Below are 922,746 nucleotides of genomic sequence, written 5' to 3'. Positions count from 1 at the left end.
ACGGCATCCATAAAACTATCGTCTGGAATAAAATATGGTGTTTGAATATAGATATATTTTTTTGCCATACCAATTAATTTTAGATAACCATTTTTTATTTGTTCCCATTCAGAATCTGGGCCACTTGATACGATCTGTATACCGACTTCACCCTTACGAGCAATAGTAGGAAAGTAATGATCAGAGTACTGAATATCTTTTGTATTAGAAGCTTGGTTCCAATCCAATAGAAAGCGTGTTTGCATTGGATGAACTGAACTACCTTCAATTCGTAAATGTGTATCTCGCCAATAGCCAAACCTTTTTTTTAAGCCTAGATACTCATCACCTACATTAAATCCACCGATATAACCGATACGTCCATCAATAATGACAAGTTTACGGTGATTACGATAGTTCATACGAGGGTTAATAAGAGGAAGTATAGAAGGAAAGAAGACCTCTACTTCTCCACCGGCTTCTATTAGTTCTTTGAATTGTTTTTTATGTACACCCCTTGAACCCATTTCATCATATAAAAGCCGAACTTTGACACCTTGTTTCGCTTTTTTAATCAATGATTGTAAAATGCGTGTACCTAAATGATCCAGCTTAAAGATGTAATACTGAATATGAATATGGTGTTTTGCAGCATCAATATCTTTTATTAGTTTTTTGAATTTATCTCTACCATCATTATAAATCATGATTTCATTATCTTGTGTAAGTACTGCGTGATTTGTTGTTAAATTCATGTAGATCAAATCTTCATAGTGTGCTGCATCATCTAATCGATAGTCAAAAGTACCTTCACGGATGGCATCCATTTGATAATCAATTAGTTTATCAATCCCTATTTTCTTTCGGCCTTCCCATCGGAAGAGATGTTTTTTACGAAGCTGGCGTCCAAACAGTAAGTACAAAATAAATCCTATAACAGGTAAAAAGAATAGTACAAGAATCCAAGCCCATGTGGAGCTAGGGTCTTTTCTTTCTAAGAAAATAATAATGGGAGCAAGGAAAATATTTAAAATCAAACTTGCGGAAATACTTATAGATAATAAAGCGGCCGTATCCATTTATTCACCTTCTTCCATAATCTTCTCTTAAGTATAACGTATATAACAGTTATTAAGAAAGAATTACAAGCATCATTATATATTATTGGAAATTTAATTTTTTTATTGTAATTAAAAACCTACTTGACCGATAGGATTTATTAGTATAATCTAATGATTGTATTTTATATAGAAAATTCAATTTAGGAGGAATTATTTTGGATACATTTTTGATTGTTCTCAATGCAGTAGTTTTTGTAATGCTCATTGGTTTACTCATAATGATGCATAAAAAACATGTTTCATTCTCTAAACGAGTATTCACAGGTTTAGGGCTGGGTATTGTTTTTGGCTTAATATTACATTTCACATACGGACCTACTTCAGAAATTGTGATGAAATCTGTAGATTGGTTTAGCATCGCAGGCTCCGGATATGTAAAACTTCTACAGATGGTAGCAATGCCATTAGTCTTTATTTCAATTATCTCAGCTTTTACAAAAGTAGTGGTCGGAAAAAGCTTCGGTAAAATGGCAACACTAATTTTGTTCATGCTAGTAGGGACTACTGCAATTGCTGCATCAGTTGGAATTGCTTCAGCATTAGGATTCCATTTAGATGCAACTCAACTTGTGCAAGGTGATGCAGAACATGCACGTGCAGCTGAAATCGTCCAAAAAACAAAAGACATGGGCGATAAAACAATGCCTCAACAAATATTAGACTTATTGCCAGCAAATCCATTTTTAGATTTAACTGGTGCTCGATCATCATCAACAATTGCTGTTGTTATTTTCGCGGCATTTTTAGGTTTCGCATACTTAGGGGTAAGACGAAAAGATGAAAAAACTGCAGACTTGATTAAAACTGGTATTGATGCAATTTATGCACTTGTGATGCAAGTTGTTAAAATTGTCTTACGATTGACTCCATTCGGTATTTTAGCAATCATGACATCAACGATTGCTACATCAGATTTCGGTGCGATTTACAATTTAGGTAAATTTGTTATAGCTTCATATGTGGCACTAGCAGTAATGTTTGTAGTTCATATGATTATCATTGCTTTAACAGGTATGAGCCCAATCACTTATATTAAGAAAGTAGCTCCGACATTATTATTTGCATTTACTTCTCGTTCAAGTGCAGGTACATTACCACTTAATATTCAAACTCAAACAAAACGTTTGGGAGTTTCTGAAGGTATCGCAAACTTTGCAGGATCCTTTGGTGTTTCAATTGGTCAAAATGGTTGTGCAGGGGTGTATCCCGCAATGCTAGCTATTATGATTGCTCCAAGTGCTGGCATTAATCCATTAGATCCAGGATTTATCGCAACGCTAATCCTTGTGGTAGCAATCAGTTCATTTGGCGTTGCAGGTGTTGGTGGCGGTGCAACTTTCGCAGCCATTATTGTACTTTCCTCTATGAACCTACCAGTAGCTTTAGCGGGTGTATTAATCTCTGTTGAACCACTGATTGATATGGGGCGTACAGCACTAAATGTTAATGATGCTATGGTTGCAGGTGTTACAACTGCTCGTATTACAGGAGAATTAGACAAAGATGTTTATAACTCTAAAGAAGCACAAGATTTAGCTGAAATTTAGTCAGATATGAAAGCCCCCGTTCCTATTGGCGAAAAGGAGCGGGGGCTTTTTGCTGAAAATAAGACTATTATATTTGATCTGCTTTTTGGCAAAGAATGTCGTATGTTTGATTGATAAATTTTTTGTATGGGGTATCGATAAATGGTGCAATAAAATCAACACCTTTTTTCGCCTCTTCCAGTGCTTTGGATAATTGCCCTTTTTGTTCGTAACAAAGTGCTTTATAAGAATAGACTTCTGCAAGCATTGATAAATCATAAGGATGATGCAAATAGGACGGCATTTCTTTGAGTTTTTCTAATTCTTGTAGAGCCTCATCAATATGAGATAAATAGTATAAATTCTTTCCTTTTTCAACAAGGTAGAAAAAGGTGTTCGCAAAATCTTCAACTTTGATTTTGGAATAATGTTCAAGTAATTCAGATGCTTGTTCGTAATCGTGTCCAAAAGAATTATAGTAATGTATTTGTATAAGGAACATGTAAGCATAGGATAGTTCGTCCTCAGCAAACGTAGCATACTGTTCTAATTTATTGAAATAATGTGTTCGAGATTTATCATCGCCGTCCATGATTGCTTGATAACAGGCAACACGGTAAATGTCATCTATTTTATAAAATAATCGATTTTTCTTCGATAATTGCAATCCTTTTTGTAAATAATCCAATCCCTTTTCCCGTTCATTTATTCCTAAATAAGTTACAGCAATATAGTAGAGAAGATCCAGTACTGTAATCGTATCAATCATATAGTGATTGTTTTTGGCTTCAGCCTCAGTAGCTAATCCAACTTTTAATGCCTGCTCATAATTATGCTCGTAAAAATAGATGGAAAAATGAAGAATCTTCATTTTCATCCATTCATTCATCATGTTCATCTCTTTGAACATAGCTAAACCTCGCTCTAAGCTTTGTTCCCAATTGTCCATTTTCAAATCAGATTGAACATTTGCATAGTAAGATAATAGCTTTCCAGACTCATAACATACAGGAAGCTCCTCTATAAATGGTTTTATCAAATTGGCAATTTCAAGACGTGGACCATCTTCAAAATGTGTATTTGCATTATAAATCTCTTCAACTTTCTCTAATAGGTCGCGTAATTCCACTATACTTACTTCTTCTAATAAAGAACTGACATCAACCTGTAATTGCTCAGCTATATATTGTAAGGTTTCCATAGAAGGATTTGCTTTATCATTTTCAATTAGACTTAACATACCTTTTGTAATGTGTTCGCCAGCAAGAGCAGCCAAGGTTAATTTTCGTTGTTTGCGTAATGTTCGAATTCTGTTGCCAAGAGTATCCATGGATGCACCTCGTTTCTTTCTTTTGTTTAATTATATTAAACTTTTGCTTGCGAAGGAAGTGGTATGCGTGTTATTATTTGTTTAATTAAATTAAACTTTTTAATTCGATTAAACAAAAGGGGAGCAGGGAGAAATGGAAGAGGCATTAAGGTTGAAAAAAGCGACATATCACTTATGGACATTTACAATTAGCAAGATTATTTCACTATTAGGTACCAATGTGTTAACGTTTGGCATTAGTCTTTACATTTTGAAAATGACGGGTTCTGCTACAAGTTTTGCGATTAATTTGATTTGTTCGATTTTGCCACGAGTCATTTTATCATCAATAGCAGGCTCATTAGCTGATCGATATTCGAAAAAGGTGATTATCTTAACGTCACAAGCCGTTACGGTATTGTTAATGGGCGGGTTATTAATATACGGTTATACATCTGGAATCACCGTTACATCTATTTACGTGGTAACCGCACTTTATGCAATAACTTCTACGTTTAATAGTGTAACTTTTTCATCATCCATTGCTTGTTTAGTAAATGAGGAACGAATTCAAAAAGCAATGTCATTTAACCAAATGTCCATGTCAATCGCACAGATAGGGGGCCCGGCAATTGGTGGTATGATGTATGGTTTTGTATCTATTGAAGTATTTTTAATGGTGCATATGGTAGCTTATTTGCTTGCATTCTTATTAGAAGCAACAATGGACTTCAAGCTATATAGTAAAAAAGGGGATGAAATGGAAGCGGAAACTGGAATGTTCCAAAGTTTAAAAGAGGGCTTCCAATATGCAAAAGCAAAGAAATCAGTTTCCACAATATTGTTGGTTGCTTTATGGATTAATTTCTTTTTCTCAGCACTAAGTGTTGGAGGAACATTTATCCTAGTTGAAGTGTTGAAGATAAAATCCCAGCATATAGGTGTCATTGAATCAGCTGGAGCGGTAGGAATGTTGATTGCTTCAATTTTTCTTTCTACAAGAAAGCAGACAAAGTACCCTTTATTACAATCTAAACGATTTATATTACTGATGGCATTTACATTAGGTTTAATGGCAATTCCTTTATGGATAGCATTTACGTATAGTGTAAACGTAACTTTTTATATTATGATTTTCTTTAGTTTTTCGGTGTTTGGAGTCTTTGTGAATACTCCAATCGGTGTCATGATGCAAACTGAAGTGGAAGAGTCCTATCGAGGTCGAGTGTTTGGAATTTTGGAGGCTATGGCAATGGGGATGATGCCTTTAGGAACAATGATCTTTGGCATATTATTTGATTATGTCGAACCACAATGGATTTTATTGGGATCTTGTATCGCATTATTAGCAATTACATCATATATGATGCGTTCATCGGTTGTAAAACAGATTTATCCTGAATTGACAGACGCTAAAACTGACTTAAAAGAAAAAGTTCAGCACACATAAAGAATGCTGAACTGTCATTAGAACATTACGCTTCGTTTTGCTGGCGTAATGTTTTTTTACTTGATTTGAATAGTAAAAGAATGAGGATACTTAATAATGCTAATGTACCTGAAATTTCATATACGACATTTGCTTGTTTTGTTAAGATCCATGTAAAGAATAATGGTCCAATGATGCGTCCCATGTTATCCATAGAATAGGCAAGACCAGCTGCAGTTCCGTATTTTCCACCAGCTTCTTTAGAAGAAAGGGAAGTATTTAATGTACGTGCTAATGCATTTCCTGCGGTGAATACGCAAAGTGCAAGACCAGCAAATGCTAAACTTTTTGTAAATGGGAACATGAATAAGCCGAGTGCAGTAACGACTTGCGCACCAATAAGCCATTTAACCTCTGTACCATCCTTAATATGGCGTACAAGACCACCTTGAATCATGAAATCTACAAATCCACTAAATAGGAATAGAGAACCTAATTGTGTAGCTGTGATATTAATTTTATCCATTTGGAATAATTGCAGTGTGGATTCTACACCAGCAAGTAAAAACGTCACCAAAAAGGAGAATAAGAATAAATAACGTACACGATATTTAAATAGTGTAGAAGCACCTTTTGGGACAATAGATCGTTTTTCTGTATCTGCATGACGTTCTGGTTCCTTTAAAACGATAATTGCATAGATGAATAGTAGGAAGATTAAAATACTTGAAACTGTAAATGGTGTACTTAAACTTATTTTTCCTAGTAAACCTCCTAATGCAGGTCCAAAGATAAAACCAAGACCGATTGACATCCCCATAAAGCCCATATACTTATTGCGATTTTCCTCTGTAGACATATCAGCGATAAATCCAGTAACTGCAGTATATAAAGCACCTGAGAATAACCCACCGATAATTCGGGAAATATAAAGCATTGTTAATGATTTCATAAATAAAGAAATCATTAAGAAGCTAACACAGAATCCGAGTAGCCCTATTAAAATTAGTTTTTTTCGTCCTATTTTGTCGCTTAACATTCCCCAGAAAGGAGCAGTAAAGAAACTTGCAAGAGAGTAAATTGTTAACAAGCCACCAACATGCATTTTAGCAAAACCTTGTTGAACAACCACCTCTGGCAAAATGGGGATAATTAAGCCGAATCCTAAGTACACAAAAAATTGAACTGACATCAACAAGATGATGGATTTTTTCATAATAACCCTGCTTTCTGTATACGAATGTAATCAAATACAGTTTACCCTTGAACGAGTGAAGAAACACAAATTAAAAAGAAGGGGGCAAACTTAAAATATGTTTTATACAAATAGTATAGAACGAAAGATAGTTTAATACTAAAGTTTTATATTTGGCAAATAGAAAGTGTCAAAAATGAATCGTTGTAGCGAAAAATATTTATCTAAATAGCCTATTTCAAGTTATTCTTATTTCAATTGGGTCTCGGCAATGATAAAGTTTCGCTATTTAGTCGTTATTATTCACTCAATAATGAGGCTTTTATTCGTTGAATTTGTATAGTGCTATAATAAAGGTGATTAAGATAAAGGAGGAATTCGTAACGATGGAAATTACAGCAATCGCTACTATTAAAACAAACGAAGGTACACAATCCATTCTTGACTTAGATATTCCTTTACTAATTGATTTGGTGCCTGCACGTAAATTTAAAGTAACTCAAGTATTAGAATCACTTGGACATACTAATGTTGAAGTTGAATCTGTAAATATGGAAGAATATAAAGCTAAAAGTACAGTAAATGGTACTAAACAAGATACAACTGTTGAATTTAGTTATGCTTTACGCCACGGAGATCGATTGTTCGAATTAACTGAACTTCATGGTATTCTTAAATAAAAAATTATATAGAAAAATGGGGCATATCCAAAAAGATATGCCCCATTTTTTATCAGCATTAACGGGCAGTAAGACCCCACCTCAAGATTGAGAGACCAAGTGAAGAAGGTAGGTGGGGGATGAAGAAAACCCCCACTGATAGAAGTTTCACTTTATAATCGAACTCGTTGTAATCGTAGTGCATTTAATACAACTGATACAGAGCTAAATGCCATTGCTGCACCTGCTAGCCAAGGCGCCAGTAATCCAGATGCAGCGATTGGAATACCAATAGAGTTATAGGCAAGTGCCCAGAACAGATTTTGTTTAATATTACGAACAGTTAATCGACTCATTTTTACAGCATCAACTACTTTTAAGAGATCGCCTTTCATAACGGTAATATCTGCAGCTTCAATGGCAACATCTGTACCTGTTCCCATTGCAATACCGATTTCAGCTTTCGCAAGTGCTGGTGCATCATTAAGTCCGTCCCCAACCATGGCAACATGGCGATTTTCCTTTTGAAGTTTTTCTACTTCTGCAGCTTTTTCTGTTGGTAATACGCCAGCAATCACATTGCTAATCCCTACTTGTTTTGCAATAGAAGCGGCTGTTTTAACTTGATCACCTGTCAACATAATTGTTTCGATACCCATTTTTTGAAGTTTATGAATGGCATCTTTAGAAGTTTCTTTCACTTCATCTGCCACTGCAATTGTTGCAACATGTTGATGATCAATGGCTGCATACATAACTGTTTTACCTTCATCTTCAAAATTGCTATCGCAATTAATAGTAATATCGTGATTTGTAAATAATTTCCTTGTTCCGATAATAATTTGTTTGTTTTCAACGGTTGCTTCAATTCCTTTTCCTGGAATTGCTTTAAATGTTTGAACAGCAGGTAATACGCCATAATCTTTCCCATAGTTTGTAATGGCAGTTGCGACTGGATGCTCAGAATTCCTTTCTGCTGCAGCGATAAGGGGAATGATGTCTTTTTTCTCGTACTTATTAAGCACTAAAAAATTTGTAACAACAGGTGCACCCTTTGTAATCGTGCCAGTTTTGTCGAATACGATTGTATCAATCGTATTGGTATGTTCCAGTGCTTCGGCTGTTTTGAAGAGAACTCCATTTTCCGCTGCACGACCAGAACCTGCCATTATAGATGTTGGTGTAGCTAATCCAAGTGCACATGGACAAGCAATAACAAGAACAGCAATCATTCTTTCAAGCGAGTGTGTAAAGTTGCCATCTGTAAAAAAGAAATAGCTAACGATGAAAGTGATAACAGCTAAAGTGACAACAATAGGAACGAAGATGGCTGAGATCTGATCAGCTAGTCGTTGAATAGGGGCCTTAGAAGCCTGTGCTTCTTCAACAACACGGATAATATTTGAAAGAACGGTATCTTTCCCAACTTTTTTTGCTTGTACTCGTAATGTCCCGTTTTCATTTAACGTTGCTGCATAGATAGTGTCACCAGTAGATTTATCTACGGGTAAGCTTTCGCCTGTTAACATGGACTCATTAACAGCGGAATTTCCAGAAATAACTACTGCATCTACTGGAATAGACGCACCAGGTTTAATAATTAAAATATCTTCTAATTGTACTTCACGAATTGGTACTTCCAATGGTGTACCGTTTCGTTCGACAAATGCAGTTTTAGGTTGTATTTTGATTAGTTTTTTAATGGCATCGGATGAATGGCCCTTCGCACGTGCTTCAAATAACTTACCAAGTAAGATTAAGGTGATTAATATTGCGCTCGTTTCGAAATATAAATCGAGATGAAACATACCAATATGTTCACGGTTTTTGAGTACAATATAAACACTGTAAAAATAGGCAGCGGATGTTCCTAATGCAACAAGAACATCCATATTGGCACTTTTATTACGAAGTGCATAATAGGCGCCTTTATAAAATTGCCAACCAATACCAAACTGCACTATGGTAGCAAGAGCCCACTGAACATATGGATTCATCAAAAATTCTGGAACATAAACACCCTTTGTGAATGAAAAATGTGCAAACATAGTCCACAATAATGGTAAAGAAAATATTGCTGAGATGATGAATACACGTGTTTTTCGTTCGATTTCTACTTCGCGGTGATCCTTTTCATTATTTTCTTGATGAACAACAGCATCATAGCCAAGTTTTTGAATTTTTGCTATAAGTGCATCTTCGTTTAGTTCTGCGCTATCAAAGGAAATATGTCCAGTTTCAAGAGCTAAGTTAATAGTTGCTTGTTCCACGCCTTCTAGTTTATTGAGTCCACGTTCAATACGAGCGGAACATGCAGCACAAGTCATTCCTTGGATATCAAGTGTTATTTCTTTGTTTTTAGAGTTAATAGTTGTCATAGTAAACAACTCCTTCGTATACCTGTTAGGGGTATAAAACTATGAGAAAAATAACTGCAAAAATGCAGTTATTAAAAATTATTTTACTACGTAGCCTTCTTCTTCAATCGCTTCTTTAATGTTTTCAGTTGTTACTTTTAAATCGTCAAAAGCTACATCTACTAAACCTTGTTCTAAGTTTACATTGACGGTTTCAACACCGTTTAATTCACCAACACCATTTTCTACTGCTTTGACACAATGTCCACAAGACATGCCTTCTACTTTTAATTGAATTTTTTCAGTCATGATGAAACGCTCCTTATTTTCTCATTAGCTTTTGTATAGTTGTAATTAGCTCATCTAGTACAGCATCGTCGCCTTCAGTTAATCGATCTTTTACACAGCCTTTTAAATGACCATCAAGTAAAACTCTGGCAACGCTGTTTAAAGCAGATTGTGTAGCAGATAATTGAGTAATAATATCGTCGCAATATATATCCTTCTCGACCATGCCTTTAATGCCACGAATTTGGCCTTCAATACGATTTAAACGAGTAGTTAAATCCTTTTTTACATGTTCGGGATGGTGACTTTTACGACAAGAAGGATTGATACATTCTTCAGTCATAGACGCTCGCCTCCTATTGCTTATACGATAACATACTGTATAGGGGTATGTGAAGTGCTTAATATTATTTAATAAAAAATTAACATTTAATCCATGAATAATGTGGTATGAATAATATAGGCAAGAATTTGTAGTAAATGAAATTCCTTTTGTATAGTGTAGTGGTAAAATATTGCTAAAAGATAATGGTGCCAGTCAAAAGTATGATTGTAAGTTGACAATGAATGTAGTATGATATATATCCATATTATTTATGTAACAATATTGAAAAATTTAAAACGATAAAAAATGTTATGATAATAAGGGATACATAGTGAATTATTTGGTTATTATTAAAAGTAGTGGCAACTTATAGACAGTTGCTACGTCATATAAATATAAGAAGTAGAAGAGGTGGAAAGTATGTCAAGAGATGTAGATGTAACAAAAATTATTGCGAATTTATCAAAACTTGGCGTTAAGGCAACGACTACTAAGTCTCGCTTAGAATTACTAAAAGCATTAGCACCACCAAAATCAGCTCCACAAACTCAAACTCAAAATTAATTTAAAAACATCATTCAACTTCGACGAAAAAGTCGAAGTTTTTTTATTTAAATGCTGAAGTGGCTCCTCTAAATCTAAACACAAAAACAGCCCGAAGAGACTTTATGAATCTCTTTGGGCTGTTTTTTTAAAGCTCCACTAGCTGAGAGCGTGGAGTTGAATGTTTAGAAATCGTCGCTTTCATCATGATTACCAAACATATATGTTCGATAATGAAATTTCATACTAAAGACTAAACCTAATGCTAAAGCGTTCCCCATCATTGAACTACCCCCATAACTTATAAATGGAAGTGGAATACCGGTAATTGGCAATACTTGAGTAGTCATACCGATATTTTCAAATACGTGGAATGTAATCATTGCAATAATGCCTGCACAAACATAAGTACAGAATGGATCTTTCATTTGTAAAGTAAGCTTTGTTAAATGGAAAATTAAGAAGAAGTATAAACAAATTACGATACTTGCCCCGATAAATCCATATTCTTCCCCGATTACACTGAAAATAAAATCTGTATGATTTTCTGGTACATATACTTCACGATGCATAAATCCTTTACCGAAGATTTCACCTGATCCGATAGCATTCAAGGAAGATATTAAATGGTATCCATCTCCTGTAGAATAAGAGTAAGGATCTAACCAAGAGTAGATACGTGCGAATTGATATGGACTAAAACCAAGTTTTTCAGAAAGAAAGTCTTGCATATAAAGAGCCATCCATAATAGGCTCCCCCCGATTACACTAACAGTTGCAGCAACTGGTAAAATTATTCTCCAAGAAATACCAGCGACGATAATAATAGCTGCTGTGATAGCAAAGAATACCAATGCGGTACCCAAGTCAGGTTGTTTCATAATAAATGCTAATGGAACTAGCAGTACTAGGGAAATTTTACCTAATAGAATAAAATCGGTTTTTAATGATTTAATTGTATATTCTTCATGATGCTTACTTACAGTTTTTGCGAGCGCAAGTATAAAGAAAGTCTTCATGAACTCTGAAGGCTGGATATCAGCAAAACCTAAGTGGAACCAACTTTTGGCACCATTTCGTGGTTCAGCAATCTGACCAACACCACCAGGAGCAATCATTAAAATAATAAGGATGAAAATCCCTGCTCCATATAAATACCATGTCATTTTCTTATATTGATCAGGCTCAAAATACATCATGAAAGCCACAATACAAGCGCCTACAAAGTACCAAAAAAGTTGTTTTGGTACGAAATTAACGCCATATTGCCCTGAAGTTTGTGCCGAAGCAATAGCCAATAAACTTACAATACAAAATAGCATCATTATGAAAGCGAGCGTCCAGTCAAAACGGTCGGAAAAAGTTCTCTTTGAATTCATAATAGTCACCTAAATTAGTAGATTTAATACAAGATTTGTCCAGCTCAAGCGGTAGATCCTAGAGGGTTTACATAATGTAGTCCCGATAGCTTTGAGACACAACGTCCCGTTTAGGAAAAATTTTCTTGAAGAAATCCCTTTTTCGAAAACTTTTTTGCCTGTCAGGTCGTCTAGGTCTAAGTATGAACGAGCCGCTTTTACTTAAAAATATTATAGCCTATATCATTGTATCACGCTTGTGCATAAAGTTGTGACGAAATCCAATCACAAATGTTTCAAATTTTTCTATAACATCTTATAATAATATTGGAAATGAGGTGATCGACTTGGCAAAAAAAATGCGAGCTGCTGACGATTTTTTACATCACTTATATATACATATGAACGAATTAAACCAATTTGTGATTTTTAGTGGTTTAACTTTCCGTGAATTTGTCTCTGCAGTCGGTCCGCTTCAAAATATTTTGCTGCTAAAAAATGAATACGAAGATGGTTCATTTAATATGCATACACGGTTAGAGTTCGTAGAGGAGAAAGGTATACCAAAGTTTGTTAAAAAGGCGATGGATTCCAAAAAGGATTTATGTTGGATTGATTTTTCTGATGAACGTAAGTTAAACCTTCTAACACCACAAGAACAAGCAGAGCTACTCTATATTGGCCATAAAAAAGAACCAATCCGTTCTCCTTTTTATCATCAATTACAAAATAAGTATGTATATCTTTCAAGCGAAGAAGAAAAAATCTCTAAAATATACTTTCGTGATTTAGCAGATGCAGAGAAATTAGTAACGCAAGTATTTAATATCATTATTCAAGAAAAAGAGCGATTAACATCTTTTTGGAGGAGGAAAGCGAGTAACCTTAAACCTTTATTTACTGAAGAAATGATGGGAAATTTCCATGAGAATATAAAAGATGGTGTTTTGTTTTCTATGTATAAAATAGAAAAGCCAAAGCTTGCTTATGTCATTGAATTACGCAATATTTCTGATGAATATTTTCCTGATGAAATTTGGGATGATTTGAATGTGATTTTAAAGAAAAAGCCTGATCAGGTTTTAGAACTTCATAAGTAAAAGCTCTTATTCTTATATATTGTTTTTCCTATTAATGGATTATATCTATAACGTATTAAAGATTCCTACATATGATAAGTAGGAATCTTTTTATTTTTAATGCAATATTTTTTCAGAGTGCTATTATAGAAATGTTATTTTTTTAGGAAGTTATTTGATGATTGCATAAATGAGTGATCCGTACTTTTAAATCATTTCATGAAACCATATGGTTCATGCTAAACTATGAATAGAAAAAATCTGGAGGAATTAGAACCCATGAAGAAAAAACTAGGCTTATTATACGGTGGTAAATCAGCAGAGCACGATGTATCTTTATCAACTGCAAAGGCCGTTATACAAGCATTACATTTTGATAAATATGATGTATTTCCAATCTTTATCACACGCGATGGTGAATGGAGAAGAGGAACGCAATTAACAGCTCCTGTTGAAAATATTTCAGAATTACAATTTAATACAGATTCAACATCAACAAAAGTAAATGACATTTCTAGCTTTTTATTAGAAGAAAATGAAAAACCGTTCGATGTTATCTTTCCATTACTTCATGGTACAAACGGTGAAGATGGTACAGTACAAGGCTTACTTGAAGTGTTGAATTTACCTTATGTCGGTAATGGAGTTTTAGCATCATCTGCTGGTATGGATAAGGTTGTGATGAAGCAATTATTTGAAGTTGCAGGATTAAAACAAGTCCCTTATGTATACTTCATCCGAAAAGAATGGAAAAAAGACCAAGATGCTTTAATTGCTAAAATGGAAGAAAATTTAACTTGGCCAATGTTCGTAAAACCTGCAAACTTAGGTTCAAGTGTTGGAATTAGTAAAGCATCAAATCGTGAGGAACTTGTAAAAGCAGTCGAATTTGCTTTAAAATACGACCGCAAAATTGTCGTTGAAACTGGACTCGTTGCACGTGAAGTTGAAATGGGTGTTCTTGGTAATGATGAACCAAAAGTTTCTGTACCTGGGGAAATTAAACCAGTAACAGAATTCTACGATTATGATTCAAAATACAATGATGATAAAACGGGTTTATTAATCCCTGCACCTGTAACAGATGGCGTGATTAACACTATGTCTGACATGGCAATTCGTGCATTTAAAATTTTAGATTGTTCAGGACTTGTTCGTGCAGATTTCTTCGTTACAGCACAAGATGAAGTTTATATTAATGAAGTCAATACAATGCCTGGCTTTACACCAGTAAGTATGTATCCGATTTTATGGCAAAATACTGGCATAGCATATGGAGATTTAATCGAAGAACTTATTACTTTAGCAATCGAACGCCACGACGAAAAACAACAACTTCAATACCAATAAAAGAGATTGAGTGTGATCTATTGTGAAAAAAACATTGCAACAAATTGCAAAATGGCTAAATAGTGACCAAGATATCCATGAAGATATTGTGGTGACAGGTGTTTCTATTAATACGCGAACGCTGCGAAAAGGTGATTTATTCATCCCATTCCATGGAGAAAAGACAAATGGTCATCAGTATGTTGCACAAGCATTTAAAAATGGCGCAGTAGCTTCTTTATGGCAAAAGGATGAGCCAAATCCACCCAAAGATGTACCGTTAATTTTTGTGGACGATTCTGAAGTAGCATTGCAACAAATGGCAAATGCTTATCGCGCGGAACACCAAGCAACATTTATCGGAGTTACCGGTTCAAATGGGAAAACATCTACAAAGGACCTGGTAGCTGGAACACTTTCTCCGTATTTTAAAGTTCAAAAAACGGAAGGTAACCATAACAATCAACTAGGTTTGCCACTAACTATTCTTTCTTTAGATGAAGATACTGAATTTGCCATTTTAGAAATGGGTATGGACGGCTTCGGACAAATTGAATTCTTAACAAAAATGGCGAAACCAAAATATGCTGTTATTACAAATATCGGCGAAGCGCATATGCTAGCACTTGGTTCACGTGAAGGTATTGCCAAAGCAAAATTCGAAATTGTTCAAGGACTTCAACCAGATGGTAAGTTCTTCTATGATGGAGATGAACCGTTATTAAAACCATTAGTAGCAGGAGAAGTAGGGTTAGATGCAACTTCATTTGGATTAGGATCTACAGATGATTTAATGGCTACGGAAATTGAAGCTACTGAAAACGGTAGTACTTTTACTGTAAAAGGAATTGTGAACGGTGATTTCTTTATCCCTGTACTTGGACGTCATCAAGTAAAAAATACGTTAGTTGCAATTCTAATTGCTCATGAAGTCGGTTTATCTGATGAACAAATTCGTGAATCGTTAAAAATGGTTTCTTTAACAAATATGCGTATGCAATTAGTAAATGGCGACCAAGGCATATTATTTGTTAATGATGCTTATAATGCTGCACCAACTTCAGTACGAGCTGCTTTGCAATTTATGCAAACAACAAATATGCGACAAGATAAATGGGTAGTACTTGGAGATATGTTGGAACTCGGTGAATTGGAAAAACAATTCCATGAAGATTTAGCAGATACGATTGACCCAACGAATATAGACCAAATTTGTCTATATGGACCACGTATGAAATGGCTCTATGATCAATTACAAGTGAAAGTACCAGCGAAGAATTTATTATGGGTTGATGATAATTATGATGCGATTATCGAAAAAATCCAATTAAATGCAAATGAAAACTCTATTATTCTACTAAAGGGTTCTCGAGGCATGGAACTTGAGCGTGTTTTGCAAGCTTTCACTCATTAAATAGTAACTTTTTTGAGCGAAATCTGGATACAATTACGCCAAGGCGTAATTGAAAGCATAAAATAAGAGTACCTAGGGAAAAATGTTTTCTTATAGGTACTCTTTTTTTCATGAATCATATGATGGGGGGATGAATTTGAAAATCGGTGTATTGTGCCTGCATGGTTTTACAGGTGGAGCTTATGAGATCAAGTCTTTTTGTGATTATCTAGAGCAAAATACTGAATGGACAATTCATGTACCGACGCTATCAGGGCATGGTGAAAAGCTTAATCTAGACCTATTTACTGCAGAACATTGGTTGATGGATGCAGAAATTGCTTATAAATATTTATATAAAGAAGTGGATGAAATCTTCATCGTTGGTTTTTCCATGGGCGGTATTATTGCAATGTATCTAGCTTTGCGATATAAAGTGAAAGCATTAGTGTTATTAAGTCCCGCTGCAAGATATATTCGTACAAAACAGTTTGTAATCGATTTAAATGGATTGTTTATAGATGTCCTACAGGGGGAGTATAAAGAAAATGAATTTTTTAAACGATATGAAAGAAAACTAATAGATGTTCCAGTGGCCTCTGCAAAAGAGTTTACACGTCTGGTTCGTAAAGTATCTCCTTATTATGAAAAAATTACAGTACCTATATGCTTAGTGCAAGGTGAAAAAGACGAACTTGTACCGTATACAACAGCAGCATATTTGTATAATAAAGTAGCAAGCACAAAAAAAGAACTGATTACTTCACCAGAAGGAAAACATCTTATTTGTTATTGCGAAGATGCAGAGAAATGGTTTAAAAAAGCATTGGATTTTCTAAATAGTTGCAAATAATAGTCGGAACATTTCGAATGATGGTTATTCATTGCATGAATAGGTTACGCGTGTTAGAATATTGAAAGCAATGGATACATTTTGTGTGAAGACTCTCCAAAGTGATGGAGAGTACTTTTTTTTGAACATTACGGTTTATTCTATATTTCATGTGTGAATCACTTGAGAATTGAACCGCTCGGCAAAGACCGGGCTTTCCTTTTTATATAAAATTCCTTTGCATTTTTGCAAAGATATAATAAGTAACGGAAACGTTCCTAACATAAGGCTCGATTTGCCCTATTTTCATCTGAAAATGTAACCATTTGTCAAATGCATAAGCAAAGAAGGAGAATGAGAAGTTTGACAAATTTTTCAGAACTAAATATTAGTGCTTCTACACAAAAATCTCTTAAACGTATGGGATTTGAAGAAGCAACACCAATCCAAGAAGGTACTATTACATTCGCATTAGAAGGCCGCGATATCATTGGTCAAGCGCAAACTGGTACTGGTAAAACTGCCGCTTTTGGTATTCCACTGATTGAAAAAGTTGACCCTAAAAAACCGGAAGTACAAGCTCTTATTATTGCCCCTACTCGTGAATTAGCAATTCAAAGCTCGGAAGAACTTCATAAAATTGGTTACGATAAACGCGCACGTATTCTTTCAGTTTACGGTGGACAAGATATTAGCCGTCAAATTCGTGCACTTAAAAACAAACCACAAATTATCGTAGGTACTCCAGGTCGTATTCTAGATCATATTAAACGTCGTACATTAAAACTTGAAAACGTTGAAACTCTTGTACTTGATGAAGCAGATGAAATGTTAAATATGGGCTTCATTGATGATATCAATGCAATTTTAGAAAACGTTCCAACAGAACGCCAAACACTATTGTTCTCAGCAACTATGCCAGCACCAATCCGCAAAATTGCTGAAACTTTCATGAAAGACCCTGAAATCGTTAAAATCAAATCAAAAGAAATGACAGTTGAAAATATCGATCAATATTTTGTAAAAGCACAAGAACGAGAAAAATTCGATATCCTTTCACGTCTAATCAATGTTCATCAACCAGAATTAGCAATCGTATTTGGTCGTACAAAACGCCGTGTTGATGAATTAGCACATGCGCTTAATATTCGTGGTTACCTTGCAGAAGGTATTCATGGTGATTTAAGCCAAGCAAAACGTCTTTCAGTATTACGTCAATTTAAAGAAAATAAAATTGATATCCTAGTTGCAACCGACGTTGCTGCACGTGGTTTAGATATTTCAGGCGTTACACATGTTTACAACTTCGATATTCCACAAGATCCAGAAAGCTACGTTCACCGTATTGGACGTACTGGTCGTGCTGGGAAATCAGGCCTTGCTGTAACATTCGTAACACCTCGTGAAATGGGTTATTTACGTATCGTAGAAGAAACTACGAAAAAACGTATGACTCCATTAAAGCCACCTACTGCTGATGAAGCATTAGTTGGTCAACAAGCACTTGCAGTTGAACAAATGAAAGAACTTGTTGAAAAGAATCATTTAAGTGATTACCGTGGTATGGCTGAAGACTTATTAGCTAGCCATGATGCTGTTGATTTAGTAGCTGCAGCACTTAAATCATTAACTAAAGAACCAGATGATACACCAGTTAAAATCACTGAAGAACGTCCATTGCCAATGCGTCGTTCAGGCGGTCATGGCCATGGCGGTGGCAACAGCCGTGGTGGTAATCGCGGAGGTTATCGTGGTGGACGCGGTGGAAATAATCGCGGAGATCGCGGAGATCGCGGAGATCGTGGCGGACGCCGTGGTGGAGATCGTAGCAATACTCGTCGTGAAGGTGGAAGCCGTGATGGCGGACGTCGTGACGGAGGACGCCGTGATGGCGGTCGTCGTCAACCTCGTCGTAGTAGCGAAGACTAGTATTCAAACAATTAGAGCATCTTTAAATCGAGCAATCGGTTTGAAGATGCTCTTTTTTTATTATTATTTGCGCTGTTAAAATGGCTGTTGAAAATTTGCAAAGTATAGTTATTGTGACAGTACACCTTACACGTGAGCTAGAAAATTTTATTAGCGTAAAAGCTAGCATAGGTAGTCGGATAGAATTTTTTCGGAATTGAAACTATTAGATGCTCAAACCGTATATAAGATATCAATATAGCCATAAATTAATGTGCATTGAATGAACATGTTCATTAGACCTGGCTTATAGAACATATACATATATAAAGGAGTTTAAGTATGACATCACAACCGAAATATCATATTTCAAAAAAAGGTCTGACAGTGTGGCGTATTCATGCGGGAATAGAATCAGCCATTTTATTTATCATTGTGTTTGCCGCGTGTGCTTTTACCTTTTTCTTTGATGGCCCAAAATGGATTTATGCGATTTGTATAGTTATATGGATTGCTTTTATATTCTTGGGTGTATATTTATTTCCAAAAATCCGCTGGGATCATTGGCGTTATGAAGTGAGAGAGGAAGAAATTGAAATACAGCGAGGTCTATTTATTGTTGAACGTACTCTTGTTCCGATGGTGCGTGTGCAACATGTAGACACAGCTCAAGGGCCAATTTTAAAACGTTATAATTTATCCAGTATGTCAATTTCTACTGCAGCAACGACTCATACTATTCCAGCTTTATCTGTAGAAGAGGCAGATCAATTACGAGTACGTATTTCAGAATTGGCAAGGGTGGCGGAAGATGATGTCTAGAGAAGTAAATCATTTACACCCTGTTACAGTTGCACTTAGTTTTCTTTCTAGTTTGAAGAATTTTGTAATACCAATGGCTATTATTTTTTTAGGGAAAGGATTTCGTTATTCACTTAATCCCAATAGCGAGCATTTTATTAAAACACTCATTTCAGGAGGGGTTATACTTCTTGTCATATGTATCATTTTCATCCTTTCTTTTATTAAATGGAAACGGTATGTGTATTGGTTTGAGGATGAAGAACTTAGGATTGAATATGGTTTATTTGTAAAGAAAAAGAGGTACATCCCATTTGAACGTATTCAAAGTTTAAATTATAAAGAGGGGATTCTTCACCGCCCGTTGAAACTTGTTAAGGTGAGTGTTGAAACTGCAGCAGATAGTGGTGAGGCGGAGGCGGATTTGATTGCTATCACACGTGAACAGGCAACGATGATTGAAACAGAGATGAAAAAGGCTAAACTTCATCTGAACCAAGCGGAGAGACATGAGTCAGATGATGATACAAAAGCTATCTGCAATTTTGATCAAATGGAACAGAAGACGCCACGCTTGACTATTCATCGTATGTCAACGAAGGACTTATTAATTTTAGCGACGACTTCTAGTGGCGTAGGAGTTGTATTTTCGGGATTAGCAGCAATTGCATCGCAATTTAATGATTGGATTCCATATGAACAGATCTACGGAGAGTTTCAAGCTTTTATAAAGTTTGGTGTGTTATTAATTGGTATTATATCTTTAATAGTGTTGTTGATTTCATGGTTGTTATCTGTTGCGATTACCTTTTTAAATAACTATGGATTTATCGTGGAAAAAGAGGAAGATAAGCTTTTCATCTCGAAAGGGTTATTGGAGAAAAAAAGAGTCACGATTCCGATGAAGCGAATTCAGGGCATTCGTATTGTAGAAAATCCATTTAGGCAGCTTTTTGGCTATGCAACCATTGTGATAGAAAGTGCTGGGAGTTCAGGAGAAAAAGATGAGCAAAGAATTGTTATGCTGCCACTTGTGAAAAAACAGCAAGGGCTGATTTTATTAAATAAATTATTTCCAGAAGTGCAATGGGATTGCCCTCTACAGCGTGCACCCAAAAAAGCATTACTTCGTTATATGTTAAAGTATGTATTTTGGTTAACACCTGTTGCTGCTGTTGTTAGTTATTTTGCATTTCCATATGGATTATGGATTTTTCTACTCATTCCATTAGCTTTATTACTCGCTTCTTGGCAACATCGCAGTGCAGGCTATGCAATAAGAAGTCACCAGCTTATGATTGTCTATAGGGGAATTAGCCAAACTACTTTTGTGACTTTGAAAAGGAGAATACAGGCGATAAAGCTCTCACAAAGTTATTTTGCAAAACGGAAAGACTTGGCGACATTATCTGTTCATGTTATGTCGGGTTCATCGGGTAGCATAGCTGAGATGAAGCATTTTGATTTGGTGAAGATGGAGGAAGTCTTTGAGTGGTATGAACCGAATTCTATGAAATAAATTGAAGGCGAGAAATAAAATAAGCTGTTGAGATTTAGCATACTCAACAGCTTTTCATGTATTATCTTTTTTTTACCCATCTCAAAACGCGTTTTGGATGGAAATCGAATAGTCCGATAATAAACCCAGTAATAAGCCCTGCAATATGAGCAGTACCATTCACGTTGGGTTGTAAAAATGTCATAATAACGGAAATTACAATAATTGGCATAATAATTTGTTTGAGTTGTGGCATTGTTTTACGTGTATAGTAAACTAGTGCAACAAATGCTCCAAAAATACCAAAGATGGCTCCGCTTGCGCCGATACTTGCGTAGTTTGGTGGTTGTATTAAAAATGAAACAGCATCTCCCATAAAACCAGAGACTAAGTAAATTGTAAAAAATCGTAGTTTACCAGCAATACGTTCTAGTTCAGGACCGAATACGTATAACGAGAACATATTGAAAAGTAAGTGGAAGAACCCTCCATGGATGAACATAGATGTAAACAGTCTCCAGTACTCACCATCCGCAATTAAATAATTAACAGATGCGCCCATATTAAGAATATTGTCGCCTAGTGGTGGAATTAGACCAATTAGATAAACGACAACATTGATCGCAATTAAAGACGAAATAACAGGATATAGTTTTATGTATTGCGAAAGATTTTCTGTACGATTAAACATGTATTCACCTCGATTTTAATATAGTTATTATACATTGTTTTATTAGCAAAATGAAAGGAGAAGCAAACATGATAAGAGGAATTGGACTAGATATCGTAGAAATATCAAGAATAATGAAAGCAAATGACCTTAGCCCACGATTCAAAGAAAAAATTTTAACACCACGAGAACTAGAAATTTTCGATCAGTTAAAGACTAGACGACAACTAGAATTTTTGGCAGGAAGATTTTCTGCTAAAGAAGCATATTCTAAAGCGAATGGGACAGGAATTGGAAAGGAGTGTGCTTTACAAGATATAGAAATTTTACCTAATGAAAAGGGCCAACCGATTTTATATTTTAAAAAGGAACTTGTTCAAGGCTTTGTAAGTATCACACATTCAAAAGAATATGCGGCTGCTCAAGTTGTTCTGCTCGCATAAATTTTAAAGCTCGTTCATAGGATACTTTAATGGAAAATGGAGAAAGGATGGAGATTTGCGAAAATTTCTCACTTTAGGACTAGTATTTATAACGGCAGTATTATTGTTAGTAGCTTGTGGATCAAATTCAAAAGAGGATGTTGTGAAAAAGACAAGCAAGAAGTGGACAGCCGCTAAGGGTTATGAGGTTAAGGCTGTTATGGAGATCAAAACGAGTGGCGACTCAAAAAAATACGATGTAAATGTATGGCATACAAAACCTGAATTTTATCGTGTTGCAGTATCAGAAGAAGGTCAAGAAACATCTCAAATGATTATACGAAATGAAGAAGGCGTATTTGTTGTTACGCCATCTCTGAAAAAGACGTATAAATTCCAAAGTGATTGGCCAAAACAAAATAGCCAAGGATATTTAATTAATGCTTTGGCAGACGATTTAGCTGCGGATAAAACTGCAGAAATGAAAGAGACAAAAAATGCGTATATCTTCAAAGCAAAAACACGTAACAATCATTCTAAAATGCTCCCAACTCAACAGGTTTATATAGACAAAAAAACATTATTGCCTACGAAAGTGGTTGTATTAAATGAAGCGAATGAAGAACAAATTCGCATTACTTTCAAAAAGATAACGCTTGGTGTAGCTAAAAAGGCTTCTGATTATGCAATCGAGGATTTTACAAAGACAAGCGATACAAAAGCTGATAACAAAGATTCGAAATCAGACGTTACATCAGCAGAAGGAACAGATAAAGGAGATGGTAGTAAAGCAACTACAAGTGAACAAAAGACAACTGATGATAAATCTACAGATGATAAAGCAACAGATAAACAGTCTACAAACAAAGAAGGCAATGCAGCAAATAGTGAAGAAACAATTGCAACTTCAGCAGATACAAATGCAACAGCTACAGATGCTACTGAAAATGCAGGCGCAGACGTAGATTCTGAAGATTTTAAAACACATTACCCTGTATTAAAATGGGATAATGTTAAATTAACTGATGAAGAATCATTACAAATGGATACAGGTACTCGTAAAATCTTATCATTTGAAGGAGATAAGAGCTTTACAATCATCCAAGAAAAAGTTACGAAAGCTGATCAACTTTATATCCCAGTATTCTCACCTGGTGACCCTGCAGATTTAGGGTTTACAATTGGAGCAATTACAGATAATTCAATTACATGGGAAGCAGATGGGGTTTCATTCTTTATCGCTTCGAATGATTTAAGCAAGGATGAATTAATACAGGTAGCGTCTTCAATGGTAAATGGAGAAGTAAAATAACATAATGATTGACCAAAGCTTTTGAAGGGACGATAATAGAAAAAAACAAATAAGAAGGTTAGTAAACATGAACGAACTTCTTCAATTTCGTCCTACCAAAGCGATTATAGATTTATCGGCAATTCGATATAATATAGAAAACCTACGTAAGCATTTGCAATCAAGTGTTGAAATCATTGCAGTTGTAAAAGCAAATGCTTACGGTCATGGTGATGTGCAAGTTGCTAAAGCTGCATTAGAAGCAGGAGCAACAATGTTGGCAGTTGCAACACCAGAAGAAGCATTACATTTAAGAGCTTCAATTGATAAAACACCCATATTGATATTAGGAGCTGTTCCGGTAAGTTTTGCACCATTCGCAGCAAAAGATGATATTACACTTACAGTATTTTCACAAGAATGGATTAACGAAGTTATATCAAAAGAGTTTAGCAATCCTTTAAAAGTACACATAAAAGTTGATAGTGGAATGGGCCGTATTGGTGTACGAACAGAAAAAGAGTTAAAAGCTGTATATGATGCCATAACTATGGCAAATAATATAGAAGTAGATGGTATTTTCACTCATTTCGCAACTGCAGATGAAGAAGATACATCAAAGTATGATTATCAGTTAGAAGTATTCAATGATTTAGTAGCGAGTTTACCAGTAAGACCTCGCTTAGTACATGCAGCAAACACGGCGGCTTCATTGGTCAAAGAAGGCGTTCAGTTTGATGCCGTACGATTTGGAATATCTATGTACGGTCTTGCTCCTTCGACATTTGTCGAAAAACTTCTACCATATGCATTACACCCAGCGTTAGCGTTAGAAAGTGAACTAGTGCATGTGAAGAAAATTGCTAAAGGCGATACAGTCAGTTATGGCGGTACATATGTAGCGCAACAAGATGAGTGGATTGGCACGATGCCTATTGGGTATGCTGATGGGGTTATTCGTGGATTATCAGGGCAAGAAGTTTTAATAGATGGTACAAGAGCACCTATTATCGGAAGAATTTGTATGGATCAATGTATGATTAGATTACCTAGAGAAATGGAAGTTGGCGAAAAGGTCGTCTTAATCGGTAAACAACAACAAGATGAAATTCATATCCAAGAATGGGCAGATCGACTTCACACAATTGTTTATGAAATACCATGTATGCTTTCACAAAGAGTGCCAAGAATTTATAAATAAATTGTTACTTCTGTAGCATGATAGATAGGGTTTTAAATGTTATTAATACTCTATAAATGGTAGTTTGTCCTATAAGTCGACAAATTCAGAAAAAAATCAACGCTTATGTCAAATACTTACTGATACTGTCTTTTCAACGCCTAATTTTAATGTTAGGATAGTAGGTAAGTTAAGAGGTATAATAGGTGATTTGTTTGTGGAGGTGTTGGCTGTGAGTCAAAGAAGAATGGAAGAAGTCCTTATCCGATTACCAGAACGAATGGTTTCTGAAAACATTGAACAAGCTTATAGACAAATAACAAAAAATACGAATGAATGCGTTTATATTCCAACAAAACGATCTATTCATACAAATCAAAAAAATCACATGCGAGAAGCAATGGTTAAAGGATATGTAGAAATGTCACAGATTAACTTATCTATATGTAGTGAATGCTTACATGTTGAGTATGAAGCGGAACATATGGTAGAGCGACTCGTAAGCGGAGGATGAAAACTTGAACGTTAAACGTGGTGACGTTTTTTTTGCAGATTTATCGCCAGTAGTCGGGTCAGAGCAAGGTGGTACTAGACCCGTACTGGTTATTCAAAATGACATCGGAAATCGCTTCAGTCCTACAGTAATTATTGCAGCAATAACTGCTCAAATCCAAAAAGCAAAACTACCTACTCATGTAGAGATAGATGCGAAGAAATATGGATTTGAAAGAGATTCAGTTATTTTATTGGAACAATTACGAACAATCGATAAATCCAGATTGACTGACAAAATCACACAACTAGATGGGCCATTGATGGAAAAAGTAGAAGAAGCTTTAGAAATTAGCTTGGGTCTTTTAAAATTTTAAATAGCATACATATTGAAACGCCAGAATGAATTATTCTGGCGTTTTTGTTTATCCTAAATTCCAATTATAGGAATATTTATTCAACCTATTATAGAAAAATATTACGAAAATAACAGTGTAAAGTTAGATAATATATTATACAATTAGAAAAAGTCAGTAGTAAAATAGATAATATGGTATTATTTCTTTTTGATACTAATAATGAAATGTTATCTATTGAAAATAATACACGTATCCATAAAATATAAAAAGAGTATATAAGTTTAACCCAATTGTGTGTGTAAAATATTTTATTTTTATTGTGCTATGGAGTTCTATTTAGAATGAGTAGTGAGTAAGGCGATGGAAGTAATGTATATTAATGATGAAAAATATTGGAAAACTTAAGTGATTTGGGGGCGTATTTAGGATGGAAGGGTCTTCTGTAGATATTTTGACAGAATGGGATATTGTTGCCGCACGTCAGCTTGGTCGTAAGGAGGCTAAATCGATTGGTTTTGGTGCAGTAGATCAAGCACGAATTACGACAGCCATCAGTGAACTAGCCCGTAATATTTATTTATATGCTGAACAAGGAAAAATTGAAGTGGCAAGAATGATAGGGGGATTTTCTGAAGGGATTTGTATTGTTGCTTCGGATTCTGGCCCGGGAATAGCTGATATTCAGCAAGTAATGCAAGATGGGTTTTCAACTTCACAAGGTTTAGGTGCTGGTTTACCTGGTGTTAGACGATTGATGGATGAATTTGAAATAGAAACGGAATTAAAAAAAGGTACTACCATTACCATTAAGAAGTGGCTTCGCTTAGATAATGATTAATATCACAAAGAAATAATTAATGATTGTTGAAATGCACTTATAAGATATCGATACTTACTAATTAGAAAGGGAATTGTCCAAAGCTGTTTTTGGACAATTCCTTTTTGGCTTTCAGAAGATATGTAAATTCTTCCTATGATAAAATAGGATAGACAAAAGAAAGGTAGTGAACTTATGGATGACAAAAAAATGCATCAGTTAATCGCCTCAGAAATTGGTATTCGTACACATCAAGTAGAACAAGTAATTCAATTACTTGAAGCTTCTAATACAGTACCCTTTATAGCACGCTATCGAAAAGAAGCAACGGGTTCGTTAGATGAGGTACAAATAAAAGCAATCGAAGACCGTTATCACTATATTCAACAATTAGAACAACGCAAACAGGAAGTTCTTCGCTTAATTGATGAGCAAGGAAAACTAACAGAAGAATTAGCAAAAGAAATTAATGCTGCAACCATTTTAAAACGGATTGAAGATTTATATCGTCCATATAAACAAAAACGACGCACAAAAGCTACAATTGCAAAAGACAAAGGTTTAGAGCCATTAGCGGATCAATTAATGGCATTTGACAAAACAACCCTTCAAAAATTGGCAATGCCCTTTGTAGGTGAAAAAGTAGAGAATATGGAAGAAGCATTACAGGGAGCTTGTGATATTTTGGCAGAACGCTTTGCAGATGATGCCGCAATTCGTGAGAAAATCCGAAAGATATCATGGCAACAAGGTAAAATTCAAGCTGCTGTTAAAAATGCAGAGCTTGATGAGAAAGCTGTTTTCGAGATGTACTATGAATACGAAGAACCTGTTAATAAAATCGTGCCACACCGTATTTTAGCTATTAATCGTGGTGAAAAAGAAGAAGTTTTAAAAGTAAGTATTCAGGTACCGGTAGAACGTGTACATCAGGTTATGAGAAATGAATGGATACCTGTTTCTTCCTCACCTGCTGTTTCGCAGGTAGAGTTAGCAATTGAAGATGCTTATAAACGTTTAATTCAACCATCAATTGAACGAGAAATTCGCAATGAGTTAACAGAAAAAGCAGAAGCACAAGCAATTCATATTTTCTCAGAAAACTTACGTAATCTATTGTTGCAACCGCCAATGAATGGACAATATGTGCTAGGGGTAGACCCTGCGTATCGAACAGGCTGTAAACTAGCAGTTGTAGATGACACAGGTAAAATGCTTGAAATCTCCGTTATCTACCCGCATACAGCAAAAGGTGATATAGAAAAATCCAGAAAAACCTTTAATGATATTTTAAACCGCTACCCAATTTCGATTATTGCAATAGGAAACGGTACAGCTTCTCGTGAGACAGAACAATTTGTATCCGAATGCTTAAAGGAATCGGTTAGCAATGCTGCTTATGTTATTGTGAGTGAGGCAGGAGCTAGCGTATACTCGGCATCTGAAGTAGCGCGCGGGGAATTTCCTGACTTGCAGGTAGAACAACGAAGTGCTGTATCAATTGCGAGACGTTTACAAGATCCTTTAGCTGAACTTGTGAAAATTGATCCTAAGGCAGTAGGAGTAGGACAATATCAACACGATGTTTCACAAAAGAAATTAGAGGAGTCATTAACATTTATAGTAGAAACAGCAGTAAACCAAGTAGGAGTAGATGTTAATACTGCATCGCCATCTTTACTTCAATATGTCTCAGGTTTATCCAAGACGGTAGCTGAGAATATCGTGAAAGTTCGTAGTGAAAATGGGAAATTTACAGCTCGTACACAACTAAAGAAAATCCCACGACTTGGTGCTAAGACTTATGAACAAGCTATTGGATTTTTGCGAATTCCAAAAGCAAAAAATCCGTTAGATGCTACTGCAATCCATCCAGAAAGCTATGATTTAGCGAAACAAATTTTAGAATCAGCACATATCGATAAGAAACAAATTGGTTCGCAGGAAGCCGAACAAGCAATTGGAGAACTAAATATTTCTGCACTTAGTGAAGAGTGGGGAATAGGTGAAGTAACACTAAAAGATGTTGTTGATTCACTTATGAAACCTTCACGAGATCCTCGTGATGCTTTCCCACAACCATTACTAAAAAAAGATGTTCTTAAAATGGAAGACTTACAACCAGGAATGGAGCTACAAGGTACAGTACGAAATGTTGTTGATTTTGGAGCATTTGTCGATATTGGTGTAAAACAAGATGGTCTTGTACACATTTCAAAACTGAAAAAAGGATTTGTAAAGCATCCGTTAGATGTTGTAGCGCTTGGTGATATCGTAACGGTTTGGGTAGATAAAGTAGAAGCCGGAAAAGGTAGAATTTCTCTTACAATGCTTCCGCCTGAACAACAAATTAATGAATAATACTGGTCTTACTTAATGAGAGCGTGATATTAAGACTTTTGAAAAAGGGATTTTAGTTCGGATATTGTTGATTTTTTTTTGAATCTACTTGAGAAAAGGTGGCGACTCCTGCGGGAAAGCGAGTCAGACGAGACCCCGCAAGTAAGCGAAAGCGAACGAGGAGGCTTGTTGTTTTGCCCGCAGAAAGCGTCCTCCTATAGCGAAATTGATGAAATATCAACAGTATTGTAAAACGAAGCCTTTATATTAAAAAGAAATCTGATATGAAATTCAATACTTCACTGTCGTGAGGTATTGAATTTTTGTTAGGAGGTATACTATGACAGACCATGATTTACAGCAGATAGTAAGTGATATTTCAGAGCAAGTGTTTCGCAAACCATTTCAGCACCAGGCTTATTTCAACAAAAGACTTCGTACAACAGGTGGACGTTATCTTTTACAATCCCATAATATTGAGATTAACCCCAAAGCATTTGAACAGTATGGACTTGAAGAAATAGAAGGAATTATTCGTCATGAACTATGTCATTATCATCTTCATATAGAAGGAAAGGGATATCAGCATAGAGATGCCGATTTTAGAATGCTTTTGAAAAAAACGAATGCTCCTCGCTTTTGTTCTAATTTAGATCAAGGTAAGAGAAGAAGTATTAGTAAACGATATACGTATGTATGCGTTAAATGTGGAACGAAATATCATCGAAAGATTAGAATGAATACAGCTAGATACCGTTGTAGCAAGTGTCTTGGACAACTCAATTTAAAAAGTTAAAGTTTTTTTAGAAAAACGCTTGACGAATATAATATATCTCTCTATAATAGTAAAAGTCGACAAGGTGATAACACATTGAAGCGACAAACAAATGAAGGTTATTCCGAAGTAGCTCAGTTGGTAGCAGCATCTGACTGTTAATCAGAGGGTCGCAGGTTCGAGTCCTGCCTTCGGAGCCATGGCCCCTTGGTCAAGCGGTTAAGACACCGCCCTTTCACGGCGGTAACACGAGTTCGAATCTCGTAGGGGTCACCATTTAATGGTTCGGTAGTTCAGCTGGTTAGAATGCCTGCCTGTCACGCAGGAGGTCGCGGGTTCGAGTCCCGTCCGAACCGCCATTTTATTGGGGTATAGCCAAGCGGTAAGGCAACGGATTTTGATTCCGTCATGCCCTGGTTCGAATCCAGGTACCCCAGCCATTTTCTTATTGTTATTTCAGCTACGAGTCATTAGCTCAGTTGGTAGAGCATCTGACTTTTAATCAGAGGGTCGCTGGTTCGAATCCTGCATGACTCACCATTTTATCTCTTGACATGATAAAGAAAGTATATTATAATAATACTTACTTGTTGAGAAAAGATGCGGTCGTGGCGGAATGGCAGACGCGCTAGGTTGAGGGCCTAGTCGGGGTAACTCGGTGGAGGTTCAAGTCCTCTCGATCGCACCAAGAAAAATTTATAATATGCGCCCATAGCTCAACTGGATAGAGCGTCTGACTACGGATCAGAAGGTTGTGGATTCGACTTCTGCTGGGCGCACCATATTATTAACATTTTAATATTATGTATTTATGCGGGTGTAGTTTAGTGGTAAAACCACAGCCTTCCAAGCTGTTGTCGGGAGTTCGATTCTCCTCACCCGCTCCAATATGAACCTTGAAAACTGAACAAGCAAGACGTTAATCAATAAACTTTGTTTACTAACTTCTGTTAGTAACAAGGACAAACAATAGATATCATCTTATAGATGATACGCTAGCAAAGCTAATGAGCTTTCAAACTTTACTTTTATGGAGAGTTTGATCCTGGCTCAGGACGAACGCTGGCGGCGTGCCTAATACATGCAAGTCGAGCGAATGAAGAGGAGCTTGCTCCTCTGATTTAGCGGCGGACGGGTGAGTAACACGTGGGCAACCTGCCCTGTAGACTGGGATAACTTCGGGAAACCGGAGCTAATACCGGATAATCCATCTTCTCTCATGTGAAGATGTTGAAAGGCGCTTCGGCGTCACTACAGGATGGGCCCGCGGTGCATTAGCTAGTTGGTGGGGTAACGGCCTACCAAGGCAACGATGCATAGCCGACCTGAGAGGGTGATCGGCCACATTGGGACTGAGACACGGCCCAAACTCCTACGGGAGGCAGCAGTAGGGAATCTTCCACAATGGACGAAAGTCTGATGGAGCAACGCCGCGTGAGTGATGAAGGTTTTCGGATCGTAAAACTCTGTTGTAAGGGAAGAACAAGTACGTTAGGAAATGAACGTACCTTGACGGTACCTTATTAGAAAGCCACGGCTAACTACGTGCCAGCAGCCGCGGTAATACGTAGGTGGCAAGCGTTGTCCGGATTTATTGGGCGTAAAGCGCGCGCAGGTGGTTTCTTAAGTCTGATGTGAAAGCCCACGGCTCAACCGTGGAGGGTCATTGGAAACTGGGGAACTTGAGTGCAGAAGAGGATAGTGGAATTCCAAGTGTAGCGGTGAAATGCGTAGAGATTTGGAGGAACACCAGTGGCGAAGGCGACTGTCTGGTCTGTAACTGACACTGAGGCGCGAAAGCGTGGGGAGCAAACAGGATTAGATACCCTGGTAGTCCACGCCGTAAACGATGAGTGCTAAGTGTTAGGGGGTTTCCGCCCCTTAGTGCTGCAGCTAACGCATTAAGCACTCCGCCTGGGGAGTACGACCGCAAGGTTGAAACTCAAAGGAATTGACGGGGGCCCGCACAAGCGGTGGAGCATGTGGTTTAATTCGAAGCAACGCGAAGAACCTTACCAGGTCTTGACATCCCAGTGACCGCTCTAGAGATAGAGTTTTCCCTTCGGGGACATTGGTGACAGGTGGTGCATGGTTGTCGTCAGCTCGTGTCGTGAGATGTTGGGTTAAGTCCCGCAACGAGCGCAACCCTTAATCTTAGTTGCCATCATTTAGTTGGGCACTCTAAGGTGACTGCCGGTGACAAACCGGAGGAAGGTGGGGATGACGTCAAATCATCATGCCCCTTATGACCTGGGCTACACACGTGCTACAATGGACGGTACAAAGAGTCGCTAACTCGCGAGAGTACGCTAATCTCATAAAACCGTTCTCAGTTCGGATTGTAGGCTGCAACTCGCCTACATGAAGCCGGAATCGCTAGTAATCGCGGATCAGCATGCCGCGGTGAATACGTTCCCGGGCCTTGTACACACCGCCCGTCACACCACGAGAGTTTGTAACACCCGAAGTCGGTGAGGTAACCTTTTGGAGCCAGCCGCCGAAGGTGGGATAGATGATTGGGGTGAAGTCGTAACAAGGTAGCCGTATCGGAAGGTGCGGCTGGATCACCTCCTTTCTAAGGAATATTTCGGAAATAAGTTCTTGGAACTTATACGATTAACGCTTGCTGTTCAGTTTTGAAGGCTCATTGCTTTCAAAACTTGTTCTTTGAAAACTGGATAAAACGACATTGAAGAAATTCTTAAGTAACACATTTTTTATATTAAGTTTTAAATTTTTTAGGCTTAATAACTTATAGGTTAAGTTATTAAGGGCGCATGGCGGATGCCTTGGCACTAGAAGCCGATGAAGGACGGCACTAACACCGATATGCTTCGGGGAGCTGTAAGTAAGCTTTGATCCGGAGATTTCCGAATGGGGGAACCCACTGTTCGTAATGGGACAGTATCTTGACGTGAATACATAGCGTCATGATGGCAGACTCAGGGAACTGAAACATCTAAGTACCTGAAGGAAGAGAAAGAAATTTCGATTCCCTTAGTAGCGGCGAGCGAAACGGGAAGAGCCCAAACCAAGAGGCTTGCCTCTTGGGGTTGTAGGACACTCAATACGGAGTTACAAAGGAATGAGTTAGACGAAGCGGTTTGGAAAGACCCACCAAAGAAGGTAACAGTCCTGTAGTCAAAAGTTCATTCTCTCCTGAGTGGATCCTGAGTACGGCGGAACACGTGAAATTCCGTCGGAATCTGGGAGGACCATCTCCCAAGGCTAAATACTCTCTAGTGACCGATAGTGAACCAGTACCGTGAGGGAAAGGTGAAAAGCACCCCGGAAGGGGAGTGAAAGAGATCCTGAAACCATGTGCCTACAAGTAGTTAGAGCCCGTTAATGGGTGATAGCGTGCCTTTTGTAGAATGAACCGGCGAGTTACGATTACATGCAAGGTTAAGTTGAAAAGACGGAGCCGTAGCGAAAGCGAGTCTGAATAGGGCGAATGAGTATGTGGTTGTAGACCCGAAACCAGGTGATCTACCCATGTCCAGGGTGAAGGTAAGGTAACACTTACTGGAGGCCCGAACCCACGCACGTTGAAAAGTGCGGGGATGAGGTGTGGGTAGCGGAGAAATTCCAATCGAACCTGGAGATAGCTGGTTCTCTCCGAAATAGCTTTAGGGCTAGCCTCGTGATAGAGAATCCTGGAGGTAGAGCACTGTTTGGACTAGGGGTCCATCCCGGATTACCGAATTCAGACAAACTCCGAATGCCAGTGATTTATGCACGGGAGTCAGACTGCGAGTGATAAGATCCGTAGTCAAAAGGGAAACAGCCCAGACCACCAGCTAAGGTCCCAAAGTAATTGTTAAGTGGAAAAGGATGTGGCGTTGCTTAGACAACCAGGATGTTGGCTCAGAAGCAGCCATCATTTAAAGAGTGCGTAATAGCTCACTGGTCGAGTGACGCTGCGCCGAAAATGTATCGGGGCTAAACAATTCACCGAAGCTGTGGATAGACATCTACGATGTCTGTGGTAGGAGAGCGTTCTAAGTGCTGAGAAGTCAGACCGGAAGGACTGGTGGAGCGCTTAGAAGTGAGAATGCCGGTATGAGTAGCGAAAGATGGGTGAGAATCCCATCCACCGAATGACTAAGGTTTCCTGAGGAAGGCTCGTCCTCTCAGGGTTAGTCGGGACCTAAGCCGAGGCCGATAGGCGTAGGCGATGGATAACAGGTTGATATTCCTGTACCACCTCCCTACCATTTGAGTAATGGGGGGACACAGTAGGATAGGGTAAGCGCACTGTTGGTTATGTGCGTCTAAATAGTAAGGCGTGAGAGTAGGCAAATCCGCTCTCTATAACGTTGAGCTATGATGGCGAGCTCGTATGAGCGAAGTTCCTGATTTCACACTGTCAAGAAAAGCCTCTAGCGAGGTAGGAGGTGCCCGTACCGCAAACCGACACAGGTAGTCGAGGAGAGAATCCTAAGGTGAGCGAGAGAACTCTCGTTAAGGAACTCGGCAAAATGACCCCGTAACTTCGGGAGAAGGGGTGCTCTAGTAGGGTGCAAGCCCGAGAGAGCCGCAGTGAATAGGCCCAGGCGACTGTTTAGCAAAAACACAGGTCTCTGCAAAACCGTAAGGTGACGTATAGGGGCTGACGCCTGCCCGGTGCTGGAAGGTTAAGGGGATTGCTTAGCGTAAGCGAAGGTGAGAACCGAAGCCCCAGTAAACGGCGGCCGTAACTATAACGGTCCTAAGGTAGCGAAATTCCTTGTCGGGTAAGTTCCGACCCGCACGAAAGGCGTAACGATCTGGGCACTGTCTCAACGAGAGACTCGGTGAAATTATAGTACCTGTGAAGATGCAGGTTACCCGCGACAGGACGGAAAGACCCCGTGGAGCTTTACTGTAGCCTGATATTGAATTTTGGTACAGCTTGTACAGGATAGGTAGGAGCCAGAGAGACCGGAGCGCCAGCTTCGGTGGAGGCGTCCTTGGGATACTACCCCAGCTGTATTGAAATTCTAACCCGTACCCCTTAGCGGGGTAGGAGACAGTGTCAGGCGGACAGTTTGACTGGGGCGGTCGCCTCCTAAAGAGTAACGGAGGCGCCCAAAGGTTCCCTCAGAATGGTTGGAAATCATTCGTAGAGTGTAAAGGCACAAGGGAGCTTGACTGCGAGACCTACAAGTCGAGCAGGGTCGAAAGACGGGCTTAGTGATCCGGTGGTTCCGCATGGAAGGGCCATCGCTCAACGGATAAAAGCTACCCCGGGGATAACAGGCTTATCTCCCCCAAGAGTCCACATCGACGGGGAGGTTTGGCACCTCGATGTCGGCTCATCGCATCCTGGGGCTGTAGTCGGTCCCAAGGGTTGGGCTGTTCGCCCATTAAAGCGGTACGCGAGCTGGGTTCAGAACGTCGTGAGACAGTTCGGTCCCTATCCGTCGTGGGCGTAGGAAATTTGAGAGGAGCTGTCCTTAGTACGAGAGGACCGGGATGGACACACCGCTGGTGTACCAGTTGTTCTGCCAAGAGCATCGCTGGGTAGCTATGTGTGGACGGGATAAGTGCTGAAAGCATCTAAGCATGAAGCCCCCCTCAAGATGAGATTTCCCATTACGCAAGTAAGTAAGATCCCTTGAAGACGACAAGGTAGATAGGTTCGAGGTGGAAGTGTGGTGACACATGGAGCTGACGAATACTAATAGATCGAGGACTTAACCAAAAGTTCTTAAGAACTTCAATGAGTGTTTATCCAGTTTTGAGAGAACAAATCTTTCTATATAAAGATTTTCAAGATGCGAGCAGTACGAGGAAACGAATGATTGAGAACCGGAGTGTACTTATGTACATGAGGATTCGAAAGAGTGAAGTTGACGAAGTAATGCGAAGTATATTGTAAATCGAAGTCTAGTAATGATGGCAAAGAGGTCACACCTGTTCCCATGCCGAACACAGAAGTTAAGCTCTTTAGCGCCAATGGTAGTTGGGGGCTGTCCCCCTGCGAGAGTAGGACGTTGCTAGGCACACTAAGGTACTACTAATTTTATTGGTAGTATCTTTTTTATTACAACGAAACTGTTTCTTTTGTCTCCATCAGTTTTTAAACTTCTTTTCGAATCTCTTTTCGGAAAATATGTATTAGTAAATATTAGATCATGTACCTTAATGCTAGGTAGTTTTATTCGATCTTTTTACTTTCAACCAAAAGATAATAAACCATATTAGTTACCAGATACGAAATTGAAATTAATAACTTTTCGAAAAATATTTTTATATAATAAAAGTATTGTTAAAAATAGATATATTTGATAGAATAAATCTTGTAAATGAAATGGTTCGGTAGTTCAGCTGGTTAGAATGCCTGCCTGTCACGCAGGAGGTCGCGGGTTCGAGTCCCGTCCGAACCGCCATTTTTTATTTAATGTAAATTCAAACACAGCTAAAGAGGCTGTGTTATTTTTTTATGTCTAGATGTTTCAACTCGTTCACTTTGAACATTTGTAAAGCTTTAGGTAAACTATAGATAATGTGAATTTGAGAGGACGAAGACAATGACAATTGAAATAATGGTTGGTTCTTTAGAGGAAACAAACCAATTAGCGTTGAAATTGGCTAATTTACTTGAGGCACAAGATACAATTACTCTGGAAGGAGATCTTGGCGCAGGTAAGACAACGTTTACGCAAGGCTTAGCAAGGGGGCTTGGTATTACTCGTACAGTCAATAGCCCAACGTTCACGATTTTAAAGCAATATGAAGGGCGATTACCTTTTAATCACTTAGATGTCTATCGTTTAGCAGATAGCGATGAAGATCTTGGTTGGGATGAAATTTTCTATGGTGATGCAATTTCGGTTGTTGAATGGGCACACTTAATAGAACAAGATCTTCCTGCTGCACGTTTAGCAATTGAAATACAACGAGTTGATGAAAATACAAGAAGATTCTTATTGAAACCAATCGGACAGCGCTATGAACGATTGTGTGAGGAGTTAATGAAATGATCTGGTTAGGGATAGATACAGCAAATTCTCCTTTAGCTGTTGCCATAGTAAAAGATGGACAAATCATTACAGCTGAAGTAACGAATATCAAAGTAAATCATTCAGCTGGTGTGATGCCAGCGATTGAGCATATTTTCAAAAAAGTGAATATGTCTCCAAAAGATATTGATGCGATTGCAGTAAGCCAAGGACCTGGTTCATATACAGGTGTGCGTATAGGAGTGACGATTGCAAAAACATTATCTTGGACATTACAAGTACCGTTAGTTGGTATTTCGAGCTTACAAGTACTTGCTGCGAATGCAGAGATGTACGAAGGCGTTATTTGTTCATTAATCGATGCTAGACGTCAAAATGTTTATGCTGCGGCGTATGATGCAACCAATGGACTTGCTCCTGTAGTAGAAGATGGACACTACAGTATGGTAGGGTTGTTAGCACAATTAAAAGAACTAAGACAACCAGTATTGTTTGTGGGACATGATGTGGATAATTTCTGGGCACTAATCCAACAAGAATTAGGTGAACAAGCATTAAGAGCATCATATACACTAGATCTGCCAAATGCAGCACAGCTTATTCATCTAGCGGAACAACAAGAGTTACCAGCTATAGAGGCTACTCATACTTTCGTTCCAAAATATTGCCGCATAGCAGAAGCTGAAGCAAACTGGTTAAAAGATCAAAAGGAAAAACAATAGGTGAGCCGATGATTAAGTATCGACAAATGACTATTGCAGATGTTGAGGCAGTACATAGTATCGAGGAAGACGTATTTGCTACCCCTTGGACACTTGATGCCTTTTATCATGAAATGACAACCAATACCCAAGCCACCTATGTCGTTGCTGTGGACGAAACAGATGCAATAATCGGCTTTTGTGGAATGTGGATTGTGTTAGATGAAAGCCAAATTACGAATGTAGCCGTACTTCCTACAGGTAGAGGAAAAGGTACTGGTGAAGGACTGATGTGTGAAGCAATTCGCATTGCAAAGGAACGCAATGTTGTCGTGATGAGCTTAGAAGTACGTGTAACAAATACTGTCGCACAAAACTTGTATCGAAAACTTGGATTCCAAGAAGGCGGAATTCGTAAAGGCTACTATACTGATAATCAAGAGGACGCTCTTGTCATGTGGGTGAATTTATAATGGAAAAAGATCTATATATATTAGGCATTGAAAGTAGTTGTGATGAAACGGCTGCTTCTATTGTAAAAAATGGACACGAGATTGTTTCCAATGTGGTTGCATCTCAAATAGAAAGTCATAAACGATTTGGAGGAGTTGTACCTGAAATCGCTTCTCGTCATCATGTAGAGCAAGTAACAATCGTTATTGAAGAAGCTTTACAACAAGCCAATATGAAACCAGAAGATTTAGATGCAGTTTGTGTTACGGAAGGTCCTGGTCTTGTTGGAGCATTATTAATAGGAATTAATGCTGCAAAGGCATTTGCATTCGCTAATAATTTACCATTAGTCGGTGTACACCATATTGCAGGTCATATTTATGCAAATGCACTAATCCAACCAATGGAATTTCCATTGTTAGCACTAGTTGTATCAGGTGGACATACAGAGCTTGTTTTAATGAAGGCTGATGGATCGTTTGAATTAATTGGTGAAACACGTGATGATGCGGCTGGTGAAGCTTATGATAAAGTTGCACGGGTGTTGAATATATCTTACCCAGGTGGTCCACAAATTGATCGTTTAGCACATGAAAGTGATGATGCAGTTGATTTTCCACGTGTTTGGTTAGAGCATGATTCATATGATTTTAGCTTTAGTGGATTAAAATCAGCAGTCATTAATTACAAACATAATGCTGACCAACGAGGAGAAGCGATTAATCCAATGCATGTTGCAAAAGGATTCCAAGATAGTGTGGTAGAAGTTTTAACTACAAAAACTTTGCGTGCAGCACGTGAATTTAACGTCAAACAAGTAATCGCGGCAGGTGGAGTTTCAGCAAATAAAGGTTTACGTTCTTCATTAGAGGACACTTTCAAAAAAGAAGGCATACCTTTCTATGTGCCACCTTTAAAATTATGTACAGACAATGCAGCAATGATTGCAGCCGCGGGTACATCTATGCTCAAAGTTGGGAAACGCAGTGATTTAACATTAAACGGACGTCCAGGAATGGAACTTATTTCTTGGAACGACTGAATAATTCACAAAAAGACTTTCATTTATGGATGAAAGTCTTTTTTTATTAGCAAAATAATAAGAAAATTCGAAAATAATCCACAGTTTGTGGATAAGATGTGGATAAAATGTGTGTTTTCTATATATAGTGGTGACTTTTGCACATTTTCCTGTTCGTAACTTCTCCTCAATCTGTGGATAATGTGGAAAAGTGTATTTGTTCATTGAAATAAAAGGATATTAAGTGTGTATAAATCTGTGGAAAGAAATAGGATAAAAATTTATTATTGACCAATATATAGACAAGAACCCCCTTTAAACGACAAAGAGTTTGTCGAAAAATAATCTTTCGACATTTCCTTTCTTGCGAGTCGTAGGAGCCAAAAGCCTTTTATAATATTATTTTGCTTAATAAACAAGGCTTTCTAAAAAGTATTTTCTATACTTTTTAGAAAGCCCACAGGTTTCAAAAGTTATTCAAATTCTTCTAGCTGTTCGTTTAATTCGATCCATTCGAATTCAATTTCTTCACGTTGTTCTTTAATACGATCTAGTTCGGTTTGAAGTACTATCACTTTTTCATGGTCTTGGAAGATTGCAGGATCACAAAGCTTTTCTTCAATTTCTTTTATCTGGTTATCAAAAACGCTTAATGTATCCTCAATTTCTTCAATACGACGGCGTATTTTTCGTTCTTTTTTCTTCGCTTCTTTATCAATATGCGTATTCTTTTGTTTTTTTAGTATTGTTTCTTGGGCTTGAGGTAATGCTGCTAATTTTTCTGCTGCAATTTCTTCAATTTCTTTTTTCTTTTCAATATAGTAGTCGTAATCCCCAAGATATTCTGTAGTACCATCATTGGAAAGTTCGATCACCTTTGTGGCTATACGGTTGATGAAGTAACGGTCATGTGATACGAAAAGTAATGTACCTGGATAGTCTATAAGAGCATTTTCTAATACCTCTTTACTATCTAAGTCTAAATGGTTTGTTGGTTCATCGAGAATAAGCAAATTTGATTTTTGGAGCATTAATTTTGCTAATGATAAACGAGCTTTTTCACCACCAGATAAGTCGTGCACAATTTTATCCACATCTTCACCAGAGAAGAGAAAGCGGCCAAGTACAGTCCGAATATCTTTTTCGCTCATTAATGGCCATTCATCCCAAAGTTCTTTCAAGACGGTTTTATTGCTTGCTAACTTTGCTAGTTCTTGATCATAGTAGCCAATTTGTACATTCGTTCCATAATTGATTTCACCAGCAAGTGCTTGTTTATCCTTGACAATTGTTTTTAATAATGTAGATTTACCGACACCATTTGGTCCGACAAGCGCAATGCGGTCTTGACGATAAACACGCATTTGAATGTTCTTTGATATTTCATTTCCTTCATAGCCAATCGCTAATTCATTGATAGAGAGAACGTCATTTCCACTTTGGCGATCAATGCCGAAAGTGAAGGTAGCTGATTTCTCATCCCCATCTGGTGCATCCATCCACTCAGTTCTTTCAAGGATTTTACGACGGCTTTGTGCCATCTTCGTAGTAGATGCACGAGCAATATTCTTTTGGATAAAGGCTTCAAGCTTTGCCTTTTCTCCTTGTTGTTTTTCGAATATTTTACGGTCTCGTTCATAGTTCTTTGCTTTCTCATCTAAATAATTGCTATAGTTGCCTGTGAATTTTGAGACATGATGACGAGAAACTTCGTATACAATAGAAACAACTTGGTCCAAGAAATAGCGGTCATGTGATACGATTAGTATTGCACCATCATAATTCTTTAAGAAGTTTTCGAGCCAACTTAATGTTTCGATATCTAGGTGGTTAGTAGGTTCATCGAGAATGAGTAACTCAGGTTTGCTTAATAGCAACTTAGCAAGTGCAAGACGAGTTCTTTGACCACCGGATAGTGAAGAGATTTTCTGGTCATAACTTTCTGGATAGAATTGCATTCCGTGTAACACTGAGCGCGTATCAGCTTCAAATTGATAGCCTCCATGCTCTTTAAAATCATGTTGTAGCTGATCATATTCAGTCATAATTTTCGCATAAGCTTCTGTATTTTCATATATTGCAGGATCGGCCATTTTCTGTTCTAATTTTCGAAGCTGCTGTTCTTGTTTTTTCAACGGTTCGAAAATAGTCATCATTTCTTCCCAAATTGAAAGAGTAGATTCTAGTCCAGCATGTTGGTCTAGATAACCTAAGCGAATATCTTTTGGCATGATGATATCACCAGAATCATACGATAGCTTTCCTGCAATTATTTTTAATAATGTAGATTTACCGGCACCATTACGACCTACAAGTGCTACGCGATCTCGGTGCTGTACTTCAAGTTTAACGCCACTTAAAATTTCATCGGCAATATAAGATTTATATAATTGATTGACCTGTAAAACGATCATATTAGACACCTCAGTTCAATCCTAGTTTATAGGAAGATACTCATGTGTGCAACGGGATAGCTTTACATATAGTCAATCGTCATGTAAGATTGAAACGATTTCGGATTGATTGCAGGAGGAAACATTGTGAAAGCTACTAATAATAATATTCCACAAGCTACAACAAAAAGGCTTCCTCTCTACTATCGCTTCATCCTAAGTTTTGCAGAAGCTGGACAAGGAAGAATATCTTCGAAGGAACTAAGTGAAGCAATGAAGATTGACTCAGCGACCATTCGCCGCGATTTTTCACATTTTGGAGCCCTTGGTAAAAAGGGTTACGGTTATGATGTACAATATTTACTTGATTTTTTTAGACATATATTAGACCAAGATGAACGAATGAATGTAGCGATAATCGGAGTAGGGAACCTTGGCAGTGCTTTACTAAATTATAATTTTCAAAAAAGCCATAATATGAAAATTGTTGTGGCATTTGATACAAGCGGTACCCCAGAAGGTACATATATAAATGATATTCCAGTTTTCTCACCAGATCTATTAGAGGAGAAATTTGCAGAATATGGTGCAGAATTACCGATATTAACGGTACCTGCACGTTCAGCACAATTTATGACAGATCGTCTAGTTAAAATGGGGGTAAAAGGTATATTAAACTTTTCACCTGTACGATTAAATGTTCCAGATAACATTCGAGTGCATACAATTGACCTAACAATTGAATTACAAACACTAAGTTACTTTATTAGAAATGACAAGCCATGACAAAAATATTCACAAATAGGCTATTAATAGAAATAGCAAAAAGACTATTTATGAGTTAAAATAAGACATATTAAGAGGAGGTGTCTGTAATGGGAATTGGTCCTGGGAGTGCTTTAATTATCGGGATTGTGGCCCTACTAATTTTCGGACCGAAGAAATTACCTGAGCTAGGTAAAGCAATGGGTTCTACTCTCCGCGAATTTAAAAATGCTACAAAAGGTTTAGCAGATGACGATGATACAAAAAAAGTATCTGAATCTACAAAAACTGAAGATAAATAAGTTAGGATGTTAGTTGTATGAACAATAATGAACTAACGATAGTGGAACATATAGAAGAATTAAGAAAACGGCTATATATTGTTGCCGTTTTCTTTGTGATTGCTGTGATCGGAAGCTTCTTTTTAGCAGAACCGCTCATTCACTTTTTGCAATATAACGAGGATGCTAAGCAATTACAGCTTCACTCATTTAAGGTAACAGATCCTGTAAAAGTTTACTTTCAAGTAATCTTTATCTTATCTGTAGTGATGATATCACCGATAATTCTATATCAACTATGGGCTTTTATTAGCCCAGGTCTACAGGAAAAAGAAAGAAGAGTTACATTAAGCTATATTCCTTATATGATTCTTTTATTTATCGGTGGTGTAGTATTTTCTTATGAAATTCTTTTTCCATACATCATAAAATTTATGATGCAAATGTCGAATGAATTAAATGTTCAACAAACGATTGGGATTAGTGAGTATTTCCAATTTTTAACGCAAATTACATTACCTTTCGGGATTATATTCCAATTACCGATAGTGGTATTATTCTTAACACGTTTAGGAATTTTAACACCAATGATGATGACGAAAGTACGAAAATATGCGTTTTTCATCTTGTTGGTAATTGCTGCAATTATAACACCACCGGATATTATGTCTCATATGTTCGTAACTTTACCATTATGTATTTTATACGAGATAAGTATTCTTGTATCACGTATCGGCTACCGCAAATATTTGAAAGCTGAGCAACAACGACAAATAGAACTTGCAGCAAGTTCTATAGAAGAAAATCCTTCTACCAAATAAGGTAGAAGGATTTTTTAATTATATAGAGAATAATATATTAGCTTACTTTTTTGTATCAATATCCAGTTTCATGGGCTAGTACTTGAAGGTCGCAGGATGACTCCAACAATGTTCGCATTTGAATTAGCACGTTTCACTTCAATTATTGATATTGTTCTAAAAACTTTTTAATAGGTTCTTGGTATAACTGGATGACCGTTACGAAACCATTAAGCATCATATGAGCAATAATAGATGTAATTATTCGTTTCGTTTTGTGATAGAGGAATGCGAATATAAAGCCTGAGATTGCATATATTATGATGTGCGGCAAGTCAAGGTGAATAAGCGCAAATACAATCGAACTAACTGAAGCTGCAACAAAGAAATTAGTAGTTTGTACGAGTGAACCAAATATAACACGTCGGAATACAAACTCTTCTAGAATTGGCCCGATGAATACAATTGCTAGTATTGCAATTGGGGCAACATCAGCTATTGATACAAGATTAGCAGTGTTCTGAGAACCTTGATGAATCCCTAAGGTACTTTCAATCATTGAACCAATAGATTGACCCATAAACACCATAAAGAAACCAATGATTCCCCATAAAATAGATAAAGGTAGGGGAGCTTTGCTACCTCTATAAATCTTCCAAAAGTTTTGATCACGGGAAACTAATATAAGGAAGATAATAAGGGTAATAGCCATACTAATAAAAATGTACCAACCTTGAGTTGTTAAAATAAGCTCGTTTTTACTCATTTCCGGGTAACGGCCCTTAATAAAGTGGAATAAAGGACGTAAAAAAAGGAAAGAGGATAATTGCATCGCAATGTAAATCAATAAAATATATAATGCTGTTTTTTTAGATTTCAATTTCAGAATCCTCTCTAATTACTTAGTTTCCTTCATTGTAAAATATAAGCGAATAAAAACAAAATTTTTTATGCTTCTCGCTTGCAAAAAGAAATAGAATTCATTAATATAATAATTGTGTTAGCACTCGATACAGAGGAGTGCTAATAATGTAATATATATTTATTCAAATTCTAGGAGGTTGTTTCAATTGTTAAAACCATTAGGCGATCGTATCATTATCGAAGTTGTCGAAGTTGAAGAAAAATCTGCATTTGGCATCGTATTACCAGACTCTGCAAAAGAGAAACCTCAAGAAGGTAAAGTTGTTGCAGTTGGTACTGGATTCTTAACTGATGGTGGTAATGTAGTTCCACTTAATGTAAAAGAAGGGGACAACATCATCTTCTCTAAATATTCAGGAACAGAGGTAAAATACGAAGGTAAAGAATTCTTAATTCTACGTGAATCGGACGTTCTAGCAATCGTTGAATAATAATAACTTAAAAAGTTAATAAAAAAGATAGATAAAATATTGGGAGGTATTTCAAAATGGCAAAAGATATTCGTTTTAGTGAAGACGCTCGTAGCGCTATGTTAAAAGGTGTAGATAAATTAGCTAATGCAGTAAAAGTAACATTAGGACCTAAAGGACGTAACGTTGTTCTTGAAAAAAAATTCGGTTCACCACTAATTACTAATGATGGTGTTACAATTGCAAAAGAAATCGAGCTAGAAGATCCATACGAAAACATGGGTGCAAAACTTGTATCAGAAGTTGCATCTAAAACAAACGAAATCGCTGGTGACGGTACTACTACTGCAACTGTATTAGCTCAAGCAATGATTCGTGAAGGCTTGAAAAACGTTACAGCTGGTGCTAACCCAGTCGGCATTCGTAAAGGTATTGATAAAGCAGTTGCAACTGCAATCACTGAATTACAATCAATTTCTAAACCAGTAGAAAACAAAGAAGCAATCGCTCAAGTAGCAGCAATCTCTGCAGCTGATGATGAAGTGGGCGAACTAATTGCAGAAGCTATGGAACGCGTTGGTAACGATGGTGTTATTACAATCGAAGAATCTAAAGGTTTCACTACTGAATTAGATGTAGTTGAAGGTATGCAATTCGATCGTGGTTACCTATCACACTACATGGTATCTGATACAGATAAAATGGAAGCTGTTTTAGACAACCCATATATCTTAATCACAGATAAAAAAATCTCTAACATCCAAGAAATCTTACCAGTACTTGAACAAGTTGTTCAACAAGGTAAACCACTTTTAATCATTGCTGAAGACGTAGAAGGCGAAGCATTAGCTACTTTGGTAGTAAACAAACTTCGTGGTACTTTCAATGCCGTAGCTGTTAAAGCTCCTGGCTTTGGTGATCGTCGTAAAGCGATGTTAGAAGATATCGCAATCTTAACTGGTGGTCAAGTAATCACTGAAGATATCGGTTTAGACTTAAAACAAGCTACAATCGAAATGCTAGGTCATGCTGGTAAAGTAGTTGTTACAAAAGACCACACTACAGTAGTTGAAGGTTCTGGTAACGCAGATGTCATCGAAGCTCGTGTTGCACAAATCCGTGCTCAATATGAAGATTCAACATCTGAATTCGATAAAGAAAAATTACAAGAACGTCTTGCAAAACTTGCAGGTGGCGTAGCAGTTATCAAAGTTGGTGCTGCAACTGAAACAGAATTAAAAGAACGCAAACTACGTATTGAAGATGCTCTTAACTCAACTCGTGCAGCAGTAGAAGAAGGAATTGTTGCAGGTGGTGGTGTTGCATTAGTAAGTATCTACAACAAAGTTGCTGAAGTTGAAGCTGCTGAAGCTGGCGACGTAGCAACAGGCGTTAAAATCGTATTACGTGCTCTAGAAGAACCAGTACGTCAAATCGCAAACAATGCAGGTCTTGAAGGCTCAATTATTGTTGACCGTTTGAAACGCGAAGAAGTTGGCACAGGCTTCAATGCTGCTAACGGCGAATGGGTGAACATGATTGACGCTGGTATCGTTGACCCAACTAAAGTAACTCGTTCAGCTCTTCAAAACGCAGCATCTGTAGCAGCTCTATTCTTAACTACAGAAGCAGTTGTTGCTGATATACCAGAACCAACTCCAGCTCCAATGGGCGGTATGCCTGATATGGGCGGCATGGGCGGTATGATGTAATAAACCGCTTTAACCTTTGATATATAAGGGGTTGTATGTAAGGTGAAAGTGAAATGCTAACATTTTGCTAACATAAAGGATTATAATCGAGGCTTCTCATTAGTTGTGCAAACTTTTGGGAAGCTTCTTTTTTTATTTCTTTTGTCACGTGGAGATAGATATTCTTGGTGATTTGATCATCTGAATGGCCAAGTCTATCCATGATTTTGCTATAAGTTCACCAACACGAATTCCTGTATAGGATAAGGAACATCAAGTAGTCTAGCGCCAATCCTCCATTCTTAGCTGTTTTAAGAACAGTGCAAGTCCTTCCTTTTCCAAATACTTAGGGACTTTTTCTTCCTCCAGCTGTTTTTATCTTTATTAAGATAGGCAAATTCGCTGGAGTCCTTCTCGATAAGCTCTAATCCTAATGCTTTTCGAAAAATCATCCTCCCAGTTCGATGTATTCCTTCCCGTGTACTATCAGAATATCCTTGGTCTTTTAAAACGTTCATATCTTGATATTACCTTCTGGAAATGTCTTTAAGTTTTAGTTGTACAAAATAGGGCATACTGTATTTGTCGTACTCGTATGCCTTCTAGCATAATTTTTTTCTATTAACTATTGAATTGCTAGTAAAAAAACTGTTATAGTGAGATTGTTTGTCTGACGTCTGACTACTTATTTTCTAGTGAAGATATCTATGGCTGTTCTTCAAGTTTCGTTATTGGAACATAATGAACGAAAGATTGGCTTTGTAGTTTTGGTTATCAAACGCCCAAAAATTATCAAATATATTTATGGAGGAACTTATGAGATACTTAATAGCTTTTTGTGGATTGCTACTTGTTTTTGGCTTAGCTCTGTTAATGAGTAAAAACAAAAAAGAAATAAAATATAAGAATATAATTATGATGTTAATCATCCAATTTTTATTGGCAGCATTGCTGCTAAATACAAAGTTCGGTTATGATTTAATCAAAGGAATAACAAATATATTTGATCATTTATTGTCTAATGCAAATAAGGGCGTAACATTTGTTTTTGGTGGTTTAGCGAATAAAGGAGAGTATTCCTTCTTTCTAAATGTATTATTACCGATTGTTTTTATATCAGTATTAATAGGGATCTTACAGCATTTTAAAATTCTCCCTTTCCTCATGAAATGGATAGGTTTACTTTTAAGTAAAGTGAGTGGTATGGGGAAATTGGAATCATATAATGCTGTTGCTTCTGCAATGGTAGGTCAATCTGAAGTATTCATTACTGTAAAAAAACAATTAGATAAGATTACACCGCAGCGAATGTATACATTATGCGCATCAGCAATGTCGACTGTTTCTATGTCAGTTGTTGGAGCATATATGACTATGATTGAGCCAAAATATGTTGTAACGGCGATTGTATTGAACCTGTTTGGTGGATTTATTATTGTTTCAATCATTAATCCCTATACAGTAGAAGAAAGCGAAGATATCTTAACGATTGAAGATGAGCATAAGCAAACTTTCTTTCAAATGGTTGGAGAATACATCATGGATGGATTTAAAGTAGCCATCATTGTTGGAGCTATGCTTATTGGTTTCGTAGCATTAATGGATTTAATCAATTCACTATTTGAAATGGTTATCGGTATATCTTTCCAAGAAATATTGGGATATATCTTTGCACCAATAGCTTTCCTAATGGGTGTACCATGGGCAGAAGCTATTTCTGCCGGAGGAATTATGGCAACCAAATTAGTAACGAATGAATTTGTTGCAATGATGAGCCTTGGAGAAGTAGCTAAGTCTATGAGTGCACATACACTGGGCATTATTTCTGTATTTCTTGTATCCTTTGCAAACTTTTCATCTATCGGTATTATTTCAGGAGCAGTAAAAGCGTTGAATGCAAAGCAAGGGGATGTAGTTGCTCGTTTTGGCTTAAAGTTGTTGTATGGAGCCACACTTGTTAGTATCTTAACGGCTATAATTGTTGGTTTGGTTATTTAATTTAATAAAGAGTAGCAGTTGTTGATATATCGTTTGAACTGCACTCCTATAGTCAGACGCAACTATGGGGGTGCAGTTTTTTATTACTAAACTGTGTGTGTTTGGCACTTTATAGATGGCTAGAGGCGCAATTTAGTTGAACTCTCGATTATGCTAAGGTTATAAAATATCCTGGGAATTATCTTGCATTGCCTACTAGCAATACTATCAAAATGTGTTTTTTTACAATAATCATCTAAAGTATTAATAGCATTTGTAGTTTTTAACGAGGCTCCAACTGAACTAGAATTATTTTTCATGTCAGTGTGGAACTACACCATAAATAAACATTCTTTATCTTTAGAAAGCTTACCAAATATCATTACAGTTGTTTTATTTACGACATATACTAGTTCTGATGAAAAAAGGAACTTTTATGTTTGTTGGAAGGCGGTAGCGTTGTATTGTATATAAAAAACGTTTTGAATGAGGTGGATTGATGTGTTAAAACCAATTTCAGATGATGTTAGATTTGCCCAATTAGAATTTCGGAAACATACAAAAGCGAAGAAGCTTGTTTTAGGATGCTTTCTCGCCTGTATAGCTGCTGTACTTCAATCAGCAGGTGGCTTTTTACTAGGAATCGGATATTTTATCAGCCCATTTGCCACTTTACCCATTCTGATTGGTGCCATGTTTTCCCTTCAAATGGGAGTAATGTCTTATTTTATTACCATCCTGTTGCTATTCATTCTGTTTCCAAGTGAACTAGTGGTTTTTCCTTTTACAACAGGGTTGTTAGGGATTGGTATAGGTGCAGCTTTTTCCTTTTTCAAGAAGAGGTTAAGCATTATTTCTCTTGGTGCCATTCTTTTAACAATAGGAATTATGAGTCTACTATATGTTTTCGACTTTCCCGTTCTTGGTCCAGCCATATCCGATTCGTTTTCATTTCGTACAGCAGGAAGTATATTTTTATTTTCTTTCCTATATAGCTGGTTATGGGTAGAGATAGCTTTATTCTTTTTTAAAAAATTAAAGATCATCAATCCAAGAAAGAAATGATGAATCATGGAACAATTTCAAAAACAGTACCTTGGTTAAAATCAGTCACTTTCATAGAGCCATGAACTCCTAAATATAATCTGGTTTGATCCAGATTCGTTCCCAAGCTAACATAATAAGCTGATTGGGCCCCAAAATCATAGTCTGTTTCAATAATACTAAAATCATTTAGTTTATAATCTGTTCTTACATTGGTATAAGCTAAAACCCCTCTAACTGGAGGCCCCGATTCTTCTTTCCAGGCAAGATCGGTAAACACAACAGTTCCCGTTAAATTGGGGATTTCATGCCCCATATAAGCTTGCACTCCTGTTAGTGCAGTTCCTCCAAACTTATCGGGCCTTGGATCTTTATGAAAATAACTAGTTAAAGGCTGAAGACTCGTAAATGAAGTTTTTATTGCTTCATTGTAGTAAGCAATGGTTTTCTCATTCAAAGTTGGATTTTTAGTGCATCCCTGTATAATCGAAGTAGGAAAAGCACCTTCCCACCCACGCCAGCCAAAGTTAATAAACCCTTCTTGGTCAGGTTCAGATTTCATTAAGGAAGCTTGAATAAGCTGAGTAACTGGTATCGGTTTATACTGAACGAATGAAAAAATCGACTCTACCAAATCCTGTCCGACAATTCCCACATATTTGATATACTGATTATAAAACCTTTGAAATGAGATGCCTGGTATATTGCGTACCCCTTTGGCAATTACTGTAAGTGTTTCCTGTATAGGTACGGGAAGTTCATTAAAGCGTGTGACTACGGGAGGATTATAGATAAATGTATTTTTAACTACATCAATTTCAATAATTTTACCGGCAATTTCCATATCATCCTGGCTTAAGTTAAATGGATCATAGCCTGATCCACCATCTCCGGTTGTTAAAACAAGTTTTCCTGTTTCAGGTGAAAAGTTTAAGCTATTGACACCATTATGATTAAAAAATGGTCTTCTTATGTTAAGTAATGTCCGTCGTTTTTGAGATTGACCATTCGATTGTAAAATCCATTCTTCAACTGTATCAATATGATCATATTGAGTTTCTCTATTTATCCATTTTAAGTTTAAAGTTGTGGGATCACATGGGGTAGGTTTAAAAGGTTTAGGAAGAGCACCCGGACCTTGTGTTCCAGCTACTGAATAATGAAGATAAAACAGACCGTTATAATAAAATAGAGGATGAAACGCTAGTCCTAGTAATCCCCGTTCATCATATCCACTACCCGAAACACCTTGTTCAGAGGTACCTAGTTTTAAGATTTGCGGGCGAATATCTAAAAAAGTATTTATAACTCCATTTCCTATGTAAAAAATTTCTCCTACCTGAGTTGCAATAAATAATCTTTCAATTGAGTCACCCGGAAGTATTGCTGTTTTCAAAACAGTGGGTAAATTTATCTTACTTACAATGGGCTGTAAATTAACCTTAACTTTTCTCAACTAACTTTACACTCCTTCTAACTGTTTTCTTTTTCAAGAATATGATTAGAACTGTTCTATTAGTACCATTTACCATTAGGTCCAGGGAATCTGACAAGGCATTCTAATTTTGTAAATCAATAAGAAACTGAGTGATGCTAAATAAAAAATAGGTTGGATTCCATTAAATTGGAATGGAGCATGTATAATTAAACCCACCAACATTTTGTGTGTACCACCTATACTCCGCACATGTAGTTAGTGTAGAGAGTAGATGTTACAATTTCTGTTAATCAACAATTTCGTCAACTTAGGAGACGTTCAATCAATTCACTGAATTGGTGGGAGGTCTCTTTTTATATTTCATTTATGAAGGCTTTTCAATATGATATTGTTGAATTTTTTTATGCATCTATTTGAGAGAAAGCTAATTTTTCCATTCACCTTAGTTAGTATTGCACATGAAAGTAAAATTTATTTATGAGCGTATTCCTTCACTTAGTATTAAAATTCTTTAAATGCAAAAGATAAGAGGGAATCTTAGCAGCTAAATAAAGGAGGTGTACTTTCATGTCAGTACTAAATCGTATTGCTTTAACTCTGGTCATTATTGGTGCTATTAACTGGGGGCTGATTGGTTTTTTCCGATTTGACTTAATATCAACAATGTTTGGAGGAGAAACTGCATTTATATCTAGAGTTATTTTTGGTCTTGTAGGTATAAGTGGATTAGCTTGTATAGCCCTTTTGTTTGTCCCTCTAGAAGATGAAGATGAAGAGTATGAAACAGACCGTGAATTCAGAAGAAATTCTGATTTGTCTACTGAATTTGGTGAGGAAGCCGATTTTACAGATGTTAAAAAAGATAAAAAGAAGAAAGATTAAGCCGGTTTTCTTCCAACAGCCATGCGAATTTTAAAGCAAAAGAATCTTAGCAACAAACGAGAGGAGTGTTTTTATGGATAACGTACGAGAAGGATTAATCCCCGCAGTTCTCGGAACAGCTGTAACAACCACAGGAGTGGCATTACGGAATAATAAAAGCATTACCCCGTGGATTAGAGGTTCGATTATTGGCTTTGGATTAGCTCATATTGTATTAGGTGCAATTGATTTAGTCGAGCATCGTCGCTAATGGATTCAAAAGGGAAGGGAAATTACCCTTCCCTTTTCAATTATAATAATTAGGCTAGATATTTTTGCTTTTAACTTTTCACGAAACTAATTCATCCTCAAACGAATTCAGCATTTGATTAATTTTCTCTTTACCAGCTTTTACCCATCTACTTTTATCTTTAATTTCACCATCCCTATCTAAAGGATCTTGAAATTGACTAAGTCCACCTGTAGCAGTTAATAATGAGTTTTCATCATAGTCTAATCCAAGATTTACTACATGTTTGATTACATAAGGTTTTCCAAATTGAATATAAGCAGAGTAGTGATCTAACTCACCTTCTATAACCCTAAAAGGCATCCGAAGGTAAATGGTTTCACCATCTTCTCGATAAAGAATCGAATCAAACATCCCTTCATGGTATTCAAAATTAGAGCAGAAATTACAGCCGAAAGGTTCGAATATTTCTCGAATATAGCCAAATTCTGTTTTTTTACCTTCAATTCGTGATTCGAATTGTATCATGATTATTCACCCCTGTTAGAATTTACTATTACTATTCTTAACAAAAAAATGAATATCATTCAAAAACAAAAAATCTTTTGCACATTAAAAATCCCTCCTATTGTTAGCGTAGCTGACAATGGGAGGGGGAGTGTATAGTTTACTGTAGATTCTTATTTTGCACGAGTTTAAGTACGCAATTTGCTAATGCTTCTTTTTCATTTTCTGATGCAACACTCCACATATCAGAAAGTACGCGTTGTTGTTCATTTTTTGGATCAACATTTTGCGCCAAGTACTCTCCAATTTGCACTGCAGCTTGTTGGATTACTTGATTGGGCATACCAGCATGCTCAGCTTGCGCTACATTTTGCCCTAAAAAAGATGTCCATTGTTGCCAGTTTTCTAACATAGGCATCTTATCCCTCCTTTATACTTTAAGTATGTCCAAAGATGAGAATAATATGTAGGCCTATCGATAACGTTAGATTGAATTAACGATAAAACAGTAGCTGCCTTATTTGGGATAATCAACATTTCTGAATAAAAATCCCATCACCCTCAAGCCATTCAGCTAAAAAGACATCTGTATATTTCGAAATGTTATGCATTGCTAATTGTTTTTTTAACCAAGTTTCGTCAAATCCAATATTCTTTAATTCATTTTTTAATACTTTACCATCACTAATAAGCGTAACAGGAACGTAAACGGGTTTTTCAGGAAGGTTGAAGTCTTCTATTATTGTCTGCTGATACTTTGGTTTCTTTAAAATACTAAGTGAACCATTTGACTCCAAAAAACAGTAGGCCACTTCTCGAGCTGAAAAAGTCCCGTTTTGCCTAAGTAAGCTTTGTAATTGATTTATATTCATACGGCATTTTTTTAATTCTTCCCGATCAATTACTCCGTTTTTAATGAGAGCGCTTGGTTCCCCTTGGAAAATCCTCCGAAACGGTAAAAACTTTCTATCTAAATATTCGACTATAAAGAGTAGTAGTCCCCAAAAGCTAATCGTATAAATAATTTCTAATATACGAACATGTTCTTCATATACAGCAGTTCCTAAAAACTCTCCAATAACAATGGAACCTATAAACGTAAAAGGTGTAATTTGATTGATAATTTTCCGACCTACAAAAGAAATAATGATAAATAAAATGATAAATCCTGCTAACAGCTTAAAGGTTATATACAGCATGATTAAAGAAAATTCTCCTTAGTTATTTTTCAGAGTTGCAGCCGTTTTTAAATGTGTATATTTCACTTGAATTAACCCCATGTGTAATCTAGGTTTAATTAATTATGTCCACATTCAATTTATTTCATTCTTTATTTATAGTTTTGGGTCCCTATCTAGGTAAGCATTTTAATGAGGTATAGAAAAATTTAACTTCGAATATATCATGCATTTAAAATATATGTTAAAATGAGGACAAATTACAGAGAGTTGGTAAGAAATGGACATTAATACCGAATTCCTGTAAGAGGCTTATTTGGTCTAAAAGGGGAGTGTGGAGAAATGATGCGAGGACATATTCAAAATAAGAGAGTAGAAATATCTGATGAAGAAGCAAAGCACTTTTTGAAAATGGCTAAAGTAGCACATGTAGCAACTGTAGATGAAGAGGGATTTCCATATGTAATTCCACTTATCTATATTTTTGAAGAAGGCAAGGTATATCTTCATATTGGCAATATCCGTGAAAGCCACTTTTGGGAAAATATAAAAAAGAACCCGAATGTTTGCATTGAGGTAAGTGAGATGGGGGACTTACATCCTGGCAAAAAGTACGCATGCCAATCAGCTCTTGTCTATACAAGCGTTGTTCTATTTGGGAAGATCAACCGCATTGAAGCAGATGAAAAAAAAGCATGGTTTTTTGATTGTTTGTTAGAAAAGTATGGTAATCCTGATTGGACGTTTGAAAGAGAAGGATATCCCATTCTTCCAAAAATTGAACTTTTTGAAGTACAAATTGATAAAATAACAGGTAAATTAAATGAAGGATTAATGCATTAAAAAGTTTTGGCGTTAGTTACATGATGGAAACAATCAGTAACTAACGCCAATTTTAATTTAAAAGAATTTCTTCGTATTTCGATCCTCTTTTAAAATCTCAACAGCTTCTCTAAAACGGAGCGAATGTATAATTTCTCTTTCTCGAAGGAATTTTAAGCTATCGTTTATATCCGGATCATCTGACATATCTATAATCCATTGGTAAGTAGCACGTGCTTTTTCCTCAGCAGCAATATCCTCGTATAAGTCAGCAATTGGGTCTCCTTTAGCTTGAATATAAGTAGTTGTAAAAGGATTTCCTGCAGCATTACTGTAAAAAAGCGCATGATCATGATTTACAAAGTTTTCGCCAAGACCAGCTGCTTTTAATTGTTCTGGTGTAGCGTCTTTTGTAAGTTTATAAACCATTGTTGCAATCATTTCAAGATGGGCAAATTCTTCTGTCCCAATGTCATTTAAGAGGCCAATCACCTTATCCGGAATTGTATAGCGTTGATTTAAGTATCTGAGTGCAGCTGCTAATTCACCATCTGCACCACCATATTGTTCAATCAAAAATTTAGCTAATCGAGGATTACACTCCCTTACCTTTACGGGATATTGCAGCTTCTTTTCGTAATACCACATGCACTAATTCCTCCTATCAGTCATTCGCATCAAAAAGCTTAAACCTGCCAAGGCCAAGGTGTGTCCTTCCAATTCCAAGGATATCCAGAAAAGCTTTTACCATAATTCATAAGCGGACCGAATTCTTTTTCAAACTCAATCTTCATTTCCATACTTTTAAGTGAAGCCTCATTAAATTGTTGAATAGCTGCAAAATCATTTGGATGAGTATTTAAGTAAAGATTTAATTCAAGAATTACAAAATCATTTGCTTGAATTTCCTCAAGCATCGTATAAAACTCAGGAGGCATTTCTTTCGTCATTTTTAATTCTCCTTTGTTTGTGGATTAGGATAAGGGCTAAAAAGATCTGGCCAAAGCGTGCCACAGTGTAACGCTTGTTTTGCGGTTGGGTATTGTGGCAGTCCAGGTGGTTGGAATGGAATGTAGAGTTGTGGTGGAGTAGAGTAGCTCTTCACCCGTATCGGTTTACAAGGATCAAAAGGGCTGACATAAGGATTCCAATATTTGAATTGTGTAAACATATAAACCTCCTTTCAGTAGTTTTTGCATCATTCCATCTATATGAAATCAATAATTGCTTCATTCATTCTTTTTACATAATTCGACTTCTCATGGATAAACTAATTTTGAAAGAAAGGATGGATGATAAATGGAAGAAAACAAATATGCATCACTTAATGATGAAAAGCTAAAAGAGTTAAAAGACTTGGAAGAAGAATTTGGTTATACACTGGTTGCTTATGAGGCAGGTGCCTTTAAAGGTGATCAACCTAGGGTTAGTGAAACGAATTCGTAATAAAAATATCTTACCTTGCAGGAATGCAAGGTTTTTTAAATGTGGAGTAGGTTCGTCAGCTTTAATGTAAATGAGGTTTTGCTAATTTCAAAGGTATTATAATTCTAAAGGATGTGATTCATATGTTATCGGAATTTTATGCAGATCTACATATCCATATTGGCCGTACGTGGAAAGGAAAACCAGTGAAGATTACTGGGAGTAAATCACTTACACTCGAAAATATTCTGCATACTGCGACAATGAAAAAAGGTCTAGATATTGTTGGGGTTATTGATTGTCATTCTCCAGAAGTGTTAGAAGAAATGGCAGCGCTAATAAAAGAAAATAAATTGGTAGAACTACCTGGTGGTGGTTTACGCTATCAAGATACGACGCTTATTCCAGGAGTAGAAATTGAAGTAAACGATGAAAATTGCTTAGGTCCACTACATGTGCTTGCGTTTTTCAAATCGTGGCAGGTAATGCGAGAGTTTTCTACATGGATGCAACATTATATTACGAATATAAACTTGAGCACACAGCGTATTGCGTGTGATGCAGTTACTTTGCAAAATACGGTCCATGAACTAGGTGGTTTATTTATCCCGGCACATGTCTTTACGCCATTCAAAAGTGCGTATGGTAAAGGCGTAAAAAAGAGCCTTGCTGAGGTTTTTGATATGGATCAAATTGATGCAATTGAATTAGGACTGAGCTCGGATACAGATATGGTAAAGGGCATTAGTGAACTAGCAAATTATACGTTTGTCACAAATTCAGATGCACATTCTCTTGGCAAAATGGCACGTGAGTATCAAAAGATTCGTATGCAAGAACCAACTTTCGATGAATTTCAAAAAGCATTGAAAGAAGAAGATGGGCGAGAAATTATTGCAAATTATGGTCTTAATCCTCTCTTGGGGAAATACCATGAAACAGCATGTTCTGATTGTGGCTATCGAACCACAGAAGTCCCTTGTCCGAATTGTGGAGGGAAACATCTTGTAAAGGGAGTAGCAGTACGGATTAAAGAATTAACGGACACAGATGAAACTTTGCGTGAACGTCCACCTTATATTCACCAAATCCCATTAGATTTTATTCCTGGCATTGGTAAGAAAACAATGGAAAAATTGCTTATTAGTTTTGGAACGGAAATGGCTATTCTTCATGAGGTGAGTAAAGAAGATTTAGAAAAGGTCGTCCCATTAAAAATTGCAGAATTAATTGATAAGGGGAGAAATGGTAGACTCTCGTTATCGGTCGGTGGTGGAGGAACGTATGGAAAAATAAAATCAGAGTAGAGTAACCAAAGGAATGTTGCTAAAGACGACATTCCTTTCCTTTTTTTATAAAGTGCAAAATAAATACAACAAATACCTAAAAGAACCACAGTAGCAAGTATCATTGACATGTGCCACGGAAGTAAGAAAGTGCCAATGATTAGTGCTAAGCCCCAGGTATTACCGCTAATACGATAAACAATGCGAACTGTTGTTTAACATATAGAATCCCACCAAGCGCAGACCCAATACTAAAGGACATATTGACCAACCAATACTATGCATAAAAAGCCTTTCGATTTTCATATGTTGTTGGATCGAGTAAGATAGCTTACATTGCTGGCATTCCAAAGTCACTAGAAAAAATTTATGGGCAGTTATTCCCCACTTATCTTCTTCGCTTCTCTCTCAGTCTTGTGGTGGGGATATTACTGCATGTTAATGCGGGATAAAAGGGAGTACAGCATGAATTGAAACACGATTAAAGAAAGAGGAAATGAGCCGCATTTTCAAATTTTGTGGGAGTTGAGAAAATTTCATGTGATCTCCTTTATTGGTTTGAGCTAAAAGTAATAGTAGTATAGATGAATTGAAAATTCAGGTAATATTTTAAAGTTAAAATGATTCAGAATAAAAATGGAAAATATTAATAATATTTGGTAGCATTATAGATGAGTAGTAACTATTAATGATAGGTGAGGTGATTGATATGTCGAAGAAGGTTTATTTGAATCATGATGGTGGAATAGATGATTTAATTTCACTGTTTTTATTATTGCAAATGGAGGATGTAGAGTTAGTAGGAGTTGGTGTAATTCAAGCTAATCCGTATATAGAATCTGCCCTATTTGCAACTGAAAAGATTATCAATCGTTTCGGTCACGGAATCACGGTAGAAGTGGCAAAGTCCAATTCAAAAGGGAAAAATCCATTTCCAAAAGATTGGCATGTAGATGTATTTTATGTAGATGCATTGCCAATATTAAATGAATTTGATATTACGAAGCCAATGATCATTGAAAGACCGGCTCATCTTCATTTAGTAGATAACTTAAGAAATAGTCAGGAGAAAATAACGCTTATATTTACAGGGCCATTATCGGATTTAGCAAGAGCGTTGGATGAAGCACCTGATATCGAGGAGAAAATTGAAAAGCTGATATGGATGGGTGGGACATTTTCGGATAAAGGGAATGTAGAGGAATCGCAACATAATGGGACTGCAGAATGGAATGCTTTTTGGGATCCATCTGCTACTGCGAGGGTTTGGGAATCTTCTATAGAAATAGATTTGGTAGCACTAGAAAGTATCAATAAAGTACCATTAACAACAGAAATAAGAGCTTCCTGGGCGAGAAATCGTCAAGATTTTGGTATCGAATTTTTAGGGCAATGTTATGCTATAGTCCCAAAACTATTGCGGAATAATGAGAGCTCAACCTACTTTTTGGGAGAGGTATTAACAACACTTACTGTTTTTGATACGAAATTGGTTAAGAGAAAAGAAGTTCCAAGTATTGTTCATATTGACGGACCAAATCAAGGAAGGACCGAGACTATTTCTAACGGTCGAAAAGTTAATCTTATATATGATGTAGAGAGGGAAACTCTTTTTGACTATATAGTAGATCTTGCTAGACAAGAGTAAAAGATAGAAATTTTGCTAGTAAATAAGCGGAATATCAAACAGATTATCCAAATGGTACACTAAAATCTTGTTCAGCATATTAAGCCTAAATAAGTGGATATTCGTATAAAAAATAAAAGCTGAGGGGCTCGTTCAGCATCTGTGTTAGAATAATTTTTAAGTCGAGAACAATCATTTAATTGTTCTCGACTTTTTAAATTCGACATTCTAAAATAGTTTGGGACACAAAAACTAATAGAGAATAGATAAAATTGCACGTTTATTTTTTTGGTATATAAATCTTTTGGTACATTGAGATTACTTCGTAATTATTGCACAATACTTTATATAGGTCATTTGACGAACCTTGTCAAAAGTAACCTATATTTTTTTGCTTAATTGGGCATAAGGATATACAATGTAACTTATTTAGCTCAGAAAATATCGAGATTTCGTCTTTTAATCTGTTTTATCATTTAATAAAAGATTTTTAAAACTAAATCAGAGTTTTTAGCGTCTAGTTAATAAATCGATATTGTGAGGATTGATTTGTAGGTAGGGGGTACGTTCATGCCAGAACCGGTAAGGAAAAATCACAGATACATTAGTGGTTTAGACGGTCTGAGAGCGATATCGGTAATAGCAGTTATTTTATACCACCTCCATGTAAGTGGAATTGTAGGCGGTTATTTGGGCGTTACCATTTTCTTTGTGTTATCAGGCTACTTAATCACAGATTTACTAGTGAATGAATGGGAAAAATACGGAACAATCAATTTAAAAAATTTTTGGATACGTAGATTTAGAAGGTTAATCCCAGCTTTAATCATCATGCTGATTTTAGTAGGATTTTGGATTACGTTATTTCAAAGATCATTTTTAGTTGGATTACGTTCAGAGATACTAGCAGCGATATTTTATGTTAGTAACTGGTTTTATGTTTTGCAAGATCATTCGTACTTTACGAAATTTTCACCTCCATCGCCTCTTCTACATATGTGGTCACTAGCGGTAGAGGAACAGTTTTATATTATTTGGCCAATTGTCATAATCATTTCTTTGAGCTTTGTTCGATATAAAGAAAAAATGGCGTTGGGTACTCTGGTGGTAGCATTGGTATCAGCTATTGCAATGGCAATTATGTTTACACCAGGAGAAGATCCAAGTCGTGTTTACTACGGTACTGATACTAGAGCGTTTTCTCTATTAATAGGGGCTACCTTAGCATTTATTTGGCCAAGTAGAAAACTAAAGGCAAATGTAACAAATGGAGCGAAAAAATTATTAGATGGTGCGGGATTAGTTAGTTTCTTTGTTCTTCTCTTGATGTTTTTTTTCATGCATGAAGAAGGACCGTTTTTATACTACGGTGGTATGTTTTTAGCATCTATTGTAACAGCAGTATTAATCGCAACAATTGTACACCCAGCAAGTCATGTTGGTGATGTATTGAGTTTTAAACCATTAATTTGGGTTGGGGTTCGATCATATGGTATTTATATTTGGCATTTCCCATTAGTTGTTTTGATGGGGGTTGGAATAGATGGCGTAGATGTACCACTTTGGAAAGTGCTTTTAATTATTGCACTAACACTTTTATTTGCTGAACTTTCTTGGCGCTTTGTGGAAGATCCTGTTCGTAAAGGTGAATGGAAAATATGGATACATAAGTTTCAAACACATGAATGGTCTTTAAATTGGAAAGAATGGACATTACCATATCGAATTGGCTCAGCATTTGTAGGATGTATTATTATTGTTTTTGTGATGGGGATGATTTTTACTCCAGAACAGAAGCAAACAAATAACGAAGCATTAGAACAACATTTAAAAGAAGAACAGAAAAAGTTAGAGGAAGTAAAAACAGAAAAACCACAAAACAAAGAAAAAACAATTACCCAAAAAGATGTTACTAAAGAGAAAACAGAAGTAAACCATAAAAAATCAACAGTAGAAGTAGAAGCTAAACAAGAGACAAATAGTAAGAAAATCGCGGCAATGGAAGTACCATCATCCATTAGTGTAACAGCAATTGGTGATTCTGTTATGCTGAGTGCAGCATCTGCATTGAAAGAACAAATTCCACAAATAGTAGTGGATGCAAAAGTTGGACGCCAAGCATATGATTCAATAGAAGTTGTAAATCGCTTAAAACAAGAAGGTAGATTAGGGAAAGTTGTTGTCTTAGGCTTAGGTTCCAATGGAGATTTCAGTGAAGCTCAAATGAATAATTTGTTGGATGAAATTGGTAATAACCATCACGTTTATCTCGTAAATACACGCGTTCCACGTAACTGGCAAGATAATGTGAACCGCAAAATTAACATTGCTGTAAAAGAGCATAAAAACGTGAAACTAATTGATTGGTATAGTGCGACAGAGGGACAGTATGATTTGTTCTATGATGATCATATTCATCCAAATCAAGAAGGTGGAGCCTATTATACAGCATTAATTAGTAGTAAAATTGCAAAAGGTGAAAAATAATGAAAAAGCATGCAGGAAATGAATCAATAATTCCTGCATGCTTTTTGTTATTCTACGTGTTCGTATAAGTTTACACTTTCGATATAGTTGACAAATCTTCGCAAATCTCTTTCTTGTTCCCGATTAATCTCACCAGCTTCGTACATCTTATGAATTTCTGCCCGTTCTGTTTCTGTGATGACTGCACGTAATTCATCTTTTAATTCTTCTTGTCTACTAGAATCGGTTGTAACGGGCTTTCTTATTTGATCAAGTGCTCTTTCATATTCAAAGGAAATCATATAATAAATGTCAGGATTTTGAGCAATCTGCGCTTGCTCTTTTAAAAATGTTAGAGCCTGCTTGAATGCATTTTTTCGTACCTCTTGTTTCATCCGAACATAAGAGACAAATTGTTCTTTATCGAGTCGATATTTTTTTCGAGCAATTCGCCATTCACGTAGAAATCTATAGAATATATACGTAAATCCTTTTTGCATATTGTGCTGAATGACGCGTTTTCTTTCTGAGAAGGTACTTTGAAAGGCAACATACATATCTGGATCTAAATGATGGCCATCATATAATTCCTTTATATATTGTTCTTCAATTTCGAGTGCTTTTAAACGTACATTTGTAATCTCATTCTGATGTTCTGGTTCTCCAGCTTTTGCGGCATTTCCATCCAACTGAATTTGACGGAACATCTGCTGATATTCACCAATTAACTGATAAGCGACATTTCGATTATCATCATTCATTTCACGGTGAATTTGTTTAATAGAAGCAAGTAAAATTTGCTTTTTCGCTTCGTTGAAATTTAACTGTTCGTCGCTTTCTTCTCTTAATTCGTCTGAATCGATTAGTAAAGGAAGGAAAATGGTTGCAACAATTAATGTGAATAAGATCACAGCTGAAGCTAAAAATAGTATCAGTGAACGTTCTGGGAATACATCCCCGCTATCTGTAATAAGTGGTAATGACAATACACCGGCCATTGTTACGGCACCACGTACCCCTGTTAAACTGCTCAGTAAACTCGTCTTCAATGTAGGTTTTTCATCTCGGTTATTTTTAAATTCATACATAGCAGTAAGGTGTGACCAAACAAACCGTATGCCCAAAATGACAAAACCAATTGCAATAGCATACCCCATTAACTTCCAATTATTAATACTTGTGTTTTCAATCGATTCTTTCATTGTTGATGGAATATTCAAACCAAGTAATAAGAACACAACCCCGTTTAGGATAAATAAAACAATTGACCATGTATTTTCAGTAAGTAATTGCTCTTCCGCTAAAACAGTCTCTGTTTTGTCTTTTACTAATGCTTGTGCAATACCGGCAACCACGACAGCTATAACACCTGAAGCATGGAAAATATCTTCTGCTACTAAATAGACGATAAAAGGTGTTAATAATTGTAAAAGCGTATGGAACACAACATCACGAATTCCAGTTCTTCTTAAAGAAAAACGAATTTGAGTTAAAATCGTACCAACAACTAAACCTAAAATAGCACCAACAATAAAAGTATATGAGAAGTTTAATAATGCCTCTTTAATAGAGAAATATCCAGTGACTACAGTAGCAACTGCATATTTGAATGCAACAAGACCAGATGCATCATTGATTAGCGATTCCCCACGAACAACATTTAAAATTTTCTCAGGGATTTGAATACGTTTTGCTATTCCATTTACTGCTACAGGGTCAGTTGGAGAAAGAATGGCAGCTAGTGCAAATGCAGCAGCTAAGGGTATAGAAGGAATTAACCAATGGATAAAATAGCCACCAGCTAATGTGGTAATAAGTACTAAAACAATGGCGTTTCCTAAAATAGGCATTCGCATATTCCATAACTCATCGCGTGGGAAATTTCGCCCATCGTTATATAAGAGAGGTGCTACAAATAATAATAGGAACCATTCTGTTTCAAGTTCTAAAGAAACATCACTAAACACAAGTGCAATAATAATTCCTAAGGCAATTTGAATCAGAGCTGTCGGAATCGAAGGTATGTAGTGACTTATAATATTCGAAAAAAGTAAACAACCTATTAACAATAAAACAATCATCAATAAATCCATAACATCATCCTCACCATCAATTAGAGTAAAATAGAATGTTTTACCTTTATATAAGAAAAATAATAAGATATCAAAATAATTTCTACAAATAATAGCTCCTTTTTAAGGGGAATACAGTAAATTTGACGAAGTTGTTACTATATTAAATAAATTGCGTGGATTCTAATAACAGATGTGACCAAAATCATGACATCCATTTCTTTGAAAGTTTATACTAGAACATGACAAAAACCTATATAGTTCGTAATAAAGAAGGAGATGAGCAACTTGAAAACAGTTGTTGTGATTGGTGGAGGCATTACAGGTCTTTGCACCATGCACTATTTACAAAAACAAAAAAATGAAAAAAATTTAGATATACAACTTGTACTAGTTGAAAAAAATGAATTTCTCGGTGGTAAAATCCACTCAGCATACGATAGCGGATTTACTCTGGAAACAGGTGCTGATTCGATTGTGGCACGACATAAAAGTGTTATGCCACTCGTTCAAGAATTAGGCCTAGAAGATGACCTAGTTTACAATGGAACAGGTATTTCTTATATATATACAAATAATACGTTGCATGCGATTCCAGTAGATAGCGTATTTGGTATTCCAACAAGTATAGAATCACTAAATAGCAGTACACTTGTATCATCGCAAGGAAAACAAGAAGCATTAAAAGATTTAGACTTACCAAATGACCACTTTACTAAAGAAAGTTCGATAGGTGATTTTCTTGAATATTTCTTAGGCAAAGAGTTAGTTGAAAAACAAATTGCTCCTGTACTATCAGGTGTTTATTCAGGTGATCTATACAAATTAACGATGGCGTCTACATTACCATATTTACTTGATTATAAAGAACAATATGGCAGTATTATTAAAGGTTTCGGAGCCAATCGAAAGCAATTCCAAAAGTCAGCAGATAAAAAATTCATTTCTTTTAGAAATGGCTTATCACAACTAATTGACCGTTTAGAAGAAACATTGACAGATGTAGAGATTATTAAAGGTGTAGCAACAACAAATGTAGCAAAGCAAGGCGATCATTTCATTTGTTCATTTGATAACCATGAAGATATTACAGCTGATTTTGTTGTGCTATCAACTCCTCATGCTGTGACGAGTAACATTTTAGAAGACGAAGCAGTCGAAAAAGAACTAAATACAATTCATAACGCATCTATTATTACCATCTATGTAGGATTTAATATACCTGATGATAACTTACCAGCAGATGGCACTGGCTATATTGTTTCTGAAAATAGTGATGTGATATGTAATGCTTGCACATGGACCAGTCGGAAATGGAAACATACATCTAAATCGGGCAACTTACTGGTGCGCATGTTCTATAAGAATACAAATCCATTGTTTAATAAGTTACAGAAACTAAGCGAAGAAGAGTTAACAGCAATCGCATTAGATGATATAAAAAAATCATTGAATGTGGAAGGGGAACCAGCTACTGTTAATATAACCAAATGGAATGACTTGATGCCGGTCTATGGCATGGGACATGCTGATATAGTAAAATCTCTAAATCAACAACTAGAGGAAAAGTATCCAAATCTTATTTTAGCAGGTTGCTCATACTATGGCGTTGGTATTGGTAACTGTATTCAAAATGGTCAAGATACAGCAGAGAAAATTATAAAGCAATTATAATAGTGTTGAATTATTAATACTTGATCAATCTGAATCAATTCCATAATGCAGAATTCATATGATTTATCCAAACATCTAATGATAACCAATTTTGCTTATTGTGGAGCGAAAGACGGCGAGTCCTCGAAAATGCATTCGCATTTCCTTCGTGCGAGGGTAATTCAGTGAAGTGCATTCAGAGTCCTACGGGAAAAGCTTGAGCTGAAAGCCCCGCAGGAACGATTTTAATGAACAAAGCCTAGGAACGCCACGTCCTGTGGCAACGGCTTCGTGACCAACATCGTGTTGGCCCGAGGAGATTGCAGCCAAGCCCGTGGAAAGCGCCGTCTGTAGCGGAACAGGAAAATCTGAATTTGGAAAAGTAAATATGTTGAAATGTTCGTATTTAAAAGCAGGATATGGATTTATGAGATTGATTCATCTAAGCAATTTTTAGCAGATGTTCTTGAAGAGAAAAAAATAGAAATGGTTTTGTATTTGATATAAAGCGAATGACAGATAAAGCCTATAATATCAGTTTAATTCGCCTATTTGAAGAAATCTATGAAAGTAATACATTAAATAGTAATGAAAAATCTAAATAACCAAGAGGGGGAATCGGCTTCTCTTGGTTTTAAATTTGTCAAAACAGTTGTAGCTATGTAAGATGAGAAGACAAGAGAATATGAAAGAGGTTAATAAGATGATGAGAAAATTAAGTCTAGTACTAGGTATCTTATTTCTATTTACTGGACTCGTATTAATTTTTCAGAAACCGATAATGGGCTATCTTGTTGCCAATATGTCTGAGGAAACCATTCAAAAGCCTAATATTGAAAAAGCCAAAGCAGCCACTGATACAACTTTCGATTTTAAAGAAGTGAAGAATATTAGTTTACAAGATGTGATCAATGCACAAACCAAAAAGAAAGATGTCCATGCAATTGGTGCAATAAGTGTACCAGATGTTACTATGCAACTTCCGATTGTCTATGGTATTTCAAATGTAAACTTAACAATCGGTGCAGGAACGATGAAAGCAGACCAAACGATGGGGCAGGGTAACTACGCTTTAGCAGGACATAATATGAACAACGATAAAACATTGTTTAGCCCATTAACAAGAGCAAAAAAAGGTATGAAAATATATATAACGGATTTCAAAAATATATATGAATATAAAATTTTAGACATGTTTATCGTTAAGCCAACACAAGTTGAAGTAATTCAAGACCAAGCAGATGAAAAGCTAATCACACTTGTAACTTGCAACTATAATGGTGAGAAACGCATGATTGTTCGTGGGAAGTTCGTTAAAAAACTCGCCTATTCAGACAACAAAAACTATTTTAAGATAAGTAAATAATTTTAGGACTTATTTTAACAATAGCCTATGTTAAGTTAAATTACACTGTTGATAAACGTGAAAGTGGCCTCGCTTTCCGCAAGCGCCTAACAATAAAAAAACGAAATTCATATGAATTTCGTTTTTTTTATTATAAGAGTTTATTGAAAAAGTTTTCAAACTATTTTTTAAAATTGCCTTGACGCAAACTCCGTAAAGGAGTATGATTCTTTTAATTATTCTAACAATTTAATAGTGATTCTTATCAAGAGAAGTCGAGGGACTGGCCCGATGACGCTTCAGCAACCAGCCAAATGGTCAGGTGCTAATTCCAGAGGAGTAATCCTGTAGATAAGAAGGAGCATATATCATGAACCGAAAACCTTCTTATTTTTTTGTAAGAAGGTTTTTTTATTTGGCTATGTTATAGGCTATTTTTATTTTTTTAATGCATCTTACATGAACGAAAGGCGGCGATTCCAGCGGGAAAGCGTCCGCTGTGCTACTTAGAAACAGAAAGGATGGACTGTATGGGATTTTTAGAGAAACTTAAATCACAAGTGTTAACAGCTGATGGTGCAATGGGGACATTATTATATTCGTATGGGATTGATTATTGCTATGAGGAGTTAAATGTCAAAAAGCCTGAAGTTATCGAAAATATACATCAACAATACATTGATGCTGGGGCAGATATTATTCAAACAAATACTTATACGGCGAATGCCATCAAGCTTGAACGATATGGTTTAGAAAATTCGGTAAAGGTATTAAACGAAAGTGCCATTCAAATTGCTAAAAAAGTTGCTTCAAAAGAGGGACAGTTTGTACTAGGAACTATTGGAGGCATTCGCGGTGTACGTAAAAGTGATGCGACATTAGAAGAAATCATTCAGTCATTGGATCAGCAGGCAGGATATTTGCTAGCTGGTAATCCAGACGGTCTGCTTCTAGAGACCTATTATGACTTTGAAGAATTAACTGCAGCTGTGAAGCATTTACGTAAAATAACGGATATACCGATTATTTCTCAAGTATCAATGCATGAACCGGGTATTTTACAAAATGGCTTGCTATTAAATGATGCCCTTCATCAATTAGAAACGATTGGTGCAGATATCGTTGGTGTCAATTGCCGGCTAGGTCCTCACCACACAATCCAAGCTTTTGAAGATGTTGAACTCCCAACAAAGGCATTCCTTTCTGCATACCCAAACGCTAGTTTACTAGATGTTGAGGATGGAAAAATTTTTTATGAATCAGAAGCAGACTACTTTGGCCGTTCAGCTGTCCTATTGCGAGATCAAGGAGTTCGATTAATCGGTGGTTGTTGTGGCACGACACCAAAGCACATCGAAGCTGTGAAAAAACGCTTAGCGGATTTACCACCAATTCAGCATAAAGTGGTCAAACATAAAGAAGTTATCAAGATTAAAGAGGCAGCAAAGGACAGCTATGAACCCCTTCATGAAAAGGCAAAAAAAGAGCGCTCTATTATTGTAGAGCTAGATACTCCAAGACATCTAGAAATTGAGAAATTTATAGAAGGCTCAAAAGTTCTATATGAAGCCGGCGCTGATGCAGTTACAATGGCGGATAACTCACTTGCTTCACCGCGTATAAGTAATATGGCGATGGGATCCATTTTAAAGTTAGATCATCATGTTCGAACACTTGCTCACATTACTTGCCGTGATCGGAATTTAATTGGTTTACAATCGCATTTGATGGGCTTAAGCGCGCTGGGTATCCACGATATTTTAGCTGTCACGGGTGATCCAACAAAAGTAGGGGATTTTCCAGGTGCAACAAGTGTCTATGATGTTTCAAGCCTTGAACTTCTACAACTAATAAAAAAATTAAACGAAGGTATATCTTTCTCAGGAAAGCACCTACGAAAAAAGGCTAACTTCTCCGTAGCAGCCGCATTCAATCCGAATGTACGAGTAGTAGAACGTGCTGTAGGTCGTTTAGAGAAAAAAATAGAAGCTGGAGCAGACTACTTTATCACACAGCCAGTTTATAGTAAGGAAAAAATTATCGAAGTTTATGAAGCAACGAAACATTTAGAAACACCTATTTTCATCGGCATTATGCCACTAACTAGCTTGCGTAATTCTGAATTTTTGCATCATGAAGTACCGGGTATCAAGCTTTCAGAAGATGTATTAGAACGTATGCGAGCGACAGGCGAAGATAAAGAGTCCGCAAAAGCAGAAGGGCTAACTATTGCGAAAGAGTTAATCGCTACAGCTGCTGAATTGTTCAATGGTATTTACTTAATCACGCCATTTATGCGTTATGATATGTCGATTGAATTGATCGAGTATATTCGTGAATTAGACCACAAGAGAGAGGAAGAAACCAACTATGCCAAAGCATCTCATTGAAGAACGACTTGAAAATCATATATTAGTGCTAGATGGTGCCATGGGGACAATGTTACAAAATGCAAATTTGACTGCAGATGATTTTGGTGGAGAAGAGTATGAGGGATGTAATGAGTATTTGAATGTTACACGTCCGGATGTTGTTGAAGCTATTCACCGTGCGTACCTCGAAGCAGGTTCAGATGTCATTAGTACGAATTCATTTGGCGGTACACCTATTGTTTTAAATGAATATAATCTTGGGAGTAGCGCAGAGGAAATAAATAAAAAAGCTGTTGAAATTGCAAAAAAAGTTGCAAGTGAATATTCTACACCTGAGTGGCCGCGTTTTGTTGCAGGAGCAATCGGACCAACTACAAAAACTTTATCTGTTACTGGTGGAATTACCTTTGATGAATTAAAACGTGATTTCTACGTACAGGCGAAAGGATTAATTGAAGGCGGCGCGGATGTTTTATTACTGGAAACGAGCCAAGATATGTTAAATGTCAAAGCAGGCACGCTCGGTATTAAACAAGCTTTCGATGAGTTGCATAAAACAATACCAGTCATGATTTCTGGAACAATTGAACCGATGGGAACAACACTTGCTGGTCAAGGTATTGAAGCTTTCTATATTTCCATTGAGCATATTAAACCTCTATCGGTAGGTTTGAACTGTGCAACAGGTCCTGAATTTATGACAGACCACTTACGTTCATTATCAGAAATTGCTACAAGTTATATTAGTTGTTATCCAAATGCAGGATTACCGGATGAAGAAGGGCATTATCACGAATCACCCGAATCATTATCTAAAAAGCTTGCCGGTTTTGCGGATAAAGGATGGCTAAACTTTGTAGGAGGATGTTGTGGCACAACTCCTGATCATATTCGAGCAATACGTGAAGTGGTGAAGGATTGTAAACCACGTCAAAAGCCAGATCACGAGCATGGTCATGTGGTTTCTGGTATTGACCCATTAGTTTATGATGATTCCATGCGACCACTATTTGTCGGAGAACGGACGAATGTTATTGGTTCACGCAAATTTAAACGTCTAATAGTTGAAGGGAAATATGAAGAAGCTTCAGAAATAGCACGTGCACAAGTAAAGAATGGCGCGCATGTTATTGATATTTGTCTAGCCAACCCAGATCGTAATGAGTTAGAAGATATGAGAAACTTCATGCAAGAAGTAGTGAAGAAAGTAAAAGTTCCTCTTGTCATTGACTCAACAGATGAAAAAGTTATTGAAGAAGCGTTGAAATATTCACAAGGTAAAGCCATTATCAACTCGATTAACCTTGAAGATGGCGAAGAACGTTTTGAAGCTGTTCTACCAATCGTAAAGAAATACGGAGCATCTATTGTTGTTGGTACTATTGATGAAAAAGGGATGGCAGTAGATCGAAAACGAAAATTAGAAATTGCAGAGCGCTCTTATGATTTACTTGTTCATAAATGGGGGATTGCACCAGAAGATATCATATTCGATCCACTTGTATTCCCAGTAGGAACAGGTGACGAACAATATATTGGTTCAGCTGTAGAAACCATTGAAGGAATCCGCTTAATTAAAGAAAAATTGCCCAGATCTTTAACGATTCTTGGTGTAAGCAATGTTTCTTTTGGTTTACCACCAGTAGGACGTGAAGTATTAAATGCTGTCTATCTTTATAACTGTACTCTAGCAGGACTTGATTATGCGATTGTAAATACAGAAAAGATTGAAAGATATGCTTCTATTCCAGAAAATGAGATTAAACAAGCAAATGATCTATTGTTTAATACAACAGATCAGACATTAGCTGATTTTACAGATTTCTACCGTGATAAAAAGAAAGAAAAGACAGAAGCTGATATTCCAAAAACTGTCCCCGAACGATTGGCCTATTATGTTGTGGAAGGTACAAAAGAGGGACTAATTCCAGACTTACAAGTAGCATTAGAGCAGTACGATATACCACTAGATATTATTAATGGGCCTTTAATGGAAGGCATGGCTACGGTCGGTAAGCTTTTCAATGATAACCAACTAATAGTTGCGGAAGTTCTACAATCTGCAGGTGTGATGAAGGCCGCAGTGTCATTCCTTGAAGACTTTATGGAGAAAAATGAAGATGATACAGGGAAAGGTAAGGTGTTGCTAGCTACTGTAAAAGGTGATGTACATGATATTGGGAAAAACCTTGTTGATATTATTTTAAGTAATAATGGCTATAAAGTAATCGACTTAGGAATTAAAGTATCACCACAAGACCTTATTGATGCTATTCGTACTGAAAAGCCAGATATCATAGGTTTATCCGGTTTACTTGTAAAATCAGCACAACAAATGTTGATTACAGCACAAGATTTTAAAGAAGCACAGATTGATACACCAATATTAGTAGGGGGTGCAGCATTATCTCGCAAATTTACCGACACGAAAATTGCAGTAGAATATAATGGGCCAGTACTTTATGCAAAAGATGCAATGCAAGGCCTTGAACTGGCTAACCGATTACAAAGTGATGAAAAAGAAATTTTAATACATGAATTGCAAGCATCTCAAGAAAAACGTTTAGCTCAAGAAGCAAAACGCGCTGGAAGAACGGCGGTTGCGGTTGTACCAAAGCCAGTGAAAACTGTACGAGCAGATTTCCCTGTATTTGTTCCACAAGACTTAATAAGACATGTAATCAAAGACTATTCAGTTGCTCATTTACAACCTTATGTAAATATGCGAACGCTAATTGGACATCATCTAGGTCTAAAAGGTTATAATGAAGCAATGCTTGAAAAAGGTGATGAACGCGCTGTTCATTTATACGAATTAGTAACAGAATTTTTGCAATCAGACATATTGAGCCCTTCTGGAATGTATCAATTCTTCCCAGCACAATCAAATGGAGATGATGTCATTATATATGATCCTCGTGACGCAAAAACGGAGATTGAACGATTCACATTCCCTCGTCAAAGTAAGGAGCCGTTTTTATGCTTAGCAGATTTCTTAAAATCAGTGGATAGTGGAGAAATGGATTATGTGGGCTTCATGCAGGTGACTGCAGGACATGGTGTTCGTGAAGCAGCGACTCGTTTGAAAGAACAAGGGAAATTCTTAGAAAGCCACGCACTTCAAGCAACCGCATTAGAGCTTGCTGAAGGCTTTGCAGAACGTATACATCAAGAAATGCGTGATCATTGGGGTTTCCCCGACGCAACCGATTTCACAATGCGTGATCGATTCGCAGCAAAATATCAGGGCCAACGTTTTTCATTTGGCTACCCAGCTTGTCCAAACTTGGAAGATCAAGAGAAATTATTCAAGCTTATTAAGCCGGAAGATATTGGGGTACAACTGACAGATGGTTATATGATGTCTCCAGAAGCATCTGTTTCAGCTATCGTCTTTGCGCACCCAGATGCAAGATACTTTAATGTTGAATAAACATTCCTAAAGAGCGTATCCAAATTTCATTGGATACGCTCTTTTTCTATTATTGAATTGGTATCGCTTTCATTTCCACTTTTTACGCATGCTTGCCGAAGGAATATTAAGTTCATCTCGATATTTACTAATAGTTCTTCTAGCGATTTGAATCGCGTGTTCTGTATTAAAATACTCAGCAATTTTCTGATCTGAAAAAGGTTTAAGTTTATCTTCTTTTTGGATAAATTGCTTTAATAGTGTTTTTACTTTTTCTTGAGAAATATTGCCACCATCATTTGTTGCAACTTTAGAAGTGAATAATGATTTTAACTCAAACGTACCAATAGGTGTTTGAATAAATTTATTTGAGGTTGCTCGACTCACAGTAGATTCGTGCATTTCGATTTCATCTGCCACTTCTTTTAAAGTTAAGGGAATTAATTCAGATAGTCCTTTACTAAAGAAAGGTAATTGTCTTTTCATTAAAACATGCATTATTTTAATAATTGTATTACGGCGTTGTTCAATACTGTTCATAAGCCACTGGTAGTTTTTGTAGTGCGTATGAATATATTGTTGATCGTCGCGATTTGTTTTGGGAACCGTTAAATAATACTCATTCAATTTAATGCTTGGTAGATAGTAATCATTTAAATAGAAAATTAGTTCATTTTGATGTTCTTCCACAATAATATCAGGTCGTAAATATTCTGTACTTCCGATTTGCATAAGGGAGCATGGTCTTGGATTGAGCGTTAGGATGAGCTCACTTAGCTGTCCAACTTGTGAAACGGAACATTTTAGATTTTTAGCAATGAGCGACCATTTTTTTTCAGCAAGCAAAGGCAAATAATGTTGAATTATTTCTTCTAGCATTGGGTATTCAGGATAGCGATATTGACTTTGTAATAAAAGGCATTCTTCAAGATTTCTTGCTCCAATTCCGATAGGTCCTATTTGTTGAAGAAGTTCTATACCTTCCGTAATATATTCTGTTGAATAGTTTGAACCTGTTCCTTCTATTTCTAAATATCCATTGTCATTTAAATTGTGAATCATATATGTTAGTAATTTCTTTGTAGAGTCATCTTTGAAATTTAATTTGACCATTTGCATCAATTGATCTCTAAAATTTTCTTCAATAGGTTTTGATATATCTGTTGGTTGCAGAGCTGTACGTTTTAATTTCTTAAAAGACGGAAGCCTTTCAACTTGTGTTGTAATTGAAGAGTCTTGAAGTTCAATTAATGGATTTTCTAACTCTTGTTGCCGGATAAATTGTTCTAAATCATCAGTTGAATATTGGAGTAATTCAATGGACTGCCGAAGTTGAGCTGTCATTAAAAGTTTTAATTCTTGACGTTGTTGCATCATAAGTTCCATAACAAAATCCTCCTAACCAATCTCTTATCCTTAAAACATGATTATTAGTCTAAAATGTTAAAAAAATCTGGTATATGTATAAAATATTATACTTTAAGTATTCGTTTATTCAAATAGTAATTGTCATTTGATTCATTTAAAGTAGATTGAAAAGGTAGTTTTTTATACTGATATTCACTAATCACGTTAAAGAATTAAATGAAAAAACCAGTTCGGTGCTAAAAGCTTCCCACTGAAGTGTGGTATTTAACTATAGTAATTCTATGGGTATTAGTATTATAGATTATTTAAAATGAGGGATATATAGGATATGATTGATAATTTTGCAACCTATTATTAGTACCAGGTATATGATAGATGTCATATTATCATTGTGACATCTATGTCTATGGCAAATGCAAATAGAGACGTATGATGAACTCAGCAGTACAAAGGCTGGAGGGGATTTTTTTGACAGATCGTGAAAAGACAAAACAGCTAAAAAAAGCTGTTATACCGTATTCAACATCTGATACGAAAAAGAGTGTAATGCAAATAATGAATACTATTCCACCAATGATTGCATTGTGGATAGCTGCATATATGATTTTACCTTACACTGTATGGGGAGCTGTTGGACTAAGTGTGATTGCGGCAGGTTTTGTTGTTCGTACATTTATAATTTTCCATGACTGCACACATGGCTCTTTCTTTAAAAACAAAAAAGCCAATGATATCGTTGGTTTAATAACAGGGGTTCTTACATTATTTTCATATGAAAAATGGAAAAAGGAGCATATGATTCACCATGCTTCAAGTTCCAATTTAGATAAACGCGGTGTCGGCGACATTTGGGTCATGACAGTTGATGAATATGTAAAGGCATCAAAATGGCAACGATTTTGCTACAGAGCTTATCGAAATCCACTTGTAATGTTTGGTTTAGGGCCTTTATATTTGGTACTGGTTTCTAGTAGATTTAATCACAAAGATGCAAGAAAAAAAGAACGTTTCAATACGTATTTATCCAATGCGATCATTGTTGCTCTTTTCGCAGGTGTCATCTTATTGACAAGCGTACAATCAGTTTTAATTGTACAAGGGACAACAATGTTTGTTGCAGGGGCACTAGGCATTTGGTTATTTTTCATTCAGCATACATTTGAAGATTCTTACTTTGAGAATGAATCTGAATGGGATTATGTAAAAGCTGCTGTAGAGGGTAGTTCTTATTATAAATTACCGCTTATTTTACAATGGGTAACAGGGAACATTGGCTTCCATCATGTGCATCATTTAGCACCACGAGTACCTAATTATAAATTAGAAGAAGCACATAAAATGACACCACCATTGCAACAAGCAACAACCATTACACTTAAAACTAGCTTTGAATCATTACGTTATAAATTATATGATACTCCAAATAAAACATTCGTTACATTTAAGGATGTTAAAAGTCTTGTGGTAACACATGACGGTAAAATAAAACAATCTATAGAAACAATCAAAAAGACAGTCAATCAGCCTAAGTCTAGTAAAAATGTTATATAACAAATAATTTACCTTGGGAAAATACTATGTTAGATTGTGTCATAACTTATTGATAATGTTATATAAAATATAGAAAAACGTACATTACTAAGAAATTAGTGATGTGCGTTTTTTTGTTATATGAACGGATACTTCTCTTTTCAAGACAATCAATCATTATTACTCTTTTTTTATATAACATAAAATGCGTTAACCTATTTTTATTTTAGGTTGACATATAATTCGAAATGATACACAATAATCACAATTAAAAAAATGAAGAGAGGTGATATTTTGAAAAGTAAAACAATCGCCTTTGCTGCGCTTTTTGCTGCTTTGACATCAGTAGGTGCATTTATTAAAATTCCAATTCCTTATATTCCTTTTACACTACAAATTCTATTTGTCTACTTAGCTGGTGCACTATTAGGACCAAAAATTGGATTCATTAGTCAATTAAGCTATGTATTAATTGGATTATTGGGAGTGCCAGTTTTTACTGAAGGAGGCGGTCCTAGTTATATTTTTAAACCAACATTTGGTTATCTAATTGGTTTTGTATTAGGTGCATTTGCAAATGGGTGGCTTATTCAAAAGTTTAACCTGAATAAAATTTATTCTATTTTCTGCGCGAATTTAGTTACGCTACTTATTGTGTACTTTTTTGGGTGTATTTGGCTTTACGGAGCAATGAAGTGGGTTGTTGAAAAACCATTGTCTATTCATCAAACATTATTATTTGGTTTTTATTTACCCGTTCCTGGGGATATTATTTTAGCTGCTATAAGTGCCGTCATAATACATAAAGTTCGTCCAAGAATAAAAAAATTCATTTAAATGAATCAATTTCATAATGCAAAACTTATATGAAATATACGAAGATTTAGTGATACCCAATTTTGTTCATTGTGGAGCGAAAGACGGCGACTCCTACGGAATAAGCTTGAGCTGAAAGCCCCGCAGGAACGTTTTTAAGGAACAAAGCCTAAGAGCGCCACGTCCTGTGGCAACAGCTTCGTGACCAACATCGTGTTGGCACGAGGAGATTGAAGCCAAGCCCGTGGAAAGCACCGTCTGTAGCGGAACATTTAAATCAGAATATTGAAAAGTTAATGTGTTGAAATGTTCGTATTTATAAATTGAAAATGGATTTATGAAATGGATTCAAATGAAAAGAAGGAGCTGTATAGGATGGGAAAATCACTTTTTATCACTGGAACTGGAACAGATATAGGAAAAACTATTGCTACTGGTTTTTTATATTTCACATTAAATAAGCTAGGAATTAAAACGACAGTATTTAAACCTTTTCAAACTGGACTGATTGAGCAAACACAAACTTATCCTGATTTAGGGTGGTATGAATCGGTACTTGGTGTAAAAAATACTGGATGTTTTGTTTTCGAACCAGAGACTTCACCACATTTAGCCATTAAGATGCAACCAAAAGAAGTGAAAATTGAAGCTGCTCTACAAAGAAAGATGGAATTAGAACAAACAAATGATCTTGTTTTAATAGAGGGAGCTGGAGGGTTAGCTGTACCTTTAATAGAGCAAGAGGATAACTTTTATATGACAAAGGATTTTATTAAAGAACTGAATATACCTGCTATTCTGGTTAGTTTAAGCGGACTTGGTTCAATACACAATGTTATTACAACAAATTTATACGCTCAAACATATGAAATCCCTATCCATTCAGTGATTTTCAACAAGTTTGAGAAAGATAATGTAATTCAACAAGATAATATTCATACTATTGAAAAAATGCTAAAACTACCTACTTTTACTATTCCGGATTTCAAAAATGTAAAAGAAGAATTAGAAAAATACTCAGAAGAATGTATCCAATCAGAACAATTCGAAGAAAAAATGAAGGAGGTTTTTCTTTATGAAACAATATAAAAATCAAGACCTAGAAAATTGGGACAAAGAACATGTATGGCATCCTTTTACTCAGATGAAGCAATACCAGAAATCGAAACCACTTATTATTGAAAAAGGGGAAGGAAGCTATTTATATGATATTGAAGGAAAAAAATATTTAGATGGTTATGCCTCTCTTTGGGTTAACGTTCATGGGCATAATATCCCTGAGCTAAATGAAGCACTGACAAATCAAGTACATAAAGTTGCACATTCTACTTTATTGGGTTCTGCTAATGTTCCTTCAATCTTATTGGCTAAAAAGTTAGCAGAAATTACACCAGGAGACTTATGTAAAGTATTCTATTCAGATACAGGCTCTGCTTCTGTAGAAATTGCACTGAAAATGGCGTATCAATATTGGCAAAATATCGATTCAGAGAAATATAAAAGAAAAAGTACATTTATCTCATTAGATGATGCTTATCATGGTGATACAATTGGGTCTGTTAGTGTAGGTGGCATGGATTTATATCACCGGATTTTTAAACCATTACTATTTAAGCGTATTTCTTTACCATCACCTCATACGTATCGAATGTCGGAAGATGGAGACGAAGAAGCTGTAAAAAATTTCTGCCTACAGAAATTAGAAAGTTTACTTCAAGAAAAAGCTGATGAAGTAGCTGGCTTAATCATGGAACCTTTAGTGCAAGGAGCAGCAGGAATTATCACCCATCCTGAAGGCTTCTTAAAAGGGGTAGAAAAACTTTGCAGAAAATATAACATTCTTCTTATTTGTGATGAGGTGGCAGTTGGCTTTGGTAGAACAGGAACCATGTTTGCTTGCGAGCAAGAAGGGGTTGTCCCTGATATTATTTGTGTAGGAAAAGGGATTACAGGTGGCTACATGCCTCTAGCAGCAACTGTTACAAATCAAAAGGTTTTTGATGCTTTTTTAGGGGAAAAAGAAGAGCATAAAACGTTTTACCATGGTCACACATATACGGGTAACCAATTAAGTTGTGCTGTAGCATTAAGGAATATTCAATTGATGGAGGAAACTGCATTAATCGAAAAAGTTCAAGCAAATGCTTTAATTGTAAAGGAAAAGTTAGAAGAATTACATAATCTAGATATTGTCGGAGATATTCGTCAACGGGGATTAATGATTGGAATTGAGATCGTTAAAGACAAAGTGTCAAAAGGTATTTTCGAAGCACAAGAAAACAAACTTGATAGCATTGTCTTGACTGCACGCGAAAAAGGGCTCATCATCCGCCAGTTAGATCAAGTATTAACATTCATGCCTGTACTAGCGATGAGTCAGAGCGAACTAGAAGAAGCAATTAAAATAATATATCAATCTATTTCAGAAAATATTTGATTTTCTTGTTAATTGTGAAGCGAAAGACGGCGAGTCCTCGAAAATGCATTCGCATTTCCTTCGAGCGAGGCTAATTCAGTGAGGTTCATTCAAAGTCCTACGGGAAAAGCTTGAGCTGAAAGCCCCGCGGGAAGCGAAGCTAATTCCACATCATTTAGCAAGCAGATTAATACTATTAGTATTTGTATTTAACCACTTTTTCAGTTCCCTCAAAGTAGTGAGGAAAAGAAAATGTGTTGAAATGTTTATATTTATAATCCGAAAATGAATTTATGAAATTGATTCAATTAGGTATAGAATTTCTAAAAGTTATAACCCCTGTAAAGTAATAATTGCAGGGGTTAAATGTTTTTTGCAATAGTTGAACTGCCACTTCTTTCCTTCTTATTTGTTATAATAGTAGTTAAATGAGTGGATAGTCAAAGGAAGTGAAACAAGATGATTAAAATAGTTATTGCCGAAGACCAAGGAATGCTTCTCGGGGCTTTGAAATCATTGATTAATATGGAAGATGATATGGAAGTTGTAGGGGTAGGGCACAATGGCGTAGAAGCATTAAAGCTTGTTGATCAATATCAACCGGATATCGCCATTATGGATATTGAAATGCCTGAAAAAACAGGTTTAGACGCTGCAGAAGAGCTAAAGGAAAAAGGCTGTAAGGTGATTATTTTAACAACCTTTGCAAGACCGGGTTATTTTGAGAGAGCTAGAAAAGCAGGTGTCAGAGGATATTTGTTAAAAGATAGTCCTATTGAGGAATTAGTTAATGCCATTCGAATCATCATAGATGGTCGCAGAATTTATGCACCTGAGCTTATTGATATTGTTTATGAAGAAGAGAGTGAAAATCCTTTAACAGATCGAGAGAGTGAAGTATTGGATCTTGTGGCAAAAGGAAGAACGACGAAAGAAATCGCAAATGAATTGTTTTTGTCTCCTGGAACTGTTCGTAACTATATCTCTACTATTTTTGATAAATTAGGTGTAAGTAATCGTATTGAAGCGATAGCGAGATTTAAGGAAAAAGGTTGGAATAAATAATATAAAAAATCCGGATTAGCTTTCTGAAGTGGCTGATCCGGATTTTTTTTGCTGAAGCTGGATAAATTTATTTACGTTTCGTTAAGCGGCCAATTGCAAAACCTGCAGCTGCTACCCCGATGATTGTATTTGTTCTCTTATTGAATACTTGTTTTACGACAAGTTCTATATTTTGTGGACGTTCTGCTAAACGGCGCATAAAGTAACCATACCAATCTTGCCCAAATGGTACATATGTGCAGAAGTTATATCCTTCTTTGGCTAGTTCAAGCTGCATATCGCGACGGAAGCCGTAAAGCATTTGGAATTCGTATTTTTCTTTGGGAATATCATGAACTGCGATAAACTGCTTCATATGATTAATAATATTGTGATCATGTGTTGCAATTGAAGTAAATTTACCATTTAGTAAGTGATACTCTAATAATTCTATGTAATTACGATCGATATCTTCTTTTGTTTGGTAAGCAACTTCGCCAGGTTCTTTATAAGCACCTTTAACAATACGCAAACGGTAATTTTTGAATTTTTCGATGTCTTCTTTTGCACGGAAGAAGTATGCTTGAATAACTGTGCCGATATTATCATGATCTACAGATAATTCTTCAAGCAAATCAAATGATGGTTGTAAACGATCATAATTTTCCATATCAAAATTAACAAAAATATCATAGTCGTCTGCTAAAGCTACTATTTCTTTTAAATTTTCATAGCAAAAATCATAGTTAATATCTAAACCTAATTGAGAAGGTTTTAAAGAAATATGAGCGTCAACACCATTTTGATGGATTGCTTCTATGACTGCTAAAATTTGTTCCTTTGCAGCGGTTGCTTCTGATCTTTCATGAACAAATTCCCCTAAATTGTCCACTGTACATGAGATTCCATGTGAGTTTAGTTCTTTAATGCTTTTGATTACTTCCTCGATGTTTGTACCAGCTACTACGCTCGCAGCACCCATCTTTAACCCATACTTTTTAGCATTGTTATTTAAAAATTGGTTTTCTGATAATGCGATAAAGAAATCTTTAAGTGACATATGCCATTTCCCCTTGTTGTGAAGTTGTATTTTCTCGATTATATCATAGTTAAGGGAAAAGTCATTCTATTCATATATTTCTTAATAGATAAATATAAATGCTCTATTAAGAATTTTTTTTGTGAAAAAGCAAAAACATTGAATGTCCTAAGATTAGGGTATATGCTATTTATTGTTCAAACACAATTGAACTATAAAGGTAACATGCGTTTAAAGGCTCTTTTTTGTCGATTTTTGTTGCTTTTTATGAAAAACAAGTTGCATTAACTAAATAATATCTGTAATTTAGTAATGAGGTACAAAATTAATATTATGACGCAAAAAACGTTTTCCCTACATGGAATGGGGAAGACGTTTTTTTGCGTTTTCTAAAATTTATCTTTCAACATTTGCATGCGATTATTGAAAAGAGAAGGGTAAGATAAAAATCCTAATAAAATACTAGAGATAGCTGCTGTTGTTAACAATACAAATAATATTAAAAGTTGAAATTGAACTGCCTGTACGGGATCAGCACCTGCAATGATTTGGCCACTCATCATACCAGGCAATTGAACAAGACCAATCGTTTTTTGACTTTCGATTGTTGGAATCATACTTGCTTTTATCGCATTAATTAGTTGTCTGTGGATTGCTTGTTTTGGGGTACCACCAAGCGACAAAATCAGTTCTGTCTCATCTCTGTAAGCCTCTAACTCTGCTTGGAATCGATTTAAAAAGAGAATAGAGAGTACCATAGAGTTCCCGATTGCCATTCCGCTAATAGGAATAATATATTGTGCTGTAGCGGGAACAATATGAAATCCTAGCAAAATCGATTGAACGATGATTTCGACTGTAATCATTGTGATAGCAACTTTCCATGTGATTCCACTAATTTTTTTTCCTTTTTTTCGAGCGTTAGCTGTAGCCGCCACAATCATTAATGTAATCATCGTGAATATGTAAAGAATGTTATCCGATTCAAAAACAAATTTTAAAATATATCCAACCGTTAGTAATTGAATAATAGAACGAATCGTAGCAATTAGCGTATCTTTTTCTAAACCAAGATGTAAAGTTTTGGACAGTATTAGTGGTATTAAGACAAATAATAATGTTAAAGAAAGAGTGGCGTAACTCATTCCATTACCCCCTCTACAAAACGTTTCACAATTTCTTTTGTTGGATTAGTTAAAAGAGTACTTTCACCGGTTTCAATCACTTGACCGTTTATCATAACCCAGGTGTAGTGACCAATTTTAATTGCTTGCTCTAAATTATGGGTAATCCAAATAATTGTGACATTGTATTTCTGATTGATTTTAATAATCAGTTCTTCCACTTCTTTAATGGACGTTCGATCTAAAGCAGAAGTAATTTCATCTAACAATAGAATATCTGATTTATTGACCAGCGTTCTTGCAATGGAAACACGTTGGCGTTGGCCACCTGATAAGTCTGAAGCATCCTTATTAAGAAATGATGCATCTAATCCAACATCCTCTAAGAATGAAATGGCTTCCGAACAAGATAATGACAAGCCTTGTAATGTTTTAGGTAAAGATAAATTGGTATAAACGGTACCTTTAATCATTGGTGCAGATTGTAATGCCATTCCAACATGGCGACGTAATGAAACTGGGTTTAAAGAGGTAATGGGTTCATTATCAATATAAATTTCACCCGTAGTAGGAGAGATTAAACCGTTACATAGTTTAAGTAAAGTTGTTTTACCAGCTCCAGATGGACCTACAAGTGTTGTGATTTCCCCTGTAGGGAAAGAACCTGTAACTTGTTGCAAAATTTTCTGTCCATTCACTTCAAAATCGACGTTATGAAAGTGAATAGCAGGTTGATAAATTGTATTCATACATAACACTCCTGCGAACAATTTTCTTAATCTTAATGTAACATAATCTGAGGATTTTCTAGAAAAGGTGAATATATTAGTATAAGTAACGCCATAAATAGAACGTTGCATATGATTCAAATCCACGCCAGTCTTTTGCATAAACAAGTATTTCTTCTTTTGTGGGTTTGCGATCAGCTTTTGTTATATATTTAATAGCATTATGTAAGCCAACATCTGCTATTGGAAAAGCATCAGGGTATCGTAAACAGCGCATTAATACATAATTTGCAGTCCAGGGACCAATTCCTCGGATAGATGTTAACTGCTGTTCAGCTTTTTTTAAAGAAACCATTTGTTTTAAGGTGTTTTTTGACAATTTCCCCGTAGCAATAAGTTGTGCAGCTAGTAAGAGATATTCACATTTTTTAGTTGTTAATTTTAACGGCATTAAATCTTCTATAGATAGGTTGGCAATTGTTGAAGCGTCGGGAAATAGCCAATAATGTCGATTGTTCCACGTGACACAATTCCCATATTTTTCGACAAGATTCTTCTTTAAAGTATAGGCAAAAGACAAATTAATTTGTTGACCTAAAATTCCCCAACTAATCGCCTCGAACAAATCTGGAATACCAATAGTACGTAAGCCATAATAATCTTGAACTGCTGAACATAGTAAGCTATCTTTTTTAGCCATTTTATAAAACGGTAGAAGATCTGTATCAAGATCAAACCACTCACGAATATAGTGTATGATGGCTTCATAATCTTTTGAACTACAGGGAACTGTAGAATAGAGTATTTGAACAGAGAGCAGCTGTTCTTGACAGCTAATTTCTACAAGTGGAAAACTAGGTGGAATTGGAATAACTTTACGTACTACTTCTCCATAGACTTCAAACATGCATTCTTTATCATTTCTTTGTAAATATCTTAGATTTTCTTGAAAACTAAATTCTATTGGTAATGTAATTTTCAGTGGATTATACATAATCTCACTCCTTTCAATGTTGATTGTATAAGAGAAAAATTACGATATGTTGCGATTACATCAAAAAAGTATTATCAAGTAATTTGAGACAGGTATACTACAACTATACAGAATCAATTAAGGGGTGTGTAAAATGAAACGGCAATTTGGCAAAACACCAACTCAGGAGGAGTGGACAGCATTAACGACAAATAATAAAAGCTATGATGGGGAGTTTATTTATGCAGTCACTTCTACAGGCATTTGCTGTAGACCATCTTGTCAATCACGTAACCCCAAATTTGAAAACATACGTATTTTTCAAAATATAGAGGCAGCAATTCAAGCTGGATTCCGGCCTTGTAAACGATGTAAACCAAGTAGTTTACGGATACCTGCTGAAGAATGGGTATTGCAAATAAATTATTATATCGAACATCATTTTCACGAACATTTAACATTAGATATATTGGCAGATGCATGTCATGGAAGCCCTTATCATTTGCAAAAAATTTATAAAAAGGTAACAGGTTATGCCCCAATTGATTATATTCAACATATTAGAGTGGAAGAAGCAAAGGTGTTACTTAAAACAACTCAACAAAAAATAGAACAAATTGGACAGGCTGTAGGATTTTCAAATACACCGTACTTTATTACATTATTTAAAAAGATAACCGGTTTAACGCCAAGAAAATATCGGTTTATAAATGGAGGTATAGAAAAATGAAAAATATATATTGGACCTCATTCAATGAAAAAGAATGGGCAATAATCATCGCAGCTTCTGATGAAGGATTAAGCTATGTTGGTACTTCTATGAATGAGTTAGAAAGCTGGTACCAGAAGCATTATAAGGATGCGCTACTAGTAGAAAACCATTTGAAAATGGTAGAATACAAAAAACAATTTCAGGAATACTTTGCAGGGGAAAGATCGACCTTTGACGTACCTTTAGATTTACAAGGAACTGCATTTCAACAACAAGTATGGCAAGCATTATTACAAATTCCATACGGTGTGACAACTAGTTATTCAGAAATTGCGAATATGATCCATAATCCAAAGGCTGTAAGAGCAGTTGGAGGAGCGATTGGTGCAAATCCAATCTTGATTGTCGTCCCATGTCATCGTATTATAGGCAAAAATGGAAAGTTAACAGGATTCAGAAGTGGTATTCCTTTAAAAAAAGTGCTGTTGGGATTAGAAAATGTATCTTATAAAGATTAATTTATAAATCTACTTATTGTGAAATTATGTAGAGAGGATTCGGTGATTATACAGTTGTCATGACAACAATATTGTTATCAAGACATATTTAAAGTTAAATAGTGTATACTATGTGTTATTAATATTGTGGAAAAGGGGACTAAGTATGAAATCAAAATATCCAGACGATAGCCTAGCGCTACATACAGATTTATATCAAATAAATATGGCGGAAACTTATTGGGCAGATGGAATACATAATCGAAAAGCAGTATTTGAATTATATTTCCGAAGATTACCATTCGGTAACGGTTATGCTGTATTCGCTGGCTTAGAAAGAATGCTGGAATATTTACGTGATTTTCACTTCAGTGAATCTGACTTAGAATACCTCCAAGAGGAAGTAGGATACGACAAGGATTTTATTGAATACTTAAGAGAACTACGTTTTACTGGGAATGTCTACTCAATGACAGAGGGAGAGCTTGTTTTTGGCAATGAACCAATTGTGCGTATTGAGGCACCTTTAGTAGAAGCTCAACTAATCGAAACAGCGTTGCTTAATATTGTGAACTACCAAACTTTAATCGCAACAAAAGCGAGTCGAATTAAACAAATCGTAAAAGATGATGTGGTGATGGAGTTTGGTACACGTCGAGCACAAGAGATGGATGCAGCTATTTGGGGAACGAGAGCAGCAATTATTGGTGGCTTTGATTCAACTAGTAATGTTAGAGCTGGGAAACTATTCGATATTCCTGTTGCTGGTACACATGCTCATTCATTAGTACAAGCATACAAAAGTGATTACGAAGCTTTTCATGCCTATGCACGCCGTCACAAAGACTGTGTTTTCCTAGTTGATACCTACGATACTTTAAAGTCCGGTGTACCAACTGCGATTAAAGTAGCAAAAGAATTAGGGGATAAGATTAACTTCCTAGGTATTCGCTTAGATAGTGGAGACATTTCCTTTTTATCAAAAGCTGCTCGTAAAATGTTAGATGAAGCAGGTTTCACGGATGTGAAAATTGTTGCATCCAATGATTTAGATGAATATACAATTTTAAACTTACTTGCGCAAGGTGCAAAGGTTGATCAGTGGGGAATTGGTACAAAATTAATTACAGCATATGATCAACCAGCACTAGGAGCGGTATACAAGCTTGTATCACTTGAAAACGCCAATGGTAAAATGCAAGATCGTATTAAAATTTCTGCAAATGCTGAAAAGGTAACAACACCAGGATTAAAAAAATTGTATCGCATAATCGATCTTGAAAACGGTAAAGCAGAAGGTGATTATATTACAATGCATGATGAAGATCCTGAATCACAAGAACGTATTAAAATGTTCCATCCTGTCCATACATTTATTTCAAAATTCGTAACCAACTTTGCTGCGAAAAATCTTCACACAAAAGTCATTGAAGATGGCATTATAATTTATAAAAGTCCATCGGTACAAGAAATGAAAGGATACGCAAAAGACAATCTAAACTTACTATGGGATGAGTATAAACGTTCATTGAACCCAGAAGCCTATCCAGTTGACCTTAGCCAAAAATGTTGGGACAACAAAATGCGAAATATCGAAGATGTAAAGGATATGGTTCGCGACATTGTTGCTGGATCAGGGGGGGATTTTTAATGACTTTACAACAACGAATTATTGAAGAATTACATGTACTTCCACAAATTAATGCGAAAGAAGAAATTCGCAAATCAATTAACTTTTTAAAAGCCTATGCTAAAAAGAACACTTTCTTAAAGGGATTTGTACTTGGTTTATCAGGTGGTCAAGACTCTACTTTAACAGGCAAACTAACACAGCTTGCAGTAGATGAGTTAAATGAAGAAGCTGGAGAAGATAAATATTCCTATTGGGCAGTTCGTCTACCTTATGGTATACAAGCTGATGAACAAGATTGCCAAGATGCTATTGAATTTATCAAACCTACATTAGTATATACGGTAAATATAAAACCTGCTGTAGATGCAGGGGTTCAATCATTAAAAGAAGTAGGTGTAGAACTTTCTGATTTTCTAAAAGGAAACGAAAAAGCACGTGAACGTATGAAAGTTCAATTTGCGATTGCAGCTCACCACGGTGCCGTCGTACTTGGTACCGATCATGCGGCTGAAGCAATTACAGGTTTCTATACAAAATTTGGCGATGGTGCTGCAGACCTTACACCAATCTTCCGTTTAAACAAACGTCAAGGTAAGGCAATGCTTGATGAACTAAATTGTCCAAAGCATTTATATGAAAAAACTCCAACTGCAGACTTAGAAGAAGATCGTCCATCATTACCAGATGAAGTGGCACTTGGTGTTACGTATGACCAAATCGATGACTATTTAGAAGGCAAAGAAATTGAGGAAGAGGCTCGTAAAAAAATCGAAGGACATTATTTACGTTCTGAACATAAACGTCATCTACCAATTACAATTTTCGATGACTTTTGGAAATGAAATTTTTGAATAAAGAAATAAGTTTTTTCAAACCGGTGCTCAATTTAAGGCATCGGTTTTTCTTTTGTTTATTTAGTCGAAAATTAGTCACATAGATTTTCCACTTCTTTCACAATTACACGGTAAAGTAGTAATTGATTGAAAGGGGAGTAAACATATGAAAAAGAAATTATCTATAGTTATAATTCTAACTGCATCATTATTAGGAGCTTGTAATCAGAATGATGAAAAAACGACTCACCAGCATAATTCAACAGAACAAACAACTAAAGCAAGTAATACAGTAGATGAACGTTTAAAAGAACCAACAAAAGATGATAAATGTGCATTTTGTGATATGAAGGTATTTGATGCAAAACAAGAAATGGGTGCTTTTACTGCTCAAGCAATCAAGAAAGATGGCTCAACTATGTTCTTGGATGATATAGGCTGTATATTAAACCAAGAGCGAAAAGATAAAGAAACATATGAAAAATATGTTCGTGACTATAATTCGAAAGAGTGGTTGAAATTAGATGATGCCATTATTGTAAAAGCAGATATTAAAACACCGATGAACTATGGCTATGCATTTTTCAAAGATCAAAAAAGTGCAGATGCATTTATAGAAAAAAATAAAGGTGCTCAGATTGCTAAAGTATCTGATATCGATAAAATAGCTCTTGAACGATACAAGATGAAAATGAAGAAAATGCAAGATATGAAAAAAAGTGATTCCGATAAAAAGATGGATATGCATTCTGATGATAACAATACTGATAGTCATAAATAATAATAATCCTATGGAAGGGCTGGAGGGGACTCTGGCCTTTTTGTCATTGAATGGAGGTGGGCAAAATTGAAACGTCTTTTGATACTAATCGCTTTTTTTATCACTTCTTTTTGTTTGATGCCACAAGGTCATGCGAAAGCAGAAACTTTGCAGCAGCTAATTGACCAAACACCTGAGGGGGGCGTATTGCATCTACAAGGAAGAAAGTATAAAGAAAATGTTATTATTCATAAATCTATTACGATTAAGGGATCAAAGCAAACTGTAATAGAAAGTAATACCCAAGAAGCTGTAATCAAAATAGAAGGTGTAAATAACGTAAAAATAGAAAATCTCACTATTCAAAATGCTCATGTAGGAATTGTGGCGAAGAATGTACAAAATCTTCAATGTGAGGGAGTAACTCTAAAAAATAGTTGGAGTGGGATTCAGCTTTACAACTCAAAAGGTGTTATGCTGCAGAATCTTTCGATCAAAGGGATTCATGGACATTATTCCAAAAAAGGAAATGGAATTGCTTTTTTTAATAGTAGGAATGTGATAGTAAAGCATAACAAAATTGATCATGTTCAAGACGGTATTTATTTAGAAAATGTAAATGATATCAAACTAGTTTCTAATAACATTCAAAATGGTCGATATGGAATCCATTTTATGTTTGTGAAAAATGGTCAAGCAAATAACAATACATTTAAAAGAAATGTAACTGGGATTATGTTGATGATGTCAGAAAATGTAATACTGTCAACAAATAATATAATTGATCAAAGTGGATTGAATGCATCTGGAATGACTTTGTTTCAATCCAAAAATATTAAAAGTAAAGAGAACAAATTTCAATATAATCGTACCGCCATTTCTGCTCAAAGTTTAACAAATTCAACGATACAAAAGAATACCTTTTTAATGAACCAAACGGCAGTAGAATTAATTCGTTCCAATGAAAAGAACAATGTGAAGGAAAACGATTTTATTGGTAATATAGTGAATCTTCGCTCAGATGGGACAAACAGTCATATAGCTCGAAATTATTATGATGATTATTCAGGGATTGATGTAAATGGTGATGATATTGGTGATCGTTCTTATGTTGCACTACAAAGTTTTGGACAATGGATGGTAAGGCAACCAGCTTATCAATATTTTATCGAATCACCAAGTGTCGTTTTGTTAAATGAAATGGACCGACAAACAAATGCAATTGAGAAAAAACAACTAGTCGACAAAGCACCAATGATGCATAGTGCAATTAACATGGAACAAGAAAATACAGTAAATATAGGAAAAGTCTTTATAGGAATAGTTGTTATGCTATCAATACTATGGTTTTGGAGAAAGGAAATACGATCATGAAAAAAAGATTTTTAATAGGTATTTTCACTGCGGTATTACTACTACAAGCTTGTGGCAATAAAGAATACAAACCGAAAGAAATTGTAAGCGAAACGGATGTTTGTAAAGTTTGCAATATGAGTATTGTCTATAAAGATTTTGCTGGTGAAATTGCCTTAACAAACGGTGATTATGAAGTGTTTGATGATATTGGTTGTTTAATAGAATATATGAAAAATATGAATGAGAAAGATTTAGGAGAAGCCTTTATCAAAGATCAAAGTGGTAAGGAATGGCTAAATGTTAAAACAGCAACCTACGTTTATGACAAAGATATTTGGACACCCATGTCATATGGCGTAATTGCATTTAAAACAAAAGATAGCGCAAAGAACTATATAAAAAAATCAGGTAAGGGAGAACTATTAAGTTTTGCAGATTTAAAAACTTTTAAATGGGGTGTGCAACATTGAGAAATCACCTATTTATTCGTTTAGAATGGAGACAGATGTTAAGGAGTCGATGGATGCAGTCGGTAGCATTGCTATTTGTCTTCGTCTTTGCATCTATATCCCTTATTCAGCAAATTGCTTTACCCAATGATCTAGGATTTACAAGACAAACCGCAAGTTTTCTAAATCTACTACTATTCCTACTCCCTTTATTTATCTTAACAATAGGTAGTATGGGCGTCGCGAGTGATTTAGAGTCTGGTTGGTTTTCGTTATTAAAAACCTATCCATTGAGCGTTATTCAATATATTATCGGAAAATACATTGCGTTGCTGTTATCCTTTACGCTCATTTTATTGCTAGCTTTTGGTGTTGTATTAACTATGAACGGAATTTCCGGGCAAACTCATTTTCCTACTATTTTTTTAGGTTTATCCATTTTGACGATGCTTATTTTTTCATCTATTGCTATACTATGTGGAATCTTAGCTAAGAACCGTTTACATGCTTTAGCTGTATCATTAGTTGTTTGGGCTTTGGCATTATTGTTAATATCGTATGCGTTGATGGCTGTTGGTACTGTAGTAGCTGGTCATGTTTTGCAAAAATTAACCATAGTAATGATTCATATTAATCCAGCTGAATGGATTCGATTTGGTTATTTTCTTTTCTCTGATCAAGCATCCGTATTAGGACCATCATTTTATAGTTTTACTGAGTTTTACAGTTCTCCAGTAGGTTACTTACTTTATGCAATCATTACAATCTTATGGATAGTGTTCCCGATTTTATTAGCAAAATGGTTATTGGAGAAAAGGGGGCGTCAAGCATGATTGTAGAAGGGGAAAAACTAGTAAAAAAATATTCAAAAGAGCAAGGATTACTAGATGTTTCGTTTACCTTACAAGAGGGGAGAATAATAGCTTTAGCAGGTGGAAATGGTGCTGGGAAAAGTACGTTAATCCGCCTTCTAATTGGAGAAGAAAAGCTAAATAGTGGGGTATTAAATTGGGCTATTAAACCTTCCATTCGATATATGCCAGATGATGTGAACTTTCCGCCAACTTTGACAGCACTTGAGATTTTGCAGTTACTTGCTGGTTTAAAGAAGATTCCATCAGGCGAGATTGAAACAGTACTTAAACGAGTTGGATTATGGGAATATAGGAAGCAACGTGTTCGTCAATTTTCTAAAGGGATGAGACAACGATTAAACTTAGCACAAGCTCTTTTAGGAGACGAACAGTTACTTATTTTAGATGAACCAACAAATGGATTAGATATTCGTTGGATTGCTGAGCTGAAGAATATATTACAGGAACAAAAGGATGCAGGGAAAACTATTTTATTTTCTACTCATCTACTTTCCTTTGCGGAAGAACTTGCAGATGATGTTCTTTTATTACATGAAGGAAGGGTTTTAAAACATGGTAATATTAAATCTGTTTTACAAGAATCAAAAACAATACATTTAGAGGAACTTTTTATGCATGAAATCAGTTCAAAAAAGGAATAAGTGTAATATCGTTTAAAAAACACGGCTAATCATTAAGTCGTGTTTTTTGTAAGTGTCGAAAATAGTCATGTTATAATAATGTTAATTGAGGAAATAAAAGAGAAAACGCATAGACGAGAAATTTACAGGAGGACAACGAATGGAGACACAGGAAAAGCTACAATCCATTATCAAAAATATAGAAAAAGTAATGATTGGTAAAAAACATATTGCTGAATTAAGTGTTGTAGCATTATTGGCAGAAGGTCATGTTTTGCTTGAAGATGTACCTGGTGTAGGGAAAACAATGATGGTACGTGCACTTTCAAAGTCAGTAAGTGCTAATTTTAAACGCATTCAGTTCACACCAGACTTACTCCCTTCAGATGTAATAGGTGTATCCATTTATAATCCCAAAGATATGGAATTCCACTTCCGCCCGGGTCCAATTATGGGGAACATCGTATTGGCGGATGAAATTAACCGAACATCTCCCAAAACACAATCTGCCCTACTAGAAGGGATGGAAGAAGCAGCTGTAACCATCGATGGTGAAACATTGCAAATTCCAAAACCATTTTTTGTAATGGCCACTCAAAATCCAATTGAGCATGAAGGGACATATCCTCTGCCTGAAGCTCAGTTAGATCGTTTTTTATTGAAATTGAAGATGGGTTACCCAAGCCATGATGATGAAATTGAAGTTTTGCGTAGAGCAGAAGGTACACGTCCAATTGAATCACTAAAGGCAGTTGTTTCTTTAGAAGAATTAAAGGAATTACAACAAGAAGTGAAAACTGTTCATGTTGATGAGTTGGTTAAAGGTTATATTGTTGATCTTGCAAGGGCGACTAGAGAACATCAATATGTTTATCTTGGTGCAAGTCCTCGTGGCTCAATTGCTTTGATGAAGGCATCGCAAGCTTATGCATTATTGAAAGGTCGTCGATATGTGACACCAGATGATGTGCAATTTTTGGCGCCATTCGTCTTTTCTCATCGTCTAATATTGAAGCCAGAAGCACGATATGATGGGATTACACCTGAAGAAATTATTGGACGCGTTATGATTAATACAACTGTACCAATTAAAAGGGCTTCGAAATGATGAAGAGATATAAAATCCGATGGCTATCACAAGCTATTACACGTCTTGTAATGGTTGTATTACTGTTAGCTATTACGATTTGCTTTGCATTGATGCAGGGGGGATTTGTTAGTTGGTTTATCTTTTTCATGTTTTTCCCATTTGCACTGTATTCTATCATGCTGTTTTTTGTACCATTAAAACAATTTTCGGTTGAAAGAACGATGCTTACTGGGCATTTGGAACATGGAGATCCCCTTCGGATGAGGATGACATTAACTAGAAAATCACGTTTTCCATTACTTTATACGGTTATTCAAGAAAGCATGCCGAGTGAGATTTTCGATGAAGAAGCAGCTGATCAGACACGGCATTTCTTCATGATGGGTATGAAAAAACAATTATCTTGGAACTATGAAATTCCTAATATGCCACGTGGTCATCATCAACTAGAAGGCATTGAACTAACAATTACTGATTTCTTTGGATGGGTCAAAAAAACAGCTTTAATTCCTGCGAAACGATCAGTTGTTGTTTATCCAAAGGTAGAAAAACTTACCTATACGCCATTGCGTTTAACCAAAAGTAGCGGTGCAGGGACAGCACGCAATAACGCTGTCCGTGATACGACAATGGTGTCGGGTATTCGTGAATATCAACCAGGGGATCGTATGACATGGATTCATTGGAAAACATTTGCGAAAACGCAAAATTTACAAACGAAGGAATTTGAAGATCAACAATCTCAAGAAATTTGTCTTGTACTAGATGGTTCACCATCAGAGATATTCGAAGAAAAAGTTGAGTTATGTGCTTCGATTTTATCTGCTGTTGTAAGTCAACATTTAACGATGTCTTTTCTATCTGCAGGCGAAAAGCAGTTCTATTTTGATCTGATTCAAACAGAAGAACAATTGCAGCAGGTAATGTATCAATTGGCGGGTATACAGCCTCAGCCGATTGAAAAAGTTGAACATAAATTTGGACAAAACCGTGCCTTGATAAATGCGGCAATGATCTATTTTGTTACGAATTCATTGACATCTGAGTGGCTTAATATTTTGAAAAAGGTTTCTGGAAAGTCACAAGGTGCAATTTGTTTTATTGTTCGAACTCCTGCACAAAGTATCTCGGAGCAAGAGCAGAAATTAGAAACAATCGCAAAAGAAAATGGTATTCTTGTATTCCCTATAACGCGTAAACAATTTGCAAGCGCCTTTACGGAGGTGTTGAAATGACGAATTCACCTGTGATGAAATGGACAAGCTTAATCGGTCTTTATCTCATTATTTTTTTAATGTTAGTAGAATGGCTTGTACCAGTAGTACATCTTACAAATACAGGGCATCTCGGTTTATTTCTTATCTTCGTATTAATTTGTTTAGGTAGTAATATTCTCAATCTAAATGGTGTGCTGTCGTTTATTATTAAAATTCTTTATGTAATATGGTTTTTAATGTATGTGTATATGGGGACGAAAGTATTTTCTGTAGAGAGTTTTATGAAAATTGCAGATGAATTTGTTATTAGTATTCAAGCTCTCGTTGACGGAAATTGGGATGGAGTGACAGATTCATTTCGCAGTATATTATTTTTTGTATTGTTATGGATGACAATCTATCTGATTCATCACTGGCTAACAGTAAAGCATTCTGTACTCTATTTCTTTTTAACAACCATCATATTCTTAAGCTTGTTAGATACACTGACAAATTACGATGCAAAATATGCGATGATTCGTGTGATGGTACTAGGGATATTACTTATGGGTGTCTTATATATCAATCGCTTATTTACAAATAGCCAGGTTAAATGGAAACCAAAGCATTATGCTATGTTAATGATTCCGCTTATTGTCATGATTATTGGTAGTGCAGCATTTGCGTATATAATGCCTAAAAGGCCAGCAATGGTTAATGTCCCTGAGCCTATAGAAAGACTCGTAAATTGGCAAAATGGTCAAAATAGCGGTATTGGTAAAATTGGTTATGTTGAAGACGATCGTAAACTGGGTGGCCCATTCGAAGAAGATAATCGTCCTGTATTTGAAGCGACTGCAAAGAAAAATCAATATTGGCGTGTGGAAACAAAGAATATCTATACCGGAAAAGGATGGGAACGTAAGAAAGGCGACGTTTATGTTCATACCTTTGGCTATGGTGATGAAATTCCAATGTCGATGAAACCTGGTAAAAAGAAGAACATAGATGAAGCTACGATTACTTTAAAGAAAAATTATAAATTTATATTACAACCTTATGGGTTAAAAACCATTGATCAACCAAATGATGAGAAATCTTTTTATATTGAAATTGATGGTGAAAAAATCCGCCCAACCATAAATGAAAAAAGGGTTCTTTTGCCACATTATTCAATGACCTATTCAACACCTGAATATAGCTTGAAGGCATTAGAAAAAACAAGAGAGTCTGATTTAAAGAAACTTTCGAAGGACTATAATCAATATTTGCAGCTTCCTGCCTCTTTACCGAAGCGAGTAAAGAAACTAGCTGTTGAAATAACGAAAGATGAGACAAACTTATACGATAAAGCAAATGCAATTGTTTCATATTTTCAATATAACGGTTATAAGTATTCACGTAATGATGTAGCGATTCCTTCAGAAAAGCAAGATTATGTTGACCAATTCCTTTTTGAAACAAAATCAGGTTATTGTGATAACTTTTCAACTTCTATGGTTGTCATGCTCCGTACATTAGGAATTCCAGCGCGTTGGGTTAAAGGCTTCTCAGAAGGAGATGAGGTCATTTCCAATGATGATACACATCATTTTATTGTAACAAACAATAATGCTCATTCATGGGTAGAAGCATATTTACCAGGAGTTGGTTGGATGGCATTTGAACCTACAATCGGCTTCAATGGATTTGATAATGTATTGGATGATGTAAAAGACAATCAAACGGAAGGTACCATTAATCCAAAGCAAAAAGAAAATGATCAAGCAAAAGCAGAAAAGAAAAAGAAAAAGAAAGCAGAGCAAAAGAAAAAGTACAAACAAGAAAAAGCAAAAACAGAAGAAAAGAAAAAAAGCAATCTGAAACAAGCTACGAATAATCAAGTGAACAAAGCGATTATCATACCAGTCATCATTATCATAGCACTTACAATGCTAATATACTTTACTCGCCGAAAATGGATGCCGAAATGGTTATTGATGAAATATCGCTTAAGAGGACATAAAAATATTCCAATAGATAAAATGTATGAAGATTTATTGAAGCAGCTTTCTTTAATCGGATTGTCGAAAGCACAAGGACAAACCTTAGGAGATTTTGCGAAACAAGTAGATGCTCATTTTGGAACGGATCACATGAGCATTTTAACTCAAGCATATGAGCAAAAAATCTATAGTAAAGAGACTTCTATAATCGATAATGATAAAATTAAAGAATGTTGGAAATATTTAATCAATCATTTAACCGGTTGATTTTGCCTCATATAACCTGTAAAATTGAGAAAAATTATTAATAATTGAACTACCCTCGTATATGTTCGGAAATATGGTTCGAATGTTTCTACCAAGCTACCGTAAATAGTTTGACTATGAAGGCAAATATAGCTATGTTTTAGACATAGTTTATTTGCCTTTTGGAGAAACTGAACGCGTAGGAAGAGCAATACTTTCAACGCGTTCTTTTCATAATGCGACTATATAAGAGACGTAGTCATTTATAAAATATAGAAGAGGTGGAACTGTTGTCAGCTAGTACACAACTAATAAATCAAGAAAAAATCATCGTTCTTGATTTCGGTAGTCAATATAATCAATTAATTACACGTCGTATTCGTGAATTCGGTGTTTACAGTGAGTTACACCCACATACAATCACAGCACAAGAATTAAAAGATATGAATGCTACAGGTATCATCTTCTCAGGTGGTCCAAACTCTGTTTATGACGACAATGCATTCAAAATCGACGAAGAAATCTTTGAATTAGGCTTACCAATCTTAGGTATTTGCTACGGTATGCAATTAATGGCTCATACTCTAGGTGGTAAAGTAGAAGCTGCGTCTCACCGTGAATACGGTAAAGCAGAAGTTAAAGTGCTTGAAGCAAACAAATTATTTGCTGATACACCAGAAGAACAAGTTGTTTGGATGAGTCACGGTGACTTAGTAACAGCTACTCCAGAAGGCTTTACTACAATCGCTACAAGCGACTCTTGCCCAATCGCTGCAATGGCAAACACAGAACGTAAATTCTACGCTGTACAATTCCACCCAGAAGTACGTCACTCTGTATACGGTAACGACTTACTTCGTCACTTCGCATTAGACATCTGTGGCTGTAAAGGCGACTGGTCAATGGCGAACTTCATCGAAATTGAAACAGAAAAAATCCGTAACATCGTTGGTGACAAACAAGTTCTTTGCGCACTTTCAGGTGGCGTAGACTCATCAGTTGTAGCGGTTTTAATCCACAAAGCAATCGGTGACCAATTAACTTGTATGTTCGTAGACCACAACTTAAACCGTAAAGGTGAAGTTGAACAAGTAATGAAAACTTTCACTGAAGACTTCGATATGAAACTTATTAAAATCGATGCTCGTGAACGCTTCATGAACAAACTGAAAGGCGTATCTGACCCAGAACAAAAACGTAAAATCATCGGTAACGAATTCATTTACGTATTTGACGAAGAATCAGCTAAACTTACTGACATGGACTTCTTAGCTCAAGGTACTCTTTACACTGATATCATCGAATCTGGTACAGCAACTGCACAAACAATTAAATCTCACCACAACGTTGGCGGTCTTCCAGAAGACATGAAATTCGAACTTATCGAACCACTTAACACATTATTCAAAGACGAAGTACGTGCGCTTGGTTTAGAACTTGGTCTTCCTGAAGCAGTAGTATGGCGTCAACCATTCCCAGGTCCTGGTCTAGGTATCCGTGTACTTGGCGAAGTAACAGAAGATAAATTAGAAATCGTACGTAATGCAGACTTCATCCTACGTGAAGAAATCAAAAAAGCTGGTCTTGACCGCGACATCTGGCAATACTTCTGCGTACTACCAGACATCCGTTCAGTCGGTGTTATGGGTGATGGTCGTACTTATGACTACGCAATCGGTATCCGCGGCGTAACATCAATTGATGGTATGACTTCTGACTGGGCACGTATCCCATATGACGTACTAGAGAAAATCTCTGTACGTATCGTAAACGAAGTAGATCACGTTAACCGCGTACTGTATGACATTACTTCTAAGCCACCAGCTACTATTGAGTGGGAATAAACATCAGCTAAATTTCGAGGAGCGTTAGCCCCGCAGAAATTTCTTGCGACAGCAAGGCTGATGTTTGCGACGAGGAGCAACTGTACTGCAGGAGCACAAAGAAATAGCAACTAAAAAGAGCTTGGAGAGCCTTATCTAATAAGGTTTCTTCCAAGCTTTTTTGTATTTGTATCTGTATTTGCAAATGTTACGTAAAATTCGTTATGTAGAGAATCCAATAGTGTAAAGAAGCTCACTTATCTTTATGTGATAAGTGAGCTTCTTTCTAGTCTTTAATCGTAACACCAAGCATTATAGCAATTGCAGCGGATTGATCAAATCGAATTGATAAGCCATTTGCTAAGGCAGGTGATAATTTAATATCAATAAAATCACAAGTTGAAAAATCTAAACGATTTAAATTACTCTCTGTAAAATCTGCTAGTTGTAAATTGCACTTTAGAAGTTCTACTTTATCAAAATGAACATTCTGAAAGAAAGTTTCTTCTAATTGATTTCCCTCGAAGCAAACTTGATTCATCTTGCTTTCGGAGAAAATAGAATAATTCATCAAACTATCTTGCCAAAATACATTTTTGAATTTACTGCCGATAAATTGTGAGCCTATTAATTTACAAGCTTGAAACTGGCAGCGGTAAAATATAGATTTATTAAATTCAAAGTTAGATAAATCACATTTTTTGAAAATGATATCTAAGAATTCCGTTTGAGTATAATCGCTTGTTAAGAATCGGCAATTTTCAAACTGCACTTCTTGTAATTGTTTTCTTCCAAAACGACAATCAACTTCACAATCAATTAAGTGTGTATTTTCTTCAATTTCTTCGAGCATAATAGAATCATTTTGGATGGTTTGTGTGTAATTTTTTGAAGGTTCTATGATTTTGTCCATTAAATCGCCTACCTCGCTAGTTGTTATTTAGTAAATATATTGTCACATATTGTTTGGAAAAGTAAATAATTATTATTGGTAGCATAACACAGTTACGTTAATGTTAGTCTAATTCACGAACTATTAATAAATAAAATTAAAAAACGTTCGGAAAAGGTGTTGAAATAGTAATAAAAGCATGATATATTATCAAAGTAAATTAAATAACGTCGTCGTATAATGTCGGGAATATGGCCCGAAAGTTTCTACCGAGTTACCGTAAATGACTTGACTACGATTTATAAGAAGAAGGAAAATATCTTCTATTATATCTTTGCGAGATTTGAAGAACTTGTAAAGAATCGTAGGCAGTCAACTTGAAATTGAAGTTGATTGTCTTTTTTATTCTCTCAGACGTATAAGACGGCATACGGAGGATTAATCATGAAAAAGTATTTCCAATTTGAAGAACTTGGCACCAATTACCGCCGAGAGATAATTGGTGGAGTTACAACATTCTTAGCAATGGCATATATTTTAGCGTTAAATCCACTTATTTTAACGTTAGCAGATGTAAAAGATTTACCTGACGCAATGCGTATGGATTATGGTTCTGTTTTTGTGGCAACAGCTTTAGCAGCAGCAGTCGGTTCATTCATTATGGGCTTCATCGCAAAATATCCAATCGGTTTAGCTCCGGGGATGGGACTTAATGCATTCTTTGCTTATACTGTTATCTTAACTTACCATATCCCATGGCAAACAGGTTTAACAGGCGTATTCTTCTCAGGTGTTATCTTTATTATTCTTTCATTAACAGGTATTCGTGAAACAATTATCAATGCTATTCCGGTTCAGCTAAAATATGCTGTTTCTGCAGGTATTGGTTTATTTATAACTTTTGTTGGTTTAAAAAATGCAGGTATTGTGGTAGCAAATAAAAGCACATTTGTTACTTTAGGTGATTTCACAGATGGTAATGTATTGCTAGCAATCGCTGGTATTTTTATAACGGTTATTTTATTAGCACGTAAAGTAAAAGCAGGTATTTTCTACGGTATGGTAATCACTGCAATACTCGGTATGATCTTTGGTTTAGTAGACGTACCAAAAGCAGTTGTTTCATCGATTCCGAGTGTTGCACCAACATTTGGTGTTGCATTAGATCCTATTATTCATGATCCCGCATCATTATTTAACGTTAAATTTCTTGTAGTTGTTTTAACATTCTTATTCGTAGACTTCTTTGATACAGCAGGTACATTAATGGCCGTAGCAAACCAAGCTGGATTAGTAAAAGACAATAAATTACCACGAGCTGGTAAAGCTTTATTAGCAGATGCATTAGGTACAACAGTTGGTTCTATCTTTGGGACTTCAACTACTACTGCATATGTTGAATCTACTGCTGGTGTTGGTGCAGGTGCACGATCTGGTTTTACGGCAGTTGTAGTCGGTGTGCTTTTCTTACTAGCATTATTCTTCTCGCCATTACTAAGTGTCGTAACAACAGCAGTAACAACTCCTGCACTTGTAATTGTTGGGGTAATGATGGCGTCTTCATTACGATTAATTGAATGGGATAAATTCGAAATTGCAGTACCAGCGTTTATGACAATGTTCATGATGCCAATGGGTTATAGTATTGCTTCTGGTATAGCAGTTGGGTTCATTTTCTATCCAATTACAATGTTACTTGCAGGACGTAAAAAAGAAGTACATCCATTAATGTATGTTTTATTCTTCGTATTCCTTGCATACTTCATTTGGGTAAGATAATTCCAATAATAATTTAGCAGCTTTCCTTTTAAGGGAAGCTGCTTTTTTGTGTTTACTATAGAAGGAGAGTAAAAGTTTTAATAAAATCATTATTATTTTCAATTAAAACGTTGACAACTAGCTAATAGGGGAGTATAGTAAATGACGTTGACTCGTTACGAGGAAGCAAACAACAAATTATGACTTAAAACTTCTGATAAAAAAGTTATTGACTTTGTGAAACAGATGTGATAAGATATAAAAGTCGTTAAGATGACGACGAGATATGAACCTTGAAAACTGAACAAGCAAGACGTTAATCAATAAACTTTGTTCACTAACTTCTGTTAGTAACAAGGACAAACAATAGATATCATCTTATAGATGATACGCTAGCAAAGCTAATGAGCTTTCAAACTTTACTTTTATGGAGAGTTTGATCCTGGCTCAGGACGAACGCTGGCGGCGTGCCTAATACATGCAAGTCGAGCGAATGATGAGGAGCTTGCTCCTCTGATTTAGCGGCGGACGGGTGAGTAACACGTGGGCAACCTGCCTTGTAGACTGGGATAACTTCGGGAAACCGGAGCTAATACCGGATAATCCATCTTCTCTCATGTGAAGATGTTGAAAGGCGCTTCGGCGTCACTACAGGATGGGCCCGCGGTGCATTAGCTAGTTGGTGGGGTAACGGCCTACCAAGGCAACGATGCATAGCCGACCTGAGAGGGTGATCGGCCACATTGGGACTGAGACACGGCCCAAACTCCTACGGGAGGCAGCAGTAGGGAATCTTCCACAATGGACGAAAGTCTGATGGAGCAACGCCGCGTGAGTGATGAAGGTTTTCGGATCGTAAAACTCTGTTGTAAGGGAAGAACAAGTACGTTAGGAAATGAACGTACCTTGACGGTACCTTATTAGAAAGCCACGGCTAACTACGTGCCAGCAGCCGCGGTAATACGTAGGTGGCAAGCGTTGTCCGGATTTATTGGGCGTAAAGCGCGCGCAGGTGGTTTCTTAAGTCTGATGTGAAAGCCCACGGCTCAACCGTGGAGGGTCATTGGAAACTGGGGAACTTGAGTGCAGAAGAGGATAGTGGAATTCCAAGTGTAGCGGTGAAATGCGTAGAGATTTGGAGGAACACCAGTGGCGAAGGCGACTGTCTGGTCTGTAACTGACACTGAGGCGCGAAAGCGTGGGGAGCAAACAGGATTAGATACCCTGGTAGTCCACGCCGTAAACGATGAGTGCTAAGTGTTAGGGGGTTTCCGCCCCTTAGTGCTGCAGCTAACGCATTAAGCACTCCGCCTGGGGAGTACGACCGCAAGGTTGAAACTCAAAGGAATTGACGGGGGCCCGCACAAGCGGTGGAGCATGTGGTTTAATTCGAAGCAACGCGAAGAACCTTACCAGGTCTTGACATCCCAGTGACCGCTCTAGAGATAGAGTTTTCCCTTCGGGGACATTGGTGACAGGTGGTGCATGGTTGTCGTCAGCTCGTGTCGTGAGATGTTGGGTTAAGTCCCGCAACGAGCGCAACCCTTAATCTTAGTTGCCATCATTTAGTTGGGCACTCTAAGGTGACTGCCGGTGACAAACCGGAGGAAGGTGGGGATGACGTCAAATCATCATGCCCCTTATGACCTGGGCTACACACGTGCTACAATGGACGGTACAAAGAGTCGCTAACTCGCGAGAGTACGCTAATCTCATAAAACCGTTCTCAGTTCGGATTGTAGGCTGCAACTCGCCTACATGAAGCCGGAATCGCTAGTAATCGCGGATCAGCATGCCGCGGTGAATACGTTCCCGGGCCTTGTACACACCGCCCGTCACACCACGAGAGTTTGTAACACCCGAAGTCGGTGAGGTAACCTTTTGGAGCCAGCCGCCGAAGGTGGGATAGATGATTGGGGTGAAGTCGTAACAAGGTAGCCGTATCGGAAGGTGCGGCTGGATCACCTCCTTTCTAAGGAATATTTCGGAAATAAGTTCTTGGAACTTATACGATTAACGCTTGCTGTTCAGTTTTGAAGGCTCATCGCTTTCAAAACTTGTTCTTTGAAAACTGGATAAAACGACATTGAAGAAATTCTTAAGTAACACATTTTTTATATTAAGTTTTAAATTTTTTAGGCTTAATAACTTATAGGTTAAGTTATTAAGGGCGCATGGCGGATGCCTTGGCACTAGAAGCCGATGAAGGACGGCACTAACACCGATATGCTTCGGGGAGCTGTAAGTAAGCTTTGATCCGGAGATTTCCGAATGGGGGAACCCACTGTTCGTAATGGGACAGTATCTTGACGTGAATACATGGCGTCATGATGGCAGACTCAGGGAACTGAAACATCTAAGTACCTGAAGGAAGAGAAAGAAATTTCGATTCCCTTAGTAGCGGCGAGCGAAACGGGAAGAGCCCAAACCAAGAGGCTTGCCTCTTGGGGTTGTAGGACACTCAATACGGAGTTACAAAGGAATGAGTTAGACGAAGCGGTTTGGAAAGACCCACCAAAGAAGGTAACAGTCCTGTAGTCAAAAGTTCATTCTCTCCTGAGTGGATCCTGAGTACGGCGGAACACGTGAAATTCCGTCGGAATCTGGGAGGACCATCTCCCAAGGCTAAATACTCTCTAGTGACCGATAGTGAACCAGTACCGTGAGGGAAAGGTGAAAAGCACCCCGGGAGGGGAGTGAAAGAGATCCTGAAACCATGTGCCTACAAGTAGTTAGAGCCCGTTAATGGGTGATAGCGTGCCTTTTGTAGAATGAACCGGCGAGTTACGATTACATGCAAGGTTAAGTTGAAAAGACGGAGCCGTAGCGAAAGCGAGTCTGAATAGGGCGAATGAGTATGTGGTTGTAGACCCGAAACCAGGTGATCTACCCATGTCCAGGGTGAAGGTAAGGTAACACTTACTGGAGGCCCGAACCCACGCACGTTGAAAAGTGCGGGGATGAGGTGTGGGTAGCGGAGAAATTCCAATCGAACCTGGAGATAGCTGGTTCTCTCCGAAATAGCTTTAGGGCTAGCCTCGTGATAGAGAATCCTGGAGGTAGAGCACTGTTTGGACTAGGGGTCCATCCCGGATTACCGAATTCAGACAAACTCCGAATGCCAGTGATTTATGCACGGGAGTCAGACTGCGAGTGATAAGATCCGTAGTCAAAGGGAAACAGCCCAGACCACCAGCTAAGGTCCCAAAGTAATTGTTAAGTGGAAAAGGATGTGGCGTTGCTTAGACAACCAGGATGTTGGCTCAGAAGCAGCCATCATTTAAAGAGTGCGTAATAGCTCACTGGTCGAGTGACGCTGCGCCGAAAATGTATCGGGGCTAAACAATTCACCGAAGCTGTGGATAGACATCTACGATGTCTGTGGTAGGAGAGCGTTCTAAGTGCTGAGAAGTCAGACCGGAAGGACTGGTGGAGCGCTTAGAAGTGAGAATGCCGGTATGAGTAGCGAAAGATGGGTGAGAATCCCATCCACCGAATGACTAAGGTTTCCTGAGGAAGGCTCGTCCTCTCAGGGTTAGTCGGGACCTAAGCCGAGGCCGATAGGCGTAGGCGATGGATAACAGGTTGATATTCCTGTACCACCTTCCTACCATTTGAGTAATGGGGGGACACAGTAGGATAGGGTAAGCGCACTGTTGGTTATGTGCGTCTAAATAGTAAGGCGTGAGAGTAGGCAAATCCGCTCTCTATAACGTTGAGCTATGATGGCGAGCTCGTATGAGCGAAGTTCCTGATTTCACACTGTCAAGAAAAGCCTCTAGCGAGGTAGGAGGTGCCCGTACCGCAAACCGACACAGGTAGTCGAGGAGAGAATCCTAAGGTGAGCGAGAGAACTCTCGTTAAGGAACTCGGCAAAATGACCCCGTAACTTCGGGAGAAGGGGTGCTCTAGTAGGGTGCAAGCCCGAGAGAGCCGCAGTGAATAGGCCCAGGCGACTGTTTAGCAAAAACACAGGTCTCTGCAAAACCGTAAGGTGACGTATAGGGGCTGACGCCTGCCCGGTGCTGGAAGGTTAAGGGGATTGCTTAGCGTAAGCGAAGGTGAGAACCGAAGCCCCAGTAAACGGCGGCCGTAACTATAACGGTCCTAAGGTAGCGAAATTCCTTGTCGGGTAAGTTCCGACCCGCACGAAAGGCGTAACGATCTGGGCACTGTCTCAACGAGAGACTCGGTGAAATTATAGTACCTGTGAAGATGCAGGTTACCCGCGACAGGACGGAAAGACCCCGTGGAGCTTTACTGTAGCCTGATATTGAATTTTGGTACAGCTTGTACAGGATAGGTAGGAGCCAGAGAGACCGGAGCGCCAGCTTCGGTGGAGGCGTCCTTGGGATACTACCCCAGCTGTATTGAAATTCTAACCCGTACCCCTTAGCGGGGTAGGAGACAGTGTCAGGCGGACAGTTTGACTGGGGCGGTCGCCTCCTAAAGAGTAACGGAGGCGCCCAAAGGTTCCCTCAGAATGGTTGGAAATCATTCGTAGAGTGTAAAGGCACAAGGGAGCTTGACTGCGAGACCTACAAGTCGAGCAGGGTCGAAAGACGGGCTTAGTGATCCGGTGGTTCCGCATGGAAGGGCCATCGCTCAACGGATAAAAGCTACCCCGGGGATAACAGGCTTATCTCCCCCAAGAGTCCACATCGACGGGGAGGTTTGGCACCTCGATGTCGGCTCATCGCATCCTGGGGCTGTAGTCGGTCCCAAGGGTTGGGCTGTTCGCCCATTAAAGCGGTACGCGAGCTGGGTTCAGAACGTCGTGAGACAGTTCGGTCCCTATCCGTCGTGGGCGTAGGAAATTTGAGAGGAGCTGTCCTTAGTACGAGAGGACCGGGATGGACACACCGCTGGTGTACCAGTTGTTCTGCCAAGAGCATCGCTGGGTAGCTATGTGTGGACGGGATAAGTGCTGAAAGCATCTAAGCATGAAGCCCCCCTCAAGATGAGATTTCCCATTACGCAAGTAAGTAAGATCCCTTGAAGACGACAAGGTAGATAGGTTCGAGGTGGAAGTGTGGTGACACATGGAGCTGACGAATACTAATAGATCGAGGACTTAACCAAAAGTTGATTTAAGAACTTCAATGAATGTTTATCCAGTTTTGAGAGAACAATCTCAATAGTCTAGTAATGATGGCAAAGAGGTCACACCTGTTCCCATGCCGAACACAGAAGTTAAGCTCTTTAGCGCCAATGGTAGTTGGGGGCTGTCCCCCTGCGAGAGTAGGACGTTGCTAGGCAAATCAATAGAAATGAGAAGAAAACTATAAGTTTTCTTCTCATTTTTTTTATTGCAAAATGTTCTGTTGTAGTGATTAAACAAAGAAAATACATCGATAGATGTATTAGAATAACAACATTCTTATCCCTCATAAATGTTTATGAGGGAAATTCTTATTTCTTTCCTTAACAACTTGATATTAGCTCAAGTTGTTTTATTTTAAAAATGTATGACTAGTTTTTTGTGGTGGTCATCATGATCTATAAATTCCTTAATAATGTATATAAGGGAATAAGGCATTCCTGTATGTGGGCAATGAATCACTCCATGGTAATGGTTTATTTAATTTTTCTATTTGTATTTCTTTAAGTTCTTTTACAAGTAACTCTCTAATATCTTTTGTTTTCTTAAGAAGTTCTGATTTTGATATGCCTGCTTTACATAATCAAATGCTACTTTATTATGTGTATCAAAATCAGGGGAATTCCATCCTTTTTCGTTTCGTACTGGGGAGAACCTCAGTTAAAAGATGGTGATCCTAATTTATAATATGTGCAATTATTTCACTTACAGACCATTTGCCTTTGGATATAGACTTAGTCCATAAATTTTCATTCATATCATTTAATATATTTATCCAAGAAGAGTAATGCTTGAAGTTATTGAGAAAAGTATTCGCCTCGCTCAATTTAAGATTTAGAAAACGATTAATTGAATAAAATGAAGATAAAACGAAACCGCAACCGGATGCCATTATTAAAGAAAATGTCTTCTTTTTAAGAATTATGGCAGACCATGCTAAATTTATTGGTCTGCTAGATTTGTCTGAGAGGTAGCTAGTTGATATAGCACGAAATTTCGGCAATGATTTTGATTAGTTAATGTATCAAGTTCCTCATTAGCTTATACAAAGTAATCAATAAAAATAGAAGTGGAATTCTATAAATAAAAGGCTAGATTTAAATTTCCATTAATTTTTATAAGAAAAGAAGAGAAACCATTGACTGCTATGCATTTAAATGTTAATATGATTAAGTCGCTGAAATAAAACGACAAAAAATGATATCAATCTTCTAAAATAGATAAATTTTTTGTTGACATTCTAAAACGATATGATATAATGATTAAGTTGCTGTTAAATGTAACGAAGTTGTGTTGAATATTTTAATAAAAAATGTTGACAAAACAATGAGAGTTTGATAAGATATAAAAGTTCGTTAATGAGCGAACTGAACATGAACCTTGAAAACTGAACAAGCAAGACGTTAATCAATAAACTTTGTTCACTAACTTCTGTTAGTAACAAGGACAAACAATAGATATCATCTTATAGATGATACGCTAGCAAAGCTAATGAGCTTTCAAACTTTACTTTTATGGAGAGTTTGATCCTGGCTCAGGACGAACGCTGGCGGCGTGCCTAATACATGCAAGTCGAGCGAATGATGAGGAGCTTGCTCCTCTGATTTAGCGGCGGACGGGTGAGTAACACGTGGGCAACCTGCCCTGTAGACTGGGATAACTTCGGGAAACCGGAGCTAATACCGGATAATCCATCTTCTCTCATGTGAAGATGTTGAAAGGCGCTTCGGCGTCACTACAGGATGGGCCCGCGGTGCATTAGCTAGTTGGTGGGGTAACGGCCTACCAAGGCAACGATGCATAGCCGACCTGAGAGGGTGATCGGCCACATTGGGACTGAGACACGGCCCAAACTCCTACGGGAGGCAGCAGTAGGGAATCTTCCACAATGGACGAAAGTCTGATGGAGCAACGCCGCGTGAGTGATGAAGGTTTTCGGATCGTAAAACTCTGTTGTAAGGGAAGAACAAGTACGTTAGGAAATGAACGTACCTTGACGGTACCTTATTAGAAAGCCACGGCTAACTACGTGCCAGCAGCCGCGGTAATACGTAGGTGGCAAGCGTTGTCCGGATTTATTGGGCGTAAAGCGCGCGCAGGTGGTTTCTTAAGTCTGATGTGAAAGCCCACGGCTCAACCGTGGAGGGTCATTGGAAACTGGGGAACTTGAGTGCAGAAGAGGATAGTGGAATTCCAAGTGTAGCGGTGAAATGCGTAGAGATTTGGAGGAACACCAGTGGCGAAGGCGACTGTCTGGTCTGTAACTGACACTGAGGCGCGAAAGCGTGGGGAGCAAACAGGATTAGATACCCTGGTAGTCCACGCCGTAAACGATGAGTGCTAAGTGTTAGGGGGTTTCCGCCCCTTAGTGCTGCAGCTAACGCATTAAGCACTCCGCCTGGGGAGTACGACCGCAAGGTTGAAACTCAAAGGAATTGACGGGGGCCCGCACAAGCGGTGGAGCATGTGGTTTAATTCGAAGCAACGCGAAGAACCTTACCAGGTCTTGACATCCCAGTGACCGCTCTAGAGATAGAGTTTTCCCTTCGGGGACATTGGTGACAGGTGGTGCATGGTTGTCGTCAGCTCGTGTCGTGAGATGTTGGGTTAAGTCCCGCAACGAGCGCAACCCTTAATCTTAGTTGCCATCATTTAGTTGGGCACTCTAAGGTGACTGCCGGTGACAAACCGGAGGAAGGTGGGGATGACGTCAAATCATCATGCCCCTTATGACCTGGGCTACACACGTGCTACAATGGACGGTACAAAGAGTCGCTAACTCGCGAGAGTACGCTAATCTCATAAAACCGTTCTCAGTTCGGATTGTAGGCTGCAACTCGCCTACATGAAGCCGGAATCGCTAGTAATCGCGGATCAGCATGCCGCGGTGAATACGTTCCCGGGCCTTGTACACACCGCCCGTCACACCACGAGAGTTTGTAACACCCGAAGTCGGTGAGGTAACCTTTTGGAGCCAGCCGCCGAAGGTGGGATAGATGATTGGGGTGAAGTCGTAACAAGGTAGCCGTATCGGAAGGTGCGGCTGGATCACCTCCTTTCTAAGGAATATTTCGGAAATAAGTTCTTGGAACTTATACGATTAACGCTTGCTGTTCAGTTTTGAAGGCTCATCGCTTTCAAAACTTGTTCTTTGAAAACTGGATAAAACGACATTGAAGAAATTCTTAAGTAACACATTTTTTATATTAAGTTTTAAATTTTTTAGGCTTAATAACTTATAGGTTAAGTTATTAAGGGCGCATGGCGGATGCCTTGGCACTAGAAGCCGATGAAGGACGGCACTAACACCGATATGCTTCGGGGAGCTGTAAGTAAGCTTTGATCCGGAGATTTCCGAATGGGGGAACCCACTGTTCGTAATGGGACAGTATCTTGACGTGAATACATAGCGTCATGATGGCAGACTCAGGGAACTGAAACATCTAAGTACCTGAAGGAAGAGAAAGAAATTTCGATTCCCTTAGTAGCGGCGAGCGAAACGGGAAGAGCCCAAACCAAGAGGCTTGCCTCTTGGGGTTGTAGGACACTCAATACGGAGTTACAAAGGAATGAGTTAGACGAAGCGGTTTGGAAAGACCCACCAAAGAAGGTAACAGTCCTGTAGTCAAAAGTTCATTCTCTCCTGAGTGGATCCTGAGTACGGCGGAACACGTGAAATTCCGTCGGAATCTGGGAGGACCATCTCCCAAGGCTAAATACTCTCTAGTGACCGATAGTGAACCAGTACCGTGAGGGAAAGGTGAAAAGCACCCCGGGAGGGGAGTGAAAGAGATCCTGAAACCATGTGCCTACAAGTAGTTAGAGCCCGTTAATGGGTGATAGCGTGCCTTTTGTAGAATGAACCGGCGAGTTACGATTACATGCAAGGTTAAGTTGAAAAGACGGAGCCGTAGCGAAAGCGAGTCTGAATAGGGCGAATGAGTATGTGGTTGTAGACCCGAAACCAGGTGATCTACCCATGTCCAGGGTGAAGGTAAGGTAACACTTACTGGAGGCCCGAACCCACGCACGTTGAAAAGTGCGGGGATGAGGTGTGGGTAGCGGAGAAATTCCAATCGAACCTGGAGATAGCTGGTTCTCTCCGAAATAGCTTTAGGGCTAGCCTCGTGATAGAGAATCCTGGAGGTAGAGCACTGTTTGGACTAGGGGTCCATCCCGGATTACCGAATTCAGACAAACTCCGAATGCCAGTGATTTATACACGGGAGTCAGACTGCGAGTGATAAGATCCGTAGTCAAAGGGAAACAGCCCAGACCACCAGCTAAGGTCCCAAAGTAATTGTTAAGTGGAAAAGGATGTGGCGTTGCTTAGACAACCAGGATGTTGGCTCAGAAGCAGCCATCATTTAAAGAGTGCGTAATAGCTCACTGGTCGAGTGACGCTGCGCCGAAAATGTATCGGGGCTAAACAATTCACCGAAGCTGTGGATAGACATCTACGATGTCTGTGGTAGGAGAGCGTTCTAAGTGCTGAGAAGTCAGACCGGAAGGACTGGTGGAGCGCTTAGAAGTGAGAATGCCGGTATGAGTAGCGAAAGATGGGTGAGAATCCCATCCACCGAATGACTAAGGTTTCCTGAGGAAGGCTCGTCCTCTCAGGGTTAGTCGGGACCTAAGCCGAGGCCGATAGGCGTAGGCGATGGATAACAGGTTGATATTCCTGTACCACCTCCCTACCATTTGAGTAATGGGGGGACACAGTAGGATAGGGTAAGCGCACTGTTGGTTATGTGCGTCTAAATAGTAAGGCGTGAGAGTAGGCAAATCCGCTCTCTATAACGTTGAGCTATGATGGCGAGCTCGTATGAGCGAAGTTCCTGATTTCACACTGTCAAGAAAAGCCTCTAGCGAGGTAGGAGGTGCCCGTACCGCAAACCGACACAGGTAGTCGAGGAGAGAATCCTAAGGTGAGCGAGAGAACTCTCGTTAAGGAACTCGGCAAAATGACCCCGTAACTTCGGGAGAAGGGGTGCTCTAGTAGGGTGCAAGCCCGAGAGAGCCGCAGTGAATAGGCCCAGGCGACTGTTTAGCAAAAACACAGGTCTCTGCAAAACCGTAAGGTGACGTATAGGGGCTGACGCCTGCCCGGTGCTGGAAGGTTAAGGGGATTGCTTAGCGTAAGCGAAGGTGAGAACCGAAGCCCCAGTAAACGGCGGCCGTAACTATAACGGTCCTAAGGTAGCGAAATTCCTTGTCGGGTAAGTTCCGACCCGCACGAAAGGCGTAACGATCTGGGCACTGTCTCAACGAGAGACTCGGTGAAATTATAGTACCTGTGAAGATGCAGGTTACCCGCGACAGGACGGAAAGACCCCGTGGAGCTTTACTGTAGCCTGATATTGAATTTTGGTACAGCTTGTACAGGATAGGTAGGAGCCAGAGAGACCGGAGCGCCAGCTTCGGTGGAGGCGTCCTTGGGATACTACCCCAGCTGTATTGAAATTCTAACCCGTACCCCTTAGCGGGGTAGGAGACAGTGTCAGGCGGACAGTTTGACTGGGGCGGTCGCCTCCTAAAGAGTAACGGAGGCGCCCAAAGGTTCCCTCAGAATGGTTGGAAATCATTCGTAGAGTGTAAAGGCACAAGGGAGCTTGACTGCGAGACCTACAAGTCGAGCAGGGTCGAAAGACGGGCTTAGTGATCCGGTGGTTCCGCATGGAAGGGCCATCGCTCAACGGATAAAAGCTACCCCGGGGATAACAGGCTTATCTCCCCCAAGAGTCCACATCGACGGGGAGGTTTGGCACCTCGATGTCGGCTCATCGCATCCTGGGGCTGTAGTCGGTCCCAAGGGTTGGGCTGTTCGCCCATTAAAGCGGTACGCGAGCTGGGTTCAGAACGTCGTGAGACAGTTCGGTCCCTATCCGTCGTGGGCGTAGGAAATTTGAGAGGAGCTGTCCTTAGTACGAGAGGACCGGGATGGACACACCGCTGGTGTACCAGTTGTTCTGCCAAGAGCATCGCTGGGTAGCTATGTGTGGACGGGATAAGTGCTGAAAGCATCTAAGCATGAAGCCCCCCTCAAGATGAGATTTCCCATTACGCAAGTAAGTAAGATCCCTTGAAGACGACAAGGTAGATAGGTTCGAGGTGGAAGTGTGGTGACACATGGAGCTGACGAATACTAATAGATCGAGGACTTAACCAAAAGTTGATTTAAGAACTTCAATGAATGTTTATCCAGTTTTGAGAGAACAATCTCAATAGTCTAGTAATGATGGCAAAGAGGTCACACCTGTTCCCATGCCGAACACAGAAGTTAAGCTCTTTAGCGCCAATGGTAGTTGGGGGCTGTCCCCCTGCGAGAGTAGGACGTTGCTAGGCTTACTAAGGTACTGCTGATTTTATCGGTAGTACCTTTTTTATTTTTTGGTCCTGTTATACTTAATTGTTGATATTGAAAAAGTTTTTATTGAGCGAAAAGCGGCAACCTAAGCAGCAGAAGAAAGCAAAGAGAGACCATGCGGCTCGTTGTTTGCCCGCGGAAAGTATCTGCCTGTAGCCAAACCTATAAAAATCAACAATATTCTTTAACGGTGTCTATTTTTTGATAAATTTCCCTCATTTCCATAATAATAAAAAGCCACTCTATAAATTGCGTATCGTTTACATTTTTCAAATAACCTCAGAAATTGCCGAGTTATAAAATTACACTTTATAAAATATTATATAAGATGTTATAAAAAACACTTTAGTTAATTAAATAACTAAAATAAAATGAATATTCAAATAATATTGACAATTAGTTAATAGTACACTAGTATATATCTCTATAGCAGTAATGAGTTTTATAATTTTTTCGAGTAAAAATCGAACATAAAGCACTTGATTGGTGATCTAATTCAATTCCCAAAACTTGAATTGGAAAATGGTTTATTACTAAAAAGGGGTTGTGTAACTATTGAAGAGTTTACGAGAACGAGCTTTAGATTTGCACAAAAATTTGAACGGTAAGTTAGATGTACAGATTAAGTTGCCAGTAGAATCGATCGAGGATTTGAGTTTAGCCTATTCACCAGGAGTTGCAGAGCCTTGTATTGAAATTGAAAAAAATCCGAATGCTGTTTATGACTATACAATGAAGGGAAATTTAGTGGCGGTCGTAACGGATGGCACAGCTGTACTTGGATTAGGAGATATTGGGCCAGAAGCTGCATTACCAGTGATGGAGGGGAAAGCACTTTTATTAAAACGTTTTGCAAATGTAGATGCCTTTCCAATTTGTTTAGATACAAAAGATACAGAAGAAATTATACAAGCTGTGAAAGCCATTAGTCCAACCTTTGGCGCTATTAATCTAGAAGATATTTCAGCACCCCGTTGCTTTGTTATTGAAGAGCGTCTTCGGGAAGAATGCAATGTACCTGTTTTTCATGATGATCAACATGGGACAGCAATCGTTGTTGGTGCCGGAATATTAAATGCATTGAAAATTGTCAATAAAGATATTAAAAATGTACGAGTTGTTATTAATGGCGCTGGTGCAGCTGGAATATCGATTTTACGCTTATTACGTAACTTAGGCTTTGAGCATATGATTGTATGTGATACTAAAGGGATTATTCATAAAGATCGTAAAATAGGTATGAATTCAATGAAAGAGCGCATTGCAAAGTTTAGTAATTTAGATGGGGTACAAGGTTCACTTGAAGATGCTTTAACAGGTGCGGATATTTTTATAGGTGTGTCTGTAGCAAATGTTTTAACTAAGCAAATGATTCAGTCCATGAATAATAATCCGATTGTATTTGCATTAGCAAATCCAAACCCAGAGATTTCATATGACCATGCTAATGAGTGGGGAGTAAGAATAATTGCAACAGGAAGATCAGATTATCCAAACCAAATTAACAATATGCTGGCATTTCCTGGTATTTTTAGAGGGGCATTAGATGTACGTGCATCAGATATCAATGAAGAAATGAAACTAGCTGCAGTTAGTGCAATTGCTTCTCTTATCACTGAACAAGATTTGAAAGATGGACGAATTGTACCGGAGATTTTCGATGCAAGTGTAACAGATACTGTCGCAAGAGCGGTAAGACTTGCGGCAATATCTACTGGTGTTGCACGTATCCAACCACAAGAAAAGGGAATAGAAATTTAATGGATTATAGAATTTTACACAGGATATGGAATCCTGTGTATTTTTTTATTTCTCATTAACGGAATGTTAAGCTTCCACTTTAAGGCTCAGGTAGGAGAAAAGAGGATAGGTGGAAGATCAACTGAGATTAAAAGCTGATTTGTTCAACTAACAATCAGTGTTGGATTTGGATGAAGAAAATCCCCACTGAGTGAAGTTTCATTTTATAATGAAAGATGTCCTAGCAGTTATAATAAGAGAAGATCTATGTAAGGAAGTGACACTTTGGCTAAAAAACAAGTATGGTTTGAAGTAGAAGAAACCGAAACAATTGACGCATGTTTGGAAAGAATGAAGAAAGAAGGCTATATGCCGGTAGGGAGAAAAGAGGAACCCCTTTTTCAAATGGTGAATGGAGAGCCTGTTCCAATTCGTCAAATTATCAAATTTAAAGGCATGTTAATAGAAGAATAGAAAGAAATCTGATTAAAATACGAACAATGAACTTTTTAATTTATTTTATTGTTCGTATTTTATTGTTGACTTGTATACTTTCTATTGTTAAAATGTGAGAAGAAAAACATCGAATCCCCATATATGCTAGAGGATTGGCTCTAGTGTCTCTACCCAGCACCGTAAATGCTGGACTATGCGGGAAAGCAACTTTAGGAATAATGTACAGGGGATATTCTATCTTTTATAGTCCTGTCATTTCAAAATCCTCAGGTATCTGCTTTTCGCGCATGGTAATAATGTGTGAATTGGGGTATCTGAGGATATTTTATTTGTTTAACTTCTTTTAACAGGTGCCATAAACACTCGCTGTTAGAAGTTAGAGCCTTCGGCGGATGAAATAAATTTTGAGCGAGATTCAAAATTTGGACCAGTTACCCCGAGGCGTAATTGATAGGAGGCTTACATACATGAATCCGAAAATTGGCGTAATCATGGGAAGTTCAAGTGATTGGGAAACTATGAAATATGCTTGTGACATTTTAGATGAATTAGAAATTCCATATGAAAAAAAAGTAGTCTCTGCTCATCGTACACCTGACTTGATGTTTGAATATGCGCAGGAAGCTCGTAGCAGGGGATTGCAAGTCATAATAGCTGGCGCTGGCGGTGCAGCTCATTTACCAGGAATGGTAGCAGCCAAAACTACATTACCCGTTATTGGCGTACCAGTTCAATCTAAGGCGTTAAATGGAATCGATTCATTATTATCAATCGTGCAAATGCCAGGAGGTGTTCCTGTAGCAACCGTGGCGATTGGGAAAGCCGGAGCTACTAACGCAGGATTGTTAGCAGCTCAAATATTATCAACAACCAATACAGTTATTACTGAAAAAATAGAAGCAAGACGACAAGAGATGAAGATGAAAGCTTTAGAAAGCACAGGTGAATTACAGTGATGAAAACGATTTTTCCTGGTCAAACCATTGGTATTATTGGTGGGGGGCAGCTTGGACGTATGATGGCACTTGCTGCAAAAGAAGCTGGATTTAAAATTGCTGTATTAGAACCAACGATGGATTCGCCATGTGGTCAAGTTGCAGACATTCGAATTGTTGCACCTTACAATGATCAAACGGCACTTGAAGAATTAGCAGAAGTAAGTGACGTCATTACGTTTGAATTTGAAAATATCGATTATGAAGGATTAAAACAATTAACAGAAATTGCTTATGTACCACAAGGCGCTGAGTTAATCAAGATTACACAAGACCGCATTCAAGAAAAATCAGCCATTAGTGAATCAGGCTGTCCCGTTGCAAATTACGTTGCATGTCAAAATTTTAATGAACTAGTGAAAAACATTGAAAAAGTTGGTTATCCTTGTATCGTAAAAACAGCTCGTGGTGGTTATGATGGAAAAGGTCAGCAGACGATTCATTCATCTTCTGAATTAGAACTAGCAGGGCCATTATTTGAACATTCGGCTTGTGTAGCAGAAGCGTTTGTTCCATTCATAAAAGAAGTTTCCGTTATTGTTCAACGAAATAAGCAAGGCGAAACGTATTGTTTACCAATCGGAGAAAATATTCATGTCAACCATATTCTTCATGAAACAATTGTACCTGCAAGAATTGAAGAAAAGACAGCGGTATTAGCCATCGAGGCTGCGGAAAGAATTGCAGATTATCTTCAACTAATTGGTACATTAGCTGTTGAAATGTTCGTCCTTGAAGATGGAACGATTTTGATCAATGAATTAGCACCACGACCTCATAATTCTGGTCATTACTCAATCGAAGCTTGTAACATTTCGCAATTTCATCAACACATTCGAGCAATCTGCGGCTGGCCTTTACGTAAGCCCAAACTTTGGAGCCCATCTGTTATGGTGAATATTCTTGGGCAACATGTCATGCCTGTTACGAACTCTTTACTAAAATATCCAGATTGGTCTATTCATCTTTATGGAAAACAACAAGCAAAGAAGAATCGGAAGATGGGACATGTTACAATAATGACGGATGATCTTGATCATACTATTAGAGAAATTGAAGATTCTGCCATCTGGGCAGAATAGAAGGAGACAATAATGATAGCACGTTATACTCGTCCTGAGATGGGCGCAATTTGGACAGAACAAAACAGATACCAAGCATGGTTAGAAGTTGAGATTTTAGCCTGTGAAGCATGGTCAGAACTTGGCGAAATTCCAAAAGAAGATGTTGCGAAGATTCGCGAAAACGCAACTTTTGATATCGATCGTATTTTAGAAATTGAAAAAGAGACTCGCCACGATGTAGTAGCATTTACACGTGCAGTATCTGAATCACTTGGTGAAGAACGTAAATGGGTACATTATGGCTTAACTTCAACAGATGTTGTTGATACAGCACTTTCTTACCAATTAAAACAAGCAAATGAAATCCTAAGAAAAGATATTCGTAATTTTATCGATATTATTGCTGAAAAAGCAAAAGAACATAAATTTACAGTTATGATGGGACGTACTCATGGTGTTCACGCTGAACCAACTACATTCGGTCTAAAACTTGCCCTTTGGTATGAAGAAATGAAACGTAACCTAGAGCGTTTTGAAGCAGCAGCTAAAACAATTGAAACAGGAAAAATTTCTGGTGCTGTAGGTACTTACGCAAATATTGAGCCATTTGTTGAACAATACGTTTGTGAAAAACTAGGACTACAAGCTGCACCAATTTCTACACAAACATTGCAACGTGATCGCCATGCAGAATATATTGCAGCTCTTGCATTGGTTGCTACTTCTATTGAGAAATTTGCAACTGAAATCCGCGGACTTCAAAAATCAGAAACTCGTGAAGTAGAAGAATTTTTTGCAAAAGGTCAAAAAGGATCTTCTGCAATGCCTCACAAACGTAATCCAATCGGTTCTGAAAATATGGTTGGTATGGCTCGCGTCATCCGTGGTCATATGGTAACTGCATTCGAAAACGTTTCTTTATGGCATGAACGTGATATTTCACATTCATCTGCAGAGCGTATCATCCTACCTGATACAACAATCGGCTTAAATTATATGTTAACTCGTTTTAGCAATATCGTGAAAAACCTAACAGTCTTCCCAGAAAACATGAAACGTAACATGGGACGTACTTTTGGTTTGATTTACTCACAACGGGTGTTACTTGCTTTAATCGACAAGGGTCTTGTACGTGAGGAAGCATATGATACTGTTCAACCATTGACTGCAAAAGCATGGGATGAACAAATTCAATTCCGCGAACTTGTCGATGCTGATGAAAAAATTACTTCTTATCTTTCAAAAGAAGAACTAGATGATTGCTTCGATTACCATCACCACCTAAAACAAGTGGACATGATTTTCGAACGTCTAGGATTAAACTAAATAACTAAACCTAAACCGGGGGAATAAACAGTGGAAAAAGGTCAACTTTTGTATGAAGGAAAAGCAAAAAAATTGTATACAACAGAAGATGAACATATTTTGTTTGTTGAATACAAAGATAGTGCTACAGCATTCAACGGTGAAAAGAAAGCAGAAATTGCAGGTAAAGGTGTTTTAAATAACAGCATTACATCATTGATCTTTGACAAATTAAAAGCAGCTGGTATTGACTCACACTTCGTTGAGAAAATTTCAGACAACGAACAACTTGTCAAAAAAGTAGATATTATTCCTATTGAATTGGTAGTACGTAATATCGTAGCTGGTAGCCTTGCGAAACGATTAGGAATAGAAGAAGGAACACCTCTTAAACGTCCAATCGTAGAATTTTATTACAAAAATGATGACCTTGGAGACCCGTTTATCTCGGAAGAACATATTGACGTAATGGGCATCGCTTCTAAAGAAGAAGTGATGGCCCTTTACGACAATGGTTTGAAGATAAATGAAATTCTACGTCCATTTTTCTATGATATTGATGTAATATTAGTAGATTTTAAACTAGAATTTGGTCGTGATGAAAACGGTCAGGTGCTTTTAGCAGATGAAATTTCACCTGATACATGTCGTTTGTGGGATGCTAAAACAAAGCAACATCTTGATAAGGACGTATTCCGCCGTGATCTTGGTGACTTAACTGAAGTATATGAAATCATATTATCCCGTCTAGGAGGAGTTTCTAAATGAAAAAAGTGAAAATCTACGTAACACTTCGCGAAAGCGTGTTAGACCCACAAGGCTCAGCAGTAAAAGGATCCCTGCACACAATGGGATATAACGAAGTAGCAGATGTTCGCATTGGTAAATATTTAGAATTACTTATCGAGCCTTCTGAACGAGACATCGATGGCATTGTAAAAGAAATGAGTGAAAAACTACTAGCGAATACAGTAATTGAAGATTACCGTTACGAAGTCGAGGAGGCTAACTAAAGATGAAATTCGCAGTACTCGTATTCCCAGGATCGAACTGTGATTTAGATATGTATCACGCGATTCAAGACGAACTCGGTGAAGAAGCAGAATACGTTTGGCATGATGCAACAGATTTAAGCGGGTATGACGGTATTTTATTGCCAGGGGGGTTCTCTTATGGAGATTCTCTTCGCTGTGGTGCAATTGCTCGTTTCTCAAATGTAATGGCTGAAGTCGTAAAAGCTGCAGAAGCTGGTAAGCCAGTACTTGGTGTATGTAATGGATTTCAAATTTTAACAGAAGCAGGGTTACTTCCAGGAGCTTTGTTACGAAACAAAAATCTTAAATTCATGTGCCGTACAGTAGATTTAAAAGTAGTGAACAATAACACATTATTTACAAACCAATATGATCAAGATGAAGTTATTCAAATACCAATTGCACACGGTGAAGGTAACTACTATTGTGATGAAGAAACCTTACAGCAACTAAAAGACAACAATCAAATCGTCTTTACGTATGAAGGTGAAAATCCAAATGGTAGTATTGAAGACATCGCTGGAATTATCAACGAAAAAGGGAATGTTCTTGGTATGATGCCTCATCCAGAACGTGCAGTGAATGAATTAATCGGTGGCGCAGATGGCCTAGCCTTATTCAAATCAATTGTCAAACAGTGGAGGGAATCATATGTCAACCAAGCTTGAACCAACAACAGAGCAAATTAAAGAGCAAAAGCTATACGCACAAATGGGCTTGTCAGACGAAGAATTTGCCTTAGTAGAGAATATTCTAGGACGCACACCAAACTGGACAGAGACAGGACTTTTCTCTGTTATGTGGTCTGAACATTGCTCTTATAAAAACTCCAAGCCTGTCCTTCGTAAATTCCCAACAAAAGGGCCTCGTGTATTACAGGGACCTGGTGAAGGGGCAGGAATTGTTGATATTGGCGATGAGCAAGCGGTTGTTTTCAAGATGGAATCACACAACCATCCTTCAGCAATTGAACCTTATCAAGGTGCTGCTACAGGTGTAGGCGGTATTATTCGCGACGTATTTTCAATGGGAGCTCGTCCCATTGCTATGTTAAACTCTCTACGTTTTGGTGAACTAGATGCATCAAAACGTGTCAAATATTTATTTGAAGAAGTCGTAGCAGGGATTGCAGGCTACGGTAACTGTATCGGAATTCCGACAGTTGGTGGAGAAATCCAATTTGACCCTTGCTATGAGGGAAATCCACTTGTGAATGCAATGTGCGTTGGTTTAATTGACCATAAGGATATTCAAAAAGGGATTGCTTCTGGTGTAGGCAACACGGTTATGTATGTTGGCGCTAAAACAGGTAGAGATGGTATTCACGGTGCAACATTTGCATCAGAAGAATTAAGTGAATCTTCAGAAGAAAAACGTCCAGCTGTCCAAGTAGGCGATCCATTTATGGAAAAACTGCTATTGGAAGCTTGCTTAGAACTTGTAAAGTTTGACTCACTTGTAGGTATTCAAGATATGGGTGCTGCTGGCCTTACATCATCTTCGGCAGAAATGGCTTCTAAAGCAGGTTTTGGTATAGAGATGGATTTAGACTTAGTACCACAACGTGAAACAAACATGACACCTTATGAAATGATGCTTTCAGAATCACAAGAACGTATGCTAATTGTTGTGAAAAAAGGGTATGAACAAGAAATCATCGACCTATTTGTAAAATACGGTTTAGATGCTGTAGCAATCGGGCATGTGACAGAAGATAAAATGCTTCGTCTTATTCATAAAGGTGAAGTAGTAGCAAATGTACCAGCAGATGCTTTAGCTGAAGATGCACCTGTGTATCACAAACCATTTGCAGTACCAGCATACTTCACTGAATTCCAACAAATGAAAAATGAAGAACCAACTGTAGAAAACTACAAAGAAACATTACTTGCACTTTTGAAGCAATCAACCATTGCATCAAAAGAATGGGTTTATGACCAATATGATTACCAAGTGCGTACATCAACAGTCGTAGCTCCAGGATCTGATGCAGCTGTTGTTCGTGTTCGTGGTACAAACAAAGGGCTTGCGATGACAACCGACTGTAACTCTCGTTATATTTATCTAAATCCAGAAGTAGGAGGCAAAATTGCAGTAGCTGAAGCAGCTCGTAATATTGTCTGCTCGGGTGGTAAGCCACTTGCAATTACAGACTGCCTAAACTTTGGAAATCCAGAAAAACCAGAGATCTTCTGGCAAATTGAAAAATCAGCAGATGGTATTTCTGCAGCATGTGAAGCTTTACAATCACCTGTTATTGGTGGGAATGTATCACTTTACAATGAACGTAGTGGTGTTGCAATTTATCCAACTCCTACAATTGGTATGGTTGGTTTAGTTGAAGACTTAGCACATACAACAACACAAAGCCTAAAAGCAGAAGGCGATTTGATCTATCTTATCGGTGAAACAAAAACGGAATTTGGCGGATCAGAGCTTCAAAAATTACAAAATAATGGACAAATTTTTGGTTTAGCGCCTTCAATTGATCTAACAATTGAAGCTACTAGACAAGAAGCATTATTAAAAGCAATCCAACTCGGCCTAGTCGAGTCAGCACATGATATCTCTGAGGGTGGACTTGCTGTTGCCTTAACAGAAAAAGCTTTTGGTACAGAATTTGGTGCAGAAGTAACTTTAAAAGGTTCTGCAGTTACTGCGTTATTTAGTGAATCTCAATCTCGTTTCTTAGTTTCAGTGAAAAAAGAAAATGCGGATGCATTCGAAGCAATTGTTGAAGATGCAGCTAAAATTGGAAATGTGTTAACTAATCCACAATTAGTTATTCGTGACGAAAATAGCGAAATCTTAATTGAAGGTTCAGTTTCGGAATTCCAAGATGCTTGGAAAGGGGCTATACCATGCTTGGTGAAATCAGAGGTTTAAATGAAGAATGTGGAGTGTTCGGGATTTGGGGACATCCAAATCCTGCACAAATGAGTTATTATGGCTTACATGCTCTTCAACATCGTGGTCAAGAAGGTGCTGGCATTGTTGTAACAGATGGCGAAAACTTACAAGCTGTGAAAGGTGAAGGCTTAGTTAACGAGGTCTTTACTGGCGATAAGCTAGATAAGCTTCAAGGAAAAGCAGCAATCGCACATGTTCGCTATGCAACTGCCGGTGGTGGAGGTATTGAAAACGTACAACCATTACTTTTCCACTCATCGACAGGCAGTCTTTCAATTGCACATAACGGAAATTTGGTAAATGCGAATCATCTGAAAAAGCACTTGGAACGACAAGGAAGTATTTTCCAAACAACTTCTGATACAGAAGCATTGGCGCATTTATTGAAACGAAGTGGTTTTGGCTCTATGAATGATCGTGCAAAAAATGCTTTGACTTTATTAAAAGGTGCGTATGCTTTTTTAATCATGACGGAGGATGAAATGTTAGTTGCTTTAGATCCTCATGGTTTACGTCCTTTATCACTTGGAAAACTTGATGGTGCTTGGGTAGTTGCTTCCGAAACTTGTGCCTTCGATATCATTGGAGCAGAGTTTGTTCGTGCTGTAGAACCAGGTGAATTAATCACAATCAATGATGAAGGATTGAAATCAGAGAAGTTTGCATACCCTGCAGAACGTGCAATTTGTACAATGGAATACGTTTATTTCTCTCGTCCTGACTCAGATATTGATGGCATCAATATCCATATGGCTCGTAAACGTTTAGGGAAACAGCTTGCGAAAGAAGTGAATATTGAAGCGGATGTTGTAACAGGTGTTCCAGACTCTAGTATTTCGGCTGCGATTGGTTTCTCTGAAGAAAGTGGTATTCCTTATGAATTAGGTTTAATTAAAAACCGCTATGTTGGCCGTACTTTTATCCAGCCTTCTCAAGAAATGCGAGAACGAGGCGTTAAGATGAAGCTTTCTCCTGTGAGACAAGTTGTTCAGGGCAAGAGAGTGATAATGGTGGATGACTCAATCGTTCGAGGTACGACTTCTAAAAGAATAGTTAATATGCTGAAGGAAGCAGGTGCCAAAGAGGTACATGTTGTCATTAGTTCACCGCCAATGACAAATCCTTGCTTTTACGGTATTGATACATCAACTCACGAAGAATTGATTGCTTCTAGTCACAACGTACAAGAAATTTGTGAAGCAATTGGAGCAGATTCGTTAACTTACTTATCTGTGGAAGGAATGGTTCAAGCCATTGGAAGAACGGATGAGGGCCAAAATTGTGGACATTGTCTAGCGTGCTTCACTGGTAAGTATCCTACAGAAATATTCCCAGATACTATCTTGCCACACGAAAAAGAATTGGTACATTAATTTGAGGAGGAAGAATCATGTCAAAAGCATATGAACAAGCAGGCGTAAACATCGAAGCAGGCTATGAAGCTGTACAACGTATGAAATCTCATGTTGAGCGTACAGCAAGAAAAGGCATCCTAGGTACATTTGGTGGCTTTGGTGGCATGTTTGATTTGTCCGAACTAAACTTAAAAGAACCAGTTCTGATTTCTGGAACAGATGGTGTTGGTACAAAATTAAAATTGGCCTTTATGACAGATAAACACGATACGATCGGGATTGACTGTGTAGCTATGTGCGTTAATGACATTGTAGCACAAGGGGCTGAACCACTTTATTTCTTGGATTATGTGGCAGTTGGTAAAGCAGAACCAGCGAAAATCGAACAGATTGTAAAAGGTGTGGCAGATGGTTGTGTGCAATCTGGAGCTGCTTTAATTGGTGGAGAAACTGCAGAGATGCCGGGCCTTTATGAAGAGAATGAATATGATTTAGCAGGTTTTGCAGTAGGTGCTACTGAAAAGGCAAATATCGTAACAGGTGAACGTATTACTGAAGGTGATGTTTTAGTTGGTCTTGCTTCTAGCGGTGTTCATTCAAATGGGTACTCACTTGTTCGTAAAATTGTATTTGCAGATGCTGGTATAACACCAGATGCAATTGTAGCGGGATTCGAAGATCTTGGCCCAATTGGCGAAGCGCTTCTTACACCAACGAAGATTTATGCAAAGCCAGTACTTGAAATGCTAAAAGAGTCTGATATACATGGTATGGCACATGTAACAGGAGGTGGCTTCTATGAAAACCTTCCACGTATGATGCCAGAAGGACTTGCAACTGAAATTGACTTAGGTACATGGCCGGTATTGCCAATCTTTGAATTTTTAAAACTACAAGGTAATTTACAACAACGTGATTTATATAATGTATTCAACATGGGGATTGGGTTTGTATTAGCCGTTCCCGCTTCTGAAGCTGGACGTTTAATCACAATCGCTGAACAATATGGTGAAAAAGCTTATACAATTGGTCGTGTCGTTAAAGGTGAAGGTGTTATTTTCAAAGGTGAACATGATGGGAGCTTAGCGTAATGAAAAAGCACGTATCAATCGCAGTATTTGCTTCTGGGAGTGGAACAAACTTCCAAGCTATTCAAAATACTATCGAACGTGGTCAGCTAAATGCAAAAATTGAATTAGTGGTTACAGATCAACCAGGTGCATATGTGGCAAAACGAGCTGCTGAAAAAGGTATTCCTGTCTTAGCATTGAATCCGAAAGACTTTGATTCGAAAGAAGCTTATGAATATGAAGTGTTAAATGCTTTGAAAGAGAATCAGGTTGAATGGCTAGTGCTTGCAGGTTATATGCGATTAATTGGTGATACGTTACTCTCTGCCTATCCTTCAAAAATAGTTAATATCCATCCATCTTTACTACCAGCATTTCCTGGAAAAGATGCCATTGGTCAAGCAATGGCTCATGGTGTGAAAATTACTGGAGTCACAGTTCATTATGTAGATGAAGGTATGGATACTGGTACGATTATTATGCAAAGAGCCGTGAATGTGATTGACGGTGATCGTGAGAAGACAGAGAGAACAATTCATGAAGTAGAACATGAGATTTATCCAGCTGCATTGCAATCATTATTAGTTTAACAATGGTGACGAATGTCACCGGAACTTACATACCAACACAAACAACTGTTGGCTTTACAACTAAGGAGGAAATTATTGTGACGAAACGTGCATTAATCAGTGTCTCTGATAAATCAGGCATCTTAGAATTTGCGAAAGAATTAGAGGCATTGGACTACGAAATTTTATCAACTGGTGGTACGAAAAAACATTTACAAGAAAACGGAGTAACTGTTACATCTGTAGATGAAGTAACAAAATTCCCTGAAATCTTAGGTGGACGTGTTAAAACATTGAACCCAATGATTCACGGTGGCCTTCTTGCAAAATATGATGATCCTGAGCATCAAGCACAAATGCAAGAACATGGCATCGAACCAATCGAAATTGTATGTGTAAACCTTTATCCATTCGTTGAAACGATTTCAAAACCAAACGTTGAATTTTCTGATGCGATTGAAAATATCGATATCGGTGGTCCTACAATGCTACGCTCAGCTGCGAAAAACCAAAACTACGTAACAGTAATCGTAGATTCAAATGACTACGATGCTGTACTTGCAGAGTTAAAAGCAGAAGGTCATACAACGCTTGAAACACGTCGTCGTTTAGCAGCAAAAGTATTCCGTCATACAGCAGCGTATGATTCATATATTTCAAATTACTTAACAAACTACGTTGGTGAAGAGTTCCCAGATCAACTAACACTAACTTATGAATTAAAACAACCTCTTCGCTACGGTGAAAATCCTCACCAAAAAGCAGCATTCTATCAAAAACGTTTAGCATCTGATTTCTCTATCGCATATGCCGAACAATTACATGGTAAAGAACTTTCCTACAACAATATTCAAGATGCAAATGCAGCACTTCAAATCATTAAAGAGTTCAAACAACCAGCAGCAGTTGCAGTTAAACATATGAATCCATGTGGTGTTGGTATCGGTGAAACGATTGCGGAAGCATTTAACGAAGCGTACGAAGCAGATTCAACATCAATTTTTGGTGGTATCGTTGCACTGAACCGTGAAGTAGATGCAGAAACAGCTGAAAAACTTTCTGGGATTTTCCTGGAAATTATTATTGCTCCTGCATATACAGACGAAGCAATCGAAAAATTAACAGTGAAGAAAAACATTCGTCTACTTAAAATCTCTTTCGAACAACAAAAACGCGATCAATTCAATACAGTATCTGTTGAAGGTGGTTTACTAATTCAAGAACCAGACCGTAAAGGCTTTGACGAAGCAGATATCCAAGTAACGACAGACCGCGAACCAACTGAAAAAGAATGGGAAGCATTAAAACTTGGCTGGTCCGTAGTTAAGCATGTAAAATCAAATGCTATTGTTGTAACAGATGATAAAATGACACTTGGCGTAGGTGCTGGTCAAATGAATCGTGTAGGTTCTGCTAAAATTGCTTTAGAACAAGCAGGTGAAAAGGCAAAAGGAGCAGCATTAGCATCAGACGCATTCTTCCCAATGCCAGATACAGTAGAAGAAGCTGCAAAAGCAGGTATTACTGCTATCATCCATCCAGGAGGCTCAAAACGCGACCAAGATTCAATCGATGTTGCAAACAAATACGGTATCACAATGGTAACTACTGGAGTAAGACATTTTAAACACTAAACACTAGCGGCTTTGAGGGGATGTAGTCCCCTCAAAAGCCGTTGGTACGAAGTAACGAAGTAATGCAGACTTCAAGTAAAGCTACGCAGGGAGACTGTAGTTAGAACATTTTACTGAAAATGTTAACAAATATTTCATAAAAAGAACACGCCCGCAAGTTGAGCGTGTTTTCTTTACATAAGGAGGATTCCCGTTGAATATTTTAGTTATAGGCGGTGGAGGTCGTGAACATGCTATTGCCAAGCAATTTGCACAATCACCATCTGTTGAAAAGGTATTTGTCGCACCAGGAAATGATGGTATGGAGCAAGATGTAATATGTGTGAACATCGCAACAACAGATTTTGAAGCATTAATCAAATTTGCAAAAGAAAATGAAATTGATTTAACATTTGTTGGTCCTGAACAACCACTTGCAGAAGGAATTGTTGATGCATTCAATGGACAAGATTTACTTATCTTTGGACCAACTAAAGCAGCAGCTCAAATTGAAGGAAGTAAATCCTTTGCGAAAGAATTAATGCAGAAATATAATATTCCAACAGCTGCTTATGCTACTTTCACAGATGCTGATCAAGCAGTAGCATACATTCAAAAAATGGGTGCTCCGATTGTTGTAAAAGCAGATGGCCTTGCTGCTGGGAAAGGCGTTATTGTTGCAATGAGTGAACAAGAAGCAATCGATGCGGTTCATGATATGATTGGTAATCAACGATTCGGTGATTCTTCCTCCAAAGTTGTTATTGAAGAATTTTTAGACGGTGAGGAATTCTCCTATATGTCATTTGTTCATAATGGACAAATTTATCCAATGGTTATTGCACAAGATCATAAACGAGCTTATGACGGAGATAAAGGTCCGAATACAGGTGGAATGGGTGCGTATTCTCCAGTACCGCAAATTTCTGAAGAAATGGTGACACGTGCATATAATGAGATTGTTGGACCAACAGTACAAGCAATGTCTGCAGAAGGAAAGCCTTTTACGGGTATTTTATATGCAGGATTAATCTTGACGCATGATGGTCCAAAGGTAATTGAGTTTAACGCCCGTTTCGGTGATCCTGAAACTCAAGTAGTGCTACCAAGAATGACTTCAGATTTTGGGGAATTTATGATGGCACTAATGAATGGAGAGCCATTTAATCTTACATGGTCTGACGAATCGATGTTAGGTGTCGTCATTGCTTCTGATGATTATCCTGGCGATGTTACAAAAGGGAATCCATTACCTCCTTTAAAGCAGCTTTCACGACATTTCGAAGTATTTCATGCAGGAACCAAACGTATAGATGAACAATATGTAGGCAATGGTGGACGTGTTTTATTAGTAGCCGCAAAAGCACCATCATTAAAAGAAGCACAAGAAAAAGTATATCAAGGGTTGGCAAAAGAAGAATGGAACGGCTTTTTCTACCGGAGAGATATTGGTTGGAGAACGATGTAATACATGGCATGTGGAGTTGACTAATATAAAAGTGACGCACAGCAAAAAACTGCCCGAATGATGTTCGGGCAGTTTGCATCATGATTGTCCTGTCGTACCTTTAGGTTTCGATTGTTGCTTGTTCGTTTGCTGATTCGAATTCGATTGTTGCTTATTCGTTTGCTGATTTGAATTTGGCTGTTGGTTAGAGTTAGACTGATTATTTGAGCCGGCTGGCTGATTAGCATTAGCTTGCTGATTATTTTGGGTGTTTTGTTGCTGGTTATTTGATGTGTTTGACGTCGAAGTACCAGCAAAGTCTTTCATCAATTGAGCAACATCTATAGGATTCGTGTTAGAATCTGATCCTGTACCAGATGAAGAACCACCACCCATACTTCCCATAACAGCTGAAGCAACGGCACCTAATCCTGACCCAGTTGAAGAGGAGCCCGATGAAGAGCTCGATGAAGAGCTTCCACCCATATTTCCCATAACAGCTGAAGCAACGGCACCTAATCCTGACCCAGCTGAAGAAGAACCAGATGAAGAAGAACCAGATGAAGAGCCTCCGCTCATACCACCCATAGCACTCGAAGCAGCGGCACCTAATCCTGAACCACCTGAAGAGGCGTTAGAATTGCTTGATTGAAATTCGTTCATTATAGAAGTTAATGAATTGTTTAAAATCGCCTTTGTAGGACAATATTTTAGAATTCCTTCTGCCATTTTCATAGCTCCCAAAACAACCATTGCTCTACCACGCATACAATCAGGTTTACGAGAAAGTTTAGCTACACCAAATGCTGTCAAACTAGCACCCCATGCGAATCGACAAAAAGCATTCCGAGTACTTAAATTTTCATCTAATGCCATCATTTTAACCTCCAGTTGAAAAGTAATTATTCAAATCATAATGCTTTGCTTTCCTAAAGTGCTATGATACGATTACCTTATAATACAAAAAATTCAAATTGAATTTCATTTACAAAATAATCATGGCAAAAAAGCACACACTTTACAGAAAGGAGATGGATGCAATGCTAGAACCAGCATGGAAAATTGGGGAAATAAGACAGCAAGTAGCTGTAATAGATGGTAAGGTAGCACCCAGCATTGTAATAACCAACGCACGTTATTTACATAGCATGTATAAACGATGGATGCAGGGAAATATTTGGATTTTAGGGGATCGCATTATTTATGCAGGTCCTAAAATGCCAGTTAATATAAAGGGGACAGAAATCGTAGATGCGAAGGGACAAACAATTGTTCCAGGCTATATCGAACCACATGTACATCCATTTCAACTTTATAATCCCCAAACATTAGCAGATTATTCTACACAATTGGGAACTACTACATTCCTATCAGATAATATGACGTTCTTTTTAGAACTCAGTAACAAGAAAGCGTTTTCAATTTTAGATCAACTAAAGCAACTACCATTTTCATTTTATTGGTGGGTTCGTTTTGATTCGCAAACAGAATTATTTCATGAACATGATTTATTTACAACAACCACTATTCATGAATGGCTGGAACGCCGAGATGTGTTACTAGGAGGCGAATTAACTGGTTGGCCAAGATTAGTAGCTGGTGATGACCAAATGCTTTATTGGTTACAAGCTGCAAAAGCTTATTGCAAAAAAATTGAAACGCATTTACCAGGAGCATCTTCTCGGACTTTATCACGATTGAAACTATTTGGTGCAGATGGTGACCATGAGTCAATGACTGTTGAAGAAGTGGAGAACCGAATTCTACATGGTTATGCAGTAACATTGAGACATTCATCTATTCGCCCAGATTTGCCAAATTTATTAAAGGATATTTTAGACAAGAAATTAGATATCTTTGATCACCTAATGATGACAACAGATGGAGCGACACCATCATTTTATGAAGACGGTATTATGGATAAATGTATTCAAGTTGCGCTCGATGCAGGTGTAGATCCAATTGATGCATATCAAATGGCTTCTTATAATGTAGCGCGATATTATAATATGACCGATGTACATGGCTTTATAGCGACTGGTCGCTATGCAACATTGAATATTTTACAAGATGAATATCATCCTATACCTGTGAGCGTCTTGTCAAAAGGCGTATGGCTCAAACGTGATGGACAAAAGGTTCTCTCTTTAGAAGGTACTGATTTTTCAACATTAGGTTCTTTAGATTTAGATTTTGATTTATCAGAAGAAGATTGCCAGTTTTCAATGCCATTTGGTATTGAGATGGTCAATGATGTTATCACAAAACCATATAAAGTATCTGTCCATACAAATGATGGACATTTAAGTGAGGAACATGATGAATGCTATTTAATGCTTGTCGATCGTCAAGGTAAATGGCGTGTGAATACATTGATTAAAGGTTTTGCAAACAAACTTCAAGGATTCGCTTCTTCTTATTCTTGCACAGGAGATATTATTTTAATCGGTAAAGATGTTCAAGCAATGCTTCATGCATTCCATGTTATGAAAAAGATGGATGGTGGAATTGTCATTGTAGAAAATGGTGAAGTAGTAGAAAGCTTGCCATTACCACTTGGTGGTTGTTTGTCTGTAGAGCCAGTAGAAAAGCTAATTGAGCAAGAAAAAGCATTGAAAACAGCCTTAGCAGAACGAGGTTATCATCATGGAGATGCAATCTATACTCTATTATTCTTGCAATCGACACACTTACCTTATATTAGAATCACGCAGCGAGGTATTTTCGATGTAATGAAGAAAAAAGTATTATTTCCATCAGTTATGAGATAGTAGTGCTTTAAAGCGTTAAATTGAAATCGGTGACTACATGATGGTAAAATATAAATGATAATAGTTAGTTGTTATAGGGTAGCGGCGAACTCGTAGACGTGTTACAATCATGTATGTTTTGTCCATCATGGGATCACCCTAAACCTTCCAATCCTGGACGAGAAAATATCGTTAGGCACCCGAATAGGGAGGAGGAAAATTATTTATGCAAATCGAGAAAATTAAAGGCCATCAAACAGACCAATTGTTCAAAGCCGTTTTAGAGTTAAATAATATTGAAGAGTGCTATAAGTTTTTTGATGATTTATGCACAATTAGTGAAATCCAATCATTAGCACAACGTTTTGAAGTTGCTCATCTTTTACGCTTGAAAAAAACGTATGAAACCATAAAAAAAGAAACAGGAGCATCTACTGCGACAATATCCCGCGTGCGCAGATGTTTTGATTATGGTAATGATACGTATGACGAAATGTTAGGTCGTCTTTATCCTGACGAAAAACCCTTTCAAGCACCTAAATAAGGTGCATTACCGTTTAACATGGATTAAATAACTGAACAGATTCTGTTCAGTTTTTTCCTTTTTAAGCCGGTTGCTAACTAGATGATGAAAATTCTTCTACCCGCCTTTCGCAGATAGTAGCGAAAGGCTTGTTTTGTGTATACTGTTCATAGAAAGAAATTTAGATAGGTGGGTAATTCATGGAGATAAAAAACTGGCAGCATGTGTTCAAGGTGGATCCAGCAAAAAATATAACAGATGAAGCATTAGAAGCATTATGTGAATCAGGTACAGATGCCATAATTGTAGGAGGATCTGACGATGTAACAATTGATAGCGTGTTAGATTTACTTGCTCGCATTCGTCGTTTTACAGTTCCAGTAGCTTTAGAAATATCTAACTTAGAATCAGTAACACCAGGTTATGATTATTATTTAATTCCTACAGTTTTAAATAGCACGGACACAACTTGGGTAAAAGATTTACATCATGAAGCGATAAAAGCATACGGCGATGTAATGATGTGGGACGAGCTAATAGCTGAAGGATATTGTATCTTAAATAGTAATTGTAAAGCAGCGAAATTATCCAGTGCCAAAACAGACTTAGATCAAGATGATGTGGTTGCATATGCAAGAATGGCCGAAAACTACTTTAGACTTCCTGTTTTTTATATGGAGTATAGTGGCGCATATGGAGACCCACAATTAGTGGAAATAATTAGCCAAGAATTACAACAAACCCAATTAATTTATGGTGGTGGCATTACTTCTGCAGCTCAAGCGGAAGAAATGGCAGAATTCGCAGATACAATTGTTGTAGGAAATATCATTTATGACGATTTAAAAAGTGCATTACAAACAGTAAAAGCAGTGAAAGATAAAAAATAATATAGTATAATTAAGAACAAATGTTTGTGTAAAGGTGGTGCGTTATGGAACAGCTAACGAAGAACTTAATAAAAGGTATGAATAATGAACAAGAAGAAGCTGTCAAAACGACAGAGGGACCGCTACTTATAATGGCGGGTGCTGGCTCTGGTAAAACGCGCGTGCTAACTCATCGTATCGCATATTTAGTTATTGAAAAACAAGTATATCCCTCTAAAATCTTAGCGATTACATTTACTAATAAAGCAGCACGTGAAATGAGAGAAAGAATTGATGGACTACTTGGTAACGGCACTGGAGAACGCATGTGGGTTTCAACTTTCCACTCTATGTGCGTACGTATCTTAAGAAGAGATATCGATCGAATTGGCTTCAACAAAAACTTCTCAATTCTTGATACATCTGATCAACTCACAGTGATTAAAAATGCTTTAAAGGAACTAAATATAGACTCGAAACGATTTGACCCACGTTCAATGTTAAATGCTATTAGCTCAGCAAAAAATGAATGTATTGATGTTCAAGCATATCAAGCACAAGTAAACGAATCTAATCCTTACGAACGCACAGTAGCGCAAGTATATGAAAATTACCAAAAACGTTTGCGCAAAAATCAATCACTCGATTTCGATGATTTGATCATGCAAACGATTCGTTTATTTGAAGAAGTACCTGATGTATTGGAACATTATCAAAATCGTTTCCAATATATCCATGTGGATGAATATCAAGATACCAACCATTCACAATACCGTTTAGTGCAAATGCTAGCAAAGAAATTCCAAAATATTTGTGTAGTAGGAGATTCTGACCAATCCATTTATCGTTGGCGTGGTGCGGATATACAGAACATTTTATCTTTCGAAAAAGATTATCCGACTGCTAAAGCAATTATGCTTGAGCAAAATTATCGTTCTACTTCTCGCATCTTACAAGCGGCTAATGACGTCATAAAAAATAACGCCAGTCGTTATCCAAAAAAACTTCGTACAGATAACGAGGAAGGCGAGAAAATTTCGCTCTGTCGCTCATATGACGAAAAGCAAGAAGCTCAATTTGTCGTTAAAACTATTCAAGAGTTAATGGAAAAAGAAAATCGCTCATTAGATGATTTTGCTATTTTGTATCGTACAAATGCACAATCTCGTGTAATGGAAGAAATGCTAGTGAAATCGAATATGGAATATACCATTGTCGGTGGCACAAAGTTCTATGATCGTAAAGAAATCAAGGACTTACTCGCATATCTACGTTTAATTGCTAATAATGATGATGATTTATCTTTAGCACGTATTATTAACGAACCGAAACGTAGCATTGGTGCAACATCATTTGAACGCATGGCACAATATGCAATTGATCAAGATCGTTCTATTTTCGACGCATTAAAAGAAGTTGATTTTATGGGATTATCGGCAAAAGCTACAAATGCAGCAATTGCTTTCCACACAATGATTTCGAACTTTACTAAAATGCAAGAATTTATGTCTGTATCAGAATTAGTAGAAGAAGTTCTTGATAAATCAGGATATCGTGACATGCTGAGAAATGAAAAAACAATTGAAGCGGAAAGTCGTTTAGAAAATATCAATGAATTTCTATCTGTTACAAAGGCTTTTGAAGATCAAAGCGATGATAAATCATTAGTAGCATTCTTAACAGATTTAGCATTGATTGCAGATATTGATTCACTTGATAAGGAAGACGAGTCAAAAGGTTCAATCGTATTAATGACGATGCACTCTGCAAAAGGTCTAGAGTTCCCAGTAGTCTTCATCATCGGAATGGAAGAAAACATTTTCCCACACTCACGATCATTGCAAGATGAAGATGAAATGGAAGAAGAACGCCGTTTAGCCTATGTAGGAATAACTCGTGCAGAACAACGTCTATACTTAACTTGTGCACAATCTCGTACAATTTTTGGCCGTAGTAGCTATAATCGTCCATCACGTTTCTTACAAGAAATCGGAATGGAAATACTCGAAGAAGTTTCAACGAATGAACATTCTTCAAGTATGAACAATAGCTTTGGTTCGTCCAAACGTCGCCCATCAAGTTATACTGCACCACAAACACGTAAAACGATTATTACACCAACTTATAAACAAACTGGTGGAGACCAAATAGGCTGGAAAGCTGGCGATAAAGCCTCACACAAAAAATGGGGAATCGGTACTGTTGTTGGAGTACGTGGTGAAGGCGAAAATACCGAATTAGATATTGCATTCCCAAGCCCAACTGGTATTAAACGATTATTAGCGAAATTCGCACCAATCGAAAAAGTCTAAGCATATATGGAGGAAAAAGAATGGATAGAATTCAATTGGAAAAGCGTGTAGCAGAGTTAAATCAGCTTCTTCATGAATATGGACATGCCTATTATGTATTAGATAACCCGGTTGTACCGGATGCAATTTATGACCAACTTCTACATGAACTAATTGCATTAGAAAAAAAAAATCCTGATTTAATCTATCCAGATTCACCAACTCAACGCGTGGGTGGGGAAATATTATCTGGTTTCCAAAAAGTGACGCACCAATATCCAATGCTAAGTTTAGGTAATACATTTAACGAAAGCGATTTGAATGATTTTGACCGTCGCGTTCGATCTGTAATTGGAGATCATTTCTCTTATGTATGTGAATTGAAAATTGATGGTTTAGCTATTTCATTACGTTATGAAGATGGAGTTTTCATCCAAGGGGCAACCCGAGGTAATGGTACAATTGGTGAAGATATTACTGAAAATCTAAAAACAGTCCACTCTGTACCACTTCGTTTAAAAGAGCCAATCACAATTGAGGCACGTGGTGAATGTTATATGCCTAAACGTTCATTTACTAATCTAAACAAAGCTCGAGCCGAAAAAGGTGAAGAACTATTTGCTAATCCTCGTAATGCGGCAGCAGGCTCTTTACGTCAACTAGATCCTAAAATTGCGGCAAGTCGTAACTTAGCTACATTTATCTATGCAATTGGAGGTAGCGGTGAAGCCTATGGTTTAACAAGTCATAGTGAAGCGCTAAATTATATGGATCAGCTAGGCTTCCAAACAAATCATGAACGACGCAATTGCAAAGACATACAAGAAGTGATGGCTTATATTGAAGAGTGGACAGAAAAGCGATCAACATTACCATACGAAATTGATGGTATTGTTATAAAAGTAGATCACTATGCGCAACAAGCTGAATTAGGGAACACTGTGAAAGTTCCAAGGTGGTCAATCGCGTATAAATTCCCTGCAGAAGAAGTTGTAACTACTGTGCTAGATATCGATTTAACAGTTGGACGTACTGGTGTTGTTACTCCTACTGCTATTTTAGAGCCTGTACTAGTTGCAGGAACTACGGTACAACGTGCTACTTTGCATAATGAAGATATTATCCGTGAAAAGGATGTTCGTATCGGAGATAAAGTCATTATTCGTAAGGCTGGCGATATTATCCCAGAAGTTGTGTCTGTATTATTCGACCAACGAGGTGAAGATATCGAACCTTTTGCGATGCCATCTCATTGCCCTGTATGCGAAAGTGAATTAGTCCGCATTGAAGATGAAGTCGCTCTACGTTGCGTTAATCCACAATGTTTTGCGCAAATATCAGAAGGTATGGCGCATTTCGTATCACGTAATGCAATGAATATTGATGGCTGTGGTGAAAAAGTTGTAGAACAATTATTAAAATCTGAGCTTGTAAAAGACGTGTCTGATTTATATCATCTACAAGTAGAAGAGCTGGTTCAGCTTGATCGTATGGGGGAGAAATCTGCAACCAATTTAGTCGATGCCGTTGCAGAGTCTAAAAAGAACTCACTAGAGCGATTATTATTTGGACTAGGTATACGTCATGTGGGTGCAAAAGCGGCAAAATTAATAGCTGAAGAGTTTGAAACAATGGACCGATTAATGACTGTTACTGATGAAGAATTAGTCAATGTTTTTGAAATTGGAGAAAAAATGGCGGACTCTATTGTTTCATATTTTGAAAGTGAAGATGTACAAGCATTAATCATACGTTTACGTGAAGCTGGCGTTAACATGACATACTTAGGTAAAAAAGTAAACGCAGAAGAAATAGAAAGTGCATTTTCAGGGAAAATAATAGTGTTAACTGGTAAATTGGAACAATTGACACGCCAGGATGCAAAAGAGAAAATAGAAGAGCTAGGTGGAAAAGTAACAGGTAGCGTAAGTAAAAAAACGGACCTCGTTATTGCCGGAGCAGAGGCAGGCTCAAAACTCACAAAAGCTGAACAATTAGGCATTGAAGTGTGGAATGAAGACCGTCTCATTGAAGAATTAACTGAGTAAAGGAGCTTTCAAGACAATGAACCGACTTCGCTGGATACCAGCTATGGTTGTAACAGCTATGCTAGCAGGCTGTAGTTTACCTTCTTTAACAAAAGATTCAACCGTTGTGCAATCAAACAATTCAAAAGATAAAGAAGAAACAACAATCATTCCTAGTATGCAAATTGATAACCAATACTACCGTACACTTTTACCTTATAAAGAAAGTGCAAGTAGAGGTTTGATTGTTTCAAATATTAATACAAAATATGATATAAAAGAGGCAGAAAGTGGTCTATTACGCTTATCTCAGCAAGCATTTGATCCAGATAAATATTTCTTCCAAGAAGGACAATATTTAGATAAGAATACTGTGAATTCATGGCTTGCGCGTAGTTCCCAAGATCCTGCTGGTTTAAATCCAAAAACGACAAAAAATATGTCTCCAACAGAACGTGCAAAAACTGCACCAATTTACTTGGCACATATTGTAGAACAAAACTACTTACAAAAAACAGGTAAGAACAAAGTAAAACTAGCAGGCGTATCGATTGGACTTGCATTGAATTCTGTTTACTACTACCAAAAAGAACAATATGGTGCAACCTATGAGGAACCCATACCACAATCTATTCTAGATGCACAAGGTAAGAAAATTGCAGCTCAAGTAGTAAAACGTTTACGTCAAATAGATGGACTATCAGAAGTTCCGATTACTGTTGGTCTATTTAAACAACAAAGCCGATCTGCAATCGTACCAGGAACATACTTTGCTTACACAAATGTTGATCAAGGGAGCGCTCAAATTAAAGATTGGAAAAAAATCAATGAGCAATATGTTCTCTTCCCAACAAGTGATGCAAACAATAATTACCGAGATATTAACGAAAACTTTAACTATTTCAAACAAGACATTGATAAGTATTTCTCTAACTATACCAATATCGTTGGTACTGGATTCTATCAAAATAATAAGATTCAAAAGCTAGAAATCCAAATTCCTATAAAATTCTATGGATCATCAGAAATTATTGGTTTCACACAATATATGTCTGGGGAAGTAATGGATCAATTCCCTAAAGGTTTACAAGTAGAAGTGAATGTTACATCTATTAATGGACCAGAAGCATTAGTGGTCAAAGAAGCAAATTCAGACCAACCATATATCCATATTTACAATGACTAAATAATAAAGAGAGGTTGACCCTAAAGCAATACTTGTAGGGAACAACCTCTTTTTTTAAGAATGAATAAGTGTTAATAAATAGTAAAACTATTAGGTTCTATGCTATTTGTTGAGGCGTTCACATAATTTAGCGAGAAGCAGTAGAAAAGTGGAGATGACTGCTCCGACATTCCTGTATTTAACACTTTATAAAGAACTAACTTTTCTTTGTGCCAATTAAATGTATAATTTTAAATGGGTCAATTTTTCAAATAAATATGGAAATAATGAAATTTGAACAATGCACATGACCACTAAGGGAATCAAACCCTTTATTTTCAAGCATTCAAACGCACTTTAGTTGAAGGAAGTGTCTTGCACATTTCTTTAGAATAATGATATTATTATCGGTATGGTTATCGATTTCGGAGGTGTGAAAAATGGCAAAACTTTCAAAAGAAGAGGTTAAGCACGTAGCAAATCTTGCTCGTCTAGCAATCACAGAAGAAGAAGCAGAAAAATTTGCTGCTCAACTGGGTGCAATTACTGACTTTGCTGAGCAATTAAATGAATTAGATACAACAAATGTAGAACCTACAACTCACGTATTACCTTTAGTCAACGTATTACGAGAAGACGTAGCAGCTAAAGGCTTAGATCGCGAAGTTATGATGAAAAACGTCAAAGAACAACAAGATGGCTTAGTCAAAGTACCACCAATCATTACAGAATAAGACTCTAGTAAGGAGGGACAAGAATGTCACTATTCAAAAAATCAGCGGTAGAATTACAAGAGCTATTACATAGCAAAGAAATCACAATCGCTGACTTAGCACAAGAAGCATACAACCGCATCGATGCAGTTGATGGCGAAGTAGGTGCATTTTTAGCACTAGATAAAGAAAACGCATTAGCACAAGCAAAAGAAATGGATGCAGTGCCATTTGAAAATCGTGGACCACTTTACGGTTTACCAATCGGGGTAAAAGATAATATCGTTACAGAAGGATTAGAAACAACTTGTGCTTCTAAAATCCTAGAAGGCTTCAACCCAATTTACAATGCAACAGTTGTTAACAAATTAAAAGAAGCTGGTATGGTAACAATCGGTAAATTGAACATGGATGAGTTTGCAATGGGTTCTGCAAATGAAAACTCTGCGATCAAACCAGTTCACAACCCTTGGAACTTTGCTCATGTACCAGGTGGTTCTTCAGGTGGTTCAGCAGCCGCTGTAGCAGCAGGAGAAGTACCATTCTCACTTGGTTCTGATACAGGTGGTTCAATTCGTCAACCAGCAGCATACTGTGGTGTTGTAGGTATGAAGCCAACATATGGTCGCGTATCTCGTTTTGGATTAGTTGCATTTGCATCTTCTTTAGACCAAATTGGACCAATTACTCGTAATGTACGTGACAATGCTTTATTACTTGAAGCAATCGCAGGCGTTGACGAACATGATTCAACTTCAGCAAATGTAGAGGTACCTCACTATGTTGACCAATTAACTGGTGACATTAAAGGACTTAAAATTGCTGTACCAAAAGAATACTTAGCTGAAGGTGTTAGCGATGCTTCACGTCAATCAGTATTAAATGCAATCGAAAAATTAAAAGAACTAGGTGCTACAGTTGATGAAGTATCACTTCCGCACTCAAAATATGCACTAGCTGCTTACTATATCTTATCTTCTTCTGAAGCATCTTCTAACCTTTCTCGTTTCGATGGTATCCGTTATGGTTATCGTGCTGAAGCAGATAACTTAGATGAACTTTACACGAAAACTCGTGCTGAAGGCTTCGGAGATGAAGTAAAACGTCGTATCATGCTTGGTACTTACTCATTATCAGCAGGTACTTATGATGCTTATTACAAAAAAGCACAACAAGTTCGTACATTAATCAAACAAGACTTCGATAAAGTATTCGAAGAGTATGATGTAATCGTTGGACCAACATCTCCAACACCTGCATTCAAACTTGGTGAAAACCTCGATGATCCGATGACAGTGTACGCTAACGATATTTTAACTGTTCCTATTAACCTTGCTGGTGTACCTGCTATCTCAATCCCATGTGGTTTTGACAATGGTCTTCCATTAGGTTTACAAATTATTGGTAAATACTTCGAAGAAGGCACAGTTTACCGCGTGGCAGATGCATTCGAACGTGCTACAGACTTCAACGAAAAAACGCCTCAAACTTGGGAGGTAAAATAATATGAACTACGAAACAGTCATTGGTTTAGAAGTACACGTTGAGTTAAAAACTCAATCTAAAATCTTCTCACCATCACCAAATAAATTCGGTTCAGAACCAAACACTAATACTTCTGTAATCGACCTTGGTTACCCAGGTGTACTACCTGTCGTAAACAAAGAAGTTGTCAATTTTGCGATGCGTGCTGCTCTTGCACTAAATATGGATATCAACCAACATACAAAATTTGACCGTAAAAACTACTTCTATCCTGATAATCCGAAAGCTTACCAAATTTCACAATTCGATAAACCAATCGGTGAAAATGGTTGGATCGAAATTGAAGTAGGTGGCGAGAAAAAACGTATCGGAATCACTCGTATCCACATGGAAGAAGATGCTGGTAAATTAACTCACGGCAAAAATTCTTCATTAGTCGATTACAACCGTCAAGGTACTCCTTTAGTTGAAATCGTATCTGAACCAGATATGCGTACTCCTGAAGAAGCTTATGCTTACCTTGAAAAACTAAAAGCCATTATCCAATACACAGGTGTTTCAGACGTACGTATGGAAGAAGGCTCACTACGTTGTGATGCCAACATCTCAATTCGTCCTTATGGTCAAGATGAATTCGGTACAAAAGCTGAATTGAAAAACTTAAACTCATTCAGCTTTGTACGTAAAGGTCTTGAATATGAAGAACAACGTCAAGCTGCAGTATTAAATGCTGGCGGCGAAATCAAACAAGAAACTCGTCGTTTTGATGAAAAAACAGGTAAAACAATCTTAATGCGTGTTAAAGAAGGAACAGACGATTACCGTTACTTCCCAGAACCAGACTTAGTTGATATCGTAATCGACGATGCATGGTTAGAACGTGAAAAAGCGATGATTCCTGAGCTTCCAGATGCGCGTAAAGAACGTTATGTATCTGAATTTGGCCTACCAGCTTACGATGCACATGTATTAACACTTTCTAAAGAAACAGCTGATTTCTTTGAAGGAACTGTAGCTGCAGGTGCGGATGCAAAACTTTCATCTAACTGGTTAATGGGTGAAGTTTCGGCTTATTTAAATGCTGAACAAAAAGAACTTTCAGAAACAGCACTTACTCCAGAAGGACTTGCTGGCATGGTGAAATTAATCACTGCTGGCACAATCTCTTCTAAAATCGCTAAAAAAGTATTCAAAGAACTTGTTACAAATGGCGGCGACGCTGAGAAAATCGTTAAAGAAAAAGGCCTTGTTCAAATCTCTGATGAAGGCGCACTTCTTAAAATGGTTACAGAAGTTCTTGATAACAACGCTCAATCAATCGAAGACTTCAAAAACGGTAAAGACCGTGCAATTGGCTTCTTAGTAGGTCAAATTATGAAGGCTTCTCGTGGACAAGCTAACCCACAAATGATTAACAAACTTTTATTAGAAGAAATCCAAAAACGCTAATCAACAGCTATTTAGAGTTAGAGCCAACAATTTTTTGTTGGCTCTATTTTTTAACCTTTTTACTCGCTTTTTGTGGAAAATACTCGCGGATTCGGGAATTGTATTCAACGAATAATGCTATTTATGTCTTCTTATCAAATATAAAAAAGCGGGCCTGTTTTGAAAAGTCGTTTACCGATTTTTCAAACAGACCCTTATTTATTGCTTACTTTGACAAGTAAGTTTCGTTTTTTATCCAATATACTCGCGGATTTATCTAAAATTGGTCTTTTTGACATTAAGCTTGTTTTGCGAAATAAAGTTATCTAAAGAGTTTAGCTTTGTGAAAGGCATGATGAAACAATAACTTCAAACAATCAAATTTAGTATACCTAGCTATTCAGAAATACTTTTCTTATTTCGAAGTAATAATCCCACTCCAAAGACCCCTGCTATAAATGAAATTCCCGCAATGGTGTAATAGAAAATATGACCACCATAAGCATTATAAAGAAATCCACCAACAGATGAAGAAATAATGCCTGAGATTCCAAAGAACAATAATGCTAATACTGTTTGTCCCGTTGCACGCCATTCGCGAGGGACAATTTGATATAAATATTGAATTGCCGCTGTGTAATAGATTGGGAATGTTAACATTTGAAGCGATTGAATCGTAGCAAGTAAAATTGGACTATCCACTAATCCGGATAAGAAGAATCGCAATGCATAACAGAAAATCGCAAATGTTATAATAAGCAATTCTTTTCCCTTACGTAACCACCAATAGCTAAGTGCAAATACGACAATCTCACTAGCCGCAGAGATGAAAAATGAAATTCCAACAAGTGAAGTATCGCCACCTAATGTATCCATATGTATACCTAAAAAAGTATCATTCATACGTGCAGGAATTGAGCTAATAAAGATTAATATTAAAAATAATATCATTTCTTTATTCGTTAAAACTTTCTTCAAACCATCAATTGTGACAGGTGTAGATGAGGTAGGTGCATCAGGAAGCTTCCACATAATGATAAAACATATGACACCAAGGAGAACGAAAAGAATAGAAATGCTATTCATACCAAACCATTTCATAACATAGCCAACGATTAATGATAAAACAGCATAGCCAAGTGCACCATATGTACGTACAGATCCATAACTAGTACCTGCAGCTTCGGTCATTGTATAGTTCAAACTTTCTGTTAAAGGATCTAACGGCATTAAGAAAAAGTAAACGAGCATAGCAGCAGCGACTAGCCCCCAAAAGCTACTCATATTAAATAATAGAAAACCACAAATAGCAGTCATGAAGATTAATAAGAGCATAACCTTTCGCAATGTTTTCGTTTTATCACTAATCATTCCCCATAAAGGTTGCGCAATAATTGTGACAAAACCACCTGCTCCAATAATCAGACCAACTTCACTTGTAGACAATCCTTGTCCTTTTAAAAATAAAGGTAAGAATGGAATGAAAAGAGCTAATAAACCAAAAAACAAAAAGTTATGTCCTTTTAAAAGACTTTGAACATTCAACGGATTTCATTCCTTTCTTGATATCTTTGAATAATACTACAGAAATATTTGTTCACAAACAAATGATGGAATTTTCAAACTCTTAAGCTTGTAGCTTTGCGAAAAAAATGAGAACCTATTACACTGATAGAAGGAGGGATTTAATATGAAAACAGAGCAGCAATATTTTAAAGAAGGTCTTCCCATCAAAGATTACATGGAACAAATGACAGCATTAAAAGAAGAAAGCTTTAATGTTTATAGTAATTTCCAATTGCCACAGGATGAACATTTTCTATCTTTATTGAACGAAAAAAAGCCACATATATTAGCCATTACAGAAGATTGGTGTGGAGATGCGATGATGAACAACCCGATAATTCGTCGCATTGCTGAAGAGGCAGATTTGGAGGTAAGAGCAGTATTCCGCGATCAAAATTTAGAACTGATTGATCAATATTTAACGAATGGTGGCCGTTCTATTCCAGTCTATCTCTTTTTAAATGATGAAGGAAATGTTATTGGTAAATGGGGACCTCGTGCACCGCAGTTGCAAGAATATGTATTAAAAAAGAAAAGCGAACTGCCAGCACAGGATGATCCAACATTTGCAGATAAGCAAAAGGCATTATTTGCAGGTATTACAGAAGAAAATGCAACAAATGAACAATTCTGGGGATGGGTCTATGAAGATATTAGTAGAGCACTTATTTTAGCGCTTTCGTAACATGGAGATTTGCAGTACATGTCTACTTCGGTATAAAATATATGAAGGTCCATAATTAAAACGAATTCCACAGAACGGCTGCCTCTAAACTTATACGAAACGAGACAGCCTGTTTTCTGCATTTTATAGTAAGGGAACAATTTCTTAAAGAGTTCGTTAACATATATATTAGAAATATCGAGAGTAGGAAGGTATAACTATGAAGCGAGCACGTATCATTTATAATCCAACTTCAGGTCGCGAAGTTTTCAAAAAACACTTACCTGAAGTATTAGCAAAATTAGAAGTTGCAGGCTACGAAACATCTTGTCATGCGACAACATGTGAAGGCGATGCAACTACTGCTGCTAAAGATGCAGTCGAAAGAGAATTTGATATCATCATCGCTGTAGGTGGTGACGGTACTTTAAATGAAGTCGTCGCAGGTGTTAGTGAATTTGAAGATAGACCAAAAATCGGATTAATTCCGATGGGAACTACAAATGATTTTGCCCGTGCAGTACGTATTCCACGCGACATTGACAAAGCGGTTGATATTATTATTGCGGGCGATAGCATTCCTGTAGATGTTGGTCGTGTAAATGATCGCTATTTTATCAATATTGCTGGTGGGGGGCGCATTACCGAACTAACTTACGAAGTGCCAAGTAAACTAAAAACGGTATTAGGCCAACTTGCATATTATTTAAAGGGTATTGAAATGTTACCATCCATCAAAGCAACTAAGATGCGTATTGAATATGACGGAAAAGTTTTTGACGATGAAGCAATGATGGTGCTAATCGCTTTAACGAATTCAGTTGGTGGATTTGAAAAACTTGCTCCGGATGCGAGTCTTAATGATGGATTATTTTCTGTGTTTATCTTGAAAAAATGTAATGTAGCAGATTTTGTGAAAATCGTTACGCTTGCAAGTAGAGGAGAACATATGAAAGATTCTCATATCATTTATGCGAAGGCAAAGGAACTGAAGATCACATCGGATGAAAAAATACAACTAAACTTAGATGGTGAATACGGTGGTGATGCACCAGCAGATTTTATAAACCTAAAACGTCATATTGAATTGTTTGTGCCAATTAATGAAATTCGTGAAATCGATCGAATAGAGGATTAAATGTAAGATACAAAAGGCTAGAAAGTGTATGAAACACTTTCTAGCCTTTTTGCATTTTCATTTTTAACCTTATTCGTTGTAGCTAGAATCATATTGCCGAATGTGTATAAGAGGCGCCTGCAGTAGCAACTGCGATGGTTTTTTCAATTTAACTGATAGAGGTCCCTCTTTTAAAGCGTTGTTGCTAAAGTGAGCATAATTCTTAAAGGCTTCAGCATCTTTGCCAAGTTGTGCAAGATATTTTAAATTTGAACGCTTATATAAATCCTCATCTGAATTATCTTTGAGTGCATTGCACATATTAGTACTATGTGTTACTCCACTACCAGCTTCTACTACAGTGTTACATAAGCAGCTTCCATTAATTCTTGAAGTGAAGTGTCTAGGTAAGTATTTAGCGTTATTTGTATGTTTATCAATGCAGTAAGGGCATTTCGTAACATGTGCAACGACAACAACAATAATTTCTTTTTCCTTTTAGATAAAAACCCTTCTTTAAAAATTGAAGAACTAAATTCTAAAATAGCCTCGTCTTGTTCTAGAACAACATGGTCTTGTAGCTGCTGTGGGTTTTTATATTTTCCTTTTTGAATATGGTGAGGTAGACATTTATTAATTATAAATAACGTAATTTTTTGAGTAGATTTCACAGCGTTCATGATTTTTATATTTTCCCCATATCTTAATCGTGAATACGTCCTTAATTTGTCAAGAATAGAGGTAAGAAAGTATTTTTTCGTGCGTATATTACGAAGTGAAGGAGAGAATCATGTATAAACAACACGAGAAAAAGTTGATTTGGACTAGTTTTATTGTTGCGGGCATTATGCTGATATCGATCTTAGGGAGAATTTTTGGACATTAAGGAGGTTTAAGAATGATTAATGATCATGCGGTTTTTTTTAGCCGCCTTTTAACAGAGGCTACTTTAACATTTCATATTATTTACGCCACAATTGGTGTCGGTGTTCCGTTAATGATAATGATTGCTCAGTGGATCGGTATCAAAAAGAAGGATGAACACTATATTTTGCTAGCTAGACGTATTGCAAGAGGTTTTGTCATTACTGTAGCGGTCGGTGTCGTTACAGGTACAGCGATTGGATTACAATTATCTCTTTTATGGCCAAATTTTATGCAGTTGGCTGGTAATGTAATTGCTTTACCACTCTTTATGGAAACTTTCGCCTTCTTCTTTGAAGCCATTTTCTTAGGTATTTACTTATATACTTGGGATCGCTTCGAAAATCAAAAGAAACATTTCTTATTATTAATCCCCGTCGCTGTTGGTGCTTCTATGTCAGCTATCTTTATCACAATGGTCAATGCTTTCATGAATGCGCCACGAGGATTTGAAATAGTCGATGGGCAGTTAGTAAACATTCAACCGCTTGTAGCGATGTTCACCCCAGCTATGCCGACAAAAGTGGGTCACGTGTTACTTACAGCTTATATGACTACGGCATTTGTGTTAGCAGCTATTGCTGCATTCAGAATGTTAAAAGGCTCTAATCATGTGTATCACAAAAAATCATTGTACTTATTCATGAAACTCGGTTTAGTGTTTTCAATTGGAACTGCTGTGGTCGGGGATTTCTCTGCAAAATATTTAGTAGAGTATCAACCAGAAAAATTAGCGGCTGCCGAATGGCATTTTGAAACAGAAGAAGGTGCGTCGCTACTGGTGTTCGGTATTCGGGATGGGGAAGAAGTAAAATATGCTATCCGAATTCCATACGCTTTAAGTTTTTTAGCACATTACAACCCATTTTCAGAGGTGACAGGGTTAAATGAGTTCCCAAAAGATGAAACACCGCCACTTTATATACATTTCTTATTTGACTTAATGGTTACAATTGGCTTCTTCATGGTTGGCGTTTCAGCTGTATATGTGATTGGTAAGTTAAGAAGATGGCGTTTTATCCATTCAAGATGGTTCCGATGGATCGTGGTTGTTGGTGGCCCATTATCTGTTATTGCGATTGAAGCGGGCTGGTGGTTAGCAGAAGTTGGGCGACAACCGTGGATTTTAGTGCATTATATGAAAGTAGCAGAAGCGGCTACTTCTAGTCAGCACGTCGATTTAATGTTACTGCTATTCTGCCTGGTGTATCTGATCCTTGGAATCGGCAGTGTTGTGGTATTACGGCGTATGTTCAAAAAGAATCCGATTGAACGGGAAATTGCAGATCGTCATGCTGAAAAGGATGGTGGTATTTCATGAGTTTAGAAGTACTTGGTATCTCCGTATTGTGGTTATTTTTATTCGGTTATTTGATTATCGGTTCAATTGATTTTGGTGCAGGATTCTTTAATGCATATAGCTTGCTAATTGGTAAAAAACATATTTTAACAAATATTATCCAACGTTATTTATCACCAGTATGGGAAATTACCAATGTATTTTTAGTATTCTTCTTTGTTGGGGTTGTCGGGTTCTTCCCTAAAACAGCTTACTTCTATGGCACAACTTTACTGGTACCCGCAAGTATAGCACTTGTATTACTAGCTATTCGAGGAAGCTACTATGCATTTGAATCATATGGTTCAAGGGGGCATAAAGGTTATTCCTTCATGTATGGCATGGCAGGACTGTTAATACCGGCATCATTATCTGTAGTATTGACAATTTCTGAAGGTGGTTTTGTGACAATTACCGATAATCAGCCTGTACTCGATTATGGGGCATTATTTACGAGTTCATTGACATGGAGTATTGTTGTGCTAGCGTTAGCAGCCGTTCTTTATATCTCCGCTACATTTCTTACTTGGTATGCAAATGCAGCAGGGGATAGAGAAGCAACGGAGTTATTACGGAAATATGCACTTATTTGGGCTGTACCATTAGCTATTTCGGTAGTTGGGATTATGGTAGAGCTACGAAAGCATAATATAGAACATTTTAACAGAATGATTGATTTTTGGTACTTATTTGCCATTTCAGCCGTTATGTTTGTTATTACTGTTGGGTGTTTAAGTATAAAACGCAATTATGGCCTTGCAGTATGGCTTTTGATTGGGCAATTTGCATTTGCATTCTTTGGCTATGGCATATCACATTATCCATACTTGCTTTATCCATTCCTTACTTTATACGATTCATTTACAAATCAGGCGATGGCAATTTCTTTAGTAGTTGTATTTGTTCTAGGGCTCTTGTTACTAATTCCATCATTGTATTTAGTACTGAAATTGTTTTTATTCGATAAGGATTATGTACGAGGTAAAGGAGATCACCATGCTTAAAGGGGGAAAAGCCAAATGGAACACTTTCTTATTTTCTATGGACCATTTATTGTAGTAATTGTCGCAATTGTCATTGGCTTTTACGTTGCTTCAAAAGATGGAGCAGTAACCAAAGATGAAAAATAAAAAGGAGTCCAAGGGCAATCATATGCTCTTGGATTTTTTCTTTGCTTGTGTCATGTTACAATAGAAGAACTGAAACGGAGGATGCACGAATGACAGCACCAGTAAAGAAAAATGACCGATTATCGGTTTATATAGAAGATTTAACACATGACGGGGCAGGCGTCGCAAAAGTAGATGGCTATCCGCTCTTTATCCAAGGCGGACTTCCTGATGAAAAAGCAGAAGTTCATGTTTTAAAAACATTAAAAAACTATGGCTTTGCAAAAATCATCCATATTGAAGAATCTTCACCAGATCGAGTAGAAGCACCATGTCCCATATTTTCACAATGTGGTGGTTGCCAACTACAACACCTTTCTTATGAAGGACAAATGAAATGGAAAGAAAAGATGGTTCGTGATGTTATGAAGCGAATCGGCAAAATCGATGTACCGGTTCATCCAGTAAAAGGGATGGATAACCCATGGAATTATCGAAACAAAGCTCAAATCCCATTTGGTTTAAACGGTGATGTGCCAATTGCAGGATTTTATAAAACAAAATCACACGCTATTGTTGATACAGAACGTTGCCTCATTCAAACACCAGAAGCAGATGCAATTTTGGAAGGATTAAAACCACAACTTTGGAAACTGGGCATTAAACCATATAACGAAGAAACAAAACAAGGGATGCTACGTCACGTTGTCGTTCGTAAAGCACGGGCAACAGATGAAGTGATGATTGTACTCGTTACAAAAAAACGTAAATTCCCACAAGCAGAAGAAGCGATTGCACTCATCCGCAAGCTTGTCCCGAATGTAAAATCCATTATGCAAAACATTAATACCGAAACAACAAACGTGATCTTCGGCAATGAAACCATCAACCTATGGGGACAAGATACAATTGAAGATCATATTGGTGACGTACGTTTTGAAATTTCAGCTCGTTCATTCTATCAAGTAAACCCAATTCAAACTGAAGTTTTGTACAAACAAGCATTAGACTATGCACAACTTACAGGTAAAGAAACAGTCATCGATGCTTATTGCGGTATCGGTACTATCTCACTATTCATGGCGAAAAAAGCGAAATACGTAATGGGCGTCGAAATTGTCCCACAAGCAATAGAAGATGCGAAGCGCAACGCTAAACTAAACAGCCTAAACAACACATACTTCGAAGCAGGGCCAGCAGAAGAAGTTATCCCACGCTGGTACAAAGAAGGCAAAACAGCAGACGTCCTCATGGTAGACCCACCGAGAAAAGGCTGCGACGAAGCGTTGTTAAAGACGATTTTAGAACAACGTCCAAAACGAATTGTTTATGTATCATGTAATCCCGCTACACTAGCGAGGGATTTACGGATTCTTGAAGATGGCGGATATAAGACACAGGAAGTTCAGCCTGTGGATATGTTTCCGCATACGGCACATGTTGAGTGTGTCTCTCAACTTATTTTAAAAGAAGATAACTAATGCTTATTTAAGAAGGCAACATCCTACAAGGTTGTTGTTTTCTTTTGCATTTGAAGAGAATTTTCAAAGGCATAGTAATATGAAATTTCTCCGCTTTCGGATTCAATTTTTCATTGTTCGAGTTTCTTTTTTTAAAATTAATGTATATTTGGGATAAGATAGATTATGATTAGATTGATTAAAGCTTGTAACGAAAGGAAGACAAACCTGAATTGACAAATAAAAATAAAACGGTTGTCCGTTCAATGGACATATTAAATCTATTTATCGATTATACTGAACTGTCATTTCAAGAAATAATTGAGTTATCAGGAATTCCTAAAACCTCTGTTTTCCGCATGTTAAAATCTTTAGAGGAGATGGAATTTTTAGAAAAGGGAACTGATGCAAAATATCGGTTGGGTATTCTCTTCCTTAAATTTGGACATCTAGTTTCAATGCGCCTGGATGTGCGGAAAATTGCATATCCAATTATGAATGAGTTACATAATGATATAAAAGAAGCGATTAATTTAATTGTTCGAGATGGTCACGAAGCTATTTATATCGAGAAAGTGGATACGAAGCAAAAAGTTCGACTCTATACAGCAATCGGTAGAAAAAGTCCTCTTTATGCAGGGGCATGTTCTCGTGCTATCTTATCCTTTTTACCGGATACTGAAATAAAAAAATATCTCGAATCGATAGAACTTACATCGTTTGCCACGGGGACCATTACTGATAAGGATAAACTTTATGAAACTATTGTGCAGGCGAGAGAACTTGGTTATACAATCAGCCATTCAGAATTAGAAAACTATACATCTGCTATTGCTGCACCGATTTTCGATCATAAAGGAGAAGTCATTGCAGGTATGAGTATCGCAGGACTGGAGGCCAATTATCAAGGGGGAAATGTTGAAATCTTGGTTGAGAAACTAAAGAAGGCTACAGCAGAGATTTCTAAACAGATGGGCTATGAACAGCATTAAGAAAGAGGCGCCTCTTGTCAGAATGGTGCCTCTTTTTTACTCACATTTGTTGTAACCTTTTTAAACGGAGTCCAAATGCCAACTCATTTAGTTCTTTATCTTGATGAATTAATGCACATTGAGCTTCTTCAAGAGTGACCTCTTTAAAATATACACGATCATTTGCTTGCATTTGAGCTAATGAAGGTAAATCTGCGGAAATTACTTGGCCAATTTTAGGGTATCCACCAGTGGTTTGTCGATCCGCCATCAAAATAATTGGTTGTCCATTGGAGGGCATTTGAATCGTTCCAAATGTAACCCCTTCAGATAATAATTCAAATGGCTCTTTTAATTGGATTGCCTCTCCTTCCAATCGATAGCCCATTCGATCTGCGTGTGTTGTGATGGTGTAAGGAGTTGAAAAGAATTTTTTAAAATTTTCCTCATTAAAATGCTGATATTCAGAACCTCGTATTATACGGATTGTTTGAGTTTTCTTAAATGTAACAAAAGATGGGTAATAAACTGACCAGGGAAGGTTTGTTGTCTCCTCTTGTAATTGATTAAAAAGATCCTCTCCTAATTCTGTTCGTTTCTCACATTCAAAGACATCATTCTTTTGCAATTTTCTTCCTTGAAAGCCACCAATCCCAGCACGTAAGTAGGTGCTTTTACTGCTCATCACTTTTGGTACTTGAATTCCACCACCAAATGATACATATGCCCGGCAGCCACTAATCGCGGCATTAAATTTTAAAACGGATCCTTTTCGAATCAAAAGTGGTCGCCACATTGGTACTTGAATTCCATCTATTGAAGGTTGTAAATTACCACCTGTAATCGCAATCAGTTCATCACTTTCAAATAAAAGGGTAGTTCCATAAAGTGTCACCTCAAGCGCTCCTTCTCCTTCCGAATTTCCAACAAGTAAATTCGCAATTCGTAAGGAAATTGAATCCATCGCTCCCCCTACGATAACACCAAACTTCTGTAGTCCGTATCTTCCTAGGTCTTGAATGGTTGCCAACATACCTGGCTGTAATACCTTTATTCCCATGATTCCATCTCCTAATCCATCTTATAACGTTCCATTGAAATTGGTACAAATTGAATTCGATCGCCTGGTTGTAATAAGGTTGGAGGAGATTGATCAGGTAGAAACAATTGAGAAGGTGTTCGTCCGATAATTTGCCATCCACCTGGAGTTTCTAAAGGGTAAATCCCTGTTTGATTTCCCGCAATTCCAACAGATCCAGGAGCAATTGCTAAACGTGGAGTTTCTTTGCGCGGTGTTGCAATTTGTTTGTTCATTCCCCCCATAAAAGGAAAGCCTGGAGCAAAACCTATCATGTAAACAAGATATTCCGCAGAAGAGTGAATTTTAATGACTTCACTAGGTGTTAAACCATTATAAGATGCTACAAATTCTAAATCTGGTCCCATTTCACCACCATAAACTACAGGAATCTTTACAACACGTTCCTTTGGCATTTCAATTATGTGAGATTGGTTCATTAAAGAAAGAATTTTTGTTTTCACATTTTCGTAAGGTATTTCGACTCCTTTTTCTAAATTTGAAAAGTATACATCAATTGGATTGTAATAAACGGTCACACTATTATAGGCAGGTACTGCCTCAATGAATCCTTGAAATGGATGAATTTCTAGTAAATTCAATATATTTTGCACTTTTTTTTGTATTGCCTCATTAATCCCTTCACCCACTTGAATGACAAGTGCAGAATCGCCCAAAGGTCTTATCTGTACATTCTCTTTTAAATTCAGCATGAAAACCATCTCCTGAAGTTTCAAAATTCGGTATTTAAGTTTTAAATAACGGATTATTATCATTATAATTTAACAATAAGCAAAAACAAGTTTAATTTAAACGAAAATTATAAAAAATATATTTTTTCTAAAAAATTAAAATTCAATCTTTCCAGCAATATTAAATTATGCTAAAATATTTTTAAATTATTTTTAAATTTCAAAACTTTAATTCCGAATATCGGTACAAAAATATTTGTGAATGAATTTAGTTTAACTTTAGGGGAAAGAAGAAGGGGGAAGAAGATGTTTCGTGTTGATTTAAACTGTGATTTAGGGGAAAGTTTTGGTCGTTATCGACTTGGAGAGCAAGAGGAAATTTTAAAATATGTAACATCTGCTAATATTGCTTGTGGTTTCCATAGTGGGGATCCAACGGTTATGCGAGAAACAGTCAAGCTAGCCATTGCCAATGGTGTGAAAATTGGGGCACATCCAGGATTACCAGATTTAAATGGATTTGGGCGACGAGAGATGAACATTACACCTCAGGAAGCCTATGATATGGTCATTTATCAAGTTGGGGCATTGCAAGGGTTTCTAACAATCTTCAATGAGACTATGCAACATGTTAAGCCACATGGAGCACTTTATAATATGGCTGCTAAAAATCCAGCCATTGCCGAGGCAATCGCACAAGCTATTTATGATATCTCACCTTCACTTGTGTTATTTGGTCTCTCTGGAAGTGAATTAACAAAAGCCGGAGAAAAAATAGGTATTAAAACAGTTCATGAAGTGTTTGCAGATCGTACCTATCAGTTGGATGGTTCTTTAACATCTCGCAAACAACCGGATGCATTGATTACGGATAAGGAACAAGCTATTCATCAGGTTGTGAAAATGGTGAAAGAAGGAAAGGTGCTGTCACAGCAGCAAATAGAAGTGCTATTACAGGTAGATACAGTTTGTATTCATGGGGATGGAGAACATGCTGTAGAATTTGCAAAATATATTCATGCAAAGTTAACAGAAAATCAAATATCTGTACGTGCAATTATGGAGGGGTGATCCAATGGGAGCAAATAAAATCGATGTTAGTGTAGAAGGAATAGAGCAAAAGAAAAAAAGTAAGTTCGTTAAGAAAACAGCAAGTAAAAGTGTATTACTAGGAGCAGCCTTTTTAATGGCTACCTCATCTATCGGACCAGGTTTTTTAACACAAACAACGGTATTTACACAGCAGTTAGCTGCTAGCTTTGGGTTTGTAATTTTAATTTCATTGATTCTTGATGTTGTCGTACAGGTTAACGTTTGGCGAATCATTGCTGTTTCTGGCTTACGGGGGCAAGAGATTGCCAATAAGGTTTTGCCTGGATTAGGTGTTATCCTTGCAATCATGATTGTTATAGGTGGTTTAGCATTCAATATTGGAAACGTAGCTGGTGCTGGTCTTGGGTTAAATGCAATGCTTGGCTTAGATCCAATTACCGGGGCCGTTTTAAGTGCACTGTTTGCCATTTTTATTTTTGTCTATAAAGAAGCTGGGAAGGCAATGGACAAGGTTGCGCAAATTGCTGGTGGTGTCATGATTCTGCTCATGCTATTCGTTGCTTTTAAAACTTCACCACCGGTAGGCGAAGCGATTGTTAACAGCATTATTCCTGGGAAAATTAGCTGGTTTGCAATTGTGACTTTGGTTGGTGGATCAGTTGGAGGCTATATTACATTTGCTGGTGGCCACCGCCTTTTAGATGCGGGTATTAAAGGACAAGAATCCTTACCAGAAGTAACAAAAAGCTCTGTGACAGGGATTTTGATTACAGGCGTAATGCGTGTTGCGTTATTTTTAGCTGTTCTTGGTGTTGTTTCACAAGGTTTAGCAATTAATATGGATAATCCACCTGCATCTGTTTTCCAACTTGCAGCGGGCAATATTGGTTATCGCATGTTTGGTGTGATTATGTGGGCAGCAGCGATTACTTCTGTTGTAGGTGCGGCTTATACATCCGTTTCTTTTATTCGTTCATTCCACCCTTGGATTGAGAAACACCATAATTGGGTGATCATTGCATTTATAGTTATTTCAACAACGACTTTTGCTTTCATCGGACAGCCTGTTAATGTGTTAATTTTGGTAGGGGCATTAAATGCACTGATCTTACCAGTAGCACTTGGTACTCTATTAGTTGCTGCACACAAAAAAGAGGTTGTTGGTATGTATAAGCATCCACTTTGGTTAACTGTAACTGGAGCAATCGTAGTTGTTCTTATGGGATATCTTAGCATTATCACACTAATTGAACAGATTCCAAAATTATTTAGTTAATCTAGCAACAATCCACGAGTATCTTTCTCGTGGATTGTTAGTTTACAAGGAGTGAATTGACTATGACTATATATAGCACTCTAGAGCCAAACGAAATTCGAAAACTTATTCGAAATCAAGAAATTTCTGGGCCGACTTCTGGAATGTCAATCGGCTTTACGCAAGCAAATTTAGTGATTTTAAAGAAGGAGCATGCTTTTGATTTTCTACTTTTTTGTCAGAGAAACCCAAAGCCATGCCCGCTATTAGACGTGACAGAACCTGGATCATTTAAACCGTCTAAAATTGCAAAAAATGCAGATATTCGCAAGGACATTCCGAAATACCGTATATATCGTGATGGTATTTTTACAGGAGAAGTATTAGATATAACAGATTATTGGGAAGAGGATATGGTAGGATTTTTAATAGGTTGTAGCTTTACATTTGAAACACCGCTTCTTGAAGCAGGGATTCCAATCAGACATATTCAAGAAAACTGTAATGTACCAATGTATAAGACGAATATCCCATGCGAAAAGGCAGGCTTGTTTGAAGGACCAACTGTTGTCAGCATGCGTCCTATGAAACCAGAGGATGCGATTCGTGCAATCCAAATTACCTCACGCTTTCCAAATGTACATGGTGCACCTATTCATATCGGTAGTCCAGAACAAATAGGTATTAATGACATTTCAAAGCCAGATTTCGGTGATAAAGTGTCCATTAAGCCAGGGGAAATACCAGTATTTTGGGCTTGTGGTGTAACACCTCAAGCAGTTGCAATGGAAAGCAAACCTTCTATTATGATTACGCATGCACCAGGTCATATGCTAATTACAGATATAAAGGAAACGAGCTTAAGCATACTTTAAAATATGCTCGCAATTTATTAAATGAAGCTAAAATGCTTTAATCTGTTCGAATTCATCAAAAGTAAGCGACAAATAATGCCCAGCTAGTTATATTGTGGTCAAGCGTGTTGATTAGGATAAAATAGGAAGAATATTCTAGTGAAAATAAGAACGGATCCTTAATTGAGGAATCTGTTCTTTTTCTATTTCATGTGTTTGTATCCTCAGTGAGGCCGTACTTACTTTTGTGAAAGTAAGTTTCTCTACTTACTTAATATTTCATTGATATATTTTAAAGAGTTTTTCGAGAAATTTACTTTCTATAAAAAAATATACGAATATTTTTAAAAAAAGAAGAGTTCATAATCTTGTGTATTAAGTGACTTATCTAATAATATTTAACACTATGGTTATAGTGATATAATTGTGCAAGATGAAAATAGAAGGTCATGAAGGGTGCTTTTATTTTGTTTATCATACCTAATTTCGTAATAGAGTGGATAACTCTAAATTTACTTTTAGGTAGTTATTGAGTGTGAAAATTAAAATAGGAGGGGAATCTATGGATTGGTTTGATAGTATATTAAAGGAAGTAAATACGTTTTTATATTCGTATGTATTAATTATATTGTTAATAGGAGCGGGTCTTTTTTTTAGCATTAAAACAAAGTTTATTCAATTCCGATTACTCCCGGATATGTTTAAACTTCTTACGGAAAAAGCTCCAAAAGATAAATCGGGGAAAAAAGGGATATCCTCTTTCCAAGCCTTTACAGTCTCTGCTGCTTCTCGTATAGGGACTGGTAATATTGCAGGGGTTGCAACAGCAATCGCCATTGGAGGACCGGGTGCTGTATTTTGGATGTGGTTAGTTGCGTTAATTGGTGGCGCATCCGCACTAATTGAAAGTACACTAGCACAGGTTTATAAAGTTAAAGATCAAAGTACGGGCATGTATCGTGGTGGCCCTGCTTATTATATGGAAAAGGGTTTAAATAAAAGATGGATGGGTGTTCTTTTTGCAGTTGTTATTACGTTAACTTATGGCTTCGTTTTTAATGCTGTACAAGCAAACACAATTTCAATTGCTTTTAAGGAAAGCTTTGGTACAAATCGCGTTGTTGTTGGTGTGATATTATCCGCTTTAACTGCAATTATTGTCTTTGGTGGTTTAAAACGCATTGTAAGTGTCACTCAAATTATTGTTCCGGTTATGGCTATTGCTTATATTGCCATTGCACTGCTTGTTGTGATTTTAAATATTAAAGAACTCCCAAATGTGTTTATCCTTATTATTAAATCTGCCTTTGGATTGAAAGAGGCTTTTGCCGGAATGTTAGGGGCAGCAATCATGAATGGGATTAAACGTGGTTTATTCTCCAACGAAGCTGGTATGGGTTCTGCACCGAATGCAGCTGCAACAGCGGCAGTTACTCACCCAGTAAAGCAAGGCTTAATTCAAACATTAGGTGTATTTATCGATACATTACTAGTTTGTACTTCAACTGCAGCGATCGTATTATTAAGCGATGCATATCTTCAAACGGACGCAGCTTCAGTAAATTTAACCCAAGCATCATTAGTTGGAAATCTAGGTGATTGGGCCGGAATATTTTTAGCAGTAGCAGTATTTCTTTTTGCATTTAGTACGGTTATTGGTAACTACTATTATGGAGAAACAAATATTGGTTTTATTAAAAAATCAAAAACTGCCTTAATGGTATTCCGTATTTTTGTAGTAGCTTTTGTCATGTTTGGTTCAGTAGCAAAAGTCCAAGTTGTATGGGATTTAGCAGATCTATTTATGGCCATAATGGCGATGATTAACTTAGTCGCTATTCTGATGCTTTGGAAAGTAGCAAAACCAATTATTAACGATTATTTAACCCAGCGCAAACAAGGTAAAGACCCAGTGTTCTATAAGAAAGACGTACCAGATATTGGCGAAGTTAATTGTTGGGGCGATGAAGAAGAAAGCCGTTAAAGTATATAATAGAACGAATCCTCTACTCGGGATTCGTTTTTTTTATGCTATTAATTCAATCTTGTAGCCAATGGACAGTTTAGTTTAATAATAATGAGGAAAGTATTATTAAACAGGAGAAAAAAGTTTTTAGTAATTTATTGTGCCGGCTCGGAGCCGAAAAATGCTGTGAAATTTACGTATTCTAATATAGAAAGAAATAGGAGTGATAGATATGGCTATTTGTCCTGTATGTAATTCATTAAAAGTATTAGAAATAAATTGTCCTAACTGTGGTATTCTGTTGGAAAACGACGGAAAAGTAGCTGATTTTTTGGACCCTTATAGTCATTATGAGGATGAAGAGACTGTGAAAATGGGTGATGGATATCCAAATACGGCTAAAGATCAGATCTGTCCCCACTTAATGGTCTGTCATAATTGTGGATATGATAAGGTAGTATTTATACAAGAAGAATAGTTATGGTTTTAATAAACTGAGTATTTTGTGGGTAACTTTCATCACAAAATGAAATGAGGGCTAACATGGATCACAACGCACATTACTTTTGGGCAGTTCAATTACCGGCAAGTATTAAACAAGATATTCATGAAGAGATGAAGAATCTCAATCAAATATTTCAGTTTCAGCGTTGGGTACATATGAGCGATTATCATATCACCCTTGCATTTCTGGGATCGATGGATGAGCAAAGGCAACATGCTGTAATTGATTTAGTAAGTAACAACATAAAAGATGAAAAAGCCTTTAAGTTGCAGATTCAAGGAATCAATATTTTTGGAAATCAGAAATCACCACGAATATTTTGGGGTGCAGTCAATCACGAAAGTACATTATTTCAACTTCAAACAATTGTCCATGAAAAATGCCAGGAAGCGGGATTTACCTTGGAAACGCGTCCATATCATCCACATATAACATTGGCACGGAAGTGGAACGGCAATGATGAATTTAATATGGAGTTATTAGAAAAGTATAATCCTTTTCATGAAAAGCCTTTATCTTTTTTAGCCGATAAAATCGTGTTATATAAAACGAACCTTGAGAAGACACCAAAGTATGAACCGATTAAAACCTTTACTTTAGTAGTTGATTAAATCTATAGATTTACCCATACTAACAAAGCACAGTTCAAAATTATAACTGGTCCTCTTTTTGGGTGCAAAATTACAAATAGTAATACAAATAGGGTGTGAAATCGCATATGATTTCGTACCCTATATTTTTATAGGGATATCAAGTTTTTTGTTATTTTGATAACTAAATCTGCATATCAAATTGTAAACAATTAACGGGCTGAGAATAAATGTTCTTACTTTGTTATTTCATATGTTAAAAGAGATTATTAATTTTCAATGTGGAGTTTATTGGTCATTTATGATATTGTCGGAATAGAACTTTCTTAATTTACTGATAAATGAATCAATTTCATAATTCAAGGATTTGATAATAAACACGAACATTAAATGGACCATTGCCATAAGCCATATTTGTTAGAACTTTGTCCAATAAGCGGAAGATGGCGACTCCTGCGGGAAAGCGAGACAGGTGAGACCCCGCAGGTAGCGAAGCGAACGAGGAGGCTCACCGCTCGCCCGCGGAAAGCGCCATCTGGAGCGGTATATTTAGTGAATACTGGAAATGAAATATTATCCGAATTATTGGATTGTTTATTTAGAAAATATTCGAAAATTCTAACTAAAAAAGCACTTATAAAATTGACTCAAATCAATAGTTTTTATTATAGAGAAAAATATATTACTTTTTTAGAGTTTGAAAGGAGGTATAAGACAGTGGTTAAATTATGGAATAACTCTTCAAAATAACATTTTGAGGAGGAAAAATAAGATGGAAATAAATTTTAATAATAGTAAAAATATAAACATAGAACAATTGGAAAAATTATATAATGATGTACAATGGTATGCTTATACAAATGATTTAATAGTACTACAACAAGCTATATCACAGTCGTTAGACGTTATATCTGCTTGGGATGGAGAGGAATTAGTTGGTCTAATTCGTGTTGTAGGTGATGGATTAACAATCATTTATATTCAAGATATACTTGTATTAAATGCTTATCAGAATCAAGGAATTGCTACTCAACTAATGCAACAAATTCTGGGAAAGTATAGTAAAGTTCGTCAAAAAGTTCTATTAACTGAAGAAGCACCTGATGTAAGACATTTTTATGAAAAGAATGATTTCCAATCTTGCGATAAAGGTTCTACCGTAGCATTTGCTAATCTTAGTTAGAAGGTTTATCAATGCGTTTCTATGAAAATATGTGTTATATTAATAAGCACCAAAAAGACCGTTCTTAGACGGTCTTTTTTTGTGCTTCTATTAATAGATAATTTTTGATTTCTTCTAAGCTTGTATTGTTTTTTTTCTAAATAACCAAATACAAATTTCAATCAGTGCTACTACAAATAATGAAATACCGAATAATGGCATAATAATTCCAAGGACAACCATTATGATACCAAATCCTACAGAAATACCTTTTGACGTATTAGGAGGAGCTGAAAATTGGCCTTTCTTTTTACGTGAAAACCAAGTTTTGATTCCCAAGAAAATTACGAAGATAAAGGCAAGACATACGAGTAGGTTGATGATTTTATTTGGCCATCCAAATAAGTGACCTTCATGTAATGGAATACCCCATGTAAACCATTTTCCTAATATACCGTATTCATCGTAACCTACTTTAGAAATTAGATTACCACTATATTGATCAAAATAAGTTGTGATTTCGTCGTAGGGACTAACATCTAGCCCTGTTACACCTGTGTTACTGCTTTTAGCAACAGTATAAACACCATCTTCACTTGAAGGATAAATAATAGAATATGGCTTAGAAATTTTCGCATCTTCTACTTTTGTCATCAACTGCTGAACGCTTATCATATTGCTGTTAGTCATATCCATACCAGGCATACTCATACCACCATGATGTGCATGTCCACCTTCTTTAGAAGAAGGGGCTTCATTTTTACGAGTAGCCCATGGAACTTCACTCATATCAGAAGTTGGTGGGGTTTGTTGTAATTTAGGCATACCAATGGATGGGTGCTCTTGCGCAGCTGTATAAATAAAATTCCCCATAAATGCTGACCAAGGTAGACCTGTAAAAATTATAACAATCATTGGAATAGTAATAATTGTTCCAACAAGGGCATGCCATTTCTTATTTTTTTGATGTTGGGAAGTATTGTGTTTCTTCTTTAATGCTTTTCCTTTAAAAGTCATGTAAACCCCTGATAATAGTAGGAATATAGCCCAACAAGCAGCTAATTCTACTAGATAATTAACAACTGTTCCTCCAACAAATAAAGAACTATGAAGATTTCTCATGACGTTAGAAAATGTATATTTTGCATTTTGGCTTCCGACAATTTGATAATTGTCATCTAAAAATACATATTTTTCATCACCATTGTTGTTATCCATTGTTAAGCGGGTGTTATATGGATCGTTAAGTACAATAACTTTCGATACTGAAAAGCCTTTAAATTGCTCTTTGGCTTTTTCTATTCCTTCATCAATCGATAATTTTTCAGTATGTTCACTTTGACCAAAGAAATAATGATCATAAGCTTTATTTTCTACATTCGTGTAGAACAAATAGCCAATACCACTAAGTGTTAAAGTAAGTAATAATGGCGTGATAAATAATGCAGCATAAAAATGCCATCGCCAAAAGCGATTGTAGAGTTGCTTTTTCACTTTCTTCCTCCTAATTATTTAAAAATTTAAAAGAACATTATTATTCTATAAAATGAGTGTGAAGTTTGAATGAAGTTATAAAAAATCTGTAGAAATGATAAAATATCAATTTTTGATAGAGGAATCGATACAAAATATCGCTAAAACTAAGAGGGGGATAATAAAATGTGATTATTGTTGGAGGAAAGGCAAGGGGAATAGCTGCAATCAAAAAAAGCTTAAACTTTATATCGTAATAACAATATTTCTTTTTTATCAGGATAGATTTTACTTATGATATTTAAATAGAGGTGCCTGTCATTGAATTTTGTAATATCAATATGTATCAGGCACTTATTTTTCCAAGTGAAAGAAGAGTTTAGAATCTACTTGAACAGAAGGGAGGGATTTATTTAACTTCCCTTAAACCTTTTCCTTGAAGAATCATTTGAATCCCTTCTTCACAAACTCCGTAAGACCGCCAAGAACAAGTTCCGCAAACGGTTTGAATATCTGAAGGAATGACATGTTTTTGGATTTGAGATTCAATGTCCGCCCATGTTAATATTTGTCCGATTTTTAAACCGATTTTCTCTAAAATCACCGCATCCATTTGATAGATGTCGTTATCTTGACAATGGTATTCACCAGAGTTTGGATACTTTTCACACAATTGATCAGGTCCATTTACTAGCTGAACCAACGTCTTTGGATTGGCTCTCAAGGTTTGATGTAAATGAGTCATGTTTTCAACGTATTCTTTGGAATAACCCATTCCTCGATAGCCAAGTAGACAAAAAATATGATGACCCCGTAGCCGATACATAATTCTCCCCCTAGAGATAATATTTGTTTTAGTTAACTTTATGTTTTGATTGGTTAACTTATTGTTAATCATAACATATTGAAAAAGGAGTAATATGAAAGTGTAGAAAGAAAAATAATTCTAAGCTGGTACTCGTTGCATATCCTGAACCAAATAAAATAAAAGTTAGATGATACTCAAAGCTAGCACAACAAAAAAGCCCTTAATTAAAAGGCTTTTTTAGTTCATTTCCAATTGAAAAAAACGTTTCGTATTTTCAGCAGAATGTCTTGTTACTTCTTCAACGGAACAGTCCATATATTTCGCAATTTCACTTACTATATGTGGTAGGAAAGCGGGTTCGTTTCGTCCGTGTTTAGGTTTTGGTTTTAAAGTTCGAGGTGTTAGATAAGGGGCATCTGTTTCGATCATTAATTGATCAAGGGGAATATATTGTACAGCTTCTTGTAATTCCTTGCCTCGTCTCTCGTCACAAATCCATCCTGTAATACCAATGTGAAAACCCATGGATACTAATTCTTTTACTTCTGTTTTATTTCCTGTAAAACAATGAACAACGGATTTTTCTATCTGATCCGGATGATTTTTCATGATATCAACAAATCTTGCTTGGGCATCTCTTACGTGCAAGAAGAGGGGCATGTCCATTTCTTTTGCCAAATCCAATTGTGCTTCAAAACATTCTTCTTGTATTTTTTGAGGAGAGTACATCCGATTAAAATCTAATCCACATTCCCCGATGGCTACAACTTCTTTCTGTTTAGCTAATTGTCGTAATTCATGGATGGAACCTTGATGAAATTCGCTAGCATCATGTGGATGAATCCCTGCCGTTGAAAAAAGAATTTGGGGATATTGTTGGGCAATTTTGTGACTCTCCTTACTTCCTTCTACACTTGAACCTGTGAGAATCATTTGAGCAACACCGTTTTGAATGGCTCTTTCGATGACCTCCTCTCGATCTTTTGCAAATTGTTTTTCTGTCAAATTAAGACCAATATCTATTAATGAATGCATTCAATCTCCTCCTAAAAGCGCTCTAACATTGATGATACTTATGTATATTTTAGTGAATTAGATTGAGTGTGTATACTAATCTTGAAAACCAATTCAACAAATAGCCTTTTTGTTTTAAAAACAGGTAGATATATTTCACTGGAAGGTATGTGTTTATATGGCTTCGCTTTCTTTTTGTATTTGAAATCTTCCTATACTAATAATTATGATTATAGGAAGGGTTTTTATATTGAATTAATTAATATTATCATTTAGAGAATAAAAAAGTTCAAAAGGGGGATGCAAAATGGTAAGAGGCGAAAATGAGGATGAATTATGGGATATTTATGATAAGGATCGAAGGGTGACTGGAAGATTACATAGAAGAGGAGACAAATTGCTAGAGGGAGACTATCATCTGGTGGTACATGTATGCGTTTTCAATAGCAACAATCAGCTTTTGATTCAACAGAGACAGCCATGGAAAAAAGGCTGGCCTAATATGTGGGACTTAACAGTTGGAGGTTCTGCTTTAGCAGGGGATAATAGTGTAACTGCAGCGGAAAGAGAAACAAAAGAAGAACTTGGGTTAGAACTCGATTTATCAAAAGAAAGACCGCGATTCACCATCAATTTTCCCGAAGGATTTGATGATTATTATATGATTACCCAAGATGTGAATATTGAAGAACTGCATTTACAAGAAGATGAAGTACAGGCCGTTAAATGGGTAGATAAAGTCGAATTAATGCATATGGTTGAAAATGGGGAAATGATTCCTTACTATTTTTTAGATATCATTTTTGAACTGAAGGATATTTTGGGGAGCCGAATTTCAGAGGTCAGAAAATAAGGATAAAAATACTATGTTCTGTTGTTAACATTTTAGAATCTAGTACAATGCCAGCTGGATTTCCGTGACCAGGTTTTGTAGTAAAGGCGTTGTAATGGTAAACTTCTACTTGTGTCATTTTTATTTTCACAACCCTATATTGGGGCTTATTTCCACTACGGCGTGATAACACTTTATTATTGCAGCAATTATAGTTAGTTCAATGAAGATATTGACTATAATAATAAAGGACTTACAATTGAAGAAATTGGTGAATAAAAATAGGATTCAGGAGAAAAAGCTGGTAGTTTATATAGTTGTGAAGATAAGTATTGGTTCATAAAAGACAATAAAAACTAAAGCAACTATACAAAAGAGCAATATTATTAGGAGGCTATTTAATGGAAAACAACGATATATTGATTAGACTAAGATATGCGCTAGATATTAAAAATCAAGATATGGTAGAGATTTTTAAACTAGGTGGTGTAGAAGTAACAAAAGATGAGGTACTTAAGATCCTTACAAAATCAAGAGATGAGTACGATGATGAGGTGGATGTTGAGGAATCTGAAGACCGAATCAAATGCAATGATAAGATGTTAGAGTCCTTTTTAAATGGCTTCATAACATTTAAAAGAGGACCGCAACAACCAAAACCTGGACAACCTAAAAGTCAGGAACCGTCTAAACAAAGCAAAGATCATGTAAATAATATGCTTCTTAAGAAATTAAAAGTAGCACTTCAATTAAAAACGGAAGATATGCTAGATATTCTTGATGATGGTGGTATAGCAGTATCAAAAGGCGAATTAGGTGCTATCCTAAGAAAAGCGGACCATCGAAATTATAAAGAGTGTGGAGATAATTTTGCGCGTAAGTTTTTAAAAGGACTAACTGTGAGCTATAGAGATTAGGAAGTACCAAATCAATGTGTTTTAAAAAGCCTTTTTCTTCGGAAAGGGCTTTTTTGCATTTTATGGATTATACTTATTGCATTAAATACGACACATAAGAATAGGAAGGAACTAATGATGGAAATTGGTATAACAACATTTGTAGAAACAACACCAGATGTGCAAAATGGTAAAGTGATGAGTCACGCTGAGCGGATACGTGAGGTTGTTGAGGAAATTGTGTTAGCGGATCAGGTAGGATTGGATGTTTTTGGTGTGGGTGAGCATCATCGAGAAGACTTTGCGTGTTCTGCACCAGCCGTTCTGCTTGCAGCGGCTGCATCACAGACAAAGAATATACGACTTACTAGCGCAGTTTCAGTATTATCCTCTGATGATCCAGTACGTGTATACCAAGAGTTTTCAACGCTTGATGCGATTTCAAATGGACGTGCAGAAATCATGGCAGGACGAGGTTCGTTTATTGAGTCATTTCCTCTATTTGGATATGACTTACAAGATTATGATGAATTATTCGATGAGAAATTAGATTTATTACTGAAAATTAGAGAATCTGAAAAAGTGACATGGAGCGGTAGACATCGCCCATCCATTAACAATCGAGGCGTTTATCCTCGCGCTGTTCAAAATCCTTTACCAGTCTGGATTGCTAGTGGTGGAACACCAAAATCAGCCATTCGTGCAGGAATTCTTGGATTGCCACTCGTTTTAGCGATTATTGGTGGAAGTCCACTACAGTTTGAGCCAGTAGTGGAATTGTATAAGCGAGTAGCGAAACAAGCGGGGCATGACGTTTCGAAATTAAAAATCGCTTCTCATTCTCATGGTTTTGTTGCCGAAACTACAGCTATTGCAAAAGAAAAATTTTACCCACCAACAGCGCATGTGATGAATGTTTTAGCAAAAGAACGTGGTTGGGGACCGTATACGCGAAAAACCTTCGATGATGCAAGTAGTTTAAAGGGTGCTTTGTATGTAGGTGACGTAGCAACAGTAGCTGAAAAGATCATTTTTCTGCGCAAAAATGTTGGTATCACACGTTTCATGCTTCACGTACCAGTCGGTTCAATGCCGCATGAAGATGTGTTAAGAGCGATTGAGCTATTAGGATCAGAAGTCGCACCAATCGTAAAAGCTGAAATTGATCGATGGGAAGTGGAAACCGAAGAGATACTTTAATTTAGTAGATTTCAAGCAATAAAAAGAAAGGACTTCCAACTTATATTGGAGGTCCTTATCTTTTGATGGCGACTTTTTAATTGGAGGTCAGGCTAGTGAACATAGAATTTTTGTTAAGGATATTCGCATTGCTAAGTAAAGAGAAGATCTTAATTTCTTTATAAGATACCTAATCTTTTTGTAATTAAAGTTCTTTTTAAAACAAAAATCAGTCCTTTTCCTCAGCTTGTGCAATTGCCTTAGTTTGTTGAACTGTACCACGTGGATGGTTGGGTGGTGCATAAATGGAATACAATTTAATCGGTTTATTACCCGTATTGATTAAATCGTGCCATGTACCAGCAGGTACGAAGATAGCAAAACCGTCCTTAACTCTTCTTTGGTAATATAAATTATTTTTACTATTCCCCATTTTCATAATACCTTGCCCCTCTTCAATACGTAAGAATTGATCCAGATGAGGGTGAACCTCCAAACCTATGTCATCTCCAACATCGATACTCATCAAAGTAAGTTGTAAATGATTCCCTGTCCATAAAGCTGTACGATAGGAATTATTTTGCAAAGTAGCTTTCTCAATATTAACTACAAAAGGCTTTGGACCATAATCCTTCAATACAATTGAACCATCATCGTTTTTGAATTGCGGATAATTAAATCTTGATTCATAATTCATATCTTGTGTAGCAAACTGTCCTGAAAATTGCGGATTGTAGGGTGGAGTAAAGTACGGATATGGGGAGAAACCATAATCATTGTACATATTACTGCCGTGTTGCATTTGGGAAACGCAATATGGACATGAACACGAATTATACATATGTCTCATTCCTTTGCTTAGGCTTCTTCCAACATTGTATTCTCACATCTGAAAAATGTGATTCATTTCCTAATTCAACTTATGAAACAGGGTAGTTCAAAGAAAGCTTAATAAAGAATAGTAGGAAACGATTGCTTCTCATGTTTTTAACGTTATTAGCTGGTGTTTTCTTTAATCGTTAAGAATAATAAAAATCCAATACCTTTGTGTACAATTCTAATAATGTAAATAGAATGTAAATCTCTTTACAAAGAAAATAGCGAAAAGCGTTGGGGCTTACTAGCGTTTTTTGTAAAAGCAAAAAATATCATTTACATTTTATTAAATACATTTACTTTAAATTAATATTGCATACACAGTAGGATAACAATTGACCTTTATTATTAAGTTGTAAGTTGAAGTGAAGAGAAAAAAGATGGACTTGATAAAGGGAGGAAAAGAAAGTGAAATTTTCAGGTTTAAAAGTGTCAATGGTTGGCTTAATTTTAGCAGGTGTTTTAGCTGGATGTGGAAATGCTCAAACTAGTAGTGATAGTACTAGCGGTTCTGATACTTCAAAGAAGACAGAGGCGACATTGTCTGGATCAGTAACAGCTGCAGGATCAACTGCTCTTCAACCTCTAGCTGATGAAGCTGCAAATGAAATTCAAGGTACTAACCCAAATCTTACAGTTACTGTACAAGGTGGGGGAAGTGGAACTGGTGTTAACCAAGTAGCTTCTGGTGCTATTGATATTGGTAACTCTGATGTTCCTTCAGCAGATAAATTAGAAGATAAAACAAAAGCGGACAAGCTTGTTGATAATAAAGTAGCAGGAATTGCCTTTGCAATGGCTGTAAATAAAGATGTTAAAGTTGATTCTTTAACTGAAAAACAAATTCAAGACATTTTCTCAGGAAAAGTGAAAAACTGGAAAGAAGTTGGCGGAAACGATGAAAAAATTAATATCATTAATCGTCCAGCATCTTCTGGTACACGTGCAACATTCGAATCAACAATTATGAAAAACGCTAAAATTGATGATAGCCTTGGAACAGCACAAGATTCAAATGGCGCTGTTGAACAATCAGTTAACTCAACACCAGGTTCTATTAGCTATCTTGCTATGTCTTATTTAGTAGGCGATAAAAAGGATGCTCTAAAAGTATTAAATATTAATAATGTTGAACCAACTACTGAAAATGTCGTAGCTAAAAAATATCCATTCTGGTCATATGAATATATGATTACAAATGGTGAACCTAAAGATGCTGTTAAAGGGTTTATCGACTATGTATCAGGTGCTGATTTTGCTGACACAGTGAAGAAAATGGGTTATATCCCAATGTCAGACCTAAAATAATTAGTATCGATAAAATAATAATGAATGAAAAGATGAGGCTGGCTACTGGCCAGCCTTTTCCTTTTATTTTTCTGTAAGGTGGTAATAAGATGAAGGGGCAAAAATCTATAAATTATTTTGTAAGTGAGTACATCGGCAAAACCATTGTAACAATTTGTGGATTGCTAATTGTTGTAGCAACTATCTCAATTATTGCTTTCATTTGTGGTAAGGGTCTTCAGTCTTTCTTACATGGTAATGTTTCATTCTGGGAGATGCTTACATCCACGAATTGGAGCCCAAATGATCCAGAGAAAAAATCGTACGGTGCATTGATTTTTATCGTAGGTTCAACTCTGGTGTCATTTGGTGCAGCGATTATTAGTACACCAATTGCAATAGGGATTGCTATCTTCAATAATTATATTTCTCCAAAGTTTGGATCTACGTTTGTAAAACCTGTTCTTGAATTATTTTTAGGAATTCCCTCAGTTGTATATGGATTTTTGGGAGTTACAATCCTTGTCCCACTTTTACGGAATCAAATGGGCGGAGTAGGCTTTAGTTTACTAGCAGGGATTATCGTTCTAAGCGTTATGATTCTACCTACAATAGCTAGTATTGCTGATGACGCCGTTAAAGGAGTCCCATTTGACTTTTTGGAAGCATCTTATGGACTAGGCTCTACTCGTTGGCAAGCAATTAGACGTATTATCATCCCAGCAGCAAAAAATGGCATTTTAACTGCCGTGGTATTAGGATTAGCCAGAGCATTTGGTGAAGCATTGGCAGTCCAAATGGTTATTGGTAACACAGTCAAATTACCGGACAGCTTGTATAGTCCAACATCCACTTTAACAGGCATACTTACTATGGATATGTCTAATACCCTAAATGGTACCGCGTGGAATGATGCTCTTTGGAGCTTAGCGATGATCCTATTGATCATTTCATTCTTGTTTATTTTAATCATTAGAATGATTGGTAAGAGGGGTATACAAAATGAACAATAAAAACAATCAAGCACGAATAGTAAACAATATCTGGACAGCTATCTTCTATGCAATAGCTATTTTAGTAATAGCGCTATTAGTGTTTATGGCTGAAAAAATTGTCACAATGGGTTGGGGATTTTGGAAACCAGATTTCCTTTTTGGACGCCCAAGTAACATAATGGCTGGCGGGGGGATTGGACCACAGTTATTCAATTCCTTCTATTTACTAATCATTGCGTTAATCATATCTGTTCCATTAGGATTAGGAGCTGGGATATATCTAGCTGAATATGCGAAAAAAGGAAAATTTCTAAACTTTATTCGACTTTGTATTGAAACAATGGCATCACTACCATCAATTGTCGTGGGTCTTTTTGGTTTGCTAGTATTTGTAACATATGCAAATTGGGGATATACATTAATCGGTGGTGCGTTAGTTCTCACGATTTTAAATCTTCCAAACTTAACGAGAATATGTGAAATGGCTATTAGTTCAGTTCCAGCAAGCGTGAAGGAAGCAAGTCTTGGATTAGGCGCAACAAAGTGGCAAACCATCATAAGAGTATCAATTCCAACTGCAATTCAAGAAATTGTTACTGGTGTCATTTTAACTGCAGGTAGAGTATTTGGTGAAGCAGCAGCACTTATTTACACTGCTGGCTTAACAACACCAACACTAAATACTGCGGCTGATCTTAATAGTCCTGTTAATCCTTTTAATATATTTAGACCTGCTGAAACGCTGGCAGTGCACATTTGGAAATTAAATTCTGAAGGTATTGTTCCTGATGCTCATGAAATCGCAACAAAATCAGCAGCAATACTAATCATTATGGTTTTCGTATTTAATATAGCAGCACGTTTAATTGCCAAAGCTTTGGATAAACACTTTAAGGGTTCTGTAGGTGGAAAACAGAAAAAAGTAAAAAGTAAACTAATAAGTTGATTAACAAAAGATACAAATATAAAACACACTTATACTAGACTGCTATACTCCCGAATTCTTCGGTTGTAAAGTAGTCTAATTTTAAGTCTACATTTAATGTAGGTATTTGAAACATTTAAAATTACATATAAAAGTTTTCAAGATGAGTAATGAGTAAGAGGTTTTAATAAATTTTTAAAATTGAATCATTTCCTAAATGAATCAATTTCATAATTCAAAGATTTAATAAAAAACAAGAACATTGAATGGGCAATTGTTATATGCATATCTATTAAAACATTGTCTATGAAGCGGAAGATGGCGAGTCCTCGAAAATGCAATGCATTCGTATTTCCTTCTTGCGATGTTAATTCAGAGAGGTCTATTCATAGTCCTGCGGGAAAGTGAGGAGGGCATTGAAAAAGTAAAAATAGATGTAAATTTATGATAAAAATCTAGTATAGCTATCTTCGTTGAAGTGGAATTAGCGGAGACTCCTGTGGGAAAACGAGCTAGACGAGACCCCGGAGTGCAGCGAGGAGGCTCGTCAGTTCGCCCACGGAAAGCGGAGCTAATTCCACTTCATTCAATAGCAGATATATACTATAAATATTTGTATTACTACACTTTTTCAGCTTAAGAAGATATTCGTTTTTTTAACTAGAAAAGCATTTATGAAATTGACTCAAATACTTTTCCGTTTGATCTTTAGTAACTAGGGATATTTAATAATGAAATGATTTATTAAAAGAAATGAAATTGACTAATAAAAGAGGGAATTGAATCCATGTCGAGAAAACATAATGTAAGCTTTCGAACAATGTTGATGGCTCCAATTATTTTAATTATTATTTTATCCTCTGCCATTATTGCATATGTAAGTTATGATAAAAATAAGAAAGTAATTATTCATTCTGTTGAACAGCAAATGCTTTCTTCTGCCGAAGTTATTAATCAAAAAATCACAATGTTAAAATCTACGACTACCAAAGAACAGTTTGATCATAAATTATCTTATGCATTAACTCAAACTAGAAATAGCTTTAAATCATCAGAATTAACACCGATGCAATTTAAGATAGCAAAGGAAGGGAAGGTAGAGCCATTTAATGAATTCAAGAACAATATCCCGAAAATTTCAAATGAATTCATCAAAAAACTTTACCAACAAAAGAATGGAATTGTACATTATAACGGGGTAACTTATGCTCTGGCTTTTCAAATGGAACTAGATGAATCGGTATATGTAATTGCATTAAACGACGAAGAGTATTTAAAACCTGTATACAATTATCGGAATATACTGATTGGTATTACTTTTCTTACGGTCTTAATAGCAAGCATAATAGGATTTATTATGATTAGTAAAGTGACCAAACCAGTTCATTCTTTAAAAAAATTAATGGATAAAGTTTCTGAAGGTGATTTTCAAACAAGAATAAAAATTGGTCAATCTAGTAAGGAAATCTATTCATTATCTGTTGGTTTTAACCAGATGGTAGATCGTCTTCAATCTTTAATGACTCATTTAGAATTGAGTGCGAAGCAGGTAACTCAATCATCTGACAGACTAAAAATAACATCTTCAGAATCTAGACAGGCTATAGAACAAATATCAATGGCAATTGAAGAAGTAGCGGGTGGAACAGAAGTGCAAGTAGAATCTGCTACACTAGCTTCAAGACAGGTTTCTGATATCTCGATTGGAATGAATGATGCTGGCCAATGCATTCATAGTGTCGAAAATTCAGTGAATAAGGCTCTAGGAATAGCAGATTCAGGAAATAAACTAGTTAATAATACAGTTGAACAAATATCTTTAGTTGAAAGAACCGTTGAAAACACAGCAGCAATGCTTGAATCATTACAGTTAAAATCAAAGGATATCGATCAAATTCTAAATTTAATAAGTGAAATATCTACCTTAACTAATCTTCTATCATTAAATGCAACGATTGAAGCGGCACGTGCAGGTGAACATGGAAAGGGATTCGCTGTTGTTGCACAAGAGGTCAGAAAACTATCAGATCAGTCAGAGCAAGCAGTCATGCAAATAAAAGAAATAACCGATAAGATAAGAAAAGAAACAGATGAAGTTGCTCTATCGATGAATCAAGGATTAGAGGTATTAAAAGAAGGAATTATTATGGTAAATCAAACAGAAGAGTCATTCAAAGATATTGTAAATGCTGTTAGGAATTCCACGCATGAAACAAATGATGTTTCTTCTATTGTAGCTGACGTTAGTATAAAAACTAAAAATATGGTTAATCGTATGGAGGAAATATCCTCAATTTCAGGACAATTTGCCGGAACTATGCAACATATTTCAGCTGTTACAGAGGAGCAACAAGCATCTATGGATAATGTTTCAGATGAGGCTATTGCTTTAAATAATTTAGCGAAGGAATTGGAAAATATCCTAAGTAATTTTAAAGTATAATTTAATTGTGTCGACTAATCGTTCACGTAGTGGTAAAAACTCTTGATGATGTAAGATAATGATATAATGATGCCCAGTCTAAGGACTGGGTTATTTATATTTTGGCGTGATGAAAGAGGAAGAGAAAAATCCCCGTGCAGTAATGATAAATGCACGGGGATTTTCTATAGAAATGTATTTATCGAGTAGATGATTCAATAGAATTTTTATAAAACAACTTCTTTTTTTTCATTTACTACTTGCAATACTTCTTGTAATTCATTTATTTCTTTATCGTTTAAAGGAATAATCGGTAAGCGAACACCACCGACAGGAATACCTTTTAGATTTAATGCTGCTTTGACAGGTGATGGGTTTGGTGCAGCGAATAGTCCATTGAAAATTGGAAGTAATCGGCGATGATCTTGAGCAGCTTCTTGCGTGTTGCCATTTTTAAATTTCGCAATCATTGCTTGCATTTCGTTCCCAATAATGTGGGATGCAACGGAGATTACTCCAGTAGCACCAATTGATAATGCAGGTAATGTTAAATTATCTTCACCAGTGTATACTGAAAAATTCTCAGGTGTTTGGCTAATCGTTTTAGCCATAGCATCTAAATTACCGCTTGCGTCTTTAATAGCAGTGATGTTCGGAATTTGTGCAAGACGAACGATGGTTTCTACAGACATGTTGATTACGCTTCGACCTGGTATATTGTAAAGTACAATTGGAAGTGTTGTTGCTTCAGCAATTGTTTTGAAGTGTTGGTATAGTCCTTCTTGAGATGGTTTGTTATAGTAAGGAACGACAAGCATAATTGCATCTACTCCAGCGTTTTCTGCTAGTTTTGTCAATTCGATTGAAGCTTTTGTATTATTAGATCCAGTACCTGCAACAACAGGAACTCTTCCATCCACAACTTCTACTACAAATTTAAATAATTCTACTTTTTCTTCTGTTGCTAACGTAGGGGATTCCCCAGTTGTTCCAGCAACTACGATACCGTCTGTTCCGTTAGCGATTAAATAATTTATTAAGTTTTTTGTAGCTGGAAAATCAATTTCTCCATTCTGATCAAATGGTGTCACCATAGCAGTCAAAATTTGTCCAAGATTCATTACTTCTCCACATCCTTAATTATTTTATATAAATAAAATAGAGGGAGAAGGGCAATTAGTAAGATAACGCAAAAAAGCAACAACGAGGCTACGTTGTTGCAGTAGAAACAGTATCATTTCTGTGCGTATGATAGCCCTCCATATAGTTTCCTACATGACAGTTCTGTATTTATTCAACAACAGAACCAGCTTCGAGAAAATGAGATTCTCTCCACTTCGGCAAATCCCCCTTTTCACAATTATCAACGGACCTCATTATCCTCTAATTGTGTACTGATGGTTTTTGCTCCTCTATCCTTACTTCAAATAAAAATTGAAATAAGTGAATATTTAATTAATTTAATAATACCATTTTTTTTAGAGAATTGCAATGATTTAAGTGAAAGTTTCAGGGATATTGAATTATCTATTAAATGGATGATTATGGAGTGTAATAGAGTTAAATACAAGAAGGCGAGATTAATCGATGATTTAGCTGGAGCAATGGTTGAATCCAAGATGGAATTTTAATAAAAACGAAACAAACTGGTAGTAAAAGCCTTAAGTTTTTGCAACTGTTTTCTATATTATATATATTTATCGACAAAGCCTCAGGTATAAATTCTAATGTTTTATAAAAAGGTTCTTTGTGTTATGTATCACAAAACCATGTGACCTTGCGATTTATTTTTAGATTATGGTATTATTAATTGGTTCAACTATTTTTAGGAGTCGTTTCTACATATACTGTTCATTTTTATTAAATACAACTAGAAATCAGTTACAATTTCAAAATTGAACGTTTTAAGATTGCTATATTGATATTTTTTTAGAAGAAATATAATATGATGATTGTTGGGAATAGAAATGAAAATAAAAGAATAGAAATGAGTTAAAAGGGAGGTTTATGAATTTTGGAGAATAAAAATAATTATGTTCCATCAAAGTTTAACGCCTTATCTAAAACGGATGATGGCGGCGTCATTTTATACAATAGTTATACAGGTGCCATTGTTGATTTTTCAGAAGAAGAAAAAGCAGAAGTCATGGGTTCTTTAAAAAGAACGGGGGCAGCTGCTTTAGATAGTGATGTAAAAAAAGCTTTATTTGATAATGGGTTTATTGTTCCTGGAAATGTAGATGAGATGAAAAGAGCAGAATATCTGCACCAATCTATGCACCGTACAGATATGTTGCACCTTATTCTTATGACAACAGAGCAATGTAATTTCCGTTGTACGTATTGTTATGAAACATTTGCACGTGGCAAAATGACAGACGATACAAAAAGCGGTGTAAAAGCATTAGTAAAAGAACAAGCTAACACTCTAAATAATTTACATATTAGCTGGTTCGGCGGTGAGCCACTACTTGAATTAGGAATTATCGAAGAATTGTCTAATTCATTTATGGCAGAAGCAAAAGAAAATAAAATCGATTATTCAGCTGACATCGTAACAAATGGATTCTTCTTAACAAGAGAAGTTTTAGAAAAATTATTATCTTGGGAAGTACGTCAATATATGGTGACAATTGACGGTGTGCAAGCAGTACATGACAGTCGTAGACATATGGCAGGCGGTCAAGGAACATTTGAACGAATTATCGAAAATCTAAAAGCTGTGAAAGAAAGTACTGGTCAGTTCGATATGACCATTCGTGTCAACTTCGATGAAGACAATTTAGAAGAAACTGGCGAATTGATTGAGTTCTTAAAAGAACACTTTGCTGATGATAAACGCTTTGGTGTATTCTTCCGTCCTGTTGGTAGATGGGGTGGGGAACATAATGATGAAATCCCTACATGTACCCACATTACAGCCAATAAAAAGATCTGGGAATTTACAGAGACAGCTATGGATAAAGGAATTAGCATGAGTAATATGGTCACTGGTTCTATGATGCCAACTGCATCAGTTTGCTATGCGGCTAAGCCTAATGCTATGGTAATTGGCTCAGATGGTCAGTTATACAAATGTACAACTGTTTTAGATGAAGAAGTAAATAAAGTTGGCCATATCAATGCTGATGGTACAATGGATCTCGATTATGATAAAATCGCCTCTTGGGTAATGTCTGGAGAAGAAACAGACTCTGTTTGCCAATCATGCTTCTACCGTCCTGCATGTCAAGGGAATCATTGCCCATGGTATCGCGTGGTATCTGGAGAAAGACCTTGTCCATCTGAAAAGAAAAATATTAAAAAAGTTTTAAATCTTGTTTGGAGAAATAGCTTACAAAAAGAAGAAGTATAATAAGACTCTATGAAGTAGTAGAGAGCTTCTCTAAATAATAGTATTAGTGCTAGTATTATATATAGCTGTTGTTTATTTCAGCTTTAAATTAGTAAATTGGAAAGAAAGGGGGTGAGATGAATGCGCGTTCTTAGTCCTGCAGCATCTCCAGTTCAAAAAGTAAAATCTGGACGAATCATGAAATCTGTACCTGGTAACTTAAAATAGTTAATGGTGACAGCACGATAAAGTCCCTAGTCTTCATTTCTGAAGATTAGGGACTTTGTGTTTTTTATCCCGCATTAACGGGCAGTAATCTCCCCACCTCAAGATTGAGAGAGAAGCAAAGAAGATAGGTGGGGGGATAACAGCCCATAACAGCCCGATTGGTTCGGTCCAACAGGATGTTGGACACTCAGTTGTTGCCACAGGACGTGGCGAAATTAAACTGAGTTCTTTTTTCAGTAGGATGAAGAACCCCCACTGATGGAAGTTTCACTTTATAATGGAATTAATTTTCTTCATAAACAACAAGCTCTCGATTAGCTAATGCTGTTCCACCATGAAAACGGGAATGAAGGGATAATAAGTTTTCTAATATAGCTATTTTTTCTGCAGTAATCTTCTCCCCAGACATGATTAGAGGAATTCCTGGGGGATAGGGTATAACCATTTCACCAGAAATCTTACCAATTGCTTCGTTAAATGTAACTTGCATTATCTTTGTTTGTTTCATCTTGGAGTAAGACAAGGATAAGGCTGTAATTTTATCTGTTTCTAACCAATAATAATTAGATTCTTTATCTTGCTTTCCCTTTTGATTCTTTACAGCAGACTTAATCAGAGTAATTGTCTTATCAAATGGATAGAATTCTCCTTTTTTTAATAAAGGTAATACGAATAAAACATTTTGAGGATCTGCTAATTCGGAATAGATGCCTTTCTCCTCAAGCAGTGCCTGTAGCTCATAGCCGCTTAAACCACATTTAGAACGGATACTAATCTTTAAAGGATCTATCCATATATCTTCAGAGGGCTCCAATACTTCAATTTCTGAAATTGAGGATAACCCAACTTTAAATTGAGAAATTTCCTTTATAAGTGAATCTTTGTCGGCTTGTGAGTATGAAGATAAATAAGCTCGGGCCAAATCAAGTGAGCCCATTATTGGATAGGAAGGGCTGCTTGATTGAAGCATTTGTAAGTAAAATTCAACCCGATTCACATCAACTAATGAACTGTTTATATGCAGATAAGAGCCCATCGTCATTGCAGGCAACGTTTTATGAGCGGAATGAATGACTACATCTGCTCCCATATCAAGTGAACTCTTAGGAAAGGGTGAACTTAACTTAAAATGTGCTCCATGTGCCTCATCTACAAGAACGGGTATGTTCTTTCTATGAGCGAATGTTATTATATCCGTTAAATCATGAGCAAGCCCATAATAATCGGGATATGTCAAAATGATTGCCTTAGAATCGGGATATAATTCTAATGCCTCTAACACAATCTTAGAATCAACGCCTCCAGCAACGCCCCACTCTTTATGAAAGCCAGGAGCTAAAAAAACTGGTTTTACGTTAGCTAACATAAGTCCATGAAGAACAGACTTGTGACAATTTCGTTGAACAAGAACCGTATCTCCTTCCCCACATGCTGCTAAAATCATTGCCAGATTGCCTACTGTCGATCCATTTACAAGGAAGTAGCTGTTCATTACTCCATATAACTCTGCTAGAAGTGACTCTGCATCCCGTATAGGACCTTCTGGAGCATGCAAGTCGTCTAGTCCAGACAACTCCGTAGCATCAATTGAAAGTAAAGGTTCATATAAAAATTTCGCTTTTTCTAAAAATATTTGTCCATTTTTATGACCTGGAACATGATAGGAAACTTTGTTTTGTTTATAGAAATTCTCTAATGCTTCAAATAATGGGGTATGTAATTGGCTCATTTTTCTCTTCCTTCAACTACTTATTTATAATCACATTTTATCAAATTAATCTTCAGTATTTCCTGTTTTCCTTTCACCCAAGCTTGTTTTAGAAGTTCTCACCTTCAATAGATTACTCGAGAAGAATCAATGGAAGCTAGTCAGTTGACTCGCTTTTAGTTATTATTTAGTTAAATTGCCTTTTCATACAAACGTGATAAGTCCGAATGAAGTTGGAAATAATAATAACTAACGAGGAAAATTAATATTTAAATCTAATTATTAATAAAGGTGTGACGTGAATGAAGAAAGCTGTATTTTTAGATCGTGACGGAGTAATAAATGAAGTATTAACGGATCGAGTTAAATTTGTGAATAGACCAAATGATCTGTACTTCTTATCAGGTGTTCCTGAAGCCATTAAAAAGTTGAACGCTTTCTTTGACTACATATTTGTAGTGACAAATCAAGGTGGTGTTGGATTGGGATTTATGAACGAATCGCAACTCAATAAAATACATGATCACATGATTGCTGAATTAAAGAAAGAAGGCGCCATTATCCATGATGTGGCTTATTGCCCGCATAAGCCAAAAGCAGGTTGTGCATGTCGTAAGCCAAAACCAAAATTAATATTAGAACTAAGTAAAAAATATGATATCGATTTATCTAAATCTTATATGGTTGGAGATACCGATACAGATATTATTGCAGGGAAGAAGGCAGGTACAAAGGGAGTTTTTTTAGGGAAGAGTGACCCGCTTGCAGATGCTGTTTTCCCGGACTTATTAAGCGCTGTTGATTGGATTATAGAAGATGCGAAGGCTTAGAGCATACAGAGAGATTAAAGGTTAGATAATTTGGTGAGTGGTGCTAATTGAGTTGAGTGGGCTAATGGCATCCCATTTGAGTAGCATCAATCACCATTTAAGATATTAACCAAACTATAGAAATTAATAAATAAGGCAGGTGCTTGAATGACAATCTATATCGCATTATTAAGAGGAATTAATGTAGGTGGACATAATATTGTAAAGATGCAAGATTTGAGAAGCACGTTAGAAAATTTAGGTTTAGATCAAGTAAAAACATACATTCAAAGTGGGAACATTATCTTTCAGTCTGATGAAAATATGGATCGATTACAAAATCAAATTGAACAAGAAATTAATAATAGATTTGGCTTTTTTGTACCTGTGATTCTACGAACAGAGCTAGAATGGGAAGCATTGATTAATAATTGTCCTTATCCACAAAATTCCTTAGTAGAAGGAGAGAGTGTACACGTAGCATTGTTGGAAAAAGAACCTACAAAGGAAAGTGTCAATTATTTACTTGAGTTTAAAAGCGAAAATGAAGAATGTTTCATACAGGGTAAGGAAGTCTATCTATTTCTACGACAAAGTTTTAGAAATGCTAAGATACCAATTCATATTCAAAAATTAGGGGTTCCAATAACAATAAGAAATTGGAAAACAATCATGAAGCTCAGCGAAATGGTGTCAGCATTAAGTAATTAATATAATTGGAAGGTATCTAATTAAAAGTGAACGATTAGTAATGTGAGAGGCTAATATGAAACTCGCTTTTTATTTTTGAACATCAGGATGATTCAATCCAATTCTTTGACACAAACTTTTCAGACGAATACGATATAAGTAAACAATTTCCAAGTAACAAACAGGGAGGCAGAAAAATGACAAATTTGTTTGAGAACTATACATTACCAAACGGATTATCACTACGAAATCGACTTGTTATGGCGCCGATGACAACTTATTCAGGTAATGAAGATGGTACGGTATCAGATGCAGAAGTAGAATATTATGCACACCGTTCGAAAGGTGTCGGTGTGGTTGTGACTGCTTGTACACATGTGACAGAGAATGGGAAAGGCTTTCCAGGTCAGTTTGCAGGATATGAAGATCAATTTATTCCGAGCTTAAAAAGAGTGGCAGATGCTATTCATGAGGGTGGAGCTAAAGCGGTGCTACAAATATATCATGGTGGTAGACGTTCAATTCCAGAAGAAGTACCTAACGGTGAAATTGTAAGTGCTAGTGATGTAGCTTTTCCAGGAAATGTGACACCACGTCCTTTAACAATAGAAGAAATAAAAGAAATTATTAAAGCGTACGGTGAAACAAGTCGTCGGGCGATTGAAGCGGGTTTCGATGGCGTTGAAATTCATGGTGCGAATACTTATTTACTACAACAATTTTTCTCAGGCTATACAAATCGACGTACAGATGAATATGGTGGTTCAATTGAAAATCGTATGCGCTTCCCATTGGAACTTGTAGATGAAGTGAAAAATGTAGTAGCAAAACATGCCATAAAACCATTTATCGTAGGCTATCGTTTTTCCCCTGAAGAGGAAGAAGAAACAGGGATTACAATGGATCAAACTGTGCAACTTATTGATGCACTTGCCGATAAGGGGTTAACCTATTTACACGTATCCCAAGGAGACTTCTATACAAAGCCTCATCGTTTCAGCGGGGACAAAAATAAGACACGTGTTGAAATTTTATTGGATACAATCCAAGGACGTACGCCATTAATCGGTGTTGGTTCCATTTATTCATTAGAAGATGCTGAAAAGGCTAGCCAATCAGGAGTCGATTTACTTGCATTAGGCCGCGAACTTTTAATTGAACCAAATTGGGTACAAAAAGCTGAAGCAGGAGATCATAATATCCCTACAAAGATCGATAAGTCAAAACAAAAAGAACTTGTAATTCCAGATCCAATGTGGAAGATGTTACATAGACCTGGTTGGATTCCAGGTATGTAAGATAGGTTCATTTCAGCCCAAAGCAGCATTTTGCAGGTCTATTTCAAGAAGACAAGATCTCATTTGATTTAAGCACAGTATCAACTTTATGATTCCTGTCAATACTAGTCATAAAGGAGGTGCTGTATGATGGCAAAGGATGTTCTTTGTGAGGTAAGTAACTGTACATTTTGGCAAAAAGGGAATCAATGTACTGCGCACGAAATTTATGTAGTCAGCAATAGGGGGACGCAAGCCTCTACTACTGAAGAAACAGATTGTAAAACATTTGAACCAAGAAAATAATGTTTCCATACATCAGGATAACCTATTTCAGGTTATCCTTTTGTTATGTATAGTATTGATAATAATTATCATTTTCATACGGTTTTTTTACTTTAAATATTATTGGCTAATTAAAAATGTTTGAGATTATATAATTTTATCCAATATAAGTTTATTTAGGATTAGTATCCTTATTTACTAAAAATAGTATATTTAATACATGAAAGTTTGAAACGAAAAATGGATTTCATTCATCTAACAAATGTAAAGAAAAGGGAGGGTAGGAATTGTTTAATCAAAGTCTATTGAAAAAAGCACAGAATGGTAGTCAAAAAGCATTTCTTCAGCTGGTTTCAGCAGAAAAAGAAAAGCTATATAAGATTGCCTTTGTGTATATGAAAAATGAGAGCGATGCATTAGATGTAGTACAAGAAACGATTACAAGAGCCTATATCAAACTTGAATCTGTCCGAGAAGAGAAATACTTTGGTACATGGCTTACTAAAATTCTTATTAATACAGCAATTGAACTACTACGTAAAAACTCTAAAGTAATTTTGTTAGAGGATGAATTTGTGGGAAAAGAAATTGAAAGATTACACTTAGAGGATAAATTAGATTTAATTCAGGCAATTGAGCAGCTTGAGGAAAAATACAAAACAGTCATTTTGCTTAGGTTTTATCAGGATTTAGCTGTAAAGGATATCGCCGAATTTTTAAATTGTCCAGAAGGTACTGTGAAAACAAATCTACACCGGGGGATTCAGAGATTAAAGAGAATTTATGAAGGGAGCGAAATACATGGACAAGGATATTAAGCGTTCGTTGGATTCTATTGAAGTACCTATGGGAAAATTAGATGCAGCAATAGAAAGTGGTATAAAAGAGGGGAAATTATTCCGTGAATCTAAAAAACGTGTATGGCCTGTAATTTTATCTTGCGTTGCCATGATTGTATTAATCATTGGATCTGGTTTCATATCACCAACGATGGCCAATGTATTAGCAAAAGTACCTTTACTTGATTCAATTTTTAACTCTTCAGGTGAACCAGGATTACGAGTTGCTTTGGAAGATGATAATAGAGTTAATTTAAACAAAACAATCACAAGTAATGGGGTATCTATAACTATTAAAGATATAATATACGATGGTTCCCGAATTGCTTTTAGCTTTACTCAAGACCAAGAATCCGAAATTGCCCCGTTACAAATTGAAATAGATAATAAAGTGATTAATTTCTCAGAGAGCTACAAAGGGAAGGCAATAGATAATGGAGAATTTGAAGGGCTGATTCAGGCATTTCCAGAGGAGAAACTTCCAAATAAGTTTCATATGGTAGTAAAGATTCATCAAATAGGGAAGACAAAAGGTGACTGGCAGTTTGAAACAGACATGAAAAAATCGAATAATCATAATATGGAATTAGCCAATGGACAAAAGGCTACAATAGATGGAATCAAATATAAAGTGAAAAAGTTTGAAGTTGCAGATACAGGAGTACATTTACAGTTAGAATTCGATGCTGAAATGGAAGAATTACTAAATGAAAAAAGGTCGCTTATGCTACATGTTTTAGATCAGAATGGGCAACCGTTATCAATCAATCATATGAGTGGAACAGGTACTGAATCAGGAACGATGATGGAATATTATTTGGACCCATTAGGAGATAATATAAAAAATGTAACAATTAGCCCATATTCTATTCCTACAACAATTCAGATAAAAGGAGTTAAGGCAACTCTTCATAAAGAGCATCTACCACTTGTACTTTCCCAAGGTGAAATGGGCGAAATTGTGGTTACTAAACTTGAAAAGAAAAAAGAAAAGAATGTACTATATTTCCACTCTACAAGTTCTTTTCCTTTTAGTAATGATTTTACACCAAATCGTCTAGCTATAGAAGATGAATCCGGGAATAACTTAATAACTGAACAACCAAATGCTTTATCAAAAAATCATTATAAGCTTTCCTATATACCTCCTAGAAAAGGTAAAGTCATTATTAAATCAGGGAAGCTTCCTAAATTACAATTAAAGCAAAATGCCCAGGTTAAGATTAATGTAAGATAAATAGTTACTTCAGTACGGTTCAACACCAAAACGTGTTCTGGACTTAATCCATTAGTCTACAATTGAGTATACAAGTGTCTCTAACCTACTTGTGGGAAGAAAAAATGAAGGTGAACGCCCGAGACTACTGCCGAAAAACCGATTACCAAGACATTGGAAGTAGCGTAAGAGAAGGTACTAAAAGTAAAAAAAGATGAAAATTCATAATAATAATCTTGTATGGCTATCTTTGTTGATGTGGAATTAGAGAAGACTCCTGCGGGAAAGCGAGACAGGTGAGACCCCGCAGTGAAGCACGGTACGGGCTTCCGAGGAGGCTCAACGCTCGCCCGCGGAAAGCGAAGCTAATTCCACATCATGCAGAAAACAGATTAATACTATAAACATTTGTATTAAGACACTTTTACAGTATCCTCGGTCGGTGGAAGTCAGGGATTCATCGGAACTGATGAAAGTGGTATTCAAGAATATTAACAGAATTTGAAGTTGAATATCTGTATTATAACAAATCGTATTTTGATCAACTGTTTCTTTAACAACTTGACAGTATCTTTCATAAACAGTAAAATAATTATCAAGAAATATTTTACTAGAGAATATTTATCAAATATAGTGTGCTTTAGCAAAGAGTTATATGTAATATGGCTATTTGAAAAAGTATATCTATATACTAACATTACAGTAAATTTAAAATGCTTCCATGTTATTAGGAAGCCTGTTATATAATGAGGTAGGCTATTTAAAACCCGAATGGGCTAGTTAAAAGTAAACCGATAATTTCCGGATTTTAATGGTAAAAGACCATTGAATTTAGAGATTATCGGTTTTTTGTTTTAATAATTAATTTTGATTTTAATAGAAAACTATTTTAAAGCTAATTATGTAGAATTAAATGATAAAAATTTGATTTTACCTTTCATTCATTTCATTGAGAGGATGTTGAATATTGAATTTCTTAGATTATTTTTCATGGTCGACAGTTTTTTTTATAGTATTAGGGATTTCTGTATGTAGTGCTTTTTTGATGCTAATACCAAGAATTCCTGTAAATTATATCCGTGTTCATATAGGAATCATTGCGTTACCACCGATTGTTGCTTTATTAGCATTAGTTTCTAACAATGGGAGCGTGATTATAGGTCCTTGGCATTTTGATTCTTTATCATGGCTCTGGTCAACATTTGTTTTAACAATAGGTTTAATTGTACAACGTTATTCAGTTCATTATTTACTTGGTGATCGTTCCTATCGAAAATATTTTCCACTTTTAACAGTTACTACGGTTGCTGATTCACTTGCTTGGATTAGTGATGATTTACGCCTGCTTTTAATCGGTTGGGGATTTACACTTCTAGGATTAACACTGCTTATAGGTTTGAGAAAAGAATGGAAAGTGGCTCGCCGTGCTTCTAAGATTTCCGGTCGTTATTTTACAATCAGTTGGCTCATATTATTAATCGCAGTTGTATGGATTTTTCAAATTACAGGACAGTGGCAACTATCTCAAGTTATTAGCGTGGACAACCTTGCACAATTAAATGCATGGGAGAAAACGTGTATTAATCTATTGCTGCTTTTATCAGTTATTATTCCAGCTGCACAATGGCCATTCCAACGTTGGTTGTTAGACTCAGTAGTTGCACCTACGCCTATATCAGCAGTCATGCATGCAGGTATTGTGAATGCTGGTAGTATTATGCTGACGCGATTTGCTCCTTTTTATAATGGTGATGCAGTACAAGTTGTTCTACTTGTTTTATCTAGTGTATCAGTATTAGTTGGAACAGGAATAATGCTTGTACAAGTTGACTATAAGCGTCAACTTGTAGGCTCTACAATTGCACAAATGGGTTTCATGTTAATCGAATGTGCGTTAGGAGCATATTTAGCAGCTATTACACACGCAGTGTTACATGGTCTGTTTAAATCTACATTATTCTTACAAGCAGGCTCTGCTGCTCAGCAACATGAACCAGTTTCTCATAAATCTCAACGCTCCTCATTCGTATGGATGGTTATTGGTGGAGGTTTAGGATTACTGTTAGGAATTGCCTTTTGGCTGACTTCTCCGGATGAAGGGTACCAACTGGTAAGTGCTTTAATCTTGGGATGGTCTGTTGCACTTGCTTGGACACAGCTCGTTGCTTTCGGAGTGGGCCATATTGGACGCATTGCTGGAATTATATTTTTCGTAGGAGCAGCTATTGTGTTCCAAGTAGTGCACACTGTATTTCATAAGCTATTGAATGATGCAATGCCAAGTGGAATTCAACAATCTATTTCAATGGGCATTTTACTGTTAGTGATATTATTGGTTGCTAGTGTAATTGGAACATGGTTAATTCGTAAAAATTCACAAGCTTCATTGGCTATCTATCTATGGTTTATTCAATTAGGTGAGCCAAAAAGAAGTTTAGTAGAAAGCCATCCAAAGTATCTGACACAATTGTTATCTCGAGGGGGCAATGTACATTGAGTACAGCATTCACATTAAACTTTGAAAAAGAATCTGATAACCTTAGTTTTAATATTAATGATTTGGTGAAATCAGCAAGTGAGGTCATAGTACCTCTTGGACACATCAACTCATTTGCAGCTCGTAGTCCTTGGGCGGGATTGGAACATCAAACATTTGAACAAGTAGCACGTCGATTAAAAGATACTTGTGATGTAGATATATATCCGAATAATACAATATTAAAATCTGCAAATAAAAAAGGTGAGGTTAATAAAAAATTTTTAGAAGAAGGAATGACCAAATGGCTTGATATACAAGGTCTGGTTATACCAAGAAATATAGCTGAGCAGTTTTGTCGTAATGCACTTGAGCTAGATAAACAATCTTTTGATACTTCAGAAGGACTTGGATTAAAACAACTAGCTAAAAAACTAAGTCATTATATGCTAGAAATCCCTAAGAATTATACAGTTCTCACATACAGTCAACGTATTGAACAAATGGGAAAAGAGAATATTTCCGAGGAGTTAAATCTTCATATCATTAAATGGTGTAAATTGTACTTAGATGAGTCACAAGCAGTTTGGTCAATGCCTAATCGTGAAGAAGGACTCTATCTGGCATGGAAGGCAATGATTCAATATGATCCAGCACTGAACCATAACATACGTAAACAACTAAAATTATTACCAGAAGATGCGGAACATGCTTTATCAGAGGCATTGATAGAATTAGAAATACCTAAATCTAAATTACAAGATTATCTTGAAGCACATTTACTCGCATTACCAGGTTGGGCGGGAATGATACTTTGGCGCTCACAACAAGCAACACAAGAAGAAAAACTACTTTTAGAATATCTAGCAGTTCGAATTTCTTTGGAGTGTGCTCTAGTCAAATCATATCTTCCATTACCTGACCCAAAAGTAGAGGAGCAGGTGCTAATTGAACCGCTATTATTATGTTGGACTCAATGGGGGAATATGTTGCTTAGTGATTGGGCAAAGCTCTCTTCAACAGAAGCAAAAGCACGCTTGTTACTGGCTGATCGTTTTGATCAATTTGTTCGTAATCGTCTTTGGTTAGAAGCATGGGAAAAAACATATGAAGTTCAGTTACGAGAGATGATTACATCAAAACAGCTCATATCAGTTCAACAAACAAAGTCTGTAATGGCGCAATTTGCCTTTTGTATTGATGTACGTTCAGAACCTTTTCGTCGCCAATTAGAAAAAGTGGGTCCTTTCGAAACATTTGGAACGGCTGGCTTTTTTGGATTGCCGATAGAAACAACGGAGCTTGGAAGTGCGCACTGCCATGAATCCTTGCCTGTAATGTTCAAGCCTGAATACAAAGTAATTGAGGCAACATCTGATGCGGACTTGAAACTATATAAGCAACGTGAAAACACCGCTAATTCATTAAGTCACACATTTAAGACGATGAAACATAACATGCTTTCAAACCTGTTACTGCCGGAGATTAGCGGTCCTTGGCTTAGTTTGCAAACTTTAGCTCGTAGCTTTGTGCCACAAAAAGCAGGTTATACTATGCGCAAAATGCGAAAAAAATGGCTGCACAAACCGTCTACCAAACTTTCACTTGATCATTTACACACACTAGATTCAGAGTTACCAGTAGGTTTTTCTGAAAAAGAGCAAGTGTTTTATGCTCGACAAGCGTTGAAAATGATGGGGCTGACAGATCATTTTGCTCCATTGGTTGTTATTTGTGGTCACGGCAGTCACAGTACGAACAACCCGTATTCCTCAGCGCTAGATTGTGGTGCATGCGGAGGGGCCTCTAGTGGATTTAATGCACGAGTATTGGCAACTTTGTGCAACTTTCCAAAAGTAAGAGAAGAGTTAGAAAAAGAAGGAATTCTCATACCGAAAGAAACAATATTTGTGGCTGCTGAGCATATCACAACATTGGATGAGCTTCGGTTCCTATATGTTCCTGAACTTTCGGAAGAAGCACAGGAGTCATTTGATTGTATACAAACAAAATTGTCAAAAGTTCGTGATGAAGCAAATGCAGAACGAATTGTACAGTTACCAACTTTAGACTGCCATTATAAAAATCCAAAAGCGGAAGTTCAACGTTTTGCAGAGGATTGGAGTGAAGTACGTCCAGAATGGGGGTTGGCTCGTAATGCGACATTTATCATTGGTGAACGTAAGCTTACTAAAGAGTGTAATTTAGAAGGTCGAGCATTTCTCCATAACTACCAGTGGAAGAATGATGTTAATGGTGATATACTTGCCAAAATTATCGCTGGACCAGCTAAGGTTGCCCAATGGATTAACCTCCAATATTATGCATCTACCGTAGCACCACATTATTATGGTAGTGGAAATAAGACTACTCAAACAATAACAGCTGGGATTGGTGTCATGCAGGGAAACGCTAGTGATTTATTGTCCGGACTTCCGTGGCAGTCTGTTATGCAATCGGATCAAGAGGCTTACCATGAACCATTGCGCTTATTAGTAGTGATTCAAGCTCCAATAAAGCATATTGAACGGCTATTGGACCTTGATCCAGTATTTCTTCAAAAAGTACAACATGGTTGGATTCGATTAGCATCGATTGATCCTGAGGGACAGTGGAAAAGCTGGTCTTAACCATTCTAGTTTGGTGATAACATATTATTTAATAAGGAAAAAAGGAATTAATATTTGTTCACATAAGAAACAATTAATAGGGGATAGGAATTATGGATAAAACAAAAGGCAATATTGAATCAGAAATAAGTAAAGCTTTAACTCATTGGGAGAAGAGCTATCTTGGTCGCGGCTCGGTTTCAGTAAAATCTGACATCTTACGCGATATGATTATCGTAGTATTGCGCGGGATATTGACACCAGCTGAATATTCAGTCTGTAAAAATAAAGAGGGACTGTTGTCAGTAAAAGAGCATCGGAATAGTTTGGTGGAATCGGGTTTAGATGAACTAAAGAAAATTATTCTAGAATTAACAGGTGAAGAAGTAGTAAGTTTTCATACGGATCTAAGTACACAAACAGGAGAACGAGTTATACTTTTTAAACTTTCAAGTGATTTACAAAGCAAATTATGATAAAAAAACTGGATATACCCAAAACATTATTATTTCACTGTATGAATCAATTTCATAATGCAAAATTCATACAAAATATACGAACATTTAAGGATATGATATCCAATTTTGTTCACTGTGGAGCGAAAGACGGCGAGTCCTCGAAAATGCTTCGCATTTCCTTCGTGCGAAGCTAATTCAGTGAGGCTCATTCAAAGTCCTACGGGAAAAGCTTGAGCTGAAAGCCCCGCAGGAAGAAATTCTTTTGTTAAAAAGAATTTCTTGCGACGAAGCTAGCGAAGCGATGCAGGAGCACATCTTTTAAGGAACAAAACCTAAGAACGCCACGTCCTGTGGCAACGACTTCGTGACCAACATCGTGTTGGCCCGATGAGATTGAAGCCAAGCCCGTGGAAAGCGCCGTCTGTAGCGGAACATCCAAATTTGAATAGTGAAAAGTTAATATGTTGAAATGTTCGTATTTATAAACCGAAAACGGATTTATGAAATTGATTGTAAATTAAAGAAATTAATGGGGTAGATTTGATGCATATAGATGGAAAGAAAAAGATACTATTCGTGACGGGGAGAGGGCACGAACTAGAAAAAATACTAAGTCAGATGAATCGTATTAATCGGGAGAATATCGTAATTCTACAAAGTCATGGACAAGGAATTTTGCAACCCTTCGACGATTTTATGAGAGAAATTATTCTTGCCGTTTATCAGGAAAATATTGAGGAAATATTTGTGATTGATACAAAGATAGATAAAAAAAATTCAAGGGATCTATTTTGCAAAATATATGAAAATAAAGAATTACAAGAGAAAATACAAATAGTAGATTATCTATTGAAAAATTGCGCACCAGAATTTCCCGAGAGTACTATCAGTGAATGGTTAGAAGGTGGCAAGACTGTAACTACTAGTGTACAGAAGAATACTGAAATTATCCGAAACCATCCATTGATGCCTCCAGATGTAAAGATAACAAATTTATTTATTGATAAGGAGAATGGAAGACTAACAGATGTTGAAGTTCCTGAGAAGACATTACTTTAAATAAAAATCATTTAATATGCAAACATGCAAACTTTCTTTTATAAAAAATAGACAAACCCATTAAAGAGCTTGTCTAAAAAATAGTTATATTTTTAACTTCTGTTGGAAGCTGATAGTTTGGGTTCGATTGGGTCAAACCCCTGCCTTCTTCTACGTTTATATTTATAACTGTATTCAATTCCCATTTCCTCAACTACTAAGATATTTCCAAGTCGTCTAAAGTTAAAAGTAATTTGTGTAAATCGATAATACAATCTTCAACATGATAGCAGCAGTCAAAGTGGAGACTGTAAATAATAGAAGTGATCTTATTTCTGAAGTCTACTATTTCTAGGTTACTTGTAAGATTTTGCTCTAAATGATTCATTATTTATCTTCCTTTCATATTATCTTTTTACTAGTATGTCTAAAAAATCTAAGATTTATTCTAGTTAATTGAAATATGTAATGAACAAATTATTAGAATACGAAAAATACTAGACAAATAAAAAGCAGATGATAAAACAAAAAGAAAAAATAAATAACAAGCAATCATTAATTTCTTTAAAATCACAAGAACCAGTCCCTTCAAAAAGGTACTGGTTCATTTGAATTAATCCACATTATTTTTTGCATTTTTTGTTTGTCGTTCCCAAAGTAGGAGTGATGGGTAAGGGTCAAATGCCCATTCTGTTCGTCCATTGAATTTATAAATACCATAATGGAGGTGGGGTGGGAATTTGCCGGATGTTCCTTCTTTCCCATATCCAGAACTACCAACAAACCCAAGTACTTTACCAGGTTCCACAACGTCACCAACATTAATGTCCTTACTAAAAGAAGAAAGATGGGCGTAATAATGGTATGAATTATTCTGATCTCTTATGCCTATGCGCCAGCCACCGAACCGATTCCAACCTTTTATCTCGACTACCCCATAGGATGCTGAAAGGACAGGTGTACCGTAGCTAGCAAAAAGGTCTGTTCCTTCATGAATTCTTCTACCGCCCCAGCCTCTATTGTCCCCCCAAGTACTTCTATAGCTGTAATCGTAGCGTAAAGGTAATGGAAACACATGTGTATTAAGATCTGTTGTGTTGAAATGTTTATAAAGAGTAGAAATAGTCATGATTTGATTGACCACGGGCTCGCTATTGTAATACTCCCATAAGGCTAACTTAAAATCATTTTCAGTTGGACCAAATCGGCTAAGATACCTTGCCATTGTATACATTATATCCTCGTCATCCTCTGAATTGGCAATCCCATCTTTGTCTCCATCAAGACCCATACCGCCAAAATAGTCTATTGTTGAAGGTGTTGTATCCTGACTGTAAGGATTTAATGCCCCTGCCCAAAATTCATCAGAGAACTTGATGGCAATAACGCTATCACGCTTCGGGATGTCTTTACGAACTGATTGTATATTGCGTTCATATTGATCAATAGCTGCTAAAAAATACCAAGGAACAAGTAACTTTTCATACTGTACATAATAGGACATACGCTGCTTCAGAATCTCTTCTCTTGAGGGAGTTTCCTCCTTTGCAGATGCAGCGGCAGAAAATATCGTACTACAGAATAGGGTAATTGCAAATAAGGAAATAAAATAACGAACCAATAAAAAAATCCTCCTTTCCATCCTACATAGAATAACCGAATTTTAATATTCCATAAGTGCAGCTTACATAAAGTAAATTTATTTGTTAAAGCTAACGAAACAATGTCATAAATATTAATTGAAAAAACATATATCTAAAACATTTCAACTTAGATTGCACAGCAAAAAATAATTTTATGCACTTGAATAATTTGAAGGTCTTTTAATAAAAAGTTTTTTCCGCTTCAATAAGATGTCTAAATTGTAGCTATTGCATGATTTTATGTAAGAAGAATATTCGACAATGTAATTGTAGTGGTTATCAATAATTCTCTAACTTCATACTATGTTATAAAACAGGCCTGAATGGAGGGAAAACTATAGACATTTTAAATAAGTTTAAGAGTTACCGTGAAGAAGAAAACAGGCTAAAATGGGAAGGAACTTTTGCAGATTACTTAAGTATTGTGAAGGAAAGACCAGAAGTTGCTCAAACAGCCCATTCTCGGGTGTACAATATGATAAAAAGTTCTGGATTAGAAGAACGAGACAATAAAAATTTGTACCACTTTTTTGGGAGAGAAATTTTTGGCCTTGAAACAGCCATTGAAAGACTGGTGGAAGAATATTTCCACCCTGCAGCAAGAAGACTAGATGTTCGTAAGCGAATCTTATTATTGATGGGACCGGTGAGTGGTGGTAAATCGACCATTGTAACATTACTGAAGCGAGGGCTTGAGCAATATTCGAGAACCGAAGAAGGTGCAGTGTATGCCATAAAAGGTTGCCCAATGCATGAGGATCCACTCCATCTAATTCCACATCATCTCCGAAACGATTTCTTTGAAGAATATGGTATACGAGTAGAGGGGAATTTATCTCCTTTAAACACGATGCGACTTGAACAAGAATATGATGGACACATTGAAAATGTAATGATTGAGCGTATTTTCTTCTCAGAAGATAAACGTGTTGGAATTGGTACATTTACTCCATCTGATCCGAAATCACAAGATATTGCAGATTTAACGGGTAGTATCGATTTTTCTACTATTGCAGAATTTGGTTCTGAATCAGACCCACGTGCTTACCGTTTTGATGGAGAGCTAAACAAAGCAAATAGAGGTATGATGGAATTTCAGGAAATGCTTAAACTAGATGAGAAATTTCTATGGAACCTCTTGTCATTAACGCAAGAAGGAAACTTTAAGGCAGGCAGATTTGCGTTAATTAGTGCAGATGAGCTAATTGTTGCTCATACGAACGAAACGGAATATCGATCCTTTATCTCAAATAAAAAGAATGAAGCACTTCACTCAAGAATTATCGTCATGCCAATTCCTTATAATTTAAAAGTAAGTCAGGAAGAACGCATTTACGAGAAAATGATAAATGAAAGTGACATGTCACATATTCATATTGCACCACATGCATTAAAAGCTGCTGCAATCTTCTCCGTTTTAACAAGGCTTGAAATACCGAAAAAACAAGGTATTGATTTAGTAAAGAAAATGCGTCTTTATGACGGAGAAAGTGTAGAAGGATTTAATTCAGTTGATGTGGAAGACTTGAAAAAAGAATATCCAAACGAAGGCATGAATGGTATCGATCCTCGTTATATTATTAACCGAATTTCTTCAGCTATTATACGCAAGAAAGTACCGTCTATTAATGCATTAGACGTGTTACTTGCTCTTAAAGACGGACTCGATCAACATGCTTCAATCAGTCAGGAAGATAAAGAAAAATATATGAACTATATCGCAGTGGCAAGAAGAGAATACGATGAAATTGCGAAAAACGAAGTGCAAAAAGCATTTGTGTATTCGTATGAAGAATCTGCGAAAACGCTAATGAATAATTATCTCGATAATGTAGAAGCCTTTTGTAATAAAAACAAACTTCGAGATCCTCTTACTGGTGAAGAAATGAATCCAGATGAAAAACTTATGCGATCTATAGAAGAACAAATTGGTATTTCTGAAAATGCGAAAAAAGCATTCCGTGAAGAAATTTTAATCCGCATATCTGCTTATGCAAGAAAAGGAAAGCGCTTTGAATATAATTCTCACGAAAGATTACGAGAAGCCATTCAAAAGAAATTGTTTGCTGATTTAAAAGATATCGTGAAAATAACAACGTCTTCTAAAACGCCAGATGAATCTCAACTTAAGAAGATTAACGAAGTTGTTGCAACATTGATAGACGAACATGGTTATAACTCAACTTCTGCAAATGAATTGTTACAATACGTAGGTAGCTTATTGAATCGTTAAGAATCAGAAATAGGAGTGTCCAAATATTTTTAAGGACACTCCATTTTTATATCTTAAAAAGTTAAATTATCGTAAAAGTTAGCATAGTATAAAGAAAGAGATTTTTTTCCACGACAAAGCTTTATATAATGTGGGCTCTTAAGGAATTGATACTCGTGTTAAAAACTTTTTAATAATAGATGGGTGAGGGTGAAAATGACTGAAAATTCGAATAAACATTTTGTCATCTCTCAGGAAAATTGGTCTCTCCATCGTAAAGGACACCAAGATCAACAACGTCATATGGAAAAAGTAAAAGAAGCTATCCAAAATAATTTACCAGATCTAGTAAGTGAAGAGAGCATCATAATGTCAAACGGTCGAGATGTTATTAAAATTCCTATTCGTTCTCTAGATGAGTATAAAATTCGATACAACTATGGAAAATCAAAGCATGTTGGTCAAGGAAAAGGTGACAGTAAGGTAGGAGATGTAGTAGCCCGCGATTCAAGTGGGGAAAGCAAAGGTCCTGGGAAAGGGAAAGAGGCAGGGGACACGGCTGGTGAAGATTACTATGAGGCAGAAATAAGTATTGAAGAAATCCAGAATGTTTTATTTAAAGAGTTAGAGCTACCTAATTTGCAAGAGAAAGACATGGCAGATATTACGACAGAAAAGATTGAATTTAACGATATCCGAAAAAAAGGGCTTATGGGCAATATCGATAAAAAACGAACAATTTTAAATGCTATTAAACGTAATGCTATGAAAGGAAAGGCAGAGATTTCCCCTATTCACAATGATGATTTACGATTTAAAACATGGGATGAAGTTGTAAAACCTGAATCGAAAGCAGTTGTCCTTGCAATGATGGATACAAGTGGTTCGATGGGGAGTTTTGAAAAATATTGTGCTCGAAGCTTTTTCTTCTGGATGACAAGGTTTTTACGTTCTAAGTATGAAACTGTGGAAATTGAATTTATCGCTCATCATACGATTGCAAAAGTTGTGACAGAGGAAGAATTTTTCACAAAGGGAGAAAGTGGCGGTACGATTTGTTCTTCCGCCTATTTAAAATCATTGGAACTTATTAATCAGAAATATAATCCAGCGCGATATAATATCTATCCTGTTCATTTTTCTGATGGAGAAAATATGTCAACAGATAATGAATCTTGCGTTAGATTAATTCAGGAATTAATGAAAGTTTCAAGCATGTTCGGTTACGGTGAAGTTAATCAACATAATCGCTTTTCAACCTTAATGTATAACTATAAAAAAATAGAGAATCCAAAGTTTCGGCAATATGTATTAAAAACAAAAAATGATGTTTATGAAGCATTAAAATGCTTTTTCCAAAAAGAGCAGCCTGAAGATTGAACTAGATGGTAAAAGTTTCATTTCCTAATAATATGCGCGGAGGGATTCAATAGATGGAAAAGGAGCTTCATCAGGCTATTGATGAAATTACGGAAATTGCGATAGGGTTTGGTTTGGATTTTTATCCAATGCGATATGAGATCTGTCCAGCAGATATAATATATACATTTGGAGCATATGGCATGCCAACTCGTTTTTCCCATTGGAGCTTCGGAAAACAGTTCCATAAAATGAAGCTGCAATACGATTTAGGTTTAAGTCAAATTTATGAACTTGTGATTAATTCTAATCCTTGTTATGCGTTTTTACTTGATACAAATTCATTAACTCAAAATAAGCTGATTATTGCTCATGTTTTAGCACACTGTGACTTTTTCAAAAACAATGTTCGCTTCACAAATACTAGAAGAGACATGGTAGAGAGCATGACAGCAACTGCTGAGCGTATTTCCCATTATGAAATGCTCTATGGAAAAGAAGAGGTAGAACAGTTTCTAGATGCAGTCTTAGCTATTCAAGAACATATTGATCCCTCTATCTTGCGTCCAAAGATATTAAAGAGCGATTGTGATGACGAAGAAGATGAAGAACTGATTGCATCAAAAACACCATACGATGATCTTTGGAGTTTAGATCGACCGGAAAAAGAACAAAATACAATACGTTATAAACGGAAAAAGTTTCCTTTAAAAGCGGAAAAGGATTTGTTACTATTCATTGAGATGTATAGTCGTGAGCTGGAAGAGTGGCAACGAGATGTATTGACAATGATGCGAGAAGAAATGCTTTATTTTTGGCCACAACTAGAAACCAAAATTATGAATGAGGGCTGGGCTTCGTACTGGCATCAACGTATTATGAGAGAACTAAATTTAACAACGACTGAAACGATTGATTATGCGAAGTTAAATGCGGGCGTTGTTCAGCCGTCTAAAACTTCGATTAATCCATATTACTTAGGCATAAAAATTTATGAAGATATTGAAAAGCGATATGACAATCCGACAGAAGAAATGAAGAGATTAGGTGTTAAACCGAATTCTGGTCGTGAGAAAATGTTTGAGGTACGAGAAGTAGAATCGGATATGTCCTTTATCCGAAACTATTTGACCAAAGACTTGGTAAAACAAGAAGACCTTTATTTATTTGAGAAAAAGGGATCAGACTATCGTATTACAGACAAAGATTATGAAGCGATACGTGATCAACTTGTATCGATGAGAGTAAATGGTGGATTCCCTTACATTGTTGTGGAAAACGGTGACTATTTACGAAACGGCGAATTGTATTTAGTACACGGCTATGAAGGAATGGAACTTGATCCTCGCTATTTAGAACAGGTTCTACCTTATATCTATCAATTGTGGGGACGGCCTGTTCATGTTAGAACAGTTGTGGAAGATAAATTTGTTCTCTATTCGTATGACGGTAAAAAGAATTCTAAGAAATTTTTATAAAGGTAAATATGAAAAAGTTAGCTCATGAATGGTTGAATTCATGGGCTTTGTTGTGGAATGAAATAAATTTAATGATATATTCTCGTTTCGTGGGATAGGAAATCCGTGAGTGGTGCCAATCCCTAGACGAGTAGTACTGAATGGGGCTATATCTGAGGGATTATTCGTATAGGTAATATATAATGGGTAATAAGTTTTATATATTAAGAAAATATGTAATATGTTTTAATTAGTACCTAAGAAAATAGTTTAATTTATAGAATAAAAAAAATATTGTTTTGAAGTATTCGATAATAATAGATATTATAAGAGAGGAAGTTTTTTCCTTAAAAACTATATAAGGGGGCAATTATGTGAATTTTAACAAATTAAGTAAATTAACAAGCTGGTTACTTATTTTTGCTTTGGTATTTGGATTCATAATTCCACAAACATCTCATGCAGAAACAATTCCGGCGACTGGGGTTGGTGAGGCAACTACTATTACGGATGGAAAAGTAATTGATGGTGCTTTTGAACAGCCTGGTGTTAAATGGTATAAAATCACGCCAACTAAAGATGAAATCACTAAATATTCTCATCTAAAAATAGAAGTAAATAGTGATCAAGTAGTGAATGTATCTGTCTACTCTAGTAAAGAAAATGCTGAGAAAGATCAAACTTTTGAACAATATTCTGCAGGAACAATTCCTGGTACACCTGCAATCATTCAATTTCCATATGCTTGGGACAATACTTACTATATAAAGGTTGAGTATTATGGCCTAACAGAAAATATGGATGCAACAGGATTTCAAGATGGAAAAGGAAGCCAAACAGTAACTTCAGTTGCACCACCACTTGATAGTGCTGATTTTGGAAATGCTAGTTATACTTTAAAAACAAGTTCTGTAAAATTACCACCGAGTACAGAGGACTCAGCAGGAGCATCATGTCCAGTTGAATCTAGTGTAAACGGTAAGAGTAGTGCAAAGGAAATGTTAAAGGATATTCGTTTATTCCGTGATGGAATTCTTTCAAAAACGGAACAAGGTCGTCAATTATCATCCTTGTACTATAAAGCGGCACCATTCGTGCTTGTGAAGTTAGCATTCAACAAAAATATTAAAGAAGATCTTTATGATAATTTAGTTGTTCTTCAACCGATGATTAATGATCTAAACACAAATGGTGTCAGTAGCTCACATATAATTAGCAAAAGTGAAGCAAAAGCTATCAATGCATTATATAAAATTACGAACGAAGCAGTACCAACTAAATTAAAAACAGAAATGGAAAGTCTATCGAAAAAAGCAAATCTTACAAACCTTGCAGGTGAAAGTGTAGTAGACGTTGCTAATCGATTAGGCATTAAATTACCTCAAACTTCTAGTGGTAAATATATTGTGAAGTTAAAAGATGGTAAAACATTAAGTTCTGTTCAATCAAAAATCAAAGCAAGTAGCACGTTATCAACGTTATCAGCTGTAGATAAACAAGATGAACTTTTTGATAATATGTATGTTGTTAAGTTGAACAATCAAAACTCAGGAATGAGTGCTAAGGCACAAGCAGCTTCACTTCAAACTACTGTTTCACAAGTGAAGAAACTTCCAGAGGTTGAATTTGTTGAACCTGTTCAAACATATCACTCTCTTTCAAATGATATTCAATCATCCTATCAATGGTCTTTGAAAAACCCTGGTGAAGATGAAGGCTTAAAAGGTGCGGATATCCGTAACGATAAGCTACAAAGTCTAATAAGTAAACAAAATGTAAAAGACACATTGATCGCGGTTGTCGATACAGGTGTTGACTATACACTTGCTGATTTAAAAAATCGTGTACGTACTGATCTCGGTAAAAACTTTGTAGATAAAGATCAGCCACCATTAGATGATAATGGACATGGTACGCATGTTTCAGGAATTATTGCTGCACAATCTAACAATGGCTATTCCATGGAAGGAATTAACCAAAAGGCAAAGATTATGCCTGTTAAAGTTCTGAATGCAAGTGGTTCAGGTGATACAGAACAAATTGCTTATGGTATAAAATATGCTGTTGATCATGGAGCAAAAGTTATTAACTTAAGTCTAGGTGGAAAATATAGTCGAGTACTAGAATATGCGCTAAAATATGCTGCATCAAAAAATGTCGTTGTTGTAGCTGCTAGTGGAAATGATGGACAATATGGAATCTCTTATCCAGGATCTTCACAATATGCTATTTCTGTAGGCGCAACAAATACTTTAGATATTGTCTCCGATTATTCAAACTATGGAGAGAAATTAGATTTAGTTGCACCTGGAACTAAGATTCCTAGTATTGTACCTAACGGAAATGTAACTTATATGAGTGGAACATCAATGGCTACACCACATGTAGCTGCTGTAGCAGGGTTACTTTTATCAGAAAATCCAAAATTAAAAGTAGCAGATATTCGTAAAATTTTACACGAATCATCCGATAATGTTGCATTTGAAGAGAAGGATAATCAAGAAGAAAATAGTAGTATTATTGATATGATTGGCAGTGGAAGCAGTGGTATGGTTCCTGAAGATTTTGATCTTCCTATAGGTAGCGATCTTGTTTCAGGTTATGGAAGACTAAATGCATTTAGTGCTGTAAGTACTGCTGATTTAAAAGTGAAAGTAAATCCTATTATTGAGAAGAAAACTTCAGTAACAGGAAACGCTTTAAAAGGTGCTAAAGTTGAAGTTAAAAAGGGATCAAAAGTAATTGGAAAAGCAACAGCTTCTTCAAAAGGAACTTTCTCAGTGAAAATTCCAGCACAAAAAATAAATCAAAAACTTCGAGTTACTATTGCTGATTCTACTGGTCTTGCAAAATCAACACTTACTGTATACGTTGAAAAAGACAAGTCACCAGCAGCTCCTAAAGTAAATACAATTAGTAATAAAACGACTTATGTTACCGGAAAAGCAAAGGCAAAACAAAATGTAGTGATTAAGAACGCTTCTAAAAAAGTCATTGCTCAAGGAAAAGTGAATAGCAAAGGTCAATTCAAAATTAAAATCAAGAAACAAAAAGCTGGTACTAAGCTATATATTACAAGCGTAGATTCAGCAAAACGTTCAAGTAAAGCTGTTAAAGTTGTCGTGAAAGATAAAATTGCACCTGTAGCACCAGTAGTACATGCAGTGACAAGTAAAACAACAACTGTCAAAGGTAAAGCAGAAAAAGGTTCAACCGTGACAGTAAAAGTGAAAAGTAAAACACTTGGAAAAGCAAAAGTAGACAATAAAGGCAACTTCGCAGTCAAAATTAATAAACAAAAAGCAGGAACTTCATTGTATGTAACAGCTAAAGATAAAGCTGGAAATACAAGTAAAGCTAAGAAAGTAATTGTGAAGAGATAATATTGGTTCACAGTTACAGAAACAGTAATTAAAAACATCAGTTAAAAGTCTCTTATAATGTACATTTAATGATGTTAAAAATTAGATCCTCAAAAAAATGAAATGAGCCTCGAATAAGATCACTTTTTAAGTGACCGCTATTTCGAGGCTCATTTTTTTATGAAGTTTCATTTTATTCACTTAAAAAATTTTGATTTTTTAAGTAAACCATAGCTTCCATCAAAGCAATTAAGTTTTCTTCATTATGTACTTGGATGTTATACCAAGCAAGTTTTCTTGTTCGCTTGATTTCAGTTGCAGTAGCAACAAGTTTGGTATTTACATGTCCTGCAGCAAAATAATTAATGGAATTATTGACTCCGACGGCAACTTGCCCATAAGAATTACTAGCAGCAGCAAATGCAAAATCCGCAAGAGAGAAAATAACTCCACCGTGTACACTTCCATGGGAATTCAACATAGTTTCGGTAGCAAATAATTCTGCAGTAGCTGTTCCTTCATCCATAGAGGTCAGTTTAATTCCTAAGTAATTTGCAAATGGTTCATTTTTTAATACTTGAAAAGCAGATTGTGATTCCATCGTTTTGCTATTTTGTTTTGACACGATTAAGCCCCTTTGTAGAATTATTTTTTTATTTCCTGTAATACTTGGTTTTAAAATATTGTGAATATTCATAATTTATCACATGGAGTATTCGTATGTAAATTTATTTCCAAAAATATATTACAAAATAAATACGGAAGTGTGTATATAAATAATATTTTATTTATTACTGGATGTTATTAATTTGTTTTTTGAAAATAGTTAATTAAAAAAGAAAAAACAAGCATTAAATAGAATAAAATAAGTTTATTGACAATTCTGAACATATTAACTATCATAATATTAAATTACGAAATTAAAACGTTTCGTGATAAATCGTTATATTTAATCTGTTTTTGATTTCTAAAGCAAGGGGGGCTTTGGATGTATCATCCAGAAATTGAAACAAAATCACAAGGGGAAATTCAAGAGATACAATTGCAACGTCTTATAGAAACTGTTGAAAGGGTTTACAATAATGTTCCTTTTTATAAAGAGAAATTTGATGAGCTGAATGTAAAGCCTTCAGATATTAAAAGTTTAGAAGATTTAAGGAAACTACCATTTACGAAAAAGAAAGACTTACGTGACAACTATCCAACTGGATTATTTGCGGTCCCAATGTCGGATGTGGTACGTATTCATGGTTCTTCTGGAACTAGTGGTAAGCCAACAATTGTAGGCTATACGAAAAAAGATATTGAAATATGGTCAGAAATTGTAGCGCGAGCTATTACTGCTGCTGGGGGTTCTTCGGAGGATATTTTCCATAATGCATATGGATATGGTTTGTTTACAGGTGGAGTTGGTCTTCACTATGGAGCTGAAAAATTAGGTGCAGCAGTAATACCAGTTTCAGGAGGCAACACGGATCGCCAAGTAACATTAATTCAGGATTTTAAACCAAGAGGCATCGCTGGTACACCCTCATATATATTAAATGTTGCAGAACAAATGGAGAAGTTGAAAATTAAGCCAGAAACAAATGGTATTGAGTACGGAATTTTCGGAGCAGAGCCTTGGACAGAGGAAATGCGTAAAACAATTGAAGATAAACTAAAGATTAAAGCTGTAGATATATATGGGCTAAGTGAAGTTATGGGACCAGGTGTCGCTATTGAGTGCCATGAAGCACAACAAGGGCTACATATTGCAGAGGATCACTTCCTTGTAGAAATTATTGATCCGGAAACATTAGAACTTGTCCCGGATGGAGAAGATGGTGAATTAGTTATTACCACTTTAACGAAAGAAGCACTTCCGGTTATTCGTTATCGTACAGGTGATATTACTTCTCTCAACCGAGCAAAGTGTGTTTGCGGACGCACAATGGCAAGGATGGCTCGTGTAAAAGGGCGGACAGATGACATGATGATTATCCGAGGCGTGAATGTATTCCCGTCTGAAATAGAACGCGAGTTGTTGAAGATTGATAAATTAGCGCCGTTTTACCAAATACATCTTCTGAAAAAGGGAAATATGGATGCGGTGGAATTACAAGTTGAAGTCAATTCTAGTCTATATGAAGAAGTTGGTAGTAATCTACAACATCCAATAGTACTTCAATTGAAGAAACAAATTCTACATGCAATCAAAAATGCTTGTTTGATCTCAGTAGATGTTGCTATTAAAGCACCTATGGAACTACCACGATTTGAGAGTAAAGCAATACGATTGGTTGATCGTAGAAACGAGCAAAGAGAGGAAGTTGTTAAATAGTGAATGAAGCGGCTGTAAAGGATATAACCATTATAGGTGGCGGACCAGTAGGGATGTTTTCTGCTTTCTATGCGGGTTTACGCGGGATGAGTGCACAAATTATTGAAAGCTTACCTCAATTGGGTGGACAGTTGTCTGCCCTCTATCCTGAAAAGTATATCTATGATATTGCAGGATTTCCAAAAGTTAAAGCACAAGAGTTAATCGGAAACTTAAAACAACAAATGGACAATTTCCCAACAGATGTATTCCTAGGTGAAGTAGTAGAAGTAGTTGAGAAGAATGATGAGGGAATCTTTGGCATTCAAACTAATAAAAATAAGTATTATTCAAAAACAATTTTGATTACTGCTGGTAATGGTGCGTTTAATCCACGAGTACTCGGTTTAGAGAATGAAGAAAAGTATAAAGATAAAAATATCCATTATTTTATAAATGATTTAGAACGTTTCAAGGGCAAAAGTGTCACGATATTTGGTGGAGGAGACTCAGCAGTAGATTGGGCATTAATGTTAGAACCAATCGCAAAAAATATAACACTAGTACATCGTCGTGACAAATTCCGAGCACATGAGCATAGTGTTGAACAGCTTATGAATTCAACCATAAATATTGTAACACCTTATATACCAAAAGAATTGATTGGCAGTCAACATGTAGAACATGTATTGTTGCAACATGCCAAAGATGAAAGCGTAACAATAGTGCAAGAAGTTGATGATATCATAGTCAATTTTGGATTTCTTTCCACATTAGGTCCAATTAAGAATTGGAAATTAGCTATTGAAAAGAATTCAATTGTAGTTAATTCAAAAATGGAAACAAATATAGAAGGAATCTATGCTGCCGGGGATATTTGCACATATGACGGAAAAGTCAAATTAATAGCAAGTGGATTTGGAGAAGCACCAGTAGCAATTAGTAATGCAAAAGTGTATGTTGATCCAACTTCAAAAGTTCAACCACTTCATAGTACTAGTATAATGGCCGAATCAAGCCAAACGGTGTAATAGATTATATGAAGGGAGATAGTGTAAATGGCGAAGTTTACCCGAATTGATCAAACAACATGTATAGCATGTGGTGCATGTGGTGCATGTGCTCCAGATATTTTTGATTACAATGACGAAGGAATTTCCTTTGTACTTTTAGATGATAATGAAGGAATCGGTGAAGTACCAGAGGATTTATATGATGATTTAGAAGATGCAGTTGATGGGTGCCCAACTGACTCTATAATCGTATCATCTCAACCAATTGAGTTAGTTGAAAACTAGTAAGGGACTATTTTTTTTGAGATTCAATATAACAATAAAGTTACGTTTATCTAATTAGTTGTTATATAAGGAGGTTGCGGAATGTTAATAGAAGAGTTAAGTCAAGAACAGTTGCAAGCACAATTTGAAGCACGTATTAAGGCTGGGGAGAAAATTGAAGCCGATGATTGGATGCCAGAGGAATATCGCAATGCATTAATTAAGTTAATCTCTATGCATGGAATTAGTGAAATTATGGGCGCGTTACCGGAGAAAGAATGGGTTCCTAAAGCACCTTCACTTTTTCGCAAGCTAGGAATTATGGCTAAAGTGCAAGATGAAATGGGGCACGGACAATTATTGTTGAGAGTTGCGGAAGATTTATTAAAACCGTATGGCAAAAATCGAGATGATTTAATGCAAGATTTATTTGAGGGTCGACTAAAATTCCATAATGTCTTCCATATGGAGACAAAGACTTGGGGCGATGCTGGACTCATTGGTTGGTTGGTAGATGGAGCAGCAATTATCTCTCAAACGAATATGCTTGGTGCTTCCTACGGTCCATATGCAAGAGCATTACAAAGAATTTGTGCTGAAGAAGTTTTCCATGCGCAACATGGTGAAGCAATTATTATGGCACTTGCAGAAGGAACAGATGAGCAACGTGCAATGGTGCAAGATGCATTAAATCGTTGGTGGGAACCATTGTTATTCTTCTTTGGTCCAGCTTCTAGTAAAACAACAGGCACAAGTAAACAAGATATTACGATTAAATATAAAATTCGCATCAATACAAATGAAGAACTACGTCAAAGTTTTTTTGATAAGTATGTGCCACGCATTTTATCACTTGGCTTAGAGCTGCCAGATCCAACTATGTCCTACGACAAAGATCAAAAATTGTGGATATATGAACAACCGAATTGGGAGAACTTTAAAAAAGTGCAACGCAATGAGGGGCCGAAATCTCAAGAGCGTCTAGCGCTTCGAAGAACTTCTTACGAAAATAGTGCATGGGTTCGAGATGCATTACGTTCAAAAGTAGTCTAGGAGGGACAGTTATGCAAAAAGAGACATTTTACAAAGAATATGAAGTCTTCAGTAAGCGTACACCAACAGCTGCATTTCAACATCAATTTAGCTTACTTGCACCAAATAAGGAAATTGCGATTTTAATGGCGCAAGAGAATTTTATGAGACGTGAACCTGTTGTAGATATTTGGGTAGTCAATCGCGAAGATATTCGTAGTTTAAACCAAGAAGAGAAACAAATGCTACAACGATTAGATAACAAAGATTATCGAACAACAAAAGGGTATGGGTATTTGAAAAAGAAATGGCGCCACTATGAACAGCAAATGCTTGATGAAAAAGAAATCCTATCCTGGGCAGAAGGGAAGACTAAATGACGATGAATTTACAATCACCAGAAGTAGAACTCCTTTTCCAATTAGCAGATGATGATTATATTTTCTCTTATCGTGGGTCTGAGTGGCTTGGATTAGCACCACATATAGAAGAAGATGTGGCCTTTTCTTCTATAACTCAGGATACGATGGGGCATGCGACAATGTTTTATCGCTTGCTAGAATCATTGAACATAGGGAATGCAGATGCATTGGCGCATTTAAGACCTATTACAGAACGCAGAAATAGCATTTTAGTAGAACGCAAAAATGGGGAAGGTACCTATTTGGAAAACCCAACATATGATTGGGCATATGCAGTAGTGCGGAATTATCTTTACACTGTTGCAAAAAAAGTGAAAATCGATTCATTGAAATCGAGTTCTAATGAAAAAATAGCAGAAGTTGCTGTGAAGATAAGTATGGAGCTCTATTATCATTTATTACATTGGAAAACGTGGTTTGTTCAATTATTTACATCCACAGAAGATGCGCAGCGACGAATGCAAGACGCATTGGATCGAGTATTAGCAGATAGCAATGACATCTTCTCATTGGGAATGAGTGAAAAAGATATTGTAGAAAGTGGGCTAATCGAAGCAAGTGATGTATTACACGGTAAATGGTTAACGCTGTTAAAGCCAGTTTTTGAAACGATTAACATGCCATTGCCACAGTTGAAAGCACCATCATTAAACGGTAGAAATGGTGATCATTCAGAAGAATTGCAGCAAGCGATTACTACGATGTCTGAAGTGTATTCTTCAAACCTTGAAGCAACTTGGTAATACGGGAGAGTGATGGGGGATGTTTGTTAAGCATACATTAACAAGTCAAGTCTATGAGGTACTTGATAGCGTAAAGGATCCAGAGATTGATACGGTCAGTGTGATTGATCTGGGAATGGTGGAGCAAATTGTAGTGAAAGACCATCATGTTCATGTACAAATGCTTCCGACTTTTTCGGGTTGCCCTGCATTAAACATTATACAAGATCGAGTTATACAGGCGATTCAAAATATCGAAGAAGTCGAATCGGTTGAGGTAGAGTTTATTCATACTCCACCATGGACGTCTGAACGAATCACTGATAAGGGGAAAAAGGGATTAAAGGAATTTGGTATTGCAGCACCACCAGAATTTATCGAGGAAGATGGTTCGTGGCATGTAGATTGCCCGTATTGTGGCTCTATATATGTAACCTTAGATAATATTTTTGGTCCAACAGCTTGCAGAAGTATTTTATATTGCAAGAGCTGCAAAAATCCATTTGAAGCGATGAAACCAGTTTCAACATTAATGTAAAAGGAGACGATAAAATGGCTAAATTGATTGCGTTGTATAAAAAACCAGAGGATCAAATTGCTTTTGATAAACACTATAACGAGGTTCATGTTCCGATTACAGAGAAAATTCCAGGCTTGCGTGAAATGAAAGTAACAAAGTTCAGTGTAACACCTATGGGAAAAGAAGCACCTTACTATCTAATGTGTGAAATGATTTATGATAGCCAAGAAGATTTGAAGAATGGCCTTCGTTCAGCAGAAGGAAAGGCATCAGGAAAAGACTTGATGAGTTTTGCAGGGGATCTCGTAACGTTAATGATTGGTGATGATGACTAATGACAGAACTTCGGTTCATTACAACATCTATTCAAAAAGAAATTGGGATTGTTGAACTCAACCGCCCAAAACAATATAACTCATTAAATCGCCAAATGGTTCGTGAAATAGTGGAGGCACTTGAAGCGTTTGAGCGTGATGAGAATGTTAGGGTAATGATTATTAGTGGAAGAGGGAAGGCTTTCTCATCTGGTGCAGATATTAATGAAATGGCTTCGGATGACTCAATTCGATTAGAATTATTAAATCAATTTGCTGATTGGGACCGAGTTGCTTTATTAAAGAAACCAATTATTGGTGCGGTGCACGGTTATGTATTTGGTGGAGGCTTCGAATTAGCTTTAAGCTGTGATGTTCTTATTGCGGCAGAAGGTACAGAATTTTGCTTTCCAGAAGTTAATTTAGGAGTTATGCCAGGCGCAGGCGGAACCCAACGTTTAACGAAATTAGTAGGACGTACAAAAGCTCTAGAATGGATTTGGAGTGCAAAATGTATTCCAGTAAATGAGGCTCTACAATATGGTGTTGTAAACAGAGTAGTTCAACCAGAACTTTTGCTTGAAGAAGCGTTGAAATTTGCAGATACGATAAGCAAGAAGCCGCCTTTAGCGATCAGACTTATAAAAGAATCTGTTACGAAGGCAGTTGACTATTCATTATATGAAGGAATGCAATATGAACGAAAAAATTTCTACTTATTGTTCTCATCAGAGGATCAAAAAGAAGGAATGAAGGCGTTCGTAGAAAAACGCACTCCTCAATTTAAGGGGCGATAATATGTATGAGTCTATTAAATATGAAGTAAATGATACAGTTTGTGTGATTACATTAAATCGTCCAGAAGCATTAAATGCCTTTACCTCTACGATGAACAAAGAAATTACAAAAGCCATTAAAACTGCTGAAGGTTCAGATGAGGTGCGCTGCATTGTGATTAAAGGTGCAGGAAAGGGATTTTGTTCAGGACAGGATCTATCAGAAGTAGATAATTCAATGGATCACGGTGAAATCTTACGCTCTTTATATGGTCCGATGGTTAAGAAAATTCGCGAGTGTGAAAAGCCAATTGTTGCTGCGATACATGGTGCAGCAGCAGGAGCTGGCTTTAGTCTAGCACTAGCATGCGATTTTCGGATTATGGCAGAAAAATCATTCTTTATGAATGCGTTTATACAAGTAGGGCTAATTCCTGATTCGGGAAATTTATATTATTTACGTCGATTAGTTGGTGATGCTAAAGCGCTTGAAATTTCACTATTTGGCGAAAGAATTCTATCACATGATGCTTTAAAATTAGGGATTGCCACAAAAGTAGTTCCGAATGAAAGTTTCGAAGAGGAAGTATTAAATTACGCCACAAAGCTTGCCGTTCTACCAACAAAAGCAGTCGCCTTAACAAAACGGGCATTACGTGCTGCGGATGAGCTTAAATTATCTGATTTTTTGGAATATGAAGCGCAAGGACAAAGGATTGCGGGTCTCACAGCAGATCATCAAGAGGGAATTAAAGCTTTCATGGAAAAAAGAAAACCTGTCTTCATAGGTAACTAAAAGGGGGAAATCAAATGTCAACATCTCAAACATTAGTAGAACAAAACTCATTGAAACGCGAATTTTATCATCTAATTATTAACGGTGAAAAAGTAGAAAGCAACAATGGGCAAACAATTAGCACATACAATCCAGCAACAGGTGAATTAGTTGCACAAGTTGCAAAAGCGAGTAAAGAAGATGCAGAACGTGCCGTACAAGCTGCTCGTGAAGCATTTGATCACGGAAAATGGAGAAAGTATCCAGTAGGTCGTCGTGCACAGGTATTAAATAAAATCGCATCTATCATGCGTTCTCGTTTCAATGAAATTGTAGAACTAGAAATCTTAGATACTGGGAAATCATTAAGCACCGCGCAAGGGCAAGTAAATCAGGCGATTGAAGATTTTGAATTTTATGCAGGTGCTATCGTAGGTCATCGTGGTGTTGTCAACAACATGCCAGGGCAGTTCCACAACTACACTGAAAAAGAGCCTGTTGGCGTATGCGCTCAAATTATCCCTTGGAATTATCCAATCATGATGGCAGCATGGAAAATTGCACCAGCAATTGCAGTTGGTTGCTCAGTTATTGTGAAACCAGCTTCTTTAACGCCAATAACAGCAATCATCTTAGGTGAGATTTGCTTAGAAGCAGGTGTACCAGCAGGTGTAGTTAATATCATCCCTGGATCTGGCGCTGAAGTAGGAAACTATCTTGTTGAACATAAACAAGTTGATAAAGTGGCATTTACAGGCTCAACGCCAATTGGTAAAGACATTATGAACAAGGCTTCTAACACATTAAAACGTGTAACACTTGAATTAGGTGGGAAATCACCAAACATAGTATTTGAAGATGCAGATCTTGATGCTGCAGTGGATGGTTCCTTGTACGGTATTTTTTATAATTCCGGCCAATCATGTGAAGCTCGTTCTCGTTTATATGTGCATGAAAATATTTACGAACAATTTGTTGAAAAATTTGTATCGAAAGCAAAACAAATAAAATTAGGTAATCCTTTTGATAAAGAAACACATATGGGCGCGATTATTGACCAAACTCAATTAGATGTTATAGATGGTTATGTTCAATCAGCTATTCAAGACGGAGCAGAAGTTTTGTCAGGTGGTAAAGTAGCCCAAGTAGAAGGGTTTGAAAATGGATTCTGGTATGAACCAACAGTCATTGCAAATGTTAATCATTCGATGAAAGTGGTAAATGAAGAAATTTTCGGACCAGTCGTAGTCATTATGAAATTCAAAGATGAAAAAGAAGCTATTCAGTTAGCTAATGATACTGAGTTTGGCCTAGGTTCTGCTGTATGGTCAAAAGACGGAGCACGTGCAACTCGTGTTGCAAATGAAATTCAAGCTGGAATTGTTATGGTGAACTGTCCATTTTCTGCAATGCCAGGTACACCATTTGGAGGTTATAAACAATCTGGGTTCGGTCGTGAACTATGTATCGAAACACTAGATTTATATACAGAAACAAAAAGTATCATTTCCTACTATGGAAATCGTCCATTAAATCCCCTTGGATTATAGAGTGAAACTTCATCAATAGGTTTAACTACAAGTTAATGAGGGATAAAAAACAAATAGGGGTATTTCCCCCTATTTGTTTATTAAGGGGGAATAAAGATGAAGAATATAACTGTAATCGGTTCTGGAGTAATGGGAAGAGGCATTGCATATGTTAGTTCTTTAGGTGGGTTTGATACAACTTTAGTGGATGTAAATGAAGCTGCTTTAACGAGTGCCAAAAAAGAAATTTCAATAATTTTTGATAAATCAATAAAATACAACAAAATAACAGAACAACAAAAGGAACAAGGGTTAAAAAATTTATCCTACACAACAGATTTACCTGCAGGAATCGCAAATGCAGATCTAATCATTGAAGCTGTTCCTGAAAAGTCGGAGATTAAAAAGGGTGTATTTGAACAAATGGAGCAATTTGCACCAGCTACATGCTTATTTGCCTCAAATACGTCTACAATGAGCCCAACAGAAATCGCTTCATATGCAGGGAGACCTGAGAAAACAATCGCCATGCATTTTTTCAACCCTGTCCATAAAATGGAATTAGTTGAAATTGTACGTGGACTTGAAACTACCGATGAAACGGCTGAAATAATTGCCAAAGTAGCACAACAAATGGGAAAAGAAACAGTTGTAATTCATGAATTTCCTGGCTTTGTAACAAGCCGTATTAGTGCACTTGTTGGAAACGAAGCATTTTATATGCTACAGGAAGGGCTAGGTACACCAGAGGATATCGATAAAGCTATTAAATTAGGTTTAAATTATCCTATGGGACCATTCGAACTGGTGGATTTAGTTGGACTTGATACACGTTTAAATAATTTACGCTATTTGCATGAAAAACTCGGCGAAAAGTATCGCCCTGCACCATTACTTGAACAATATGTAAAGGCTGGCCGTCTTGGTCGTAAAACAGGATGTGGCGTATATGATTATTCTGAAGGGAAGGAATTGGTGAAAAAATGACAGAAGTAGTTATTGTAGATGCTGTAAGGACACCAATTGGTAGATATAAAGGGGCTTTAAAATCAGTTAGACCAGATGATCTAGGTGCTATCGTAATTAAAAGCTTAGTTGAGCGGAATCCCGAAGTACCTGTTGATCAAATTGAAGATGTTATTTTTGGTAATGCTAACCAGGCTGGAGAGGATAATCGAAATGTAGCTAGAATGGCTGTATTATTAGCAAGATTGCCGATTGAAATCGGTGGCACTACATTAAATCGTTTATGTGGTTCTGGAATGGATGCAGTACATTATGCAGCACGTGCTATTAAAAGTGGAGAAGGAGATATTTTCATTGCTGGTGGTACTGAAAGTATGACTCGTGCTCCATTAGTAATGGGGAAGCCTGAAATAGATTATCCAAGAGGAGATCAAAAGCTATTTGATACAACTATTGGCTGGCGTTTCACCAACCCAAAGCTACATAAAATGTTTGGCTCAGATTCTATGCCGCAAACGGCAGAAAATGTTGCACAACGATACAATATCGGTCGTGAAGAACAAGATGATTTTGCATATGAAAGCCAACAACGTGCTAAAAAAGCAATGGAAAGCGACCGTTTTAAAGAAGAGATTATTCCTGTTGAGATAACTGATCGTAAGGGGAACGTTACCATCTTTGATAAGGATGAACACCCTAGACCAGATACATCTAGAGAAAAGTTAAGTCAATTACGACCACTTTTCGAAAATGGAACAGTAACAGCTGGGAACGCTTCTGGTGTAAATGATGGTGCTTCGGCATTGTTGTTAATGAGTGCAGAAAAAGCGAAAGAGCTAGGCATTAGACCACTTGCACGATATGTAACGGGTGCAATTGCTGGGCTTGAACCAGAAGTTATGGGATTAGGGCCCATTAATGCAACAAAGAAAGCATTAAATCGTGCAGATTTGTCCATTGAGAATATGGATATAGTGGAGTTAAACGAAGCATTCGCATCGCAATCTATCGAATGTATCAAACAATTAGAATTGGATTCTGCCAAAGTAAATGTAAATGGCGGGGCTATTGCTTTTGGACATCCATTAGGGGCAAGCGGAGCTCGAATTCTAACAACACTTATTCATGAAATGAAAAAGAGAAATGCTCATTATGGATTAGCAACAATGTGTATTGGCGTAGGTCAAGGAATTGCAACCATTGTAGAAAATATAGAGTAATAATCATAATGAATAAGGAGGGAATCCTATGTCTGTTGTTCTTTATGAAGTAATTAATCATACTGCAATTGTAACGGTTAATCGTCCAGATGTACTAAATTGTTTTAATTATGAAGTACTTGTTCGTTTACAAGAAGTAGTAGATCAAATCGCAGCAAGCCCAGATGTACGTATTGTTATTTTTACAGGTGCAGGAGAAAAGGCCTTTAGTGCTGGAGCGGATTTAAAAGAACGTAAAACATTAGATGAGCAAGAAGTAAAACGAAATGTGAAAGCAATTCGCGATGTATTTTATAGCATAGGAAATTTACCACAACCTACTATTGCGGCAGTGAATGGACATGCATTAGGAGGAGGTTTTGAGTGGCTTCTAGCATGTGATTTTTCAATAGCTTCAGAGAATGCATTATTAGGATTAACAGAGACAAGTTGGGCTATTATTCCAGGAGCGGGTGGTACACAACGATTACCACGTTTAATTGGTGAGATGAAAGCAAAAGAAATGATTTTTACTGCTAAAAAAATATCAGCTATTGAAGCTGTGGAGTTAGGCATTATTTTAAAAGCTGTTCCAGTTGCAGATGTGTTACCAAAAAGTTTAGAACTAGCAGCTTCAATTTCAAAAAATGGTCCAATTGCAATCCGCCAAGCAAAATACGCTATCACAAAGGGGATTAATACAGACTTAGAATCAGCCTTGTCAATTGAAACTGAGGCTTATGAAGTAGTCATTCCAACGACAGATAGAATTGAAGCATTGAATGCATTTAGTGAAAAACGTGAACCTATATTTAAAGGACTGTAAGGAAATATTCTTATAAAGTTGTTTTTTATTAATGTTGATAACACTTTAAATGATATAAAGAATGCCTCTAAACAGACTAACATAGAGGCATTCTCCTTTTTATCCCGCATTAACGGGCAGTAATACTCCCACCTCAAAATTTTGCGAAAGCAAAGAAGTTAGGTGGAAGATAAACTGCCCGTAAAAGCCCGATAGGTTCGGGCCAACAGGATGTTGGTCACTCAGGTGTTGCCACAGGACGTGGCGTTTTTAACCTGAGTTCCTATATTTCAGTGGGGGATGAAGAAAACCCCCCACTGATTAAAGTTTCACTTTATGAATCTAGTTCCTTTTTAAATTCAATTCCCTTTTGAACATACGTATCAATAGAAAGTTGAATTAGTTCAAAATCCTTTTCATTCAGTTCGCGTACAACTTTACCTGGAGAACCAACAACCAAAGATCTAGGGGGAATTTTTGTACCTTGTGTAATAAGGGTATTGGCACCAATGATACATTCTTCTCCAATTTCAACATGATCTAATATTACAGAGCCCATGCCAACAATTGATCGCTTTCCAACTTTGCAGCCATGTAAGACAACTTGATGTCCTACTGTTACTTCATCTTCTACTACAACAGGTGCTCCTTCATACAGATGAATCGTTGCATTGTCCTGAATACTACATTTGTTACCGATTGTAATGCTGTCTTCATCTCCGCGTAATACAGCATTAAACCATATTGTGGATTGTTCACCTATTGACACGTCGCCAATTATATATGCGCCAGGCGCCAAAAATACGGAATCATGAATATCAGGTTTTTTACTCAAATAATTAATGATCATGCAACAATCCCCCATAATAATAAAATTTTTAATTTTTAGAATTTTATTATAACATGAAATAGAATAATAGAATAAAATTGAGGTGGATTTTTTGAGAGATTTATGCAAACTATTAAAAATAAAATATCCAATTATTCAAGGTGGAATGGGGAATATTAGTAGCCCAATCTTGGCAAGCGCAGTGAGTAATGCAGGTGGTTTAGGAACAATTGGGTGTGGTACGATGACACCATTTGAAGTGGAAAAATTAATTATTGATATGAAAAAACGAACAACAATGCCGTTTTCCATAAATATTCCTATTAACGTAAATGAGTATTCAGAAGAGTTATTAAAGCTCGTTATTAAACACGAAGTACCCATTGTTTCCTTATCTGCTGGTAACCCTGCTCCTTTCATATTGAAATTACATGAGGCAGGTATAAAAGTAATTGTTGTTGTTGCAGCTGTTAAGCATGCATTAAAGGCAGAAGCAGCGGGTGCAGATGTATTGGTAGCAGAAGGATTTGAGGCAGCAGGTATAAATTCGCATTTAGAACTAACAACATTGACATTGATTCCACAAATTACAAATGCTGTGAAAGTTCCTGTAGTAGCAGCAGGGGGAATTGCAAATGGAAACGGAGTGGCTGCAGCTTTAGCTTTAGGAGCTTCAGGAGTACAAATGGGTACACGTTTTATAGCAACACAAGAAATGACTGTCCACGATGCTTACAAAAAGCGAATCATAGATGCAACAGATCAAGAAACGATGATACTTGGAAGATCTGTAGGACAAGTGAGACGAGTTTTAAGAAATCCTTATGCAGAAAAAATAAGTCTAGCAGAAAAGAACGGTATATCTTTGGAAGAGTACAATAATCATACAAGCGAAGTATTTCATGTGAAGGGTGCTATTGAAGGAAACTCTGATCAAGGATTTATGAATAGTGGTCAAATAGCAGGATTAATCAATGATTTACCAACAGTGCAAGAACTATTGGAAAGTATAATGGAAGAATGTTTGAACTGTATCAAAAGACTATCTGAATACTCTGTAGAAAATGTATAGTGCATTATAGATAAAGAGGATAAAATATGGCATTATTTAAAAGACTAAACTACTATCGAGATTAGGCTTTTCAATAAGTCTAATCTTTTAGCGATACTGTTTCACTGTATGGGAAGTCATAAAGATTACATAATTTTTGATAATTTTGCAGTTAAGGTTGAAGGAGTGATCATTTATGACTGCTAATACACAATCAATGATATTTACTTTATATGGAGATTATATTTGCCATTATGGCTCAAAAATATGGATTGGTAGCCTGATACAATTACTAAAGGAATTTGGCCATAATGAACAAAGTGTGAGAGTAGCTGTTTCTCGAATGGTGAAGCAAGGCTGGTTGCAGTCGGAAAAAAAGGGAAACAAAAGCTATTACTACTTAACACACCAAGGAGAACAAAGAATTAACGAAGCAGGGAATCGGATTTTTAAACTAAAGCCATGTAAATGGGATGGAAAGTGGAGAATTTTCCTATATACGATTCCTGAAGAAGAAAGACATATTCGAGATGAGCTACGGAGAGAATTGCAGTGGAGTGGTTTTGGTTCTTTTACAAATGGTTGCTGGATTTCACCAAACAAGATGGAGGATGAAGTAAAAACCCTGATCCAAAAATATAATATTGAAAATCACGTAGAGTTATTTCTGTCAGACCATGTTGGACCAACAGATAATCAAGAATTGATTGCAAAAAGCTGGGATTTGGATGGCATAGAACAACGCTATGAGGAATTTATAGATTTATATAGTAAGCAATATATAATTCATCAGAGTGTCATTTCACAAGGGATGATGTCTGATGCAGAGTGCTTCGTTGAAAGAACGAAACTTGTTCATAAGTATCGAAAGTTTCTATTTATCGATCCAGGGCTTCCCAATGAATTATTGCCTCAAATGTGGAGTGGGAACCATGCCGCGCTGTTATTTAGCCAATACTATAAAATACTTGCGGGACCTGCTAGTAGATTTTTTGAAAGTATTTTTGAAAAAGACAATGATATGCATAAAAAAGACAAAGCTTATGATGCAGGATACCATCCATATGCTATAGCTAATGATGAAGAATAATAGATTTTTCACAATAGAGAAGTGATCGTTTTTCATAATACGATCACTCCTGTAGGGTATATGGATTTAGTCATGAATCATAATCGAAGAAGTAACATCTGCAATAACCTTATTATTTTGAGAAAGAGTAGCATCTGCATATGCTACTTTACGCCCGAATTTTTTTATATTTGCTGTCACAGTAATCTCCCCTACAAAAGCAGGCCGATGGAATGTTGAATTAATTGATATAGACGAGAACGATTGTGTATCTTTTAATAAGGATACGATGGCATATGCCATTGCAATATCTGCTGCAGAGGTTATAAAGCCACCCATAATAACTTGGTTTCCATTAAGTAATTGTTCATCAGCTTTCCATATACATAATGATTTACCGTCTTTTGCCTCTTTAAGTTCTAATCCTAGTGTTAAATCACAGTTAGGTTGTCTCTCTTGCCCCTCTATAATTTTTTGCAACTGCATAATTTAATCGCCTCCATTTTAACTAATTTATATATATTTTATCATGTTTTTCCAATTTATCGAGCGATCCTATGAATTTGCTTATAAAATCATTTCTATTGTAAAATTATTTACATTATTGAAAGTGAGGAGTTTAGTGGATGAATAACCTTACGAAAATGAAAATATTAAAACCAGCAAATGAAGTTTTTGAAGCATTTGTAGACCCATCAAAAATAGGGGGATTTTGGTTCTCATCGAGCTCTGAAAGATGGGAACAGGGCAAGATCATTACGGTAAGATATGATGAGTACAATGCTCAACTAGAATTGAAGATACTAGAAATTATAGAAAATGAAAAAATTGTTTTTCAATGGGGCGAAGATAGAGAAGGGCATATTGTAACCATTACTCTCGATAAAATAAATCAAATGAGTACAATTATTGAAATAATTGAAGAAGGCTTTGAAGAAAACGATGATGATTTTGTAAACCGAATACTAGAAAATAAAGAGGGCTGGGTATATATGTTGACCTGCTTAAAAGGATATCTAGAATTTGGGGTCTACCAATTAAGAAGTGCATTAGTGTTGGATTAGCCGATAACCATAAAAGGGCCAATTTCTAAAGAAATTAGGCTTTTTTGTTTTGTTTATTTATAGGTTTCGTACCTTTCTTACTATCCAATGAAAATCCTTGGAATTCGCTATGTAAAAGGTGAAATTATAAGTGATGCATTTCATCATATGAGAGAAGTGTTATTAATATGCTTCATTAAAAGAGGTGCTATCTTTACATACAAAGTAGTGATATATAGATTTTTTCTGAGGAGATAGGGCTAACGGATAAAGTGTTTTTGTCTCTTTTTTATAATTAGAATTTATTAAAAGGGAATTCTAAGTTTTGGTAGAATTTATGTATGGATAAATTGATTAGAAAAGGAAGTTTGCTGCTGTTGAAAGGAGTGTAAAATTTGCAACTGGATAAAAAGAATTGTCCGATATGTGGTGAGGAAAGCCATTGTATGGTTGGTACAGATGAACAATATCAATGTTGGTGCATGAAAGAAAATATTCCAAAAGAAGTTATTGAATTGGTTCCTAAAGAACTGAAGGGGAAATATTGTATTTGTCAAAATTGCATTGGAAATTATAGAGAGTAAATTAATTACTGTCCAAACAAAGCAATAAATGACCAGCATATTTCATCTAGAATCTTTAATATACGTATAGGGAGTGAAATCATAACATGTGGCTACAATCCATTCAGCAAGCAATTGATTATATCGAGGTGAATTTGACAAGAGATTTACAGTTTGAACAAGTGGCAAGTGTTGCACATTCTTCCTCTTTCCATTTTCAACGAGCATTTTCACTTTTAACGGGAATTACTTTAGGAGAGTATATAAGAGGGAGACGATTAACATTGGCAGCTCAAGAAATAGCAGAAACGGATTGCCGAATAATCGATATAGCATACAAGTATGGCTACGAGACACCAGAAGCATTTGCTAAAGCTTTTCGAAAGCAACATGGTATAAAGCCAACAGATGCAAGAAATCACTCCAATATGATTCATTCCTATAATAAACTTGTGATACAAATACAGTTGAAAGGGGCAGAACCGATGAATTATAAGATTATCGAAAAGGACAGTTTTCAGGTGGTAGGCGTAAAACGTACTTTTTCATGTGTAAATGGGGAGCAGTCTCCAAAGATAGCTCGATTTTGGCAAGATGTAAACCAAGATGGTACGAGCGGTCAATTAGCAGTGTTAATTGATGGAACAGTCCAAGGATTAATAGGTATTTGCGAAGTAACCTCAAAAGATATTATGGATTATTGGATTGCCGCTAGTCACGACAGTGAATATACTGGGGATTTCGAAACCTATACAGTACCTGCATCTAAATGGGCAATTTTCGAAGTACATGGTGCAATGCCAGATGCCATGCCGATCATGTGGCAAAAGATATTCCAAGAATGGCTTCCTTCTCATCCGTATGAATTAGCTGAAACACCTGAGTTAGAAGTTTATGGAGAAGGAAATCCATCAAGTGATGATTATTATTCGGAAATATGGATTCCTATTAAGTAAGAGATGTATAAAAAGGAGCACAAGAAACTCATCAATTTTTGATGAGTTTCTTTATTTTAGGCTTTGTATAACAATTGATGAATATCAGTTTCTATACAAGATTACGTTTGCACCAGTCAAATCGAAGAAGCTCTTCGTTCGCCTTTGATTACTTAAGGTCAGCCGATGTCGTTTACTCAGATAAGAATGCATTAAAAAAATTATTGCATTCATCATACGTAATAAAAGCATTTACTTTACATTATGTATTTTACAATCTAAATTAAATAAAGGATGCTAAAATTCAATCGACTGATTAGAAAGTAAGAATATGGATTCGGGTGGGATGTTAAGTGGAGCAGCATTTGGATTATTTAATAGAACATTACGGGTACTTTGGCATCATCATCGTACTTATTGGGGGAATTATTGGAGTTCCTATACCTGATGAAGTTCTTTTAACATATGTAGGATATAATGTGTTCCAAGGCAAACTATCGTACATAATTTCATTGACTAGTGCCTTTATAGGGGCAACGGGAGGAATTTCGATTAGTTATTTTATTGGCTATAAATTTGGATTGCCATTATTGAAAAAGTTTGGCCCTAAATTCCACATTACAGAAGCTAAAATTGATAAAACGGGTGCGTTGTTCAATAAAATCGGACCGGTTTTATTATTAATCGGCTATTTTATCCCTGGAGTGCGTCATCTTACTGCCTATATAGCTGCTATAGATAAATACCCATTTAAAAAATTCGTAGGTTATGCCTATACAGGTGCACTTTTATGGAGCATTACATTTATCACTTTAGGTAAAATTCTTGGTGAAGAATGGCATAAAATTGGATTTTATCTTTCAAAATATCATGTATACCCACTTTTAGTAATAGTTCTGATTATAACGATAATCGTTTATTTGTTTTTGAAAAAGAAATCCAACATAGAGTTAGAATAATGAATAACTGTGCTTGCGAGAGCTTAGCTTAAATGACTAAAAATAATAAAAGGTTGATTCAAATTTATTTTTGAATCAACCTTTTTCATTATTAAAGACGCTTATTTTTCATTAATTGTGGGATTCTTTCATCTTTGGTACTTTAGCATCCTGTTCAGGAATTACCAGATTTAGAATTAACGCAGCAAGAGCACCTACAGCTGTACCTGAAGACAAGATATAATTCACAAACGGTGGTACACTGTTAAGAATTTCTGCTGGAAGAACGATTGTACCGATTGTTAATAAGATCGGTAATCCAATGACCATCATATTACGATCATTGATGACAATATTTTGGATTACTTTTAATCCATTCATAACAATAGCGACACAAACGATACCAAAAATACCATTAATAACTGTGATAGGAACACATGTTATGATTGCTGATAATTTAGGTATTAAGCCTAAAATGATTAGGATAATACCCGCACTGATGATAGCTCTTTTACTTGCCACTTTTGTGATAGCTATAATACCTGCATTAGAAGAATAACCAGTCATAGGAGTACCACCAAATAGTGATCCTACGAAACAACCGATTCCTTCACCAACAGCTCCACGATTCAATCTCTTTTTATCTAACTTACTATCAGTAACAGTTGATACCACGAACCAAGTTCCTGTTGTTTCAACTAATATAACTAAATAAATGAAAGTCATCGTTAAAATAGCTTGTAAATCAAAAACAGGTTTTCCAAATGGGAAAAAGCTAGGTAGAGAAAACCAAGCGGCATCTTTTACAGAGGAGAAATCTACCTCGCCAAAAAATGATGCTGTAATTGTTCCAATAACAATAGCTAAGATTACAGAAGTCAGACGGAAAAATGTACCCAAGGCTTTTGCTTTTCGTCCTAATAGCATGAAAGTAACTAAAACTGCTGCAGAGACAAAGGCAATTAAAACATTATGACCTACATTTCCGGGTGCTGTATAAATACTTTTAAATGCACTTGGCATTAAAGATATTCCTACAATAACAATAACAGTTCCACCTACTAAAGGCGGGATGAACTTATTCACAGCTTTTGCAAACCATTTTAAAGGATAACCAAGAAGTGCGATGATTAATGCTCCTGGAAGAAGACTACCAAAAACTGCACCCAGTCCAAGTTTTCCACCAATAGCTGCTAATGCACCAATCGGAACATAGGAGGGGCCTTGTACAACTGGCAATTTAAGTCCACCAATTGTTTGAATAAGTGTTGCAACTCCTGCTGCTAAAAAACACATTTGAATAAAGAAAGTTGTATTAGATGTACTCAATGATAAAAGTCCTGCGATAATAATTGGAGCGATGTATAAATCCATTGCTAGTACATGCTGCAAACCTAATAGAAATGCCTTTCTCCAATTGATCTTCTCATCGATACCAATCATAATGTTCGGATTTTCATTATGCTGTTTCACGGGTATTTTCTCCTCCAGTTATAAAAAAAATAAATGCCGCCTATTAAATTTAATCTATAGAGCTTGAAATATTAGAGTTTTCTTCTTTTTGATTGTTCGGTTTAAAAACCATACTTGAATTATAATGAACTATAAATCCTATGTAAATACCTAAAATGCGTATAATTTAAAATTAAATATAAAAATTGTTCGTATTTTTATTGATTTTGTTTTTTAAACTTTATAAAATATAACTAAAGAATAAACAAGAGAGAAGTGAAGATATGATAGAAGATCAAGTGTTACGCAGTGATTGGATCGTTGCTTGTAAGGAAGAGGAAGTTGAAGAAAAACCATTACAAGTGATGATCTTAGGTGAAAGAGTTGTTCTATATAAAAACGAACAAGGTATCCATGCTTTTAAGGATTTATGTATTCATCGAGGTGCTGCTCTTTCATTAGGCTGTGTAAAAGATGGAAATCTCGTATGTCCTTATCATGGTTGGGAATACAACTCTGAAGGGAAATGTACGAAGATTCCGCAACTTCCTGACGGCAAATCTATTACCCCAAAAGCAAAAGTCTTTAAGTTTGGTTGTAAAGTTGCTTATGGCTTTGTATGGGTAAATTTAAATAATAATAATCCAGATTTCTTCGAATATCCTGAATATAATGATTCTAATTTCCGCAATGTCCTTTGGGGACCACAAGAGGTCAATGCAAATCCTCCTCGTATAGTAGAAAATTTCTTAGATGTTAGCCATCTAGCATTTGTTCATGAAGGATATCTTGGTATTCAAGAAAAGCCAGAAATTAATGATTATAAAGTCAATACTGACGGTGAAAGAATTTATACTGATGAAATTATTATTTACCAACCAGATCCAGATGGTACTGGTGTGGCAAAGGATGTTCTTTATACGTATGAAGTACTTCGTCCAATGACGGTTCGCTTCACAAAACGTGAACCTGAGAACGACATGAAGATGACAATCTTGCTAACAATTTTACCTATTGAAGAATGCAAATCAATTGCATATGGTATCCTTTCTTTCGATTATGAAACTGGTCAAACAGATGAAGAAATCGTTGAATTTCAAGATATGATTTTCGCACAGGACAAGCCTATTGTTGAAAATCAAAAACCTGAAGAATTACCACTGGATCTACAAGTTGAACTATCTTTAAGATTTGATCGATTAAGTATTGCTTACAGACAATACTTGAAAAAGCTTGGCGTTACTTTAGGGGTAGAATAAAAATACTTTATTTGATAATAAATAGTGAGTTATAAATATCAAATGCTCTTCATTATTCGTTATGCACAGAATAATGAAGAGCATTTTTTCCAGCAATGTGGACGTAAATTGCTGAGAGAGCGAATACAATTCAAAAAAAAGCGAATAAATGGATAGAAACAGCGAATAAACAGAGTAAAAGGGCGAATAAATAGAAACATAGAGCGAATAAACAGGGCAGTAACCCCCACCTCACTGTTTTAGGAAAATCGAAGAAGTATAGGTTGGGAATAACTGCCCGTAAAAGCCCGATAGGTTCAACTAACAATAAGTGGGAAAAACCACTGATTGAAGTTTTACTTTATTATATTTCAATGATAATTGGTAAGATCATTGGTTTTCTTCTCGTTTGAGTGAACAAATATTGACCAACTGCTTTTTTTACTTTTCTTTTGACTATATTCCATTGTTTTGCCTCCTCTTCTTGTATGTCATTAACGGTTGCTACGACTAAACGATTAACATTTCTTAAGAGATTTTCGAAGTCCTTTGCATAGACAAATCCACGTGAAATCGTATCTGGTTCAGAAATAATAGATCCATCTGTTTTACTTATAGTTAAAACAATAACGAGCATCCCATCTTCGGAAAGCTGTTTACGGTCACGTAATACGATTTCTCCAACTTCACCAATATCAACACTATCAACATACGTATCGCCAGCCGGAATTTTACGTGTTTGGCGAGCTTCCGCGTTTTCAATATCAACTACATCCCCATTTTTAATAATGAATGTATTTTCTCTTGCAACACCAACAGATGCAGCTAATTCACGATGAATATATAACATTCTAAATTCCCCATGTATAGGGATAAAGTATTTCGGTTTCATTAAAGTAAGCATGAGTTTTAAATCTTCTTGATAGCCATGTCCAGAAACATGCATACCGGTAATACTTGAAGAACCGTAAATTACTTTTGCACCTAGTTGGAATAGGTTGTCCACGATACGTGAAACGTCTTTTTCATTTCCAGGGATAGGAGAAGCGGATAAAATGACGGTGTCGTCAGGTAAAATTTGTACATCTCGGTTATCTGAATTGGACATACGAGAAAGAGCGGCAAGTGGTTCACCCTGGCTACCAGTGCAAAGGACTACAACTTCTTCAGGAGGAAGCTTCATTGCTTTACGGGCATCAATCAGCATACCAGGTGGAACATTTAAATAACCGCGTTCAATGGCTACGGATACTACATTAACCATACTTCGCCCAAGTAAAGCAAGTTTTCGACTTGTCATTTTTGTTGCATCAACTATTTGTTGAACACGATTGACGTTAGAAGCAAATGTAGAGATAATAATTTTTCTTTTAGCTCCTAAAAAAGCTTCATCAATATGTTTTCCAACTAACATCTCAGATGGTGTTGAACCAGGGCGTTCTGCATTTGTACTTTCAGAGATGAGAACTAATACGCCATTCTCACCGATTTCTGCCATTTTATGAATGTCAGAACATTGATCATTCACAGGAGTTAAATCGAATTTGAAGTCACCCGTATGAACGACAACTCCTTCAGGTGTATGAAAGACAATACCAAGGCAATCAGGAATACTATGACTTGTTTTGAAAAAGGTTACGGTAATATTACCAAAATCTAAATCTGAATTAGAGTCAATTTGTATCAACTCCGTTTCCCTAATGATTTTATGCTCTTTTAGTTTTATTTCAATTAATCCAAGAGTAAATCGAGTTGCATAAATAGGCACATTTAATTTTTTTAAGAAGTAGGGGATTCCACCAATATGATCCTCATGTCCATGTGTAACAATTAAAGCACGAACCTTATCCTTATTTTCTAGCAAATAAGTAATATCGGGAATGATTAAATCAATTCCTAATAAACTTTCATCAGGAAATTTCCCACCACAGTCAACAATGATAATATCGTCTGCATATTGAATTGCATACATATTTTTGCCAATTTCGTTTATACCACCTAAGGCGTATATGGATAACAAATTCTTATTTTTAGTCAAAAGTATTTCCTCCTACTCTTCAATTCCGATTTCCAGCAGAAAAATTGTATTTTTCCATAGTATAGCTAGTAGTTCTTCTTCCTATACTTGACGAGTTGTAAATGGACTTTTAAGGAGATTGTTTTGTTGCCTAGAAAAAACAATTAGTTATTTAAAAGCTTAAGCTGTAAGAAGGACTGTCGTAGTTAGAAAGTAAATATGGTGACGAAAGTTCTAATATATTGGCTGACCTATGAAAAGGATATTTGTATAAATTGATGGGAGGCATTTGTGTTTAATGGAAAGTTGCATGCTGAAGCCATTTGCAATTTTGTAAAGTGATTCTCCTGATTTAACTTTATGAATCAATGTAATTACCTCAAAATCTCCTTAGTATTTTATGCAGAAGGGGAGGGGAGAGTTAATGAACAATTCTTGTAGTAATAAATCTATTGAAATAAAAAAGATGACCTTATAAAGCCACTCTTTAGCGTCTTTTAAGGTCATCTATTTTTATTACTTAATTTTTAATGATAATTTGTACGGATCGATTGAACTGCGTCCTTTGGAATCACGAACCTTTACATAGTATGTTCCTTTTTTCATCTTCAAGGATACGATTTCTGTGTCGCTTTGTTCATAAATATCAGATTTTACTACTCTTTTACCGTTGCGATAGACTTCGATTACACCATCTATTTCTTTACCAGCATCAAGTGAAAGTGTTACTTGATTTGCTTTCTTAGAATCGTAAACGTACCAATCAGAATCGCCGTTTTCATATCCTGAGTTGAAGAAACCTGTTGCAGAATATAATTTACTGCTGTTTTTCTTAAACTTAAGTGGCTTAGATGGTTTGTTTTTCGTTACCTTCGATTTTGCGTCTTCATCTATTTTATTTACAGCATTAATTTTTAGCTGATATGGCCATAAGGTAATGCCAGCCGCTGAATCGACAAAACTATGTGCAATTACGAAATAAGATTTGCCTTTTTTCGCTTCAAAGGAGCCAGTGTTTGTTCCATCTTCTGTTATGTTCAAGATGTATGATGAGCGATCAATATCTTGTTCATCCAGCTTATGGTTTTTATTTACATCTTCTGAAATTTGTATCAATCCGAAAAATGGAGCTAATAATTCTTTCGGATACTTTGCTTTAAGTGAAGATGTTAGTTCCGTTCTAGAGAATTTGACACCATATATAGAATCTTTTGGCGCAGTAAAATAATAAGAGTCAATATCATTTGCTGTAGCAAAGTTTGCTGTTACACCTGTTGTAGGGAAAGTTTTTGCTTGTTCTGGTTTATCATTTTCTTCATACTTGTCACTTGGATTACTAACAAGTAATTTCGATGTAATTTGGTATCCATCATATGGGATTTGGAATACATTATAATTTGGACTTACTGAAAGATAATATTTTTTATTTACTTTTAAACTTGCAACAAAATTATCTTTTATCCAATCTTCTGAATTCCAGTCCTCATTTGTTGCAACAGTAGAAAGGTTTTGGTGTGTTTTTCCATCTTCACCTTTTTCAGTAACAACCTCGTATAAACTAACATTAGGAACATTCTTTGATGGAGTAGGTAAGTTAAATTGATAAATACCATCACTAGTTGGTGTTAGTTTAAACCAATCTTGGTCTGAAGTATTTTGAAGATATCCCATTGCAGATCCACCTAATTGATATGAACGAGCACCGGACTCCAATAATTCAATTTGCTTTGAAGAATCACTTGGTCCCATTTCAGAGAATGCGGACATGAAATTACCACCAAAGATGGTCATTCCTTCTTTACTATATAGTGTTGATTCGTCGAGGCCATCTTCATCTTCAGGAATTGCCTTTCCTTCCAAGTTTACGCTATAAGGAATTGCTGAAGCAGCAGGTCCTTTATTCCCAATGCCACCAAAATTACCGAATAGCAATTGAAGGATGTTAATATCTGAAAATAAAGAGGCGTTTGTTACTTTTAGGTAATACTCCTTATTAGGTTCTGTTTGGAACATCAGTGTTTCCCCAACGCTCGTGCCACCATTATTACTTGAAAATAGAGGATATACCTCTTCTCTAGGAATTCCCTCTGAAGGAATTTCTTTGCCACCTTCATCTGACATTGAAGGGAATAGCTGTTCTTTTTCATAAACAGAGAGACTTAAATCCACGCCTGGGATTCCAGTTACACTAAATTTCATTAATTGTGCTTCTTTTGAAGTGAAGTGGAAATAATCTTCATCATTCTTTTCACCTGTCATAAAGAGACCATCTTTTTTATATGGCCAGTTTTCAATTTTAATAGGTGATTCTAGTGTAGATTCATCTTCAGGAAGTTGATCTAATTTCTCAACTTTTAATGTAGCATGTGATTGTTTCGCATTTGAATCATCATAGCTTCCATTCACATCTTTAATACCAATAGCAACTGTTCCACTAAAAGGAGCTTGGATTAGTTTACCTTCTGTTTTGCCTTCTGCTACATCATTGACTTCGATTTTTTGTTGCTCATTGTCACCATAGAATTGAATCATCATTTTGTAATCATATTGAGATGCACCAGATAGAGAAGTTTGAATATATTGGCCCTTTTCTACAGAAAGTTTAACCCATTTTTGTTCAGATGGTTTAGTAAAGTTATGTTTGATTTCTGCAGGTGCTACAACTTTCTCTGCATTATTTAAGATTTCCTTTTCTCCCCATTTTGCTGTTACTAGGGAAGGGATTTTCTTGACGTCAAATTTTAATGCTGCAACAGGGTTAATCAGTCCGTTACCATATTTATTATCAAATCCTTTTGCACCTAGATCTGTTGCCGTTTTTTTAAGAATATATTCCACTTCAGCAGGCTTAAGATTTGGATGCTTAGATAATAGCAATGCTGCTGTTCCAGCAACAACTGGAGAAGCCATGGATGTCCCACTTAATTTTGTAAAGGTGGATCCTTTTTGAGGATCGTAGAAGGTAGAATATACATCTTCACCAGGTGCTACTACGTCAGTTGATGGGCCATATGATGAATAGTCACTTAGTTTTTTCTCTTTATTAATAGAGCCAACGCTAATGACACCTTCATATTTAGCTGGATAGACAGCCATATCAGATGCTTCATTTCCAGCAGCGGCAACGACTACAACACCTTTACTAATTGCTTTATCTATTGCCTCTTTTAGAACTTCTGAAGGCACGGAACCACCCAAACTCATATTAATAACATCTGCACCTTCATCCACTGCCTCAAGAATCGCATTTGCAATTGTATAATCAAAAGTCCAAAATCCACCATCAAATACGTCTAAAGAAAGAATTTTAGCAGCTGGATCTATACCGTAACCACCGATACCATTATCCTTTTTCCCAGCGATAATCCCTGCAACATGAGTTCCATGTATATCAGGTGTAGATGAATTCATTGGATTGATGATGTTTGTTCTTTTTATAATAGATCCTTTTAGTTCGGGATGATTATGATCAATGCCTGTATCAATGACAGCTACTTTTACTTGACTTTTCCCAGCAAGCTTTTGTGCATCTGCCGTTTTTAATAGGCTATGCATATATTGCTCGCTTACCTTAGGATCCACAGTACCTGAAAGTTGATATTTTGGACTTAGACCTACAGATATCACTTTCTTATTCTTTTGAAATTTTTGGATTGTCTGTTGTAGGTTCTTTTTATTTTTGACTTTAACAACTAAATACTTAAGACTTTCAATATGGCTTACTACAATATTTCCAGCAAGCTCATCATTAGATAGCTTACTTGAATATTTAATAATAATCGTATCATCACTATAATTTGCTGTTTTCTTACCTGTTTCTGTCTGATCAGTTTTACCGAGTTTTTGTAGCATTGTTGTTGCAGAGCCTGTTTTTGCGTTTGCAGTGAAGCTAGTGATAGGTGTAAGCGCTAAGGCACAACTTAACCCAGCTGCTGCAAATTTTTTTGTAAACGAATTCACAAGATTCCCCCTTAATGAAACTACTATACTTTGATAAATATAGCGTCCCTATAATGTTAATATATACCATTATAGTTTATAAATTCATATAAATATATAGATAATTAGAAATTTTTTAACAAATATATAAAAAATGTAAATAAAATGTAAAATTTATCATATAAAAGAGACAATTAGAAGGTGAATTAGGAATAAATGTTCATAATATAGTTCGTATGATGCCACCACTTTAAGTGCTATAATTGACTTATTAAAGGGAGGTATAAAGTTATGTCATTAACTTATAAAAACATTATTGTTGGTATTGATGGTTCAAAAGAAGCTGAAGCTGCATTTAAAAAAGCTGTGGAAATTGCAAAAAGAAACGATGCTACGTTACATTTGGTAAATATTATTGATTCTCGTATCTATTCTGCGCTTGAAGCTTATAATTTCTCAGAAGAAGAAAAGCGTGCAGAAGAGTTTGCTACAAGTTTGTTAGAAGACTACAAAAAAGCTGAAACTGCTGGTATTGAAAATGTCAATATAATCGTCCAATATGGTTCTCCTAAATCAGTCATTACACAAGATATTGCTAAAAAAGTGGAAGCTGACTTAATCATTTGTGGTGCAACGGGCCTTAATGCTGTTGAACGCTTTTTAGTAGGTAGTGTAACAACAGGTATCATTCGCTCAGCTGATTGTGATGTACTAGTCGTCCGCCCATAATAAAGATCAATTTGTATGAATTTGGAGCAGAGTATATTTGAGTAGAGACATTTTGCAACAAGGTTATAATATGCCTGTGTTAAAAATGTAGAACCATAAATTTTGCAGAAGAAAAATTGAAATGGATGCTAAACTAAAAAGAGTGAGTTACGTAGGCTCTAAACAAGTGAAACTAGATAATTATAAAAAGGCTGACCAAAGAATTTTATATCTTTGGTCAGCCTTATTTCTTGAAGTCTTGCTATAATTCGATCACTATTTTAAGCTACGGTTAAGGAAGGCTTTTGTTCGATCAAATTGTGGGTTGTCAAACAATTCTTGTGGAGTGCCAGATTCAAGGATTTCACCATTATCCATGAAGACAACACGGTTGGCAACTTCTCTTGCGAATCCCATTTCATGTGTTACGACGATCATCGTCATATGTTCTTCTGCTAGATCCTTCATAACTTGAAGTACTTCACCAGTCAACTCAGGGTCAAGTGCAGAAGTTGGTTCATCAAATAGCAAGATTTCTGGATCCATCATCAATGCTCGAGCAATGGCTACACGTTGTTTTTGTCCACCCGAAAGTTTTGCTGGGTATGCAGAAGCTTTATCAGCAAGTCCTACTTTCTTTAAAAGCTCCATGCTACGATTACTAATATTTTGGGAGGATTCTTTCTTTATTAAACGTGGTGCCATTTCGAGATTCTCTTTGACAGTAAGATGTGGGAAAAGATTAAAATGTTGAAATACCATACCCATTCTAGAAGTGACGCGTTTAATTTCTTGTGGTTTTGCATAAACGCCATCTTTTACAAGATAATCACCCGCTACTGCAATACTTCCACCATTTATTTCTTCGAGATGAACAAGACTTCTCAACATCGTACTTTTACCAGATCCAGAGGGTCCGATGACCGCTACTACATCATTTTTATTTACATCAAATGTAATTTGTTTTAATACATCAAGATTTCCAAATGATTTTTTTAATTTTGATACTTCAATAATAGCCAAAACGACCACTCCTCTCTATTCAAATGTAAACCGGCGTTCAATCCATTTAAAGATTAATGTAAGTATTAGGGTCATGATAAGGTACATAACACCTGCTACAAAGAATGGAACGATAGTAAAATCACGGTTTACTGCAGCTTCTGCAAAGTGTAATAATTCAGGAACAGCTACTGCATAGAGTAGTGCTGTATCTTTTACAAGTGTGACAGATTCGTTTGCCAATGATGGAATGGCGATACGGAACATTTGTGGCAGAATCACTCGTGTTGTTGTTTGGAATTTATTTAATCCAAGGACTTGTGCTGCTTCATATTGACCTTTATCAATTGCTAACAAACCACCACGGAAGATTTCTGCAAAATAAGCAGCATAGTTAAGAACAAATCCGATGCATGCTGCAGTAAAGCGATCTAATACTAAATATTGACCAATACCAGGAATCATTGGTAGACCGAAGCAAATAACTAATAATTGAAGTAATAGTGGCGTACCACGCATTACATAAATATATGCTTGAGCTAACCATGAGAGTAGTTTAAAGCTACTTTTCACCGCCAAAGTTAATAAGAAACCAAGTGGTATGGATAAGACAATGGCGATTAGAAATAATAGAATGGTCATTTGTGATCCTTGAAGCATTGGTTTAAGGATCGTAATGAGATAATCGAAGTTCATACAAGTGTTCCTCCTAAATGAAACTTGCGGATTGACGAATCCGATAATGAATTATCGGTAACAGGAAAATAGTATTTTTCATTCTTAAATGATAAAAACAAAACAGGTTTCCAAAAAGGAAACCCCGTTTTGCCTTTTACTATTTTACTTTAATACTTTATTTTCGCCAAACCATTTTTTTGAAATTTCAGTGGCTGTACCGTCTGTATTCATTTTATCAAGTGCTTTTTGTAATTTGTTTAATAACTCTTCATTACCTTTTTTAACACCTACACCGTATTCTTCAGGTGCAAGTGACTCATTAAGAACTTTGAAGGTGCCTTTTTGTTTTGACATATAATAATCAATTACAACTTTATCAATTACTACTGCATCTGTACGGCCACTTTTTAAGTCATTCAATGCCATTACATTATCAGAATACTCACTGACATTTTTTATTTTTGATTTAATAGAACTTGCATCTAATGCATCTGCTGCTGAAGATTGTGCTTGTAAGCCTACAACTTTGCCATTTAAATCATTTAATTTATTGAGTTTGGAATTGGCAAGTGTCACAACTACTTGAGCATTTTTTAAATATGGTTTTGTAAAGTTAACTTGTTTTTTACGTGTGTCCGTAATTGTATATCCATTCCAAATTAAATCGATTCGACCACTGTTTAGTTCGGATTCTTTCGTTTTCCAATCAATTGGTTGAATTTTTACTTTATAACCCATTTCTTTTGCTGCAGCTTTGGCATAGTCGATATCAAAACCTACAATGTTATTTTTTTCATCGCGGAAGCCCATTGGAGCAAACGTATCATCAACACCAATTATTAGTGTTTTGTCATCCTTTGAAGCAGAGTTAGATGAACATCCAGCCATAACGCTGAAGATTGCTACGATGAACATTGTCATTATTGCAAAACGTTTCATGTTGAAAACCACCTTTTATCTTTATTATATTTAATTTGTTTTATTACACTTTAGTTCACTAGTGCGTTAACACATTATCAAGTTAGTAAAGTATATCATCGTTTTATAGGAAAAGACAATAGCTTTTTGATATATTGATTCAAGTAATTAAGTGAAAGATTAAAAATGAACATTTAGTATATTATTAATCAATTTTATGGAATCTTATTCATAGAAAGGAAATAAAAAAAGGGGTGTTGATAATATGCACGACTTAGATTGTGATGTTGTGGTCCCATATACTGTCATACTCATTGAGAAAAGGCGCAGCCTCAATGAATGATCAACATAATCACGTTAAGTAAATGACTAACTTATAGTATACTGAAACTAGTATATTTGAATAAATATATTACTTTCTATTAGATAACTAGACAAATCAACAATCATATTTAGAATTTATGTTTCTTTTTCACTTTAATTTTCACGAAAACATTGATAATTCCTAATGTTTCGTGATTTGTTATAATATAAAAAATAAATAGAATATGTAGTTCAGAAGGAGAATCGATTATGGTGCAAATTTTTTCAGATAGAATGTTAAAAACAGATAGCTCTTTTATTTCTCAAGTTATGCGATTAACTGAGACAAAAGATATTATTTCTTTCGCAGGAGGATTACCAAATCCAATTTCTTTCCCAGTAGCGGAATTCCAAGAATCGATGAGTCGAGTTTTACATGAATCAGGTGAAAGAGTATTCCAATATTCAGGTACACAAGGCTATTTGCCATTACGTCAATGGATTGCAGACCGGTATAAAAAACGATTTGATATAGATGTTACAGCAAATGATATTTTGATCACAACAGGCTCTCAACAAGGATTAGATTTGATGGGGAAAGTATTGATCAATAAAGGGGATAACGTAGCTGTTGAAAGCCCATGTTATCTTGCTGCTATTCAAACTTTTTCACTTTTTGAACCGCACTTTTTGCCAGTTAGCCTTGAAGATGATGGCTTGAATTTAGAAGAACTAGAAGCAGCACTAAGTAACGAAAATGTGAAGCTATTATATACTGTTCCTAATTTCCAAAATCCTACTGGTTTAACGTATTCTAAAGAGAAACGTGAAGCTATTTATGAAATTCTCAAGAAAACCAACACGATTTTAATCGAAGACGACCCATATGGTGAACTTCGCTATGAGGGAGAATCATTACCATATATCGCAGGTGGAAAATCTGAGAACAGTGTATTATTTGGTTCATTCTCAAAAACATTATCACCAGGAATGCGTATAGGTTACCTATGTACAAAGAATAAAGAATTAATGGGTCACTTGATTGCGGCAAAACAATCTTCAGATTTGCATACAAATGTGATTTCTCAATATGCAATCTATGATTATTTAGTAAATAATGATTATGAAAAGCATATTAATCAAATTACGGAATTGTATAAAAAACAATGTGATGCGATGATTGCATCAATGGAAAAACATTTACCAGCACACGTTACATTTACAAAACCAGAGGGCGGAATGTTCTTATGGGCAGATTTAGGAGAAGGGGTTTCGTCAGTAGAAGTCTTTAATCGTGCAATTGAAAATAAAGTAGCATTTGTACCTGGGGATCCATTCTATACAGATGTGAAAGGTGCGAGCACATTGCGACTAAATTATACGAATTCAGACCCAGCAACGATAGATGAAGGCATTAAGAGACTGGCATCAGTATTATAAAATAAAAAAGGAGGATAGATATGAAATAATCTATCCTCCTTTTTGTATGTTAAAAAAACTTTTGAACGATTAATTTGGGTGTTATCTAAAATAAAAAAGGTTTTTGTTTATGGCTATCACATTACCTTGACAGTCATAGTAGCGATTTAAAAGGATCGGATTTTACGAATTCAGATTTAACGGATAGTGAGTTTAAATCCTGTAATTTAGCAGGAATAGACTTTGATGGTTAGTATTTTGAAGAAACAGTTTTTGAAGCATGTACATTAAAAAAAGCTTCTTTTAGAAATACAACTCTCAAAAATGTTCAGTTTCGTTTATTAAAAGTAAAGAAAGTTGATTTTAGTGGATCTACAATGGATAAATTAACATACAATTTTTTAAAAGCAGGAAAAGCGGATTTAAATAATGTTACAATCATTTGAATCAAGTGTTAATATGTTCGTATTAAAAAACCAAAAATGTATTTATTAAATTGCTTCATTTAACTAAATGTAAAAATGCAGGACTGTACAAAATATTGGTACATTGTCCTGCATTTTTTTATGTTAGAAAAGTTACGACTAGTACAAACTTTACTTGAATACATTTAAGTGATGAAAAGAATAAAGGAGATGTAAAATTTTTGCCTGAATATTTGAAGAGCGCAATTTTTGAACATCAATTTTGGCTCGAAATTCTAATGAATCACGGGCAATTTATCCGAGATTCGCTATATCCATCTGAGAAGGAGGATATTGAAGAGGCAAAGACATTTATTCATCGCTTTTCTGACCTTCATAAGCAAGTAAGTCCGTTAAATGTTTCAAATGCAATTCCATTTGCTATAACTGCAGATGAAGCAGCAGAACAATTAAAGCAATTTAAATTTTCAATTCTTAAACGCCAATTGTCTGGTGATATCAAGATTCATCTTTCTCCGACTTTTATAAATCACATGGTTAATGAATTAGAAGAATACCAAAAAGTATTAAGTTACTTAAAGAAAGGTGAAGTACCACCCATTTTTCATGAATTGCATCATCATTTACTGTGGTTAAGTGACGCTTATGGCCATGCTGGAATCATAAATGATGATATGGATAGCGTAGAAAAAAGATTAAAAGATAAGAGTTCCACTTTTACGCAACACTTTGAACAATTTTATTTAAAGGCAGTGGAATTAACGGGATATTTACGGGCTAATATTCAGTCATTCCCAGCATTAAATCGATTTAATAATGAAGTTGAAGTTGAGATGAATTTATTTAGAATATTTTTACATGAATTAGAGGAAATGGAGTTAAGAGCTGAAGTATTAGGAACTTTTACTGCCTCGATGGCTGATCACATGTCAAGGGAGGAACAATATTACCTAACAAAACTCGCTGAGTCGAGAAGTGCATGAATGGCTTCGCATATAGAGTAGCTTATTATAATGGTTTCTCAAAAAAAGTAGCGAGGGGGCATAGTTCACTAGTTTTTTTGTCGAAATCAAGATAAATAAAAAGATATTCCAAAAGAAAATGTCTTTTCTCCATATAGGGTTTCATTGAAATGGAGAATAGGCATTTTCCTGTTAGGGGATAAATAGAATGTATTTTTATTTGTAACATTGAAGAAAAGATTAAACTTATATAGATAATTAATTCTATTGCTTTTGATGCACAATGAAATTATCTGAATAATCTGTATTGGTTAAAATAATGAAAATTATTGAGGTGAATGAAATGGCAATCGAACTAGTAAGAGAACATTTCAAAAAATATGGCTTGGATTATAAAATTATGGAATATGAGGCATCAAGTGCAACAGTAGATCTTGCAGCACGGGCCTTAGGAGTAGAACCGGAACGTATGGCAAAAACACTTTCCTTTAGAAATGATGACGGCTGTATTTTAGTAGTAGCAGCAGGAGATGCGAAAATTGATAATGCAAAGTTTAAACATAAATTTCGGATGAAGGCTAAAATGCTTACACCAGATGAAGTACTTGCAAAGGTTGGGCATGCAGTAGGAGGTGTTTGCCCATTAATGGTATACCCGGCGTGTGGTAGTAGTAATAGTGCGATCGAGCTTACGTGCGATGAAATATTTACATATGCTAATGGACAAGAATGGGTTGATGTATGTAAAGGCTGGCAAAAGGATCTAGATCTTAAAAATGACGATCTATCTTATAAAATAAGTTCACATTAATAAAGGAATGTAGTATAGTACACTATTAAGGAGTGCCCTTAGAATTCAGGGTAGTCCTTTTTGGTTTGCATGAACTTATGAGAAATAGGAGAGGTTCACCAATTTTTCTTCAGTTGAATATCGTATATTAGATAATCATATACGAATGGAGGAAAGTTGTGGGGTATTTTGTGCCTGTAGAGTCAGGCGTCAAACTATTTGTAGAAGATATAAACCCAACAGGCAAAAAGACAATCGTATTCATACATGGATGGCCATTAAATCATAAACAATTTGAATATCAATTTAATGTCCTACCTTCAGAGGGGTATCGATGTATCGGTATTGACTGGAGGGGATTCGGTCGTTCTGATAAACCAATGGCAGGCTATGATTATAATAGGTTAGCAGATGATATTGCCACAGTCACCACTACGCTTCAGTTGAACAATTTCACGCTAGCTGGACATTCCACTGGAGGAGCAATAGCACTTCGTTATGTTGCACGGTATAGAGGTTACGGCGTTCGTAATTTAGTATTAATTGACGCGGCAGCACCAACCGGCTTTACACAAGAAACCGCAACAAAACTTCTAAATGAAACGTATAATGATCGTCCGAATATGTTAAGAGATGTGACGGATACCTTCTTTTTTCAATATATATCAAAGCCTTTTTCAGAATGGTTTTTCCAAATGGGATTACAAGCAGCAAGTTGGTCCACGGCTGCAATCATCAAAACACTTAGAGATGAAAAAATAGAAATAGAGCTTCAAATGATTAGTGTTCCTACCTTAATTATTCATGGCACCCATGATCAAGTTATTCCATTCTCACAAGCAAAAATCTTAAATGACAAAATAGAAGGTTCAAGACTTGTAGCATTTCAATATAGTGGGCACGGCCCTTTTTGGGAAGAACGAGAAAAATTTAATGAGGTGTTGATTAATTTCACCTCGCATTAGATGTATAATAGGAAGATGAAGAAAACTGCCAAAGAGGGATTTTTACTTTATAAGAATATATATCATATTAAAACTCTTCCTAAATGGTTGAGTTTTTAATTGTGAAAACAAATTGATGATCCTTGATTTGACTAATTAGTAAAATTTTACCACATATTAGATAGGGGAATTAAAAAAGATATTAAAAAAAGCATTTTTTCAATAAAAATCCTCCTAAATATTTTCCAAAAAAGTCTGACATATAAATATAAGCTGTAAGTTCTATTAAAAATAAATTAAAATTGAAGAATCAGACGAAATCGGTGGTATTGTCTATTTGTTAATTAAAAAAATCACATTAACTAATTAACATTAATAAAGTTTTACAAACTTTACTTAATCTTAGCTAAAAAGTAATATTTTTAACGAAAACTTAATATATAGATGATCAAACTGAAACTTTTAAATGTTTCATTCGTTTTATAGTAATGTGATAGAGAGGAAGTGGAGTCTTGCAAAAATTAAGAGAACACGAAGGACTTCGTTTAATTGGTTATACATTGTTTTATTTTGTCATTTTAGTGTTACTCGTTTTAATTTACGGATTCCATGATATGAATGCGGGACCGTTTATTTATACCGAATTTTAAAAGAAAGTGAGTGTTACTTATGAGTGTACTGCATATGATTCGTGAGATGTCTTTGTTATATCCACAACGTATAGCGTATCAAGTTGATGACGAAACATTAACTTATGAAGAGTTGTGGAGACAATCTGATCTTGTAGCAGAATTTTTAGTACAGGGAGGATTGAATGATGCAGCGCCAATTGCAGTTTACGGTCATATGTCGCCGAAGCAAATCATTGCCTTTTTAGGAGTAGTCAAGGCAGGACATCCGTACATTCCATTAGATACTTCAATTCCAAATGAACGTGTTCAGCATATTCTAGCTGTTTCGAACGCGGCTCTGTTGTTAACAACAGAAAAAATGGATTTAGACCTTTCAATACCTACTTATGAAGTTAATTCAGTTTTAGAATCAACTCATTCAAAAACAATTTCGCAAAGTAACTGGGTAGAAGGCGAAGATGTATTTTATATTATTTATACTTCTGGAAGTACAGGGAATCCAAAAGGCGTGCAAATTACAGCCAGCAATCTAGAAGCATTTGTACTATGGCTAGAAGAGGATGCCCATCTGCAAGATGGTGTATATCTTAACCAAGCGCCCTATTCGTTTGATTTATCAGTAATGGATTTATATCCAGCGTTGACAAAAGGTCGGGCATTATATGCACTGACAAAATCTCAGATTAATCAACCAGCCATGCTTTTTGAAGCATTGCAACAATCAAATGTTACTGTTTGGACTTCTACACCTTCATTTGTGAAAATTTGCATGATGAATCCACTGTGGAATGCAGAAATGATGCCTACAATTGAAAAGTTCCTGTTTTGTGGAGAAGTATTACCACATGAACTTGCAAAAAATTTACAGGTTAGATTCCCAAATGCAAAAATTATTAATTTGTATGGTCCAACTGAAACAACTGTTGCAGTAACTGCTGTTGAAGTAACGAATAGTCTTCTTGATGATTTTAATGTTTTGCCAATTGCAAAGGCTGACGCTGATCATTTGATTTTACTTAATGAAGCCGGCGATATTGTGAGCGAAGGACAAAAAGGACAATTAGTGATTACTGGTCCTACTGTAAGTAAAGGTTATCTTGGTGCACCGGAGCAAACCGAAAAAGTATTTAAACTTTGGCGCGATGAAGATGTGTATTATACAGGTGATGTTGGTTATTACCAAAATGGCTATATCTTCTATTCAGGTCGTTCTGATTTCCAAGTGAAGCTTCATGGCTATCGTCTAGAAATTGAGGAAATTGAGAAAAAGATTGAATCATTAAATGAAGTAAGTGGTTGTATCGTGCAGCCAGTAAAAGTACAAGAGGAAGTAGTGTCTTTAACTGCATTCGTCGTACTAACTCAAAAGACCGATGAAAAACCATTCCAAACTACAAAACGATTAAAAAACGCATTGTCTGAAGTTGTTCCAAGTTATATGGTGCCAAAGAAATTTATATATGTAGATCAACTTCCTTTGAATGCAAATGGTAAAGTGGACCGTAAAAGATTGGCGGTAGAAGTAACGTTATGATACCTTATGGTGATTTTACATTCTTCTTTATCATCGGTATTTTATTGATACCTACAATTATTTTAGGGCTTAAAGGAAAATCATCCAAAAAGTATAACATGTTTATTTCAGTTATCATCTTGGCGATTATTTTTAGTTCATCAGTCAAGAGTATACTTTCGTTGATACTATTTACGATTTTCCAAGTACTATTAATTAAAGGATATCAAGCGTATCGATCAAAGAACAATAATGGTACCGTTTTTGTAATTGCTGTTTTACTAGCAATTCTACCGCTTATATTGGTGAAGATACTGCCATTTTTAGGGCTTCACCATCTCTTTGGTTTTTTAGGTGTTTCTTATATTACGTTTAAAGCTGTACAAATGATTATGGAAACACGTGATGGCATGATCAAAAAGCCGATTTCTATCGTGGAGCTTATCTATTTCCTTTTATTTTTCCCATCGATTTCATCTGGTCCAATTGACCGTTGGAGACGATTTGAAAAAGATTTGAATCATGTCCCAGATCGTGACGAATATCGTGAGTTATTATTTAATGGTATTAATAAAATTTTCCAAGGATTTTTATACAAATTTATTATTGCATTTTTAATTTATAATAAAATCCTTTTGTATCTGCCAAATCATACGTATAATTACTTAACACCTTTCGAAGGTCGACTTGCTGATATGTATTTTTACAGTCTTTACCTATTCTTTGATTTTGCTGGCTACAGTGCATTTGCTATTGGTGTAAGTAAAATCATGGGGATTAAAACTCCAGAGAATTTCAATTTACCATTCTTAAGTAAGAATATTAAAGATTTCTGGAATCGTTGGCATATGAGTTTGTCATTCTGGTTCCGAGACTATGTGTATATGCGTTTTGTATTTTGGATGACGAAAAAGAAATGGATTAAAAACCGTTATACAGTTTCCTATATAGGATACTTTGTCCTATTCCTATTAATGGGCATATGGCATGGTCTAGAATGGCATTTTATCGTCTATGGCTTGTATCATGCATTACTTATTGTTTGCTTTGATAAGTTTGAAAGATGGAATAAAGTGCATAAATTCTGGCCAAAAAATAAATGGACAAATGCAATTTCGATTGTAATTACTTTCCATTTCGTTTGTTTCGGTTTTTATATTTTTTCAGGAAAATTATTTAGTTAAAAGGAGTTTATTATAATGGAAAAACAAGAAGTATTTAAAGTATTAGCTGCTGTATGTGAAGATGATGTTATTTTGGAAAATCCAGATATTGAACTATTTGAAGAGGGATTACTTGATTCATTTGGTACAATTACATTACTAGTTGAGATAGAAGAAAAATTAGGTATTAGTGTACCAATCACAGAATTCTCCCGCGAGGAGTGGAATACACCAAATCATATTGCGGAGAAATTAGTTGAATTAGCATGAAGAAGTATACTTTCCTTCCGCTAGCGATTGCGGTAGTGTTATTTTTCACCTTTTTATTTTTCCCTAATCGTTGGTTGAAGAGCTGGGTTACGGATCAAAGAGTAGAAGAAGCAAAGATTGAGTTAAATCCTCTTATGTTTCAGGGGGAATATTTGCAAAGTCAAATGCTAAAAGATAAAAACGCTTTGCCAATTTATGGTTCATCTGAGTTAGAGCATTTTGATCCTTTCCATCCATATAATTACACAAAAGCAGCAAAAACACCCTATTCTACTTTTATGGTAGGACGTGGTGGGAGTCAAAGTATTACACATTTCTTGAATTTCGCTGAGCAAGAGAAAAATTTAAAGGGGAAAAAGATTATATTTATCATTTCTCCACAATGGTTTACAGCTCAGGGAATGGATGATTTCCATTTTTCACCTAACTATTCAATGCTTCATGCTTATGACTTGGCTTTCAATCATGAGATGAATCCTAAGTTAAAGGAAATAGCTATGCGTCGTTTACTACAATTTGATACTGTTAAGCGAGATCATTTATTAGTTTCAATGTACAAATATGAATTAGCAAAAGATAAAAAGCCGATATTCGGACGCATAACAATGGCATTGGGTTATATGAATCGAGCACTTCTTGAGAAGAAGGACTTGTATTATTCATTGATTAATGAGCAGAATAAAAAGTTACATGCAAACCCTTCTCTTATTAGAAATCAGACATTTGAACAACAAATACAAAATGCGGATGCATTTGGTGAAAAGCGTATTACAAATAATAATTTAAATGTCAACGATAGATACTATAACCGTAATATCGCACCAAAATATAAGCAGTTAAAAAACTTTAGAAAAGATGTTGACTATTCTAAATCACCTGAGTATGAAGATTTTAACCTTGTCATCGATGTGTTAAAAGATGCTGGAGCGAAACCGCTATTCATTTCAATTCCAATGAATGGTAAATGGTATGATTATGCTGGTTATCCAAAAGAAAAACGCCAAGCATACTACCAAAAAATACGAACAATTATTAAAGACGCAAATTATCCATTAATCGATTACTCTTCACATGAGTATGATCCTCATTTCATTACCGATACTATTCATATTGGTTGGAAAGGATGGGTATATCTAGATCACGATATGGATCGTTATTGGAAAGCAAAATAAATACGAGAGGGCTGTCTCATATGAGGCAGCCTTTTTTTATTGTTCTGTAGTTTTTCATCGTAGATATTATGTTTTCAGTATAAGAATTTCTTATTTATGAATTTGTTGGAAATTTTTTTGTCCAAAATGTGAATGAATTGTTGACAAATTGTGTCCGGAGGTTGTATGATTATGACATAAAGTTGTCACATTTATATACGAAAATACGAGGGGGATGCAAAATGAATTATACTGATATTATTTTAATCGCGGTTGCTTGTATGAGTATTCCATTGATTTGTGCAATTTTCTTTGATGCATTCTACGCAGAGAAAAAGAGTAAATCCTTTTCATTAAAACGAGTTTCTTTCTGGTATGCATTATTTTTTGCTGTATCTTTCATACCGTCCGTATTATTTTTAGCGCAATAATTATAATGATATTAAATGGAGAGCCTTCTAAATAGAGGGTTCTTTTTTTATTTAATGCGGTTGTTATTTGAAGGGAGTAGTCATTGTGCCAGTGTTCTTCACACAAAAGAAGAAAATCTTTGTTTTGTTACGCTTAGCGTGCTGGTACTTAGGATAAAAACATTCTTTAACATAGCCTGTTCATAAAAATACGCAAAATGGTACATATAATGTATTTGTAAATAATTATAATAAGGGTTTTTACCTATAATACTATATTGATAGTGAAAAATATTTATGAAAAAATATATATAAAAATCAAAATAATTACATTATAATAGTCTTAAAATACCATTTTAAATTCGGGTGTAAGTGATTTTCAGTGTGCAAGAACTCAACAGTTTAATGAAATAATCTAATGCAATTAAAAGAAAAAGGAGAAACGCTATGTTTGCAAAACCTAAGAAACATTATCAATATTTTTCTGCAACTCCAGGCTCTGATATAAATGCTAACAAAAGATTTCAAATTAAATTGGATTTTTTGGGGTTATCTTCGATCAGAAGGGCTTCTGTCCAAGGTTTAAGAGAATTGTATGATGTACATCATAATGAAATTTTGGATGGTTTTTATGAGCATTTAATATCTTTTCCAGAGTTTAGAGAAATAATAGAAAACCATTCCTCTGTTGAACGTTTAAAAATATCATTTGATAAGCATTTCAGAAGCTTATTTGAAGATCAACTAGATTTACAATATATTTTCAATCGTAGAAAAATAGCTCACACTCATGCGAAACTGGGCGTCTTACCTGATTGGATGATTTCTGCCTATACCTTAATTAACCAAATAATTATCCCGTTAATATTGGAGAAATATAGTCGTGACCGTAAGAAAATGATGGACGTTCTTTTGGCATATGAAACCCTTGTGAGTATAGATCAACAACTTATTGTGGAGACATATATAGAAATTCAAGCAGGTTCAATTGTTAATGGGTTAGGGGAAATCATTGCATTTAATACCCAACTAGATCAGATAAAAAAACTTATTCAGTTTCAGGAAATGCAAAAGAAAGATGTTATTTCGGCCAATTCTTCAATGGAGCAATTAGATGCTAGTATTGAGGAAGTTTCTTCATCGATTGTTGATGTATCAAATGATACACAAAGCTCATTAGAAGAGTTAAGTAAAGGAATTCAGTTACTTCGAAACGTAAATGAATTATTAAGAACAACTGATCATGGACAAGAAAGTGTCAGAGAAAATGTTAGTGAATTAGAAAATAGGGTGAATAACGTTACAAAATTGGTGGAATTTATCCAAGGTATTGCTGAACAAACAAATCTGTTGGCATTAAATGCATCGATTGAAGCAGCTCGTGCAGGAGCAGCAGGTAAGGGATTTGCTGTAGTGGCAGAAGAAGTTAGAAAATTAGCTGACAATACCAAATCATCTGTACAATCGATACATGGAGATATACAAGAGCTTCTCGAAATTACAAAGAATATTAGTATACTAACAAAACAATCTGCCGAAGACTTACATAAGGGTGTAACTGAAACATCCAACATTACAACAGCATTATCTACATTAAATGATACTTTGCAACACCAAGGATCTAGTATTGAAGAGATTGCTACTGCGACCCAACAACAAGCAGCGGCAGCTAACGATATCACTGTGAGAAATCGTAATATTGCAGAGCATGCCATAAAAAGTAAAGGAATCTCAAATGATACGGGTGAAGCCATTTACACTTTAAGTAAGATGATTGATGACTATCGCACGAAAACAATTTCAAAAAACTTCATCATTAGTCAGGAAGATATTGTTGCCCTAACGATTACTGATCATCTTTTATGGCGTTGGCATATTTATAACCTATTATTAGGATTCGAACAAATGACAGTTGATGACGTAAAGTCACATAGAGAATCTCGTCTTGGAGAATGGTATTATGGGCAAGGTAAAGAATTGCTAGGTAATGAACCGATATTTAAAGAACTAGAGCAACCCCATGCACGTGTCCATGAAGTAGCGCGACAAGCAGTACAAGCCTACAATGATGGTAACTATGAATTAGCAGAGGAATATCTAGTAGAAGTAGAAAAAAGCTCAAAAATTGTGATTGATAAACTTACGAAATTACGAGAAATCATCATTGCAAGCAAAGAGCCATATATGTATTAAAGTGAATCAATTCCATAACATAATTCGATGTTTAATCTAAAAATGCGGATGTATTAAATTCATTAATCTAAAAATGAACACTCCATTTAAACCAATGGAGTGTTTTCTTTTGAGGAGGCATGGATTTTAGTTGTTAAGTGTACTCAAATGATTCAGGAATTTATCGACGGATATTTAGGAACTTGAAATTTCAAAAGAACCGTCTCAATTATAATAGAAGGTATTCAAAATTTATTCCAAAATTATTCCAAATGAAAATCAAAATGTGCTATAGTAAAATCGCTTTAAAATAAATGCTTTTATAGCACAGTATTTTTGCGAAAAGGTAAAATAGTCTTTGTACGAAGACCTACTGAATATGGTATCGTAGAAGTATAAAGGGAAATTATATAAAAGAAAAGATTGTTAATGAAATTTAATGTTTTTTTGCAACTTATTGTTATATAATTTGTCCTGTTATGAAGAAAGAAAGAAATGAGTGACGAAGTTGTCTTATATACTTCAATATACACTCGATATGATGATTGTGATGATTATTGCAACTCCATTTGTTGTGTATATACGCTATAAATCACAAAAAAAACGTGATATTGGTCTAGTAAATCGTTGGCATGAAGTTGGGATTATGACATTTTGGGTTTATTTAATTGGTTTATTTTATGAAACCATTGTTCCCAAAAATGGTGTTAGTCTTCAATATGCAGAAATGCGAATTCAGAATCAAGACGTACTTGGTATTAATTTTCATCTATTTCGTGTTTTTACAGATGTATATAATGCCATTCATTATTTAAACTTATGGCAACCGTTTTTCATTAACTTTCTTGGTAACATCGCAATCTTTATGCCGATTGGTTTTCTACTACCATTACTTTGGCGGAAGATGGAGAAGTTCTTCTTTGTTTTTTTTACTGGACTAGGATTGTCTTTGTTTATCGAGACAATGCAGCTTCCCCAATATAGAAGCACTGATGTAGATGATTTATGGTTAAATACACTTGGAGCCATATTAGGATTTTGCATCTATAAACAGTTTGCTAAGCGAATCCCTAAACTAAAAGAGAAATTCAAAGTTTTCGTTTAGAACGCGAATTTTTTGGGAAAATGTCATAAAACAGTAAGGTAAGAAGGGATACAACATGAATAACCAGAAGATAACAGCCGAAGAACGAAAAAAGAATCATGTAATGAATCATTTAATGGAACTTGGCGTGTTTAAAATTAACGATAAACAGCTTTATCAAGTACCATTGGAAGTATTGATGAAAGAATACAAAAAGCATACAAGCTAACAGGTTGCTACTATGTGGCAATCTTTTTCGGTATAAGTCAAGTGAAAAATAGAGTATAATCAAAAGATGTCGAATGCAGTATAGTGCATTCAAATACGTGCTAAATTAAATAGATTGAATGGAATAGATAGGAGAATAAAATTATATGTGTGGATTTACAGGATTTATCGGTGAGGTTTCAAACTCTGACGTTGTGTTAGAGAATATGATGAACCAAATTATTCACCGTGGACCAGACTCTTCAGGGCAGTTTACGGATGATCAAGCAGCACTTGGGTTCCGCCGCTTAAGTATTATTGACGTAGCCAATGGTAGCCAGCCTCTTTATAACGAAGATCAATCATTAGTATTAATCTTCAACGGTGAAATTTATAACTATAAAGAAATTAGAGATGACCTTATTGCAGCAGGCCATATTTTCGATACAGATACAGATAGTGAAGTATTAATTCATGGCTATGAGGAATACGGCACAAAATTAGTGCAAAAATTACGTGGTATGTTCGCATTCGTTATTTGGGACCGCAACAAAAAACGCTTATTTGCAGCGCGTGATATGTTCGGAATTAAACCATTCTACTATGCACATATGAATGGTACATTACTATTCGGTTCAGAAATTAAAAGTTTCTTACCACACCCACACTTCGAAAAAGTACTTAACGAAAAAGCACTAAAACCATACTTAACATTCCAATTCCCAGTATTAAAAGAAACTTTCTTTAAAGGTGTTTTCAAATTACCAGCAGCTCACTACTTAACATTTGAAGATGGTAAATTAGAAATCACACGCTATTGGGAACCAAAATTCAATCCAGAAGAACGTCCACTTAATGAGATTGTAGAAGAAATCGATTCAACTGTTCGTGAATCGATTGAAGCTCATAAATTTTCAGACCCAGATGTTCTAGTAGGTTCATTCCTATCTTCTGGTGTGGACTCAAGTTACGTTGCTTCTGTATTAAAGCCAGATAAAACTTTCTCTGTTGGTTTCGCAGCAGAAAAATTCTCTGAAGTGGATAACGCAAAAGCATTATCAAATGAACTAGGTATTGAAAATGTCAACGAAGTATTAGACCCTGAAGTTTGCTTCAATAAACTTGATGAAATTCAATATATGATGGATGAACCACACTCTAACCCATCAATTGTTCCTTTATATTTCTTAGCAGAGCTTGCTAGAAAACATGTTACAGTTGTTCTTTCTGGTGAAGGTGCTGACGAATTATTTGGTGGCTATGCAGAATACGATGAAACACCTACAATGCGTAAATATAAAAAAGTACCGCAATTTATACGTCGCCCTATTGCAGAAGTGGCCAAAGCTCTTCCTGAAATGCGAGGTAAGCACTTCTTAATGCGTGGAGGTCTGCCTGTTGAACAAACATTTATTGGACAAGCGCATATTTTCGAAGAAGAAGAATCAACTGCTATTCTTACAGATAAATATAACCATGCTCCATCTGTTGCAGATATCGTTATGCCAGTGTACAAAAAAGCAGCTGGTGAAGATGATTTAACGAAGAAACAATTGTTGGACTTACAACTATGGCTCGTGGACGATATCAATTTAAAAGCGGATAAAATGAGTATGGCTCATTCAATTGAGTTACGTGTACCATTCCTTGACCGTGAAGTGATGAAGGTTGCTTCAAAAGTTCCTTCTCACTATCGTGTGAATGAAAAAGATACAAAATATGCATTCCGTCAAGCTTCACAACGTGCACTACCAGATGAATGGGCGCACCGTAAGAAAATCGGTTTCCCAGTACCAATTCGTCTTTGGTTAAAAGAAGATAAATATTACAATCAAATTAAAGAAACATTTGAATCACCTGAAGCTGCACAATTCTTTGACCAACAAGCAATTGTGAATTTGTTAACAGATCACTACGAAGGTAAAGCGAAAAACCAACGTAAAGTTTGGACAATTTACATGTTCTTAGTATGGTACAAAAAATATTTTGGCTAATTAATCCTTTAGCTTAAAAGGGGATTGTCAGCGGTGTTTAAGAGAAGTAAAATGCCTCGGCATTTGCTCCTCTTTTGCTTTATAATGCTTTTTTCAACTATTACAAGTGGCTGTTCTAGTATTCTACCAGCAAAAGAAGAGGAAATGGACGAAGGCATCAAAGTACTTATTGTTGCGTTTGGAAGCAGAGAACCTATTCCGGACATGAAAGTTAGTGTACGTGATTTGGACACGGACAAACTCGTTACAACTGCAACAGGTGATTCTGAGGGAAAAGTCACGCTAAATGGTTTAAAGACAGGTCATCGTTATTTATTTGTCCCATCACCTGAAGATAATTCTGATGTTACAAAAAAGCCAACTAATGTAGCGAAGGTTGTTAATGTTAAAGAAGATACTTCGTATGTCGTCCTTGAAACATACTATCAAAAGGAAAATCAACGACTTGATGTACCTGTAATTTTACAAAATCCACAGCTTCCTCATGGATGTGAAATTACAGCGATGACGGCCGCATTCAACTACTATGGTCTAAATCTAAAAAAAACAAAGATGGCAAAAAAGTATTTACCAACGGAAGAAGTCATCGATAAAGATGGAAAGAGAATTGGTCCAGATCCAAATAAAGCTTATGCAGGAGATCCTGCAAATGAACTAACTGGTACATATGCCTTTGCCCCTGTTATTACAAAAGCAGCAAAAAAAGTAGCACATGACTATAAAACCAATTTAAAAGTGACCAATCTTACAGGTGCAAGTGAAAAGAATATAATAGATAAAGTGCAACAAGGTATTCCTGTTATGATGTGGGTAACGCTCGATTTATCAAAACCTAAGAAAAAAGAAGGTTGGTATATTGAGAACACCAATAAGAAACCTGAAATGTATCTCAATTTACATGTCGTTGTCCTAACAGGATATGAAGATAGCAAAGTCATTGTAATGGATCCATTACATGGCTATGTTTCACATGATGCGACAAAATTCTTCTCTAGTTACAAGGATTTAGGATCGCAAGCTATTGCAATCGAGAAATAACCTCATCAAAATAAGACATTATTCGTTTATAAAGATAAAATATGATAAACTAATGGCATTAAAATAAGTACAAAATAAGTGAGATGATAAGAGATGGCAGAACAACCATTTTTACCAATATTAATCGGATCAGATATGAATGCATATGGTATGGCACGTGCTTTTTATGAAGCATATGGAATCAAAGCAATAGTAGTCGGCCGAGCACATTTAACACCAACACAAAATAGTCATATTCTACATTTCAAACAAGTTTCAAACTTAAAAGAAAACTTTGTAGAAGAAATGAAAAAATTAGCAAAAGAGTACGAGCAAAAAGACTTACTACTAATGGGGTGTGGCGATGATTATGTCAAACTCATTATTAAAAACAAACCAGCTCTTGAACAATATTTCACTGTTCCTTACATCGATGAATCTTTAATGGATCGCATTTTACTGAAAGAAAACTTCTATAAAATGTGTGAAAAATATAACTTCAGTTATCCAAAAACGGATACTTGTACGTACGAAACATATGAGAACTTCCAAGTGAAAGTTGAATACCCAATCATAATTAAAGCATCCAATTCAGTGGCTTATTGGGCATGTGAATTTCCTGGTAAGAAAAAAGTATTCATTGCACATGATGAGGCTGAAAAGAATGCCATCTTAAAAGCAATTTATAGCTCGTCTTATAAAGATCACTTAATCATCCAAGAATTCATCCCTGGTGATGATTCATATATGCGCGTATTGAATGCATATGTTGCTACTGATGGTAAAGTGAAGCTAATGTGTTTAGGTAACCCAATTCTTGAAGAACATTCTCCAGAAGGTATTGGTAGTTATGCAGCAATCATAACTACATATGATAAAGACTTGATGGACCAAGTGCGTTACTTCTTAGAAGATATTGGTTTTACAGGTATTGCAAACTTTGATATGAAATACGATTATCGTGATGGTAAATATAAACTATTTGAGATTAACCTACGTAATGGGCGTAGTAGTTATTATGTAACTGCTGCAGGCTATAACCTAATGCAATATGTTGCAGATGACCGTATGTTGCATTTGCAACAAGAACTAACTTATGCGGATAATGAACACTTGTGGAGTATCATTCCAAATGGTGTATTGTTCAAATACGCACAAAACAATGAGCTTAAAGCAAAAGCTCGTAAATTAATCAAAGAAGGTAAAGCAACGAACTCATTGTTCTACAAAGAGGACATGAACTTCAAACGTTGGTGCAAACTAACATTGAATAGCTTGAATTATTACCGTAAATACAAAAAATATTTTAACAATAAAGGTCTGTCTTAGAATGGAAAAGAAAGTACTTGGTATTATTGGTGGTGTTGGACCGCTAGCAACAATGCTACTTGGCGAATCGATTGTCCGTAGAACGAAAGCATTTAGTGATCAGGAACATATGCATTTTATCATTGATAATGATACACGTATCCCCGATAGAACGGCATATATTTTAGATCATTCTAAACCAAATCCTCTCCCAGTAATGGTTGAGGATGCAAATAAGCTAGCCGATGCAGGAGCAGATATGATTGTAATCCCTTGCAACACTGCGCATAATTTTTACGATGATTTACAGTCAAATTCGAAAGTTCCCGTATTGCATATGATTCGAGAAACAGCGAAAAAAGCACGCCAATTAAATGCAAATCGTGTTGGTGTACTTGCTACGATCGGTACATTAACTTCCAATTTGTATCAAGAGGCTTTGATGGATGAAGGGATAGAACCTGTTATTCCAGATGAAGTGATGCAACAAGACATTATGACAGTGATATATGACTATGTAAAAGCAGGCAAAAAGATAACGTCAGCACAATGGCAACCAATCGAAGCAGCAATGAAAAATGCGGGATGTGACCACATTATTTTAGGCTGTACAGAGCTATCTGTTGTGAATAGAGAGTTATCGTTAGATGATTCGTATATTGATGCACTTATTGTATTAGCGGATTGTGCGATTACTAGTTGTGGTTACGAATTATTAGACTAATCATTGAAAGACCTGTCCTTTCTATAAGGGACAGGTTTTTACATAATGTAAATTATTTAATATAAAAGAGAGAAGGTGTGGGAAACAATGTCATTCTTAACTTTATTGAATGAAGATTTACAAAAAAAGTGGACTTTCCCATCCACAATGCCAATCCAAGATCAAATGATTCCGGCACTATTAGAAGGAAAAGACGTAGTAGCTGAATCCCCAACAGGTACAGGTAAAACATTAGCCTATCTATTACCGATTCTACAAAAAGTTGATGGTGCAAAAAAAGCAACGCAAGCACTAATCGTTGCTCCATCCCAAGAATTATGTATGCAAATTGTAGAAGTTATTCGTACATGGATTGCCGGTACAAATATTACGGTTGTTCCGTTAATTGGTGGGGCAAACCCACAACGCCAAATCGAAAAATTAAAGAAAAAACCAACCATTGCAGTTGGTACACCAGGACGTCTAAACGAGCTAGTTAAAGAGAAGAAATTGAAACTACATGAGTTGACTACAATCGTTTTAGATGAAGGAGATCAACTACTAAGCCGCGATTACCGTGTCATTGTAAAATCATTTATCGACGGTGCAGATCATGAACGTCAAGTCGCAGTCGTATCAGCAACGATTACCGATGAAATTGAATTAGTGGCAAAACGTATGCTCCATGATCCCATACGTTTTCAAGTAAAAGTAGATGAAACATTAACAGGAAGTAAGGTCGTACATTCTTTTGTGAAACTACAAGAACGTGATAAAACGGAATTTCTACGTAAATTATCACATGTGTCAGGAGTTCGAGGACTTGCATTTATGAACAATTTAGACCAAGTCTTAATGAAAAAGTCTAAGCTTGAATTCCGTAATGCACCAATTGTGGCACTACATTCTGAGATGAAAAAGGAAGAAAGAAAAGCTTCATTAGATAGTTTCCGTAAAGGGGAAGCTCGTATTCTAATTGCAACAGATGTAGCAGCAAGAGGCCTAGATATAGATGGACTAACGCATGTTATACACGTGGATGTTCCCTATACTAGAGAACAATATGTTCATCGTTCAGGACGTACAGGACGTGCAGGAGCAGACGGTGAGGTTATTACATTACTTGCATATCACGAAGAACAAGCTTACCATAAACGCGTTCGTGAATTATCAATTAAACCAGTTGAAAAAATATGGTCTAATGGTCAACTTGTAGAAGGACACGCAGAAATTAAACAAGTTCGAAAACAAACAAAGCCAAATGGTAATTCAGATGCGCATAAAACATCTAAAAAAAGAAATGAAAGTAGCTCATTTGGAGCTTCTTTCAAAGATTCTGGAAAGAAAAAGTACTTTGCAAAGAAATCTAAGAAAAAATAATAAGAAGCGAGGTAATTAATGATGACATTTAAAGAAAAGCTAGAACAATTTGCTGAGTTAGCAGTAAAAGTTGGAGCTAATATGCAAAAAGGTCAAACTTTATTGATCAATACAACGACAGATACTATTGAATTCACACGTCTAGTCGTAAAAAAAGCATATGAAGCAGGCGCTGCTCGTGTAACAGTAAATTTCTCTGATGATGTAATCAATCGTGCTTATTTTGATCATGCACCAGACGATGAATTTGCAAAATTCCCCCGCTGGATTAGCGAACAACGAGATGAACTTATCGAACGTAAAGGTGCATTACTATGGATTGATGCTGCAGATCCAGATAATTTAACAGGTGTTCCTGTAGAAAAATTATCCGCTCATCAAAAGGCATCTGGAAAAGCTTTAGAAAATTATCGCGATGCTGTTATGAACGATAAAATTGCATGGTCAATCATTGCGGTTCCTTCAAAAAAATGGGCTGCGAAAGTATTCCCTAATTTGAAAGAAGAAGAACAAGTATTAGCATTATGGGAAGCCATCTTCAAAACAGTACATATCGGTGAAGGGAATGTCATTGATAACTGGGAACAACATTTGAAAAACTTAGATGCACGTGCTGACCTACTAAACAAAAAACGCTATGCAAAATTACATTACACAGCACCAGGCACAGACCTAACAATCGAATTACCAGATAAGCACATCTGGTGTACAGGTGCTAGCTATACTCCAGATGGTAATTCATTTGTTGCGAATATGCCTACTGAAGAAGTTTATACAATGCCTTCAAAATATGGCGTAAATGGTTATGTTTCAAATACAAAACCATTGGTATTCCAAGGTAATATTATTGATCAATTCAAAATCACATTCGAGAATGGCAAAATTGTTCAAACGGAAGCAGGTGTAGGTGCAGAATTACTGCAAGAACTAACAAAAGCTGATGAAGGGTCTCAATATCTTGGTGAAGTAGCATTAGTACCGCACGAATCACCAATTTCAGCTTCTAATGTTTTATATTACAATACTTTGTTCGATGAAAATGCATCCAATCACTTAGCAATTGGAGAAGCGTACCCAACATGCTACGAAGGTGGCAGCACACTTACAAGAGAACAACTTGAAGAAAAAGGCATCAACACATCCATTACACACGAAGACTTCATGGTCGGTAGTGGCGAAATGGACATAGATGGTATCTTGCCAGATGGAACAGTAGAACCAATCTTCCGTAAAGGTAGTTGGGCATTTTAAATAACAATCTAAAACTCCGCTCACAATGAAATGAGTGGAGTTTTTATTTTTTAAAGTTAATTTGACTGAAAGCAGAGGAATCTTATCAACTGATTATGAGAATAACACTGATTGGTGCCAAAGAATGTCTGATTGGCGCTAAAGAAACTCTAAGTGGTACTAAAAACAAAAAAATCGCCGTAGGGATTAAACCCCAGGGCGATTTATCATCAAATTATTTCTTTATAGGAGTCTTCTTCTTTTTAGAATCAATTGCTTTTATGATGATTGGATAAACAATTGGAGCTAGCTTAATAGCTGCTTTTACAACTTTTCTTACTTGCATATAGTAGCACTCCATTCCAGAAATTTTTCTATTTCATACTATACCCATAAAATTGAACGCTTAAGCTCTAAGTACTTTAATTCCTTGAATAACATTCCAAATAAAAACTACAAGTGATATTACTACTTCTACAATCACAAAAACAAACCATAAAATTACTAAGAATGTACCGTTACCAGATGACTCATTCATAATGTTCATTTCATAGCTGAAAGGACTTGCTGCTATGGTAGCAATAAATAATATTACTCCAAAAATAGTAGGAATAATTAGCAGTAGATGAGAGATAAATGCACGTTTTGCATGCCTTTTTACATCTTGATCTGTAGATACAAAATAGACGATTAATGGTAATATAAATCCGGCAAAAAATATACTGAAATAACAAAGGGATGACAGTACGCGATTATTATCCAATATTGACACCTCCATTTACTATACATACGTATAATAATGGGCAAAAGATTCGAGTTATACTTAATTTATTTTATCGTTTTAAATCAATATTTAAACATTAATCATAGTAAAATTTTTAAAATCAATCCCTTAAAGTATTTCTTCTCATCTTTAATGTGCCGAATATTAAAACGTAATACCTTTTTACATATAAACTAATTATCTAATTTTTGGATAATTAACATTGAAATACGATATTTAGTTAAGTAAAATAAATGTGTTCAATAAAATTTAATGATGTATCGACCACAAGGGGAGCCGTAATGGACGGCTGAGAGTGAACCCGAAGTTCTAACCCTTTGAACCTGTGAGTTAATACTTGCGTAGGAATGTGGATAGAAACCGACTTATATCGATGTCAGGGCTATCCTGATGTCGTTTTTTTATGGTGAAATCTCTAACGGTAAGTTTTCTAGAATAGGCTTTGGGCTTATGTGATCTACATCGGAACTAAGGAGGATTTGAAAATTGAACAACAAACGATTATTAATGATGGTTGAGATTGCTGTTTTTGCAGCGATCGGTCTAGTTTTAGACCAAGTATCCTTTAAACTATGGCCACAAGGTGGTTCCATTAGCCTTGTAATGGTGCCAATTGTGTTGATGGCATTTCGTTGGGGCACAATAGCAGGTCTTATAACAGGGCTTCTAGTGGGAGGGTTACAAGCAATAATGGGGGGCTATATTTTTACACCTCTACAAGGTTTTATTGATTATTTCTTTGCCTTTACAGCAGTTGGTTTAGCAGGAGTGATGAGAAATAAAATAATCAATGCGAGCAAAAAGGAAAGCAAAAAGCAAATGGTATTATATATTTCAATTGGAACATTTATCGGGGGAATGTTACGTTATATTGCACATACTGTATCAGGTATTGTCTTTTTTGCAGAGTATGCTGGCAAACAAAATGTCTATTGGTATTCCATTATCTATAACGGTTCATATATGATTCCTGCAATCATTTTAACGATTATTGTTGCAGCACTACTATTTACATCTGCACCTCGATTATTGGAACAAAAACGATAGAACTAAAAGTCTAGCCACCAAAATATGGGGCTAGGCTTTTTCATTAAATTTTTTCAAGAATAAATCTGAGTCACAAAGTCATAAGTGTATTATTAAATTTCTAAATAATATGGTAATCGTAAACATTTCCAAAAAGTATAATATGATAGCAATAGAATCCGTAAGCAAAGGTTTTATAAGAACGGCTTAACGTAAAATTGTGGTATAGTTAAGTGTAGATATTTAATTAGAAGGGATCGTTAGAAATGATTGCAAAAACGCAAGCAGAAATAGATGCTTTATTGAAAGCTGGTCGTGCAATGGCTGAAATTCGAGATGCAATGAAAGCCGCAACAAAACCAGGTGTAACTACAAAAGAATTAGATGACCTAGCTGGTCGCCTATTTGAAGAAAAAGGTGCTGTATCAGGACCTAAAGCAGAATATGATTTTCCAGGATACACTTGTATCAGTGTAAATGAACAAGTTGCACATGGTATCCCAAATCATCATAAACTAAAAGCCGGTGACTTGATTAATATTGATGTATCAGGTCATGTTGACGGTTATTATGCAGATACGGGTATTTCATTTATCGTAGGAGAAGTTGATTTACCGGAAGTTCAAAAAATCTGTAACGTCGCTCAAAGTGCATTTGATCGTGCGATGACAAAAGTAAAAGCAGGTTCTCGTCTAAACCAAATCGGTAAAGCTGTAGAACGTGAAGCACATGATCATGGCTTAGCGGTGATTATGAACTTAACTGGACATGGTGTTGGCCGTTCACTACATGAAGAACCACAATACGTGTTAAATTATTTTGATGCCTGGGAACGTACAATTCTTAAAGAAGGAATGGTTTTAGCTGTAGAACCATTTATCTCACAAAAAGCAGAACACATTGTAGAAGCAGGTGATGGGTGGACTTTTATCACTCCAGATAAATCACTTGTAGCACAACTTGAACATACAATCATTGTAACAAATGGTGAACCAATTATTACAACAAAAATTGATTAAAAAACACCCTGCTAATTAGCAGGGTGCGGGAAGCTCTCTGAACGTACTTATTCAGAGGGCTTTTGTTTTTTAATAAAAATAATACCGACCACTAATACACCACTTAAGAACAGAGCAGCAGTCGTAACAAGCAATTCTTCAAAGCCATTTTTAAATGCAATTCCAATATAAGCCCAAATATAAACGATAGGGAATAGTATATCATCGTAATGGAATCGTATATGCAATGCAATCGCTGTTCCACATGTAAGCATAATAACGGCCCATAGTGGATCACTAAGCCCTAAGACGTTCCAATGATTATGAGTAAATAGAAAGGCAATATTCATAAAAGTTACAATACTAACCCAAGCAAGATACATCGAAATTGGTAATCGTCCGCCCCATGAACGATGCCAAGCAGGATATGTAAAATACAAACCTGTTAATGACAGGAGCATAAAAATGATTGCCACAATTGACCATGTGAAATATTCATAATGCCACAAGTAAATCCATAACATATTAAATATCGAACTTGCTACAAATAAGACTATTTGCGTTAAACTAATATGATATTCACTATGGGGATTTTTCCATAATAGATAAATCCAATAAGCCAAAATAATATAAATAAATACCCTAATAATATAAACATACCCTGCTGGACTAAATAGGACAGTATAGCTGTTGGAGATTTCACTTGTTGTATGACCATTTAGTGGAATTATATTAGCAGCTGTGCTAAATACAATCATTGCGATGTAAACAATTGTAACGACTAACAGTCTGCCCAATAAAATCTCCTCCTTTAGATTAGATTTCTAAACAAATCTAATGATCGATTACAAGTTGTTAAAAACTAAAATCATTATATAAAATCAGTCATTCTTAAGTATACAATCGTTTTGCTCCAACAACAAATACCATTTTAGTGAACTTTGCAGTAATATAGTAATATGGAAGAAAAAAGGGAGAAGATAAAGATGACCAAGCACATAGAAAATATGAATTTAGATCAACAGTTAGATGAAAAGATTTCCTACAAAAAAGAGCTAAAAGAGCTACAATTCGAAATGCTCAACATTCAACAATTTTTATTTAATCATAATATTGGCTTAATCATTGGATTTGAAGGTATGGATGCAGCGGGAAAAGGTGGAGCTATTAAACGTTTAACGCAACGTTTAGATCCACGTGGATATGTGGTACATCCAATTGCTGCACCAACTCAAGATGAATTAAAATATAATCATTTATATCGTTTTTGGAGACAACTTCCTGCTCGTGGTCAAATCGGAATTTTTGACCGCACATGGTATGGAAGGGTTCTTGTAGAACGTATTGAGGGATTTGCTTCTAAGGTTGAATGGGGACGTGCTTACGAAGAAATCAATCAATTCGAGAAATTATTAACGGATGATCATTTCATCCTGATGAAGTTTTGGATTCATGTTTCAAATGAGGAACAGTTAAATCGATTTAAAGAACGTCAAGAGGATCCATATAAAATGTGGAAACTGACAGATGAAGATTGGCGTAATCGTGATAAATGGCCACTTTATATTGAAGCAGCTAATGATATGTTTGACAAAACAGATAAAAAAAATGCACCTTGGATCTTAATAGAAGGCAATGATAAAAAATATGCGCGTATTCAAGTGTTAAAGGAAACGATTAAACATGTAAAAAAAGAATGTGAACGTCGCGGTTTACAAGTTACAGATCCTGCTGAGGCTATAACACAAGAAGTGTAATAATAAACATCATATAGCTGTATGAAGTAACTCAAATAGCTTCACAATGCTATCACAAAGGGTGGGTATGGTTAGTATGGTTTTTTTAGAGGGGCAGCGTTGTTATTTACGTACATTAGAAATAGCGGATGTAATGTCATATACAGAAATGGTTACTCGTAATATGCGATACTGGTCTATTCATGAGCCATTACATCCGCCTGAATATTACACGGAAAAAATACAAACGAAGAAAATTCAAGAATCTATTAGACAGATGCATGCAAATCGTGAGTATAGTTTTGGTATTTTTGCTTCTGGAACGACTGAAATCATTGGGCATATTTCAGTATATTCTATTAGACGTCTACCATTCTCAAGTGCATTTGTCGGTTATTCAATGGATGAAGCGCATACTGGAAAGGGAATCGTTTCCGATGCACTTTCACTCGTTTCAAAATTTGCTTTTGAAGATTTATGTATTCATCGTTTAGAAGCATATGTTTCTCCCAAAAATGTAGCTTCTGTACGTGTATTAGAGAAAGCAGGATTCATAAGAGAAGGATTATTACGAAAGTTACTGTATATTAACGGTAAATGGCAAGATCATTATTTATATGCCTTAATGGAGGAAGATTATTGAAAGGGAAAGGCCGCTTGGCGGAGATGGAAAAGTAATTTTCGCAAACTTTTCAATGGAATGTAGAGAAAAGTTGTCGAATTTCCCAGGAAATATGTCGATAAATAATTAAAAGCGATTTTCTCGTAAGTTGAGAAAATCGCTTTTTGCTACATCAAGCCGTGCACAATAGCTTGCATTATTTAGAACCGTCTACTACGACATCTAAATGACCTGTTTTTGGGTCAATAACTAAACCATGAACAGGAATAGAGTCTAATACTAATGGATGGTTTTTGATCATTTCAACACTATTACGAACATTAGATTGTACGTCATCAAAACCGTGTAACCATTGATTTAAATCTACTCCGGAATAATTAAGTACATCTAGTGTTTCTTGTTTAATACCACGCTCTACCATATTTTGCAGCATTTTATTCGGATCAACTGCACTCATACCGCAGTCGTAGTGACCTACTACAAAAACTTCATCTGCTTGTAGCTCATAAATTGCGACAAGTAAACTTCGCATAATTCCTCCGAATGGATGGTTTAAAATTGCACCAGCACTCTTGATCATTTTCACATCACCATTACGAAGATTCATGGCCTTAGGTAGTAATTCGACAAGACGGGTATCCATACAAGTTAAAATTACAAAACGTTTATCAGGATATTTACTAGTAATGTAAGGTTCATATTTTTTTTCATCCACAAAGGATTCATTGAATGTAAGAATATCATTTATTATAGACACGCTATCACTTCTCCTTTCCCAATTCCCCTTTCCTTACATTACTAATTGTAAGATAACTATCCCCAAAAGCAAATATTGAATTTTTTATTTTTTTAGTAAATGAATTGTATCTAATGCTTTTCCTGTACCTACTGCTACTGATTCCAGTGGGTCAGTAGCTAAATGTACAGGTACCGCTAATTCAATTGAAAGCCACTCTGTCATACCTTTTAAAAGAGAGCCACCACCAGTTAGAACTACACCACGATCTACGATATCACCAGATAATTCTGGAGGGCAAGTTTCTAATGTTCTACCAATCAATTCTAAAATAGATAATAGACTTTCCTTTAAACAATTCTGAATTTCAAGAGAAGACACTGTAATTGTTTTTGGTAGACCAGTAACAATATCACGCCCACGAACTTCCAATGTTTCTGATGAATGTTCAATTAGTGCATAGCCGATTTCTTGTTTAATTCTCTCAGCAGTAGGTTCACCGATTAATACGTTAAATGCTTTACGAGCGAATTGAATAATTTCTTCATTCATGTGGTCGCCACCAAGTTTCATTGTATTAGAAGTAACGATTCCTCCAAAAGAAATAATTCCGACTTCTGTTGTACCGCCACCTATATCTACGATAACGCTTGCTATTGGATCACTGACAGGGAGTTCTGCACCGATTGCAGCAGCGACAGGTTCATCGATTAAGTAAACTTCTTTTGCACCGCATTGTTTAACCGCATCTTGAATAGCAAGACGCTCTACAGAAGTCGCGCCAGATGGTGTACATACGACCACATTAGGCTTGCGTAGGGAAGTGCCCATTTTTTTTGAGGCTTTTTCCATCATGGCTTTAATCATTGCTGTTGTCATATTAAAGTCCGCGATAACGCCGTCTTTTAATGGACGAATTGCTTTAATAGATACTGGTGTTTTACCAACCATTTCTTTTGCTTCTAATCCAGTAGCGATGATTTCATTTGTGTTTATATTGAACGCAACAACTGATGGTTCATTTAAAACAATTCCTTTACTTTTTGTATATACTAACGTATTGGCTGTGCCAAGATCGATTCCGATTGCTGTTGTCGAAAACATACGTAAAAATTCCTCCTCTAAATACCTCAGGTTATATAAGTATAAATTATATCTTTCTATTAAAGTATGTTATTTTATGGTATATAACAATCATTACATAATAAAATGAATAGATAGTTGAGATAAAACATTAAATAATGGAAAGAATATAGTAGAAAAGGCATTGAATGTTATAGGAATGTTAAATAATTGTGAGGGAAATTTAAAAAAGAGCTACTTGCATTTTGCAAGTAGCTCTTTCATATTAAAATTTAGTTTTTGGTTTTGGATCGACGATATGAGAAGTAGAAGAGTCAAGACCAACTCTTAAATAATGAATTAATAATGCACCTGATACTAGGAGTAAACCAAACATTCCACCTACTGTGGCAATAAATGAAGCCATTATCGATAAACCTCCCTAAAATTAAAAATATTCGTTATTTAATAGTATACATGATTTTAGCACTTTAAATAAGGCTAAAATATGAATTCTATAAAATCTTTATATGAATTATAGAACACTATCATCATAACACGTTTTATGAAAAAGAAAATGGTTATTTATAGCAACATTTATTGATGTTAAAATGCCCAGTTACCATTGCGGAACACAGCCTCAATTTTACCATCTTCAGTAATACCGTCGATATTCATTTCACCAGAACCTACCATGAAATCTACATGGGTAATACTACGATTTAAACCTTTATTTAATAATTCTTCTTGCGTCATGTTCGTGCCATCTTCAATACAGAAGGCGTATGCACTTCCGATTGCTAAATGGTTGGATGCATTTTCATCAAATAAAGTGTTATAGAATAATAGACCGGATGCTGAAATAGGAGATTGATGTGGTACTAGTGCAACTTCTCCCAAATAATGAGCACCTTCATCAGAAGCTACGAGATTTTTTAAAACTTCTTCGCCTTCTTGTGCTTCGATTTTGACGATTCGTCCGTTTTCAAAGGTAATTGTAAAATGATCAATAATATTACCACCATAGCTTAGTGGTTTAGTGCAAGATATATAGCCATTTACACCTTCTTTATAGGGGGCAGTGAAAACTTCTTCCGTAGGGATATTTGCCATAAAAGCTTTGCCAGATTGGTTAACACTACCACCGCCACTCCATATATGACCTTTAGGCAATTCGATTGTTAAATCAGTACCTGGAGCTGTGTAGTGAAGCTTGAGATATTTTTTATCATTTAAATATTGAACTTTTTCATGCAATGTTTTGTGATGCTTTTCCCATGCCTTTAATGGTTCATCTATGTCTGCACGTACAGTTTTAAAGATGGCTTCCCATAAAGCGGGTACTTGTTCTACTTGTGGAAGTTGAGGATAGACCTTTGCTGCCCATTCAGGTGATGGAGCGCCAATAACTGTCCAACTTACTTTGTTCGACTGAGTGGCTTGGCGGAAAAGACTTAAAGCTTTTCCAGATGCCTTTTGTTGTTTAGCGATACGATTTGCATCAACACCTTTTAGTAAATCTGGACTTTGAGATTTAATCGTTATAAATGCAGCTCCGTGGTCGGCTAGCCAATTTTTTTCTTCTGCATGCCAAGGTGCGAAAAATTCAAAAGCCTCTTCTGGAGCAAAGTCATAATGCATGCGACTTAATACATCATCAGAGTAATGTACAAATACTTCTCTTGCACCAGCTTCATACGCTCTTTTAGTAACAAGACGAACGAATTCTACATTATCCACAGTAGCTTGGATAAATAAGTATTGGTCAGGTTGGATATTCACACCTACTTTAACGACTAATTCAGCGTAACTATTTAACTTTTCTTGAAATGTTTTCATTAAAAAATGCCCCCTTTTGAATACTAAGATAATTGTAGCAATTTCAAAAAATTAAGCAAATATGACAAATTGATATACATTTCTACTTTTTTTACAGATTTTCGTCAAATATCAGCTATTGTTCAAAGTAGAATATTAACATTGGGAAAAAATAACCGAAATAATAACAAGAATGACGACTTTGGAGGTACTAAAATGGATTTATCATCAGTTGTGGGTCTAATAATGGGCGTCGTAGCAGTAGTTGTGGGTATGTACTTTAAAGGTGTGACTCCAGATGCGTTGCTTAACCCAGCAGCAATCTTAATTATTATCTTAGGGACAATGGCAACAATAACAATTGGGTTTCCTAAGAGTGAATTGAAAAGAATACCAAAACTATTCAAAATCATATTCACGGAGCAAAAGCTAGTGAGTGATGTAGAAATCATCAAAATGTTTTCTGGATGGGCTGATTTAGCACGTCGTGAAGGATTACTAGCTTTAGAAGGTAAAGTTTCTGAAATTGATGATCCTTTCTTAAAAAATGGTTTAACTTTAGCCATTGATGGTCAAAATGCCGATTATATTCGCGATGTATTAACTGAAGAAGTGGAAGCGTTGGAAGATCGTCATACAAGTGGTGCACAGATTTTCTCTCAAGCAGGTACATATGCTCCAACATTAGGTGTCCTGGGGGCAGTTGTTGGTTTAATTGCAGCGCTGAAAGATATGAGTGACATAGACAAATTAGCGCACGCCATTTCTGCAGCCTTTATTGCAACATTGCTAGGGATTTTTACAGGTTACGTTTTATGGCATCCGTTTGCTAATAAGCTTAGACGTAAATCTAGTATTGAAGCGCGTCAAAAAATGATGATGATTGAAGGGATTCTTTCAGTTTTAGAAGGGGAGGCTCCTCGCGTAATTGAACAAAAACTTGCTTCATACTTAACAAAAGAAGAACGCCAACAAATTATGGATGAAAGCGGGGCGAGCGGCCTTGGCAAAGAAGACTAAAAGAAGAAAAAAACATGATGAAGAAATGTCAGAGGCATGGTTGCTTCCCTATTCCGACCTTCTTACACTATTATTGGCATTATTTATTGTATTATTTGCATCTAGCTCAGTAGATGCTCAAAAGTTAAGTCAATTATCTGCAGCGTTTAATGCTATGTTTGATGGAGGTAGTGGGGTAATGGAATATCCTTCCCCAGTAGATCCAACAGACCCAAAAAGTATATCAAATAGCAAAAACTCAGCCTATTTAGAGGATCAAAAATCACTTTCGAAAATTAAAGGGAAAGTCGACGATTTTATAGCTGTAAACGAGTTGGAAAAACAATTTGAAACAAAGTTAACTGATGAGGGTCTTCTTGTTACTATTCGAGATAGTGTGTTATTCGATCCTGGTAAAGCAGATGTGAAAGAAGAACACAAGGCTACAGCAAAGGAATTGTCAAAACTTCTAGTATTTGATCCTAAAAGAAATGTAGTGATCACAGGGTACACAGATAATGTTCCAGAGCGCAATGGTGAGTTTGCATCTAACTGGGAGCTAAGTGTAATGCGAGCGGTAAATTTCTTGAAACTAATCGTAGATAATAATCCAAAATTAGATTCAGCTTATTTTAGTGCAAAAGGTTATGGAGAAAATAAACCAATTGCCTCAAATAATACAGATGAAGGACGTGCAAAGAACCGTCGAGTAGAAGTACTAATTCAACCATTAGTGAAAAAAGACGGTACACCAACAAGTCCTTCTAACCAGGCGGATGCATTAAACAAAACAGATAATAAAGAAAAGACAACAACAAAATAATAATAAAAAGGTATATCTAGAGAGATATACCTTTTTATATGCTTATTTATGCATTTCACTTGAAACGATAGCGTTCAGATTTAAACTATCCAGCTCCACGCGCTAGCTTTTCGAGCCAGATAACCTTTCCGTTGTGAGGCAAAAAGTGCTTCTTCGCGTAAAGAACATCTGACCACAAAGCTGAAAGAGCGTGTTCCGCTATTAATCTTTACGTAAAGAACCAAGTTCAGCTACAATCGCTTGCATTTCACTTGGACTAAAAGCTTCGCGTTTCATTACCATTTCATACAAGAAAACTAAATCTTCGTAGCTATCTGTATTAAAATGTTCTGGTTTCATCGCATCTGCATTAACCATACGAAGTTTATCTTTAATTCCTTCGATCATGAAAGTTACATTCTCTGTAGATGGTTGTGTAAGATTCAAAGGGATTCCTCCTACCTTTATTCCATTCTTTTACTACAGTATCATTTCACGATGGCTTATGAATGTCAATTCCCATTTGCTAAAAATTTTAAAGAGTAGTATATCATAATGAAACTGTTTTACATGTAAAGTAGTGGGGTATAATAATATATATAGATGTTTGGAGGAGGATAAATATGTCTAACAAATTAGTTAAAGGTATTGCATTAGGAGCAGTTGCGGGAGCAGCGTTAAGTATGTTGGATAGAAGTACTCGTGAAACTACAACGAAAAAGGTTAAGCATTTTGTAATTGATGTGCAGTATTTTGCATATAATCCTGAAGAATTAATTGATAAAATCCAGTCTACAACAAGCAGAGCCCAATCTATGTATAAAACTTTTATGCATGACAAAGATTTTTATTTGGAAAAAATAAACGAAATTCAAGAACTTACTCCACAAGTTAAAGATATAGTTATCGAGACAAAAGAGGTATTCGCTGCTGGGATTGAAAAAGAAAAAAACACTCCCGCTTCTGAATCAGTTATCCATCTATAAGTTACTCATACAAAGGGGGGATCCCTTATGGAGAAACATAGAAAACGTAAAAAGCATTATAGATATAAGCTTTCTAGAAACTCCAAAACGATGTCAACTAATAGAGGAAATCAATCTTCTGAAATCTTTAATAAGATGAAACTTATGCATGTAGGAAAAAAGGATAAGCTAAATCAGGAATATGATGTCACGAGGACAAAGGGGTTTATATTGGCATTTTTTCAACGATTGATAGATGCGGATATTACTGGTTTTGGCGCACAATTAGCATATTTCTTTTTGTTATCATTATTTCCTTTGTTAATCTTCTTAATGACATTATTACCTTTTTTAGATCTTCCTACAGATCTAATTTATAAAATTATAGAGAAAGTTCTGCCGAGACAAGTGTACACAATGATTGAAGGAACGCTTGCAGAGGTACTTGGAAATCGTAATGGGGGGCTGTTATCAATTGGGGTGATTGGTACGATTTGGTCCGCATCCAATGGCGTAAATGCTTTGGCGAAATCATTGAATCGTTCTTATAACCAAGTTGAAACAAGACCTTTTATAATTGCCAGATTTATGTCTATTGTGTTTACTTTAATGTTAATTGTATTAATTGTAGTAGCGCTTGTCCTTCCCGTATTCGGGAAACAAATTGGTCTATTTTTATTTTCAGTGTTTGGATTCGAGGCAGACTTTTTAGTAGTATGGAATAAGTTCCGATTGATCTTGCCTCCTATAGTAATCTTTATTGTTCTGACATTGATGTATTGGATTATGCCGAATATAAAGTTGTATTTAAGAAGTGTGATAATAGGAGCATTATTTTCTACGTTCGCATGGCTTTTCGTATCATATGTCTTTTCTTATTATATAAATAATTTTGCAAATTACTCAGCTACATATGGTAGTATAGGTGGGATTATCATTCTCATGTTATGGCTATATGTGACAGGAATAATATTAATGGTGGGTGGTCAACTGAACGCCATTATGCAACAGCGAAGAGAACTATTAGAAAAGAAGAAAAAAAATAGATAAAAAGACTTCTCAATTTGCGAGAAGTCTTTTTTGTAAGGCTCTGTTTAATTTGATTATTGATCTTGCTCATCAATAGACGTTCATATTTGAAGAATTAAATCTTCTTTAACAATCTTATACTGTTTAAAATAACTAAAATCGTACTGCCTTCATGTCCGACAACACCAAGTGGTAAATCTACTGCTTGTAAGAAGTTGGAAATGATAAGCAAAACAATCACAGAAATTGAGAATATGATATTTTGTTTTACGATTGTTTGCATTTTGCGTGAAAGTTTTACAGCATAAGCAATTTTAGAAAGGTCGTTTTTCATTAAAACAACATCTGCTGTTTCGAGTGCAACGTCAGTACCTTCTCCCATAGCAATACCTGTTGTTGATGTAGCTAGGGCTGGTGCATCATTGATACCGTCGCCTACCATTCCGACATTATTGTATGTTTTCATTAAATCTTTAATATGATTAACTTTTGTTTCAGGTAGGCATTCAGCAATATAAGCATCAACACCAGCTTCTTTTGCGATTACCTTTGCAGTTTTTTCATTATCACCTGTCAACATAACAGTATGAATTCCTAAACTTTTCAATAGAGCGATAGCTTTTTTGGATTCTTCACGTACCGTATCTTTCATGGCAGCAAGAGCAACAATGCCATCATTATCTGCTAAAAAGACTACTGTTTTACCTTCTTCAGCAAGTTTAGGGGCAATTCCTTCAGCGAAAGCAAAAGCATCATCTCTCCCTACAAACTCGGATTTACCAACTTTGTATGCATTACCGTTCACAGTTGCTTTTAAACCCCAACCAGGTACATCTTCAATTTGTGCTTGATCGAATGAATCAAGACCACGTACTTTAGCGTAAGAAGTAATTGCTTGGGCAAGAGGATGGTTTGATTTTGCTTCAATTCCAGCAATAATTGATAGCATTTGTTGTTCATCTTCAGCTTCACGTACGATAAAGTCAGTAACAACTGGTTTACCTTTTGTAAGTGTACCTGTTTTATCAAAAGCGATTGCTTTTAATACACTTAAATTTTCAATGTGTAAACCACCTTTAAATAAGACACCGTTACGTGCTCCGTTTGAAATTGCTGATAATGTAGCAGGCATTATAGAAGCAACAAGCGCACAAGGTGAAGCTACAACTAATAAGACCATTGCACGATAGAATGTTGTTGTCCAGCTCCAATCAAGAAGGAAGTGAGGGACAAACATCATAAGAGCAACTACAGCTAAAACACATTTTACATACGTACCTTCAAAACGTTCGATAAATTGTTGTGAAGGGGATTTTTCGCTTTGGGCAGATTGAACAAGATCAATAATCTTTTGGAATAATGATTCAGAGTTTGGTTTAGTCATTTCCATTGTAACAGCACCTGTCATATTGACAGTGCCTGCAAATACATCTGCACCAACTAATTTTGTAACAGGGATCGATTCACCAGTAATAGCGGCTTCATCGATTGAGGTAGCACCCTCTATAATAACACCATCTGTTGGTACTCTTTCACCAGGTTTGATTAGTAAGTGATCTCCCAATTGGAGTGAGCTAACAGCCACACGTTCGATTTCACCATTTTCTTTTACTAGCCATGCTTCCTCTGGTTGTAAATCCATTAAAGCTGAGATTTCCTTATGGCTTTTATTCATCGCATAAGTTTCTAATGCGCCACTAACTGCAAATATAAAGATAAGAATAGCGCCTTCAGTCCAGTAACCGATGATAGCAGAACCAATAGCTGCTAATATCATTAAAAACTCAACATTTAGTTCTTTATTGGCAATTGTTTCTTCAACGCCTTCTTTAGCTTTTGCAAACCCACCAATAATGAATGCTAATAAATAGAAGATAATTGAAGCGGTAGTTTCATCATTTTTACCTAGTAACCATGCAATTAAGATTAAAACACCAGAAAATAGCGCTGCTATAAGTTCTGAGTGCTCCTTAGTTTTCTCAATTAGATGATAACTATTCTCTTTTACTAATTCCATCTATAATCCCTCCTGATAATGAAAATCAATATCAAAACCCTTATATATAGGTGTTTTCTACAACTTTCTTTAATTAAAAAATGATTTTGGAGTCATTTTTAATTTAGAATTATTATAACATATGGTTTGGAGGGTGAAAAGTGCGATATTAATGTTTTAATTTATTTTAAATGGATTTATGGCATCTTATTGAAAAGAGAAGGGGAGTGTGAAAAAAGGTTAAAGAAAAAACCTCTCCAAAATTTCTTTTAGAGAGGTTCAGGGTTTTATTAAAATACGCGATCAGCGTGTTCTGCTAATTTTTCTAGTGAAGATTTTTGAACATCAGCGTGTAATGAGTTACCGTGTGAATCCATCGTAACAACGGCAGTGAAGTCTTCTACACCTAAGTGCCACATTGCTTCTGGAATACCGAATTCCATTAAATCTACTCCATCAACTGATTTAATGCAGTCAGCATAATATTGCGCTGCACCACCGATTGCGTTTAAGTAGACACCACCATGTTCTTCAAGAGCTTTTAATGTTTTTGGTCCCATTCCGCCTTTTCCCATAACTGCACGGATACCGAATTTTTTCATAATATCGCCTTGATATGGTTCTTCACGAATGGAAGTTGTAGGACCTGCTGCTTTAACAGTCCAGTTATCATTTTCATCTTTTGCCATTACAGGTCCGCAGTGATATACAATTTGACCGTTTAGATCTACAGGAGCATCATGGCTCATTAAATGATGATGAATTGCGTCACGACCAGTGTACATACGGCCAGTGATTTTCACTACGTCACCTACGTGAAGAGAGCGAATTTGTTCTTCTGTAATTGGTGCACGAAGTTCAATAACTTCTTTTTTATCTTCTTTATCTGCATTTTGAGCAGCATCTTCAAATGCAATTTTTTCGCCTTCTTGATAATGCCAATTTTTGATTTCACCTGTAGTCGCATCAATATCTACAGCCATTCTGCGGTAAGCCCAACAATTATATGCGACAGAAACATAGAAAGAAGCTGGAATACGGTTCATCACACCGATTTTACAACCAAGTAGTGTTGCTTCACCACCAAATCCCATTGTGCCAATGCCCAATGTATTTGCTTTTTCTAATATGTAATCCTCTAATTTAGCAAGATCTGAATTTGGATTGATATCATCTACATTACGGAATAATTGTTCTTTTGCCAAATCGTATCCAGAAGAACGATCTCCACCAATACCAACGCCGATAAAGCCGGCTGAACAGCCTTGACCTTGTGCTTGATAAACAGAATGCAGGATACATTTTCGAATGCCATCTAGATCACGACCTGCACGACCAAGTCCTTCAAGTTCGCAAGGTAAGCTATATTGGATATTTTTGTTCTCACAGCCGCCACCTTTTAGAATTAGCTTGATTTCGATAAAATCATTTTCCCATTGTTCAAATTTCATAACAGGAACGCCTGCGCCTAAGTTGTCTCCACTGTTTTTGCCAGTTAAAGAGTCCACTGAGTTTGGACGTAATTTTGCATCTTTTGTAGCTCGAACGATTGCTTGTTTAATTACTTCTTTGATTTCAAGTTGGTTTACGCCAACAGGAGTTTTAATTTTGAAAGTAGGAAGACCAGTGTCTTGGCAAATAGGTGAAACGTTATCATCTGCCATGAAAATGTTATTCGCGATTGTATCTAAGCTCATTGCAGCACGAGTACCCGCGTTTTCTGCGTCCTTTGCTTTTTTAATTGCACGACGAACGTCTTTTGGTAAATTTGTAGAAGTTTCAGTCACTAAATCGTAAATGCTTTGTTCTAGTGTCTCTAGATTCATAGTAATAGCCCTCCAAAAAGGTAATTTTTAAACCAATCCTATTATAACCTGTCCAAAACACGAAAAAAAGAGCGTATATATACGCTCTTGTCGAAATTTCAATAGTAATAAGAAAAACATTAATAATTTGAGATTTAATTTTCTGGACGGTTTTTGAATTGTTCCATTTTGTCTTCTAAATCGTCCATCATATCAATAAGGCGATCGATATCTTGTAAGTCTGCAGTTTCAGGATCAATAGCATCTAATACCTCTACGAAGATTTGCAGACGTTCTTTCAAATAAGTTACTTGTTGTTCTTTATCCGTAATTGATTTGCTCATCGTTACACCTCATTTCATCATCACCATCGTAAACGATTTTATCAATTTTTTCAATTCTAAATCCAAAATTATAGGTCGAAAGAAATATTTTAATATTTAGTAAGTTAAGAAAATTTACAAAACTAATGTAAAATGTTAATATGAGTTTAACATAAAAGGAAGGAGGAAAAAGTGAGAATTCACTGAAATGGCAATCCGTTCGTAGGAGAAGTCCTCTTCCTTATAATGATGCCCACAAATGCAGCATATATATATGAAAAAAGCTGGTAATGTATTTATTCCCTTGAGATTTATGGAATATGTTTTCTGAAAATGAGTCCTCTCTAATAAGGAAGCAATTCGTAAGGAATGTGATATGATTTACCGCTGCAATGGGTACGGAACAGGCGCCTATAGATTCGCAATACGAAGGAGGGAGTTAAACAGATTCTCGGTCCGAGCTTAGGCCGAAAATGGGTTTAATGTAACAACGAATGATAATAAGTGAATATTAGTAGACTCAGTACACAATTAATTTATGTGGACTGAGTCTTTTTAGTGTATTTGAAAGTAATTCACATGCTGTGTAAGATTATGATAAAATTGTTCAAGTATCCAAAAAATACATATATAAAGTTTCATATAAGATAATCTCATACTTTCGGTACATGCGAAATTAATGATTAGTAAAAATTGGAGGTTGCAGTGGAAATAAATCAGCGATTAGAGCAAAAAAGATTTTGGATTTTAGTCATTATAGTATCCATTTCAGGATTCTCACAAGGTATGTTAATGCCACTTATATCAGTCATTTTCGAACAAGATGGTGTAGCATCGTCGCTTAATGGTTTAAATGCGACGGGGCTTTATGTTGGAACATTACTTATATCCCCATTTATCGAGCAACCATTACGGAAATTTGGTTATAAACCAATTATTTTGGTGGGTGGAGCAATAGTCTTTACATCCCTTCTTTTATTTCCGTTATGGAAGAATGTATTATTTTGGTTTATCCTTCGATTACTGATTGGTATTGGGGATCACTCCTTGCATTATTCAACTCAAACTTGGATTACAAGTACATCACCTCAACATCGTCTTGGCAAAAATATTGCGATTTATGGATTATCATTTGGTACAGGTTTCGCTGTTGGCCCGCTATTGGTCCCATTGACAAAGATTTCCGAAGCCTTTCCATTTATCCTTTCTTCGCTACTTTGCTTATTAGCTTGGTCACTAGTATTCTTTTTGAAGAATGAAAAGCCAGAACCGATACAAACGAAAAGTGTAGGGGAAAATATACTTAAACGTTATGCAGTCACTTTAAAATTTGCATGGATCGGCTGTTTACCAGCCCTTTGTTATGGTTTTTTAGAATCCTCATTAAATTCGTTGTTCCCTGTATATGCCCTAAGAAATCATTTCGAAGTTTCAATGGTATCGATTATTTTAGCGGCATTTTCAATAGGTGGGATAATAACGCAAATTCCACTTGGAACTTTGGGCGATAAAATTGGACGTCGGAAAATTGTATTAAGTTCACTATTAGGAGGAGCAATTTTCTTTGGAATAGGAAGCATCATAGAATCATATGAAATTTTAGTAGCTGCTAGCTTTTTGTTTGCAGGAATGTTCTGCGGTTCATTATTCTCACTAGGAATTTCGTATATGAGTGATTTGACCCCAAGAGAGTTGCTACCAACGGGGAATTTAATGTGTAGTATTTTCTTTAGTTTTGGTAGCTTATCAGGACCACTATTAGGCGGTCTATATTTACAATATGTACACAATTATAGTTTCTTATTGTTAGTATCGATTATTTTGTTTGTTGTATTTGCGATTAGTCTCATCTTCGGAAGACAAAGTAATAAGCAAATATTATAAAAAGAAAAGGGAAGTCCTAACTGTCAAAATAGACTTTAGGCTTCCCTTTTATCCCGCATTAACGGGCAGTAATACCTCCACCTCAAGATTGAGAGAGAAGCAAAGAAGATAACTGGGGGATAACTGCCCGTAAAAGCCCGATTGGTTCAACTAACCATCAGGGGGGATGAAGAACCCCCATTGATGGAAGTTTCACTTTATATTACTTAATTTTGAATTGTTCGATTGAAGCTTTTAAAGATTGAATTTCATCAGATAAGTCTGTAGCTGATTCTGCTACAACCTGAATGACTTTTTGCTGTTCAGCTAGTGATGCAAATACTTCTTGAGTGGCACCAGCGTTTTGTTCACTAACACTCATAATGCTATTCATTGAATCCATAATTTCATCCTTTGAAGTCAATAAAATATTAAAATTAGAGGATACATCTTCGATAGCTATTAAAATTGTTTGCACGTTTTCTTTAATATGGTCAAATGATAGTCCAGTATTATGAACAGCCTCATTTTGTTGTTGAACAATGAAGGATGTTTTAGAAATTTCGTCGTTAGCGAGCATTGTTTCTTCTTCAATGCCTCTTAACGTATGCTGAACACTTTGTGTTGAGTTTTTGGTTTGCTCAGCTAATTTTCTAACTTCTTCAGCAACTACTGCAAAGCCTTTGCCGTGTTCACCTGCACGAGCGGCTTCAATGCTCGCATTTAAAGCCAATAAATTAGTTTGGGCTGAAATATCGTTAATAGAAGAAATAATAGTTTCAATATCTTTCATTTTTAATGATAGAGAAACAAATACTTGTTGAACATGTTCTACTAAATCAGTTGATTTTGAAGATTTTTCTTTTAGAATAACTAAATTGTGTAAGCCTTCTTCATATGACTTCTGCATTCCTTCTGAAGCTTGTAACATATGATTGTTTTTTTGGTTGAGTAATTGGATGTGCTGAGAAACTTTGGTCACTGCCTCTTTTGCGTGTTCTGCATCATTGACTTGTGTTGTCGTTCCTACTGAAACCTCTTCGGCAGCTTTTGTAATTTCAACTGTTGAAGCGGTTACTTCCTCAGAAACAGCTGCAAGATTTGTGGACGATTCTCGAACTTCCTTAATCGTGCCATCTACTTCAGTGATTAACGATTTAATATTCGTTACCATTACGTTGAAGTGGTTGTTTAATTGACCAATTTCATCACCACGTTTTGTTTCATCAAGCTGTACAGTTAAATCACCTGAAGAAATATGCTTTAAATTACCTGTTAATTTTTTAATTGGGACACCAATATGTTTTGCTAATAAGTACATTGCGATTGCTCCAATCACAAGTGATATAGCTAATGCAATAAATAGGACAATAAGTAAATTATTTGCTGATTGGTTGAAATCTTTTTTGTATGTACCTGCAGAAACAATCCATCCCCAGTTTGGATCCATTTCTGAATAAGTAATCTTGTCTGCTAACTTATCAGGGTTGTCAGGAAGAGGGAATTGGTATTCGGCATATCCTCCACCTTTTTGTGCGTTTTTAATGACAGATTGAATATAATAATGACCATTACTATCTTTTAATCCCCAAGACTGTTTATTCTCTATATTCGGATGTGCGAGCATATAACCGTCTTTTTGTAAGATGAAAAGATAGCCGCTTTCTCCTAAGTCAACTTTATTGGAAATTTCACGTTTACCATCACTATTCTTTTTGCCTAGGATTTGCTCTTTTACTTCCTCTTGTGCATCTTCTATAGATATGGTGCCGTTTTTAACCTCTTTATTTAATGAATCAATTTGCTGTAATGTTGCTAAAACACTGTTTTTCACAATTGTTTTACCTAAATCATCCATGCTTTGTTTTGCATTAAAAAAACTTGAAATGCCAATGATAAAGCAGGGAATGATCATTAGTAATAAACAGTTCAGCATTAGTTTCCATTGAATTGAATGTAGTATCTTTTTCATATATTACCCCCATTTATTCAGTATTTTATAACTATTATGTATGCGTTTTCATTTACTGTAAATAGAAAATTGTACATTTGATAGAATTTTTTATTAATTAGGATGAAAATACTTAAGGAATTTATTCGTTTAATAAAATAGACGGCTTCCTAAAGTGGAAACCGTCTATTTTTACTATTTTAATGTTAATAATGAGACTGATTCTACATGAGATGTTTGAGGGAACATATCCATCGGTTGAATATATTCAACATGATAAATTTTCGTCAATTCTTGTAAATCTTTTGCAAGTGTTGAGGGATTACATGATGTGTAAACCACTCGCTTTGGTTTTACTTGCAAGATGGTTTTGATCAGGCTAGGCGCAAGGCCTGTGCGTGGAGGATCGACTGTTAGAACATCTGGGACAAATCCTTCTTTCTGCCATATATCCAACCATTTTTCGGCTGTACCTGTTACGTATTGAGTGTGCTTGAATCTATGTTTTTTTGCATTTTGCTTTGCATCATGAATGCTCTCAGGAATAATATCCATACCGCGCACTTCTTTAGCGTCTTTTGCAAGCCAAAGACCAATTGTTCCAACACCACAATATGCATCGACTACTGTTTCTTTACCTGTCAAAGCAGAAGCATTTTTAATCTGGTCATATAGATGAACAGTTTGTTGTGGATTCAATTGAAAAAATGCTCGAGCTGATAAATCAAATGCAAGTTCCCCAAGTTCTTCGTGGATAGTATCCTTACCTGTAAGAGTAATGGATTGCTCTCCAAAAATAAGTGAAGTTTTATCAGCATTAATATTTTGGACAATTGATACGATGGATGAATCAATTTGTTTTAATTTTTCTACGAGCAATTCTTTTTTAGCGAAGTTTTTACGAGTTGTTATTAGTACAAGTTGAACTTCACCAGTTTGTATCCCAACACGTACAACAATTGTACGGATGATCCCTTTCATAGAACGGCCATCATAAATTGGAATTTGTAAATCATCAATAACCTTTTTCGTAGCATTTGTAATTTTAGTAGTCATCGGATTTTGTACAAGGCATTCGTCAATATTCAAAAGTTTATGGCTATTTGCTGCATAAAGACCTGCTAGTACATGTTTACCAGGTTGTCGAACTTGGAATTGACTTTTGTTACGGTAATGCCATGGATCATCCATTCCTATTGTTTGGCGGATTTGAATATTTTTTGCTTCGGATTTAACATATTTATTTAAAGCTTGGACAATTACATCGCGTTTTGCTGTAAGTTGATATGAATACTTCATATGCTGTAATTGACAACCACCACATTCCTCATAAACAGGGCAGGGGGGGATTTGACGAGCTTTTGACTTTTTCTGAATTTTTAACACTTTCGCTTCAGCGAAGTTGTGATTAATCTTCGTTAATTCAACATAAACTTCTTCTCCAGGAAGAGCACCTTTTACAAAAACAACATTACGTTTATAGTAACCGATCCCTTCTCCATTAATGCCTAATCGTTTGATTGTAAGCGGGATTTTTTGTCCCATTGTCATTGTAGGTTGTTGCACCAAAACTTACACGTCCTTTTTCACTTCATCTTTTCATTATAGCGAACAGCAACGTGTAAGGGAAGAATCAGCGCCCAACTAAGAATTAGATACAAAAGGAATATCATTGACTAAATTATTAATGGAATCAAACCGATAGCCTTTTTTCTTTGCATCTTTAATAAATCGAGGAAGTGCTTCTGCATTATCAGGAGATACGGTATGCATTAAAATGATTGCGCCTGGATGCATTTGAGACATTAAGTTGTTATATGCGTATTCCCAGCCTTGCGGTTTATCTCTAAGCCAGTCTTTAAATGCAACAGACCAGAATATATGGCGATACCCTGCTTTTTGACCAACTCGTAATAACTCTTCGCTGAAAACGCCCTCTGGAGGTCTTGCAAATACTGTTCTTTCCACATCGGTTACTTCAGCTAGTTTTTGATCAAAGCGTTTCCATTCATCTAGCATTTGTTGTTCAGTAAGTCGTGCCATATTCGGATGTTTATCTGAATGGTTTCCGATTTCATGCCCTTCTTTTACCATGCGCTTTACTAATGGAGTAGCACTAGTCAAATAATGTCCAGTTAAGAAAAAGGTAGCTTGAATCTTCTCTTTTTTCAAAGTGTTTAAAATCGATTCAGTATAGCCATTTTCATACCCACAATCGAAGGTAAGATACATCACTTTTTCATCATCTTTTCCCTTATATACGGCACCGTATTTTTCAAGCATCTGATCAAAATTAGCGCCAGCCTCTGGAGGCACTTCATTTTGTGCCTTCTTAAAGCCCCAACTAAATTCTTGAGCAAACGCAGTGAACGGATTCACAATTATACCCGTAATGATAATGACCATAGCTAAAACAATACCAGTTGCATGCTGTTTAATCATGTTCAACGCAACCTTTCTTTTTTTAGATAGGTTGCGTTGTTTAAATGGAATTATGCAATTACAATAAATTTTCTAGTGCACTATAAAGAGTTGGATATTGAAATTGAAAATTTGAAGTCAATAAAACTTTTGGTAAGACTTGCTGACCTTCTAAAACAAGTTGGCTTTTCTTACCTAGTGCCAGTTTCATTAAAAGTGCGGGTACAGGGAACCAATGAGGACGGTGCATTACTGCTGCAATTGTTTCACCGAAATTTTTCATGCGAACGGGATTTGGAGAAGTGACATTTATAATACCCTGTAAGTTTTCATTGCTGATTGCAAAGGTTATAGCATTAGCAACATCCTCGACATGAACCCATGACACCCATTGGGAGCCTGTGCCGACTGTTCCACCTATGTAAAGTTTATATGGCACTACCATCATTGGAAGAGCTCCTGAATTTTTTCCAAGAATCACACCAAATCGAGCTAAGACAACCCGTACACCTAAATCTTTTGCTACTTTAGCTGATTGCTCCCAATCGTGAACTGTTTTTGCAAGAAAATCATTGGCGATATCCCGTGACGTTTCGGTATATGTTGTTGTTTTAGAAGCAGGATAAATACCAATTGCACTAGCATTCAGTAATACTCTAGGCGGTGTTTTTAGTGTCTTTAGGATTCGAATGATTTCATTTGTAGCAGATATTCGACTGTCATAAATCTCTCTTTTTTGTTTTTCGGTCCAACGCCCTTTATTCAAGGAAGTACCAGCTAAATTAACGATTGCTTCAACTCCCTCTAAATAGTTTTCTGGAGCGGCGTTTTTGGACAACCATTGAATGTATTGAATGCCATTAGCTAAATGATTACTCTTTCTAGTTAATATAACAATCTCATGTCCATGTTGTTGTAAGTGTTTAACTAGTTCTTGACCAACAAATCCTGAACCACCTGTAATCGCAATTTTCATAACAAGTCCTCCTTAATCAGTATTAAGTTCAAATCTTTTATGAATTAAATCAATTTCATAATGCAAAATTTATATAGAATATACGAATATTTAATAATATTCGATTTTGGTCATTGTGGAGCGAAAGACGGCGACTCCTACGGGAAAAGCTTGAGCTGAAAGCCCCGCAGGAACGATTTTAAGGGACAAAGCCTAAGAACGCCACATCCTGTGGCAACGGCTTCGTGACCAACATCGTGTTGGCCCGAGGAGATTGAAGCCAAGCCCGTGGAAAGCGCCGTCTGTAGCGAAACATTCAAATCTGATTATTGAAAAGTTAATGGGTTAAAATATTCGTATTTTAAAAACCAAAAATGAAATTGATTCATCTAATAAAAACAAAGTGATGTTTGTACTTACTTGAATCAAAGATATGCTATATATGACACTTTCCATGATGTTAGGATGGAAAAGTTGTATACTAAGCATAGTAAAGGAGGGATTGGATGTCGCGAGTTATTACGAAAATTAGCCGTCAAAAACGAAATCAGGAACGTTATAATATTTACTTAAATGAAGAATATGCATTTAGTATTGATGAGGCTATTTTAATTCAGTATAGTCTAACAAAAGGGAAGACGATAGACGACTTAACAGTAGATGAAATTGCTTTTGACGATGAGATTCAAAGAGCATTCAATCGTGCACTATCCTTTTTAAGTTATCAAATGAGAAGTGAATATGAAGTTCATCAAAAACTGAAAGACTTGGAATTTGGTGAAGCAGTCATTCAAGAAGCATTACAAAAATTGAAGAAGCTAGGCTTTTTAAATGATGAAAGCTATTCAAAAGCATTATTAGAAACAAAAAAGAAAACGGCAAAAAAAGGTCCTAGAGCTATTCAGAAGGATTTGGAGAAAAAGGGTATAGATAAAAACCTCCAACAGCAGGTTTTACATTCGTTTTCTGAAGATGAACAATTAGAAATAGCATTGCAATTAGCCGAAAAAGCTGTACGCAATGAAAATCGTAAAACGCCTAGCCAAATGAAGCAGAAGATACAAGAAATGCTTGTACGAAAAGGATACTCTTTTGCAATTGTTGAACAAGTCTTAGACCAAATAGAATTATCTAAAGATGAAGATGAATGGACAGAAATGATCGCTCAACAAGGGGATAAAGTTTGGAATAAGTATGCTTCAAAATATAGTGATTATGAGTTGAAGATGCGAGTGAAACAGGCGCTTTATCAAAAAGGTTTTCCTATTGAAAAAATTGAAATGTATATAGAACAGAAGGAGCAAGACAATGGATAAAAAATATAGTGAAATGAAACCCAATGAATTACGTGAAATAATTGCAACATTAAAAGAAAAAGCGCGTAAAGCTGAACAACTTGGTATTTTAAATGAGTTTGCAGTTTACGAACGTAAAGCGTTATTAGCGCAAGCATACTTATTAAATCCAGATGACTTTAAACCAGGAGAAATTTACCGCATCGAAAATGATCCAGGTATGTTCTTCCAAGTAGATTATTTAAAAGGTGTTTATGCTTGGGGATATCGTTTAGGTGGAAATCATTATGAAGAAGCACTCCCTATTTCAATGTTAACACCTGTCAAGGAGGCATTTTAGTGGAGCAAAAAATTAACGAGCTAATTTCTAAATTGCGAGCTGAAAATACTAGTGTTTCTGAACAAAAAGCACGTGTTTGGATTGAATTACTGTGGTCGGATTTTGAATCCACGTATGCCAAGGCAGGTTATGATTATCGTGGTGCCGAGATGACAGAAAAAATCATTTTACAATGGATTGAAAGCTACGGTGCTCAGTTACATGAGTTTGCAGGACGTAATCCAAAATATGCTCATTTATTAGATGAAGTAGAATAAAAAAACGACCGTTCCTTATATTGGAGCGGTCGTTGATCTTTTGAGGTAGGAGAACACCCTCTGTATTCATTTAAACAACTAATTTCTTCTGCAATTTATCCTCACTAAAAATCCACCCGGTAAAGGAGTTTACGATTTCGTAGTCTTGAGTTAAGTGAGCAATTGCAACAAATGGATAGCGATTATTACTACGATAACGTAAATCAATCAGCCTAACTTCGATTAAATCGTCTTCAATATCAGCAACTTCCCATCTGTATAGAGGAGAAAAGGAAACAAAAGATATAAAATTAGGATCCTCCATAACTGCTTTAAATTCAGGAGTATCAGGCAAGGGCTCGATTAGAAACTTATCATAAATCGTAATTGAACGCCCATATGCCCGTCCGACATAATGATGTGTAGCAGAGTTTGCTGCTACACGATATTGGAAAAAGTGTGATGTTGGTGACAATATGATAAGCTCGGCATCAGGAATTGTATTGCGAACAGCATTCTTCACGGACTTTTGAAGCAAATACCGAATTATATAATAGATGAAAATGATTCCATACAAAGTAAACATCGTCGAAACGGGATCCGCGCCAAAAGCCCAAAACATTAGAGCAATAACATGGAGTGAAAAAATGATCGGATCAAACGTATTAATCCACCCGAGTGCAATCCATTGTTTTGAAAATGGTCTTAAGGCTTGTGTTCCATATGCATTAAAGATATCTACAAAGACATGTAAGAATACAGCAAAAAACGTCCAAAGCCAAAGATGTAAAACATTCGCATTAGAGAATATAATAGAAAGAAAACCGGTAATCAAAATAGGCCATAATATAACTGCTGGAATTGAGTGTGTAATTCCTCTATGGTGCCGAATATAAGTGGCATTGCCACGTAATTTCAAAATTGTATCAATATCTGGAGCTTGAGAACCCACAATCATGCCTGTAATGACTGCAACTGTGGTAGGTGAATTATGAGCAACAACTGGGTCAACCAAAGCTAGGCCACCCAGAGCAATCCCCATAACTAGATGTGTGCCAGAATCCAAGATGATCAACTCCTTAATTTGTAGGGAGACAGAAAAAATAAAATATTTATGAAAGTTCCTATATGGACTAGTTTACACTATAATACCCATTTTTTATGTGAAATAAAATCGAAATAAATTAGGAGAAAATCGATGTACTATCAATATAAAAAACAATTTCAACAAGCATTAGTCGAATGGTTTCAAAAAGAAAAAAGAGATTTACCTTGGAGAAAGACTAAAGACCCTTATAAGATTTGGGTATCAGAAGTAATGCTTCAACAAACTAGAGTAGATACGGTAATACCATACTATAATCGATTTATGAAAGAGTTTCCAACACCTGAGATATTAGCTGAAGCTCCTGAAGAAAAATTATTAAAGCAATGGGAAGGTCTTGGATATTATTCAAGAGCACGTAATTTACAAGCTGGTGTTCGTGAAGTAGTCGAAAACTATGGTGGTAAAGTTCCAGATAACCGTCCTGAAATTTCAAAACTTAAAGGAGTCGGTCCATATACTGCAGGTGCAGTATTAAGTATTGCCTATAATAGGGCTGAACATGCAGTTGATGGCAATGTTATGAGAGTGCTTAGTCGAGTACTATTAATAGGCGAAGATATCGCATTACCCAAAACCAAAAAAATATTTGAAAATGCTGTAATGGAGCTAATTGATACAGAGCACCCATCAGAGTTTAACCAAGGATTAATGGAATTAGGCGCATTAGTGTGTACGCCTACTTCTCCAAAATGTTTGCTCTGTCCAGTAAGAGAATTTTGTACAGCATACAATGAAGGAAATCCTGAAGAACTGCCAATCAAAACGAAAAAAGTAAAAACAAAAAGTCTCTATTATGATATGTTTGTGGTACAGAATGAGAAAGGCCAATTCCTATTAGAAAAAAGACCTGATAAAGGGTTACTTGCGAATATGTGGCAATTTCCAATGATTGAACAAAATAGCAAAGAAACACATACAAATGAATCACTACTTGCAACTACTTATCAAGTGGAACTTATTAATCGTGAAAAACTTTTAACATTCAAACATGTTTTCTCACACCTTGTTTGGCATATGGACAGTTATATTATTGGTGTAAAACAAAAAGGAGATACACCTGAAAACAGTGCCTGGTTTTCAATTGAAGAAATGAAAGAATTACCTATGCCAGTACCGATGCAAAAGGTTTGGCAGTACTACAAAGAAGAATTTTAAATCACAGAGTATAAAAAAAGCCTCGATGCACAAATTATATTGCGTGGAGGTGATATTCAATGAAGAAGAATTTTTCCAATTCAAAAAACGCTAGTACAGAATTTGGTTCAGAGACAAACTTGCAAGAAGTAGCAAAACAAAACCAACAAGCTGAAAAAAACAAACAACAAGCTTCTGGTCAATTTGGTCAATCAGCTGCTGAAGAGTTTGGTTCTGAAACAAGTTTAAATGAGGTAAAAAAACAAATCCAACAAGCAGAGCAAAATAAAGCTCAAGCTTCAGGTAAATATGCTCAACAAAATCAACAAAACAATTTTTAATTAAGAAATTCCCTAATTGGTGAAGGATTTGTACCTTCACCAATTTTTTGCTACAAGTTTTCCGCTAGGATTGTTATAATGTTACAAAAGAACGCTCATTTAGGAGTGTTTGTTAAAAAGGTGGGCTTTTGAATGGCAATTCCGTTAGAAGGGGAAATCATACAAATACATAGTTACAAGCACAACGGCAATATCCACCGAGTTTGGCAGGAAACAATGGTTTTAAAGGCTACCAAAAATATAGTAATCGGTGCGAATGAAAGAACGCTCGTTATAGAGTCAGATGGACGTACTTGGGTTACACGAGAACCATCAATTTGTTATTTTCACGCAGAGCACTGGTTCAATATTATTTGTATGTTAAGAGAAGACGGAGTATATTACTACTGTAATATGAGTTCACCATTTGTATTTGATCATAATGCAGTAAAATATATTGACTATGATTTAGATATCAAAGTCTTTCCAGATATGTCTTACACATTACTTGATGAAGATGAGTATGAGCAACATAAAAAGGCTATGGGTTATCCACCTGTAATTGACAATATCCTAAAGTCTAATGTAGATAAACTAATCAGTTGGATTCAACAACGGAGAGGTCCATTTGCTCCTGATTTTATCGAAGCATGGACAAGTCGTTATGAATTCCAAAGACAGCTACACGAAAACGATGAGTAACTTGGGATGCCTCACAAGTGCGTAAATGCACTTATGGGACATCCCTTCACACTTATCGGAAATCGCAAAGGAGTTGCCCGAAAGTAGCTTTGGGCAGCTCCTTTCACTTGGAAAGGAACGTGATTTGAAATGGGGAGTATGAAACGCTATTTGCGCTTCGTTAAACCTTATCGATTTGACATTTTTCTTACTTTCATTCTTGGTGTTATTAAATTTGCCATTCCACTTTTTACACCAGTACTGATTAAAATAGTAATTGATGATATTATCGGTGCAGATCATCTATCAAATGATCAGAAAACAAAAGAATTATTTTACTGGCTCGGAGGAACAGTGGTATTATTCTTTATCATCCGACCACCAGTTGAATACTATCGTCAATATTTTGCGCAAAGATTGAGCAATAAAATTCTGTACGACATCCGTCAAAAACTATATGCGCATTTACAAAGACTAGGTTTGAAATTCTACGCAAATAATCGTGTAGGAGATGTAATATCTCGTGTGATCAATGATGTTGAGCAAACAAAAGAGTTTGTTATGACAGGGTTGATGAATGTTTGGATTGACTTATGTACGATTTTAATAGCAATTGGCATTATGCTGAAATTAGATGTGAAGTTAACATTGGTTTCATTAATCGCATTTCCATTTTATGCGATTAGTGTACGCTATTTTTTTGCTCGTTTAAGATCATTAACAAGAGAACGTTCGAAAGCACTTGCAGGTGTACAAAGCTATTTACATGAACGTGTGCAAGGTATGAGTATTATAAAAAGTTTTACACTTGAAACTCATGAGCAACAAATATTTGCTGAAACTAATGGGAAATTCTTGGATAAAGCATTGGAACAAACACGTTGGAATGCAAAAACATTTGCTGTAGTTAATACAATTACGGGTATTGCACCGTTAGTGGTAGTTGGATATGCAGGATACCAAGTTATTAATGGCCATCTTTCAGTAGGGACAATGGCTGCTTTTGTCGCTTATATCGACAGTTTATATAACCCCTTACGTCGTCTTGTTAATGCATCTACGACCTTGACTCAAGCAGTTGCTTCAATGGATCGTATGTTTGAATTGTTTGATGAAAAATATGATATTGAAGATGTTCCAGATGCGAAGTCATTATCTCAGGTAAAAGGGAAAATTGATTTTGAAAATGTGACATTCCATTATGGAGAAGAAGGCAGAGATGTTCTAAAAAACATCAACTTCAACATTTCTTCTGGACAAACAGTAGCACTTGTCGGAATGAGTGGGGGAGGTAAATCTACTATTATTAGTTTGATTCCTCGATTCTATGATGTAATTGAAGGTGCAGTCAAAGTAGATGGCGTTGATGTTCGAAATGCAACAATTGAATCGTTACGTTCACAGATTGGGATAGTATTACAGGATAATATTTTATTTAGTGATTCAGTGAAATCCAATATAATGATGGGGAATCCACAAGCTTCAGATGATGAGGTAATTGTTGCTGCAAAGGCTGCCAATGCGCATGACTTTATCATGTCATTACCTGAAGGCTATGATACAAAGGTAGGGGAACGTGGAGTCAAACTTTCCGGTGGTCAAAAACAACGTGTTGCTATAGCTCGTGTGTTCTTGAAGAATCCACCAATTCTCATTTTAGACGAAGCAACATCTGCATTAGATTTAGAAAGTGAAGCATTGATTCAAGAATCCCTTGAACGTCTTGCACATAATCGAACGACGGTGATTGTAGCACACCGTTTATCTACTATTACACATGCAGATCAGATTTTGGTCATTGATCATGGTGAATTGAAAGAACAGGGTACACATGATTCGTTGATGAATCAAAATGGTATTTATCATGATTTGTTCCAAGTTCAAAAGTTAGATTAATCCTAACATATTATGTAAGTAAAGTTATAAGACTTCTCTATTAAAGAGAAGTCTTATATTTTTTCTATAACATAAACAATTTATTGAATAATCTGAAATATGTTGCAATTCATATATAAATAATAATAGAATTAAGAAAGGTGAATTAAATAGAAAATATGGCTCTTAAAGGAGTGAAAACAATGAATCATCGAAAAGACCTTTTGCAGGTTAAAGGACTTGAGACAACGTTTTTTACGGATGATGGGGCTATTTCAGCTGTCGATCATATCGATTTTTCTCTAAAAGAGGGAGAGATTCTTGGGATTGTAGGTGAATCTGGTTGTGGTAAAAGTGTAACCTCACTTTCCATTATGGGGCTGGTACCATCTCCACCAGGGAAAATTACAAATGGACGTATACTATTAGAAGGAGTAGATTTAACGGAATATTCACAAAAAGATTTGCGGAAAATTAGAGGGAAAGAAATTGCAATGATTTTCCAAGAGCCTATGACTTCATTGAATCCGTTGTTTACCATTGGTAATCAGTTAACAGAAGCTATTTTAATTCATCGCAAAGGCTGGTCAAAGAAAAAGGCTTCTGCACGTGCTGTAGAAATGATGAAATTAGTAGGGCTCCCAAGAGCGGAAGAGTTATTAAAAGAATATCCACATCAATTATCTGGAGGAATGCGTCAACGTGTCATGATTGCAATGGCTTTAGTATGCGATCCTAAAATTTTAATAGCGGATGAGCCTACTACAGCTCTTGATGTAACGATTCAAGCACAAATTTTACAATTGATGAAGGATTTAAATGAGCGACTAAATACAGCAGTTATGCTGATCACGCATGATTTAGGTGTTGTTGCAGAAACATGTGAAAGAGTTGTAGTGATGTATAGTGGACAAATTGTAGAAGAAGGTCCTGTTGATGTTATTTTCAAAAACCCCGAGCATCCTTATACAAAAGGACTGATCCAATCTGTCCCTGATATGAGATATAAAAAACAACGACTTTATTCAATTCCAGGAAATGTACCAAAGCCAGGTACAATAAAGCAAGGTTGCCGTTTTGCTGCACGTTGTGAATTTGCATTTGATCGTTGTACACAAGAAACCCCAGAATTGTATCAGACATCTGATGTACATAAAACCCGATGCTTCTTACATGAAGGAAAGGAGGCATCTATCGATGACAGAACCGCTATTGAAAGTAAATAATTTAAAGAAATACTTTCCTATCCGTAAAGGTGTTCTTGGCAAAGAGCAAGGTAGCGTAAAGGCAGTAGATGATGTGTCTTTCTATGTGAATGAAGGAGAAACGCTAGGTATTGTTGGTGAGTCCGGCTGCGGAAAATCGACAACTGGCCGAATGATTATGCGATTGTTAGATCCAACAGAGGGCTCGATCGAATTTGAAGGAAAAGATTTAGCTAAATTATCTAATGTGGAGATGCGTAAAGCACGAAGAGAAATACAAATGGTCTTTCAAGATCCATATGCTTCTTTGAATCCGCGACATTCAATAGGGAAAATCCTAGAAGAACCATTGATTGTACACGGGATAGGGGATGCAAAGGAGCGTAAAAGAAGAGTAAATGAATTGTTAGAAATTGTAGGGTTGTCAAGTTACCATGCTAAACGTTACCCTCATCAATTCAGTGGCGGACAAAGACAACGGGTCGGAATTGCTCGAGCGCTAATGACAAATCCGAAACTAATCATTGCTGATGAACCTGTATCTGCTTTAGATGTATCAATTCAAGCACAAGTTTTAAATCTGATGCAAGACTTGCAAAAGGATTTAAAACTCACATATATCTTTATTGCACATGATCTAGGGGTAGTACGACATATTAGTGATCGCGTAGGGGTCATGTATTTAGGGAAAATAGTTGAACTTGCTGAAAGTGAACAACTTTATCGCAATCCTCTGCATCCTTATGCGAAGGCATTGCTCTCAGCAGTACCTGTGCCAGATCCAGATTTCACAAGGGAACAGATTCTACTGACGGGGGATATTCCTAGTCCATCGAATCCTCCTACAGGTTGTACATTCCATACAAGATGCCCGTTTAAAACGGAGGTTTGTGCATCTGTTGTACCGCAGTTAGTAGAAGTGGAGAAAGGTCATTCTGTTGCCTGCCATCTCTATGATGAGCAGTACAACAATGATAAATAAAAATTCAAACATGGGGGTTATTGAATGAAGAAAAAGAGGTTATTGTCAGTAGGTTTATTGCTAGTTCTTGTATTGTCAACATTACTTGCTGCTTGTTCATCTGATAAAAAAGATGGCACAGAAAGTAACACGAACACTGGTGATAGTAAAAAAGAAAAGACTTTAGTATTCGGGCGTGGGGGAGACTCGGTATCACTTGATCCTATCACAGTAACCGATGGTGAATCATTTAAAGTAACACAAAACATTTTCGAAACATTAATTAACTTTGGCGAGCAAGATACAACTTTACAGCCTGGTCTTGCGACAAAATGGGAAGGTTCCAAGGATGGATTAACATACACATTCGATCTACAAGAAGGTGTTAAATTCCAAGATGGAACAGACTTTAATGCAGAAGCTGTTGTAAAAAACTTCGATCGTTGGATGAGTGGAAATGCTAAAAAATTCCCTTACTTTGCTTCGATGTTTGGGGGCTTCAAAGGAGATAAAGAGGCCGTTATTAAAGACGTGAAAGCAGATGGCGATTACAAAATAGTGATGACTCTAAATCGACCACAAGCACCATTTTTGAAAAACCTTGCTATGAGCCCATTTGGTATTGCAAGTCCAACTGCATTTGAAAAAGAAGGAGACAAGTTTGGGGATAATCCAGTAGGTACTGGTCCATTCAAATTTGTATCTTGGAAACGTAATGATTCAGTAACGATTGAGAAGAATACAGATTACTGGAAAGAGGGACTACCAAAGTTAGATAAAATTGTATTCCGTTCAATCCCAGACAACTCAGCTCGACTAAACGCGCTAAATACTGGAGAAATTGACTTAGCAGATGGTGTTAATCCTTCAGATGTAGCTTCAATAAAAAGTAATGACAAATTACAAATTTTCGAACGTCCTTCTTTGAATGTTGGTTACCTAGGTTTAACAGTTACACGCCCACCATTTGATAATGTAAAAGTTCGTCAAGCTGTAAATTATGCAATTGATAAACAAGCTATTATCGATGCATTCTATGAAGGAAAAGCAGAAATAGCGAAAAATCCAATGCCTCCAGTAGTTGAAGGATACAACGATGAGGTAAAAGGTTATGAATATAATCCCGAAAAAGCAAAAGCTTTATTGAAAGAAGCTGGCTATGATGGTAAGCAAATTGAGCTTTGGGCAATGCCAGTACCACGACCATATATGCCGGATGGACAAAAAATTGCAGAAGCAATTCAAAAGAATTTAGCTGATGTAGGTATGAAGGCGAAAATTGTTTCATATGAATGGGCTACTTATCTTGATAAAGCAGCTAAAGGAGAAGCGGATGCATTCTTACTTGGATGGACGGGTGATAATGGTGATGCGGATAACTTCTTATACACATTATTAGATGAGAGTAATATCGGAAGTAATAACTATACTTTCTTTAAAAACAAAGAAACTCATAAATTATTATTGAAAGCACAAACTGAAGTAGATAAGGAGAAACGTAATGAGCTATACCAAAAAGCTCAAGTCATCCTTTCAGAGGAAGCTCCATGGGTACCTCTTGCTTACTCTACACCATTGTTAGCAGGGAAAAAAGGTATTGTAGATTTCTTACCACACCCAACAGGTTCTGATATTTTATCAAAAGTAGATATTAAATAGGAAGAGCTTACTATTTAAACATAGTCGAAATTGAAACTTCAAATAGTGAGGATTGACCTTACTTTATGGGGGATTATAATCGCCTTTTACTTTCATTAGTAGAAGGCGAGTTTTTATAAAGTATGATTTTACACCAAGAGGATGGAGAGGTGGAGAGTATGCTTCACTATATCGGTAGAAGGTTATTACAGTTGATCCCTGTTTTGCTCGGAATGACGTTTATCGTGTTTTTGATTATCCGTGCAATTCCGGGAGATCCTGCGCAAGTTATTTTAGGTCAGCAGGCAACGAAAGAAGCCGTCGCAGCAATGCGAGCAAGTCTAGGATTAGATAATCCGTGGTACGTGCAGTATTTTCACTATCTAGGAGATCTATTGACAGGTGATTTAGGGGAATCTATGCGTACAAAAGTACCGATTACAAGTGAGCTTTGGCCGTATTTAGCGGCAACATTAGAATTATCATTATGTGCAATTATTTTAGCTGTAATTATTGGGGTAAATGCAGGGATCATTTCGGCTTGGTTCCAAAATTCATGGTTCGACTATGCGGCAATGATTATTGCATTAATTGGAGTATCGATGCCTATTTTCTGGTTAGGACTGATGGAACAATGGGTGTTTGGAATTCAGTTAGATATGTTACCTACATCAGGACGTGAGGATGCACGAAATCCTATTAATCCAATAACATACTTATATGTATTAGATACTATTCTCCAAGGTCATTTTGATCAACTAGTCGTGGTCATTCAGCATTTAATTTTACCAGCGCTTGCTTTAGCAACGATTCCGATGGCTATTATCGCACGTATGACACGGTCAAGTATGCTTGAAGTAATGCGTTCAGATTATGTTCGTACAGCTCGTGCGAAGGGACAAAAAATGTTTTGGGTAGTTTACAAACATGCATTGAAAAATGCAATAATTCCTGTGTTAACAGTTATTGGTTTGCAAATGGGTTTGTTACTGGGTGGTGCTATATTAACAGAAACAATCTTCAGCTGGCCTGGAATCGGACGGTATATTTATGATGCGATTGGTTTCCGCGATTATCCAGTTATCCAATCAGGCATTTTAGTTATAGCATTTATCTTCATACTAATAAATTTAATTGTCGATATTTTATACAGCATTATTGATCCAAGGATTAAATACAACTAAAAGGAGGAGTCCAATATGTCTCAAATGGCACCGAATGTACCATCAAATCTTACGACGCAAAAGGAACAAGCGGCTGGTCCATGGAAAGAAGCGTGGCGTAGTTTTAAGAAAAATAAAATTGCGCTTATTGGAACATGTATTGTGGCTTTCTTCATTTTACTAGCAATATTTGGTCCACTCATTGCACCGCAAGGTATCAATGAGCAACAATTAAGTAATCGCTTAAAAGCACCATCTACTGATCATTGGTTTGGTACAGATGACTTTGGTCGAGATATATTTTCTCGAGTAGTGCATGGAGCTAGAATTTCCTTAATGGTCGGTTTCTTTTCTGTAATAGGTTCTGTTGTAGTTGGTAGCATTTTAGGAATTATAGCGGGTTACTATGGTCGCTGGGTAGACACGATTATTTCACGTATTTTTGATATCTTACTAGCGTTTCCAAGCATTCTTTTAGCTATTGCAATTGTTTCTGTATTAGGTCCTTCTTTAACAAATGCTCTGATTGCAATTGCGGTGATTAACATTCCGAATTTCGGAAGACTGATACGTTCAAAAGTATTGAGTATTAAACAAGAGGAATATATTACAGCAGCTAAGGCAATTGGTATGAAGGATTTTCGTATATTGTTCTCGCATATTTTGCCAAACTCCATGACGCCGGTTATTGTACAAGGCACACTTGCAATTGCATCTGCAATCATTGAAGCAGCAGCACTTGGCTTCCTTGGACTAGGGGCCCAGGCACCTCAACCAGAATGGGGCAAAATGCTGGCAGATGCTAGAATTTATTTAGTCAATGCACCATGGACGATGATCTTCCCAGGTTTAGCAATAATGTTAACAGTACTAGGTTTCAACCTAATGGGTGATGGTTTGCGTGATGCCCTTGACCCGAAAATGAAAAACTAATGAAGAAAACCTCCAATACGTCTAACTTAAGGACGATTGGAGGTTTTTTCTTACATAATACGATCATCTATTTCTACTTTTAAAATTTCATGTGAATGACGGCTTTGATATGCCTTTATCAAAGTATCCAAATGTTCTAGATTTTCTTCATAATCTAATATTCGAGAAAGAATATGCAGTAGATGATAGCTTGAGAATTCTTCTTCATTTTCATCTTCATGTGCTAATACAATGTGTTGAGCGAATATATCCATTACTTCATTGCGTTGTAAATATTCCTCTTTCCCAACCCAGGTTGTATGCTCATGCTTTAATTTACCGGTATATTTCAAAAATAACTGTTCATGATAAGTTAGTAGATAATCTAAGCGTTCTTGTATCATAATACGAAAACGTTCAGGTAAATGGGTCATTTCATTTTCATGTAAATGTAGTCGATTTAATACTTCAATACTCTTTTTAGTCGTTAAGATCATTTGACGATAAACAACTAGTTTGCGAGCCTTTACAAATTTCTTATTACCAAAATATGCACGTTCTTCTTTGTACAGATTATACAAAATCTTGATACGTTCGTATCGCTGTTTCAATGTTCGTAACGATTGTTTAGTAGAAGTATGCTCTGATGCTTGACGAGCTGCCAAGCGAATCCACCGAATAATATCGTCCTGTAAAATATTTATGGATGCATAAAGACGCGTTTCATATCGAGGTGGAAGGAATAATAGATTGACGGCAAAGGCCGCAAGTACACCAATCATCACTGTAGCAAAACGGATAAGGCCGAACATCATAAACTGTTCGCCTTGTACTTCCATAATAACAATCATCGTAACGAGGGCTAGCGATATACTATCTTCAAGTTTAAATTTAATCATTACAGATAGTGTGACAATTGCTGCTAATCCAACAGCTACATATTCATGTCCAAAAATGGAACCAAAAGCAACGGCAACAATTGCTCCAATGATATTCCCTTGAATTTGTTCAATTATTGTTCGATACGATCGATAAAGTGAAGGCTGCATTGCAAAAATAGCAGCGATTCCTGCAAATATAGGAGATGGGCAATGTAATGCCTTTGCTAAAAATAAAGCCAATACAATGGCGACTCCCGTTTTTAATATTCGGGCACCTAATTTCATGTGAAAATGGGTAACCTCACTTTCTATATATTGTATTCTGGTACTTTAAACGATAAAGCATCATTGGTCAATATCTCTATATTGTTTATATTTATCCATTCCGTATTGAAAATAGGTTAGATGTTGATAAAACTATCAAAATATCTCACTAGATTAACTATTTCTCAGGAAAAAAGAGCACCTAAAGATTGTATGACTTTATTGTAGTTAAAAATTCATCCGAACATCAAATAAATTGTTACAATATTAGTAAGTATATGAAATGGAGGATTTATCATGACAATGTTAGAAGGATTAGAAGCACCCAAGTTTACATTGCTCAATGAAAAGGGGGAAACAGTTTCATTAGCCGATTTTAATGGGAAGGAATCAGTTGTACTCTATTTTTATCCTAAAGATATGACTCCTGGCTGCACAACAGAAGCATGTGATTTCCGTGATGCTCATCAGGATTTTTCCGATTTAGATGCTGTAATTTTGGGTGTAAGCCCCGATGATGAAAACAAACATGCTAAGTTTATCGAAAAACATGGACTACCTTTTTCTTTACTGGTTGATACAAATCACGAAGTAGCAGAAGCTTACGACGTTTGGAAATTAAAGAAAATGTATGGTCGCGAATATATGGGAATTGAACGCTCTACTTTTTTGATTAACAAAGAGGGAATTGTAGAAAAAGAATGGCGTAAAGTACGTGTCAAAAATCATATCGAAGAAGTGTTAAATTATCTGCGTAGAAAAGGGGAATAAAGCATGAGAATTTATTTTACATTCGATCCTCGCCCTGATTTAAAAGAAGATCTATTACACGAGTTTCCGGAGCAAGATTTTATCTTTCGTAATTCAGTAGAAGAAGACATATTAAAAACAGCAGACATTTTAGTCACGTATGGTGAAGATTTGACAGAAAGACATATTGAAATTGCTAATCAGCTACAATGGATTATGGTTTTCTCAGCAGGACTTGAAAAAATGCCATTAAGTGAAATAGCAAACCGTGGGATTACAGTTTCAAACGTACGTGGCATTCACAAAGTACCAATGGCAGAATCCGTAATAGCACATATTCTAGCATATAATCGTTCACTACAATGGATTTATGAAAAGGAAAGAAATGCAGAATGGAATCGCAAATCTAAATCCAAAGAATTACGGGATTCAACAGCACTGATTTTAGGTCCGGGAGCTATTGGGGGAGAAATTGGTCGTATACTCCAATGCTTTGGTGTTAAAACAATTGGTTGTAATCGCTCTGGTAAGAACGCAGATTATATGAATGGTATGATAAAGTTTGATGAATTGACGACTGTTTTACCAGAAGCGGATATTGTAATTTCAGTATTACCAAGCACAAAAGAAACACATCATTTATTGGGTGCTGAGCATTTTAAAGTGATGAAAGACAGTGCGATCTTTATGAATTTTGGCCGGGGTGACTTGGTAGCAACAGATGTATTACAAGAAGCACTTTTGCAAAAGGATATAGCATATGCAGTATGTGATGTGTTTGAAGAAGAGCCTTTGCCTAAAGATCATCCATTTTGGACAATGGATAATATAACAGTGTCACCACATGTTTCTAGTCATTCCTCTCGTTATTTAGAACGAAGTTTCGATATGTTTAAACCAAACTTGAAAAAATGGCTAAAAGGGGACAAGCAACTCGAAAATATCATCAATCCTCAAAAAGGATACTAATTATTTTCTATTGTTAAGTGGCTAAACTATCATTAACTTCCCTTTAATTGAGAAAATTAATGAGAATATGATTCGTTTACAGGGCAAATTACGGTCGTTTTTCAATTGGAAATAAGAAGCAATAGCTCAAAAGCGAACAAAACACTCGAACGATAGGTAGAATTATTGACATTTGTACCACTTATTAAGTAAACTAATTATAACGATTATAAATAAATAATACTTATGAAGTGAGGTGCATGGCGATGTCCGAAATGCAATTGAAAAGTGCACTTGACACGCTAAAGACAACTGGCGTAAGGATTACTCCTCAACGTCATGCGATTTTAGAATACTTGATCGAATCAATGTCACATCCTACTGCTGATGATATTTATAAAGCATTAGAGCATAAATTTCCTAATATGAGCGTTGCTACTGTATACAATAATTTACGTGTTTTCCGTGAATCAGGTCTTGTAAAAGAATTGACTTATGGAGATAACGCTAGCCGTTTTGATTTTGTAACAAGCAAGCATTATCATATTATTTGTGAATCATGTGGTAAAATCGTAGACTTCCATTACCCTGGACTTGATGAAGTAGAACATCTCGCGGCTCATGTTACAGGCTTTAAAGTCAACTCTCACCGTTTGGAAGTATACGGAACATGTCCTGAATGTGCAGAAAAAGCAACGAAGCTTCAATAATGTAATGCAAAAAAGCTATACATGGTGATTATACCGATGTATAGCTTTTTTCTATTAAGAATTTTATGGTAGACTATCTTATGTTATTTTGTATTGAAAAACCCCGCCTCAGGTAGAAATGAGGTTCATACCCCGTATGAACGGGCAGTGTAGTTATAAATGGAAACGAGAATATTCTGATAAAAAAACTGCCCGTAAAAACTCGATTCGTTCTGATTAACAGGATGTTTCACTTTATAATTCTTTATGCTTAAGGTTTTTGTTATAATCTTGATTGAATTCTTTTCCTTCTAATGACTTGTCCAATGTTAAAGGTTCGCTACAAAACATACACATATCTACACGGCCTAACACCTTTGTGTGTTTATGACAGTTTGGACATTCGACTAGAACGGCTTGTGTTGATAAAAAACCAATCCAAGCATAAACCATTGTGCTACCGATAATACATAGCACACCAAGAGTCATGAAAATAACTACCAACCATTTATGTTCCCTAAAGATAATGGCGCCATACATGATGATAAAGCCGATAAAAATAAGTGATAAAGCAAAAGTACGGATTTTGTTAATTTTACTTTTATAAGGTTTCTTATTGGATTTCATTTGTAAGCCTCCTAAACTACAGGATACTAAAAACAGTATAGTTAGGCAATACGATTTGAAACTTCAAAGAGGAATCCATATTTTACTGTCGAAAGATTATTATATAGAGATTTTATTCTAGGAGGATTCTAATGGAGCAATTACTTCGTCCAATATACCAAGAACGAGCAAGCCAGCCCAATACACTAGGGGTTATTATTATAGAAAAAAGAGAAGATGTCAGTCCAATTACTGATACATTCGATACAATCCTATTGATCATAACAAAAGATAATCGTGTACCAGTCTATACAAAACACTATACATTTGAAGATCAAAAAGCAGCAATGCATATTATAACTGAAAAGCAATTACATAAATGGTTACTTATAGGTACAAATAAGAAACTAATCGATTGGCTTTTATTTGGGAGAATATTATTTGATCGAAATGAGTATGTAAGTAATCTAAAACAAAATCTAAAGGACTTTCCCTTCTATGGTAGGAACGTCAAAATGGGCATTGAATTTGCAAAGCTAATTCGTCATTATTTGGAAGGTAAAGTATGCTTTGAAGAAACAAATTATTTAGATGCCTATAATCATGTGGTAGAGTCATTACATCACTTAGCTCGATTAGCAGTGTTGGATAAGGGGTTATATCCAGAAGTTACTGTATGGTCTCAAGTAAAGCAAATTGATCCAGAGATTTACAAATTATATGAAGAGCTGATTTCAAGTGAAGAACCTATTAATAAAAGATTAGAACTTTTATTCTTAGCTAGTGAGTTCTTGATTCATTCACGCACGGCAGATGGAGCTCGTCATATATTAAAAGTAATGTCTGAAAAGGAATATTGGACAATTCAAGAGTTGCATGAACAAGAAGAATTGAAAAACTACTCTGTGGATTTGGAAGTGTTCGTTGAGTTTCTAATTAGTAAGGGATATATTCAAGCCGAAAGCGTAGAAACAAAGAGTAATCAAATCTTCCATAGACATTATAAAATTGAACAATCTACAAAATAGTTGTATATTGATTACAGCGCTTTTATGGGTGATGAAATTATTTCGCAAAAAGTGTTGACATTCATAAATAAATTATTGTATTATATTAAATGTCGCTAAGACGTACTAAGTAAATCGCTAAATTTTCTACTAAAAAACTTTTTTAAAAAAGTTCTTGACAGTAAGAAATGAAAGTGATAAGATATAAAAGTCGTTAAGATGACGACGAGATATGAACCTTGAAAACTGAACAAGCAAGACGTTAATCAATAAACTTTGTTTACTAACTTCAGTTAGTAACAAGGGCAAAAATAGATATCATCTTACAGATGATACGCTAGCAAAGCTAATGAGCTTTCAAACTTTACTTTTATGGAGAGTTTGATCCTGGCTCAGGACGAACGCTGGCGGCGTGCCTAATACATGCAAGTCGAGCGAATGATGAGGAGCTTGCTCCTCTGATTTAGCGGCGGACGGGTGAGTAACACGTGGGCAACCTGCCCTGTAGACTGGGATAACTTCGGGAAACCGGAGCTAATACCGGATAATCCATTTTACCTCATGGTGAAATGTTGAAAGGCGCTTTCGGGCGTCACTACAGGATGGGCCCGCGGTGCATTAGCTAGTTGGTGGGGTAACGGCCTACCAAGGCAACGATGCATAGCCGACCTGAGAGGGTGATCGGCCACATTGGGACTGAGACACGGCCCAAACTCCTACGGGAGGCAGCAGTAGGGAATCTTCCACAATGGACGAAAGTCTGATGGAGCAACGCCGCGTGAGTGATGAAGGTTTTCGGATCGTAAAACTCTGTTGTAAGGGAAGAACAAGTGCGTTAGGAAATGAACGTACCTTGACGGTACCTTATTAGAAAGCCACGGCTAACTACGTGCCAGCAGCCGCGGTAATACGTAGGTGGCAAGCGTTGTCCGGATTTATTGGGCGTAAAGCGCGCGCAGGTGGTTTCTTAAGTCTGATGTGAAAGCCCACGGCTCAACCGTGGAGGGTCATTGGAAACTGGGGAACTTGAGTGCAGAAGAGGATAGTGGAATTCCAAGTGTAGCGGTGAAATGCGTAGAGATTTGGAGGAACACCAGTGGCGAAGGCGACTGTCTGGTCTGTAACTGACACTGAGGCGCGAAAGCGTGGGGAGCAAACAGGATTAGATACCCTGGTAGTCCACGCCGTAAACGATGAGTGCTAAGTGTTAGGGGGTTTCCGCCCCTTAGTGCTGCAGCTAACGCATTAAGCACTCCGCCTGGGGAGTACGACCGCAAGGTTGAAACTCAAAGGAATTGACGGGGGCCCGCACAAGCGGTGGAGCATGTGGTTTAATTCGAAGCAACGCGAAGAACCTTACCAGGTCTTGACATCCCAGTGACCGCTCTAGAGATAGAGTTTTCCCTTCGGGGACATTGGTGACAGGTGGTGCATGGTTGTCGTCAGCTCGTGTCGTGAGATGTTGGGTTAAGTCCCGCAACGAGCGCAACCCTTAATCTTAGTTGCCATCATTCAGTTGGGCACTCTAAGGTGACTGCCGGTGACAAACCGGAGGAAGGTGGGGATGACGTCAAATCATCATGCCCCTTATGACCTGGGCTACACACGTGCTACAATGGACGGTACAAAGAGTCGCTAACTCGCGAGAGTACGCTAATCTCATAAAACCGTTCTCAGTTCGGATTGTAGGCTGCAACTCGCCTACATGAAGCCGGAATCGCTAGTAATCGCGGATCAGCATGCCGCGGTGAATACGTTCCCGGGCCTTGTACACACCGCCCGTCACACCACGAGAGTTTGTAACACCCGAAGTCGGTGAGGTAACCTTTTGGAGCCAGCCGCCGAAGGTGGGATAGATGATTGGGGTGAAGTCGTAACAAGGTAGCCGTATCGGAAGGTGCGGCTGGATCACCTCCTTTCTAAGGAATATTTCGGAAATAAGTTCTTGGAACTTATACGATTAACGCTTGCTGTTCAGTTTTGAAGGCTCATCGCTTTCAAAATTTTATATAAATCTCAAAAGGGGCCTATAGCTCAGCTGGTTAGAGCGCACGCCTGATAAGCGTGAGGTCGATGGTTCGAGTCCATTTAGGCCCACCATTTATTTCTCTTTTGGGGCCTTAGCTCAGCTGGGAGAGCGCCTGCCTTGCACGCAGGAGGTCAGCGGTTCGATCCCGCTAGGCTCCACCAATTGTTCTTTGAAAACTGGATAAAACGACATTGAAGAAATTCTTAAGTAACACATTTTTTATATTAAGTTTTAATTTTTTTAGGCTTAATAACTTATAGGTTAAGTTATTAAGGGCGCATGGCGGATGCCTTGGCACTAGAAGCCGATGAAGGACGGCACTAACACCGATATGCTTCGGGGAGCTGTAAGTAAGCTTTGATCCGGAGATTTCCGAATGGGGGAACCCACTGTTCGTAATGGGACAGTATCTTGACGTGAATACATAGCGTCATGATGGCAGACTCAGGGAACTGAAACATCTAAGTACCTGAAGGAAGAGAAAGAAATTTCGATTCCCTTAGTAGCGGCGAGCGAAACGGGAAGAGCCCAAACCAAGAGGCTTGCCTCTTGGGGTTGTAGGACACTCAATACGGAGTTACAAAGGAATGAGTTAGACGAAGCGGTTTGGAAAGACCCACCAAAGAAGGTAACAGTCCTGTAGTCAAAAGTTCATTCTCTCCTGAGTGGATCCTGAGTACGGCGGAACACGTGAAATTCCGTCGGAATCTGGGAGGACCATCTCCCAAGGCTAAATACTCTCTAGTGACCGATAGTGAACCAGTACCGTGAGGGAAAGGTGAAAAGCACCCCGGGAGGGGAGTGAAAGAGATCCTGAAACCATGTGCCTACAAGTAGTTAGAGCCCGTTAATGGGTGATAGCGTGCCTTTTGTAGAATGAACCGGCGAGTTACGATTACATGCAAGGTTAAGTTGAAAAGACGGAGCCGTAGCGAAAGCGAGTCTGAATAGGGCGAATGAGTATGTGGTTGTAGACCCGAAACCAGGTGATCTACCCATGTCCAGGGTGAAGGTAAGGTAACACTTACTGGAGGCCCGAACCCACGCACGTTGAAAAGTGCGGGGATGAGGTGTGGGTAGCGGAGAAATTCCAATCGAACCTGGAGATAGCTGGTTCTCTCCGAAATAGCTTTAGGGCTAGCCTCGTGATAGAGAATCCTGGAGGTAGAGCACTGTTTGGACTAGGGGTCCATCCCGGATTACCGAATTCAGACAAACTCCGAATGCCAGTGATTTATGCACGGGAGTCAGACTGCGAGTGATAAGATCCGTAGTCAAAAGGGAAACAGCCCAGACCACCAGCTAAGGTCCCAAAGTAATTGTTAAGTGGAAAAGGATGTGGCGTTGCTTAGACAACCAGGATGTTGGCTCAGAAGCAGCCATCATTTAAAGAGTGCGTAATAGCTCACTGGTCGAGTGACGCTGCGCCGAAAATGTATCGGGGCTAAACAATTCACCGAAGCTGTGGATAGACATCTACGATGTCTGTGGTAGGAGAGCGTTCTAAGTGCTGAGAAGTCAGACCGGAAGGACTGGTGGAGCGCTTAGAAGTGAGAATGCCGGTATGAGTAGCGAAAGATGGGTGAGAATCCCATCCACCGAATGACTAAGGTTTCCTGAGGAAGGCTCGTCCTCTCAGGGTTAGTCGGGACCTAAGCCGAGGCCGATAGGCGTAGGCGATGGATAACAGGTTGATATTCCTGTACCACCTCCCTACCATTTGAGTAATGGGGGGACACAGTAGGATAGGGTAAGCGCACTGTTGGTTATGTGCGTCTAAATAGTAAGGCGTGAGAGTAGGCAAATCCGCTCTCTATAACGTTGAGCTATGATGGCGAGCTCGAATGAGCGAAGTTCCTGATTTCACACTGTCAAGAAAAGCCTCTAGCGAGGTAGGAGGTGCCCGTACCGCAAACCGACACAGGTAGTCGAGGAGAGAATCCTAAGGTGAGCGAGAGAACTCTCGTTAAGGAACTCGGCAAAATGACCCCGTAACTTCGGGAGAAGGGGTGCTCTAGTAGGGTGCAAGCCCGAGAGAGCCGCAGTGAATAGGCCCAGGCGACTGTTTAGCAAAAACACAGGTCTCTGCAAAACCGTAAGGTGACGTATAGGGGCTGACGCCTGCCCGGTGCTGGAAGGTTAAGGGGATTGCTTAGCGTAAGCGAAGGTGAGAACCGAAGCCCCAGTAAACGGCGGCCGTAACTATAACGGTCCTAAGGTAGCGAAATTCCTTGTCGGGTAAGTTCCGACCCGCACGAAAGGCGTAACGATCTGGGCACTGTCTCAACGAGAGACTCGGTGAAATTATAGTACCTGTGAAGATGCAGGTTACCCGCGACAGGACGGAAAGACCCCGTGGAGCTTTACTGTAGCCTGATATTGAATTTTGGTACAGCTTGTACAGGATAGGTAGGAGCCAGAGAGACCGGAGCGCCAGCTTCGGTGGAGGCGTCCTTGGGATACTACCCCAGCTGTATTGAAATTCTAACCCGTACCCCTTAGCGGGGTAGGAGACAGTGTCAGGCGGACAGTTTGACTGGGGCGGTCGCCTCCTAAAGAGTAACGGAGGCGCCCAAAGGTTCCCTCAGAATGGTTGGAAATCATTCGTAGAGTGTAAAGGCACAAGGGAGCTTGACTGCGAGACCTACAAGTCGAGCAGGGTCGAAAGACGGGCTTAGTGATCCGGTGGTTCCGCATGGAAGGGCCATCGCTCAACGGATAAAAGCTACCCCGGGGATAACAGGCTTATCTCCCCCAAGAGTCCACATCGACGGGGAGGTTTGGCACCTCGATGTCGGCTCATCGCATCCTGGGGCTGTAGTCGGTCCCAAGGGTTGGGCTGTTCGCCCATTAAAGCGGTACGCGAGCTGGGTTCAGAACGTCGTGAGACAGTTCGGTCCCTATCCGTCGTGGGCGTAGGAAATTTGAGAGGAGCTGTCCTTAGTACGAGAGGACCGGGATGGACACACCGCTGGTGTACCAGTTGTTCTGCCAAGAGCATCGCTGGGTAGCTATGTGTGGACGGGATAAGTGCTGAAAGCATCTAAGCATGAAGCCCCCCTCAAGATGAGATTTCCCATTACGCAAGTAAGTAAGATCCCTTGAAGACGACAAGGTAGATAGGTTCGAGGTGGAAGTGTGGTGACACATGGAGCTGACGAATACTAATAGATCGAGGACTTAACCAAAAGTTCTTAAGAACTTCAATGAGAGTTTATCCAGTTTTGAAAGAACAAGAATTTTCTGTGATGAGTAATCACAGAATCAAGAAAAAAACTTTTCTGAAATAGAAAAAACACTTGATTTTTTCTCCTAACATGGTATAATAATTCTTGTCCTTAACAAAATAGTCTAGTGATGATGGCAAAGAGGTCACACCTGTTCCCATGCCGAACACAGAAGTTAAGCTCTTTAACGCCGATTGTAGTTGGAGGCTGTCCTCCTGCGAGAGTAGGAAGTTGCTAGGCTGTTGATATTATTATTCCGAAGTAGCTCAGTTGGTAGCAGCATCTGACTGTTAATCAGAGGGTCGCAGGTTCGAGTCCTGCCTTCGGAGCCATTTTAATGGAGAGTTGTCCGAGTGGCCGAAGGAGCACGATTGGAAATCGTGTAGGCGGGTAACCCTGTCTCAAGGGTTCAAATCCCTTACTCTCCGCCATAAAATCCTAAAAGCCAACTTATAAAAATGGCCCCTTGGTCAAGCGGTTAAGACACCGCCCTTTCACGGCGGTAACACGAGTTCGAATCTCGTAGGGGTCACCATTTCTTATCATATATGGAGGATTAGCTCAGCTGGGAGAGCATCTGCCTTACAAGCAGAGGGTCGGCGGTTCGATCCCGTCATCCTCCACCATTTAAAATTATAAATACCATTATCGCGGGGTGGAGCAGTTCGGTAGCTCGTCGGGCTCATAACCCGAAGGTCGCAGGTTCAAATCCTGTCCCCGCAACCAAAATGGTCCGGTAGTTCAGCTGGTTAGAATGCCTGCCTGTCACGCAGGAGGTCGCGGGTTCGAGTCCCGTCCGGACCGCCATTTTATTTAAAAAAATATGTTTTAAAATTATCATGGGTCGGTAGCTCAGTTGGTAGAGCATTAGATTGAAGCTCTAAGTGTCGGCGGTTCGATTCCGTCCCGACCCACCATGATATGCCGGTGTAGCTCAGTTGGTAGAGCAACTGACTTGTAATCAGTAGGTCGAGGGTTCGACTCCTTTCGCCGGCACCATTTTCGGAGGGGTAGCGAAGAGGCTAAACGCGGCGGACTGTAAATCCGCTCCTTCGGGTTCGGCAGTTCGAATCTGCCCCCCTCCACCATATTTAATACTTATTATATAGGGGCATAGTTTAACGGTAGAATAGAGGTCTCCAAAACCTTTGATGTGGGTTCGATTCCTACTGCCCCTGCCAATTATAAATTTAATGAAAAAACCAATATAATGGCGATTGTGGTGAAGTGGTTAACACACCGGATTGTGGTTCCGGCATTCGAGGGTTCGATCCCCTTCAGTCGCCCCATTTATTTTCATTAAATAAACAATGTATTTAAAATTATATAATGGCGATTGTGGTGAAGTGGTTAACACACCGGATTGTGGTTCCGGCATTCGAGGGTTCGATCCCCTTCAGTCGCCCCATTATTGGGGTATAGCCAAGCGGTAAGGCAACGGATTTTGATTCCGTCATGCCCTGGTTCGAATCCAGGTACCCCAGTTAAATATGCGGAAGTAGTTCAGTGGTAGAACATCACCTTGCCAAGGTGGGGGTCGCGGGTTCGAACCCCGTCTTCCGCTCCATTTAAATTAATAATAAGGCGGCATAGCCAAGTGGTAAGGCACAGGTCTGCAACACCTTTATCACCGGTTCAAATCCGGTTGCCGCCTCCATTAAATTAAAAAATAACAACTCTAATAATAATATGCCGGTGTGGCGGAATTGGCAGACGCGCACGACTCAAAATCGTGTTCCTTTGGAGTGTCGGTTCGACCCCGACCACCGGTATCCTATAACGTATATATTAAGGCTCTAGTGCAATGCACTAGGGTCTTTTTTGTTGTTTTGAACTTGGATCATATTTAGCAGAAATCGTGTTCCTTTAATCGTTTCTCACGGTTTAAATTAAGTGTAATTAGAATTACTATAAAACTATCATTTTCTCTCTCTATATATTATTTACCAACATTTACAAGGGAATTAAAAGAGATTAATATTCTCCTGTTATTCTTGAATAGAAGTCTATTAGAATAGATAGGAGATGCTGGAATTGAAAAGAAGATGGTTATCTGCTCTTGGAGCTCTTGTATTAGTAGTGGGCATTGCGACAGATGGAGGAACGGCTATGGCTAAAGAAAAATATAAGGATATCGAAAATGTCTCACATCGTGGAGCTTCTGGTTATGCTCCAGAACATACAATTACTTCCTATCAAATGGGAGAAAAAATGCATGGTAACTATATTGAAATCGATTTACAGATGACAAAGGATGGTCAATTAATTGCTATGCACGACGAAACGTTGAATCGGACAACAGATGGAACAGGTCCTGTGAAAAACTATACACTAGATGAAATCAAACATCTGGATGCTGGAAGTTGGTTTAATGAAGCATATCCACAATATGCTAAGTCAGAGTATGTAGGATTACAAGTACCATCTCTTGAAGAGATTTTTCGAAAGTTCGGCAAGAATGCTAGCTATTATATCGAAACGAAGTCACCTGACATATACCCTGGGATGGAAAAAGAGCTTTTACGTCTTATAGATAAGTATGACATCAATAAACAGAAATTACTTCTTCAATCATTTAGTGCTGATAGCCTGAAAATAATGAAGGAATTGGATCCATCACTGAAACTAATTCAATTGTTATCTTATAAAGGGAATGCAGTGATAACAGATACTGACATTGCAAAGATTAAAGAATATGCGATTGGAGTGGGACCAAACCATACGTATTTAAATCAAGAATATATACAAAAGGTAGTCAATAGTGGACTTGAAATACACCCATATACAGTAAATGACAAAGAAAGAATGCAGCAGCTAATTGACTGGGGTGTAACAGGAATGTTTACAAACTTCCCGGACTTGTTGAATGAGGTGAAGAAAGGAAAGTAAAAATTTCAACGCATTGATAATGGATAATCAAAAAAACTTTCTAATTAAGTGTTAGTGACAGTATTTTGATGTTTGAAAGTCTTCCCATTTTTTAGATTAAAATCCTACATCGGTATCATTAATGGAAATAGTGTTCAGAAATGCTCAGAAATGTTGATATAACAATATTTCTGAGCATTTTACATTATTAAGACATTAAGACTATCTATTTTTCATTTTACGATCCTTTAATAGTTGTAAAGAGTCGTTGAACGGCTTCTTTCATTTCTTCTTCCTTCAAGCTTGCAAAGCCGATAATAAAGCTATGTTCATCAGCAGGTTCTTGTATTTCACTTAATGAAAATCTTTTAATATTAAAAAAATGAATACGAGCTTTCTCTGCTCGCGCGGTAATTTCTTCATAATCTCGTGTCGTTTTGATTTTAACGAGAAAATGTAAGCCAGCTGGAACATCTAATATGTTTATGTCATTTTGGAATGTTCTTTTTAGTTCTTTAATAAGCTTTTGTCGCATCGCTTCAAAATGATGTGTCATTTTGCGAAGATGCTTTTGGTAGTAGCCATCTTTAATAAAATAAAGTAACGTATATAAGTTTAATGTATTGCATTGTGGAAGTAAGTAATCGAATTTTTCACGATAGACCTCTAATAATTCTGGTGGCAACACCATGTAACTAATACGAATACCTGGGAATAACGTCTTAGAGAATGTTCCTGTATAGATTGTACGATTATTACGATCAAGACTTTGAAGGGAAGGGATATTACTTGTTCCGTATTTGAACTCACTATCGTAGTCATCCTCGATTATGTAGCGCCCCTCTTTTCCATTTGCCCAATTTAATAATTCAAAGCGACGTGATACAGGCATAATAATACCAGTAGGAAATTGATGTGACGGCGTTGTGTAAAGTAGTCCAATGTCTTTATGTTGAATGGCTTCAATTTGGAATCCACTTTCGTCGAGTGGTACAGTATGAACTTTCCATCCTTTTCGTTGAATCAACTCATAATAGCGAGCATACCCAGGATTTTCTAATGCAATGGATTTGTTGTCACCGCATAATTCTAATAATTGCGAAACGAGCGCTTGACTTGAGGAATGAAAAATAATTTGTTCCGGTTCACAGCGTACCCCTCGATTAAAGCTTATGTATTGTGCTAAAGTTTGACGAACTTCAATTGGTCCTTGATTGTGCGACATAAACGAAAGTTCATGATGAAATGTTTTCAACGCCTTCTGCTCACACTTCAACCATTCTTTGGATGGAAATAAATCCATATTTGCACTCATATGTGAAAATGAAATAATATCTGAAGACAATATCCTTGTTTCTTTCAAATGTTTTGGTAAAGGTTTAACTTCTTTTTCATCTGCTACATAAAGCGTAATATCCTCCACAAAATATCCCTTTCGCTCTACGCTATAAATATAGCCTTCAGCAAGTAACTGATCTAATGCAACGATAACAGAGTTAGTGCTGACCCCTGATTGCTCCGCTAATTGCCGTTTTGATGGAAGCTTTTCTTGTGGCTTATAGATACCAGATAAAATTTGATTTTTTATTTGCTGATAAATTTGTTTGTATTTATATTCTCTCTCTGCATTTCGGTTTGCTATCATTTGAAATCTTCCTTTCAATCATCTGGTTCTTAAAAAATAAAAAAATTGGTTCTTTTCTTTTAATGATAAGCTGTTCATAATCTTCTGTAAACGCTAGACAAGGGGGAATTGAAAAGTGAATGTCACAACTAAGGCAGAAAAATTACTACGATAACAGCGAAAATATGTTTTCGAGCTGTAAGCAATGGCTCATTAAATTTTGCAAAAGGTGTAAGAGTCATTGATTTTAAGGGGAATGGATTGATTTTGCAGCAGGTATCGGAATGATTATGTAGGACAATCATCCAAAAGTAGTGGAAGCTGTAAAAACACAAGTGATTCACTTTACCTAAACGATAAGAGTTACTTTATCGGAAAGAGCCAAACACAAAGGGGGAAATACATATGAGTAATAACAATAATAAAAAAGATTTTACGAAATCTATGTCGAAGATTGATGTACTATTCTTATCTCTTGGAGCAATGCTTGGATGGGGTTGGGTTGTTCTTTCAGGAGAATGGGTAGCAAGTGCAGGTTTTCTAGGAGCAGTTATTGCCTTTATATTGGGCGGTCTATTAGTTATTTTCATTGGTCTAACATATGCAGAGCTTTCATCTGCGATGCCAGAAACAGGCGGGGGACTTGTCTTTGTAAAGCGAGCATTTGGTAAGAAAAGTGCATTTGTAACAGCTTGGGGAGTACTATTTGGTTATGTATCAGTTGTTACATTTGAAGCAGTTGCTTTACCAACTGTAATTGATTATGTAATGCCAGTAGAGCATAAAGTGAGTCTTTGGACTTTAGGTGGTTGGGAAGTCTTTTTAACTTGGGCGTTGATTGGTACAGTTGGTTCGATTGCTTTAACAGCGCTCAATTTCTTTGGAATAAAGCCAGCTGCAGTTTTCCAAAACATTTTTACAGTAGCGATTGTATTAGTGGCAGGGTTAATAGTGTATGGTGCCATTGCTCACGGTGATTTAAAGAATCTAGATCCAATGTTCACTGATGGTATTGGTGGTACGCTTTCCGTCCTTGTTATGATTCCATTTTTATTTGTTGGCTTCGATGTTATTCCGCAAGTAGCCGCGGAAATTAATGCACCTGGTAAGTCAATAGGTCACATTATTATCGTTTCTATTATAAGCGCTGTATGTTTTTATTTATTTGTTGTATTTGGTGTAGCTGTAGCACTTCCAGATGATCAGCTATTAAAGAGTCAACTTGCAACAGCAGATGCAATGGTTGCTTTGTTTGGTAGTCCAATTTGGGGCTATATTTTAGTAATCGGTGGTATTGCAGGAATTATTACGAGCTGGAATGCTTTCATTATCGGTGGTAGCCGAATTCTTTATGCAATGTCTGAAAATAATATGATTCCAAAATGGTTTTCATACATGCATCCTAAATATCAAACGCCTACAAACGCGATTATCTTCTTAGGGATTTTAGCGGCAATTGCACCATTTTTAGGCCGTCCAGCATTGGTATGGTTAGTAGATGCAGGTGGTGTAGGGATTGTAGTTGGTTATTTACTTGTTTCAATTGCATTTATCAAGCTACGTAAAACAGAGTCAGAATTACATCGCCCATACAGAATTAAGTATTGGAAATTCACTGGTATTACGGCGATTGTTTTAAGTATTTTATTTATTTCATTCTACTTACCTGGTATGCCGTCTGCATTAGTATGGCCTATGGAATGGGTTATTCTAGGTGTTTGGTGCTTAATTGGCTTTGGATTATATTCTTTAAACTCTATGAAAGTATCAGAAAATATTTTTGAGAAAAGCGAAAATTATACTTCAGAATGATGAAGAGTTATGAAGATAGTTATATTTGTAATAAGCATATACTTGATGTTATTTAGATAAGACGAGTATCTATTTGATACATATAACTATTATTATTTAGTTTATCTGGATCCTAAAAAAGCTGAAAATTGGTTCTTTTCTTTTCACCAGAAGATGACATAATTTTCTGTAATCACAACACGAGGAGGAATAAAAATGAAAGTCACTACTAAAACAGAGGAATTACTAGAAAAACGACAAAAATATGTTGTTCGAGCTGTAAGCAATGGCTCATTAAATTTTGCAAGAGAGGCAAAAGGGGCAACAGTTATTGATGTAGAGGGAAATGAATGGATTGATTTTGCAGCAGGTATCGGTATGATTAATGTAGGCCACAATCATCCAAAAGTAGTGGAGGCTATAAAAGCACAAGTGGATCACGTTATTCATCCAGGATTCAATGTTATCATGTATGAAAACTATGTTGAATTAGCAGAAAAGCTTTGTGAAGTTACACCAGGTACACATGACAAACAAGTTATTTTATTAAACTCTGGTGCAGAGGCAGTTGAAAATGCTGTGAAAATTGCCCGTCGTTATACGAAAAAATCAGGTGTCGTATCGTTTACACGTGGCTATCACGGTCGTACAAATTTAACAATGGGCATGACAAGTAAAGTTAAACCATACAAAGAGGGCTTTGGTCCATTTGCACCTGAAATATATAAAGCACCATATCCATACTTATATCAAAAACCAGCTGGTGAAACAGAAGAAGAATACGTAGATCGTATTATTGCTGAATTTAAAGACTTCTTCTTAACAACAGTATCTCCTGAAATGGTAGCTTGTGTCGTAATGGAACCATTACAAGGGGAAGGTGGATTCATCGTACCACCGAAAAAATTCGTACAAGAAATCGCGAAATTCTGTAACGAAAACAACATCGTCTTCATAGCGGATGAAATTCAAACAGGATTTGGACGTACAGGTAAATTATTTGCCATCGAGCATTTTGACGTTGTGCCAGATTTAATTACTGTATCGAAATCTTTAGCAGCTGGTATGCCACTTTCAGGTGTAATTGGACGTAAAGAAATCATGGAAGTTTCCGAACCAGGTCAATTGGGTGGTACATATGCTGGTAGTCCAACAGCCAATGCAGCGGCGTTAGCGGTAATCGAAATTATGAAAGAGGAAAAATTACCAGAGCGTGCTGAAATTATTGGTCAAAAAATTGAAAACAAAATAAAAGCATTACAAGCAAAATATCCCGAAATCGGAGATATTCGTCGTTTAGGTGCGATGGTAGCGATGGAAATTGTTAAAGATCCAGTGACTCGTGAAGCAGATAAATATCGTGTAACTGATATCGCAAATTATACAAATCAACATGGATTATTATTATTAACGGCTGGTATTAAAGGGAATGTGATTCGCTTCTTGCCCCCACTAGTGATCACGGATGAAGAATTAGAAAAAGGCTTTGCTATTTTAGAAGACGCTTTTGCGAATAGCTAAGGAGGAAGTCGTTAATGTCTACATTTATAGTAACCAACCCAGCAACAGGTGAAGATTTACAAGAAGTAATTGTTTCAAGTAATGAAGAAGTTCTAACTGCACTTAAAGCAGGTCATACTGCTTTTAAAACATGGTCAAAAGTAAATGCACATAAACGTTCAGCACTTTTATCAAAGTGGGCTGATTTAGTTCGTGCACATCGTGCCGAAATTGGTGAATTAATTACACGTGAAAATGGTAAGCCACTTGCAGAAGGTCTAGGAGAAGTTGATTATGCAGTAAGCTATATCGATTGGTACGCAGAAGAAGCAAAGCGTATTTATGGTCGTACAATCCCAGGTCATCAAGAGTCCAAACGCTTAACAGTTATTAAACAACCAATTGGACAAGTAGCAGCGATTACTCCCTGGAACTTCCCGGCAGCGATGATGACACGAAAAGCTGCACCAGCACTTGCAGCAGGTTGTACATTTATTGTTAAACCAGCAGAGGAAACGCCGCTTACAACAATTCGTTTAATTGAATTGGCACATGAAGCAGGTATTCCAAAAGATGTTGTGCAATGTGTCAATGGTGATGGACCACGTATCGGTAAATTATTTACAGATAGCCCATACGTACGCAAAATTACGTTTACAGGATCAACGCCAGTTGGTAAGGAACTTTTGCGGAATTGTGCTGATACGATAAAACATGCAACGATGGAACTTGGTGGTCATGCACCTTTGATCGTTGCAGAGGATGCAGACCTTGATTTGGCTGTACAACAAACAATTAATGCGAAATTCCGTAATGCAGGTCAAACTTGTGTTTGTCCAAACCGCTTACTTGTGCAAGATAGTGTAGTGGACGCGTTTACAGAAAAATTTGTAGCAGCGGTGAAACAATTAAAATTAGGTAATGGATTAGACAAGGACGTAACAGTAGGCCCAATTATTAATAAAAAAGGGTTCGATAAAATTGTTGATCAGTTAGAAGATGCTGTATCAAAAGGTGCCGATATCGCGTGTGGAAATGAATATAATTATGATGATGAAAAAGGATATTATTTCATTCAACCAACAGTTGTTATGGATGTAAATGATACAATGAAAATCATGCAAGAAGAAACATTTGGACCCGTAGCACCAATTACACGTTTCCATACATTAGAGGAAGCAGTCGAAATTGCCAATGGTACACCATATGGCCTAGCAGCTTACTTCTTTACAGAAAGTTATAAAACGGGTGTGTACTTAAGTGAAAACCTTGAATTTGGTATTGTAGGCTGGAACGATGGTGCACCATCTGGGGCACATATCCCATTCGGTGGAATGAAGGAAAGTGGCATTGGACGTGAAGGTGGCCTTGAAGGCATCGAACCGTACCTAGAAACAAAATATATTTCTACAAACATATAAATATAGCTATTGCATCACTAAAAAAAGAAACTATTTAAGATAGTTTCTTTTTTTACGTTTTTTTACCCGTTATTTAAATCTTGTTTTTTAACAGTAATAGTTATCTTACCAACCTAGTTCTACCTGTATTTCAATCCATATATTTCGTTTTTGAGTGACTTCCCATCTTTTGTAAGTTTTCTGTATTGAGCTAAATAACCCTTCTTTTTATTTTTATCTTAGTAGAAATCTATTCAAATCCGTCATTCGTTGTACTCCTTGTTCATAGCCCATTTGATAATTTGAACGAATTTGGTTCAAATTTTTTTCAAAACTATTAAGTGCGAAGGTTGGGCGGAAAATGAAGGCTTTACCTTCTGCTTCTAGTTGTTCGCAGTAGTCCAATGATGCGTTATAGTGATCAACGCGTTTTTCCATACTTTTGACGATAGCTGGATATCGGTTTTTTAGGAGTTTCATGGCAATTTTACTTTGACGATCCAGCTTTTTTCGATAACCTTTTGGGCGAGTAAGGATAATGACATGCTTTTGGAAACCTTGTTCAACGGTATGGTGAATTGGAATCGGTTCAGCTAGTCCTCCATCATAATAAGGAATACCTTCTAACTTAATCTCTGGGAAAAGTACAGGGATGGCACATGTAGCTTGTAACATCATACATTTTCGGTCCATGTCGATGGCGTTCTTATATTCAACTTGTCCTGTATGGGCATTTGTTACACCGAATAATAATTGACCGTTGTATTGTTGATAGGTGTCCCAATCGAATGGATACAACTCATTAGGAATCGTATTGTAGCTAAAGTCTAAGCCGAATAAGCTGCGCTCAGAGAAGAAGTTTCGAATGCCCATATATCGTTTGTCATGGCGATAGTTTAATAATGTATATAGCATCCGCTCTTTTTGTTGTGCAACATAAGCTGATGCGTTAATTGCACCTGCCGAAATCCCTACAATATAAGGCATCATGATCTCTTGATCTAAAAAGGTATCTAATACACCGCCAGTAAACAGTGTACGAAAAGTGCCTCCCTCTAATATTAAACTTGTATTTTCTACATTTACTTTTAACATCGAATCCTTCTTTCCAGTTGAAAAAGATACTTGTAGTTCCTAATCTATATGACAATATTAATTTGCATTTATTTTGTTTCTTCTAGTGTAACATTAGCTGTGCTGATGGCCGAAACGTAAAATATTTATTAGGTTATTCAATCTATAGTAAAATAGTAATGAATAAACTATTTTAGTCCCTCTTAATCTAAAGTGAAAAGGAGATGTTAAAATGCATGGTTTGATTGAACAACCAAAGACAAAATTACCAAAAAAAGCGAAAATGGCTTGGCGCATAAGCAATATTATTTCTAATATTATAATGTTGGTTATTCTTATAATATTAAATGTTGTAGCAGGTTACTTTGATTGGTGGCAATGGTTGCAATGGTTATTACTGATTTTAGTAGTTCTAGGGGTTATGTATACACTATGGGATGTAACCTTAAGCCCTTATTTAATACAAAAACATTGGAGATATGATATTGACGATGAATTTATTAAATTAAAGTATGGGAGACTGTTTGAGTCAAGCGAGTTAATACCCATGACCAAAGTTCAATCCGTCTTATTAGAACAGGGCCCTATTTTAAGATGGTTTGGACTCTATAATATTGAGATCAACACGATGGGGACCATGCATGAAATTCCTGGTATTTCAGCAGATGAAGCATACATACTACGGGATCAAATTGCGGTCTTTGCGAAAATTAGGGAAGTGAGTGAATGATAGAAGTAGTTTCACCTATGAAAAGGATCTCGTCTATCAAGCTAGTATTAAATTACCTGAAGCTAATAAAGAATTTGCTCATACCGACTTTAGTTTTATTTGTTTTAAATGACACCTCAACGAATAGAATTTGGCATTTATTTTGGATTGCCTATCCTTTTATCCTGATATTAATGTTTTTATATATATTTTTAAGCTGGTTTACCTATCGCTATGGATATGATGAAAGTGCTTTTTATATTCACTCCGGTATTTTCACCAAGAATAAACAAGTCATACCTTTTAACCGGATACAAAATATTCAGCGGAAAAGAAAGATTATCCATAAACTTTTTCGTAAAACGCACATTGTCTTTTCAACTGCATCTGCAACAGATGAAGATGTAATTTTCGATATGCTTTCACTGCAAGAGGCGAATTTATTGGAGGATTTGGTATTTAACAAAAAGAATTCAGATGCGCCATTAGATGGATATAGAGAAGAGTCTGTTTCTACGCATCAAAGTATACAAAGAATTCATTATCAAGCCACAATAACTGAGCTATTAAAAGCTTCATTTGCTTCTGTGAAGTTTTTGCTGGTAGTACCAACATTCGCTATTGGAATAATGATTAAAGATAAAGATGCATATCAATTTGTTAAAAAAACGGTATCCATTGATTTGATTATGGCTTATTTATGGATTGATATAATTGTGCTAGTAGGAATTCTAATTGTTTCATTAGTTTTGTCGATTTGCTATACGCTTTCTAGATATTGGAATTATACACTTTCAAGTGATGACACGAAAATATATATTAAAAGAGGTTTGTTCAGTGAATCTCAATTTTCGATTCAAAAATCTCGTGTTCAAGCTCTCAATATTAAACAAGGGTTATTCAAACAAATTTTAGGTTTAGTAGAAGTAGAGTTGGTGACATCTAGTAATTATGAGGATGATGATGAGATAAGTACGCTATACCCATTTCTACCAAAAAGAAAAGCATATCACATTATTACGGAGGTTTTACCGGAATATGAAATTGATTTGAATCCAAGAAAGCTTGATAAACATGTACTTTGGTTAAAGCTATGTAGAGCAAGTATTATATGTATTATTTTATCTATTGCACTTTTTATATGGATTCCAAAGTTTTGGTGGCTTTCACTCATTCTTCTATTGACGTTAGTAACAATAACGTATGTAGACTTTCGTAATAGTCATTTTTCTATACAAAAAGAATTTATACAAATGCAATCAGGTGGCTTTGTTAGAAAAATGCTAATTTCAAAACGAAAAAATATCATTGAAGCAAAGGTAAGAACATCACCAATTCAAAGGACATTTAAAGCATCAACAATTTACGTGAGCAATCGAGCAAATCCTGTAGAAGTGACTACCATTTCTGATATGCCTCTTGTGTACTCAGCAGACTTTTATGTTTGGTATAAAAAAAGAGGCGAAAACATTCAAGTAGAATAAAAGACAATAAAAAATCGTTGAAAGCTATGCAAAATGATATAAGTTATTGAAAGGGACTAGCTTTAATAAGTTAGTTCTTTTTTATTGTACAGATGGAAGTTCAAGTGCATTATGAAACATTTCTTAAATTATTTGAGCTCGTGAAAAAATAATATTTTCATGGTATGTGCCTGTATAAAGTAATGGCAATTTGTAAATTATGGTTTTAGTAGACCATGAATAGAGGAGGTTGCCTTATGCATATGCAGAGTGATCATAAAATCATCTATTGTTATAATTGTAAATTAAATACCATCTATCATCATCGAGATACACATGGTAACAGTTATGTAGAAAGTCATTGTGCAGAGTGTGGTTGGCTGGAATGGCAGAATAGAGCAGTTGAACGTGAGAAGCAAAAATGGATTGACTATAACAAAGAGCATGGGATAGGTGTAAATTTACCGCAAACAAATGCTAATGTGCGATTTGAAGATTCTAAAGTAAATTACAAAGCGCGTTAGATTCTTTTCGATAACATATTAGAAACTTTAATAATTTCATTAATGAAGCTCTAGCAATTTGTTAGAGCTTTTTATTTTTTTCCTAAGGTAACACGAATTATGTATAATAAAATGGATTTTATTTCTCTAACTTTAAATAATACAGGGATATTTAAAGAAAAGATTGAGACTTCGGTTAAATTAGCAACAAAAAATGGAGAATTGAACCTAGCTATATAGAAGATATAAAAAATGTTAAGTAGATGTCTTTCTTTATTGCTCAAACAGAAATATGATGATGTCTACTCGCTTTTTCAATAGAATAGGTGGTAAAGTAAAGGATAGTTATATAAATTAACATAGGAGTTTTGAATATGAAAAGACGTCCACCAAGATTACAAAAAGGGGATACAGTTGGGATTATTGCTCCATCTAGTCCTCCAAATATAGAAAGATTAACAAAATCACTCAACTTTTTAGAAGAATTAGGTTTACGTTATGTGTTAGGAAAGACTGTGCAACTTCATAACAATTATTTAGCAGGAACAGATGAAGAACGTGCTGAAGATTTGCAAGAAATGATTGAAGATCCAACTATTAAGGCGATTTTCTGTGCAAGTGCTGGGTTTGGTGCTGCGAGAATTGCAGACAAAATCGATTACTTATTATTAGAAGAAAATCCGAAAATTTTCTGGGGTTTTTCTGATATTACATTCTTGCATACTGCAATTGGCATGTTCTCAGATATTGTTACTTTCCATGGCCCAACATTATCAAGTATTGGACGTGATGATGTAACAGAGCGTACGAAGCATATGTTTGAGCAATTATTCCAACCAGCTGAGATTCACTATGATGAAAGTATTTCACCACTTACAACTATTTGTGGTGGCGTAGCACGTGGAGAAATCACTGGTGGTAACTTAACATTAATTGCAAATAGTTTAGGCACTAAATTTGAAATTGATACAAAAGGTAAAATCCTACTCATTGAAGATATAGGATTAGAACCTGCACAAATTGATGGATTGCTAAATCAACTAAGACAAGCACGTAAATTTGAACACGTAGTTGGTATATTGATTGGTGATTTTACCAATGCTGATCCACGTGAATATCAAGATTCACCAAGTTTAAATGATTTATTTGAATCCTATTTCATCGATTTAAATATTCCAGTTGTAAGTGGTTTTAAAATTGGTCATTGCGAACCAAACGTTGGAATTCCATTAGGTGTCGATGTGATTTTAGATGCAGAGCATAAAGAATTAGCCGTTTTACCAGGAGTGGAATAAGATAATAAAAGATCCAATTCCAAATAGAAATTGGATCTTTTTCTTTTAGGGTTTATTAATACTTTATGTAAAAATAAAATAATGTAACATTTTATTACTTATAAATAATTGAATATTCAGAATATTTCTGGTAACCTATCAATAAGCAACAGGAGATTGATAGGGGGAACAAGGATGAAATATTTTCTTTCAGTAGACATGGAAGGCATTACAGGGTTACCAGATTATACGTTTGTAACATCTTCAGAACACAATTATGAAAATTCGCGAAGAATTATGACACAAGAAGCAAATGCCATAATCGAATCAGCATTTCATAATGGGGCAACAGAAGTATTAGTAAATGATAGCCACTCGAAGATGAATAATTTATTAGTTGAAGAATTGCATGAAGATGCAACACTAATATCTGGGGACTTCAAGCAATTCTCGATGGTACATAATGTAGATGAAACATTTGATGGCGTTATGTTCGATGGCTACCATGCAAGAGCTGGTCAGCCAGGGGTTATGAGCCACTCAATGACATTTAGTTTCAGAACGATGTTCATCAATGATGTAGAGATTGGAGAAATTGGATTCAATGCATACGTAGCAGGATATTATGGGGTACCTGTTATTTTCTTAGCAGGTGATGATTGTGCATGCAAAGAAATCGAAGCGTTAATTCCTGGTGTTGTCACAGCAGCTGTAAAAGAATCCATTTCAAGATCTTGTGTTAAAACGCTGCATCCGAAAAAAGCTCGCACGTTAGTTGCTGAAAAAGTAGCTGAGGCAATTGCTAAAAAGGGTGAAATCAAACCATTAACACCACCGGAAAATCCAATTTTAAAAATTGAATTCACCAATTATGGACAAGCAGAATGGGCGGCATTAATGCCAGGAACAAGAATTATTGAAGGTACAACTATCGTAGAATTTTGTGCAAAAGATATTCTAGAAGCATATCGAGCAATGTTGGTCATGGCGGAGCTTGCTTATCAAGCAAAATATTGTTAATGACATCATAGAAAGATCAAAGGGGAGATTTGTATGGTGAAATATATCATCAAACGATTTTTGATGATGGTCGTGACAGTTTTAATTATTGCAACTTTAACATTCTTTTTAATGCATGCCATTCCTGGGTCACCCTTAGACAGTGATCGTACGACGAATCCAACAATTCAAGCAAACTTAGAAAAATTTTATAAGCTAGATCAACCACTTTCAAAGCAATATTTAAGTTATTTAGAGGCCATTGTAACATTTGATTTTGGTCCTTCGATTAAAAAGCCAAATGAGACTGTGAACAGTTTGATCAGCCGAGGTTTTCCAATATCATTCGAACTTGGAATGGTTACGATATTAGTCGCCGTTATATCTGGGGTGATATTAGGAACTTTAGCAGCACTTCGCCATAATGGTGTAATCGATTATTTTGCCATGACGTTTGCTGTAATAGGGATATCATTACCAAACTTTATCTTGGCTACATTACTAATTAAGGTGTTTGCAGGAGAGCTGGGCTGGTTCCCAGCAGCAACTTGGGAAAGTCCAAAGCATATGGTGCTACCAACACTCGCATTAGCAACAGGTCCAATGGCTATTATAGCGAGGCTAACAAGAGCCAGTATGCTAGAAGTATTGACGCAGGATTATATTAAAATGGCAAAAGCAAAGGGACTAAAGCCGTGGAGAATTATTGTACGCTATGCATTGCGTAATGCAATGATGCCGGTTGTAACGATAATGGGAACGATGTTAGCCGGAATTTTAACAGGAACGTTTGTTATTGAGAAGATTTTCGCCATTCCTGGTATGGGGAAATATTTCGTAGAAAGTATTAATAATCGTGATTACCCAGTAATTATGGGAACTACGGTGTTCTATAGTGCGTTTTTAGTTTTTATGTTGTTCTTAGTGGATATTGTTTACGGTATTTTAGATCCACGTATCAAATTGCATAAAAAAGCAGGTGATGCATCATGACGAATGTGCACGATATTGAAGTAAAAGACGAATGGTTTAAACCCAAGGAAAAAGATATAGAAAAAGCAGAGAAAGTTGTCCGTCCATCACTTTCATATTGGGCAGATGCATGGAGACGTTTAAAGAAGAATAAATTAGCAATGTTTGGCTTATTCTTTTTAATTTTCTTAGGACTAGCAGCTATTTTTGTACCAATGTTTTCTCCACATTCAGTAACAACTACTGATTTTCCAAATCAAAACAAAGCGCCTTCAATGAATAATTGGTTTGGTACAGATGAGTTGGGACGAGATGTATTTACGAGAACATGGTATGGGGCACGTATTTCATTATTTGTTGGATTAATGGCCGCTATTATTGATGTTACGATTGGTATTATCTATGGAGGAATCAGCGGTTATAAAGGCGGCAAAGTAGACTTATTTATGATGCGTATAATTGAGATTTTATATGGTTTACCACATTTATTAGTCGTGATCTTACTTTTGGTAGTCATGGAACCAAGCTTAACAACGATAATTGTCGCATTAACGATTACCGGTTGGGTTGGTATGGCTCGAATTGTACGTGGTCAAGTATTACAGATTAAAAATTATGAGTTTGTAACGGCTTCTAAATCATTTGGGGCTAAAACATTCAGAATTATCAGAAAAAATTTACTTCCAAATACAATGGGGCCTATTATTGTTCAAATGACATTAACAGTACCTAGTGCAATCTTTGCAGAAGCATTCTTAAGTTTTTTAGGTTTAGGTATTCAAGCACCCTATGCTAGTTGGGGGGTAATGGCAAATGATGCATTGCCAGTTATTTTATCAGGTTACTGGTGGAGATTATTCTTCCCTGCATTATTTATAGCGATTACGATGTTTGCATTTAACGTTTTAGGTGATGGGTTGCAAGATGCACTGGATCCAAAACTTAGGGGGTGAGAGGGATGACAAGTAAAACGCAACAAAGTGATGAACAACTTCAAAATCTCTCTACAGCAGTTGGTAAGAAGATTCTAGAGGTTCAAGATTTACACGTAACCTTTAAAACTTATGGTGGTGAAGTTCATGCTGTCCGGGGCGTAACCTTTGATCTGCATGAAGGAGAAACGCTCGCTATAGTAGGAGAATCTGGTTGTGGGAAAAGTGTAACATCTAATGCCATTATGGGACTGATTCCTCAGCCTCCAGGCAAAATATCAAATGGCAAAGTATTTTTTAAGGGTAAAGATTTAGCGAAGTTAGATAAAAAGGGATTACGGAAAATCCAAGGGGTAGATATTTCAATGATTTTCCAAGATCCTATGACGGCGTTGAATCCAACTTTAACAATTGGGGAGCAGCTAACAGATGGTCTTAGAACCCATAAATCGATTAGCAAAACTGAAGCCGATAAAAAGGCGATAGAAATATTAGATTTAGTAGGCATTTCAAATCCGAAAGAGCGCCTAAAACAATTTCCCCATCAATTTTCAGGTGGGATGAGACAGCGAATTGTTATTGCAATAGCATTAATTTGCGAACCGACATTATTAATCGCAGATGAACCAACAACTGCTCTCGATGTAACAATTCAAGCACAAATTCTTGAGATATTTGAAGAAATTCAACAAAAAACCGGGGTCTCTATTATTTTAATCACACATGATTTAGGAGTAGTAGCGAAAATCGCAGATCGTATTGCTGTTATGTATGCAGGCAAGATTATAGAAATCGGTACGAAACGTGAAATCTTTTATCAGCCGACTCATCCATATACAAAGGGCTTATTAAATTCAGTACCACGACTAGACTTGTTGGAAGAAGAACTAGAACCTATAGAAGGAACACCTCCAGACTTATTTGCACCACCAAAAGGATGTGCCTTTGTAGCACGTTGTCCATTTGCGATGGAAGTGTGTGATTATGTACAACCGGGGACAACTTATCTATCTACAAGTCACTATACAGATTGTTGGCTGCAAGATGCACGATCAAAGGGGTTATTTGATAAATAGGTGATGGGCACTTAGTGCTTCACATAAATATAAAAAGGGGAAAGAGGGGAAATGTATGAAGAAAAAATGGCTTCCGTTAGTATTCATTTCGATGCTGATTCTTGTATTAGCAGCATGTACAGCAACCAAAGACGCAGGTAAATCAAAAGACACATCAAGTGATGGGAAAAAAGGAGAAAAGGTTTTACGATTAAATAACAGTGTTGAACCAAACTCATTTGATCCTTCTGTAGCGTTTGATGCAGTGTCATGGGCCCCATTAAATAACTTAATGGAAGGTCTAGTTCGTTTAAATGACAAAAACACGCCTGAACCAGCAACAGCAGAGAAAATTGATATTTCAAATGATGGATTAACGTATACATTTACACTTCGAGATAATGCAAAATGGTCAAATGGTGATAAAGTAACTGCTAGTGATTTTGTTTACGGATGGAAACATATGCTAGATCCAAAGACAGCTTCTCCCGCGGCATTTTTAGCCTATGTTATTGATGGTGCTGAAGCATACAACACTGGTAAAGGTAAAGCTGAAAATATTGCAATCAAAGCAAAAGACGATAAAACGTTTGTCGTAAAATTAAACGCGCCTACTGAAGCTTTCTTGAACATTATTTCAAATCCAAGTTTCTTCCCAGTAAATGAAAAGGTGGCGACTGAAAATCCAAAATGGTTTGCAGAAGCAGATTCATTTGTTGGTAATGGTCCTTTCAAATTAGCATCTTGGGAACACGATTCTAAAATGGAATTTACAAAGAATGATCAATATTGGGATAAAGATACTGTGAAATTAGACAAAGTTGAATGGGCAATGGTTAATGATACAAACACTGAATATCAAATGTATCAAAATGATGAGTTGGATATTTCATCTGTACCATCAGAACTTGCTGCAGAATTGAAAGACAATAAAGAACTTAAGATTGAAGACCAAGCAGGCATTGCTTTCTATCGATTTAATGTAGACAAAAAACCATTTACAAATGAAAAAGTTCGTAAAGCATTTGCTTTAGCTGTAGACCAACAAAATATTGTGGACTATATAACAAAACAAGGTCAAAAAGCTGCACATGGTTTCGTAAGTTATGGCATCTCGAATTCAAAAGGTGAAGATTTCCGTGAAGCAACTGGCGATCTAATCACTTTCAACAAAGACGAAGCGAAAAAACTACTTAAAGAAGGTATGAAAGAAGAAGGTTGGTCAAAATTACCAGCCGTTACTCTTACTTATTCTACTAGCCCGGATAATCAGAAAATTGCTGTAGCACTTCAAAGTCAATTTAAAGAAAATCTTGGTGTAGATATTAAACTCAAAAATGTTGAATCTGGCGTATTTATGACAGAACAAAAAGAGTTGAAACACCAATTATCACGTTCATCATTCTTATTTGACTATGCAGATCCAGTGAATGCAATTGAAAGCTTTATCACAGGTTCTTCTATGAACCGGACAAACTGGTCAAATAAACAATTCGATAAATTAATCGCTGATTCTAAAAAAGAAAAGGATAATGATAAACGTTGGAAAATGCTTCAAGACGCAGAAAAAATATTAATCGATGAAGCGCCAATTGTTCCACTTTATTTCTACAATCAATTAACGTTGCAAAAACCGTCTGTAACTGGTGTTGTTCGTCATCCAGTAGGTTACTTAGAGCTTAAATGGGCAGATAAAAAATAACAATATTGCGGTGTCACTCTGTGGCACTGCTCTTTCTCTCTTAAATAAGATGATAATTTTTCATGAGTACTACCTTATCGTTTTATTTATGAAAGAAAGGGAGGTAATAAAATGAAACGTCAACCAAAGAAATTACAGCCTGGGGATACAATCGGTATTATTGCACCTTCAAGTCCACCGAATTTAAAGAGTTTAGAGCATTCATTGGATTTTTTACAAAAACTAGGTCTTAATTATAAGTTTGGAGAATCGCTGTTCCAAGTAAAGGGCTATCTAGCTGGGACAGATGATGAACGATTAAACGACCTACATCAAATGTTCGCAGATCCGAGTATTGCAGGGATTATTTGTGCCTGTGGGGGATACGGAGCGGCTCGCTATACAGATCGCATTAATTTTGATTTAATCGCACATAATCCAAAAGTATTTTGGGGATATTCAGATATTACATTTCTACATACGGCCATTGGGAAATATTCTGATTTCATAACATTTCATGGTCCAATGCTCGCTTCAGATGTCGGAAAAGATTCATTCAAGGAAAAATCCGCAAAGATGTTCGAGCAATTATTTGAGCCAACAGTACTCCAATATAATGAGTCTTTTGCATCTATTGAAATGTTTCGTCCAGGACAATGCCAAGGGGAGTTAACAGGGGGGAATCTTAGCCTGTTATCAAATGGAATTGGTACAAAATATGAAGTGGATACAAAAGGTAAAATTCTTATTATTGAAGATATAGACGAGGAACCATATCGAGTTGATTGTATGCTAAATCAGCTCAGACAAGCAGGGAAATTTGATAATGTTGCAGGTGTTATTATTGCTGACTTTAGCCATGCAGAACCAGCAAAACGAAAGGTTTCATTGACATTAGATGAAGTATTTGAACATTACTTTGGTAAGCTTTCAGTTCCAATTGTGAGAGATGTCAAGATTGGGCATTGTCAGCCCCATTTTGCAGTGCCACTTGGAGCAAATGCATTTTTAGATGCGGATGAAAAAACAATCACAATACAACCAGGAGTTCAATAACAAAACGGGGTGGGAAAAAATGATCATTCGTTCAATCGAAACGTTTCAAGTAGCAGTTCCTTTGAAGAAAGCTTTTAAAACAGCATTACGCACGGTTACTGTCGCAGAAGCAATCTATATTCGTATTCAATTAGATAATGGTAGAGAAGGATTTGGGGAAGCGCCACCAACACATGTTATTACAGGGGAATCGATGGCAAGTATTCAATTTGCAATTGAAGAAGTTTTCAAACCTTTGTTGATAGGAAAAGATTTACGTTATCATGAGCAACTTTTCCAATCACTTCATCGTTCGATGGTTCATAATACGAGCGCAAAGGCAGCTATTGATATGGCATTATACGATTTATTGGCACAAGAGGCTGGCTTACCTCTTTATCAATATTTAGGTGGTGCAAGATCCGAATTAATAACAGACTATACGGTTAGTGTGAATACGCCAATTGAAATGGCCGAGGATGCAACACGCTATGTACGTGATGGCTTTCATATTTTAAAGATAAAAGTTGGTATTGGCGAAATTGAAGAAGATATTAAGCGAATAAAAGCAATTCGCAAAGCTGTTGGCTTGGATATAAAACTTCGCTTAGATGCAAACCAAGGATGGACAGCAAAAGAAGCTGTTAGAGCAATCGGGCAAATTGAAGACGAACTACTGAATATTGAATTTATTGAACAGCCTGTATTAGCCCATGACATCGAGGGATTAAAGTATGTAACAGACCATACATTGACACCAATTATGGCTGATGAAAGTGTGTTTTCTATATATGATGCAAAACGAGTTATTGAAATGAGAGCAGCTGATTTGATTAATATTAAATTGATGAAAGCTGGTGGCATATATCAAGCATTGAAAATTGCTTCTTTGGCTGCAAGTCATGATATGAAATGTATGACAGGGAGTATGATAGAAACGAAGTTAGGGGTTGGAGCAGCTGCTCATTTTGCAGCGAGTCAATCGAATATCATTCACTATGATTTTGATGCACCATTGATGTTAAAAGAGGATTTGCTTAAAGGTGGTATACAATATGAAGGTTCTAAAATTACATTTGATACTGCACCTGGATTAGGGATTGAACGGATAAACAAAGGGGGAAATTAATATGACAGTTTTAAATAACCTTTGGCGTTGTGCAGTGCCAGTAGCTACAGTATGGACATCACCAGCATCTGCACGTGATATTGATGTGGCGGGTACTGGAAATCCTGTAAACCTTGTAAAATGGCTTGAAGCCTTGCAGTATAAGGAAAGGTTAGACCTATGTGAGGAGAATCGTGTGCAAACACAACTACTTTATGGAGAAGAAGTGATTGTTGATGAGATTATTAAAGATTGGGCAAAAATTGTTGCAATTCATCAACCATCTGCCAAAGATCAAAGGGGATATCCGGGATGGGTCCCTTTAACACAATTAATTGAGAGTAATGGTTCAGAATCAAATAAATTTGCCATCATTACAGCTGATAAAGTTCAATTATGGACAGAGGATGAAATGCCATTACTGGTACTACCTTTTAATACAATTCTTCCATTACGAGACGAGAGTTTAAAGTACTATCATGTTGATACACCAAATGGTAAAGCATATTTAAGTAAAAATGGGGTAGAGATAACATCTAGTAGAGCAACTGGAAATCCTACGACCATGGAGCAAGCTGTTATTAAAGGCACAGCATTCCTGGATTTACCTTACTTCTGGGGAGGCATGTCATCATACGGTTATGATTGCTCAGGTTTTACATATAACATGGCAAAGGCATCAGGAATCATTATTCCAAGAGATGCAGGGGAACAAAAAGAAGCCGGTCAAGCAATTGACAAAGGAAATCCAGATGAATGGCGAATTGGTGACTTACTATTTTTTGCAAACGACTTTGGTAGAGCACCTGTGCGACATGTAGGATTTTACTTCGGGGGTGGGAAAATGATTCATTCTCCACAAACCGGGAAGACTGTCGAAATCATTCATTTATCTGGCACAAAGTTCGAAGAGGAGCTTTGTGGAGTAAGTCGATATCAAGCAGAACTGGGGTGAAGACATCATGACGAAGGAAGTAATATTATCAGTAGAAAATTTAAAAAAACATTTCGATCTAGGAAAAGGCAGTACATTAAAAGCTGTTAATGGCATCAGTTTTGATATCTTAAAAGGGGAGACATTTGGGCTTGTTGGCGAATCTGGATGTGGGAAGTCAACAGCAGGTCGAACTATTTTAGGTCTATATAATCGTACTGAAGGTAAAGTATTATTTGAAGGCAAAGATGTTCATGAACAATCTGGCAAAGAACGCGATCGAATGTTGAAAAATATGCAGATGATTTTCCAAGATCCATATGCTTCTCTAAACCCAAGATCCACTGTTTTTGAAATTATCGCAGAACCGATGGAAGTCCATGGATTGTACAAAGATAAAAGCGAGTTACGTAATCGTGTTTACGAACTATTGGAGGATGTAGGTTTAAATAGAGAGCATGCCAATCGTTATCCGCATGAGTTTTCAGGCGGGCAACGGCAACGAATTGGTATTGCTAGAGCTCTTGCGTTAGATCCGGAATTTATCATTGCTGATGAACCGATTTCAGCATTGGATGTGTCAGTTCAAGCATCTGTTGTTAAACTATTACAACGTTTACAAAAGGAAAAAGAACTAACTTATTTGTTTATCGCTCATGATTTGTCGATGGTCAAATATATTTCTAGTCGTATTGGGGTTATGTATTTAGGTCAGATGGTAGAATTGACGACTTCAGAGCAACTTTATCATGAGCCGCTCCACCCATATACACAAGCATTATTATCTGCAATTCCTATTCCAGACCCGGATATAGAAGAACAAAGGGAACGTATTATATTAAAAGGGGAATTACCAAGCCCTATTAATCCACCATCAGGCTGCGTATTCCATACTCGTTGTCCAATGGCACATGAAGTTTGTAAGCATATTGAACCAAGATGGAAAGAAAAGGAGCCAGGACATTTTGTTGCCTGTCATTTATATGATGATGATGTGATGAAAGCAGAGAAAGAAGCTTCTACGACAGAAGTGTAAAATAGTAAAAACATACTAACATTAATAGTAGAAGTGAAGGAAGGTTGAACAGCCCCTTAGATCAATCTAGAATCCGTATTAAAAAACGACCAATTTCACACCCAAAAAGGTCGTGTAAAAGCTGAGGAAATTGATGCAGTTATTGGTGAACGCATAGCCCCTCTTGTTTATTATATACAGATACAGAGTACCAACTAAAAAAATACTTTTAAGCAGTTCAGTAGAGTTAAATAAAGTGTTTTAGGAATATTTGTAAAATATATTTAATTATCATTTTCTGTTATCCAACTAACAGAGTAAATTAGTCTACTAATAAGTATTATTACTTTTCGAACCAATTTAAGGTATTATTATAATTATTTAGTAGATATTTTAGATGGATTAGGAGTGATTATTGTTGGTAGCCTCGGTGATTGTATTAGACCTTGATGGGACATTATTAAATAGTAATAAGCAGGTATCTAATAGAAATCTTAATGCGGTGTTAAACTGTTATAAGAGTGGGAAGAGAATAATAATAGCTACCGCAAGACCTCCAAGGTCAGTTAAAACTTTCTTACCAAAGGAAATTTTAGAGGTTTCATCTTTTGTTTTCTATAACGGGGCATTCATATTAGATAAAAAGTTAGGATTAGAAGAACACAATTCAATACCGAAAGAAAATTCAACAAAGATTCTAGCATATTGTAATGAATTTTTACCACAATGTAAAATTAGTATTGAGGAAAAGGACAAATGGTATTCCAATCAGGAAATATCTGATTCTTCAATATACAATCTAAAGTTTAGTCCCAATATATTGCCAACTGAACAATTAAAAGAAATTAAAGCAACTAAAATACTTCTATCTGATTTCGATAAGGATAAGCTTGAAAAGCTACAATTAATTTTGGGAGAAGAAGTTAATTTAACCGTAACTGATAATGGTAAACTGATTCAAATAATGAATAAAGATATTTCTAAGAAAACTGGGGTACTAAGATTATGTAGCTATTATGGTGTAAATCCTTCTGAAGTTATTGTCTTTGGGGATGACTATAATGATATAGAGATGTTTAGATTGTCTGGGTATGCCGTTGCAATGTCAAATGCAGTTAGTGAACTAAAGGATATAGCGAACGAGGTAACAGATACAAACGATAATGATGGTGTTGCTAAAGTTTTGGAAAGAATTATTTAACCCTTAGCAAACTAAAAAGTAGAAGACAACATACTTGTTATGAATAAACACCTAAATATTAATATAACACTTATTAAGTATAAAGTTTCTTGTAAATTAATCTTGTCATTTGAAAAATGTATGATCATTAATTTAGGCCGTTTTCTCAAAGATTGTTGCTTATATGGTTACAAATAAAAACAGAGCTTGATCTACAACACGTGTAGAATCAACTCTGTTTTTTAACTAAAATCCCTATTAGCTGAAGAAGAATATTAAAATCAGCTATATTTCCACATGTGCTTGTTCATTGGTTAGTATTGCTGTTGTATAGTCTCCACCATGGATTTGGGAAAACATCTTACCGGCAGCATTCAATAGCTTTGTACATTCCTCTTTGGATACAGATGGGCGAAGATAGAATAATTGAATAGCATCAGTGGTGTTTTCCGTAACTGAGGTGCGTTTTGAATCGACAAACGGACTACCAAATGGTCCTTCAGTATCTCTTGAGTAGGCGATATTCTTCAATGAATTATAACGGCCATTTAATCCTTCATAGCCTGTTTTTTCATCTCCAAGTGCAATCGTAATATCACCATCTATTAAACTGCCATCGTAAATACCAATTGGAATTTCGTATTGAAGTGAAAAGAAATTATTTAAATCAACAGCTGAATGGAAAGGCGTTAAATAATTTTGCTTCGATACACGGCGCATTAAGCTTTCTGTAGAATGGCGATATCGATTTTGATCAGCACCTAATGCTTTCCAGGTAGTACGCCATTCTTTAATGCCAGGTCTTTCGGTAACTGGTTGTTCTTGTAATTCCAAATATAGGTTTTCTTGATACAACTGTGTTCGACCTTTAATCATTTGAGGAGATTCTGATACGACAATTTTGGTATAATGAATAATGCCGATTTTAAATGTAGGTACTTTATTTGTTATGGATGAGTCCAATGTAATTTTAGTCACTATACATCACCTAATCATATATTTTTTTCCAGTTTATCATAGAGAGGGAGTGAAACCAAATGAACATCATCGAACTAAAGCATCAAGTATTGGCCTATGCAAAAAGCATTGGTATCGATAAAATTGGTTTTACTTCTGCTTCACCATTTAGCGAACTAAAAAATCGTTTACGCCGCCAACAAGAGTTAGGTTATCAATCTGGTTTTGAAGAATCAGATATTCCAAAACGTACAGAGCCGCAGTTGTTGTTAGAAGAAGCGGAAAGCATCATTGCAATTGCAATTGCTTATCCATCTAGAATGAAGGATGCTCCTCAAGGGAAAAAAGGTGCAAGAAGAGGGATTTTCTGTCGTGCATCATGGGGGACAGATTATCATACAGTTTTACGTGAAAAACTCGCCTTACTAGAAGCTTTTCTTCAGGAAAAGGTACCTGGTTGTCGTCTACGTTCAATGGTTGATACAGGTGAATTATCAGACCGAGCTGTTGCTGAACGTGCAGGGATTGGATGGAGTGCAAAAAACTGCGCCATCATTACACCTGAATTTGGATCTTATGTCTATCTGGGAGAGATAATTACCGACTTGCCATTTGAATCAGATGAACCGATGGAAGATCAATGTGGAGATTGTCGCCTTTGCATAGATGTCTGCCCAACTGGTGCACTTGTACAAGGTGGTCAACTTAATTCACAGAAATGCGTCGCTTATTTAACCCAGACGAAGGGCTTTTTACCAGATGAATACCGTGCTAAAATAGGAAACCGTATTTATGGCTGTGATACTTGCCAAACCGTTTGTCCGAAGAATAAAGGGAAACTTAATTGGATCCATGATGCGCTTAAACCAGAACCAGAAATTGCAAAGCCGTTATTAGAACCCCTACTGACAATTTCTAATCGTGAATTTAAAGAAATCTATGGCCATATTTCAGGCTCGTGGAGAGGGAAAAAGCCAATTCAACGCAATGCGATTATTGCACTGGCACATTTTAAAGAAGCGTCAGCTTTACCTTCTTTAATAGAAGTTTTCCAAAAAGACGAGCGTCCAGTTATTCGAGGTACTGCTGCATGGGCAATTGGCAAAATCGGTGGAGAAGGTGCAAAAGAAGTATTACAAGAAGGCTTACTTCACGAAGAAGATGAAGAAGTTCAAATCGAAATTCAAAAAGGTTTAACATTTTTAGCAAAAAAATAAAGGAAGTGTCTCGAAGTGTCTTTACACATCGTATTATATCAACCAGAAATTCCAGCAAACACAGGGAATATTGCAAGAACTTGTGCAGGAACGAATACACATCTACATCTAATTCGTCCATTAGGATTTTCAACAGATGATAAAATGTTAAAAAGAGCAGGTTTAGATTACTGGAATAGCGTCAATATCAAATATTATGACTCAGTAGAAGAATTTTACGAAAAGAATACTGATGGTTCAATCTACTATATTGAAACTTTCGGTACGAAACCTTATTCTGACTTTGACTTTAGTAATCCTGAAGAAGAAATTTACTTTATGTTTGGGAAAGAAACAACAGGTATTCCGAAAGAATTAATCCAAGATCATCAAGATAAATGCTTAAGAATTCCACAAAGTGAAAATGTGCGTTCATTAAATTTATCAAATACAGCAGCGATTGTTATTTTCGAAGCCTTACGTCAACAAGGTTTCAAAGGAATGCACTAATTATTTTATTGTTGAAAGTACCAGCGCTATAGCAAATATCAACAATTATTTAACAGCTTCTATATATAAAAAGAGGGCAACCATTATAGGTTGTCCTCTTTTTATATGAAAAAAATTATTTGTTAGAAGCACCTTGTTTGTCTTCATAACCAGCAGTAAAAATTGCAACTAAGAATGACAAAATCACACCAAGAATTAAAATTAATTTCATGGAAGTACCCTCCTAATGATAATGAAAAAGTTCTCTTCAAGTATATCCTAATTTATAGGGAAATGATACTTCAATTGTATTTTAAATATGGCGGAAATCGCTCATTGTTCGTACATGTTTTATGATGCATAACCCTTATGATAACAGGGAATAGATAATGACAGACTAGTGATAAAGGAGATTGATGACAATGAGTAAAGATGAAAAACAAATTGAAAATGGGTCGATGGCAACTTCATTTGAAGACGTTCAAGCACTAGGAAAGCAGATGGAAAAAAGACGTGAGGAAGCTGAATTAGAAAGAGTTGGGCGTGATCAAGACCCCGAACAATTTGATGATAAATAGAAAAGAGTTGTCCAAAAAATGATTTTGGACAACTCTTTCTGTATTAATGTTGTAAGAAAATTAGTTGAATCGCAAATAAGATTGCAAAGATATATAACAATGGATGAACTTTCTTTGCTTCACCTTTAACGATTTTTAAAATAGGATAGGCTATAAAACCAAAGGCAATCCCAGTTGAAATACTTGATGTTAAAGGCATGATTAAAAGTATTAGGAAAGCAGGAAAAGCCTCATCGAACTGATGCCACTCAATTTCTTTTACTGAAGAAATCATTAATGTACCGACAATCACAAGTGTTGGTGATGTAATTGCAGAAACACCAGAAACAGATCCTACCAAAGGACCAAAGAAGGAAGCGATGATAAATAGGATAGCAACCGTTAGAGTAGTTAAACCAGTACGCCCCCCTGCAGCAACACCTGCAGAAGATTCAACAAATGCTGATGTTGGGCTAGTACCAAACATCGCCCCGATTGTTGTGCCAAGTGAATCAGCTAATAGAGCTTTACGTGCACGTGGTAATTCATTTCCTTTCATCAAACCAGCTTGCTTCATAATCCCAACAAGTGTACCAGTTGTATCAAATAAAGTGACTAAGATGAATGAAAAAACAACTCCATATAAGCCGTAATGAATGACATCACCAAGAGCATCAAGTGGATTCCAGATCAAAATATCATTTGGTAAATGAGGCTTAGCTACGACTTTATCAATTTTTAGTTGACCAGTAATTGCAGCGACAATTCCTGTAATAACCATACCGATAAATAAAGCACCTCTAACATTACGGACCATCAAAATAACCGTAATGATTAAACCAAATAAAGTTAACATAACGCCTGGGGCGGTTAGATCTCCTAGAGCTACTAAATTACTTTCATTTGCAACAATTACGCTGCCCATTCGTAAACCTAAAAAAGCAATAAATAAACCGATACCGGCGGTAATCGCACGTTTTAAGTTTTCGGGAATAGCAGTAATAAGCTTTGCACGAAGCGGAGTTACCGATAAAATTATGAAAATAATACCTGCAACAAATACAGAAGAAAAGGCAGTCATGTAATCAATCTTACCTTCAGAAGTTAAAACAACAGAGGTGAAATATGCGTTTAAGCCCATACCTGGAGCAATCGCAATCGGATAGTTAGCACATAATGCCATCCATAAAGTACCGACAACAGCAGAGATAATGGTTGCCATAAATACTTGGTCTACAGGAACTCCTGCAGCTGATAAAATAGCAGGATTCACGATAATAATATATACCATGGTAAGAAACGTTGTAATACCAGCAATAATTTCAGTTTTGACGTTTGTACCATTTTCTTTCAGGTGAAACAATGAAATACCTTCTTTCTAAAATCCGAACATTTTGAACAACATTTAATATAATATTCGCTTTTATATAAGATTGCAACCCTTTAAAAAAAGTCGTTATTCTCGAAATACTTTGACAATGTTTGTATAATAAGATTACCCAAAAGGAGGTAACAACATGTACTCAATAACATCAACAAAAAAATTACATAATGGTATTGAAATGCCTCGATTCGGATTAGGTGTATACAAAATGGATGATCCAGAGGAAGCATTTAATTCAATAAAAAAAGCACTAGACACTGGCTATGTCGCAGTAGATACAGCAGCTTTCTATAAAAATGAACAACAAGTTGGAGAAGCTCTTCGTACATCAAATAAGAAAAGAGAAGATATATTCATCACTTCAAAAGTTTGGAATACCGACCAAGGCTATGATGAAACATTAAGAGCGTTTGAGAAAACATTGACTGAACTTAATACAGATTATTTGGATTTATATTTAACACATTGGCCTGTTCCAGAGAAATTTACAGAAACTTATCGTGCGATTGAAAGACTTTATGATGAGAAACTAATCAGAGCAACAGGCGTTTCAAATCATGAAATACATCATCTCGAGAAATTATTTGCTACAGCTAACATCAAACCAATGGTCAATCAAGTAGAATTGCATCCATACCTTTCACAAGTGGAATTGCGCAATTACTGTAAAGAAAATGATATCGTCATCACTGCATGGTCACCACTAGGTCGTGGTCACGTACTACATGATGAGACAATTGCAGAAATCGGCTCCAAATACGGTAAATCTATTGCACAAATAATTATTCGTTGGCATCTACAAAGTGATCATATTGTTATACCAAAATCAGTGACACCAAGCCGTATTGAAGAAAATGCAAATGTATTTGATTTTGAATTAACTTCTGAAGATATGGCAACAATTGATAACATTAATCACAATGAGCGATTTGGGTCACATCCAGATCATTTTAAGTATTAATAGGGAAACTTTTCTATGAAATTTTCAAGATATATCAATATCATAATGCAAAATTTATACAAAATATCCGAACATTTAGGATATCCAATTTTGTTCATTGTGAAGCGAAAGCCGGCGAGTCCTCGAAAATGCATTCGCATTTCCTTCGTGCGATGTAAATTCAGTGAAGTTCATTCAAAGTCCTACGGAATAAGCTTGAGCTGAAAGCCCCGCAGGAAGAAATTCTTTTGTTAAAAAGAATTTCTTGCGACGAAGCTATCGAAGCGATGCAGGAGCACATCTTTTAAGGAACAAAGCCTAAGAACGCCACGTCCTGTGGCAACGGCTTCGTGACCAACTTCGTGTTGGCCCGAGGAGATTGAAGCCAAGCCCGTGGAAAGCGCCGTCTGTAGCGGAACATCCAAATCTGATTAGTGAAAAGTAATGTGTTGAAATGTTCGTATTAAAAAAACGAAAATGGATTTATGAAATTAACTCAGATATATAAAGATGGCTTTTTGTTCAAATTAGAACGAGAAGTCGTCTTTTTTCATTCTCTTTACATGGATATTTTTAGTAGTGATACTAGATATTTCGTTGTAAGATAAAGGTAGTGAGTGAATAAAAAGGAGAGAGAACGATGAAGTTATTAGTAGATCGTGTACAGCATACGAGACGCGCACTACGTGAGCATATGTTAGAAACAATATTCAATGAATTTGATGTGGAATGTATGGGATTAGATGATGACAAACGTAAAGTGAAATATGGGGAAATGATAGAAAGCCCATTTCGTTTCTTCCGAGGCAGTGCCTATTTGTTTTATTATGATGTAACTAAAATTCCATTTCCTTATCATACACCAATAGATAAGCCAGCTTGGATTCAAGGGGATTTACATATGGATAACTTTGGTTGTTTTCAAAATGAAGCAGGCGAAATTGTTTATGATGTGAATGATTTTGATGAAGGCTATGTTGGATCTTATTTGTATGATGTATTTAGAATGGCGGTCAGTATCGCTTTATATACAGATGCGGAAGGGCTAAGTGAGGATGAACAAAAAGCACGTATTGCTCACTATTTACATAGTTATTACAAACAATTGCAGCGCTTTAAAGACAAGATAGATGATCCATTGACGTTAACTTTTACGCAAGAGAATACAAAAGGCCCTGTAAAAAAAGTATTGAAGAAACTTGGAAAAAGACAACACGATCATTTATTAACAGACATCACATATATCAATGAAGAAGGAAAGCGTGTTTTTAACTGGAATGATGAAATCCAGCCTGTAACAGATGAAGAACTAAAGGAAATTCAAGCAGTTATGAAGCAATATTTCTTGACGATTGATCCAGAGAACAAGCAGAATCCTTCATATTATCAAGTAAAAGACGTTGCACGCAAATATGGTACAGGCACCGCTTCAATTGGGCTAAATCGTTTTTATATTCTTATTGAAGGTGGACAAGAAGCGGGTGGTACGGATGATTTAGTATTAGAAATGAAAGAAGTGCGTACTTCCATTCCTGCTTATTTCTTACCATATAGTGATGTATTCTGGAAAAAACATGCACATCAAGGAGAGCGTGTAGTTGCAACTCAAAAAGCTATGCATCATTTAGAAGATCCTTATCTAGGTTATGTGACTATAGAAGATAAACATTTTTACATTCGTGAACGCTCACCATATAAAAAGAAAGTAAAAGCAGATAAGCTTGTTACATTAAAAGACTATGACCAAACACTAAAAACGATGGGACGGGTTACTGCAAAAATTCATGCTCGAGCTGATGCGGACATTGAATCTGTACTATTAACACATCATAGTGAAGTTGAAATTATAAAAGCTATTGGCAATGTCGATCAGTTTGTTCGTGATATTACATATGCTGCTGTTAATTATAAAGAGCAAGTGAAATATGATTACACATTGTTCTGTCAGTGGGTACAAGAGAAGTATTAAAAAGCTATTGCCTTCGCCTTAATAAAATCTAAGGGCTATCTTAAAAGTGATTGTCTACACTTTTAAGGTAGCCTCTTTTTGCTCGTTATATCTAGTTAGTTTGGTTCTATACTATCTGTTGGGGTATACCAATTCAATGAGATGCTAGAAATATGAACTTGAGAAAATTATTGTAATAAAAAAGTACATTGCCCATTAAAAAGCAATGTACTTATTATAAATATGAGACATTTAAGACTAAATTTATTTACCCTTCAGAATGGTTGCCTCAAAGAACTTTTTAAATGTATCTTCGGTCTGCTCACCAACTACACGTAACTGTTCTTTTCCGTCTTTGTAGTAAACCAGTGTTGGTGTACCTTCGATACTATATTGATCCCATCCTTGTTCAAATTCAAGAAGGTTAAACTGATCAATATGTACACCCATATCTTTTGCAAGAGGCATTAAGATTGGTGTGATTTTATGACAGTGTATACAATCGGATTTAAAGAAGTAAACCATTGTTTCTTTCCCGCTTGCGATTTTCTTTTCTAATTCATCAGGTAAAATTATATTTTGATAGTTTTTATCCTTTAAGATATCAATTGTTGCTGGGTTTAAATCTGTTTTACCATAAGGATTGTTTGCTAGCTTGTCTTCATTAGACTTGGTTATAAAGTATAGGACTCCAAAAGCTGCAATAATAATAAACCCAATGATTAATAATATTGTAAGCTTATTATCCTTTTTTTGTGCAGTGGATTTATTTGAATTTGCCAATTATTTTTCCTCCTTGAGTGCTTTTAACATGTAAAAGCTTGTACCTGCTATTAAAATAAATGCCACGAGTGAGAGGAATGGGATTGTTATAAAACCAAACCAGTTAATATAATCAGATGTACAAGGTACTCGTCCACATGAAATAGCCGACTCTTGTAAAGCTGGTATTTTTTGAATGCCATAATGATACAATGCTATGCATACACCTAGACAAGAGAATATGGCGCTTGTTACTGCAATACGGGCATTCTTTTGAACATATGCGACTGCTAAAATGATGACAAGTGGATACATTAAGATGCGTTGGAACCAACATAACTTACACGGTTCAAAATGCTGAACTTCAGAGAAAAATAGAGAACCCATCATAGCGATTAGTGATACAACCCACATAAATAGAAGGCTATTCTCCAGTTTTTTTGACATATGAAATCTCCTAGTATTAGTATATTTCTTTTCCGATTATAGATGTAATACAAATCGTTGTAAATTATTTATACTCGAAAGTGGATTTTATTCCCATTCTATCATAGCTTATTTCAAAGCAAAAGTATAATTCCTTCTCGGTCAAATTACTGAGATGTAAATTATGGGAAGTGATGGAGGGCAGTGGTATGATAGAAGGAACAATAGAAAGAATGGCATCCGAGAATGGAGGCTTTTTGATGCAACCTACAGATCACTCAAATATTAGTTTATTAAAAGAAATTGCAGAATTATTAAATGAAGAAACTGAAATGCAACCTATGCTGCTAGGAGCACTACGCAAGTTTTTGGAAGGTACCAATTTTGAAACTGGCTGGATTTTTTTTGTGAATGGTAGAGGGCGACATGAAATGATTGCACATGAAAATTTACCACGTGCGTTAGAACAGAATAATTGCCAGTTTTTGAGCAAAGGTGGTTGTTGGTGCATATCCAAATATCGTAATCAGGAATTATTAAAGGCATCTAACATAATCGAATGCCAACGGATTGAAAATGCAACTACAACTTGTATTGGAGATTGTGCAGGGATTACGCATCATGCAACTGTACCTCTACAATCTGGACAAGAGCGTTTTGGTTTGCTCAATGTTGCCTCCCCCAATACTGTACGTTTTTCAGATGATGAGCTTGCTTTACTCGAATCGGTTGCTTTCCAAATGGGTTCAGCGATTAAACGAATTCTGTTAACAAAACAGGCGCAGGAAATGGCACTTGTTCAAGAACGAAATCGGCTTGCAAGAGATTTACATGATTCAGTTAATCAGTTATTATTCTCTGTTACTTTAACATCTAGAGCTGGAATTGAAATGTCAGAGCAACCTGACATTAAAGAAACGTTTAAAGAAATTCAAAATCTAACACAGGAAGCATTAACCGAAATGCGGGCACTAATCTGGCAGCTTCGTCCAAAAGGACTTGAAAGTGGTTTGATGGAAGCGATAAAAGGATATGCAGAAATGTTGGGGTTGCAACTAAAAGTAAAAGTTTCCGGTGTACTACAATTGCCTTCGCGTATTGAAGAAACGCTTTTCCGACTAACACAGGAAGCACTCAATAATGTAAGAAAACATGCAGGTGTAAAAGAAGCAGAAATTTTTATCACAATTACACAAACAGATGTATTACTTGTTATAAAAGATGAAGGTAGAGGATTCCAAGTTGACTCTCTAGTAAAGTTACCATCAATTGGTTTGCAAAGTATGCGTGATCGTACAAACGCTTTGGGGGGAACAGTTGATTGGGTGAGTAATTTAGGAAAGGGTACGGAAATCTTAATCCGCCTACCTTATTAAAGGGGAATATGTGAATGATTAAAGTATTAATAGCGGATGATCATCATGTTGTTAGAAGAGGATTGCTATTTTTCCTTAAAACTCAGAAGGATATTGAGGTAATTGGGGAAGCAAGTAATGGCAAGGAAGCTGTTGAGCTAACAACTGAATTACATCCTGACATCGTGTTAATGGATTTAGTAATGCCAGAAATGGATGGTATTCAAGCAACAAAACGAATTAAGGCTAAATTTCCTGAGATACAAATATTGATGCTGACAAGCTTCTCTGACAGAGATCATGTTGTACCAGCGATTGAAGCAGGAGCAGCAGGATATCAATTAAAAGATATCGAGCCAGATGAACTTGTTTTAGCTATTCGTCGTATCATAGCAGGGGAAAATATTATTCATCCTCAAGCAACAACTCAGCTTATTCGTAATCGCGAAATGATGGAAGAACTTCCACATGTTAAACATCCACTTACTCCTAGAGAGCAAGATGTATTAGCAGAGTTAACGAAGGGGAAGAGCAATAAAGAAATTGCATCATCACTATTTGTGACGGAAAAAACAGTGAAGACGCATATCTCGAATATCTTTGCAAAACTTGAAGTACAAGATCGTACGCAAGCAGCGTTATATGCTGTAAAGCACGGATTGACTGAGACAAGTGAAATATAAGTAAAAGGCAACTCGTATAATACGGGTTGCCTTTTTTAGAGGTGTCAATTAGGTTGCAAGTGAGAGCAAGTGACGTGCAAAAATATCTAATTTTACTCGTAAAATTAATTGAAACATACAATACTCTTTAGAATGTAGAAAAAGGATAAAAAGCATTGTTTACACTATCTTTTTTTGCCACTCTTATTTCTGGTTTGCTTCGTAACTTGCTTCCATTTATTTCTCTCAGCTGCTTGAGCCTGCGCATTTGTTTTTCTTTCGATATAAGCGAGTTCACGTTTTAACTTAAAATAGTTGTCGTATCTTTCTTGCTCGAGTGTCCCTTTTTCAATAGCTGCAAGTACAGCACATCCAGGCTCTTTTTTATGTTCACAATCTCGAAAGCGACATTGTGTTGCGAGTGATTCGATATCGCTAAAGCTACTGTCGAGGCTATCTGTATTATTCCATAATTGGAATTCCCGCATTCCGGGTGTATCTATGAGTAAACCCCCATGAGGTAATTGGAAGAGTTCACGATGTGTAGTCGTGTGGCGCCCTTTGTCATCATCCTCCCGAATAATTTGGACAGCCATCACATCCTGCCCACAAAGTGCATTGGTCAATGAAGATTTGCCAACCCCTGAAGAACCTAGTAGAGCAGCTGTTTTGCCATCTGCTAGCAATTGATGTAATTCGTCAATTCCCTCACCTGTAAAGCTACTAACAGTATAAACAGGAACGCCAAAGCAAATCGTTTCAACTTGACTTAAATAACTTGATACATCATCACATAAATCCTTCTTTGTTAAGACAATGATGGGGTTTGCACCTGAGTCGTATGCGGCGATTAAATACCTTTCTAATCGTCGTAAGTTAAAATCCTTGTTCAAGCTCATAGTTAAAAAAACATGATCAACATTAACTGCAATGATCTGTTCTTCAACTGTAAATCCAGCTACTTTACGTGAGAACAGCGAAGTGCGCGGAAGGATTGAATGGATAATACCTTTTTCTTCTCCTGGTAGCTGTTCTAAAACGACCCAATCACCTACTGCAGGAAAGTCACGACGCATTTGAGCATTATATTGGAAATGACCTGATGGCGTAGCAAGCCATTCCCCAAATTCAGTTATTACCCGATAAGAATGTTTATGTTCTAATAAAACTCGACCAATCGTTACATTTTTATTTGGACTTGCTATTTGATACATATCATATTGGTCTTGCCAATTATTATTCCAACCGAAATTTGTTAAATTCATTTTTCTTCCTCCTATTGTGTGTATGCGGGTGTTCCGCTTTTAAATAAAAAAACCTGTAACTGCAAATTGGCAGCTACAGGTTATACGCACAATAAAAGAAAGCATACTTAGATAGTATACGAAAAGTGAGCGTACTGTAACAAACCAATTTGCATAATTTCAATGCTTGATAAAATTGTCATAATACCTCACCTCTTTCTTTTTCAATAAGTTGATAACATAATACCAGCACTTAACATAATTGTCAATGGTTTTAAATCTAATTTTTCCGAAACAACAATGTAAATAATAACTCATCTTTTGACCTACTTGATTAAAAATCTTAATTAAACTATTTAAATTTATTTAATTTACTAAATTATACAATAATTTTATAGTGTTATATAAGATGTGCATCTGATAAATAATGGAAGGGTGAAATGTATGGTTCCAAATCTAAGTGAAACTTTCCGTCGTTTCGCAAAAAATGAATGTGAAAACTCAAGTGAATTATATGAATCACTTTCTTATCAAATTGCAGAGGATGTTGATCTAATTCAGCTAGCTAGCTTTATTCCTGAAGGACAGCCAGTACCAAATCTATTTTTTGCAGCAACTCAATATTTATTAATAGATTCACAAGACTATTTAAAAAATTTCTATGCTTCCTTTACAGAAAACTCATTTTCAATAAATGGAGTCTTTCCTTACTTTAAAAATTTTGTTCTAGCCAATCAGGAGGAGCTTAAACAGTTATTTCGAACAAAACTTGTGCAAACAAATGAAGTAAGACGTTGTGCTTATTTATACCCAATGTTTGCAGACATTTATGAAAAACATCAAATGCCTTTAGCGCTTATAGAAATTGGTACAAGTGCAGGCTTACAGTTAGGTGTGGAGCAATATCACTATCTTTATAACAATGAAATACAAGCTGGTAATCAACAAAGCTTGTTAACCATCAACTCTCAAAATCGAGGTGAAGAGTTACCAGCTTTTATTACGAGAAATCCTGTAGTTCAAACACGTATTGGCATGGATTTAAATCCTATTGATTTGAAAAATACCAATGATTTGAAATGGCTACAAGCACTTATTTGGCCAGAACAACATGAAAGAAGAAGCTTATTTAATAAGGCTGCTACAATAATAAAAAATTTAGATATCCATTTTATTCGAGGTGATGCTGTGGAACAAATTCAAGCAATTTGTGAACAAATTCCACAAAATCAACTAATTGTGATATTCCATACTCATGTTGCCAATCAAATTCCACCAGCAGCTAAAATTGAACTTATTGAAAAACTGAAGGGGATTAGTACAAAACGTCCTCTATATCATTGCTACAACAACATGTACGATACTAATCTTCATCAAGATTACATCGTAGCTAATAAAATCCATTCAGAACGTATACTGGGGAAAACAGATGGGCATGCAAGATGGTTTACATGGGTATAAAATATAATAAAAGAGCGATAAAAATAAATGAAAAGTCGATTTCCTGATAATCAAGAAATCGACTTTTATTTCACCTAAATAATTTTATTGTATTATTAATTGATACTAAAAAAGATTGTGCTCATGTTCGCGTGTTAAACCTTCTGGTTCAATATGGACAAGTACAACAGCAAAAGGTTTGGCACGACGAATTGTTTTTTCGATTTCTTCAGTAATATGATGACTTTGCCATACATTAAGTGCTGGATCTACTGTGACAGTTAGATCAGCGAAAATCAAATTACCGTGATTCCGTCCTTTAAAATCAACTAACTGAATGACACCGTCTACGTTTTTAACCAGCACAGAAAGGGTCTCCAACTCTTCTTCATCAAACCCATCTGTTAACGTATGTACAGCATCAAAGAAAATATCATAAGCTGTTTTTATGATTAGACATCCTACAGCAAAAGCAGTAATGGAATCGATAATAGGAAAACCAAAAATGGCACCGAAAATACCAATTGAAGTACCAAAACTTACCCAAGCATCTGAACGATTATCATAAGCCGTTGCCTTTACTGCAGAACTTTCAATACGGTTTGCTAATCTAATATTGAAAAGGTACACCAAATACATCACAACGCCACTACCCAGTGCAACAAACGCTGTCAATAATGAAGGAGCTGGGTGGTTGTGATCGATAAAGCTTTTTCCAGCATTAAAGAGTACTTGAAAACCTACAACAGCCATGATAAAGGAAGCAATAAGTGAAGATATCGTTTCAGCACGTAAATGACCGTAGTGATGGTCTTTATCTGGTGGCTTTTGAGAAATTCTTAATCCGATTAGAACAGCTACAGATGCGATAATATCTGTTGTATTATTTAATCCATCTGCTTTCAGAGCAGTAGAATGTCCGATAAAACCAATGGCTAATTTGACAGAACTGAGAATAAGATAGGTGAAAATACTGAGCCAGGCACCTTTTTCCCCTTGTCTTAAATTTTTATATAAGTCCACAATGTTTCCCCCTTGCAAAAGTTTCAGACAAGCGAAAACGACGCACACTTTATTTTAAGTGTGCGTCGTTCGTTGTTTAGTTAAGGTGATATTTAAAATTCAGTTGAATCGGTAGGGGCGTTATCTTGAACGTTTTCTTCTGATTCCCCTGGAAGCTTAATGACTTCTAGATAAAGAATATGGTGACCATCTAATTCTTTGATGATGAATTCATAACCTTGGTCAGTGATTTTTTCGCCTTTTACAGCATCGAAATCTTTTGTCATGAACCAGCCACCAATTGTATCGATGTCATCTTCTTCGATATTAATACCTAAGAAGTCATTAACATTTTCGATTAACATTTTGGCATCTAAAATAAAGTGGTCTTCTTTAATTTTACGAATTTCAGGGATTTCATCTTGGTCGAATTCATCTCGGATATCACCGACAATTTCCTCGATAATATCTTCAATCGTAACAAGACCAGAAGTACCACCGTATTCATCCATTAAAATTGCCATATGGATACGTTCACGTTGTATTTTTAGAAGTAAATCACTTATTGGCATTGTTTCAAATACACGAATAATAGGTTGCATATATTCAGTAACCGGTTTTGAACCGTTTTCTGGATCTTTAATATAAGCAGTTAGAAGATTCTTCATATTGACCAGTCCAATAATATGGTCTTTATCGCCATCAATAATTGGGTAACGAGTATATTGTTCTACACCCATTACTTCAAATACTTCTTTTAATGTTAATTCTTTTTCAATACCAATGATTTCAGTACGAGGTACCATGATTTCTTTGGCAATACGATCGTCGAATTCAAAAATGCTATTAACATATTTATATTCAGACTGATTAATCTCGCCGCCTTTTAAACTATCAGATAAGATGAGTCGTAATTCTTCTTCACTCATTGCGACTTCAGAATCTTTCATTCCTTTTAAGCCAAATAAGGCAGCTAAGCCATTGGCTGATGAGTTTAAGATTTTGATGAATAAGTACATTACATTATGGAATATGATTAAAAAGCCAGATATATTAAGTGCTACACTTTCTGCCTTTTGAATCGCTAATGTTTTTGGTGCTAACTCACCCATAACTACGTGTACAAATGTCACAATAGAGAATGATAGGATAAATGATAGGATTGTAGTAATACTGTCATTTAAGTTTAGTAGGTCAAATAATGGTTCTAGTAGTATTGCAACTGTGCCTTCCCCTAACCAACCTAAACCTAAAGATGTAATGGTAATCCCTAGTTGGCAGGCAGATAAATATTCATCTAAATTTGTGACTACCTTTTTTGCTTTTAAAGCTTTTTTGTTACCTTCAGCGATAAGCTGATCAATTCGAGTTGTTCTAACCTTTACGATAGCAAACTCTGTTGCTACGAAAACTGCTGAACATGCGATCAAGACAGCAAATGCTGTCAATCGTATGGCTATGTCCAAAGACTTCCTTTGTTCCAAGACCCAAATGAGGGGGAGAACAAAGTGTACACCTCCTGTGATAATAAAAATATTTAAGTATGATAATCATAAGATATTTATCGAAAAAAAACAAATCATCTAGATGTTTTTGTCAATATTTCTCACATTTTCTGCCTAATTATAAGTACTTTGAAGGAATATTATGAGTAAATGCGTAATTATAGTATTATTGTACAAAATTTTCAAAAAGTATTGACAATTGGAAATTCGGGATGCTAATATTGAGGAACACTAAATAATAAAAGGAAATGGAGGTATGGATCATGAAAATGTTACAAATTAGTTTAATGAATAAAGAATTTCATAATGAATCCACACCCAATCCTGTTTTCTTTATCATTTGAATTAATGGATGGTACGGGTGTGCTCCCGTACTCTTTTAAATTGGCGCATGCTCTTTTAGGGGTATGCGCTTTTTTGTTGCCTTTAATCACAAATGGCTAGTGTAAAAACAAAAAGGGAGAGAGCGTTATGTATATTCAGAAAATGACAAGACATTTAAACAAGGATTCGATTGATGATGGCTAGCTAGACTTACAAAGAGAAGGGAAGGAAATAATTTATGTTCGATGTACTAATAAAGCTTCAGTGGTTTTTTAAAGAAAACTGGAAGAGATATACAATTGCAGTAGTGTTATTAATCATAGCGAATATTCTTGAAGTAATACCACCATGGTTGATTGGCGAATCTATTGATGCTATTCATCGGGAGACGTTGACCAGTACGCTATTGTTACAATTTGTTGGAGCATTAGCAGCGGTATTGGTTGTAGCGTATATTGTAAATTTTGTTTGGCAATATCAATTGTTTGGCGGCTCAAATGTTATTGAGCGCAAATTACGAAAAAATTTAATGAATCAGTTTCTAAAAATGTCACCACCATTTTATGAACGAAATCGAACAGGAGATTTAATGGCTCGTGCTACCAACGATTTGCGTGCCGTTTCTGAAACTGCTGGATTTGGTATCATGACGCTTTTAGATTCTACTTTATATTTGGCGACGATTGTGTTGATGATGGGCTTTTCAGTCTCTTGGAAGTTAACACTTGCGGCTATTATTCCATTACCAATATTAGCAATTACGATGCAAGTATTAGGTAAGAAGATTCATGAACGTTATATGACTGCGCAAGATGCTTTTGGTCAGATGAATGATCGTGTACTAGAAGCTGTTGAAGGTGTTCGTGTTGTGCGTGCATATGTACATGAGCGAGAAACAGAACAACAATTTGCGAATATGACGGAAGACGTATATCAAAAAAACATGAGCGTTGAAAAAATCGATGCTTTATTTACGCCAATTACGAGGGTATTAACAGGATTAAGCTATATGATTGGTCTTGGCTATGGAGCATATTTAGTTTCAATTGGAGATATGACTTTAGGGAACTTAGTAACCTTTAACGTATATCTTGGTATGGTCGTATGGCCAATGTTCGCAATTGGTGAATTAATTAATGTTATGCAACGAGGCAATGCATCTCTTGATCGCGTTCAAGAAACGTTGAATGAAAAAGAAGATGTAGAAAATCCACATGCGCCAATGGTTATTGAAAAACCGAACTCAATCGTATTTCATGATGTGACGTTCCAATATCCACAATCACAATCTATTAATTTATCTCATTTAGAAGTATCTCTAAAAAAAGGTCAAACATTAGGGATTGTAGGTAAAACTGGCAGTGGTAAAACAACAATCGTGAAACAATTATTACGAGAATATCCTACTGGCGAAGGTAATTTGAAATTGTCTGGGGAATTGATAGAGGCGCAAACAAAAGAACAAGTACGTAATTGGATTGGCTATGTACCTCAAGATCATGTGCTATTTTCTCGCACCATTAGAGAAAATATTTTATTTGGTAAACCAAATGCTACTGAAGAAGAATTACAAGAAGCTATTCGAGTTTCATGCTTTGAAAAAGATTTAGAAATGCTACCTTTAGGGTTAAATACTTTAGTAGGTGAAAAAGGGATATCATTATCTGGTGGTCAAAAACAACGGATATCGATTGCACGTGCATTGATACGTGATCCGGAGATTTTAATATTGGATGATTCGTTGTCAGCAGTTGACGCAAAGACAGAAAGTAACATTATCAAGAATATTCAACAAATCCGCACAAATAAAACAACGATAATCGTAACGCATCGATTATCAGCCATTATGCATGCAGATTGGATTATCGTTTTAGAAAACGGCAAAATCGTTGAAGAAGGTACACATGAGCAACTCATCTCACAAGATGGTTGGTACAAAGAACAACATGATCGCCAACAGATTGAGGGGGCGAAATAATGAGTACAACAAAAAGACTTTGGCAATATGCACTACTTTACAAAAAAACATTAGCTACAGGGCTTTTCCTCTTAGCAATTGCAGTAGCAGCAGACTTAGCAGGTCCATTAGTTGCTAAGAAAATTATTGATGATCATATAGCAAAAGCAACAACTGCAGGTCTAGATTTTAAACCAATGGCAATATTACTAGCTGTATTCTTTGGTTTAGCCATCATTACAGCGATTTTCCGCTATGGTCAGTACATTCTATTACAAATGGGAGCAAATCGTATTATTCAAAAAATGCGAAATGATGTATATCAGCATATACAAACATTACCGATTCGATATTTCGATCGATTACCAGCAGGGAAAGTTGTATCAAGAGTGACAAATGATACGGAAGCAATTCATGACCTGTTTGTGACGGTCGTATCACAATTTGCAGCAAGTTTTATGACAATATTCGGGATTTATATCACATTATTCTTCCTAGATTGGAAAATGGCTTGTATTGCATTGCTCGTGATTCCATTACTCATCATTTGGGCTATTCTTTATCGCAAATATGCAGCAAAATACAATCATATCGTACGAGGAAAGCTTTCTGATATGAACGGTATGATTAACGAGTCTATTAATGGTATGACCATTATTCAAGCTTTTGGACGCGAAAAGCAAATGGCTGATGAATTTAATGAATTAAATGATGAATATTATAAATATCAAAATAAACTTGTTTTATTGGATTCCGCTACTTCACATAACTTAGTTGGTGTCATTCGTTCTCTTACATTTATCATGTTTATTTGGTATTTTGGTGGTGCTGAGTTAACTGGAAATCGTGTAATTTCAATTGGTATGTTATATGCATTTGTTGATTATATTACACGTTTGTTCAATCCCGTTACTAATATAGTGAACCAGTTAGCTCGACTAGAAAGAGCGAATGTTGCTTCTGAACGTATTTTCGATTTATTAGATCAGCCAGGAGAGGCTGTGGATGATACGAGAATTAACCGATATCATGGAAACGTATCGTTTAATCATGTTTGGTTTGCTTATAAAGAAGAGGAATATGTGCTAAAAGATATTAGCTTTGAGGCAAAACAAGGTGAAACAATCGCACTTGTAGGACATACAGGATCTGGGAAAAGTTCGATTATGAATCTACTATTCCGTTTTTATGATGTTACAAAGGGTTCAATAACAATTGATGGGATAAATATTCAAGACTATTCCCGTCAAACAATTCGAGAGCACATGGGCATCGTATTACAAGATCCTTATCTATTTACAGGTACTATTTGCTCCAATGTAAGCTTGGATGATCCGGAGATTTCGCGTGAAACGGTTGAAAAAGCGTTGAATGCAGTTGGCGGTGAACGTGTATTAGAGAATTTACCTGGTGGAGTGGATGAACCGGTTATTGAAAAGGGGAGTACACTATCATCAGGTCAACGTCAACTTATTTCCTTTGCGAGAGCTCTTGCATTCAATCCAGCCATATTAATATTGGATGAGGCGACATCTAATATTGATACGGAAACAGAAGAGATTATTCAACATGCAATGGAAGTATTGAAAAAAGGCCGTACAACATTTATCATTGCACACCGACTTTCTACTATTAAAAACGCAGATCGTATTTTAGTGCTCGATCGTGGAGAAATAGTTGAACAAGGTACGCATGAGGAGCTTCTTTCTTTAGGAGGCAAGTATAATCAAATGTATAAACTCCAGTCTGGCGAAATGAAATAATTTAAAAGTTCACCTGAGTGAGTCAATTTCATAAGTGCTTTTCTAGTTGGACTCACCTGTCTCACTTTGTGGCAACTGAAAAAGTCAAAATGCATAAATTTTAATGATAAAATTTTGTGATGCGATTTTTATTGAAGTGGAATCAGCGAAGACTCCCGCGGAAAGCGAAGCTGATTCCACTTCATGCTATAGCGGATTTGTACTATAAAAATTAGGGGGGAATGGTTTTTCAGTGCCCTCCTCACTTTCCCGCAGGAGTCGCCATCTTCCGCTCCATAGACAATGTTCTAATAGATATCGAATATAACAATGCCCCATTTAATGTTCGTATTTATTATTAAATCTTTGAATTATGAAATGGATTCAAGTAAAAATTCACTAATAATGATTCAGAAGTCCAACTATGAACATCTTCGTTCCTAGTTGGATTTTTTCTTTTTTAAGAACTTCATCACTCCATCTCAGACGAGAAAACTGGTATGATAGATATTAGCGTTTTTTTATTCTGTATTAATAATAAGAAAGGAAGTTATGTTCATGGCACAAGTGATAGATAAGCCTGCAGTGATGCGCACAAATTTGATACTTACGAACAAAGCACGAGAAGGCATATTAGCATGGGGAAAGGATGAACATGCTTTTTTTCATCTACAAAAATCATTTGTTGTGCATGTTGAGCATGTTCAAAATACATCTCAGGACGAAATGGCTATTACGCTCTATTTCGATAACGTAGAAAATACGGTGCTTTCTGAAAAACTGGATGAGCAAGTAGCAGTTATGAATTGCATTGTAAAATATGAAGGGTTACTCGCAACGAACTTCCGTGTGTTAAGTAAGCGAGTACCTGTCCATACCAATAGACGATTTAAAACGAAAATGGAATTTGCAACAAATGCACGCAATACAGTTGGTTTACCTCTTGAATTACATAGTAAAATTCGCGAGTTACCGATTGCAGAAGAACGTTCAAAATATGTTCAAAAGCGTATTTCAAGCTGGGAAGGCTATTTGAAAATCCAAGAACGAGACGCAACGATTGATGATATGACGGCCTCTTTTTCTCATTATGAATTTAACGAAGATTTTACCAGAATGACCGTCAAAATTAATGGTTTAAAGGAAAGCGAATGGAAAAAGGTAAAAGGATTAAGTGCCAAAATTCAAGGCTCAAAAGATGAGCTAGGTGCTATATTAAAAGCACAGCCTTCAAAAAAGACCGTTGAAATCGATTTACGCCCATTTATCCAAGAACAAATAAGAAAAAATAAATGGCATCCAAAAGTAAAAGAACTGGTATTTAGTAACTTTGCGACATTAAGCCAAATCCGTCGATTACGAAAAGGCTTCAGTGACTTAGAAAAAGGGCTAGCTGCCAATGCCAATTTAGAAAAAATTCTCTTTGAAGAACGCCCACGTATCACACAGCCTAAAAAAAGAGCGGAACTACAATTTGATAATCGTCTAAATGAATTTCAAAGGGAAGCAGTCATTGGCGCCATGTCAGCTGAGGATTTATATGTGATTCAAGGTCCTCCTGGTACTGGGAAAACGACTGTTATTTCTGAAATCTGTCAGCAAAATGCAAGAGCGGGTTTGAAAACATTAGTCGCTTCACAATCCAATTTAGCTGTTGATAATGCATTGAGCAGATTACTCGCAAACAAAGATATCCGTATTCTTCGATATGGTCGTACGGAAAGTATCGAAGAAGAAGGCAAAAAATTCATTGAAGATAATGTTGCACTCTTTTGGCGTGAACAAACGTTACACGATTTAGAAGCAGAACTAGCAATCCACAGAGATCGTACGACAGAGTTAGATTTAGCAATTGATAAAAAAGAAGCAGAAATGCAAGGCTTACAGGAACAGCTAAAAGTACTTGAAGAGAAAATTACTGAACAAGAGCAAGCTGAAAAAGATTATGTCCTTGTAGAAGAAGATATTAAAAATCTAAAGAAATCTTTAGGTGCATCGCGTAAAGAGCTACGACTATTAGAAGAACAATCAACAGCATTAACAGCTAAAAAAACAACTGTTGAAGAACAAATCAAGCAGTTGGAAGAACTATTATCTAAATACGGTTCAATAGAAAAAATAGAAGAGGCAGAGCAACAAAAACAAGAAGAAGTTGTGAAGCTACGACAGCAGGTTTCATATTTTATCGCAAAAGGTGAACTGGAAAAAGCAGAAGTTGCTCTGAAAAATGCAAGAACATCTTATACTGAATGGCTTGAAAATCATGAAAAATTGCAAGTTTCAAAAGAAGCCATAGAAGAATGCAAAAAGATTCAAGATTTGAATGTATTTATGGAAGAACATCATATTCAAGCAAATACGAAAATCGAGTGGCAACGTAATTCCTTTGAACGCATAAAAGCGCAAATGTTTGGCTATAACGAATGGAAAGATGTACGAAATCGCTTAAATGGTGCAATTGGATTTTTAGAAGAGAAAATTGGTATGGGACAGAGTCAACAGATTTTGCAAAAAGTAGAGGAACAAGCATCTAACGGATATTCATCTTATTCCATTCGGGAAATCGACCAAGCAATCGATCATTTTAAAAAATTCCTTCTTGATACACCAGATCTCTTTGTGAATCAGCTATATAGTTATCTAGAACGTTTGTACAATCGCCGCCTTTTTGTTGAAGAACAATTTGGTATGCTCGAAAATCAACGACTAGAAATTATGCGCTTATTTCAAATGATGAAACAGGAAGTAAAAGCCCAAGTTTCTTATATTTTGAATACATCCAAGCAACATGAAAGTGGGTTATTGAACGTAGGAAACCGTTGGAATGCGGAAGTCGAACAATTAAAGCAGAAGATTGATAAATTACATGTTTCGATTCATGAGGAAGAAATGACTGTAACACTTGGTGAATTGCAAGAGCAGATGATGATTGATGAAAAAGAATTGGAGCAGCTTACAGAGCAAAGACAAATTGTAGCCAGTACTTTGCCAAAGCTCCAACAAATGCAACCTGAGTTCGATTTAATTGTTCAAGAAGAAGCAGAAGCATTAGAACAACTTGCGCAAAAAGAAGCGCAAGTAAAAGAAATCAATGCTAATGGCCTGATTCAAGAAAAGAGACTAAAAGAATTAGAACAAATTTTGCAACAAGATTTAACAAGACAAAAGCAATATACAGAAGAAACGATTAAAGGTGTACAAAATGCAATTGAAAAGCTGCATCACGATAAACAACAATTACCAATCAAACAGAAATTACAACAACAATGGCATCAATTATTGTTAAATGCCAGCGAACATGATTTAGACGAAATTCGAAAACTTTATGTTAATCATGCCAATGTCATTGGGACAACTTGTGTAGCCTCTGCAAGAAAAGAATTTATGGACAACTATCCAACATTCGATGTTGTTATTATCGATGAAGTATCAAAAGCAACACCACCCGAGTTGCTTCTTCCAATGTTAAAAGGTAAGAAAATCATCTTGGTAGGTGACCACCATCAATTACCACCGTTAATCGGAGATGATACGTTGGAAGAAACACTTAAAGCAATTATCGATGAAAGTGATGATTTACAAGAAATCAACGAATTGAAAAAACTACTAAAAGAATCTTTATTTGAACGCTTATTTAAAAACTTACCGAAAAGTAATAAACAAATGCTAGCGATTCAATATCGTATGCATGAAAATATTATGAAAACTATCACACCATTTTATGAAAATGAAGATGACCATTTGCGCTGTGGCTTAGAGAATTCGGATAAGGTACGTGATCATTTCTTGGAAGGTCATTATGTAAAACGTCAAGATCACTTAATCTGGCTAGATATGCCAAGTAGAAAACCATATTTTGAAGAACAGATGAAAAATGGTAAGAGCCGCTTTAATCCAGGAGAGTTAGATACCATTCGTCACACTTTATTGGATCTGGATCATGCAACGGCAATGGCCATTGCAAGTGGAAATTTACCAGAAAGCACGAAAAAAAGTGTAGGAGTTATCAGCTTCTATGGAGAACAAGTGAAGAAAATTGACCATCTCGTGCAACAAGAATTAAAACTAAATCATTTGCAACTTCGTACAGGAACTGTTGACCGATTCCAAGGGATGGAAATGGATGTCATCATCGTCAGTATGGTCCGCAATACAGAACATAAAGGTGGAGACATCGGATTTGCCAATGATTATCGCCGATTAAATGTAGCATTATCACGTGCTAGAGAATTACTCATTCTAGTCGGAAGTACAGAAATGTTTACAAAACGTGCTAAGAAAAAAGAATCACGTGAAATGTATGCTCATTTACTTGAAGTTGTCAAATCTCAAAATGGTCTTCGTGATGAAGAAGGAAATCCAAAATAGTTATTTGAAGGGCACTGGAAAAGTAAAAATAGATGTAAATTTATGATGAAAATCTGGTATATCTATTTTCTTTGAAGTAGAATTAGCGGAGACTCCTGTGGGAAAACGAGCTAGACGAGACCCCGGAGAGCAGCGAGGAGGCTCGTCAGTTCGCCCACGGAAAGCGGAGCTAATTCCACTTCATTCAATAGCGGATATATACTATAAATATTTGAATTACTACATTTTTTCAGTGCCCTCGTTATTTGAAGGGAGGCACTTATCTTGAAAGCATTAGAGAAAAAGCTAACAAATAAAATTAAACAAGACCCCAAGGTGGAAATTTTAACTACTTCAAGCTGGTGCTTTCCTATACAAACAATCGAGTTTAAATATCAACCAGTAAAAAGACTAACAATGGATATCTTGATGAAGATGATTTTACTTAGTTGTCAACAAGCAGAAATTGCAGAACCAAAGGAACTTAGTGATTTATTGTTAGTGGAAGAATTATTTATCCGCGATTTACTCCAAAATCTTCAAAATACGGGTTTGGTGGAAAAAACTGAGTATTATCAGTTAACTGCAAGAGGAAAGAAACAGTTAGAAAACGGTATTTTTGAAGAAGCACAGAAAGAGGAAATACAACAACTACTTTTTAGTTCAAATCATAAAGATTTTTTGTCAGGTGATATTGAACAATTGGATGATTTCGATGAATTGCCAGATGCCTTTGCCTATGCTTCAGAAGAACCGATGGATGTGGATGATGAAGTGATCATCAGTGCACTGCAAGAAAATCGCCCTGATTCAGATGATGAAGAACCTGATGAGAAAGCAGTACAAACCTTCATCACTTCGATTGAATCCAAAGAAACGATACAATTCAATGACATCCCATGCATGCAATTTGTTATTTATAACAAGGAAAAGGATTTGCTCTATGTCCGAGTATGGAATACATTAACAGAACATTGGGATGAAACATTAGAAAAGTTACTTACAGAAAAAGAATTGCTAAAATGGCGCGAAGAGTATTTAGATGGGAAAGAGTAAGTCCACGAGGCTTACTCTTTTTTCATAAGGTTGAGTACTGCACTTGTGTAAAATTATTGGAGCGTAGGGTCAAACAACAATCGAGTGGTGGCAATTGAAACAATTAATAAATGCTCGTCCTAATCCGCAGCAGAAAGTAGTGCTTTGTCCAGCATAGTAGGCGCGAATAAAAAGAGCAATCTAATCCCTTTAATCATAAACATGAAACAGCATCAATTCATGTACCATCTTTTTAATTTGTTCCTCATTACGTGGTGTTTCACTAGTCCACTTAATCACCCCATCTTTTTCGTATATTCCTTCGTAGCGATTTTGTTTATAAAAGAAACTGATTGTCCAGCCTGGTAGTTGTTGATTTTCGTACAGTGGCCTGAAGCTAAAATGTTGAATCATATGTAGGGCTCCTTTCAAAGTGGAAATCTCATTTCATTTAGTATAAATTGCCAATGGAATTATTCAAAGTAAAACCTAAGTATATGTCGAAAAATACCTATTCATTTTTATAACAATGAACTGTCTGCTATAATATAGCTTAGTTTTGAAGAAATGGGTGAATCAGATGCATACGCTATTATCGATTTTATTTATGACCGTTGTAGGAGCAGTAATTGGTGGGCTCACCAATTATATTGCGATTAAAATGCTATTCAGACCATATTATCCAATTTATCTAGGTTCTTGGCGATTGCCATTTACACCTGGTTTAATTCCTAGAAGACGTGATGAATTAGCCAAACAGCTTGGGAAAACAGTTGTTAACTATTTATTGACTCCAGAAATGTTCCGCAAAAAGCTGTTCACTGAAAGTAACAAACGAATAGTAGCACAATGGTTGAATGATAAAATCAAAGAAAATGTATTTACCGAAGAAAAAACAATTAATGAGTGGGTACAGCAAATTGGTGTAACAAATTTACCACAAACAATTGAAGGTAAGATTGACAATATTGTTGTAAATCAAGTTGCCCATTTGAAAAATGTTTTATCAACCAATTCAATTGAAGCTTTGCTACCAGAATCATGGCAGGAAAAAGCCACAACAAAGATTCCTGATATTTCTCGTTATATTTTGCAAAAAGGCGAAGATTATTTCGAATCAGAGGAAGGTTATCAAACGATTAAACGTTTAATCGATGACTTTTTAGATTCAAAAGGGACACTTGGTGGAATGATTCAGATGTTCTTGGGAGATTCAACTTCACTTGTTGGACGATTACAAAAAGAAATTAATAAGTTTTTAAACGCACCGGGTACAATGGTATTATTAACGAACTTATTGACATCTGAATGGAAAAAGATAAAAGTACAATCTGTTACACAATTAGTAGGAGAATTGGATTTCACTTCAACAACAGCTAGAATCCAAACCTATGTAAAAGAGGAACTACAATTAGAGAACCGTTTAGACAAGCCACTTGTGTACTATTGGAAAGATGGTGCAGACTGGATAGCCCAAAATGTCGTACCACAACTAGTAGAAAAAGCATTTGTAATGGCTGAAGATAAACTAGAAGACGCAATCAACCGCCTGAACCTACAAGAAATTGTAAAGGAACAAGTGGATACTTTCCCAGTACAAGTATTAGAGGATTTAGTGTTAGGGATTTCAAAACGCGAATTCAAAATGATTACTGTACTAGGTTATGTTCTTGGTGGAGCGATTGGTGTCATACAAGGTATCATTGTAACCATATTCTAAATTAGCTAGCTTAAATAATAGGCTATGTTAAAGGCTACTGTTAAATTTTTATACAAAGTGCCAGTACGCTAAGTGCCCAAACCCCAGCGTAACTCTGTCGTCTCACCGGTTTGGTTCACGCGTTACGTTTTCGTCGCAAGTAAAGCTTTTACACGCTTTACGATCGGCGTGCTGGCAAAATATCTATTCTTTTCAAATATCAACGATCATATTTAACAGTGCCAAATAAAAAAGAAAGTAGGGAAATGAATTGATCAATATTTATAACGAAATTAATGCTTTGGAAGGGTCATTCCGTAAAACAAGTGAGTTTAAAGCTTTAGAAGAAGCAATTGCTTCTGTAAAGGCTGATGCAGATGCAAAAGCACTTTTCCAAAACTTCCGTAAAGTACAACTTTCATTACAAGAAAAACAAATGAAAGGCGAACAAATTGGAGAAGATGAACTACAATATGCTCAAAAAACAGCTCAACTATCTCAACAAAATGAAAAAATCGGCAAGATGCTACAAGCCGAAATGGCTTTAAGTGGTCTAATCGAAGAGATCAATCGAGTACTTGTCAAACCTGTTCAAGGGTTATATCAAGAATTGGATAACTAGTAAGTAACATCAAAATGCTCTCAGGCAAAAATGCTTGAGGGCTTTTTATATGTACGAATACTCCTTAAATTATGATTTCTTTCGAGATTTATACAAAAATTTGCTACAATAGATTATGTTTTGAAAAGTACAATCATTTTATTTAGAGAAGATAAAATCAGCAAAATATATATGTATTATCAAAAAGCTTTACAGAGAGAAGTGAAAAATTGAATGAAAGTATTAAAAATAGACCAAGAATACCCACAAGATTTTATGCGTGTATTTCTTGATATAACGAATTTGTTTTTCGAAGATACAAAGCTTGCGAAAAAAGACATGACCTCAGATTTAGTGGTTCATTTCAATCATTATACTGATGAGCATTTTACAATTATTGCAGACGCTACACTTCAAGTAAATGAGCAACTCTATAAAAGTCATTTTGAGCAAAAGTTTGAAACTGAAGGAACTGATAAAGAGCAAAAAATTCGATTGAAACGTGCATTATCACATGTTTTGCTTGATACGCTTGAACAAATGACAGAAATTAAACAACAATGGGGAATTCTAACAGGGATTCGTCCGACAAAGCTTTATCATAAATTTAGAAAAGCTGGATTATCAGATGATGAAATCCATGATAAGCTGACAGATGAATTTAGCTTAACTGATGAAAAAATTAGTATGTTAAATAGTATTGTGAAAAACCAGCTAAAGACAATTCCTGACTTAGACACAATTGGTAATGAAGTAAGTATTTATATCGGCATTCCATTTTGTCCAACAAAATGTGCATACTGTACATTCCCAGCATATGCCATTCAAAGTAACCGCAAACAAGGGAAAGTTGCTACATTTTTAGATGGATTGCATTATGAAATCGAAGAAATGGGTAAATGGTTAACGGAGCATGATATGAAAATCACATCTGTATATTGGGGTGGAGGTACTCCTACATCAATTGAAGCAGATGAAATGGATGCTTTATATAAAACAATGTTTGATTCATTCCCACATACAGAAACGATTCGAGAAATAACAGTGGAAGCAGGAAGACCAGATACCATCACTCCAGAAAAATTAGCGGTGTTGAAAAAATGGGGAATTGATCGAATCAGTGTTAATCCACAATCTTATACAGATGAAACTTTGAAGGCAATAGGTCGCCATCATACGGTTCAAGAAACAATTGATAAATTCTGGATGGCAAGAGAAGCCGGCATGAATAATATTAATATGGATCTTATCATAGGGCTTCCGAATGAAGGAATAGATGAATTTGAGCATTCACTTAGTGAATCCGAAAAAATGATGCCAGAATCATTGACAGTTCATACACTTTCATTTAAACGTGCATCAGAAATGACACACAACAAGGATAAATATAAAGTGGCAGATCGTAAAACAGCAGAAGCAATGATGCATCGCGCACACGATTGGACAGCTGAACATGGGTATACACCGTATTATCTATATAGACAAAAGAATATTTTGGGAAACTTGGAGAATGTTGGTTATTCAATTCCGGGTGAAGAAAGTATTTATAATATCGTCATTATGGAGGAAGTCCAAACGATTATTGGTTTGGGGTGTGGTGCTTCAACAAAACTTGTGAATGCTGACACAGGTAAGATTACTCAATATCATAACCCGAAAGACCCTGCAGCATATATCCTTACTTTTGAAGATGCAATTCATAAAAAAATTCAAGCATTGGATGAATTATATGGCTTTAAAGTAAGTAAATAATTACAATTTAATTTGATCTAAAGCAATCCAGATAAGAGAGACGTCAATGTCTCTCTTTCTTTTTATATTTATTATTCAGCCATAATGCAATTTGCAATACAATGGCATCTTGAAAAACGATTGGGTTATATCCTGTTTGCTCATGAATTTGGTTGAGCCTGTAGGACAATGTATGTCTATGTATGTCTAGAACTTCAGCAGCTAATAAAAGCTGTTGATTACAATGTAAGTATTCTTCTAATGTATGTATCAACTTATTGTTCAGGTTTTTTAAAATTCGATTTGTAAAATGTTGCGCTTCGGGTGAATCCTTCTTTTTTAGTAATGAATAGAGCTCGACATGTTCATAGAATGTAGTTACTTGTGTAGGTTTACTGTATTCAATTGCTGTTTTAGCAGTATCATAAGCGTAACGAATCTTACACAATTGATCTACTGTCTGTCCTACTCCTATTTTTACATGAACATATTTTTTAGTTCGGTTAATGAAAGAAGTTAGGTTTTTCCTCACAACTTTCCCATCGATTCCAGAAGTTAATATAAAATGTTCATCTGATTGATATTTTCCAACTAAAACAGATTCATGTTTATAGAAATCCTCTAAGTATTCTACAAATGATTGATAGGCATGTTGTTTAGGCGTTGCTTTAATAATAATCAGGTAAAATGGTGGCTCTGGAATAAAAGAAACTTTAGATAAACGTTCAATCATCACTTTATCTAATGGTTCTTGATTTAACAAATCTTCAAAGATTTGTTCACGCATTTTACGCTTCCATTCAGATTGAGAGGCAATCAATGCTTGATGGACCATCATCTCTGTTGTAAGTTGTACGAGTGTGGCAATTTCTAAAATTTCATTTGGATCCCCAGTAATACCAACTACACCTACTAATTCATTTTGAAAATAGATTGGTTGATTAATCCCAGGCTTTGTTTTCGGAAATAAATGCATGTTTTGTTCTGTAATGATTAGTGGCTTTTCAGACTCTGCAACAATTTTTGCGCCTTCATGAATGCTTTCAACACGTAATTGGTCGCCAGAAGCTAAGATCATACCATTTGTATTCATTACATTGATATTACGATGGAGCCTTAACATGGTTTGCTCGACTATTTGATTAGCCAATTGTTTTGAAATCATTCTATACTCCTCTATGTCTAGAAAATAGCTGTTATAAGACAGAAATTTTATACACTAAGTATAATGTAAAAACAAAGAATTATCACTATAATTCTTTGTAAACGCTTTACTTACAGGAGGTGTTGCCATGAAAATCATTGTCAGCCCAGATTCTTTTAAAGGATCATTATCTGCAACAGATGCGGCAAAAGTTATGGCAGAAGCTATCCATAATGTAGATGAAACAATTGAAACTGTACTATTACCTGTAGCAGATGGTGGCGAAGGAACCCTTAATTCACTTGTGAATGCAACGAATGGGAAGATTAAATTGGTTCGAGTTCAGGACCCATTAGGCAGAATGATTTCTGCAGAGTACGGTATTCTTGGTGATGAAGAAACTTGCATGATTGAGATGGCTAAATCCTCAGGTTTAACACTATTATCACAAGGTGAACGTAATCCTTTAACTGCTTCAACATATGGCACAGGGGAAATAATTCTTCATGCGTTAAATGCAGGTTATCGGAAATTTGTCATTGGCATTGGGGGAAGTGCTACAAATGATGGAGGTACGGGAATGCTGCGTGCACTGGGTATGAAGTTTTTAGATACTCAAGGGATGGAATTAGCAGAAGGTGCAGAAGCATTACAATGCTTAGAAAAAATTGATACAAGCAACTTTGATGAACGGATAAAAGCATCACAGTTTGTAATAGCTTGTGATGTAAATAATCCACTTGTAGGTCCAAATGGAGCAACGACAGTTTTCGGTCCTCAGAAAGGTGCTACTGAGGAAATGGTAAAAGCTATTGATGCCAATTTAAATCACCTAGCAGATCTTATTGAAAAAGAAACAGGTATTGCACTACATCAAAAGGCAGGAGCAGGAGCTGCTGGAGGTATAGGGGGAGCTTTCTTAGCTTTCTTCCCAGTACATTTAAAACCAGGAATTGATGTTGTCATGACGGCAATTGATTTTGAAGGGCATCTGCAATCAGCATCGTATGTGTTAACGGGGGAAGGGAAATCAGATTTACAAACATTATCTGGAAAAGCACCAATTGGCATTGCAAAATTAGCAGCAAAACATCATGTACCAGCCGTGTTGATTTCTGGATATGTAGAGGGGGAAAGTAGAAAACAGCTAGCAAATTATTTTATCGAGATTGCTAGTGTAGCCAACAAACAAGTTTCAAGTGAAGAATCCATTGCGAATGCTGCATTTCATTTGAAGCAAAGAACTTATGAAACGGTTCAAAGGCTATTAAATTTATAGGGTTGTTACGGTACTTGGTACAGGAGCAATGATTGTCAGCTGCGTAAGCAATAGTTTCTTCTGGGTAGTCACTTAATTTAGCGGCATAAAAGTAACAGATGCTTATAAAGCTCAAACAATGGCAACCTCACTTCAAGGTAAATGATAATTGGGGACTGTATGTATAATTTAATTCGTGAGAGACTAGTGCATACTAATGCATTAGTTTTTTTATTTAAGGTACTGAATCAATTTCATAATTCAAAGATTTAATAAAAAACACGACTATTAAATGGGTATTATTGTATGTCATATCATTTTAGAACATTATCTATAGAGCGGAAGAAAATGCATTCGTATTTCCTTCGTGCGATGTTAATTCAGGGAGGTACATTCAAAGTCCTGCGGGAAAGCGAGACAGGTGAGACCACACAGTGAAGCAAAAATTCTTTTTGCCCCAATTTTCTGCGACGAAGCTAGCGAAGCGATATAGGAGCACAATGTTTTAGCTTCCGATGAGGCTCAACGATCGCTTAGCACGAAAGCGCCATCTGGAGCGGCATACTAAGTGAATATTTGAAATGGAATATTATCCAAATTATTAAGTTGTTTACTGTGTCAGCGCGACTTAAACAAAATGCCCGGAAAACTATGCTTTGCGACGAAAGCATAGCGATTAAGAACTGATATGAAAATTTATCTTATGGTAAGAAACTAATGCATAAGTGAAGCATAGATTACATACGATGGAACATGCTAAGCATCAGACTAGAATGCTATAATAATAAAGTCAATACAGAGTAATCGACAAAAAAATACTGCTCAAATATCGATTCAGTCGATGAAATATTCGTATTGGAGGTTTCTTATATGGATGAAATAACATTAAAAAAACAGCTGCTTGATATTCAAAATGAAGAAAGCGCATGGAAGGACTATGATCAGCAAGAGTTTCTTGACGCAATGATGGAGCATATTGGTTCACCAGATCCTGAGCTTAGGGATGAATTAATTTATCGTCAGTTCAGTCAAATTATTCAATATGATGATCAACTATCAGATGACGTCCTCATCGAATTGCTTACAAAAGCATTAGGGGACGAGTATTTGTTTTATGAAATAGGAGACGTTGGAACGGATAACATATTTAAACGTTCTTTTTCAGTTTTATTAATTGCATTAATATTGAGTAAAGACTTAGAACGCTCATTTATTTCTTTACCATTATTGGAAAAAGTAAGAGCTGAGCTGCTCCTATATTTAGATTTAGAACAGGATTTGAGAGGCTATGTGCCTGAAAAAGGATGGGCTCATAGCGTTGCACATACCGCAGATGCAATTGACGAAGTAGTCAAAAACCCTAAATTGAACGTGCAACATTTTCCAGCTATTTATCAAGCACTTGTAAATAAAGTATTCACTTTTGCTGACGTGTATGTTGCAGAAGAAGATGAACGCCTATTGACACCAATTATGAAAATGCTTGAAATAGGGTTACCTCCTGAAATTGTTGAAGAATTATTCACGAAAATTCCTTCCTTTTTAAAACAACAAAAGGAAAAGATTGATGAGGAAAAATATTGGAGGCTTTATGCCAACTGTAAAAGCTTTTTAAAAAGTTTTTACATCCGTACAAGCTCAAACGAAAAGTGGACTTTGATACAACAACGAATAGGTCGTTGTTTAGATGAAATTTAACCTGCAATAAGCTCGAAAGATGTCCTGAATACTTTATCAGAAAAGTAATTCTGCAAATAGGCTTCTGTATTTACTCAAATGTAAATGCAGGGCCTTTTTGCTTTTGAAAGTGTAAGAGATGTAAAAAATATTAAAAATTCGCAAAATACTGAAGAATAAATTATTAATATGAATAGGTCTATATAAATCACTTAATTTACATTATTTGTATTACACTTTATCAAATTAGTACGCTAATATTTTTTTAAATTGTGACAATAGACTGAATATACAGTAATTAATAAATATAAATAAGGTAACATATTTATTATTTATTTGACTATTTCGATCATTGTTTTTAAATAAAAATGCAAAATGTAACTATTAATTTAGAAATCGATGATAGTTTAGAATTCATTCAATTATCCCGAATTTAAAAATATTCTATCAACTTCTTTTATTCTGTTTATTTGTTTGATATAGTAATAACAGCTATTTAAAAATAGCAAAAATTCAATATTAATAATAGGGGGATTTTCAACATGAAGAAAAACTTTATGTGGTTATCAATCCTTGCTGCTCTTACTTTAGTATTAGGGGCATGTGGCTTTGGCGGAGACAAGTCTAAAGACGATTCTTCAAACGGTTCAGGTGAAAAAGCACTTAACCTTGCAATCGCTTCAGAACCACCAAGCTTGAACCCACAATTAGCAACGGACAATCAATCTGGATCAATTTTAAACGGGATATTCGAAGGTTTAACTCGTGTTAATGATAAAGATCAAGTTGAGAATGCTATGGCTAAAGATATAAAAGTTAGCGATGATAAATTAACTTATACTTTCACTTTACGTGATGCAAAATGGTCAAATGGAGACCCAGTAGTAGCTGGTGATTTCGAATATGCATGGAAATGGGCATTAAACCCTAAAAATGCTTCACAATATTCTTACATCTTATACCCTATCAAAGGTGCAGAAGCTTACAACACTGGTAAAGGTAAAGTTGAAGATGTTGGTATAAAAGTTATCGATGACAAAACATTAGAAGTAAAATTAAACAATCCAACACCTTACTTCTTAAAATTAACTGCATTCTACTCTTACTTCCCAGTTGATAAAAAAGTAGTTGAAGGTAAAAAAGACTGGGCCGCTGATGCTGGTGCAAACTACGTAACAAACGGACCATACGAATTATCTGAATGGAAACACAACGAATCAGTAACTCTTAAAAAATCTAAAAACTATTGGGATAAAAACAATGTAGATCTTGATACAGTCAAAATTTCAATGGTTGAATCTGCTGCTACAGCTGACCGTATGTTCCAAAGTGGTGATCTTGATTTTATCGGTGCTCCATTCCAATCAGTATCACTTGATAAAATTGATACTTATAAGAAAGACAAATCACTACACATTTCAGATTTAGCATCAAGCTATGTTTACAAATTCAACACAAAAGATAAAGTAATGAAAAACGAAAATATTCGTAAAGCACTAACTCTTGCAATTGACCGTCAAGGCTTAATTGATAACATTACAAAAGGTGAACAAAAACCTGCTAATGGTATCGTTCCTAAATCAATCTCTGGTTGGGATACTCAAAAACAATTCTTCAAAGACAACGATGTTGAAGGTGCAAAAGCTGCTCTTAACCAAGGTATGAAAGAATTAGGTATTTCTAAAGCTAGTGATATTAAGATCAAACTTTCTATTAACACTGACGAAGCTCACCAAGCTATCGCTCAATACATCCAAGAAGGATGGCATAAAAACTTAGGTATTGACGTAACAATTGATACTTCTGAATGGCAAGTTTACCTAGACAAAGTGAAAAAATTAGACTACCAAGTCGCTCGAATGGGTTGGACTGGTGACTATAATGATGCAAACACATTCTTAGATACGTATACAACTGCTGCTAACGGTAACAATATGACTGGTTGGGAAAATCCAAAATATACAGACTTAATGGCTAAAGCTACAAAAGAAACTGATGAAGCAAAACGTTTAGAACTTCTTCAAAAAGCTGAACAAGTATTTATGTCTGAATATCCAGTAGCACCAATTTATGATTATACAAATCTATATGTTGCAAAAGATTACGTTAAAAATATGGCTCCTGACCTACTAGGAAACATTAACCTTAAAAATGTTAAAATCGAAAAATAATTCATAACATTTTGTATTACTAGCCTTCTGGTAAGTAATGACAATTAGGGTTGCCAGGCATCACTTCGGTGAGTACTCGGCAACCCATTCTATATTATGAAAGATTGAGGAGGCTATAAGAATGGTTAAGTATATTTTAAAAAGACTTGGATATATACTGATTGCACTATTTGTAATTGTAACTGTTACATTCTTCCTTATGAGAATTGCCCCTGGTAGCCCATTTGCAAGTGAAAAGAGTGTGCCACCTGAAATTCAGCAAGCTCTTGATAAGGAATATGGATTAAATAATCCATGGTATGTTCAATATAAAGACTATTTAATTTCAACTGCAAAATTCGATTTTGGTGAATCAATGAAATACAAAGGTCGTTCTACAAATGATATGATCACTGAAAGTTTTCCAATTTCATTGACTTTGGGTATTGAAGCGATGATTCTTGCAGTTGGTTTCGGTATTTTAATAGGTACTGTATCAGCGCTTTATCACAATAAATTCCCCGATTATTTAGGGACTACATTTGCAGTCCTAGGTATATCTGTTCCATCCTTTATTTTAGCGGGATTATTACAATACTTTGTAGGTCTAAAATGGCAGCTGCTACCTATTAGTGGTTGGAATGGCTTTATGTATAGTATTTTGCCTGCACTTGCAATCGCGATTACACATATGGGTTTTATCGCAAAACTAACTCGTTCAAGTATGCTTGAGCAAAATCATAGTGAATATGTGAAAATGGCACGCGCTAAAGGGATTGGTAAATGGACAACCGTCTTCAAACACACCCTACGAAATGCTCTTCTACCAGTTGTTACTTATCTAGGACCATTAGCTGCCGGCGTTGTTACAGGTAGTTTCATCGTCGAACAAATCTTTGCTATTCCTGGTCTAGGTAAATATTTTGTTACTAGTATTACAAATCGTGACTATACAGTAATTATGGGTACTACAGTATTCTATTCAATTATTCTACTATTCGCGGTATTACTAGTAGATATTCTATATGGACTAATTGATCCACGTATTAAATTGAAAGGAGCGAAAAAATAATGACACAATCTGTAAAGGAAATCCCTAAGATTTCAAATGACAAGTTCAAAATAGTTGGCGGAAATCACGCAGATACAGAAAAACTTTCTGAAAAATCAGTGTCCTTCTGGAAGGAAGTAATGCTTCGCTTCTCTCAAAACAAATTAGCAATTGTAGGTTTGATTATTTTAGCAATCGTTATGCTACTTGCCATTTTCGTTCCTGTATTTTCTCCATATAGCTATCGGGAACAATTAGGTGTATATAATGCTCCTCCATCTGCAAAGCATTGGTTTGGTACAGATGACCTTGGCCGTGATGTATTTGTACGTGTATGGGTAGGGGCTCGAATTTCACTCTTTATCGGTTTAACTGCAGCGGTAATTGATTTAATCATCGGTGTTGCATGGGGTGCAATTTCAGGTTTAGTAGGTGGTCGTATTGATGATATTATGATGCGTATTGCTGATGTATTAACAGCAGTTCCTTATCTATTAGTAGTAATCATCTTACTTGTTGTTCTACAACCAGGATTAATACCAATGATCATTGCACTTTCTATCACAGGATGGGTGAACATGGCTCGTATCGTTCGTGGTGAAGTATTAGCGATTAAAAACCAAGAATACGTACTTGCGGCAAGAACACTAGGTGCCGGTACAAAGCATATAATTTTGAAACATTTGGTACCAAACGCACTGGGTGCAATCTTAGTAACAATGACATTAACAATCCCAAATGCTATTTTCACAGAGTCTTTCTTAAGTTATTTAGGGCTAGGTGTTCCAGCACCAATGGCAAGCTGGGGAACAATGGCATCTGAAGGGAATAACGCTTTAGAAACAGCACCTTGGCGTCTGATTTTCCCTGCAGCATTTATTTCAATCACAATCTTTGCATTTAACGCAGTCGGCGATGGTCTTCGCGATGCATTAGATCCAAAATTACGTAAATAATCAAGTAGAGAAGTAGGTGAGAAAATGAGTGAAACATTATTAGAAGTAAAAGATTTAAAAATTAACTTTAAAACGTATGCAGGTATTGTTCACGCGGTTCGTGGTGTTAGTTTCGACCTTAAACAAGGAGAAACACTTGCCATCGTTGGTGAATCAGGTTCTGGTAAAAGTGTTACAAGTAACGCTTTGATGAAACTCATTCCTCAACCACCAGGCATTTATGATCATGGTCAAATCCTATTCGAAGGACGAGACCTCATTCCTTTATCTGAAAAAGAAATGACGAAAATCCGCGGTAACGATATTGCGATGATTTTCCAAGATCCAATGACTGCTTTAAACCCGACGATGAAAGTTGGGAAGCAAATCATGGAGGTTATTTTAAAACACAACAAAAAAGCTACCCGTGAATCTGCGAAAAAACGTGCAATTGAATTACTTGATGAAGTAGGGATTCCATATCCTGAGCAACGCTTCAAACAATACCCACATGAATTTTCAGGCGGTATGCGCCAACGTGTAGTTATTGCCATCGCACTTGCAGCTAATCCAAAGCTTCTAATTGCGGATGAACCAACAACTGCACTTGACGTAACAATTCAAGCACAAATTATTGAATTGATGAAGGAAATTCAAAGAAAAAGTAATACCTCAATTATTTTCATTACGCATGACCTTGGTGTCGTAGCGAATATTGCAGACCGCGTAGCAGTTATGTATGCTGGACAAATCGTGGAATACGGCACAGTTAATGAGATTTTCTATAATCCAAGACACCCATATACTTGGGGATTACTTGGCTCAATGCCAGATCTTGATAACAGTACAGATGAATTGTTGCGTACAATTCCAGGTTCACCACCAGACCTAATCCATCCACCAAAAGGTGATGCATTCGCACCACGTAATGAGTATGCAATGCAAATTGATTACGAACAAGAACCACCAATGTTTAAAGTAAGTGATACGCACTACGCAAAAACTTGGCTACTACATCCAGATGCACCGGAAGTTCCCGTACCAGAAGCGGTTCAAAAACGAATCGATGGATATTTAGCGAAGGACGGTGCTCAAAATGGCTGAGAAAATTTTAGAAGTTAAAAATTTAAAGCAGCATTTCGGTTCAATCAAAGCTGTAGATGGTATCAGCTTCGATGTTTACAAAGGTGAAACACTTGGATTAGTTGGCGAATCAGGCTGTGGTAAATCTACGACTGGTCGTTCCATTATCCGCCTATATGATATTTCAGACGGTGAGATTAAATTCAAAGGGAAAGATATCCATGGCAAAAAGTCTCGAAAAGAATTAAAAGACTTTAACCGTGAAATGCAAATGATCTTCCAAGATCCATATGCATCACTTAACCCACGTATGACAGCAGGAGAAATCATTGCAGAAGGCTTTGATATTCACGGATTATATAAAAACAAAGCAGAACGTAAAGAGAAGATTGGCTCATTGCTTGAAGCAGTAGGGCTAAACCGAGAACATGCGAGCCGATATGCTCACGAATTCTCGGGTGGTCAACGCCAACGTATAGGTATTGCACGTGCGTTAAGTTTAAATCCAAGTTTTATCATTGCTGATGAACCTATTTCAGCACTTGATGTTTCCATTCAAGCCCAAGTAGTAAACTTGCTGAAAGAGCTACAAAAAAAGCATGGTTTAACCTATTTATTTATCGCACATGACCTTTCAATGGTTAAATATATAAGCGATCGTATCGCTGTAATGCGTCGGGGGAAAATTTTAGAGCTTGGTTCTTCAGAAGATATTTATCAACACCCGGTACATCCTTATACGAAATCTCTACTTTCAGCGATTCCACTACCAGACCCAATTTCTGAAAGCAAGCGTACTCGTATACCTTATGAACATGAAGAAACAGGGGATAATGCTTCAACTCATGAAGTATTCCCAGGACACTTTGTTTATGGCACAGATCAACAAATTGCCAAATGGTATAAATAACAAAGTCTCTTAGTCTTTTAGAAATTAATAAGAGATAGCTTGGTAATTTAAAATATTCAATGCCCCTCATCAATTTTCTTGATGAGGGCTTTTTTTAACTCAAACAAATACTTTAACGCTTTAAAGCGTAAGAAATTTTTGAGAGGTCTCTAGGTTGCTAAATTCACAGAATGTATAAAAATTCATAAAGCGTATTTAAAATCAATACATTATTGATAATAGAATAATATTTATTCATAAATCATTTATATGACATTAATTTTATATAATTTAGGTATTTTAGAAAATTTAGATAATTTGTTTTTTTATATTTTATCCTCTGCTATAGTAATAGGTAGTTACTTTTAGTTAGTAGCTATAAATAATTATTTTAACCAAATAAGGGGGATTATTATGAAGAAAAAGTTTTTATCACTGGTGCTTTTATCAGCTTTAATGCTTGTATTAGCAGCATGTAACTTTGGTGGATCAAAAGATAAAACAGATGATTCATCAAAACCAGCTACAGAAACTAAATCTAAAGATAAAACATTAAATCTAACTATTGCGTCAGAACCACCAAGTATGAATCCGCAACTTGCAAATGATAATATTTCTGGTGCAATTCTTCGCAGTATATTTGAAGGTTTAACTCGTGTTGACAAAGATGGCAAAGTACAAAACGCTGCTGCTGAAGATGTAAAAGTAAGTGACGACAAATTAACTTACACATTTACTTTGCGTGATCAAAAATGGTCAAACGGCGATCAAGTTGTAGCTGGAGACTTTGCTTACGCTTGGAAATGGGCGTTAAACCCTAAAAACGCTTCAGAATACGCTTCAATTCTTTACCCAATCAAAGGTGCTCAAGCTTACAATGAAGGTAAAGGTAAAGAAGATGCTATAGGTATTAAAGTCGTTGATGATAAAACTTTAGAAGTAAAGCTTGAAAATCCAACACCATACTTTTTGGAATTAACTGCCTTCTATACTTACTTGCCAGTTAATGAAAAAGTAGTTAAAGACAATAAAAAGTGGGCTGCTGAAGCAGGCGACACTTACGTAACAAATGGTCCATTTAAATTGGATGAATGGAAACACAGTGATTCTATTACTCTTAAAAAGAGTGATGAATACTGGGATAAAGACAATGTAGCTTTAAATACAATCAACATGAAAATGGTTGAATCTGAAGCAACAGCAAACCGTATGTTCCAAAATGGGGACATCGATTACTTAGGTTCTCCATTCCAAGTTGTTCCACTTGATGCAATGGATGGATACAAAAAAGACGGTACACTTAAAAATAAAGATTACGCTGCAGTATATGAATACAAATTCAATACAAAACGCAAATTTACTAATAACGCGAACATTCGTAAAGCTTTAACGCTTGCAATTAATCGCGAAGGTTTATCAAAAGACATTCTTAAAGGTGGACAGCCAGCAGCGCTTAGCGATGTTCCTGTAGCAATCGCTGGTTTTGAAAATGAAAATAATGGTTTCAAAGATAACGATATCGATGGTGCTAAAAAAGCACTTGAAGCAGGTATGAAAGAATTAGGTATTAAAAAAGCAAGTGATATTAAGATTGGTATTTCGATTAACACAAGTGAAGCTCACCAAGCAATCGCTCAATATATTCAAGAGGGCTGGGTGAAAAACTTAGGAATCGAAGCTAAAATCGATAACTCTGAGTGGCAAGTATATCTTGATAAAGTAGATACGTTTGATTATGATGTAGCTCGTATGGGCTGGATTGCAGATTTCAACGATGCTTACACATTCCTAGAACGATATGATACTGCTAAAAACGGTAACAATGATACTGGTTGGGAAAATTCACAGTACAAATCGCTTATGGAAAAAGCAGTAAAAGAAACTGACGAAGCAAAACGTCTTGCGTACTTAAAAGAAGGTAACAAAATCCTTACTCAAGAATTCCCTGTAGCACCAATCTACTTCTATGTGAACAACTACGTACAAAAAGATTATGTGAAAAACATGGAACCAAACAAATTGGGCGAAATTGACCTTAAATCTGTAGATATTCAAAAATAAAGCTAGCAGCTAGTATTAGCTAATATGTATGTTATTTCTGTTGGAGACAATTGGGTTGCTTATAGTCGAGTCAATCGATTATATAGCAACCTTTTGTTCTTCAAATATTTCACAAAGGAGGATTTTTTATGATCAAATACATCTTAAAAAGATGTGCGTATATTTTCATCGCATTATTTGTAATCGTTTCCATTACATTCTTCTTAATGCGACTTGCCCCTGGTAGCCCATTTGCATCTGAAAAGAATTTCCCCCCAGCTATACAAGAACAGCTGAATGAATCTTACGGCTTAAATAACCCCTGGTATGTGCAATATAAAGATTATTTAGTTTCGACAGCAAAATTTGACTTTGGTGAATCGATGAAATATAAAGGTCGTTCAACAAACGATATGATTAATGAAAGTTTCCCGATTTCCATGACATTAGGTATTGAGGCAATGCTATTAGCTGTCGGATTTGGAGTATTAATCGGAGTTATTGCTGCGCTATACCATAACAAATTCCCAGATTATCTAGCAACAACCTTTGCGGTATTGGGTATTTCAGTACCATCATTTATCTTAGCAGGTTTACTACAATACTTTTTAGGGTTGAAATTACAGTTATTCCCTATAAGTGGATGGGATGGATTTAACTATAGTATTTTACCAGCACTAGCAATTGCTATATCACATATGGGCTTTATCGCAAAACTAACTCGTTCAAGTATGCTTGAGCAAAATCATAGTGAATATGTAAAAATGGCAAGAGCTAAAGGAATTGGTAAATGGACTACTGTGTTCAAGCATACTTTACGAAATGCACTTTTGCCAGTTATTACGTATATAGGGCCACTAGCTGCTGGTGTTGTTACAGGTAGTTTTATTGTAGAGCAAATTTTCGCGATACCTGGTTTAGGTAAATACTTTGTGACAAGTATCACGAATCGAGATTACACAGTCATTATGGGGACAACCGTATTCTACTCAATTATCTTGTTATTTGCAGTATTAATCGTTGATATTTTATATGGATTCATCGATCCGCGAATTAAGCTGAAAGGAGCGAAAAAATCATGACACAGCAGCTGCCAAATATTGAAAAGGATAAATTTAAAATCGTTGGTGGAAATCATGCAGAAACAGATAAACTTGCTGAAAAGTCCGTTTCCTTCTGGAAGGAAGTAATGTACCGTTTTTCGCATAATAAGCTAGCGATTGTTGGGTTGATTATTTTAGTAATCGTGATTTTAATGGCTGTCCTTGTTCCATTGTTATCTCCATACAGTTATCGTGAGCAGCTAGGTGTATATAATAAAGCGCCATCTTTGAAACATTGGTTCGGTACTGATGATCTGGGACGTGATGTATTCGTCCGTGTTTGGTTTGGTGCTCGTATTTCATTATTTATCGGGATTACAGCAGCAGTTATTGATTTAATCATTGGTGTTGCATGGGGTGCAATTTCAGGCTTAGTGGGTGGTCGTCTAGACGATATCATGATGCGTATTGCCGACGTTTTAACAGCTGTTCCATATTTACTTGTTGTAATCATCCTTTTAGTAGTATTACAACCAGGGTTGTTGCCAATGATTATTGCTCTTTCCATTACAGGTTGGGTAAACATGGCACGAATCGTCCGAGGAGAGGTACTTTCAATTAAGAATCAAGAATACGTACTTGCCGCTAGAACACTTGGAGCAGGTACCAAACATATAATTCTAAAGCATCTAGTGCCAAATGCACTTGGCGCGATTTTAGTAACGATGACATTGACAATTCCAAATGCGATTTTCACAGAGGCATTCTTAAGTTATTTAGGGCTAGGAGTTCCAGCACCAATGGCTAGTTGGGGAACAATGGCATCTGAAGGAAACAACGCTTTAGAAACAGCACCTTGGCGATTAATTTTCCCTGCATTATTTATCTCACTGACAATTTTCGCTTTTAATGCAGTAGGTGATGGTCTTCGTGATGCGCTTGATCCAAAATTACGTAAATAGAAAAGGGTGAATAGAATGGGCGAAAAGATAATTGAAGTAAAAGATTTACGAATTAATTTCAAAACTTATGCAGGACTCGTTCATGCTGTTCGCGGCGTTAACTTTTCTTTAGAAAAGGGTCAAACGCTAGCGATCGTTGGTGAATCGGGTTCAGGTAAATCAGTAACGAGTAATGCATTAATGAAGCTCGTACCACAGCCACCAGGAATTTATGCAAGCGGAGAAATATTATTTAATGGCAAGGATCTAATAAAGTGCACAGAAAAAGAGATGACGAAAATCCGAGGAAACGATATTGCGATGATTTTCCAAGATCCAATGACTGCTTTAAACCCAACGATGAAAGTTGGTAAGCAAATCATGGAAGTTATTTTAAAACACAACAAAAAAGCAACACGTGAATTTGCGAAAAAACGTGCAATTGAGTTACTTGTTGAAGTAGGGATTCCATTCCCGGAAAAACGATTCAAACAATACCCTCATGAATTTTCGGGTGGTATGCGTCAACGGGTTGTGATAGCTATTGCACTTGCAGCAGAACCAAAGCTACTCATAGCTGATGAACCTACAACAGCACTAGATGTTACAATTCAAGCTCAAATTTTAGAGTTGATGAAGGATATACAACGTAATAGTGATACATCCATTATTTTCATCACGCATGACCTTGGAGTAGTTGCGAATGTTGCGGATCATGTGGCTGTTATGTACGCTGGACAAATTGTTGAATACGGTACAGTAAATGAAATTTTCTATGATCCAAAGCATCCATATACATGGGGCTTACTAGGTTCAATGCCGGACTTAGATAACAATACTGATGAATTGTTGCGTACAATTCCAGGCTCACCACCAGATCTAATTCATCCTCCAATAGGAGATGCCTTTGCACCACGTAATGAGTTTGCGATGCAAATTGATTATGAAGAAGAGCCACCGATGTTCCAAGTGAGTGAAACACATTTTGCGAAGACATGGCTACTACATCCAGATGCACCAGAAATTCCTGTTCCAGAAGAAGTGCGTAAGCGAATAGACGGCTATCTTGTGAAGGAGGATGCTCGAAATGGCTGAGAAAATATTAGAAGTTAAAAATTTAAAACAGTATTTTGGTTCTATCAAAGCCGTAGATGGTATTAGTTTCGATGTCTTTAAAGGCGAAACACTAGGGCTTGTAGGGGAATCTGGATGTGGAAAATCAACTACTGGGCGATCCATTATTCGCTTATATGACATTACAGATGGCGAAATTATCTTTAAAGGACGTAATGTGCATGATAAAAAGAATCATAAGGATTTAAAATCATTTAATAAGGAAATGCAAATGATTTTCCAGGATCCCTATGCATCTTTAAATCCACGAATGACTGCTGGTGAAATCATTGCAGAAGGTTTCAATATTCATGGCTTATACAAAGACAAAAAAGAACGAAAAGAACGCATTGGCAAATTGCTCGAAGCAGTTGGACTAAACCGTGAGCATATGAATCGCTATGCCCATGAGTTTTCTGGTGGTCAGCGCCAACGTATTGGAATTGCCAGAGCTCTAAGCTTAAATCCAAGCTTTATCATTGCGGATGAGCCAATCTCAGCACTTGACGTTTCTATTCAAGCCCAAGTTGTAAACTTGTTGAAAGAGCTACAAAAGAAACATGGTTTGACCTATTTATTTATCGCACATGACCTTTCAATGGTGAAATATATAAGTGATCGTATAGCGGTAATGCGTGCCGGTAAAATCCTCGAAATTGGTACATCAGAAGATATTTACCGACATCCAATACATCCATATACGAAATCACTATTATCTGCAATTCCACTTCCTGATCCTATTTCAGAAAGTAAGCGTACACGAATTCCCTATAAAGAGGAAGAAGTCGACGGTGAGCAAACGTTGCATGAAGTAGTTGAAGGGCATTTTGTGTATGGTACAGACGATCAAATCACGAAATGGCGAGCAGAGTAATTCGAAAGTGGAAAAATAGTGTAATTTCAAATTCGAAAAATTATAATATACAAAAGAATCTCTTGTCGAATTTTTTTCGGCAGGAGTTTTTTTATTGAATGGGTTGGGAGCCAAAGCTCATGATTATTTTATTTATAAATGAATGTGCATAGAATTCGTATATATCAAAAATCTTAATAATAAAATAATAAGAGAGCCAAAAAAGTTATGTATTTCACAATTGTAAATAAAAAAATAAAAGTTATAGAAAATTCCGTTTTTTTGATTTAAAAGTATGCTACGATATCTTTAATAGCATAAAAAGTAGGTAGGGAGCGAATATACGAATGACAATTTCAACTGTAATATTTGATTTAGATGATACATTATTATGGGATAAAAAAAGCATTGCCACAGCATTTTCATTAACATGTGAGAAAGCTGCTTCCGTTGTTGATATCGATGTCGAGCAATTAGAAGAAGCTGTACGACAAACTGCACGTGATTTATATAGTTCATATCCTACATTTGATTACACACAAATGATTGGAATTAACCCATTTGAAGGATTATGGGGGACATTTGATGATCCTACACCTCAATTTCAAGAGTTGAAAAAGATTGTACCAGACTATCGTAAGGATGCTTGGACTGGAGGTTTAGCAAAGCTTGGTATAAATGATGAGGCGCTTGGAGCTGACCTTGGTGAATACTTTGTAGAAGCTAGAAAACAAAGTCCCTTTGTCTATGAAGAAACTTTTGAAGTCTTGGATACTTTAAAAGGAAAGTATCAGCTCATTTTACTCACTAACGGTGCTCCAAGTTTACAAAATACAAAATTGCAAATTACTCCGGAAATCGTACCTTATTTTGATCATATTATTATTTCAGGAGATTTTGGCGAAGGAAAGCCAGCCGCTTCAATTTTCCAACATGTTTTAGAACTGGCAAAAGTACATGCAGATGAAGCTATTATGGTAGGAGATAATTTAATGACTGATATTCTTGGTTCTTCTCGTGTTCAAATGCGTTCTGCTTGGATTAATCGTGAAGAAAAACAGCCAATTGAAGGAATTACACCTACTTACGAAATACATTCACTTCATGAGCTTGGTAAAGTTTTAGACGATATTAAATAGATAAAATATGAAACTTTAAAAGAAAAAAGTCGTTCATTCATACCGAGGGGAAGGAAATGAAGACTATGAAAAAATTATTGAAAGATCCTATGACTATTGTTGCATGTATTTTAACATTGGCAGTAGTGCTTTATCGATTAAACTGAATTTACAGAGTAGCTAGTTGGCTACTCTTTTTTTATATACGTTAAGGGTTTAGCTATTCAGACAATATACATAAAAAGGAGATTTGAAATTGAAATTATTAATTATTCGACATGGAGAATCACAAGCAGATTTATTGGACGTACATGAAGGGCGTGCAGACTATCCATTAACTGAAACAGGTTTGGATCAAGCAAAGAAAATGGCGAATTATATTTCTGCTCATTTTAATGTGGAATTTATTATAGCGAGCCCATTGCAAAGAGCTCAAAAGACAGCTGAAATTCTTCGGGACAAGTGTAATTGTGAATTGAAAGTAGAACCTGATTTAATGGAATATAATAATGGCGTCTTAGCTGGAATGTCCAGAAAGGAAGCTGCTATAAAATATCCTTATCCAAAAGAAGGAAGAGCGATGCATGTAGCAATTGAAGGCGGGGAATCGGAAATTGATTTTCGTTATCGAGTGGAACGTATTTTAAGTAAGATTCAATCGGGGTATAAAGAAGATGAGTGTATAGCAATTGTTGCTCATGGAGGTACTATAATGAATCTGCTAAACTGTGCGATGAACATATCTTTAGCTAACAGTATCAAGACTTTTACTGACGACACGGGAATCCACTTAATAGAGTTTAAAGAACAAGATATTTTTATTCATTTTCTAAATTCTACAAAACATTTGGATTAATATGATGCACCAATAACGAAGCAGCCTCCGTAAAATGAGGCTGCTTCATGTTATTTATATAGAATAAGCGTTTCAATTATTATAGATTAATTGCTTTTGCTTCAAAGACATTATCTTGAGTTGTTAAAAATTCTACGTTGTCCACTGTATTATCCACAGAAAGCATCATAATAGCATTTCCACCTTGGTTTGAGCGACCAACTTGCATTGTTGCAATGTTGATATCTTTTTCGGCAAGGAGTGTACCAACACGGCCGATTGCTCCTGGTTTGTCGGTATGTTTGATGAAGATTAAGTGACCTTGTGGAACGACGTCAACTACATATTCATCTACTTGAACAATACGAGCACCAAGGCCGTTCAATAGTGTTCCTTTGACTTTATGAGTTTCATTTTTTGTTACAAGTTCAACAGAGATCGAGTTTAAGAATGCTTTCGCAGTTGTAGATTTATGTTCGTTAATTTTGATTGCGTTACGTTCAGCTAAGTAACGAGCATTTACGTTGTTTACGTGATTACCAAGGTTACGAGTAAGTACACCTTTCACAGTGTTGTTTGTTAATGGTCGAACATCGAAACTTGCAAGCTCGCCAGAATAGTAAACGTTGATTTCTTCTACAGCTTCTTCTGTAAGGTTAGAAACGAATGCACCGATTTTATCACCAAGATCGAAGAATGGTTCTACTTTTGCGACCATATCTTTCGGAACTGATGGCATGTTCACAGGATTACGAACTGTTCCGACTTTAAAGTAGCTTAAGATGTCGTTACTTACATCTACGGCTACAGATTCTTGTGCTTCAATAGTAGATGCACCAAGGTGAGGTGTAGCGATTACTTGTGGTAAGTCTAGCAGACGGTTTCCTACGAATGGTTCATCTTCCATTACGTCTAGAGCAGCGCCAGCCACTTTACCTGATTCAATGGCATTGTAAAGAGCTTCTTCGTCAATGATACCGCCACGTGCACAGTTAATAATGCGAACGCCGTCTTTCATCACGTTAAAAACTTCTTCATTAATCATATGACGAGTAGAATCTAGAAGTGGTGTGTGTACTGTGACAAAGTCTGCAACGCGAGCTACATCTTCTACAGTACCAAAATCAACACCTGCTTTTTCAGCTTTTTCAGCAGTTAGAAATGGATCATATGCAATAACATTCATACGATTACCTTTTGCACGATGAGCAACTTCTTGACCAATTCGACCAAAGCCGATTACACCTAAAGTTTTGTTTTTAAGTTCAACTCCGACGAATTTTTTACGATCCCAGCGACCTTCTTTTAAAGATAAGAAAGCATGTGGAATGTGGCGAGCAAGAGACATAATCATCGCAGTTGTATGTTCAGCAGCTGAGTTTGTATTACCATCTGGAGCGTTCACAACGATAATCCCTTTTTCAGTAGCAGCATCAAGATCGATGTTATCAACACCAACACCTGCACGGCCGATTAGTTTTAAGTTATCTGCAGCTTCGATAATTTCACGCGTTACTTTTGTTTGACTGCGTACAAGTAACACATCGAAATCTTTAATAATTGCTTTTAATTCCTCTGGTTGAAGGCCAGTGTTAATCACAATATTCAAATCTAGTTCTTGTTCTTGACGAAGAGGGTAAATACCATCTTCGCTTAGTGGGTCACTGATTAAAATGTTAATAGCCATCTCTACATTCTCTCCTTATTGTGCAACTTTTTCTGTTGTATTTTGTAAGTAAACTTGCTGAGCAGCTGCTATACCAGCACCAAGTTGAATTTCTTTTCCAACTTTTACAAGTGCAATTTCCATAGCTGCTACATATTGAAGGACATCTGTTGGTGCACAGTAGCCCATATGGCCAACACGGAAGATTTTCCCTTTAAGATCTGCTTGACCACCAGCAACTGATAAGTTGAAGTCTGTTTTTAACACTTTTCGGAATGCTTCAGAATCGAAGTCTACTGGTTTAACAGAAGTAACTGTTGGAGACCCATCTTCGTCTGATGCGAATAAAGGAAGATCTAAAGCTTTGAAAGCTGCACGAGTCATATCACGCATTAATTGATGACGAGCATATACATTTTCAAGACCTTCTTGTTCGAAGTTTTCAAGTACTTGTTCTAAACCGAATAATAGTGATAATGCTGGTGTGAAAGGAGTAGTGTCTTTCGCTAAGTTATCACGATATTTTGTAAGATCTAAATAGAAACCTTTTTGGGGATTTGTTTCGATTACTTTCCAAGCACGTTCGCTAGCGGCGATAAAGTTTAAGCCAGCAGGTAGCATAAATGCTTTTTGAGATCCAGTTACAACAACATCAATGCCCCATTCATCCATTTTTGTTTCAACGCCTGCCATGCAAGATACACCATCAATGATGACTAAAGTTTCGTTATTTACCGCGTGAATTGCTTGAGCTAATTCACCAACTGGGTTAAGAACACCTGTTGACGTTTCGCAGTAAGTAGAAAATACGGCTTTGATATCTGGGTTAGCTTTAACATATTCAGCAATTTCAGCTGGTTTTAATGCAGTACCCCATTCTACTTTGTATTCTTCTACGTTAATTTGGTATGCTTCACAGATTTTTGTGAAACGGTTACCGAATACACCTGTAGCAACAACTAACACTTTATCTTCTGGCTTCACAACGTTTACGATTGCAGCTTCAAGACCTGAAGTACCACTGCCTGTTAACATCATGACATCCTCAGTTGTACCAAATACTTTTTTCAGTCTAGGTTTAATATTTTGAATCATCTGACTAGTTTCGTTGCCACGATGCCCGATCATTGGCTTAGCCATTGCACGCTCAACGCTTGGTGGAATTGGTGTTGGTCCTGGAATACGTAATAGTTGGTAATCTTGTAACATGAATAATTGCTCCTCTCGTTTTTGGAAAATTGATTTAGCATAATTGACTAGCTTATTAGAATAAACGAGCCACTTATGCCAAAAATAAAAAGCCTTCCACACCCTTACCGTCGTAAGGGGCGAAAAGCTTGTATGAACAATCGCGGTACCACCCTTGTTTACTGTCCTTTTATAGTGGACAGTCTTTGCTATATGCTTAACGTGCATGGACCGGGTAAACCTACTTTGGAATGTTCAGAATACCTACTCAGAAGTGGAACTTACCGTTGAAATCACTGATTTCCACCTACCATCAGCTCGCTGGGGGATTTTCAAATCGTTAAGCATGTCTTCGTCGTCGTATTTTTTCGTCGTATTAAATTTAATCCAATATTAAAGCCAAAATCATCGAATGTCAACCTTATTTTCGAAATTTCTTAAAATTATTGTTTTGTATGCTAATAAAACATAGTAGAATACGAACTTTTTATAATTCAAATAAAATAAACGTACGTCTTTTTGAGGAGGACAATAATGTCGTTGTAATGTTTATGAAAGCAATTACAAAAGTAGAGCCAATCATAGTTTAAAGTTGGTTTTGAATATTTAAAATAATTAAATTGACGATTAAAATTCAAGCATCAACTTAAGGTGAAAACTCTTAACATTAATATATTGAAATTATTTTAATAATAAAAGATTGTTCGTGATTTGCGATGCCAAAGGGGAATGTTATTCTTATGTAAAAACAAAAATTAAACAGTCAAAATGAAGGTATTTATTATTTGAAATCGAATTTGTTTAGTATGAAAACAGATAATTCAAACATAAGAATGCAAAGGGGTGCTTAAGAATGGGGTTTGAAACGATTACGGTCGAAAGAAATGGTAGATTAGCGATTGTCAGTTTAAATCGACCACAATCAATGAATGCAATGGATGGTGTAATGCTTAATGAATTAGCAAATTGTTTTGAAGCATTACAAAATGAATCGACTATACAGGTACTCATTTTAAAGGGGAGCGGCAAAGTATTTTCTGCTGGAGGAGATATTAAAGCGATGCTCGGTACCGGTGGAGAAGTAAGTTTTGATATTGAAGAGGTCATGGCAAATATTTCACGAATGGTCAAGGCATTATATTCATTGCCTATGGTTACGATTGCAGCAGTTCATGGATCTGCTGCAGGGCTTGGATTTAGTTTAGCATTAGCAACTGATATTATACTTGTAGAAGAAGATAGTAAGATAGCAATGAACTTTATTGGGATTGGCCTTATTCCAGATGGGGCAGGCCATTTCTTTATGAAAGAAAGATTAGGAGTTCCAAAGGCTCAACAAATGATTTGGGCTGGAGAAGTGTTAAATGGATCTGCTGCAAAAAAATTAGGATTAGTAGATGAAGTAGTGGAGAATGGAACAGCAGTCGAACAAGCAGGGCAATTAGCTCAAAAACTACTACATTCACCGCTCGTAGCAATGATTGAAACCAAGAAAATATTACATACTCAAAAACAAGCTGAGCTAAGTAATATTCTAGAAATGGAAGCAGAAACTCAAACAAGAATGCGTAAAACTGTTGATCATTTGGAAGGAATCAAATCATTTGTAGAAAAACGTCCTGCGAACTTTGAAGGTAAATAAAATTGAATTTCGAATGATAAAAAGAGACATCTCTGTCTCTTTTTTTTATAGTTTTATACATGAAATAAAATTAACTTACCACTTGGATTCACTAAGCGATGTGTATTTTCTGATAAACCAAGTTGTTCGATTTTCTCTGCCCCTTGTGATTTAGCTGTTGCCTCATCTGAGAATTCCCATGCTTCATCTCTGATAATTTTTCCAGACTTTTCGAAAGCTGTAAAACGAAATGTTTGCATTAATTTCCACCCCTTATAATGAATATGTATTCAGTATACAAAAATAGCCATCTATTTGTATATAAAAAATTGCTATGAGCGAGCATAAAACGCTATAAATGCTTATAAATTTATGATAAAATAAGAACAAATATTCGTATTAAGAAATGAGGGATTGAATGTCTTCGATTCGATTTTTTCATACAGCTGATTTGCACTTAGATAGTCCTTTTAAAGGAATGTCCGAACTTCCTGAAAACGGATTTGAAAAATTACGAAATAGTACATTTGAAGCTTTTTCAACATTCATTCAAAAAGCGATTGAAGTAAAACCAGATTTCGTTCTTATTGTAGGAGATATTTATGATGGGGAAGAACGAAGCCTTCGAGCACAAAAGATCTTTCAAAATGGTATGGAACAGCTATCTGCACATCAAATTCCTGTCATTATAAGCTACGGTAATCATGACCATCTAAAAGGAAAGTGGACACGCTTTTCTTTACCTGAAAATGTGTTTGTTATGCCAAAAGAAACAACAAAATTGGTACTGAATATTCGAGAAACAGAGGTCAATATATATGGTTTTAGTTATCCAGAACGTCATGTTCCACAATCTATGATTGATACATATCCAATAGCTACTGAACAGAATGCTGTGCATATCGGGATGTTGCATGGAAGTTTGCAAGGTAATACCTCTCATGATGTGTATGCACCTTTTACAATTGAGGAATTACTTTCGAAAAACTACGATTATTGGGCTCTCGGGCATATTCATAAGCGTCAAGTTTTGCATACGGATCCACCCATTATATATCCTGGAAATATTCAAAGTAGACATCGTAAAGAACTGGGCTTAAAAGGATTTTATGATGTAACGATGACAAACTTTGCTGCAGATTGTACTTTTGTGCCAACTTCAGCGATAGTTTATGAAAAGGTTGAAGTAGACTGTGAAAACCTAATTCATGCCAATGAAGTACTACGTGCTTGTGGAGAAGCATTAGGCGATTTTCGTGAGCATTATGGAGCTGGTGTTGTCTGGCTTCAGTTAAAGAATATTGATGAAAAAGGTATGTCACTATTTGAAAATTCGAGTGCTTTAGAATGGCTTGAGGTCATTCGTGAACAAGAGGAAGAAATCGCGCCGTTTATATGGGTTCAAGCTCTTGAAATCGACACTCAAACGATTAATAAATATGAACCAACACTTGCAACTGAATCTGTCATACAAGTGTTAAATGAGTGGAATCAGCAGCAACTGAAAGAGGTTGTTAAAGATTTGTATCAACACCCGAAAGGTAGCCGTTATTTAGAAGAACTAACAAGTGAAGAATTGAATAATCTTGTTTCAGAGGCTAAGCAATTATTTAAGCAATATATGAGTGTGAAAAAAGGATAGGGGGGTGTTGTGTTGATTATTCGGAAGTTGGTAATTTATGGTTTTGGGCAACATGAAGATATAACTGTGGAACTATCAAAAGGAATCAATGTATTTTATGGTCTAAACGAAGTGGGGAAAACGACGATTCAACAATTTATATTGCAAATACTTTTTGGATTCCCGCAGAAAAATCAGCAACAACTTCGTTATGAACCGAAAAAAGGTGGGAAATACGGTGGTCAAATTCATTTAACCGATCAAGAATTTGGGGATTGCACCATTGAGCGTGTAAAAGGAAAGGCCGCAGGTGATGTAACCGTATACCTGTCAAATGGTGAACAAGGCCATGAAGAGTTATTAGCGAAAATATTAAGGGGCTATAATCGTCAAAGTTTTGAAGCCGTTTTCTCTTTTTCAGTACATCAATTACAACAAATCGAAAATCTATCTGAAGAAGAATTAAGTCGTGTTTTACTAGCATCAGGTACTACCGGAGCAGACCAGTTATCAAATGTTAAAGAACAATTGGAAAAAAGGCAGCAAGAGTTATTTAAAAAATCAGGCAAAGTCCCTCTTTTGAATCAACAGATAGCTAGTTTAGTAAAACAAGACCAGCAACTAAAAGAGGAGCGTAAAAAGTTAGATAGCTATGAACCGTCAATGGAAAGAATTAATGAAATTCAAACAATATTAGTACATTTACAAGAACAAGAACAACAACTACAAATTGACATGCATCAGTTAAACGAGTATCGTCAGCTTGCACCATTACTGGATGAAAAACGTAAATTAGAATTGAAAATCTCTTCTATTTCGTATACATCGTTTCCTGCAAATGGCATTAATCGGTATGAACAATTGCAAGATCGAAAGTTAACAAATGAAGCAACATTAAAAAAAGTTCAATATGATTATGAGTTGTTATTGTCTAATTTACGTGCAGAATTTGATGGAAACCGTTTGAATGTATTAAAAGAACTCGTTGATCGTGATGGAGAATGGCGAGAATGGCAAATCCAAATTCGTCAGATAGAAAGAGAAATACAAGCAATACAGCAAGATATGAAAACCCAATTTCAACTTTTAGGTATTATTCATGCAAACGAGCAGCAGGCAGTCATACAAGCAGAAGTTTCTTTACAACAAGAAGATCAGTTTAAGAGACTACTTAAACAACTGGAAGAACAAGAAGAACAGTATCGATTCCAACAACGTACAGCAGACCGATTACAGGAAGAAATTCAATCATTATCATTAAAACTTGATGAGTTATATGAGGGTATGCCTACCGAGAAAGATAAAGAACGTTTGAACGAATGGTATAAAGAAAAAGAAGAAGCACTTGAAGCAAAAGCTATTTTACAACAGCAAAGCGAAAAAGGGCCAGAGCAATTAGCAAAGCTACTAAGTATCATACTAGCAGTGATTTCTATCATTCTTGGTATAACGCAAGAGAAAATGATGGTTTCAATTATAGGAATAGTTGCTGCGATTATTATCTTTTCGTTATTTGGACGTCAAAATAAGAATTCGAAAAACAGAAGCCAACAAGAAAAATATGAAAGAAAAATACAGAGAGCAAGTTCTAAAACGGCTGAAATGGATCGTCTAGAACAATCAATTCGTCAATATGATGATCGAATAGCTTTAGTAGAGGAACAGCTAGAAGATAAAGAAATGGAACAACAACAGGCAGCTAAAGCGTTGAGTAAGCTTAAAATGTATGTGGTGCAAAGTAAAGAACAATTGAATTTATTTTTAGCTAAATTTCAAATTAAAGGAAATCTACAACCAGAATTATTATCGGAGTTATTTAGAAATGTTCGTGAACTTCAGCAATCTAATAGCCGTATGATAACGAAATCAGAACAAAGGACACAACTTCTCATTTTTATCGAAGAACGGTTACAAGAAGCAACAAATGCCTGTAGTATGGCTTGTACACCAGAGAATTTGTCTACTGTTGTACAGCAAGGTTATCAACAGATGTTGGAACAAAAACATGCTATGGATAACTCAATGGTACGAAAGCAACAATTACAACAGCAATTAGAAGAGCTACAGCTACTAGATGATACGTATAATGGTGAACTATTGAAGTTATTAAAAGAAGCTGGTGTCCAAACTTCGGATGCTTATTATGAAGCTGCTGATCAATATGCACAATTTATGAACACAACGCTCGAGATAAGGCAAATCGATGCACAACTTCAAATGTTCGACAATAAAGTGCTCTTGCTTAATTGGACAATCCAGGATGCAAATAATCAATTAAATCAATACAAAGAACAAGAGCTAGAGCTTCAACAACACAAAAATGTTCTTTTAAAAGAGCAAGCAACTCTTCAGGCAAAAACAGAACAACTTTTACAGGATTATCATTATGGGCATGAATTACAAAAATTCGAACAGAAAAAAGCTGCATTAAATGAAAATGCAAAAGAATGGGCGATTACGAAGCTTATTTCATCAGCGATTCAAGAAACTTTGCATCAACTAAAAGAAGAGAAGCTTCCAACAGTATTACTTCAAGCTGAATCTTTCTTTAAAATGTTAACAAATAATCGATATGAAACACTTTATATGAATACAGAAGGAAGATTTGAAGTATTATCAGTAGAGGGAATTCGCTATTCAATTGCAGAATTATCCCAAGCTGCAAAAGAACAGTCTTATATTGCACTTCGCTATGCATTAGCGAATTCATTGAAACAATCTGCGCCATTTCCAATTATTATGGATGATCCATTTGTCCATTTTGATCGTTTACGAATTACTTACATGGTACAATTAATACAAAGTATTGCAGTCGAACATCAAATACTTTATTTTACCTGTCATGAAGATATGCAGGGGCAATGGGATAAAGCAAATATCATCCATGTGGCAGAACTCAAAAATGAAAGGGGATTGACTTCGGTATGAATGGGGTTGCAACATTACAAGCAGGAGCACCAGTCGATCAATATTTACTTATTAAACAAGCGACAAAAGGTGTTACAACTATGGGGAAGCCATTTATGACACTCATTTTACAAGATAAAAGTGGTAGCGTTGAAGCAAAACTTTGGGATACTGGTGAAGAGCAAGAGAAAATGTACCAAGCAGGTGGTATTGTACGCCTTGGTGGAGAAATTCATGATTATCGCGGAAAATTACAATTGCGAATTAAAACAATTCGCCCAGTGAATCAAGATGAGAATATCTCAGTAACAGATTTAGTACAATCTGCTGAAACGCCAAAAGAGGAATTATTCGACCAATTAATGGAGTTTTTCTTCGAAATTGAAAATCCAAATATTTCTCGTCTTACACGATACCTAATAATGGAAAAACAGCAAGCGCTGATGACTTTCCCGGCAGCCACTAAAAATCACCATGATTATGCTTCAGGATTATTAGATCATGTGGTGTCTATGTTAAAGCTTGGAAAGGCGATTGCGGATTTATATCCAACGTTAAACAGAGATTTACTATATGCAGGTATAATCTTACATGATATTGGTAAGGTAGTAGAATTATCAGGCCCAGTTTCAACAAGTTATACAGTAACAGGAAATATGCTTGGGCATATTTCAATTATGGTGACTGAAATTGCTCGAGCAGCAGATGCACTAAATATTGAAGGGGAAGAAGTAATGCTTCTTCAACATATGGTTTTATCTCACCATGGTAAAGAAGAATGGGGCAGTCCAAAAAAACCAATGCTTCAAGAAGCTGAAATGTTACATTATATTGATAATATTGATGCGAAGATGAACACATTAAAACGAGCACTAGGCAAAACACAACCTGGAGAATTCACTGAACGATTATTCCCGCTTGATAATCGCTCGTTCTATAAACCTACAATTGATTAATTTTAAAATAGCCTTCACGCTTAATTGTGAAACGTTGAAGTTGAAGGTGAAAAAACCTCGGACAATAGTTTGTCCGAGGTTTTTTTAGATATATTATTTAGATGGTGTTGCAGTTGAGCCTGTAAATTGAGCTAGAGCATCTTTTAAGTCTTTATCTTCAATTTTCACGTCAGCATCTTTGATCAATTTAGATACTTTAGAAAGTAATTGTGATTGATCAGCTTTTTGAAGTTGTAATTTTTTCTTAATTGCTGCTTTGTTATCTTCATAAGTACCTTTAACTTTAGCATCACGAATATCTTCTACTTTGATGATGTGGTAACCGTATGAAGTTTTTACAGGTTCGCTGATTTCACCTTTTTTAAGTGAATACGCAGCTTTTGTAAATTCAGGGACCATTTTATCTGGACCAAACCAACCTAGTTCACCACCGGCAGCTTGTGAACCTGTGTCAGTTGAATATTTTTTAGCAAGTGTAGCGAAGTCTTCGCCTTTATCTAACTTAGCTTTAATTTCTTTTGCTGTTTTTTCATCAGCAACAAGAATATGGCTAGCTTTTACTTCTTTTTTCATTTCTTCGTAATAAGCTTTCATTTCTGCATCAGATACTTTTACACCGTCAGCTAAAGCAGCTTCTTGTAAAAGATTCAATTTGATGCTACGTTTAAATGATTTTTCAGTCATGTTTTGAGCAGCTAGAGTTTGTTCAAAATTACTACCCATTTGTTCTTTTTGTTTGTTGAATTCAGCGTCAACTTCTTTATCGGATACTTTGTATTTATCGTTCAATACTTTTTCGATAATGATTAGTTGTAATGCTGAATCACCAACTGAGTCTTTCATTTCGTTGTATAGTTGATCTTTTGTGACGTCGCCTACTTTTGAAGTAGCAACTTTTTCGTTTCCAGCGTTGCCGCAAGCAGACAATGCAAGTACAGACGCTGCAAGTGTTAATGATAGAACTGTTTTTTTCATTTTCCTTATCTCTCCCAACTTAAGTCACTTCAACTTATGCAAATGTAACTATAACATACAACGAAAAAAAATGGAAAAGGTTGCAACATAAAGTGCCTATAGATGTTTTTCTTTAGTGCATACGATAGTTAAGAAAGGGGGTGTAAGACATGAGTGGAGGCTATCAAGGCGGTAACTATGGTTCAAACAATAGCTTTGCACTAGTCGTTGTTCTATTCATCTTATTGATCATCGTTGGTGCAGCATTTATGGGTTACAGCAGTTACGGAGGTTGCTAATAAAATGGAAAGACCATTTACCGACTGGTAAATGGTCTTTTTCCTTTTAGTCTTATAGGGCACGAGAAAGCATCATGACCATGAGCAGCCTATTTTATAGAGTAAACATCATTTCTAAGTAAAATGAAATCAATAAAATTGTTATAAGCACATTAATAGTGCGATAAATTTTAGGTTGTTTTTCCTCGGGAATCTCTTTCTGAGCGCATAGAGCGTACGTCATCCGATTTATTTGGAACAGATAGAATACCGAGAATAGGACGACAATGGCAATGATCAAGTCTTTTCCTCCCCTCTATTTTACCCCTATAGCATAACAAAAGAGATCCAGTAATGACAAGTTTGTCATCATTTGCTTGTAACAGGAATAAGGATCTCAAATCCTTTTTCTGTCTCTTCTATTAATGCTTTTTTGGGTGAGCGAATCAAATGTTTTACATAAAGCAAATCTATTAAGCATAATCCACAATGGTATGCTAGCAATATAGAAAAATAGTGTCTAAAAGCCGGAAAAATAATTGCCCCTATAATAAGTATACTGTTCAATATAATAAATGGTACCACTAGAGCTATAATATAGCGTGATTTTAAAATAGGTTCATGAATACGCATAGCTAATACAGGCAATACCTTAAATTGTTTTTCTATAGAAAATCTTAATCTTTTGCGATAACGCATTACCGGCAAAAAATGCAAAAGCTTATGAGCCGGATAGATCATTAAAAACACTAAAACAAATAGTGGGAATAATTGATCAGATACTGGGCTATCTTTATAAGCAGTCATTGAAATATAAAAGAAAGAAAATACCATCATTACAAAGATGGTGGAAAATAAAAAAATACGATCATGGCCGTATTGTTTCTGTACATTAATGGTTTTCCAGCAATGCAACTTTAGCATCTCCAATTTCTAAAATAAAATAAAATCATCGATACATAACGATAAAGCTTTTTGAATGGAAAATCAAGCTTAATTTTTTCTTGAACGAGCCGCCTTTTTCTTTAAAAAAATTGACCTATTAAATTGGATTATTGTATTGAAAGGAAATAGTCATTTTGCACTTTGCATGCCATCAATTTGGTTAAAAAAATTTAACAGTACCTTAACATAGTCAAAATAAAAGACGTATCAACACCAAAAATGCATTAGGGCAGTATTTGGAGTTGATACGTCTAACTAGTCTTCTATATTTCGTAGGGAATCTTCAAAAATATCCATAAAATCATCACCATATATATTCCGGATTAATGCGATTAATTCTAAAAATTGTGGGAATCTGCCATACATTTCTCTTAAAGGTACAGAACCCTCAACAACACTATGTTTAGTTTGGTTAAAGTTTTCATAAAGCTCTAAAAGTAATGATTGACCTTTCTCGGTGAGCTCAACGTATGTATTTCTTTTATCATCATCACGCTTAGAGAATGATAGCAAGCCGCGTTCTTCTAAATTTTTTGAAAAATTAAAAGCTGTTGATACATGCATCACTCCGAACTTGGCAATATCAGAGATGGAAGCACCCTTTAAATTATTGGCAATAAGTAATACATGGTGTTCGTTTATATTCAAATCATATGGCTTAATCCATGATTGCCAATCTTTTTCTACGGCTTTCCAGAGAGCTTTAGATAATTGAGCAATACGTTGTGAATAGAGCATGGCTTCTTTAGCCGCAATTAATTCTTCGGACATAACTATCACCGCTTTCGTAATTTCTTAATATTATATCATTGCCTTACAAAAATATACAATAGAATAAAGAAATGTTATAGAGGGAAAGTTTAGTGTAATAATATTAATATTGTAAAGAATCTATTCGCTTTTTACTTTTCTGTTTTGAAAAGCATTCATTTGTTGTTGGATTTCCTCTACAGAGTTTTGTAAAGCTTCGATTTCTTGTTGTAGTTGTTCTTGTATAGGAGCTGTTTCTTCCTGCCAGTTGGTTACAGATAATTTAGCATCATCTACAAACTTAGGAATTGTTTCTTTTACTTCAACTTTAATGTTGTTAACGGAATTTTTAATATTTGTAAATTGGTTTTTTAAATCTTGTATCTGGTTATTTGCCTTGTTTTTCGTAGTTTTTATGGATGATCGTAACTCTTTTCCTGATTGTGGTGTTGTCAATAATACTGTAGCAGCAGCACCTAGAAGTCCGGAAGTTAGACCAAGTAAAAATGCAGATGGTTTCATAATATTCAGTCTCCTTTTACTATATGTATTTCCTCTATTTACTATATTAAAACATGTTTTTAAAAAAATAAAATGAGATATCTCATATTTAGAGAAACAATCTATGAGATATCTCTTGATATTTAATTATATGAAGTGAAAGAGTTGACCCAAAGTAGCTTTTAGGGCCAACTTCTCCGTTCTTTATGCCTGATTCAAAGCTGTTGTAAATTTAGAGCGTTTTACGAGATTCATAATAATTGGGTAAATAATTATGAATGCTACGATATTAATGGCTACAGCAGGTAATACTACTGTTAAGAATAATGCGCCGAAAGGAATATCAGCACCTGTTACTAATATTACAGAACCTAAAAATACACTTCCTGAGATTATTGTACCGATACCAGCAAGGACTGCTGATACTGCCACTTTTTGAGATGCTTTTTTCAATAAAACAACGATTGCGTAAAAAACAAATGCTGTGACAAATTTATCGATAATATTTGGTACAAATCCACCTGGGAATGTAGAAAACAGTCCTGAAATTACTCCGGTAGTTATAGCAAGCAAAAATACTTCTTTTACTCTAGGGAATAGTAGGATTCCGATAAACATCATAGTTAACATGAAGTCTGGCTTCATACCTCCGTTAATCCCTGGAATAACAACGTATAGTGCTGCTCCAACACCAACAAGTAATGCCATTAATACTAAGTTTTTCGTATTCATTTCTCATCTCTCCTATTCAGTTGCCTAAGCTCGACTATTGTTCTCCTTCCGTATCCTCATGATCGAAAGCGAAAACTTATAATGATTTTACAGTTTAATTGTTTGAAAGGCAAGAGGGTTTAATCTAAACAAAGCTATTGCTAAATATTACTAAACCTAAACTATTCATGATTACAGATTGAACTAATCATTTATACTTAAATTAACCGTATTTTATATTAATGTGGCATGAATTCTATAAATTTATGAGTTTCTGTTTATCATTGGTTGTGGATAGAAACTGCTCCCTTTCCGCGGACAAGCAAGAAAGCCTCCTTACTCACTTCGTTCGCCCGCGGAAAGCGAAGCTGATTACACTTCATGCAATAGCAAATTTGTAATAAAAACATTAGTAATCAAATAGTTTTTCAGTGTCCTTTAGCTAAGCGAGCTAGAAGACTCGATGGTTCGTCTGCTGAAAGCGAGTGGATTCTACCGGATATTATACTTATTGTTGAAAGAGCTCTTTCATTTATCTCATACAGAACAAAAGGCATTCAAATCCGATAACACCGGATTTGAATACCTTTCTGAATAAATTGTGAATAATCTAGGTTAATTTAAGAAATAATCACCGTTAATTATTTAGTTGTGCTTTTATTTTTTCTGATAAAGTATTTAAAATATCTGGTGTAAATTCGTCTTGTTTTGTCACCCAAGTAGGTTTATATCCATCTGTTTCATCATATCTTGGGATAAAGTGCAAATGGAAATGGAATACACTTTGACCGGCTGGTGCACCATTGTTATTTAATAGATTCATACCAGCTGGTTTGAATGTATCTTTTATTGCATTCGCGATGCGAGGAGCGACTTTAAAAAGATTAGCAGCTGTTTCTTCGGACATTTCAAAAACATTCGCTACATGCTCTTTTGGGATTAATAACGTATGCCCTTTTGTTAATGGACCGATATCCATAAAAGCATAGACATACTCATCTTCATAGATTTTTGTACTTGGAATAGAGCCGTCGATAATTTTGCAAAATAAACAATCGCTCATGAAAAAACACACCTTTCACTATTTTGCTATTCATTTTACCACATAGGAACTGCTAGAAAGAGGAATTTTTGATAAAATGTAAGAAGAAGAGGAGTTGACTTCGGATGACGGTATTAGAATTACAATCGATAACAGGTGGTTATACACGAAAACCTGTTATTCATGATCTATCTTTTGCTATTGAACCAGGGGAGTTAGTAGGATTAATTGGCTTAAACGGTGCCGGTAAAAGTACCACAATCAAACATATTATTGGATTAATGACACCCCAAAAAGGAGAGATTTTACTAAATGGTGTGTCAATCAAGGACAATATGGATCAATATCGATCTTCTTTCTCCTATATACCAGAAACGCCAGTGCTTTATGATGAACTTACACTAAAGGAACATTTAGAGTTAACAGCAATGGCTTATGGAATTGATCTAGGAACATTGGAAGAACGAGTAACACCTTTATTGAAAGAATTTAGAATGGAAAAACGTTTAAATTGGTTTCCATCTCATTTTTCAAAAGGGATGCGCCAAAAAGTAATGATTATGTGTGCCTTCTTAGTAAATCCTTCTTTATATATTATAGACGAGCCGTTTTTAGGGCTAGATCCATTAGCGATTCAATCATTATTAGATCAAATGGATGAAAAGAAAAAAGAAGGCGCATCTATTTTAATGTCAACGCATGTTTTAGCAACAGCGGAAAAGCATTGCGATAAAATCCTTTTATTGCATAATGGTCGTTTGCGTGCATATGGTACGATGGATGATTTACGCCGAACATTCAACATGCCAAATGCAACCCTTGATGATTTATATATTGCGATGACAAAGGAGCAAGACGATGAATAGCCTGCATGATGTTTGGCGTACGAGGTTTACCCATTATATGGGCGAAGTTCAAAAATATATGCGCTTCGTCTTTACGGGACATTTAGCCATTGTGATCATGTTTGTTCTTGGAGCAGCTGGTTATCAATATAGTCAATGGCTAAAAATTGCATCAAGTGATTTTCCAGCAATTTGGTTAACGGCGGCCATAATCGGTATTTTTCTAGGCTTCAGTCGTCCTGTTACACTTGTTCGAAAACCGGACGAGGTATATTTGCTTCCCCTTGAAACGAAATTACCTGAGTATTTTAATAAAGCATTAAAATATACTTTTGGTTCCCAAATTATAATAGTTATTTTACTTTATATGGTGACGTGGCCAATGCTTCGTCAAGTAGCGGGGCTTCAGCCATCAACCATAATGGTTGGATTGGTCGCTGCAATCTTACTTAAATGGTGGAATATTCATAGTGAATTTTCGTACAGATGGGCTTATAAGGGCCATAATGTATGGATGGACCGTATTGTTCGAATGGTATGTTCGTTTGTGCTTATTGCATCTATTTTGTATGTGCAATTCATTCCAATCATTATTATGATATTAATTATCTTTTCTTATCCAATGTTCTGGAAAAAGAAATTACAAGAAACACCATTCCCTTACGACCATTTTGTTCGATTAGAAGAAAATCGAATGATGGGAATTTATCGATTTGCTAATTATTTTACAGATGTTCCGAATATTCATGGTAGTATTAAACGCCGAGTATGGCTAGATTGGGTTTATAAATTAATCCCTTATGCAAAACAAAATACACAAGAATACTTAGTTTTTCGTTCTTTTGTTCGTACGGATGACCATTTTTATTTATGGCTACGTTTAACAATTATTTCTGCATTAGCGGCAGCATTTATCCATATTCCAGTTGCTATTGGTGTGGTTGCAGCAGCTCTTGCATTTGCAACAGCCATTCAATTGAAGCAAGCATTAACAACATCAACTGATTTCCGAATGGACATGCTATATCCTTTGCCTGAGAATTCGCGTAAAAAAGCAACAGTGAAAGTTGTTCGCTACACTATAATTGTCCAAGCGGTGATTGTGTTGCTTGCTGGTATTGGAACACCATACTTCTATGTACAAGGTTTAATTGTATTAATCGTAGGGGAGTTAACGCTACGTTTAAGTAAATAATCATGAATCGACTAATTTCTTAACGAGATTAGTCGGTTTTTTATATTTGAAAGTCTTAGCCCGACATTTGAGCTAGAACCTTATTAAAAAACATAGAAAAGCAAAATGATTGATACATCTAGAAAAATAGATATAATGGCATTATGGAACCTATACTAATTTTTAAGGCGTTATCAAATGAAAAAAGATTGATGATTTTGGAGTGGCTCAAAGATCCTGAGCAACATTTTGTCCATCAACAGCATCTGTCAGAGAGTGATCATTTTGATGGAGGTGTATGCGTGGGTAGTATTCGTGATAAAGCAGAGCTTGTTCAGTCTGTGATCTCAAGCTATTTGAACATGATGCAAAATGCTGGATTGCTGGAGACAAAGCGTATCGGTAAATGGACATATTATAGAAGAAATGAAAAAGTCATTAAGGAATTTAGTGAGTATATTCAAAAGGATTTATAGGCGGTTTGTAAATGTTTTTCCGCCTTTTTCTCAAACTATCGTATCTATATATTTAGATATAACGATTTATTAAAGGAGAGTAAGAAATATGGGGAATCAAAAAAATTTGAAGAATATCGAACTTTCTGTATTGGATTTAGTTGCAGTATTAAAAGGTCGTGACGCATCTTATTCGTTTCAAAATAGTTTGGAGCTTGCACAAAATGTAGAAAAGATTGGTTATAAACGTTATTGGTTTGCAGAACATCATAATAGTCCGAGTATTGCTAGTTCAGCTACATCTCTTTTAATCAGCCATATTGCACAGGGGACAGAGAAAATTCGAGTAGGTTCAGGCGGGGTTATGCTTCCCAATCATGTACCTCTAGTGATTGCAGAACAATTTGGTACATTGGATGCTCTATATCCTGGGCGTATTGATTTAGGATTAGGGCGAGCACCTGGAACAGATCCAATTACAGCTCAAGCACTTCGTCGTAACTTACAAGGTTCAGGTGAAGATTTTCCGCAAAATGTATTAGAATTGCAACAATATTTAAGTGACAATCCAGATGGACATGTACATGCATATCCAGGTGAAGGTTCAAATGTTCCGCTTTACCTACTTGGATCAAGCTTATTTAGTGCTAGACTTGCAGGAATGCTCGGATTACCATATGCATTTGCGAGTCATTTTGCACCAACGTATTTGCAAGATGCCCTCCGTATGTATCGTGATTCTTTCCAACCATCTGAACAGTTGAAAGAACCTTATACGATTGCTTGTGTTAATGTAATTGCTGCTGATACGAATGAGGAAGCACAAAAAACAGCGACAAGTTTATATCTGTACTTTTTGAATGTAGTTCGTGGTGCAAAAAATCAGTTACAACCACCAGTTGAAGATTTAGACAACTATTGGTCACAATCTGAAAAGAGAGCGGTTATGCAATCTCTCCATTATTCATTTATTGGTGATCAACATACGATTGCACATGATTTGGATGAATTTGTAGCAGAAACAGGTGTTGATGAGATTATGGCTTGCTCACATATCTATGATCCCGAGGCTCGTATACGTTCATATGAAATTTTATCTTCAGCAATAAAAGAAGGATAAATAATAATCACACATTTAACAACAAAGGGGATACTTTATGGAGAAGATGTCAAAAAAGAAAACGCTTGTATACATTATTGCTGTAGTAGCAATATGGGGTTTTAGTTGGCCAATTTATAAAATAGCTTTAAATTATACGCCTCCCTTACTATTTGGAGGATTGCGAGCTTTTATTGGGGGAATATTGCTATCCCTTTTTCTATTACCACAATGGAAACAAATCGAATGGAAGCGAAATTGGTACATATACTTTATCGTAGCTTTATTTAATACAGTTATATTCCAAGGAGTTCAGATTATAGGATTACAATTTTTACCTTCTGGGCTATTTTCGGTCATTGTCTATTTACAGCCAGTTCTTGTTGTTTTACTTGCATGGCTGTGGTTAAAAGAATCATTAACGAAATCAAAAATTTCAGGGATGTTGCTCGGCTTTTTAGGAGTTGTAGTTGTTAGTTTTGAAAGTTTTACAGGACATATCTCACTCTTAGGTGTATTTTTAGCTTTGATTACATCAATTGGTTGGGCGCTTGGAGTAGTCTATGTTCGAAAAACTGCTAATCTAGTACATGGTTTATGGTTAGTAGCTATTCAAAATATTATTGGTGGTTTAGCTTTAGGAGCGGCAGGTTTAGTAACAGAAGATATTTCTGCCATTGAATGGAACGGTACTTTTATTCTTTGCCTTGCATTTGCATGTGTTTTAGCTGTAACGGTTGCAACAGCACTTTACTTTAAATTGATGGGCTCTGGAGATGCTAGTAAAGTAGGAGCAGCAACGTTTTTAGTACCACTTATGGCAGTAGCAATTGGAACAATCTTTTTAGGAGAACCCTTTACGTGGTCTCTAGTTGTTGGTTTGATCCTAATATTACTAAGTATTTTTATTATTAATAGACAATAGAAAATAAGCTATGCGTGATTAAATTATCATGCATAGCTTATTGTTTTTCATTCGTCTTTATTATGATAAAGGATTGCAGCTGTACCAAGTGTTTTAGCAGCAACTAGCATGGCTTCTTCGGCAAAATCAAATTTTGCATGATGATGAGGGTATACAGTACCTTCTTTCGGTTTAGCTCCCGTAAAGAAGAACGTACCGGGGATTTTCTCAACATAGTAAGCAAAATCTTCCCCTACCATAACAGCATCCATTTCAGTTATTTCTGTTACACCCGGAATTGTTTTTGCTATACGAGTAACGAATGCCGTTTCTTTTTCATGATTAATTAGTGGGATATAGCCTCTTAAAAAATTAAACTCATAATCTGCATTTGCTGCAAGGCAGACTCCTTTAATCACTCGTTCCATTTCTTCAATAATTTGTTCGCGAATGGCAATATCAAATGTTCGAACAGTACCGGTAAGAGCCGCTTCTCCGGCAATAATATTAAACGCACTTCCTGAGTGGAATGAACCTATGGTTAGTACAGCAGGATCTGTTGGGTTAATTCGTCTAGCAATAATTTGCTGCAATTGGACGACTAAATCTGCTCCAACAGTAACGGCATCAACGGTTGTATGTGGCGCACCGCCATGTCCACCATTTCCTATAATTTTAATATCAAATTTGTCTGCTCCTGCCATCATAGGACCACTTCGATAATGGATGGAGCCTAAGTCAAATTGTGACCATAAATGAGTACCGAAAATAGCATCCACACCATTTAGGCAACCAGCTTCAATCATTGGTTTAGCGCCTCCAGGAGCGATTTCTTCAGCAAATTGATGGATGAAAATGTATGTGCCAGGAAGTTCTGAACGGTGTTTGCATAAGGTTTTTGCTAACACAAGTAATGTTGCAGTATGCCCGTCATGACCGCAAGCATGAGATATGCCAGTGACAGTTGATTTATACGAAACTTTCTTCTCATCTTGAATAGCTAAAGCATCAAAATCGGCTCTAAGTGCAACTGTTTTTCCGGATTTCCCTCCTGTAAGACGAGCTACAACGCCATTACCACCAACATTTGCTTCAAAAGGAATATCTAATTCTGTGTAGAAATTCTGAATATATGCTGCCGTTTCATACTCGTGAAAAGAAGCTTCAGGGTGCATATGTAAGTAACGACGAATTTCTTGCATTTCCTCAAACGAATCTTCAAGTTCTTTATAAATTGCTTGTAATAACTGTACTGACATATTAATCACTCCTATTTGAAAATTTTAAAAATTTAATAGGGAATAATTGTACTAAAGAATAATTCAAGTATAACAAAAAAGCCGAGTAAAACACTCGACTTATAATTTATTATAGCTCTTCTTCTTCGGGACGACTTGTTATAAACGTTTTAGCATAAGGAGCACTTGTGAAAATATTACTCTGATCAACACCATTAGTATCATTCTCATAAATTTCCTTATATGTGCCGGATGCTTTCCATGCCTCATATGAATGAGGTCCACTCCACTCAGTAAGTGAAATATAGGTTTCGTCATGTAATGGGCGTAGTAATCGAAAAGCGATAAAGCCTGGTTCGTCTTCAATTGTATGAATTCGATCATAAAAACGATCTTCAAATAATTTACGACTTTCACTTTTAACAGGAATATGATTTAAAACAAAAAATCCATGTTCATCTAACTCATTGATTTCTCTAATGATTTCAAAGCTTCGTGGAGTAGAAAACACACTTTTTTTTGCCGATTCATGAAGTAAAATAGCGCTACTTTGACCGTATAATACAACCATTTTCTCTTTTGAATATTTCTTTTGTAGGCTCAGCATAAATTCAGGAGTTCCTGAAGTTAAATATATGAACATATAAATTCCTCCTATAATAACATCTTTTGTAGGTAAAATCAGGGATTGTATCACAGTATATTCTTGAATAACCAAAAGTATAAAGTTTGCCTATGAAAGTTAATAATAGTATATCTCTTAAATTTGAAAAAATCATAATTAGATTCTTTGTCAAAAAGATGTCATCATTTTATACATTTTTTTGACAATCAGTCCGTTGAACTATACAACGCAGAAAGAAACGTCTATCATGAAAAATGGATATGAATGTCGAATTAAGTAGTTACTGAATTGATGAAAGGACGGTTTACTGTTCATGGGAACATTTAATGATACGCTATTACGCGCAGCACGAGGTGAAAGGACAGCCTATACACCAGTTTGGTATATGCGACAAGCAGGTCGTTCACAACCTGAATATCGTAAGATAAAAGAAAAATATTCATTAGAAGAAATTACACATCAACCTGAATTATGTGCTTATGTAACACATTTACCAGTGCAAAACTATGGTGTAGATGCAGCCATTTTATACAAAGATATCGTAACACCACTGCCAGGCATGGGTGTTGACGTTAAAATCAAGGGCGGGATAGGTCCAGTAATATCTAATCCAATTCGCTCAGCAAATGATGTAAAAAATCTAAGAGAATTTAACCCAGAAGAGCACGTACCTTTCGTACTTGATACCATCAAACTTTTAACCGAAGAACAATTAGATGTACCTCTAATTGGCTTTGCAGGTGCACCGTTTACGTTAGCAAGTTATATGATTGAAGGCGGCCCTTCTAAAAACTATGCTTTAACAAAATCATTTATGGTATCTCAACCTGAGGCTTGGTTTGTTTTAATGGATAAACTTGGCGATATGATTATTACAGATTTGAAAGCTCAAATTAAAGCTGGTGCAAAAGCGTTCCAAATTTTCGATTCTTGGGTAGGCGCACTAAGTCAGCGTGATTACAATATCTTTATCAAACCTGTTATGGCACGCATTTTCAATGAGTTAAAAGATGAAGGTGTACCGATGATCTTATTTGGTGTTGGTGCAAGTCACCTAGCATTAGATTGGCAAGATCTACCTGTAGATGTAGTTGGTTTAGATTGGCGTTTACCTATCAATGAAGCACGTGCAATGGGGATAACTAAGCCCGTACAAGGAAATTTAGATCCTACGCTATTACTAGCAGATTGGTCAATACTTGAAGCACGTACAAAAGAAATTATTGATCTAGGATTGCAAGTACCTGGTCATATTTTCAATTTAGGTCATGGCGTATTCCCATCTGTAGATCCAGATGTCTTAAAACGATTGACAGCATTAATACATGAATATAGTGCGCAGAAAATAAAAGCGCATTCATAATACTTTGAGGTGACATGAAAATGAAAAAACAAATAGGCTTATTAGTTATGGCATATGGTACGCCTAAAACGGATGCAGATTTAATTCCTTACTATACACATATTCGCCATGGGCACCGTCCAAGTGATGAACATATTGAAGACTTACGTAGTCGTTATCAAGCAATTGGAGGAATTTCACCTCTTGCTGAAACAACAGAAAAGCAAGCCAAAGCTTTAGAAGTTCGTCTAAACGAAGTACAAGATGAAGTGGAATATAAAGTATATATTGGTCTAAAACATATCGCTCCATTCATTGAAGATGCCGTAGAACAAATGCATAAAGACGGCATTACAGAAGCAGTATCACTTGTTTTAGCTCCACATTTCTCTTCATTCTCAACTAAATCTTATAACACTCGTGCTACAGATAAAGCTGCTGAACTTGGCAACTTAACAATCAACACAATTGATAGCTGGTATAAAGAAGAGAAATTCCTTCAATATTGGACAGAGAAGATTAATGCAGAATTTGAAGCTATGTCTGATGAAGAGCGTGAAACAGCTTGTCTAATTGTTTGTGCCCATTCTCTTCCTGAAAAAATTATTGCTATGGGAGATCCATATGCAGATCAATTACACGAAACAGCTGAAATTCTTCAACAACGTACAGGTGTAAAAAACATGGAATTTGGCTGGCAATCTGCAGGGCAAACAAAAGACCCTTGGCTTGGACCAGATGTTCAAGATTTAACACGTGACCTATATAACAACAAAGGCTATCGTTCATTTGTTTACACACCAGTAGGGTTCGTAGCAGAACATTTAGAAGTACTTTACGATAACGATTATGAATGTAAAACAGTATGTGAAGAATTAGGTGCAAAATACCACCGTCCGAAAATGCCAAATGACAATCCATTATTTATAGACGCTTTGGCAGATGTTGTACAAAAAGCTTTAGCCCATGCCTAATAGAAAGTGATGATTGATGTGACTGAACAAAAGCGAAGGGTTGCCGTTATCGGTGGAGGGATTACGGGCTTAACAGCTGCGTTCTATTTGCAACAACAGGCAAAGGATCAGAAGCTACCGCTTGAAATTGTCCTGATCGAAGCAACTCATAGATTAGGTGGCAAAATACAAACATTACGTAAAGACAATTTAATCATCGAACGTGGACCTGACTCTTTTCTCGATCAAGAGCGAGTAATTGAGGAATTAGCAAAGCAGCTAGGAATGGAAGATCAGATTATCAGTAAAGTGCCTGGTAAAACTTATGTAGCTATTAATAAGCAACTATCTCCAATTCCGGATGGCTCAATTTTAGGTATACCTACTGAAATTATACCCTTTGCTAAATCAGATATTATTTCTTGGAGTGGCAAAGTAAGGGCCGCTTGTGACTTATTATTACCTCCATCCAACGTAAAAGAAGATCAATCATTAGGGGGATTTTTGCGCAAACGATTTGGAGAGGAAGTCGTTGAAAACTTAATCGAACCTGTTGTATCAGGTGTTTATTCAGGTGATATCGATCAATTAAGCTTGCATGAAACACTCCCAAATCTTGCTGAAGCCTGTCTAAAGCATCGTAGTGTAATCAGGGGAATTCAAAAGGAAAATTCACAACTAAAAGAAGGCACGCTTGAAAGTACTTCTAGAACATTTAAACATGGTTTAGAAAGTTTAATTTTCGCTTTAGAAAAGTCGTTAGAAATGGCGGTCATTTATAAAGGCGTTCGAGTTGAAAGTATTTCAAAAGTGCAGGATAAAATTATCTTACTATTAAACAATCAAAACTCCATTCCTGTTGATGGTGTCATTGTAGCTACTCCTCATCATGTAGCTACAAAGCTATTTAGACATGAAGGACTTTTGAAAAGCTTGCTTGATATACCTGTCAAGACGGTTGCGGCTGTATCGATGATCTTTTCAGATAGTGCCATAAAGAAAAAGTTTGATGGTGATGGATTTGTTGTCTCACGTAATAGTGATTATTCGATTACAGCATGTTCTCTTACCCATCGTAAATGGCCCCATGCTATACCAGAAGATTGCGCTGTGCTGAAAAGTTATGTAGGTCGTTCGGGAGATGAATCCATCGTTGAATTATCAGACAATGAGATTGAAAAAGTAGTATTACAAGATTTACAAGGTATGTTGAAAATAGATGAGAAACCAATTAATACAATTGTATCTCGCTTCAAAGATTCGATGCCGCAGTATACAATCGGACATTGGAAAAGGGTGGAACAAGCAAAAAAAGAATTACATGCAGCTTATCCAACTATTCGACTAGCAGGGAATTCCTATGAAGGCATCAGCCTGAATGATTGTATCGTACAAGGAGAAAAAGCAGCAACAGAAGTATTAGCCTCTATATTTCAAACAGAACTCTATCTCTAGCAAGAGATGGAGTTTTTATATTAAAAGGATAGCGCCGATGCTAGGTTGAGTGGTGCTGATGAAACCCTAAGTAGTGCCAATGCCAGTTTGGGTAGTGCTAATAAGCTTCCGAGTAGCGCTAAACAACATCTAGTCAACTATTCAAAGGTTTATGATTGATCGTCTTTATGGTGTATTTAGATCAAAAAACTAAGTCCAATTGTTCACAATCTTCCTAATTGTACTTCATTTATTTTTCACAAATTCACTGTAAAATAGGATAAGGGGGTGATGCTTGTGAGATGGCAAAAGTTTTGGATGATCTTTCTTTTGAGTTTTGCAATTATTTTGGGAGGTTGCGGGAAGACGGCTTACCCTTCCATTCCGAAGAATCAGGATTTTATCGCATCGGTTAATATACAAGCACCATCTATCAGTTTTATCAACGAACAAGGTAAAGTGTTCGAAACTTGGAAACTAGATGAAGGATATACGGGTGCTACTTTGATTAACCAGCAGCAAATGTTGTTATATGGTTTTCAGCTCAAAAAAGCAACTGTTTATAATTTAACAACGGGTAAGCAGGAATTTTCCATTGATACTGGAGTGGGTGTTACAAATGCTATCTATGATAAAGTACATAAACAAATCTATCTAGCTAATGGTAAAACCAATCGTGTAACTGCTTATAATGAACAAGGAAAGTTAATGGCTAAACAAAAAGTCGGCAATTATCCAATGTCAATGTTGATTCATAATGGTCAGCTAATTGTCGTGAATTATAAAGATACAAAGCTCTCCATTTTGCAAACGAAGAGTTTAAAACCACTTAAGGAATGGACCATTGAAAAGTCATCTAACGGAATGGTCGTGGTAAAGGATGATCAGCTTTGGCTTGGCGGTCATGGGGAAGGTATAAAACCAAATTCAACAGTTGATATATTTGATCTTAGAACAGGGAAGAAAATATCTCAAATACAGCTACCTATGATGCCAGTTGGACTTGTGAAAAGTGATAATCGTGTTTATGTGATCAGCCATGGCGAAAGTACAATTTCTGAAGTGACCTTGGATGGAAAAGTAAAACGTGAACTAGAGGTTGGAGCTAATCCGTTTACTTTGGATCTATTTAAACACTATGTCGTAGTTGCAGGCTATGATGACCATCACTTATATTTTTTACAAAATGGGAAGATAGCTAAAACAATTAATGTTGGGAAAGGTCCATTCCAATTGCTAGTAAGGGAGACAGAAGAATGACGACAATACTTATTGTAGATGATGAACAAGATATGAGAAATCTGATCAATGTTATGTTACGCCAATCGGGATTTCAAACACTCCAAGCAAATGGTGGATTTGAAGCAATAAAATCATTAATAGAGCATCAAATAGACTTAATTATTTTGGATATTATGATGCCACATATGAATGGATTTGAAGTGTGTACGGAAATTAGAAAAACATCAGATGTACCTATTATTTTCTTAACTGCAAGGGATGCCAATGAGGATAAAGTAAAAGGATTAACAATTGGTGCTGATGATTATGTTGTAAAACCATTTACTTCAAATGAATTAGTAGCACGTATTCAAGCTGTACTTAGAAGAACCAGAGGCGAAGTCGTAGAAGTCACAAACAAACTGCTCGTAAAAGATTCAATTGAGTTAGATGAAATTTCTCGAAAAGTGTATGTATCTGGCAAAGTCATTCCATTAACATTAAAGGAATTTGAGTTATTACATTTATTTATGGACAATGAAAATGTTGTCTATACGAGGGAACAGTTATTAGAAACAATTTGGAGTTTACATTACAGTGGCGGTACTAGAACAGTAGATACACATATTAAAACATTGAGATTAAAACTAGGTCATGAGGCTGGTCAATTTATACACACGGTTTGGGGACTAGGCTATCGCTTCGAGGTTCCGGAATGACGAAATTATCTACAAGAATTTGGGTGATAATTGTAGCATTTTTGGCTATCACTGTAGTATTCATGTATGTTCTTACAAATTTCCTTTACGAAGGACTTTATGTAAAAGATGCTGAAAATTCGATGGTTGAAATTGGTGAAAAGTTGTCAACAATGTATGATGGTGGAAAAGTAACGGATGATTTTATCAACAAAATTGACCACTATAATTCCTATTCAAACGTCAATGTATTTGCGGTTCGGAATCCTAGAGAGTTAAGTGCTTGCGTACCATTTGATATCGATTATGATACTTTAATTGGGCCAGATGAAAGAGAGCAACTTTTAAAAGGAAAGACGATTACAAAAAAAGGGTATGAAAAGCGCTTTGATCGTCAAGTGATTTCAGCTATCATCCCTTTAACAGATCATAATCGACTAGAAGGAATTATCTATATTTATTTTCCACTTGCTAAAATAACAGAAATGGCTTCAAAAGAAGTCTTAATTTTATTAGGTAGTGCAGTAATTTTCATATTTTTAATTGGTATTGGCGTATTTAAAGGAATAAAACATATTATGAAACCATTAAAAGATTTACAAAATGCAGCAGAAAAAATGGCAGTGGGTGATTATGAAACGCGCGTTGAAGTGAATTCTAAAAATGAAATTGGTCAGCTTGCTCAAACCTTTAATAAGATGGCTACATCGATTCAGCAAGAGGACGAGGAGCAAAAGCTATTCTTGGCTACAGTTTCCCATGAATTACGGACACCGATTAGTTATGTAAAAGGCTATGGTGAGGCATTAGAACATGGTTATATCGAAGAGTCACAAAGACAAGAAACATTAGCTTTAATCGTACGTGAAGCAAATCGCTTGGAAAAATTGACGAACGAGCTTCTACAATTATCAAGAGCTGTCAATCAAACTGATACTGTTACTTTATATCCCTTACCATTAGCTGAAACTATGCGCGAAGTGGTTCATATTACAGAGCAACAAGTGAATCAAAAGGCAATCACTTTACGCACAGATATAGATGAAGAAATTATCATAAATGCTGATGAAGAAAAAGTACAGCAAATTTTGATCAATTTACTTGAAAACGCTCTTCGTTATTCAGAAGAAAAGACGGAAATTATCATGAGTGCCAAAAGAGAAGGGAATCTTGCTATCCTTACCATACAAGACCATGGCATTGGGATTCCAGAAGAAGACATGCCACATATTGCCGAAAGATTTTATCGAGTCAATAAAGCACGCAGTAGAAGTGATGGTGGTAGTGGCTTAGGGCTTTCTATTGTAGATCAACTCGTAAAATATCATAAAGGAACTTGGCATATTACTAGCGAATTAGGTATTGGAACAATCGTAACGATACAAATACCATTAATAGAGGAGTTATAATTATGAAGAAAATGTTAATTAGTCTAGCGTTGATCGCAGTTGTACTGGCGGGCTGTAATAATGCTGATACATCAAAAACAGACAATTCTACTTCACATAATGAAGGAACTGCAGTTGAAGTAAAAGTGGATATCCAAACACCAGAAAAAGAAAAAGTAGGAAAAGATATAGAGTTAGTTGCACATGTTACCCAAGGTGGTAAGAATGTCGATGATGCAGACGAAGTGAAGTTTGAAGTATGGGAATCAGGTAATCGCGATCAAGGCCAAATGCTAGAAGGAAAATTGGATAAGGATGGCATATATAAAGCTTCAACTAAATTTGACCATGATGGAGTTTACTATATGTACGCACATACAACTGCACGTGGTTTACACGCGATGCCTAAACAAAAAATTGTTGTAGGAAATCCTGATATGAGCAAAGTAAAAGAAGATAAAGATGATGGAAGCATGGGAATGGACATGAATGATTCTTCTGCAGACGATCATTAATTTTTTTAAAAAATGACTTGAAACTAAATAACTATAAGTGTAAAATAAATGACCAGATGACCAAAAATGTTTTCTGGTCATTTTTGAAGGAAGAAAGTAGGTGAGAAACAAGATGGATCGGAGACAAGAAATTCTAGAAGCAGCTTCCAAATCCTTTTCTCTTTTTGGATACAAAGCAACGACAATGGATCAAGTGGCGAAAATTGCAAATGTAGGGAAAGGTACAATTTATACTTTTTTTGAAAATAAAGAAATACTTTTTCAAGAGATTGTCGTTAAAATGATTTCAGAAATGAAATTGACAGCAGAAGAAGAAATTAAACCAGATCGTCCATTTCAAGAAAATGCACATAATGTTTTAATGAAAATTTTGCAGTTTAGAGAAGTACATCAACTCTATGCAAAATTGGTAGAAGAAGAAAAAGAACTGCGAACACCAACTGTTAAGATGATGTTAGTTCGTATAGAAAAAGAAATTGTTTCTTATATTGCTGAAAAAATAGATATAGCGGTTGGAAAAAAAGAACTACGTCCATGTGATTCTGAATTAGTGGCATATCTTTTATTTAAAGCATATATTGGATTTGTAGCTGACTGGGGTGCTACACATGATTCGGAATTATCTGAAAAGAAGATCGTAGCATTGTTTCGAGATACTATTTTCAGAGGTCTCTTACCGTGAGACTCTTTTTTTTCAGGAAAATGACCGAGTGAGGAAATCAGTCAATTGGTTTTTGAGGAGGAAAAATTTGTGATTAAAGCAGAATGGAGTAAGATTTTTCATTCTAGAAAAGTTCTAGTTGCTATAATTGCCGTTTTATTTGTCCCTGTTCTGTATGCAGGTATGTTTCTTTGGGCATTTTGGGATCCTTATGCACACTTAGAAGACCTGCCAGTGGCTATCGTTAATAATGATGAAGGCGCTACTATTGAAGGCAAGGAAGAGCAATTCGGCAAAGAACTCGTCGATAATCTGATTAAGAGTAAAAATTTTAAGTTTACTGAAACGTCAGAATCCCAAGGAAGTAAGGGATTAAAAAATCGAGATTACTATTTGGAAATTGTTATTCCAAAAGATTTTTCAAAAAATGCAGGTTCAATTTTAGAAGATGACCCTGAACAAATGAAAATTATTTATAAACCAAATGAAGGTTTTAACTTCTTAGGCGGACAAATTGGTAATTCAGCGGTGGAATTAGTTCGTAAAGAAGTAAACAAACAAGTTTCAGCTACTTATGCCAAAACACTATATGCTAATATTAAAAAAATGGGCAATGGTTTTGGAGATGCAGCAGACGGTGCTGGTAAATTAGAAAAAGGTGCCGGTGAACTTGGTAAAGGCGCTAATCAATTGAATGATGGTATCCAGTCTGCAAAAGACGGTGCAACACAATTAGCTGATGGTGCCAAATCCGCAGCAGTTGGCTCAAACGATTTAAAAAGTGGTATTGATTCAGCAGCAAATGGTGCTAACCAATTAAATAATGGTGCCAAATCCGCAGCAAGTGGATCGACTGAATTAAAAAGTGGTATTGATTCAGCAAAAGATGGATCAAGCCAATTACAAAGTGGATCAACTGATCTAAAAAAAGGAACTGAATCTTTAGTTTCAGGTTTAGAAGGTAATACATCTAATATCAATGCTTTAAATAATGGAGCAAAAAAAGTAAATGATGGAGTGGGTACATTAAGCTCAGGTTTAGCACAATTAGCTCCTGGTGCACAAAATGTATCGAATGGTGTTTCACAACTTGTTACAGGTTTAGGTGAAATGCCTGGACAAATTTCTTCATTACAGTCAGGTGTAGCAACTCTTAATAAAGGTGCATCAGATTTAACAGCAGGAACACAATCACTTGCTGCAGGTACAACACAATTAATCGCTCAAATAAAAGCGATGAATCTTCCTGCAGAGCAAGAAAATGCGCTACTTGCAACTGCTAATGTAATTAAAAAAGGTGCATCTGATGTAAATGATGGTGCGGGAAAATTAAGTGCAGGTACGACACAACTTAATAACAGTGTTGCAGGTATTAAAGCACCAACAACAAATGATTTAACTGCGTTAAAACAAGGTGCTGCACAAGTATCAGCTGGTTTAGATAAGATGAACAAATCTGTCAGCAGCGAATTAGCTCCAGGAACAAAACAATTAGCAGCGGGTACAGATAAACTTGCCTCTAATTGGAGCACTTCAATTGCAGGTGCAAAAAAATTAGATGCTGGTGCTGGTCAACTAAATACTGGTATTACTTCTCTTAATAATGGACTTGGTCAATTGCAAACAGGATCAGGAAAGTTAGTAAGTGGTTTAGGAACATTAAGTAATGGTACACAATCACTTGTAAGTGGTATGGGTCAATTACAAACAGGATCAGGTCAATTAGCAAGTGGCTTAGGGACATTAAGTAATGGTACACAATCACTCGTAAGTGGAGCAGTACAACTTGCAGATGGATCACAAAAACTTGCAGATGGTACAACTGAACTGAAAGGTGGAGCAGGTACATTACAATCAAGCCTTGCAGATGCACATAAGACAGCTTCAAGTGTCAATGCGACTCAAAAAACATATGATATGGTCGGAGAACCAGTTGATGTTGAAAAACAAGAAATCAACAAAGTACCAAACTATGGTACAGGTTTTGCTCCTTACTTCATATCACTTGGCTTATTTGTTGGGGCATTACTGATTTCAATTGTGTTCCCATTAGTAGAACCAGCAATCAAACCTAAGAATGGTTTCTCATGGTTCGCAAGTAAGACAGTTGTATTAGCAGTAGTTGGTTTAATCCAATCCTTAATTGTTGTAGCAATCGCTATGTTTGGTTTGAAAATTGAAATTGCCAATGTTGGAGCATTTATATTAATGGCATTGATCACAAGTTATGCCTTTATAGCTTTAGTTCAAATGCTCGTTACAATATTAGGAGATCCAGGACGTTTCTTAGCTATTATTGTCCTTATTCTTCAATTAACAACTAGTGCAGGTACATTCCCATTAGAATTAGTACCAAAAGCATTGCATATTTTCAATCCAATTTTACCAATGACATATTCAGTACAAGGCTTTAAAGCAGCTATTTCAACAGGAGACATGGGCTTCTTCGGATTTAATAGCGGAATCTTATTGTTATACATGGTAGTCTTCTTAGCGATCACATGTGGATTCTTTGCTTTACTATTTTCAAAACGTTATTCAAAAGAAGCAGCTGCTGAGTAGTTAATAAAAATTAAATTAGCTTATAAATTTGAGATCAGGTATTCTTCTGGTCTTAGGCTGTAGATAAACTCAAGAAATTTCGAGTTTGTCTACAGCCTTTTTCTTTTACACTAAAAAGACCGTTGATTTCCACTGCGGGTGGTGCTTTCCGCAGGCGGGCCCGAGCCGCTTCCTTCGTGTTATTCGAGGGCACTGAAAAAGTAAAAATAGATGTAAATTTATGATAAAAATCTGGTATAACTATCTTTATTGAAGTGGAATTAGCGGAGACTCCTGTGGGAAAACGAGCTAGACGAGACCCCACAGCGTAGCGAGGAGGCTCGTCAGTTCGCCCACGGAAAGCGGAGCTAATTCCACTTCATTTAATAGCAGATATATACTATAAATATTTGTATTACTACACCTTTTCAATGGCATCCGGCTTTTCCGGCAGGAGTCGCTACTCTCCGTTGCAATCAACTGAAAAACGTTTATGAATAATAATGAATTTGTCCTCTGAAAAAAATAAAGTTACTTGACATAATTTAATAACTAAAATATAGTAAGTTACGAAAAGTAAGTTAAGAGAAAAGAGGGACTGTCATGAAGTATCATGAAAAACCGAATATGTATGTGAAACATGTTGAAATAAAAGTAGCTGATTTAGACCGATCTATAAAATATTATACAGAGATAATTGGATTTCAAATTTTACAGCAAACCGCAGACCGTGTAACTTTCACAACAGATGGTCAATCAAGCATTTTATCAATTATTCAACCAGAAGGTGCGTATCAATCACCTCAAAAAACAACAGGTCTATATCATTTTGCTATCCTTCTACCTAGTCGTAGAGAATTAGCTAATATTGTTAAGCACCTACAACAAAGAGGTATCTATTTTGGAGCATCCGATCATGATGTGAGTGAAGCACTTTATTTAAGCGATCCGGACAACAATGGTATTGAAATTTATGCAGACCGTGTACCTGAAGAATGGACATGGAATGGTGACCAAGTATTCATGAAAACAGAACCTTTGAATTTTAAAGATTTAATGCAAAGTGAACAAGGTGAATGGAATGGGCTACCCGTTAATACTGTGATGGGACATATTCATTTACATGTAGGAAATCTCGAAAAAGCAAAAGAATTTTACTCGGCATTAGGCTACCAAGTAGTGCTAAAATACGGCAGACAAGCACTATTTATCTCTACGGGGGATTATCACCATCATATCGGATTAAATACATGGAATGGCGAAGGTGCACCAAAGCCTGCTGAAAAGCAAGTCGGTTTGCAAAGCTTTACAGTGCAATTAGATGAACGTGATGAAGATATCATGAAACGATTAACTACAATAGGCGCTTCCGTTGAAATAATAGAAAATGGTTTTATTACAGTTGATCCATTTGGCAATCGTATAATTGTTGGAAAATAAGGAGAAGAAGACAATGGAATTTGGCGTATACACATTAGCTGATATCGGCCCAAACCCATACACTGGTCAAACTATATCGGCAAAGGAACGAATTAAAGAAGTAATGGCAGCAGCAAAATTAGCTGATGAATTAGGGCTACAAATATTTGGCGTTGGAGAGCACCACCGTTTAGATTATGCTGTTTCATCTGTACCGGTTGTGTTAAGTGCGATTGCTCAACAAACAAAGAATATTCATCTAACAAGTACTACAACAGTATTAAGTACAGTTGATCCTGTTCGATTATATGAAGATTTTGCGACATTGGATTTACTATCAGATGGACGTGCAGAAATAATTGCAGGTAGAGGTGCATTTATCGAATCCTTCCCATTATTCGGATATAACTTAGAACAGTACAATGAGTTATTCGAAGAGCATCTGGAGCTATGGCTACGATTAAATAAGGAAGAACGATTAAGTTGGCATGGTAATTTACGGGCACCGCTAAAAAATGCAGAAATTTCCCCTCGTGCATCAACAGAGATTCCAACATGGATTGGTGTTGGCGGTACACCAGAGAGTGCTATGAGAGCCGGGCGCTTTGGTACGGGGTTAGCACTTGCAATACTTGGCGGAGATCCACATTACTTTGTTCCGCTGGTAGAAGCGTATAAACGTAAATTTATCGCAGCAGGACATCCAAAAGAACAATATAAAGTGGCTGTTACTGGTCATGGCTACTTTGCAGAGGATGGTCAGAAAGCTCGAGATGAGTTTTATGGATACTACAAAAACTATTGGGGCTATGTCAATAAACAACGCGGTATGACTTTCCGTTTGGATCGTGAAGGCTTTGAAAAGATGACGGGCCCTAACACAGCATTATTTGTCGGAAGCCCAGATGAAGTTGTTGAGAAGATTTTGAAGCAACACGAATTATTTGGTCATACGAGATTTTTGGCACAGTTAGATATTGGAGGTCAACCTTTTGAAACAGTTGCGCACTCTATTGAACTATTAGCAACAAAAATCATGCCTAAAGTCAATCAATATATTAAAGATTAATGAATCAATTTCATAATGCATTATTCATATAAAATATACGAACATTTAATGGTATCCAATTTTGGAAATTGTGGAGCGAAAGACGGCGACTCCTACGGGAAAAGCTTGAGCTGAAAGCCCCGCAGGAACGTAGTGACGAGGAGATTGAAGCCAAGCCCGTGGAAAGCGCCGTCTGTAGCGGAACATCCCAATATTGAAAAGTTAATGTGTTGAAATGTTCGTATTTAAAAACCCAAAATGGAATTATGAAATTGACTCAAATAAATAAAAAAAGCGTAAAGAGTTGTTCAGGCTCTTTACGCTTTTTACGTAAGCGATTTACTTATAAGTTCATCTTCTGCGGTTCAGACAAAAGACGAGAAAGTGAGTTACTAAACGTTTTTGGGGAAGCGTTTAGTACGTAATATAAAAAACTAGTAAAGAATTAAAGAGTGTTGCAATGTTCACAAGTGTTTGTATAGCACTCGCTTTGTTCTTCAATTTTTTCGCCACATTCTACACAGTGTTTATCTGGTAAGTTCTTAAAAAATTCAACAACGTTTTCTAACATTGAAAATCTCCTCCTTATCAATACTGTTATATTACTGTTTTGTTATTATGTATTGTATTATAACACAGATGTTTGTGTCAATACAAAAGTTTAAAATTAAGTTAAAATAATTTATGACAATATATAAGGAGTGAAAAGTATGTATTTTATTGATAACAAAGGAATTAATGATCCACGCATTAACTTAGCGATAGAGGAATATGCGTTAAAAACAATGGATGTTGAAAAAGATTCATTTTTACTGTTTTATATTAATCAGCCTTCAATTATTATTGGAAGAAATCAAAATACAATTGAAGAAATTAACACAGACTACGTAGAAGAAAATGGTGTTATCGTAGTGCGCCGACTATCTGGTGGTGGTGCTGTGTATCATGATCTTGGCAATTTAAACTTCAGCTTTTTGACAAAGGATGACGGTGAGTCATTTCAAAATTTTAAAAAGTTCACACAACCTGTCGTAGATGCTATGAAAAAATTAGGCATTGATTCGGAATTATCTGGTCGTAATGATATCCTTGCAGAAGGACGTAAAATCTCTGGAAATGCAATGTTCTCAACAAAAGGCCGCATGTTCAGTCATGGAACACTCATGTATAATTGCAATATAGATGCTGTTGTATCAGCGCTAAAAGTGAAGAAAGAAAAAATTGAGTCAAAAGGTATAAAATCAGTCCGCTCTCGTGTTGCTAATATTGTAGATTTTATGGAAAACCCAATCTCAGTAGAGGAATTCAGAATGGAGATTTTAAAATCTATTTTTGGCGGAGAAGAAAACATTCAATATTACGAACTGACAGAAGAAGATTGGAAAAATATATATAAACTCTCTGAAGAACGCTATCAACAATGGGATTGGAACTATGGTCAATCACCTAAATTCAATATTCAACGTACAAAAAAATTCTCTTCTGGATTTATTGATTTACGTTTAGAAGTAAACAAAGGTATCATGGAAGAAGTTCATATTTTCGGCGACTTCTTTGGTGTCGGAGATATGGAAGATATCGAAAATGCACTTAATGGAAAAAAATATGAACCACATACAATTTTGGATGCCTTAGAAGGCATTGATATTCCAAAATACTTTGGTGGCGTTTCAAAAGAAGAATTTTTAAAACTTATTTATTAATTTTCTGTGCGAATGCACCTAAAAGATGGAGGGGAGACTAAATGAATACACATCGAATATTAATCGTAGAAGATGATTTGAAAATTGCTACATTATTAGCAGATACGCTACGTAAGTATCACTATGATGTAATAGCAGTTGAATCTTTTGACAATATACTTGATGACTTTAAAGCGTTCAATCCTCATCTTGTTTTGCTTGATATTAACTTGCCTTCATTTGATGGTTATTATTGGTGTCGCCAGCTAAGACAGCTGACGACCTGCCCAATAATATTTATCTCAGCAAGATCAGGCGAGATGGACCAAATTTTTGCTTTAGAAAATGGTGGCGATGATTTTATCACCAAGCCATTTAACTATGAAATCGTCTTAGCGAAAATCAAAAGTCATTTACGCAGGTCCTATGGAGAATATGCAACAAAGCAAGAAGAAAGAACGATCAAGCAAGGCCAGCTAAAGTTATTTTTAGAACGTATGGAATTACAAACGAAGAATGCGGAAATACCTCTTCAGAAAAAAGAATGTATTATTTTGGAATTGTTAATGGGACAAGCTCCAAAAGTTGTATCAAGAGAGAAGCTATTGGAAGAATTATGGGATGACCAAGCTTTTGTAGACGAAAACACACTGAATGTAAATATGACGCGAGTACGCAAAAAGCTTTCGGATTATGATGTTCAATCGACTATTGAAACGGTACGTGGTGCTGGATATCGCTTTGTTCTATGTGAAGAGGAGCATTAACGAATGGAGTCTATAAAACTATTTGTAAAAGATCATTTTGGCTATATATTCTTTGATATATTGCTCGTACTATTTATCCTCTTAATATATCGGTTAGATGGCTTTCGCAATATGGATACAGCCATATATTCCATTATTATTTCACTCGTACTAACAGTAACCTTTTTATGTGCGCGTTATATAATGCGACAATCATTCTATAAAAAAGTACTTCAACTGCCTAAAAAAATGGAAGATGTATTACAACATAATGCGAAAACCCCAGAACATATTGCAACAGAAACATATATTCATGAACTTTATAAAATTTATCAATTAGAAGCACAAGCATTGTATGCGCAGCAAAATCGCCATCTTCAATTTATGAATCAATGGGTACATCAGATGAAAACACCGATTAGCGTTTTGGAATTGCTTTTACAAGAAGATGGTGAGCTAGATAAGGTCAGTGTTCAAGAAGAAGTGGACCGTTTGAAGCATGGACTTGAAACCGTTTTGATGAATGCGCGTCTAGATACTTTTGAAGAGGATATGAAAATTGAGCAAGTAGCATTACGTCCATTGGTTAGCTCATTAGTGAATGAAAATAAACGATTATTTATCACAAATCATGTGTACCCTAATATTGATATCGCAGAGGATTGTATCGTACCAACCGATCCAAAATGGATAAAGTTTATTATCGGTCAATTTATCACCAATGCAGTGAAATATACTTTCGAAGATGGCAAGAAATTGTATTTATCTGCGACAATTAAGGATTCGCAAATTATTCTAACTATTAGAGATGAGGGGATAGGGATTCCTCCATCCGATTTGAAACGTGTTACAAAAGCGTTCTTTACGGGTGAAAATGGACGTAAAACAGGCGAATCTACTGGGATGGGCTTATATTTGGCAAAAGAGGTTTGCGATAAGCTTGGTCATCAATTGAAAATTGACTCTGAAGTAGGTAGAGGTACATCGATTCTAGTGTACTTCCAGCATTCGTAAAAGAATTGAGGTAATCGTATATGTCGATTTTGAAAATCCAAGATGTAACAAAAGTATACGAAGGAAAAGTTACGCATCGTGCGGTCAATCAACTAAGCTTCGAAGTAGAAAAAGGTGAGTTTCTAGCAGTGATGGGGCCATCAGGAAGTGGGAAAACAACACTTCTTAATATGATTTCCACTATTGATACACCAACATCAGGTGAGATTATCGTAAATGATGTAAAGCCTCATGACTTAAAGAAAAACGACTTAGCTTATTTTAGAAGACGTCAACTAGGCTTTGTTTTTCAAGATTTCAATTTATTACAAATGTTAACGGTTGAAGAAAATATCGTATTACCCTTAACGCTTGATGACCAAGACCTTGAAACAATGCAAACTCGGTTAAAGGACGTTACGAAGCAATTATGTATCGAAAATATCCTTGATAAACGTCCAAATGAGATTTCTGGTGGACAAGCTCAAAAAACAGCGATTGGACGTGCCATTATTCATAAGCCCTCATTGTTGTTAGCAGATGAACCAACAGGAAATTTAGATTCTAATTCATCAAAAGATGTGCTAGAACTTCTAGGGCGTATTAATAAGCAAGATAACACAACGATTGTAATGGTAACACATGATCCGATTGCAGCTAGTTATTGTGATCGTGTGTTGTTTATAAAAGACGGAGAATATTTTAATGAAATTTATAAAGATAATCATCGCCAAACATTTTTTCAAGCCATTTTAAATGTGTTGAGCTTACTGGGAGGTCATGTCGGTGACTTTTCGACAGTTCGCTTTCCGTAACGTAATAAGAAATACCCGTGTCTATGCGGCTTTTTTCTTATCAAGTGTGTCATCTGTTATGGTGTTTTTTATCTATTCTATGTTGATGTTTCACCCAAAAGTTGAGGATGAATTTTTACGCGAGATTGCCTTTCAAGGAATGTTTTTAGCAGAAGTTATTCTTGTCCTATTCACATTGTTTTTCTTGTTTTATTCTATGCGAGCTTTTTTGGAAGCGCGTTCGAAGGAATTTGGTATATTACTGCATTTAGGTATGGAGAAAAGACAACTCAATAAGCTTATATTGTTTGAAACTATGATTATAGGGTTTACTTCGATTGTTGTCGGAATCGTTTTCGGATATGCATTTTCAAAGTTTTTCTTTATGATTGTACGAGAAATTTTACAAATTGATAGTCTACCTCTCTATTTTTCATGGAAGCCATTTGCATTGACAATTGGCACTTTTACTAGTCTATTTATCATTATTTCATTAATCAGTGTAATGTTTATCAAGGATACTAATTTAGTAAGTTTATTGCGTGGTTATTGGCGAAATGAACTAATTGCAAAGTATTCTGCGTGGAAAGGGATTACAGGTCTTCTCTTTTTAGTTGCTGCGTATGTGATGGCTTCAAATATTCAAAAGGAATATCTTGTTATTTTCGCAACTTTGACACCTCCATTTGCAATAATAGGGACATATCTGTTTTTTACAGATTCCGTACCATTTATAATATCTCGTATTCGAAAACATAAAAAATGGTATTGGAATAAATATCATATAGTTTCAATGGCTAAGATTTCATCAATTATGCGAGAAAATGCAAGAATGTTCTTTATCTCTTGTATGGTATCAACATTAGCCTTTTTAGCCATCGGTACATTAAGCTCTATGTCTACATTTACGCATCAATATCACCAATTGAATCCATTAGGATTAGTCTATTCAAGTAAATTAAACAATCCTTATGAAAAAGAACATATCACAGGATTAATAGATGAATTACAGGAGAAAGGGCTTAGTTATCATCTCAATAAATTTGATATCAAGCGTCAAACTTCTTCCAACACAAAAAAACCTGTTAAAATTATTACGCAGTCAGATATAAACAGATTAGCACTTGTTTTTGGATATCCAGTAGTTCGTTTAAAACCGGGAGAAGCAATGTTTTTACCGTATTCAGAGGATTCCATAAATGAACTTCAAAATAAAAAAGTAGAAACCATTTTACAAGAAAATAATGTGCCACTCTATATCGATAAAGTGTATCCAAAGGTACTATTTTCACCAACAGAGCTTGGTACGAACGTTATTGTTGTTAGTGATGAGGATTTTCGTTTGATCAAAGAGCCTATGGTAGGTGCGAATGCAAAGCAGTCTACCAACCACATATTTGTATTCTATGTACCACAATGGACTGAAACAAAAGATATTGGCACAAATTTAGATGCAATTATGACAGAAGCATATATGACTAACCACGAAAATGATTTGCCTTTTTACTTTGAAAATCCAGGACTAGATTATTCATTCTTACGTTCGACGTTTGCTTTGTTATTATTTATCGGTCTATTGGCTGCGACAGTCTTTTTCCTTGCTTCAGGAAGTTTCATATATTTCAAACTATACACAGGGCTTGAAGAAGATAAAAAGCAATTTGATGCATTACGTAGAATGGGGATAACAGATAAAGAATTACGTAAGATTGTCAATAGTCAGTTAATACCACAGTTCTTTTTGCCGTGGGGGCTAGCGATGTTCCATAGTACATTTGCTTTTATGGCGCTCCAAGTATTCTGGAAAGGAATTGCAGATTTATCTATACTAAAAGAAGCATTCCTCGTACTAGCAGCAATTACAAGTGTACAACTATGTTATTTCTATTTAATACGTTGGCGTTACTTATCTCATATTCGTGCAATATAATTTAAAGACAACAGATGGCTAAAAATGGCTGTCTGTTGTTTTATTTTTCTGAATTCTATATAATAGATTTGGGTGGAAAATGAATCACTATTCATTTTATTCTTACAAAAGGGGATGAGGAGATGAATTTAGTATCAGAGGTTTATAAGACATCTACAGAACAAGCAGAAAAAGTTGCATATCATTTTGGGGGAAAAGATACGACTTACGCAGAATTTGAAGATTCAGTTTCTAGATTGGCAGCTGCATTAAAGGAATTAGGGGTAGAAAAAGGGGATCATGTGGCGTTCTTATTGGGCAATACTCCTCATTTTATCATTTCTTTATATGCAACAATGCGAATTGGAGCAACGGCTATACCTGTCAACCCGCTTTATACACCAGACGAAATTACATATATTTTACGTAATGGTGATGTTAAAGCAGTGATTGCCTTAGATGCCTTACTTCCATTAGTAGAAGCATGTGTACAGGTATTTCCTGATGTTCACTCGTATGTTGTTTGCGAAACAAAACCTGATACAGTTGAGAAAATGCAAGCGCTACCACAAAGTGTAAAAGAAAAAGTATATTCGTTTACACAATTGCTTGCAAAATCTGAACCAAATGTAAAACCAGACGAAATAGATGATGATGATACAGCAATTATATTGTACACATCAGGCACCACAGGCCATCCAAAAGGTGCAATGTTAACGCATAAGAACCTTTATTCAAATGCGCGAGATATTTCTGATTACCTACAATTTAATGCGAATGATCGAGTGATTACAACATTACCTGTATTTCACGTATTTGCTTTAACAGTGGTTGTAAATGCACCATTGTTAACTTCAGCTCAACTAATTATTGTACCAAGCTTTAGCCCAAAAGAAATTTTTAGAATTGGTAGAGAATTTCAACCAACTGTTTTTGCAGGTGTTCCAACAATGTACAATTTCTTGTATCAATTTTCTGAAGGGGATCCTGATGATTTAAAATCATTGCGTTTAGCTATTTCAGGAGGATCTTCTATGCCAGTGGCATTACTTCATAATTTTGAAGAGAAGTTTAAAGTTCAAGTGTCAGAAGGTTATGGGCTATCAGAAGCTTCGCCGGTTACTTGTTTCAATCCATTAGACCGTGGGAGAAAAGCAGGATCAATTGGTACGAACATTGTAAACGTGGAAAACAAAGTGTTTAACGAGTTTGGAGAAGAGGTACCTGCAGGTGAAGTTGGGGAACTTGTAGTAAAAGGTCCTAACGTTATGAAGGGGTACTATAAAATGCCTGAAGAAACGGCAGTAACAATTCGTGATGGGTGGCTATACACAGGGGATTTAGCTCGAATGGATGAGGAAGGCTATTTCTTCATTGTGGATCGTAAAAAAGATATGATTATTGTAGGCGGCTATAATGTGTATCCACGTGAAGTTGAAGAAGTATTTTATTCCAATCCAGGCGTTCTTGAAGCAGCAGTAGTTGGTATTCCTGATCCAAACCTTGGTGAGGAAGTATTGGCATACGTTGTACTGAAAGATAAATCGATTACTGTAGAAAATTTGCATGAATTTTGTAAAAAACACTTAGTAAAATATAAATGTCCAAAAGAAATTATATTACTTGATGAAATACCAAAGAATACTACTGGTAAGATTTTGCGCCGTAATTTGAAAGACCAGGCTCTTTCTCGCGTATAAAGAGTTTTATAGAATAACAAGGAGATGTCCACTATATATTTTTGAACATCTCCTTTTTTGTATGCAAAAAAAGCCTATTCACCTTTTATTAGGTGAATAGACTTTTTATCATTTTTTATATTTTGCAAAATATAAAATGACTAACGCTAGTATCCAAATTGGACCAACAATTAATGCAATTTGTGTATCTGGGAAAGTTCCCATTAGCCCAATTACTAAAAGTAGAAAAGCAATTGCGAAGTATGAGCCAAATGGATACCAAAATGCTTTATAAGTAAGCTTAGAAACTTGAGTTTTAGATAAAGATTTACGGAATTTGAATTGACTAAATAAAATAATCATCCATGTCCATATAGCACCAAATGTGGAGATGCTTGTTAACCAAGTAAATACTTTTTCTGCTACAAAGTAGTTTAATACGACACCTATTAAAAGTACAAATGTAGATGCTAGAATTGCTACTGTTGGTACTCCACCTCGTCCAACCTTTTTAAAGATAGCAGGTGCTTGATTTTGTTCAGCCAGGTTAAATAACATACGTCCTGTACTAAAAATACCACTATTACAGCTTGATAGAGCGGCAGTTAGAACGACAAAGTTGATAATACCTGCTGCATAACGTAATCCTACTTGATTGAACATTAACACAAATGGACTATTGTCGGGACTGATTTCATTCCATGGATAAATGGACATAATAACCGTTAATGCACCAATATAGAAGATTAAAATTCTCCATAGCACAGTATCGATTGCATGAGGAATTACTTTTTTAGGATTTTTTGCTTCACCTGCAGTAATCCCGATCATTTCGACCCCTAGATATGCAAACATAACAATCGGTAATGACATGAATATTCCTTTAATACCATTTGGCATAAAACCGCTATGACTCCATAAATTACTAAAGCCAACAGCTACACCATCATTACCTATTCCAAATAGGATAATCCCTAAACCAATGATAATCATTGCAATTATTGCAAAGATTTTAATGAAAGCAAACCAAAATTCAAATTCTCCAAATGTTTTTACTGCAATTAAGTTGACAATCGTCATAATAACAAGTGCAGCGAGTGCCCATAACCATTTAGGTGAACCAGGAAACCATAATTGCATGTATATTCCGACTGCTGTAATTTCAGCCATACATGTCACAATCCACAAAAACCAATAGTTCCATCCGGTTATAAATCCCGCAAGTGGTCCTAAATAGTCTTTGGCATAGCGACTAAAGGATCCGGCGACAGGATTTTCAACCGCCATTTCACCAAGTGCACGCATAATAATGAAAATTACGATACCACCAAGGGCATAAGCGATTAAAATAGCAGGACCAGCTAATTGAATAGCGCCTGCAGAACCTAGAAATAAACCGACTCCTATGGCAGCACCGAGCGACATTAGCGTGATATGTCGCGACTCCAAACCTCGTTGGAGCTGTGGTTTTTTGTTCATAAATAAAACTCCTTCGATGCTATAAAATTGTAACTTCATAATCGTACCACAAAATCCAAATAATAAAAATGGACATGTGGTACTAAATGAAAGAAATATTCTGAATGATTGTTTAATATTTAAATGATAACATTTTACGTTATATATATGCATGAGTTATAGTGAAATTACAGTATCCAGTAAAATAATAGAAAGGGAGTAAATGGAATGAAAAGAATGATTAAAAAAGAAGATTTATACAATTTAACTTCAGTATCATCACCTGTATTGTCACCAAATGGTAAGGAAGCAATTGCTATTCGCACAATTATGAATCAAGAAAAAAATAAATACCTATCCTATTTGATTCATATTGATGTTGATTCAAATGAAGTAACTCAATGGACATTCAGCGAAGAACGAATTTCATCACTTACTTGGTCACCAGATGGAAAATCAATTGCATTTCTATCTACAAGAAATAAGCAAAAACAACTATTTATTCTTTCAAAAAATGGAGGAGAGGCAAAACAAATTACCAAGTTTACGGATGGTGTAAATTCATATCTATGGGATCCAAATAATGAAAAAGTTTGGTTCACTGCAAATGTTCAAGAGGGCAAGGAATTCACAGATGAAAAAGTAGAGAAAAAAGATGAGTTTCCAACAGCATATGTTGTAGAGGGTATGAAATATAAAAGTAATGGCGTTGGCTTGATTTCGCAAAAAAGTTATAGTCAAATTGGAAATGTAAACCTTGTAGATAATCATGTATCACGTTTTATAACAGATACATATGATTATAGTTTGCAAACTATTTCTTATGATGGTCGATTTCTTGTAGTAGGTGTTAATCGTGCAGAAGATAAAGATAATGATTGGCATTCACCAATAATTTTAATTGATATCGAAACAAAGAAAGAAATAGTAATTGCTAATGAAGAAGGATATTTCGGTGGTGCTACTTTTTCTTTAGATGGTCGTTATATTGCATTTCAAGGTAGTAACTTTACATATAGAAATGCTGGCCAAGCATCACTTTACATTTACAATGTGGATCAACAATACTACTGGAATTTAACTGAATCACTAGATTTACCAATAGGTGATTATTCAGTGGGAGATCTACAACAAGGTGTGGCAGCTCCAAGTTTAGTTTGGACTGAAGCAAATGATCTATACTTCCAGTTATCAACTTCAGGTGATGTGCGTTTATATTATGCTACATTAGAAGGTGCTATTTATCCTGCAAGTCCTGAAGATGAACATATCTATGGTTATGATGTGTCAAGAGACGGAAAGACAGCCTTACTAGCTATAAGTAATCCAGTTTTCCCTGGTGAATTATTTAAATATGATATTGCATTTGGAGAAAGACATCAAATTACACGTTTTAATGATGCTTGGTTAGAAGAAGTGAACGTTGTCAAACCACAACCGATTACTTATGAAGGATATAATGGTTGGACAATTCAAGGTTGGTTGATGAAACCTGCTAATTATGTAGAAGGTGAAAAATATCCATTGATTGTTGAAATTCATGGTGGACCACATACAATGTATGCCAATACATTCTTCCATGAATTACAGGTATTAGCGGCACAAGGATATGGCGTATTGTATGTAAATCCGCGTGGTAGTCATAGTTATAGCCAACAATTTGTTGACGCATGTCGTAATGATTATGGTGGCGGTGATTATGAAGATATTATGGCAGGATTAGATTATGTTCTTGAACAAAATGATTGGATCGATGAATCACGTTTGGGCGTTACCGGCGGTAGTTATGGTGGCTTTATGACAAACTGGATTGTAGGGCATACAAATCGGTTCAAAGCAGCTGTCACACAACGTTCTATTTCGAACTGGATTAGTTTCTTTGGTGTGTCTGATATTGGATACTATTTTACAGAGTGGCAAATTGGTAAAGACATGAATGATGTAGAGACATTATGGAAACATTCACCGTTGAAGTATGTAAAGAACATTGAAACTCCTTTACTCATTTTACATGGTGAAAAAGATGACCGTTGTCCAATAGAACAAGCTGAACAGTTATATATCACGCTGAAATCTATGGGGAAAGAAACTCAATTTGTGCGTTTCCCAAATGCTGATCATAACTTATCTAGAGTAGGAATTCCAAACTTAAGACAACAACGATTAGAGCAAATCGTAAATTGGTTTAAAAAATATCTTTAATAATTTAATTGTAAATTTAGTGTAAAGTTGATTTGGATTTAGCAACTTTCCTTCTACTCAATCGTTACTATTAAAGTAAATAGGTTTGTAAACCGTGACAGGAAATAGATATAACTGTATGATGTATAAGAATATTAAGGATTGTGAGTGGAAGTAATGTTTGATCTGATACGAAATCTGTTTGATTTTATTATGCATATTGATGTGCATTTAAAAGACATAGTTACCCAATATCATGGTTGGGTATACGGAATTGAATTTTTAATCGTATTTATCGAAACTGGTGTAGTCATCTTGCCGTTTTTACCTGGTGATTCGCTGTTATTTGCAAGTGGTGCTCTAGCAGCTTTTGGTGCATTAAATTTATGGATTTCACTAGCTGTATTTTTTGTAGCAGCAGTTTTAGGTGATTCTTTAAACTATGAAATTGGACATAAGGTAGGTAAGTCCATTCCAGAAAATAGCTTTTTAGGACGCCTTATTAATAAAGAACGTATGCAAAAAGCACAAGATTTCTTTGACAAACATGGTGGTAAAACAATTGTGATAGCAAGATTTATGCCTGTCATTCGGACTTTCATACCATTTATTGCAGGTGCAAGTAAAATGCGCTATCGACATTTTATTGTATATAATATTACGGGCGCATTCTTATGGGTGTTAGTCGGAGTATTTAGTGGATATTTCTTCGGTAATATTAAATTTGTCAAAGAGAACTTTTCAACAGTTATTTTAGCTATTATTTTTGTATCAATATTACCAGCTATTATTGGTATCCTACGCACAAAAATAAAAAAATCATAAATAAATTAAACATCCCTTACTAATATTTAGGTACTAGTTTCCAAAATATTAGCAAAGAGATGTTTTTTTTATTTATTTGAATCAATTTCATAATGCAAAATTCAAAATGAAATATACGAATATTTAATGATATCCAATCTTGTTCATTGCAACGCTTCCGACTACGAGTCCTCGAAAATGTATTCGCATTTCCTTCGTGCGAGGTTAATTCAAAGAGGTGCATTCAGAATCCTGCGGGAAAAGCTTGAGCTGAAAGCCACGCAGGAGCATAGTAGGTCACCGGAAAAGTCAAAATGCATGAATTATAATAATAAAATATTGTTATACAAATTTAGTTGAAGTGGAATCAGCGAAGACTCCTGCGGAAAGCGAAGCTGATTCCACTTCATGTTATAGCAGATATGTACTATAGTTTTTTAGTGCCCGCAACATAGATGCCCGCAACATAGAATATGGGTTTATAAAATTGATTTGTTTTAGAATTAAATGGAAATTATATAACTGAATAAATAAGTTAATCAACTGCCTTGAAAAAAATGCTATAATAGTAGTAAAAATGTAGTGAAGGAGAAAATCGATGGAGGTTTTCATTGGCAGACAACCAATTTTCAACACCCTAGAACAAGTCTATTCATATGAATTGTTATATAGAAATGGGAATGGAAAAAATGAATTTCCAGACATTGATTCAGATCTAGCAACTGTTGATGTCATCATCAATTCATTCTTTTCAATTGGCTTTGAGGAATTGGCAAATGGTAGACCATGCTTTATCAATTTTACTGAAAATCTATTAATGAGTGATATTTTCGATCAGCTTAATCCTTCGCAAGTTGTCGTTGAAATTCTTGAAGATGTACCAATTACGGAAAAGTTAATACGACGTGTGAAAGAACTAAAAGCAAAAGGCTATCGAATTGCTTTAGATGATTTTATTATGCAAGATGATGTCAAATATTATCAGGAATTATTTAAATATACAGATATTATTAAAGTCGACTTTTTTATTTCTACTAAAGAAGAAAGACATCAAATTGAAGAACGAGTAAAGAAGGAATTTCCCCATATTGCATTGCTTGCAGAAAAAGTTGAAACTAGGGAACAATATCAAGAGGCAATTCAAATAGGTTATAAATTATTCCAAGGTTATTTCTTTATGCAACCACAAATTATTCGTGGTAATGAAATTCCTGCGAATTTATTGCAATATTACCGAGTTATTGCGTTGCTTCGTATGGAAGACCCTGATATTGATCAAATCGCTGAGGGAATTGAGCACGACATAGCTTTGTCCTATAAACTCATGCAATTAATCAATTCTTCATCAAAACGTTCGAAATCTAAAATTCGATCGATTAAGCAAGCAATATTGCATTTAGGATTAGAGGATTTAAAGAAATGGATATACATTTTGACGTTTCGTGAATCTCAAAAATACAATTCAGCTGGTACGTTTGATGAGCTAATGAAAACTTCTTTATGCCGTGCGAAATTGTGTGGATTATTGGCGAAATATAACAGAAAACGAAATACGTCAGAGTATTTTTTAGTTGGAATGTTTTCATTGATAGATGCGCTGTTGCAAAGACCAATGAATAATATTCTGATGGAGTTACCATTATCAGATGAAGTGGTAGAAACCATATCAGGAAGTAGCTCAATCATGCAACCTTATCTTCAATTAACGATTGCATTAGAGCGTATGGATATTAAAATAGTTAATGAAATTGCTAAAGATTTGGAAATTAATATTGATGATGTCTTAGAAATATCAAAAGCAGCAAATAAGTGGTCAAATACAATTTGCTAGAGAAATTAGATTCAAAAATAAAACAACAATTTGTCACGATATGAATACAAAAAATGTATATATATAAGGTGTATACTTATATGTATTTTCCAATATTAAGGGTGAGGAAACCTTTGAAAGTGTAAAATATATTGCGGGTAGACTTTCTTGATAGTTCCATCGGCATAAAAGAGACACAAATACATAAATTAGTCAGGTTTAATTTATACTTGAATTTGGTATACTTACTACGTAAGTTATTTCAAATTTTTATAGGAGGGTTCTTCATGAAAAAAGCACTACTTGCAATGTTACTCGGTTCTGCATTAGTATTAGGCGCTTGTGGTACTACTAATAAAACCACAACGAACGAGACTACAACTACAAAGGATCAGACAGCAAATACACCAACTACCGAAACGACAAAAGTTGATGCCGAAGCAGTGGCAAAACAAAAATGTATCTCTTGTCACGGTAACAATCTAGAAGGCTCTGTAGGTCCAGATTTGAGAAAAATCGGTTCTACCTTATCAGAAAGTCAAATCAAAGATGTTTTGAAAAATGGTAAAGGTAATATGCCTGCTGGTTTAGTTTCTGGCGCTGAATTAGACGCAGTAGCTAAATGGCTTTCTGAAAAAAAATAAGATATTTTTAACTAGCTTTCATTGAGGGGAAAGCTAGTTTTTTTATTATTATGAATACTGATAAGTCGGGTAAGGAGAAACTTATCCGGCTTTTTTTGATATTGTGATTAAAGAGATAGTGGGGTGCGGAGCCAAACAGGCGTGTTCCGCTTTTAATTTATTCCAGCTAACACGCCAGCTCCTTGGGGTCCATAGGATGTGGACCCGATAGCCGTTGTCACACGATGTGGCGAACTTAGGCTATCTTCCTATAACCTTTCCACTTGCTTTGCAAGCGTCGACAGCTTGTGAATAACATTTGAACGACAAAGCTAAACGGTGTTTCGCTTTTAAATATATGCTAAAATATGTTCATGTTGTTTCTATTTATGGTTATTCGGAAGGTGGAGTGATGATGGCTTTGGATCAGGTTTGTACGAAAGATATAATGGAAGTATTGAATCTGAAGCTTATTAGTGGTGAGGAAGGAATCGGTCGACATATTTTAACGAGCGATATCTCACGTCCAGGTCTTGAAATGGCGGGTTATTTTACCCATTATCCTGCCAAACGTGTGCAACTTTTAGGGAAAACAGAACTATCGTTTTTTGATATGTTATCCCGGGAAGTTCAATTTGATCGAATGAATAAGCTATGTTCTCAAGATACGCCTGCAATTATTATCTCACATGATATGGAAGTACCAGAAGCTTTAGTAATAGCTTCTGAAGAACATCATGTACCTGTATTATCGACAAAATTGCCAACAACTCGTTTCTCAAGTATGTTGACAAATTATTTAGAAAGTCGTTTAGCACCAACAACAGCTGTTCATGGTGTGTTAGTCGATATCTATGGAATTGGTGTCTTAATCACAGGTAAAAGTGGAGTAGGGAAAAGTGAAACAGCGCTTGAGCTTGTAAAAAAAGGGCATCGCCTTGTTGCAGATGACTGTGTAGAAATTCGCCAAGAAGGAGAAAATACATTAGTCGGAAATGCACCGCCGTTAATCGCTCATTTACTCGAAATACGTGGGATCGGCATCATCGATATTATGACGTTGTTCGGAGCTAGTGCAGTTAGAAAACATAAGAGAATATCATTAGTAATCGATTTAGAAACATGGGATTCTGACAAAACGTATGACCGATTAGGTTTAGAGACTGAAACGATGAAAATTATTGATACAGAGCTACCTAAGTTAACAGTTCCGGTGCGACCTGGACGAAACTTATCTGTTATTATAGAAGTTGCCGCAATGAACCATCGCTTAAAGAATTTAGGTATCAATGCAGCAGAAGAATTTTCACGTAGATTAGATAGTGTTATTGAAGCAAACGATGAAGTATAACTAGATTTGTTTTGCTAGTAGGGCTGAAAGGAGTAACAGATTATTATGGATTCAATTTTAATGGTTATTAATCCAGTTGCACTGCAACTTGGTCCAATCTCAGTACGCTGGTATGGTGTCATCATTGCCTGCGGGATTATTATTGCCTACTTTGTAGGACAAAGAGAAATGGTGAAGAGAGGTTTTGGAGAAGATCTTTTAACAGATCTACTTATTTGGGCAGTACCAATTTCAATTATTTGCGCTCGTATATATTATGTTTCGTTTGAATGGCCATATTATTCTTCGAACCCAAGTGAAATTATTAAGATTTGGCATGGCGGTATAGCAATACATGGTGCTATTATCGGTGCATTAATTACCGCTTTTATTTTCACTAAAAAACGAGGTATTAGCTTCTGGAAAATCGTTGATATATTAGCTCCATCCCTAATCATTGGTCAAATTATTGGGCGTTGGGGTAATTTTATGAACCAAGAAGCATACGGCCGTGTAGTAGATCGCTCATTTTTAGAAGGACTTCATTTACCAAACTGGCTTATCGAGCAAATGAATGTCAATGGTTTCTATCATCACCCAACATTTTTATATGAATCTACATGGAATTTAGTTGGTTTAATTATTTTACTACTACTTCGTAAAGCGAACTTACGTCGTGGAGAAATATTCCTAACATATATTATTTGGTATTCATTTGGCCGTTTCTTTATCGAAGGTTTGAGAACAGATAGTTTACTAATCGGTAATTTACGTATAGCACAAATCGTTTCATTAGTTGGTATAGTAGTAGGTGTTGTTTTAATCATCTATCGCAGACTAACTATCAAACCACCAGTTCGATATAAGGATCAATAAAGTGAAACTTCCATCAGTGGGGGTTTTCTTCACCCCCACTAAAAAAGAACTCAGTTTAATTTCGCCACGTCCTGTGGCAACAACTGAGTGTCCAACATCCTGTTGGACCGAACCAATCGGGCTTTTACGGGTAGTTAACCCCCACCTATCTTCTTTGCTTTTCTCTCAATCTTGAGGTTGGAGGTATTACTGCCCGTTAATGCGGGATAAAAATCATAGATGAAACATTCGCCGATATTGCTATGGGTAATATCTCTAATTTCCTTGATTCCAAGGATTTAGGGTCTCCGTAGTGATGCGGCATTTTGTTTGTCTAGGGAAATATTTATCGGAAATCCAAGTAAAGTATCAGTCAATTTAATGGAAATAAGTTTTTATCTTTGTAATAATATTTCCATATTCTATTCGACAAAGAAGGGGTTGTATCTGATGACAACTAAAAACATAAAAGGATTATTGTTTGACTTTGACGGTACATTATTAGACACAAATGAACTAATTATACAAACTTTTTTGCATGTGCTAGAACCGGAATTTCCCGGGAAATTTACAAGAGAGGACATGATTCCGTTTATTGGGCCATCATTAATGGAATCATTTTCTACAATTGATTCCATGAGAGCAGAGGAATGGGTTCGACAATATCGCCGATGGAACGACGAACACCATGATGAATTAGCAAAAGAATTCGAAGGCGTGAAATCAACATTATTCGTTTTACGAGAAAAAGGGATTCGATTAGCGATTGTTTCGACTAAAGGTTTAGACTCTTTATCAAAAGGAATTCGTCTATTAGGTATTGAAGACTTATTTGAAGTTGTAGTGAGTATGGATGATGTGAAACATGTCAAACCTGATCCAGAACCTATACTTTTAGCTCTAAAAAAAATGCATTTAGAAAAAGATAATGTTTTGATGATTGGAGATAACTCACATGATATAGTTGGTGGTCAAAATGCTAGAGTTAGAACAGCTGGAGTGGCCTGGTCCATGAAAGGGGAAGAATTCTTAATGCAATTCAAACCGGATTATATGTTGCATCGCATGACTGATTTAATAACAATCGTAGAGGAGCAAACTAATGCGTAGAACAGAAAGGTATTCAGTGTCAGGATGTACGTCATTATGGCAAATTTATAAAACAGTATCTTTTTGGAAAGTAGTTAAATGTTTCATTGTTATAGAAATGGCCCGTTATACACCATTTCTATCTGTAAAGAACTGGTTGTATCGTACTTTTTTAAATATGGAAGTGGGAGAAAAGACAGCATTTGCTTTAAAGGTAACGCCAGATACCATGTTCCCCGAACGAATTAAAGTGGGAAGTGATACGATTATCGGTTTTAATACAACAATTCTAGCTCATGAATACTTGGTAAATGAATATCGATTAGGAGATGTAGTAATTGGGGACCGTGTCATGATAGGAGCAAATTCTACAATTCTGCCAGGTGTTGTGATTGGAGATGATGCCATTATTTCTGCCATGACATTAGTGAACAAAGATGTACCTCCAGGTGCATTTGCTGGTGGTAATCCAATGCGTATTATCTATACAAAAGAAGAAATGGCTTTGAAAGAATCAGTCAATTCAAAAAAGTCATAACTTATGGACAAATCCGTCATAGGTACTTGACTTCGTGTTTTTCTTATTATAGAATACTTTCATACGTCAACACTCTAACACTCTAGTAAGTTAAAGTATATGGATTAGGAAGTGTAAAAATGTCACCAATTCGAAAGTTTGAAAAACCGCTTGGAATGCGCGATACATTTCCAAAGATTTTTGAAAAGAAAGAAGTTATTCGACAAACTGGTCGTGAATTTCTTCGTTTAAGAGGATTCGACTTTATACAAACACCAACACTTGAGTATTACGATACAGTTGGTAAAGCTTCGGCAATTATGGATCCTTCACTCTTTAAACTAGTAGATAGTCAAGGTAATACATTAGTACTTCGGCCAGATATGACGACACCTATTGCACGTGTCGCTTCTTCTAAGTTATTAAAAGAGAAAATTCCATTACGTCTTTCTTATTTTGCCAATGTCTTCCGTGCACAGCAATTAGAAGGTGGACGTCCTGCAGAATTTGAACAAATGGGAATTGAAATTATAGGCGATTCATCTGTATATGCAGATGCTGAAGTTATCTTAACTGCTATCCATTTATTAAAATCATTAGGAGTAGAAGAATTTAAGCTAACAATTGGAAATGCAGGTATTTTGAATGCCATTATCAAAAAGAATGTACAAAACGAAAAACAGTTTGCAGAATTACATAGCTTGCTTGTATACAAAAATGTCGTAGGTTTTGAGGAAGCAGTTGTATCCTATAACTTACCGACTGAAAATGAGCAAACATTATTATCCTTTATCGAAGATGCTTCAGAGATGAAAAGCATTCGAGAGATTGCAAAATATGTATATGAAAAAGATGCATTTATTTATATGGAACAATTAGCATCCATTTTAGAAATAGCGGATGCTACTTCATATATTGCTTTTGACTTTACATTAGCGAGTCATATGAATTATTACACAGGTATGCTTTTCGAAGTATTCGCAACTGGGTCAGGCTTCCCACTTGGAAACGGTGGAAGATATGACGGATTACTACAGGAATTCGGCACAGAAGTTGGAGCCATTGGATTTGGTCTTCGAGTAGATCATTTATTGGAAGTGATTTCTCAGAAAGAGGAAGACAACGATGAAGTTCTTGTATTATTTGTAGCACCACAACTCTCTGAAGCACTTGCCACAGCTAAAAAACTACGTGCACAAGGGAAACGTACAACATTACAATCGATGGAAGGCTTAGATAATTTAACGGCATTTGAAAATCATTTTTCAGAAGTTGTACGAATTGGGCAAGGAGGAATCATTCATGAATGAGTTAACGATTGCCATGCCAAAAGGACGTATTTTCGAGGAAGCCTATGAAATGTTAATAGAGGCAGGTTTTGAATTACCTGAAAATGTAGAAATGTCACGCAAGTTAGTGATTGAAATACCGCAAGAAAAAATACGCTTTATATTAGCCAAACCGATGGATGTTCCCACTTATGTAGAACATGGTGTAGCGGATATTGGGATAGCAGGAAAAGATGTTTTACTAGAACAACATCGAGAAGTACATGAATTACTTGATTTGAATATTAGTAAATGTCATATTGCTTCTGCTGGATTACCTGATACAACATTGAATGAAATTGCACCGCGCATTGCGACAAAATATCCAACTGTGGCTTCGGATTACTATCGTGAAAAAGGGGAACAAGTAGAAATCATTGAGTTAAACGGTTCTATTGAATTAGCTCCTATGATTGGTCTCGCAGATCGCATCGTAGATATTGTATCTACAGGCCAAACATTAAAGGAAAATGGACTTGTCGAATATGAATTTATCACAGATGTTTCATCAAGATTAATTGCTAATCCAGTAAGTTATCGTATGAAAAATGAACGGATTCTAGATTTAGTGAAACGACTCAAAAAATGTGTGAAATGAGAGAAGGATTTGCTATGAAAATTGAAGCATTAACAGATACTATTTCATTAAAAAGACCATTAGAAGGTGGTAACGAAGAACAGTTAGAAACAGTTCGTCAAGTGTTAGCCGATGTAAGGGAAAAGGGAGATGCAGCAGTTAAAGCGTATAGTAAAAAATGGGATGGTATCGCACTTGATTCCTTACGTGTAACCGAGCAAGAAATTAAAGAAGCTGTCGCATCATTAGATTCTCAGTTAGTACAAGATTTAACAGAAGCAGCTTCAAATATTCGTTTATATCATGAACAACAAAAACGTAATGGTTATCAATTAAATCTCGCAAATGGATCATGGCTAGGTCAACGTATTTTACCAATCGCTTCTGTAGGCCTATATGTTCCTGGTGGTTCAGCAGCTTACCCTTCCTCTGTTTTAATGAATGTTATTCCAGCCCAAGTTGCAGGGGTTGAACGAATCGTTTTAGCGACACCTTGTAATCAGGATGGTAAGCTTCCAGCTGCGGTCTTGACAGCAGCTTCTATTTTAGGAATTGAAGAAATCTATAAAATGGGTGGAGCTCAAGCGATAGGAGCACTTGCATATGGTACCGAAACGATTCAAGCAGTAGATAAAATTACTGGACCAGGGAATATTTTCGTAGCATTAGCAAAAAGAGAAGTATTCGGCGAAGTTGCAATCGATATGATCGCAGGACCAAGTGAAATTGCCATTATTGCGGATGAATCAGCTTATGCAGATGAAATCGCTGCAGATCTACTTTCACAAGCAGAGCATGACGCAATGGCATGTCCAATTCTTGTGACAACATGTGAACATCTTGCTGAGAACGTACAAGCCCAAGTGGAAGAACAGTTACAATCATTACCACGTATGGCTATTGCAAAACAATCTGTTGAAAACTTTGGACGAATCTATATTGCAGAATCAATGCAACAAGCAATACAAGCGATCAATCAATTAGCACCTGAACATTTAGAAATTGTCACTGTGGATGCACAAAAAGTGAGTGAACAAATTCAAAATGCAGGTGCCATTTTCTTAGGAAGATATAGCTCAGAGCCAGTCGGTGATTATTTTGCGGGTACTAACCACGTATTACCAACAAATAGTACTGCACGTTTTGCAAGTGGGTTAAATGTGGATGATTTTATCAAAAAAACAAGCGTTGTGTATTATACAGAAAAAACATGGGCCGAAAATTCGCCGAAAATTGCAAGACTAGCTCGTTTGGAAGGATTAGAAGGACATGCAAGAGCAGTAGAATCTCGCGGATGGGGAAAAGGAGAGGAATAGGATGGCGCGCTACGCAAAAATAGAACGTAAGACAAACGAAACTCAGATAGCTGTTGAAATCGATTTAGACGGTGAAGGAAAAGCCACAGTCGAAACAGGTGTACCTTTTATGGACCATATGCTTGACCTTTTCATGAAGCATGGCCTTTTTAATGGCAAAATCGAAGCGCATGGCGATACAGAAATTGATGATCACCATACTACGGAAGACTTAGGTATTGTGCTTGGCCAAGCAATTAAACAAGCACTAGGTGATAAAAAAGGAATAAAACGTTACGGTAATGCATTTGTACCAATGGATGATGCACTTGCACAAGTGGTAATTGATTGTTCAAATCGTCCACATTTAGAATTCCGTGCAGAAATTCCAGCTCAGAAAGTTGGCACATTTGATACTGAACTTGTACATGAATTCCTATGGAAATTTGCATTAGAAGCTCGTATGAATGTACATGTTATCGTTCCTTATGGGCATAATTCGCACCATATTATTGAAGCTGTTTTCAAAGCATTAGCGAGAGCCCTTGATAATGCTGTTCAAATTGATCCACGTGTTAAAGGGGTACCATCAACGAAGGGGGTGTTAACATGAAAATCGGTGTGATCGATTATGGAATGGGGAATCTTTTTAGCGTTGAACAAGCGATTAAGCGTTTAGGATGTGAAGTTGTTATTTCTGCAGATCAAAAAAGCTTATTGCAATGTGATGCACTTATACTTCCTGGTGTTGGTGCATTTCAGGATGCTATGAAGAAATTGCAAGATACGGGTCTTGTGTCACTATTTAAAGAAGTAATCGCAACGAAAAAACCACTCCTTGGTATTTGTTTAGGAATGCAGCTTTTATTTGAGAAAAGTGAAGAAAATGGATTTTGGCAAGGGCTAGGTATTTTTAATGGGTGCATTAAACAGTTTTCAGGTAAAGATGCTTCAGGAAAATCATATCGAGTACCTCATATGGGATGGAATGATTTGCAATTTGCTAAAGCCCCAACTTGGTTAGAGCAATTACCAAAGGAACGCTATGTCTATTTCGTGCATTCATATTTCGCAACAGATATGGACGAGGAAAATCTAGTTGCTTTTTCGGAGTATGGAGATAGTAAAGTTCCTGGTATCGTGCAAAAAGGATTCGTGACAGGTATGCAATTCCATCCTGAAAAATCAGGTGAATGTGGCGTTTATTTATTACAACAATGGCTTCGTTCAGTAGCGAAAGGGGTTGCCGTATCATGAGTTCAATTCAAATATTTCCAGCCATCGATATGAGAGGTGGAAAATGTGTACGACTATTTAAAGGAGATTATGAACGAGAAACTGTTTATGCAGACTCTCCATTCGAAATGGCAAAGAGTTTTGCAGAAGCAGGTGCAAGTTTTGTACATATGGTGGATCTAGATGGTGCGAAAAATGGAAAACGTGCACACGCTGCAGAAGTTATTCGTGTGGCAAAAGAGTTACCGCTAAAGGTTCAAATTGGTGGCGGTATACGTTCCGAAGAAGATGTTCGTTATTACCTGGAAAATGGTGTGGATCGTGTGATTATCGGAAGCTTAGCTATCCGTGAGCCGAAACTAGTAAAAGGCTTTGTCAAAGAATTTGGGCAAGAACGAATTGTGATTGGTTTAGATGCAAAAGATGGTATGGTCGCAACTCATGGTTGGATTGAAACCTCGGATCAATCAGCTATTGAAGTCGGTCAAAATTTTGCTAAAGCAGGCGCAAAGTATTTTATTTTCACTGATATTGCAACAGATGGTACACTAGCGGGTCCTAACATTGAAGCAAATATTCAATTAGCACAAAAAACAGGCGCTGAAATCATTGTGTCTGGTGGTATTAGTGCATTAGAAGATATTGCGAAGGTTAAGACTGCAGCACAAAATTCGACAGTTAGTGGCGTTATTATAGGTAAAGCTTTATATGCAGGACGCTTTACTCTACAAGAGGCGTTGAAGGAGGCTGAATAATGCTTACGAAACGAATTATACCGTGTCTAGATGTCAAAGAGGGCCGCGTTGTTAAAGGTGTTAAATTTGTTTCGCTTCGTGATGCTGGAGATCCAGTTGAATTAGCAAAATTTTATAACGAACAAGGTGCTGATGAACTAGTATTCCTAGATATTTCTGCTTCACATGAGGGCCGTGAAACGATGGTCGACGTAGTCCGTAAAACAGCGTCAGCTCTTGCGATTCCATTTACAGTAGGTGGAGGTATCAGAACGCTAGAAGATATGAAACGTTTGCTACGTGCTGGTGCAGACAAAGTATCGATTAATTCCTCAGCGATTAATCACCCTGAACTGATAAAAGAAGGCGCTGATTATTTCGGTGCACAATGTATTGTTGTTGCCATTGATGCTAAATGGAGCGAAGAAGATGATACTTGGATGGTCTATACGCATGGTGGACGAAATAAGACTGATAAAGAAGCAGTAGCTTGGGCTAAGGAAGCTGTAGCACTTGGCGCAGGTGAGTTACTTGTAACAAGTATGGATCAGGACGGAGAAAAGAAAGGATTCGATTTACCATTAACAAAAGCAATTCGTGATGCTGTAAATGTACCAATTATCGCAAGTGGTGGCGCGGGGAAAGCGAATGATTTCTATGAAGTACTACATGACGTTGATGCTGATGCAGCATTAGCCGCTTCGATTTTTCATTATAAAGAGACAAGTGTTGCAGAAGTGAAAAGCAGCTTAAAACAAAAAGGAGTGGCAGTAAGATGATTGAAAATCTTAAATTTGATGATAAAGGTTTAATCACAGTTGTTGTTCAAGATGTACAAACAAAAGAAGTATTAACAGTAGCATATATGAATAAGGAATCACTAGAAAAAACAATCGAAACAGGTGAAACTTGGTTCTTCAGTCGTTCAAGACAAGAACTTTGGCATAAAGGTGAAACAAGTGGTAACACTCAAAAAGTAGTTGCAATGCGTGCAGATTGTGATCTAGATGCTTTAATTGTGGAAGTTTTACCAAAAGGACCAGCTTGCCATAACGGAACAGTATCTTGTTTCACTGAAGTTATTAAGGAAAAAGATCCTTCAATCGGCTCATTAGATATTTTAGAAACATTGAAAAATGTCATTAGAGGCCGCGAAAAAGAAATGCCTGAAGGCGCATATACTACATATTTATTTAATGAAGGCGTTGATAAAATTTGTAAAAAAGTTGGAGAAGAAGCTACAGAGGTCGTAATTGCTTCAAAAAATCGCGACCCTGAAGAATTAAAATGGGAAGCAGCGGATTTAATTTATCATTTATTAGTGCTACTACAAGAGCAAAAATTAGATATATACGAAGTTTTAGGAGTTCTTCAAAAACGCCATGAAAAACACTAAACTATGTTATAATATAGGATACTATGTCTAAGGAGCGTATAATAACGTTCCTTATTGTTTTTCGGAGGAAAATTTTAGGATATGAAAAGTGAAAAAAATACTCGAAAAAATGTTGTGTCCTTTATTCCAAATGGTGAATTTTATTATAAAAAAGCAGTACAAGCATTAAATCGTGATCAAGAAGAAAAAGCTCTAAAATATTTGCGCAGAGCAGTTGAACTTAGCCCAGAGGATTCCTTAATATTACTACAATATGCTATCGTCGAGATGGAAGCTGGTCGTATTGATCACGCACTAGAATTATTAAGAAAAGCAAATGAGCTTGATCCGAATGAACCTGAAATATTATTGTTTTTAGCGGAAGCATCTGCACAAGTAGGTTTGACTGAGGATGCAAAGTATTTTGCTGAAGAATATTTACGCCTCGATGAAATGGGAGAGTATGCAGATGAGGCAATAGAAATAATCGATTTTGCCACATCAATGGAGGAAAGTACAGTCACTGGAAATTCATTGAATCGTGAAGCTATGTACTTACAAGAAAAGGCAAGAAAATTAATGGAGCAAGGGAAGCTTGATGAAGCGATTGAGATTTTAGAAAACATTATAACAGATCAACCCGACTTCTGGGCAGCGTATAATAATTTATCGCTTGCGTTTTTTTATAAAGGTGATTCTGAGCAAGCGAGAGCATTATTACATGAAGTATTACAAGGGGATTATGGGAATTTACATGCTCTATGTAATTTAACGGTAATGGCTTATTACGAAAAAGATGAAGAGGAATTACAAGTATTAACAGAATTACTTGTGAAACTTAGTCCTTTTTCTTTTGAACAACGATATAAGCTTGGTGCAACTCTTGCCCTGATTGGTTGTTATGAGGATGCTTACAAATGGTTGCAAAGTATGAAGCGACAGGGCTTTGAAGGAGATCCGGGCTATTATTTTTGGCTTTCTCATGCAGCTTATTTTTCTGGATATGAAAAAGAAGCAAGATTAACTTGGGCTAAATTAATAGAAATTGACCCCGAAAAAGTAGGGTATGAACCTTGGTCTATGCAAGACGAAGACGAAGTGTTTGATTCTGATTCGATTGAGGTAGATCGTGATTTTATCGTAGGGAAATTAGAGAGTGAATATAGAAGTGAACGTTTATTGGGGATATTTTTAGTCGGAAAATCACCACATCAACAAGAAATTCTCGCACATCCAAGTTGGATTCGGATCGATAATTATTCAGCGATTGAAAAGCTGTTTTTAGCCTATACACTAGACCATAATTTTCTTGAAGATGATAGCACATTAAAGCCGTTTTTGCGCTCTATAGAAGTTTTAGAAATCTTATACAATGACGTAAAACCGTTAAAATTAAATGACTCATTTTTATTCCAAATGTGGTTTGTATTATGTGAACGTGCTTTAGAGGATGGCTATGCATTTAAGAATCCTAATGCGCTAGCGGCCGCTACTGAATATATGTATAAATCATCTCGCATGAAAAATGTTACCAAAAAGTCTATCGCAACATATTATGGTATTTCTCCAGCTACATTAACAAAATATGTGAACGAATTAATACAGTATTTACCTCTTTTCGATAAGTAATTCCTTTATCCCGCATTAACGGGCAGTAATACCCCCACCTCAAGATTGAGAGAGAAGCAAAGAAGATAGGTGGGGGATAACTGCCCGTAAAAGCCCGATTGGTTCAACTAACCATCAGTGAGGGATGAAAAAAACCCTCACTGATGGAAGTTTCACTTTATCTAAGGCAGATATCTTGTCATAAACAATGGCTATACTCTAAGATTAAAACTAATGAAATAGGAACAACTTAGGAGGAACAGACATGTCCGAAGAAAAAATTTATGATGTTGTGATAATAGGTGCTGGTCCTGCAGGTATGACTGCAGCAGTTTATACTTCACGTGGCAACCTTTCTACTTTAATGTTAGAACGAGGAATCCCAGGTGGACAAATGGCCAACACAGAAGAAGTTGAAAACTACCCAGGTTTTGAATCTATTTTAGGACCTGAATTATCTACTAAAATGTTTGAACATGCCAAAAGATTCGGAGCAGAATATGCTTATGGTGATGTCACTGAAATCATCGATGGAGAAGAGTACAAAACCATCAAAGCAGGTTCAAAAGAATATAAAACACGTACAATCATTATTACAACAGGTGCAGAATACAAAAAAATGGGTGTACCTGGTGAAAAAGAACTTGGTGGCCGTGGAGTCAGCTATTGTGCAGTATGTGATGGTGCATTCTTTAAGAATAAAAACCTGATCGTTGTAGGCGGCGGGGACTCTGCAGTAGAGGAAGGCATGTACTTAACTCGTTTTGCTGACAAAGTAACAATCGTACATCGTCGCGATAAATTACGTGCACAAAAGATTATTCAAGATCGTGCATTTGCAAATGAGAAAATAGATTTTATCTGGAATAATACTGTTAAAGAAGTAAATGAAAAAGACGGTAAAGTAGGTAGCGTAACACTTGTTTCTACTATTGATGGTACTGAACAAGAAGTACAGGCTGACGGTGTATTCATTTATATCGGAATGTTGCCACTTACAAAACCATTCGAAAACTTAGGAATTCTAAACGAAGCCGGCTACATCAAAACGAATGCAGAAATGGAAACATCCATACCAGGTATTTATGCTGCTGGTGATGTACGTGACAAAACATTACGACAAATCGTTACGGCAACTGGTGATGGAAGTATTGCTGCTCAAGTTGTTCAACATTACGTTGAAGAACTAAAAGAGAAATTTGCAATCAAATAATCTTTTTAATGTGTTCTTAATACACTTGTCATATAGCTGAAATAATGATTGTGTATAGTAAATAAGGTAATAACCCCTTTTTATAAGAATATTGTTGTGGCTGTTTCTATCGGTTCCCTCGACTGACAGAAACAGCCTCTTTTTTTTACTTGAGCTGAGCAGTAAGGAAATAGTTATTGTAACCTTATCGTGCGATACTTTGAAGCTTTATATGTGGTAAGCAGGGTAGCCACAGGTATTAGATAATGTGTCGGCCGGCCGAGTAGTGTCAATGCCAGTCTAAGTGGTGATAAACATATTAGTTAAGTAATGCTAACATTCCAGTGACTGTTTGAATAAAATCACCTGAAATTGTGTATTTAGATTATTCCTTTGTACTCGGACAGTGGAAAAATGTATAATAAAGATTATAAGAATTGTTAGAAATGAGGTGTCGTGTGTGCAAAGAATCGCCAATTTATTAGTAAAAAAAGACGACAAAGTACTTTTATTAAAGAAGCCACGACGCGGTTGGTATGTTGCACCTGGAGGGAAAATTGAAAGTGGAGAGTCTATTTTCGAAGCAGCAAGTCGTGAGTTTCGAGAAGAGACAGGCACTACTGCGATGAAACCACATCTAAAAGGCGTTTACACAATGGTCATTAGACGTGGAGAAGAAGTAGTGAATGAGTGGATGCTTTTCACTTTTGTAGCAGAGAATTTAGAAGGAATACCATATAAAGAAACACGTGAAGGTGTGTTAGAATGGCACCCTATAGAGGATCTCAAGCATTTACCAATGGCAGAAGGAGATCGCACGAACTTATTATTTGCAGTTGAACAATCTGGTACACAATATGGAACTTTTACATATACAGAAGAATTCCAATTGTTAGAAGAAAAAATACAGATATCGTGTGAAGGGGATGGATGGAATGCCTAGTCCACAGTCAGTAAACGAGTTAATTATTATAACGGGAATGTCTGGTGCAGGAAAATCAGTAGCTATTCGAAGTTTTGAAGACTTGGGTTATTATTGTATCGATAATTTACCACCAGCTTTATTACCGACTTTTTTAAATTTAATGAAAGAATCTAAAAAAGAAATTTCTCGTATTGCGGCTGTAATGGACCTGCGTGGTGGTGATTTCTTCTCATCATTAATTGAGGCATTGGATCGTATTGAACGAGAAGACCTTGTTGCAACCAAGATATTATTTCTGGATGCAGATGATGAAACGTTAGTGAGTCGATACAAGGAAACGCGTCGCTCACATCCATTATCCGAAAATGGTTTACCACTAACCGGAATTCATCATGAACGTGAGCTTTTAGCGGATGTAAAAGAACGTGCTCAATATATTTATAATACGTCAAGTATGAAACCAAGAGAATTACGTCAACGGATTATTGCGCAATTTTCAGGTGTAGATTCTCGAAAATTCACAGTGAATGTTATGTCTTTTGGATTCAAATATGGCATGCCAATCGATGCAGATTTGGTTTTTGACATCCGTTTTTTACCAAACCCATATTATATAGAGGAACTACGACCTAAAACGGGGTTAGATGAGGAAGTTTCATCATATGTATTAAAGTATGAGGAAACAAACACATTAATAGAAAAATTAATGGATTTGTTTGAATTTATGATACCGCTTTATAAAAAAGAAGGGAAAACGCAATTAATCATTGCCTTTGGATGCACGGGTGGACAACATCGTTCGGTTACTTTAGCAGAATACTTTGGCAGCCACCTTGATCAGCATGCTCCGACAGTGATTACCCATCGCGATATTGCAAAGAGAAAGGGATAACCTTATGCAAAAAAAACAAACGCGGATTGTTCTCATCGGTGGTGGCACGGGTCTGTCTACATTACTTCGTGGGTTAAAGAAATTTCCTGTAGATTTGACTGCCATTGTAACTGTTGCAGATGATGGTGGAAGTTCAGGGAGACTGCGTGATGACTTCGCGATTCCGCCACCCGGTGATGTTCGAAATGTTATTGCAGCATTATCTGAAGTGGAACCGTTAGTTGAAGAAATGTTCCAATATCGTTTTAAAGGGAAAGAAGAATTAGGTGGTCATTCTCTCGGTAATTTAATGCTTACGGCATTAACAGAAATAACGGGGGATTTTTCGCATGCTATTCGCGAAATGAGTCGAGTATTAAATGTACATGGTAAAGTTTTACCAGCAGCCAATCAACGAATTACACTAATGGCTGAATTAATAGATGGGACAATCGTAAAAGGTGAATCAAAAATTCCAACGTTCAATACACGGATTAAACGCGTTTATTTGTCACCTCCAGATGTATTGCCATTACAAGAAGCAGTTAATGCCATCGAGAATGCAGATATTATTATTATTGGTCCTGGAAGTTTGTATACTAGCATTCTCCCAAATCTTTTAGTTGAGGGAATTAAAAAGGCAGTATTGAAATCAAAAGGTCATAAGATTTATATTTGTAATTTAATGACTCAATCTGGTGAGACATCTAACTATACTGCAGGAGATCATGTGCAAGCGCTGTATGACCATGTTGGTAAGAATTTCATTCAAACCATTTTAATTAACGATGAAGAGGTACCAAAAGCAATTAGGGAAGCTTATATTAAAGAGTCTGCAGAGCCTGTACAATTCGATGTAGAGCGCCTAGAAAGTATGGGACTAGAAGTCGTGAAAAAGGATATTGCAAATATTCATGATGGTGTTGTGCGCCATGAAACGAACCGTGTTGCTGCATGGTTAGTAGAATATGCGACAAATTATCAACAAAACAAGCAAAAGTTGTCGAATTAGCGTAAAATAAATTATTGATAGAGAGGGGGAGTCGATATGTCATTTGCTTCGGAAACTAAAAAAGAACTAACTCAAGTTGAAGCAGAAGATACAAGCTTAAAAGCAGAACTATCTGCCCTTATCCGAATGAATGGTTCTCTGTCATTTGCTAATCGTCAATTGAGTCTTGACGTGCAAACTGAAAATGCAGCAATTGCTCGTAGAATGTACACCATTTTGAAAAAATTATATAACTATCGAATCGAGCTCTTAGTCCGTAAGAAAATGCGACTTAAGAAAAATAATGTTTATATTTGTCGGGTACGTGAAGGTGCAAAAGAGTTACTAGAAGAGCTACATATTCTCTCGGGTAATTTTCTTTTTAATCATACGATTTCAAAAGAGTTAATCCACACTGAAGAAAATAAAAGAGCCTATTTGCGTGGAGCATTTTTAGCGGGAGGCTCTGTCAATAACCCTGAAACGTCTTCCTATCATTTAGAAGTGTATTCTTTATATAAGGAACACGGGGAAGCGTTGATGGACTTGATGAATCATTTTGAACTCAATGCAAAAACAATTGAGCGTAAAAAAGGTTTTATTACCTATTTAAAAGAAGCAGAGAAGATTTCAGATTTTCTAAGTCTTGTAGGTGCGCACCAAGCCATGCTAAAATTTGAAGATGTACGGATTGTTCGTGACATGCGTAATAGTGTCAATAGACTAGTCAATTGCGAGACAGCCAACTTAAACAAAACAATTGGAGCAGCAATTCGCCAAGTGGATAATATACGCTATATCGATAACATGATTGGTATTGAACAACTACCGGAAAAACTGCGTGAAATTGCAAGATTACGGGTAGAATATCAAGACGTAACATTAAAAGAACTGGGTGAAATGGTATCGACAGGTGTCGTTAGTAAATCAGGTGTAAATCATCGTCTACGCAAAATTGACGAAATTGCTGAAGCGCTAAGACGTGGAGAAAAGCTAAAAGTTTAGTGACATCATTCCACCAATCTACAATATGAAGGAATCGCTAGCTTTTATAAACAGCTATGCTAAAAAGTATAAGTAAATCAAAAACTTAAAAATTCCTATTATTTGAGATAATGTAAAAGTAATGTAAAATGTACTTATTAAAAAAGGGGGAGCAATTGTGGTAGAAAAACAATTAGTAGTAAAACTTAAATCAGGCTTACAAGCAAGACAAGCGGCATTATTTGTCCAAGAAGCAAATCGTCACACTGCCGATGTCTTCCTACAAAAAGACGATAAAAAGGTAAATGCCAAAAGTATCATGGGAATTATGAGCTTAGCCATTGCTAGAGGAACATCAGTAACATTAATTGCAGAAGGTAATGACGAAGAGAAAGCATTAGAAAAACTTGTTAAAATAATTGAAGACGAAGACTAATGTAATTCAAAAAAGCGCGGTGTAGAACAATTCAGTTGTTCTACACCGCTTTTTTGATTGATTAGAGGGCCAGAATCGTGGATAGCATCCAAAATTTCACCGGTTAGTAACAGAAAAACGACAAGACTCTATTTGAGCCTTGCCGTCCCCTCTATTAGTGCTTATTTTTTCAATTCATTACGTTCCATAATATGGTCGATTAAACCGTATTCTTTTGCTTGTTCGGCAGTCATGTAGTTATCACGATCTGTATCTCGAGCGATGACTTCGATAGGTTGACCAGTACGTTCAGATAGGATACCGTTTAATTTTTCGCGTGTTTTTAAGATATGTTTTGCAGCGATTTCGATTTCAGTTGCTTGACCTTGTGCACCACCTAGAGGTTGGTGAATCATAACTTCACAGTTTGGTAAAGCATAGCGTTTACCTTTTGTACCTGCTGTAAGTAAGAATGATCCCATTGATGCACACATACCCATACCAACTGTTTGTACATCTGGTTTGATGAATTGCATTGTATCGTAAATAGCCATACCAGCTGTTACGCTACCGCCAGGAGAGTTGATGTAAAGGAAAATGTCCTTTTCAGGATTTTCCGCTTCAAGGAATAACAATTGAGATACAACTGCATTCGCAACGTTGTCATCAATGGCACTTCCAAGCATAATGATGCGGTCTTTTAGTAAACGAGAGTAGATGTCATAAGCACGTTCACCGCGGTTTGTTTGTTCAATAACTGTAGGTATTAAGTTCATGTGAATAGCCTCCTCAATTAAATAAGGTAATTTCGTCTTCAATATGCTGAAATTCTGTATATATTTCAGCTGTAACCTTATCATACACATTATGGTCAATAAAGGTCAAATGTTACGATTATTTTTTTACCGTATTGAATTGTTCCTATTTAATTTGTATAATAGATAAGTCGCAAATACTTTTTTGCCCACGTAGTTTAACGGATAAAACATAAGATTCCGGTTCTTAGGCTGGGGGTTCGATTCCCTCCGTGGGCGTACTAAAACAAGGCACAAACCCTTATGATATAAGGGCTTGTGTATATAAGGGAGTAGAACTGTTAGTAATTATAACCAAATTTTCCCTAATAATATCATCCTCTAATCAATTTTTTTTGATTGGAGGATTTTTTTATACCCAAATATTATAAGTGTAGATATTTTTGCTCAAAATGATGGGAGAAAGTAGAAAAGAAATTGAGCTATGAATTTGGTACATTTCAAAAAGTTTTACACATACTTACTTATAATATTATGTATTTTTGTCAAAACTATCGTTTATCAATAAACGATGGAAGGTAAATAAATGAAGAACTCGGGAACAATTAGTATATTACATGTTGTATTCTTGACGATGACGTTTATTGGTTTGAAAAATCATGTAACCGTTATTCCATCAATATTAAAGTCTGCTGGAAGAGATGGGTGGGCATCTGTTTTACTTGGAGCATTTGTAACCTTTATATGGTTGTTTCTTATAGTTTATGTCCATAATAAATCTAACCAAGAGCCGATTAAAGATTGGTTAAAACAAAAAATAGGAAAAGTTGGATCATCGATTGTCTTATATAGTACAGCTTTCTATTTACTCTTACTTGCAGCGTTTACGATGAGAGAAACATTACTTTGGGTTTCTACAACCTTTTTACAGAAGACGCCAGTTGTTATTTTATTAGTCATTTATGCAGCGCTTATTATTTTTCTTGCTTCATTGGGTTTGCAAACTATTGTCATAGTAAACGTATTTGTATTAACGGGTGTAGTTATTTTTGGGTTTTTTGTGGCATTTGTCAATATAAAAGTGAAGGATTATGAGCTATTACGACCGTTTTTCGAACATGGGTTAGAACCAGTTTTAATGGGATCTGTTTACCCTGCATCTGGATTTGTTGAGTTACTGCTGCTTCTATTTCTTCAGCATCAAATACAAAATCGTATGCGATGGTATCATTTTGCAATAATGCTCCTCATATTAGTGGGCTTAACAACAGGTCCACTCCTTGGTGCTATTACAGAGTTTGGACCTTCGGAAGCAGCAAAGCAGAGGTATCCAGCTTATGAAGAATGGGGTCTAGCAACAATTGGGCGTTTTATTGAACATATAGATTTCTTCTCTATTTATCAGTGGCTAACTGGGACATTCCTAAGAGTAAGTCTTATCTTATATATTTGTTCAGACATATTGAATATGTCTGAAGATAAAAAACAAATTTGGACTAAGCTTGCGCCGCCGTTTTTTTTCATCTGTTTATCGTTAATTCTTTTGAGAGATAATGTTTTTTTAGATATTAATGGAAAATATTTTTTAATAAGTACTTTTCTCTTCTTTATCATATTATCGTTATTCCTTTCGATTGTTGCATTAGCATCGGGAAAGTCATCCAAAAAAGATAAAAATGACAAGAAAGGTGGTGAAGAACAATCGAACCAAGTGAAAACTCAATGAATTTGAATGTCTTGCAGCAGTTATTTCAGAAATCTGCAGATGTTAAATTCCAACAGTATAAATTTGATAATCATACAATACATCTCATCACATGTGAATCAATGATTGATCTGCAGTTATTAAATGAAGTCATTGTCCCACGTGTTGGGTTCTTATGTAGTAATTTGACGGATGAATCACTAGAAAAACAAGTGGAATCGCAATTGTATGTCCCAGATTTAAAAAAAGTGAAGGATGAACAAGAAGCGATATTACTAGTATATACAGGTTTTGTTCTACTTTATTTCGAAGAAGGAAAGCTCCTTTTTTCCAGTAATATTGCCAAAAAACCAAATCGTAATCCTGAAGAGACACGTACAGAAGTAACCATAAAAGGACCAAGGGATAACTTTATAGAAGATATCGCTGTAAATATTGCTTTAGTAAGAAAACGCTTGCCAACCAATTCCTTGTGCGTCGAAAAATTAGAAGCGGGAAAACGTTCAAAAACGAAAGTTGCCATTCTATATTTTGATGATATTGCAAATAAAGATATATTAAATGGAATAAAAGAGCAGATTAGTAAAGTTGACACAGATGCTGTATGGAGTGCTGATTTATTTATGGAACGTATAAATAATGGTGCCCTTATGTTCCCAAGACATGAATATTCGGGGAGACCAGATTATGCTGTTCAATCTCTTGTTAGAGGAAGGTTCATTATATTTGTTGATGGAACATCATATGCAATGGTTACCCCAGTCAATCTATTTTTATTATTAAAGACAAGTGAGGATAATGAATATCCAGTAGTCTTTGGTTCAGTTCAACGAGTAATGCGAATTGTTGGGCTATTAGTTGGTTCACTTCTACCAGCATTTTGGCTTTGCTTAACAACTTTTCATCAAAATCAATTGCCATTCCAACTTTTAGCAACCGTTGTTCAAGCAAGTACAGGACTTCCTTTCCCTGCAGCGCTTGAAATGCTCGTTATGCTGGCCATGTTTGAGCTCTTTCGTGAGGCGGGCTTACGTCTTCCAATTGTCCTAGGTGGTACGATTGGTGTTGTAGGTGGGTTAATTATTGGAGATGCAGCTATTCGAGCAGGTATTACAAGTCCTGCGATGGTTGTGATTATAGCTACTTCGACCATTGCAACATTTACACTCGTTAACCAATCACTAGTAACAGCGGTCAGTGCATTACGTGTTTTATTTATTTTAGTATCTGCATTATTCGGGTTCTTTGGCTTTTTTTTATCACTATTCTTTACACTTGCTTTTTTATCAAGTATAAGGATATTTGGAGTTCCTTATATGAATATTGCAGCAGATCTAAGTTGGTCAACCATAACTAAGTCTTTATTTCGATTACCCGCAAAGAAATATAAAAAGCGTCCAGAATCTTTAAATACTCTAGATAATACAAGGACTCAAGATCAAACAAAGACTCAAGATCAAACAGGGACTCAAGGTCAAACAAATACTCAAGGTCAAACAAATACTCAAGGCCAAACAAATACTCAGGGTCAGACAAATACTCAAGGCCAAACAAATACTCAGGGTCAGACAAATACTCAAGGTCAAACAAATACTCAAGGTCAGACAAATACTCAGGATCAAACAAATACGCAAGGTCAAACAAATAATCAGGATCAAACAAATACTCAGGATCAAACAAATACGCAAGGTCAAACAAATAATCAGGATCAAACAAATAATCAGGATCAAACAAATACTCAAGGTCAGACAAATTATCAAAGTCAAACAAATTATCAGGATCAAACAAATACTCAAGGTCAGACAAATAATCAGGATCAAACAAATACTCAAGGTCAGACAAATTATCAAAGTCAAACAAATAATCAGGATCAAACAAATACTCAAGGTCAGACAAATTATCAAAGTCAAACAAATAATCAGGATCAAACAAATACGCAAGGTCAAACAAATAATCAGGATCAGACAAATGCTCAAGGTCAAACAAATTATCAAAGTCAAATAAATAATCAGGATCAAACAAATACGCAAGGTCAAACAAATAATCAGGATCAGACAAATGCTCAGGGTCAGACAAATTATCAAAGTCAAACAAATAATCAGGATCAAACAAATACTCAAGGTCAGACAAATTATCAAAGTCAAACAAATAATCAGGATCAAACAAATACTCAAGGTCAGACAAATTATCAAAGTCAAACAAATAATCAGGATCAAACAAATACTCAAGGTCAGACAAATTATCAAAGTCAAACAAATAATCAGGATCAAACAAATGCTCAAGGTCAGATAAATAATCAAAGTCAAATAAATACTCAGGATCAAACAAATGCTCAAGGTCAGACAAATAATCAAAGTCAAATAAATACTCAGGATCAAACAAATACTCAAGATCAAACTAAGACTCAAGAGGAAAAAAATGAATAAGAAAATACTGATAATACTTATAATGCTCATAACGCTAATCTCAGGATGTTGGGATACAAAAGAACCAGAGCGAATGCTCTATATTTACGGAGTAGGTGTGGGTTATAAAGATGGAAAAATCGAAATATATACTCAAATTATTGATTTTGCCAACATAGCAAAATCTGAACAACCTCCTAACCCTAATAATATTCAGGCTGAAGTGGGACATTCGTCTGGTAAAACAGAACAAGAAGCGTTTTATAATTTGTACAAATCAATGGATGAAGAACTTTATTGGGGGCATCTTGCATATATAGTTTTTTCTGAAGATTTACTTAAATCCGGAAAGATGGATTCATTTATTAATCCCTTTATCCGATTTCTAAATACAAGATATCTAACTTGGGTGTATAGCACGAATGAGCCTTTGAAAGAGGTCATGTTAGTAACACCTATTCTTAATAAAGCAATATCATTATCTAAATTATCAGATCCTTTAAATTCATTTAGACAAGATTCTACGATTGAGCCTTTGAATGTTCGACAGTTAATATTCAAACTAGACGAGCCGAGTTATGAAGTGGCTATCCCCTCCGTGTCACTTCTTCATAATTGGGAAACGGAAAAACAAAAGAATATGATTACTACTATAAATGGAGTAAGTGTAGTTTCTCCAAAGGGTTTTAAAGGGAATATCACAGGGGATAAAGCAAAAGGATTACCGTGGATGGATAAGAAAACCAAAAGAGCAGAATTGTCAATTATGCTTGACTCTGAGGGAAAGCGTTATATTACCGGTAACGGAAAAGTGGATGCTGTAAAAGTTACGCCAATTGTTAAAAATAATTCGGTTTCCTTTGATGTAAATATAAAAATGGAAGTAGAGTTGGGGGGATTCCAAGGAAGCATAAAAGAGAAAAAAGTTAAAAAAGAAGTGGAAAAGGAAGTTAAAAAAGAAATTAGAGATACTTTTAAAGAAGGATTAAGTATTGATGCCGATGTCTACCATCTATCTGAAAATCTATTTCGTAAAGATGTAAAGGTGTGGAAGAAACTTCAAAAAAACGGAAAGATTGAATTGCGTGAGGATTCGATTCGTAATATTAAGGTAGATATTTTAGTGAATTCAGGAAGAAAGAATTTTAAAGAAACACTTAGAAGATAAAGAATAACATACTGATGAAATATATTTGATAGAGTAAATAATGTAAAAATAGTAAAGAAAAGCAGTTCATCCTCTATTTTAGGGGGCGAGCTGCTTTTTGTTAATTTTCATCAATATGTTCATCTTTGACTAAGCGCCAAATATAGTTTGCAATTTCTCTTGCCTCTGAAGCATGAGTTGTTTTTATAAATGATTTACGGAAAGGGGTAAGAAGTGCTTCAATGACGAATAATTTGAGTTCTGTTTGTTGTAATTCTGTCAGTAAACAATTTGCGTATTCAATTCCATCTTTTGGGTCATCTTTTGAAAGTTCTTCGATAAAACCCTTTAGTTGGTTTATGATCATGTTTTTATTAACCACTTTATGGTCAACACTATTTTTTATAAAATGAATCGTTTCAGCACCTATTAGAACTTCTTTCGTTTCTAACATTCGGGGGATAATGGCATCAATGTTACGAAGCGCCATATTAACAACAGCTTCAGGGTCCACACAACGATCTTCAGCAACTAGTAATGTCCGAATTGTATGTTGAATCATTGCGATTACTTGAACCGCACATTCGTAACTCATAATACTAATTTCTTTACCATAAACTTCAACCAATCGAGTAGAGAGCCAATCAAGTTCTTGTAAATGATGCATCATTACCACTTTTTTAACACCGACATCTCTTGAATGGTAAATAGACTCAAAAATTTGCAAAAGGTTTTGTTCACGATTAATATGCATGAGCACGGCGATTTGCTTCGCAAGTATATTAATATCTTTTGGATCTTGACCAAAAATAAGTTCATGTCTACGGTTACTCGCATCTTCACGGCTTTCCTGCAAAATAGCAATTAAACATTCGTTTTTCGAAGTGAAGTAATTATAGAAAGTTCCCTTTGAGATATTTGCTTCATGGATGATATCCATTATAGAGGTTTCGTTAAAGCCTTTTTCAATAAATAAACTACGTGCAATGTCGAGTACTTTTCTTTTACGCGTATTCATAAGTTCACCTTTTTAAATTATTTATACTCTTATTCTACAGAAAAAACGTTTACATATCAACGTTTTACGCTAAATGAAATTTTTTTGTTGAAAAAATTAGACTGTCAGTATAAAATAAAAAACATCACAAAAACAAGAATAAGATAGAAAGAATGAGGGGAAATTATGAGTAATGACTCTATACAGAAAAAGCCACCTTATGGCATGATTGCCATTTTGTTTATAGGTGCTTTTGTTGCTTTTTTAAATAATACGTTGATGAACGTTGCCTTACCTACAATTATGAAGGATTTTGATGTTACGTATTCTCAAGTACAATGGATAACAACAGGCTATATGCTTGTAAGTGGTGTGTTAATTCCTGCATCAGCATTCTTTGTTGTTCGATTTAAAAACCGTAATCTATTTATCACAGCGATGTCTATCTTTACAATTGGTACAATTATCGCGGCACTTGCTCCAAACTTTGGTACCTTATTGGCTGGACGAATGGTTCAAGCGGCAGGTGCAGCTGCAATCTCTCCATTATTAATGAATGTTATGCTTACAAGCTTCCCAATTGAAAAACGTGGTGCTGCTATGGGGATGTTTGGTCTAGTAATGATTGCAGCACCTGCGATTGGACCAACATTGTCTGGTTATATTGTTGAACACCATGATTGGCGTATGTTATTCGAAATGATTATTCCATTTGCCGTACTTAGTCTACTATTTGGTATTTGGAAATTACAAAATGTCATGGAAACTCGTAAAGTTTCACTAGATTATTTATCATTACTACTTTCAACAATTGCTTTTGGTGGCCTTTTATATGGCTTCAGTTCAGCTGGAGATAAAGGTTGGAGTGATCCATTGGTATATGGCACAATTTCTGTAGGTGCAATTGCTTTAGTTATATTCATTATCAAACAATTGAATATGGATGAACCATTATTAGATATTAGTATATATAAATATCCAATGTTTGCATTAGGTTCAGTTATTTCAATCGTTGTATCAGTAGCAATGTTTTCGGGTATGATTCTAACACCTGCATATGTCCAAAATGTAAGAGGTATTTCTCCGTTCCACGCAGGATTAATAATGTTACCTGGTGCAGTTATGATGGCCTTCATGTCGCCAATTACTGGGAAACTATTTGATAAATTTGGACCTCGTATTTTAGCATTTGTCGGTCTATCAATTATGACGGTTGCTACTTATTTCTTAACAAAATTAAAAGTTGATTCAAGTTATGCTTATATTATTTCGGTTTACACTGTTCGTATGTTCGGTATGTCTATGGTGACGATGCCAATCATGACAAATGGTTTAAACGCACTACCAATGAATAAAAACCCGCATGGTACAGCCATTAATAATACGGCCCAACAAGTATCTGGTGCAATAGGTACGGCGATTCTTGTAACTGTGATGGATAATCATATTAAAACAAGAGCAACTGAATTAGCAGCTGATGCAAAAGCAAAAGCGGTTCAAGCAGCGCATGCAGCTGCACAAGCTGGTCAAACTCCATCTTCGCCAACAGCAGAACAACTTGCTCAATTAAAAGCACATATAACTCAAACTGCATTATTAGATGGCATTAACTATACGTTTATGATAGCTACATGTATTTCAGGGGTAGCTTTAATACTTTCGTTATTCCTAAAACGTGTTAAAGTAAATAAAGAAGCTCAAGTACAAAAATAATATAGAACAAACAACAAAGCTCTCGACAAGACCACGTCGAGAGCTTTGTTGTTTTATTTTAACTTAATTGAGATGTGTATTTATAGTTGCTTCGCCATAACTATTTGTCATTGTAGCCATATCTTGAGGGGACATTTGAGGGACTTGGTAATATCCTTTTCTGTTTTGATAAATTGACACTTCGTATGCCATTTCAATGCAATTTGGAATTGAGTCTGCTAATACGCGACGAACAACTGGATTTGTTGTTTCCAATGCTGTAGCAAGTTTAACAGTAGCGGTTTCTTTGTGACATCCAAGGAGAAAACCGGAAATTATTTCATCACTTAATTCACTAGCTTGAGTAATTGGTTTTTTGGGTTGTCCAGGTTGTACACCATAAGTAAATTTGTTGTTTTCAGTCATTTCATAATGTCCAGTTGGACGAGAAGGATCACGACCTGTTTTAAATGATTCCACCAATGTATTGTATTCGTCTAAGCTAAATTTGTACTGGCGGTCTAATATATCTCGTAATTCAGTATCTTGGATGTGGTCACGTAATAATACGCATTGGTTTAATCCACCAACAATTGTGGATAGAGTTTCATGCATATCCATTACTTCATGTCCACCATGATTGAATTTTGCTGAATCTACATGATACGTTGGATCATTATTCATCTGATTTTGTGATTGTTGTTGAGACAAAATATAACCTCCTTTAAAATTAGGCGCTTGTGTTCACGCAGAGATAGTATGGACTTCGAGTCGACTTCAATACATGGAATATAAAAAATTCAATATAAACGCACTGTTGCATGGATATTTATAAGAATTTATCAATTTGTTAATAATTTGTTTATCTTTTTTCATTAAACAGTTAAGATTTGCTTTTTATAATGATAAGTACACAAAGGGAATGAACAAATAGATGGTTCAAATGAATAGTCAAATCAGAATAATGTGTATTGCAGATAAAGGAAATGGTTGAACGAATTAACGGATGGAACTTTGGTCAATTTTTATTGTCCAAACCAAATCAATTGCTTATGTTCAGCTAATCCAATTCCTTTCTAAAGCAGTTGGTGATTTATGCATTCGTATGGTTTTGATGATCAATGGACAAAATTTATAATGACATTCTAACTGAGGTGCAAAACAGTGAAAAAAATAACATTCATTCTTCCTGCTTTTAATGAGGAGGAAAATATTGATAAATTATATGATTCAATTGTGGGTGAGTTTAACACAGTAGATTATATATATGAAATATTACTAGTGAATGATGGAAGTACAGATGGGACATTAGAAAAAATAAAAGAAATAGCCATTCATGATAAACAAGTAAAGTATGTGTCATTCTCCCGTAATTTCGGAAAAGAGGCTGCGATCTATGCGGGACTTCAGAATTCAACAGGAGATGCAGTCATATTAATGGACAGTGATTTACAACATCCAGCATCATTAGTAACAGAAATGATTAAAGGCTATGAGCAAGGATATCATCAAGTTGTAGCATGCCGAAATCGAAAAGGTGAATCTAAACTGCATCGTCTTTTAACAGGTGCATTTTATCGTTCTGTAAATAAGTTAAGTGAAGTACAGTTAGAAAATGGAGCAGGTGACTTTCGTCTGTTAAGTCGAAAAGCAGTTGATTCACTATTACAGCTTAGTGAAAATAATCGCTTTTCTAAAGGACTTTATGAATGGATTGGTTTGTCTAAAAAAACATTCTCTTATGAGAATGTTGAACGTCAATATGGAGAAAGTAAATGGTCATTTTCTGACTTATTTTCCTATGCGCTGGACGGAGTATTATCGTTTAACACAAAACCACTTCGACTTTGCTTGTATATGGGTGTCTTCATTTTATTTTGTGGATTAATGTATATCGCAACAACTTTTGTTGGCATTATTACAGAAGGAATAAAAGTGCCAGGCTACTTTACAATCATTTCAGCTGTGCTATTACTTGGTGGTGTTCAGCTTTTAAGTTTAGGGATTATCGGAGAATATATTGGACGAATCTATAATGAAGCAAAACATCGACCTCATTATATTGTTGAAGAATCAAATATGGTTAGCCCCTCCAAATTTGTACCACGCGTTGTATCTTCAAAAGATGTTGAAGAAATCTTTAGAAAAAGTGGTTTTGCGTACAGAACGAAAGAGGATCAACGATGAACAAGGAATGGTTTAAATTTATAATAGTGGGCGGTATTAATACAGCCCACTATTATGCGTGGTATGTATTGTTCTACTCAATATGCCTTATCAGCTATTTACCCAGTCATATTATTGCAACTGTTTTAAGTATGTTTGGTTCCTATTTTCTTAACGTCTATTTTACGTATAAGGAAAGACCTTCATGGAAGTCATTTTTCCTATTTCCACTTACGCAGATAACGAACACTGTTGTGCAATTGATTTGCCTTGTTGTATTTGTCAAAACATTGCATATGTCTCCTTATCTTGCACCACTTGCAACTGCAATAGTCAGTGTGCCGATAACATTTTTTGTCACTAGGAGGGTTATTCGTGTTTCAAAACCAATCTAGATGGAAACAAAAAGGATTGCTAATAGCAAGCATGCTCCTCATTTCGATCGTGGCACATGGCTTTTTTATTTGGCAACAGTCGAATGGACTTGTAATGAAAGGTATTAACGATGGTCTATCGCAAATGCTACCTTTTAAGCAATTCATCTATAAAAACTATTCCCAAGGAAACTTTTTTTATGCAGATGATTTTGGAATTGGTGGAGGGATTTTTTCTCAGTTAGCTTATTATTTCTCAACAAATATTTTCTTTTTAATTATCGCATCCTTATTGTTTATAGTGGAATCTATTACAAAATATCATGTGGATTTAAATACTTGGGTACAGCTTATTTTGCCTATGAGTATTTTAAAACAAACGGCTATTTTAGTTGTCGCATACAGTTATTTTAAAACGATGAAATTATCCAAAAAAGCTTCGTACGTTGGAGCAGTTATTTATGGATTAAGTCCCTTCTTTTTTAGACATGAAATGTATTGGGATATCTTAACAGATGCAATATTTTGGCTTGTTTTATTATTAATAGGTATTGAGAAAATTATACGAAAAGAATCATCAACTACTTTCGTAGTAGCTGTTGCGCTTATTTTTATCAACAATTTTTATTTAGCATATGTGAACTTACTAATAGGTTTCTTTTATATAATCATTCGTTGGTTTGTTCATTGTTCACAGCAAGAGCTTTCCATAAAAAAGCAATTGAAACACTATTTAAGTGGTGGATTATTAGGATTAGGAATCGGTTGTTTTGCATTTATACCAGCAGCTATGGGTTACCTACACAATTCCCGCCCACCATACAAAGATGCTATCCCATTGATAGACATTCAAGATAATATACTTTCTAATCCACGTATTCTCTGGTTACCGGTCTTTGTTGTGGTAGCATTAAGTATCAAGAAGTTATATCAAAACAAGACATTCCAACTCTTTACCATAGTTGCCATTGGCGGAACTGTTCTGCATTTCATACCGTATGTTGGTAGCATGTTTAATGGATTTTCAGCGCCACAAAATCGATGGGAAGCCATTGTGGTTTTAGGTTATGCAGGTGTATTTGCTGTAGCTATAGATCACTTTGAATATTGGAAGGCGAGACATGTTATAAGAACATCGACCGTTTTTCTAATTTTCATGCTTATCGTTAGTTTTATAGACCCAACATTTAAGTGGGGAAAAGATAGCGTTATTTTCATAATGACGGCTTTGTGGATAATTGGGATTAGCTATGTATTAACAAAGCGAAAATCACAAAATACCGCTATTCTATTCGTAATCATCTTTATGATAGGATATGCAAATGTGTTTCAAGCAAATCGTTTAACCGAAGTGGATAAAAACTCATATGCTTCAACAACCCAATTCATGGAATCAGACAAATACAATTCGAATGAACAAAAACGATTAATTCAATACATGAAACGTCATTTAATTAATGATGGAGCAAGAATTGATTGGATGGTGGATGATCGAAATAACACGCCTATCGTACAAGATTTTAAAGGGGAAAGTGTTTATTCCAGTGTTTTAAACGGTGATGTATTAAATATGTATCAAAAAGACCTTCAAATTGATATGGGGAGGGAAAGTGTTAGTAGATATGCGACTTTGGGTGCTAGAACAAACTTAATGTCTATATGGCAAACACAGTTCTATATGCGCGGAAATGCAAATCAATCGATTCCATATGACTATCATTTAGTAAAGCACTCAAAAAATTATAATGTTTATGAGAATAAAAAGTTATTGCCTGCGTTTCGTGTGACGAATTCTTTATATTCTGCAACAGCTTTAGAAAATCAGCCTATATTAGCGAAAGAACATGCGATGCTACAAGGTGTTATAACAGAAAATGAACAAACCACAAAGGAATCCAAGGTTCCTGAGACTGCCATTAAAAAAATAAGCACAGTCAATGCAAAGTGGAACGGTGATGTTTTAAATATACAGAAGAAAAACGGAGGATTTGATCTCCATATTGCTCCTTCTCAAAATACAAAAGACCTTTATGTCCAATTTCACGTTGAAGGAATCCATCAAAAAGAATCATTTAATCTTCAAGTGAATGAAGATCAAACGATGCGAAAAAGATCAGATTCTATTTATCGTACAGGATATAATGATTTAACGTTTGCAATCAATCGAGCAAATACCATTCATATTCGTTTGTCAAAAGGGGAGTATCACATAAATAATATTCATGTATATGAAGAAGACTATTCGACCCTATCTGATGCATTGAAGTATAGTAAAGGTGCAGATATACAATGGCAAAATGATCATGCAAGTGGTGCAGTAAAAACAACTCAACCTCACGAAATGTTAGTCACACCTATACCTTATGAAAAAGGGTGGACAGCTCATATTAATGGGAAGAAAGTAGCGATAGAGAAGGTAAACTATGCGTTTATTGGTATTCCATTAATGGACGGTGAAAATGAAATTGAACTGGACTACAAACCACCTTACTGGACAGCATGCTTATGGGTTGCATTTATTTCAATTGTACTCTTTAGTTTTGGAGTGTATCGACAAAGAAGACGGATTAAAAGTATAGATTAAAAACAGATAGATAGGGGAAGTATGTAATGAAAATAAATAAGTTGATTTTCCGTTCAAATACAATAATGGTTCTACTTCCCCTTATGCTACTGTTTATAGTCGGTGGAACGCTTGTAAGTACCTTTAATGAATATTATATTGATAATCGTATTGAGAAAGTTCAATTAAATAAAGATGTCTATAAAATTCAAACGATGTTTAACAACATGAAAACTCCTAATACAGATTGGGATGAAATCAGTACAGATGTTTCAAAATATGGTTATCATTTATATGTAGCAAAAGATCAAACGAAAATCTATTCTAATTTAAACAAACACGAATCTAGTTATATTGAAGATTTCCCCAAAATAAAAAAAGGTCAAAATAATGCAGTCTATCATTGGGATTATGCAACAATTGTACGCAAAGAGTTTGATTCTAATAGGCATCACTATGATCTAATTATCATTAATGTCAAAAAAAATTCGTTTTGGACAATCCTTGAACATGGTGGATTTAAAATGTTTTTGGTGATGTATTTTGTCATTGCGCTAGTTGGGATTATGATAATAATATTGAGTAGTCAATTGTTTACGAAACGTTTGGTGAAGAAAGTTAAAGCCCCAATCAGTCAGTTAATGGATGGAGAAAAACGTATTGAAGCAGGGAATCTTCACGAACCTATTGTCTATCAAGGAATTGAAGAGTTTGAAATGCTATGTAGCACATTTAACCAAATGCAAAGTCATTTACTGGAAGAAAGAGAACGCAACGAAAAGTATGAAAAGGCTAGAACAGATATGATTTCAGGGATTTCCCATGATTTGCGTACACCTCTTACATCTGTAAAAGGCTATATTAAAGGCTTATTAGACGGTGTGGCTAAGACACCAGAAAAGCAGCATCAGTATTTAATGATTGCATACAAAAAAGCTGGCGATATGGATTTGTTACTTCAACGTCTCTTTGATTTTTCAAAATTAGAAACAGGTAATATGCCATTTGTAAAGAAAAAACTAGCTTTTGATCTGTTTCTAGAGCAATTTGTAGAAGAAGTGCGTGATGACTTGGCAATTCAACAGGTTAAGGTTACATTATCGTTAACAAATGAAGAGCATAACGTGGCGATTGACATAGTCTTGATTAAGCGAGTATTAATCAATTTAATTGAGAACAGTCTAAAATATGCAGAAAATGACCATTTGCAAATTTCCTTTACATTAATAAAAATCAATCGTTTAGAAGTACTTGAAATAAAGGATAATGGTAAAGGTGTAGATGAAGCCAAACTGCCACATCTATTTGAACAATTTTATCGTGGTGATGAATCGCGAAATAGTAAAACCGAAGGAAATGGATTAGGATTATATACGTCTAAATATATAATCGAAGAACATGGCGGCACAATTTCAGCTGCAAATCAGGATGGACTGAAAATAATCATTACATTGCCGAGCATTTTTTAAAAGAGGGAAGAATATGTATAAAATTTTAATTGCAGAAGATGATATCGAAATTGCAATGTTAGAAGAAGATTACCTTGAGATTAATGGATTTGAAACACGAATCATTCAGAATGGTAATTCCGTCATCCAAGTGTTGAATCAAGAGCGTTTTGATTTGTTGATTCTAGATATCATGCTACCTGGCAAAAATGGTTATGAACTTTGTAAAGAAATACGAGCTGAATCTGAAATACCAATATTAATGGTGACAGCCAAGACAGAATCAATAGATAAAATAAGGGGCCTAGGGCTTGGTGCAGATGATTATATATCAAAACCGTTTGATCCTGCAGAACTTGTAGCGCGTGTCAAAGCTCATATCAATCGTTATGAACGATTGATACATCATAGAAATGAAACAACAGATGACGTCATTCAAATTGGTCACATGAAAATACTAAAAAAGAGTTGGAAAGTTTATGTGAATGGCGAAGTAGTTAAGTTCCCTAATAAGGAATTTGAAGTACTTGTTTTTTTAGCGGAAAATGCAAACATCGTTTTCTCTAAAGAACAAATCGTTGAACAAATTTGGGGATACGGCTATATAGGCGATAGTTCTACTGTGACCGTACACATCAATCGGATTCGTGAAAAAATAGAAGAAGATAGTAATAATCCTAAAATCATTGAAACAGTTTGGGGAGCGGGATATCGTTTGAATTTGATATGATATTTTTTGCAAAATTACAACCACATGATTCAAACTTCGTTCAATCTCTTCGTAAGCCCATCAATCCTATGAGTATTCAACACAAGAAATTATTTATATAATTGAAGAAATATCAAAGGTGAGGAGCATTAAATAATGGAAATTACATACTACAGTAGACCGAACTGCGGACTTTGCGAAGATGGCAAACGAATGCTGAATTTAGTGCGTGAAGATATTCCTTTTGAGGTTAAAGAAGTGAATATTGAACAGGATGATACACTTCATGAAAAATATATGATGATGATACCTGTTGTTGAAAAAGATGGGCAGATTATTCAGTATGGTGTACTGGATTATATAACGCTGTTGGAAGGAATCGGTGCAGACTAGGATAGGCGATATTGTGATATTGTCTATTCTACTCAATTCTTGGTGAAATTTAGTTGCATATGATGACATGAAATTGTATACTCTAAGCAAGAAATAAATTTTTTTGTAGTAAGTGGGACGTAATGATAAAAGGTGGGATAAAATATGTCCCTTAAGGAGGTAACGACATGACTACATTATCGGAAGCACAATTGAAAATAATGCCTGAAGTGTCTGAGCTTCTTCATACTCGATATCGTTTTTTACAAATGATTGAAATGTTAGGTCCCATTGGTCGACGTGGACTTGCGGATAATCTTTCTGTAGCAGAAAGAGAAGCTCGTAAGGAAACGGATTTGTTACGTGAGCAAGGGCTGATTGTAGCTAGTCGTTCTGGTATGAGGATTTCTGAATTAGGAATGGAAGTATTAGAAGTGTTAAAGCCTCTCGTTTATGAATGGTCAGGTATTTCCACAATGGAAAAACAGCTAACACGAATACTTGGAATCAAAAAAGTAATAATAGTAGATGGGGATCTTGATGAACTTCCATCGATTAAATCATTGCTCGGTTTGGAAGCGGCAAAACAATTAGAATTAGTAGCGAGTATTAGCAAAATCGTCGCTGTAACAGGTGGAAGTACATTAGCTGCCATAGCAGATAGTCTTACTCCTTCAGAAAAACTAACTGATCTAAACTTTATCGCTGCTAGAGGTGGTATGGGAGTTGAGATGAGACTGCAAGCTAACACTATTGCAGCAACATTTGCAGGGAATACTGACAACACTTATCGTACTTTGTATTTACCAGAACATTTAAGTGAAACAGCTTATAATGCAATTATTCAAGAACCAATCGTGAAAGAAATGATGGAGTTATATGATCAAACAGATGTCGTCATTCACGGTATTGGCTCTGCTTTAGAAATGGCAGAAAGACGCAAATCATGTGAAGAAGAAAAACAATCTTTACTTGAAAGTGGCGCTGTCAGTGAGGCCTTTGGTTATTATTTCGATGAACAGGGGAATGCAGTACAAAGAATTCGTACTGTAGGAATCCAATTAGAGCAAGTAAATAGATGTAAAAGTATTATTGCAGTAGCTGGTGGGAAGAATAAGGCTAAAGCCATTCTTTCTTACTTCAAACACGGCGCAAAACAATCAGTTTTAATAACTGATTCAGCTGCTGCGGAAGAAATGCTTCACTTACTACAATAAACTCATTTAATGGAGGAAAAGATTATGACTTTAAAATTAGCGATTAATGGATTTGGACGTATTGGACGATTAGTTTTCCGAACAGCAATTAAACGACAAGATATTGAAATTGTAGCGGTAAATGATTTAACTGACGCAGCAATGCTTGCTCATCTTTTAAAATATGATTCAGTTCACGGCACATTCGATGCAGAAGTAACATCTGAAGGTGAATACCTTGTAGTAGATGGCAAAAACGTTCGTGTCTATGCTGAAACAGATCCTGCAAAACTTCCTTGGGGAGAATTAGGTGTTGATATCGTAGTAGAATCTACAGGTCGCTTTACAGACCATGAATCTGCGCATAAACACGTTGAAGCAGGCGCTAAAAGAGTAATCGTATCTGCTCCAGGCAAGAACATGCCAACTTATGTAATGGGTGTAAACAACGAAAAATACGATGCAGCAAATGATATTGTCGTATCAAATGCATCTTGTACAACAAACTGCTTATCACCAGTTGCCAAAGTGTTGGATGAACAATTCGGTATCAAACGTGGTATGATGACTACCGTTCACTCATACACAAACGATCAAAAAATCTTAGATCTTCCACATAAAGATTATCGCCGTGCTCGTGCAGCTGCACAATCTATGATCCCAACTACTACTGGCGCAGCAGTTGCAGTAGCAAAAGTTTTACCACAACTTGAAGGTAAACTAGATGGTATGGCAATTCGTGTTCCAACACCAAACGTATCATTGGTTGACTTAGTTGTAGAATTAGAAAAAGACGTAACTCCAGAAGATGTTAATGCAGCATTAAAAGCAGCATCTGAAAATGAATTAAAAGGTATTCTTGCATACTCAGAATTACCATTAGTATCAATTGATTACAACGGCAATGTTTCTTCATCTACAGTTGATAGTCTATCTACAATGGTTCTTGAAGGTAACCTTGTAAAAGTATTGGCTTGGTATGATAACGAATCAGGTTATTCTACTCGTGTAGTAGATTTAGCTGAATACATGATGAAACAAGGTTTGTAATTCAAAAACGATAGCCATATAGTTACCATATGTATATAATGAATTAGGGTAAAAAAGGAGAAGCAGTTTTGCACTTCTCCTTTTTTTATGAAATAAGTAAGCGCTTCATTGATAAAAACAAAATATTTCGGCTTATTTTTTTCACAATAATCTATATTGAAACGGTTGAAGAAGCTATTTTTGTTCATCATAATATAAGCGAAGAATGATGCTTATTTTCATCATAATTAAAATGTTATAGACAATTGGAGGAGGCACGATTATGTATCAAAAAAAGACAATGAATGATATCGAAGTAAAAGGAAAACGCGTATTTGTACGTGTGGATTTCAATGTACCAATGGAAGAAGGCAAAATTACCGACGACACTCGTATTCGAGCAGCGCTTCCTACAATCTCATATTTAGTAGAAAAAGGGGCAAAAGTAATTTTAGCTAGCCATCTAGGACGTCCAAAAGGTGAAGTGAAAGAAGAACTACGATTAACAGCTGTAGGCGAACGTCTTTCTGAACTTATGGGTAAACCTGTAACAAAACTAGATGAATCTATCGGTGAATCAGTGGAACAAGCTGTAGGAAACATGAATGATGGTGAAATCGTTCTATTAGAAAACGTTCGTTTCCATAAAGGCGAAGAAAAGAACGATCCTGCGCTTGCTGAAAGCTTCGCAAAATTAGCAGATCTTTATGTCAATGATGCATTTGGTGCCGCTCATCGTGCACATGCTACAACAGCAGGAATTGCAGAATACTTACCAGCAGTTTCTGGTCTTTTAATGGAAAAAGAAATTGATGTTTTAGGTAAAGCATTATCAAACCCAGAACGCCCATTCACTGCAATTATCGGTGGTGCAAAAGTTAAAGATAAAATCGGTGTAATCGAAAATCTTTTAGATAAAGTGGACCATTTAATCATTGGTGGGGGTTTGTCTTATACATTCTCAAAAGCACAAGGTTATGATATAGGTAAATCATTATTAGAAGAAGATAAAATCGAATTAGCTAAATCATTTATCGAAAAAGCAGCTGAAAAAGGCGTGAAATTACATATGCCAGTGGATGCTGTTGTAGCAAACGAATTCTCGAAAGATGCAGAAACAAAAGTAGTTGATATCGATCAAATTCCAAGTGATTGGATGGGATTAGATATCGGGCCAAAAACTGCTGCAGAATATGCAGATGTGATTAACAACTCAAAACTAATCATTTGGAATGGACCTATGGGTGTATTTGAAATAGATGCATTTGCAAATGGTACAAAGGCTGTAGCAAGTGCAATGGCAGAAACAAATGGTTATACAATTATTGGTGGTGGCGATTCAGCAGCAGCAGTAGAAAAATTCCAAGTAGCTGGTAAAATGGATCACATCTCAACTGGTGGCGGTGCATCTCTTGAATTTATGGAAGGTAAAGAATTACCGGGTGTTGTCGCATTAAACGACAAATAATACTTATAAATGGAGGTTGTTCACAATGCGTAAACCAATTATTGCAGGTAACTGGAAAATGTATAAAACATTATCGGAAGCAATTGAATTTGTAGAAGCAGTTAAATCATCTGTTCCAGCAACAGATAAAGTGGACTCAGTTATTTGTGCACCAGCTCTATTTTTACCTTCACTTGTAGGTAAAGCAGAAGGTACAGATCTAGCAATCGGTGCTCAAACAATGCACTATGAAAATGAAGGTGCATTTACTGGTGAGGTAAGCCCCACTCAATTAGAAGATATCAAAGTTCAATATGTTATTTTGGGGCACTCCGAACGTCGTCAATATGATAACGAAACAGATGAAGGGGTAAATAAAAAAGCACATGCAGCATTTACTCATAATTTAACACCGATTATCTGTGTAGGCGAAACATTAGAAGAACGAGAAGCAAGTAATACAGTTGTAAAGGTTTCTTCTCAAGTTGGTGCAGCACTAAAAGGTTTAACACCTGAGCAAGTTGCGAAAACTGTGATTGCATATGAACCGATTTGGGCAATTGGCACAGGTAAAACAGCGACAGCTCAAGATGCCAACGAAGTATGTGCAGCGATCCGTAAAACAGTAGCAGAAGTAGCAGGAGAAGTTGCTGCAGAAATGATTCGTATTCAATACGGCGGTAGTGTGAAACCGGAAAACGTAGTAGAATTACTATCAATGGAGCATATCGATGGTGCTCTAGTTGGTGGAGCAAGTTTAAAACCAGACTCATTCTTAAAATTATTGGAGGCCGGGGCAAATGCCTAATAAACCAGTAGCATTAATTATTTTAGATGGTTTAGGCTTACGCGACGAACTATTTGGTAATGCAGTAGCGCAAGCGAAGAAACCAAATTTGGACCGTTATTGGAATTCCTTTCCGCATAACACACTGACAGCATCAGGGGAAGCAGTAGGACTTCCAGCGGGGCAAATGGGTAACTCAGAAGTCGGACACTTAAATATAGGTGCTGGCCGTATTGTCTATCAAAGCTTAACAAGAATTCACAAGGCTATTAAAGATGGTGATTTCTTTACAAATGAAGCACTATTAGATGCAGTCAATCATGCAAAACAAAATCATTCAAAATTACACATTATGGGTCTTTTATCTGATGGTGGCGTACATAGTCACTATGAGCATTTATTTGCTCTATTGAAATTAGCAAAAGACCAAGGCTTAGAAGAAGTATATGTACATGGCTTCCTAGATGGTCGCGATGTGGGTCCAAAAACAGCTGTGGGCTATATCGAAGAAACAGAACGTCAAATGGCTGAAATCGGAGTCGGACAATTTGCTTCTATCAGTGGTCGTTATTATGCAATGGACCGCGATAATCGCTGGGATCGTGAAGAAAAAGTTTATAAAGTATTAGTAGATGGACAAGGTATTGAAGCAACTTCAGCGGCAGAAGGTGTTGAAGCATCTTATGTAAATGACGTAACAGATGAATTTGTCTTACCGTTTGTGATCAAAAATGATGGCAAACCAGTTGCAACAATTCAATCAAACGATGCCGTGATTTTCTTTAACTTCCGTCCGGACCGTGCAATCGAACTATCAACTGCTTTTACAAATCCATCATTTGATGGTTTTACGCGAAGCGAAAACCATCCGCAAAACTTGAAGTTTATTTGTTTTAAAAAATATAGTGATAAAGTAATTGGTGAGATTGCTTTCCATGATGACGATTTGAAAAACACCATTGGTGAGGTATTATCAGACAATAATCTTCGTCAATTACGGATTGCAGAAACAGAAAAATACCCACATGTCACTTTCTTCATGAGTGGTGGTCGTGAAGCAACATTTGAAGGAGAAGAACGTATTCTAATCAATTCTCCAAAAGTTGCAACATATGATTTAAAACCAGAAATGAGTGCTTATGAAGTAACAGATGCACTAGTTGAAGCGATTGAAGCTGACCGTTTTGATGGGATCATTTTAAACTTTGCAAACCCTGATATGGTAGGCCATAGTGGTATGCTTGAACCAACGATTAAAGCAATCGAAGCTGTGGATGAATGTTTAGGTAGAGTGGTAGATGCGCTTCTTGCAAAAGGTGGAGCGGCGATTATTACTGCAGACCATGGTAACTCCGATGAAGTGGTAACACTTGAAGGAGAACCTATGACAGCTCATACAACAAATCCTGTGCCTGTTATCATCACAAAAGAAAATATTGTTGTAAGAAATGGCGGAATTTTAGCCGATTTAGCTCCGACCATGTTAAAATTATTAGGAGTGGAACAACCACTCGAAATGACAGGAAAACCATTATTTTAAAACTGAGGAGAGTTAAACAATGCCAATTATTACAGACGTACAAGCCCGTGAAGTATTAGATTCACGCGGTAACCCAACAGTAGAAGTAGAAGTATTCACAGAATCAGGTGCTTTTGGTAGTGCAATCGTTCCTTCTGGTGCATCTACTGGGGAATATGAAGCGGTAGAATTGCGCGATGGAGACAAAGCTCGCTACCTTGGAAAAGGTGTTTTAAAAGCAGTTGATAATGTAAACAACGTCATTGCTCCAGAACTAATCGGAAACTATTCAGTACTTGATCAAGTATCAGTAGATAACATGATGATCGAATTAGATGGTACAGAAAACAAAGGTAAACTAGGTGCAAACGCGATTCTTGGTGTTTCTTTAGCAGTGGCTCGTGCAGGTGCTGACTACCTTGACCTACCACTTTATCAATACATCGGTGGTATTAATGCAAAACAACTACCAGTTCCAATGATGAACATCTTAAACGGCGGTGAACACGCTGATAATAACGTAGATATTCAAGAATTCATGGTAATGCCTGTAGGCGCTGAATCATTCCGCCACGCTTTACGCATGGGTACTGAAATCTTCCATTCATTAAAAGCAGTACTTAAAGAATCTGGTCATAACACTGCAGTAGGTGATGAAGGTGGTTTTGCACCAAACTTAACTTCTAACGAAGAAGCATTATCTACAATCGTAACTGCAATCGAACGTGCAGGTTACAAACCAGGTGAAGAAGTAATGCTAGCAATGGACGTGGCATCTTCAGAACTATACTCAGATGAAGATGGAAAATACCATTTAGATGGAGAAGGCGTTGCAAAAACTTCTGAAGAAATGGTTGCTTGGTATGACGAACTTACTTCTAAATACCCAATTATCTCAATTGAAGATGGTCTTGATGAAAACGACTGGGCAGGTCACAAAATGCTTACTGAACGCATCGGAAACCGCGTACAATTAGTTGGTGACGATCTATTCGTTACAAATACTAAAAAGTTATCTCGTGGTATCGAAGAAGGCGTTGGTAATGCAATTCTAATCAAAGTTAACCAAATCGGTACTTTAACAGAAACTTTAGATGCTATCGAAATGGCTAAACGTGCTGGCTACACAGCAATCATCTCTCACCGTTCTGGTGAATCAGAAGACACTACAATTGCAGATATCGCAGTTGCTACAAATGCTGGCCAAATTAAAACTGGTGCACCATCTCGTACAGACCGTGTTGCAAAATACAACCAATTACTTCGCATCGAAGACCAATTGTCTGTAACAGCTCAATTTAATGGTATTAAATCTTTCTACAACATTAATCGCTAATTTGACAACGAGTAAAATAATTTAACAATTTACACAAATATTGAAGCCGCTATCTCCTTTATGGAACGATAGCGGCTTTCTCATTAAAATTATTTAGCATATTTTTTTATGTTTTTTATTTGAAATATGTGATTCCAGTTGGAAAACTGCACTGATTATTTTACAATCCCTATCATAAAACCGTCATATCCCTTATTACCAACTGTTTGAATCGCTGTAGAATCAATGGCTGGATTGTTTACTAATAAGTCCATAAATTGTTGTAGTCCTTTTGTATGCACGTCATCGCTTAATTCATCAATGATATTGCCATCTCTTACAACATTATCAGCTATAATGAGTGCTCCGGGATTCGCTAATTTTAAGGACCATTTTAGATAATGAGGGTAATTCACCTTATCAGCATCAATAAAAATTAAATCAAATAATAATTTTTTTTCTTCAAGGATTGGCAATGTATCTAATGCGTTTCCAACAATAACCTCCACTTTATCTTGATAACCTGCCAGCTGGAAATTTTGTTCGGCGATTTTTGCAAAATCCGGATTAAATTCTAATGTGTATAGTTTTCCAGTTTCGGAAAGGGCACGAGCCATCCATATACTACTATATCCACCAAGAGTTCCGATTTCTAATATATTTTCTGCACCTTTTAGTTTAGCTAAAAGATATAAAAGTTTTCCATGTGTTGATGATACATTAATATTTGGTAGACCTGCTTGCTTGTTTGATTCCTGAACTTGCTCAAGGGTGGAATCGGAGGGGATTAATTTTTTATTGATATAATCGTCCACAAAAGCACAGATCATCATGTAAGCATCCTGTATTGTAGCTCCTCCTTATAAAAATTTGATTTTTTCAAATACAGTTTATGACTGTATAGTTCAAAATAAGAACAAAAACAACGTTTTTTATGAAGAACCTTTTGAGTATTAGTGGATGCTATCGTTTTTACTTTTTTATCGTCAAAATATATAAGGAATGATAAAATAATAGAAAAGTGTGTATTTTATTGGTTTTAGTTACTACTAAAAGTAGAACTTCGTTGTCATTACGTACAGTTTTTGGTAAGATAAGACTATTGTGATGTTTCGAATCAGGAGGTGGAACATATGCATGCAGCAATTATGACGTTACTTCTTATCGTGTCTGTTGCATTGATTATCGTAGTATTAATGCAATCTAGTAAGAGTGCTGGTCTTTCAGGAGCCATCTCTGGTGGAGCTGAACAACTTTTTGGAAAAGCAAAAGCTCGTGGAGTAGATTTAATATTACACCGCATTACGGTTGTGCTATCAATCTTATTCTTCGTATTAACTATTGCGATCGCAAAATTCTAATGCACACTAAATCCGCCTGGCCGCTAATGGTTAGGCGTTTTCTATTATATAGATTATAATGAAGAAAGCGGGACACGATCGTAAACCTTTAAACTTCGGCGTGCAGATCGACTTCAATTCATACTTAGGAGGTTTACATCATGAAACCTACTTTACCCGAACCTTTTTTCTTTGAGGTTGGACCCAGAGCAGTTTTACTATTACATGGATTTACTGGGAATTCGGCAGATGTACGTATGCTAGGGCGTTTCTTAGAAAAGCATGGTTATACTTCACTAGCTCCGCAATATAAAGGACATGGAGTACCACCAGAAGAGCTGATACATACAAACCCACAACAATGGTGGCAAAGTGTGCTTGATGGATACCAAAAATTAAAAGATGCAGGATACAAGGAAATTGCTGTTGCAGGGCTATCTCTTGGTGGCGTTTTTTCATTGAAGTTAGGTTATTGTTATCCAGTTCAGGGAATCATAACAATGTGTGCACCAATGACGATGCGGACAACAGAATTAATGTTTGAAGGTGTAGTTCAATACGCGGAACGGTTTAATCAACATTTTGGCAAAAGTGAAGAAGAATCCGAAGCGAGTTTAGAAAATATTAAAAAACATGGCATGCCTTCACTACAACAATTACGTGAATTAGTATATGAGGTTCGAGAACATGTCGATGAAATCTATGCACCAATTTTTGTTGTACAAGGAAGAAAAGATGAAGTCATTGATATAAAATCTGCAAATTATATTTATGAACAAGTAGAGTCTAATGAAAAACAGATTAAATTCTATGAAGAATCAGGTCATGTTATTACATTAGATAAAGAACGAAAACAATTGCATGAAGATATTTTACACTTTTTAGAGTCACTTGATTGGCATGAGTAAAAAAGTAATGATTGCAAATGCTAATAGAAGGAGGGAAGAACGATGGATAAACAAGAATCAACATTAGAATTAAGATTATTGGAATTTATGAAGGAAGATGACTATAAACCTTTAACAGTCGCTGAGTTTGAAGAGCAGTTTGGCTTTCGTGATGCTGAAGAATTCAAACAACTTGTAAAAACACTCGTGAAATTAGAGCAACAAGGAGATATTGTACGTACTCGGACAAATCGATACGGATTGCCAGAACGAATGAATTATTTACAAGGTCGTTTTATCGGTCATGCAAAAGGATTTGGCTTTGTAGCGCCAGAAGAAGAAGGAATGGATGATGTATTTATTCCTCCTACGGATATAAATGGTGCAGTAAATGGAGATACAGTGCTTATTCGTGTATCCAAAACATCTTCTGGAGATCGTCGTGAAGGTGCTGTCATTAAAATCATTGAACGCGGAACGACAAAAGTAGTGGGTACTTTCCAAGCGAATCGTGGATTTGGTTTTGTCGTACCCGATGATAAAAAAATATCGATGGATTTATTTATCGCAAAAGATAATACATTAGGTGCAATGGATGGCCATAAAGTAGTGGCAGAAATTATTGAATGGCCTGGAGTGCACCGTTCTGCAACTGGGATTGTGACACAAATTTTAGGACATAAAAACGACCCAGGTGTGGATATTCTTTCAATCATTCATAAACACGATATTACAGTTGATTTTCCGAAAGAGGTCTTAGACGCTGCAAGTGCAGTACCAGATACAATCTCAGACAAAGATCGAGAAGGTCGTCGTGATTTACGTGATGAAATGATTGTGACCATTGACGGAGAAACCGCAAAAGACTTGGACGATGCCGTTACGGTTACAAAAAATGATGATGGCACCTATAAATTGGGCGTGCATATCGCAGACGTTAGTCATTATGTGACAGATGGTTCTGCTTTAGACCGTGAAGCATATGATCGTGCTACAAGTGTGTACTTAACAGACCGCGTTATACCAATGATTCCACATCGTCTTTCAAATGGAATCTGCTCATTAAACCCACAAGTAGATCGATTAACGCTTTCATGTGAAATGACGATTAATGGAAGCGGTGAAGTCATCGACCATGAAATTTTCCAAAGTGTTATTCGTACTACAGAACGTATGACATATACAAACGTCTTTAAAATTTTAGAAGAAGACGATGCAGAACTAAAAGAACGCTATGCACCGTTAGTTCCAATGTTTGAAAATATGAAAGACTTAGCGAAAATTCTTAACAACCGCCGTATGAACCGTGGTGCAGTAGACTTTGACTTTAAAGAATCTTATGTAGTTGTCGATGAAGACGGATGGCCAACAGATATTCTTCTTCGTGAACGTACTGTTGCCGAACGATTAATTGAAGAATTTATGCTTGTAGCAAACGAAACGGTAGCCGAACATATTAATCACATGAATTTACCATTCATCTATCGTATTCACGAAGATCCAAAACCTGAAAAGCTACAACGATTCTTTGAATTTATAACAAACTTCGGTTTAGTTATTAGAGGTACAGGCAATACAGTTGAACCTAGAGCATTACAAGAAATATTAGAATCAGTAAAAGAAGAACCTGAGTATCCTGTTATTTCAACCATGATGCTACGCTCAATGCAACAAGCAAAATATAGCCCAGAATGTCTTGGACACTTTGGTTTATCAACAGAATTCTATACACACTTTACGTCACCAATTAGACGTTACCCTGACTTAATCGTGCACCGCCTAATTCGTACCTATTTAATCAATGGTGATAAGAGCAGAGAAACGGTTAGCTATTGGGGTGCTCATATGGATGAAATCGCTGAGCATACATCAAGTCGTGAACGTCGTGCAGTAGACGCTGAACGTGATACGGAATCATTGAAAAAATCACAATACATGGCAGACAAAATTGGCGAAAAGTTCACTGGTATCGTCAGCTCAATTACGAACTTCGGTATGTTTATCGAATTAGAAAACACAGTAGAAGGCTTAGTGCATATTAGCAATATGACGGATGACTATTACAACTTCGACGATCGTCAAATGGTCATGATTGGGGAAAGAACAGGACGTATCTTCCATATTGGTGATGAAGTAGAAATCAGCGTTTTAGAAGTGAATATTGACGAATCTGCTATCGATTTTGAAATTGTTGGTATGCCAAAAGCGCAAGCCCGTACTCGCCGCCAAGCACCAGTTGTCATTCGTGCAAAGTCAAAAGACGGTGAACAGGGTAGAGAAAAGGGCAAAGGCAAAACTCGCAAATATAAACCAAGTGGAGCAAAAGTTAACGGAAGAACACGTAAACAAGAACGTAAAGCTTCTGGTAATTCAAGTAGCAAAGGGAATAAAAAAGGCTTCTACGAAGGAATTGCAAAGAAACAGCAAAAACGCCGTAGTAGAAAGAAAAAATAAGAGAAGGGCTAGCCGCTCTTCTCAATCCATTTTATAGAGGTGACTCCATATGCCAAAAGGTACTGGAAGAGTTTTAGCACAAAATAAAAAGGCTGGATTCGATTACTTCATCGAAGAAACGATTGAAGCAGGGCTCGTATTAAACGGTACAGAAATCAAGTCCGTACGCCAAGGGAAAGTTCAATTAAAAGACTCCTTTATCTTAATCCGTAATGGTGAAGCATGGATTTCCAATATGCACATCAACACATATGAACAAGGGAACATCTTCAACCACGACCCACTTCGCGTCCGCAAACTATTGCTACATAAAAAGCAAATCATGCAATTGAAAATAGACGTCAAACGCGATGGATATTCAATTGTACCGCTTAAAATGTACATAAAAGACGGATACGCAAAAGTCTTAATCGGTCTAGGTAAAGGTAAGAAAAACTACGACAAGCGTGCAGACATAAAGAAAAAAGAAGCAAAACGCGAAATGGGCCGCGCCCTAAAAGCAAAAAATCAATTCTAAAATCTACCACTTGAAGTATGACCTAATTTGTCATATACTCTATGTATAGCAAATAAGCCAGTTCACAGTATGATAACCATACTGATCCGAAACGCTGTTAATCAGCACCTTAATGGATGACATATATCGTGCTTGCAATTTCTGAGTCAATACGATGAAGAAGTGTGATGTGTTTCTAAATCCGATTTGTTAGAGAATGATACACTATGTATTACTACTCTCTGCAGGATTTTTAGACACAAGCAGTTCGAGGAATCGAACGAGGAAGCACCGGAGCGTACTAAAGTACGTGAGGATGCGACTGAGAGAAGATGACGAAGAAATGCGCCGTGTATAAAAATCCGATATTAAGGGGACGTTACGGATTCGACAGGGATGGTCTGAGCTTGAGTTGCGCGTCGGAGGTCTCGGCTTCGTCACCAACGGAAGTTATATAATAACTGGCAAAACAAACAACAACTTAGCTTTCGCAGCGTAAGCTCGAAACTGCCTAACTGCTCTATCGCCCATGTAGCGTAGCTAGGCTCAACTTTAGTGGGATACGGTTACTAGTGCCACTTGAGCTAGTAACAAGAGATTTCCAAGTTAGCGCACAGGACGCCTGTTTGTCGGCATAATGCTGCGCGAATCCTAAATAGACAAACTACACGCGTAGTAACTGAAGTATCAGAGTTTCTGGACGTGGGTTCGACTCCCACCGTCTCCATACAGTGAAATGTACTGAATTTCATGGAGTGTCATAAATGTTGATTTATCAACGTTTATGGCACTTTTTTAATGCCTTTGAGTTGTCCTGAATTGGACTGAATCCTTATTAAAAACCTTATTAACCTTTGTTAAACCTTTGTTAGAAAATTAGTCATTATCAGGTTCATTAATAAAGTTTGTAAATTTATCGATTGTCTCTGCTTTTGCTTTTTTCGTAACGTGAGCATATACATCTAATGTTGTTTTTACATCTCTATGACCAAGTCTGTATTGTACTTCTTTAATTGTTGCCCCTGCTTCAAATAGTAAGGAACAGTGAGTATGGCGTAATCCGTGAGCTGTAATGTAATCAAGGTCATACTTTTGAAGAAAAGATGAAAGCCATTGGACTGTTTTATTTGGATCTAGTAACACATTTTGTTCGTTTGAAAATACTAGTTGCTTTTTAGTGTTTGTATTCAATCCTCTTTCTTTATAAATTTCCACTTGTTCAGTCTTCCATAATTTAAAAAGACTCATCGTTTTTTTGTCAGCTTTAATTGTTCGGGATTCACCGTTTTTGGTAGGCCCTAGATATAATCCTGATTCCCCACGTTTTACAGCTTTAGTGATGCGAATTTCTTCCAACTCAAAATCAATGTCTTTCCATTGAAGTGCAAAAGCTTCACTTTTACGCATTCCTGTAAAACCAAGAAGATGAAATAGGGCAGTTCGTTTTAAATTGTTATCTTGCTCTAGACAATGTAAAAATTGAATCAATTGTTCACGTGAATAGAAGTTTTCAAACTCTTCATCTTCATCCTCTAAACTGATTTTTGATTTGATAATGGGCATTTCTACAAGATCGAATGGATTTTTATCGATTAAACCATGTTTGATTGCGTATTTCATTACTAAAGCAGCATAATTTTTTACCATACGGAAACGTTGGAGCTTTTTTGCCCATTGATTCACGTGCTTTTGACAAATTGCTGCATCAATTTTAGCAATCTTATAGTTACCAAACATCGGTAAAATATGATTTTTAAAAATACGCTTCGTTTTTAGCAATGTACTGTCTTCAACTGTATTTTCGTAATGTTCCATCCATAATTCGAAAACGTCGCGATATGTTTCAAATGCCTGTTTACGAAAAGTGCCATTACGAATTTGTTGTTGAATTTGAAGAAGAGCTTCTTTAGCCTCTTTTTTTGTTCTGAAACCACTTCGAGTAGTAGTTTGTTCTTTACCAGTTAAAGGGTCTACACCGATGTACACGTGAAATTTATATCTCGTTTCTTTGTTTTTGAGTTGGTAAGTTTTAATATTTGTCATATATACCTCCAGTCTTTTGCTTACGGAGACGTAGAGGTGTAGTAACATTTACTACAATTTAAGTTTATTTGATGGAATTAAGTTTGGCAAATGAGAGAATAGGCAAAAAAAATAACCGCTAGGGAGTGATTTGATACTCTGAAGCGGTTTTAAATATTCGTCAATTCTATCTATTAAAATTTACCATAGTACACTTAGAATTAGTAAATGCCATGCTCTTTATAATAGGCTAATAAAGATTCCAGAGTGTCCCGTTTAATTTTATCTGTTACATGTAAGTAGAATTGTGTCGTAGTGTTTTTGGACAATACATGTCCAAGTCGATTTTGAATACCGACAAAATCTGCACTAGCTTCCGCTAAATGTGTTGTATGAGTGTGACGTAAACCATGCACAGTAATAAACTTTAAATTCAATGCCTCAATTACCTCTGTAAGTTGCTCGTTTGGATAATATGAATTTAAATAGTTATTAACAGAGTTATTAAAAATTAATTGATCAGTTTGCTTATCAAGTGAAATTCCAAGCTGAGTTAATAGCAAAACTTGTTCTTGTTGCCATTGTTTTAGAATATCTAGTGTTACATCGTCAAGAAAAATGATACGGCTAAGTTTCCCTTTAGGGCGACCAACATTATTCCCATTATTATGCTTAGAATAAGAATACGCTTCATGAATAGCTAGTGTTTTCTTTTTATAATCAACATCTGACCATGTTAATACGAATAATTCACCTTTACGTATGCCTGTAAACATCAGTACGCGTAATACAGTCCGTGCCATTGAATCTAGAGACGGTAAATGAGAAATTAATAGTTTGAAATCTTCAATATCGAGATAATTATCACTAATTTCATGTACAGATTCTTTAGGGATTTTGGCAGTACTAAATGGATTTGAATTAATGTATTCATAACGTACAGCTGTGTTCATAACATCAGATGCATAGTTAATGATATGATGAAAATACTTTAATTTTTTTGAAAGTTGTATAGCGAATTGTTCACAATGACGAACAGTAATTTTAGAAACTTTCATATGTCCAAAGAATGGTAGGATATGATTATTAAAATAGCCTTCAGTTTTAGAATACGTACTCATCACAATCCCAGAATCTTTATAATTCACATCCCACTCTTCATATACACCCGAAAACGTTTTACGCATGTCTTCTGGTTTTTGACCGCTGTTAAACTCATACTTTAGTCTATCGATTTCAACTTGAGCTGCTTTTTGTGACGAAAATTTGCTACGAGTCACAATTTTATCTTTTCCGGAATACGAATCGACGCCTAAGTAAACGGTGAAACGGTAATATTTAGATCCATCTTTTAAATTATATTCCTTAATTGCTGAGTGATATTTTGATTTAATTGTCATATTAATTTTGCCTCCAAATTTTTGTATTAAATACTGTGTTTATGCATAAAGTCATCTAATGAGGTCTTAGAAACTCTACGTATTCTCCCGATTTCCACAATTTCTAACCCCATTGTTTGAAATGCCCTCAATGATTTATAAGAAACGTTTAAATAAGCTGCCGCTGTTTTTAAATCCATCCATTCGCTTATATAATTGTTTAATTCTATTGTTTCTGTATTTTTACGTTGCATCCTAATTGCTCCTTTCAAATAGTAATTATTAGTCCCTTAGATAACATAATTACTTGAAATATACTAAGGGGCTTTTCAATAAAACTTAGAAAACTTGAATCACTAGTTCAGCTAAGCTGTAAACATATTAGCAGGCGTTTTCAGAAATTCGAACAAGCTTGTAAAAAATATTTTTAGAATGTTATTTTGTTCTAACAGTTATAAACAGTGCTTGAATAAAAGTTTTATAAGTGAATGTCCGATGGATCATTTATAATAAAGTTTGATTAAAAATCCTGTGTTGATCTGGAGGATTTTTTCTTATTCAACAATAGGGCCAGATTCTTGAATAACGTGTATATATGTATCCTTTTTATAAAGATTGATAATTTATAACAAAGTTCGATAATTTTAAATAAAGTTTGATAAAAAATAATCTCTTCGTGTATGATATCTGTAAGAGTTTTTGTATTTTTATGGAAAAATGGTTATCTTTATGAGTGATTTCCAAATACACTAACTAGAGCAAAAAAATTATTTATTTTGATTACAAAAAGTAGAAAAGCAATATGATAGTAAAAGGATAGTTTCAAAGTTAAAGTATTTCCTTGAATCTAAATAAAATTCTGGAGGAGTTTGTGTGGAGAAAATTGCTAGTTTGGAAGAAATTTTAGGGGTTTTACCTTCCTATATCCTTTCAAATGGGATTTATACTGTAGAGGAGGAAAGCCTATGTCCATGTGGTAAAGGTGAAAAGTATAAAGATTGCTGCTTGGATAAACGCGAAGAAATTTTCAATATATATAATTCTAGTGAACATAAACAATTAGAAAGAAATGCTAAAATCGGGAACTACTTGAATTCTAGAAAAGTTAAAAATATACCTAGTTTTAAATTATACAAAAAATCTTTAGAAAAAAAGAATGTTGCATTTTGTTTGGCAAGTAATTCTAATACACCTTGTTCAAATGAAGGGATTCGATATGCTCATACCCTGGCTGAAAGCTCTGTATTGAAAGTTTTTAGTGAAAATCAAAAAAATCTTTTTACATTTAATAGGTATTTGAATTTTCCATCCGATAGCTTAGATGATTATTTTGTATCCATCAAAACTAAAGAAGCAAGCATTGTGAATACTTTTTGTGGTAATCATGATAAGAAATTATTTAAAGAAATAGAGAATGGGAATATTTATAAAAGCGAGCCATTACAAGAATTACAATTAGCATTAAATGCAGCTGCTTTAAGAGTCTATGGATTAATTTTACAAATTATGTTATCACAAAAAATGTTAGTGGAACTAGAAGAGCTATGGATTGAAACAGGGTTACATAATGATTATGCTTCTTATATCAAAGAATTAAAAAAAAGCATCGAGATTTCAAATAAGTTAGTAAGTGATATAGAAAATAATCATACATCTGATTTGTTTGCATTTTCTCTAGAATTAAAGGGTGAAAAATTACCTTTTGTTTTTTGTGAATGCTTTGATATTGAGATAGAGGATAATGTTGTCATTCTTGCTTTTATGAATGTGTTTCCATCAGAAGGTGGAACATGGATTACGGTAAGTACCTATGAAGAAGGGAAAGCATTTATTGAATTGTTAAGGAAGTATAAAAACGAAAAAAAAATAAATGAGATTTTACAAATTGTAGTTGATCAAATTGGTTTACAAGGTAGCAATATATATTTCAAAGAAGATTATATTAAATCACTTACTGAAGAAGAAAAAGCGATTCTGTACTATGCATTTACTTTAAATGGGGCTGTGAGAATTGCTGAAAGTTTAGAAGAAAAGTATTTTAGTAACTATAACGATGAAGCAATATGGGATTTATATTTTAATACGCTTATTAAAAATTTTAAGTGAGGCTAAGTTAATTGTTAATTGAGTTTCTTAAGTAGAAGAAAATACATATAACAAATAGATTAACTTTAAAACGTATGAATTTATTAAAGAAGATTTTTCAGCATCAAAATGATTTTAATCAATCTTTTAAAAAAAAACCTCCACACCCTCAATATCAAACAGATTGAGATCATGTTTTAGTTATTCCATTATAGGGCGCTTTTCTGAAATAAGGATAAGCGCTCGTTTTTCAATTAAGGGCCTCAGGGGAAAAGTGGATGTTAATGTTAAAATTTACTTAAGATTTTACAATAGGGTTAAACGCTTGTGAAGCGGAGTAATCGATGGAGGAGAGGTGTATTTATGGGTTCTGAGTTAGTTCATACATATATAAATGATATTGCAAAAAGGTTACATGATCCGAATAAATATGGATCTACTTCCGTTATGGTAGGAGCTGGATTTTCTAAAAATGCAATAAGTTTAGCAGAGAATACGGTCTCACCAAACTGGGAAGAGCTAGCAAAAACAATGTTTGAATCACTGTATCCCTGCCCTGATAATAGGGATGAAAGAGAAAAATGGGAAAAAGTATTGGTGAAAAAAACATCTGGGAAGAACGTTTTAAAGTTGGCTGAAGAGTATAAGGTAGCTTTTGGTAGGAATAAACTTGATAAATTTATTGAAGACAGTATAGAGGATGATAAATTTATTCCTGGCGATTTACATGTAAAGTTACTAGATTTGAATTGGAACGATGTTTTTACTACTAACTATGATACTTTACTAGAAAGGACAATAGGTAATATTTCGGTTCGAAAAAATTATAAAATTTTAACTTCACAAAATGACCTTCCAGGTAGTACCCATCCACGAATAATAAAACTACATGGCAGTATTCCAACTGCAAAGCCATATATTATTTGTGAGGAAGATTACAGAACATACCAGGTGAATTATGCTCCATTAGTAAATACGGTACAGCAGTCTATGCTTGAAACTCAGCTTTGCTTACTTGGGTTCTCTGGGGATGACCCTAATTTTCTTAATTGGTTAGGTTGGTTACGAGACAATATGGGAGATAATTGTCCTCAAATATATCTCTGTGGAATTTTTAGTGATATGAGTGAATTTGAAAGAAAGATGTTGGAAAGTCAGAATATCACTGTTGTAAATTTAGAATCCCTTATAGAAAATAATTCAACGAATAAACATTATGATGCAATTAATAAATTTTTGGATTTATTAAAGAATTATGGGGAGAAAAGAAATATCTTCAAAGAAATTCCTTTCAGATATGACCCGTTGTGGGAAATTAAAAAAGAAGAATATTATAATGAAATGCTTAAGTATACAGATAAAGTAAATACCGAAGTATCTAAATATTTAGTTTTACCAGTTAACGAAATAGGTGATTTTCATAAACAATTGTATAAACATTTTGAGTATGTACTTAGACAAGAAAATGACCAAAACAAATTTATTTTGTCTAGTAATATAGCAGTTTTGTTAAGAAAGTGTTATATGCCATTAATAGATCATGATGCTGAGCAGATTATAAATTTATTAAAAGATTACCCTTTTGAGAACCTGCCCAAAGATACAGAGACAAATAACTTTAAATCAATGTGGTTTGAATTGGTTATGTATCTCGCGGAAATGTATCGAGTAGATAGTAACTTTGACCAATATCATGAAGTGATTAAATTGCTTAAGTCAAACATTATTCATATGGATAAACAAAGAAAGGCTGAATACTTTATAGAGATATGTAAGTATAATATTACAGAATTTAATTATACACAGGCGTTAGAGTGTGTAAATAAGATTGAAGAAGATATTTCGTTTGAAATACAGGTAAAAAAGGCATGTCTATTAAGCCAGCTTCGAATGTTTGATGATGCGCTAGATATACTGAAAAAGTGTTCTGCCGCTGTAGCACAAAAATCATATTCAGAAAATAAAACAGCTGCATTGATGAGTTATATAAATCTTTGCGGAAGGTCTCTAAATATATATGGAAACAGCTTAAATGACTTTTCTGATCAAGAATTTACAGATAATAAATATAATGTGAGGAAAATTATAAATGAGAGTAAGGAGAAGTTGACTAATAGCTTGTTTGCAGCGGAACATAAAAAAAGAGGGGAGTTCCAGGCTTTCAATCCAAATACGTACACTTATACTTATGGTACCACACCAACTGAAGTAACAGATGCTTTCACTGATGCATTTCGTTATTTGCTTATTCAAGATAATTTGTGTCTACCTATATTTAGTGATCATAGACAACTCATAGCGAAAGCATGTACCGAGTTAATTTCAGCTAGTGAAAATCCTCTATGGAAATGGTCTTATATCATTAGAACAGAAGATGAAAACATGATTAAGATGTTTTTTACAAAAGAAAGAATTGTAACAGCTAGTATTGAATGGACTCGTAGATTATTTGACCAACTAATATTGCTGTTAGATGCTCTTCAACAAAAGGGGTATAGTTATAAGTTCAAGCAGATAATATCCCAGAAAGCAATCTTTGTTGTTTTACCGAGATTATGTAGCGTCTTAGATGATGATAGGATTATAAAATTTCTGGATAAAATTTATGAAAATATACCAAAAGTAGATGATATAAATAAAAATGATATTAGTAACGCCATGTATGGAATATCCTTCTATTTTAATTCAAATATTTTAAGGCAGTATATTGATAAGATTTTAAAACAGTCTTCGTCAAATGATATTCATCTAGCAGGTTATTTCCAAGATATTAAGGTTGATGATATGAAGGACCTTGTATCGCATGAGTTAATTTTAAAGATTCTAGATGAAGTAAAAAGTAAAGAAATCAATATTCGTGATAATGGTTTAACTAAGCTTATGTTGTTGAATGAAAACAATCTATTGATAGAATATCAAGAGCAAGTTTCTGAAGCAGTTTGGCAACAAGTCGATAAGTTTAGTATTCCAAAGTCAGAAATTTACTCTGTTACATTGTGGGAGAGGTTACCTCATCAATCAGAAGTGTCTTTCAATAAAATGTATATTTCATATCTAAAGAATCCTGAATTTCCTCGGTGTGTAGACGGAGGGATAATACATGGCTACGTTAACGTAGATAGTGTTATTCAATCCTATAAAAGTAGTTTTTATGTATTATCCTGCTTTAAAGATAAGAACTACACTAAAATTGATTGGAATAACGATTTAATCAATACAATATTAGAATACCTTTTTGATTACTTGGAAAATGAAAAGCGGTTAATCCTTGATTATAAGTATGATATTTTCGGGCAAGGAAAACAAGCTCAGAAATATTTTTCAAAATTGAGCGAGTTAGTAGCTTACATTATTACTCAAGCTGCCATTTCTGACTGTTTTAATCAAATTGACAAGTATCTGGTTAGCAAAATAATTGATATATTTAAGGAAACAGAAACATCAATATTAAGTATTAGCATTATAGAGAAACTTGTCATTGATGATTGGAAAGACGTCTATAAAGATATTATGAAGCAAATTATGTCAGGTTCTTTGGATTCAACATCACAAGCTTTTACTGCTTTAGATATTGTAGTTGTATATAAGAATTTTAAAAATAACGATATTGAGATTGAAGATGAATTACTAGATCTTATTAAGTCACTAAAGTATATGGATGTTAAAAATAGTCGTTCAATTCTTTTACATCTGTCATCAATAATTACTAGAGAAATGTTCTTAACATCTCAATTTACAAATGTAATCATCTCATCATTACAAGAATGCTTGGATATTTATGAAATAGCAATTACAGACATAAATAAAGACTATTTAGATGCGTTATTTAATTTGTCTAACTTGGCTAATCGATATTATGATGAGTTGAAAAATCATCAAATTCAAATTCCTGAAGAGATGAATCAATTAATAGATAAACTGAGAAAGTTGCCACTTAATGAAGTTAAAAACATGTGGTAGTCCTGACATAGTGAAATCTTTTATTGAAAAAGCAAAAAAAGTATTTCAAGTGAAACGATAATCGATAGCTTGTTAAAAATAAACATTATAACCTCAACCTATAAGAAAGGAGGATGTTTTGTTTTTCATAGGGTGATATATGTAAAGGAGTTCCCAGAAAAGATGACCTTATTTAGTGGCTTATTTAATTAAACAGGTTATAGAAACTAATCGTATTATTCAATTAAAGGGCGCTTTTCTGAAATTAAGGAAAGCGTCTTTATTCATGAAAAGGGCCATATTGTAGAGGAACTCATTGTTGAATTAAATGGAAAGGCATTGCTTTTTTATATTTTGTTATGCCATTAAAAGGGAGTTTTTCTTCAATAAGGTCCCCTATTTTTTTACATATCCTTAAAACGACAAAAATCCCCGATTTTATATTGAAGTAGGCATTTTTCTTCTTAGTCAATTATGAGGCTTTAAATTAAAGCACTACACTACATTGAATAAGTTGTTTGTTTTATTATTTAAAATAAAAAGAGCGGAATGGTTAAAAAATTTATACAATTTAATATTAGTTTAGGTGAACTGTATCATAAGAAATGAGTTCTTTCTATATTCGAGGTAAAAGAACAGCACTTTTACATCAATAGTAAAGATAGTTTTAATTTTTTGCGATAATTGAAGGGAACTGAATACATGGAGATTGAATTAATTAAAATATTGCATAATAATATAAAAAAATATAGAGTATTATACACTTTATTTATAATTTTTGTTGGTGTTTATTATATAAAAAAAAATAATAATGAAGTATATCAAATTATAGTATCCACAGTATTGTTAAATATAGGACTAATTAATAATAATAAAAATGTAATAATATTTATTGTTATATTAGTACCGATTACTTATCTTTTATTAAAGAAAAGTGATTCTGAATTTAAAAAATTGCTAGAGAAACATTACCCGGAATTTGACAGTTGGGATTCTAAAGATACATTTCCAATAAAAACAAGAGTGATTGAGGACTATAGAAAATCCGACAATACTCGTGAGATTGTAATATTTAACGAATTAAGAGATAAAATAGAGCGGTTAAAGGGTAAAATAGAGTTCTTTCAAGATAGAAAAAGAATTTTTCAGGTCCCATTTGACGTTTCGGATATAGAAGTCTATCGAGGAGAAAGGATTTGTAAAGACAAAATAAATGAATCAGAAACAAATTGGAATGAGTTTAATATTATTATTGAATATTTAAAGGCTGGAGAATATGAAAAGCATAATTTTAAACTATTTGGTATAAGGTTTTATAAGACTCATTACTTAATATTAAATAAATTTAATTATATTAGATTATGGGGTAAACGATTACTACCATATGAAATATCATGGTTAAAAGAACAGTGGTATAGATATGTTTTGCCAAGAATTAAATGGCATTTTAGGTTAAGGAATACTTTTTCAATATTTAAACCGCTACCTTTAAAAGTTGTTTTAAAAGACATCTTCAGAAATTTATTGAGAATAATATTAACCTTACCACTAGTTTTATATATTTTATGGTTCATGACACACATCTTAATGGAAACTATCCTATTTACATATTACCTATGTAAGATATGGATTACATTTGCTATTGATGTAATAAAAACTATTACATAGAAATAGGGGTATATTATATAATGAACCATATGTTGGAATATATTGTGATTCAATATGTTTTGTGGAGATGTTTATACAAAATAGGGAACAGGCTCGTATGAATGTGCCTGTTTCTTATTTTTGTTGAAGTATATAATCTATTTTTGATGAAATTGATGCGGCATATTGCGTTAAATGAGCAATAATTTATAAAAATAATGCTTTAGCCTTTAAAGTTTGCTGATATCTACCTCGCGGTAAACAGTATTATAAGTATATATGATTCTTTAGTAAAAATACTTTTCATCTTAAATTAATGGAGGGGCTTTTCTTGAATAAGGTTACAGTAAATGATCTTCCACAATCGGGTGCTTTTCTGTAACAAGGAGAAGCGCTTATTTTTCATTAAAGGGCCATATTGTTGAATAACCTCTTTTTGAAATATAGTGTTTATTATAAAAATTTGAATTATACTTTAGATTAAGTGCTTAAACTTTAGGAGCAGAATATTTCAATAAACAATTAGATAATAATGTTAATATATAGTTAGATGGTTTTTGAAACATTAACTGAACAACTTTCGGTTGTAACCTGGGGTATTACTAATCGTTCTTTACCTTTCAATTCAGGTAACAAAGGCTTTAAATTAGTGATAAACTTTAACAATCTAGCGTTTTCCTTTAAATAAGTATTCTTTATTAATTTGTTGGATAATTCATAGTTTTCAGTTTTAAGAGGAGGGTAACGGTGAAAGAAAATATTAGAATTTACTTTTGTGATGAAATTTCTGAGGGATCTTATAATAGATTGAATTTTATAGGATATAACCCTGGACCTGAGATAAGTATTCCGACTGAAAGATATTTATTTATATCTACTCTTGGAATAGAGCTTAATGTTCTTGAAGAGTATATTGGAAAAACAATAGGTTTTAAGGTGAAAATAATATATTCTGACGGTGAAATAGGGCTTTTTAATAACGGTGATATATATGAAATAGGTAAAATTATTACAAAATCAGGGGTTGTAGGTAATTTTATTTTTCCTAATATAAAGTTACTAATAGAAAGAACAGGAGATTTAATTATTGACGTATTTATGGACAATCAAGAAATCTCCTCTCATACCTTTAATTTCGTGAAAGGTGAAGGACCCTTGTTAAATCCTAATGCGCATAAATCTTATCCTATTGATGCTGGGGTTGTGGATCCAGAAAATAATGATTCAATTCCTGATATTCGTCAACTATTAGAAATAGCTAATAAAGAATTGATTATCATAGACCAGTATTTTGATGTTAATAGTTTTAAAAATCTATTAACTAAAGTAGATAGGGAGATAAGTATAAAGATTATTACTCAAGAAGATTTTGAGTCTGATTATCGTAGTAGAAAAAATGAATTAGTCAGTATGGGATTTAAAGATGTAGAAGTCCGAACTAGTAATAAAATTCACGATAGATTTGTTGTATTAAATGGATGTGAGTATTTTATAATGGGGCATTCATTAAAAGATATTGGTTCAAAATGGTCAAGTTACTTTAGATTAATAAGTAAAAAAGACAGAATCTTAATTGATAAAATGTTTACATCGGTTTGGGAAGAATCGCTTTTAAGTGAAGTTAAAATCAAATTTTAGTATTGGATCTTATTTAAACACAAAAAGCACACTGATAACAATAATGACCATTATAATGATATTCCACAATCGGGCGCTATCCTTGAATTGAACTGCACCCCAAATGTTAGACACGAATCTAACACTTGGAGGTGCCTTTTTTATGGCAAGAATTACTCTCGAACAAAAATTAGATGCGATTTTTCGTTATGAAAACGGTGAAGAAAGCCTTAATTCTATTGCTAAATCACTCAATTTAACTAATACTGAAACCCTACATTTTTGGATTAAAAAATATCAATTTCATGGGCCAGAATCTCTTAAAAAAGGCTATACACGTTATACTTTTGAAGATAAACTATACATACTCAATTATATGAAAGAGAACGGGTTGTCTTCTTTAGAGACTGCAGTACAGTTTAATTTACCTACTCCAGGAACAATTAGAAAATGGCGAATTAGTCTTGGAAATGAAAGTATAGACTCCCTAGTTCTTAAGAAAAAGGGGCATACAAAGTTGAAGAAAGACAACCAAAAAGAAGCTAAGAAACAGATCTTCGAAGAAGGTTCTATAGAGGTATTACAAGCAGAGAATGAACGTTAATGAACGTTTACGTATGGAGAATGTATTTCTAAAAAAGTTGAATGCCTTAGTTCAAGAAAAGGAAACATTAAAACGAAAGACAAGGTGCCTTGACCGACCTGATAAATATGCCGAAATGAAATCGATGATTTCTACTATATATCACGACCATAAGGGAAGATATGGTTATCGTCGAATAACGTTAGAATTACGTAATCAAGGCTTCCTGATCAATCATAAAACCGTTCAACGACTTATGAAGGAATTGGGTTTAAAAACGCACCAAACATTCTTAAACGCGACTTCGTTGCGACAAAACCAAATGAAAAGTAGGTAACGGACGTAACAGAATTTCATTTATTTGGTGAGAAATTATATCTTTCGAACTTGTTTCAAAAATGTTAGACAAAGCTTTTATTTTCTTATCCGAAGGAGATGCCCCTGTCTTACATTCGGATCAAGGTTGGCATTACCAAATGAAACAATAATCTTATGCATTAAAACAAAATGGTATTACCCAAAGTATGTCTCGTAAAGTTAACTGTTTAGATAATGCAGTAATTGAAAATTTTTTTGGTCTATTAAAATCTGAATTATTATATATACAAGAATTTGAGAATATGGTTCACTTTGTATATCGAATACTACAATCACCAACGTATTAAAGGGAAATTAAAAGGATTGAGTCCGGTACAATACCGAATTCAATCCTCTATAGCTGCTTAACTTAATATAATGTCTAACTTTTTGGGGTTACTTCAAATAAGGATAAGCGCTCGTTTTTCATTTAAGGGCCATATTATTGAATATCTTTCTATCATGAAAGGTTATCGAACGATGCTTTGGGAATGTTTCTTTAAACTTGCACAAATATAGGTAACTATTTATAAAGAGCCTTACTACAATATAGATGTAGCAAAGCTCTTTTTTTGAAATTCGTTTTAAATCCCCTTATGTACTATTGAAATGCCCTATTTCTAATGATTATAAACATTAGGATTATAACCGCGATTTGTTACATAACCTTTTTTAGACCAAATTCCTAGATGATGTGATTTTGCGTATTTCTGGGCCTCTAAATATTTAGCTTCATTCTTAGTATTCGGCTTGTAAACATAAGCAACTCGGGCTAATCCTTTTTTAACTAATTCTTCATTAAGGTCTTTTCCATCTACATAGACATATGCTAAAGTTCGATTATATTTATCTCCTTTATTTCCTGTCTTATCATAGTCTAATTGAATCTTATGAGCATGAGTTAAAGCCTTTTTTGTAAAATTACTTGCTTCTTTCCCATAAGGCTGAATTGGTGTGTTTGGTTTAACAGTCTCAGGAGTGTCTATCAAAAGGTACCTAACAGTTTTAACTTTACCATTGATTCTAAACTTACTAGTATCACCATCAACGTGTTTGACGAACGTAACTTCCGATTTTGCAGTTGCATTATTACTTGTTAAAAGGTCAATTCCATCTGTAATTAATGATAGTTGTTTGTGGTTCAAACCTAATATTGCTGCAATAACCAGAACAAAAGCTAATATAACTTGCTTCATTTTGTTATTCATTTATTTTCACTCCTACTACTTTTTAAATTGATATTTTAAGTATAACCTCGATTAAATGCTGCTGGTACTACAAGTTAGTTTCTTTATGTGTGTTTATAAAGTCTCATTTCAACTAGCATACTAGGGAGTCAGTGATCCTTTTATGAATATCCAGGGATAAATTAATTTAGATAATGTTATCGTAATAACACCTTTGGAATAGGATTAAAGGTTATTTGGATAATTTGTTGAATCTCTTTTCTATAGGAGGGATTTGATGAAGAAATATTTTTTACAAGCAACATACTCAGAAAGCAGAAATACAATCAAACTACAATCGAAGAAAGATTTTAGAAAGTGCAAAGAAATTGAAGTGAACGGTAGGAGATTGTTAGTTGTAACACCAGATCGATTTGTAGATTTAACAGGAGCAACAGTAGTGCTAATGGGAAAGAAAAATAAAAGTTATGATTAATACATATTTAACCCCTCAACCTAATGTGGAAGAGGGGATTTCTATGATTTATTTAAAATAGATACAATTCAAATTAATCTTCGAATAATTCGTTAGCTAAATCCTCAATTTCTTCTAGCTAAATTTCTATCTCTCACATGCAATTCCATCATTATCTCGATCTAAATCTTCATTGTTTTTAATAGCATTATTATATATTTTGGATGAAATCTTAGTACCATAAGACAATGCTTTATAAGTTGTTTTTTTCGTTTTTCGATTTACAACTTTATTTTTAGTGTTAGCAGATTTTGCTACACCTTTTGGATATCGCTTGTTAAATGCTGTGCAATTTTTTTTATCCTAACTACTCTAAATAAACTTCAATATGGTAAGCTTCCAATGCTGGCAATGTAACTTGAACACCCATACCATTAGAATAACTTTCTTTACCTAATATAATACTATCAATATTTACAACATTTCCCTCAACTGCATCTGTAATACCTTGATAATGCACCAAAAACTCATTGTTTGTACCTAATACTGAAACCCTTAAGACAGTTTCTCCATTTTCTTCAATAGCTTGCTCGACTACTCCGCTCAAAAAGTAGGGTTTATCCTTATATCGATCCGCAGCTTTATCTAATTCTCCATATGATATAGCTTCAGTATTATCAATACCTTCATTGCTCATTTCTGCAGTTTCTATAACAGCGTTTGGATCTTCTTTCACACTTTTATCTGCCTTTTCTATTCTTTCTCGGGCAAGATTTTTTTGTTCTTCTTTCATTTCAGCTTCTTTTTCTTTCTCTGCCTGTTTGATACTTTCTATTTTTTCTTTATTAGCTTTTACTGTGTATTGGTTATAAAAGTATACACCACTTAAAATTACTGCAGCAGTGATTACGATTGTTATTATTGTTCTTTTCAATCCACACACTCCTTTTAGATAATTATACCTAACATATAATTAATTTGAACTAATAATTATACTTTAATTTCAATTTTTATATCCGAAAATAATTAAGTGATAATTTATATAAGCGTAAAAAAATCTCCCTTGCAAAAGGTAATTGATTAACTATTTTAATATTAATAGTTTAATAGTTTTATATTATAATGGTTAATTTTAATTTCATAAAGATATAAAGTCTAACTTTTTAGAGGGGATAATTATTGTAAATTTATATTAATTTAGTACCGTATATTAAAAGAAAAGGAGTCAAAAAATGATAGAAAAAACTATAGAGGATTATAAAAATTATCGGGTAAAGAAATTAAAAAGAGGTTATAAGATAATTGGTTGGCCATTAACATTATGCTTTTTCGGGTTATTATTATTTACATTTATAACTCTATATCTTGTTATCGAAATCAACATATGGTTTAGTTTACTAGAAATAATGTTAGGATTTCTTTTTTGGATAATTAATAAAAAAGTAGATGGTTTACTTAGATTTAGTTGGTTAGATAATGAGGATATGTTAAAAGCATATGTAAACTGTTACTTAAAAGAGCTAGGTTTTGTTCGCTCACAGCAATTTAAAGATTTATCGATTGTTTTAAAAGAAATAAGTAAAAAGAGATATAAAAAATATGATTTAAATCCCTATTTAGCGATGATTGTATCAATAATTATTTTTTCATTAAGCCTTGTTGTAAATGAGGATTTAAAATACTTAATTATAATAGTTGCAATAGGTGCTATTTTTATTATTGTTAGTATCAATCCATTGTTTAATACATTTACAAATATATTTTTAAATAGAGATAGCGATATAATTTATGAACTGGCAGGTATTATAGATGAACTCTATTTTGAAGTTTCAATAAAAGAATTGTAAGTGAATCTTAAAACGCGAATTAAGTGGCATTTTAAACAAAGCGAGTATTTATTTGTTTACAACAATCGGGCGCGATTGTGGAACACCTTAGGTAGAAAATGATCAAACTTAAATTTGTTGAATAAGAATCCCTTTTGATTAATCTTTTTTCAAAAGGGATTTTTTAAATTAATCGTGAAATATGGGTTTGCAAGGTATTTTTAATCCAACTTTATTTCAAACCTACAATGACCGTATCAATTATCACCTAACAATTACATTTCATTTTTCCGTTTGGTTTTTATGCGTTAAATACATGTCCTTAAAGTGAAAGCGTTGATGATAATGGATTTTTACTGATTTACTCTTGATAAGATTTAGCATTATCACCTAAAGCTATAGCTGACACTGTAAGAATAAAGGATCCTGGTGAAATCATAGGAGTAGAGTTGTTTGATCACATTATTTCTGGCAAGGAAGATTCCTTTCGGTGGTATTTTTAAAGAGTATGACCTTTCATTTATTATTCTTTCTAAACCACTTCTCCCATAATTCCTGAAACAACACATTACGTTTAATCATTACAGCATAACCCAAAGCTAGACAAACAATTGTAGATGGATAAATTGGTTGTCCAGTTATTAGATTGGCAATAACCAAGTAAGTTAATGCTACTGGTAGGCATATGCCAAGAATATTAGCGTAAAGAATTAATTTATAGAAGTCCATTTTAAGCATCCACCTATTATCTATTAGTATTGGTATATTATTAATTTACCCTAACCAAAGGTAAACATTCTTTTTAAAATCAACAAAGATGGAAAATAGTTTATTCAATCCTCGTGTAGGACAATATGCTAGTCCCCAACTCAGAGGTTAGTAGCCTTTCTTTTTTACTGAACTGAACTCTAATCATCACTAATTAATAAAATTTCCAAATAGCATTTACTGTATACATTCAACTGGATATTATGTTTTCTGATTCAAAAATGAAATTAATAAAGAGAGAATGTTTGATGATCTTAGTAATGAATGTTTTGTTTAACCATGATAAAAACTATTCGGAGTGGAATTATTATTTCAAGGAAGAAATTCGATGGGAGATGTTAAAAAGAGCAAAAGTGTAAGTTAGAATAATAGTATAAGATCATTTATATATACTTTTACTTAAATAAAAATAGAATAACAAGACCTATTGGGTCTAAGAAATTGGTTAAAAATCATCGGTAAGGATGTATGACGAAAATAGTCGTGAACATTCTTATCGATGTTTTTTTATAAAAAAATCAATATGGAGGGAAACCAAATGAATCAAATGGGGCAATATCTTGTAGTAAAACGAACAAAGGAGAAAGATGAACAATTTACAGTGATTGATGCAATGTCACTGGATGAGGCACATGCAATTTTCAAAGTTCGGCATAAGGACGATCAGGACGCAATGGAAGAAGGAGAAACTTTTTTCATCTTTGAAGTGGAGGGAAATCTGGAATTTGATGAAAACAATCGGATTGCATTTCCAAAAAGAGATATGACAATAATTCAAAAGTGGTAAGTAATAAGAAGAATAAAAAAGATGGCTCTGCTTTTAATGAGAGTCATCTTTTTTTGTTAAAAAGTTTGCTTACTTTGCGATAACTAAATTACTGGTAGATGAATTACATACCGTGTGTTTAGGAAGAAATTCCTAAACATCCCGTGGTGATTTTTAATTCTACATTGTTCTGTGTAATAAAAATATAGTAACGATTAACGGTACCTAATATTAGATACAAAGGGGGGAATGGAAAAAATAAGTCGAAGAATTCCAGAGTTTATCAATGTTCGTTATGGTATCTATTAGTAGTTACCAGCCTACCGATTGGGTTCTATTGGGAGCGGATTATAATCAAATAAGTTCATTACTTCGGATTATGGTTACCATTCATCGTAACGAATAGTAAAAAGAGAAGGATTGAAATGAAGGTTAAGATGAGGAAGATGTTGATATTTAAGCTTTTTGTCATGGTATCTATTAACGGTAACGTATGAGGGATACAGATCCATTTTTCAGTTTAACTTGGTATGTATGCAAGCCATTCAAAACGAATGACTGTGTAAAAGAAACAGTTATGAATATTTTTGTAGAGCAGTATACACTGCTTCATTGTTATATTTTAAAGGCGATATCTTTATTTTTAAACCAGACTCTTTTATTCTATTTACAACTTGAGGATCCGATACAAGTTGCTTAGCTATATTTTCCCCTCTTCTTATCCCATCACTAAGTCTTGAGCGATTAGAAAAACTATTATCTGCTATTACGATGTTCATGATATGAAGTTCATATGGGTTCTTTTCAGCTTGAATCGCATATTTAAATACCTTTTCTATTATTGTTTCAATAGGTTCTGTTCCCATGTCTAACTCAATGTTAATGAAAGCATCTCTTGTTTCATTTTCCCCTTTAATTTTGACAATCCAATCAGGTTTCACGATAGTCATTGTTGTTCCATTTATCTCGGTTGTTCGGTTGTTTGGTGTCATGTATTTTGCAATTTTTGCATGGTATGATCCATTATTTTGACGGTGAAGATTTTTCTCTTTTCTTATCCATTCTGTATATTGAAGAACTGCTGGAGAATAAGATGATACATGCTCATCATAAAATAGTAGATATTTCCCCTTATTGCTGTCAGTATAAAGGATAATTTTACCGTCTAATTGTGTTAACAGATTGATTACTACTTGCTGCGTCATTAAAAAGTGTATGATATTTTTCTTTTTATCAAATTTATAAATTTTTGACTTGTTATAGGTTGAGTCCAATAAATTTTGCTCAATTAGTAAATCAATGCCTTTGCTTCCAATGCAAATATATTTAAATCGTTCTCCATCAAATCCCTCACTATAATGATAGCCGCGAATAAGTTTATAGTCCTCAAATTTGCGGATACGGTTTTTAAAACTATAATCCGTCATATTCATGTAGCAAAATTTTTTCGCATACGTATAGGATTGTTGTATTGTTAACATTCGTTGCTGTTCCAAGAATGCTAATAACTGTAAATCTGATTTTGTCAGTTCCAACCGTAGTCTTGCATTTTTCTTTAATATTATTTTATCCTGCATTTGTTTTTCCTTTCCTTCTGGGTGAATGTTATTTGTTTACCAGAACACATTTAGGATTTTATTTTTCACTATTATTGTCGGCTATACAAAAAGTTGATTACACAGAGACTAGTTCTGCGAGTAATATACTTTCCCTGAATAATAAGGTTTGTTTAACCTCATTTTTGCTTTAGAACTATATTATTTGAGTAGTTAAAAGTGAAAAATAAGTGTTCTTTTAAATAGTTTACTTTCAAATTTTGATATTTCTAGCCACTATAAGAAAACAATCTCATTCAATATTCAGTGGTTATTTTCAAAAAAGTGTCAAAAGACTTGCAAAACAAAAAGATAGCTGTAAAATAGAATTCAAATATATATTTGTTTTGACTTTCTCAACAATAAGGGAAAAACCCAAGAGGAAGTAGTGAAATGTACACATTGAATGTGTAAGAATTTTGCTGCGTCTATCTTTGGTTTTTCCCTTTTTTTATTGGGTAATTCCTATATATCGCAGACTAGGAAAGAAGATGATAAAAAATATAATGATAGTTATATTTTGCAAAAGGTATTCAAACGTGGATACTTTTAATTACAATAGTTAACAAAAAATAACAAAAGTAATAAAGAAGGCGATGAATATTAAAACACGGAAATTAAAAAGAGCAGTTATTAAAGAGGAATTGGTAGAATTAACAGGTAGCATGGAAGAAGCGGTCGTATTACATCAATTCATTTATTGGTCTGATCGTGTGAGAGACGTTGATATGTATATTCGAGAAGAAAAGAAACGATCTGGTGTGACCGGAGATAGTGTTGATTTTCCATTATCACATGGATGGATTTATAAGAAAGCGGAAGAATTACTTGATGAAGTAATGCTGGGAATATCGGCAAATACACTTCGCAAACATATAAATAAACTAGTCAATAAAGGTTATATAAGTAAACGAAATAATCCTGATTATAAATGGGATAAGACTTTTCAGTATCGTGTCAATTTAGTTAAAGTAATGCGGGACTTACAGAAAATAGGTTATGTATTGAAGGGGTATGAATTATTACCACGAAACTCAAAATATAATACTTCGAATAGAAATTTAGATGAATCGAGTTTCAAATCTAGTGATTCGGACCTCAATAATTGCGGTGCAATACCAGAGATTACTTCAGAGATTACTACAGATATTATTTCAGATACTTCATCTTCTAAAAAACTCAATGAAGATGAAGGAAAACGACATCATTCAAATCAATTTGATTTAATTTGTAGAACCTACTTGAGTCTCAGTAAACATAAGCAACTATCATCTAATGATGATAAGGTGATTATGGAAGTAGTTCAAGAAAACTGGGATACTCATCAAATAATTGGCTGGATAAAAGATTGTTTCAATAATTTTAAACCGCAACATAAGCTAGATAATATTCGGTCATTTCAATATGTTGCTAATTACATTTTTGATCAAGCATATAAATTAGATACTCAGGAGGTTTTTGAAGATGGACAAGATTCAGGATTTACTATTGAAGACGAATATTTCCAACGATTCAGAGCAAATGTTTCGTATGAAACCGGGGAGATCGACTGAAGCAACAGCAAAATGCATTTATGGAGAATGTGACGGATCGGGGCTAATTTATTCTATTAAAGAAGATGGTCAAGAGATAGCAAGAGTGTGTAAATGCAGAGAATATAAAAAACAGTTACGAAGAATAAAGTCTGCTAGAATTCCAACTGATCATGTAGATAATACAATTAAAGACTTCCAAACGGAAATCTATAAGAAAGAAGAAAGTGTAAGTATAGCTAGATATGCTAAGAAGGTAGCTTCTTGTTATGTGGAACAATACTATGAAATGGAGGATATGGGTAAAGGGCTATACTTGTATAGCAAAACAAAAGGTTCTGGAAAAACACGTCTATCTATTGCTATAATTAACGACCTAATTATTAAACATAAAGTAAAGCCAATTTATATTTCTGTTGTTAATATGCTGAACGAGATGAAGAATTCATTTAGTAATAAAGAAACCAATGTCAATTCCTATAGCCTAATGGAATCTTTTAAGCAAGCACAGGTACTTGTTTTGGATGATCTTGGAGTGGAGAAAACAACGGAGTGGTCGGAGGAAGTATTGACACAAATAATTGACGAGCGAATGAGTTATAAAAGACCAACAATCATTACATCAAATATACCTATTTCATTATTGCAGCAAAAATATCCTGTTGGAAGAATAAAAAGTCGTATTGAAAAGATGACATTTCCAGTTATTATGCCTGAAGAAAGTATTCGAGAGCTATTGGCTAAACAGGAAAATGATAAAATAGCTGAAATGTTTTTCAAATAAAATGAAAAAAGTTGTGTTTAATCTCTTAAAATATAGAAATACGTTGTTAAAATATAATTATAACAGTTAAGAAACAATTGAATACAAGATAAAAAAAGGGAAAACCCCATTTTAGGAGAGTGCCAGCATGTTTAGCATGCTGCAGTCTTTCATGGTGGTTTTCTTTTTTTATTTGTTCGATGACAAAGATTTTATAAACTCATCTAAAATTTCACGTAATAACTTACACTGCTGCTCAGAAATTTTGATCCCTTTGTAGAATACATTACGTTTTAAAACATCGTTTAAATCCTGAAAGGAGTGAAGTTCTACATTGTTAACATAACCAGCAGTCTCCATTAAGTGTTCATATGTAACATCAAGATGTTTATGTATATCTTTAATGACACTCGGAGAGGGAATGCAACGTTTCCTATTTTCAAGCTGGAATATGTAGGCATTACTAGCGCCTGACAATGGTTCTAGTTGTTTTATTGTAAGTTCTTTTCGTTTACACAAGGAACGTAAATATTCGCCAAATTCCTTTGGCTGCATAATTATCACCAACTGTCTAATTAGTAAAAATGTTTGCATAATATTTGCTGGAGTTAATAAATAAAAACGATAGATAAAAAGGAGCTATATGACAAATGAAAATTATTGTAAAAGATCCAGATGTACTACGAACTATGTTAATTGAAAAAGGTTATTCTCAACGTGAGTTTTCAAGACTTACTGGATTGAGTGAGAATTATTTTAACCAAATTATTAATCATAAAAAAAGCCCGAGTCCAGCAGTTGCAAAAAAAATATCAAATCAATTAGGCCTCGAATTTCAAGATGTGTTTTTAATTACAAAATAAACTAAGGAGGAAATAGACCATGAATCAAACAGATTATTCCATTAGTACTTATTTGCATTCATTTATTTATATCTTTCCTAATCATAGCAATCCAAATAATAGAAGTTAGTATTTGCAGCTATGATGTCACGATTTAAATAAACAGGAAAACAAGAGGACTTAAAATGCAATATATAAATCAAACCTTATAAGGGAAAACACAGGAGTTATTGAGGGAATAACATCATGAAATCTTGAAGTTGGATTTGTCGATGTCTTTCGCAAAATACGGATATAAATATGAAGCAGAATTATTATTTATCAATAAACAATAGATTGGATTCCCCTTCTATTGTTTAAATACATACCATACTAATTTAGAAAGAAATACGGATGCTTTTTATCTAACGAGTTTCTTCTATCATATATCTTTCATTTAAGAAGTAAAATTACAAATCTAGTGATAGAACAGCCCGATCTTTTTCATCATGTGTAATACCAATATGCCTTAAAGTAATTGCTGGAGAACTATGATTTATCATAACCTGAATGATGATAATATCTGTTCCGACTATAGCTGTGGTATACGCAAGTTTTTCTTGGAATGCCAAGCTCTCATTCAGCAGCCGTTTCAGCTTTATCAACGGCCATTGGCATTGAATCAGGACTATCCTCACCACTTTTCGCCATTTCAGCAATATTTTCTATTGTTGTGATGTTTGATGCATCTGGTATTCGATACCAAGCAGGACAACAGGCTATTGTGATTAATCAAATGCACAAAGATTTTCAAACACTTATTATAAAAGCAAAGGCTTTGCCTGAGAAAAATAGTGATGAGAAAATTGAAGACTTAAAAACGCTACTTGGTCATCGTCCTATTGAAGTATTTTTCGGTTGCTTAACAGGCATAATTTATCCATTCTTATTTATACTTTTAAGTAAAAAAATTGATAATCGGATGTGGATCATCTAAAAATGAAATGTTAATATTTTCTATTGATTTAACAGCACCTAAGTTAAAAGCAGCGAGCAAAATCGCTCGCTGCTTTTAAAACATTTGATAACCCATTTTACGTAAAATTTTCATTACAAACCCTGCGACAATTGCCCCTACCAATCCACTAGCTAGAATAAGAATATCCGCTGGTTGTAATGATACCAGTTTATGTCCCAAAGCTGGAAAAGCTGTACCTGCTTTGAAGAAATAATCTAGGAAACTAACATTATCTACTATGAAAATTACGACAATTGGATATAGAATTGCCATGAACCATGTAGAACGAAGTAACATATTCAATAAGAATCCAATTCCAAAGAACATAACTAAGAAAATTAGCATGGATAGGATTAATTGGATAATAGAAAATCCACCTGTCATATGTTTGAAACCTCCATTTTCTCTCACATAAGTGTAGCTGATTGATGCAAGGCTTTCAATGACTAGGTATGGTTTTCTGCGTTTTGACATAATTATTCAATTAAAAGAACAATTTATACTCTGTATAACCAAATACATTATCTCGTTCTATCCTCTCTATGCTGCAGGCTTAGTTTTCAAAGGTATTTCCACTATTTCCAAAAGTAGCATAGATGTTCGTTTGTCTTCTTTTAATGCTTGTGGTGTCACCCAACGTACTTCATACAATTCATCTAATTGCACTTTAATCAGTTGATCGTGTGTATTCGTAGTTAAGTAAAAGATCGCCATATTATCGCTAATTTCATCTCTTATTACGCCTGTTCGTATTCCAAGTAATCCTTGCATGGATGCATTGATACCTGTTTCTTCAAATAATTCGCGATGACAAGCTTGATCTATGGTTTCTCCTGTTTTGACAAAGCCCGCAGGCAATGACCACATACTTTTAAGTCTACCATAACGTTTCATCACGACAAGCCATTCTCCACTTTCGTTTTCAACTAACCCTGCTACTCCTAGCCAGATTCTAGTAGTGAATGTTTACCTAATGTGAATAAAAGTAAATCTCTTTTATTACTTTTTTGAAAATCTTTTCATATCCATAATCTTTTTCCAATCTCGATTTGCTCTATAAACTCCATGTTATACCATTTATTCAAGTAATATTCTTTAATGGTATTATTATATATTTTTTATCATTCGTTAGATTTAACTTGAATAGGTATATATTTTTAATTCTTTGCCAATATTTAATATTGAAAATTACTGGCAAAGGAAAATTTAAAATATGGACAAGTTATTAAACGAAAATGAAATTATTTCTTGGTATTTGAGTGGTATGCCAATGAAAGAAATCGTAAAATATTCTAAGTATAAAGATAGAAGCGGGGTATATCGATTTTTAAAGAAGAACAATATCACACCGGGTAGGAATCCTAGAATAAATCTATCGGATGAGAAGGTTAATGAAATGATCAAAATGTATAATGCCTCACAAAAAGTAACAGCTGTTGAAATGGGAAAGAAATTCGGAGATATATCAGGTGATTCGGTACTGCGTATATTAAGAGAGAATGGTGTTCAAATAAGACCTCAACCTAGAAAGCATATTGTAAATGAGAACTTCTTTAATTTTTTGAACCCAGAAGTTATGTATATAGTTGCGCTTATACAAACAGATGGAACCATCCATAAAGATCTTTTAGGTTTCTCTATCATACAAAAGGATTATAATTTACTAAAAAAGATAGCATATCAAATGGGGGCAGATGAACATATTATTTATGAATATGAATATGGAGTTCCTTCTCTAATCGTTAGAAGTAAAAAAATGGCCCGTTCATTAATGGATAATTTTAAGTTACATCCTAACAAATCAAAAACATTGGAAATGCCACAAATTCCTGAAGAACTTATTCCCTCATCGTTGAGAGGGCTTTTTGATGGTGATGGACACTTTTCAAAAAGAGAAGCTGGTTTTGTAACTGCTAGTGAATCCTTTGCTTTATCATTCTATGATATACTTCAAAAATATCAACTGGATCCTAAATTGCAACTTGAGAAACCAAATCAAACATGGCTATTTAGAGTGTATGTTCGAGGGAGAGAAAACCTCAACGAGCTAAACGATATCTTATATAGTGATGGAAGTGCATTATATAAAGAAAATAAAAGGAAAAAGCTTTCAAATGCATATAAAAAAGGTGATATAGATGAATAGCATTCAGAAGTTAGGAAGGACAGTAGTAGAGAAAAAGGTTATTCAAATGTATGTAATGGAAAAATTGGGCGCACCGACTATTGGTAAGGAGTTTGGTATTAGTAAAACCGAAGTATATCGGATTTTGGAAAGAAATAATATAAAACGAAGGCAAAAAAAGGCGTTGGTTGCACAAGAGATTATGAAGTTACACAAGCGAATGAGTATACCTGAGCTGAGTGAACATTTCGGATTACAAGAAAAGACTATTAAGATCATCATATCACAGAATGAAAAAGAAGAATTATTGTGAATAGAGGAATGAAGTACTGCATGGAATATGGAGATGGATAAAAATGATAGTATAAAAGTGAGAGAGGTTATATAAAATGCAATGCCTATTAACGGTCATTAGAACACCTCGATAAATTGAACATTAAGGGACAAGAATTCAATGGGACAAATATGGACAATTAAATATCCCTTTCTTGGATTAATATTATTTTTTAGACCTTGGAAATCATGGATAAACTTATCATATTCTATATGGAAAAAATAATTAATCAACAGTAAAAAATTCATTAGTGATAGGGCTTAGATAAATTCATCGTTTCCGCATCGATTTAGTTTGAAAAGTTGACAGAGTGTAATAGCGATTAACATTGCTTTAGAATTATCACTTAATTCTTGAATTTCGACAACTGGCACTTTTACCTTTAATCCAATAATATTTATATACTCTAGAAATTTGCTAGTATTGAATGAAATGAAAGGTAATTCAATGGTTGAATGACCTGAATAATAACTCCAAAATAAAACACAAAGTCGAAAACAGATAAAAAATAGAATGATGATTAGCGTTTAGCCGTTGAAAATAAAGGGCTTTTTTTATTTATTCAAATCAATGTCATATTTCTCTGTTGCTGAAAGTAAGACTTTGTAAAATCAACATCATATGGAAATAATAACCGATAAGTATCATATTTTGCCCCAAAATTTGCCCAATAAAAATCTTGAATAGGACCTCTGTACAAAACATTTCTTGAATGGTTACATGTCCACGATTTTGCTATAATAGGAATAGTTAAAATCAGGCAAAGAAAAGGAATGCAAATAGAATGGCAAATGAAGCAACAGCTACCGACCAATTTGTAAGACGTGAGATAGAAAAATTCAATGTGAAATATGATGAACAAGGTTCTTCTAATCCTGAAATATCCAAGGCGCTCAAAGGAGCAAGCAAACAAGGTGGAACAGGAATAGGAAAACCTGAGTTTGTTTTGCAAATTGGAGACTATCTTCTGGTAATTGAAGATAAAAGAGAAAATGATAAACTAATCAATTTTGAAAATCATGAAATAGCTAAAGATGTACCGTCATTATGTGGATATGCTGTAAATGGTGCAGTACATTATGCTCATCACATTATCAACAAAACAGATTCATTTGATGAAGTTATCGCTATTGGTATAACAGGAGACGAAGAATCTCATTATATCCAACCTGTACTTGTCAATAAAACAGATGATGAAATTTCTGAAAAAGTTCTTCCACAGATTACTGATTTACAAAAGCTACACCCTGATAATATCAATGAATGGTATTCTATCACCGTTTTAGGTGAATTTTCAAGTGAACAAAAGCGAATTTTTGAATTGCAAAATGTCGCTAAAGAATTGCATGAGGATTTACGAAACTATGCCTCACTTGAGGGTGAAAATAAAGCAACCGTTATTTCTGCTATTCTTTTGGCACTCAACGAGAGAACATTCAAAGCAAATGATTTAATAGGCGATGACACCAAAAAAGACGGTATGCGAATTATTGAAGCCGTTGAAACTTACATCAACCGTGAGGGAGTGATGCCTCAAGCCAAAACAGATATTCTGCTGAATAAATTTGCTTTTTTAAAAACAAATGTACGTTTGAATGAAATCAATTCTTCTCTAGGAATGACACCCTTACGTTATTTTACAAATAAGCTGAATAGTAAAGTTATTCATCATTTTAAGCAAAATACAAATTATGATATTCTCGGTAATTTTTACGGCGAATTTGTCAAATATGGTGGAAGTGATGGAAATGGGCTTGGAATCGTCCTCACACCTTATCATATTACTACGCTCATGGCTGAGTTAATTGATATTTTACCAAGTGATTATGTGCTTGATCCTGCGTGCGGAAGTGGTGCATTTCTGATTTCTGCCATGAACCGCATGACCTCAAAAGCAAAAAAACCAGATGAAATCAAGCATATCAAGCGACATCAACTTTTAGGCATTGAAATGCAAGAGAAGATGTTTACAGTTGCGACTACAAACATGATTTTAAGAGGAGACGGCAAAAGCAATCTTCAACTCGCAGATATGTTTACTGTGGCTGGTCAAGAAATGCAAGATAAAAAAGTCAACAAGGTTTTATTTAACCCTCCATACTCTCAAGGGAAAACAGATAAAACGCTGACTGAAATTTCATTTATCAAGCATGCTCTAGAAATGCTTGTCGTTGGTGGTAAACTTGCTGTTATTGTTCCTCAATCTACAATGGTAGGTAAATCCAAAGAAGAAAAAGAATACAAGAAAAAAATCCTAGAAAATCATACTCTAGAAATGGTTATCACAGCAAATAAAGCAACTTTTCACGGTGTAGGGACTAATCCAGTTATCGCTGTTTTTGAAGCTGGGAAGCCACACCCCGAAAATAAAAAAGTCAAATTCATCAATTTTGAAGATGATGGATTTGTTGTGCGTAAACATATTGGTTTAGTTGATGATGGTTCAGCTGATGAAAAGAGAAAAGTTCTTTTTGATGTTATCAATGGCGATAACGAAGATTACACCACGAAATTTATGGTGAAATCAATCATTCAAGCCGAAGATGAATGGCTACACAGCTTTTTCTACTTCAATGACGAAATTCCAACTGACGAAGATTTCGAAAAGACCATTGCAGATTATCTGACTTTTCAATTTGATATGTACACGCATGGGCGAGGATATTTGTTTGACGAGGTGGCAGATGAAAAATAGAGAATGGAAAACTTTTAGTTTGGGAGATGAGAAATATTTCACACTCCATGCAACTTTGAATGGGATTGATAAGAACAAACTCATTGATAATGGTGAAAAGAAATATCCATATATAACTAGAAGTAAAAATAATAATGGTTTAGATATGTTTGTTTCAGAACAACCTCAAGACATCAATAAAGGAAATGTAATTATTATTGGCCTTGATACTCAGACTGTATTTTATCAAGAATCAGATTTTTATACAGGGCAAAACGTGCAAATTCTTTACAATGAACATCTGACTAAGAATATTGCTTTTTTCTTAATACCAATAATCAAAAAACAACTTGCTGTTTTGAACTGGGGAGGTAATGGAGCAACTCTTGGACGTCTAAAAAAGAAAAAAGTTGTTCTTCCAGTAAATGATGAGGGTACTCCTGACTGGGGGTTTATGGAAGAATATATCCGTGAAAAATCAAATCAAATCAATGATACCTACAAACTTCCTGAATTCCACGAAATAAGTGATGAGAGGGAGTTGAATGAACTGGAATGGCAACCATTTCTTATTTCTGATTACTTTGTTGTAAACAAAGAAAGAGGTAACGAGAGCAATATGGATGCTCTTCCCAAAGGAAATCTGCCTTTGATTTCTGCAAAAAAGATGGGAAATGGGCTCAAAGGATTTGTCACAACTGATGAAAAGAAAATTAAATCTGCTAATGTGATTACATGGAATAAAGATGGGGATGGTGGAGCAGGTCTAGCTTATTATCAAGAATTTAAATTTGCTGTTGACTCACACGTTTTTGTACTTTATGCAAAATTTGATGCAAATAAGTACTCTCAACTATTTATTTCTAGAATCTTGTCAAAGTATAAAGAAATATTTAATCACGGGAGGGCTAATTCATTAGTTCGATTCAAATCAGAAAAATTTATGCTTCCCTCTAAGAATAACCAACCTGATTTTGAATTTATGGAACAGTACATGAAGCGTATGGAGAATAAAGTAATTTCTAAAATAAGGAAGTTGTAATATGGAAGTAAAAGTATCGCAAAAAACAACCATGAAACAAATCTTTTCTAGCTTACTTGATGATGGGAAAATATTTTCTATTCCAATATATCAAAGAGAGTATTCTTGGCGGGAGGAGCAATGGAAAGAATTTATTGATGATGTGAGACATTCTTTTCGAAAAAATGGTATTTATACCGATTATTGGGGTAATATTCTTGTCTTTTACAACAAAGATAAGAATGAATATGAGATTGTTGATGGACAGCAACGTATTGTTACGATTTTATTGTTCATCCTATCACTTGGCAAGAAATATGAAGCAGACGAAAAACTTCCTTTGAAATTTACTGAATCTAAAAATGATTTATGGATAAAATTAGCACAAGGTAAAAAGTTGAAACAGGAAGAAAAACGTTCCAGCTTAGCTCGAGCAAAGGTTTATTTTGAAAAAATGATTTCTGATAATACTCTGGATTCAGAAAAACTTTTGAATCATATATATAATACTCAAATTTCTATTGTTGTAATTGATGACGAAATTGAAAGCAATCTTCTTTTTGGACGATTAAATACTCGTGGTCTTAGGCTAGATGACGTTGATTTAATTAAACACAAAATATTTTATGAAACAGAAAGAAATTCAGGTCCAACTAATAATGATCAAGCATTAGAAAAATGGAGAAGTATTCAAAAAGCTATTTCAAGTTTTAATATGACAATTGAATCATTTATACCTCTTTGGTGGGAAACGAGATATGATCTTTCTGAAGAAAATTTGTACAATTCTTTTGAAAAAGAACTAAAACCAATTCATTATTTATCATTTTTAGATAGTTTATTAAATACGGCGACCAAAATAGAAAGCTGGAGAAGAAATGATACTGGGAGTGATAATAGACTAGGGAGAAATTTAAATTGGCTACTGAAAATAACTCCATCTTCAAAAGTATTCAGCGTTATCATTGCGATGGCAGATGTAACTTTTGATGGAAAGATTAGCCTCTTAGAATTATTAACTGCTTTTGAATTTGCTCGTGCAATTACTCCTCCTCCCTCAGTTATCGGAAAAGAAGTGATAGGCTGGTCAAGGTTAGGGGTAAATTATGAATTTTCTGATTTAGATGATGCTTATATCAAATTTAGCAAAAAAGTTACATCAACTGGTGTTACAGGTTTAGAAATAAAAAAAGAAATTAAAAATCTAAAAAATATAATGTCAGAACTTCTACCTGAAAAAGAAGATTTTGAAGAGCTATTCTCTAGTCTACGATGGGCAGATAAAGGAGATTGGTATAGGCGCAGAGAAGAAAAATTACTATCTACATATGCTATTTATACGCTCAATAATTGGCTTGATACGGTAAATCATGGCGCAGGCGAGCAGTATCGAACAAAAGATGATGATGATTATTCCATAGAGCATATTCTTCCCAAAGGAAATGCTACTGCAAGTGAAGAATCTTCCGAATATCGTATTGGCAATTTAACCGTATTGGAAAAACCAATAAATAATGACTTGGGGGACAGGAAATTATTAGAGAAACTACCTGCATATAAAGATTCTAAATACCCTCAAGTTAAAGAACTCTTATTTAAAAATAAGCGCAAGTTTGCTCTTACAACAAGGAAAAAAAGAAACATTGAATGGGAAATAAAAAATTTTGATAATAATGCAATAAACTCTCGAGGCTATTATCTTGCCGATTGTTTCTTTGAAAAAATGGTGCAATTAATAGAGAGTTGAGGCCTGAGATGATTAAAGTAAAAGTTACGCCCAAATTCGATAGAACCCTGTGAGTTAATATATTCTTTAGCATCAAAAAGAACTAAGGAAAAATACGAACAATGGGCAGATAATCGAAATCATATCAAGACCACTCATGAGAAACATATGCTTTTGAAAATTTACTAGAAGAAAATGCAAAAATTGAGGACTAAAATTCCATATCACAAAGGCTCTCGCAATGTGCGAGGGTCTTTTTATATATTCTCAAATTTGACCCTCCCACAAGATTAAAGAGAAGATGGCATAATTATCTCTTCGAAGCGCTTCGATAGTTGTCATGAGGTTGCGAACTCCACTATAAAATATTTATGTAGCTAGTCGCAAATGACAAGGTGCTACAATTAGAGTGTCAAGAAAAGTATAGTTTTGAATGGACAAAAAATGCTGGTCCTCATAGTTTTTCGCCATATTCACATTTCTGTTCTGCGCAATGATCCAGCTGTACCACTTAAAGAAGTTCAAGCACGGGTTGGTCATGTTTAGGTAGAAACAACGAATGGGTGGGTACACTCATTTGATGAGTGATTCTCAAGAATAATCAGTTGAAGCGATAAGTCGCTTTATTAAGAAAATGGGTGTAAGCGAAAGTTTGGTTTGAAAAAGCACTTTTGCCCAAAAACAGAAAAAAATAAAATGGCTCGCAAAGCTTTGTAATTAAAGGAGTTATAAGAATGACTAATATACAGTGGTATGTTGGTACTCATCTTCCATCTTAGTTTCTTATTATTTAAACACTTTAATTTTTGTGATAATTTGGTACTATTGAATCAATAGGAGTATCGGGAGGTTTGTGGTATGTCGAGTTTTATACCAAAAAGTATTGGTTAAATGCTAGAGGCTAACATAGAATTTTAGCTTCCATCTTATCACCGTGGTTATTGATGGACTTCTCTTTAAGTTACAGAGTAGTTAGATGATATTTGGGAGTTTCATAAGATGGATTCGAAGAAAGATGATTACTATTGGCTTCAGCAAATTGTTGTTTTGGAGCATTGTGATACTATTTATACATCCAACATGAAATTTAAGGATGTCGTTTAACGCAAAAGGTTCTTAATGGAGAGAGTACTAAATTAAAGAAGAACTACAGATAATACTAAATATCTCCCGTATTTACGATTATCAAATTAACGATCTAGGGTTATCTATATGGTGAAAAATATTGGTATTAAACGTGAGGAGGAAATTATGTGGCAAGCCCAATAACAATAATCAAAAATAATGTACTTTTATTTAAAGCAACAAATATTCAAGAGGCTGCGAGATTCCTTGCAGAACATCTTAATACAACTAAAAATAAATGTTATGATCCAATTGAACGGGGCTATGTATATAACATACCATTCTTTGTTGAAGAAGATGAATATCGTTTTGTTGCACCTGATGAAATCGTTGCAAATCGACGTAAAGAACTCGAAGAAAGAGAGCATAAAAATGCTCGTAGAATTTGGTTGGTGCCAGCAAATCCGAATGAATATGACATAGAGAGTGCATTTCCCCGATATGATACATTAGACTGGAAACGATCTTACAATTATGAAAATGGCGATATTTTATACATATATGTTTCAGGTAATATAAAAAAAGTTCGATATAAAGTTGAAGTCGTAGAAGGTTTGGTCCGTACCAATGATGTTAAATATAATAAAAAGTTTTGGATGGATGAACAGAAATTCGAGCAATCCAAAGAATGGGGTCGTACACGTATCCGCTTAGTTGATGAAGTTGATACCCCAGAACTATCTCTTGCACATTTACGTGAGCATGGTTTGAAGGGTAATATTCAAGGTTCGATGAAATTAACAACTGGTATATTGCTAGATTATATTATGTCATTCTTTGAAAGGGATTTAACGAATGGTTATTATCCTGATGAAGTTCCCGAAACATTAGAAGAAGGAAAGCGTAAAAGTGTTATGGTGAATGTTTATGAACGCAATCCTTTTGCCCGCAAACAATGTATAGATCATTATGGAATCCAATGTCAAGTTTGTAATATGGATTTTGAGAAAACCTACGGAGAAGTAGGGAAGGATTTTATCCATGTACATCATATTAAACCACTTCATGAAATAAAACAGGGCTACATCGTAGATCCAATAAAAGATTTAATACCTGTTTGCCCGAACTGCCACTCAATGCTTCATCGCAAAGAAAATGGGGTGTATTTATCGATAGAACAATTGAGGAAACGTATTTTAATGTACTAGGCTTGATGTGTGAAGCAGGAATAAACATAGCAAAAATTATATAAATTTCAGGACTTGTATGATGTGAGTGACATATAAGAAATATTTGCATCAAAAAAGTAAGTGATTATTCTTGGAGTTATATGGCGTACTATTAACACAAATAAATATTCAGCACCCTCTGGTAGAGGAACGTACAATAAAAGGTGGCTTTTGTTGGATACTAAAATTTATTTATGAAGATTATTTGAATTTACTTTGAAAGTATAGCAGGGGTTTATTACATCTAGTTTCGAACTATTACAACAACTAGTTTTGTGAGAAAATAATAGGCGAAAAATTCCATTTAAGGAGTGACCGAAATGAATCTATTTATCATAAATACTAATAAGTCTACGGATAAACGGTATGAGCAAGAAATGATTCAAGAACAAAAATGTGCAGCATATCGATCTACTAAAAGAGAAATTGAGTCCATTCATAAGGGTGACAAAGTGTTGTTATATAGCAATAAAATTGGAATTATAGCAAGGGGAGTAGCAGACGGAAAGGTGAAAAAGAAAGAAGATAGAGGGGAAATAGATGCTGAGTATTTTATAAATCTGGATGATTTCTATCAATATATTAAATCCATTCCTTATGACAAAATTCGATTAATTGCAGAAAAGGCAGATCCGTCTTTTACAAGACCCTTTAATGTAACTTCTTTAAGATTTGATCAACCTGCATCAATTCTAATTTGGGATGAAGTTTGCAAATATATCTAGGATTTAAAGAAGGTGGCACAAAAGTAGAATACATTAGATATTAATTTATAGAGGAAGGGGAAAATATGAAAAATGATATTTTTAAAATCGAAATTCCTAGATTTATAGACGAAGCAAAACAACAAGGATTACATATGTGGCATAACTCCAGGAGAAGTACATAAAAGTGAAGGTGGTTATCCTTTTTAGAATCATCGAATGCCATCCTGCTGCGAGGCTATGTCTTCATACATGAAACCAAGTGATGAAATTCTTTATGCCCCGCCAAAAGGAAAAGGAGCAACACTCAAAATTAAATATAATATAGGAAATAAAAGGAACAGTTAAACTAAAACAACAAGTGACAGTCACTCAAACAGATTAATTCATAAATTTACACTATCTTGATAAAACGAAGATATATTGTCAAATATTTAATCAATAAGATTTGAATTCGTATCTGGTTACAAAACACAATCAGTTCAATTAGCAAATCAAGTTGTTTTTAGAAGAGATACATTAATCTGAATTCCGATTATAAAGTATCTTAAAAAGGAGACTAAAGATGAGTAGTACGTTTAAGTCAAATGACACGGCAATTGCAGATATTTTAAAGAATATAGAGCATGGGCAAATTCAGCTACCAGATTTTCAGCGTGGTTGGGTTTGGGATGATCATCGTATTAAGGCATTGATTGCGAGTATATCAAATGCATATCCTGTTGGAGCGTTGATGTTTTTGGAGTTTAGTGAAAATGGTGAAATTCGATTTAAATATCGTCCATTTACAGGCGCTACTGCGACAGATAGTCCGGAAATCTTAGTCTTGGATGGACAGCAAAGGATGACGTCAATTTTTAATTCTTTATATTCAAGAAAACCGGTACAAACGCGTACTGAGAAAAACAAAGAAATCCAACGCTATTATTATTTGGATATTGAAAAAAGCCTAAATAGTACAACGGATCGTGTAGATGCAGTAATTTCAGTTCCTGAAGATAAAATTATTCGAACAAATTTTGGTCGGGATATAGAACTAGATGTTAGTACACGAGATAAAGAATTTGCTAATAAAATGTTTCCATTAAACATTGTCTATGACCTAATGGAATATATGGATTGGTTAAATGGTTATCAAAAGTATCATAATTATGATCCAATAATTTCACAACAATTTTCTCAATTTAATAAAGATATTTTAAATCCAATCCAAAGTTATAAAGTACCCGTTATAACATTAGCAAAAAATACCCCTAAAGATGCTGTATGCCAAGTCTTTGAAAATGTAAATACTGGTGGAGTATCCCTAACTGTATTTGAATTGGTAACTGCTACATTTGCTGCAGATAACTTCGAACTTAGAAAAGATTGGGAAAAACGCTCAGAAAAAATGATTGATGCTTCTGCTTTGTCTTATGCTAATCACGATCAAGCGCTATTAAAAGAAGTCTCATCATCTGACTTTTTAACTGCTATAACATTATTAAATCGTTATTATGTTCGAAAAGATGGTGGAGAAGCAATTAGCTGTAAAAAGCGTGATGTATTAAAATTAACATTAGACAATTATCAAAAGTATGCAGATGATTTAACTGAAGGCTTTATTCAAGCTGCAAAATTTATGAAGGAACAGCGGATTTTTACTTCTCGTGATTTACCGTATAGTACGCAATTAATACCGTTATCAGTTATGTTCGCCATACTAAAAAATAAGGCACAGGATAGTACAGTGAAACAGAAAATTATGAACTGGTACTGGTGTGGTGTATTTGGTGAAATGTATGGTGGAGCAAATGAAACAAGATTTGCAACGGATGTTTCCGGAATGATGGAGTGGATTGATGGAGGAAAAGAACCAGATACTGTCCAACGAGCATACTTCCAACCAACCAGGTTACTATCTTTACAATCTCGTTTAAGTGCAGCATATAAAGGTGTAATGGCACTGATACTTAAAGAAGGATGTTTAGATTTCATTACAGGTAGTGCAATGGACTTTACAACATTTTTAGATGAAAGTACGGATATACATCATATATTCCCACGTAAATATTGTGAAGATAAAAAAATTGAAAAGAGAAAATGGAATTCTATTGTGAATAAAACTCCTTTATTTGCAAAAACAAATCGAAGTATTGGTGGTTCAGCACCTAGCAAATATGTTCAAAAAATTATAAATGATAATCGAGTAACTGAAGAAAATCTTAACAGTTATCTTTCGTCCCATTTAATTAACATTGTGGATATAAAAAATGATAATTTCGATGAATATTTTATCAAAAGAGTAAAATCCTTAGTAAATTTGATAAGTAATGCAATGGATAAACCTATTTCAAACTTAGATGGGGAAGATGTTGTTAAGGCATTTGGTAAAGCATTAGTTTAACTTAATCTTCTCATAAATAGTCCTTGGAGATCGAATGTATTTAGGCTCATAAATTCAAAATGGGCATTATACAAAAATAGGAAATGTATAAATGTATATATGCTATGTTTTCAAAACAAGTGGTAGTTCATCATTTGAAGATTTAAGCCAAACAAAACTAGTGAAATTCGATATGTTGAAAAATACTTTGCTGCGTTTGAAGTGGTTGCGTGGTTGAAAAAAGAGCTGTAACACAAAAAATATTTCCAATTCTGGAGTAATTTCCGTTAAAATAAACATTTCCGATTTTGCATCTAGATCCAATCAGTTCTCGGGTTTTCCTCAATGGATCCCGAGATTTTTTCATTCGTTTTCAAAAAAACCAATCTCTATTTAATAGTTTTTATCCAAAAACCGTTGGCATTACTTGTTTTGTCCTTTTCGTCATCTAATAATAATTTCAATAACCAACCAATCAAAAATAAAATTAGAGAAAAATATTATTACAAATATATAATTTGCTGTTCAATATAGTACCCTGAATAAATAACTTAGCAGTTAGGAGTAAGATGTATGCTTAGCCTGAATTTAATCAACCACACAGTACAACAATCGTTTTTATACTTAATATATAGTCTAACCATTACTGGTATGTTTTATCAGATGATGAAACGAATAAAAATGAAAAAGCCAATTTTCATAGAGTTTTTATATCAAATACTTATAACAATTGTACTTGCCTATATCGTTAGGTTAATTGATAACAAAGCAATGTTAGAGGCAATTAATAGGTATGGAAAGATTACACTAGTAGTGTTTATATTACTAACGGGCTTATTAATTAAAGAGATTTTGACCTTTACAAAATCATATCATTCTATAAAAAGTAATTATTGTAATGCAGTTTATTTTTTATTGTTAACAGTACTATTTTATGCAATTTCAGTGGGCGGAGAGATAGTTTGGTATATTGTCCTATTTCCTCTGCTATATCTATTCAGATCACTTGGCAGATATGAAGAGGCAGTAGATATGAAAGAAAGTGGGGATTTTATTGCCCTAAAACAGGATGAAACCTCTGATGTTCCTATATCATCATACAATAAATTATTTCCAACTAGAAAAAAAGAGTTTAATAGAATATATAAATTCTTAAATGATTTAGGGACAGATGATCCCTATGCTATTGCTATAAGTGGTTCTTGGGGCGAGGGAAAAACAAGCTTTATGAATGCCATTATTAATAAATTTAAACAAGAGAATAATAAGGTAATTTACATCCAGCCAATGGTTATAGATACAAGAGAAAGCTTAATAAAGTATGTGTTTGGTAGGTTGGAAGCTTTGTTAATTGAAAATGGCATCTTTACAGGTAAAGGTAGCCCTTATAAAAAGTATTTTAATCTTCTGTTAAATTTTGTTAATAATAAGACGATTATTAATTTTTCTGCATTTTTTGATATTTTCCCTGAAGATAAAAAGGAAGACCTTAGAGAGTTGAAAGAAGACTTAGAAAATCACATTGAAAGGTTGGTATCAGAAAATAAGAGAATTTATCTTATTGTTGATGATCTCGATAGAGTGGAAATAGAAACAGTGTACAGTACGCTAACATTTATCAAAGAGATAGTAGACTTTAAAAAAATTACCGTAATTTTTCTTGTAGATTATGAAAACTTAGTTTCAGAGCATATTTCCATTGAATATTTAGAGAAATTTATTAATACGAGATTTCAATTAAAAAAAATAAAAACCTACGAACTTGCTACGCACTATTTAAAAGCTATAATACCTACTTTTAAAACAGATATGCTAAATGATGAAATAGAGATTTTAAGAGTAAAATACAAGGATTATATTGAGGAATTAAATACTAATTTAAACGATTTACTAAAAAGAAAAGACGATCAATTGCAAGAGTTATTAAAAAAGAAAGAAAAAGGAGAGGGGATAAGTGAAAAATTTATAGAAAGTGAAAGAGAAACAATTTCGAATATTGCTGTCTATCTCAATGATTTAAACATTAAATTAAGTAATGCTAGGTATGTTAAGAAAATAATTATCGAAATAAAAGAGACCTTTGATTTTATTGAAGACAATATCAAAAATGGGCAGAAGGACATTATTGTAGAAAATAATGAAATCCTTGTAAATCAACTTATCCTAAAGCTAAATATCTTTAAAACATTATTCAAAGAGGATTTTGATGATGTAATAAAGGAAGGAAGCTTAAGGACATATCTAAAGGTTACCGATAATCTATTCTTAAAGACATATTTTGGTGCTGATCAAATTGATTACAAATTTGGAAATAAGGATATTCAAAAAACAGTGGAGTATAATTTTTATGATCAAATTATCTTTTCAGATGAAATAGCTGATGAAATATTTTTAAAGATTAAGAGTAAGAATGAAAAGCTAATTGATGAAATTGATACAAGGAATGTCTTTTCTAAAGCTCCTGTTGATTTTGAACAACTGGTAGATTATTTGGAAGCAATAAATTATTCAACTAATGAAAAGAAAGAAGATATAAAAAAACAAAGGATTGAGATTTTTACGGAACTAATGGTCCAATCACTAGAGAACGGAAAGATGAAGTTTGAGCAGGTATTCGAACTATTTAGTAACTCCCATCGAAATAAACTATTTGAAAGCCCAGTTTTCTTTAACGCAATTAAGATGATATTAGATGAGGAAAAAATAGAGTTAAGTAATAAAAAAGCTAAAACCTTAGCCCAGTATCATCTTGATAATATTAAGTCATCACTTTTGACGAAAATGACCCATCCTATGCTAATGATATTATCACTTTATTTTATGGATGATAAGAAATTCTCTTTCGGTTCCTTAAGAGATTCGTTAAACGGAATAAATAAGCTGAAAGAATTTAATGAGCTTCTATCTGAAATAGTGGAAGTTAGCTCAACTAAAAATGAACTAGGATCATTAGACTACCTAAAAGAAGTTTTAATAATCATTGATAATACGATTGTAAAAAATATAAAAAATAATCATCTGGAAAAAAGAGGTTATGAATTTTTTAAAGAGCAGCTTGAAACTTATATTTCCATCCTTATTCTTATAAGGGGAATTTCGCAAAGGTTAAATCATATACCAATAAATAAAAACGCAAAATTTGAATATAGCGGAGAGTTTGTAAATACTGAGGAAGCTGTTTCACAAATAAATTCACTTTATCAACATGTGGTAGGAAGTAAAGAAGCAATAAATTATCGGATTATTTACTTCTTTCATATGTTGCTAAATAATATAGGATGGATATTAACCGATGAAAACCAAGATAGAATAGGTATAGATAATGTAACTAAACTAAAAGAGATTTTTGTGCTATTGGACGAGAGTCTAGGGCAAAATCCCGATAACTACGAAAGTGATAGTTGGCATTATTGTATGATTAAGTTGGGAGAGATAGAAAGGAAAGAAAATAATATTAAATAAAAGCCTTGTATAAAGTGAACTGCACCCGAATCCCGGTTAAATAACAAGAACTGTGTAAAAAAGGTCCACACAAGCTGAGAAAAGAAGGTTAAATATTCGCCTTCTGTTAAATAATATTTAAAAATATACAATAGTGAATAATTAACTGTGGACAGGATTAATATTAAAACTCGTAGAATTTTTTTCAAGTACTAATAAAATTGTTTATACAAGATCTTTTACATTTAATCTTTCGTCTCCGTAAGCAAATTAGTAAAACCTTATTAATTCCTTTGTAAGAACATTTTTTAATGGTCAAAAAAGCCTTATAAACATTGATATTAAAGGGTTTTAGGATTTTGAATCAGTAACACCCACCGTCTCCATATTACGAAATCATACGATTTCAATGAGTGTCAAAATCCTTGATAAATAAGGTTTTTGGCACTTTTTATATTTCATTGAATTTCAATGAATTTCATTTGAACGTAGTCAAAAACGTATTCAAGTTTAAATGTTAAGATAGCTTTCAAATTTTTGAATAGCTACTTCTTTGGCTTTTTCTGTAACGTGTGCATAGATGTTCATCGTTGTCTTGACATCACTATGTCCTAACCGATCTTGCACTTCTTTAATACTTACGCCCGCTTCAAAAAGTAAGGAGCAGTGTGTATGTCGTAAACCATGTATTATCATATTAGGATCGTATTTGGTTTTGTACACATGATAAAACTCAATTAGTTGTTCACGTGAATAAAAATTTTCTTTCTTTTAGAGCAAATGGATTTGTTTGAAAATAACCACGCTTGATAGCAAAATCTAACACTTTAGCTGCGTATGATTTAATAAGGCAAATTATAGAGGAAAATATACCCTTTTTCTAGAAGTAGAATTTTTTCTTCACGATGTTTTTTATTTCGATGTTGAACTTTGCAAAAATGTTCAAAAATATCACTGATTATAAGAAAAATACCGGTAAAAAAATATTGATTTTATTAAATAGATCGAATAGAAGCGAATAGCAATATACAAAGAATATCTAAATGGATGTTATTACATTATCTTTGATTACTAAATTAAATTTATTAAAAACCATCTAGTAGATGGTTTTTTTCTTTTGCATTTTAATTAAAGATTTTTATTGCTGAAAACCTCTTTTACAAAATGTAGGATATTATGCTAAGTAAATACTGTATAATATACCTATAAACATATAATTTGAAATCGGGTGATGTGATGAATAGTAACTTTATGTTCTTTACAGGACAATGGACCGTACTTAAAAATTTAGGGGAGAGTGCGGAAAAGAATATCTATAGAGACCCACACACAACTATTATGAAATTGAGACTGCTTGGTGAAACTATTGCAAAGTTTATATTAGCAGCTGAAAATGTGACTGAGCCTTATCAAGCAAAACAAGTGGATCGTATCAATATAATGCGAAGAGAAGGAATAGCTGAAGCAGAACTAATTGAAATCTTTGAGACACTGCGTAGAAAAGGAAACTATGCTATGCACGAAGCTGGTTATGGTTCTTCAATAGAAGCGGAAGCTCTTGTACAGCTTGCATTTCGTTTATCGATATGGTTTATGGAAGTTTATGTTGATTGGGATTTTCAAACCCCTACATATCATAAACCAGATCCTGTGCCTGATGAAGAAAAGCTACGACATCAATTTGAGTTACAGCTAAAAGCACTTGAAGCGGAATATGCAGAGAAAGAAAAAGAATTAGAACAACAGTTAGTCAAAGTCGCTTCTAATGCAGAAACAGAAGCACCTGAAAACAAAAAAGAACGTAAACGTAAGTCGAAATTATTTATTAATAAACATCAACTATCAGAAGCTGAAACACGAACAATCATTGATGAACAATTACGTGCTGCAAAATGGGAAGTTGATACAGAACAACTTAACTATCAAAAACATAAAACAGTCCCTCAAAAGAATCGTAATATGGCGATTGCTGAATGGCCGACAAAACATGGACGTGCTGACTATGCCTTGTTCATTGGACTAAAGCTAGTAGGGATTATTGAAGCAAAACCTCAGCGTAAGAATATTCCTGCATCCTTAGATAGTCAAGCGAAAGTATATGCTAAAAACTTGTCTAAAGTAGATGATGAGGAATTTTTACCTGTAAAAGGCGAGTATCAAGTACCTTTTATCTATGCTACAAATGGTCGGCCGTATCTAAAACAGTTAGCAGATGCATCAGGTATCTGGTTCTGGGATGCACGTACCCCACATAAGCACGCACATCCACTGGAAGGGTGGCATTCTCCAGCGGACTTGCAATTATTGCTAGACCAGGATGATTCAGAATCAACAGAATTACTGAATGCTATGGACATTAATAAGTTTGGATTACGCTACTATCAACAAAAAGCCGTATTAGCAGCAGAGCAAACTATCAATGTAGGTCAGCGTAAAATGTTAATTGCGATGGCTACTGGAACAGGTAAAACACGTACTGCAATTGCTTTAATGTATCGTTTAATTGCATCTAAAAAAGCTCGTCGCATACTATTTTTAGTAGACCGTAATCCATTAGGCCAACAAACGATTGATTCATTAAAAGATACAAAAATTGAAGGATTAGCATTCTCGGATATATATAATATAAGTGAATTAGCTAATATGCCGCCAGAAGTTGAAACCCGTGTTCATATTGCTACAGTACAAAGCATGGTGCGTCGTGTCTATTACAATAATGGCGAAGATATGCCGACAGTTGGACAATATGACTTTATCATTGTTGATGAAGCGCATAGGGGCTATACAGGTGACCGTGAAATGACAGAGGAAGAGCTATTATTTACTGACCAAAATGATTATGTAAGTCAATATCGTCGAGTTATTGATTACTTTGATGCAACTGTTTTGGGTTTAACAGCTACACCTGCATTGCATACCACAAAAATCTTTGGTATGCCTATTTATAAATATTCTTATTCAGAAGCTGTTATGGATGGTTATCTTGTAGACCATGAGCCACCGTATCTATTCAAAACAAAACTATCTGAAGATGGTATATCATTTAAGAAAAATGAAGAAGTAGAAGCTTATGATGCAGCGACTGGCCAAATTGTTCTTGAAAAAATGGAGGATAATCTTCGCTTTGATGTAGAACAGTTCAACAAACGAGTTATAACAGAATCCTTTAATAAGGCAATATTAGATGAGCTAACGAACTATATTGACCCTGAGAGCAAAGAAAAAACACTTATTTTCGCTGCAACAGATCATCATGCAGATTTAATTGTACGTTTATTGAAACAATCGTATGAGGAACGTGGTGATGTCGTGGATGACGATGCTATTGTTAAAATTACAGGTTCAATATATAAACCAAATGAAGCGATAAAGAAATTTAAAAATGAAAATATGCCAAATATCGTTGTCACTGTCGATTTGCTAACAACGGGTATCGATGTACCAGCAATTAGTAATATAGTATTTTTACGACGTGTTCAATCTCGTATACTGTACGACCAAATGTTAGGTCGAGCTACAAGATTATGTCCCGAAATTGGAAAGACACATTTCAATATCTTTGATGCTGTTGGAATTTATGATAAATTACAGGCTTATACAGAAATGAAACCAGTTGTGAAGAAGCAAAATCAAACAATTGAACAACTTAGCGATGACTTCCAAAATGCACAAACTGAAGAGGAAGCGGCTTATTTTCGGGAACAACTAGTGGCCAAAATTCAACGTCGTAAGCAAAAATTAGATGATGAAGGTAAACGCAAATTTGAAGAATTATCCCACGGTATTACAATTGATGCTTGGGCTCAGGATATTAAGAGCTATACACCTCAACAAGCACAAAATAATAGTCTATTATTCCAGTATTTAAGTGAATATCGTATAACTGGAGAAAAACAATATATATCCCATCAAGTTGATTATGTCAAGCCAGTTGAAAGAGGATATGGTAAAGGAAATGAACGCCCACAGGATTTTTTAAATGGTTTTGTAGATTATATCAAGAATAATATTAATAAAATACCTGCACTACAAATTATCTGTTCACGGCCAAAGGATTTAACTAGAGACGATTTACGTTCTCTCGTTACTATACTAGAAACAAAGGGATTTAAAGAATCACATTTACAAACAGCTTGGAAACAGACGAAAAACGAGGATATTGCAGCAGATATTATTAGTTTCATCAGACAAGCGGCACTAGGTGAAGCATTAGTAGACCATGAAACAAGAGTTAAAAATGCGATGAATAAAGTGATGTCACTGCATAATTGGAACCCTAGACAGAAAAAATGGCTAGATAGAATTGAAAAACAACTTCTCCAAGTTCCAGTACTAGCGCTAAATCCAAAAGAAGCTTTTCAAGAAGAGCCTTTTGCAAGTAAGGGCGGATATAAAATTATGCATCGTGAATTTGGAGAATCAATTGATAGTATCGTTGAAACGATAAATGATAACTTATATGCTTAATAGTGGGTCCAGCATTTGCTGGGCCTTCTTCATGTAACAGATAGTGCTGCCGTATCTATGATAAAATAAATTTTTTCTATATAATAAAGACGACAATGGAATAATCGGAGGAACAAAATGAATAACCAAGAAATTGTATCAAAACTATGGAACTTATCAAATGTATTACGTGATGATGGTATTACATATCAACAATATGTAACGGAACTCACATATTTACTATTTTTGAAAATGATGAAAGAACAAGATACAGAAAGCATTATTACAGAAGGCTATCGTTGGGATAACCTTGTAGAAAAAGAAGGAATTGAACTTAAAAAGTTCTATCAAAAGTTATTACTAAAATTAGGTGAATCTGAAAATGAAAGAATCCGTCAAATTTATGATGGTGCTTCAACAAGTATTGATGAGCCAAAGAACTTGGAGAAAATCATAAAATCTATCGATGGATTAGAATGGTACAATGCTAAAGAAGAAGGCCTAGGTAATCTATATGAAGGATTACTTGAAAAGAACGCAAATGAAAAGAAATCGGGTGCAGGACAATACTTTACACCTCGTGTATTAATTGATGTTATCGTTGATTTAGTTAATCCACAGCCTGGAGAACGTTGTGCAGACCCAGCAGCAGGAACATTTGGCTTTATGATTGCAGCAGATCGTCATGTAAAAGACCAAACAGATGATTACTTCGATTTAGAACCAGCACAAGCAGAATTCCAAAAGAAAGAAGCTTTCTCTGGTATGGAGCTAGTGAAGGAAACACATAAACTTGCTCTTATGAATGCATTACTACATGATATTGAAGGTCCTCTAGTTCAAGGTGATACATTATCTGCTAATGGTAAATGGATGAAAAACTACGATGTTATCTTAACAAATCCACCATTTGGCACAAAAAAGGGCGGAGAGCGTGCAACACGTGATGACTTAACGTATGAAACATCCAACAAACAATTAAACTTCCTACAATTAATTTACAATGGTTTAAAAGCTGACGGAAAAGCACGTGCAGCAGTAGTGCTACCAGATAACGTATTATTCGAATCAGGTGTTGGAGCAGACATTCGTCGTGACTTGATGAATAAATGTAACTTACACACGATCTTACGTCTACCTACAGGAATCTTCTATGCTCAAGGTGTTAAAACAAATGTATTGTTCTTTACTCGTGGAACATCAGATAAAGATAATACAAAAGATGTTTGGGTATATGATTTACGTACAAATATGCCAAACTTCGGAAAGCGTACACCATTAACAGAAAAACACTTTGAAGACTTCATCGTAGCATACCATGCAGAAGATCGAGATGTTATAACAGATGACCGATGGAACCGTTTTTCACGAGAAGAGATTGCGAAGAAAGATGATAGCTTAGACATCGGGTTAATTGCAGATGATTCATTGTCAGCTTATGATAACTTACCAGATCCAATCGAATCAGCACAAGAAGCGATTGCAAAACTTCAGCAAGCAATGGGATTCTTAACAGAAGTAGTAGATGAATTGCGTGCAATTGAGGTGGATAAGGATGCCTAAGAAGAAACATAGCTTAGATGAAGTAGTATCTCATGCAATTATCGACAGTGAGATACCATATGAACTGAAACAAAATAGTTGTTGGGTGAAATTAGAATCAGTTTGTAATTATATACAAAGAGGTAAGTCGCCGAAATATGTAGATTTTTCAAATGCAAGGGTTGTTTCACAAAAATGTGTACAATGGAGTGGTTTTGATTTATCTGTTGCTAGGTATATTGATGAAACGACTTTAGAAAAATATACAGAAGAGAGATTTCTAAGGAAAAATGATATTCTTTGGAATTCTACAGGTACAGGAACTATAGGTAGATTAGCAATTATTGATTCAGATTTAATTACCCCAACTGTTACAGATTCTCATGTTACTGTTATAAGAGTTAATCCTAAATTAATGGATGCTAGATATTTATTCAGATGGTTATCGGGTCCGTATATTCAAAACATATTAGAAAACTTATGGAGTGGGAGTACAAATCAAATTGAACTAAATTTAACTAGTGTAAAAAATGAAAGAATTCCTTTACTACCGTTAAAAGAACAACAACGAATTGTTGAAAAAGTTGAACGTTTGCTAGGGAAAATTGATGAAGCGAAGCTTTTAATTGATGAAGCGAAGAAAACGTTTGATCTTCGTAAAGAATCAGTATTAATAAATGCATTCAATGGGAAGTTAACAAAAAAATGGCGTTTTAGTAATCGAAGTACACCTATAAATGAAATTTTAGATTCTTTATCCAAAATAAAAGGGTCACCATGCATTGTAGAAATTGAAGAAAATAGAAATATTCCTAGTACATGGAGAAATGTTCGATTAGGCGAAGTTGTCGAAATTAACCCAAAGAAATTAAAAGTTGAATATGAAGATACACAAATATGTTCATTTATCCCAATGTCGGCAGTTGATGAAGTAATTGGAAAGATTCTAGAAATTGAGGAGAGACCATTTTCAAAAGTGAAAAAAGGTTATACATTTTTCATAGAAAAAGATATTTTGTTTGCTAAAATAACTCCATGTATGGAAAATGGTAAATTTGCAATTGCGAAAGGATTAATTAATGGCATTGGATTTGGTTCAACAGAGTTTCACGTATTAAGGACGTCCAAATGGTTAAATGAAAATTATGTTCATTATTTTTTAAGAGCTAGTAAATTCAGATATGAAGCTAAAGCCGAAATGACAGGTGCTGTTGGTCAACAAAGGGTTCCTAAAGAATTCTTAAAAAATTATGTTTTCCCGTTACCTCCAATCGAAGAACAAAATGAAATTGTAAAAATTTTAGATAAAGTGTTTGATAATGAAGAAGAAATAAATAGAATTCTGAACTTAGAAAACACGATAGACATTTTAAAACAGTCTATACTCTCTAAAGCATTTAAAGGACAGCTTGGAACAAATGATTCATCAGACGAAGATGCAATTGAATTATTGAAATCAATATTAAAAGAGCAACTATAGTATAAAGACGTATCCAATTTTGTGGATACGTTTTTTTTTTTTTTGTTTGAGTGTATCATTTGAGTGTACCCATTTGATACGAATAGTTGACTCAATGTTTATGTGGGTTCATAATGTATCATATACATATATCAAAAATAATTTATAGGAGAGAGTGATTTTGATATGAAATATGGGTATGCACGTGTATCTTCAACTGGCCAACACCTAGATGCGCAAATTAAACAATTAAAGGAAAATGACTGTGATAAGATCTTTAAGGAAAAGGTTAGTGGAAGACAAAAAAATAATAGAATAGAATTTCAAAAGTTACTAGATGTTGTTCAAACTAATGACACAATTGTTGTAACAAAATTAGACCGCTTTGCTAGAAGTACAAAAGATGCACTTTCTACTATAGAAATGTTAAATGTTAAATCGGTCAACCTGATTGTTCTTAACATGGGGGGAGACAAAGTAGATACTTCGTCGGCTATCGGTAAATTAATGATAACTGTATTAAGTGGTATTGCTGAGTTTGAAGCTGATATGATAAAGGAAAGACAGCTTGAAGGGATTGAATTTGCAAAAAAACGAGGTGTGTATAAAGGCAGACCAGAAAAATATACTGATAAACATATGGGCTTAAAGCATGCTATCGAACTATTTAATCATCGTGATGAGAACAAATTAACCGTGAATGAGATTGCTGAGATTACCAATGTAAGCAGAGCGACTTTATATAGAAAAGTAAATAATAAATAAATTTATTATTTGGTACATATAATAGTATAAAATAATTATTATAAGACAGTTAAATAAAAGGAGAAAAATGGTGAATAATCAATATCAATATTTAAATCATTATTTCTCTAAGAAGAAAATTATAGAAATAATGAAAAATAATAAGAATAATTGTTTTGAAAGAATAATAGAAGAAATAAGTACTAACTATGAAAATCTATCAAAAAATTATAGAAATGAATATTTTTACAAAAATACACTTTTTAACAAAATGGTTCTAGGAAAATATAGTTTAAATACATCAGCAGCATTTAGTGAAGTTAGAATAGGGAAATCAAAGGCCGATTTTATTATAATAAATCATTTAAAGGGAATGGTATTTGAAATAAAAACAGATCTTGATAATCTTGAACGATTGAGCTATCAGTTAGAAGATTATTATAAAGCTTTTTCAGAAGTTTACGTATTAACTTCAGAAGACAATTATTACCCAGTATATAAATTAGTGAAAGAACTACATGCAAATGTTGGTATTTACATTTTAAATAAACATGGCAGATTAAGCTTGAAAAAATCAGCTGTTCAAGATAATACAAAATTAGAATATGATGCTCTTTTCAAACTGTTAAGGAAAAGTGAGTACGAAAATATCATAAAAAAGTACTTTGGCTCTGTTCCCAAAGTAAAACCTGTCGAATATTATAAAGCTTGTTTAAAATTGTTTAAAACTATAGATCTATTGGAGATACAAAAAAATACATTTTTTGAGTTAAAAAGGAGGAAAAGTGCAATTGGTGTCGAAATGATTAATAAGACACCATTTCAAATAAGATGGCTTGTCTATCAGATGGATTTGAATGTTGAAAAGTATAAAAAACTTTCCGATATTTAACATTTATAATGGAGGCATCGACATGTATTTTCCTTATTTAAGAGGCGGTCAATATGATTTAATAGCACTAAGAGAACTATTACAAAACGATTTATTAAATGAAAATATTATCCCTATCGTAGAACCTACAAAGCTTAGCAGTACATTAGAATCAACTGTTAGAACATTTACTGAGAACAATCAGCAAATGATATTAATATCTAATCCCACAGTTGGAGTTTTAAGAAACCAACTACAGGATGAAGCAACTATTTCGCAATTTTATCATTTGTTCCAAGAAGAAGAGATAACTATTGGACATATTCTTAATGAGGAATCGAGAACACAAATACCAGAATTAATTAGAATGACAGGAGCAGGATTGGAAGACTTGGTAATTATTCATAGAGATTTGAATTTACTACCTATTTACAATGAGATATTTAATGGGGGATTACCAAAACTTAATTTGTTGCCAATTGGTAGAGACTTTAAAAGACATTTAAGTTTATCTGCTTGTGCAATCTTGGAAGATAAATTTCACAAGCTCTCTAGGAATGCTGATTATTTAGAAAATGATATTGAATTCTTTAGCGAAGAACATCTTTTTTATAGACAAGAAGGATATGTGGGTTTTGCTGATTATTCGATTATTGGTGAAGATTATATCGAAGGCGGATTTGCCCCGTATGCAGTTGCATTTCATTTAGTCTTTCCTATTGAAGGAAATAAATTAAATGTAGCACATTTTGTTTCGGATTCAAATGATGATATAGATGACCCAGCTGGAAAGTTTGCTGAAGCTTTATCTAAATTTATTGTTTGGTATGAAGGATACTCAGACGATGAAAGGATAAATACTTTTGCTATAAGAAGATTATTGCAACATAATGATGAAGGTACTTTTCCTGGATTACCAACATTAAAAAAACTTACTATTATGCATCATCTTGAACTTATGGCAAACATAATTGAAATCGAAAATCTTAAAGTATAAAACAAAAAGTGTACTATTATTTATCTTATAAATAATAGTACACTTTTGTTATCAAGATTATACATTTTCTTCAACTCAATAAATGGTACATAAATTCCAGGAGCTTGAAGCTCTTGGCAAGGAACGAACTAAAAAAATATACATTTCCAATGGTGCACATGAGCCACTTTTTGGCGTGGCTACAAGTGCGATGAAGCCAATAGCCAAGAAAATAAAAATCAATCAACCTTTAGCTGAAGAGCTTTATGCCACAGGGAACTACGATGCAATGTACTTTGCAGGCATTATTGCCGATCCACAAGCAATGACTGAGTCAGATTTTGATCGTTGGATGGATTCGGCATATTTTTATATGTTGTCTGATTTTGTGGTAGCAGTAACTTTAGCTGAAGCGGATATTGCACAAGAAATTGCTGATAAATGGATCACAAGTGGTGATGAACTGAGAATGTCAGCGGGTTGGAGTTGCTACTGCTGGCTTTTGGGGAATCGCTCAGATGTTGAATTTTCCGAAAGCAAGATTGCCAATATGCTTGAAATTGTGAAAAATACGATTCACGATTCGCCTGAACGAACGAAATCTGCTATGAACAATTTCCTATTCACAGTGGGAGTTTCATATTTACCGCTCCATGACAAGGCGGTCGAAACTGCAAAAGAAGTAGGTACTGTAGAACTCAAAAAGGACAATGAAAAAAGTAGTTTCCTTCACGCTTATGAAAGTATTCAAAAGGAAGTAGATAAAGGTAGAATTGGCTTCAAACGGAAACATGTAAGATGTTAAACAAGCACCTTAAATAGTGAATAAAATTCTATGATCGAGGGCGTTGATCCAAAATGGATGGATGCCCTTTTTTGTTGAGCTTATTTTACTAACAGAGCATAATATTCAGCGTTTCTATTGGTATCTTAATAAAATCTAATGCACATAAATTTAGAAATTCATACACTTAAACAATTACCTCAAAACATATATACAAAGAAATTAAGAACATACCATTTTGCTATACGACTTAAAATTAGATAAGTGTAACATTTGATAAAAGCTTGAAATTACACTTAATTACAACTAAGTCGCACCTTAAAATATGCGATTTTAATTTTGGTTGCCAGTCACCACCCGATATGGATAAACAGTATGAGCAAGAAATAATTTAAGACCAAAAATGTGTGGCGTATCGTTCTACTATTTTGCAAAACTAACTAAAACCCAGCTACCTTCACATGCGAAGATTAGCTGGGTTTCTTAACTGTTGCTTTGAAATAAAATTGCAATGTTTAAAAAAAGTTGTGAAGCTTACCGCTAACAATTGAAAATTTTATTTTTCGGAGTTGAATCCTATTATAAAACTACCGGATTTTTTAAGTGGTTGTTAATTTAGCATAAATGATAAAAAACAAGGATAATTCCCCCATTATGATAATGTTTGGAACAACCATGATCGAATTAATAATAAAAAAGACTGCTAAAATCCCTAAGAATAACCCTAAATGGTAAATTGTCAAACGGTGTTGTTCATACCTATATTGATGAAAAACAATAGTAGTTGAGATGAAATAGAGCAGTACAGAACTAAATACAAAATATAACATAAATGAATAATAGGCCTCATGTAAATACAACAGCTTAATAGAAGCTGCAATCATGCTCAAAGAAATTAAAATAAACAGATGACCATAAATAATGGTTTGACCTGCTGTTTGGATCGACTTGTTTACCTTCTTTTCTACATTATCAAAATACTGCCACCACATCGAAATAATAAGGATAAATGAAACAATGGAAAATGAGATTGATTCCCAATCACCTTTTTGTGGCTGTAGTACAGAAAGCGTGCTGACGACAGATTCTCCAAAAAGGATTAATGTTAACAATGCAAAACGTTCTAATAAATGAGCAATATTGGTCGGGGCTTTAACCAAATACTTTCGTCCGTAAATAGGCACAATAATATCGACAGCAATTCCTGCATATAACACAGCGTATCGAATCCATGAATCAAAAAAGATAGAGAGAAGTGAAATGATAATCCCAATCCAAAAACGTGTTCCTAAAAACCAGGCTGCCTTTTTTCTATACCCTTCTTCCAATCTTTGAACAACAAGATATTGAATCGCTGTTAGTGTTCTTATTCCAATATAGCCAATAAGAAAAGAGAGATAGTATTGATCAAAATCAACCGATAAGCTGGAAATCAAAGTAAGGACAAACAACATTTGAAGAATCATTAATAAGCGTTGATGCAAAAAATCTTGTCCAAAGCGATTAATAAACAACGTTTGTCCAACCCAAGACCACCATATTGGGATAAACATTAGAGCAAACTTCAATAAATATTCTGGATGTATGTACCCTTTTTCAACATGAAGTAAAACATGAGTAGTAGTTGCAACAGCTGCTACAAATAGCAAGTCAAAAAAGAGTTCTAACCACGTAACTTTCTTTTCCTCCATTTTCAGCACTCCTTTGTTGCCCTAATGGACTATAGTATTATAAAAGTATGAGGTGTTCGTTGTATCCGATGCATCAGGAACTTTCAGTAAACAAGTTGCAGATGCTGCCCTTATGCGTATGGTTCAGGGGGGCTAATTAATGAACTGGTTTAATGTTGCAGCAGAATTACAACATGACTGGTGAAATGATGTTGAAGGCTATGAAGCATTACTTGCTAAACATCTTCCTAGTTATCAAAATGTCATCGGAAGCTATATGGGAGCTCAAAGAGATTCTAGCAAGTAAAATAACTCAATTAGTAATGGTTACCCCTTTACATGTAGTTAATTATCCTCATTAACAAACGCGGATTTCATACGAAATTCACGTTTTGTTGATGCCCCGCCTATGTGCAGTAAAGAGCGAAAAGTCCTGTGCCTTCTTTATTTAATGATAGTGTAAGTAAATTGATTCCACCTAATCATATTTACTTAACCTTTTTTTATTTAACCTCTTTATACGAAGGATAAGGAAGTACACTTGGCACCTGAATGAGAATTAAACGAGTATCCTCGTTGACATCCGCTTCGATTTTTAAAGAACAGAGTTTAACAGCTTCGCATACTACGAATACTTGTGGCATCACGGATTTTGTTTCAGTTTCGAAATGCCAATGTGATTGTCCTTCCACAACAAGCCCTGCAATAGAATAACCTTCAGGTATAACGTGTTCAAACTTTTGTCCAGCCGAAATCGTGACATCCCACATTTTAGAGTCAGCCACTAAATGAACGGGAGAATTCTCGTCAAGAATGGTTTTAACAGTGAAACCATCCTTATTTATAATAGGAAGTTCATGCTCCTCATAATCTGTATATTTAGGAGTAGCGTAATTCGATTCGCCCATAAATGGCTCAAACCATATTTGAAATCCAGAAGCACCTTTTTTATATTTCTCAGAATGTTGAACCCCACTCCCTGTTTGCATGACTTGTAAATCACCAGTGTTGAGAGTTTTTTCATTTCCTTGTGTATCTTGATGATGCACACTACCATTTAGAAGATATGAAATGATTTCAAAACCTCGATGAGGATGAAGCGGAAGAAAAGCATCTTCCTTTGCCTGAAACCACGCCCAATAAAATAGCGTTCCAATACGCTCTACAGCTGATCCTTCACCTGGAAATCCAATGGGCTTTTGTTCAACAAGCTTTCCTCCATCAAATCCCCCCATTACCTGTTGATCTACTGAAAAAATACGAATAGACATTCACCATCATCCTTTCTTTTTAAAAATAGGACCGATTTATATCGGAAACATAATTTCTACCATTACTTCCCGTACCTGATAGAGTATAGCATCATGAAAGGTAATTTCAAACAAGGAGAGAATCTATTTGACCAAATCACTCAACTGTTAAGCAAAATGAAAGAGTTGGGCTGGATTAAACGGGAACAGGAATGGAAAACAAAATATCTTTCATTGAATGAGAAAGGAAAAGAGTTATTTCATAAAGTGGTTCTGATACCGATACAAGAACGATTTCAGACATCATAATTTTGCGAATTGAATCGAGAGGAGAAAAAAGCAGCTTCTTGACTTACTTAGAAAAATTCAAAAATAAACAATTTTTAGAGTATAAATTTGGGGGCCAGTCACCAACCGGAATTTGTAGAAAACATGTATGTATGTATGTATGTAGAAAAGAAGATTGACAATCATTTGAAATGATTAGGACAATCTTGTATATTTTCCTCATTGTAATCCCATATTCAAACAACGCAAATAAATGATCAGCACCCCCTGGTACGATGAACGTATCAATAAAGTAGGTGCTTTTCTATTTCCCAACCAAAACTGCAACAGAGTGTAATAACCTTAGCTGTTAGGATAAAATTTGATATTTTCCAGCTATTACTTTTGGAATAGTACAAAATAACTTTAAAATGATTAGTAAACGAATATATGTGATAGAATTAACTGTAAAATAAATTTTTAGACTGTTTAGAAAAAATAAATGATTCATAAAAAAATCCTCCTTTAATAATGTGGAGGATTTGAATAAGGACTATTATGATTGGGGTTACAAAAGAAAAGATAGTAATCAAAAAAACAAAATCTTAGTATTCTGCAAAAAACCAGAAAAGTTGAATAGTTGATGAAGTTAGTAATAAAGAAGCTGCAACTAAAAACTTAACGAAAGTAGATTTCTTTTTCATCGTCTTATCATTCCTTCCTTTTATGTTATATAGGAAATTATAATGGATAAAATGTAATTTTAATAAAGTGTAAAAAAAATGATACAAATTTCTTGAAATAAGAGGGTTAGAAAATGGAAATAGGTCAAGTAATTAAAAAAATACGTACTAATAAAAACATTACACAGCAATCACTAGCTAATGCTATTGGCATGACTCGGCCATATATTGCTCGAATCGAATCAGGAAAAAATAGTATTTCATCAGATAAGCTTACTGAAATATTGGAATATTGCAATGTGTCTTACAATGAGTTTTTCTATATTAAAAATGATTATAAAAAATCATCAAAAATGAATGACTATAATGATGTAATAAAATTATACTATGAAAAGAATTTAGAAGAAATTTCAAAAATAAAAAATGAAGCGGAAAAGAAATATGAAGAAAATGCCGATATCTTTTTAAGACATTTATATATTTTGTGTCATTGTATGGAAAATGATTTGGATGTAAATAAAATAAATAAAGAATATATTAAGGAAATGGCTGATTATTTATTAAGCATTGATGATTGGTGCTACCATGAGTTGGTTGTATTAAATAATTTCTTATTTTTATTTCCTCCATCTACTGCTTTTTTAATGTCAAAAAATTTATTAAAATATGCAGACAAATATAAGGAATTGAATTCAGATACAAAAGTATTAAGCTATTTATTATTTAACCTTCTAGAATTAAGTATAAAAAATAATGAGTTTGAATCTGCTAAAATGTTATTAAATGCTACTAAAACATATACATCGAAGAAAACAGAATTTTTCGAACTATCATTATCGCTATTTTATGAAGGAATGATTAATATAATAGATGATTCTATAATAGAAGGAATTGAAAAATGCAATAAATCTTTGAATATATTTGAGACTTTAGGTAACGAGTATTTTTATACAAAATTAAAAGAAGACTTAGACAATCTATTAAAAAAGAAGCTGGCTACAAATAAAAAATAGCGTATAAAATACTACACAAAAAATTATTATTGCCTCTCTATAAGATTAAATATATATAACAGAGAAGATATTTAATTGATGCTAATTGCTTATTATCATTTTTGTTACCATGTATTTAGTATTATAAGGTGGGGTTATAATAATGGGGAAAAGTGATAGTGATTTTTACTTATTTAAAGGTCAATTTTTATATGTCAGTTTTAGTTTGATTTTAATCGTTTTATTTGGAATCGCTCTTTTTACTGTCAAATTAACAGCTAACCATATTGTCATTTTTTCCATTGTGCTTATCGCACAAGTAGGGTTAGCTATTTATTTTAAGTTTCTTCATCAAGATATTGTGAAGAGACTTGTGGATACAGAAAAAAATCTTTTAGATTCCGAAAAAGAAATGAAGTATGAAGCGTATTTTGATGATATTACGAAATTACCAAACGAACGATATTTATTAGATAAAATAAAAGAAAATTTACATGTTAATTCATTTGATAAAGCGGTATTAGTCTTTGAAATTGATAGATTAGCCACTATTAAGGCTTCACTCGGCTCTCTTTATTCGGATCGCCTATTGAGCATGGTTGCTCAGAGGTTACAAAATCAATTATCCAGTCAATTTATCATTGGAAAGTTAAGAAATGATCAGTTTGTTATATTAATCGATCATTATCAAAATCACGATGATGTTTTAAATTTTTGTAAGCAGCTTCAGAAAATGATGGAAACACCATTTGAAATTCAGTACTCTTCATTGAATTATAGTTTAAATATTGGTATTTCATTTTATCCGAAAGATGCAGAGTCAGAAAATGAATTAATTAATTTTGCTCAAATTGCGATATATGAAGCAAGAAATACGCCAGATCATATTTCATTTTATGAAACATCCATGTCTGATGTACGAACAGCAAAAGTAACATTAGAGAATGATCTATATAACGCACTAAAAAATAACGAGTTATTTTTAGAATATCAACCTCAAGTCGATTCGGTTACAGGCGAAGTCATTTCAATGGAAGCGTTAGTTAGATGGCAGCATCCTAAACGAGGACTAATCTCCCCAGGTGAATTTATACCTGTTGCTGAAGAGTCGGGGTTGATTAATCCAATCGGAGAATGGGTTCTTGAAACAGCGTGTTATCAAACAAAAAAACTACAAGTTCAATTAGGTAAACCAATCCAGATTGCTGTCAACTTATCTTTATGTCAGCTATTTCAAGAGAATTTTGTCCAAACGGTGCAACAGATACTTGAAAAAACAGAATTGGCGCCACAATCATTACAATTGGAATTAACGGAAAGCATGACGATGAATACGGCTCACCTTATTCCGATTCTTCATGATTTAAAATCACTAGGTATTACATTAGCAGTTGACGATTTTGGGACAGGTTATTCTTCATTATCTTATTTGGGGGATTTACCGATAGATTGTTTGAAAATCGACTGCTCATTTGTAAGGAAAATTCAACAAAGTACAAGTAGTGAACCATTAGTAGATATGATTATTTCGATGGCAAAACATTTGAAATTAAATGTGGTTGCAGAAGGTGTAGAGGAAGTAACGCAATTAAATTACCTCATGAAAAAAGAGTGTGATTTTATCCAGGGTTATTTAATTAGTAAGCCAATATCTTTTGAACAAATATCCAATAACCTTTGTAATTTACAACATAAAGTAAGAGAAATGATTACTATCTCTCAATTTAATAATACACAATAAAAAAAGGATTTGAATCAGCAAAATGCTGCTCATTCAAATCCTTTTTATTTTGTGAATATAATGGTTTTTAAAAACAGCTCTTCTAACAGAGCATTGTTCGTCACAGCGTGAATCATTGCTTTGAGATAAAATTCTCGATCTATGTGATCATAACTCCAAATTACTCCTTTCGATAATGCAAAGGCTTGTAAGAAAATCCGAATGGTTCTGCCATTGCCTTCTCGAAATGGATGCAACATATTGAGTTCAGATTTAAAGAAAGCTAGTCGTTTTGCGGCGTTATCAAGGGAATTCCATGGGGTTTCATCAATAATTTGTTGGAACAAATCCGTTGAATAAGAATGAAGGTGTTGAAACTGACAAAAGCGTGTTGTTCCCTTCATTAATTGAACATCGCGAAATTGACCTGCAAATGCATAGATATCCTGAAAAAGGTGTTTGTGAAGATCTAAAAAGGCATTTAATGTGAAATCACCAATTGTATAAGAGCCTTGTTCAATTTGTAGAGCGCGTATAGAGAAGGAAAAAGCTTCTGCTTCTTCGAGTTGATCCAAATTTTTTATTCCTAACAGATTCGTTTTTAAAAGATATTCTTCATTATCTTCAGTATTATACTTTTCCATTTTGAAGGGCTTTCTTAATAACGGATGGTGTAATATCAATCCCTGAGTTAACGAGTGAAACGGCTTTTCTCTGAAGTGAAGGATGTAAAGACATGTTTTCTAACTGTAGGTTTTTTGTGACACGTTTCAATTCCTTAGAATTCATTTGAATTTGTTTCATTGGATAACTCCCTTCTTTAACTTAATTATACTTCAAGTAAAGATTGGAATGCGAAAAAATAATCAGCAACTAACAATACATAATTCAATTGCTTGTCCACAATAATCATGTAAACAATGAAGTATCAATAATCAGAACAGCCTTATATTTTCTTAAGATGATATGTTTCATTGTTTATATTTTTTTAACATCTGATTATGCCACTTTGAAAGTAAAAGTAAGCCAACAATCGATCCGATTAAAGCCATCGTCATATCCCATTCGGAATCAAATGGATCGTTTTGAGTACCTGTAAAATCTTGAGCAAATTGTGAGCCACTAGTTATTACGCTTGTAAGCATTTCAGCAATTTCGTACAAGGCAGCAATCGCCATAATAATGCTCATGGTAAAGAAAATTAACCAAGCGCCTATCTGGATATGGGCTTTCCGTACCAATACCTCACGAATAACTATCGTAGAAAATCCTTTCATAAAATGTCCTAATCGATCATAGTCATTTCTTTTTAAACCATACTCTTCTTTTATCCAATCAAATAACGGAACCTCTGAAAAAGTATAATGAGCGCCTATAAACTCTAAAATCGATAAAATAGCGATAATCACATACGAAAGAGAAGTAAATTTAAATCGTGGATATACTGCGATAACGATAATTAACCCAACTACGATAGGACCTCCATCTGCTAACCAGTCCGAGTAGGTCTTTGGTTTAATAAGAGACCAGATTAATACAGCAAGAACAATGAATAACAAAAATAAATGAAATTTGGTATGATGCGCTTTATCTTTATACACGGCTTTCACTCCGACTAAAATATTTTGTACATTTAGTATTTGAGAAATAGCATTTTTATATTCAAATGTAATACTATTGGCTTACTGTTAAGGATTTTCCATATATAAATAAAAATAAACAGAAAATGAGATGCTTAATAATCTGGTTGTTGTTTTTAGGAGAATCATCGGGAACAATATATCAGGCTTACCGTCTTTTATGTGATCAACAATTTAGAAAATAGCATTTTTGGATGATGTTATGGCATAATTTGTTATATACATCGAGGACTGAAAAGTAGTAGTATTGCTACTTTAGATTGATAAGCACTAAGAGGTGAAAAAAAGTTGAATAAAAGAAAACGTTTATTGCAAGGGATTTTGGTCGTTTCTGTAATTGAAATCCTGTGCTTTTATTTTATAGGTAGAGATTATTTATTTGTGAATGGATTAGACGATATGATGATTTATATCGTAGTGGGAAATGTCTTCTTTTTTATTAGTTATTTCTTATTGGTGGAAAGAGGTAATTTTCGCAAGAAGTATATATTAATTACGGTTGCTTACGCTTTGTTAGTAATCGCTCCACTTGTATATAAGAGCCATGTACCAACTTTTAATATGGATGATGCTAAGCAAATTATTGAGCGTACGGAAGGCGGCAAAGTGGTAAAAGATCGTAAATTTGGAGGAACCATTGTAGATTATTCTGGACAAGAGGTATATATTATTACAATGGAAAAGAATAGAAAGCTTGAACGCTTTGCATTTGATCCAAATACAGAAAAATACTATACATTTGCCAATTAGAAAAGGGGCTTTAATATGGCTGAACATACGTTTACTTTAACTGCAACATGGCCAGGTGGTCGCAATTCTGTTGGAGAAATTGCAGCAGGACAACTTCAAACGAAGGTATCGATTCCTCCTGAAATGGACGGGCCAGGGATTGGCACAAATCCAGATGAAATGCTTCTTGGTGCAGCGGCTACTTGCTACATCATTACGCTTGCAGCAATGCTTGAACGAGCTAAATTAGAGCCAACTGAGTTGACAATGACATCAGAAGGACTTGTTGATGTAACGAATGGTGTGTTCACGTATGTGAAAATTACGCATAAACCGAGAATCGTCATTCCACATGAATATACAGAGAGAGATGAACGTCATATCGTACGACTCGCTGAGAAAGCAGAGAAAACTTGTATGATTAGTAAAGCTATTCAAGGAAATGTAGAAATGGCATTAGAAATTACAATAGATTACGAATAGAAAAGACATTTGAAATGGACCGATTACTCCTTACCCGAGTAATCGGTTTTTTTTCATGTTAAAAGGTGAACTTACTATTTTTATATAACAACAAAAAGATGGTTTATTAAAAAAATTCTAGAAAAAACAAGATTTCTCTACTTTAATGAGCTAAATAATCAGTCTATTAGCATATTATAAATTTTTCCTTTTTGTACAAAAATACTTAAAAATATCGTAAAAATATGTAATGATAAGGTCAATAAGGCAAAGGGGGTTTTGTTATGGGAATGGCAGATGAAAAGGTGATTCGCTATCGTGGTAGCGAGCTTAATACAAAGGGGTGGCTTCAAGAAGCTGCGTTAAGAATGCTGATGAATAACTTGGATAAAGAAGTGGCAGAGCATCCAGATGAGCTTGTTGTATATGGTGGAATCGGTAAAGCGGCGCGCAACTGGAATGCTTTTGACGCCATAGTTAAATCACTGAAAGAATTAGAAAATGATGAGACATTACTCGTACAATCAGGCAAACCTGTGGCAATCTTTAAGTCACATACGAATGCTCCAAGAGTTTTAATTGCAAATTCGAATATTGTTCCAGCATTTGCAAATTGGGAGACTTTCCATGAGCTCGATCAAAAAGGGCTTATGATGTATGGACAAATGACAGCAGGTAGCTGGATTTATATAGGTTCACAAGGAATTGTACAAGGAACATATGAAACGTTTGCTGAACTTGCAAAACAACATTTTGGGGGTTCACTACAAAAAACCATTACAGTAACGGCTGGCTTAGGCGGCATGGGTGGTGCTCAACCTCTAGCAGTAACGATGAATGGTGGAGTTTGTATCGCTATCGATGTGGATGAAACACGTATTGATCGACGACTAGAAACACGCTATTTAGATGTTAAAGTGTATACACTTGATGAAGCCATCGAAACGGCTGAAAAAGCAAAAGCTGAGGGAAAAGCACTTTCAATTGGCTTACTTGGGAATGCTGCAGAAATTTTGCCAGCTATGATCTCTCAAGGATATATTCCAGATGTCTTAACAGATCAAACTTCTGCACATGACCCGCTTAATGGTTATGTACCAGTAGGTTATGGGATGGAGGAAGCAAGCAAGTTACGTAAAGAAAATCCGATTGATTATGTAATAAAATCAAAAGACTCAATGAAAACGCATGTAGAGGCAATGGTTCAGATGATGGACAAAGGATCTATTACCTTTGACTATGGCAACAATATTCGCCAAGTAGCTGCGGATGAAGGCTTCAATAGAGCTTTTGATTTCCCAGGATTTGTACCAGCGTATATCCGTCCACAGTTTTGTGAAGGGAAAGGGCCATTCCGTTGGGTAGCACTTTCAGGAGACCCGCAAGATATCTATAAATTAGATGAAGTCATTTTACGCGAATTTAAAGAAAATGAACATTTATGTAATTGGATTCGTATGGCACAAGAAAAAATTGCATTTCAAGGGTTGCCTTCGCGCATTTGCTGGCTAGGATACGGCGAGCGTGCACGATTTGGAAAAATCATTAATGATATGGTTGCATCTGGTGAAATCTCAGCACCAATTGTAATTGGTCGTGATCATCTTGATTCTGGTTCAGTTGCATCACCAAATCGTGAAACTGAAGCGATGAAAGATGGCTCAGATGTTGTAGCGGATTGGCCAATATTAAATGCCATGATTAATGCAGTTGGTGGTGCAACATGGGTATCTGTTCATCATGGTGGTGGTGTTGGAATGGGCTATTCACTTCATGCTGGGATGGTTATTGTTGCAGATGGAACAAAAGAGGCAGGCGAAAGAATTGAACGTGTATTGACAACTGATCCAGGAATGGGAATTGTGCGACATGTCGATGCAGGATATGAATTAGCAGAAAAAACGGCGAAAGAAAAAGACGTTAAAATACCAATGATGAAAAAGGATGAGTAGATGATGACAAAACCAGTTTGGATTCAACATGCATCCCAACTTGCTACAATGCACATTCCACATCATGTGGGCCCACGTTCAAAAGAGGCAATGTCGGAATTAGGCCTTATCGAGGATGGAAGTGTTTGGCTAGAAAACGGTGTTATTGAAGCAGTAGGTACGACGGCAGAACTTCATAAAATATATCAAACAAGGGTCCATGAAGCAGATGTAGTGGATGCAACAGGTCATCTTGTAACGCCTGGTCTAGTCGATCCACATACTCATGTAGCGTTTGGTGGGAGCCGGGAGCGTGAATTCGAAATGCGTTTAGAAGGTGCCACTTATATGGACATTATGAACGCAGGCGGGGGTATTCACGCTACGACCAGAATGACAAGAGAAGCAACAGAAGAAGAGCTGATCGAACAAACTGCAAAGCGCCTCAATTCTTTTTTAGCACATGGCGTTACGACGGTTGAAGGAAAAAGTGGATACGGCTTAGATTTAGAAAACGAATTAAAGCAATTACGTGTAATAAAATATTTACAGCAACATCATGTAGTGGATCTTGTGCCAACTTTTATGGGAGCACATGCTGTACCTCAGGAATATAAGGGTAGAGAAGAAGAATACGTTGAATTTTTGATTGAAGAAGTATTGCCAGTAGTTGCTGACCAAAAATTAGCAAAATTTAATGATGTTTTTTGTGAAGTAGATGTGTTTACACCTGAGCAAGCGGAGCGGATTTTAGAAGCAGGGAAGAGATTAGGATTGATACCGAAAATTCACGCGGATGAGATCAAACCATATGGTGGTGCAGAACTTGCAGCAAAAGTAGGTGCTATTTCGGCAGAGCATTTATTAAAAGCATCTGATATAGGCATTGCGAAAATGGCTGAAGCTGGAGTCGTTGCATGTTTGCTTCCTGCAACCGCACTGTATCTAAGAGAAGAAGCAGCAAAAGGTCGCCAAATGATTGACCAAGGAGTTCCTGTTGCTATTTCGACAGACTGTAATCCAGGTTCATCTCCAACAACATCGATGCCGCTTGTAATGAATTTAGCTTGTATTTCGATGAGATTAACACCTGCAGAAAGTCTGTGCGCCGCAACATTTAATGCAGCATGTGCCATTCAAATGGACGATAAAATTGGTTCAATTGAAATAGGAAAACAAGCGGATATTGTGCTATGGAATGTGGAAAACTATCAAAAGCTCCAATATCTTTTTGGCGTCAATCACGTTCAAAAAGTCTGGAAAAAAGGTGTAAAGGTCATAGGATAAGCACTTTTACAAAAACTCTTATGATGATTAATCATGATTTCCATCTAAATCATTCAGAATATAGTGAATACATGAGTAAATTACCCAGGAAATCAAGAGTAGTTTCTTGATACAGTGTTATTTCGTGCTGAAATAGAGTGCTAGTTCTTTATCGCTATTTTTGATGAAGCGAATCAGTGAAAATACTTTTTGCTCAGCAGAAGATGAAAATTTGTTATGGAAATCTTGTTTAGCTATCTTTGTTGATGTGGAATTAGCGAAGACTCCTGCGGGAAAGCGAGACAGTTGAGACCCCGCAGGCAGCTAGGAGCTGCCGAGGAGACTCAACGCTCGCCCGCGGAAAGCGAAGCTAATTCCACATCAGGCTCTAGCATATTTGTACTGTGAAAATTAGAAATAAAATAGTCTTCACAAGTACAGCTAACATGGGCGTATAGATAATATCAATAAAATTTAAAAACTTTCAAAAGCAAGACTCGAAGGGAGTTAGACATCAATGATTCAATTGGATGGCAATCAATTAACGATAGCAGATATGAAAGCTATTTTATATGAAGATGAAAAAGTTGAAATTGCTGAATCAGCTCGTGCTGCAGTTGAGAAAAGTAGACTCGCAGTTGAACAAATTGTCCAGCATAAAAAGACAGTTTATGGCATTAATACAGGCTTTGGCAAATTTAGCGATGTAAAAATAGCAGGAGAAGATACTCGACTTTTACAACTCCATTTAATTCGATCACATGCATGTGGAGTTGGAGAACCTTTTAGCGAAATCATTTCAAGAGCAATGGTCGTGTTACGATTAAATGCATTATTGAAAGGGTTTTCAGGCATTCGCTTAGAGGTACTTGAGCGTTTAGCTTATATGGTTAATCACCGAATTCATCCTGTTATTCCGCAACAAGGATCACTTGGTGCATCAGGAGATCTTGCCCCTCTTTCGCATTTAGCATTAGTACTAGTTGGGGAAGGATTTGTATGGCAAGAGGGAAAATCAGCAGCTTCAACAGAAATTTGGCGTGAACATCAATTACAGCCGATTGAATTAGAAGCAAAAGAGGGATTGGCACTTATTAATGGTACTCAGGCAATGACTGCACAAGGCGTAGTTGCTTACATCGAAGCAGAGAATCTTGCATGTGATAGTGAATGGATTGCTGCTATGACAATTGAAGCATTGCGTGGTATAACGGATGCATTTCATCCTGCAGTTCATGATGCAAGAGGCTACAAAGAGCAAGTTGAAGTAGCAAAACGAATGAGAGAATGGTTAAAAGATAGTGAGTTAACAACGGAACAAGGAGAACTTCGTGTACAAGATGCGTATTCACTAAGATGTATTCCGCAAATTCATGGTGCTAGCTGGCAAGTATTGAATTATGTGAAAGAAAAACTAGAGATTGAAATGAATGCAGCAACGGATAACCCATTAATTTTTGACGATGGGGAGACTGTTATTTCTGGAGGTAACTTTCACGGACAGCCGATTGCATTTGCAATGGATTTCTTGAAAATTGGTGTGGCAGAATTAGCAAATGTTTCAGAAAGAAGAATCGAAAGATTGGTGAATCCACATTTAAATGATGGACTGCCTCCGTTTTTGAGCCCAGAACCTGGCTTACAATCAGGCGCGATGATTTTGCAATATGCGGCAGCAAGTCTTGTATCTGAAAACAAGACATTGGCACACCCTGCTTCAGTCGATTCAATTCCATCCTCAGCGAACCAGGAGGACCACGTAAGTATGGGAACGATTGGTGCTAGGCATGCTTATCAAATTGTTAAGAATTGCCGAAAGGTATTAGCGATAGAAGCGATTTGCGCTGCACAGGCAGTTGAATATAGAGGGGTTGAGTTTATGGCTCCTAAGCTAGGAGGCAAATGGCAGGATGTTCGGAATGTTGTGCCGAGTATAAAAAAAGATCGAATGTTTAGTCAAGATATTGAACGGTTGGCGGATTATTTATGTCCATAAAGAAGTTTCAACAGTTTGTCCTTCTTCGTAAGGACGGAGCATAATGAAACTAAAACTATTGATAAAAATAAAATAGAGTTAAAAAGCTCTCCTAAACTATTTTTGGTATAATATGAACCTAACAACTGATAATAGTTTACGAATGGAGAGAGTTTTATTTTGGAAAATCAACCTCATATATTACTAGTTGATGGTATGGCACTTCTTTTTCGTTCATTTTTTGCAACAGCGCCTATGCATCAATTTTTTAGAAAAGAAGATGGTACTCCTACAAATGGCGTACAAGGATTTGCTAGACATGTATTAAGTGCACAAGCTTTAATGCGACCAACACATTTAGCTGTTTGCTGGGATATGGGCGCTAATACATTTCGTAATGAGCTTTTTGATGGTTACAAAGCGAATCGACCAGCACCACCTGATGAGTTAAAGCCACAATTTGATATGGCACGAGAAGTATCTGATATGATTGGCTGGAAGAACTTTGGAACCGTTGGAATGGAAGCAGATGATACAATCGGATCCATAATCGATAAATGGAAAGATGATGCGAAGATCACTGTAGTAAGCGGTGATAAAGATTTACTTCAGTTACTCAACCCATCTACTACGATTGCTTTGACGAAAAAAGGTTATACCGAATATAACGTGTATACAGATCAACGTTTCAAAGAAGAGTATGAAATCGAACCACCGCTATTTGCAGATGTGAAAGCATTCATGGGGGATTCAAGTGATGGCTACCCAGGCGTGAAGGGGATTGGACCGAAGACAGCATTGAAGCTGATCCAATCATATGGCTCAGTTGATGGCGTGTTAGGAGCATTAGATGAGTTAAAGCCAGGTCAACGTACAAAGATTCAAGAAAATGAAGAAATGCTTAAGCTTTCTTTACAATTAGCAAGAATCAATACAGAAGTACCAATTGATGCAACCATCGATGATTGTGAGCTACCGATTTGGGATCAAGCCAAACTTGAACAACTTACAATGGATGGGTACTCACTTATTTCTCGTCATGCACGTTCATTGCTGTAAGGACTTAGGTGTAATTTTGACAAAGCTTAGTATTTTACGATTTTTGTAATAGGAAATTTCTCGAATTTGACTTTCGCGCGTACGACCACCGTTATCATGGATGATTAAGAGGATATCATCATCCTTTTTTTCAAAGCCGATAAGTGGTACCCAGTGATAGTTGAAATCCCCTCTAAAGAAAAAGTGAAGGGAGAAGTATCGATCAAATTTCATAGCAACAGGGCGACCAGCCTCAATTTCTTTTAGAGCATCATTTAGACTACAATTGCGAATCTCATAAGATGGACCTAAAATTTTTTTCATATTACGAATCATGCGATGTGAAAACAGTCCAATTCTTGTGCAACCGAGCAATTGATAGAGTTGATTGATGCTTTTTTTCTGTTTTTCTGGCTGTAGGTAATTGAGTAAAACATATGCTGTTGTGGGGCCGCATGCGGAGTTTTGATATTTTTTATTAACCGATGTTGCGTACTGAGATTGGCCTTCTACTGGTAGTAGGATTCGCATTATTGACCTCCGATTTTGTTGGATTTGGAGACGATTTACAGCTTATTTTAGAATAGATTTATTCAAAAAAGCGAACAAAGTTGATATACTCAGCTTTAATTATTTTAAAGAAATAATATGATTTAATTTGATATAGTTTTATAACACTAAAAAAATTTCCTTAACTGAATCAATTTCATAAGTCACATTTTCGGTATTTTAAATACGAACATTTCAATACATAAACTTGTCCATATTCAGATTTGAATGTTCCGCTACAGACGGCGCTTTCCACGGGCTTGGCTTCAATCTCCTCGTCACTACGTTCCTGCGGGGTTTTCAGCTCAAGCTTTTCCCGTAGGACTCTGAATAAACCTCACCGAATTACCCTCGCACGAAGGAAATGCGAATGCATTTTCGAGGACTCGCCGTCTTTCGCTCCACAATGAACAAAATTAGATATCATTAAATATTGGTATATTTTATATGAATTTTGCAATATGAAATTGATTCAACTAAATATTTGTTAATACAATGTTATTTTTTATAGGAAGTGGTATATCTAGTTTTGGAGTAACTGGGTAAATTATTCACAAGATTCTTGAGGGACTAGTTGATCTAAAGTAATCATTTCAACTTAATCTCTTTCAGGATTATTTTTATTGTAAATTATTTTCAATAAAATCAATAAATTATTTGATTACTCATGTAGTTGATTGGAGCGAAGATGGCGACTCCTGCGGGAAAGCGAGACAGGTGAGACCCCGCAGTGAAGCGCGGTACGGGCTTCCGAGGAGGCTCAACGCTCGCCCGCGGAAAGCGCCATCTGGAGCGGTATACTAAGCAAATAATGTAAATAGAGTATTATCCAAATTATTGAATTATTTATTTAGAAAGTATTAGTATTTTTCAACTAGTAAAGCACTTTTGAAACTGACTCATAAATAATTTTTTAAAAAAAGACCGTAAATAAACTCAAATTTCTTCGAGTTTGTTTACAGTCTGAGACCTACCAAAAAATTTTAGCATGCCTTTAAAAAATTACTTTTGAGCATCCAAGAAAGTTGTTACATCTTGAGGAGATTTTGCATTTGCACTGTGTAAGTGAGCAAGTTTTTCTCCATCTTTGAAAACTAACAGACTTGGAATCCCCATAACTTGATATTTGTCTGATAGCTCAGGGAAATCATCGCGATTGATTTCGTACCAAGTGAATTGATTATATTCTTCGATAATTGGATCAATGAACATATTCATGCGTGTACAGTCAGGGCACCATCCAGCAAAGAATTTTACAATTACTGGTTGTGAAGATGAAATAACTTCGTTGAAATGTTCTTCTGATAATATTGGTTTCATTTATAAATCCCTCCTATCCACATAGTCTACACGTTCTATTGGTTTAGATGCTAGTAAATTGTTTGCAAAATAATGTGGATATGGTGTGTTCCAGCATATTTCTCTATTAATATAGTTATTTTATACATTTTCTTATAAAAATTAGATTTTTTCGTTGCAGAATTTCACCAAATAGTCTAAAATTAATTCCAGATAAGGAAGTTTTATTTTTTTTAACTATAAAATGAATGAGCATTCATTCAAAAGGGGAAAGGGAGGATTTGCTCATGGCTTATCATATTAGAAAAGCAGCTGTGCTTGGTTCAGGGGTTATGGGTTCTGGCATTGCCGCACATTTAGCAAATATCGGAATACCAACTTTACTTTTAGATATCGTTCCTAAGGAGCTTTCAAAAGAAGAGGAAGCAAAGGGATTAACACTAGAAGATTCTAGTGTGAGAAATCGCTTTGCAGCTGGTGCAGTGCAAAAACTATTGAAACAAAAACCTGCTCCGTTAACGACGAAAAAAAGCTTAAATTTAATAACTGTAGGGAACTTAGAAGATGATTTAAACAAGTTAACAGACGTTGATTGGATTATTGAAGTAGTCGTTGAAAATTTAGATATTAAGAAAAACTTATATGAAAAAATTGATGCAGTTCGCAAGCCTGGAGCAATTGTAAGTTCAAACACTTCAGGAATTAGTATTAACGCAATGGCAGAAGGTCGTTCAGAAGATTTTAAAAATCATTTCTTAGGAACGCATTTCTTTAACCCACCACGTTATTTGAAGTTATTAGAAGTAATCCCAGCACAAGATACACTACCTGAAGTGGTTGCATTCATGCAACAGTTCGGTGAAAACCGTTTAGGTAAAGGGGTAGTGCTGGCAAAAGATACACCAAATTTTGTAGGTAACCGAATCGGTACTTACGGATTACTGATCACATTACAAGTGATGAAAGAAAAAGGCTATTCAGTTGGTGAAGTAGATTCTGTAACGGGTCCTCTAATCGGTAGACCTAAATCAGCTACACTTCGTACACTTGATGTAGTCGGATTAGATACATTTGTCCACGTAGCTAAAAACGTATATGACAATACGACTGGTGATGAGCAAGAGGTATTTGAAACGCCAGATTACTTGCAAAAGATGGTTGATAATGGCTGGTTAGGTGCGAAGTCAGGCCAAGGATTCTTCGTTAAAAAAGGAAAAGAAATATTCGAATTGAATTTGGATACTTTTGAATACGAACCAGTGAAAAAATTAAAAACACCATCTATTGAAATAGCAAAACAACAAAAAGGTCTAGCTGCTAAAGTGAAAACATTAACTTATGCAAAAGACCGTACTGGCGAATTACTATGGAGTATATTCGCACCAACTCTTTTGTATTCTGCACAATTACTTGGAGAAATCGCAGATGACATTGTCGCAATCGATCATGCGATGAAATGGGGATTCGGTTGGGCTCAAGGTCCATTCGAAATTTGGGATGCAATCGGTGTGAAAGAATCTGTAGAAAAAATGCAAGCGGAAGGATTAGATATCCCTTCATTTGTCACAGCTTTACTAGATAAAGGCTTTACAAGCTTTTATTCAGAAATAGATGGGGATTTAGCTTATTTTGATGGTACTGATTATAGACGTGTGGCATTCAATGAAAAAGCAATTGACCTAAAACGTTATAAGAAAAAGCATGGTGTTTTAAAAAGTAATGCTAGTGCTAGTTTAATAGACTTTGGTGATCAAGTACTGTTATTAGAATTCCATTCAAAATCAAATGCACTTGGTTTAGATATTATGCAAATTTTAAACCATGCTTTAGATTTATTGAGTAATTCTGATTATAAAGGAATGGTTATCGGTAACCAAGCTAAGAACTTTTCAGTTGGTGCGAATCTAGCAATGATTTTAATGGAAGCGCAGGATGATAATTTATTTGAATTAGATTATATCGTGAAGACATTCCAACAAGGAACGCTTCGTATCAAGTATTCGGATAAACCAATCGTAACAGCACCATTTGCAATGACACTTGGAGGTGGTGCGGAGGTTTGCTTACCATCTGCACATATTCAAGCAACAATGGAAACCTATATGGGCCTAGTAGAAGCTGGTGTAGGGTTAATACCTGGCGGCGGAGGAAACAAAGAACTTTATATAAAACATTTAAAAGGTCTTCCAAAAGGTGTAGAAATTGATTTACAAGCTGTCGCAAACAAAGTATTTGAATCTATTGCAATGGCAAAAGTTTCAACATCTGGTGAAGAAGCAAGAGAAAATAATTTCTTAGATTTTGCAGATGGAATTAGTGTTAACCCAGATCATCAGCTATATGATGCAAAACAGGCGGTATTGGCATTGGCAGAAGCAGGATACAAACCTCCTGTACGTGAAAAAGTTCCAGTTGTAGGCGAAACGGGCTATGCAATGTTATTACTAGCTGCGCAAAACTTATTACAATCTGGCTTTATTAGCGAACATGATTTGTTGATTGCGAAGAAATTGGCTTATGTCATTGCCGGGGGGAATGTTCCGTACGGCACATTAGTGGATGAACAATACCTTCTTAATCTTGAAAGAGAAGCATTCATTAGCCTTGTTGGACATCCAAAATCACAGGCAAGAATGCAACATATGCTTATGAAAGGAAAACCGTTACGTAACTAATCATTATGTAGCGACAAAGGGGGAAATCATATGCGTGAAGCCGTAATCGTAGCAGGTGCAAGAACACCAATTGGAAAAGCGAAAAAAGGATCATTAGCGACGGTTAGACCCGATGATTTGGGTGCTTTAGTCGTAAAAGAAACATTAAGAAGATCAGGTTATGAAGGTCCAATAGATGATTTAATCTTAGGCTGTGCAATGCCAGAAGCTGAACAGGGAATGAATGTTGCGCGTATTGTTGGTGCATTGGCTGGTTTACCAGATACTACTCCTGCTGTTACAGTGAACCGGTTTTGTTCATCTGGTTTACAATCAATTGCTTACGCTGCAGAGCGAATAATGCTTGGCCATTCAACAGCTATTATTGCAGGTGGTATCGAATCTATGAGTATGGTACCAATGATGGGAAATGTGATTCGTCCAAATGTAAAGCTTGCTGAAGAAGCGCCGCGATATTACATGAGTATGGGGCATACAGCTGAAGAAGTAGCAAAGAAATATGAAATCAGTCGTGAAGAGCAAGATGCTTTCGCTGTAAGATCCCATGAGCTTGCTGCAAAAGCGATTGCAGAAGGTAAATTTGTCGATGAAATTGTTCCTGTGGAAATTGAAAGACACTATGTTGATGAAAACAATAAACCACAAACGAAGAAATTTACTTTTGCTATGGATGAAGGGGTTAGAGTAGGTACATCAACAGAAACACTTGCTAAATTACGTCCAGCTTTTTCTGTAACTGGCAGTGTTACAGCTGGGAATTCTTCGCAAACTTCAGATGGTGCAGGTGCAGTTCTTGTTATGGACCGTGAAGAAGCGGAAAAACAAGGGTTGAAGCCAATGGCAAAATTCTTAGGCTTTGCAGTAGGTGGAGTACCCCCAGAAATTATGGGAATAGGACCAACTGTTGCAGTACCAAAAGCGTTGAAAATTGCCGGACTATCTATTGAAGATATTGATTTATGGGAACTTAATGAGGCCTTTGCTTCTCAATCAATCCAAGTTGTACGTGAACTAGGCATTGACTTAGAAAAAGTAAATGTCAACGGTGGAGCAATTGCTGTAGGACATCCATTAGGAGCAACAGGTACAATCTTAACATTAAAACTGATTCATGAGTTAAAACGACAAGGTAAAAAGTATGGAGTTGTCACGATGTGTATCGGTGGCGGCATGGGTGCAGCAGGGGTATTTGAAATTCTTTCATAATCATTCAAACAAAGGGGAGAAAATAATATGACAGAAAATACATTGAATCTAATTAAAGGTGGTAGCTTTTTAACAGAGGATATTAATCCTGGGCGCGTATTTACTCCAGAAGATTTCACTGATGAACATAAAATGATTGCGAAAACGACTGAAGATTATGTACAAAACGAAGTCTTACCAGTTGTTGATAAATTAGAAAATCATGAATTTGAAAATTCCGTTCGTCTATTGAAAAAAGCAGGTGAGCTTGGATTATTAGCAGCTGATGTACCAGAAGAATATGAAGGGCTTGGTCTAGACAAAATTTCTTCAGCTCTAATTGCTGAAAAAATGTCTGTAGCAGGTGGCTTCTCGATCACTCATGGTGCACATGTAGGAATTGGTTCATTACCAATCGTATTATTCGGTAATGAAGATCAAAAACAAAAATACCTACCAAAATTAGCTTCTGGTGAACTGATTGCAGCTTATGCTCTTACAGAACCAGGTTCAGGATCTGACGCTTTAGGTGCTAAAACAACTGCAAAACTGAATGCAGAGGGTACTCACTATATTTTAAATGGTGAAAAACAATGGATTACTAACTCAGGGTTTGCGGATGTCTTTGTAGTCTATGCCAAAATCGATGGCGATAAATTCTCAGCATTTATCGTTGAACGTGAATATCCAGGTGTATCAACTGGTGCAGAAGAGAAGAAAATGGGGATTAAATCATCTTCAACACGTACTCTAATTTTAGAAGATGTAGCAGTGCCTGCAGAAAACTTATTGGGCGAAGTAGGACGTGGCCATGTCATTGCCTTCAATATTCTCAATATCGGTCGTTACAAATTAGGTGTAGGTTCAATCGGCGCTTCAAAACGTGCACTTGAATTGGCTATTTCTTATTCAAACCAACGTCAACAATTTAATACACCAATTTCATCATTCAATTTAACAAAAGAAAAACTAGCGACAATGGCTTCTAAATTATATGCTTCAGAATCACTAATTTATCGTACAGTTGGTTACTTTGAAGATCGCATGAGTCAATTAAGTGAAGAAGACAAAAATGATGGCAAAGCAATTGCGGCATCAATCGCTGAGTACGCAATTGAATGCTCTATTAACAAAGTATTTGGTTCTGAAACATTAGATTATATCGCAGACGAAGCAGTACAATTACACGGTGGTTATGGATATATGCAAGAATACGAAGTAGAACGTATTTATCGTGATTCTCGTATTAACCGTATTTTCGAAGGAACAAATGAAATCAACCGTCTAATAGTTCCAGGTACTTTCGTGAAAAAAGCGATGAAAGGCGAGCTACCACTTCTACAACAAGCACAAAGCTTACAATCGGAATTGTTATCGATGATGCCAGAAGAAATTAGTGATGAGCCATTAGCACAAGAAAAATATTTAGTGAAAATGGCAAAGAAAATTGCGTTACTTGCAGCTGGAACGGCTGTACAACGATTTGGCCCAAAATTAGAAGTAGAACAAGAAATCTTAGTCAACATTGCTAATATTGCAAATCAATTATTCGCGATGGAGTCAGTAGTTCTACGTACAGAAAAAGCAATTGCTCGTGATGGTTTCGATAAATCGGCACAAAAAGTTCTTTATACAGAAATCTTCGTTCAAGAAGCATTTGCGGAAATTGAAAAAGAAGCGAAAGAAACAATTATTGGTTCGGTAGAAGGTGACGATGCACGTATGTTGTTATCTGCATTACGCAAACTTACACGCTTCACTCCATACAACTTGATTGCGAAAAAACGTCAAGCATCTGTAAAGCTTATTGCTTCAGAAAAATATACTGTCTAGTGCAAAAAAAATTGTATAAAAAAGAGAAATCCGGTCATTATAAAATATGATCGGATTTCTTGCGTGTAAATGGAAGACTCTCTACAATTAAAGTGAGAACGAAATCCAGTTTAAAAGGAGCTTTTATATGACGATCAAAATGATTCATTATCCGAAATGTACAACTTGTAGAAAAGCACAAGCTTGGCTAAAAGAAAATGACGTTGAATTCACACCGCAGCATATTGTAGAAGAAACACCTACAAAAGAAGAACTAACAAGTTACTGGAAAATGAGTGGTCTACCATTAAAAAAATTCTTTAATACATCAGGAATGAAGTATCGTGAACTACAATTAAAAGATCGCCTAAATGAAATGTCTGATGATGAACAGTTAGATTTACTTGCTTCAGATGGCATGCTAATAAAAAGACCGATTGTCACAGATGGCCAAAAAGTAACATTGGGATTTAAAGAAAATGAATTTGAAAATACGTGGAAATAAGAGAATTGAATGACTTGTTTTTATATTAAGAATATGTCAAAATTGAAATGTATATTAATACATATTTGGAGGGTTATTTGATGAGCATACCAGCAGAATTACGTTACTCAGAAGAACACGAATGGGTTAAAACAGAAGACGGTAAAGTCCGTATCGGTATTACTGAATTTGCACAATCTGAACTTGGTGATATTGTATTTGTTGAACTTCCTCAAGTTGGTGACGAATTAGAAGCAGATCAACCATTTGGTAGTGTTGAATCTGTAAAAACAGTTTCAGAACTTTATGCACCAGTTTCAGGTAAAGTTGTTGAAATCAACGAAGAATTAGAAGACAACCCAGAATTCGTAAACGAATCTCCATATGAAAAAGCTTGGATGGTCGTTATTGAACCTACTGATGCTTCTCAAATTGAAAAATTACTTACAGCTGAAAAATACGCAGAACTAATCGAAGAATAATGATACTAGTAAAAGCGCCACACTTTTGTGTTGGCGTTTTTATGTATATATGCCTTGATTTGGATAAAGTGAAACTTCCATCAGTGGGGGTATTACTGCCCGTTAATTCGGGATAAACTGTAAGGAGGAATCGGCATGTCTGACAAAGTGCTCATTGTTGAAGGCAGGCAAGATAAATTACAAATTCAGCCCTTATTAGCAGAAAAAATTCCAATCCTTTGTACGAATGGGACAATTAGTGCGAGTAAATTAGAAGAGCTGATTTACCCCTACGAAGAATATGATTTATATGCATTTTTTGACGAAGATTATTCGGGTGACTGTTTACGTGCTTTAATGAAAAAAGAATATCCAGAAGCGTGTCATTTACGCACTCTTTCTTTGTATAAGCAAGTAGAGGCCACACCTAGAAAATATTTGGCTAGGATATTATTAGCTGCAGATTTCAAGATTCATCCAGTGTATCTTATAGAATAGGAATGACATTTTATGCAAGAATGGACAATAGAACAATGGGAGAATATGAAGGAAAGTGAGCAATTATGCGCATTCTATTTATACACCCCAATGTGTGGTACATGTATGGTTGCCTCCAAAATGATGGCAGTAATGGACCAGACATTACCGGATATTCCAATGGGAAAAGCTAACTTAAATTATGTTGAACAAATAGCATATGATTACAAAATTGAAAGCGTCCCATGTTTACTGATTGCTGAAAACGGAAAAGTTCGAGATAAGATTTATGCATTTCAATCCGTTTCTTATTTATTCGAAAAATTTCATAAAAAGGATTGACGATACTCACATAGAGTGGTAAAGTATCAAACATAAATTAAATAAATATTTAAGTCGCTCTTATTTAGAGAGGTGGAGGGAAGTGCCCTATGAAGCCCGGCAACCGTCACAGTGTGTGACACGGTGCCAATTCACGCAAAGTTTAACTTTGGAAGATGAGAGAACGGTTTTCGTATATTGTACGTTAGACCCTTCTGCGAATCTTGCAGAAGGGTCTTTTGTTCGTAGCAGGCAGTTATGGTTGCTAGTGATGTGAAAATAAGCTCGATACAAGTAGTTGTGGTGTTCACACAATTTAGCAAAATGCATGAATTATAATAATAAAAATTTTTTATGCAAATTTTGTTGAAGTGGAATCAGAGAAGACTCCTCCGGGAAAGCGAAGCTGATTCCACTTCGTGTTATAGCAGATTTGTACTATCTCATGATCTCATTCCCAAAGTTGACATAGAATTTAATATAGAAGGTGGTTTTGACAATGATTCAACTAGAAAACGTGGTAAAAAAATACAAAACCGCTAATGGATCTCTAACTGCAGTTAATGATGTTAATTTATCAATAAATGATGGCGAGATTTTTGGCATTATCGGTTACAGTGGTGCAGGTAAAAGTACAATGATCCGTTTACTAAATGGTTTAGAGAAACCTTCATCAGGTACAGTTACGGTTAATGGACAGAATATTTCGGCGATTAAAGGAAAAAGCTTAAGAAATGCTCGTCATAAGATCAGTATGATATTCCAACACTTCAACTTATTATGGTCGAGAACGGTTGAGGAGAATATCGCTTTTCCACTAGAAATTGCAGGTATTGGTAAAGCAGAAAGAGAAAAGCGAGTGCTTGAATTAATAGAGTTAGTTGGTTTGAAAGGACGAGAAAAAGCGTATCCTTCACAACTTTCAGGCGGTCAAAAACAACGAGTAGGGATTGCTCGTGCATTAGCAAATAACCCAGAAGTGTTACTTTGTGATGAAGCGACTTCAGCGCTTGATCCCGAAACAACGGATGCCATTTTAGATTTACTTGTTAGTATCAATGAAAAACTTGGACTAACAATCGTTTTAATTACCCATGAAATGCATGTAATTCGCAAAATTTGTCATCGCGTTGCAGTGATGGAATCTGGGGAAATAGTAGAACAAGGTAATGTTTTAGAAGTTTTTCAATCTCCACGAGCAGATGTTACAAAGAAATTCGTTTCTCAAGTAACAGAAACAGCGGGGCATAAGGAGTCAATTTCTCAGATGATTGACAATTATCCAAATGATCAACTAATTAAATTATTCTTTGTCGGTTCAAAAACAGAACAACCTGTTATTTCGCATCTCATTAGACAGTTTGGTGTAGATATTAATATCGTTCACGGGAATATCTCCCCTACAAAAAGCGGTCCATACGGTACATTGATTGTTCGAATTAAAGGAAGCGATGGAAATGTTGCAAAGGCTGTTCAATTTTTAGATGAGCAAGGTATTAAAACGGAGGTGATCAAGAATGCTTAATGATCTCTTTCCTAATGTAGATTGGGAACTAATGTGGGAAGCAACCAGAGAAACAATTTATATGACAACTGTTTCAACAGCTCTTACATTTATCATTGGATTGTTACTAGGAATCTTGTTATTCCTTACAAGTCCAACACAACTTTGGGCCAATAAACTTGTCAACTTATTAACAGGTTCCGTTGTGAATATTTTCCGATCAATTCCATTTATCATTTTAGTTATTCTTTTAATTCCATTTACAGAATTTGTGTTAGGTTCTATTCGTGGGGCAAACGCAGCATTGCCAGCATTAATTATCGGTGCTGCTCCATTCTATGCTCGAATGGTTCTTATTGCTTTACGCGAAATTGATAAAGGTGTTATTGAAGCAGCACGCTCTATGGGTGCTAAAACTTGGACAATCATTTGGAAGGTACTCATTCCAGAGTCATTGCCAGCTTTAATCTCAGGTATTACCGTAACAGCTGTTGCATTAGTCGGTTACACGGCTATGGCGGGTGTAATTGGTGCAGGCGGTTTAGGGAACTTAGCGTTCATGGATGGCTTCCAACGAAGTCGTAACGATGTAACATTTGTCGCAACAGTATTAGTGTTAGTTATTGTATTTATCATTCAAATTATCGGAGATTTCATCACAGCGAAAACCGATAAAAGATAATTAGGTGTTTACGTATTAACGTTCACATAAAGAATAGAAAAGGGGCAAAAGACATGAAGAAACTTGTAGCAGGAATTCTAACAGCATCACTAGCATTAAGCTTAGCAGCTTGCGGAACTGGTGATAAATCATCTTCAAATGGTGATTCAAAAGAAACAAAATTAGTAGTAGGTGCTTCTAATGTACCGCACGCAGAAATCTTAGAAAAAGCAAAACCAATTCTAGAAAAAGAAGGCGTCGATTTAGAAGTCGAAAAATACCAAGATTATATATTACCAAACAAAGACCTTGAATCGGACCGTTTAGATGCAAACTTTTTCCAACATAAACCATACCTAGAACAACAAATTAAAGACAATGGCTATGACTTCGTTAGTGCAGGTGGAATCCATATCGAACCAATCGGTATCTACTCTAAAAAATATAAATCTCTAGATAAACTTCCAGATGGAGCAACAATCCTAATTAGTAACTCTGTATCTGACCAAGGTCGTATCCTTACATTGTTAGAAGCAAAAGGCTTAATCACATTAAAATCTGGTGTTGATAAAGCTGCAGCTGAAATCAAAGATATTGACAAAAACCCTAAACACTTAAAAATCGATGCAAAAACTGCACCTGAAATGTTAGTACAAATGTATGAACACAAAGAAGGTGATGCAGTTGTAATCAACTCTAACTTCGCGATTGATGCAGGCCTAACACCAACAAAAGATGCAATTGCTCTTGAAGATAGCAATTCTCCTTATGTAAATGTCGTTGCAGTTAAAAAAGAAAACAAAGATAACAAAGCTGTGAAAAAATTAATTGATGTTCTTCACTCAAAAGAAATTCAAGATTTCATCAACAAAGAATGGAAAGGTTCAGTCGTTCCAGTCTCAAAATAATTGAAAATTATAAACAAAAGACGTTAGAGTGGATGTTTGCTCTAACGTCTTTTTCTGTGTATAAAGTAGAGGTGAATGCCCAAAACCCGCTTTATTTAAATTGAGATAATCTAGAAAAGAAAGTACTAACAAAGTCCAAGAAAATTTGTTCAGAAGGGGATAGTTCGCGATTAATCGGATAAATAATACCCACGTTACGTGTTAACGGCGGTTCGACTAATGTTAACTTTGATGTACGACGAGGTGTGGCATCATAAAATGCACTTTCTGGTAAAAGACTAACCCCTATACCCGCTGCTACTAACCCTTTTAGAGCATCCATATCTTCTCCTTCTGAGCTAATCTTTGGTGTGAAGCCAACAGATTTACAAGCTTCTACCGCAACTTTGTTTAAAATGAAACCTTCTGGGAACAATACGAAGCCTTCGTTACGCAACTCAGTTAACTGGATTTCATCTCTGTCTGCAAATGGGTGAGTAGCTGGCACAAGTGCCGCGATATTTTCTGTAAAAAGAACTTTCGTATTAATGTAATCATTTTTTGTAGGAACAGGGCCTAAGAATGCTAAGTTCAATTCACGTTCCTTGACGGCATTAATGAGATAACGATAGGAACCTTGTCGTAAATGAAAAGAAACGTTAGGGTGTTCTTTTTTAAATGCTGAAATGACAGTCGGTAAAAGAAAACTTGCAAGGCTTGTTGGAAACCCGATTTTAATTGTTCCTTTTTCAGGATCCAAATATTCATTAACTTGTTTTTTTGCAAAATCAATTGCTTGTAAAGCAGCAATTGTATATTCGAGGAAATTTTTACCAATCGGTGTCAGTTTTACGTTCCTTCCGACTCTTTCAAATAATTCAATTCCTAATTCTTCCTCTAAATTAGCAATTTGGCGGCTTATTGCTGATTGTGCTACATGTAAATTTTCCGCAGCATCAGATATATGCTCTCTTTCCGCAACAGCAACAAAGTACCGTAGTTGTCGTAATTCCACGTCATGTCATCTCCCACTTATCTAATTTATAGATTAATACTATCCAAATTATATATTGTTAATATCAATTTGAAAATCTAAAATATATTTAAGTCATTTTTTTATTTATAAAGGAGGGAATCATATGACATTTCACCAAATTCCAACAGCGCAAGGTTTATACTCTCCACAATTAGAACACGATGCATGCGGTATCGGTCTTTACGCACAATTGCAAGGTAAAGCAACACATGACATCGTGATGAAAGGCTTGGAAATGTTATGTAGATTAGATCATAGAGCTGGTCGCGGAAGTGATGGTAAAACTGGAGATGGATCTGGGTTAATGGTCCAAATTCCAGATGCTTTTTTCCGTGATGTTTGCATAAATTGGACATTACCTGCTGTAGGGCAATATGGAGTAGGAATGTTATTTTTCGACAGGGATGATCAAGTACAACAGGAAATTGAAAATAAACTAAACGATTTTATCGCAGCAGAAGGTCAAGAATTACTTGGATGGCGTACCGTACCGACTAATCCTGAGCCTTTAAGCGACATTGCGAAGGAAACTGCACCAGTTGTTCGTCAAGTGTTTATCAAGGCTGTGAATGCTAATGATTCTCTTGCTTTTGAAAGAAAACTGTATCTGATTCGTAAACAAACAGAATTATGGGCAAAAAATAATGACAAAGACTTTTACTGTGCAAGCATGTCAAGTCGAACAATGGTGTTTAAGGGGTTATTGGCACCAGAAGAAGTGGTTGAGTTTTATCTAGATTTACAAGATGAGCGATTCGCTTCTGCTTTTTCGATGGTACACTCACGTTACAGTACAAATACATTCCCTTCTTGGGAACGCGCACATCCGAATCGTTATATTATTCACAATGGTGAGATTAATACATTACGAGGAAATATTAACTGGATGAAAGCACGTGAACAACAATTTATCTCTCAGGCCTTTGGGGAAGACCTTGATAAAGTGTTGCCAATTATAGACCAAAACGGTAGCGATTCATCAATGCTAGATAATGCGTTTGAATTTTTCGTATTAGCGGGTCGTACGCCTGCACAAACAGCAATGATGATGATTCCGGAACCGTGGACAGAGAATCCACATATTTCGGATGAGAAAAAGGCGTTTTATCAATACCAAAGCTGTTTAATGGAACCTTGGGATGGACCAACAGCTATTTGCTTCACAGATGGCAAACAAATTGGTGCGATATTAGATCGTAATGGTTTACGACCTGCACGCTATTATGTCACAAAGGATGATTACATTATCTTCTCTTCAGAAGTTGGTGTAGTTGATATAGAGGAAGAGAATATTGTTTACAAAGAACGATTAAGTCCGGGGAAAATGTTGCTTGTTGATTTAGAACAAGGACGGATTATTTCAGATGACGAATTAAAATCTGAAATGGCACAGGAAAAACCTTATACACTATGGTTAGAAGAAAACCTAGTTGTGGTTGAGCCTACAAAAGAAAAACCTGAAACAATAGATGACTTACTATTTAAACAAAAAGTGTTTGGTTATACACATGAAGATGTACAGAAATATATAGTTCCTATGGTGGCTGGAGGAAAAGATCCGCTTGGTTCAATGGGGAATGACGCACCGTTAGCAGTCTTATCTGATAAACCACAATCACTATTTAATTACTTTAAACAATTGTTTGCGCAAGTGACGAATCCACCAATTGACTCGATTCGTGAGCATATTGTGACTTCGACGATGACTCTCCTTGGTGCAGAAGGCGATTTACTTTATCCAAGCGCAGAAAATAGTCATCGAATCTTTTTAGAAACACCTGTGTTGACGAATAGTCAATTCCAAGAATTAAAAACACAGGATCAATTTAATATGACTGTCATCGACATTTCAATGTCAGAAGATTTGGAAAGTGACTTAGTCCGAATAGCAAATGAAGCAGATCAAGCCATTGAAAAAGGAGTTCAATTACTTGTTTTGTCTGACAGATTGTTAAGTGCAGATACACCAACAATTCCTGTTTTACTTGCAGCAAGTAGTGTACACCAATATCTTGTGAAAACAGGTCAACGTACAAAAGTAAGTATCATTGTTGAAACTGGTGAAACAAGAGAAGTACATCACTTTGCAGCGTTAATCGGTTATGGCGTTGATGCCATTTATCCTTATTTAGCGTATGCTACATTGGCAAAAGCCATTGAGGACGGCCATATCAATTATAGCTATGAAGAAGCTGTTAAACGTTATGTAAAAGCAACTTCAGAAGGCGTTGTAAAAGTAATGTCCAAAATGGGGATTTCAACAGTACAAAGTTACCGTGGTGCTCAAATCTTTGAAGCAGTCGGTATTAGTAAAGAAGTGATTGAAAAATATTTTACAGGAACTGTATCAAAACTAGGGGGTATTGATTTACCAACGATTGCTACAGAAGCTTTGAAGAAACATAGGGAAGCGGTTAAATCGATTGATCGTGTATTACCAGCAGGTAGTGATTTCCAATGGAGAAGCTCAGGAGAACATCATGCATTCAATCCAAAAACAATCCATACATTGCAACAAGCTACTCGTAAAGGTGAACTTGGGTTATTCCATCAGTTCTCTGAGATGGCTAACGAAGAACAAATCGGTTTCTTAAGAAATCTATTAACCTTTAAAAAGTCTGAATATAAAATTCCTATAGAAGAAGTAGAACCAGCTGAAACAATCGTAAAGCGATTTAAAACAGGGGCTATGTCTTACGGTTCGATTAGTCAAGAAGCTCATGAAACACTAGCAATTGCAATGAATCGAATTGGTGGTAAAAGTAATAGCGGTGAAGGTGGAGAACATCCAAATCGCTATGTACTAGATGAAAATGGCGATAATCGTAGAAGCTCAATTAAGCAAATTGCTTCTGGTCGATTTGGTGTGAATAGCCACTATTTAGTCAATGCAGATGAGTTACAAATTAAAATGGCACAAGGAGCAAAACCGGGTGAAGGTGGCCAACTTCCAGGGAATAAGGTTTATCCTTGGGTAGCAGATGTTCGTGGTTCAACAACGGGTGTTGGTCTAATTTCACCACCACCACATCATGATATTTACTCAATTGAAGACATGGCTGAATTGATTCATGATTTAAAAAATGCAAATCGCGATGCTCGAATCAGTGTAAAACTTGTAGCAAAATCGGGTGTAGGTACAATTGCTGCAGGTGTAGCAAAGGGTGCAGCAGATGTGATTGTTATTAGTGGTTATGATGGTGGTACAGGAGCATCACCAAAAACAAGTATTAAGCATACAGGCCTACCATGGGAATTAGGATTATCAGAAGCGCACCAAACGCTAATGTTAAATGGACTTCGCGACCGTGTAACACTTGAAACAGATGGCAAATTAATGACAGGGAAAGATGTTGTCATGGCAGCGCTATTTGGAGCAGAAGAATTTGGCTTTGCAACTGCTCCGTTAATCGTACTTGGATGTGTTATGATGCGTGCTTGTCATTTAGATACATGCCCAGTAGGTATTGCTACACAAAACCCTGAACTACGTAAAAAATTCATGGGTACAGCAGACCATGTCGTGAACTTTATGATGTTTGTAGCGGAAGAAGTAAGAGAATATATGGCAATGCTTGGTTTTAGAACTTTTGAAGAAATGGTTGGACGTACAGATGTCTTAGAAATAAGTGATCGTGCAAAAAATCATTGGAAGGCAGGTCAATTAGATTTAGCAGCAATCCTACATCAAGTGGAAGGACCAAGAACAAAACAAGTGCAACAAAATCATAAAATTGACGAATCTCTAGATTTACGTGAAATCTTAGGTAAAGTCGAAGAATCGATTATCGAAGAAAAATCAATTTCATTGCATTATCCAATAAAAAATACGGACCGAGTTGTCGGAACAATTGTTGGTAGTGAAATTTCAAAACGTTATGGTGCGAGAGGACTTGCAGACGATACCATTACATTGAACTTTACAGGTTCTGCTGGTCAAAGTTTTGGAGCATTTATCCCAAGGGGAATGTTAATGCATGTTGACGGAGATGCAAATGATTACTTTGGAAAAGGTTTATCGGGCGGTAAAGTCGTTGTTAGCTCACCATTACGTGGAAAAGCAGAAACAAATGTTATTGCTGGGAATGTATGCTTATATGGTGCAACAAGTGGTGAAGCTTATATTAATGGTCGTGCCGGAGAACGTTTTGCAGTTCGTAATAGTGGTGCAAATGTAGTAGTTGAAGGTATCGGAGATCATGGCTGTGAATATATGACAGGTGGTCGTGTTGTTATCTTAGGTGATGTAGGTAAAAACTTTGGAGCTGGTATGTCCGGTGGTATTGCTTATGTATTACCAGAAAATCTTCAAGAATTTAAAGCAAAATGTAACACAGAAATGATTGGTTTCGAAGGTGTTCATTCTAAAGAGGATGAGGCAATTCTTCACCAACTCCTAGAACAACATGTTCACTACACAGAAAGTACAAAAGCGAAACAAATTTTAAATAGCTGGTCACAATATGTAGGTCGCTTTATTAAAGTAGTTCCTACAGATTATAAAAAAATGTTAGACCGTATTAGCGAGTATGAAGCACAAGGATTATCAGAAGACCAAGCAACGATGAAAGCATTTTTAGCAAATTCACCTAAAAAGGATTTAGTGCTTTCCAATAAGTAAAAGGAGGGGTTCTAGATGGGGAAACCTACTGGATTTATGGAATACAGTCGAGAAAAAGGGAAAGAACAGCCACCACTAGAGCGTATAAAAAATTGGAAAGAATATGCTTCACGTTTGACAGATGAAGCTCTTCAAATCCAAGGTGCTCGTTGTATGGATTGTGGTACACCGTTTTGCCATATGGGAATGGAGATTCGAGGCTCTGCTGCTGGCTGCCCTATTCACAATGTAATTCCTGAATGGAATGATTTAGTCTACCATGGTAAATGGAAAGAAGCTCTTGATCGTCTTCTTTTAACAAATAACTTCCCGGAGTTTACTGGAAGAGTTTGCCCTGCACCTTGTGAAGGCTCCTGTACATTAGCTATTTCAGATCCTGCAGTTGCAATTAAAAGTATTGAGCGTGCAATTATTGATAAAGGATTTGAAAATGGCTGGGTTACACCTCGTATTCCCGCACATCGAACAGGAAAAAAAGTAGCTGTGGTTGGTTCTGGTCCTGCAGGTTTAGCAGCAGCAGACCAACTTAATCGGCAAGGACATTCCGTAACAGTATACGAAAGGTCAGATCGCGCTGGTGGTCTACTCACTTATGGAATTCCGAATATGAAATTAGAAAAAGAAGTTGTAGCAAGACGTGTACAATTACTATCAGATGAAGGTATTCACTTTATCTTAAATACAGAAATCGGTAAAGACGTAACAGCGGATGAATTGAAGTCTCAATTTGATGCAGTCATTCTTTGCACAGGAGCAACAAAACAACGCCACCTTCATATGGAAGGAAGTGAATCAGAAGGTGTTGTTCTTGCAATGGATTATTTAACGTCTACAACTAAAAGTTTACTTGATTCTAATTTTGAAGATGGTCAATTCTTAGATATGAAAGGCAAGAATGTCATTGTTATTGGTGGCGGTGATACAGGTGCTGACTGCGTAGCAACGGCTATTCGTCAAAACTGTAAAACTGTCTTCCAATTTGGTAAGCATCCACAGTTACCTGAAAATCGTGATTCAGATAACCCTTGGCCATCAAATCCACACGTTTATAAATTGGATTATGCTTATGCAGAAGCTGATGCAAAATATGGTCGTGATCCGCGTGAATATTGCATTCAAACGAAGAAAATCGTTGCAGATAGCTATGGGAAAGTGAAAGAATTGCACACAATTCAAATGGAAAAAATCATTAGCGATGAAGGCTATGTATACTTTAATGAACTACCAGGTACTGAAAAAGTTTGGCCAGCAGATTATGTCTTTGTCGCAATTGGTTTTGAAGGTACAGAGCATGGAGTTGCAGAACAATTTGGAGTCCAAGTCACAAATAATAAAATTAAAGCCAATGGAAAAACATATTCAACAAATGTAGAAGGTGTTTTTGCAGCAGGTGACGCAAGACGTGGTCAAAGTTTAATTGTATGGGCTATTAACGAAGGTAGAAATGTAGCTGAAAGCGTGAACGCTTATCTTCTTACAAAAGAAATAGCTCAATAGTATATTAATAGGAAGAAAAGCTATCTCCTGTTTAAAATGCATCCTTTTATAAGGACATTTTTAAATAGATTGGAGATAGCTTTTTTCTTTTGCAAGGCGCTATAAATATGTATGGATAGATAGATAGTTGAATTTGTGCTAGCAAATTTTACACAAAGAGCCAAACTTAATGTTTAATATCACTTGTAATCAATTGGCGCATTCAGTTTACGCACTAAATAGTCTGACGCTAGTAATTGATTAGCGTTAGTATACGTTTATTGATTTGATTTTTCGTCATCATGGTTCATCACCTCGAAAGTATAGTTGATTTTATAGTTTTAGTATAATATATTGTTCATTTGAGTATCCAGTTGATTGGAACGGAGGGTGGCGACTCCAGCGGGAAAAGCGGGACAGTCGAGACCCTGGACTGAGCAACGCGAGGGAAGCGGCTCGGCCCCGCCCGCGGAAAGCGTCCGCCCGCAGTGGAAATTAACGGTCTTTTGTAGGTAAACTTAAAATCCCTCGAATTTGTCTTACGGTCTGAAATAAAAGGTATTATTTTGATGTTTTAGCGATCCATTTGTCTAAAAACTAAATAAGAATATTGCATCGTATTGATAATAAAGATACGCTGATTTACAAAGAAATTAAGTTATTACGTCAGCCGTAGTGAAATCTATTCTCAATTACGAGTCTATTATTGAAAATCAATCTATTTTCAATAAACACTGGAAATAGCGAGTATAATAGGTTTCAGAATAGATATATACCAACATTCTAAGATTAAATTGAGAAACATTTTCAAATGATTTGCAAAGGACTTTTTTTTAAGCTAAAATTAGAATGATATTAAATTAGAAATGGGTAAGCATTCATTTCATTGAAATTAAATGGAGGTAATAGAATGTCAACATTAGTCATTAAAGATCTTCACGTCGCTATCGACGGAAAAGAGATTTTAAAGGGTGTTAACTTATCACTCAATACAAACGAAATACATGCAATCATGGGACCAAATGGTACTGGTAAATCTACTTTAGCTTCAGCTATCATGGGTCACCCAAAATATGAAGTTACTTCAGGTTCTATCACTTTAGATGGTGAAGATGTGCTTGAAATGGAAGTAGATGAACGTGCTAAAGCGGGATTATTCCTAGCTATGCAATATCCATCAGAAATTACTGGTGTTACAAATGCAGATTTCTTACGTTCAGCTATTAATGCTCGTCGCGGCGAAGGTAACGAAGTTTCTCTTATGAAATTCATTCGTGAATTGGACCAAAAAATGGAATTCTTAGAAATGCCAGAAGAAATGGGTCAACGTTACTTAAACGAAGGATTTTCTGGTGGGGAAAAGAAACGTAACGAAATACTTCAATTAATGATGCTAAAACCTAAATTTGCGATTTTAGATGAAATTGACTCTGGTCTTGATATCGATGCACTTAAAGTCGTATCAAAAGGGATCAATGCTATGCGTGGTGAAGGCTTTGGTTGCCTAATGATCACTCACTATCAACGTTTACTAAACTATATCACTCCGGATCATATTCATATCATGATGCAAGGTAAAGTCGTTCGTTCTGGTGGTGCCGAATTGGCAGAAAAACTTGAAGCTGAAGGCTACGATTGGATTAAAAAAGAATTAGGTATCGAAGACGAAGAAACAACAGGACAAGAAGCATAATAAGGAGGACGAGCAAACATGACGGTTGAAACAAAATTATCAGTAACCGCTCAGGATGTACGCTCTTTCTCTGAAGCTAACAATGAACCTAGCTGGTTGACTGAGCTTCGTGAACGTGCATTAGCGGACGTAGAAACGCTACCAATGGTAAAACCAGATAAAACAAATGTTGATAAATGGAATTTCACAGAATTTCCTACACACTCAGTTGAAAGTACAACTTTCGCTTCTTTAGAAGAACTTCCGGTAGAAGTAAAAGCAATTGTCAATACTGAAGGTCAACAAAATGTTTATATTCAACACAACAACACACCAGCTTTTTTACAACTTTCTGAAGAATTAGCTTCACAAGGTGTCATCATGACTGATATTTTAACTGCAGCACGCGAACATAGCGAACTAGTTCAAAAATATTTTATGACTGAGGGCGTAAAAGTAGACCAACATAAACTAACAGCTTTACATGCAGCATTAGTAAATGGCGGTGTGTTTGTATACATTCCTAAAAACGTTATTGTAGAAGAACCAATTCAAGCTGTCTTCCTACATGACAATGCAGATGCTTCATTATACAATCACGTATTAGTTGTTGCAGATGCAAACAGTTCAGTCACATACGTAGAAAACTATCTTTCTACTGTTGAAGAAGCAAAAGGACAAGCTAATATTATTGCAGAAGTAATCGCTAATGATAATGCTCAAGTCACATTTGGAGCTGTTGATGTTCTTGCAAAAGGTTTCACTACTTATGTAAATCGCCGTGGTATTTTACACCGAGATGCAAAAGTTGAGTGGGCTCTTGGTTTGATGAATGATAGCGATACAATTTCAGAAAATATCACATACTTAAAAGGCGATGGCTCTTATGCAGATGCAAAATCTGTAGTGGTAGGTCGTGGAGAACAAAGTCAAAACTTCACAACTGAAGTTAGACACTGGGGTAAAGCTTCAAACGGCTATATTCTAACTCATGCTGTTATGAAAGATTCCTCTCGTGCTATTTTCAATGGTATTGGTAAAATTGAACATGGTGCTACAAAAGCTGATGCTGAACAAGAATCACGTGTACTTATGTTAAGCAAAGATGCTCGTGGTGATGCTAACCCAATTCTATTAATTGATGAAGATGATGTAACAGCAGGACATGCTGCTTCAGTAGGACGCGTTGATTCAGTTCAATTGTATTATTTAATGAGTCGCGGTATTTCTAAAGCAGAGGCAGAACGTTTAGTAATCCATGGATTCCTTGCACCAGTTGTTACTAAATTACCTATCGAAGGTGTTAGAAAACAACTGACGGAGGTCATTGAAAGGAAAGTTCGCTAATGATAAAAACAGATATTAGAAGCTATTTCCCAATTTTAGATCAAGAAATAAATGGTCATCCACTAGTGTATCTTGATAGTGCCGCTACAACGCAAAAGCCTATACAAGTTATAGAAGCTATTAAACATTACTATGAAAATGAAAACTCTAATGTTCACCGTGGTGTGCATACATTAGGAAACCGTGCAACAGATTCTTATGAAGGAGCACGTGAAAAAGTTCGTAAATTTATCAATGCTAAGTCAACTGAAGAAATTATTTTTACTAGAGGTACTACTGATAGTTTAAATATGGTTGCTGCAAGTTTCGGTCGTGCAAATGTAGGCGAAGGCGACGAAATCGTCATCACTTACATGGAACATCACTCTAACTTAATTCCATGGCAACAATTAGCGAAGGAAAAAAATGCAACACTTAAATATATTGATATGAATCCAGATGGCACATTATCGATGGACAAAGTAAAAGAAGCAATTACAGATAAAACAAAAATTGTTTCAATTGCATTTGCTTCTAACGTTCTTGGAACTGTAAATCCAATTAAAGAAATTGCTGCTGTTGCACATGCACATGGTGCAGTTATAGTAGTTGATGGAGCGCAAGGTGTACCACATTTTAAAACAGATGTTCAAGATTTAGATTGTGACTTCTTAGCTTTCTCTGGACATAAAATGTGTGGACCAACTGGTATTGGTGTATTATATGGTAAAAAAGAGCACCTAGAAAATATGGAACCACTTGATTTTGGTGGTGAAATGATCAGTATTGTCGGCTTATATGAATCAACATGGGCTGACCTTCCTTATAAATTTGAAGGTGGCACACCTAATATTGCTGGAGCAATTGGTTTAGGCGCAGCTATTGATTTCTTAGAAGAAATTGGTATGGACAATATCATCGAACATGAGCATAATTTATCTCGTTACGCGATTGAGAAATTAAGCGCAATAGATGGAGTATCTATCTATGGTCCACATGATCCAACGAAACGCTCTGGACTTGTGACATTTAATATAGATGGCGTTCATCCTCATGATGTTGCAACAATACTGGATATGGAAGGTATTGCTGTTCGTGCAGGACACCATTGTGCTCAACCATTGATGAAATGGCTTGAATGTACAGCGACAGCTCGTGCTAGCTTCTACGTATATAATACTGAAGCTGATATTGATCGACTTGTTGAAGGGTTGCGCACTGCGAAGGAGTATTTTGCTAATGTCAATGAATAAACTAGATCAACTATATCGCTCTGTCATTATGGATCATTATAAAAAACCACGTAACAAAGGTGTTATTGATGATTCTAATGTTTCAATCGATATGAATAACCCTACGTGTGGGGACCGCATACACTTGTCATTACAGGTAGAAGATGGTGTTGTGGTAGATGCAAAATTTGAAGGTGAAGGCTGCTCAATCTCCATGTCTTCTGCTTCTATGATGACACAAGAGATTAAAGGTAAAACAACAAAAGAAGCTGTTGAATTAGCACATGTCTTCTCAGAAATGATGCTGGGTCACGAACATGATGATTCACTAGACCTTGGAGATGTAGAAGCACTTTCAGGTGTTTCTCAATTCCCTGCACGTATTAAATGTGCAACACTTTCTTGGAAAGCAATGGAAAAAGGTATTAAAGAATCGAACTTATAATAGATTAAACACTCTAGAACGGAGGAGAAAAAATGGCTAAAAAAATGCCTGAAATTGGCGATTACGAGTACGGCTTCCATGATAAAGACGTATCCATTTTCCGTACAGAACGTGGGCTAACTCCTGAAATCGTTAAAGAAATTTCTAAAATGAAAAATGAGCCACAATGGATGTTAGATTTCCGTCTAAAATCATTGGACATTTTCTATTCAAAACCAATGCCACAATGGGGTGGCGATTTAACTGCACTTAACTTCGATGAAATTACTTACTATGTAAAACCATCTGAAGCAACTCAAAAATCTTGGGATGAAGTACCAGAAGAAATCAAAGCAACATTCGATAAACTAGGTATTCCTGAAGCAGAACAAAAATACCTTGCTGGTGTTTCAGCGCAATACGAATCAGAAGTTGTTTACCATAACATGAAAGAAGAACTTGAAGCACAAGGTGTTGTGTTTAAAGATACTGATTCTGCTCTTCGTGAAAATGAAGATTTATTCAAAGAATACTTTGGTAAATCGATTCCTCCACAAGACAACAAATTTGCAGCATTAAACTCAGCTGTATGGTCTGGTGGTTCATTTATCTATGTTCCAAAAGGTGTGAAACTTGAAACTCCACTTCAAGCTTACTTCCGTATTAACTCAGAAAACATGGGTCAATTTGAACGTACATTGATCATTGTTGATGAAGGCGCAAGTGTACATTACGTTGAAGGATGTACTGCACCAGTTTATACAACAAGCTCACTACACAGTGCTGTTGTAGAAATCATCATCAAAAAAGATGCTTCTTGCCGTTACACAACAATCCAAAACTGGGCTAATAACGTTTATAACTTAGTTACAAAACGTGCTACATGTGAAGAACGTGCTACAATGGAATGGATTGATGGTAATATTGGTTCTAAACTTACAATGAAATACCCTGCATGTATCTTAAAAGGCGAAGGTGCACGTGGTATGACTTTAACAATCGCTATTGCTGGCCGAGGTCAAAACCAAGATACAGGAGCAAAAATGATTCACTTAGCTCCAAACACATCTTCAACAATCGTGTCTAAATCAATTTCAAAACACGGTGGTAATGTAACATACCGCGGTCAAGTGAAATTTGGTAAAAAAGCAATTAATGCACGTGCAAATATTGAATGTGATACGTTAATCATGGATAACCAATCTACTTCTGATACAATTCCATACAATGAAGTGCTGAATGACCAAATTGCTCTTGAACACGAAGCAAAAGTTTCTAAAGTGTCTGAAGAACAATTATTCTACTTGATGAGCCGCGGTGTTTCTGAACAAGAAGCAACAGAAATGATTGTAATGGGCTTCATCGAACCATTCACAAAAGAACTTCCAATGGAATATGCGGTAGAAATGAACAGATTGATCAAATTTGAAATGGAAGGCTCTATCGGTTAACCTTAGAACCACATTTCGCTAAAACTCGGAAATCGTGAAGAATGATTTCCGAGTTTTTTTAGAAATTTAAATAATAAACGTACAAATAATAACAGAATCATGGTAATCTATACTAGATATAGTGTTCTGATAATTCAGAACTATGATGCCAACTATGTATAATGAGGTGTAGTGTTTCCAATGCATTTAATGTCATCCGTTAGTGTACTACTTGTTTCAGATATTGAATTATCAAAACTCTTCTATCATACAGTATTAAGCTGTGAAGATCATGATGGTATTCTTTTTCGTGAAGATTGTGGATTAGCCATAAAGTTAGTGCAAGCGGAAAAAATTGAAGATGTAAAACCGAATCGGAATTTGTGGAATGTTTTTAGTTATGTGGAAAATGCAGAAAGATTAGATAGTTTATTTAAGGAAGCGAAATTACATGGAGCTCTTTTTGCCTATTATCCAAAAGAAAGCGTTGTTGAAGGAGAAAGGTTAAGAGAATTTGCAATTCGTGATTTAGATGGCTATTTAATCGGTTTTGGTACAAATATTAACCCATAAGATGAAGGAGATATACACAGCAATGTATTATTTGCAGTTATATCTCTTTTTTACGTTCTAGATAATTACTTGATACAATTAATATAGTTCCTTCTAGTAGCTATGATATGATGGATATACTTAGCAAATAGGGAATAGGGGGAAGAGAAATGATACATATCGGCTTAACAGGATGGGGAGATCATCCAAGTTTATATAGTCAAACTTCTACGTCAAGAAATAAATTGTTTGATTATAGTAGCCATTTTCCAATTGTTGAATTAGATACGTCTTTCTATTCCATACCATCTATAGCCAATGTGCAAAAATGGATTACGGAAACACCAAAGCACTTTCAGTTTGTGGTTAAAGCGTATCAAGGAATGACGGGGCATTTGCGTGATGAAAATCCTTACGGTAATATGCAAGAAATGTTCGATACTTTTAAAGAATCATTACATATATTTAAGAAGGCGGGTAAATTAGCACTTGTTCTTGTTCAATTTCCGCCCTGGTTTGATTGTCAACAAAAAAACGTTCAATATATCCGATATATTAAGCAACAGCTGGTTGAATTTCCTATCGCAATCGAATTTCGCAATCGTACTTGGTATAGTGAACAATTTATGGATGGAACACTAAATTTTTTGAAACAGCAATCGCTTTTTCATACGGTTTGTGATGAACCGCAAGCAGGAGAAGGGTCTGTACCTCTTGTGCCAATTTCAACTGGTGAAAAGGTATTATTGCGTATACATGGGCGAAATGTATATGGTTGGCGCAATCCAGGAAATAACGAGCAATGGAGAAAAGTTCGCTTTCTATATGATTATTCAAGAGAAGAGCTAGCTGGTTTGAGAGAAACAGTCACCGGATTACAAAATGCTGCAAAAGAAGTCTATGTTTTATTTAATAATAACTCTGGTTATCATGCAGCAGGGAATGCAAAGACATTACAGAAAATGCTTGGTATTGAATACCACAACTTATCTCCAAAACAATTAGACTTTTTTGAAGGAGCAGAATAACGATGGAATATATTTTATTGGCACTAATCGGAGTATGCTCAGGATTAATTGGTGCACTTATTGGACTAGGCGGAGGAGTAATTTTAGTCCCTGCAACTTTGTTTATTGGACTAACTCTTGGAATGATACCTGACTTAACTCCTCAAAAAGTTGTAGGATTATCAGTAGTAATGATGATTGCAACAGGTTTAGCTTCTACACTATCGTATATGAAATCGAAAACCATCGATTATAAGAGTGGATTTATCTTCTTTATAGGAAGTGCACCAGGTACAATTTTAGGTGCTTATATTAATAAAGGAATAGATTTGCCATCTTTTAACTTATACTTTGGTATATTACTTATTATTTTAGCAATCATATTACTTATTCGTGATCATATTAAACCGTTGCAGTGGTTTGTAAAACATGGTAAGAAACAAACTTTTATTGATCCAAAGGATGGTAAAAGTTATGTATATGGCTACCCAATTTGGTTCGCTTTATTATTAAATTTTGTAATTGGTTGTGCCTCTGGTTTATTTGGGATCGGTGGAGGATCGATGATTGTACCAGCAATGATCATTTTATTTTTATTTCCACCTCATGTGGCTATCGCAACATCAATGTACATGGTATTTTTATCGTCGATCGTAAATTCAGCGAGCCATATTTATCTTGGTAATGTACCTTGGTTATATACAATTCCGGTAATACCAGGAGCTTATTTTGGTGCAAAATTAGGAGCAGCGTTGAATAAGAAACTCAAATCAAATACGTTAGTATTTATATTACGAATTATATTATTGTTACTCGGAATACGCTCCATATATGAAGGATTATTCTGAGCCTAGAGAGGTGTTTTCATGTTAGAAACAATTCATTTATATCATACAAATGATCTTCATAGTCATTTCACTTATTGGCCAAGAATACAGAAATTATTGACCGAACGTAAAAAGTGGCATGAAGAAGTAGGTGATAGTTGTTATATTTTCGATATTGGCGATTTTATAGACCGTTCACATATTTATACAGAAGCAACAGTTGGTAAAGGAAATACACAATTGTTAAATGATGGGTTATATGATGCAGTCACTATTGGTAATAACGAAGGGATTACATTATCAAAAGCGGATTTAAATGAGTTGTATAATGATGCCAAATTTGATGTCATTGTAGGAAATTTGAAAACTGAAAACAATATTCCTGAATGGGCGAAACCATTTCGAATTTATAAAACTGTACAAGGAACGAAAATTGGAGTTATTGCGGCTACAGCGGAATTTCGAACATATTATGAGCCATTAGGTTGGGAAATAGAGGATCCATTACCTGTATTGCAAGAAATCGCAACCGAAATTCATCCTTTAGTCGATATTCTTTTATGTATGTCCCATTTAGGAATTCATATGGATGAACAGTTAGCTGTGCTTTGCCCTGAAATTGATGTGATTTTTGGTTCCCATACGCATCATGTACTACATGAAGGTAAATTAGTTGGAAACACCTTGTTAACAGGTGGAGGGAAATTTGGCTTTTTCGTTGGGCATACCGAAATTCATTTTGATGTGAATAATAAGAGCGTTGTTGATAAACAGACTGAACTTTATAGAACTTCTGAATTGCCAATTGTTAGAGATGAAGAACAATTCGATCGTGCACTTATAGAAAAAGGAAAAGCGCTATTAGATCATCCGGTTTTTGAAGCAGATTATTATTTAAATAAAGAATGGTATCATCATTCTACATTATCCCGATTCTTTGCAAAAGGTCTATTAGAATTTTCAAAAGCGGATTGTGCAATGTTTAATGCTGGGATTTTTTTGAGAGATTTACCCAAGGGAACGGTCACAGCATTTGATGTACATCAATGCTTACCACATCCAATTAATGCTTGTGTGATTACATTGACAGGTCAAGAGCTGAAGGAAGTATTAGAAATTGCACAACAATCTTTGGATTGGCCTAGAACTGAATTGAAAGGATTAGGATTTAGAGGTGTAGTACTTGGTAAAATTTTGACCTATGGTTGCTCCATTAATTCAGAAGGAGAACTACTAGTAAATGGCGAAAAAGGAAATGAATCTAAGGTTTACAAGTTAGTAACATTAGATATGTTCACGTTCGGATATTTCTTCCCCCAATTTAAAAATTTGTCAAAAACGTACTTGTTACCACAATTTTTACGTGATATTCTGAGTTCATATGGACAAAGTTATAATAAAAGTAAAGATTAATACATTTATATAGGCATTTTGATTCTTTAGATGATTGGGGAAAAAGGCATGCGGTTGATATCAACAAAAGTTTTACAAACGGGCATGGTTATAGGTAGAACCATTTGGAATGAAGCTGAGAGACCATTGTTGCAAAAGGGTGTAAAAGTATCGGATCATATTATCCGGCGATTACAACAGTTAAATATTCAATATGTATATATTGATGATAAAATTTCCGCAAATATTGAGATTAAAGAAGCTATACCTAGAGCTGTACGTCAACACGCAGTAGATCAAATTACATCATCTTTTAACAAGTTAAAAAATCTAAAGGGAAAGGATGTCACATATTGTCTGGATCAACAAACAAAGCACTTTTCTGCAATAATTGATGATTTGTTTGACAATATTATGAATAACAAAGAGATTTTGACTGTATTAAGTGATGCCTTTCTTTATGATAATTATATCTATACGCATTCACTACAAGTTGCAGTTTATTCCATTGCTATTGCTAAAGAGATGCATTACAATGCTACAGAAATCCGACAAATAGGAATTGGTGCCATATTGCATGATGTAGGAAAAATAATGATTCCTCAAGAAACTCTAAAAAAACCAGATCGATTTACGAATGAGGAATATGAATTAATGAAATTGCATACGAAATATGGCTTTGATTTACTGCGGAACTTACATACAATTTCACTATTATCTGCACATTGTGCTTTTCAACATCATGAGCGATTAGATGGTAGTGGCTACCCTAGAGGGTTACTTGATTTTGAAATTCATCCATATGCGAAGATTATTGCTGTGGCAGATGTATTTGATGCGGTGACTTCAAATCGTGTTTATCGAAAAAAGATGCTCCCATCACGAGGGATGGACATTATTAAAGAGGGTAGTGGTACCTTATATGATGAGAAGGTTGTAAATGCATTTAGACGCTGCGTAGCGTATTATCCGAATGGAACATGCCTGCTATTATCAGATGGCCGTAGAGGGATTGTTTGTAAGCAAAATAGGGAACATGCAGAACTCCCGTGGGTTCGGATTTTTGAAGAAAATGGAGAAATGCTAAAAGCTACATATGAAGTCTTACTTGCTGAACAATTAGATATTTCAGTTGAAAAAGTCGAAGTTGAATATCTAGAGCAAGTCGAATAATGGCCACCTCCTAATCATATTAATGGTTAGGAGGTATCTTTTTGCGACTAATGAAAAAAAGAAAACATCTGTTTGCTCGAAAACGCTCTCGGCTTTTACCAGTAGTGTTAGTTAGTGTAATGGGATGTATTGTATTATTGTTTTATTACATCAATGTCCAACTGACGCCTACACTTATGCGATATGCTGAAGTTGAGACAAATAAAATCGCTTCATATGTCATAAGTAAAGCAATAAATTCAAGAACGACTAATGTTTTAGAAAGTAATGAAGTGATCGAAAATGGCGGAGAAAATCAAGGAATGGCAGATACTAAATTGAATGCGGAAGTAATTAACCGTATTATGTCTGAAACGCAGACTTTAGTACAATCACATTTAGAACAAGCAGAAAAGGGGAATTTGGACCATTTACCAAAATATGAAGAGATAGAGTATGATTCTAGTGCCATGGAACAAGATGGAGGAATTGTATTTAATGTACCTATTGGATTGTCGACAGGTATGCCATTGCTCGGAAATTTAGGCCCAAAAATCCCAATTCGTTTTCATGTTATTGGGAATGTACAAGTTAATGCAGAAAAAGAAATTGTAGAATTCGGTATTAATAATGCCTATGTACAGGTTAGTGTGCGAACTACAGTTAACGTACAAATAATCGTTCCTTTTGCAAGTAAAGCAACAACGGTTGAACAAAAAATTCCTGTAGCCATCAGTTTTCTAAAAGGAAATGTTCCTTATATATATTCAAAAGGTCAATCACCAACGCAGCCGGCGATGGAAGTTCCATTACCAACAGGGCCACCCTCATCATCAACGAATTCACCACCACCAGCTGGAAACAATCAGTAGATATTTTATGTAAGAGGAATCCAAGGTTGTGAGAAAACCTTGAATATGTTAAATTGACAACAGTAATAGATTTAATAATTTGCTTAATTGATGGGAGCGGACTGATTGTGACATCATGTAAACCAACAAAAAAAGAAGAGTATATTAGAAAACCGGATTGGCTTAAAATAAAACTAAACACGAGTGAAGAATATAAAGGCCTAAAAAAACTAATGCGAGAAAAGAATTTACATACGGTTTGTGAGGAGGCAAAGTGTCCGAACATTCACGAATGCTGGGGTGAACGTCGTACAGCCACTTTTATGATTCTAGGTGATGTATGTACACGTGCGTGCCGCTTTTGTGCAGTCAAAACAGGTCTTCCTAACGAACTTGATCTAGCAGAACCAGAACGAGTAGCAGATTCAGTACAACTTATGAATTTAAAGCATGTCGTTATTACAGTTGTAGCACGTGATGATTTAAAAGATGGGGGAGCAAGTGTACTAGCAGAAACTGTCCGTGCAATTCGCCGCAAAAATCCATTTACATCAATTGAAGTATTACCTTCAGATATGGGTGGGGTAAAAGAAAACTTACAAATTTTAATGGATGCTAAGCCAGATATTTTGAATCACAATATCGAGACAGTACGTCGTTTATCACCAAGAGTTCGTGCACGTGCAACATATGATCGTTCTCTAGAATTTCTACGTCTTGCAAAAGAAATGCAACCAGAGATTCCAACAAAATCATCGTTGATGATAGGTCTTGGTGAAACGGAAGAAGAAATTATTGAAGTAATGGATGACTTACGCGCAAATAACGTAGATATCATGACAATTGGTCAATACCTACAACCAACGAAAAAACATTTACCTGTAAAGAAATACTATTCACCATTAGAATTTGGTAAGCTTCGTAAAATTGCGATGTCTAAAGGCTTCAAACACTGTGAAGCTGGTCCATTAGTACGTAGTAGTTACCATGCTGATGAACAAGTAAATGCAGCAACAAAGCAAAAACAATCACTTGGAGAAAATGCGTAATCACCAATAACAAATGGATGGTGATAAAATGATCATTGCAGATCAGTTCATGTATGAACTAATAGATGAAGTCAAAGAGGGATTTAAACAAGAGGATTTTATCCTACGTTTTAGCGATATATTATCGAAATATGATTATATCGTGGGGGACTGGGGGTATGGCCAGCTTCGTTTAAAAGGTTTTTATGAAGATAAAAACCAAAAAGCTTCATTTGACACAAGAATTAGCACATTACAGGATTATATATATGAGTATTGTAATTTCGGATGTTCTTACTTCGTATTAAAGAAGATTGGGAAAGCACCAAAAGTAGTTGAATCATCTTTAGAAGTTGTAGAGGAACCGGAAGTAGACAGTGAAGATCCACTATTAGTAGAGGAAACAGAAACTGCCACATTCGAAGATTCGAATACACTAGATCAATCAGAACAACCAAAAAACATCGAGCAAGAGCTTTATTGAGCTCTTTCGATGTTTTTTTGTTGCAAAATTTCGATTGGTTCAACTAACCATCAATGGAGGGTGAAGAACCCCCACTGATGGAAGTTTCACTTTATCCCGCAATAACGGGCAGTAATCCCCACCTCAAGATTGAGAGAAAAGCAAAGAAGATAGGTGTGGAATAACTGCCCGTAAATGCCCGATTGGTTCAACTAACCATCAATGGGGGGAAGAAACCCCCATTGATGGAAGTTTCACTTTAGCCGATTAATTCGTATAAATATTCACGGATTTCCTGAGCTTCTTCAGGAGGTCGATTGTAGACCTGTTCTAAGTAGCCTGGCTCATCTAAGTCATCTGATCCTAAAATAGCAAATCGATTGTGTTGCATGTCTAATACAAGGACTTTGCCATAAAAACGAACACTTTGTAAAATTGCTAAATCATAACGTTGGTTTTCACCCATAAAACTGACGAATCGCGTCTTGTTTTCTTCTATATCATCATATAAGAAAAATCTTTCCATTTTTTCGTAGCCCCTTCCGATACTAAAATTATGGTACTATAGAAGAGAATGAGGTATCAACCTTTACTATTTGAATGGAGGAAATACAATGTATTTTGTTGACCGAAAAAAAATTACAAATAACCTTGAATATATGGATTCTCTTATTAATAAGTTTGAACAAACAGATAATTGGCTAGTTGATGATGTACATAAATTGGCCGTTGAACGCATAGCAAATATTCTGATTGAAGCAATTATCGATGTAGGTAACTCTATGATTGATGGTTTTATTATGCGCGATCCAGGAAGTTATGAAGACATCATTGATATTTTAGTGGATGAAAAAGTCATTACAACAGATATGGATCAACCATTGAAAAAATTAATCGGACTTCGTCGTGGCCTTGTTCGTGATATTTTAGAAGTGAATGATGAAGAAGTCGTTCAAGTTTTAGCTGGAAACTTAGCTGCAATTAAAGAATTTTCTCCAAAAGTAAGTGATTATTTAATTAATGAGTTAGGCCCCGTTTCTGCATTTATCCCAGAGGAACAATGATGAAAAAGTATAAAGCCTATTGTTTTGATCTCGATGGTACAGTATATAGAGGAGAAAATCCTATTGTAGAAGCAAAAGAATTTATTCATTACTTGCAACAGCAGGGAATAGAACCTTTTTTTGCGACGAATAACGCAAAAATGACAGGTGCTCAAGTTCAAAAAAAATTGTATAAAATGGGGATTGAAGCAAAAGCTAATCATATCATGACTTCTGCAATAGCAACTGCAAAGTATATTGCCAATCATTTTCCAAATAAATTAGTAAAAGTTTTAGGTGGAGATGGACTTCGTCAAGCACTTGTTGATGCGGGCATGAAGATTGTAAATGAAAATCCAGATGTATTGGTCCAGGGAATGAATCCCGAACTAACATATCAAATGTTGGCGGATGCATGTTACGATGTTCAAAATGGTGCGGTATTTGTAGCAACAAATGGCGACATCAAATACCCAAGTGAATTTGGATTTGCACCAGGTAACGGTGCTCTTGCTGAATTGATTCACAATGTAACGGATGTTGCACCAATATACATTGGTAAGCCAGCTCCGCATATGTTAGAAATCATTCGTCAGGAATTTAATTTACAAAAAGAAGATATGTTGATGATTGGAGACAACTACGATACGGATATCCTTGCTGGAATCAATTATGGCATCGATACACTGCATGTAAATACAGGTGTTACTCATACAAAAGACGTGAAAGCGAAAGAGCAACCTGCAACTTATACAGTTGATACCCTACTTGAAATGATGAAATAAATGCGGACTCAGAGCGTTTTGCTTTATCTATAAAATTAGGGACCTAATAAGTAAAAACAGACTTATTAGATCCCTTTTCTCCTTAAAATAAAGGATTTTCTTCAATGAACTGATAAATTCTTTTGGTTAACTCTTCTGGCGTTTCAGCTTCAACCATTTCACCATTAACAAGTGCATATAATGTATCGGAGCATCTAGTACAGTAGCTTAAGCATCCATATTCTAGAACATCTATATTTGGATCTTTTTCTAGCACTTCAAATGTTTCTTGGGAGCCATTTGCCAAATTGCTGACGCAAAATTCAACAAGTGGATTCATCACACGTCACCTCACCCTTCGAATCCTACTATTATTTTTTTTCTACGTCAATTTTTCTACTTAAAACAATTATCTACTTTTATTTGTGAAAACTATCACAAACATATTGTGAAACTTATCACAATCAGCTATACTCGTTAAGGACAGATTAAATGTGACGAAATTGTTAAATAAGGAGATTACTATGAGAAACTTAGTATTATTAGGCGGCGGCTACGGCAATATGCGCGTATTACTTCGCTTATTACCAAACAATTTACCTGAGGATGTACAAATTACTCTAGTTGATCGTGCACCATTCCATAGTTTAAAAACTGAATTTTATGCATTGGCTGCAGGAACAACACCTGAAAAAGAAATCCGTGTTAATTTCCCTGAACACGAAAGACTTTCAGCTGTATACGGAGAAGTCGAAAGCATCGATCTAGAAAATAAAATGGTACTTCTTGATAATGGAACAAAAGTTGAATATGATGATTTAGTTATTGGACTAGGCTGTGAGGATACGTACCACGGCGTACCAGGAGCGGATGAATTAACGTATAGTATCCAAACAATGGCAAAATCTCGTATTACTTATAATACCCTAGCTGGACTACCATCAGGTTCAACTGTGGGTATTGTTGGAGCAGGATTAAGTGGTATTGAATTAGCTAGTGAATTACGTGAAAGTCGTGCAGATCTTAAAATTAAATTATTTGACCGTGGCCCTCGCATTTTAAAAGACTTCCCAGAACGTCTAAGTAAATACGTGAAAAAATGGTTTGATAATCACGACGTAGAAGTAATCGCACAATCGAATATTACAAAAGTAGAAGATAAAGTTCTTTATAATCATGAAGAAAAAATTGAAGTAGATGCAATTGTGTGGACTGCAGGTATTCAACCAGTAAAAGTTGTACGTGATACTGGTCTTGAATTAGATCGTGGACGTGTTGCAGTTACTCAATATATGCATGTACCAAACGATGAACATGTCTATGTTGTTGGTGACTGTGCTGCTTCACAATTTGGCCCTAGTGCACAACTAGCGGAAGAACAAGCAGAACATATTGTAAAAGTATTAAAATTACGTTGGAACAATCAACCGCTACCAGAAAAAATGCCTGAGATAAAATTAAAAGGCTTTATGGGAGCTCTTGGTAAAAAACAAGGTTTTGTTTATCTTGCTGATAAGACAGTAACAGGTCGTATTGCTCGTTTGATGAAATCAGGTTTATTATGGATGTACAAACGTCATAACGGTTAAAAGAAAGCCAGAAACGTTGAATTAATAACGTTTCTGGCCCTTTTTTATGACAAAAGGAATGCAATATACATCACGTTTTTAGCAATGAGCAGAGTACAGTAACTGCCTATTTGTGGAATAAAAGAAGCTACCCTACAAAATATAGGATAGCTTTTTCGGTTATGCAAGTGCTTGAAAACCATGACGTTCGAGTGCTTGAAACACAGGCTTTAACTGTATGTAGCCTTCCCCGATTACTTCATCATTAATCAGGACTAATGGATAAAAGAACTCGTCATTTATGACGCGCTGTGCCCAATTAGCATGGTGCTCATTCTCAATTGGACGCTCAATATCGATGTAAGTGATAGTATATTCAGGGTTTGAATACTTGCGATCAATTGCGGCTTGTAGCCACTCATACGTATCTTTTGCGGATGGTGCATTTACACAGCTTGCACACTGTACATTGGCCCCGTAAATTTCAATTACAACGGATTTATTTTCCATAACAAGGATCCTCGCATTTCTATAATGGATTTTTTATCTTATAGACATTATAATAATTTTAGAGAAAGGAGTCGATAGCAATGACAGAACATGTTTCAGATATGCAAGCACAAGTACAAGAAGTATTAGATAAATTACGACCATTCCTTCTTCGTGACGGAGGAGATTGCCAATTAGTAGATATAGAAGATGGTGTTGTGAAACTACGTTTATTAGGTGCATGTGGTAGCTGCCCAAGTTCAACAATCACTTTAAAAGCGGGGATTGAACGTGCACTTCTAGAAGAAGTACCAGGCGTTGTAGAAGTAGAACAAGTATTTTAAAATGATTTATAGGCTGCCCATAATTAGGTGAAAACCGATTAATCTGGGCAGCCTATTTTTTTTACATTTTCGGCAGGATTACTTCGACTCTCCAATTCGAAATTGATTAACACAAGAGATTAATTTACTGTAGCCTCTTTTTCAGTTCGCATTTCTTTCCATTGATCTTTTGCCATTTCAATTATTTTTGTTTCGTTTGAAGATCCTTGCTTTTCAATAACCCGAGAAAAGTATCGAATTGCTTGTTCTCGATCACCAAGTCGACGAGACAGTTCGGCGATTAAATAGATGACACGTATTTCACTCATGGATGTATTCGCATAATCTTCAGTAGAATAAGCATCGATATATTGTTCTCGTGAAATCTTCATGAACCGTGTTTCCTGTTCTTCGTTGCCGATCGCACGATATAGCCACGCTGTACGAAGAGCAAGTCCAGCCAATGCAATATGCTTTTCCTTTTTTAAATCTCCGCAGACAAGTGCTAGTTTATAAGCTTGTATAGCTCTAGAGATTGTACGTTCTCCTGAAAAACTATGAGGTATCCAATGTGATGTAATGTTCTCGTCAATTACTTCTTTTACACCTGGTGCAAAATACTTTGTAAAATCTTCAGTGAATGAAAAGCCACAATGCTCACAAACGAATACATTATAAAGTAAAGGGTTTACGTCATTTTCGTATATTGGTCGGAAATCACTATCACTTTCTTTTATTTTGACAAAATTAGTTCGTACTTTCGTGGATTTAAACTTATTTTTGCAATGAATGCAATCAATTTGTTTTTCATAATAAGGAGAGAGTTCCATATCTATAGCCTCATTTCTTAGCTCTAATATAGGAGGATTATATCACAAAAATTTAATGATAAAATTGATATTTTTGTGAGAGGTTGATATTTTACTCAGCAATAGAAAATTGATATGATGAATATAGGAAAGAGGTGACACGGATGACACAAGTTGTTGATATTACAGAGGCTGCAGCGTTTCATATTCAAGAAATGATGCGAAACAATAAGGAAGAGGGTTCATATCTACGCGTTTCCGTAAAAGGCGGCGGTTGTAGTGGTCTTTCTTATGCAATGGGCTTCGAACAAGAAAAGCAAGAGAATGACGAGCTTTTTGAAGAACATGGTTTACGAATTCTTGTATCCCGTGAGGATGCCCCAATTCTTCAAGGAACGAAAATCGATTTTAAACAATCCTTAATGGGTGGAGGCTTTACAATCGACAATCCAAATGCAATTGCTTCATGTGGATGTGGTTCTTCCTTCCGCACAGCGAAAGTTGCTGGAACACCGGAAGAATGCTGATTTAAAAAAACTAACTAAATTGATCAGTTATAAGATCTCCTTAGCAAAGTCAATTCATATTTGACTTGTTCTAAGGGGGTTTTTTTAAGGATTAGAAAAAGTCTTAAATCAAAGAATAATTTGAATTACAAGTATAAAACAGATAGTATAGTAATTAGATAATATTGCTGATAAATAGATTTTTTGTAAGCAATTTAGAATAAATGATACATAACGTTTTTCAGTCAGCTATACACGTAAGTTTAATTTATTATGCGAATCCATTTCATAATGCAAAATTCATAAAAAATATACGAACATTTAATGATATCCAATCTTATTCATTGCAACGCTTTCTACAGTGAGTCCTCGGAAATGCATTCACAGTTTCTTCTTGCGACGAGTAATCGCAGGAGCACATCTTATAAGGAACAAAGCCTAAGAACGCCACGTCCTGTGGCAACGGCTTCGTGACCAACAGCGTGTTGACCTGAGAGAATGGAGCCAAGAACGTGGAAAGCGCCGTCTGTGGCGGAACATCCAAATATAAATATTGAAAAGTTAATGGGTTGAAATGTTCGTATTTAAAAACCGAAAATGGATGTATGAAGCGGATATTTAATTATTAAAAAGGTGGTTAGTTTTTATTGAAAAGACCAAATATATTGATATTAGGTGCTGGGTATGGTGGCTTAACAACAGCCGTTAATTTACAAAAGAAATTGGGCTCTGATGAAGCTGAAATTACGCTTGTCAACAAAAACTCTTACCATTATGAATCTACTTGGCTACATGAAGCATCTGCGGGAACATTAAGGCCTGAACAAGTACGCTATGAAATTAAAGATGTACTAAATAACAAAGTACATTATGTACAAGAGACTGTTGAAAAAATTGATATTAAAAATAAAAAGGTAGTTACAAATATAGGCGAGCTAACTTATGACTATTTAGTCGTTGGTCTAGGCTTTGAGGGAGAAACTTTTGGTATTGAAGGCTTAGACAAATTTGCTTTTGGTATTACAAATGTTAATGATGCTCGGAAAATTCGTGATCACATTAATACTCAATTTGCTGAATGGGCTTTTCAAGAAAACGACGAAAAAAATGATACTTTATTAACAATTGTTGTTGGGGGAGCAGGATTTACAGGTATCGAATTTTTAGGAGAGCTAGCCAATAAAATTCCGGAGCTATGTAAAGAATATGATGTACCAAAAGAAAAAGTACGTGTTATTTGTGTAGAAGCAGCTCCAGCGGTTTTACCTATGTATTCACCTAAACTTGTGGACTACGCGATTGGCGTCCTAACAAAAAAAGGAATTGAGTTTTCAGTAGGTACTCCTGTTGTGCGTGCTACTGAAGAAGGTGTCAAAATTAAAAAGGGGCCAAATCAATTTGAGTTCATCAAGGCTAGTACAGTTGTATGGGCTGCTGGTGTACGTGGCTCTCGAATAGTAGAAGAATCAGATTTACCCTCTAAACGTGCAAGAGTAGCTGTTGAGGACGATTTACGTGTGCCTGGTTATCCTGATATTTTCATGGTGGGAGATTGTGCATTTTTGATGAACAAAGAAACAGAACGTCCATATCCAACAACTGCTCAAATTGCCATGCAACAAGCTGTGACAGTTGCAGAAAACTTAGTTGCACTGGTAAAGGGTGAAGATACAAAACCTTTTGTACCTAATCTAAAAGGTACTGTGTGCTCATTAGGTAATTCAGATGCAATTGGTAATTTATTTGGTAAAGAAATCACTGGTAAATCCGCGTCAATTTTGAAAAAGTTAATTGATAATCGCGCCTTATATTTGGTTGGTGGTACACGTTTAGTATGGAAAAAAGGCAAGTTAAATCTATTTAAATAGTTGTACCGTCCATACTCCCTTCGGTTATGATAACTGTAGGGAGCCTTTTATTTAAGTGTTGAAGCAGCATATTTAAAAGAAGATCCCCAGTGACAACAGCTAACGGGTTTACTGTGTATAATCCATCGAGAGGCTAGGATGTGGAGCTGGATGAGGTCTTGAGGAGGTAATGTGATTGGACAGCGACGATCGTACTAGAATCTGGCTTGGTGTAGCAGGCTTAGTAGAAAATGAATGTGGAGAATGGCTTGTCGTGATGAAGCGCTATGGGGGACTAGATGGTATGTGGTCTTTACCAGCAGGATTTGTCAAACCAGGAGAAACTATTGACCAGGCTTGTCATCGTGAATTACAAGAAGAGACAGGTATTAAAGCATCCATGCAAGGTTTACTAGGCATACGGACAGGTGTTTTAAGAAATGATATTAGTGATAATATGGCGATTTTTTACTTAACAGCGAATACACAAGAACAGCAAATTACAGTACAACTAGATGAATTATATGAAGCTAGATGGATGACACCTCAAGCATTGAAAGAAGATAAACGAACTTCTATGCTACTATTAGAATTAGTAGATTTACCTTTAAAAACAAGACCGGCAACGATAGAAGAAATAGAACGTGATAATATATTTGGCTATACAGAGTATAAATTGTTCTTTTAATTGACAGGAATTTGACAAAACGTAGAAAATCATACCTAGTCATTGAAAGCACTGTTCCAATCAGTTACACTTATGTGAGAGAATATGGAGGTTTCAAACATATGACAGGTGGATTTTCTATTATCCAATTAATCCTATCCATGCTAATTTTCTTAGTTATGTTCTTTGGTATTGGATTCTTATTGAATATGTTACTTCGTTCTACATGGTTCATGGCTATTCTTTATCCTATCGTCGTGATTTTCATTGTAGATGATGTTAGTTTCCTAGATTATTTCTTTAAGGCAGGAACAGCATTTCCAGCTTTAGGTCATAAACTAGTATCATTACAAGTTGCGGATATTCTTATTCTTGCTAGTGGATTAGTAGGAGCTATTGTCTCAGGAATTGTAATGAAGATTTTGCGTAAAATGGGTTATCAAATGTTTTAAAATAAAAGCAGCGAGCATAAATAGCTCGCTGCTTTTTTTAGAATAGGGTACAGATTAGTATTGAAAGAATAATACCTGTTAAGCAACCAAAAAATACTTCGATAGGGCGATGACCAAGGAGTGTTTTTAGTTCTTCAATTTTCTCCTCGTTATTTTTTTCAGGTAAGGTCTTCGCTTTAACGATAAATGTTTGAAAATCTTTACGCATTTGATTAATCACTATGGCTTGTTGTCCTGCTTGATAACGAATACCTGTTGCATCGAACATCACTACTACTGAAAATATGGCTGAGATCGCAAAAAGTGGTGAGGATAGTCCAGATTCAAAGGCAATTGCCGTTGTTAAAGCTGAAACCGCTGCTGAATGAGAGCTTGGCATTCCACCAGTTGAAGTAAAAAGTCCCCAATCAATTTCTTTTGTTGCGATAAAATGAATCGGTATTTTCACAAGTTGTGCTACCAAAATACCGAGTAACGCAGCAATCAAAGGGAGGTTGTGTAGAAGTTCTATTATGATCAGCACCTTTCAGCCTTTACTTGTTAAAGTAAATATAACATAAGAAACAATTCAGGTTCATCCATTAAGCTAAACTAGTTTTTGAACATTTCGTATATTGGATCAATTTGTTATAATTAAATAATAAATTGAAATGAGGTATAGATATGCTTATCAATAAAGAGCTCCAAAATTTCAAATCTGCAACAACAGATGTTTTAGTTGTTGGAGTTTCAAAAAATCAAAATAATGTTGCTAATTGGGAACAGTTTATAGAATTCTTTGGTGGCTCAATCGAGCAATGGATCAAGGAAGGGGACATCCAAACCAATGCAAAAGCGATAACAAAAATCCCTGTTTTTTCAGCGGAAGCAAAAGTAAAAAGAGTTGTATTTGTTGGCTTAGGGAATCGTAAAGATCTAACACCGGATACTTTACGTGAAGCTTTTGGTTTAGTAGGGAAAACACTTCGTAAGCATAAAACATCCTCAATTACGTTATGGATGGATTCATTTGAAACAGATGAAATCCCTGCATCAGATGCAGTCATTTTTGCTGCTGAAGGTATGAGTATGGGTGCTTATACTGTCGAAAATTACAAAACAACATCAAATGAAGCGGATGTTCGACTGGAACAAGTAAGCTTTATCTCTAATACTGATATAGCTGAACTTGTAGCAGGTTATGAAGTAGGCGAAATCTATGCAACTGCGGTTAATGAAGCGCGTACGCTAATCAATAAGCCGGGTAATATATTAACAGCATCCAATCTTGCTGATTATGCAGTAGAACTTGCTAAGGATTATGATCTCGAAGTTGAAATTCTTGATAAAGCACAGCTTGAAGAGCTTGGAATGGGCGCTATTCTTGCAGTCAATAAAGGTTCAAAAGAAGAACCGCGTATGATTACTATAAAATATCAAGCAACCGACAAATGGGAAGATGTAGTTGGGTTTGTGGGTAAGGGTGTAACATTTGATACAGGTGGTTATTCCATCAAATCTAAAACAGGTATAGTTGGTATGAAAGGAGATATGGGGGGAGCAGCAGCTGTTCTTGGTGCAATGCGCATCATTGGTGAATTGCGACCGAACAAAAATGTTATTGGCGTAATCGGCTCAACAGACAATATGATTTCTGGTGATGCTTTTAAACCGGATGATGTCATTACAACATTTAGTGGTAAAACAGTTGAAATTCTAAATACTGATGCTGAAGGTCGTTTAGTGCTTGCGGATGCCGTTTCCTATGCAAAACAACAGGGCGCCAATTATCTAATAGATATAGCAACATTAACTGGTGGCGTAATAACAGCTCTTGGCTATGATAAAACGGGTGCTTTAACGAATAATAAAGCATTCTTTGAATCCTTCCTTGAAGCATCTTGTGAAACAGGAGAATTTGTTTGGCAATTACCTTTAACAGAAAATGATAAGAAACGTATTCGAAAAAGTGATATAGCTGATCTTAACAACTCTCCAGGTAGTGATGGACATATGATTTTTGGAGGAGGATTTATTGGAGAATTTGTCGGAGATACACCGTGGATTCATTTGGATATTGCAGGGACATCAGATGCAAGGAGTTCATATGATTTAGGCCCAAAAGGTGGTACTGGTGTAATGGTGCGAACACTTGCAACATTCATCGAGCGTATAGCTGAGCAAGCTTAGGCTGGTTCCTAGTCTTTCTCTTATGCTTTACATATGATAGAGCGAGAGGAGGATGAAAATGCGACCTTATTTTAGACCATTTCCATTTGGTGGAGGATTGTGGACAATAGGAGGACCATTCTTTGGCGGCTTTTTAGGAGGACTAGTCGGATCATCAATTCGTCCAAATTATCCACCTTATCCACCATTTTGTTGTCCACCATACTATCCACCATATTATCCACCATATAAACCTTACTGGTAATGAAAAAAGCTTTTGCCTACATAAAGTTAGTAGGTAAAAGTTTTTTTGTTTTCTCATATAGTTTGAATCAATTTCATAATTCAAAGATTAGATATAAAACGCGAACATTAAATGAGCCATTATTATTTGCCATATCTATTAGAACATTATCTATTTAGCGGAAGATGGCGAGTCCTCGAAAATGCATTCGCATTTCCTTCGTGCGATGTTGATTCAGAGAGGTCCATTCATAGTCCTGCGGGAAAGCGAGATAGGTGAGACCCCGCAGTGAAGCACGGTACGGGCTTCCGAGGAGGCTCAACGATCGCTTAGCACGAAAGCGCCATCTGGAGCGGCATACTAAGTAAATACTAGAGGTGAAACATTATCCGAATTATTAATTTGTTAATTTAGAAAATATTCTTATTTTTCAACTAGAAAAGCATTTATGAAATTGACTCAGTTTATATCAATTTCATCATCCGATGTTACAAACAGTTTACTTATTAAGTAGTATATTACTTGATTCCCCTTGATAGAGTAAGGCGTTTTTAGCTATTATTATATAGGGATAAATAATAAAAAAAGAGGAATTTAGGTATGAAGAATCCATATGTCTACGGATATTTGCCATTAATCACGATTATTTTATTTAGTTTAACATTCGGTTTATTTACGGTGACAGAATCCATTGTACTATTCAAATCTGTTGGTGTTTATACGGGAATGCGTGAGTTTTTATCTGAAATACAAATGCGAATATTTCTATTAGTTGTATTTGCATTATGCTATTTCATGATATTCTCAGCATTAAAACTAATCGGAGAAACGATTCATGAACTTGCGATGCTCTTTTTCTCAAAAGATTTAGATGGAAAAACAGTTCATGAAGCACGTGGAGGGAATGTTATCTTTTTCTTCGGTTCTTTAGCTTCAGCTATTGGAATTCAATCATTCTGGATTTTATTAGCTATTTTTATAGCTACAACTTTTATTTATTTTGTATATGTTATATATAAATTAAGTAATTATATGACATTTAGCGCTACGGTTGGTGTTATGCTTTTTGAAATTGTAATATGGTTTGTCTTTTTTACATTAATTATTTACGTCGTATTTAAACTTTATAACGGCATTGTCTCTAGCTTACCATTTTCTTAATAGAGCAGAGTAAAGCAAAGTTAGCGTCCGTAGTTGTTTAGAAAAAGAGCTATTCGAAGTGAAGATCATTTCGAATAGCTCTTTTTTAGTTACTCATAATGCTTGAGAAAATACGATGATGAATTTTCTCATTTTCAAGGCCTTCCATATTTTGAGGTCGATCATAGCCAATCCATACAGCAGATGTATATCGGTTAGTTAATCCTGCAAGCCAGAAATCTCGATAATCATTGGTTGTTCCTGTTTTAGCACCTACATAAGGAGCATTCACATGAATCCCTACACCAGTACCATGTTGAACAACATCTGACATTAAGAATCGTATATCAGACACAGTACTTGGCGACCAAACTTGTTTTGGTTTGTTATCCCATTTGTAAAGTACATTGCCATTACTATCCTTTACACTTCGTATTGTATGTGCAGGTTGATATTCGCCATCGATAAAACTTGTATAAGCGTCTGCTAATTCTGCTGTCGTTACTCCATGAGTTAATCCACCAATTGCTGCAGAATAGATGTGATCTTGTTTCGTCAACGAATCAAATTGGAAGGGTTTTAAGTAAGAAAAGGCCTTTTTTACACCAATTTGATGGAACAATCGCATTGCGACTGTATTATAACTATTTCGGAAACCCTGTTGAATTGTTACATTTCCAAGCACTTGCCCCCCATAGTTTTGAGGACAATAATTTCCTATACAGAAAGGAGCACCACTGACATATGTATTTGGAGTGGCATTTGTCTCTTCAAAATAAGGAGCATAATCGATTAACGGTTTAAAGGCTGAACCGGGTTGGCGAGCGCCTTGGAAAGCTCTGTTAAAATCATATTTTTTATATCCTTTACCTGCATAAATACTAATGATTTCACGATTAGTATTGTCAATAACAACAGCAGAAGCTTGTAAATTACCGTAATTTCCTAAAATCTGATTAATATTTTCTGTATCAGCAGATTCCTTGGAAGGTGACAATGCTGTTTCGATTGTTAGGCCTTGATTTAACAGCTTATTAACACGTTTCGAAAGTTTTGTATTAATGGCTTTTCTTTGTTGAGACGTTTTTGCAGCCTGTAACTGTTCTTTATATCCTTCTTTTGTAGCAATAAGTGAACGGAATTCATTCATCACATAAGTGCTATAAGCTGGGGATGATTGCTTTTTCTTTTTCAACGTGATAACTATTTTTTCTTTTTTTATTTTTTCAGCTTCATTTTTTGATAAAACATTTTTTTCTACTAATTTATCTAGTAGACGCTCTTGTCTTTTTTTTGTATTTTTGAAATGTCTTAATGGGTCATATAGCGATGGGTTATTTGGAATTGCTGCTATAAATGCCATTTGTGCTTTAGATAATTTATAGACTGGTTTATTGAAATAGTAAGTTGCAGCACCATTGACACCATAAGCACCATTACTAAAATACATTTCATTTAAATACATGTTCAAAATTTCATCTTTCGTGGTCTTCCGTTCAAGTTCGTAAGCATAAAAAATTTCGAGCATTTTTCGTTCATATGTTTTTTCTTGAGACAAATAACGCATACGAACAAGCTGCTGAGTGATTGTACTACCACCTTGTGAAGCTTCACCGCTAGATCTATTTGCCATAACGGCACGAGCAATCCCAGTCAAATCAAAGCCTATATGGTGATAAAAGTTCGTGTCTTCACTAGTGATAAATAGTTGCTGTACAAATTCAGGGATATCGGCAAGTCCTAGTGGCTGTCTCCACTCTGTGTATTCTTCTGAAAAGACCTTGCTGTTACGATCCTTGAGAATAGTAGGGATGAGCGCATTAGGTGCATCTAATTGAATATTTGATGTAAACTGTTTCTCAAAGGCTTTCGCCGTTTGTATTTCAGTTGAAATTTTCTCAAAAAGAAAAAATAGCAGAGGAAGACTGCAAATAATAATAAAACTGCCCACTGCTTTTCTCAAAAATATCCTCCTCTTTAATTCTATGTATAGAAATGGAATTTTTTCATTACCATTTAACAGAATAGCACATTTCTAATAAGAGATGGACAAAAGAAGTAAGATTTTGATAAGACTATTTATGAAATAAAATGTCTAAAAAATGAAGTTCAAAGTTGTAGACTGAAAAATACTTGTATTTATGTTAGACTAGGACAGGATATAGTAAAAAAGAAAGAATTTGTGCGAAGAGTGTTTAGTATTTATTAAAAGCGATACGATCACTTTTCTGGAATTCTGGATAAACCAAATATTTTTTTATTTAAAGGAGATGTAATTATGTACCCACAATTTACAACTGCAGTAGCAGAAAACGAAGTATTAGTAGAAATGAACACAACTTTAGGTGCCATCAAAATTAAATTATTCCCTGAACAAGCACCAAAAACAGTAGAAAACTTTTTAACTCATGCTAAAAATGGATATTACGAAGGAATTATCTTCCACCGTGTTATCAAAGACTTCATGATTCAAGGTGGCGACCCAACTGGAACAGGTATGGGCGGCGAAAGTATTTATGGTCATTCATTCGAGGATGAATTTGCTCCTGAACTTATGAACCTTCGTGGTGCTCTTTCAATGGCAAATGCTGGTCCTAACACAAACGGTAGCCAATTCTTTATCGTACAAATGTCAGAAGTTCCTGCCAATATGATTGGCCAAATGCAAGATGCTGGCTTCCCAGAAGAAGTAATCAATGCTTATAAAGAAAATGGTGGTACTCCATGGTTAGATGGAAAACACACTGTATTCGGTCATGTAGTGGAAGGTATGAATGTTGTTGATGAAATCGCTAATGTTGAAAAAGGTTTCCAAGACAAACCAGTAGAAGACGTTGTGATTAAATCGATTAAAGTTATCGAAAAATAATAAGGAGACGGATTTATCATGAATCTTTGGATTTTAAACGAGTTCCTATATTTTCCTGAAAATAAATCAGAATATATTCCTGCAGTAATTGAGATGGCAATTATTCTTATTTTATGTATCCTTGTTTTTAATCTATTTAGAAAAAAAGCAAGAAAAGACTTAGAAAAGACTAGAGAATTAGAAGAAAAAATCTTAAAGGAAAAACAGTCTTCTTCAAATCAACACTAAATGAAAAAATCCCGTACTAGCTATTAGAAACTAGTACAGGATTTTTTTATTTTTCAAAAGCTTTTATAAAACGGTCGATGCCATCTAGGACTGTTTCCCTTGGACAACTAACGTTCATACGTAAGAATCCTCTTCCTTGTTCGCCAAATTTCGTTCCTGGTTCTAATGCTAATTTTCCAATTGTAAGTAAGCGTTCCATCACTTCAGTCTCTTCAAGTCCAGTATTGCGGTAATCTATCCATAACAAGTAGGTAGCTTGAGATTTATGAATTTTGATTTCTGGTATTGCAGCAGTTAACTTTTCAATGACTAAGTCCATATTTGTCGAGATGTACGGCAAGAGTTCATCTAGCCATTTCTCACCTTCGGTAGAATAGACAGCCTCTACAGCAGTGGTAGCGAAAATGTTTAATCCCATTTGAGCATGCATATTCGCATTCTTTTTTAATGTGCGTCGCTTTTGATTATCTGGAACAATCATCATAGCGGCTTGAATGCCTGCGATATTAAATGTTTTTGTAGGAGCCATACATGTAATAATGTGATTTTGTAAATCGCCAGCAATTTTTGCGAGTGGTGTGTGCTTATTTCCATCTAACATCAAATCTGCATGAATTTCATCGGATAATATAAGAACATCGTTTTTAACGCAAATACGAATGATTTCTTGTAAATCTTCTTCAGACCATTCAATACCACCAGGATTATGAGGATGGCATAAAATAAATAATTTGACGTCTTCAGCTGAAGATATTTCATCAAATTTTACAAAGTCAAAAGTATAGATTCCCTCTCTTTCAATTAATGGGCACTCTTTCACTGTACGGTTTAATTGTTTTGGCACATAAAAAAATGGTGGATAAACTGGAGGTGTGACAAGTACTGCATCATTTTCTGATGTGAATGTTTCAACGATAGAAGCAATGGCCGGCACGACACCTTGATGGTAAAGAACCCATTTTGGTTCGATATGTAGGTTATGGCGCCTTTCTACCCAAGAAGTAAATGCTTTCGTACAATCTTCACTTTCGAAAGTATAGCCAAATACAGGATGATCAAGGCGCTTTTTGAGCGCATTAATTAGTACATCAGGTACGGAAAAATCCATATCAGCAATCCACATTGGAAGTATATCTGATGCATCTTCTAATTGATAAATGGAGGCAATTTTATCCCATTTAATAGAGTTTGTTTGAGTTCTATTTTCTAGTCTATCTAAACTGTTCAAGCATATCCCTCTTTTCTTTTTTTACAATTATGTTATCATAACCAGTATCATAGAAAAGTAAATTAGGTGAAATTCGATGGAAAATATTGAAATGAATAGAAAAGCCATACACACTTTAGAAGATTGGAATCCATTTGGAATGGATGATTTTACTTATGATACAGAGGCTGCAGATGTAGTTGCGGCACTGCAAAATATTGATGATCCTTCAGAATTAGGAAAAGTAATTCAAGGGGTGTATGAACAATCCTTTGAACAATGGATCCCAATTGAAGAATGTATTAATATATCGTATAAACTTTTAGCGATAAAATTCGAAGCCAAATGCATTTTATAAAAATTTATATTAAATTAGATCTTGCCATTATTATTGAATAGAAGTGAAAAGCCTATCTTTAAAACATTTTACTAGTTTTAAGGATAGGCTTTTCTATTAAGTAATTTGTTATTTCTTTTCTAAACCATCCAATAAGTTGGAGACTGGTACTTCAAGGGCATTCGATAGCTTTAATAATGTTTGTTCAGAAGGTATTTCTTCACCAGATTCGTAGTGTGCTAGTTTTTCAACGCCTACTCGAGTTTTTAATGATAACTCATCTAATGTAAGATTACGTTCTTTACGTAACAAGCCTAATTGTGTATGAAGATTCTGTTTCATCATAAATAAAGCACCCCTCTTAATTTTCGTATTAATGTGAAATCTATTATAACACGTTTTAAAGCAGAAAAATTAAGTATCAGTGATAAAAGTTAGAAAATTTTATTATTTGAAAAAGTTTGCGTACATACCTTGGATAAATACAATAATGATAGCAATTGGCGCGATATAACGTACGAGAATTCGCCAAGTGGTGAATAGCCAAGGTTTTGTTGCTAATTCATTTGAAGCATCAACCTTTGAAATTTTGTAGCTAGCAAAAATAGAAACTAGAATTGCGCCAAGTAACATACCTACATTACTTGTGATAAAATCAGCAAAATCAAAAATGGATTTCCCTAGAATTTGTACTTTGGAGAGTACACCAAAGGATAAAGCACTTGGGATCCCGATGATGAAAATACCTAAACCGCATAACCAAGAGTATTTCTTGCGTTCGTTGTATTTGTTACCCATAGCTGTAGCAACAACAATTTCTAACATTGCAATTGCAGATGTTACAGTTGCAAATAACAATAAGATAAAGAAAATGATCATAAAGAATGAACCAAATGGAATATGTTGAAAAACTGCTGGTAAAACAATGAATACAAGACCGGGACCTTGATCGGGTGTAAAACCTAATGCAAAGACGGCAGGGAAGATAACAAGACCTGCAAGAAGTGAAATCCCGATATTCAACCAAGCAACATTAAATGCAGAACCGACAATTTTTTCTTCTTTTGATAAATAAGATGCATATGTCATCATAGCAGCAACACCAATACTTAATGAGAAGAATGCTTGTCCCATTGCTAATAAGAATGTTTTACCATTCAAATAAGACCAATCTGGTACGAACATGAATTTAATACCTTCCATCGCCCCATCTAAGGTTAGAGAACGAATAGCAAGTACGATAAAGAAGATGAAAAGTATAGGCATCATCCATTTACTTGCTTTTTCAATACCATTCTTTACACCGCCTTGGACAATCCACACAGTAAGAAACATAAATGCTCCTTGTGCAATAACTACTTCCCAAGGACTTTTTGTAAGTGAAGTGAAAAGCTCACCATAATAATCTTGACTATTACTTGTTAGATTAAATGTGATTGCTCGCACAATATAGCTTAAAATCCAACCACCAACAACACTGTAAAAAGATAAAATAATTGATGAAAAGATGAAGCCTGCCCATCCTGTTAAGAACCACGCAGTACCAGGTGCTTGTTTTTTAAATGAGTTTACGGCATCTGTTTGTCCACGTCGTCCAATCATAAATTCAGCTACCAGTATAGGCAGACCTATGATTAACGTACATAGAATAAAAAGTAATATAAATACACTACCGCCGTTAGTACCTGCCATATATGGGAACTTCCAGATAGCACCTAATCCAATAGCGCTACCTGCCGCGGCTAATATAAAGCCTATTTTTGACGCAAATTGATCCCTGTTTGACACTATTTATGTCCTCCTTTTATATAAGGATTGTTCTATTTTACAACAATCTTCGACTTGGTTGTATAGGAATTGTGTAACAAATATGAAAAATCACTCTTATTCACAATTTACCAAGTACTTATCGCAATATTTAATATTTAATTTTCCAAGCTGTATATCAGTTTTTGATGTTGATCAATCACGCCATTCGCATTTAATATAAGGATTTTTTGCTCGAGTTCAAAGGACTATGCTATAATTTACGTGAAAAAATGTATATAGAAGTCACGGAAAGTAGGAAGGACAAATGGCAAAAAAATATGAAGTAGGAGATGTGCTTACAGGGAATGTAACTGGTATCCAGCCATATGGCGCATTTGTTGCATTGGATGAAACAACTCAAGGTCTAGTGCATATTTCGGAAATTACGTACGGGTTTGTAAAAAGCATCACTGATTTCATTAACATTGGTCAAGAAGTTCAAGTGAAGGTACTTGAAGTTGACGCAGATGCAAAAAAAATAAGTTTATCAATCCGTGCACTGCAAGAACGTCCGCCAATGAAACGAAAAGACTTAACACCTCGCAAATCGCTTCAAGATCGTGTTGATGAAAGTGATTCGGTCGGCTTCAACTCACTAAAAGTGAAATTACGTGATTGGATTGAAGAATCGGGTATTAAGTAATAAACAAAAAGCTATTTCGCATAATATTAAGCGAAATAGCTTTTTGTTTTACCACCAATAACGGTCAGTAAGATCCCACTTCAAGTCTCAAGTGAAGAAAAGGGGGATAAAGTAGAGAATGAAGAAAAACCAATGAGTGAAGTTTCACTTTACTTTTTCATTTTACGAATACGATACTGTAAATTTTGACGACTCATTCCAAGTGCTTCTGATGCCTTGGTAATATTATGGTCATACATATCAAGTACTTTATTTAAATAATATTCTTCTGCCTCACGCAAATAATCATCGAGTGGTAAAAGCTCTTTATCATTTTGAACGACAAAATAATCTGGGCTTTTTTCTGAAGAATTAATCTCTTGCGCTTTCCATTTAAAGTGAAGTGGTAACAAATCATAGTTAATCAAATCTTCGTTAGTCACCATAGACATCATATCATCAAGCAATATTTCTAATTCTTTTAAGTTCCCTGGCCAATCATAGTGCATAAATAATTGTTCAACTTCCTTAGACATACCTTTCAGTCTTTTACCGAACAACTTATCATAACGTTTTAAATAATCATTTATAAATGGTTTAATATCTTCCCTCCGATTACGAAGGGGAGGTACGATTATCGAAACTGATGCAAAGAAATAGTATAGCTCCTTCAATAATTCACCTGAGCTGATCAAATCAATTGGATCTCCCCCTATACTTGCGATAAATAAATGCGAATCTTGTCTATGTTCTTCTAGCAATGTAAGACAATCTTGTTGTAACTCAAGTGATAAATATTCAATGCGTTCACAGAAAATAGTGCTACTATCACTAATTTGTAATTGTTTTTTTAAACGTTCAATCATTGAAGTATCTGAACGGTTACAGAAATAGGTGATGAAATTTTCATTTGCTGGTGTTGATGCGTTATGAATGGCTTCTGCTATTAAATCCTTCCCTGTACCGGATTCCCCAATAAGTAAGACAGGGAGTCTTGCAGCTGCAGCCTTTTTGGCAGTTTCAATCACTTCACGCATTGGTTCAGATACTGCTGTAATGGTATTAAATGTAATCTGCTCACCATAACGACGTAGCGGTTGGTAGACAAGCTTTTCTAACGTAGTAATATCTCTAGCGATTTCAATAGCACCTAGAAGCTTATTATTTTCTATTATTGGATAGGTATCGTTAATCGTAGTAATCTCTTGCCCATTCTGATTCCAATATGTTTGTTTAACATTATGGACAGGTTCTGCTGTTTGTAATACTTTCAGCAATGTACTATCTTCTTTTTCGAATTGGAAAAGTTCCAATATCGAGCGATCACGAATATCCGCTAAATGAAGCCCCTCAATTTCTCTCATTTTCTCATTATAAATAACTGTTTTACCGTTTGTATCAACTGCATGTATGCCTACTGAAACATGTTTTGTCGCAAATTCATAAAACGGCAATAATTCCTCTTTATGCATATCCATTTTTATCACCTGAAAAATTTTTAGATTTTTTTTAAAACTTTTACTTGAAAAATGCAATTATATTTTGCATTATTATAAGTGTAAACAACAAATGAATGCAAATATTTTTTGCACTTCGATCACAAGGGAGGATAAGAAATGATTCCGTACACAACAGAACCATTAACAGATTTTTCGAAAGAGGAAAATCGTCAAGCATATCAAGAGGCTTTGAAAAAAGTACAAAGTGAGCTTGGTCAAGATTATCCATTGATTATTGGTGGGGAAAAAATTACAACTGAAGACAAAATTGTATCTTACAATCCTGCAAAAAAAACAGAGGTAGTAGGTACTGTTTCAAAAGCGAACCAGGAGCTTGCAGAAAAAGCAATGAAAATCGCTGATGAAACATTTAAAACTTGGAGTAAAGTGAAACCTGAAGTGCGTGCTGATATTCTATTCAAGGCGGCAGCTATTACAAAACGTCGTCGTCATGAAATGTCAGCTCTTATGACTTTGGAAGCGGGGAAACCATGGATTGAGGCAGATGCAGATACAGCAGAAGCTATTGATTTCTTGGAATATTATGCGCGTCAAATGCTTGAACTTAAAGACGGTAAACCAGTTCAAAGTCGTCCAGGTGAATATAATAAATTTGGATACATTCCATTAGGTGTAGGTGTTGTCATCTCTCCATGGAACTTCCCATTTGCCATCATGGCAGGTACTGCAGTTGCTGCTGTGGTAACAGGGAACACAGTATTATTAAAACCAGCTTCAACAACTCCTATTATTGCTTATAAATTTATGGAGATTCTTGAAGAAGCAGGTCTTCCAGCTGGTGTTGTGAACTACATACCAGGTTCAGGTTCAGAAGTTGGTGATTACTTAGTCGATCATCCTCGTACTCGCTTTGTAAGTTTCACGGGTTCACGTGATGTAGGTCTTCGTATCAATCAACGTGCATCTGTTCAAAACGAAGGACAAATTTGGATTAAACGTGTTATCGCTGAAATGGGCGGTAAAGACACAATTGTTGTAGATAAGGAAGCAGATCTTGAATTAGCAGCTCAATCTATTGTTAAATCAGCATTTGGTTTCAGTGGTCAAAAATGTTCAGCATGTTCACGTGCAGTAATCGTGGAAGATGTTTACGACACAGTAGTGAATCGTGTGGTTGAGCTAACAAATGAATTAACAGTCGGAGATCCTGCCGATTTCAATAACTTCATGGCAACAGTAATCGATGAAGCTGCATTCAAAAAAGTAACAAGCTATTTTGAAGTGGCAAATGAGGAAGGTCGTATCGTAGCTGGTGGAACTGCTGACGATTCAGTAGGTTACTTTGTAAAACCAACAGTAGTTGCGGACGTTGCTCATGATGCTCGTTTAATGCAAGAAGAAATCTTCGGCCCAATCGTTGCGATTTCAAAAGCAAAAGATTTCGATGAAGCAATCGAGGTAGCAAATAATACAGAATACGGTTTAACAGGTGCAGTTATCTCAACAAACCGTGACCATATTGAAAAAGCTCGTGAAGAATTCTTCGTTGGAAATCTTTATATTAACCGTGGCTGTACAGGTGCAATTGTAGGCTACCAACCATTCGGTGGATATAATATGTCAGGTACTTGTTCTAAAGCAGGCGGTCCAGACTTCTTAACATTACACATGCAATCTAAATCAGTTTCAGAAACGCTTTAATAGATTACTATTTCAATAAGCAGGCAAAGAGGGGAATGTTTTTGTCTGCTTACTATTGAAAATTAATTGAGAAGAATAGAAGAGTTGTATAAATGAAGGGTATTTTAAGGGGGAAATTTAAATGGTATTAACAGGTTCTGAAAAAATTATCGCTCAAACAAATGAATATGGTGCAAAAAACTATTTGCCACTTCCAATCGTTATTTCTGAAGCTGAAGGCGTTTGGGTGAAAGACCCAGAAGGAAATAAATATATGGATATGCTATCTGCCTATTCTGCTGTAAACCAAGGTCACCGTCATCCTAAAATTATTCAAGCATTAAAAGATCAAGCGGATCGTGTAACGTTGACTTCGCGTGCATTCCATAGTGATCAACTTGGGCCATGGTATGAATTAGTAAGTGAAATTACAGGAAAAGAAATGGTTCTACCTATGAATACAGGTGCTGAAGCTGTTGAAACAGCCTTTAAAGCAGCTCGTCGTTGGGCATATGATATTAAAGGTGTAGAAGATGGTAAAGCTGAAGTAATTGCTTGTAACGGAAACTTCCATGGCCGTACAATGTTAGCGGTTTCATTGACTTCCGACCCTGAATACCGTCGTGGATTCGGACCATTACTGCCAGGTATCAAACTTGTAGATTATGGTGATTTAGAAGCATTAAAAGCTGCTATAACACCAAATACAGCGGCATTCATCGTTGAACCAATTCAAGGCGAAGCTGGAATCGTTATTCCACCAGCTGGATACTTAAAAGCAGCTCGTGAGCTTTGTCGCGAAAACAATGTCTTATTCATAGCTGATGAAATTCAAGCAGGTCTTGCTCGTACTGGGAAAATGTTTGCTTGTGAATGGGAAGATGTAAATCCTGATATGTATATCTTAGGAAAAGCTCTAGGTGGTGGAGTATTCCCAATTTCATGTGTTGTATCGAGTAGAGATATTCTTGGCGTTTTCAACCCTGGTTCTCATGGTTCAACATTTGGTGGTAATCCGATGGCTTGTGCAGTATCGATTGCATCATTAAATGTATTACGCGATGAAAAACTTGCAGAACGTTCATTGGAACTAGGTCAATATTTCGTAGATGAATTAAATAAAATTGAGAACGAAGCGATTAAAGAAGTACGAGGTCGTGGATTGTTTATCGGAATGGAGCTAAATACAGAAGCTCGTCCATTCTGTGAAAAGTTAATGGAATATGGTTTGTTATGCAAAGAAACACATGATACAGTTATCCGATTTGCTCCTCCATTAGTTATTTCAAAAGAAGAATTGGACTGGGCATTGGATAAAATTCGTGAAGTCTTTAAAAAATAAATATAAATAGTCAACATAGTCGTTGAACTATGTTACAATGTTTGCACTTAGTACTATTTTTAACCACTATTAAGAATAAAAGAGGCGAAAAAATCAAATGGCAGAAAATCTAAACCTGTTTACATCTACTCAAGCTGTTATTAAGGTAGCTCTTCAAAAACTTGGCTATGACGAAGCAATGTATGAACTTTTAAAAGAGCCGCTTCGTATGTTGGAAGTACGTATTCCGGTGAAAATGGATGATGGTTCTGTAAAAGTATTTACAGGTTACCGTGCGCAACATAATGATGCTGTAGGTCCTACTAAAGGTGGCGTTCGCTTCCACCCTCAAGTTTCAGAGGAAGAAGTAAAAGCTTTATCTATGTGGATGACTTTAAAAGCAGGTATCGTTGATCTACCGTATGGTGGCGGTAAAGGCGGTGTCATTTGTGACCCACGTCAAATGTCAATGGGGGAAGTTGAACGTTTAAGTCGTGGATATGTTCGTGCAACTAGTCAAATTGTTGGACCAACAAAAGATATTCCAGCCCCTGATGTTTTCACAAACTCTCAAATTATGGCTTGGATGATGGATGAATACAGTCGTATTGACGAATTCAACTCACCAGGTTTCATCACAGGAAAACCAATCGTTCTTGGTGGTTCGCAAGGTCGTGACCGTGCAACTGCTCAAGGTGTAACAATTATTATTGAAGAAGCTGCTAAACGTCGCAATATTGATATTAAAGGTGCACGTGTTGTTATCCAAGGTTTCGGTAATGCAGGAAGCTTCTTAGCTAAATTTATGAATGATTTAGGTGCAAAAGTAATCGGTATTTCGGACGCTTATGGCGCATTACATGATCCAGATGGGTTGGATATCGATTATCTACTAGATCGCCGTGATAGCTTCGGCACAGTGACAACATTGTTTGAAAATACGATTTCAAACCAAGAGTTACTTGAGCTAGATTGCGATATTCTTGTTCCAGCTGCGATTGAAAATCAAATCACTGCAGAAAACGCACATAATATTCGTGCGAAAATTGTAGTAGAAGCAGCTAATGGTCCAACTACATCAGAAGCTACTAAGATCCTTTATGACCGCGGTATCTTATTGGTACCAGACGTACTAGCGAGTGCTGGTGGCGTTACAGTTTCTTACTTCGAGTGGGTTCAAAATAACCAAGGTTACTATTGGTCAGAAGATGAAGTAAATGAAAAATTGTTGAAGAAAATGGTAGAAGCCTTCGACAATGTCTACAATGTAGCAACAACTCGCAATATTGATATGCGTTTAGCTGCATATATGGTTGGGGTTCGTAAAACTGCTGAAGCATCTCGTTTCAGAGGTTGGGTATAGCAAATAAAAAAACCGGAGAACAATTGAAATTTTGTTCTCCGGTTTTTTATTGTTGCACTTTCTCGTTAAACTTAAAAAGCTAGTTTTTGAAGAAGGATATTATACACTTTTCAAAGGACGAACATTATCCTTTTTCAATGTACGGTGCGGTACTCTATAAGGAGTAAATAATGTACTCAAACTAATAAGGCCTGCAATCCCAATGATTGTGTATAATGTGCGTGCTCCAAAACTTGCTTGTCCATCACGGAATAGTGTAGCAACAACGTCGAATTGAAATATACCTAATAGTCCCCAATTGAGTCCTCCGATAACAAGTACGCAGAGAGCAAATCTCTGTAATCCACTCATTGAATCACCTCCATAACTAGTTTGTGGTTTTATACTGAAAATCATTCAATTATAGAAAATAAAAGTGCGAAGAGTTTAAGCAACTCTTCGCACTTTACCTTATTATCCTAATTCATCAGGTCGATCACTAACATGATGCCATTCCGGAACTCCATTATCTTCATCAAATGATATATGAACTGTTGATACATTTTTTTGTGCAGATATTAACTCGACTAGATGATCGCGAATGTCATCTACATAGGCAAAACTTAATGTTGGATCAACCTCAGCGATTAGTTCAACATGAAGATATTCTCCTTCTTTTAGAACGACCAATTTTTTTATATCATGGATATTCGGATCATCCATAACTAAATGAGCAATGTGATTAAGCATTTCTTCATCTGTTTCACCTATTACACCACGTGCATTTTCTAAAAATACAACACCTACTACATAGAACATCATTACTCCGATAAGGATGGAAGCGATACCTTCAGCCTGTAAAAATCCTGTGAAATGAGAGATTAGAACCGCTAAAAAAGCTAGAACACCACCAGATGTTGCAACTAAGTCTTCCATAAATACTAATTTTGTAGCCGGTTTTGCACTACCTAAATGTGTAAATGCTATTGGTAGGGCTGTAATCGGATTCGCTTTCAACCCTGCATCATGGGAAATTTCTGTGGCTGCTTTTAATAATACAGAACCTTCCATAATAATTCCGATTGCTAATACTGATAAACTGATCCACATTTTAGAGGATTCCACTGGGTGTTGAATTTGATGCCATCCTTCTACGATTGTCTCGTAAGATAAAATTCCAACAATAAGGACAGCGCCTAAACATACTAAGTTAACGACACGTCCAAATCCTTTTGGAAACTGGAGAGTTGGTGCTTTTTTTGATAGAGCAGAACCAACATAGACAAAGAACTGATTTGCTGCATCGCCCAAAGAGTGCATCATTTCTGCGAACATTGCGACATTCCCTGTAAAAAAGAATGCAACAGCTTTAATGATCCCTAAAAATAAGTTAACAAAAGCTGCGAGCAGGGAAGGTTTATTTCCGTGCTTTAAAAGTTTCCATAAATCTTTCATCATTTAACCCCTTTAAGACAATATTTCGATTTCCACTTCTTCTGTATAAGGAAGTTTTTTTATCTCATTATATAAAGAAATTGTATCTAGTTGTTTCGATACTGCTGAAAAACGAAGATTTACTTGATGTTGTATTTCATTGTTTGACAATCGAACGTCCTTTATACGAATGTGATCCACTTCCATATGGTGACTATTAAGATATTTTAATATATTTTTTATATCGTTTGCATCTTTTAAGTAGAGCATTAGTGAAACATCTTTTGTCCGAAGACGTTTCGGTCCCATTTTAAAAAAGAGAGGGGCAATTATTTCTACACCAATAAGTACTAGGATAACAGTGGTAATTGCTTGAAGATAAAAGCCAGCACCGACTGCAATCCCAATTCCTGCTGCTCCCCAAATCATTGCAGCAGTCGTTAGCCCGCTAATACTATCATTACCTTTCCTAAGAATGACACCAGCTCCCAAAAAACCGATGCCGCTGACGATTTGAGCTGCTAAACGCAGAGGATCCATGGATATGGTAATGCCAGGTACAGGTTTTGCGTGAAATACGGACTCGATTGAAATAATTGTCAATAGACAACTAAAGGTAGCAATAACGAGACTTGTCTTTAAACCGACGGGCTTTCTTTTTAGTTCCCGTTCTATCCCAATACCTAAACTTAAAAGTGCGGCAATAATAAGCTTAAAAATGGTTTCATATGTAAGTGAATTTTCAACTATAGTATTGATAATAATCTCCTCCCTCCGAAATTCAGCTTGCGCCGAAAAAATTAAAGTGTCAAAATGAAAGACAACATGATCCTATTGTACAATTATCATGGAAAAATGTGCTACACGTATTTTGGAGGTGAAAGGGTGGATAGGCCAAAAATTCATCCGTTAATTGCAATATTAATTGGGGTCATTTCTGTTTCGACATCCGCTATTTTAGTGAAATTAGTAGAAGCAGATTCCGGCGTGATTGCATTTTATAGAATGTTGTTTTCAGTGTTATTGATGGCACCAACTTTTTTAATGTATTATCGAAAAGAACTTATTGATATTGAAAAGAAAGATTGGATTTTTTCTATTATTGCAGGGATTTTCTTAGCCTTTCATTTTATATTATGGTTTGAGTCCTTACGCTATACGTCCGTTGCTAGTTCAACAGTTCTTGTAACATTGCAACCGTTATTCGCTATTATTGGTACATTTGTTTTCTTTAAAGAACCGATTGCTTTTAAAACCGTCTTCTCAGGAATCATTGCAATTGCGGGTAGTGTACTAATTAGCTGGGGCGATTTTAAAGTTGGGGGATTAGCATTCTATGGAGATATGCTAGCTCTAATCGCATGTGCATTAGTAACAGGTTATATGTTATTTGGACAAGAAGTTAGAAAAAGGGTATCACTAACTACATATACAATCATTGTTTATACAGCGAGCACCATTACGCTGTTCTTTTACATCCTTTTCAAAGGAGAATCGTTTGGTCCATATCCGACGATGGATTGGATATGGTTTTTATTATTAGCGATTGTACCAAATCTTTTAGGACATAATTTATTTAATTGGGCGCTTAAATGGGTTTCAGCTAATGTAATTTCAATAGCCATTTTATTTGAACCTGTAGGGGCATCGATTCTTGCTTACTTTATTTTCAATGAACATTTAGTTACTACCCAAGTTATTGGGGGAGTTATAGTTATTGTTGGTATTACACTGTTTGTGATCGATGAATCAAAAATCAAAAAATTATTTCAGAAAAACTATTGATTTATTAAAATAGATGAGGTATAGTAATACATGTCGCTAAGACGTGATTGAAAAACTAATATCTCATCTTTTTTTCTTCAAAAAACTTTTTCAGAAAAGTTATTGACAAAGAAAAAATAAAATGATAAGATGTTTAAGTCGTCAAAACAACGACGAGATATGAACCTTGAAAACTGAACAAGCAAGACGTTAATCAATAAACCTTGTTTACTAACTTCTGTTAGAAACAAGGACAAACAATAGATATCATCTTATAGATGATACGCTAGCAAAGCTAATGAGCTTTCAAACTTTACTTTTATGGAGAGTTTGATCCTGGCTCAGGACGAACGCTGGCGGCGTGCCTAATACATGCAAGTCGAGCGAATGATGAGGAGCTTGCTCCTCTGATTTAGCGGCGGACGGGTGAGTAACACGTGGGCAACCTGCCCTGTAGACTGGGATAACTTCGGGAAACCGGAGCTAATACCGGATAATCCATTTTACCTCATGGTGAAATGTTGAAAGGCGCTTCGGCGTCACTACAGGATGGGCCCGCGGTGCATTAGCTAGTTGGTGGGGTAACGGCCTACCAAGGCAACGATGCATAGCCGACCTGAGAGGGTGATCGGCCACATTGGGACTGAGACACGGCCCAAACTCCTACGGGAGGCAGCAGTAGGGAATCTTCCACAATGGACGAAAGTCTGATGGAGCAACGCCGCGTGAGTGATGAAGGTTTTCGGATCGTAAAACTCTGTTGTAAGGGAAGAACAAGTACGTTAGGAAATGAACGTACCTTGACGGTACCTTATTAGAAAGCCACGGCTAACTACGTGCCAGCAGCCGCGGTAATACGTAGGTGGCAAGCGTTGTCCGGATTTATTGGGCGTAAAGCGCGCGCAGGTGGTTTCTTAAGTCTGATGTGAAAGCCCACGGCTCAACCGTGGAGGGTCATTGGAAACTGGGGAACTTGAGTGCAGAAGAGGATAGTGGAATTCCAAGTGTAGCGGTGAAATGCGTAGAGATTTGGAGGAACACCAGTGGCGAAGGCGACTGTCTGGTCTGTAACTGACACTGAGGCGCGAAAGCGTGGGGAGCAAACAGGATTAGATACCCTGGTAGTCCACGCCGTAAACGATGAGTGCTAAGTGTTAGGGGGTTTCCGCCCCTTAGTGCTGCAGCTAACGCATTAAGCACTCCGCCTGGGGAGTACGACCGCAAGGTTGAAACTCAAAGGAATTGACGGGGGCCCGCACAAGCGGTGGAGCATGTGGTTTAATTCGAAGCAACGCGAAGAACCTTACCAGGTCTTGACATCCCAGTGACCGCTCTAGAGATAGAGTTTTCCCTTCGGGGACATTGGTGACAGGTGGTGCATGGTTGTCGTCAGCTCGTGTCGTGAGATGTTGGGTTAAGTCCCGCAACGAGCGCAACCCTTAATCTTAGTTGCCATCATTCAGTTGGGCACTCTAAGGTGACTGCCGGTGACAAACCGGAGGAAGGTGGGGATGACGTCAAATCATCATGCCCCTTATGACCTGGGCTACACACGTGCTACAATGGACGGTACAAAGAGTCGCTAACTCGCGAGAGTACGCTAATCTCATAAAACCGTTCTCAGTTCGGATTGTAGGCTGCAACTCGCCTACATGAAGCCGGAATCGCTAGTAATCGCGGATCAGCATGCCGCGGTGAATACGTTCCCGGGCCTTGTACACACCGCCCGTCACACCACGAGAGTTTGTAACACCCGAAGTCGGTGAGGTAACCTTTTGGAGCCAGCCGCCGAAGGTGGGATAGATGATTGGGGTGAAGTCGTAACAAGGTAGCCGTATCGGAAGGTGCGGCTGGATCACCTCCTTTCTAAGGAATATTTCGGAAATAAGTTCTTGGAACTTATACGATTAACGCTTGCTGTTCAGTTTTGAAGGCTCATTGCTTTCAAAACTTGTTCTTTGAAAACTGGATAAAACGACATTGAAGAAATTCTTAAGTAACACATTTTTATATTAAGTTTTAAATTTTTTAGGCTTAATAACTTATAGGTTAAGTTATTAAGGGCGCATGGCGGATGCCTTGGCACTAGAAGCCGATGAAGGACGGCACTAACACCGATATGCTTCGGGGAGCTGTAAGTAAGCTTTGATCCGGAGATTTCCGAATGGGGGAACCCACTGTTCGTAATGGGACAGTATCTTGACGTGAATACATAGCGTCATGATGGCAGACTCAGGGAACTGAAACATCTAAGTACCTGAAGGAAGAGAAAGAAATTTCGATTCCCTTAGTAGCGGCGAGCGAAACGGGAAGAGCCCAAACCAAGAGGCTTGCCTCTTGGGGTTGTAGGACACTCAATACGGAGTTACAAAGGAATGAGTTAGACGAAGCGGTTTGGAAAGACCCACCAAAGAAGGTAACAGTCCTGTAGTCAAAAGTTCATTCTCTCCTGAGTGGATCCTGAGTACGGCGGAACACGTGAAATTCCGTCGGAATCCGGGAGGACCATCTCCCAAGGCTAAATACTCTCTAGTGACCGATAGTGAACCAGTACCGTGAGGGAAAGGTGAAAAGCACCCCGGGAGGGGAGTGAAAGAGATCCTGAAACCATGTGCCTACAAGTAGTTAGAGCCCGTTAATGGGTGATAGCGTGCCTTTTGTAGAATGAACCGGCGAGTTACGATTACATGCAAGGTTAAGTTGAAAAGACGGAGCCGTAGCGAAAGCGAGTCTGAATAGGGCGAATGAGTATGTGGTTGTAGACCCGAAACCAGGTGATCTACCCATGTCCAGGGTGAAGGTAAGGTAACACTTACTGGAGGCCCGAACCCACGCACGTTGAAAAGTGCGGGGATGAGGTGTGGGTAGCGGAGAAATTCCAATCGAACCTGGAGATAGCTGGTTCTCTCCGAAATAGCTTTAGGGCTAGCCTCGTGATAGAGAATCCTGGAGGTAGAGCACTGTTTGGACTAGGGGTCCATCCCGGATTACCGAATTCAGACAAACTCCGAATGCCAGTGATTTATGCACGGGAGTCAGACTGCGAGTGATAAGATCCGTAGTCAAAAGGGAAACAGCCCAGACCACCAGCTAAGGTCCCAAAGTAATTGTTAAGTGGAAAAGGATGTGGCGTTGCTTAGACAACCAGGATGTTGGCTCAGAAGCAGCCATCATTTAAAGAGTGCGTAATAGCTCACTGGTCGAGTGACGCTGCGCCGAAAATGTATCGGGGCTAAACAATTCACCGAAGCTGTGGATAGACATCTACGATGTCTGTGGTAGGAGAGCGTTCTAAGTGCTGAGAAGTCAGACCGGAAGGACTGGTGGAGCGCTTAGAAGTGAGAATGCCGGTATGAGTAGCGAAAGATGGGTGAGAATCCCATCCACCGAATGACTAAGGTTTCCTGAGGAAGGCTCGTCCTCTCAGGGTTAGTCGGGACCTAAGCCGAGGCCGATAGGCGTAGGCGATGGATAACAGGTTGATATTCCTGTACCACCTCCCTACCATTTGAGTAATGGGGGGACACAGTAGGATAGGGTAAGCGCACTGTTGGTTATGTGCGTCTAAATAGTAAGGCGTGAGAGTAGGCAAATCCGCTCTCTATAACGTTGAGCTATGATGGCGAGCTCGTATGAGCGAAGTTCCTGATTTCACACTGTCAAGAAAAGCCTCTAGCGAGGTAGGAGGTGCCCGTACCGCAAACCGACACAGGTAGTCGAGGAGAGAATCCTAAGGTGAGCGAGAGAACTCTCGTTAAGGAACTCGGCAAAATGACCCCGTAACTTCGGGAGAAGGGGTGCTCTAGTAGGGTGCAAGCCCGAGAGAGCCGCAGTGAATAGGCCCAGGCGACTGTTTAGCAAAAACACAGGTCTCTGCAAAACCGTAAGGTGACGTATAGGGGCTGACGCCTGCCCGGTGCTGGAAGGTTAAGGGGATTGCTTAGCGTAAGCGAAGGTGAGAACCGAAGCCCCAGTAAACGGCGGCCGTAACTATAACGGTCCTAAGGTAGCGAAATTCCTTGTCGGGTAAGTTCCGACCCGCACGAAAGGCGTAACGATCTGGGCACTGTCTCAACGAGAGACTCGGTGAAATTATAGTACCTGTGAAGATGCAGGTTACCCGCGACAGGACGGAAAGACCCCGTGGAGCTTTACTGTAGCCTGATATTGAATTTTGGTACAGCTTGTACAGGATAGGTAGGAGCCAGAGAGACCGGAGCGCCAGCTTCGGTGGAGGCGTCCTTGGGATACTACCCCAGCTGTATTGAAATTCTAACCCGTACCCCTTAGCGGGGTAGGAGACAGTGTCAGGCGGACAGTTTGACTGGGGCGGTCGCCTCCTAAAGAGTAACGGAGGCGCCCAAAGGTTCCCTCAGAATGGTTGGAAATCATTCGTAGAGTGTAAAGGCACAAGGGAGCTTGACTGCGAGACCTACAAGTCGAGCAGGGTCGAAAGACGGGCTTAGTGATCCGGTGGTTCCGCATGGAAGGGCCATCGCTCAACGGATAAAAGCTACCCCGGGGATAACAGGCTTATCTCCCCCAAGAGTCCACATCGACGGGGAGGTTTGGCACCTCGATGTCGGCTCATCGCATCCTGGGGCTGTAGTCGGTCCCAAGGGTTGGGCTGTTCGCCCATTAAAGCGGTACGCGAGCTGGGTTCAGAACGTCGTGAGACAGTTCGGTCCCTATCCGTCGTGGGCGTAGGAAATTTGAGAGGAGCTGTCCTTAGTACGAGAGGACCGGGATGGACACACCGCTGGTGTACCAGTTGTTCTGCCAAGAGCATCGCTGGGTAGCTATGTGTGGACGGGATAAGTGCTGAAAGCATCTAAGCATGAAGCCCCCCTCAAGATGAGATTTCCCATTACGCAAGTAAGTAAGATCCCTTGAAGACGACAAGGTAGATAGGTTCGAGGTGGAAGTGTGGTGACACATGGAGCTGACGAATACTAATAGATCGAGGACTTAACCAAAAGTTGATTTAAGAACTTCAATGAATGTTTATCCAGTTTTGAAAGAATAAGAAAAACTTTTTAGAAAAAGTTCTTGACTTTTAACAAAAAAGTGATATAATTATTCTTGTCCTTAAGAAAAAATAGTCTAGTAATGATGGCAAAGAGGTCACACCTGTTCCCATGCCGAACACAGAAGTTAAGCTCTTTAGCGCCAATGGTAGTTGGGGGCTGTCCCCCTGCGAGAGTAGGACGTTGCTAGGCTATACATATGGAGGATTAGCTCAGCTGGGAGAGCATCTGCCTTACAAGCAGAGGGTCGGCGGTTCGATCCCGTCATCCTCCACCATATATATTAATCTTGCCGGTGTAGCTCAGTTGGTAGAGCAACTGACTTGTAATCAGTAGGTCGAGGGTTCGACTCCTTTCGCCGGCACCATATTTCTTTTAAAATGAGTCATTAGCTCAGTTGGTAGAGCATCTGACTTTTAATCAGAGGGTCGCTGGTTCGAATCCTGCATGACTCACCATTTTAATTAAATATTGCGGGTGTGGCGGAATTGGCAGACGCACTAGACTTAGGATCTAGCGCCGCAAGGCGTGGGGGTTCGACTCCCTTCACCCGCACCATTTATTATAAAACTTAATAATTGCCAGATTAAATAACACATGCATATGCGGAAGTAGTTCAGTGGTAGAACATCACCTTGCCAAGGTGGGGGTCGCGGGTTCGAACCCCGTCTTCCGCTCCAAATATGCCGGGGTGGCGGAACTGGCAGACGCACAGGACTTAAAATCCTGCGGTAGGTGACTACCGTGCCGGTTCGATTCCGGCCCTCGGCACCATTTTTTGATTTTAATATAGAATATAATTAGATGATTTATATATAATATGCGCCCATAGCTCAACTGGATAGAGCGTCTGACTACGGATCAGAAGGTTGTGGATTCGACTTCTGCTGGGCGCACCATATCGGGAAGTAGCTCAGCTTGGTAGAGCACTTGGTTTGGGACCAAGGGGTCGCAGGTTCGAATCCTGTCTTCCCGACCATTTTAAATAACATTATTGGGGCCTTAGCTCAGCTGGGAGAGCGCCTGCCTTGCACGCAGGAGGTCAGCGGTTCGATCCCGCTAGGCTCCACCAATTTTAAATTAAAACCAACTATTAGTATCATGGCGGCCTAGCTCAGCTGGCTAGAGCGTACGGTTCATACCCGTAAGGTCGGGGGTTCGATCCCCTCGGCCGCCATACTAAAGGACCTTTAGCTCAGTTGGTTAGAGCAGACGGCTCATAACCGTCCGGTCGCAGGTTCGAGTCCTGCAAGGTCCACCATACTTATTTATATGATGTCGGAGGAATACCCAAGTCTGGCTGAAGGGATCGGTCTTGAAAACCGACAGGCGGGTCAAACCGCGCGGGGGTTCGAATCCCTCTTCCTCCTCCATTTTTAAATAATGAAATCAAGTTAATATTACTATCGCGGGGTGGAGCAGTTCGGTAGCTCGTCGGGCTCATAACCCGAAGGTCGCAGGTTCAAATCCTGTCCCCGCAACCAAAATGGTCCGGTAGTTCAGCTGGTTAGAATGCCTGCCTGTCACGCAGGAGGTCGCGGGTTCGAGTCCCGTCCGGACCGCCATTTTTTAAAGAAGAATAAAAATTATCATTATCATGGGTCGGTAGCTCAGTTGGTAGAGCATTAGATTGAAGCTCTAAGTGTCGGCGGTTCGATTCCGTCCCGACCCACCATAATGCGGGTGTAGTTTAGTGGTAAAACCACAGCCTTCCAAGCTGTTGTCGGGAGTTCGATTCTCCTCACCCGCTCCAAAATGGGCCTATAGCTCAGCTGGTTAGAGCGCACGCCTGATAAGCGTGAGGTCGATGGTTCGAGTCCATTTAGGCCCACCATTTCATTATTCCGAAGTAGCTCAGTTGGTAGTAGCATCTGACTGTTAATCAGAGGGTCGCAGGTTCGAGTCCTGCCTTCGGAGCCATATGGGGAAGTACTCAAGAGGCTGAAGAGGCGCCCCTGCTAAGGGTGTAGGTCGGGTAACCGGCGCGAGGGTTCAAATCCCTCCTTCTCCGCCATATATTGGCCCCTTGGTCAAGCGGTTAAGACACCGCCCTTTCACGGCGGTAACACGAGTTCGAATCTCGTAGGGGTCATATTAAAAATCCTTTAGAACATTAGTTCTAAAGGATTTTTTTATTGCCGATTTTGCATTAAATACTGGTTCTATACTATTTGTTGGGGGTGGAATGCTCGCACTACTGTCGAAAATACGGCAGCAGAGACCCCACAGCGAGCGTTAGCAAATGAGGAAGCTCGGCAGTTAGCAAAGGGTGGGGCAATCTTTTTGCGACAAATAACCACAGGAGCAAACACTGGAACGGGTTCGTTAGATATATATTTCAAAGTCCTAACCCAGCATTTTACATAGAATCGTAATTGAGCATTAAGTTAATTTAAAAACATTAATAAAAAATGTTGACCTTTACGTTAGGTCAATCTATATAGTGAAGTTATGGAGGTGATTGAAATGGAATATACAATTCAACAACTTGCCAAACTTTCCGGTGTTACTACGAGAACACTGCGGTATTATGATCAAATTGGTTTGCTAAAGCCGCTAAAACTAAATAAGGCAGGATATCGGATCTATGGGGATTTGGAAGTTAAACAATTACAGCAAATTTTGTTTTATCGTGAGTTAGGATTAAAGCTTGAAGAAATCAAAGAAATTTTAGCTAATTTAAACTTTGATGTTAAAAAAGCTTTACTAGATCATCAAAAGAAATTGTTTGAAGAGAAATCAAGAATAGAAAGAATGCTGCTCAATATTGAAAGAACAATTAAATCAGTGGAAGGGGAATATGAAATGACAGACGCTGAACGCTTTGATGGCTTGAAGGATGAGATGATTAAGGAAAATGAAAAGCAATATGGGAACGAAATTCGTACAAAGTATGGTGATGATGTAGTAGACGCTTCAAATGCGAACTTACGTGGGATGACCGAAAAACAATTCAAAGAAAATCAATTGCTGGAAAGAACAATGATTGATTTATTAAAAATTGCAATGCAACAAGGAGATATACACGGTAAAGAGGCACAGGAGGCTGTAGAATACCATACAAAATGGTTAAATGCATATTGGCCGTCTTATTCTAAAGAAGCTCACAGAGGGCTTGCTGATATGTATGTATCAGATGTCCGATTTACTGCATATTATGATCAACACCAACAAGGCATGACTCAATTTTTGAGAGATGCAATATATGCTAATGTTTAAAGTTTAGTAAGGAACTCTCATAAGGGGGTTCCTTTTGATTTAGTGCAAAGTAAAGTCTTTGTTAACAGGATAAAATAAAGTGATATTGGATATATTCGTTTCAATTTGAAAACAATTGACTCATCCATGTAGTGTACATAACCTATTTTTTCTTTCAAAAATATAAATACATTAAAACAGATTTTTTTTATAAATGTATTGAATTATGTGCGTTGAAATGAGGATTTTGGGGAATAAATAGGACAGAATGGAGGTTGTACAATGACAGATCAACAATTACAGATACAAAAAAAAGCATTACAAGATGAGCTTAAAAGGATAAAAGAAAGACCAGAAAACGATGAAACATTTATATCGACTGAGCTTTCTAATTATGATAATCATCCAGCAGATCAAGCTACAGACATGATGGATTCGGCAACGGAACTTGCTATGGATAAATTTCACGAATTTCAAATAGAGAAAATTGAGAAAGCTTTAAGAGCAATAGATGAAGGAACATATGGGGATTGTACTGTTTGTGGTGAAGAAATCCCTTTTGAGCGTTTAGAAGCTATACCAAGTACTCTAACTTGTGTGGAGCATTCAGAAAAAACAGCTGGTACACAGGAGCGACCAGTAGAGGAAGGAATTCTAAATGCAACAACATCCGATCCAAGTAATTTTAAGGACTATCGAATTGATGGAGAAGATAGCTTTCTTGTAGTAGAGGATTATGGTTCCTCTGATACCCCATCTGATATGGGACATAATTAGAAATACACGATAAGTTCCTTCTGATAAAACTTTTAGTGCATCGAGAAAAAAAGTAGAGCCAACTAAAAATGTTGGCTTTTTCTTATGCAAACATATGAACCTTATTCCTCCAATTCTTGTATAATAGAGTAAAAAAAGTAGGTAAGCGTATGAAGATTATTGACTTACATTGTGACGTGTTATACCAATTATCAAAGAGTAGCGAACCTCTTCAATTTTCTCTAGCCCCTCAACTTCAAGCGAGTAAGGATAAACTTCAATCAGGGCATGTAATTGTGCAAAACTTTGCTATTTTTATCAGTGAGCATGTTCCTCCAGCTGAAAAATTCACAGAGGCTATGCGTCAGATTGAGCTTTTTCACACAAATGTATTACAACCAAATCCTGAAATTATTCATATTACAGATTGGAAACAGCTTGAGTCACTTAGAGAAGGTCAAATAGGTGCATTTTTAAGTTTGGAAGGTTGCGATGCAATTGGTGAGGATCTTTTCAAATTGCAAGCGCTAATCAATGCAGGTGTGAAATTAGTTGGTCTTACTTGGAACTATGAAAATAGTGTAGCGTATGGAGCAGAGGAAGCTCCTGATAAAGGATTAAAGCCTTTTGGAAAAGAAGTTGTTAAGTTATTGAACGAAAAAGATATTATTATTGATGTATCTCATTTAAATGAACAAGGATTTTGGGATGTGATACCTTTAGCAAAGCATATTCTTGCTAGTCACTCAAATGCTAGAGCATTATGTGACCATACACGCAATTTAACTGATGATCAGGTGAGGGCATTAGTGAAGAATGGTGGGCATATTCATGTTGTCTATTATCCACCTTTTATAAAAAAGGATACAGAGAATGTAACATTAATGGACCTAGCAGGACATGTAAAACATCTGGCAGACTTAGTAGGTGTCGAGCATTTAGGGCTAGGCTCTGATTTTGATGGTATATACAAAACGGTTGTCGGACTACAGAACGCAGCACAATCACAGAATTTAATCGCTACATTATTAGAACAATTTTCAACAGAAGAAGTAGAAAAGATAGCAAATAGAAATTTCTTGGACTATGTGAAAAATATAGAATAATGTCAAAGCATGTAGAATGATTTTTCTCTACATGCTTTTTTGTCATCAGTAATATAAAGCAAATAAGTGCTCAATTCGATAGAAAGATGTATGATAGTATAGGATATTGAGTAGGTACGAGTAGATTAACAATATTTATATCTACTGACGGAGGGAATTTTCATGAATCGTAAGTTGTCGACAACAACCGGCGACCAAATTGAGACAGAAGAGTCGACACTGCAATTTTTTTCAGAAACAATTGAAGTGAATCGATTATCGGCATTAGCCTTTTTTGAAGCAGGGGAAGAATCCTTTGCTGGTCAACGATATTATTGGCAAAATCGTGAGAAAACATTTACACTCGTTGGCCTGGGTCATGCGTATACGATTACAAGTCAGTCAGAGGAACAACGCTTTGACGAGGTAGAACAACAATGGAAAAAGCTAACGCGGAATGTTGTAACAAATGACCAAGCGATACAACCAATTCTGTTTGGTGGTTTTACTTTCGATCCTGAAAATGGAGTATCAGGTGAATGGGAGGGCATGCCACAAGCCTTTTTTGCAGTTGCTACTTATCAACTAGTAATGCGTAATGACCATGTTTATATTAGTACGAATTATTTTGCAGAGCAGGAAAATCCGCATGCATTTGAACAACTTTGTAAAAAACGTGATGAGCTTATGCATACTGCTCAAGTAAAAGCTTTGAAAACCTATGCAAAACCGCAAGTAAAAAGCAGTTTTGAACCATATAAGGAAGAATATTTGGAATCTATTAAACAAGTGACATCTTTGATTCGTCAAAAAGAAGCAGATAAAGTCGTAATTGCTCGTTCACTTGCTTTGCAATTTGAAGAATCCGTTTCTTCACCAAATGTATTATCTCAAATTATTTTAGAGCAACCGGAGAGTTATTTATTTGGCTTAGAACTTCAAGACAAACTATTTTTCGGTGCGTCACCAGAACGTCTAGTAAAAGTTGAAAAGTCTTATGCTTATTCTTCATGTGTTGCGGGATCTGTGAAACGTGGGAAAAATGCAGAAGAAGATGAAAAATTGGGACAGGGTTTATTAAATGACGCTAAAAATCGTTCTGAACATCAATATGTTGTAGATATGATTGGTAATACATTTAAAGAAAATTGTTCAAACTACGATATTCCATCACAGCCAAAGCTTCTAAAAATAAGAGATATTCAACATTTATATACACCAGTAGAAGGTCACCTGAAAAACAATGCGACGATTTTACAATTAGTGAAAACATTACATCCAACACCAGCTTTAGGAGGAGTACCTCGCAAAAGAGCAATGGAAGTGATTCGGAAGTATGAACCGATGAACCGCGGTTATTATGCAGCACCAATCGGTTGGCTAGATGCGAAAGGTAATGGGGAATTTGCTGTCGCAATTCGGTCTGCATTGTTATATCAAGACGAAGCCTTCTTGTATGCTGGTGGAGGAATCGTTGCAGATTCAGACCCACAAAGTGAGTACGAAGAAACACTTGTGAAATTCCGTCCGATGATTCGCGCTTTAGGAGGACAATTACATGACTAATAAGGAAATTCTAACGAGCTATGTATACAAACTTGTTGCATCTTTATATCAAGCAGGGGTAAAAGATGTTGTTGTTAGCCCAGGTTCACGCTCAACGCCATTAGCATATGCCTTTGCACATGCAAAAGAATTCCAAATGTACAGACAAGTAGATGAACGTTCAGCAGCCTTTTTAGCTTTAGGTTTAGCCAAAGCAAGTGCTCGCCCAGTTGTACTTGTGTGTACATCAGGTACAGCGGCTGCTAATTACTTCCCAGCGATTGTGGAAGCAAAATTATCACGTATCCCTTTAATCGTGTTAACGGCTGATCGCCCGCATGAACTTCGTGAAGTAGGAGCGCCTCAAGCAATTACACAACCAAATTTATATGGTGATCAAGTAAAATGGACAGTTGATTTTCCAATACCCGATGAATTTCCAAATACTTTACCATTTGTTGAAAGACATATAGCTCGTGCTGTAGCTATTGCTGTAACTGCACCAGCAGGACCTGTGCATGTCAATGTTCCATTCCGTGAGCCTTTATTGATTGATCTTCAAAATCAGTTACCTGAAGGATCATTTGCTGAAAGTATAGCGCAAGAAATACGACCAAGTGAGCATGCTATGAATGTTCTGGAAACGATAATTGAAAATGCAAAAAAAGGTATTGTAATTGTCGGAGAAATAGCACAAAATGCAGATTTAGAAATAGTTTGGAACTTTATACGTCATCTTAAATGGCCAGTATTAGTGGAAAGTTTATCCCATCTCCGCACTAACATACCAAATGATTGTGTAGATTATATTATTGATCAATATGATGCATTATTGAAAAATGAAACATTTAAAACTGTAGCAGAATGCGATACAGTTATTCGCTTTGGTTCACAACCTGTTTCCAAACCACTAATGCAATTTTTGACAAAAATACAACCACCAACTTATTTAGTTGTTGATGAAGATCCTATGTTCCGTGATTCATTAGCCATCACAACACATCATATCCAAGCAACAATTAGTAGATGGTTAGATGATGTAACGATTACTACAGCTACAACTGATCAAACATATGTCCGAGCTTGGGTAGAAGCAAATCAAATTGCAACCCGTCATGTTGAGGCATATTTACAGGAAGCTACAGATGAAGGGGCACTTGCTGCAACTTTATTTGAACATTTACCAGAACATAGTGATTTGTTCGCAAGTAGTAGTATGCCTATACGTGATGTTGATACATTTTTCAATAAAACGATAAAAGATGTGCGCATATATGCAAATCGTGGTGCCAATGGAATAGATGGAGTTGTATCAACTGCAATTGGTACGCAATTAGCAACAAAACGTAATTCGTATTTATTGATTGGAGATTTGGCATTCTTACATGATTCAAACGGATTGATTGCTACACGTTATCAACGTTGTGATATAACAATTGTAGTGATGAATAATGATGGAGGCGGTATTTTCTCTTATCTTTCTCAATCAACTGTTGAAGAACATTATGAAGAATTATTTGGGACACCATCAGGATTACAATTCGCTAATTTAGCAAAAATGTATGATGCCCAATATAATGAAGTATTTACAAAAGAGGAACTTATTCAAGTGTTGGATGCACCTAAAGAAAAACCTCTCCGCATAATTGAAGTGATGACAAATCGTTCTGAAAATGTTCAATCTCATCGCAAATTATGGGACTCTATTGGCAAGGAGCTAGATGAAAAATGGCAAGCGTAATGACATCAATAAGAGGCATAAATGTCCATTACCAAATTATCAATCCTCAATCTGAAAAAACGCTTGTTTTTCTTCATGGATTTACAGGTAGCACGAAAACTTGGGATCCGGTAATTCAGTCATTTCAAGGAGCTTATCGTATCATCACTGTGGATCTAATCGGACATGGTATAACAGATGCACCATACAGTGCCCAACGTTATTCGATGGAAGAACAAGTTGAATTATTACGTGAATTCTTCGAAGCAAGACGGATTCCTTCTTTTACGCTAATCGGTTATTCGATGGGAGGACGCGTAGCAATTGCTTTTGCGATGAAATATGCGAATATGGTGGAGCAGCTAATATTAGAAAGTTCATCACCAGGTCTTCTAACAACAGAAGAAAGAGCCGACAGAAGAAAAAGTGATTATCTATTAGCAGATCATATTGAAAAAGATGGAATTGAAGCTTTCATAAATCATTGGGAGAACATCCCATTATTTGACTCTCAAAAAGGATTACCAGATACAACTAAACAAGCCATTCGAAAAGAACGGTTAGATCAACGTGAAATTGGATTAGCTAATAGTTTGCGTGGTATGGGGACAGGTCAGCAGCCTTCTTATTGGGAAGAGTTGCAAAGTTTTACAAAACCAGTACTTATAATCACTGGTCAATTAGATGAAAAGTTTGAACAAAAGGCTTATGCCATGAAAAAAAGGTTCCAATGTTGCGAAAATGTCATTGTTCCAAACGTTGGTCATGCAATACATGTGGAAAATCCACAAACTTTTGCTACAATAATAGAGGAACATCTAGAATTTATTTAGGAGGACTTTTTAATGACTCGTGATTGGGTAACTGAACATGTCTATGAAGATATCAAATATGAATCTTATAATGGCATTGCTAAAATTACAATTAACCGTCCAGAAGTAAGAAATGCATTCCGCCCAAAAACAACTGCAGAAATGATTGATGCATTCACTCGTGCTCGCGATGATGCTAAAATTGGTGCAATCATTTTAACAGGTGAAGGCGAAAAAGCATTCTGCTCAGGCGGAGACCAAAAAGTACGTGGTAACGGTGGTTACGTAGGTGAAGATAATATTCCTCGCTTAAATGTACTTGATCTACAAACGTTAATCCGCAAAATTCCAAAACCAGTAGTAGCAATGGTTGCAGGTTATGCAATCGGTGGTGGACATGTACTACATATAGTATGTGACTTAACAATCGCTGCTGATAATGCTCGCTTTGGACAAACTGGACCAAATGTTGGTTCATTTGATGCTGGTTACGGTGCTGGCTATTTAGCACGTATCGTAGGTCACAAAAAAGCTCGTGAAATCTGGTATCTATGCCGTCAATATAACGCACAAGAAGCACTAGACATGGGTCTTGTAAACACTGTTGTGCCTTATGAACAACTTGAAGATGAAACAGTTCAATGGTGTGAAGAAATGCTAGAAAAATCACCAACAGCATTGCGCTTCTTAAAAGCATCATTCAACGCAGATACAGACGGCCTTGCTGGTCTACAACAACTTGGTGGCGACGCAACTTTACTTTATTACACAACTGATGAAGCAAAAGAAGGACGCGACGCATTCAAAGAAAAACGTAAGCCAGACTTCGGCCAGTTCCCACGTTTCCCATAAACTCTAACGGAAGCGGTTTGTTCAAGCTCTAAAATATTAATAAACTTAAATCTACTCGCTTTAAACAGGGAGTAGATTTTTTTTATTACAAAAATAGATTTCTTTGTGGAATTCAATGTAAAAATCAAAATAATAGATCGTTATAAAATAATAGCCAAAAAATTTTTTTGACACCAACTAAACAAATGTTTATAATTTAAACAAAAGTAATAAAGAGGTGAAGGTATGACGGATCGAGAACAGGCATTAATACGTTTAATTCGCAGTAATCCATTTATGTCTCAGCAAGAAATGGCTGAGAAACTGGATATGTCACGTCCAGCCTTAGCAAATCTTATTTCTGGATTAGTGAAACAAAGGAAAATAATTGGACGAGCATACATATTACCGGAAGAGAATAGTATTGTTTGTATAGGCGGTGCGAATATTGATAGAAAATTTCATATACGTGGACCTGTTCAATTTGGTACATCGAACCCTGTTTCTTCTATGCAAAGTATAGGCGGTGTTGCTCGTAACATAGCGGAAAACCTAGGGAGATTGAATAATAGAGTTAGTTTAATAACTACTGCAGGAAAAGATACTGACTGGCAAGCAATTGCGACTGCATCAGAAGCATTTATAAATTTAAAAGAGGTTGAGCTACTTCAAGATTTTTCAACAGGATCCTACTCAGCCGTTATGGATGAATCGGGAGAATTGATACTAGCCACAGCAAATATGGATGTATATGAAGAGCTTAAACCTATTATCTTGATGAAGCATGATGTGTTATTATCTACAGCTCCTTGCATTATTGTCGATTTAAACTGTCCAAAAGAAACAGTAGAGTATGTCCAACAATTTGCGATTGCTAGAAATGTCCCATTAGTAATTGTCCCGGTATCATCTCCAAAGATGGATCGCTTACCTGATAATTTACATGGGGTTACTTGGTTCATATGTAATACAGATGAAGCAGAAACATTGCTTCATAAGCAAATTCAAACTGCAGCTGACTATTTAAAAGCTTTACCTGAAATTATGCAGTTAGGTGCAGAAAATGTCATCATAACTGCTGGCGCTAATGGTGTTTACGTAGCAAGCAAAAATTTAAAACCAACACATTTTAATGCAAAAGCAGTAGAAGAAATAAAAGATGTGACTGGTTCAGGTGATGCATTTGTTTCTGCGGTTATTCACGGCTGGATAGCTAATATGCCGATTGATCAGGCTGTGGAAGCTGGTTTAATGAATGCAAAACGCACATTGGAATCACCATTTACTGTAAGACCAGAGCTAACAGAGGACTTATTAAAAAAAGAGTTGGAGGATTAATCATGCAACAATATATCGAATTATCAGCAGAAGTTCAAAAAGGGAAAGAACAAGGACTACCAATCGTAGCACTTGAATCAACAATCATCTCACACGGTATGCCTTATCCACAAAATGTACAAACAGCTCGTGAAGTAGAACAAATTCTGCGAGATAATGGCTGTGTTCCTGCGACAATTGCTTTGATTGACGGAAAGATTAAAATTGGCTTATCTGATGAAGAATTAGAAATGTTCGGTAATGCAAAAAATGTAGCAAAAGCTTCACGTCGTGATATCGGATACTTACTTGCAACAAAGCAAACAGGTGCTACAACTGTAGCAGCTACGATGATTTCCGCTGAACTTGCTGGTATCGAGTTATTCGTAACTGGTGGAATTGGTGGTGTTCACCGTGGTGCAGAAACAACGATGGACATTTCCGCTGACTTAGAAGAACTTGCAACAACAAAAGTTGGTGTGGTATGCGCAGGAGCAAAATCAATTTTAGATATCGGTTTAACTTTAGAATATCTTGAAACAAAAGGTGTACCGGTAATTGGTTATGGAACAAGCGAACTACCAGCATTCTATACTCGTAAAAGTGGATTCGATGTCAATTTCCGATTAGATACGCCACAAGAAGTAGCAGAAATGCTTCGTACAAAATGGAATTTAAATTTACAAGGTGGAGCTGTTATTGCCAACCCAATTCCTGAAAAAGAAGCGTTAGATCATGATTTTATCACTAATATAATCGAAAAAGCTTTAGCAGAAGCTGAAGAAAAGCATATTCATGGTAAAGAAGTGACACCATTCTTACTTGGTAAAGTAAAAGAGCTAACAGAAGGTAGTAGCCTTGAAGCAAATATTGCCCTTGTGAAAAATAACGCACTAGTTGGCGCTCAAATTGCAAAAGCTTTAAATACCAATAAATAATCCTAGTTCACATTCACTCGTATCACAATTGTGGTATGGGTTTTTTCAATTTTTTTTATGAAAATGATAAGATAAAAGAGATGATATTATATTAAGGGTGACATATACATGATTCCAAACTGGATTATTCAACGTTCAACATTGACCCCGGAACGTATAGCATTACGTTTCGAAGGTCAATCATGGACATATAACGAAATAAATGATTTAGCTTTACAACAAGCACGAAAATTAATAGCACTTGGGGTTAAACCACATGATCGAGTTGCTATATATGCGACGTCAACTCCGCAAATCATTTTCATGATCTGTGGTTGCATGCATTTACAATGTGAAATGGTGTTATTAAATTTACGTTTAAGCAAAACAGAATTAGCTTATCAAATTGAGGATGCTGAAGCTGTTGCGATAATAGCTGAAGATGATTTAGTTGGAAAGTTACCTGAGACAGCTACTCGTATTCACTCATTTTCAGAAGTAAAGCAAACACTCCCTACTGATTTCACATCAGCGGTTGAATGGGCTGAAGAAGATACAATGACAATTATGTATACTTCTGGTACAACAGGATTTCCAAAAGGGGTACGTCAAACAATCAGCAATCATGTGTCGGTTGCAACCTCCTCATTGTATAACACAGGCTTAGTAGAAAATGATGCATGGCTTTGCACTGTACCACTATTCCATATCAGTGGATTTTCTATGTTATGTAAATGCCTTTTGCATGGAGTTCGTTTAGACTTATATAGTAAATTTGATGTTGAAAAGGTCGTAAATCAACTCGTAGAAGGCTCTGTAACACGTATGTCTGTTGTTGCAGTAACATTAGAACGTATTTTATCAGAGCTTGAAAATCGTAATCAACAAGTATCTAAACGTTTTTTAACAATGCTTGCTGGTGGCGGTCCAGTACCGATTGATTATTTAAAAAGAGCAATTGAGCGAGGTATACAGGTTTCGCAAACATATGGAATGACTGAAACTTCATCACAAACTGCAACATTATCAAGTGAAGATGCACTTAGAAAAATTGGTTCAGCAGGGAAACCACTATTTTTCAATCAAATTCAAATAGCAGATACTAATAAGCCATTTGAACAAGGCGAAATATTAATACGTGGGAAACATGTGACACCGGGTTATGTCGGTCGTTTTGAAGACAAGCCTTCTCAAGAAAATGGTTGGTTGCATAGTGGCGATATTGGCTATTTGGACGACGAAGGATACCTATTTGTGGTTGATCGTCGTTCTGACTTAATTATTTCTGGTGGAGAGAATATTTATCCTGCAGAGATTGAAAACGTCTTAACATCCCACCAATCTGTTCGCGAAGCGGGGGTTTGTGGAGTAGATGATGAAAATTGGGGCCAAGTACCGAATGCATTTGTCGTCTTGCAAAATAATATTGAAACGAATGAGCTTATTGCATATTGTAAGAAACATTTAGCAGCCTATAAAGTCCCGAAAAAAATTTACATTGTGGAAGAGTTACCTCGTAACGGAGCAAATAAACTATTACGCCGAAAATTGCAAGAATTAATTTAAAAATTAACCTTAAATGTTATTAAATAACAAAACCATCGATAATATTTTTAGATCGATGGTTTTATTATTTATTTTTATCTTTCAAAAATACCACTGAAATTATTTCCAGAATATTATATAATTTTATTATTTAGGAAGGTGATTCGAATAATATGAAAGATTTTCAACAACAAATTTCAATTCCATCTTTGATTATTGGTGGTGTGACGCGTTGCCCGTCATTCGATATATCATTAGAATCAGGTACAATCACGGGGATTTACTCTGATGTGAGCCTAATCGATTATACTGTTAAACAACTAAAACTTTATCCTAATATTAATCTACATTTTCGTCAGGATGGTCAATATGAAAGATTGTCCATTTTAGAAAGTATTAAATTTGAATGCGCGTTGTATGATGTGAAAATTGATATGGATGAAGTTTTGAAAATGGTGGGATTATTTGATAAAAAGCATATGAAGATTAAGGATTTAACCCATTCTCAATTACAGCGGATAAGACTAGCGAAATTATTTATTCATGAAAAGCCTATACATATTTTAGAGGAGCCGTACCAAAATTTGGATAATGAATCAAAGCAAATTGTGAATCTTGTTATGAGAACTTTAAAAGATAAAGGATATGCAGTATGTCTTTTCACGACAAACTTAGCAGATCTAATACTTTCTTCAGATTATGTATTTCGAGTAGATGAAAAAGGTTTACAACCATTTGATTTACAAGAAGAAAAAGGAACAGAGAAAAAAGATGTAGATGAAGAAAAACAGCATATTAAATTAGAGAAGATTCCTACTAAGATGAACGACAAGTTTATCTTATTCAATCCACCTGAAATTGATTATATTGAAAGTATTGAAGGAATAGTCAATGTATACGTTAACGGAGATGCATACCCTTGTTCGTTAACATTAAATGAGTTAGAAAAACGATTATTACCTTTTGGCTTTTTTAGATGTCACCGTTCTTACATTGTAAATCTTCAAAAGGTTAGAGAAATTATAACTTGGACAAAGAACAGCTATAGCCTTATCTTATCAGGGAAAGAAAGAGTGAATGTACCACTATCTAGAAGTAAATTAGTCGAATTAAAAGGAATCATAGGAATATAAATATTTCTCAGGAAATAAATGTACCCTACTGACATGGAAATAGTACAGCTCACCGACATATAACGTCATTCATCCTAATAATAATGCGACCACTCTAATACTTTCGTATGCTTAATTCAAGAACGACAGGAGGTTTTAGGATGGAGACAATTATTAAAGTTAACAACTTACAAAAAGAATTTCAAAAGGATTACGCAATAAAAGATGTTTCCCTTGAAATTAAAAAAGGAGAAATCTTCGGCTTTCTTGGACCGAGTGGTTCTGGTAAAACGACTACGATTAAAATTTTAACAGCTCAGCTTACACCAACAAGTGGTGATGTTAAAGTCTTTAATCAGGACATAAGTGGTTTTAAATCACCAGAAGCCCGAAAGCGATTTGGGATATTAACTGATAACAGTGGTCTATATTCAAGGTTAACGATAAAAGAAAACCTTCTCTTATATAGTAGGTTATATAATTTGAAAGAAAATTCTGTTAAATTAGCTCTCGATTTTGTTAACTTGTATGAGGAAAGAAATAAGCGTGTTAGTGTTTTATCAAAAGGGATGAAGCAACGTGTAATGCTAGCTCGTACAATTTTGCACCAACCAGAGCTTCTTTTTTTAGATGAACCTACTTCTGCTTTGGATCCTGTAAATAAGTATCATATATATGAAGGTCTACGAAGATTAAATGAAATGGGTACAACTATTTTTCTTACAACACATGATATGACAGAAGCGGATACCCTTTGCAATCGAATCGCATTTTTAAATAAAGGGAAAATTTGCGCTATAGGAACACCTAAAGAACTAAAACAGCAATTTGCTGATGATTCATTAACAGTTGAATTAAAAAACGGGCATCAAGAAATTATTAGCAAAGGAACAGAAGATGCGAACAAAATGTATGAATGGATGCAAGGAAATTTAATAGAGCGAGTGTGGACAAATGAGCCAAGCTTAGGAGAAATTTTCGTTCAAGTAACAGGGAGGGAATTAGTATGAACTTATCAATTAAAAGAATGCAGGCAATTTTAATAAAGGACTATAAAGAATTCTCTCGTAATATGGCAGTATCTTCTATGGTATTCTTACCTTTAATCTTGGCAGCCGTTTATTCCCGAATGGGAGTTGACACTATGCAAGGGCATTTCATGTCAATTAATATGACATTTTCCCTTGTTGCTACCTATATTCAATGTTGTTTAATTGCTGAGGAAAAAGAAAAAAACACCTTAAGAAGTTTAATGCTATCCCCAGCAACAATTCCTGAAATATTAATAGGAAAAAGCATGCTAACATTCATTGTTACGACACTAATTGTTGCTGGCTGCATGTTTTTAGCCGAATATAATCCTAGTAACTTATCTATTATGATCGTAGCGTTACTCTTATCAACCATTTTTTATATTGCTGTAGGGACATTACTTGGTTTGTTTGCTAAAACGGTTATGGAATCATCAGTTATTGTCGTACCTGTTATTGTATTGTTTTCGTTAGGTCCTACTTCAATAGCATTTGTTGATAATTATCCTATATTGAAAATAGTTGAATGGTTGCCAAGTACTCAACTAATTATGCTTGCCGAATCGCTTGAAACTAAATTTAGCGTAGGGGATTTAGTACAGCCGTTTACAAGTATATTATTATGGATAATTGTAACAACATTTGCGACAGTGATTGTATATAAAAAACGAATGGTGGATGAGTAGTTATATAAAAAAGCTTCAGATTAACTGAAGCTTTTTTTATAGTTGTTAAACAAATATTGTAAAAAGTATTTGCTATCGTATGTTTTTTATGATGTTCTTTTTAGGGTATGCTGGTTTTACTTCTGCAATAAGAATAGCACCCAATATCAACACTGCACCAATAATCATGCGAGTTGTTAGGATTTCATGTAAAAATAATACCGACATCACCATACCAAAAAATGATTCCATTGAAAGAATAATGGCAGCTTTTGTTGCGGTTGTATATTGGTTTGCAATATTTTGGAAAAGATAAGCAATAGTTGTTGAGAAAATAGCTAAATAGACAACCGAGTACAAGCCCCCTTTTTCTAATGTTAAAGGTGCATCTCCTTGAATAAGCACCACTAAGTTACTAATTATGGCAGCTGTTATGAATTGAATAATTGTAAGTAGTATAGCATCTTCCTTTTTGACAAAAAGATTTGTACAAAAGATATCAAAAGCAAATCCTACAGCACAAGCAAGTGATAATGCATCACCTATGTTCATGGTGAATGAGTCTTGTAAGGATAAACAGCCAATCCCAATAATGGCAAGAATTGAACCAATTATTTCATACCCATCAATACGGCGTTTATAAATGGCATACGTAATGATTGGTACAATTATTACGTTTACAGCCGTTAAAAAAGCATTCTTGGAAGGTGTAGTGTATTGTAAGCCTACTGTCTGTAAGGCAAAGGCAATATACAAAATAATTCCTAACGTAGCACCTTTCCAAATAACGGACTTGGTAATTTTTTTAAGTTTGTAACCAAATAGGATGATCAGGATAATAGATGCTAATAAAAATCTACCGGCCATTACCTGATAAGCAGTTAAATACTTTAGTGCAATATCAGTAACGACAAAGCCACTCCCCCAAACGATGGCAGTAAAGAGTAGTAGGCTGTTCGCTATGTATGGTTTCATCTTCGTTCTTCCTCCTAACTTACATAAGGATAACATGAGATAAAAGACAAAAATTTGTATACAATTCTAAAGTTTTAGGTGAATTTTTGTACTTATTCAAAAACGATAGCAGATTTTTCGATGCGATTATGGAGCAAGTGCAATTTAATCGCTGCTGATAACTGTTCATAAAAAACAAAATCATTATCTGCGGGTGCAATTAACTGGCGTATTTTTGTCATTCGATATCGAATTGTATTCGGATGACAAAAGTGTGAAGTGGCTACTTCTTTTATATTTCCTTTTTTCAGGATATAAGTAATGGCTGTTTGGATTAAATCTGGATCTACTTTCTCATCTAAAAGTGGATTGAGATACTTGTGCACAAATTTCATTGCAAATGGGGTATTCTCTCGATAGAGTTCAATAAGTAAAGTATCAGTTGCAAGTTTTTCATAATGGCAAATAGGCTGAACGTTAATTTCAGCCAATATACGTGCAAAGAAAGCTTCTCTAACTGCAAGATGCAGTGTCTTTTGCGTGCATTGCACTTGGCTATATCCAATGATAAATGATTCTTTTGGAATGGCATACATTGTCATCCATTCATTTAGAATTTTTTCAAATTGGAAATACTTAGATGGATTAGTCATTAAGATAAAAATACTTTTTTTATAGGTACATATAATGCCTGATTTTAGTAATGGCTCTAACTGAAAAAGAGAATTTATCCATTCAGTATTTTCAGTTGTATCTATTTGAAGATTTGCAGCAAATACATACTTTTCGAAAGGTTTATTCATTTGTTGTAGAAAGGAATGTATCTGTTCTTCATTAACTTTCTTTTCAATAAGCTTCTTTATAATAGTCTCTAATTTATGTGCTTTAACCTGTTCTTTCGTATAAGCGACTACCTCTAATATGATATCTTCAAAAAATTCATCCCCTCCAAATTGTAGTATGGGGAAGTTTTGATCGTTTGCAAAGGCAATCACTTCATCAGGTAAATTCTGAAATATAACGGGTTTATAAGCTAAAGCACTAACCCCAAGCTCAATAAGGCTTTTAATCGTATCTATTAAATATTCTGGTTTCTGTCTTGCGAATAACAAACTACTCAATACAACACTATGTGGATTAAAAATAGTCTCTCTTACTGTTCGAATATCTGGTGAAAATTCAAAATCAAGGATTTCAACGCTATTTACAGGATTAGATAATCCATGAATCCCTGCAACAATTAAAAAATCCTTTGTAATCGGTAGTTGCAAAAAACTTTTTACATTCATTTATGGATCAATCAACCTTTCGTGTAACGATTATTTAGTATCTTAACATCTTTTAGAATGAATAACGTAAAGTATTTGTTAACTTTTAGAATGTTTTCTTATGTGCATTAATACAAAATAGTGAAATAGGAGAAATAGTAGTCATATGCTTCATGCTTGTCCCATACATCTATAATAGCGGAAAAGTTGAATAGTGTTTGGTCAAGAGTACTGTAAGAGTTGCTAAAACCTAAACAGATAATTGGCAAACTATCAAGGGGGGAGTTTTATCAATAGAAATGGCTCAAACAAAATTAGAAACAGTGTATATACACTAGTTACTGGAGAAGTAATTTTACTGGCTACAACATTAATGACTCAAAAAATTAGTATAGCAATGATATTAGCTATCCTTTTTTTAATGGCAGTCCAATACATTTGTTTAACAATGGTTAATTCTGAAAGTCCACAGGTAAATCATGACATTCAATGGTTTCTCACACTATTTACTTGGTTCTTATATATTCCAATATTTATAACTACTGCAGAGAACCTAATCCAGCCAACTATAGTCTACTTTATACGATTTTGTGCAATTATAGAGATTTCTTATGTACTTATTGCGGTAAGCGCGATTTTTTCTGTAAAGTATCAGTTTGAAAAGAGTAAAACAGGTAAGAGGAACAAGGAAGAAATTTCAAACTAATAACGGAAGAGGATATGCCTCGTGAATAGGGGCATATCCTCTTATATTTTTTATCCATTTTTTTGCAACCATTCCTGTAAAAACGGGATGAATTTTTTACTAGGAGGGGAAAGACTTTGCACAGATGAATTCGTTAGAATACCAATTGTGCGCACATAGTTTCCTTCAATTGGTTTTGTACATAGCTCTGGTAAATGATCTTTAATGAGCAATTCAGATAGTAAACTAATACCTAAACCTTTTCTTACCATTGCAATAATTGCTTCATCTCCACGAATTTGATAAGCAATATTGGGCGATATTTTTTCTTTTTTAAAGATGGATTGTACATCATGGTGTGAATCCTCATATGGCATGATACATGGTTCAGTTGTAAATATTTTCAGCTCTACTGAATCATGACTTGCTAATAGATGGTTGCTTGGTAATATGGCTAACATTCGATCTTCTTTTAAAGGTATAAAATTAGGGTGTTGATTGATTTGTGTCGTACCTATACCAAAATCAATCTTACCATCTTCAAGCCATTGCTTTATTTCTTGTGAATTTCCTTCATATAATTGGATTTGAATTTTCGGGTAGCTTTTGTTAAATAGACTTAATACAGCAGGCATCCAATGCACGCAAACGCTAGTATATGCACCGATTCGTATTCTCCCGATTTCCATTCCATTAATTTCATTTATGGTTTCAGATAATAGTTGATCACGTTTTAGTATATCTTGCATTATTGGTAATAAGACAAGTCCATTATCTGTAGGCGCTACTCCAGATTTCCCTCTTATTAATAAAGAAAATCCATATTCATCCTCTAAGCTACTAACCATGTGACTAATACTTGGTTGTGTGTATTCAAGTATTTCCGCAGCTTTTGTCAGACTGCCATATTCGACAGCTGTTATAAAAGCCTTTATTTTATTGATTGACATATTATTAACTCCATCTATAAAAATTTTCTATATTTGACATGCAAAATATTTAATTTACTTATGGATAAAATACCATTACACTTGCAACAAATCAATATTGTTGTTAGGAGCTAAAGTTGTGGGATATGTAATCCAATTTATCATCGGTGGCACAGTCATGATGCTTGCCGCTATGTTGAGCAAGTCGAAGTATTTGTTTTTATCGGGGGTCATTACTCTTTTACCTATTTTGACTTTGATCAATTTAAATTTACAAATTCATAATATGACAGCAGAAAGTTTTCACATTACACAACGTAATGGAATTGTTGGGGCTGTAGGTATGGTTGTTTTGATTGGAGGAATATATTTCCTTACCAACTGGGTTAAACCAGGTCAAGCAGTACTAATTGCTCTTGGGATTTACGTCGTGTATATGGTGGGAACGAAATATTTAATTACATAAGAGGAAAGGATTTAGAAAAATCAATTTCTAGAACCTTTTTTATCGCATTTTATTTGAACGAAAGACAGCTACTACTTGGGAAAGTGTCTGGCTGTATTGAAACGGAAGAAAAATAAATAGTATTGTTGTAAATAAGGCCAAGACTGGTTTTAGCAAAAAAAGAATCCCTGCATATGATAAGATGAATAGCTGAATCGTTACAGGGAGGATTTTATGCATTGGATCACAATTATTTTTTTTGGAATCGCTGCAAATTTAGATAATTTAGGAATTGGGCTTGCTTATGGTGTAAAAAAGACCAAGGTACCTCTTAGTTCAAATTTTACAATTGCAGCAATATCGATGATTGTTACATATTTATCAATAATGATCGGGAGTACACTTATAGACTACATAACACCACACAAAGCCAAATTTGTAGGAAATCTTATGCTGTGTGCCATAGGTCTATATACAATCATATCGTATAAGTTTTCTTGTACAACATCAGCAGAAAATTTAGAGGGTATCGATAAAGATCGTAATAACATCATAACTTTTAGAGAAGCGTTAGTGTTAGGATTAATTTTATCTATAAACTGTTTAGGTAGTGGGATAGCCATCGGAGCAAATGGAATTTCAGCTATTTGGACAGTTATTTCGATTGGCTTCTTTTCAATCTTAACGTTTGCAATCGGTGATCATTTTGGTCTTCTACTTTCAAAAACGTTTATTGGAAAGTATTCAACTGTAATATCAGGTTTGATCCTTATTTTTATTGGGATTTTTGAGATTTCTATTTAATCAAAAAATATCAACATGTCTATTGATAGTGTTTAATTTAAGTAGGGAATAGCTCTTGCAACTGTAAGAGCTATTTACCTAATACATATATTGGACCGTGGTTAATATTCGTAAGAGTCTTATTTATCTCAAAAATTTTACCTCGTATTTGAGTGATTCCGAAGCTTGCAAGACGGTTAGAGTGCATTTCAAGATACTTTTCTGCGTTATTTTTTGTATCAAATAAATAAATACCACCAGCTTCTTTTGTATCAGAATTCTCTGTCCAAATCTTCCAAACGGTACCGTCCTCATCATTAATACTATGTGCAAGACCTTCAAATTCTGTTGCCATTTGTTCTCTAAATGGACCGTTCATTTTAAAATCTACTTGTAAAATATATGCCATCGAATACATATGCCTCCCTAAAAGAATTTTTCGATAATTAATTTCTTTATTATATTATTTGATAATTTGTATGTTGATGAATGGGTTTATGCAAAAATTAGTTTTAAGAAAGAATAGATTATGTCATTTGAAATTTAGAGTGACAAGAGTGGCGTTTTTTTATTTTCTTTTTGTTTAGCACGCTTCGAATTGTGGAATAGTAAATGCGTGGTGGCATTAAAATGAATAGGAGCGTGTACATTTATGTCAAATTTACAAAAAGAATTAAACCAACTTGTAGCTTCATGGTCGGTATTATACATGAAACTTCATAACTTTCATTGGTATGTTAAGGGACCATCATTTTTTACATTACACCTGAAATTTGAGGAGCTTTATAATGAGGCATCGATGCATTTGGACAATATAGCCGAGCGTATTTTAGCTCTTAATGGACAACCTATCGCCACTTTAAAAGAGCATCTGGAGATTTCAGAGATTAAGGAGGCAGTAGGTAGTGAAACAGCCGAACAAATGGTAAAGACATTGATTCAAGATTTCGAAACAATGATGAAGAATTTAAAAAATGGAATGTCTGAAGCGGCAAATGAGAATGATGATATGACAGAGGATTTACTGAATTCGATTAATCAAAGCTTAGAAAAGCATGTGTGGATGCTTAAAGCATTTATTTCTTAATGAAACAATAGATGACTTAGAAAAGTAGAGATTCTTAAACTAAAGCTCGTATTAGCTTGTGTCTAATATAAAGCCAAAAGAAAAAGCCCTGCAAAGTATGCAGGGCTTTAAACTATTTCTCCAAAGCTTTCTCAAGCGTTTTAATATCTCTATGCATCAAAGTAAAGTAATCTTCTTTATTCTTAATGTCATCGTTTGTGAGCACGCTTAAGTTGTGTAATGTTAGTGGTTGTGCGCCTACATCATTTTGGATGACTTTAGCAAGATTTGATGTTACGTTTTGTTCAAATAGGATGTAGTGAATGTGATCCTTTTTCGCTTGGTCAACGATTTTTGTTAGCTCTTTTTGAGATGGTTCATCTTGTGAGTTTAAACCTGCAACAGAAATTTGGTTGAGGCCGTATGTTCCGGCAATATAGCCGAATGCTGCATGAGAGACGAAGAATGTTTTGTTTGGTACTTTGTCAGCCATTGCTTTAAAGTCACCATCTAAGTCTTTTAAATCTTTAACAAGAGATTGATAGTTTTTCTCGAACTCTGCTTTGTTTTGAGGTTGAGCTTTTACTAGAGCATTTTTAATTGAAAGAGCTAAATCTTGACTAATAATAGGAGACATCCAAACATGTGGATCTACATGGTTATTTTCTTGACTATGTTGACCAGCTGTAGCATGAGTATGGTCCTCATCGTCATCATGTCCTGTGCTGACAGCCAATTTATCTTTCGAGACATTCGCAGCTGTTTCGACGAATTTTACATTATCGCTTTGTAAGGATTTTTTTGCATTTTCAACGAACCCTTCAAGGCCTAATCCGATATAGAAAAAGTAATCAGCATCAGCTAGATTCATCATATCTCTTTGTGTAGGCTCAAAAGTATGTTCGTTTGATCCTGGAGGATAGATGGAAGATACTTCTACATGGTTGCCACCGATTCGTTCTGCAAAGTATTCAAGTGGATAAACAGTCGTATAAATTTTAAGTTTGTTGTTTTTATCTTTGGTTGATCCAGCTTCTTTGTTTGCTCCACAAGCTGAAGTAAAAACAGCTAATAATGCCACAAGAAAAATGGAAAAGATTTTTTTCATTTTCACACCTCATAAATAGTAACCATTACGGTTTGTATTCGAACAATAACTACTATACAAGATTTTAATAAAAAAAACAATAGAAAAACCTCCAAAAGTTATTTCTTTTTCGGAGGTTTTTCTTCAGGAACAGGATCATAGCCGCCTTCACAAAATGGTTGGCAACGTAAAATCCGACGTATTGTAAGGTATCCACCTTTTATAGCACCATGCTTTTCTATTGCTTCAATACCATAGTTAGAGCATGTAGGATAGAACCGACAGCTTGGTGGTTTTAGAGGTGATATCACTTTTTGGTAGAAGCGAATAGGTAAAATAAATAGTTTTCTCACTTCGACTCTTCTTTCTTGGTATAGTTGTCAAAATTCTGATTTGGTTTTGGATCAATTGTTTTATGGGAATCTTTTTTATTGTTTTTTGCTACAAAATAGATTAAAACACTTGCTAATACCACTGTAAGTATAACAACAGGGATAATAGCGGTCCAAGCAATTGACATTTTATTCACTCCATTATTTCCTGCATCTATATTTTATCGAAATTTCATTGATAGTTATAGTATAGTGCTCACAGGACGATAAGAACTGTGAACGTTTCATGACAGCTGCTAAAAAAGAAAGTTTAGTAGAAATTATATAAAGGAGCTTTGAAATTTCTATATTCTGAAGTTGCATCAATTTACTGATAAAAGTAAAATAATTTAAAACAAGTAAATTATGGTAAATTAAGATTTTGATAGGGTATGTAATTTGAAAGAATAAAATACACGGAAGGAGTTGCAAGGGAAATGGTTTCATATACAACAGCAGAAGCTGCAACTATTCAAAAAATCGATAAAACGCTACAAGTAACAGCAAAGATGAATGTTCGTAAAGGTGCAGGTGTAAAATACCCGAAAATTGGTCAAATTGATCAAGGAATATTCGTTAAAGCAACTGAATTCTATAAAGGTTGGTACAAAATAAGTTATAATGGCAAAACTGGCTGGTCACCAGGGAAATATTTAGAAGCAGCACCTGCTAATTACAAAGAAGCAGGATTAATTGAGTTAACTGAAAAAGATGGTTTTGTGATTGATTTGCGGTACGCAACAAAAAAGAATTTTATGGAGTATCGATTATATCCGAAAAAAGCGAAGGCATTGATGACAAAATCTACAGCAAAAAAATTAAAAAAAGCAAATAAATTAGCAAATAAAAAAGGTTACAAAATTAAGATTTGGGATGCATACCGACCAATGAGTGTTCAGTGGGAGATGTGGTACAAAATACAAAACCATATGTATGTAGCATTTCCATTAGAAGATTCAAAACACAGTAAAGGTGTCAGTGTCGATGTAACGCTTGTCGATAAAAAAGGCAAGGAATTGAAAATGCCAACAAAGTTTGATTCCTTTTCAGAAAAAGCAGGTCGTAGTTATATAAAGAACTCTAAAAAGGCCCAACAAAATGTGGACTTTTTAACTATGATCATGCTAGAAGCTGGTTTTACAACGATTAGCTCTGAATGGTGGCATTATAATGATACCAATGTCGATTTTCCTACGCTTGATGTACCTGTAAAATAGAGAATTATACATACATCTTTCTTTTGAAAATAATAAAAAATACATAGTTTATTTTTATTATATTGTGACAAGATAAGTTGAACTGAAAGAAAGGAAGATGCCATTATGTTTAGTTTCATTTGGTATTTAATCATAGGAGGTATTCTAGGTTGGTTTGCTGGCCTGATACTGGGCAAGGACATACCAGGTGGTATAATTGGAAATATTATTGCAGGTATCATTGGTGCTTGGATTGGTGGAATGTTATTCGGCACATGGGGACCGCAAATAAGCCATTTCTATATATTCCCTGCTCTAATAGGTGCGGTTATTTTAATTGCAATTATAAGCCTTATCTTAAAAGCAATGAACAAATAATCGAGCGCGAATTCCAGTATTGGAATTCGCGTTATTTATTTATTTATTTATTTAAAAGTGGTACATCCCCAAAAAGTTGGGTGGAGCTAGATTGCTTTTAAAATGATTTCATTAATTTTAGTGATGATTTCATCAGCTACATTATGGGCTAACTCTAATTCGGATGTGAAGCCGACGCATGAGCAGTTCATTTCACCGAGCACATAACGATCATTGCCCAGTTCATCCGTATCTAAGATAAAGTCTGCCGTCCAGATTAGTGGTAAATCATAGCCGCCTAAACGTTGCATTACATCAGGTAATTGACTTAGAAAGGTATTTACTAAGTCTTTCCAATCTTCGGGTTTATCATATCGATAATTTGCACCAGAGAACAATGTTGCACTAAATGCATCTTCGCTATCAGCAGGTTTTTTGTGTACAACGTTAATTGGTTTGTCATGTAACATAAATAATCGAATTTCGCCTTCTTTAATACGTGGCAGAAATTGCATATCAACGAGCATGCCATTATCACCAACAATATATTGTTCGCAGAAATCCATAAAAGTAGCTAATTCAAAATATTCCACATGATTATCTTTTGCTTCTGTGCATTTGATTTTTGCGGTTAGAGGGACTTCTGTAGCGTCTTGTGCTAGCTCGTCCATTAATTGGACACGCCAAATACCTTCACCTGTTGAACCACGATTTTGTTTTAGCACACGAATACCATGCATTAATGATTTTGGAAAAGTATTTTTGAATTCTTCAATTGTATAGTAAGCATACGTATCACTAGGTACAAGAGAAGTATCTGTTAATTTTACTAAAGCATCCTTCGCTCCGTAACCAATCATCGCATCAGGATGGGGCATACCGATAATGCCTTCTTCGCAAAGCTGGCGTAGCATAGAAAAATAAGCTGATTCGTCTTTTAAATTTCCTGGATTAATACGAGAGACATAAGCAATGGCATTTACTTTTACGTAATCTAAAATCTCTTGCTGTTTTGCCACATCAAAGAAAATCACTTCCGCATCTTGACCACGTTGTTGTAAAGCTTGAACCATAGGCATCGTATCTTTTCTGTAGCCATCTGGACCTTTGTCGCTACCGCCTTGCACTTCAAAAAATATAACTTTCTTTTCCAATAAAAATCCTCCTTAGAATAGATTGTCATTCTATTTATAGAATACAATAAAAGTAATGTTTATAAATGAAAAAAATGTATAAATATTATGAATAAATAATCACTAGTGTACAAAATATGATCTTTAAAAGAAATCTAATATGATAATTTTAATAAAAAAACGATATTTATAGCATTAAATAGAATATTCATTTGCATGAATAGGAATGTAGAGGGAGCAAGCTTTAAAAGAGGAATAAGGTGAAGAGCATATTGAGAAGTTGTGTATACATTTCTCATTACAGAGGACTTCGGACTTATTACATGGTGTAATAGGTCGGGGAGTATTGATAACCATATTGTATCATTATCGAGTGGATTTAGTCTCGAAAAAAATGGTGTCAAAAAAATATTTTTTTCCTAAGAGACCTCATTTCCTTGAGTTGTTTAGTATAAATTTTTTTCTATAGTTCATTATAAATTTGAGATGATTTTTATATGCAATATCTCCAAGTATTAACCATATACAGGGGAGATTTTATATAGATACCCGGCAATTGAAATTTATTGCCGGGATTTATTTTCAGAAAAATAGAGATCTTGATTTGAAGATCTCCATTCGTTTTTATATGAAATATACCAAATATACACATGCAACAAGTATGACAATAACAATATAAACAAGTTTCTTCCAAGAAGCTTTAATACCAAATAATCCTAATAGTAGGGCAGTCGTATATATACCAACACTAAAAAATCCAATAGCGATTCCTGTAAACCCACCAACTAAAAGGCTAACGATAAATACTAAAATGGCAAATACAAAATTACTTGAAATTCGGTTACCGTGGCTTAATTTTATTGGAATTAAATACGTAATTGCATCAATAACTAGCCCAAGCAGTAAACCAGCTAAATACATATAAGTAAACAGATGCACGTATCCTCACCACTTCCTGAATTTTCTGGATATTACTTTATTATATGAGGGGTTTTTTTAGGAGTACTAGTACAATTGCCTACTTAAAAAGCTCCCGATTTTTTAGAAATCGAGAGCTTTTACTATTTATATCATTGGATGATCTAAAGAATACAACCGTTTATAACGTGTGCTTCTTGAAAGCAATTCTTTATGTGTACCATTTAAATGGACCATTCCTTGGTCAATGAAAATCACTTGATCCATTTGATCAACACCTGCTAAATGGTGTGTAATCCAAATGATTGTTTTGCCTTCTAATGTCTTCAAAATTGTATCAATTAATTGATTTTCAGTAATCGAATCGAGGCCAACTGTAGGTTCATCAAGAATAACGATTGGTGAATCTTGTAGCAAAATGCGCGCTAAAGCAATTCGTTGTCGTTCGCCTCCGGAGAAACGTTCGCCAAGTTCTTGCATCCGAGTATTGTATCCATCAGGAAGAGACTCAATATAATGATGCATTTGTACTTTTTTCGCTGCTTCAATAACTTCCTCGTCTGTTGCATGAACATTGCCTAAACGAATATTATTCATAACAGTCGTATCAAATAAATGAGGCTTTTGTTCAAGTACACCTACGATTTCAGCAATATCTTCATGAATCAGAGCAGTATCTTGTTCATTCAATCGAACGGAGCCTTCTGTTGGAGTTAGGGCACCTAAAATTAGTCTGGCTAATGTACTTTTACCCGATCCGGTTTTACCTAAGATAGCAATTTTTTCACCTTGTTGGAACTGTAAGGTAATTTGTTGTAAAACATTTTGATTTGTTGCGTCATATTTAAAAGAAACATCATTAAATGTGATAGTTAAAGGTTGATTTTTCAAGTTCATTACTTGCTCTTTTGCAGATGGTAAGCTTTCAGGGCTAGCTTCTTCAATCGCATCTAATCGTTTTAAAGAAGTATCATAATTTGGCAAGTGACTAACAGCATCAGAAACCGGTGCAAAAGCTTCTGCTAATGGGAATACAACCAACACGAAGGCTGCAATCCAGATATGTGCGAATTCCCCGGCATTCGCACTTGTTCCAGCAAACGCAATCATCACTAAAGTTACAACAGCAACGACTATTTGAAATAATAAATTACGTCGACGATTGAAAGAATCCATTTTATATTCGAATGCATCTTGATGCTGCTCAATCTTTTCATATGCTGTTAAAAATGTTTGTTGTTTACCACTGATTTTCCAATCACTTAATCCCATGACTGCATCAGTAAGGGACGCATATAATTCGCCTCGCAGTGATTTCATTTGAATCATTCGTTTGCGGTTTGCTAATAAAGATACAAGTGGAATAAGAACCACTAGTACAAATAATAATAAAGCCATCAGTAATGCAAACGGAATGGAGAAGAAACCTAAAGCGACAACTGCAATGATGTATAAAATGAAGGCAAAGATACTAGGAAAGATGGTTTTTAAATATAAATTTTGTAAATGTTCTATATCATCTGCTAAAACCCCAAGTAAATTCCCAGTTGAAAAACGATTAGAAAGTGTTAAAGCCTGTGTTTCTAATTTTTGATATAAACGGACACGCATTTTTGAAAGAATTTTTAAGACAAATGAATGGCCGGTTAGTTGCTCAGCATAGTTAAATACAGGACGGAAAATACCAAAAGTACGCACAAGTACAATCGGTACATATACTAATAAAATATTTTCAGGGCGAGTAGCTGATTTTGAAATCAAATAACCTGAAGTAAACATTAATGCACTTGCACATATAAATGTCATAGTTCCTAATAAAAAAACGAGCAAAAGTAGTTTTTTGTTTTGTTGTAAATAAGGTTTTACCCATGCATGTTTGAAGATGTTTGATTGTTTTGGTGTCATCATGCTACGCCTCCGTTCCATGCGTTTGTTGATGAACTAATTCATAGTAGTAACCTTGTTTTGCAAGGAGTTCTTTGTGTGTTCCTTGTTCTACAATTTCACCGTTATGCATAACAAGAATCATGTCCATATCTATCATCCAGTGAAGACGATGCGTTGCAAAGAAAATTAATCGATTTTCAAATAACGGAAGCATACGTTGTTTGATTTCCCATTCGGTCTCAATATCTAAATGGGCTGTTGGTTCATCAAATAGTAAAATTTTACGAGAATCGTCTAAGAAAGCCCTTGCAAGTGCAATACGTTGTTCTTGTCCACCACTTAAAGCTCGGCCAGTTTCACCGATGATTTCATCATATCCATTTGGTAGTGAATCAATTACTTCTGTTAAACCAGCACGTTCACATGCATTCTTAATTTGCGCATCTGTGGCATCCTTCGTATAAAAGGCGACATTATTACGAACGGTATCATGAAACAAATAAGGGTGTTGTGGAACGTAGTAAATTTGTTTTTGCCAATCTACATTTGCAAATGAATGGACGGACTTCCCGTTTATTTGAATTTCGGCGCTATTCGCTTCTGCAAAGCCACTTAATGCATTGATGAAAGTAGATTTACCAGAACCACTTGCTCCGATAATCCCTACTCTTTGATTGCCTTTTAAGTTAAATGATACTTGATTCAATGAAGGTTTATTTGATCCTTCATGTTGAACAGTCATGTTTTTAATCATAACAGTGGATTGTCCATCCCATGTTGAAATGGATGTAGTGTCTTCTTTAGTAGATGGTCGATTTAATATAGCTGAAATGGCTGTAAATGCGTTTTTCCCATCCAATGTTGCGTGATAGTCTGAACCAAATTCGCGAATTGGTGCGAAATATTCTGGTGCCAATATTAAAATGATTAACGATGGCAATAACACGAGTGATCCTTTGATTAAACCTAAACCTAAAAATAACGCAACAATTGCAATCGAAATACTTGTGAAGAATTCTAGAGCAAATGTTGATAAGAAAGCCACTGCTAATGTTCCCATTGTAGCTTTACGATATTGCTCACTGACATTGCGAATATTACGATCGTATTTTTTACTTAATCCTAAAAAGCGTAAAGTTTGCAAACCACGAAGTGAATCCACAAAGTGATTGGACAATACTTGATAAGATTCATATTGTTTATCTGCCTTTGATCGTGCTGCAATACCTAGAAGAATTAAGAAGAAGATTAATATAGGAAGAACGAGCAAGAGAATAAGAGCAGATTTAATATCGATTGTTAAAGTATAGATGAAAATCATGACTGGAATGACAAACATATTCATTACTTTTGGCAGAAATAATTTCATGTATTGTTCAACGTTTGAAATGCCTTCTAATGCCATTGTCACTATATTTCCTGTACCTTCTGTTGCGGTTATGTTAGGGCCGAGATTAAATAATTTAGCTGTTAGTTGTTTTCGTAAATTAGAGCCTGTTTTCATTGAAAAACATGACATATATTTTTCTCTAAAGTAGATCACGATATGTTTCGCAACGAAGCAAACAAAAAATAATAACATAGGGAGCAGCTGATCAGCCAGCTGCTCCTTATGGAATAAGTTTGTAATTGTCGTCGCTAAATAAATCGCTTGGAGAATAGTGAAGGTACCAAGAAGAGCAGCCATCACGAATAAGAACACAAGAGTTCCTTTTATTCCACTGAGTTTAAATAGCGCTTTGTCAATCATTTATGTCACCTATTTCTTAGGGCTAATACGTTTACGGAATACATAGTAGCTCCAAATTTGATAACCTAATACGAATGGAAGTAATGTACAAGCTACTTTTGTCATCACGGTTAATGTGTAATGTCCACTTGCTGCATTTTCAATCGTTAAGTTAAAGGATGGATCAATTGAGCTAATCATGACACGTGGGAACAATCCGATAAACAGCATTGCTACGACAAAAGCTATAGCAAGACCAGAGAATGTAAAGGCGAAACCTTCACGACCTTTATTTGCAAATAACATGCCTAAAACGGTTGCAAGGACTGTTAATCCTAATAATACTGGTGTTGCGACTGGACGTACATCAAATAGATCTGTTTGGAAGTAAGATAATACTGCAAAGATAACTTCACCTACAAATAATAGGATATACACTTTATTTAACAGAGAGATTGCTCTTTTATGAACATCACCAGTTGTACGTAAACCGATAAATGTTAATCCGTGTACGAGTGTAAGTAATACAACTGCAAGGCCACCAACCAATGAGTAAACATTCACGAAATCAGAGAATGAACCAAATAGATGCATGTCGCCATCAATCGGCATACCGTGTACAAGACTAGTGAATAGCATACCTAGTAAGAAAGGAGATACAAGACTTCCGATAAAGGTTAACCAATGGCAAAGGTTTATGCCTTTGTCTGTTTTTGAATGATGACTATATTCGATTCCTACTCCACGTGCAATCAGTGCAAGTAGTAGGATGACGAATAAAGTGTAGTAACCTGAGAACATGGTAGCATACCAGTTAGGAAATGCTGCAAATAATGCGCCACCAGCTGTAATCAACCAAACTTCATTTGCATCCCAGAAAGGTCCGATTGTTCCGAGTAATTGTTCACGTTCGTGTTTGTTTCTAGCAAGTAAGCGTGTTGCCATACCAACCCCAAAGTCAAATCCTTCTAGGAAGAAGAATCCGACAAAGAGAACTGCGATTAGTACGAACCATAATGCTTCTAAACTCATTCTTCAAACGCCTCCTTGTCCATCAAATCTACTTTCGTATCTAATTTTTTCTTAAGAATGGCATCCGGGCCTTGTTTTGCTACTCGAGCGACCATCATAATCATAATCACTGCTAGGATGACATAAGCCGAACTAAATGAAATCGTTGAGAATAAGATTTGTCCTTTAGAAACATTTGGAGAGATAGATTGGGCAGTTGTGTAATAACCAAAAACTGTCCAAGGTTGACGGCCAATTTCTGTCATAATCCATCCTGTAGTGTTTGCGATAAAAGGTATTGCAATTGCTCCAATCATTAAGCGTAAGAACCATTTTTTGTTTACAATTGTTCCACGATTTGCGAACCATAAGCCTAATAATGAAAGAAGAACCATTAAGCCACCGAATCCAGCCATAATACGGAAACTCCAAAATACGGTTTTAACTGGAGGAATGTAATTGACGTTATCTCCATATAGCTTTTCGTATTTTGCTTGAAGCGTTTTCATACCTTCAACAGAACCATCAAACTCACTATAAGCTAGATAGCTTAATAAGTAAGGAATATTGACTTCCCATTTATTTTCTTTATTTTTTGTATCGATATCTGCTAATAATGTCCAAGCTGCAGGATCGCCTGAGTCATTCCATAGTGCTTCGGAAGCAGCCATTTTCATTGGTTGAGATTCCATTAAATGTTGTGCTTGATCATGACCTGAAAACATGATACCAAAGCCAGCAATACAAGCAACAACCATCGAATAGTTAAATGATTTTTTGAAAAATTCAGTATTACGTTTTTTCAGTAAGTTATAAGCGCTAATACCACCTATAATAAATCCACCGGTTGCAAGTGCACCAAAAATTGTATGTGGGAACTCTACTAGCAATTGTGGGTTCGTTAATAATGCCATAAAGTCTGTTAAAACAGCTTTCCCATTTTCAATTTTAAATCCAACTGGTTCTTGCATAAAAGAGTTTGCAGCTAATATCCAAAGTGCGGATAACATTGTTCCTAATGCTACAAGCCAAGCGGATAAGGCAATAACCCATTTAGGTAGTTTATTTCGACCAAACATCCAAATACCGATGAATGTAGATTCCATAAAGAAAGCAAGTAAAGCTTCTACAGCAAGTGGTGCACCGAATACATCTCCCATAAATCGAGAGTATTCAGACCAGTTCATCCCAAATTGGAATTCTTGTAAAATACCAGTTACAACACCTATTGCAAAAGATAGTAAGAATATTTTTCCCCAAAATAGAGCCATGTCTAAATATATTTTTTTCTTCTTCCACACATACATGGTTTCAAAGATAGCAACAAAGAAAATCATGCTAATTGAAACTGGAACGAAGAAGAAGTGGAAAATAGTAGTGATTGCATATTGAATTCGAGCTAAATCTAAAATTTCCATATGAACTTCCTCCTAAGTAAAATCAAATGATTTTTAACTTCCCTTACAGTATACGACCTGTTTCTTTTTTTGGAAGAGCAAAATTAGTACAAAGTGTCACGAAATTGTGGTCATATTGTGTCGATATCGATATATCCATAGTTAACACTATATGAACAGTGTTAACTAGCTGTTTCCCAATGGATATTTATAATATACTATCCTTTTTTTGTTAAAAATCATTATACTTACGATCGGTTATTCATATCTCTTTATCTAGAATTTCTAATGACAAGTATGCTGTCACAAAATATTCAAACATAAAAATAATACAGTTGTGAAGAAAGTGTGAAATTAGTAGTGTTTTTGGTTAAAAATGGAGGTGAAAAGCATCAATTAAGTCATTATAATTTTAGATAATTTTTCATCGTCTCTACTTCTGAAAATATAAAATGAGTTTTTGTATGAGCATATAGCTGCAGTTCGTCAATTGTAGCTTCCGCACTTTGGAAAGAAGAAAAATTCATCTTCAACATAAAACAAGCATCTCCTGCAATACGATAACAGAAATCCACATTAGAATAGGATTGGATTAGCAGTTTAAAATCGTTATAACGATTATTTTTAATTGTTGCTTCAACAATACATTGAATGGAGTATCCTAGCACATTGTCATTAATTTGTGTTGTATATTGCATAATAGTTCCTTGTTCTTCTAGTTGTTTTACTCTTTCTTTTACAGCGGGAGCTGATAAATGGACTCGACGTCCTAATTCACTCATTGATAACCGACTATCTTTAGATAACTCCTGTAATATAGATTTGTCTATTAAATCAATCATGTCTATTTTCCTTTCTTATTGAAAGTATTTTGGTATATTCCTTTCAATGTTAAATGTAAATTTCCTGTTTTTCATTTTACAATAAATGATAGGAGGGATGTAATATGGCATTTATTGCTTATTCAAAAAACGGTTCAACGCCTTTTCAAAAGCTATTAGGACATAACAGAAGTGTGATGGGATTTTGGAATGATTTAGGTGGTGAATTAGAGAAGGATGGTCATTTAACTGCAGAGCTAAAAGAACAAGTCCGAAGAACACTTGCTCAAGAGAATGGTTGCGAATATTGTAAAGCGAAGGGGAAACCAGATGAAAGGTATCATGACGAAAAGATAGCGGTAAGCGTTGGCTTTGCACAAGCATTTCTTGCTTCAAAAGGACATACATCCCCAAGCATTGTAAATATATTAAAAGATTATTTTTCTGAAGAAGAAATTAGTGAACTTTTTGCATTTGTTTGTTTTACAACAGCTTCGCAATATTTTGGAGCACTAATGCAATTAGAAGGCTGAGTTTGATAAGAAAAAAATTATATCAAATCATAATATATATAAAATTTACTTATAATACTTTTATTGTAAAATTAACCTATCACCTAATTCACAAGGAGGTTTAGTATGGAAATCGATTTTCATAGTCAAGATAATCATTCTTCCTATTCTTCAAGAATTGCAAATGTAAGTTGGATCCAAAGGATTAATGAAATTTGTGAAGTGAAAGGTAAAACAGTTTTAGATATTGGATGTGGTGGAGGAATTTATACGAAAGCATTAGCTGAAATGGGGGCTTCAACTGTTACTGCACTTGATTTCTCTGAACAAATGCTTTCTGCTGCAAAAGAAAACTGTAATGGATATCCTAACATTCGATTTCATCTAGGTAACGCGTTAGATACAAAATTGGAAAATGGGCAATTTGATATTGTTCTTGAAAGAGCGGTTATTCACCACATATCAGATTTAGAAACATCTTTTAATGAAGCTTTTCGCATTTTAAAACCGGGAGGGGTCTATCTTATTCAGGATAGATCCCCAGAAGATTGTCTACTTAAAGGAAGTTCAAATCATATAAGAGGATACTTCTTTGAAAAATTCCCAAGTTTGATTGAAAAAGAAATATCAAGAAGATATTCTGGAGAAAAGGTATTGCAAACTCTTCGAAATATAGGATTTCAAGAATCTTGCGAATATCAATTATGGGAAACAAGAAAAATTTATAAAACAATAGAAGAATTATCTGCAGACATTTTAAGTAGAACCGGACGTTCAATTCTCCATGAATTGAATGATTTACAACTCCAAGAATTGGTCGTATATATTAATAATCAATTAAAAATAAAAAATGATGAATCAATAGTTGAAGAAGACAGATGGACTATTTGGAAAGCGGAGAAACCGTGAACCATCACTAATTAGGTAGAAATAAAAACTTTCCTTATGGCATTTCAAAAATCCAATTAACTTAGAGACCCTGCTCTTATTGAAAAATTCCCAATAAGAGCAGGGTTCTATTATACTAATAATGTTCTTAAACTCTTGCATATTCACCTATCTAGACGAACATTATTAGTAGGTATTTACCTTTTAGATACAAAATTAAATGATTCCTCTAAAATCTCTCCTGTTTCCATATCTTTTACTTGAATTCTATTCTTTTTAATTTCATTTTCACCTATAATAATCACTTTTTTGAGGCCTTCCTTATTTGCTCGATCTAGTGCTTTTTGAAGATTTTTTATTTTCATCTCTAGTTCTACAAGATATCCCTTTTTTCTTAATTGGGTTGCAAGCAGTAAGCCCTCTTTTGTTGCTTTAATAGGAATAATATAAAAATCGATGTTGGATGAATATGTGAGTGAGTGGTTCATGGAATAGGCAGTAGTAATAACATCTAAACCAAAAGAAATCCCCACTGTAGAAAAAATTTCTTCGGTTCCTATTAATCCACCAATTGCATTATCATATCTTCCTCCACTACCAATACTCGAGTTAATAGTGCCATCTTCTAAAAAGATTTCATAGATGGTTCCAGTATACATTTCTAAACCTCGAGCTAAATAAGGGTTAAATACACATTGCTCTTTCATATTCAAGTAGGATAAGTATTCTTCTAATTCTTTTAGTTCTGCAACGCCTTGTGAAATATCCTCATTTTTATCAGTAAATTGTTCAAAATAATTAATTCCTTTGCTAGTTGAAGTTTTCAAGAAAGAGATAATTTTGAGAACGATATCTCCACTTATATTTTTTGACGATAACTCTATTTCAATTCCTGAAAGTCCTACTTTTTCATATTTATCAATTGTTAATATGACACTATTCATCGAATCATTTTGTACACCAATATATGATAGCATGCCTTGTAAAAGCTTTCGGTTATTGTATTGAATAATCACTGGTAATTGTAATTTTTCAAAAGCAGAAAGAGCCATGCCCATTAACTCAGCCTCTGCCGCCTGAGTACTGACACCAACAATATCTACATCACATTGCGTAAATTCACGAAATCTTCCAGCTTTAATAGGTCCATCTCGGAATACTTTTCCAATTTCATAGCGTTTAAATGGCATTCGTAAAGTTGGATTCATGGCTATTACTTTTGCAAAAGGAATAGTTAAATCATATCGCAGTGCTAATTCCCTCTGTCCCTGGTCAGTTAATGTATACATTTCTTTTAGAATTTCTGCTCCACCACCATATTTGGAAGACAATAACGATGAGTAATTCAGAATAGGCGTTTCTAGTGGTTTGCATCCATATTGGATAAAGGTATCTTCCAGCGTTCTACGGATTTTACTTCTAATCATTTCAACATTGGGCAAATAATCCTGTGTACCCTTCACATTTTGATAATTCATTTTTTTCATTGATAACCCTCCTAAAATAGAAAATAAAAAGAACTGCATTCGTAAAGGGATAATTCCCAACCGATGCAGTTCATTATAATTAGCCTTCCTATACGCGATATTAAAATCGGATAGCAAGGCTAATAGTGATGATGGTATGAAGTTTTAGAATTCAGTTTCATGTATAGTAGCATGTGTATTCACCTCATAGTTTTTATTATTCTATAGATAATTGTTTGAATAGTCAATAAATAATTAGTTGAGATTGTTAAAATATTTCATTTAATACTGTACATTAGAACAATTAAATCCTTATAGAATAAGGTATTTGTAATAAAGGATATATTAAATAAAATGTCGAAAAATAAATTAGTAAATTAAAAGAAAAGAGGTATTTACATGGGATACGTCATGGAATTAAGAAAGCTAGTAGGAAGCCGTCCACTGATCCTTGCTGGTGCAAATGTTATTGTATTAGATAAGGAAAATCGATTATTAATGCAATTAAGACAAGATAATAATTGTTGGGGCTTGGCTGGAGGAGCATTGGAACCTGGTGAGAAGTTGGAAGAAGCGGCAAAAAGAGAATTGTTTGAAGAAACAGGACTAGAAGCTAAAGAATTAACCTTATTTAAGGTTTTTTCAGGAGAAGAATTCTATTATCAGTATCCACATGGTGATGAAGTTTACAATGTCATTTCTACATATATTTGTACAGATTTTTCAGGAGAATTGAAGATGGATCAAGATGAAGTACAAGCCTTACATTTTTTTGATATGCAACAATTGCCACCAAACATCAGTCCGCCTGAATTGCCGATTATCAGGGAGTTTATTGATTCATTTAATTAAGTGGAAAAGTATAATAATTAAGCTCACTTAGAACAAAAAGGTAAGGTTACTTTACTGAAAATAGCATGAGTGATGATTTGTTTGAATTTCTTAAGGATATTTTTAGAATAAAATATTGATTTTTCTAAATATTCAATGTATGATAATGAAAATTCATAATGTAAATTCTAAGAAAAAGAGAGTAGTTTATAAAGGAATGTCAAGCGAGTTAGGGATAGTGTGAGCCTAATACAGATCTTGTAAATGAAACGCACTTTGGAGAAACTTTTTGAAATCAGTAGGAAAGCTCGGGGAGACACCTCGTTAACAATAGTGAGCGGTCACAAATGTGGCAACTAGAGTGGTACCACGGGAAATTATGCTCTCGTCTCTTATTACAGAGACGGGGGCTTTTTTATTAGGGGGGGAAAGAAGATGATGAGTGAAAAACAGCAAATAGCAACGGTGATACAAAAGGTTATCAACTACGAAATAGAAAGTGAGCAAATAATCGCACTTTTAGAAAAGCCTAAACATGCACATCTTGGCGATATGGCTTTTCCGTGTTTTACACTATCCAAAATATTAAGAAAAGCGCCCAATCAAATAGCAAGTGAAATAGCTAGTCAGTTGGATCATCAATTGATTCATCAAACCCAAGCTGTAGGTGGTTATGTCAATATTTTTTTAAACAAAGAAATAATCACGAAAAATGTTATAGAAACGATTATAAAAGAACAAACAAAATATGGAGAACAAATATCGACAAACGAAAGCATTACCATTGATTTCTCATCACCTAATATTGCTAAACCATTTTCAATGGGTCATTTACGTTCAACTGTTATAGGTAATGCATTGGCTAAAATATCAAAAAAGAATGGATACGAAGTGATTAAGATAAATCATTTAGGAGACTGGGGTACGCAATTTGGAAAGCTCATTGTTGCCTATAAATTATGGGGAGATCCAACAAGAATTGAACAGTCTCCTGTTAAAGAATTATTAAAAATTTATGTGAAATTTCATGAAGAAGCTGAATTAGATGATACGCTAAATGATGAAGCACGAGCAGCTTTTAAACGTTTAGAACAAGGCGATGAAGAGGCTTTACAGCTATGGCAATGGTTTAGAGAAGCTTCACTAAAAGAGTTTCAAAAGATTTATGATTTATTAGGAATTTCATTTGATTCGAACTCTGGTGAAGCTTTTTATAATGACAAAATGGAAAACGTTGTAGAAGAATTAAAGGAAAAGCAACTACTCGTCGAATCTAAAGGTGCATTAGTTGTTGAATTAGAGAACATGCCACCAAGTTTAATCATGAAAAAAGATGGCACAACATTGTACGTTACTCGAGATCTGGCAGCTGCGATATATCGTCATGAAACATACGGTTCTACGAAATCATTTTATGTAGTAGGAAATGAACAGTCCCTCCATTTTACACAATTATTTTTGGTGCTTCAGAAGATGGGACATGAATGGGCTAATGGACTTCAACATATCCCATTTGGAATGATGCTAAAGGACGGCAAGAAGATGTCAACGAGAAAAGGGAAAATTGTTTTGCTAGAAGAAGTACTTGCAGAAGCTATTGATGCGGCAAAAAAGAATATTGAAGAAAAAAATCCAAGCATTGCAAATAAAGAAGAAATAGCGAAAATGATAGGAATTGGTGCAGTGGTTTTTAATGATTTAAAGAACTATCGTATGCATGATATCGATTTCTCATTAGAAGAAATGTTGAATTTTGAAGGGGAAACTGGTCCGTATGTTCAATATACTTATGCAAGAATTTCCTCTTTATTGAAAAAAGGTGGGTTCCACCATAAAGAGAATATTAATTTAAATGGATTAAATGAAAAAGCATGGTCAACCATTTTAACTTTAAAAGATTTCCCGACGATTATTGTGAAGTCATTTGAAAATGCTGATCCATCACAAATAGCGAAATACTGTTTGGAATTATCGCATCAATTTAACAAATACTATGCAAATACAAAAATAATAGATGAATCACCAGCTCAAAATGCAAAACTCGCATTAGCATCTTGTGTCGCAATTGTCTTAAGTGAAGGATTAAGGATACTTGGTATTAAGGCACCAAATGAAATGTAATCTAAATGAGAGTAATGTGTATCAAATTCATAATGCAAAATTTATAAAAAAATACGAGCATTTTAGAGGAGTGATTTAAATGGTATTAAGACCTTATTCAGAATGTGATTTATCAAAGTTGCAACACTATACATTACTCGAAGAACAATATTCTTTAACAATGATGCCACTTGATAGTGTAGCGATATGTAATGTTGATGCTTCACGACATCCGGTAGTTTTAGAGGATGATGGAGAAATTGTAACCTTTTTCAATTTACATGAAAAGGAAGGAGTCGCTCCTTATAGTACAACGGGTGATACAATTTTGTTACGTGCATTTTCTACAAATGCGATGCATCAACGTAAAGGTTATGCCAAAAAAGCCTTGCAATCTTTGCCTAGTTATTTAAATGAACACTTTCCATATATTACGACTATTTATCTAACGGTGTATCTATTTAATGATAGTGCGAAAAATTTGTATGAAAAAATAGGATTTGTTGATACAGGAGCTCGAGAAATTCGTAGTGGAAGAGAGCTAATGGTGATGAAATGGGAAATTTCTAAATAGAAGATAACGAAAAGTTATCAAGGTAATAATTTATTTATAAATAAAATTATTAATAACGAGCAATTTTCACCCGATAATATGGTTGTAAAGGAGTGATACGAATGGATTTGAATTCCATTATGGCTACGCAGCTATCGGATCTTCAACAAACGGTTCAAATGAGCGTTTTACAAAAGGCATTGAACATGAATACGACTGCTGCTGTTCAGTTATTAAATCAAATGCCTGAACAACCACAAGCTACACATCCATACAAAGGATCCGTAATTGACGTACAAGTTTAATCGAAATGCCTCCACAAGCTATCGACTTAAATTGACATGACTTTACAACTCCAATGACATCAGATTGTTCCTATGAACTATCTGATGTTTTTTTGTATAAAATTTCTCCTAAAAACTAAACTAATAAATAAAAAAGCGTTGTTAAATTGAAATATGAAAGATAAATTATTGTGCCAACACACGTCAGCTTTTCGGGCAAGATAAAGCTTAAAGGATAGTTCCGCTTAAGACAACGCAAGAATACTCATGCGGTTTGTGCGCTTAGTGAGCTGGTACTTTAGATAATACTATCAACAGTATTCATTAACATAGCTAATAAAAAAGGAGAATGTACATGTCAAATGTAGATGTATATATTTCAGTGATGCACAAGTATTATAATTTTTCACCGTATCATGCTCCATGGGAATTTCATATAAATGTAGATCCAGGAATGTTAAAAGTATTTGATCAGCTCTTTGAACAAATGAAAAGTTGGGACAACAACAGTATTGTGAGAGCGCAAATTCCGGCAGTTCCATACCATTTTGACCAGCAAAATAATGAAGTGGATAAGCGTTTAAAAAAGGTCTATGCACTTATTCATGAATATGGAGATAAAGATACAAAAAAATTCATCGAACAAATGCCTTACTACAGTTGATTGATGACGATGCCTTCGTTACACTAAATACGATAAGGAGTGAGCGAAGGTATGTTTACATATACAGATTTGAATGGTAACGGTTGTGAATTATCTTTTAAAAAGAATGCTTTCAGTATTATTCCAAAGCATGTACTTGTTTTAGCAAAGTATGAAGGAAAATGGTTGCTAACAGAGCATCCGGAACGTGGCTATGAATTTCCTGGTGGAAAAGTAGAAGATGGCGAGACATTAGAAGAAGCTGCAGTAAGGGAAGTATTTGAAGAAACAGGTGCAAAAATTGTCAATGTAGAATGGCTTGCGACATACATGGTTCAAGAAAATGTCCCATTTACGAAAGCCGTTTATACAGCAACTGTCCAAAACTTTGATCAAAATCACCTAAACATGGAGACAAACGGTGCTGTATTAATGACTGAAGAAGAACTAACAGCCAACAATCGATTAAGTTTTTACATGAAAGACTTAGGAATGAAAAAAATTTTAGAGAAGGTGAGTGAACGTGAAGACAAATGGTGAAATCTACAATTTAAGAGAGTATCCTTCCCCAAATCCAAAAATAAAATTAACAGAAATTACTTATTGGTCAGAAGGTTTACGTGTTAAAGGTTTACTTGCTACACCAATTGCTAAAGCAAATTATGAAGGGATACTATATTTGCGTGGTGGCATGCAAGGCGTTGGGATGGTGCGACCTGCACGTATTGCACAACTTGCTTCCCATGGATTTATTGTTTTTGCCCCATACTACAGAGGGGTACGCGGTGGTGAAGGAAGAGATGAATTTGGGGGGGAGGACCGTTTTGATGCGATCAATGCAGTCGATGTGTTAAAACATTTTTGTCTAAATAAACGTATTCATCTTTTTGCATTTTCAAGAGGTGGTATTATGGCGCTATGGACGGGAATATTGCGCAATGATATTACTTCAATTGTTACATGGGGTGGCGTTTCAGATATTAAATTTACGTATGAAGAACGAGTCGATATGCGTAGAATGATGAAGAGAGTACTAGGTGGTTCTCCGCAAAAAAATCCAATCGGTTACGAAGAACGGCAACCACTATCTCGTGTTGATGAGATTAAAGCTCCTGTATTAATCATCCATGGCATGTTAGATGACAATGTAGGTTTTAAACATGCTCAGCTTTTGGAAAACGGCTTGAAGGTTTTAAATAAGCATGTAGAGACTTGGTACTATCCTGATTATACGCATTTTTTTCCGAGCGATGTTAATCGAAAAGTTGTAGATAGTGCTTGTCAGTGGATGAAATTACAACAATTGTAAAGGGGTGATGAATTGGGGTATATTAAAGCAAAGATTGATATAAAGTTAAATGACAAAGACTTGGATTTTTCACAGCGCTATCCTTATTGGCAAGAACTTTGGTCCAATTATACTGAACCTTTTTCAGAGGTTCAAATCCAAAATTGGAAAGAAGAAGAACAGGCGATTGAAGAATTAGAAAAAATTAGCTTTATTTCACGTATTGAAGGACTTGTCAAAATTCAGCGTGTCATGTTAGATGAGAACAATCGAGCCTATTTTCAAAATCAAGCTTCTTTAAATGGAAAATTAAAATGGTTTTCTATTGTTTTCCATGATAGAGAGCTTACTGAAGGTATTGAGATTCATAATTATGGAGAAGAAGTTTACTTCAACCAAGTAACAAAGGAAGAAGCAGAGCCTATAGTCGAGATGTTTGAACAATTGAAATGTGAAGTTGAATTTTTTCCTGATGATATGGATTAAATAAGCACTGCAACTTGAGCTGTGGTGTTTTTTATTTGGTTTTTGGGATGAGGATTTTTTGTGAGAAAGGACAGTGGATTCAGGACTTAAAGAGTTTTATGTAATTCAGTAATACATGTAAATGCTTTGAGAACCGAGAGTAAATGGCTTAAAAACAAGTGTAAACCAAAATCATAATATTCTCCGTTGTCTGCGACAGAAAATGACGTAATGGATAAAAATTAAAAACGCGAAAAAGGGGAGTATTGATTTTTTTAGAGAAGACTTAAAATGCTGAGAACGCAAATACAATTTAAAAAGTCGCAAGTAAACGTCGTTAAGTCGCAAGTAAGCTCCATCAATATCCCTAAATCATGTAGATAATAAAACTAAAACCCCGAGCAGCTCGATTACAACTGCTCGGGGTTTATCCGTCCGTTATGGATTACTTATAGGTTCAAAACTAATTAAGCGATTGGTGCACCTTTTTTAGTGAAATCTTCGGAAACAACACCGAATTTTTTGAAGTTTTCATGGAACATACCAGCTAATTTAGTTGCTTTTTTGTCATAAGCTTCTTTATCAGCCCATACGTTACGTGGATTTAAAAGTTCTGTTGGAACACCTTCAACTGCAGTTGGCATTGCAAAACCGAAGATTGGATCTTTTTCAGTGAATACATCGTTTAGTTTGCCATCGATTGCAGCGCGTACCATTGTACGAGTGTAAGAAAGCTTCATACGGCTACCTTCACCGTAGCTACCACCAGTCCATCCAGTGTTTACTAAGAATACATTTACTTGGTGTTCGTCAATTTTCTTACCTAACATTTCTGCATAAACTGTTGCGTGTAATGGGAAGAATGGAGCACCAAAGCAAGTAGAGAATACTGGTTCTGGTTCTACAACACCACGTTCTGTACCAGGAGTTTTAGAAGTAAAGCCTGATAAGAAGTGATACATTGCTTGTTCTTTTGTTAATTTACTGATTGGAGGTAAAACACCAAAAGCATCAGCTGTTAAGAAAATAACTGTTTTTGGGTGACCTGCAACAGATGGATCAACAATATTTTCGATATTTTGGATTGGGTACGCAACACGAGTGTTTTGTGTTAAAGTTACATCATCGTAATCAGGAATACGAGTTTCAGGATCTACGACTACGTTTTCTAAAACTGTACCGAAATTAATTGCGTTATAAATTTCTGGTTCTTTTTCAGCGGAAAGGTTGATTGTTTTAGCGTAGCAACCACCTTCAATGTTAAATACACCGTTATCTGACCAACCGTGTTCGTCATCACCGATTAGTTTGCGATTACCATCAGCAGATAAAGTTGTTTTACCAGTACCTGATAAGCCGAAGAATAGGGCAACGTCACCTTTTTCTCCAACGTTTGCTGAACAGTGCATTGGAAGAATGCCTTGTTGTGGTAATAGGTAGTTCATGATACCGAAGATAGATTTTTTCATTTCACCAGCGTATTCTGTTCCACCAATTAAGATGATTCGTTTTTCTATTGATACAATGATGAATGTTTCTGAAGATGTACCATCAACTTCAGGATCTGCTTTAAATGTTGGAGCAGATACGATTGTGAAGTCAGCATCATGGAATGTATTAAGTTCTTCTTCAGTAGGTCGGATGAATAGCTGATGAGCAAATAGGTTATGCCAAGCGTATTCATTGACAACTCGGATTGCTAAGCGTGATTCAGGATCTGCGCCTGCAAAACCTTTAAAAACAAAAACTTCTTCTTTTTGTTTTAAATAGTTAACAACTTTGTTATATAATGAATCGAATACTTCTGAAGAAATTGGTTGGTTAATTTTACCCCAATCAATTTTATCTTGAGTTGAAGCTTCTTCTACCATATATTTATCTTTAGGAGAACGTCCTGTATATTTACCTGTTACTGCACGAACAGCGCCATCAACTGTTAAGATTGCTTCACCACGTGAAGTTGCTTTCTCCACTAATTGTGGGACTGAAAGTTGTTCCAAAATATTTTGACCTTGTAATAAATCCTTCAGTTCATTCGCAATTTCTATTGAATTCATCTTTGTTCGTACCATCCTTTTTATATTATTCCCGTATTGTGGGTTTTTAATTTTCATTTCGAGAATTAGTATAACACATTCAAATTAATAGTCTATACTAATAGCTAATTAATTTTTAAAATTTATCTTTTTTTAATATGAATATAAAATAGTTTGACTTTCAAATCAATATCACTTACTATATGCATTAGAACGGATACTCTTATCCCGAGCTGGTGGAGGGTCAGGCCCTATGAAACCCGGCAACCTGCATTACCTTTCACGTGATGCGTTGGTGCTAATCTGATGCAAGGATGATTCCTTGAACGATAAGAGTGAAAGGTGCTTACGAAACATACCCTTTCCTCATTGGTTTACGATGAGTGAGAGGTTTTTTTTTTCAAAAAATAGAAGCAAATCTAATTTGTTTCATTATTATATGTGATTTGTAGAATTCTATTTATATTATGTAATGGCACTTTCTATATCCTCGTGTTAAAAAGCAGCTTTTTAGCTGGCTTGGCGTTTAGCTTAATAGTTTAAACGGGCATGGGTAATGAGTACCGTATCTTTTTTCGAGAGGATCTCGTTGATAATAGGAGGAAACCAAATGACAAACAGAAGATTATTTACTTCAGAAAGCGTAACAGAAGGACACCCGGATAAAATCTGTGACCAAATCTCAGATGCAATTTTAGATGCCATTATTGCAAAAGATCCGAATGCACGAGTAGCGTGTGAAACAACTGTTACAACAGGTCTAGTACTTGTAGCAGGTGAAATTACAACTTCTACATATGTAGATATTAAAGGAATCGTTCGTGATACTGTTTCAGAAATTGGCTACACTCGTGGTAAATACGGTTTTGATGCTGAGAACTTAGCAGTGCTTGTTGCGATTGGCGAACAATCACCTGATATCGCACAAGGTGTTGACCAAGCTTTAGAAGCTCGTGAAGGCTCTATGACAGATGCAGATATTGAAGCGATTGGTGCAGGGGACCAAGGTTTAATGTTTGGTTACGCTTGCAACGAAACACCTGAATTAATGCCACTTCCAATTAGCCTTGCGCACAAATTATCGCGCCGCTTAACAGAAGTTCGTAAATCAGGTCAATTAAATTACTTACGTCCTGATGGTAAAACACAAGTAACAATTGAGTATGATGAAAACAATCATCCAGTACGTGTAGATACGATCGTTATTTCAACTCAACATGATGAAGAAGTAACATTAGAACAAATCCAAAAAGATTTAAAAGCAGAAGTAATCGCAAAAGTTGTACCAGCTGAATTACTTGATGAAAGCACTAAATACTTCATTAATCCTACAGGTCGTTTCGTAATTGGTGGACCTAAAGGTGATGCAGGCCTTACAGGACGTAAGATTATCGTTGATACTTACGGTGGTTATGCTCGTCATGGTGGTGGTGCATTCTCAGGTAAAGACGCTACAAAAGTTGACCGTTCTGGTGCATATGCAGCTCGTTATGTAGCGAAGAATATCGTGGCAGCAGGTCTTGCAGAACGTGCAGAAGTTCAACTTGCATATGCTATTGGCGTTGCCCAACCTGTATCCATCGCAGTTGATACATTCGGCACAGGTATTGTAAAAGAAAGTGACTTAGTAGAAGCGATTCGTGAATTCTTCGACTTACGTCCAGCAGGTATTATTAAAATGCTTGATCTTCGTCGCCCTATTTACAAACAAACTGCTGCTTATGGACATTTTGGCCGCACAGATTTGAATGTTCCGTGGGAAATTACTGATAAAGCAGAAGCTCTAAAAGCTAAATTTGCAGTAAAAGCTTAGTCGGTTAATCACAAATCAATAAGTATAAAAGGTCGTTCACTTTAATAGTGAAACGACCTTTTTAGTTTGTCTTAATTTCTAATAAAAAAACTGCTTTTCAAAAATAATTGGCAGCAGTTTTTTTAGGTTATCCTAAGTCATTCTATTTTTATATGGTCGATTGTTTAATAAGATAGTTTACAAATTAAAAAATAGCTATTGCCCTCTCTAAATTCTTTGATTAGTAATATTATGGTATTTTACGCTATATTAAACTATTGTGTTGATTGATAGAAATTTAAGTGTTAATCTAAAATTAATCAGTAATTATTCTAAAATGAAAGGAAGGTATCCCTGAAATCAAATGAGTTTTTCTTTTTAACGTGGGCAGCCTTTATAACGGGTTTTTCTTTTGTTCTTATTGCTATTTGGAACACAGATTGGATGCTTGTTGAACGAGGATTTTACACTATTGTGTTAGGGTGGATTACTTTTTCTTCTTTTTCTCTTGTGAAAACAATACGGGATAAACAAGAGAATATAAAAGTTTCGAAAGAGTATTTAGGTCTTTGTTGGTTATCGGCGATTGCGTCTTTTGGTATTGGCATGATTAGTATTTGGAATACTGAGTGGCCATTAGTTGAAAAGGGTTATTATTGGTTGGGGATTATTTTCGTAATGTATACTTCATTTGCTCTGTCAAAGGAAATTCGCGATAGACAAAATTTTACTGATAAACACAATGAAAGACTTCAATTCGGTGATGAATCTCAAGAAATACAAGATGATTTCCCTGAGTCTAAGGCTGATTAAAAATCTTTTACTTGATAGACAATCAAAAGAAATTGCGATAGTACGAAGTCACTGACAAAGTCAAAATACATGAATTTTAATAATAAAATTTGTGATGCAATTTTTGTTGAAGTGGAATCAGCGAAGACTCCTGCGGGAAAGCGAAGCTGATTCCACTTCATATTATAGCGGATTTGTACTATAAAGTTTTGAATAATAATTTAACGAAAAAAGAGCTTTGTTGAAAATTTTACAAAGCTCTTTTTATTTTTAGTTCAATCTTTTTCTTAAGGCTTAATAACATCATCTTTAGGATTATGTTTCTTCAATAATATAACGAATAAGCTACCTAATGCGCAAAATGCTCCAGATAACATAAAAGCCCAAGTATAAGAGTCAAAGATATTATAGATTAGGCCACCGCCGTAAGCTGCTACTGCTGCACCGACCTGATGGAATGCTACCATCCAGCCATACATCATAGCACTTTTTTTTATACCAAACTCTCGTCTAGCAAGCCCAATCGTAGGAGGCACAGTAGCAATCCAATCGAGTCCATAAAAAACTGAGAAAATTATAAGTAGAGTAATAGAACCGTTATTCAATGCAACTGGCAAAAATAATAAAGATAATCCACGAAGTCCATAATAGAAAAATAATAACCATCGATTATCGATTTTATCACTTAGCCAACCAGATAAAGTTGTACCAACTAAATCAAATATTCCCATAAAACTAAGCATGGATGCAGCAAGTACCATTGGAATACCAAAACTCATACAATAACCAACAAAGTGAGTTCCTATTAATCCTGTAGTAGACAAGCCGCATATGAAAAAACTACCAGCTAACAGCCAAAAAGCTTTACTCTTGCATCCTTCAATTAATGAATCCCAGACAATTTTAAAAGGGTTTTCTATAGACTTATTATTAGAAAATGTAGGTGGCTCTTGTTCCGTTAATCCGAGAGCAGTTGTACCAATTTGTTCAGGGAAATCCTTCATAAATAGGAAAATAAGAATTAGCATGATGATGCTCAATCCAAAGATTAAGCCAATTGCATGATGCCAACTATAGTTTTCTATTAATGTAGCAAGTACAGGTAGTAAGATAAGCTGCCCAGTTGCAGTTGCAGCAGTTAATATTCCCACAGCTAAACCACGGTGCTTTACAAACCATCGATTAGCTATTTGTGTACTGAGTACAGTTAAAAAAAGACTAGAACCAATTCCAATTATGACTCCCCATATTAGAACGAGTTGCCATTCTTGAGTCATCACAAATGTTAAGCCTAACCCAAATGATAAAAAAAGCATAGATGCTAACATGACATTTTTTAGTCCGAATCTTTCGACAAATGCAGCCATAAAAGGACCTGAAAATCCATATAAAAATAAACCAATTGCAAAAGCAAATGAAATAGCTGGTCGGCTCCAGCTAAACTCAGTTTCAAATGGCTCTATAAAAACGCCAGAAGAGGATCGAATAATACCTGCAACAATAATGGAAAAGAATGTTATAACTAAAATAATCCAACTATAATGAATCTTTTTCATATAAGCATCTCCGTTTTATAAAGTATGTAATTGTTAAAACACAAAAAGAATCAAATCAGCTTATTTTTAAAAAGGGCTCGGAATGGGAAATTCCGAGCCCTAAATTTAAAGCAAAGGACGATTGTTCAAATAGCGTCAGCAGATGGATAAAATAAATAGATAGTTTACAAACAATCTACCTTACTTTTGCAAAGCCTAATCATAAAAAATTATCGAGGTAATGGACTATTTTGAACAGATTTATAAAATTGCCCTTTTTCATAATATTCATTGATAATACGATCCATTTCTTTTTTATCTTCCTCATTTAGTTCTCGAACTACCTTTGCAGGTCGGCCAAACGCAAGTGTGTTTGGTGGGATTTTCTTTCCTTGTGTTACGAGGCTACCAGCTCCGATAAATGCACCTTCACCAATTTCAGCACCATCTAAAACGATGGAAGCCATACCGATTAGTGCACCTTTCTTAACATGGCAGCTATGAAGAGTAACTTGATGACCAACCGTTACTTCATCTTCTAAAATAAGTGGAGCAGTAGGGCTTTGATGTAAACAACATAAATCTTGAACATTTACTTTTCGACCGATAATTGTAGGTGAAACATCACCACGAATAACGGTATTATAAAAAATAGACGAATCTGGACCTATTGTCACATCACCAGTAATAACAACGTTATCACCAATAAAAACAGATGGGTCAATAGATGGTTTTTTATCTTTAAATGGATAAATCATCGAAAATACGCCTCATTTCAAGCTAAGATTATAATATTATCGTAACAAACCAATGAGTTAATTGGAACAGAAATTCATATAATGCGTTAAAATATAGACAGGAAAGAATGAGGAGAGAATTAATATGTGGAAATGGGAAGCAGAAGGTCAGGCTAAAGCAGTTGTGGTATTTATACATAGTGCATATGAGCATCATCGTCGTTATGCTTGGTTAATCGAAAAATTAAGAATGTCTGGAATGCACGTAATTACAGGGGATTTACCTGGGCATGGGGAAGAGAGCAGAGGTAAAAAGGCACATGATGAAGATTTCAGGGATTATGGGAAATTTATCCGCCAAATGATGCAAATAGCCTTAAACTATAATTTACCGATATTCATCATTGGCCATGGACTCGGTGCAACCCTTGCAATTCAAATCGAACAAAAATATAAATACGAATGTGCAGGTATGATCTTGACATCACCATGGTTGCACTTGATTCATCAACCTTCAAAATTATCGAATGCTCTTACTGGATTAAGCAAGTTGACGGGGAATATGAAGATTCACCACGATGTTACAGTAAAACAACTAACACGAAGTTATGATTTTTATAAAGAAGAAAAAGATGATTTTTATTATAATTCCGTCATTACTGTAAATTGGTATCGAGAACTTCATCAATTTATGAAGGCTGTTTCAACGATGCAAGAAGGGTTTCCAGATATCCCTGTATTGTTAATGAACGGGGGAAGTGATAAAATCGTTTCCCAAACTCATAGCAAAAAATGGCTCGTACAACAAAATATATCGGAAATGCAATATAAAGAATGGAAGGTATGCTATCACGATCTTTACCAAGAACCAGAGCGTGATGATATTTATCAGTATATGGAATCTTTTATCTTTAATGCATTACGAAATATTGGATATATTATATAGAATAAGAAAAAGTTCAAAAAGGTTATGATAAGCGATAAGTTGCTTATCATAACCTTTTTGTCTTTTAGGTAGTAGATACGTATGTTCCTTAAAACTTATTTAATAAGTTAAGTGAATAAAAACAACATTATTATTCATTATATTGTTTAATTTTCCATCTTAACATTCGATGAAATAGGCTGAATTTACTTGCTAATATGTTGTTACCAGTGGACAAAAATTGAAATTGTGAACTTTTAATATGAAAGATTCAATTGAAATGTCTATTTAAAGCTCATTGAATCAATTTCATAATTTAATTTTCAATCAAAAATACGAACATATCACTTTTGATTGAACTCTGTTTGTCTCCATATCCTATGGGAGTATTTCTGATAGATGAAGACGGAAGGTTCTCTAGGAAAGTAATATATTAAGAGTTTAGTATGAAAGAGTGAGGGGTGGTTACTTACCTGTAGAAAGAGTCCGTCTGAATAAAAAAACTTATCATTCACTCAAATAAGTTATAGAATGTTCGTGTTTTTTGATTAGTAAAGAATTAGTGGAATTAATTTATTTTAATAATATAAAAACGATAAAAACGTCACAATGTCCACATGGGGAGTACATATTGTGACGATTTTATGTCTATTTTGTTTGTAAACGGTTTCAATGGGTGCATAATATAAGAGTTTTATTTTAAAATAAATATCAATGATATATAATTGACGAATAATATTTTGAAAGAATATTTAAATTCTTCCGAAATTCATATGCTTATATTTTGTCAAAATTCAACATGATGGGAGACAACAAGATGAAAACCATAATTGATGCTGTTTACAACTTTTTATGGGGACCGTGGATGATTTATGGGATTTTACTAGTTGGATTAGTATTTACTATCTTAACAAAGGGTGTACAAGTTAGATTCTTAAAAGACATGTTCGGTCAAATTTTCCATGGTAAAAAATCTGATGCAGGCGTTTCTTCATTCCAAGCCATGTCGATGGCGCTATCTGGCCGTATTGGTACAGGTAATATTGCTGGTACAGCTACAGCAATTGCTTTTGGGGGTCCTGGTGCTATATTCTGGATGTGGGTGACAGCTTTCATTGGTGCAGCAACCGCGTATGTAGAGTCAACACTTGCTCAAATTTATAAAGAAGAAAAGAATGGACAATATAGAGGTGGTCCCGCGTACTACATTCATCATTTTACTGGTAAAAGATGGTTGGGAATGATTTTTGCCATTGCGGCATTAATCGCAATGTCAGTTCTTCAACCGACTGTACAATCAAATGCAATTGCTGATGCGATGAAAACAGCATTTAATATTCCACACTGGGTATCAGGTTTAGTTGTTTGTCTAGTCTTAGGGACAATTATTGTTGGTGGGGTTAAACGTATTGCTAACGCAGCATCTGTCATCGTACCTTTTATGGCAATAGGATATATTTTAGTTGCAGCTATTATTATTATTATTAATATTAATCAAGTACCTGCAATATTTGGCCTAATTTTCCGCAGTGCATTTGGTGCAGAGCAAATCTTTAGTGGTATTTTGGGTGCAGCAATTGCATGGGGAGTTAAACGTGGTATATATGCAAATGAGGCAGGTCAAGGTACAGGTCCTCACTCATCTGCAGCTGCAGAAGTATCTCATCCTGTAAAACAAGGTTTAGTACAAGCTGCTTCAGTCTATTTAGATACATTCCTAGTATGTACAGCTACAGCATTCATGATTTTGTTTACAGGTATGTACAATGTACAATTAGATAATGGAAAAGGTAAATTTTTAGTAGAAAATATACCGGGTATTGATGCAGGTACAGCTTATACACAGGCAGCTGTAGATGCAGCATTTCCAATCGGTGGTTTTGGAGCAGCTTTTGTTGCCATTGCATTATTCTTCTTCGCATTTACGACAACAATGGCTTATTACTATATTGCTGAAACAAATGTTTCTTATATCTTTGATGGAAAAAAACAAAAAATTGGAATTCGTTTCGTTCAAATATTAATTATTTTAGCAACATATTTCGGTGCAGTAAAAACTTCTGAATCTGCATGGACGCTTGGTGATATCGGTCTTGGTATAATGGTTTGGGTAAATGTTATATCCCTAGTGTTCTTAGTAAAACCGACGCTTATTGCACTTAAGGATTATGAACAACAGAAAAAAGCTGGTAAAGATCCAGAGTTTGATCCTGTGAAACTTGGTATTAAAAATGCTACTTTTTGGGAAGAAAGACTTAAAAAATAATATTTAAGAGAAAAGGTGTCTACAGTTCATTTGCAGACACCTTTTCTATGGTATTTAATTATTATTAACACAAATTTTTGAAAGGTGTTATTCTCGATATCCTTCTATATTATCCGCAAAATAAAAAACGGATTTTAGAATTGTATCTGGAAGTTTGCAAATTACAACTCTGAATCAGACAGAAAATACAAAAAAACCTCTTGGAAATTACAATGATGAATTTTCTAAGTTTCCTCCATCTTTATAGACACTCTTCAATGCTGCTTCCTCTGCGGATATTCTCACAAACATCATAACCATATTTAAAATAGTAAATAGAACCGCAGTATAATATGCTTGGAAAATTAATGGGATAACTGCAATCTCTAATGCGACAATCAAATAATTGGGGTGGGGTAGCCATTTATACGGCCCTTTCTTCACTAAGTTTGCATCCGGCAACACAATAATTTTCGTATTCCAAAAATGCCCTAATGACTTGATAGCCCACACTCTACCGATTTGTAGTAACAAAAAGAATCCAAGTAACAAAATCCATAATGGATTAAGAGATGCATTTTTTACGTAGTGTTCAATGAATAGACTGCACAAGAATGATACATGTAGTAAGACAATAAATGGGTAATGTGATTGTCCGAATTCAATAGCTCCACGTTCTTTCATATAATGCTCATTTGCTTTAGCAATACGTAACTCTACGATTCTTTGAAGACAGATGATTGCAAACACAATGAAAAATAAAATGTTCATCACTCCCATTCTAGTAAGACTAGTTCACCGCTAAATCCAGGACCGAGTGAAGCCATAATTCCAAGTTCACCAATTGCGGGTTGCTGCTCCATAACATGTTTTAAAACAAATAGTACTGTAGGCGAGGACATATTGCCATGCTGTTGTAAGATGAAAGAACTTGCTGCTAATAATTCTTTTGGAAGTTCCAAAGCTGTTTCATATGCGGTAAGCACTTTTTTACCTCCAGGATGTGCGATGAATTGGCTGATATTTTGTAATGATTGTCCATTTTCCTGAAGGAAAGTTTTAACAAATGGTGTAAGCCATTTTTCAATAATAATAGGAATGCTTTTAGAAAAAATTACGTGTAGGCCGTTATCTTCAACACGCCATCCCATAACATCTTCTGAATTTGATAGTAGTCTAGAAGCGGTGTTTTTAATAGAAGGTAATGTTTTTCCACTAGATAATTTTACTTGATCGCCGCATACCAAAGCACAAGCAACACCATCTCCGAACAATGAGGTTCCAATTAAGTTGCTTTTATTTAAATCCTCTGGTTGAAATGTTAGGCTACATAATTCAAGACAGATGACTAATACCAACGCTTCAGGGTGTGCTAAACAATAATCATTCGCACGACTTATTCCTGAAGCACCACCACCACAGCCAAGTCCCCATATAGGAATACGTACGACATCTTCAGAAAATGATAGTTGGTTCATTAATCGTGCTTCGATACTAGGTGTTGAAATCCCTGTAGTCGATACAAAAATAATCGCATTAATATCTTTAACATCAATAGAAGATTTAGCTAAGCAATCTTGAATTACACGAACACCATAATCTGTTGCCAATTCAATATATAGATCATTTCTTTCTGAAAAAGAATGATCTTCTTTATACCACTCTATTGGCATAGCGAGCTGTCGATTATGGATTTCTGCATTCTTAAATACTTTTAAATAACGTTCAAGTCTTTCCATTCTACCAGCGAAAAGTTGCTGTATAAATTCTTCTGCCTTCTCTTGGGGGATTTGATGTGGAGGAGTGTATGTACTGACTGCATGAATTTTTGGCATATTGGATTTAAGCTCCTTTGTATAATAAGTTGTTATTAGTCTATACAATTACGGGTTCATATATGCCGGAAAAAGTAGAGTTAGAGGTTCGTGCATACAATAGAAAATTTAAAGGTTGAAATAGTGCTAGGGGAATACGGGAGCTACATACTTTTTATGTATTAGTTTTGGTTTACTGGATTTAATATTAGGATTACTTGGGTGGTTATGCAGAAATGTTTTCTTAAGTAAGGGACGATTAAACTAAAGACAAAAAAATAATGACTATTACATGAAATGACACCTTAAATCAATAATTTAAGGTGTCATACAATAAATATTATAGATTCTTCATTTTCTCAAGTGCAATGATAAATGGGGGATCATTTTTTTGATTGATAAATTCATACCGTAGTACATGAACTTTTTTCTGAGGTAAATTACTGACGTATTCAATAACTTGATCACGTTCCGTTTTACCCCCTTCATGTCCGTAATAAACAACTAATACAATCATGCCGCCTACTTTTAAAAGACTTAACAAATTTTCGATAGCTTTTAAAGTAGTGCTAGGTTTTGTAATGATTTCGTGCTCGCTACCTGGTAAATAACCTAAATTGAAAATAGCAGCACTAATCGATTCTTTTACATATTGGGCAACGTTTTCGTGACCATCTAAAATTACTGAAACACGGTTAGCTAATCCTTCTTCGTCTAAACGATTCTTCGTGGAATCGACAGCTTGTTGTTGTACATCAAATGCATAGACATGACCGTGTTCACCAACTAATTGAGCAAGAAAGGCCGTATCATAGCCGTTACCAGCAGTAGCATCTACGACAACATCACCAGCTTCAACAGTATCTTGTAGTAGGAATTGTGCATATTGTAAGACGCGTTGTAGTTTCATCGTGTCTTCACTTCATCGGCTTTGTAGAACTTGCCTTGCCAGCTTCCACGGCGTTCAAGCTCAGCATCGATGCCATTTAAAACTTCCCATTTGTTGACTGACCACATTGGTCCAATCATTAAGTCAATTGGGCCATCACCAGTAATACGTTGCACTACCACTTCTGGTGGAATCACTTCTAATTGGTCAGCTACTAAATTGATATAGACATCTTTGTCCATTAATTCAAGCTTCCCTTTTTCGTATTGCTTAACGAGTGGTGTGCCTTTTAATAAATGTAGTAAGTGGATTTTGATGGCTTGGACATCTAATTTTGCCACTTCTCGTGCTGTTTCCATCATCATATTGTAGTCTTCTAGAGGTAAGCCATTGATAATATGGGTGCAGACGCGAATGCCATGTTTACGAAGTTTTTCTAACCCTTCTACATAAGTAGCGTAATCATGAGCACGATTGATCAAGTTGGCTGTACGTTCATGAACTGTTTGTAATCCAAGTTCCACCCATAAATACGTACGTTCATTTAATTCAGCTAAATAGTCTACAACATCATCTGGTAAACAATCTGGTCTGGTAGCAATACTTAGACCCATTACACCCTCGCAAGCAAGTGCTGCTTCGAATTTCTCTTTTAAAACAGGGAGAGGTGCATGCGTATTTGTATAAGCTTGGAAGTATGCCATTGTTTTGCCGTCTTTCCATTTATGTTGCATTTTTTCTTTGATTTTTTCGAATTGAACAGGGATTGGGTCTACGCGATCTCCTGCAAAGTCGCCTGATCCAGCGGCACTACAGAAAGTGCAACCACCAAAAGCTACAGTGCCATCACGGTTTGGACAGTCAAAACCTGCATCTAAGGCAACTTTATAGACCTTGCAACCAAATTCATCTCGTAAGTAACGGTTCCATGTATAATAACGTTTCCCATCAGAAGGAAAGGGGAATTCATTGTTTTTAATTTCAGTCATAGTTTCACTCCTCAACTTCCTATTCTATCACGGACTTGTAGAAGTGGACGAATACTTTATCTGTTACAGGAAGAAAGTTAGAAATTTGTTGGAGATGGTTGTAAGTTTTCAAAAAGGTTGATACGATTGCTTAGATATTCGAATTAAATGGAGGATTTAGTAATGCCCAGAAGTGTTTGGTTATTAATTATTGGGATGCTTGTCAATACGGTAGGTAATTCATTTTTATGGCCGTTAAATACAATTTACATGCATGATCATCTAGGACAATCGCTTTCAATGGCAGGGCTTGTACTCATGGGAAACGCAGCAGCTGGTGTGGTTGGTAACCTTTTAGGTGGCTATGTATTTGACAAATTTGGTGGTTTTAAATCGATTATGTTGGGTACAATTATTACCATCATCGGTTTAATATGCTTAGTATTTTGGCATGGATGGCCACATTATGTTTGGTTTTTAACTTTAATTGGTTTTAGTGGGGGAATTGTATTCCCAAGTATGTTCGCAATGGTTGGAACTGCTTGGCCAGAAGGCGGCAGAAAAGGCTTTAATGCAATTTATCTTGCACAAAACTTAGGCGTAGCAATTGGCCCAGCACTTGCGGGAGTTGTTGCCAATAAAAGCTTTGATTATTTGTTTATTGCAAATTTAATAATGTATGTTCTATTTTTCTTTGTTGCTTTATCATATAAAGGAATTTCATCAGAAAATGGTATGGCACCAAGTTCTGTTCTTAGTGAAGGTGCGAAAGTGAAGGATCGTTCTTCTTTTAATGCTCTATTTATTTTAGGAATAGGGTACCTATTAAGTTGGATGGTTTATACTCAATGGACGACTACCATTTCATCTTATACACAGGATCTCGGCATTTCGTTGAATCAATATAGTCTTCTATGGACTGCAAATGGTTTATTAATTGTTTTGGGGCAACCTCTTATTAACCCAATTATTAAGAGAATGGGTGAATTTTACAAAGGTCAAATTTTCATTGGAATTGCGATCTTTTTCATTTCATTCTTTGTTGTAAGTTTTGCAAGCACTTTTAATATGTTTCTTGTGGCCATTATGATACTTACTTTTGGTGAAATGTTTGTTTGGCCGATTGTACCAACAATTGCTAGTAAACTTGCACCGAAAGGAAGAGATGGTTTCTACCAAGGGCTTATTAATAGTTTTAGTGCGATTGGTAGAATGATTGGCCCATTCCTTGGTGGAGTATTAGCGGATCAATATGGGATGAAAATTACGTTTTATGTGTTGATGGGTATTTTAGTCATCGCTTTGATTCCTTATATGCTATATGATCGACCTATAAAGCAAAAAGAAAAAGAAAATATAAATGTAGAGGAGCTGTAGGAGCTGTAATAGGCTCCTTTTTTATTTGGTTCTGGCATATGATATTGTTGATTCTTTTAATGCATTCCTACTTGTGCGAAGTGGCGATTCCTGTGAAGAGGCTCGTCAGCGAACTTGATGAAATATCAGCAGTATTGATAAACAAAACCTTTAATATAAATGCTGAAGCCGGATAGATTTATATGTGGAGGATGATCATCTAAAAGAAAGTATTTAGCAGGCGCATCAGAAAAGAATGAATCTATTTAAATTTGCAAGAATATTCCGTCTTTGAGAAAATAATAGAAAAGGGGGAGTGGAAAGTGAAGATAATTTATCGGTCTGCAGAAGAAGCCATATCACAAGTAAATGACGGAATGACTATTATGGTAGGAGGCTTTGGTCTTGTAGGTATTCCAGAGCAGCTTATAATGGCTCTTGCTCAGAGTAGAGTAAAGGATTTAACAGTCATCTCTAATAACTGTGGTATTGATGATTGGGGTCTTGGATTGCTATTAAGAAATAAACAGATTAAAAAAGTGATAGCTTCATATGTTGGAGAAAACAAAGAATTCGAACGACAAGTATTAGCAGGTGAATTAGAAGTTGAACTAATACCACAAGGTACTTTGGCAGAAAAGATACGTGCTGGTGGTGCGGGAATTCCTGCTTTTTATACACCTGCTGGGGTTGGTACGCCGATTGCAGAAAACAAAGAAATTCGCGACTTTGGTGGAAAAGAATATTTACTAGAAGAATCTTTAGTTGCTGATTTTGCATTGGTAAGAGCTTATAAAGCAGACCATCTAGGGAATTTACAATATAACAAAACAGCACAAAACTTTAATCCAATTATGGCAACCGCAGCGAAAATTACAATAGCTGAAGTGGAAGAATTTGTTGCAATAGGCGAACTCGATCCTGGTTATATTCATACGCCGAGTATCTATGTTCAAGGAATGCTTCAAGCAAAACAACAAAAGCGCATTGAAAAAGTGACGACTCGTTCATAGGAGGAGAAGACATGAATATTCGTGAAAAAATTGCAAAAAGGGCTTCGCAGGAAATAGCCGACGGAAATTACGTGAACCTAGGGATTGGAATGCCAACACTTGTTGCTAATTATATAGAAGAAAAAAATGTTATTTTACAATCAGAAAACGGTCTTCTTGGTATTGGACCTTATCCAACTTCAGATAAAGTAGATCCAGACTTAATCAATGCTGGAAAAGAAACCATAACAACTGTACCAGGAGCAGCTTTTTTTAGTAGTGCAGAATCTTTTGCCATGATTAGAGGGGGGCATATTGATGTTGCCATTCTAGGTGGGATGGAGGTTTCTGAAAAAGGAGACCTTGCAAATTGGATGGTTCCAGGAAAAATGATTAAAGGAATGGGCGGAGCAATGGATCTCGTACATGGTGCAAAAAAAGTAATTGTCATCATGGAACATAATGCAAAGGATGGGTCTCCAAAGATTAAAAAGACATGTGATTTACCGTTAACAGGTAAAACAGTAGTTGATTTAATCATTACGGAAAAAGCGGTAATTGAAGTCACAAATAATGGGCTCGTATTAAAAGAAGTGATGGATGGTTTTGAAGTTGAAGATGTACTTCGTGATACAGGTGTGCAGTTGAATATTGATCTAATCCCGAAATTTTCATAAATTTACTAAATCTCTTGTCAATTTACGTTACTTCGATTAGAATAAGATTCAATAATGATATGACTGTGAAAGGGAATAGTAGGTTTATCTGGATTTTGTAGAGAGCTAACGGTTGGTGTAAGTTAGTAAATCAGTAAATTGAACTCGCCCAGGAGTCACAATGGTGAAATGAATGATAGCCAAAGTCGTTTTCCGCGTTAAGGAATCAAGTTGAGTGCTTACACTAATTTGGGTGGTACCGCGGGAGATTTTATACTCTCGTCCCTTTTTCAAGGGACGGGAGTTTTTATATTTCACGGCATTCTTCATATTAGAAGCAAACTAACTATCGTTATTTTACACAAAAAGGAGGAGTTACCATTGAATTTCAATCATCAAGAAATCGAGAAAAAATGGCAAGCTTACTGGGCTGAACACGAAACATTCAAAACAGTAAATGACGATTCAAAACCTAAATTTTTTGCATTAGATATGTTCCCGTATCCATCAGGTGCAGGTCTTCATGTAGGACACCCTGAAGGCTATACTGCAACAGATATCTTATCTCGCTTCAAACGTATGCAAGGCTACAATGTAATGCATCCAATGGGATGGGATGCATTTGGTCTTCCTGCTGAACAATATGCACTTGATACAGGAAATGACCCTGCAGAATTTACACAAAAGAACATCAGCACATTTAAACGTCAAATCCAAGAACTAGGTTTTAGTTATGATTGGGATCGTGAAATTAACACAACAGATCCTGAATACTATAAATGGACTCAATGGATCTTCATCCAACTGTATAAAAAAGGTTTAGCTTACATTGACGAAGTAGCTGTTAACTGGTGTCCAGCACTTGGTACGGTGCTAGCAAACGAAGAAGTAATCGATGGTAAATCAGAACGTGGTGGTCATCCAGTAGAACGTCGTCCGATGAAACAATGGATGCTTAAAATTACTGCATATGCTGATCGTCTAATTGATGATTTAGAAGAAGTTGATTGGCCAGAAAATATTAAAGATATGCAACGTCACTGGATTGGTCGTTCTGAAGGTGCTGAAGTCGATTTCAATATCAAAGATACGGATAAACACTTCCGCGTATTCACTACACGCCCAGATACATTGTTTGGTGCTACTTACACAGTACTTGCTCCAGAACATGCATTAGTAAAAGAAATCACGACAGATTCTCAACGTGAAGCTGTAGAAGCATACTTAAATGAAGTGAAGATGAAATCGGATCTTGAACGTACTGATTTAGCAAAAGAAAAAACAGGTGTCTTCACTGGTGCATACGCTGTGAATCCTATTAATGGTAGAGAGATTCCGATTTGGATTGCAGACTATGTATTAGCTAGCTATGGTACAGGTGCAATCATGGCCGTGCCAGCACATGATGAACGTGACTATGAGTTTGCAAAACAATTCAATTTACCGATCATCCCTGTTCTTGAAGGTGGAGATGTTGAAAAAGAAGCCTTTACAGAAGATGGTCCACACATCAACTCAGATTTCTTAAATGGTCTAGGCAAAACGGAAGGGATTACGAAAGCAATCGCATGGCTTGAAGAAAACAAAGTCGGCGAAAAGAAAGTTTCCTACCGTCTACGTGACTGGTTATTCTCTCGTCAACGCTACTGGGGTGAACCGATTCCAGTCATCCATTGGGAAGATGGTACAATCACAACAGTTCCAGAAGAAGAACTTCCATTAGTTCTACCAAAAACTGCTGATATCCGTCCAAGTGGTACAGGTGAATCACCACTTGCAAATATTGATGAATGGGTAAATGTTGTAGATCCTGTTACAGGTAAAAAAGGACGTCGTGAAACAAATACAATGCCACAATGGGCTGGCTCAAGCTGGTACTTCTTACGCTATATCGATCCACATAACAAAGAAGTAATCGCTGATCCAGAGCTACTAAAACGTTGGTTACCAGTTGATATTTACATTGGTGGTCAAGAACACGCAGTTCTTCACTTGCTGTATGCTCGATTCTGGCATAAAGTTCTTTATGATTTGGGCGTTGTACCAACAAAAGAACCATTCCAAAAACTATTCAACCAAGGTATGATCCTAGGTGAAGGTAACGAAAAAATGTCTAAATCGAAAGGGAATGTTGTAAACCCTGACGATATCGTAGCTAGTCATGGTGCAGATACACTTCGTTTATACGAAATGTTCATGGGACCACTTGAGGCTTCTATTCCTTGGTCTACAAATGGATTAGATGGAGCACGTCGTTTCTTAGACCGTATCTGGCGTCTATTTATCAACGAAGAGAATGGCGAACTATCAGATAAAATCCAAGCATCAAATGATACAACTCTAGAAAAAGTGTATCACCAAACAGTACAAAAGGTGACAGATAACAACGAACATATTCGTTTCAATACTTCAATTTCTCAAATGATGGTCTTCATCAACGATTGCTATAAAGCTGAAGTTGTACCAACAGCATACGCAGAAGGATTCGTCAAAATGTTAGCACCAATCGCTCCTCACATTGCTGAAGAGCTTTGGGGAAAACTTGGTCACACGGAAACAATCACTTATGCTGAATGGCCAACATTCGATCCAGCAAAACTTGTAGATGATGAAGTCGAAGTCGTTGTTCAAGTTAACGGAAAAGTACGTGCTAAACTTATGGTTGCAAAAGATGCATCGCGTGAAGATCTAGAAAAAGTAGCACTTGCTGATCAACACGTAAAAGAACATATCGAAGGCAAAGACATCAAAAAAGTTATTGCTGTTCCTGGTAAACTTGTAAACATCGTTGCAAAATAAACCGAATTTAAATTTTCCGAATACAATGTAGAAACAATTTAAGTCATAAAAAACCTTCTTCTCAAAACCAATTTGAGGAGAAGGTTTTTTCATGAAAAAGATAAATCAGAAAAAATAGCTTTTTACTTAGAATACTAAAAATATCCAATTGATTGACTGATTAATTGTTAATATAATAGTATATATACAAATTTTCACTTAACAGGAGGGAAATATGAAAAACATAAGATTAGTACTATTAATAATGATTGCATTTGCTATTTTTGGTCATTCCAATGAGGTGAATGCTTTTGATGGTGAAGAATCATCAACGATTTTGATTCCTAGTAATTTAGAAACTTTAGAAGTCGGAGAAAAAGAAGATTTAGCAATTACGGTAATAACAAATGGTCAATCAACAACAGTTAACAGTAATATCACTTGGACGAGTTCAGATTCATCTATAGCAAAGATTGATTCTAATAAAATTATTCCTTTAAAAAAAGGGAATATAGTTTTAAATGTTGTATATAACAACATTTCTAGAAATTTTAAAATAAATGTTACTGATACGAAAGCACCTATTTTGTCAGGTGTTGATAATAAGACCATCTATAAAGGAACATTATTTGATGCTAAGAAAGGAATCAGTGCAAAGGATACGAATGATGGCAATGTAACAAATAGGATTAAAATCAGTGGAAAAGTAAATAGTAACAAAATAGGTACTTATAAATTAACATACATTGTTGTAGATTCTTCAGGGAATAAAACAACTAAAAATCGGACTATTAAAGTAAGAAGAGCATTGAAAGATAGTTTTTATAAGGATTCTGTTGATGGATGGACTATGTACGGACACAAAAACATTATTAATAAGAAGTGGAATTTTATTTATAAAAACAGTATTGCTCTAATACCAATGATGGATAAAAACTATGTCTATCTATTTTTAGTTACTGAACATCCAAAAATAAAACCTAGCCAAATTAAATTTACAATTAATAAGAAAAGCAAAATTATAAAATTAAAGGATAATGGGGCTTCTCTCACGAAATCAGAAATAGCATTTTTAAAAAACAACATTACAAGTAACAGTATTGTAGAGGTTGAATTAAAAAATTCTAAAAGCAAAGTGAAGTTTAAGCTCAATCAAAAACAAGTTGATGCATTAATTGATAGTGTAAAGTGGACCTATTTTTTATAAAATAGATATCTCTGTATAATAAAATGATAAACATAAAAAAGCTGCTCCATAAGGAACAGCTTTTTTCGTTGCATTTTTAAGCATTATTGAAATTTATCGATTTGTTAAAGAAAAAAGTTCTCTAGTCGGTTTTCCGTCTTTTGATATTTTAATGATACCTACTTTAGGCGCGAGATACATTTTTATATTACCATAATTGACACGCACAACATTTTTGAAGGTTCCTGCCTTTACTGTAAAAGGTTTTATTAAAATGTTCATTTGTACAGGAGTTGGCCCCATAAAATAGTATTTTTTATTGCTTATTACGGGATACTCAAGTACCGTCATTCCCTCTGCATGAGCAGAGTACATCGTAAGGCCACGTGCCTCTTCAATCATGTGTAGTTGGTCATAACCTTTTGGATCATACTGATAAAGTTTTTTACCTTGATACCAAACATATGAATTTTTATTAAAATATCGTAAGAAGGGGCTAGAAGTTTTTCCATTACTCCACATGTAATCGTACTCACTAGGATATGTGAAAAGCGCAACTCCGGTATTATGATATTTATAAACCTTTTTAGGATTCATAGCATAGCTTACTTTTTGGCTTTTTATGATCTCTAAATTAACGCTGTAGATATATCCGATTTTTTGTCCATATTTAACCTTTGCCCAGCCGTTAGAATTAATGGAATACAGAAGGACCTTATTATTTTTTTGAACTTTCGCTATTTTAGTGGATTTTGAACTAGGATTTTTATAAAGACTTGTTGGATAGATTATTTCTCCATTCATTGTTTCAGCTTGTGCTTTTGGTTGCTGTACTACAAATAAACCAATGATTAGAATAAGTGCTATAAGGCATTTCATACAAGTATATTTCTTCATATTTTTCTCCTCTTATTAGTTTGTCTTTAGCTTACATATATTATCATTTGGCCGTTATTATTCCATTTAAATTTATTAGTAGGGAATATTGCTGAAAATGGAGATACTAAGATGTAAATTATCCCCGACGTGGATACAATTCGAAATTTCGTGGATTGAATACTTAAATTCGTGATATGCTAAACGCCTTCCGCAAATCTTTTAAATCCTATTGAAACTTTCGAAGACTTAAATCGTATATAATATTAATGAAATATTGGAGAAGAGGTTATTTAGAATGGAATCACAATTTCCGAAGGTTCTTCGGTTCTTTACCTTGCTATGGGCCGTGACGGCTGTAGGGTTATTTGCAGGGGTTTTTGTTCCTCAATCACTTGTTATGCCTATCAGTATTGCAACAGTTGTTTTACTGATAATTGTCATGTTTAGTCGTGCAGCAAGAAAAGCAAGCAAATTCATTTCAATTTTATTTGCTTTCTTGACAGGTATTACTTTATATAGCCTATTAAACTTTTATATTGGTGCTTTAGGTGGCAATTTAGTTCTTGTAATTTTCGGTACAACTGCAGCAATTTTTATTGTTGCTGGTTTAATTGGCTATAATACAAAGCGTAATTTGGGAAACTGGGGTAAATTTTTATTTATTTTATTAATCGGTTTGTTCATTTTCTCTATCATTACTATATTTGTTGGTTTTAGCAATATTGTTATGGTAGTTGCTAGTGCCATTGGCGTACTCTTATTCGTTGGCTACACACTGTATGATATGAATCAAATTGCCCGCAACTATATAAGTGATGAAGAAGTTCCACTTGTTGCATTAAATCTATATTTAGACTTCATCAACCTATTCACAGAGTTACTAAAACTTGTTTACTATTTGAAAAACATTCTGGATGAAGATTAATCATTTAAAAAATAGTGAAAGCTAATCATATGGCTTTCACTATTTTTTATTATCTTGCCAGAGAAAAAGTGGTTTTTCATCAATTACAATATTCATTTTTCTTCACCAAAGATTCAGATATATTTCAGTTTTATGTAGTAATATTAAAGTACTATTTTCAAATTAGAGGGTGAGAATATGAAAATTCTTATAGCTGAAGATGATATGAGGTTGTTGAAGAATATTGTTTTTATGTTAAAAAAAGAACGATATTTAGTTGATGGTGTAGAAAACGGTGTTGAAGCATTGGAACAAGCATTTATAGAGGAGTATGATTTGATCATTTTAGATTGGATGATGCCCAAAATGGACGGAATCACTGTATGTCAGGAGTTACGAAAAAATGGATATGAAGGCGGCATTTTGATGTTAACTGCTAGAGATGATGCACAAGATGTGGTTCAAGGCCTAGACATGGGTGCAGATGATTATCTGATTAAGCCTTTTAAGATGCAGGTTCTATTAGCAAGAATCCGTGCAATTTTGCGTAGAAAAAACAAACCAATTGAACAAATTATTCAACTGCAATCATATGAACTACATGTAGATGCAAGAGCACTTTTCAAGAATCATGAGAAAATTGAACTAACAAAAAATGAGTTTTTATTATTAGAATATCTATTTATAAATAAAGGACGTATTTTAACAAGGGAACAAATTTATGATCAAATTTGGGGATATGACGAGGAAGTATCGAATAATGCACTGGATGCATTGGTGAAATTAGTTCGAAAAAAAATAGATGATGGTGAACAACCTTCTCTTATTCAAACGGTAAGAGGGATTGGTTATAAATTGAGAGATGCCTATGTTTAAACAAATTCAACGAAAACTGACAGTGCAATATTTAGCCTTTTTCTTATTATTTGTGTTTTTACTAATGATTGTTCTCTATTTTGCTATTATTGCGATTGTACAACAACAGCAAGTACAAGAGCTTAAATTATTCCATCAAAAGGAGCACTATCATTTAATGGGGGATAACATTAGAAAAGATAGAGAAATCGAATATGATGCAAACAGAATTTATTTTTACTATATTTTCACAAATCGCCACAAATTAGTGCACGGAGACGAATCTATTCATGGACTTAGTAAAGATATTGATCAATTAATGGTACATGCAAAAGATGGTGATCCACAATCCATTGAGTGGAAAGGGGAACATTTACTACTGTTAAAATATCATCAACCTTTAAACTCTAATGGAAACTATATGATTATTGGACAATCAGTTACGAAAGAATTTCATTTGTTAGAGAGAATGATGTACGCAATTATTATTCTTACTTTGATTGGTATAATAATTATTGCTTTTCTTAGTCACTATCTTGCAGGCAAAGCAATGGTACCGATTAAACAGTCTTTTGATCGTCAACGCAAATTTGTATCAGATGCGTCACATGAATTACGAACACCTTTAACAGTTTTCTATAGCTCTTTGGAAGTATTAGAAAGTGATGACGAGAATCGATTCAGTACTTTTGGACAAGAAGTAATAACTGATTTAAAAGACGAAGCACAACATATGGAAACATTGCTAGAAGGTCTATTATTTTTAGCACGTTTTGACCAAAATAAGTTGCCTATTAAGAAGGATTCAATTGTGCTATCCGATATAGTTAAAAATATGACTAAGTCCTTTGAAAGAACTTTACCCGAATCAATCAAACTTAAAACAAAAATAGATGGCAATATACATTTTATTGGCGATGAAACAAAAATTCGAGAAATGCTTTATATTTTACTTGATAATGCGGCCAAATTTACGGAGCAAGGATTTATTAATGTGTCTCTCTCAAGCTTTAATAATAAAATTGAACTAATCGTTGAAGATTCAGGAATAGGAATAAGTGAACAGGATACACAACATATTTTTGAACGGTTTTATCAAGCTACAAAAAATCAACAAAAAGAGGGAACAGGTCTAGGCTTGGCCATTGCACATGCCATCGTTTTACAACATCAAGGTCATATTTCCGTAGAAAGTAAGTTAGGTCAAGGAACAAAATTTATTGTTTCTTTGCCAATACAAAATAAAAAAGATTAAATCTTAATTAATGAATCAATTTCATAATTCAAAATCCATATTAAATATACGACCATTATGATAGTCAATTTTGTTCATCGCAACGCTTTCGACGACGAGTCCTCGAAAATGCATTCGTATTTTCTTCGTGCGGTGCTAATTCAAGGAAGCTAATTCAATGTCCTACGGGAAAAGCTTGAGCTGAGAGCCCCGCAGGAACGTTAGTACTACTAGGCTGAAGCTAGCGTTAGCGATGCAGACTTCAACAAGGAGATTGAAGTCAAGCCCATGGAAAGTGCCGCCTGTAGCGGAACATCCAAATCTGAATATTGAAAACTTAGTATGTTGAAATGTTCATATTTAAAAACCGAAAGTGGATTTATGAAATTGATTCAAATAAAAAGAATTAGCTCAATACGACAAAAGGTATCAGAGGACAGATGTTCTCTAATACTTTTTTTTATATTTTTAATATTATTAAATCAATTTTATAATTCAAAGATTTATTAAAATACACCATTAGCTCATTGTCTATGAAGCGGAAAGCGCCATCTGGAGCGGAATACTAAGTAAATACTGGAAATGAAATATTATACGAATTATTGAGTTGTTTAATTGGAATATTTGTATTTATTAAGTAAAATCTCTGATGAGATATGTATTTTGAATTTATCAGTATTTATTCAGACTCATTTCATAATGTGTATTTACACTGTATATGAAGGGAGCGGATAAAGTTGAAAAAAAGCATAGGATTATTTCTATTAATACTGATTTTTGGTACATCGGGTGGTGCTTATATTGCACATGCAGATGATGATCACCACGAATATAACGAAGAACATAAAAATCATGATGAAAAAGAGCATGATAAATATGAAAAAGAACATGATGACGATGAAAAAGAATATGAAAACAACTACGATAATGGATATTCTGAAGATAATACGTATACATCTGAACAAGGTGGATGGAATATTTGGACCCGATCTTTAGTTCAAAATACGGATACGTTACCCATTAAAGAGGCAAAAAAAGCAACTTTTAAAATTGATAATAAAACCCTTGGATTTTATGTTATTCCTAAAAACGGGGAAGTATTTGTCCCAGCCCAAAAACTAACGGAAGCTTTAGGTGGACAGTCAACATATTACGAAACGTCGAAGATTTTGATTACAAAGATTAAGGATCATCAGCTCATTTTCAGAGCCAATACAAATGTAGTGTATGAAAATATGTTTAAAACACCAATGCCAGCAAAAGCTTTTCATTTTAGTAAGGATATTTATGTACCAGTAAGCGTCATCTTAAATTCATTTGGCTATTCCATTGATTGGCAAGAACAGCAACAACAATTTATTTGTCAAACCATATAAGGAGGAATCGGAACATGAAAGACACAAAAAAAGCAAAGTGGCTTATCGGTTCGTCTGCAGTTCTTTTATCGGCTGGATTGTTAACTCAGCTGAACGTCAAAGGAACTGCGGAAAACAATACCACCACTAATAACCAACAAGTCATAATCGACCAATCCAAGGTAAGTAAAAAAGAAAAAGAAGTACTTCAACTTGATTGGACAAATTTTGAATTAACAAAAGCTACCACAGTAAAACAAGATCGTCAAACAAGAAGATCATAAAGGTGAGACAAATGGAATCCATAACATTGAATATGATGAATACCGATTTTTATATAGAAGTACCAGGGGCTTCTGAAAATTGGAAAGAACCCGTTTCAAAATGGCTTCACTATGTGGCACAAGAATGGTCGCGATTTATTCCAAATAATGAATTAGATCAGATCAATCAATTACCTGTTGGCAAAACATTAAAAATAAATACATCGTTGTACGACTGTTTAAAAAAGGCAAATCACTTTTACGAGAAAACAAATGGGTTATTTTCACCCTATTTAAAAAATCAATTAGTAAAACAGGGATACAATCAATCTTTTCCTTTCAGTTCAGTTGAAATGCATGAAGAAAGGTTAGATCCAATAGTGAAAGATCCATTGCATTTTTTAGGGAACCAACAAATTTATAAAACTTCGAATCAACCAATTGACCTTGGTGGTTTTGCAAAAGGCTATGCTGTTGAACAAATAAAAAAGTGGCTACAAATCCATGACTTTAGTTATGGTATTGTGGACGGCGGAGGTGATATGGCAATGTGGTCTGATGGAGAAAAAGAATGGTCTATAGGCATTGCCAACCCCTTTAACGGAACAGATATGGGAAGTATTAAAATACAAAATGGTGCTATTGCTACATCTAATAGAATATATAGAAGCTGGACTTATCAACAACAAGAAAAGCATCATATTTTGAATGGACAAACAGGAAAAGTTGCAGAGAGTAATATAATACAAGCAACAGTTATTACAGATAGTCTTTACAAATCTGAAGTTAGTGCCAAGTTATGCTTTTTGATGAACGAACTACAGCTAAATAAATGGCTTGAAAACAATGAATGGCGTGTGGCACGATTTATAGTCGACCAAGATGAAAAGGCTAAATGGATTAAAATGGGAGATGGGAGATATGTTTAATACTTGGGAATGGATTCGCATATGCGGATTTCTCGCGTATTTTTACTTTACCGTTTCGGTTATTTTTGGTCTATTTCGAAAAACACCATCAATTACCAAACAAAAAAATTTATTATTTCACTTACATCTAAATGCTGGTTGGCTGGGATTATTAGCTCTTGCATTGCATGTTTTACTACTTTTAATTGATCGATATCAACCTTATCGTGTCATAGAGATTCTTGTACCTTTTACAGCTAACTATAAACCGATTTTGTCAGCATTAGGAACATTAGGTTTATTTATATTTTTAATTGTAATCATGACATCTGATCTTTTGATTAGTAAGATGAATCGTAAGCTTTGGAAGTCCATCCATTTTCTTGTACTTCCTGCATGGATTTTGATCTTCTTACATGGTCTGTTCATCGGTACAGACAGTGCAAACCCTATCATCGAAATATTTTATATTCTAACAGGCAGCATTATCATTATTGCAAGCATTCTTCGAGTATATGGTTCATATATGAAAACAACAGCTCAAGCATTAAATAAAAAAGGGTAAATATCATCTTATATATGCCTATTATTAGCTAATTGTGTGAAGTGCTATGTTGCTTTGCTTTAGTTGCAGAGTAATTCTTCCTGTAGATGTAAGTGTTACTAATAAGAATTAAATGTAACTCTAAGAAATCTTCGTTTAAAAGCTAAAGTTGAATTGAATATTTGTATTTTTTGTTAATTTTTCGTTCATTTTGAAGTGGATATGTAAAAAAATGCTATAATCCGATTGTGATATTTGATGGAGGTGTTTTTTTATGTATTATAGTAATGGGAATTATGAGGCTTTCGCACGTCCTAAAAAACCTGAAGGAGTTGATGAAAAGTCAGCGTACCTTGTTGGTTCGGGGCTAGCATCACTTTCAGCTGCATGTTTTTTAATTCGTGACGGACAAATGAAGGGAGAGAATATTCATATTCTCGAAGAACTAGATATCTCAGGAGGTAGCCTTGATGGTATTCTAAATCCGACAAGAGGTTTTATCATTCGTGGTGGTCGGGAAATGGAAAATCATTTTGAATGCTTATGGGATTTATTCCGTTCAATTCCTTCTTTAGAAATAGAAGATGCTTCTGTTTTAGATGAATTTTATTGGTTAAATAAAGAAGATCCTAACTATTCAAAATGTAGATTGATTGAAAATAGAGGACAAAGACTTGAAGATGATGGAAAGTTTACATTATCTGATAAATCATCTGAAGAAATGATTAAATTATTCTTTACTCCTGAAGAGAAATTAGAGGACAAGAAAATTACAGACGTTTTCTCTGAAGCGTTCTTTGAATCGAATTTCTGGCTATATTGGTCTACGATGTTTGCTTTTGAAAAATGGCATTCAGCAATGGAAATGCGTCGTTATATTATGCGTTTTATCCATCATATTGGGGGTCTACCTGATTTATCTGCTTTAAAATTTACAAAGTATAACCAGTATGAATCTTTAGTACTTCCTATGATTAAGTATTTAGAAAAGCATAATGTTAATTTCCAATATAATACTGTTGTAGAGAATGTTTTGGTCGATAAAGTTGGAGATAAAAAGGTAGCTCATACTTTAGTGTTAAGACAAAATGGTGAGAAAAAGAATATTGAGCTAACAGAAAATAAATTAGTTTTTGTTACAAATGGTAGTATCACGGAGAGTACAACTTATGGTGACAATTATACGCCAGCCCCTATAAGCACTGATTTAGGCGGAAGCTGGTCACTTTGGAAAAACATCGCTTCCCAAGATTCTGAATTTGGTAAACCAGAAAAATTCTGCGATAATCTTCCGGAAGAAAGTTGGTATGTTGCAGCAACACTAACTACATTGGATGATCGGGTTGCTCCTTATATTGAAAAAATTAGTAAAAGAGATCCATACGCTGGAAAGGTAGTTACTGGTGGTATTGTAACTGCTACGGATTCTAATTGGATGCTAAGCTATACGTTGAACCGACAACCTCATTTTAAAAATCAACCAAAAGATCAATTAGTAGTTTGGATATATGGTTTACTATCTAATAAACCAGGTGATTTTATTAAAAAGAGTATCACCGAATGTACTGGAATTGAGATAGCACAAGAGTGGTTGTACCATATGGGCGTACCTGTAGATGAAATACCGGACTTAGCGCAAAATTCTTGTAATACAATTCCATGTTACATGCCTTATATAACATCTTACTTCATGCCTAGAGCAATGGGAGATCGTCCTTTAGTTGTCCCTAATGGATCTGTTAACTTAGCCTTCATTGGGAATTTTAGTGAAACAGAAAGAGACACTGTATTCACAACTGAATATTCAGTAAGAACAGCAATGGAAGCTGTTTATCAATTATTAAATATTGATCGAGGCGTTCCAGAAGTGTTTGCATCTACTTTTGATATTCGTACTTTGTTAGCTTCAACTGCTCGCTTACTTGATGGTAAAAAATTAACAGATATAGATGCTCCATTTATCTTAAAACAAATAGGTAAATTAGGTATTCATAAAACGAAGGAAACAATAATATATGATTTACTCAAAGAAAGTAAATTGATATAAAAAGTGTATGCTAAAAAAGCTGATTCATAATCTTGAATCAGCTTTTTTACAATTATAATTCACTTTCATCTAACTACTTAAAAAGGGAATGCTTATTTTTAAAATTACATGGTGATATTTGCGCTTTTTATATTCTGAGAAATAGATAAAACCACGAAGTTGCCAAATTTATTCTTAAAGTTCTATTAAAAAAAGAAATAACATGAAAAACAGTGTTAAATTAGAGATACTTTTTATAAATCTATTTAAAATAATTACAATACCTCTACTTACTTCAATTAATGAAATATTGATTCAAGTGTATGTTAATTAGGATAAAATAGGAGAACATTCTTCTGTAATCTATCTTTCAAGGTGCTTGTATCTCATTGGTTTACTCGACTCCCGATAGTAAAAAAGCTGAATTTTAATGGCAAAAATCTTATATCGCCATATTAGTTGAAGTGGAATTAGCGTAGACTTCAGTGTGAAAACGGACTAGATTAGAGCTCGTAGGAAGCGGCTCAGCGCTCGCTCACAGGAAAGCAAGCAATTCATAGCTAATCAGTTGATATCTGGTTTTTTGATAGATAAAACTGGATAATTAACATGCGTGATATTGATTATTTTAAAAAATTCTTTAATTGTGCACAATAGATAGAAGATGGATATCATTTACATTGGAAAATAAAAGGAGTGTTCAAATATGGTAAAACGAGTTTTGGTAGTTGAAGATGAAGTTCAGATTGCGAAAATATTGAAACTTGAGCTTGAATATGAAGGATATGAAGTAGTAGTTGCTAATAATGGGAAATTCGGATTGGAAGTAGCTCTGGAAGGGAAAATTGATTTAGTACTATTAGATATAATGTTACCTGAGATGAATGGAATTGAGGTATTAAGAAGAATAAGAAAAGAAGATGAACTTATGCCGGTCATTCTACTAACAGCACGTAATATGACGATGGATAAAGTGACTGGATTAGATCTAGGAGCGAATGATTATATAACAAAGCCCTTTGAGATGGAAGAGTTGCTAGCAAGAGTGCGTTCTTGTCTTCGTCAAAATACAATTATCTCGAATGTTTCAAATAATGATGATTCCATTGTATCGGTTAGAGATTTAACTATTAATAATGATACGAGAGAAGTAATGAGAGGTAATTCTTCTATATCATTAACCCCAAAAGAATTCGAACTACTCGTTTATTTGGTTTCACGAAAAAATAAAATAGTAACAAGAGATAACATTCTTAAAGATGTATGGGATTACGATTATGAAGGCGATACAAATGTAATAGATGTTTACATTTGGCATTTGAGAAAGAAAATCGACGAAGGATTCGAAAGTAATGCCATCATTCAGACCGTAAGAGGAGTGGGTTACATAATAAAGGAGAATTAAGTAGATGAAAATTAATACTAAAATAAATTTGATTACAACAGCATGGATCATTTGTTTGCTTGTCATCGTTAATATCGTAGTGTTTTATTCTTTTATGAGTGTCACTGTCAATGTGGAAAAAAAGATAGTGCTGCAAAATGCGAGTGCAATATTAGACGATATTAATAATGGTGATTCGGATGCAGTAATTGAAAAAAAATTATCAAAATATTTAACACGTGGATCATATATTCGAATTCTAGATAATCATTCGAAAGTCATACATCAAGTAACAAACAACGAGAAGATGGCGAATAAAATAAAAGGGGAATTTACTAGAAAAACAAATTCAGAACGTTATTTAATTCATCTAGGAGAAGTAGAAGAACAAATTCTCGTTGTTAGAATACCAATTGAATCTAATGGACAAGTCATTGAAACCTTGGAAATTGGGGAAAAATTAGTGGGTTTAGAATTAGGCAAAGACGTATTATTATCTATTCTAATCTTTTGTACTTTTTTTGGAGCTCTAATTTCTCTCATTGGGGGAAGATGGTTAGCGAATATCATCATTAGACCCGTCTCTAATATGATTGATACAATGGAGGAAATTGAACAAAGTGGTATTACGAAAAGAATGGTTATCGATCAGCGGCCTAAAGACGAATTACAGAAACTAGCTGTAACCTTTAATCGCATGATGGATCGATTAGATATCAATTTAGAAAAACAACAGCAATTTATTTCAGATGCCTCTCATGAACTGAAAACTCCAATTACTGTTATTAAAAGTTATGCAGATTTCTTACGAAGACGTGGCATTCAAAACGAAGAAGTAGCACTCGATGCAGTCGAAGTCATTTATTCGGAAGCAACTAGAATACAACAAATGACAGAGAAATTTTTAGATTTAGCTAATACTGATGTGGAAAATGCATTAGAAAAGAAATCAATAGACCTAATAGCATTAAGTCAGGAAATAGTTAAACAGCTTCATAGCACTTATAAGAGGGATTTGGTATTACATTATGAAGAGACACCAATTACGGTAATAGCGGATGAGTTAAAGTTAAAACAGATAATCATTATACTTCTTGATAATGCAATCAAATATAGTTCCGATAAAATTGATATTTTTTTAGAGAATCAAGAATATCACACAATTATTCGAGTAAAGGACTATGGAATAGGTATACCTGGGGACGAAATAAATAATGTCTTTGAGCGATTTTATCGAGTTGATAAAGCGAGAAATAGAGAAACAGGTGGTACAGGATTAGGTTTATCAATTGCAAAAAATATTATGAAACAACATAATGGGGAAATTAAAGTAAATAGCATTGAAGGAGTCGGAACAGAGGTGGAGTTATTCTTGCCAAATAATTGATTCCGATGTCAGCAAAAAATCTATTGAAAAGAGCTGTTATATAAGTGATATATTTATTAATTTGTGGTGTAATTATAATAGTATTATTCCTTTGCTATGGTCCTTTGCCTACTATACTTATTCGAGTATCTGAGCGGGGAATTTCAAAAAGAATACAAGCAAATGGTATGGCCATTACTTTCGATGATGGACCACATGCTGTATATACACCGCAATTGCTCGATTTATTAAAAAAGTATGATGTAAAAGCTACTTTTTTTGTTGTGGGCAGCAATGTTAAAAAGAATCCAGAAATCGTTAAACGTATGGCGGAGGAAGGGCATATGGTAGGCATTCATCATTTTGACCATGTTTCGAACTGGATCATGTCTCCATTTCGATTAAAGAAACAATTAGAAATGACTGAAATGGCAATAACTGAATGCACAGGTGAAAAAGTTTCTTTTTATAGACCGCCATGGGGACATTTTAATATTTTTACTCTAGCTGTAAGTAAAAAATACAATAAAATCATGTGGTCAAATATTTTCGGAGATTGGAAAGCAGAAAAGGCTAAACATGGCTTGCTAAATGAATTAAGAAATTCGGAGAAGGAAGGTGCAATTTTCGTGCTCCATGATAATGGGGATACATTGGGAGCTGAAGAAGAAGCACCGGGTTATATGATTCGGAATTTGGAAATTTTCCTTAAGGAATGTAGACAAAAAGACGTACAATTTATAACATTAAAAGAGCTAAAAGAATAGAGGGTGTTATGAGTATAGAGACAATTACACAATATATTGGTTCATATGGCTATTTAATTCTTTTTATCTGTTTATTCTTTGGAATTGTAGGGATTCCTGCTCCAGAAGAATCCCTTCTGTTTCTAACAGGAATATTAATTAGTCATCATCAGCTTTCAATGGGACCAACTATTGTCATATCAGATTTAGGGGCTTTTGTAGGGATGCTTACAGCGTATATTTGCGGAAAGTATTTAGGGACACCTTTTATAAACAAATTTGGAAAATACATTGGCCTTACAAATGAAAGGTGGACCACTATAGAAAACAAGTATAAGAAAAGTGCCTACAAAACAATAACATTCGGTTATTATTTACCAGGGATTCGCCAATTGAGTCCATATTTTGCAGGGGTTGCCAAAATCCCATTTCTTCGTTTTTTACTATTGTCTTTATTAGGCAGTATACTTTGGACAGTTCCGTTTATTTTAGCGGGATATTTCACTGCGGAAACTATTAATATCAATCCAAAATATGTACCTTATTTTGGGGTTGTGTTGTTCGTGCTATTTTTAATTTATCTTCTTATAAAGAAAATGGTTTCCAAAAAAAATAATTATATCTAACACAAAAAGACGTTCATCAAGTAACCAAATTATGTAGAGAACGTCTTTTTTAATGGATTCATTTTACAAAGAAAACTTTTTAAAATAACAAACCAAAAAATTGTCTTTAATTCACACATCTAAATGTAAGCTGAAAGTTAGATTAAAAATAAATTAAAAGAGAAGATTTTTACAAAATCAGTGGTATTGTCTAATTGTTAAGTTTAAGAATAATATTTTTTAAATTAACAACTAGGAATTGAAAATCTTTTCTTAGTGAAAAGGAGTTAACTAAAGTGAAGAAGATACTATTCTTTCCACTCTTACGAATGCAATCTGGGCATCATCAAGTTGCAGATGCAATTATGGATATGTTAAAAACTAGAGCTGAAGAAATTGAATTAAAAAAAATAGATTTGTTGAGCTATACAAATAAATCATTAGAAAAAATTATTTCAAGCGGTTATTTAAAATGGATACGATATGCTCCAGCAACTTATAACGTAGTATACAAAAAACACTTTTACGCGCAAAAACAAACTAAAAGTTCCTATAAAATTTATCAAGGCTTATTTCTAAAGAAAATGGAAAAATTGATTGAAGAGGAAAAACCAGATGCAATTGTTTGTACTCATGGATTCCCTTCTTATCTTTTAAGCCAACTAAAAATGCAAGGAAAATGTAATATTCCAGTCATCAATGTCTATACAGACTTTTTTATTAATAATGTTTGGGCAAAAGACGGAATAGATTTCCATTTTGTACCGAGTCAAGAAGTAAAAGAAAATTTAATTGAAATGTATAAAATCCCTGGTGAAAAGATTATTGTCACAGGTATTCCGGTCCATGAGGAAATTATTAAAACTACTCATAGAAAGTTCAATGCAGAAAAGCCGCAAATATTGATAGCTGGAGGGAATAGTGGTCTAGGTGGGATATTAAAATTATCTGCTGAAATGAAGAAATCACAACAATTTAATTTCACTGTACTTTGTGGTAACAATCAAAAACTATACGATGAAATTCTATCTTGGGATTTAGATCATATCAATCCGTTACCTTATATTTCATCAAGAGTAGAAATGAACAAAATTTATAATGAAGTAGATGCAATTGTTACAAAACCAGGTGGTGTAACAATAAGTGAAGTATTGAAAAAAAGACTTCCGATTTTTGTTCATGCATATCTACCTGGTCAAGAAGAAATTAATATGACCTACTTAAAAAAACAGCAGCTTGTTTTTGAACTTAACCAAAAAGATACATTGGAAAGTCAACTAAACAAGATTTTAAAGGATGCTAATAAAATGAAACAATGGGAAAAATCAATTGATCTTTTTCAAAGAGGATTAGAATTGGAAACACCAGAACAAATGGTGGATGTGATGAATTGGATTTTGAACAAAAATTCAACAAGCATTCCTTTATATTCAGTTAAACCTTCAATACATCTACAAGTGGCTAGGGTATAAGAGGCATATAAGGAGAGGATTTACCTTGGGAGATATCATAGCCTATTTTAATCAGTATGGATACCTAGTACTACTTATTTCACTCGCGCTTGAAATGATTGCTGTTCCCTTGCCAGGTGAAGTTATTATGAGTTATTGTGGATTTCTTGTATTTCAAGGCCAGTTAGATTGGACCCTAAGCATACTTATTGCTTGGTTAGGTTCATCGATTGGCATTACGATTTCATATTGGGTTGGTTATAAACTTGGAACACCTTTTTTTGAAAAATACGGAAAGTTTCTATTGTTAAAACCAGCGAGAATAAAAAAAACATCTGAATGGTTTGGAAAATATGGTGGGAAATTATTGGTAATTGCTTATTTTATAACTGGTGTTAGACATGTGACAGGATATTTTTCTGGGATTACACGACTTCCGTATATAAAGTTTGCAATGTTAGCATATAGTGGTTCTTTACTATGGGTAACTGTTTTTATTAGTGCTGGGAAGTTATTAGGACCCCAATATCTAAAAGTTAGTTCAATACTAAAACCATATCTTATCGACGGGGGTATTACTTTATTAATTACTATCGCGGTAATTATTATCTATAAAAAATTCCACGTCCAAATTAATAAGGTTGTATGTCAGTTAATAAACATCATTTTCCATCAATCCCATAATACTAAAAGATAAGAGTTGCTTTACTGATTTTGATGTTTGAATTAAGTAATCATGAGATAAATTTTGATGATTACAGAATACGATAAAGTCTGTTATCTATATCAAATTGACAAAGGTGAGGATTTACAATGAATATAAATAAAGTTTTAATAAGAGAAACAGAAATTCCTATAGAAAAAGGAACTTTGCGATTAATAGATTTTGAAGGTGAAACAACTGTAGAAGTAGAGCTAAATGTTCACCCTACTGTAATAAATTTTTTTAATTCTTTAGATTACAGAATAGAACGAGTTATTCTAATTTCTGAAGATGCCAATGACAAAATTATAGGTGAATTCGAAATACACATAGGTAAAACAGGCGTCTTATTAGTAGGAGATCCAAATGAAGTTAAAGGGATTGATCATTTGACAGCTATTTCCTATGAAAAAAGACCATTTCAATTAGAAAAAGTTAGTGGTGTTGCATTAGATGAAGAATTGCAAGCAAAGCGCTATTCAATATTTGTTCATTTGTTAGATGCATTATTGAAAAATGAAATGAATGACAAGGAAAATCTTCAGTTTATATATTCATTACAAAAGAAAATGAAAAACGGAGAGAAATTAAATTCATTTGATCAATATATTAAAGGAGAAATCAGCTACTTAATCGAAGAAGTAATTTCTTTGGAATAAAGAAATTGTATTGAAACTTGGAGATTAATTTAATTAGTTTGAAACGCAGAGGACCCAGCAGTAATACAGCGGATAATCTGAAAATCTAAGTGTTGAGTTTTTTACTCCATTTTACTTCTTTGAAGTATTTGTGATTCTCCTGTTTCCCCCTAATTTTCAACAATTTGATATGCTTCCTCAGGTGAAAAACCTTTTCCTACTAAAACACCTATAAGGATAAATTTATGTAATACATGAGAAGAATTGATGCCTCTTTTTATATCCTCTAATCCTTCCAGTTAATTGTCTTTAGATGTCACGAAACCTTTAGATGCAGTTGATTTTAAATGGCTAATACATAAATTAATTTCATAATTCAAAGATATAAAAAAATACACGAACATTAAATGTACCATTGTTATATGCCATATCTTTTCGAACATTGTCTGTGAAGCGGAAGATGGCGAGTCCTCGAAAATGCATTCGCATTTCCTTCGTGCGATGTTGATTCAGAGACGTCCATTCATAGTCCTGCGACGAAGCTAGCGAAACGATGCAGGAGCACAATGTTTTAGCTTCCGAGGAGGCTCAACGCTCGCTCAGCACGAAAGCGCCATCTGGAGCGGTATACTAAGTAAATACTGGAATGAAATATTATCCGAATTATTGAGTTGTTTATTTAAAAAATATCCGTATTTTTCACCTAGAAAAGAATTTATGAAATTGAATCACATAAATTAATATAGAATTTCAGGGCTTTTTCAGATTCAGTATGTATGATGAAAATAGAAAGAAAGAGAGGAGCATAATACAAATGCCATTACATCCATTAATAGTTCATTTTCCAATTGCTTTATTAATTCTAGGAGCGGTAATCGAAATTGTGAATGTTGTTATGAAAAAAGAATCATTAAATAAATTTGGTACCTTACTAATTATTTTAGGGGTAATTTCAGGATTTGTTACACTTGCTACAGGTGATGGAGCAGAACATTTTGCTGAAAATAAATGGGGGGATTCTGTAGAGGGAAAAATAGGGCCACATGAGAACTTTGCAGATCTTTCAATGATTATCTTTAGTGCTTTAGCGATTATCAAAATTCTTTTCAGACATAATATTTTTAAATGGAACGTATTACAAAGTAAAGCTCTTAGAGGTGGAGTTGCTACTGTATTGATTGTACTTCTAAGTATTGCTGGAGCTGTATCAATAGCAGTTACTGGACACCTAGGTGGTAAAATAGTTTACGAAAATAATTCCACTACTTCTGTGACTAATTCAAACGCTTCTCATCAAGATTCAGATGAATAATTAGAATAGTTTGATCAAAAAGTGTTCTAAAAAGAAAAGGACAAGTTCAAATGTTAGAGAAATAAAAACTTTTGAACTTGCCATCTGAGAACCATCAAGAAGACTTTGGTACCGAATGTAAAAGGGAGAATAGTAGCTCAAAAATTGAGAGTGCAATATCAGACGAATTAATTTTGTAAAAACAAGAGAAAGTGGAAAATACTTTTTGAAGATTACCCTAAAAAGCCCTAGAAGTGACTAAGATCTCACTCTAGGGCTTTCTTCGATATGTGTTTGGTTGGTATTTGTATATAACCTCTTCACCTTCCATTAATTTGAATCCATTTCGGCCAGATTCTTTTATTTCGTATAAGAGGGAATCTGCTTTATGTAAAAAATCTTGAATGTCATCTTGAGATTTTACTTCGCCACGATATGCTCCGATACTAAAAGTTAACGTGTTGGAAATGCTAGAGGCGGCATTTGTGAATTCGTAGTGATTAATTTCTCTGATGATGCGGTTATAAATGACGATTATTTCTTCAGGCTCTTTGTCTGGAGCAAGTAAGATAAATTCTTCACCACCCCAACGTGCTGTGAAGCAATTGGTAGATGATGCGACTTTATCTAAGACAGTCGAAACACGTGAAAGCACCATATCTCCATATGCATGACCATAGTAATCATTAAAGTTTTTGAAATAATCAATGTCTAACATTAAAACAGTAAGGTTGAAGGATAAGCTTCTTTCCTTTAATTCAGCAACGTACTTTTGAAACCCTCTTCTATTCGCAATATGCGTTAATTCATCTGTATATGATAGTCGTTTTAGTTCAGTGTTTGCTTTTGCAAGATCGCTTGCCAATTTATTGGCACGATTTGTTTCACGACATAAGTATTTTTGTTGTTTATATGATTCTACAAATCTCCGATAATTCATATTTGCAACTATGATTAGAATTGGTGTAAGCATGATAACTAACTGCATTTCAAAACTATAATGATAAAAATCTTCATGCTGATTAAAAAAATTGAGTGCTAATCCTATAATTGCTACGATAAATGGAGCAATAAAATAGCGAATACGCATAACAAAAAAAGATGTACAAATGACGGCTGCAATTGAATAGATAATCGTATGCTGGTAGAATATTTGATCAAGCATTGATATGCCTAAGCTAAGCATAAGCATCCAACAAACAAAAAGTGCTACATTTTCCTCAAACTTCTTATAATATTCAATTGATGTATTTGCTTTAAAATTATTTGGATGAGCAAATACAAGCACTAAACAATTTGTTGAAAATAAAAGTGCATAGGGAATTATGTAAATTCTATGGTAAGTTGTATGATCATTTAAAAACATAATATTCCCAATATTTAATAATACTAAAAATAGAATGATCCATAAGAATATCTTAGATATTAAATACATTCGATCCAAATTTTGCTGAGCTAAGCTTCGATAAAAATTGATATCATTTTCTATAATAATTTGAGGTTCTTCCTCAACCTGAACCTTGTTCTGCAATACCCACACCTCGACCAGCTATTATTACATTTAAGATAGTACCGTCTTTCTGAAAATAGTAATAATATAGCATAAATAACATTCTATTATTATAATATGCTTTAATTAATGATAAAGGAAGTGGAAGATTTTTCATATTTTTTGGTGATAAGTCTTGGTGGAATACAAATATATTGAATTAAATTGGTATAATAATGGAAGGGGTTAATTAATGCATTTTATTATCAATGAATTGGAGTGAGCGGTCATGACAAAGACTATTGTAAAGCTTCAAGACTATGACGCTAATTGGAGTGTAAAATTTAATGATGAGAAAAGCAAAATCAAATATGCTTTAGGGGACAAAATGATTGGAATTGAACATATTGGAAGTACATCTGTAAAGGGACTAAAAGCAAAACCAATTATTGATATTTTAGTTGGTGTTCAAAATTTAGAAGAAATTACGATATTTGCGGAGTCCTTAAAGGAAATTGAATATGAATATGTTCATAAGCCAGAGTTAAAAGGTAGGAAATTTTTCAGAAAAGGTATATGGGGAAAAGGATCTTGCCATTTGCACATCTGTGTATATAAGGGTGAAGAATGGAATACTAAAATAATGTTTCGCGATTATCTTAGGATGCACCCTAAAGTAGCAGAGGAATATGCATTGTTAAAAACAGAACTTGCAAAAAAGTATCAATTTGATAGACCTACATATACACAGAAAAAAGAGCCATTTATTGCACGAATTCTTCAAAAGGCTATGCAAGAAAAATATTAACGTTTTTTGTTATTTGAATCAATTTCATAAATCAATTTTTGGTTTCATTTATTTAAAATTAAATAGTTCTCATAAAATTTAAAGAAAAATTGCTCTTCACAAAATGGGGAAGAGCAATTTTTCAACTAATTAAATAACAACATTTTTTATTAAATTATACTTATTGGACAACATCATTCTACTATTTGTCACTACCGATGTTTTCTGCAGCGTTCATCCCTGCAATTCGTCCTGTGACGAGTGCAGAAGTGATATTATAGCCCCCTGTATAACCATGTATATCTAAAATTTCACCGCAGAAATATAGTCCGGTTTTCTTTTTAGAGGCCATGGTTTTTGGTTCGATTTCTTTGATGGAAACACCACCACCTGTGACGAATGCTTTTTCAAGTGGTTGAGTTCCGTTTACTTTCATTTCAAAACCGACGAGGTCAACTGCAAGATGACGTGCTTTTTCAGCTGAAAGGTCTGCACCTGTCAGAGATTCTTCGAGATCAGCTCTAGCCATTAAGAATAGAAGCCAGCGTTCAGGAACAATCCCTTTCCAAACATTTTTTAAAGCTTTTTTTGGTTCCTCTTTTGCCATTTTGAAAATCAATTGGAAAGCAGATTCAGGATTATAATCTGTTAATGCTTGAATTCGAACAGTTACAGGGTTGCCACCGTTTTTCTTCATCTCTTTTACGACGAATTGACTACAACGCAAAACTCCTGGGCCACTCAAACCAAAGTGTGTGAATAGCATATCCATTTTATGAGTGATGATTGTTTTCCCTTTTTTATTTAGAACTGAAACTTCTGCATCTCGAAGTGCTAAACCTTGCAACTCTTTGCGTTGAATAAACGTCTCATTTGAAAGTAACGGAACCTCGGTTGGGAAAAGTTCCGTAATCGTATGTCCAGCTTTTTCAGCCCAAGGGTAGCCATCACCTGTAGATCCTGTTTGAGGAACTGCTTTACCACCAACTGCGACTACGACAGCACCCGCTTTGATTTCATTTCCATCATTTAGACGAACGCCTATGATTTTCTCTTCATTCATTAGTAATTTAGCGACAGGGGTGTTTTGGCGAATTTCTACTTTTAAACGATCAAGCTCACGTAGCATTGCATCCACAACATCTTGTGCGCGATTTGAGACGGGAAACATGCGACCATGATCTTCTTCTTTTAATGCAACACCCAGACCTTCAAAAAAGGTGATAATATCTTCATTATTATAAACCGTGAAAGGACTATATAAAAAGCGACCATTTCCAGGTATATGTTTGACAATTTCATCAATTGGTAGACGATTTGTAACATTACAGCGTCCACCTCCGGAAATTGCTAATTTGCGACCTAATTTCTGCCCTTTCTCTAGAAGCAGGACTTTCTTTTTTGCAGTACCAGCAGCGATTGCGGCCATTAGACCGGACGGACCACCGCCGATGACGATTACATCATACATTTAGGGGAACTCACTTTCTGTTTTTAAATTTATTATACACGAAGTACAGAAACTATTTGAGTAATTGAACGACGAGTTGTAAACTAAAAATTAGTTTTATTAGATTTGGAAGGATTGGAAGGGTATTATGTCATCTTTAATGAAAGGGACTGCCATACTAACAGTTGGCATGTTTTTATCGAAAGTACTTGGCCTCGTTTACATATTCCCGTTTTATGCCATCATTGGGCAAGAAAACGTGGCGTTATATTCGTATGCCTATGTTCCATATACGATTATGCTATCGGTAGCCATCTCTGGTGCACCGATTGCGGTATCAAAGTTTGTAGCAAAATATAACAGTCTCGGTGATTATGAATCTGGACGTAAACTTGTACGTTCTGGTTTGCTTATTATGACAATTACCGGTTTTTTATCTTTTTTAGTGTTGTTTCTTTTGGCAGACCCGATTGCGCATTTAGTTATTACAGATAAAGAGCAAGCTTTTACTGTATCACAAATTGCTAGTGTTATTCGGTGGGTAAGTTTTGCATTAATTGTTGTACCTTTTATGAGCTTAGTTCGCGGATTTTTCCAAGGCTATGATCATATGGAGCCAACAGCTATTTCACAATTAGTAGAGCAAATTATTCGTATTATTGTCTTACTAATAGGTTCTTTCTTAGTAATGCGTGTCTTTAATGGTACAGCTCAAACAGCCATTTCATTTGCAGTATTCTCGGCATTTATCGGTGGTGTAGCAGGGTTGATATCCCTTTGGTATTACTGGCGAAAACTGCAGCCAGAATTTAACCTAAAGCTGCAAAATAGTGTATCATCTGGGCAACTATCGTATAAGAGTATCTATAAAGAAGTCATTACGTATTCAATCCCTTATGTATTTGTAGGGATTGCGAATCCATTATTTCAATTAGTAGACATGTTAACATTTAATACAGCGATGTCTAACATCGGATTAGCAAAAGTTTCTGATGATTATCTTGGTATGTTGAACTTCACTACACAGAAAATAGTGATCATTCCTGTGATGCTTGCGACAGGATTTTCAATGGCACTTGTACCTGCCATTACAAACTATTATACGAAAAAGCAACATGGTGCATTGATTAATGCTATGGATAAAACATATCAAATTCTATTGTTTATCACGTTACCGGCAGTTGTGGGAATTTCACTTTTATCAACAGATATTTACCATTTACTCTATTCAGAAAGTGCAATGGGCTCAAGTATTTTGGCGACATATGCACCAGTAGCTATTCTGTTTGCATTCTTCCAAGTAACGGCAGCCTTATTGCAAGGTATTGATTATCAAAAATGGATTGTATTCAGTCTATTAACAGGTATTTTAGTAAAATTAGCGATTAATATTCCTTTGGTAGAAGCTTTTCAAACAAAGGGTGCCATTTTAGCAACAACAATTGGTTACGCTATTTCAATCATCATTAATATGTTTGTCTTGAAAAAGGCGCTAAATTATAAATCCCAATTGGTGATTAGACGGTCACTTCTAATCATAGCTTTGACGATTATAATGGCTGCTTTTGTTATTGTGGCACATAAAGGATTAGTGATGATGTTCGGACCTGCACATTCTAAAATACTTGCACTTTTTTATATGGTTGTTTGTATTTCAGTTGGTGTTGCAGTTTATGCTTTCTTATCATTCCGAATTGGACTTGCTCAAAAACTGTTAGGCTCAAAGATTGAAAAAATTGCAAGTAAATTTGGCTTGTAGAAGGGAGGATTCTATGCGCTTAGATAAATTGTTATCCAATATGGGGTATGGTTCACGTAAAGAAGTTAAGCAACTTTTGAAGATGAAAGCTGTTTCTGTAGATGGCGTAATCGTTAAAGACGTATCTCTTCATGTTGATCCAGAAAAACAAAATGTCACCGTTCTAGGTGAAAGAGTCCATTATCAAGAATTCATCTATTTAATGATGAACAAACCTGCGGGTGTCATTTCGGCGACAGAAGATTTGCATGATCAAACAGTGATTGATTTACTTGATCCCTTCCATGCACATTTTGAGCCGTTTCCTGTAGGTCGATTAGACAAAGATACAGAAGGGTTCTTACTTATTACAAACGACGGTGTGTTAGCACATAATTTGTTATCACCGAAGAAGCATGTACCAAAAGTCTATTATGCGAAGATTGATGGTAGGGTAACGGAAGAAGATATTGAAGCATTTAATCATGGTGTTATTTTGGACGATGGTTATCACACGAAACCTGGTAAACTAACAATCTTAAAATCAGGCGAAACATCTGAAATAGAGTTAATGATTTCAGAAGGGAAATTTCATCAAGTTAAAAGAATGTTCGAATCAGTGGGCAAAAAGGTAACGTATTTGAAACGTTTATCGATGGGGAACTTACAGCTAGATGAGAACTTAAAGCTAGGTGAATATCGAGAATTATCATCTAATGAAATTGAAAATATAAAGTAAACTTCAATTAGTGGGAGTCTTACTGCAAGATAAAACAAAAAGAATGACCAAGCGACGCAGCATGGTCATTCTTTTTTATATCTTTCATAATTTGTGTATTAACATGTTTAGACGAAGTTGCCACCAGCATATGGCGAGGTGATCGTCCATTCAACGAAAAGCGTGAGATCCAACTCGTTGAACCTTTCTATGATGTCATTTTCACTTTCTTACGCGTCGTTGTCCATTTGCCCCGACTTGGACTTTCGACCAAATCGTTAAAGGCTAACACATTCAAATCTCTTTGAATGGTGCGAGGAGTGATGCCGAATTCATCGACTAAATCTTGCGTAGTAACAATCCCATTACTATGAATGTACATATACACATCTTTTATTCGATTGAGCATCCGATCAGTGGTTGGTTTCATTGGTGAACCACTCCTTCATCTTATTTCTCAAGACTAGCGGACGACAATAATTGCGAGGTATTCAGGCTCCTAATTTAGTTTGCCTTAGACATCCCCTTTTCAATTTTGTTTGGCAGACTTTTATTATCTGACAATTCTATTATAGCGAAAGTGCTCTAGAATTTCCATACTTTTGTTCGTCTTTTTACGATTGTAACAATATGTTTACATTTAAAAGCGAACGATAAATAATCAATATATAGTTAATGTACGTGTTTTTGGTATTTCTATGTGAAAAGTAGGAAAGGGTGTAAAATAATAAGTAGATTTATTAAGGAGGAATTTAGAATATGGATTGGATGAAACAAGCCCAAGAACGCCAAGATGAGTTAATCGGCAACTTACAAGAATTAGTACAAATTAATAGTGTGTTAGATGAAAGCACAGCTTCTGTCGATGCTCCATTTGGTGAGGGGCCTAAAAAAGCTTTAGATTGGATGCTTCAACAAGGTAAAGACCAAGGATTAAAAACAAAGATAATCGATAATATGGTTGGATATATCGAAATGGGTGAAGGAGAAGAATTAGTAGGAATCCTTTGTCACGTAGATGTTGTCCCAGCTGGTAGTGACTGGGTTCACCCACCATTTGGCGCTGTCGTAGAAGATGGCAAATTATTCGGCCGTGGTTCTATCGATGATAAAGGGCCAACAATGGCCGCATGGTTAGCAATGAAGATGGTTAAAGATGCAGGTATCAAATTAGATCGAAGAGTACGTATGATTATCGGTTCAGATGAAGAAAGTGGCTTCCGTTGTGTTAAATGTTATGTTGAAAAAGAAGAAATGCCAACACTAGGATTTGCTCCAGATGCAGACTTCCCGATTATTAATGCGGAAAAAGGAATTGCTGAACTTTCATTCCGCCAACAAGCAAAATCCCCAGAAAACGAACAATTAGTATCATTCAACGCAGGACATCGTATCAACATGGTACCTGATTTTGCTGAAGCAATCGTACGTAATGTTCCAGAAGAATTTGAAGTGACATTTAAAGCATACTTAAAAGTAGCTGAATTAGAAGGTACTATTGAAGATAATGCAAACGGTTATAAACTATCTATTAAAGGACGTTCTGCACATGCAATGGAACCAAATGCAGGGATTAATGCAGCTGTAAAACTAGCTCAATACTTGAACACTGTCTTCACAACTGCACAATCTAAAGAATTTACTCAATTCTTGGTAACTGGTTTTGCGAATGAAACTCGTGGTCATGCACTAGATTTAGCATTTTCGGATGAAATTTCAGGCGATACTACATTAAATGCTGGCGTCGTTTCATTTGAGGAAGGCAAAGGCGGACAAATCGATGTGAGTATGCGTTATTCAGTATCATATCCATACGAAGAAAAAATTACTGCTGCTGGATTAGCTGTAGCAAAACTTGGCTTTGCACTTGATGTAGTGGATGATTCTAAACCTCACTATGTTGATCCAGAAGAAGAATTAATACAAAAACTTTCTAAAGTTTATGAACGTAATACAGGAGAAAAAGCAGAGCTTTTATCTATCGGTGGCGGTACTTATGCTCGTGAATTACCAACAGGTGTTGCATTTGGTATGTTATTCCCAGGTGAACCAGACCTAGCTCACCAAGCGGACGAATATGTTGTTGTTGAAAACTTAGTTAAAGCTGCAGCTATTTATGCTGACGCAATTGTCGAATTAGGTACAAAAAAATAAAAATTACCCTTTAAGAAACAACTAAAAATTGGTAATATAGGAGTATCAGCCCCCATGAAATTATTATATGGGGGCTTTTTGATTTAGGCACTGTTAAGCTTACAGCAGTTTTTCATGCATTTTCGTTACGAAAATAATCAGAAAGGAATAGAAGGTGAACAACACAAAAAACATATGGATTGTTGTACTTGCATTAGCATCCTTTGTGCTGATTAGCATTTCTCCAATCTTTAGCACGGGCAAAAGAAAAATCCTACATAGCAAGTAAAACTAAGTACTATATGTTACGATCGTATATCGTATCTTGAAAAGCTAGAGAAAACAAGAGAAGGTAAGTTGATATTAAACAAGGTCATAAATCGCTAGCAATGCATTATATGTGCCATCGAATATAATCATTCAACTTGAAGATGGCGTCACAATCAAGTGCGTAGCAAATTTGATAACCAACCGAATAACAATGTGCTAATAGCAAATAATACGTTTAACGAACTAGATAGATCAGTTTGAACGCACAAATATTCTGGGGAAAAACTACACAACAAAGTAATTATTCGAAATACTACGATTAAAATTATGCGTTCTACTGCAATCAGGGTGATGAAAATTGGTCCAATACTATTATTGAACATAATCCATTTTCTAATGTAAGTCGAGTTGGTTTAAATTTTATACGTATTACAACGAATCATTTGGTAACTATACGAATGCTAAAAAAATACTTACCTGTTATAAATACAGCAACATAAATCACAGGATTTTGAAATTCTTTCATTCCAACAAGAAAATAAAGTAAAAATTATTACTACTAATAATTTCAATAAAATTTCCAGAAGAGGAGTGACCGACGCATGAGAAAATTTGGTGAAATATGCACCTACATAGTAGCTCTTACAATTTTATTTAGTTTATTGGCAATTAAAGATCCATTATTGCATGCATCTGCAAAGCAAGGAACCTATACTATTTCAACAAACACTACGCCTATAAATCAAAAGATGAAAAATTATATGACTTATTCATCTGAAACTAAAAATTATTACACGATAAGATCATACCTAGAAAAAATGGAGAGGGATGGTGGTGGTACTCTTATTTTAAAAAAGGGTACGTATTTGATAACCAATACATTATTTGTACCTTCAAATGTCACCATTCAATTAAATGATGGTGTAATTTTAGAAAAAAGTATGGACACAGGTAATGAATTAATTGCCTCAAAATCAATGTTTCAACTTGTAGCACCTAGTATCGCAAAGAATGGAGATATGATGGATGGCTATAGTGGTTCCAAAAATGTGACAATCACAAGTAACGGAAAAGCAACGATCGATTTAAAAGAAAACGAAAAAGTAAACGGGATCATAACTGGACACAATAATAATCTAACCATTAGTAATATTCAGTTCAAAAATGCAAATGATGGTTACTTTATTCAACTAGTTGCAACGCAAAATACTAAAATCCAAAATAACAGTTTTACAAATGAAACCTCTCTCTCAAAACCTTCAATAAGTATTGAAACTGCTGATTTTTCATATGGTACTTACAAAGTGAATTGGAGTATGTACGATGAAACCCCGAATTCACAAGTATTGATTGAAAAAAATAAATTTGATGGAGTATTTGAAGCCATAAGTTCAAATAATTTCACTGTTGACACATACCAATCAAAAGTGAAGATATTGAATAATAGCATAAAAAACACTGAATCAAATGCGATCGTTATGAAAAATTGGAAGCAACCAACAGTTGAAAATAACAAAATTGAATCTGTAAGTAGTGACTATGGTATCTATGTGAAAGGTACGTATAAGCCAATTATTCAACATAACCAATTTAAGGATATGAATTATGCCGTTTTATTGGCTGCACAAACTGGTTCAAACGAGCCTTTTAATGAAAATACAGTTACATTAGGCGTAAAAAAAGCACTGGCATCAAATGAAGGTAAAGACTTACAGGAATACTTTATGCATATAGAAAACAAAGCTGCTGAACCTGTTGAGAAAATTGAATTCACTGATATGAATGATCTTGGAAAAGAGGAATATAAAGTAACACCAGAATCAGTCACCCTTAATAAAGAATACCTTCTACGTGCATCTTATACGCCTCAAACAAAGCAATACTATGCATTACGCTCTTACATGGAACAACTTGAAAAACAAGGCGGGGGTAAAATTATTTTTACCAAAGGTGTGTATACAATATCAAATGTATTATACGTACCTTCAAACGTTACTTTAGAGTTTGAAGATGGAACAGAAATTTTCAAAGGTGATGATACAGGTACACCTTCTATGGATCCATCTAGCTCCATTTTCCAATTAATCCGTCCATCATTTTCCAAAAAAGAACGAGTTGTTAGTGGTTACGGAGGAGAAAAAAATATCAGTTTTATTGGAAAAGGTAAAGTTATCTTCAATTTAAATTATAAATTGAGTAGCTTTGCAATCATTATGGGACATAACAAAAATGTCCTTATATCCAATATTCAATTCCGGAATATGAATGCAGGACATTTTATCGAAATGGATGCATCTGAAGACGTAACAATTACAAACAGCCAATTTGTTGATTCAAAACCATCAGATCGTTACATTAAAGAAGCGATTAATATTGATACACCGGACAAAACAACACTTGGTTGGAGTTCAAAATGGAGTAATTTCGATTGTACGGCAAACAATAGAGTAAATATCATTAACAACAAATTTGTGAATTTAGATCGTGCTATTGGAACTCATAAGTATTCAGGAGGGCATCTTCATACAAATGTTGTGATTCGTGGTAACACCATTGATACAACGCGTAATGATGCAATTCGAGTGATGAACTGGAAAACACCAACGATTGAAAAGAATGACATACGAAATGTAGCAGTCAATGATCCAATAAAGAGAGGCATTCTTTCTAGCGGTGCAATCAATCCGAAAATCCGAAATAACACTTTTACAAATGTTGGACGAGCAATCCAATTTATTGCGTGGAAAAACAGTGGACCAGGAGAACAATACGATGAAATAAAAGATGTATTAACAGATGAAGAAAAGGAATTATTGAAAACAAATCAACTTTACAATACAACTGAAACCTTCATTCGAATCTCATCTGTTTACGCAGTATATAGCAAACCCGAAAAAATAATGATCAAGCAATTCTAACTAAAGGCTTTATTTAACAATAATTTTGAATTTCATGCATAAGATGCATTAAAAAAATCAACAATATCATATGATAGAGCCTAAAGAAAAGATGTGATGAACTTTTTGTTCATCACATCTTTTCATTATGTATAATGTATAGAAAGCAAATAAGGAGATGAATTATGGAATGGAAAAAATGTTATATAATGATCGATTAATCGATATAGAAGATGCAAAACTTTCAATAAACGATAGAGGGTATCAATTTGGTGATGGGATATATGAAGTGATTAAAGTATATGAAGGATCCATGTTTACTGCAACCGAACATATAGATCGTTTATATCGAAGTGCGGATGAAATTCGACTTGTTATCCCTTATACAAAGGATGTTTTACATAAAATGCTTTATGACCTTGTTGAAGAAAATGAATTAGCAACTGGTCATATCTATCTGCAAATTACAAGAGGCATAGCACCAAGAAATCATGCTTTCCCAACAGATTTTACAGAGCCGACATTGATCGCTTATACACAAGTAGCAGAGAGACCTATAAATAATCTTCGCTTTGGCGTGAGCGCGATTTTTGTAGAGGATATTCGTTGGCTCCGTTGTGATATTAAAAGTTTAAATTTGCTAGGCAATGTCCTTGCAAAGCAACAAGCACATGAAGCGCATTGTTATGAAGCTATTCAACACAGAGGAGAAATGGTAACGGAAGGGTCATCTTCGAATATTTACGGTATAAAAGATGGGGTGCTTTACACCCATCCAATCAATAACTATATTTTAAACGGTATTACACGACAAGTTGTGATGAAATGTTGTAAAGAAATTGGTTTATCTGTTGTTGAGGAAGCCTTCACAAAAGAACAAGCATTGCAAATGGATGAAGTCTTCTTATCATCAACATCTTCAGAAATCACACCAATAATTAAAATTGAAAATACGGTCATTAAATCTGGTGAACCGGGCATCTATACACGTAAAATACAACAAACTTTTGAAGAGAAAGTACAGCAGTTACTTTTGGTTTAAGAACGTTTTAATAAGTAACTTGAACACTCTAATATCAGAAGAAATTAGATCTCCAACATTTGATAACTTTATACTTATCAGAAACTGATTCTATTTTTATTTGATTTTTTTGGGGGTATATTAATATTGAAAGCTCCAATTTGAAAGGGCTCTTTCCATTTATCTCATGCAAAACAAAAGGCATTCAAATCCGATAACACCGGTTTGGATGCCTTTTTGAATAAATTTGTGAATAATTTATGGAATAATATAAGAGTGAAGGTATATTTCACACATAATCTTGCGGAGAAGTCACCAACTTCTCCCTTTTTTTTGTTAAATAACATGGTAAAATAGGAACATATGCCTTTTTATAAACACTACTTTGAGATGATTATTGGGGGAGGGAAAGGACATGGCACAGCTAGTTAAACTTCAAGATTATGTTTCACGTTATCAAAAAGATTTAAAAAGATACCCAACCCAATTCGTAAGACTAAAAAAAATACAATGGGCTCGTATGAAAGAAGACTGGGAATCTGGTGAAAAGATCACTAATTGGGAACATGAAGATGAAATAGAAGTTGAAGAAAAGCCTCATAAAAGTTTTCTAAAACGAATAATGCCATTTACTCGCAAAAAGAAATTGGCTCCTTGGGAAGAGGAAGATACGGATTCCGATTATAAAGAGGATTTCTTTAATCAAATAAATGAAGAGCTTGAAGATCAAGATTCTGACGAAGAGATCCTTCAGGAAGAGTCGAACACATTCACGTTTCAACCAACAATTTTGTATCAACCACAAACCATTGAAGAATTAAAAAGAATGTATATCGATCAACTTTTCCAATTCCAACTTAAATGGGCTAGTTCAACATTACGTGAAAAATCATATGTGAATCCTAAATACTATCGTGATTCACTGTTAAGAGCATTTACACAGCGTTTGCCAGACAGTTATCTGTTGTTCTATTATCCGATTTTTCAAGTAAAAAAGGCGCCTGTAGAAATGGGGATAATCATTCTTACGCCTACTGATTGTATATGCATTCAAGTGTTAGAAGAAGAGGTACAAGCAGTATTTGTCGGAGATGGTAGCCGGTTCTGGAAGAAAAAAGTTGGGAAGATTGATAAAAAAGTATTAAGTCCATTAATCGGATTAAATCGTATGGAATCCATTGTGAAGCAAATCTTCAAGCAAAACGAAATCGATTTGCCCGTTCGTAAAGTTGTACTATCTCGAAATGGGTATATTGACTATCCTGGTTCTAGTTATGACGTTGAGTTCATCGATAAACGAAAGTATTCGGATTGGTTTGCACATTTGAAGAAGAATCCTTCTCCGATGAAACATATGCAATTTAAAGCCGCACAATTTCTTTTAAATTCAGTTCAAACAACTTCTTATCACAGACTTGATGAGAATGACAATAACAATATTCCTTCCGAGAAAATGCAATCATTAGAGGAAGAACGTACATGAAACTACTTTTTATCATAAATGATAAAGCAGGAAACGGAGTAGCTAAACGTAAATGGCGCAAAATGGAATCGGAACTATCTATGCCATATAAAGCGATATTTACAAACTATCCTTGTCATGCAACGGAAATTGTAAAGCAACAAGCAAGAGAGGATCAGCAGCCGCTTTTAGTAATAGCTATCGGAGGAGATGGCACGATTCATGAAGTAATTCAGGGTGCCATTGAATTCCCTCATATCATAGTTGGAGCCGTTGCAGCGGGCTCTGGCAATGATTTTGGTCGAGGCTTTGAAAACTTTAAAACAGTAAAAGAAGTCGAGCAGTTCTTCCAACAACCTATAACAAAGGCTAAAATGGATATTGGCATTTTAGAAACAGCAGATGACAAGAAATATTTCATGAATAGTGCAGGTTTTGGTTTTGACGCTGTGATTAGTAAGCATGTCAATCATTCAAAAGTCAAAAAAAATCTAAACAAAATTGGATTAGGAAAGCTATCTTACATCTATTATTTGATTAAAACATTATTTACTTTTAACAGATTTACATTAAGTTTGATACATAATAATCAAGAACAAATTTTTCGGCATGTTTGGTTTGTAGTAGCTAGTAATCAGCCCTACTATGGGGGAGGGATGAAAATTTCTCCAAATTCGATTCCAAATGATGGACAGTTTGAATTAACAATTGTCAATGATGTATCAAGGTTGAAATTATTATTATTATTTACAACCGTATTCTTTGGTCAACATACAAAAATTAAAGCTGTAAAACAGTTTACAGCAAGTGATTTTAAAATAATTATGGATGGAGATATCATTGCACATACTGATGGTGAGTACGCAGGAGCATCAAAGAAAGACCAGCCCATTCATTTCAGAGTAAAGTCAAGTGCTTGGCGATTAGCTAGAAAGTCTTCTTGACTAAGTCATTGCTTTCTTGAATAATTAAATGTTGAATCGTACGATAAATATAGAAATGAGGAAATACATTGAGAGTTCGTAACAAACCATGGGCAGGAGATTTTATCCAATCACACCCGGAAATTATCGAGCCTAACCCAGAAAGTCATAAAGGTAAGTGGAAAGCGTTCTTTGGAAACGACAATCCATTGCATATAGAAGTAGGTTCAGGTAAAGGGCAGTTTATAACAGGAATGGCCTTGCAAAACCCAAATATCAACTATATTGGTATTGAGTTGTTTGATAGTGTCATTGTGACAGCTGCTGAAAAAGTAATTGAAGCTGGAACACCTAAAAACGTACGTTTACTATGCGTAAATGGTGCAGATTTAGAAAAGTATTTTGCAAAAAACGATGTTGATCGTCTTTACTTAAACTTTTCTGATCCATGGCCAAAATCACGCCATGCAAAACGCAGATTAACACATGAAAACTTCTTAAAACTATACGAGGCAATATTAATAGACAATGGAGAAGTGCATTTCAAAACAGATAACCGTGGCTTATTTGAATTTTCATTAGTAAGTATGTCACATTATGGCATGAAGCTAAACTATGTATCGCTTGATTTACATGTAGAAATGCCAGAAGATAATGTGATGACTGAATATGAAGAGAAATTCTCTTCCAAAGGTCAGCCGATTTATCGCCTAGAATCACAATTCCAAACAAAGAAAGACTAACAAATGAGTTTTTTTAGAGCTCTTTAATGAAAAAACTCATTTGCCACGAAGCTAGTAAAACGGTGAAGAAACACAAGCCGTTTATAGTATCTTGAATGGAAGAAGGAGCGTCTGAAAAGTAGATTTCTACACTTTTCAGACGCTCTTTATTAATTGGTTTTGTTTAACAATACTGTTGATATTTCTTCAGTTTTGCTACAGGCAAACGTTTTCCGCGGGCGAATCAACAAGCCTTCTCGCTGTGACCCCTGCAAATATCATATAATAGAGCCTTTAATTAAGTGCATCTTTTCGCAATGGTTGTGCCAATATTTCTCTTTCTAATTGTTGTAAGCTCTTACCGATATCCTTTTGGAAATCCAAAGACAAATCTGTATTATGTTCTAATTCTTCTAATGTATGAAGTAATTCTAAATACTGAATGCATTTTTTCTCATAATCATCTTGAGTTCTCATGGCTTTTCCTCACTTAGTTATAAAGTATCGTTTTATTATTATGCCCTTTTTGTAATTAAATAAACATAAAAAGGAATTTTGTGGATATAAGTATCTAATTTATTCTATTATAGAAAATTTTGTATTTTTGTAGTATAAAATAGTACAATATTTTTTAAACATGTTACAATTATGTGAAGCATCATTCATTAAATATAAGATGCAAAGATTTATACAAAGGGGGATCTTTAGTATGGATACGTTTCAATTTCATGACATGAAGTTAACATGGTTAAATGGGGGAGTAAATTTTTTAGATGGTGGTGCAATGTTTGGTGTGGTACCAAAGCCATTATGGTCACGAAAATACCCAGTAAACGATAATAATCAAATTGAATTACGAACAGATCCAATTTTAATACAATATCAAGGGAAGAATCTACTAATCGATTCTGGTGTTGGAAATGGAAAATTTACGGACAAGCAGCTTCGTAATTATGGAGTTACTGAACAATCAAAAATTGATGATAGTTTGCAAGAGTTAGAATTAACTACAGATGATATTGATTATGTATTAATGACACATTTACATTTTGATCACGCTTGTGGATTAACAAAATTGCAAGGTGAAAAACTAGTGCCTACATTTGCAAATGCTGAAATTTTTGTTTCACAGATTGAATGGGATGAAATACGTGAACCGAATATTCGATCAGCAAATACTTATTGGGAAGCTAATTGGAAGCCGATTGTTGATCAAGTGAAGCCATTTGATGAGCAATTAGAAGTATTGCCAGGAATCTTAATGGTACATACAGGGGGGCATAGCGACGGACATAGTATCATTCGATTAACACAAAAAGGAGAAACGATTTTGCACATGGCAGATATAATGCCAACGCATGCACATCAAAATCCTTTATGGGTACTAGCGTATGATGATTATCCAATGACATCGATTTTTGCCAAAGAAAAATTAGTAAAAGAAGCTCTTGATAATGGCTATTGGTTTAGCTTCTATCATGATGCCTTCAAACGTTTAATCAAATGGGATCCAACAGGAAAAGAAGTTCTTGGAGAATTACCTCGCACAAGAGAATCCCATACAACAGCATTATAGATCGAATGTTCATGCCCCGCATAATGTGAGGACACTGAAAAAGTCAAAATACAGGAATTTTAATAATAAAATTTGTGATGAAATTATTGTTGAAGTGGAATCAGCCAAAATTCTTTTGCTCAGCAGGAGCAATCTTTATCTGAGGGAAAACGAGCCCCAGAGATACCCCGCAGCACAGCGAGTAGGCTCGTTGGTTCTCCTACGGGGAGCGAAGCTGATTCCACTTCATGTTTTAGCAGATTTATACTATGAAAATTAGGAATAAAATAGTTTTCCAGTGCCCTCTATAATGTGAGGGTTATTTTTTTGCTGTTCACATCAATAATTCCAATTAAAAGCAGACTTGAAAAGTCGTAAATTCAAATAAAAAATCCCCAACCTATTCAAAGAATAAGCTGGGAATATAAAATATCAATATAGCATTAATAACTCTTATACTCTCACCAAATCAACAACAGATCCTGTTCTCGCATCAGCAGCAAATTCGAAATTCACAGTTTCTCCTTCTTCTACGCGAGAGATACCCCCTTTGTAAATAGGGATTTCAATATCTTCTTTGTGGAATGTTTGAGGCTCCATGAAAATCCATGATCCATCGATTGGCCCTTGCGCTTTAAAAGCATCTTTAATATCTTCTAAAACATTATTCGCATTTTTATATGGATTCACCTTTTCACTAACTTCTTTAATGATATATGTCGCAGCAATTCCTGTTACGACTCCTAGTAAGAAATCACGCAATTTCATTAAATACGCCCCCTTTTGTTTATGCAATTAGTGTACCATATACATTTAATGGTGTGACAATAAGATGGACATTAAGAGGGGATTTCTTGAAAAAAACAGCATTTCGATATTCGAAATATAAGGGTGGAATTTTTCCAGTTTTTTGTCTACAATAATAGGGAATGGCTCATAAGGGAGGCTTTTAAGTGAAACAAGATATGTTAGAAATGTTTAAGATACTCACAGAATTACCAGGTGCTCCAGGTAATGAGCATGCGGTTCGCGCTTATATGCGTCAAGAATTATCGAAATATGCTGACGAAATTGTACAAGACAATTTAGGCGGTATTTTTGGTTTGAAAAAAGGTGACGAAAATGGCCCACACATTTTAGTTGCAGGTCATATGGATGAAGTAGCGTTTATGGTTACCCAAATTACAGACAATGGAATGATTCGTTTCCAAACTCTTGGTGGGTGGTGGAACCAAGTAATGCTTGCTCAACGCGTTGAGCTGTATACATCAAATGGTCCTATTCCAGGCGTCATTGCATCTGTGCCAAAACATTTATTAACACCTGAAATGCAAGCAAAGCCTATGGAAATTAGCAATATGTTAATTGATATTGGAGCTGACGATAAAGAGGATGCCATTCGAATGGGAGTTCGTCCTGGCCAATCAATTATTCCAATTTGTCCATTTACACCAATGGCAAATCCTAAGAAAATCATGGCAAAAGCTTGGGATAATCGCTATGGTTGCGGCTTAGCAATTGAATTATTAAAAGAATTAAAAGATGAAAAACTTCCAAATACATTGTATTCAGGAGCAAACGTCATGGAAGAGGTAGGGCTACGTGGTGCGAAGGTTTCTGCGAATATGATTAAACCAGACCTTTTCTTTGCATTAGATGCAAGCCCTGCAAATGATGTTTCTGGAGATAAAAATCAATTTGGCCAATTAGGTAATGGTCCACTTCTTCGTATTTTTGACCGTACAATGGTAACGCATAAAGGTATGCGTGAATATGTATTAGATACAGCGGAATCAAATAATATTCCATATCAATACTTTGTATCACCAGGTGGTACAGATGCTGGTAATGTTCACATTTCAAATGATGGTGTCCCAAGTACTGTTATTGGTATTTGCTCACGCTATATCCATTCCCACGCATCTGTAATTCACACAGATGATATCGATGCTGCAAAAGAATTAATCGTACAACTTGTAAAAAATGCAGATCGTTCAACTTTAGATACAATTCGTAACAAATAAAAGCGAAGGTGGCTCACTTCGTGCAACGGCTAATGGGGTTACATCGTTTGAACCCTTGCGAGGCTGATGTGTGTTGCTAGATACGGTAAACTAAAATTTGGTATACTAAAAGAGGTTCCATATTTGGAACCTCTTTTTATTTATAATGAAGGAAGTGTCAAGATGAAAGTAGGAATTGGTACGACAAATAAAGCAAAAGTAGGCGCAGTACTTTCCGTAGTTACTAAACATTTTCATGATATATTGACATTCGAACATATTGCAGTAGATTCAGGTGTTTCTGCACAACCAATATCAACTGAAGAAACTAGACTGGGTGCTATGAATCGTGCTAAGAAGACTTTGGCGGAAACCAATGCTGATATGGCTTTTGGTTTAGAGGGTGGTGTCACAAAGGTTGGTAACATCATGTACTTATGTAATTGGGGGGCATTGGCCCTATCAAATGGACAAGTCCTAACTGCTGCTGGGGCTCAAATTCCATTACCAAATGAAATAGTAGTGCAAATAGAGAATGGTCGTGAATTAGGCCCTGTGATGGACGATTTTGTACATCAATTAGATACTAGTCAAAATGAAGGGGCTATTGGTATTTTTACGGATGGTATGATTAATCGGAAAGAAATGTTCGAACATATTCTGCAACAATTAGTTGGACAATATTTTTTTTATCAAAAATACACGAAAAAGCAAGATAATGCATGATAGTTGCAACGGCCTATAAGGCATCTTACAATAAAGTTAGTCTAAGTACGAATGGAGGAATTACATATGTTCCGTCAATGTACCAAACTACTCGTTTTAAGTGTGTTCTTACTGAATCTTGCAGCATGTGGTAAATCAGTAGATTCTCAAATGTCGAAAGGGTTTTCAGAAGCAAAGACAGTTTTTAATTCGAAACCAAAGGATAGTACGGTGTCTTCTGAACATTTGAAATTTTATCTACCTAATGGCTACAAAGTGAAAACCTCTTCAGATGAAACGAATATTATTTTATCGAAGGGCAAAGGTACGTATTCGCTTTTTATCAATCCAAATGAGTCACAAGATAGTCAAAGCTTTTACAATGCAATTCATAAAAGCTTAAAAGACGATATTATTAAAGAACAAACGTATAAAAAGAATGGACGTTTTGGCTTTGCAAGTGTTTTAAAGAAAGATAATGACAACTATGAAGTAATTGCTAGTACTGGCGGGGTAAAGGTCACAGGGGTTGCAAATGATGATGACATAAGCAAAACGATACCTGAACTGATGACAATCGCTCTTTCTGTACAATTAAAAAACAAGTGAGGCTACGACATTGGAAAATTTACAATCAGTGGAACAATACAATGCATTAAAAGAACAAGGAAAACATGTCTTCTTATTTACAGCTGGATGGTGCCCAGATTGCCATTTTATCGAACCGTTTATGCCTGAAGTAGAAGAAAAATATAGTGAATACACATTTATTTCTGTAGATCGTGATCAATTCATTGATTTATGTGGAGAACTTGATGTTTATGGAATACCAAGTTTTGTTGCATATAACAAAGGTGAAGAAACTGGTCGCTTTATTTCCAAAGATCGCAAAACACAAGAAGAAATTGAAACATTTTTACAAGCTCAATAAGTTGCAATTAAAGGAGTGAGTCACCAGATGACAGCACAAGAATTGGTCGTTATTTTAAAAGAGCGTCTAGGCAAAGCTCACTTTGAATGGAAGCTAGATTCTAAAACAAATAAATTACGGTTAGAGCATCTTGAAACTGGGAAAGGTATGGATCTTTTTTTAGGAGATGTACTGACAAAATATGATACGCGTAAAGAAAAGGCAATCGATGAAGTGGTATATACGATTGAACAAACCTTTGATGCCATGAAAAAGGAAAAAGAACAAGGTTTTCAGGAATTAATGAATATATACCCTGTTATACGTTCAGGTTCTTTTCCGAAAAAGTCAAAAGAGGGACATGCCTTTATCACAACAGAGCATACTGCTGAAACACGTATTTACTACGCATTAGATCTTGGCAATACGTACCGATTAATCGATGAAGATATGGTTAACAAGCTACAGATACCGGCTGAACAGATTAAAGAATCTGCCCGATTCCAAGTGCGTAATTTACCAACAAATGTAAAGAGAGATGAAGTAGCAGGTAATTTCTTTTACTTTTTAAATGAAAATGATGGCTATGACGCAAGTCGAATTTTAAATGATGCCTTTTTAAAAGAAATGCGTGGTAAAATTGAAGGTGAAATGACCGTTTCGGTACCTCATCAAGATGTACTGATTATCGGTGACATTCGCAATAATACAGGTTATGATGTATTAGCTCAAATGACTATGCACTTCTTTACTGTAGGAGCAGTGCCAATTACATCGCTGTCCTTTGTTTATGAAGAAGGTCGTTTAGAGCCCATCTTTATCTTAGCGAAAAACAGAGTAAAAAAGGAGCAAGAAAAACAATGATCGTATCGTACAACAAAGCGCATGTAGGTGACGTTCTACTCGTCCAATTAGCTACAGAAGCGATTGTCAAAACGGAATTAGAAAGACATGGAGATTTAGTATTACTTAAAGAGGGCGCAACAGGTGAAGTGAAAGGTTTTAACCTTTTTAATGCCAGCCATTATCTAGCGATTGAAGAAGTAGGAAACATTGAAGTAACAAAAGAACTTGTTGCAAAATTAGAAGAAGTAATTGCAAAAAGCGGTGCAACTGTAAGCTTAGACGTTGATTTATCACCTAAATTTGTAGTGGGATTTGTTAAAGAAGTTGGAGAACATCCAAATGCTGACAAACTACATATTTGTAAAGTTGATGTCGGCGAGGATCAACCATTACAAATTGTATGTGGTGCTCCAAATGTTGCAGAAGGACAACATGTAGTTGTTGCAAAAATTGGGGCAGTAATGCCATCAGGTATGGTAATCAAAGAATCTGCATTACGTGGCGTTGATTCTTACGGTATGTTGTGTTCAGCACGTGAATTAGCTATCCAAAACGCTCCTCAAGTTAAAGGGATTATGATTTTAGATGATAATGCAGAAGTAGGTTCAGCATTCAAATTCTAATAAAAATAAAATAATGTTATTAACAGAAGTGCCTTCCTCTTAAATGGAGTAAGGCACTTTTGTGCTTTTCAAAAAATTCTATAACAGTTTTTCTAATCTATACTATTTGTTAGGGTGTTCGCACAATCTAGTATAGAGTTGTAGAAAAGTGGAGGTGAATGCTCTGACACTCCTGCCGAAAAACTGGCAGCTGAGACCATGCAGTGAAAGGATTTTTGCGACGAGTAATCGCAGGAGCATCGCTATCTAGGCGACTGAAAAAGTCAAAATGCATGAATTTTTAATAATAAAATTTTGTGATGGAATTATTGTAGGAGTGGAATCAGCGAAGACTCCTGCAGGAAAAAGCCAGAGACCCCGAAGTGAGGAGGCTCTTCGGTTCGCCTTCGGAAATTGAAGCTGATTCCACTTCCCAAAATATTTTACATAAAATTAATATTTCAAAATAGGGAAAAATCACCGCAGATTTTTTCGAATAAACAAATTCCAAGTAAAAAAATAAGGATATCTGACTGAATCGTTTCAAACGCATTGCATGAGAGCCTTTATTACTGCTAAAATGAAGGCAATGATTTAGAAAAGAGTGGTGCATAATATGAGTTGGTTCAAAAAAATTGTCTCTCGAGTTTTAGGAGACGAGATCGAAGAAACATCAATAAAGAATAATGATAATAACAATATTAACGACGAACAACTATATAAATCATTTGATCAATATGAAAATAACTACGAGTATGAAGAAGAAACACCATATATAGAAAATGATTATCAACAACAACCTAGACAACAAGTGCAAAGTACTGAACCCAATTTTATACGTAGAAGAGAATCATTTAATTTCCCAATGATTCCTGATGAAAATAATAGAACATTTCAAGGTGCAAGACCTACTGAATCATCTAGTAAGCAAATCCAAAATAGAAAAGTAGAATTACCTGATTGGATGCAACCAGAAGAACTAGCTCGTCCTGTTCAAAAACAACAAGCAACCCAAGCTCAGTATCAGGAACCGCGAAAACCTACAAACCAGCGACCAGAACAGTATTCACCATTTACTCGTGAACCACGTGGCTTAAGAGGAGTAGTCGAAAAGACAAGTAGGGAAAACTATAATCCATTTAACCCTAGTGGAATCAAAAATTCAAAACCTCAAAGAAAAGAAAAGATACCAGAAAAGATACCAGAAAAGAAACCAGAAAAGAAACCGCAAAATCTAGTTGTTGAAGAACTGGTAAAACAATCATATACACCACAGAAGAAAAAATTTGTGCCGACAGATGTCCCTTCACCAATTTATGGCTTCCAAAAACGACCTAAACGTGAAAGTAATATATATGATTTGTTAGATGAAAAAGAGAATGGGAAAGAGCAAAGTAGTGAACAAAAAAGTCAAGAAAAAGCTGCTTTAGAAGAGGTAGCTGCTACAACACTACAACTAGAAAAGATTGAAGAGCCATCTACAAATTCAACAAGTTTGTTAAATACTTCACCATCAACAAGTGAGAGCGTACCTAAAGTAGAAGAAGACACTCTTATTTCTGGACAAGATTATGAGAGCATAAGTGAACAAATTAAGGAATTTGAAGTGGACAAAGATATACAAATAGAAGAGAACAAAGGACAGGTTCAAAATGTCGAAGTTCAACATATAGTTGAAGAAACAGCTGAAACTCATCTTCCGTCTCAAACTTCTATTGAAGAAAGCGTTATCGAGGAAGAGCCATTAGATACGTTGACACCATCTTCACTTATTGAGCAAAGCAATGTAGAAGAAAAAGTTGAAATTGCAAACTTTATTTCAAAAACTATTGAAACAGAAAAAGAGAATGAAATTTTCAAAGAAAATATAACTAAAACAATTTCTGAAGAAGAAAAAATTGAAGTACAAGTTGCAACGATTGAAAAGAAATTACCTTTAGAAACAGACTTCTTAGTAGATCATGATAATGATCATTCACTAGAAGGACTGACAGAAGATGATGCAACAATTGCAGATATTGAAAAAGAAACAGGGAACGAAGTTGAAAATGCAGAAATAGAAAAGCAAGAAGAACCTATAACAACTGGTAGCAGAGTACCTTTTAATGTCGTCATGCTTAAATCAGATAAGAAAAAAATGGAGCAATCTATTCCTCAAGCTATCCCATTACCTGGTGCAAAATCTTGGGGAGCATCTTATGCAAAGCCTGTTTCTAGTGCTTCAGCAAAAGTAGAGGACCGTACTTCAAATGATCAAGATACAGAGTCGGACGTTGCAGATCAAGGTTTTATTGAGAATGTGATTTCAAAAGCTGATTCAGCAGTTACCATGATGGAAATACCTTCAATGCAAAGGGAGTCAGAAGAACACAAAGAATCCGTACAAATTCAAGATGCTTTAGTTCAACAAAGTAATATAATAGAAGAACAAGAGCCACCAGCTATAAATGAACACCTTGAAGAAGCTCTTTCTTACCTTGAATCTCCTGAAGAACAAACAGAGGACTTTGAGTGGATGGATGCTCAAGGAGAAAAGCTGATTGAAGCATTATCTTATTTCCAAATTGAAGGGGAAATTGTACAAATCGTTCAAGGGCCAGCAGTAACCCAATTTGAGATCACTGTTGGACACGGGGTTAAGGTAAGTAAAATACGAAACTTAGCTGATGACTTAAAATTAGCACTTGCTGCAAAAGACATTCGTATTCAAGCACCAATTCCAGGGAAAAGTTCAATCGGTATTGAGATACCAAATCGTACTTCTCGACCTGTCAGACTTTCAGAAGTGGTGACCAGTGAATCTTTTGTTGATTCCAAATCGCCTCTTGAAGCGGCATTAGGTTTAGACTTAACTGGGGAACCTGTTACTATTGATTTACGTAAAATGCCACATGGAATGATTGCTGGAGCTACTGGTTCAGGAAAATCTGTGTGTATAAATTCACTTTTAATTAGTTTACTCTTGAAAGCTAGTCCGCAAGATGTAAAATTGATGTTAATCGATCCGAAAATGGTGGAACTTGCACCTTTCAATCATATTCCACATCTAGTAAGTCCGGTTATTACAGATGTCAAGGCAGCGACTGCTGCACTTAAATGGGCTGTAGAAGAAATGGATCGTCGTTATCAGCTGTTTGCTCATGTGGGTGCACGTGATATTACACGCTACAATAAAATGGTAGAAAAGGATCGTAAATTCTCTTTGAAAATGCCTTATCTTGTAATTGTGATAGATGAATTAGCAGATTTAATGATGATGTCTCCACAAGAAGTAGAAGAGTCTATTTGCCGTATTGCACAAAAAGCTCGTGCTTGTGGTATTCATCTTGTATTAGCAACACAACGTCCTTCTGTTGATGTTATTACTGGTCTGATTAAATCTAATATCCCAACACGAATTGCATTCTCTGTATCATCAAATGTGGATTCTCGTACGATTTTAGATAGTCAAGGTGCTGAACGATTATTAGGTAGAGGAGATATGCTATATTTAGGTAATGGTATGTCTGCACCAGTTCGCGTACAAGGTACTTACGTCACAGATGAGGAAATTGAAGCTGTGACAAACTTTGTTCGCACACTAGGTGAACCTGATTATATTTTTGAACAAGAAGAGCTACTCAAAAAAGTAGATTCAATTGAAGATCAAGATGAACTGTTCGAAGAAGCTTGCCGTTTTATTTGTAGTGAAGGATCAGTATCAGCATCATCTCTTCAACGAAAATATCGTATTGGTTATAATAGAGCAGCTAGATTAGTGGATATGATGGAGGCTCAAGGCTTTATCTCAGAATCTAAAGGAACAAAGCCAAGAGACGTATTTTTAACAGAACCTGATATAAATGAAATATTCGGTTCTAACCACGCATAAATTTTATGGATTTAAGCATATTTTCTCTAATTTAAGTAGAAAATAATAAGGAATTAGTGTTTATTTTTGAACAGCGGAAAATCGTGCTATAATGGTAGATGTTTTAATTTAGAATATATAAAATTGGACTTACTATATTCATATTTTTGAAAACAAAGGTAAGTTTTATAGGTTAGAGTAAACCAATCAATGGATGATAGTGACTATTGATAAAGTCTATTGACAACTCAAAAACTTGAGGAACAAGAGGGTTTTGCTTGATTGGAAGAGCTTTTAAGGCTAATCTAACCAAGAAGCCACCGTTTTACGGTGAGCAGTTCATAGATTTGATTATTCAAGGGTTAGGAAACTTTCCCGGGAGGTTTCAACATGACAGTTTATCATTTTACAGGTATTAAAGGTTCAGGAATGAGCTCACTTGCTCAAATCCTATTTGATTCAGGAGAACAAGTGCAAGGCTCAGATATAGAAACGTATTTTTTCACTGAAGAACCACTTAGGAAACGTAACATTACAATTTTGCCATTTAATGAAGATAATATTAAACCAGGTATGACTGTTATTGCAGGAAATGCTTTTCCTGACAGCCATCCAGAAATTGTGCGCGCTAAAGAATTAGGTGTTGAAGTAATTCGTTATCACGAATTCTTAGGTAGCTATTTAGAGAAATTTACATCAGTAGCTATTACAGGTGCTCATGGTAAGACTTCAACTACGGGCTTAATGGCACATGTATTAGAGGGTGCTAGTCCAACATCATTTTTAATTGGGGATGGAACAGGTGGCGGTGCTAAAAACGCACAAAATCTTGTTATGGAAGCTTGCGAATATCGTCGCCATTTCCTTGCCTATCATCCAGACTATGCAGTTATGACAAATATTGATTTTGATCATCCCGATTATTACAAAGACGTAGAGGATGTCTTTGACGCATTCCAATCAATGGCACTTCAAGTGAAGAAAGCTATTGTTGCATGTGGTGATGATGAACAATTACAAAAAATTAAAGCGAATGTTCCGGTTGTATATTATGGTTTCGGATCTGAAAATGATTTCGAAGCTCGTAATGTAGAAAAAACGACAAAAGGTACTTCTTTTGAAGTTTATGTTCGTAACGAGTTTTATAGCAAATTCTTTATCCCAATGTTCGGTGACCATAATGTGTTAAATACTTTAGCTGTTATCTCACTTTGTCACTATGAAGGACTTCCGGCAGATCTAATTCAAGAACGCCTTCATACTTATCATGGAGTAAAACGTCGCTTTACAGAAACAGATTTTGGTGAACGTACATTAATCGATGACTATGCACATCACCCGACCGAAATTAGCGCAACGATTCAATCTGCACGTCAAAAATATCCAGATCGTGAACTTGTTGCTATTTTCCAACCACATACTTTCACTCGCACGCAAGCATTCCTACAAAACTTTGCGAATAGCTTAAGTCAAGCTGATTGTGTATATTTATGTGACATTTTCGGATCTGCACGTGAAAAAACTGGGGCATTATCAATCAATGATTTAGCTGATCTAATCGAAGACTGCAATTTATTAACAATGGATTGTGTACCAGAATTATTAGAACATAAAAATTCCGTATTCTTATTTATGGGTGCAGGAGATATTCACAAATTTCAAGAAGCATTTGAGGAATTATTAAAAGAAAAGTAGAATGACAGAGTTCATGTATTAGATATGTTAAAATGAAACTGCGGAAAACGGTATAGTTTGTTTTCCGTAGTTTTTTATAACCGGGGTTAATCTTTATTTTGTTACAGGTAACAGATTTTGTCCGAAAATTTTTGCATAATTGATTCATTTGAGCATACATAATATAGTTGTAATGAACTAGATATTTTAAAAGTAAAAAAAATTGTTTATTCAAGCTGAATGAATGGGATAATATTTCTATGGCAGGATATAGAAAAAATTTGTAGAATGTAATTAGGTAAGTGATGTTTAAATACACTTATTTTGTGGAAAAATCCATATATAGAGAATGGGGGGTATTAAAATGATCGTTATTCTATACATTGCAGCATTAGTAGCCGCAATTGGTTTTCTAGTGCTATGTGTAAGTTTAGCAATGACATTGAATTCGTTGAAAAAGACAATGAATAATGTTGCAAATACAATGGCTGGTATTGAAGGCCAAATGGAAGGAATCACTCGAGAATCTACAAGCCTATTAGAAAAGACAAATATGCTTGCTGAAGATATTCAAGAAAAATCTCAACAATTGAACTCAGTAGTTAATGCTGTTAAAGGTTTTGGGGATTCTGTTAGTGGTTTAAGCGATTCAGTGAAAAACGTAACTTCATCTATTAACACGAATGTAACAAAAAACAGCGATCAAATCGCTCAAGTAATCCAATGGGGAAATGCCTTTATCGGAATTCGTGAAAAGATAAAAAAACAAAAACCCGTTGAAAATGAAACGATTTATGAAGATGCACCAAAGACAAGAAAGCGCAAATAATAAGGGGGTATAAGTAGTATGGTAGAGCAAAAACCGAATTACAGTGAAGTAAGAAACGTAGGCTATGAAGAAAATGGTCAAACTTATTTACCGCAAACATATGAAAGACGTTCTGAATCTTTATATACGAATGATGATGGAAGCGTTAATATAAAAGATTTTATCATTGGTGCTTTTGTTGGGGGCGTAGTTGGTGCTGCAACTGCACTATTTTTGGCTCCTAAAGCAGGGAAAGAGTTACGCACTGATGTAGCTGTTCAAGCAAGTCAATTTAAAGAGAAAAGTGCTGGATTTACTAATTCAGCCAAAGAAAAAACAGTGGAACTTTCTAAAATGGTACAAGCACAATCTGGCCAATTAGTCGGTAAAGTAAAATCTTTAAAATCAACTGCAACTCCACCATTTGATGATGGTACTGTTTCATATGAAGGTGAAGAACCTTTAGATATTATGGAAACGATGGAAAAAACAATTGCTGAATACGAAGCTGAAAACAAAGAACATACAACAGTCAGCGCTGCAATTGAAGAAGCTTTAACTGAAACAGCTGAAAAAGAAACAAAATAATAAAATGAAGCACTGCGGAAATTACTCTGCAGTGCTTTTTTGTAGTGTGTGAGTTACCGTCGCTGGAATAAGATGAATCTTGAGTTGATCCCCGCCAAAGATTTCTTCATCAAATTGAGAAGGTTCATCATTTCGCAATACTTCAAAGGTTCCTTTGAAATTGGTAGGTAATTGCCAATTTGAATAGCGGAAGACATCTTGATAAATCCAATTAGAAGATTCAGATGGTAAAAAATGAATTGTATCTCCACTACGAATATCGGTCATTATATTCGCAGGTTGCCCGTTTACTAATATTTCGAAGCACTTTTTTTTCAACTCTAATTGTTCATCTTGGAATGTAACGAAAATACGATTTTCTATTAGCATATTCAAGTGTTCAGCTATATCAAGCACAGTTGGATTACTCTTATCTTGAATACGAATATGATCTCCATCTTGTATTTGGAAATAGGATTTCACAGGTTGATTGTTTATAAGAATAACATTATTAAAACTTGGTAATTGTAAAGTCTTACCATCAATAGAGATGGTAAATGGGCGAAGTTGATTTAATAGAGCTTCTTTCTCTATCCAATTTAAAATTTGTTCAACAGTCGTAGCTGTTTCTATTGTTAATACATCACCATCTTGAAGCGTTGTTTTCATTTCAGCAGGTTGTCCATTTAATGTAAAACTTGGCTCGATTGAAAATGGCTGATTATCCACGTATACGGTACGTTTTTCGTTAAATTCAATCATGTCTTGAATGGTTGCCTTGGCAGGTTCACCATTAATCCCTTCGATCAGTTCGATTACATCATTATTTTGAATAGGGTGTTTGGTTGTTGTTTTTTCACCGTTTACAAAAATCTCTGTAGGGCTACCGTGTCCACCTGGTACGAAGATATCTTGTCCGTTCACTTTTATGCACATAGCCAATCCTGGTTTTCCATATAATCTATTAATGCTAACATTTGCCGCTAATAGTGCATCTGCAACAGTCATTTCTTTTAATTCGAATAGACGGATGATTTGATTATTTACTTTTACAGACATATATTTAATCGGTGAACTTTTCGCGGAAATTGCAATGCCAATAGGTGTTACAAGCTCAGGTGAAGCTGGAACATGATCTTCCCGAGTTAGTTTTTGGATGGCATCAATACCTCGAACGCCAACACGATTATTGGGAATTTCAAGAACTTTACATAATTCATCTGTGATTTCTGGTGTTAAACTTCCTCCACCTACAAGTAATACTGCTTTTGGAGCTACATTGCTATTAAGACGGAGAATTTCATTACCAATCGCAGCTGCAAGGGATGTGACTGCAGGACGTAAAGTATCCATTATTTCATTTTTTGAGTAAAGTTGCTCAAAACCTAAAATGTCTGAAATCATAATCTCATCATATTTGGACATATCACGTTTTACTTTTTCAGCAACAGGGAAGTCTAACAAGTAATGATCACTTAATGCCTCTGTAATTTCATCTCCAGCAGTTGGCACCATTCCATATGCTGTAACTGTGCCTCTATTTGTAATGGCAATATCGGATGTTCCAGCACCAATATCAACGAGTGCAATATTTAAACGTCGCATTGTTGTAGGAATTAAAGCATTAATTGCTGCGATTGGTTCTAAAGTTAATCCTTCCATTTCCAAATCTGCACGTTTTAAGGCTGCTAGCAGTGATTCTACGACGACTCTCGGCAAGAATGTAGCAATTACCTCTACTTCTGCTGACTCGCCTTGCTGATCCATTAAATTACCAATTTCTTCACTATCTAATCTGTAGTATAAAACAGAATAACCAACGCAATAATAATGACTACCGTTATTATTTTCTTTATGGTCAAGTAATTGTTGTTGCGCCTTTTGTACGGCTGCTAATTCTAAGCGGCTGATATCATCTTCTGTCATAGCGGGACGATTTTTAATATCTAGAGTGACCGATGCTTGTTCGGTTTTTAATGCTCGTCCTGCAGCTGCTACACTTACTGAGCGAAGTGGGCCATGTTTTTCCTCTAATTGTTCTTTAATATGTTGGATGACTGTTGCAACATGTATTACATTATGTATTTGGCCATCTACCATGGCACGTTCTTTGTGTTCCTCTGCGATTAAATCGACTACATGGAAACTGTTATCTTGTTCTTCTAAAATAATACCAACGACAGAACGTGTTCCAATGTCTAATGCAAAAAGCTTTGAAGCCACATTTACACAACCTTTCTAGCATAAAATAAGTATACGAACTTTATCGCGTTGAAGCGCTAAAGAAAAAATGCGTGACATTCTTAGTTGAATTGATTATAATGTTCCTAATATCATAAAATGTATCATAGTTTTCAGACTTCTGAAAGTACCTGATACGAGGAAGAGAGGAGAAACGGCAATGAGTCATCAAAATTTAGATCACTTACGTGACAGCGTGGATGAATTAAACCTTGAAATTTTACGTTTAATCAATGAACGTGCTGAAGTAGTACAAGAAATTGGGAAAGTTAAAGAGAAACAAGGTGTAAACCGTTATGACCCTCTTCGTGAGAGACATATGTTGAATCTATTGAAAGAGCATCATCAAGGTCCGTTAAGTCAAGGTACAATTGAACATATTTTTAAAGAGATTTTCAAATCAGCCTTAAAACTACAAGAAACAAATCATAAAAAAGAACTATTAGTATCGCGTAAACGTAAACCAGAGGATACGATTGTTACAGTAAACGGTGAACCAATCGGAAAGGGAAAACCTTCATTTGTCTTTGGTCCATGTGCTGTAGAGTCTTATGAACAAACTGCTGCTGTTGCAGAATCTATTCAAGCAAAAGGCTTAAAATTAATGCGTGGGGGAGCTTATAAACCTCGTACTTCACCATATGATTTCCAAGGTCTAGGTCTTGAAGGGTTGAAGATTCTTAAAGAAGTTGGTCAAAAATACGGATTAGGTATTGTTTCTGAAATCGTTACACCAGCTCACTTAGAAGAAGCCTTAGATTACATTGATGTAATTCAAATCGGTGCACGTAATATGCAAAACTTTGAGTTGTTAAAAGCAGCGGGTGCAACAAAAAAACCAGTGCTTTTAAAACGTGGTATTGCTGCAACAATTGATGAATTTATCAATGCGGCTGAATACATTATTTCTAAGGGGAATGACCAAATTATCCTTTGTGAACGTGGTATCCGTACTTATGAGAAAGCAACACGTAATACATTAGATATTTCCGCTGTTCCAGTTTTAAAACAAGAAACACATTTACCAGTCTTTGTGGACGTAACCCACTCAACTGGTCGTCGTGATTTACTACTACCTTGTGCCAAAGCGGCTATCGCAATTGGTGCTGATGGTGTTATGGCAGAAGTTCATCCAGATCCAGCAGTTGCATTATCTGATGCTCAACAACAAATGAGTATTCCACAATTTGATGATTTTTATGACCAAATTCAAAATTTCATGAAAAATTATCAAGTACAAGCATAAATTTATTATGTGACGATTCAAATTACTAGAATCGTCACTTTTATTTTCTTGAAAATCGCTTCCAATTTATCGTATCATTAAAATAAGATACGAAAAGGGGTGTCATCAAGTGACCGTAACAATTTATGATGTTGCACGAGAAGCGAATGTTTCAATGGCAACGGTTTCTCGTGTTGTGAATGGAAATCCGAACGTTAAACCAACTACAAGAAAAAAAGTGCTCGATGTTATTGCACGATTAGAGTACAGACCTAATGCGGTCGCTCGTGGCTTAGCAAGTAAAAAGACGACAACTGTTGGCGTTATTATTCCGGATATTTCAAATATTTTCTACGCGGAATTAGCTCGTGGTATTGAAGATGTTGCGACAATGTATCGCTATAACATCATTCTTTCAAACTCTGACCAACGAGAAGAAAAAGAATTGCAATTATTAGACAATATGTATGGAAAACAAGTTGATGGTATCGTGATGATGAGTGATCAGGTAACTGATGAGTTACAAAATAAAATGAGCCATTCACCTGTTCCAATCGTTTTGGCAGGATCTATCGATGAATCAAAGTCAGTGCCTTCTGTTAATATTGACTATTTACAAGCTGCGTATGAAGCTGTTAAGCGATTTATCGATAATGGACATAAACGCATAGCATATGTGTCTGGACCATTTACATCTACTATTAATAAGAAATATAAATTTGAGGGCTATAAAAAAGCATTAGAAGAAGCTGGTATTGAAGTAGATGACGATTTAGTCATTGCCTCTGAGGATTCATATGATAGTGGTTTAGAGGATTTTAATACTTTAAGTAGTCTACAAGATCCACCAACTGCATTTTTTGTAGGAAGTGATGAATTAGCAATCGGTATTATTCATGGTGCACAAGATTTGGGCAAAAAAGTTCCAGATGATTATGAAATAATTAGTTTTGAAAATTCAAAATTGGCTCGTATGGTTCGTCCTCAATTAACAAGTGTTGTACTACCACTTTATGATATCGGTGCAGTGTCAATGCGATTACTAACGAAATATATGAACAAAGAGCACGTAGACGAAGCGGATTTCATTTTGCCTCACCGCATTGAAGACAGAAATTCAACGAAATAACAAAAAAGGCTGTTTCATTTTCTATTTAATAATAGAGAAAGAAACAGGCCTTTTTTTATTTTGCTAATTTATAGTGGTAAAGGTGTGGAACCAGATTAATTAAAGTTTAGGTATCTCAAATATATACTACATCTATAAGTTCAAATTTTTCCATTTTAAAGTTTTTTCGTAAAGCATATTATACGATTCGCCTCTGTGAATCCCAATTTTAAGTGCATGGATAGACTTTCTTCATTATGTAATTCACAGTCACTTGCAAATTCCATACATCCTTTTCGTTTTGCCCAATGTTCACAGTGAGTTACTAGTAATCTTGCATAGCCTTGTTGGCGAAATAATTCTTTAACAAAAAGTCCTTCTAAGTAACCAACTGGATTAGATTCAGTTCCCTCGACATAATCCCTTCGTAATTGACATTGTGCAAAGCCAATCGCCTCATCGTTATAGTAAGCCAAAAAAATTGCTACATCTTCAGAAGAAATATACCCTTGCATATCGTGTGTAAATTCCTCTATAGAATGACCTGGCCAAAGTAGTAATGCTAATTCTGCAGCAATTGTGGCTTCCTTTAGTGTTGACTGTTTGAGCATATAATCGCCTCTATTAATATAATTTATAAAAACTAGTTGAAATGACTACCTAGTTAGCGTGACTAGTTAGATTTGCTTTTTTCGGATCGGATTTGATATAACGCTTTTTCGAGAACTTGATGGTTTTTTTCCGTGATTTCAGCTTTACGAGGTATAGGCTCATAAAGGTTATCGGGGTCCATCCAAGTAGGAATCAGGTTTACAGGTGATTCTTTTTGCCATTTATCAATCCAAATTTGAGGAAGTTCACCTGTTGGCAATGGTTGATCTGTCATTTCTGTCCATATTAGTGACCATGCACGAGGTACTACTCTCCAAATATCATAGCCTCCGCCTCCAACTGCAATCCATTTGCCATCACAAAATTCATGAGCCAGCTCATGAGCCAGTTTAGGAATTTCCTTATAAATATTCATCGTTCCATAAAGATGCGTTAAGGGATCAAAATAATGAGCATCAGCACCATTTTGAGATAGAATGACATCAGGTTTAAAGAAAGCTGTAATTTCACGTAATGCAGTTCTATAGACATCTAAAAAGGATTCGTCTTCTGTGAAGGCGTCAATTGGAAAATTAAAAGATGTTCCATAACCTTGTCCACTACCTCTTTCTGTAACAGCTCCAGTTCCAGGAAATAGATAACGACCTGTTTCATGAATCGAGACAGTGCAAACGTTTGGATCGTCATAAAAACTCCATTGTACACCATCACCATGATGAGCATCTGTATCAATATATAGAACACGTGCATTATATTTCTTCTGCATATATTTAATTGCTACAGTACTATCATTATAAATACAAAATCCAGACGCTCGACCTTTGAAGCCGTGATGGAGGCCTCCTCCGAGGTTCAATGCATGTTGTGACTTACCTTGCATGACATAATCACAAGCTGTGAGTGTACCACCGACAATCTTTGCACTCGCTTCATGCATATTGGGGAATATTGGAGTATCTTCAGTTCCGATTCCAAAAGCCTCACCTTGTTTAGGAGTAAGTTCGCCATGTCCCGCCATTTTAACAGCCTCTATGTAACGAAGATCATGCCCAAGAAGAAGTTCTTCCAAGGTCGCAGTACGAGGCTTGATAATATCATCTTCGACTAGTGCCTTAATACTTTCAAGAAGGTCTACTGTTAATTGAAGCCTTTTTTGGTTAAATGGGTGCGTATCAGAAAATTTATAGTCTAATTGATCAGTTGAATAAACAAAAATCGCTTTTTTTATTGGCGATTGATGCCCGGCATATTTGGCCATAGCACATCAAATCCTTCCTTGCGTAAATCATCAATGATTGGTAGAGGATTCATGATTGTTACACGAATTGATAGAATCTTTTGTTTCTCATCTTGTGTATCAGGATAAACTAACACACTTAAAATACTTGCATGATGGTTTGTGAAAATTTGGGCAATTTCATGAAGTGTACCAATTTTATCGCAAACTCGGATCTCAATTTGAGAACTAGGTTTTGTGGCACCTGTAATTTCAATGTATGTATACAATAAATCGGTTCCTGTAATTATACCGACTAACTGTCCGCCACTTACGATAGGCATGCAACCAATGCGGTGTTCATATAAAATTAATGCTACTTCTTCGATAAAATCAAGTGGATGTCCTACAATTGGTTGAGAAATCATCACGGTTTCTAATGTTTGTTCGTATATACTTTCATCTTTATTTTTTAAAAGAGAGGAGGGGAGTGCATTTTTTAGATCTCTTTCTGTAATAAGTCCCACTAATTTGTTATGATTATCAGTTATTGGTAAATGTCGAATTTTATGCTCTTTCATAATTTTGACCGCATCTTTTATCGTATGAGATGGCTGCAATGTAATAACATTGGTATTCATTATTTCTTCAACTAACATCATATCACCCCTTCTTTAATAATCAGTACATATAACGATTCATAAAACGTAATTGATCAAACTTTTCAATTGAATCTTGATTGACTCGCCTTCCGATTCTTACCATTAAACAGTTAGCGGGATGAGAGGAAATCTCAGGATCATCCGTTGCTGCCACTTCTAATCCGCCTGCTTGCATCATTTTCTCCATAACTTTACGATATTCCCATACATTAAGACCCGTTCTTTTTAGATCCCAATGCCAGTAATATTCTGTTGTGATTACAATGTAATCATCCATCGCATCGTCCATCATTGATACTTGCAGTATGCTTTTCCCGACTCCAGTTCCACGGAATTCAGGTGCGACTTCAATTGCTCCTAATTCTATTAAGTTATCCATTTTCCCCTCTGACCAACGTTCAAGAGGATCTGGATAAAGAAAAGTTGCATATGCAATAATTGTTTGATCTAAACGAGCAATAATCATTCGACCTTCAGGAAGTTTCGAAATTTCTACGATTGCAGCAAATTGTTGTTCAGGTATCCGGAAAGCCGTCAAACCGTCATGAAACTTAAGCTTTTGAAGGTTTTCAGTAGCAATAGGACCTTCCACAACAATCGTTCCGAGAGAAGATTCTATTTTCTTTGAATAATATGTTCGAAGATGTTCCATACACTCACCCCCTCGCTTTTCTTTTTTAATTTATTATACATGAGTAAAGTAGAAAAAAACCTCATAAATGAGAAATTTATGTGTATTTATACTGTCGATAAAATTATTAAAATTCTCTAAAAATTTTTGTTATACAATAGGGTAGAACTGTTATATAATAGGTGGTAGTAGTTGAAATAAGGGGGTATTGATATTGAGGATTGAACCGTTACTGGTAACAAAAGGTGAATATCAATTACATGACTATGACGAAGTGAAAGAAACATTTGATTGGAAGGAAACAGAACAAGCATTTAGTTGGTCTCATACAGGTCTGGTCAATATGGGTTATGAAGCAGTAGACCGACACGCTGAATCTGAACTAAGAAACAAAGTTGCTCTTTACTTTGAAGATGGGACAAGAACAGAATCTTATACTTTTCAGGACGTAAAGGAATGGACAAATAAAGCTGCTAATGTATTTCAACAAGCAGGTTTAGAAAAAGGGGACCGTCTTTTTGTCTTTATGCCTCGCTCACCAGAATTATATTTTTCAATAATAGGTAGTATTAAAAAAGGAATTATTGCTGGCCCACTCTTTGAAGCCTTTATGGAAGGTGCTGTATATGATCGTTTAAGTGATAGTGGTGCAAGTGCGTTAGTGACAACACCATCTTTATTAAAACGAGTACCGCTTGATCGTCTTCCTCTACTAAAGACCGTATTTCTTGTAGGCGAAAACATTGAAGAAACCGAACAGATCAAGGATCTTCAAAAGCTTTTAATAGAGGCTTCAGTTGAAACTGAAATTGAATGGGTTGACCGTGAAGATGGTATGGTACTCCATTATACATCTGGTTCTACTGGAAAACCTAAAGGGGTCTTGCATGTACACAATGCAATGCTTCAACAATATCAAACAGCAAAATGGGTGCTTGATTTAAGAGAAGATGATATTTACTGGTGTACAGCAGATCCTGGTTGGGTTACTGGAACAGCATATGGCATTTTTGGTCCATGGTTAGTTGGAACTACAGTTGTAGTTATAGGAGGTCGTTTTTCACCTCAATCATGGTATAAGGCTTTACAAAATTATGGAGTTACAGTTTGGTATAGTGCGCCTACTGCGTTTCGTATGTTAATGGGTGCTGGTGATGATATTCTTAAAGACTATGATTTATCTGCTTTACGTCACGTTGTATCAGTTGGTGAACCGCTAAATCCAGAAGTTGTTAAATGGGGATATCAAGTACTTCATCATCGTATTCATGATACTTGGTGGATGACTGAAACTGGTGCCCAAATGATTTGTAATTACCCTTCAATGGAAATTAAACCGGGCTCGATGGGTAAACCAATCCCAGGTATTGAAGCGGCAATCGTAGATGACCAAGGGAATGAACTACCACCATTTACAATGGGGAATTTAGCGTTTAGAAAAGGGTGGCCATCAATGATGCGTCAAATTTGGAATAATCCCGCTCGCTATGAATCTTATTTCTTAGCAGGAGAATGGTATGTTTCAGGTGATTCTGCTTATATGGATGATAATGGCTACTTTTGGTTCCAAGGACGTATAGATGATATTATCATGACAGCTGGAGAACGAGTTGGCCCATTTGAAGTGGAAAGTAAATTACTGGAACATCCATTAATTCTTGAAGCTGGTGTAATTGGTAAACCAGATCCTGTACGTGGAGAAATTATTAAAGCATTTATTGCATTAATAGAAGGTATTGAACCATCTGTTGAACTGGAAGAAGAGATTAAACAATTTGTCAAAACAGGCTTAGCAGCACATGCAGCACCTCGTGAGATTGAATTTAAAGATAAATTACCTAAAACACGAAGTGGCAAAATTATGCGCCGTGTTCTAAAAGCATGGGAACTTGATCTACCTACAGGTGATTTATCTACAATGGAAGATTAATAGTATTTTAAGAGTCTAATATTGGACTAGCTATTGTTTGCGTGTAATGGGGATAAAAAATAAAGGGGTATATTTCTTATAAAAAGTAGACATGTTCTTTGAGCAACATGTCTGAATAATTAAAGGGCATCTCAAAGTTGAGGGGAGACTATTGAGATGCCTTTTTCGTTGTCTACTTTTATGAATCCACATGAATCTTAGCTTTAATTTTCATGAATTTCCAACAAAAAAAGAGTGAGATGGATATCTCACTCTCTAATTTTTATTCACCATTTGAACCAGTATCATTGCCTTGGCCTCCATTATTGTTGGAACCATCAGATCCTGAGTTACCCGAGTTACCCGAGTTACCCGAGTTACCCGAGTTACCCGAGTTACCCGAGTTACCCGAGTTACCTGAGTTACCCGAGTTACCCGAGTTACCTGAGTTACCCGAGTTACCTGAGTTACCTGAGTTACCTGAGCCATTCGAGTTGTTATTAGAATTATTATTATTGTTCTTGTTACCTGAATTTGAATTACCCGCATTACTATTCGAATTATTTGAGCCATTCGAGTTGGTTGGATTACCAGAGCTATTTGCGTTATTCGAATTGTTGTTGGTATTCGGGTTTCTAGTATTATTTTCAGTTACTTTCTTTTTCTGTTCTTTTACCTTCTTTTTTTCCTCTTCTGCTTTCGCTTTAGCACCGAATAGTTTTGAATAATCTCCACCAAATGGACTTAGCATACTTTGCTTAAATGCATCAGTTAAACCACCGCCAGCAAATGCTGTTTCAGCACCTGGTAGCATGACGTTTGCGTTAAATAAATCTGTTCGTGCATTTCCAGCACATGCACTTGTATATGCATGACCTGTAATACCGCAGAATGTTCGGCTAACAACACCAGACGGCTGTTTGAAGGTTTTACCATTTGCTGTAGCTAGCTTTGGATTCGTATCGTATACTGCATTCATCAAACGAGCCCACATTAGGTTTATACGAGTACTTGGTTGACCATAAATACCATTACCTTGATACAAAGTTTTAGGTTGATCGTATCCCATCCAAACGCCTAAAGAGATATCTGGATTGTAACCGACTAGCCATACATCATTATATTGTTGAGAAGTACCGGTTTTAGCAGCAAAATCTGCACGGAATTTTAAATTGCTATTAGCTGTTGTACCTGTACCTTGTTTTAAAACATCTCTAAGCATATCTGTTGTAATATACGCTGTTTGTTTACTATAAACTTGTTTTGCTTTTGACTTGTGTTGGTATACTATATGGCCTTTGTTATCAACAATTTTAGAAATCATATAGGAATCAACGAATTTACCTTCATTTGCAAATGTTGCGTATGCATTGGTATTTTCTTCAACAGTAACGCCAGTTTTTAATGCACCAATAGAAGTAGCGTAGTTGGTGTAGTCATCTGGAGTTAAGCTCGTAAAACCATTCTTGACTAGTAAGTTTGCTGGTCGACGATTGATGATTTGAGCATATAAACGAATAGCTGGCAAGTTTTGTGAATCCTTTAATGCTTCACGAGCTGAAATCAATCCTCTCTCATCTGTTTCAGTATAGTTAGATGGTGACCACCCAGGTATACTAAATTTCACGTCTGCTACGGGACTACCAGCGCCAATAACACCATATTCAATAGCTGGTGCATATACAAGTAAAGGTTTCATTGTAGAACCATTGGAACGTTCAGCATGAGTTGCATGATTCGTTGCTTCTAAATTATAATCACGACCACCAATGAAACTTAAAATTTTACCTGTTTTGTTCTCAATTACAATACTACCAACTTGAACTGGATCATTGACAGTGCTTACTTTTCCAGTCTCTGGATCGGTTACCTGTTTAGTAAAGGTTGTACCGTAATAAGGGAAATTATCTTTCACCTTTTGCATGGAGTCATACATTTGTTTATCAATTGTAGAATAAATTTTATATCCTTTAGAACGTAATTCACGGTCCGCCAGGATTACATACTTTCCTTTTAGTTTCGGCTCATTTTTTAAGCGATCAGCGTCGATGCCATCTTTCTTCGCTAAAATTTCTGCCATAATATCTTTTGCGCGGCTTTCAATTTCGTATGTTACGTATGGATATTTTTCTTCAGGTCGAATTTCCGGTTTTCGGAAATCTTTCGTAATATTATATTTTAATGCTTTTTTATATTGTTGATCTGAAATATAACCTGTTTCATGCATGCGATATAAAACAGTTTTCATTCTGTTGATACCGAGTTGAAGACTCTCTTTGTCTTTTAGAACACCTTTTTGTGTAAATGGCGTATACGCATATGGAGATTGAGGTATCCCTGCGATATATGCTGATTGAGCTAAGTTTAAATCCTTAGCGCTTTTGTTAAATATCCCTTCAGCAGCAGTTTCAACCCCAGCAATATTGCGACCACTTGAATTTCGACCATATGGAATAACATTTAGATAAGCCTCTAAAATTTCATCCTTTGTCATAAAATGTTCCAAACGCATGGCTAGAAGTAATTCTTTTGCTTTTCGTTCATAAGAAACTTCATTAGTTAAGATTTGGTTTTTGATCAATTGCTGTGTTAAGGTTGACCCGCCTGTTTGGTTGTTTGAGTTACTAACATCTTGCAAAAGACCTCGAAATACTGCTTTTGGGACAATTCCCTTATGTTGATAGAAATATTCATCCTCTGTAGCAAGAACGGCGTTTATGACATTTGGCGAAATTTGCTTCAAAGTTGTCTCTTGACGCTCCAGGTCTGTACGCATTTTCCCGAGATACTTATTGCTAGCAAAATAGAGTGTACTGGTTTCATCGTAATTGAAGATTGCACTTCGCATTTCAGCTTTTGATCGTAAAGGTTCATCCTTTACAAGTGAAGCAAAGTAACCAGCACCAATCGAGCCGACAAATACTGTACCCATTACAACAAAGATGATGAAGATTAATAATAAGTTCCAGATAACGCTAGATGAAATGCGGAAATATTTCATCCATGTTGTTCTTGATAATTCATCGAGCTTTTGATTTATATTGGCTATCCATTCTTTCATCTTTTCGATCATACACGACCAATGTCAAAAATCTATATCTCTATAATCATAAAGATAGGATGGTGCGCTTTTGACAGTTGGCCTACCTCCTTTAAATGTTTTCGAAGAAATAACCATTGTTGCATCCGACAATGGTCTATTTCCATGTGGCTACTATTTGGAGTAGCATACTATGTCTAAGTTAAGATCATGGAGTATAAGGTTATTCAAATTGTAGTCAGCTTGTTGCTAAGAACAATAGAATAAGCATCCAAAATTGAGTATGTAACAAAATAATAAGCACAGCTATTTGAAAAATAGAATAGTCATATGATTAAATTTTACCTCTTTTTATGGATTTTATTCCATTTATTCGCAGTTTTATCCGCGTTTTTGCTTATTTTCAAAAAAAGTCAGCAGTATTGGCTTTTAGATTCAAATAAAAACAATACGGATACTAATAACCTTCTAAAATATTGTCTATTATACCATAATACAAAACCACAATAATAATACTTATTGACAACTATTTAAAATGAAGTACAATAGTCATAATAGTTTTCTGGCGTAGAAGAATGCGCAGTAGTGAACATATTCCCTGTTTAGAGAGCTAGCGGTTGGTGCAAGCTAGTCACAGTATGGACGCGAATTACACATTTGGAGCGAGAACGCAGCCGCTGCGTTAAAGCGATTAAAGCGGAAGAATCATGTATTCTTCAAGCTGGGTGGTACCGCGTTAAATTTGTAATTAACGTCCCTGCATTTTATTGTGCAGGGGCGTTTTTCTATTTTAGGAGGGAAATATTATGACAAATGCATTATTAGAAGATTTACAATGGCGTGGTTTGTTATACCAACAAACTGATGCTGAAGGTATGGAAAAATTATTGAATGAAGAGAAAGTTTCTCTATACGTTGGTGTTGATCCAACGGCAGATTCAATGCATATTGGTCATATTGTACCAATGTTAACATTACGCCGCTTCCAACAAGCAGGCCATCGTCCGATACTTCTTGTTGGTGGTGCAACAGGTATGATTGGTGATCCATCAGGACGCTCTACAGAACGAAACCTATTAACTGCTGAACAAATCGATCACAATGTTGCAAGTATCAAAGCACAACTTGAACGTATTTTTGATTTCTCAGAAGATAATAACGGAGCACAATTGGTCAATAACTATGATTGGGTAGGGAAACTAAGTACAATCGAATTTTTACGTGATTACGGTAAATTAATCAATATCAATTACATGCTAAGTAAAGATACCATTTCATCTCGTTTAGAATCAGGTTTATCATTCACTGAATTCACTTACACATTAATTCAAGGGATGGATTTTAATCATTTATACGATAACTACGATGTACGTATTCAAGTGGGTGGTTCTGACCAATGGGGTAACATTACAACAGGTCTTGAAGTGATTCGTAAAACACATGATGAAGATGCAAAAGCATTTGGTATTACAATTCCATTAGTAACAAAATCTGATGGTACGAAATTCGGTAAAACAGCTGGTGGAGCAGTTTGGTTAGACGCTGAAAAAACTTCTCCATACGAGTTCTACCAATTCTGGTTAAACACTGCAGATGCAGATGTTGTGAAATACTTGAAAATCTTCACATTCTTAACTCGTTCTGAAATTGAAGCTTTAGAAGAAAAAGTGGAAACAGAACCACATTTAAGAGAAGCTCAAAAAACATTAGCTGCTGAAATGACAAAACAAATTCATGGTGAAGAAGGCTTAGACCAAGCACTCCGTATCACTTCTGCCTTATTCTCAGGTGACCTAAAATCACTTTCAGTAGACGAAATGAAAGTGGCTTTCTCAGGTGTTCCATCAGTAGAAGTAGCGAAAGAAGACAAAAATATCGTTGATCTATTAGTAGAAGCGAACATTTCATCTTCTAAACGTCAAGCACGTGAAGATGTAACGAATGGTGCAATCTCAGTAAACGGTGAAAAAGTTAAAGATTTTGAATACGTAATCGATGCAAAAGACCGCATGGAAGATGCATTCTCAATTATTCGTCGAGGTAAGAAAAAATACCACATGGTCAAATTTAATTAGAAGCTGATTTTTAGCAAGATGAGCGTCTAATCGCGCCAGTTGCGTGATGCCGATAAGTTTAGTTATTATGAAGCAGATCAAAGCTAGCCGCCGTACTGGTAGGTGTAACCAGGTAAAAAAGTAACAAATTAAAAAATGCCTATCCTGTTCAATCAGGTATAGGCATTTTTCTTTTTCAGATTTATCTATTCTAATATTGAAGAAATCTATTTTATTTTACCAATCCATTCAGGGAGCTCTAAATTATTGTATTTGTCAGGATGTAAGATTTGTGCTAATTTCAATGCCCCTTCTAACAAGCGAGGGGATGGTCGACAATAGAGCCACTCTTCCATTACATGCAAGCGACTATTTACAATTGCAGACAACTCAGGCCAACCTGGTCTTTTCATAATTAGAGAAGGTTTAACTCGTTCATATGGCACTCCAACCCATGCTAGAAAAATATAATCGGGATTGCGCAAACGAATGTCTTCCCAATCAGTTTGTACACTGGCAAGCTCTACATCTTGAAATAGATTACGACCTCCAGCAATAGCACTAATTTCTGTCAGCCAATTTACATGTCCTGGGGTAAAGATAGGATTTGGCCACCATTCCCAATAACAAGAAGGAAACTCGGTACAGCCTTTTGCGATTGTTCGCATATGGTTGATAAAATCTTCAAATTGAGAAGCCCTCGTCATACCTTGGTCTGGAATGTGACAGGCCTGTGCCACTACTCTTAGATCCTCTGCAATTTCTGCTAAACTATTGGGATTTAATACGATATGAGGAATACCTCTCCGTTCTAATTCAGCCACATTTTTCTCCATGCCTGGTACACTTAACGAGGCTAAGACTAAATCGGGCTCCAACTTTTCAAGTTGATCCATATCAATTGATAAATCAGGTCCTAATTTAGGCAAATCTTCAATACTAGCAGGCCAATCAGAATAGTCATCAACCGCAATAATACTTTCTTCAAGCCCTAAATAGGCTAAAATTTCAGTATTACTTGGGCATATAGATATTAGCTTCAACAAGCATTACTCCTCTCTACAAAAAAATCCATAAGTTATGCGTCATTATAACATAACTTATGGATTGAAATTTATGACCAGCGGCTCATGCCACCTTTGACATTATATACGTTCTGGAAGCCTGCTTTTGCTAAAATACCTGCTGCACGAGAGCTACGCATACCACTTTGGCAAATAACAACGATAGCCTTATCACTGTTTAGTGTACTTATTTTGGCTGGCAGTTGATCAAGTGGAATATTTTTAAATTCTGAAATATGCCGAGCTTTATATTCTCCAGGTGTGCGCACATCAATGAATTGTTTATCTTTACTTTGTAGCATTCCTTTTAAATCTTGTGTTGAAATATTTTTTACACCTTTTGCTGTTTTCGTACGGAAGTAGAAAAAGACGACAACAACAAGTAATATAACTATCCATTCCATTTTTTAGTCTCCATTCATTGTTGAAAAGCGTTTAGATTTTTCAATTATTTTCATCGCTGTATTTGGATCATAACCAAGCACCCATTCACCATTAATCGATGTTTGAGGTGCCCCGAGGCGTCCTGTTTGTTGCATTAAATATTGCGCCATATCGGGATTGTGGTGAATATTGATGACCTTGTATTCAATGTTTTGTTCATGCAAGAAATTCTTCATCAATTCACAATATCCACAGTTATTAGTTGAATAGATCGTCACATCTATTTCCCTCATTAATCTCAATTCCTCTCGTTTTTTTATAAATGGAATATAATTTTATAAACTTAGCATCAATTTTAGTAAAATCAGCTAATTTTAATATGGTTTTTGCATACCCTATTAGGTATTTATAATATACTACTAGGGGTATATTATTTCAAGTTATTTGTTTTTATCCCGCATTAACAGGCAGTTAGACCCCCACCACAAGATTGAGAGAACGAAGAAGAAAGGAGTGGGATAACTGCCCGTAAAAGACTGGTTGGTTGCAACAGGATATTGGACACTCAGTTGTTGCCACATGACGTGGCGAAATTAAACTAAGTTCTTTTTTAGTGGGGATGATGAAAAAAACAATTGATAGCAGTTTCACTTTATCCGATATTCTTGACAGGGTACCTTAAGGGGTATAATATCGTAACGAGTTATAAGTTATGGATGTAAAGGAGTGAAGTATATGGAATACAATGATCAAATTCGTAATCGCTTAAAACGAATTGAAGGACAGTTAAAAGGTGTCATCCGAATGATTGATGAAGAAAAAGATTGTAAAGATGTAATAACACAATTATCGGCTTCACGTTCAGCTATCGATCGTACAATAGGTCTTATAGTGAGCACTAATTTAGTACATTGTATGTCTGATGATCAAAAGCTTCAAGATAAGGACAGAGAAACGCTTATAAAAGAAGCTGTTGATCTACTTGTGAAAAGTCGATAAAGGAGAAAATGAAATGATCAAAACTATTTCACCAGAAGAAGTATTAAAGATGATTGATGAAGGGAAAGAAATCAATATCATCGATGTACGTCAACCAGAAGAAGTAGCCACAGGCAAAATTAGCATTGCTCAAAATATTCCATTAGGACTACTTGAATTCCGAATGAATGAGTTGGATAAAGACTTAGAATATATTATGGTTTGCCGTTCAGGGGGACGTAGCGCACAAGCAACAATGTTTTTAGAAGAGCAAGGTTATCAAGCTGTTAATATGAATGGCGGAATGTTAGCCTGGGAAGGTCTTATAGAATAATATGATTTAGAAGAGGAGTATGTTTTTTATAGGACATACTCCGTTTTTGTTTTTTATTGATGATCGAGAAGCTAGCTAAACAATAAACGGATAGTGCCCGACAAACCAAGTTTTGTGCTAACTGCTCCTAAGTGACGGTGCTTTCAACTTTTGACTAGGGGCTGGTACGTAAGTAAAATCTTTTCGCATAAATTGACTACCACTTAGCCATTTATTTAGCGATAACTGGATTAATTGGTGCGCCAATATGTTTTCGCATAAATTAAAAAAATTATCCAAACAAAAACGTCAATGGATTTTTGCTGCACTTTTAATATAACAGCTTTACAAATTGGGTGAGGAGTTTTGATTTGAGTAAGCAACCTAACGAAACGATGTATTAGAATTTTGTTGAGAAAATTTCAATGATAGTCTCACTTATCCAAATAGCAAATAAGATCCAAATAATAATAAAAAGAATACCAACAAACCAATTCTTTGGTTTTCCATTTCGTTTTACTTCGTTTGCAGCTATCATATTGTCTTTTATAACCTCAGATGGAATCAATTTTAGCGCAATATAAATTCCTAGAGGAACAATAATAAGATCATCTAAATAGCCTAAAATAGGAATGAAATCAGGGATTAAATCAATTGGGCTAAAAGCATATGCAACTACACAGATTGCCACAATTTTTGCATACCATGGAGTTCTTTTATCTTTGTAAGATAGATAAAGAACAAATAAATATTGTTTTAATTTTTTTGCATGGTCTTTTAATTTTGATAGTTTAATGTTTTTTTTCATTAGTAGTCTTCCCCGTTAAGTTATGTACCAACTATATATTTTATAATAAATCTTAGGGAAAATATAGATGTATATGAATCTACTTGAGATGAAGGTAATATAAAGGCCAGGCAGTAATAGCCTGGCGAGGGGATAAGCATTATTAGATAGGTGTATAAAGGGAGAGGATGGACGATTTAGGGATATATTACAGTTCGAATTTAAAAGATACGAGACTAATACTTATCTCCACATTCCGTGATGTTTTGGAGGACAACAAGGTTTATGTGGCATTTCACACATTATATGGTTTTCGCAACATTCATTTATCACAGATTCTGTGTGTGGGAAGTAATGTTCATGATTAATCATGTGTTTGTTAACTGTAGTTGTATGAGTAGGATGAATATGTGGAACGACCGTATTAAATACGTTTGTTTTTACGATTTGTCTTGTTGGTGAAACTTTCGGTGGATCAAATTGTGCAGGGAATGCTTGTGGTGGGCAGCAGTGTGGCATCATGCCATGACAACCTTTGCCCCCGTGAGGATGACCCCAATGTCTGTTGTACATTTTATGACCTCCTTTGTAATAAGGGTAATATCATTAATAACATATGAGATTTTAGGGGGAAGGACTAGTTGTGTGCCTATTCTCTTTGAAATATTAACTCATCCCAAAAAAGCAAATCATTTAAATGGAGTTATTAATGGATATAAAAACACAAAAAACCCTGTACCCGTTTTTTAACGGGTACAAGGTTTTGAAAAATATCCTTTGAAATACTCGAAGACTAACGAGAGTAGTATTCGACGATGAATGCTTCGTTGATTTCAGCAGATAATTCGCTGCGTTCTGGAAGACGTACAAAAGTACCTTCTTTTTTGTCAGCATCTAATGAAAGATATTCTGGTACAAAGTTGTTAACTTCGATAGCTTCAGCTACAACATCAAGGTTTTGAGATTTTTCACGAAGAGAAATCACTTGGCCTGGTTTTACGCTGTATGAAGGGATGTCAACGCGTTTGCCATCAACTAAGATATGACCGTGGTTTACTAATTGGCGAGCAGCGCGACGAGTGCGAGCTAAACCAAGACGGTAAACTAGGTTGTCTAAGCGAGTTTCAAGAAGGATCATGAAGTTTTCACCATGAACACCGCTCATTTTACCAGCTTTAACGAATAAGTTGTGGAATTGGCGTTCGTTCATACCAAACATATGACGAAGTTTTTGTTTTTCTTGTAATTGTAAGCCGTACTCAGATAATTTTTTACGTTGAGTTGGGCCGTGTTGTCCTGGAGCGTATGGACGTTTTTCGATTTCTTTACCAGTACCGCTTAAAGAAATGCCTAAACGACGAGATAGTTTCCAAGATGGACCTGTATAACGAGACATTTAGAGTCCCTCCTATTGGTTTTTTATTTGGCATAAAATAAAAACCAGATGTATTTAGCTTAGCAGTCATTTTGTTTTCATGTATGTTCGTTCATGCAGCCGACGAATTACTTATACCCCGTCTACTAATAGTAGAGGAACAAAATGAAACAACAAAACCATACAACCGCTGCGTTTATTTTACACAAGCTACATTCTATCTTGTAGGAGTAATAGTGTCAAGCTAAATTACTTTTTTATTTATAAGGATATGTTATAGAAATATAATTCATAGTAATTTATAATGTGTTTTGTGCCAATTAAACGAAAAAAACGAAATGTTAATAGTGTAAAAGACTTATTTAGTGTATACTAGAAATAGTAATAAATATACATATATCGTATCAAAGAAAAAGGTGATGGAACGTTGCGAAGTCTAGAAATAATGCAAAATATTAAGTGTCAACTGCTTGATTTGTGGATAGATTGTGCTGAAAAGCCACTTTCTGCAAATGAGTATTTGGAACTGTTCAAAGGGATAGTCTTCCAAGAATTTAAAATAGAGAATGTAGAATTTCTAAATTTTGAACATGATATGCTTTATCCACTAACAACGTCCAGCGAAGGCTATTATTTATCTAATGGAATTCCTTATTTATCTGTTACTCCTTATTTCGAAAAAAGACATCAGTCTCCAAATTTACTAGTAGAAAAACTAAAACAATATTTTGAATATGCCGGAGATGTCCTTGTGTTGCAAGGGGAGAATAGTCCAATTTTAGGGATTCTTGTACTAGAAGAAACACATATATGGAAAGCTTTTGCACAAACGCCTTATAAGACGGAATTAGAAAAACTTATATCAGATACGGTTAGGATAATAAAGTCTAGTCAAAATAATACTTATGAGAAAAAGTTAAATCGCGAACTATTTGAAATGACTGAGATATTTCATTCTACAATGGATGTCAATCATATACTTGAAGCAATGATTCATGGTGTTAAAAGTATTTTCCCTAAGTTTCAATCGAAGTTGATTTTATCGAATGACCAAGACCGTAGACAAATAGAAGATGTATATGTATTTGATTATCTATTAGAACGTCCTTCAACGATCGAAGCGTTTGTATCAGGCGAAATGACGATTGAACAAGCAACAGATATAGATCATCGTCTATTAAATGCACCTATTAAAGGGAAACAGGGTATTTATGGTGTACTCCAAATTTTTGCTCCAACAGATTATTTATTTAGCTCAAGGGAAAAGAAATTTATCCTACATTTGGCGCACACTTCTGGTAATGCGCTCGAAAATGCAAAACTTTATCATCAGTCTCATCGTTTAGTGTCGGATTTGCAGCTTATTAACGAAACGTCACAGCGACTGAATATGCAATTAAATAAAGAAGAAATACTATCTTTTCTAACCAAACAATTGAACAAATCATTTGCACCTTCTGAAATTTGTTTCGCGTTGGTTGAAAATAATGAGTATCAAAACGCAAAAGGCACTTCTGCATTTTTCTATGATGAGGGTTCGAATATATATAGTAACTATATTGCAAATCATTTTGAAAAATCTGTAGATCCTTTATTTGTAGCAGATTTTGATAATTTAGTTGATCAAAAAGTAACATACAATTCTATGATGGCAGTTCCTATAGTAATTAGTGAAAATGTACAAGGATATTGTGCTATCTTACATGAAGAACCTTATTATTTCTCTTTCGATAGCTTTAAGCTTATGCAATCTATTATTCGCCATTCTTCACTAGCTATATCCAATATATTACTAAGAGAACAGTTGCAAGAAATGGTGGATCGTGATCATTTAACAAAGTTGTATGCTCGTAAATATTTAGATCGCTATGTTGAAAAATCAATGGAAGATGATGAATTTGGCGCCTTTGTATTATGTGATATTGATAATTTTAAAAAGGTAAATGATACTTTTGGACATCAAACTGGCGACCTAATCTTAAAAACGATTGCAGAACGGTTGCAACAGAATATTCAATATGAAGGGATATGTGCACGTTGGGGTGGAGAGGAAATGGCCATCTACCTGCCAAACAAAGAATTATGCGATACTATTGAAATTGTTAATAGACTTATTAAAATGATTCCTGAAACAACGGATCCTTCTGTAACTATATCTTCAGGTATTGCGATTTGGAAAAAGGATTCCGATTTAACATATCAAGGATTATTTCAAAATGCAGATGTTGCGTTATATGAAGCAAAAAACAACGGAAAAAATCGTTATTGCCTGTTTTAACAAATGAATGATTAAACGAAAAAGCTAATGAATAGAGGTTTAAGCGCCTAGCGTTTTGGTACTTTAGTCAATATATCAACAGTATCTATTAACATTCCCTATTAAATAAAAATGGATGTCTTCTAAATGTTTTAAACACTTAGAAGACATCCATTTTATATTAAAGATGAATATGCTTGGTTAATATTTCAACAAATTGCTCGAGGCCAATTTGATCTTCTTTAGTAAAACGACCTTTTTCGGGACTATCGATATCAAGTACACCATACAGTCCATCATTTACAACAATTGGTACAACAATTTCAGATTCAGAAGCACTATCACAAGCTATATGCCCTGGAAAAGTATTGACGTCATCAACTATAAGTGTTTGCTTCGATTGTGCAGCAGTTCCACAAACTCCTTTTCCAATAGGGATATGTACACATGCAGGCAAACCTTGAAATGGTCCTAATAATAATTCGTTATTCTTCAACAAATAAAATCCACACCAATTGATATTTTCAAGAAATTGATTGAGTAGTGCAGAAGCATTACTTAGATTAGAAACTGTATCCATTTCTCCTTCAAGTAAAGCATCTAATTGTTTTGCTAATAAATTGTATCCTGCAGCTAAATCATCGCTATAATTCGTTTTTTGAAACATGGTATAACCTCCTTGTTTTAATCAATAGGAAATATTTTATCATAGGACTGATGTAAATCTTCAACTTGATGGGCATCAGAACCAAAAACTAATGGAATATTTAACGATTTTGCATGTTTTATATATGGTAAAGGTGGATAAGATTCTTTGCAATACTTTTTTGCATAGCCCGCACTATTAACATCGAGTTCATTATGATGATCTGCCATAAGCTGAAGTATTTCTTTAATGTCGGCATCATCATCAATTTGCTCACCATGAGCAAGTTGGAATTTATGTATAAGCGTTGGATGCCCTATTCGTTTTGGTTTATACTGACCAAGGTCAGCTAGAATTGATTTTTTCAATGTTGCATAATATAAATCATAAACAGCTTGAACAGAACCCATTTTTTTTGAGAAGGTCAAAAATGTATCACTGGAATAGTCGATACATGTGTATACATCGTCATATTTTAAGAAATGAACAGATAAAATGGCATCATCAATTTGTGGACCTACAAGGTTTAAAAAGCTAGTTGTTTCGACTTCATATCCAACAATATAATCGATTTCAAACCCTATACGAATTTGTATCTCGTCTTTGTATTGTTCCTTTAATGTATTGAGTTCATCTAAATAAGCTACTAATAGGTGAGGATCCATGCCACTATCTTTTTCAGGAGTTGGATCGACAAAATTGGTAGGTAATGGTGCATGTTCAGTGAAAGTTATATCTTCGAATCCACATTTTATAGCTTTTTTGATATAATTTTCTAAAGAGTCTTTAGTGCCATGTGGACAGTATGGAGTATGAATATGGGCATCACGTTTCAATAAAATCCCTCCAATTATTATAATTTGATTGAATAGTAGATATTTTTAAGAGAAAATCCTCTTAAAGAGTAAACAAAATACCCTAAAACATGGTACTATTAAGTTTAATTAGAAGCTGAAAAACTGATTTTGGGACAGGGGGCTTACGATGAAGTATATCATTCCTACCATCATCGTACTATGTGTAATAATTGCAATTGTCTTTGTTTTTCGTAAAAAACATAAAAATGAAATTCAAAGACTTGACCAAAAGAAACTACAAATTCAAAATAAGCCAGTGCTAGAAGAATTGATGAAGGTAAAGTCATTGAATATGAATGGACAAACTGAAGAAATGTTCGAACGTTGGCGAAATAAATGGACAGAGTTAATGGACATAGAAATGCCAAAAATCGACGTCCTTTTATTTGATGCAGAAGAACAAGTAGATAAATTTCATTTTGGTAAAGCTACAGAGATTGAAAGAGAAATTGAATCTCTAATTACAGAGTACGATCAAGAAATGGTAAAAATTTTAAAAGAATTAGATGAACTAATAGGTAGTGAAGAGAAAAATCGAATTGAAATTGAACAACTTAAAGAACAATATCGTTCGGCTCGTAAAACGTTATTGGCACATCAATATTCTTATGGACCTGCAGCAGAACCATTAGAAAAACGATTGGAAACATTTAACCCACAATTCGAGGAATATGATCAATTGACAGAGTCTGGGAATTATTTAAAAGCACGAGAAATCGTAGTGAATTTAAACGATGAAGGTCAAACGATATTTAAGCTAATCAATGAAATCCCGACGTTATTGACCGAAATTCAACATAAAATCCCTTCTGATATTCATGAAATCCGAAATGGGCATCGTGAAATGGAAGACCAATCGTATTTCCTAGTGCATCTTGAAATTTTAGATAAGCTAAATCAAATAGAAGAAAATTTAGCTGAATTTAAACAAAAAATAGCCGAATTAGATATTTCTTTAGTGCAACATCGTGTAAATGAAATCAAAGATGAAATTGAATCATTCTACGATGCACTAGAAAAAGAAGTAATTGGCAAGAAATTCGTTGATGATTATTTTGTTGAAATTGGTGAACAACTTGAATCAGCAATCGAAGCAACTGAAAAAACTGCCAAAGAAGCAAATGCTGTGCAAAAAAGCTATCATCTTTCAGAAAAAGAAGCTGAAGTGCCAACAAATTGTAAGCAACAACTACTATCTTTACGCCAAAGATATGAATTATTAGCAGTTCAAGTACAAGAAGAGAAATCTGCTTACTCTAGTATGGAAGAAGCTTTAAAAGAATTAAAAGTATCCATTGAACAATTGTTTGAAGAACAAGATCAATTTGCAGATCGCATGAAAAACTTACGAATAGATGAAAATAAAGCGAGAGCAACATTGGATAATTTGAAAAGATTACTTCATGATACTGAACGAATGCTACATAAAGCCAATTTACCTGGTATACCTGAAGAAATGGATGCGCGATTGGAAGAAGCTGCAGAAAGAATATTCGTCGTGGTCAATAATCTTCAAGAAATACCACTAAATATGGATACGGTTTACAAAAATCTTGAAATTGCAGAAAAGTGCATAGAAGATGTACATAATACAGCGATTGAAATGCTTGAAAATGTTCAATTAATTGAATGTATTATTCAATATGGTAACCGTTACAGAAATTCAAATTCAGCAATGCATCAACGTCTTTTAGAAGCAGAAGATGCATTCCGTGATATGCGTTATACAAAAGCGCTTGAATATGCCGCAACGGCTGTTGAAGCAGTCGAACCAGGTGCCATGAAAAAAATTCAGGTACTTGCCAAAAACGAGGTTTGACGTTCATAATAAGAAAAGCATTAAGCCACCGCACGGTACTGTGCTGGTGGTTTTCTTTTGGAAGGAAGGAGAAACAATGATTTACTTAGATCATAGTGCAACAACTAAACCGGACCCAGCTGTTTTGCAAACATTTATCCAAGCAAGCGAACGCTATTATGCAAATCCAGCATCACTTCATCAAATGGGTGTCGAAGCAAATGCATTATTAACTCGAGCAAGAGAACAAATTGCCGATATTATAAATACATCTCCAGAGCAAATTATCTTTACTTCTGGTGGTTCTGAATCAAATAATTTTGCTATTAAAGGATTAGCAAGAGCAAACAAACATCGAGGTACGAAGATTCTTGTTTCAGCAATTGAACATGCATCTGTACTAGAAAGTGCCAAAGCTTTAGAAAAAGAAGGATTTACCGTTGATATTGTCGATGTAGATGAACACGGCGTTATTTTAATAGAAGACTTAAAGAAAAAACTTACGAAAGATACAGTTGTCGTTAGCATTATGCATGTGAATAATGAAATGGGAGCTGTTCAACCAATAACAGAAATTGCACAAATTGTGCATCAATACAGCCGTGCATTCTATCATATGGATGCTGTACAAAGCTTCGGTAAGATTCCTGTTCAATTTAATAAAGAAAATGGACCGGATGCGATTACGATATCAGGACACAAAATTAATGCATTAAAAGGTTCTGGATTTTTAGCTCTTCGTAAACAAGTGAATATTAATCCAATTATCCATGGCGGCGGGCAAGAAATGGGATATCGAAGTGGAACTGTTGCAGTACCACAAGTTGTTGCACTTGCAAAAGCAGCTCGTTTAGCAAGTGAAAAACAACCTCAAAAAGCGTTGCAATTTAGTAAATGGCGTGATAACTTACACGAATACTTTGAACAATTCCCATACGTACATGTACTTTCAAGTAGTAAAGGTGCACCACATATTGTTAGTTGTGCCGTTCAAGGCTTAAAAGGGGAAATACTAGTAAATGCTATGCAACACGAAGGAATTATTATTTCGACTTCAAGTGCATGCTCATCAAAAGATCATACAGTTAGTCATGTAGTACACGCAATAAAGGTTGATCCATCTTATGAAAAAGGTGTTATTCGTATGAGTCTAGGTGAAGGTATTTGTGAAGCCGACATTGCATTCTTTAAAACAGCTTTTAGCAAAGTGATGCATCAAGTAAAGGAGATGTAACAACATGAAATGGCATGAAATTTTAATTCGCTATGGAGAAATTACAACAAAAGGACGTAACCGTAAATTATTTATCAATCGATTAAAAGAAAATTTACGATATACATTTGCAGATATTCCAAACCTTCGCATTCGATCCGAACGAGACCGCATGTATTTAAGTAGTGATGTAGATACTGAAATGGAAGAACTAATTGAACGTTTACCACATATTTTCGGTATTCATTCATTTAGCCCAGTAGCACAATGCGAGCCTACAATTGAAGCAATGAAGGAATTAGCTGTTGAAATTGTAAAAGGTATGGATTATCAAGGAAAAACATTTAAAGTCAATGCAAAAAGATCCTTTAAAAAATTTCCTATGGACACATATGAACTTCAACAAACTCTTGGTAGCCATGTATTGGGCTCACTTCCAGGAATGACAGTTCAAATGAAGGAACCTGATATTGAGTTACGTGTAGAAGTTCGTGAAAAAGCTGTTTACATGATGGTTGACGTCATTGCGGGTGCAGGAGGTTTACCAATTGGTTCAAATGGTAAAGCATTATTACTTCTATCTGGTGGGATCGATAGCCCAGTCGCAGCTTATTATATGATGAAACGTGGCGTAAGAGTAGAAGCAATCCATTTCTTCAGCCCACCATTTACAAGTGATCAATCATTAGGTAAAGTAAAGGAACTTTGCGAAAAAATTAGCCGATTCGGTGGCAATATTCGCCTTCATGTTATACCTTTTACTGAAATTCAACAAAAAATTCAAAGTAGTGTTCCAGAAAACGTAACAATGACTTCAACGCGACGGATGATGATGAAAGTAGCCGATGTTGTCCGTAAAGAAATAGATGCATTAGCAATTGTCACAGGTGAAAATTTAGGACAAGTCGCTAGCCAAACATTAGAAAGCTTAGCTGCGATTAATGATGTAACAACTACACCTATTTTGCGCCCATTAATTACTTTTGATAAATTAGAAATTATTGAAGTAGCTCAAAAAATTGGTACTTATGATATTTCAATTCGTCCGTTTGAAGATTGCTGTACAGTTTTCACGCCAGCAAATCCAAAAACAAAACCACGTGTTGAAAAAATGAATTATTACGAAAGTTTCACTGATTTTGATGAGATGATTGAAAGAGCAGTAAAAAACCGTGAAATTCATTCATTCCCGAAAAAGAAAACAGATGAATTTCTAGATTTACTCTAATAGAAGAATATATTTCCTGTAATTATTGTTGTATGTTTTTTTCCCTCCCGCACATTCTATATGCACAAGGAGGTGATTCACATGGCAAACAACAACTCAGGAAGTTCTAATCAATTAGAAGTTCGAGGTGCAAAACAAGCAATTGACCAAATGAAGTACGAAATCGCACAAGAATTTGGTGTACAGCTAGGCGCAGATGCATCAGCGCGTGCTAACGGATCCGTTGGCGGAGAAATCACTAAGCGCTTAGTTGCAATGGCTGAACAACAGCTGAATGGTTATTCAAAATAAAAAATCTTGAGTATTTAGTATACTCATAAGTAGTAAAAAAAACCGAGGGGGAATTCAAAATGAATTCTTCCTCGGTTTTTCATTTGAATCAATTTCATAAATCCCAGTAGTCACAACGTTAAGGAAATTGAAAAATGATTCTACATGAAGTGGAATCCTTAAATGTTCGTAAATTTTTATGGATTTTACATTAACTTTGAAAACTTATCTTTTTGGTTAACAACTATTTATCTCCATAAATAATTTATTTTAAACTTGGTGTATGATTTTTTCTCTCCGGCACATTCTATATGTACAAAGGAGGTGATACACATGGCAAACAACAACTCAGGAAGTTCAAACCAACTTGAAGTACGAGGCGCTAAACAAGCAGTAGACCAAATGAAGTACGAAATTGCACAAGAATTTGGTGTAAGCCTTGGCGCAGATGCATCAGCGCGTGCTAACGGATCCGTTGGCGGAGAAATTACAAAGCGTTTAGTTGCAATGGCCCAACAACAAATGACTGGGTATAAAGGACAATAACTGAATATATAAAATACTAAACGCTATACAGAAAAGCCGGGGAAGAATAAAAAATTCTTCCTCGGTTTTTTTATAGAGGTAGAAGAAAAAAGAGGCTTTATACGAAAACGCCCTCCTTTAGGAAAACTGATGAAATATTGTTAAACTAAAACTAAATTAAAAACTAATTAAAAGCAAATTAAGTCTTAGTACCAGATACTAAGAATTGATATTGGTATTTGATTGTAATCTAGAAAAACATTCGATATAATTAATCTGCTATTCCAATTCGTTATTCAAGGGGGATTTTTTATGAAACGAGAGGATTTAATTGCACCTGAAGATTACAACCTAGTGGAAGAAATTGAGCAATTTGCAAAAAATCCAGAAAAACTAGCTATTCTTTTTGAAAATGATCTTGGCAGCACAGATTCCATCACATATGACGGTTTAATAAGAAGAGCCAACCAAGTGGCAAATGTTTTTGCAAATCATGGTTTGCAAAAAGGGGATGTGGTACTAATAATGGTGCCACGCTTAATCGATGCCTATATTACATATGTTGCGGCATTAAAAACAGGTTTAGTTGTAATTCCAAGTTCTGAAATGTTAAGAGCAAAGGAAATTGACTATCGTTTAGTGCATAGTAATGCAAAAGCCGTTATTGCATACGAGCCATTTATTGATCAATTTGATCAAGTGCAGCATTTAAAGGATGTGCAACAATACGTAATTGGACAAGCACATACACCTTGGATTCCGATGATTCAAGAAGCAGAAAAAGAGTCAGAAGAATTTGAAAATGCTAAAACTAAAAGTGAAGACATGGCTTTCTTATCTTATACAAGTGGTACCACAGGAAATCCAAAAGGCGTTGTTCATACTCATGGTTGGGCATTTGCCCACTTAAAAACTGCAGCAGCTCATTGGCTAGGAATCCATGAAGGAGATGTCGTTTGGGCCACAGCAAGCCCAGGGTGGCAAAAATGGATTTGGAGCCCTTTCCTATCAGTTCTAGGGAGTGGAGCAACTGGATTTGTCTATAATGGCAGATTCCATGCAGATAAATATTTATCACTACTTGAAAAATACAAAGTTCAAGTATTATGCTGTACACCAACTGAATATCGGGTTATGGCAAAAGTTGATCACTTAGCAAAGTATGACTTATCAGCTTTGCATAGTGCTGTATCAGCTGGTGAACCGTTAAACCAAGAAGTAATTAACATTTTCAAACGTGCATTTAATCTTGATGTTAGAGACGGTTATGGTCAAACAGAAAATACACTACTTATTGGTAATTTAAAGGGAGTACCAACAAAACCAGGTGCAATGGGAAAACCTACACCAGGTAATGTTGTTGATGTAATTGATGAAGACGGACAACCATGTCCAGCTGGAGTAGTTGGAGATATTGCTGTTCATCGTTCTACACCAGCATTATTTAAAGAATATTTAAATGATCCTGAACGCACTACAAGACAATTCCGTGGAGATTATTATGTAACGGGAGATCGCGCAAAAAAAGATGAGGATGGTTATTTCTTCTTTGAAGGTAGAAATGATGATATCATTATTAGCTCTGGCTATACAATTGGACCATTTGAAGTAGAAGATGCGCTTGTAAAACATCCTAAAGTTCAGGAATGTGCAGTTATTGCAAGTCCACATGAAGTCCGTGGTAATATCGTAAAGGCCTTCATTGTTTTAAAAGATTCTTCCAAAGCATCGGAAGAATTAGTGAAGGAATTACAAGATCATACTAAGAATCTAACAGCTCCTTATAAATATCCACGAGAAATTGAGTTTGTGAAGGAATTACCAAAAACATCCTCAGGTAAAATTCGTAGAATTGAATTACGAGAGCTTGAAAAAAATAAACAACATATTTAACCAGAATTTTCGATAGGGCTGCCATCAAATGGCGGTCTTTTCTTTTTAGTAATATTTACTTTCTTTGGTTAAAAAATTATAATAGTAGGAATGGTTGCAAAAGAAAAAGAGGTGAATTCTTTGCATAATGAAAAAAAGGGCATTTTTGCATCTGTAGGAGCATATTTGTTATGGGGACTCTTTCCACTCTATTGGAAAATGATTCAGTATGTTTCGAGTGAAGAGATATTGGCCAGTCGTGTAATTTGGTCATTTATTTTAACATTGATTTTTGTCTTGCTATTGAAACAGGGTAAAACATTAATATCAGATTTTAAAGAATTATGGCATCACAAAAAATCATTTTGGTCATTATTCTTTGCCGCGTATTTAGTTTCATTGAACTGGTTTATTTACATATGGGCAGTTAATCATGATCATATCGTCCAAACAAGTCTAGGATATTATATGAATCCGATTATTTCTGTTCTTTTAGGGATTATTTTCTTAAAAGAAAGATTATCTAAATCACAAATCGCTGCATTTTTGCTTGCTGCAATAGGTGTTACTATTCTATTTGTTTCATATGGACAGATACCATGGGTAGCAATTGGTTTAGCATTAAGCTTTGGTATTTATGGTTTATTGAAGAAACAGATTGTAATAGATGCAACTAGAGGTTTAGTAATCGAAACAATGTTTATTTTACCAGTCGCTCTAATCTATTATGTATACCTTTATTTCCAGGGAAATATGTCGTTTTTACATGTCGATATGAAAACTAATTTGTTTTTAATTGGCACTGGTATCGTAACAGCAATTCCTCTTATTTTATTTGCAACTGGTGCTCAAAATATTCCGTTGTATTTAGTTGGCTTTATTCAATATATTTCCCCAACAATGACTCTTCTTTTAGGTGTTATCGTTTACCATGAATCATTTGGTGGAACTGAGTTAGTATCGTTCTCATTTATATGGCTTGCTTTAGTTGTTTTTTCTATTTCTACTATTGCAGAAGTGAGAAAGTCACATAGAATTCATCAAAAAGCATGAAACATTTAAAGTTTCGAATCGTATATGTAATAGAAGGACAAAAGGAGGATATACAATGACATCAAAACGATGGATTGCATTAGGAATTGCGACACTGTTATTTGTCGTGTCTACCATTGCGAGTATAGCGTGGTCATTTGCCAAATTAGATTTTAAGAGGAGTTTTGATTCTGCGATTAATGTGAGTAGTACATACGATAAAACTGTAATTGGCACTGGAAATCCTGCAGAGAAAATCGCTGTATTAACTGTTAACGGCACAATCCAAGATACAGGGGATTCAACATCTTTATTTAGTAGTCAAACATATAATCATCAATTTTTTATTAGACAATTAGATGATATATTAGATGACCACCAAGTAAAAGGAGTACTTTTAAAAGTAAATTCACCTGGTGGAGGTACCAATGAGTCCAAACAAATCTATGAAAAAATTAAGCAAATTAAAAAAGAACGAAATATCCCAATCTATGTTTCAATGGGATCGATGGCTGCTTCAGGTGGTTACTATATATCTGCGCCAGCCGATAAAATCTTTGCAGATGAAGAAACAATCACTGGATCAATCGGTGTTATTATGCAAGGAATGGATTATAGTAAATTAGCGAAAAAATACGGAATAGAATTTAACACGATTAAGACAGGTCCGTACAAAGATATCATGAGTGGTTCACGAGGAATGACAGATGCAGACCGAAAACTTCTACAAGATATGGTGAATGATTCATATAACCGTTTTGTTAAAGTAGTTGCCGATGGACGTCATATGTCAGTCAAAGAAGTAAAAGCTATTGCGGATGGTCGTATTATGAATGGATCACAAGCGGTGAAGGCAGGCTTAGTTGATAAGTTAGGCTATAGTGAAGATGCACTTGCAGCTCTTAAAAAGGACAACAATCTTGAAGGTGCAGAAGTGTATGAATATACATCATCACAAGATTGGACATCGCTGTTCTCTTCTAAAGTGAATACATTACTAGGTGGTTCGGCTGAAAAAGAAGCAATAAGTAAATTGTTATTAAAAAATAGTGCACCACGTATGATGTACTTGTATGGTGAAGAATAAGGAGGGATTAGGACTATGTCAGAAGCAATTGATGTCAGAACACTAAGCCCTGAGCCAATACAAGTTAAAAAGGTTATAAATTATCACTTGAAATCTGCAGGGTTTTGGACTAGATTTTGGGCATATATGATTGACTTAATCGTTATTGCATCCTTAACCGCAATTACAGTAAAGCCTCTATTCTTCTTTACAGGGTGGGAAGATATTAAGATTATGTACATCTCACCTTATGGCTTTACTACAGGAATCATTTTTTATGGATATTTTGTTATTATGACGAAAATCTGTGGGCAAACTGTAGGTAAGATGGCACTTGGTATTCGAGTGATTTCAGAGAATGAGCAACCATTAACATGGGGAACTGTACTTTTCCGTGAATGGATAGGCCGATTTATTTCAGTTACAATTAAATTTCTGTATCTTGTTGTAGCATTTACACCAAATCATAAAGCAATCCATGATTATATAGCAGATACTAAAGTTGTTCATGAAGGAACTTTTGAAAAAACAGAAAAAGTGATTGCAGTTGAAACAACTGAAAATCAGAAGTTGCAAGAAAATATGGAAAATAAATCAATAACTAAAGGCTCAAATGATGATGAGCCTTCACAGTTGCAAGAGCCAGAAAGATTCGAGTAATATAATAGACGAGGAGGCGTTGAAATGGTACAAGTAACATTTATTAACAACCCAGTAACATTAGTAGGACCAGAAATTAAAGTAGGTGACAAAGCACCTGAGTTTACAGTATTGTCAACAAGTTTAGAAGAAAAACACTTATCAGATTTTGCAGGTAAAACTGTCTTAATCAGTGTCGTTCCTTCATTAGATACAGGTGTATGTGATGCACAAACTCGTCGCTTTAACGAAGAAGCAACAGGTTTAGGTGAAGATGTAGTCATTTTAACTATCTCTTGTGACCTCCCATTTGCTCAAAAACGTTGGTGTGGCGCGAATGGTATCGAAAATATTTATACTTTATCAGATCATCGCGATTTATCATTTGGAGATGCATATGGTGTACATATGCAAGAATTACGACTACTTGCTCGTTCAATTTTTGTTGTCGATCAAGATGGCAAAATCTCTTATGTTGAATATGTATCCGAAGGTACACAGCACCCAGATTATGACAGTGCATTATCAGCTGTAAAATCACTTACAAAATAAGCATGATTAACCAATAAACCTATGGGAAACCCACTCGAACCTGAAGAGTGGGTTTCCGTTTTGAAGGAGAACAAAATGGAAAACATTGAAAAGTTATTTTCATTTATAGATGAATATGCAGAAAACATAGCAAAAGAGCATGAGTTAACATACTTAGATAGTGTTCTAGAAACTTTAAATACATGGTTAGATGGTGAAGTAAAACCAGTGGGATTCGAACCATCTAAAGAAGAAATAAGAAAAGCAATCCAACTTACCCTTTTAAAAGGGATGCGACAAAGCGCACAACCAAATCATCAAATGACCCCCGACTCACTCGGCTTATTACTAGGTTATTTTGTTGAACAATTTTATGGAAAAGAGTTTAAATCAAATAATAAAATGATTGTACTCGATCCAGCGCTTGGAACAGGGAATTTACTGTTAACTGTGATGAATTTAGTAGGAGATAAAATTAAAGGTGTCGGAGTTGAAATTGATGAGTTACTAATTCAAATTGCAGCATCATCAGCAGAATTAGAAAAACAACCTATTGCACTATATCGACAGGACGCACTAGAAAACCTAATGATTGACCCAGTAGATGCTGTCATTTGTGATTTACCTGTTGGCTATTATCCAAACGATGAAATTGCGAAAGAATATGAGGTAAAAGCACAAGAAGGAATGACTTACGCTCATCATTTATTTATTGAACAATCTCTAAAATACGTAAAAGATGGAGGTTATCTTTTCTTCCTCGTTCCAGATCATATTTTTGAATCGGAACAATCCGCATTATTAAATAAATTAATCACACAGAAAGCTTGGATACAAGCTGTCATTCAATTACCTGATGAACTGTTCTCAAACAAAGCTCATGCGAAAAGCTTATTCATCGTACAGAAGAAAAATGAAACAGATAAACCGGTAAAAGAAGTACTTCTTGCAAAAGTTCCGAATATGAAAAATATGAAAGCTTTAGAATTATTCTTTGCAAAAGTACAAAAATGGAAAAAAGAACAAAAGGGATAGTAAAAGCGGAGGACGCTCTTCACCTGGATAAAAACAAAAAAGCTTACAGAACATTTAACATGCTCTGTAAGCTTTTTGCAATTAAAGGCGAACAAATTAATCTTTAATAACTGAATCTGTACGAACAACAAGAACATCACATTTTGCAGAGCGTACAATACTTTCTGAAACACTACCTATTAAGAATCTTTCAACAGCATTAAGACCAGTAGCACCACAGATAATTAGGTCTGCTTCAACTTTCTTAGAGACATCTTTTGTGATAATCGTTTTAGGTGAACCATATTCGATTAATACATTCACGTTTTTAACGCCTGCAGCTTCAGCTTCTTTTTTGTACCCTTCTAGTAATTCTTCAGCAAACTCTTGTGCACGTTCTTGAATTGAACGATCATAAGCTTCAATTGCAGCAAATGAACGAGTATCAATAATGTTAACTAAGTTAAGAGTTGATTCATTACGGTTTGCTACTGCAATTGCTTTTTTGAACGCGTATTCTGCCTCTTTTGAACCGTCGACTGCCACAACGATGTTGTTATAAGTTAATGCCATAATAGATTCCTCCTTTTTTATATCTCTATTATAACATTTTTTATTTATAAAAAAATCCCTTTACTTCCATGTTTGAAAATTTGTAAAAAAGTCTATAAGACTAATAAAATAGAGGGTTTGCGTACATAATTTAGCTAAAATAATTTCCATCATTTTAATAGTGTTATCTAAAAAAATATAATTTTCTAAATAGTTAACAAAAACATTTCAAAATCTGATACAATGGACTTGTTTTTATGTAAAGTGTAAATATATACATAAAAATCAAACAATTACTTTTTTATAATTAGGAGGATGGGGTATGAAGATCGGTGTTCCAAAGGAGATTAAAAACAACGAAAATCGTGTAGCGATGACGCCAGCCGGTGTAGTGAGCCTAACAGTGTTTGGGCACGAAGTATTTATTGAGACAGGTGCTGGTCTTGGTTCGGGCTTTACAGATGAAGATTACAAAGCTTCAGGTGCTCAAATTGTTGCAACAGCAGGTGAAGCTTGGCAACAAGAAATGGTGATGAAAGTGAAAGAACCAATTTCTTCAGAGTTTGATTATTTTTACGAAGGACAAATTCTATTCACTTATTTACATTTAGCTCCTGAGCCTGAATTAACTCAAGCTCTGCTGGATAAAAAAGTAGTAGCAATTGCTTATGAAACAGTACAATTACCAAACCGTTCATTACCATTATTAACACCAATGAGTGAAGTAGCAGGTCGTATGTCTACACAGATTGGTGCACAATATTTAGAAAGACAAGAAGGCGGTAAAGGAATTTTACTTGGTGGCGTGTCAGGGGTGCCACGTGCTAAGGTAACAATTATCGGTGGTGGCATGGCAGGTGCTAATGCAGCAAAAGTTGCAATTGGCATGGGTGCTGAAGTTACAATTATTGATTTAAGCAATGAACGTTTACGTCAATTAGATGATCAATTTGGCAATGATGTACAAACATTAATGTCCAATCCATATAATATCGCTGAATCAGTGAAACACTCTGATTTAGTGATTGGTGCAGTGTTAATTCCAGGAGCAAAAGCACCAAAATTAGTTACTGAAGAAATGATTAAATCAATGTCTCCAGGCTCTGTAGTTGTAGATATTGCAATCGATCAAGGTGGTATTTTTGAAACTTCTGATCGTATTACAACTCACGATGATCCGACCTATATCAAACATGGTGTTGTCCACTATGCAGTTGCAAATATGCCAGGTGCTGTACCTCGTACATCAACAATCGCATTAACAAATAATACAGTACCATACGCAGTAGAAATTGCGAATAAAGGATATAGAAGAGCATGCTTAACTAATGAAGCTTTGAAAAAAGGCCTAAATACGTTAGAAGGAAATGTTACATTCGAAGCTGTAGCAGAAGCATTGGATTATCCATACGTATCAGCAGATAGTCTTTTATAGTCAGCAGATAGCTAGAGAAAAAACTGATTTTGTAGGCCTCTCAAATTTTGAGAGGTCTATTTTTATGCCTTTTAGTTAAAAACTAGCAGAATCATTTGAAAGGTAACAGAGTTTTTATTTGCTCTCGTTTCGAGCCTTTTTACTCATATTTTTGGATGATTTACTCGCGTTCTCTCACCAACTACACTCTACTTTTAATATTCTATTAACGTTTGATGCTTTTAATATCCTTAGATTTTACAAATGACGGAAGGTTTTCCTTATTCGTTTATGTTGCAGATGCAATGGATAGATAAAATCTATATCTATACATTCAAATTATGAAGCACCAATAAATAAAAACCCCCAACCAATCTATATGGTTAGGGGTATATACTAATCTACTTATTTTGGTTCGATAATTTGTAGTTCCTTAGGGAAGCTTGTTAGTACTTCTACGCCTGAAGCAGTCACATAAACATCGTCTTCTATGCGTACGCCGGCAGTGTCGTGCTTGTAGATACCTGGTTCGATAGTGAAGACCATGCCTTCTTTCATTGCAATCTCGTTAGCACCATGTACAGATGGGAATTCATGTACTGAGATTCCAAGACCATGACCCAGACGGTGAGTGAAGTATTCGCCGTAGCCAGCTTCACTGATGACATCGCGAGCAACTTTATCTAAATCCATAGCGCGTACACCTGGTTTTACTGTTGCAATAGCAGATTCATTGGCATTTTTTACAGCTTCGTAAATAGCTTTTTGCGCTTCAGAAGGTTCACCAAATGCTACTGTACGAGTAATATCTGAGCAATAACCTTCGTAAACAACGCCTAGATCGAATAGTACTAAATCGCCTTTTTGAATTTTTTGAGTTCCTGGAGTACCGTGTGGTGAAGCGGCATTTAATCCAGTTAGGACAATTGTGTCGAATGACATGTAAACGCCTTTTTCTTTCATTGCAGATTCGATAGCAGATAATACTTCAATTTCAGTTTTACCTTCTGCTAATTCGTTACAACCAACTTCAATAGCATAGTCAGCTAATCTAGCTGCTTCACGTAATTTCTCTAATTCATCTTCAGATTTTACTAAACGCATATTATTTAATTGTTCGTCTAGGCCAACCAATTTTGTAGTTGGGTAAAAGCCTTGCAGTGCTTCTAAACGTTCAACAGTTAAGTGAGTTTTTTCAATTGCAATTGTGTTTAATTGAACACCACGAGATTTTGCAGTGTTGTGGAAAATTTCCCATGCATTTTCAGTATCTTCATGTCCTACTGTTTCGAACGACCAGCCTGCAGCTTTTGCATCAGGAACTTCCATTTTAGGGCAAATCATAAAAGGTTCTGCCTCTTTAAATACCATTACGCCAAGTAGACGCTCATGAGGATCACTGTTGAAACCTGAAAGATAGAACACATTATCAGGTGTTGTAATGAATGCAGCATCGATATCTTTTTCTTGTAAATAGTTTTGGATTAATTGTACTTTGTTCATGAGTATCCTCCTTAGAAATTCAGAGCTATTGAATAATGATAATAAATAAATCTTTCATTTAAGTAACTCTTTTCAACTATAGTCTATCAAAAAAGAGGAAAATAAGTAACAATAACGAATAGAAATGATGAAACGATATATTGAAAGGATGAGTACAACATGCAAATTTCTTATCATGGGCACTCAATTGTAAAAGTTGAAACGGATGGTTATACGATTTTGTTTGATCCCTTTATTACAGGTAATAGTCTGACAGATTTAAAAGTTGATGAGCAAAAACCGGATGTTATTTTGTTGACACATGGTCATAACGATCATGTTGGAGATACTGTGGAAATTGCTAAACAATCTGGAGCGCTCGTTGTAGCACCTAATGAATTAGCCGTATACCTTTCTTGGCAAGGTATTGAAACGCATCCAATGCATATTGGCGGTGCACATCAATTTGACTTTGGTAAAGTAAAACTAACACAAGCTTTTCACGGTTCATCTTATATTACTGATGACCAACAAATTATTTATACAGGTATGCCTTCAGGGATATTACTATTTGTAGAAGGTAAAACCATTTATCACGCTGGAGATACGGCACTATTTAGCGATATGAAACTAATAGGGGAAAATCATCCAATTGATGTAGCATTCCTACCAATAGGAGATAACTTTACAATGGGTTTAGAAGATGCAACTAGAGCAGCGCAACTTTTGAAGCCGAAAGAAATTGTGCCAATCCATTACAATACATTCCCTGCTATTGAACAAGACCCACAAGAATTTGCTGAAATGGTCTCAACAACTTCTGTTCGTGTGATGAACCCGGGAGATAAATTTTACATTTAATTGAAATAGTTGCAAGAATTTTTATTTGCAATGTCAAAATACTAAAGAAAATGGATGAAATATGTTACACTTAAGCCAGAATGATGTTGGGAAATAGGTGATTTTTTGGCTACAAAACATGAAAAAATTCTTCAATTTATTGAATCATTACCAGTAGGGGACAAAATTTCAGTGCGTCAAATTGCAAAAGAAATGTCTGTTAGTGAAGGAACAGCTTATCGTGCGATTAAAGAAGCTGAAACAAGACGTTTAGTTAGTACTATTGAACGCGTAGGTACTATTCGTATTGAAAAGAAGAAGAAAGAAAATATTGAACGACTTACATTTGCAGAAATTGTTAATATAGTTGATGGTCAAGTATTAGGTGGTAAAGGCGGTCTTCATAAAACATTGACGAAATTTGTTATTGGAGCAATGAAGCTTGAAGATATGATGCGCTATACCGATGCAGGTAGTCTATTAATCGTTGGAAATCGCGAACGTACACATGAATATGCACTTAAAGAAGGAGCTGCCGTACTAATTACTGGTGGTTTCGATACAACAGAAGAAACAAAGAAATTAGCGGACAAATTAGAGCTCCCTATTATTTCGACAAGTTATGATACGTTTACAGTTGCAACGATGATTAACCGCGCTATTTATGACCAATTGATTAAAAAAGAAATCTTGTTAATAGAAGATATAGTGATTCCAATTAAAAACACATCTTATTTAAAATCAACGGACACAGTCAAAGATTATAACTTGCTCAATTCTGAAACTACACATGGTGGTTACCCAGTAGTTGATAAACACGGGAAAATTGTTGGGATTGTCACTTCACGTGACTTAATTGGAAAAAACGATAGCGATCAAATTGACCGATTGATGACACGAAATCCAATTACTGTAACAATGAAAACAAGTGTTGCAACAGCAGGTCACCGAATGATTTGGGAAGGTATTGATCTATTACCTGTTGCAAATGACCATGGAATACTTCAAGGAGTTGTTAGTCGTCAAGATGTACTTAAAGCATTGCAGATGGCCCAAAGACAACCACAACATGGTGAAACAATTGATGATTTAGTGAAAAATGAAATGTCAATGAATTTATCAGAAGAAGAAATCCTTGTTAACTTCTCTGTAACACCTCAAATGACGAATCAATTTGGTGCTATTTCATATGGGGCATTCACGACTCTAGTAGTCGAATCAGGTTCCTTCACATTGAAAAAAGTAAAACGCGGCGAAAGTGTTTTGGAGAATATGTCCATTTACTTTATCAAACCGATTCAAATGGAAACTTTAGTAACAGTAAAACCACGAATACTAGATATGAGTCGTAAGTTCGCCAAAATGGACTTTGAAGTATTTAGTGAAGATATGTTAGTGGGGAAAGCGATGGCTACATTCCAATTACTAGAACGTTAATAGGCAATACATGCAAACACTAAAAAAGTGATGCACAATATTGTGCATCACTTTTTGTTCAATTCTTCTTCTTCTGTAATATACTGACCATAGTGGCGAACGCGTTTATTATAATTGATACAAGCAAATACCCCAAATACAATCATGATAGCGCAAACTACATATGTAAGAACAGTATGATATAAAATAATCTGGTTAATTCCGAACAGGATTAAAAGGATACCAAGTGCAATGCCTGCACGGTTAGCATACCATTTTTTACGAATCGGTAAGTTTGTGCGGAATTGTTTGGTTTTAAAATATAAGTAAAACACAAATGTAATAACTATAAAAAATGCTAAAATAATATTTAAGATATCACTCATGGTGTTCCTCCTAAAAAGCAAATCTGTCTTTATTTTAACGAAATTGGTAAAAAAAAGATAGTCGAAAAGTAAGGAGACATTACTGTTAATAAGAATAAACGAATCATTGGAGGGTTTTTCTTGAAAAAAGATATTATTGAAACGATTGCAACATACGATACGATTATCTTACATCGCCATGTGCGTCCAGACCCTGATGCTTACGGTTCACAATTGGGATTGCAAGCAATTTTAAAAACAACTTATCCAGAAAAAAAGATTTATGCAGTTGGTGAGCATGACTTAGCATTTGACTATTTAGGTCACCCTGAAAGTATTGCTGATGATGTTTTTGAAAATGCATTGGTTATTTGTACGGATACAGCAAATACAGAGCGAGTAGACGATCAACGATATAACAAGGGTAAATTTTTGATCAAAATAGATCATCATCCAAATGATGATGCTTATGGTGATTTATTATGGATAAATACAGCTGCAAGTTCATGTAGTGAAATGATTTACGAATTATTTAAAGAAGGTCAAGAAACAGCCGGATGGAAAATGGATACGACAGCTGCAAGATTACTATTTGCAGGTATTGTTGGTGATACAGGTCGTTTTATCTATCCAAGTACAACTGAAACTACATTCAATGTAGTAGGAGAGCTTATTCAGTATGATTTTGATCGTACAGCACTATTCAATAGCATGTATGAGCTAGACCGTTCTCTATTACATTTACAAGGTTACATTTATCAAAATTTCTCTATTGATGAAAATGGAGCAGCTTTTATTAAATTACCTATCAATATTTTAGAAGAATTTGGTGTTACAGCGAGTGATACTTCAGCTTTAGTAGGATCACTTGGAGATGTTAAAGGGATTAAAGCTTGGGCTATGTTCGTAGAGGAAGAAGATCAAATCCGCGTTCGTTTACGTTCTAAAGGACCAGTGATTAATACTTTGGCAAAACAATATCGTGGTGGTGGTCACCCAATGGCTTCAGGCGCTAAAATTTTTGATTGGGCTGAAGCAGAAGAATTGATTGGTAAAATACAAGCGCTTTGTAAAGAAGCGTAGAAAAGAAAGGAAGCGATGATGTTGCACCCCGTATACTCACAAATTGTAACAGCTGCGGACATGCTAAAAAGTACAATTCGCATAGGTGAGCTCATTTCCTTCCTTCAACAAGAAAATGCGAAGGCTGTAGCCATTACGAATTCAAAATTTTATGGGCTACTGCCTTTTTGGCATGCTCTGAAAAAAACAGCGATTCATCCTGTAATCGGTTTAACAGTACAAGTAGAATTCTCTACAGAGGATATTAGACCAGTAGTGTTATATGCAAAAAATATGGATGGCTATCATAATCTATTGAAAATTACCTCGTCTATTTCTTTACGAGATAGTGAAACGCTGCCTCTCCGCTGGTTAGAAGGTTATCATAAAGGCTGTATCACTTTAGTGCCAGTAACGAGTGATACTTGGCAACAAGAAGCTCCATTTCAAGCAATAGAAAAACTTATGAATATCTTTGGTGTTGAGCATTTAGTGATTGGAATCGACCGACCAGGAGGAATCAGAAGTCATACGGAAGAGAGTGTTGTTACATTTTGTAGTGAACACTCTATTAAAATTTGTGCGACTCATTTAAGTACTTTTGCTAAGGAAGAACATGCCTTTACTTTTGAAGTTGCTAAGGCTATTTCAACTGGAGTTAAAATGGCAGATCAAGAAAAGCTTACTTTAAGAGAAAGTAAACAGTTTTTACCTACTCGACAAAATTACAAAGAATGGTTTGATGACCACCCTGAATGGTTGCAAGCAACAGAGGAAATTCTATTATCTTGTCAAGTGGAGCTAGACTACGACCGTTTTTATATGCCAAAATTTCCTTTGCCAGAAGGCGAAACAGCAGCTGGGATTTTGCAAAAAAACTGTTTAAAAGGATTACAAGATCGTATTCCCAATGCAGGAGCAGAATATCATGATAGATTGGCCTATGAATTAGATGTTATTACGAATATGGGCTATGCTGATTACTTTCTAATCGTTGCGGATTATATACAATATGCAAGAAAAAAGCACATTTTAACTGGTCCTGGACGTGGCTCTTCAGCGAGCTCACTAGTTGCGTATGTCCTTCGTATTACCGAGGTAGATCCATTGAAATATGGTTTGTTATTTGAACGATTTTTAAATCCAGAACGTATTACGATGCCAGATATTGATGTCGATTTTGCAGATTATCGAAGACAAGAAGTGATTGATTACGTAGCTGAAAAGTATGGGGCAAACTACACATCTCAAATTATTACATTTGGTACATTATCAGCAAAAGCCGTAGCACGTGATGTTGCAAGAGTATTTGGCTTTAACAATGAAGAACTCGCGCACATTTCTACACTTATACCTGGAAAAGTTGGGATCACATTACAGGAAGCGGTGGATCAATCAGAGACTTTAAGAAGTTTTACTAATTCAAGTGAGATTAGGCAACAGTGGATGCAAGTGGCCATGAATTTAGAGGGGTTACCGCGAAATGCATCAACCCATGCGGCTGGAGTCGTTTTATGTCCCGAACCGTTAGTAAATGTTGCTCCGATTGAAAAAGGAAATGAAGGACTTTATTTAACACAATGGCCAATGCAAGAAGTGGAATCGATTGGTTTATTGAAAATGGACTTTTTAGGCTTACGTAACTTAACGATATTAGAAAGAATTCGTTCGATGATTTATTATGACCAAAAGAGATTTTTGCAATTTGAGAAAATTCCATTACATGATCAAAAAACATTTGAATTGCTTCAAAATGGCGATACAACAGGTGTGTTTCAATTGGAATCAGATGGAATGAGACAGGCGTTGCGCGAAATACGACCAACTGTTTTTCAAGATATTGTAGCAGTAAATGCATTATATCGCCCGGGTCCAATGGATTTCATACCTGTTTACAGTAGACGGAAGCATGGTCAAGAAAAAGTAGAAATGCCCCATCCTGTATTAGAGCCGATTTTAGGTGAAACATATGGTGTCATCGTATATCAGGAACAAATAATGCTCATTGCCTCACGTATGGCAGGCTTCACAATGGGAGAAGCAGATATACTGCGCCGTGCTGTAAGTAAAAAGAAAAAAGAAGTACTTGATTCTGAAAGAGCACATTTTGTAAGAAATTCAATTGACAATGGATTTTCTGAGCAAATTGCAGTAAATGTGTATAATTTGATCGTTCGATTTGCGAATTATGGTTTCCCAAAAAGCCATGCCGTTGCATATAGTATGATTTCTTATCAAATGGCTTACTTAAAAGCTCACTTTCCTGCTTATTTTTATGCAGCGATGCTTACTTCAACCATGGGAAACCGTGAAAAGTTCAATAAAATATTACAGGAAGCAAAGCAAAAGGGCATTGCTATTTTACCGCCTTCTATTAATGAAAGTGGGCGATCCTTCCGTGTCCAAAATGGTGCCATTCGATTTGCACTTTCGGCAATTAAAGGTGTACCACAAACCTTTTTGAACAAAGTAATGGAAATTCGTAAAGCAGATTACAAGAAGTGGCAGGATATATTTGATATGGCTCTAGACTTAACTGCTGTACATTTCACTCGTAAATCTGTAGAACCATTAGTTAAAGCTGGTGCCCTTGACGAATTTGGGAGAAATCGAGCGGAGTTGCTAGCAACGATTGATGCAGCAGTTAAACATGCTGAATTGTACCGACCAAATGAAGAGGGTCAACTTTTAGATGATCTATCGTTCTTCTTTGGTAAACCGAAGCATGCTAAAGCAAGTCCAATTCCAGAAAAGATTAAATTACAATTTGAAAAGGAAGTGTTAGGATTCTACATTTCTACACATCCGGTACAAAAAGTGAAGCGAGAGCAGCAAATTGAGTCAGTAACTGCAGATAAGATTCGACATATGACAGGTAGACAATATGTCAAAATGGTAGGGCTAGTAGCTTCTATTAAACAAATAAGAACTAAAAAAGGCGAATTAATGGGTTTTGTAGAATTAGAAGATGAGACTGGGAGTATCTCTGTAACTATTTTCCCAAAAGAATATTTAGCGATAGTTGAATGGATAAAAGAAGAACAAATGATGCTTGCTGAAGGGATCGTAGAGATGAGAAATGGACAGCCTCAAATTATATTAAAAAAATGTACAGTTATTTCGTCATGAAAATTACTATAAATAAATAGGGAATTTGTCTAAACTGTGTGACCATCGCACAGTTTTATTATTTTTCACTTTACTAATGATAACAAATTCTGTATTATATATCTCAAAAGTGGTCAGACCACTTTTTGTCGATATTTTGAACATTGAGGAGACTAAGTATGAGCGTAGAAAAACCGGCTTCGAAAATGTTTATACAGATTGTACGTGAATTACGTGGGATTATTCAGGATGAGAAAATTCCACCTGGGGGTAAAATTCCGTCAGAACGTGTTCTTGCAGAGCGTTTAAATGTGGGCCGTTCTTCTATTAGAGAAGCACTACGCAGTCTAGAATTATTAGGCTTGATTGAAACCCGTAGAGGTGGGGGAACCTTTGTAGCGGATTTCCATAATCATCAATTAGTCGAAGTGTTATCGACCTTTATTTTACAAGAGGAAAAGGATTTAAGAAATGTTCACGGAACAAGGATGATTTTAGAACGTGATGCAATCCGCATTGTGGCGGAAGATGAGACGCTTCGGAATTTACCGGTGTGGGAGAGTTTGTTAACAAACGTGATTGCAGAGGGACGAATTGCACGTGAAGATTTGATGAGAGAAATTATTATTACATCAAATAATCGACTCGTGCTTAAAATTTGGATACTTTTAAAACAATATGGCAAAGAACCATATAGTGGGCTTTCGACTAAAGAAGAACAGCCACAACTACAAACTTTAATAAGTGAAATTATGCTTGGACATACCAAAAAGGCAATTATTGCCTTTGAAGATTGGACAAAGTTACTACATAAAGGGAGAGAATAGTTATGAGTATTCGAGATTTATTTAAAAAAAATAAACCTAATAAGAATATAACGATTACACGTGAACAACATGATGTACCTGAAGGTATCATGACAAAATGTCCAGAATGTAATCATGTCATGCTGACAAAGGATTTACAAAAAAACCAAAAGGTTTGTCCAAATTGTCATTACCATCATAAATTGAATGCGAAAGAACGTATCGATGACTTTTTAGATGAAGGAACATTCCATTCACTTGATGATCATTTACAAACAGTGAATCCACTGAATTTCCCAGGATATGTTGAAAAAGTTAAATCAGATATAAAAAAGACTGGATTAAATGAGGCTGTTTTAACAGGAGTAGGAGAATTAGAAGAGAAACAAGTTGTTGTTGCAGTGATGGATTCATTTTTCCGTATGGGGTCTATGGGATCTGTTGTTGGGGAAAAAATTACGAGAGCGATTGAAAAAGCTACAGAGCTTGGTGTTCCATTTATTATCTTTACTGCAAGTGGTGGAGCTAGAATGCAAGAAGGTGTCATTTCTCTAATGCAAATGGCAAAAACAAGTGTTGCGCTCGAACGCCATGGAGCAAAAGGAAATTTATTTATTTCAATTATGACGCATCCAACAACTGGTGGTGTCTCTGCAAGTTTTGCTTCCCTAGGTGATATTAACTTAGCGGAACCACAAGCATTAATCGGTTTTGCTGGTCGCCGTGTGATTGAACAAACTGTGAGAGAAAAACTTCCAAATGATTTCCAAACATCAGAATTTTTGTTGGCACATGGTCAATTAGATGCTGTTGTAAATCGTCACGATTTGCGTAAGACGGTTAGTACAATTGTGAAATTGCATGTAAAGGAGGCAATCTAAATGGTAAAGACATTACCTTTTGAGGAGCCGCTTGTTCAATTGCGCTCGAAAATAACAGAGTTAAAAGACTTTACATCAAATGCTGATGTAGATTTATCCAAAGAAATAAATCAGTTAGAGCAACGTTTTACGAAACTTGAAAAAGATATTTATCATAATTTAAAGCCTTGGGACCGAGTTCAAATTGCACGTCATCCAGAACGGCCAACTACTCTTGATTATGTTCGTGAAATCTTCAATGATTTTATTGAACTACATGGTGATCGTAATTTCGGAGATGATGAAGCGATTGTCGGCGGTATTGCTTCTTTTGAAGGAACACCATTTACAATTATTGGCCATCAAAGAGGAAAAGATACAAAAGAGAATATTCGTCGTAATTTTGGTATGCCTCATCCAGAAGGTTATCGAAAAGCATTACGCTTAATGAAACAAGCAGAAAAATTTAAACGCCCTATAATCTGTTTCATCGATACAAAAGGTGCTTATCCTGGTAAAGCAGCTGAGGAACGAGGTCAAAGTGAAGCCATTGCTAGAAATCTACTGGAAATGGCAGGTTTAAAGGTTCCAATCATCAGTGTAGTAATTGGAGAAGGTGGAAGTGGTGGTGCATTAGCATTAGGTGTTGCAAACCATGTGCATATGCTAGAGAATTCAACCTACTCTGTTATATCTCCTGAAGGAGCGGCTTCAATTTTGTGGAAAGATGCTGCCCTTGCACAAAAAGCTGCTGAGGCAATGAGAATTACAGCTCCAAATTTAAAAGAAGAAGAAATAATAGAAGAAATTATACCTGAAGTGCTAGGTGGAGCTCACAAAGATGTTAAAAAGCAAGCACAATTCTTAAAAGAAGTATTACTAAAATCACTAAATGAATTAAAAGAGCTATCAGAAGATGAATTAGTTGATCAACGCTACAACAAATTTAGAAAAATTGGCGTTTTTTCAGAATAAATGGTGTTCAAAAGAGGTCTGACGAGTTAAAATAATGTTATATTAAGATAAAGGCTGTTTTAAACGAATGTTTACAATCGTTTGAATCAGCCTCTTTCTTTCAGACAATGGAACATTTGAGGATTTTATAAATTACGGTTCAATAGACATTTTGAAGTCATACCCAAACATTTGATTTAGTACCTAAAGTTCAATGTTCCAGTGAAGAATGTGCAGGAGGTTGATTAAGATGAAAAAAATAGGCGTATTAACAAGCGGTGGAGACGCTCCTGGCATGAACGCTGCTGTCCGAGCAGTTGTCAGAAAAGCACTTTATCATGGAATTGAAGTTGCTGGCATTTATCATGGTTATCAAGGCTTGATCGAAGGAAACATCGAAGATTTAGGGGCAGGAGATGTAGGCGATATAATCCAGCGAGGCGGAACGGCATTATATTCTGCTCGTTGTCCTGAATTTAAAACAGATGCAGGTCAACAAAAAGCTATAGAACAATTAAAAAAACGTGGGATTGAAGGACTTGTAGTGATTGGTGGAGATGGCTCTTACCGTGGCGCACTTGCCCTAACTGAAAAAGGATTCCCATGCATAGGCGTTCCAGGAACCATTGATAATGATATTCCTGGAACAGACTATACAATTGGCTTTGATACAGCTCTAAACACCGTAATAGAATGTATCGATAAAATTCGTGATACAGCTACTTCTCATGAGCGTTCGTTTATTATTGAAGTAATGGGACGTGATGCAGGTGACTTAGCGCTTTGGGCAGGGCTTGCAGGAGGAGCGGAAACTATTATCATCCCTGAAGTACCTAATGATATAGATGGATTAGTAAAACGGTTAGAACAAGGGCATGAACGTGGTAAAAAGCATAGTATCATTATCGTTGCAGAAGGTGTTATGTCTGCTGGAGAATTAGCAAAACTGCTACTAGAAAAAGCCGACATTGAAACACGTGTATCAGTCTTAGGACATATTCAACGAGGAGGTTCGCCAACAGCTAGAGATCGTGTACTTGCAAGTCAACTCGGTGCAAAAGCGGTTGAAGTCTTAATGGAAAACCGCGGAGGTGTAGCTATTGGCATTCGAAATCATATGGTGGTAGACTATGACTTGAAAGATGTCTTTAACAAGGAACATAAAGCGGATTTATCAATGTATACATTATCGAAAGAATTATCGATCTAATAAATTGGAGTGGTAAAGTAATGAGAAAAACGAAAATTGTCTGTACTATTGGACCTGCAAGTGAATCACAAGAAACATTAGTTGAATTAATTGAAGCTGGTATGAATGTTGCTCGTTTGAACTTTTCGCATGGTAGCCATGAGGAGCATGGAGCACGTATTCAAGCGATTCGTGAAGCAGCAAAAAAGACTGGCAAAGTTGTTGCCATTTTACTCGATACAAAAGGACCTGAAATTCGTACGCATAATATGGAAGATGGAGCAATTGAACTTGTCACAGGGCAAAGCATTGATATCTCAATGACAGAAGTACTTGGCAACAAAGAAGTTTTTTCAATTACTTATGAAAAACTAATTGAAGATGTACAGGTTGGCTCTGTTATTTTGCTTGATGATGGGTTAATCGAATTACATGTAACTGGTATTGATCAACAAGCAGGTTTAATTCATACTTCAGTTGAAAATACTGGTGTATTAAAAAATAAAAAAGGTGTAAACGTACCAGGTGTTTCTGTTCAACTACCAGGTATTACAGAAAAAGATGCGCAAGATATCTTATTTGGTATTGAACAAAAGGTAGACTTTATTGCTGCATCATTTGTACGTCGCCCATCAGATGTCATGGAAATTCGTGAATTACTTGAACAAAATGGTGGTAATCATATTCATATCATTCCAAAAATCGAAAACCAAGAAGGTGTCGATAATATTGATGAAATTATTCAAGTATCGGACGGTTTAATGGTTGCTCGTGGAGACCTTGGCGTAGAAATTCCGGCAGAAGAAGTACCAATCGTTCAAAAAAGTTTAATCCATAAATGCAACAAAGCAGGTAAACCAGTTATTACAGCTACTCAAATGTTAGATTCAATGCAACGTAATCCTCGTCCTACACGTGCAGAAGCAAGTGACGTAGCAAATGCTATTCTTGATGGTACGGATGCAATCATGCTATCAGGCGAAACAGCAGCAGGACTTTATCCAGTAGAATCCGTAAAAACAATGGATAAGATAGCGAACAGAATTGAAGAAACTTTAAATCATAAACGAATTGTAAATGAACGTAGCAAAGAAAAAGGTTCTAACATGACAGAAGCGATTAGCCAAGCTGTTGCCCATACCTCTTTGAACTTACAAGTATCGGCTATTTTAGCACCAACTGAAAGTGGTAATACAGCTAAAATGATTGCGAAATATCGCCCAGGTGTACCAATCGTTGCAATGACATCTTCAGATGAAGTCTGCCGAAACCTTGCACTTGTGTGGGGCGTCATTCCTATTGTAGCTCCTCAAGTGACTTCTACTGATGAAGTATTAGAACAGGTTGTCCAACAAAGTTTAGATAAAGGTTATGTAAAGCATGGCGATTTAGTCGTTATTACTGCAGGAGTGCCAGTAGGAGAAGCTGGTACAACAAACTTGATGAAACTACATGTAATTGGAGATATGCTTACAAAAGGTCAAGGTATCGGTAAATCTACTGCAATTGGTAAGGCACTTGTTGTTCGTAATGCAGCAGAAGCACTAGCAGAAGATACTACTGGCCGAATTATTGTGACAATTGGATCGGATCGCGAAATGATGCCTGCTATTTCGAAATGTGCAGGTTTGATCACAGAAGAAGGCGGATTAACAAGCCATGCCGCAGTAGTAGGGTTAAGTCTTGGTATCCCAGTTATTGTTGGGGTAAAAGATGCAACTAAGTTAATAAAGAATAGTCAAGAAGTTTCAATGGATGCCGTATCAGGCGTGATCTATTACGGGGCTTCCAGAATTCTATAATACAAACCGCATTCAAATAGATTTTATGTCTATTTGAACTCTAAAAAGAGGTGAAGACAATGCGGAAATTTTTAATGTTTTTAATATTAGTTCCGATTATTGAAATAGCCGTCGTTTTATTATCTGGAAAATTAATAGGGACCATTCCGACTCTATTATTAATTGTTGTAACAGGTGTGCTAGGTCTATATCTGGCCAAAACACAAGGATTTAAATCATTCCAACAATTAAAAACTGCAATTGAAAGAGGACAAGCACCAGGAGATGCGATTATTGATGGAATGTTGACATTTATCGGTTCCATCGTACTTATTCTACCTGGGTTTATCTCAGATATCATTGGTGTTTTATTAGTGGTACCAACAACTAGAAAATTATTTAAGCCTGCTATCTATTACTGGCTTAGAAAAAAAATGAAAAAAAGCCAAATTATTTTGATGCAAAAATAGGATGGCGTTGTATTTTAACTGCAATCAATAATACGAATGGACTAATGATTATGCCTGCTACTCCAAATAGTAGCAGGCTAATCGCACTTAAGATAAAGGCATGTACCGAGCGAATCTGCATGGTAGACGCCCACATCATAGATTCAGCAAATTGTCTTGTAAGCTGAATCACTACATATAAAATTAGTAATTGAATTCCTAGTGCGATTTTCCCTGTAGTCATGAAGACTATACTAATAGGGATTAAGAAAATTCCTATACCTAAAAAAGGTAAAAAATCACAAACGGAAACAAGTAATGCTTTTCCAACGGGTTCTGAAAAGCCAAGAATAAAAAAGCCAATTGATAGTAACCCAAAGGTTATTAGTAATAGACGAACTTCAACAGAGATAAAATAACTAAATAATGTTGTAGCCTCTTCGAAAATATTTCGAATAGGCTTTCTGAAACGGGCAGGAATATAGATAAAAAACCAATATCTATTTCTGCTCGTTTCGTATAATGAAAAGTAAAAAGCCACGACAAAAATAGTAACTTCGACAAGATGTTGCATTATATCATGTATAGATTGAAAAATTTTGCTCAAGATTATATCGAATAGCTCAAATAATTGTTCTCTGATTTGAATAATAATTGCTGAAGGAATATGAATGGAAGAAGAAGCTTCTGATAAATTTTCTTTTAAATTGGGTAATGTATCGATGAGTATTGAAGCGATGAATAGTAATCCCACCGCTAAGCCTATAATAATTAATATTTCGATTAGTAGTGCAGAAATAAATGAAGGTAGTTTTAATCGTTTATGGAATAATTGAAGCAAAGGAGACAAAAAATAAGCTAAAATAATTGCTAATGTTACCGGGAGGATAAGCCATGCGAAAAGAATTAAAAAAATTACGAAACTCCATAATTTTATGTTATTTGTGATATTTTTATCCGAAAACTTAAAAATGTGGTCACCAGCTTCCTTAATTACCAATTAATGTTTTCTTAATAATTTCGATATATTCTATAAAATACTGAAATATTCTTCATAAATTCGTTTTTTTATGAAAAGAGGGTTTTCCATTCACAAAGCCGTCAAAATTTATTATAATAGCAATGTAAGCGATTTACTTATAGGTTCATATCGATTATTGAAGTGTATAAATTTGATTTTTAAACACTACTTTAAAACCGAAAAAAGGAGCGAGATATAATGGCAACAACTAAAGGTTTAGAAGGCGTTGTAGCAGCAGAAACTAAGATTAGCTCAATCATTGATGATACTCTTACATATGTAGGCTACAACATTGATGATTTAGCAGAAAACGCATCTTTTGAAGAGGTAGTTTACTTACTATGGCACACACGCTTACCGAAAGCAGACGAATTAGCTGAGTTAAAACAACAACTAGCTGATAACATGGCAGTGCCACAAGCAGTATTAGATCACTTCAAAACTTACGATCTTAAATCAGTTCACCCAATGGCAGCTCTACGTACAGTAGTATCTCTATTAGCTTTATATGATGAAGATGCAGAAGATATGTCAGTTGAAGCTAACTACCGTAAAGCTATTAAATTACAAGCTCGTATGGCAACTGTAGTTACAGCATTTGGTCGTATCCGTGCTGGTAAAGAACCAGTTGCACCTAAAAAAGATTTATCTTATGCAGCTAACTTCTTGTACATGCTTACTGGTAAAGAACCAGAGGCGATTGAAGAAGAAGCTTTCAACAAAGCATTAGTTCTTCATGCTGACCATGAATTAAATGCATCTACATTCACTGCACGTGTATGTGTTGCAACATTATCTGATATGTATTCAGGTGTTACTGCAGCAATTGGTGCTCTTAAAGGACCTCTTCACGGTGGCGCAAATGAACAAGTTATGAAAATGTTATCTGAAATTGGTTCTGTCGAAAACGTAGAATCATACATCCAAAACAAATTGGATAACAAAGAAAAAATCATGGGCTTCGGACACCGTGTATACCGTAAAGGTGACCCACGTGCAAAACATTTACGTTTAATGTCTGAAAAATTAACTAAACTAACAGGTAAACCTGAACTTTACGAAATGTCAGTTAAAATCCATGACATGATTCAAGAACAAAAACATTTACCAGCAAACGTAGACTTCTTCTCTGCATCAGTTTACGATTCACTTGGTATCGATCATGACCTATTCACTCCAGTATTCGCAGTTTCACGTGTATCTGGTTGGGTAGCTCATATCTTAGAACAATATGCTAATAACCGCTTAATCCGCCCACGTGCAGAATATGTTGGACCTGGTATGCAAAAATATGTACCAGTTGAAGAAAGATAATTGTTATAATGGTAATAATCGTAGGGCAGCGCTAAATAAGCTCCTGCCCTACGTGTATGAATATAGGAGGCAAGGAACAAATGACTAACGAGAAAATCGTAGTAGAAAATGGTGTACTTAACGTACCAAACAACCCAGTTATTCCATTCATCGAAGGTGACGGAATCGGCCCTGATATCTGGGCAGCTGCTTCACGTGTAATTGATGCAGCAGTAGCGAAAGCTTATGATGGCGAAAAGAAAATTCAATGGCTTGAAGTTTTAGCGGGTCAAAAAGCATTCGACAAAACTGGCGAATGGTTACCACAAGAAACTTTAGATAAAATCAATGAATATTTAATCGCTATCAAAGGACCTCTTACAACACCAATCGGTGGAGGTATTCGTTCACTTAACGTAGCATTACGTCAACAACTTGACTTATATGTTTGCTTACGTCCAGTGCGTCACTTTGAAGGTGTTCCTTCTCCAGTTAAACGTCCAGATGATATTGACATGGTAATCTTCCGTGAAAACACTGAAGATATCTATGCTGGTATCGAGTATCAAGAAGGTTCAGATGATGTGAAAAAAGTTCTTAACTTCCTTCAAAATGAAATGGGAGTAAACAAAATTCGCTTCCCAGAAACTTCTGGTATCGGTATTAAACCAGTATCAAAAGAAGGTACAGAACGTCTTGTACGTGCTGCTATCAACTATGCAATCAAAGAAGGTCGCGAATCACTTACTTTAGTACACAAAGGTAACATTATGAAATTTACTGAAGGTGCATTCAAAGGTTGGGGTTATGCTGTAGCTGAAAACGAATTCGCTGATCAAACTTTCACTTGGAACCAATATGATGCTATTAAAGCTGAACAAGGTCAAGAAGCTGCTGATAAAGCTCAAGCAGATGCTTTAGCTGCTGGCAAAATCTTAGTAAAAGATTCAATCGCTGATATCTTCTTACAACAAATCTTAACTCGTCCAAAAGAGTTCGATGTTGTTGCAACAATGAACTTAAACGGTGACTATATCTCTGATGCACTTGCTGCACAAGTTGGTGGTATCGGTATTGCTCCAGGAGCTAATATTAACTACGTAACTGGACATGCTATTTTCGAAGCTACTCATGGTACAGCTCCTAAATACACTGGTTTAGATAAAGTAAACCCATCTTCAGTACTTCTTTCAGGCGTACTTATGCTTGAACACTTAGGATGGAAAGAAGCTGCTGACATGATCACTGCTTCAGTTGAAAAAACAATTGCTTCTAAAGTCGTAACTTATGACTTTGCACGTCTAATGGATGGCGCTACAGAAGTAAAATGTTCTGAATTCGCTAACGAATTGATCAAAAATCTTTAATTAATATAGGTTGAATACGGGAAAAGGGTATTACCCCTTTTCCCTTTTTTTAATATTAATAAAAGGGAGAGGTTTTATAATGGTTTCTAATCGCAAAAAAATCTCAGTAATCGGTGCTGGCTTCACTGGTGCTACATCTGCTTTCTTATTAGCACAAAAAGAACTTGGAGATGTTGTTTTAGTTGATATCCCTCAAGCTGAAAACCCAACAAAAGGTAAAGCTTTAGATATGGCTGAAGCTGCACCAGTGCAAGGTTTTGATTCACGTATCAGTGGTACTTCAAACTACGAAGATACTAAAGATTCTGATGTAGTAATAATCACTGCTGGTGTTGCTCGTAAACCTGGTATGAGCCGCGATGATTTAGTTCAAATCAACCAAAAAGTAATGAAAGCTGTAACTGGAGAAATTATTAAGTATTCTCCAAACACAACAATCCTCGTATTAACAAACCCGGTTGATGCGATGACTTACACAGTCTACAAAGAATCTGGTTTACCTAAAAACCGCGTAATTGGTCAATCTGGTGTACTTGATACAGCTCGTTTCCGAGCTTTCGTAGCAGAAGAATTAAATCTATCTGTTAAAGATGTAACTGGTTTCGTACTTGGTGGTCATGGTGATACTATGGTACCTCTTACTCGTTTCTCTTATGCTGGTGGTATTCCACTAGAAACATTAATCCCTAAAGAACGTTTAGAAGAAATCGTAGCTCGTACTCGTACTGGCGGTGGTGAAATCGTAAACTTATTAGGTAATGGTTCTGCATACTATGCTCCAGCAGCATCTCTTGTAGAAATGGCTGAAGCAGTGCTTAAAGACCAACGTCGTGTATTACCAACAATCGCATACTTAGAGGGTGAATATGGTTACAACGGTATTTACCTAGGTGTACCAACTGTACTAGGTGGTAACGGTATTGAACAAATTATTGAATTAGAATTAACTGAAGAAGAAAAATCAGCTTTAGATAAATCTGCTGAAGCGGTTAAAAACGTTATGAAAGTTCTAGCTTAAAAATTTCACTCCCATATATCGGATAGGCTTTGGCCTATCCGGTTTTTTTATTTATTTGGATGGTATTATATTTGAAAAAGAGGACACTCATTCAGCTGTTCTTCATGTAGTAGGTTAGCAAAAAAATTGGAAGCTATATGGCTATCTGATCCAAAAAGCTAGCTTCTGCAACTAGGAAATAGTAAAAGCTGAACCTGGATATACTCAAAATCATTCTTTTCGCTTTCGTACTCGATTTTTCTTCGGATTATTGATACTATAAAATTACTGAATATTTCAAAGGGGGAATCCTGTGTTACTTGATAAAAAAAGAAAGCTGGGCAAACAGCTTGAAGAATTATCAGTCGGGGAGTCGATTCAGCTTACAGAGAAAATTGAGGATAAGGATTTGTTATTATACTTGGGACTAACAAATGACAATAATCCTCTGTACATACAGCATGACTATGCTGCTCAAACCACTTATGAAAAACCAGTTGTACCACCTATTATGCTAACAGGAATTGTGACATCAGCCATTTCAAAATATTTACCTGGTGCAGGGTCGTATATTCGTGAACAAAAATTTCAATTTCCCAAGCCATTGTATCACTATGAAACCGTTCAAATACAACTAGTTGTTGAGGAAATTAATTTATCTAAACGTGAAATAATGGTAAAGGTAGAAGGTATAAATAGTAATGAAGAGATTGTGCTAGAGGGTACTGTTACAGCAATCCCACCAATTCATCCAAAATAATTTACAACGATGAGCAAGAAGATTTGAGATGGGGGTTTCAAATCAATTGCGGAGGCATATAAAATGACAAATAAAATATTAGTAGTAGAAGATGAAATTTCGATTGCAACCTTATTACAATACAATTTAAAACAAGCAGGTTATGACGTTGTCACAGCGAACGATGGCCGTGATGGATTAAATAAAGCAATTTCTGAAAAGCCTGATTTAATCTTGTTAGATTTAATGTTACCAAAATTGGATGGTATGGAAGTTTGTAAAGAATTACGTATGAAAAAAATCAATACACCTATTATTATGCTTACAGCAAAGGATGACGAGTTTGATAAAGTGCTGGGACTTGAACTAGGCGCCGATGATTATATGACAAAACCATTTAGCCCTAGAGAAGTAATGGCACGTGTCAAAGCTGTATTAAGACGTTCAAAAGTGGTTGATCAACCTCATCAAGAAGAGGAGCAATCTACTAGTGAGAAATCATATCATATAGGTCATTTAAATGTTTTCCCAGATCGGTTTGAAGCGTTTTTAGATGACAATTTATTAGAGTTTACACCTAAGGAATTTGAATTGCTGTTGTACCTTTTAGAAAATAAAAACCGAGTTTTAACACGTGATCAATTATTAAGTGCTGTATGGCATTATGACTTTGCAGGCGATACACGTATAGTGGATGTGCATATTAGTCATTTGCGAGATCAAATTGAAGAAAATAGCCGTAAACCGAAGTTTATCAAAACAATTCGAGGACTAGGCTATAAATTTGAGGAGCCAAAAAATTGATGCAATCATTACGTTTTCGTTTATTACTTTCCTTTGGATTTTTATATATAATTACTTTAGCTGGCCTAGGTTTTACTCTGGGGCAGCTTTTCCCGCTCTTAGTGCAAGACTCGATTAGAACAAATGTTATACAATCTAAAGAAAATATCACGCATGCAATAGAAAAACAGCATATTGAATTAACTAATTCACAAATGAATTCGATTCTAGATTCCATAACATCTCATACGAAGGTCCAAGATTTATCGGATATTCGCATACAATTATGGATCTTACTGGCTATAATCTTTGTCATTACTTTTATCATTTTAATTGTAGTCACATATCGTCTTATCAAAAATTTGTCTCAACCGATTGATAATGTCATGATGACTGCATTTGAGCTTGCAAAGGGAAATTATCTTGCCCGGGCTTATGAAATAACTGGCTCGCCAACATTACGGTTGAGTAAAGCGGTAAATGCACTTGCTAGAAATTTGCAAGATATCATGATCGTTCGCGAAATTGAACAAGAACGATTGAAGACTTTAATTGAAAATATGGGTAGTGCCCTAATCATGATTGGTAGAGAAGGGGATATTACGATTGTCAATAGAGTTTTTACCGAGTTATTCGATCAACAATATGAAGACGTACAAAGACAGCTTTTTCGTGAATTAGGGTTGCCTCATGAGTTAGAAGAATTTGTGGATCATGTCTTTATGACGGAAGTGCCATATAGAAAACAAATACACATTAAACTTCAACATGAATATCGTGATATGGAAGTGTATGGTGCACCTGTAGTTGGCGAACATGGGTTATGGCTTGGTGTCGTTATTGTTATGCATGACATTACTGAACTAAAAATGTTGGAACAAGTTCGTAAAGACTTTGTTGCGAATGTTTCCCATGAACTTAGAACACCTATAACATCGATTAAAGGTTTTTCTGAAACTCTTTTAGATGGCGCATACAAGGATCAAGAAACGTTACTTAGCTTTTTGGAGATTATGAACAAAGAAAGCAATCGCCTGCAAATACTTGTAAATGATTTGCTGGATTTGTCTAAGATTGAAAAGACCGGCTTTACTGTTAATATGGGAAAAACAAGTTTACGCGATGTGATTATTAGCACAATAGAAATGACACATCAAAAAATAGAAGAAAAAAATATGCAGTTTGAAGCAAAGATTGATCAAGAAGTTTATATTAATGGTGATCCTAATCGCTTAGTACAAGTGGTTATGAATTTAATGGTTAATGCGATTAACTATTCACTAGAAAACACCAAAATTACTGTTCACCTTTATGAGAAAGGTCAGAGTGCCATTCTTGAAATTTCCGATGAAGGAATGGGTATAAGTGAGGAAGAGATTCCACGTGTATTTGAACGATTTTACCGTGTAGACAAAGCTCGGAGTCGAAATTCTGGTGGAACCGGCTTAGGATTAGCAATTGTAAAACATTTAGTAGAAGCGCATCATGGGAAAATTCAAGTCGATAGTGTCGTAGGAAAAGGGACAACGATGCGTCTTATTTTCCCGAAAGTCTAATATCAATAGCAGTTTTAAACAAAGCCAAAAAACTAAGGATTCCTCGTTCTTTATTATTTGGTATTAAGTAAGCGGATTCCAAAATTGCTTAAAAGCAAATATAAGATAAAAATAAGGTTGCATATCATTTATTTACAATATCTTTACAATCACTTTATATGAAATACAAATACTAGCTTTATACTATTAATCGAAGCCCCCTTCAAATTATTTCCCTGAGAGAGAGTCGCAGTTTCATAGCGCTCTCTTTTAATTTTGCTTAAAACCGAACGTTTCTTCGTATATTGAACAGCACTCTTTTCCTTTCCAATAGCAAGCATGTTAAAATAGATAATGAGAAATAACTAATGAAATATCTAAATTAGGTAAAAAACGAATTTAAATAATAATCGATTTCATTATTTTAGGAGTGTGCCAATATGACAAAGGAAAAATTGCTTTTATTAGATGGTAATAGTTTGGCGTATCGAGCGTTTTTTGCGCTACCGTTATTAACAAATGACCATGGCATCCATACGAATGCAGTTTATGGATTTACGACGATGTTGCAAAAAATATTAGAGGAAGAAAAGCCAACCAAAATGCTTGTTGCATTCGATGCTGGGAAAACAACCTTCAGACATAAAACATATTCAGAATATAAAGGTGGAAGACAAAAGACACCGCCAGAATTATCGGAGCAATTCCCGTACTTAAGAAAACTTCTAGATGCATATCAAATCAAACAATACGAGTTAGAAATGTATGAAGCAGATGACATTATTGGTACATTGAGCAAACAAGCTGATGAACAAGGCCATGAGGTAATCATCGTTTCGGGAGATAAGGACTTAACTCAATTAGCATCTGATCATACAACTGTCTATATTACGCGAAAAGGTATGACGGATATTGAACACTACACACCTGCTCATATAAACGAAAAATATGGACTTACGCCACATCAAATTATTGACATGAAAGGATTAATGGGCGATTCGTCAGATAATATCCCGGGCGTACCTGGTGTCGGAGAAAAAACAGCGATTAAACTACTCACACAATTCCCAACAGTTGAAGAAGTGTATGAACATATTGATGAAGTAAGTGGGGCAAAACTAAAAGAAAAGCTTGTGAATAACGAAGAGCAAGCGAAAATGAGTAAACAACTAGCGACGATTAACCGTGAAGCACCTATTGAAGTAACAATTGATGAATTAACATATGAGGGACCAGATGTTGATACATTATTTGCATTATGGCAAGATCTTTCATTCAAATCATTAATTGAAAAAAGCAGTTATGAATCAGAAGCGAAAGAAACAACGGAATTAATATTTGAAGTTGTAGAAGAGCTAACTGCGGAACAATTAACGAGTTCTATGGCTATGCATTTAGAGTTGGCAGATGAACATTATCATACTTGTGAAAGATTTGGAATCGCTCTAACAGCGGGGGAAACAGCTTTATATATTCCATTTGAAAAAGCATTGGAGTCCAAAGACTTCATCTCATGGCTTGAAGATGATACAAAGAAAAAGTACTTATTCGATTCAAAAGCAACACAAGCTGCATTATTAAGAAGTGATATCAAATTAAAAGGAATTGAATTTGACTTTTTATTAGCTGCATATATTCTTAATCCTGCGATGTCATCTGATGATGTAGCTGTCGTTGCAAAAGAATTTGGCTATACGGATGTTCAATCAAATGATGTTGTGTACGGTAAAGGTGCTAAAAAAGCAATTCCGGAGCAGAATGTTATTGCAGAGCATGCAGGGCGTAAAGCAACAGCTGTTTTTAGTCTTCAATCTAAGCTAGAACAACGATTAAAAGAAAATGAGCAATATGATTTATATAGTAATCTAGAATTACCACTTGCTGCAATCCTTAGCCAAATGGAAAGTGAGGGCGTTACAGTTGACCGCAACCGTTTAGTTGAAATGGGAGCTGAACTAACAGCTAAACTGAAAGACATTGAAGAAGATATTTACCAAATTGCAGGGGAAAAATTTAATATTAATTCGCCTAAACAATTGGGCGTCATTTTATTTGATAAATTAGGATTACCTGTAATTAAAAAGACAAAGACAGGCTATTCAACAGCTGCTGATGTACTAGAAAAACTAGCGCCAGAACATGAAATTATTCAACATATTTTACAATACCGTCAATTAGGAAAGTTGCAATCAACATATATTGAAGGATTATTGAAGGTAATTCATGAAGATGATCAAAAAATTCATACCCGCTATCAACAAGCATTAACTTCAACTGGCCGCCTAAGTTCAACTGATCCTAACCTTCAAAACATCCCAGTGCGATTAGAAGAAGGTCGGAAAATCCGACAAGCATTTGTACCTTCTCATGCAGGATGGAAAATGTTCGCTGCCGATTATTCTCAAATTGAATTACGCGTGCTTGCACATATGTCAAATGATGAAAATCTGATCAATGCTTTTAATCATGGTATGGATATTCATATGAAAACAGCGATGGATGTTTTCCATGTAGAGGCTGAAGATGTCACTGCGAATATGAGACGTGCAGCCAAAGCAGTAAACTTTGGAATTGTGTATGGTATTAGTGATTACGGATTATCCCAAAATTTAGATATTACACGTAAGGAAGCAGCTGATTTTATCGAACGTTATTTCAAAAGCTTCCCTGGTGTTCAAGACTATATGAAGAATATTGTAGAAGAAGCAAAGAAAAAAGGATATGTCACGACGATGTTAAACCGTCGACGTTATTTACCTGATTTAAATAGTTCAAACTTCAACTTACGTAGCTTTGCTGAACGTACTGCGATGAATACGCCAATTCAAGGAAGCGCTGCAGATATCATCAAAAAGGCTATGATTGATATGGCAAAGGCATTAGAAGAACATCAATTACAAGCGAAAATGCTATTACAAGTACATGATGAATTAATCTTCGAAGCGCCAGAAGAAGAAATTGCAACATTGGAAAAACTGGTACCGGAAGTGATGGCAAACTGTATCCAATTACAAGTACCACTAAAAGCAGATTTTGCATCAGGGCAAACTTGGTATGAAACCAAATAAAGGAGCAGTGATCGCATGCCAGAATTACCTGAAGTAGAGGGAGTTGTGCGTGCACTTCAACCTGTCGTGACGGGGAAAGTTATCCGTCACGTACAGGTTTCTAATACGATTTGTACCTCTATTAACGAAGGAAAAGCATGTATTATTAAAGGAATGGATCCAGAAATCTTTTCGGATGCATTAGGGAATATGAAAATTAAAGAGATCAAAAGACGATCTAAATACATCTTTTTCTATTTAAACAAGAACGATATAGACTATGTGCTAGTCAACCATTTAGGGATGACTGGTGCATGGTTCCACGTTCACTCGTTAAATGAAATAACTGAAAGTAAGTTTCAAAAGCACATACATATTGTATTAACTTTTGAAGAAGATGAATTTCTTGTATATGCGGATATTCGCCGCTTTGGCGAAATGCGTCTCTTACACTCTATTGAAGAGTTTCCACCGCTTCTAGAAATAGCGCCAGAGCCTTTTTCGGAAGAAGCATTGCCTCATTTTTTGACAATATCAAATATGCCAAAGTATGCAAATAAGCCTGTCAAAGAAGTGATTATGGATGGTCATGTCATTGCAGGTTGCGGCAATATCTATGCAACGGAGTCATTGTTCCGTATGAAAATTCACCCTGCCAGAAAAATTTCACGTATAAGTGAAAAACGAAAAACAGAGCTATTCCGAACAATTGTAGCTATTTTGCAAGAAAGTATCGATATTGGAGGTTCCAGTATTTCAGATTATCGAAATATAAATGGAGAAGCAGGCGGTATGCAAAATCGTTTGCAGATGTATGGGAAGAAAGCGTGCCCAATATGTCATACTAATACAAAACAAATGGTAATTTCAGGTAGGAATTCGGTGTACTGTCCTAAATGCCAACATTAAAGGTGTGTGAAGTAATGATCATTGGTTTAACCGGAAGTATTGCAAGCGGAAAAAGTACAGTAGCTAAAATGTTACAGGAATTAGGTTTACAGATAGTTGATGCTGACATCGTAGCAAGAGATGTTGTAGAACCAGGAACAGAAACATTGGGCAAAATCGTTGAAGTATTTGGAGAAGATATTTTACTGGAAAACGGTGGATTGAATCGGGCAAAACTAGGAGAGATCATTTTCCATAATCCTGCAAAAAGAAAAGAATTAAACGATATTATTCATCCTGCAATTCGTAAAGAAATGTTGCGACAAAGGGATGAATGGATTGAAAAAGGAGAAAAAAATATAGTAATGGATATTCCATTGCTTTTCGAAAGTCGATTGCAACATTTTGTGGAAAAAATTCTAGTCGTTTCTGTCACAGAGGATATCCAATTAACAAGATTAATGGAACGAAATCACTTATCAGAAAAAGAAGCGAAAGCAAGAATTGCCTCGCAACTTCCTCTTTCTGTAAAAGAAAAAGGTGCTGATGCTGTTATTTATAATAATGGGAATTTTGAAAATACACGTGATCAACTGTTGAAAACACTGGATTTGTGGGACGCTATTTGATAATTGAGTATAATATTCTGAAAATATAAACATTAAAATATAGTTTATATTATGTTTTACTTTCTGAGAAATGTGCTATACTATTCGAGAATAAAACAAATTGAGTATAACGTAGTGAACAGGGAGGATTTTATTCATGACAGCTTCAATTGCTATTAACGGATTTGGCCGTATTGGTCGTATGGTGTTCCGTCAAGCGATACTGCAAGATGATTTAAATATTGTAGCGATAAATGCAAACTATCCAGCCGAAACATTGGCTCATTTAATAAAGTATGACACAACTCATGGCAAATTTAATGGTGAAGTAACAGCAGAAGAAGATGCATTAGTTGTAAATGGTAAACGCGTTCAACTTGTAAATGATCGTAACCCTCAAAACTTGCCTTGGAAAGAAATGGGCGTTGATATCGTTATTGAGGCAACAGGTAAATTTAATGAACGTAGTAAAGCAGCATTACATCTTGAAGCAGGTGCGAAAAAGGTTATTTTAACAGCACCTGGTAAAAACGAAGATGTTACAATCGTAATGGGTGTTAATGATGATAAATTAGATCTTTCAAAACATGACGTTATTTCAAATGCAAGTTGCACAACAAACTGCCTTGCACCAGTTGCAAAAGTTCTAAATGATACATTTGGAATCGACAACGGTTTAATGACGACAGTTCATTCATATACAAACGATCAAAAAAATATTGACAATCCACATAAAGATTTACGACGTGCACGTGCTTGTGCGGAATCTATTATTCCAACTTCTACAGGTGCAGCGAAAGCATTAACACTTGTACTACCTGAATTACAAGGTAAATTACATGGTATGGCTCTACGTGTTCCAACACCTAACGTTTCATTAGTAGACTTAGTTGTAGATTTACAACGAGATGTAACAGTTGAAGAAGTAAATGAAGCATTCAAAAAAGCAGCTGCAGGTCCATTAAAAGGTATTTTAGACTTCACAATGGAACCACTTGTATCTCGTGACTATAATACAAATCCTGCTTCAGCAACAATTGATGGTCTTACTACAATGACAATTGGTTCTCGTAAAGTAAAAGTACTTGCTTGGTATGACAATGAATGGGGTTACTCTTCACGTGTTGTAGATCTTACTAAAAAAGTTGTAGCTGAGTTAAAAGAAACAGTAAATGCATAATTAATTGATTGGCTAAATCCTTCTAACTGATTCAGTTGGAAGGATTTTTTTTTCTGAAATTGCGCAAAATATACTAAAGAATCGAAATTTGAAGGATTTTGATATAGTTATTTTGATGTAAAGGGGAAATTCTACTCTTTTTTTCGATTTATATCATTATTTTTTGATATAATAGATAAACTAATATGTTTCGAAATCAGGAGAGAAAAATTATGAAATGTCCAGCATGTCAATATAACGGAACAAAAGTCATTGATAGTAGACCTGTGGATGATAATAAAGCCATTCGCAGGCGCAGAGAATGTGAATCATGTAGTTTTCGTTTTACCACTTTTGAAAAAGTAGAAGAGATGCCACTCATTGTTATTAAAAAAGATGGTTCACGTGAAGAATTTAGTCGAGAAAAAGTGCTTCGAGGTCTTATTCGTGCGTGTGAAAAGCGTCCAGTTGCTTTAAGTGTGTTAGAGGATTTAGTGTTTAATACTGAGCAAGATTTGCGAAGAATTGGTAACGCAGAAGTAAAAACAGAAGATGTTGGGGAAATGGTTATGGACAGACTTTCTAAAATTGATGAAGTTTCCTATGTTCGTTTTGCATCTGTATACCGTCAATTCAAGGATATTAATGTATTTATCGATGAGTTAAGAGAGTTAATCGAAAAACAATCCAAAGAACGTGAAAAAGAACAGTAAGTGGATGTTTTGGAGGGAGAACCGTTGGTGAATTTATATAAAGAATTGCAACCTGTTGATCGCCTATCTATTCGCGTACCTTTCCCTCTATCTAGTTATGACCGAAAGTTGATCACTCTTTTGTATCAACCCCTTATTGGAGCAGAGCCAATTAGCCTCTATTTTTTGCTATGGGCTGAGGGAGAAAATGTAGACGATAGTGCGATGTCACATTATCATTTGATGAACGCTTTAGATATGCCAATTGGCAAAATTTTCGAATCACGAATAGCACTTGAGGCTATTGGTTTATTACGCACTTGGCGTAAAGACCAGCAAGAAATGCGTTGCTTCATCTATGATGCGATGCCACCTCTTGATGCGGCTACCTTCTTTGATGACCCCCTTTTATCAATGTTCTTGTTTAGCAAAATTGGGGAATCAGCATACCGTAATTTACGGCAACGTTTTGTTTCAAAAGGACTGTCTAATTATGGCTATCAGGAAGTATCTAGAACATTTACAGATGTTTATCGACCTGTTCAGCATAATTTACCATCTGATGAAATACAACTTACAGGATTACAAGAAAAGCCAAAAGAGTTACCTTTTAATTATGAGGATTTTGATTTTAATCTTTTAAGAACGAGTTTATCGGAGCAACTAGTTCCGTCATCCATATTAACAGCAGAAGTAAAAGCAACGATTGCAAAATTAGCTTTTCTTTATCATTTAACACCATTTGATATGCAGAAAATTGTTCTATTAGCACTCGATGATCAAATGATTTTAAGTGATTTACGTTTAAAAAAAGAAGCGGCTGACTATTATAAACTGACAGTATCGAAAGAACCACCAGCGATGCAAACTGTCATGAAAAATCCACAAAAACAAGAAGTCTTTACGCAGACAGCTATGGTAGATGAAGATATTGATCCAATGGAAGCAGAGCTAATACGATGGTTTGAATCGTCTTCCCCAATTGATGTATTAACTGCGGTGGCAGGAGGAAAGGAACCGTTTCCTAATGATCGCCAGTTAGTAGAGGATTTAGTGATGCAATATGGCATGCCAACACCGGTAGTGAACGTATTGATACATTATGTGTTTTTAAGAAATAATGGGAAGTTAAACCGGAAATATATCGAAACAATCGCATCGCATTGGCGCAATACAGGCGTGAAAACAGCAAGGGAAGCGATGAAGTTAGCAAGAGAATTTGAAGAAAATAACGTAACGGATTCTAAAACAGTCGCAACTAAAGAAACAAAAGATTATTCAAAAGAATACAAGATATTAAAAGCTGGAGCAGGGGTGTTTTATCAACTGCCACAGTTTGTGGACTCGGATTATTCTAATATGGAGCAACTAAATAAAGAGTTAATACCTATTTTTAACAGTGTAAAATCAATTGACTTATTAACAATGCTTGTAAAAGGAAAAACGCCATTTGAAAAGGATGTCAAAGTGGTACAAGATTTTACTACGAAGTATGATATACCAACACCTGTAGTGAATGTCCTCATTCACTATGCTTATTATTTAAGTAATGCCAACTTAAATAGTGCTTTCCTGCAAGCAATTGCTTCCAGTTGGCAAAAAAACAATATTCAAACAGCTGAACAAGCTTTAAATTTTGCAAAAGAATACCAAGTGCAGAAAAGTCGCAAGCAATATATGCCAAAGGGTAAACAAACTACGAAAACTCAAAATGTGCCAGATTGGTACTATGAAAATAAATTAAAGCAACAAAAGAAAAAAGACGAAAAACCATCAGAAGAAAAACAAACAGATTATGAAAAGAAACGCCAAGAAATATTGAAAAAACTAGGTATGAATGAAGGAGAGGTGGATTCATAATGGAACCAATCAACAATGAATTAAAAAAAATGATGGATTCACAGTTTCAAGCTCGTTACGATGAAATGCAAAGAGAAATCCTAGAAAATAGAGGGGTTCAAAAATTCCTAGCAGAAAACGATCAAGTAGCAAATCGTGAAATGGTGGAACGAGGATTAGGAAAGCTTTATGAATACGTCAACCAACAACATGATTGTAGCCAATGTGAATCTGTCGCTACTTGTAAAAATGCTATTAAAGCTATTAACGGATTTGTTCCGAAACTAACAGTTATTCGAGGGCAAATAGATGTAGAATATGTTCCTTGTCAAACTAAAAGAATGGAAGATGCACGTCGTAAAGCAGCTTCTATGATCTCTAGTATGCATATGCCTAAAGATGTTCTAAAGGCAAAGATTAGTGATTTAGATACGAGCAATGAGTCAAAAAAAGCGATTCGTACTTTCGCGGAATTATTTATACAAAAAGTACGTAATACAGGGAATTTACCGAGAACTGGTTACTATATTTATGGTAATTTCGGTGTAGGCAAATCCTTTGTGTTGGGTGCAATAGCAAATGAGCTTGCTACGATGGAGATTAAAACTGTAATGGTTTATGTACCTGATTTTCTAAGTGAATTGAAAAGTTCTATTCAAGACCAATCACTTCAAGAAAAGGTTGAATTCGTAAAAAAAGCACCCGTTCTCATGTTGGATGACTTAGGTGCAGAAAATTTATCTCAATGGACAAGAGATGAAATCATCGGGACTATTTTGCAATATCGTATGAATGAAGGCTTACCGGTTTTCATCACATCTAACTTTAATTATGAGCAGCTTGAAAATCATTTCGCCACAACTCAAAAAGGGGAAGTAGATGTTATAAAAGCAGCAAGAATTATGGAACGTATAAAATCTTTAACAACTGATTTTGAAATGATTGGTGAAAATAGAAGGCTTTATCAAGCAGATTAAGCCGTAAATTGATGCTTGATTTTCAAAACAATTCAGTATATAATTGCAACCATAATCTAAATATGAAATGCTTGGAAAAGGACAATAATTTTTTTGCACGACTCAAAGAGAGAGAAGCCATGGCTGAAAGCTTCTTAGTAACGGCATAAAATTTACCGCCTTGGAGCAGCGACAGTGAAATGTGAGTAATTGTCGACGGTAGCGGCCCGTTAGTCGATCTAGAGCTTCATCTACGCAAGGCTATCTTTAGTTTGCATAGAAGGAAGAAGGGTGGAACCACGAGTACAATCTCGTCCCTTTGCGGACGGGGTTTTTTTATGCACTTTTTTAAGTGCTGAGGGATCTTGTCTTAAGGTTGATAGTCGTTGCCGCGACCTGCGGCAACGACTATCTGACCCCCATCTTGTGGCCCGAAGCTCTTGAATATAAAAAAGGAGAGAGATTATTATGGCAGACATGATCAAATTAACATTCCCTGATGGTTCAGTAAAAGAGTTTGAAAAAGGTATTACTACTGATGCAGTAGCGCTATCTATTAGCCCAGGACTTCGCAAAAAAGCAATCGTTGGTAAATTCAATGATGTTTTAGTTGATACTAAAACTCCACTTGAAGCAGACGGTACAATTGCTATTATTACACCAACTGATGATGAAGCACTTGAAGTAATGCGTCACTCAACAGCTCACCTTTTAGCTCAGGCTGTTAAACGATTATTCCCAGGTGTAAAACTTGGTGTTGGTCCTGTAATTGAAGGTGGTTTCTACTACGATATCGATTCTCCAGAACCAATCACTTCTGAAGACTTCTCACGCATCGAAAAAGAAATGAAAAAAATTGTTGCAGAAAATATCGAAATCGTACGTTACGACGTTTCTCGTGCAGAAGCTAAAAAACGTTTCGAGAAAATTGACGATGAATATAAACTAGAACTACTTGAAGCAATTCCAGAAGACGAACAAGTTTCAATCTACGAACAAGGTGATTTCTTCGACCTATGCCGTGGGGTACACGTACCTTCTACAGGTAAAATTAAAGAATTCAAATTATTATCAATAGCTGGTGCATATTGGAGAGGTAACTCAGACAACAAAATGCTACAACGTATTTACGGTACAGCTTTCTTCGATAAAAAAGATTTAAAAGCTCATCTTGAAATGCTTGAAGAGGCAAAAGAACGTGACCATCGTAAAATTGGTAAAGAACTTGAACTGTTCACTACAAATAAATTAGTCGGTCAAGGTTTACCACTATGGTTACCAAACGGTGCTACAATCCGCCGTTCAATTGAACGATACATTGTAGATAAAGAAGTATCTCTTGGCTACAAACATGTTTACACTCCAGTACTAGGATCTAAAGAACTTTATGTAACATCAGGTCACTGGGATCACTACCAAGAAGATATGTTCCCACCAATGGAAATGGACAACGAAACACTAGTGCTTCGTCCAATGAACTGCCCTCACCACATGATGGTCTATAAATCAGGAATGCGTTCATACCGTGATTTACCTTTCCGTGTAGCAGAACTTGGTACAATGCACCGTTACGAAATGAGTGGCGCTGTTTCTGGTTTACAACGTGTTCGAGGCATGACTTTAAATGACGCTCACCTTTTTGTACGCCCAGACCAAATTAAAGAAGAATTTAAAAAAGTAGTTGAATTAATCTTATCTGTTTATAAAGATTTCGAACTAAACGATTACGAATTTAGACTTTCATACCGTGACCCACAAGATACTGAAAAATACTTCGATGACGATGAAATGTGGGAAAAAGCACAAAGCATGTTAAAAGAAGCAATGGATGACCTTGGCTTAGATTACTACGAAGCTGAAGGCGAAGCAGCATTCTATGGTCCAAAACTTGACGTTCAAGTTAAAACTGCCATCGGTAAACAAGAAACTTTATCTACAGTTCAACTCGACTTCTTATTACCAGAACGCTTCGATTTAGGTTATGTTGGGGAAGATGGTAAACAACATCGTCCAGTTGTTATTCACCGTGGTGTTGTATCGACTATGGAACGTTTCGTAGCCTTCTTAATCGAGGAATACAAAGGCGCATTCCCAACTTGGTTAGCACCAGTTCAAGTACAAGTGATTCCTGTATCTAATGATGTTCATTTCGACTACGCTAAACAAGTAGAAGAAAAACTACAAGCTGCAGGCTTCCGTGTAGAAATGGATTACCGTGACGAAAAACTTGGTTACAAAATCCGTGAATCACAAATGAAGAAAATTCCTTACATGCTTGTACTAGGTGACAAAGAATTAGAAGATGGTAGCGTAAATGTTCGACGTTACGGCTCAAAAGATTCTGAAACAGTACCATTTGACGAATTCTTAAAAGCAATTCAAGAAGACGTAGCTCATAAAGGTTAAAGAGAATGGCGCTCGTTAAGCGCGCCAGAATCTGGATAAAGGCTAAAAGCTGAGAACGCTCGTTAACTAATTATAATAGAAGATAAAGCACATCCTTTTTTAAGATAAGGATGTGCTTTTTTTGTACAAAGGGCTTACACAAACAGCAAAAGTATTGCTTTGTGACTGAGAATGTGGCTGGACTACAGAAGTGCAAAAGAAGAGAAAGTATTCATTGAAATTTTTAGTGAACTTTCATTGCTAGGAGATGTAGAGTATGTAGTAATACCTAACTTGTATTAGTTTGAAGAGTACGGCCATACCTCAAGCTAATCATAGTATTAATGGATTATAGAACAATTATTATTTTTTATAAAGAATATAATCAAATGGGTTACTTAAATGGAGTTTACTTATTTAGATTTTTAGATGAAGTTTCTTATAGCGTCCCTCTCGTTTGATGGTTAAAATAGTATTACAAAACAAAAACCGGTATTCTTTTTTGTGTTTTTTTATTGGAGTCATCGAGTTGAGTTAAAGAACAGGAGACTTTAGGGGTGTTGGTAAATGAAGAAAATTAAGATTGGTTTATTAGCTTTATTAATCGTTAGTCTAGCATTGTTATCTTTATACTTGATTAATACTTTAAAAACAAAATCTTTATCTAATGATATTTTAGTTGATGTTAATTTTGATAAAGTTAAAGCGAAATTTGTATATGATACACAGACTGATAAAAGTCAAGATTTTGATAAAAATGAATCAGAGAAAATTATGCAAATTTTTAAAAAAGTTGAATTAAAGCGAGTTCTAAAGACTCCAAAAACAAAAGATACTTATATAGTAGTTGTTGGTGGGAGTGGCGGTTCATTCTTATTTAATGTATCGGATGACGGTTTTGTACTTCTCGATAAAACATTGAATAAATATTATAAATTTGTTGATAAAAAGTTACTTGATGATTTATTAAATATTATAATAAGCAACACCCATAGAGTCGAGGCTACTGAAAAATGATTTAATTCCAAAATTATAAAGTACAAATCTGCTATAACCCTTTAACCAGCCAATTTAAAATTGGGATCCATCTAATTAAATAAGAAAAAAAGAAAAAAGATTGACAAAGACTATATCACATGATAAAGTAATAAAGGTTAATGAATACAAGTTTGTGGTTGAAGAAGAGGCTGCCCGCTTCTCACCTGATCGATCTGAGAATCTTAGTGTTGACAGGTTACATGATAGAACGGATCACGCATTTCGGCGTGTACATATATCTTGCGGGCGGACATTTCGACTATGTCCGCCCTTTTTTAGTGGACAGCGAAATAACCGTACCGATCATCGGGCAACTAGCCCAAACCATGTATTCGCGACACTACTTGGAGGTGGATTGTTATTAGCAAAGACATGTATGTAAACGAAGGCATTCGCGCTCGTGAACTTCGTCTAATCGATCATAACGGTGATCAGCTTGGAGTAAAATCACGCAATGAAGCCTTAACTATTGCAGAACGTGCAAATTTGGATCTTGTCCTTGTGGCTCCTCAAGCCAAGCCACCAGTCGCTCGTATCATGGACTATGGTAAATTCAAATTCGAGCAACAAAAGAAAGATCGCGAAGTACGCAAAAACCAAAAAGTTATCGTAATGAAAGAAGTAAGACTAAGTCCTACTATCGACGAACACGATTTCCAAACAAAATTGCGTAACGGAATTAAGTTCCTTGAAAAAGGGGACAAAGTGAAAGCATCTATTCGCTTTAAAGGTCGTGCAATTACGCACAAAGAGATCGGCCAAAAAGTATTAGATCGCTTCGCAGAAGCTTGTGCTGAAGTTGCAACGGTTGAACAAAAACCGAAAATGGAAGGCAGAAGCATGTTCTTAGTGCTACAACCTAAGAACGAAAAAAAATAAGTTTTAGTCGAACAGTTTAGGAGGAATTCGAAATGCCAAAAATGAAAACTCACCGTGGCGCAGCTAAACGTTTCAAAAAAACGGGTACTGGTAAATTAAAATATGACCGTGCTTTCGGTAGCCACTTATTCGCAAACAAATCTACAAAAGCAAAACGTCACTTACGTAAAGCAAACATCGTTTCTTCAGGTGACTTCAAACGCATCAAATCTTTACTTGCTAACATTAAATAATTCGAAAATAATAATATATTCATGTAAGTGAATAGCAGGAGGTAATTAGTATGCCACGCGTAAAAGGCGGTACTGTAACACGCGCACGTCGTAAAAAAGTTTTAAAATTAGCTAAAGGTTACTTTGGCTCTAAACACACATTATATAAAGTTGCTAACCAAGCAGTAATGAAATCAGGTCAATATGCATATCGTGACCGTCGTCAAAAGAAACGTGATTTCCGTAAATTATGGATCACTCGTATCAACGCTGCTGCTCGCATCAACGGTCTTTCTTACAGCCGTTTAATGCACGGTTTAAAAGTTGCTGAAATCGAAGTTAACCGTAAAATGTTAGCTGATTTAGCAGTAAACGATGCAGCTGCATTCGCTCAATTAGCAGACGCTGCTAAAAAAGCAGTAGCTAAATAATTAATTGCTATTAGCATATTTCAAGCCTATGAATGTATACATTCATAGGCTTTTTTTATGGAGTTATTTTGTTCAGAGTTACATAGAAGATTGCCTATTTTCCTCTGCAATCGAGTGAAATGAGCTAGTTAAGCTGTAAGTGGAACAGAAGGAGTATGAGTAGTGCCAAGTTAAGTTACGAGTGGTGCAAGTTGAGCTGAGTAGTGCAAGTTGATCTAAGTAGTGCAAGTTGATCTGAGTAGTGCAAGTTGAGCTGAGTAGTGCAAGTTAAGCTTTGAGAGGTGCAAGAAAGAGTCTGAGTAGTGCAAGTTAAGCCGTGAGTAGTGCAAGAAAGAGCTCGAGTAGGGAAAGTGTGAATCCAATATTCAAGTCAAGCAATTTAGATTTAGGAAAACTAATAGGTAATAATCATAACTATATAAATTTCCTAAAATCGTTCAAAACCATCATCGACAAGTGACCAATCATCTAATAAAATAAGCGCCACTAATAGTTAATGAACTCAAAAAAGTAAAATCCAAACAAAGGTCTACTAAAATCACCATTTAGACACACCTCACTTCATAAACTCAAAAGAAAAACCTTTCGTTCAATAAGAACGAAAGGTTTTTTCAATTATAGCAACTATTCTTTAAATAGGATTGCAGCAATTTCCTCTTTTGAATGGAGAAAATCACTTAGTCGATATTCATCTAAAACTGCTATATAAGCATGAAGTGCTTTATTTAGTGCACCTTTCAAGCTGCATACAGGAGAGATGATACATCCTACAGATTCAGGATTAAAACAATCTACTAAGTAGAAATCTTCCTCAGTTTGTCGAACGACCTTACCGATGACAATATCCTCTGGCTTCATCGCAAGACAAATGCCGCCACCACGGCCTCTAATTGTTTCAATATATCCAAGCTTACCAAGCTCATGCGTTACTTTCATCAAATGATTCTTTGAAATTCCATATGCATCCGATATTTCTTTAATCGTGGCTAGCTTCTCAGGATCCATCGCACCGAGATAGAGCAGGACACGTAAAGAATAATCGGTATATAAAGTTAATCGCATCCGATACACCACCATTTCTATATCTATTATACCATGTAAAGTAAAATCCCTGTCATTTTTAAAAGATGTAATTTAAATGTGTCTTTTTAGCCAAAGATGTATTTCAAATATGTCTTTTTTGTTAAAGATGTATTTTTGATATTGCTTTAAAGAATAATCGGGTGTATCTTTGAGTTGTTAAAAGAAAAGGAGTGTTGATCATGTTATCACAACAAACTATGGATATTGTAAAATCAACCGCACCAGTATTAGAAGTACACGGAACAGCCATTACAAAAACTTTCTATAAAAATATGTTCGAAGCACATCCAGAATTATTAAACATCTTCAACCATGCAAACCAAGCAAAAGGTCGTCAACAAGCAGCATTAGCTAACACAGTTTATGCAGCAGCAGTTCATATTGAAAATCTAGGAGCAATTATGCCAGTTGTTCGCCAAATTGCACAAAAACACCGTAGCTTAGGTATTAAACCAGAACATTATCCAATCGTTGGAGAATTTTTACTAGGAGCAATTAAGGAAGTTCTTGGGGATGCAGCAACTGATGAAATCATCAATGCTTGGGCAGAAGCATATGGTGTGATCGCTGATGCATTCATTGCAACTGAAGAAGAAATGTACAAAGAAGCTGAAAGCCAAGAAGGTGGCTGGAGATTCTTCAAAGAATTTGAAATCGCTGATAAAGTTAAAGAAAACGATGAAATCACTTCATTCTACTTAAGACCAGTTGTTGGAAAAGAATTACCTGAATACAAACCAGGTCAATATATTACAGTTCAAGTTCAAATCCCTGGTGAAGAATTCGTTCATAACCGTCAATATAGCTTATCAAGAGCTCCAGAAAAAGATGCATTCTTCCGTATTTCTGTAAAACGTGAAGATATAAACGATCCACAAGGTAAAGTATCCGTTTACCTACACGACCAAGCTCGAATTGGTGATCGTATCCAAGTTAGTGCACCTGCAGGGGACTTCCAATTAGACCTTGCTTCTAAAGCACCAGTAACATTCATCGCAGGTGGGGTTGGTATTACTCCATTAATGAGTATGTTCGATACTTTAGCTGCACTTGATCCAAACAGAAAAACAACACTTATTCATAGCGCACGTACAGCAAAATTACATGTTTTCGACAAAGAAATTTCTAATAACCTTGAAAAAATGCCAAATGCAAGCTATATCGCATTAAATACAGATGAAGTTGGGCACATCACAAAAGAATTCTTACAAGAAAACGTTAGCCTTGAAAATGATGTTTATGTTTGTGGACCATCAGTATTCATGGAAGCAATTATCAACCACTTATATGCAATTGGTTTCAAAGAATCTCAAATTCACTTCGAATTCTTTGGTCCAGCAATGCAATTAAAAGTTAACGTTAACGCATAAGAAGACAAAAAATATAGCGAAGAGCCCAAAAAGTAGCTAGAATTCAAATCTAGCTACTTTTTTTATAATGATTTTAAATAAAACTTCAATTTTTCGTAACATAACAAATAAAAAATCCAACATTTTATTAATTTCTCTATATATGAATCTTTATACCTAGTAAAAATTTGTTATTCTATTAGTATAGAGTTAGGTATATAGATGTGTTAGTAGTAAAGGAGAGTAGTTATAATGAAGAATATCAAAGTATTGGCAGTAATATTTGTAGCGATGATTGTATGTACAGTTAGTATGCATCATGCTCATGCTGAAGAGTTTGGGCCAGCGAATCCTGATAGTACGACGAAGTGGGAAACAACACCTAAAGTAGTTGATACTTCTAGCAATAAACTACGCTTAATGAAATCAGAACCAATCATTGCAGATATTTCAAAATGGCAAGGAAATATCGATTGGGCGAAAGCTAGTAAAATGATAGATTTAGCAATTATTCGTACACAACATGGTAGTACGGATGAAGATACATATCATAAGAAGAATGAAGCTGGTGCCAAAAAATACGGCGTACCATTTGGCGTATATGCTTATAATTTGGCGGTTTCTTCTGCGGATGCAAAGGTAGAAGCAAATGATTTTTATAACCGAGCAGACAAAGATGCTCAATTTTATGTAATTGATGTAGAACAGAATACCAGTCTATCAGGCGAAAGTATGCGAACAATTACGAATGCATATATCAAACAACTTCGTACAAAAACAGATAAGAAAATTGGGATATATATTGCACATCATTTGTACAAAAGCTTTAATCTAGATACATCAAATGCAGATTTTGTATGGATTCCTCGTTATAGTACATCTAAGCCAGATTATGACTATGATCTATGGCAGTATACGGACAAGGGAAGAATCGATGGAATTAATGCCAATGTCGATTTGAATCGATTAAATCCAAATCTTACATTAGATGAATTCTTAAATACTGAACCACCAGAAGAGGATAATAGTGAGAGTTCAGAAGAAAACTCAGAAGAAAATGAAAGTGAAACTGAGACGGCAAGTGTGCATGTAGATTATCATACATCAAATCCTAAACAGATCATCTTAAATAAGGATACAGCTCAATACAGCAACAGTAATTTAGAAGCATCTACAAAAACGGCCACTTTAAAAAAGGGACAAGTACTTGAAACAGTTGCACTTGTAAATAGTACGCAAGATAAAAAGGCATTACAATTAACAAATGGACAATATATTACAGCAGATAAAACAGTTGCGATTAAACAATCAGCCACAATTGATTCATATTATACAAAAAAGCCATCTTATGTGATTTTAAATAAAGATGTAGGTGCATATTCTTCTACTAATTTTACTAATTCAACTAAAATTTTTAATGTTAAAAAGAACACCATTTTAACCATTAAAGACATTGAATATACTTCAACAGGTATTCCAAGATTTAAAACGGTATCTGGTAGTTATATTACTGCAAACAAATCTTATGTAAATCCATTAACTTCAAAGTTTAAAGACTATGTAGTAAAGAAACCAAGTTATGTAAAACTTACAAAAGATATTAATCAATACAGTAGTACTTCCTTTACAGCAGCCACAAAAAGCTCTGTTCTAAAAAAAGGTAAGGTAGTGAATATAAAAAGCATAAGTTTCACATCATCAGGTACACCGCGCCTTCAACTTACAAATGGTTTATACATTACAGCAAATAGAAGTTGTTTAATCGCATACTAAATACTAGAAACGCGGATTCCGTGACTTGAATCTGCGTTTTTATATTAAGTTTCAAATAAAAATACGATAATTGTTAGAATAATGTAAAATAAGCGTAACTATCGTAATATATTTGAAGGCAAGATGTTTTATATTTTATCTTGAATTTTTGGTATTCTTTAGTTGATGGGGAATTATACATCAAAAATTTGCAAAAATACATAGAAGGAGAAGAGAATAGTGAAAGTTATTAGGAATTTAGCAGTTATGCTTTGCTTGTCTATAGCATGTCTTGTAACGGTGCATACTGCATCTGCAGAAGAACTTGCACCTGCAAACCCAGACCATACAACAAAGTGGGAAACAGCACCAATTACAGGGAATTTATTAAAGAAAGCTTCGTCAGAACCAACGATTGCGGATATTTCTTATTATCAAAAAGATATTGATTGGAGTAAAGCTAGTACAGCATTAGATCTAGTGATTATCCGTACACAATATGGTAGTACATTTGAAGATCCAAAGCATACAACATATGAGGCAGGAGCCAAGAAATATGGCGTACCATTTGGTGTGTATTCATATAGTTTGGCAGAATCATCAAGTGATGCAAAAGTAGAAGCAAACAATTTTTATAATCGCGCTAGTAAAGATGCGAAATTTTATGTACTCGATGTAGAACAAAATACGAGTAAATCAGGCGAAAGCATGCGCACGATCATTAATGCTTATGTAAATCAATTACGTAAAAAAACGGATAAGAAGATTGGCCTTTACATAGCTAACCATTTATATGACGAATTTAACTTGGATACATCTAAGTTCGATTTTGTATGGATTCCAAGATACAACAATAGTACAGCTGCTCCATCACATCCCTATGATTTATGGCAATATACAGACCAAGGGCGAGTACCGGGAATTAGTACATATGTTGATTTAAACCGCCTAAATCCTAATGTGAATTTGAGTTATCTTACAGGTAAAAGTGATGTCACAACAGCAAGTAACCCGAGATATTACACAACAAACCCAGGTAAAATTGCAACCAAGGTTCAATTGAATCAATATGCATCTACAAGTTTCATAAATGCTACAAAAGGAAAAGTCATTCCAAAAAATACGTTAATTGATGTAGCGGGTATTGTAAAAACATCTGCTGGTACCCCTAGACTAAAACTAGATAATGGCATGTATTTAACAGCAAATCGTGACTATGTTGTAAAAGTAACTTCTAATATTGATCAATACTACACAAAAACACCAAGCAAAATTCTAGTAAAATCAAACTTAAATGCATATAACAATGCAAACTTAGAAAAGTTACTAGTTGGTGTTAAGAAAAATACAGTATTGAGTATTAAAGATCTTGCGTATTCTTCAGGTGGTACACCTCGCTTAAAAACCGTTTCTGGATCATACATTACAGCAAGTAAAGACTTTGTAAGAGTCGTTACACCATCGATTACTAATTATATTTATGTTAATCCTGGTACAGTTCAATTAAAGAAAAGTGTTTACCAATATAGCAGTACAAACTTTACCTCAGCAACAAAAGGAAAAGTACTTGGTAAAGGCAAAAAGTTAACTGTGAAATCCATCTCATTTACATCTGCTGGAACACCAAGACTAAAATTAACAAATGGTAACTATATTACTGCAAATAAGTCTTATGTGGTAGCAAGATAAGTGGTTTTTGAATAAGTGTTATGGAACACAGATCTTTGCATATAGAGAATTCTTTCTCTATATGCTTTTTTTATCTAAGCGCTGTTAATTTTATTATGGCATTTGAAAGGAATAGTTAGCCAGCAAGCCTTTAAGAAAGTGCGAGAACGAACCATGTGAGTCAAAAGAATTGCGTAGTGGTTTGAGCGCTTAGCGTGTCAGCACTTTGAATAAAAAAGACAGTATGATCCATTAACATAACCTTTATCTAAAAAGTGATAATGCGAGAAAAAGATTCCAGGAGGAGCTATGTATACTTATCTATCTACTATACTAAATAGTTATTTTTTACTAATGTTCATAATAGGCTTTATCACAATGGGTGTTGATAAATGGAAAGCGATTAATAACCGATGGCGTATACCAGAAAAGCGATTATGGTTAATCGCTTGGATTGGTGGAGCAGCTGGTACTTGGTTGGGTATGATTGTATTCCATCATAAAACACGACATCTTCAATTTGTTTATGGCTTTACAATACTAATGTTTATAGAAGCGTTTATTATTTATAAAATTTAGAGAAGAGAGCAGGCAGTGATGTTGGCTCTCTTTGCTTGTTAGTATTAATTTTCTACATTATTTCTTTTCAATAGCTACCTTTTCAGATACGATGAGAAAGAAGAAATTTATAATTAGATTAAAGGTAGGTATAACAATGAACGACACATTAAAAGTACAACTTATTCATGAAGATGCGAAAATGCCATTTCGTGCTAATCCGGGGGATGCAGGATTAGATTTATATGCGGTTGAAGAGCAAGTGATCAAGGCAGGGGAATCGGCTTTAATTCCTACTGGTATCGTCATTGAATTACCTAAAGGCACGGAAGCTCAGGTGCGTCCTAGAAGCGGTCTAGCATTAAAACATGCTGTAACAGTACTAAATAGCCCTGGAACTGTCGATGAAGGTTATCGAGGCGAAATCAAAATCATATTAATTAATCATGGCAAAAAGGATTTCTTAGTAGAAAAACATATGCGAATTGCGCAAATGGTTATTGCACCAGTTCTTCAAGTACAAGTAGAACAAGTAGAAGAAGTTTCTGATTCAACTCGCTCAGCGCAAGGTTTTGGTTCATCAGGAAAATTCTAAATATTATTTTGAATTTACTTACAATTGGGATTATAATTAACGAGTACTGATTATTTAGGGGGTCGAAATAATGGTTCAATACGATGAAACATTAACGATGTTAAAGGATTTAACTGATGCACGTGCAATTGCTGGTAATGAAAAAGAATCTCGTGATGTCATGACAAAATATATTACACCATATGCAGACAGGGTAGAAAATGATAACTTGGGTGCTGTCATTGCTGAAAAAGTTGGTGATCCAAACGGTCCGAAAATCATGGTGGCTGGTCACTTAGATGAAGTTGGATTTATGGTCACTCAAATTGATGACAAAGGTTTTTTGAAATTCCAAACGGTTGGTGGCTGGTGGTCACAAGTGATGCTTGCTCAACGTGTACAAGTCGTGACACGTTCTGGTGAAACAATTGTAGGTGTTATTGGTTCAAAACCACCTCATATTTTACCTGCAGCTGCTCGTAAACAGCCTTATGAAATTAAAGATATGTTCATCGATATCGGTGCATCTTCTAAAGAAGAAGCAAAAAGTTGGGGTGTAACACCTGGTGATATGGTAACACCTTATTTTGAATTTTCAGTAATGAAAAACGAAAAACATTTACTAGCAAAAGCATGGGATAACCGTATCGGCTGTGCAATTGCTATCGAAGTATTAAAAGGATTAAAAGATGTAAAACACCCTAACATCGTTTATGGTTGTGGCGTAGTGCAAGAGGAAGTGGGACTACGTGGTTCTAAAACTGCTGCTCATAAGATTAATCCTGATATCGGTTTTGCTGTTGATGTCGGTATTGCAGGAGATACTCCAGGAATCTCTTCAAAAGAATCAAACAGTAAAATGGGCGCTGGACCACAAATAATAATTTATGACAGCTCAATGGTGGCGCATAAAGGTTTACGTGATCTTGTTGTGGACACTGCAGAAGAAAACGAGATTCCATATCAATTTGAAGCAATCCCTGGTGGCGGTACAGATGCAGGCTCCATCCATTTAACAGCAAATGGTGTACCCGCACTATCTATCGGTATCGCAACACGGTATATTCACTCACATGCAGGAATCTTGCATCGCGATGACTTTGAAAATACAGTAAAATTAGTGATTGAAGTCATTAAAAAATTAGACCGTGAAACAGTAAATAAGATCATTTTTGAATAATAAGGAATATAATTATATTAGAAGTGGAAAAAACAATGATAAGATTTTTTGTTTTTTCCATTTCATATCAATTGTAAAATACAAGTAATCAGACATTACCAATACAATTAGCTAGTGAAATATGGTGTTTCTAAAGAAACAAGTTGTAAATGAATTAAAAGTAATCCTCCTATTGAAGGAAAAGAAGAGGTACGGTAGCAGAAGTATCTGCCAAAACTTCGATTAAATTGAACAATCCAAAATGGAGCTGCTCAGAACAAATACTTAATTTTTGTATGTCCAATATATTATCATGAATCCATAAAGTTGCTTTTTTATGATTTATATATATAATAATTTATGAGCTCTTATTTGGAGGGATAAACTTGGACATTGACCTGGAATTACAGGGAAAAGATGCCTTTCGTGAAGTTATTTTAGAAGGGAATTTTGAACGGATTGCCATATGGTTAGATGGTGAGTGGTCTGTTGTTGATTCTCCGTTGTATCAAACAAAATCTAGGGAAGAAAAGCCAATAAGTATTCTTTATGAAAAGGATTTATTAGGTTCGTATGAAAATGAGGATTTCTTAGAGATGTTAATTAATCAAATTGACGAATTGTTTGGTATGGTGTCTTAGTAGGAATTCATTTTTTTACTTAGATTGATAAGTTATAAAAAACTAAAGTCTTATTTATATACTTACACGCTAAATAGAAATTAGCGTGTTTTTTATTTTTGATAAAAAGAAATGTAGTTACTTATTAAGTAAAAGCCGAGGATTCTTTATAGAAGAATCCTCGGCTTTTGAAATTTATTAAAAGAACCTTTTTCTCCAGAAAATAAATGCAGTTGTACTGGATAAAAAGATAGAAATAGTCATTGCAATCCAAAATGCATGTTTATAATGCTGAAACGGAATAGGAACGTTCATACCGTAAAAACTTGCCACCATAGTTGGTAGAGATAAGATAATCGTAAAGGATGTCAAAAATTTCATTACAATATTTAAATTATTTGAAATAACGGATGCAAAAGCATCCATCATCCCACTTAAAATTGATGAATGCGTTTCAGCCATCTCAATAGCTTGTTGATTTTCAACAATTACATCCTCTAACAATTCCTTGTCATCTTCAAACATTTTTAGGTAATTGCTCTTTAGCATTTTTTGCATGACTATGTTATTTGATTTTAAAGAAGTAGTAATATAGACCAAACTTTTTTCAAGATTTAATAACGTAAATAGTTCTTTATTTTTCATAGACTGATGTAATTCTTTTTCAATTTCATCTGTCTTTTTGTTGATTAGTTTTAAATTTTTAAGAAACGAAGTTGCTATTATATAAAGAATTTGTAAAGCAAATCTTGTTTTTTTATAAGTGAAAAATTGTTTTACTTTATTCTGTACAAACATTTGAAATATAGGATTGTCTTTTAAACAAACTGTTATAAAACAACCATTAGCGATAATCATTCCTAAAGGAATCGTGTCATATATAGCTAAACCACTATCGTCCTTTGACATTAAAGGCACATTGACGATTATCAATATATTATCATCGTCTTTTTCAATCCTTGATCGTTCCTCTTCGTCCAATGGATCTCTTAAAAAGTCTAATGGAATTTGTACTTTATCTGCAATATAGTTAATCTCTTCTTCTGTTGGCGATACTAGATTAATCCAGCATCCTTTGGTTATTTCTGTTATTTCTTCCAATTTGCTATTTTCATTTGTCAAATACATGTTCAACATTAAAGTAACCTCCTCATTTATACTGAGGAAATCGATATAGTTCCAGTCGTAGTAAAGAGTTGATTTTTTACGTGAGTAATCAACCTTTTTAAGAGTGGTACAATTATGACTTCCTCTTTACACGCCCTGGGATCAGGATCGTTACAACTTCGACTACCCAAAAAAAATCAACTCCTTTTCATTTCTTCAATATAAATAAGCACATTTAATATCATATACTGACTGTATTTACTTGTAAACTCGTATGTTATAACTAAATAATTAAATTTATATTAAAACGAATTAATTTCATAAATCCATTTTTAGTTTTTTAATACGAACATTTTAACACATTTACTTTTCCATATTCAGATTTGTATGCTCCACTACAGACGGCACTTTCAACTTTGCTTCAATCTCCTCGTTGAAGTTTGCATAGCTAACGCTAGCACAATATTCAATCATATGCAGAAATTTTGCATCGTGATGACTTTTGAAAATACAGTGAAAGTAGTCTATACAATTTATTTGAGCTAACCGAACGAAGGGGAATCGTCTGTTAGTACGCGGAAAACGTCCGTGTGTAGCAGATTAATGTTACCAGTGCTATTAAACTAAGTCGTATATTAAAATCCTTTATCTAATAAGATGAAGGATTTTAATTTTTTTGAAAAAACATAAAAATACAATTGATTTAATAAATATACATATGTATAATGGTCATTATCAATAAGAAATGTAAGGAGAGATTTTGATGAAATTATTAGAACTTGTTCAGCTTAAGCTGGTAACAACTTTAAAAGAAAAGGATTTACTTGCACTTACTGATTACACAAGTGAGGAAGTTCAAGGATTACTTGATCTTGCTATGAAGTTAAAAGTTATTACAAAGGAAGGTAATTGCCCTCCATTATTAGAAGGTAAAACTTTAGGGATGATTTTCGAAAAGAATTCAACTCGTACACGTATTTCATTTGAAGTTGGAATGAATCAACTAGGTGGTAAAGGAATGTATATGAATGCTCGCGACTTGCAAATTGGACGTGGTGAATCGATTCATGATACAGGTCACGTATTATCAGGCTACTTAGATGGGATTATGATTCGAGCAAACTCACATGAAATGGTGAAAGAGCTTGCAGAGCATGCATCAATTCCTGTCATTAATGGCTTAACTGATCTAGCGCATCCTTGTCAAGCTTTAGCAGATTTAGAAACAATCGCTGAAGAAAAAGGGGAACTAAAAGGATTAAAGCTTGCCTATATCGGCGATGGCAATAATGTTGCCCATTCACTTGTTGTTGCTTGTGCTCATGTGGGTATCGATGTTGTTGTTGCAACACCACAAAATTATGAACCAAGTGCAGATATCATGAAAAAGGCAGCAGAAATCGCATTAAATAATGGAAGCACAGTTGCTCACACATATGATCCTGTAGAAGCAGCAAAAGATGCAGATGTTATTTATGCAGATGTATGGACATCAATGGGGCAAGAAGAAGAAACAGCAAAACGTCTTCAAGATTTCCATGGATATCAAATTAATGATGCACTTGTATCACATGCAAAACCAAATTATATGTTCCTTCACTGTTTACCTGCTCATCGTGAAGAAGAAGTGGCTACATCTGTTATTGATGGTCCAAATTCCTTTATTTTCGAACAAGCAGAAAATCGCCTACATGCACAAAAAGCAGTCCTTGCCTCTATTTTAGGCGAATAATAATAAAAGTCACAGGGAATGTCTAGTAAGTCCTTAATATAGTAGAAGAAATTATATTAGCACTCTCACATTGAATAAAGCACGAGAACGAACTGTGTCCAGCTCCATGCGCTAGCTTTTCGGGTCAGAACCTTCCCGCCGTGAGGTAAAGAACGCCTCTTCACGACTAGAACATCGAACTGATAAAGCTAAACGGGCGTGTTTTGCTTTTAAATGTGTGAGACACAGTTGGCTCATGCAGTTTGTATGTTTAGCGGGGTACTTAGCAGAAAAAATAGTAGAATGTTTTTCAATTCAAGTAAGAAGGCAGATCGATAGTGAGTTATTCATTCACTTTTGGAACTGCCTCTTTTTGTATATATAATCAATAATTATTAATAAAAATAAATATCAGAAAATACTAACAATTACGAAATTTCTATTTACATATGTGTGTAAATGTAATTTAATAGAATAGTATTTACTTTAAAACATACTTTAGGAGGTTGCATATGAATAAGGTAACAAGAAAAATAATAGTATTTGTTTCAGCATTGATGTTGATTGTACTAGCAGGATGTGGAGCAAAATCAAGTAGTACTGGAAATACAAGTGGCGAAAAGTCAAATGGAAAAATTAATGCTAAATTTGGTGTGATTGCTTACATGACAGGAGCAGGAGCAGCATACGGGGAAGCCATTACAAATGGATTTAAACTGGCTCAAAAAGAGATCAATAAACAAGGTGATGTAAACATTGAACTTGTGACTGAAGATTCAGCTGGTAAACAGGAACAAGCTTTATCTTCTGCTCAAAAATTAATGAGTGATAATAATATCGTTGCTCTTTTAGGACCGACTTTAAGTACGGAGTTTAAGGTAGTAGCCCAAGAAGCTGATATAAATGGAATTTCAATTATGGGGACATCTACAACAGCGGAAGGCATTCCACAAATTGGCGATTATGTTTTCAGAAATTCTATTCCAGAAGCATTAGCAATCCCTGCGTCTATGGAAAAAGTAGTATCTAAAACTGGTGCCAAAAAAGTTGCAATTATTTATGGAAATGATGATGTGTTTACAAAATCAGGTTATGATACCATGAAAAAAGAAGCGGAAAAAATGGGGTTAGATATCGTAACAACTGAAACATTCCAAAAAGGTCAAAGTGACTACAATGCACAGTTAACGAAAATCAAAAGTAAAAAACCTGATTTTATTTTAGCTTCAGCTTTATATAATGAAGGTGCGGTTATTATGGACCAAGCTCGTAAAATGGGTATTGACGTACCATTCGTGGGAGGAAACGGATTCAACTCACCAGAAGTTATTAAAATCGCAGGAGACGCTGCAAATGGTTTAGTCGTTGCAACACCGTGGTTTGGTGATTCAAAAGAACAAAAAGTTGTTGATTTTAACAACAAATACAAAGAAGCTTACGGTAAGTTACCGGACCAATTCGCTGCACAAGCTTATGACGCTTTATATATTTATGCTGATGCATTGAAAAGAGCAGGAGAAGCAGACCGTGAAGCGTTCCATAAAGCTTTAGCAGAGACAAAAGATTTTGAAGGGATTTTAGGGAAGTTCTCGTTTGATAAAGAAGGTGACGTAGTAATGGAGCCTAAAGTTGTAGAAATAAAAGACGGAAAATTCATTGAATTTAAATAATTAACGAAACGAAGGGTTGTCCAATAAGTATAATTTAATAAGAAAAGTAGTTATTTAATTGGTTGAAAAATTGCTCTTCCCGATTTTTATGAAGAAGAGCAATTTTCTTTAAATTTTATATAAAGTTGATTTACGTTTCGGGTGGTGATTTCTGTGGGATTTGCGTGAAGCTGGAGACTATGCACGAAGGTATGAGGCTCAACTCACGCCTCACGGAAAGCATCCATCCTTCATTGCGATCAACGGATAAGTACCACAAAAAATTACTATTCTCTCTAATATTAAATGATTGGTTAATAAGTTTCTGGACAACCCCTCTCCGTATTGAAATGATCAAAAAGCTAATCATCATTTTTATTTTTTCATTCATATTCGGTCACACAAAACTGATTTAGAGGGTGATTTATTTTGTTACTAGAGCAATTGGTTAATGGTATTACGTTAGGAAGTATTTATGCAATTGTAGCACTCGGTTTTACTCTTGTATTTGGCGTATTGGGCATTATCAATATGGCACATGGTGAAATCTTTATGGTAGGTGCTTATGTAGGTGTAATGACTACAAGCGTGTTAGGGTGGCCATTATGGCTAGGATTTATAGCTTCGATCATAGTTACAGCGATATTGGGTTATTTATTAGAACGTCTAACGTTGCGTCCATTACGAGGTAAAAAAGGCGTTTCACATTTAGCTCCTTTAATTAGTACGATCGGTGTATCTATATTTCTAGAAAATATGTCGCATCATTTATTTGGTGCAGGTAATCAACCATTCCGAACTCCTTTTGCACAACTCAGCATTCATCTAGGTTCGATCACAATCTATGTAGTGCAAATTGTAATATTTGTTATTTCGATTATCTTAATGATGGGGCTTTCATTCTGGCTTTCGAAAACAAAAGCAGGAAAAGCGTTGCGTGCAACAGCTGAAAACTTAGAAACAGCAAGTATACTAGGTGTTAATACAAAGCGGACTATTACTATGACTGTTATTATCGCTTCGGCAATGGGGGGGATTGCAGGGATTTTAGTAGGAATGGCGTTTAACTCTGTAAGTCCTCAAATGGGATTGACAATAGGATTGAAAGGGTTAGCAATCATTATTTTAGGTGGTATGGGAAATGTAAAGGGAGCCATGGCAGGTGGTTTAATTCTTGGATTGTCGGAAACAGTCCTTGTTGCATATGGAGATTCAGGTTATCGAGACGCAATAGCCTTCATTATGATTATTTTCATTCTTCTATTAAAACCACAAGGCCTTTTTGGTTCAAAGACATCTGCAGAAGGAAGGTAATCATATGTTAGCGGAACTTTTAAATCCATATCAATTACAAATAGCGTCTTTTATTCTCATTAATATTATCTTGGCAATTAGTGTGTATGTCACGTTGTCCTCAGGGCAATTATCTTTAGGAAGCGCTGGCTTTATGGGAATTGGTGCATATACATCGGCATTGGTGACAATTCATTTCGATTTACCGATAGTAGTAGGTGTTCTGGCTGGTGCAGCTGTTGCAGGGATTCTTGGCATTTTAATAGGAATTCCAGCATTAAGATTATCAGGTGTTTATTTAGCCATCGCAACGTTGGGATTAGGTGAAGTTATTAGGGTTATTTTTGTAAACTGGGAATCCCTAACAAATGGTGCAGTTGGTATTTCTAGTATTCCACAAATTAGTAGAGAGATTTTGTACTTTGCTAGAGATAAAGGTTTTAATCCAACAGTTCTAGGATTGCAAAATAGTCAGTTTGCAAGTTTAAGTGTATTCATTATTTTGTTGGTGTTAACAATTTTTATAATTTGGTTTATCACACGACAAAAAAAATCTCGTGTTGGTAGAGCTTTTTCAGCTATTCAATTAGATGAAAAAGCAGCTGAGTCAATGGGGATTAATATTACGTATTATAAAGTTTTATCATTTGCTCAAGGTGCAGTGCTGGCTGGCTTAGCTGGTGCATTATTTGCCCACGTAATGGGTTATATATCACCATCTGATTTTGCGTATCATCGTGCAGTAGAAATACTAATATTTACTGTGTTTGGTGGTAGTGAAGTGATTTCAGGATCTGTGTTTGGTGCAACATTCTTAACTTTAATGCCTGAGGTTTTACGATTTATAAATGAATATCGTTATATCATTTATGGTTTACTACTAGTTTTATTAATGGCAATACGTCCTCAAGGTCTAATCGATATAAATGTTCTTAATTGGTTTAAAAAGTTGAAAAGAACAAAAGGGGGAGACGTTCATGGTTCTTAAGATTCAAAATGTATCTAAAAACTTTGGAGGTATCTCCGCTTTGACTGATGTATCCTTTTCGATAAAAGAAGGGGAGATATATGGATTAATTGGTCCAAATGGTGCGGGGAAAACAACTATGTTTAATTTAATTACGAATATTTTCTCTCCTACTGCTGGAGAAATTACTTTTAACGAAGAAAATATAACGGGAATCAAACCACATAAAATAACTGAAAAAGGTATTTGTCGCACGTATCAAAATATTCGCCTTTTCACACAAATGTCAGCATTAGAAAATGTAATGGTAGGAGGGCATTGTCGAAGCCGATCAGGCGTCATGCGCGGAGTCTTTCGTACAAAATTGCAACGTAAAGAAGAGCAAGAATTAAAGCAAAAAGCTGAGGGATTGTTGGAGTTAGTGGGATTGAAAGAATTTAAGGATGTTTTGGCTGAAAATTTAGCATATGGTCAGCAAAGAAGATTAGAAATTGCCCGTGCGTTGGCAAGCGACCCTAAATTATTGCTATTAGATGAACCTGCAGCAGGCATGAATGAAAAGGAAACGGATAGTTTATTTGACTTGATCAAAAAGGTACAAGCAAGAGGAATTACTGTACTCATAATTGAACACGATATGCCGCTAATCATGAAGATATGTGATCGAATCACTGTATTGAATTTCGGTAAAAAGTTAGCAGAAGGTACACCTTTAGAAATTCAAGACAATGATGCAGTAATTGAAGCCTACCTTGGAAAAGAGGAGGAAGATGATATTGCTTAAAGTATCGAATATTGAAACATTTTATGGGCAAATTCAAGCATTAAAAGGAATTAGTTTAGATGTAGAAGAGGGGAAAATTGTTACACTTCTTGGGGCAAACGGAGCAGGTAAATCAACAACGATGAAGTCCATTGTGGGCTTACTAAAGCCTAAAAATGGTTCAGTTGAATTTTTAGGTGAAAATGTGACAGGATTACGCCCTGACCAATTACTTCGAAAAGGGATTGCTTTAGTTCCGGAAGGTCGAGCTATTTTGTCTAGTATGTCAGTAATTGAAAATCTGGATATGGGTGCATATCATCGTAAAGATAAAAATGTTGAGAAAGAAATTGAAGAAGTGATGGAACGTTTTCCAATTTTAAAAGAACGCAAGTCTCAGCTTGCAGGAACTTTATCTGGTGGTCAACAACAAATGCTAGCAATTGCACGTGCTTTGTTGTCGAAGCCAAAACTTCTATTATTAGATGAACCATCAATGGGACTTGCTCCATTAATCGTAGCTGATATTTTTAAAATTATTAAAGAAATTAAAGATGCAGGAACAACAGTCCTTCTTGTTGAGCAAAATGCGAAGCAAGCGTTGAAAATCGCAGATTACGGTTATGTAATGGAGACGGGTAAAATTATCATTGAAGGAAAAGCTTCTAATCTTTTAAGAGATCCACGTGTTGTGGAGGCTTATTTGGGAAGAAAATCTACTTCAGCTTAAATGTTGTTAAGATTTTAGAACTGGTACAAATTGAAAACAAACCACCTTCCTATTAAAGGTAAAAAATAATAGGAAGGTGGTTTTTTTGTTTGATTACTACGTAATTATTTATGGAGATCGATAAGCTTTCCAGGGTTCATGATATTCTTAGGATCTAGTGCTAGTTTAATTGTTCTCATAACATCAAGAGCTGCTCCATGCTCTTTTTCTTGGTATTGCATTTTACCAATCCCAACGCCATGTTCGCCTGTGCAAGTACCACCACGTTCGATTGCAAAATGTACTATTGATTCATTAAAACGTTTTGCTCTTTCAATTTCTGTAGCATCATTCATGTCCATCATGACTAATGTGTGGAAATTACCATCACCCACATGACCAACTATTCCACCTGGTAATCCTGCCTTTTCTAATTCAGCGCGAGCAAAAAGTACGGCATCTGCTAAATCTTTAATAGAAACGCAGACATCTGTGGACATCAATTTTTTTCCTTTAAAGCCATGGATAAATGCATACGCTAAGTTATGACGAGCCTCCCAAAGCTTGTTTCGAGCTGCAGTATCTGTTTCAAACTTAATTTCTAAACAGCCATTGTCGTTCATAATTTCTTTTGTGAATTCAACATCTTGTGCAAGTCCAGCTTCGTTACCATGAAACTCTAAAAATAGTGTAGGTTTTAGAGGATAATTTGTTTCACTATAATGATTTACTTGTTCAATTGATTGTTCATCGACTAATTCAACTCGTGCAATTGGGATGCCGGCTTGGAGAATAGAAGTAACAGCATCTACTGCACTTTTTACCGTAGGGAATACTGCGCGAGCTGCTGTTTCGAATTCTGGGATACCATAAACTTTTAAAGTTAGTTCGGTAAAGCAACCAAGTGTACCTTCCGAACCGACAAAAAGACCGTTTAGATGGTAGCCAGAAGATGATTTCGCCGCTAAGTTACCTGTATGAATAATACCGCCATCTGCAAGTACTACTTCTAAATCTCGAACTTGGTCTCGCATGATACCATAATGTACAGCTGTAGTACCACTTGCATTTGTAGCAGCCATTCCACCAAGTGAAGCATCAGCACCAGGATCTACAGAGAAGAATAATCCATATTTTTTTAATTCTTTGTTCAATTGAGTTCTTGTTACACCTGGTTGAACTCGAACAAGTAAATCTTCTGGTCGAATCTCTAGAATTTTATCCATTAATGAAAAATCAATGGTAATGCTACTCTTAACAGGAATGATATGGCCTTCTAAACTGGAACCTCTACCAAAAGGGATGACCGCAATTTCAAATTCATTTGCCACTTTTAATATGTCACTGACTTGCTTTGCTGAAGAAGGAAAAACAACGACATCAGGTAATCGACTTTCATGATAAGATTCATCTTTACTATGTAATTCACGAACAGTTTCATTAACTGAAACTTGCTCATCAGTTAATATTTCTTTCAATGCAGATACGATTGTTTCAACTGTTAACATATGTGTTCGCCTCTTTCTTTTTGAAAAATCTATATTTTCTAATTATTATAGATCAGCCAAAGTAAAATTGAAATGAAGATTTCAATGATCCATTTTTAATTGTTATGTTTATTTGACAAAAAGTTAAGTATACATTACATTTAGCTTAGAATACTTAACATAAAAGAAGGTGTAGAATATGCTATATAATCGGGTGAAAGAGCTTCGAGCAAGACATGGTTTTTCGCAATCAGAGCTTGGCGCTCGTGTTAATGTAACACGGCAAACAATAGGATTTATAGAAAAAGGAAGCTTTTCACCATCCATAACATTATCTCTGAAACTTGCAAAAGAATTAAAAATAACTGTGGATGAATTATTTTGGTTAGAGGGAGATGAAAAAGAATGACAAAAGATTTACGAGTTCAAATGCCTTTATGGAATATTGCAGCAATTGTTGGATTGGGGGCAATTATCATTCCAATGCTATTAAGTGAAATTAGATGGTTTGATAAAGATTTGATTTTTTCCCTTAAGATGGACAATATACTCGGTTTGATTAGTTTATGCGGAATTTTTCTTTTTGTAGTAACTTGTGTTCTTGTAATATTAAAAACAATACAGTTTAATAAGGAAAACCCAAATCTTAAAATGAACATGTTTTCTTTAACACCAGGTGAATATATTGAAGATGATGAGATGTTCAGACAAGTAACAAATAATGCTACACGTAAAGTATATACATTTTTAAGTTGTGCAATACCGATACTAACGATTGCTGTTTTTTTACCTAAAATTTGGATAGCGTTATTACTTATATTGGTGGTTATTATTCAAAATCTAATTTACTACGTAGAAATAAGAAAATACATTTTGAATTAGAAAATGCATGTAGTCCATTGAAGGGACTACATGCATTCTTTAAGCTAATGCTCTAGATAATTCACTCATAAAATGATCTTGTTCTTTCTTGTCTGCATTTTGCCACCATGCTTCGAAAAACACCCCAAGACCTGGAAGTAAATGCTCTTCACCGCGAGTAATTGCATCTTCCACAATATCCTTTAATTGATCTGGACTATTTCCTGAGACATTTTTCTTAATCGCATCGCGAATTTGAAAATTCATTCGACATCCCTCCTAGTGATATTTTTGCCGTTCAACTCGATTGTTATACATACATTTGGTACACTTATTAAAGAAAAGAATTTTTGGAATTAACATTTTTCGTGTAAAAAACTACATACAAAGGGGAAGTGGTTTTATATGAAAGCAGTTGTATTTGAGAAAGGGAAATTGTTGGTTAAAGAAGTAGTTACACCTAAGCCAAAAGCAGGAGAAGTATTGGTAGCAATCAAAGCTGCAGGACTTAATCGACGTGATTTATATACACCAGGAAGATTAGGGGATGAAAGTGAAGCATTAATACTTGGTTCAGATGCTGTGGGAGTTGTTGAAGAACTAGGTGAAGGCGTTGCTAATTGGAAAATAGGTGATGAAGTAATTATTAACCCATCACTACGTTGGTATGAAGAATCTGATATTCCACCTGAAGACTTCGAAATTTTAAGTTTACCTGATAACGGTACATTTGCTGAAAAAATTGCAATCTCTGCAGAACAGCTTGAGCCAAAGCCATCCCATCTATCAGATGAAGAAGCTGCGGTGATTGGTATTTCGCCATTAACGGGTTATCGTGCATTATTTACTAAAGGGCAAATCAAGGCTCGCCAAACCGTATTTATACCAGGAGCAGGTAGTGGTGTCGCAACATTTTTAATTCAAATGGCAAAAAATATAGGTGCCAGAGTAATCGTTACTTCACGTTCTGAAGAAAAACGTAAAGCAGCATTAGAAATTGGTGCAGACATTGCAATTAATACAAGTAGTGATTGGCAAAAAGAGCTCGAACATGAAAAAATTGATCTTGTAATTGAAAGTGTTGGTCGTGCTACTTTTAATAGATCTTTGGCTGTTTTGAAAAAGGGTGGTAGAATAGTGGTATTTGGTGCAACGACTGAGGACGTTGTAGATTTTGACTTACGACAATTTTTCTATGGTCAATACACACTTTATGGTACAACATTGGGGAGCCGTGAAGAATTTCGCGCATGCATTGAACACTTAAAAGAGTTTGACACGCATCCAATTCTAGATCGTAGCTTTACAATCGATGAAGCACAAGTTGCACTTGACTATTTAAAAGAAAATCATCAGTTTGGCAAAATTGTCTTAACGATTTCATAATATAAAGGCGGTAAGAAATACATGAAAAGAATCGAATCTCCACAAAATTCCCTTGTGAAGTATTGGAAAAAACTAGCTACAACACGCAAAGAACGTGATCGTTCAGGTGAGTTTCTAATAGAAGGTTTCCACTTAGTAGAAGAAGCTATAAAAAACAAAAGTGAAATACTCAATTTAATTGTGCGTGAAGATGTAGATATTCCGGCAAGTTGGAATATAGATGATATCTTTGTTGTGGAGGTAACTGCTCAAGTAGCAAATGAGTTTGCAGAAACCGAACATTCACAAGGAATATTCGCTCAAGTGAAACAACCTACAGTTTCTGATGAAGAACAAAATAAATGGGCAAAATTATTATTAGTTGATGCAGTCCAAGATCCAGGTAATGTTGGTACGATGATTCGTACAGCTGATGCTGCCGGAATTGATGCAGTTATTCTTGGAAAAGGCTCTGCTGATCCATTTAATCCAAAAACAGTACGCTCCACACAAGGTTCTATTTTCCACATTCCTGTAGTACGTGGCGATTTAAGTGATTGGATCGATTCATTAAAAGAAAAAGGTGTGCGAGTTTACGGAACTGCTTTAGAAAATGCTGTTCTTTACAATCAAGTTAAAAAAGAAGGTAAATTTGCACTTGTAATGGGCAATGAAGGTAGCGGTATTGATGCGCAATTATTGGCAAAAACAGATGCAAATGTGATTATTCCCATTATGGGAAAAGCAGAATCATTGAACGTAGCAGTGGCAACTGGTATTGTTCTTTATTATTTCGCAAATGAGGAATTCTAAACTTGAAGTAAAGAACTGAATTGCGTATAATGGATTTGTATAAATATTAAATGAAATGCAATGAGCGGGAAAAGTACATTTTTCGAGCTTTATAGGGAGTGCACGTCATAGACTGAAAGCGTGCATATTGTGTCGATTAATGGAAGTTCACCCCGTTAGCAGCCATCGGGACCAGTAATAATTACTGTAAAGGTGTGCCGGTGAAACGCCGTTAAGTCAATGAAGTGATTGCATGTATTTTTATGCAATAACTAGGGTGGTAACGCGAATATAACCTCGTCCCTTTTATAGGGGGCGAGTTTTTTTATGTTTAAAAAATAAGTGCCGCATAAAAAGACTTAGCTTTGTCACCTGATTTTTTTGTTTTATTTTGGAAGGAGGATTTTACAAATGGCAATGGTAGAGGAATTAACACAGCTAAAAGAAGAAGTTGTTTCAAAAATCGCATCAACAGAAGATTTGAAGCAACTAAATGAAGTACGAGTAGCGTATTTAGGTAAAAAAGGTCCAATTACAGATTTATTAAAAGGAATGGGGAAACTTCCTGCAGAGGAACGTCCTAAAATGGGTGCTTTAGTCAATGAAGTACGTGCTGAAGTCCAACATATCCATGATGAACGTAAAGCAGAACTCGAAGAAAAAGCAATCGAAGAACAATTAGAAAAAGAAGCAATCGATGTGACATTACCAGGTCGCCCTGTTAAAGTGGCAAACGCACATCCATTAACTCGTGTTATCGAAGAAATCGAAGACTTATTCATTTCTATGGGTTACGAAATTGCAGAAGGACCTGAAGTTGAAAAAGACTACTACAACTTCGAAGCATTAAACTTACCAAAAGGTCACCCAGCGCGTGATATGCAAGATACTTTCTATATCTCAGAAGAAATTTTATTGCGTACTCATACATCACCTGTTCAAGCACGTACGATGGAGAAAAAACAAGGTGCATCTGTTAAAATTATTTGCCCAGGGAAAGTATTCCGTCGTGATAATGATGATGCTACTCATTCACATCAATTCACTCAAATTGAAGGCCTTGTTGTAGGTGAAAATATTCGTATGAGTGACCTAAAAGGAACATTAGATATCTTCGCAAAGAAAATGTTCGGTGAAGATCGTGAAATCCGTCTACGTCCAAGTTTCTTCCCATTCACAGAACCATCTGTTGAGATGGATATCTCTTGCTTCAAATGTGGTGGTGAAGGATGTAACGTATGTAAACATACAGGATGGATTGAAATTCTTGGCGCTGGTATGGTACATCCGAACGTTCTTTCAATGGCAGGTTATGATCCTAAAAAAGTATCTGGTTTCGCATTTGGTATGGGACCAGAACGTATCGCAATGTTGAAATATGGGGTGGATGATATCCGTCATTTCTACACAAATGATGTCCGATTCTTATCACAATTCCACCGTATAGAAGAGTAAGGAGGAGTAAGAATGCTAGTATCTTTAAAATGGTTGTCACAATATGTCGATTTACAGGGTTTAGAACCTGAAGTTTTAGCAGAAAAAATTACCCGTTCAGGGATTGAAGTAGAAGATGTACATCACCTTTCAAAAGGTCTTAAAAAATTAATGGTCGGTCAGATCAAAGAAATTAAAAAACATCCTGATTCAGACCACTTAAATATTTGCCAAGTAGATTTCGCTGAAGAAGAGCTTTCACAAATTGTTTGTGGTGCTCCAAATGTTGCAGAAGGTCAAAAAATCGTTGCTGTTCGTCCAAATGGCTACGTTGGTGGTAAAAAGATTAAAAAAGGCAAACTTCGTGGTGAAGTATCAAACGGTATGATTTGCTCACTACAAGAACTAGGCATCGATGGTAAAGTAGTAGCTAAAAAATACGCAGATGGAATTTATGTATTACCTGAAGAAACACCAGTTGGTACTGATGCCATTGAAGCATTAGGATTAGATGATGTTGTCCTTGAATTAGGCTTAACACCAAACCGTTCAGATGCAATGAGTATGTTAGGTGTTGCTTATGAAGTTGCAGCAATTCTTTCTGAAGACATCAAACTTCCAGAAACAACACATGAAGAATCTACTGAAAAAGCAGAAGATGTCTTAAAGGTACGTGTTGAAGCACCTGAAGTAAACCCAATGTACACAGCAAAAGTTGTTAAAAACGTTAAAATTGCAGAATCTCCAATGTGGTTACAACAACGTTTAATGGCTGCAGGTGTTCGTCCGCACAACAATGTAGTTGATATTACAAACTACATTTTGATGGAATATGGTCAACCGTTACATGCATTTGACTATGATGCACTAGGCACAGGTGAAATCGTTGTTCGCTTAGCTAGTGATGGCGAGCAAATTAAAACATTAGATGATCAAGATCGTGTATTAAATACAAAAAACCTTGTCATCACAAATGGTAAAGAGCCAGTTGCAGTAGCTGGTGTAATGGGTGGACTTGATTCTGAAGTAACTGAAAAAACAACAACGGTTGTTATTGAGTCAGCTTATTTCGATGGTTTATCAGTTCGCTACACGGCTAAGGACCTTGGCTTACGTAGTGAAGCGAGCGCTCGCTATGAAAAAGGTATCGATCCAAACCGTGTGATTCCTGCAGCAGAACGTGCCGCTCAAATGTTAGCTGAACTAGCAGGTGGGGAAGTATTATCAGGTTCTGTAGTTTTTGATGAATTAGATAAAACACCTTCAAAAGTTGTTGTGTCACCTGACTTTGTCAATGCACGTTTAGGTATGAAAATTTCTTTAAATGAAATGGTATCCATTTTAAATCGTTTGAATTTTAATGTCGAAACAGCGAATGGTCGTCTTTATATTGATGCGCCTACACGACGTCAGGATATCAAAATCGAAGAGGATATCGTAGAAGAAATTGCACGTTTACACGGCTATGATGAAATTCCGGCAACACTTCCTGTAAGTGAAGCAAAAGCAGGTGGTTTAAATCCATATCAAGCAAAACGTCGTATTGTTCATCACCAACTGCAAGGTTCAGGTCTATACCAAGCCCTAACTTATTCACTTACTTCTGATGAACTTTCACAAAAATATGCATTAGAAACAGCATCAACAACTCGACTGTTAATGCCAATGAGTGAAGAACGGAGTACATTACGTCAAAGTATTCTTCCACACCTAATCGAAGCAGCTAGTTACAATGTTTCACGTCAACAAGATTCTGTAACGCTATATGAGGTAGGTTCTGTATTCTTAGGTAAAACAGAAGAAGGTCTTCCGCGTGAAGAAGAACATATAGCAGCTGTAATGACTGGAGATTGGGTTAATCATGCTTGGCAAGGCGAACACAAAAAAGTTGATTTCTTTGTATTAAAAGGAATCTTAGAAGCATTGTTTGCAAAACTTGACTTAACAGATCGTGTTGCATATGAAACGGCAGTAGTAGATGGCTTACATCCAGGCCGTACAGCGAATATCCTATTAGATGGTGCTCGTATCGGTTTCTTAGGTCAATTACATCCTGCAGAACAAAAAGCAAATGGTATCAAAGAAACGTATGTTATGGAATTAAGCCTAGAAGTAATTCTTGCAGCTTCTATTGAACCGTTAGTATATGTTCCAGTTCCTCGTTTCCCATCTATTTCACGTGATATTGCATTAGTTGTTGATCGTGCGACAAAAGCGGCAGATTTAGAAAGTATCATCCGTAAAGCAGGCGGCAAACTGTTGAAAGATGTAAGTGTATTCGACCTTTATGAAGGAGAAAAAATGGCACAAGGCAAAAAATCAGTTGCCTTCACACTAACTTACTTCACTCCAGAACGAACACTTACTGATGAAGAAGTAGTAGCTGCACATGACAAAGTAGTGGCAGCTCTTACTGAATCCGGTGTAGAACTTCGTTAAAATAACTAAATCAATTAAGGTGGTAGCGATTATTCGCTACCACCTTTTTTGCTTATTTTTATACAAATTCTGTATTTTGTAATATAATCTCACATAATATGAATATATATATTAATATTAGGAATTTATTAAACATGAGTAATTAATTGTTTGTTATATTATATCGATATGCTATAATGTCAAAAAGAGTTGTCAGACTTCACGGAAAATACTAATATATTTAGAAAGTAAATAAAATTGTAAACATTTTGTTAAAAAATATAGACAATTTTGTAAATTATGTTATATTAATAAAAAATAATAAATTTAGAGAATCGAAATATCTCGTATTTGCAGACTGCGTGACGACTCACAGAATATTAAACAAAAAATTCTAAATTTTCAATTTTGTTTAGGAAGGAGCATACATATGAAAACATCTGATAATATACTGAACATTAATAATCTACATACTAGTTTCAGAATTAAAGATCGTTATTATGACGCAGTGGAAGATGTATCACTTACATTAAAAGAAAATGAAGTACTTGCAATTGTGGGGGAATCTGGATGTGGAAAAAGCACGTTGGCAACTTCGATTGTTGGGCTACACCCTCCAGGAAACACAAAGGTTACAGGTGAAATTTTATATAACGGACGTAATATTGTGAATTTTAAAGAAGATGAGTTAAATGATATCCGAGGAAATGATATTGGTTTCATCTTCCAAGATCCGCTTTCTGCGTTAAATCCATTAATGAGAATTGGGGATCAAATTGAAGAAACATTAGTATACCATACAAAATTAAATGAAAAGCAACGCAAAGAACGTGTATTAGAACTATTAAATCAAGTAGGTATTGCAAAACCAGAACTGGTGGCTAAACAATTCCCACACCAGTTATCAGGTGGTATGCGTCAGCGTGTAATGATTGCTATTGCAATAGCGTGTAAACCAAAGATAATGATTGCAGATGAACCAACAACCGCACTTGATGTTACGATTCAAGCACAAATATTAGATTTACTTAAAGAATTACAAGATGAAACATCTGCAGGTATTATTTTAATAACGCATGACTTAGGAGTAGTAGCAGAAGTAGCGGATCGTGTAGCTGTGATGTATGCTGCAGAAATTATTGAAATAGCACCAGTTGAGGAGCTATTCAAAAATCCAAAACATCCATACACACGCTCTTTATTAAATTCTATTCCACAAGTTAATGGTGAGATGGAGCGTCTAGAAGTAATTCATGGGATGGTACCATCGCTTACGAAATTACCTAGAACTGGCTGTCGTTTTTCAGCTCGTATTCCATGGATTTCTCAAGATGCACATGAGGAAAAACCACAATTACATGAAATTACTCCGGGGCATTTTGTTCGATGTACCTGTTGGAAACATTTCCACTTTCAAGGTAAAAAGGAGGGTGCATCTAATGAGCTTTATGCAAATTAAAGACCTATGTGTACACTATCCGATCCGTGGAGGGTTTTTTAACTCAGTTGTTGATTATGTGTACGCAGTTGATGGTGTATCAATGGAATTTGAAAAGGGTAAAACATATGGACTTGTAGGTGAATCTGGTTCTGGTAAATCAACCACAGGTAAAGCTATTATCGGTTTAGAAAAAATTACATCTGGTCAAATCATATATGAGGGTGAAGATGTAACAAATCAAAGACGAAAACGAAATAGTGCTTATAACCGAGATATCCAAATGATTTTCCAAGATTCTTCTTCGAGTATGAATCCACGAAAACGAGTAATGGATATTATTGCTGAACCTATTCGTAACTTTACCAATATGAGTGATAAGGAAGAGCGAAAACGCATAATTGAACTATTAGAAATTGTCGGTATGTCAGAAGAAGCGATGTACAAGTATCCCCATGAATTCTCAGGGGGTCAACGTCAACGTCTAGGTATTGCAAGAGCTGTTGCATGTAATCCGAAGATGATTATTGCGGATGAACCTGTATCAGCCCTTGACTTATCTGTACAAGCTCAAGTGCTAAACTTCATGAAGGATATTCAAACAGAGTACGGTCTTAGTTACTTATTTATATCACATGATTTAGGTGTAGTACGACATATGTGTGACCATATTTCCATAATGTATAAGGGGCGTTTTGTTGAAACTGGATCTAGAGAGGATATTTATCAAGATCCTCGTCATATTTATACGAATCGTTTATTATCTGCGATTCCAAATATTGAACCAGAGACCAGAATAGAACGTAAAAAAGTTCGACAAAGAGTTGAGGATGCTTATCGCGAAGATCAGCACAAATATTACGATGAAAATGGTAAAGTATATCCACTAAAAGAAGTTTCCTCTAGGCATAGTGTTGCAATGATGGCAACTGAGAAAGGGGGAATGTAGTATGTGGAAGACGATTATTAGACGGGTATTAGTTATGATTCCGCAGCTATTTGTACTTAGTTTGCTTATATTTATCATGGCGAAATTCATGCCGGGGGATCCATTTACTGGATTGATCACACCACAAACGGACCCAAACAGAATTGAAGAATTACGGCAAGCAGCAGGATTTTATGATCCATGGTATGTACAGTATTGGCATTGGATTTCAAATGCTTTCCATGGAGATTTTGGCGATAGCTACTCATTTAAAATGAGTGTTGCCTCACTCATTGGTGAACGTGGTTTGAACACATTATGGTTATCCTTACTAAGCGTTATCTTAGTATATTTGATTGCTATTCCACTAGGAGTTTTGGCAGGTCGCTATCAAAACTCATTGTTTGATAAATCAGTTGTACTTTATAGCTTTATAAGTTACGCAGTTCCAACATTCGTACTATCATTAATTTTCTTATTTATTTTCGGATATCAATTTACTTGGTTCCCAACCTCTGGGACTGTTGATGTTAAATACGATCCAGGAACTTTCGGATACTACTGGAGTAAGATTTATCATCTACTTTTACCAGCTATTACTTATGCATTACTTGGTACAACAGGGGTTATTCAATACTTACGTTCAGAGATCATTGATGCAAAGACACAGGATTATGTAAAAACTGCGCGGAGTAAAGGTATTCCGATGCGCAAGGTATATTCTCGTCACATATTCCGAAATTCACTTTTGCCAATCGCAGCATTCTTAGGTTTCACGATTACTGGGTTACTTGGCGGTTCGGTATTCATTGAGACAATCTTTGGTTATCCAGGTATGGGCCAATTATTTATACAAGCGATTTCGGCTCGAGATTATAGTGTTATCACAACACTTGTATTGTTATTTGGCTTCTTAACATTATTGGGTAGTCTATTATCCGACATTATTATGAGTATTGTCGATCCAAGAATTCGAATAGATTAAAAACCATAATAATTGTTAAGGAGAGGTGACATGAAATGCAAAAAATACAGGAAAGAACAATTGAACTTGAAAGTACGCCTGCAACCGGTTTTAAGGTCATCTGGCGTGAATTTAAAAAAGATAAAATTGCGATGTTATCACTAATCATATTATTACTTATTATAATTGGCGTATTCATATGGGCACCATTCATTGATCAAGAAAAATTAATGGAAATTAGTTTATTAGATGAATTCGCTGAACCAGGTACAAATGGTTTTCTCCTAGGTGCTGACCAAGGGGGAAGCGATGTATTAGGACAACTAATCATCGGTGCTCGTAATTCCATGGCGATTGCTGTAGTCATCACAATAATTACTGGCATACTAGGCATAGCAATTGGAATCATTACCGGCTATTATGGCGGTATGATTGATAATATATTTATGCGTGTGATTGATTTCTTTATGACTCTACCAACTTTGATGATCATCATTGTTTTCGTAACGATTGTTCCGAAATACAATGTAATCACTTTTATATTAATCATGAGTTTATTCTTATGGGTTGGGACGGCAAGGCTTGTCCGAAGTAAAGCATTATCTGAATCTAGACGAGATTATGTGAATGCTTCTAAAACAATGGGGACAAGTGATTTTGTCATAATGTTTAAGGGTATTATGCCAAATTTAAGCTCAATTTTAATTGTAGAAATGACTTTAAACTTTGCAGGTAATGTAGGAATTGAAACGGGGTTATCATTCCTTGGATTTGGATTACCACCTACAACACCTAGTTTAGGAACACTTGTAAGTTATGCAAGTAATCCAATGGTATTATCTGAAAAGTGGTGGGTATGGTTACCAGCATCATTATTAATATTAGTATTGATGTTAGGCATAAATTATGTTGGGCAGGCTTTACGCCGTTCAGCAGATGCAAAACAAAGATTAGGATAACAAAGGAGGAGATTGGATGAAGAAGAGGAAATGGTTTTTACTTTCTTTAGTTTGTGCATTAGTACTTGCGCTAGCTGCATGTGGTGGCTCAGGTTCAGATACTAAAGAAGGTGGAAAAAAAGGCGAAAAAGAAAAAGTAGACACAAGTTTACTTAAAAGTGAGGCAAAAAATGATGGCAATCCAGTTAAAGGAGGAACTTTAAGAGTAGCTTTACAAACTAGTTCACCTTTCCAAGGGGTTTTCTCATGGGAGCTTTATGAAGATCAATATGATGCAGAAATCTTAAATTTCGTTACAAACTCAATATTTGAAACAAAAGAAGATTTCCTAATTTCAGATACTGGCTTAGGTAAATTAACTGTTGATGAAAAAGCAAAAAAAGCAACAGTTACGATAAAAAAAGGTGTTAAATGGTCTGACGGTAAACCTTTAACAATCGATGATGTAATTTATCCATACTACATCATAGCGGATAAAGACTATACTGGGGTTCGTTATGATGCTGATTTACAAAATATCATCGGTGCAATTGAATACCATAACGGAAAAGCAAAAGATATTTCTGGTATTAAAAAAGTGGATGATTACACAATGGAAATTTCATTCAAAAAAATCTCACCAGCAATCTACTCTGGTGGTGATGGGCTATGGACTTATGCAGCACCAAAACATCAATTAAAAGACATTCCTGTAAAAGATTTAGTTAAATCTGATGCAGTTCGTACAAATCCAGTTACACTTGGTGCTTTCAAAGTTGACAAAATTGTAAAAGGTGAATCTGTTCAATTAGTTGCAAATGAAAATTACTGGAAAGGCAAGCCTAAATTAGACAAAGTAGTTATTGAAGTAGTACCACCTACTTCAATTGCAGCAGCACTTAAAGCAGGTAAGTATGATGTTACATTACCAAACTATCCATCTAATGATTATGCATCTATTAAAGATTTAGATAACCTCGATGTATTGGGTCGTCCGGAATTAGCATATTCTTATCTTGGTTTCAAAGTAGGTAAATTTGATACAAAAGAAAAAGTTAACGTAACAAATGAAAATGCAAAAATGAATAATGTTAAATTACGTCAAGCAGTTGCTTACGCAATGAATATTGAAGAAGTAGGAAAGGTATATTATGAAGGCCTTCGAACTCGTGCGAATTCACTAATTCCACCAGTGTTTGCATCCTACTATGATGATTCTTTAGCTGGATATAAATATGATCCAGAGAAGGCAAAATCATTACTTGATGAAGCAGGGTACAAAGATACAAATAAAGATGGTCTTCGTGAAGATCCAAATGGTAAAAAATTCACAATTCAGTTAGCGGCAATTGCTGGATCTGATAAAGATGAAAAAATTGTTCAATTTTACCTTCAAAACTGGAAAAAGGTTGGCTTAGATGTTCAGCTAACAACTGGTCGTACAATCGAATTTAATAGCTTCTACGATAAAGTTAAAGCTGATGATAAGGACATCGATATGTATATGGCTGCTTGGGGTACAGGTACCAATCCATCTCCAATGGGAATCTACTCGAAAGAGGCTCCATTTAGCTATACACGCTTTGTCTCTAATGACTTAACGTCCTTGTTAAATGATATCGATTCTGAAGCATCTTTAGATCCTGCTCACCGTGCGGAAGCATTCAAAAATTGGCAAAATTATATGAGTGAACAAGCTCCTGTAATTCCAATGTATTTCCGTACTGAATTGATTCCAATTAACAAACGTGTGAAAAATTGGAGTATTGATTATTTGAAAGATACAAAAGATAATCTTCAAAACGTTGAAATAACTGCTGAAGAACCAGTAAAATCAAGCAAATAATTTAATCTACGAAGATTAGATGATTTAAAAGCTAAAATTAAAAGTGCCAATGGAGAATAGTTCAATTCCCATTGGCATTTTTTTATTTATTACTTTATGAAACTATGGGTTTACAGTGTCAAGATCTAATTCAAGATTTTGACACTGTAAATGTTTTTTTGAAAAATAATATTACGGTTATATTTTTGCAATAATAGTTAGCTATACTAATTGAGAGTAACAAAGACTAATTCGAAAAGGTTAAATACTATCTAAATCTCTTTTTAGAAGCAATGTGAGAAGCTTTTTGTGTATTAGCAAAATGCCACTTAGTTACACTATGAAGAGCATCTTCGCCTTGCGCAAGTAAAATTTGGGCGGCTATTTCATCTACTTTATGACTTGCACCTTTCGGTAGTGTGACGCCGATTAATTTACTTAGTTTGTCCATTTCCGATAAAAAGGCACATCGAGCTAAAATAGAAGCAGCGGCTACAGCAAGGTGGATTTGTTCTGCTTTTGTGGCAAATAGCACGTTTTCTGTAACGATTTCTTTTTCATTTTTAAGATAATTATAGTAAGTTTTTCTTTCAGCAAATTGATCAATTAGAACATATTCCGGTTTTTCAGGTTCAATCTTTTCTAAAAGTCGGCCAATTGCTTGATTGTGAAGTTGTGCTTTCATTTTACCCTGAGAAGCGCCAGCGGCTTGTACAAGATTATACTTTTCATTATGCAGTGTCAGCACACAGTGAGGAAGAGTAGCTTTTAGGTCAGATGCGATTTTTAGCATATAATCATCTGATAACATTTTAGAATCCTTGACACCTAACTCTTTCACCAATTCAATTTTGTCTTGTGGTACATAGACGGCAGCAACTGTAATAGGACCAAAATAATCGCCCGTTCCTGTTTCATCAGAGCCAATTACAGATAAAGAGGATAGGTTTTTAGGCAACGTATCTCCTTTTGATAACGTCATAGTAGGCGTATCTTCTGCTTGATTTTTCCACTGTTTGGCTTCGCGTTCACATCCGCCACCTTGGAACATTACTTTACCAGATGAATAGATAGTGATCACACAGTCAGCAAGTTTTGCGGCAAAAATAACACCAGGTGCTTTGCGTTCTACGATATTTTGAGAATAGTAGTTCATAACATCTTTTTGAACCTTTGGGGTTAGTTTAATTACAATATTAGACATATTTTATAATTCCTTTCTTCTTAAATAATTCACAACTTAAACACTTCATGTTATCATAAGAAATAGGACTTTAAAGGAGGTTGAGGCAATGTCTGTGCAACGAAAAAATCGGGTTTCAGTTGAAATCTTCGGTCAAACTTATAATATAGTTGGGACAGAATCAGCAGGACTTATGCGATTTGTAGCGGCAACTGTAGACGACCAAATGCGTGTGATTAAGCGTGCAAATCCAAGCCTCGACAGTGCCAAGCTAGCCGTCCTTACTGCATGTAATGCAGTAAACGATTACTTGAAATTAAAAAACCAAGTAGAAATACTAGAAACAGAATTGAAAAATTTAAAGGATGAAGTGAATGGTTGATTTAATTATAATTATTTTATTATTTGCTGGATTAGTGAGTGGTGCTAGAAGAGGTTTAGTAGTTCAGCTAATCCAAATGGTTGGCTTTTTAATCTCAATAATTGTAGCTTATCTCTATTATAAACCATTAGCGGAAAAATTGGTTCTATGGATTCCATATCCTTCCGTTGATCAAAATACTACATTAAAATTTGCTGTAGAGCAATTAGACATAAGCCAAACATTCTATCAATTATTAGCGTTTGCGTTAATATTCTTTGTTGTCAAGTTTGCAATACAAATAGTGGCATCATTATTTGATTTTTTAAGACATATTCCAATCTTGGGTGGCTTAAATCGTATATTAGGCGGAGTTCTTGGGTTTATTGAGGCATATTTACTTATTTTCATCGTGCTATATGTATTGGCACTAATTCCAATTGAAGGTGTCCAAAAATATGTAGATGCATCATTCTTAACAAAGTTAATGCTTGAATACACGCCGATTATATCAAAAACATTCCAAGATTTATGGTTTGTTTATATGAAATAAAAAAGTAGAATTAGACTTCTCTCTTTAGAGGGAAGTCTTTTGTCGATAAGGAGGAAATACGATGAATAAAAAGAAGATTATTCAAACACTTGAGAAAATTGCAATCTATTTAGAGCTTCAAGGCGTTAACCCTTTTAAAATAGCAGCATTTCGTAAAGCTTCAGCTGCATTAGAGGCAGATACTAGAAGCATGAGTGAAATTGAAGATATTACTGCAATCAAAGGAATTGGTAAAGGAACTGCAGCTGTTATTCATGACTTATTAGAAAATGGTCGATCTGAAGTGCTTATTCAACTGGAGGAAGAAGTTCCAAAGGGGTTACCACCATTGCTAAAATTACCTGGTCTTGGTGGTAAGAAAATTGCTAAGCTTTATCAAGAACTTGGTGTAGATTCAGCTGAAAGCCTAAAAAAAGCATGTGAAGAAGGAAAGGTATCGGCCCTTTCTGGTTTTGGAAAGAAAACAGAAGAAAAAATCTTAAAAGAACTTGAGAGTTTTGGACAAAGAGCTGAGTTTCATCCGGTATGGCTATTAGAAGAAGTGGTAGCTGACATTGAAAATACATTGCAAGAAATACCAGAAATTGAACAATCATCTGTTGCGGGAAGCTTTAGACGTGTAAAAGAGCAAAGTAAGGACGTTGACTTTATCATTGCAACAAGTAATCCAGAGGCTGTAAAAGAAGCTTTACTATCAAAATTAATAATCAAAGAAATTATTGCAGCTGGAGATACCAAAGTTTCTGTTACCTTACAAACAGACGATGTAAATGTTGATTTTCGTTTAGTCACACTTGATGAATATGCAACAGCACTTCATCATTTCACTGGATCGAAAGAACATAACGTACGGATGAGACAGATTGCAAAAGAGCGTGGTGAGAAAATTAGTGAATATGGAGTAGAGCAAACGGATGGTTCTGTATTAACATTTAGCTCCGAAAAAGAGTTCTTTGCTCATTTTGATTTACCCTTTATCCCACCTACTGTAAGAGCAGGGACACATGAATTTGATCGTTTAGATGAAATTCCAAAGCTCGTGCATCTCAGTGATATCAAATCAGATTTGCATATGCATACAACTTGGTCTGATGGTGCGCATGCAGTTCATGAAATGGGTGAGGCATTAATAGCTAAAGGCTATCAATATGCAGTGATTACTGATCACTCTCAATATTTAAAAGTAGCCAATGGACTTACGCCAGAACGATTAGTAGAACAACGTAAAGAAATTTGGGCTTTTAACGAACAGCACCCTAACTTCCGTTTGTTAGCAGGAACTGAGATGGATATTTTACCAGATGGTTCACTTGATTTTGAAGATGACGTAATGGCAGAGCTAGACTTTGTTACAGCATCTATTCACTCTAGTTTTTCACAACCACAAGAGAAAATTATGGAACGACTACATAATGCGATAAAAAATCCACATGTTGATATGATTGCACATCCAACAGGTCGTGTTATTGGTCAAAGAGATGGGTATAATCCTGATATAGCTCAGCTTATTGCATGGGCGCAAGAATATGGTAAAATTTTAGAGTTAAATGCTAATCCTTATCGACTTGATCTTTGTGTAGAACATTTGGAAATGGCTGCCAAAGCAGGTGTTCCTATTGCAATTAATACAGACGCACACGCCATCGAACAGCTTCGTTTTATGGATATTGGAACAAAATATGCTCAAAAAGCATGGTTGAAAAAAGAAAACATAGTTAACACATGGTCGCTAGAAGACTTCGTGAAGTATATAGAGAATAAATAGGAGGTGTTTTTTTAGTGATTGCAGAACGCGCACTAAAAACACTAGAGTTTGATAAAGTACGAGCACAAGTAGCAACTTATTGCACGTGTTCAATTGGAACAGCAGCAATTGATAAATTAGTTCCTGAAACAGATTTAGAAAAAGTAAAAGCATTATTAGATGAGATGGATGAAGGTCTATCGATACTTCGTGTTAAGGCAAATGTACCAATGGGAGGAATTTTCGATATTCGCCCACATGCAAAACGCGCACAAATTGGTGGCATGCTTAGTCCACAAGAATTGATGGAAATTTCAAGTACGATTCGTGCTAGCCGAATATTCCGAGAATTCATCGAAGATATTGAAGCAGAAGGTGATATTCAAATACCTTACTTTATCCAAAAGAAAAATGATATCCCAGTTCTAACGGGACTACAACATGAAATCAATTCTTGTATCGATGAGAATGCAAGTGTAATGGATTCAGCAAGTTCTGAATTGCGTTCAATCCGCCAACAACTTCGAGCACAAGAAGGGCGTGTACGTGAAAAATTAGCAAGTCTAACACGTGGTAGCAATGCTTCCAAAATGCTATCAGATTCTATTGTTACGATTCGTAACGACCGTTTTGTTATTCCGGTAAAACAAGAATACCGTGGTCATTACGGTGGTATCGTGCATGATCAGTCTGCTTCAGGTCAAACACTGTATATTGAACCAGATGCTGTAGTACAAGCGAATAACGAGATTCACCGTTTAAGAGCAAAGGAAAAAGTAGAAATCCAAAAAATATTGCTTCATCTTTCAGCTTTAGTGCAAGAAGTGGCACATTCACTATTTTCACTAGTTCAATTACTAGGAGAAATTGATATTATTTTAGCAAAAGCAAAATATGGTCAAGCCAATAAATGCACAATGCCAATAATGAATGATGAAGGTTATATTAATTTAGGAAAAGCACGTCACCCACTATTACCAATCGATATAGCAGTAGCAAACGATATTGAATTTGGCCGTGATATTACAGCAATCGTTATTACTGGTCCAAATACAGGTGGTAAAACGGTCACATTAAAGACAGTAGGCTTATGTACTTTAATGGCACAAGCGGGTATTCCAATACCGGCTCTAGATGGCTCAGAACTTTCAGTCTTTACGCAACTATTTGCGGATATTGGTGATGAGCAATCAATCGAGCAAAGTTTAAGTACATTCTCTAGTCATATGGTGAATATTGTAGATATCCTACAACAATTTGATGAACAGTCACTTGTCTTATTTGATGAGCTGGGTGCTGGAACAGACCCTCAAGAAGGTGCTGCCCTTGCCATCTCTATTTTAGATGAAGCACATGGCAGAGGTGCTCGCGTCATGGCGACAACCCACTATCCTGAGCTAAAAGCATATGGCTATAACCGTCAAGGCGTAGTCAATGCAAGTGTTGAATTTGATGTTGAAACACTAAGTCCAACTTATCGCTTATTAATTGGTGTTCCAGGACGTAGTAATGCCTTTGAAATTTCTTCACGCCTAGGTTTACCGGAACATATTATTAAAAGTGCAAAATCATTTACTGGCACAGATCGTCATGAAGTTGAATCAATGATTGCATCACTTGAAGAAAGTCGTCGTAAATCCGAAGCAGATGCAGAACGTTCGCATCAACTTCTTGAAGAAGCAGAAAAACTCCAAGCAGAGCTTGATGCAAAATTAAAAGACTATGAAGAAAACAAGGAAGAGTTAGCGAAAAAGGCCAAAGAAAAAGCACGTAAAATTGTTGACGATGCAAAAAGAGAGGCCGAAGAAGTCATTGACGAGCTTCATAAAATGCGTTTAAATGCAAACAAAGTTGTAAAAGAGCATGAACTTATTGAAGCTCGTAAACGACTCGAAGAAGCTGCTCCTGCTGAAAATCGCATTTTGAAAAAACAACGTCAAGCAAATGCACGCGCTGTTAACCTTCAAAAAGGTGATGAAGTCAAAGTATTAAGTTACGGTCAAAAAGGAACATTGCTTGAAAAAGTATCTGACCAAGAGTGGATTGTTCAAATTGGTATTTTGAAAATGAAACTTGATGAATCTGACTTAGAATATGTAAAACCTGAGAAGGTAAAAGACACTGTTTCAGTAGCAAATGTTCGCAATCGAGATTCATATGTTAAACTTGAATTAGATTTACGTGGTGAACGCTATGAAGACGCAATAGTTCGTACGGAAAAATACTTGGATGACGCATTATTATCAAATTATAACCGAGTATCTATTATTCACGGTAAAGGCACGGGTGCATTGCGCCAAGGTATACAATCACTACTTAAACGGCATAAACGCGTGAAATCATTCCGTTTCGGTGAAGCGGGTGAAGGTGGTTACGGCGTGACTGTTGTTGAGTTAAAATAGAGAAAAATTTGGGGGTGGGATTGTATGTTGCTGAGTAGCTTTTGGCAGCATCCTATTGTTCAAACAACAGGATATTTTAGTGTAGTCGTACTTTGTCTTGTATTAGCCATGGTAATATTTGAGCTTGTTACCAAATATAAAAATTGGCAAGAAATAAAGAATGGCAATGTTGCAGTTTCCTTAGCAACTGGTGGAAAAATATTAGGGGTATGTAATATTTTCCGCTACTCCATTGAACGTCATAATTCGCTTATTGAAATGATTGGATGGGGATTGTTTGGATTTACTTTACTAATTTTTGCTTATATTCTCTTTGAATTTTTGACACCTACATTTAATATAGACCATGAAATTGAAAAGGATAATAGATCCGTGGGTTTTATTTCCTTTACGATTTCAGTTGGACTATCATTTGTAATAGGAGCAAGTATTTCTTAGCAGTTTAGGAGAGTAAGTATGGAAACTTTAGCAAAAGTGTTGATGGTTGTTTGTGGTCTCTTCGTCATAACAGGCATTATATATTTAATGATGCATTAGATTAAAAGAGTAACAGTTTAATTTTGAAGCTGAATAACGATTAAAGATTAGGTTTATGTCTAATCTCTTGCTGTAGTCAAACTCGATGAATTTTGAGTTTGACTGCAGTTTTTTCTATTACAATAAATAAAGGTAAATAACCCTTGATTTCCGCTAAGGTGGACTCTTTCCACGGGTGGGGTCGAGCCGAGCAGCTTTTGAGACCACTGAAAAAATCAAGATGCATGAATTTTAATAATAAAATTTTGTGATGCAATTTTTGTTGAAGTGGAATCAGCGAAGACTCCTGCGGGAAAGCGAGCCAGAGAGACCCCGCAGCGAAGCGAGGAGGCTCGTCGGTTCGCCCGCGGAAAGCGAAGCTGATTCCACTTCATGTTATAGCAGGTTTGTACTATATAAATTAGGTATACAATCGTTTTTCAGTGACCTCCCGCTTTTCCCGCAGGAGCCGTCACCTCCACTCCAATCAACTGAATATGGGTGAACAAACCATACAATCTACTTTAACTACAGAATCAACCTCTGGTTAAATATTAAAAAAACAAAAGTAGAATAATGCTCGAATAGTTGATTTATATCTAGAAAAATCGCAAATATAATAATTATTAATTGAAAGCGCACTCATTATTACTTATAATTAAACTTATAAATATTCTAACAATTCGTAAAAAGGGGGGCGTTTCGATTGACTGAAAAGATTTGGTTAAAGAACTATCCGCCTAATATTCCTAAAACAATGGAATACGAAGAAATTCCATTACAAGAATATTTGACGAGGGCTGTAGAGAAAACTCCTAAAAAAATTGCGATTCATTTTCTAGGTAAAGATATTACGTATAAAGAGTTATATGATTCCTCATTAAAATTTGCAAATTATCTAGTGAAAATAGGGATTAAAAAGGATGATCGTGTAGCGCTAATGCTACCGAATTGTCCGCAAAGTGTTATTGCATATTATGGGGTATTATATGCGGGTGGTATAGTTGTTCAGACGAATCCACTCTATACAGAGCGCGAAGTAGAGTATCAGCTAAAGGATGCAGGGGCAAAAGTAATCGTCACATTGGATATCCTTTACCCTAGAATTATGAAAGTTTGGAAGAATACAGATTTAGAGAATATCATTATTACAGGTATTAAAGACTTTTTACCGTTTCCAAAGAATCTATTGTATCCGTTTGTGCAAAAAAAGGAATATGGTTTTAAAGTGACAGTTGAGCACAGTGGTTCTAATCATCTTTTCACAGAAATTATGAAGATTGGTGAAGTTAATGTAATCAAATTTACTTCAAATTATGAAGAGGACATAGCTTTACTGCAATATACAGGAGGTACAACAGGATTTCCAAAAGGTGTCATGCTAACTCATAAAAACTTAGTCGCAAACGTACAAATGTGTAGTGCGTGGATGTCTGAGTGTATACCTGGGAAAGAAGTTATCATGGGAGTATTGCCGTTTTTCCATGTATATGGAATGACAACCGTATTACTACTTTCAGTAATGCGGGGAGATAAGATGGTGTTAATGCCTAAATTCGATGCAACTGATGCATTAAAAATGATTCAAAAACATAAGACGACATTATTTCCAGGCGCTCCAACTTTGTACATTGGTTTGTTGAATCATCCTGAAATTAATAAGTACGATCTTTCTTCGATAAAAGCGTGTATAAGTGGCTCGGCTCCTTTACCAGTTGAAGTACAAGAAAGGTTTGAAAAAGTGACTGGAGGAAAGCTCGTTGAAGGATATGGTTTAACAGAATCTTCACCGGTAACACATTCAAATTTTATCTGGCATGGGGAACGTGTGAAAGGGTCAATCGGTGTACCTTGGCCTGATACAGACGCTGCTATTTTCAAGACAGATACGACAGAATCGTTACCAATTGGCGAAATTGGTGAAATTGCTGTGAAAGGGCCGCAAGTAATGAAAGGTTATTGGAATCGTCCTGAAGAAACCGAGATGACATTAAGAGACGGCTGGTTATTAACGGGAGATTTAGGCTATATGAACGAAGAAGGGTATTTCTTTGTAGTCGATCGTAAAAAGGATATTATTATTGCAGGTGGCTTTAATATCTATCCCAGAGAAGTAGAAGAAGTTTTATATGAGCATGAAGCTATTCAGGAATGCGTAGTTGCTGGTGTGCCAGATCCTTATCGTGGAGAGACTGTAAAAGCTTATATAGTTTTAAAAGATGGATATCAAGTATCAGAAGAAGAATTAAACAAGTATTGTAGAGCAAATTTGGCAGCATATAAGGTGCCACGTATATATGATTTCCGTTCTGAATTACCAAAAACAGCTGTAGGCAAAATATTACGTAGAACATTAGTTGAAGAGGAAAAGACAAAGCTAGAACAAACAATATGAAAAAGTTAAACCCTTACTTGACAACGAACGGTTGAAAATATATTATGAAAATATGAATGAATAGTCATTCATATTTTCATAATAAACCGGTGGTGATCGTATTGAAGAAAAACAAACCAAAATATAGACAAATAATTGACGCTGCTGTCATCGTAATTGCGGAAAATGGTTATCACCAAGCACAAGTTTCCAAAATTGCAAAACAAGCTGGCGTCGCTGATGGAACCATTTATTTATATTTTAAAAACAAAGAAGATATATTAATTTCAGTGTTTGAGGAAAAAATGTCTTTATTTGTAGATAATTTACAAGATATAATAAAAGAGAGCACTTCAGCTTCAGAAATGCTTTACCGAATGATTGAGGGGCATTTTAAAGTACTCTCAGAAGATCATCATTTAGCAATCGTTACTCAATTAGAACTTCGTCAATCGAATAAAGACCTTCGATTGAAAATCAACAGCATATTAAAAGAATATCTAAAATTACTTGATGAGATTTTAAAAATGGGTATTGAAGCTGGTGAGTTTATGAAAGACATTGATATGCGTCTTGTAAGACAAGTAATCTTTGGAACGATTGATGAAGTATCAACAACGTGGGTAATGAAAGAGCAAAAATATGATTTAGTTACAATGGCACCACGCGTTCATCAGATTTTGTTAAAAGGGATTCAAAAAGGTTAAAGGGGTAGCAAAGTTTCACAACTTTGCCACATACATATTTTTTCACAAGGGAGGATATGGGGAATGGAATATCTAAGTTATATAGTGGACGAAGGGGTAGCGGTCGCAACGATTAATCGTCCACCTGCAAATGCGTTATCTCGAGCGTTAATTGAAGAGGTAAATCTGCTACTAGATGCAGTTGAAGATAATGCAGATGTACGCGTTGTATTGCTACATGGTGAAGGTAGATTCTTTTCTGCTGGTGCGGATATTAAAGAATTTACTGAAGTATCATCAAGCAATGAGTTTGAAAAATTATCAACTAAAGGACAAGTTGTTTTTGAGAGACTTGAGAAGTTTTCAAAGCCAGTAATTGCTGCGATCCATGGTGCAGCTCTGGGTGGTGGACTTGAGCTTGCTATGAGCTGTCACTTCCGTTATGTGAGTGAAACAGCAAAATTAGGTTTACCAGAATTACAACTTGGCTTAATTCCTGGATTTGGTGGTACACAACGGCTCCCTCGCTATGTTGGTGTTGCAAAAGCCGCTGAAATGATGTTCACAAGTGAACCTATTTCGGGAGTAGATGCAGTAAAATGGGGTCTTGCAAATTGTGTAGTACCAGAGGAAGTTTTATTAGAAGAGTCATTAAAAACTGCCAAGAAAATTGCAAAGAAAAGCCCGATTGCATTAAAAACAGCAATTGAAATGTTGCAATTTTCTAAAACATCTTCTTTCTATGATGGTATTTCAGCTGAAGCAGAAAGTTTCGGAACTGTTTTTGTTTCAGAAGATGCTAAAGAAGGAATCGCTGCATTTATCGAAAAAAGAGAGCCTGTTTTCAAAGGAAAATAAAAGTATTAGGAGGTTAATAATATGAACATTTATGTATTAGTTAAACGAACTTTTGACACTGAAGAGAAAATCGTATTAAATGGTGGCGTTATTCAAGAAGATGGTGCTGAATTTATCATCAATCCATATGATGAATATGCAATTGAAGAAGCCATTCAAATTCGTGATGCACAAGGTGGCGAAGTGACAGTTGTAACAATTGGCGGAGAAGACGCTGAGAAACAACTTCGCACAGCATTAGCTATGGGTGCCGATAAAGCAGTACTAATCAATGCAGAAGATGATGTTGAAGAGTTAGATCAATATTCTGTAGCATATATTTTAGCCGAATACTTGAAAGATAAAGATGCAGATTTAATTTTAGGTGGTAATGTAGCAATTGACGGAGGTTCTGGTCAAGTTGGTCCACGAGTTGCTGAATTACTAGATATAAATTATGTAACAACCATTACAAAGCTTGAAATTGATGGTGATACAGTTAAAATCGTGCGTGATGTAGAAGGGGACTCAGAAGTACTTGAAGCGTCTCTACCTCTATTAGTTACAGCACAACAAGGATTAAATGAACCACGTTATCCTTCTTTACCTGGAATTATGAAAGCGAAGAAAAAACCATTAGAAGAACTAGAATTAGATGATCTAGATATTGACGAAGATGATGTAGAAGCGAAAACAGAAACAGTAGAAATTTTCTTGCCAGCACAAAAAGAAGCTGGTCGTGTTCTACAAGGTGAATTACAAGATCAAGTAAAAGAACTTGTTCAATTACTACATTCAGAAGCGAAAGTTATTTAAGCTGATTTACATTGCTGAGGAGGGAATCACATGACAAAAAAAGTATTAGTATTAGGTGAAGTACGTGAAGGAACTTTAAGAAATGTTTCGTTTGAAGCAATTGCAGCAGCAAAAACAATTGCTGGAGATGGTGAAGTAGTTGGCGTTCTAATCGGTGATGCTGTTGAAATATTAAGCTCTGAGCTAATTCAATATGGTGCAGACCGCATAGTGACTGTAGAACATCCACATTTAAAACAATATACTTCTGATGGTTTTAGCCAAGCATTCAAAGCTGTTGCAGATGCAGAAAATCCAGATGCTATCGTATTTGGTCATACAGCAATGGGTAAAGACTTGTCGCCTAAGATTGCTAGTAAATTACAAAGTGGTTTAATCTCAGATGTTACTGCAATAGAGGGTGAAGGGGACGATGCACTATTTATCCGTCCAATTTATTCAGGAAAAGCATTTGAGAAAGTAAAAGTAAAAGAAGGAATTGTGTTTATCACAATTCGTCCAAATAATATAGCTCCACTTGAAAAAGATGAATCTCGCTCAGGTGAAGTTTCAAGCCAGTCTGTAGAGATTACGAATTTACGTACAGTTATTAAAGAAGTAGTTCGTAAGGCAGCAGAAGGTGTAGATTTATCAGAAGCAAAAGTAGTAGTATCTGGTGGACGTGGTGTGAAGAGTGCTGAAGGTTTTACTCCATTACAAGAGTTAGCTAATCTTTTAGGTGGCGCTGTTGGTGCTTCACGTGGTGCTTGTGATGCTGATTATTGCGATTATTCACTACAAATCGGACAAACAGGTAAAGTTGTAACACCAGATTTATATATTGCTTGCGGTATTTCAGGAGCAATCCAACATTTAGCTGGTATGTCCAATTCTAAGATTATCGTTGCAATTAACAAAGATCCAGAAGCTAATATTTTCAAAGTAGCAGATTATGGAATCGTAGGAGACTTATTTGAAGTCGTCCCTATGTTAATTGAAGAATTTAAAAGTGTAGCAGTTAAATCTTAAGAAAATAAAGAAAGCTCTGCTAATTGCAGAGCTTTTTGTTTCAATTTAAATCTAATATTATGTTAAAATAGCGGTGAAGTGAGCAGAACAGTCGCTTGACATTTTTTTTTATGCTACACTACCGATACATAGAGTTTAAGGAGGAAATGTAAAATGGCAATTGTACATTCAACAGATGCAACTTTTTCAAATGATATTGCAAACGGATTAGTATTAGTAGATTTCTGGGCAACTTGGTGCGGACCATGTAAAATGATTGCTCCAGTTTTAGAAGAATTAGATCAAGAATTAGAAGGTAAAGTAAACATCGTCAAAGTTGATGTTGACCAAAACCAAGAAACAGCTAGCCAATTTGGTATTATGTCAATCCCAACTCTGTTATTGTTCAAAGATGGAGAACAAGTTGATAAAACTGTTGGTTTCCAACCAAAAGAAGCATTAGCTGAATTCATCCAAAAACACGCTTAATCATTTTTGGGTTCATAAACGAAACCGGGTCCCTACAAGGTGCCCGGTTTTTTTTAGAGGTGATTTGATGAATGACTTAATAAAACAAAAATTAGCAATCCTACCTGATCAACCAGGTTGTTATTTGATGAAAGATCGTCAAGGTACAATTATTTACGTTGGAAAAGCAAAAGTATTGAAAAATCGCGTCCGCTCCTATTTCACAGGAACTCATAACGGCAAAACTCAACGTCTTGTTAGTGAAATAGAAGATTTCGAATACATCGTAACATCCTCAAATATAGAAGCATTTTTACTAGAGCTAAATTTGATTAAGTTACATGATCCAAAATACAATATTATGTTGAAGGATGATAAATCATATCCTTATATAAAGATTACAAATGAAAAGTACCCGAGATTACTTACGGTTCGTAAAGTAAAAAAAGACAAGGGGAAATATTTTGGCCCATATCCTAATGTGTATGCAGCCAATGAAACAAAAAAATTACTGGATCGATTATATCCTTTACGTAAATGTCAGACACTTCCAAATCGTATTTGCTTGTATTACCATCTAGGGCAATGCTTAGCGCCATGTGTAAAAGATATTGAAAAAGAGACTTTTGACGAAATGGTACAGGAAATCACAAGTTTCCTAAATGGTGGACATGCAGCTGTTAAAGAGGACTTACAGCAGAAAATGCTTGCTGCCTCTGAACAGTTAGATTTTGAACGTGCTAAAGAGTACAGAGACCAAATTGCACATATTGAAACTGTGATGGAAAAACAAAAAATCACAACAACTGATTTTACCAATCGTGATGTCTTTGGGTATACAGTTGATAAAGGCTGGATGTGTGTTCAAGTTTTCTTTGTAAGGCAAGGGAAATTAATAGAGCGAGACGTATCCCTTTTCCCTTCTTACGGTGAGCCTGAAGAAGAATTTTTAACTTATGTTGGCCAATTCTATGAAAAAGCTGACCATATAAAGCCAAAGGAAATCCTTATTCCTCAAGAAATTGATGGAGATATGCTTCAACAAGTGTTAGAAATTAAAGTAGTAAAACCACAAAAAGGTAGAAAAAAGGAATTACTAGATTTAGCTTCAAAGAATGCACAAATTGCGATTACTGAGAAATTCCAATTAATCGAAAGACAAGAGAAAAGAACGATCGGAGCGTGCGAAGAACTTGGGGATGCGATGAATATTATTACACCGCTTCGTATTGAAGCATTTGATAATTCCCATATCTTTGGATCAGACACGGTTTCAGCAATGGTTGTTTTTATAGATGGAAAACCAAGTAAAAAGGAATATCGAAAATTTAAAATTCAAAATGCAGGTGCTCATGATGACTATGGCGCAATGCGTGAAGTTATTCGTCGTCGATACACACGTGTATTAAAAGAAGGCCTTCCTTTACCTGATTTACTAGTTACAGATGGAGGAAAAGGGCAAATGGAAGTAGCGAGAGAAATTTTAGAGGATGAGCTTGGACTCGATATTCCAATTGCAGGATTAGCAAAGGATGATAAGCACCAAACGTCACAACTTTTGTATGGTAATCCTCCTGAAATTATTCCGTTAAAGCGTACGAGTGAAGCTTTTTATCTATTGCAACGGGTTCAAGATGAAGTTCACCGCTTTGCAATTACATTTCATAGACAATTACATGAAAAAAATGCGATTACTTCTGTTTTGGATGAAATTCCAGGAGTGGGTCCTAAAAGAAAACAACAATTATTAAAACATTTTGGTTCAATCAAGAAGATTAAAGAAGCAACTTTTGAAGAATTGCAAGATGCGGGTGTTCCTAAAAAACTAAGTAGTGCAATAATTGACTATTTTTTGAAAAAATGATTGCTAGATATTAAAACGTATGGTATCTTTAGGGAACCAAATAAAAATCACTGATTTAGTGATGATAGAGGCGCGGGTTTCAAAAGTACTCGACTGGAGGACGAATAGGTCCATTGAAAGTCGGTGAAAGGGGAGGCCGCCGAAGTTGCAAGAATGCTAATTCCATCTTGCTGCTGGTTCTACATTGAAGAAATGTAGAATTGTCAGAATTGACTTTGATTCTGGAGGGCTATCTCACATGAATGTTCTTTTGAACGTGCATGCTAAGAGCAGCCTATTCACCATCTGTGTGAAGTGCTGCTCTTTTTTCATTAGAAATCATTGTGAAAATCGCCCACATACTATTAAGTAGGGGAGCGTTTTGATGAGTACTTTAGTCGTTAAATTTGGAGGAACTTCCGTCGCAACAACAGAAAGAATCATGCATGTAGCTCAGCGCATTCAGCGTGAGAAACAAAATGGTTATAATCTTGTCGTCGTCGTATCTGCAATGGGTAAAACAACAGATCAACTTGTAGATATGGCACACGAAATTTCCGAATCACCTTCAAAGCGGGAAATGGATGTCTTATTGACAACAGGGGAACAAGTAACGATTTCATTGTTATCAATGGCTTTGCATAAGCTAGGAATTGAGGCGCAATCATTTACTGGTTGGCAAGCAGGAATTGTCACAGAGCATGTACCAAGTAATGCGCGCATAGAGGATATTGCACCTAAAGCGGTAAAAGAAGCTTTGGATGCCGGTAAGGTGTGTGTCGTCGCTGGATTCCAAGGAATTGATGATGAAGGCAACATTACAACACTTGGTCGCGGCGGTTCAGATACAACAGCTGTTGCTCTTGCTGTAGCGTTGAATGCTGAACGTTGTGATATATATACCGACGTAGATGGTGTTTATACAAGTGATCCTCGTTATGTAAAAGGCGCAAGAAAGCTACAGCAAATGTCATATGATGAAATGCTTGAATTAGCTAATCTCGGAGCCGGCGTCTTGCACCCACGATCTGTAGAGGTCGCAAAAAATCATAACATCCCTATGTCAGTTCGTTCGAGCTATGAGGATGTAGAAGGTACCATCTTGAAGGAGGAAATTGAAGTGGAAAAAGATTTAGTTGTACGCGGTGTCGCGTTTGAATCAGAGATTATTCGTTTAACAGTTTATTATGAAGAAGCCTATAATGGCTCATTAGCAAATATTTTTACAACATTAGCAAAAAATCATGTCAATGTGGATATTATTGTCCAAACTATTATTGAAGGAACAGAGCCATCCGTTTCTTTCTCAGTTAAAAAAGAAAATCTTAATGAAGCTTTACAAGTTCTTTCTGAACATAAAGATACACTAGGTTATCATCATGTAGATCATGAAGCAGAATTGTCAAAAGTTTCAATTGTAGGATCTGGTATGGTTTCAAATCCAGGTGTTGCGGCTACTATGTTTGATCGTTTATATCGGGAAGGTATTCCTGTTAAAATGGTCAGCACTTCTGAAATTAAAGTATCCGTGGTTGTACCGCAGGAAGATATGCTTAAAGCAGCGAATGCATTACACGATGAATTTGATCTCTCTGTTCAAGAAGTTATTACGCATTAATCGATATAAGTTTTGAGAAATAGTAATTCCTTTGGATAATAATTATACAATGTTTGATTAGAATAAAAGGATTTCTCATGAGTAGAATTTTACTTATGGGGAATCCTTTTTAATGTCTGCAATTTGAATCAATTTCATAAAGGCTTTTATAGTCAAAAAATACGAACATTATATGCTTAGTTGTATTAATGATAAGCCCATCATTTCCGCTACAGACGGACGCTTTCCGCGGGCAAGCATCAAGCCTCCTCCTCACTACGTTCGTGCGGGGTCTTGATTGGCTTGCTTTTCCCGCAGGAGTCGCCGTCTTTCGCTACATTAAAATATTCCATAAGATATAATCGAATTTTGAAATTGATTCATTTGATTGAAATAAATTATTTTCAAAGCCATTCTTATTTTTCATTTATAAAAAAACTCTCACCAGTTATAACCGGTGAGAGATGGTGTGCTAGTAGGTTAGCTTTCAATTTTATCTTTTAAATCCCATTTAATATGAAATTTAACTTGTGATTGTTTTGGTTTCGTTTCTTCGTAACATTCAGTTAGGAAACCACAGCACTTTTGTTGGTGCTGTGCTAAAAAACCTGCTTCTAAGCGAAAGCATCGTTGATCAAATTTAAGTACTTCAGGATCACCAGTTAAACTACAAAAAGCTTCACTTGCAGAAACTTTTTCGATGGTTAAATCACCCCATCCAGCTTCTTTAAAGAAAGATATTGCTTCTTCGAATTCAAATAGTGGGAATTTACGTGCTAACTCCTTACCGCACCAATATAATATATCTTCTTCGTTTTTTCCTAATATAGAAGAAAGTACGTGATCTCGAATTAATTCATAACCGAATTGAGTAATTTCATTTTTTTGTTGAGTGGACATGAAAATCCTTCTTTCATAATATTTTTGTCTAAATTATGTCCGGAAAAGAAGTATTGGATTTGAAAGAGAAAATATGTATCTTTTCGAGAATAATAGAGGTTAGGACAACTTCAAGAAATAGTCTCTGTCACCTTGACGCTATTGAGGGATGAGAGTACAATAAACTTGTCATAATATTGTACCATTATGAAACAAGCAGTCAATAGATGCTAAGTTACAAAAGCATGGCAAAAAATTGACACCTTGTTTCCAAGTACTTAGGGGGGTAACAGTCTTGTCGAAAGATCGAGAGTTTTATTGGCGTCGTCTGCATTCTCTTCTTGGAATTATTCCAGTAGGGTTGTTCGTGACGCAACACTTGTTAATCAACTTCCAAGCAACACACGGTGCAGAATCATTTAACAAAGCAAGTGAATTCATGGGTAATTTACCATTTTTATGGTTCCTTGAATGGTTCGTAATTTACATTCCTTTAATGTTCCATGCATTTTATGGTGTGTACATTGCATTTACTGCTCAACCAAATACACAACGTTTTGGTACATTCCGTAACTGGATGTTCGTTTTACAACGTTTCACAGGTGTATTCCTTGTAATTTTCCTTGCATGGCATATTTTCCAAACACGTATCCAAAAAGCACTTGGTACAGAAGTTGACTATGACATGATGGTTCAAGTTTTATCAAACCCAATCATGGTTGCATTCTATGCATTAGGTATTATTTCAGCTACTTTCCATTTGGCTAACGGTATTTGGTCATTCTTAGTAAGCTGGGGAATCACACAATCTCCAAAATCTCAAAAAGTTGCAACTTACATCACTATGATTTTCTTTGTAGTGTTATCTGTAATCGGTATTGGCGCTCTACTTGCATTTGTGTAATAAGTCTTGTATAGACTTGTAAGCGCTTGATTACAAATTGAACGAGGAGTGAGAAAAAAACATGGCTAAAAGCAAATTGATAGTCGTTGGTGGCGGTTTAGCTGGCTTAATGGCTACTATGAAAGCTGCTGAAATGGGCACAGAAGTAGAATTATTCTCATTAGTTCCGGTAAAACGCTCACACTCTGTATGTGCGCAAGGCGGAATTAACGGTGCCGTAAATACAAAAGGTGAAGGGGATTCTCCATGGATCCACTTTGATGATACAGTTTATGGTGGGGATTTCTTAGCAAACCAACCACCAGTAAAAGCAATGTGTGATGCTGCACCTGGTATCATTCATTTATTTGACCGTATGGGTGTTATGTTCAACCGTACACCAGAAGGTCTACTTGATTTCCGTCGTTTCGGTGGTACTCAACATCACCGTACAGCATTCGCTGGTGCGACTACTGGTCAACAACTTCTTTACGCTCTTGACGAACAAGTACGTCGTTGGGAAGTTGAAGGATTAGTTACAAAATACGAAGGCTGGGAATTCCTAGGCTTAGTTCTTGATGATGAAGGCGTATGTAAAGGTATTAAAGCACAAGACCTTACAACTCACGAAATCAAAGCATTCCGTTCTGACGCTGTAATCATGGCTAGTGGTGGTCCTGGTATTATCTTCGGTAAATCTACAAACTCAATGATTAACACTGGTTCTGCTGCATCAATCGTGTACCAACAAGGTGCTAAATATGCAAATGGTGAAATGATTCAAATTCACCCAACAGCAATTCCTGGCGATGACAAATTACGTTTAATGTCAGAATCTGCTCGTGGTGAAGGTGGCCGTATTTGGACATATAAAGACGGTAAACCTTGGTACTTCTTAGAAGAAAAGTATCCTGCATATGGTAACTTAGTACCTCGTGATATTGCTACACGTGAAATCTTTGATGTATGTATTAATCAAAAATTAGGTGTCAACGGCGAAAACGTTGTGTACTTGGACCTTTCTCATAAAGATCCACACGAACTTGACGTTAAACTTGGTGGTATTATTGAAATCTACCAAAAATTCGTTGGTGATGATCCTCATAAAGTACCAATGAAAATCTTCCCAGCAGTTCACTACTCAATGGGTGGTTTATGGGTTGACTTCGATCAACATACTTCAATTCCTGGTGTATTTGCTGCTGGTGAATGTGATTACTCTCAACATGGTGGTAACCGTCTTGGAGCAAACTCATTACTTTCAGCTATTTACGGTGGTTCTATAGCAGGTCCTAAAGCTATTGAATACATTCATGGATTAGACAAGCATGTTGAAGATCTTCCATCTTCTATTTACGATAATGCTATTAAAGAAGAACAAGCTAAATGGGAAGAAGTTCTACGCTTAGATGGTAACGAAAATGCATACTTACTTCACAAAGAACTTGGTGAAGTTATGACTAACAACGTTACTGTTGTTCGTTACAACGATAAACTTGAAGAAACTCTTGTGAAATTACAAGAATTAAAAGAACGTTGGAACAATATTAATATTAACGATACATCTAAATGGTCAAACCAAGGTGTTCAATTCACTCGTCAATTGAAAAACATGCTTGCTCTTGCAAATGTTATTACTAAAGGTGCTTTACTTCGTGATGAATCTCGTGGAGCTCACTACAAACCTGACTTCCCAGAACGTAACGATGAAAAATTCCTTAAAACAACAATTGCTGAATTTACGCCTTCATTTGATCCGAAAATCAGCTACGAAGAAGTTGATATTTCACTTATCAAACCTCGTAAACGTGACTATTCGAAAGGAGCTCACTAATTATGGGAAACGAAGCGCAAAAATATATTGAAGTTGAAGTACAACGTCAAGATGATGCTAACTCTAACCCTTATTGGGAAAAATTCAGAGTTCCGTATCGTCCAAACATGAACGTAATCTCTGTACTTATGGGGATTCGTGAAAACCCTGTAACTGTTGAAGGTAAACAAACTACACCAGTTTCATGGGACATGAACTGTCTAGAAGAAGTTTGTGGTGCATGTTCAATGGTTATCAATGGTCGTCCTCGTCAATCATGTTCATCATTAGTTGATCAATTGACACAACCATTGAAAATACAACCAATGAGAACTTTCCCTGTAATTCGTGACTTACAAATCGACCGTAGCCGTATGTTTGACTCATTGAAAAAAGTTAAAGCATGGGTTCCAATCGATGGTTCTTACGATTTAGGTGAAGGTCCACGTATGCCAGAACGCAAACGTGAATGGGCTTATGAGTTATCTAAATGTATGACTTGTGGTGTATGTTTAGAATCTTGTCCGAATGTAAACAGTCATTCAGACTTCATCGGACCAGCTCCACTTTCACAAGTACGTCTATTTAACGCACACCCAACAGGTTCTATGAACAAAGACGAACGCTTAAACGCAATTATGGGTGAAGGCGGTCTTGCAAACTGTGGTAACTCACAAAACTGTGTAGCTGCTTGTCCAAAAGGTATTCCTTTGACAACTTCTATTGCATCATTAAACCGTGCTACATCAGTTCAAATGTTCAAGAACTTCTTTGGTTCTGACCACATGGTTGACTAGTAATCTGTTTAATATGAAACTCCGTACTATATTGGTACGGAGTTTTTTTATTATTAGCTTCATTTAATTCTTTAATTCATTTTCTATTTTAAATAGAAAATTTCAACACTTCTACCTTTAGGGTAATGAAAAATGTTTAAATGTAAATATTTATAGTATTAATCTGTCTTCTGCATGATGTGGAATTAGCTTCGCTTTCCGCGGGCGAGCGTTGAGCCTCCTCGCTCACTTCGTTCCCTGCGGGGTCTCACCTGTCTCGCTTTCCCGCAGGAGTCTTCGCTAATTCCACATCAACAAATATAGCTATATAAGATTTTTATATGAATTTACATCTTCTTTTACTTTTTCAGTGCCTGCACTACGTTTCTGCTGGGCTTTCAGCTCAAACTTTTCCTGTAGGTTTATGAATGAGGTCCACTGAATGAACATCGCATAAAGAAAATGCGAATGCATTTTCGGACTCGCCGTCGAAAGCGTTGCGTTGAACGATTGATATCATTAAATGATTGTATATTTATTTGAATTTTGCATTATGAAATTGATTCATTCAACTTTATTTAAACAAGAGAGTATTTAAAAATATCGATGTTCTCGTTATGATCATTCAATACAGATTCAACTAATTTCCAGCATCGATTTTTGTAATATTCTGATGCATTTTCAGTTTTTAAATAAACTTCTTTAAAACCTAATACGACTAAATGTTTTAATAATGCTTCAATAAGTTGCACACCAATTTTTCTATCACGGTAGTTTGGTTCAACATAAAGGGATGCTAACCAAGGTTTATAATTTGGGAGTTTCTTGTAATCATTTTCAAATACAGATACTGTTCCAACACACTGATTGTCTAATATAGCGATGAATGTTATTGGAAACTTGAACGCGTGAGTATTTGAAAAGAAATCTACAACATCATTAAAAGGCATTTTGTTACTGGAAGATAATACAAACTCCTTATAAATCATCTTCGAAACAGTCTCAACAAATTCCTCATTTTCGTTTAAAAGTTTTATTTCCAAGCGTTTTCCTCCTAGTACCCCGTAGCTTATTGAATATATCTATTCAATAATTTTTTTTAAATTCCTTTGTTTAAAAAAGTTATGTTTTAATTTTAACTAGAGAAGAAGTTGAGATTCTACATGCCTTACATGTATTTTCAAAAAGAGACTTTGTAGCTGATAGCTTTTATTATCCAGTTTCTGTTACAATCAAAATGAATGATTATTCATTTTAAAGCAAAGGGGAAATCGGGATGCAAAAAAATTATATAAACAATTTTGAAGAGTGGAAGCAAGAATTTTCATTTTATGTACCAATTCAAGTGCGATTTTCTGAAACGGATATGTTTGGACATTTGAATAATACAGTACCTTTAATTTATTTTGAACAAGCAAGAACTGAATTTTTCAATCATTTGGGGTTAATGCAAAAATGGGTAGAAAGTGGAACAAATAACATTCCAGTAGTCGCTGACATACAATGTGATTATGTGAAGCAAGTTTTCTTTGAAGAAAAGTTAAAAGTGTATGTTAAAATTGCTACCATTGGTAACTCTTCTATTGATCTGCACTATTTAGGAGTAAATAATCGAGATGAAGTATGCTTTACGGGTAGAGGTACGGTTGTTCTAGTGAACCCTAAAACAGGTAAATCAGTGCCTTGGGATGCAGAACAATTAAAACAAGTATAAATTGAGTTATTTAGTAACATAAATCTCTAAAAGAGATAGGGCAAATGCCGTCACCGCAATCCGCCTCCTTACATACTTTACAGTGTGAGGGGATTGGAGGGGCGCACGTAAATGAGTCGTTTTCATCATTCAATTTTAACGAAAAGAGAACACGAAATATTTCTTTTATTAATGAAGGATTATACGACAAAGGAAATTGCTAAGGAGCTAGGTATAAGCGAAAAAACTGTTCGTAATCACATTTCGAATACTATTCAGAAATTGGGCGTATCTAGTCGCGCGCAAGCAATGCTCGAGTTAATCCGATTGGGCGAGTTTACTTTAGAGTAAAAAGGACACTTGCCATTTTTTTAAAAACACTTCACAATAGGAATAAGTAATCCTTTTGAGGAGTGGAGAAAGCTACATGTCAAACCAGGAGCATTTGAATAACACGCATGATATAGAACAAATAGCATTTTTAGAAAAAGAGCTTCGTCATATTGCAGCTCTAATCAAACAAAAAGGCAGAGAAATTCTTAGTAATTATACAATTACACCACCACAGTTCATCGCTCTACAATGGCTTCATGAGCTAGGGGACATGACAATTGGTGATCTTTCGAATAAAATGTATTTAGCGTTCAGTACGACAACAGATTTAGTTGATCGTATGGAAAGAAACGATTTGGTACAACGTATTCGAGATGATCAAGATCGTCGTGTCGTTCGTATCCATTTGCTTAAAGAAGGAGAACGCATTATTGAAGAAGTTATTGAACAACGCCAAAATTATTTGGCAGATATCGTAAAGGATTTCCAAAGCGAAGAAGTTCAAACTCTATCAATATTACTAAGCAAACTATACAAAGAAATGAACCAGGATAGAGGCGGTTAAAGTGAATGCTCCCATTGGAGTAATTGATTCAGGAGTCGGTGGGCTAACCGTTGTGAAGGAAATGCTTCGCTATTTACCAAATGAATCGATAACCTATTTAGGCGACACTGCTCGTTGCCCATATGGTCCCCGTTCTAAGGAACAGGTGATTCAATTTACTTGGCAAATAGTCGATCAACTTGCAAAAATGAATATTAAAATGCTCGTGATTGCTTGTAATACCATTACAGCTGTAGCTCTAGAGGGGCTGCAAAAGCATTGTAAATTTCCTGTAGTAGGTGTTATCAATGCTGGTGCTCAAGCAGCCATAAAAGCAACGAAATCACATGATATTGCAGTAATTGCTACACAAGGAACAGTCAAAAGTGGTGCATATGAAAATGCACTTTATTCTTTATATTCTTCTAGTAACGTAACAGCACTCGCATGTCCAAGATTAGTCCCACTTGTAGAAAGTGGTGAGTACGAAGGCGCGTTTGCTAAAAAACTAGTAGAAGAAACACTAGCACCTTTGAAAAACACGAAGTTTGATACAATGATTTTAGGATGTACACATTACCCAATTATTCAAGGACTAATTGAAGAAGTAGTAGGCGATAAAGTTCATGTTGTCTCTTCTGCAGAGGAAACAGCGAAGCACGTGAAGGAAATTTTACAGTTCCAGAATATCTCTAGAACAGATCAAAATCCTCCCGAATACCTTTTTTACACATCAGGATCAGTGCCTATTTTTCAATCAATCGCAAGTAATTGGTTACCTTTAAATGAAGTGCATGTCAAACGAATAAAACTATAGTGTTAAGCCCGAAATTTAATATTTCGGGCTTAGTTTTGTTTGTATAAAATGTTAAAATAGTAACTATAATTAGGAGGGGTTTTGAGTGAAACAAGTTGTAATCGCCACAAAAAACAAAGGAAAAGCGAAAGACTTCGAGGCTATTTTTGCACCACTAGGTTATGAAGTCTTAACATTATTTGATGTAGCGCCTGATATGGATATTGAAGAAACAGGTACAACATTTGAAGAAAATGCAATATTGAAGGCTGAAGCCGTTGCAAAACGATTAAATACATTTGTTATTGCTGATGATAGTGGACTTCAAATAGATGCATTAAATGGCGAACCAGGCGTGTATTCTGCAAGATATGCAGGAGATCACGATGATGAGGCAAATATTATTAAAGTATTAAAAAACTTAGAAGGTGTACCTGAAGAAAAACGTACAGCTCGCTTCTGCTGTTGCCTAGCTATAACTGGGCCGGTACATAAAACAGAAAGCGTGTTTGGTACATGCGAAGGAATAATCCTTACAGAAAAACATGGAGAAAACGGTTTCGGATATGATCCCATTTTCTATGTACCATCAATGAAACGAACAATGGCTGAAATGACTGCTGAAGAAAAAGGTGCCATTTCTCACCGTGGTAACGCACTACGCAAATTAGCAGAAGAGTTACCATCTTGGTTTAAATAGGAGGTAATCCGTTGAAAATACTTGTAATGAGTGATACACATAGTGATGCAGCAGTTATAACCCGGGTAATGGAACAAAATCCAAGCGTAGATGCTATTTTTCATTGTGGAGACAGTGAACTTCCATTTACAGCACCTGAACTTCAAGGGATATATAAAGTAAGAGGAAACTGTGATCACGATGTCAACTTCCCAACTGAAGTAGTGGAGGAGATTGACGGAAAAAGAATTTTCATGACCCATGGCCACCTATTTAACGTAAAATCCAGCTTAACTTCTCTCTCTTATAGAGCGAGAGAAGTACAAGCAGATGTTGCCCTTTTTGGACATTCCCATGTTCTTGGTGTCGAACTTGTAGACGAGATTCTATATGTAAATCCGGGCAGCCTTTTACTTCCAAGAGGGCGAAAAGAAAAAAGCTATGCAATCATTGAAAATATAGAGAATGGCTGGCATATCATTTTCTATTCAGAAGAAAAAAATAAGATTGCAGAAAAAACTTTATTATATTGATAAAATAGTGTTGACATTTTTACCAATGGTGCTATAATAAATATTGTCCTACTGATATTACATCAGTAAGACATCCTGTCTCAGTAGCTCAGCTGGATAGAGCAACGGCCTTCTAAGCCGTTGGTCGGGGGTTCGAATCCCTCCTGGGACATACTACTTTATAACGTAAAAGGTTGATAAATAAGCACTCTTGCTTATAAGTGTAATTTCAAGTATCGGTCACTTGACTGATTTGGAATAACTCTTATAGGTAGGGTGCTTTTTTCGTGACTAAAAGAAAAGGTATATTTGATGTAAATGTAAATACCTTGTCAATACTCTTTTAACAGAAAAATAAACGAAAAAAGATAATGGCTTTACTATCGAACTTGCCTTGGGGATTACTTTACGTTAAATAGAAGAAAGTGGTTCTAGTCTTATAACTCTTTATGATTATGAGTACACTATTGATAAATTTCAAACAGTTACAAAGGTAGTTTATGTATTTGATACTAGTATATATTTACTAATCAATTAACATTAATAGTATCTACGCGAAAAAAATTCATAAAATATACCCATATATATTTGAGGGATTAGGTTATACTGCTTATATATGTATTTAATGATTGGGGAGAATGAATATGGGAAACGAACAATATCAACAAATGATTTACAAACGAATACTTGATAATTTTGAGAATTGGGAGAAACAAGATTCGATTACAGAAAAAGATATATACTTTTTTTTACATAATTTAAAAGGGACAGCAGGTTCCATTGGGCTAGATGAATTATCTATGATTGCTAGTGATAAAATTGAAAAATTAAAAGAAAATAGTGATAAAAAGTGGTCAAAAGTTGAATGGAAAAGCTATCTTTCTCCTTTTATTGAGGGCATTAATTTTTATCAAAAAAACATTAATATTCAAGAAATAGAGGAAATAGTTTTAAAATCTCAAAATAACATACCTTCTGAGCAAGAATTTATATTAATAATTGATAATGATATCGAGTTTATTTCCTACATAAAGAATATATTAGAGAAAAAAGGATTTTCAGTAATTGCTGCAAACAATGGAAAACGTGGGTTAGAGTTGATATATGATTTAAAGCCTACTATTGTATTTGTGGATATTATGTTACCAGACACAAGCGGTTTTTCTATTATTAAAAATTTAAAAAACATAAAAAAAGATAGTATGATTGTAACTGTTATTAGTAGCAATGATTGTAGAGAAAATAGAGTTCGTGCGTATGATATGGGTGCATTAGATTTTATTCCAAAACCTGTAGATGAAGAATTATTAATTTCTTATATTAATAATCGTTTATCATATAAAAAAGAATTAGAGAATTCAATTATTAAAGATGAGCTAACCCAAATATATAACCGTAAATTTATGGATAGCCAAATTGAAAAATTAATTAAACAGTTTGAACGAAATAGAGAATCTTTTTCTATCGCGTTAGCAGATTTAGACTATTTTAAGAAAGTAAATGATACATATGGTCATTTAATTGGAGATGAGGTTTTAAAAGGATTTGCTAATTTAGTATCTAGTTTAAAACGTGAGCAAGATTTCTTTTGTAGATACGGTGGTGAAGAATTTGTTCTTATTATGCCTCAAACTTCAGTGGAAGAGGCATATGTATTAATGGAGAGACTACGTAAAGCTATGGAGAAGAAATTTTTTACTGCGAATGAAAATAGATTTCAAGTGACTTTCTCTGCTGGTGTTGTTGAATCCGCTACGAAAAATCTTCATCCTAAGAAGATTCTGGAAGAGGCTGATCAGGCCCTTTACAATGCTAAGCAATCCGGAAGAAATCAGATAGTTATGTTTGATAGTTTAGAAGAGATTGTGAAAAAAACTATAAAAATAAAAATTATTGTGATAGACGATGTTTATATCATTAGAAACCTAATAACGAATTACTTTAAGAGTTGGGAGATAGGTGAAAAGTTTAATATTGACGTAATGGCATTTAAAGATGCCAATAGTTTCCTAAATTCAAATTGGTATTCACCAGATTACAAATATATCATTTTACTAGACATCGTGATGCCAAAAATGGATGGTATTGAGTTACTGAAAATTATAAGACAAGATTACTCCACAAGTGATGTAATTGTTTCTATGCTAACAGGACGTAAAGAAGATGAATATGTTTTACAAGCTTTAGAAAACGGTGCTAATGATTATATTGTAAAACCTTTTGATATTAAAGAGGTGTCAAATAGGATATTAAGTCTTATTAATCGTTTGTTTATTTAGGAGGCATATTATGAAACGTATTTTAGTTGTTGACGATGAAGAAATATTAAGAATGCTTATTTGTGATACGTTAGAAGACTTAGACTGTGAAATTGATGAAGCAGAGGATGGGGAAGAGGCTTTAAAAAAAGTTAGTGAACAATCATACGATTTAATGATTTTAGATTATATGATGCCCAATTTGTCTGGAATTGAAGTGATAGAACAGTTACCCAAAGATATTCATTTACCTGTACTTATGCTTACAGCTAAAGCACAAGAATCTGACCGTCAATTAGTATTCCAAAAGGGTGTAAATTACTTTATGTCTAAACCTTTTAGTCCAGTTGAACTATTAAATTTGGTGGAGGAAATATTAAGTGTTTAATTTAATTCCTCTATTAAAGAAAGGCATTCGTAGTAAATTTTTAAAAATGCTATTAATTTTAACAGCAACTTTTTTAACTAGTATGCTCGCTTTCTTTCTATATGTTAATGAACAAAATAAAAAATTGCAAAATGAACGTGAGCTTCTATTTAAAAAAGCTGAATTGGTAGATGAATTACAAGAAAATTTTAATGGGATATTTTTCAGAGCTAGGGGGTATTATGCTTTTCAAAATACCCAGGAGCTAAATTTACTTAAAAAAGATTTAAAAAATTTTGAGGTTCTTTTGAATCAGTATTCTCAATTACCACTTTCAAAAGAAGAAAAGGGATTATACAAAGAATTAATCGATTTTAATAAAAACTATAAGGAAGTTATTTTACCTAAGGCAATTGGGTATGTAAAAGAGAATGATTATAAATCTTTAAGAAAACTTTCGAGTAATGGAACTAATGAATTGGTTAATAAATTTTTAGATTATACAAAATCATACCAGAAAAAAACGGATGGAGAATTGAATCAACTTTTTAAAGAAACAATAGTACGGGAGCAAGAGTTTACATTAATTTCTTTAATACTCAGCGGAATAATTTTATTATTTATAGGTTTAATAATGAGACGAGTGCTTAATAATATAATTCGTCCAATTGAACAATTGACAGCAGCTACTAATGCATTTGCTCATGGAAAGCCATTTGAACTTGGGAGTCTAGTTTCGAGAGAAGACGAATTTGGGGTATTAGCTAATTCTTATTATAAAATGATTCAATCTATTCAAGAAAAAGAAGAAGTATTAACTACACAAAATGAAGAGCTTTTAGCTCAACAGGATGAGCTGCAGGAACATCAATGGCAATTGCAAAACTCAGTAAGTCAGTTAGAAAAATCTAATCAACTTAATCATGTATTAACATTTACATTAGATAAACAAAATTTAATTGAAAAACTACATAATTATTTAAATGACATTTATAAATTGGATATGAGTGTTTTATATTGGTTAGAAGGTAATGTATATGCTACGAAAGGTTTATCCAAGGAATCCGCTATAATACTTGTTGAAAATATTGATATTGATAAACGTGTACGATTAGAAGAAGAAAAATCATTCATTATTAAACGTGAAGTGCTACCAAATGCACATGGCATTGCTCAAGAACCTTATTATTGCTATGATCTATATTCCTCCGTCTTAAATTCCGAGGGACACTTAGTAGCTGTGATGATTGCTACACGAGAAGGATATTCATATTCCAATCAAGAAATTAACAGTTTAAATGGGTTATTAAACCGTGTTTCTATAGCTTTCGAGCGCATCTTGATGTATGAAGAAGTAGAAAGGTCAAGACAATTAAATCAAAATATTATTGATAATGTAAATGAAGGAATTCAATTAGTTTCTGCAACAGGTGATGTAGTCTTAATTAATGTTGCGTATTGTAAAATAGTTCAATGTGAAAATAAACTTGAAGGGGAAAATATATCAAAAAAATTTTGGTTAAATCATTTCCGAAACATTTGCACAAATCCTGAAGAATTAATAGAATTTTTTGATACAGCCGTTACAGAAAGTTTTAAAGATACTCGAAAACTTCGTTATTCTATTTCAAAAGAAGTCGAAGTTTTTGTGGAAGTATATGCTACAAGCATATATGAAGGCTCTGAAAAAGTAGGAACAATATTTGTTCATAGGGATATAACAAAAGAATATGAAATTGACCAAATGAAATCAGAATTAGTTAGTACTGTGAGCCATGAGCTGCGTACTCCATTGTCTAGTGTACTTGGATTTACTGAATTACTTTTAACGAAAAACTTAAAACCTGAGAGACAACGAAAATACATTGAAACAATTAATAATGAAGCGATACGTTTAAAAAATCTTATTAATGATTTTCTAGATTTACAGCGTATGGAATCAGGCAAACAACAATATAATATGCAATCGCTATTGCTTAATGAAATTGTTTTTGAGCTATTGAATCGCTATCGTCAAGAGAAAAATCATAATGTACATTTAATTGATAAGGCAATTGATATCCAGGTTAAAGCTGATCAAGAAAGGTTAATTCAAGTATTTATTAACTTAATTGACAATGCCATAAAATTCTCTCCGAATGGAGGAAATGTAACAATTACGCTTAAAAATACTAGTAACTTACTTCAAGTGAGTATCAAAGATGATGGAATAGGTATTCCTAAACAGAGTATTCCTCAGTTATTTCAAAAGTTTAAGAGGATTGATAATAGTTCTAGAAGAAAAATAGGTGGTACTGGATTAGGGCTTTCAATTTGTCAAGAAATTATTACAAAACATGGTGGGGAAATTTGGTTAGAATCTGAAGAAGGTAAAGGAACAACTGTATATTTTACATTGCCAGTTGAGGGTAAGAGATTGATGGTTGAAAATATTGGACAACCTGAGGATTTTCATGAGGGGAAGCAAGGCTTAAATGTAATGATCGTAGAAGATGATTGGAGTTTAGCTTGGCTTTTATCAGAAGAGCTAAAAAGTAAAGGATTTACAGTTATTCATCATTATGATCCCGAACGAGCTTTTGAAAAAGCGCTTAAAATGCCTTTAGTTGGAATAGTAATTGACCTTGTGCTTACCGATGACGTAGATGGATGGTATTTGGTTCACCAACTAAAAGAAACAAAACAAACAAGTGGTATCCCTATTGTTATATCTTCTGCATTAGATGAGCCAAAAGAAAAAGTGGATAAGTATGAAATTGTTAAATACTTTACTAAACCATATCCCCCAGAGTTACTTTCGAAAGTATTTGTTGAACTTTTGAAAAATGATTCTGAGAAATGGGCGGAAACAAAAAAATCGGAGGATATAAAAAATTTAAATTGAGTATAGTACTATGATTATTTCCTACTAATTATAAATACCTTGTCTATACTCTTTTAACAGAAAAATAAACGAAAAAAGATAATGGTTTTACTATCGAACTTGCCTTGCAGATTATTTTACGTTAAATGAAAGTTAGTGGTACTAATCTTAGAATCCTTATGATTATGAGTACACTATTGGAAATTTTCAATTACCACCAACCTATAAAGTTAATAAACCTAACTCCCACAACGATTTCAAGAGTCGATTGCAAATTATATATATGGAAGTGGTCTAAAGCTAGACCGTAGCACATACCATTTTAACCTTTGAGAGGAAGGATAAAAAGTTGGATCTTCAGATAAATTTCTTTTTGCTTTGTATTATTAAAAATAGAAGGAAATTTCTCCCTTTATGTCGAATGATAACGATAAAAGGAAGGTAACTAATTAGAATGAAACTTAAAGAATTTTTAGATGAAATTATTAACTCTGATAAGTTTGATTGGACATATGATGATGATCTAGGTAGATACAACTATATAAATGATATTAGAATTAGTATTGTTAGTGATAGAGAACCTGATGAATCATATGAGAATGAATGGTTGAACTGTTATCCTGATAAAAAGGGTTATTTTAATAGATATAATTTATGTTTTAAAGGGGCTAGAATCGAATCTTTTTATGGTGTTGCAGCAGTTGATGGATATAGAATGATTATTCTAAGCCCTATACAGTAGTTATCGATGAGTATGAGCGGTATTTAAATATGGCAGGGATTTCAATTAGAGAAGATTAAATAGTTAACACCCTTCAATGCTATGGGCGTTTAATATTAATTGAGTGTGGTGAGTTATTATGTATAAATACGCTAATAAACATTATAATTTTAATGAAAAAGAAATAAAAGAACTAAAAAATAGATTTAATTATCTTGAACAGGAAATAATAGATTTGAATATGCAAAGAGTCAGTTGGTATTAAGTAGGGTAAATAAAATATCCTACTTTTTTTATTTTATAAAAAGGATGTGCGTAAATGTTAAATATTGAACGTGTCAAAAATTGAAGTCAGGGGTATTGAACTAACAACAGATGAATGAAATATATATCTATCAGAAAATGGGTTAATTCCTAATGAGGTATATCAGCCTGTATTATCCATACTTGAATCTGTAGCAAATAATCCTAGTGCAATGAAGAACTATGTTATTTATTGACCGTAACACAGTTCCATGAAAACTTAATGAAACAAATTGATCAGTTACAAAATAAAATTGATAATTTGCAAGTTGAGGATACAAATACTGATAGTGATTCAAGTTTCTTTTTGTTATTTGCAGATTAGGGGGGATTATGTCTTGTACCATTCCATAAAATATTTCTCAATGGGATAGTCTTTTTGCGGATCGAGTACATCGTGTGCCTCTATAAAGCGGGAGAGGGCAAATGGGTGTTTTACATTATAAGTATACTTATAATTCATGGTGTAAATGAAGTACATATACTAAACTCAAATATAAAAAAATATATAGGATGTAGAGGTTAGTCAGATGAATAAGCAAATGAAAAAAATGTACTTTTATATTTTTTGGGCAAGTTTATTTTTTGAACGAACTTTATGGATGATATTTTTATCCAATAAAGGATACTCACTTATTGAGATTGGATTACTACAAGGATTATTAAACATAATAATGGGAGTATTTGAAATTCCATCAGGTATTATTTCTGATAAAATTGGAAGAAAAAAATCTATTATACTTGGACACATATTTATAATTTTATACTTATTAACTTTCTTTGCATATGAATATTATCCGATTTTATTAATTGGATTTGTATTATATGGAATAGGCGTTTCATTGATATCTGGATCAGATCAGTCTCTTGTATATGAGGGGATTTCATCAGATGATAAAGAGGGAGAATATACTAAGTTTATTGGTAAATATAATGCTATTGCAATCATTGCAATAGCTATTAGTGCATTGTTATCAGGAACTATGTATAAAATAAATGAATTATTAATATTTAGCGTAACTATTGCTGCTCAACTTATTGCATTAATACTAATTATGACGGTGAAGGAAATTAAATCTACAAAAGAAAAGGATGAAGGAAATAAATTTAGTGACATTTTAAAAGAAATAAAAATATTTGTCGCTACTAGGAAAGAGTATAAACTATTAATTATGGTTATTGCTTTAATGCAGGGATTAGTATCTATTTTGTATCAATATGGTGCTATTATGTTAAAAGATGTAGGATTTGGGATACAAACCATTTCTATTTCAATTTTTATTCTTTCTGTCATAAGTGCCTTGGCATCATTTAAAATTGAATATTTAATTGGGAAAATTGGTAAGTATCGTATTATATTTTTAACATTATTAATATCGGTGATTTTGTATTTAGCAATGAGTATTAATGTAGCGCTTATCATCTTGGCTATATTTATGATTACAAATATTTTATTTGAAATTTGGGATACAAGTTTAAATATAGAATTACATGAAACTGTTACAAATAAAATAAGGACATCATTACTATCTATTTGTAATGCTTTAACAGGTCTTTTAATGGCAGCATTTTCTATGATTATTGGTGTTTTAAATAAAGTAGTGGAATTAAATATGGTGTTTATGATTCTTGCAAGTACTGTCACAATCATTTCTATTTTCTTGTACTTAAAGTACTTAAAAACAATAAAAAAAGTTTAAATTATATATTTAAAAAATGCATCATTTTAGGGCTATAAGCTCTAAAATGATGCATTTTTTAGGATATTAAGAATTTAAAATTAAATAATATTAAGATACTTATATTTTATTGTGAAATAAATAAAAACAACTAAAATTAGGTTGAATAGAATTAATGTTCTAATCTAAATTAAGAAATACGCGATGTTCTTTTTCCATTATTTCCTTATACATTTTTCTATCTAATATGTTGAAGAAGAAATAAGCTTTATTAAAAGAATGAGATATATCTTCCTTTTTATAATTTAGTTTTTCTTGTATAAGACCTAAGTAATAATAAAAACTACCTATAAAAGACATGTTTTCCAAATTGATAGAACTTTTAATTCCTATTTCTATTTGTATTTTTGATTCTTCTAAAGAATTCATATCATATAAAGTTTTGGCTTTATTGTATATTATTCGAAGTTTGTATACTTGATGGTTTAAACGAGGCGACATTGTATCATTGATATTTAAATTAATTTTGTTATAGAAAAAAAGTGCTTTTTCATAGTTTTTGTTAGTGGAATATAAAATAGCAATTGAATTGCATATACGATCGTATAGAAAATCTTTTTTTAAAATAGAATTATGCTTACTATTTAATAAATTTATTAATCGTTCAATAGCAATGTCGATGGAAATGAAATTTAAGTAATATGCACTTAAAAAATAATGCCAATGCAAAAATAATTCATACCATTTATCTTTTGGTTTAAATGATAGCTCTCGTTTAATAATTGAATAAATTAATTGATAGTTATGAGAGATAGTCAATGACTCTAACTCTTGAACAATTGAATTAATTAAAGGATAGTCTTCATTTAACATAATATTAGCAAAATATGAAATGGGTTTATCTAACTTTAAAGAGATTAAATACAAAATATCAAGTCCAGGTTTAATAGCTCCTTTTTCAATCATACTTATTGTGGCTTGTGTACAAATTTCTTCTCCTAGTTCTTTTTGTGTTAAATTTTTTTCTTTACGCAATCGCATTATTTCTGAGCCTAATGAATTATCAAACATAAAAATTATCCTTTCAAAAAATTAATATATTATATAGAGGTGTAAAAATGAATAAATATAATTATTTGAAAATCAAAAAAATGTTACCATTTATCTACATTAATTCAATTTTATTTACAATTATAGCACTAGATTTACCATTTGTACATTAAGGATAGGGGGCGTGTGTATATGAAAATATTATTAATAACAATGCCGTGGGCTTCAATAGATATGCCTTCAATTCAGTTAGGGATATTAAAATCTGTTGTAGATGAAAAGTATTCTAATTCAAATGTATCTTGTGAAATTTTGTATGCGAATGTTTTATGGGCAGAATATATTTATCAAAAAAGTAATGGAGATATAGATAGAGCATACAATTATGCGTTAATTTCAGAAGCTGATTTTGCTTATGGTGTAGGAGATTGGATTTTTACAAAAGCATTTTATGGAAAAGAGTATAAACGTAAAGAGTATGTTCAATTTGTTTTAGAAGAGAAAGCACTTACTAAAGAAGAAATGGAAATCATCGAGTGGATGTATGATGAGGCACCAAATTTTATTGAATGGTTAATGAATGAACATATTAATCAAGAATACGATTTAATTGGATTTACAAGCTCGTTTATGCAAAATATGCCTTCTTTAGCAGTTGTTAAATCTATTAAAGAGAAATATCCAAATACTAAGATTGCATTTGGTGGAGCAAATTGTGATGGTAAACAAGGTGAAGCTCTTCATAAAAACTATCATTATATTGATTTTGTAATGAGAGGAGAAGGAGAGGTTTCATTTCCACAGTTAATCGAAGCCTTACTAACAAATCAAGAAAAAGTAAAATACAAAAATATAAATGGGCTTTGTTATAGAGAAAATGGAGTTTCAAAATTTAATCCAATGTTATCTGTGCCAATTGATTTTAATAGTGTTCCATTTCCTTGGTTTGATAATTACTTCGAATTAATTCATTCTCTAGATGTTTCAGAAAATATAAGACCATCTTTAATCTTAGAAACTTCCAGGGGATGTTGGTGGGGAGCAAAACATCAATGTACATTTTGTGGACTTAATGGTTCTTATATTGGTTTTAGAAGCCAACCAGCCGAACGTGCATTCGATATGATAACTAGTATGGTAAAAAAATTTAAAACAGTTGATATCTTTATGGTGGATAATATTTTAGATATTAAATATATGAAAGAACTTTTACCAAAAATAAAGGAATTAGACTGGAATTTACATATTTTTTATGAAGTAAAAGCTAATTTGATGGAAGATCAAATAAAATTGTTTCATGAATCAGGAATTAAAAAAATTCAACCAGGTATAGAAAATTTAAGTAGTCAAGTGTTGAAAATTATGGATAAAGGAATTACAGGAATTCAAAATGTTCAATTACTAAAGTTTTGTGAACAATATAGTATTACTGTTACTTGGAATATATTATACGGATTTCCTGGTGAAAAATGGGAATTCTATGATTTAGAAAGTATGAAACTCTTAAATCATATTCAACCACCAGGTGGTGCAGTCCGAATATCTTTAGAGAGATTTAGTCCATATTTTAATAAACCTGAGATGGGATTAAAAGTTATAGAACCAGCAAAATTTTATAAATTAGTTTATGACTTACCTGAAAAAGAACTTATGGATATGGCATATATTTTCGAGTCGAATAAAGCTGGATTATCTGAGAATCAAGCAGATATTTTAAGAAATGTTATCAATGATTGGCAAATGCTATATACAAACGCGGAATTCTATTATAGATACAATATGAATGGAGAATTATATTTCTTTGACACTAGAGGAATTAAAGATGAAAAAGAAACATATTGGAAAGATCCACTACACATTGAAATTTTTAAAGAACTAAATACTGTAAAAACAATAAAAGCATTAAAAAACAGGCTTAATGCAAAATTGTCTGATGACAGAATAAACAATGGTTATTTTGAAGAGTTTTTAAATTCTAAATCAAAAGAAGGCTATTTCTATAAAGAAGATGACAAATATCTCTCTTTAGCAATTCCTTATGATTCTCAAAGAATCCGTTCAAATAGATACTTGGAATTTATGAGAGAAGAGGTACTACAATGATTGATACTATTAATTACATTTCAAATGAATCGATTGCTGCAGCTTCTTGTTTTGGAGATAAAGCACAGACAATTAAGTTAGAATATGCAAAATTAAATGTATTTTTATCAAAGTTAAAAAATATTAACAGTGATAAAAAACAGTTAGGATTAGAAATTGAGATTATCCGCCAGGCAAATGATAACCTCAATGGAGAATTTATAACGGAATTAAAAGAATTTGGAGTAGAGAAAATATACACAACTCTTGAGTTAAATGAGAAAAAATGTAAACAAACTCTTAAAGAGCTACATTTTTTAAAAAAATGTCAAGAAAATTATATCGTTCTCCAATGGGAGCAAAATTCTAAACACGTAATTGATTTTTCTCCATTATTTCATTTTCAACCACCGTATTTAAGTGAAAATGAGGATGAAAATTTAGTGATTACTTGGAAAAATAATTACGCCCTGGAAAGTCTTATCTATAGACAAGGACCAGAATATATAAAAATTAGAGATGCTCGTATTCAAAACGAACCTCAAATTTATGAATTAATTACAAATTTAGAAGTAAAATTATTTAATTGTACAAAAGAATTTCAAAAATTAGATGAATTAATATCTGAATATACTGAAGAATTGGTCATTTTATTTATTGACCTAGGTATTTTAGTGTGTGTAGATAATATGGTGTTTAATATAGTTCAGCATATTAACGAAAAGTCTATTCCTTATACAACAATTTAATTTTTATAAATCTATGAAGGGAGGTGATTGAAAATGCGTATCGTAAAAGTGAAACCAACAACAAAACGATTAATAGTTAACCGTTCTTAAAATTAATAAAGGCAATGAAAGGAGGTGATTAAAAATGCGTATCGTAAAAGTAAAACCAACAACAAAACGATTAATAGTTAACCGCTCTTAAACTTAATAAAGGTAATTAATGGAGGTGATTGAAAATGCGTATTGTAAAAGTGAAACCAACAACAAAACGATTAATAGTTAACCGATCATAATATAACACTCCATCCATGTCTTTTTAATAATACTTAATCTTTGAAAGAAACATACTTGAACTCAAGTATGTTTCTTCTTTATATAAAAATATAATAAAGGAGTTAGATCGAAGTGAAATTTAGAATTGCAGATAGATACCAAATAATAACTTTAAAAAATGGTCGAGTTTTTCTAGTAGATGATGATATCTTTGAACTTGAAAAAATATCAGATGCACAGAGAACGGCATTAATCTCTTTGAAAAATCAATCTTATTCTTTAGAGGAATTAATAAGTAATTCAAGTGAAAGTGAAAAAGAAAAAATAAAGGAATTATTTAAATCGTTATTAGAAAATGGAATTTTACGTTCTGATTATGATAGACAACAGTATAAGGGGACCATTGTACAAAATCAGATAAATTATTTAGATGATTTTGTTGATAATGCAAATCTATCACAACAAAATCTGGAAAAAAGTTGTGTTGCAATTATTGGAGTAGGAGGAGTAGGTTCAGTCGTACTACAACATCTGGTTGGAGCGGGAATAAAAAAATTTATATTGATAGATCCAGACACTATTGAGATTGATAATTTTAACCGACAATTCATTTATAAAAAGGAAAACATTGGTGAATTTAAGGTTGATTTAGCAAAGAAATATATTGTGGATATGGATAATAATTCAACTGTTTATGCGTATAAAAGTGTGATTCATTCTGCAAAAGATTTAGAAATACTAGATAATCACAAAGTGGATTTTCTTGTAAATGCAGCTGATCAACCAAAAAATTTGCCATGTATAATTGATGATTATTGTAAAGCTAAAAATATACCCTGGATTTCTGGTGGTGTTGGTAGACATAGAGGTTTTTGGGGACCGCTGATTGTACCAAATAAAACTAAATGTTTAGCATGTCATAATAAAGAAGAAAATGACTTTATGGAAGATTGGGAAAAAGAAATAAGAGATTCTAGTAAGCTTAAAATTAAAGCTTCATTTGGTGCAACTAATACTATTATTTCGACATTTTTAGCAAAAGATATCATACTTTATATGTCTACAAATAGTAATGCAATAAGTATGGGGAGAAGATGTACTTTCGATTTTATAAGTATGTCAGTTGATTTTTATGAAAAAGATGATTTAGATAGAAGGTGTTACTGTGGTTAAAATTAATCAATTTAATCAGAATATAGTTGCTAGACCAATTCAAAATCGTATAGGAAGTAAATTAATTATAGAAATGGATGATATGCCACTTTCAATAGATTCATTATTTTGTTTAGATTTTAATGGAAGAATCATTAATCAAGCAATCAGAGAACCATTATTATACAAAGATGAAGATAGTAAATCATGGGTTGGTGCTGCTGCGAAAAGTTTTAATCTCTCAAAAGACAAGAAAGTTATACTTTTTAATTTAGACCCTAAAAAAAAATGGTCTGACGGGAAATCGGTAATTGCAAAAGATTTTGTTGAAAATTTTTATAGAATGTTTACTCTTGATAGTCCATTTTCGCAATTATTTTTAGATATAAAAAATGCAAAAGAAATTTTAAATGGTGAAAAAAAAATTGAACAATTGGGAGTAAAGGTAATTGATGATTATATATTTAAGGTTGAATTTGAAAATAGTGTCCCATATCTGTTTGAATTATTTTCATTAAGCGCCAGTAGCCCGTATCCATCACATATAACTAGAATGAATTTTGAAAAACCTATTTCAAATGGTCCATATCAAATCATTGAAATTGGAAGTTCTTATATAGAGTTGGAAATAAATCCGTTTAGAGAGAAAATCGATAAGAATTCTATAAAAAATATTAGGTTTGATGTTTATAATGACGCACAAAATTCTATAAAGCGCTATAAGGAAAACATAGTAGATATAACTTGTCATACTCATTTCCCATTTTCGCAATTAGAACATATGTCAAAATATACAGATTTTCATTTAAAAGAATCCTCGATTTTGTTTAATTTACAATTCAATCCAAATTCAATTCCTGTTTTAAATAATAAGGAATTTAAAAAAGATCTATATAACTCTATTGACAGAATAGAATTAGAAAAACAATTAAGAAGTGGAGTCAATGCTTGTGGAAACTTTATTCCTGAAAATTTAGTAAGGATTTTTTTGGGTGAAGATAAATTAAATTCAAATATAAATTCAAAAAAAGAATTTTTAAATAAATTTAAAGAAATTACTATTACTTTTGCTGATTTTTTTCCGAATGAAGAAATTATAGATTTTATAGCACAAGAATGGAAAGATAAATTGGGCATAACAGTAATTAAAGAAAAACTACCTTTTAATATGTTTGTTGAAAGGGAAGATACAGGGGATTATGATATGTGTTTATCACTAGTTAGTCCATTATTTTCACATCCTTTTGCATACTATATACCCTATTCGTACGAAATGTATGGTTTAGAAAATGAAGAAGTATATTCTTCATTATTAGAAAAAGCAATGTTAGATAATACTTATGAAAATTTATCTTCTTTAGAAGAAACACTCTTAGATAATTTACCTATAATTCCGATATGTACAGGTAAAAGTATTTATATGAAAGATTCTTTAATAATAAATTATAGATTATCTAGTGATGGAATCCCGTCATTTAATAATTTGAAATGGAAAAAATAGGGGTGAATAAAATGGTAAATAAAATTAAAAAGGAACTTTCTCAAAAGGAATTTTTAATAGATTATGCAGAAGCACCATTATTATTAGAAGGAATAGCCGATAACTGGAAAGCTACACAAATTTGGTCATTAGAATATCTTAAAGAAAAATATGGAGATAAATTAGTGCTAATTCGAAAGTGTAACCCTACAGAAATTTCGGAATTATATGAAACAACATTAGGAGAGTATATTGAATATTTAAAAGTGGAAGGACAAGAAGAAAATCCATGGTATTGTACATGGCACTTTAGTGACAATTGTAAAGAAATTTTTGAAGACTATAATTCAATTGAAATCTTCAAAGATAATTGGATAGACTATATTCCACGTGGAGAAATGAATGATTGTAAATGGTTATTTATAGGTCCAAAAGGTTCTGGAACACCTTTACATTTAGATTTTGCAATGACAAGTGCATGGAATGCTGTTATCACAGGTAGAAAGAAATGGATTTTCTTCTCACCAGATAATTCAAAATATATGTACGATGGAATGGTTGATGCATTTAATCCAGATTTAGAGAAGTTTCCTGAGTTTTCAAAAGCTAACCCTATAATTGTATACCAAAATCCAGGAGACATAGTTTATACACCATCTGGCTGGTGGCATCAAGTAATTAATTTGGAAGATGGAATTTCCATTACTGAAAACTTTATTAATAAATCAAATGCAAAATCAGCAATTTTTCCATATATTAAATTATTGTTCGAAAAAAATGAGTGGACATTCTAAATTTAAAATAATTGTAAGGTCAAAAAAGTAGATGTTGAAAGAGTTTCTTTCCTTCAACATCTACTTTTTAATTGATAAAAAAAATTCATGGCTTGAAAATATAAATAACGATTAACTTTCAAAAATATATTTAATTTTATAATCCATATATTTCAAAAAAATTATTCTTTTCCCTTCACATCGCTAATATAATGATCAAATATAACGTCATCAAATCGATTTCCTAAATATCTTTTGACTTCATAGTGAATTAGCGCCACTTTGATAAAGCAAGGTATCATGTGTACGTCTTAAGTCGTGTGGTGCCACCTTTGTTAAAAATACCAATTGATGTTCGGTTGTTTCAACCAATAAAAGTTCTTGTAGTGTTTGCTAAAAAGTAGCCTTATTGAGGTTGCGACTTTAACAATAAAAATAACAAAATTTACTGATAGTTTTTTTAAAAACGATACCGTGTCATTATGTTGTTGATACTAAAGGATTTCTAAATAAACGGATGTTGGGAAATTTTAAAGTCTAATAATTTTAGATCCAATACAAAACCTTCTCAATATCAAATTACAAGTTCAAAGTATTAACTTTCAAGTGAATCAAGAACATACCAAAAAGCGAATGCAATTCATTTAAGTGTTCGCTTCTTTTTTTGCCCTTCATGAAAAAATACTTTCTTCATTCTATAATAAGTAAATTTATTAAATCAAATCATTAAACAAGCAGTCAAAATAATTGTAGAATAATAATAGAACAAAGAATATAATCTTAAAACTTTAATTCTTAGTTTACTAGTGTGTTCAATAAGATATATTATTTGACTACTAATAGGTTATAATTATATACTTGCTTACGAATAGTAAGTGATAGACAAATAGGAAAAACTAGGTGAGAATATGACAACATTACAAAAGACTATAGATTTTTTACAAGATAAAATGCAATTTGCGAAACGTTCAGAAACAGAAAATATATGTATTGTAGGGCCGGTAAAGCTTCCAGTAAAACAAGGTGATTTTGAGGCGACTTTTCAGTGGTATTCATGGCATGTTGTGGATGCAAAGCTATCTAAAGAAGAAGTAATTGATTCACTTGCAACGTCCAACTTAGCTTTTGGTCAACAATCATCAGTCCTTGCTTATGGTGATTTTGAAAATGGTGAGGAAGCACTAATACGTATGCACAGTATTTGTCATACTGGCGATATTTTTGGAAGTCAACGCTGTGATTGTGGCTACCAACTACATGAGTCTATGAAAATGATTAAAGAGCATGGTTGTGGGGCTATATTTTATTTAGCGAATCATGAAGGCCGTGGGATTGGGTTGTTTTCAAAATCGTTAGCTTATTTATTACAAGAACAAGGTTTTGATACAGTTGAAGCGAATCATGCACTTGGCTTTGAAGATGATACACGTAATTATGAAGACGCCATTCGTGTTTTAGAAACGTTACGCCAAAAACCTGTAACACTCATTACAAACAATCCAAAAAAATTAAAAGCATTAAAAGAACATGGATTATTGGCGGATGGGCATATACCTCTTTGGGGAGGATTAACAGAAACCAATAAATTTTACTTACAAACAAAAATAAATAAATCAGGTCACATTGCACAACAAAAAGTAACGGTACAGTAAGGAGCTACGCAACATGAAAACAGATCAAGAGTACATGCGTTTAGCGTTAGATCTAGCAGCTAGTGCTAAAGGAAATACAAATCCGAATCCACTTGTAGGAGCGGTTATTGTCAAAGATGGTGTGATTGTTGGTACTGGACTTCATCGTAAAGCGGGAGAACCACATGCGGAAGTACATGCCTTTAATATGGCTGGAGAACATGCAGAAGGTGCTACATTATATGTAACACTTGAACCATGCTCGCATTACGGTAAAACACCACCTTGCGCAAATCGTGTAATAGAAGCAAAAGTGAGTCGTGTCGTTGTGGCGATGCAAGATCCAAATCCTCAAGTAGCAGGACGTGGTATCAAGCTTCTTCGTGATGCAGGTATTGAAGTAGAAGTTGGTGTATTGGAAGAAGAAGTAAAGCGTTTAAATGAACGCTTCATACACAACATGATATCAAAACGACCATTTGTCATTTCAAAATTTGCGATGACATTAGATGGTAAAATCGCAACTCATACTGGTCATTCAAAGTGGATAACTGGGGAAGCGGCTCGTACGAATGTGCATGAAATTCGTCATGAAGTGGATGGAATCCTAGTTGGGGTTGGAACAGTACTAGCAGATAATCCATCATTAACAACTCGTTTACCTCAAGGTGGCAAAAATCCAATTCGTATTATTCTAGATAGCAAGTTACGTATACCACTTGATGCGAATGTTATGAATACAAGTGAAGCTAAGACAATCATTGTGACAGATAAAGCTGTTGATCGAACAAAAGCAGCCGAATACGAAGCGAAAGGTGTTCAAATTCTGTATGTTCCAACTAATGAGCAAGGTATCGATTTAAATGCGACATTAGAAGCTCTTTATCAAGAAGGGATTACAGATATTTTAGTAGAAGGTGGCGGTGCGATACATGCATCGTTTGTACGTAGCAAACTGATTGATAAATATATTATTTATGTTGCACCGAAAATTTTAGGTGGCGAACATTCGATTTCTCCTGTTCGAGGAGAAGATGTGGACATGATGGATGCAGCCTCTCTCTTAACATTTGAATCATTTGAGAAATTTGGCGAAGATCTTCGTATCATTGCCTATCCAAAGGGTGAGTAAGTTGAAAGTAGATGTATGTGTTGTAGGCGCAGGTCCTAGTGGTACATTACTTGCCTATTTATTAGCGAAGAAAGATATATCTGTACTGTTAATTGAACGTTCAGAGAATATCGGCAAATTTTTTCGAGGAGAGCATGTCAACGAAGATGGCGAAGCGATTTTAAAGAAGCATCATTTATTTGATGGAGTGGAAGAACTAGGTCTTTTACGTATGGAGCACATTGAGTATTGGCATAATGGAGAGCTTTTTAAAACGATTGAACCAGATCCTGCAATCGGCCATCTTAGTATGCACGTACCGCAAGCGAATTTGTTAACAGCTATTTTAAATGAAGCACAAAAACTGCCGAACTTTCAATTGTGGCTAAACACGGCAGTAAGTGATTTAGTACAAGATGAATCTGGTCGCTATATGGCAGTAAAAACAAAGCATGGTGAAGAAGTACAAGTGGTTGAAGCGGACTTAATCGTCGGAGCAGATGGTCGTTACTCAACTGTCCGTAAAAAAGCTGGTTTAGATACAGTGACTCGTAAGCATGACTTTGATTTACTATGGGCTAGAATTCCAGCACCCGCAAATTGGTCACCTTCGATTAAAAATGCTTCTATTGATGGCCTTCAATTGGCTGTCTATTCCCAAGCGAATGATTTTATTCAAATAGGGTGGAATATAAAAGAAGGTTCATATCCAAAGCTGCATAAAGAACCGATTTCGCCGTTTATTGATAAATTGATTGAAGCATTCCCAGAGCTAGAAGAAACGGTTCGCAACAATATTCAATCTTGGCATGATTTTGTGCTTCTCGATGTGTTTAGTAGTTTCAGTGAAGAGTGGGGGAAAGAAGGTTTACTTTGCATTGGTGATGCAGTGCATACCATGACCCCAACAGGTGGATATGGACTAAACTGTGCATTAAAGGATGCCGATATGTTAGCTGACATATTGCACAAAGAAAAAATTTCTCAGATTGATTTTACTAACTTTATTACAGAACGTAAAAAAGAAGCCAAAAAACTATTAGCTTCTCAAATTGAAATGGAACAAACATTTTTAGAGAATTTTGCTGTTTTATCATAAGGACACCTGAAAAGCTAAATGGAACCATGATTTTATAAAATTTTGTATTCCTATCTTTGTTGAAGTGGAAATAGCGGAGACTCCTGTGGGAAAACGGACTAGACGAGACCCCGCAGGAACGAGGAGGCTCGTCAGTTCGCCCACGGAAAGCGGAGCTAATTCCACTTCATGTGGTTGCCGATTAGTAATTAAATTTTTTATAAAAATAGTATTTGTTTTAGAGCTTACTTGTAGCTTAGGAGGAACTTTTTTTGAAATTTGGATTTGATATTGATGATACATTAATTAATTTACGCGAACATGCTTTTCACTTGTACAATAAAAAGCTAGGAAAAGAAGTAGGAATTGAAGTATTTCGCGCATTAAAGATAGTAGAAATTCACGAAGCATTCGATTTAACAAAAGAACAAGGAAGTCATATGTGGTCATCCTCTTTAGAAGACATTTACTTCTCAGATTGCCCAGTTTTTGAATTTGCATTAGAAACACTGCAGCAGTTAGAAGCAGACGGTCACGAAATTTACTTCATCACTTCTCGTCCGAAACAATATTGTGAAAGAACGCGTGAGTGGATGAAAGAAAAAGGTTTCCCTGTAAAAGATGAACGATTTTATTGTGGTATGCAAGATAATGAAAAAATCGATACAATCAAATCATTACAGCTTGATTACTACTTCGATGACAAACCAGCAGTACTGTTAACGATTCAAGACGTCCATACAAAAGCTGTTGTTATCAACCAATCCTATAATCAAGATGTCAATTTACCACGCATGTTTTCATGGTCTGAATTTAAGTCTTTTATTAAATAAATATGTAGAAGCCAATAACTGAATTTTTGAAGGTAGAAATGTAATTAAACGTTTCTGCCTTTTTATTTTTAGGTAAATAGAGTTCTAATTTTAATAGTGGATTCTTCAAGTAATCAACATAATTAAAATCCATTAAAGAAAAGCCTAATCACATTGCAAGGTTTTTAAACATCTTTTATGACGACTCATATATCACAAAACTATGGTAAAAAATAACTATACATAAAAATAGTAGATTATAATTTATACACATAAATCTAAATAATGTAATATTATCCATAAGAACGAAATAAAAGTGCTAGACACTGTACAAATAATATTGCACAGGTCTGCACTTTTATAGAAGTAAAAAAATTTAAATGGAATAGGTGTTTGACAATGAGTATGTTTAAAAACGTGAAAGTAATACTAGTAAGCATCCTCGTCGCATCGCTGCTGATAATAATAGGGGGATGTAAAGTGGATTTTGAAATAAAAGACACCGATCCAAAAGAAGAAAAATTATTAAATTCTAGGGCTATGAAAGATGATTTTACTTCGGAATTTTTAAAAATAAATCCAAAAGAAGAAAATTATCTAACATTTACCTCAGGAACAAAAGGATATAAGATGCTATTTCAAAAAGATGCAATTGTCCAAAATTCTACTTATCAATTAAAGGATGATAAATACGAATTTGCAGAAGTTACATTTGAAATAAAGCCCGACAATTTAGTGTTTTATCAGAAAAATAATTACTTTAATGATCATATGGGAGAAGATGTAAATTTTTTAGTAGATGATATGAAAAAAGAATTAGATGGTGCAAATGTTAAGCACTATGTGAAAAAAGACAATGAGTATTTTACAGCTAGGCTTGTGAATAAAGAGGATGGAGTACCATATAATGAATTTTTTGCAATTTTACATTCTAAGAAATTTAAAACAAGAAGTGTTTCGTTTTATGGTTTTGCAAGTTGTACAGATGTAAAAAAAACGTGTAATGCAAAGGACAATAGAGTTGAAAAACACTTTAATAAAATTATAGAATCTTTTGAATTTCAATGAAAATAGGAGTAAATAAATGCCATCATTAAAATATAGCAAGTTAGTATTAGGTAGTCTTTGTTTAATAATGACAGCCATCCTAATAGGGGGATGTAAAGTGGATTTTGAAATAAAAGATACAGATCCGAAAGAAGAAAAATTATTGAATTCTAGAGCTATGAAAGATGAAAGATCAGCAAAATTTTTATCGGTAAATCCAAAAGAAGATGATTATCTAACATTTATCTCCGGAACAAAAGGGTATAAGATGTTATTCCATAAAGATGCGATTGTAAATAAATTTTATGAAATACATGATAAAAATTTTGAACGAGTAACAGTTACTTTTAGATTTAAAAACGATAATTTATTGATTTATCAAGATACAACCTATTATGATAGTACAGATTTTGGGCAAGATGTTGAATATTTAGTTGATTCAATGGGGAAAAAATTAAAAGGATCAAAGATTAAACATTTTGAGGATGAAGGAAAAGAATATTACATAGGAAGATTGTTTGAGTATGATGAAAAAATTCCTTATAGCTACTTTTATGCGGTCATTCATTCTAAAAAATATAAAACTAAAAGTGTAGAGTTTTATGGCTTTGGAAGTTGTGCAGAAGTCAAAAAGACATGTAATGCAGAGGACAATAGAGTTGAAAAACACTTTAATAAAATTATAGAATCTTTTGAATTTCAATAAAAATAGGAGTAAATAAATGCCATCATTAAAATATAGCAAGTTAGTATTAGGTAGTCTTAGTTTAATAATAACTGCCATCCTAATAGGGGGATGTAAAGTGGATTTTGAAATAAAAAGCACAGATCCAAAAGAAGAAAAATTATTAAATTCTAGAGCTATGAAAGATGAAAGATCAGCAAAATTTTTATCGGTAAATCCAAAAGAAGAGAATTATCTAACATTCACCTCGGGAACAAAAGGTTATAAAATGCTATTTTATAAGGATGCGATTGTGAATAATTTTTATGAAATACATGATTCTATTTTTGAAAATGTAACGGTTACTTTTAAATATAAACCTGATAATTTACTAATATATCAAGAATCCACCTACTATGATAGTGAGCATTTAGGGGCTAATGTAGATTATTTAGTTGAAACGATGAAGGAAAATTTAAAAGGGGCAAAGATTAAGCGATTTGAGGATGATGAAAAGGAATATTACACTGGTAGGGTATTTAAGTATGACGAAAAAATTCCTTATAATAAATTCTATGCAATTATTCATTCAAAAAAATACAAAGCAAAAAGTGTAGAGTTTTATGGTTACGGTAGTTGCTCAGAAGTTGATAAGACATGTAATGCAAAGGATGAAAGAATTGAAAAGCATTTTGATAAGATAATTAAGTCTTTTAAATTTTAATAATTAATATAGGAGTAAATAAATGCTATTACTAAAAAACAGCAAGTTAACATTTGGTAGTCTTTGTATAATAGTAACAGCCATCCTAATAGCGGGATGTAAAGTGGATTTTGAAATAAAAGATACAGATCCGAAAGAAGAAAAATTATTAAATACTAGAGCTATGAAAGATGATTTTACTTCGGGATTTTTATCAATAAAACCAAAAGAAAACAATTATCTAACTTTTACCTCAGGAACAAAAGGTTATAAGATGCTATTTCATAAGGATGCTATAGCCCAAGATTTCTATTATGAAAAAAATGATAAACATTTTGAGAGAGTAGTAGTTACTTTCGGGTATAAACCTGATAATTTATTAATCTATCAAGATACAACCTATTACGATAATGAGCATTTAGGGGCAAATGTAGATTATTTAGTTGAATCAATGCAGGAAGATTTAAAAGGGAAAAAAATTAAACATTTTGAGGATGACGAAAAAGAATACTACACAGGAAGATTATTCGAATATCATGAAGAAATTCCTTATAGTAACTTTTATGCGGTTATTCATTCTAAAAAATATAAGACAAAAAGTGTAACTTTTTATGGATATGGAAGTTGTACGGATGTTAAAAAAACGTGTAATGCAAAAGATGAAAGAATCGAAAAGCATTTTAATAAAATTTTAAAGTCTTTTAAATTTTGAAAAAGTGTTAATGGGATTATGCAATTGAATTTTTTGAGAGTTGCAAAACGAATGCTATATAAAGCAAAAGTCATGAAAAATTAAAATTATTATATATAAATTAGTGAAAGAAGTACAGATTATTAATGGGAAATAATGATTAAAGGGAATTATTACTAAAAAAAACAAATAAATATAAAGTGGATATTGAATTTGATTTTTATCCAGCCAATTAGCGATTAGCTATGATAATAGGACTACATGTTATGGAAGAGTAAAAATAATAAAATAATATATTATTGATTAATTGTCACTTATATATTGTATAAAATGTAATGTATTGGAATTGAGTTTAAAATAGAGAAGTTTTAAATGTATGATAACTATTGGTTTTTAAGGGATTCGAAAGAATTTCCGTCTAAATTTAAAACTCCAAATAATCGAATAATCAGATTTATCTATGGTAATAAATTACCAATTTAAATTTAGTAAAATATGATTTTTACTTAGAAAACCAAATCATGTAAAATTTAGACATAATGATCTGTTTGCAATCCAGTTTCTAATGAAAAATAACAATACAATAAATCAAAGAATAGATAAAAGAAAAATACTTTAATAAAGGGATAAATTATTGAATCACACTGTTTTAATCATATATAAAAAGAAATAGGAGTAAATAAATGCAACTATTAAAAAACAGAAAATTAGCATTAGTTAGTCTCTTTTTGATTATAACTGCCATCTTAATAGGGGGATGTAAAGTGGATTTTGAAATAAAAGATACAGATCCAAAAGAAGAAGAATTATTAAACTCTAGAGCAATGAAAGATGATAAATCAGTAAAATTTTTATCGTTAAACCCAAATGAAAAAAATTATTTAACTTTTACCTCAGGAACAAAAGGTTATAAGATGTTGTTTCATAAAGATGCAATTGTTCAAAATTTTACTTATGAATTAAAGGATGATAAATACGAATTTGTAGAAGTAACATTTAAAATAAAGCCTGACAATTTAGAACTTTATCAGAAAAATAAATACTTTAATAACTATATAGGGGAAGATGCAAATTATTTAGTAGATGATATGAAAGAAAAATTAAATGGTGCTAATGTTAAACACTATGTGAAAAAAGACAATGAATACTATACAGCTAGGCTTTTGAATAAAGTAGATGGAGTACCTTTTAATGAATTTTTTGCAATTATACATTCAAAGAAATTTAAAACAAGAAGTGTTTCGTTTTATGGTTATGCAAGTTGTGCAGATGTAAAAAAAACCTGTAATGCAGAGGACAAAAGAGTTGAAAAACACTTTAATAAAATTATAGAATCTTTTGAATTTTAAAGGAAATATAGGTGGTTGAAGTGGGGAATCAGAAAGAAGTATTTAATAGTGACATTGTTAAAGTTCGACTAGCTAAAGAAGAATATTCTGATCTTAGTGTAGAGAAAGTGAAACAAATTTATCTAGAAGAGACAGGGAAGAAACTGGATGCACAGGTAAAAGTATATAAAAGTATTGATAATATCAAGTCAGATTCAGGTTTTGCAGGTTCAATCATTCATATTTATAATCCTAAAAAAGGCATCAATGAAGCTTATACTATTACTAGAGGAACCGAAGATACAAAGGATTGGGAATACAATATGTTTGGATTATTTGGAGCAATAGATACCCAACAATACGAAGATGCCAAAATATTCCACAATAAAACCATTGGGATAATAAAGAAAGAAACAAATATAGGTAGCGATAAAAATAATATTAAGCTGAATGAGTATGCAATAGGTCATTCTTTAGGTGGAAATCTAGCGCAAACTTTAAATCTTGATGGAGCAAATTTTAGAGAGGTCACAGTAATAAACGATGCTCCACCAAGTGCATACCAACTGGCGTCTATAGATAAAGAATTTCATAATTATTTAAAAATTAAACTAAATCTAGATAATAGTAACAGAGATGAATTACTTAAAGTTAATCCTGAAAAACTTAAAAAACTTGCAGAAGAGTATTATGCAGAAAAAGGTTCGAATATAAGGCATTTAACAGCAAATGACGATATGCTTTACTGGGCTTCTAAAATCAGGGGTTTTATAGAGTTAGGAACTCGGGAGAAGATTGAAACAAATCCCGACTTTTCTGGATTAGATGGTACTTTAGGAAGTGTTACTAACTTAAATGATCAAGAATTAGCAAAACTCCAAATGTATATGAGCAAATATAAAATTGAATATCAAACGGGTGGATTGGAAGGTTTCATATATGGGGCTACAGGCATCACTTCTTTAAAGGAAGCTTGGGGGAATTTCCAAGAAAGTGTAAAAGATATATTACCTTCGGTTAATATTAAGAATCCAGCTACAAGTAACAATCTGATAACCGATATAACGAATAAATTTTTTCCATTTAATGTATTGAATGGAGGGATTTCTATCACTATGAAAAATCCTATAAGTTCAATGCAGGATATTTATAACAGTAGTTTAGTTATGGCTGAAAAAGTTAATCAAACGGTAAAACAGACAACTGAATTGGTAGGCATCCTTTTTAAGGCGTTAATACCTTTACTAGGTAACGCAGGTGAAAGGATTTCAGCTAAAATTGTTTCCACAAAAATTGAAACTATAAATAAGATTTTAGATAAAATAAATAAGATAAAAAATGAAATAGATAAAAATGGGTATTTTAATTTAAATAATGTATCATTGGTTTTTGATTTACTAAAAGAACTGAAAAATGCAATGAATCTATTTTTGGAAGTAGCAGAAGATATAGAAATTATAATTGATGAAGTGAAGCAGATTAAGAAAGAGGTTGATTCAGCTGTCTCTGCACATGGCTTAGAGGAAATGCTTAATGGCTTAGATAAGATGCTTATTCATCTAGCTGGATCAGGAAAGAGCTATGAAGGAAATGATTTAGTAATGACTGGTAAATCGGGTTCCAAAGAAGTAAAGGTCAATATTTCTTCAGCCTTACGTATATATAAGACTGGTACAGAAATATACAGTGATAAATCCACGCTATTAACAAAAATGAAAGCGCAATATGAAAGCGAATATCCCGACTATTACCAAAATCATATAGTAAAGCTGAACAAAGAAATTCAATTAATGGAAGCAAGTCCAGGCTCGTATAGCTATCTCGTACCTTATTCAGATATTAGAGTTACTTCCATCTCTGTAGAAGAAAAAATAGATCCGATGAGCCCAAGTATTATAAGTGCTTTCACTACAATATTCCAAGAAATGAATACCGAAATTGAAACTGGTAAAAAGTTTATAGAGAAAATTAGAACATCCATTGAAAAAATGTTCCAAGAAGATGAAAAAGTTGCTCAAATGTTCAAATATATCTAAGGGGGTGTTCTGATGGGTGTTTACGCAACTGATTACCAATTTCTATCTAATGAGGATTTATTGTACAAATCTGTATCGATGAATCATCTTCTTGAAGAAAGCTTGAACTTGCATATGCAGTTAAACGAAAGCATTAATAGTGAGTTAAATGTAAGTTCAGGAATGTTTATCGATGAAATATTAAATAAGCTACGAGAAAAAACAAGAACACATAGTGATTTTATCGCTAATGCTAAAACAACTGTTCAAACTCAGACCGTTGTCTATGAAAATGATCTCAATAAGATGAACATTCAACGGATTAATATATACTATGAAATTATTGAAAAGGTAAAAAGTGGTTGATAATTAGATGGTTTTCCATCAATTATATAAATAAAAAATTTAAAAGGAGATGTTTTTTATGTCAGGTATTATTCGCGTTACACCAGCTGAATTACAAGCAATGTCAGGAAAATATACAACAGAAAGTGGTGAAACAGAACATCAAATAACCCGCTTAGACAAAATGATTGAGGACTTGCAAGGAATGTGGGAGGGGGAATCTAGTAAAGCATTTGCTGAACAATTCCACTCATTAAGACCTTCTTTTGTAGAAATGCAAAATTTACTTTCAGATATTGCGTCTCAATTATCAGCTGCGGGACGTGCTCTTGAAGATGCAGACCAGCAAATTGCAGGTCAAATCAGAGGCTAGTTTCTGCGTCATTCTAAGAAGTGCCTTATTTTACGGCACTTCTTTTTTTAAGGAGTGAATAGTATGTATATAGATTTAACTATCGATTTAAAAAATTATAATGCTTCAGCCTTTGACTTAAGAATCTCTAATTATCACTCTATAAGAACATTGATAGAAATGGTTTGGCAAATGCAAAATTTGATAGAACCTCCTCGAAATGGTTATTGGATAAGAGTTGATAATAAAGACAAAGTTTATGGTGGTTATGAAAGGCTGATCAATGCAAATATCAATTCAGGAGATCGGATTGAAATACTATAGGAGGGAAATCGAAGAATGAGCGAATATCCCAAAAATTATCTGGGTCAACAGTTAGATGCTTTTACGGAAGTCCGAGATAGACAGCTGGAAATTACATTTCAAAGAGAACGAATAAAATTAGATGACCCAATAGAAGTTACTTTTATAGAATCTTTAGACAGGCTCATTCAAAGAAAAGTTGAATGGAGCGATGTTGAACTTAAAATAAGATATCAATTTGATGAACCACTTCAATTTAGTTATGAAGTTTTTAAAGAAAATGAATTAAGTCGTCTCTATTTTTCTCAAAATCTTGTTAAAAAACTAAAATTTAATAATTTAAGTCGATTACAAATCGTTATTAGTCCAGAAAATGTTATATATGATGATGCAATGCAAGTGTACTTTTTGCATTTTGGAGTAGAAAATAGTGTTCCGCCATATATAAGTGAGGATAAGCGGTTACTTCAAGAGGTACGAGCATTATGTTGTGCAGCAATTGAACCCAAATATGATTTCTTTCACTACTTAAGTTATTCCACTACATCAGCTATACCTACAAGAGCCAAAAAAATTATGGCATGTGAATCATTATCGGCACTACAAGAAACTATTTCTGAAATGATTCAAAACTACCGTAAATATGAAAAAAGTATTACATCTATACCAATTAAAAAATGGAAAACAACAAAATATAGCTTTATAGGTGTAAGTGTATTATTAATTCCTCTAGTTATCTATGTTGTATATTCATTAACTTTTTCGATGCCAAAATATAATGCATACATAGCTAGTCAAGAGCAATTTTTAAATAGTGAATATAGCAATGTTGTGGATCAATTAGAACCGTATGATGCGAAGAAAATGCCATATGTTACAAAATATATGCTCAGCCTTTCTTATGTAACAAATGAACAATTAGATGAAACACAACGAGATAATGTATTAAAAACGATTACACTGCAAACCGATGAACGGTATTTTCTATTTTGGATTTACATAGGACGTGGTGAATCTGAAGAAGCATTGAAAATTGCCCGTGAATTAGAAGATATCGATTTAACTATTTTTGCACTTTTAAATCAGGAAGAAAATGTTAAGAATGATTCTTCTTTAGACAGCGAAAAAAAGAAACAAAAGTTGGATAGTATTAAGCAAGAAATAGAAGATTATAAACGTCAATTGGATGAGGCAAAAAAAGAAGATCAGGCTGAAACAACAGGAAGTGAATTAGATTCAACTTTACAAACTAAGGACACAGTTGAGGGAACTGATAAGAAAACAAATGATTCAGGAAAAAAGGCGTCTTTAAATGAAAATAAGTCAGAAAAGAAAACAGAGAAATAAGATATGGCGAAAGAAAGGAGGAAATCATAATGAGAACACTGTGGATTTATGTTAATCATTTTGTCTATTATTATCCAATTGAAAAAGAGAGAGAATTGACAATTGGAAAGGGTAACACCAATACGATTACATTAAATACTTTACTAGAAGATACAAAAATGTTTGTCAAGATTTCAAAATTCCATATTGGTATTTATGTAGAGGATCAATTATTATGTAATCTTTCGCATTTGCAATCTTTTAGTAAGCAAATTGATGGTAACAATATTCGGTTTTTATATACAAACGAAGAACCAAAAGTAGAACGTTTTTATGTTGGAAAGGCACCTGAGTTTTCACTAAGTATTAATGATGTCATTCAAATAAAAGATGATATATCGTATTCAGAGGATTTACGGTTTTTTAATTACAATGACAGTTGGATTGTAAAACCCGGTAATTCAGGCGTGTTTATAAATGGAAAAAAACAACTATCACCATGCAAATTAAATGTAGGAGATCGAATTATCTCTGATTGTCATACATTTTCTTTTATAGAAAATGATATTTTCGAAGTAAATGGTTATTTTCCAATTGAATCATCACTATCGGCAATTGTTGTACCCACTTCGAAAATAGCAGAAAACTATCCATTATATCGTCGAACTCCTCGAATGATCTATGAGTTGCCAACAGATAAGGTTTCTCTAACGTTTCCTTCTCAGGAAAGTGAAGAAAATAACAGGGGCTTATTACTTATGATAATGCCTCCTCTTGTCATGCTTGTTGCACTCACAATTATGGCTTTTATTCAACCACGTGGCATATATATAATCGTCACGCTTATGATGTTCATAGTGACAATCGTGACTTCGACTGTTCAATACATTAAGGATAAAAAACAGCGATTGAAAAAAGAAAAGAAAAGGGTAGCTATTTATAAAAAATATTTAGAAGCTAAACGTGCTGATTTGCATGAACTTTCTTTAAAGCAGCGAGAAGTAATGGAGTATCATTTTCTATCTTTAGAACAAATGAAATCATTAACAAGTTCACTAAGTGATCGAATATGGGAGAGGTCACTTAAAAGTCATGATTTTCTGCAATTCCGTTTAGGAACAGGTACTGTAAAATCTAGCTTTCAAATTAACTTTAATGCCAATGATTTAGCGAATCGGGAGTTAGATGATTTAATAGAACAATCCCATCAACTTGAAAATACATATAGCAATCTTCATGAGTTACCGACTGTTGCTGACTTATCAAGAGGACCTTTAGGATTAATCGGACAAGAATGGGTCGTCAAACGTGAATTGCATCAGATTATTGGGCAGCTCACTTTCTTTAATAGTTACCATGATTTGCGCATTGTATTGGTTTTTGATAAAGAAAATTATAAAGAATGGGAGTGGATGAAGTGGCTTCCACATTTTACACTACCTCATATTCAAGCTAAAGGGTTTATATATGACGAGCAGTCAAGGGACCAATTGTTGAATTCACTTTATGAAATAATTCGTGAGCGAGAGTTGAATGATGAGCAAGATGTTGTGTATAGACCTCATATGCTATTTGTTATTCTAAATCAAGATTTACTAGTAGATCACAAAATTATGGAATATTTAGAACGTAATATTCATCATTTAGGCGTTTCTACGATTTTTGCAGCCAAGTCTAAGGAAGGGTTACATGAAGAAATTGCAACATTAGTGCGATATGTAAATCAGTTTGAGGGAGATATTCTAATTGAAAATAAAAGGGCTATCAAACGTACTTTTAAAACAGATACGATGCATCATGAGTCTAATGAAAGATTTGCACGGCAACTAAAAGCATTAGATCATCAATTAGGTTTTACCAATTCAATCCCTACATCCATCTCTTTTTTAGAAATGCTAGATGTTCAAGATATGACACAATTATCAATTGCAGATAATTGGAGAAAGCATGAAGCTAAGGAAACTTTAGCAGTTCCAATAGGTGTAAAAGGTATAAATGAACTAGTCAAACTAAATTTACATGAGCGTGCTCATGGTCCGCATGGTTTGCTTGCTGGTACGACAGGTTCAGGGAAGAGTGAATTTTTACAAACGTATATCTTATCATTAGCTGTTCATTTTCACCCGCATGAAGTGGCTTTCTTGTTAATAGATTACAAAGGTGGTGGGATGGCTCAACCATTTAGAAACTTACCTCACTTACTAGGAACAATCACGAATCTTGATGGAAGTAAAAACTTTAGTGCAAGAGCATTAGCTTCCATTAAAAGTGAATTAAAACAAAGACAACAATTATTTGATACATTCAATGTTAATCATATAAATGATTACAATGACTTGGTAAAAAATCATGAGGCAACGATACCTATGCCGCATCTCTTTTTAATTTGTGATGAATTTGCAGAGTTAAAAACAGAAGAACCTGAGTTCATAGGTGAGCTAGTGAGTGCTGCGCGAATTGGTCGAAGCCTGGGGGTACATTTAATACTGGCTACACAAAAACCTGGAGGTATTATTGATGACCAAATCTGGAGTAATACAAATTTCCGTATTGCACTAAAAGTTCAAAATGCTGCAGATAGTAAGGACATTTTGAAAAATCCAGATGCTGCTAGTATTTCTGTGGCAGGTCGTGGTTATTTACAAGTAGGGAATAACGAAGTTTACGAACTTTTCCAATCTGCGTGGAGTGGTGCTCCATACTTGGATGATACTTCAGATACAGAATCAGAGGTTGCAATCATTACAGACTTAGGATTAATTCCACTTTCAAATGTGGAGAGCAAAAAAACACCAAAAAACAAAGAAAAAACAGAAATTGAAATGATCGTAAACGAAATTGAAAATGTGCAAAATGAATTGGAAATTGAAAAGTTGCCAAGTCCTTGGCTTCCACCATTAAAAGAACTTATTTACCAAAATCATGTTTGTGATGATCAATTGAATATTCCAATTGCTATTGTTGATGAACCAGAATTACAAAAACAATCTCCATACTATTATGAAATGTTTAAGGATGGGAATATCGCCATATTCGGTTCGTCTGGTTATGGAAAATCAACAACGGCCTTATTACTTCTTCTTAGTATGGCAAGGAACTTTTCACCAGAGGAAATCCATTACTATATTTTAGATTTTGGCAATGGTGCCTTACTTCCTTTAGGGTCATTGGCACATACAGCTGATGTATTTACAGTAGATGATCAACGCAAAATTGAGAAATTCCTAAAAAAGGTTCGACAGGAAATGGCGTCGCGAAAAAAGAAATTACAACAAATGCAAGTTAACACGATTCAAATGTATAATCAGGCAGCTGAAAAACAATTACCGCTTATATTTATTACGATTGAAAATTTTGATTATATCAAAGAAGAATTACCTGATATCGAGTTAACTCTCAACCAATATGTACGTGATGGTCAGTCATTAGGTATATATTTTATCTTTACTGCAACACGGATGAATGCGATTCGACCAGGGATGATGAATAATTTAAAAACGAAAATTGTTCATTATTTGCTTGATAGCACAGAGGCATCTTCTGTACTGGGCAGATTACCATATTTACCGGAGCCAATACCTGGTAGAACGATTATCAAAAAAGATGAAGCATACTTTGCACAAATCTTTATACATGCTGAAGGTGAAGATGATTTTGAACGTTTTGAAAATGTTAAACAAACCATCCAACTTTTCAATGAAAAATATAGTGATTTCGTTAATCCAGATCCGATTCCAATGTTATCAGATCGTTTAACAACAGTAGATATGAAAGGTTATGTTTCTTCTAAGACCCTAAAATTACAAATTTCTATTGGATTAGAAGAAGAAAACGTAACACCTGTAATCTTGGATTTAAATCAATCCCAACATTGTTTAATTGTAGGCCCGAGCCAAAGTGGAAAAACAAATACTTGTAAGCTCATTGTAGATTCTTTATTGCAAGAAAATATTCAATATTTTGGTGTGTTTGAAGCGTTCCAAAAAAACTTTATACACCTTGCTAAGCGGGAGAATATTAGCTATTTATCTACAAAAGAAGATATAACTGAATGGATAGAAAAGGTAGAGAATACCTTAGCAGATCGTGTAGAAAACGATGACTTTTTACAAGAGTATCAACCAATTGTGTTGCTAATAGATGGCTATAGTTTCTTCCAAGGAGTAGTAGATGCACGTCTTCAAGAACGATTAGCAAAGTTGATAAAAAATTATACAAATATTGGTTTCAACCTAATTGTAACAGGAAGCAATAATGATTTCTCTAAAGGATATGATGCGTTTACTAGTGAATTAAAACAACTGCGACAAGGGATTCTATTGATGAAAAAATCAGATCAAACGATATTTAACCTTTCATTTGATAGGAAAGAAAGAGAGATTAATAGCGGATTTGGTTATTATGTAAAAAATGGTCAAGAGTCATTTATTCAAATACCTTTAGTAGTAGAAAGTGAGGTAACAGTATGAAATTAGGACAAAAATACGTTTTTAAAGTGATTATCTTAGTACTTCTAATTGTTGCATTGCCTATACTTTCTTTTCAGTTTGTCAATCATAAAACTGACCAAAAACAGAAAGTATCCAACACTATCGCTATTGTAAACGAGGATATTGGTGCTGAAAAGGAAGGAAAATCATTAGCACTGGGCAATGATTTATCAACTATATTAAATAAAAACTCAAAATATGAGTGGAAGGTTGTTGGGAGAGGTGCTGCACAAAATGGCTTAAAGAGTAATAACTATGTAGCGGTGCTTTATATACCTTCTGATTTCTCAACAAAATTAATGCAGTATGAAGAAAATAATACGGTTGAAACCAAGTTTAACTATTCAATTCAAGACAAGCTCACAACTCTAGAAAAAGAAAAAGTACAAAGAGAGGTAGAAAGAGCTACTGGGGTTGCAAATGATAAAATTTCTGCATTATATTGGAGCTACGTTTCTCAAGACCTTCAAGATGTTCGATCAGGTTTTGATGGAATAGTGAAAAAAGAAATTGATTTCCAAACGAAAATGACTTCATTTTACAAAACAGTATCTTCCGATTTATCTAATGAGATGGATGGTCAAACAAAACAACTAAAATCCATTAAATCAGGCATAAAGAATTATGCTGAAAATACAAATGACTCGATTACATCTGCAGATCAATTTCAAGCAGAGCTAAAGGAATTTATCCAACAAGTTAATCAATTTCAAGAGTATCAAAATACACATGAAAAAATTATGCAGCAAAATTCAAATGAGCAAATGAAAATTGTTGAAAGTGGAATGTTAAATCAACAGTCTGATTTAGAATCTATCAATGGAGTATTGTCTGATCAGCAAACATTAATTGAAGATGAGCTTTCGGGTTTTTCAAATAATATTGATGAAAGTAATCAAGTGTTAGAGAATCTGTATTTACTAAGATCTAAAAATAATAATTTTGAAGTTGTTATGGATACCCTAACAAAATTAGAAACTAGTAATATTGAAAACCAATTGAAGGATATCATTAACAAGAGGAATAATTTGCCTAATTCGGATTCTCCAGGTTCAGGTGATAGTCAAGAAACAATATCGTCATTGCCGGAAATTAAGTTAAATATTCAAAATGAAGAAGATGCATTAGATTCTGTAGCTACTAAAATTAAACAGGTACAAAAAAGTATTGAAGCAGCGAACCAAGATGGATTGCCAGAGCTTTCTAAAGCTAGTCAAAATCTGCAAAATATCCAATCAAATTTAGTAAATATTAAAACGAATCTTCAAGCTATTCAAGAGGAACAATCAGCTTTCAATTCAGCAGCACAACAGTTACTTGTTACTGCGAAGAATTTGGAAAAAGAAAATGCTGATTTACAATATAAACTAGACCAAATAGTGGACGGAAATGAATCAAAATTGGTGGATCAAATCAAAAAAATAGAAACTAAAATACTGAAACAATCAGTATTAAATGATTCACAAAAAACTGCTTTGAGCTCAGCTTTTTATACTCAAATTGCAGCAGATGATAGTATCCAACTTTTAAATTATTATGAAGCATTAAATAAATTCGACGGTACACTTTCATCTAGTTTATTGAATGATAAAAAATTGGAAGCATTTAAAAAAGAAGTAAAACCACAATTAGAAATTTCAAAAGAAGAGACAGATTTATATCAACTCTTATTGGATGATTTACCTTCTATAAAAGAAAACATTGATAATGTAAAGCCTACGTTAATGGATAATTTAAAAGAAACAAACAATTTAGTATCTACTCACTTTGAACAAATCTCTACTGATTTAAATAATGTGACGGATTTAACCCAGACCCTACAAAGTCAAATCACAGAAACTATACATCCACCTTCATTGGGGAATTTGTCCGATATCAACTCTTTAGAGGGTACGCATGATATGATTCGTACAACGATGAAATCAGTTAAAAGTTCTATTGAATCCATTGATTCAACACAAACATCTGTAATTGGAAACGCACAACAAATATTATCAAATGTCAATGGAGTAAAAAAAGATGCTGGTATTTTAGACAATAAATTGGAAAGTAATTTACTCGTTACAAAGAAATATAAAGAAGATATATTCGCTGTACTTCCTAATACATTTATAGATGGACAAAGAAATACAAAGATCTTTGATTATTTAGCAGCACCTATCAATGTAGAAAACAAAAGTCCAATTGTCGAGGAAGTAAAAAAAGTCCCACCTTTAGTTTTAATCATTATTATATTAGTTTGTAGTTTGCTAATTGGTTATTTAGTAAATGAGATAAAATATCCTTCTTTACTGATGAAAAGTGGTATTTTTATCATGCTTAATCTTATTGTAGGTTTAATAATTAGTATGTATAGTTTGAAAATGTACGCTTTGGATGGAACTAAAGGCATTCAATGGTCAATTTTCACTATATTACTATTAATGACGTGCTCTGCATTTATCTTAAATGTAAATATTATTGGGCGCTTTATAGGTTGGATAGGAAGTATTTCTCTCCTACTATTCTTTATCGCACCATTACTTGCATTAACAGTGCCTGATTTTAATTATCGTGATCCAATGACAGCGATGTACATGTCTATTCAATACGATATGAATCCACCAATTGAATTGGCTTATTTTATCTTAGTATGTCTAATTATCTTATTTATGAGTATTTCATTGGCTACTATAAAATTTAGAAAGGGTGAGGGGGAGGTTGTTGAAGAATAGACTAATTCTGATTGGAATCGTCATATTTGGAATGTTCTTTGTGATGCCTTCTTTGGTTTTTGCATCAACGCCAGATATTGAAAAGCTTGTCCCTAATATATATCAATATAAAGAATTTAAAGAGAACAAAGATGTATTACATGATAATCATCAGAAAAAAAAGGTTAATTTATTAAGCGATGAATTAAAGTCATTGACTTTTGAAAAAAATCCTTATCCAAACCATGATAAATTAAAAGCAAACTTATTTGCTGGAGATTTTCGTGGAAATAATACAATTCAGTTGAAATCACAAAAGCTTAATCTATTTAAAGAGAAAAACAATGTAATAGAAGATTATTCCTTCAAAACAGAACAATCAGATGGTTTCACCTTATCTCTAGAACAGTTATTTTTGGGGATAATTATCACATTGTGTCTAGTACTTTGCTTTATCATTTTACCTAAGCTTTTAGCGAAGAAAAGTGTATCATAAAAGCAAAGAAATCTGATAAATGACGTCTTTATATAATAGAAGAAAAAAGATCCTATCAAAGTATTTTGTCGCTAAAATTAGCGTTCCTACTATAATATTTGACGTCATATCTATTGCCTGAATTAGTCTATTTATATTCTAATTCAGGTCAATTTTGTATTAAAAAATCGTTTAACATAAATTGCATATTTTTTAAGGCTTTTAAAGCCTGAATTTGTATCTAAATGGATTGAAGCACGATTATCAATGTCACAATCCCAACATGGTTGTATATTTTTTGATAGGCAGTAGTCAATAAATTGTTATGCTACAATATTTGCTAATCCTTTTCTCTGTAATTCAAATCAGTTACAATATCAACTTCTGCATAGTGTTTTGATTTAAAAATTGAGACACCTTCGCTGATAATTTTATCGCCATCCTCTAAACAAAAGCCAAACCCCTTTACAGTGCCATCAGTTGAATAAGAAAAATTTTAGTTTAATAAACTAAAGATAAATTCATTAACAAAGAAGGCACTTGCTATGCAAGTGCCTTTATGCTTTATTACATTGCTTCCAACAGTCCTTTAATAAGGCCAACAAATTTAGTGTTTACTTGACCTGCAACTTCAATCACTTCTTCATGGTTTAAAGGTTGATCGAGAATTCCGCACGCCATATTTGTTAAGCATGAAATACCAAGTATCTTCATATTGCCGTGTTTTGCTACGATTGCTTCAGGGACAGTTGACATACCTACTGCATCAGCCCCGAGAGTACGAATCATACGAACTTCAGCTGGCGTTTCATAAGTTGGTCCACTCCACCAAGCATAAACACCTTGTTGTAACGAAATATTTTGTTTCTTCGCTACTTCTAAAGCGATATTACGTAACTCTTTACTATAAACTTCAGACAAATCAGGGAAACGTGTTCCTAATTCATCGTTATTTGGACCGATTAAAGGATTTGAAGCTACTAAATTAATATGGTCTGTGATTAACATTAAGTCACCAGGTGCGAATGATGTATTAACAGCGCCACAAGCGTTAGTAACGATTAAATTTTCAATACCAAGTGCTTTCATCACACGTACAGGGAATGTGACTTCATCTAACGAGAATCCTTCGTAATAGTGGAAGCGGCCTTTCATCGCTGCTACTGTCTTCCCATTTAAAGTACCAATGACAAGTTCATTTGCATGTCCAATAGCACTAGATTTTGCAAAGTGTGGTATTTCACTATAGGGAATGCTGGTTGGATTTTCAATTTCATCAGCTAGATTTCCAAGTCCAGATCCTAGTATCAAACCTACTTTAGGAGATTGATCCGTCTTACTTAAAATGAAATCTCTAGCTTCAATAATATCTTGGATGTTATGCATCAAAAGTTCCTCCTTGAATAGCTACTTTAGAACATATATAGCCGTTTCTCAATAAAAGCTTAATTCATGAAAGAGGCGTTGTAAAATTAAAACAACTAATTTGTAAGGTAATAGTAGAGAATGTGAAGTTAGATCTATTTTACTCAGCCATTCTCTTTTTCTTTTTAGCTTGTAGATAAGCAATAATCGTTGTTTTTAATGCTGCGTAATTTCCGATAGCTGCATAGCCATAAAACCATCCCATAAATAAACCTGCAATTAGATTCTGGCGATGGCTGATAAAGACGGAAATCAATAATCCAAGAATCAAGGGGATTGTTGGAACGTACTTTTTGGGAATATGAAAAATGATTTTTAATATTTGAGTAAGAATCATGATAACGGGTATCGCTATAACAGCATCCCAGAAGTTTGTATGGATTATCGGGAATAATTCCATCTTTTCACCTCTTTCGAAGATACGAAATATGTAGTAATTGCTCTTAATAGTTGTTCCCTGAAATATGGTATTTATTCTCGGGGATTAATTCTGTGAATTTATTTTTTATAAAATATTATTAAAGTTAAATCAATTTCATAATTCAAAGATTTAATAAAAAACACGAACATTAAAAGTTCCATTCTTATATGCCATATCAATTAGAAAATTGCCTATGAAGCGGAAGATGGCGACTCCTGCGGGAAAGCGAGACAGGTGAGACCCCGCAGTGAAGCAAAAATTCTTTTTGCCCCACAAAAAGAATTTTCTGCGACGAAGCTAGCGAAGCGATGCAGGAGCACAGTGTTTTAGCTTCCGAGGAGGCTCACCGCTCGCCCGCGGAAAGCGCCATCTGGAGCAGCATACTAAGTAAATACTGGAAATGAAATATATCCGAATTATTGAGTTGTTTATTTAGGAATATATTTATGAAATTGATTCAGTTATTAAATTATAAAATAACTCTTTTAATCATTCATTTTTAATAAAATTAATGTTTTTTTCTATATTTTTAGCAAAAAAAATATGTGTTTTTGAGAAATACAATTGTATTTCTGAAGAAAATTTATTAAAATTAAAGACATAAATTAATTGTTCTACAACACAATATAGTTTTGCTTTAAACCTTTAGGCTTTGTATAACAATGAATTAAGGATTAGAAACCTATGATTTCTTTACGTTAGATATAAAGTAACGAACATGTGCATCTGTGTTAAACATTAGGAGGGGAAATTATGGCTAACAAAGAGTTGAAGAGGGGTTTAGAAGCAAGGCATATTCAAATGATCGCGCTTGGTGGAACAATAGGTGTAGGTTTGTTTATGGGTTCAGCAAGTACAATAAGTTGGACTGGACCATCGGTTATGCTTGCTTATGCAATCGCCGGTATTTTTGTGTTTTTTATTATGCGTGCTATGGGAGAAATGCTTTATCTTGAACCAACAACAGGTTCATTTGCGACATTTGCTCATGAATATATTCATCCGCTTGCTGGTTATCTAACTGCGTGGAGTAACTGGTTCCAATGGGTAATCGTTGGGATGTCAGAAGTTATTGCTGTAGGTTCTTATATGCAATATTGGTTCCCAGATCTACCTGCATGGGCACCCGGAATTGTAGTTATGATTATTTTAGGGGCTGCTAATTTAGTATCTGTTAAGTCTTTTGGTGAATTTGAATTTTGGTTTGCATTTATTAAAGTTATAACAATTATTTTAATGATTATTGCTGGATTTGGATTAATCTTCTTTGGTCTAGGTAATGATGGACACGCAATTGGAATTCCAAACTTATGGTCACATGGTGGTTTCTTTGCAGGTGGCTTTAAAGGATTCTTCTTTGCATTGTCACTAGTGGTAGCGGCCTATCAAGGTGTTGAATTAATCGGTATTACAGCTGGTGAAGCGAAAGATCCTCAAAAATCAATCACAAAGGCAATTAATTCAATTATTTGGCGTATTTTAATCTTCTATATTGGTGCTATTTTCGTAATCGTAACAGTTTATCCTTGGGATCAATTAAAAGCAGTAGGAAGTCCATTTGTTGTAACGTTTGCAAAAGTAGGTATTACAGTAGCGGCTGGCTTTATCAACTTTGTCGTTATTACAGCTGCAATGTCTGGATGTAATAGTGGTATTTTCAGTGCTGGACGTATGATGTACACATTAGCGATAAACGGACAAGCACCGAAAGCATTCGCGAAAGTATCTAAAAATGGTGTCCCATATTGGGGTACAATCGCTGTTTTAATTGGTTTAGCTGTCGGTGTAGTTTTAAACTTTGTCGCACCATCGAAACTTTTCGTATATGTATATAGTGCAAGTGTGCTTCCAGGGATGATTCCATGGTTTGCATTACTGATTGCTCAAATTCGTTTTAGAAAAGTACACGCCAAAGAAATGGCAAACCATCCATTTAAAATGCCTTTCGCACCAGTAAGTAACTATGCAACCATCATCTTCTTGTTAGTCGTGTTAGTCGGCATGTGGATCAACGATGATACACGTATTTCATTAATCGTAGGGATTATCTTCTTAGCACTTATGACAATCCTATTCTATCTATTTGGTATGAATAAACGCGATTATAATTTAAAAGAAAATGACTAAATAAAAAATTGCTTATATAGAATTTAAAACCCGGAGAGTCCTTTTGATTAGGAGCTTTCCGGTTTTTTTGACTTATTCGCTAAAAGTAATAGTTGGGGTGCAAATAAATTCTGACCAATACTGTATATTTTCCCCTTTGTTACATTTAGTGTAATAATGGAAATGATAAACATCACACCAAAGTCAACCTATTTCACCTGTATAGGTAGCAATAAAAGCATCTATAAACATGCCGATCACAAGGTAATTAATGGTGACGCACTTGGAGGCGTACAACGACAAATCGCAAGTCCAATTAAGTGGACAACATTTACGCCAATATCCAAATGTGTTAGCAAAAAGCTGGTTCGAATAATGCAGATATTCTTGGGGCAACGATGTAATATCTGACTCCGTATTAAGGAAGTGAAATGTTTTGCAAATAATTTCTAGTCAAGAGCGTCAAGTATATCCTATTATTTTCCCAACATCTTATGGATCTGTTGGCACGATCAACTTTTATATCATTAATGATGGAAAATTATTAACCTTAATTGATGCTGGTATCAATCATGAAGGTTGTTGGGATTATTTTAATTTAGTATTAGCAGAACAGGGGTACAAGGTAGCTGACATTGACCGTATCATTTTAACTCATCATCATGAAGACCATGTCGGGCTGTTAAAGCGAATACTAGCTGTGAAGAATATCCCAATTTATGCACATCCAATTGCCATTTCAAGATTAGCAATGGATGCAGATTTCTTTCATATGCGTTATCAGTTCTTCAATGAACTTTATGCTGAAATGGATTGTCTTCAAGATGCGCAACCACGATTAGAAAAACTAAGTAAAACATTGAAAGAATTAGATGAAAGAAAAATAATGGCTGACTATATTCCTATCCAAGAGGGTGATTTTGTCGGTGGCCTAGAAGTTATTGAAACACCTGGGCATTCTCCTGATTCAATTAGTCTGTTTGATAGGGAACGACAATGGCTGTTTACTGGAGATTTGGTTTTAAAAGAATCTTCAACAAATGCGATTATAGATCCTGATCAAAATGGTGTTCGCTTAAAATCAGTAGTTCAACAGCGTCAATCATTAACTAAATGTGCAGAGATTGATGTCTTGCTTGTCTTTCCAGGGCATCGATCGATAATAGAAAATCATAAGCAATTGATTAATCAAAAACTTGAATCGATGAATCGCAAAGCTGAAAGAATGTTGGCGTTATTAGCTAAACAATCACAAACAGCTAGCTCACTAGCAAAGCAATATTATAAGTCAAAATATAATACAGAATTTTCTCTTGTTATGTCAGAAATAATTGGCTACCTCGACTACTTAGAAGGCAATCAATTAGTGATAAAGGAAAAAATAGATGGTGTATGGATTTATTCTCTGGCACAACAAGTACAGGAAGAGGCTATCCCAGAAGGTTAATTTTTGGGATGGCTTTTTCTATGGGGATAACAGCGGGTATCAGATCTTTTCCGAAACTAATTTCTTAGCGTTATAATAGGAATAGATAATATACGTATGTGAGGAGGGGTTTCGATGAGCAGCTATATCGTTATGCAAGGGGAAACCTATGAAGAAGATAAAGATTTAGAGGTAATTTGGTCTCCTATTTATGATAGGGCGGGGCTTGAACCTCATTTTTGGGCAAGAATGCGACAAGTGAAAAAAGGAGATTGCATTTTTCATTATGTAAAAGGGGCAATTGTTGCCATCAGTATTGCTCAAAGTAATTGTGAAGAGGGAGTAAAACCCATTCTTTTCCGTCTTCAAACAGAAGAGAAAGGTCATGTCGTTCATACAAAATATTACCCACTAGAAATACCGCTAGTCATCCGTGATTTTTGGCAAGACATTCAACCTTTACTTCCAGCAAAATATGCTCCATTTCAAGAAGATGGTAGTGGCAATGGTGGTTATTTGTATCCTTGTCACGAGGAAATGGCATTACTTTTTTCCAAATTAATACGTTCATTAAACAAAACAAATACAGGTGAAGAACAACTATCGTTATCAATTGATGCAGTTCAACAAATAAATCCTTTGTTTACACTCTTAGATCGAATAGAAGATCAAGTGAAAAATTGTTTGCAACACAATCAATCCGTATTTTTGGAGCAACAATTAAAATTATGGAATGGAACTTGCTCGATTTGTGGAATTCATCATCTGAAAATGATGCACGCAACACATGCAAAATCGATAAAAGAAAGTATATTAGAAGAGAATAAAGATCCATTTAATGGAATTTTACTTTGTGCGAATCATGCAGTTTTATATGAAGAAGGATTAATCACTTTTGATGGTAGAGGGAGATTGCACATTTCACAAAGAATAACTCCAGAAGAATATAGCAAATATCAATTGATAGATGGTCAGAAAATAGAATTATATCCTGAAAATAAAACCTATTTCAGATGGCATAAACGATATCACTTTCAACCATAATAATAAAGACTAGCAATTTCTTAGAACATTAAAAAACAATTAGTTTTGTCGTATGAAATTGTTTTAGCTCCAAATGAAAATATGCTATGATGAATTTAGGGAGAGTGAACACAATTGCGAAGAAAAAGAGGAAAACTTCAAAAGCATCAAAATGTTATTGTGTTCCCCGGAACAATAGAAAGGCTAATTGCAGAAGGACAGCGATATGCTGAGAATTATCAATATGATAAAGCTGTTGTTTCGTTGCGTGAGGCATTGCAATATACTGAAGGTGATGAAAGCCTATTAAGCGTTTATGCCTTTGCTTTGTATGAAACACGCAATTTTCAAGAAGCGAAAGTTATTTGCGAGAAATTGCTAGCCATTGGTCCACAGTTATACATAGAAACCATGGAACTTTATTTGACAGTTTTGATGGAATTGAAGGAATTTAAGCAAGTGGAGACATTAATTGACTCTTTGCTTGAAGAAGACGTCATTCCACTTGAATCGCAGGATAAATTTATTCATATCAAAAACTTAAATGCAATGATTGCTGATAAGCAAGATGAAGTACAAGTGGATGGAGTGGAGATTGAGATAACTTACGAACAATTCGAAGCAGATCAATTTTTTTCTAAAACGAATTTACTGCAAATGCAACAGTTGCAAGCTGTTCGTGAAGTGAATATTCGTCCATTAAAAGAGCAAATGGTTGCTATTGTTGAAGATGAACGAGCTCATCCAATGATTCAAAGTTTTGCACTGTACTTACTCGTACAGCAAGAAATAGATCTTGAAGTGCAAGTGAAAAAGTTTGATGAAGTGAGTACTGTCAATCCATCACAACTACAGTTTCCTGACGAGATGCCTGTCGCAAAGAAAGTTTTAAAACTTGTTGAAAGTGCATTAGAACAGGAACCATCTACATTAGAAATGGTGCAATATCTATTGGCAAGACATATGTTTGTGACCTATCCTTTTGAATGGTTCCATTATCAATCAGAAGAGATAGTAGAGGGATATATTGATTTTGTACATGCTATGTTTGGTGAAGTAAAAGAAACAGATTATGATTTAATGGACTTATTAAACCTGCTAGAAGAGCAGTCTGAGCTGTTTGATGTATGAAATCAGTTGAAACTATAGTTATCTATGATATACTAAAACAGTTGCGAAAGTCGTATTAACGAATGAATTGTCCAACATTTGAAATTAATTTTGGAGGTATTATAAATGTCAGTAAAATGGGAAAAACAAGAAGGTAACACTGGATTATTAACAGTAGAAGTACCTGCAGAAAAAGTAAACGAAGCTTTAAACAAAGCTTTCGAAAAAGTTGTAAAACAAATTAACGTACCAGGCTTCCGTAAAGGTAAAATGCCTCGTCCAATGTTCGAAAAGAAATTTGGAGTAGAATCATTATTCCAAGATGCTTTAGAATTTTTAGTGAACGAAAACTATCCTTTAGCAATCGATGAATCAGGAATTGAACCTGTAGATCAACCAGAAATCGATTTCGAAATGGAAGACCTAGGTAAAAACAAAGACTTCAAATTCACTGCTAAAGTAACTGTTAAACCAGAAGTAACTCTTGGCGACTACAAAGGATTAGAAGTAACTAAACAAGAAACTTCAGTTACTGATGAAGAAATCGAACAACAATTAAAAGACCAACAAACTCGTCTTGCAGAATTAGTTGTTAAAGAAGATGGCGCTGTAGAAGAAGGCGACACTGCTGTAATCGATTTCGAAGGCTTCCAAGATGGTGTAGCATTCGAAGGCGGAAAAGGCGACAACTACTCACTTGAAATCGGTTCAGGTTCATTCATCCCAGGATTCGAAGAACAATTAGTAGGCGTAAAAGCTGGCGAATCTAAAGATGTAGTTGTAACATTCCCTGCAGAATACCATGCTGCTGAATTAGCTGGTAAAGAAGCTACTTTCAAAGTAACTTTAAAAGAAATTAAATCAAAAGAACTTCCAGAATTAGATGATGATTTCGCTTCAGAAATTGATTCAGAAGTTGAAACTTTAGCTGAACTTCGCACTAAACTAAAAGAAAAAACTGCTACTGAAAAAGAAAGCGCTGCTGAAACAGCTTTACGCGACGACTTAGTTGAAAAAGCTGCTGAAAACGCAACAATTGATATTCCAGAAGCAATGGTTGAAACAGAAGTTAACCGTATGTTACAAGAATACGATCAAAGCTTACAAATGCAAGGTATGAACCTTGACCTTTACTACCAATTCTCAGGTCAAGATGAAGCAGCTCTTCGTGGACAAATGAAAGGCGATGCTGAAAGCCGTGTACGTGTATCTTTAGTTCTTGAAGCAATTGCTGAAGCAGAAAAAGTAGAAGTAACTGAAGAAGACATCAACGCTGAATTAGAAAAAATGTCTGAACAATTCAAAATGGATGCAGAACAAATCAAATCAGTTCTAGGTGGTACATCTGTTCTTGAACATGACGTGAAAATTCGTAAAACAGTTGAATTATTAGTTGAAAACGCTAAAGTAACTGAATAATACAGTTCAATTAGTAAACCTGAACAAGGTACGGGTTTTAAATCCGTACCTTGTTTTCTTAACATAAAATTAGAAAATTTAGAATAATACATATTAAAGAGTGAGATTGTTACAAGAAATCATTATATTTGATAATATAGAAAGAATCTTGTAACATTGTTGCTTGAATAGGGGTGAAATAATTGTTCAAATTTAATGATGAAAAAGGCAATTTAAAATGCTCATTCTGTGGTAAACCACAAGAACAAGTCCGTAAACTAGTTGCAGGACCAGGCGTATATATTTGTGATGAATGTATCGATCTTTGTTCTGAAATTGTTGTTGAAGAACTTGGTACTGAAGAAGAAGTTGAGCTAAAAGACATTCCAAAGCCAAAAGAAATACTAGATATTTTGGATGATTATGTCATCGGACAAGAACGTGCCAAAAAAGCATTATCAGTAGCTGTTTACAATCACTACAAACGTATTAATTCTAACAGTAAAGTGGATGACGTAGAGCTATCTAAATCTAATATCGTGTTAATCGGACCAACTGGTAGTGGTAAAACATTATTAGCTCAAACCCTAGCACGTATTATCAACGTACCATTTGCGATTGCTGACGCTACTTCTTTAACAGAAGCTGGCTATGTGGGTGAAGATGTTGAAAATATCCTTCTTAAACTAATTCAATCTGCTGATTATGATATTGAACGTGCTGAAAAAGGAATTATCTATATCGATGAAATCGATAAAGTGGCCCGTAAATCTGAAAACCCATCTATTACACGTGATGTGTCAGGTGAAGGTGTTCAACAAGCATTACTGAAAATCCTTGAAGGTACAACAGCAAGCGTTCCTCCTCAAGGCGGTCGTAAACACCCTCATCAAGAGTTCATTCAAATAGATACGACGAATATTCTATTCATCGTAGGTGGTGCTTTTGATGGAATTGAGTCAATTATCAAACGACGTATGGGTGAAAAAGTAATTGGTTTCGGTTCTGATATTAAAAAACATAATACTGATGACAAGGATATGATGAAGCACTTAATCCCTGAAGATTTGCTTAAATTCGGATTAATCCCTGAATTTATCGGTCGTTTACCAGTATTGGCTAGTTTAGAGCAATTAGACGAAGATGCACTTGTTCAAATTTTAACAGAACCTAAAAATGCATTATCTAAGCAATATCAAAAAATGTTAGAACTTGATAATGTAGAACTTGAATTTGAAAAAGACGCATTATATGAAATCGCAAAAGAAGCTATTGAACGTAAAACTGGTGCACGTGGCTTACGTTCAATTATCGAAAATATTATGTTAGATGTAATGTTCGAATTACCTTCTCGTGATGATATCGTGAAATGTATTATTACGAAAGAAACCGTTACAGATAAAGCTCGTCCGAAACTCCTTTTAAAGGATGGGACAGAGTTAGATCCAGATAACGAAAAAACGTCTGCATAAGAACTGATTGAAAAGCTGGCTTCGATCAAGTGCCAATCAGCACTTGCTCGATGGTCAGCTTTTTTTAAACTTATTATTGTGCATGAAAAGAGTATTCTGTAACATACTTATAGCGTAATTGAAAAAGCTCCTAGGATATTCAATAAAAAGATGAAATTTCACACAATCAGTCGGAGGTGATCACCCGTATGGCAGAAGTAACTAGAACGAAAGACATACCACTTTTACCACTTAGAGGGTTACTCGTTTATCCAACGATATTATTACATATTGATGTAGGTCGTGAACGCTCTATTGAAGCATTGGAAAAAGCGATGGCGGATGATAATTTGATATTTCTTGTGACACAAAAAGTCATGAGTGTCGAAAATCCGGTACAAGATGATTTATATGAAGTGGGAACTGTTGCTTATGTGAAGCAAATGTTGAAATTACCGAATGGAACATTACGAGTGCTCGTGGAAGGTCTCAACCGAGCAAGAATTAAGAAATGTATAGATCATGAAGACTATATGTCGGCGGATCTGGAAAATTTAATTGATTCAAAAGAAGTTGATATTGAAACAGAAGCATTGATGCGTACATTATTATCTCATTTTGAAAGATATTCAAAAGCATCTAGCAAAATTTCTAACGATTCTTATGAAACAGTAGCAGATATTGAAGAGCCTGGTCGTTTCGCAGATACTATTGCATCGTATTTACCATTAAAAATGCAAGGAAAACAAGAAATTCTTCGCATGATAGATGTAAAAGAAAGAATCAATATCTTAATTCAACGATTACATGATGAACAAGAAGTATTAAATCTTGAACAGAAGATTAATACCAAAGTTAAGCGTGCGATGGAAAAAACGCAAAAAGAATTCTATTTACGTGAGCAGATGAAAGCAATCCAAGAAGAACTTGGAGACCGCGAAGGAAAACAAGCAGAAGTTGAAGAACTAAAAAAACGTATTGAAGCTTCTGAAATGCCTGAGGATACGATGAATGTTGCCTTGAAGGAATTAGGTCGTTATGACAAAATTCCAGCTGCTTCTGCAGAGAGCGGTGTGATTCGAAACTATTTAGATTGGCTTATTTCTCTTCCGTGGAAAACGGCTACTGAAGATCGTCGTGATATCCATGTTGCAGAAAAGATATTAAATCGAGATCACGAAGGTTTAGAAGAGGTAAAAGAACGTATTTTAGAATACCTCTCTGTCCAACAATTAACCAATTCACTTCGTGGACCAATACTGTGCCTAGCAGGACCTCCAGGAGTAGGGAAAACATCTTTAGCAAAATCGATTGCTGAATCATTAAATCGGAAATTTGTTCGAATCTCATTAGGTGGTGTTCGCGATGAGTCCGAAATTCGCGGCCATCGAAGAACGTATGTCGGTGCAATGCCTGGGCGAATTGTACAAGGTATGAAAAAAGCAGGTACGATTAATCCTGTCTTCTTATTGGATGAAATTGATAAAATGTCGAATGATTTCCGTGGTGATCCAGCAGCAGCTATGTTAGAAGTATTGGATCCTAATCAAAATAGTACATTTAGTGATCACTATATCGAAGAAACATATGACCTATCGAATGTTATGTTCATTGCTACCGCAAATGATTTAAGTACAATTCCTGGGCCGTTACGTGATCGAATGGAAATCATTTCTATTGCCGGTTATACAGAAGTAGAAAAACAAGAAATCGCAAAGAATCACTTAATACCAAAGCAAATGGAAGAAAACGGTTTAGCAAAAGCACAGCTGCAAATCCGAGATGATGCAGTACTTGACTTAATTCGTTATTATACGCGAGAAGCGGGTGTACGTAATTTGGAACGTCAAGTTGCTTCATTGTGCCGTAAAGCGGCAAAACAAATAGTATCAGGTGACAAAAAACGTGTTGTCATTACAGCGAAAAACCTAGAAGACCTATTAGGAAAACACCGATTCCACCATGGACAAGCAGAAAAAGAGAACCAAATTGGTGTAGCAACAGGCTTAGCTTATACTGTTGTTGGCGGTGATACGCTTCAAATTGAAGTTTCACTTACTCCAGGTAAAGGAAAGATTCAATTAACTGGTAAATTGGGTGATGTCATGAAGGAATCTGCACAAACAGCATTATCTTATGTGCGTTCAAAAGCAGATCAATTAGGAATTGATGAAGATTTCTTTGATAAGCATGACATTCATATCCATGTACCAGAAGGAGCTGTCCCAAAAGATGGTCCTTCAGCAGGTATTACGATGGTTACGGCGATTACTTCGGCAATTACCAAACGACCAATTCGCCGTGAAGTTGGCATGACAGGTGAAGTTACTTTGCGTGGTCGAGTATTACCGATTGGTGGCTTGAAGGAAAAATCACTAGGTGCTCACCGTGCAGGATTAACAACAATTATTATACCGAAAGATAATGAACGTGATATTGATGATATTCCAGAAAGTGTTCGTAAAGGGCTCACATTTAAGCCCGTGTCAAACGCAGATGAAGTATTGAAATTAGCGTTAGACGGAGGGATTTCATGAAAGTCAATAATGTAGAGATGGTCATTAGTGCTGTTCGACCAGCTCAATATCCAGAGGACGGTCTGCCAGAGTTCGCTCTTGCAGGTCGTTCTAATGTTGGTAAATCTTCTTTTATCAATCGAATGATTGGTCGAAAGAGTATGGCTCGTATATCTTCAAAACCAGGGAAGACTCAAACACTAAACTTCTATAAAATTGAAGAGCAATTGTTTTTTGTAGACGTACCCGGTTATGGTTATGCAAAAGTTTCTAAAACTGAACGTGAAGCTTGGGGCAAAATGATCGAGCAGTATTTAACTGGTCGTGGTATGTTAAAGGCAGTTGTACAAATCATTGATATTCGTCACGAACCAACAGATGATGACTGCATGATGTATGATTTTTTAAAACACTACAATATTCCAACAATCGTAATTGCGACAAAAGCTGATAAGATTAAAAAAGGAAACTATGCCAAACATATAAAAATGGTCGAAGATGTTTTGGATATGGATCCGAATGACCCACTTATTTTATTCTCATCTGAAAAAGGGATGGGTATGGAAAAAGCATGGGAAGAAATAGAAAAAAGAATGTAGTAGTATTACATAAAACCTGTAGAGTTGAAAAAATTCTACAGGTTTTTTTACAAATCTAGCAAAACTAGGGCCACTGAAAAAGTCAAAATGCATGAATTTTAATAATAAAATTTTGTGTTCCAATTTTTGTTGAAGTATAATTTCCTGCGACGAGTAATCGCAGGAGCAATCTTTACCGGCGGGAAAGCGAAGCTGATTCCACTTCAGGATATAGCATATTTGTAGGAAAGTTTAATCAAAGAGCAACTATGTTGTGCTTCAATGTATGATTTGATAAAATATAGATTATAATAATTCTAAAGAAAAAATATCGATTCTTATCCCGCATTAACGGACAGTAATATCCCTACCTCAGATTGAGCGAGAAGCAAAGAAGATAGTTGGGGGATAACTGCCCGTAAAAGCCCGATTGGTTCGGTCCAACAGGATGTTGGACACTCAGTTGTTGCCACAGGACGTGGCGAAATTAAACTGAGTTCTTTTTTCAGTGGGAGATGAAGAGCCCCCACTGATGGAAGTTTCACTTTATGTCATATCCTGTTCACAAAATAAAAGCAGGATAATTCATATTTTGTGCTATAATAGGAATCGTTAATTCGAACGTGAGAGGTGTATAATTTCATGCATACCATAGTAGTAGGCTTGAATTATAAAACAGCGCCCGTCGAAATTCGTGAGAAATTCTCATTTACTGAAGAAGAACTACCGAATGCGATGAGAGCATTACAAAGCCAAAAAAGTATATTAGAGGATGTAATTGTCTCAACTTGTAACCGTACTGAAATTTATGCAGTGGTAGATCAACTGCATACAGGACGTTATTATATTAAACAATTCCTATCAACTTGGTTTAAAGTTCCAGTTGAGTTTTTTGAATCTCATCTTTACATTCGTGAAGAAGATAGTTCAATGATGCATCTATTCAATGTTTCTTCAGGAATAGACTCAATGGTATTAGGCGAAACTCAAATTTTAGGACAAGTTAAAGGTAGCTTTTTAAAAGCTCAAGAAATTGGAGTTACAGGTACTGTTTATAATAAATTATTCAAACAAGCCATAACATTTGCAAAACGCGCGCATGGTGAAACAGCTATTGGCGAAAATGCCGTTTCTGTTTCTTACGCAGCGGTGGAACTTGCAAAGAAAATTTTCGGATCATTATCAAATAAACATGTAGCTATTTTAGGTGCAGGCAAAATGGGTGAACTTGCAGTTGAAAATTTATACGGTAGCGGTGTTGGTAAAGTAACTGTTATTAACCGTACATTTTCTAAAGCAGAAACATTAGCAGAGAAGTTTAATGGTACTGCAAAATCTATGCAAGAACTGCAATGTGTATTATTAGAAGCAGATATTTTAATTAGTTCAACTGGTGCGACAGATTATGTAATTGATTATGATTTAATGCAACATATCGAACATTTACGTAAGGGAAAACCGATATTTATGGTTGATATTGCTGTTCCCCGAGATCTGGATCCACGTATTGGCGATCTTCAAAATGTATTCTTATATGATATCGATGATTTACACGGTATTGTCGAAGCGAATCTTGCTGAACGTCAACGCGCAGCTGAAAAAATTACATCTATGATTGGTTCAGAAATCGATGAATTCAAAGAATGGATGACTACTTTAGGTGTTGTTCCTGTTATTGCAGCACTTCGAGAAAAAGCTGCTCGAATCCAATCAGAAACAATGCAAAGTATTGAAAATAAAATGCCTGACTTAACTGAGCGTGAAAAAAAGGTATTGAATAAGCATACGAAATCGATTATTAACCAATTGTTAAAAGAACCTATTTTGCAAGCAAAGGAAATGGCGAGCTCTCAAAATCCAAAAGAGCAATTAGCGTTATTTCAACAAATTTTTGGAATTGAAGAAGAAGTAGAAGAAGAAGCTAGAAAACAACAACTTCACCAAAAAGAACGCATGCAAAAACAAGCATTAGCAACACAGATAACTGATGCTAAATTATCATATTAAAGAACTTTTTTGAATGCGTTTTCGTATCTATGTGGTAAACTAATAGGTGCGAAGGCGCTTTTTTCATCTAATGTAAAACATGACACAAAGGAGTTTGTTATGACTGATTTGACGATGACAAGGCTACATGAAGCAATGGTCGTCTTATATGCGATCAGTCTTGTCTTTTATTTTATAGATTATCTCAATAAAGATGCCAAAGCACACCGAATTGCGTTTTGGCTTGTATCGATAGTATGGATTTTGCAGTCCGTTTTCTTAGGGCTTTATATTATAGATACACATCGATTCCCGATATTATCCTTGTTTGAAGGAATCTATTTCTATGCTTGGCTTTTAGTAACGATTTCGATATTATTGCATTGTTTATATCGTGTCGATTTGCCGGTGTTCTTCTTAAATGTCATCGGTTTTATCTTTATGTCGATTCATACATTTGCACCAAATCAAATCGCGCAGTCACCAGTGGGACATTCACTCGTTTCTGAGTTGCTCGTTATCCATATAACGTTCGCAATATTGTCATATGTTGCTTTTTCTTTGTCATTTGTTTTCTCCACATTGTATTTAATCCTATATAATGTACTTAAGAAAAAGAAATGGACAAAACAATGGACGAGATTACCCTCTTTAGAGCAAGCTCAAAAAGGTATGTCGGGTGCATTATTAACAGGTATTCCATTTTTATTGATTAGTTTAATATTGGGATTGCAATGGGCCTATGTTTCATTAGCTAATTTTACAATTTTCGATGTGAAGATTGTTGGCTCATTTATATCATTATTAATCTATTGTGTAATTTTATATGGAAATCGAAAAGGAAAACTACAAACAACAATGTATGCTTGGACACATGTCTATGCGTTCTTGATCATTATTATTAACTTCTTCTTAGGAAGTCGTTTATCAAGTTTTCACTTTTGGTATTAATAGAAAGGTTGGATTATAAGTGCGTAAAATTATTGTAGGATCTAGAAGAAGTAAACTTGCTTTGACACAAACTAAGTGGTTCATCGACCAATTAAAAAAAGCCGGTGCTCCATTTGAATTTGAAGTGAAGGAAATTGTAACGAAAGGTGATAAAATCCTTGACGTTCAATTGTCAAAAGTAGGCGGTAAAGGCTTATTTGTTAAAGAAATTGAACAAGAATTATTCGATAAAGAAATCGATTTTGCTGTTCATAGCATGAAGGATATGCCTGCTGTACTTCCAGAAGGACTTGTAATCGGATGTATTCCGAAACGTGAAGATCCTCGTGATGCATTTATTTCAAATGGCCATGTGAAATTTGCAGACCTTCCCAAAGGTGCAGTTGTAGGTACTAGTAGTTTACGTCGTAGTGCACAATTATTACTTGCACGCCCTGATTTAGAAATCAAATGGATTCGCGGTAACGTTGATACCCGTTTAGCAAAACTTGAAACAGATGAATATGACGCCATTATTTTAGCAGCTGCAGGTTTAAAACGATTAGGCTGGAATGATGAAGTTGTTACTGAATATTTATCCACGGATGTTTGTATGCCGGCTGTCGGACAAGGCTCACTAGGTATTGAATGCCGTAGTGAAGATGAAGAATTACTTGCAGAACTTGCTAAATTGACAGACCAAGCAACTTGGGAAGAAGCACAAGCTGAACGTGCGTTCTTAGCTGCTATGGATGGTGGCTGCCAAGTGCCGATCGCAGGATTTGCACGCTACAATGATGGTCAAGTGGATTTTAAAGGTTTAGTAGCAGCTCCTGATGCTTCTGTTTTCTATAGAGAATCTTTAGTTTCAAAAGACGCTATTGCAGCTGGTAAAGAAGTTGCTGCTAAGTTAACAAAACAAGGTGCCTTTGATTTGATTCAAAAAGTAAAGGCTGAGCAAGATGCAAAATAATTTGCCTTTACAAGAACAACAAATTGTTCTGACAGGCACGAATATTACGCATTCTATATCTTCCAAAATTACAGCTTTAGGCGGCAAAGTATATCATTTGCCGCTTATTACTGTACATGAAATCGAAACGTCAGAGGATTTCCAGATGCTTGAACATGCGATGAATTGTGAATGGCTACTATTTACTAGTCAAAATGCTGTACAAGCTTTTTCAAATAAACTAGCACGTTTAAAACAAACTAAAGAGAATTACTTGGCGAAAATTGCTGTAGTAGGTGAGAAAACAGCACAAGCTCTCGAAAAGTTAGGTTTTAAGATTGATTTTATGCCTTCTACATATAGTGCAGATACCTTCGTTAAAGAGTTCCCAATGCATGTTGGACAATTAAAAAGTTGTCTATTCTTGAAAGGAAGTTTAGCAAAGGCTACTATAAAAGAGGGATTACCGTTTCCAGTAGAAGAATGGACTGTTTATGAAACAATTCAGACAACAGAACATGCCTCTGCTTTGAAAGAATTGATTGTGCAATCACCAACCGTAACTGTGATCTTTGCAAGTCCTTCTGCAGTAGAAGTTTTTGCAAAGCATATAGCTCCTGAAATCGGTTGGAATGGCTTTAAGATTGCAGCAATCGGTCATGTGACAGAGACGGCATTGCAAAATGTTGGGGCAGCGGTAGATATAAAACCAGAAAAGTATACAATGATGGCCATTATTGACGAATTAGCTAAAGGAAAGGAACTTTAATCATGACAGACTTAAACTTTAAAAGACATAGACGTCTACGCCAATCTGCAACTATGCGTGCAATGGTAAAAGAAACATACTTACACAAAGAAGATTTCATCTATCCAATTTTCGTAATCGATGGCGAAAATATTAAGAATCCAGTGAATTCAATGCCAGGTGTATATCAATTTTCTTTAGATCGTTTAGGCGAAGAAATGGATGAGGTTGTATCTCTAGGTATTCCATCTGTTATTCTTTTTGGTCTTCCAGCTGAAAAAGATGAGGTTGGTACACAAGCTTTCCATGATCACGGTATCGTACAAGAAGCTACACGTTTCGTCAAAAAGAACTACCCTGATATCGTCGTAGTCGCAGATACTTGCTTATGTGAATTCACTTCACATGGTCACTGTGGCGTTGTATCAGAAGACGAAAAAATCTTAAATGATCCTTCGCTAGATCTTCTTGCAAAAACAGCTGTCTCACAAGCACAAGCAGGCGCAGATATTATCGCACCTTCTAATATGATGGATGGATTTGTTGCTGCAATTCGCAAAGGATTAGATGAAGCTGGGTTTGAAGATGTTCCAATCATGTCATATGCTGTAAAATATGCATCTGCATACTATGGCCCATTCCGTGATGCTGCTGATGGTGCACCAAAATTCGGTGACCGTAAAACATATCAAATGGACCCATCAAATCGTTATGAAGCAATGCGTGAAGCTACTAGTGATGTTGAAGAAGGCGCAGATTTCTTAATCGTAAAACCAGCATTATCATACTTAGATATTGTTCGTGATGTTCGTAACAATTATGACTTACCAGTTGTTGCATACAATGTAAGTGGTGAATATGCGATGGTTAAAGCAGCAGCAATTAATGGCTGGGTAGATGAAAAACAAATCGTTCTAGAAACTTTGACAGGTATGAAACGTGCTGGAGCGGACTTAATCATTACTTACCACGCGAAAGATGCAGTTCGCTGGATGGAGGAGAAATAATCAATGACTCGTTCACATGAAAAATCAAAAGCAGCATTTGCTGAAGCTATCAACCTAATGCCAGGTGGCGTTAACAGCCCAGTTCGTGCATTTAATGCAGTAAACATGGACCCAATTGTGATGGAAAAAGGTCACGGTGCAATCATTACTGACGTAGATGGTAATGATTATATTGACTATGTATTATCATGGGGCCCACTAATCATCGGCCACACTCATCCTGATGTTGTAGCAACGATTCAACGTGTTGCTGAAACAGGTACAAGCTTCGGTGCATCTTCAGTCATCGAAAATGAGTTAGCTAAAGAAGTAATTAAACGTGTTCCATCAGTTGAAATGGTGCGTATGGTTTCTTCAGGTACAGAAGCAACTATGAGTGCAATTCGTGTTGCTCGTGGCTTCACAGGACGTGATAAAATCTTAAAATTCGAAGGTTCTTATCACGGACATGGTGACTCATTATTGATTAAAGCTGGTTCAGGTGTTGCAACACTAGGTTTACCAGATAGCCCTGGGGTTCCAATGGGAATCGCTCAAAATACTTTGACAGTCGCGTATAACGACTTAGAATCTGTTAAACAAGTGTTCGAAAAATACGGTGAAGAGATTGCCGCAATCATTGTAGAACCAGTTGCGGGTAATATGGGTTGCGTTCCTCCTCTTCCTGGCTTTTTAGAAGGCTTACGCGATATTACAACGAAAGCTGGATCATTATTAATCTTTGATGAAGTAATGACAGGTTTCCGTGTAGGATTTAACTGTGCTCAAGGATATCTAGGTGTTACTCCTGATCTTACTTGCTTAGGTAAAGTAATCGGTGGTGGACTTCCAGTAGGTGCTTTTGGTGGTCGTCGTGAAATTATGGAACGTGTTGCTCCAGCAGGTCCAATTTATCAAGCGGGCACACTTTCAGGTAACCCTTTAGCTATGGCTGCTGGTCTTGAAACATTAAACCATGTTACACCAGAATCATATGATTACTTCAAAAAATTAGGAGACCAATTAGAAGTTGGCTTCCGTGAAGCAGCAGAAACTTATAATATTCCACACACTGTAAACCGTGTAGGATCTATGATTGGCTACTTCTTAACAAATGAAAAAGTTATCAACTTTGATACAGCAAAAACTGCCGATTTACAATTATTTGCAGACTACTATGCATTAATGGCTGAAGAAGGTATTTTCCTTCCACCATCCCAATTCGAATGCGTATTCTTCTCAACAGCTCATACAGAAGAACATATCGCAAAAACAGTAGAAGCATTCCAAAAAGTATTCAAGAAATTAGCTCGTTAAATATAAAAGCCGGCTCATAGAGCTAATCAAGTAAATCCAGGGAATAAACCTTCCCTGGATTTTTTTGTATACGAATAATTATTCTAATATAATATATCAAATGACATAACTAGAAGGGCAATTTATCCCTGACATATGTTCTATCTTCAATTATATCTGCATATACATGAAGATAGAGGAGGGATAGCAAAGTGCAAAAAATTACCTGGGAAATAAATGAGGCATTTATTTTTCCAGAAACTTATGGCTGCCCAGTAAAAGCGAACGATATTCATGTTAAACCACGTTGGGAACAACAAGTTGATGATTTATCAGTATCGCTTTCAGGGATTTATCATTTATCAGCTTTTCTGGAATTTGACGCAGGCAAGGAAAGAGAAAAACAATTATCAAATGAATGTACCTTAATAGATGAGGTGGAATGGCAAGAGAAGCAAGGATATTTTGAATACGCGATTCCTTTAGACGTTAGTCTGCCAAAAGAGGGTATAGTACATTCATCCATTCAATTAAATACAAGAGATGTTGATGTACAATTGCGAGAAGATGGTGTTTGCAATATTAAATGCCATGTGGATTGCCTCTATGATGAGGTGCCAGAAGAAAAAGAATCACTGGAAGTAGCACAGCCCTTTGAAAGTAATGCAGTGATTCTTCATTCAGAAACAGCTACAGATATGGATGCTGTTGCAGATTCAGAGGAATCCATATTGAGTGAATTTTTGTGGGATTTAGAAGAACATTATACGAGAGTCCAAATACCATTAAATAAAATCCGTTATTAATAAAAAACAAAGAAGTATTAAGAATAAAAGTATGATTATATCCCATGTTGTAGGAAATATTATGACACGAACAAATTGAAAGCATGAAATAGGAATAATGATATTTCTGCAATAAAATCTAGTCTTTCTCAACCAAGGGGGAAGTAAATAAGGATTGTAACGATTTTTTTTCAAAATTCCATCTCCTTTCTGTTAATTAAAAAATCCATTCCTAGTAATATATGTTGCTAGGGATGGATTTTTGTAGTTAAAGTGGGTAAGTAATTGTTTTAGTTTCTTTAGTTGTTGTATCAAATATAGTATTGGTTAAAGAATTATTTTCGATTTCTAAAAATAGCTGGGGATCGGTCATCGATTTTCGTCATTACTGCTACCTTTAAATTTGTATAGACATTATCAATCAATGCAACTGTTGAATATCCATTTTTTGTAATCTGATATATCGGTGAAAAAGCTATTTAAGTGATTTACATTAATATTTTATTTAGATAATATATGTGAATCTTCACCTTTCAAAAAGAAATAATAGTAACCTGCTGCAAATGTCATACACATTTCATTTATAAAGTTAAATTTTTTATCTGTTGTTTTTGGGAAATGATTATGATTCTATGTGATCCCTTCCTCTAGTAAAAGGGCATCATTTACTAAGAAATAGCAAAAATGATTATTATCCTCTTCTTTAGGGGCATAGTCCTCTATACAAATGTACAGTGATTCCATGTGAAGAAAGTTGAAATTTGTTTTAAGTATTCTGAAAAACTTGAAAAACAATGACGTATTCGTTACAATGGATACAGCTATATATATATGCTGAGAAGGGGAGGAGTAGAACGCTCCTACTTGTAAGAGAGGGAACGGTTGGTGAAAGTTCCTCAAGTAGTCGTTTGAAGGTAGCCCTGGAGCAGTTTCTGTGAAAGATTAAGTAGCAGTAACCGGTTAGTAGCCGTTATGAGATGAAGTGTCAGCCGATTTGTGCTGAAATTAAGGTGGTACCGCGAATATTCCTTCGCCCTTTTTCTAGGGTGAAGGTTTTTTTTATTTTAAAGCGGAGGTAGCTCGTTCAAAAGCCCCTATACTTCATACTATGATGAGACATTAAAGGAGGTCATTGTATTGACTGAACAAAACACATCTATGCCAACAAAGTATGATCCACAGTCCATTGAACAAGGTCGTTATGAATGGTGGCTTGAAGGTGAATTCTTCAAAGCACAACCTGAAAGTGGAAAACAACCATATTCCATCGTGATTCCACCACCAAACGTAACAGGTAAATTACACTTAGGTCACGCTTGGGATACAACGCTTCAAGATATTCTAATCCGTATGAAACGTATGCAGGGTTACGATGCTCTATGGTTACCAGGTATGGACCATGCAGGTATTGCAACACAAGCAAAAGTAGAAGCAAAACTACGTGAACAAAATATTTCTCGTTACGACTTAGGTCGCGAAAAATTCCTCGAAAAAACGTGGGAATGGAAAGAAGAGTATGCAGGAACAATCCGTCAACAATGGGCTAAGATGGGTCTTGCATTAGATTATTCTCGTGAACGCTTCACATTAGATGAAGGCCTATCAGACGCTGTAAAAGAAGTATTCGTAAAACTTTACGAAAAAGACTTAATCTACCGCGGTGAACGCATCATCAACTGGGATCCACAAGCGAAAACTGCATTATCTGATATTGAAGTAATCTACAAAGATGTTCAAGGTGCTTTCTATCACATGGAATACCCATTAGCTGATGGATCTGGCAAACTTGAAATCGCAACAACTCGTCCAGAAACAATGCTTGGTGATACTGGTATTGCTGTAAACCCTAAAGATGAACGCTACGCTCATTTAGTAGGTAAAACTGCGATTCTTCCAATCGTAGGTCGCGAACTTCCAATCGTTGCAGATGACTATGTTGACTTGGAATTCGGTACGGGTGTTGTTAAAATGACTCCAGCTCATGACCCTAATGATTTTGAAGTAGGTAACCGCCACAACTTAGAACGTATTATCGTGATGAACGAAGACGGTACAATGAATGAAAATGCTGGTAAATATCAAGGTATGGATCGTTTTGAATGCCGTAAACAGATCGTAAAAGACTTACAAGAACAAGGTGTACTTATTAAAATCGTAGACCATATGCATTCAGTAGGTCACTCTGAACGTACTGGTGTTGTTGTAGAACCTTACCTTTCAGCACAATGGTTCGTTAAAATGGAACCTCTAGCAAAAGCTGCTCTTGAACTTCAAGAAAAAGAAATGGAAAAGGTAAACTTTGTGCCAAACCGTTTCGAAAACACATACTCTCGCTGGATGGAAAATGTTCATGATTGGTGTATTTCTCGTCAATTATGGTGGGGTCACCAAATCCCAGCTTGGTACCACAAAGAAACAGGTGAAGTTTACGTAGGTAAAGAAGCACCAGCAGATGAAGAAAATTGGAATCGTGATGAAGACGTTCTTGATACTTGGTTCTCTTCTGCATTATGGCCATTTTCTACAATGGGCTGGCCTGATGAAGCAAGCGCAGAATACAAACGCTACTATCCAACAAGTACATTAGTAACAGGCTATGACATCATCTTCTTCTGGGTTTCTCGTATGATTTTTCAAGGTCTTGAATTCACTGGAGAACGTCCATTCAAAGACGTATTAATCCACGGTTTAGTACGTGACGGCGAAGGTCGCAAAATGTCTAAATCACTTGGTAACGGCGTTGACCCAATGGATGTTATCGAAAAATATGGTGCAGACTCATTGCGTTACTTCTTAGCAACTGGCTCATCACCTGGTCAAGATTTACGTTACACAACTGAAAAAGTGGAATCTGTTTGGAACTTTGCAAACAAAATTTGGAATGCATCTCGTTTCGCATTGATGAATATGGATGGCATGACATATGATGAAATCGATCTTTCAGGCGAAAAATCTGTTGCAGATAAATGGATTTTAACACGCTTAAACGAAACAATCGAAGAAGTAACTAAACTTGCTGATAAATACGAATTTGGTGAAGTTGGCCGTCAATTACACAACTTTATCTGGGATGATTTCTGTGACTGGTACATTGAAATGGCGAAATTACCATTATACGGTGAAGATGAAGCAGCGAAGAAAATGACTCGTTCCGTACTAGCTTATGTACTAGACAACACAATGCGTCTATTACATCCATTAATGCCATTTATCACTGAAGAAATCTGGCAAAACCTTCCTCATGAAGGAGTATCTATCACTCACGCTTCATGGCCAGTAGTGAACCCAGAATATACTTTTGATCAACAATCTCAAGATATGAAATTGCTAATGGATATCATCCGTGCAGTACGTAATATCCGTGCAGAAGTAAATACACCAATGAGTAAAAAAGTGCCAATGTACATCTCGGCAAAAGATGCAGCGACATTAGCAGTACTTGAAGACAACAAAGCGTATATCGAAAAATTCTGTAACCCAGAAACACTAACTTTAGGTGAAAACTTACAACCTGAAATGAAAACAATGTCAGCAGTTGTATCAGGTGCAGAGCTATTCTTACCACTTGAGGGTTTAATCGATGTAGCAGCTGAAATCGAACGTCTAAATCATGAACTTGAAAAATGGAATAAAGAAGTAAAACGTGTTCAAGGTAAGCTAAACAACGAACGCTTCGTATCAAAAGCACCAGACGAAGTAGTTGCAGCTGAACGCGAAAAAGAAGCGGACTACCTTGAAAAATTCGCTACCGTTGAAAAACGAATTGCTGAATTGAAAAATATGTAATAAAGCAAAAACGCTCAGACTTGTTCTGAGCGTTTTTTTATACTTTAATTTTGTCATTCATAAACTTTGCTAAATAAATAGCTCAAAAGTACGTATATAAATGAAAATATATTAATATAATATTACTGGATTTACTGAGTTTTGATGTTTTTGATATTAAGTTATTTATTTTAATCTATTATTATAATGGAGTATTTTTAGGAGGAATTGATTTGAAACGAACACTGAAATTATGCGTCGCAACAGCCCTTGCCGCAACTACATTTTTAGGTACGACATTTGTAGATAATCATGATGCAAATGCTCGTGGTACAGGAATTTACTCAAGCTGTAAGGCTTTTAACCATGTATATCCACATGGGGTAAAGAAATCAGCTAAAACTAAAAACGCTGTACATCAACGTCACGGTGGTATTATATATCGATATTCTTCTGCAAAGGTATCATCTAGTATTTACAAAAAGGCAATACATGAAAACTATGACTTAGATCGTGATAACGACAATATTGCTTGTGAAAAATAAAGGAAAGGGTGTAATGATTTATTACGCCCTTTCTTTTTGTTGATTAAAGTATTCGATGATCAGTGACGGTAAAAACTCATCATATAACTCGTAATAGGATCTAGCCCCAACCGGATCTTCAATTTCATTTAGTATCCAATCACCACTGGGTAACAGTAAAAAGTCTATGCCGATATAATCGCTTTTTAAAGCTTTCTGCAGCCTCTTAACCTGTTCTCGTTTCTCAGCATCTAATTCGTATTTTTCAATTGTTCCACCTAAAGTGTAGTTGGAGCGGAAATCTTGTCCGCCTATTCGTTTGACAGTGCCAATGATCTCTGAACCTAGAACCCAAACTCTGACATCTGTTGCATTTGATTCGATATATGGCTGGATAATTGTTTTGCGATTATGCCATTTCTCTTGAAGGTCTGTCAGTTCATCTACATTTTTGCATAGTGCAACTTCATTACCACCATGCCCATCAATTGTTTTAATGATGACAGGGTATTGCTGAATCTGGTGATCCAATAGAATTGGAACAGTAGGAATTCCTTGAAGTTGTGCAAACTGCAAGGTGTTTTTTTTATCATTTGCTAAGGCATTCACAAATGAACTATTAAATACTTTAATACCTATAAGTTCTAACTTTTTAGCAATTTGGGCATTACGCGTACGATTCCAGACAAATAGTGGCTCGCCAAAAGTTGTATCCAAAAAGTTTAGGTCGATTCCATCTGTGATAACTAATGAGAGTTCGATATCATGCTTTTTCGCAGCTTCTATCACTTGTTCGATAAAAATACCATTTTTCTCTGCATCTTGTTGCTCGTATAAAAGATAGGCGTGTTTCATCATCTCACCCGATTTTCTTCAATATATATTCGATAAATTGAACACCTACATTAACCCCGGTTATATTGTAGAGATTTCTGATATGTGCTGCAGCATTGACTTCACATACGATGGGTTCCTCATCTGGCCCGAATAATAAATCTACACCAGCGAATTCTGCACCGACAGCTTTTGCTGCTCGAATGGCAACTTCTTTTTGGTGATCTGTTAAAACAATTTTTTCTGCTTTGCCACCATTTGTAATATTTGCACGAAAATCGGTTTCAGAATGACGATACATAGAGGCTACTACATCATCGCCAATAATATTTACACGAATATCGCGGCCGCGACTAGAATCGATAAATTGTTGGAAAACAAAATCGACACCTCTTAATTCATCCACTTTTTCAAAGAATTCTTCTTCTGTATTAATCAAATAGACCTTCATTCCAAAAGATCCATGTCCCTCTTTAATAATCATTGGAAGACCTAATGTTTGTAAGACTCTTTCAAAATAGCCACTATCACGAATTGTGAAGTTTGAATACACCTTTGGTGCAATAATGGTCATAGGCATTGGTATGTGAGCCTTTGAAAGCTGTATGTATTGTTTCGCCTTATTGTCACACGTCTCGATGACTTCTGGATCATTGAAAACTGGGATACCACTATTTTTTAAATAAGTAGCGAGTAAAATATCTTTGTCCAAAAAGATAACGAAATCAGGTTTGTTTTGAAGCTCTTCGTCTAGATTCATCATTATTTCATAGTTTTTATAAATAGTCGGTTGAACGTGTAGTTGTTGAGCAGCTTCTGCCATCAATCTTGCTTGGTCTAGAAATTTATCGTTTACGAGACTTCCATTGTAAATAATCCAACAAGTTTTCATCATAAAATCCCCTTAATACTAGTGCTATAATAATATATAAAAGTTTAGCACGAAAACGAAGGAATATATAGGACGGAGTGTTGAAATGATCCCTAAACTAGATGAATATAAAGAACGTTGGCATATTACAAGTGATCCAGCAATCAAACCAGGATTAGATGCGATGCACATAGCATTAGAATTGGTTGGAAATCCACAAAATAATTTACCTGTTATCCATTTAGCAGGAACGAATGGAAAAGGTTCAACAAGTAGCTTTATCCAACATATTGCAAAATCTCATGGATTAAAAACAGCCACTTTTATGTCTCCGTGCATTGAGGATGTCCATGATCAAATACAACTGAATGAAAAGCCCATCGAACCAAAAGAATTGGATGCAATCTTCAAAATTATGAATGATGCAGGTCTTGATGGTAAACTAACAGACTTCGAATTACTAACAGTTGCGGCATACCTTGCTTTTAGTCGGTTTTCTCCAGATATCGCCATTATTGAATGTGGCATGGGGGGGCGCTTCGATTGTACAAATGTAATGACACCGATTGTCTCTGTAGTACCGAGCATTTCATTAGAACATACAAACTTTTTAGGTGATACATTAGCGGAAATTGCTTACCATAAAGCAGGTATTGTCAAAAAAGAAAGACCAATCGTTATTGGTGCTCTTCCAAATGAAGCCTTGGCTGTTTTCGAAGAAGAAGCAGCAAAACAGCATGCACCACTTTATGTTTTTGGAAAAGACTTTTCGATTGAAACTGAAGAGGAGTATGAAAAATACATTAGCAAAAATTTCGAGTTTACTCATTTACAACGCAACATGCCAGGTATTCATCAAAGAAGTAATATGGCCCTTGCGATTACTGCCTTTACCTTATTTGCCAAGTACCAAGGAATCCAAATAGAAAATGAGCTTCTTCAAAATGGGATTCATGCTGCACATCTTGCTGGCCGATTTGAAAAACTTGCACCAAATCTATATGTTGATGGGGCACATAATCCTGCTAGCGCAAAAGCACTTGTAGAAACGATTAAAGAAGAATTTCCAGGACAAAAGATTCACTTTGTAATGGGAATGTTAAAAGATAAGGATGTAGCAGGAGTTTTAAGACTATTAGAAGAAGTAAGTACAAGTTTCACATTTGTTGATGTTGATAATGAGAGAGCAATGTCTGCAGAAAAAATACGTGACTTAAGTCATGGTGGTGATAAGCAGATTTCCAAACAAAATATTGTTCATATTATCAGTGAAAAGCTAGACGGCACATGCATTGTTGTCATGACTGGCTCACTCTATCTTTTAGCACAATGGAGGAAAACACTATTAACAAGGTTCAAATAACCTAAATATTTGTATTGAAATGGAAAAACAGTCTGGTATAATTTACATTATAAAATCTAAAGGGTAGGGGGAAATTAGGATGAAAAAGTCATTTGCGTTTCAAATGATGATCTTTATCACGTGGATTGTATTTATGCCAATTAGCATATATACAGTTTATCGTGCATTTCCACCTCCAACGGATATCGATTGGTCATTGTTGATAGGATTCACTGTTTTAGGGCTCTTAACATCTACTTATCCAATAGTCATAAATGGTACGCCATTTTTCCTTCTTCAATGGGTAAGTCTTGCGGTTTTTTTAAAGTTTGGATTATATATAGAAGTTATTGTTTTCCAAATTTCAATAATCCCATTTTTATACCGATTAAAGCTGACACGCCAAAGTTTGTATCGAATTCCTTGGAATTCGATAATGTTTTTTCTTATTTCGTTCTTCAGTGGTTATATCTATTTAAAGTTTGGTGGCAATATTCATTCATTAGATCATTTGCATATTATTGAATATGGATTGCTTTATACTGTAGTTAATATTATTGCAAATCAAGTGTTTTTACAGCTAAGCGGATTATTACTAGGAAATAAATTGCAATTATTTACAATTGATGATGCATGGGATTATGTGATTGGTTGTTTTGCACTTCCAATGGGGCTTAGCTTATATTTATTGGGAGAGTATGCAGGAGTGATCTCAATTGTGTTATTAGGAATTCCATTTTACATGATGACGCAATTATTACAGCTTTATAGTATATCAAGTAAGATTAACAAAGAACTTTCAGATGCTGCCCATTTTGGCCATCAATTAGCGGATCAGTTGGAATCTGAAGAAACACTTGATTTGTTTATGGAACGAATTCCTAAAATGGTTGAGATTGATGGGCTTTATATGATAGATCGAAGAAAACAAACAGGTTCTTTATCTGTATTGCGAGCTTACGAAAATGGTCAAGAAATTTTAAAAAATGTAACGCATAAAGAACTAAGTGAAAGTTTACTAAAACATACATTGTTGACAGAAGAAAAAGTTATATTTAGTAAACGTTCAGAATGGCTTTTACCATCCAGCAATTATTTGCTGCCGGATTCGCAAAGTGTATTAGTTTTACCTCTATCAAGAAATCAGTATATGGAAGGCGTTCTATTATTAACGTCTAAGAAGAAAAATTTCTTTAAAGAATATCAAGTGAAGATGCTTGAACTCATATGCTCTTATTTTGCAGTTTCTTTAGAGAAGGCAAGATACGTTGAAAAAACTAGACATAGCAGTGAACGCTGTGGACTAACCGGATTATATAATTATCGCTATTTTGATGAATATCTAACGAAGATGATGCAGGATTTGAAAAGTCGAAATATTTCAAATCTATCATTAATTATGCTGGATATTGATTATTTTAAAAGAATAAACGATAGTTACGGTCACCAAAGCGGAAATGATATTTTATGTGGAATCGCAGACACTTTACGAAGAGAAATTGGCGGACAAGGTACACTTGCAAGATATGGGGGAGAAGAATTTGTCATTCTCCTACCAAACTATTCAAAAGACGCAGCACTTAATATCGCAGAACACTTACGCCAAACCATCGAAGCACAACCATTTGAAATATCACCAGACTTGATGGAAAATGTCAATCACCTAGTCGTTCGTGTAACGGCAAGTATAGGTGTATCCTCCGCATTCGAAGACACAGACGAAGGAACCACATTACTCCGAAACGCAGACCATGCGATGTATATTGGAGCGAAGCAACAGGGGAGAAATCGGGTTGCTGGGTTTTGAATATGAATAAGTTACTAGAAAGAAAGAGTATAACTAAATATACTCTTTCTTTGAATTTTGGGAGAGGGAAAGATTGAATCTGATCAGATATCAAAAAACATGTAATTAGGTTGAATTTTACCCGTTTTTTGGCAAAAGTAAATTCGTATAAGTTAATTATCAATTTCTTGTATTGGTTGATAATCAATAGATAAACTATCTTTTGGATTAAGATTATTAATTATTACATTAATATTTTGATTTTCTAATGTAAAGGATACCGAAGAATTTCCTCTTGCATCAAATGAATTTGCAATTATTGAACCAAAGACACTGCCATTACCTCTTAGATTAATATTAGTATTAGGCGCATAAAATTTACCATATATTTTTTCGTTACCTGTCAGTTTTAAATTATCTGGGTTACTTTCATTCCCGTTATAGTAAATTGATAAATTAGAATTAGTGTTATTATTATATTTAATAGTTCCGATGTTAATTAAAGATTTTACATATATAGTAAGTTTTTTCGCTCCGTTAATAATGATATTTCCTTTATTGTCCAACTGGTTAAGGAAAATTTGTTTATCTGAATCATCACCTGTATCAATTATTAAATTCCCGTCATTATTTAAACTATTCAATTTAATATTGGCTGTATTTAAACAAATTTTATTAATAGTATTATTAGTACACTTATATGTTGAATTGTCGGACATGGGTAAATTACTAAAACTATTGAAATTGTTTTTTAAAGTTGAAAGTGGTTCTTTTGGAAAAGGTTGGTTTGTTTTTGCATTAACTTGATCTGAGAATTTGTCTTGTATATTAACAGCTGAGGGAGTTGATTCAGTTGCAACTGATATGGGTTTAGGATAGATATTAGCACTTCCCTTAACTGTAATTCCATTTTTCACATGAACAGCGTATTCAGAAATTGAATTATTAGGAGGATCTGGATCTTTAAAATTAATAGTAAACATTTGTGCAACAGTTCGATGTTTTTGTTTAATCCAACCTGTAGAGATTATTTCATAACTATTTGAGGTAACTTTTGATTCTACTACTGTTACATCTGCATATGGTTTTTGATCACTATTTAATTGCTGCTCATAATTCACATATTTACTATTTTTCCTTCTATTAATTTCTGTGTTTACATTTGCAAAGAAAATATTTTTAAAATTATTCAAATTTTCCTCAAATGATTTATTTTTATCTGTTACAAAATTATCTTTTGTAAAGTGGTAAGCATTTTCTACAACTTTATTTAACTCTTCTCTTTTTTGAACAACACCAGATTCAGCGATATAGAAAGCAGACTGGTCAGTCCGTTCGCTATCTGATTGTTTCAAAGTCGAAGCAGTAGTTCCCATTAAACCAAGTCCAAGTACAGAGATAACAACAAGTGCCATGATAACAATAATGAGCGTATATCCATTTTCATTATTTGCTGGCATTCTTATTTTTTTAAACCTTTTTTTCATTTATCTCCACTCCTCAAGACAATAGTTGTTTTTGCTTCTGTTTGTTTGCTACGATTATCACTTTTCTCTTTAATATAAATATTCCATTCATTATCATTTAAAGTCTTTGTTACTGTAAAAGTATCTATATTATTTATTAATGTTTCATTATTTTTCTTTATCGTAAAGTCAGATTGATCTAATTGATATTTATTACCACTGATTTCGATTCCATCAGCTATTGGATTAATTTGACTTGCAGTAGATTTGCGCATATCTTTCGTTATAACTTTTAATACATATGAAGCATCGTTTAGTTGTTTGTCTCTAGACAGCTGTTCCTTATATTGATTGGTACTTTCTACTAAGACATTTAGTATAAGTACAGATACTAACCCCATGAGTAAAACTGCTGCAAGTATTTCTACTAATGTCATTCCTCTTTGGTTTTTTAGTATTTTATACATTAATCTACCTTCCATTTCACCACAGTTTCCATTTTAGCTTTTGTAACAGTATCTTCCTTTACCTCAACAATAACGTTCATTAAATCTTTATTAATCGAGCCATCTACATTTTTGTTATCAGCTATTCTTAAATTTATAAGAGGCTTAGAAGATGATTTTGTATAGCTTCTAGGGTTAGTTACAGTAGAATCTTCTGGTTTATATCCTAAGTCGTTTTCTATGATGCTTCGATTCAGACCATTATCTTTACTGTATTTATAGATTTCCTCCATCTCTGTCTGTGCGAGATAAGTCGCATCTACAACCTGAGCTGAGCTTTTAGTAGTCTGTTTTGTTTGTATAAATAATGTAAAAAACGATATTAGTAAGATTACCAATATTACAAAGGAGGCAATAACTTCAACCAATGTGGCACCTTTTTCATTAAAAGAAGATTTAATTTTTTTTGAGGTCATTTCAATAACCTTCTTTCTCTTAAGCTTCTTAATTAATCTATTATCAATAAATAGATATTTGATACTTACGACATATAAGTAATATAGTTCATCGTAACTAAATTAACTATACGAAGGTGAAATATTCTATTTTGAATAGGATTTTATAGAATGAATTATGGGTAATTATGTATGTTTTTTAGGTTTAAAGAGTTGTGCGTAGCATAAAAAATGATTCAACACTTTACTGGTTAACATACATTTTAACTTATTATATATCCTTTTATATACAATTACTATGTTAAATGTCATGTTAATTTTGTGTAATTTTTAATGAAAAATTAAAAAAAGTGTAAAAAGTCATATCATTTTTAAATAATATTATTTATAATAAGTTCGATAGTTAATTTTACACATATCAGAATGATCGATTCGATTGGAGATGTGAATAAGAGGATGAGGACGATCTCAAAATGGCTAACGATAATTTTAATATTTTCAGCATTTCTATTTTCATCTTTAAAATATGTAAATGTTAGTGCTTATGCAGCTTCAAATGGTTCGACTATTGGATCTGTCAACGTGGAAGATTTATCGGAAAAAGACATGAAAAAACAAATAGATGTGGCAATTGCAGAATGGAAAAATGCCGAAATTTACATAACTGTTGGTGATCGAAAAGTATTACTAAATAGTGATGATTTCCTATTTAATGTCGATGCATCCATCAAACAATATGAAAATGATACAGAAAAACCATGGTATGCATTTTGGGAGAAGAAGCCAGTCGTTCATGAAGCGTTAATCGTGGAAGCAAATGCTTCATTAATAGAAAAAATTGAAAGTGAAACAAATCTAAAAGGGGAAGATCTTGAATCACAAGTACTTGAAGCAGCATCCTATTTAAAAAAATCTCCTATAAAAGTTAATGTTACCGATTTGTCTATGAAAAATGCAGAACGTATTTCATTCCAGTCTATTGCATTGAAAGATACTCAAATATCGGATATCTCAGCGATTGCTAAGGAATTAGACGGTGTAATGATTGAACCAGAAACGCCATTCTCTTTCAATGATATTGCAACAAAAGCTGGTAGCAATGATGATGCGATGACAATTGCGGCATCTGCGTTATATAGCGCTGTTTTGCAAAGTAGCTTTGAAATTACCGAAAGACATCAAGCAGACAACATTCCGGCTTTTGTGAAACCAGGTTATGAAGCGACGGTAAGTCCTTTCCTGGAAAAAGATTTACAATTTATCTCTCATAGCGCAGTCCCTGCGAAAATTGTTGCATCTGTGAAATCTAATGTACTAAAAATCGAATTATATTCTTTACCTGGAAATCCAGATGTAACCGTTTCTGAAAAAAATCGAATAACTGTTATGCCACGTACAATTTATCGTTATTCTAATAATTTGGCTGAAGGCGCTAGTAAAACAGTTCAACAAGCAAAATCTGGTTTACAGCTATTAATCTATCGAACGTTTACTGATGAAAATGGTGAATCAAAGGCGCAATTAATCAGTCAAAACTATTATGCTCCAAAGAATGAGATTATAGAAAAATCATCAAAACAAACGGCAACTACTACTAATTCATCTACTGATGGAAGCGGAAATTCAGATGGCATTATTAATACAGGTGAAACGGTGAGTACTGAGGATTCAAATAATGGTAAGGATGAGAATTCCAATACTGATCCAAATAGCTCGAAATCTAGCTCAACAAATAGCAAAGAAGCAACAAAAAGTAAAAATGGTGGTTCAGTACCAAAGGGGAGTTACTATAATAACTCCGGGGATATTGTCACACCTAAGGATACTAAATAAGAATTAGAGGGTGACCGTAATGAGTCTTACGACAAGAAGAAGACTTGGTGATTTACTAGTCGAAGCAGGCGCCATAACAGGGCAACAGCTTGAATTTGCATTAGAAAATAAGACGAAAGATGAAAAACTAGGTGACTTTTTAATTCGTGAAAATTTGTTAACAGAGCAACAATTAATTGAAGTGCTAGAAATTCAATTAGGCATTCCGCATATTAGTATTAGCCAGTTCGTAATCGATCCAGATCTAGTTCATTTACTTCCGAAAGGATTAGCAAAACGCGCCTTACTAATGCCATTGTCTCGTGAAAAAAATAAATTACTTATCGCGATGGCCGATCCAATGGATTATTTTGCTATTGAAGAAGTTCGAATGGCAACGGGGTGTCAAATAGAAACTTGTATTGCGACAAAAGATGATTTGCGACGCGCAATCAGTAAGCATTATGACTTACAAGAAACAATGGATGCGGCATTGAATGATTTAATGCCAGCAGAAAAAAACGATGAAACGGAAATGTTGGATGATGATTCACCCATTGTGAAACTGGTTAACCAAATTATTTCGAATGCGGTTGTTCAAAGAGCGAGTGATATTCACTTCGACCCTCAAGAAACAGAACTTCGAATTCGTTATCGTATCGATGGTGTTTTAAAAACTGAGCGTTCGCTACCAAAGAGTATGCAAAATATGATTATTGCTCGTATTAAAATCATGGGGAACTTGAATATTACTGAAAATCGTTTACCACAGGATGGTCGAATCAAAGCAAATATTAATCTTCATCCTGTTGATATACGTTTATCTACATTGCCTACCGTATATGGTGAGAAAGTGGTCATGCGTGTACTCGATTTAAATAATTCACATGGAGACCTTCATAAATTAGGGTTCTCAGAGAATAATTTAAGTCATTTTAAAGAGATGGTTAGCAAACCAAATGGAATTGTACTTATTACAGGCCCAACTGGTTCAGGTAAATCTTCAACATTATCAACAGCTTTAACTTATTTGAATAATGAAGAAGTCAATATTATTACAGTCGAAGATCCGGTTGAATATCAATTGGATGGCGTTAATCAGATTCAAGTACGTGAAGAGATTGGTTTAACGTTTGCAACTGGATTGCGTTCTATTTTGCGGCAAGACCCTGATATTATCATGATTGGGGAAATACGAGATTTAGAAACGGCGCAAATTGCAACACGTGCATCATTAACGGGGCACTTAGTTCTTAGTACTTTACATACGAATAGTGCGGCAGAATCCATTTCTCGTCTATTCGATATGGGAATTGAACCATTTCTACTTTCTTCTTCAGTAGTTGGAGTAGTCGCACAACGTCTTGTCCGTCGTGTTTGCCGAGATTGTGGAGAATATCATGATTTATCTGGTCAGGAGTTAGAAATCTTTTCAAAGCATACGATTGAAATTTCTCATGTCAAACGAGGAAAAGGTTGTCCGTCATGTAGTAACACAGGTTATAGAGGAAGGTTAGCTATTCACGAAATATTAGTAGTCGATGAACGGGTGAAAGAATTAATTCTTAACAAGGCAAGCTTATCAGATATAAAAAAACATATGTACAAGCATGGCTACAGAACATTACTTGAAGATGGATTATTAAAAGTAGCAGATGGCCTTACTACAACAGAAGAAATATTACGTGTGGCAACTGAAGATTAGGATGTGAGGAAATGACAAAGTCAATCGTAGAATTACTAACTTATGCGGATGAAAAGGATGCTTCCGATTTACATGCAACGGTAGGGGTACCTCCATACTATCGAATTAATGGGCAATTGCTTCAACATGGAGAAGAAATTTTGACCCCTAAAGATTTAGAGCAGATGCTTCGAGAAGTGTTGCCACCACATCGTATGAAAGAATTTGAAACAAATGGGGAAGTAGACTTTAACTACTCATTGCCTGGAAGATGTCGTTTCCGCATGAACGCTTACCATCAACGAAATAGTTGCACACTAGCAGCTCGTAAAATCACTGCAGAAATACCAACGATTGAGCAATTAGGAATGCCAGAAGTGTTGAAGGATTTATGCAATAAACCACAAGGGTTAATTTTAGTAACAGGTCCCACAGGTTCTGGTAAATCAACAACGCTGGCAGCCATGATTAACTATATCAATACAAACCAAGCAAAACATATTATTACGCTTGAAGATCCAATCGAGTATTTGCATAAGCATCAACAATCGATTGTCAACCAACGTGAAGTCGGATCAGATACAAAAAGCTTTGCCAACGGTTTACGAGCAGCACTTCGACAAGACCCGGATATTATTCTAGTAGGGGAAATGCGAGATTTAGAGACGATTTCAACAGCCATAACTGCGGCTGAAACAGGTCACTTAGTCATGGCTACATTGCATACAAGTAGCGCTCCTACAACGATTGACCGTATTATCGATGTGTTTCCATCACATCAACAAGGGCAAATTCGTATTCAGTTGGCAAATGTATTGCAAGGTATCATTTCGCAACGTCTATTTAAACGAGTAGACAAGCCTGGTCGAATTGCCGCTACTGAAATTTTGGTACACACGTCTTCTGTTGCAAACTTGATCCGTAATGACAAAGTGCATCAGCTGACGAATATTATGCAAACAAACCGCGCGCTTGGCATGCATACGATTGATAGCTCGATTCAACAGTTACTTGCAAAGAGACTAATCGATTTCGAAACGGCTAAAGTTTATATGAATGCAGGTGAATTTGTATGACGGTTTATCGTTTTAGTGGCCGAACAATGCAGGGGGCGATGGAAAAAGGCACAATCGAAGCAAATTCTAAGCAATTAGCAGTTAAAAAACTTCGTGATAAAGGTATAAATCCACGACAAATAGAAGAATCCAACAGTATTTTGCATAAGGATTTGACGATTGGTAGTCCCATGAAAAATGAAGACTTTGTTATCTATTGCCGCCAATTTGCAACATTAATACGCGCAGGGATATCGATTGTTGAAGCCACTCATATTTTATCTGAGCAAACATCAAGTAAAGGCTTGAAAAAAGCATTGATTGGTGTTGAAGAGGATTTACGTTCAGGGATTGCTTTTTCAGATGCTGCAGCAAAGTTTCCGAAAATTTTCCCAGTCTTATTTGTCAATATGATGAAAGCAGGGGAAGCAACAGGGAATTTGGATGATACATTGGATCGTATGGCGTTTAGTTATGAGAAGTCATTTAAATTGAAGAAGAAAATCCAGTCTACGATGATGTATCCAATTGTGTTAATTGTACTGATTGTCTGTGTTTCAATCTTTATGTTACTTTGGTTAGTTCCTAGATTTACAGAGTCATTTGCAAGCTTTGGAGCGGACTTGCCAACAATCACTTTAATTGTATTAGCTTTTAGTAATGCTTTAAAAAACTTCTGGTGGATTTTCTTGCTTGTGACGATCTCTATTGTTGGTGGCTTTATATTTTTTTATAAAAATAATAAGAAGTTTAACTATTATACGCATTATATTTTACTAAAAATGCCGATTTTTGGAAAGGTTCTTCAGAAGTCCGCTATTGCTCGTATGACTAGAACATTAGCTACATTATTTAGTAGCTCAGTTCCTATATTAAATGCATTAGTTATAGTTGAAAAAATTATTGGTGACCCGGTAATTGAAGAAGTAATTAAAAAATCAAAATTCTCATTGGAAAAAGGAAGCCCGTTGGCAGAGCCGTTAGAGCAAAGCTGGGTATTCCCTCCATTAGTAACACAAATGGTTTCAATTGGAGAACAAACCGGTTCTTTAGACTATATGCTCGAGAAAATCGCAGAGTTTTATGAAGACGATGTTGATCGCACAGTTGATTCACTGAAAGCATTAATCGAGCCAATCATGATTATTCTATTGGCGGGTGTAGTTGGTTTCATCATGGCAGCAGTTATGTTGCCGATGTTTAGTTTATATGAACAAATGTAACAGAGTTCAGTTGAAGGGAGGTGAAAAGGAAATGATGAACGACAATTCGAGAAATTTCCTAGGTGAAGAAACTACATATGAAAAAGGAGGAAGTAACATGAAAACGAAAATGAAAAAACTCATGAAAAACCAAAAAGGTATGACTTTGATTGAACTTTTAGCGGTTATCGTAATTATTGCGATTATTGCTTTGATTGCTATTCCTGCGATTGGGAATATTATCAATAAATCACATGATAAAGCAATTTTAGCAGATGCTTCTCAAGTAATTTCTGGTGCTAAAATAGCTATTTCTGATGGGGCGTGTGGAAAGCCAGAAACAGATAATACAACAATTATTTGTGACAATGCTGAATTAGAAGATTATGTAGATGGTGCCAAATTAGCCACCGGTGATAAAGTTACAGTAACACCTAAAAGTGGAACAACAAAATCAAGTTACTCATTAGTTTATGCAGATCTAGCAAATATTAAGGTGAAATCTATGATAGATGCTGTTAATAAAGCTATGGGGGTAACAGGAACTACAGCAACTACAACAATTACTGATGATAAGTTAGCGATCGTTATGGGGAATAATAAATAATTATTAAAATACAGCAGCTCCCAGCTGCTGTCCCTCTTTAATCTTTCGTTGAAGAAAGGCAAACACCATGCATTCGCATGCACCAAGGCTTTCTCCACCGAAGTATTAAAGCTTTCATGTAGGAGGAATACATATGTTGTTTGGGAAGAAAAAGCGACAAGTAGTGCTTGTATATAATGATTTTGTATTGAAAGTGTTAACGTCCAACTCCAATGATTTATCACAGGCGAAGGTGCAATCTATTCCACTAGATGAAGGCGTAGTAGTGGATGGAATGATTGAAGATGAATTAGTTTTTTTTGAGCTGTTAAAGGATCACGTAAAAAAATGGGGCATAAAAAGTCAAAATGTTAGCTTTTATGTACCTGAAAGCACGGTTATGATGAAAGCAATCGATCATCCGCAAGAATTAGTGGATGTCTCATCTATCAAACAGTATGTGGAGATGGAGATAGGCCGGACGATTCATCTACCTTTTGAAAATCCGCTGATTGATATTTATGATGCTAAACCAGGAGATGGTAAGGCAACGATCTTTGCGACCAATGCGGATGAGGTACAAAAAGTAGTGGGGTTGCTGTCAGATGCTGGACTAACGCCTGTTGTCGCAGATATCAAAGTCGTTTCGCAGATTCGGTTAGTGGACCAGGTAATACCGAATTTAGTTAATACGACAACACTTATTGCCAACTGGTCGATTAATGAACTATCTTTAGTCATTTATTCATTAGGCGAAGTGGAGTTTTTGCGTTTTCAAACGATTGAGACAGAACGTAGTAAATGGCAATCGCGCTATACAGAGGATGGTTTTGACTATTTTTATAATGATGAAATCAGTGAATATCAAACTGCATTAATGGAGCCATTATCTGAAATCGAACGTATTATCAATTTCTATCATTATTCCTTGAACAAAGGTGAAAAAGGTGTTGACCAAATCGTTGTAATGGGGGATTCACCAGAGCTTTTATATATTGCGGATATGCTTGGAAGTCAAGTTGCTTTACCTGTACATATCTTTACGGATCAAGTAATGGCAGAGGAGTTTCCGAACTTTAAGGCATCGCAAGCGAGTCTCGTTAGTTTAGCCTTGAAGGAGGTCGTAAAGGTATGATTCCGGATATTAACCTCTTACCTAAGGTGGAAAAAAGGGCAACGAACAGCCCAATCTTATGGCTGGTTGTTCTGATTGCTACTTTGATGTTCATCGTATTTGGTATTTACTATTTTTCAATAAAAGGTGATATTCAATCACTAGATTCTCAGCAACAAGCGTTATCGAATAAAGTAGATCACTATAATAAACAGATTGCCAATTTCCAAAACGAATCTCAAGGCTCTTTCGATCAATCAGTGAAATTTGTAGAATCCGTATCCTATCCAGTGACACCGATTGTTGATAGTATTGAGAGCCATCTTGAATCGTATGAAAAACTGACGAATATTACATATAATGAATCAGGTGTAACCATGACGGCTGATTTTGAAACATTACATGGCATATCTTCGTATGTTCAAAACTTAATGACAGATAAACTGTATACAGATGTACAAGTCGCTTCTGTGACATCATTTGAACCAGATAAAAAAGAGTACCAAGATGCTACAGCGAGTGATCAGCTTGTCCCTCGTTATACTGCTATAATTCAACTAAAGATCAATCAAGCAAATCTATTGGCAGAGGGTGAACGTCCATGAAGTCATTCGGTTCGAACAAAAAAGTGACGTCTCTCTTAATCGCTGCATTTGTATTTGTAATAGGATTTGCGGTCTTTTATTATGTCGTTTATCCGAAAATGCAAGAACGAGATTCGTTGCAATATCAAATTTCAGATTTGAAGTCACAATCGAAGGTGTTAGAAAAACAATTAGAAACTATAAAGTCAAATCAAGAAGCTAAGAAAAAAAGTACTGCTGAATTAACGACGGAAGTTCCTACAAAAAGAGAACTAAGTAGTTTGATAAATTCGATTGAACAATTAGAATCGGTTAGCAATACAGAAGTATTGGATATTGCTTTTAATAACTATGACGCAGCTGTGAAAGAAACGATTAATACGGATGAGCAAAATGCCGGAACGTCAAATGAGAATGTTGCAAACAATCAAACAGCGGAAGCTACATCATCAAAAGATGCACCACAAACACAAGGTCAAAATACAAATCAAAATAATACAACTACGAAAGAACAACAAACTGCTAATCAAGATAGTGAAAAAAATGCAGTACCTGTGTCACCTATTGCGTCTAGTAGTTTGCCAGATTCATTGAAACTTTTAACAATGAACTTATCTGTTTCAGCAACAGATAAAAAAGAAATCAAAGAATTTTTAAAGGGAATTGAGACTTTACCTCGAATTGTGCGTATTGACTCTGTTTCTTATGCAACCCCAAATACAGAAGTTACAGGTTCATCTACAGATACCAAAGAAGATCAATTGCAAGCGACAATTCAACTTACAACCTTCTATTATGTCGGTCAATTGGATGATCAAAACAATAAGTAAAGTGGAACTTCAATCAGTGGTGCTTTTCTACTGATTGTTAGTTTAACCAATCGGGCTTTTATGGGCAGTTAACCCAAGCTTAGCCTTAAGGTGGGGTATACTGCCCGTTAAAGCGGGGTAAAGAGGGATAAAAGATGGAAATTGTCTATGCAGTGTTTTTTATGATAGTTGGTTTAGTATTTGGTTCTTTTTTTAATGTGGTTGGAGTACGTGTGCCAAAGGGTGAATCAATTGTTTCGCCACCTTCACATTGTGGTGGATGTAAAAGAAGATTGACGACAATCGATTTAGTACCTGTCCTATCCTATGTTTTCTTAGGAGGGAAGTGTCGTACATGCGGTGAGAAAATCGGATTCTTCCATCCGTTAATGGAACTATTAACGGGAATTTTATTTACTTTAGCATATCTTCATTTTGGATTTACTCCAGAATTAGCAGTTGCATTACTATTTATCTCACTGCTAGTGATTATTACTGTTTCAGATATTGTATATATGCTTATTCCTGATAAAGTGCTATTGCCATTTGCGGTTGTGCTTAGTATATGTCGTGTTTTTTCTTCACTAGATCCTTGGTGGGATGCGATTGTTGGGGCGTTTGTTGGATTTGGTATTTTGTTTGTTATTGCCTTTGTGTCGAAAGGTGGTATGGGTGGTGGAGATATTAAGTTATTTTTCGTCATTGGTCTTGTACTGGGTTTTAAGTTGACCATCGTGGCTTTGTTTGTGTCTGCAGTAATCGGACTTGTAGCAGGTGTAGTACAACTTATATGGCAAAAAAGGGGACGTAAGCAACCAATCCCATTTGGACCATGGATTGCTGTGGGAAGCGTGTTGACGTATTTTTATGGGCAAGAGATACTCGAATGGTATACTAATTTGTTATTTTAAATAGAAAACTTTTTAGGACAAGACGACATCAGTCTTGTCTTTTTTTATGTCTATTCTGCTAGGGTATTGAATAGGGGTGATGTCATGAAATTTAATAGTAGAAAAAAACAGGAACAAACACATTTTATGCTAGCGGCAGTTATTCATGGCGTATTGATAGGTGCTGCGGGGGTGCTGCTATTTTTCTTTATCTTGCAGACAGTTGAAAAGAGATCAGCGCAACCTGATGAACAAACATTATCTTCCAGTACGTCACAAAGTACAAAAGAAACAAGTAAACCAGTAAAATTCTATGCAATTCAATACGGTGTCTATACATCGTCACAAGCAGCATCGGATTTTCTAGCTGGTCATCCTGAATATGAAAATGTTGCGATTGTGCCAGTCGGAAAGCAATTCTATTTATGGAGCGCAGTAGGAAATAATGAAAAGAAGATCAAGTCCACCGTGAGCAAAGATGCCTTTGTAAAGCCATTTACGTTATCTGGAGCAGCTTGTGAAGAAAAGGGACTAAAAAATATACCACAATTACTGGAAGTTGGCAAAGTCGCAAAATTAAATTTTAGCGATTCTACTAAAGGAAAAGCCACTCCAGCTGATTGGAAGGGGAAAGTTACTGCAATGACAAAGGTTTCCAATAATTTAGAGGTGGTAAAATTACAACTTTTAGCGCATTATGTCTCGCAAAATGATTGCTTAGAAATTAAATTTTGATCGTTAAAATAGATGTAAAACAGAATTTCGTTTATTTTTGGTGATTTCCCTAAATTTTACTTTTCTATTATGATGGCTAAAAAGGAGGTATGATGGAATGTCAATACGATCAAACAAAGACATTATTTTACTTAATCCACAAGGGAATTGTGAAGAGTTATTTGGGAAACTACAACTACCTTTTTCAGTCATCCACCAAGATGTGCCAATGGATTATGCATTGCCTACTAATCCCTTTGAATTTGCCAATAGTTCCGTAGTTGTAAAACTATTACGTATGCAAAAACCACATGCATCATTATGCTATATGAATGTTAAACGTGTTGTAAGTTTAAATGGGGAGATTATACGTTTACCACGTACTAGAAATGAAGCAATATCTTATTTTAAGAGATTATCAAATAACAAACATAAAGTGACAACAGCAGTAGGAATTCGCTATGATGACCAGCTTTCATCTTTTGTTGTTCAGTCGGATGTGACGATACATCGTTTATCAGAAAAAATAATTGCTCAATATGTCGAAACAGGGGAACCTTTTGAGCAAGATGTTGGTTATAATATAATGGGAGTTGGACAAAATTTAGTGAAGAAGATTGATGGAAGCAAATATAATGTCGCAGGACTTCCTTTAGATGTACTTAGAACTTTTTTGACGGATAAGAAAATTATTGCTGTTGAAAAGGGGGAACAAGTACATGGTAACTAATGTTGAAGCACCACTCATGATTCGTGATGTGCATCAAGATGACAGACCTAGAGAAAGACTCAAGCGACAAGGCGCAGATAGTTTATCAAATCAAGAGTTGATCGCGATATTACTCCGGACGGGCACGAAGCAAGAATCTGTTCTTCATGTAGCAAATCGTGTATTAACCCATTTTGAACAGCTTCACGAATTAAAGAATGCAACAATCGAAGAAATTATGGATATTAAAGGTATTGGTGAAGCAAAGGCCATCCAGCTGTTGGCGTCTATTGAATTAGGAAGACGTTTACACAAAAAAAGGGCAGATGAACGTTTCACAATTCGTTCACCACAAGATGCCGCGACGTTTTTAATGCCAGATATGTCTTCCTTATTGCAAGAAAACTTTGTGACGCTTTTCTTAAATGTCAAAAACCAAATTATCCATCAGCAAACGATTTTTATTGGGAGTTTAAATGCTTCAATTGTACATCCCCGTGAAATTTTTCGTGAAGCTGTAAAACGATCAGCCGCCTCGATTATTTGTGCCCATAATCATCCATCTGGAAATCCTTCTCCAAGTCCTGAAGATATCGACGTGACTAAGCGTCTTCAAGAAGCAGGTTTAATCATTGGAATAGAGCTATTAGACCATGTCATTATCGGAGATCATCAATTTATAAGTTTAAAAGAGAAAGGGTATATGTAGTACTGTAATTTTTTACTCTTTTCCGTTATAATGAAACTTATGATTTTATGACAGCTACGAAAGTTATGGCTAAAAGAGAAAGGAAGAACAAAATAGTGTTTGGATTAGGTGGAAAAGATGTCGGGATTGACCTCGGCACAGCAAATACATTGGTATTTTTGAAAGGTAAAGGAATCGTACTCAGAGAACCTTCTGTAGTTGCGAAAAATACACACTCTGGTGAAATCGTTGCAGTAGGTAACGATGCTAAAAAAATGATTGGTCGTACACCAGGCTCAATCGTGGCGATCCGCCCGATGAAAGATGGTGTTATTGCAGATTTCGATATTACAACTGCAATGATTAAATATTATATGGAAGAAGCTATGAAGGCTTCTGGTGGTAACTGGAAAAAACCAAATGTAATGATTTGTGTACCTTATGGTATTACATCAGTAGAACAACGTGCCGTTATTGATGCTTCTCGTCAAGCAGGTGCAAAAGAAGCATATACAATTGAAGAACCATTTGCAGCGGCAATCGGTGCAAATCTACCAGTTTGGGAACCAACAGGTAGTATGGTAGTTGATATAGGTGGCGGTACATCTGAGGTTGCTGTTATTTCATTAGGTGGTATCGTAACTAGTGAATCTGTACGCGTCGGTGGAGATGCAATGGATTCAGCAATTATTGCTTATATTCGTAAAACTTACAACTTAACAATCGGTGAACGTACATCTGAAACTATTAAAATCGAAATTGGTTCAGCAAGCACTGATGGTGAAGTGGAAAAAATGGAAATTCGCGGTCGTGATTTAGTGACAGGACTTCCAAAAACAATTGAAATTTCATCTGTTGAAATCGTAGATGCATTGAAAGAATCAATTTCAGCGATTATCGATGGCGTGAAAAAAACATTAGAACAAACTCCTCCAGAATTATCTGCTGACGTAATGGAACGCGGTATTGTATTAACTGGCGGTGGTGCTTTACTTAAAAACTTGGACAAAGTAATTAGTGACGAAACAAATATGCCTGTATTTATCGCAGAAAACCCATTAGATTGTGTTGCTATTGGTACTGGGATGGCTCTAGACCACATCGATTTAATACGTCGTCATCAAACAAAATAAGGGGGATTAGACAATGCCACAGTTTTTTTCGAATAAGCGATTGATATTGCTGCTTGTCGGCGTAATCTTCTTAGTGGCATTGATTAGCTTTTCCTTACGCGATCGTCAAAACGCATCACTTCCTGAACAAATAATTAAAGACACTGTCGGCTTTGGACAATCAATCGTTGCTAAACCGGCAAGCTATTTTACAGGATTCATCAGCAATATAGACTCACTAATTAACACCTATGATGAAAACAAACGTTTAAAATCGCGCTTGGAAGAATTTGGAACGTTACAAGCTAAAGTCAATGAATTGAAAGTTGAAAATGACAAGTTAAAAGATTTAGTTGGTAAAAAAGATGATTTACGTAATTTTAATCCAATTCAAGCAAATGTTATCGCACGTAACCCTGACCAATGGGAAGAAAAACTCATTTTGAATCAGGGTTCTATAAGCGGTGTGAAAGTCAATATGGCTGTTCTAACTTCTAAAGGTTTAGTTGGTAAAATTGTGCAAACGACGCCTTATACTTCTCAAGTTGAATTATTATCAACTAATAATACAAATTACAGAGTATCTGCGGTAGTTGCGACAAAGAAATCAGAAGCATTTGGCTTGATCGAAGGTTTTGATGCAAAACGTGGTGAGTTGCTTCTAAAACGAATCGACTCAAGTTTACCCGTTAAAAAAGGCGATAAAGTTACAACTTCTGGTTTAGGCGGCATATTCCCTAAAGGTATACTAATCGGTGAAGTTACGAAAGTTTCTACAGATGACTATGGTTTAACAAAACTAGCATATGTAAAACCTGCAGCTGATTTCTCTATGTTAGATCATGTTGTTATTGCTAAACGTCAATCCATCTCGGTTGATGGTTCTGATGGTAATAATACCAATAATACAATCACTACAGGCACAGGAGCGGGGAACTAATGGCGAGATTTTTAATTCCTTTTGTTGCTGTTATACTGTTTTTTGTGGAAACAGAGTTTTCCCTTTATTCGCCAATCGAATGGCATGGTCATCTATATTACTTAGTACCTAGATTTCTAATCTTGTACTTAATCTTCTTGTCTATTTATTACGATCGCAAACGCGCGATGTGGTATGGATTAATATTTGGGGTATTGTATGATATTTTCTATATTGATATTATTGGATTATATACATTCTTGTACCCATTTATTTGTTTTATTGCAGGTTCTACAGTAAAATATATCCATCAACATCTAGCTATAACAACAATCCTTTCATTGGTGCTTGTAGCGCTATTAGAGATAGTTTTACATCAATTTTTCTTATTGATTTCTTTTACTTCAGTTCCATTTACCGAGTTTTTAAATCAACGACTCATACCAACTATGATTGCAAACTCTATCTATTTAATCATGTTAGGGTGGACATTTAAGTATTTGATAGAAGCTCGTCTCTTAAAGAAAGCGAATCAATCAACGTTATAGCAGAGAAGCGTGAGGTGAAGCATTTGACAACTAAGCAACTAGTCTTAATTAAGGGTACAAAAGATGGACTTGTGCTACAGCTAGATGATCAATGCGCTTACTCTGATTTATTGGATGAATTAAAGCGTAAAGTCACTGAAGATGGTCTAGAAGGACAAGCAGAAGTAACAATACAAGTAGGTAACCGCTATTGTAGTCAAGAGCAGTTAAAGGAAATTCTTCATATCGTGCAACAATCCAAACATCTAAAAGTTTCAAAGATTAAAAGTGATGTTATTACGATAGAAGAATGTAACCAAAAGCTTTTGAAAAATCAATCTGCAACTTACATAGGTATTGTACGTTCTGGACAAGAATTAAAAGCTGAAGGCGATCTCATTGTTATTGGTGATGTAAATCCCAATGGCAAGGTGATTGCTGGAGGCAGTATTTATGTTATGGGTCGTTTGAAGGGGATTGCACATGCCGGTGTAGATGGAAATCGTGAATGTGTAATTGCTGCTTCATGGTTAGAAGCTACACATCTTATGATTGCTGATTTAATGGAATTGATGACCAATGAGGTGACAATTCTAGCGGAAAGACCTGAAATGGAATGTGCTTATATCCACTCAAACGGTCATATTGCCATAGACCGTTTACAGGATTTACGTAATTTAAGACCAAATTTATCGACATTTAAGGGAGGAAGCTAATGTGGGTGAAGCTATAGTAATTACTTCTGGTAAAGGTGGAGTAGGGAAAACAACTACTACTGCTAATTTAGGTACTGCATTGGCCCTTCAA

The 922,746-nt window shown here is 35.5% G+C and carries 797 protein-coding genes, 49 tRNA genes, 15 rRNA genes, 1 other RNA gene, 8 pseudogenes, 9 riboswitches and 6 other annotated features (2 of these 885 running past the window's edge); of the genes and pseudogenes, 680 read left to right on the top strand and 190 right to left on the bottom strand.

What is annotated here, in order from left to right; translation table 11 throughout:
- Positions 1-1,058, bottom strand: the 5' portion of a protein-coding gene (gene cls, locus Q8X41_RS10950; protein WP_397536378.1) for a cardiolipin synthase. Its footprint begins 400 nt before the window's first position; 1,058 of the gene's 1,458 nt are visible here — the first part of the coding sequence; it begins with the start codon at positions 1,056-1,058; its stop codon lies beyond the left edge, outside the window.
- 239 nt (positions 1,059-1,297) lie between these two features.
- Here cls and Q8X41_RS10945 point away from each other — a divergent pair, with 239 nt between their 5' ends.
- A complete protein-coding gene (locus Q8X41_RS10945) occupies positions 1,298-2,647 on the top strand; it encodes an L-cystine transporter (RefSeq protein WP_397540248.1) in 1,350 nt (449 codons plus the stop codon).
- Positions 2,648-2,714: 67 nt separating this feature from the next.
- Here the strand turns inward: Q8X41_RS10945 and Q8X41_RS10940 are convergent, their stop codons facing one another.
- Entirely contained in the window at positions 2,715-3,956 is a 1,242-nt protein-coding gene (locus Q8X41_RS10940) for a helix-turn-helix domain-containing protein (protein WP_397536377.1), read from the bottom strand.
- Positions 3,957-4,107: 151 nt separating this feature from the next.
- Between Q8X41_RS10940 and Q8X41_RS10935 the strand changes: the two genes are divergently transcribed.
- Positions 4,108-5,385 (top strand): MFS transporter, encoded by a 1,278-nt coding sequence (locus Q8X41_RS10935; RefSeq protein ID WP_397536376.1) that lies wholly within the window; start codon positions 4,108-4,110, stop codon positions 5,383-5,385.
- 25 nt (positions 5,386-5,410) lie between these two features.
- Here the strand turns inward: Q8X41_RS10935 and Q8X41_RS10930 are convergent, their stop codons facing one another.
- Positions 5,411-6,580: an MFS transporter gene (locus tag Q8X41_RS10930; protein WP_397536375.1), complete on the bottom strand. Its 1,170-nt coding sequence runs from the start codon at positions 6,578-6,580 to the stop codon at positions 5,411-5,413.
- A 365-nt stretch (positions 6,581-6,945) separates the two neighbouring features.
- Between Q8X41_RS10930 and Q8X41_RS10925 the strand changes: the two genes are divergently transcribed.
- Positions 6,946-7,239, top strand: coding sequence for a hypothetical protein (locus Q8X41_RS10925; protein ID WP_397536374.1), 294 nt, complete (start codon positions 6,946-6,948; stop codon positions 7,237-7,239).
- 152 nt (positions 7,240-7,391) lie between these two features.
- On the opposite strand, the gene Q8X41_RS10920 is transcribed toward Q8X41_RS10925, so the two are convergent.
- From Q8X41_RS10920 to Q8X41_RS10910, 3 genes are all read right to left on the bottom strand, one after another.
- Positions 7,392-9,596, bottom strand: coding sequence for a heavy metal translocating P-type ATPase (locus tag Q8X41_RS10920; RefSeq protein WP_397536373.1), 2,205 nt, complete (start codon positions 9,594-9,596; stop codon positions 7,392-7,394).
- 78 nt (positions 9,597-9,674) lie between these two features.
- Positions 9,675-9,884, bottom strand: coding sequence for a copper chaperone CopZ (gene copZ, locus Q8X41_RS10915; protein ID WP_397536372.1), 210 nt, complete (start codon positions 9,882-9,884; stop codon positions 9,675-9,677).
- A 13-nt stretch (positions 9,885-9,897) separates the two neighbouring features.
- The gene (locus Q8X41_RS10910) at positions 9,898-10,206 is read right to left on the bottom strand and encodes a metal-sensing transcriptional repressor (RefSeq protein WP_397536371.1); all 309 of its coding nucleotides are present in this window, start codon (positions 10,204-10,206) and stop codon (positions 9,898-9,900) included.
- Positions 10,207-10,608: 402 nt separating this feature from the next.
- On the opposite strand from Q8X41_RS10910, the gene Q8X41_RS10905 reads away from it, so the two are divergent.
- A complete protein-coding gene (locus tag Q8X41_RS10905) occupies positions 10,609-10,752 on the top strand; it encodes an Lmo0850 family protein (protein ID WP_397536370.1) in 144 nt (47 codons plus the stop codon).
- A gap of 164 nt (positions 10,753-10,916) precedes the next feature.
- Here the strand turns inward: Q8X41_RS10905 and rodA are convergent, their stop codons facing one another.
- Positions 10,917-12,110, bottom strand: a complete 1,194-nt coding sequence (gene rodA / locus Q8X41_RS10900; protein ID WP_397536369.1) for a rod shape-determining protein RodA — start codon at positions 12,108-12,110, stop codon at positions 10,917-10,919.
- A gap of 317 nt (positions 12,111-12,427) precedes the next feature.
- Between rodA and Q8X41_RS10895 the strand changes: the two genes are divergently transcribed.
- The 7 genes from Q8X41_RS10895 to Q8X41_RS10865 all read left to right on the top strand — a co-directional run bounded on the left by Q8X41_RS10895 (position 12,428) and on the right by Q8X41_RS10865 (position 20,950).
- Complete coding sequence (locus tag Q8X41_RS10895; protein WP_397536368.1) at positions 12,428-13,189, top strand: hypothetical protein; 762 nt, start codon at positions 12,428-12,430, stop codon at positions 13,187-13,189.
- Between the two features lie 258 nt (positions 13,190-13,447).
- A complete protein-coding gene (locus tag Q8X41_RS10890; protein WP_397536367.1) occupies positions 13,448-14,518 on the top strand; it encodes a D-alanine--D-alanine ligase in 1,071 nt (356 codons plus the stop codon).
- 22 nt (positions 14,519-14,540) lie between these two features.
- Positions 14,541-15,911, top strand: a complete 1,371-nt coding sequence (murF, locus tag Q8X41_RS10885; RefSeq protein ID WP_397536366.1) for a UDP-N-acetylmuramoyl-tripeptide--D-alanyl-D-alanine ligase — start codon at positions 14,541-14,543, stop codon at positions 15,909-15,911.
- 130 nt (positions 15,912-16,041) lie between these two features.
- Positions 16,042-16,743, top strand: coding sequence for an alpha/beta hydrolase (locus tag Q8X41_RS10880; protein ID WP_397536365.1), 702 nt, complete (start codon positions 16,042-16,044; stop codon positions 16,741-16,743).
- A 342-nt stretch (positions 16,744-17,085) separates the two neighbouring features.
- The gene (locus tag Q8X41_RS10875) at positions 17,086-18,651 is read left to right on the top strand and encodes a DEAD/DEAH box helicase (protein ID WP_397536364.1); all 1,566 of its coding nucleotides are present in this window, start codon (positions 17,086-17,088) and stop codon (positions 18,649-18,651) included.
- Between the two features lie 321 nt (positions 18,652-18,972).
- Complete coding sequence (locus tag Q8X41_RS10870; RefSeq protein ID WP_397536363.1) at positions 18,973-19,452, top strand: PH domain-containing protein; 480 nt, start codon at positions 18,973-18,975, stop codon at positions 19,450-19,452.
- A complete protein-coding gene (locus tag Q8X41_RS10865; RefSeq protein WP_397536362.1) occupies positions 19,445-20,950 on the top strand; it encodes a PH domain-containing protein in 1,506 nt (501 codons plus the stop codon). Before Q8X41_RS10870 ends, Q8X41_RS10865 begins: the two co-directional genes overlap by 8 nt.
- A gap of 61 nt (positions 20,951-21,011) precedes the next feature.
- Here Q8X41_RS10865 and Q8X41_RS10860 read toward each other — a convergent pair whose 3' ends face one another.
- Positions 21,012-21,620, bottom strand: a complete 609-nt coding sequence (locus Q8X41_RS10860) for a rhomboid family intramembrane serine protease (protein WP_397536361.1) — start codon at positions 21,618-21,620, stop codon at positions 21,012-21,014.
- Between the two features lie 68 nt (positions 21,621-21,688).
- Between Q8X41_RS10860 and acpS the strand changes: the two genes are divergently transcribed.
- The 24 genes from acpS to tsaD all read left to right on the top strand — a co-directional run bounded on the left by acpS (position 21,689) and on the right by tsaD (position 38,418).
- Positions 21,689-22,042, top strand: a complete 354-nt coding sequence (gene acpS / locus Q8X41_RS10855; RefSeq protein WP_397536360.1) for a holo-ACP synthase — start codon at positions 21,689-21,691, stop codon at positions 22,040-22,042.
- Between the two features lie 55 nt (positions 22,043-22,097).
- The gene (locus tag Q8X41_RS10850; protein ID WP_397536359.1) at positions 22,098-23,333 is read left to right on the top strand and encodes an outer membrane lipoprotein carrier protein LolA; all 1,236 of its coding nucleotides are present in this window, start codon (positions 22,098-22,100) and stop codon (positions 23,331-23,333) included.
- Positions 23,334-23,400: 67 nt separating this feature from the next.
- A complete protein-coding gene (gene alr / locus Q8X41_RS10845) occupies positions 23,401-24,513 on the top strand; it encodes an alanine racemase (RefSeq protein ID WP_397536358.1) in 1,113 nt (370 codons plus the stop codon).
- A gap of 211 nt (positions 24,514-24,724) precedes the next feature.
- A complete protein-coding gene (locus Q8X41_RS10840) occupies positions 24,725-25,006 on the top strand; it encodes a transcriptional regulator (RefSeq protein WP_397536357.1) in 282 nt (93 codons plus the stop codon).
- A 4-nt stretch (positions 25,007-25,010) separates the two neighbouring features.
- Positions 25,011-25,361, top strand: coding sequence for a type II toxin-antitoxin system PemK/MazF family toxin (locus tag Q8X41_RS10835; RefSeq protein WP_119415968.1), 351 nt, complete (start codon positions 25,011-25,013; stop codon positions 25,359-25,361).
- 409 nt (positions 25,362-25,770) lie between these two features.
- Positions 25,771-26,181: an anti-sigma regulatory factor gene (locus Q8X41_RS10830; protein WP_397536356.1), complete on the top strand. Its 411-nt coding sequence runs from the start codon at positions 25,771-25,773 to the stop codon at positions 26,179-26,181.
- A 174-nt stretch (positions 26,182-26,355) separates the two neighbouring features.
- Entirely contained in the window at positions 26,356-28,521 is a 2,166-nt protein-coding gene (locus Q8X41_RS10825; RefSeq protein WP_397536355.1) for a Tex family protein, read from the top strand.
- 319 nt (positions 28,522-28,840) lie between these two features.
- A complete protein-coding gene (locus tag Q8X41_RS10820; protein ID WP_397536354.1) occupies positions 28,841-29,296 on the top strand; it encodes a SprT family protein in 456 nt (151 codons plus the stop codon).
- 102 nt (positions 29,297-29,398) lie between these two features.
- Positions 29,399-29,475, top strand: a tRNA-Asn gene (locus Q8X41_RS10815).
- Position 29,476: 1 nt separating this feature from the next.
- Positions 29,477-29,551: transfer RNA gene (locus Q8X41_RS10810), tRNA-Glu, on the top strand.
- Positions 29,552-29,557: 6 nt separating this feature from the next.
- Positions 29,558-29,634: transfer RNA gene (locus tag Q8X41_RS10805), tRNA-Asp, on the top strand.
- A 6-nt stretch (positions 29,635-29,640) separates the two neighbouring features.
- Positions 29,641-29,715 (top strand) — tRNA-Gln (locus Q8X41_RS10800).
- A gap of 24 nt (positions 29,716-29,739) precedes the next feature.
- Positions 29,740-29,815 (top strand) — tRNA-Lys (locus Q8X41_RS10795).
- Positions 29,816-29,877: 62 nt separating this feature from the next.
- Positions 29,878-29,963 (top strand) — tRNA-Leu (locus Q8X41_RS10790).
- 17 nt (positions 29,964-29,980) lie between these two features.
- Positions 29,981-30,057, top strand: a tRNA-Arg gene (locus Q8X41_RS10785).
- Positions 30,058-30,088: 31 nt separating this feature from the next.
- Positions 30,089-30,162 (top strand) — tRNA-Gly (locus Q8X41_RS10780).
- A gap of 140 nt (positions 30,163-30,302) precedes the next feature.
- Positions 30,303-31,850 (top strand): 16S ribosomal RNA (locus Q8X41_RS10775).
- Between the two features lie 182 nt (positions 31,851-32,032).
- Positions 32,033-34,961 (top strand): 23S ribosomal RNA (locus Q8X41_RS10770).
- Between the two features lie 184 nt (positions 34,962-35,145).
- A 5S ribosomal RNA gene (gene rrf / locus Q8X41_RS10765) occupies positions 35,146-35,262 on the top strand.
- Together the 16S, 23S and 5S rRNA genes with 9 tRNA genes alongside form the textbook arrangement of a ribosomal RNA operon.
- 310 nt (positions 35,263-35,572) lie before the next feature.
- Positions 35,573-35,649, top strand: a tRNA-Asp gene (locus Q8X41_RS10760).
- Between the two features lie 141 nt (positions 35,650-35,790).
- Positions 35,791-36,243 (top strand): tRNA (adenosine(37)-N6)-threonylcarbamoyltransferase complex ATPase subunit type 1 TsaE, encoded by a 453-nt coding sequence (tsaE, locus tag Q8X41_RS10755; RefSeq protein WP_397536353.1) that lies wholly within the window; start codon positions 35,791-35,793, stop codon positions 36,241-36,243.
- Entirely contained in the window at positions 36,240-36,944 is a 705-nt protein-coding gene (tsaB, locus tag Q8X41_RS10750) for a tRNA (adenosine(37)-N6)-threonylcarbamoyltransferase complex dimerization subunit type 1 TsaB (RefSeq protein WP_397536352.1), read from the top strand. The genes tsaE and tsaB overlap by 4 nt, the downstream gene beginning before the upstream one ends.
- Before the next feature lie 8 nt (positions 36,945-36,952).
- Complete coding sequence (rimI, locus tag Q8X41_RS10745) at positions 36,953-37,396, top strand: ribosomal protein S18-alanine N-acetyltransferase (RefSeq protein ID WP_397536351.1); 444 nt, start codon at positions 36,953-36,955, stop codon at positions 37,394-37,396.
- Entirely contained in the window at positions 37,396-38,418 is a 1,023-nt protein-coding gene (tsaD, locus tag Q8X41_RS10740) for a tRNA (adenosine(37)-N6)-threonylcarbamoyltransferase complex transferase subunit TsaD (protein WP_397536350.1), read from the top strand. Before rimI ends, tsaD begins: the two co-directional genes overlap by 1 nt.
- A gap of 452 nt (positions 38,419-38,870) precedes the next feature.
- On the opposite strand, the gene Q8X41_RS10735 is transcribed toward tsaD, so the two are convergent.
- The gene (locus tag Q8X41_RS10735; protein WP_397536349.1) at positions 38,871-40,811 is read right to left on the bottom strand and encodes an ABC-F family ATP-binding cassette domain-containing protein; all 1,941 of its coding nucleotides are present in this window, start codon (positions 40,809-40,811) and stop codon (positions 38,871-38,873) included.
- Positions 40,812-40,937: 126 nt separating this feature from the next.
- Between Q8X41_RS10735 and Q8X41_RS10730 the strand changes: the two genes are divergently transcribed.
- From Q8X41_RS10730 to tatC, 3 genes are all read left to right on the top strand, one after another.
- Positions 40,938-41,576: a redox-sensing transcriptional repressor Rex gene (locus Q8X41_RS10730; protein ID WP_397536348.1), complete on the top strand. Its 639-nt coding sequence runs from the start codon at positions 40,938-40,940 to the stop codon at positions 41,574-41,576.
- Between the two features lie 89 nt (positions 41,577-41,665).
- On the top strand, positions 41,666-41,857 hold the full coding sequence (locus Q8X41_RS10725; protein ID WP_397536347.1) for a twin-arginine translocase TatA/TatE family subunit: 192 nt from the start codon (positions 41,666-41,668) through the stop codon (positions 41,855-41,857).
- Between the two features lie 17 nt (positions 41,858-41,874).
- A complete protein-coding gene (tatC, locus tag Q8X41_RS10720; RefSeq protein WP_397536346.1) occupies positions 41,875-42,657 on the top strand; it encodes a twin-arginine translocase subunit TatC in 783 nt (260 codons plus the stop codon).
- A gap of 142 nt (positions 42,658-42,799) precedes the next feature.
- Here the strand turns inward: tatC and Q8X41_RS10715 are convergent, their stop codons facing one another.
- Positions 42,800-43,516: a lysostaphin resistance A-like protein gene (locus Q8X41_RS10715; protein ID WP_397536345.1), complete on the bottom strand. Its 717-nt coding sequence runs from the start codon at positions 43,514-43,516 to the stop codon at positions 42,800-42,802.
- A 190-nt stretch (positions 43,517-43,706) separates the two neighbouring features.
- On the opposite strand from Q8X41_RS10715, the gene groES reads away from it, so the two are divergent.
- From groES to Q8X41_RS10695, 4 genes are all read left to right on the top strand, one after another.
- Positions 43,707-43,991 (top strand): co-chaperone GroES, encoded by a 285-nt coding sequence (groES, locus tag Q8X41_RS10710; RefSeq protein WP_397536344.1) that lies wholly within the window; start codon positions 43,707-43,709, stop codon positions 43,989-43,991.
- 56 nt (positions 43,992-44,047) lie between these two features.
- On the top strand, positions 44,048-45,682 hold the full coding sequence (gene groL / locus Q8X41_RS10705; protein ID WP_397536343.1) for a chaperonin GroEL: 1,635 nt from the start codon (positions 44,048-44,050) through the stop codon (positions 45,680-45,682).
- A gap of 795 nt (positions 45,683-46,477) precedes the next feature.
- Positions 46,478-47,659 carry a NupC/NupG family nucleoside CNT transporter gene (locus tag Q8X41_RS10700; protein ID WP_397536342.1) on the top strand — a complete coding sequence of 394 codons (1,182 nt, stop codon included), beginning with the start codon at positions 46,478-46,480 and terminating at the stop codon, positions 47,657-47,659.
- A 474-nt stretch (positions 47,660-48,133) separates the two neighbouring features.
- Positions 48,134-48,703, top strand: coding sequence for a hypothetical protein (locus Q8X41_RS10695; protein WP_397540247.1), 570 nt, complete (start codon positions 48,134-48,136; stop codon positions 48,701-48,703).
- Between the two features lie 4 nt (positions 48,704-48,707).
- Here Q8X41_RS10695 and Q8X41_RS10690 read toward each other — a convergent pair whose 3' ends face one another.
- Positions 48,708-50,138: a PQQ-dependent sugar dehydrogenase gene (locus Q8X41_RS10690; protein ID WP_397536341.1), complete on the bottom strand. Its 1,431-nt coding sequence runs from the start codon at positions 50,136-50,138 to the stop codon at positions 48,708-48,710.
- A gap of 549 nt (positions 50,139-50,687) precedes the next feature.
- Between Q8X41_RS10690 and Q8X41_RS10685 the strand changes: the two genes are divergently transcribed.
- Together Q8X41_RS10685 and Q8X41_RS10680 are read left to right on the top strand one after the other, a co-directional pair.
- Positions 50,688-51,002 carry a DUF378 domain-containing protein gene (locus Q8X41_RS10685; RefSeq protein WP_397536340.1) on the top strand — a complete coding sequence of 105 codons (315 nt, stop codon included), beginning with the start codon at positions 50,688-50,690 and terminating at the stop codon, positions 51,000-51,002.
- Between the two features lie 73 nt (positions 51,003-51,075).
- A complete protein-coding gene (locus tag Q8X41_RS10680) occupies positions 51,076-51,252 on the top strand; it encodes an asparagine synthase (protein ID WP_397536339.1) in 177 nt (58 codons plus the stop codon).
- A 78-nt stretch (positions 51,253-51,330) separates the two neighbouring features.
- On the opposite strand, the gene Q8X41_RS10675 is transcribed toward Q8X41_RS10680, so the two are convergent.
- The 3 genes from Q8X41_RS10675 to Q8X41_RS10665 all read right to left on the bottom strand — a co-directional run bounded on the left by Q8X41_RS10675 (position 51,331) and on the right by Q8X41_RS10665 (position 52,937).
- Positions 51,331-51,759 (bottom strand): YugN family protein, encoded by a 429-nt coding sequence (locus Q8X41_RS10675; protein ID WP_397536338.1) that lies wholly within the window; start codon positions 51,757-51,759, stop codon positions 51,331-51,333.
- 139 nt (positions 51,760-51,898) lie between these two features.
- Positions 51,899-52,156, bottom strand: a complete 258-nt coding sequence (locus tag Q8X41_RS10670) for a DUF3243 domain-containing protein (RefSeq protein ID WP_397536337.1) — start codon at positions 52,154-52,156, stop codon at positions 51,899-51,901.
- Positions 52,157-52,268: 112 nt separating this feature from the next.
- On the bottom strand, positions 52,269-52,937 hold the full coding sequence (locus Q8X41_RS10665; protein ID WP_397536336.1) for a DUF421 domain-containing protein: 669 nt from the start codon (positions 52,935-52,937) through the stop codon (positions 52,269-52,271).
- A 321-nt stretch (positions 52,938-53,258) separates the two neighbouring features.
- Between Q8X41_RS10665 and Q8X41_RS10660 the strand changes: the two genes are divergently transcribed.
- Positions 53,259-53,759, top strand: coding sequence for a pyridoxamine 5'-phosphate oxidase family protein (locus tag Q8X41_RS10660; protein WP_397536335.1), 501 nt, complete (start codon positions 53,259-53,261; stop codon positions 53,757-53,759).
- Positions 53,760-53,816: 57 nt separating this feature from the next.
- On the opposite strand, the gene Q8X41_RS10655 is transcribed toward Q8X41_RS10660, so the two are convergent.
- From Q8X41_RS10655 to Q8X41_RS10645, 3 genes are read right to left on the bottom strand one after another with little or no spacing between them, the layout of a single operon-like run.
- Entirely contained in the window at positions 53,817-54,386 is a 570-nt protein-coding gene (locus Q8X41_RS10655; protein ID WP_397536334.1) for a manganese catalase family protein, read from the bottom strand.
- Between the two features lie 38 nt (positions 54,387-54,424).
- Entirely contained in the window at positions 54,425-54,688 is a 264-nt protein-coding gene (locus Q8X41_RS10650) for a spore coat protein CotJB (protein WP_397536333.1), read from the bottom strand.
- 2 nt (positions 54,689-54,690) lie between these two features.
- Positions 54,691-54,909 carry a spore coat associated protein CotJA gene (locus Q8X41_RS10645; protein ID WP_397536332.1) on the bottom strand — a complete coding sequence of 73 codons (219 nt, stop codon included), beginning with the start codon at positions 54,907-54,909 and terminating at the stop codon, positions 54,691-54,693.
- Between the two features lie 128 nt (positions 54,910-55,037).
- Here Q8X41_RS10645 and Q8X41_RS10640 point away from each other — a divergent pair, with 128 nt between their 5' ends.
- From Q8X41_RS10640 to Q8X41_RS10625, 4 genes are all read left to right on the top strand, one after another.
- Positions 55,038-55,184, top strand: coding sequence for a hypothetical protein (locus Q8X41_RS10640; protein ID WP_397536331.1), 147 nt, complete (start codon positions 55,038-55,040; stop codon positions 55,182-55,184).
- 122 nt (positions 55,185-55,306) lie between these two features.
- On the top strand, positions 55,307-56,470 hold the full coding sequence (locus Q8X41_RS10635) for an endonuclease Q family protein (RefSeq protein WP_397536330.1): 1,164 nt from the start codon (positions 55,307-55,309) through the stop codon (positions 56,468-56,470).
- Positions 56,471-57,158: 688 nt separating this feature from the next.
- Positions 57,159-58,097 carry a nucleoside hydrolase gene (locus Q8X41_RS10630; RefSeq protein ID WP_397536329.1) on the top strand — a complete coding sequence of 313 codons (939 nt, stop codon included), beginning with the start codon at positions 57,159-57,161 and terminating at the stop codon, positions 58,095-58,097.
- Positions 58,098-58,646: 549 nt separating this feature from the next.
- On the top strand, positions 58,647-60,563 hold the full coding sequence (locus Q8X41_RS10625; protein WP_397536328.1) for an acyltransferase family protein: 1,917 nt from the start codon (positions 58,647-58,649) through the stop codon (positions 60,561-60,563).
- Positions 60,564-60,610: 47 nt separating this feature from the next.
- On the opposite strand, the gene Q8X41_RS10620 is transcribed toward Q8X41_RS10625, so the two are convergent.
- The gene (locus tag Q8X41_RS10620; protein ID WP_397536327.1) at positions 60,611-62,635 is read right to left on the bottom strand and encodes a Na+/H+ antiporter; all 2,025 of its coding nucleotides are present in this window, start codon (positions 62,633-62,635) and stop codon (positions 60,611-60,613) included.
- A 267-nt stretch (positions 62,636-62,902) separates the two neighbouring features.
- On the opposite strand from Q8X41_RS10620, the gene Q8X41_RS10615 reads away from it, so the two are divergent.
- The 4 genes from Q8X41_RS10615 (at position 62,903) to metH (ending at position 71,417) form a co-directional block, all read left to right on the top strand.
- Positions 62,903-64,288 carry a protoporphyrinogen oxidase gene (locus Q8X41_RS10615; protein ID WP_397536326.1) on the top strand — a complete coding sequence of 462 codons (1,386 nt, stop codon included), beginning with the start codon at positions 62,903-62,905 and terminating at the stop codon, positions 64,286-64,288.
- A gap of 682 nt (positions 64,289-64,970) precedes the next feature.
- Complete coding sequence (locus Q8X41_RS10610; RefSeq protein WP_397536325.1) at positions 64,971-65,633, top strand: class A sortase; 663 nt, start codon at positions 64,971-64,973, stop codon at positions 65,631-65,633.
- Between the two features lie 238 nt (positions 65,634-65,871).
- Positions 65,872-65,970: riboswitch (SAM riboswitch) on the top strand.
- Between the two features lie 172 nt (positions 65,971-66,142).
- Positions 66,143-68,002: a bifunctional homocysteine S-methyltransferase/methylenetetrahydrofolate reductase gene (locus tag Q8X41_RS10605; RefSeq protein ID WP_397536324.1), complete on the top strand. Its 1,860-nt coding sequence runs from the start codon at positions 66,143-66,145 to the stop codon at positions 68,000-68,002.
- The gene (gene metH, locus Q8X41_RS10600; protein WP_397536323.1) at positions 67,983-71,417 is read left to right on the top strand and encodes a methionine synthase; all 3,435 of its coding nucleotides are present in this window, start codon (positions 67,983-67,985) and stop codon (positions 71,415-71,417) included. The genes Q8X41_RS10605 and metH overlap by 20 nt, the downstream gene beginning before the upstream one ends.
- A gap of 69 nt (positions 71,418-71,486) precedes the next feature.
- Here the strand turns inward: metH and rpoN are convergent, their stop codons facing one another.
- Positions 71,487-72,782, bottom strand: coding sequence for an RNA polymerase factor sigma-54 (rpoN, locus tag Q8X41_RS10595; protein ID WP_397536322.1), 1,296 nt, complete (start codon positions 72,780-72,782; stop codon positions 71,487-71,489).
- Between the two features lie 450 nt (positions 72,783-73,232).
- Between rpoN and Q8X41_RS10590 the strand changes: the two genes are divergently transcribed.
- From Q8X41_RS10590 to Q8X41_RS10570, 5 genes are all read left to right on the top strand, one after another.
- Positions 73,233-74,315, top strand: coding sequence for a fatty acid desaturase (locus Q8X41_RS10590; RefSeq protein ID WP_397536321.1), 1,083 nt, complete (start codon positions 73,233-73,235; stop codon positions 74,313-74,315).
- Between the two features lie 273 nt (positions 74,316-74,588).
- Positions 74,589-75,131, top strand: a complete 543-nt coding sequence (locus tag Q8X41_RS10585) for a biotin transporter BioY (protein ID WP_397536320.1) — start codon at positions 74,589-74,591, stop codon at positions 75,129-75,131.
- A 354-nt stretch (positions 75,132-75,485) separates the two neighbouring features.
- Positions 75,486-76,199 carry a dethiobiotin synthase gene (gene bioD, locus Q8X41_RS10580; RefSeq protein ID WP_397540165.1) on the top strand — a complete coding sequence of 238 codons (714 nt, stop codon included), beginning with the start codon at positions 75,486-75,488 and terminating at the stop codon, positions 76,197-76,199.
- Positions 76,186-77,547 carry an adenosylmethionine--8-amino-7-oxononanoate transaminase gene (gene bioA, locus Q8X41_RS10575; RefSeq protein WP_397540164.1) on the top strand — a complete coding sequence of 454 codons (1,362 nt, stop codon included), beginning with the start codon at positions 76,186-76,188 and terminating at the stop codon, positions 77,545-77,547. Before bioD ends, bioA begins: the two co-directional genes overlap by 14 nt.
- Positions 77,548-77,985: 438 nt before the next feature.
- A complete protein-coding gene (locus Q8X41_RS10570; protein ID WP_397540163.1) occupies positions 77,986-78,591 on the top strand; it encodes a response regulator in 606 nt (201 codons plus the stop codon).
- Between the two features lie 67 nt (positions 78,592-78,658).
- Here the strand turns inward: Q8X41_RS10570 and Q8X41_RS10565 are convergent, their stop codons facing one another.
- The 4 genes from Q8X41_RS10565 to Q8X41_RS10550 all read right to left on the bottom strand — a co-directional run bounded on the left by Q8X41_RS10565 (position 78,659) and on the right by Q8X41_RS10550 (position 82,455).
- Positions 78,659-79,630 (bottom strand): proline dehydrogenase family protein, encoded by a 972-nt coding sequence (locus Q8X41_RS10565; RefSeq protein ID WP_397540162.1) that lies wholly within the window; start codon positions 79,628-79,630, stop codon positions 78,659-78,661.
- Positions 79,631-79,998: 368 nt separating this feature from the next.
- A complete protein-coding gene (locus tag Q8X41_RS10560) occupies positions 79,999-80,754 on the bottom strand; it encodes an ABC transporter permease (RefSeq protein ID WP_397540161.1) in 756 nt (251 codons plus the stop codon).
- Complete coding sequence (locus tag Q8X41_RS10555) at positions 80,751-81,482, bottom strand: ATP-binding cassette domain-containing protein (protein ID WP_397540160.1); 732 nt, start codon at positions 81,480-81,482, stop codon at positions 80,751-80,753. The genes Q8X41_RS10560 and Q8X41_RS10555 overlap by 4 nt, the downstream gene beginning before the upstream one ends.
- Before the next feature lie 76 nt (positions 81,483-81,558).
- Entirely contained in the window at positions 81,559-82,455 is an 897-nt protein-coding gene (locus tag Q8X41_RS10550; RefSeq protein WP_397540159.1) for a DNA-3-methyladenine glycosylase family protein, read from the bottom strand.
- Positions 82,456-82,588: 133 nt separating this feature from the next.
- Here Q8X41_RS10550 and Q8X41_RS10545 point away from each other — a divergent pair, with 133 nt between their 5' ends.
- From Q8X41_RS10545 to guaA, 13 genes are all read left to right on the top strand, one after another.
- Positions 82,589-83,164, top strand: coding sequence for a bifunctional transcriptional activator/DNA repair enzyme AdaA (locus Q8X41_RS10545; RefSeq protein ID WP_397540158.1), 576 nt, complete (start codon positions 82,589-82,591; stop codon positions 83,162-83,164).
- Positions 83,161-83,664: a methylated-DNA--[protein]-cysteine S-methyltransferase gene (locus Q8X41_RS10540; protein WP_397540157.1), complete on the top strand. Its 504-nt coding sequence runs from the start codon at positions 83,161-83,163 to the stop codon at positions 83,662-83,664. The genes Q8X41_RS10545 and Q8X41_RS10540 overlap by 4 nt, the downstream gene beginning before the upstream one ends.
- 145 nt (positions 83,665-83,809) lie before the next feature.
- Complete coding sequence (locus Q8X41_RS10535; protein WP_397540156.1) at positions 83,810-85,294, top strand: nicotinate phosphoribosyltransferase; 1,485 nt, start codon at positions 83,810-83,812, stop codon at positions 85,292-85,294.
- Complete coding sequence (gene nadE / locus Q8X41_RS10530) at positions 85,294-86,118, top strand: ammonia-dependent NAD(+) synthetase (RefSeq protein ID WP_397540155.1); 825 nt, start codon at positions 85,294-85,296, stop codon at positions 86,116-86,118. The genes Q8X41_RS10535 and nadE overlap by 1 nt, the downstream gene beginning before the upstream one ends.
- A 157-nt stretch (positions 86,119-86,275) precedes the next feature.
- Entirely contained in the window at positions 86,276-86,890 is a 615-nt protein-coding gene (locus Q8X41_RS10525; protein ID WP_397540154.1) for a nitrous oxide reductase accessory protein NosL, read from the top strand.
- 66 nt (positions 86,891-86,956) lie between these two features.
- Entirely contained in the window at positions 86,957-88,243 is a 1,287-nt protein-coding gene (locus Q8X41_RS10520; RefSeq protein ID WP_397540153.1) for a nitrous oxide reductase family maturation protein NosD, read from the top strand.
- Positions 88,240-88,695 carry a nitrous oxide reductase accessory protein NosL gene (locus Q8X41_RS10515; RefSeq protein ID WP_397540152.1) on the top strand — a complete coding sequence of 152 codons (456 nt, stop codon included), beginning with the start codon at positions 88,240-88,242 and terminating at the stop codon, positions 88,693-88,695. The genes Q8X41_RS10520 and Q8X41_RS10515 overlap by 4 nt, the downstream gene beginning before the upstream one ends.
- Positions 88,677-89,507, top strand: coding sequence for an ABC transporter permease (locus Q8X41_RS10510; RefSeq protein ID WP_397540151.1), 831 nt, complete (start codon positions 88,677-88,679; stop codon positions 89,505-89,507). The genes Q8X41_RS10515 and Q8X41_RS10510 overlap by 19 nt, the downstream gene beginning before the upstream one ends.
- Positions 89,504-90,190 (top strand): ABC transporter ATP-binding protein, encoded by a 687-nt coding sequence (locus tag Q8X41_RS10505; RefSeq protein ID WP_397540150.1) that lies wholly within the window; start codon positions 89,504-89,506, stop codon positions 90,188-90,190. Before Q8X41_RS10510 ends, Q8X41_RS10505 begins: the two co-directional genes overlap by 4 nt.
- A gap of 139 nt (positions 90,191-90,329) precedes the next feature.
- Complete coding sequence (locus Q8X41_RS10500) at positions 90,330-91,277, top strand: AAA family ATPase (protein WP_397540149.1); 948 nt, start codon at positions 90,330-90,332, stop codon at positions 91,275-91,277.
- A complete protein-coding gene (locus Q8X41_RS10495) occupies positions 91,274-92,494 on the top strand; it encodes a DUF58 domain-containing protein (RefSeq protein ID WP_397540148.1) in 1,221 nt (406 codons plus the stop codon). Before Q8X41_RS10500 ends, Q8X41_RS10495 begins: the two co-directional genes overlap by 4 nt.
- Positions 92,491-94,707, top strand: coding sequence for a transglutaminaseTgpA domain-containing protein (locus Q8X41_RS10490; RefSeq protein WP_397540147.1), 2,217 nt, complete (start codon positions 92,491-92,493; stop codon positions 94,705-94,707). Before Q8X41_RS10495 ends, Q8X41_RS10490 begins: the two co-directional genes overlap by 4 nt.
- 35 nt (positions 94,708-94,742) lie before the next feature.
- Positions 94,743-94,844, top strand: a riboswitch (purine riboswitch).
- Positions 94,845-94,976: 132 nt separating this feature from the next.
- Complete coding sequence (guaA, locus tag Q8X41_RS10485) at positions 94,977-96,530, top strand: glutamine-hydrolyzing GMP synthase (RefSeq protein WP_397540146.1); 1,554 nt, start codon at positions 94,977-94,979, stop codon at positions 96,528-96,530.
- 265 nt (positions 96,531-96,795) lie between these two features.
- Here the strand turns inward: guaA and Q8X41_RS10480 are convergent, their stop codons facing one another.
- Positions 96,796-97,422, bottom strand: a complete 627-nt coding sequence (locus tag Q8X41_RS10480; protein WP_397540145.1) for a pentapeptide repeat-containing protein — start codon at positions 97,420-97,422, stop codon at positions 96,796-96,798.
- Positions 97,423-97,614: 192 nt separating this feature from the next.
- Positions 97,615-97,716, top strand: a riboswitch (purine riboswitch).
- Positions 97,717-97,845: 129 nt separating this feature from the next.
- On the opposite strand from Q8X41_RS10480, the gene Q8X41_RS10475 reads away from it, so the two are divergent.
- From Q8X41_RS10475 to rrf (Q8X41_RS10460), 4 genes are all read left to right on the top strand, one after another.
- Positions 97,846-99,180: an NCS2 family permease gene (locus tag Q8X41_RS10475; protein ID WP_397540144.1), complete on the top strand. Its 1,335-nt coding sequence runs from the start codon at positions 97,846-97,848 to the stop codon at positions 99,178-99,180.
- Between the two features lie 403 nt (positions 99,181-99,583).
- Positions 99,584-101,131 (top strand): 16S ribosomal RNA (locus Q8X41_RS10470).
- Positions 101,132-101,313: 182 nt separating this feature from the next.
- Positions 101,314-104,241 (top strand): 23S ribosomal RNA (locus Q8X41_RS10465).
- Positions 104,242-104,300: 59 nt separating this feature from the next.
- Positions 104,301-104,417, top strand: a 5S ribosomal RNA gene (gene rrf / locus Q8X41_RS10460).
- A 200-nt stretch (positions 104,418-104,617) separates the two neighbouring features.
- Here rrf (Q8X41_RS10460) and Q8X41_RS10455 read toward each other — a convergent pair.
- Positions 104,618-105,086: pseudogene (locus Q8X41_RS10455) on the bottom strand (DinB family protein).
- A 685-nt stretch (positions 105,087-105,771) separates the two neighbouring features.
- Here Q8X41_RS10455 and Q8X41_RS10450 point away from each other — a divergent pair.
- The 17 genes from Q8X41_RS10450 to purD all read left to right on the top strand — a co-directional run bounded on the left by Q8X41_RS10450 (position 105,772) and on the right by purD (position 126,206).
- Positions 105,772-107,319, top strand: a 16S ribosomal RNA gene (locus Q8X41_RS10450).
- A 182-nt stretch (positions 107,320-107,501) separates the two neighbouring features.
- Positions 107,502-110,429 (top strand): 23S ribosomal RNA (locus Q8X41_RS10445).
- A gap of 59 nt (positions 110,430-110,488) precedes the next feature.
- Positions 110,489-110,605: ribosomal RNA gene (gene rrf / locus Q8X41_RS10440) — 5S ribosomal RNA — on the top strand.
- A gap of 577 nt (positions 110,606-111,182) precedes the next feature.
- On the top strand, positions 111,183-112,388 hold the full coding sequence (locus Q8X41_RS10435) for an NADP-dependent malic enzyme (protein WP_397540143.1): 1,206 nt from the start codon (positions 111,183-111,185) through the stop codon (positions 112,386-112,388).
- 264 nt (positions 112,389-112,652) lie between these two features.
- On the top strand, positions 112,653-112,841 hold the full coding sequence (locus Q8X41_RS10430; RefSeq protein ID WP_397540142.1) for an NETI motif-containing protein: 189 nt from the start codon (positions 112,653-112,655) through the stop codon (positions 112,839-112,841).
- A 97-nt stretch (positions 112,842-112,938) separates the two neighbouring features.
- Positions 112,939-113,037, top strand: a riboswitch (purine riboswitch).
- A 253-nt stretch (positions 113,038-113,290) separates the two neighbouring features.
- Complete coding sequence (gene purE, locus Q8X41_RS10425) at positions 113,291-113,779, top strand: 5-(carboxyamino)imidazole ribonucleotide mutase (protein ID WP_397540141.1); 489 nt, start codon at positions 113,291-113,293, stop codon at positions 113,777-113,779.
- Positions 113,776-114,900, top strand: coding sequence for a 5-(carboxyamino)imidazole ribonucleotide synthase (gene purK, locus Q8X41_RS10420; RefSeq protein ID WP_397540140.1), 1,125 nt, complete (start codon positions 113,776-113,778; stop codon positions 114,898-114,900). The genes purE and purK overlap by 4 nt, the downstream gene beginning before the upstream one ends.
- A gap of 12 nt (positions 114,901-114,912) precedes the next feature.
- On the top strand, positions 114,913-116,208 hold the full coding sequence (gene purB, locus Q8X41_RS10415; RefSeq protein ID WP_397540139.1) for an adenylosuccinate lyase: 1,296 nt from the start codon (positions 114,913-114,915) through the stop codon (positions 116,206-116,208).
- 30 nt (positions 116,209-116,238) lie between these two features.
- On the top strand, positions 116,239-116,955 hold the full coding sequence (purC, locus tag Q8X41_RS10410; RefSeq protein WP_397540138.1) for a phosphoribosylaminoimidazolesuccinocarboxamide synthase: 717 nt from the start codon (positions 116,239-116,241) through the stop codon (positions 116,953-116,955).
- Positions 116,952-117,200: a phosphoribosylformylglycinamidine synthase subunit PurS gene (gene purS, locus Q8X41_RS10405; RefSeq protein WP_397540137.1), complete on the top strand. Its 249-nt coding sequence runs from the start codon at positions 116,952-116,954 to the stop codon at positions 117,198-117,200. The genes purC and purS overlap by 4 nt, the downstream gene beginning before the upstream one ends.
- A gap of 2 nt (positions 117,201-117,202) precedes the next feature.
- Positions 117,203-117,889, top strand: a complete 687-nt coding sequence (gene purQ, locus Q8X41_RS10400) for a phosphoribosylformylglycinamidine synthase subunit PurQ (protein WP_397540136.1) — start codon at positions 117,203-117,205, stop codon at positions 117,887-117,889.
- Entirely contained in the window at positions 117,873-120,107 is a 2,235-nt protein-coding gene (purL, locus tag Q8X41_RS10395) for a phosphoribosylformylglycinamidine synthase subunit PurL (protein WP_397540135.1), read from the top strand. The genes purQ and purL overlap by 17 nt, the downstream gene beginning before the upstream one ends.
- Positions 120,083-121,504 (top strand): amidophosphoribosyltransferase, encoded by a 1,422-nt coding sequence (gene purF / locus Q8X41_RS10390; protein ID WP_397540134.1) that lies wholly within the window; start codon positions 120,083-120,085, stop codon positions 121,502-121,504. The genes purL and purF overlap by 25 nt, the downstream gene beginning before the upstream one ends.
- 17 nt (positions 121,505-121,521) lie before the next feature.
- Entirely contained in the window at positions 121,522-122,577 is a 1,056-nt protein-coding gene (gene purM, locus Q8X41_RS10385) for a phosphoribosylformylglycinamidine cyclo-ligase (protein ID WP_397540133.1), read from the top strand.
- Positions 122,577-123,146 carry a phosphoribosylglycinamide formyltransferase gene (gene purN / locus Q8X41_RS10380; protein WP_397540132.1) on the top strand — a complete coding sequence of 190 codons (570 nt, stop codon included), beginning with the start codon at positions 122,577-122,579 and terminating at the stop codon, positions 123,144-123,146. The genes purM and purN overlap by 1 nt, the downstream gene beginning before the upstream one ends.
- 77 nt (positions 123,147-123,223) lie before the next feature.
- A complete protein-coding gene (purH, locus tag Q8X41_RS10375; RefSeq protein WP_397540131.1) occupies positions 123,224-124,759 on the top strand; it encodes a bifunctional phosphoribosylaminoimidazolecarboxamide formyltransferase/IMP cyclohydrolase in 1,536 nt (511 codons plus the stop codon).
- Between the two features lie 193 nt (positions 124,760-124,952).
- Positions 124,953-126,206: a phosphoribosylamine--glycine ligase gene (gene purD, locus Q8X41_RS10370; protein ID WP_397540130.1), complete on the top strand. Its 1,254-nt coding sequence runs from the start codon at positions 124,953-124,955 to the stop codon at positions 126,204-126,206.
- Positions 126,207-126,284: 78 nt separating this feature from the next.
- Here purD and Q8X41_RS10365 read toward each other — a convergent pair whose 3' ends face one another.
- The gene (locus tag Q8X41_RS10365; RefSeq protein WP_397540129.1) at positions 126,285-127,061 is read right to left on the bottom strand and encodes a hypothetical protein; all 777 of its coding nucleotides are present in this window, start codon (positions 127,059-127,061) and stop codon (positions 126,285-126,287) included.
- 164 nt (positions 127,062-127,225) lie between these two features.
- On the opposite strand from Q8X41_RS10365, the gene Q8X41_RS10360 reads away from it, so the two are divergent.
- From Q8X41_RS10360 to gatB, 9 genes are all read left to right on the top strand, one after another.
- Positions 127,226-128,956, top strand: coding sequence for an adenine deaminase C-terminal domain-containing protein (locus Q8X41_RS10360; protein ID WP_397540128.1), 1,731 nt, complete (start codon positions 127,226-127,228; stop codon positions 128,954-128,956).
- A 205-nt stretch (positions 128,957-129,161) separates the two neighbouring features.
- On the top strand, positions 129,162-129,479 hold the full coding sequence (locus Q8X41_RS10355; protein ID WP_119414395.1) for a YerC/YecD family TrpR-related protein: 318 nt from the start codon (positions 129,162-129,164) through the stop codon (positions 129,477-129,479).
- A gap of 179 nt (positions 129,480-129,658) precedes the next feature.
- Positions 129,659-130,348, top strand: a complete 690-nt coding sequence (locus Q8X41_RS10350; RefSeq protein ID WP_397540127.1) for a heptaprenylglyceryl phosphate synthase — start codon at positions 129,659-129,661, stop codon at positions 130,346-130,348.
- A gap of 44 nt (positions 130,349-130,392) precedes the next feature.
- Positions 130,393-132,639 (top strand): DNA helicase PcrA, encoded by a 2,247-nt coding sequence (pcrA, locus tag Q8X41_RS10345; protein WP_397540126.1) that lies wholly within the window; start codon positions 130,393-130,395, stop codon positions 132,637-132,639.
- 20 nt (positions 132,640-132,659) lie between these two features.
- On the top strand, positions 132,660-134,666 hold the full coding sequence (gene ligA, locus Q8X41_RS10340) for an NAD-dependent DNA ligase LigA (protein WP_397540125.1): 2,007 nt from the start codon (positions 132,660-132,662) through the stop codon (positions 134,664-134,666).
- Between the two features lie 16 nt (positions 134,667-134,682).
- Positions 134,683-135,831 carry a CamS family sex pheromone protein gene (locus Q8X41_RS10335; protein ID WP_397540124.1) on the top strand — a complete coding sequence of 383 codons (1,149 nt, stop codon included), beginning with the start codon at positions 134,683-134,685 and terminating at the stop codon, positions 135,829-135,831.
- A gap of 419 nt (positions 135,832-136,250) precedes the next feature.
- Complete coding sequence (gene gatC / locus Q8X41_RS10330) at positions 136,251-136,544, top strand: Asp-tRNA(Asn)/Glu-tRNA(Gln) amidotransferase subunit GatC (protein WP_397540123.1); 294 nt, start codon at positions 136,251-136,253, stop codon at positions 136,542-136,544.
- Between the two features lie 23 nt (positions 136,545-136,567).
- A complete protein-coding gene (gene gatA, locus Q8X41_RS10325) occupies positions 136,568-138,028 on the top strand; it encodes an Asp-tRNA(Asn)/Glu-tRNA(Gln) amidotransferase subunit GatA (RefSeq protein WP_397540122.1) in 1,461 nt (486 codons plus the stop codon).
- Position 138,029: 1 nt separating this feature from the next.
- On the top strand, positions 138,030-139,457 hold the full coding sequence (gene gatB / locus Q8X41_RS10320) for an Asp-tRNA(Asn)/Glu-tRNA(Gln) amidotransferase subunit GatB (protein ID WP_397540121.1): 1,428 nt from the start codon (positions 138,030-138,032) through the stop codon (positions 139,455-139,457).
- Between the two features lie 375 nt (positions 139,458-139,832).
- Here gatB and Q8X41_RS10315 read toward each other — a convergent pair whose 3' ends face one another.
- A complete protein-coding gene (locus tag Q8X41_RS10315; protein WP_397540120.1) occupies positions 139,833-140,981 on the bottom strand; it encodes an MFS transporter in 1,149 nt (382 codons plus the stop codon).
- Between the two features lie 145 nt (positions 140,982-141,126).
- On the opposite strand from Q8X41_RS10315, the gene Q8X41_RS10310 reads away from it, so the two are divergent.
- Together Q8X41_RS10310 and Q8X41_RS10305 are read left to right on the top strand one after the other, a co-directional pair.
- Positions 141,127-141,687, top strand: a complete 561-nt coding sequence (locus Q8X41_RS10310; RefSeq protein WP_397540119.1) for a thioredoxin family protein — start codon at positions 141,127-141,129, stop codon at positions 141,685-141,687.
- Between the two features lie 199 nt (positions 141,688-141,886).
- Positions 141,887-142,804, top strand: coding sequence for a diacylglycerol kinase (locus Q8X41_RS10305; RefSeq protein WP_397540118.1), 918 nt, complete (start codon positions 141,887-141,889; stop codon positions 142,802-142,804).
- A gap of 69 nt (positions 142,805-142,873) precedes the next feature.
- On the opposite strand, the gene Q8X41_RS10300 is transcribed toward Q8X41_RS10305, so the two are convergent.
- Positions 142,874-143,266 (bottom strand): hypothetical protein, encoded by a 393-nt coding sequence (locus Q8X41_RS10300; RefSeq protein ID WP_397540246.1) that lies wholly within the window; start codon positions 143,264-143,266, stop codon positions 142,874-142,876.
- Between the two features lie 415 nt (positions 143,267-143,681).
- On the opposite strand from Q8X41_RS10300, the gene Q8X41_RS10295 reads away from it, so the two are divergent.
- From Q8X41_RS10295 to Q8X41_RS10275, 5 genes are all read left to right on the top strand, one after another.
- Positions 143,682-145,028, top strand: a complete 1,347-nt coding sequence (locus Q8X41_RS10295) for a cytochrome ubiquinol oxidase subunit I (RefSeq protein WP_397540117.1) — start codon at positions 143,682-143,684, stop codon at positions 145,026-145,028.
- Positions 145,025-146,050, top strand: a complete 1,026-nt coding sequence (locus tag Q8X41_RS10290; RefSeq protein WP_397540116.1) for a cytochrome d ubiquinol oxidase subunit II — start codon at positions 145,025-145,027, stop codon at positions 146,048-146,050. The genes Q8X41_RS10295 and Q8X41_RS10290 overlap by 4 nt, the downstream gene beginning before the upstream one ends.
- Positions 146,051-146,065: 15 nt before the next feature.
- Positions 146,066-146,176 carry a hypothetical protein gene (locus Q8X41_RS10285; protein WP_397540115.1) on the top strand — a complete coding sequence of 37 codons (111 nt, stop codon included), beginning with the start codon at positions 146,066-146,068 and terminating at the stop codon, positions 146,174-146,176.
- Between the two features lie 89 nt (positions 146,177-146,265).
- Entirely contained in the window at positions 146,266-147,636 is a 1,371-nt protein-coding gene (gene rlmD, locus Q8X41_RS10280) for a 23S rRNA (uracil(1939)-C(5))-methyltransferase RlmD (protein ID WP_397540114.1), read from the top strand.
- 212 nt (positions 147,637-147,848) lie between these two features.
- Complete coding sequence (locus Q8X41_RS10275) at positions 147,849-148,607, top strand: IclR family transcriptional regulator (protein WP_397540113.1); 759 nt, start codon at positions 147,849-147,851, stop codon at positions 148,605-148,607.
- A 40-nt stretch (positions 148,608-148,647) separates the two neighbouring features.
- Here Q8X41_RS10275 and Q8X41_RS10270 read toward each other — a convergent pair whose 3' ends face one another.
- Together Q8X41_RS10270 and pxpB are read right to left on the bottom strand one after the other, a co-directional pair.
- Complete coding sequence (locus Q8X41_RS10270; RefSeq protein ID WP_397540112.1) at positions 148,648-149,646, bottom strand: biotin-dependent carboxyltransferase family protein; 999 nt, start codon at positions 149,644-149,646, stop codon at positions 148,648-148,650.
- An 11-nt stretch (positions 149,647-149,657) separates the two neighbouring features.
- A complete protein-coding gene (pxpB, locus tag Q8X41_RS10265; RefSeq protein WP_397540111.1) occupies positions 149,658-150,377 on the bottom strand; it encodes a 5-oxoprolinase subunit PxpB in 720 nt (239 codons plus the stop codon).
- Positions 150,378-150,662: 285 nt separating this feature from the next.
- Here pxpB and Q8X41_RS10260 point away from each other — a divergent pair, with 285 nt between their 5' ends.
- The 7 genes from Q8X41_RS10260 to Q8X41_RS10230 all read left to right on the top strand — a co-directional run bounded on the left by Q8X41_RS10260 (position 150,663) and on the right by Q8X41_RS10230 (position 157,762).
- Positions 150,663-151,427 (top strand): LamB/YcsF family protein, encoded by a 765-nt coding sequence (locus tag Q8X41_RS10260; RefSeq protein ID WP_397540110.1) that lies wholly within the window; start codon positions 150,663-150,665, stop codon positions 151,425-151,427.
- A gap of 4 nt (positions 151,428-151,431) precedes the next feature.
- Positions 151,432-152,685 carry an NRAMP family divalent metal transporter gene (locus Q8X41_RS10255; protein ID WP_397540109.1) on the top strand — a complete coding sequence of 418 codons (1,254 nt, stop codon included), beginning with the start codon at positions 151,432-151,434 and terminating at the stop codon, positions 152,683-152,685.
- Positions 152,686-152,747: 62 nt separating this feature from the next.
- Complete coding sequence (locus Q8X41_RS10250; protein WP_397540108.1) at positions 152,748-153,539, top strand: putative hydro-lyase; 792 nt, start codon at positions 152,748-152,750, stop codon at positions 153,537-153,539.
- 541 nt (positions 153,540-154,080) lie between these two features.
- Positions 154,081-155,502 carry an alanine/glycine:cation symporter family protein gene (locus Q8X41_RS10245; protein WP_397540107.1) on the top strand — a complete coding sequence of 474 codons (1,422 nt, stop codon included), beginning with the start codon at positions 154,081-154,083 and terminating at the stop codon, positions 155,500-155,502.
- 214 nt (positions 155,503-155,716) lie between these two features.
- Positions 155,717-155,962 (top strand): hypothetical protein, encoded by a 246-nt coding sequence (locus Q8X41_RS10240; RefSeq protein ID WP_397540106.1) that lies wholly within the window; start codon positions 155,717-155,719, stop codon positions 155,960-155,962.
- Positions 155,963-156,027: 65 nt separating this feature from the next.
- Complete coding sequence (gene thpR / locus Q8X41_RS10235) at positions 156,028-156,600, top strand: RNA 2',3'-cyclic phosphodiesterase (RefSeq protein ID WP_397540105.1); 573 nt, start codon at positions 156,028-156,030, stop codon at positions 156,598-156,600.
- A gap of 751 nt (positions 156,601-157,351) precedes the next feature.
- Positions 157,352-157,762, top strand: a complete 411-nt coding sequence (locus tag Q8X41_RS10230) for a GNAT family N-acetyltransferase (RefSeq protein ID WP_397540104.1) — start codon at positions 157,352-157,354, stop codon at positions 157,760-157,762.
- Between the two features lie 114 nt (positions 157,763-157,876).
- Here Q8X41_RS10230 and Q8X41_RS10225 read toward each other — a convergent pair whose 3' ends face one another.
- The 3 genes from Q8X41_RS10225 to Q8X41_RS10215 all read right to left on the bottom strand — a co-directional run bounded on the left by Q8X41_RS10225 (position 157,877) and on the right by Q8X41_RS10215 (position 161,057).
- Positions 157,877-159,235 (bottom strand): PepSY-associated TM helix domain-containing protein, encoded by a 1,359-nt coding sequence (locus Q8X41_RS10225; RefSeq protein ID WP_397540103.1) that lies wholly within the window; start codon positions 159,233-159,235, stop codon positions 157,877-157,879.
- A 388-nt stretch (positions 159,236-159,623) separates the two neighbouring features.
- A complete protein-coding gene (locus tag Q8X41_RS10220; RefSeq protein WP_397540102.1) occupies positions 159,624-160,040 on the bottom strand; it encodes a DUF1284 domain-containing protein in 417 nt (138 codons plus the stop codon).
- A gap of 219 nt (positions 160,041-160,259) precedes the next feature.
- Positions 160,260-161,057, bottom strand: coding sequence for a TatD family hydrolase (locus tag Q8X41_RS10215; RefSeq protein ID WP_397540101.1), 798 nt, complete (start codon positions 161,055-161,057; stop codon positions 160,260-160,262).
- 286 nt (positions 161,058-161,343) lie between these two features.
- Here Q8X41_RS10215 and Q8X41_RS10210 point away from each other — a divergent pair, with 286 nt between their 5' ends.
- The gene (locus Q8X41_RS10210) at positions 161,344-161,889 is read left to right on the top strand and encodes an NUDIX domain-containing protein (RefSeq protein ID WP_397540100.1); all 546 of its coding nucleotides are present in this window, start codon (positions 161,344-161,346) and stop codon (positions 161,887-161,889) included.
- Here Q8X41_RS10210 and Q8X41_RS10205 read toward each other — a convergent pair.
- Positions 161,879-162,007 carry a hypothetical protein gene (locus Q8X41_RS10205; protein WP_397540099.1) on the bottom strand — a complete coding sequence of 43 codons (129 nt, stop codon included), beginning with the start codon at positions 162,005-162,007 and terminating at the stop codon, positions 161,879-161,881. The genes Q8X41_RS10210 and Q8X41_RS10205 overlap by 11 nt on opposite strands.
- Before the next feature lie 262 nt (positions 162,008-162,269).
- On the opposite strand from Q8X41_RS10205, the gene Q8X41_RS10200 reads away from it, so the two are divergent.
- Both Q8X41_RS10200 and Q8X41_RS10195 read left to right on the top strand, forming a co-directional pair.
- A complete protein-coding gene (locus Q8X41_RS10200; protein ID WP_397540098.1) occupies positions 162,270-162,785 on the top strand; it encodes a DUF1456 family protein in 516 nt (171 codons plus the stop codon).
- 117 nt (positions 162,786-162,902) lie between these two features.
- Complete coding sequence (locus Q8X41_RS10195; protein ID WP_397540245.1) at positions 162,903-163,964, top strand: LLM class flavin-dependent oxidoreductase; 1,062 nt, start codon at positions 162,903-162,905, stop codon at positions 163,962-163,964.
- Positions 163,965-164,172: 208 nt separating this feature from the next.
- On the opposite strand, the gene Q8X41_RS10190 is transcribed toward Q8X41_RS10195, so the two are convergent.
- Positions 164,173-164,640 (bottom strand): cupin domain-containing protein, encoded by a 468-nt coding sequence (locus tag Q8X41_RS10190; RefSeq protein WP_397540244.1) that lies wholly within the window; start codon positions 164,638-164,640, stop codon positions 164,173-164,175.
- 614 nt (positions 164,641-165,254) lie between these two features.
- Here Q8X41_RS10190 and Q8X41_RS10185 point away from each other — a divergent pair.
- The 4 genes from Q8X41_RS10185 (at position 165,255) to Q8X41_RS10170 (ending at position 170,469) form a co-directional block, all read left to right on the top strand.
- The gene (locus tag Q8X41_RS10185; RefSeq protein ID WP_397540243.1) at positions 165,255-166,127 is read left to right on the top strand and encodes a phosphate ABC transporter substrate-binding protein PstS family protein; all 873 of its coding nucleotides are present in this window, start codon (positions 165,255-165,257) and stop codon (positions 166,125-166,127) included.
- 89 nt (positions 166,128-166,216) lie between these two features.
- Positions 166,217-167,119 (top strand): phosphate ABC transporter permease subunit PstC, encoded by a 903-nt coding sequence (gene pstC / locus Q8X41_RS10180; protein ID WP_397540097.1) that lies wholly within the window; start codon positions 166,217-166,219, stop codon positions 167,117-167,119.
- Positions 167,109-168,047 (top strand): phosphate ABC transporter permease PstA, encoded by a 939-nt coding sequence (gene pstA, locus Q8X41_RS10175; protein WP_397540096.1) that lies wholly within the window; start codon positions 167,109-167,111, stop codon positions 168,045-168,047. Before pstC ends, pstA begins: the two co-directional genes overlap by 11 nt.
- Before the next feature lie 766 nt (positions 168,048-168,813).
- Positions 168,814-170,469, top strand: a complete 1,656-nt coding sequence (locus tag Q8X41_RS10170; RefSeq protein ID WP_397540095.1) for a methyl-accepting chemotaxis protein — start codon at positions 168,814-168,816, stop codon at positions 170,467-170,469.
- A 206-nt stretch (positions 170,470-170,675) separates the two neighbouring features.
- Here Q8X41_RS10170 and dapA read toward each other — a convergent pair whose 3' ends face one another.
- A complete protein-coding gene (gene dapA / locus Q8X41_RS10165; RefSeq protein WP_397540094.1) occupies positions 170,676-171,569 on the bottom strand; it encodes a 4-hydroxy-tetrahydrodipicolinate synthase in 894 nt (297 codons plus the stop codon).
- A gap of 123 nt (positions 171,570-171,692) precedes the next feature.
- A riboswitch (Lysine riboswitch) is annotated at positions 171,693-171,871 on the bottom strand.
- Between the two features lie 591 nt (positions 171,872-172,462).
- Here dapA and Q8X41_RS10160 point away from each other — a divergent pair.
- Positions 172,463-173,803, top strand: a complete 1,341-nt coding sequence (locus Q8X41_RS10160) for a radical SAM protein (RefSeq protein ID WP_397540093.1) — start codon at positions 172,463-172,465, stop codon at positions 173,801-173,803.
- Positions 173,804-174,293: 490 nt separating this feature from the next.
- On the opposite strand, the gene Q8X41_RS10155 is transcribed toward Q8X41_RS10160, so the two are convergent.
- Complete coding sequence (locus tag Q8X41_RS10155; protein ID WP_397540092.1) at positions 174,294-175,739, bottom strand: aminotransferase class I/II-fold pyridoxal phosphate-dependent enzyme; 1,446 nt, start codon at positions 175,737-175,739, stop codon at positions 174,294-174,296.
- Positions 175,740-176,020: 281 nt separating this feature from the next.
- On the opposite strand from Q8X41_RS10155, the gene Q8X41_RS10150 reads away from it, so the two are divergent.
- From Q8X41_RS10150 to Q8X41_RS10105, 10 genes are all read left to right on the top strand, one after another.
- Positions 176,021-176,548: a D-glycero-alpha-D-manno-heptose-1,7-bisphosphate 7-phosphatase gene (locus Q8X41_RS10150; protein WP_397540091.1), complete on the top strand. Its 528-nt coding sequence runs from the start codon at positions 176,021-176,023 to the stop codon at positions 176,546-176,548.
- Positions 176,549-176,695: 147 nt separating this feature from the next.
- Entirely contained in the window at positions 176,696-177,238 is a 543-nt protein-coding gene (locus Q8X41_RS10145) for a DUF1697 domain-containing protein (RefSeq protein WP_397540090.1), read from the top strand.
- 176 nt (positions 177,239-177,414) lie between these two features.
- Positions 177,415-178,515: an NADH-dependent flavin oxidoreductase gene (locus Q8X41_RS10140; RefSeq protein ID WP_397540089.1), complete on the top strand. Its 1,101-nt coding sequence runs from the start codon at positions 177,415-177,417 to the stop codon at positions 178,513-178,515.
- 129 nt (positions 178,516-178,644) lie between these two features.
- The gene (locus Q8X41_RS10135; protein WP_102694445.1) at positions 178,645-178,800 is read left to right on the top strand and encodes a DUF1540 domain-containing protein; all 156 of its coding nucleotides are present in this window, start codon (positions 178,645-178,647) and stop codon (positions 178,798-178,800) included.
- Between the two features lie 266 nt (positions 178,801-179,066).
- Positions 179,067-179,597, top strand: coding sequence for a sigma-70 family RNA polymerase sigma factor (locus tag Q8X41_RS10130; RefSeq protein WP_397540088.1), 531 nt, complete (start codon positions 179,067-179,069; stop codon positions 179,595-179,597).
- Positions 179,581-180,855: a DUF4179 domain-containing protein gene (locus tag Q8X41_RS10125; protein ID WP_397540087.1), complete on the top strand. Its 1,275-nt coding sequence runs from the start codon at positions 179,581-179,583 to the stop codon at positions 180,853-180,855. The genes Q8X41_RS10130 and Q8X41_RS10125 overlap by 17 nt, the downstream gene beginning before the upstream one ends.
- Positions 180,856-181,798: 943 nt before the next feature.
- Positions 181,799-183,331, top strand: a complete 1,533-nt coding sequence (locus tag Q8X41_RS10120; protein WP_397540242.1) for an NADH dehydrogenase subunit 5 — start codon at positions 181,799-181,801, stop codon at positions 183,329-183,331.
- Positions 183,328-185,940 carry a DUF2309 domain-containing protein gene (locus Q8X41_RS10115; RefSeq protein WP_397540086.1) on the top strand — a complete coding sequence of 871 codons (2,613 nt, stop codon included), beginning with the start codon at positions 183,328-183,330 and terminating at the stop codon, positions 185,938-185,940. Before Q8X41_RS10120 ends, Q8X41_RS10115 begins: the two co-directional genes overlap by 4 nt.
- A 92-nt stretch (positions 185,941-186,032) precedes the next feature.
- On the top strand, positions 186,033-186,395 hold the full coding sequence (locus Q8X41_RS10110; protein WP_397540085.1) for a DUF2294 domain-containing protein: 363 nt from the start codon (positions 186,033-186,035) through the stop codon (positions 186,393-186,395).
- A 525-nt stretch (positions 186,396-186,920) separates the two neighbouring features.
- Positions 186,921-187,436 (top strand): carbonic anhydrase, encoded by a 516-nt coding sequence (locus tag Q8X41_RS10105; protein WP_397540084.1) that lies wholly within the window; start codon positions 186,921-186,923, stop codon positions 187,434-187,436.
- Between the two features lie 592 nt (positions 187,437-188,028).
- Here Q8X41_RS10105 and Q8X41_RS10100 read toward each other — a convergent pair.
- On the bottom strand, positions 188,029-189,036 hold the full coding sequence (locus Q8X41_RS10100; protein WP_397540083.1) for a M23 family metallopeptidase: 1,008 nt from the start codon (positions 189,034-189,036) through the stop codon (positions 188,029-188,031).
- Between the two features lie 359 nt (positions 189,037-189,395).
- On the opposite strand from Q8X41_RS10100, the gene Q8X41_RS10095 reads away from it, so the two are divergent.
- The 4 genes from Q8X41_RS10095 to Q8X41_RS10080 all read left to right on the top strand — a co-directional run bounded on the left by Q8X41_RS10095 (position 189,396) and on the right by Q8X41_RS10080 (position 197,469).
- Positions 189,396-191,291 (top strand): PrkA family serine protein kinase, encoded by a 1,896-nt coding sequence (locus Q8X41_RS10095; protein WP_397540241.1) that lies wholly within the window; start codon positions 189,396-189,398, stop codon positions 191,289-191,291.
- A gap of 195 nt (positions 191,292-191,486) precedes the next feature.
- Complete coding sequence (gene yhbH, locus Q8X41_RS10090) at positions 191,487-192,650, top strand: sporulation protein YhbH (protein WP_397540082.1); 1,164 nt, start codon at positions 191,487-191,489, stop codon at positions 192,648-192,650.
- A gap of 53 nt (positions 192,651-192,703) precedes the next feature.
- Positions 192,704-194,107, top strand: a complete 1,404-nt coding sequence (locus Q8X41_RS10085) for a SpoVR family protein (RefSeq protein ID WP_397540081.1) — start codon at positions 192,704-192,706, stop codon at positions 194,105-194,107.
- Between the two features lie 353 nt (positions 194,108-194,460).
- Positions 194,461-197,469, top strand: a complete 3,009-nt coding sequence (locus Q8X41_RS10080; protein ID WP_397540080.1) for a S8 family serine peptidase — start codon at positions 194,461-194,463, stop codon at positions 197,467-197,469.
- A gap of 172 nt (positions 197,470-197,641) precedes the next feature.
- Here the strand turns inward: Q8X41_RS10080 and Q8X41_RS10075 are convergent, their stop codons facing one another.
- The gene (locus Q8X41_RS10075; protein WP_397540079.1) at positions 197,642-198,073 is read right to left on the bottom strand and encodes a PaaI family thioesterase; all 432 of its coding nucleotides are present in this window, start codon (positions 198,071-198,073) and stop codon (positions 197,642-197,644) included.
- Between the two features lie 363 nt (positions 198,074-198,436).
- On the opposite strand from Q8X41_RS10075, the gene paaK reads away from it, so the two are divergent.
- From paaK to Q8X41_RS10005, 14 genes are all read left to right on the top strand, one after another.
- Positions 198,437-199,771 carry a phenylacetate--CoA ligase PaaK gene (gene paaK / locus Q8X41_RS10070; protein ID WP_397540078.1) on the top strand — a complete coding sequence of 445 codons (1,335 nt, stop codon included), beginning with the start codon at positions 198,437-198,439 and terminating at the stop codon, positions 199,769-199,771.
- Positions 199,768-200,781, top strand: a complete 1,014-nt coding sequence (locus tag Q8X41_RS10065; RefSeq protein ID WP_397540240.1) for an NAD(P)/FAD-dependent oxidoreductase — start codon at positions 199,768-199,770, stop codon at positions 200,779-200,781. The genes paaK and Q8X41_RS10065 overlap by 4 nt, the downstream gene beginning before the upstream one ends.
- Positions 200,782-200,808: 27 nt before the next feature.
- Entirely contained in the window at positions 200,809-201,048 is a 240-nt protein-coding gene (locus Q8X41_RS10060; RefSeq protein ID WP_397540077.1) for a ferredoxin, read from the top strand.
- Between the two features lie 81 nt (positions 201,049-201,129).
- Positions 201,130-202,080: a 1,2-phenylacetyl-CoA epoxidase subunit PaaA gene (paaA, locus tag Q8X41_RS10055; protein WP_397540076.1), complete on the top strand. Its 951-nt coding sequence runs from the start codon at positions 201,130-201,132 to the stop codon at positions 202,078-202,080.
- Between the two features lie 11 nt (positions 202,081-202,091).
- A complete protein-coding gene (gene paaB, locus Q8X41_RS10050) occupies positions 202,092-202,439 on the top strand; it encodes a 1,2-phenylacetyl-CoA epoxidase subunit PaaB (RefSeq protein ID WP_397540075.1) in 348 nt (115 codons plus the stop codon).
- A complete protein-coding gene (gene paaC, locus Q8X41_RS10045) occupies positions 202,436-203,224 on the top strand; it encodes a 1,2-phenylacetyl-CoA epoxidase subunit PaaC (protein ID WP_397540074.1) in 789 nt (262 codons plus the stop codon). The genes paaB and paaC overlap by 4 nt, the downstream gene beginning before the upstream one ends.
- A 19-nt stretch (positions 203,225-203,243) precedes the next feature.
- Positions 203,244-203,741, top strand: coding sequence for a 1,2-phenylacetyl-CoA epoxidase subunit PaaD (paaD, locus tag Q8X41_RS10040; protein ID WP_397540073.1), 498 nt, complete (start codon positions 203,244-203,246; stop codon positions 203,739-203,741).
- A gap of 14 nt (positions 203,742-203,755) precedes the next feature.
- Positions 203,756-204,058 (top strand): EthD family reductase, encoded by a 303-nt coding sequence (locus tag Q8X41_RS10035; protein ID WP_397540072.1) that lies wholly within the window; start codon positions 203,756-203,758, stop codon positions 204,056-204,058.
- Positions 204,058-204,834: an enoyl-CoA hydratase/isomerase family protein gene (locus tag Q8X41_RS10030; protein ID WP_397540071.1), complete on the top strand. Its 777-nt coding sequence runs from the start codon at positions 204,058-204,060 to the stop codon at positions 204,832-204,834. The genes Q8X41_RS10035 and Q8X41_RS10030 overlap by 1 nt, the downstream gene beginning before the upstream one ends.
- Position 204,835: 1 nt before the next feature.
- Entirely contained in the window at positions 204,836-205,609 is a 774-nt protein-coding gene (locus Q8X41_RS10025) for an enoyl-CoA hydratase/isomerase family protein (protein ID WP_397540070.1), read from the top strand.
- A gap of 14 nt (positions 205,610-205,623) precedes the next feature.
- Positions 205,624-207,138: an aldehyde dehydrogenase family protein gene (locus tag Q8X41_RS10020; RefSeq protein ID WP_397540069.1), complete on the top strand. Its 1,515-nt coding sequence runs from the start codon at positions 205,624-205,626 to the stop codon at positions 207,136-207,138.
- Between the two features lie 96 nt (positions 207,139-207,234).
- Complete coding sequence (locus Q8X41_RS10015; protein ID WP_397540068.1) at positions 207,235-208,104, top strand: 3-hydroxyacyl-CoA dehydrogenase; 870 nt, start codon at positions 207,235-207,237, stop codon at positions 208,102-208,104.
- Positions 208,101-209,303 (top strand): acetyl-CoA C-acyltransferase, encoded by a 1,203-nt coding sequence (locus Q8X41_RS10010; RefSeq protein ID WP_397540067.1) that lies wholly within the window; start codon positions 208,101-208,103, stop codon positions 209,301-209,303. Before Q8X41_RS10015 ends, Q8X41_RS10010 begins: the two co-directional genes overlap by 4 nt.
- 28 nt (positions 209,304-209,331) lie before the next feature.
- On the top strand, positions 209,332-210,108 hold the full coding sequence (locus tag Q8X41_RS10005; protein ID WP_397540066.1) for an enoyl-CoA hydratase-related protein: 777 nt from the start codon (positions 209,332-209,334) through the stop codon (positions 210,106-210,108).
- 313 nt (positions 210,109-210,421) lie between these two features.
- On the opposite strand, the gene Q8X41_RS10000 is transcribed toward Q8X41_RS10005, so the two are convergent.
- The gene (locus Q8X41_RS10000) at positions 210,422-210,937 is read right to left on the bottom strand and encodes a gamma carbonic anhydrase family protein (protein WP_397540065.1); all 516 of its coding nucleotides are present in this window, start codon (positions 210,935-210,937) and stop codon (positions 210,422-210,424) included.
- A 91-nt stretch (positions 210,938-211,028) separates the two neighbouring features.
- Between Q8X41_RS10000 and Q8X41_RS09995 the strand changes: the two genes are divergently transcribed.
- Positions 211,029-211,988: an NAD(P)H-dependent flavin oxidoreductase gene (locus Q8X41_RS09995; RefSeq protein WP_397540064.1), complete on the top strand. Its 960-nt coding sequence runs from the start codon at positions 211,029-211,031 to the stop codon at positions 211,986-211,988.
- A 175-nt stretch (positions 211,989-212,163) separates the two neighbouring features.
- Positions 212,164-213,057 (top strand): phenylacetic acid degradation operon negative regulatory protein PaaX, encoded by an 894-nt coding sequence (gene paaX, locus Q8X41_RS09990; protein ID WP_397540063.1) that lies wholly within the window; start codon positions 212,164-212,166, stop codon positions 213,055-213,057.
- Between the two features lie 66 nt (positions 213,058-213,123).
- On the opposite strand, the gene Q8X41_RS09985 is transcribed toward paaX, so the two are convergent.
- Positions 213,124-213,522: a PaaI family thioesterase gene (locus tag Q8X41_RS09985; protein ID WP_397540062.1), complete on the bottom strand. Its 399-nt coding sequence runs from the start codon at positions 213,520-213,522 to the stop codon at positions 213,124-213,126.
- Positions 213,523-213,662: 140 nt separating this feature from the next.
- Here Q8X41_RS09985 and Q8X41_RS09980 point away from each other — a divergent pair, with 140 nt between their 5' ends.
- The 4 genes from Q8X41_RS09980 to Q8X41_RS09965 all read left to right on the top strand — a co-directional run bounded on the left by Q8X41_RS09980 (position 213,663) and on the right by Q8X41_RS09965 (position 216,536).
- Positions 213,663-214,100: an SRPBCC domain-containing protein gene (locus Q8X41_RS09980; protein WP_397540061.1), complete on the top strand. Its 438-nt coding sequence runs from the start codon at positions 213,663-213,665 to the stop codon at positions 214,098-214,100.
- A 374-nt stretch (positions 214,101-214,474) separates the two neighbouring features.
- A complete protein-coding gene (locus Q8X41_RS09975; protein ID WP_397540060.1) occupies positions 214,475-214,663 on the top strand; it encodes a cysteine-rich CWC family protein in 189 nt (62 codons plus the stop codon).
- An 86-nt stretch (positions 214,664-214,749) separates the two neighbouring features.
- Positions 214,750-215,598: an effector binding domain-containing protein gene (locus tag Q8X41_RS09970; protein ID WP_397540059.1), complete on the top strand. Its 849-nt coding sequence runs from the start codon at positions 214,750-214,752 to the stop codon at positions 215,596-215,598.
- A 332-nt stretch (positions 215,599-215,930) separates the two neighbouring features.
- Positions 215,931-216,536 carry a DedA family protein gene (locus tag Q8X41_RS09965; protein WP_397540058.1) on the top strand — a complete coding sequence of 202 codons (606 nt, stop codon included), beginning with the start codon at positions 215,931-215,933 and terminating at the stop codon, positions 216,534-216,536.
- A gap of 111 nt (positions 216,537-216,647) precedes the next feature.
- On the opposite strand, the gene Q8X41_RS09960 is transcribed toward Q8X41_RS09965, so the two are convergent.
- Positions 216,648-217,988 carry a uracil-xanthine permease family protein gene (locus tag Q8X41_RS09960; protein WP_397540057.1) on the bottom strand — a complete coding sequence of 447 codons (1,341 nt, stop codon included), beginning with the start codon at positions 217,986-217,988 and terminating at the stop codon, positions 216,648-216,650.
- A gap of 263 nt (positions 217,989-218,251) precedes the next feature.
- Here Q8X41_RS09960 and Q8X41_RS09955 point away from each other — a divergent pair, with 263 nt between their 5' ends.
- A complete protein-coding gene (locus tag Q8X41_RS09955) occupies positions 218,252-219,226 on the top strand; it encodes a Rieske 2Fe-2S domain-containing protein (protein WP_397540056.1) in 975 nt (324 codons plus the stop codon).
- A 343-nt stretch (positions 219,227-219,569) separates the two neighbouring features.
- Here the strand turns inward: Q8X41_RS09955 and Q8X41_RS09950 are convergent, their stop codons facing one another.
- From Q8X41_RS09950 to Q8X41_RS09940, 3 genes are all read right to left on the bottom strand, one after another.
- Entirely contained in the window at positions 219,570-221,243 is a 1,674-nt protein-coding gene (locus Q8X41_RS09950; RefSeq protein WP_397540055.1) for a ribonuclease J, read from the bottom strand.
- A 213-nt stretch (positions 221,244-221,456) separates the two neighbouring features.
- Positions 221,457-221,591, bottom strand: coding sequence for a LysM peptidoglycan-binding domain-containing protein (locus Q8X41_RS09945; RefSeq protein ID WP_397540054.1), 135 nt, complete (start codon positions 221,589-221,591; stop codon positions 221,457-221,459).
- Positions 221,592-221,738: 147 nt separating this feature from the next.
- Complete coding sequence (locus tag Q8X41_RS09940; protein WP_397540053.1) at positions 221,739-225,182, bottom strand: S8 family peptidase; 3,444 nt, start codon at positions 225,180-225,182, stop codon at positions 221,739-221,741.
- A gap of 270 nt (positions 225,183-225,452) precedes the next feature.
- On the opposite strand from Q8X41_RS09940, the gene Q8X41_RS09935 reads away from it, so the two are divergent.
- Positions 225,453-225,890, top strand: a complete 438-nt coding sequence (locus Q8X41_RS09935; RefSeq protein ID WP_397540052.1) for a universal stress protein — start codon at positions 225,453-225,455, stop codon at positions 225,888-225,890.
- 255 nt (positions 225,891-226,145) lie between these two features.
- Here the strand turns inward: Q8X41_RS09935 and Q8X41_RS09930 are convergent, their stop codons facing one another.
- The 3 genes from Q8X41_RS09930 to Q8X41_RS09920 form a co-directional block, all read right to left on the bottom strand.
- Positions 226,146-226,892: an amino acid ABC transporter ATP-binding protein gene (locus tag Q8X41_RS09930; RefSeq protein WP_397540051.1), complete on the bottom strand. Its 747-nt coding sequence runs from the start codon at positions 226,890-226,892 to the stop codon at positions 226,146-226,148.
- Between the two features lie 15 nt (positions 226,893-226,907).
- Positions 226,908-227,567, bottom strand: a complete 660-nt coding sequence (locus tag Q8X41_RS09925) for an amino acid ABC transporter permease (protein WP_397540050.1) — start codon at positions 227,565-227,567, stop codon at positions 226,908-226,910.
- Positions 227,568-227,711: 144 nt separating this feature from the next.
- Complete coding sequence (locus Q8X41_RS09920; RefSeq protein WP_397540049.1) at positions 227,712-228,488, bottom strand: amino acid ABC transporter substrate-binding protein; 777 nt, start codon at positions 228,486-228,488, stop codon at positions 227,712-227,714.
- 552 nt (positions 228,489-229,040) lie between these two features.
- Between Q8X41_RS09920 and Q8X41_RS09915 the strand changes: the two genes are divergently transcribed.
- From Q8X41_RS09915 to Q8X41_RS09815, 21 genes and pseudogenes are all read left to right on the top strand, one after another.
- A complete protein-coding gene (locus Q8X41_RS09915; RefSeq protein WP_397540048.1) occupies positions 229,041-230,210 on the top strand; it encodes a PLP-dependent aminotransferase family protein in 1,170 nt (389 codons plus the stop codon).
- 152 nt (positions 230,211-230,362) lie between these two features.
- Positions 230,363-230,443: pseudogene (locus tag Q8X41_RS09910) on the top strand (pentapeptide repeat-containing protein); the annotation flags it as partial.
- Between the two features lie 15 nt (positions 230,444-230,458).
- Positions 230,459-230,635 (top strand): annotated as a pseudogene (locus Q8X41_RS09905) (pentapeptide repeat-containing protein); the annotation flags it as partial.
- A gap of 200 nt (positions 230,636-230,835) precedes the next feature.
- Positions 230,836-231,597 (top strand): DUF2935 domain-containing protein, encoded by a 762-nt coding sequence (locus Q8X41_RS09900; RefSeq protein WP_397540047.1) that lies wholly within the window; start codon positions 230,836-230,838, stop codon positions 231,595-231,597.
- A gap of 322 nt (positions 231,598-231,919) precedes the next feature.
- Complete coding sequence (locus Q8X41_RS09895; protein WP_397540046.1) at positions 231,920-232,387, top strand: YbaK/EbsC family protein; 468 nt, start codon at positions 231,920-231,922, stop codon at positions 232,385-232,387.
- Positions 232,388-232,545: 158 nt separating this feature from the next.
- Positions 232,546-233,331: an alpha/beta fold hydrolase gene (locus Q8X41_RS09890; RefSeq protein ID WP_397540045.1), complete on the top strand. Its 786-nt coding sequence runs from the start codon at positions 232,546-232,548 to the stop codon at positions 233,329-233,331.
- A gap of 491 nt (positions 233,332-233,822) precedes the next feature.
- Positions 233,823-233,960, top strand: a complete 138-nt coding sequence (locus Q8X41_RS09885) for a teichoic acid D-Ala incorporation-associated protein DltX (RefSeq protein ID WP_397540044.1) — start codon at positions 233,823-233,825, stop codon at positions 233,958-233,960.
- A gap of 19 nt (positions 233,961-233,979) precedes the next feature.
- Positions 233,980-235,476, top strand: coding sequence for a D-alanine--poly(phosphoribitol) ligase subunit DltA (gene dltA, locus Q8X41_RS09880; RefSeq protein WP_397540043.1), 1,497 nt, complete (start codon positions 233,980-233,982; stop codon positions 235,474-235,476).
- A complete protein-coding gene (gene dltB, locus Q8X41_RS09875) occupies positions 235,473-236,639 on the top strand; it encodes a D-alanyl-lipoteichoic acid biosynthesis protein DltB (RefSeq protein WP_397540042.1) in 1,167 nt (388 codons plus the stop codon). Before dltA ends, dltB begins: the two co-directional genes overlap by 4 nt.
- Positions 236,640-236,654: 15 nt before the next feature.
- Positions 236,655-236,888: a D-alanine--poly(phosphoribitol) ligase subunit 2 gene (gene dltC, locus Q8X41_RS09870; protein ID WP_397540041.1), complete on the top strand. Its 234-nt coding sequence runs from the start codon at positions 236,655-236,657 to the stop codon at positions 236,886-236,888.
- On the top strand, positions 236,885-238,060 hold the full coding sequence (dltD, locus tag Q8X41_RS09865) for a D-alanyl-lipoteichoic acid biosynthesis protein DltD (RefSeq protein ID WP_397540040.1): 1,176 nt from the start codon (positions 236,885-236,887) through the stop codon (positions 238,058-238,060). Before dltC ends, dltD begins: the two co-directional genes overlap by 4 nt.
- A 221-nt stretch (positions 238,061-238,281) precedes the next feature.
- Complete coding sequence (locus Q8X41_RS09860) at positions 238,282-238,470, top strand: hypothetical protein (RefSeq protein WP_397540039.1); 189 nt, start codon at positions 238,282-238,284, stop codon at positions 238,468-238,470.
- Positions 238,471-238,896: 426 nt separating this feature from the next.
- Positions 238,897-240,642 carry a protoglobin domain-containing protein gene (locus Q8X41_RS09855; RefSeq protein ID WP_397540038.1) on the top strand — a complete coding sequence of 582 codons (1,746 nt, stop codon included), beginning with the start codon at positions 238,897-238,899 and terminating at the stop codon, positions 240,640-240,642.
- 487 nt (positions 240,643-241,129) lie between these two features.
- Entirely contained in the window at positions 241,130-241,726 is a 597-nt protein-coding gene (locus Q8X41_RS09850; protein ID WP_397540037.1) for a VanZ family protein, read from the top strand.
- A gap of 55 nt (positions 241,727-241,781) precedes the next feature.
- Positions 241,782-241,934: a Fur-regulated basic protein FbpA gene (locus tag Q8X41_RS09845; RefSeq protein WP_397540036.1), complete on the top strand. Its 153-nt coding sequence runs from the start codon at positions 241,782-241,784 to the stop codon at positions 241,932-241,934.
- Between the two features lie 145 nt (positions 241,935-242,079).
- Positions 242,080-243,906: an asparagine synthase (glutamine-hydrolyzing) gene (asnB, locus tag Q8X41_RS09840; RefSeq protein WP_397540035.1), complete on the top strand. Its 1,827-nt coding sequence runs from the start codon at positions 242,080-242,082 to the stop codon at positions 243,904-243,906.
- Positions 243,907-243,939: 33 nt separating this feature from the next.
- Positions 243,940-244,944, top strand: coding sequence for a C39 family peptidase (locus Q8X41_RS09835; RefSeq protein WP_397540034.1), 1,005 nt, complete (start codon positions 243,940-243,942; stop codon positions 244,942-244,944).
- Positions 244,945-245,037: 93 nt separating this feature from the next.
- A complete protein-coding gene (locus Q8X41_RS09830; protein ID WP_397540033.1) occupies positions 245,038-246,252 on the top strand; it encodes an ATP-grasp domain-containing protein in 1,215 nt (404 codons plus the stop codon).
- 1 nt (position 246,253) lies between these two features.
- Positions 246,254-246,955: an aspartate/glutamate racemase family protein gene (locus Q8X41_RS09825; RefSeq protein ID WP_397540032.1), complete on the top strand. Its 702-nt coding sequence runs from the start codon at positions 246,254-246,256 to the stop codon at positions 246,953-246,955.
- Between the two features lie 87 nt (positions 246,956-247,042).
- Positions 247,043-248,314 (top strand): DEAD/DEAH box helicase, encoded by a 1,272-nt coding sequence (locus Q8X41_RS09820; protein ID WP_397540031.1) that lies wholly within the window; start codon positions 247,043-247,045, stop codon positions 248,312-248,314.
- 21 nt (positions 248,315-248,335) lie between these two features.
- Positions 248,336-249,565, top strand: a complete 1,230-nt coding sequence (locus Q8X41_RS09815) for an aminopeptidase (RefSeq protein WP_397540239.1) — start codon at positions 248,336-248,338, stop codon at positions 249,563-249,565.
- Positions 249,566-249,950: 385 nt separating this feature from the next.
- On the opposite strand, the gene Q8X41_RS09810 is transcribed toward Q8X41_RS09815, so the two are convergent.
- Positions 249,951-250,307, bottom strand: coding sequence for a DUF4870 domain-containing protein (locus Q8X41_RS09810; RefSeq protein WP_397540030.1), 357 nt, complete (start codon positions 250,305-250,307; stop codon positions 249,951-249,953).
- A gap of 280 nt (positions 250,308-250,587) precedes the next feature.
- A riboswitch (TPP riboswitch) is annotated at positions 250,588-250,693 on the top strand.
- Positions 250,694-250,814: 121 nt separating this feature from the next.
- Between Q8X41_RS09810 and thiT the strand changes: the two genes are divergently transcribed.
- Both thiT and map read left to right on the top strand, forming a co-directional pair.
- Positions 250,815-251,375 (top strand): energy-coupled thiamine transporter ThiT, encoded by a 561-nt coding sequence (gene thiT, locus Q8X41_RS09805; RefSeq protein WP_397540029.1) that lies wholly within the window; start codon positions 250,815-250,817, stop codon positions 251,373-251,375.
- Between the two features lie 245 nt (positions 251,376-251,620).
- Entirely contained in the window at positions 251,621-252,373 is a 753-nt protein-coding gene (gene map / locus Q8X41_RS09800; protein WP_397540028.1) for a type I methionyl aminopeptidase, read from the top strand.
- A 47-nt stretch (positions 252,374-252,420) separates the two neighbouring features.
- Here the strand turns inward: map and Q8X41_RS09795 are convergent, their stop codons facing one another.
- Positions 252,421-253,149, bottom strand: a complete 729-nt coding sequence (locus Q8X41_RS09795; RefSeq protein ID WP_397540027.1) for a tryptophan-rich sensory protein — start codon at positions 253,147-253,149, stop codon at positions 252,421-252,423.
- A 189-nt stretch (positions 253,150-253,338) separates the two neighbouring features.
- Between Q8X41_RS09795 and Q8X41_RS09790 the strand changes: the two genes are divergently transcribed.
- Positions 253,339-254,109 (top strand): polyphosphate kinase 2 family protein, encoded by a 771-nt coding sequence (locus Q8X41_RS09790; protein ID WP_397540026.1) that lies wholly within the window; start codon positions 253,339-253,341, stop codon positions 254,107-254,109.
- A 76-nt stretch (positions 254,110-254,185) separates the two neighbouring features.
- Positions 254,186-254,731, top strand: a complete 546-nt coding sequence (locus Q8X41_RS09785) for a GNAT family N-acetyltransferase (RefSeq protein WP_397540025.1) — start codon at positions 254,186-254,188, stop codon at positions 254,729-254,731.
- Between the two features lie 175 nt (positions 254,732-254,906).
- Here Q8X41_RS09785 and Q8X41_RS09780 read toward each other — a convergent pair whose 3' ends face one another.
- The 4 genes from Q8X41_RS09780 to Q8X41_RS09765 all read right to left on the bottom strand — a co-directional run bounded on the left by Q8X41_RS09780 (position 254,907) and on the right by Q8X41_RS09765 (position 258,347).
- The gene (locus tag Q8X41_RS09780) at positions 254,907-255,467 is read right to left on the bottom strand and encodes a beta-class carbonic anhydrase (protein ID WP_397540024.1); all 561 of its coding nucleotides are present in this window, start codon (positions 255,465-255,467) and stop codon (positions 254,907-254,909) included.
- Positions 255,468-255,551: 84 nt separating this feature from the next.
- A complete protein-coding gene (mreBH, locus tag Q8X41_RS09775; protein ID WP_397540023.1) occupies positions 255,552-256,550 on the bottom strand; it encodes a rod-share determining protein MreBH in 999 nt (332 codons plus the stop codon).
- Positions 256,551-256,794: 244 nt separating this feature from the next.
- Positions 256,795-256,935, bottom strand: a complete 141-nt coding sequence (locus Q8X41_RS09770; protein ID WP_397540022.1) for a hypothetical protein — start codon at positions 256,933-256,935, stop codon at positions 256,795-256,797.
- Between the two features lie 179 nt (positions 256,936-257,114).
- Positions 257,115-258,347, bottom strand: a complete 1,233-nt coding sequence (locus tag Q8X41_RS09765) for an aminopeptidase (RefSeq protein WP_397540021.1) — start codon at positions 258,345-258,347, stop codon at positions 257,115-257,117.
- 195 nt (positions 258,348-258,542) lie between these two features.
- On the opposite strand from Q8X41_RS09765, the gene motA reads away from it, so the two are divergent.
- Both motA and motB read left to right on the top strand, forming a co-directional pair.
- Positions 258,543-259,346, top strand: coding sequence for a flagellar motor stator protein MotA (motA, locus tag Q8X41_RS09760; protein ID WP_397540020.1), 804 nt, complete (start codon positions 258,543-258,545; stop codon positions 259,344-259,346).
- Entirely contained in the window at positions 259,330-260,148 is an 819-nt protein-coding gene (motB, locus tag Q8X41_RS09755; RefSeq protein WP_397540019.1) for a flagellar motor protein MotB, read from the top strand. Before motA ends, motB begins: the two co-directional genes overlap by 17 nt.
- Before the next feature lie 201 nt (positions 260,149-260,349).
- Here motB and Q8X41_RS09750 read toward each other — a convergent pair whose 3' ends face one another.
- Positions 260,350-260,574, bottom strand: a complete 225-nt coding sequence (locus tag Q8X41_RS09750) for a DUF1128 domain-containing protein (RefSeq protein WP_397540018.1) — start codon at positions 260,572-260,574, stop codon at positions 260,350-260,352.
- Between the two features lie 176 nt (positions 260,575-260,750).
- Here Q8X41_RS09750 and Q8X41_RS09745 point away from each other — a divergent pair, with 176 nt between their 5' ends.
- Entirely contained in the window at positions 260,751-261,113 is a 363-nt protein-coding gene (locus Q8X41_RS09745) for a YtxH domain-containing protein (protein WP_397540017.1), read from the top strand.
- Between the two features lie 27 nt (positions 261,114-261,140).
- The gene (locus Q8X41_RS09740; RefSeq protein WP_397540016.1) at positions 261,141-262,142 is read left to right on the top strand and encodes a YihY/virulence factor BrkB family protein; all 1,002 of its coding nucleotides are present in this window, start codon (positions 261,141-261,143) and stop codon (positions 262,140-262,142) included.
- A gap of 94 nt (positions 262,143-262,236) precedes the next feature.
- Here the strand turns inward: Q8X41_RS09740 and Q8X41_RS09735 are convergent, their stop codons facing one another.
- The 3 genes from Q8X41_RS09735 to Q8X41_RS09725 form a co-directional block, all read right to left on the bottom strand.
- Positions 262,237-264,138 carry a heavy metal translocating P-type ATPase gene (locus Q8X41_RS09735; RefSeq protein WP_397540015.1) on the bottom strand — a complete coding sequence of 634 codons (1,902 nt, stop codon included), beginning with the start codon at positions 264,136-264,138 and terminating at the stop codon, positions 262,237-262,239.
- A gap of 269 nt (positions 264,139-264,407) precedes the next feature.
- Positions 264,408-265,943, bottom strand: coding sequence for a fumarate hydratase (locus Q8X41_RS09730; RefSeq protein WP_397540014.1), 1,536 nt, complete (start codon positions 265,941-265,943; stop codon positions 264,408-264,410).
- Positions 265,944-266,077: 134 nt separating this feature from the next.
- Positions 266,078-266,266: an SE1561 family protein gene (locus Q8X41_RS09725; RefSeq protein ID WP_397540013.1), complete on the bottom strand. Its 189-nt coding sequence runs from the start codon at positions 266,264-266,266 to the stop codon at positions 266,078-266,080.
- 690 nt (positions 266,267-266,956) lie between these two features.
- On the opposite strand from Q8X41_RS09725, the gene Q8X41_RS09720 reads away from it, so the two are divergent.
- Positions 266,957-268,129 carry an MFS transporter gene (locus Q8X41_RS09720; protein WP_397540238.1) on the top strand — a complete coding sequence of 391 codons (1,173 nt, stop codon included), beginning with the start codon at positions 266,957-266,959 and terminating at the stop codon, positions 268,127-268,129.
- Between the two features lie 202 nt (positions 268,130-268,331).
- Here Q8X41_RS09720 and Q8X41_RS09715 read toward each other — a convergent pair whose 3' ends face one another.
- The 4 genes from Q8X41_RS09715 to Q8X41_RS09700 all read right to left on the bottom strand — a co-directional run bounded on the left by Q8X41_RS09715 (position 268,332) and on the right by Q8X41_RS09700 (position 273,456).
- Positions 268,332-270,080, bottom strand: a complete 1,749-nt coding sequence (locus Q8X41_RS09715; RefSeq protein ID WP_397540012.1) for a methyl-accepting chemotaxis protein — start codon at positions 270,078-270,080, stop codon at positions 268,332-268,334.
- Positions 270,081-270,254: 174 nt separating this feature from the next.
- Positions 270,255-271,628 carry a 23S rRNA (uracil(1939)-C(5))-methyltransferase RlmD gene (gene rlmD, locus Q8X41_RS09710; RefSeq protein ID WP_397540011.1) on the bottom strand — a complete coding sequence of 458 codons (1,374 nt, stop codon included), beginning with the start codon at positions 271,626-271,628 and terminating at the stop codon, positions 270,255-270,257.
- A 75-nt stretch (positions 271,629-271,703) separates the two neighbouring features.
- On the bottom strand, positions 271,704-272,501 hold the full coding sequence (locus Q8X41_RS09705) for a polysaccharide deacetylase family protein (RefSeq protein WP_397540010.1): 798 nt from the start codon (positions 272,499-272,501) through the stop codon (positions 271,704-271,706).
- Between the two features lie 58 nt (positions 272,502-272,559).
- The gene (locus Q8X41_RS09700; protein WP_397540009.1) at positions 272,560-273,456 is read right to left on the bottom strand and encodes a TIGR01777 family oxidoreductase; all 897 of its coding nucleotides are present in this window, start codon (positions 273,454-273,456) and stop codon (positions 272,560-272,562) included.
- 485 nt (positions 273,457-273,941) lie between these two features.
- Here Q8X41_RS09700 and recX point away from each other — a divergent pair, with 485 nt between their 5' ends.
- Genes recX through Q8X41_RS09685 form a run of 3 tightly spaced genes read left to right on the top strand, consistent with a single transcriptional unit; the run spans position 273,942 to position 275,327 of the window.
- Positions 273,942-274,751, top strand: a complete 810-nt coding sequence (recX, locus tag Q8X41_RS09695; RefSeq protein ID WP_397540008.1) for a recombination regulator RecX — start codon at positions 273,942-273,944, stop codon at positions 274,749-274,751.
- Positions 274,744-275,070: a YfhH family protein gene (locus tag Q8X41_RS09690; RefSeq protein WP_397540007.1), complete on the top strand. Its 327-nt coding sequence runs from the start codon at positions 274,744-274,746 to the stop codon at positions 275,068-275,070. The genes recX and Q8X41_RS09690 overlap by 8 nt, the downstream gene beginning before the upstream one ends.
- Positions 275,070-275,327: a YfhJ family protein gene (locus Q8X41_RS09685; RefSeq protein WP_397540006.1), complete on the top strand. Its 258-nt coding sequence runs from the start codon at positions 275,070-275,072 to the stop codon at positions 275,325-275,327. Before Q8X41_RS09690 ends, Q8X41_RS09685 begins: the two co-directional genes overlap by 1 nt.
- 70 nt (positions 275,328-275,397) lie before the next feature.
- On the opposite strand, the gene Q8X41_RS09680 is transcribed toward Q8X41_RS09685, so the two are convergent.
- Positions 275,398-276,372 carry a metal-dependent hydrolase gene (locus tag Q8X41_RS09680; RefSeq protein WP_397540005.1) on the bottom strand — a complete coding sequence of 325 codons (975 nt, stop codon included), beginning with the start codon at positions 276,370-276,372 and terminating at the stop codon, positions 275,398-275,400.
- Positions 276,373-276,504: 132 nt separating this feature from the next.
- On the opposite strand from Q8X41_RS09680, the gene mutY reads away from it, so the two are divergent.
- The 9 genes from mutY to nikC all read left to right on the top strand — a co-directional run bounded on the left by mutY (position 276,505) and on the right by nikC (position 286,324).
- Positions 276,505-277,569: an A/G-specific adenine glycosylase gene (gene mutY, locus Q8X41_RS09675; RefSeq protein ID WP_397540004.1), complete on the top strand. Its 1,065-nt coding sequence runs from the start codon at positions 276,505-276,507 to the stop codon at positions 277,567-277,569.
- A gap of 59 nt (positions 277,570-277,628) precedes the next feature.
- Positions 277,629-277,889 carry a gamma-type small acid-soluble spore protein gene (locus Q8X41_RS09670; RefSeq protein WP_397540003.1) on the top strand — a complete coding sequence of 87 codons (261 nt, stop codon included), beginning with the start codon at positions 277,629-277,631 and terminating at the stop codon, positions 277,887-277,889.
- Between the two features lie 132 nt (positions 277,890-278,021).
- Entirely contained in the window at positions 278,022-278,570 is a 549-nt protein-coding gene (locus Q8X41_RS09665; RefSeq protein WP_397540002.1) for a DUF402 domain-containing protein, read from the top strand.
- Between the two features lie 129 nt (positions 278,571-278,699).
- Entirely contained in the window at positions 278,700-280,445 is a 1,746-nt protein-coding gene (locus tag Q8X41_RS09660; RefSeq protein ID WP_397540001.1) for an ABC transporter ATP-binding protein, read from the top strand.
- A gap of 182 nt (positions 280,446-280,627) precedes the next feature.
- Positions 280,628-281,650 carry an ABC transporter ATP-binding protein gene (locus tag Q8X41_RS09655; protein WP_397540000.1) on the top strand — a complete coding sequence of 341 codons (1,023 nt, stop codon included), beginning with the start codon at positions 280,628-280,630 and terminating at the stop codon, positions 281,648-281,650.
- The gene (locus Q8X41_RS09650) at positions 281,622-282,611 is read left to right on the top strand and encodes an ABC transporter ATP-binding protein (RefSeq protein WP_397539999.1); all 990 of its coding nucleotides are present in this window, start codon (positions 281,622-281,624) and stop codon (positions 282,609-282,611) included. The genes Q8X41_RS09655 and Q8X41_RS09650 overlap by 29 nt, the downstream gene beginning before the upstream one ends.
- A gap of 24 nt (positions 282,612-282,635) precedes the next feature.
- Positions 282,636-284,249, top strand: a complete 1,614-nt coding sequence (locus Q8X41_RS09645; protein ID WP_397539998.1) for an ABC transporter substrate-binding protein — start codon at positions 282,636-282,638, stop codon at positions 284,247-284,249.
- Between the two features lie 158 nt (positions 284,250-284,407).
- The gene (locus tag Q8X41_RS09640; RefSeq protein ID WP_397540237.1) at positions 284,408-285,412 is read left to right on the top strand and encodes an ABC transporter permease; all 1,005 of its coding nucleotides are present in this window, start codon (positions 284,408-284,410) and stop codon (positions 285,410-285,412) included.
- A 15-nt stretch (positions 285,413-285,427) separates the two neighbouring features.
- The gene (gene nikC, locus Q8X41_RS09635; RefSeq protein ID WP_397539997.1) at positions 285,428-286,324 is read left to right on the top strand and encodes a nickel transporter permease; all 897 of its coding nucleotides are present in this window, start codon (positions 285,428-285,430) and stop codon (positions 286,322-286,324) included.
- Positions 286,325-286,374: 50 nt separating this feature from the next.
- Here the strand turns inward: nikC and Q8X41_RS09630 are convergent, their stop codons facing one another.
- Positions 286,375-287,469 carry an aromatic acid exporter family protein gene (locus Q8X41_RS09630; protein WP_397539996.1) on the bottom strand — a complete coding sequence of 365 codons (1,095 nt, stop codon included), beginning with the start codon at positions 287,467-287,469 and terminating at the stop codon, positions 286,375-286,377.
- A gap of 276 nt (positions 287,470-287,745) precedes the next feature.
- On the opposite strand from Q8X41_RS09630, the gene bcp reads away from it, so the two are divergent.
- From bcp to perR, 3 genes are all read left to right on the top strand, one after another.
- Positions 287,746-288,219, top strand: a complete 474-nt coding sequence (bcp, locus tag Q8X41_RS09625; protein ID WP_397539995.1) for a thioredoxin-dependent thiol peroxidase — start codon at positions 287,746-287,748, stop codon at positions 288,217-288,219.
- Positions 288,220-288,222: 3 nt separating this feature from the next.
- On the top strand, positions 288,223-289,167 hold the full coding sequence (locus Q8X41_RS09620; protein WP_397539994.1) for a D-2-hydroxyacid dehydrogenase: 945 nt from the start codon (positions 288,223-288,225) through the stop codon (positions 289,165-289,167).
- A 245-nt stretch (positions 289,168-289,412) separates the two neighbouring features.
- Positions 289,413-289,856 (top strand): peroxide-responsive transcriptional repressor PerR, encoded by a 444-nt coding sequence (gene perR / locus Q8X41_RS09615; RefSeq protein WP_397539993.1) that lies wholly within the window; start codon positions 289,413-289,415, stop codon positions 289,854-289,856.
- 234 nt (positions 289,857-290,090) lie between these two features.
- On the opposite strand, the gene Q8X41_RS09610 is transcribed toward perR, so the two are convergent.
- Positions 290,091-290,462: a YgzB family protein gene (locus Q8X41_RS09610; protein ID WP_397539992.1), complete on the bottom strand. Its 372-nt coding sequence runs from the start codon at positions 290,460-290,462 to the stop codon at positions 290,091-290,093.
- Positions 290,463-290,593: 131 nt separating this feature from the next.
- Here Q8X41_RS09610 and Q8X41_RS09605 point away from each other — a divergent pair, with 131 nt between their 5' ends.
- The 23 genes from Q8X41_RS09605 to Q8X41_RS09495 all read left to right on the top strand — a co-directional run bounded on the left by Q8X41_RS09605 (position 290,594) and on the right by Q8X41_RS09495 (position 299,593).
- Positions 290,594-291,469, top strand: coding sequence for a nucleotidyltransferase-like protein (locus Q8X41_RS09605; RefSeq protein WP_397539991.1), 876 nt, complete (start codon positions 290,594-290,596; stop codon positions 291,467-291,469).
- Positions 291,470-291,817: 348 nt separating this feature from the next.
- Positions 291,818-293,367 (top strand): 16S ribosomal RNA (locus tag Q8X41_RS09600).
- Between the two features lie 104 nt (positions 293,368-293,471).
- Positions 293,472-293,548, top strand: a tRNA-Ile gene (locus Q8X41_RS09595).
- Between the two features lie 14 nt (positions 293,549-293,562).
- A tRNA-Ala gene (locus Q8X41_RS09590) sits at positions 293,563-293,638 on the top strand.
- A 98-nt stretch (positions 293,639-293,736) separates the two neighbouring features.
- Positions 293,737-296,665: ribosomal RNA gene (locus Q8X41_RS09585) — 23S ribosomal RNA — on the top strand.
- A 162-nt stretch (positions 296,666-296,827) separates the two neighbouring features.
- A 5S ribosomal RNA gene (gene rrf, locus Q8X41_RS09580) occupies positions 296,828-296,944 on the top strand.
- A gap of 15 nt (positions 296,945-296,959) precedes the next feature.
- Positions 296,960-297,036 (top strand) — tRNA-Asn (locus Q8X41_RS09575).
- Positions 297,037-297,043: 7 nt separating this feature from the next.
- Positions 297,044-297,135 (top strand) — tRNA-Ser (locus tag Q8X41_RS09570).
- A gap of 29 nt (positions 297,136-297,164) precedes the next feature.
- A tRNA-Glu gene (locus tag Q8X41_RS09565) sits at positions 297,165-297,239 on the top strand.
- 15 nt (positions 297,240-297,254) lie between these two features.
- A tRNA-Val gene (locus tag Q8X41_RS09560) sits at positions 297,255-297,330 on the top strand.
- Between the two features lie 23 nt (positions 297,331-297,353).
- A tRNA-Met gene (locus tag Q8X41_RS09555) sits at positions 297,354-297,430 on the top strand.
- Positions 297,431-297,434: 4 nt separating this feature from the next.
- A tRNA-Asp gene (locus tag Q8X41_RS09550) sits at positions 297,435-297,511 on the top strand.
- A 34-nt stretch (positions 297,512-297,545) separates the two neighbouring features.
- A tRNA-Phe gene (locus tag Q8X41_RS09545) sits at positions 297,546-297,621 on the top strand.
- Between the two features lie 6 nt (positions 297,622-297,627).
- Positions 297,628-297,703, top strand: a tRNA-Thr gene (locus tag Q8X41_RS09540).
- A 5-nt stretch (positions 297,704-297,708) separates the two neighbouring features.
- Positions 297,709-297,792, top strand: a tRNA-Tyr gene (locus Q8X41_RS09535).
- 19 nt (positions 297,793-297,811) lie between these two features.
- Positions 297,812-297,885, top strand: a tRNA-Trp gene (locus Q8X41_RS09530).
- A 32-nt stretch (positions 297,886-297,917) separates the two neighbouring features.
- A tRNA-His gene (locus Q8X41_RS09525) sits at positions 297,918-297,993 on the top strand.
- A 43-nt stretch (positions 297,994-298,036) separates the two neighbouring features.
- Positions 298,037-298,112, top strand: a tRNA-His gene (locus Q8X41_RS09520).
- Between the two features lie 4 nt (positions 298,113-298,116).
- Positions 298,117-298,188: transfer RNA gene (locus tag Q8X41_RS09515), tRNA-Gln, on the top strand.
- A gap of 8 nt (positions 298,189-298,196) precedes the next feature.
- A tRNA-Gly gene (locus tag Q8X41_RS09510) sits at positions 298,197-298,271 on the top strand.
- 16 nt (positions 298,272-298,287) lie between these two features.
- Positions 298,288-298,361, top strand: a tRNA-Cys gene (locus Q8X41_RS09505).
- A gap of 34 nt (positions 298,362-298,395) precedes the next feature.
- Positions 298,396-298,476: transfer RNA gene (locus Q8X41_RS09500), tRNA-Leu, on the top strand.
- Between the two features lie 253 nt (positions 298,477-298,729).
- On the top strand, positions 298,730-299,593 hold the full coding sequence (locus Q8X41_RS09495; protein ID WP_397539990.1) for a glycerophosphodiester phosphodiesterase: 864 nt from the start codon (positions 298,730-298,732) through the stop codon (positions 299,591-299,593).
- A gap of 217 nt (positions 299,594-299,810) precedes the next feature.
- On the opposite strand, the gene Q8X41_RS09490 is transcribed toward Q8X41_RS09495, so the two are convergent.
- The gene (locus Q8X41_RS09490; RefSeq protein WP_397539989.1) at positions 299,811-301,217 is read right to left on the bottom strand and encodes a PLP-dependent aminotransferase family protein; all 1,407 of its coding nucleotides are present in this window, start codon (positions 301,215-301,217) and stop codon (positions 299,811-299,813) included.
- Between the two features lie 384 nt (positions 301,218-301,601).
- On the opposite strand from Q8X41_RS09490, the gene Q8X41_RS09485 reads away from it, so the two are divergent.
- The 3 genes from Q8X41_RS09485 (at position 301,602) to Q8X41_RS09475 (ending at position 305,908) form a co-directional block, all read left to right on the top strand.
- Entirely contained in the window at positions 301,602-303,008 is a 1,407-nt protein-coding gene (locus Q8X41_RS09485; RefSeq protein ID WP_397539988.1) for an APC family permease, read from the top strand.
- 195 nt (positions 303,009-303,203) lie between these two features.
- A complete protein-coding gene (gabT, locus tag Q8X41_RS09480) occupies positions 303,204-304,508 on the top strand; it encodes a 4-aminobutyrate--2-oxoglutarate transaminase (RefSeq protein ID WP_397539987.1) in 1,305 nt (434 codons plus the stop codon).
- Positions 304,509-304,522: 14 nt separating this feature from the next.
- A complete protein-coding gene (locus Q8X41_RS09475; protein ID WP_397539986.1) occupies positions 304,523-305,908 on the top strand; it encodes an NAD-dependent succinate-semialdehyde dehydrogenase in 1,386 nt (461 codons plus the stop codon).
- A 213-nt stretch (positions 305,909-306,121) separates the two neighbouring features.
- On the opposite strand, the gene Q8X41_RS09470 is transcribed toward Q8X41_RS09475, so the two are convergent.
- Complete coding sequence (locus Q8X41_RS09470; protein WP_397539985.1) at positions 306,122-306,982, bottom strand: patatin family protein; 861 nt, start codon at positions 306,980-306,982, stop codon at positions 306,122-306,124.
- 211 nt (positions 306,983-307,193) lie between these two features.
- Between Q8X41_RS09470 and Q8X41_RS09465 the strand changes: the two genes are divergently transcribed.
- The 14 genes from Q8X41_RS09465 to Q8X41_RS09400 all read left to right on the top strand — a co-directional run bounded on the left by Q8X41_RS09465 (position 307,194) and on the right by Q8X41_RS09400 (position 321,842).
- On the top strand, positions 307,194-307,691 hold the full coding sequence (locus tag Q8X41_RS09465) for a PH domain-containing protein (protein ID WP_397539984.1): 498 nt from the start codon (positions 307,194-307,196) through the stop codon (positions 307,689-307,691).
- Positions 307,688-309,154, top strand: coding sequence for a PH domain-containing protein (locus Q8X41_RS09460; protein WP_397539983.1), 1,467 nt, complete (start codon positions 307,688-307,690; stop codon positions 309,152-309,154). Before Q8X41_RS09465 ends, Q8X41_RS09460 begins: the two co-directional genes overlap by 4 nt.
- Positions 309,155-309,390: 236 nt before the next feature.
- The gene (locus Q8X41_RS09455; RefSeq protein WP_397539982.1) at positions 309,391-309,657 is read left to right on the top strand and encodes a hypothetical protein; all 267 of its coding nucleotides are present in this window, start codon (positions 309,391-309,393) and stop codon (positions 309,655-309,657) included.
- Positions 309,658-310,010: 353 nt separating this feature from the next.
- The gene (locus Q8X41_RS09450; RefSeq protein WP_397539981.1) at positions 310,011-310,931 is read left to right on the top strand and encodes an LD-carboxypeptidase; all 921 of its coding nucleotides are present in this window, start codon (positions 310,011-310,013) and stop codon (positions 310,929-310,931) included.
- A gap of 174 nt (positions 310,932-311,105) precedes the next feature.
- Positions 311,106-311,930 (top strand): M55 family metallopeptidase, encoded by an 825-nt coding sequence (locus Q8X41_RS09445; RefSeq protein WP_397539980.1) that lies wholly within the window; start codon positions 311,106-311,108, stop codon positions 311,928-311,930.
- A gap of 33 nt (positions 311,931-311,963) precedes the next feature.
- On the top strand, positions 311,964-312,902 hold the full coding sequence (locus tag Q8X41_RS09440; RefSeq protein ID WP_397539979.1) for an ABC transporter permease: 939 nt from the start codon (positions 311,964-311,966) through the stop codon (positions 312,900-312,902).
- Positions 312,899-313,834: an ABC transporter permease gene (locus Q8X41_RS09435; protein ID WP_397539978.1), complete on the top strand. Its 936-nt coding sequence runs from the start codon at positions 312,899-312,901 to the stop codon at positions 313,832-313,834. Before Q8X41_RS09440 ends, Q8X41_RS09435 begins: the two co-directional genes overlap by 4 nt.
- Positions 313,835-313,839: 5 nt before the next feature.
- Positions 313,840-314,889, top strand: a complete 1,050-nt coding sequence (locus Q8X41_RS09430; RefSeq protein ID WP_397539977.1) for an ABC transporter ATP-binding protein — start codon at positions 313,840-313,842, stop codon at positions 314,887-314,889.
- A 55-nt stretch (positions 314,890-314,944) separates the two neighbouring features.
- Positions 314,945-316,570 (top strand): peptide ABC transporter substrate-binding protein, encoded by a 1,626-nt coding sequence (locus Q8X41_RS09425; protein ID WP_397539976.1) that lies wholly within the window; start codon positions 314,945-314,947, stop codon positions 316,568-316,570.
- Between the two features lie 111 nt (positions 316,571-316,681).
- On the top strand, positions 316,682-317,605 hold the full coding sequence (locus Q8X41_RS09420; RefSeq protein WP_397539975.1) for an LD-carboxypeptidase: 924 nt from the start codon (positions 316,682-316,684) through the stop codon (positions 317,603-317,605).
- 19 nt (positions 317,606-317,624) lie between these two features.
- A complete protein-coding gene (locus tag Q8X41_RS09415) occupies positions 317,625-318,713 on the top strand; it encodes a mandelate racemase/muconate lactonizing enzyme family protein (protein WP_397539974.1) in 1,089 nt (362 codons plus the stop codon).
- A 1-nt stretch (position 318,714) separates the two neighbouring features.
- Complete coding sequence (locus Q8X41_RS09410) at positions 318,715-319,647, top strand: NlpC/P60 family protein (RefSeq protein ID WP_397539973.1); 933 nt, start codon at positions 318,715-318,717, stop codon at positions 319,645-319,647.
- A 7-nt stretch (positions 319,648-319,654) separates the two neighbouring features.
- Positions 319,655-320,662 (top strand): ABC transporter ATP-binding protein, encoded by a 1,008-nt coding sequence (locus Q8X41_RS09405; protein WP_397539972.1) that lies wholly within the window; start codon positions 319,655-319,657, stop codon positions 320,660-320,662.
- Positions 320,663-321,059: 397 nt separating this feature from the next.
- Positions 321,060-321,842, top strand: a complete 783-nt coding sequence (locus Q8X41_RS09400; protein ID WP_397539971.1) for an HAD family hydrolase — start codon at positions 321,060-321,062, stop codon at positions 321,840-321,842.
- A 264-nt stretch (positions 321,843-322,106) separates the two neighbouring features.
- Here Q8X41_RS09400 and Q8X41_RS09395 read toward each other — a convergent pair whose 3' ends face one another.
- Positions 322,107-322,799 carry a B3/4 domain-containing protein gene (locus Q8X41_RS09395; RefSeq protein WP_397539970.1) on the bottom strand — a complete coding sequence of 231 codons (693 nt, stop codon included), beginning with the start codon at positions 322,797-322,799 and terminating at the stop codon, positions 322,107-322,109.
- Between the two features lie 59 nt (positions 322,800-322,858).
- Between Q8X41_RS09395 and queG the strand changes: the two genes are divergently transcribed.
- The 3 genes from queG to Q8X41_RS09380 all read left to right on the top strand — a co-directional run bounded on the left by queG (position 322,859) and on the right by Q8X41_RS09380 (position 325,041).
- On the top strand, positions 322,859-323,995 hold the full coding sequence (gene queG, locus Q8X41_RS09390; protein ID WP_397539969.1) for a tRNA epoxyqueuosine(34) reductase QueG: 1,137 nt from the start codon (positions 322,859-322,861) through the stop codon (positions 323,993-323,995).
- 15 nt (positions 323,996-324,010) lie between these two features.
- Entirely contained in the window at positions 324,011-324,484 is a 474-nt protein-coding gene (gene trmL / locus Q8X41_RS09385) for a tRNA (uridine(34)/cytosine(34)/5-carboxymethylaminomethyluridine(34)-2'-O)-methyltransferase TrmL (RefSeq protein ID WP_397539968.1), read from the top strand.
- A gap of 401 nt (positions 324,485-324,885) precedes the next feature.
- Positions 324,886-325,041, top strand: coding sequence for a multidrug ABC transporter ATPase (locus tag Q8X41_RS09380; protein ID WP_397539967.1), 156 nt, complete (start codon positions 324,886-324,888; stop codon positions 325,039-325,041).
- 43 nt (positions 325,042-325,084) lie between these two features.
- Here Q8X41_RS09380 and Q8X41_RS09375 read toward each other — a convergent pair whose 3' ends face one another.
- Positions 325,085-326,383 (bottom strand): NCS2 family permease, encoded by a 1,299-nt coding sequence (locus tag Q8X41_RS09375; protein WP_397539966.1) that lies wholly within the window; start codon positions 326,381-326,383, stop codon positions 325,085-325,087.
- Between the two features lie 154 nt (positions 326,384-326,537).
- Here Q8X41_RS09375 and Q8X41_RS09370 point away from each other — a divergent pair, with 154 nt between their 5' ends.
- Together Q8X41_RS09370 and Q8X41_RS09365 are read left to right on the top strand one after the other, a co-directional pair.
- The gene (locus Q8X41_RS09370; protein WP_397539965.1) at positions 326,538-327,365 is read left to right on the top strand and encodes an aldo/keto reductase; all 828 of its coding nucleotides are present in this window, start codon (positions 326,538-326,540) and stop codon (positions 327,363-327,365) included.
- A gap of 619 nt (positions 327,366-327,984) precedes the next feature.
- Positions 327,985-329,313, top strand: a complete 1,329-nt coding sequence (locus Q8X41_RS09365) for a DUF2252 domain-containing protein (protein WP_397539964.1) — start codon at positions 327,985-327,987, stop codon at positions 329,311-329,313.
- A 243-nt stretch (positions 329,314-329,556) separates the two neighbouring features.
- On the opposite strand, the gene Q8X41_RS09360 is transcribed toward Q8X41_RS09365, so the two are convergent.
- Both Q8X41_RS09360 and Q8X41_RS09355 read right to left on the bottom strand, forming a co-directional pair.
- On the bottom strand, positions 329,557-330,075 hold the full coding sequence (locus Q8X41_RS09360; RefSeq protein WP_397539963.1) for a thioredoxin family protein: 519 nt from the start codon (positions 330,073-330,075) through the stop codon (positions 329,557-329,559).
- Positions 330,076-330,501 carry a disulfide oxidoreductase gene (locus Q8X41_RS09355; RefSeq protein ID WP_397539962.1) on the bottom strand — a complete coding sequence of 142 codons (426 nt, stop codon included), beginning with the start codon at positions 330,499-330,501 and terminating at the stop codon, positions 330,076-330,078.
- A gap of 239 nt (positions 330,502-330,740) precedes the next feature.
- On the opposite strand from Q8X41_RS09355, the gene Q8X41_RS09350 reads away from it, so the two are divergent.
- Both Q8X41_RS09350 and Q8X41_RS09345 read left to right on the top strand, forming a co-directional pair.
- Positions 330,741-331,856 carry a GAF domain-containing sensor histidine kinase gene (locus Q8X41_RS09350; RefSeq protein ID WP_397540236.1) on the top strand — a complete coding sequence of 372 codons (1,116 nt, stop codon included), beginning with the start codon at positions 330,741-330,743 and terminating at the stop codon, positions 331,854-331,856.
- 14 nt (positions 331,857-331,870) lie between these two features.
- Positions 331,871-332,518, top strand: a complete 648-nt coding sequence (locus Q8X41_RS09345) for a response regulator (RefSeq protein ID WP_397539961.1) — start codon at positions 331,871-331,873, stop codon at positions 332,516-332,518.
- Positions 332,519-332,682: 164 nt separating this feature from the next.
- Here Q8X41_RS09345 and rsgA read toward each other — a convergent pair whose 3' ends face one another.
- A complete protein-coding gene (rsgA, locus tag Q8X41_RS09340) occupies positions 332,683-333,762 on the bottom strand; it encodes a ribosome small subunit-dependent GTPase A (protein ID WP_397539960.1) in 1,080 nt (359 codons plus the stop codon).
- A 423-nt stretch (positions 333,763-334,185) separates the two neighbouring features.
- Here rsgA and Q8X41_RS09335 point away from each other — a divergent pair, with 423 nt between their 5' ends.
- A complete protein-coding gene (locus Q8X41_RS09335; protein WP_397539959.1) occupies positions 334,186-335,202 on the top strand; it encodes a DUF2332 domain-containing protein in 1,017 nt (338 codons plus the stop codon).
- A gap of 105 nt (positions 335,203-335,307) precedes the next feature.
- Here the strand turns inward: Q8X41_RS09335 and Q8X41_RS09330 are convergent, their stop codons facing one another.
- Positions 335,308-336,204 (bottom strand): cation diffusion facilitator family transporter, encoded by an 897-nt coding sequence (locus Q8X41_RS09330; RefSeq protein WP_397539958.1) that lies wholly within the window; start codon positions 336,202-336,204, stop codon positions 335,308-335,310.
- A gap of 92 nt (positions 336,205-336,296) precedes the next feature.
- The gene (locus Q8X41_RS09325; RefSeq protein WP_397539957.1) at positions 336,297-337,649 is read right to left on the bottom strand and encodes a hemolysin family protein; all 1,353 of its coding nucleotides are present in this window, start codon (positions 337,647-337,649) and stop codon (positions 336,297-336,299) included.
- A gap of 601 nt (positions 337,650-338,250) precedes the next feature.
- On the opposite strand from Q8X41_RS09325, the gene Q8X41_RS09320 reads away from it, so the two are divergent.
- The 4 genes from Q8X41_RS09320 to Q8X41_RS09305 all read left to right on the top strand — a co-directional run bounded on the left by Q8X41_RS09320 (position 338,251) and on the right by Q8X41_RS09305 (position 347,114).
- Entirely contained in the window at positions 338,251-339,990 is a 1,740-nt protein-coding gene (locus tag Q8X41_RS09320; RefSeq protein ID WP_397539956.1) for an ABC transporter ATP-binding protein, read from the top strand.
- Positions 339,990-341,732: an ABC transporter ATP-binding protein gene (locus Q8X41_RS09315; protein WP_397539955.1), complete on the top strand. Its 1,743-nt coding sequence runs from the start codon at positions 339,990-339,992 to the stop codon at positions 341,730-341,732. The genes Q8X41_RS09320 and Q8X41_RS09315 overlap by 1 nt, the downstream gene beginning before the upstream one ends.
- Before the next feature lie 537 nt (positions 341,733-342,269).
- Positions 342,270-346,079, top strand: coding sequence for an AAA domain-containing protein (locus Q8X41_RS09310; RefSeq protein ID WP_397539954.1), 3,810 nt, complete (start codon positions 342,270-342,272; stop codon positions 346,077-346,079).
- A 264-nt stretch (positions 346,080-346,343) separates the two neighbouring features.
- Positions 346,344-347,114, top strand: coding sequence for a hypothetical protein (locus tag Q8X41_RS09305; protein ID WP_397539953.1), 771 nt, complete (start codon positions 346,344-346,346; stop codon positions 347,112-347,114).
- A 189-nt stretch (positions 347,115-347,303) separates the two neighbouring features.
- Here Q8X41_RS09305 and Q8X41_RS09300 read toward each other — a convergent pair whose 3' ends face one another.
- Positions 347,304-347,507, bottom strand: coding sequence for a YheE family protein (locus Q8X41_RS09300; protein ID WP_397539952.1), 204 nt, complete (start codon positions 347,505-347,507; stop codon positions 347,304-347,306).
- A gap of 166 nt (positions 347,508-347,673) precedes the next feature.
- Here Q8X41_RS09300 and Q8X41_RS09295 point away from each other — a divergent pair, with 166 nt between their 5' ends.
- The 3 genes from Q8X41_RS09295 to Q8X41_RS09285 all read left to right on the top strand — a co-directional run bounded on the left by Q8X41_RS09295 (position 347,674) and on the right by Q8X41_RS09285 (position 351,145).
- The gene (locus tag Q8X41_RS09295) at positions 347,674-348,813 is read left to right on the top strand and encodes a DUF445 domain-containing protein (RefSeq protein ID WP_397539951.1); all 1,140 of its coding nucleotides are present in this window, start codon (positions 347,674-347,676) and stop codon (positions 348,811-348,813) included.
- A 250-nt stretch (positions 348,814-349,063) separates the two neighbouring features.
- Positions 349,064-349,414: a YlbF family regulator gene (locus Q8X41_RS09290; RefSeq protein WP_397539950.1), complete on the top strand. Its 351-nt coding sequence runs from the start codon at positions 349,064-349,066 to the stop codon at positions 349,412-349,414.
- Positions 349,415-349,627: 213 nt separating this feature from the next.
- Positions 349,628-351,145: a coproporphyrinogen III oxidase gene (locus tag Q8X41_RS09285; protein WP_397539949.1), complete on the top strand. Its 1,518-nt coding sequence runs from the start codon at positions 349,628-349,630 to the stop codon at positions 351,143-351,145.
- A 43-nt stretch (positions 351,146-351,188) separates the two neighbouring features.
- Here the strand turns inward: Q8X41_RS09285 and Q8X41_RS09280 are convergent, their stop codons facing one another.
- A complete protein-coding gene (locus Q8X41_RS09280) occupies positions 351,189-352,289 on the bottom strand; it encodes a CdaR family transcriptional regulator (RefSeq protein ID WP_397539948.1) in 1,101 nt (366 codons plus the stop codon).
- 127 nt (positions 352,290-352,416) lie between these two features.
- Here Q8X41_RS09280 and Q8X41_RS09275 point away from each other — a divergent pair, with 127 nt between their 5' ends.
- The 14 genes from Q8X41_RS09275 (at position 352,417) to Q8X41_RS09210 (ending at position 369,275) form a co-directional block, all read left to right on the top strand.
- Complete coding sequence (locus Q8X41_RS09275) at positions 352,417-353,547, top strand: glycerate kinase (protein ID WP_397539947.1); 1,131 nt, start codon at positions 352,417-352,419, stop codon at positions 353,545-353,547.
- 849 nt (positions 353,548-354,396) lie between these two features.
- Positions 354,397-355,224 carry a DUF2785 domain-containing protein gene (locus tag Q8X41_RS09270; protein WP_397539946.1) on the top strand — a complete coding sequence of 276 codons (828 nt, stop codon included), beginning with the start codon at positions 354,397-354,399 and terminating at the stop codon, positions 355,222-355,224.
- Positions 355,225-355,745: 521 nt separating this feature from the next.
- Positions 355,746-357,374, top strand: coding sequence for an ABC transporter substrate-binding protein (locus Q8X41_RS09265; protein ID WP_397539945.1), 1,629 nt, complete (start codon positions 355,746-355,748; stop codon positions 357,372-357,374).
- A gap of 121 nt (positions 357,375-357,495) precedes the next feature.
- Complete coding sequence (locus Q8X41_RS09260) at positions 357,496-358,425, top strand: ABC transporter permease (protein ID WP_397539944.1); 930 nt, start codon at positions 357,496-357,498, stop codon at positions 358,423-358,425.
- Positions 358,425-359,360, top strand: a complete 936-nt coding sequence (locus Q8X41_RS09255) for an ABC transporter permease (protein WP_397539943.1) — start codon at positions 358,425-358,427, stop codon at positions 359,358-359,360. The genes Q8X41_RS09260 and Q8X41_RS09255 overlap by 1 nt, the downstream gene beginning before the upstream one ends.
- A gap of 24 nt (positions 359,361-359,384) precedes the next feature.
- Positions 359,385-360,443 (top strand): ABC transporter ATP-binding protein, encoded by a 1,059-nt coding sequence (locus Q8X41_RS09250; protein ID WP_397539942.1) that lies wholly within the window; start codon positions 359,385-359,387, stop codon positions 360,441-360,443.
- The gene (locus tag Q8X41_RS09245; RefSeq protein ID WP_397539941.1) at positions 360,436-361,332 is read left to right on the top strand and encodes an ABC transporter ATP-binding protein; all 897 of its coding nucleotides are present in this window, start codon (positions 360,436-360,438) and stop codon (positions 361,330-361,332) included. Before Q8X41_RS09250 ends, Q8X41_RS09245 begins: the two co-directional genes overlap by 8 nt.
- 393 nt (positions 361,333-361,725) lie before the next feature.
- Positions 361,726-363,372 carry an ABC transporter substrate-binding protein gene (locus Q8X41_RS09240; protein WP_397539940.1) on the top strand — a complete coding sequence of 549 codons (1,647 nt, stop codon included), beginning with the start codon at positions 361,726-361,728 and terminating at the stop codon, positions 363,370-363,372.
- Between the two features lie 128 nt (positions 363,373-363,500).
- Complete coding sequence (locus Q8X41_RS09235) at positions 363,501-364,433, top strand: ABC transporter permease (RefSeq protein WP_397539939.1); 933 nt, start codon at positions 363,501-363,503, stop codon at positions 364,431-364,433.
- On the top strand, positions 364,430-365,356 hold the full coding sequence (locus Q8X41_RS09230; protein ID WP_397539938.1) for an ABC transporter permease: 927 nt from the start codon (positions 364,430-364,432) through the stop codon (positions 365,354-365,356). The genes Q8X41_RS09235 and Q8X41_RS09230 overlap by 4 nt, the downstream gene beginning before the upstream one ends.
- 15 nt (positions 365,357-365,371) lie before the next feature.
- Positions 365,372-366,430, top strand: a complete 1,059-nt coding sequence (locus Q8X41_RS09225; RefSeq protein WP_397539937.1) for an ABC transporter ATP-binding protein — start codon at positions 365,372-365,374, stop codon at positions 366,428-366,430.
- Complete coding sequence (locus Q8X41_RS09220) at positions 366,423-367,322, top strand: ABC transporter ATP-binding protein (protein WP_397539936.1); 900 nt, start codon at positions 366,423-366,425, stop codon at positions 367,320-367,322. Before Q8X41_RS09225 ends, Q8X41_RS09220 begins: the two co-directional genes overlap by 8 nt.
- A gap of 326 nt (positions 367,323-367,648) precedes the next feature.
- Positions 367,649-368,440, top strand: coding sequence for an HAD family hydrolase (locus Q8X41_RS09215; RefSeq protein WP_397539935.1), 792 nt, complete (start codon positions 367,649-367,651; stop codon positions 368,438-368,440).
- 235 nt (positions 368,441-368,675) lie between these two features.
- Entirely contained in the window at positions 368,676-369,275 is a 600-nt protein-coding gene (locus Q8X41_RS09210; RefSeq protein WP_397539934.1) for a histidine phosphatase family protein, read from the top strand.
- A 79-nt stretch (positions 369,276-369,354) separates the two neighbouring features.
- Here Q8X41_RS09210 and serA read toward each other — a convergent pair whose 3' ends face one another.
- Both serA and Q8X41_RS09200 read right to left on the bottom strand, forming a co-directional pair.
- A complete protein-coding gene (serA, locus tag Q8X41_RS09205) occupies positions 369,355-370,941 on the bottom strand; it encodes a phosphoglycerate dehydrogenase (RefSeq protein ID WP_397539933.1) in 1,587 nt (528 codons plus the stop codon).
- 15 nt (positions 370,942-370,956) lie between these two features.
- On the bottom strand, positions 370,957-372,129 hold the full coding sequence (locus Q8X41_RS09200; RefSeq protein WP_397539932.1) for a pyridoxal-phosphate-dependent aminotransferase family protein: 1,173 nt from the start codon (positions 372,127-372,129) through the stop codon (positions 370,957-370,959).
- A gap of 832 nt (positions 372,130-372,961) precedes the next feature.
- Here Q8X41_RS09200 and Q8X41_RS09195 point away from each other — a divergent pair.
- Positions 372,962-373,750 carry an enoyl-CoA hydratase gene (locus Q8X41_RS09195; RefSeq protein ID WP_397539931.1) on the top strand — a complete coding sequence of 263 codons (789 nt, stop codon included), beginning with the start codon at positions 372,962-372,964 and terminating at the stop codon, positions 373,748-373,750.
- 53 nt (positions 373,751-373,803) lie between these two features.
- On the opposite strand, the gene Q8X41_RS09190 is transcribed toward Q8X41_RS09195, so the two are convergent.
- Entirely contained in the window at positions 373,804-373,989 is a 186-nt protein-coding gene (locus Q8X41_RS09190) for a YhzD family protein (RefSeq protein ID WP_397539930.1), read from the bottom strand.
- Between the two features lie 158 nt (positions 373,990-374,147).
- On the opposite strand from Q8X41_RS09190, the gene Q8X41_RS09185 reads away from it, so the two are divergent.
- From Q8X41_RS09185 to yhaM, 3 genes are read left to right on the top strand one after another with little or no spacing between them, the layout of a single operon-like run.
- A complete protein-coding gene (locus tag Q8X41_RS09185; RefSeq protein ID WP_397539929.1) occupies positions 374,148-375,371 on the top strand; it encodes an exonuclease SbcCD subunit D in 1,224 nt (407 codons plus the stop codon).
- 12 nt (positions 375,372-375,383) lie between these two features.
- Positions 375,384-378,278 (top strand): AAA family ATPase, encoded by a 2,895-nt coding sequence (locus Q8X41_RS09180; protein WP_397539928.1) that lies wholly within the window; start codon positions 375,384-375,386, stop codon positions 378,276-378,278.
- Positions 378,275-379,213, top strand: a complete 939-nt coding sequence (gene yhaM, locus Q8X41_RS09175) for a 3'-5' exoribonuclease YhaM (protein WP_397539927.1) — start codon at positions 378,275-378,277, stop codon at positions 379,211-379,213. The genes Q8X41_RS09180 and yhaM overlap by 4 nt, the downstream gene beginning before the upstream one ends.
- A gap of 93 nt (positions 379,214-379,306) precedes the next feature.
- On the opposite strand, the gene Q8X41_RS09170 is transcribed toward yhaM, so the two are convergent.
- Positions 379,307-380,188, bottom strand: a complete 882-nt coding sequence (locus tag Q8X41_RS09170) for a peptidylprolyl isomerase (RefSeq protein ID WP_397539926.1) — start codon at positions 380,186-380,188, stop codon at positions 379,307-379,309.
- Positions 380,189-380,337: 149 nt separating this feature from the next.
- Between Q8X41_RS09170 and Q8X41_RS09165 the strand changes: the two genes are divergently transcribed.
- Positions 380,338-380,466, top strand: a complete 129-nt coding sequence (locus Q8X41_RS09165; RefSeq protein WP_397539925.1) for a YjcZ family sporulation protein — start codon at positions 380,338-380,340, stop codon at positions 380,464-380,466.
- A 94-nt stretch (positions 380,467-380,560) separates the two neighbouring features.
- On the opposite strand, the gene Q8X41_RS09160 is transcribed toward Q8X41_RS09165, so the two are convergent.
- From Q8X41_RS09160 to Q8X41_RS09135, 6 genes are all read right to left on the bottom strand, one after another.
- Positions 380,561-380,746 carry a hypothetical protein gene (locus Q8X41_RS09160; RefSeq protein WP_119414565.1) on the bottom strand — a complete coding sequence of 62 codons (186 nt, stop codon included), beginning with the start codon at positions 380,744-380,746 and terminating at the stop codon, positions 380,561-380,563.
- Positions 380,747-380,814: 68 nt separating this feature from the next.
- The gene (locus Q8X41_RS09155; RefSeq protein ID WP_397539924.1) at positions 380,815-381,360 is read right to left on the bottom strand and encodes a DUF3267 domain-containing protein; all 546 of its coding nucleotides are present in this window, start codon (positions 381,358-381,360) and stop codon (positions 380,815-380,817) included.
- 285 nt (positions 381,361-381,645) lie between these two features.
- Positions 381,646-382,167: an HTH-type transcriptional regulator Hpr gene (locus Q8X41_RS09150; RefSeq protein WP_397540235.1), complete on the bottom strand. Its 522-nt coding sequence runs from the start codon at positions 382,165-382,167 to the stop codon at positions 381,646-381,648.
- A gap of 114 nt (positions 382,168-382,281) precedes the next feature.
- Positions 382,282-382,662, bottom strand: coding sequence for a YtxH domain-containing protein (locus Q8X41_RS09145; protein WP_397539923.1), 381 nt, complete (start codon positions 382,660-382,662; stop codon positions 382,282-382,284).
- Between the two features lie 183 nt (positions 382,663-382,845).
- Positions 382,846-383,373 carry a tryptophan transporter gene (locus Q8X41_RS09140; RefSeq protein WP_397539922.1) on the bottom strand — a complete coding sequence of 176 codons (528 nt, stop codon included), beginning with the start codon at positions 383,371-383,373 and terminating at the stop codon, positions 382,846-382,848.
- A 616-nt stretch (positions 383,374-383,989) separates the two neighbouring features.
- Positions 383,990-384,415, bottom strand: coding sequence for an HIT family protein (locus tag Q8X41_RS09135; RefSeq protein WP_397539921.1), 426 nt, complete (start codon positions 384,413-384,415; stop codon positions 383,990-383,992).
- A 104-nt stretch (positions 384,416-384,519) separates the two neighbouring features.
- On the opposite strand from Q8X41_RS09135, the gene Q8X41_RS09130 reads away from it, so the two are divergent.
- From Q8X41_RS09130 to Q8X41_RS09110, 5 genes are all read left to right on the top strand, one after another.
- Positions 384,520-385,260 (top strand): ABC transporter ATP-binding protein, encoded by a 741-nt coding sequence (locus Q8X41_RS09130; protein WP_397539920.1) that lies wholly within the window; start codon positions 384,520-384,522, stop codon positions 385,258-385,260.
- Positions 385,253-386,434 (top strand): ABC transporter permease, encoded by a 1,182-nt coding sequence (locus Q8X41_RS09125; protein WP_397539919.1) that lies wholly within the window; start codon positions 385,253-385,255, stop codon positions 386,432-386,434. The genes Q8X41_RS09130 and Q8X41_RS09125 overlap by 8 nt, the downstream gene beginning before the upstream one ends.
- A 143-nt stretch (positions 386,435-386,577) precedes the next feature.
- Positions 386,578-386,889, top strand: a complete 312-nt coding sequence (locus Q8X41_RS09120) for an ArsR/SmtB family transcription factor (RefSeq protein ID WP_397539918.1) — start codon at positions 386,578-386,580, stop codon at positions 386,887-386,889.
- Positions 386,890-386,977: 88 nt separating this feature from the next.
- A complete protein-coding gene (locus Q8X41_RS09115) occupies positions 386,978-387,988 on the top strand; it encodes an LLM class flavin-dependent oxidoreductase (RefSeq protein WP_397539917.1) in 1,011 nt (336 codons plus the stop codon).
- Between the two features lie 37 nt (positions 387,989-388,025).
- On the top strand, positions 388,026-388,892 hold the full coding sequence (locus tag Q8X41_RS09110) for a DMT family transporter (protein WP_397539916.1): 867 nt from the start codon (positions 388,026-388,028) through the stop codon (positions 388,890-388,892).
- A 47-nt stretch (positions 388,893-388,939) separates the two neighbouring features.
- On the opposite strand, the gene Q8X41_RS09105 is transcribed toward Q8X41_RS09110, so the two are convergent.
- Both Q8X41_RS09105 and Q8X41_RS09100 read right to left on the bottom strand, forming a co-directional pair.
- Complete coding sequence (locus Q8X41_RS09105) at positions 388,940-390,130, bottom strand: amidohydrolase (protein ID WP_397539915.1); 1,191 nt, start codon at positions 390,128-390,130, stop codon at positions 388,940-388,942.
- Between the two features lie 109 nt (positions 390,131-390,239).
- On the bottom strand, positions 390,240-390,752 hold the full coding sequence (locus tag Q8X41_RS09100; protein WP_397539914.1) for an antibiotic biosynthesis monooxygenase family protein: 513 nt from the start codon (positions 390,750-390,752) through the stop codon (positions 390,240-390,242).
- 295 nt (positions 390,753-391,047) lie between these two features.
- Here Q8X41_RS09100 and hemE point away from each other — a divergent pair, with 295 nt between their 5' ends.
- From hemE to Q8X41_RS09045, 11 genes are all read left to right on the top strand, one after another.
- Positions 391,048-392,097 carry a uroporphyrinogen decarboxylase gene (gene hemE / locus Q8X41_RS09095; protein WP_397539913.1) on the top strand — a complete coding sequence of 350 codons (1,050 nt, stop codon included), beginning with the start codon at positions 391,048-391,050 and terminating at the stop codon, positions 392,095-392,097.
- Positions 392,098-392,117: 20 nt separating this feature from the next.
- A complete protein-coding gene (hemH, locus tag Q8X41_RS09090) occupies positions 392,118-393,050 on the top strand; it encodes a ferrochelatase (RefSeq protein WP_397539912.1) in 933 nt (310 codons plus the stop codon).
- A 9-nt stretch (positions 393,051-393,059) separates the two neighbouring features.
- Positions 393,060-394,484 carry a protoporphyrinogen oxidase gene (gene hemY, locus Q8X41_RS09085; RefSeq protein WP_397539911.1) on the top strand — a complete coding sequence of 475 codons (1,425 nt, stop codon included), beginning with the start codon at positions 393,060-393,062 and terminating at the stop codon, positions 394,482-394,484.
- Positions 394,485-394,760: 276 nt separating this feature from the next.
- A complete protein-coding gene (locus Q8X41_RS09080; RefSeq protein WP_397539910.1) occupies positions 394,761-395,723 on the top strand; it encodes a YncE family protein in 963 nt (320 codons plus the stop codon).
- Positions 395,720-396,403 carry a response regulator transcription factor gene (locus Q8X41_RS09075; RefSeq protein ID WP_397539909.1) on the top strand — a complete coding sequence of 228 codons (684 nt, stop codon included), beginning with the start codon at positions 395,720-395,722 and terminating at the stop codon, positions 396,401-396,403. Before Q8X41_RS09080 ends, Q8X41_RS09075 begins: the two co-directional genes overlap by 4 nt.
- Complete coding sequence (locus tag Q8X41_RS09070; RefSeq protein ID WP_397539908.1) at positions 396,400-397,791, top strand: sensor histidine kinase; 1,392 nt, start codon at positions 396,400-396,402, stop codon at positions 397,789-397,791. Before Q8X41_RS09075 ends, Q8X41_RS09070 begins: the two co-directional genes overlap by 4 nt.
- Before the next feature lie 2 nt (positions 397,792-397,793).
- Positions 397,794-398,285, top strand: a complete 492-nt coding sequence (locus tag Q8X41_RS09065; protein WP_397539907.1) for a FixH family protein — start codon at positions 397,794-397,796, stop codon at positions 398,283-398,285.
- A gap of 112 nt (positions 398,286-398,397) precedes the next feature.
- Positions 398,398-398,967: a TetR/AcrR family transcriptional regulator gene (locus Q8X41_RS09060; protein WP_397539906.1), complete on the top strand. Its 570-nt coding sequence runs from the start codon at positions 398,398-398,400 to the stop codon at positions 398,965-398,967.
- Between the two features lie 69 nt (positions 398,968-399,036).
- On the top strand, positions 399,037-401,508 hold the full coding sequence (locus tag Q8X41_RS09055; RefSeq protein WP_397539905.1) for a YhgE/Pip family protein: 2,472 nt from the start codon (positions 399,037-399,039) through the stop codon (positions 401,506-401,508).
- A gap of 582 nt (positions 401,509-402,090) precedes the next feature.
- Positions 402,091-402,927: a VOC family protein gene (locus Q8X41_RS09050; protein WP_397539904.1), complete on the top strand. Its 837-nt coding sequence runs from the start codon at positions 402,091-402,093 to the stop codon at positions 402,925-402,927.
- A gap of 13 nt (positions 402,928-402,940) precedes the next feature.
- The gene (locus tag Q8X41_RS09045) at positions 402,941-403,975 is read left to right on the top strand and encodes an LLM class flavin-dependent oxidoreductase (protein WP_397539903.1); all 1,035 of its coding nucleotides are present in this window, start codon (positions 402,941-402,943) and stop codon (positions 403,973-403,975) included.
- 424 nt (positions 403,976-404,399) lie between these two features.
- Here Q8X41_RS09045 and yhfH read toward each other — a convergent pair whose 3' ends face one another.
- Positions 404,400-404,525 carry a protein YhfH gene (yhfH, locus tag Q8X41_RS09040; RefSeq protein ID WP_397539902.1) on the bottom strand — a complete coding sequence of 42 codons (126 nt, stop codon included), beginning with the start codon at positions 404,523-404,525 and terminating at the stop codon, positions 404,400-404,402.
- A gap of 139 nt (positions 404,526-404,664) precedes the next feature.
- On the opposite strand from yhfH, the gene Q8X41_RS09035 reads away from it, so the two are divergent.
- The 6 genes from Q8X41_RS09035 (at position 404,665) to Q8X41_RS09010 (ending at position 411,778) form a co-directional block, all read left to right on the top strand.
- Positions 404,665-405,657 (top strand): lipoate--protein ligase, encoded by a 993-nt coding sequence (locus tag Q8X41_RS09035; RefSeq protein WP_397539901.1) that lies wholly within the window; start codon positions 404,665-404,667, stop codon positions 405,655-405,657.
- A 41-nt stretch (positions 405,658-405,698) separates the two neighbouring features.
- A complete protein-coding gene (locus Q8X41_RS09030) occupies positions 405,699-406,403 on the top strand; it encodes a winged helix-turn-helix domain-containing protein (protein WP_397539900.1) in 705 nt (234 codons plus the stop codon).
- A 3-nt stretch (positions 406,404-406,406) separates the two neighbouring features.
- Complete coding sequence (locus tag Q8X41_RS09025; RefSeq protein WP_397539898.1) at positions 406,407-407,396, top strand: sensor histidine kinase; 990 nt, start codon at positions 406,407-406,409, stop codon at positions 407,394-407,396.
- A gap of 20 nt (positions 407,397-407,416) precedes the next feature.
- Positions 407,417-408,190, top strand: coding sequence for an ABC transporter ATP-binding protein (locus Q8X41_RS09020; RefSeq protein WP_397539897.1), 774 nt, complete (start codon positions 407,417-407,419; stop codon positions 408,188-408,190).
- Complete coding sequence (locus Q8X41_RS09015; protein WP_397539896.1) at positions 408,162-410,099, top strand: ABC transporter permease; 1,938 nt, start codon at positions 408,162-408,164, stop codon at positions 410,097-410,099. Before Q8X41_RS09020 ends, Q8X41_RS09015 begins: the two co-directional genes overlap by 29 nt.
- A gap of 122 nt (positions 410,100-410,221) precedes the next feature.
- Positions 410,222-411,778, top strand: a complete 1,557-nt coding sequence (locus Q8X41_RS09010) for a fatty acid--CoA ligase family protein (RefSeq protein WP_397539895.1) — start codon at positions 410,222-410,224, stop codon at positions 411,776-411,778.
- Between the two features lie 108 nt (positions 411,779-411,886).
- Here Q8X41_RS09010 and Q8X41_RS09005 read toward each other — a convergent pair whose 3' ends face one another.
- Positions 411,887-413,236 (bottom strand): amino acid permease, encoded by a 1,350-nt coding sequence (locus Q8X41_RS09005; protein ID WP_397539894.1) that lies wholly within the window; start codon positions 413,234-413,236, stop codon positions 411,887-411,889.
- Between the two features lie 207 nt (positions 413,237-413,443).
- On the opposite strand from Q8X41_RS09005, the gene Q8X41_RS09000 reads away from it, so the two are divergent.
- The 23 genes from Q8X41_RS09000 to Q8X41_RS08890 all read left to right on the top strand — a co-directional run bounded on the left by Q8X41_RS09000 (position 413,444) and on the right by Q8X41_RS08890 (position 435,976).
- Positions 413,444-415,417 carry a prolyl oligopeptidase family serine peptidase gene (locus tag Q8X41_RS09000; protein WP_397539893.1) on the top strand — a complete coding sequence of 658 codons (1,974 nt, stop codon included), beginning with the start codon at positions 413,444-413,446 and terminating at the stop codon, positions 415,415-415,417.
- Positions 415,418-415,573: 156 nt separating this feature from the next.
- Positions 415,574-416,221: a DedA family protein gene (locus tag Q8X41_RS08995; protein ID WP_397539892.1), complete on the top strand. Its 648-nt coding sequence runs from the start codon at positions 415,574-415,576 to the stop codon at positions 416,219-416,221.
- A gap of 577 nt (positions 416,222-416,798) precedes the next feature.
- A complete protein-coding gene (locus tag Q8X41_RS08990) occupies positions 416,799-418,031 on the top strand; it encodes an EAL and HDOD domain-containing protein (RefSeq protein WP_397539891.1) in 1,233 nt (410 codons plus the stop codon).
- Between the two features lie 266 nt (positions 418,032-418,297).
- The gene (cccB, locus tag Q8X41_RS08985) at positions 418,298-418,654 is read left to right on the top strand and encodes a cytochrome c551 (protein ID WP_397539890.1); all 357 of its coding nucleotides are present in this window, start codon (positions 418,298-418,300) and stop codon (positions 418,652-418,654) included.
- 400 nt (positions 418,655-419,054) lie between these two features.
- Complete coding sequence (gene hprK, locus Q8X41_RS08980) at positions 419,055-419,984, top strand: HPr(Ser) kinase/phosphatase (protein ID WP_397540234.1); 930 nt, start codon at positions 419,055-419,057, stop codon at positions 419,982-419,984.
- 45 nt (positions 419,985-420,029) lie between these two features.
- On the top strand, positions 420,030-420,839 hold the full coding sequence (gene lgt / locus Q8X41_RS08975; RefSeq protein ID WP_397539889.1) for a prolipoprotein diacylglyceryl transferase: 810 nt from the start codon (positions 420,030-420,032) through the stop codon (positions 420,837-420,839).
- A 429-nt stretch (positions 420,840-421,268) separates the two neighbouring features.
- Positions 421,269-421,928 (top strand): pyrophosphatase PpaX, encoded by a 660-nt coding sequence (ppaX, locus tag Q8X41_RS08970; protein WP_397539888.1) that lies wholly within the window; start codon positions 421,269-421,271, stop codon positions 421,926-421,928.
- On the top strand, positions 421,921-422,445 hold the full coding sequence (locus Q8X41_RS08965; protein WP_397539887.1) for an acyltransferase: 525 nt from the start codon (positions 421,921-421,923) through the stop codon (positions 422,443-422,445). Before ppaX ends, Q8X41_RS08965 begins: the two co-directional genes overlap by 8 nt.
- 119 nt (positions 422,446-422,564) lie before the next feature.
- On the top strand, positions 422,565-423,734 hold the full coding sequence (locus Q8X41_RS08960) for an ATP phosphoribosyltransferase regulatory subunit (protein WP_397539886.1): 1,170 nt from the start codon (positions 422,565-422,567) through the stop codon (positions 423,732-423,734).
- Positions 423,727-424,350 carry an ATP phosphoribosyltransferase gene (hisG, locus tag Q8X41_RS08955; RefSeq protein ID WP_397539885.1) on the top strand — a complete coding sequence of 208 codons (624 nt, stop codon included), beginning with the start codon at positions 423,727-423,729 and terminating at the stop codon, positions 424,348-424,350. The genes Q8X41_RS08960 and hisG overlap by 8 nt, the downstream gene beginning before the upstream one ends.
- Before the next feature lie 14 nt (positions 424,351-424,364).
- Positions 424,365-425,645 (top strand): histidinol dehydrogenase, encoded by a 1,281-nt coding sequence (gene hisD, locus Q8X41_RS08950; protein ID WP_397539884.1) that lies wholly within the window; start codon positions 424,365-424,367, stop codon positions 425,643-425,645.
- Between the two features lies 1 nt (position 425,646).
- Complete coding sequence (hisB, locus tag Q8X41_RS08945; RefSeq protein ID WP_397539883.1) at positions 425,647-426,237, top strand: imidazoleglycerol-phosphate dehydratase HisB; 591 nt, start codon at positions 425,647-425,649, stop codon at positions 426,235-426,237.
- Positions 426,234-426,881 (top strand): imidazole glycerol phosphate synthase subunit HisH, encoded by a 648-nt coding sequence (gene hisH / locus Q8X41_RS08940; protein ID WP_397539882.1) that lies wholly within the window; start codon positions 426,234-426,236, stop codon positions 426,879-426,881. The genes hisB and hisH overlap by 4 nt, the downstream gene beginning before the upstream one ends.
- Positions 426,878-427,615, top strand: coding sequence for a 1-(5-phosphoribosyl)-5-[(5-phosphoribosylamino)methylideneamino]imidazole-4-carboxamide isomerase (hisA, locus tag Q8X41_RS08935; protein ID WP_397539881.1), 738 nt, complete (start codon positions 426,878-426,880; stop codon positions 427,613-427,615). Before hisH ends, hisA begins: the two co-directional genes overlap by 4 nt.
- On the top strand, positions 427,615-428,373 hold the full coding sequence (gene hisF / locus Q8X41_RS08930) for an imidazole glycerol phosphate synthase subunit HisF (protein ID WP_397539880.1): 759 nt from the start codon (positions 427,615-427,617) through the stop codon (positions 428,371-428,373). Before hisA ends, hisF begins: the two co-directional genes overlap by 1 nt.
- Positions 428,370-428,990, top strand: coding sequence for a bifunctional phosphoribosyl-AMP cyclohydrolase/phosphoribosyl-ATP diphosphatase HisIE (gene hisIE, locus Q8X41_RS08925; protein ID WP_397539879.1), 621 nt, complete (start codon positions 428,370-428,372; stop codon positions 428,988-428,990). The genes hisF and hisIE overlap by 4 nt, the downstream gene beginning before the upstream one ends.
- A gap of 81 nt (positions 428,991-429,071) precedes the next feature.
- Positions 429,072-430,598, top strand: a complete 1,527-nt coding sequence (locus Q8X41_RS08920) for a tetratricopeptide repeat protein (protein ID WP_397539878.1) — start codon at positions 429,072-429,074, stop codon at positions 430,596-430,598.
- A 244-nt stretch (positions 430,599-430,842) separates the two neighbouring features.
- A complete protein-coding gene (gene trxB, locus Q8X41_RS08915; RefSeq protein ID WP_397539877.1) occupies positions 430,843-431,790 on the top strand; it encodes a thioredoxin-disulfide reductase in 948 nt (315 codons plus the stop codon).
- 439 nt (positions 431,791-432,229) lie between these two features.
- A complete protein-coding gene (locus Q8X41_RS08910) occupies positions 432,230-432,712 on the top strand; it encodes an NUDIX domain-containing protein (RefSeq protein WP_397539876.1) in 483 nt (160 codons plus the stop codon).
- The gene (rapZ, locus tag Q8X41_RS08905; protein WP_397539875.1) at positions 432,705-433,586 is read left to right on the top strand and encodes an RNase adapter RapZ; all 882 of its coding nucleotides are present in this window, start codon (positions 432,705-432,707) and stop codon (positions 433,584-433,586) included. The genes Q8X41_RS08910 and rapZ overlap by 8 nt, the downstream gene beginning before the upstream one ends.
- Before the next feature lie 4 nt (positions 433,587-433,590).
- Complete coding sequence (yvcK, locus tag Q8X41_RS08900) at positions 433,591-434,577, top strand: uridine diphosphate-N-acetylglucosamine-binding protein YvcK (RefSeq protein ID WP_397539874.1); 987 nt, start codon at positions 433,591-433,593, stop codon at positions 434,575-434,577.
- Positions 434,578-434,613: 36 nt separating this feature from the next.
- On the top strand, positions 434,614-435,561 hold the full coding sequence (whiA, locus tag Q8X41_RS08895; RefSeq protein WP_397539873.1) for a DNA-binding protein WhiA: 948 nt from the start codon (positions 434,614-434,616) through the stop codon (positions 435,559-435,561).
- A 157-nt stretch (positions 435,562-435,718) separates the two neighbouring features.
- Positions 435,719-435,976: an HPr family phosphocarrier protein gene (locus Q8X41_RS08890; protein WP_397539872.1), complete on the top strand. Its 258-nt coding sequence runs from the start codon at positions 435,719-435,721 to the stop codon at positions 435,974-435,976.
- A gap of 161 nt (positions 435,977-436,137) precedes the next feature.
- Here Q8X41_RS08890 and clpP read toward each other — a convergent pair whose 3' ends face one another.
- Positions 436,138-436,731 (bottom strand): ATP-dependent Clp endopeptidase proteolytic subunit ClpP, encoded by a 594-nt coding sequence (gene clpP / locus Q8X41_RS08885; protein ID WP_397539871.1) that lies wholly within the window; start codon positions 436,729-436,731, stop codon positions 436,138-436,140.
- 186 nt (positions 436,732-436,917) lie between these two features.
- Here clpP and Q8X41_RS08880 point away from each other — a divergent pair.
- The 4 genes from Q8X41_RS08880 (at position 436,918) to Q8X41_RS08865 (ending at position 441,988) form a co-directional block, all read left to right on the top strand.
- Positions 436,918-436,989: transfer RNA gene (locus Q8X41_RS08880), tRNA-Arg, on the top strand.
- Between the two features lie 307 nt (positions 436,990-437,296).
- Positions 437,297-438,436: an endospore germination permease gene (locus Q8X41_RS08875; RefSeq protein ID WP_397539870.1), complete on the top strand. Its 1,140-nt coding sequence runs from the start codon at positions 437,297-437,299 to the stop codon at positions 438,434-438,436.
- A complete protein-coding gene (locus Q8X41_RS08870) occupies positions 438,433-440,841 on the top strand; it encodes a spore germination protein (RefSeq protein WP_397539869.1) in 2,409 nt (802 codons plus the stop codon). Before Q8X41_RS08875 ends, Q8X41_RS08870 begins: the two co-directional genes overlap by 4 nt.
- The gene (locus Q8X41_RS08865) at positions 440,834-441,988 is read left to right on the top strand and encodes a Ger(x)C family spore germination protein (protein WP_397539868.1); all 1,155 of its coding nucleotides are present in this window, start codon (positions 440,834-440,836) and stop codon (positions 441,986-441,988) included. The genes Q8X41_RS08870 and Q8X41_RS08865 overlap by 8 nt, the downstream gene beginning before the upstream one ends.
- A gap of 100 nt (positions 441,989-442,088) precedes the next feature.
- Here the strand turns inward: Q8X41_RS08865 and Q8X41_RS08860 are convergent, their stop codons facing one another.
- A complete protein-coding gene (locus Q8X41_RS08860; protein ID WP_397539867.1) occupies positions 442,089-442,985 on the bottom strand; it encodes a TetR/AcrR family transcriptional regulator in 897 nt (298 codons plus the stop codon).
- A 165-nt stretch (positions 442,986-443,150) separates the two neighbouring features.
- Between Q8X41_RS08860 and Q8X41_RS08855 the strand changes: the two genes are divergently transcribed.
- Positions 443,151-444,677, top strand: a complete 1,527-nt coding sequence (locus Q8X41_RS08855) for an MDR family MFS transporter (protein ID WP_397539865.1) — start codon at positions 443,151-443,153, stop codon at positions 444,675-444,677.
- A 63-nt stretch (positions 444,678-444,740) separates the two neighbouring features.
- Here Q8X41_RS08855 and Q8X41_RS08850 read toward each other — a convergent pair whose 3' ends face one another.
- Positions 444,741-445,340 carry a spore coat protein gene (locus Q8X41_RS08850; RefSeq protein WP_397540233.1) on the bottom strand — a complete coding sequence of 200 codons (600 nt, stop codon included), beginning with the start codon at positions 445,338-445,340 and terminating at the stop codon, positions 444,741-444,743.
- Between the two features lie 480 nt (positions 445,341-445,820).
- On the opposite strand from Q8X41_RS08850, the gene Q8X41_RS08845 reads away from it, so the two are divergent.
- The 12 genes from Q8X41_RS08845 (at position 445,821) to eno (ending at position 459,602) form a co-directional block, all read left to right on the top strand.
- Entirely contained in the window at positions 445,821-446,843 is a 1,023-nt protein-coding gene (locus Q8X41_RS08845) for a glycosyltransferase family 2 protein (protein ID WP_397539863.1), read from the top strand.
- A complete protein-coding gene (locus Q8X41_RS08840; RefSeq protein ID WP_397539862.1) occupies positions 446,840-447,217 on the top strand; it encodes a GtrA family protein in 378 nt (125 codons plus the stop codon). The genes Q8X41_RS08845 and Q8X41_RS08840 overlap by 4 nt, the downstream gene beginning before the upstream one ends.
- Entirely contained in the window at positions 447,198-449,780 is a 2,583-nt protein-coding gene (locus tag Q8X41_RS08835; RefSeq protein ID WP_397539861.1) for a YfhO family protein, read from the top strand. The genes Q8X41_RS08840 and Q8X41_RS08835 overlap by 20 nt, the downstream gene beginning before the upstream one ends.
- A 26-nt stretch (positions 449,781-449,806) precedes the next feature.
- Positions 449,807-451,228 (top strand): ATP-binding protein, encoded by a 1,422-nt coding sequence (locus Q8X41_RS08830; RefSeq protein ID WP_397539859.1) that lies wholly within the window; start codon positions 449,807-449,809, stop codon positions 451,226-451,228.
- A gap of 13 nt (positions 451,229-451,241) precedes the next feature.
- Positions 451,242-451,937 carry a response regulator transcription factor gene (locus tag Q8X41_RS08825; RefSeq protein WP_397539858.1) on the top strand — a complete coding sequence of 232 codons (696 nt, stop codon included), beginning with the start codon at positions 451,242-451,244 and terminating at the stop codon, positions 451,935-451,937.
- 135 nt (positions 451,938-452,072) lie between these two features.
- Positions 452,073-452,309 (top strand): glutaredoxin family protein, encoded by a 237-nt coding sequence (locus Q8X41_RS08820; RefSeq protein WP_397539857.1) that lies wholly within the window; start codon positions 452,073-452,075, stop codon positions 452,307-452,309.
- Positions 452,310-452,476: 167 nt separating this feature from the next.
- Positions 452,477-453,505 carry a sugar-binding transcriptional regulator gene (locus tag Q8X41_RS08815; protein ID WP_397539856.1) on the top strand — a complete coding sequence of 343 codons (1,029 nt, stop codon included), beginning with the start codon at positions 452,477-452,479 and terminating at the stop codon, positions 453,503-453,505.
- Between the two features lie 24 nt (positions 453,506-453,529).
- Positions 453,530-454,534 carry a type I glyceraldehyde-3-phosphate dehydrogenase gene (gene gap / locus Q8X41_RS08810; RefSeq protein WP_397539855.1) on the top strand — a complete coding sequence of 335 codons (1,005 nt, stop codon included), beginning with the start codon at positions 453,530-453,532 and terminating at the stop codon, positions 454,532-454,534.
- Between the two features lie 262 nt (positions 454,535-454,796).
- On the top strand, positions 454,797-455,981 hold the full coding sequence (locus Q8X41_RS08805) for a phosphoglycerate kinase (protein ID WP_397539853.1): 1,185 nt from the start codon (positions 454,797-454,799) through the stop codon (positions 455,979-455,981).
- A 25-nt stretch (positions 455,982-456,006) separates the two neighbouring features.
- Complete coding sequence (gene tpiA / locus Q8X41_RS08800; RefSeq protein ID WP_397539852.1) at positions 456,007-456,768, top strand: triose-phosphate isomerase; 762 nt, start codon at positions 456,007-456,009, stop codon at positions 456,766-456,768.
- Entirely contained in the window at positions 456,761-458,287 is a 1,527-nt protein-coding gene (gene gpmI, locus Q8X41_RS08795; RefSeq protein ID WP_397539851.1) for a 2,3-bisphosphoglycerate-independent phosphoglycerate mutase, read from the top strand. The genes tpiA and gpmI overlap by 8 nt, the downstream gene beginning before the upstream one ends.
- 19 nt (positions 458,288-458,306) lie before the next feature.
- Positions 458,307-459,602, top strand: coding sequence for a phosphopyruvate hydratase (gene eno, locus Q8X41_RS08790; protein WP_397539850.1), 1,296 nt, complete (start codon positions 458,307-458,309; stop codon positions 459,600-459,602).
- A gap of 155 nt (positions 459,603-459,757) precedes the next feature.
- Here the strand turns inward: eno and Q8X41_RS08785 are convergent, their stop codons facing one another.
- The gene (locus tag Q8X41_RS08785) at positions 459,758-460,414 is read right to left on the bottom strand and encodes an O-methyltransferase (RefSeq protein WP_397539849.1); all 657 of its coding nucleotides are present in this window, start codon (positions 460,412-460,414) and stop codon (positions 459,758-459,760) included.
- A gap of 300 nt (positions 460,415-460,714) precedes the next feature.
- Here Q8X41_RS08785 and secG point away from each other — a divergent pair, with 300 nt between their 5' ends.
- From secG to ssrA, 5 genes are all read left to right on the top strand, one after another.
- A complete protein-coding gene (gene secG / locus Q8X41_RS08780) occupies positions 460,715-460,942 on the top strand; it encodes a preprotein translocase subunit SecG (protein WP_397539848.1) in 228 nt (75 codons plus the stop codon).
- Positions 460,943-461,082: 140 nt separating this feature from the next.
- On the top strand, positions 461,083-461,829 hold the full coding sequence (locus Q8X41_RS08775) for an alpha/beta hydrolase (RefSeq protein WP_397539847.1): 747 nt from the start codon (positions 461,083-461,085) through the stop codon (positions 461,827-461,829).
- Between the two features lie 42 nt (positions 461,830-461,871).
- A complete protein-coding gene (rnr, locus tag Q8X41_RS08770) occupies positions 461,872-464,262 on the top strand; it encodes a ribonuclease R (RefSeq protein WP_397539846.1) in 2,391 nt (796 codons plus the stop codon).
- Positions 464,263-464,311: 49 nt separating this feature from the next.
- Complete coding sequence (gene smpB, locus Q8X41_RS08765; protein WP_397539845.1) at positions 464,312-464,779, top strand: SsrA-binding protein SmpB; 468 nt, start codon at positions 464,312-464,314, stop codon at positions 464,777-464,779.
- 351 nt (positions 464,780-465,130) lie between these two features.
- Positions 465,131-465,488, top strand: a transfer-messenger RNA (tmRNA) gene (gene ssrA / locus Q8X41_RS08760).
- 146 nt (positions 465,489-465,634) lie between these two features.
- Here the strand turns inward: ssrA and Q8X41_RS08755 are convergent.
- From Q8X41_RS08755 to Q8X41_RS08745, 3 genes are all read right to left on the bottom strand, one after another.
- A complete protein-coding gene (locus tag Q8X41_RS08755) occupies positions 465,635-466,801 on the bottom strand; it encodes a tyrosine-type recombinase/integrase (RefSeq protein WP_397539844.1) in 1,167 nt (388 codons plus the stop codon).
- Positions 466,802-467,001: 200 nt separating this feature from the next.
- Positions 467,002-468,180: a tyrosine-type recombinase/integrase gene (locus Q8X41_RS08750; protein ID WP_397539843.1), complete on the bottom strand. Its 1,179-nt coding sequence runs from the start codon at positions 468,178-468,180 to the stop codon at positions 467,002-467,004.
- A 26-nt stretch (positions 468,181-468,206) separates the two neighbouring features.
- Positions 468,207-468,413: a DNA-binding protein gene (locus Q8X41_RS08745; RefSeq protein WP_397539842.1), complete on the bottom strand. Its 207-nt coding sequence runs from the start codon at positions 468,411-468,413 to the stop codon at positions 468,207-468,209.
- A gap of 619 nt (positions 468,414-469,032) precedes the next feature.
- On the opposite strand from Q8X41_RS08745, the gene Q8X41_RS08740 reads away from it, so the two are divergent.
- The 5 genes and pseudogenes from Q8X41_RS08740 (at position 469,033) to Q8X41_RS08720 (ending at position 478,756) form a co-directional block, all read left to right on the top strand.
- Entirely contained in the window at positions 469,033-470,265 is a 1,233-nt protein-coding gene (locus Q8X41_RS08740) for a YecA family protein (RefSeq protein WP_397539841.1), read from the top strand.
- Between the two features lie 342 nt (positions 470,266-470,607).
- Complete coding sequence (locus Q8X41_RS08735; RefSeq protein WP_397539840.1) at positions 470,608-474,204, top strand: SIR2 family NAD-dependent protein deacylase; 3,597 nt, start codon at positions 470,608-470,610, stop codon at positions 474,202-474,204.
- Between the two features lie 681 nt (positions 474,205-474,885).
- On the top strand, positions 474,886-475,851 hold the full coding sequence (locus Q8X41_RS08730; RefSeq protein WP_397539839.1) for a hypothetical protein: 966 nt from the start codon (positions 474,886-474,888) through the stop codon (positions 475,849-475,851).
- Between the two features lie 726 nt (positions 475,852-476,577).
- Positions 476,578-477,468, top strand: a complete 891-nt coding sequence (locus Q8X41_RS08725; RefSeq protein ID WP_397539838.1) for a hypothetical protein — start codon at positions 476,578-476,580, stop codon at positions 477,466-477,468.
- Between the two features lie 142 nt (positions 477,469-477,610).
- Positions 477,611-478,756 (top strand): annotated as a pseudogene (locus Q8X41_RS08720) (IS3 family transposase).
- A 251-nt stretch (positions 478,757-479,007) separates the two neighbouring features.
- Here the strand turns inward: Q8X41_RS08720 and Q8X41_RS08715 are convergent.
- A complete protein-coding gene (locus Q8X41_RS08715; protein ID WP_397539837.1) occupies positions 479,008-479,595 on the bottom strand; it encodes a thermonuclease family protein in 588 nt (195 codons plus the stop codon).
- A gap of 256 nt (positions 479,596-479,851) precedes the next feature.
- Between Q8X41_RS08715 and Q8X41_RS08710 the strand changes: the two genes are divergently transcribed.
- Positions 479,852-480,049: a hypothetical protein gene (locus tag Q8X41_RS08710; RefSeq protein WP_397539836.1), complete on the top strand. Its 198-nt coding sequence runs from the start codon at positions 479,852-479,854 to the stop codon at positions 480,047-480,049.
- Between the two features lie 126 nt (positions 480,050-480,175).
- Here the strand turns inward: Q8X41_RS08710 and Q8X41_RS08705 are convergent.
- Together Q8X41_RS08705 and Q8X41_RS08700 are read right to left on the bottom strand one after the other, a co-directional pair.
- Positions 480,176-480,376, bottom strand: a pseudogene (locus Q8X41_RS08705) (excalibur calcium-binding domain-containing protein); the annotation flags it as partial.
- A gap of 19 nt (positions 480,377-480,395) precedes the next feature.
- Entirely contained in the window at positions 480,396-480,962 is a 567-nt protein-coding gene (locus tag Q8X41_RS08700; RefSeq protein ID WP_397539835.1) for a hypothetical protein, read from the bottom strand.
- A gap of 298 nt (positions 480,963-481,260) precedes the next feature.
- Between Q8X41_RS08700 and Q8X41_RS08695 the strand changes: the two genes are divergently transcribed.
- Positions 481,261-481,875 carry a hypothetical protein gene (locus Q8X41_RS08695; RefSeq protein WP_397539834.1) on the top strand — a complete coding sequence of 205 codons (615 nt, stop codon included), beginning with the start codon at positions 481,261-481,263 and terminating at the stop codon, positions 481,873-481,875.
- 495 nt (positions 481,876-482,370) lie between these two features.
- Here the strand turns inward: Q8X41_RS08695 and Q8X41_RS08690 are convergent, their stop codons facing one another.
- Complete coding sequence (locus Q8X41_RS08690) at positions 482,371-482,583, bottom strand: hypothetical protein (RefSeq protein ID WP_397539833.1); 213 nt, start codon at positions 482,581-482,583, stop codon at positions 482,371-482,373.
- Positions 482,584-483,160: 577 nt separating this feature from the next.
- On the opposite strand from Q8X41_RS08690, the gene Q8X41_RS08685 reads away from it, so the two are divergent.
- Positions 483,161-483,409 carry a hypothetical protein gene (locus Q8X41_RS08685; RefSeq protein ID WP_397539832.1) on the top strand — a complete coding sequence of 83 codons (249 nt, stop codon included), beginning with the start codon at positions 483,161-483,163 and terminating at the stop codon, positions 483,407-483,409.
- A gap of 554 nt (positions 483,410-483,963) precedes the next feature.
- Here Q8X41_RS08685 and Q8X41_RS08680 read toward each other — a convergent pair.
- Positions 483,964-484,965, bottom strand: a complete 1,002-nt coding sequence (locus Q8X41_RS08680; protein ID WP_397539831.1) for a replication-relaxation family protein — start codon at positions 484,963-484,965, stop codon at positions 483,964-483,966.
- Positions 484,966-485,579: 614 nt separating this feature from the next.
- On the opposite strand from Q8X41_RS08680, the gene Q8X41_RS08675 reads away from it, so the two are divergent.
- On the top strand, positions 485,580-486,536 hold the full coding sequence (locus Q8X41_RS08675) for a hypothetical protein (protein ID WP_397539830.1): 957 nt from the start codon (positions 485,580-485,582) through the stop codon (positions 486,534-486,536).
- Positions 486,448-487,299: an ATP-binding protein gene (locus Q8X41_RS08670; RefSeq protein WP_397539829.1), complete on the top strand. Its 852-nt coding sequence runs from the start codon at positions 486,448-486,450 to the stop codon at positions 487,297-487,299. Before Q8X41_RS08675 ends, Q8X41_RS08670 begins: the two co-directional genes overlap by 89 nt.
- 168 nt (positions 487,300-487,467) lie before the next feature.
- Here the strand turns inward: Q8X41_RS08670 and Q8X41_RS08665 are convergent, their stop codons facing one another.
- Positions 487,468-487,833: a helix-turn-helix domain-containing protein gene (locus Q8X41_RS08665; protein WP_397539828.1), complete on the bottom strand. Its 366-nt coding sequence runs from the start codon at positions 487,831-487,833 to the stop codon at positions 487,468-487,470.
- Between the two features lie 95 nt (positions 487,834-487,928).
- Between Q8X41_RS08665 and Q8X41_RS08660 the strand changes: the two genes are divergently transcribed.
- Positions 487,929-488,141, top strand: a complete 213-nt coding sequence (locus Q8X41_RS08660; protein ID WP_397539826.1) for a helix-turn-helix domain-containing protein — start codon at positions 487,929-487,931, stop codon at positions 488,139-488,141.
- Positions 488,142-488,724: 583 nt separating this feature from the next.
- Positions 488,725-489,096 carry a divergent PAP2 family protein gene (locus Q8X41_RS08655; protein ID WP_397539824.1) on the top strand — a complete coding sequence of 124 codons (372 nt, stop codon included), beginning with the start codon at positions 488,725-488,727 and terminating at the stop codon, positions 489,094-489,096.
- 75 nt (positions 489,097-489,171) lie between these two features.
- On the opposite strand, the gene Q8X41_RS08650 is transcribed toward Q8X41_RS08655, so the two are convergent.
- Together Q8X41_RS08650 and Q8X41_RS08645 are read right to left on the bottom strand one after the other, a co-directional pair.
- On the bottom strand, positions 489,172-489,501 hold the full coding sequence (locus Q8X41_RS08650) for a YuiB family protein (RefSeq protein WP_397539823.1): 330 nt from the start codon (positions 489,499-489,501) through the stop codon (positions 489,172-489,174).
- 156 nt (positions 489,502-489,657) lie between these two features.
- On the bottom strand, positions 489,658-490,011 hold the full coding sequence (locus tag Q8X41_RS08645) for an NUDIX domain-containing protein (protein WP_397540232.1): 354 nt from the start codon (positions 490,009-490,011) through the stop codon (positions 489,658-489,660).
- A 319-nt stretch (positions 490,012-490,330) separates the two neighbouring features.
- Here Q8X41_RS08645 and Q8X41_RS08640 point away from each other — a divergent pair, with 319 nt between their 5' ends.
- The 9 genes from Q8X41_RS08640 (at position 490,331) to Q8X41_RS08600 (ending at position 505,822) form a co-directional block, all read left to right on the top strand.
- The gene (locus tag Q8X41_RS08640) at positions 490,331-491,263 is read left to right on the top strand and encodes an LAGLIDADG family homing endonuclease (protein ID WP_397539822.1); all 933 of its coding nucleotides are present in this window, start codon (positions 490,331-490,333) and stop codon (positions 491,261-491,263) included.
- Positions 491,256-491,555, top strand: a complete 300-nt coding sequence (locus Q8X41_RS08635) for a hypothetical protein (protein ID WP_397539821.1) — start codon at positions 491,256-491,258, stop codon at positions 491,553-491,555. The genes Q8X41_RS08640 and Q8X41_RS08635 overlap by 8 nt, the downstream gene beginning before the upstream one ends.
- Before the next feature lie 805 nt (positions 491,556-492,360).
- Positions 492,361-494,271 (top strand): class I SAM-dependent DNA methyltransferase, encoded by a 1,911-nt coding sequence (locus tag Q8X41_RS08630; RefSeq protein WP_397539820.1) that lies wholly within the window; start codon positions 492,361-492,363, stop codon positions 494,269-494,271.
- The gene (locus tag Q8X41_RS08625; RefSeq protein ID WP_397539819.1) at positions 494,261-495,292 is read left to right on the top strand and encodes a restriction endonuclease subunit S; all 1,032 of its coding nucleotides are present in this window, start codon (positions 494,261-494,263) and stop codon (positions 495,290-495,292) included. The genes Q8X41_RS08630 and Q8X41_RS08625 overlap by 11 nt, the downstream gene beginning before the upstream one ends.
- Before the next feature lies 1 nt (position 495,293).
- Complete coding sequence (locus tag Q8X41_RS08620) at positions 495,294-497,018, top strand: DUF262 domain-containing protein (RefSeq protein WP_397539818.1); 1,725 nt, start codon at positions 495,294-495,296, stop codon at positions 497,016-497,018.
- A 1,232-nt stretch (positions 497,019-498,250) separates the two neighbouring features.
- A complete protein-coding gene (locus Q8X41_RS08615; protein ID WP_397539817.1) occupies positions 498,251-499,270 on the top strand; it encodes an HNH endonuclease in 1,020 nt (339 codons plus the stop codon).
- A gap of 341 nt (positions 499,271-499,611) precedes the next feature.
- The gene (locus tag Q8X41_RS08610; protein ID WP_397539816.1) at positions 499,612-500,016 is read left to right on the top strand and encodes a hypothetical protein; all 405 of its coding nucleotides are present in this window, start codon (positions 499,612-499,614) and stop codon (positions 500,014-500,016) included.
- A 544-nt stretch (positions 500,017-500,560) separates the two neighbouring features.
- Positions 500,561-502,381, top strand: coding sequence for a DUF262 domain-containing protein (locus tag Q8X41_RS08605; RefSeq protein ID WP_397539815.1), 1,821 nt, complete (start codon positions 500,561-500,563; stop codon positions 502,379-502,381).
- A gap of 552 nt (positions 502,382-502,933) precedes the next feature.
- Complete coding sequence (locus Q8X41_RS08600) at positions 502,934-505,822, top strand: P-loop NTPase fold protein (protein WP_397539814.1); 2,889 nt, start codon at positions 502,934-502,936, stop codon at positions 505,820-505,822.
- Between the two features lie 489 nt (positions 505,823-506,311).
- On the opposite strand, the gene Q8X41_RS08595 is transcribed toward Q8X41_RS08600, so the two are convergent.
- Positions 506,312-506,539 carry a tyrosine-type recombinase/integrase gene (locus Q8X41_RS08595; RefSeq protein ID WP_397540231.1) on the bottom strand — a complete coding sequence of 76 codons (228 nt, stop codon included), beginning with the start codon at positions 506,537-506,539 and terminating at the stop codon, positions 506,312-506,314.
- Positions 506,540-507,037: 498 nt separating this feature from the next.
- Here Q8X41_RS08595 and hsdR point away from each other — a divergent pair, with 498 nt between their 5' ends.
- From hsdR to Q8X41_RS08560, 7 genes are all read left to right on the top strand, one after another.
- The gene (hsdR, locus tag Q8X41_RS08590; RefSeq protein ID WP_397539813.1) at positions 507,038-510,268 is read left to right on the top strand and encodes a type I restriction-modification system endonuclease; all 3,231 of its coding nucleotides are present in this window, start codon (positions 507,038-507,040) and stop codon (positions 510,266-510,268) included.
- Positions 510,269-510,385: 117 nt separating this feature from the next.
- A complete protein-coding gene (locus tag Q8X41_RS08585; protein ID WP_397539812.1) occupies positions 510,386-511,810 on the top strand; it encodes an N-6 DNA methylase in 1,425 nt (474 codons plus the stop codon).
- Positions 511,803-513,269 carry a restriction endonuclease subunit S gene (locus Q8X41_RS08580; protein ID WP_397539811.1) on the top strand — a complete coding sequence of 489 codons (1,467 nt, stop codon included), beginning with the start codon at positions 511,803-511,805 and terminating at the stop codon, positions 513,267-513,269. The genes Q8X41_RS08585 and Q8X41_RS08580 overlap by 8 nt, the downstream gene beginning before the upstream one ends.
- A gap of 165 nt (positions 513,270-513,434) precedes the next feature.
- Entirely contained in the window at positions 513,435-514,013 is a 579-nt protein-coding gene (locus tag Q8X41_RS08575) for a recombinase family protein (RefSeq protein WP_397539810.1), read from the top strand.
- A 70-nt stretch (positions 514,014-514,083) separates the two neighbouring features.
- Complete coding sequence (locus Q8X41_RS08570; RefSeq protein ID WP_397539809.1) at positions 514,084-514,884, top strand: sce7726 family protein; 801 nt, start codon at positions 514,084-514,086, stop codon at positions 514,882-514,884.
- A 22-nt stretch (positions 514,885-514,906) separates the two neighbouring features.
- A complete protein-coding gene (locus Q8X41_RS08565) occupies positions 514,907-515,860 on the top strand; it encodes a sce7725 family protein (RefSeq protein WP_397539808.1) in 954 nt (317 codons plus the stop codon).
- Between the two features lie 82 nt (positions 515,861-515,942).
- The gene (locus Q8X41_RS08560; RefSeq protein ID WP_397539807.1) at positions 515,943-516,644 is read left to right on the top strand and encodes a DNA alkylation repair protein; all 702 of its coding nucleotides are present in this window, start codon (positions 515,943-515,945) and stop codon (positions 516,642-516,644) included.
- A 578-nt stretch (positions 516,645-517,222) separates the two neighbouring features.
- Here Q8X41_RS08560 and Q8X41_RS08555 read toward each other — a convergent pair.
- The gene (locus Q8X41_RS08555; protein ID WP_397539806.1) at positions 517,223-518,314 is read right to left on the bottom strand and encodes a low temperature requirement protein A; all 1,092 of its coding nucleotides are present in this window, start codon (positions 518,312-518,314) and stop codon (positions 517,223-517,225) included.
- 46 nt (positions 518,315-518,360) lie between these two features.
- On the opposite strand from Q8X41_RS08555, the pseudogene Q8X41_RS08550 reads away from it, so the two are divergent.
- A pseudogene (locus tag Q8X41_RS08550) lies at positions 518,361-518,600 on the top strand (hydrolase); the annotation flags it as partial.
- Positions 518,601-518,796: 196 nt separating this feature from the next.
- Here Q8X41_RS08550 and Q8X41_RS08545 read toward each other — a convergent pair.
- Positions 518,797-519,564: a pirin family protein gene (locus Q8X41_RS08545; protein WP_397539805.1), complete on the bottom strand. Its 768-nt coding sequence runs from the start codon at positions 519,562-519,564 to the stop codon at positions 518,797-518,799.
- A 114-nt stretch (positions 519,565-519,678) separates the two neighbouring features.
- Here Q8X41_RS08545 and Q8X41_RS08540 point away from each other — a divergent pair.
- The 3 genes and pseudogenes from Q8X41_RS08540 to Q8X41_RS08530 form a co-directional block, all read left to right on the top strand.
- Positions 519,679-519,919 (top strand): annotated as a pseudogene (locus Q8X41_RS08540) (MarR family transcriptional regulator); the annotation flags it as partial.
- A gap of 708 nt (positions 519,920-520,627) precedes the next feature.
- Positions 520,628-521,506 carry a helix-turn-helix domain-containing protein gene (locus Q8X41_RS08535; protein WP_397539804.1) on the top strand — a complete coding sequence of 293 codons (879 nt, stop codon included), beginning with the start codon at positions 520,628-520,630 and terminating at the stop codon, positions 521,504-521,506.
- Between the two features lie 142 nt (positions 521,507-521,648).
- Entirely contained in the window at positions 521,649-523,226 is a 1,578-nt protein-coding gene (locus Q8X41_RS08530; protein ID WP_397539803.1) for a putative bifunctional diguanylate cyclase/phosphodiesterase, read from the top strand.
- 44 nt (positions 523,227-523,270) lie between these two features.
- On the opposite strand, the gene Q8X41_RS08525 is transcribed toward Q8X41_RS08530, so the two are convergent.
- The 3 genes from Q8X41_RS08525 to Q8X41_RS08515 all read right to left on the bottom strand — a co-directional run bounded on the left by Q8X41_RS08525 (position 523,271) and on the right by Q8X41_RS08515 (position 524,806).
- Positions 523,271-523,849 carry a Fic/DOC family protein gene (locus Q8X41_RS08525; RefSeq protein WP_397539802.1) on the bottom strand — a complete coding sequence of 193 codons (579 nt, stop codon included), beginning with the start codon at positions 523,847-523,849 and terminating at the stop codon, positions 523,271-523,273.
- On the bottom strand, positions 523,836-524,009 hold the full coding sequence (locus Q8X41_RS08520) for a Zn-dependent hydrolase (protein ID WP_397539801.1): 174 nt from the start codon (positions 524,007-524,009) through the stop codon (positions 523,836-523,838). Before Q8X41_RS08520 ends, Q8X41_RS08525 begins: the two co-directional genes overlap by 14 nt.
- Positions 524,010-524,176: 167 nt before the next feature.
- Positions 524,177-524,806 (bottom strand): DUF2238 domain-containing protein, encoded by a 630-nt coding sequence (locus tag Q8X41_RS08515; protein WP_397539800.1) that lies wholly within the window; start codon positions 524,804-524,806, stop codon positions 524,177-524,179.
- Between the two features lie 327 nt (positions 524,807-525,133).
- Here Q8X41_RS08515 and Q8X41_RS08510 point away from each other — a divergent pair, with 327 nt between their 5' ends.
- From Q8X41_RS08510 to Q8X41_RS08485, 6 genes are all read left to right on the top strand, one after another.
- Complete coding sequence (locus Q8X41_RS08510; protein WP_397539799.1) at positions 525,134-525,595, top strand: hypothetical protein; 462 nt, start codon at positions 525,134-525,136, stop codon at positions 525,593-525,595.
- 15 nt (positions 525,596-525,610) lie between these two features.
- The gene (locus Q8X41_RS08505; RefSeq protein WP_397539798.1) at positions 525,611-526,057 is read left to right on the top strand and encodes an OsmC family protein; all 447 of its coding nucleotides are present in this window, start codon (positions 525,611-525,613) and stop codon (positions 526,055-526,057) included.
- A 263-nt stretch (positions 526,058-526,320) separates the two neighbouring features.
- On the top strand, positions 526,321-527,988 hold the full coding sequence (gene hutU / locus Q8X41_RS08500; RefSeq protein ID WP_397539797.1) for a urocanate hydratase: 1,668 nt from the start codon (positions 526,321-526,323) through the stop codon (positions 527,986-527,988).
- 3 nt (positions 527,989-527,991) lie between these two features.
- Positions 527,992-529,254 carry an imidazolonepropionase gene (hutI, locus tag Q8X41_RS08495; protein WP_397539796.1) on the top strand — a complete coding sequence of 421 codons (1,263 nt, stop codon included), beginning with the start codon at positions 527,992-527,994 and terminating at the stop codon, positions 529,252-529,254.
- 496 nt (positions 529,255-529,750) lie between these two features.
- Entirely contained in the window at positions 529,751-531,229 is a 1,479-nt protein-coding gene (hutH, locus tag Q8X41_RS08490; protein WP_397539795.1) for a histidine ammonia-lyase, read from the top strand.
- A gap of 195 nt (positions 531,230-531,424) precedes the next feature.
- Entirely contained in the window at positions 531,425-532,267 is an 843-nt protein-coding gene (locus tag Q8X41_RS08485) for a 5'-3' exonuclease H3TH domain-containing protein (RefSeq protein ID WP_397540230.1), read from the top strand.
- Here the strand turns inward: Q8X41_RS08485 and Q8X41_RS08480 are convergent.
- Positions 532,256-532,777 (bottom strand): C39 family peptidase, encoded by a 522-nt coding sequence (locus tag Q8X41_RS08480; protein ID WP_397539794.1) that lies wholly within the window; start codon positions 532,775-532,777, stop codon positions 532,256-532,258. The two genes, Q8X41_RS08485 and Q8X41_RS08480, sit on opposite strands and share 12 nt — an antisense overlap.
- 1,020 nt (positions 532,778-533,797) lie before the next feature.
- Positions 533,798-534,115 carry a thioredoxin family protein gene (locus Q8X41_RS08475; RefSeq protein ID WP_397539793.1) on the bottom strand — a complete coding sequence of 106 codons (318 nt, stop codon included), beginning with the start codon at positions 534,113-534,115 and terminating at the stop codon, positions 533,798-533,800.
- Between the two features lie 266 nt (positions 534,116-534,381).
- On the opposite strand from Q8X41_RS08475, the gene Q8X41_RS08470 reads away from it, so the two are divergent.
- From Q8X41_RS08470 to Q8X41_RS08425, 10 genes are all read left to right on the top strand, one after another.
- Complete coding sequence (locus tag Q8X41_RS08470; RefSeq protein ID WP_397539792.1) at positions 534,382-536,769, top strand: 3-hydroxyacyl-CoA dehydrogenase/enoyl-CoA hydratase family protein; 2,388 nt, start codon at positions 534,382-534,384, stop codon at positions 536,767-536,769.
- 30 nt (positions 536,770-536,799) lie between these two features.
- Positions 536,800-537,975, top strand: coding sequence for an acetyl-CoA C-acetyltransferase (locus tag Q8X41_RS08465; RefSeq protein WP_397539791.1), 1,176 nt, complete (start codon positions 536,800-536,802; stop codon positions 537,973-537,975).
- 27 nt (positions 537,976-538,002) lie between these two features.
- Positions 538,003-539,787 (top strand): acyl-CoA dehydrogenase family protein, encoded by a 1,785-nt coding sequence (locus Q8X41_RS08460; RefSeq protein ID WP_397539790.1) that lies wholly within the window; start codon positions 538,003-538,005, stop codon positions 539,785-539,787.
- Positions 539,788-539,914: 127 nt separating this feature from the next.
- Positions 539,915-540,271: an arsenate reductase family protein gene (locus Q8X41_RS08455; protein WP_397539789.1), complete on the top strand. Its 357-nt coding sequence runs from the start codon at positions 539,915-539,917 to the stop codon at positions 540,269-540,271.
- Between the two features lie 80 nt (positions 540,272-540,351).
- Positions 540,352-540,732 (top strand): glycine cleavage system protein GcvH, encoded by a 381-nt coding sequence (gene gcvH / locus Q8X41_RS08450; RefSeq protein ID WP_397539788.1) that lies wholly within the window; start codon positions 540,352-540,354, stop codon positions 540,730-540,732.
- Positions 540,733-540,867: 135 nt separating this feature from the next.
- On the top strand, positions 540,868-541,209 hold the full coding sequence (locus Q8X41_RS08445) for a hypothetical protein (protein WP_397539787.1): 342 nt from the start codon (positions 540,868-540,870) through the stop codon (positions 541,207-541,209).
- Positions 541,210-541,221: 12 nt separating this feature from the next.
- Positions 541,222-541,530 carry a thioredoxin family protein gene (locus Q8X41_RS08440; RefSeq protein WP_397539786.1) on the top strand — a complete coding sequence of 103 codons (309 nt, stop codon included), beginning with the start codon at positions 541,222-541,224 and terminating at the stop codon, positions 541,528-541,530.
- Between the two features lie 57 nt (positions 541,531-541,587).
- Positions 541,588-541,692, top strand: a riboswitch (SAM riboswitch).
- A 316-nt stretch (positions 541,693-542,008) separates the two neighbouring features.
- Positions 542,009-543,034 (top strand): methionine ABC transporter ATP-binding protein, encoded by a 1,026-nt coding sequence (locus Q8X41_RS08435; RefSeq protein WP_397539785.1) that lies wholly within the window; start codon positions 542,009-542,011, stop codon positions 543,032-543,034.
- Positions 543,027-543,695 carry a methionine ABC transporter permease gene (locus Q8X41_RS08430; protein ID WP_397539784.1) on the top strand — a complete coding sequence of 223 codons (669 nt, stop codon included), beginning with the start codon at positions 543,027-543,029 and terminating at the stop codon, positions 543,693-543,695. The genes Q8X41_RS08435 and Q8X41_RS08430 overlap by 8 nt, the downstream gene beginning before the upstream one ends.
- Positions 543,696-543,748: 53 nt before the next feature.
- On the top strand, positions 543,749-544,582 hold the full coding sequence (locus Q8X41_RS08425) for a MetQ/NlpA family ABC transporter substrate-binding protein (protein WP_397539783.1): 834 nt from the start codon (positions 543,749-543,751) through the stop codon (positions 544,580-544,582).
- A 91-nt stretch (positions 544,583-544,673) separates the two neighbouring features.
- Here Q8X41_RS08425 and Q8X41_RS08420 read toward each other — a convergent pair whose 3' ends face one another.
- Positions 544,674-545,576, bottom strand: a complete 903-nt coding sequence (locus tag Q8X41_RS08420) for a LysR family transcriptional regulator (protein ID WP_397539782.1) — start codon at positions 545,574-545,576, stop codon at positions 544,674-544,676.
- Positions 545,577-545,700: 124 nt separating this feature from the next.
- Between Q8X41_RS08420 and gltB the strand changes: the two genes are divergently transcribed.
- From gltB to Q8X41_RS08345, 15 genes are all read left to right on the top strand, one after another.
- A complete protein-coding gene (gene gltB, locus Q8X41_RS08415; protein ID WP_397539781.1) occupies positions 545,701-550,218 on the top strand; it encodes a glutamate synthase large subunit in 4,518 nt (1,505 codons plus the stop codon).
- 15 nt (positions 550,219-550,233) lie between these two features.
- Positions 550,234-551,715, top strand: coding sequence for a glutamate synthase subunit beta (locus tag Q8X41_RS08410; RefSeq protein ID WP_397539780.1), 1,482 nt, complete (start codon positions 550,234-550,236; stop codon positions 551,713-551,715).
- 889 nt (positions 551,716-552,604) lie between these two features.
- The gene (gene sufC, locus Q8X41_RS08405) at positions 552,605-553,387 is read left to right on the top strand and encodes a Fe-S cluster assembly ATPase SufC (protein ID WP_397539779.1); all 783 of its coding nucleotides are present in this window, start codon (positions 552,605-552,607) and stop codon (positions 553,385-553,387) included.
- An 18-nt stretch (positions 553,388-553,405) separates the two neighbouring features.
- On the top strand, positions 553,406-554,713 hold the full coding sequence (gene sufD / locus Q8X41_RS08400) for a Fe-S cluster assembly protein SufD (RefSeq protein ID WP_397539778.1): 1,308 nt from the start codon (positions 553,406-553,408) through the stop codon (positions 554,711-554,713).
- Positions 554,713-555,945 (top strand): cysteine desulfurase, encoded by a 1,233-nt coding sequence (locus Q8X41_RS08395; RefSeq protein WP_397539777.1) that lies wholly within the window; start codon positions 554,713-554,715, stop codon positions 555,943-555,945. Before sufD ends, Q8X41_RS08395 begins: the two co-directional genes overlap by 1 nt.
- On the top strand, positions 555,932-556,369 hold the full coding sequence (sufU, locus tag Q8X41_RS08390) for a Fe-S cluster assembly sulfur transfer protein SufU (protein WP_397539776.1): 438 nt from the start codon (positions 555,932-555,934) through the stop codon (positions 556,367-556,369). The genes Q8X41_RS08395 and sufU overlap by 14 nt, the downstream gene beginning before the upstream one ends.
- Before the next feature lie 32 nt (positions 556,370-556,401).
- A complete protein-coding gene (gene sufB / locus Q8X41_RS08385) occupies positions 556,402-557,799 on the top strand; it encodes a Fe-S cluster assembly protein SufB (RefSeq protein WP_397539775.1) in 1,398 nt (465 codons plus the stop codon).
- Positions 557,800-557,979: 180 nt separating this feature from the next.
- Entirely contained in the window at positions 557,980-558,351 is a 372-nt protein-coding gene (locus Q8X41_RS08380; RefSeq protein WP_397539774.1) for a VOC family protein, read from the top strand.
- Positions 558,352-558,500: 149 nt separating this feature from the next.
- Positions 558,501-559,358 (top strand): DUF72 domain-containing protein, encoded by an 858-nt coding sequence (locus Q8X41_RS08375; RefSeq protein ID WP_397539773.1) that lies wholly within the window; start codon positions 558,501-558,503, stop codon positions 559,356-559,358.
- A gap of 2 nt (positions 559,359-559,360) precedes the next feature.
- A complete protein-coding gene (locus Q8X41_RS08370) occupies positions 559,361-560,185 on the top strand; it encodes a sulfite exporter TauE/SafE family protein (protein WP_397539772.1) in 825 nt (274 codons plus the stop codon).
- Between the two features lie 18 nt (positions 560,186-560,203).
- Positions 560,204-561,577, top strand: a complete 1,374-nt coding sequence (locus tag Q8X41_RS08365; RefSeq protein WP_397539771.1) for a bifunctional metallophosphatase/5'-nucleotidase — start codon at positions 560,204-560,206, stop codon at positions 561,575-561,577.
- A 48-nt stretch (positions 561,578-561,625) separates the two neighbouring features.
- The gene (locus tag Q8X41_RS08360; RefSeq protein WP_397539770.1) at positions 561,626-562,729 is read left to right on the top strand and encodes an HD domain-containing phosphohydrolase; all 1,104 of its coding nucleotides are present in this window, start codon (positions 561,626-561,628) and stop codon (positions 562,727-562,729) included.
- Positions 562,730-562,779: 50 nt separating this feature from the next.
- Positions 562,780-563,580: a sporulation protein YunB gene (yunB, locus tag Q8X41_RS08355; RefSeq protein ID WP_397540229.1), complete on the top strand. Its 801-nt coding sequence runs from the start codon at positions 562,780-562,782 to the stop codon at positions 563,578-563,580.
- 107 nt (positions 563,581-563,687) lie between these two features.
- Complete coding sequence (gene lipA / locus Q8X41_RS08350; protein WP_397539769.1) at positions 563,688-564,608, top strand: lipoyl synthase; 921 nt, start codon at positions 563,688-563,690, stop codon at positions 564,606-564,608.
- Between the two features lie 28 nt (positions 564,609-564,636).
- Complete coding sequence (locus Q8X41_RS08345) at positions 564,637-565,071, top strand: YutD family protein (protein WP_397539768.1); 435 nt, start codon at positions 564,637-564,639, stop codon at positions 565,069-565,071.
- 238 nt (positions 565,072-565,309) lie between these two features.
- On the opposite strand, the gene Q8X41_RS08340 is transcribed toward Q8X41_RS08345, so the two are convergent.
- Entirely contained in the window at positions 565,310-565,576 is a 267-nt protein-coding gene (locus Q8X41_RS08340) for a DUF3055 domain-containing protein (protein ID WP_397539767.1), read from the bottom strand.
- Positions 565,577-565,664: 88 nt separating this feature from the next.
- Here Q8X41_RS08340 and Q8X41_RS08335 point away from each other — a divergent pair, with 88 nt between their 5' ends.
- Together Q8X41_RS08335 and Q8X41_RS08330 are read left to right on the top strand one after the other, a co-directional pair.
- Positions 565,665-566,114, top strand: a complete 450-nt coding sequence (locus Q8X41_RS08335) for a DUF86 domain-containing protein (protein ID WP_397539766.1) — start codon at positions 565,665-565,667, stop codon at positions 566,112-566,114.
- Positions 566,114-566,878, top strand: coding sequence for a TIGR01457 family HAD-type hydrolase (locus tag Q8X41_RS08330; protein ID WP_397539765.1), 765 nt, complete (start codon positions 566,114-566,116; stop codon positions 566,876-566,878). Before Q8X41_RS08335 ends, Q8X41_RS08330 begins: the two co-directional genes overlap by 1 nt.
- Before the next feature lie 82 nt (positions 566,879-566,960).
- Here the strand turns inward: Q8X41_RS08330 and Q8X41_RS08325 are convergent, their stop codons facing one another.
- Entirely contained in the window at positions 566,961-567,197 is a 237-nt protein-coding gene (locus Q8X41_RS08325; protein ID WP_397539764.1) for a YuzB family protein, read from the bottom strand.
- A gap of 184 nt (positions 567,198-567,381) precedes the next feature.
- Here Q8X41_RS08325 and Q8X41_RS08320 point away from each other — a divergent pair, with 184 nt between their 5' ends.
- Positions 567,382-568,446 (top strand): NAD(P)/FAD-dependent oxidoreductase, encoded by a 1,065-nt coding sequence (locus Q8X41_RS08320; RefSeq protein ID WP_397539763.1) that lies wholly within the window; start codon positions 567,382-567,384, stop codon positions 568,444-568,446.
- A gap of 159 nt (positions 568,447-568,605) precedes the next feature.
- Here Q8X41_RS08320 and Q8X41_RS08315 read toward each other — a convergent pair whose 3' ends face one another.
- Positions 568,606-568,935, bottom strand: a complete 330-nt coding sequence (locus tag Q8X41_RS08315; protein WP_397539762.1) for a YuzD family protein — start codon at positions 568,933-568,935, stop codon at positions 568,606-568,608.
- Positions 568,936-569,015: 80 nt separating this feature from the next.
- Between Q8X41_RS08315 and Q8X41_RS08310 the strand changes: the two genes are divergently transcribed.
- On the top strand, positions 569,016-569,258 hold the full coding sequence (locus tag Q8X41_RS08310) for a NifU family protein (RefSeq protein ID WP_397539761.1): 243 nt from the start codon (positions 569,016-569,018) through the stop codon (positions 569,256-569,258).
- Positions 569,259-569,377: 119 nt separating this feature from the next.
- Here the strand turns inward: Q8X41_RS08310 and Q8X41_RS08305 are convergent, their stop codons facing one another.
- A complete protein-coding gene (locus tag Q8X41_RS08305) occupies positions 569,378-570,067 on the bottom strand; it encodes a DUF2225 domain-containing protein (protein ID WP_397539759.1) in 690 nt (229 codons plus the stop codon).
- Positions 570,068-570,210: 143 nt separating this feature from the next.
- Between Q8X41_RS08305 and Q8X41_RS08300 the strand changes: the two genes are divergently transcribed.
- From Q8X41_RS08300 to Q8X41_RS08285, 4 genes are all read left to right on the top strand, one after another.
- Positions 570,211-570,573 carry a HesB/IscA family protein gene (locus Q8X41_RS08300; RefSeq protein ID WP_397539758.1) on the top strand — a complete coding sequence of 121 codons (363 nt, stop codon included), beginning with the start codon at positions 570,211-570,213 and terminating at the stop codon, positions 570,571-570,573.
- A gap of 626 nt (positions 570,574-571,199) precedes the next feature.
- Positions 571,200-572,420: an NAD(P)/FAD-dependent oxidoreductase gene (locus tag Q8X41_RS08295; protein WP_397539757.1), complete on the top strand. Its 1,221-nt coding sequence runs from the start codon at positions 571,200-571,202 to the stop codon at positions 572,418-572,420.
- A gap of 175 nt (positions 572,421-572,595) precedes the next feature.
- The gene (locus tag Q8X41_RS08290; RefSeq protein WP_397539755.1) at positions 572,596-573,087 is read left to right on the top strand and encodes an NUDIX domain-containing protein; all 492 of its coding nucleotides are present in this window, start codon (positions 572,596-572,598) and stop codon (positions 573,085-573,087) included.
- Positions 573,088-573,188: 101 nt separating this feature from the next.
- Complete coding sequence (locus Q8X41_RS08285; protein WP_397539754.1) at positions 573,189-573,518, top strand: YuiB family protein; 330 nt, start codon at positions 573,189-573,191, stop codon at positions 573,516-573,518.
- 37 nt (positions 573,519-573,555) lie between these two features.
- Here Q8X41_RS08285 and Q8X41_RS08280 read toward each other — a convergent pair whose 3' ends face one another.
- Positions 573,556-574,035 (bottom strand): divergent PAP2 family protein, encoded by a 480-nt coding sequence (locus Q8X41_RS08280; protein ID WP_397540228.1) that lies wholly within the window; start codon positions 574,033-574,035, stop codon positions 573,556-573,558.
- A 146-nt stretch (positions 574,036-574,181) separates the two neighbouring features.
- On the opposite strand from Q8X41_RS08280, the gene Q8X41_RS08275 reads away from it, so the two are divergent.
- From Q8X41_RS08275 to Q8X41_RS08265, 3 genes are all read left to right on the top strand, one after another.
- Positions 574,182-575,687, top strand: a complete 1,506-nt coding sequence (locus Q8X41_RS08275; protein WP_397539753.1) for a leucyl aminopeptidase — start codon at positions 574,182-574,184, stop codon at positions 575,685-575,687.
- A 58-nt stretch (positions 575,688-575,745) separates the two neighbouring features.
- A complete protein-coding gene (locus Q8X41_RS08270; RefSeq protein WP_397539752.1) occupies positions 575,746-575,931 on the top strand; it encodes a hypothetical protein in 186 nt (61 codons plus the stop codon).
- 579 nt (positions 575,932-576,510) lie between these two features.
- The gene (locus Q8X41_RS08265; protein ID WP_397539751.1) at positions 576,511-577,071 is read left to right on the top strand and encodes a DUF5366 family protein; all 561 of its coding nucleotides are present in this window, start codon (positions 576,511-576,513) and stop codon (positions 577,069-577,071) included.
- A gap of 85 nt (positions 577,072-577,156) precedes the next feature.
- On the opposite strand, the gene Q8X41_RS08260 is transcribed toward Q8X41_RS08265, so the two are convergent.
- Complete coding sequence (locus Q8X41_RS08260; protein WP_397539750.1) at positions 577,157-579,013, bottom strand: transglycosylase domain-containing protein; 1,857 nt, start codon at positions 579,011-579,013, stop codon at positions 577,157-577,159.
- 315 nt (positions 579,014-579,328) lie between these two features.
- Here Q8X41_RS08260 and Q8X41_RS08255 point away from each other — a divergent pair, with 315 nt between their 5' ends.
- Together Q8X41_RS08255 and Q8X41_RS08250 are read left to right on the top strand one after the other, a co-directional pair.
- Positions 579,329-579,919, top strand: coding sequence for a peptidylprolyl isomerase (locus Q8X41_RS08255; protein ID WP_397539749.1), 591 nt, complete (start codon positions 579,329-579,331; stop codon positions 579,917-579,919).
- 18 nt (positions 579,920-579,937) lie between these two features.
- Positions 579,938-580,147 carry a hypothetical protein gene (locus Q8X41_RS08250; RefSeq protein ID WP_397539748.1) on the top strand — a complete coding sequence of 70 codons (210 nt, stop codon included), beginning with the start codon at positions 579,938-579,940 and terminating at the stop codon, positions 580,145-580,147.
- Between the two features lie 46 nt (positions 580,148-580,193).
- On the opposite strand, the gene Q8X41_RS08245 is transcribed toward Q8X41_RS08250, so the two are convergent.
- On the bottom strand, positions 580,194-581,375 hold the full coding sequence (locus Q8X41_RS08245; RefSeq protein ID WP_397539747.1) for a MalY/PatB family protein: 1,182 nt from the start codon (positions 581,373-581,375) through the stop codon (positions 580,194-580,196).
- A 76-nt stretch (positions 581,376-581,451) separates the two neighbouring features.
- Here Q8X41_RS08245 and Q8X41_RS08240 point away from each other — a divergent pair, with 76 nt between their 5' ends.
- Complete coding sequence (locus Q8X41_RS08240) at positions 581,452-581,712, top strand: DUF1871 family protein (RefSeq protein ID WP_397539745.1); 261 nt, start codon at positions 581,452-581,454, stop codon at positions 581,710-581,712.
- 108 nt (positions 581,713-581,820) lie between these two features.
- Here the strand turns inward: Q8X41_RS08240 and Q8X41_RS08235 are convergent, their stop codons facing one another.
- Positions 581,821-582,033, bottom strand: a complete 213-nt coding sequence (locus Q8X41_RS08235; RefSeq protein WP_397540227.1) for a helix-turn-helix domain-containing protein — start codon at positions 582,031-582,033, stop codon at positions 581,821-581,823.
- 105 nt (positions 582,034-582,138) lie between these two features.
- On the bottom strand, positions 582,139-583,479 hold the full coding sequence (locus tag Q8X41_RS08230) for a sodium-dependent transporter (protein WP_397539744.1): 1,341 nt from the start codon (positions 583,477-583,479) through the stop codon (positions 582,139-582,141).
- A 286-nt stretch (positions 583,480-583,765) separates the two neighbouring features.
- Between Q8X41_RS08230 and yugI the strand changes: the two genes are divergently transcribed.
- Positions 583,766-584,143 carry a S1 domain-containing post-transcriptional regulator GSP13 gene (gene yugI, locus Q8X41_RS08225; RefSeq protein WP_397539743.1) on the top strand — a complete coding sequence of 126 codons (378 nt, stop codon included), beginning with the start codon at positions 583,766-583,768 and terminating at the stop codon, positions 584,141-584,143.
- A gap of 149 nt (positions 584,144-584,292) precedes the next feature.
- Here the strand turns inward: yugI and Q8X41_RS08220 are convergent, their stop codons facing one another.
- On the bottom strand, positions 584,293-585,600 hold the full coding sequence (locus Q8X41_RS08220; RefSeq protein ID WP_397539742.1) for a sigma 54-interacting transcriptional regulator: 1,308 nt from the start codon (positions 585,598-585,600) through the stop codon (positions 584,293-584,295).
- 138 nt (positions 585,601-585,738) lie between these two features.
- Between Q8X41_RS08220 and pruA the strand changes: the two genes are divergently transcribed.
- From pruA to Q8X41_RS08205, 3 genes are all read left to right on the top strand, one after another.
- Positions 585,739-587,283 carry an L-glutamate gamma-semialdehyde dehydrogenase gene (gene pruA / locus Q8X41_RS08215; protein ID WP_397539741.1) on the top strand — a complete coding sequence of 515 codons (1,545 nt, stop codon included), beginning with the start codon at positions 585,739-585,741 and terminating at the stop codon, positions 587,281-587,283.
- 121 nt (positions 587,284-587,404) lie between these two features.
- Complete coding sequence (locus Q8X41_RS08210) at positions 587,405-588,604, top strand: ornithine--oxo-acid transaminase (RefSeq protein ID WP_397539740.1); 1,200 nt, start codon at positions 587,405-587,407, stop codon at positions 588,602-588,604.
- Positions 588,605-588,701: 97 nt separating this feature from the next.
- A complete protein-coding gene (locus Q8X41_RS08205; protein WP_397539739.1) occupies positions 588,702-589,946 on the top strand; it encodes a Glu/Leu/Phe/Val dehydrogenase in 1,245 nt (414 codons plus the stop codon).
- Positions 589,947-590,045: 99 nt separating this feature from the next.
- On the opposite strand, the gene Q8X41_RS08200 is transcribed toward Q8X41_RS08205, so the two are convergent.
- The 3 genes from Q8X41_RS08200 to Q8X41_RS08190 all read right to left on the bottom strand — a co-directional run bounded on the left by Q8X41_RS08200 (position 590,046) and on the right by Q8X41_RS08190 (position 592,118).
- A complete protein-coding gene (locus Q8X41_RS08200) occupies positions 590,046-590,297 on the bottom strand; it encodes a DUF378 domain-containing protein (RefSeq protein ID WP_397539738.1) in 252 nt (83 codons plus the stop codon).
- A gap of 102 nt (positions 590,298-590,399) precedes the next feature.
- A complete protein-coding gene (locus Q8X41_RS08195; protein WP_397539737.1) occupies positions 590,400-591,380 on the bottom strand; it encodes a cation diffusion facilitator family transporter in 981 nt (326 codons plus the stop codon).
- Positions 591,381-591,392: 12 nt separating this feature from the next.
- On the bottom strand, positions 591,393-592,118 hold the full coding sequence (locus tag Q8X41_RS08190) for an MgtC/SapB family protein (protein WP_397540226.1): 726 nt from the start codon (positions 592,116-592,118) through the stop codon (positions 591,393-591,395).
- Positions 592,119-592,244: 126 nt separating this feature from the next.
- On the opposite strand from Q8X41_RS08190, the gene Q8X41_RS08185 reads away from it, so the two are divergent.
- From Q8X41_RS08185 to Q8X41_RS08005, 37 genes are all read left to right on the top strand, one after another.
- The gene (locus Q8X41_RS08185) at positions 592,245-593,144 is read left to right on the top strand and encodes a DMT family transporter (protein ID WP_397539736.1); all 900 of its coding nucleotides are present in this window, start codon (positions 592,245-592,247) and stop codon (positions 593,142-593,144) included.
- Positions 593,145-593,441: 297 nt separating this feature from the next.
- Positions 593,442-594,989, top strand: a 16S ribosomal RNA gene (locus tag Q8X41_RS08180).
- Between the two features lie 181 nt (positions 594,990-595,170).
- A 23S ribosomal RNA gene (locus Q8X41_RS08175) occupies positions 595,171-598,099 on the top strand.
- Between the two features lie 126 nt (positions 598,100-598,225).
- Positions 598,226-598,342, top strand: a 5S ribosomal RNA gene (gene rrf / locus Q8X41_RS08170).
- Positions 598,343-598,351: 9 nt separating this feature from the next.
- Positions 598,352-598,427 (top strand) — tRNA-Val (locus tag Q8X41_RS08165).
- 14 nt (positions 598,428-598,441) lie between these two features.
- Positions 598,442-598,517, top strand: a tRNA-Thr gene (locus Q8X41_RS08160).
- Positions 598,518-598,532: 15 nt separating this feature from the next.
- Positions 598,533-598,608 (top strand) — tRNA-Lys (locus tag Q8X41_RS08155).
- Positions 598,609-598,623: 15 nt separating this feature from the next.
- Positions 598,624-598,708, top strand: a tRNA-Leu gene (locus tag Q8X41_RS08150).
- Positions 598,709-598,755: 47 nt separating this feature from the next.
- Positions 598,756-598,830, top strand: a tRNA-Gly gene (locus Q8X41_RS08145).
- A 5-nt stretch (positions 598,831-598,835) separates the two neighbouring features.
- Positions 598,836-598,924 (top strand) — tRNA-Leu (locus tag Q8X41_RS08140).
- Positions 598,925-598,972: 48 nt separating this feature from the next.
- A tRNA-Arg gene (locus Q8X41_RS08135) sits at positions 598,973-599,049 on the top strand.
- A 3-nt stretch (positions 599,050-599,052) separates the two neighbouring features.
- Positions 599,053-599,129 (top strand) — tRNA-Pro (locus Q8X41_RS08130).
- Positions 599,130-599,146: 17 nt separating this feature from the next.
- Positions 599,147-599,222, top strand: a tRNA-Ala gene (locus tag Q8X41_RS08125).
- A gap of 31 nt (positions 599,223-599,253) precedes the next feature.
- Positions 599,254-599,327 (top strand) — tRNA-Met (locus tag Q8X41_RS08120).
- Between the two features lie 7 nt (positions 599,328-599,334).
- Positions 599,335-599,411 (top strand) — tRNA-Ile (locus Q8X41_RS08115).
- A gap of 19 nt (positions 599,412-599,430) precedes the next feature.
- A tRNA-Ser gene (locus tag Q8X41_RS08110) sits at positions 599,431-599,523 on the top strand.
- 34 nt (positions 599,524-599,557) lie between these two features.
- Positions 599,558-599,634 (top strand) — tRNA-Met (locus tag Q8X41_RS08105).
- A 4-nt stretch (positions 599,635-599,638) separates the two neighbouring features.
- Positions 599,639-599,715: transfer RNA gene (locus tag Q8X41_RS08100), tRNA-Asp, on the top strand.
- 34 nt (positions 599,716-599,749) lie between these two features.
- Positions 599,750-599,825: transfer RNA gene (locus Q8X41_RS08095), tRNA-Phe, on the top strand.
- Positions 599,826-599,829: 4 nt separating this feature from the next.
- A tRNA-Gly gene (locus Q8X41_RS08090) sits at positions 599,830-599,903 on the top strand.
- A gap of 4 nt (positions 599,904-599,907) precedes the next feature.
- Positions 599,908-599,984 (top strand) — tRNA-Ile (locus tag Q8X41_RS08085).
- Positions 599,985-599,993: 9 nt separating this feature from the next.
- Positions 599,994-600,070, top strand: a tRNA-Asn gene (locus Q8X41_RS08080).
- Between the two features lie 3 nt (positions 600,071-600,073).
- Positions 600,074-600,164: transfer RNA gene (locus Q8X41_RS08075), tRNA-Ser, on the top strand.
- A 6-nt stretch (positions 600,165-600,170) separates the two neighbouring features.
- Positions 600,171-600,242: transfer RNA gene (locus Q8X41_RS08070), tRNA-Glu, on the top strand.
- A 374-nt stretch (positions 600,243-600,616) separates the two neighbouring features.
- The gene (locus tag Q8X41_RS08065; protein WP_397539735.1) at positions 600,617-601,369 is read left to right on the top strand and encodes a MerR family transcriptional regulator; all 753 of its coding nucleotides are present in this window, start codon (positions 600,617-600,619) and stop codon (positions 601,367-601,369) included.
- Between the two features lie 261 nt (positions 601,370-601,630).
- Positions 601,631-602,125 (top strand): TraR/DksA C4-type zinc finger protein, encoded by a 495-nt coding sequence (locus Q8X41_RS08060; protein ID WP_397539734.1) that lies wholly within the window; start codon positions 601,631-601,633, stop codon positions 602,123-602,125.
- A gap of 149 nt (positions 602,126-602,274) precedes the next feature.
- Positions 602,275-603,210, top strand: coding sequence for a dipeptidase (locus Q8X41_RS08055; RefSeq protein ID WP_397539733.1), 936 nt, complete (start codon positions 602,275-602,277; stop codon positions 603,208-603,210).
- A gap of 162 nt (positions 603,211-603,372) precedes the next feature.
- The gene (locus tag Q8X41_RS08050; protein WP_397539732.1) at positions 603,373-604,755 is read left to right on the top strand and encodes an isochorismate synthase MenF; all 1,383 of its coding nucleotides are present in this window, start codon (positions 603,373-603,375) and stop codon (positions 604,753-604,755) included.
- Positions 604,748-606,475, top strand: a complete 1,728-nt coding sequence (gene menD / locus Q8X41_RS08045; protein WP_397539731.1) for a 2-succinyl-5-enolpyruvyl-6-hydroxy-3-cyclohexene-1-carboxylic-acid synthase — start codon at positions 604,748-604,750, stop codon at positions 606,473-606,475. Before Q8X41_RS08050 ends, menD begins: the two co-directional genes overlap by 8 nt.
- Positions 606,463-607,287, top strand: a complete 825-nt coding sequence (menH, locus tag Q8X41_RS08040) for a 2-succinyl-6-hydroxy-2,4-cyclohexadiene-1-carboxylate synthase (protein ID WP_397539730.1) — start codon at positions 606,463-606,465, stop codon at positions 607,285-607,287. Before menD ends, menH begins: the two co-directional genes overlap by 13 nt.
- 12 nt (positions 607,288-607,299) lie before the next feature.
- The gene (gene menB / locus Q8X41_RS08035; RefSeq protein WP_397539729.1) at positions 607,300-608,118 is read left to right on the top strand and encodes a 1,4-dihydroxy-2-naphthoyl-CoA synthase; all 819 of its coding nucleotides are present in this window, start codon (positions 607,300-607,302) and stop codon (positions 608,116-608,118) included.
- Positions 608,119-608,343: 225 nt separating this feature from the next.
- Positions 608,344-609,435 (top strand): PfkB family carbohydrate kinase, encoded by a 1,092-nt coding sequence (locus Q8X41_RS08030; RefSeq protein ID WP_397539728.1) that lies wholly within the window; start codon positions 608,344-608,346, stop codon positions 609,433-609,435.
- A gap of 2 nt (positions 609,436-609,437) precedes the next feature.
- Positions 609,438-610,352, top strand: a complete 915-nt coding sequence (locus Q8X41_RS08025) for a pseudouridine-5'-phosphate glycosidase (protein WP_397539727.1) — start codon at positions 609,438-609,440, stop codon at positions 610,350-610,352.
- A gap of 108 nt (positions 610,353-610,460) precedes the next feature.
- Positions 610,461-611,897, top strand: a complete 1,437-nt coding sequence (locus tag Q8X41_RS08020; protein ID WP_397539726.1) for an o-succinylbenzoate--CoA ligase — start codon at positions 610,461-610,463, stop codon at positions 611,895-611,897.
- Positions 611,898-612,049: 152 nt separating this feature from the next.
- Positions 612,050-613,009, top strand: a complete 960-nt coding sequence (locus tag Q8X41_RS08015) for a LytTR family transcriptional regulator DNA-binding domain-containing protein (RefSeq protein ID WP_397539725.1) — start codon at positions 612,050-612,052, stop codon at positions 613,007-613,009.
- A 140-nt stretch (positions 613,010-613,149) separates the two neighbouring features.
- Positions 613,150-613,998 (top strand): ATP-binding cassette domain-containing protein, encoded by an 849-nt coding sequence (locus Q8X41_RS08010; protein WP_397539724.1) that lies wholly within the window; start codon positions 613,150-613,152, stop codon positions 613,996-613,998.
- Entirely contained in the window at positions 613,995-614,705 is a 711-nt protein-coding gene (locus Q8X41_RS08005) for an ABC transporter permease (protein ID WP_397539723.1), read from the top strand. Before Q8X41_RS08010 ends, Q8X41_RS08005 begins: the two co-directional genes overlap by 4 nt.
- 72 nt (positions 614,706-614,777) lie before the next feature.
- Here the strand turns inward: Q8X41_RS08005 and Q8X41_RS08000 are convergent, their stop codons facing one another.
- The 3 genes from Q8X41_RS08000 to Q8X41_RS07990 form a co-directional block, all read right to left on the bottom strand.
- On the bottom strand, positions 614,778-615,659 hold the full coding sequence (locus Q8X41_RS08000) for a DMT family transporter (protein ID WP_397539722.1): 882 nt from the start codon (positions 615,657-615,659) through the stop codon (positions 614,778-614,780).
- 92 nt (positions 615,660-615,751) lie between these two features.
- Positions 615,752-616,927, bottom strand: a complete 1,176-nt coding sequence (locus tag Q8X41_RS07995; RefSeq protein ID WP_397539721.1) for a PucR family transcriptional regulator — start codon at positions 616,925-616,927, stop codon at positions 615,752-615,754.
- 735 nt (positions 616,928-617,662) lie between these two features.
- Positions 617,663-618,541 carry a LysR family transcriptional regulator gene (locus Q8X41_RS07990; RefSeq protein ID WP_397539720.1) on the bottom strand — a complete coding sequence of 293 codons (879 nt, stop codon included), beginning with the start codon at positions 618,539-618,541 and terminating at the stop codon, positions 617,663-617,665.
- 118 nt (positions 618,542-618,659) lie between these two features.
- Here Q8X41_RS07990 and Q8X41_RS07985 point away from each other — a divergent pair, with 118 nt between their 5' ends.
- The gene (locus Q8X41_RS07985) at positions 618,660-618,986 is read left to right on the top strand and encodes a GlpM family protein (protein WP_397539719.1); all 327 of its coding nucleotides are present in this window, start codon (positions 618,660-618,662) and stop codon (positions 618,984-618,986) included.
- Positions 618,987-619,199: 213 nt separating this feature from the next.
- Entirely contained in the window at positions 619,200-619,769 is a 570-nt protein-coding gene (locus Q8X41_RS07980; protein WP_397539718.1) for a manganese efflux pump MntP family protein, read from the top strand.
- A 70-nt stretch (positions 619,770-619,839) separates the two neighbouring features.
- Here Q8X41_RS07980 and Q8X41_RS07975 read toward each other — a convergent pair whose 3' ends face one another.
- On the bottom strand, positions 619,840-620,157 hold the full coding sequence (locus Q8X41_RS07975) for a monooxygenase (RefSeq protein WP_397539717.1): 318 nt from the start codon (positions 620,155-620,157) through the stop codon (positions 619,840-619,842).
- Between the two features lie 243 nt (positions 620,158-620,400).
- On the opposite strand from Q8X41_RS07975, the gene Q8X41_RS07970 reads away from it, so the two are divergent.
- On the top strand, positions 620,401-620,835 hold the full coding sequence (locus Q8X41_RS07970; RefSeq protein WP_397539716.1) for a Dps family protein: 435 nt from the start codon (positions 620,401-620,403) through the stop codon (positions 620,833-620,835).
- Positions 620,836-620,947: 112 nt separating this feature from the next.
- Here Q8X41_RS07970 and Q8X41_RS07965 read toward each other — a convergent pair whose 3' ends face one another.
- From Q8X41_RS07965 to Q8X41_RS07955, 3 genes are all read right to left on the bottom strand, one after another.
- Entirely contained in the window at positions 620,948-621,922 is a 975-nt protein-coding gene (locus Q8X41_RS07965; protein WP_397539715.1) for a metal ABC transporter solute-binding protein, Zn/Mn family, read from the bottom strand.
- Between the two features lie 98 nt (positions 621,923-622,020).
- Complete coding sequence (gene yidD, locus Q8X41_RS07960) at positions 622,021-622,254, bottom strand: membrane protein insertion efficiency factor YidD (RefSeq protein ID WP_397539714.1); 234 nt, start codon at positions 622,252-622,254, stop codon at positions 622,021-622,023.
- Positions 622,251-622,421 carry a hypothetical protein gene (locus Q8X41_RS07955; RefSeq protein WP_397539713.1) on the bottom strand — a complete coding sequence of 57 codons (171 nt, stop codon included), beginning with the start codon at positions 622,419-622,421 and terminating at the stop codon, positions 622,251-622,253. The genes yidD and Q8X41_RS07955 overlap by 4 nt, the downstream gene beginning before the upstream one ends.
- Before the next feature lie 288 nt (positions 622,422-622,709).
- On the opposite strand from Q8X41_RS07955, the gene Q8X41_RS07950 reads away from it, so the two are divergent.
- Both Q8X41_RS07950 and Q8X41_RS07945 read left to right on the top strand, forming a co-directional pair.
- Positions 622,710-623,489, top strand: coding sequence for a M15 family metallopeptidase (locus Q8X41_RS07950; protein ID WP_397539712.1), 780 nt, complete (start codon positions 622,710-622,712; stop codon positions 623,487-623,489).
- 105 nt (positions 623,490-623,594) lie between these two features.
- Positions 623,595-623,846 (top strand): GlsB/YeaQ/YmgE family stress response membrane protein, encoded by a 252-nt coding sequence (locus tag Q8X41_RS07945; protein WP_397539711.1) that lies wholly within the window; start codon positions 623,595-623,597, stop codon positions 623,844-623,846.
- A gap of 86 nt (positions 623,847-623,932) precedes the next feature.
- Here the strand turns inward: Q8X41_RS07945 and Q8X41_RS07940 are convergent, their stop codons facing one another.
- From Q8X41_RS07940 to Q8X41_RS07910, 7 genes are all read right to left on the bottom strand, one after another.
- Complete coding sequence (locus tag Q8X41_RS07940; RefSeq protein ID WP_397539710.1) at positions 623,933-624,979, bottom strand: Cj0069 family protein; 1,047 nt, start codon at positions 624,977-624,979, stop codon at positions 623,933-623,935.
- A 603-nt stretch (positions 624,980-625,582) separates the two neighbouring features.
- The gene (locus Q8X41_RS07935) at positions 625,583-625,897 is read right to left on the bottom strand and encodes a hypothetical protein (protein ID WP_397539709.1); all 315 of its coding nucleotides are present in this window, start codon (positions 625,895-625,897) and stop codon (positions 625,583-625,585) included.
- Positions 625,898-626,023: 126 nt separating this feature from the next.
- A complete protein-coding gene (gene cydC, locus Q8X41_RS07930) occupies positions 626,024-627,781 on the bottom strand; it encodes a thiol reductant ABC exporter subunit CydC (RefSeq protein WP_397540225.1) in 1,758 nt (585 codons plus the stop codon).
- A gap of 4 nt (positions 627,782-627,785) precedes the next feature.
- A complete protein-coding gene (cydD, locus tag Q8X41_RS07925; protein ID WP_397540224.1) occupies positions 627,786-629,510 on the bottom strand; it encodes a thiol reductant ABC exporter subunit CydD in 1,725 nt (574 codons plus the stop codon).
- A 12-nt stretch (positions 629,511-629,522) separates the two neighbouring features.
- Complete coding sequence (gene cydB / locus Q8X41_RS07920; protein WP_397539708.1) at positions 629,523-630,524, bottom strand: cytochrome d ubiquinol oxidase subunit II; 1,002 nt, start codon at positions 630,522-630,524, stop codon at positions 629,523-629,525.
- Positions 630,521-631,921, bottom strand: coding sequence for a cytochrome ubiquinol oxidase subunit I (locus Q8X41_RS07915; protein ID WP_397539707.1), 1,401 nt, complete (start codon positions 631,919-631,921; stop codon positions 630,521-630,523). Before Q8X41_RS07915 ends, cydB begins: the two co-directional genes overlap by 4 nt.
- Positions 631,922-632,304: 383 nt before the next feature.
- Positions 632,305-632,739 carry an Lrp/AsnC family transcriptional regulator gene (locus Q8X41_RS07910; protein ID WP_397540223.1) on the bottom strand — a complete coding sequence of 145 codons (435 nt, stop codon included), beginning with the start codon at positions 632,737-632,739 and terminating at the stop codon, positions 632,305-632,307.
- Positions 632,740-632,846: 107 nt separating this feature from the next.
- On the opposite strand from Q8X41_RS07910, the gene Q8X41_RS07905 reads away from it, so the two are divergent.
- Both Q8X41_RS07905 and Q8X41_RS07900 read left to right on the top strand, forming a co-directional pair.
- On the top strand, positions 632,847-633,254 hold the full coding sequence (locus tag Q8X41_RS07905; protein WP_397539706.1) for a carboxymuconolactone decarboxylase family protein: 408 nt from the start codon (positions 632,847-632,849) through the stop codon (positions 633,252-633,254).
- 105 nt (positions 633,255-633,359) lie between these two features.
- Positions 633,360-634,142, top strand: coding sequence for a class I SAM-dependent methyltransferase (locus Q8X41_RS07900; RefSeq protein ID WP_397539705.1), 783 nt, complete (start codon positions 633,360-633,362; stop codon positions 634,140-634,142).
- Between the two features lie 176 nt (positions 634,143-634,318).
- Here the strand turns inward: Q8X41_RS07900 and Q8X41_RS07895 are convergent, their stop codons facing one another.
- Positions 634,319-635,608: a histidine--tRNA ligase gene (locus tag Q8X41_RS07895; RefSeq protein WP_397539704.1), complete on the bottom strand. Its 1,290-nt coding sequence runs from the start codon at positions 635,606-635,608 to the stop codon at positions 634,319-634,321.
- A gap of 378 nt (positions 635,609-635,986) precedes the next feature.
- Between Q8X41_RS07895 and Q8X41_RS07890 the strand changes: the two genes are divergently transcribed.
- The 8 genes from Q8X41_RS07890 (at position 635,987) to Q8X41_RS07855 (ending at position 641,772) form a co-directional block, all read left to right on the top strand.
- Positions 635,987-636,439 (top strand): NUDIX hydrolase, encoded by a 453-nt coding sequence (locus tag Q8X41_RS07890; RefSeq protein WP_397539703.1) that lies wholly within the window; start codon positions 635,987-635,989, stop codon positions 636,437-636,439.
- A gap of 160 nt (positions 636,440-636,599) precedes the next feature.
- Positions 636,600-636,814, top strand: a binding site (T-box leader).
- Positions 636,815-636,856: 42 nt separating this feature from the next.
- Positions 636,857-638,539 carry an arginine--tRNA ligase gene (gene argS, locus Q8X41_RS07885; protein WP_397540222.1) on the top strand — a complete coding sequence of 561 codons (1,683 nt, stop codon included), beginning with the start codon at positions 636,857-636,859 and terminating at the stop codon, positions 638,537-638,539.
- Between the two features lie 79 nt (positions 638,540-638,618).
- Entirely contained in the window at positions 638,619-639,092 is a 474-nt protein-coding gene (locus tag Q8X41_RS07880; protein WP_397539702.1) for a GNAT family N-acetyltransferase, read from the top strand.
- A 101-nt stretch (positions 639,093-639,193) separates the two neighbouring features.
- Entirely contained in the window at positions 639,194-639,376 is a 183-nt protein-coding gene (locus Q8X41_RS07875; protein ID WP_397539701.1) for a YjfB family protein, read from the top strand.
- 334 nt (positions 639,377-639,710) lie between these two features.
- On the top strand, positions 639,711-640,019 hold the full coding sequence (locus tag Q8X41_RS07870; protein WP_397539700.1) for a transposase: 309 nt from the start codon (positions 639,711-639,713) through the stop codon (positions 640,017-640,019).
- Positions 640,020-640,070: 51 nt separating this feature from the next.
- Entirely contained in the window at positions 640,071-640,538 is a 468-nt protein-coding gene (gene ytkD / locus Q8X41_RS07865) for an RNA deprotection pyrophosphohydrolase (RefSeq protein ID WP_397539699.1), read from the top strand.
- The gene (locus tag Q8X41_RS07860; protein WP_397539698.1) at positions 640,522-641,307 is read left to right on the top strand and encodes an alpha/beta hydrolase family protein; all 786 of its coding nucleotides are present in this window, start codon (positions 640,522-640,524) and stop codon (positions 641,305-641,307) included. The genes ytkD and Q8X41_RS07860 overlap by 17 nt, the downstream gene beginning before the upstream one ends.
- A gap of 12 nt (positions 641,308-641,319) precedes the next feature.
- Positions 641,320-641,772 carry a hypothetical protein gene (locus Q8X41_RS07855; protein ID WP_397539697.1) on the top strand — a complete coding sequence of 151 codons (453 nt, stop codon included), beginning with the start codon at positions 641,320-641,322 and terminating at the stop codon, positions 641,770-641,772.
- Between the two features lie 446 nt (positions 641,773-642,218).
- On the opposite strand, the gene pckA is transcribed toward Q8X41_RS07855, so the two are convergent.
- On the bottom strand, positions 642,219-643,808 hold the full coding sequence (gene pckA, locus Q8X41_RS07850) for a phosphoenolpyruvate carboxykinase (ATP) (protein WP_397539696.1): 1,590 nt from the start codon (positions 643,806-643,808) through the stop codon (positions 642,219-642,221).
- A 199-nt stretch (positions 643,809-644,007) separates the two neighbouring features.
- Positions 644,008-644,123: riboswitch (SAM riboswitch) on the top strand.
- Between the two features lie 274 nt (positions 644,124-644,397).
- Here pckA and metK point away from each other — a divergent pair.
- Both metK and Q8X41_RS07840 read left to right on the top strand, forming a co-directional pair.
- The gene (gene metK, locus Q8X41_RS07845) at positions 644,398-645,600 is read left to right on the top strand and encodes a methionine adenosyltransferase (protein ID WP_397539695.1); all 1,203 of its coding nucleotides are present in this window, start codon (positions 644,398-644,400) and stop codon (positions 645,598-645,600) included.
- Between the two features lie 333 nt (positions 645,601-645,933).
- The gene (locus Q8X41_RS07840) at positions 645,934-646,392 is read left to right on the top strand and encodes a YiaA/YiaB family inner membrane protein (RefSeq protein WP_397540221.1); all 459 of its coding nucleotides are present in this window, start codon (positions 645,934-645,936) and stop codon (positions 646,390-646,392) included.
- 266 nt (positions 646,393-646,658) lie between these two features.
- On the opposite strand, the gene Q8X41_RS07835 is transcribed toward Q8X41_RS07840, so the two are convergent.
- Positions 646,659-647,927 (bottom strand): MFS transporter, encoded by a 1,269-nt coding sequence (locus tag Q8X41_RS07835; protein ID WP_397539694.1) that lies wholly within the window; start codon positions 647,925-647,927, stop codon positions 646,659-646,661.
- 209 nt (positions 647,928-648,136) lie between these two features.
- Entirely contained in the window at positions 648,137-648,664 is a 528-nt protein-coding gene (locus Q8X41_RS07830; RefSeq protein WP_397539693.1) for a gamma carbonic anhydrase family protein, read from the bottom strand.
- A 124-nt stretch (positions 648,665-648,788) separates the two neighbouring features.
- Between Q8X41_RS07830 and Q8X41_RS07825 the strand changes: the two genes are divergently transcribed.
- Both Q8X41_RS07825 and Q8X41_RS07820 read left to right on the top strand, forming a co-directional pair.
- Positions 648,789-649,589: an alpha/beta hydrolase gene (locus tag Q8X41_RS07825; protein WP_397539692.1), complete on the top strand. Its 801-nt coding sequence runs from the start codon at positions 648,789-648,791 to the stop codon at positions 649,587-649,589.
- A 796-nt stretch (positions 649,590-650,385) separates the two neighbouring features.
- Positions 650,386-651,834, top strand: coding sequence for an alanine/glycine:cation symporter family protein (locus tag Q8X41_RS07820; protein WP_397539691.1), 1,449 nt, complete (start codon positions 650,386-650,388; stop codon positions 651,832-651,834).
- A 207-nt stretch (positions 651,835-652,041) separates the two neighbouring features.
- Here the strand turns inward: Q8X41_RS07820 and Q8X41_RS07815 are convergent, their stop codons facing one another.
- The 4 genes from Q8X41_RS07815 to Q8X41_RS07800 all read right to left on the bottom strand — a co-directional run bounded on the left by Q8X41_RS07815 (position 652,042) and on the right by Q8X41_RS07800 (position 655,505).
- Positions 652,042-652,584, bottom strand: coding sequence for an isoprenylcysteine carboxyl methyltransferase family protein (locus tag Q8X41_RS07815; RefSeq protein ID WP_397539690.1), 543 nt, complete (start codon positions 652,582-652,584; stop codon positions 652,042-652,044).
- Entirely contained in the window at positions 652,584-653,648 is a 1,065-nt protein-coding gene (locus tag Q8X41_RS07810; RefSeq protein WP_397539689.1) for a type III polyketide synthase, read from the bottom strand. Before Q8X41_RS07810 ends, Q8X41_RS07815 begins: the two co-directional genes overlap by 1 nt.
- 319 nt (positions 653,649-653,967) lie before the next feature.
- Positions 653,968-654,537 (bottom strand): class I SAM-dependent methyltransferase, encoded by a 570-nt coding sequence (locus tag Q8X41_RS07805; protein WP_397539688.1) that lies wholly within the window; start codon positions 654,535-654,537, stop codon positions 653,968-653,970.
- Positions 654,534-655,505, bottom strand: coding sequence for a TIGR01212 family radical SAM protein (locus Q8X41_RS07800; RefSeq protein ID WP_397539687.1), 972 nt, complete (start codon positions 655,503-655,505; stop codon positions 654,534-654,536). Before Q8X41_RS07800 ends, Q8X41_RS07805 begins: the two co-directional genes overlap by 4 nt.
- Positions 655,506-655,667: 162 nt before the next feature.
- Here Q8X41_RS07800 and Q8X41_RS07795 point away from each other — a divergent pair, with 162 nt between their 5' ends.
- From Q8X41_RS07795 to Q8X41_RS07775, 5 genes are all read left to right on the top strand, one after another.
- Positions 655,668-656,861, top strand: coding sequence for an MDR family MFS transporter (locus Q8X41_RS07795; RefSeq protein WP_397539686.1), 1,194 nt, complete (start codon positions 655,668-655,670; stop codon positions 656,859-656,861).
- Between the two features lie 302 nt (positions 656,862-657,163).
- Positions 657,164-657,853 carry a CoA transferase subunit A gene (locus Q8X41_RS07790; RefSeq protein WP_397539685.1) on the top strand — a complete coding sequence of 230 codons (690 nt, stop codon included), beginning with the start codon at positions 657,164-657,166 and terminating at the stop codon, positions 657,851-657,853.
- Positions 657,854-657,864: 11 nt separating this feature from the next.
- Positions 657,865-658,509, top strand: coding sequence for a 3-oxoacid CoA-transferase subunit B (locus tag Q8X41_RS07785; RefSeq protein WP_397539684.1), 645 nt, complete (start codon positions 657,865-657,867; stop codon positions 658,507-658,509).
- A 56-nt stretch (positions 658,510-658,565) separates the two neighbouring features.
- Positions 658,566-658,778: a binding site (T-box leader), on the top strand.
- A gap of 91 nt (positions 658,779-658,869) precedes the next feature.
- Positions 658,870-661,287, top strand: coding sequence for a leucine--tRNA ligase (gene leuS / locus Q8X41_RS07780; protein WP_397539683.1), 2,418 nt, complete (start codon positions 658,870-658,872; stop codon positions 661,285-661,287).
- A gap of 214 nt (positions 661,288-661,501) precedes the next feature.
- Complete coding sequence (locus Q8X41_RS07775; protein ID WP_397539682.1) at positions 661,502-662,473, top strand: DUF5011 domain-containing protein; 972 nt, start codon at positions 661,502-661,504, stop codon at positions 662,471-662,473.
- Between the two features lie 93 nt (positions 662,474-662,566).
- On the opposite strand, the gene Q8X41_RS07770 is transcribed toward Q8X41_RS07775, so the two are convergent.
- Positions 662,567-663,349, bottom strand: a complete 783-nt coding sequence (locus Q8X41_RS07770; RefSeq protein WP_397539681.1) for an SH3 domain-containing protein — start codon at positions 663,347-663,349, stop codon at positions 662,567-662,569.
- 277 nt (positions 663,350-663,626) lie between these two features.
- On the opposite strand from Q8X41_RS07770, the gene Q8X41_RS07765 reads away from it, so the two are divergent.
- The 16 genes from Q8X41_RS07765 (at position 663,627) to Q8X41_RS07690 (ending at position 679,625) form a co-directional block, all read left to right on the top strand.
- Positions 663,627-664,256, top strand: a complete 630-nt coding sequence (locus tag Q8X41_RS07765; RefSeq protein WP_397539680.1) for a Bax inhibitor-1 family protein — start codon at positions 663,627-663,629, stop codon at positions 664,254-664,256.
- 177 nt (positions 664,257-664,433) lie between these two features.
- On the top strand, positions 664,434-665,111 hold the full coding sequence (locus Q8X41_RS07760) for a response regulator transcription factor (protein ID WP_397539679.1): 678 nt from the start codon (positions 664,434-664,436) through the stop codon (positions 665,109-665,111).
- The gene (locus Q8X41_RS07755; RefSeq protein WP_397539678.1) at positions 665,104-666,345 is read left to right on the top strand and encodes a sensor histidine kinase; all 1,242 of its coding nucleotides are present in this window, start codon (positions 665,104-665,106) and stop codon (positions 666,343-666,345) included. Before Q8X41_RS07760 ends, Q8X41_RS07755 begins: the two co-directional genes overlap by 8 nt.
- A 716-nt stretch (positions 666,346-667,061) precedes the next feature.
- The gene (locus Q8X41_RS07750; RefSeq protein ID WP_397539677.1) at positions 667,062-667,700 is read left to right on the top strand and encodes a stalk domain-containing protein; all 639 of its coding nucleotides are present in this window, start codon (positions 667,062-667,064) and stop codon (positions 667,698-667,700) included.
- Between the two features lie 14 nt (positions 667,701-667,714).
- Entirely contained in the window at positions 667,715-667,963 is a 249-nt protein-coding gene (locus tag Q8X41_RS07745) for a hypothetical protein (protein WP_397539676.1), read from the top strand.
- 11 nt (positions 667,964-667,974) lie between these two features.
- Entirely contained in the window at positions 667,975-668,871 is an 897-nt protein-coding gene (locus Q8X41_RS07740; RefSeq protein WP_397539675.1) for an FAD:protein FMN transferase, read from the top strand.
- On the top strand, positions 668,864-669,415 hold the full coding sequence (locus tag Q8X41_RS07735) for a ferric reductase-like transmembrane domain-containing protein (protein WP_397539674.1): 552 nt from the start codon (positions 668,864-668,866) through the stop codon (positions 669,413-669,415). Before Q8X41_RS07740 ends, Q8X41_RS07735 begins: the two co-directional genes overlap by 8 nt.
- A 253-nt stretch (positions 669,416-669,668) precedes the next feature.
- Positions 669,669-671,441 carry an oleate hydratase gene (locus tag Q8X41_RS07730; RefSeq protein WP_397539673.1) on the top strand — a complete coding sequence of 591 codons (1,773 nt, stop codon included), beginning with the start codon at positions 669,669-669,671 and terminating at the stop codon, positions 671,439-671,441.
- Between the two features lie 685 nt (positions 671,442-672,126).
- Positions 672,127-672,825, top strand: a complete 699-nt coding sequence (locus Q8X41_RS07725) for a response regulator transcription factor (RefSeq protein WP_397539672.1) — start codon at positions 672,127-672,129, stop codon at positions 672,823-672,825.
- 4 nt (positions 672,826-672,829) lie between these two features.
- Entirely contained in the window at positions 672,830-674,191 is a 1,362-nt protein-coding gene (locus Q8X41_RS07720) for a sensor histidine kinase (protein WP_397539671.1), read from the top strand.
- A 44-nt stretch (positions 674,192-674,235) separates the two neighbouring features.
- Entirely contained in the window at positions 674,236-674,937 is a 702-nt protein-coding gene (locus Q8X41_RS07715; protein ID WP_397539670.1) for a polysaccharide deacetylase family protein, read from the top strand.
- 8 nt (positions 674,938-674,945) lie between these two features.
- The gene (locus Q8X41_RS07710) at positions 674,946-675,542 is read left to right on the top strand and encodes a DedA family protein (RefSeq protein WP_397539669.1); all 597 of its coding nucleotides are present in this window, start codon (positions 674,946-674,948) and stop codon (positions 675,540-675,542) included.
- Between the two features lie 275 nt (positions 675,543-675,817).
- Positions 675,818-676,993 carry a glycosyltransferase gene (locus tag Q8X41_RS07705; RefSeq protein WP_397539668.1) on the top strand — a complete coding sequence of 392 codons (1,176 nt, stop codon included), beginning with the start codon at positions 675,818-675,820 and terminating at the stop codon, positions 676,991-676,993.
- 25 nt (positions 676,994-677,018) lie between these two features.
- Positions 677,019-677,669, top strand: a complete 651-nt coding sequence (locus Q8X41_RS07700) for a DedA family protein (protein WP_397539667.1) — start codon at positions 677,019-677,021, stop codon at positions 677,667-677,669.
- A 116-nt stretch (positions 677,670-677,785) separates the two neighbouring features.
- Positions 677,786-678,334, top strand: a complete 549-nt coding sequence (locus tag Q8X41_RS07695; protein WP_397539666.1) for a hypothetical protein — start codon at positions 677,786-677,788, stop codon at positions 678,332-678,334.
- A 793-nt stretch (positions 678,335-679,127) separates the two neighbouring features.
- Complete coding sequence (locus Q8X41_RS07690; protein WP_397539665.1) at positions 679,128-679,625, top strand: DUF2231 domain-containing protein; 498 nt, start codon at positions 679,128-679,130, stop codon at positions 679,623-679,625.
- Between the two features lie 250 nt (positions 679,626-679,875).
- On the opposite strand, the gene Q8X41_RS07685 is transcribed toward Q8X41_RS07690, so the two are convergent.
- A complete protein-coding gene (locus tag Q8X41_RS07685; RefSeq protein WP_397539664.1) occupies positions 679,876-681,135 on the bottom strand; it encodes a GGDEF domain-containing protein in 1,260 nt (419 codons plus the stop codon).
- Positions 681,136-681,382: 247 nt separating this feature from the next.
- Between Q8X41_RS07685 and Q8X41_RS07680 the strand changes: the two genes are divergently transcribed.
- Positions 681,383-681,901 (top strand): GrpB family protein, encoded by a 519-nt coding sequence (locus Q8X41_RS07680; RefSeq protein ID WP_397539663.1) that lies wholly within the window; start codon positions 681,383-681,385, stop codon positions 681,899-681,901.
- Positions 681,902-682,082: 181 nt separating this feature from the next.
- Here the strand turns inward: Q8X41_RS07680 and Q8X41_RS07675 are convergent, their stop codons facing one another.
- Positions 682,083-683,351: an NAD(P)/FAD-dependent oxidoreductase gene (locus Q8X41_RS07675; RefSeq protein WP_397539662.1), complete on the bottom strand. Its 1,269-nt coding sequence runs from the start codon at positions 683,349-683,351 to the stop codon at positions 682,083-682,085.
- Between the two features lie 127 nt (positions 683,352-683,478).
- On the opposite strand from Q8X41_RS07675, the gene Q8X41_RS07670 reads away from it, so the two are divergent.
- On the top strand, positions 683,479-685,089 hold the full coding sequence (locus Q8X41_RS07670; RefSeq protein WP_397539661.1) for an oligosaccharide flippase family protein: 1,611 nt from the start codon (positions 683,479-683,481) through the stop codon (positions 685,087-685,089).
- A 13-nt stretch (positions 685,090-685,102) separates the two neighbouring features.
- On the top strand, positions 685,103-685,807 hold the full coding sequence (locus Q8X41_RS07665) for a pseudouridine synthase (protein ID WP_397539660.1): 705 nt from the start codon (positions 685,103-685,105) through the stop codon (positions 685,805-685,807).
- 187 nt (positions 685,808-685,994) lie between these two features.
- Here Q8X41_RS07665 and Q8X41_RS07660 read toward each other — a convergent pair whose 3' ends face one another.
- The gene (locus tag Q8X41_RS07660) at positions 685,995-686,216 is read right to left on the bottom strand and encodes a DeoR family transcriptional regulator (RefSeq protein WP_102691013.1); all 222 of its coding nucleotides are present in this window, start codon (positions 686,214-686,216) and stop codon (positions 685,995-685,997) included.
- 329 nt (positions 686,217-686,545) lie between these two features.
- Here Q8X41_RS07660 and pepV point away from each other — a divergent pair, with 329 nt between their 5' ends.
- The 6 genes from pepV to trmB all read left to right on the top strand — a co-directional run bounded on the left by pepV (position 686,546) and on the right by trmB (position 695,235).
- Positions 686,546-687,940, top strand: a complete 1,395-nt coding sequence (gene pepV, locus Q8X41_RS07655) for a dipeptidase PepV (RefSeq protein ID WP_397539659.1) — start codon at positions 686,546-686,548, stop codon at positions 687,938-687,940.
- An 851-nt stretch (positions 687,941-688,791) separates the two neighbouring features.
- A complete protein-coding gene (locus Q8X41_RS07650) occupies positions 688,792-691,107 on the top strand; it encodes a right-handed parallel beta-helix repeat-containing protein (RefSeq protein WP_397539658.1) in 2,316 nt (771 codons plus the stop codon).
- A 169-nt stretch (positions 691,108-691,276) separates the two neighbouring features.
- Positions 691,277-692,128 carry a D-amino-acid transaminase gene (gene dat / locus Q8X41_RS07645; RefSeq protein WP_397539657.1) on the top strand — a complete coding sequence of 284 codons (852 nt, stop codon included), beginning with the start codon at positions 691,277-691,279 and terminating at the stop codon, positions 692,126-692,128.
- 394 nt (positions 692,129-692,522) lie between these two features.
- Positions 692,523-693,590 (top strand): NERD domain-containing protein, encoded by a 1,068-nt coding sequence (locus tag Q8X41_RS07640; RefSeq protein WP_397539656.1) that lies wholly within the window; start codon positions 692,523-692,525, stop codon positions 693,588-693,590.
- The gene (locus Q8X41_RS07635) at positions 693,587-694,513 is read left to right on the top strand and encodes a diacylglycerol/lipid kinase family protein (RefSeq protein WP_397539655.1); all 927 of its coding nucleotides are present in this window, start codon (positions 693,587-693,589) and stop codon (positions 694,511-694,513) included. Before Q8X41_RS07640 ends, Q8X41_RS07635 begins: the two co-directional genes overlap by 4 nt.
- A gap of 68 nt (positions 694,514-694,581) precedes the next feature.
- A complete protein-coding gene (trmB, locus tag Q8X41_RS07630; RefSeq protein ID WP_397539654.1) occupies positions 694,582-695,235 on the top strand; it encodes a tRNA (guanosine(46)-N7)-methyltransferase TrmB in 654 nt (217 codons plus the stop codon).
- A gap of 273 nt (positions 695,236-695,508) precedes the next feature.
- Here the strand turns inward: trmB and Q8X41_RS07625 are convergent, their stop codons facing one another.
- On the bottom strand, positions 695,509-695,691 hold the full coding sequence (locus tag Q8X41_RS07625) for a hypothetical protein (protein ID WP_397539653.1): 183 nt from the start codon (positions 695,689-695,691) through the stop codon (positions 695,509-695,511).
- Between the two features lie 232 nt (positions 695,692-695,923).
- Between Q8X41_RS07625 and Q8X41_RS07620 the strand changes: the two genes are divergently transcribed.
- The gene (locus Q8X41_RS07620; protein ID WP_397539652.1) at positions 695,924-696,790 is read left to right on the top strand and encodes an MBL fold metallo-hydrolase; all 867 of its coding nucleotides are present in this window, start codon (positions 695,924-695,926) and stop codon (positions 696,788-696,790) included.
- A 432-nt stretch (positions 696,791-697,222) separates the two neighbouring features.
- On the opposite strand, the gene Q8X41_RS07615 is transcribed toward Q8X41_RS07620, so the two are convergent.
- On the bottom strand, positions 697,223-697,537 hold the full coding sequence (locus Q8X41_RS07615) for a hypothetical protein (protein ID WP_397539651.1): 315 nt from the start codon (positions 697,535-697,537) through the stop codon (positions 697,223-697,225).
- 197 nt (positions 697,538-697,734) lie between these two features.
- Here Q8X41_RS07615 and Q8X41_RS07610 point away from each other — a divergent pair, with 197 nt between their 5' ends.
- The 10 genes from Q8X41_RS07610 (at position 697,735) to Q8X41_RS07565 (ending at position 708,755) form a co-directional block, all read left to right on the top strand.
- Entirely contained in the window at positions 697,735-698,793 is a 1,059-nt protein-coding gene (locus Q8X41_RS07610; RefSeq protein WP_397540220.1) for a M42 family metallopeptidase, read from the top strand.
- 162 nt (positions 698,794-698,955) lie between these two features.
- Entirely contained in the window at positions 698,956-699,498 is a 543-nt protein-coding gene (locus Q8X41_RS07605; protein WP_397539650.1) for a DUF84 family protein, read from the top strand.
- 66 nt (positions 699,499-699,564) lie between these two features.
- The gene (locus tag Q8X41_RS07600; protein WP_397539649.1) at positions 699,565-700,086 is read left to right on the top strand and encodes a hypothetical protein; all 522 of its coding nucleotides are present in this window, start codon (positions 699,565-699,567) and stop codon (positions 700,084-700,086) included.
- A 10-nt stretch (positions 700,087-700,096) separates the two neighbouring features.
- A complete protein-coding gene (locus Q8X41_RS07595) occupies positions 700,097-700,408 on the top strand; it encodes a thioredoxin family protein (protein ID WP_397539648.1) in 312 nt (103 codons plus the stop codon).
- 27 nt (positions 700,409-700,435) lie between these two features.
- The gene (locus tag Q8X41_RS07590; RefSeq protein WP_397539647.1) at positions 700,436-701,251 is read left to right on the top strand and encodes a DUF1444 domain-containing protein; all 816 of its coding nucleotides are present in this window, start codon (positions 700,436-700,438) and stop codon (positions 701,249-701,251) included.
- A complete protein-coding gene (ytpR, locus tag Q8X41_RS07585) occupies positions 701,248-701,856 on the top strand; it encodes a YtpR family tRNA-binding protein (RefSeq protein ID WP_397539645.1) in 609 nt (202 codons plus the stop codon). The genes Q8X41_RS07590 and ytpR overlap by 4 nt, the downstream gene beginning before the upstream one ends.
- A 595-nt stretch (positions 701,857-702,451) precedes the next feature.
- A complete protein-coding gene (locus Q8X41_RS07580) occupies positions 702,452-705,706 on the top strand; it encodes a DNA translocase FtsK (RefSeq protein WP_397539644.1) in 3,255 nt (1,084 codons plus the stop codon).
- A 369-nt stretch (positions 705,707-706,075) separates the two neighbouring features.
- Positions 706,076-707,380, top strand: coding sequence for a UDP-N-acetylmuramate--L-alanine ligase (gene murC, locus Q8X41_RS07575; protein ID WP_397539643.1), 1,305 nt, complete (start codon positions 706,076-706,078; stop codon positions 707,378-707,380).
- 343 nt (positions 707,381-707,723) lie between these two features.
- Positions 707,724-708,188: a DUF948 domain-containing protein gene (locus Q8X41_RS07570; protein ID WP_397539642.1), complete on the top strand. Its 465-nt coding sequence runs from the start codon at positions 707,724-707,726 to the stop codon at positions 708,186-708,188.
- Between the two features lie 18 nt (positions 708,189-708,206).
- The gene (locus Q8X41_RS07565; protein WP_397539641.1) at positions 708,207-708,755 is read left to right on the top strand and encodes a YtxH domain-containing protein; all 549 of its coding nucleotides are present in this window, start codon (positions 708,207-708,209) and stop codon (positions 708,753-708,755) included.
- A gap of 21 nt (positions 708,756-708,776) precedes the next feature.
- Here the strand turns inward: Q8X41_RS07565 and Q8X41_RS07560 are convergent, their stop codons facing one another.
- Positions 708,777-710,957 (bottom strand): cell division protein FtsA, encoded by a 2,181-nt coding sequence (locus Q8X41_RS07560; protein ID WP_397539640.1) that lies wholly within the window; start codon positions 710,955-710,957, stop codon positions 708,777-708,779.
- Between the two features lie 178 nt (positions 710,958-711,135).
- On the opposite strand from Q8X41_RS07560, the gene Q8X41_RS07555 reads away from it, so the two are divergent.
- Positions 711,136-712,221, top strand: a complete 1,086-nt coding sequence (locus Q8X41_RS07555; protein ID WP_397539639.1) for a bifunctional 3-deoxy-7-phosphoheptulonate synthase/chorismate mutase — start codon at positions 711,136-711,138, stop codon at positions 712,219-712,221.
- 109 nt (positions 712,222-712,330) lie between these two features.
- A complete protein-coding gene (gene ccpA / locus Q8X41_RS07550) occupies positions 712,331-713,329 on the top strand; it encodes a catabolite control protein A (protein WP_397539638.1) in 999 nt (332 codons plus the stop codon).
- Between the two features lie 155 nt (positions 713,330-713,484).
- Here ccpA and aac(6') read toward each other — a convergent pair whose 3' ends face one another.
- The 4 genes from aac(6') to Q8X41_RS07530 all read right to left on the bottom strand — a co-directional run bounded on the left by aac(6') (position 713,485) and on the right by Q8X41_RS07530 (position 716,450).
- Positions 713,485-713,919, bottom strand: a complete 435-nt coding sequence (gene aac(6') / locus Q8X41_RS07545) for an aminoglycoside 6'-N-acetyltransferase (protein ID WP_397539637.1) — start codon at positions 713,917-713,919, stop codon at positions 713,485-713,487.
- A gap of 62 nt (positions 713,920-713,981) precedes the next feature.
- Complete coding sequence (locus Q8X41_RS07540) at positions 713,982-715,178, bottom strand: acetoin utilization protein AcuC (RefSeq protein WP_397539636.1); 1,197 nt, start codon at positions 715,176-715,178, stop codon at positions 713,982-713,984.
- Entirely contained in the window at positions 715,145-715,795 is a 651-nt protein-coding gene (locus Q8X41_RS07535) for an acetoin utilization AcuB family protein (protein ID WP_397540219.1), read from the bottom strand. Before Q8X41_RS07535 ends, Q8X41_RS07540 begins: the two co-directional genes overlap by 34 nt.
- Positions 715,796-715,817: 22 nt before the next feature.
- Entirely contained in the window at positions 715,818-716,450 is a 633-nt protein-coding gene (locus tag Q8X41_RS07530) for a GNAT family N-acetyltransferase (protein ID WP_397539635.1), read from the bottom strand.
- A gap of 193 nt (positions 716,451-716,643) precedes the next feature.
- Here Q8X41_RS07530 and acsA point away from each other — a divergent pair, with 193 nt between their 5' ends.
- The gene (acsA, locus tag Q8X41_RS07525; RefSeq protein WP_397539634.1) at positions 716,644-718,359 is read left to right on the top strand and encodes an acetate--CoA ligase; all 1,716 of its coding nucleotides are present in this window, start codon (positions 716,644-716,646) and stop codon (positions 718,357-718,359) included.
- Positions 718,360-718,621: 262 nt separating this feature from the next.
- On the opposite strand, the gene Q8X41_RS07520 is transcribed toward acsA, so the two are convergent.
- A complete protein-coding gene (locus tag Q8X41_RS07520) occupies positions 718,622-721,399 on the bottom strand; it encodes a transglycosylase domain-containing protein (protein WP_397539633.1) in 2,778 nt (925 codons plus the stop codon).
- A 538-nt stretch (positions 721,400-721,937) separates the two neighbouring features.
- Positions 721,938-722,140: a binding site (T-box leader), on the top strand.
- Between the two features lie 44 nt (positions 722,141-722,184).
- Here Q8X41_RS07520 and tyrS point away from each other — a divergent pair.
- Positions 722,185-723,453 carry a tyrosine--tRNA ligase gene (gene tyrS / locus Q8X41_RS07515; RefSeq protein ID WP_397539632.1) on the top strand — a complete coding sequence of 423 codons (1,269 nt, stop codon included), beginning with the start codon at positions 722,185-722,187 and terminating at the stop codon, positions 723,451-723,453.
- 206 nt (positions 723,454-723,659) lie between these two features.
- Here the strand turns inward: tyrS and Q8X41_RS07510 are convergent, their stop codons facing one another.
- From Q8X41_RS07510 to Q8X41_RS07500, 3 genes are all read right to left on the bottom strand, one after another.
- The gene (locus tag Q8X41_RS07510) at positions 723,660-724,475 is read right to left on the bottom strand and encodes a cobalamin-binding protein (RefSeq protein WP_397539631.1); all 816 of its coding nucleotides are present in this window, start codon (positions 724,473-724,475) and stop codon (positions 723,660-723,662) included.
- 71 nt (positions 724,476-724,546) lie between these two features.
- Positions 724,547-724,900: a rhodanese-like domain-containing protein gene (locus tag Q8X41_RS07505; protein WP_397539630.1), complete on the bottom strand. Its 354-nt coding sequence runs from the start codon at positions 724,898-724,900 to the stop codon at positions 724,547-724,549.
- Positions 724,901-724,903: 3 nt separating this feature from the next.
- Positions 724,904-725,173, bottom strand: coding sequence for a glutaredoxin family protein (locus tag Q8X41_RS07500; RefSeq protein WP_397539629.1), 270 nt, complete (start codon positions 725,171-725,173; stop codon positions 724,904-724,906).
- 442 nt (positions 725,174-725,615) lie between these two features.
- Here Q8X41_RS07500 and Q8X41_RS07495 point away from each other — a divergent pair, with 442 nt between their 5' ends.
- Both Q8X41_RS07495 and Q8X41_RS07490 read left to right on the top strand, forming a co-directional pair.
- On the top strand, positions 725,616-725,879 hold the full coding sequence (locus Q8X41_RS07495; protein ID WP_397539628.1) for a metal-sensitive transcriptional regulator: 264 nt from the start codon (positions 725,616-725,618) through the stop codon (positions 725,877-725,879).
- A 16-nt stretch (positions 725,880-725,895) separates the two neighbouring features.
- Positions 725,896-726,192, top strand: a complete 297-nt coding sequence (locus Q8X41_RS07490; RefSeq protein WP_397540218.1) for a rhodanese-like domain-containing protein — start codon at positions 725,896-725,898, stop codon at positions 726,190-726,192.
- Between the two features lie 379 nt (positions 726,193-726,571).
- Here Q8X41_RS07490 and Q8X41_RS07485 read toward each other — a convergent pair whose 3' ends face one another.
- The 3 genes from Q8X41_RS07485 to rpsD all read right to left on the bottom strand — a co-directional run bounded on the left by Q8X41_RS07485 (position 726,572) and on the right by rpsD (position 728,354).
- On the bottom strand, positions 726,572-726,979 hold the full coding sequence (locus Q8X41_RS07485; RefSeq protein ID WP_397539627.1) for a YkvA family protein: 408 nt from the start codon (positions 726,977-726,979) through the stop codon (positions 726,572-726,574).
- A gap of 222 nt (positions 726,980-727,201) precedes the next feature.
- Positions 727,202-727,531: a CotD family spore coat protein gene (locus Q8X41_RS07480; protein WP_397539626.1), complete on the bottom strand. Its 330-nt coding sequence runs from the start codon at positions 727,529-727,531 to the stop codon at positions 727,202-727,204.
- Positions 727,532-727,751: 220 nt separating this feature from the next.
- Positions 727,752-728,354: a 30S ribosomal protein S4 gene (gene rpsD / locus Q8X41_RS07475; protein ID WP_397539625.1), complete on the bottom strand. Its 603-nt coding sequence runs from the start codon at positions 728,352-728,354 to the stop codon at positions 727,752-727,754.
- Between the two features lie 406 nt (positions 728,355-728,760).
- Here rpsD and Q8X41_RS07470 point away from each other — a divergent pair, with 406 nt between their 5' ends.
- Entirely contained in the window at positions 728,761-730,611 is a 1,851-nt protein-coding gene (locus Q8X41_RS07470) for a diguanylate cyclase domain-containing protein (protein ID WP_397539624.1), read from the top strand.
- Positions 730,612-730,771: 160 nt separating this feature from the next.
- On the opposite strand, the gene Q8X41_RS07465 is transcribed toward Q8X41_RS07470, so the two are convergent.
- The gene (locus Q8X41_RS07465) at positions 730,772-731,257 is read right to left on the bottom strand and encodes a GAF domain-containing protein (RefSeq protein ID WP_397539623.1); all 486 of its coding nucleotides are present in this window, start codon (positions 731,255-731,257) and stop codon (positions 730,772-730,774) included.
- Positions 731,258-731,274: 17 nt separating this feature from the next.
- Positions 731,275-732,072, bottom strand: coding sequence for a histidinol-phosphatase HisJ (gene hisJ, locus Q8X41_RS07460; protein ID WP_397539622.1), 798 nt, complete (start codon positions 732,070-732,072; stop codon positions 731,275-731,277).
- Between the two features lie 148 nt (positions 732,073-732,220).
- Between hisJ and ezrA the strand changes: the two genes are divergently transcribed.
- The 11 genes from ezrA to Q8X41_RS07405 all read left to right on the top strand — a co-directional run bounded on the left by ezrA (position 732,221) and on the right by Q8X41_RS07405 (position 743,302).
- Positions 732,221-733,912: a septation ring formation regulator EzrA gene (gene ezrA / locus Q8X41_RS07455; protein ID WP_397539621.1), complete on the top strand. Its 1,692-nt coding sequence runs from the start codon at positions 732,221-732,223 to the stop codon at positions 733,910-733,912.
- A 76-nt stretch (positions 733,913-733,988) separates the two neighbouring features.
- Entirely contained in the window at positions 733,989-735,125 is a 1,137-nt protein-coding gene (locus Q8X41_RS07450; RefSeq protein WP_397539620.1) for a cysteine desulfurase family protein, read from the top strand.
- Positions 735,126-735,129: 4 nt separating this feature from the next.
- Positions 735,130-736,332 (top strand): tRNA uracil 4-sulfurtransferase ThiI, encoded by a 1,203-nt coding sequence (gene thiI / locus Q8X41_RS07445; RefSeq protein WP_397539619.1) that lies wholly within the window; start codon positions 735,130-735,132, stop codon positions 736,330-736,332.
- 81 nt (positions 736,333-736,413) lie between these two features.
- Positions 736,414-736,623, top strand: coding sequence for a small, acid-soluble spore protein, alpha/beta type (locus Q8X41_RS07440; protein WP_397539618.1), 210 nt, complete (start codon positions 736,414-736,416; stop codon positions 736,621-736,623).
- 312 nt (positions 736,624-736,935) lie between these two features.
- The gene (locus Q8X41_RS07435; protein WP_397539617.1) at positions 736,936-737,148 is read left to right on the top strand and encodes a small, acid-soluble spore protein, alpha/beta type; all 213 of its coding nucleotides are present in this window, start codon (positions 736,936-736,938) and stop codon (positions 737,146-737,148) included.
- A gap of 291 nt (positions 737,149-737,439) precedes the next feature.
- Positions 737,440-739,020: an acyl-CoA synthetase MbcS gene (gene mbcS, locus Q8X41_RS07430; RefSeq protein ID WP_397539616.1), complete on the top strand. Its 1,581-nt coding sequence runs from the start codon at positions 737,440-737,442 to the stop codon at positions 739,018-739,020.
- Between the two features lie 120 nt (positions 739,021-739,140).
- Positions 739,141-740,052 carry an EamA family transporter RarD gene (rarD, locus tag Q8X41_RS07425; RefSeq protein WP_397539615.1) on the top strand — a complete coding sequence of 304 codons (912 nt, stop codon included), beginning with the start codon at positions 739,141-739,143 and terminating at the stop codon, positions 740,050-740,052.
- Positions 740,053-740,107: 55 nt separating this feature from the next.
- On the top strand, positions 740,108-741,118 hold the full coding sequence (sppA, locus tag Q8X41_RS07420) for a signal peptide peptidase SppA (protein WP_397539614.1): 1,011 nt from the start codon (positions 740,108-740,110) through the stop codon (positions 741,116-741,118).
- Between the two features lie 15 nt (positions 741,119-741,133).
- Complete coding sequence (locus Q8X41_RS07415) at positions 741,134-741,757, top strand: RDD family protein (RefSeq protein ID WP_397539613.1); 624 nt, start codon at positions 741,134-741,136, stop codon at positions 741,755-741,757.
- A 24-nt stretch (positions 741,758-741,781) separates the two neighbouring features.
- Positions 741,782-742,288: a thiol peroxidase gene (gene tpx, locus Q8X41_RS07410; RefSeq protein WP_397539612.1), complete on the top strand. Its 507-nt coding sequence runs from the start codon at positions 741,782-741,784 to the stop codon at positions 742,286-742,288.
- A 75-nt stretch (positions 742,289-742,363) separates the two neighbouring features.
- Complete coding sequence (locus tag Q8X41_RS07405) at positions 742,364-743,302, top strand: class I SAM-dependent methyltransferase (RefSeq protein WP_397539611.1); 939 nt, start codon at positions 742,364-742,366, stop codon at positions 743,300-743,302.
- Between the two features lie 96 nt (positions 743,303-743,398).
- On the opposite strand, the gene Q8X41_RS07400 is transcribed toward Q8X41_RS07405, so the two are convergent.
- A complete protein-coding gene (locus Q8X41_RS07400) occupies positions 743,399-743,854 on the bottom strand; it encodes a universal stress protein (protein WP_397539610.1) in 456 nt (151 codons plus the stop codon).
- A 301-nt stretch (positions 743,855-744,155) separates the two neighbouring features.
- Between Q8X41_RS07400 and ald the strand changes: the two genes are divergently transcribed.
- Positions 744,156-745,268, top strand: coding sequence for an alanine dehydrogenase (gene ald / locus Q8X41_RS07395; protein WP_397539609.1), 1,113 nt, complete (start codon positions 744,156-744,158; stop codon positions 745,266-745,268).
- A gap of 384 nt (positions 745,269-745,652) precedes the next feature.
- On the opposite strand, the gene Q8X41_RS07390 is transcribed toward ald, so the two are convergent.
- Positions 745,653-746,750: a M24 family metallopeptidase gene (locus tag Q8X41_RS07390; RefSeq protein WP_397539608.1), complete on the bottom strand. Its 1,098-nt coding sequence runs from the start codon at positions 746,748-746,750 to the stop codon at positions 745,653-745,655.
- Between the two features lie 159 nt (positions 746,751-746,909).
- Between Q8X41_RS07390 and Q8X41_RS07385 the strand changes: the two genes are divergently transcribed.
- Positions 746,910-747,590: a metal-dependent hydrolase gene (locus Q8X41_RS07385; RefSeq protein WP_397539607.1), complete on the top strand. Its 681-nt coding sequence runs from the start codon at positions 746,910-746,912 to the stop codon at positions 747,588-747,590.
- 105 nt (positions 747,591-747,695) lie between these two features.
- Positions 747,696-749,006, top strand: a complete 1,311-nt coding sequence (locus Q8X41_RS07380) for a DRTGG domain-containing protein (protein WP_397539606.1) — start codon at positions 747,696-747,698, stop codon at positions 749,004-749,006.
- A 47-nt stretch (positions 749,007-749,053) separates the two neighbouring features.
- Here the strand turns inward: Q8X41_RS07380 and Q8X41_RS07375 are convergent, their stop codons facing one another.
- Positions 749,054-749,371, bottom strand: a complete 318-nt coding sequence (locus tag Q8X41_RS07375) for a YtpI family protein (protein WP_397539605.1) — start codon at positions 749,369-749,371, stop codon at positions 749,054-749,056.
- Positions 749,372-749,491: 120 nt separating this feature from the next.
- On the opposite strand from Q8X41_RS07375, the gene Q8X41_RS07370 reads away from it, so the two are divergent.
- The 8 genes from Q8X41_RS07370 (at position 749,492) to Q8X41_RS07335 (ending at position 759,580) form a co-directional block, all read left to right on the top strand.
- Positions 749,492-750,433: a bifunctional oligoribonuclease/PAP phosphatase NrnA gene (locus Q8X41_RS07370; protein WP_397539604.1), complete on the top strand. Its 942-nt coding sequence runs from the start codon at positions 749,492-749,494 to the stop codon at positions 750,431-750,433.
- 18 nt (positions 750,434-750,451) lie between these two features.
- Positions 750,452-753,541 (top strand): DNA polymerase III subunit alpha, encoded by a 3,090-nt coding sequence (dnaE, locus tag Q8X41_RS07365; RefSeq protein ID WP_397539603.1) that lies wholly within the window; start codon positions 750,452-750,454, stop codon positions 753,539-753,541.
- 158 nt (positions 753,542-753,699) lie between these two features.
- On the top strand, positions 753,700-754,347 hold the full coding sequence (locus Q8X41_RS07360; protein ID WP_397539602.1) for a FadR/GntR family transcriptional regulator: 648 nt from the start codon (positions 753,700-753,702) through the stop codon (positions 754,345-754,347).
- Positions 754,348-754,349: 2 nt separating this feature from the next.
- Positions 754,350-755,207, top strand: a complete 858-nt coding sequence (gene accD, locus Q8X41_RS07355) for an acetyl-CoA carboxylase, carboxyltransferase subunit beta (RefSeq protein WP_397539601.1) — start codon at positions 754,350-754,352, stop codon at positions 755,205-755,207.
- A complete protein-coding gene (gene accA, locus Q8X41_RS07350; protein WP_397539600.1) occupies positions 755,208-756,161 on the top strand; it encodes an acetyl-CoA carboxylase carboxyl transferase subunit alpha in 954 nt (317 codons plus the stop codon).
- A 229-nt stretch (positions 756,162-756,390) separates the two neighbouring features.
- On the top strand, positions 756,391-757,350 hold the full coding sequence (pfkA, locus tag Q8X41_RS07345; RefSeq protein WP_397539599.1) for a 6-phosphofructokinase: 960 nt from the start codon (positions 756,391-756,393) through the stop codon (positions 757,348-757,350).
- A gap of 20 nt (positions 757,351-757,370) precedes the next feature.
- Positions 757,371-759,131 carry a pyruvate kinase gene (gene pyk, locus Q8X41_RS07340; RefSeq protein ID WP_397539598.1) on the top strand — a complete coding sequence of 587 codons (1,761 nt, stop codon included), beginning with the start codon at positions 757,371-757,373 and terminating at the stop codon, positions 759,129-759,131.
- Positions 759,132-759,190: 59 nt separating this feature from the next.
- Positions 759,191-759,580, top strand: a complete 390-nt coding sequence (locus tag Q8X41_RS07335; RefSeq protein ID WP_397539597.1) for an FxsA family protein — start codon at positions 759,191-759,193, stop codon at positions 759,578-759,580.
- On the opposite strand, the gene Q8X41_RS07330 is transcribed toward Q8X41_RS07335, so the two are convergent.
- A complete protein-coding gene (locus tag Q8X41_RS07330) occupies positions 759,561-760,559 on the bottom strand; it encodes an AI-2E family transporter (RefSeq protein WP_397539596.1) in 999 nt (332 codons plus the stop codon). The genes Q8X41_RS07335 and Q8X41_RS07330 overlap by 20 nt on opposite strands.
- Before the next feature lie 219 nt (positions 760,560-760,778).
- On the opposite strand from Q8X41_RS07330, the gene citZ reads away from it, so the two are divergent.
- The 18 genes from citZ (at position 760,779) to rplT (ending at position 781,428) form a co-directional block, all read left to right on the top strand.
- The gene (citZ, locus tag Q8X41_RS07325; RefSeq protein WP_397539595.1) at positions 760,779-761,894 is read left to right on the top strand and encodes a citrate synthase; all 1,116 of its coding nucleotides are present in this window, start codon (positions 760,779-760,781) and stop codon (positions 761,892-761,894) included.
- Between the two features lie 80 nt (positions 761,895-761,974).
- A complete protein-coding gene (gene icd / locus Q8X41_RS07320; RefSeq protein ID WP_397539594.1) occupies positions 761,975-763,240 on the top strand; it encodes an NADP-dependent isocitrate dehydrogenase in 1,266 nt (421 codons plus the stop codon).
- Between the two features lie 79 nt (positions 763,241-763,319).
- On the top strand, positions 763,320-764,258 hold the full coding sequence (gene mdh / locus Q8X41_RS07315; protein ID WP_397539593.1) for a malate dehydrogenase: 939 nt from the start codon (positions 763,320-763,322) through the stop codon (positions 764,256-764,258).
- Positions 764,259-764,550: 292 nt separating this feature from the next.
- A complete protein-coding gene (locus Q8X41_RS07310; protein ID WP_397539592.1) occupies positions 764,551-764,997 on the top strand; it encodes a MaoC/PaaZ C-terminal domain-containing protein in 447 nt (148 codons plus the stop codon).
- Between the two features lie 63 nt (positions 764,998-765,060).
- Positions 765,061-765,780 carry a response regulator gene (locus Q8X41_RS07305; protein ID WP_397539591.1) on the top strand — a complete coding sequence of 240 codons (720 nt, stop codon included), beginning with the start codon at positions 765,061-765,063 and terminating at the stop codon, positions 765,778-765,780.
- The gene (pnpS, locus tag Q8X41_RS07300) at positions 765,780-767,315 is read left to right on the top strand and encodes a two-component system histidine kinase PnpS (protein ID WP_397540217.1); all 1,536 of its coding nucleotides are present in this window, start codon (positions 765,780-765,782) and stop codon (positions 767,313-767,315) included. Before Q8X41_RS07305 ends, pnpS begins: the two co-directional genes overlap by 1 nt.
- Before the next feature lie 419 nt (positions 767,316-767,734).
- Entirely contained in the window at positions 767,735-770,362 is a 2,628-nt protein-coding gene (gene polA, locus Q8X41_RS07295) for a DNA polymerase I (RefSeq protein WP_397539590.1), read from the top strand.
- A gap of 15 nt (positions 770,363-770,377) precedes the next feature.
- Positions 770,378-771,250: a bifunctional DNA-formamidopyrimidine glycosylase/DNA-(apurinic or apyrimidinic site) lyase gene (mutM, locus tag Q8X41_RS07290; RefSeq protein WP_397539589.1), complete on the top strand. Its 873-nt coding sequence runs from the start codon at positions 770,378-770,380 to the stop codon at positions 771,248-771,250.
- A gap of 14 nt (positions 771,251-771,264) precedes the next feature.
- Positions 771,265-771,858, top strand: coding sequence for a dephospho-CoA kinase (gene coaE / locus Q8X41_RS07285; protein WP_397540216.1), 594 nt, complete (start codon positions 771,265-771,267; stop codon positions 771,856-771,858).
- A 136-nt stretch (positions 771,859-771,994) separates the two neighbouring features.
- Positions 771,995-773,017: a glyceraldehyde-3-phosphate dehydrogenase gene (locus tag Q8X41_RS07280; RefSeq protein WP_397539588.1), complete on the top strand. Its 1,023-nt coding sequence runs from the start codon at positions 771,995-771,997 to the stop codon at positions 773,015-773,017.
- Positions 773,018-773,229: 212 nt separating this feature from the next.
- Entirely contained in the window at positions 773,230-773,709 is a 480-nt protein-coding gene (gene nrdR / locus Q8X41_RS07275; protein WP_397539587.1) for a transcriptional regulator NrdR, read from the top strand.
- A 27-nt stretch (positions 773,710-773,736) separates the two neighbouring features.
- A complete protein-coding gene (locus tag Q8X41_RS07270; protein WP_397540215.1) occupies positions 773,737-775,548 on the top strand; it encodes a DnaD domain protein in 1,812 nt (603 codons plus the stop codon).
- Positions 775,548-776,504 carry a primosomal protein DnaI gene (gene dnaI, locus Q8X41_RS07265; protein ID WP_397539586.1) on the top strand — a complete coding sequence of 319 codons (957 nt, stop codon included), beginning with the start codon at positions 775,548-775,550 and terminating at the stop codon, positions 776,502-776,504. The genes Q8X41_RS07270 and dnaI overlap by 1 nt, the downstream gene beginning before the upstream one ends.
- A 63-nt stretch (positions 776,505-776,567) precedes the next feature.
- Positions 776,568-776,805: a binding site (T-box leader), on the top strand.
- Positions 776,806-776,951: 146 nt separating this feature from the next.
- Positions 776,952-778,889 (top strand): threonine--tRNA ligase, encoded by a 1,938-nt coding sequence (gene thrS / locus Q8X41_RS07260; protein ID WP_397539585.1) that lies wholly within the window; start codon positions 776,952-776,954, stop codon positions 778,887-778,889.
- 546 nt (positions 778,890-779,435) lie between these two features.
- Positions 779,436-779,885, top strand: coding sequence for a hypothetical protein (locus tag Q8X41_RS07255; RefSeq protein ID WP_397539584.1), 450 nt, complete (start codon positions 779,436-779,438; stop codon positions 779,883-779,885).
- Positions 779,886-780,278: 393 nt separating this feature from the next.
- Entirely contained in the window at positions 780,279-780,785 is a 507-nt protein-coding gene (infC, locus tag Q8X41_RS07250; RefSeq protein ID WP_146013856.1) for a translation initiation factor IF-3, read from the top strand.
- A gap of 32 nt (positions 780,786-780,817) precedes the next feature.
- Entirely contained in the window at positions 780,818-781,018 is a 201-nt protein-coding gene (rpmI, locus tag Q8X41_RS07245; protein WP_397539582.1) for a 50S ribosomal protein L35, read from the top strand.
- A 50-nt stretch (positions 781,019-781,068) separates the two neighbouring features.
- Positions 781,069-781,428, top strand: a complete 360-nt coding sequence (gene rplT, locus Q8X41_RS07240) for a 50S ribosomal protein L20 (protein ID WP_066788767.1) — start codon at positions 781,069-781,071, stop codon at positions 781,426-781,428.
- A 624-nt stretch (positions 781,429-782,052) separates the two neighbouring features.
- Here rplT and Q8X41_RS07235 read toward each other — a convergent pair.
- A complete protein-coding gene (locus Q8X41_RS07235) occupies positions 782,053-782,490 on the bottom strand; it encodes an Rrf2 family transcriptional regulator (protein WP_397539580.1) in 438 nt (145 codons plus the stop codon).
- Between the two features lie 200 nt (positions 782,491-782,690).
- Here Q8X41_RS07235 and hmpA point away from each other — a divergent pair, with 200 nt between their 5' ends.
- The 7 genes from hmpA (at position 782,691) to Q8X41_RS07200 (ending at position 790,212) form a co-directional block, all read left to right on the top strand.
- Positions 782,691-783,881, top strand: a complete 1,191-nt coding sequence (hmpA, locus tag Q8X41_RS07230) for an NO-inducible flavohemoprotein (protein WP_397539579.1) — start codon at positions 782,691-782,693, stop codon at positions 783,879-783,881.
- Between the two features lie 231 nt (positions 783,882-784,112).
- Positions 784,113-785,633 (top strand): DUF5776 domain-containing protein, encoded by a 1,521-nt coding sequence (locus Q8X41_RS07225; protein WP_397539578.1) that lies wholly within the window; start codon positions 784,113-784,115, stop codon positions 785,631-785,633.
- Positions 785,634-785,852: 219 nt separating this feature from the next.
- Positions 785,853-787,301: a DUF5776 domain-containing protein gene (locus tag Q8X41_RS07220; RefSeq protein ID WP_397539577.1), complete on the top strand. Its 1,449-nt coding sequence runs from the start codon at positions 785,853-785,855 to the stop codon at positions 787,299-787,301.
- Positions 787,302-787,589: 288 nt separating this feature from the next.
- A complete protein-coding gene (locus tag Q8X41_RS07215; protein ID WP_397539576.1) occupies positions 787,590-787,859 on the top strand; it encodes a DUF1294 domain-containing protein in 270 nt (89 codons plus the stop codon).
- A gap of 136 nt (positions 787,860-787,995) precedes the next feature.
- Positions 787,996-788,433, top strand: coding sequence for a dUTP diphosphatase (dut, locus tag Q8X41_RS07210; RefSeq protein WP_397539575.1), 438 nt, complete (start codon positions 787,996-787,998; stop codon positions 788,431-788,433).
- A gap of 70 nt (positions 788,434-788,503) precedes the next feature.
- Positions 788,504-789,592: a M42 family metallopeptidase gene (locus Q8X41_RS07205; protein WP_397539574.1), complete on the top strand. Its 1,089-nt coding sequence runs from the start codon at positions 788,504-788,506 to the stop codon at positions 789,590-789,592.
- A 365-nt stretch (positions 789,593-789,957) separates the two neighbouring features.
- Positions 789,958-790,212, top strand: coding sequence for a hypothetical protein (locus tag Q8X41_RS07200; protein WP_397539573.1), 255 nt, complete (start codon positions 789,958-789,960; stop codon positions 790,210-790,212).
- A 177-nt stretch (positions 790,213-790,389) separates the two neighbouring features.
- Here Q8X41_RS07200 and Q8X41_RS07195 read toward each other — a convergent pair whose 3' ends face one another.
- Entirely contained in the window at positions 790,390-791,328 is a 939-nt protein-coding gene (locus Q8X41_RS07195) for a magnesium transporter CorA family protein (protein WP_397539572.1), read from the bottom strand.
- 733 nt (positions 791,329-792,061) lie between these two features.
- Here Q8X41_RS07195 and argF point away from each other — a divergent pair.
- The 6 genes from argF to Q8X41_RS07165 all read left to right on the top strand — a co-directional run bounded on the left by argF (position 792,062) and on the right by Q8X41_RS07165 (position 798,411).
- Positions 792,062-793,030 (top strand): ornithine carbamoyltransferase, encoded by a 969-nt coding sequence (argF, locus tag Q8X41_RS07190; RefSeq protein WP_397539571.1) that lies wholly within the window; start codon positions 792,062-792,064, stop codon positions 793,028-793,030.
- A gap of 491 nt (positions 793,031-793,521) precedes the next feature.
- The gene (locus Q8X41_RS07185) at positions 793,522-794,679 is read left to right on the top strand and encodes an ABC transporter substrate-binding protein (protein WP_397539570.1); all 1,158 of its coding nucleotides are present in this window, start codon (positions 793,522-793,524) and stop codon (positions 794,677-794,679) included.
- Positions 794,680-795,087: 408 nt separating this feature from the next.
- The gene (locus tag Q8X41_RS07180; RefSeq protein WP_397539569.1) at positions 795,088-795,972 is read left to right on the top strand and encodes a branched-chain amino acid ABC transporter permease; all 885 of its coding nucleotides are present in this window, start codon (positions 795,088-795,090) and stop codon (positions 795,970-795,972) included.
- Between the two features lie 4 nt (positions 795,973-795,976).
- Complete coding sequence (locus tag Q8X41_RS07175; protein ID WP_397539568.1) at positions 795,977-796,939, top strand: branched-chain amino acid ABC transporter permease; 963 nt, start codon at positions 795,977-795,979, stop codon at positions 796,937-796,939.
- Positions 796,929-797,702, top strand: a complete 774-nt coding sequence (locus Q8X41_RS07170) for an ABC transporter ATP-binding protein (protein ID WP_397539567.1) — start codon at positions 796,929-796,931, stop codon at positions 797,700-797,702. Before Q8X41_RS07175 ends, Q8X41_RS07170 begins: the two co-directional genes overlap by 11 nt.
- Positions 797,695-798,411, top strand: coding sequence for an ABC transporter ATP-binding protein (locus Q8X41_RS07165; protein ID WP_397539566.1), 717 nt, complete (start codon positions 797,695-797,697; stop codon positions 798,409-798,411). The genes Q8X41_RS07170 and Q8X41_RS07165 overlap by 8 nt, the downstream gene beginning before the upstream one ends.
- 104 nt (positions 798,412-798,515) lie before the next feature.
- On the opposite strand, the gene Q8X41_RS07160 is transcribed toward Q8X41_RS07165, so the two are convergent.
- Positions 798,516-799,898: an FAD-binding oxidoreductase gene (locus tag Q8X41_RS07160; RefSeq protein ID WP_397539565.1), complete on the bottom strand. Its 1,383-nt coding sequence runs from the start codon at positions 799,896-799,898 to the stop codon at positions 798,516-798,518.
- Positions 799,899-800,076: 178 nt separating this feature from the next.
- Between Q8X41_RS07160 and Q8X41_RS07155 the strand changes: the two genes are divergently transcribed.
- Complete coding sequence (locus tag Q8X41_RS07155) at positions 800,077-800,286, top strand: helix-turn-helix transcriptional regulator (protein ID WP_397539564.1); 210 nt, start codon at positions 800,077-800,079, stop codon at positions 800,284-800,286.
- Positions 800,283-800,759 carry a hypothetical protein gene (locus tag Q8X41_RS07150; RefSeq protein WP_397539563.1) on the top strand — a complete coding sequence of 159 codons (477 nt, stop codon included), beginning with the start codon at positions 800,283-800,285 and terminating at the stop codon, positions 800,757-800,759. Before Q8X41_RS07155 ends, Q8X41_RS07150 begins: the two co-directional genes overlap by 4 nt.
- A gap of 39 nt (positions 800,760-800,798) precedes the next feature.
- Here the strand turns inward: Q8X41_RS07150 and sspI are convergent, their stop codons facing one another.
- Positions 800,799-801,005, bottom strand: coding sequence for a small acid-soluble spore protein SspI (gene sspI / locus Q8X41_RS07145; RefSeq protein WP_397539562.1), 207 nt, complete (start codon positions 801,003-801,005; stop codon positions 800,799-800,801).
- A gap of 138 nt (positions 801,006-801,143) precedes the next feature.
- Between sspI and Q8X41_RS07140 the strand changes: the two genes are divergently transcribed.
- From Q8X41_RS07140 to Q8X41_RS07100, 9 genes are all read left to right on the top strand, one after another.
- Positions 801,144-802,124: a zinc-binding dehydrogenase gene (locus tag Q8X41_RS07140; RefSeq protein ID WP_397539561.1), complete on the top strand. Its 981-nt coding sequence runs from the start codon at positions 801,144-801,146 to the stop codon at positions 802,122-802,124.
- 21 nt (positions 802,125-802,145) lie between these two features.
- On the top strand, positions 802,146-802,916 hold the full coding sequence (locus Q8X41_RS07135) for a TrmH family RNA methyltransferase (RefSeq protein WP_397539560.1): 771 nt from the start codon (positions 802,146-802,148) through the stop codon (positions 802,914-802,916).
- A 51-nt stretch (positions 802,917-802,967) separates the two neighbouring features.
- Positions 802,968-803,203: a binding site (T-box leader), on the top strand.
- 109 nt (positions 803,204-803,312) lie between these two features.
- The gene (pheS, locus tag Q8X41_RS07130) at positions 803,313-804,350 is read left to right on the top strand and encodes a phenylalanine--tRNA ligase subunit alpha (protein WP_397540214.1); all 1,038 of its coding nucleotides are present in this window, start codon (positions 803,313-803,315) and stop codon (positions 804,348-804,350) included.
- A gap of 12 nt (positions 804,351-804,362) precedes the next feature.
- Entirely contained in the window at positions 804,363-806,768 is a 2,406-nt protein-coding gene (pheT, locus tag Q8X41_RS07125) for a phenylalanine--tRNA ligase subunit beta (protein ID WP_397539559.1), read from the top strand.
- A gap of 409 nt (positions 806,769-807,177) precedes the next feature.
- Positions 807,178-808,206: an ABC transporter ATP-binding protein gene (locus tag Q8X41_RS07120; RefSeq protein WP_397539558.1), complete on the top strand. Its 1,029-nt coding sequence runs from the start codon at positions 807,178-807,180 to the stop codon at positions 808,204-808,206.
- On the top strand, positions 808,187-809,134 hold the full coding sequence (locus tag Q8X41_RS07115; RefSeq protein ID WP_397539557.1) for an ABC transporter ATP-binding protein: 948 nt from the start codon (positions 808,187-808,189) through the stop codon (positions 809,132-809,134). Before Q8X41_RS07120 ends, Q8X41_RS07115 begins: the two co-directional genes overlap by 20 nt.
- A gap of 1 nt (position 809,135) precedes the next feature.
- Complete coding sequence (opp4B, locus tag Q8X41_RS07110) at positions 809,136-810,098, top strand: oligopeptide ABC transporter permease (protein ID WP_397539556.1); 963 nt, start codon at positions 809,136-809,138, stop codon at positions 810,096-810,098.
- Positions 810,099-810,133: 35 nt separating this feature from the next.
- A complete protein-coding gene (locus tag Q8X41_RS07105) occupies positions 810,134-811,036 on the top strand; it encodes an ABC transporter permease (protein ID WP_397539555.1) in 903 nt (300 codons plus the stop codon).
- 16 nt (positions 811,037-811,052) lie between these two features.
- The gene (locus tag Q8X41_RS07100) at positions 811,053-812,861 is read left to right on the top strand and encodes an ABC transporter substrate-binding protein (protein WP_397539554.1); all 1,809 of its coding nucleotides are present in this window, start codon (positions 811,053-811,055) and stop codon (positions 812,859-812,861) included.
- A gap of 247 nt (positions 812,862-813,108) precedes the next feature.
- On the opposite strand, the gene rnhC is transcribed toward Q8X41_RS07100, so the two are convergent.
- A complete protein-coding gene (gene rnhC / locus Q8X41_RS07095) occupies positions 813,109-814,044 on the bottom strand; it encodes a ribonuclease HIII (RefSeq protein ID WP_397539553.1) in 936 nt (311 codons plus the stop codon).
- A gap of 88 nt (positions 814,045-814,132) precedes the next feature.
- Here rnhC and zapA point away from each other — a divergent pair, with 88 nt between their 5' ends.
- The 13 genes from zapA (at position 814,133) to Q8X41_RS07030 (ending at position 829,228) form a co-directional block, all read left to right on the top strand.
- Positions 814,133-814,405, top strand: coding sequence for a cell division protein ZapA (gene zapA / locus Q8X41_RS07090; protein WP_397539552.1), 273 nt, complete (start codon positions 814,133-814,135; stop codon positions 814,403-814,405).
- A complete protein-coding gene (locus Q8X41_RS07085; RefSeq protein ID WP_397539551.1) occupies positions 814,398-814,937 on the top strand; it encodes a CvpA family protein in 540 nt (179 codons plus the stop codon). The genes zapA and Q8X41_RS07085 overlap by 8 nt, the downstream gene beginning before the upstream one ends.
- A gap of 61 nt (positions 814,938-814,998) precedes the next feature.
- Positions 814,999-816,702, top strand: coding sequence for a DNA polymerase/3'-5' exonuclease PolX (polX, locus tag Q8X41_RS07080; protein ID WP_397539550.1), 1,704 nt, complete (start codon positions 814,999-815,001; stop codon positions 816,700-816,702).
- Positions 816,703-816,716: 14 nt separating this feature from the next.
- Positions 816,717-819,083, top strand: coding sequence for an endonuclease MutS2 (locus tag Q8X41_RS07075; RefSeq protein ID WP_397539549.1), 2,367 nt, complete (start codon positions 816,717-816,719; stop codon positions 819,081-819,083).
- A gap of 24 nt (positions 819,084-819,107) precedes the next feature.
- Complete coding sequence (locus Q8X41_RS07070; protein ID WP_397539548.1) at positions 819,108-819,521, top strand: DUF350 domain-containing protein; 414 nt, start codon at positions 819,108-819,110, stop codon at positions 819,519-819,521.
- A gap of 784 nt (positions 819,522-820,305) precedes the next feature.
- Positions 820,306-821,994: an AMP-binding protein gene (locus Q8X41_RS07065; protein WP_397539547.1), complete on the top strand. Its 1,689-nt coding sequence runs from the start codon at positions 820,306-820,308 to the stop codon at positions 821,992-821,994.
- Positions 821,995-822,095: 101 nt separating this feature from the next.
- The gene (locus Q8X41_RS07060) at positions 822,096-822,680 is read left to right on the top strand and encodes a TetR/AcrR family transcriptional regulator (RefSeq protein WP_397539546.1); all 585 of its coding nucleotides are present in this window, start codon (positions 822,096-822,098) and stop codon (positions 822,678-822,680) included.
- A 63-nt stretch (positions 822,681-822,743) separates the two neighbouring features.
- On the top strand, positions 822,744-823,517 hold the full coding sequence (locus Q8X41_RS07055; RefSeq protein WP_397539545.1) for an enoyl-CoA hydratase: 774 nt from the start codon (positions 822,744-822,746) through the stop codon (positions 823,515-823,517).
- A gap of 21 nt (positions 823,518-823,538) precedes the next feature.
- On the top strand, positions 823,539-824,312 hold the full coding sequence (locus Q8X41_RS07050) for an electron transfer flavoprotein subunit beta/FixA family protein (protein ID WP_397539544.1): 774 nt from the start codon (positions 823,539-823,541) through the stop codon (positions 824,310-824,312).
- Positions 824,313-824,342: 30 nt separating this feature from the next.
- Complete coding sequence (locus Q8X41_RS07045; protein ID WP_397539543.1) at positions 824,343-825,320, top strand: electron transfer flavoprotein subunit alpha/FixB family protein; 978 nt, start codon at positions 824,343-824,345, stop codon at positions 825,318-825,320.
- A 153-nt stretch (positions 825,321-825,473) separates the two neighbouring features.
- A complete protein-coding gene (trxA, locus tag Q8X41_RS07040) occupies positions 825,474-825,788 on the top strand; it encodes a thioredoxin (RefSeq protein WP_397539542.1) in 315 nt (104 codons plus the stop codon).
- Between the two features lie 67 nt (positions 825,789-825,855).
- Complete coding sequence (gene uvrC / locus Q8X41_RS07035; protein ID WP_397539541.1) at positions 825,856-827,631, top strand: excinuclease ABC subunit UvrC; 1,776 nt, start codon at positions 825,856-825,858, stop codon at positions 827,629-827,631.
- Positions 827,632-827,688: 57 nt separating this feature from the next.
- A riboswitch (Lysine riboswitch) is annotated at positions 827,689-827,871 on the top strand.
- Positions 827,872-827,995: 124 nt separating this feature from the next.
- Complete coding sequence (locus tag Q8X41_RS07030) at positions 827,996-829,228, top strand: aspartate kinase (protein WP_397539540.1); 1,233 nt, start codon at positions 827,996-827,998, stop codon at positions 829,226-829,228.
- Between the two features lie 459 nt (positions 829,229-829,687).
- On the opposite strand, the gene Q8X41_RS07025 is transcribed toward Q8X41_RS07030, so the two are convergent.
- The gene (locus tag Q8X41_RS07025) at positions 829,688-830,107 is read right to left on the bottom strand and encodes a DUF2507 domain-containing protein (RefSeq protein ID WP_397539539.1); all 420 of its coding nucleotides are present in this window, start codon (positions 830,105-830,107) and stop codon (positions 829,688-829,690) included.
- Between the two features lie 274 nt (positions 830,108-830,381).
- Between Q8X41_RS07025 and Q8X41_RS07020 the strand changes: the two genes are divergently transcribed.
- The 3 genes from Q8X41_RS07020 (at position 830,382) to sdhB (ending at position 833,579) form a co-directional block, all read left to right on the top strand.
- Positions 830,382-830,990, top strand: coding sequence for a succinate dehydrogenase cytochrome b558 subunit (locus Q8X41_RS07020; protein WP_397539538.1), 609 nt, complete (start codon positions 830,382-830,384; stop codon positions 830,988-830,990).
- Between the two features lie 61 nt (positions 830,991-831,051).
- Positions 831,052-832,803, top strand: coding sequence for a succinate dehydrogenase flavoprotein subunit (gene sdhA, locus Q8X41_RS07015; protein ID WP_397539537.1), 1,752 nt, complete (start codon positions 831,052-831,054; stop codon positions 832,801-832,803).
- Between the two features lie 2 nt (positions 832,804-832,805).
- Entirely contained in the window at positions 832,806-833,579 is a 774-nt protein-coding gene (gene sdhB / locus Q8X41_RS07010) for a succinate dehydrogenase iron-sulfur subunit (RefSeq protein WP_397539536.1), read from the top strand.
- 557 nt (positions 833,580-834,136) lie between these two features.
- On the opposite strand, the gene Q8X41_RS07005 is transcribed toward sdhB, so the two are convergent.
- The gene (locus Q8X41_RS07005; RefSeq protein WP_397539535.1) at positions 834,137-834,601 is read right to left on the bottom strand and encodes a GNAT family N-acetyltransferase; all 465 of its coding nucleotides are present in this window, start codon (positions 834,599-834,601) and stop codon (positions 834,137-834,139) included.
- 233 nt (positions 834,602-834,834) lie between these two features.
- Between Q8X41_RS07005 and Q8X41_RS07000 the strand changes: the two genes are divergently transcribed.
- From Q8X41_RS07000 to Q8X41_RS06945, 12 genes are all read left to right on the top strand, one after another.
- A complete protein-coding gene (locus tag Q8X41_RS07000) occupies positions 834,835-835,272 on the top strand; it encodes an acyl-CoA thioesterase (RefSeq protein ID WP_397539534.1) in 438 nt (145 codons plus the stop codon).
- 111 nt (positions 835,273-835,383) lie between these two features.
- Entirely contained in the window at positions 835,384-835,602 is a 219-nt protein-coding gene (locus Q8X41_RS06995) for a helix-turn-helix transcriptional regulator (protein ID WP_119415556.1), read from the top strand.
- Between the two features lie 76 nt (positions 835,603-835,678).
- Positions 835,679-836,149: a MarR family winged helix-turn-helix transcriptional regulator gene (locus Q8X41_RS06990; protein WP_397539533.1), complete on the top strand. Its 471-nt coding sequence runs from the start codon at positions 835,679-835,681 to the stop codon at positions 836,147-836,149.
- Position 836,150: 1 nt separating this feature from the next.
- Positions 836,151-836,945 (top strand): glutamate racemase, encoded by a 795-nt coding sequence (racE, locus tag Q8X41_RS06985; RefSeq protein ID WP_397539532.1) that lies wholly within the window; start codon positions 836,151-836,153, stop codon positions 836,943-836,945.
- Between the two features lie 85 nt (positions 836,946-837,030).
- Positions 837,031-837,624 (top strand): XTP/dITP diphosphatase, encoded by a 594-nt coding sequence (locus Q8X41_RS06980; RefSeq protein ID WP_397539531.1) that lies wholly within the window; start codon positions 837,031-837,033, stop codon positions 837,622-837,624.
- A gap of 11 nt (positions 837,625-837,635) precedes the next feature.
- Positions 837,636-838,136, top strand: coding sequence for a metallophosphoesterase (locus Q8X41_RS06975; protein WP_397539530.1), 501 nt, complete (start codon positions 837,636-837,638; stop codon positions 838,134-838,136).
- Between the two features lie 77 nt (positions 838,137-838,213).
- A tRNA-Arg gene (locus tag Q8X41_RS06970) sits at positions 838,214-838,287 on the top strand.
- A gap of 472 nt (positions 838,288-838,759) precedes the next feature.
- Positions 838,760-840,394 carry a diguanylate cyclase gene (locus Q8X41_RS06965; RefSeq protein WP_397539529.1) on the top strand — a complete coding sequence of 545 codons (1,635 nt, stop codon included), beginning with the start codon at positions 838,760-838,762 and terminating at the stop codon, positions 840,392-840,394.
- 10 nt (positions 840,395-840,404) lie between these two features.
- Positions 840,405-840,761 carry a response regulator transcription factor gene (locus Q8X41_RS06960; protein ID WP_397539528.1) on the top strand — a complete coding sequence of 119 codons (357 nt, stop codon included), beginning with the start codon at positions 840,405-840,407 and terminating at the stop codon, positions 840,759-840,761.
- Positions 840,754-843,624, top strand: a complete 2,871-nt coding sequence (locus Q8X41_RS06955; protein ID WP_397539527.1) for an ATP-binding protein — start codon at positions 840,754-840,756, stop codon at positions 843,622-843,624. Before Q8X41_RS06960 ends, Q8X41_RS06955 begins: the two co-directional genes overlap by 8 nt.
- A gap of 433 nt (positions 843,625-844,057) precedes the next feature.
- The gene (locus tag Q8X41_RS06950; RefSeq protein ID WP_397539526.1) at positions 844,058-844,345 is read left to right on the top strand and encodes a hypothetical protein; all 288 of its coding nucleotides are present in this window, start codon (positions 844,058-844,060) and stop codon (positions 844,343-844,345) included.
- Between the two features lie 812 nt (positions 844,346-845,157).
- Positions 845,158-846,327: an MFS transporter gene (locus tag Q8X41_RS06945; RefSeq protein ID WP_397539525.1), complete on the top strand. Its 1,170-nt coding sequence runs from the start codon at positions 845,158-845,160 to the stop codon at positions 846,325-846,327.
- Between the two features lie 159 nt (positions 846,328-846,486).
- Here Q8X41_RS06945 and Q8X41_RS06940 read toward each other — a convergent pair whose 3' ends face one another.
- Positions 846,487-847,377: a helix-turn-helix domain-containing protein gene (locus Q8X41_RS06940; protein WP_397539524.1), complete on the bottom strand. Its 891-nt coding sequence runs from the start codon at positions 847,375-847,377 to the stop codon at positions 846,487-846,489.
- 171 nt (positions 847,378-847,548) lie between these two features.
- Between Q8X41_RS06940 and Q8X41_RS06935 the strand changes: the two genes are divergently transcribed.
- The 22 genes from Q8X41_RS06935 to Q8X41_RS06830 all read left to right on the top strand — a co-directional run bounded on the left by Q8X41_RS06935 (position 847,549) and on the right by Q8X41_RS06830 (position 874,929).
- On the top strand, positions 847,549-849,459 hold the full coding sequence (locus tag Q8X41_RS06935) for a RiPP maturation radical SAM C-methyltransferase (RefSeq protein ID WP_397539523.1): 1,911 nt from the start codon (positions 847,549-847,551) through the stop codon (positions 849,457-849,459).
- Positions 849,456-850,187, top strand: a complete 732-nt coding sequence (locus Q8X41_RS06930; RefSeq protein ID WP_397539522.1) for a DUF5825 family protein — start codon at positions 849,456-849,458, stop codon at positions 850,185-850,187. The genes Q8X41_RS06935 and Q8X41_RS06930 overlap by 4 nt, the downstream gene beginning before the upstream one ends.
- Before the next feature lie 384 nt (positions 850,188-850,571).
- On the top strand, positions 850,572-851,612 hold the full coding sequence (locus Q8X41_RS06925) for a ThiF family adenylyltransferase (RefSeq protein ID WP_397539521.1): 1,041 nt from the start codon (positions 850,572-850,574) through the stop codon (positions 851,610-851,612).
- Positions 851,605-853,092: an ABC transporter substrate-binding protein gene (locus Q8X41_RS06920; RefSeq protein ID WP_397539520.1), complete on the top strand. Its 1,488-nt coding sequence runs from the start codon at positions 851,605-851,607 to the stop codon at positions 853,090-853,092. The genes Q8X41_RS06925 and Q8X41_RS06920 overlap by 8 nt, the downstream gene beginning before the upstream one ends.
- A gap of 11 nt (positions 853,093-853,103) precedes the next feature.
- On the top strand, positions 853,104-853,865 hold the full coding sequence (locus Q8X41_RS06915) for a cupin-like domain-containing protein (protein WP_397539519.1): 762 nt from the start codon (positions 853,104-853,106) through the stop codon (positions 853,863-853,865).
- An 887-nt stretch (positions 853,866-854,752) separates the two neighbouring features.
- Entirely contained in the window at positions 854,753-855,496 is a 744-nt protein-coding gene (locus Q8X41_RS06910) for a GTP cyclohydrolase II (RefSeq protein ID WP_397539518.1), read from the top strand.
- 13 nt (positions 855,497-855,509) lie between these two features.
- Positions 855,510-856,607 carry a bifunctional diaminohydroxyphosphoribosylaminopyrimidine deaminase/5-amino-6-(5-phosphoribosylamino)uracil reductase RibD gene (gene ribD, locus Q8X41_RS06905; RefSeq protein WP_397539517.1) on the top strand — a complete coding sequence of 366 codons (1,098 nt, stop codon included), beginning with the start codon at positions 855,510-855,512 and terminating at the stop codon, positions 856,605-856,607.
- Position 856,608: 1 nt separating this feature from the next.
- Positions 856,609-857,685: an FAD-dependent monooxygenase gene (locus Q8X41_RS06900; RefSeq protein ID WP_397539516.1), complete on the top strand. Its 1,077-nt coding sequence runs from the start codon at positions 856,609-856,611 to the stop codon at positions 857,683-857,685.
- 251 nt (positions 857,686-857,936) lie between these two features.
- Positions 857,937-858,497, top strand: coding sequence for a hypothetical protein (locus Q8X41_RS06895; RefSeq protein ID WP_397539515.1), 561 nt, complete (start codon positions 857,937-857,939; stop codon positions 858,495-858,497).
- A gap of 459 nt (positions 858,498-858,956) precedes the next feature.
- Positions 858,957-859,544: a hypothetical protein gene (locus tag Q8X41_RS06890; RefSeq protein WP_397539514.1), complete on the top strand. Its 588-nt coding sequence runs from the start codon at positions 858,957-858,959 to the stop codon at positions 859,542-859,544.
- Positions 859,545-859,560: 16 nt separating this feature from the next.
- A complete protein-coding gene (locus Q8X41_RS06885) occupies positions 859,561-860,229 on the top strand; it encodes a hypothetical protein (protein ID WP_397539513.1) in 669 nt (222 codons plus the stop codon).
- A gap of 16 nt (positions 860,230-860,245) precedes the next feature.
- Positions 860,246-860,911 (top strand): hypothetical protein, encoded by a 666-nt coding sequence (locus tag Q8X41_RS06880; protein WP_397539512.1) that lies wholly within the window; start codon positions 860,246-860,248, stop codon positions 860,909-860,911.
- A 22-nt stretch (positions 860,912-860,933) separates the two neighbouring features.
- Complete coding sequence (locus tag Q8X41_RS06875; protein ID WP_397539511.1) at positions 860,934-861,602, top strand: hypothetical protein; 669 nt, start codon at positions 860,934-860,936, stop codon at positions 861,600-861,602.
- 662 nt (positions 861,603-862,264) lie between these two features.
- Complete coding sequence (locus tag Q8X41_RS06870; RefSeq protein ID WP_397539510.1) at positions 862,265-862,930, top strand: hypothetical protein; 666 nt, start codon at positions 862,265-862,267, stop codon at positions 862,928-862,930.
- A gap of 20 nt (positions 862,931-862,950) precedes the next feature.
- Positions 862,951-864,945, top strand: a complete 1,995-nt coding sequence (locus tag Q8X41_RS06865; RefSeq protein ID WP_397539509.1) for a DUF6792 domain-containing protein — start codon at positions 862,951-862,953, stop codon at positions 864,943-864,945.
- 12 nt (positions 864,946-864,957) lie between these two features.
- Positions 864,958-865,290, top strand: coding sequence for a hypothetical protein (locus Q8X41_RS06860; RefSeq protein WP_397539508.1), 333 nt, complete (start codon positions 864,958-864,960; stop codon positions 865,288-865,290).
- A 58-nt stretch (positions 865,291-865,348) separates the two neighbouring features.
- Positions 865,349-865,642, top strand: coding sequence for a WXG100 family type VII secretion target (locus Q8X41_RS06855; RefSeq protein ID WP_397539507.1), 294 nt, complete (start codon positions 865,349-865,351; stop codon positions 865,640-865,642).
- A 63-nt stretch (positions 865,643-865,705) separates the two neighbouring features.
- Positions 865,706-865,945, top strand: coding sequence for an EsaB/YukD family protein (locus tag Q8X41_RS06850; protein WP_397539506.1), 240 nt, complete (start codon positions 865,706-865,708; stop codon positions 865,943-865,945).
- 15 nt (positions 865,946-865,960) lie between these two features.
- Complete coding sequence (gene essB / locus Q8X41_RS06845) at positions 865,961-867,271, top strand: type VII secretion protein EssB (RefSeq protein WP_397539505.1); 1,311 nt, start codon at positions 865,961-865,963, stop codon at positions 867,269-867,271.
- Between the two features lie 29 nt (positions 867,272-867,300).
- Positions 867,301-871,719: a type VII secretion protein EssC gene (essC, locus tag Q8X41_RS06840; RefSeq protein WP_397539504.1), complete on the top strand. Its 4,419-nt coding sequence runs from the start codon at positions 867,301-867,303 to the stop codon at positions 871,717-871,719.
- Positions 871,716-874,454, top strand: a complete 2,739-nt coding sequence (gene esaA / locus Q8X41_RS06835; protein WP_397539503.1) for a type VII secretion protein EsaA — start codon at positions 871,716-871,718, stop codon at positions 874,452-874,454. The genes essC and esaA overlap by 4 nt, the downstream gene beginning before the upstream one ends.
- The gene (locus Q8X41_RS06830) at positions 874,444-874,929 is read left to right on the top strand and encodes a type VII secretion EssA family protein (RefSeq protein ID WP_397539502.1); all 486 of its coding nucleotides are present in this window, start codon (positions 874,444-874,446) and stop codon (positions 874,927-874,929) included. The genes esaA and Q8X41_RS06830 overlap by 11 nt, the downstream gene beginning before the upstream one ends.
- A 143-nt stretch (positions 874,930-875,072) precedes the next feature.
- On the opposite strand, the gene Q8X41_RS06825 is transcribed toward Q8X41_RS06830, so the two are convergent.
- The 4 genes and pseudogenes from Q8X41_RS06825 to Q8X41_RS06810 all read right to left on the bottom strand — a co-directional run bounded on the left by Q8X41_RS06825 (position 875,073) and on the right by Q8X41_RS06810 (position 876,733).
- The gene (locus Q8X41_RS06825; protein WP_397540213.1) at positions 875,073-875,225 is read right to left on the bottom strand and encodes a GNAT family N-acetyltransferase; all 153 of its coding nucleotides are present in this window, start codon (positions 875,223-875,225) and stop codon (positions 875,073-875,075) included.
- A 23-nt stretch (positions 875,226-875,248) separates the two neighbouring features.
- A pseudogene (locus tag Q8X41_RS06820) lies at positions 875,249-875,389 on the bottom strand (GNAT family N-acetyltransferase); the annotation flags it as partial.
- An 86-nt stretch (positions 875,390-875,475) separates the two neighbouring features.
- Positions 875,476-876,294: a purine-nucleoside phosphorylase gene (locus Q8X41_RS06815; RefSeq protein WP_397539501.1), complete on the bottom strand. Its 819-nt coding sequence runs from the start codon at positions 876,292-876,294 to the stop codon at positions 875,476-875,478.
- Positions 876,295-876,433: 139 nt separating this feature from the next.
- Complete coding sequence (locus Q8X41_RS06810) at positions 876,434-876,733, bottom strand: hypothetical protein (RefSeq protein WP_397539500.1); 300 nt, start codon at positions 876,731-876,733, stop codon at positions 876,434-876,436.
- Between the two features lie 774 nt (positions 876,734-877,507).
- Between Q8X41_RS06810 and Q8X41_RS06805 the strand changes: the two genes are divergently transcribed.
- The 17 genes from Q8X41_RS06805 to Q8X41_RS06725 all read left to right on the top strand — a co-directional run bounded on the left by Q8X41_RS06805 (position 877,508) and on the right by Q8X41_RS06725 (position 900,355).
- The gene (locus Q8X41_RS06805; RefSeq protein ID WP_397539499.1) at positions 877,508-878,881 is read left to right on the top strand and encodes an amino acid permease; all 1,374 of its coding nucleotides are present in this window, start codon (positions 877,508-877,510) and stop codon (positions 878,879-878,881) included.
- Between the two features lie 415 nt (positions 878,882-879,296).
- A complete protein-coding gene (locus Q8X41_RS06800; protein WP_397539498.1) occupies positions 879,297-880,307 on the top strand; it encodes an MBL fold metallo-hydrolase in 1,011 nt (336 codons plus the stop codon).
- A 114-nt stretch (positions 880,308-880,421) separates the two neighbouring features.
- Positions 880,422-881,330, top strand: coding sequence for an HNH endonuclease (locus Q8X41_RS06795; protein ID WP_397539497.1), 909 nt, complete (start codon positions 880,422-880,424; stop codon positions 881,328-881,330).
- A 114-nt stretch (positions 881,331-881,444) separates the two neighbouring features.
- Positions 881,445-882,440 (top strand): tetratricopeptide repeat protein, encoded by a 996-nt coding sequence (locus Q8X41_RS06790; protein WP_397539496.1) that lies wholly within the window; start codon positions 881,445-881,447, stop codon positions 882,438-882,440.
- A 105-nt stretch (positions 882,441-882,545) separates the two neighbouring features.
- Positions 882,546-883,838: a trigger factor gene (gene tig, locus Q8X41_RS06785; protein ID WP_397539495.1), complete on the top strand. Its 1,293-nt coding sequence runs from the start codon at positions 882,546-882,548 to the stop codon at positions 883,836-883,838.
- Positions 883,839-884,020: 182 nt separating this feature from the next.
- A complete protein-coding gene (gene clpX / locus Q8X41_RS06780) occupies positions 884,021-885,289 on the top strand; it encodes an ATP-dependent protease ATP-binding subunit ClpX (RefSeq protein WP_397539494.1) in 1,269 nt (422 codons plus the stop codon).
- A 188-nt stretch (positions 885,290-885,477) separates the two neighbouring features.
- Positions 885,478-887,805 (top strand): endopeptidase La, encoded by a 2,328-nt coding sequence (gene lon / locus Q8X41_RS06775; RefSeq protein ID WP_397539493.1) that lies wholly within the window; start codon positions 885,478-885,480, stop codon positions 887,803-887,805.
- Positions 887,802-888,383: a ribosome biogenesis GTP-binding protein YihA/YsxC gene (gene yihA / locus Q8X41_RS06770; protein ID WP_397539492.1), complete on the top strand. Its 582-nt coding sequence runs from the start codon at positions 887,802-887,804 to the stop codon at positions 888,381-888,383. The genes lon and yihA overlap by 4 nt, the downstream gene beginning before the upstream one ends.
- A gap of 621 nt (positions 888,384-889,004) precedes the next feature.
- Entirely contained in the window at positions 889,005-890,369 is a 1,365-nt protein-coding gene (gene hemA, locus Q8X41_RS06765) for a glutamyl-tRNA reductase (RefSeq protein ID WP_397539491.1), read from the top strand.
- A gap of 99 nt (positions 890,370-890,468) precedes the next feature.
- Positions 890,469-891,299 (top strand): inner membrane protein YpjD, encoded by an 831-nt coding sequence (locus tag Q8X41_RS06760; RefSeq protein ID WP_397539490.1) that lies wholly within the window; start codon positions 890,469-890,471, stop codon positions 891,297-891,299.
- A gap of 19 nt (positions 891,300-891,318) precedes the next feature.
- Positions 891,319-892,251 carry a hydroxymethylbilane synthase gene (gene hemC, locus Q8X41_RS06755; protein WP_397539489.1) on the top strand — a complete coding sequence of 311 codons (933 nt, stop codon included), beginning with the start codon at positions 891,319-891,321 and terminating at the stop codon, positions 892,249-892,251.
- Positions 892,241-892,999, top strand: a complete 759-nt coding sequence (locus Q8X41_RS06750; protein ID WP_397539488.1) for a uroporphyrinogen-III synthase — start codon at positions 892,241-892,243, stop codon at positions 892,997-892,999. Before hemC ends, Q8X41_RS06750 begins: the two co-directional genes overlap by 11 nt.
- A 2-nt stretch (positions 893,000-893,001) precedes the next feature.
- Positions 893,002-893,985 (top strand): porphobilinogen synthase, encoded by a 984-nt coding sequence (hemB, locus tag Q8X41_RS06745; RefSeq protein ID WP_397539487.1) that lies wholly within the window; start codon positions 893,002-893,004, stop codon positions 893,983-893,985.
- Positions 893,986-893,988: 3 nt separating this feature from the next.
- A complete protein-coding gene (gene hemL / locus Q8X41_RS06740) occupies positions 893,989-895,281 on the top strand; it encodes a glutamate-1-semialdehyde 2,1-aminomutase (protein WP_397539486.1) in 1,293 nt (430 codons plus the stop codon).
- Between the two features lie 191 nt (positions 895,282-895,472).
- Positions 895,473-896,066, top strand: coding sequence for a hypothetical protein (locus tag Q8X41_RS06735; protein ID WP_397539485.1), 594 nt, complete (start codon positions 895,473-895,475; stop codon positions 896,064-896,066).
- An 806-nt stretch (positions 896,067-896,872) separates the two neighbouring features.
- Positions 896,873-897,086: a binding site (T-box leader), on the top strand.
- Positions 897,087-897,203: 117 nt separating this feature from the next.
- A complete protein-coding gene (locus Q8X41_RS06730) occupies positions 897,204-899,831 on the top strand; it encodes a valine--tRNA ligase (RefSeq protein WP_397540212.1) in 2,628 nt (875 codons plus the stop codon).
- A 212-nt stretch (positions 899,832-900,043) separates the two neighbouring features.
- The gene (locus tag Q8X41_RS06725; protein ID WP_397539484.1) at positions 900,044-900,355 is read left to right on the top strand and encodes an excalibur calcium-binding domain-containing protein; all 312 of its coding nucleotides are present in this window, start codon (positions 900,044-900,046) and stop codon (positions 900,353-900,355) included.
- Between the two features lie 21 nt (positions 900,356-900,376).
- Here Q8X41_RS06725 and Q8X41_RS06720 read toward each other — a convergent pair whose 3' ends face one another.
- Entirely contained in the window at positions 900,377-901,192 is an 816-nt protein-coding gene (locus Q8X41_RS06720; protein ID WP_397539483.1) for a RimK family alpha-L-glutamate ligase, read from the bottom strand.
- Between the two features lies 1 nt (position 901,193).
- Positions 901,194-902,060, bottom strand: coding sequence for a RimK family alpha-L-glutamate ligase (locus Q8X41_RS06715; RefSeq protein ID WP_397539482.1), 867 nt, complete (start codon positions 902,058-902,060; stop codon positions 901,194-901,196).
- Between the two features lie 85 nt (positions 902,061-902,145).
- On the opposite strand from Q8X41_RS06715, the gene Q8X41_RS06710 reads away from it, so the two are divergent.
- Together Q8X41_RS06710 and Q8X41_RS06705 are read left to right on the top strand one after the other, a co-directional pair.
- A complete protein-coding gene (locus Q8X41_RS06710; protein WP_397539481.1) occupies positions 902,146-903,402 on the top strand; it encodes a bifunctional folylpolyglutamate synthase/dihydrofolate synthase in 1,257 nt (418 codons plus the stop codon).
- A 79-nt stretch (positions 903,403-903,481) separates the two neighbouring features.
- Entirely contained in the window at positions 903,482-905,188 is a 1,707-nt protein-coding gene (locus Q8X41_RS06705) for a sensor domain-containing diguanylate cyclase (RefSeq protein WP_397539480.1), read from the top strand.
- A gap of 152 nt (positions 905,189-905,340) precedes the next feature.
- On the opposite strand, the gene Q8X41_RS06700 is transcribed toward Q8X41_RS06705, so the two are convergent.
- The 3 genes from Q8X41_RS06700 to Q8X41_RS06690 are packed head-to-tail and all read right to left on the bottom strand — an operon-like array spanning position 905,341 to position 907,555.
- On the bottom strand, positions 905,341-906,654 hold the full coding sequence (locus Q8X41_RS06700) for a PilX N-terminal domain-containing pilus assembly protein (protein WP_397539479.1): 1,314 nt from the start codon (positions 906,652-906,654) through the stop codon (positions 905,341-905,343).
- Entirely contained in the window at positions 906,651-907,100 is a 450-nt protein-coding gene (locus tag Q8X41_RS06695; RefSeq protein ID WP_397539478.1) for a type II secretion system protein J, read from the bottom strand. Before Q8X41_RS06695 ends, Q8X41_RS06700 begins: the two co-directional genes overlap by 4 nt.
- Positions 907,100-907,555 carry a hypothetical protein gene (locus Q8X41_RS06690; RefSeq protein ID WP_397539477.1) on the bottom strand — a complete coding sequence of 152 codons (456 nt, stop codon included), beginning with the start codon at positions 907,553-907,555 and terminating at the stop codon, positions 907,100-907,102. The genes Q8X41_RS06695 and Q8X41_RS06690 overlap by 1 nt, the downstream gene beginning before the upstream one ends.
- Before the next feature lie 435 nt (positions 907,556-907,990).
- Here Q8X41_RS06690 and Q8X41_RS06685 point away from each other — a divergent pair, with 435 nt between their 5' ends.
- From Q8X41_RS06685 to minD, 17 genes are all read left to right on the top strand, one after another.
- Positions 907,991-909,367, top strand: coding sequence for a VanW family protein (locus tag Q8X41_RS06685; protein ID WP_397539476.1), 1,377 nt, complete (start codon positions 907,991-907,993; stop codon positions 909,365-909,367).
- A gap of 19 nt (positions 909,368-909,386) precedes the next feature.
- Positions 909,387-911,051, top strand: coding sequence for a GspE/PulE family protein (locus Q8X41_RS06680; RefSeq protein ID WP_397539475.1), 1,665 nt, complete (start codon positions 909,387-909,389; stop codon positions 911,049-911,051).
- 11 nt (positions 911,052-911,062) lie between these two features.
- Positions 911,063-912,106, top strand: a complete 1,044-nt coding sequence (locus Q8X41_RS06675; protein ID WP_397539474.1) for a type IV pilus twitching motility protein PilT — start codon at positions 911,063-911,065, stop codon at positions 912,104-912,106.
- Complete coding sequence (locus Q8X41_RS06670; RefSeq protein ID WP_397539473.1) at positions 912,103-913,308, top strand: type II secretion system F family protein; 1,206 nt, start codon at positions 912,103-912,105, stop codon at positions 913,306-913,308. The genes Q8X41_RS06675 and Q8X41_RS06670 overlap by 4 nt, the downstream gene beginning before the upstream one ends.
- Before the next feature lie 31 nt (positions 913,309-913,339).
- Positions 913,340-913,894: a prepilin-type N-terminal cleavage/methylation domain-containing protein gene (locus Q8X41_RS06665; protein WP_397540211.1), complete on the top strand. Its 555-nt coding sequence runs from the start codon at positions 913,340-913,342 to the stop codon at positions 913,892-913,894.
- Between the two features lie 133 nt (positions 913,895-914,027).
- Complete coding sequence (gene pilM / locus Q8X41_RS06660) at positions 914,028-915,008, top strand: type IV pilus biogenesis protein PilM (RefSeq protein ID WP_397539472.1); 981 nt, start codon at positions 914,028-914,030, stop codon at positions 915,006-915,008.
- A complete protein-coding gene (locus Q8X41_RS06655) occupies positions 915,005-915,592 on the top strand; it encodes a PilN domain-containing protein (RefSeq protein WP_397539471.1) in 588 nt (195 codons plus the stop codon). Before pilM ends, Q8X41_RS06655 begins: the two co-directional genes overlap by 4 nt.
- Positions 915,589-916,401, top strand: a complete 813-nt coding sequence (locus Q8X41_RS06650) for a hypothetical protein (RefSeq protein WP_397539470.1) — start codon at positions 915,589-915,591, stop codon at positions 916,399-916,401. The genes Q8X41_RS06655 and Q8X41_RS06650 overlap by 4 nt, the downstream gene beginning before the upstream one ends.
- A gap of 134 nt (positions 916,402-916,535) precedes the next feature.
- On the top strand, positions 916,536-917,291 hold the full coding sequence (locus Q8X41_RS06645; protein ID WP_397539469.1) for a prepilin peptidase: 756 nt from the start codon (positions 916,536-916,538) through the stop codon (positions 917,289-917,291).
- A gap of 84 nt (positions 917,292-917,375) precedes the next feature.
- Entirely contained in the window at positions 917,376-918,005 is a 630-nt protein-coding gene (locus Q8X41_RS06640) for a hypothetical protein (protein WP_397539468.1), read from the top strand.
- A gap of 97 nt (positions 918,006-918,102) precedes the next feature.
- On the top strand, positions 918,103-918,714 hold the full coding sequence (locus Q8X41_RS06635) for a Maf family protein (RefSeq protein ID WP_397539467.1): 612 nt from the start codon (positions 918,103-918,105) through the stop codon (positions 918,712-918,714).
- Positions 918,704-919,402, top strand: a complete 699-nt coding sequence (gene radC / locus Q8X41_RS06630) for a DNA repair protein RadC (protein WP_397539466.1) — start codon at positions 918,704-918,706, stop codon at positions 919,400-919,402. Before Q8X41_RS06635 ends, radC begins: the two co-directional genes overlap by 11 nt.
- 95 nt (positions 919,403-919,497) lie before the next feature.
- A complete protein-coding gene (locus Q8X41_RS06625) occupies positions 919,498-920,514 on the top strand; it encodes a rod shape-determining protein (RefSeq protein WP_397539465.1) in 1,017 nt (338 codons plus the stop codon).
- 13 nt (positions 920,515-920,527) lie between these two features.
- The gene (mreC, locus tag Q8X41_RS06620; protein ID WP_397539464.1) at positions 920,528-921,433 is read left to right on the top strand and encodes a rod shape-determining protein MreC; all 906 of its coding nucleotides are present in this window, start codon (positions 920,528-920,530) and stop codon (positions 921,431-921,433) included.
- The gene (gene mreD / locus Q8X41_RS06615; protein ID WP_397539463.1) at positions 921,433-921,960 is read left to right on the top strand and encodes a rod shape-determining protein MreD; all 528 of its coding nucleotides are present in this window, start codon (positions 921,433-921,435) and stop codon (positions 921,958-921,960) included. Before mreC ends, mreD begins: the two co-directional genes overlap by 1 nt.
- A 23-nt stretch (positions 921,961-921,983) precedes the next feature.
- Positions 921,984-922,655, top strand: a complete 672-nt coding sequence (minC, locus tag Q8X41_RS06610; RefSeq protein ID WP_397539462.1) for a septum site-determining protein MinC — start codon at positions 921,984-921,986, stop codon at positions 922,653-922,655.
- Position 922,656: 1 nt separating this feature from the next.
- Positions 922,657-922,746: the 5' portion of a septum site-determining protein MinD gene (gene minD, locus Q8X41_RS06605; protein ID WP_397539461.1), read on the top strand. The gene runs 708 nt beyond the window's last position; the window shows 90 of its 798 coding nt (coding positions 1-90); it begins with the start codon at positions 922,657-922,659; the stop codon falls past the right edge of the window.

The organism is Rummeliibacillus pycnus, from assembly GCF_044359855.1.
GTDB classification, from domain to species: domain Bacteria; phylum Bacillota; class Bacilli; order Bacillales_A; family Planococcaceae; genus Rummeliibacillus; species Rummeliibacillus pycnus_A.
Note: the sequence above shows the minus strand (reverse complement) of the source record. Positions and strands in the feature narration are given on the sequence as shown.

What these genes read in the sequence shown, in the direction of transcription:
- Q8X41_RS10945 (WP_397540248.1), top strand. Translation starts at nt 1,298, where the DNA reads ATGCTCATTGGTTTACTCATAATGATGCATAAAAAACATGTTTCATTC.
- Q8X41_RS10940 (WP_397536377.1), bottom strand. Translation starts at nt 3,956, where the DNA reads ATGGATACTCTTGGCAACAGAATTCGAACATTACGCAAACAACGAAAA.
- Q8X41_RS10930 (WP_397536375.1), bottom strand. Translation starts at nt 6,580, where the DNA reads ATGAAAAAATCCATCATCTTGTTGATGTCAGTTCAATTTTTTGTGTAC.
- Q8X41_RS10925 (WP_397536374.1), top strand. Translation starts at nt 6,946, where the DNA reads ATGGAAATTACAGCAATCGCTACTATTAAAACAAACGAAGGTACACAA.
- Q8X41_RS10920 (WP_397536373.1), bottom strand. Translation starts at nt 9,596, where the DNA reads ATGACAACTATTAACTCTAAAAACAAAGAAATAACACTTGATATCCAA.
- copZ (WP_397536372.1), bottom strand. Translation starts at nt 9,884, where the DNA reads ATGACTGAAAAAATTCAATTAAAAGTAGAAGGCATGTCTTGTGGACAT.
- Q8X41_RS10910 (WP_397536371.1), bottom strand. Translation starts at nt 10,206, where the DNA reads ATGACTGAAGAATGTATCAATCCTTCTTGTCGTAAAAGTCACCATCCC.
- Q8X41_RS10905 (WP_397536370.1), top strand. Translation starts at nt 10,609, where the DNA reads ATGTCAAGAGATGTAGATGTAACAAAAATTATTGCGAATTTATCAAAA.
- rodA (WP_397536369.1), bottom strand. Translation starts at nt 12,110, where the DNA reads ATGAATTCAAAGAGAACTTTTTCCGACCGTTTTGACTGGACGCTCGCT.
- Q8X41_RS10890 (WP_397536367.1), top strand. Translation starts at nt 13,448, where the DNA reads ATGAAGAAAAAACTAGGCTTATTATACGGTGGTAAATCAGCAGAGCAC.
- Q8X41_RS10880 (WP_397536365.1), top strand. Translation starts at nt 16,042, where the DNA reads ATGAATTTGAAAATCGGTGTATTGTGCCTGCATGGTTTTACAGGTGGA.
- Q8X41_RS10870 (WP_397536363.1), top strand. Translation starts at nt 18,973, where the DNA reads ATGACATCACAACCGAAATATCATATTTCAAAAAAAGGTCTGACAGTG.
- Q8X41_RS10865 (WP_397536362.1), top strand. Translation starts at nt 19,445, where the DNA reads ATGTCTAGAGAAGTAAATCATTTACACCCTGTTACAGTTGCACTTAGT.
- Q8X41_RS10860 (WP_397536361.1), bottom strand. Translation starts at nt 21,620, where the DNA reads ATGTTTAATCGTACAGAAAATCTTTCGCAATACATAAAACTATATCCT.
- acpS (WP_397536360.1), top strand. Translation starts at nt 21,689, where the DNA reads ATGATAAGAGGAATTGGACTAGATATCGTAGAAATATCAAGAATAATG.
- alr (WP_397536358.1), top strand. Translation starts at nt 23,401, where the DNA reads ATGAACGAACTTCTTCAATTTCGTCCTACCAAAGCGATTATAGATTTA.
- Q8X41_RS10830 (WP_397536356.1), top strand. Translation starts at nt 25,771, where the DNA reads ATGGAAGGGTCTTCTGTAGATATTTTGACAGAATGGGATATTGTTGCC.
- Q8X41_RS10825 (WP_397536355.1), top strand. Translation starts at nt 26,356, where the DNA reads ATGGATGACAAAAAAATGCATCAGTTAATCGCCTCAGAAATTGGTATT.
- Q8X41_RS10820 (WP_397536354.1), top strand. Translation starts at nt 28,841, where the DNA reads ATGACAGACCATGATTTACAGCAGATAGTAAGTGATATTTCAGAGCAA.
- tsaE (WP_397536353.1), top strand. Translation starts at nt 35,791, where the DNA reads ATGACAATTGAAATAATGGTTGGTTCTTTAGAGGAAACAAACCAATTA.
- tsaB (WP_397536352.1), top strand. Translation starts at nt 36,240, where the DNA reads ATGATCTGGTTAGGGATAGATACAGCAAATTCTCCTTTAGCTGTTGCC.
- rimI (WP_397536351.1), top strand. Translation starts at nt 36,953, where the DNA reads ATGATTAAGTATCGACAAATGACTATTGCAGATGTTGAGGCAGTACAT.
- tsaD (WP_397536350.1), top strand. Translation starts at nt 37,396, where the DNA reads ATGGAAAAAGATCTATATATATTAGGCATTGAAAGTAGTTGTGATGAA.
- Q8X41_RS10735 (WP_397536349.1), bottom strand. Translation starts at nt 40,811, where the DNA reads ATGATCGTTTTACAGGTCAATCAATTATATAAATCTTATATTGCCGAT.
- Q8X41_RS10725 (WP_397536347.1), top strand. Translation starts at nt 41,666, where the DNA reads ATGGGAATTGGTCCTGGGAGTGCTTTAATTATCGGGATTGTGGCCCTA.
- tatC (WP_397536346.1), top strand. Translation starts at nt 41,875, where the DNA reads ATGAACAATAATGAACTAACGATAGTGGAACATATAGAAGAATTAAGA.
- groL (WP_397536343.1), top strand. Translation starts at nt 44,048, where the DNA reads ATGGCAAAAGATATTCGTTTTAGTGAAGACGCTCGTAGCGCTATGTTA.
- Q8X41_RS10700 (WP_397536342.1), top strand. Translation starts at nt 46,478, where the DNA reads ATGAGATACTTAATAGCTTTTTGTGGATTGCTACTTGTTTTTGGCTTA.
- Q8X41_RS10685 (WP_397536340.1), top strand. Translation starts at nt 50,688, where the DNA reads ATGTCAGTACTAAATCGTATTGCTTTAACTCTGGTCATTATTGGTGCT.
- Q8X41_RS10680 (WP_397536339.1), top strand. Translation starts at nt 51,076, where the DNA reads ATGGATAACGTACGAGAAGGATTAATCCCCGCAGTTCTCGGAACAGCT.
- Q8X41_RS10675 (WP_397536338.1), bottom strand. Translation starts at nt 51,759, where the DNA reads ATGATACAATTCGAATCACGAATTGAAGGTAAAAAAACAGAATTTGGC.
- Q8X41_RS10670 (WP_397536337.1), bottom strand. Translation starts at nt 52,156, where the DNA reads ATGCCTATGTTAGAAAACTGGCAACAATGGACATCTTTTTTAGGGCAA.
- Q8X41_RS10665 (WP_397536336.1), bottom strand. Translation starts at nt 52,937, where the DNA reads ATGCTGTATATAACCTTTAAGCTGTTAGCAGGATTTATCATTTTATTT.
- Q8X41_RS10660 (WP_397536335.1), top strand. Translation starts at nt 53,259, where the DNA reads ATGATGCGAGGACATATTCAAAATAAGAGAGTAGAAATATCTGATGAA.
- Q8X41_RS10655 (WP_397536334.1), bottom strand. Translation starts at nt 54,386, where the DNA reads ATGTGGTATTACGAAAAGAAGCTGCAATATCCCGTAAAGGTAAGGGAG.
- Q8X41_RS10650 (WP_397536333.1), bottom strand. Translation starts at nt 54,688, where the DNA reads ATGACGAAAGAAATGCCTCCTGAGTTTTATACGATGCTTGAGGAAATT.
- Q8X41_RS10645 (WP_397536332.1), bottom strand. Translation starts at nt 54,909, where the DNA reads ATGTTTACACAATTCAAATATTGGAATCCTTATGTCAGCCCTTTTGAT.
- Q8X41_RS10640 (WP_397536331.1), top strand. Translation starts at nt 55,038, where the DNA reads ATGGAAGAAAACAAATATGCATCACTTAATGATGAAAAGCTAAAAGAG.
- Q8X41_RS10635 (WP_397536330.1), top strand. Translation starts at nt 55,307, where the DNA reads ATGTTATCGGAATTTTATGCAGATCTACATATCCATATTGGCCGTACG.
- Q8X41_RS10630 (WP_397536329.1), top strand. Translation starts at nt 57,159, where the DNA reads ATGTCGAAGAAGGTTTATTTGAATCATGATGGTGGAATAGATGATTTA.
- Q8X41_RS10625 (WP_397536328.1), top strand. Translation starts at nt 58,647, where the DNA reads ATGCCAGAACCGGTAAGGAAAAATCACAGATACATTAGTGGTTTAGAC.
- Q8X41_RS10620 (WP_397536327.1), bottom strand. Translation starts at nt 62,635, where the DNA reads ATGGATTTATTGATGATTGTTTTATTGTTAATAGGTTGTTTACTTTTT.
- Q8X41_RS10610 (WP_397536325.1), top strand. Translation starts at nt 64,971, where the DNA reads ATGATGAGAAAATTAAGTCTAGTACTAGGTATCTTATTTCTATTTACT.
- Q8X41_RS10605 (WP_397536324.1), top strand. Translation starts at nt 66,143, where the DNA reads ATGGGATTTTTAGAGAAACTTAAATCACAAGTGTTAACAGCTGATGGT.
- metH (WP_397536323.1), top strand. Translation starts at nt 67,983, where the DNA reads ATGCCAAAGCATCTCATTGAAGAACGACTTGAAAATCATATATTAGTG.
- rpoN (WP_397536322.1), bottom strand. Translation starts at nt 72,782, where the DNA reads ATGGAACTTATGATGCAACAACGTCAAGAATTAAAACTTTTAATGACA.
- bioD (WP_397540165.1), top strand. Translation starts at nt 75,486, where the DNA reads ATGGGAAAATCACTTTTTATCACTGGAACTGGAACAGATATAGGAAAA.
- bioA (WP_397540164.1), top strand. Translation starts at nt 76,186, where the DNA reads ATGAAACAATATAAAAATCAAGACCTAGAAAATTGGGACAAAGAACAT.
- Q8X41_RS10570 (WP_397540163.1), top strand. Translation starts at nt 77,986, where the DNA reads ATGATTAAAATAGTTATTGCCGAAGACCAAGGAATGCTTCTCGGGGCT.
- Q8X41_RS10565 (WP_397540162.1), bottom strand. Translation starts at nt 79,630, where the DNA reads ATGTCACTTAAAGATTTCTTTATCGCATTATCAGAAAACCAATTTTTA.
- Q8X41_RS10560 (WP_397540161.1), bottom strand. Translation starts at nt 80,754, where the DNA reads ATGAGTTACGCCACTCTTTCTTTAACATTATTATTTGTCTTAATACCA.
- Q8X41_RS10555 (WP_397540160.1), bottom strand. Translation starts at nt 81,482, where the DNA reads ATGAATACAATTTATCAACCTGCTATTCACTTTCATAACGTCGATTTT.
- Q8X41_RS10550 (WP_397540159.1), bottom strand. Translation starts at nt 82,455, where the DNA reads ATGTATAATCCACTGAAAATTACATTACCAATAGAATTTAGTTTTCAA.
- Q8X41_RS10545 (WP_397540158.1), top strand. Translation starts at nt 82,589, where the DNA reads ATGAAACGGCAATTTGGCAAAACACCAACTCAGGAGGAGTGGACAGCA.
- Q8X41_RS10540 (WP_397540157.1), top strand. Translation starts at nt 83,161, where the DNA reads ATGAAAAATATATATTGGACCTCATTCAATGAAAAAGAATGGGCAATA.
- Q8X41_RS10535 (WP_397540156.1), top strand. Translation starts at nt 83,810, where the DNA reads ATGAAATCAAAATATCCAGACGATAGCCTAGCGCTACATACAGATTTA.
- nadE (WP_397540155.1), top strand. Translation starts at nt 85,294, where the DNA reads ATGACTTTACAACAACGAATTATTGAAGAATTACATGTACTTCCACAA.
- Q8X41_RS10525 (WP_397540154.1), top strand. Translation starts at nt 86,276, where the DNA reads ATGAAAAAGAAATTATCTATAGTTATAATTCTAACTGCATCATTATTA.
- Q8X41_RS10515 (WP_397540152.1), top strand. Translation starts at nt 88,240, where the DNA reads ATGAAAAAAAGATTTTTAATAGGTATTTTCACTGCGGTATTACTACTA.
- Q8X41_RS10510 (WP_397540151.1), top strand. Translation starts at nt 88,677, where the DNA reads ATGGGGTGTGCAACATTGAGAAATCACCTATTTATTCGTTTAGAATGG.
- Q8X41_RS10505 (WP_397540150.1), top strand. Translation starts at nt 89,504, where the DNA reads ATGATTGTAGAAGGGGAAAAACTAGTAAAAAAATATTCAAAAGAGCAA.
- Q8X41_RS10500 (WP_397540149.1), top strand. Translation starts at nt 90,330, where the DNA reads ATGGAGACACAGGAAAAGCTACAATCCATTATCAAAAATATAGAAAAA.
- Q8X41_RS10495 (WP_397540148.1), top strand. Translation starts at nt 91,274, where the DNA reads ATGATGAAGAGATATAAAATCCGATGGCTATCACAAGCTATTACACGT.
- Q8X41_RS10490 (WP_397540147.1), top strand. Translation starts at nt 92,491, where the DNA reads ATGACGAATTCACCTGTGATGAAATGGACAAGCTTAATCGGTCTTTAT.
- Q8X41_RS10480 (WP_397540145.1), bottom strand. Translation starts at nt 97,422, where the DNA reads ATGGACAAAATCATAGAACCTTCAAAAAATTACACACAAACCATCCAA.
- Q8X41_RS10475 (WP_397540144.1), top strand. Translation starts at nt 97,846, where the DNA reads ATGAAAAAGTATTTCCAATTTGAAGAACTTGGCACCAATTACCGCCGA.
- purE (WP_397540141.1), top strand. Translation starts at nt 113,291, where the DNA reads ATGAATCCGAAAATTGGCGTAATCATGGGAAGTTCAAGTGATTGGGAA.
- purB (WP_397540139.1), top strand. Translation starts at nt 114,913, where the DNA reads ATGATAGCACGTTATACTCGTCCTGAGATGGGCGCAATTTGGACAGAA.
- purS (WP_397540137.1), top strand. Translation starts at nt 116,952, where the DNA reads ATGAAAAAAGTGAAAATCTACGTAACACTTCGCGAAAGCGTGTTAGAC.
- purQ (WP_397540136.1), top strand. Translation starts at nt 117,203, where the DNA reads ATGAAATTCGCAGTACTCGTATTCCCAGGATCGAACTGTGATTTAGAT.
- purL (WP_397540135.1), top strand. Translation starts at nt 117,873, where the DNA reads ATGTCAACCAAGCTTGAACCAACAACAGAGCAAATTAAAGAGCAAAAG.
- purF (WP_397540134.1), top strand. Translation starts at nt 120,083, where the DNA reads ATGCTTGGTGAAATCAGAGGTTTAAATGAAGAATGTGGAGTGTTCGGG.
- purM (WP_397540133.1), top strand. Translation starts at nt 121,522, where the DNA reads ATGTCAAAAGCATATGAACAAGCAGGCGTAAACATCGAAGCAGGCTAT.
- purN (WP_397540132.1), top strand. Translation starts at nt 122,577, where the DNA reads ATGAAAAAGCACGTATCAATCGCAGTATTTGCTTCTGGGAGTGGAACA.
- Q8X41_RS10365 (WP_397540129.1), bottom strand. Translation starts at nt 127,061, where the DNA reads ATGGCATTAGATGAAAATTTAAGTACTCGGAATGCTTTTTGTCGATTC.
- Q8X41_RS10360 (WP_397540128.1), top strand. Translation starts at nt 127,226, where the DNA reads ATGCTAGAACCAGCATGGAAAATTGGGGAAATAAGACAGCAAGTAGCT.
- Q8X41_RS10355 (WP_119414395.1), top strand. Translation starts at nt 129,162, where the DNA reads ATGCAAATCGAGAAAATTAAAGGCCATCAAACAGACCAATTGTTCAAA.
- Q8X41_RS10350 (WP_397540127.1), top strand. Translation starts at nt 129,659, where the DNA reads ATGGAGATAAAAAACTGGCAGCATGTGTTCAAGGTGGATCCAGCAAAA.
- pcrA (WP_397540126.1), top strand. Translation starts at nt 130,393, where the DNA reads ATGGAACAGCTAACGAAGAACTTAATAAAAGGTATGAATAATGAACAA.
- ligA (WP_397540125.1), top strand. Translation starts at nt 132,660, where the DNA reads ATGGATAGAATTCAATTGGAAAAGCGTGTAGCAGAGTTAAATCAGCTT.
- Q8X41_RS10335 (WP_397540124.1), top strand. Translation starts at nt 134,683, where the DNA reads ATGAACCGACTTCGCTGGATACCAGCTATGGTTGTAACAGCTATGCTA.
- gatC (WP_397540123.1), top strand. Translation starts at nt 136,251, where the DNA reads ATGGCAAAACTTTCAAAAGAAGAGGTTAAGCACGTAGCAAATCTTGCT.
- gatA (WP_397540122.1), top strand. Translation starts at nt 136,568, where the DNA reads ATGTCACTATTCAAAAAATCAGCGGTAGAATTACAAGAGCTATTACAT.
- gatB (WP_397540121.1), top strand. Translation starts at nt 138,030, where the DNA reads ATGAACTACGAAACAGTCATTGGTTTAGAAGTACACGTTGAGTTAAAA.
- Q8X41_RS10310 (WP_397540119.1), top strand. Translation starts at nt 141,127, where the DNA reads ATGAAAACAGAGCAGCAATATTTTAAAGAAGGTCTTCCCATCAAAGAT.
- Q8X41_RS10305 (WP_397540118.1), top strand. Translation starts at nt 141,887, where the DNA reads ATGAAGCGAGCACGTATCATTTATAATCCAACTTCAGGTCGCGAAGTT.
- Q8X41_RS10295 (WP_397540117.1), top strand. Translation starts at nt 143,682, where the DNA reads ATGATTAATGATCATGCGGTTTTTTTTAGCCGCCTTTTAACAGAGGCT.
- Q8X41_RS10290 (WP_397540116.1), top strand. Translation starts at nt 145,025, where the DNA reads ATGAGTTTAGAAGTACTTGGTATCTCCGTATTGTGGTTATTTTTATTC.
- Q8X41_RS10285 (WP_397540115.1), top strand. Translation starts at nt 146,066, where the DNA reads ATGGAACACTTTCTTATTTTCTATGGACCATTTATTGTAGTAATTGTC.
- rlmD (WP_397540114.1), top strand. Translation starts at nt 146,266, where the DNA reads ATGACAGCACCAGTAAAGAAAAATGACCGATTATCGGTTTATATAGAA.
- Q8X41_RS10270 (WP_397540112.1), bottom strand. Translation starts at nt 149,646, where the DNA reads ATGGGAATAAAGGTATTACAGCCAGGTATGTTGGCAACCATTCAAGAC.
- pxpB (WP_397540111.1), bottom strand. Translation starts at nt 150,377, where the DNA reads ATGCTGAATTTAAAAGAGAATGTACAGATAAGACCTTTGGGCGATTCT.
- Q8X41_RS10260 (WP_397540110.1), top strand. Translation starts at nt 150,663, where the DNA reads ATGTTTCGTGTTGATTTAAACTGTGATTTAGGGGAAAGTTTTGGTCGT.
- Q8X41_RS10255 (WP_397540109.1), top strand. Translation starts at nt 151,432, where the DNA reads ATGGGAGCAAATAAAATCGATGTTAGTGTAGAAGGAATAGAGCAAAAG.
- Q8X41_RS10250 (WP_397540108.1), top strand. Translation starts at nt 152,748, where the DNA reads ATGACTATATATAGCACTCTAGAGCCAAACGAAATTCGAAAACTTATT.
- Q8X41_RS10245 (WP_397540107.1), top strand. Translation starts at nt 154,081, where the DNA reads ATGGATTGGTTTGATAGTATATTAAAGGAAGTAAATACGTTTTTATAT.
- Q8X41_RS10240 (WP_397540106.1), top strand. Translation starts at nt 155,717, where the DNA reads ATGGCTATTTGTCCTGTATGTAATTCATTAAAAGTATTAGAAATAAAT.
- thpR (WP_397540105.1), top strand. Translation starts at nt 156,028, where the DNA reads ATGGATCACAACGCACATTACTTTTGGGCAGTTCAATTACCGGCAAGT.
- Q8X41_RS10230 (WP_397540104.1), top strand. Translation starts at nt 157,352, where the DNA reads ATGGAAATAAATTTTAATAATAGTAAAAATATAAACATAGAACAATTG.
- Q8X41_RS10220 (WP_397540102.1), bottom strand. Translation starts at nt 160,040, where the DNA reads ATGTATCGGCTACGGGGTCATCATATTTTTTGTCTACTTGGCTATCGA.
- Q8X41_RS10215 (WP_397540101.1), bottom strand. Translation starts at nt 161,057, where the DNA reads ATGCATTCATTAATAGATATTGGTCTTAATTTGACAGAAAAACAATTT.
- Q8X41_RS10210 (WP_397540100.1), top strand. Translation starts at nt 161,344, where the DNA reads ATGGTAAGAGGCGAAAATGAGGATGAATTATGGGATATTTATGATAAG.
- Q8X41_RS10205 (WP_397540099.1), bottom strand. Translation starts at nt 162,007, where the DNA reads ATGACACAAGTAGAAGTTTACCATTACAACGCCTTTACTACAAAACCT.
- Q8X41_RS10200 (WP_397540098.1), top strand. Translation starts at nt 162,270, where the DNA reads ATGGAAAACAACGATATATTGATTAGACTAAGATATGCGCTAGATATT.
- Q8X41_RS10195 (WP_397540245.1), top strand. Translation starts at nt 162,903, where the DNA reads ATGGAAATTGGTATAACAACATTTGTAGAAACAACACCAGATGTGCAA.
- Q8X41_RS10190 (WP_397540244.1), bottom strand. Translation starts at nt 164,640, where the DNA reads ATGAATTATGAATCAAGATTTAATTATCCGCAATTCAAAAACGATGAT.
- Q8X41_RS10185 (WP_397540243.1), top strand. Translation starts at nt 165,255, where the DNA reads ATGGTTGGCTTAATTTTAGCAGGTGTTTTAGCTGGATGTGGAAATGCT.
- pstC (WP_397540097.1), top strand. Translation starts at nt 166,217, where the DNA reads ATGAAGGGGCAAAAATCTATAAATTATTTTGTAAGTGAGTACATCGGC.
- pstA (WP_397540096.1), top strand. Translation starts at nt 167,109, where the DNA reads ATGAACAATAAAAACAATCAAGCACGAATAGTAAACAATATCTGGACA.
- Q8X41_RS10170 (WP_397540095.1), top strand. Translation starts at nt 168,814, where the DNA reads ATGTCGAGAAAACATAATGTAAGCTTTCGAACAATGTTGATGGCTCCA.
- dapA (WP_397540094.1), bottom strand. Translation starts at nt 171,569, where the DNA reads ATGAATCTTGGACAAATTTTGACTGCTATGGTGACACCATTTGATCAG.
- Q8X41_RS10155 (WP_397540092.1), bottom strand. Translation starts at nt 175,739, where the DNA reads ATGAGCCAATTACATACCCCATTATTTGAAGCATTAGAGAATTTCTAT.
- Q8X41_RS10150 (WP_397540091.1), top strand. Translation starts at nt 176,021, where the DNA reads ATGAAGAAAGCTGTATTTTTAGATCGTGACGGAGTAATAAATGAAGTA.
- Q8X41_RS10145 (WP_397540090.1), top strand. Translation starts at nt 176,696, where the DNA reads ATGACAATCTATATCGCATTATTAAGAGGAATTAATGTAGGTGGACAT.
- Q8X41_RS10140 (WP_397540089.1), top strand. Translation starts at nt 177,415, where the DNA reads ATGACAAATTTGTTTGAGAACTATACATTACCAAACGGATTATCACTA.
- Q8X41_RS10135 (WP_102694445.1), top strand. Translation starts at nt 178,645, where the DNA reads ATGGCAAAGGATGTTCTTTGTGAGGTAAGTAACTGTACATTTTGGCAA.
- Q8X41_RS10125 (WP_397540087.1), top strand. Translation starts at nt 179,581, where the DNA reads ATGGACAAGGATATTAAGCGTTCGTTGGATTCTATTGAAGTACCTATG.
- Q8X41_RS10110 (WP_397540085.1), top strand. Translation starts at nt 186,033, where the DNA reads ATGGATAAAACAAAAGGCAATATTGAATCAGAAATAAGTAAAGCTTTA.
- Q8X41_RS10105 (WP_397540084.1), top strand. Translation starts at nt 186,921, where the DNA reads ATGCATATAGATGGAAAGAAAAAGATACTATTCGTGACGGGGAGAGGG.
- yhbH (WP_397540082.1), top strand. Translation starts at nt 191,487, where the DNA reads ATGACTGAAAATTCGAATAAACATTTTGTCATCTCTCAGGAAAATTGG.
- Q8X41_RS10085 (WP_397540081.1), top strand. Translation starts at nt 192,704, where the DNA reads ATGGAAAAGGAGCTTCATCAGGCTATTGATGAAATTACGGAAATTGCG.
- paaK (WP_397540078.1), top strand. Translation starts at nt 198,437, where the DNA reads ATGTATCATCCAGAAATTGAAACAAAATCACAAGGGGAAATTCAAGAG.
- Q8X41_RS10060 (WP_397540077.1), top strand. Translation starts at nt 200,809, where the DNA reads ATGGCGAAGTTTACCCGAATTGATCAAACAACATGTATAGCATGTGGT.
- paaA (WP_397540076.1), top strand. Translation starts at nt 201,130, where the DNA reads ATGTTAATAGAAGAGTTAAGTCAAGAACAGTTGCAAGCACAATTTGAA.
- paaB (WP_397540075.1), top strand. Translation starts at nt 202,092, where the DNA reads ATGCAAAAAGAGACATTTTACAAAGAATATGAAGTCTTCAGTAAGCGT.
- paaC (WP_397540074.1), top strand. Translation starts at nt 202,436, where the DNA reads ATGACGATGAATTTACAATCACCAGAAGTAGAACTCCTTTTCCAATTA.
- paaD (WP_397540073.1), top strand. Translation starts at nt 203,244, where the DNA reads ATGTTTGTTAAGCATACATTAACAAGTCAAGTCTATGAGGTACTTGAT.
- Q8X41_RS10035 (WP_397540072.1), top strand. Translation starts at nt 203,756, where the DNA reads ATGGCTAAATTGATTGCGTTGTATAAAAAACCAGAGGATCAAATTGCT.
- Q8X41_RS10030 (WP_397540071.1), top strand. Translation starts at nt 204,058, where the DNA reads ATGACAGAACTTCGGTTCATTACAACATCTATTCAAAAAGAAATTGGG.
- Q8X41_RS10025 (WP_397540070.1), top strand. Translation starts at nt 204,836, where the DNA reads ATGTATGAGTCTATTAAATATGAAGTAAATGATACAGTTTGTGTGATT.
- Q8X41_RS10020 (WP_397540069.1), top strand. Translation starts at nt 205,624, where the DNA reads ATGTCAACATCTCAAACATTAGTAGAACAAAACTCATTGAAACGCGAA.
- Q8X41_RS10015 (WP_397540068.1), top strand. Translation starts at nt 207,235, where the DNA reads ATGAAGAATATAACTGTAATCGGTTCTGGAGTAATGGGAAGAGGCATT.
- Q8X41_RS10010 (WP_397540067.1), top strand. Translation starts at nt 208,101, where the DNA reads ATGACAGAAGTAGTTATTGTAGATGCTGTAAGGACACCAATTGGTAGA.
- Q8X41_RS10005 (WP_397540066.1), top strand. Translation starts at nt 209,332, where the DNA reads ATGTCTGTTGTTCTTTATGAAGTAATTAATCATACTGCAATTGTAACG.
- Q8X41_RS10000 (WP_397540065.1), bottom strand. Translation starts at nt 210,937, where the DNA reads ATGATCATTAATTATTTGAGTAAAAAACCTGATATTCATGATTCCGTA.
- paaX (WP_397540063.1), top strand. Translation starts at nt 212,164, where the DNA reads ATGACTGCTAATACACAATCAATGATATTTACTTTATATGGAGATTAT.
- Q8X41_RS09985 (WP_397540062.1), bottom strand. Translation starts at nt 213,522, where the DNA reads ATGCAGTTGCAAAAAATTATAGAGGGGCAAGAGAGACAACCTAACTGT.
- Q8X41_RS09980 (WP_397540061.1), top strand. Translation starts at nt 213,663, where the DNA reads ATGAATAACCTTACGAAAATGAAAATATTAAAACCAGCAAATGAAGTT.
- Q8X41_RS09970 (WP_397540059.1), top strand. Translation starts at nt 214,750, where the DNA reads ATGTGGCTACAATCCATTCAGCAAGCAATTGATTATATCGAGGTGAAT.
- Q8X41_RS09955 (WP_397540056.1), top strand. Translation starts at nt 218,252, where the DNA reads ATGATAGAAGATCAAGTGTTACGCAGTGATTGGATCGTTGCTTGTAAG.
- Q8X41_RS09935 (WP_397540052.1), top strand. Translation starts at nt 225,453, where the DNA reads ATGTCATTAACTTATAAAAACATTATTGTTGGTATTGATGGTTCAAAA.
- Q8X41_RS09925 (WP_397540050.1), bottom strand. Translation starts at nt 227,567, where the DNA reads ATGAACTTCGATTATCTCATTACGATCCTTAAACCAATGCTTCAAGGA.
- Q8X41_RS09920 (WP_397540049.1), bottom strand. Translation starts at nt 228,488, where the DNA reads ATGAAACGTTTTGCAATAATGACAATGTTCATCGTAGCAATCTTCAGC.
- Q8X41_RS09915 (WP_397540048.1), top strand. Translation starts at nt 229,041, where the DNA reads ATGGTGCAAATTTTTTCAGATAGAATGTTAAAAACAGATAGCTCTTTT.
- Q8X41_RS09895 (WP_397540046.1), top strand. Translation starts at nt 231,920, where the DNA reads ATGGCAATCGAACTAGTAAGAGAACATTTCAAAAAATATGGCTTGGAT.
- dltA (WP_397540043.1), top strand. Translation starts at nt 233,980, where the DNA reads ATGAGTGTACTGCATATGATTCGTGAGATGTCTTTGTTATATCCACAA.
- dltB (WP_397540042.1), top strand. Translation starts at nt 235,473, where the DNA reads ATGATACCTTATGGTGATTTTACATTCTTCTTTATCATCGGTATTTTA.
- dltC (WP_397540041.1), top strand. Translation starts at nt 236,655, where the DNA reads ATGGAAAAACAAGAAGTATTTAAAGTATTAGCTGCTGTATGTGAAGAT.
- dltD (WP_397540040.1), top strand. Translation starts at nt 236,885, where the DNA reads ATGAAGAAGTATACTTTCCTTCCGCTAGCGATTGCGGTAGTGTTATTT.
- Q8X41_RS09860 (WP_397540039.1), top strand. Translation starts at nt 238,282, where the DNA reads ATGAATTATACTGATATTATTTTAATCGCGGTTGCTTGTATGAGTATT.
- Q8X41_RS09855 (WP_397540038.1), top strand. Translation starts at nt 238,897, where the DNA reads ATGTTTGCAAAACCTAAGAAACATTATCAATATTTTTCTGCAACTCCA.
- Q8X41_RS09845 (WP_397540036.1), top strand. Translation starts at nt 241,782, where the DNA reads ATGAATAACCAGAAGATAACAGCCGAAGAACGAAAAAAGAATCATGTA.
- asnB (WP_397540035.1), top strand. Translation starts at nt 242,080, where the DNA reads ATGTGTGGATTTACAGGATTTATCGGTGAGGTTTCAAACTCTGACGTT.
- Q8X41_RS09830 (WP_397540033.1), top strand. Translation starts at nt 245,038, where the DNA reads ATGGCAGAACAACCATTTTTACCAATATTAATCGGATCAGATATGAAT.
- Q8X41_RS09825 (WP_397540032.1), top strand. Translation starts at nt 246,254, where the DNA reads ATGGAAAAGAAAGTACTTGGTATTATTGGTGGTGTTGGACCGCTAGCA.
- Q8X41_RS09820 (WP_397540031.1), top strand. Translation starts at nt 247,043, where the DNA reads ATGTCATTCTTAACTTTATTGAATGAAGATTTACAAAAAAAGTGGACT.
- Q8X41_RS09815 (WP_397540239.1), top strand. Translation starts at nt 248,336, where the DNA reads ATGACATTTAAAGAAAAGCTAGAACAATTTGCTGAGTTAGCAGTAAAA.
- map (WP_397540028.1), top strand. Translation starts at nt 251,621, where the DNA reads ATGATTGCAAAAACGCAAGCAGAAATAGATGCTTTATTGAAAGCTGGT.
- Q8X41_RS09790 (WP_397540026.1), top strand. Translation starts at nt 253,339, where the DNA reads ATGACCAAGCACATAGAAAATATGAATTTAGATCAACAGTTAGATGAA.
- Q8X41_RS09785 (WP_397540025.1), top strand. Translation starts at nt 254,186, where the DNA reads ATGGTTTTTTTAGAGGGGCAGCGTTGTTATTTACGTACATTAGAAATA.
- mreBH (WP_397540023.1), bottom strand. Translation starts at nt 256,550, where the DNA reads ATGTTTTCGACAACAGCAATCGGAATCGATCTTGGCACAGCCAATACG.
- Q8X41_RS09770 (WP_397540022.1), bottom strand. Translation starts at nt 256,935, where the DNA reads ATGGCTTCATTTATTGCCACAGTAGGTGGAATGTTTGGTTTACTCCTA.
- Q8X41_RS09765 (WP_397540021.1), bottom strand. Translation starts at nt 258,347, where the DNA reads ATGAAAACATTTCAAGAAAAGTTAAATAGTTACGCTGAATTAGTCGTT.
- motA (WP_397540020.1), top strand. Translation starts at nt 258,543, where the DNA reads ATGGATTTATCATCAGTTGTGGGTCTAATAATGGGCGTCGTAGCAGTA.
- Q8X41_RS09745 (WP_397540017.1), top strand. Translation starts at nt 260,751, where the DNA reads ATGTCTAACAAATTAGTTAAAGGTATTGCATTAGGAGCAGTTGCGGGA.
- Q8X41_RS09740 (WP_397540016.1), top strand. Translation starts at nt 261,141, where the DNA reads ATGGAGAAACATAGAAAACGTAAAAAGCATTATAGATATAAGCTTTCT.
- Q8X41_RS09735 (WP_397540015.1), bottom strand. Translation starts at nt 264,138, where the DNA reads ATGGAATTAGTAAAAGAGAATAGTTATCATCTAATTGAGAAAACTAAG.
- Q8X41_RS09730 (WP_397540014.1), bottom strand. Translation starts at nt 265,943, where the DNA reads ATGAATCTAGAGACACTAGAACAAAGCATTTACGATTTAGTGACTGAA.
- Q8X41_RS09725 (WP_397540013.1), bottom strand. Translation starts at nt 266,266, where the DNA reads ATGAGCAAATCAATTACGGATAAAGAACAACAAGTAACTTATTTGAAA.
- Q8X41_RS09715 (WP_397540012.1), bottom strand. Translation starts at nt 270,080, where the DNA reads ATGAAAAAGATACTACATTCAATTCAATGGAAACTAATGCTGAACTGT.
- Q8X41_RS09705 (WP_397540010.1), bottom strand. Translation starts at nt 272,501, where the DNA reads ATGATTAAACAGCATGCAACTGGTATTGTTTTAGCTATGGTCATTATC.
- Q8X41_RS09700 (WP_397540009.1), bottom strand. Translation starts at nt 273,456, where the DNA reads ATGAAAATTGCGATTACAGGTGGTTCAGGATTTGTTGGTCAAGAACTA.
- recX (WP_397540008.1), top strand. Translation starts at nt 273,942, where the DNA reads ATGTCGCGAGTTATTACGAAAATTAGCCGTCAAAAACGAAATCAGGAA.
- Q8X41_RS09690 (WP_397540007.1), top strand. Translation starts at nt 274,744, where the DNA reads ATGGATAAAAAATATAGTGAAATGAAACCCAATGAATTACGTGAAATA.
- mutY (WP_397540004.1), top strand. Translation starts at nt 276,505, where the DNA reads ATGTACTATCAATATAAAAAACAATTTCAACAAGCATTAGTCGAATGG.
- Q8X41_RS09670 (WP_397540003.1), top strand. Translation starts at nt 277,629, where the DNA reads ATGAAGAAGAATTTTTCCAATTCAAAAAACGCTAGTACAGAATTTGGT.
- Q8X41_RS09665 (WP_397540002.1), top strand. Translation starts at nt 278,022, where the DNA reads ATGGCAATTCCGTTAGAAGGGGAAATCATACAAATACATAGTTACAAG.
- Q8X41_RS09660 (WP_397540001.1), top strand. Translation starts at nt 278,700, where the DNA reads ATGGGGAGTATGAAACGCTATTTGCGCTTCGTTAAACCTTATCGATTT.
- Q8X41_RS09655 (WP_397540000.1), top strand. Translation starts at nt 280,628, where the DNA reads ATGAATCATCGAAAAGACCTTTTGCAGGTTAAAGGACTTGAGACAACG.
- Q8X41_RS09650 (WP_397539999.1), top strand. Translation starts at nt 281,622, where the DNA reads ATGACAGAACCGCTATTGAAAGTAAATAATTTAAAGAAATACTTTCCT.
- Q8X41_RS09645 (WP_397539998.1), top strand. Translation starts at nt 282,636, where the DNA reads ATGAAGAAAAAGAGGTTATTGTCAGTAGGTTTATTGCTAGTTCTTGTA.
- Q8X41_RS09640 (WP_397540237.1), top strand. Translation starts at nt 284,408, where the DNA reads ATGCTTCACTATATCGGTAGAAGGTTATTACAGTTGATCCCTGTTTTG.
- nikC (WP_397539997.1), top strand. Translation starts at nt 285,428, where the DNA reads ATGTCTCAAATGGCACCGAATGTACCATCAAATCTTACGACGCAAAAG.
- Q8X41_RS09630 (WP_397539996.1), bottom strand. Translation starts at nt 287,469, where the DNA reads ATGAAATTAGGTGCCCGAATATTAAAAACGGGAGTCGCCATTGTATTG.
- bcp (WP_397539995.1), top strand. Translation starts at nt 287,746, where the DNA reads ATGACAATGTTAGAAGGATTAGAAGCACCCAAGTTTACATTGCTCAAT.
- Q8X41_RS09620 (WP_397539994.1), top strand. Translation starts at nt 288,223, where the DNA reads ATGAGAATTTATTTTACATTCGATCCTCGCCCTGATTTAAAAGAAGAT.
- perR (WP_397539993.1), top strand. Translation starts at nt 289,413, where the DNA reads ATGTCCGAAATGCAATTGAAAAGTGCACTTGACACGCTAAAGACAACT.
- Q8X41_RS09610 (WP_397539992.1), bottom strand. Translation starts at nt 290,462, where the DNA reads ATGAAATCCAATAAGAAACCTTATAAAAGTAAAATTAACAAAATCCGT.
- Q8X41_RS09605 (WP_397539991.1), top strand. Translation starts at nt 290,594, where the DNA reads ATGGAGCAATTACTTCGTCCAATATACCAAGAACGAGCAAGCCAGCCC.
- Q8X41_RS09495 (WP_397539990.1), top strand. Translation starts at nt 298,730, where the DNA reads ATGCTGGAATTGAAAAGAAGATGGTTATCTGCTCTTGGAGCTCTTGTA.
- Q8X41_RS09490 (WP_397539989.1), bottom strand. Translation starts at nt 301,217, where the DNA reads ATGATAGCAAACCGAAATGCAGAGAGAGAATATAAATACAAACAAATT.
- Q8X41_RS09485 (WP_397539988.1), top strand. Translation starts at nt 301,602, where the DNA reads ATGAGTAATAACAATAATAAAAAAGATTTTACGAAATCTATGTCGAAG.
- gabT (WP_397539987.1), top strand. Translation starts at nt 303,204, where the DNA reads ATGAAAGTCACTACTAAAACAGAGGAATTACTAGAAAAACGACAAAAA.
- Q8X41_RS09475 (WP_397539986.1), top strand. Translation starts at nt 304,523, where the DNA reads ATGTCTACATTTATAGTAACCAACCCAGCAACAGGTGAAGATTTACAA.
- Q8X41_RS09470 (WP_397539985.1), bottom strand. Translation starts at nt 306,982, where the DNA reads ATGTTAAAAGTAAATGTAGAAAATACAAGTTTAATATTAGAGGGAGGC.
- Q8X41_RS09465 (WP_397539984.1), top strand. Translation starts at nt 307,194, where the DNA reads ATGCATGGTTTGATTGAACAACCAAAGACAAAATTACCAAAAAAAGCG.
- Q8X41_RS09460 (WP_397539983.1), top strand. Translation starts at nt 307,688, where the DNA reads ATGATAGAAGTAGTTTCACCTATGAAAAGGATCTCGTCTATCAAGCTA.
- Q8X41_RS09455 (WP_397539982.1), top strand. Translation starts at nt 309,391, where the DNA reads ATGCATATGCAGAGTGATCATAAAATCATCTATTGTTATAATTGTAAA.
- Q8X41_RS09450 (WP_397539981.1), top strand. Translation starts at nt 310,011, where the DNA reads ATGAAAAGACGTCCACCAAGATTACAAAAAGGGGATACAGTTGGGATT.
- Q8X41_RS09445 (WP_397539980.1), top strand. Translation starts at nt 311,106, where the DNA reads ATGAAATATTTTCTTTCAGTAGACATGGAAGGCATTACAGGGTTACCA.
- Q8X41_RS09440 (WP_397539979.1), top strand. Translation starts at nt 311,964, where the DNA reads ATGGTGAAATATATCATCAAACGATTTTTGATGATGGTCGTGACAGTT.
- Q8X41_RS09435 (WP_397539978.1), top strand. Translation starts at nt 312,899, where the DNA reads ATGACGAATGTGCACGATATTGAAGTAAAAGACGAATGGTTTAAACCC.
- Q8X41_RS09430 (WP_397539977.1), top strand. Translation starts at nt 313,840, where the DNA reads ATGACAAGTAAAACGCAACAAAGTGATGAACAACTTCAAAATCTCTCT.
- Q8X41_RS09425 (WP_397539976.1), top strand. Translation starts at nt 314,945, where the DNA reads ATGAAGAAAAAATGGCTTCCGTTAGTATTCATTTCGATGCTGATTCTT.
- Q8X41_RS09420 (WP_397539975.1), top strand. Translation starts at nt 316,682, where the DNA reads ATGAAACGTCAACCAAAGAAATTACAGCCTGGGGATACAATCGGTATT.
- Q8X41_RS09415 (WP_397539974.1), top strand. Translation starts at nt 317,625, where the DNA reads ATGATCATTCGTTCAATCGAAACGTTTCAAGTAGCAGTTCCTTTGAAG.
- Q8X41_RS09410 (WP_397539973.1), top strand. Translation starts at nt 318,715, where the DNA reads ATGACAGTTTTAAATAACCTTTGGCGTTGTGCAGTGCCAGTAGCTACA.
- Q8X41_RS09405 (WP_397539972.1), top strand. Translation starts at nt 319,655, where the DNA reads ATGACGAAGGAAGTAATATTATCAGTAGAAAATTTAAAAAAACATTTC.
- queG (WP_397539969.1), top strand. Translation starts at nt 322,859, where the DNA reads ATGAACATCATCGAACTAAAGCATCAAGTATTGGCCTATGCAAAAAGC.
- Q8X41_RS09380 (WP_397539967.1), top strand. Translation starts at nt 324,886, where the DNA reads ATGAGTAAAGATGAAAAACAAATTGAAAATGGGTCGATGGCAACTTCA.
- Q8X41_RS09370 (WP_397539965.1), top strand. Translation starts at nt 326,538, where the DNA reads ATGTACTCAATAACATCAACAAAAAAATTACATAATGGTATTGAAATG.
- Q8X41_RS09365 (WP_397539964.1), top strand. Translation starts at nt 327,985, where the DNA reads ATGAAGTTATTAGTAGATCGTGTACAGCATACGAGACGCGCACTACGT.
- Q8X41_RS09355 (WP_397539962.1), bottom strand. Translation starts at nt 330,501, where the DNA reads ATGTCAAAAAAACTGGAGAATAGCCTTCTATTTATGTGGGTTGTATCA.
- Q8X41_RS09350 (WP_397540236.1), top strand. Translation starts at nt 330,741, where the DNA reads ATGCAACCTACAGATCACTCAAATATTAGTTTATTAAAAGAAATTGCA.
- Q8X41_RS09345 (WP_397539961.1), top strand. Translation starts at nt 331,871, where the DNA reads ATGATTAAAGTATTAATAGCGGATGATCATCATGTTGTTAGAAGAGGA.
- rsgA (WP_397539960.1), bottom strand. Translation starts at nt 333,762, where the DNA reads ATGAATTTAACAAATTTCGGTTGGAATAATAATTGGCAAGACCAATAT.
- Q8X41_RS09335 (WP_397539959.1), top strand. Translation starts at nt 334,186, where the DNA reads ATGGTTCCAAATCTAAGTGAAACTTTCCGTCGTTTCGCAAAAAATGAA.
- Q8X41_RS09320 (WP_397539956.1), top strand. Translation starts at nt 338,251, where the DNA reads ATGTTCGATGTACTAATAAAGCTTCAGTGGTTTTTTAAAGAAAACTGG.
- Q8X41_RS09315 (WP_397539955.1), top strand. Translation starts at nt 339,990, where the DNA reads ATGAGTACAACAAAAAGACTTTGGCAATATGCACTACTTTACAAAAAA.
- Q8X41_RS09310 (WP_397539954.1), top strand. Translation starts at nt 342,270, where the DNA reads ATGGCACAAGTGATAGATAAGCCTGCAGTGATGCGCACAAATTTGATA.
- Q8X41_RS09300 (WP_397539952.1), bottom strand. Translation starts at nt 347,507, where the DNA reads ATGATTCAACATTTTAGCTTCAGGCCACTGTACGAAAATCAACAACTA.
- Q8X41_RS09295 (WP_397539951.1), top strand. Translation starts at nt 347,674, where the DNA reads ATGCATACGCTATTATCGATTTTATTTATGACCGTTGTAGGAGCAGTA.
- Q8X41_RS09285 (WP_397539949.1), top strand. Translation starts at nt 349,628, where the DNA reads ATGAAAGTATTAAAAATAGACCAAGAATACCCACAAGATTTTATGCGT.
- Q8X41_RS09280 (WP_397539948.1), bottom strand. Translation starts at nt 352,289, where the DNA reads ATGATTTCAAAACAATTGGCTAATCAAATAGTCGAGCAAACCATGTTA.
- Q8X41_RS09275 (WP_397539947.1), top strand. Translation starts at nt 352,417, where the DNA reads ATGAAAATCATTGTCAGCCCAGATTCTTTTAAAGGATCATTATCTGCA.
- Q8X41_RS09270 (WP_397539946.1), top strand. Translation starts at nt 354,397, where the DNA reads ATGGATGAAATAACATTAAAAAAACAGCTGCTTGATATTCAAAATGAA.
- Q8X41_RS09265 (WP_397539945.1), top strand. Translation starts at nt 355,746, where the DNA reads ATGAAGAAAAACTTTATGTGGTTATCAATCCTTGCTGCTCTTACTTTA.
- Q8X41_RS09260 (WP_397539944.1), top strand. Translation starts at nt 357,496, where the DNA reads ATGGTTAAGTATATTTTAAAAAGACTTGGATATATACTGATTGCACTA.
- Q8X41_RS09255 (WP_397539943.1), top strand. Translation starts at nt 358,425, where the DNA reads ATGACACAATCTGTAAAGGAAATCCCTAAGATTTCAAATGACAAGTTC.
- Q8X41_RS09250 (WP_397539942.1), top strand. Translation starts at nt 359,385, where the DNA reads ATGAGTGAAACATTATTAGAAGTAAAAGATTTAAAAATTAACTTTAAA.
- Q8X41_RS09245 (WP_397539941.1), top strand. Translation starts at nt 360,436, where the DNA reads ATGGCTGAGAAAATTTTAGAAGTTAAAAATTTAAAGCAGCATTTCGGT.
- Q8X41_RS09240 (WP_397539940.1), top strand. Translation starts at nt 361,726, where the DNA reads ATGAAGAAAAAGTTTTTATCACTGGTGCTTTTATCAGCTTTAATGCTT.
- Q8X41_RS09235 (WP_397539939.1), top strand. Translation starts at nt 363,501, where the DNA reads ATGATCAAATACATCTTAAAAAGATGTGCGTATATTTTCATCGCATTA.
- Q8X41_RS09230 (WP_397539938.1), top strand. Translation starts at nt 364,430, where the DNA reads ATGACACAGCAGCTGCCAAATATTGAAAAGGATAAATTTAAAATCGTT.
- Q8X41_RS09225 (WP_397539937.1), top strand. Translation starts at nt 365,372, where the DNA reads ATGGGCGAAAAGATAATTGAAGTAAAAGATTTACGAATTAATTTCAAA.
- Q8X41_RS09220 (WP_397539936.1), top strand. Translation starts at nt 366,423, where the DNA reads ATGGCTGAGAAAATATTAGAAGTTAAAAATTTAAAACAGTATTTTGGT.
- Q8X41_RS09215 (WP_397539935.1), top strand. Translation starts at nt 367,649, where the DNA reads ATGACAATTTCAACTGTAATATTTGATTTAGATGATACATTATTATGG.
- serA (WP_397539933.1), bottom strand. Translation starts at nt 370,941, where the DNA reads ATGGCTATTAACATTTTAATCAGTGACCCACTAAGCGAAGATGGTATT.
- Q8X41_RS09200 (WP_397539932.1), bottom strand. Translation starts at nt 372,129, where the DNA reads ATGTTACAAGATTACCAACTATTACGTATTCCAGGACCAACACCAATT.
- Q8X41_RS09195 (WP_397539931.1), top strand. Translation starts at nt 372,962, where the DNA reads ATGGGGTTTGAAACGATTACGGTCGAAAGAAATGGTAGATTAGCGATT.
- Q8X41_RS09190 (WP_397539930.1), bottom strand. Translation starts at nt 373,989, where the DNA reads ATGCAAACATTTCGTTTTACAGCTTTCGAAAAGTCTGGAAAAATTATC.
- Q8X41_RS09185 (WP_397539929.1), top strand. Translation starts at nt 374,148, where the DNA reads ATGTCTTCGATTCGATTTTTTCATACAGCTGATTTGCACTTAGATAGT.
- yhaM (WP_397539927.1), top strand. Translation starts at nt 378,275, where the DNA reads ATGAATGGGGTTGCAACATTACAAGCAGGAGCACCAGTCGATCAATAT.
- Q8X41_RS09170 (WP_397539926.1), bottom strand. Translation starts at nt 380,188, where the DNA reads ATGAAAAAAACAGTTCTATCATTAACACTTGCAGCGTCTGTACTTGCA.
- Q8X41_RS09165 (WP_397539925.1), top strand. Translation starts at nt 380,338, where the DNA reads ATGAGTGGAGGCTATCAAGGCGGTAACTATGGTTCAAACAATAGCTTT.
- Q8X41_RS09145 (WP_397539923.1), bottom strand. Translation starts at nt 382,662, where the DNA reads ATGAAACCATCTGCATTTTTACTTGGTCTAACTTCCGGACTTCTAGGT.
- Q8X41_RS09140 (WP_397539922.1), bottom strand. Translation starts at nt 383,373, where the DNA reads ATGAATACGAAAAACTTAGTATTAATGGCATTACTTGTTGGTGTTGGA.
- Q8X41_RS09135 (WP_397539921.1), bottom strand. Translation starts at nt 384,415, where the DNA reads ATGAGCGATTGTTTATTTTGCAAAATTATCGACGGCTCTATTCCAAGT.
- Q8X41_RS09130 (WP_397539920.1), top strand. Translation starts at nt 384,520, where the DNA reads ATGACGGTATTAGAATTACAATCGATAACAGGTGGTTATACACGAAAA.
- Q8X41_RS09125 (WP_397539919.1), top strand. Translation starts at nt 385,253, where the DNA reads ATGAATAGCCTGCATGATGTTTGGCGTACGAGGTTTACCCATTATATG.
- Q8X41_RS09120 (WP_397539918.1), top strand. Translation starts at nt 386,578, where the DNA reads ATGGAACCTATACTAATTTTTAAGGCGTTATCAAATGAAAAAAGATTG.
- Q8X41_RS09115 (WP_397539917.1), top strand. Translation starts at nt 386,978, where the DNA reads ATGGGGAATCAAAAAAATTTGAAGAATATCGAACTTTCTGTATTGGAT.
- Q8X41_RS09110 (WP_397539916.1), top strand. Translation starts at nt 388,026, where the DNA reads ATGGAGAAGATGTCAAAAAAGAAAACGCTTGTATACATTATTGCTGTA.
- Q8X41_RS09105 (WP_397539915.1), bottom strand. Translation starts at nt 390,130, where the DNA reads ATGTCAGTACAGTTATTACAAGCAATTTATAAAGAACTTGAAGATTCG.
- Q8X41_RS09100 (WP_397539914.1), bottom strand. Translation starts at nt 390,752, where the DNA reads ATGTTCATATATTTAACTTCAGGAACTCCTGAATTTATGCTGAGCCTA.
- hemE (WP_397539913.1), top strand. Translation starts at nt 391,048, where the DNA reads ATGGGAACATTTAATGATACGCTATTACGCGCAGCACGAGGTGAAAGG.
- hemH (WP_397539912.1), top strand. Translation starts at nt 392,118, where the DNA reads ATGAAAAAACAAATAGGCTTATTAGTTATGGCATATGGTACGCCTAAA.
- hemY (WP_397539911.1), top strand. Translation starts at nt 393,060, where the DNA reads ATGATTGATGTGACTGAACAAAAGCGAAGGGTTGCCGTTATCGGTGGA.
- Q8X41_RS09075 (WP_397539909.1), top strand. Translation starts at nt 395,720, where the DNA reads ATGACGACAATACTTATTGTAGATGATGAACAAGATATGAGAAATCTG.
- Q8X41_RS09070 (WP_397539908.1), top strand. Translation starts at nt 396,400, where the DNA reads ATGACGAAATTATCTACAAGAATTTGGGTGATAATTGTAGCATTTTTG.
- Q8X41_RS09065 (WP_397539907.1), top strand. Translation starts at nt 397,794, where the DNA reads ATGAAGAAAATGTTAATTAGTCTAGCGTTGATCGCAGTTGTACTGGCG.
- Q8X41_RS09060 (WP_397539906.1), top strand. Translation starts at nt 398,398, where the DNA reads ATGGATCGGAGACAAGAAATTCTAGAAGCAGCTTCCAAATCCTTTTCT.
- Q8X41_RS09050 (WP_397539904.1), top strand. Translation starts at nt 402,091, where the DNA reads ATGAAGTATCATGAAAAACCGAATATGTATGTGAAACATGTTGAAATA.
- Q8X41_RS09045 (WP_397539903.1), top strand. Translation starts at nt 402,941, where the DNA reads ATGGAATTTGGCGTATACACATTAGCTGATATCGGCCCAAACCCATAC.
- yhfH (WP_397539902.1), bottom strand. Translation starts at nt 404,525, where the DNA reads ATGTTAGAAAACGTTGTTGAATTTTTTAAGAACTTACCAGATAAACAC.
- Q8X41_RS09035 (WP_397539901.1), top strand. Translation starts at nt 404,665, where the DNA reads ATGTATTTTATTGATAACAAAGGAATTAATGATCCACGCATTAACTTA.
- Q8X41_RS09030 (WP_397539900.1), top strand. Translation starts at nt 405,699, where the DNA reads ATGAATACACATCGAATATTAATCGTAGAAGATGATTTGAAAATTGCT.
- Q8X41_RS09025 (WP_397539898.1), top strand. Translation starts at nt 406,407, where the DNA reads ATGGAGTCTATAAAACTATTTGTAAAAGATCATTTTGGCTATATATTC.
- Q8X41_RS09020 (WP_397539897.1), top strand. Translation starts at nt 407,417, where the DNA reads ATGTCGATTTTGAAAATCCAAGATGTAACAAAAGTATACGAAGGAAAA.
- Q8X41_RS09010 (WP_397539895.1), top strand. Translation starts at nt 410,222, where the DNA reads ATGAATTTAGTATCAGAGGTTTATAAGACATCTACAGAACAAGCAGAA.
- Q8X41_RS09005 (WP_397539894.1), bottom strand. Translation starts at nt 413,236, where the DNA reads ATGAACAAAAAACCACAGCTCCAACGAGGTTTGGAGTCGCGACATATC.
- Q8X41_RS09000 (WP_397539893.1), top strand. Translation starts at nt 413,444, where the DNA reads ATGAAAAGAATGATTAAAAAAGAAGATTTATACAATTTAACTTCAGTA.
- Q8X41_RS08995 (WP_397539892.1), top strand. Translation starts at nt 415,574, where the DNA reads ATGTTTGATCTGATACGAAATCTGTTTGATTTTATTATGCATATTGAT.
- Q8X41_RS08990 (WP_397539891.1), top strand. Translation starts at nt 416,799, where the DNA reads ATGGAGGTTTTCATTGGCAGACAACCAATTTTCAACACCCTAGAACAA.
- cccB (WP_397539890.1), top strand. Translation starts at nt 418,298, where the DNA reads ATGAAAAAAGCACTACTTGCAATGTTACTCGGTTCTGCATTAGTATTA.
- lgt (WP_397539889.1), top strand. Translation starts at nt 420,030, where the DNA reads ATGGATTCAATTTTAATGGTTATTAATCCAGTTGCACTGCAACTTGGT.
- ppaX (WP_397539888.1), top strand. Translation starts at nt 421,269, where the DNA reads ATGACAACTAAAAACATAAAAGGATTATTGTTTGACTTTGACGGTACA.
- Q8X41_RS08965 (WP_397539887.1), top strand. Translation starts at nt 421,921, where the DNA reads ATGCGTAGAACAGAAAGGTATTCAGTGTCAGGATGTACGTCATTATGG.
- Q8X41_RS08960 (WP_397539886.1), top strand. Translation starts at nt 422,565, where the DNA reads ATGTCACCAATTCGAAAGTTTGAAAAACCGCTTGGAATGCGCGATACA.
- hisG (WP_397539885.1), top strand. Translation starts at nt 423,727, where the DNA reads ATGAATGAGTTAACGATTGCCATGCCAAAAGGACGTATTTTCGAGGAA.
- hisD (WP_397539884.1), top strand. Translation starts at nt 424,365, where the DNA reads ATGAAAATTGAAGCATTAACAGATACTATTTCATTAAAAAGACCATTA.
- hisB (WP_397539883.1), top strand. Translation starts at nt 425,647, where the DNA reads ATGGCGCGCTACGCAAAAATAGAACGTAAGACAAACGAAACTCAGATA.
- hisH (WP_397539882.1), top strand. Translation starts at nt 426,234, where the DNA reads ATGAAAATCGGTGTGATCGATTATGGAATGGGGAATCTTTTTAGCGTT.
- hisA (WP_397539881.1), top strand. Translation starts at nt 426,878, where the DNA reads ATGAGTTCAATTCAAATATTTCCAGCCATCGATATGAGAGGTGGAAAA.
- hisF (WP_397539880.1), top strand. Translation starts at nt 427,615, where the DNA reads ATGCTTACGAAACGAATTATACCGTGTCTAGATGTCAAAGAGGGCCGC.
- hisIE (WP_397539879.1), top strand. Translation starts at nt 428,370, where the DNA reads ATGATTGAAAATCTTAAATTTGATGATAAAGGTTTAATCACAGTTGTT.
- Q8X41_RS08920 (WP_397539878.1), top strand. Translation starts at nt 429,072, where the DNA reads ATGAAAAGTGAAAAAAATACTCGAAAAAATGTTGTGTCCTTTATTCCA.
- trxB (WP_397539877.1), top strand. Translation starts at nt 430,843, where the DNA reads ATGTCCGAAGAAAAAATTTATGATGTTGTGATAATAGGTGCTGGTCCT.
- rapZ (WP_397539875.1), top strand. Translation starts at nt 432,705, where the DNA reads ATGCCTAGTCCACAGTCAGTAAACGAGTTAATTATTATAACGGGAATG.
- yvcK (WP_397539874.1), top strand. Translation starts at nt 433,591, where the DNA reads ATGCAAAAAAAACAAACGCGGATTGTTCTCATCGGTGGTGGCACGGGT.
- whiA (WP_397539873.1), top strand. Translation starts at nt 434,614, where the DNA reads ATGTCATTTGCTTCGGAAACTAAAAAAGAACTAACTCAAGTTGAAGCA.
- clpP (WP_397539871.1), bottom strand. Translation starts at nt 436,731, where the DNA reads ATGAACTTAATACCTACAGTTATTGAACAAACAAACCGCGGTGAACGT.
- Q8X41_RS08875 (WP_397539870.1), top strand. Translation starts at nt 437,297, where the DNA reads ATGAAGAACTCGGGAACAATTAGTATATTACATGTTGTATTCTTGACG.
- Q8X41_RS08870 (WP_397539869.1), top strand. Translation starts at nt 438,433, where the DNA reads ATGAATTTGAATGTCTTGCAGCAGTTATTTCAGAAATCTGCAGATGTT.
- Q8X41_RS08865 (WP_397539868.1), top strand. Translation starts at nt 440,834, where the DNA reads ATGAATAAGAAAATACTGATAATACTTATAATGCTCATAACGCTAATC.
- Q8X41_RS08860 (WP_397539867.1), bottom strand. Translation starts at nt 442,985, where the DNA reads ATGAATACGCGTAAAAGAAAAGTACTCGACATTGCACGTAGTTTATTT.
- Q8X41_RS08855 (WP_397539865.1), top strand. Translation starts at nt 443,151, where the DNA reads ATGAGTAATGACTCTATACAGAAAAAGCCACCTTATGGCATGATTGCC.
- Q8X41_RS08850 (WP_397540233.1), bottom strand. Translation starts at nt 445,340, where the DNA reads ATGAATAATGATCCAACGTATCATGTAGATTCAGCAAAATTCAATCAT.
- Q8X41_RS08840 (WP_397539862.1), top strand. Translation starts at nt 446,840, where the DNA reads ATGAACAAGGAATGGTTTAAATTTATAATAGTGGGCGGTATTAATACA.
- Q8X41_RS08830 (WP_397539859.1), top strand. Translation starts at nt 449,807, where the DNA reads ATGAAAATAAATAAGTTGATTTTCCGTTCAAATACAATAATGGTTCTA.
- Q8X41_RS08825 (WP_397539858.1), top strand. Translation starts at nt 451,242, where the DNA reads ATGTATAAAATTTTAATTGCAGAAGATGATATCGAAATTGCAATGTTA.
- Q8X41_RS08820 (WP_397539857.1), top strand. Translation starts at nt 452,073, where the DNA reads ATGGAAATTACATACTACAGTAGACCGAACTGCGGACTTTGCGAAGAT.
- Q8X41_RS08815 (WP_397539856.1), top strand. Translation starts at nt 452,477, where the DNA reads ATGACTACATTATCGGAAGCACAATTGAAAATAATGCCTGAAGTGTCT.
- gap (WP_397539855.1), top strand. Translation starts at nt 453,530, where the DNA reads ATGACTTTAAAATTAGCGATTAATGGATTTGGACGTATTGGACGATTA.
- Q8X41_RS08805 (WP_397539853.1), top strand. Translation starts at nt 454,797, where the DNA reads ATGTATCAAAAAAAGACAATGAATGATATCGAAGTAAAAGGAAAACGC.
- tpiA (WP_397539852.1), top strand. Translation starts at nt 456,007, where the DNA reads ATGCGTAAACCAATTATTGCAGGTAACTGGAAAATGTATAAAACATTA.
- gpmI (WP_397539851.1), top strand. Translation starts at nt 456,761, where the DNA reads ATGCCTAATAAACCAGTAGCATTAATTATTTTAGATGGTTTAGGCTTA.
- eno (WP_397539850.1), top strand. Translation starts at nt 458,307, where the DNA reads ATGCCAATTATTACAGACGTACAAGCCCGTGAAGTATTAGATTCACGC.
- Q8X41_RS08785 (WP_397539849.1), bottom strand. Translation starts at nt 460,414, where the DNA reads ATGATGATCTGTGCTTTTGTGGACGATTATATCAATAAAAAATTAATC.
- secG (WP_397539848.1), top strand. Translation starts at nt 460,715, where the DNA reads ATGCATGCAGCAATTATGACGTTACTTCTTATCGTGTCTGTTGCATTG.
- Q8X41_RS08775 (WP_397539847.1), top strand. Translation starts at nt 461,083, where the DNA reads ATGAAACCTACTTTACCCGAACCTTTTTTCTTTGAGGTTGGACCCAGA.
- rnr (WP_397539846.1), top strand. Translation starts at nt 461,872, where the DNA reads ATGGATAAACAAGAATCAACATTAGAATTAAGATTATTGGAATTTATG.
- smpB (WP_397539845.1), top strand. Translation starts at nt 464,312, where the DNA reads ATGCCAAAAGGTACTGGAAGAGTTTTAGCACAAAATAAAAAGGCTGGA.
- Q8X41_RS08755 (WP_397539844.1), bottom strand. Translation starts at nt 466,801, where the DNA reads ATGACAAATATTAAAACTTACCAACTCAAAAACAAAGAAACGAGATAT.
- Q8X41_RS08750 (WP_397539843.1), bottom strand. Translation starts at nt 468,180, where the DNA reads ATGACAATTAAATCAAAATATCACTCAGCAATTAAGGAATATAATTTA.
- Q8X41_RS08745 (WP_397539842.1), bottom strand. Translation starts at nt 468,413, where the DNA reads ATGCAACGTAAAAATACAGAAACAATAGAATTAAACAATTATATAAGC.
- Q8X41_RS08735 (WP_397539840.1), top strand. Translation starts at nt 470,608, where the DNA reads ATGGGTTCTGAGTTAGTTCATACATATATAAATGATATTGCAAAAAGG.
- Q8X41_RS08730 (WP_397539839.1), top strand. Translation starts at nt 474,886, where the DNA reads ATGGAGATTGAATTAATTAAAATATTGCATAATAATATAAAAAAATAT.
- Q8X41_RS08715 (WP_397539837.1), bottom strand. Translation starts at nt 479,595, where the DNA reads ATGAATAACAAAATGAAGCAAGTTATATTAGCTTTTGTTCTGGTTATT.
- Q8X41_RS08710 (WP_397539836.1), top strand. Translation starts at nt 479,852, where the DNA reads ATGAAGAAATATTTTTTACAAGCAACATACTCAGAAAGCAGAAATACA.
- Q8X41_RS08695 (WP_397539834.1), top strand. Translation starts at nt 481,261, where the DNA reads ATGATAGAAAAAACTATAGAGGATTATAAAAATTATCGGGTAAAGAAA.
- Q8X41_RS08690 (WP_397539833.1), bottom strand. Translation starts at nt 482,583, where the DNA reads ATGGACTTCTATAAATTAATTCTTTACGCTAATATTCTTGGCATATGC.
- Q8X41_RS08685 (WP_397539832.1), top strand. Translation starts at nt 483,161, where the DNA reads ATGAATCAAATGGGGCAATATCTTGTAGTAAAACGAACAAAGGAGAAA.
- Q8X41_RS08680 (WP_397539831.1), bottom strand. Translation starts at nt 484,965, where the DNA reads ATGCAGGATAAAATAATATTAAAGAAAAATGCAAGACTACGGTTGGAA.
- Q8X41_RS08675 (WP_397539830.1), top strand. Translation starts at nt 485,580, where the DNA reads ATGAATATTAAAACACGGAAATTAAAAAGAGCAGTTATTAAAGAGGAA.
- Q8X41_RS08670 (WP_397539829.1), top strand. Translation starts at nt 486,448, where the DNA reads ATGGACAAGATTCAGGATTTACTATTGAAGACGAATATTTCCAACGAT.
- Q8X41_RS08665 (WP_397539828.1), bottom strand. Translation starts at nt 487,833, where the DNA reads ATGCAGCCAAAGGAATTTGGCGAATATTTACGTTCCTTGTGTAAACGA.
- Q8X41_RS08660 (WP_397539826.1), top strand. Translation starts at nt 487,929, where the DNA reads ATGAAAATTATTGTAAAAGATCCAGATGTACTACGAACTATGTTAATT.
- Q8X41_RS08655 (WP_397539824.1), top strand. Translation starts at nt 488,725, where the DNA reads ATGCCAAGCTCTCATTCAGCAGCCGTTTCAGCTTTATCAACGGCCATT.
- Q8X41_RS08650 (WP_397539823.1), bottom strand. Translation starts at nt 489,501, where the DNA reads ATGACAGGTGGATTTTCTATTATCCAATTAATCCTATCCATGCTAATT.
- Q8X41_RS08645 (WP_397540232.1), bottom strand. Translation starts at nt 490,011, where the DNA reads ATGAAACGTTATGGTAGACTTAAAAGTATGTGGTCATTGCCTGCGGGC.
- Q8X41_RS08640 (WP_397539822.1), top strand. Translation starts at nt 490,331, where the DNA reads ATGGACAAGTTATTAAACGAAAATGAAATTATTTCTTGGTATTTGAGT.
- Q8X41_RS08635 (WP_397539821.1), top strand. Translation starts at nt 491,256, where the DNA reads ATGAATAGCATTCAGAAGTTAGGAAGGACAGTAGTAGAGAAAAAGGTT.
- Q8X41_RS08630 (WP_397539820.1), top strand. Translation starts at nt 492,361, where the DNA reads ATGGCAAATGAAGCAACAGCTACCGACCAATTTGTAAGACGTGAGATA.
- Q8X41_RS08625 (WP_397539819.1), top strand. Translation starts at nt 494,261, where the DNA reads ATGAAAAATAGAGAATGGAAAACTTTTAGTTTGGGAGATGAGAAATAT.
- Q8X41_RS08620 (WP_397539818.1), top strand. Translation starts at nt 495,294, where the DNA reads ATGGAAGTAAAAGTATCGCAAAAAACAACCATGAAACAAATCTTTTCT.
- Q8X41_RS08610 (WP_397539816.1), top strand. Translation starts at nt 499,612, where the DNA reads ATGAATCTATTTATCATAAATACTAATAAGTCTACGGATAAACGGTAT.
- Q8X41_RS08605 (WP_397539815.1), top strand. Translation starts at nt 500,561, where the DNA reads ATGAGTAGTACGTTTAAGTCAAATGACACGGCAATTGCAGATATTTTA.
- Q8X41_RS08600 (WP_397539814.1), top strand. Translation starts at nt 502,934, where the DNA reads ATGCTTAGCCTGAATTTAATCAACCACACAGTACAACAATCGTTTTTA.
- hsdR (WP_397539813.1), top strand. Translation starts at nt 507,038, where the DNA reads ATGAATAGTAACTTTATGTTCTTTACAGGACAATGGACCGTACTTAAA.
- Q8X41_RS08585 (WP_397539812.1), top strand. Translation starts at nt 510,386, where the DNA reads ATGAATAACCAAGAAATTGTATCAAAACTATGGAACTTATCAAATGTA.
- Q8X41_RS08580 (WP_397539811.1), top strand. Translation starts at nt 511,803, where the DNA reads ATGCCTAAGAAGAAACATAGCTTAGATGAAGTAGTATCTCATGCAATT.
- Q8X41_RS08575 (WP_397539810.1), top strand. Translation starts at nt 513,435, where the DNA reads ATGAAATATGGGTATGCACGTGTATCTTCAACTGGCCAACACCTAGAT.
- Q8X41_RS08565 (WP_397539808.1), top strand. Translation starts at nt 514,907, where the DNA reads ATGTATTTTCCTTATTTAAGAGGCGGTCAATATGATTTAATAGCACTA.
- Q8X41_RS08560 (WP_397539807.1), top strand. Translation starts at nt 515,943, where the DNA reads ATGGTACATAAATTCCAGGAGCTTGAAGCTCTTGGCAAGGAACGAACT.
- Q8X41_RS08555 (WP_397539806.1), bottom strand. Translation starts at nt 518,314, where the DNA reads ATGGAGGAAAAGAAAGTTACGTGGTTAGAACTCTTTTTTGACTTGCTA.
- Q8X41_RS08545 (WP_397539805.1), bottom strand. Translation starts at nt 519,564, where the DNA reads ATGTCTATTCGTATTTTTTCAGTAGATCAACAGGTAATGGGGGGATTT.
- Q8X41_RS08535 (WP_397539804.1), top strand. Translation starts at nt 520,628, where the DNA reads ATGGAAATAGGTCAAGTAATTAAAAAAATACGTACTAATAAAAACATT.
- Q8X41_RS08530 (WP_397539803.1), top strand. Translation starts at nt 521,649, where the DNA reads ATGGGGAAAAGTGATAGTGATTTTTACTTATTTAAAGGTCAATTTTTA.
- Q8X41_RS08525 (WP_397539802.1), bottom strand. Translation starts at nt 523,849, where the DNA reads ATGGAAAAGTATAATACTGAAGATAATGAAGAATATCTTTTAAAAACG.
- Q8X41_RS08520 (WP_397539801.1), bottom strand. Translation starts at nt 524,009, where the DNA reads ATGAAACAAATTCAAATGAATTCTAAGGAATTGAAACGTGTCACAAAA.
- Q8X41_RS08505 (WP_397539798.1), top strand. Translation starts at nt 525,611, where the DNA reads ATGGCTGAACATACGTTTACTTTAACTGCAACATGGCCAGGTGGTCGC.
- hutU (WP_397539797.1), top strand. Translation starts at nt 526,321, where the DNA reads ATGGGAATGGCAGATGAAAAGGTGATTCGCTATCGTGGTAGCGAGCTT.
- hutI (WP_397539796.1), top strand. Translation starts at nt 527,992, where the DNA reads ATGACAAAACCAGTTTGGATTCAACATGCATCCCAACTTGCTACAATG.
- hutH (WP_397539795.1), top strand. Translation starts at nt 529,751, where the DNA reads ATGATTCAATTGGATGGCAATCAATTAACGATAGCAGATATGAAAGCT.
- Q8X41_RS08485 (WP_397540230.1), top strand. Translation starts at nt 531,425, where the DNA reads ATGGCACTTCTTTTTCGTTCATTTTTTGCAACAGCGCCTATGCATCAA.
- Q8X41_RS08480 (WP_397539794.1), bottom strand. Translation starts at nt 532,777, where the DNA reads ATGCGAATCCTACTACCAGTAGAAGGCCAATCTCAGTACGCAACATCG.
- Q8X41_RS08475 (WP_397539793.1), bottom strand. Translation starts at nt 534,115, where the DNA reads ATGAAACCAATATTATCAGAAGAACATTTCAACGAAGTTATTTCATCT.
- Q8X41_RS08470 (WP_397539792.1), top strand. Translation starts at nt 534,382, where the DNA reads ATGGCTTATCATATTAGAAAAGCAGCTGTGCTTGGTTCAGGGGTTATG.
- Q8X41_RS08465 (WP_397539791.1), top strand. Translation starts at nt 536,800, where the DNA reads ATGCGTGAAGCCGTAATCGTAGCAGGTGCAAGAACACCAATTGGAAAA.
- Q8X41_RS08460 (WP_397539790.1), top strand. Translation starts at nt 538,003, where the DNA reads ATGACAGAAAATACATTGAATCTAATTAAAGGTGGTAGCTTTTTAACA.
- Q8X41_RS08455 (WP_397539789.1), top strand. Translation starts at nt 539,915, where the DNA reads ATGACGATCAAAATGATTCATTATCCGAAATGTACAACTTGTAGAAAA.
- gcvH (WP_397539788.1), top strand. Translation starts at nt 540,352, where the DNA reads ATGAGCATACCAGCAGAATTACGTTACTCAGAAGAACACGAATGGGTT.
- Q8X41_RS08445 (WP_397539787.1), top strand. Translation starts at nt 540,868, where the DNA reads ATGTCTGACAAAGTGCTCATTGTTGAAGGCAGGCAAGATAAATTACAA.
- Q8X41_RS08440 (WP_397539786.1), top strand. Translation starts at nt 541,222, where the DNA reads ATGCAAGAATGGACAATAGAACAATGGGAGAATATGAAGGAAAGTGAG.
- Q8X41_RS08435 (WP_397539785.1), top strand. Translation starts at nt 542,009, where the DNA reads ATGATTCAACTAGAAAACGTGGTAAAAAAATACAAAACCGCTAATGGA.
- Q8X41_RS08430 (WP_397539784.1), top strand. Translation starts at nt 543,027, where the DNA reads ATGCTTAATGATCTCTTTCCTAATGTAGATTGGGAACTAATGTGGGAA.
- Q8X41_RS08425 (WP_397539783.1), top strand. Translation starts at nt 543,749, where the DNA reads ATGAAGAAACTTGTAGCAGGAATTCTAACAGCATCACTAGCATTAAGC.
- gltB (WP_397539781.1), top strand. Translation starts at nt 545,701, where the DNA reads ATGACATTTCACCAAATTCCAACAGCGCAAGGTTTATACTCTCCACAA.
- Q8X41_RS08410 (WP_397539780.1), top strand. Translation starts at nt 550,234, where the DNA reads ATGGGGAAACCTACTGGATTTATGGAATACAGTCGAGAAAAAGGGAAA.
- sufC (WP_397539779.1), top strand. Translation starts at nt 552,605, where the DNA reads ATGTCAACATTAGTCATTAAAGATCTTCACGTCGCTATCGACGGAAAA.
- sufD (WP_397539778.1), top strand. Translation starts at nt 553,406, where the DNA reads ATGACGGTTGAAACAAAATTATCAGTAACCGCTCAGGATGTACGCTCT.
- Q8X41_RS08395 (WP_397539777.1), top strand. Translation starts at nt 554,713, where the DNA reads ATGATAAAAACAGATATTAGAAGCTATTTCCCAATTTTAGATCAAGAA.
- sufU (WP_397539776.1), top strand. Translation starts at nt 555,932, where the DNA reads ATGTCAATGAATAAACTAGATCAACTATATCGCTCTGTCATTATGGAT.
- sufB (WP_397539775.1), top strand. Translation starts at nt 556,402, where the DNA reads ATGGCTAAAAAAATGCCTGAAATTGGCGATTACGAGTACGGCTTCCAT.
- Q8X41_RS08380 (WP_397539774.1), top strand. Translation starts at nt 557,980, where the DNA reads ATGCATTTAATGTCATCCGTTAGTGTACTACTTGTTTCAGATATTGAA.
- Q8X41_RS08375 (WP_397539773.1), top strand. Translation starts at nt 558,501, where the DNA reads ATGATACATATCGGCTTAACAGGATGGGGAGATCATCCAAGTTTATAT.
- Q8X41_RS08370 (WP_397539772.1), top strand. Translation starts at nt 559,361, where the DNA reads ATGGAATATATTTTATTGGCACTAATCGGAGTATGCTCAGGATTAATT.
- Q8X41_RS08365 (WP_397539771.1), top strand. Translation starts at nt 560,204, where the DNA reads ATGTTAGAAACAATTCATTTATATCATACAAATGATCTTCATAGTCAT.
- Q8X41_RS08360 (WP_397539770.1), top strand. Translation starts at nt 561,626, where the DNA reads ATGCGGTTGATATCAACAAAAGTTTTACAAACGGGCATGGTTATAGGT.
- yunB (WP_397540229.1), top strand. Translation starts at nt 562,780, where the DNA reads ATGAAAAAAAGAAAACATCTGTTTGCTCGAAAACGCTCTCGGCTTTTA.
- Q8X41_RS08345 (WP_397539768.1), top strand. Translation starts at nt 564,637, where the DNA reads ATGATCATTGCAGATCAGTTCATGTATGAACTAATAGATGAAGTCAAA.
- Q8X41_RS08340 (WP_397539767.1), bottom strand. Translation starts at nt 565,576, where the DNA reads ATGGAAAGATTTTTCTTATATGATGATATAGAAGAAAACAAGACGCGA.
- Q8X41_RS08335 (WP_397539766.1), top strand. Translation starts at nt 565,665, where the DNA reads ATGTATTTTGTTGACCGAAAAAAAATTACAAATAACCTTGAATATATG.
- Q8X41_RS08330 (WP_397539765.1), top strand. Translation starts at nt 566,114, where the DNA reads ATGAAAAAGTATAAAGCCTATTGTTTTGATCTCGATGGTACAGTATAT.
- Q8X41_RS08325 (WP_397539764.1), bottom strand. Translation starts at nt 567,197, where the DNA reads ATGAATCCACTTGTTGAATTTTGCGTCAGCAATTTGGCAAATGGCTCC.
- Q8X41_RS08320 (WP_397539763.1), top strand. Translation starts at nt 567,382, where the DNA reads ATGAGAAACTTAGTATTATTAGGCGGCGGCTACGGCAATATGCGCGTA.
- Q8X41_RS08315 (WP_397539762.1), bottom strand. Translation starts at nt 568,935, where the DNA reads ATGGAAAATAAATCCGTTGTAATTGAAATTTACGGGGCCAATGTACAG.
- Q8X41_RS08310 (WP_397539761.1), top strand. Translation starts at nt 569,016, where the DNA reads ATGACAGAACATGTTTCAGATATGCAAGCACAAGTACAAGAAGTATTA.
- Q8X41_RS08305 (WP_397539759.1), bottom strand. Translation starts at nt 570,067, where the DNA reads ATGGAACTCTCTCCTTATTATGAAAAACAAATTGATTGCATTCATTGC.
- Q8X41_RS08300 (WP_397539758.1), top strand. Translation starts at nt 570,211, where the DNA reads ATGACACAAGTTGTTGATATTACAGAGGCTGCAGCGTTTCATATTCAA.
- Q8X41_RS08285 (WP_397539754.1), top strand. Translation starts at nt 573,189, where the DNA reads ATGACAGGTGGATTTTCTATTATCCAATTAATCCTATCCATGCTAATT.
- Q8X41_RS08275 (WP_397539753.1), top strand. Translation starts at nt 574,182, where the DNA reads ATGCTTATCAATAAAGAGCTCCAAAATTTCAAATCTGCAACAACAGAT.
- Q8X41_RS08270 (WP_397539752.1), top strand. Translation starts at nt 575,746, where the DNA reads ATGCGACCTTATTTTAGACCATTTCCATTTGGTGGAGGATTGTGGACA.
- Q8X41_RS08265 (WP_397539751.1), top strand. Translation starts at nt 576,511, where the DNA reads ATGAAGAATCCATATGTCTACGGATATTTGCCATTAATCACGATTATT.
- Q8X41_RS08255 (WP_397539749.1), top strand. Translation starts at nt 579,329, where the DNA reads ATGTACCCACAATTTACAACTGCAGTAGCAGAAAACGAAGTATTAGTA.
- Q8X41_RS08250 (WP_397539748.1), top strand. Translation starts at nt 579,938, where the DNA reads ATGAATCTTTGGATTTTAAACGAGTTCCTATATTTTCCTGAAAATAAA.
- Q8X41_RS08240 (WP_397539745.1), top strand. Translation starts at nt 581,452, where the DNA reads ATGGAAAATATTGAAATGAATAGAAAAGCCATACACACTTTAGAAGAT.
- Q8X41_RS08235 (WP_397540227.1), bottom strand. Translation starts at nt 582,033, where the DNA reads ATGAAACAGAATCTTCATACACAATTAGGCTTGTTACGTAAAGAACGT.
- yugI (WP_397539743.1), top strand. Translation starts at nt 583,766, where the DNA reads ATGGCAAAAAAATATGAAGTAGGAGATGTGCTTACAGGGAATGTAACT.
- Q8X41_RS08220 (WP_397539742.1), bottom strand. Translation starts at nt 585,600, where the DNA reads ATGGATATGCATAAAGAGGAATTATTGCCGTTTTATGAATTTGCGACA.
- pruA (WP_397539741.1), top strand. Translation starts at nt 585,739, where the DNA reads ATGATTCCGTACACAACAGAACCATTAACAGATTTTTCGAAAGAGGAA.
- Q8X41_RS08210 (WP_397539740.1), top strand. Translation starts at nt 587,405, where the DNA reads ATGGTATTAACAGGTTCTGAAAAAATTATCGCTCAAACAAATGAATAT.
- Q8X41_RS08205 (WP_397539739.1), top strand. Translation starts at nt 588,702, where the DNA reads ATGGCAGAAAATCTAAACCTGTTTACATCTACTCAAGCTGTTATTAAG.
- Q8X41_RS08200 (WP_397539738.1), bottom strand. Translation starts at nt 590,297, where the DNA reads ATGAGTGGATTACAGAGATTTGCTCTCTGCGTACTTGTTATCGGAGGA.
- Q8X41_RS08195 (WP_397539737.1), bottom strand. Translation starts at nt 591,380, where the DNA reads ATGAAAGATTTATGGAAACTTTTAAAGCACGGAAATAAACCTTCCCTG.
- Q8X41_RS08065 (WP_397539735.1), top strand. Translation starts at nt 600,617, where the DNA reads ATGGAATATACAATTCAACAACTTGCCAAACTTTCCGGTGTTACTACG.
- Q8X41_RS08060 (WP_397539734.1), top strand. Translation starts at nt 601,631, where the DNA reads ATGACAGATCAACAATTACAGATACAAAAAAAAGCATTACAAGATGAG.
- Q8X41_RS08055 (WP_397539733.1), top strand. Translation starts at nt 602,275, where the DNA reads ATGAAGATTATTGACTTACATTGTGACGTGTTATACCAATTATCAAAG.
- Q8X41_RS08050 (WP_397539732.1), top strand. Translation starts at nt 603,373, where the DNA reads ATGAATCGTAAGTTGTCGACAACAACCGGCGACCAAATTGAGACAGAA.
- menD (WP_397539731.1), top strand. Translation starts at nt 604,748, where the DNA reads ATGACTAATAAGGAAATTCTAACGAGCTATGTATACAAACTTGTTGCA.
- menH (WP_397539730.1), top strand. Translation starts at nt 606,463, where the DNA reads ATGGCAAGCGTAATGACATCAATAAGAGGCATAAATGTCCATTACCAA.
- menB (WP_397539729.1), top strand. Translation starts at nt 607,300, where the DNA reads ATGACTCGTGATTGGGTAACTGAACATGTCTATGAAGATATCAAATAT.
- Q8X41_RS08030 (WP_397539728.1), top strand. Translation starts at nt 608,344, where the DNA reads ATGACGGATCGAGAACAGGCATTAATACGTTTAATTCGCAGTAATCCA.
- Q8X41_RS08025 (WP_397539727.1), top strand. Translation starts at nt 609,438, where the DNA reads ATGCAACAATATATCGAATTATCAGCAGAAGTTCAAAAAGGGAAAGAA.
- Q8X41_RS08020 (WP_397539726.1), top strand. Translation starts at nt 610,461, where the DNA reads ATGATTCCAAACTGGATTATTCAACGTTCAACATTGACCCCGGAACGT.
- Q8X41_RS08015 (WP_397539725.1), top strand. Translation starts at nt 612,050, where the DNA reads ATGAAAGATTTTCAACAACAAATTTCAATTCCATCTTTGATTATTGGT.
- Q8X41_RS08010 (WP_397539724.1), top strand. Translation starts at nt 613,150, where the DNA reads ATGGAGACAATTATTAAAGTTAACAACTTACAAAAAGAATTTCAAAAG.
- Q8X41_RS08005 (WP_397539723.1), top strand. Translation starts at nt 613,995, where the DNA reads ATGAACTTATCAATTAAAAGAATGCAGGCAATTTTAATAAAGGACTAT.
- Q8X41_RS08000 (WP_397539722.1), bottom strand. Translation starts at nt 615,659, where the DNA reads ATGAAACCATACATAGCGAACAGCCTACTACTCTTTACTGCCATCGTT.
- Q8X41_RS07995 (WP_397539721.1), bottom strand. Translation starts at nt 616,927, where the DNA reads ATGAATGTAAAAAGTTTTTTGCAACTACCGATTACAAAGGATTTTTTA.
- Q8X41_RS07990 (WP_397539720.1), bottom strand. Translation starts at nt 618,541, where the DNA reads ATGTCAATCAATAAAATAAAGGCTTTTATAACAGCTGTCGAATATGGC.
- Q8X41_RS07980 (WP_397539718.1), top strand. Translation starts at nt 619,200, where the DNA reads ATGCATTGGATCACAATTATTTTTTTTGGAATCGCTGCAAATTTAGAT.
- Q8X41_RS07975 (WP_397539717.1), bottom strand. Translation starts at nt 620,157, where the DNA reads ATGGCATATATTTTACAAGTAGATTTTAAAATGAACGGTCCATTTAGA.
- Q8X41_RS07970 (WP_397539716.1), top strand. Translation starts at nt 620,401, where the DNA reads ATGTCAAATTTACAAAAAGAATTAAACCAACTTGTAGCTTCATGGTCG.
- Q8X41_RS07965 (WP_397539715.1), bottom strand. Translation starts at nt 621,922, where the DNA reads ATGAAAAAAATCTTTTCCATTTTTCTTGTGGCATTATTAGCTGTTTTT.
- Q8X41_RS07955 (WP_397539713.1), bottom strand. Translation starts at nt 622,421, where the DNA reads ATGTCAATTGCTTGGACCGCTATTATCCCTGTTGTTATACTTACAGTG.
- Q8X41_RS07950 (WP_397539712.1), top strand. Translation starts at nt 622,710, where the DNA reads ATGGTTTCATATACAACAGCAGAAGCTGCAACTATTCAAAAAATCGAT.
- Q8X41_RS07945 (WP_397539711.1), top strand. Translation starts at nt 623,595, where the DNA reads ATGTTTAGTTTCATTTGGTATTTAATCATAGGAGGTATTCTAGGTTGG.
- cydC (WP_397540225.1), bottom strand. Translation starts at nt 627,781, where the DNA reads ATGACACCAAAACAATCAAACATCTTCAAACATGCATGGGTAAAACCT.
- cydB (WP_397539708.1), bottom strand. Translation starts at nt 630,524, where the DNA reads ATGAGTTTAGAAGCATTATGGTTCGTACTAATCGCAGTTCTCTTTGTC.
- Q8X41_RS07915 (WP_397539707.1), bottom strand. Translation starts at nt 631,921, where the DNA reads ATGGAAATTTTAGATTTAGCTCGAATTCAATATGCAATCACTACTATT.
- Q8X41_RS07905 (WP_397539706.1), top strand. Translation starts at nt 632,847, where the DNA reads ATGGCATTTATTGCTTATTCAAAAAACGGTTCAACGCCTTTTCAAAAG.
- Q8X41_RS07900 (WP_397539705.1), top strand. Translation starts at nt 633,360, where the DNA reads ATGGAAATCGATTTTCATAGTCAAGATAATCATTCTTCCTATTCTTCA.
- Q8X41_RS07895 (WP_397539704.1), bottom strand. Translation starts at nt 635,608, where the DNA reads ATGAAAAAAATGAATTATCAAAATGTGAAGGGTACACAGGATTATTTG.
- Q8X41_RS07890 (WP_397539703.1), top strand. Translation starts at nt 635,987, where the DNA reads ATGGGATACGTCATGGAATTAAGAAAGCTAGTAGGAAGCCGTCCACTG.
- argS (WP_397540222.1), top strand. Translation starts at nt 636,857, where the DNA reads ATGAGTGAAAAACAGCAAATAGCAACGGTGATACAAAAGGTTATCAAC.
- Q8X41_RS07880 (WP_397539702.1), top strand. Translation starts at nt 638,619, where the DNA reads ATGGTATTAAGACCTTATTCAGAATGTGATTTATCAAAGTTGCAACAC.
- Q8X41_RS07875 (WP_397539701.1), top strand. Translation starts at nt 639,194, where the DNA reads ATGGATTTGAATTCCATTATGGCTACGCAGCTATCGGATCTTCAACAA.
- Q8X41_RS07870 (WP_397539700.1), top strand. Translation starts at nt 639,711, where the DNA reads ATGTCAAATGTAGATGTATATATTTCAGTGATGCACAAGTATTATAAT.
- ytkD (WP_397539699.1), top strand. Translation starts at nt 640,071, where the DNA reads ATGTTTACATATACAGATTTGAATGGTAACGGTTGTGAATTATCTTTT.
- pckA (WP_397539696.1), bottom strand. Translation starts at nt 643,808, where the DNA reads ATGAATTCAATAGAAATTGCGAATGAACTGAAGGATTTATTACAAGGT.
- metK (WP_397539695.1), top strand. Translation starts at nt 644,398, where the DNA reads ATGACAAACAGAAGATTATTTACTTCAGAAAGCGTAACAGAAGGACAC.
- Q8X41_RS07835 (WP_397539694.1), bottom strand. Translation starts at nt 647,927, where the DNA reads ATGAAAAAGATTCATTATAGTTGGATTATTTTAGTTATAACATTCTTT.
- Q8X41_RS07830 (WP_397539693.1), bottom strand. Translation starts at nt 648,664, where the DNA reads ATGATTTATCCATTTAAAGATAAAAAACCATCTATTGACCCATCTGTT.
- Q8X41_RS07825 (WP_397539692.1), top strand. Translation starts at nt 648,789, where the DNA reads ATGTGGAAATGGGAAGCAGAAGGTCAGGCTAAAGCAGTTGTGGTATTT.
- Q8X41_RS07820 (WP_397539691.1), top strand. Translation starts at nt 650,386, where the DNA reads ATGAAAACCATAATTGATGCTGTTTACAACTTTTTATGGGGACCGTGG.
- Q8X41_RS07815 (WP_397539690.1), bottom strand. Translation starts at nt 652,584, where the DNA reads ATGAACATTTTATTTTTCATTGTGTTTGCAATCATCTGTCTTCAAAGA.
- Q8X41_RS07810 (WP_397539689.1), bottom strand. Translation starts at nt 653,648, where the DNA reads ATGCCAAAAATTCATGCAGTCAGTACATACACTCCTCCACATCAAATC.
- Q8X41_RS07805 (WP_397539688.1), bottom strand. Translation starts at nt 654,537, where the DNA reads ATGAAACTACAACGCGTCTTACAATATGCACAATTCCTACTACAAGAT.
- Q8X41_RS07800 (WP_397539687.1), bottom strand. Translation starts at nt 655,505, where the DNA reads ATGACTGAAATTAAAAACAATGAATTCCCCTTTCCTTCTGATGGGAAA.
- Q8X41_RS07795 (WP_397539686.1), top strand. Translation starts at nt 655,668, where the DNA reads ATGCCCAGAAGTGTTTGGTTATTAATTATTGGGATGCTTGTCAATACG.
- Q8X41_RS07785 (WP_397539684.1), top strand. Translation starts at nt 657,865, where the DNA reads ATGAATATTCGTGAAAAAATTGCAAAAAGGGCTTCGCAGGAAATAGCC.
- Q8X41_RS07775 (WP_397539682.1), top strand. Translation starts at nt 661,502, where the DNA reads ATGAAAAACATAAGATTAGTACTATTAATAATGATTGCATTTGCTATT.
- Q8X41_RS07770 (WP_397539681.1), bottom strand. Translation starts at nt 663,349, where the DNA reads ATGAAGAAATATACTTGTATGAAATGCCTTATAGCACTTATTCTAATC.
- Q8X41_RS07765 (WP_397539680.1), top strand. Translation starts at nt 663,627, where the DNA reads ATGGAATCACAATTTCCGAAGGTTCTTCGGTTCTTTACCTTGCTATGG.
- Q8X41_RS07760 (WP_397539679.1), top strand. Translation starts at nt 664,434, where the DNA reads ATGAAAATTCTTATAGCTGAAGATGATATGAGGTTGTTGAAGAATATT.
- Q8X41_RS07755 (WP_397539678.1), top strand. Translation starts at nt 665,104, where the DNA reads ATGTTTAAACAAATTCAACGAAAACTGACAGTGCAATATTTAGCCTTT.
- Q8X41_RS07745 (WP_397539676.1), top strand. Translation starts at nt 667,715, where the DNA reads ATGAAAGACACAAAAAAAGCAAAGTGGCTTATCGGTTCGTCTGCAGTT.
- Q8X41_RS07740 (WP_397539675.1), top strand. Translation starts at nt 667,975, where the DNA reads ATGGAATCCATAACATTGAATATGATGAATACCGATTTTTATATAGAA.
- Q8X41_RS07735 (WP_397539674.1), top strand. Translation starts at nt 668,864, where the DNA reads ATGTTTAATACTTGGGAATGGATTCGCATATGCGGATTTCTCGCGTAT.
- Q8X41_RS07730 (WP_397539673.1), top strand. Translation starts at nt 669,669, where the DNA reads ATGTATTATAGTAATGGGAATTATGAGGCTTTCGCACGTCCTAAAAAA.
- Q8X41_RS07725 (WP_397539672.1), top strand. Translation starts at nt 672,127, where the DNA reads ATGGTAAAACGAGTTTTGGTAGTTGAAGATGAAGTTCAGATTGCGAAA.
- Q8X41_RS07720 (WP_397539671.1), top strand. Translation starts at nt 672,830, where the DNA reads ATGAAAATTAATACTAAAATAAATTTGATTACAACAGCATGGATCATT.
- Q8X41_RS07710 (WP_397539669.1), top strand. Translation starts at nt 674,946, where the DNA reads ATGAGTATAGAGACAATTACACAATATATTGGTTCATATGGCTATTTA.
- Q8X41_RS07695 (WP_397539666.1), top strand. Translation starts at nt 677,786, where the DNA reads ATGAATATAAATAAAGTTTTAATAAGAGAAACAGAAATTCCTATAGAA.
- Q8X41_RS07690 (WP_397539665.1), top strand. Translation starts at nt 679,128, where the DNA reads ATGCCATTACATCCATTAATAGTTCATTTTCCAATTGCTTTATTAATT.
- Q8X41_RS07680 (WP_397539663.1), top strand. Translation starts at nt 681,383, where the DNA reads ATGACAAAGACTATTGTAAAGCTTCAAGACTATGACGCTAATTGGAGT.
- Q8X41_RS07675 (WP_397539662.1), bottom strand. Translation starts at nt 683,351, where the DNA reads ATGTATGATGTAATCGTCATCGGCGGTGGTCCGTCCGGTCTAATGGCC.
- Q8X41_RS07670 (WP_397539661.1), top strand. Translation starts at nt 683,479, where the DNA reads ATGTCATCTTTAATGAAAGGGACTGCCATACTAACAGTTGGCATGTTT.
- Q8X41_RS07665 (WP_397539660.1), top strand. Translation starts at nt 685,103, where the DNA reads ATGCGCTTAGATAAATTGTTATCCAATATGGGGTATGGTTCACGTAAA.
- Q8X41_RS07660 (WP_102691013.1), bottom strand. Translation starts at nt 686,216, where the DNA reads ATGAAACCAACCACTGATCGGATGCTCAATCGAATAAAAGATGTGTAT.
- pepV (WP_397539659.1), top strand. Translation starts at nt 686,546, where the DNA reads ATGGATTGGATGAAACAAGCCCAAGAACGCCAAGATGAGTTAATCGGC.
- Q8X41_RS07650 (WP_397539658.1), top strand. Translation starts at nt 688,792, where the DNA reads ATGAGAAAATTTGGTGAAATATGCACCTACATAGTAGCTCTTACAATT.
- dat (WP_397539657.1), top strand. Translation starts at nt 691,277, where the DNA reads ATGGAAAAAATGTTATATAATGATCGATTAATCGATATAGAAGATGCA.
- Q8X41_RS07640 (WP_397539656.1), top strand. Translation starts at nt 692,523, where the DNA reads ATGGCACAGCTAGTTAAACTTCAAGATTATGTTTCACGTTATCAAAAA.
- Q8X41_RS07635 (WP_397539655.1), top strand. Translation starts at nt 693,587, where the DNA reads ATGAAACTACTTTTTATCATAAATGATAAAGCAGGAAACGGAGTAGCT.
- Q8X41_RS07625 (WP_397539653.1), bottom strand. Translation starts at nt 695,691, where the DNA reads ATGAGAACTCAAGATGATTATGAGAAAAAATGCATTCAGTATTTAGAA.
- Q8X41_RS07620 (WP_397539652.1), top strand. Translation starts at nt 695,924, where the DNA reads ATGGATACGTTTCAATTTCATGACATGAAGTTAACATGGTTAAATGGG.
- Q8X41_RS07615 (WP_397539651.1), bottom strand. Translation starts at nt 697,537, where the DNA reads ATGAAATTGCGTGATTTCTTACTAGGAGTCGTAACAGGAATTGCTGCG.
- Q8X41_RS07610 (WP_397540220.1), top strand. Translation starts at nt 697,735, where the DNA reads ATGTTAGAAATGTTTAAGATACTCACAGAATTACCAGGTGCTCCAGGT.
- Q8X41_RS07605 (WP_397539650.1), top strand. Translation starts at nt 698,956, where the DNA reads ATGAAAGTAGGAATTGGTACGACAAATAAAGCAAAAGTAGGCGCAGTA.
- Q8X41_RS07600 (WP_397539649.1), top strand. Translation starts at nt 699,565, where the DNA reads ATGTTCCGTCAATGTACCAAACTACTCGTTTTAAGTGTGTTCTTACTG.
- Q8X41_RS07590 (WP_397539647.1), top strand. Translation starts at nt 700,436, where the DNA reads ATGACAGCACAAGAATTGGTCGTTATTTTAAAAGAGCGTCTAGGCAAA.
- ytpR (WP_397539645.1), top strand. Translation starts at nt 701,248, where the DNA reads ATGATCGTATCGTACAACAAAGCGCATGTAGGTGACGTTCTACTCGTC.
- Q8X41_RS07580 (WP_397539644.1), top strand. Translation starts at nt 702,452, where the DNA reads ATGAGTTGGTTCAAAAAAATTGTCTCTCGAGTTTTAGGAGACGAGATC.
- murC (WP_397539643.1), top strand. Translation starts at nt 706,076, where the DNA reads ATGACAGTTTATCATTTTACAGGTATTAAAGGTTCAGGAATGAGCTCA.
- Q8X41_RS07570 (WP_397539642.1), top strand. Translation starts at nt 707,724, where the DNA reads ATGATCGTTATTCTATACATTGCAGCATTAGTAGCCGCAATTGGTTTT.
- Q8X41_RS07565 (WP_397539641.1), top strand. Translation starts at nt 708,207, where the DNA reads ATGGTAGAGCAAAAACCGAATTACAGTGAAGTAAGAAACGTAGGCTAT.
- Q8X41_RS07555 (WP_397539639.1), top strand. Translation starts at nt 711,136, where the DNA reads ATGAGTCATCAAAATTTAGATCACTTACGTGACAGCGTGGATGAATTA.
- Q8X41_RS07540 (WP_397539636.1), bottom strand. Translation starts at nt 715,178, where the DNA reads ATGGCCAAATATGCCGGGCATCAATCGCCAATAAAAAAAGCGATTTTT.
- Q8X41_RS07535 (WP_397540219.1), bottom strand. Translation starts at nt 715,795, where the DNA reads ATGTTAGTTGAAGAAATAATGAATACCAATGTTATTACATTGCAGCCA.
- Q8X41_RS07530 (WP_397539635.1), bottom strand. Translation starts at nt 716,450, where the DNA reads ATGGAACATCTTCGAACATATTATTCAAAGAAAATAGAATCTTCTCTC.
- Q8X41_RS07520 (WP_397539633.1), bottom strand. Translation starts at nt 721,399, where the DNA reads ATGAAAGAATGGATAGCCAATATAAATCAAAAGCTCGATGAATTATCA.
- tyrS (WP_397539632.1), top strand. Translation starts at nt 722,185, where the DNA reads ATGACAAATGCATTATTAGAAGATTTACAATGGCGTGGTTTGTTATAC.
- Q8X41_RS07505 (WP_397539630.1), bottom strand. Translation starts at nt 724,900, where the DNA reads ATGGAATGGATAGTTATATTACTTGTTGTTGTCGTCTTTTTCTACTTC.
- Q8X41_RS07500 (WP_397539629.1), bottom strand. Translation starts at nt 725,173, where the DNA reads ATGAGGGAAATAGATGTGACGATCTATTCAACTAATAACTGTGGATAT.
- Q8X41_RS07495 (WP_397539628.1), top strand. Translation starts at nt 725,616, where the DNA reads ATGGAATACAATGATCAAATTCGTAATCGCTTAAAACGAATTGAAGGA.
- Q8X41_RS07485 (WP_397539627.1), bottom strand. Translation starts at nt 726,979, where the DNA reads ATGAAAAAAAACATTAAACTATCAAAATTAAAAGACCATGCAAAAAAA.
- Q8X41_RS07480 (WP_397539626.1), bottom strand. Translation starts at nt 727,531, where the DNA reads ATGTACAACAGACATTGGGGTCATCCTCACGGGGGCAAAGGTTGTCAT.
- rpsD (WP_397539625.1), bottom strand. Translation starts at nt 728,354, where the DNA reads ATGTCTCGTTATACAGGTCCATCTTGGAAACTATCTCGTCGTTTAGGC.
- Q8X41_RS07465 (WP_397539623.1), bottom strand. Translation starts at nt 731,257, where the DNA reads ATGTTTCAAAAAACGAATTATAGCGATGATTTAGCTGCAGGATACAAT.
- ezrA (WP_397539621.1), top strand. Translation starts at nt 732,221, where the DNA reads ATGAAGTATATCATTCCTACCATCATCGTACTATGTGTAATAATTGCA.
- Q8X41_RS07450 (WP_397539620.1), top strand. Translation starts at nt 733,989, where the DNA reads ATGATTTACTTAGATCATAGTGCAACAACTAAACCGGACCCAGCTGTT.
- thiI (WP_397539619.1), top strand. Translation starts at nt 735,130, where the DNA reads ATGAAATGGCATGAAATTTTAATTCGCTATGGAGAAATTACAACAAAA.
- Q8X41_RS07440 (WP_397539618.1), top strand. Translation starts at nt 736,414, where the DNA reads ATGGCAAACAACAACTCAGGAAGTTCTAATCAATTAGAAGTTCGAGGT.
- Q8X41_RS07435 (WP_397539617.1), top strand. Translation starts at nt 736,936, where the DNA reads ATGGCAAACAACAACTCAGGAAGTTCAAACCAACTTGAAGTACGAGGC.
- mbcS (WP_397539616.1), top strand. Translation starts at nt 737,440, where the DNA reads ATGAAACGAGAGGATTTAATTGCACCTGAAGATTACAACCTAGTGGAA.
- sppA (WP_397539614.1), top strand. Translation starts at nt 740,108, where the DNA reads ATGACATCAAAACGATGGATTGCATTAGGAATTGCGACACTGTTATTT.
- Q8X41_RS07415 (WP_397539613.1), top strand. Translation starts at nt 741,134, where the DNA reads ATGTCAGAAGCAATTGATGTCAGAACACTAAGCCCTGAGCCAATACAA.
- tpx (WP_397539612.1), top strand. Translation starts at nt 741,782, where the DNA reads ATGGTACAAGTAACATTTATTAACAACCCAGTAACATTAGTAGGACCA.
- Q8X41_RS07405 (WP_397539611.1), top strand. Translation starts at nt 742,364, where the DNA reads ATGGAAAACATTGAAAAGTTATTTTCATTTATAGATGAATATGCAGAA.
- Q8X41_RS07400 (WP_397539610.1), bottom strand. Translation starts at nt 743,854, where the DNA reads ATGGCATTAACTTATAACAACATCGTTGTGGCAGTCGACGGTTCAAAA.
- ald (WP_397539609.1), top strand. Translation starts at nt 744,156, where the DNA reads ATGAAGATCGGTGTTCCAAAGGAGATTAAAAACAACGAAAATCGTGTA.
- Q8X41_RS07390 (WP_397539608.1), bottom strand. Translation starts at nt 746,750, where the DNA reads ATGAACAAAGTACAATTAATCCAAAACTATTTACAAGAAAAAGATATC.
- Q8X41_RS07385 (WP_397539607.1), top strand. Translation starts at nt 746,910, where the DNA reads ATGCAAATTTCTTATCATGGGCACTCAATTGTAAAAGTTGAAACGGAT.
- Q8X41_RS07375 (WP_397539605.1), bottom strand. Translation starts at nt 749,371, where the DNA reads ATGAGTGATATCTTAAATATTATTTTAGCATTTTTTATAGTTATTACA.
- dnaE (WP_397539603.1), top strand. Translation starts at nt 750,452, where the DNA reads ATGTTGCACCCCGTATACTCACAAATTGTAACAGCTGCGGACATGCTA.
- Q8X41_RS07360 (WP_397539602.1), top strand. Translation starts at nt 753,700, where the DNA reads ATGAGCGTAGAAAAACCGGCTTCGAAAATGTTTATACAGATTGTACGT.
- accD (WP_397539601.1), top strand. Translation starts at nt 754,350, where the DNA reads ATGAGTATTCGAGATTTATTTAAAAAAAATAAACCTAATAAGAATATA.
- accA (WP_397539600.1), top strand. Translation starts at nt 755,208, where the DNA reads ATGGTAAAGACATTACCTTTTGAGGAGCCGCTTGTTCAATTGCGCTCG.
- pfkA (WP_397539599.1), top strand. Translation starts at nt 756,391, where the DNA reads ATGAAAAAAATAGGCGTATTAACAAGCGGTGGAGACGCTCCTGGCATG.
- pyk (WP_397539598.1), top strand. Translation starts at nt 757,371, where the DNA reads ATGAGAAAAACGAAAATTGTCTGTACTATTGGACCTGCAAGTGAATCA.
- Q8X41_RS07335 (WP_397539597.1), top strand. Translation starts at nt 759,191, where the DNA reads ATGCGGAAATTTTTAATGTTTTTAATATTAGTTCCGATTATTGAAATA.
- citZ (WP_397539595.1), top strand. Translation starts at nt 760,779, where the DNA reads ATGGCAACAACTAAAGGTTTAGAAGGCGTTGTAGCAGCAGAAACTAAG.
- icd (WP_397539594.1), top strand. Translation starts at nt 761,975, where the DNA reads ATGACTAACGAGAAAATCGTAGTAGAAAATGGTGTACTTAACGTACCA.
- mdh (WP_397539593.1), top strand. Translation starts at nt 763,320, where the DNA reads ATGGTTTCTAATCGCAAAAAAATCTCAGTAATCGGTGCTGGCTTCACT.
- Q8X41_RS07305 (WP_397539591.1), top strand. Translation starts at nt 765,061, where the DNA reads ATGACAAATAAAATATTAGTAGTAGAAGATGAAATTTCGATTGCAACC.
- pnpS (WP_397540217.1), top strand. Translation starts at nt 765,780, where the DNA reads ATGCAATCATTACGTTTTCGTTTATTACTTTCCTTTGGATTTTTATAT.
- polA (WP_397539590.1), top strand. Translation starts at nt 767,735, where the DNA reads ATGACAAAGGAAAAATTGCTTTTATTAGATGGTAATAGTTTGGCGTAT.
- mutM (WP_397539589.1), top strand. Translation starts at nt 770,378, where the DNA reads ATGCCAGAATTACCTGAAGTAGAGGGAGTTGTGCGTGCACTTCAACCT.
- coaE (WP_397540216.1), top strand. Translation starts at nt 771,265, where the DNA reads ATGATCATTGGTTTAACCGGAAGTATTGCAAGCGGAAAAAGTACAGTA.
- Q8X41_RS07280 (WP_397539588.1), top strand. Translation starts at nt 771,995, where the DNA reads ATGACAGCTTCAATTGCTATTAACGGATTTGGCCGTATTGGTCGTATG.
- nrdR (WP_397539587.1), top strand. Translation starts at nt 773,230, where the DNA reads ATGAAATGTCCAGCATGTCAATATAACGGAACAAAAGTCATTGATAGT.
- dnaI (WP_397539586.1), top strand. Translation starts at nt 775,548, where the DNA reads ATGGAACCAATCAACAATGAATTAAAAAAAATGATGGATTCACAGTTT.
- thrS (WP_397539585.1), top strand. Translation starts at nt 776,952, where the DNA reads ATGGCAGACATGATCAAATTAACATTCCCTGATGGTTCAGTAAAAGAG.
- Q8X41_RS07255 (WP_397539584.1), top strand. Translation starts at nt 779,436, where the DNA reads ATGAAGAAAATTAAGATTGGTTTATTAGCTTTATTAATCGTTAGTCTA.
- infC (WP_146013856.1), top strand. Translation starts at nt 780,279, where the DNA reads ATGTATGTAAACGAAGGCATTCGCGCTCGTGAACTTCGTCTAATCGAT.
- rpmI (WP_397539582.1), top strand. Translation starts at nt 780,818, where the DNA reads ATGCCAAAAATGAAAACTCACCGTGGCGCAGCTAAACGTTTCAAAAAA.
- rplT (WP_066788767.1), top strand. Translation starts at nt 781,069, where the DNA reads ATGCCACGCGTAAAAGGCGGTACTGTAACACGCGCACGTCGTAAAAAA.
- Q8X41_RS07235 (WP_397539580.1), bottom strand. Translation starts at nt 782,490, where the DNA reads ATGCGATTAACTTTATATACCGATTATTCTTTACGTGTCCTGCTCTAT.
- hmpA (WP_397539579.1), top strand. Translation starts at nt 782,691, where the DNA reads ATGTTATCACAACAAACTATGGATATTGTAAAATCAACCGCACCAGTA.
- Q8X41_RS07225 (WP_397539578.1), top strand. Translation starts at nt 784,113, where the DNA reads ATGAAGAATATCAAAGTATTGGCAGTAATATTTGTAGCGATGATTGTA.
- Q8X41_RS07215 (WP_397539576.1), top strand. Translation starts at nt 787,590, where the DNA reads ATGTATACTTATCTATCTACTATACTAAATAGTTATTTTTTACTAATG.
- dut (WP_397539575.1), top strand. Translation starts at nt 787,996, where the DNA reads ATGAACGACACATTAAAAGTACAACTTATTCATGAAGATGCGAAAATG.
- Q8X41_RS07205 (WP_397539574.1), top strand. Translation starts at nt 788,504, where the DNA reads ATGGTTCAATACGATGAAACATTAACGATGTTAAAGGATTTAACTGAT.
- Q8X41_RS07195 (WP_397539572.1), bottom strand. Translation starts at nt 791,328, where the DNA reads ATGTTGAACATGTATTTGACAAATGAAAATAGCAAATTGGAAGAAATA.
- argF (WP_397539571.1), top strand. Translation starts at nt 792,062, where the DNA reads ATGAAATTATTAGAACTTGTTCAGCTTAAGCTGGTAACAACTTTAAAA.
- Q8X41_RS07185 (WP_397539570.1), top strand. Translation starts at nt 793,522, where the DNA reads ATGAATAAGGTAACAAGAAAAATAATAGTATTTGTTTCAGCATTGATG.
- Q8X41_RS07175 (WP_397539568.1), top strand. Translation starts at nt 795,977, where the DNA reads ATGTTAGCGGAACTTTTAAATCCATATCAATTACAAATAGCGTCTTTT.
- Q8X41_RS07170 (WP_397539567.1), top strand. Translation starts at nt 796,929, where the DNA reads ATGGTTCTTAAGATTCAAAATGTATCTAAAAACTTTGGAGGTATCTCC.
- Q8X41_RS07160 (WP_397539565.1), bottom strand. Translation starts at nt 799,898, where the DNA reads ATGTTAACAGTTGAAACAATCGTATCTGCATTGAAAGAAATATTAACT.
- Q8X41_RS07155 (WP_397539564.1), top strand. Translation starts at nt 800,077, where the DNA reads ATGCTATATAATCGGGTGAAAGAGCTTCGAGCAAGACATGGTTTTTCG.
- Q8X41_RS07150 (WP_397539563.1), top strand. Translation starts at nt 800,283, where the DNA reads ATGACAAAAGATTTACGAGTTCAAATGCCTTTATGGAATATTGCAGCA.
- sspI (WP_397539562.1), bottom strand. Translation starts at nt 801,005, where the DNA reads ATGAATTTTCAAATTCGCGATGCGATTAAGAAAAATGTCTCAGGAAAT.
- Q8X41_RS07140 (WP_397539561.1), top strand. Translation starts at nt 801,144, where the DNA reads ATGAAAGCAGTTGTATTTGAGAAAGGGAAATTGTTGGTTAAAGAAGTA.
- Q8X41_RS07135 (WP_397539560.1), top strand. Translation starts at nt 802,146, where the DNA reads ATGAAAAGAATCGAATCTCCACAAAATTCCCTTGTGAAGTATTGGAAA.
- pheS (WP_397540214.1), top strand. Translation starts at nt 803,313, where the DNA reads ATGGTAGAGGAATTAACACAGCTAAAAGAAGAAGTTGTTTCAAAAATC.
- pheT (WP_397539559.1), top strand. Translation starts at nt 804,363, where the DNA reads ATGCTAGTATCTTTAAAATGGTTGTCACAATATGTCGATTTACAGGGT.
- Q8X41_RS07120 (WP_397539558.1), top strand. Translation starts at nt 807,178, where the DNA reads ATGAAAACATCTGATAATATACTGAACATTAATAATCTACATACTAGT.
- Q8X41_RS07115 (WP_397539557.1), top strand. Translation starts at nt 808,187, where the DNA reads ATGAGCTTTATGCAAATTAAAGACCTATGTGTACACTATCCGATCCGT.
- opp4B (WP_397539556.1), top strand. Translation starts at nt 809,136, where the DNA reads ATGTGGAAGACGATTATTAGACGGGTATTAGTTATGATTCCGCAGCTA.
- Q8X41_RS07105 (WP_397539555.1), top strand. Translation starts at nt 810,134, where the DNA reads ATGCAAAAAATACAGGAAAGAACAATTGAACTTGAAAGTACGCCTGCA.
- Q8X41_RS07100 (WP_397539554.1), top strand. Translation starts at nt 811,053, where the DNA reads ATGAAGAAGAGGAAATGGTTTTTACTTTCTTTAGTTTGTGCATTAGTA.
- rnhC (WP_397539553.1), bottom strand. Translation starts at nt 814,044, where the DNA reads ATGTCTAATATTGTAATTAAACTAACCCCAAAGGTTCAAAAAGATGTT.
- zapA (WP_397539552.1), top strand. Translation starts at nt 814,133, where the DNA reads ATGTCTGTGCAACGAAAAAATCGGGTTTCAGTTGAAATCTTCGGTCAA.
- Q8X41_RS07085 (WP_397539551.1), top strand. Translation starts at nt 814,398, where the DNA reads ATGGTTGATTTAATTATAATTATTTTATTATTTGCTGGATTAGTGAGT.
- polX (WP_397539550.1), top strand. Translation starts at nt 814,999, where the DNA reads ATGAATAAAAAGAAGATTATTCAAACACTTGAGAAAATTGCAATCTAT.
- Q8X41_RS07070 (WP_397539548.1), top strand. Translation starts at nt 819,108, where the DNA reads ATGTTGCTGAGTAGCTTTTGGCAGCATCCTATTGTTCAAACAACAGGA.
- Q8X41_RS07055 (WP_397539545.1), top strand. Translation starts at nt 822,744, where the DNA reads ATGGAATATCTAAGTTATATAGTGGACGAAGGGGTAGCGGTCGCAACG.
- Q8X41_RS07050 (WP_397539544.1), top strand. Translation starts at nt 823,539, where the DNA reads ATGAACATTTATGTATTAGTTAAACGAACTTTTGACACTGAAGAGAAA.
- Q8X41_RS07045 (WP_397539543.1), top strand. Translation starts at nt 824,343, where the DNA reads ATGACAAAAAAAGTATTAGTATTAGGTGAAGTACGTGAAGGAACTTTA.
- trxA (WP_397539542.1), top strand. Translation starts at nt 825,474, where the DNA reads ATGGCAATTGTACATTCAACAGATGCAACTTTTTCAAATGATATTGCA.
- uvrC (WP_397539541.1), top strand. Translation starts at nt 825,856, where the DNA reads ATGAATGACTTAATAAAACAAAAATTAGCAATCCTACCTGATCAACCA.
- Q8X41_RS07030 (WP_397539540.1), top strand. Translation starts at nt 827,996, where the DNA reads ATGAGTACTTTAGTCGTTAAATTTGGAGGAACTTCCGTCGCAACAACA.
- Q8X41_RS07025 (WP_397539539.1), bottom strand. Translation starts at nt 830,107, where the DNA reads ATGTCCACTCAACAAAAAAATGAAATTACTCAATTCGGTTATGAATTA.
- sdhA (WP_397539537.1), top strand. Translation starts at nt 831,052, where the DNA reads ATGGCTAAAAGCAAATTGATAGTCGTTGGTGGCGGTTTAGCTGGCTTA.
- sdhB (WP_397539536.1), top strand. Translation starts at nt 832,806, where the DNA reads ATGGGAAACGAAGCGCAAAAATATATTGAAGTTGAAGTACAACGTCAA.
- Q8X41_RS07000 (WP_397539534.1), top strand. Translation starts at nt 834,835, where the DNA reads ATGCAAAAAAATTATATAAACAATTTTGAAGAGTGGAAGCAAGAATTT.
- Q8X41_RS06995 (WP_119415556.1), top strand. Translation starts at nt 835,384, where the DNA reads ATGAGTCGTTTTCATCATTCAATTTTAACGAAAAGAGAACACGAAATA.
- Q8X41_RS06990 (WP_397539533.1), top strand. Translation starts at nt 835,679, where the DNA reads ATGTCAAACCAGGAGCATTTGAATAACACGCATGATATAGAACAAATA.
- Q8X41_RS06965 (WP_397539529.1), top strand. Translation starts at nt 838,760, where the DNA reads ATGGGAAACGAACAATATCAACAAATGATTTACAAACGAATACTTGAT.
- Q8X41_RS06960 (WP_397539528.1), top strand. Translation starts at nt 840,405, where the DNA reads ATGAAACGTATTTTAGTTGTTGACGATGAAGAAATATTAAGAATGCTT.
- Q8X41_RS06950 (WP_397539526.1), top strand. Translation starts at nt 844,058, where the DNA reads ATGAAACTTAAAGAATTTTTAGATGAAATTATTAACTCTGATAAGTTT.
- Q8X41_RS06945 (WP_397539525.1), top strand. Translation starts at nt 845,158, where the DNA reads ATGAATAAGCAAATGAAAAAAATGTACTTTTATATTTTTTGGGCAAGT.
- Q8X41_RS06940 (WP_397539524.1), bottom strand. Translation starts at nt 847,377, where the DNA reads ATGTTTGATAATTCATTAGGCTCAGAAATAATGCGATTGCGTAAAGAA.
- Q8X41_RS06935 (WP_397539523.1), top strand. Translation starts at nt 847,549, where the DNA reads ATGAAAATATTATTAATAACAATGCCGTGGGCTTCAATAGATATGCCT.
- Q8X41_RS06930 (WP_397539522.1), top strand. Translation starts at nt 849,456, where the DNA reads ATGATTGATACTATTAATTACATTTCAAATGAATCGATTGCTGCAGCT.
- Q8X41_RS06915 (WP_397539519.1), top strand. Translation starts at nt 853,104, where the DNA reads ATGGTAAATAAAATTAAAAAGGAACTTTCTCAAAAGGAATTTTTAATA.
- Q8X41_RS06910 (WP_397539518.1), top strand. Translation starts at nt 854,753, where the DNA reads ATGACAACATTACAAAAGACTATAGATTTTTTACAAGATAAAATGCAA.
- ribD (WP_397539517.1), top strand. Translation starts at nt 855,510, where the DNA reads ATGAAAACAGATCAAGAGTACATGCGTTTAGCGTTAGATCTAGCAGCT.
- Q8X41_RS06885 (WP_397539513.1), top strand. Translation starts at nt 859,561, where the DNA reads ATGCCATCATTAAAATATAGCAAGTTAGTATTAGGTAGTCTTTGTTTA.
- Q8X41_RS06880 (WP_397539512.1), top strand. Translation starts at nt 860,246, where the DNA reads ATGCCATCATTAAAATATAGCAAGTTAGTATTAGGTAGTCTTAGTTTA.
- Q8X41_RS06875 (WP_397539511.1), top strand. Translation starts at nt 860,934, where the DNA reads ATGCTATTACTAAAAAACAGCAAGTTAACATTTGGTAGTCTTTGTATA.
- Q8X41_RS06870 (WP_397539510.1), top strand. Translation starts at nt 862,265, where the DNA reads ATGCAACTATTAAAAAACAGAAAATTAGCATTAGTTAGTCTCTTTTTG.
- Q8X41_RS06860 (WP_397539508.1), top strand. Translation starts at nt 864,958, where the DNA reads ATGGGTGTTTACGCAACTGATTACCAATTTCTATCTAATGAGGATTTA.
- Q8X41_RS06855 (WP_397539507.1), top strand. Translation starts at nt 865,349, where the DNA reads ATGTCAGGTATTATTCGCGTTACACCAGCTGAATTACAAGCAATGTCA.
- Q8X41_RS06850 (WP_397539506.1), top strand. Translation starts at nt 865,706, where the DNA reads ATGTATATAGATTTAACTATCGATTTAAAAAATTATAATGCTTCAGCC.
- essB (WP_397539505.1), top strand. Translation starts at nt 865,961, where the DNA reads ATGAGCGAATATCCCAAAAATTATCTGGGTCAACAGTTAGATGCTTTT.
- essC (WP_397539504.1), top strand. Translation starts at nt 867,301, where the DNA reads ATGAGAACACTGTGGATTTATGTTAATCATTTTGTCTATTATTATCCA.
- esaA (WP_397539503.1), top strand. Translation starts at nt 871,716, where the DNA reads ATGAAATTAGGACAAAAATACGTTTTTAAAGTGATTATCTTAGTACTT.
- Q8X41_RS06815 (WP_397539501.1), bottom strand. Translation starts at nt 876,294, where the DNA reads ATGCATAACATCCAAGATATTATTGAAGCTAGAGATTTCATTTTAAGT.
- Q8X41_RS06810 (WP_397539500.1), bottom strand. Translation starts at nt 876,733, where the DNA reads ATGGAATTATTCCCGATAATCCATACAAACTTCTGGGATGCTGTTATA.
- Q8X41_RS06805 (WP_397539499.1), top strand. Translation starts at nt 877,508, where the DNA reads ATGGCTAACAAAGAGTTGAAGAGGGGTTTAGAAGCAAGGCATATTCAA.
- Q8X41_RS06795 (WP_397539497.1), top strand. Translation starts at nt 880,422, where the DNA reads ATGAGCAGCTATATCGTTATGCAAGGGGAAACCTATGAAGAAGATAAA.
- tig (WP_397539495.1), top strand. Translation starts at nt 882,546, where the DNA reads ATGTCAGTAAAATGGGAAAAACAAGAAGGTAACACTGGATTATTAACA.
- lon (WP_397539493.1), top strand. Translation starts at nt 885,478, where the DNA reads ATGGCAGAAGTAACTAGAACGAAAGACATACCACTTTTACCACTTAGA.
- yihA (WP_397539492.1), top strand. Translation starts at nt 887,802, where the DNA reads ATGAAAGTCAATAATGTAGAGATGGTCATTAGTGCTGTTCGACCAGCT.
- hemA (WP_397539491.1), top strand. Translation starts at nt 889,005, where the DNA reads ATGCATACCATAGTAGTAGGCTTGAATTATAAAACAGCGCCCGTCGAA.
- Q8X41_RS06760 (WP_397539490.1), top strand. Translation starts at nt 890,469, where the DNA reads ATGACTGATTTGACGATGACAAGGCTACATGAAGCAATGGTCGTCTTA.
- Q8X41_RS06750 (WP_397539488.1), top strand. Translation starts at nt 892,241, where the DNA reads ATGCAAAATAATTTGCCTTTACAAGAACAACAAATTGTTCTGACAGGC.
- hemB (WP_397539487.1), top strand. Translation starts at nt 893,002, where the DNA reads ATGACAGACTTAAACTTTAAAAGACATAGACGTCTACGCCAATCTGCA.
- hemL (WP_397539486.1), top strand. Translation starts at nt 893,989, where the DNA reads ATGACTCGTTCACATGAAAAATCAAAAGCAGCATTTGCTGAAGCTATC.
- Q8X41_RS06730 (WP_397540212.1), top strand. Translation starts at nt 897,204, where the DNA reads ATGCCAACAAAGTATGATCCACAGTCCATTGAACAAGGTCGTTATGAA.
- Q8X41_RS06720 (WP_397539483.1), bottom strand. Translation starts at nt 901,192, where the DNA reads ATGATGAAACACGCCTATCTTTTATACGAGCAACAAGATGCAGAGAAA.
- Q8X41_RS06715 (WP_397539482.1), bottom strand. Translation starts at nt 902,060, where the DNA reads ATGAAAACTTGTTGGATTATTTACAATGGAAGTCTCGTAAACGATAAA.
- Q8X41_RS06710 (WP_397539481.1), top strand. Translation starts at nt 902,146, where the DNA reads ATGATCCCTAAACTAGATGAATATAAAGAACGTTGGCATATTACAAGT.
- Q8X41_RS06705 (WP_397539480.1), top strand. Translation starts at nt 903,482, where the DNA reads ATGAAAAAGTCATTTGCGTTTCAAATGATGATCTTTATCACGTGGATT.
- Q8X41_RS06700 (WP_397539479.1), bottom strand. Translation starts at nt 906,654, where the DNA reads ATGAAAAAAAGGTTTAAAAAAATAAGAATGCCAGCAAATAATGAAAAT.
- Q8X41_RS06695 (WP_397539478.1), bottom strand. Translation starts at nt 907,100, where the DNA reads ATGTATAAAATACTAAAAAACCAAAGAGGAATGACATTAGTAGAAATA.
- Q8X41_RS06690 (WP_397539477.1), bottom strand. Translation starts at nt 907,555, where the DNA reads ATGACCTCAAAAAAAATTAAATCTTCTTTTAATGAAAAAGGTGCCACA.
- Q8X41_RS06685 (WP_397539476.1), top strand. Translation starts at nt 907,991, where the DNA reads ATGAGGACGATCTCAAAATGGCTAACGATAATTTTAATATTTTCAGCA.
- Q8X41_RS06680 (WP_397539475.1), top strand. Translation starts at nt 909,387, where the DNA reads ATGAGTCTTACGACAAGAAGAAGACTTGGTGATTTACTAGTCGAAGCA.
- Q8X41_RS06675 (WP_397539474.1), top strand. Translation starts at nt 911,063, where the DNA reads ATGACAAAGTCAATCGTAGAATTACTAACTTATGCGGATGAAAAGGAT.
- Q8X41_RS06670 (WP_397539473.1), top strand. Translation starts at nt 912,103, where the DNA reads ATGACGGTTTATCGTTTTAGTGGCCGAACAATGCAGGGGGCGATGGAA.
- Q8X41_RS06665 (WP_397540211.1), top strand. Translation starts at nt 913,340, where the DNA reads ATGATGAACGACAATTCGAGAAATTTCCTAGGTGAAGAAACTACATAT.
- pilM (WP_397539472.1), top strand. Translation starts at nt 914,028, where the DNA reads ATGTTGTTTGGGAAGAAAAAGCGACAAGTAGTGCTTGTATATAATGAT.
- Q8X41_RS06655 (WP_397539471.1), top strand. Translation starts at nt 915,005, where the DNA reads ATGATTCCGGATATTAACCTCTTACCTAAGGTGGAAAAAAGGGCAACG.
- Q8X41_RS06650 (WP_397539470.1), top strand. Translation starts at nt 915,589, where the DNA reads ATGAAGTCATTCGGTTCGAACAAAAAAGTGACGTCTCTCTTAATCGCT.
- Q8X41_RS06645 (WP_397539469.1), top strand. Translation starts at nt 916,536, where the DNA reads ATGGAAATTGTCTATGCAGTGTTTTTTATGATAGTTGGTTTAGTATTT.
- Q8X41_RS06640 (WP_397539468.1), top strand. Translation starts at nt 917,376, where the DNA reads ATGAAATTTAATAGTAGAAAAAAACAGGAACAAACACATTTTATGCTA.
- Q8X41_RS06635 (WP_397539467.1), top strand. Translation starts at nt 918,103, where the DNA reads ATGTCAATACGATCAAACAAAGACATTATTTTACTTAATCCACAAGGG.
- radC (WP_397539466.1), top strand. Translation starts at nt 918,704, where the DNA reads ATGGTAACTAATGTTGAAGCACCACTCATGATTCGTGATGTGCATCAA.
- mreC (WP_397539464.1), top strand. Translation starts at nt 920,528, where the DNA reads ATGCCACAGTTTTTTTCGAATAAGCGATTGATATTGCTGCTTGTCGGC.
- mreD (WP_397539463.1), top strand. Translation starts at nt 921,433, where the DNA reads ATGGCGAGATTTTTAATTCCTTTTGTTGCTGTTATACTGTTTTTTGTG.